Origin of the sequence: Alcaligenes sp. GCM10023179 (genome assembly GCF_042653705.1) — a bacterium.
Classification (GTDB): Bacteria; Pseudomonadota; Gammaproteobacteria; order Burkholderiales; family Burkholderiaceae_B; genus Alcaligenes; species Alcaligenes phenolicus.
In genome coordinates this window covers 1-922,746 of record NZ_JBHSIQ010000001.1, presented here as the reverse complement: position 1 = coordinate 922,746, position 922,746 = coordinate 1, and the positions used below count along the sequence as shown (strand labels likewise).

The following is a 922,746-nucleotide window of genomic DNA, read 5'->3' as shown; positions in this document are numbered from 1 at the left end:
CACAGCAACCCCGGTATTTCCGGCAACCGCCTTGTAGCCAATCGCCACGCCCTCTGTTTCAGCGCTGGAGTCCTCGCCAATACCAATCGCACGATTGGATGTCAGCCCACGATTCGCATTCTTACCCAGGCTGACATTGCTATCGCCTATGACATTCAGGCCGGCATCTCGGCCAATCGCCACGTTCTCGTTGCCATCCACTCCATTGCCGGTGCCATCACCCAGCGCCACATTGAATTGGCCTTTGACGTTCTGACCGCTAGCTTGACCAATGGCAATATTGTGCGAACGATCGCCTGGCAGATGATTGCCAGTGGCCTGGCCTGCGCCATTACCTATAGAGATATTATTTTCAGCATCAGCCTGAGCCCCCAGACCCAATGCGATACCGTTCACACCACTGGCCTGTGCCTGTGTGCCCAAGGCAAGAGCATGGTTACCAGCAGCCAGCGCTTCGCGTCCCACGGCTACGCCAGCTACGCCGCTGCTATGACTGTCCTTACCAATAGCAATCGCCGCCTCTGGCCTGGGTTTACCATCTGCATTGGAGGCACGAGCACCATCACCCAGCGCAATGGCACTCTCGGCATCAGCCAATGCTCCTTGGCCTGCTGCGATACTGCGCCCCCCCTCTGCCTTGGACTCAAGTCCCAGCGCAATCGACTCTTCTCCATTGGCTCTGGAACCGGGACCGACGGCAATGGAGTTATCGCCATTCGCCTGGGAGTCAGGCAACTGCGAATTAGCACGAAAATACTTCACACCGGGATTGTCTTCGTCCACTCCCAAGGCAGTCAGACGATTGTTGAGCGTGTTCAGCCCTGTTTCAGTCGCGTCAATTCTGGTCCCATGGGCCGTAATAGTCGCTTCATTATTTGCAATCCGGCTAGCATGATCCGTAATGGCAGTCTGGTTCTCAGCCAGTTTGGTCGCATGATCAGCAATCGCAGATTCATTACCAGCGACCCGCCCTTCCAGCCCATCAATCTTGCCGGTATTGGTCTGCACCTCAGCGGACGTAACATTGAGCTGCGCCTGGGTCGCCACAGACTCACCACCCACCGTAATCTGATCGGCACTCAAGGCGCCGGAGATCGTCAGGCTACTCAACCCCACGATACTGCCACCGCCCGTAAACCGGATGGAGCCGCCTGGGCTGGTGAAGTCAATAAGGTTGTTCTGACCGTCGCCTGGAATCTCGACTGCCGCCCAGGCATTGCTCATCGCCAATGCGCTTGCTGTCAACAAGGCGAGCCATCCCATGCGTGCGGAAAAAGACGCACGCTTTCCTCCTTTTACGCACGAGGAACTGCGCTTGCCTTTCGCTTTTTTATGCTCAGAAACGGCAACAAATGTTCCCGTTTGCTCATTCCAGATGGTTTTGTAGACGTGATTCATCTCTGTTCCTGATCCTTTAAGGAATACGTGTTGAGTGCTACGTGGGTGTGAGTAGGGTTGAAACTGTCTCGAACGCACAAAGGCTCCGCCCCCTCCCAGGGGGGCAGGACGCAGGGAGGTTGTATGAAGTAGCCTTGGACGGCGTGCGCGCCGGCATCGACGCTCAACTGGAAATCCAGGGCAGTCTCAATTCCTTCGGCGATGACGTATTGGCTGATGCCACTCGCGGCATGAACCCAAGAATGAAGGGTGGCAAGGCCATCCCTGTCCCGTGCCTGATGCACCAGGGACTTATCAATTTTTATGACCTGGGGACGGATCTGCCGAGCCAGACCCAGAGTGTTGAATCCGGTCCCAATATCATCAATGGCAACTTTGCAACCCAGGTCACGCAAGGTGCACAGCAAGCTGGCAGCAGCTTCCTGATCAAAGACAGAAGCCGTTTCGGTAATTTCCAGGGTCAGACGACTGGCCAGTTGCGGCGCACCACGCAGCACCGCAATCAGCAGCCGCCACCACGGCCCCTGTTGCAAAGACAAGGGGGAAATATTGCAGGCAAGGTGAACATCCGGATAACGCTCCAGCACCTGTACCACCGACCAAAGAACGCTGGCATCCAGGCGTTCGGTCACATGCAAGCGCTCTATGGCCTGAACAACCTGCTCACAAGAAACGGGCTCAGTACTGTTCTGCGCATCATCCCAGCGCAACAGCACTTCGTAGTACAGAACCTGCTCGCGATCCTGCACAAAGACCACAGGCTGAAATGACAGGGCAACCTTCTCGTCCCGCATGTCTGCAAAGAAACGAGTCGCCAAAGCCATGTCGCGCCGAGTCTGTTCGCAAACGGGAGGCTCAAGCTCGGAGAAGGCAATGGTGCTGGCCAGAGACTGCAAATGAGACAGGCAAACCGGACGGTCCCCCGATGCTTCAACCCAGGCCGGAACAACATTGACCAGGATGCGGTCCGAGCCGCAGCGAACGGGTTCGTAGCACAACGCCGCTTTGACTCGTTCCAGAAACAGGTCCTTGTCAAACTGGGTGGGCAGACGACAATTCGTCAAGCCAATCAACACCACTTGATCAAGCACCAGAATGTCGCTGCGTGTTATGCCGTAGGGACGCAGACGCACCGAAATGGCGGACAAAAAGGCTTGCTGGAACAGGCGCGCATCGTAGGCCTGGGCAAGCATTGCCAGTCTTCGCAAGCCTAAAAGCAAATAGCTGCTTGAAGGAGTAACTTGCTGCAACCAGCAAGACAATGACTCTAGCGACTGGACGCCCATTACGCGCCCCGCATCGCTGGTTGGCACTCTGGACGCTGTGCGTGAATCAGCGTCTGGCTTTCCACCTGACAGCGGTCAAAAAGCCTCCTTTATGTCAACATCGATTCCATAACAAATAGACACGTTTGTACGTGAAAATTACGCTGAAAAGGATCATTTCGATGCGCTATTCGGTTGGGACTAAAAGGAGGCTTCTTGTCAAAATCGCAAGCCTATTTACGCCTTTTCTTAACCATTGTTGACGCTTGCCTATGGCTGGCTGCAACGTTCTTCAGAAAGTGCATCGGCCAGACCTGCTTCGTGTTGACACACATGTGGCCGCCGCTAACACTTAATCAGTATCTGCATCTGAAACACAGCGTTAATAAAAAATTACGTAATAGTTTTTATTGCAGTACGAGCTACCTCAATCGCCGTTTACGTGGCAGCAGGTTTGCATGCGGTTAGTAAAACTTGACATCGCGTGGCCAACATTCCACTGGACCATCTTGGGTTTACTAACATCGATTGCACTGAGATGTAGTCGAGTGGGAGGGGGGAGGCTGCGCTTTGCGCTAGGAAGATGGGTACTATGAGTAAGAAATATGGATATGCACGCGTTTCAACACAGGATCAAAACCTGGACCTACAGATCGCGGCTTTAAAAAAGGTGAATTGTGATCATATCTATACGGATAGAGGGATATCCGGGGCTAAAGCAACACGTCCAGGATTGAATCATCTGCAGCGAAAACTGAAATCGGGTGACACGCTTATTGTCTGGCGTCTGGATAGGCTGGGCCGATCATTACGCTATTTGGTCGACACGATCGATCGTTTAGGCAAAGAGAATATCCATTTCATTTCCTTGACGGAAAATATAGACACGACAACATCGGGTGGTAGATTGCTGTTTCATATGATGGCCGCCCTGGCTGAGTTTGAACGCTCGCTGATTAGCGAACGCACTCGCGCAGGAATGGCAGCAGCGCGTGCCAATGGCAGGCCACTAGGCAGACGTCCTGCCTTATCACCCGCCCAACATAAAGAAGCCCTTATTGCGTTGACCAATCAAGTTCCGCTGGACATCGTTGCCAAAAAATATGACGTGCATCCCAGGACGATACGCCGCATCAAGGCCATGGCCTCGACATAGCGGGCTCAACGCAAGTGACTTAAGTATTAGTCAGCATTGCCGCCAGACAACTAGGTGGCGGCAATGATCTGTAGGGGAACAGGGCAAGCACCCTACCGCCTTTTACTGCACCAGCTGATTCATCTCGATAATTGGCAGCATCACGGCCAGAACAATCAACAGCACCAAACCACCCATCAGCAAAATCATCAAAGGTTCCAGCAAGGCGGTCATGGTCAGGGCTTTGCGCTCCAGCTCGGTTGATAAGGTCGTCGCGGCCCGATCCAGCATGGGTGCCAGTTCGCCGGTTTTTTCACCGCTGGCAATCAGTTGGACTAATAGCGGCGGGAACAAGGCACTGCGCTGCAAAGCGGTCGCCAAAGGCAGACCCTCACGCACATGGATAGCGGCCTGATTCACGGCATCGCGCAAGGCCAGATTGGACACAGTACGCCCGGCCGCTTCCAATGCCGTTAGCAAGGCCACATTGCTGCCAGCCAGAATGGCCAGCGTGGCAGCGAAGCGAGCGGTATCCACACCCAGCAAGTAGCCCCCCAGAACGGGTACGCTTAACAGACGCCGATGAAAGGCCAGCTTCAAGGTCGGCTGTCGCAGCAAAAAAGCCACCAGGCCAGCCGCCAGTAAGAGCACAACAAATAACACCAGGCCCCATTCACGCAGCAGATCACTGGCGCTGATCATGACCCGAGTCAGCATGGGCAGTTGCTGTTTGGCTTGGGTGAAGGCCCCTACCACTTGCGGGACGACGTAGCTCAGCAAAAACACCACCATCGCCACCGAAATCAGACTGACAATGGCAGGGTAAATAAAGGCCGTCAGCACCTTGCCACGAAGGGCGCCGCTATCCTCGATAAAGCTGGCCAAACGATCCAGCACTTGCTCCAGCTCGCCCGACTGCTCCCCTGCTCGTACCAATGCCCGATAGATTTCCGGGAAGTCGCGCGGGTGATTCGCCAAGGCATCACTCAAGCTTTGCCCTGCCCGAATATCCGCACGCAGGGCTGCCAGCAATTGCACCAGAGGCCGACGCGTCGCCTGCTCGATCACCACTCCCAGGCTGGCCTCCAGAGACAAGCCCGCCGCCACCAGACTGGCTAACTGACGAGTCAGCCAGGATAACTCGGTACGACGCAGGCCCGCACTGCGAGCACGGGCAGCGGCTCGGCTACGGCCCGCCTTCAGGGAAACCGTCAGCAACCCTCGGGACAGTAATTGCTGACGCGCCAGCCGTTCACTCTCGGCCTCCAGCACACCCCGCTCGCTGCGTCCGGCCTGATCCACCGCCTCATAGTGATAGGTACCCATGCTGTTTCACCCCTCTATAACTCGCGCGTGACGCGCAATACTTCTTCAGGGGTACTGATGCCCTGCTCTACCCAACGCTGGGCGTCCTCGCGCAAGCTGCGCATGCCCGACTCACGCGCGGCCTGACGCAAGGCAGGTTCGGCCCCGGCAGCATTCAACAAGTGCTGGGCACGTTCGTCGATGCGATACAGCTCGTGAATCCCGGTACGGCCTTGATAACCCGTGTGAGCGCATTGCTCGCAACCATCAGGACTGGCCCGGTACCGCCCGTGCTCGGCAGGCTGACGACAATGTCGGCACAGCTTGCGTATCAGCCGCTGGGCCAGCACGCCACGCAAGGTGGAGGCCAGCAAGAAAGGTTCCACACCCATATCGACCAAGCGAGTCGCGGCGGACACGGCATCGTTGGTGTGCAAGGTGGCCAGAACCAGGTGGCCTGTCAGAGAAGCCTGCACCGCAATCTGTGCGGTTTCCAGATCCCGAATTTCCCCGATCATGATGATGTCCGGGTCCTGTCGCAATATGGCACGCAAGGCACGTGCAAAGCTCAACTCAATACGGGGATTGACCTGCGTCTGGCCTACGCCGGGCAAGTCATATTCAATCGGATCTTCCACCGTCAGCACATTGCTGCGGGCTGTATCGACGCGGCCCAGAGCGGCATACAAGGTGGTGGTTTTACCGCTGCCGGTAGGCCCGGTAACCAGCACAATGCCGTGTGGTTGATGAATCAGCTCATCGAGCTGAGCCAGGATGTCCGGGGCCATGCCCAGGCGCTCCAGCTCCAGTTGCCCGGCGGACTTGTCCAGCAAACGCATCACGGCGCGTTCGCCATGTCCGGTAGGCAGAATCGAGACTCGCAGGTCCAAGGCCCGCCCCCCCACTTTCAAGGCGATACGGCCATCCTGGGGCAGGCGTTTTTCGGCAATATCCAGGCTGGCCATAATCTTGATACGGGACACTAAAGCACCATGCAAGGCTCGACGCGGGCTGACGATATCGCGCAAACGGCCATCCACCCGGTAACGCACGACCGAATGGGTTTCATAAGGCTCCAGGTGTATATCACTGGCACCGTCCCGCACCGCCTGGGTGAACAAGGCGTTGATCATGCGGATGACCGGCGCATCGTCCTGGTTTTCCAGCAAGTCGGTGACAGCAGGCAGTTCCTGCATCAGACGATCCAGGTCTACCTCGTTGGCGGCCGCATCCACCACGCTGGCGGCATCGTCGCCCTGTGCGTAACTGGCATCAATCAAGGTATCCAGTTCCGCATCAGGCACTTGGCGCTCGTCCAGCTCGGGGTAGCGTCGCCGCAATTCCACCAAGGCCCAATCCGGTGTGCGTTCGCTAATGACCAGCGTACCCACACCTTGCTGCTGCGTCAGCACCGCACGGTGCTGACGTGCCCAGGAGTACGGCAGGCGGGTCATAAGGTCTCTCGCAAGTCCACAGTTCCGGACGAGCCTGCGGCCTGCGGCAAGACCATGTGTCCCGCATCCGGGTGGAACCAGGTGGAGCGATCCGGCAAGCCTGTCTGCACGGCACGCATATAGTTGTAGCGGTCCAAAGACAGGCTTTGGCTATCTTGGGCATTACGCACAATATGAGGGCGCAGGAACACCATCAAATTGGTTTTGGAGCGCTTGCGTTTCTCGTATTTGAAGAGGTTGCCCACCAACGGAATATCGCCCAGCAAGGGAACCGATTGCTGACCATCCTCAATCGAGTCTTCCAATAAGCCGCCCAGCACAATAATCTGCCCATCATCGACCAGGACATTGGTACTAAGGGCACGTTTACGCGTGACAGGCGCGCTGGGCGATACCGACATAGTAGGATCCAGGCTGCTGACCTCCTGGTACAGAGCCATCTTGACGGTCCCACCTTCGGAAATCTGCGGACGCACTTTCAGGGTCAGGCCCACATCCTCGCGCTGAATGGTCTGAAAGGGATTACTGGCCCCATCACCCGTGGTCGTGTACTGCCCCGTCACAAAGGGCACGGTACGGCCCACCATGATGCTGGCTTCTTCGTTATCGAGCGTCATCAGGTTGGGCGTGGACAGAATATTGATGCCGCCCTGGCGCTCCATCGCCCGGGCCAGGACGCCCAGATTGACAATCTGCTGGCCCAGCACGTTCACCGTGCCTTTGACCACGCCCAGACTTAAACCCGCCGCCAAAGAATCCAGCGTGGTCACCCCGGCCTTGTTAATCCCGCTGCCGCCCAGATTGGCGCCCCCGACAAAACCTGAACCTCCATCGGCAATATTGCCACCGCCTGTCATCCACTGGATGCCAAACTCGGCCGCATTCTCCGCATTCACCTCCACAATCAGGCTCTCGACCAGCACTTGAGCGCGACGTTGATCCAGTTGATCGATCACTTCACGCAAGCTGCGGTAAACCGGATCAGGGGCCGAAATGATCAGCGTATTCGTGGATGGATCAGCCTGCACAGTGGCACCGCCAGCGCTAAAGGCCACGGTGCCGCTGGCATTGTTTGCGGCGCTCAAACCCATCTCGGCCTGAGGCTGCTGCTTGGCGGTGGCCGACGTGTCCATGGCTTTGGCACCGCCGGTGGTGCTGGCGTTGGCGGCGGGTGCCAGGCTATTGCTGTTCGCCTGTTGATTCCCGGTACTCGCGTTCCCCGAAGGCGCTTGCCCAGTCAAGGCCCCCCGCAGCACTTCAGCCAGCTGCACCGCCTGAGCATTGCGCAGATAGACCACATGCAAATTGCCTTTATTGCTTTCCGGGCTGTCAATACGCCGGATCAGGTCACGGGCCAGATCCAGCCGGGCCGGACTGCCTGCCCGCACCAGCACGGAATTACTGCGCGGATCAGCCACTACGGTAATGCGCTGCGCCACATCGTTGCCGGGCGTGTCCAACATTTGCGAAGCCAATGCCGCCACGTCCAGAGCTACTCCGTAATCAATCGGGATGATGTCGGTATTCAAGCCTGCGGGGGTATCAATCCCGGCGATCACCTGGGCAATACGGTCCAGATTGTCGCCATAGTCCGTCACGACCAAGGTGTTATTGGAGGGGTAGGCATTGATAGGGTTGTTGGGCGAAATCATGGGACGCAACACAGGCACCAAGGCCGTGGCGTTTTCATAACGCAGGGTGAACACACGGGTTTCCAGCTCGCCACTGCCGCTGGCCCCCGCACCCGCGGCACGCACGGCACCACCTTGTTGACGCGCTTCGGCTTCGGGCACCACGCGGCTGACCTTGCCATTACGCAACACGGCAAACCCTTGCATGCGCAGGGCAGACAACAGCATCTCGTAGGCGGTACGGGCATCGACCGGTACTTCGGACACCAAAGTCAGTTGTCCTTTTACGCGAGGGTCCACGATGAAGTTCTGGCCGGTAAAACGGGCCAAGGCAGCCACAACGCCATCCAGCTCGGCATCCACAAAATTCAGCGTGATGTCGTTGCCTTGCGGGAACTCGGCCGGGTCGGGCAAGTCGATCGGGGCGGCACTGCCCCCGACACGTTGTGGAACCCGACGTGTCACGGCCGGAGGCGAGGTATTGCTATTGGCAAAGCGCGGGTCAGCCTGAGTGCTACGAACAGGCGTCTTGCCTACCGAGGCAAAAAACGAAGAAGGATCGGGGCCGGGCTCAGGTTTCTGACCATTGCTCGCACAGGCGCTCAACAGCACGGCTGCACCCAGGCCTAAAAGGAAGCGAGGCCGCAGCCCAGGAAGTCGTTTAGTCAAGGTACTCATAGTCAAAATATCGTTATTCCTGCTTGCTAGTCGTTGTGGCTATTCGCCATTGGGTCACACCCTGACGCTGAGGCCCCAAGGCCTCCAGTAACTCTTTGAATCGTTGATCGTCGGCTTGTTTGGCTTGGGCGCGTCCTTCAAACAGCCCACCATCCGGCCCCCACTGACCTTGACCTGCCAAGGTCAAATCCCCCGCCAAGGTACGCAGGCTTAACTGCACGCCCTGCCCCTTGCGGCTGACTGCCAATTGGTAATCACCCAACTCGGCCTGGGCCGCCAGCGCGGAGCGTGCATTACGCCAATCCAGCTCCAGCAACGGCCCGTTTTCAGCGGCCAGAGCCTGACTGGGCCAGCGCAGCTGCAATTGCCCTTGCGGTTGCACGGTCTGCAACAAAGGATGCAAACGTCCTAACAGCGCGGCGGGAGCGATCAGGCTTTGGCCCGAAATACGCCAACCTTGCAGGCTGGCTTGCAGGCGCACAGGCTGATCCAGCCAGCCATGGCTCAACTCCATTTGCGGCCAGGGTGCCAAACGCCAACGCCAGCTGACAGGGCCGGGAACAGTGCGGGCCAACAGACCCGAGCCCACGACCAGCAAGCCTTGACCGGAGGCCAGGCTGCCATGGGCGGTTTCCAGCCGTAGCGGCAACTGCTCGGGCTGCCAGGCCAGCATCATGCGGGCAGGCAGAAAGGGCACGGCGGCCAGCAGCAGACACAGCGCCAGCAAAACCCACCCCATGATCTTGGTCAGCTTTTTCATGAAGGCTCTCCTGCACGCAGCACAATGCGGCCATCCAGCAGACCGGCGCGTTCACGGCTATCGACCACAGAGCGACTCATGCTGACTTCCTGCACGGCAAAGCCCAGCACGCGGGGGGCGTGCATCAGCCAATCCATCAAGGCAGGAGCGGCCACAGCCTGGCAGACCAGAACACGTTGCTCGGCCTGTGACTGCTCTGTCTGACACTGGGTACCCAAGGTCTGCAAGCTGCGCTGCAACGCCTTGTCTTGCCCTTGTCCATCCACAGGCGCTACCAGCTCTTTATCCAGCACCTGAATCTGCGCCAGCACGGTTTGCAGTTGCGCCATCTCGTACTGCAGGCGGGGCAGCTCCTGTTTTGCCAGAGCCAGATCACGAACGGCGGGACGTAGCAGCAGCAACCACAGCAACATCAACACCAGCAAAGCACCCAGGACCGACAAGGCCAATTGATCCCGACGGCCCAAGGCTTGCCAGTACTGTCTTGCCAGGGCGAGCTTGCTTTGTACGGTCAGCCATACAGGCTGGAGTGCGGTGAATTTGCTCATTGCGGCGCCCCCTGCTGGCTGGCTGCTTGCGCTGCTTTGCTGAAACCAATTTCCCATTGGCGGGCAGACTCGCCCTGCTTCCACTCCAGATCCGATTCAGCCGGCAAAGGCTGCGCGGCCAGTTCGCTGGCCAGCGTCAAATGCAATTGCTGATCTTTGAAACTCAATGCCCGCACCTGTCCTTGCAAAGCAGGCCACTGCACGGCGCTGGCCATCAATAAACGATCAAAGGGAGCCGAGGCCGGGCTTTTCTCGGTCAGCAAACCATCACGATGCTGTCTGGCCTGCGTCAAGGGTGCAACGATAACGGGCAGGTGTGGCAAGGCTTGCAGAACCGCCTGCTCCATCTGGGTCTGTACCTGTTTCATCTGTGATCGCAACGATTGCGCCTGCTGCTGCAAGACCAAGGTCCAGCTCAAGATGGCGGCCAAAGTCCACCACAGGCTTTGTCGTAGCACGCTGCTACCACCATTCGACGCCATCTCTGGCATCAGCAAGGAGCAGGCCGGCACCGTCAAGTTTTGGCCCTGGCCCTGCCTGTCTTGTTCATGGCCATCGGACCAGGCGTAAACCCCGCTCAAAGGCAGTCCCAACTGACGCGCCTGCTCCCCCAAAGCCAGCAAAGGCTGGCGCTCCGTCCAGGCCAATTGACTCATCCCGGACGGCCCCGGTGCCGAACAGGCCACCCACACCTGTTCGATAGGACTCAAGCACATAGGCTCGACCGCACTACACGCCACAGCCTGCCGCCGCGAGGCGCTGACCGAGGGAATACGCGCTTCCGTCACCGTCGCCATCCCTGCAGGCAGGACCAGTTCCAAAGAGCGGGCCAGGCCCTTGAACTCCTGCACCTCTCCCCGTCCACGGCGCAATACCCTGGCGCGCTTGTCCCGCAGCACAAAGTCCACCGGCTGATCCAGCCTTGGCGGAGAGTCCAAATAAATACGCAGCACTTTGCTCATCACTTCAACGAATCCAGACAATCCGGCTGCGGTCCGCAGCCCTGTTGATCAGGGCCTGGGTTGCCACCCGGCTATGGTCAAGTCGTAACTCGCCACTTAATAAAAACCATTCACTGCGCACGCTCAGCGTTTGCCCCTCCAGCGCCTCCTGACGTTGGAGGCGGGCCTGCACATCGGCCTGATCCCGAAACCACTGGCCCCGGTCGCGCTGCTCCAAGAGGCCACGCCATTCCACCAGGCTGACGGAAGGCTGCACGGCCGCCAGCACCTGGGCACTGGCGGTATTCACGTTCACGGATTTGGCTTGCGGCAAATAGCTCAGATATGGCTCCAGCTGCTTGGCCTGTTGCTCTGCATTGGGAAAGAAGTCCTGCAAATGAGAGGGCCAAGGCGCTTGCCCGGCCTGTGCCCGCTCCAATCGCTGGGCCAGCTCCAAAGCCAAAGAGGGTTCCTGCTGCACACTGCCCAGCAATTGCTCCAATGCCTGCACATAGCGGGCCTGAATGCGGCCATCGCGCAGCAATAAAGCCAGATTGAATTTGCCCTGCTCATCCTGGATATAGCCGGAGAAGTACGCCGCACGGGTCTTGTCCGGAGTCTCTATCTTCAGCTCGCTCAGGGCCTGCGCCCACAGTCCACCTTTGTGCGTCACAGCGGAGCGCTGCGAGTCCAGACGCAAGACCAGCACAGCCCAATCCAGCGCGCCGCGCAGCAACCAGTTGGCCTGCATGTAATCGCGCTCGCTGGCCAACTGGGTTGCCAGCCCACTTTGACGCTGGACGATGCCCATGGTGGCAATGGACACTGCCATCACGACCACCAGCGCATTGATCACAGCCATGCCTTGTTGAGATGCCCGTTTCATAGCAGCATCACCACTTTGCGATACGGTTGCTCCTGCCCTTCCAACTGCACTGTCAGTTCTATGCCTGTAGCGGCTGCCCCGGCTTGATCGGGCCACGGCCAGCTTTGCCAGCCACGCGCCGGAATCCAGATACGCAAGTTCCAGGCGGTGACCTGCTCCAGCACATCTTGCAAGGGGCCCAACTCGGGCAAGGGGTAAACCGTTCCTGCCTGGGCAATAGCCCGTTGCAACACGCCTTGCTGCAAACGCCATTGAATCTGCTGGGTTCCCGCTCCGGCTTCGGCGCGACGTTCAATCATCAGAATGGCCGGGCCTTCACCCTTGGCCTGCCAGCGAATACTGGCGGGCAACACCGCCATCGCCCCCGTCGGATCCGCAGGACCTGGCGCGGTGGGCAGATGCAACTCCAGATCCCGGCCCATTTGGGACAAGACATTGAACAAGGCCTGGGTCTGGCGCGCCTGTCGGCCAAGCTGCTCATCCGCGTGCAAGACCGCATCCAGGCCACGCCAGGACATCAGGCTGATCAAGGCCATGATGGTCAGGGCCACCAACATTTCCACCAAAGTGAAGCCTTCCTGGCCAGCGTCTGTCATGGCAAGGACGCCAAGGTCGCGTGCAACTCGGCCAGCACGGGGCCTTTGGGCATGGAAGCCTGGACCGTTACCTGACGAAAGAAACGATTGGCCGTGGCTTGCACGGTTTGCTTGCACTGCAAATTAAGAGGCCCCTGGCGACACGGCACCACGGTTTCACCCGGTTCGGGAAACAGGCGGCGCAAGCGCATCTCGGCCACCACGCCATCAACGGCCAGCAAGGCCAGGCTGCGCTCATGCATGGCCTGGCTACCAGAGGCGCTAAGGCCCAGTGCGCGCAATCCGGCGGTCAAGGCCACCGAGACGATCGCCAGCGCAATCAATACTTCAATCAAACTCATGCCACGCTCTGTCATGACTGCACATCAAAACGGCCCGTCGGATCGCTGCGTAAATGCAGGACTTCGTGACCATCATCCAGCTCCAGCTGACGCGGCGCGGACAACCATTCATTCACAAAAACCCACGGTCCCGCCGGCTCCAGGCGCACACGCACTGATTCCAAAGTCCAGGATCGTTGAGGAAACAACTGGGCAAAGCGGGCCTGATCGCGCAGCCAGCCCGGTGTGGGGCTGGCACCATCCGTAGCGTCCGGGATCAAGCTGAAGCGATAGCCCTGCTGATCCGCACTCCAGGCGACGCTACGCCCGCTTTCACGCACGTAGCTTTGCAGTTCGGCCAGACGCAGAGCCAGTTGACGGGCTTCTCGCTGTATCCCCTGATCCCGGTCCAGCACCAGCACGCTTAAACCGGCGCTGCTGACAATGCCCACGATCAGCAAGACCACCAAGGTCTCGATCAAGGAAAAGCCCCGCTGAGCCACATCAGTCCCAATTGCCTATGTCGGCATCACTGCCCGACCCACCGGCCTGCCCATCCGCCCCCAGCGAGAACACATCAATCTCGCCATGAACGCCGGGTTGCAGATACTGGTACGGATTGCCCCAAGGGTCGTTGGGCAGGCGGTCCATATAAGGACGCCAGTTGCGTGGCTCGGGAGGCTGGGTGGGACGCTGATGCAGTGCCGCCAAACCTTGAGCGGTACTGGGGTAACGGCCGTTATCCAGACGGTACAGCTTCAGGGCCTGTGTCAGGGCAGCAATATCCTGACGAGCGGCGACGGCACGTGCCTGATCGGGACGGTCCATCAGACTGGGGACAACCAGGGCCGCCATAATGCCCATGATGACCACCACCACCATGACCTCAATCAGAGAAAAACCTTGTTGAGCGCGGGACTGAACAGAGCCGGCCAAACGGCGTGCCGGACAGCGAGATAAAGTAGATCGAGACATGAAGGAAATAAGCTACCCAAAAAAACCCAAGCTCTTGTCATACGGGCTTCATGCAGCACACGCACACTAAGAGCCCTTAAGACAGCCATCTCGGCCGTCTGCCAAAGCACTATGCGATGCAGTCTAAATGGGTATTATTTCCGCCATATTTCCGTCACATCTTTGGTTGCGTCTGTGTCAGGCCGGTATCGCTCTGGCCCTGATCAATTTGCTGATCAACCTGTTCCTGCCCTCGGATGGGACCATTGCGCCAGTACTGGAAGAAGACCACCGCGAACAGATCAGCACGCAGCAAATTGCGCAGTGGTTTGGAGGCAGCACCGCGCTGCCCGAGTTGCGTTTGCATGGCATGATCGTAAGCGGCCAGTCGGGGGCAGCCCTGCTCAGCATCAATCAACAGCCGGTACGTGCGTATCGCCCTGGCCAGGAGCTGGCACCGGGTGTGCTGCTGGATTCGCTGCAACGCGAACACATTGTGATTACGGTAGATGCCGTGCCTCAACAAATCGCCACCGAGCGCAAAGGCCCCGCCATCATTCCCGGTATCCAGCAAGGGGCTAAGCCCTGAATTGAAGAGTTAGCAGTATGATTTAAAGCTGTCTTTCTTCTTCACCCTGGTGGGTATGCCTGCTTTACTTCGTCACTGGTTTGACAGCCTGCGCCCCAAGTCGCTGGCCATTGCACGCCCTGAAATGCTGCGTGCGACGCTAGGCGCCACGCTTAGCGTGTTGTTGGTTTCCTCTCTTAGCCTGTACCTGTCGGATTTTGCACATACGCATCATTGGTTGGTGGCGTCCCTGGCTGCCAGCGCCTTGCTGATTTTTCTGGTGCCAAGCAGCCCGTTGGCACAGCCCTGGAACATATTGCTGGGCAATCTGGTGGGCGCACTCACAGGCATTACCTGCGCAGTGCTGCTCCCTCATCCGATTGCTGCCATTACGATGGCCGTCTGCGTTGCCATGCCCATCATGCTGGCCCTGCGCTGCGTGCATCCTCCCAGTCTGGCAATGGCGGTCTTTCCCGCTCTGAATGGTATTCAGAACTACGACTTCGTCCTGTTTCCGGTGCTGTTTGACTCCTGCGTGCTGATCCTTCTGGGCATGCTGTACAACCGCCTGACCGGCGTGGCTTATCCGCCGGTACATAAACCCGCAACACGCCCAGCCGCCACGCCAGCCCGCTTTACGGACCAGGATTACGATGCGGCTTTAAGCCACTACAACCAGACGCTGAACATCAGCCACGATGATCTGGAAAAGCTGGTCAGCTATGTGCACCAGTCTGCCTTCCGACGCAATCTGGGCACACGCCGCTGCTCCACCCTGATGAATGATGCGCCTCTGTCCTGCCTGGTCAGTACGCCCTTGCAGCAAGCCTGGGACATGATGCGCGAGCGCAAGATCAAGGCCTTGCCCGTGCTGGATCAGAACAAGCACGTGATTGGCATCCTGGCCCTGTCGGACTTCTTGCAACGCGCCGGACTGGATCAGCCGGATAATCTGCGCCAGCGACTCAAGCGCTTCTTGAGCCCCCGACAACGTGCAGCCCCCACAGTGGCCGAGATCATGACTGCGCCTGCCGTCACCGCCAACGCAAACTGGTCGGTGGCAGAGCTGATTCCCTTGTTCAGCCAGGGCCGCCACCGTCACATGCCTGTGGTCAATGACCATAAAGAGTTGGTAGGCATGATTACCCAATCTGACCTGATGCTGGAGCTGTTCAGAATCCTGCAGCCACCACGCGGCAAGCAGGACTGAATATAAAGATTCAGCCCAAAAAAAATCCCCACTGTTTGCCATCGCCAAACAGTGGGGACAGATCAGCACCCGTGCGTCTTACACAGGCGCAGAACCTTGTTACTCGGCCTGCAAGACACCCCGGCGCAACTGATCGCGCTCGATAGATTCAAACAAGGCCTTGAAGTTGCCTTCACCAAAACCATCATCGCCCTTGCGCTGAATGAACTCGAAGAACACGGGGCCCATCAAGGTTTCAGAGAAAATCTGCAGCAAGAGACGGCGGTGGCCACCTTCCGATGTTCCGTCCAGCAAAATGCCACGGCTTTGCAGCTCTGCGGTGGGTTCACCGTGTGCAGGCAGGCGGCCTTCCAGCATCTCGTAATAGGTTTGTGGCGGTGCGGTCATAAAGCGCATGCCCATGGCCTTGAGCTTGTCCCAGGAGGCGATCAGATCGTCGGTCAGGAAAGCCACGTGCTGAATGCCTTCACCATTGAACTGCATCAGGAATTCTTCGATCTGGCCCGAGCCCTTGGCAGATTCCTCGTTCAGGGGAATGCGGATTTTGCCATCGGGGGCGGTCATGGCCTTGGACGTCAGGCCGGTATATTCGCCCTTGATGTCGAAATAGCGAATCTCGCGGAAGTTGAACAGGTGCTCATAGAACTGGGCCCAGTAAGCCATGCGGCCGCGATACACGTTATGGGTCAGGTGATCGATCTCTTTCAGGCCCGCGCCCACGGGATGACGATCCACGCCGTCCAGGTAAACGAAGTCAATGTCGTAGATGGAGTTGCCTTCACCAAAGCGGTCGATCAGGTACAGAGGGGCACCACCAATACCCTTGATGGCAGGCAGACGCAGTTCCATCGGTCCGGTAGGAATATCGACAGGCTGGGCACCCAGTTCCAGCGCGCGCTCGTAGGCCTTTTGCGCATCGCGCACGCGGAACGCCATGCCGCAGGCCGAAGGGCCATGCTCGGCGGCGAAGTAAGCCGCGTGGCTCTTGGGCTCTTCATTCAGGATCAGGTTGATCTCGCCCTGGCGATACAGGGACACTTTCTTGGAGCGGTGTACCGCCACTTTGGTGAACCCCATCATCTCGAAGACAGGTTCCATCACACCAGGCTGGGGAGCGGCAAATTCGATGAACTCAAAGCCCATCAGGCCCATTGGATTTTCAAACAAGTCAGTCATAGCAGACTCCAGTTGCAATCAGGTAATCAAAGATGGCGTAAAACGCCTTGAAACTTGGGCTCAAGCCTTGCAGGGGGGCGCGCAGGATACCCCACGCACACTGCGTGCCAAGTGATCACCAAACAACAATTGAAATCCCAGAAACCTCACAGGCTCTGCTCCAGTGGGCGGGAAGCCGAAATGCATTCCCATCGCCGACATTTATTATCAGGTAAACAGGCCTTTTTTCGATATAGAGCATTACCCTAGAGGCTTCAATCACCTGCTCTAGCGCGCCAGCAGCTGGGGTACCGAAGAGACCAGCATCGCAATGCCGGACAGGGTCAGCAGACTTAAAACAAGGGCTCGAAACGTGCTTTGGCTAATGCCCACATACAGGCGCGCGCCCGCCAGCACAGGGATCAGCACAGCCAGCATCACCAGTCCTATAGACGGCAACATGGACGGCAGAATCGAACCGGAAGCAATATAGGCCAGCAAAGTTACCGACAAGGTCGCCAGATTGAAGTTTTGTATAACGGCGCGCTGCTCATCTTTGGTCAGCCCGGTCATGGTGGTCCACAAGGTAGGAATCACCCCCGTCATACCACCGAGCCCACCCATGATGCCGCCTATCAAACCCGACACGGCATTGGCCAGGCGGCTACGCACCCTCACATGGCCCAAACGGCTGGACATCAGCATGATCGGGCACCAGATCACCATCAAGGTTCCTAAAAACGCCTTGAATACGGCTGCATCCAGGAAAGGCAGCAAATAGGTCCCCAAAGGCACACCAATCAGGCCGCCGGCCAGAAACGGCAACAGGATCTGCCAATAAGAGGTACGCCGCCGGGTGAAGGCGGCAATCATCTGCCCTGTCCAGGCACCGCATACCGCCAGCACCGCCGCCAGTTGAGGCTCCAGAAACCAGGCCCAGCAGGACATGGCCACCATGCCAAAGGCAAAGCCCGACAAACCCTGCACAAAACCCGCCACAATGGCGCCAACAGCCACCGCCCAGTAAACCGACTCCATCATCCCCCGCTGCTCCTTGCCTGTAGACAAGCGACAGTATCTCTCTTTACGAATCGAGCGGGCAGAAAAAAGCCTCCACAATGGAGGCTTCCCAAACTGTTACCGGCGTCGGCCAAGACTGGCCAATCAGGCCTGGTTCAGATTGGTTCAGGCTGGGTCAGCAGCACGCAGATCACGAGGTTGGATCAGCGATTCGGCACGCAACACGTCATTCAGGGTCTCGGCATCCATCAAACCACGCTTGAGAACCACGTCACGAATATTGGTACCTGTCTGGAAGGCTTCGGCGGCAACCGAGGTAGCCGCTTTGTAACCGATGAACGGGTTCAAGGCGGTGACCAGGGAAATGGAACGCTCGATATTGCTTTCCAGGCATTCACGGTTGGCAGTGATACCTACCACGCAGAACTGGGTCAGCGTGTCGCAAGCATTGCTCAACAAAGCCATGCTACGCAGCAGGGAGTGAATAATCACAGGCTCAAACGCGTTCAGCTGCAACTGACCGGCTTCAGCAGCCATGGTCACGGTCATGTCGGCACCAATCACTTCAAAGGCAACTTGGTTGACCACTTCAGGGATCACGGGGTTGACTTTACCGGGCATGATGGACGAACCAGCTTGCACGGCGGGCAGACAAATTTCACCCATACCAGCACGAGGACCGCTGGAGAGCAGACGCAAGTCGTTGGACAGCTTGGACAGCTTGACGGCAGCGCGCTTCAACACACCCGACAGGTGCAGGAAACCGCCGCAATCCTGAGTGGCTTCGATCAAATCGTCAGAGACACGCAGTTGAACACCGGACAGATCGGACAAGGCAGCCACAGCCAGCTGAGCATACTCAGGGTGAGCCGTAATGCCGGTACCAATAGCCGTACCGCCCAGATTCACGTCACACATCAGCTTGCGCGATTCTTTCAGACGCACGATGTCTTCGTTGATCATGGTGGCAAAGGCGTTGAACTCCTGACCCAGGGTCATGGGCACAGCATCTTGCAACTGAGTGCGGCCAATCTTCATGTACGAGGAGAATTCCTCGGACTTTTTCAGGAAGGCGTCGCGCAGACGTTCCATGGCGGCAAACAGCGGGTCCAGCGAACGGTAGGCAGCCAGGTGCAAAGCCGTTGGATAGACATCGTTGGTGCTTTGGGCCATGTTCACATCTTCATTGGGGTGAAGATACTGGTACTCGCCGCGCTTGTGACCCATATGTTCCAAGGCCAGGTTACAGATAACCTCGTTGGCATTCATATTGGTCGAGGTACCTGCGCCGCCCTGAATCATGTCTACCACGAAATGCTCATGGCACTTGCCCGCTTGTACGGCCTGACATGCAGCCACAATGGCGTCGTGCTTATCCTGCTCCAGCAAACCCAGTTTGAAATTGGCCTGAGCAGCTGCCTGCTTGACCAGCGCCAGAGCATTAATCAGTTCCGGGTAAGTTGAAATAGGCGTACCGGTAATGTGGAAATTCTCCTTGGCACGCAAGGTATGAACACCATAATAGACTTCATCGGGGACTTGGCGGTCTCCCAGCAAATCATGTTCGATACGGAACTGACTCATAATTCCTTCGTTTCCTTAATAACGATAGCAAGACTTTTTTGATACGCCTCATACTCAATCCCGGACTACAAACGGAACAAAGCCCTACCATTTCTTGCGAACTTGGCAGGGGCTCGGGGACATGCTGGCAAATACCGCTAATAAGCTTTGGATAATGCTTGTATCCAATTCCGGAAAGCAAAGGCCCGTAAAAAACGGGCCTCTATTGCAATCCGCCAAGCGGGGTGAATGATCCAACCGCCTTTTTTGAAGGCATCGTCGAGCTCGGGAAGCGCTTTGAACATTGTAAACGCCGAGCGCTCACATGCACGTCGTTTTGCGGTTTTTCTTGAGTTGGGCCGCCTTCTCTTCCTGACTGACAGTTGAAAACTCGCTTAATTTAGCGGTGTATCTCCGATATAGCTCACTCATCATGTCTGTAACAAGAGTCTGGCGCTTTGGACACGAGCGTTGCGCGCTTGCATCATTTTGATGCGTTCAAGCCATAAGACTCACAACACAGGATCAAAAATCATCCCATGCTGCCTCGATAGGAAGTCCGGAAACCTTGCAGTTTGAGAAAAAAAGGAAGGCAAAAGAGTATACACAGGCTTTACGACTATTCTGTAAACCCATAGCCGCTTATACTGAAAAAAACTGGTCTTATTTTACTAAATGAAAATTCCTAATCAATAAAAGATGTTTAAATCAGTAAAAATGGAATTAAAAAATAAGATAAATTTCCACATTAAAAGCAGCGGCTCAGTAATAAAAGAAAGCAAACCCGTTTTTATTGGGTTTTATTGATTCTTTCTAAATAACTACTGCTCTTTGCCGCGCACTCCTTAACGGCACAGCACTATGAAATTACTCGATCTGAAATATCAAACTATCCTGAGCGAATCCCAACGCCAGGCCCACCCTAAAACCGAGGATATCGAACTGTGTTTACGCGTTCTGTCGCTGGCCTCCAGCATTAATCGCGCTTCCAGCTCTGTTCTGAACGAATTTGGTCTGTCCGAAGGACGTCTGGTTCTGCTGTTCTTGCTTAGCCGCCAACCCTCTGGCCTGAGCCCCGCGCTATTGGCAGAACAAGCTGGCGTGACCCGCGCCACCATCACCGGCCTGCTCGACGGGCTGGAACAGCAGCAATTGCTGGTACGCCAGAACAATACCTCGGACCGCCGCGTGCTCACTGTTAAACTCACCGAGGCCGGACAAGAGTTGTGCGAGCACCTGCTGCCCTATTACATCGAGTGGCTATCGGGCGTATTTAGTCATGTGCCCCAAGACGTGCGCGAACGCTTGTCCAATTTGTTATCCAAAGCCCTGCAAGGCAACGACACACCGGAAATCAAAGTTGAAAAGCCTCTTTCGCACACCATCCCCGGAACCATGCAGCGCAGTTATATGGCTTAAGGCACAAACTCGCCTTGCCCCAGGGTCGACCTTGTCGTCAACCCTACACCGTCAAGGGTGGCAACCGTATCGGTGCCACCCTTTGTTTTCGTCCCTGCAAGGCTGAAACTTATGGATGCTGCTGTTATAGATGCCATGAAAAAATGGCCCAATGTGCCCGCTGTCAGCGGGTATATCTCTTTAGATCAGTCTGGTCATTGGCGTCATCACCCGGCTGGCGATGCTAACCAGCACCCAGGGCAAGTGGGCGAGCGCATTGCTCACCAGGGTTTGTTGGCATTTTTCAACCGTAATTATCAGGCGGATGAACAAGGCCGCTGGTTTATCCAGAATGGTCCGCAACGTGTTTATGTCCGTCTGGACGCGGCCCCACTGATTGTTTCCCTGGCCCAGGATCAAGCCCATTTGCAAGACCATACTGGCCGTCCCGTTGAAACTATTCAGGCCTGGTACATCAGCGCTGAGGGCAGGCTCTATTTGCGCAGCTCCGCAGGCCCGGCCTTGTTAGCGGGCCGTGATGTTCCTGCCCTGCTGGATCAGTTACGCACAGATCAACACGGCCTGGAGAGTCTGGATCTGGAGCAAGCCCAGCGCAGCGAAGGCTGGTCCTTGCCCGCGTACCCACAAGCCTGTTCCCTGACAGTCTGGTCGTCCTGCGTGTCGCCCGCCGAGGAATTGGCGTATATTGTTTTGCCAGAACCCGATCCCAATTGAACCGCCATCACAGAATCTGCATGACCCAGCCATCCGCCTCTTTCTATTTCCCCGCCCCACGCACGCAAAACTTCTGCAATCAATGTGGCAGCAAATTGACACGCCTGGTGCCCCCGGACGATAACCGCATGCGTGATGTCTGCGAAAATTGCGGCGCGGTGCACTACCAGAATCCCCGCAATGTGGTCGGTATTGTGCCCATGTGGAAGGACGATCAGGTCTTGCTGTGCCGTCGCGCCATCGAGCCGCGCTACAACACCTGGACCTTGCCCGCCGGTTTCATGGAGCTGGGCGAAACGCTGGGGCAAGGCGCCTTGCGTGAAATGGGCGAGGAAGCGGGTGCGCAAGTCGAACCCGGCCCGCTCTTTACCGTTATCAGCGTGCCTTACGCTGAACAAGTTCACGTGTACTACCTGGCCAAAGTCATCAGCGACGTGCTGGACCCCGGTCCGGAGTCCCTGGAAGCCCGTTTCTTCCACCTGGACGACATCCCTTGGGACAACCTGGCTTTTCGCACCGTAACCGCCACCCTGGAGCGTTACGTCGAAGACCACAAGGCAGGCCGCTTCCAGATTCACGAATTTGATATCGCCCCCCGCGACCACGGCTGATCATGTCGCTTGTATGGGTCGCTCCTGATCAGGCCCTGCCCAGCCCTGAACACGCCAGCCCCGAAGGGCTGGTGGCTGCCGGTCTGGATTTAAGCGTTCCACGCCTCCTGGAAGCCTATAGCCAGGGCATGTTTCCCTGGTACAGCCCTGGCGACCCGGTTCTGTGGTGGTCTCCTGATCCGCGCATGGTGCTGGAGGTCGATCAATTCAAGATTTCCCGCTCCCTGGGCAAAAAACTGCGCCAGATTGCACGGCAGCAAGATCAGGACGACGCCCCTATCCGAGTCACCTGCGATCTGGCCTTTGAGCAAGTCATAGGCCAATGCGCCGCCCAACGTAGTGCGACCGGCACCTGGATCAGCCCGGATATTGAGCAGGTCTATACAGCTTTGCACCACAGTGGCTACGCCCACAGCGTAGAAACCTGGATGGACGGCAAGCTGGTCGGCGGTTTGTATGGGGTGAATCTGGGCCGCTTTTTCTTTGGCGAATCCATGTTTGCCTTGCAAACCGATGCCAGCAAGATCGCCCTGGCCCATCTGGTGGAGTTTCTGAAGTTCGCGGGCATCCCGTATATAGACTGCCAGCAAGAGACATCGCATCTGGCCAGTCTGGGTGCCAGCCCCATCCCCCGGAAAGACTTTATGGCTGCCCTGAGCTGGGCCAAAGATCAACCCAGCCCGGTCTGGCCGCGCGGGGCATTGCAACTAGGCCTGCCCCCAACTTGCTAGGCTGGCGCGAGCATCCCATAATGGCTCTATCACGCTTGGCAGAGTCGCATGAATTATCCCAAAGCACCCAGTCCCCAAACGCTGCAATTCTATTCCACGGCCAGCTATCGTTGCAGTTACCTGCCAGAACAACAGGCACGCTCGCTGGTTGCCGCTCCTGCTCACCTGATTAACGACACGGTTTACTCCAAGCTGGTCCAGCAAGGCTTTCGACGCAGCGGCACCTTCACCTATCGCCCCTATTGCGACCAGTGCCGCGCTTGCCTGCCCCTGCGTTGTGACACCCTGCATTTTCAGCCCGACCGAGCCCAGCGCCGTGCCAAAAAACGCCACGGCAATCTGGTCGTACAAGATCTGCCCCTGCACTGGAATGCCGAACACTACGAGCTGTACCGCCGTTACCAGGCCAGTCGACACCCCGGCGCCGGCATGGACGAGGACGATCAGTCCCAGTACGCCCAGTTTCTGCTGGCCAGCCATGTCACTTCGCGTCTGCTGGAGTTTCGTGAGCCCGACGGTACCTTGAAAATTGTGGCCGTCATCGACGTGCTGCAAGACGGGCTTTCCGCTGTTTATACCTTTTTTGATCCCGACGACACCGGCAGTCTGGGCACCTACGCCGTGCTCTGGCAGTTGGACTATTGCCGTCAACAATCCCTGCCCTGGCTCTATTTAGGCTACTGGATCGAAGAAAGCCGTAAAATGGCCTACAAAACCCGCTTTCGCCCCTACCAGCTCCTGATAAAAGGTCGTTGGGAATGGCTGGCTTAACGTCCTCTTTTATCGATCCCCATGTCTGCCCTATTCAGCCTTTATCCCTTGGCTCGCCGGGTGCTGTTCAGTCTGGATGCTGAACACGCTCACGAACTGACTCTGAAATCCCTGCATTGCGCTCACCAAACCCCTCTTTTAGGTAGTTTGCTGAAAGACCTGCCCAGCAAACCTCTGGAACTGATGGGCCTGAAGCTGCGCAACCCTGTGGGTCTGGCCGCTGGCCTGGATAAAAATGGCGCACATATCGATGCCTTGGGCGCCCTGGGTTTTGGTTTTGTCGAAGTTGGCACCGTGACTCCAAAAGCGCAGCCCGGCAATCCCAAGCCACGCCTGTTCCGCCTGCCTGAAGCCAATAGCCTGATCAATCGCTTCGGCTTTAACAACCACGGCCTGGATACCTTCATTGAAAATGTGCGCAAAAGCCAGTTCCGCTCGCAAGGCGGCATTCTGGGTCTGAACATTGGCAAAAACGCGACTACCCCCATTGAGCAGGCCGATCAGGACTATCTGACGTGTCTGCGTGCGGTCTACCCCCACGCTGATTACGTTACTGTGAATATCTCCTCACCCAACACGCAAAACCTGCGTGCCTTGCAGGCTCAGGATGAACTGGCCCGTCTGCTCGGTTCCTTGCAAGCGCTACGTACGGAATTGGCACAAGAGCACCAACGCTATGTGCCTATCGTGGTGAAAATCGCTCCTGACCTGGATCAATCGCAAATTGATGCCATTGCGGACACGGTTCCCTCGCAAGGTCTGGACGGCATTATTGCCACCAATACCACCTTGTCGCGCGATGCCGTACAGGGTTTGCGTCACGCTCAGGAGCAAGGCGGCTTGTCCGGCCCACCCGTGCACGAATTATCCTTGAACGTCATTCGTCGTCTGCGCGAGCAACTAGGCCCCGACTTCCCGATTATTGGTGTGGGTGGTATTGAATCTGGCCGTCAGGCTCAGGAAAAGATCCAAGCCGGAGCCCAAGCAGTACAGCTATATACTGGCTTGATTTACAAAGGCCCCGCCCTGATCTCCGAGTGCATTCGCGCCCTGTAAAACGCAACGTGCCCGCGTGACGCGGGCACTAGCATCCTGAAGCAAGTTCACTACTGGCACGGCAAGCAAGAAAAAAGCCAGCTCGATGAGCTGGCTTTTTCTTTAGCGCCTGATTAAATCAGACCAGCAAAGACTTACTTCTTGCTGGTAGCAGCCGTTGCCGCAGCGGCAGCCGCTTCAACGGTTTTATTGCTGGCTTCGGTGACTTGAGCAGCAGCTTTCAGGCTGGCGTTGGTAGCAGCCTGGATGTTGCTTTCAGCAGCATCAGCAGCTTGGCGAGCAGCCTTGACAACGGTTTCAGCCGCGTTGGAAGCCGTGGCGAAGGAAGACTTCAGCAAAGCAACAGCGCTTTCGGTACCGGTAGGTGCGTTTTTGGCCAGCTGGTCGATAGCGTCAGCAGCGTGCTGTTGACCTTGAGCCAGTTGAGCTTCAGCGATGCGCGACAGGTTCAGTTGCAGATCGGAGAAGATGTCGTAAACGCTTTTGCCGTATTCCAGAGCCTGGGCAGCATTAGGCTTGGCCACGCTCTGCGACAGGGCCACAACGTCTTGCACGTCTTTGGCGTTGATAACTTGCTGGGATTGGCCAGCCGCTTGTTCCAGCGAGCTGCGCAGCAGATTCAGGTTCAGACCAACCAGCTTTTCAAAGCCTTGCAGCAATTGACCTTGAGCAGCGAACAGGTTGTTCAAAGTAGCTTGTTGGGATTCCAGTACGTTTTGTGGAATAGCACTCATGATGTTTTCCTTGGAGATACGTGGCCTGGGTCAAGCCAGCGTGAAATTAGTGTCAGTGTTACTAGACAAGGGTCTGAAGAAGGCCCGGCCCATTCGCAACTACGCAAGGCAAACCTTCTATGTTGCACCGCAACAATTCAACTTTAAGCGCTATCCAAAACAAAGTCAACGTAATTTGTTGCGCTGCAACAAAACCGTCATGGACTTGTAATCAAGACTGGAAAAACAACACTAAAACACAGACTTAACGCTGTTTGTCGTATCCCAGCGTTTCGGAAATTTTAGCGGCGGTATTCAGCAAAACGGGAATCCAGTCGTCGTGCAAACGCTCGGCCGGAGCAGATAAAGACAGACCGGCCAAAAGCTTGCCGGTGTCGTCATACACACCAGCCGCAATACAGCGCACACCCATCTCCAGCTCCTCGTTATCGCGGGCATAGCCCAGACGACGAACTTGCGCCAATTCGCGCTCCAGCAATTCCAGTTGAGTAATGCTGTTACGAGTCGCACCGGCCAGGCCAGTACGCATGACGTAGGCTCGCACCTGACGCGGTTCCCAGGAAGCCAGAAACAGCTTGCCGGTCGAGGTCAAATGCAAAGGTGCATGGCCACCAATGGCGCGCACCACCTGCATACCCGAGCTCTCGCTCCAGGAACGTTCCACATAGACAATTTCATCGCCCTGCTGCAAGGACAGATTCACCGTTTGTCCGGTGTACTTGTGCAGCTCGCGCATGGGGGCCAGGGAAGCCGCACGCACATTCAGACGGCCTTTAACCAGGGAGCCCAGCTCCAGCAAACGCATGCCCAGTCGGTATAAACCGCTGTCCACGCGCTCCACATAACGTCCCACCACCAGATCGTTCAGGATACGGTGAGTGGTTGAGGTATGCAGGCCAGTTGCAGCCGCCAGATTCTTCAATGCCACTGGCTCAGATTGCTTGGCCAGTTCGTCCAATAGAATCATGGCGCGTTCCAGAACCTGGATCGACATCTGACCACCATTGTTTGACGACGCGCCTGAGGGCGTAAAGGAATTTGTTGTCATTATTAGGAGAATTATGATGCAACGCAACAAATTCCATAATATGAAATGGTCGCGCGCTTGGCAAGCGCTATTTTAGCGCAGGGCTCAAGCTCCCGCCCAAGTCCAGCACCTGCTGGCGCAAATAGGCCAAGGCCTCTGCCGCCGGTTCCGGCTCCCCTTTAACGCCCAGATCAATATGTGGCTGTCCGCCCGCTTCCCCCACGCTGGGCAGGCTAAACGCTTTCACACCTGGCCAATTCAGCTCTACATGCTCCATGGCCGGCGTAATACGCGACTCTGGCAAGTTAAAGGCCAGGAAAGAGTGTTCGACTCGATGAGCCAGATGGTGCAGTTCCCGATAGCGAGTATCCAGCGTCCACTCCATCATGGGCCAGGCCATCACAGGGAAACCCGGCATGAAGGTGTGATTGTGAATGAAAAAACCGGGAATCTTGTTGTAGACGTTGGGCACAATTTCGGCACCCACCGGGAACACACCCATCTGCAGACGCTGCTGGTTCTCGGGCAAGGACATATCTGCACTACCCACGCCATTACGCTCATTTTCAGCACAGCGCTCAGCAATCAAGGCTGCGGCCTCGGGATGCAGCTTCAGCTCCACACCCAAAGCCTTGGCCGCCGCCTGGCGGGTCTGATCATCCGGTGTCGCACCAATCCCACCACAGCAAAACACAATATCCGGCGTCGCAAAACTGCGCTCCAGGGTGGCGGCAATCGTATCCAGATCATCAGGGATAATCTGGGCGCCCCCCAGTTGCAAGCCCCTGGCCCCCAGCAGCTCGATCAGTTTTGAAAAGTGTTTATCGTAGCGACGTCCCGACAGGATTTCGTCGCCAATAATAATCAGACGAATAATGGCTTGATCCTTAGTTGTCATGGTCAATAAGCGTAGTAGAAGCCGCTGCTGCCTCGTGCTGGCGCAGGCGACGAAGATTTTCCAAAGAGAAGTGGGCAAATACCAGAGCCGAGAACACAGGCAAGACCAGCCAGGCCGGTGGAATCAGGTTCAAAAGGGCAAAGATCAGGCCGATCAACCAGTACTGGCTATTCAGACGGGACCACAGATACTTGCGCTCTTGCACATTCGCGTGCTCAACCAGGGAATCCACCCGCAACATGCGCGTCAGGGCAAAAACCCACCACAGCACGGGCAAAATCAGCGCAAAAGGAGGAAAAATCCATAACGGCAAGGTGACCAGCCAACCCACTACAAACAAGGTTCCCACCCACACCGCGTTCCAGACGCTGTAGACCGTGGCATTGTGGCCTTGCTTGATCAGATCGGGATAGTCTTTCTGCTGCAAATGGCCCAGGACCAAAGGCATGACCAGCACAGCGGCAATAATCAGGCCCAACACACCGGCCAGAGGCAACAAAATCCCTAAAGCCAACAAGGGCGCCAGATACACTTTCAGCGAGAACAGGCCCAAGCCCACCAACCACTGATCCACGGATTCAAAGGCATTCCAGCCCCCCAGCAGCTCCAGCAACCAGGTCTGAATGGGGGTCCACAATAGCCAGCTCAGTAAAATCAGGCCCACAAACATGATCAGGAAAGGCATGACCAGGGCCACCAGCATGCGTGGCTGAAATTGCGACACCAAAGAACGCTTGAAGGCGATGGAGATGCTGGCCCAACCACCAGCAGGGCCCGATCGCGATGGGGCAGACGAAGATACGGACATACTGCTCCTGCTAAGCAAAATCGATTACCCGAGTATCATAGACACAGTCGCTTCTTTTTGTCTGTATGAAATTATGGCCTTGTTCAACGCCCAACACGATCTGACCGCCCTGGCGGCCCACCTGCAAGCCGAACCCGATGCTTTGTTGATTGCCTGTTTCTGCGCCGAATGGTGCAAAACCTGTCAGCAGTATCAACCCGCTTTTGAGGCTTTGGCCACACAGTTTCCCCAGGCTTGCCTGATCTGGATTGATATTGAAGAGCAGCCCGAGCTAGTGGGCGATGAAGATATTGAAGATTTCCCCACGCTGCTGATCCAGAACGAAAATGGGACCGTTTTCTACGGTCCCATGCTGCCTCATATCGAACATCTGGAGCGTCTGGTGCACAGCATCTCCGAACGCAGCCCGGTCGTTGATGCCGGGCCTGGGGATTTGCGCGCCTTAGTAGCGGCCGCCGCCTAACAGCACACCCACCGAACGCTTGCGCGTTGTATTGGAAGGAGTCGTCACCGCTGGCTTGGGCGCAGCAGCGGTCGATGGCTCGTAAGGCTTGAGGAAAAATTCATCCACGGGTGGCGTGTTCGACTGATACGAACGACGCTCGCCACGCTCGTGACGGTTGGAACCGGAACGGGACGAGGAGGCAGCCGCTGGCAGATCCAGCTTCAGACGTGGCACAGCCGTGCCAATCAGCTTCTCAATTTCTTGCAGCAAATGCTCTTCATCAGGAGCCATCAGGGCAATGGCTTCACCCGAGGCGCCAGCACGACCAGTACGGCCAATACGGTGCACATAATCTTCAGCGTTGTACGGCAAGTCCACGTTGATCACGCAGGGCATACCGGCCACGTCCAGACCGCGGGCGGCCACATCGGTTGCCACCAATACATCCACACTGCCGCTCTTGAAGGCGTCCAATACCTTCATGCGCTCCAGCTGGCTTTTATTGCCGTGGATGGATTCCGCCTTGATGCCTTCACGCTCCAGATAGCGGGCCAGTTGACCAGCACCAATCTTGGTATTGGAAAAGACGATAGTCTGGGTCAGCTTCTTGGTCTTGATCAGATGCGCCACGGCACGACGCTTCTCGTCAGCCGACATGGGGTACACCACCTGAGTGACCGTCGATGCGGTCGCGTTGCGGGCAGCCACTTCGATCTCGACCGGATCATTCAGGAAGTTGCGGGCCAGCTTGCGGATTTCCTTGCTGAACGTCGCCGAGAACAACAGGCCCTGACGATTCTTGGGCAGCAAGGACACAATACGGTCCAGATCGGGCAGGAAGCCCATATCCAGCATGCGATCAGCTTCATCCAGCACCAGAATGCTGACCTGGCTCAAGTTGATCGTGCGCTGATCAATGTGATCAAGCAGACGGCCTGGGGTGGCGATGACAATTTCAACACCACGGCGCAGGGCCTCTTTTTGCGGTCCAATATCCACACCACCGAACACTACCGTCGAGCGCAAGGGGACCGATTTGCTGTAGAGCGCAATGCTCTCGGCCACCTGGTCGGCCAGCTCGCGTGTTGGTGTCAATACCAAAGCCCGCACCGGGTGGCGGGCGGGCGAAGCGCTGGTCGTGGCGTGCGCCATCAGACGATTCAGGATAGGCAAGGAAAAGGCTGCCGTCTTACCTGTACCCGTCTGGGCTGCCCCCATGACATCACGGCCGGCCAGCACCACGGGAATCGCCTCGGCCTGAATAGGCGTAGGCTTGGAATATCCCGCCTCGGTAACGGCGCTTAATATTCCAGGGTGCAGACCGAAATCAGCAAACGTAAGGTCATTGGGGGTCGAAGGAGTTTTATCTGTCATGTACGCAAAAAGTCGGCTTGCCACCAGTGGCAAGCATTTGTAACAATCCTATTTTAACTTATGCCCGCCTGCCTCACAGCAGTCACGGGCATGTCAGTACTCGGGTCAGGATTTTATGGCATCACGGCACGTATCAGCCAGAACGCCACCATCCCGGCCACGATTACCCAAACAGCGTTACGGGTACGGATGAACACCAGCACAGCCACCAGGCTGGCCAGAGCTTTAATATCCAATCGGGGGGTGTCGCCGTAAGCCCAAGGCAAAAGTTCCGGGATAATGATTGCTGCCAGGGCAGCTACCGGAGCAAAGCGCAAGGCGCGCCGCATACGTTCGGTCAGGGGCAGCAAATCACCAAACATGAAATAGCCGGAGCGGGTGAGCAAGCTGCACAACACCAACAGGGCGATTGCACCCAAAACGTACCAATCATACTGCCAATCGCTCATCACCGTGCATCCCTATGCCGTTGCAGTTGTTCTGCCGCCACGCCAGCCAGCACTCCGCCAAGCACCGCTGCCACCAGCCCCAAACGCAGGGGCAGCGCCTGTCCGACCCATGCAATCACGCTGGCCGTAATCAAACAGGCCCACATGGCACGGTTATTGACCAAGGGAATCAGGAGCGCCAGCAGGGCCAGAATGGCCGCAAACTCCAGCGACCAGGAAGGCGGCACATAGGCACTGAGCACAATGCCCGACAAGGAGGCAATCTGCCAGCTTAGCCAACCAGGCAGGATGATTCCCAGGTAATACCAAAGATGCTCGCGCGAGCCGCGCTCTTTGGAGTCGCCATACTTGGACATGAACAGCACAAACACCATATCACTGGTGATATAGCCCAAGCCCAGGCGTTTCTTCCAGCTCAGATGACGAAAAAAAGGCTGCAAGGCCGCTCCAAAAATAATGAAGCGAATATTGACGATGAACCCGGCAGTGAAAATCAACCACAAGGGCGCGTGGGACTCGATCAGCGGCAAGGCCGTCAGCTGGGCCGAGCCCGCATACACAAACAAGGTCATCAAGGTGGCTTCAAACCCGCTCAAGCCGGACTTGACCATGGCCACGCCCGTTACAAAGCCCCAGACCACAGTGGCAATCAAGGCGGGAATGAAGTCGATGAAACCGGCGCGCATGTGTACACGATCCTGTGCACTAGGCAACAAGGCCGATAATCTTGTGATGGCTGACACGCCGTCTCCTGAGATGTGCTGCCCGCAAGCTGTAAACAGCGGCGGCAGCTTTGCTTATGATTTTTCTTATTCTAGAAGCAAAACCGAGGCACGAACATCTTGCTCTGTTGATAAGGTCAAGAAAAAACAGGCCGGGTCTTGCTACAATCGCTAGTCTACGCACGTAAAGTTCGGCACCGCCGTTGCGTGCACGGTATTCTTACCTCTCTCATTGTTATCAGGAACCTTATGAGCGCCGCTATCGAACCTAAAAAAGCAGATCACGAACTGATTATGGTCGGAGCCGACGATCTGCCCGTGCACTGCCCCCGTCCAGGTGGCACACTGTGGAACATGCACCCCCGCGTGTATATCGATATCAGCAAGACCGGCGAAGCCGCTTGCCCTTACTGTGGTGCCCGCTACCGCCTGAAAGAAGGCGAGAAGGTTCACGGTCATTAATTTCTGAATCTGGCTTCGTTGGACCCCACTGCTCCCCCCTCTGGCAATGCGATAGAGCCGGGCCCTGTGCCCGGAGCTGACGCGCAACCCTGGCGTCATGCCGATACGGTTGCCCGTCTGGATTCCAGCGCCTGCCCCCTGCCCGCCTGGTTGCCTGGCGGACACATACAGACCATTCACGGGGCATTTTTTGCCCGCCATCACCATATCGCCTTTGTCCGTCAAAGGATTGATACACCCGATGGCGACTTCCTGGACCTGGACTGGACCGGGCCTGGTCTGTTTGCCGACAAGCTGGCCAACGGCGCCACCGCCCAACCCGACGCCCATCTATCCCGCACCGCCGCCCGCCGCTGGATGCAGCCCCAGGATTGGGACAGCCTGCCCAGCACGGCCGATACCCATGCCCTGGTTCTGTTTCACGGGCTGGAAGGCAGCAGCCGCAGCCATTACATCCAGGCAATCGCCCAGTACTTCCGCGCCCGCGGCTGGATTGTGGTGGTCGCTCATTTCCGGGGTTGCTCGGGCTTCCCAAATCGCATGGCACGTGCGTATTACTCGGGTGACTCGGAAGAAATCAGCTTTATCCTGAATACGGTTCGAGGCCATCTTCCCAATGTGCGCTGGCACGTAGCTGGTACCTCGCTGGGCGGCAATGCCATGCTCAAGTATTTGGGGGAAGCGGGTGATGAAGTGTCCTGGTTGCAGGCATGTGCATCTATTTCGGTACCACTGGATCTGGTCGCTTGCGGCCGCTACCTGTCCGAATCCCGAATGGGCCGCTGGTTTTACTCGCCCTATTTTCTGAAAAGCATGCGCAGCAAGCTGCAGGACAAGGCCCACCGTTTTCCAGGCATGGTCGATACTGCCCGCTTGAATCAGGCCCGCACCATACGCGACTTCGACGACATTTATACCGCGCCCATGCACGGCTTCAGCCATGCGCTGGATTACTGGACGCGCGCATCCAGCAAGCCTTTGCTGCGCAATATCAAAATTCCTACGCTGGTTTTGAATGCTCGCAACGATCCTTTCGTGCCGCACACCAGTTTGCCGACCATTCAGGACTGCTCGGACTCCATCCTGCTGCATCAACCTGCCGAAGGCGGGCACGTCGGTTTCATCACGGGCAGTATTCCCGGCAATATGGGTTGGTTGCCTGCAAGGCTAGCCCGCTTCTTTGAAACCAATAGCTAAGATCAGCTAAAGCGGGCCTGCGGGCTCATCAGGAGCGGAAACGCTCCAGCAAGATACGCTCACTTTCCACACGTTCACGCAATTGACGAATCTGCGTATCCAGCTCGGATTGCTGATAGAAGTCCTGGGTCAAATTGCGCGCCTGCTGCAATTGCTCCACAGCGGTAGGCAGAGCCCCCACTAATTCATAGTACTCAGCCATGGCACGTCGGGCCTTTACACCGTCGCCCAAACGATCATAGGTTTGTGCCAGCAACTGATGCAGCTGGGGTTCATCAGGCCATTGCTTGATACGCTCCATCAAGAAAGCCTGCGCCTGATCGTTTTGCCCCAATTGCTGCAAGACCTGCACATAAGCCAAAGCCACCCCTTGGCTCTTGGGCCAACGCTGCCAGGCCTGCTTGGCCAAATTCAAAGCACCTTGCACATCTCGATCGGCAATCGCAATGCGTATACCCAGGGTATCCAGCTCCGGAGCCTGGAATTTGCCCTGTCCCCGCGCTTCGGTCAGATGCGCACGAGCCTGTTCATAATCCTGACGGCCTTGCGCAATATAGGCCAGACCGTACTGCGCCGCAGAGCGCTCCAGATCACTTTGTGACTGGTTCGTACTTTGCAGCGCCTGTTCCAGAACACGCAAAGACTGCCCACCCCCAGCCTGCATCACCATCAACTTCGCACGGATATACCAGAACGAAGGGGTGTCCTGATAATTACTGGCTGGCAGACCGCGCACCCGGTTACTGATGTCCGATTCACGCTGCTGAGACATGGGGTGAGTGCTGGCGTACTCATTGGCTGTGGCGCGCTCATTCAGACGCGAAGCCGCGGCCAGACGCTGAAACATCTGCACCATGCCTTGTGGCTCATAACCAGCCTTGAGCAGCATCTCGAAACCGACGCGGTCAGCTTCTTGCTCGGCCTGACGAGAAAAACCCAGCTGCCTATCCACGGCCGCTGCTTGTCCGAAAGCAGCCGCCCCCATAGCCAGATCACCACTGCCCGCCAGGGCCCCCAACAAGGCTCCGGCCAGAGCAGCAATCAGCAAATGGTTGCTTTGCGCACTTTGGGTAATACCGCGAGCCACGTGACGTTGCGCTACGTGGGCAATTTCGTGAGCCAGCACCGAGGCCAATTCGGACTCGGACTGTGAAGCCGTGAACAGCCCGCTATGAATACCGATATAGCCACCGGGCAAGGCGAAGGCGTTGATGCTGCTATCACGCAGGGCAAATACCGTCACTGGCTGCGCCATGGCAGGACCGTACTGGGCCAGCTTGCGGCCCATATCCGTCAAATACTGATTGATATCCGGGTCCGAGACATAGTCGGGTGAACGCCTGCCCTGCTCCATGATGGCATTGCCCAAAGTCCGCTCCAAAGCCGGAGACAACTCGGCACCCGAAGCTGCTCCCATTGAAGGGATGCCCACAGGCTGCGCCTGCACAGGCAACACTGAACCGAAAGCCAGCGACAAAGCCAGACATAGAGAAAGCGCGGAACGGGCGGGTTTAAACTGCATGGATACTCCCGACAAAATCAATTGGCCCTGACCATCATAGCGCTTGTCCGCTTGCGAGATTCTGGCAAACGGTGACGCGCTGACAGGCGCATCAAGGTGCCCAAGGCATACAAAAGGCCAAACACTTCAACCAGACCGGCCAGCACCCACATAATCAGGCCACCCATGACCTGATCAGCCAGCGCATCCATACCCGGAATGGCACGACCGCATAAATCGAAAATCGGATAAAGGTCGTATTCAGTAAATGTGATGATGGCGCCCACAATCATCTGTGGCACCATCGTAATAACCGGCGAAAGTATACGCCCACCCACCGACAGCCGGGCCGGTGGTGAAGGCCGACGATCCAGAATCAGGTTCCAGTACATGATCCCGCTGATGACCACAGACCAGTTCATCAAACGGTACAAACGCCAGTCCAGCATGGAATAGAACTGCACCGTAGGCAGCATCCAGATCAGGACCAGGAAAACAAACAGAAAGGCGACCAGTATCGGGTTGGTCAGGACAGCCTGAACACGTCGGCCACTGGGTCGGCGCAACCATTGAGCCAAAGCCCGCCGCCAGCTCAACGGCAGCCCCGCACGCAAGGTTTGACCGGGATAGGCACCCATCAGGAACAAGGGGCCCAGATGATGCAAGATCAAATGCTGGGCCCGATGGATGAAGAACATGCGCTCGGCGTAATAGTCCAGGCGCGTGTGCAAGGAAAGGTAGAGGAGAATCAGGCCAATCCAGAAGAAGGACTGGCGCAAAAGATTGGGGCGGTGTACTTGCCGCCCCCGGACGTACAAAGCGATGACCAGCAAGAAGGTCAAAAGCAGAACAGGAGAAAACTCCCAAGGTGTCAGCCAGTCGAGCAAGGACATAGCAGCGCCATCCGCAACAAATCCAGTTGCGGTTTAGTTTATAGCAATACGCTCCCGCCCTGCCCACTTCACATTCAGCACACCGGGATAATCCCGAATCAGTCGGGCACGCTGCATCAGTTCTGCACGCAGTTCAGGCGGGCAAGTCAAGGTCACGCACGCGGTATCGTGCGTATCGGAATGGTCTACCTGCACATTGGCCACGCGGATGCCTGCGGTATTCAGGTCCGAGTAAATACGACGCCGGATCTGGGCCAGATCGCCACGAGGGCAGACAACCGTCAAACGGGAGACGGACAAAGGGGCACGAGCACGCAGGGCAGAAGCCTGGATGCCGGCACGGCGCAAAAAGAGATCAAAAATACGCATACATTCCCCCTATTGCACATAAAAGTTGCAACACATCAGGATTCGGAAAGCCAAAGGCTTTCTAGAGAATGAAATGGCGGGGAATTTAAGGCAGCAGAACAGCCGCCTGAGACACCACGCCCTGAAACTTCCAGGACGCGGCAAGCTGTGAAGGAATCAGCGGGCCTGAACGCGCCTGGACATAGATAGGTCGAACATAGATCGACTAGCACTGTCGCCGGGGTCGGGATTCACCACACAGCTCCTATAAAACCAAAGAACCCGTATTGTAACGTGCGCAAGGCAGCGCCACAAGGGCAGCCCTGTGAAAAACCTTTACTTTACAAGGCACTTGATGTGTTTAATACACAGACAAATCCAGCCAGCCCATGTAGCGATAAAAGGCCATGATGATATGTACCAGCCAGAACAGGCTGATGTTGGCAAAGGCAACCGTCGAGACCACCGCCGTCAGGACGCTGGGCCAGCCATGCTGATTATGTTGCTCGCTTTGCGGGTTGTAGAGGACGTCAAACTTTTCGGGGCTACGCAGCGCCAGAATCACGGCCTCGATAATCCCGGCACTGACTGGCAAGATCAGCAAATTGGGAAATAACGAATCCAGCCCCTGCTGAAACACCAGCGTTCCCAGAATGGCCAGGCCAGTAAACACCAAAGGGACATACCAAAAGCGTCTGCCCAGATAGCGATGGTGCGCACCCACCATACCTAATAAAAGAGACAGCCACGCGGCGGTGACTTTATGGCGAAAAGGTTTGGTCTGTTCAAATGACAAAGTCTGCTGAGACATGCAGGGCATCCAATCCGGGCTTGTGCTGCCAGCCATTGCGCACAGCTGTCATTTGCTTAAAGCCAATTTGACAGCCACCTTCCCGTACAATACCTGAATTACTTCCTTGCCGTCATGAGGTCCCCCATGAATGCCACCGACTACGACATCGCCATTTGTGGCGCCGGTCCCGTAGGCGCATCTTTGGCGCTAATGCTGGCTGCCCAGCACCCAAGCCCGTCACGCATTGCCGTTCTGGGGAAAAACTTCGATCTGGCCAGCACCGAACATGCTCAGGGCGATCCACGCACGCTGGCCCTCAATCACGGCAGCCGTCGTCTGATTCTGAATCAGCTCAAAGCCTGGCCCGAGCGTGCCGCCCTGATGCGCACCGTGCATGTTTCCCAAAAAGGACGCCTGGGTCGCTGTCTGATTCAGGCCGCCGAACTGGGCGTACCTGACCTGGGCGCCGTGGTTCATTACGATGATTTGCTCTGGACCTTGCACGCCCGGCTCCGGGACAGCGGCGTTACGCTACTGCCCGCTCAGCAAGCCCGCACCCACTCCGCCCCCAAACAGATTCTGGTCGACCACGATGCGGGTCAGGCCACAGCCTGGATTGCCGTACAGTGTGATGGCGTCCGCCCTACCGGCGTGCGACGCGATTATGGTCAACATGCCTTGTTGACGACGGTGCGCGCCAGCCAGCCTCAAACCGGCTGGGCCTACGAGCGCTTCACCGAGCACGGCCCCTTTGCAGCTCTGCCCCACCCTGACGCTCCCGATCTATATGCCATCGTCTGGTGCAATAGCCCGGAACGCAGCCAATCCTTGGCCGAGCTGCCTGTTCAAGAGTTCCAGGCCGCCATGCTGCAAGCCTTTGGAGAGCGCCTGGGACATCTGGAGCTGGTGTCCAAGCGTCATATCTTCCCGCTTGCCTTTCATGCTGGCCCCAGTCGCTTGTCCGAACGCCTGCTGGCAGTAGGCAATGCCGCCCAGACCTTACACCCGGTTGCCGGTCAGGGTCTGAACCTGGGCTTGCGTGATGTCGCACAATTGTCACAGTGTCTGGCCGCCTGGCAAGCTGATTGCAGCCAGAACCCCGATCCCTTTTTGGCCCGCTATGCCCGTTTGCGTCGCCCGGATCGCTGGTTGACCGCTGCCATCACCGACACCTTGCCGCGTCTGTTCGCCACCAGGAATCCATTGATCCAGCATGCATGTGGTCTGGGACTGTTGGCCATGGACACCCTGCCCTTCGCCCGGCAGCCATTTGCCCGGCAGCTGCTGCAAGGAATGCGCGCCTAGGCCCACCTGCGTTACAGGCCCCGATGCGGGGCCACCCCTTATTCTTCTTGTAAGTCCTTGCCCACGAACCCGTGTCGCAGGGTTAAAATCTTCCCCATGCGTATCGGCCCCTGGACCCTTCCTAACCCTATTTTCATTGCCCCCATGGCTGGAGTCACAGACAGACCTTACCGTCGTCTGTGCAAGACGCTGGGCGCCGGTTATGCCGTCTCGGAAATGGCCGCCAGCAACAAGCGCTTGTGGGACAGCGTGAAAACATCACGACGTCTGAATCACGAGGGTGAAGCGGATCCGGTGGCTGTACAGATTGCCGGTTCAGACCCTGAAATGATGGCCGAAGCCGCTGTATTCAATATCGGCAAAGGTGCTCGCATCATTGATATCAATATGGGTTGCCCGGCCAAAAAAGTCTGTAACGTGGCCTCGGGCTCCGCCCTCTTGCGTGACGAGCCACGCATCATTGAAATCCTTGAACACGTTGTCAAGGCATGTACTCCCTACCAGGTTCCGGTTACACTCAAGACCCGCACCGGCTGGGATGCGCAATCGCGCAATGCTGTTCGTATTGCCCGCTTGGCCGAGGATATCGGCATCGCCGCTTTGACTCTGCATGGCCGCACCCGCTGCGACTTCTACCAGGGCCACGCCGAATACGACACCATACGCGAAGTCAAAAACAGCCTCTCTATTCCGGTCATCGCCAATGGGGATATCGATAGTCCCGAAAAGGCAAAATTCGTACTAGAGTACACCGGAGCGGATGCCGTCATGATCGGTCGAGCCGCGCAAGGACGACCCTGGATTTTCCGGGAAATCCTGCATTACCTCGAACATGGCGAACATCGTGCAGCCCCCACCTTCGGCGAACTGCGCGATTGCATGATCGAACACCTGCAAGACCATTACGCTTTCTATGGGCAGCACACTGGAGTACGTACTGCCCGCAAGCATATAGGCTGGTATTTGTCGGATATGCCGGACTCCCGACACTGGCTGGACCAGATTAATCGTATCGAAAACTGTGCAGATCAATTAGAAGCCATTACTCACTGGTTTCAAGAATGCGACCTGGACCAGCCCTACCTGCAATAACAGACAGCTGTGTGGCTCTTTTGTATTTAAGTACTACGTATACCTTCAGAAAAAAATGTCAACGACCAACCCACTAGAACAGTCCGTACGTGAACGCCTCGAACGCTACTTCGCCGATCTAGGCGAATCCGAGCCACGCGATCTGTTGTCGATGGTCATCTCCTGCGTGGAACGGCCTGTCCTGCAAGTTGCCCTGGAGAAATCCGCGGGCAACCAATCCAAGGCCGCAGAAATGCTGGGCATCACGCGTAGTACTTTGCGCAAGAAGCTCAGTGCCCACAATCTGCAACCCTGATTCCTAACTCTCACGTCTCACCTTCCATGAAAATCCAGACAGCTCTTCTCTCTGTCTCCGACAAAACCGGTATTGTCGAATTTGCCCAAGCACTCGCCCAACGCGGAGTGCGGCTTTTATCCACTGGTGGCACCGCCAAGCTGCTGGCCCAAACTGGCCTGACAGTTACCGAAGTGGCCCAACACACCGGTTCGCCAGAAATTCTGGATGGCCGTGTCAAAACACTGCATCCAAAAATTCACGGTGGCCTGCTGGCGCGTCGCGACAGCGCCGAACATTTGAAGACTCTGGAAGAGCACGGCATTGACCGTATCGATCTGCTGGTCGTCAACCTCTACCCTTTCCGTGAAACCATTGCCAAGCCGGGTTGCACCTTTGCCGATGCGGTAGAGAACATTGATATTGGTGGCCCCGCCATGTTGCGCGCTGCTGCCAAGAACCACGGTACGCCTGAAGGCGGCGCCTGTGTGGTAATTGACCCTGTCGATTACGAACGCGTGCTGGCTGATATGGATAGCCCTGCTGGCCACCCTTCTTACGGCCTGCGCCTGGAACTGGCCGCCAAGGTTTACGCCCACACCGCCGCTTACGACGGTGCTATTGCGGCTTACCTCACCAGCCTGGCTCAGGCCGAGCCTGCCCAGGACAGCGCCCCCGAAGTGAACACCTGGCCCAATGTGCTGACCATTCAGCTCAAACAGGAACAGACTCTGCGCTACGGCGAGAATCCGCACCAAAGCGCGGCTTTCTACACAGACGGCACCATTGGCGAAGGTCTGCTGGGTCGCTACAAGCAGCTGCAGGGCAAGGAACTGTCCTACAACAATATTGCTGACGCCGATGCCGCGTGGGAATGTGTACGCAGCTTTGACGCGGGCGCTTGCGTCATCGTCAAGCACGCCAATCCTTGCGGTGTAGCTCTGGGCGAAACCGCCGAGGAGTCCTATCGCAAAGCGTTCCAAACTGACCCAACGTCGGCCTTTGGCGGCATTATTGCCTTCAACCGTGAAGTGGACGAAGCCGCTGCCCAGGCGATCAGCAGCCAGTTTGTAGAAGTGCTGCTGGCACCATCCTACACGCAAGGTGCTCTGGACGTGTTTGCCGCGAAAAAGAACGTGCGCGTGCTGAGCATTCAGCCCGGTCAGGCTCACAACGCTTTCGACGTGAAACGTGTCGGCGGCGGCTGGTTGGTGCAAACGCCCGACACCTTCCGCGACAACACCGAAGCCTTCAAGGTCGTGACACAAGTACAGCCCACCGCCCAGCAAATGCAAGACATGCTGTTTGCCTGGAACGTGGCCAAGTACGTGAAATCGAACGCCATCGTGTTCTGCGGTCAAGGCATGACCCTGGGTGTAGGCGCTGGCCAGATGAGCCGTGTGGACTCTGCCCGCATCGCCTCCATCAAGGCTGAAAACGCTGGCTTGACCCTGCAGGGTTCGGCGGTTGCGTCCGACGCTTTCTTCCCCTTCCGTGATGGTCTGGATGTAGTTGCCGAAGCAGGCGCCACCTGCGTGATTCAACCCGGCGGCAGCGTGCGTGATGACGAAGTCATTGCCGCCGCCAACGAGCGTGGTATTGCCATGGTCTTGACCGGCACACGCCACTTCCGTCACTAATATGCGAATCCTGGGCATAGACCCTGGCTTGCGTCGCACTGGTTTCGGAGTGATCGACGCCCAGGGGCCCAGCTTGCGCTATGTGGCCAGCGGGACCATCGTGGTCCCGCCTGATCTGCCTCTTGCTGAGCGGCTAAAGCTGATTCTGACTCACATCACCGAGGTGATTGAGCAAAGCAAGCCCGATACCTCTGCCATCGAAAAAGTCTTTGTAAACAGCAACCCTGCCTCTACCCTTTTGCTGGGGCAGGCACGGGGCGCCGCTTTGTGTGCGTTGGCCGTAGGCGGCCTGGATGTACATGAATACACAGCGTTGCAGATCAAGAAAACCGTCACCGGCAGCGGCCACGCTGCCAAAGAACAAATCCAGCTGATGGTCCAGCGGCTCTTGCAGCTGAACGGCCTGCCCGCACCGGACTCGGCCGACGCTCTGGCCTGCGCCATCAGTCATGCTCATCACAGCAGTGTGGTGGGCGGCCTGCAAAAAAGCGGAGCCATCACCACCGGGCCGCGCCGTCGCATTCGCGCTGGCCGGATCTTGGGTTAACTCTCCAGAAGGAATGTCATGATAGGTCGCATCCGGGGTACCTTGATCGAAAAACAGCCGCCTACCATCTGTGTGGATGTGGGGGGGGTCGGTTATGAAATCGATGTACCTATGAGTACGCTCTACCAAATGCCAGAGCTGGGCGCACAGGTCAATCTGTTCACCCATCTGGCTATTCGTGAAGATGCTCACGTGCTGTTTGGCTTTTCCAGCCTGAACGAGCGCAGCACCTTCAAGGCCCTGATCAAAGTCACGGGCATTGGTGCCCGCACCGCCCTGTCCTTGCTTTCGGGCATGAGTGCTGAAGAACTGGCCGATGCTATTACCCGCCAGGAGACTTCCCGTCTAGTGAAGATTCCAGGCATAGGCAAGAAAACCGCCGAGCGTCTTTTACTGGAACTGCGTGGCAAGCTGGGTGCAGACCTGGGCAGCAGCGGTACAGTCAGCGCCGTTCCCAATAGCCGTGATGATGTGCTGCACGCATTGGAAGCATTGGGCTACTCCAACAAGGAAGCCAGTGTTGCTGTCAAAGCCTTGCCAGATGATATTGATGTGTCAGAAGGGATCAAGCAAGCGCTGAAATCGCTGTCACGCGCTTGAGACGACACTGCTATGTATAAAAAGTCGGACCGTTCATATGAACGGCCCGACTTTTTTAAACTATTCCATTTATCAAGCGAGCAGACGCCCCAAGGCGGATACATCCACATTCCCACCACTGATCAGTACGCCAACCTTGCGGCCTTGCAAATCACCCTGACGCATTACCGCCGCGGCACCCAAGCAACCTGTAGGCTCCACAACCATCTTCATGCGTTCTGCAAAGAAACGCATGGCCTGAACCAGCTCGGTATCAGGCACCGTCAAAATGTCCGTCACCATGCTGCGAATCAACTCAAATGTCATCGGTGCCAAAGCTTGGGTCAGCGCCCCATCAGCAATGGATGCAGGTGGCGCAATCTTGACGATCTCCCCACTACGCAAGGACTGCTGGGCATCATCCCCTGCCTGCGGCTCAACACCAAAGACTTCACAAGCCGGTGCCATAGCCTTGGCGGCCAACAAGCAGCCCGACAGCAAGCCACCGCCCCCTAATGGAACATAGAACTGCTGCAAGTCCGGCACTTCCTGAAGCAGCTCCAGTGCCGCCGTCCCCTGCCCCGCGATCACATCAGGATGCGCAAAGGGAGGAATCAAGGTCAGCCCTTCACGCTCGACCAGCTCTTGTGCAATTTGGGCACGATCTTGGGTCAAGCGATCGTACTCGATCACTTTGGCACCGTAGCCACGCGTTGCCGCCAATTTGGCAGCCGGAGCATCCGAATTCATGATGATGGTGGCCGGTATCCCCAAGAGCTTGGCCGACAGGGCCACAGCTTGCGCATGATTGCCCGAGGAAAAAGCGACGACCCCTGCTTTTTTCTGCTGCTCGTTCAACTGCGCCAGCGCATTGAACCCACCGCGAAACTTGAAAGCACCAATACGCTGAAAGTTCTCGCACTTGAAGTAGACTTCGCCATTCAGGCGCTCGTTCAAGGTTGCGGAAGTCAAGACCGGTGTGCGGTGTGCCACAGGCGCCAAGCGTTCAGCGGCGGCTACAACATCAGCAAAATCAGGTAATTCCAGGGACATGGCTAAAATCTCGATTAAAAACTCCAACCCACATTATGCGCGATGCCATGCGAAGCAGCCTAGCGCTGGCCGGACAAATCCAGCCTGGCTGCTACGGATGACCGATTTGCCCACGCATTCCATGCACACTGCCATGTGCCCTGATACTCAGGCGGTGGGTGCTTGGTGTACCATACTGTATATTCAATCAGCGTAGTCATCATGGCCATACATTCCGATTCGCTCTCCAGCCTGCCTTCTGAACAGCGCATCATTACGCCCAAACCCTTGTCACCCAACGAAGAGTCCATCGAACGCGCCTTGCGACCCAAGATGCTGGAGGACTATGTCGGGCAAGCTCGGGCGCGCGAACAGCTGGAAATCTTTATTGCGGCTGCTCGCCAACGCCAGGAAGCGCTGGACCACGTCTTGCTGTTTGGCCCTCCCGGTTTGGGGAAAACCACGCTGGCCCACATCATTGCCCATGAAATGGGCGTGAACCTGCGCCAGACTTCCGGCCCCGTGCTGGAGCGCCCCGGTGATCTGGCCGCCTTGCTGACAAACCTGGAACCTAACGACGTCCTTTTTATTGACGAGATCCATCGCCTGTCTCCCGTCGTCGAAGAAATTCTGTATCCGGCACTGGAAGACTTTCAAATTGACATCCTGATTGGCGAAGGCCCGGCAGCACGCAGCGTCAAACTGGATTTGCAGCCCTTCACCCTGGTCGGTGCCACGACTCGTGCCGGCATGTTGACCAACCCCTTGCGTGACCGTTTTGGCATTGTGTCCCGTCTGGAGTTTTATGACGTCAAAGACCTGACGCATATCGTGGCGCGCAGTGCCGGGTTACTGAATGTCAGCACGACGGATGAAGGCACCTACGAAATTGCCCGCCGCTCGCGCGGTACCCCGCGTATTGCCAACCGACTTCTGCGCCGAGTACGCGATTACGCCGAAGTCAAAACCGGCGGCATCATCCATACCGAATGCGCACAGGCTGCCCTGTCCATGCTGGAAGTGGATCCACAAGGCCTGGATTTGATGGACAGAAAATTGCTGGAGGCCATCGTGCATAAATTCGACGGTGGCCCGGTTGGGGTAGACAGCCTGGCGGCTGCCATTGGTGAAGAACGCGACACGATCGAAGATGTGATCGAACCCTATCTGATCCAGCATGGTTTTTTGCAACGCACCCCAAGAGGCCGCATTGCTACCCTGAACACCTGGCGTCACCTGGGGCTCACGCCGCCACGCAACACGCAGGGTCAGGATCTGTTCGACGCAGAATAAGCGCTTAGCCCCGGCGAGCCTAGGGGCGGAACACCAACAGCAAGGTAATCGCAATCGACACGGCGGCAGCCAGCAGCAAGGCTGTCAGCCAGTGTAAATGCGTGAAGGTCAACGCCAGCGTGGTGCAAAACCCTGCCAGACTGCCTGTTCCCCACAAGGCCGAACGCAACGTCGCGACCAAGCTGGCTGCACCCAAGGTTTGGTGAATGGTCACAGCGACCACGGTATAGCCAATGGGAAAAGCCATGATCAGCCCCGACAAGCTCGGCCCCAGCAAAGAGCTGCTGGTGGTCACGATAGCAACCAGAAGTCCTGCCAAGGCCCCTCTGAATATCAGCAAGCCCCAACCCGCTTTTGCTTTGCTGGTCCCTTTCATGCCGGCCAGACGACGCGACACGCGCAAACTGAACGCAGTCACAGCAATAAACAAAGCCAGCCCCAACACAGGTTGCACGGGCATGAAGGACAAGAGCAAGGCGGCCACCGCCCAACCAGCGACCGCACACAATAAGGTGCGCCAAGGCGACAAGGTGGGAGCACAAAGAATGATGAGCAGTAAAAACAGCTGAGTCGCACTAAGCGAATACACGGCATAGGTTGCCGCCTGCTGCACATAATCGGCGGGGAACTGCTGGGACAGAAAATAGAAGCCGGGGCCCAACACCATGGGCAAACCCGCCAGAGCACCACCAATCAATGGGCCAAATGCGCCCACTGACCACGACACCAGAACAACAACCAAAGCGGTGGCGGCCATGCGGACTGCCAAAGCAGACCACGCCACATCAAGAAAAGCAGTTTCCACGACGGTATCTCGCGGTGAAACCAGGTATCCAGAGCAGCCTGACTCAGCGCTAGTAAAGACGCTGGAGCCAGGCGGCTTCTGTCATCCTTAGCTCACCACACTCCAGTCCAGGGCTTGACCGGCAGCCAGAGGAATCAACGGCTCACCGGCCATCTCCACAGACCCGGGGATCGTGAACTGGCTGCGCTGCAAGGTCATTGTTCCTTCATTGACGGGCAGACCGTAGAAAGCAGGGCCATTCAAGCTGGCAAAGGCTTCCAGGCGATCCAGACGGCCAGCCTTGTCAAAAGCCGATGCGTACAGCTCCATCGCGTGCAGTGCGGTATAACAGCCCGCACAGCCACAACTTTGTTCTTTGCGGCTACGCGAGTGTGGTGCACTGTCTGTACCCAGGAAGAAACGATTGCTGTCGCTGGTGGCAGCATCAACCAGGGCCTGGCGATGCTTCTCGCGCTTCAAGACAGGCAAACAGTACCAGTGTGGCTGCAAACCGCCTTGGAACAAAGCATTACGGTTATAGAGCAAGTGATGGGCGGTGATGGTTGCGGCAACCGGGCCTTCCGCCTGGCTCACATAGGCCGCGCCCTCTGCCGTGGTCAGGTGCTCAAACACCACTTTCAGTTCGGGGAAGGCCTTGCGCATGGGGATCATCACACGCTCGATGAATACGGCTTCCCGGTCGAACAAGTCGATGCTGGGGTCTGTGACCTCTCCGTGCATCAGCAAAGGCATACCCGATTCCTGCATCTGGGCCAGCACCTTGGAACAGTTCTTCAACAAATCTGTCACGCCCGCGTCGGAGTTGGTGGTGGCACCGGCAGGATACAGCTTGACGCCATGCACAACTCCGCTTTCCTTGGCACGGACAATTTCCTCTGGCTGAGTATTGTCGGTCAGGTACAAGGTCATCAAAGGCTCAAACTTGCCAGCGTACTCAGTTTTGGCCAAAGCGGTCAGGATACGCTCGCGGTAGGCCAGAGCCTGTGCCGTTGCGGTAACGGGCGGCGTCAGGTTGGGCATGACGATAGCCCGGTCAAATTGTGCCGCGGTATGGCCCAAGACCGATTCCAACACAGCGCCATCGCGCAGGTGCAAATGCCAATCATCAGGACGACGAATGACCAGGGTATCCACAGTAGGGCTCATATCTTTACTCAATATCAAACAAAGGCCCGTGCTTTGAACCGTCAATAAAGCAACAGGTGCCACAATTGCCTTTCAGCAGGCCGAATCCATCATTATGCTACAGCTACCTGTGCTGCGCATGATTGGCACAGGAATCCCGAACCCAAATCCATAGTGCGTTGCAGCAGCCTGTAAACACTGGAAAATCTGCTTACAGACCCGCAAAGCTCTTGCTCACAAAGGACTTGGACGTATCGGGAGTATCACGGTATGCTGACAGACAAGTCGTGCCCTAGCGCATAACCCGCCCCTTCAACTCGTTTCTCAGGAGTTCCGTTCATGGCCAGCACTGAAAAAAAGCCTGCTACCCGCAAACCCAATGCAGCCTTCATGAAACCACTCACTCCTAGCCCAACACTGGCTGCGGTGATTGGCTCTGGCGCGCTGCCGCGTACTGAAGTTACGAAGAAAATCTGGGAATACATCAAGAAACACGATCTCCAGGATCCCAAGAACCGTCGCAACATCAATGCCGACGCCAAGCTGCGCCCCTTGTTCGGCAAGGACCAGGTCTCCATGTTTGAACTGACCAAGCTGGTCAGCGCTCACCTGAAATAAGCACGGGGTGCCCAGGCACCTCTGGCAATATCGGGCCGCGCCGCTGAGCTTTCAGCCGCGGCCCTTTTTTCATTTGGCGGCATCAAGTCCGCTGCTTTCTCGTCTTCATGTCGATTTCATTCTCTACCCCACCCGCTCAACCCCCACGCGCCTTGTGCTGGCTACGCCGTGATCTACGTTTGCACGATCATGCTGCCTTGCACCATGCCTTGAAAAGTGGTTTGCCTGTAGCCTGTGTGTTTGTCTTTGACAGCACCATCCTGCAATCCTTACCCGCCAATGATGTCCGACTGGCTTTTATCTACGACAGCCTGCTACAGGTTCAGGAGCAGCTGCGTCAAAATGGCAGTGATCTGATCACGGTTTATGGGGACCCTGTACAGAAAATTCCAGAATTGGCGATCAGCCTAAATGCAAAAACCGTCTATACAAACGAGGACTACGAGCCTGCGGCCATCACGCGGGATCGGGCTGTCAGCCATGCTCTATCCTCACAAGGCATGGAACTGCAGCTATTCAAGGACCAGGTGATCTTTGCGCAGGATGAAATCCTGACCCAACAGAAGCAGCCCTACACGGTTTTTACGCCCTACAAGCGCAATTGGCTGGCGCGTATCCAATCTGAACATGTGCAAGCATACGACTGCTCGCAAGGCCAATGGGCCGCGCTGCCCGAGCAAGCCTTGCCTGGCTTGGAGCAATTGGGCTTTCAAGACGAGTCTCGCGCAAAACTGCTGAACCCCGCCGGTTGGCAAGGCGCCCAAACCTTGCTGGAAGAATTCGAACCCAGAATCCACGCTTACCAGGAGCGCCGAGACTTTCCAGCCAAACGAGGGGTGTCCTATCTGGCCCCCCATCTACGCTTTGGAACCCTCTCTATCCGCCAGGCGGTATCTTTAGCTTGGCCCAGCGACTCCGAGGGCGCAGCAACATGGCTGAGCGAATTGATCTGGCGAGAGTTCTATCAGCAGTTCCTGTGGCACCACCCTGAAACGGCCTCAGAGAGCTTCAAGCCCGCCTACAAGGATCTGCCCTTCCCTAATCGCGAAGACTGGTTCCAGGCCTGGAAAGAAGGCCAGACCGGCTACCCGATTGTGGATGCCGCCATGCGTCAATTGAACCAGTCAGGCTATATGCACAACCGGCTACGCATGATCAGCGCGTCCTTTCTGGTGAAAGACTTGCTGATAGACTGGCGTTGGGGTGAGCAATATTTTGCTCAGAAGCTGCTTGATTACGATATGGCTTCCAATGTGGGAGGCTGGCAATGGGCCGCTTCTACCGGATGTGATGCGCAGCCTTACTTTCGCATCTTTAATCCCATCACCCAATCGCGTAAATTTGATCCAGAGGGGCAATTCATACGACGCTATGTCCCTGAGCTGGCGTCCCTGGACAAGCAGGCCGTGCATGCCCCCTGGCAGGCCAAACAGCTTCCTATCGAATTCAGGCCGGGACAGGATTACCCGGCCCCCATCGTGGATCACGACACACAACGGCATCTTGCTTTGGCGCTATTCAAGCAAGCAGGAGAGCAAGAGCAAACGGATTGAAATACCTTAAGGATATTTATGTCAGACAGCTCCCGACCACCACCTCCAGCCAGTACCCCGGTATTACTGCAAAACCTGCAAACCGCTCATCCTCAAGCACAAGTGGCTATCCTTGATTTCGGTTCCGATCACGCCGAAATAAGCATGGCTCATAAAGGTGTCCCTGTTCATACCGAGCACTTCCCGGAACTTAGTGGGGTCCAGCTCTTGGCAAGCTGTTTCGCAGACTCCAGCTCGCGCGCAGCGCAGTTGGAACATGCTATCGAGGTCGTGGAAGACGCGATCATGCCAGCCAGCCTGGATCTGCGTCAGTTCATGGTGTTTGCCGCTGGGGAGTTTGCTGAAGAGCTTGGCGTCTGGCTCACAGAAGCTCAAGGCAGCGAGCAGCACACTCTTAATCGGGACATGATTGACGACCTGTTCACCCTGTATGCAGCAGCCAGCCAAGGAGCGGTCAGCCTGAAAATGATCAACGCGGGCTCTTTGGAAAATATCCATCAGCTGGTCAATAATCAAAACCTGGGTATTTACCTCTTGCTGCTGCGTGAGTGCCTGCATCATATGCATGTCGAACAGATCCACCTGCTGGCACCTTAAAGTCTTCCTCAACAGGGATAAGCGAAACGCACCGACCAAGGGCCTGAACCGGGGTGCATAGCCAAGCAGATGCTGGCCAAATCTGAGCAAGCCCAAGCAAAGCAACATCAAATAAAAAAAGGTGCTCATCTGAGCACCTTTTAAATATTTCTTTCTGGGCTACGCCAGAACACTACTGAAATGGGATCGCGTTAGTAGTCGTGGCCCAGAGCCTGACCACCTGCCAAAGCCAACCAGCCTTTAATCAGACGGTGGATGATCCATACCATGGCTACCAGAGCGGTTACCCAACCAATAAAGATGGTCGTCAGCAAAGCGCTCAACACCACCCACAACAGTCCCCACCAGAAAGTCTTGATGACCCAATCCAGATGGCTGGCATAAATAGTGCCCGATGCATCACCGCGTTTGACGTAAGCCAGAATCACAGCTGCTACAGCTGCAGCACCGAAGATACCTGCACTGATCATAGCCAAAGAAAACAAGCCATAGCAGATGTGCGTAATCTTGCGCAGCGACAAGCCTGGTTCAAGCTCGGGGCTAATGGGCTGATTCATTCGGTTCTCCTGAAACAAGCATTAACAATAACTATACCGAACTATTTTACCCATACTTTGAGCATTAACCGTATGACAGTGGCAGAGCTACCACCATCAAGGTAGAAGAAGCGGCGTATGAAACGCCGCTTCTATGATCCAGTCACGTTCTATGCAGTTACCGAAGAAACAAACGCTATGCGGGCCACTCATAGAACAGGCACCGCGCATGCCGATTAGCGTCACTACCCAGGGCAATCAGCAGCATAAAAAAAAAGCAGCAGCAGCAGAAGAAGAAGAAGAAGAAGAAGAAGAAGAAGAAGAAGAAGAAGAGGTGGTCTGTCGCCGCGTCTCAACAACAAACAGTCAGCACAGCAAGAGTAGAACGACCGACCAGCCTACAGGTAAGCAGCGACGGATTGAACGTCAATTTTCTTGTGCAGGGGCAAGATGCCAGAACCGACCTACTAGGCTTAGGCCAATCGGCGTCGGTAAGAGCAAGGAATACATACAGCCCGGAACGGGCCAGGAGGGGGGGCGGTGCGCCTGAACCGAGCGGTCCAGGGTCAGGCCTTCGAGCAATCCGAGACAGGCCGGTAGCCTGCGCTTTTGTCGCCGCCTAAAACAAAACCCCCGCAAGGGATGCTTGCGGGGGTTTTGAGGAATAAGAGCTTGACGATGACCTACTTTCACAGACGTCCGTCCACTATCATCGGCGCAAAGGCGTTTCACAGTCCTGTTCGGGATGGGAAGGTGTGGGACCACCTTGCTATGGTCGTCAAGCGTAACTGGTTGCCGAGTCGTCTTTTTAAGGGACGCCCCAGCCAATTGGAAGAAGCACACCGCTAGCGATCAGTACGGATCAGCTAGCAGCGGTTACGAAGGTGTCAAGCGCGGGTTGCGCTGCACTTCAATATTACGTTCTGTGGTCAACAACTTAACTCACTACAACCTCAAGGGTTATAGGATCAAGCCACACGGGCAATTAGTACTGGTTAGCTACATGCATTACTGCACTTCCACACCCAGCCTATCAACGTCCTGGTCTCGGACGACCCTACAGGGGGGTCAAGCCCCCGGGATACCTAATCTTCAGACGAGTTTCCCGCTTAGATGCCTTCAGCGGTTATCTCTTCCGTACGTAGCTACTCGGCAATGCCATTGGCATGACAACCGATACACCAGTGGTACGTCCACTCCGGTCCTCTCGTACTAGGAGCAGGCTCCGTCAAGTATCCAACGCCCACGGCAGATAGGGACCAAACTGTCTCACGACGTTTTAAACCCAGCTCACGTACCTCTTTAAATGGCGAACAGCCATACCCTTGGGACCGGCTACAGCCCCAGGATGAGATGAGCCGACATCGAGGTGCCAAACACCGCCGTCGATATGAACTCTTGGGCGGTATCAGCCTGTTATCCCCAGAGTACCTTTTATCCGTTGAGCGATGGCCCTTCCATACAGAACCACCGGATCACTATGTCCTACTTTCGTACCTGTTCGACTTGTCAGTCTCACAGTCAAGCACGCTTATGCCATTGCACTATCAAGACGATTTCCGACCGTCTCTAGCGTACCTTCGAACTCCTCCGTTACACTTTAGGAGGAGACCGCCCCAGTCAAACTGCCCACCATGCACGGTCCCCGATCCCGATTAGGGACCTAGGTTAGAACCGCAAACAGACCAGGGTGGTATTTCAAGGATGACTCCACGCGATCTGGCGACCACGCTTCAACGTCTCCCACCTATCCTACACAGGCCGGTTCACAATCCAATGCAAAGCTACAGTAAAGGTTCATGGGGTCTTTCCGTCTAGCCGCGGGGAGATTGCATCATCACAACCATGTCAACTTCGCTGAGTCTCAGGAGGAGACAGTGTGGCCATCGTTACGCCATTCGTGCAGGTCGGAACTTACCCGACAAGGAATTTCGCTACCTTAGGACCGTTATAGTTACGGCCGCCGTTTACCGGGGCTTCGATCAAGAGCTTGCACCCCATCACTTAACCTTCCGGCACCGGGCAGGCGTCACACCCTATACGTCCACTTTCGTGTTTGCAGAGTGCTGTGTTTTTAGTAAACAGTCGCAGCCACCGATTCACTGCGGCCTCTTCATGCTTTGTGCGCAGGCACATCACACTAATGAGGCATACCTTCTCCCGAAGTTACGGTATTAATTTGCCGAGTTCCTTCTCCTGAGTTCTCTCAAGCGCCTTGGAATATTCATCCCGTCCACCTGTGTCGGTTTGCGGTACGGTCTCGTAGAGCTGAAGCTTAGAGGCTTTTCTTGGAACTGCTTCCAGTTAGTTTAGAGCCGAAGCTCTATCCAGTCACACCCTTGAATTACGCACCCGGATTTGCCTAAGTGCCTTCTATGATGCGCCAACGGGGACATCCAACACCCCGATAACATTCTGCAATCCGTCCCCCCATCGCACTCTACGACGGTGCGGGAATATTAACCCGCTTCCCATCAGCTACGCATCTCTGCCTCGCCTTAGGGGCCGACTCACCCTGCGCCGATGAACGTTGCGCAGGAAACCTTGGACTTACGGCGAGGGGGCTTTTCACCCCCTTTATCGCTACTCATGTCAGCATTCTCACTTCCGATACCTCCAGCATTCCTCACGGAACACCTTCACAGGCTTACGGAACGCTCTCCTACCATGTGTACAAAGTACACATCCGCAGCTTCGGTCTATGGCTTAGCCCCGTTACATCTTCCGCGCAGGACGACTCGATCAGTGAGCTATTACGCTTTCTTTAAAGGATGGCTGCTTCTAAGCCAACCTCCTGACTGTCTATGCCTTCCCACTTCGTTTCCCACTTAGCCATAGTTAGGGACCTTAGCTGGCGGTCTGGGTTGTTTCCCTCTTGAGTCCGGACGTTAGCACCCGGTGCTCTGTCTCCCGTACTGTACTTGCCGGTATTCGGAGTTTGCCATGGGTTGGTAAGTCGCTGTGACCCCCTAGCCATAACAGTGCTCTACCCCCGGCAGTAATATACGAGGCACTACCTAAATAGTTTTCGGAGAGAACCAGCTATCTCCAGGCTTGTTTAGCCTTTCACTCCGATCCACAGCTCATCCCCTAATTTTTCAACATTAGTGGGTTCGGTCCTCCAGCACGTGTTACCGTGCCTTCAACCTGGCCATGGATAGATCGCCTGGTTTCGGGTCTACACCCAGCGACTGAATCGCCCTATTCGGACTCGCTTTCGCTACGCCTCCCCTATTCGGTTAAGCTTGCCACTGAATGTAAGTCGCTGACCCATTATACAAAAGGTACGCAGTCACACCACGAAGGTGCTCCTACTGTTTGTATGCATACGATTTCAGGATCTATTTCACTCCCCTTCCGGGGTTCTTTTCGCCTTTCCCTCACGGTACTGGTTCACTATCGGTCGATCACGAGTATTTAGCCTTGGAGGATGGTCCCCCCATATTCAGACAGGATTTCACGTGTCCCGCCCTACTTGTTCGATGCTTAGTTCCACGTACTGAATTTCGCCTACAGGGCTATCACCTGCTACGGCTGGACTTTCCATTCCATTCGACTATTCACTACGCTAAAACATCCAGGCTGGTCCGGTTTCGCTCGCCACTACTTCCGGAATCTCGGTTGATTTCTTTTCCTCGAGTTACTGAGATGGTTCAGTTCACTCGGTTCGCCTCCACATGCCTATGTATTCAGCATGGGATACCGTATTACTACGGTGGGTTTCCCCATTCGGACATCTACGGATCAAAGCTTGTTTGCCAGCTCCCCGTAGCTTTTCGCAGGCTACCGCGTCCTTCATCGCCTGTGATCGCCAAGGCATCCATCATATGCACTTATTCGCTTGATCCTATAACGCTTGATGCTGTTATAGGAATATGAGTATACGTTGTTGCCGTTCATCAATCCTTAGCTGTTATCCAATCCGAAGACTGAACAACGTCTATATTTTTGAGAACTTTCGTTGAACATAATTTGTTCTGTTGCAATCACAACCCGTGTATTGTCATCACAAGGCGAAATTCGCTTTGCGTTTATTAGACAACACACCTTCGTTGTGCTTCTTCCTAATTGTTAAAGAGCAATTCGTGGGTTGCATAACCCAACGAGCAGTATTCTTGAAAAAGAACACTCTTCGTTGAATCTAGCGCCAGGTCAACCGCTGCTGTCCTGTGCCCTATACTCTGTCATGAACCTTGCTGTATCGACAACCAACCACAAAAGCGGTGGTGGAGGATGACGGGATCGAACCGACGACCCCCTGCTTGCAAAGCAGGTGCTCTCCCAGCTGAGCTAATCCCCCGAGGTAATCGTTGGTGGGTCAAGTTGGAATCGAACCAACGACCCCCGCCTTATCAAGACGGTGCTCTAACCGACTGAGCTACTGACCCATCTATCACCAGTGGGCGATACCTTCAATGGTCATGACATTAACTAACAGCCAATAAGTGTGGACGCTTTCGCTTTGCGAGCCATTCGCTCTAAAAGGAGGTGATCCAGCCGCACCTTCCGATACGGCTACCTTGTTACGACTTCACCCCAGTCATGAATCCCACCGTGGTAAGCGCCCTCCTTGCGGTTAGGCTACCTACTTCTGGTGAAACCCACTCCCATGGTGTGACGGGCGGTGTGTACAAGACCCGGGAACGTATTCACCGCGACATTCTGATCCGCGATTACTAGCGATTCCGACTTCACGCAGTCGAGTTGCAGACTGCGATCCGGACTACGATCGGGTTTCTGAGATTGGCTCCCCCTCGCGGGTTGGCGACCCTCTGTCCCGACCATTGTATGACGTGTGAAGCCCTACCCATAAGGGCCATGAGGACTTGACGTCATCCCCACCTTCCTCCGGTTTGTCACCGGCAGTCTCATTAGAGTGCTCTTGCGTAGCAACTAATGACAAGGGTTGCGCTCGTTGCGGGACTTAACCCAACATCTCACGACACGAGCTGACGACAGCCATGCAGCACCTGTGTTCCGGTTCTCTTGCGAGCACGGCCAAATCTCTTCGGCTTTCCAGACATGTCAAGGGTAGGTAAGGTTTTTCGCGTTGCATCGAATTAATCCACATCATCCACCGCTTGTGCGGGTCCCCGTCAATTCCTTTGAGTTTTAATCTTGCGACCGTACTCCCCAGGCGGTCAACTTCACGCGTTAGCTGCGCTACTAAGGCCTAACGGCCCCAACAGCTAGTTGACATCGTTTAGGGCGTGGACTACCAGGGTATCTAATCCTGTTTGCTCCCCACGCTTTCGTGTCTGAGCGTCAGTATTATCCCAGGGGGCTGCCTTCGCCATCGGTATTCCTCCACATATCTACGCATTTCACTGCTACACGTGGAATTCTACCCCCCTCTGACATACTCTAGCTCGGCAGTTAAAAATGCAGTTCCAAGGTTGAGCCCTGGGATTTCACATCTTTCTTTCCGAACCGCCTACACACGCTTTACGCCCAGTAATTCCGATTAACGCTTGCACCCTACGTATTACCGCGGCTGCTGGCACGTAGTTAGCCGGTGCTTATTCTGCAGATACCGTCAGCAGTATCCCGTATTAGGGGATACCTTTTCTTCTCTGCCAAAAGTACTTTACAACCCGAAGGCCTTCATCATACACGCGGGATGGCTGGATCAGGGTTTCCCCCATTGTCCAAAATTCCCCACTGCTGCCTCCCGTAGGAGTCTGGGCCGTGTCTCAGTCCCAGTGTGGCTGGTCGTCCTCTCAAACCAGCTACGGATCGTTGCCTTGGTGAGCCTTTACCCCACCAACTAGCTAATCCGATATCGGCCGCTCCAATAGTGAGAGGTCTTGCGATCCCCCCCTTTCCCCCGTAGGGCGTATGCGGTATTAGCCACTCTTTCGAGTAGTTATCCCCCGCTACTGGGCACGTTCCGATATATTACTCACCCGTCCGCCACTCGCCGCCAAGAGAGCAAGCTCTCTCGCGCTGCCGTTCGACTTGCATGTGTAAAGCATCCCGCTAGCGTTCAATCTGAGCCAGGATCAAACTCTTCAGTTTAATCTCTGTGGTTGTCCCGTCTTGCGACGAGACCGATTGTGTCTCAAAGAAAAATTCAGAGTTACACAAGGTAATTCTTCATCTTTCGTTTGTGAGCACTTGATACAAACTTGTGGCGATCCCCGAAGGGTTCGACTCGCTCATTCCAAGCGCCCACACTTATCGGCTGTTAATTGTTAAAGAGCAGTGACAGTTGCCTGTCGTTCTACTGACTAACCCGGCTGACTCGTCGCGCCTAGCGCTTCGTGCCTTGCTGTGTTAGCAGCAGAGAAACGAGATTATGAAGCAGATCAGGTAGTGTGTCAAGCGTTTTTTTTGAAGAAGTTAGAAAGTTTTAAAACCGTCTAACCTATCCCGCTTCAACCAGAACTTTCGTTCTTTCCTACCTGCTGAACAATCAACCGTGAGGCTAACCATCCAACTTCACAAACAAGGGTAAATTTTCAAAACCGTTTTAACCTGCAAAACCGCTTAAAAACTTAACGTTGCGTTCTCTGGAGCAGAACCTAGAACTTTAACACAGAATTTTCTGATTTGTCAAGCTCCGGGTTTTACACCCTGTCAGTTTCCTGACCAGTCATTCAAGCTTCGGTGCGGGCCTCTTGGCCAAGGCGGTGAAACTTGTCTAACTGCTCTCTGTAGCGCTTCAGGGAAAACCCTGTGCGTGCTGCAGCGAGAAAAGAACTATAGCACGAGGATTTTCCGCTTTGCAAGCGTTTCATGGGGTTTTTCTTGGTATTTGAGAAGCAGAAACCCTTCAAAAACACTTAGACCATTGATAACAATAAGGAATAACTATAAAAATAATTTTTAGCTTAACTTCAGTTTTTTTCCCCTGGTAGCGGCCATCCCATCCTCAACCGCATCTTCCAGACCAAACCGCTGTTTTTCTCGTGAAAATTGGCTAGATATTCTCCAGTCGCCTAATAGCCCCTTCTCTATATATAGAGACAGCGAAACTCATCACCCACACCAGTCATCAGCCCTTGTGCTTGCTTGCTTGCTTGCTTGCTTGCTTGCTTGCTTGCTTGCTTGCTTGCTTGCTTGCTTGCTTGCTTGCTTGCTTGCTTGCTTGCTTGCTTGCTTGCTTGCTTGCTTGCTTGCTTGCTTGCTTGCTTGCTTGCTTGCTTGCTTGCTTGCTTGCTTGCTTGCTTGCTTGCTTGCTTGCTTGCTTGCTTGCTTGCTTGCTTGCTTGCTTGCTTGCTTGCTTGCTTGCTTGCTTGCTTGCTTGCTTGCTTGCTTGCTTGCTTGCTTGCTTGCTTGCTTGCTTGCTTGCTTGCTTGCTTGCTTGCTTGCTTGCTTGCTTGCTTGCTTGCTTGCTTGCTTGCTTGCTTGCTTGCTTGCTTGCTTGCTTGCTTGCTTGCTTGCTTGCTTGCTTGCTTGCTTGCTTGCTTGCTTGCTTGCTTGCTTGCTTGCTTGCTTGCTTGCTTGCTTGCTTGCTTGCTTGCTTGCTTGCTTGCTTGCTTGCTTGCTTGCTTGCTTGCTTGCTTGCTTGCTTGCTTGCTTGCTGGATGGATGGATGGATGGATGGATGGATAACGGACAAAAGAACGACCACACGAACAATGCATCGGCCCTATGCCTCCAATCAACAGTGTCTCTATATAGATGCCGAGTTGAATGGCCTCCAAGATCGAGCATTATGCAGGGCTGCTAGCTGCTCGGGGCCCCGGGACCGGGTGTTGGGGCGAGTCAGAGTACTTGCCGCAGTCGCAGTCATGATCGGGGATGCAAGCAGTCTGCTGTTTGAGCCCAAAGTTTGTGATTGGTCCGGGGGACCAATCACTGGGCGAGTTCAGACTGCGCCCCGATTGTGACTCCGACAAGGGGACCGGCGCATTGCGCCGGCAAGTAGTCCGCCCCAACACCCGGTCCCGGGGCCTCGAGTGGCGACCTACGTAGAGCGGTTGAAACAATGAGCGCCCCTCTCTATATAGAAGGGCCATTCATCGTTGCGACTCAACCCTCTATATATAGTTGGGTGGTGAGCCTCCCCAAGAAGTAATCCAATCCCCCCCCCTCTATCCTCACTGACCTTCAATAGCCCTTTGGTTCTCAGTCTCATTGCTTAGGTCTTTGAGTCTCCGAGTCTCTAAGTCTCTAAGTCTCTAAGTCTCTAAGTCTCTAAGTCTCTAAGTCTCTAAGTCTGCACCCATGAGAACACCAATCATCTCAACACATCCTCTCTAGTAGAAAAAACCCAGCTTTCTCTCACCGATAGAACGTCCTCTACACCGACACGCTCTCTCTATATGGAGGACAAAGACACACCTGCAGAAAGCAACTACAGAGACACAAGCTCACCCAAGGCAGGGCTACAAACACAGCTCCCCCTCCTATCTACTCTATATATAGAGATCCTCCCCTCCTTACGCCCCCAAGCAATAAGCTAATCCCCAATTCATTGTTATTTTCTGTAGCCACGTTCATTACCATTCCTTATGCACTTAATCCTCTAAGCAGGCCTCTGCTTACTCAAGAGAGTAATAATGATCAAACCAATCCTCATCTCCTTGGCATTTGCATTCAGCGCGGTCCTGGCACCGACTGCCTCCGCAGAGCCAAGCACACCCGACACGGCAGCCAAACCAGCCGCCTTGATCTCGGCTGGCGACCTGGCCACCAAGCTGGATCAAAACAATCTGCGCATTCTGGATATCCGCACAGACAAAGAATATGCAGCAGGCCATGTACCAGGTGCCGTCCACACTCCATATGGAGCCTACCGCGGCCCGGCCGAAAACGCCGGTGCTCTGCGCTCCGAAGCCGAGCTGTCTGCCCTGTTCAGCAAAGCCGGCATTTCCAAGGACAGCTACGTTGTCGTCACCTACGCGGGCGCGAACCCCACAGACTTCGGCGCAGCAGCACGCGTGTACTGGACACTGAAAGCTGGCGGCCTGACCCAGCTATCCATTCTGGACGGCGGCCTGCAAGCTTGGGAAGCCGAAGGCAAAGCCCTGAGCAAAGACACCCCCACTGTCACCCCCACCGAATTCAGCTACCACTACAACAAAGACATGGTGGTCAGCACACAAGAAGTGGCTGACTACATCAAGAACGGTCAAGCCCCCGTCTTGCTGGACGCTCGCCCAACCGAATTCTTCAAAGGCGAAAAGCGCGTTGACGCCGCCGCCCGCTACGGCACCCTGCCCGGCGCACGCGAGCTGGACTTCAACAGCTTTTTCCGTAGCGACAAACCTGTCCTGAAAGACACCGGAGAACTCGTCAAGATCGTCAAAGAACAAGGCCTGGACGACAAACCCACCGTTTCGTTCTGCAATACCGGGCACTGGGCTGCCACGAACTGGTTTGTCCTGTCCGAACTGGCCGGCAACCCCAACGTGAAGCTCTACCCCGAGTCCGTCGTGGAATGGAGCCGCAGCAACTTGCCTATGGATAACCAGCCCTCCCGTTTCGAAGTTCTGAAACTCGATGCCAAACGCGCCATTAACTAAAGAAATCGATCATGCTTTATCTGACTAGACTGGGCTTTATCCTGGCCAGCCTGGCCCTGATTGTTGGGGTCGCTCTGGTAGGTGGACTGCGCCAAGGCCTGCTCGCCCTGCTGGGGATTGGCTTTGGTGCCGTACTGCAAGGAGCCCGTTTCGGTTTCACGACCGGATGGCGTAACTATATCGAGCGCCGTGACCCTCAAGGTATCTGGGCACAAATGCTCCTGCTGGTATTGGCCGCCGCCTTCACCCTACCCTTGATCGCCGATAGCGGTGGTGAGCTGGTTGGCGCGATTGCTCCATTGACCATCAGCCTGGTATTGGGCGCCTTTCTGTTTGGCGCTGCCATGCAACTGGCCGATGGCTGCGGTTCCGGCACTCTCTATAAAGCAGGCGCAGGCGCACCGATTTCCTTTGCGGTTCTGCCTACCTTTGCTATCGGTAGCTTTCTAGGTGCATCGCACCAGCCCGGCTGGATTGCGCTGGGTGGCCTACCCGCTATCGACCTGACTGTGTCCTTGGGCTGGCCCACTGCCTTGTTGATTACCGTACTAGGCTGCGCCGCCGTATCCTGGTTCGTCGGCCGAGGTGCACGTCGCCATCGGAAAGAGCAAAACAGCCCACCTGCCAAATGGGAAATGCGCTGGTGGATGGGCGCTTTGCTGCTGGCCGTGCTGTATGCCATTCACATGATCGTCGCAGGCCAACCCTGGGGCATCGTCTATGGTATTGGCTTGTGGGGCGCAAAAGTACTCTCGGCTCTGGGCTGGTCCCCGGTTGGCGACGCGTTCTGGGGCGTGGCTCCACATGCACAACGTCTGGCTCAACCCGTCCTGGCTGATGTTACTTCGGTCACCAACTTTGGTTTGATTTTGGGCGCCATGGCAGCCTCACGCTGGAATCATCCTGCCAATTTCAAATCCCCCAATGCCCGCACTTTGTGGGTAGGCGCAATTGCGGGCCTGGTGATGGGCTACAGTGCCCGTATGGCCTTCGGATGTAATGTGGGCGCATTCCTGGGAGGCATCGCCTCGGCCAGCATCCATGGCTGGGTCTGGTTTGCACTGGCCTTTGCCGGGTCCATCATAGGCGTGCGCATTCGTCGCCGCGTTAATCCTTGAGTCGTGCAAGCATGAGCAAAACTACTTTCCGCCTTATTACCAGTACCTTCTGGCTGGTCGTTGTCTTGCTAGTTGTCATGGACAGCCTGCAAGACTATCCCTACCGCCCCGAGCCCGCCCCCATTGCCTGGGGTAGTGGACAAGCCGCTAGCGGCGGCCACTGCTCGGGTCGATAAGCCGGGGCCTACCCGGCCTGTAACACCCCTGATGGGAGAAAACCTGGCAGCCTTACTTGGCTGCATCGGGTTTCACCATCAGGGGTTTTCTTTTGGGTGAAGGAAAGCGCATCGGCTTGTAGTGACAAACCGACAGCCTGCATTGCCCGCCCCCACACAAGCGCCAGAGCACGACAAAGCAAGCACAGAGCCGTGCTAGCATCAATCAGATTTCCCAACCCTCTGTTGTCATGCTGACCTTCCTTCGCACCACCTTTAGCCGCAGCCTGCGCATGTTTTATACCGTTGCGCGCATCATGCTCCCCATCATGATTGCGGTGCGTATTGCTGCGCAGTTGGGTCTGATCGAGCAAGTCGGTAAACTGATAGGCCCGATCATGGCACTGGTTGGCCTGCCTGCCGAAGCCGGTATTGTCTGGGCAACCACTGCTCTGGCCGGTATTTACGCTGGCATAGGATCAATGGCGGCCTTGGGCGACAGCTTGAGTTTCAACGTGGCTCAAATCAGCGTCTTGGGCACCATGATGCTGTTTGCACACAATATGCCCATGGAACAGGCCATTGTGCGCCGGGCCGGAGCCAGCTTCTGGTTTACCGCCACGCTGCGGATTGTCTGCGCCCTGTTTTACGGTGGCTTGCTGGCCTGGGGTTTGAATAGCGCCGGGCTGTTACAGGAACCCGTGTCCCTTGCCTGGCTTTATGGGCAATCCAATGCCACACAAGGCGGTTGGCAAGGCTGGGTAGACTGGTTGTGGGGAACGGCCAGCTCGCTATTCATGACTTGGCTGATTATTCTTGGCCTGCTCCTGATCCTGTCAGTCCTGGAGAAAATCGGCTTCACCCGATTGCTGACTCGACTCCTGCTTCCCTTGCTCCGCTTTTCAGGCTTGGAAGAACGAGTCGCCCCCACCACCACGATTGGCGTATTGCTGGGCTTGAGCTACGGCGGTGCCTTGATTATTGATGAGTCCCGCCAGCAGAACTACAGTCCCAGAACACGCTTGCTGGCCTTGTCCTGGCTGTCATTGAGCCACTCCCTGATTGAAGACACCATTCTTATTCTGGCTCTGGGTGCCAACATCTGGGTGGCCCTGGTCGGCCGACTTGTTCTGACCTTGTTGATTATTGGCCTGATGGCCCGTCTGACATTACCAGGTAGCGCCCTGTACAGACGCTACCTTGCTTCTGCCTCGCACCCTCAGGATGCTTAGCTTTTGACCAGCAGATCCTGAAAACGCTGGTAGAACTTCTTGAGCTTGGGCGCAATGACCATCTGGCAATAGGCTTGCTCGGGGTGCAATGCAAAATAATCGTGGTGATAATCCTCGGCCTCCCAGAAAGTGGAACTGTCGAGCACATGGGTCACGATCGGTGCATCAAACTGCGATTTGATTTCTTCGATGACTTCAAAGGCCTGGCGGCGCTGTTCTTCATTTTGACAAAAAATTGCCGACGCATACTGTGGTCCCTGGTCAGCGCCCTGACGATCCGGCGTGGTAGGGTCATGGGTCAGGAAAAATACCTCCAGCAAATCCCGATAGGAAATGACGGAAGGGTCGAATTCCACTTTGACCACTTCAATATGGCCGGTCTGCTTTCCGCAAACCTGCTCATAGGTGGGATGCTCTACATGGCCGCCACAATATCCGGGCACCACAGACTGCACACCTTGCAAGGCTTTGAAAATCCCTTCAGTGCACCAAAAACATCCGCCACCTAATATGGCTGTTTCCTTCATGAATTCTCCTTTGTTGACGAATTGGCTAGACTCAGCAACCAGGCTGCAATAGCTTGTGCTTGCTCGGCGCTGATCCGGTTTTGAGCGGGCATGGGAATAGCTCCCCAGTTCCCCCGACTACCCTGTTGAATTTGTCGCTGCAAATACGCCTGAGTTTCCTGCGCCGGACCTGACGCGTAGCGTTGGGCGATCTCCCGAAAAGGGGGCCCGACCCGTTTACGATCAATTTGATGACAGGACAAGCACTGCGCCTGCACGATATCCATCAGCGCTACCGTATCAGCCTTTGCCACCGGATTAAAGATCATCAATCCACAAAAAACTACTAATGGTAAACGTCTGGCCCAAGAGACTGAATGCAGCATGATCCTTCCCTTACAATTTACCCAGCCCTGGTCTGGGCTCGCAGTCACGCTATTATCTGATATTCATCTCTGTAATGGGCACGCATGTTAATTCACCCGCAGTTTGATCCCGTCGCCATACAACTTGGACCCCTTGCCATTCATTGGTATGGCTTGATGTATTTAGTGGGCTTTGGCCTGGTTTGGCTGGCTGGCACAGCGCGTATCCGTGCGGGCTATGACTTGCTGACCCGCAAGGACCTGGAAGACCTGATCTTTTACTGCGTCCTGGGCGTGGTGGCAGGTGGGCGTCTGGGCTACACCCTGTTCTATCAACCCTCTTACTACTTGTCGCACCCGCTGGAGATTCTGTATGTCTGGCAAGGTGGCATGTCCTTTCATGGTGGTCTGATCGGTGTGCTGGTGACAATTGCGCTGTTTGCTCGAAACCGTCAACGGCGTTTTCTGGAAGTCAGCGATTTTCTGGCTCCCCTGATTCCCTTGGGGCTGGCCGTGGGCCGCCTGGGTAATTTCATTAACGGCGAACTATGGGGTCGCCCCAGTGATGTGCCCTGGGCCATGGTATTTCCGCAAGTGGATGCAACCCCCCGCCATCCTTCGCAGTTGTATGAGATGGCCCTGGAGGGCATTGCCCTGTTTATCTTGCTGTGGTGGTTCACGCGTCGTCCACGCGCCGTCGGTCAGACCAGTGCCCTGTTCCTGATCGGCTACGGTTTCTTCCGCTTCATGGTGGAATACACCCGCGAGCCCGACGGCTACCTGGGTCTGCTCAGCGCAGGCTTGTCGATGGGGCAGTGGTTGTCCTTGCCCATGATTGTCGCTGGCCTGGCTCTGTTTGCGTATGCCAGCAAACGAGACGTTGCGCCTGGCAGTCAGAAATAAACAAAACAGCAGAAAAGAAAAAAGCCCGTCCAGATCTGGACGGGCTTTTTTTGTAGGTGCCCCACCATTGCCGTCAAGACCGGCATCCTGGAACCGAGGGTCCAAGATCGGCTGTCATCAAGCCAGCTTCGGGTTCGTCGACGAGGACGATCGCTCCTACTGGCTAATCCAACAACCTGTATGCCAAAAGCATTGGTTCAAGGAATGTATGGTCGTGTCACGAACACGGCAGGGACTTACTGGGATGAAGCGGCCCGCGAGGGACAACAAGGGACTGCTTTCAAATTTGGTTTAGCGCGCGGTACCCGAAGGTTCGATGACCTCGTCAATCATTGCGTGCATGTCTTCAATTTTACGCTTGAAATCGCCAAAAGCAACATTAGCCAGAGGACCATCAGGTGCTTTAGCGGATAAAAACTCGCTGGCGATCTGAATGGCGGCCATGACGGCGATACGTTCGTTGCCAGAGACACGGCCCGAACCCTTGATAGACTGCATGCGCTGGTCTACCAGTTTGACAGCTTCCAGCAAGCGCGCTTTTTCGGAAGGAGGGCATGCCAGAGAGTAATCGCGGCCCAACAGGGAAATATCGACTCGTTCCATGACTTACTCCTGTACGGCACCGGGTAAACGCATCAGGATCGAACCGATCTGGTCGCGAGCCTGTCCTGCTACATCACGCAACACACCCATACCCGCGCGTGCGCTGTCCAACTCGCGACGCAAGGCAACTACCTGGGCCTGTTCCTGTTCAAGCAGCTTTTTCAGTTCTGCCTGATCAGCCTGCGCTTGTTGCTGCACCACATCCAGTTGACGCTGATGCGAAGCAACACCGGTGGACAGGGACTCGAACTCATCTTGTTGACGACGATTTTGCTGGCGCAAGGCGTCCAGCTCGGCATCCTGAGTTTTCAGACGAGCTAATAATTGAGCGCGTTCAGCGTTGAGCTGACGAGATTGCTCTACCAGTTGACCGATACGGTCAGCGAGAAAGTCGAGATCTTGCAACATGGGCCTTATCGTAAACCATTGCTAGCGTTACTGGGTAGAGGAATTTCATACTAATGATAACCTTTCACCCATCTTTCCATTACCTTTCAAACTTCTTTCAAAGCCTGCCATCCACCTACGAACACGCTCCCAAAAAACCCTAAATTTCCGGAATTACCGGGAAAACCCTTAAAAACTAGGGTCATCTCAGGGTTTCCAGTCTTCAAGTGCTCCATTACCATGCGTCACCTCTGTTCAATGCAGTCGGCACACGCAGAGTATGGAGCCCGCTCCACTATAAAGAAGCTGACACAGGAAAAAGGAAAACCAATGCGCAAGGCAGACAAGGAGAATCCACCTTATGCAAATTAAAAATAAACAGGACTTCTGGTCCGGGGTCATGTTCGTGGTCGTGGGCGCCGCTTTCGCGCTCGGGGCCACCAGCTACTCGATGGGAACAGCCGCCCGCATGGGGCCCGGCTACTTCCCCTTCTGGCTTGGTGTATGCCTGAGCTTGTTAGGGGCGGTTGTCACTTTGGGCTCGATGTCTGCCAAAGCAGAAAGCACCGAGGTAGAGAAGTTTAACTGGAAAGTGCTCTTCGTTATCATCGGCGCGGTCGTGCTTTGCGGTCTGACACTGAACTCGCTGGGTGTTTACATCTCCATTTTCCTGCTTGTACTGATCAGCAGCTTTGCCAGCCATGAATTTAGCTGGCCTGTTGCACTGGGCGCAGCCGTCTTTTTGGTGCTGTTCGTCTGGTTGGCATTCATCAAGGGCCTGGGGCTGGTGTTCCCCCTGTGGCCAAGTTTTCTGGCCTGATTAGGGGGTGAACGAATATGGAATTATTTGACAACCTGATGCTGGGTTTCTCGGTGGCGATCACGCCCGAGAACCTGGCCTACGCTTTGCTCGGTTGCATACTGGGCACCTTGATTGGCGTGTTGCCAGGCATTGGCCCTGTACCAACCATTGCCATGCTGCTGCCCATTACGTATGTACTGCCGCCCGTAGCCGGTCTGATCATGCTGGCCGGTATTTACTATGGCGCCCAATATGGTGGGTCTACAACCGCCATTCTGGTTGCCCTGCCGGGGGAAACCTCAGCCGTGGTCACCGTGCTGGACGGACACCAGATGGCCCGTAATGGCCGGGCCGGTGCTGCCCTGGCGATTGCTGCTCTGGGTTCTTTCTTTGCCGGTTGTGTGGCCACCGTGCTGCTGGCCGCTTTTGCTCCGCCCTTGGCTGAAGTCGCCTTCAAGTTTGGACCTGCGGAGTATTTCTCATTAATGGTCTTGGGCCTGGTCGGTGCTGTGGTGCTGGCTTCCGGCTCCCTGCCCAAAGCTATCTGCATGATCTTGCTGGGTCTGCTGCTGGGTATGGTCGGTACCGACGTGAACTCCGGTGTTGCCCGTTACGACTTTGGTATTCCAGAACTGCAAGACGGTATCGACTTCGCCGTGGTGGCCATGGGTGTGTTTGGTTTCTCCGAAATCATGAACAACCTGGAGCTGGGCGATCAACGCGTGGAGATCACTGGCAAGGTCGGCTCGCTGTACCCCAACAAGCAAGAGTTCAAGGAGTCCTGGCCTGCTGTCGTGCGTGGTACCGCCATGGGTTCTTGCCTGGGTATCTTGCCCGGTGGCGGCGCGGTGCTGTCCTCCTTTGCGTCTTACACACTGGAGAAGAAAATCTCCAAGAACCCGGAACGCTTTGGTAAAGGTCACCCTGCTGGTCTGGCCGGTCCCGAGTCTGCCAACAACGCTGCCGCTCAAACCTCCTTCATCCCGCTGCTGACCCTGGGTATCCCCGGTAACGCTGTGACCGCGCTGATGATTGGTGCCATGACCATCCACAACATTCAGCCTGGTCCACAAGTGATGACCAGCCACCCTGAACTGTTCTGGGGTCTGATCGCCTCCATGTGGATTGGTAACCTGATGCTGGTCATCCTGAACCTGCCATTGGTAGGCCTGTGGGTGAAACTGCTTAAAGTGCCCTACCGCCTGCTGTTCCCCGCCATTCTGGTGTTCTGCACGGTGGGTGTGTACTCGCTGAACTACAACGTGTTTGACATTCTGGTCACCGCCGCCTTCGGTTTGGTGGGCTACGTCTGGTCCAAGCTGCGTTGTGAAGGTGCTCCGCTGTTGCTGGGTCTGGTCCTGGGACCAATGATGGAGGAAAACTTCCGTCGTGCCCTGCTACTGTCCCGCGGTGATTACACCACCTTTGTGACACGTCCTCTGTCCCTGTCGCTGCTGGTCCTGGCTGCCTTCCTGGTTGTGGTTGTGGCCCTGCCTTCGGTGAAAAAGAAACGCGAAGAGACCTTCGTCGAAGAGGACTAAGACACCGTCCGTTCTCTGGTTTGAACGCTCCCGCTGAAAGGGAGCATTCAAACCGGCGCAGTCAACAAGAAGGCCTGATTTCGTCTCTCCACGAAATCAGGCCTTTTTCTTTGTCAGCTGATTTCGCTGCCTGCTTTCAAGACAGCCAAATCTTTGAAAGAGCGCACAGCCCTACGTCAGGAAACAAGCCTCAGGCAGCCAGAACTGCCTGCGTACATAAGCTTCCCAACAGGGGAGCCAGAATGACACCGGGGTGAGCCACGACGGCGAACAAACCATCTACAGTCCCAATAGGCCCACACAATGGCTGCTTGTTACTAGTCATGGGGCGCTGCCCGACCTCTATCGACAAGATGCGCGGGACAAAAGGTAGTTGCAGCAACTGGGCAATGGACTGACAGGTTTGCTCGGCCAGACGCTGCAAACCTGTCTCGCCTTCCAAAGGATAATCCAACGCCGACATCAACCCTCTTTCTTTGCCCGGTCGCAACTCCAGATCCTGAGCACAGAGTAAATGCCGGACCCGATTTCTATCAGCATCCAGGCGCAGTAACACGGCGGGCTGTTGCTCTATAGGCAACGCTACCCCTGCACTGGCTGCCAAAGCCAAGGCACCATAAGCATTGGCCAGCACCACCTTGTTGGCCTCGATGACTTGCCCTTGCACTTCTATACCGTTCACTCGCCCTCCTGCCGACAACACACGCTGTACCGTACCGGACAAAACCGTGGCGCCATTCGCTTGCGCCGCTTGAATAAAACAACGTGCCAGATCTACTGGCTCCAAGGCGAAATCATCGGGCGCCCACATTGCCAAATCCGGTACGGCTGCCAACGACGGTTCTTTCTGACGCACTTGCGCGGCTGACAGGCTTTCAACCCTGGAACCGGCTGCCAGATGCTCGGCAATCAAGGCGGCTGTCTCGTCCTTCGTTTCCCCCCAGGACAAGGCTCCACGCACGGTCACAGGCAATGCCCCCAAGCTCTGCTTCAGACGCGTGTACTCTTCCAGAGCGTGTAGACGCAAGGCAAAGGCGTCAGTGTCATCAGAAGGTGTACTGGCGCTGGCTCCTACCCATCCAAACGAGGCAGCGGTTGCACTAGGCACACTACCCGAACCCTGATCGATCAAAGTGACTGCGGCACCCGCTTGAGTCAGATGCCAGGCGACCGACGCCCCCATCACACCACCACCGACGACCAGCACTTTGCATTTATGCGTCATAGCTTTCTACTAATGAGTAAACAAAAAACAGCCAGCCCCTTGTGCGCATGAACAAGCGAACAACCAGCCAGCCAGCCAACAAGATACGGTCTGCTCTCAGCAAAAACAACAAGGGCCTGAATCCCTTGCGGAATTCAGGCCCTTGAGATCAGTCCAACTTACATCGTGCCTTGGCGGCGCTTGTAAAAGTTACCGATATACATGGCCAGCAGCACCAGCACGGTAGAGATCAGAATCATGATGATCCCCAGCGCCGAGAGCTTGCCCCACAAACCATCTTCGGCATAACCCAGCACCTGTACCGCCAGCACTTCCGTACCGGGACGGGACAGCACCACCGACACCGTCAGCTCACGAATGAACATGGTTGCCATCAAGATCCAGGCCGACACCACACCAGGAATCAGCAAAGGAATAATGATGCGGCGCATGGTGGTCCAGGAACTGGCCCCGGCAACGGCCGAGGACTCCTCCAGGTGGGCATGGACCTGCACAAAAGCGGCCGACAAGGGTCGGATACCGTAAGGCAGATAAGCGGCGATATAGGCCAACAGCAAGGCGGTCAGCGTGGCATACAAAGGCGTTTGCACAAAGAACCACATAAAGCCGATCCCGATCACAATCCCCGGGAAGGAAAAGGACAGGAAGCTCAAGGTATCCAGCAGCGCCGCCGCCCGCGTTCGTAACTTGACCACCACATAGGCCACAAACAGCGATAGCAATACACCCAGACTGGCTCCGACCACAGCCAGGAACAAACTGTTCTTCATGGCCACTTTGGAGATCGGATCTTGAATGACATCAATCCAGTTCGCCCAGCTCATCAAGGAGAAGGCGCGAGCACTAGGCACCATGGAATACGGAATCATGGAGGTGTACAGCAGCACGGCCACAGGCAGCACCACCATCAGCAAGCTGATAATGCCCACAATGATGAACAAGGGGATTTTCGCGCGACGCAATTCCAGCTGAGTGGGTTTGAAACCACGGCTGGAGATCGTCACATACTTGCTGCTTTCTTTCGTCATGTAGCGATACAGAACGATCAGGGCAATGGAGGCCGACAGCACACTCATGCCCAGCGCCGCCGCTTTTCCGTAATCCGGAGCGAAGCCGGTAGAGATCATCTCGAACAAATAAGTGGCCAGCACATCCACACGACCTGGGGTACCCAGAACACGTGGCACGGCGTAGGAAGCCAAGGCCCGCACAATCGCCAGAATGAAAGCCGCCATGATGGCTGGACGCAGAATCGGCAGGGTAACCCGCGTCAAGGTACGCCACAGACCGCCCCCGAATACACGGGAGGACTCCTCCATGGAAACGTCAAAAGAGGCCATGGCAGGCGCAATGATCAGGTAGGCCACAGGCATGTTCAACAAGCCTTCAACCAGAATCATGCCCCACAGGGAATAGATGTTCAGCGGTGCTTCCTGCAGGCCCAATGTATCCTGCAAGAACATATTGATCAGGCCGTTGGACGGGTTCAGCAGCAAGGCCCAGCTAACCGAGAACAGCAAGTGCGGAATCATCATGGGAACGATGGACAGCACCGTGAACACCCCTTTCATGGGCATGTTCGTACGCGTATTCAGGTAGGCCAGGAAAACAGCCAGCGCAGTAGAGAACAGGGAAGAGCCCAGCACGAAAACCACCGTATTGAAGGTGACTTCCAGCAAGAAAGGATCGGTGTAGGCGGCTACGTATTTAGCCGTGGTAAAGGAGCCAAAAGCCGTCAGGCCCTGCGAGAAGCTGCCCAGCAGCAACATCAGGACCGGGCACAGCGTCAGAAAGCCGACGATCAGAATAAGCGACCAGCTAAGTGGTCTGCGTGTGTGATTCATGATGCCCCGCCCTTATGCCGACAACAGCATGCAGTGTTCAGGGTGCAGGTTAAAGCGTACGGTATCGCCCTCTTTCACCTTCACGTCTGGATCAATACACACCAGAAGCTGCTCTTTACCCACTTTGACCTCGGCCTCGTAGGACTCACCGACGAACTCCAGGGCCTGGACCTGACCGTGGAACAGGTTCTGCCCCACTTCATTGGCCTGGCTGCTGACACGAATAAATTCCGGGCGAATGCACAAGGTAACTTCGGTGCCCACGGGCAGGTCACGCTTCTTGCAATGCAGTTGGCCCAGTTCGCATTCCACAATGGTGGAGTCTGCACGCTGCTCCAGCACTTTGGCGCTGATCTGGTTGGCACGACCAATAAAGTCGGCCACAAAGCGGTGATCGGCATCAAAGTAAATTTTTTCTGGCGTACCAATTTCCAGAATCTTGCCACCTCGCATCACAGCGATGGAGTTGGACAAGGCCAATGCCTCGACGCGATCATGCGTCACGTACACAGCGGTAATGTCCAGACGGCTCAGAAATTCGCGCAGTTCTTTACGGGTTTCTTCACGCAGCTTGGCATCCAGGTTACTGAGCGGCTCATCAAACAAAATGACTTTAGGCTCGGCCACCAGGGCTCGGGCCAATGCCACACGCTGCTGCTGACCACCGGACAGACGCGTTGCGGAACGCTGATCCACCCCTTCCAGCTGCACAAACTTCAGGATGTTCGCGACTTTTTCACGAATCACCTCTTTGCGCTCGCCGCGCACTTGCAAGGGGTAAGCAATATTATCGAACACCGTCATGTGCGGCCAGATGGCGTATGTCTGAAACACCATGCCCAAACCGCGCTTTTCCACCGGCACAGCAATATTCTTGGCGCTGGACCAGACGATCTCGTCCCCAATGCGGATTTCACCCTCGTCTGGGGTTTCCAGACCAACAATGCACCGCAGCAGCGTGGTTTTGCCGCAGCCGCTGGGCCCTAACAGTGTGAAAAACTCATTAGCGGGAATCGTCAGGTTGATATTGTCCAAAGCCTTGAAGGTTTTGCCCTCTGAGACATAGGTCTTGCTTAGGCCGGTAATTTCAATTTGCATAATGAGTAAATGTTTTCAATAAAAATAAGGCGAGGCGCCAAGGCGCCCCGTTCTAGACGAACCTGTCGTTCTTGTCGTCCCGATTAACGGACGGCGAAGATACGGCTGAATTCGCGGCCCCAACGGACCAGTTCTTCGTCGCTCAGGTCGCGAATAGGCTCGACCTTGGCTTTATCGATCCCCGCAACCGGAGGGTGTACCCCTGGAGCCAGGACGTATTCGCCAACCTTGTTGGCCAGAATGCCCATGGCTTCATTACCCAGCCAGTAGTCCAGGAACACGCGAGCAGCATCAGGATGCGGGGCATTCTTGGTCAGGGCGATGGCACGTGGGGAGCCCAGCAAGGGCTGATCCGACATGGGGCCCCAGGCCAATGGCGCAGGCGACTTGGTCACGATGTACTTGGGCATGGAAATGGCAATCAACTTCTCGCCACTTTCAATAGGAGCCGGAGTTGGGCCAAACGAGGCCACGAACATGGGCTTGTTGGCAGCCAGGCCTTTCAGGAAGTCCAGCCACTGCTCTTCACTGCTAAAGACCTTTTCCTTCAAACCAATCAGCCAGCCAATGGTGGAGGGGTGGTTGGAAGGGTTGGCCATCACAATCTTGTCTTTCCACTTGGGATCGGCCAGATCTTCGTAGCGTTGTGGCGCATCCTCGGCCTTGAGGTGGTCCGTATTATAGATATAAGACACATATTCGATGCCAAATTGAATAATCGAATCGTCTTGAATGGCCCACTCGGGGTAGCCCTGCACGGCTTCGGACTGATGGGGAATCAGCACGCCCTGCTCTTTGAGCAGTTGCAGCATGGGCAAGGGAGCCTGAACCACGTCCGCCATCAACTTGCCGGCGTTGAACTCGGTCAGGATGGTGGGGATGAACTTGGAGCTGGAAATACGGGTGTATTTGCCTTCAATGCCTTGCGCTTGTTGCAAGGCCTTCATGATGGGCTCTACCGCCGTGATGTTGGCGTAGAAAACAGCCTGGCCTTGAGCCTTTGCTTTTTCCAGTACGGCTGCGTCTGCCGCCCACGCCGCCCATGGCAAAGAGGTACTCATAGACGCCAGTCCGGTGGCACCTGCCAGCTTCAAGAAACGACGACGATCAAAAGTGGTCATAGGATTCAAGTTCCAGTTAATTAGCCAGGAAATTATGTGCGCCCATCATAATCCAGACAGGCAAATTCCATTTATTACAGATCTATGTTTGGTTTAGAACATGAGGGGCCTGACGCCGTCAAGCCTAAAACGTTTTGCCGCTTATTCGGGCAGGCAAAGATCAAGCCGATAAAGCTGCGCTAAGCTGTACGATCGAACAGATTATTTTCAAGGAGGCCCGCGCCATGACCCCATCCATTCAGCCTAAACACTATGAACCCGCCAGCCCGCAAAAAGTGGCGTTCATTGGTCTGGGGGTGATGGGCTATCCCATGGCAGGACATCTGGCCCAGGCAGGGCATCAAGTCACGGTGTACAACCGCAATCCAGCCAAGGCGGAACAATGGAGTAAGGAGTTCAAACAGGAATGGGCCGCTACACCAGCCCTGGCCGCTGCCCAAGCAGACATTGTCATGGCCTGTGTGGGCAATGATGATGACTTGCGCTCGATTTTTCAGGGGCCGAACGGTGTGCTGGCAGGCATGAGGGCAGGGAGCCTGTTTATCGACCACACCACTGCCTCCGCCGAAGTGGCCCAGGAACTGGGAGCACAGGCGGCCAAGCAAGAAGTTGCATTTATCGACGCCCCCATTTCTGGCGGACAGGCGGGTGCCCAGAAAGGCATGCTCAGCATTATGTGTGGTGGGCAAGCTGAGGATATGGAACGCGCCCGCCCGCTGATGATGAGCTACGCCCAGGCCTGCACCCTGATGGGGCCCTTGGGGTCCGGGCAGCTGTGCAAGATGGTGAACCAGATTGCCGTTGTCGGACTCTTGCAAGGTCTGGCCGAAGCCATGGCTTTTGGTGAACGGGCCGGACTGGATATGGAGCAGGCCCTGTCTGTATTGACCAAGGGTGCGGCGCGCAGCTGGCAAATGGAAACTAAAGGCCCCACAATGCTGGCCAGAGACTTTCAGCCCGGCTTTACCGTGAACTGGATGTTGAAGGACCTGGATTTGGTGCAGCGGGAGGCACAGCGTAATGGGGCCCAGCTTCCCGCAACCCGCTTGATTCAGGAGCAGTTTGCGAAGATTGCCCAGCAGGGCCATCGCGATTGGGATATTTCTACCCTGTTCAATCTGCTGGCCCGTCCAAACGACGCGGCTTAATTCACGTGTTTTCTGGTTTAGGCGCTTCGGGCTGCAGCAAGGGCAAGCGTAGCGTCGCCTTCAAACCGTAGCCGCCCATATCGTTGGGCTCCCCATCGGTCAGCACAATCGTGCCGCCATTGCGCTCGGCGTAAGCCAGCGCAATGGCCAGACCCAGCCCGGAGCCAGAACCCCGTCCACCCTTGCGTGCCGGGCCGCCCCGGTCAAAACGTACAAATACGCTTTCACGCAAACTGGCGGCCAAGCCCATGCCGTTGTCGGTAACGCTGATCCAGGCCAGCTTGTCGTCATGCCCGGCAGAAACCGTAATTGCACTGCCACTACCAGCGTGATTGATGGCGTTGTGAATCAGGTTGGAAACGGACTCGTGAATCTCGGCATCGCTGGCATACACCCACAAAGGTGCCTGCTCGCCCTCTTCTCCTGGCCCGATCCAGCCCAGATCCTGACGATGCTCACGGGCCAAAGGTAGATATTGCAACACCACCTCACGCCCCAGACTGGCCAGGTCAACCTGCCCCTGGCTCATGGTGGTGGTATGACTGGCATGAGCCAAAGCCAGCAACTGCTCGGTCAGGCGAGTGGCCTGCCCCAATTGCTTGATGATCGCCCCCAGGGATTCGCGTACACGCTCGATATCCGGTTCACGGCGAGCGTATTGGGCCTGGGTATGAATGATCGCCAAAGGGGTGCGTAATTGATGCGAGGCGTCGGCCAGAAACTGGGCCTGCCGATCCAGCACGGAACGATACAACTCAATATGGTGATTGACCGAACGCACCAAAGGCACTACTTCACGAGGAACATCACGCTCGTCCAAAGGCTGCAAGTCGTCCACGCTACGGTTACGCACTTCCTGTCGCAAGGCCTGCAGGGGGCGCAAGGCCCACGCTACGGCAAACCAGACCAGCGCCACGGCTATCAGCAACATACGCAAATTGCGGAAAATGCCTTCGCGCCAGGCTTCTTGCTGGGTGCGCAAACGCAAATCCAGGCTTTCACCCACCATGACCAGAACCTGTCTATGCTGGCCTTTGTAGTGCAGGTCCCGCCACAAGGCCACCATGCGCACGGTGTCATTGCGAAAATACGAATCGTAGAAAACCGGCACGCCTTCATGGTCGGCCAGATTGGAAGGACGCGGCAGCCCTTCCATCCCCAGCAAGGTGCGCCCTTTTAACTGATTGGCATCAACACCGCCCAGGTTACGCACCAAAGGGGTGATTTCTTCGACGCGGAAATACTTGCGATTACCCGGTCGGGATTCCAGCATGACCTGCGCATAAAAAGGCGGATCAATACGCAAACTGCCGTCAGTATTGAACTCCACGCTGGTCTCCAGCACTTTGGCCGGTTCCAGCAAGGCGCTGTCGTAGACATTTTCCGTGACCGCGTTCATGGCCAGGTAGTCTTCCCAGCTGTCGTAAAGCAGTAAAGCCACCACCCCCGGTATCAGCAGTACCAGCAGCCAAAAGCGCAAACTGCCTTGCCAGGCATTGGCGGGGGGCGGAGAAGGGGCCGTCATGAAACGCCGGATTCCGCCTCAAGCACTTCCAGCATGTAGCCCAGACCACGCACCGTCACGATGTGCACATCGCTATTGGCCAGTTTCTTGCGCAAGCGATGCAGGACAACCTCGATAGCATCAGGGCTGGCATCGCTATCGTGCTCGAATACTCGGGCAAATAACTGAGACTTCTCTACAGGCATGCCAGAGCGGCTGATCAGAACCAGCAAGGCCGCATGCTCACGCGGCGTCAAATGCACAATGGCATTGTCCAGCAGGAATGCTCGGCTCTCAGGGTTGTATTCCAAAGAACCACAGCTGACCACCGGGGCCACACGACCACGGCTACGCCGTACCAGTGCCGCCAGGCGAGCTTCCAGCTCTTCCAGGGCAAAGGGTTTGGTCAGGAAATCATCGGCACCCAGATTCAGACCACGAACGCGATCCTGCAAGGCACCTTGAGCGGTCAGAATCAGCACAGGAGTGTGATCGCCGCGTTCACGCATCTCGCGCAAAAGCACCAGCCCGTGTTTGTCGGGCAGGCGCAAATCCATCACGACCGCATCATACTCATGGGCCGCCAACAGTACTTCTGCCGAGCGGGCGTCATGAGCGGGATCGGGCAAAAAACCACTTTGCGCCAAGGCCCGCTCCAGCCATGCGGCCATTTCCCGCTCATCTTCAACCAATAATATGCGCATGATCCCTGCTATCTAAGGTATCGGCATCAACTGCGCTTTGCAGGCGCTGACGTAAATAACGATTTTCCTGCCGTCGTCGGAACAAAATATCCGACAGCTCGTTCAGCGCTTGCTGATAGACTTCCCGCTTGAACTCAATCACTGAATCAAGTGGCACCCAATATTGACTCCAGCGCCATGCATCAAACTCCGGCGTCGACGAGGAACGCAGGCAGACATCACTGTCTCGCCCTACCAGCCGCAACAGGAACCAGATTTGTTTCTGGCCCTTGTAATGGCCACGCGCCTCCCGACGTACAAAATGATTGGGCACGTTGTAGCGAAGCCAATCTCGCGTCCGGCCTAATATACGGATATGCTCAGGCAGCAAGCCCACTTCTTCATGCAGTTCGCGGTACATCGCTTGTACGGGTGTTTCACCGTATTTAATACCGCCTTGCGGGAACTGCCAGGCATGTTCCCGAATACGCTTGCCCCAAAAAACCTCGTTCTTGCGATTAACGAGGATAATTCCGACATTAGGACGGTAGCCTTCACGATCTAACATAGGCCACCTCTAACGAATTCAATACAATTAGATCTGATTATACGTACCTGACGAGTTCCCTACCATGCATGCTAGCCAGTATCACATTAATACCCTGAAAGAAGCGCCTACCGAGGCCGAAGTTGCCAGCCACCAGCTCATGACGCGCGCCGGCATGATCCGTAAAGCCGCCGGCGGTATCTATACCTATATGCCGATGGGCCTGCGCGTGCTGCGCAAGATTGAAAACATCATCCGTCAGGAAATGGACCGCTCCGGCGCCATTGAGCTGCTGATGCCAGTCGTCCAGCCTGCCGAACTCTGGGTAGAGTCGGGCCGTTGGGAAAAATATGGTGACGAACTGCTGCGAATCAAGGATCGCCACCAGCGCGACTTCGTGCTGCAGCCTACCTCCGAAGAAGTGATCACGGACATTGCCCGCAACGAAATCCACAGCTGGCGCCAGTTGCCCATCAACTTCTACCACATTCAAACCAAATTCCGTGACGAGCGCCGTCCCCGCTTTGGCTTGATGCGTGGCCGCGAATTCACCATGAAGGATGCTTACTCCTTCGACCGCAATGCCGAAGACGCCCAAGCCAGCTACGACAATATGTACGACGCCTACATGCGCATCTTTGGGCGCCTGGGCTTGAACTTCCGTGCCGTGGCCGCTGATACCGGCTCCATTGGCGGTTCGCGCAGCCATGAATTCCAGGTGATTGCCGATACCGGCGAAGACTTGCTGGTTTACAACCCTGACACCGACTACGCTGCCAATATCGAGCTGGCTCCCGCCCCTTGCCTGCTGGCCGAGCGTGCCGCTCCTGGCCAAGCCCTGGTCAAGACCGCCACGCCTGATGCCCCCAAGTGTGAACTGGTGGCCCAATTCCTGGGCTGTGACCTGAGCCAAACCGTCAAGTCGGTTGTGCTGGCAACGGACGTCGAAGAAGACGGCAAGACCAAGAGCACCGTCCACCTGCTGCTGGTTCGTGGCGACCATGAAGTCAACGACATCAAGGTTTCCAAGCTGGCCGGCTTTGAAAAAGGCCACCGTCTGGCCACGGAAGAGGAAATTGTGGCCACCTTTGGCTGCAAGCCCGGTTACCTCGGCCCAATCGGCACCCGTCAGCCTGTGCAAGTGATTGCCGACCTGACCGTAGCCAACATGAGCGACTTTGTGTGCGGTGCCAACGAAGAAGGCTTCCACTACACGGGCGTGAACTGGGGTCGTGACCTGCCCGAGCCCATCAAGGCAGACCTGCGCAACGTGGTTCACGGCGACCCAGCCCCCGAAGGCGGCAAGCTGGCCATCCAGCGCGGCATTGAAGTGGGTCACGTTTTCTTCCTGGGCGATGTCTACTCCAAGAAGCTGAACGCCACCTTTTTGGAAACTGATGGTAAACCGGCTGTCATGCAAATGGGTTGTTATGGCATTGGCGTCAGCCGTATTGCCGCTGCTGCCATTGAACAAAACCACGACGAACGCGGCATGATCTGGCCCCGTGCCCTGGCTCCTTTCGAAGTGGTGATCTGCCCGATCGGCTTTACCAAAAGCGATGCTGTGCGTCAGACTGCTACTGATCTGTACACCCAGCTCAAAGAGCAAGGTGTGGATGTCATTCTGGACGACCGCGACGCCCGCCCCGGCATCATGTTTGCCGACTGGGAGCTGATTGGTGTGCCACTGCGCATTACCATTGGCGAGCGCGGCCTGAAAGAAGGCATGGTTGAAATGCAGGCACGCCGTGACGCCAGCAGCACCAACGTGCCGGTGGACCAGATTGCCCAGGTCAGCCTGGAGCGTTTGGCCACGCTGTAAGGACTCCAAGCAGGGCTGGCCGTGCGCCATGCCCTGCCCTGCCCGTCAACATAAACTCTTTTACGAACGACATGCTTAATGACAAGTGGGACACCCAGGCTCGGCTTGATATTCGCGTATATTACGAAGACACCGACGCTGGGGGGATCGTATATTACGCCAACTACCTGAAATTCTTTGAGCGTGCGCGCACAGAATGGCTCAGGAACCTGGGCGTAAACCAATCCGATGTGGCCGAGCAGAATCAACGCCTGTTCGTAGTCAAGAAGGTTGAAATACAATATCTCAAACCTGCCCGGCTCGATGATTTGATCTCGGTGCGCAGCCGTATTACCCAGCTGGGTTCGGCTACCATCCATTTCGAACAAGGTGCCCTGCGAGGTGAGGAACTGTTATGCCAAAGCACCATCCAAATTGTTTGCGTTGACGCCAACACGCTTCGTCCAAGCAAGCTGGACTCTGATTTACGTACCCTCTTGGAAAAGGTTCAGGACTGACCATGCAAGCTACTAGCGACCTGTCGCTGATTTCGCTACTTCTCGATGCCAGTATTCCCGTTCAGCTTGTCATGCTGATTCTGTTGGGAATCTCGATTCTCTCGTGGGCCTATATCTTCAGTAAACGGGCTGCACTTAAACGCACGCTGGAACAGACCCGCCGCTTTGAGGACGACTTCTGGGCAGGTGGCGATCTGGCCGTGCTTCAGCAATCCATTTCCTCGCGTCGCGCCGAACACGGTGCACTGGCCCGTATTTTTGAAGCCGGCATGACCGAATTCATCAAGGCCCGTCGCAGCCAAAGCTCGGGCCCAGCCCTGCTGGACGGTCCACGCCGTGCCATGCGCGCCAGCTACCAGCGCGAAATGGACACACTGGAAACACACCTGAACTTCCTGGCCTCTGCCGGTTCGGTCAGCCCATACATCGGGCTGCTGGGTACCGTCTGGGGGATCATGCACGCCTTTATCGGTTTGTCCGGCATGCAGCAGGCCACCCTGGCCTCGGTGGCTCCCGGTATCGCCGAAGCCCTGATCGCCACAGCTATCGGTCTGTTTGCCGCTATCCCTGCCGTGGTTGCCTACAACCGCTTTACCAACGAGCTCGATCGTATCTCGATCCGCTTTGACAGCTTTATCGACGAATTCCTGAACATCTTGCAGCGGCAGGTGAACTGATGCCATCGATGCGTGGAAGCACCGGCCGTCACGGCCGGCGCATGAAAAATGAAATCAACGTCGTCCCTTATATCGACGTGATGCTGGTGCTGCTGGTGATCTTCATGGTCACTGCTCCCATGATTACCCCCGGTCTGGTGGAATTGCCTTCGGTAGGCCAAGCCTCCGAAGTGCCTGCCAAGCCGGTGGAAATCCAGGTTGATAAGGACGGCAAACTGGCCATTCGCTTGCGCGATGCGGGCTCCGAGTTCATGAACATCGAAAAGTCCACACTGCTCAATGAAGTGCGCTCGCGTATGGAGGCCGACAGCCCGGTTGTCATTGCCGCCGACGGCAAGGTTCCCTACGAGACCGTCATGGGCTTGATGGATGAACTGCGCTCCAATGGCATCAACCGCCTGGGTCTGATCGTCGATCGCAACAGCGATCCTGACGCTCGCAAATAACCTCTGGCCGGATAGCGTGCTCGCCGTCCGGCGCGAAAAACCTGAACTGAATGAAGCACAGAACACGCAATACCCGCAATCAGGCGCTGCGCTCGCCTGAGCAAAAGGAAGATCGGCGCGGCTTGCTCATCGCCCTGGGTCTGCACGGGCTGTTGCTGCTCGCCATTTTGGCGGGAGCCCTTTTTTCTGCGCCCAAGACCCCCAATGCGGTGCAGGTCGAATTGTGGATGGACGGTGTCGCACCCGATGCGGCCGTCAATGCTGATCCCGAAGCCCCCGAGGCCGAACCCGAGCCGCAGCCTGAGCCTGAACCGGCTCCAGAGCCAGAACCCAAGCCCGAGCCCAAACCTGAACCGGCTCCGGCTCCCAAGCCGCCTCCAGAGCCTGAAAAGGTCACCCCTCCTGCTGAACCTGAGGTTGATCCCGAAATCGCCCTGGAGCAGGCTCGCAAGGAACGCGAGAAAAAAGAGCGTGAAGAAAAGCTGGAACAGGAGCGTCAGGAGAAACAGCGTCAGGACAAGCTAGCTGCTGAACGTCGCGAACGCGAACAAAAGGAAAAGCAGGAACAGGAACGCAAGGAAAAAGCTGAAGCTGAAGCCAAAGCCAAGGCAGACGCAGAGCGCAAGGCTAAAGCAGAAGCCGACGCGAAAGCCAAGGCCGATGCCGAACGCAAGGCCAAAGCCGATGCAGAAGCCAAAGCCAAGGCGGATGCCGAAGCTAAAGCCAAAGCAGACGCGGAACGTAAAGCCCGTGCCGAGGCCGCCGCCAAAGCCCGTGCCGATGCCGAGCGCAAGGCCAAGGAAGAAGCATTCCGCCGTGCCATGCGTGAAGGTGCCCCCGGACGTGCCGGTGGTACAGCAGACCGCAACCAGGCCGGAGGCGGCGGTGGTGACGGTGGCTACGCCGCCAAGGTGCGCGCTTGCGTGCAGCCTGGCGTGGTCTACAGCACCCCTGCCCGCTCTGAAGTACGTGGCAACCCTGCACTGCAGTACCGCGTGGACCTGAATGCCGATGGCACGCCTAACCGCGTTCAAATCAAACGATCGTCCGGCATCGCGCAGTTCGATGATGCCGTATCCAAGGGTCTTGCCCGTTGCAGCCCTTTCCCCAAACCGCCTAGCGGGCAGTATCCATCGTATATTGATGGCGAATACCGCATGTTCGATTAATCAGGAGATTGCATAATGACCGCCGCTACCCCAGCCCTGGCGACCTTAGGTCGTCATTGGCGCGCCACGGCCACTGGAGCGTTTGCCCTGGCCGCTGGCATGTTCGCCAGCCAACCGGCCCAGGCCCAACTGCGGGTCGATATATCGGGTGTGGGTGCTACCCAGTACCCCATCGCGATCGCCGATTTTGCTGACAACCCAGCCAGCCAATCGCTAGCTGAAGTTATCCGTGCCGACCTGACCCGTTCGGGTCAATTCCAATTGATCAATGCCACTGGTGCTGGTCTGAATGCAGAAAGCACGATTGCCTACGACGAATGGCGCAATCGCGGTGCCGATTACCTGGCCTATGGTTCGGTTGCCCAGACCGGCGGCCAATATTCCATCAGCTATCGCCTGGTGGATTCGGTCCGTCAAACACAACTGGATGGGGTGGCTTTTGCGGGCAGTGAAAAAGAACTGCGCCGTATTTCCCACCAGATTGCAGACCGAATTTATGAAAAAATTACCGGCGTGCGCGGTGTTTTTTCGACTCGACTGGCCTACGTGTTGCAAACAGGCAACAACTACGAGTTACAAATTGCTGACGCGGACGGGCAAAATCCGCAAGTAATGTTGCGTTCTCGACACTCAATCATCTCCCCAGCCTGGTCTCCTGACGGTAAAAAGCTGGCTTATGTGAGCTTCGAAAACGACAAACCTGTTGTATATGTGCAAACTTTGGCCACCGGTCACCGCGAACCGTTAGCTAATTTCAAGGGTAATAACAGTAGTCCCGCATGGGCTCCCAACGGCAATCAGGTCGCTGTTGTGCTCTCCAGAGACGGTATTTCGCAGATTTACACGCTAAATACGGACGGCTCCGGATTGCGCCGCGTGATGCGTTCTCCCTTGATCGATACTGAACCGAGTTTTATGCCCGATGGCAACTCCCTTGTATTTGTGAGCGATCGTGGTGGTGCTCCCAACATTTACAAAGTAAGCCTGGGTGGTGACGATGCACAGCGCATTACCTTCAACGGGAGTTACAATATTTCACCGGAGGTCTCTGCAGACGGTACTAGGCTTGTATACGTCACACGCAGAAACGGTGCTTTCCGAATTGCCACTCAAGATATGGCATCAGGAGCTGAGCAACTGCTGACGACAGGTCCCGACGATCAGTCTCCGAGTTTCGCCCCTAATGGGATGCAGATCTTATATAGTTCTGTTCAGGGGGGCCGCAGTGTCCTAGCTGTGACATCCGTGGACGGTCGCGTTCGTCAGACCCTCTCGTCTTTGAATGGCAAAGTACGCGAACCCACCTGGGGACCATTTACCAACTGACATCCTGTGTGACTCTTTTTCAAAAGGAATTCAAATGAGCTCGCGCATTCTTAAAAGTCTTACCCTCGCCGTTATGGCTGCCGCCCTTGCTGCTTGCAGCTCGGTTCCTCTGGATCAATCTGGCTCCGGTTCAACCGGCGGTACAGGATCGGACTCTGCCAGCGCAGGCCAGATCATGGACCCCTTCAACCCTCAAAGCCCACTGGCACAACAACGCTCGGTGTTCTTTGACTACGACAGCTACGTGGTTAACGACCAGTACCGTGGCCTGGTAGAAATGCACGCTTCGTACCTGAGCAGCCATCCTCAGCAAACCGTACGTATCGAAGGTAATACCGACGAGCGCGGTGGTGCCGAGTACAACTTGGCTCTGGGTCAGCGTCGTTCCGACGCCGTGGCACGCATGCTGGGTCTGCTGGGCGTAAGCAACAGCCAGATCGAAGCTGTGAGCTTTGGTAAAGAGCGTCCAAAAGCATTGGGTAACACCGAAGCTGATTACGCTGAAAACCGTCGCGCAGACATCGTTTACCAACGATAATTCCTGCATCGACCAAGTGGTTCCGACGCCGTGGCGGTTGTTAACGCCGCGGCGTTTTTTATCGGCGCTGTGCCCGATCCACTGAAAATTCGTTATGCTGGACAGCGGGCTCGCCAGGCCTGCACAAAGCCCCCAGATCACAGCCCCCAACAGAGGGGAAACCGGCAGGTGAGGAGCCTGCGCATTGCGGATGCACATTTTTTAACGGACTTCACTATGCACGCTTATAAAAAGCCTTTTCGTCTCGCGACCGTTGCCCTGTTCGCTACGGCCGCCCTGTTCGCCAGCCTGCCGGCCAAGGCCTTTGCTGATGACGAGGCCCGACGCGCCATTTTGGAGCTGCGGCAGCAAATTCGTCAGATGAACGAGCAAAACACCCAGGCTCGCCTGCAATTGGCTGATCAAATTGATACCCTGCGCTCCGAAGTGGTGTCGCTGCGCGGCCAGGTAGAAAAACTGAGCTGGCAAGCCAGCGGCCAAGGCCAGGCCAATAGCCCGGCTCCCGGCCAGCAAAGCCCTCATGCCGCCGACCCACAAGAACAAGCCGTCTTTGATAGTGCCATGGACGCTTACCGAGCTGGCCAATACAAGCCCGCCGCCGATGCCTTTGCCGGTTTTCTGGCCGCCTACCCCTCCAGCGTTCTGGCTGACGAAGTGCGCTTTTACGAAGGCAGCAGCCTGTACGCCGTCAAAAGCTTCAAGACCTCCATTCAGAAACTCCAGGCTTTTGTGAAGGCCTCCCCACAAAGCCCACGCGCGGCTGATGCCCTGATGGTGACAGCCTCCAGCCAGATCGAACTGAACGATCTGAGCGGTGCCAAAACCACCTTGCAGCGTATCGTCAAGGACTACCCACAATCCGAGGCAGCCGAGACCGCGCGCAGCCGCTTGAAATTGCTGGAATAATCACCCAGCGCGCAGTGCCACAAGGACCGGGTTCAGACCCGGTCTGTTTTTTTCAGGTGGCCCATCCTTGCCTGACCTCCACTGCTTGCCATGACAAACCCTTTTGCCGATTTCTCCACGCTTGAACTGACCGCGCAAGGCTATCGCCACACCTTTGTGGATCAGGGACAAGGCGCACCCGTTTTGCTGATCCACGGTTCCCTGTGCGACTGGCGCTACTGGCGCTGGCAGATCCCCGCCTTTGCTACCCAGTATCGGGTTCTGGCTCCCAGCCTGCGCTCCTACTGGCCCGGAGCACCCAGCCCCGGCCACTTCAGTACGGCGCAACACGCCCAGGACCTGCAGGCCCTGCTGGATCAGCATATTCCTGATGAGAAAGTGCATATCGTTGGGCACTCTCGCGGTGGTCATGTAGCCCTGCTGCTGGCTCAAAGAATGCCCGAGCAGGTGGCCAGCCTGACCCTGGCGGATCCCGGCTTTCCGACTCCCGGTGCCTACTCCTATGCTCCCTTGTTCCAGCAAGTGGCCGAACGCCTGGAACAGGGCGACCGCGATGGTGCCATGGCTTTGTTTGTGGATACGGTCAATGGCTCGGGGACGTGGAAGCAAATGACACGCTGGTTCCGCGAGATGATTCAGGACAACGCCCACACCATGTTGGATCAGCAGCAAGAGCCCAATCAAGGTCCGGATCTGGAGTGGCTCAAGCAGATGAAGGCGCCCTTAAGTTTCATCACAGGCGAAAACAGCCCCACACGCTATCACCATTGCATGGACATCATTCGTCAGCACCGACGCGAGGATCAGATGCACCGCATCCCGCTGGCTGCCCACGGTATGAATCTGGCCAATCCCAAGGCGTTCAACCAGGCGGTGCTGGACGCGCTGCAAGCCTGAAGCCCAATGCAAAACTGGCCGCATGCAGCGGCCAGCTCCCGGTCTCTATCCAAACGCTAATTACGTTTAATAAGCCTGTGTCTTGGCAGGTCGCAACTCGCACTCGGCCTGGACCTGAGTATCGTCCGACAGATGAATGCTCAAGATGACGCGCTCCCCCAGGGCCAAGTCTTCTTTGGCCTGACCCAGCATCACGTGGAAAGCCCCCGGCTTCAGGCTTAATACTCCCCCTGCCGGGATCTCCACCTCGGAGACATGCGACATGCGCGCCATCCCCTCGCTCTCGCTAGTTTGATGCAACATCACATGCCCAAAGGACAATGAGCTGGCTCCTGTCACGGCTACGGACTGCTCACCCTTGTTCTCCAGTTCCAGATAGGCGGCGGAAGGTGTGGGCTCGGGCATCATGCGCACCCAGCATTGGCTGGCATGGACCTGCGTGCTCAAGGCGCGTACCGGTTCGGGCGTGCCATGACCATGGCCTCCATGCCCCTGTGCCATCACGGTGCCGGTTGATGCCAGCAAACTCAAGGCAAACACAATTGCGCTGCGTTTCATGATGCTCCTCGCTTCTTGTTGATCGATTGGAATGGGTCCAGCCCTGAACAGCCGGGCGCCGAACTACCCCGATACGCGGGACGATCTGATACAGTACCAGCCAGTATGCCCTTCTTACAACGGCCTTCTTTTCAGTGACGACGTCATGACCAGCACACACTCTGCACCCGAGCCTAAAATCGATATTGTTCAGTTTCGTGATCTTCTAGAGCGTCTGCATCCCTTTGCCGCCGTTTTGGGTATTGATGTTGTCCACATAGGCCACGACAACGCCTGTTTGCGCTTGCCCGAGCGCAATGCCCACCAGCGCATGGGCGGCATGGTGGCAGGCCCCATGCTGATGGGGCTGGCTGATCTGGCCTTGTATGCCGCTGTAGTCGGAGCCACGGGCAACCCCGATGCTGTCACCTCCAGCCTGACCATCAATTTCCTGCGCAAGGCCCCTCCCGGCGATATTCTGGCTCATGCCCGGATTCACAAGACCGGCCGTACCTGCGCGGGCGATGTACTGCTCGAACCGGCCAACGGTGGCCCGGCAGTCGCACAAGTTATCAGCACCTGGTCCCTGCCTCGCGCCAAATAAACCATGTTTGCAAAGTCTCAAACTACCAGCCCGAGCCAGCTCTGGTTGGCGGAGTTGCAATCCTCCCTGCGATTGGGCGGCCCTCTGATTCTGACCAACCTGGCTCAAGTCAGCCTGTTGGCAACCAACCTGATTTACATGGGCCGACTGGGCCCTGATGAGCTGGCTGCCGGTTCACTGTCCGCCAGTCTGTATCAGGCCTTCATGATTTTCAGCATGGGGCTGGTGTCCGCTGTCGTTCCCATGCTGGCCACAACGCTGGGCCGACGACTGCGCAATGTACGCGAATCCCAGCAAATCATCCGTCACGGCTTTCTGACGGCTTTACTGATTACCCTGCCTGCCTGGATTGTGTTGTGGAATGCCGAGCATATCTTGCTGATGATGGGCCAGGACCCTGTTGTCGCGGCGCGCTCGGTGACCTATATGCACACCCTGCAATGGGCTTTGCTGCCCTATCTGGGTTACATCGTGCTGCGCTCCTTCTTGGCCGCCATGGAAAAGCCGGGATGGACTTTGGCGGTGGCCATCACCGCGATCGGTATCAATGCCGTGCTGGGCTGGCTCCTGGTCTTTGGCAATCTGGGCATGCCCGCCATGGGACTGGCAGGCGCAGGTCTGGCCACCACCTTGTCCAGCATCTTCATGTTCGCAGGTTTGAGCTGGGTGGTACTGCGCGATCCGCGCTTCCGACGCTACTACCTGTTCAACGATGCCTGGCAGTGGAGTGTGAAGCGTCTGTGGAAAATGTGGGCGCTGGGCATCCCCATTGCGATTACCTTCACCCTGGAAACCCTGGTGTTTTACGCCGCCGTCATGATGATGGGCGTACTGGGGCAATCTGATCTGGCCGCACACGCGATTGCCATGCAGATCTGCTCGGTGTCCTACATGATTCCTTTGGGCTTCAGTCAGGTTGCCACCATCCGTGTGGGGCTGGCTGCAGGCCGGGTCGATCCTTTGGGTGCCCGCCGTGCCGGCTGGATTTCCTACATTCTGGGGGTGGGCTTCATGGGGCTGGCGGCTCTGGTATTCTGGTTCGCCCCCTTGACCCTGATTGGGCTGTTTCTGGATCTGGATGTCGCCGAAAACCAGGCCGTTATTCAGTTGGCCATTACCTTCCTGGCGCTGGCGGCGCTGTTTCAGATCAGTGATGGTGCTCAGGCCGTGGCTGCAGGGATGCTACGCGGCCTGCATGACACGCGCATACCCATGCTGCTGGCCTTGCTAGGGTATTGGGTACTGGGCGTTCCTACGGGCTCTTTGCTGGCCTTCCAGTTCAATATGGGCGGGATGGGAATCTGGATCGGGCTGGTGACAGGTTTGTCTGTGGTTGCCGTGCTGATGACGCTGCGCTGGATGCGGGCATCGACACGCTTGGGCCGCAAGCGGCCTGCACAGGCAGCATAGTTCTGAGGTCGGTTCCATAGATCAATTTTACATGGCGACTCTGTATTGCAGCTCTGTGCGTCAGCTTTGTCTTCCTGAACGGATGACAAACCAGCCCCGGAACAAACACCGAACAAGCTCGGGCTTGATCCCAGCAGCAGCCTGAATAGCCACACGAGCCACTTATAACAAAGCCCCTTGTCGGAGAGTCCGACAAGGGGCTTTGTTTATCTACAGACTGCGGGGCAGCTTACTGCTTGGGCAGTTTGCTGGCCACGCCTTCCACGTAGTAGTCCATGCGGTTCAAGGCATCGTCATCCAGGAAACCGGACTCCAGACGCACCTTGCCATCGTTGTCCTTGATAGGAGCGGCAAAAGGTTGCAGTGTGCCAGCCACGATCTCGGCCTGTTTGGCCAGAACGAACTCTTTGACGTCAGCCGGCACTTCAGGACCGAAGCCTTCCAAAGCAGCCATACCGGACTTCAGACCACCCCAGGTGCTGTCGTTCTGCCATTTGCCATCCAGAACTTCAGTGGCTTTGCGAGTGAAGTAATCACCCCAATGGTGGGTCACGGCAGCCAGTTGAGCTTTAGGACCGAACTTGCTCATGTCGGAGTGGTAGGCAATCGCGTACTTGCCAGCTTCTTCAGCCGCTTGCACGGTGGCGGTGGAGTCGGTGTGGTGAGTCACCACGTCCGCGCCCTGCCCCAGCAGCGTGACCGCTGCGTCACGCTCTTTACCTGGGTCGTACCAGCTATTGGCCCAAACCACGCGCACTTGGGCTTCGGGGTTCACGCTCTTCAAACCGATGGCAAAGGCGTTGATGCCTTGCAGCACTTCAGGAATGGGGTGAGCACCCACGTAACCGACCACATTGGACTTGGTCATCTTACCGGCCAATACGCCAGCCAGGTAACGGGACTCGTAGAAACGGGCGTTGGTGGTGGCCACGTTAGGAGCCGTCTTGTAGCCGGTGGAGTGCACGAACTTCACGTCCGGAAACTGCTTGGCCACTTTCTGCGTCTGGTTCATGTAACCAAACGAGGTGGTGAAGATCAGCTTGTTGCCTTGCTGGGCCAGATCGCGAATGACGCGCTCTGCGTCAGCACCTTCAGGCACGTTTTCTACGTACTGAGTGACCACGCGGCCTTTCAGGGCCTCTTCCATTTCACGACGGCCAATGTCTTGCTGCCAGGTCCAACCGGCTTCACCGATAGGGCTGACATACACAAAACCGATTTTCAGGGGTTCTTGATCGTTTGCCTGAGCGGACACAGGCAAGGCGGCCAGGGGGGAAGCGATGGCAGCGGCCAAAAGAGCCTTGCGCATAAAGTTTCCAGTCATGTCAGTCCTCTAGTTGTTGGGATTGAAGTTTTTGCCAAGCGATGCAGGCATATTCAACCTGATCCAGTTAGCGTTTCGGGAAATTAAAACCAGCACAATAATTGTGGCCAGATACGGCATCATGGCCAGCAATTGCGAGGCTACCGGAACACCCAGAGCCTGCGCATGATAGGTCAGGATCGTGACCCCACCAAACAAGTAAGCGCCCAGCATGACGCGCCAGGGACGCCAGGTTGCAAACGTCGTCAGCGCCAACGCAATCCAGCCGCGCCCGGCAACCATATTCTCGACCCACATGGGCGTGTAAACCAGACAGATGAAGGCACCGGCCAGACCGCAGCAGGCACCACCAAACATCAAGGCACCCAGGCGAATGTAGCGCACGTTGTAGCCCAGCGAGTGCGCCGAGGCAGGCGACTCACCCACCGCGCGCAGCACCAGACCGGAGCGGGTACGAGTCAGGAACCAGGCCACGGCAATACACAGCACCCAGGACACATAGACCATGTAATGCTGCTGGAAAAAAGCAGGCCCGATCAGGGGAATATCTTTCAGCACGGGAATGGACAGCTTGGTCACGACCAGGGAGTTGCCGGTAAAGGGCAAGCCAATATAGGCCGAGGCCCCTACCCCGAATAAGGACAGGGCCAAACCACAAGCCACCTGATTCGCGCCCAGCCAGACGGTCAGCCAGGCAAAGGCGGCTGCCATGACCATGCCAACCACCGCGCCCAGCACAAAGCCCAAAGCAGGGCTACCGGTTTGCACGGCCACCGCAAAGCCCACAATGGCCGCCATCAGCATCATGCCTTCCGAGCCCAGATTGATGACGCCCGACTTTTCATTAATCAGCAAACCCAAGGCTGCCAGGAGCAAAGGGGTGCCTGCGTTGATGGTTGCGGCGAGCAAAGGTGCAATCGCGTCCATTACTTTCTCCAGACCAAACGCTTGGTGATGAGCACGTCACAAGCCAACAAGGAAAACAAGAGGATGCCCTGGAAAATGCCAGTAATCGCATTGGGCAAGCCCAAACGACTTTGGGCCAATTCCCCACCGATATAGAGCAAGGACATCACAAAAGAGGAAAAAATCAGTCCCAGCGGGTGCAGTCGCCCCACAAAGGCCACAATAATGGCCGCAAAACCATAGCCGGGAGAAATCGAAGGAGTCAGTTGCCCAACCGGACCCATGACTTCCGCTGCACCAGCCAGACCGGCCAATGCCCCCGAAATCAGCAAGGAACTCCACAAGGCTTTACGGGAAGAGAAACCGGCGTAACGAGCAGCCAATGGAGCCATACCCCCCACGCGCAAGCGGAAACCGGCCATGCTGCGAGTCAGGAAAAGCCAGGCCGCCACCGACGCAATCACTGCCAGCACAATACCGCTATGCAAGCGCGTGCCGGGCAAGACCGCGGGCAACAAAAAGCCGTCCGAGAACAGGCTGGACTGCGGAAAACCAAAGCCATCGGGATCGCGCAAGGCACCGTGTACCAGATAGCTGAGCAAGTGCTGGGCCACATAGACCAGCATCAGGGACACCAGAATCTCGTTGGCATTGAAGCGATCTTTCAGGAAAGCCACAATAGCAGCCCAGGCCATGCCGCCCAGCATGCCGCAGGCCAAAGCCACGGTAATCAGGAAAAAACCACCGTTATCGCCATCGTCCACTTGCAGAATAAAGGCCCCGGCTGCCAAGGCGCCCATCACCAACTGCCCTTCCGCCCCGATGTTGAAAATATTGGCTCTGAAACAGATGGCCAGACCGACCGAGATCAGCAGCAAAGGCACCAGTTTGACGCCCACCTCGGCCCAACCATTCAGGTCACGCAAAGGCTCCAGAAAAAATACGTTCAAACCCGCCAGAGGATTCTTGCCCAGCGACCAGAACAAGGTTCCGGCGACCACCATGGTCAGCAAGACAGCCAGCAAAGGGGAGCACCAGGCCATCAAGGTAGAGGGCGTGGCACGAGTCTCAAGCCTGAGCATGTTCACCCTCCTCCCACAAACCGCTCATCCATTGCCCAATCTGATCAATACTGGCTTGCGCCACGGGAATAGAGGGAGACATACGACCTTTGGAGATAACAATCAGGCGATCGGCAATCGCAAACAATTCATCCAGCTCTTCAGAAATGACCAGCAAGGCACAGCCCGCATCGCGCAGGGCCAGCAGCTCGGCGTGGATCTGGGCGGCAGCCCCTACGTCCACCCCCCAGGTGGGCTGGGCAATCACCAGAATACGAGGCTGACGGGTGACCTCGCGGCCAATAATGTACTTTTGCAGATTCCCGCCTGACAGGCTGTTGGCTGCGGCCTGCTCGTTGGAAGTCTTGACGCGGAAACGCTTGATAATCCCGCCTGCCAGACGGCGAATGCTGGGAAAACGCAGAAAACCGCGCTTCACCGTTTCCGGGTTCTGATGAGACAGCAGCAGGTTCTGAGCCAAAGACAATTCCGGTACAGCACCGCGTCCCAAGCGTTCTTCAGGTACGAAGCCCATGCCCTGATCTCGTCGCCAAGCCGCATCGCGTTGGGCAATCGCCTGACCATCCAGCAAAATCATGTCTGCCCGTGCGCGGGTATCTTCACCTGACAAGGCAGCCAGCAACTCCTGCTGACCATTACCGGAAATACCGGCTACTCCCAGAATTTCGCCCTGGTGCAGATCAAAACTGACATCCTGCAATTCACAGGCAAAAGGATGGGATTTGCTTAACTGCAGATTACGCACCTGCAAGAGCGTCCCGCCTTGTTGCATGCTGCGCTCACCCAGAGACTGAGGCTCGGCGCCAATCATCAGGCGCGACAGGCTGGCCGTGGTTTCTTCGCGAGGGTCGCAATAGCCGGTGACCTTGCCCATACGCATGACCGTACAGGCATTGCACAGCTCACGGATTTCATCGAGCTTGTGGCTGATATAGACAATGCTGCAACCCTCAGCAGCCAGTTGACGCAAAGTGCCAAACAAGCGGCGTACTGCCTGTGGGGTCAATACCGAGGTTGGCTCATCCAGAATCAGCAGCTTGGGCTTGCCCAGCAAGGCACGCACAATTTCAACCCGCTGGCACTCGCCCACGGACAAAGTATGGATATGACGTTGGGGGTCCAGATCCAGACCATATTGACTGGCCGTTTCACTAATTCGACCAGCCAGCTCCTGCATATTGGTCGAAGCAGGCAGACCCAATGCAATGTTTTCCGTGACAGTCAGGGTGTCAAACAAAGAAAAATGCTGGAACACCATACCGATGCCCAACTGTCGGGCCGCCGCCGGACTGCTGATCTGGACGGGCTGGCCGTCCCACAGAATCTGGCCCTGATCGGGTTTGACCACACCGTAGATGATCTTCATCAAGGTGGATTTACCCGCGCCATTCTCCCCCAGCACGGCATGAATCTGCCCCGGCAGAATAGAGAGGGAAATATTGTCGTTGGCTACCACCGCCGGATAGGCCTTGGTGATATTGCGAAGTTCCAGGCGTGGCACAGCCTTGGGGTCTACGGATACCGTTTGCTCACCGGACTCAGAAGAATGGCCCACGGGAGACGATAGGGTCATGGCTGTATCAGCAAAAAAGTATAAAACGCCCGAGCAAGCGCATCATGGCCTGCTCAGACGTGCAAAAAGGAAGGAAAACCTAGGGCTTAACGCTTGCCCAGGGCTTGCTCGATTTTCTTGTCAGTTTTGTATTGGCTAAGAGAATATACCGCCCAAATAGCGGCCGGTATCCATCCAATGACGGTCAACTGCAAAATCAGGCAAATAATACCCGCTACAGGCCGACCGATCGTGAAAAAGACCAACCAGGGCAGGAGCAGTGCGATCAATAAGCGCATGAGAACACTCAATTTAGTGAGGAATGGGCGCTATTTTACCCTTTATTGACCGACTGAATCATTTGTGCGCAAACCAGCAAGACCTGCGGCCCGACTCAGGCAAGCTGAGCCGGGCCGCAGCCTGAAACCAGGATTTACAGCAGTTCTTTACGCAGTTGCGCAGGCGATTTAGGCGACAACAGGCCAGGAGCCACGTCCAACACGGACTGGGCACCGATTTGACCTTGCTGGTTCATGCGGTAAGCCGCACGCGCATAGGCAACCAGCACACTGGAGGTAAATTCCGGGTTGCTGCCCAGGTTCAAGGCGTATTCAACCACTTGTTGCGAACCCGCGCCGGACTGACCGCTACGAATCACAAAACCACCGTGTGGCATGGCCGCGTGATCGCGTGCCAGGGTTTCAGCGTCAATGAAGTTGACTTCCGTGTCGTAGTCCGCGAAGTAATCGGGCATGGTCACAATGGCTTCACGTACGGCGTCGGCGCTGGCGCCCTCTTCCAGGACCACAAAGCACTGACGCTTGTGTTTTTCACGTGTGCTCAGCTCGGGCTGCTCCCCGTTGCGCACACGCTGTACCGCTGCTTCGATAGGCAAGGTGTATTGCACACCACCGGCTACACCGGCCACACGGCGGATGGCATCGGAGTGACCTTGACTCAAGCCCTTGCCCCAGAAGGTGTACGTCTGGCCAACAGGCAAGACACACTCGCCATACAAGCGATTCAGCGAGAACAGGCCTGGGTCCCAACCCACCGCGATCAAGGCGGTCGTGCCTGCGCCTTTGGCGGCGGCATCCACGGCTTCATAGTATTCGGGGATACGGGCGTGGGTATCAAAGCTGTCTACCGTCGTGAACCAGCGGGCCAAGGCCGGGCCTTGTTCGGGCAAGTCATTTTTAGAGCCACCACAGAGAATCAGCACGTCAATATCATTGCGGTACTGTTCGATCTGGTCCAGGGCACGCACGGGCACGCCTGCACTTTGCAGACGCAAGGAAGCAGGGTCACGACGAGTAAAAACGCTGACCAGCTCCATGTCCGGGTTTTGTGCCAGGGCCAGCTCTACGCCTCGCCCTAAATTGCCGTAACCTGCAATACCGACACGGATTTTGCTACTCATGGTGTTTTCCTTAAAACTGATAAATAAGTGCTGTCAGAACTGCTGCGCTCTGAAGCAACTGGCTTAGTCGCTGATCATACGGGCGGCAAAGCCCATGAACAGCAGCCCCACCGAGCCATTGCCCATCCGGGACAGACGCTGATGGCGTCGGAAAATTCCTGCCAGGCGATCACCACCAAAAATCAGCAAAGACAAATAACAAATGCTGATCAGTTCCACCACCAGGCCCAGCAACATAAAGGCCAGGCCCGTGTGACCTTTGGACGGGTCCACAAATTGCACGAAGAAGGACAGGAAGAACAAGATGGCCTTGGGGTTCAACAAACTCAGGAGCAAGGCCTTGCGAAAGCGGGTCTCGTGACGCAAGCGCGTGTCCACAGACTGAACCGGGCCGCCTTGCCTGAAGGCCGACTGTAACAGCCGCACACCCAAATACAGCAAATAGGCCGCACCCAGCCAGCGTATGCCCATATACAACATGGGCAGCGTCTTGAGCAGCGAGGCAGCGCCCAAGGCCGTCAGCGTCATCAAAATGCCGTCGCCCACGACAACGCCCAAGGCTGCTTTATAGCCTTCGCGCACGCCATGTCCGGCGCCACTGGCCAGGACGTATAAAGAATTGGGTCCGGGCAAAAGCACGATAAACACCGTACCCACCACAAAGGCCCAGAAATTGACAATACCGATTTGTTCGAACACGCCGGCCTCGCTAAACGCAGCAGAATCCGCAATTTTAGCGCTAAAAAAATGCCCCTGGCACGGGTGGAATGCCAGGGGCGATCAGGTCAATTTGTAAGGTCTACGCTGCCGGACTGACTCGGCTACGCATTACCAGACCTGATGGACTACGCAGTCGCAAGTTCCTGGGTCTGGAACTGCTCCTGTTTCATGGTGCCTTCTTGCTGGAAACGAACGTGCCAGGACAAGGCCTCTTCCAGGATGTGGGGCGTGTGGCCACCACGTTGGCTGGCGCGCTCAAGATAGTCCAGCAAAGCAGGACGGTAGTCGGGGTGGGCACATTTTTCGATGATGACGCGGGCACGTTCACGAGGAGCCAAACCGCGCAAATCAGCCAGGCCCCATTCGGAAACCAGCACGGCCACATCGTGCTCGCAATGGTCGACGTGCGATGCCATAGGCACCACGCTGGAGATGGCGCCATCCTTGGCGACGGACTTGCTGACAAAAATGGACAGGTGCGCATTACGGGCGAAGTCGCCGGAACCGCCAATGCCATTCATCATATGGGTGCCACAGACGTGCGTGGAGTTCACGTTGCCGTAGATATCAAATTCCAGGGCGGTGTTGATCGCAATAATGCCCAAGCGACGCACCAATTCTGGGTGATTACTGATTTCCTGTGGACGCAGCACCAGCTTGTCGCGGTAGTTTTCCAGGCCTTCAAGGAACTGCGCCATCTTGGGAGCAGACAGCGTCAAGGACGAAGCCGAGGCAAAGCTCAGCTGGCCGGAGTCCAGCATGGCAATCGCGCTGTCCTGCAAGACTTCCGAGTACATCTTCAGGTCGGTGAAGGGAGAATCCAGCAGGCCGTAAGTCACGGCATTGGCAATCGTGCCGATGCCCACCTGCAAGGGCAGCAAGGAGTGGCTCATACGGCCAGCGTCTACTTCGCCTTTCAGGAATTCAATAATGTGACCGGCAATTGCCTGGGTTTCTTCATCAGGTGGCAGCACGCTGGAGGGGCTGTCCAAAGCGTCGGTCACCACAATACCCACGATGCGGGAAGGATCCACCTGAATGGCGGTGGTACCAATACGCTGGTCCACATCCGTCAGTTCAATAGGCTGACGGTTGGGGCGAGCCTCGGGCACATAGATATCGTGCAAGCCTTCCATTTCCACTGGCATGCTCAGGTTCAGCTCAACAATGATTTGTTTGGCTTGCTGGGCAAAGCTGGCCGAGTTGCCTACCGAGGTCGTCGGCACAATTGCACCGGTTTCTGTAATGGCAACCGCTTCAATGACAGCGATGTCGATGGCAGGCAGGTTACCCGAGCGCATGTGCTCTACAGTCAGGGACAAGTGCTGATCGGTAAACAGGACCTTGCCTTCATTGATATGACGGCGTAGCACCGAGTCCACTTGAAACGGCGAGCGGCGAGCCAGAACACCGGCCTCGGCCATCATGCCGTCGCTATCATTACCCAGCGAAGCGCCGGTAACCACATTCAGTTTTAATTGCTCGGTCTGGGCGCGCTCGGCCAAGGCACGAGGCATGACCTTACAGTCCCCAGCGCGGGTGAAACCGCTCATGCCGACATTCATCCCGTCTTTGAAGAAGGCGACTGCCTCCTGAGCGGTCATGACTTTGCCTTCCAATTCGGGGGAACGAATGCGATCCTTGAACATCGTGTGCTCCTGTCTCTGTGTCATTGATCTACCTGTTGTTGCTTTCGGAAGGAGCCAGGGCCGAAAGCGCCAGGCGAAATCTTCACGCAACAGAACGACATCACGCTTTAAAAATAGGGGCTGTACAAGCCGGAGATAAAAAGCCGAAATCGCCCTGACAACAGGCGTTTATGTTTTTTGAACAAAGCCAGCATAGCATCGCCATAATGAATAAAATAACTCCCAAGAAGTCGTAAAAGTCATAGATAAAAGGCCTGCCAATCATGGACATCCGATCCTTGCGATACTTCATTGAAACCGTTAAACATCAAAGCTTTACGCAAGCTGCGCAGAGCCTGAACGTGACGCAATCGACCATCAGCAAGATGGTGAAGCAGCTGGAAGATGAGCTGGGCGAGCCCCTGCTGATTCGTGATCACCGTCAATTACAGCTGACTGATTGTGGCAAGGTGGTGCTGGAGCGGGGGCAGGAAGTTCTGCAGAGCATGCAGGGCTTGCTGCGAGAGGTTCACGAAGTTCAGGCCTTGCAACGCGGCCGCCTGGATCTGGGTATTCCGCCCATGATTAATGTGCTGTTTACGGAAGTGCTCAAGACTTTCAAAAACCGGCATCCGCAGATCGAGTTGATTCTGCATGAAGAAACCGGCATGGGGATTGAGCGCATGGTTGCGGCGGGCACGGTTGAAATGGGGCTGAGTATTCTGCCTTTGGGGCCGGAGCTGAATGTATCGGCTACCCCCGTGGCCAAGCATGCGGTTTGGGCGATTGGCCATAAAGATACGCTGGCCGGTGCGCAAAAGAAGATCAAGCTACGGGAGTTGGAAAAGCATCCTTTGATTTTCCTGGGCGAAGACTATGCCCTGACCCGTATGTTGCGGCGTGCTTTCGCCCATGCGGGCTTGCGGGCGAATATTGCTGCCCAGAGCAATCAATGGGATTGGGTGGCTTCCATGGCACAGGCGGGAATGGGAGTCGCTTTGTTGCCCCAGCCGTTTCTTTCTCGGCTGGAACCGGGGGACTGGGTTGCCAAAGAAGTAGTGGAACCGGCATTGAACTGGGAAGTGGCGCTACTGTGGAATGGGCGGTATCTGTCGCAGGCGGCCAGAGCATGGCTACAGGTCTGTGCGGATGTATTGGGCGGGAACTGGCCTGAGCTTGAAGGGGATTTATAGCAGGACTATTTATTAGCCCTTGAATACTCATCGTGTACTCGACACTAGGCCAAGGCCGGCCCAATCGCATTGAATTGCTATGTACATGCAGGAGCATGTCTTTCTTATGTGACGTCGCTTCGGTTTGGAAGAGCCTGGATTAATGCATAGGCAATCTCTGTAAAGCACCACTGCTGCGGCCTGCGGGGGCGCCGGGCTTGACCACTTGCCGACGCTACGCGTCGGTACCCTTGTCAGAAAGACAGGACGGGCGCATTCTGAACTCGCGCGATAGCTCGTCCCCCGGACGAGCTATAAGCGTCGCGCTCAAACAGCAGAATGCTTGCATCCCGTCCTGTCTTTCTGCCCGCGGCAAGTAGTCTGAATCGCCCCGCGCCCCCGCAGGCCGCAGCAGTGGTTTATAGCGTCAGCAAGCATCAAGCCAACTTCTAAGCCTGAGACGGTGCATGCAGTGAGGAAGTATTTACATGTAGAGCTGAATCACAAATCAGCATCAGCACATTCAAATTAGAGCAAGATGATCATGATTTGCCACTGCATCAAAAAACATGTGGGCGGGTAGGTGCTTAGTTGCCAGACAAGCAGATCGACTGACAAGTAAACACGAAGAAATAAATGGACAGACAGCCAAATAGGCAAGCAGACAGGAAGGAAGGTAGACCAACAGAAAACAAGAAACCCCGCCAATTTAGCGTCCATCAACAGCTAGTTGGCAGGCTCATGACCATCTGCTCAGAACACATCACAAACCGCCAGTTGTCTCCACATGGAACGTAGGAAATCAAACACCTCTTTTGTTCCACATCCCTGCCAATTTCTCGTACATGAAACGACTGAAAAATCGCGCCATCTCATGCATCGAGCCGCTCAAGCCGTCTGCCCCTGCCTCGGGGCGATTCAGACTGCTTGCCGCGGGCTGTTCTGGAATCCGGGATGCAAGCCCTGTGTTGTTCGAGCGGGACGCTTGTACTTGGTCCGGGGGACCAAGTACCCCGGGAGTTCACAGGGCGCCCGGATTCCAGAACAGACAAGGGTACCGGTGCGCAGCACCGGCAAGTAGTCAAGCCCCGAGGCAGGGGCAGACGGCTTGAGCGGCGTCTTTCCTGAGACGACTTTTCTCAAAGCACCCAATCAATGCTGAAGCACTCCCGATACACAACAACTACTTGTCACCCCACCCTCAGACAAAAAAAAGAGCCACCCCAAACAGGGTGGCCCTCTTGAACAGCCAGGTCCAACAATCAGAAATAATTAAGCAGTCACTTTCTCTGCAACCGGCTCTTCAACTTCAGCCGAACTACGGATCAGGTAATCAAATGCGCTCAAAGCAGCTTTGGCACCTTCACCTGCAGCAATAACGATCTGTTTGAAAGGAACGGTCGTTACGTCACCCGCTGCAAACACACCAGCCAGCGAAGTCGCACCACGAGCATCAACCTCGATCTCGCCATGACGCGACAGCCCCACATCGCTGCCCTTCAACCATTCCGTGTTGGGCACCAGACCAATCTGAACGAACACACCATCCAGCTTCAGGCTCTTGGCTTCCTGAGTAGCACGGTCCAGGTAATTCAGACCCACTACCTTGGTGCCATCACCCAGAACTTCAGTGGTCTGAGCCTGCATGATGATCGTCACATTAGGCAAGCTGCGCAGCTTGGTCTGCAAGACCTGGTCAGCACGCAAGGCATCACCGAACTCGATCAAGGTAACGTGCTTGACCAAACCAGCCAGGTCAATTGCCGCCTCAACGCCGGAGTTACCACCGCCAACCACCGCCACATCCTTGCCCTTGAACAAAGGACCATCACAGTGCGGGCAGTACGCCACACCACGGTTACGGTAATCCTGCTCACCAGGCACATTCAGTTCGCGCCAGCGGGCACCAGTAGCCAGAATCACGGACTTGGCCTTGAGCTGAGCACCGCCATCCACATCCACAATGACCTGCTTGCCTTCACGGCGAATCCCTTGGGCACGATGCAGATTCATGATGTCCACATCGTAGGCTTTGACGTGCTGCTCCAGCGCCGTTGCAAACGCAGGACCATTGGTCTCGACCACCGAGATGTAGTTCTCGATCGACATGGTGTCCAGAACCTGACCACCAAAACGCTCGGCCAATACACCCGTACGAATCCCCTTGCGAGCGGCGTACACCGCAGCGGCAGCACCTGCAGGACCACCACCCACAATCAGCACATCAAACTCGTCCTTGGCGTTCAAGGCTTCGGCACGAGCCGAGTTATCGCCCGTATCCAGTTTGGCCAGCAACTCTTCAGCACTGGCACGGCCTTGATGGAACATTTCACCATTCAAGAACACGGCCGGAACCGACATGATGTTGCGCTGCTGAACCTCGTCCTGGAACAGGGCACCGTCAATCGCCACGTGCTTGATACGTGGGTTGATCACGGACATGGCGTTCAAGGCCTGCACCACGTCAGGACAGTTCTGGCACGACAGCGAGAAATACGTTTCAAAAACAAAGTCGCCGGGCAGATTACGGATCTGCTCAATCACAGCGGCATCCAGTTTGATCTCGTGGCCACCCACTTGCAGCAGGGCCAGGATCAAAGAGGTAAATTCGTGTCCCATCGGGATACCCGCAAAGCTCACGCTAATGTCGGTACCGGGACGGTTAATTTGGAAGGAAGGCTTGCGCTCTTGCGCATCCGCATCTTCGCGATAGCTGGTCTTGTCGGACAGACCATCAATTTCTTGCAACAGTTCGCGCAGCTCGACGGACTTGGCGCCAGTATCCAGCGTCGCAACGATCTCGATCGGTTGCGTGATCTTCTCGAGGTATGCCTTCAATTGAGTTTTGATGTTTGCATCTAACATGTGAAACGCCCTTTATCCTGTACTGAACGAAACAACTTGAGGTGCCTGAACCGGTCAGGCACCGGGGTGGCGGCGCAGCGCGCCGACCACCGCTAAAGACCCGTGTTTAAAAGGTCTTAGATCTTGCCAACCAGATCCAGGGAAGGAGTCAGCGTCTTGGCGCCTTCTTCCCATTTAGCTGGGCAAACTTCACCGGGGTGAGCGGCGATGTACTGAGCGGCTTTAACTTTGCGCAGCAGTTCGGAAGCCACACGGCCGATACCGTTGTCGTGGATTTCCAGGACCTTGATTTCGCCTTCTGGGTTCACCACGAACGTACCGCGCAGAGCGATACCTTCCTCTTCGATCAGCACGTCAAAGTTGCGCGACAGCTGATGAGTTGGGTCACCGATCATTGGGTAGTTAACTTTGCTGATGGCTTCCGAAGTGTCGTGCCATGCTTTGTGAGCAAAGTGAGTGTCGGTGGACACCGAGTAAATTTCTACGCCCATTTTCTGGAATTCGGCATAGTGGTCAGCCAGGTCTTCCAGTTCGGTTGGGCAAACAAACGTGAAGTCGGCTGGGTAGAAAACGAAAACAGCCCACTTACCGGCAACGGTTTCGTTGCTGACTTCGATAAATTTGCCGTTGTGAAAAGCTTGTGCTTTAAAAGGTTTGATGACGGTGTTGATCAAAGACATATTTGCTCCGGTGAGTGATTAATCATTGACAGTAAAGCCATTATAGGAAGCCACTGCCGATTAGTAAAATTGATTAATGCAATAACGTTCATTGCTATTAGCTATCGCGCGTCGCATAAAAACTTCTTTCTATGCGTCGCACAGACTTATGCTAACAGAGCTAGATGACAGTGCAACTATCAGCGTTCAAGCTATAAGGCTACTTCGCTGGGCACGGGGCTGGAGGACTGCTTGGCGTTGAACAAACAACGGGAAAAATCCTGCCAAAACTGCGCATCGTCGCCTAAAGAAACATTAATACGCATATATGTAGATGGTTGCTGTTGCGGGGAAAACAAGGCCCCCGGCACCAATAAATGCCCTGGTCGCCCCAAAGCGCGCACCAGACTTTCCGTATCCACACCCGTATCCACCCAGACAAACATGCCCGCCTGGGGTGGTGCGTCCGGCGCCAGGCCTACATGCGCCAATTGCTCCAGGGTTTTATGCCTGTCGGCGTTGGCGTGACGGCGCAACCGCTCCAGGTGTTTGCGATAGGGTCCATCTACCAGCACCCGGTGAATGACCCGCTCACCCAGCTCCGGTGACGTCAGCCCTGCCAGCATTTTCAGATTCACCAAAGACTGCAGTAGTTCGGGAGCTGCTGCCATATAGGCCACCCGCAAACCAGCTGCCATGACTTTGGAATAGCCCCCCACCAATGTCACCCGATTCAACTGATCCAATTGCGCTAGACGGCAGGCAGGATTGGCGTGCAGCTCGCTATAGGTATCGTCTTCAATAATGTGGAAGTCCCAGGTCTGGGCCAAAGTCAGAATGCTGTGCGCCACCGCCGGACTCAAGCTAAAGCCGGTGGGGTTATGCACCACGGTATTCAAAATGACCAGACGTGGACGATGCTCGCGCGCCAGTTGTTCCAGTACCGCCAGGTCCGGGCCATCTGCGCGGCGTGGCACACTCAGCACTCGCACATCCACCACCGCCAGGCGAGCAAACAAGAGATACCAGGCCGGATCTTCCACAACAACCGCATCACCAGGCCGTAGCCAATGGCGCAGAAGCAAATCCAGCGCCTGCGTAACACCACTGCACAATAAAAGCTGCGTATCAGGATCTGCCTGTATGCCGCTATCTTCCAGCTGTCCCGCAATGTGCTGACGCAAGGGCCTGTAGCCATGCGAATGCCCATAGCCCAGCAAGTTGGAGCCGGCGCTACGGCTGACCTGCCGCAAGGCCGCCAGAATCATCTCGTTATCCAGCCACTGACTGGGAATGCCCGCGCTGTCGCTATGCCCCATGAAACTGTTCAACATCCAGTTCACATCTATTTTGCGCGGCTCATTCTTTTCTACATGCAGGGATTCGGAACGCAGGCGTCGAGGGCTGCGCACCCGCACAAAGAAACCGGAACCGGGCCGGGACTCCACCAAGCCCAAGGCCATCAACTTGTCGTACGCGGCCACAACAGTATGCGTACTGACCCCGGCAGACTGCGCCAACCGGCGCACAGAGGGTAAGCGACTGCCGCCCCGATACCGCAAATGCAGGGCCTGCTGCACCCAGGCGACCAGTTGATCGCTAAGTGTCACGTCCGAACCGCGCACGGGCTGCCAATCCAACCATTCCATGATGCTGAGCTCCAAGCGAGAAAACCAACTGTAGCGGAAGTTTGACCAGTACAGCTTGACCAACTGATTGATGAACTGTATCGCAACTGTATTGTTTATTTATTTTAAGCTCAAAGCTGTGATAAACCTATTTCTTATCCGTGGTGATTTTCATGAGCCGCAGCACCAGTCTTCCCATGCCCAGTACCGCCCCAGCATTGCTGATCTATCTCTACGCTTTTATCGGGGTTACCGTCTTTGCCTTCACCTTGCCCATGACACGGCTGGCGGTGCAAAGCTTTGACCCTTGGCTGGTCGGAATGGCACGAGCCAGTATCGCGGGGGTGTTTGCAGCCATCATCTTGCTGGCAACCCGCAGCCGTCGCCCCACTGCGTCGGAATGGCGCGGAATCGCCCTGTCCTGTACAGGTGTGATCGTAGGCTGGCCCGTGTTTTCCTCGATTGCCATGCAGACCGTGCCTTCCTCGCACGGGGCCGTATTGAGCGGGCTGATTCCTTTGGCCACCGCCATTGTTGCCTCCGCCCGCAGCGGTGAACCCTTGAGCCGCCGCTTCTGGATGCTGAGCCTGCTGGGTGCCGTACTGGTGCTGCTCTACGCTTTCTATATCGGTGAAGGCGCCCTGCAAACCGGCGATATCTGGTTGGCTCTGGCGGTATTCATGTCTGGCGTAGGCTATGCCGAAGGGGGGCGTGTTGCCCGTACCCTGGGTGGCTGGCGCACCATCTGCTGGTGCCTGGCAGCCAGCTTGCCGCTGACCATTCCTGCCACCCTGTGGCTGACTTTTCCCATGACAGAAATGCCCTCTTCCCAATCTGTCATGGCTCTGCTCTACCTGGCCCTGTTCTCTTCCTTGCTGGGTTTCTTCCCCTGGTACAAGGCCATGGCCATGGGTGGTGTGGCCCGTATTGGTCAGGTACAACTGGCCCAACCCTTCCTGACCGTACTGATTTCGGCAGTATGGTTAAGCGAGCAAGTGGACTTGCTGACCTGGCTGTCCTGCATCGTCATCATCGCCATTATTGCCGCCAGCCGACGGGCCTGAAAACACAATGACAAGGCGGCTAAATACAGCAAGGGCATATTCACCTAACTAATACTTCGTTCCCAGCGAGGGCTCGCGCAAGCACACTGGCTCATCACTTCATGAACCATGTAAAGGCGATAGCGCGGCCCACGTGACTCCGTTTTGAGCAGGGCCGGTACTGGTATTGCCGCAAGGACATCTGATCATGCCCGCCCAAGCCCCTGCCGCGCTTGCCCTGAGCGCCCGGCCACTGATGCTGTGGAAACAGCTGCGCGACGATCTGCAATATATCGCGCGCGAACACACGGATGCCGTTCTGGCCAGTTCTCTGGCTGCGGAAGACATGGTGCTGTTTCATGCCATGTCCATCTACACCCCCGAGTTGCAAACCGTCACCCTGGATACTGGTCGTCTGCACGAAGAGACCTTGCAGCTGGGGCGGGACATCCAGCAACACTACGAACGCCCTATCCTGTTTTTTCATCCGGATCCGGACCGGGTGCAGGAACACGTCAGCGCTCATGGCACACACGCTTTTTACGAAAGTGTGGAGCTGCGCAAAGAATGCTGCGCGATCCGTAAGGTAGAGCCACTGCGTCGTGCCTTGCAAGGCCGATCAGCCTGGATTACCGGTCAGCGCCGCGAACAAACAGCCAGCCGCACCGAACTGTCCAGCAAGGAATACGACAGCGTCTTTGGGCTGCAGAAATTCAATCCCTTGATCGAATGGACGCAGGACGATGTCTGGGCCGTGATCCGTGGCTTGAGCATCCCCTACAACCCGCTGCACGACCAGGGCTACCCCTCCATAGGTTGCGAGCCCTGTACGCGCGCCATTCGCCCCGGTGAGGACGTGCGCGCCGGGCGCTGGTGGTGGGAACAGCGCGACAGCCTGGAATGCGGCCTGCATGCCAGCAATCTGAATAGCAGTGTCAACACCTGAAGGAACCCCATGGGCGAACCACTCTCTACCCGTACTCATCTGGACTGGCTGGAAGCCGAGGCCATTTTTATTCTGCGTGAAATCGCGGCTGAAGCTGAAAAACCCGTGCTGCTGTTCTCCGGCGGCAAGGACTCCGCTGTGCTGCTGCAATTGGCCCAGAAAGCCTTTGCACCCGGCCCGCTGCCGTTTCCCTTGATGCATGTGGACACCGGCCACAACTACCCGGAAGTGATCGAATTTCGGGATCGCCGCGCCGCCGAGCTGAACGCCGAACTGATTGTGCGCAGTGTGGAAGATTCCATCGCGCGCGGCACCGTGGTGCTGCGCAATGAAACCGCCAGCCGCAACGGGGCCCAAGCCGTCACCTTGCTGGAAGCGATTGCCGAATTTGGCTTTGATGCCTGTTTCGGTGGCGCCCGCCGTGATGAAGAAAAAGCCCGCGCCAAAGAACGTATCGTGTCTTTTCGCGACGAATTCGGCCAATGGGACCCCAAAGCGCAACGCCCCGAGCTGTGGCACTTGTTCAATACCCGTATTCACAAGGGCGAGAACCTGCGCGTCTTCCCGATTTCCAACTGGACCGAGCTGGACGTGTGGCAATACATCCAGCGTGAGGCCATTGATCTGCCATCCATCTACTACACCCACTCGCGCGAAGTGGTGGAGCGTCAGGGGCTGATCGTACCCATCACGCCATTGACTCCGTTGCTGGATGGGGAAACCTCCGAATGGCGCGATGTGCGTTTCCGCACCGTAGGCGATATTTCCTGCACCTGCCCGGTGCTCTCTACTGCCGCGTCGGTGCAAGACATTATTGCTGAGACCGCCTTGGCCACTATTACCGAGCGTGGTGCGACCCGCATGGATGACCAGACGTCCGAAGCCTCCATGGAACACCGCAAGAAACAAGGATATTTCTAATGAACACAGTCAATGACGCCTGGCTGCAGGCTGCCGATCAAGGCGTGCTACGCCTGATTACCGCTGGCTCCGTGGACGACGGAAAATCCACCTTGATTGGGCGCTTGCTGGTAGACAGCCAGGGCGTGTTTGCCGACCAGATTGCGGCCATCCAGCGCTCCAAATACAAGCGTGGCGAGGACGCCGAACCCGATCTGGCCCTGCTGACCGACGGCCTGGAAGCCGAGCGCGAACAAGGCATCACGATTGACGTGGCCTATCGCTACTTCGCGACCCCCAAACGCAAATTCATCGTGGCCGATACCCCCGGTCACGAGCAGTACACCCGCAACATGATTACGGGCGCCTCCACCGCCCAGGCCGCCATCATTCTGATTGATGCGCACCGCGCCAAGGACGGTGAACTGCTGACCCAGACCAAGCGCCACAGCACCGTTGCCAAGCTGCTGGGCCTACGCCATATCGTGGTGGCGGTGAACAAGATGGACCTGGTCGATTGGGACCAAGCCGTGTTCGACCGTATCCATGAAGCCTATCGCCAACTGGCTACCCAGCTGGGGATTGAGCACTTTCATATCATTCCGCTCTCGGCCCTGAAGGGCGAGAACATCACCCAGGCTTCGCCACACACGCCTTGGTATCAAGGTTTGCCACTGCTGCCTTTGCTGGAATCGCTGGATCTGCGCGAGAACATTCAGCGCCCTGCCCGTTTGTTTGTGCAATGGGTGGCGCGTCATGGCGGCAGCCGTGCTGATGGCTTCCGTGGCTACGCCGGTCAGCTCAGTGGCGGCCGCATCCAGGTGGGCGATAGCGTTCAGGTATGGCCTAGCGGAAAAACGGCGGTGATCACACAGCTGTTTCGCGCGGGCACAGAACAAACTTCTGTCAGCGACGGGGACGCCGTGACTGTAGTGCTGGATCGTGAACTGGACATTTCACGGGGCGATTTGCTGACACTGGCCCATGAAGAAGTAAGCACCAGCAAACACTTTGATGCGCAGCTGTGCTGGCTGGACGAGCAGGACTTGAACACCACCCGCTCTTACTGGTTAAAACAAGGCACACGCCTGACCCAAGCCAAGGTGCAAGCCGTTCATGCCTTGCGCGATGTACATAGCCTGCAAGAGCAGCAAGCCACTGGCAGCTTATCCCTGAATGATATTGGTCGTGTCAGTCTGGTCAGCCGTGACCCGCTGGTGCTGGACGATTATCAGGATCACTCCAGCACGGGCTCCTTTATCTTGATCGACCCCAGCACGAACCAGACCGTGGCTGCCGGTCTGGTTCAAAAAACCGCCTAAAAACGTGTAGCGGGCCTACTGTTTGGCACGCACCAAGGCGAGGGACTGTTCAGCAATGATCAGTTCCTCGTTGGTTGGAATCACCAATACACGCACGGCACTGCTGTCGGTAGAAATCACGGTTTCCCCTGCCTGATTACGAGCCGGATCAATCTCCACCCCCATCCACTCCAGGTGCTTGGCGATGCCTGCCCGAATAGACGGGCTGTGCTCGCCAATCCCCGCCGTGAAGACCAAGGTGTCCAGCCCCTTCAAGGCAACGCACAAACCCGCCAGATTCTCTGCCGTGTGATAGCAGAAGTACTGCACCGCCAGCTTGGCACGAGGATCATCGGAAGCTTCCAGCGCACGCATATCCGCTTGATCGCCGGACAAGCCTTTCAGGCCGGATTGGGTGTAGAGCACGGACTGGATCTCGTCGTGCTCCATGCCCTGCTCCAGCATCCACAGCACGACACCGGCATCCAGACGCCCCGGACGAGTCCCCATAGGCAAGCCGTCCAGCGCCGTAAAGCCCATGGTGGTGTGAACGCTGCGGCCTTCCTTCAAGGCGCAAGCCGATGCACCTGAACCCAGATGGGCAATGACGACGCGCCCGTCAGCCAGTTCGGGAATTTCGCGACGCAGGTGCTGGGAAATATAGTGATAGGACAGGCCGTGGAAACCGTAGCGGCGCACGCCCTGTTCAAAGAACCGACCAGGCAATGCAAAATGCTGCAAATGCGGGGCATGTCCTTGATGGAAGGCCGTATCCAGACACGCTACCTGGAAGATTTCCGGGTAGTGCTCGAAGATCACGCGAACAGGAGCCAGATTGTTCTGCTGATGCAGTGGTGCCAAGGGTGACAGGCTGTCCAGATACTCCAGCACCTGCGGGGTCAAGGGTACGCTGCTGTCGTAGCGGGCGCCCCCGTGCACAATACGGTGGCCAACGGCAATAGGCCGACCATCCACATGCTCCAGCAGCCAGCGCGCCACCAAAGCCTGCGCTGTATGCAGGTCCTTGGCCTGCTCGCCATCCAGATCCTGCTTGACCATGGATTGGCCCTGGGCATCTTTAACTTTGAAGGCTGGCTGGCTACTGCCAATGCCCGAAACCTGACCGCCAAACTCAAAATCCAGTTGGTCGCCCGGCTGGACCTTGTACATATGAAACTTCAGGCTGGAGCTGCCTGCGTTAATGACCAGAATCTGCTCGCTCATTAGTGCGCAGCCTCCACAGCAACTTTACGTTCCAGATAGCCCGCGTAAAGGCTGGCAACGGCGCAAGAGGCCATGCGGGTCTGGGCGCTATCGGCTCGGCTGGTCAGAATGATAGGCACACGAGCCCCCATCACGATACCGGCAGCCTGGGCGCCGGACAGGAAGGTCAGATTTTTGGCCAGCATATTGCCGGCCTCCAGATCGGGGGCCACCAGAATCTGCGCCTTGCCCGCAACGGGCGACACAATTCCTTTGATGCGCGCCGCCTCGGGGCTGATAGCGTTATCCAGCGCCAAGGGGCCGTCCAGCACACCGCCCGTAATCTGGCCGCGATCAGCCATCTTGCACAAGGCAGCCGCTTCCAGCGTGGTCGGGATTTTTTCGGTCACTTGCTCGACCGCAGACAGGATGGCGACCAACGGTTTGCCCAAGCCCAGGCCGTGGTGCAGATCAATGGCGTTTTGCACAATATCCGCTTTGGTGCTCAGATCGGGGAAAATATTGATGGCACCGTCCGTCACAAACAAGGGCTCCGGATAGCTGGGCACATCCATGATGAAAACATGACTCAAACGGCGACCAGTCCGCAAGCCCTTGCCCTGGGTGCACAGCACGGCCTGAATCAGTTCATCCGTATGCAGGCTGCCTTTCATCAGCAACTGGGCACGGCCGGCCAGCACTTCCTCTACGGCTCGCTCTGCCGAGGCATGGCTGTGGGGGGTATCAATCAAGGTGACCCCTTCCAGGCTTAAACCATGCTCTGCCGCTACGGAATGCAAACGGGCCTGCGGGCCAACCAGCACGATCTCGAACAGGCCTTGGGCCCGTGCCTGCAAGGCGGCTCCAAGGGACACATCATCGCAGGGATGAGCCACCACACAAATTCGACTGTGCTCTTTGCGAGCTTGCTCGATCAATCGGGAATAATGACTGGAAGGCCCAGTGCGATCCACGGCGGCCGTATCCGGGCCAGCAGGGTGATTCATGATAGAAGACTCCTTGGAGATGAACGAAGGCTAACCCAACACTAAACCATTTATCCAAGCGTGTGTCTTTGATTGCGAACAGGGAAACTTCAATATTTCGCCCTTTATTCTTTCCAGACCATGAAGAATGAAGCATAAAGATTAAATATTAAAAAAAATCCGGTTTAGCCAAGTGCAAACCGGATTTTTATTTCTGTGGTGGCGTATTCGTCCCGAACCACCGCAATCTGAGCGTATCCAGGATCAGCCACCCAGGTTTAATTAAAGGCCAAGATCACTCAAACCCGGATGCTCATCGGGGCGCCGCCCCAAGGGCCAACGGAACTTGCGTTCGGATTCTGTAATTGCCACATCGTTAATGCTGGCATGGCGCACCGCCATATAGCCATGCTCGTCAAATTCCCAATTTTCATTTCCGTAACTGCGCCACCACTGACCGTATTCATCTTGCCATTCATAAGCAAAACGCACGGCAATTCTATTTTCATGCCAGGCCCAGATTTCTTTAATCAAGCGGTATTCACGCTCTTTTTGCCATTTGCGTTCTAAAAAAGATTGAACCTGATCTCGCCCCTGCGGAAACTCGCTGCGATTGCGCCAGCGCGTATCCACGGTATATGCCTGCGAAACCTTGACCGGGTCACGACTATTCCAGGCATCCTCGGCGGCACGCACTTTCTGGCGAGCACTCTCCAGATCGAAAGGTGGCAAGGGAGGACGTGTATCCATAGTGATCTCCTAGAAAACAAGAGTGGACCAGACAGTCTAGCGGCAAAACGTAAGCAGTCTCTTACTGGCCGGTATCGGCCCAGGCGGCCTGTTCAAATCCCGCGACCAGAAAATCGATAAAAGCTTGCACACGGGCTGAGCGCGAACGGCCCGGAGGCGTCAGCAGATGCAAGGTCAGGCTGGGCAAATCCCATTGCGGTAACACGATTTCCAACTGGCCTTGCTCGACCATATCGCCCAGCAGGAATTGAGGCAGCACGCTAAGCCCCAGGCCCTGAAGCAAGGGTGGGATCAGGGCCTGGGCATTGTTGACTTGCAAAGCACAGGGCACGGTTTGGGAGTAATACTCCTGCCCTTGCTGAAAGCGCCAGACACTGCCGCGTCGCTCGTAGGCGTAGCGCAGGCTCATGTGCTGAGCCAGGTCGCTGGGGTGTGAGGGTCTGCCGTACTTGGCCAGGTAACTGGGGGCGGCAACCAGCCGCAGGCGCAAATTGCACAGACGGCGCACCAGAAGGCTGGAATCATCCATAGTCGAGATACGCAAGGCCATGTCGAAACCTTGTTCCACGATGTTCACCTGGGCGTCATTAAAGTGCAGATCCAGCAGCACGGCCGGGTGCTTTTCCATGAAGGCGGGCAGCAAAGGGGCCAGATGCTCCAGCCCGAAGGACATGGGGGCAGCAATCTTGATACGTCCCTGCAGGCTTTCTTTCTGGTCGCGTGCCAGGGCTTCCGCGTTTTGTCCGGCAGCTAGAACGGCTTGGGCCTGTTCCAGGCTGGCCTGCCCGGTTTCTGTCAGGGACAGGCGTCGGGAGGTACGGTGGAACAGGGACACATGCAGCTGTTTTTCCAGCCGGGTGATTGCCTTGGAGACAGTAGGTTGTGACAGGCCCAGAACTTCGGCTGCCTGGGCAAAGGAGCCGGTTTCCGCCACAGTGGCAAAGATGGCCCAGGCTTGTAAATCCGGTAATGTTTTCATGTCGTTTTTGGAATGAATTCTATGCTATTGATTCTATTTTATTCAATCAGCAAGACGCCTAGAATTCTTTTTAGTATCCAATATCAAGGAGCGCATCATGATTGAACATCGGCCTTTTAATGAACTGGGCGGCGCCAACCACGGCTGGCTGGACGCCAAGCACCATTTTTCTTTTGCTAATTACTACGATCCCGCTCGCATGAGCTGGGGTGCCCTGCGTGTCTGGAATGACGACACGATTGCGTCCAACACCGGGTTTCCACCTCACGATCATGCCGATATGGAGATCATTACGTATGTGCGTGAAGGTGCGATCAGCCACCAGGACAGTTTGGGCAATAAGGGTCGTACTGAAGCCGGTGATGTGCAGGTGATGAGTGCCGGCACGGGTATTCGCCATGCGGAGTACAACCTGGAAAGCGGGACGACACGGATCTTCCAGATCTGGATTCAGCCAGAGCGTCGTGGTTTACCGCCAGCCTGGGGGGCCAAGCCTTTCCCCAAGGATGGGCGTTCGGGGCAGTTTGTCGCTCTGGCCAGTGGTTTTGAGGGTGACGCAGAGGCTTTGCCGATTCGTGCCCAGGCCCGTGTGCTGGGAGCGACCTTGAAGAAAGGTCAAAGCACGACTCTGTCTTTGCCTGCCGAGCATCTGGCTTATCTGGTGCCTGCCACAGGGCGGGTTTCGGTAAATGGTCTGGAGTTGAATGCCCGTGATGGGGCGGCGATTCGCAATGAAACGACGCTGGAAATTCAGGCGCTGGAGGATGCGGAGCTGGTGCTGGTTGAGACGGCGCAGTAATTGCGGAAGGGCTGTTTTGAAGATGGGGGGGGCCGTTTGAGCGCTCCCCCCGCTTCTTTTTGCTGTTCTGGTGCTCTGAAAATAAACGCAGGTAAGAGAAGATATATGTCTTTTTAAGGTCATATGTCAGCTCGGAAATTAAACAACCCAATAGAACGCTTGGGTTGCCTTGCCGTTTGCTGGCGTAATGTTGTTTGTTCAGTACTCCACCTTGGCAGAAAGACGCCACTTGGAGCCCTGCCTGGGTGTCCGGGCTGAGCACTTGCCGGTGCTGCGCACCGGTGCCCTTGTCAGGAGATAGCTACGGGCGCACCCTGAACTCCCGGGGTGGTTCGTCCCCCGGACGAACCACAAGCGCCCCGGTCAAACAACAGGGCGCTTGCATCCCTACGCTATCTCCTGACCGCGGCAAGTACTCTGAATCGCCCCGACACCCAGGCAGGGCTCCAAGTGGCTGGCATCATGAGCAATTTAAGGGCGAAACGTAACTGTGATGCCGCCCTATGAGCTAATTGATGATGGATTCAGGGGTATTTTTCGTGGCTCAATTTCCTGCCATGAAAAATACAGTTGGAGGTGGGCTGTCTCAACTGTCTGTTTTCGGTGTGGTTTTGAAAAGTATTCCTGATTTTTTGTTTAGCTTAGGTAAACAATCCTTCCCCTTGTCTGTCCTTCTCATTCTGCGCAGCCTTCCCTTAACGGAAACCGGCTCATAAAGCAGATCAAAACTTCTTCTTTTCTCTGATTAAACTGTTTGTTCTCAATCGATAAGCGTCTGCCCTGCAACAATATCGTTACAATTGTTGTAACGCCAGTTTTCAACTCTTCTTAATGCACGCGAACACACCGTGTCCTCTCCCAACCAGTATTTCGTTCTGATCGTCCCTGCCTGCGCGGCATTGCTGGGCATCGCGATGATTTACTGCTGGAGCCGTCTACGCGATCACCGTTACCTGCTCTGGATTGCCTCGGGGTATATCTCCACGGCTATTCCTATGGGGATCCATAGCCTGATGCCCAATGAGCAACTCGCCCGCTGGACTCTGCCCTTGTCGGCTATGTATTTATATGGTGTCTGGGCTTTGTCTCATGGGGTCGCTTTACGTTTTGGCGGACGTGCTCATCCCAGATTGGCTGGAGCAATCGTCCTCGTCACGCTGGGGCTGCTTTTTTATTTTTCCCAGATTGATGATGATCTCTGGCTGCGTTTACAAATTCTGAACTGGGGCCTGGCCTTTTTGGTTGCTTTGCCCATCAAGTCGATCTTGTCCGGCAGGTCACGCACGATTCCTTTGGCAACGCTGTTGCGGGCCTCTTACCTGACAGCCTTGCTTTATGCCTTTGTTCGTGTATTTGCGCTGGCCACACTGATCCCTCGCGAGATGCAGCCAGAGCTGACCCGCTCCGGTTTTTGGCTCTTGATGCTGGCGACCAATATGTTCATCAGCATTTGGGTCGCGCTGGCTATTTTGACCAGTACGGCCATGTCGATTGTGCAGACGCTGGATCATGAGCGCAGCCGGGACCCTTTGACCCGTTTGTTGAACCGTCGTGCTTTTTTCGAGCAGGTCAAAAAACGGCTGGAGCTGTATGGACATAGCGGCTGGGCGGTCATGACCTGCGATCTGGACCACTTCAAGATGGTCAATGACACCTGGGGCCATGTGGCGGGCGATCGGGCCTTGAAGGAGTTCGGGGCCTTACTGGCTCGCACGGTTCGCCAGGACGATTTGGCAGCCCGCTTTGGGGGCGAGGAGTTTGTCTTGCTGATACGCAGCACCAGCTTGCATACCGCCGTGCTGGTTGCCGAGCGTTTGCGCAGCAGTGTGATGAATCTGCATATCCCCGCCACGGCGCATACGCTGACGGCCAGTTTCGGTGTAGTTCAGCTAAACAGCAATGGCGACATCAACCAGGCCATTGAGCAAGCTGACCGGCTTTTGTACGAAGCCAAGCATGCTGGCCGCAACAAGGTCGTTTGGAAGGCGTCCTGAGTTATTCCTCCTGCTTGCTGATACCCTTACAGTCTCTTTTTTCAAGACAGCCCCGTTAGAGGCTGATTGATAGGACTATCACAGCAAAAGCCGGGGGCGTTCACGCCTCCCCAGGAGACCCCATGTCACTTACCGAACTTAGCGCCAGCGAACTGCTGGCAGGTCTGGAAAAAAGCCAGTTCAGCGCCCGTGAGATTGCCGACGAGCTGCTCAAGCAATCACAAGAAATGGCCCATTTGGGCGGTCTGGCACATTTGGATTCAGAGCTGTTTTACCAGCAGGCCGATCAGTCTGACGCACGCCGCGCCCGTGGCGAAGCCTTGGCGCTGGACGGTGTGCCTTTGGTGATGAAAGACAACCTGAACACCACGGACATGCCCACCACGTCCAGCACCGGCGCCCTGCAAGGTCGCGTGCCGCTGAAAGATGCAGATGTAGTCGCACAATTGCGCAAGGCCGGTGCCGTGCTGCCCGCCAAGTCCGTGATGCACGAACTGGCTTTTGGGATTACGACCAATAATGCCACTACGGGCCCCAGTCGCAACCCTTATGATCCAAGTCGTATTCCCGGCGGCTCTTCCGGTGGCACTGCAACGGTTGTGGCAGCTCGTCAGTTTCCAGCTGGCTTGGGCACGGATACGGGCGCTTCGGTGCGTTTACCTGCCGCGCTTTGCGGCCTGTACGGTTTCCGTCCTACAGTGGGCCGTTATTCAGGCCAGGGCATTGTGCCCTTGTCCCCTACCCGCGATACAGCAGGCCCCATGACTCGCAGTCTGGCTGACATCAGCTTGCTGGACAGCCTGCTCTGCCAGAAGGCCCCCACTGTGATTGCCACTCCTTCCTTGAAGGAGCTGCGTCTGGGCGTACCCCGTGACAGCTTCTGGAAGGATATGGATGCCGGTGTGGCCGACGTGACCCTGGCGTTTCTGGATGATTTGCAAAAAGCCGGTGTCACGCTGGTCGATGTAGACCTGTCTCCGGTTCTGAAGATCAATGCCCGCGTCGGCATGCCGATTGTGCTGTATGAAACCTTGCAGAACCTGCCTTTGTACCTGGCCGAAAACAAGTACGACATTAGCTTGGACGAGTTGATTGCTGGCATTCACAGCCCCGATGTGAAAGAGATTTTCGACGCCATTACGGGCGACTACACCATCAGCCAGGAAGCCTACGAAGAAGCGCTGAATGTAGACCGCCCCCTGATGCAACAGGCCTATGCAGACCTGCTGCGCCAGTCCAATGTCAGTGGCTTGATCTTCCCGACCAGCCCGCTGACCGCCTGCCCGATTGGCGATGATGAAACCACCATGATGAACGGCAAGGCAGTACCTACCTTCAACACTTACATCTCTCGTACCGACTTGGGTTCGAACCTGGGCGCACCGGGCATCTCACTGCCTATCGGTCTGTCAGGTGGTCTGCCAGTGGGGATGCTGATTGAAGCGGGTATCGGTGCAGATGATCAGCTGCTGGCTCTGTGCCGTGCGATTGATCCTTTGCTGCCAACGACACCGGCACCGGATTTGAACAAACGGGCATAAACGACGTAAAGACGGATTAAGCAATCTGCAGGCTACTGCACCAGGCTGAATAACTCGCCACATCCAAATGCCATCAGCCCAACAAAAAACAGGCCGAATTCCTAGGGAAATCGGCCTGTTTTTTGATGAGGCTCCTCACGAAGGCGTCATGCGCCCGGGTCCGTATTACCGCCAAACCGCCGACGCCACATCTGCACCAACCAGCCGTGATGCTCACACAGTGCAGACTGACGAGCCTTGAAAACAAAACACAATACTGTTTTTTAACACAGCATAAAATGGCGCACTGAAACTCCCGCCCGCACGGCAACACCCCAACTTCACGGCCAGCACACACCATGAATACACAGATTCTTTTATTGTGTGGCGTCATGCCCACCGGCAAGAACAAGGTCTTGATGGCACCACTACGCGCAGCCCTGGAAGCAGCGGGTCTGAAAGAGGTCCGGACTTATATACAAAGCGGCAATGTGATTGTGTCCACAGAGCTGGAACAGCCGGAGTTGGAGCAACTGGTTCACCACACTATCAAGAACAAGCTGGGCGGAAATATTCAGGTTATCGCCCGAACACCGGCTTATTTCATGCGGGTGATGGCGAACAATCCTTTCAAGGACGAAAGCCCCAGCCAGCTATATTTCACCTTGCTGCGCTCCCCAGCAGATAGCGTCTTGCTGCATGCCTTCCACGCCCTGGAGCACGCACCGGATCAGGTCCGCGTCATTGATGACATCGCCTATATTGTGTGCGCAACCCGGTATCGAGACCTGAAAGCCAACAATAATTTCATCGAGAGAAAGCTCAAGGTCGTTGCGACGACACGCAACTTCAACACCATGAGCAAGCTGATCGCCTTGAGTACGGGTAATGAAATAGTGATGAACCCCTCAAGCTAAGGCCCGTCGAGCCAGCGCCGCAACGGCCAACTCTTTATTGGCCTCGGTGCGCAATCCATCCTCCAGAAACCAGGCAGCTGACAAGGCCGCATGCGCCATGACCCATCTGAGCAAGCGTTGACGCTCCAGCCCTGCAACCTCGATGACTACCGACAACTGCCGTGCAAAGCGCGCTGGATCGGTGCTCGTTTTAAGATCAGGGTTGCACAGCACATTTACATAGTCGTAATAGCGCTCACCAGTGACGCGCTTGGGATCTATTGCCAGCCATCCACGCTGATCGAAATCAAGAATGTTGCTATGGTGCGCATCCCCGTGCAGAACGACCTGATCACGCTGATCTCGCAGCAGCTCATTGGCCACTAGTGCGCATTCAGCCATCAGACCGCCCTCTTGCTGCGCCATCGGTGCCAGCGATTCAAAAAAATCGCTCAGGGGGCGCAAATTGTCAGGTGGGGCCGAAGGTCGGTTTGAATGCAATTGCTCAAGGGCACGGCAGATACAGCTCGTCGCTGCATCATCTTCCCCTTCTAAAGCCATGCGCAATAGATCCCTGGAGCCCGTTGCACGCTCCATCAGCAACGCTCCAGAGTCTGGGTCCAGCGCATATACATGCGCCGCGCCATCGCCAGCCCACCATTGCAGCACTTGGCCGCCGATACGCTCATCAAGATCTCGTGTGATTTTGATCATCGCCGGCTGCCCCTCCAACTTCCCGGTCAGCCGCACGGGCATCAGATCGCTGGTCGCGGTGCTGAAAGGCTTGCCAGCGGCCTGAGCCCCCCAGCGTTGGAGAAAGACATTGAATAGGTTGAAGTTGGACATTGCGCTGGTTTTCGTGGAAATCTCTTTAGGCAAAAGAAAGCCTGGCGTTCAATCATGCCCGACCGCTCATGATCGAAAGCGCCCAGCTTAACTGAGCTTGCCTTATTAATGTGAGTCCAAGTCCAGACACGCACCAGAACCCGGCGTTTCCCTCCCCCCTACTTCACGCCCCAGGACAAATATGTAACAGCCTGACCCTGGTGCTCTTGAAATTAGAAAAGTCGTCCCTATAATTAGCACTCGAAGGGGTTGAGTGCTAAAACGCCTCGCCCCCACAATCGGACCAACAACTAAAGTCATCTTTAAACAGGAGTTTCTCCATGGCACTGCGTCCTTTGAACGATCGTGTGATCGTCAAGCGTCTGGACAACGAACGCACCACCGCTTCCGGTATCGTTATCCCCGAGAGCGCGACTGAAAAGCCCGATCAAGGCGAAATCCTGGCCGTTGGCCCCGGTAAGAAAACCGAGGACGGCAAGGTTCTGGCGCTGGATCTGAAGGTCGGCGACAAAGTTCTGTTTGGCAAATACTCCGGCCAGGCCGTCAAGATCGACGGCGAAGAGCTGCTGGTGATCCGCGAAGAAGAAATCTTCGCCGTGATCGAATAAGTACCGCCAACGAAAATTCAATAGGATTCAAACCATGACCGCAAAACAAGTTTACTTCGGCGACGACGCACGTACCCGCATCGTGCGCGGCGTCAACGTTCTGGCCAACGCTGTTAAGACCACCATGGGCCCCAAAGGCCGTAACGTTGTTCTGGACCGCTCTTTCGGCGCTCCTACCGTTACTAAAGACGGTGTGTCCGTTGCCAAAGAAATCGAACTGAAAGACAAGTTCGAGAACATCGGTGCTCAACTGGTTAAAGAAGTTGCTTCCAAAACTTCCGACAACGCCGGTGACGGTACCACTACCGCTACTGTTCTGGCTCAAGCCATCGTTGAAGAAGGCCTGAAGTTTGTTGCCGCTGGCATCAACCCAATGGACCTGAAGCGCGGTATCGACAAGGCCGTTGGCGTTGTGGTTGACGAACTGCGTCAACTGTCCCGTCCTTGCACCACCAGCAAAGAAATTGCTCAGGTCGGTTCCATCTCCGCCAACAGCGACCACTCCATTGGTGAGATCATCGCCAATGCCATGGACAAAGTGGGCAAAGAAGGCGTGATTACCGTTGAAGACGGCAAATCCCTGGAAAACGAACTGGACGTGGTCGAAGGTATGCAGTTTGACCGCGGCTACCTGTCCCCTTACTTCATCAACAACGCTGACAAGCAAGTTGCTGTTCTGGACGATCCGTTTGTTCTGATTTTCGACAAGAAAATCTCCAACATCCGTGACCTGCTGCCCGTACTGGAGCAAGTTGCCAAGACCAGCCGTCCTTTGCTGATCGTTGCTGAAGACGTGGAAGGCGAAGCCCTGGCTACTCTGGTTGTGAACAACATCCGTGGCATTCTGAAGACTACCGCCGTTAAAGCTCCTGGCTTTGGCGATCGTCGCAAAGCCATGCTGGAAGACATCGCTATCCTGACTGGCGGTACCGTGATCTCCGAAGAAACCGGTATGTCCCTGGAGAAAGCGACTCTGGACGACCTGGGTCAGGCCAAGCGCATTGAAGTGGCCAAAGAAAACACCACGATCATCGACGGCGCTGGCAACGGCACCGACATCGAAGCTCGCGTGAAACAAATCCGCGTTCAGATCGACGAGTCCACTTCCGACTACGACCGTGAAAAACTGCAAGAGCGCGTGGCCAAGCTGGCTGGCGGTGTTGCCGTGATTCGCGTTGGCGCTGCCACCGAAGTCGAAATGAAAGAGAAGAAAGCCCGCGTTGAAGACGCCCTGCACGCTACTCGCGCAGCCGTCGAAGAAGGTATCGTTCCTGGCGGTGGCGTTGCACTGATTCGTGCCCGCGCAGCTGTTGCCCAACTGAAAGGCGACAACACCGACCAAGACGCCGGTATCAAGCTGATCCTGCGTGCTATCGAAGCTCCTTTGCGCACCATCGTTTCCAACGCCGGCGAAGAAGCCAGCGTGGTTGTTAACCAAGTGGCCAGCGGCACCGGCACCTACGGTTACAACGCTGCTACTGGCGAATACGGTGACCTGGTCGAGCAAGGCGTTCTGGACCCAACCAAGGTGACTCGCACTGCCCTGCAAAACGCAGCTTCGATCGCCAGCCTGTTGCTGACCACCGAAGTGGCCGTGACCGAAATCGTGGAAGACAAACCTGCTCCAGCCATGCCTGACATGGGTGGCATGGGCGGCATGGGTGGTATGGGCGGCTTCTAAGCCACTTATCAGCACCCCGATCCGGGCGGAAATTGATCACTTCTGCCCTGATCGCCACGCTTTTAGTACAAAAACCGGATGGATTTTTCCATCCGGTTTTTTTTCGCCCAAGCAAACCCCTATAATCAGGGCACTTCAATCTGCAGCGTCCTTCATGTCAGACTCTCCATTCAAAAGCAAAGGCGGTGTTGGTCGCCTGTTCAATGCCCTGCGCTACTCCAGCCAGGGCCTGGCCGCCGCCCTGCGCCATGAAGCTGCCTTTCGCCAGGAACTGGCACTGGCTGTCATCCTGACGCCACTGGCATTCTGGCTGGGACAAACCCCGGCAGAGATTCTGGTCTTGCTGGGCACACTAGTCTTTGTGCTAGTGGTAGAGCTGCTGAACTCGGCCCTGGAGGCCCTGGCCGACACGATTACCCTGGAGCACCACCCCTTGATCGGGCGGGCCAAGGATCTGGCCAGTGCTGCCGTGCTGCTGTCCCTTATTTTTGCTGGTGCCGTCTGGCTCAGCTTTTTGTATAGCCGTTTACTTTCCTGATTCCCATGACATTCATAGAAAAACTGAACCGTGCCTGGACGGACAACCAATCCATGCTGATGGTGGGTCTGGACCCAGACCCTGCCCGCCTGCCTTTGGAGCTGGCCAGCAAACCCGGCGCGATTTATGAGTTCTGCAAAGCGATTGTGGACGTCACCGCCGACTACACCTGCGGCATCAAACCACAGATTGCCTACTTTGCCGCTCAGGGTGCCGAGGATCAGTTGCAAGACCTGTGCGACTACATTCGCAGCCGTTACCCTCACCTGCCCATCGTGCTCGATGCCAAGCGTGGCGACGTGGGTTCGACAGCCGAGCAGTACGCACGCGAAGCCTTTGAGCGCTACCGCGCAGACGCCGTCACCGTCAGCCCCTACATGGGCTTTGACTCGGTAGAGCCGTACCTGGAGCACAAGGACAAGGGCGTGATCGTGCTGTGCCGCACCTCCAACCCTGGTGGCTCGGACCTGCAATTCATGGAGATGGCCGACGGTACCCCGTTGTACCTGCACGTAGCCAGCCTGGTGGCAGAGAAATGGAATACAAACGGCCAATGTGCTTTGGTGGTGGGCGCAACCTTCCCCGAGGAAATTGGCAAGGTACGTGCCCGTATTGGCGATATGCCTTTGCTGGTGCCCGGCATTGGCGCACAAGGTGGCGATGTGGTCGCCACCGTTGCTGCTGGTATGGACTCGCAAGGTAACGGCATGATGATCAACTCTTCGCGTGCCATTCTGTACGCCAGCCGAGGCGATGACTGGCGTGATGCGGCACAAGCTGCAGCGATTGCTACGCGCAATGCGATTAATGATGCGCGCAACAAGCAGCGCTAATTGACTGCCCTTCCCCGGTTTGAAAACAGACCGGGGATACAGAGTCCAAGCTTGTAGCGACAGCGACAGCGACAGCGACAGCGACAGCGACAGCGACAGCAATTAGTGTAGATACAAGAAAGCCCCACTCACTTGGATTCAATCCAAAGTGAGTGGGGCTTCTTATTTATTAAGCTATGACCGATAGGACCCGCTCAGGCTCAGTTGAGCCTTAAGCGTAAGAAGCAGCCTCCCCCCTACTGAGTCACGAGACCTAGGCCAGGGTCTGACCTGTATTTCAGGTAGCAGGGGCGGTGTCAATCAGACACTACTTCTGCCACAAGTCCAAACGCTAAACTAGGCCTGCGCCTCGACTCTGACACTGGTTCAAATTCTGGTTTGGCTTTGGCTTTGGCTTTGGCTTTGGCTTTGGCTTTTAACCCTAGTCAAGCCTGGTTCCGGTTGCGCCACTGCTTCAGCTCCGGGTTATCCGCTCCCAGCAAACTCTCCAGCGCCTGCTCGGTATGCTCACCCAACTGCGGCGGAGCCATGCGGTAGGACACCGGACTGTCAGAGAAGCGCATGGGGCTGGCCGTCATGCTGACCTTGCCGGCCTGGCTGTGGTCCAGCTCGATACGCATATTCCGGGCCTGAACCTGCGGGTGCGAGAACACGCCGTGCAGATCATTGATAGGTCCAGCTGGCACACCGATCTTGTCCAGTGCTTCCAGCCAGTAAGCGCTAGGATGCTGTTGCATCGCGGCACTCAGAATCTGCTCCAGCTCATCCCGGTGCTTGACCCGCTGACTGTTAATGTTGAAACGCGAATCCTCAACAATTTCCGGGTGTCCAATTGCTTCGCAATAAGCCGCGAACTGACGGTTATTGCCGATAGCCACAATGATGTGGCCATCTGCCGTTGGGAACACCTGATACGGCACCAGATTCTGGTGTGCATTACCGGCCCGCTTCGGTGCCTGCCCACTGACCAGATAGTTCATGTTCTGATTCGCCAGCATGGCTACCTGACAGTCCAGCAAGGCAATGTCAATATGCTGCCCCAAACCACTGCGTGAGCGTTCAAACAAGGCGGCCAGAATGCTGCTGGTGGCATACATGCCCGTCATCAAGTCCGCGACAGCAACCCCCGCTTTCTGTGGACCACCGCCGGGCTTGTCATCACGCTCGCCCGTCAGGCTCATCATGCCGCCCATGGCCTGGATCATGAAGTCATAACCCGGACGCTCGGCATAAGGGCCTGTCTGGCCAAAGCCGGTAATCGAGCAATAAATCAGGCGAGGGTTGATCTCTTTCAAGCTGGCGTAGTCCAGGCCGTATTTAGCCAGACCACCCACCTTGAAGTTCTCCACCAGAATGTCGCATTCCCGTGCCATGGCACGCACCACATCCGCCCCTTCCTGGCTGGCAATATCCAGGCTGATCGACTGCTTGTTACGGTTGGCCGACAAGTAATAGGCCGCTTCAGCCGTATCTTCCTTTTCAGGTGTCTGCAAAAAGGGCGGGCCCCAGGCGCGAGTATCGTCGCCGGTTTCGGGTCGCTCTATCTTGTAGACATTGGCCCCCAGGTCGGCCAGGTTCTGTGTGCACCATGGGCCAGCCAGAATGCGTGTCAGATCCAGAACCCGGATACCATCCAAAGGGGCAGGACGCGTCGCCTGCGAGGCGTGCTGATCGCTCACGTTACAGTGCTCCATTCAAAAACAATTAGTCCAGCGTGATATTGGCTTGCTTGATCAGGCTGCCCAATTTCTCGTCTTCCTGACGCAGGAACTCGGCGTACTCGGCAGGGGTGGAGGAAATGATGTCCACGCCTTGACGACGGAAGGTTTCAACAAACTCGCTGTTCTCGCTGACGGTTTTCATGGCCTGGCTCAGGCGATCAATAATTTCAGTAGGCGTGCCGCTGCTGACGTGGAAACCAAACCAGGCTGTCACGTTATAGCCCTGGTTCAGGCCCAACTCTGCAAAGGTTGGAACCTCTGGCAACAAGGAGGAACGCTCCGGACCGGACACAGCCAGGGGACGCACAGTATTGGCGTTGATGTGCGTAATTGCGGTGCCCATGCTGTCGAACATGAAGGAGATGTGACCACCTAGCAGATCGGTCATGGCAGGTGCGCTGCCACGGTAAGGAGCGTGGATGACGTCGATATTGGCCATCGTGGTAAAGGCGGCAGCCGACAGGTGCGAGGACGAGCCATTACCAAAGGAAGCGTAAGTCAGATCATCGGGCTTGGCGCGAGCATGGCTGATCAACTCTTCGCCCGTATTGAATGGGCTTTGCTTGGCGTTCACCACCAGCACGTTCTGCCCTTCCGCCACCAGAGAAACAGCGGCCAGATCCTGCGCCGGATCGTAAGGCAGTTTCTTGTAAAGGTGGTTGTTCACCACGGCCTGACCAACCGCGGCCAGCAAGACGGTATAGCCATCGGGGGCAGATTTCGCGACGAAGTCCGTAGCGATAATGCCGCTGGCGCCGGGCTTGTTTTCCACAATGATGATCTGGCCCAGATCCTTGGACAGTTGCTGCGCGACACCTCGGGCAATCACGTCAGTCACACCGCCCGGCGTAAAGGGCACAACCAGACGGATAGGCTTGTCCGGATACGCGGCTTGCGCGCCCAAGGAACAAAACAACAAACCCATTCCGGCCAGCAGAGGAGCCACTTTACGGGCTAGAATTTTTTTCATGAATCACTCCAAACTTATTTTGTCCGATAATCGAACTTGATTATTAAATTGCTAAGTCTTGTTTTTTTTACAATTTATCATCGATAATTCTTGCCAATCCCATCGAGTTCGCTAATCGAACAAAACTAGACCTTGCCACTTCCTGAGCCATGACAACAAATAAAGAAACAGGCCCCGCCACCAGCAGCTACAAAGGCGACCCGGATTACATGCAATCGTTAGCCCGTGGCCTGCAGGTGATTACGGCTTTTTCAGATAGAAGACGGCCATTGCGGGCCGCAGAAATTGCCCTGAAAACGGGTCTGGCACGGGCGGTGGTGCAGCGCTGCCTCTACACGCTGCAAGCCCTGGGCTATGCAGAGCAGGAAGGTCCGTTCTGGAAGCTGCGTCCGGCGATTTTGCAGCTGGGCCATGCGTACTTTTCTTCGACCTCCATCGTCAGTCTGGCCCAGCCCATACTGGACGACCTGAGTGACCGCGTCGGTGAAACCTGTGCACTGGCCTTGCTGGATGGAGACGAAATTCTGTATCTGGCACGCGCCCAACGACAGCGTGTACTGACTGTGTCTTTGGGCCTGGGTAGCCGCCTGCCTGCTCACTGCACCTCTATCGGGCGAATGATGCTGTCGCAGTTGCCGCAAAGCAGGCTGGATGCCTACCTGGAGCTGGCTCCCTTCAAGATCATGACGCAATACACCGCCCATACTCGCGAGGCTTTGCTGCGCGAATTGAAGCAGGTACAGGAAAAGGATTATTCCTTGATCAAGGAAGAACTGGAACTGGGTCTAACGGCCATTGGCGTACCCGTGCGCAGTGCCAGCGGGCGCGTTGTAGCCGGAATGAGCATCAGCATCAAGGACTGGCAGGATACGGAAGAAAAGCTGATCCAGCGCTGCCTGCCCGAACTACGTTCGAGCGCCAGGCAGCTGGGTTTGATGTTACCGGCCTGAGCAATCAGGCGGGATTGAGCATGGTCAGCGCACTGGCCAAGGCGTATTCCACGGCCTGCTGACGGATTTGGGCCCGGTCTCCATCAAAGATACGAGCAGAGGCGCGGGTCACAATGCCATCACCCCGGCGCTGTGCAAAACCGAAGCACACCAGGCCAACCGGCTTGCCCGCCGTGGCTCCATCCGGACCGGCAATGCCGGTCGTGGAAATAGCCAGTTCCGCATCTGCAGTGGCTTCCAGCGCACCCGCCGCCATTTCCATGGCGGTTTCCTCGCTGACCGCGCCAAAACGATCCAGGGTGTCCTGGTTCACGCCCAGTTCCTGAACCTTGGCCTTATTGCTGTAAGTAACCAGACCGCGCTCGAACCAGGCGCTGGAGCCGGGCAGGTCCGTCAGGGCAGCAGCCAGCAGGCCACCCGTACATGACTCGGCGCAGGCAACCATCCAGCCGCGATCTTTAAGGGCTCGCCCCAGGGCCAGGGCGGCATTGCCGTGCTCGTAATCGCTCATGAGAAAACTCCAAAACGTACCAAGACAGCCATCAGCAACAAGGTATAGCCTGCCGCCAGGAGATCGTCCCACATAACGCCAAAACCATTATGCAGACGACGATCAAAATAGCGGATTGGCGGTGGTTTGAGAATATCAAAGAAACGAAATAAAACGAATGCGATGCCCTGTGCAAGCCAGGTCTGCGGAATCAGCCACAGCACCAGCCAGAAGGCGACCATCTCATCCCAATTCATGCCGCTGTGATCGGACACGCCCAGGTCGTAGCCCGTGCGGTGGCAAGCCCAGCAGCCAATGAAAAAGGTGAGCGGCAAGAAAATGGCCATTTGCGTGTCGGTCAGCACATGCAGACCCAAGACCCACAAGACCCAGGCCAGCACCGTGCCCCAGGTACCCGGCCCCGGACGCAATACGCCGGTACCGCCGCCAAAGGCAATCAGGCGCCAAGGCTTTTTCACCACCCAATCCAGGGTAGGACGTTGAATGGGATTCAAGGAAGGATCAGGAAATGTGCTCATGACACAGACTCAGCCACCAAAATGATCGAAACCGCCCTGGGCAGGGGCAGGATGCAGACCCTGTTGATCACGCACGTACACCCCGCTACCAGCGTGCATGGAGCCAATACGGCTAAGCTGCACGCCTTCGCGCTGGGCCAGCGCCATGATGGACTCCCGTTGTTGGGGAGCCCCCGTAAAACACAATTGAAAAACGTCACCACCAACCAGAACCGCTTCGCGCTGCAGCTCGGCAGGCAAACCCTTTAAGGAAAGATCCAGCGGCAAGGCGTCCCAATCCAGATGGGCGGCACATTGGCTGGCTTTGGCGATATGACCCAGGTCTTGAACCAGGCCATCAGACACATCAATGGCAGCATGAGCCAAACCTGCCAGGGCATGACCCAGGCGATAAGGCGGCCAGGGCTGTTCCAAGGCTGGGCGGCTGGCAGCCAGACGATCCGGGTCCGCGGCCAGTCGACCCTGCAGGAGGCGCAAGGCAATGTCTGCCGCCCCCAAGGTACCCGTCAACCAGATGTCGTCACCAGCTTGAGCCGCGCTGCGTTGCAAGGCCTGTCCCGCTGGGACTTCACCCAGCACCGTAATGCTGATGACCACCCCCTGCTTGCTGCGCGTGGTATCGCCACCGATCAAGGGGCATTGCGCCTGATCGGCCAGTTCAAACAAACCTTTGGAGAATGCGGCCAGCCACTCGGGCCGGACTTCGGGCATGGACAAAGCCAGGAGGCAGGCTCGTGGCTTGGCTCCCATGGCGCCCAGGTCCGACAGGTTCACGGCCAGCGCCTTGTGCCCCAAGAGAAAGGGGTCCACATCGGGAAAGAAATGTTGCCCTTCGATCAATAGATCCACGCTGCTGGCCAGTTGCCAGCCGGGTGTTGGAGTAAAAAGGGCGCAGTCGTCGCCCACTCCCAAATAGCCTTCGGGAGCGGGACGATTGAAATACTGCTGGATAAGACCGAACTCGTTCAGCACGGCACGCCCCGTTTTAGCGGCGGGCCTGCTTGGCAACTTCAGGTGCGCGTACGTCGGCGGCCAGTTTGTCCAGCACGCCGTTCACGAATTTGAAACCGTCGGTACCGCCAAAGGACTTGGCCAGTTCAACGGCTTCGTTAATGGCAACGCGGTAAGGCACTTCAACGTGATGCACCAGTTCGTAGCTGCCAATCAGCAAGATGCCGTGTTCAATGGGAGAGAGCTCTTCCAAAGGACGATCCACATACGGCAAAAAGCGTTCGCGCAGCACAGGGGCTTCGCGCATGACGCCGAACAGCAAGGTTTTGAACCAGGCTGCGTCGGCTTCGCCAAACTCCTCGTCGCCCCGGATATGAGCGTCGATGGAGGTGGCTTCCTGCAGGCCATCAGCACCTCGCAACAGCCAGGAGTAGATGCCCTGCAGGGCAAATTCGCGCGAGCGGCGGCGCGCGGATCGTCCGTTGGCCTTGCTGGCCGGGACTTTATTTGTCGTCGTCAAGATCTTCGTCCTCGTAATCTTCGTCCTCATCGTCGTCCAGCTCGGGTTCGAGGACGGCGATAAGATTGCCCAGCTCGACCGCTGTACGGGCGCAATCGCGACCTTTTTCAGCAGCACGAATCTCGGCTTGTTCATCTGTGTTGGTGGTCAGTACACCGTTGGCAACAGGAATACCGGTTGCCAGGGAGACTTGAGTAATGGCCGAAGCGCTTTCATTGCTGACCACTTCAAAGTGGTAGGTGTCACCGCGGATAACAGCACCCAGAGCGATCAGGGCATCAAATTCGCCGGTTTCAGCCATCTGGCCCAGGGTAATGCCCAGTTCCAGCGCACCGGGGACGGACAGAACGGTCACGTCGCGCTCGTCTACACCCAAAGCTTCCAGCTCTTTCAAGCAGGCTTCCAACTCGGTCAGACCGATGGATTCATTAAAACGCGCACGCACAATACCAATGTGCAGACCTTCCCCATTCAGGTCAGGGGTAACAATGTAAGGATTCATGTTGGAAGCTCCGCTTAGGATTGAGAGTCTGGTTCGCTATGGTAACCCGTCACGGTCAATGCAAACCCGGCCATGCTTGGCATTTTACGTGGTCGCGACATCAAACGGGCTTTACCAACATTGAGGTCACGCAAAATTTGTGCACCAATTCCGTAGGTGCGCAGATCGTTGCGGCTAGGGCGACCGCGTGGCGCCTGGGCCGGGCTGTCTGCAGCCCAGGCCTGAATCTGCTCGAAACTCTCTTCTTCGGAGCTCTGGCAGTTCATCAGCAAGACAACACCGCTGTCGGATTTGGCCACGGTACGCAACGCAGTGGGCAGGGTCCAACTGTGGCCCACATCCCCCTCGATCAGAACATCCAGCACGGTAGTCGGTTCATGTACACGCACCAGGGTTTCCACTTCCGGGCTGATTTCACCGTGCACCAGTGCCAGATGCAAGCCACCGGAAGACAGATCGCGGTAAGCGTGGCATTCAAATTCGCCATAAGGAGTCTTGACGGACTTCTTGTGCAAACGCTCGATCATGGACTCGTGTTCGCTGCGGTACTGGATCAGGTCCGCAATGGTGCCAACCTTGATGCCGTGTTCGCGGGCGAACACCAACAAATCGGGCAAACGCGCCATGGTGCCGTCAGGATTGAGCACTTCACAAATGACAGCAGCCGGGGTCAAGCCTGCCATCGCCGTCAAATCGCAGCCCGCTTCGGTGTGACCGGCACGCACCAGCACACCACCTTTGGCCGCCTTCAAGGGAAAAATGTGACCAGGCTGCACCAGATCAATCGGACGTGCATCACGGGCCACGGCCGCTTGCACAGTACGGGCGCGGTCAGCAGCGGAAATGCCGGTCTCCACGCCTTCAGCCGCTTCAATCGACACCGTGAAGTTGGTGCCAAAGCGGGTACCGTTGCGGGTGGCCATCAAAGGCAGGTCCAGCTGGCGGCAGCGCTCTTCGGTCAGCGTCAGGCAAACCAGACCGCGGCCATGCGTCACCATGAAGTTGATCGCTTCGGCATTTACGAATTCGGCGGCCATGACCAGATCGCCTTCGTTTTCGCGGTCCTCTTCGTCAACCAGAATAACCATGCGACCGGCGCGCAGCTCTTCAACAATCTCTGGAACGGGAGCGATTGGACTGGCGCCCAGTTGACCAGCGTCGGACTGAATTTCTTGATTCATCGTGCTCTTTGCTCAGACAGATAATAATTAAGGCCATTTTACGACACCCAAGGCCCGGCGGGCAGCTTCATTAGTCGGTACACTTGAAGACCGTGCCAAACCGCTCCAAACCCCTATGACCGAACCCATTTTGCCTGCTATGGACGAAAAGCGTCGCCGTATCCAATCCATTGAAACGGGTTTTGGCCTGTTGAAAGTGCTGGTAGATAGCGGACAACCCATGATGTTGCGAGATCTGGCCACGCAAGCTGGGATGAGTTCGGCCAAAGCCCACCCGTATCTGGTCAGTTTTACCAACGTAGGACTGGTGCAGCAGGCTCCGGCTACCGGCCTGTACGAGCTGGGGCCGTTTGCCTTGCAGATGGGTTTGGTCAGCTTGCAAAGCCAGAACCCGGTGAAGATTGCCCTGCCCCTGGTTCAAGCCTGGGCCTCGCGCATCGGGCACACCCTGGGCTTGGCGGTGCTGGGCTCACACGGACCCACCATGGTTCATATCAGCGAGGCCAGCTACCCGGTCCATGTGAACATGCGCTGCGGCACGGTCATGTCCATGCTGCACACGGCCACCGGCCACGTCTTTGCCGCCTGGCTGCCCCCTGAAGTGGCGCGCCACTACATTGAGCGCGAGGCAGGTGACAGCGCGGTTGTCACCAGTATCAGTCCGCTGCGCCCCAGCCCCAAAGAACTGGCTGCCATGCTGGAGAAAATCCGTGAACAAGGTGTGGCACAGGCACTGGGCAACCCCTTGCCCGGTATTGATGCCCTGTCCGTCCCCGTATTTGATCACTCCGGCCAGATTGTGCTGGCCCTGACCAGTCTGGGCCCCAGTACGCTGTTTGATGCCAGTATCAACAGCCCCATCCTGGCTCAGTTGCGACAGTGCGCCAACAGCATTTCACACCAGTTGGGCTGGCGCGAGCCACTAGGTACTCCCCCTTTATAAAACTTGACATGACTACACACACTTATACGGGTGTCGACACTTCAAGTTTGGCTGGTTTACATGCAAAATAATCGTTTTATCCGCCCACCTGTTGTGGGTGATTTCTCGAGTGCGATGCTGTGCTAGAACAAGAACTGAAATTTTTTGTACCCGAGAGTGCCCGTCCCGGTTTATTGACCGCCTTTGACGCAGTACGCACGGGTAGCATTACCTTAAATGCCATTTACTTTGATACGCCCGAACGCGATTTGGCGCGCTCGAGTATCGCCTTGCGTCTGCGCAAGGAAGGCGAGCAATGGGTTCAGACCGTCAAACTGCCCGGTCCTGATACCCTGTCCCGCATTGAAATCAATCACCCCCGTCCCGGCCCGGAACTGGACCTGAGTCTGTATCAGGACACACCCGCCCACGCTGCGCTGGCTCGTTACGCGGATCAGATTCAAGCGCGTTATCAAACCCGCATCCAGCGCGAGCTGGCCCTGATCAAGCAAGGCCAGTCTGAACTGGAGCTGGCCTACGATGTGGGCCATATCGAATCCAATGGTTTGAAGCTGCTGGTCAACGAGCTGGAAATTGAGCTGATCAAGGGCGAGAGCCTGACCATGTTTGAGGTTGGCCAGCGCTGGCTGTACAAACATGGCCTGATTCTGGAGATGCGCAGCAAGTCCGAGCGTGGTGATGCCCTGGCCAGTCTGGCGGACCGCCGCCGGGCCAAATCGGAAAGTCTGGATCTGACGCCCGAACAGGTAGCTGCGGCCCTGACCCGCAAAGCCTACGACCTGCCCAAACCGCATTTTGTTGACACCGAAGATCTGGAACAGTTTTATAGCCTGAGTGCCACCATGAGCCTGGAACAGGTCATTCGCAATGCCGCCTTGCTGGCCGGCGTGGATGGCATACGTCCGGACTCTTCCCGTCAGGCCGACTATCTGGCCTTGATGCGCGTGGGTCTGCGCCGTCTGCGCTCCTGCCGCAAGCTGTTCAAAATGTGGCTATCGGCTAGCGAAGGGTATGCCAATACGCGCCTGACACATTATTTTGGTCTGTTTGGTCAGGCACGCGACCATGACCTGGTACACCTGGAAATCACCCCCTTGCTGCTGCAAGCGGGAATGCCCGGCCCCGCACCTGAGCCTACTCCCGCCCATCTGGAGCACGACCCGGTCCAATTGGCCAGTGCAGCCGAGTTTCAGTCCCTGCTGTTAAGTAATCTGCAAAGCCTGATTTGCGGCCCTACGCTGGAACTGAACGGTGTACCTCAGCCCGAACATTTGATCGAAGCCCGTATCAGCCGCTGGTTCCAGACAATTCAACTACGCAGCCAACGCTTTGCGCAGATCAGCCAGGACAAGCAGCATCGTTTGCGCAACCGTATCAAGAGCCTGCGCTACTGCCTGGAGTTTTTGCCCAGCGCAGCCGACAAGCAAGGGCTGCACAAAGTGCTGCGCGAATGTCAGGCCTTGATTGGTGCAGTCACCGACGTGGACGTGGCGCTGGATTGGTATGCCCAACATGCGGCCAACCCCGAACAAGCGCAGTTTGCGCGGGACTGGCTGACGCATGCCCGTCAAGGTCGTGCCGCCCATGCACAGCATGCGCTCAATGCCTTGGATCAGCATCAGCCGCAAACAGAGCTTCTGCGACGCTGAACGCCAAAAGCACTGAAAAGCCCACTGTGCACTGAGCCTTGGTTTGCTACTACGTAGTGCTCTTTTCCTGGTCGGCCCAGGGATAAAAAAGCGGCGATGTCTTTACAGGCATCGCCGCTTTTTTGACAGCCAAACTTGGATTTAAGCGTTCATGCCCAACAAGGCCGACGCAAACTCACGGGCCACAAAGGCCTGCAGATCCTGCATGCCCTCGCCCACGCCAATCCAGTAAACCGGAATAGGACGTACGCCTTGCGCACAGGCAGCAACGGCAGCCAGCGTACCGCCTTTGGCCGTGCCGTCCAGCTTGGTAACCACCAGGCCAGTCAGACCCAAGGCTGCATCAAAGGCACGGATCTGCGAAATGGCGTTCTGGCCGGTATTGCCGTCCACAACCAAGAGAATTTCATGAGGAGCCTGACCATCGGCCTTGCCGATGACGCGCTTGATCTTCTTGAGCTCTTCCATCAGGTGAAGCTGGGTTGGCAAGCGGCCGGCGGTATCCACCATGACCACGCCCATATCGCGGGCACGCCCTGCATGCACGGCATCAAACGCCACCGCGGCGGGGTCACCACCGTCCTGAGCAATAACACTGACGTTATTGCGGGTGCCCCACTCAATCAGCTGTTCACGAGCAGCAGCACGGAAGGTATCACCGGCGGCCAACAAGACTTTTGCGCCCTGCTCCTGGAAGGTGTGGGCCAACTTACCGATAGACGTGGTTTTACCTGCACCATTCACCCCGGCAATCATGACTACCAGTGGTTTGCTCGATTCCAGAGGAAAGGATTTCTCCAGGGGCTTCAAATGATCGGTCAGGATGTCGCACAGGGCTTGTTTGACTTGGGCTGCATCGCTGATTTTTTCCTTACGAACACGAGCACGCAAAGCGGTAATCAGTTTCTCGGTAGCCTCAACACCCGCGTCTGCCATCAGCAAGGCGTCTTCCAGTTCCTCGAACAGCGTTTCATCAACCTTGGCACCGACGAACAGGCTGCTCAAGCTCTGACCGGTACGCGACAAGCCCTGTTTCAAGCGTGCCATCCAGGAAGTTTTCACCACAGGTGCGGCGGCTTCTGGCTCTGGCGTCGGGGCAGGTGCTGGGTCAGGCTGTGGCGCAGGAACTGGAACAATCTCTGGCTCCGGTTCAGGAGTCGGCTGTATCTCGGGTTCCGGTTGCGGTACCGGCTCGGGAATCGGCTGCACCTCGGGTTCAGGCACTGGCTCGACCTCGGGCTCCGGAGCACGGCTTGGCTCCGGCACAGGCTGCACCTCCGGCTCGGGAATACGAACGGGTTCAGGTACGGGCTGCACTTGCGGCTCGTGGACACGGGCAGGCTCTGGGGTCGGGACACTGGCCGGGGCGGGTTGTGGCACCTCTGGCTGCGTGGGCGTAGACTCGGAAGCAGCGCGATGTTCAGCCTGGCTGGCTGCCTGGCTATCCAAAGCCACAGCAGGCGAGGCCACCGGCGTTTGAACCGGCGTGCTTTGCTCCTGCGATACAGCGGGGGATGCATCTGCCGCGTCAGCCTGGGGCTGAGACGGGGCAGGAGAAAGCGGCTCGGTCAGCTCCGTTTGAGTGACTTGTGGCTCTGGCTTGGCCTTCTTTCTTTTAAAAAAACTGAACATACGATTTACACTAGAAAATTCTGTTGAATGACCACATTATCCGATCAAAGCGCTAATGAGAAAACATGCTGTCCGTATTGTAGGTGGTGATTACCGCCGCACACCGATTTCAGTCGTCGATGCACCCGGTCTGCGGCCCACCCCGGATCGTGTGCGCGAAACGCTGTTTAACTGGCTTAACCACTTCTGGGGCGGTCAATTCAGCAACAAGAACGTGCTGGATCTGTTTGCCGGTAGCGGAGCCCTGGGCTTTGAAGCGGCCTCGCGCGGTGTCGCCTTTGTACAAATGGTGGAACGCCACGGACCCGCTGTCAGCAATTTGCGCAGCCTGCGTACCAAACTCAAGGCAGACCACGTCCGTATCCATGCGGGCGACGCCCTCCATATTCTGGAGCGCAGCCAGATGCGCTACGATCTGGTCTTCATAGACCCGCCCTTTGCGCAGGACTGGATGGAACGTATCTGGCCCTTGCTGCCCAATGTGCTGGCACCGGACGCACTGGTTTACATTGAGTCCGAAACCCCTATACAAGCCCCAGATCAATACGGGATACTACGACAGGATAAGGCAGGGCAGGTACATTATCATTTGTTGCGATTTGCTGCGATGCAAAAAACAGTCAATAATGCCGAATTTTCCGGGACGCCTGCACCGCTCCCCCCGGACTCCGACCTGCCAACTTGAACCACTTACGCGGATGCACCATGATCACAGCTGTTTACCCCGGCACCTTCGACCCCCTGACACGAGGCCATGAAGACTTGGTCCGGCGAGCCGCCAACCTTTTCGATCACGTTGTGGTCGGTGTGGCCTCCAGCCAGAACAAGCGCCCTTTCTTCACCGTTGAAGAGCGTGTTGAGATCGCCTCCGAAGTGCTCAGCCACTATCCAAACGTGGAAGTGAAAAGCTTTTCCGGCCTGCTCAAGGACTTTGTACGCGAACAAAATGGTCGCGTTATCGTACGTGGCCTGCGCGCCGTGTCCGATTTTGAGTACGAATTTCAAATGGCGGGCATGAACCGTCACCTGCTGCCCGAAGTCGAGACCATGTTCATGACTCCTTCGGATCAGTACCAGTTCATCTCCGGCACCATCGTGCGCGAAATTGCCATTCTGGGCGGTGATGTAGGCAAATTTGTGTTCCCGTCCGTGGAGCGTTGGCTACAAACCAAAGCCAAGGAACGCAATCAGCAAACGGTTTCAGCCACCTGAACTCGCCCTGCGCAGCGGTCCGTACTACACTGTAGGGTGACCGACTGGTCAAATCCAAGGACCACGCTTATCAGGACACTGCGCTATGGCACTGCACATTACTGAAGAATGCATTAACTGCGACGTTTGTGAGCCGCAGTGCCCTAACCTGGCTATTTACATGGGCGAGGAGATCTACGAGATCAATCCCAACCTGTGTACAGAATGCGTCGGCCACTTTGATGAGCCGCAGTGTGTGGTAGTGTGCCCGGTCGAATGTATCGAGGTTCACCCCCAGCACCAGGAAAGCCAGGAAACGCTGCTTGCCCGCTATCGCCGGCTACAGTCCGAACCTACGACATAAGCAGAATAAAAAAAGCCCTGCCATGAGCAGGGCTTGTTCTATATGGATCACCGCGCAGACAGCTTACTCAGCCTGGGGCAAACGCTTTAACAGACGCAGCGACTGGCCTGTATAGCGGCTGAACCACTGGGCAGGCAAATCCCCTTCGTCTACCAATTGCACGGATTGCCCATTTTCCTGCCACAGGGAAAAGGAATCCGGATCGTCTTCAATAACATCCACTTCAATATCCAGGCGCAACATACCGGGAGCGCGCAACACCAGCTGGCCAAAACGCAGTTCCATACTGAGCTCGGCCAAAGCAGGCAGCGCATCGGCGGCCAGAACCTGCCCCTGATCGTTCCCCAGCACCCATCGCCCCTTGCAAGCCAGTGCCTTGCCGTCACTAAGGGACGGGCCGCCTTGCAACAGGCAAACCGTCTGGTCAGGCGAACTTAACGCTGAACTTGTGCTCATGGCTTGAACCACTGCTTCATGGCTTCGCCCACGGTTTGTGGAACCTTGGCCCCCAACTCTTCCTTGATGATCTGCTTCACCTCGGACTTCACATCGGGGGTGGACTCTGCTTTAGCTTCTGACGCTTGCTGGCTCAACAAATCCAGCAAACCGTCTTGCAGTGCCTTCTTGATGGAGTTGCTGGCAATGTCTTTCCACTGAATCTGGTAGGACAGCCCTGTCCAGGGGCCGGAGATATGGATAGGAATCAGCACATTGCGCAGGTCCTGGAAGGACTTGCGCTCTTCCACGGCCAGATTGTTGTGGTTCAGGCGAGCCTGCAAAGTCACATCTGCTTGCTGATTTACCAGGTCCAGCGTGGCGCCTTTAGCCGCTGTCACCGTCAGAATCGGGGTGGTGGCCCGTAAATTACGGAAAGTCGCTTGCCCTTTCTTGATATCCAGACTGCCCTGCAAACGGTTCAACACCGTGCGGCGCAAAGGATCGGACTGGGGCAGCAGCAAAGGAATCTGACCGCCAAAGGCATTGCGCACGGCTTCGTTGATATCGCGCACGCTCTGGTCCAGATCAACGCTGCGCCAGCTACCGTCATGCAAATCGACCGTCAGGCCGCCTTCCAGAGCATTCAGACGCTCCTGGCTTGTGGCACCTTGAGCCTTCAGGTTCAGATCCACATTGCCCTTGCCGGCCAGGTAGTCATTGCCGAACGCATCCAGCAAGAGCGAACCGACCTGCATTTGCTGCAGCTTCAGGCCCAATTCGAAGCGCTTGCCGGGCTCAACCTTGGCCTTGGCCTGAAGCTGACCTTCATACGCCTGCGCATTGAACTGCGACAAATTGATCAACTGGCCCTGGTTCTTGACCTGAGCTTTCACCTGATCCATCACCACACCCAGGCTGCGCAGCTTTTCGATTTCAAAACGCAGATCAAAGCTGAGCGTATCCAGCCAAGCGTAAGAGGAAGCTTCTTCAACCACTTCTTCGGCTGCGGGAGCCGCCTCTGCCTGCTCTGCCTTGGGCTGCTCGACTTGTTCAGCTTCCTCTGCGCCCGGCTCCTGCTCGGCAGCGGCTTCCGGCACTTCAGCCTCTGGCTCCGGCTCCGGTGGGGTCACCACTTCGGGGGCTGTCACCCAGAAAATCGAACGCAGTTCGTCCAGGTCCAGCTTGTCCGCTTTGAGTACCGCGTTCAGCAACGGCCCTTTACCCTTATCTTGCAAGCTCACATCCAGACTGCCTTGAGCCTGCTCGGTGCTACTGCTTAGCTGCGCACTGTATTCTTGTTTGCCTTTGTTCAGGTCTGCCTGGCCCGTCAGCGGCATCTCGAAGCGGCTACCTGCGTCGGCCTCGTCTTCCACGCGGATATTGGCTTGAATCTCGGGCAGACGCAGCCACTCATTCGATGGTTGCCACTGCATGGGGGAACTGGCCTTCAATTGCGCCACACGGCTGCCTTGTTTGATGGCGCCGTCCAGCTTGGCCTGCTCAAATATCAATTCCTGGCTGTTACCGGACAAGCCTTGCAACGTCAAACCCAAACCCAGGACCTTGGGGCCGCTGACTTTCAGGCTGGCAACGACAGGCGAGCCTTCAGCCTGGGCAGGCGATACCTGGATACGAGGCACATCCAGGGCCAGATCCAGATTCTGATCTTCATTTTTGCCACGAACACGCAGAGCCAGCTTCTCGAAAGACACCAGGTCGCTGACGCTGTCGATTTCCATCTTGGGCGTATTTAGCGTGGCATTCAGATCGCTGACCGGGTAAGCGCCCAACCACTGACCTTGCAATTGGGTATCCAGATTGGTGGCGCTGAACTGGCGTTGGGCCGACTTGTAGGCCACATTGCCCTTAAGTGTCAGGCTTTGTGCCTGCAGCTGGTCCAGATCACCGATAAAACTCAAGTTCAGCTTTTGCGCACCGTAGGATTTGGAAGCAGGGTCCAGACTCAGTTGCCCTTGCCCTTCCAGCACACCATCCGCCACGGGATAGTCCCCCGACAAGCGGCTCTTGAAAGCTACATCAAAAGGCTGACCAAAGGTCATGCGGCCCGTGTTCACTTCCAGCTGCAACAAACGGCCAATTACATTGCTGCGTTTGCTGAAGTAATGAATCTCACCACCCTTCAGGCTCAGACCTGCAATATCAATCTGGAAATCCGTTTCGCTGCCCGAGCGCTTGGCAATCAATTCAGGAACAGGCAAGGATTCGGGTGCAGGCTCGGCTGTCTGAGGCGCCTCGGCAGCTTGTGCTGCGGGCAACAAGGATACGCCCGAGCGGGCAAGGGGAAGGTGAGGGCCAGCCGGCGGGGCTTGCAGCAAGTCGTCAAAATTCAGCTTGCCCTCTTCATCGCGCACAATCCAGGCTTTGAAGCCGGTAACAGCAACGTGGTCCACTACCAGGCGGTTATTGATCAAAGGCCACAAGGCCACCGCAAACCGGGCGCTTTCCAAAGAAGCGAAAGGATCTTCCGAATTACGGTCAGACAGGGACAGCCCCTGCACGGACAGGCCAATGCGGGGAAATAAAGAAAGTTCGATATCACCGTCAATCTTGAGCGTACGCTGATACTTTTGCTGGACGATGTCAGCCAGCTTCTGCTTGTACGAATTGGGATTGAATGTCAGCAGGAAAATCGCCCCGCCTACCACTGTGACAATAGCTAAAACGACGAGGCTGAATAAGCCCCGCTTAAACCATACTTTCATGTAAGCCTCTAGGACCTCGGGGCAGGATGCAACACGCCATCTGCCCGGATACGAAATGCTAACCCATGTCGGGCCATTGCGAAGTAACGAAAATAAGAAATATCCACCCGCACTTTAAAAAGCAGAGCCTGTTGTCAGTAATTCGCCATTATTACCAAAAGAAATAAAGGCATAGTATTAATGTCTGCGCCCTTAGATGCTTTTCTCTACATACAGGGGTTATGCTTGCTTTGTCTTATATAAGCCACTTGATCATCAATTCCAGAATTAACCATGAAACTAGAGACTCTTGCCATTCATGCTGGCTACCAGCCAGATCCGACCACAAAAGCCGTTGCTGTTCCGATTTACCAGACCACTTCCTACGCTTTCGACAACACGCAACACGGCGCGGATCTGTTTGACCTGAAGGTGCCCGGCAATATTTACACCCGCATCATGAACCCCACCAATGCCGTGCTTGAAGAGCGTGTTGCAGCATTGGAAGGCGGGATTGCGGGCTTGGCAGTAGCCTCTGGCATGGCAGCCATCACGTATGCTATCCAAACGATTGCAGAGGCCGGCGATAACATTGTGTCCGTCAGTAAACTGTACGGCGGCACCTACAACCTGTTCGCGCACTCCTTCCCGCGTCAGGGCATTACCGTCAAATTTGCCCAACCCAATGATATCGAAGCACTGGAAGCCCTGATCGACGACCGCACTCGTGCCGTGTTCTGCGAAACCATCGGCAACCCGGCTGGCAACATCATCGATATCCGTGCACTGGCCGATGCCGCTCACCGTCATGGCGTACCCCTGATTGTAGACAATACCGTGGCCTCGCCTGCCCTGTGCCGTCCTATCGAACACGGTGCCGACATTGTTGTGCACTCGCTGACCAAATACATGGGCGGTCACGGCACCACCATTGCGGGCATGGTCGTGGACTCCGGTAAGTTCCCCTGGGCCGAGCACAAAGATCGCTTTGCCATCCTGAACACCCCTGACCCGTCCTACCACGGCGTGGTCTATACCGAAGCCTTTGGCCCAGCCGCCTTCATCGGCCGCTGCCGCGTGGCTCCGCTGCGCAATACCGGCGCTGCCCTGGCCCCCTTGAGCGCTTTCCAGATCCTGCAAGGCATCGAAACCCTGCCTCTGCGCATGGAGCGTCATACAGAAAACGCCCTGAAAGTAGCCCAGTATCTGAACAAGCACCCACAAGTGTCCTGGGTGAAGTACGCCGGTTTGCCTGATCATCCGGATCATGAACTGGCCAAGCGCTATATGGGTGGCAAACCTGCGGCGATTTTGTCCTTTGGTATCAAAGGCGGCATTGAAGCCGGTACTCGCTTTATCGACGCGCTGAACCTGGTGCTGCGTCTGGTCAATATTGGTGATGCCAAATCCCTGGCTTGCCACCCTGCCAGCACAACTCACCGTCAGCTCAATGCCGAAGAACTGGCCGCCGTAGGCGTGAGCGAAGACATGGTGCGTCTGTCCGTTGGCCTGGAACATATCGACGACATTCTGGCCGATCTGGAACAAGCTCTGGAAGCAGCGGCACGCGGCTAAGACCCAAAAACCTGTACAGGCCGGAATTGCTGTACAGGTTTTTCTGCATCAAGCAAAAAAGCCTGGAATCGGTATTGCACCGACTCCAGGCTTTTTTCATTCTTGGCAATACGGCCGTCAGACAGACCGTGTCACGGACGCAAGAGAATCAGGACTTGCGAAACAACTGCGTCAAACCACCCAGCAGGCTGCTGGCGTCGGTAATGTGAGATGGGTCAAACTGACCATTGGGGCTGGCTTGATTGATCAGGGACGGCAGCATGATCTTCAGATTATCCAGCACGCTTTGCTGATTCAAACCCGACAGATCCACCAATTGCTTGATGGCCGGTTGCCCCATCACGCCCAGCAAATCCTGCTGGCCGATTTCCTGATTGCTGCCCTGCGAAATCCAGGACGACACCACATCACCAAAACCACCCGAGCGAAAACGCTCGATCAGGCCGCTCAAACCGCCTGGATAGCTGCTGATGACTTGAATCAAGGCGGGCAACAAAGCGCCCTGCTCTTTGGATTTGGAATCCGTAGCCGACAAGGCCGACACAACAGAATTAAGCAAACTCATTATTTTTCTCCCCAATGCACGGCCCCGCGCGTGGGCAGGTGCTGATATCAGGCCTCATTATGCCGCGACAGGCCGCCAGGCGGGGCGGATTAATTGTCAAGGTGGGTCAATAGATCACTGGCGGAAAGGCCCTATTGCCCTGGGCTGGGCCTACGCTACACTGATTTCTCAATAGTCCGGCATCCCCCACAGACCGACTCCATGGAGACCCTGGAATGACGCAAGCTTCCTATACCGTCCTGTCCTCTGAAGAGACTGCTCGTGCCCTGCCCTATCCTGAACTGGTCGCCCAGCTAGGCAAAGCCATGGCCCAGTATGCTGCTGGCACTATCGTCGCCCCAACCCGTCAGGTTCTGGACTATCCCAAAACGGGGCAAATGCTGTCCATGCCAGCGGTCTCACACGATATAGGTGTTCATAAACTGGCTAATGTGATGCTGGACAACCAGCAGCAGGAACTGGGCAGTATCCAGGGCCTGGTCAGCGTCTACGACGCCCAGAACGGCTTGCCGCTACTGATTCTGGATGCTCCCACCCTATCCGAACGCCGTACTGCAGCGGTATCCATGCTGGGTATTCAAGCCCTGTGGCCACAAGGGCCGGAGCACATCACTTTGCTGGGGTACGGACAACAGGCTGTCGCGCATTGCGATGCCATCATGACGCTGTACCCCAAAGCACGCGTCACCCTGACGGGCCGTAACCCTGACCGTGCACAGGCTGTGGCCACATCCTTGCAAGCCAGATTCGAGGACCGGGTCCAGGCCACCACGGCTGTTCCGGAAAAAACGGATGTCCTGATCGCCCTGACCTCCAGCCTGACACCCGTGTATCACGAACCCGCACGCCTTGATCGCTTGCTGATTGGCTTGGGAGCCTTTCAACCAGATATGGCCGAGTTCGAGGCCCACACATTGCTGGCCAGCCGTCTATATGCCGACGATGTCGCCGGCGCCCGCCAGGAAGCAGGCGACCTGATCCAGGCCGACGTGGACTGGGAGCAAGTCCACAGCATTCACCAGGCGCTGCGTACCCCAGCCCCCAAAGACAAGCCCTTGTTCTTCAAATCAGTAGGCTCGGCTGCGTGGGATTTGGCAGCAGCACGTTGTGCCCTGCATCATTTAAACCAAGCCTAAATACTTAGGCTGTTAACTAGCTGACTTCACACGCCAAAGCGCGCCCAGAGTGTTACTCTGGCGCGTACAATCCCTTACAGTCACTTACCGATCTCTTTTTGCCGCCCTACCCATGACTTCTACGCTCCCTCCCACCGAAGACGATCCGTATCAGATCCAGTCCAAGTTTGAAATTCTGCGTGTTTTACGGGCTATCGAAAAAGGGGGCCTGTTACTGCACATGGAAGCCAATCAGGGCAATGACCGGATTGTCACCACCATTCTGGATATTGATCTGGACAATAACGTGGTGGTGATTGATACCGCCAACAAAGAAGAAAAAACCCGCAATCTGCTGCAGTCCGAACACACCCATTTCGAGACCTCGCTGGACAAGATCAAGGTGACGTTTCAGGGCCCCACCCCAGAGGTCGTGTCCTACGAAGGTCAGCCAGCCTTGGCGATCCCGATCCCCGAATCCATTCGCCGCTTGCAGCGACGTGAGTTCTTCCGCGTCAACGTACCCGTCAGCGAACCGGCCATGGTGATCTTGCGCTTGAATAACGAGTCCAAAAGCTTTCTGCTGCACGACATCAGTGGTGGCGGCTTGTCTTTGGTGGACGAATCGCAAACCCTGGCAGAGGTGATCGGCACGCATAAAACCGAATCCCTGCTGGAACTGCCGCAAGCCGGTTCTTTTGTTGTAGCGCTACAAGTAGCGCGTACGGAAACACAGCAACTGCCTAATGGCAAACAGATTCAACGTTTGGGCTGTACCTTCATTGATCTTTCTGCCTCCACGCAGATGGCAATTCAACACTACATCGGCCGTCTGGAGCGCCAGCAGATCGCCAAACAGCGCGGTCACGGCTAATTGGATGCTTGGGACATCCCCAAATCACCGGGGGTGTCCACATCGCGCAAGATCCCCTCATCCACTAAAGGCACAAACAAGGTCTGATCCTTGTTGGCCTGCAACAAGCCACGCGCGCCCTGCTCGTCAGGAAGCTCCAAAAGCGGTTGATGCCACTCCAATCCAAAGCCAACCGGATTGCCAGGCTGGCCATTAAAAACAGGGCGTACAATTCCGGCCCCATCCTGCACAGCCTGGGCCACTGCCGCTACGGTGCTTGGCCGCAACCAAGGCATGTCCGCCAGCAAAACCACATAACCATAACGGGGACTGCACGCCTGTATCCCGGCCTTCAAACTGACGCCCATGCCGCGGATAGCATCAGGTGCCTGAACGAAACCGATCGGCAAGTCACCCAGCTCCCGACGCAAAATCTGCTCATGAACATCACAAACAAGCAGCACTTCATCGAGCACGGACAAAGCCGTCTCACAGACGCGGCGCACCATCGTTCTGCCATCTTCAGTCTTGGCCAATAGCTTCAACTGCTGGCCCGACGGATCGAACCGCCTACCCAGGCCCGCCGCCAGAATAATGCCCGCCACTCCAGATACATGCTGCTGCCCTGCCATCCTGGCTCCTTTTGAACGATGTGGTGCCTCGTCGAAAATGCTTATTACTTCGCTCACTAGACTAATAGAAAGAAGCGTGGAGGAACAAGCTGGGTGAAAGAACATTGATTAGTGGATAAAAGAAGTCTCTGTGAAAACGCCATTCAGTCGGCCTGTTGATGTGTCCGGGCTGAGCACTTGCCGGTGCTACGCACCGGTACCCTAGTCAGGAGATAGCTACGGGCGCATCCTGAACTTGTATGGTTAAGTTGTCGGGGTGGAGGGACATCCTGAACGATCGGCCAATGCCGGACCGACACCGCGAGAACTCTCCCGCCCCACCCATCACCGTCGATAAGGAACTGAGCGGCGCCGTTCATCGAACCGCGACCGCCGATCTGAACGCAAGTCAACGAGCCGGATGGCGTACACCCCGACGTTACTCATTGTGCGCTTTGGAGGTGCTCCCATGCAAACGACTGTGCTTTATATCGGTGCTGATGTTGCCAAGGCTGAGCTGGTCATCAGCGTAGCGGGCCAACGGCCCTGCATCATTGCCAACACGGCGACTGGCATTACACGTTGGTTAAAGACAGTGTCAGAACACGCGCTGATTGCCATGGAGTCAACGGGCAGTTACCACGCCTTACTGGCCCAGTTGGCTTATCTGCATGGCTTGACGGTCTATATCTTGAACGCGCGTGATGTCTTTTACTATGCACGAGCCTTAGGCAGCCGGGCCAAGACCGATAATATTGATGCCGAGGTCATTGTCCGCTACCTGCAAGAGCATCAATCCAGCCTGCAAGCTTGGCAACCGCTCACCCCCGAGCAACAACAGTTGCGTCAACTGTTATCTCGTCGCGCTCAAGTGATCACTCACCAGAGCGCTTTACGCCAGGCCTTTACCGACGTGGATCTATCAGGTGTCGATACCCAAGCGTTGCAACATGGATTTGATGTTGTGCTGGCCTCAATGGATCAACAAATACAGCATTTGATTGCGAACGACCCGCAGCTCGAACGGGGGTATCAGCGCCTGCGTAGTGTGAGCGGCATCGGTCAACAGACAGCGGCCTTGTTGACCGAACTGCTCAATCGTATTCCCTTTGCTAATGCGGATGCCTTAGTCGCGTATAGCGGGCTCGATCCCCGACCCAACGACTCAGGGGCCAAGCGAGGCCGTCGTCGTATCAGCAAGCGTGGGCCGGCTCTGCTACGCCGACAACTGTATTTGGCTGCGATGTCGGCCTGCCGCAGTGCAGCATGTAAACCGTTGTATGAAGCGTATCGTGCCCGAGGCCTGGCGGGCACAGAATCGATTGTGATTCTGGCTCGTAAGTTGCTGCGCATTGCATATGCCGTGTGGAAAAGCGGACAAGCCTTTGACCCGTCCAAACTATCGCCTAAAACAGCTTGACCCAAACCATAGAACCTCGCGGGGTGGTTCGTCCCCCGGACGAACCACAAGCGTCCCGCTCAAACAGCAGGATGCTTGCACCCCTACGCTATCTCCTGCCCGCGGCAAGTACTCTGATCCGCCCCAACACATCAACAGGCCGACTGAACGGCTCACAATGGTTTTCTCTCTACCAAATCCTTGCTAATTCCTTGAAAAATAGGGCTTCTTTCCTTTCACCTCCTCTGCCAGTGCTGTTTGGGCTTTGAGTGAGGCCGGTGGATGGTTTTCTTGTGGGGCCCGGGTACGGCTTGGCGGGCGAGTCAGGGCTCTTGCCGCGGGCAGAGTGCTGGGGCGGGATGCAAGGGTCGTGCTGTTTGAGGAGCACGCTTGCGGTTTGTCCGGGGGACAAACCGCGCTCCGAGTTCACGACCCGCCCGCCCCAGCACTCTGACAAGGGTACCCACGCGCAGCGTGGGCAAGAGACCCGCCAAGACAAGCCGTACCCGGGCCCCACAAGAAAACACGCGACACTGGTTAAAGCCCAAACGGCACGCCCAGAAGAAGGCTCCTCTTAAACAACGACCACTCCTGCCAGCACACAATCCCTGGGCCTCGGCAAACCACCGCCCGTTTAAAAAACAGGGCCAAGGGTTTAAAACCATCCATATCCATTTGACACCATCTGATATATTTTCCCGACGCAGACCAAGGTAGCTCCCCCTACGTCAGCCCCTCACGATGCAGCAACAATGAACGCCCCACTCTAATCAAACTGTTTCCTCTACCTCAGGGGCCATCCAGTGCAAACAATATCTCGCGCCATCAACACCTGCCCAACAATGAAACCAACAAAACTGTGTGCCGCCCTGGCGCTTGTCATTGCCCCACTGTCTGCTCAAGCCCTGGAAGACAGAATCATAGAAAACGCCTCGGGACGCCCCGTCTTTATCGCGCGTTTTTTTGAAATTGACGATGGTCCATTCGACGACGAGGGCACTACGTCCTCCTGGAGCTGGCAAGGTCATGAAGCTTACAAAAACGAGATCGTTGACGGCTTGGGCTATTGGGCTGAAATACTCCAGACCCAAGGTAACAATCCCCCAACCATCGTCAATATCGGTACGAGTAATGTGTCGGGCAACGCCTACGGTGGCTCACCCGAAGCCAATGACGGCCAAAGTCCGTTCACGCAAATGCAGCAAAATATCTTCGGCCTGTCGCCTGCCGCCGGCTCGCTACCGTTAGGTGGACATGGTTTGTTTGGCCTGGGCACAGACGACTACGCAACAAGTCCGGCGTTTACACAAACACCCCAGACCGGTAAAGACAGCGTACTCCTGACGACCATTCACGAGGTTGCTCATGGGCTGGGTATTTTGAGCAGCGTAGAAAACAGAGGCAATAAACAGGACATACAACCGTATTTCGCAAGCCAGCTGAGTAGCTGGACGCAACTGCTAAGGGACGACAACGGTAATCCAGCACAGGCAGGACAGAAAGTTCTGTGCAATGGCTGCAACACCTCTTACGACCCTGATGCCTTCGATCTGCGCCAGGACAAGGGTTTCCTGGTCGGTGCCAATATCGAGCAAGTCCTGGCTGGAGGCCTGCAGGGCGTGCCCGTCAAGATACTGGGGGAAAACGGCGACGTAGATGACAACTTCATGAGCCACATCGAACTTCGAAACAGCGTCATGAGCCACCAGAATTTCCGTAACTATTCGGGCTTCATGGAAGCTGAACTGGCCGTTCTGCAAGACCTGGGCTACACCATTGACCGGGGCAACTTCTTCGGGCGCTCGATCTACGGCGATGGCCTTGAACTGGTGAATACACAAGGCTTCTTTGCCCGCAATGCCCAGGGCACCCACTACCTTCCAGGTCAGTACAACCAATCCACTTTAGGCTTGGGCCTGCATATCTATGGCAGCAATAATCAGGTCCGACAAGCCGCTGACCTGCTGGCAGCAGGATCAGGCGGTGCAGGCATACGGGTCGATGGCGAGAACAACACCCTTGTCATCGATCCAGGCGTCAGAATCTACGCAGATGGTTTGAACGGGCGAGGCATTCAATTTGCCTACGGACGCGGACACACACTGGTTCATCGCGGCGATATCCAGGCTAGCGGACCTCAGGGTGTAGGCCTGCGTTTTGATTTTGGCACCAACTCGCTAGGCAACGAGACCGAGCGACGTGGATCCTACATCCGTAGCAGCGAGGGCAGCAATGAAGCCCTGCTCCCCGAACTGAACGGCCCCCTAGTTCAACAAGCCGACATCAGCGGGCGAGTTGCAGGTCAAGAAGCGGCCATCCTGATCTCTGACAATGCCTACGTTGAGCGCATCAACCTGATGCAAGGTGCACAAATTGAAGGCGATATAGTGTCGCATTACGCAGAACGCGACGACAACAACAAGCCGCGTCTGACTACGCTGTCCTTTGGTCAGGCTGCCGACAAGATGGGCCGCAGCATTGATCAGCCCGATGCCACATTCCACTTGAGCTACGCCGGCAACATCACCGGCAAAGACAATCTGGCCCTGTCATTTGACGGCGGCACAACGCAACTGAACGGCACCTTGCAGGTTCACAGCGCCACCATCAAGGAAGCGGCAACCTTGGGCGGGAATGCCAGCTTTGATCTGGCCAGCGGCAATGCTCTGATTAATGCTGGCACCCTGGCGCCTGGCAACTCCATCGGGCGTATCAATGTAAATGGCGACTTTCAACAAACAGCAACGGGCCGCCTGTTAGCCGAGTTTGATGGCAAAGGCGGCCACGACACCCTTGCCGTCAGTGGCCATGCTGACCTGGCCGGCACGCTGCAACTGACGCCCGCCGCCGACTGGTATCAAAACGCCTGGTCCGTCGACACAGGCTCGTTTGTTGAAGCAACCAGCTACAGCGGCAGCTTCGGCACCACTCAAATCGCTTCCGTATCACCCACCTTGCAATTTGACGCCGCTCCCTTGGGTAATGAACGCTATCGCTTGTCGGCCACGCGAGCCAACAATGCCTATAGCCAGTATGGCCGCGACGAGAACCAGCAAGAAGCCGGCCAAGCCTTGTTCAAACTAGCCGCCGCCGGGCCAGCAGCCACACAAGGCCTGTTCCAGGCGCTCGACTTCTCGGCCACGGACGGCTCCCAAATACCCGCCGCCCTGGACCAGATATCACCGGCAGGCTACAGCGCTGCAATGGCCGGCTCCCTGATGCATGAGCGCTCGATCATGCAAACCGCCCGCCAAGGCCTGAGCCAAAGCATGCTGCGGCCCGGTACTGACTGGCAGGGCTACGCCTTGGTATTCGGTGCCAGTGGCGATCAAAACACGCGCGGGTCCATGCTTGGCTACGATGCCAACAGTTATGGCCTGATCGTTGGAGCTGGACGCGCCCTGGAAACGGCCCCCGACTTCGCCGTGGGAGCGCAGCTGGATATTTCAGACCTGTCGGTCAAGCCGGATGCCCCGTACTCCGGCAAGAGCAAAGCCACCGCGTTCGGCCTTGCAGCCCATCTGCAATACCGCCCCGGTGCTCGGGAAGGTCTTTTTGCATTCAGCGGGCTGCGCCTGGGTCTGGAACAAGCCGATATGCGCAGGCAAATTGCCATTGGAGACTACCAGGCCACGCACTCGTCCGACTGGACAGGACGCAATCTGTCGATTGACGCTGGCACAGGCTACCTGTGGCAGTTGAACCCATCCTTGTCTGTCGGCCCCTTTGCCAGCATGAACTATGCCCTGGTGTCCCGCCCATCGGTCGACGAATCTGGCAATGCGGCCACTCGACTTCATCTGGACAGCAAGCGCGTAGACGCCTTGCGCTCCAGCCTGGGGCTGACGGCGGAATGGAAGCGCGCCCTGGCTGATGGCAGCAACTTGGCCGTGAACGTTGACATTGGCTGGAATCACGAATGGCTGGATCGCGACCTGACTCAAGCTGCCCGTTTCGCCATTGCATCCACAGATACGACGTTCAATACCCGCAATAGCGTACTGCCCCGCGACACGATGAGCCTGCGAACTGGCCTGATCTGGCAACGCAGTGAGCGTCTGTCGATTGGCACCAGCATCAGTTCACAGTTCGGCGGCGGGTATTCATCGCTGCAAGGACAGATGAATCTGCGCTGGGCGTTTTAAAAACAGATGGCCTCACACGGACCTGAACAGCAACTATAAAAAAGCCCCCGAGAGTCGTTCGACTCCCAGGGGCACAGGTCCGACAGCCTGCCCCCAAGCGGCAGACTACCGATACTCGATCAAAGTCCGATCAACTTCATCGCTTCTTCACGCGTTGCCACGGTGGCGTACTTCTGACGCATATCGAACAGGTTCGCCTCGTGAGGACCAATCGCACGGTCACCCACGCAATCCGATACCACCAAGGGACGGAAACCCAGTTGCATCGCATCGACCACGCTGGAACGCACACAACCGCTGGTCACGGCGCCAGCAACCAGCAGTGTTTGCACACCACGCTGGGTCAACCAAGCCGCCAAGGGCGTACCGAAAAACGCCGACGGCACGTTCTTGCGAACGATGAACTCACCGGGCGCAGGAGCCAGTTCCGGCACGATATGGCTGTTGTGCGCGTCTTCGGTCAGACCCAGCATGCCGGGGACTTTGATGCTAAAAATGTTGTTATCAGCGCCATCATCGGCATACACGATACGCGTATGCGCCACTGGCCAGCCCTGTTCACGCGCCGTTGCCAACAGCTTCTGTGTGTTCTCGATAGCTTCAGGGATATTGCCGCCACCAAACACGGCAGGATCCGCAAAGCCATTCACCAGATCAATAATCAACAAGCCGTAAGGAGCTTTAGGCTCCAATGTCGACCCAAACCCTTGTTGAGCGTAAACCGCTCCCTCATTCGTACTCACCAACGCCTCCGTCCAGTACTTTGCCATCACGCACGACAGCGCGGCCATCCAGGCTGACCGTGCAATTGCGCAAAGGAATATCAATGTGGCATGCGGTTGTGCGCTTGCCGCCAGCTTCATTGTTCGGGCCCAGGGAGAACAGGAAGTTACCCTCGAACGCACGCGCATCCATGCCAATGGTGTTCTCACGCGAGTACAGACCCAAGGTGGACCAGTGAGCGCGCGGCTGCAAACCCCAACCAATGTGGGAAATGGCATAACCTTCGGGATCGTTGAAGGTCTTCATGTATTCGTCCAGCAGCTCGGCTTCGATACCACCTTCAATCTTGGTGGCATAGCCGTTTTCCACGGTCAGAATGATCTGCTCGGTAGAGTATTTCTTCTGTGGCAACAGGATGTCGCCCTTGTCGATCACGATGGTGCCGTTAGTGCCCAGCTCGTTCGGCCAGGTCAGCACAAAACCGCTGGGCCAGTGGTCCCAACGACCGGGCTCATCCACAAAACCGTATTCACGAATCGCCGGGAATTCACCCAGCGGGCAACGCAGGTTCGTACCGGCAGGAGAGGTAATACTCATTTCCTTGGCGGCCTTGATCAAAGCGGCTGCCGCAGTCACGCGTGCACGATCCGCTTCCGTTGGCACCGTGCGAACCAGAATTTCTGGTGGCTCCACCGCCAGCAGAATCTTCGTGCCCGACTTCAGAATGTCGATCTGCTCGGGCGAGAACAACAGGGTCATCAAGTCCAGCACCAGATCACTGGCCTTCAGGGCTGCAATCGCTGCTTCGTTACCCGTCAGCGGGGTCGTACCCAGGTAGGCCAGCGAGTCACGGCTCAAGGCTTTTTCCGCGTTGACCGGCAACAAGTCCAGGCGATTCACAATCGCACCCATGGACTGAGCAGCAATCTGCGCACACTGCATGGTTTGCGGATGCGTGGTCGAGCTGGTCAGCAAGGTCACGGTTTGACCGGCCTGCAGCTTGGACAGGCGTAGCACTTCTTGCCATGCCTCGATAAGTTGGTAATCACTAACTGCCATCTTGTCTCTCCTTGTGAAAGGTTCCGACACTGACGCGGAACCTTTGCATCACGACGGGCCGCCCATGCGGCCCTTTCAACATCACACCAAGCGCTGGCCCAGGAAGTCACCGAAGGCTTCGTAAAAGCCTGCTTCGTTATCCCAAGGAATCATGTGACCGGCATCAGGCACGCGAACGTGCTGAACGCCAGAGGCCAGTTGCTGAATCTCGGCCACATCTTCATCGCGCACCACATCCCCGCGCTCGGCTGTCATCAGCAAGGCAGGCACGGTCAAATGCGGGAAATCGACATGAATATCGTCGGTATGAAAGCCCTCAAAGCTGGCCAGAATCGCAGGCTCATGGCAGGTGTGCAGCCACTGGGCACGCAATTGCAACTGCTCTTCGGTCCAGGTCGGGCAAAAGGCACGCATGTCTTCTGCGGTGCAGCCTTTGCGAGCCATCGCCATGGAATCGACGTACCAGGGCAACTTGGAGGGATAAGCGCGACGACCTGGGCCGGACACTGGCGGATCAACCATCACCAGACGGTTCAGGCCATCGCTGTTCTTGTGAGCGGCACGCAAACCAATGCGGGCACCCATGGAGTGACCAACCACGATGTAGTCCTTCAGGCCCAGCGCCTGAGCCAGTGCAATCAAGTCATCCGCCTGCGCATCCAGGCTGTAATCCATACCTTCAGCCGCTTCGCTCAAACCGCGACCACGTACGTCCTGAATGTAGGTATCAAAGTGCTTGCCGAACTGCTCGCCCACAAAGCCCCAGGTCACAGCCGGACTGGTGATACCAGGAACAATGATGACGGCTGGGCGCTGATCGCGACCCTCGCTGGAACCACCGTAACGCAAGTAATGCTGACGAATGCCATTGGCATGAACATGGCCGCCGTAAAGAAAGGTACTCATTAATCTGTCCTTGGATTGAAACCGTCAGGCCCTAAGCCCGACCCATGAAAACTGCTGCTGCCTAGGCCATTTGAGGCGTAGCAGCCAGCGCGGCCCGGACCACATCCGGTGTAAAAGGCACCTGCCGAAAACGTCGGCCAGTTGCATCAAACAAAGCATTGGCAATGGCCGAGGCACAGGGTACGGAGGCGGATTCGCCCGACCCCATAGGCGGCTCGGACTGCCTGTCCATCAAAATCACCTCTATGGGCGGGATACGCGGGAAATCCACAATAGGATAGGCACCCCACTCCGCACTGACTACGCCCTGTGCGTTAAAGCGCACCTGTTCATACAACGTGCGGCTCAAGGACTGAATCACATTGCCGTGAATCTGGTGGCGCACACCGGCCGGGTTCACCATCTGCCCAGTATCCTGACCCACATAAATCTTCTGCACGTCGATCACGCCCGTTTCTATATGGACCCGCAAATCCAGTAACCAGGCTGACCAGGCCGCCCCGAAACCAGGGAACTTGCTGTGTATATAACGGGCGTACGACAGACCACGGCCATACAAATAGCCCTGCTCATCCGGCTGCCCGCGCGAACCACGCTGCCCAATCTGCCAGTGCCCCTTATCCGCCACCGCCTGCAGCAGTTCCTGAGCACGTTCATCCTGATCCAGATAACGCAGGCGATAGGTCAAGGGGTCCACACCCGCTTCCACTGCCAGCTCATCCAGAAAGCAGTCATGCGCAAAAGAGTTGGGCATGGCCGACACGCCGCGCAACCAGGAAGCGCGCACAATCGCGGGCATGTCCTGACACACAATGCGCTGCTTGGGATAGCTGTAAGGCGGTACGGCCGTACGGTCCCCCATTTCCAACTGACGGGGGGCCGCCGACTCCCGCCCCGTCAACAAGAGCGCCAGGTTCGGCGCATCATTGGAGGGGTAATGGGTCACAAAATCGTAATGACGCAGTTGCCCTTGGGCATCAATGGAGCCTTCGACATCCATCAACTGAGCAGCGCCTTTAGGCTCCCAGCCGTGCTCTTGTTCTCGCGTCAGTTGCACACGCACCGGCGCACCTACGGCTCGGGACAAGAGCAAGGCATCCGCACACACATCGTCAGCACAATTACGGCCATAGCAACCGGCCGCTTCGTGACGGATGATCTCCAGACCGGCCTCGTCCTCGTCCAGCAACTGGCTCAAATGAACGCGCAACATATGCGGGTTCTGCGAGCCTGACCAGATCCGGCTATGACCGGGCTGATAGTCCGCCACCGCGCAAGACGGACCAATAGAGGCATGCAGCTGAAAAGGCCAGACATAGCTACGCTTCAAGCGTTTGCCTTCTGGCGGCAGCTCGTCAAAACCCGGCCCTTTATCGGCCAGCAAACGCTCTGTCATGGGCTGACGACGAATCAGCTGCTCCAGATTGCTCATATCCTCCAGCGGAGGAATCGCTTTCCAGCGCACTTTCAATTCGCGGGCAGCACGCATAGCGTGTTCTTCACGACGCGCGACCACACCAATAAAGTCGCCAATCACCACGACTCGCACATCGTCGCCAATATGACGGATGGACTCCTCGTCCACAGACTCCAGGCTGCAACCGATGAAGTCGCCGCTATCACGCCCTATATAAGGAGGACGCACAACGCGGCCATGCAACATACCGGGCACGCGCACATCGTGCACATACACCCACTGCCCTGCGACCTTGCCCGGAATATCGACACGCGCCTGGGCTGTCCCTACAATGCGCAATTGTTCGGCCGGTTTGGTGGGAGTTTCTTTATCCAGATAGGCCCGCAGTTCCAGACCCTCCAGCAGTTTCCAGTAAGTCAGGCTGCGCCCGTCCGGGGCAATAATGGTGCCGTCTTCCACGCGTAATTGTTCGGCAGGCAGTGCCCAGCGTTCTGCGGCCTGTGCCAGCAGCAATTGACGTGCCTGAGCCGCCGCCTTGCGCAGCGGCACAGCATGAATCTGAATCGAAGCACTGGCGATGGTGGGGCCTTGATTGGGCACCGCATCGGTATGACCCAGCACCATTTGCACGCGTGCCATGGGCACATCCAGCTCGTCGGCCACAATCTGACTCAGTGCAGTTTGAATGCCGGTACCCAGATCCACGTGCCCATTAAAAGCGCGCACCCAGCCCTGTTCGGACACGGCGACAAAGACATCGTCGTGCGCCTGCAAATACTCGGACACCACGCCGGGCTGGCCGGGCGAAGGCTTGGGAGGCCGCGCCGGTGCCGCTAAAATCAGCAAGGTGCCAGACGCCCTGAGCAAGTCTTGCTGCTGGTGGCGCGGCGCATCGTAAGACATCACACTCTCCTGGCTGGGCTTTATATAAGGGGCTGGAAACCGGCCATCAGGGCTCCATCCCTGAAAACCTGCCTGAAACGCCCCCTGGCAAAACATTGATTACTAGCGTACACGCCCTAATAAAAACAAATGCAGTGCGCTTCAACCCATTTATCGCAACTACTATAAAGAGAAAATCAAGGGCTTAATAATCAGTGTAAACCCTATATTAAATAAGATTAGACCGAATTTCGAACGGCTTCCCAAGAGGGCTTTGATTGATACCTCAAGGGAGTAGTAGAATCTATTTACTCTATAAATTAAAGTGTATACACTTAATTTAAGCATATCAATACCGAGCTGATAAAAGCACCGCACACGCTGTCCGACAACAAGGTGCGATCTACCAAAGGTGAAACCCATGAACCCTTGTACTCGCCCGCACACCTTGCGGGTCAATCAAGAGACCCACATCATCGAGGTGGAACCCGATACGCCGCTGCTTTATGTATTGCGTAACGACCTGGAACTGAATGGCCCCAAATTCGGCTGTGGCCTGGGTGAATGTGGCGCCTGTACGGTGCTGGTCGATGGTGTGGCCGCCCGCTCCTGCGTTGTGCCTGTCAGCCTGGTAGAAAACCGTCAGATCACTACCTTGGAAGGCTTGGCCCGGAACGGCCAGCCTAATGATGTTCAGCAGGCATTTATTGACTGCCAGGCCGCACAATGCGGCTATTGCCTCAATGGCATGGTCATGACTGTGCAGGCCCTTCTGGAACGCAATCCGCAAGCCACCGAAGAGCAAATTCGGGACGAGCTGCGCTATAACCTGTGCCGTTGCGGCACGCACGTAGAAATCATGCAAGCCGCCGTACGCGTCGCAAAGGCCCGGCAATGAGTCATTCAGTACAAGACCTTTCCCGAGCGTTGTGGCCGGAACTGCCTGCTGGCACCAGCCTGCTGCATGGCGCTGTTGTGCGGCCTCCTTACTGGTCGTACGAGAACGGGCAGTATCTGGGTGCTGAATTACAGACAGTAAACCAGCAGGCCGCCCTGCAAGTGCCTGGTGTCGTGGCCTGTGTGCATATGGGCAATTTTCTGGGTGTGCTGGCGGTGCAAGCCGAGCAGGCTCAGCAAGGCGCTGCTTTGCTGGATGCACGTTGGGCTACGCCCGTAGCGGCAAACCAGGCTACGCTTCCAGCGAATGAGGAAGTTGCTGCTACGCTTAGCACCCCCGATCAAAGCTATGAATGGCAATCTGCCGCCGAGCATCAGGAAACTGCCTGGGCCCGTGCCTGTTATCACGACAAACAGCTTTATGTTTGGGCGCATACGCAGCGCCCCGCGGCCCTGCTGATTGAGCTGCAAGCCTTGAGCGGCCTGCCCAGCGAACAGATCCATTTGCAGGATATTGCCGGTAATCAGGCCGATGCTTACGACTGTGCCATGGATGCGGCAGTCATGGCCTTTGGGCGCCCCCAGGCCGTACAAATTCGTGCCAGCCACAGTGCAGACATCATTCGCCTGAGTGTCTTTAAAGGCACTGCAGAGCCAAACGACCTGAATGCCCATTTGCGGGCCACCCGCTGGCAACTGAATACCTTGTCCGGTGCGCGCCCTTCTCTGGCGGCCATTCTTTGCGGTCAGCCAGGTTTGCCCAGCAGCGGCCCGGCCGTAAAAAGTGATTACTTCTCCGCCCCTACGCCTAACTATGATGGCGCAGCCGCCAGCAGCGACCCCGACAGCCTGGCCCAGGCCACGATCTTTGCTCAAGAGTCGCAGTTCGATCAAGACTGCCACAGCCTGGGACTGGACCCCTTGGCGGCACGACTGGAACAAGTCAGTAGTCCCCAAGGTCGAGATCTGCTGCAACGGGTTGCCGAACAGTCGGACTGGTCCGAACCCTTGCCCGCCCATCAAGGCCCTTTACGCAAGGGTCGCGGGCTGGCCTACAGCCATATTGTTGAACACGTCCCCGGGCAAGCTGCACGCGAGCAGTGGTCCGCCTGGGCCGTGGATGTTAGCGTCGATACCCGCCAAGGCACACTCAGTATAGACAAGCTGACCATTGGCCACGACAGCACCGAGCTGGGCACTCCCGAGCAGGCCACGGAGTCCGCGCCTGCCTTGGCCGACCGACTGAGTCGTTGGGCGCAGCAACTGCTAAACAACGGCGTGGGCAAAGGCGGTGAAGGTCATAGCGACAGCCCCGTCAAAGAAACAGCCGACAAGCCAGCCGTTCAGCTGGTCAAACGGGAGTCTGCTGTAGGCCAGCCTTTGGCCTGGAATCAGGGCGTGGAACTGCCTGCCGCTGCCGCCATTGCCAATGCAATTTTCAATGCCAGTGGCATACGTCTGACCAGTGCGCCTTTTAGCGAACAGTCTTTGGCACTGGGCTATCAGTCCGATAAGACAGGCAGCAGCAAAAAGCGCAAAGCCTGGTGGGGAGCCTTGGCCGCGGTCGCCACCGGCACAGTCTTGAGTGCCCTGCCCTGGCGACCTGCCATTGCACCGGTCGGCCAAGTGGATACCTCCATCTTTTCAGAGCTGGCCATCGAACGCGGCCGCCTGGTTGCGATTGCGGGCGACTGCATGGTCTGCCACACCGCTGAAGGCGGCACACCCAATGCGGGCGGTCTGGGTTTGGATACGCCGTTTGGCACGATCTATACCACCAACATCACCCCTGACAAAGAAACCGGCATAGGCAGCTGGAGCTATAAAGCCTTTGAACGTGCCATGCGCGAAGGTATTCATCAGGACGGTCGCCACCTGTACCCGGCCTTCCCTTACACGGCCTTTGCCAAGATCAGCGATGAGGACATGCAGTCCCTCTATGCCTACTTGATGACGCAAGAGCCGGTGAAATCCGAAGTGCCTGAAACCAAACTGCCCTTCCCCATGAATATGCGGCCTTTGGTAGCGGGCTGGAACCTGCTGTTTCACCGTGATCCGAATGCCTACGTGCCGGACCCCACGCAAACCGTGCAATGGAATCGGGGCGCGTATCTGGTTAACAGCAGCGGACACTGTGCGGCCTGCCATAGCCCGCGCAATATGCTGGGAGCCGAGAAAGGGGGTGAAGCGAATTTCCTGGCCGGTGGTTTTGCGGACAACTGGGAAGCGCCTGCACTCAATAGCTTGTCCAAAGCCCCCATCCCCTGGACAGAGCAGGAGCTGTACCAGTACTTGCGTACCGGCTATTCGCCCCGTCATGGTGTGGCAGCAGGGCCAATGGGACCGGTCGTGGCGGGTTTGGCAGAACTGCCTGAATCCGATGTCCGCGCCATGGCGCATTATCTAAGCAGCCTGAACCCGGTCGAGACCGAACAAGAACAAACGCACGCCGCCCAGGCCGCGCTTTTGGAGCAGAACAGCCGCAGCAATAAGGAAGTAATGTTGATGCCGGGTGAAAACCTGTTCAACGGCGCTTGCGCTGTCTGTCACGACCCGCGCGGTGGGCCGGTGCTATTTGGTGCCCGCCCGTCCCTGGCCTTGAACAGCAATCTGCACAGCGAGCATCCGGACAATACGATTCAGGTATTGATGCACGGCATTACCCGTCCGGCACAGCCTGCTCTGGGCTCCATGCCCGGTTTCAAGAACAGCATGAATGACGAGCAGATGGAAGATTTGCTCAACTATATGCGCGCGCGCTTTGCTCCGGACAAACCAGCCTGGACAGGACTGAAAGACAAGATTGCAACCATACGGGAGCAAAAGGGACACTTGTAGACCGGGCTTGTCCGCAGATAGTGTTTAGATAAGGGGTAAACGAACCAAAGGCGGCTTCAAGTTTTCACCTGGCCGCCTCTGTTTTATGGTGCATCACCTTCAGACTTGGCCCAGGCCAAGCCCAAGATCCCAGCCTGGCCCGGACTCAAAACCCATCAGCCGGAAAAACCACCGGCCTCCAGGAACTTCTGCTCTTCCTCCGTGGTAGTACGCCCCAGGATCGAATTACGGTGCGGGAAGCGCCCAAAGCGCTCCACCACATCCAGATGCTCCTCAGCGTGGTCCAGCCAGGGACGGCCAATTTCCTGATTCAGACGCACGGCCTCTTGCTGATCGGCCAGGTTCTCTGCATGGGAATACGGCAGGTAGCAGAACACCCGACGCTCCACCGGAATCTGTTTATCCAGCCCCTTGGCCACCATTTCCTTGGCAATCGCCACCCCCTTCTCATCGGTCGCATACATGCGCGTGGTATTGCGAAAAGAGTTGCGCGGAAACTGATCCAGCAGAATCAGCAAGGCATAGGCTCCTTCTGCCGTCTGTGCCCAATCATCCAGCTCGCCCCTGGCAGCACGTTCGTGCCAGTCCAAAAACCGTTCGCGAAATTCCCGGTCAAAGTCATCGGACTTGCGAAACCATTTCTCTGGCCCTGATTCAACCCAGAAATCAATCACTGCCTGAGGATTGGGACGTGCATCTGCCATGGTGTTCTCCTGGAGCCGGTCTGGCCTCCAATACGGGGAGGCCCGAAGTTAGACGGACAGGTAAGTGCGCCGCACTTGCTCGTTGGCACTTAATTCCTGCATGGCGCCACTGTACCGTATTTGCCCCTTTTCCAGCACATAAGCCCGATCCGACACCAGCTCGGCAAAATGCAAATTCTGCTCGGACAGCAAGATGCTGACACCGGCCTGCTTCAGCTCCAGAATCATGTGCACCATCTGCTCCACAATCACGGGAGCCACGCCCTCGGATGGTTCGTCCAGCAAGACCAGATAAGGATTGCCCATCAAGGTGCGCGCGACGGTCAGCATTTGTTGCTCGCCCCCGCTCATCTGCCCACCGGGCCTGTCCTGCATTTGACCCAGATTCGGAAACAGGCTGTACAAGCGCTCGGGCTGCCAGTGCGGAGCTGCTGTACCATCGGGCCAGCGCCGTGCTGGCTGACGTCCCACTTCCAGATTTTCCGTGACGCTCAGGTCGGTAAAGATACGCCGGTCTTCGGGCACAAAGCCCAAACCCGCACGTGCGATTTCAAAGGGCTGCTTGTCGTGAATGGCCTGGCCCATGAATTCAATATGACCGTCGCAGCGCTCCATCAAACCCATAATGGATTTCAAGGTAGTGGACTTGCCCGCACCGTTACGCCCCATCAAGGCGACCACTTCACCACGTCGCACGGTCAGTGACAGGTCAAACAAGATATGCGCGGCACCGTACCAGGCATTCAAGCCATCCACACTTAGCAAAGGCTGCTTGTCGACCACGCCTGTGGCAACCCGCTCAGAACCGGCTACTAAATCCTGCGTCATGCTGGCTCCTTGTTCTCGAATGTTTTGCCTGTGCCAAAGTACACCTCCTGCACCTTGGGATGCTGACGGATATAGTCTGCATCCCCTTCTGCCACCAGCCGACCACGGGCCAGTACCAACATACGGTCCGAGTGCTCGAACACCACGTCCATGCTGTGCTCGGTAAACAGCACACCCATATTGCGTTCGATCACCAGTTTTTTGGTCAGGCGCATCAACTCATTACGCTCTTTGGGGGCCATGCCTGCCGTAGGCTCATCCATCAGCAAAAGACGGGGATCGTTGGCCAATGCAATCGCCAGCTCTACCCGCTTCACGTCCCCGTAAGCCAGCTCGCTACAAGGGCGTTCAGCCTGCGCCAGCATACCCACCTGATCCAGCAAATCCAGCGCACGAGCCCGTTCGAACTGAGCCGCCCGACGCCAGAAGGAAAACAGTTTTTTCTGATGTGCCAGCAAGGCCATCTGCACGTTTTCCACCACCGTCAGAGACGCAAAAGTCGCAGCAATCTGAAAGGTACGGCCCACCCCTAAGGCAGCAATCTTGCGCGGGGCCAGCCCTACCAGTTCCTGATCGCCCAAACGCACTGACCCGGCTGTAGGCGTCAATTGCCCGCCCACCATATTGAAGGTGGTGGTTTTGCCAGCCCCATTGGGGCCGATCAAGGCCAGAAACTCTCCGGCCTGCACATCAAACTCGATACCGTCTACGGCCAGATTGCCGCCAAACGCTTTTTTAAGACCTCGTACTTGCAGCAAACTCATGACGATGCCTCCGGTGCTACGCGGCGATGCGCCCAGCGTTTGAAAAAGCCGGCAATACCCTGCGGGAAAGCCAGAACCAGCAGCAGAATCACGCCACCGAACAAGGCGCGCCAATACTGTGTAATGCCCAGGAAGAAATCCTGCAGCAAAGTGAATACGGCTGCACCCACCACTGGCCCAACCAGAGTTTGCAAACCACCCAGCAAGACCATGACCAAGCCATCCACGGACTTGTTCACTGCGATCACTTCAGGCGAGACGCTACCTTTGGAAAAGACAAACAAGGCACCGGCCAGACCGGCAAACGTACCTGCCAGAATAAAGGTCAGCCACTGCACGCGCTTGACGGGGATACCAATGGCCTCGGCCCGCAAGGCCGAGTCCCGGCTGGCACGCATGGCGTAACCAAAGGGGGAGAACAAGATGCGACGCAACAGGAAGGCCGCTGCCACCACCAGCAGCAAGGCAAAGTAATAGTAGCGATCACCCGACAGCCACTCCGCAGGCCAGATACCGACCACGCCATTGGAGCCACCCGTAAAGCTGTCCCACTGATACACAATCGACCAGATAATCTGTGCGAAAGCCAGGGTCAGCATGGCCAGGTAAACACCGGACAAACGCACACAGAACCAGCCAAAGATCAGCGCACCCAAACCTGCGACAGCTGGAGCCAAGACCAGAGACCAGCCCATGGACAAGGCCGCCGCCTTGAACAACAGGGCAGCTGCATAAGCGCCTAGACCAAAGTAAGCAGCATGACCAAAGGAGTTCATGCCCCCTGGCCCCATCATGAAATGCAGGCTCAACGAGAACAGGGACAAAACCAGAATATCCAGAGCCAGCACGGGTGCGTACGGGAACCAGTCGCTCATCAAAGGCAAGGCCGCCATCACACCCAGAACCACCAGCACCATGATCTGGAACGCTCCACTACCAGCACGCAGGGGCGCTTCGATAGGAGCCGAGTTACGGCTGACAGCTTGAGCACGCCCGAACAAGCCCCAGGGCCGGAACACCAGCACCACGGCCATGAAGATGAATTCCACCACCAGCGTCAACTTCGGAAAGGCAAAGTCCACACCAAAGAAGGTGACCGTGCCCAGCGCAATACACAGGGCTTTCAATTCAGCGACGATCAGAGCAGCCACGTAAGCGCCGGGGATGGAGCCCATGCCACCGACCACCACAATCACAAAGGCATCCCCAATCACGCTCAAGTCCAGCAGCAGATTGGCGGGCTGACGCGGCAATTGCACAGCACCACCCAAACCCGCCAGGAAGGCACCCAAGGCAAACACACCCGTAAACAACCAGGCCTGATTCACACCCAGCGCACCCAGCATTTGTCTGTCGTGGGTCGCGGCGCGCACCAGCACACCCCATCGGGTACGGGTCAGCAAGAGCCACAGCAAGCCCAGCACCACCGGACCGATCACGATCAGCACCAGGTCATAGACCGGGAAGAAGCGACCTGCAATAGAAATAGAGCCGTTCAAACCCGGAGCCAGCGGCCCCAGCAGATCTTCCGGCCCCCACACGGCCAAAGCGCCATCATTAATCACCAGCACCAGGGCAAAAGTGGCCAATAACTGGAACAGCTCGGGCGCTTTATAAATACGCCGCAGCAGCACGATCTCCAGCAAGGCCCCCAAGGCGCCGACCAGCAAGGCCGCCACAATCAAGCCTGCCCAGAACCCCAGCGCCGAGCCCCCCATGAACTGCACGGTGGAGTACGCCATGTAGATGCCCAGCATATACAGGGAACCGTGTGCAAAGTTGACGATACGTGTCACCCCGAAGATCAGGGACAAACCCGCCGCCACCAGGAACAAAGACGATGCCTCGGCCAGCCCGTTAAGGAACTGCACCCATAAACCCGATAAGGCCATTACTGCCTCGCGTCAGAAGTGGCGCGCCAGACGGCGCGCCGATCTACGAAATACTGCGTTCCTGGAATTATTGATTGGCCGCGGCAGGACGCCACTGGCTGACTTGCTCATCCGTAGGCTGTACATCTTTGCCATCGGCGTAACGGATATTGGTCATGATGCCCTTGCCGTCTTGTTTGGCCAGCACACCCACATACGCCCCCTGCGTGGATTGCTGATCTTGCGTACGGTAAGTGATGGGACCAAAAGGTGTGACCACATCCAGACCACGGAAGGCTTTGATCATGGCTTCCGTGTCGGTAGAACCGGCTTTTTCAATACCGGCGGCAATCGACACAATGGTGCTGTAGCCAATAATCGTGCCCAGGCGTGGGTGCTCTTTGTACTTGTCCTGATAGGCTTTCAGGAAGGCATTGTGCTCGGGCGTGTCGATGGCGTACCAAGGGTAGCCTGTCACAATCCAGCCTTCTGGCGTTTCTTCACCCAAGGGGTCCAGATACTCCGGCTCGCCAGTCAACATGCTGACTACTGGCAAGGCAGGGCTGAAGAACTGGCGCTGATTACCAGCCCGAACCAAACGAGCCAGGTCGGACGCAAACAGCACGTTAAAGACCGCATCAGGCTTGGCTTCGGACAAAGCCTGCACTACGGCACCAGCATCGACCTTACCCAGAGGAGTAGCCTGTTCAGCCACGAACTCGATATCGGGCTGGGCTTCTTTCATCAAGCTCTTGAAGGTGGCAACAGCGGACTGACCGTACTCGTAGTTGGGGTACACAATGGCCCAACGCTTCTTGTTCAGCTTGACGGCTTCCGGCACCAGCATGGCCACCTGCATATAGGTGGAGTTACGCAGGCGGAAGGTGTAGCGGTTGCCATCAGCCCAGACGATCTTGTCGGTCAAAGGCTCGCTAGCCAGAAAGAATACTTTTTTGTGTTTGGCAAAGTCGGTAATGGCCAGACCGATATTGGACAGGAAGGTCCCGGTCAGCACATCCACTTTTTCACGCGAGATCAATTCCTCGGCCGCACGTACCGCATCGCCGGGATTGGAGTTGTCATCCTTGATGATCAATTGCAGCTGCTTGCCGTGAATCCCCCCGGCCTGATTGATCTGCTCAACCGCCAGCTCCATCCCGTTTCGATAGGGCCCCAAAAACGCGGGCTGGGATTTATAGCTGTTCAGCTCCCCGATCTTGATCACCCCCTCGGCGGCAGCGGTGGCCCCCAAGGTTTGCAACATCATCGTTCCTGCCAGTGCTACCCCTGCAAATGTCTTGTTCATTGTCTTCTCCGTGGGCTTGTGAGGCGAAACACGACTCAGCAACTTGTCTTGTTTTAGTGATTTAAAGTGTACACATGGTATTTTTGGGAGTAAATCGGCCAAGACCTAGGGATATACCCTTGAACACTTTAAACATAAAACACAACAAACCAAGCAGAAAGCCGTTACAGCAAGGAGATCAAGAAGAAATGAGCAGAAAAAGTAGATAGCCTGAAAAGAAGATAATTACCGATATACAGTGACTACACTTAATAAGCCCAAAGATTAAAACGCAACCACCCCGCCTGGTTCCTGCACGCGCCGAATCATGGTTTTCATAAACTGCTCCATCATATCCGGCAAAGGGGAAGCAAACGGCTAAAAACGCTAGAAAGGCGGATGAGCTAATGCTCTGGATTTACAGTCTCAGGGTAGCAATCAGCCACTGCGAGTCTCGTGAACTCTCTGCCCCGATGAGGGTAAATCGTATAACTGGGGCGTGCGCGTTGGGTTGAAGTCCTGCCATTGACCATCACTCCAATTACCGTTGGCCCATTCGATGGCGTATCCCCCATTGCGCTGCAATTCACGCACCAGCACAGCTTCCTCGGCCTGCCCCAGACGCGCCGCCAGCATGACGCCCGACACCCGATTCAAGGTCTCTTTTTCAGGTCTACGGCCGCCCAGTTTCACAATACCGCCCACCATGGCGCCCACGTAGGCCCCCAAGGCAGCAAACGCAATCAACACAAACTGGGGCCAGCTTGTCATGCTCAGCAACCACCAACCCAACGCGACCCCTAGGGCGGCCCCCAGGACTACACCCAGGATGGCACCCAAACCGCCCCCTCGGGCAGCCTTATCCAAGGTTCTGTCACCTCCGATTGGATACTGCCCGTGCTGACCTCCTGGCTTAAGGTAGAAAACCTGTAGATCCTGGCTGTCCAAACCCTGCCCCTGCAGGACTCGCGCTGCTTGTTGGGCTTGATCAAACGTATCAAATTCCGCCGCAATAATGCGTTCCATAACAAGGCTCCCATATAGATGTGTTCAACAAAGAGCCAGCAAGTTTCATTCCCAGGCTGCCCTCTTCTACTGGGGAAATCCTCTATAAGGTTTCACCTGGAAATATCAATACCTAAAGAATTTTGACGTTATATTCTCAAGAGATAAAAAAACAGTAGCCCCCACGGCTACTCTTGAGGAGACCAGATTTTGACTTCCCCCCGTCGCTTCCCATCCCGGCTGACCCTTGGCGTGTTGACCACCAGCGTCTTGCTGGCCGCCTGTGCCAGCGCACCTGTAAGTGAGCGCAGCGTCACCATCAAGCGCGACAGCTACGGCACTCCTCATATCTATGCCGACAGCACTTATGGCCTGTTCTATGGCTATGCCTATGCCGTGGCTACAGACCGTCTATACCAGATGGAAATTGCCAAGCGCTCTGGCTGGGGAACCGTGGCAGAAGTTCTGGGACCGGACTTCCTGGAGCTGGATAAAGTCACTCACAACAATATCGATCCGGACTCTATCCGCAAACAATTGGCCGCTCTGTCCCAAGAGGACCGCGCCATGTTCGAGGGCTATGCCGCTGGTTTCACCCAACGCGTTCGCGAGGTGAAAGCCCAGCGCGACACCTTGATGCCCAAGGAGTTTCTGGACAAAGGGTTTGAGCCTTCTGAGTGGCAGCCTGAAGACATTGCCATGGTCTGGGTGGGCCTGATTCTGAACCGCTTCTTTGCTGGCACGGCCGAAGTGGCCAACCTGAGTCTGCTGGAAACCCTGAAAGCAGACCAGGGCGCGGAACGTGGCGAACAGCTTTATAAACAACTACGCTGGCTGAACGACCCGACTGCCCCCACCATTATTCCGCAGCCTGACGCCAAGGCAGCGCTGGCCGATTTGCCTACGCATTTGCAGGCTCTGTCCGCACAAGCGGCGCAGGACTACCTGCACAAGCAAGCCGTGGCCTTGGGCCCCACCGTGGCCGCAGGCACACCTACTGCCAGCAATGCCTGGTTGCTGGGCCCCGAAAAGACAAGCCACGGTCATGCCGTGCTGTACAACGGCCCGCAACAAGGCTGGTACACCCCGTCCATTACCTATAGCGTCGGCCTGCACGGTGCCGGCTACGACCTGACCGGCAGCACGGCCGTTGCCCTGCCCGCTATTTTGTTCGGCACCAATGGCCAGATTGCCTGGGGCTCCACCGTGGGTTCACTGGACACCAATGACGTCTACCAATTGCGCTTGAAAGACGGTGACCCGCATAGTTACTGGTACAACAATGCCTGGCACCCCATGGAGCACAAGCAGGTACGCATCAAGGTGCGTGGTCAGGACGATGTGACGCTGGACGTTTACCGCGCAGCTCAAGGTTATGTCAGCAGTTGGGACAAAAAGAACAACACCGCCTACGCCAACCGTCGCACCTGGGAAGGCCGGGAAATTGAAACCTTGCTGGGCTGGGCCCATGCGGCCAAGGCCAAGAACTGGGATCAATTCATGGCTCAGGCCTCGCGCGTCAGCGCCTCCATTACCTGGTTCTACGCCGACACCCAGAACAATATCGGTGCGGCAGCCCTGGGCCTCTTGCCCAAGCGTCCAGCCAATCAGGCGATCCAGTTCCCTGCAGCGGGCGACGGCAGTATGGAATGGCAAGGCTTCCTGAGCTTTGATCACAACCCCAAAGTGCTGAACCCGCAGCAAGGCTATATCGCCAGCTGGAACAACAAGGCCTACGGTGCCTTGCTGGCAGACAACTCCAACTTCTCCTATGTGGACCGTGTGCAGGAACTGCTGGCACCGCTACAGGCCAAGCAGCGCCTGAGTGACGAAGAAATCTGGGGCATTGACTCCCTGGGTGCCCGCTCTGATCTGAATGCGCGCTACTTCGCCCCCATCATCCAGGAAGCTGCCAAGCTGCCACGTGCCAGTGCACTGGCACGTCAGGCTGCCGAACAACTGAAAGGCTGGGACTACAAGCTGCACGTGGCCAGCAATGGCAAACAGTACGAAGGCAGCGCCCCAGCCGTGATGCAGGCCTGGATGCAAGCCGCAGTGCCCGTATTCCTGAAAGGTCGTTTGCCTGACAGCGTCTACAACACCTACACACAAAGCCTGTACCCGGCCATGGATGATCCGCGCAGTGCCCAGCCCGCTGCGGCCGCCAAGCTGATCTGGAATGCCATTCAGGGCCCGGCTGCTGGTGTGCCACAAACAATTGATTTCCTGCAAGGTCGCCCGGCCCAGGAACTGGTGCTGGACGCACTGGAGCAAGCTGCTGCCTCGCTACAGAAATCACAGGGTGCACAAGCCCAGCAATGGCGTGCTCCTGCCGTATCCATGCTGTTCGCCGCACGCAATGCGATTGGGGTGCCTTGGTCTGACCCTGCACACGAGCGCCGCATCATGCCTTATCTGAACACCGGCAGCGCCCGATTCCAGTATGTGCTGGACCCCACCGGCGTGCGCATGTGCTCGGTTATGGCTCCCGGTCAAAGCGGTTTCATCAATCCTGAAGGCGAAGCCAGCGCCCATCACTCGGATCAGTTGGAGATGTTTGCTGCCTTCAAGTGCAAGAGCGATGCCATCAGCGCTCAGGACATCGACAAGGCCAGCCAGGATAGCCAAACCCTGCGCTACTAAGCCGTCAATAGAAAACGGGGCCTGGAGCGGTACACGCTCCAGGCCTCGTTTCCTTGTGCTTCACCCGGCAGGCTTAATCCCTCGCTACCACCTGGTTACGACCAGCGCGCTTGGCTTGATACAAGCGCTGGTCAGCCTGCATCAGGACATCCTCAATCACCTGACCAGGCTGGCATACCGCCAAACCCATACTGGCCGTAATCTGAAAAGCCTCGCGGTCGTGGTTATAAAAGGTTTGTGCCTGTACCTGGCTCAAAAGCAGATCGGCAAAACTCAAGGCCTGTGCATCACTACGTCCGGCCAGAATCAGCACAAACTCCTCGCCACCATAACGGGCCGCCAGATCATCCGGCCCCAGCTGCGCTTTGAATAAAGAGGCAGTACGCGTCAGCACGTCATCCCCTACCGAGTGACCGTGGGTATCGTTGATCTGCTTGAAATGATCCAGATCCACCATCAGCACATGCAGCCTTTCATGCACTGGTCCCTGTCCCAGCTGACGGCTAATCGCGCCCCGGTTCAACAAGCCGGTCAAGGTATCGTGTGTGGCTTGCCGATATAAACGCAGCAAAAGCCCCAGGTGAAAATAATTGGCTGTTAAAGCGACGACCAGCAAGGCTGTCAAAAGCCAAAGATCCTGTAAACCTTTCATGCTTAGCCAGGTTCCCGAACTGACACTGGCCAAAACCTGCAAAGCAATTAACGCGCCCCCCACCAAGGCTGATTCCAGCAAAGTGAAAGGAAAAATGCTTAAGGTGGCCACCAGCAGGAAAGGAATAAAGCCATACCCCAGTACAACGTACTGGCCGGCCCCGGACAGGGTCAGCAGCATATAAGCGTAAAAAGAGGCCGGCAAAATAAAGACCAGGCCGCTTAAAACATAAATGCGGGTAATGCGCTGGTGGCCATTGAAAGCCAGCCATACGCACAAGATCAATCCCCCCAGGCTTAAAACCCGTATCGCCATCAAATGCGCGGGCCAGCTGGGCAAGACCAGCCAGTCCATCAAAGTCCAAAGGGGGGTCAACAAAGCAAATAACAAGCCAACCAGAATGACACGGCTGCGCAAATACTCCATTCGGGCATGAATGAAGTCACGAGAATGATATTTCCCGCTCAGTGTGTCGCGCACCGAGCTAATACTGATCGCTTGCAAGTTTTTCCAGCCTTCCAGAATTGTTCCCATCAATCAATTCGCTAAGAAGAAACAAAGTAACATAACGGCAATTTTTAGTTACATGAGTTTGAAAAACAAGCTGTCAGTTCTTTCAGGGTCAGCCCGCGCTGACCCCGACTTACAATCACACCACTTGAGGTTGCTTACTCATCCAGCTAATTACCTCCTCCAACATCGGTTCGCCCGAATCCTGCGGGCGCCACAACAGGCCCAGTTGACCATGCAAGCGCGGGTCGCTCCAGTCCAGGTTCAAGATACACAGCTCCGGGTAGACCGGCACCATGCTGCGTGTCATGGGCACTAAAAAGTCGCTATTGACCGCCACACGGGCATTGGTATGTGCGTAGGCGGACTCAATGGCGCAGGTGGGATACGGCAGGCCCTTGGCATCCAGACCCAGTTCAAAACTGCGCCGCATCGGGCTGTTTCGTGGTGGCAAGATCCAGGGATACTCCAACGTCTGCTCCCAGGTCACTTCATCTTGCTGTGCCAAAGGATGCTTGCGGCAAGCTGCTACCCCCAAAGGCACCATACCCAAAGGCAAATACGCCATCGCCGGGTTACGGCCTGCTTCATCCACACGGCCAATAACCAGATCCAGTTCGCCCTGTTCCAGATTACGACTCAAAATATCCAGCGTGCCTTCCTGAATACGGATATGGCATTGCGGATCGCGCTCGTGCAAATACACCAGCAACTGCGGCAAATAAACCGCAGCCACCATAGGCGAAATACCCAAAGTAAATTGCTGGCGAAAACCCTGCCTGTATTGCTCCAGAGTTGCATTCATGCGGTCAAGGCGATTCAACACCCCCTGGGCCTGGGAAACCAGCGCCAGGGCGGCTGGCAAAGGCTCAATGCCGCGAGCATGACGCTCGAACAAGGGCATGCCTATATTGTCTTCAAAATCCTTGAGCCATTTTGACAAGGCAGGCTGAGTCATATTGGACTGCCGGGCCACATCGCTCATGCTTTTTTCTTCGCACAAACGAATTAAAACCTGCAGATGCTTCAAGCGAATGCGTTCACTCCAGCTCATGACTTACCTATATGAAAGAGGTATATATACCTGCAAGTTATTCAATTTAACATTATGGCTACTGCTTCCATAATGGGGATACCCAAAGCTACAAAATAGGCACTTCATGTCTCAGTCAGTACCCAATTTTTTATTGATCATTGCGGATCAACTCCGCGCAGACCATTTGGCTTGTTACAGCAATAAAGAAGTTAAAACGCCCAATCTGGATGCGTTAGCCGCTCGCGGTTGGAGTGCTGACCGATTTTACGTCGCCACCCCCATCTGTATGCCCAACCGTGCGTCCCTGATGACTGGTCGCATGCCCTCGGTGCACGGCGCCCGTCACAATGGTGTGCCCCTGCCACTGGACTCCAGCACCTTTGTCGATGTACTGCGCCAGGCAGGCTGGAGCACAGCCTTGGTCGGCAAGGCGCACCTGCAAAATATAACGGATACGCCCCCGCTCTACCCACGGCCGGATGATCCTCCAACCAAGGGAGAAGCTCGCTCTCCTCTGCCTACCAACGATTACGGCCAGGAATGTGGCCAATGGTGGCGCGATCGCGCCGATCACGGTGTTCAGCTACCTTTTTACGGCTACGAGCACGTGGACCTGGCCATTGATCACGGCGATCAGGTCTGGGGCGACTATGGCCGCTGGCTGCAGGATGAACATCCTGAAATCGCCGCCCTGTCCGGCCCTGAAAACGCCATCCCGACTCCGGACTACGAGTTAAGCCGCATTGGCCAGGCCTGGCGTACCCGTGTGCCAGAAGAGTACAGCACCACGGCCTGGATTGGTGAACGGACCCGCGCTGTGCTGGACAAATATGCCCAGGAACAACAGCCCTTCTTTATTCAGTGCTCCTTCCCGGACCCGCATCATCCCTTCACTCCGCACGGTCAGTACTGGGATATGTACAAGCCTGAAGAGGTCAGCCTGCCTGACTCCTTCCACCTGGGCCCGCATCCCCTGCCTGCCCATCTGCAATTGCTGCATCAGCTGCGCGATGAAGGCAAAGCCATCAAGCACACTCCTACGCTGTTTGCCTGTTCCGAGCGCGAGGCCCGCGAGGCGATTGCGCTGAACTACGGTTCCATCACGCATATTGATGCCGAGATCGGGCGCATTCTGGACCATCTGGAGCGCACTGGCCAGGCGGAGAACACCATCGTCATTTTCATGAGTGATCATGGCGACTTCATGGGCGACCATCAATTGATGCTGAAGGGCCCTGTGCATTACCAAAGCATTATTCGCAGCCCCTTTATCTGGTTTGACCCCAAGGATGCGAAAACTCAAGGCACAAGTGAGGCGGTCTGCTCTACCATTGACGTCGCGCCTACGGTGCTGGAACGTGCCGGCCAGCTGCCCTACAACGGCATCCAGGGTCGCTCCTTGCTGAAAGTGATGCACAAGGAGCCTGTGGAATGGCGCAAAGGCATACTGATCGAAGAAGAAAACCAGCGCAAGCTGTTCAATACGCCTATTCGCACCAAGCTGCGTTCGCTGGTCACGCAGCAGCACCGTCTGAGCCTGTATGAAGGCGGTCAAATTGGCGAGCTGTACGATCTGCAAGCCGATCCGCTGGAACAACATAATTTGTGGAATGAACCTGACGCGCAAGCGTTAAAAACAACGCTTTTGTGTCAATTGATCGATACCATGATGGCTCACAGCGAAACCAGTCCCTTGCCTTTGGCGATAGCGTGAGCTGAACACTGTTAATTACCCCTATCTGGAGACATCTATGCCCACCCTTTCCTTGCTGCGCAAAGTAAGCATTTGTGCGCTGATCTTACCTTTGGCTACACCAGTCCAGAGTGCCGAGGTGGCCACCATTGTGGTCAGTTCCGTGGCAGGAGGCCCGCTAGATGTCCTGGGTCGCATGTTGGCCCGCGAAGCCACTGAAACCACGGGCCAAACGATTGTGGTGGAGAACCGGGCGGGTGCAGCCGGTACGATTGCTGCAGAGGCAGTGGGCCGGGCCAAGCCAGATGGCAATACCTTGCTGCTGACACTGGATACGGTTGCGACAGCCAACCCGCATATTTACGTCAACAGCAAGTTCAAGATCGGGGAGTCCCTGGATCTGGTGTCTTTGCTGGGTACTTTTGACCAGGTTCTGGTGGTTCCCAGCAAGACCGGCATCACAACACCTGCCGAGTTTCTGGAGCGCGCCCGCGCCAAGCCCATGAATTACGGCTCGGCCGGTATGGGTTCGCCTGGGCATTTGATGATGTCGGCCTTGACGCAAGATAGCGGTATCAAGCTGGATCACATTCCGTATCGCAGCAATAGCGCTGTGGTCAATGATATGTATGGCGAGCGTCTGGACAGCGGCTTTTTGACGATTGCCGGTGTCTTGGGTCCGATCAAGGAAGGTTTGCTGACTCCCTTGGCGACTTCTGGCGGCAAGCGCAATCCTTTACTGCCTGAGGTTCCTACTTTGGCCGAAGCAAAGCTGCCTGGATTGGAAAACTTTAACGAGAGCTTCTCGTATCTGGTTTTCACCACCAAGGGTTCGCCTCCAGAGAAGATCAAGGCATGGAACGATTTGCTCAGCGATATCGTGAAGCGTCCGTCCACCGCCGAGACTTTGCGGATGCTGGATATTCAAGCCTACGACTCGTCCAAGGTTTCTCCAGCCCAATGGGTGCAGCAGCGTAACGCTCGCTGGGAACAGATTGTGCGGTATAACAATATTCGCTCTGATCAGTAATTGTTGGAATTACAGCCCCTGGTTTCAGGGGCTGTTTTTTTTGGGCTGCGTAGGTGCGTAGGTATTGCTGAGGGGAGGCTTTCTTCGTGGAGTTGCCTTGGGGAGACTCAATGCTTGATAGCGAGCCAGCTCGTAAAAAGAAGGGAGCAGGAGCAGGGAGCCGGTTAGTGCAGGTGTAGGGGTGTTCGGGCTGAGCACTTGCCGGTGCTACGCACCGGTGCCCTTGTCAGTTTGGGAATCCGGGCGCCCTGTGAACTCGCGGGGTACTTGGTCCCCCGGACCAAGTACAAACGCCCCGCTCAAACAGCACAGGGCTTGCATCCCGAATTCCCAAACTGACCGCGGCAAGTACTCTGAATCGCCCGAACACCCCTACACCTGCACCAACCGGCAGACTCACATTGCTCTGCTCCCTTCTTTTCAAGAGCCCAACTGAATGGCTCAATGCGATATGAGGTTTGCTGCTTTTACGCCCTGTTTAAGGAGTGAAAGCTATGGCGCCAGAAGTGGCCAACAACAACAACAACAACAACAACAACAACAACAACAACCAAAGCCAAAGCCAAAGCCAAAGCCAAAGCCAAAGCCAAAGCCAAAGCCAAAAGAGTAGCGCCCCAAAACCTTAAAGCCTCCTCCAGCATCGTAAAAAAGCTACTTAATCCCCACCCCCTTTTTCCTCAACTGCAGTCACCTCGCCTATGACCCACGTACTCAAACCAAGTTCAAAACCTGTCTGAAGCGTCCCAAGAAAAACGAAACCACCGTTCAACAAGTCCAAACCATTTCTACTCTCCAGTGCTGTTTGGGCTATGTACACGATGTTGCTTGTTTTCTTGTGGGGCCCGGGTACGGCTTGGCGGGCGAGTCAGGGCTCTTGCCGCAGGCAGAGTGCTGGGGCGGGATGCAAGGGTCGTGCTGTTTGAGGAGCACGCTTGCGGTTTGTCCGGGGGACAAACCGCGCTCCGAGTTCACGACCCGCCCGCCCCAGCACTCTGACAAGGGAACCCACGCGCAGCGTGGGCAAGAGACCCGCCAAGACAAGCCGTACCCGGGCCCCACAAGAAAACTACCCGCCACCCTCACGCAAAGCCCAAACAGCACGTCCAGAAGAAAGCCTCCTCCTGTCAAAACCAGCGCCCTCCCACTTCAAACAAGCCCTCGCATACAAGGCTCGACAAAACACTCAGTCTCAATCAAGCCAACCCTGTACTCAAGCGACATATCAATCCAAACTAATCCCAGCCTTAGTCACGATATCGTGCCAATAATCCGCCTCTGCAGGCAGTCCCTTCCGAAACTCCTCAGCAGAAACCTTGGACAGCAAATACCCTTGATCCAGCAGCTTGCTGCGAATAGCCGGATCAGCCAGAACCTTCTCCAAAGCCCCTTCAATCCTGCTCACGATCTCCGTCTCCGTCCCGGCAGGAACAGCCAACGCCCACCAGTTGCTGATCACCACGTCCTTGTAGCCCAGCTCCTCCATCGTGGGGACATCAGGCAAAGCCGGGAAGCGCTCTGGCAAGGCCACTGCCAAGGCCTTCAAACGACCTTCAGGCAGAAAAGCCGCCCCCAAACCATAGCTACTGACAAACATCTGCACTTCATTGCTCAACAAAGCCTGAATCCCCGGCGCCGAGCCTCGGTAATGAATGCCCAACATGTCGCCCTCCAGGGCCTCGGACAACTTCCAGGCCGACAGCTCCGGCGTTGTGCCTGCTCCTGGCGTCCCGTAATTCACCTGCCCTTTGCGCTGCTGAACATAATCCCGGAATTCAGCCATGTTCTTGACCGGCAAATCCCCATTCACATAAACAAAAGCCGCCGCATCCGCCACCTTGTTGATCACATACAAATCCTTGAACGGGTCATAACCCATGTTCTTGTACAAGAACTGATTGATCACAAAATTATTGGTGGCTGAAAACAGCAAGGTGTAGCCGTCCGGCTTGGAGCGCGCCACCATCTGCGTGCCAATATTGCCGCCCGCGCCGGTCTTGTAATCCGTAATTACCGTCTGCCCCAGCTCCTTCGACAGTTCGGGCTGCAAGATACGGAAAATAATGTCACCCGCCGCTCCTGGAGGGTAAGGAATCACCACTCGCACAGGGTGATCGGGATAATCCGCCCAGACCGGACCTGCCGCAGCCAGACCAAGCGCAGCCACCAGGCCCACCACCGTCTTTTTAATTGCTTGCATCTTGTCTCCCCCGCGCGCCTTTTACAGGTCTATGCGCATCAAATCCGTTGCCAAGCGCAAATCGCCTTTGTAGCTTTTGCGAATATCCCGAGCCACTTCATCCAGACGCTCCGGCCCCATCAAATCAACCGGCAAATGATTGCCCGCCGCACGTTTAATCACCGGACTAGTGGAGTCGTAATGTCCAAAATGCGTGGCCACTAAACTCTTCACATTGGCTTTACGAGCGATCTCACCCAACTGCAAAGGACTGGTATGGGCAAACGTCCCTACCCCTGACTGCGCGCGATGCTTCAGGAAAGACTCCGGAAAAGTGCACTCATGTATCAGCAGATCCGCATCCTGCGCCAGGCGAATCATGGACTCACACGGAGCCGTGTCGCCACTGAACGCCACAACCTTGCCTTCAGCCTCCATACGAATACCAAAGCAGTCCGTAATTTCGCTAGGAATGTGGTCCACCACATCAATGTAGATTTTGACGTCCTCGTCCTCGTACATCAGACCTGGCTCCACCTCGAAGACCTCGGGGCGCACCGCTTCAATATTTTTCTGACGAGCCGGATAAGCCGCACGAGCCTGAATATCCACCCGGAACGCGCCATTCTCGAAGGAATGATCCACAAAATCCTGCGTGCCTTTGGGGCCAAAAACCTTCAGCTTGCCTTCACGGTTAAAAACCCAGCTGGACAGTACAAAAAAAGGCAGACCGCAAACGTGGTCATAGTGCAGATGGCTTAAAAACACCCAAGGCACATCGGCTGGATTGATATTGGCCTTCACCATCTGACGCGTGGACCCTTCGCCGCAATCAAACAGATAATTCTTGCCATTCTCCAGCGTCACCAAAATGGACGACTGAGCACGATCGGGATCTGGCAACGCAGCGCCGGTGCCAAGCATGGTTATCTTCACGTAAAACTCCTCCAAACAATAAAAACATCCAGCACCAGAACAGTGCCTTCCCTATAAAGTCATAAAGTTCTATTTTTAGGACTTTATGGAAAAAGTGTACACCTCGCTACCCAGCGGCATAACTTGGTGTTTTTACCTAGGAGTGTCGTAAAGGCGCAGCGCGCCTGGGATGGCAGCCTTAAAGGCCAGGTGTCAGCTCGGTCTGAATGCTGAGATATTTAGCGGGATAAAAGACCTGTGCCGCATAAACCAGTTGATTTGCACGGTTCACAATCAGGCGAATTACCCGCACCACAGGCATGCCTATGTCCATATTCAAATGGCGTGCTAAATCCGCATCGGCAACCCGTACGGTCAGTGTCTGACGAATAGTATGAATCTGCTCGCGAGCCAGACGATTTAACACCAGCAGCACTGGTTCCTGACTTAATTCCGGTTGCAAGGTCTGGGCCAGAGTATTCAACACGTAGACCGTATTCAGGCTGTAAGCCACGCCATCAGCGTAATTCACACGGCTGGTCCACCAATACTCATCGGGCAAGGACTGCCCGGTAATTTCAATGGGCAAGGCTCCCAGACCATTGCCCAGCTCCACCATGACCGAATCCAGACGCGTCAGATGTTCAATCAAGGCATCCCAATTGGTGGGCAACATCAGCCAATGGTCTTGCGCGACGTCGCCAATCACAAACGTGCCCTTGCCGCGTGTGCGCTCGATCAGGCCTTCGTGTTCCAGCTCATCCAGCGCCGCCCGCACGGTAGCGCGCGAGACGCCATACTCCTGCATCAACTCTTCCAGCGTGGGAATACGCGTGCCTACCGGCCATTCGCCACGCTCCAGGCGCGCTCGCAAGGTATATTTCACCTTGAGCGACAGAGGCAATTTGGACTGTTTGCGCAGCGATGAACGTGTGGGATCGACCATACCAAGAGGCAAGCAAGCACAGGAAAGTGACAAGTCCACATCATAGCCTGCGATGAGTTAAGCCGGAGTTATCCCAAAAAGGTTTAATCTTGAACAAGCAAAGCGTTTATTTTTGCAAAAGTTGGTAAACGAAAATTAAACGGATCGGATACATTATCCCAATCATTGCTTAACTCTTGATACGAGCCCGAGCCCATGGATGTTTTGCCTTCCTCCGCCTCGCACTTGGCCCAAATTTACCTGCTCGGTACCTACCGACTGCTGGTGAAAGGACAATGCCGCGCACAAATCATTAACTACGATAAAGCGCGTATTTTATTGTCCATGTTGGCCTTGGCCCAGGGCAAGCCGATTAGTCGCAGCCGTCTGGCTGAAACGATCTGGCATGAAGACCCCATCAGTGTGGGCCGCGCTCGTTTACGCCACGCGCTGCATGCCTTGCGCCGCGCCTTTGAGGGTTGTGATCAGGCCCTGCACATTACCAATGACACCCTGGCCCTGGACCCCAGCCACACCCAGGTGGATGTGCTCAGCCTGTTGCAACACCCCAGTCAGCCATCGCTTAACGATCTGGAGCGCCTGAACCTGTATCAAGGCCCCTTGCTAGGGCAGGTAAAACTGCACCATGGCGAGCAGTTACAGGACTGGTTGCAGGATACACAGCAAAACATTCGTCAAACTCTGTCGCAATGCCGTGACCGTTACATACAGTCTGGCCTGAGCACGCTGCCTACGCCGCAAGCAATCAGTTACCTTAAACGCTGGCTCCTGATCTGGCCAGAAGAAGAAAAACTGCATCAAGAGCTGATTCGGCTGCTGAAACAGGAAGGCCAGCATGAAGCTGCCCTGCACGCCTACGAGCAGTGCTCGGTCTTGCTGGCCGACCGCCTGGGTTGCGAACCCAGTGCCCAGACACGCAGTCTGGTGGATTTGCCGGCACGCTCGATCAGCCCTGCCAAATCCTTACCCACGATGGTCTCCCTGCGCCTGCGCCCCTTGGCCGCGGTCGGCTTTTGCCTGCGCTTTGAGCCCGGTCACCGGCATGCTCGTGAGCGCGGCGGCCATCTGCTGGAACAATGTCGCCAGACCTTGCAAATCTTGATTGAACAGCATGGCGGCTGGCCCTGTGAGGCCGGTCCCAATCAGTTGATTGCCTACTTTGGCTATCCCGAGTTGCTGGAGTCGCCCGTTGCGCAAGCAGCCGCATTGGCACGGGTTGCGGCAACCTTGCGCATGGATGAAAACGTCAAGCTGAGCATCGCCCTCCACGCCGATCTGGCCATGGACGATCAAAGCACTTACCCCGATCCCTGGGGCCAATTGGCACAAGTGGTGCTGCCCTTGAGCTGGGAAGCCAGCCCCGGCACGCCACGTATCAGCGTGCAGGCCGCTCTGCGTCTGGACACCAAGGATGTGCAAGGCCCGCTGGGCCGCCAGAGCGAAGCGCTGTGGCTGAATCTGAGCCCTTCCGACGCAGACCCTACGCGTTTAACCAGCCGTGTCTATGGCCGCTCGCAAGAGTTCGACCATCTGGTGCAAGCCTGGTCGCATATCGGTCCCAACCGTGCCTTGCATCACATTGCCATTCACGGTCGGGCTCATATCGGCAAGAGTCTGCTGGTGCAGTCTCTGGCGGACTATGTGCAGAAAACCGCCCACCACTGCATTGTGCTCAATTGTCGTGAAGACAAGCGTCGTGTGGCCTGGCATCCGATTCGCCTCTGGCTGCACGAGCAGATTGCCGATTACCTCACCGCGCAAAACGGCAAGCAGCGTGATCCCTTCTCCGTGCAAACCTTGCAAGAGGCACTGGAAATCAGCCCCAAACAGGCTCAGTCCCTGCATCAATGGCTAAATAGCGGCCCGGACGAGCAAGACCTGAACGAGCCTTCCACGGCTCATATGGATTTATTGTTCAATTTGCTCAGCGGCCCAGGCAATTCGCCACGCCGTCGCTTGCTGATAATTGAAAACGTGCAATGGGCCGACCCGCCTACCCAGCGCCTGATCCGCTTACTGGCGCACACGGCCCCGCGTCACCCCACCTTGCTGCTGACGACCAGCCGCAAACCCGGTCATGGACTGGAACGTGCCGAGCACCTGAGCCTGCGTACACTGGATCGCTCCAGCATCAACAGCCTGTTAAGCGGCCAACGGGGGCAAAGGCTGGCGCGCGATAAACGCAGCCGCCTGGTCCGCTTAAGCGCAGGCAATCCAGGCCATGCCAACGAGCTGCTGCGCTGCCATGAGCTCAATAGTGAATGCAGCGATGCCTTGTGCCTGACTGACCTGGTCTGCACCCAGTACCACAGCCTCCTGCCCGCAACACGCCACATCCTGACCAGCATCGCCTTGCAGGCACAGCCTATTTCCATCGACGAGCTGGCTCTGATGCTCCGCCTGGAAAACACCGCCTTGAGCAGTGGACTGGACACGCTGGCAACGCTGGATCTGATCGATGTGCATGACAAGCATGTCTCCTGTCTGCCGCTGGTCTCCCAAGCGCTGGAACGTGTAGCGATGCAGGAAGAACTGCGTCAGGCCCACTACGCCATCGCCCAGCACGGCATACGCCGCCGTCACGCGCCCGAGTACATTGCCCTGCATCTGTGCGAAGCGGAAAGTCCGGAAGCCGCCTTCTGGTGGCAGCGTGCGGCCCGCGAAGCGCTGGCACAGGACGACCTGCGCCAGGCCAGCCAATACTTGCAGCGCTCCTTGAACCGCAGCGAATTGATTGAAGATTTACAGGTTCGCCAAACCCTGCAATTTGAATGTCGCATGTTGCAAGGCGCGATTGAGTCCTCGTTGTACGGCCCCGCCTCCGCCTCTACGGCCATGGCCTACGAGCTGGGCCATGAGCTGCATGACGAGCATGACTCGGATCAGGTCATGATCAGCTTGTGGACAGCCTGGACAGCCTTTCAAGCCCAGGGCAATTTCGAGCAAGCCCTGCAAAAAGCGCGCCAGTTACTGGCTCTGGCCAATGAAACCAGCCACGATCAGAACCGCAGCTGGGCCTTGTACGCCATTGGCCAGCACGAGCTGTGGAAAGGGAATGTCACCAATGCCATCCAGACGCTGAACCTGAGCCTGGCCGTCTTTGATGACCTGAAGGAGCAGAACGGTCGTCAGGCCATTGCCGAGCACTTTCCTCAGTCCATTACCTTTGGAACCCTGAGCGTCGCCCTGGCCTTGAAAGGCAATATGGATGCCGCTCAGCAACATGTCCATCTGGCCTTGCAATCCTTGCGTGTGGATACCGCTTTTTCACTGCGCGCCATTACGCACTTGTTCGTCATGCAAGCCTACTACCTGATGGAACAGCTGGAAGACTGTCAGCAAGTGGCCGAGCTGTCCTTGCAAGAGCTGCAAAAATCGCATAACCCCGAGCCCTGGTCTGCACTTAGTCGCTCGTACCTGCACTATTGCCAAGTGATGTTGCAAGGCCGAGAAACCAGCCTGCAGTCCCTGCTCGATTGCGTACAGATCGCACAGTACGGTCTACCCATCAGCGCCGATGGCCTGATGAGCCGCATTGCTCGCGCCATGATACGTCTGGGTCGCAGCAATGAAGCCATGCCCTGGCTGGACAAGGCTGCCGCTCAAGGTCTGCGTTATGACACCAATAGTCTGGGCACCGAGCTGCACTGTGTGCGCGGAGACGCCTGGATGGCGCTGGGCGAGAACGCACAAGCCTTGCAGGAATGGAATCTGGCCGAGCAACACATGGAAAAACATGGCTTGCATCGCTACGCAGACTGGATTCAGACACGCCGACAGGCCGTGCAAAAGCTCAAGGTCTAGTCAATAAAACCAGTAACGACAAGAAAATGCCCCCAAGGATCAAGCTGACTCCTTGGGGGCATTTCAGATCCGCTACCGATAATTGAATCGGCTTAAAGCAGCCACTCGATCGGCAGGATAGACAAGACGCCTACCCCGGCTCGACGCCAGATACTGGCATTCGGCTCGGAGGTGAAAAAGCGCTGGGTGCCGTCTTCGTTCAACTGAATCCACACCAGATCACCGTTTTCATCCAGTTCTACACGATAACTGCGGTAAGGCAGGACGTCCTCAAAACTCTTGGACAGGGCCTGCGCCATTTCAGGGCTCTCGATAATAAAGCCCAGCTCCGTATTCAAATTGACCGAACGCGGATCGAAATTAAAAGAGCCCACAAACAGGCGCTTACCGTCTACCGCAAAGGTCTTGGCATGCAGGGCCGAACCCGAGCTACCAAAAGGCCCGGAGCCGTGACGCGTAGGCTTGTCCATGGTGGGCCGCAGCTCCAGTAACTGCACCCCGGCTTCCAACAAGGCTTTACGTCGTTTCGCATAGCCTGCATGTACGGCCGTCACGTCCGTTGCAGCCAGGGAATTGGTCAGAATACGGACCTTCATGCCAGGCCGCTTCATCATGTCCTCAAAGGCCCGTACACCTGCAGCGGTAGGCACAAAGTACGAGGACACCAGGTCCACCTGGCTGGTGGGCTTGCCCAGCACATGGTCCATTTGCCAGACCATCAATTGCTCCGGGTTGACCGGGCCCAAGGCCTTGGCCGGATCATCACTGATCATGGTGGTCCGCGCCCACTGGAAATCCAGCTCACCACGCACCAAATGGCTGACCAGGTCCGACTCACGCAGCACCTGCTGGTAATCCTTGGCGCGTGGTTGCGCTTCGGCTTCCTGCAACTTGGCCTGAAACTTCATCAGAGCTTCCGAACCACCCGTTTTGATCAGGCTGTCCACCGGATAGGCCGATTGACTGGCCCAGTAACGGTCAAAATCCTTGGAGACGTCCTGCACCACCGCGCCAATCGCCATCACATCCAGATCCGCAAACAAGACGTCCTGAGTCGCACCGAAGTACTCATCGCCTACATTGCGCCCACCAATAATGGTGACCTGGTTATCCACGGTAAAAGACTTGTTGTGCATGCGCCGGTTCAGACGGGAAAAGTCCGTCAGAAAACCCAGAGGTTTGGGCCAGCGCAGCACAAAGGGGTTGAACAGCCGTACCTCGACATTGGGGTGAGCGTTCAAAGCGGCCAAGATATCATCCAGCCCGGTGATGCCGTTGTCATCAATCAACAAGCGCACACGCACGCCACGCTCGGCAGCCTGCAATAAGGTGCCCAGCATCAAGGTGCCGGTGGTGTCGCCCCGCCAGATGTAATACTGCACGTCCAGCGTTTTTTGAGCAGCAAAGGCCAACAAGGCACGGGCAGCATAGGCATCGTGCGGATCGAACAAGGGATAAATGCCTGTCAGACCGGGATGCTCCTGTGCCATGGGGGCCACAGCCTGGCCAATCATGGTTTCCTTGGCCTGATCCAGCGGCAAAGCCTCGCTTTGGCTACGTCCTTCCAGCGAAGGCAGGGCACAGCCTGTCAGGCCGGCCAGCAAGGCCCCACCCGCCATCAAGCTGCGCCAGAAAAAGGACGGCGCTTGTCCCGTAGAACGAGGAATCGTCGGCTTTTTGGCGGGGTCGATTTTCATGAAGGCATCTCTGTGGACATGGACATCGCTCAACATAGTAGCACCGCCCTCGGGGCCAAGCCTGGGCATGTTTCGCAATCAATACTTGCAGCAAGTGACAGGGCGGACAACAATAAAGCATCCGCCCATTCTTTAAACTTGAAATAAAAGTAGCATGCCCCCCGCAACATCTCCTGCCTTACTGCCCCGTCACCTTGCCATTATGTTGCTGTTAATGCTGGGCAGCTCCTTCGCCGCCAACCATATCGCGGCCAAAGTGGCGCTGGACCATGGCACCGGGCTAATCATCTCGGTTATTTTTCGCTCGGCCGCGGCCACCCTGGCCTTGAGCATGCTGCTGATCTGGCGCAAGCAAGCCCTGTATGTGCCCCGTCAGTATCTGGGCTGGCAACTGATGCTGGGCGGGCTGATCACCATGCAGTGCATGCTGATTTATTCCTCCATTGCCCGTATCCCCGTCGCCTTGGCCTTGCTGGTGGCCAATATGTACCCGATTCTGCTGGCGCTACTGACCTGGATACTGGGCGGGCACAAACCCACGCGCAAAACCTCCATCATCATGGTGGCAATTCTGATCGGCCTCTTGTTGGCGCTGGACGCTCCCAGTCTGATCAAGGGCGCAACGCTGGATGGGCAGTGGGTCCTGGGCGTGGTGTGCAGCCTGCTGACCGCCCTGACCTTTGCGATTGGCCTGTGGATTACAGAAAATAAACTGGCACCCTTGCCCGGCCTGGTACGCAGTTTCTGTACCATCAGCCAAACTTTGGTCTGCCTGATTGCACTTAGCCCTCTGGGACTGCTGCCCGGTGGCTCTTCGCTGCCCCACGACGCTATAGGCTGGATTGCCCTGTCGCTGGTCTGTGTGCTGTACACCACGGGCTTTGTGACCCTGTTTGTGCTGGCTCCCCGCCTGGATATGACACGCAATGCGCCCTTCATGAATATGGAGCCGGTGGCCTCGCTGATTCTGGGCTGGCTGATTCTGAAGCAGACCTTGAACTCCACCCAATTGCTGGGTGGAGCGGTGGTGCTGAGCGGGATTGTGGCGCTGGCCTACCAGCGCGCCCCACGCAAGTAAGTATCAGGCCCTGGACAGAAGGCGCTGCCAAACACGGGGCAGCACCTCTATCAAATCCTCCGGGATCAATCCGGGACCAAACTCCAGGGCGGCCTGTGAATGCAGCCAGACAGCCGCCCCCGCCGCTTCAAAAGCAGGCATGCCTTGGGTCAACAAGCCACAGACCAGACCCGCCAATACATCCCCGCTGCCCCCGGTGGCCAACCACGGCGGTGCGCAGGCATTGATCAAGGCCCGCCCATCGGGCGCGGCAATAACAGTATCTGCTCCCTTCAACACCAGCACGGCACCACATTGCGTAGCAGCCAGTCGCGCTGCCTCCAGACGATCCGGCGCTTCCTCAAAAACGCGGGCAAACTCGCCCGCGTGAGGGGTCAACACGCACTGCTCATGCAAGGCATCCCATAACTCCTGGGGCTGTGCTGCAAAGCTGCTTATGGCGTCCGCATCCAGAACACAAGGTCGCCCCGTTGCCAGCAAAGCCAAAGTCAGGCGACGGGTTTGCTCACCCAATCCCGCACCCGGCCCCACCAGCCAGGCGCGAATGCGCTCGTCCGTGGTCAAAGTGTCATCCAAGGGAGCCACCATGATGCTGTCCAGCGCACCGGCGTACACCGACCAGACCGAGGGCGGCACAGCCATGCTGACCAGTCCGGCTCCTGCGCGTTGTGCTGCACGAGCCGCCAGACGGCTGGCTCCGGTCATCCGTTCGCCCCCAACCACCAAAGCATGCCCACGCGTGTATTTATGGCTCTGGGCGCCCAACTGCGGCAGATGAGCCTGCCACAAGGCAGGTTCATTCAACCAGGTATTGGCCTCTTGCAAGGCCGGCGCTGGCATACCGATTTCGGCCAGCTCAAGCTTGCCGCACAAGGCACGGCCCGGATACAGCACATGGCCCGGCTTGTAGCGCACAAAGCTGACTGTCACCGTGGCAGGGGCGACCACACCGCGCACCTGCCCGCTGGCCCCATCCAGGCCCGATGGCACGTCAATGGCACATACAGGAACCTTGGAAGCCGCCAAAGCCTGAATCAAGGCAGCTGTCTCGCCCTCTACATCACGATCCAGGCCTGCTCCCAGCAAACCATCCACCACCACCGAAAAGCGTCGAAAGTCCGGGCACTGGCTTTCCCAGCGACCCTGCCATTGCGTTTGCGCCCAGGCAGCCGTACCCTGCCGTACAGACGGGTCCACCAGACTGAACACGGAAACCACCCGCCCCTGCTCGCGCAGAATCTGCGCCGCCACCAGAGCATCTCCACCGTTATTACCCGGCCCGCACAAGAACAGCACCGCTCCTTGCGGCCAGTGGCGCTGCACGGTACGCGCCACCGCACTGGCAGCGGCCTGCATCAATTGCTCGATGGATACCCCGAAAGCCGGAGCGGCTGCATCCATGCTGGCGCACTGTGCCGGACTGTACAAGGCCTGTTTTCCGGGCGCGGCACTCAGGGGCAAAAAACCATATTGGGACACAAAGGGCATGGCAGGCTCACAAAGACAGAAATCAAAACGTCCCTACGCTGCACGGGCTGGTCACCCGCTGGCGGCCCGCTGAAGACAGAAGGCGTCAGGTCCTGGGCGGCCCGGAGACAAAAAAAGAACGGGTCGCCGCCCGTTCTCTTATCTTAGTGCGAAAAGTCTGAATGCAGAACTGTCGCAACAGCCACCCTCTAGGCCGACGGCTGTTCTTGTCTATCCTTGACAGAGCCGACGGACAGCTCACGCGGTACCTCCACCCCGTTCTTGATCGCAATGATCTCGGCCATGATGCTGACGGCAATCTCTGCCGGGGTTTTGCTGCCTATATACAAGCCAATCGGACCTTTGAGCTTGTCGATTTCCTCGGCCGTCAGATCAAAGTGCTCGGCCAAGCGTTCGCGACGGCTCTGGTTATTACGTCGCGAACCAATCGCCCCCACATAAAAGGCACTGCTCTTGAGCGCCTCCAGCAAGGCCATATCGTCCAGCTTGGGATCGTGCGTCAGGGCCACAATGGCCGTACGCCGATCCGGCACGCAGGCAATGACCTCATCATCCGGCATGCCCTTAACTACACGCGCACCCGCTACGCTCCAGCCTTGAATATGCTCGCTGCGCGGATCGCAGACCGTCACATCAAAGCCGTTGAACAAGGCAATGGTCGCCACGTACTCGGAAAGTTGCCCACCACCGATCAGCAAGAGCCGATAGGACGGGCCAAAAGTCACCGACAGGCTGTCCTGACTTAAATGCAAGGCAGCCGGAACGCGGGTGGCACTGCCCCAGGCACGGCCAGTTTGCAGATCCACATGACGTTGCACCAGATGGCGCTGCTCCAGCAAGCTCAGCAATTCCGACAGTGCTTGCGGGCAGGGATTGAACTCCACCAGCAAACGGATCGTGCCACCACAAGGCAGGCCAAAGCGATGCGCCTCATCCGCGCTGACGCCATACGTCAGCATCTGAGGACAGCCATCGCCATGCAGGCGCCTATCCGCCCCTGCGGGGTCGTGATAGGCACGGATCAGGTCGTCCTCGATACAACCACCCGAGACCGACCCGACCACCGCCCCACCTTTTTCCAGAGCCATGATGGAGCCCTCTGGACGGGGGGACGAGCCCCAGGTCTGCACAACCGTAACCAAAATGGCATCACGTCCTTGTGCGCGCCACTCGTGCAACTGGCGCAATACCCTGACATCCAGGCTCTCCATATGTGTCTCCAGTCTTTCCTGTGTTTATTTGAATACCGGCATACCGCCACCCTCGCCCGAATCATCAAACGGATTCAGGTCGGTACCGTACTCGTCCTGCATGTCGATCGTGACTGTATTGGGATCAACTTGGGCGCCCGTTCCCTTGTAATGCGTCACCATGCCAGGGAACAACAGCACCACAGCAATCATCACGATCTGGATACAAATAAACGGTACGGAGCCCCAGTAAATGTCGCCTGTGGCCACACCCGGAATCTTTTTCTTGGTCACTTTATCGATGTAATCATCCTTGGGCGCCACCGAGCGTAAATAAAATAGTGAGAAGCCAAATGGTGGATGCATAAAGGATGTTTGCATATTAACGGCTAAGAGCACGCCAAACCAGATTAAATCGATGCCCATCTTGTCGGCCACCGGCCCCAGCAAAGGCACAATGATGAACGCCAGCTCGAAGAAATCCAGGAAAAAGGCCAGTACAAACACCAGCACACTGACCAGAATCAGGAAGCCATATTCGCCGCCAGGCAGGTCAATCAGCAGGTGCTCCACCCACAAGTCGCCATCCACGCCACGGAAAGTCAGCGAGAAGATGGTGGAACCGATCAGAATGAACATCACGAAGCAGGACAGCTTGGCCGTGGTATCCATGGCTTGCTTGAGCAAATCAGTGCTCAAACGACGACGGCTGACCGCCATCAGAATGGCACCGACTGCGCCCATCGCACCGCCTTCCGTGGGGGTGGCAATACCCAGGAAAATCGTGCCCAGCACCAGAAAGATCAGGCCCAGGGGCGGGATCATCACAAACACCACGCGTTCTGCCAGCACCGACAGCAAGCCCAGCTTCAGCCATTTGTTGATCAGGGCCAACACGAACGCCACACCACCAACCAGCAAGATGCAGATAATGACTTTCTCATCTACGGGGCCGTTGGGGTCAACCCAAAATTCGTCCAAGATATAACCGGCCACCAGCGAGATCAACAGCAACACGCACAAGGAGCGCGCACCGGAACGGCCATTGGCCTCCGAATAAGTGCGATGTTCGGCAGGAATCGGTGGCACATCCTTGGGACGCAGCACGGCCAGAATCAGGATGTAAAGCAGATAAGCGCCTGTCAGCACCAGACCAGGCACCATGGCACCGCGGTACATATCGCCTACCGAACGGCCCAACTGGTCAGCCAGCACAATCAGCACCAGCGACGGCGGAATAATCTGCGACAAGGTGCCTGAAGCGGCAATCACGCCCGTGGCCAGTCTGCGGCTATAACCGTAGCGCAACATGATGGGCAAGGAGATCAGGCCCATGGAGATCACCGAGGCTGACACCACACCTGTGGTTGCAGCCAGCATGGCACCCACAAACACCACGGCAATGGCCAGACCACCAGGCATGGAACCAAACAGCTGACCAATCGTATCGAGCAGGTCTTCTGCCATGCCGGAGCGTTCCAGAATCAGCCCCATGAAGGTAAAGAAGGGAATGGCCAGCAAAGTATCGTTGGCCATGATGCCAAACACACGCAGCGGCAGCGCCTGGAACAGGGACCAGTTGAACAGGCCCATTTCCACACCAATCAGACCGAACACCATACCGTTGGCGGCCAGCGCAAAGGCAACCGGAAAGCCCAGCAGCAAGAAAACAATCAGTGATGCAAACATCACTGGCGCCATATTGGCGACAAATAAATCCATCATGATCTGGTTCAGCCTTTGTGTTGATGCGCTAACTTGGCCTCGGCTTGCCGTGCAATTTCTTCAGCCAGCAATTCTTCGGGCGTTTTGTCCTGCAACTTCTTGTTGGGGTTGGGGCAAGCGCCACGCAGGAAACCGATGCACTTGATCAGGTGCGAAATTCCCTGCAGGGAAATCAGGGCAAAACCAATCGGGATAATCAATTTGGCAGGCCAGCGAATCAGGCCACCGGAATTAGAAGACACTTCCTGGCTCAGGTAGGAGTCCATGAACACCGGCCAGGACAAGGCCATGATGGCAACACAGGCCGGCAACATGAACAGCACCACACACGCAGCTTCGATCACAATTTGCTTGCGCTCGGACAGGCGCGAGGCCAGCACGTCCACACGCACGTGCTCATTGCGCAAGAAGGTATAGCCGCCCGTCAGCAGGAACAAGGCGCCAAACAAATACCACTGCACCTCCAGCCAGGCATTGGAGCTGGAGTCAAAGAACTTGCGCGCGATGGCGTTATAAGAGCTGATCACGACAACCAGCAAAACCACCCACATGACCACCCGGCCACATAGCTGATTCAGGCTGTCGATCGCCCTGGATAGTTTGAGTAAAGATTGCATCAATCCCCCAGATTTTCTGCGTTGAAGTTAGTTGGAATCTAATGAGACCGAAAGCGGGTGGCGCGCTTTTCGACTGCATCCAGCAGGAAGTACAGCGCCAGCCCCATGACGGCCAGAATGAACAGGGCGGAGAACACCCGCACCGTGTCGAACACCCCTTGGGCGCTCATGATCACAAAGCCCAGGCCACGCTGGGAGGACACGAACTCGCCCACAATAGCCCCTACCAAAGCTAGGGACAGAGCCACTTTCAGGCCCGCCATGATCGATGGCAGCGCAGAGGGCAGGCGCACTTTGAAAAACAGGGCAACCGGCCCGCCTTTCAAAACCCGGCCCAGGTCCAGAATGTCGGGCGAGACCGAGCGCAAGCCTTGCACCGTATCCACAATCACGGCAAAGACGGCGATCAGAAAAGCAATGGCCACCTTGGGCTCGTAGCCTGTACCCATCCAGACCACGAACAGCGGTGCCAAAGCCACTTTGGGAATGCTGTTGAAACCCACAATCAGGGGATAGCAAAAACGCTCGAAGAGCGGTGAACCCACGAGGGCGACGGCAATCAGCACGCCGCCTACGGCGGCCAATACAAATCCAGCCAGCGTGATGCCGAGCGTGTATAACGCTTGACCCATGTACCAACCCAGTTCGCCATACAAATCCTCCAGAATCAGCGAGGGGCGCGGCAAAATCACTTCCCGCACCTGACCCAGCCAACAAATTAATTCCCACGCCAACAGCACCACGACGGTAGAGACCACGCCCGCCAACCAGCTGGGCATGGAACGCAAGGCTTTATTCATGGCTGTCTCCTGCACCATCGGCAATGCCGAACAATTGACGGATATGAGCGACATGCCGACCGAACTCCGGGGTCTCGCGCAAGGACAGCGGGCGCGGACGAGGAAAGTCGATCTTGATCTGCTCCAGAATGCGGCCTGGACGAGACGAGAACACCAGCACGGTATCGCCCAGGAAAACGGCTTCGGCAATGCCGTGCGTCACAAACAAGGTGGTGTTGCCCGTTTTCATCCAGATGCGCTGCAATTCGGCGTTCATGTTGTCGCGCGTCAGTGCATCCAGCGCACCGAAAGGCTCATCCATCAGCAGCAGGCGCGGATCATCCACCAAAGCACGGCAAATGGAGGCCCGCTGGCGCATGCCTCCAGACAACTGGCGTGGATAGCTGTCGGCAAACTGAGACAGGCCGGTCAAGGCCAGCAATTGATCCACCTTGTCCAGATAATCGGCCGTGCGCTTGCCGGCAAACTCCAAAGGCAAAAGAATGTTGTCGCGTATGCTGCGCCACTCCAGCAAGGCATCGCGCTGGAACACCATGCCCACCTGGTCGGGCGGGCCGCTGACGGGTTGCTGGTCTACCGTCAGGGAGCCGCTGCTGATGTTTTCCAGCCCGGCCACGCAACGCAGGAAGGTGCTTTTCCCGCAGCCGCTGGGGCCCAGAATGCTGATGAACTGGCCTGGTTGAATATCGACATTGATGCCGTCCAGCGCCAGCACATCACGCGCGCCCTCAAAGCGCTTGCGCACATCTTGAGAAAGTACCCGCGCCGCCATTACTTCAGCTCCAGACTGCTCAGGGATTGCGGGGTGACCACGCCGGACTGGTAATAGTCCATGGCCTTCTGACCGGCAGGAATCAGCTCTACCCGTTCCAGCGTGGCAACTGTCTTGTCCCAGTCCGCAGGCTGGTTCACGCCGATACTGCCTTGCTCCACAGCCGGGCCAAAGTAGGTTTTAAGAATGTTCAGCTGGTCCAGCAAAATGGCTTTGTCCAAACGCGCATTGGGGCGTTGCGCCACAATCGCATCCACCGCTTCTTGCTCGTGACCGCTGTAAATGTAGTTCCAGGACTTGGCCACCACATTGGAGAAAGTCGCCAGCTCCTGTCCCCGGCTGGCTAGCTTGGCTTCGCTGGTGAACAGGCCAAAGCTGACCATATCCAGGCCGTGCTGGGCGAAAGGAATGGCATTGGAGGCGCGCTGACGCGACACCGAAGCCAGTACAAATGGAATGGTGGAGATCACGGCATCGGCCCGCCCCACCGCATAGGTCGCTGCCTTGCCAGCCGCATCCACACTCAGCAGATCCACATCGCTGCGACGCAAGCCGCCCGCCGCCAGAAACGCATCGACAAAAGGCGCTTCCAGAGAACCGGCGGTATAGGCGATCTTGCGTCCCTTCAAACCCTCCGGCCCGCTAATACCCGAATCCTTGGGCACCAACACGCCGATATCGCTGGACGTGGCAAAGGTGGCCAGCCCTTTGACTGGCAAGCCTTTGCTGCGTGCAATCACCATGGAGGCCAGCGCTGCCTGGCCCACATCAAAGCGATCACTGCCACCCACGATCTGCACCGCCGTGACAGAACCGTTGCCATCTTCCAGCCGTACATCCAGGCCAGCCTGCTTGAACCAGCCCTTTTCCACGGCCAGATGAAACGGTGCATGGACGGCCCAAGGGGTCCAGTCCAGCTTTACATTCAAGGGCTCGGCTGCCGCCCCCCAGGTGCTCAACAAGAAGGTGGCCCCGATTGCGAGGCGCACACGTCCCCCCAAAGCTTTACGCTCCGTCATCTCCTTACCCCCGTTTTATTTATCGTCTTGCGTCGTCTATGCGCTTATGAGCGCCGGAAAAGTCCCTTGAAGCGGTCCCACAAAATGCTGAAGAACATCTTGACCGGATTGAACTCGGCCACCACCGGCTCTTCACCTTCGGCCAGCGGTTTTTCCAGGCGCAGGTTCACGTTCTTGCCGAACTCCGCAATCATGCGGCGCACGAAATCCTGAACCAGCCCGGAGCGCGAAAACTGCGCCAGTGGCCCTTGCAGCGAATACACCAGCTCCACTTCCACGCGGCTGCGCGCTTCGCCATCCGGATTGACCTGAAAGCTGACATCGCCACGGGCACGCGATTGGCTCAAGGAGTCCACGCCCTCACCGCGCAGCACGGCAGCACGGCGTTCGTTATCCTCTTCCAACGTGGCATTACCCTTGAAGGCAGCCGACATGGGGCCAAATTTGATGGCGATCTTGCCCTGTACCGTGGCCCCTTCCTGGGACTCGATAATCGCGCCGGGCAGACAGCCCGCCACTTTGGGCAAATCCTTCATGAAAGCCCAAACCTGATCGGCCGGGAAACGGGCATCGAAACCACCTTGAATGGCCTGACCCTTGCCCTTGTCGGCACTGCCGGACGCGGCAGGTGCAGCAGCGGCCACCGGAGCGGGCGTCTGCACTTCTTCCTGTACCGCTTCAAAAGTCGTAAAGCCGTTCTGGTTCCAGTCTTGCTGCACGTTCTGCACCACGGCAGCGCGCAAGGCTTCTACCTGGGCATCGGGCTGATCGCGCAGGGCTTGCAGCACGGACAGAATGGCGGCTGTAATGCCTTGATAGCCGGTGCAGCGACAAATATTGCCGGACAACTCAATACGCACACGGGCTTCGTCTGCATCGGGCAAACGCAGCACGATGTCGCGGCTGGTCGCCAACATGCCAGGCGTACAGAAGCCGCATTGCAAGGCGTGTTTTTCCGAGAAAGCCGTACGTAGACGGCTCATGATCGGATCGTCGTCGTAGCCTTCTACGGTGGTGACTTCGTGGCCATCACAAGCACCGGCAAAAGTGATGCAGGAGCGCACTGGACGGCCATCCACCAGCACCGTACATGCGCCGCACACACCGTGTTCACAGCTCAGGTTGGTGCCGGTCAAACGGCTTTTCTCGCGGATGAAATCACCCAGATGGGTGCGCGGTTCGGCCTCATGCTTTTGCTGACGGCCGTTAACTTGAATCGAGATTTCTGCCATGTCTTAACCTTTCACACCCAGCGCTTGCTTCAGGCTGCGCTCTACTACCGTACGGAACAGCACCTGATGAGCTTCATCCCGTTGTGCCAGATACGGCTGCAAGGCCGCTGCAATCGTGTCCCCTTCCAGGACGGCGGCCCCTTGTGCAGCCACGTTCACGGCCAGCTCGGGCAAAGAGCGCGGAGCGCCTTCCATGGCTCCAATCACTACGCGCGCCGTGCGCGTGGCCGGGTCGAAATAACAGGCGCAGCTGGCATCGGCAAACTCGCCCACTTTGCGGGTAAATTTGTAATAACCCCAACGGGCCGAACCGGACACTTCAGGTACATCCACAGACTCGATGAACTCACCGGCTTCCAGCACCGTGGTGTAGGCAGCCAGCATGAATTCGCTCATGGGAACCGTACGGCTGCCTTGGGTTCCACGCACATTGATGCGTGCGCCCAGGGCGGCACAGGTCAGCACCCAGTCTGCCGCCGGGTCCGCATGGGCCAGGCTGCCACCCAAGGTGCCGCGATTACGCACACCCCGGTAAGCAATGCGGCCTGCCACTTTCTGCATCATGTGGCCGCGCAGCAGGTCGTGAATGCCATCTTCAATCTGGGCGTGAGTCACAGCAGCGCCGATACGCACTTGCCCTTTATTGGCCGTTACCTGTCGCAGCTCGGGCACTGCCGACACATCCAGCACTCGAGCAGGGCGCACCAGACGCAGATTCAACATGGGGCCCAGGGACTGGCTACCGCCCATCAAGCGCACGGCGGAAGGGTCGCTGCCATAAGCGTCCTGGATCTGTTTCAGGCTCTGGGCCTGTTCATACTCAAACTTGGCGGCCTTCATGCCTGAACCTCCGACACGGGCTGTTTATCTTGCTGATTGGCGGGCTGTGCTGCAGCGCGGATGGCGCTTAGCAGTCGATGCGGTGTCACGGGCGTGTGCGAGACCTGTGCTCCCGTAGAGCGCAAGGCATTATTAATGGCGGACATGATGGCGGCAGGAGGTGCAATCGCTCCGCCCTCGCCCATGCCCTTGGCACCAAACTCGGTATTGGGCGATGGGCTTTCCATGTGTTCGATATGAATATTGGGCACCTCGCAGGCACCGGGCATGACGTAGTCTGCCAGGGTCGATGCCAGCGGCTGAGCAAACTCGTCGTAAGGCATTTCTTCGTACAAGGCGGTGCCGATCCCCTGGGCAATCCCGCCTATGGTCTGGCCTTCCACAATCATGGGGTTGATCATGACGCCGCAATCTTCCACCACCACGTACTTGAGCACTTCCACCCCGCCAGTCTTTGGATCAACAGCCACCACCACGGCATTGCTGGCGTAGGTGAAGCTGCCGGTATCGACTTTGGGTTTGTAGCCTACGGATAGCTCCAGACCTTGCGGGTCCACGTCCTCGGGCAAATGCTGCGGATTGATGTACCAGGCATCCGCCACTTGGGCGATGCTGATTTGACGGCCCTCGGCACTGAACATATCGCCTTGATGCTGCATGCTGTCCACATCAGTTTTCAGCATATGCGCGGCAATCTTGCGCACGCGCGGCAGCAGCTCTTTACAGGCCTTGGACACCGCACCGCCAGACATCACCAGGGAGCGCGAGGCATACGTGCCGGTAGAGAATGGCGTGCGGCCCGTATCGCCGTGCACCACTTTGATCTTGGCCACGGGAATACCCAGAATTTCGCTGGCGATCTGGGCAAACGAGGTTTCCATACCCTGGCCGTGCGAGTGCACACCCACACGCACTTCCAGCCCACCGTCTGGGGTCATGCGTACAAAAGCCTGATCAAAACCCGGAATCACCGCAGTGCCCCAACTGGCGAACACGGACGTACCGTGTGCGGACTGCTCGGTATAAGAAGCCACACCCAGACCAATCAGGCGACCATCGGGCTCACCCTTGGCCTGACGAGCCAGCACAGCCTCCACATCCACCGCAGCCAGAGCGCGGCGCAGGCTTTCTGGATAGTCGCCCGAGTCGTAGTGCTTGTTGGCCACGTTGACGTAAGGCATTTGCTCGCCTTGCACCAGGTTCATCAAGCGAATTTCCCAGGAGGGCTTGCCGACCGCCAGGGCGATCTGATCCATCATCTGTTCAATGGCCAGGCAGACACCCGTACGGGCTACGCCACGGTACGGCATGAAGCCTGGTTTGTTGGTGCCCACACCGCGTGTGCGGCAGCGGTAGCCACGAAAATCGTAAGGACCGGGCAAGTTGCCCAGGGCCTGGCCTACTTCCAAACCCACGGTAAAGGGCCAGACCGAGTAAGCGCCACCATCAATATCAATTTCAGCATCCAACGCCAGCAGGCGGCCTTCATTGCTGATGTGTGCTTTCAGGCGGTATTGGTGTTCACGGGTATTGGCGCCAGCAATCAAGTGCTCACGGCGGTCTTCCATGAAACGAAAGGGCTTGCGGAAGGTCTTGGCCAACCAGGCCACGCACAGCTCTTCCTGATGCAGCACGCATTTATAACCAAAAGCGCCGCCCACATCGGGGGAAATCACACGAACCTGCGCCTGATCCATACCCAGGAACTGGGCAATGCCAGTGCGGTGCATATGCGGGATCTGACTGCCGCAATACACCACCAGTTGATCGGCCTGGAAATCCCAATAGGCCAGAACGGCCTTGCCTTCCATCGGCAACATGCACTGACGCGACAGGCTGACCGAGTGCTCGATCACGCGATCGGCACGGGCGGCATGCTCTTCAAAGGCCATGTCCGAGCGCAGTGTCACAAACACATTATCCTGCCAGCCTTCATGCAACAGATCACCCTGCGCGGCCAGCGAGGCCGGCACACTGCCGTAAACCGGCAGTTCGTCGTACAGCGCTTCAATCTCCTCCAGAACGTCCTCGGCCACGGCGCGGCTTTCACCAAAGGCCATGGCAACCGGCTCGCCCACATAACGCACACTGCCCGAGGCCAGCGGCGGCATGCTGGAGGCCTGGTAACTGGGCAAAGTGGAAGCGGCGTAAATATCCAGACAGTCCGGCATATCGGCGCGGGTAATAACCTGCGCACGTGCGCTGTCTTCAATATTGATCTGACGGATTCGGGCATGCGCCATGGGGCTGCGCAGGAAGGCGACTTCCTGCAGCCCTGGCATGGTCATATTTCCGATGAAGTTGCCCCGGCCATTGAGATGGCGCGCATCCTCCTTGCGAAGAATACGCGCACCCACTCCTTGGCCACCCAGGCTTGACGGGTGACTGTGCTGACTCATTTCACTACCTTAAGAATGTGCTGCTTAACTGCGCTTGCCCAACTCGCTGAAGGTGAAGTTGTCCAGGGCGCTTTCAGCAACCCGGAACCAACTGGCCTCCTGCTCCTGGAAGGCCTTCCAGCTTGGATAAATCTTGGCAAAATCGGCGTTGCTATCCGACAGTTCCTTCCACAGTTCCTGGGACTTGTCGTAGGCGGCCTTCATGACGTCCTTGGGGAAGTAACGCAGCTTGGCCCCATCGGCCACCAGCTTGCGCAGAGCGCCGGGGTTCAAGGCATCGTACTTGGCCAGGCTGAGCATGGTCTGCTCATTACAGGCCGTCTCGAATGCAGCCTTGAAGTTGGCGGGCAAGGCTTCCCAGGCATCTTTATTGACCATGGTGGTCAGGGACGCACTGCCCTCGAACCAGCCGGGGGAATAGTAAAAAGGAGCGACTTTGTTCAAGCCCAGCTTTTCGTCGTCGTAAGGGCCAATCCACTCGGCCGCGTCGATCGTGCCTTTTTCCAGCGAGGAGTAAATATCGCTAGGAGGAATCTGCTGGGGCACGGCGCCCAGTTTGGACAGCACCATGCCGCCAATGCCACCGATACGCATCTTCAGGCCTTGCAAGCTGTCCAGGTCCTTGATTTCCTTGCGAAACCAGCCCCCCATCTGCACACCCACGTTACCCGCCACAAAGTTGACGATGTTGTACTGGCTGTACATTTCGCGCAGCAGTTTCAGACCACCACCGAAGTGCACCCAGGAGTTGTGCTGACGGGCATTCATGCCAAAGGACAAGCCGGTATCAAACGTTACGGCGGTGTTCTTGCCCACAAAAGCGGTACTGAGCACGTGGTTGCACTCGACCGTGCCGTTGCTGATGGCATCCATGTTCTGGGCATAAGGCACCAGCTCGCCACCGGGGAAAGCGCGGATTTCGAACTTGCCTTCAGTCAGTTCGCTGACACGTTTGCACAACGCTTCGGCCGAACCATAAATGGTGTCCAGGCTTTTGGGCCAGCCGGTAGACATGCGCCAGCGTACGGTGGGGCTGTTCTGCGCAATTGCAGGGGCGGCTACGGCTGCCAAACCCGCACCCGCAACCGTTGCCGATTTCAGCAGAAAACTACGACGCTCCATCACTCACCTCTTTGTATTTTTTAATGTATTTACACCCCTTGCTCGATAGGGGTCTGGGTAGTTTGCCCGCCAGTCTGGCTTGCAGCCCCGACAGCAACTGCCCGAACCTTGCCAAACCGTCCCCCCCGAGGGGCCAGACGGACGTTCCAAGCAGTGTCAGCACACTATGAAATTGACATTCACCGCTTCGATAATAGTAAGTGTGCTGATTAATTAATTTTTGGTCAAGCAGGGAAACTACTGACGCATGTCCTTGATGAGATAAAGGAAAGCATCATCAATAGCTTAAGCCTCAACTAGCGCAATCCCTTATAAAAACGATATTTGATTTTATAATTTATACAGTATACTGACTAATTGAAAGCACAACCCGGAGACAACTTTGAACTGGATAAAAATTTCCGAAACTGATGCCATCGACAACGAAGAGTCCCTGGCAATCGAGTGGGAAGGCAAGAAACTGGCCCTGCACAAACTGGATGACGAGTTCCACCTGACCGACAACGTCTGTACCCACCAATATGCCCTGCTGTCCGACGGCTATCTGGAAGACGGTTGCGTGGAATGCCCGCTGCATCAGGCCAAGTTCTGTTTGCGCACCGGCAAGGCGATGAACGCCCCTGCCACGGTGGACATCAAGGTCTACCCGCTGCGCATTGAAGGCAACGATATTCTGGCCGACTTCAGTCAGGCCTGAGCTTTTTTCTGCTGACGAGACCTGCAACATCATGGCACACCACACTTCCGTACTGATCATCGGCGCTGGCCAAGCGGCTTCGGTGCTGGCGCGCGAACTGCGCAGCCTGGGCTTTAGCGGCAGCATCACCTTGGTAGGGGATGAAACTCACCTTCCCTACGAACGCCCGCCCCTGTCCAAAGACGTGCTCAAGTCCAGCGCGACCACTGACAGCGTGTTTTTGCAAAAAGCCGAGTTCTATCAAGAACAGAATATTGAACTCTTGTTGGGCACCAGCGTGCAGTCTCTGGATTGCGCCACGCGTCAGGCCAGCCTGAGCAATGGCCAGACCTGGAGCTTTGACCACGCGGTGCTGGCCACAGGCGGCGCGGCCCGCGAACTGGCGCTGCTGCCCGCCAGCCAGGCCAACGCCCTGTATCTGCGCACGCTGGACGATGCCCTGAGCCTGCAAGCCCGTCTGCATCCCGGTTTGCGCGCCCTGGTGATTGGTGGCGGTTTCATGGGTCTGGAACTGGCTTCAACTGCCAGTGAAACTGGCGCACAGGTCACCATCATTGAAGCGAATGAACGTCTGCTGGCCCGCAACGCCCCTGCCCTGCTGTCGCAATGGTTGCTGGAGCGCTTCGAGTCGCAAGGCATCACCGTGCGCTTGGGTCAGGGAGTGCGTCAGGCCCACTTTGCGGCAGAAAACGAGCACCCCGTTCAGCTGGAACTAAACGATGGCCAGATCCTGAATGGCGATCTGGCCATTGTGGCCGCCGGTCTGAGCGTGAACTCCGCCTTGGCGCGGGCCAGTGGTATCGCGGTAGACGATATGACGGCCGGGATTATTGTGGATCGCCAGGGCCGCACCAGTGTGGCGGGCATTTATGCCGCTGGCGATTGCGCCACCCAGATCTGCCCCGATACCGCCGTGCGCACGCGCACCGAATCCTGGCAGAACGCCAACGAGCAAGCCCGTCAGGTGGCCCACGCCATTGCCGGGCAGGATGCTCCTGTTGCACCTGTCAGTTGGTTCTGGACGGATGTGCTCGGTTGCAACATTCAAATGCTGGGTCAAGGCAGCCCGGATCTGGACTATCAGGTACGCGGCGTCATGGACAGCCAGGGCGATGCCATCAGCTTCATGCTGCTGGCATTTGAAGGCCAGCATTTGCGACACGCAATTGGCGTCAATGCCGGCGCGGATCTACGCGCTTTGCGCAGCGTCATGGAACAGAACTTGCCTGTGGACCCGGCCATCGTGCTGGACCCGGCCACCAAGCTGCGCCAGTACGTGAAAGAAGCGGCTCGTACGGCCCAAGTCTAAGAAAGAGAAGCGGCCTGCGCCGCCTCGTCATCACGAATCATTAAAGAGTTATCAGAGGAGAACCCCATGTATCAGACGCAAACGGTGATAGGCCAGACGGTCGGGTCCAAAGACCGCCCTGTCGAGGAATGCACCTGGCCCGAGGACGTGCTCAACACTATTCCGGACTGGGTCTACACCAGCAACGACATTTACAACCGCGAGATGGAACGCATTTTCCATGGTGACACCTGGAACTTTGTGGCCCTGGAGGCGGAAATTCCCGATTCGGGCGACTACAAGCGCTCGTATGTGGGTTCCACGCCAGTGGTCGTCGCTCGTGCGGAAGATGGCAGCATCAACGTATTTGAAAACCGCTGTGCACACCGTGGCGCGGAGTTTTGCCGTCACAACCAGGGCAATACCAATGAGTTTGTGTGCCCGTATCACCAGTGGTCCTACAGCCTGAAGGGTGATCTGCAAGGGGTTCCTTTCAAGCGCGGTGCGAATAAAGAAGGCGGCATGCCGCGCAGCTTCAAGAACTCCGAGCATGGTCTGAAAAAGCTGCATGTGACAACGCACAACGGCGTCATTTTTGCGTCCTACAGCGACAAGGTCGAGCCTATTACGGAATACCTGACGCCTGAAATTCTGAAGGATTTCGAGGCGGTGTTTCCCGGCAAGAAGCTGAAGATTCTGGGTTACTACCGTAACGAGTTGCCTTGCAACTGGAAGATGTACCACGAGAACCTGAAAGATCCTTACCACGCGACCTTGCTGCACTCTTTCCTGGTGGTGTTCGGTCTGCTGGTAGCGGGCAACAAGTCGCAGATGTATGTGGACCCTGTGCATGGTCGTCATGGCTATATGGCTTCGGCCAAGTCCGAGGACAAGTACGCCGAGGTCAGTGAGGACAACAAGAAGGAAATGCGTTCGTTTGTGGACGATATGCGTTTGCGCGATGAGCGTTTCCTGGACTACGTCAAGGAGTTTGATTCGCCGTGGTCGGTGACCATGCAGACGATCTGGCCCAACCTGATTGTTCAGCGCGAGATGAACACCTTGGGTGTGCGTCAGATCGTGCCCAATGGCCCCAACAGTCTGATCATGCAATGGACCATGTTTGGCTATGAGGACGATACCGAGGAGATGACTCGTCACCGTCTGCGTCAGGGCAACCTGATGGGTCCTGCCGGTTTCCTGGGTCTGGAAGACAACGAGGCCATGAAGTTTGTGCAGGAAGGGGTACGTCGTTCCAGCAGCGAGGTGAACATCATCAAGCTGGATGAAAGCAAGCTGGGTACGTCCAATACGCTGATCTCGGAAGCGGCTATTCGCTCCATGTACCAGTACTACCGCCAAGTGATGGATCTGTAAGACGAGCTGACTTATGAAAATGGATTTTTCTTTCAAACCCGCCCAGGTTTCTGTTGAGCGCGCTTTGGCCTTGAAGGCGGAAATTGAGCTTTTCAATGCCGAGTACTGTGCCACTTTGGATCGTGGCAATGTTGAGGACTGGCCCATGTTTTTTGTGGAGGACGCGGTTTACCGAGTCACTTCTCGCGAGAACGCGGATCTGAATTTGCCGGTAGGTCTGGTCTATGCCGAAGGGCGCGACATGATGCACGATCGTGCGGTGGCTATTGCCCGCACGCAGATGTATGCCCCGCGCTACATGCTGCATCTGGTCACGGATGTGCGCGTGATCAGCGAGGCTGACAATGGCGACATTGAGGCTGAAGGCAATTTCATGCTGATGCAGACTTTGGTGGAAGGGCCTTCCACGGTGCATCTTGTGGGTAATTATTTCGATACCTTCACGCGTGTGGACGGTCGTTTGATGCTCAGGGAGCGTCAGGTGATTTTTGATACCTCCATCCTGGCGAATGATCTGGTGTTTCCGGTCTAAGTCCGGGGTTTGCTTCTGGTTTTAAAACTGTTTTTTGTGTGCTGTTTCCGAGCCACTTGAGTCAGAAGGTCTTCTGATTCCTTTGAGCACCCTTCTTTGTTGAGGGGTGCTTTTTTTTGCTTATTTATTAGCCAGAGGGCTTATGGCTGGCGCAATGTCAGAGATATGAGGCTTTACGACCGGTAGCGCAGGTTTGGAGGGCATTCAGCTTAGTCAGGATCGGGGATAAAAGGTCTCTGTGAAAACGCCATTCAGTCGGCCTGCTGGGGTGTCCGGGCTGAGCACTTGCCGGTGCTGCGCACCGGTGCCCTTGTCAGGAGATAGCTACGGGCGCATCCTGAACTCACCCGGTACTTGGTCCCCCGGACCAAGTACAAGCGTCGGGTTCAAACAGCAGGATGCTTGCACCCCTACGCTATCTCCTGCCCGCGGCAAGTACTCTGATCCGCCCTGACACCCCAGCAGGCCGACTGAACGGCTCACAATGGCTTTTTATCTACCAATCTCTTACGGACTCTTTGAACAAACAGGGCCTCGTGCCTTGCTCTTCTGTATTTCCTAAGCACCTATCGTTCTGCTCTTCAGCCCCCCTCCCTTCCGTTCTCCACCCATCCAATCTGGGCCCTTAATTTCATCCCACCTCTGCCAGTGCCGTTTGGGCTTTAACCCGTGTTGCTTGTTTTCTTGTGGGGCCCGGGTACGGCTTGGCGGGCGAGTCAGGGCTCTTGCCGCAGGCAGAGTGCTGGGGCGGGATGCAAGGGGCGTGCTGTTTGAGGAGCACGCTTGCGGTTTGTCCGGGGGACAAACCGCGCTCCGAGTTCACGACCCGCCCGCCCCAGCACTCTGACAAGGGTACCCACGCGCAGCGTGGGCAAGAGACCCGCCAAGACAAGCCGTACCCGGGCCCCACAAGAAAACTATCCGCCGCCCTCACGCAAAGCCCAAACGGCACGTCCAGAAGAACTCCTCTATTGCTCCCAAAGCTCCACCAAACCCTTCTTAAAATGACTCACAAGACAGCCATCCCCTCACTCAAGACCTGACACAGCAATCCTTGCAAACCCACAACGCTGCCAAAAATAAAAAAGCCCCCGAGAGCCATACGGCTCCCAGGGGCACAGGTCCGATAGCCCGCCCCCAAGCGACAGGCCATCGATACTCAATCACAAGGCTATCAACACAGACTTGTTAACGACGACTCATATCCATCAAGCACGGACGCCCATCCAGACCATGATGAAACACGTCGCTCTTTTCAAAAGCTCAAAAAAATTGAATAGCGTTAAAGACCGATCAACGTCATCGCCTCTTCACGTGTTGCCACGGTGGCGTACTTCTGACGCATATCGAACAGGTTCGCCTCGTGAGGACCAATCGCACGGTCACCCACGCAATCCGATACCACCAAGGGACGGAAACCCAGTTGCATCGCATCGACCACGCTGGAGCGCACACAACCACTGGTCACGGCGCCAGCAACCAGCAGTGTTTGCACACCACGTTGGGTCAACCAAGCGGCCAAAGGCGTACCGAAAAACGCCGACGGCACGTTCTTGCGAACGATGAACTCACCAGGTGCGGGAGCCAGTTCCTGCACAATATGGCTGTTGTGCGCGTCTTCAGTCAGACCCAGCATGCCGGGGACTTTGATGCTGAAGATGTTGTTATCAGCGCCATCGTCGGCATACACGATACGCGTATGCGCCACTGGCCAGCCCTGTTCACGCGCCGTTGCCAACAGCTTCTGTGTGTTCTCGATAGCTTCAGGAATATTGCCGCCACCAAACACCGCCGGGTCAGCAAAGCCATTCACCAGATCAATAATCAACAAGCCGTAAGGAGCTTTAGGCTCCAGCGTCGACCCAAACCCTTGTTGAGCGTACACCGCTCCTTCATTCGTACTCACCAACGCCTCCGTCCAGTACTTTGCCATCACGCACGACAGCGCGGCCATCCAGGCTGACCGTGCAATTGCGCAAAGGAATATCAATGTGGCAGGCCGTCGTGCGCTTGCCGCCAGCTTCATTGTTCGGGCCCAGGGAGAACAGGAAGTTACCCTCGAACGCACGCGCATCCATGCCAATGGTGTTCTCACGCGAGTACAGACCCAGTGTGGACCAATGGCAACGTGGTTGCAGACCCCAGCCGATATGCGAGATAGCGTAGCCTTCGGGGTCATTGAAGGACTTCATGTACTCGTCCAATAATTGCGCCTCAATGCCGCCTTCGATCTTCGTGGCATAACCATTCTCCACAGTCAGAATAATCTGCTCGGAGGAATACTTTTTCTGCGGCAGCAGGATGTCGCCCTTGTCGATCACAATGGTGCCGTTGGTGCCCAGCTCGTTCGGCCAGGTCAGCACGAAGCCACTAGGCCAGTGGTCCCAACGACCGGGCTCATCCACAAAACCGTATTCACGAATCGCGGGGAACTCACCCAGCGGGCAACGCAGATTGGTACCGGCAGGAGACGTAATGCTCATTTCCTTGGCCGCTTTAATCAGCCCCGCAGCCGCTGTCACACGCGCACGATCCGCTTCCGTTGGCACCGTGCGAACCAGAATTTCTGGTGGCTCCACCGCCAGCAGAATCTTCGTACCCGACTTCAGAATGTCGATCTGCTCGGGCGAGAACAACAGAGTCATCAAGTCCAGCACCAGATCGCTGGCCTTCAAAGCCGCGATTGCCGCCTCATTACCCGTCAAAGGCGTCGTGCCCAGATAAGCCAAAGAATCCCGGCTCAGTGCCTTTTCTGCATTCACAGGCAACAGATCCAGACGATTTACCACCGCGCCCATGGACTGGGCCGCGATCTGCGCACACTGCATGGTTTGCTGATTCGTCGTGGAGCTGGTCAGCAGGGTCACGGTTTGACCTGCTTGCAGCTTGGACAGACGTAGAACCTCTTGCCATGCTTCGATAAGTTGATAATCACTCACTGCCATTTTGTCTCTCCTAGTGAGACACCTCGGCTTCAAACCGACATGCCTAATCACGACAGGGCCGCCTTGGCGGCCCCTGCTCAACATCACACCAAGCGCTGGCCCAGGAAATCACCGAAAGCTTCGTAAAAGCCTGCTTCGTTATCCCAAGGAATCATGTGACCGGCATCAGGCACGCGAACGTGCTGAACGCCAGGGGCCAGCTGCTGAATCTCGGCCACATCCTCGTCACGCACCACGTCACCACGCTCGGCTGTCATCAGCAAGGCAGGCACGGTCAAATGCGGGAAGTCGACATGAATATCGTCGGTGTGGAAACCCTCAAAGCTGGCCAGAATCGCAGGCTCGTGGCAGGTGTGCAGCCACTGGGCACGCAATTGCAATTGCTCTTCGGTCCAGGTCGGGCAGAAGGCACGCATATCGTCAGCCGTGCAGCCCTTGCGAGCCATCGCCATGGAATCCACGTACCAGGGCAACTTGGAAGGATAGGCACGGCGACCTGGGCCAGACACTGGCGGATCAACCATCACCAGACGGTTCAGGCCATCGCTGTTCTTGTGAGCGGCACGCAAACCGATACGAGCCCCCATGGAGTGACCGACCACGATGTAGTCCTTCAGGCCCAGCGCTTGAGCCAAGGCGATCAAGTCATCCGCCTGTGCATCGAGGCTGTAATCCATGCCTTCAGCCGCTTCGCTCAAACCGCGACCACGCACGTCTTGAATGTAGGTATCAAAGTGCTTGCCGAATTGCTCACCCACAAAACCCCAGGTCACCGCCGGGCTGGTAATGCCGGGAACGATGATGACTGCTGGGCGCTGGTCACGCCCACCAACGGAGCCACCAAACCGCAGGTAATGCTGACGAATGCCATTGGCGTGCACATGAGCGCCGTACAGAAATGTGCTCATGCTTAGCTCCGGTCCAGCTTGAACAGACGGGCAGCGTTGCCGTAGCAAACCAGCTCGCGTGTCTTGTCATCCATAGGCGCTGCCTCGATGAAATCAGCGGCCAGCTCGGTGGACTCGTAGGGGTAATCAACCGAGAACAGTACGGCTTCAGCACCCATTTCACCAATTGCGCCCATTAGCGTTGGGGCAGAACAGACACCCGAAGTAGTGATCAGGATGTTGCTGCCGATGTACTCGGAAGGCTTGCGCTTCAAGGTCACACCATGTGGGTACACGGCAAAGCGGCTGTCGTAGCGCCAGCGCTGGAACGGCAAGCCTTCACCCATATGACCCAAGATCAACTTCACATCCGGGCAGCGATCAAACACACCACCGAACAACATGCGCAGCGCGTGGGTGCCGGTTTCCACGCCCCAGCCCCAGGTTGCACCCATCAGCTCCGGGTGGCCCGTGTAAGCGTGCGGCATTTCATAAGCATCAAAGGGGTGCAGATAGAACGGCACATCCAGCTTCTGCACGGTTTCCCAGAAGGCATCATATTCGCGGCCATCGTAGTACACGCCATGCGTGTGACCGTTAACCAAAGCGCCTTTCAAGCCCAGATCCTGCACCGCACGCGTCAATTCCTGCGCGGCAGCAGCCGGGTCTTGCATGGGCAAAGTGGCAAAGCCGCCCAGACGATCGGGATGGCGTGCAATTTGCTGCGCCAGGAAATCATTGTTCTGACGTGAACGCTCGATAGCGACGGACACATCCTTTTCCACCTGTACCCCGGGGCCGGTCTGCGACAGCACAACGTACTCGATACCGGCACGATCCATCACCTCCAGACGCTGGGCGTCGAAGTCATGCAAACGAGCCATCAGTTCACGCGCGTCGGCACTGTCAATATGTTTGACAAAGGCCTTGGAATAATCCTCAAAGCCAACGGCGTTGAAGTGCTCCTCCAGTGCTATTTTTTTAATACGTTTCACCGTAAATTTTCCCTAAATTATTGATTTACATAAGGTCAATCGTTTGACCCCCCAACAATATCTATCAGTATGCTGATTATTATTGTTTTCAGCAAGTCGGGAAATCACATATACTTTGGGGCGTGGACAGCGCCTGTAGAAATGACTGCAAATCAGAAATCAGGGCTTTTGTTCACGTTAGCGTAGCCCTGCTTTCCTTGTAGACGCCGACCTTGCAGCCGTACCCTTTGCAGGTCGTCCCGCTTTCAGTGTGCTGCCTTGTTGGCAACGGGCTGAAGGCCACTCAATCGATGACTGACTTATCCATGAAGAATCACGCCGAGCTAAAGCAAGAAGAACGACTGGAAGCCGACGAGGCCGAAATCCTGGGTCCAGTGGAAGAAGAAAATGCCGAGCTGTATCGACGCAAACTGTGGTCCCGGCCTGGTTTTCTGGTGCGCCGTCTTAACCAGATTCACTACGCCATGTTTTACGAGGAGTGCAAAAGTGACCTCACCCCTGTCCAGCACGGTGTCCTGTCCGTGTTGATGGGCTCACCCTGGCTGGATCAAACCACGATCGGCTACGAGCTGGGGCTGGATCGCACCACCTCGGCCGATGTCATCCGCAGGCTGGAGGAAAAAGGTTTGCTGGGACGCCGTATCAACCCCGAAGACCGCCGCTCTCGCCAGACCTACATCACCGAAGCAGGATTGGCGGCGATGAAGGAAATCAGTGCTGGCATGAACCGCGCCCAGGAACGACTGCTGGACCCACTGACCGCCAAGCAGCGCCAGACCTTTATGACCATGCTGACGCGTGTAGTGGAGCACAACAACCAATACGGTCGTGCCGCCCTGAAAAACATGTGAGAAGCTCGGGGGGCCTCAGGCCCCTCGCGCATACCAATCAGGTAGTTCAAAGGCATGCGCTGGCAGTTGGTAGAGCTGGCGCAAACTGGCCTGACTAAGCATGTCGCGGGGCTGTCCCTGCGCCAATATGCCCCCATCCCGGTACAAGATCACCCAGTCCGCCACGCGGGCCGCATGTTCGGGTTGATGCGTACACAAAAGCACACCCAGACCTTCCTGACGCAAGTGCGAGACTTGATCCAGCACCCGTAATTGATTCGCGAAGTCCAGGCTGGAGGCGGGTTCATCCATGATCAAAAACTGCGAACGCTGCGCCAAGGCCCGTGCAATCACGCACAGCTGGCGCTCTCCACCACTGATCTGATCAATACGTTTTTGAGCCAGCTGCCCTATGCCCAAACGCTCCAGGCAAACGCCTACCCATTGCCGGTCGGCGGCCCGAGGTTGGGTGTACCAGGCCAGCTCACTGGCGCAACCCAGCAGGACCCATTGTTCTACCGTGAAGGCAAAGGCCGACTCCTGCGCTTGCGGTACATAGGCCAGTTGTCTGGCCAGGGCACGCGCACTCCATTGCTCCAGGGGCTTGCCCTGCACCTTCACCTGCCCTTTTAAAGGCGGCTGCAGGCCCAGCAAGGTGCGCAGCAAGGTGGACTTACCGCTGCCATTGGGCCCGAGCAAACAAACGACCTGCCCGGTCTGTACGCGCAGATTCAAATTACTGGCGACTTGCTTGCGCCCGTAGCCTACAGCCAGATCAATCGCTTCCAAGCCTTGTTCGCTCATCGCTGCCTCGCACCACGAGCCAGCAACAGCAAGAAGCCGGGAGCACCCACCAAGGCTGTCAGCACGCCCAAGGGCAGCTCCAATGTGCCTATGCTGCGTGCCAAGGTATCGGTTAACAAGAGGAAGGCGGCGCCCACCAACAAGCAAACGGGCAATAGACGGGAGAAGTCCGGGCCAACCAATAAACGGGCCGCGTGCGGGATCAGCAAACCGACCCAACCTATAATTCCTGCCAGAGCCACGCACACCGCCGTCATCAAGGTCGCGCAAACGATCAGCAGACAACGCAAGGCAGAGACGGGCATGCCCAAGGAGCGGGCCTCCTCATCTTGCAGCGCCAGGACATTGATACGCCAACGCAAAAGCCAGACAGGGACGATGCACGCCAATACCATCAGCGCAGCCGGCCAGACTTCGTAGGAACGTACGGCGCTCAAACCTCCCAATAACCAGAAGGTCATGGAGGGCAATTGAGAGTAGGGGTCGGCCAGGATCTTGATCAGCGACAGGGCGGCACCCAGCAAGGTGCCCACCGCCATCCCGGCCAGGACCAATATCAGAATAGGTGGATGATGGCGTAGCATGCGCGCTAGGCTCAAGACAATGCCCACCGCCAGAAGGCCGCCAACAAAGGCCGCCATCTGTACGCCGAACAAGGAAAAATTCAAATAAATAGCCAGAATCGCCCCCAGACCTGCACCCGAGGACACACCCAGGATATCGGGTGAAACCAGTGGATTGCGAAACATGGTTTGATACGCCGCGCCTGCGGTCGAGAGTGCCGCCCCCACCAGCAAGGCCGCTGCAATACGTGGCAGACGCAAATCCCAGACCACGCGTACGGCCTGACTCTGCCCCGCTTCTGGATCGCTACCAAAACCGGCGACCAGGGCGCGCAGCACTTCTGTTCCGGACAAGGGATACGCCCCCTGCCCCAGGGCAAACACCACCAATACGGCCAGAACCAGCCCCAGCAAAAGCAGCAATAGCCCGTAGGACAAACCTGACTTCATGCGCCTTGCTGCGAACCCAGCGGGTCCAGCCCTTGTACCAATCGCTTGACCTGCTCGTCGCTCAAGGACATGCCGTAAAAAGCCGAGTAAAACTCCTGCAACTCCGAATACATGCGTGGCATGGCAGAACTGCCTTCCAGCAGGGCATTAAGCCAGATCACCCCGGCCAGGCGATTGATACCCGGCGGGCCATCCAGCCAGCCAAAGGGCAAGGCGGGTACGCGGTACAAGCGTCCTTCCTTCACTGCCTTGAGCTGATTCCAGGGAGCCTGAGTACGGGCCAGCTCAAAGAAAGCATCATCCTGAGCAAACAGCATGTCCGGGTCCCAGGCCAATAATTGTTCGTAGGAAATACGGCCCAGGCGATTATCGGTTTTCTCGTCCCCCATCACCGTCAAACCGCAAAGCCGCAGCACCTCGGTATGAATGGATTGACCCATGCCGGTTTCCAGACCATCGTTACCGCGTGCCAAATAGGCTTTCAAGCCTTTGGCTCGGGGTCTGGCAGCTTGATGTGCGCTGTCCAGAATTGCCTGTGCACGCAAGGCCAATTGCTGGCCGCGTTCGGCCTGCCCCAGGATATGACCTGCCTGACGCAACTGCGCCGGACTGTCGTTCAGACGACCATCCAGCAAGACATAGGGCACACCCGTCTGCTCCTGCACGGACTTGGCGGCAGATTCGTAATAGGGATTCACATCACCTATATCCACGACCATATCGGGCTTCAAGGCCAGCAGGCTTTCCAGGGACAAGGTACTGCCCCGACCGGCCAGACGGCCAAGATACGGCAAGGAAAAACCAGCGGCCTGCATCATGCTGCGTGCAGCAGAAGCCAGCTGAAAAGGCCAACCTAAAAGCGCGTGGGGTGCCAGGCAATACACCAGCACCGAAGCGGGCGGACCGGCTGCCACCACCCGGCCAACATGGGCCGGATCGGGCAATTTGCCCGCCACGCTGATATGCAGATTGATCGGGGCGCTGGCTCCCGCCTGCTCAGGCCGGGCCAGCAAACGGGCATGAGGCGCCAAAACCGGCAGTGCCGCCAAGGCACGCAATATGTCACGACGCTTCATCCCGCCCTTCCTCTTTTAACTGCCAATAACAGCACGGCTTTAGAAACGATAGCTTCCGCCCACAAACCAGACACGTCCGGGCATGGGGTAGCCTTCTTTGTATTGATACAGCTTGTCGCCCAGGTTACGCACACCGGCTTCCAGGGTGATGTCCGAGTTCGGACGCCAGATACCCTTCAAGCCCAACAAGGCAAAGCCCGGTGTTTTTTCGTAGATCTGATCACCCTTATTGTTTGCATAGGAGTAGTAACGGCCACTTTCGGTTTCCACCGAACCCATCACTTCCCACTGCGCAGTGGGCTTCCAGCTCAGGTGAGCAAACAGGCGGTGATTGGGTGTATCCACCAGTTTGACGTCCGGGTCAGACTGGTTGCGACGATTCAAATATGTGTACGCCAGGCCTGCCGACCAATGAGCAGACAACTCCTGCTGCAAAGACAGCTCCAGACCCATTTGACGAGCCTTGCCGACGTTGGTGGCCTGATCACAAAAACCCACTGGACGGTACTTGTCACAACCGGGAGCCTGAATAACCGTGCTTTGAATCATGTCACGCACCTGGCTCAAGAACAGCGCCGATTCCAGCTGTGCACCTTCCCATGGCTGACCGCGCAAGCCCAGTTCATAGTGAATGGCGTGCTCGGGTTTCAGATCCGGGTTGGGTTGGGCGTAGCCCATGCGGCTGGAGTAGCGATCTTTAATCGTGGGGAAACGAGTCTTGTAAGCCACGCTACCGTAGACCTGCATGGCATCGCTCCAGTCGTAACCCAGCTCCAGCAAACCGTTGGTGGCATCGGTATCGCCGGTTTCAAAGTTGTGCGCTTCTTTGGCTTTGCGACGTTCGTGGCTGGCACCCACGCGCAACTGCCACAGCTCACCCAAAGCAATACGGTCTTCAAACGCCAGAGACGTGGTCACGTCCTTATAGTGCTCAGTGCCCGATGGCTTGGGATCACGGTGCTGATCTTCCTTGTAGTGCAAGGCAAAATGCAGCTCGTGATTGTCCAGGCTGGTGTTGACCCACTCCAGAGCAGCACCACGGGTACGGTCCGTGTACTCGCTGGTCGGGCCAGTCAGGGTCGCGTATTGACCATCGCTATACATATCCAGACCGTTCTTGTACTTGTCTTCGTACACGCGGGTCTTGATCGTGTTGCTCTCGCCAATCTGGGTGGAACTCAGGAAGTACAGGCTTTCCTTGTCCCAGTACGGCCAGCGCCAGTAGCGTTGACCCAGCTTGGCATCGTTCACGCCGGTGTAGACCGGATTGTCTTTCTGACCTTTCTGGTTCACGTAACCAATAACGTACTCATCCGTCGCATTGGGCGTGATACCCAATTTAAAAGACGCTTTCTTGTCCATTTGAGAAGCATTGCTGCGCATGCCACCCGTGTCGGTAGGACGTGCTTTTTGATCTTCAAAGCCACGACCCAAGGGGAAGCTGCGTTCGCCTGACCAGGACAAGCCTGCCTGCATGTACCAGGAACCCTGATTGGTGCCAACGTTCAAGGCGCTGTAGCGTTGATCGCCCGTGGCGTAACCGGCGCGGAACTCGCCTTCAAACTCCTTGACGGGCTTGCGGGTAACCAGGTTGATGGCACCACCCATGATGTTGGGGCCATACAGTAAGGAAGCTGCACCCTTGGCCACGCGAATTTCGCTCAGGTCCATGGTGGTGAAGCGGGTAAAGTCCACATAGCCGTCGTACGGCACGTACTGTGGAATACCGTCCAGGAACAGAGGCACCTGGCGCGAATCAAAACCACGCACGTAGACCATCTGTTCGTTACGGGCACCGCCCGCCGACACAGTCACGCCGGGTTGCACACTAACGGCGGCACCCACATCGCGCAAATCAAAAGCCTGCATTTCTTTCTGGCTGACTGCGCTCTCCCCCAACGGAGCCTCGCGATCCAGGCTGGACTGAACAACCACTTTGCCCAGCTGAAACACGCGGTCATTGTTTTCCTGAGCCTGAGCCTGGCTAACTGCCAAGGCCCCCATCATGCTCAAGACCAATGCGCGCGGCACAAAACAGACGGACTGATGACGCGCTGCTGTGGCGCGTTTGGACTGATGTCTCATTCCCCTTCCCTATTCGATCTTTCTAATTGATTTATGAACTGACGCCACACAAAGATGCAGCACAAAAAAAAACGGACCCCAGGGGGCCCGTAAATAGAACCCATCATCGAGCGATGAGTGATGGTTCTTTCGAAAACACCGCTATATAGTAAAGCATATAGCGAAGAACAACAACTAGCCAGAAACTTTAAGGTTCAGGTTTTCCCGTCTTCCCAATTTACAGCTTCTCGCCAACAATACGGCTGTACTGAGCATTTACATCAAAATGCTGCCAGCAAGGTGCCTGCACAAACGGGCACCCAAACGATCCCAAGACATCAGGACCCGCGCAAATACTGGCGCAAATCCACAGGAGCACAATTTATGTTTAAAGCCATGACGCGCGGTTCGGTCCGCCTGGTTGAACGCTATCTACCCGATCCGTATATTTTCGTCATCCTGCTCACACTGATTGCCGGTATTGCGGCCATGGCGTTTGAGCAACGCTCTCCCATGGAGATCATCCAATATTGGGGTAATGGCTTTTGGGGCCTGCTGACCTTTGCCATGCAAATGCTGCTGGTCTTGCTGACCGGTCACATGCTGGCCAGCACGCCACTGGTAAAAAGCTGGTTGCGTGGCCTGGCCTCGCTGGCCCGATCAGCCGGTTCCGCCATCATTCTGGTGACACTGGTGTCACTGGCGGCCAGCTGGATCAACTGGGGTTTCGGCCTGGTGGTCGGTGCCCTGTTCGCCAAAGAGCTGGCCCGTCAGGTCCGCGTGGACTACCGCTTGCTGGTTGCCAGTGCCTACTCCGGCTTTCTGGTCTGGCACGGTGGCTTGGCCGGTTCTGTACCACTGACCATTGCCACCTCGGGCCACTTTTCTGAAGACAAGATCGGCATCATCGGGACCTCCGACACCATCTTCGCCTTCTTTAACCTGGCCATTGTGATCGCCCTGTTCATTCTGGTGCCACTGATTAACCGTTTGATGTTGCCCAGTGACAAGGAAAGTATTTACGTCGACCCCAAGCTGCTGGAAGACACGCCAGACGACGTCAACCAGACCACCGATCGTCCAGCAGACCGTCTGGAAAACAGCCGTCTGATCTCCATCGTGATTGGTGTCGCTGGCCTGGCCTACCTGTTTGACTACTACGTGTTGCGCGGTGCGACCCTGAATCTGAACGTGATCAACTTCACCTTCCTGATTCTGGCCATCTTGCTGCATGGCACCCCTCGCCGCCTGCTGAAAAGCCTGGATGAAGCCATCCGCGGCGGTGCCGGGATTGTGATTCAGTTCCCCTTCTACGCAGGCATCATGGCCATCATGATCGACTCCGGTCTGGCTGCCAGCCTGTCCGAGTGGATGGTGTCCTTTGCCACGGCGACCACCCTGCCCTTCTGGACCTTCATGAGCGCCGGTCTGGTCAATATCTTTGTGCCCTCGGGCGGTGGCCAGTGGGCCGTACAAAGCCCGGTCGTGATTGCTGCCACACAGGCTCTGGATGCGGACATGGCGCGCACCGCCATGGCCGTTGCCTGGGGCGACTCCTGGACCAATATGCTGCAGCCTTTCTGGGCCTTGCCGGTATTGGCTATTGCCGGTCTGAAAGCCAAGGACATCATGGGCTTTTGCCTGATTCAGTTGATTGTCTCGGGTATTGTGATCTCGATTGGTTTGACCTGGTTGTAAGACAGGCTGGGATGCTTTCATCACACATCGCATCCTGACTGGCAACAAAAAACGCCCCGTGAATATCCATGGGGCGTTTTGCATTGAGCAGGCTGCAATCAGCCCAAGCATAAGCAAGACGCAAACAAGCCGCCACAAAGAAGGGCAATGACGATATGAGGGGGAATGAAATGAAGGTGGAGATGGTGGGCGGTACAAGGTTCGAACTTGTGACTTCCACCGTGTGAAGGTGGCACTCTACCACTGAGTTAACCGCCCGGAGCTTTAAAGAACTACAAAAGCTGCGAAGAAAAAAACTATAGCATGGCCCTGATTGATTTACAAGTTCAGGGCCAGCTCTTTTCTTAAATAATTACTCCGTTGCCGGGTTGAGCATCTCACGCCACATGGGCGGCTTCTTGTTCTGCTTTTCCAGCACGTCCATGTATTTCTCGTGCTCGGCCTGATCGGCTTCGGATGCGCGCAGCACTTTCAGCACGCTGGCGTCAAACTTGCCCAGGCTCAGATTGCTGCCATCCCCACCTTGCCCATCAGACTCGTCAAAGTCCATCAGCAAGGCGTCCTGGCCACGGGTCATGGCCAGCCAGACATCAGCCAGCAACTCCGAGTCCAGCAAAGCGCCGTGCAAGGTACGGTGAGAGTTGGAAATACCGTAGCGTTCGCATAGGGCATCCAGGGAGTTGCGCTTGCCGGGGTGCATTTCCCGCGCCACCAACAAGGAGTCGGTGATGCTGTCGCAGTACTGCGAGAATGGGCCTTTACCTACCTTTTGCAGCTCGGCATCCAAAAAACGTGTATCAAAGGAGGCGTTATGAATAATGACTTCCGCACCCTGCACAAAATCCAGCACCTGATCCACCACATCCTTGAAACGTGGGTGGCCGGACAGAAATTCCGTGGTCAAGCCGTGAATTGCCAAAGCTTCAGGATCAGAGTCCCGGTCCGGGTTTAGATACAAGTGCAGATGGCGGCCCGTCAATTTACGATTGAACAGCTCTACCCCACCCACTTCAACAATGCGGTGCCCTTCACGAGGCTCCAGACCGGTGGTTTCAGTATCCAGAATAATTTGACGCATTCACTTTCCCTACAAATTCAATCACAGTAATGGCACTCGACAAGGAGGCTATACAAACAGCTTCCCCGCAGACCAGCACTACAGGTTTAGACAGAGGCCTCGGGCTTATCAATCAATTCCAGTTGCTTGTCCTGCCCTTCTTTCTTGCCCGCAATCAGCGTATAGGCCACCGGCACCACAAACAAGGTCAACAAAGTTCCCAGGGACAAGCCGCCCACCAGCACCCAACCAATCTGTTGACGAGATTCGGCACCCGCCCCAGAGGCATACGCCAGCGGCAAGACCCCCAACACCATGGCGCCGGTTGTCATCAAGATGGGGCGCAGGCGCATCTCGCAAGCGCGCACCACGGCATTGTACAAACTGGCCCCCGCTTCGCGTTGTTGAGTGGCAAATTCCACAATCAAGATACCGTGCTTGGTAATGAGACCCACCAGGGTAATCAAACCGATCTGACTATAAATGGACAAGGTCCCGCCCGACAGCCACAGGGCCAACAAGGCCCCTGTCATGGACAAGGGCACGGACAGCATGATGATGAGCGGGTTGCGCCAGCTTTCAAACTGCGCGGCCAGCACCAGATAAATAAAGGCCAGTGCCATCAGGAAGACCAGATAGATACTGCCCGAGGAATCCCGGAACTCGCGCGACTGGCCATCCAGGTCAGTCTGCACCGTTTCCGGCAAGGTCTTGCGAGCCACCTCATTCATGTGTTCGAGCACCTCACCCAAGGCATAGCCGGGGGCCACTGATGCTTCCACAATGACCGCCCGCAAGCGGTTGAAGTGGTTCAGCGATTGCGGCGATACGCTCTCGCGCACATTCAGGAAGTTGGAGGCCTGCACCATGCCACCATCTTTAGTGCGCACGTAAATATCCAGAATGTTTTGCGGGCTGGAACGAGCCTGCTTGTCTACCTGCACAATCACGTCGTACTGCTCGCCATCGCTCTTGTAGCGCGTGACCTGACGCCCGCCCAACATGGATTCCAGAGTGCGGCCTACCGCTTCCACCGATACGCCGGTATCGGCCAGCTTGTCGCGGTCTACATCAATACGGATTTCTGGTGTGTTCAAGCGCAAGTCCGTGTCCACGTTCAACAGCCCTGGATAGTCTCGCAGCTCAGCCAGAAAACCGTCCACGATCTTGGCCAGCTCCGGATACGGTGCCTGGCTCATGATCACAAACTCCACCGGCTTGGAAGTAGCCCGCTGTCCCAACGACGGCGGGTTAGTGGGGAAAGCACGCGCACCGGGAATGGCGGAGAAATGCGGTTGCAGTTCACGCGCAATGGATTGCTGGTTACGTGTACGCTCCTCCCACGGCTTCAAGCGCAAAATTGCAAAGGAATCGGTGACGGTAGGGAAACCAATAATGGACTGGTACCCCTCTGTCTCCGGTATGCCGCGATATAGCTCTTCCACCCGCTCCACATTGCGCAAGGTGTAATCCAGCGTAGCGCCTTCGGGCGAATTCACAATCCCGAAAATCACACCTCGGTCTTCAATCGGAGCCAGTTCGCTTTTGATGACCGTAAACAGCAGCCCACTGGTCGCGGCAACGGCCACACCAATGAACAGGACCAGAAAACGCCAGCGCAAGGCGCGAATCAGGATACGGCGGTAGCCTCGTGTCAGCCAGACCAGGAAATTCTCGATACCCTGACTGACACGGCCCACTTTCGCACCATGTGGACGCAACATGCGCGAGCACATCATGGGCGTCAGGGTCAGGGCCACGAAACCGGACACCAGCACGGCAGCCGCCAAGGTCAGTGCAAACTCAATGAATAATCGCCCGGTACGGCCTGTGGCAAAAGCCAGCGGGGCATACACCGCCACCAGGGTTAGCGTCATGGCAATCACAGCGAAGGCAATTTCACGCACACCCAAAAAGGCAGCCTGCATAGCCGTCTTGCCCTCTTCGATATGGCGGTACACGTTCTCCAGCACCACAATCGCATCGTCCACCACCAGGCCAATCGCCAGCACCATGGCCAGCAAGGTCAGCGTGTTGATAGAAAAGCCCAGCATGTACATGATGGCGAAGGCCCCGATTAGGGAAATCGGAATCGTCACAATGGGAATCACACTGGCGCGGAAACTGCGCAGGAAAAACACAATCACCAGCACCACCAGCAAGATGGCCTCGGCAATGGTGGTGTACACCGAATCAATGGATTTCTGAATGAAGATGGAGCTGTCGTAAGACACGGACAACTTCATATTGCCCGGCAGGCTTTCGTTGATGCGCTCCACTTCTGCTCGCACGGATTTGGACAGATCCAGCGGGTTGGCGGTGGACTGTTTAGTCACGCCAATGTTCAAACTGTTTTGCCCATTGAATCGGGCCAGTACCCGTTCCTCGGCAGGCCCGATACGCACGTCGGCAATATCGGAGATGCGCACCGGATAACCGGCTGCCTGACTAATGATGATGTTGCGAAATTCCTCGGGCGTTTCCAGGTCGGTGGAGGAAACCACGGAAAACTCGCGGGCATCGGACTCAATACGACCAGCTGGAATCAGCACGTTCTGTTTGCGCAGAGCATCTTCCACATCCTGCACGGTCAGTTGGTAGGCTCCCAAACGGGTGCGATCCAGGTCGATACGCATGGCGGGCAAGCGCTCGCCAAACACGCGCACTTCAGCGGCACCAGGCAAGACGGACAGGCGCGTTTTAATGTAGCGGTTGATGTAGTCCGAGGCCTCCAGCATGCTGTAGTCGCCGGTATCCACACCTACATAAATAATCGGGGTGGAGTCTGCTTCCACCTTATTGATGATGGGCTCGTCCACCTCGTCGGGCAGAAAACGTCGGGCACGCGATACCTTGTCGCGCACATCAGCCGCAGCGGCATCGGGGGCCCGGTCCAAATTGAATTTAATGTTGATCAGGCTGCGCTCGGAACGGCTGCGTGAAGTCATCACGTTCACGCCCTCGATCCCCGACAACTGATCTTCAAGAGGTTTGGTCACCTGGGACTCGATCACCTCTGGTGAGGCCCCTTTATAGTTGGTGATGACGGAGACGACCGGCTCGTCAATAGCGGGGTATTCGCGTACGGTCAGGCGTTCATAGGAAATGAAACCGACCAGCACAATCACCAAAGACAGAACCGTGGCAAATACCGGGCGACGGATACATAAGTCAGAAAGAACCATGATTCCGTCCTATTGCTGCGGCTGTGTTTGGACGTCGATCACTTCCTGAATATCGACCGGCACTCCGTCACGAACCTTTTGCAGCCCGGCCACCAGCACATTGTCACCCGCTTTCAGATCGCCTGTGACTTGTACCCAGCCCTGCTCGCGTACACCAACCTGCACCTGACGGCGCTCTGCCCGACCATCTTTCACAATATAGATGTACTGATCCTGCCCCGAAGGAGCCAAGGCGGTTTCAGGCACCATCAAAGCCTGGTAACGCGACAGTTCAAGGCGTACCCGGCTGAACAAACCGGGGCGCAAAGCGCCATCTTCATTGGGCACCTGAGCCCGCAGCAAAATGGAACGGCCAGCCGTATCCACCGCCGGGCTGACAGCCAGTACCGAGCCATGGCGGGTTTCGCCCAGGAAGGCATCAAAGCGCAGTTCGACCGGCATGCCGGCCTTCACATCGGCCAGATATTGTTCAGGGATACGGAAGTCCACGTTCAAGGTCGAAACCGCTTCCAGCTGCACCAGATCCGTACCCGGCCCAACATAATCACCCACCGAGACATTACGCAAGCCGGTCACACCATCAAAGGGGGCACGGATACGGGTCTTGTCCAGCTGCACACGCGCCAATTGCACTTCGGCTTGCTGAACAGCCAAGCGGCTACCGGACTCGTCTTTGGCCTGCTGGCTGATAAAGCCCTGACGGCTCAATTCCGAAGATCGCTTGTGCTGACTATTGGCCAGATTCAAATTTGCCTGTGCCTGATTCAGTTGCGCCTGCGCCATGGCCGGGTCCAATTGAATCAGGAGCTGGCCTTTTTTGACGGGCTGACCTTCTTCAAAGCTGATCGCTGAAATACGACCACTGATCTCGGGCCGCAGCACGACGGACTCTCTGGCCACCAGGGTTCCCACCGCCGCCACATCACGAATCAACTCACTTTGCCGCACGGGTAAAACTTCCACCCGCGTGGCGTCAGACTGCGCCCAACTGGGGCTGCTACTGGCAAACAGTACAAGAAACAGAGAAAAAATCGTGGGACGCAGCGTGGAAATCATGGGCGGCTTATCCTGACCGGCCAGGCCGGTGAAGCTGTCTGACAAAATATGACGAGTGGCTAATAGTACTATCAGCGGGCTACAACTCTGCCCAAGATCTTATAACTGCCTGGCGATTTCCACCCCTTCATTGGCCAACTGATCCGCACGCTCGTTGCCGGGATCACCCGCATGGCCACGCACCCATAACCAGGTCAGCTCATGTTTTGCGGCCTGCTGCTCCAACTCCTGCCACAGGTCGGCATTCTTGACGGGCTTTTTATCGGCAGTACGCCAGCCGCGGGCTTTCCAGCCGGGCAACCATTCGTTCATGCCTTTTTGTACGTACTGCGAATCGGTGTGTACCCGCACCTGGCAAGGGCGTTTCAAGGCTTTGAGAGCCTCGATCACGGCCATCAGTTCCATGCGGTTATTGGTAGTATTGGCCTCGCCACCGCAAATGGCTTTTTCACGTCCGCCATGACGCAACAAGGCGCCCCAGCCCCCCAAACCGGGGTTGCCCTTGCAGGCACCATCGGTCCAAATATCGACAACATCAGTCATGTCTTGCTAATTCCTTCATCGGCAGCGCGTCCAGCAACCACCATAGGCCGACGCACACGCCGACGGTTTTTCTTCCACTTGGGCCCGACCATACGCAAGGCCGGCGTGCGTTTGACCGCACTAATCATGTAGACAGCCCCCGCAAAGCTCCACCAGCGCGCACCGCTTTGCTCCATCCAGGACCAGCGGTCCAGCCAGGACTGCTGACGGCACAACGGTGCGTAACAGCCCATCTGCGTACTTTGCACATCAAAGGACAAAAGCTTTAACCAGTCGCGCAAGCGCGAGGGTGACATCACATCTCCCGGCAAGGTAGGCGTGCCCCGCTCCAGACCCGGAATCCAGTCGTGGGCACCCCACAAACTCAAGGGGTTGAAACCCGTCAGGAGAATGCGCCCTTCTGGCACCAGAACGCGCTCGGCCTCTCGCAACACCTGATGCGGGTCGCTGGCGCTTTCCAATGTATGGGGCAGGATTAAAAGATCAATGCTTTGCGTATCAAAAGGCAGATGCTCGGGTTCGGCATAAACCAGGTTCTTCTGCTGAGCGGGCAAGACGCCGGCCTGAGCCGTACATACCTTGCAGGAGATGCGACTATGCGCCAGGAGGTCCCAATGCGGCAATCCAATTTGTATGGCATGATACCCGAAGGTGTTGACCACCTCCGCATCGATTCCGGCTTGTTCCCAAGCCCGCACATATCGCCCCGGTACGGTTTCCAACCACTGGGCAAATTGATCATTCAAAGTCTGCTCCACTGGCGCTCTCTCCCTCTACCATGATGAATGCATTTACCTGGCCTGTGCCAAGCGATGTTCGCCTGATTCCACTACCAGCCCTGAACGACAACTATATATGGGCTTTAAGTCGAAACGGTCATGCCCTGGTTGTGGACCCCGGCCAGGCCGCCCCGGTTCTGGATTGGCTGGAACGCGAGTCCTTACAACTGGATGCCATTTTACTGACACACCACCACGGTGACCACGTTGGAGGTGTCATGGATATCCTGGCCAAGCACCCGGCTCGCGTCTGGGGCCCCGCCAACGAGCGTCTGCCTGCCTGTGACGTGCGTGTCGGCCAGTCCGACAAGGTCGAGTTACCCACTCTGGAACTGACGCTGGACGTGCTGGACATCCCCGGCCATACCGCCGGACACGTTGCGTACTTTGGTCAAAATGAGGTAAAACAGCCCTTTGTTTTCTGTGGTGATACCTTGTTTGCTGCTGGTTGCGGACGCCTGTTTGAAGGCACCCCGGCACAAATGACGGATTCCCTGGGCAAGTTGGCAAAACTGCCATCGGACACCCTGATCTGCTGTGCGCACGAATACACTTTATCCAATTTACGCTGGGCTCTACAGGTAGAGCCGGACAATCCCCAACTGCATGAACGTTGGGAACAGGATAATCTCAAGCGTCAGCAAAACTTGCCTACGGTGCCCTCCACCTTGAAAACAGAATTGGCTACCAATCCATTTCTGCGTTGCGAGACGACTGCTGTTATCAAGGCTGCCGAGCACCATGCTGCCCAGTCCCTTAATAATCCTGTCGAGGTATTTGCCAGCCTGCGCGACTGGAAAAACAATTTCTGAAGATTCCGCAATGAACCTAATGAGACTTTTTGCGCTGCTATGCGCTTTCGTGCTGGCAGGCTGCGCCACAGGCCCCAAGGTCAGCCCTCAAAAAGCCGCCAAGACCTCCACCAGCATTGCCGCCGATACGTCTCGCACCATTGATCTGACCCACCCACCCAAAGACGCATGGGACCGGATGCGCCGGGGTTTCTCCATCCCCAACCTGCATACCGATCTGGTTGATTACTGGACCAACTACTACGCTTCGCACCCCGAATCCATCCGTACCATGAGCCAGCGCGCCTCGCGCTATCTGTACCACATCATGGACGAGCTCGATGCCCGTGGCCTGCCTTCCGAACTGGCCTTGCTGCCTTTTGTGGAAAGTGCCTATAACCCCGTCGCCTATTCGCGCTCCCATGCGTCCGGTCTGTGGCAGTTCATCCCCAGCACCGGCACACAATACAAGCTGGAGCAGAACTGGTGGGTAGACCAGCGCCGTGACCCGGTCGAGTCCACTCGCGCTGCTTTGGACTATCTGTCTTACTTGTACGAGTTCCAAGGCGACTGGTATTTGGCCCTGGCCTCCTACAACTGGGGTGAGGGTTCGGTACGCCGCGCCATGGAGCGTAATGAACAGGCCAACCTGGATGTTGACTACTTATCGCTGAAGATGCCGGACGAAACACGTAATTACGTCCCCAAACTGCAAGCGATCAAAAACATTGTGGCCAACCCGGAGCGTTATGGCATCACCCTGCCTCCGGTCAGCAATACACCGTATTTCACAGCCGTGCGCAAGAACAAGGACATTGACGTAGCCCTTGCCGCCGAGCTGGCTGAAATCTCCGTGGACGAGTTCAAAGCCTTGAACGCTGCCCACAATCGCCCCACAATCCCTGCCGATCGCGGCACCTTGCTGCTGCCCGCCAACAAGGTGGATATCTTCAATGCCAATCTGGCGGCCTACCAAGGCAAGCTCAGTAACTGGAAGGCCTACCAATCCAAGCGCGGCGAAAGCTATCTGTCCATTGCACAGCGTCACGGCATTACCTTGTCGCAGCTGCGCTCCATCAACGGTTTGGGTAGCAAGAGCACCAAGGCCGTTGCCCAGACACTATTGGTGCCCAGCACCACCTTGGGTGAAGGCAGCCTGCAACTGGCTTCTCTGACCAATACACCTGCCGCCCCGGTAGCGCAAAGCACACGCCGTGCTCGTACGCAAACGGCCAGCGTCAACCGCAAGAATGACACTGTTGTTTTGCGTCGCGGCGCCAATGTGCGCACCCATACGGTTCGACAGGGCGATACACTTTACGCCTTGGCCAAACGGTACGACACTTCGGTGGCAGAACTGCGACGCCTGAACAATATCAAAGGCAGCTCTCTTTCCAGGGGGACACGTTTGCGTGTTCCCGGTTCCAATATTCGTGGCTAAGTCCACCCACTAATTACATAAAGGATTTTCAGCATGGGTTTCCTGCAAGGAAAACGCATCCTGGTCACAGGCGTCCTCTCGAATCGCTCTATTGCTTACGGGATTGCGCAAGCATGTCGCCAACAAGGTGCTGATATTGCCCTGACCTATGTGGGCGAGCGTTTTAAAGAACGTGTTGAAGGCTTTGCCAAAGAACTGGGCACGGATATCGTGCTGCCCTGTGATGTGTCTGAAGACGATCAGATCGAACAGGCCATGGCCTCGCTGGGCGAGCGCTGGGACGGTCTGGACGGTTTGGTGCACTCCATTGGTTTTGCACCCCGTGAAGCCATTGCCGGCAACTTCCTGGACGGCCTGTCGCGCGAATCGTTCCGCGTCGCTCATGACATTTCCGCCTACAGCTTTCCCGCACTGGCCAAGGCTGCCCTGCCCTTGCTGAAGGGCCGCAAGAGTTCGGTGCTGACCCTGACCTACCTGGGCGCTGAAAAAGCCATCCCTAACTACAACACCATGGGCGTGGCCAAAGCTGCGTTGGAAGCCTCGGTGCGTTACCTGGCGGTGGCGCTGGGCGAGTACGGCATTCGTGCCAACGCCATCTCGGCCGGTCCTATCAAGACCCTGGCGGCCAGCGGCATCAAGGACTTCTCCACCATTCTGAAATTCGTAGAGACGCACGCTCCCTTGCAGCGCAACGTCACCATTGAAGAAGTGGGCAATGTGGCCTCCTTCCTGATGTCCGAATTGGCCAGCGGTATCACAGGCGAAATCACGCACGTTGACGCCGGCTTTAACTGCATCGTTCCGGGTATGCAGGAGTAAAGGCCAGCATCAGATGCCTACAAGCATCCTGATGACAAAAAGGAACAGGCTTTTGCACTGTTCCTTTTTTTTGGCCCTGGATCAGCTGCAATTTGCGCTACTGGCTTCTTATATAAGCAATAAAAAACATAAATAAATCAGTACACTGACTTTCTCGTTTTCCCTAGTAGGATATAAAAAATAATCTGTGAATAATATTTATGTCAGTGCACTGACTATTAAAGCATAAAAAATCAATCACAGAACTCGATTCTCGAGGAGACACAATGTTCCAACGCCAACCGCGTCTGCTGGCCCTGGCTGGGCTTTTGCTGAGCTGTGCAATGCTGGCCCCCGCCACCGCCAGTGCTAATAAACCGATCGAAATTATCGTCACCTTCCCACCAGGAGGGGGCACGGATTTACTGGCCCGTCTGATCGGGAATTACTTCAACGAACAACTTGGCCAGCCCGCGATTGTGGACAACCGCCCCGGTGCCAGCGGCAATATTGGCGCTCGTATGGTGGCCCAGCGCCCGGCCGACGGTCAGTCACTACTGATGGTCAACAGCTCCTTTGCTGTCAATCCGGCCGTGTTCGACAAGCTGCCGTTCGATCCCAAGAATGACTTCACAGCTGTCTCCAACTTCGCCTTTGTTCCATCGGTCGTTATCGTGCCGGCCAACTCCCCCTACAAGACACTGAAAGACATGCTAACGGCTGCCAAAGAGAAACCGGGCGAAGTGTTCTTTGGCTCTTGCGGCAACGGTACTCCGCAACATCTGGCTGGCGAAATGCTCAACGAAGCAGCGGGCGTGGAAATGGCGCATATCCCCTACAAAGGTTGCGGTGGCGCTCTGAACGATGTGATGGGTGATCAGGTGGGCTCGGCCTTCGTCACTGCCTCCAGCACCCTGCCCTTCATTGAAAGCGGGAAGGTACGTGCCTTGGCTGTGACCTCGGCAGAGCGCAGTCCCCTGCTGGCCGATGTGCCCTCGATCGCCGAGCTTGGCTACCCAGGCTACGAACTGAACCAGTGGCACGGCTTACTGGCTCCCGCTGGCACTCCCGAGCCTGTCGTGCAAAGACTGCATGAAGCAGTAGAAAAAATAATTGCGCGCGAAGACGTGCAAGCCAAGCTGACAAGCCTGGGCTACACCGTTGCCCACGATGGCCCGGCCCAGTTCCAGGCGATGATCAATGCCGACATCGATCGGTTTCGCGAACTGGCACAAAAAATTGGACTGACAATCAACTAAGGATCCACCATGAGCAAACTGAAGTTAAGCGTATCGATTGGCAATTACGACCGTACTCTGGCCTTGAAAGATGGACGTGTCGGAATTGAGGGCTGTGATATCAATGTCGTATCCCTGGAGCCCGAGGAAGCATTTCACCGTGCTTTTCGCTACGAGGAGTTCGACGTTACGGAAATCTCCATGAGCAGCCACATGATGACTACTGCGCGTGGCGACAATCAGTACGTAGGTATTCCAGCCTTTCTGTCACGCGTTTTTCGCCATTCCGGCATCTATGTGCGTACCGACCGTATCCGCAAGCCCGAAGATCTGAAAGGCAAAATCATTGGTGTGCCCGAATACCAGATCACGGCTAACGTCTGGATCCGGGGCATCTTGCAAGATGAGTTCGGTATCCGCCCCAATCAGATCAAATGGGTACGGGGAGGGATCGAAGAACCAGGCCGGGGCGAGCGCGCTCCCATTGATCTGCCAGATGACATCAGCCTGGAGCAGATCCCGGATGACCGCACCTTGTCGGACATGTTGGAAAAAGGCGAAATCGACGGATACATCGGAGCACGAGCACCTTCATGCTTTCTGCGTAACGCCCCCAATGTGGGCCGTCTGTTCGGAGATGAGTACGTGGAAGTAGAAAAAGACTATTTCCGCCGCACGGGCATCTTCCCGATCATGCATATGGTTGGCATCCGCAAGTCTCTGGTACAGGACAACCCCTGGCTGCCGGTCAGTGTGTACAAGTCCTTTCTGAAGGCCAAAGAGCTGGCCGTGCATGAACTGAACGAGTTGTGCCATCTGGCTGTCACCCTGCCGTGGATGGTGCACCATCACAATGAAGCCAAAGCCTTGATGGGAGAGGACTACTGGCCCTATGGCCTGGAGGCAAATCGCCACACCATCCAGACCTTTGCGCAGTACCACCACGATCAGGGCATGTCGCAACGCCTGGTCAAGCCCGAGGAACTGTTCGCGGCCTCCTCGCTGGACCTCTCCAAGATATAAGGCAAAACCGGCATGAAGGCTCCCGTTTTCAATTACTACGCCCCCGAAACGCTGGCTCAGGCACTGGGCTTGTTGGCCAATCAGGAAAACGCCCGTGTATTGGCTGGAGGCCAGTCCTTGTTGGCCATGCTCAATATGCGCTTTGCATTTCCGGACACGCTGGTCGATATCAACCAGTTGCCCGAACTGTCCTACCTGCAAGAGCAAGAGAATGGCGATATCGCGATGGGTGCCATGACACGCCAGCGCGACATTGAGTTTTCCGAGCTGGTGGCAACACGTTTGCCGCTCTGGAAGGATGCAATCCTCAACGTCGGGCATCGCCAGACCCGTAACCGAGGAACAGTGGGCGGCAGCCTTTGTCAGCTGGACCCTTCTGCCGAAATACCGACAGTCAGCATGGCGATGGATGCTGTGTTGACCGTCGCCAGCATACGTGGAGAACGAACACTTTCAATGGCCGATTTCCCGGCAGCCTACATGACCCCCAACATGCAGGCTGACGAGCTGTTGATCCGCGTCCAGGTGCAGCCGTGGCCCGCCAGCCACGGCTGGGCTTTTCTGGAGTTCTCCCGTCGGCATGGCGATTTCGCCATCGTGTCCTGCGCTGCGTTGCTGTTGCTGGATGAAGCCGGCTTGGTGAGTCGCGTCAGCATCACCCTGGGCGGAGTAGGTGCATTTCCCCTTCGCATGACCGAGGCAGAAAACGCCCTGCTGGGCACCCCGGCCAGCCCCTCAGATATCGAACTGGCCGCCGAACTATGTGGCCAGGTCGATGCTTCCAGCGATAGTTATGTCCAGGGCTGGTATCGCCAGCGGCTGGCCAAAGAATATACGGCGCGCGCCCTGCGGCTAGCGCTCTCTCGTACAGGACAACGGCATGAATAACCCCCTTCCTTCGGGCAGTCGCCCCATCACCCTGTGTGTCAATGGCCAGAACCTGACAGCCCATGCCGAGCCTCGTGTCAATCTGGCCGATTTCCTGCGCCACGATCTGGGTTTGACAGGGACCCATGTGGGCTGTGAGCACGGCGTCTGCGGCGCCTGCACCGTGCAGATTGACGGCCACTCAGCCCGTAGTTGCCTGATGCTGGCAGTACAGGCCCAAGGCAAGCATATCCGCACCATTGAAGGCCTTGCCAACGAGCAAGGCTGCTGGCATCCCATCCAGGAAGCCTTTCGCGAGCTGCATGCCCTGCAATGCGGTTTCTGTACGCCGGGCATCCTGATGTCAGTCGTCGAACTGCTGGAGAACCACAGCGATCCCAGCCCCGAACTGATACGCGACGTGCTGTCCGGTCATCTATGCCGCTGTACCGGCTATCAGAATATTGTGCGTGCGGTACAGAAAGCCGCTGCTGCGATGAGGGCCAGCCATGCTCATGAATGATCCTCACCAGCAGGAACAAGGCGCCTGCGGTCTGGGGCACTCCTTTCTGCGCCTGGAAGATGAAGCCTTGTTAACCGGGCAGGCCCAGTTTCTGGATGACATCCCCATGGAGGGTGTATTGCATGCGTGCTTTGTACGTAGTCCTCACGCGCACGCACGCATTCGTTCCATAGACCTGTCGGCGGCCCGAGCCTTACCTGGCGTACACGGAGTATTTACCGCGCAAGACCTGATGGGCGAATTAACTCATTGGCGTATGCCATTGGGCTTTGCCTTTGCCGTACTACCAGAAAATACCGTCCCCTTTGTCCTGGCACGCGAAGAAGTCGCCTTCGTTGGCGAAGCGATTGCCGTGATCGTCGCCCAGTCCCGTCACATAGCCGAGGATGCTGCTGCACTGGTGGCTATCGACTTCGAAGTCCTGCCAGCGATTTCTGACCTGCGTCTGGCTCTGGAACCGAACGCAGCGGTGGTACGCACCGAGCTACAAAGCAATAGCCTGCAAAACTACACGCTGGCCTATGGCGATATCGATGCCGCCTTCCTTGATGCAGACATCCTCATCGAGGAGTCATTTTCAGCCCACCGCGGCTGTGCTCATCCCATCGAAGGGCGAGGCGTGCTTGCACGACTGGACCCCGCCGGCAACGAGTTGACCGTTTGGTCATCCACCCAGATGGCACACGAACTGCACTACACCCTGGCCCTGATGCTGGGCCATCGCGAAGATCAATTACGTGTGATCACCCCCGACGTAGGCGGCGGTTTTGGGGCAAAGTTCATGATCTACCCCGAAGAAATCGTCATTCCAGCTGTCGCCCGCCTGCTACGTCGTCCCGTCAAATGGGTAGAAGACAGACGCGAGAACTTCCTGACCTCTATTCAGGAGCGCGACCAGGTATGGTCAGTATCTCTGGCGGCCGATAAAAACGGGCGCATACGCGGCTTGCGTGGCAGTTTCATCCATGACCACGGAGCCTACACGCCGCAGGGCACCAACGTCCCCTACAACGCAGCCTCATCCATGACGGGCCCCTATATCGTTCCGGCTTTCAGTCTGACCGCTGACGTGGTCTACACCAACAAGGTGCCAGTCGCTACGGTACGCGGCGCAGGCTATCCGCAGGCCGCTTTCGTCATGGACAGACTAATGGACCGGCTCGCGCAACATATTGGCATGGACCCCATCCGCTGCCGCGAGCTGAACCTGATTCCTGCTGCCAAAATTCCCTACACCAAGCCGCTGAAATCCAGGGCGGGTATACCACTGGTTATCGACAGTGGAGACTTTCCCCGCATGCAAGCCATGGCAGAGCAGGCGATGGACCGCGACGGCTTTGAGCAACGACGACAGGCTGCCCTTGCTGAAGGCCGTTATCTGGGCCAAAGCCTGGCCAATGCCGTCAAACCAACCGGTCGCGGCCCCTATGAGTCCGCCACCGTCAAGATTTTCCCATCCGGTCGAATTGCCGTGTTCACGGGAGCCCTGGCCATGGGCCAAGGCATCAAAACCTCCCTGGCGCAGATTTGCGCGGCACATTTCGGAGTGGAACCCGCAGGCATAGACGTTCATGCCGGCGATACACGTCACATTGGCGTTGGCATGGGCGGTTTCGCAAGTCGCCAGGCGATTATGGCGGGTACAGCCGTTGAACAGGCCTCCCGGCAACTACGCCATAAAGTGCTGCTGGCAGCAGCGGCCGTGCTGAAAGTCCCTCAAGAAACCCTGAACATTTCTTACGGCATCGTGCGTAGCAGCGCAACTGAAACAACCATCAGCCTGGCTCGACTGGCCATGGAGCTCAAAGGTGTGCCGGGCTACAGCCTGCCTATCAAGACAGACCCTGGTTTGGAGAGCACCGCTCATTTTCACTGCGACGAGCAAACCTACGCCGGATCCACGCACGCCTGTGAAGTGGAGGTAGATGCCAGCACTGGCGCTATCCACATCACACGCTATCTGGCTGTGCAAGATTGCGGCACGCTCATCAACCCGATGATTGTGGAAGGTCAGGTCGTTGGCGGGGTCGTCCATGGTCTGGGCAATGCCTTGTTCGAACAGATGGCCTACGACGCCGAAGGTCAGCCCTTGTCCACCACTTGTGCAGAGTATCTTCTGCCCACCGCCCCGGAAGTACCAAATATCGAGGTGCTGTTCTGCCCCTCGCCCACACACTTGAATCCGCTAGGAGTCAAAGGCGTGGGCGAATGCTCCACCATCGCCGTCGCCGCCGTCGTCATCTCAGCCGTAGAGCAAGCACTGTCACCGCTGAATGTGCGCATCAACGAGTTCCCACTCAGCCCTATGCGGCTACTGGAACTGATCGATCAGGCCACGCAACCGACACAATAAAACAGGAAAGCTGCCATGAATTTCAAAAACCGGTTTCATATTCCTCTACCGCTGGATCAGGCATGGACGCTCATGCTGGATGTACCGCGCATCATGCCTTGCCTGCCCGGAGCCAAACTGACTGATGTCTTGGACGGCAACAAGTACCAGGGTTCGGTTTCAGTCAAACTCGGGCCGATCAAGCTTTCTTTTGATGGCACTGCGGAGCTGGTCAACACCGATGAGGAAAATCATATTGCCTATCTGCGTGGCGCCGGTCTGGACCCCAAGGGACGCGGTTCAGCCAGCTCGGACTTCAGCTTTGCGCTGACACCGTCACCAGAAGGAGGCACCGACGTGGAGGTCAGCACAGAGCTGACCTTGTCAGGAGCGGTAGCCCAGTATGGACGCGGCAGCGGCATGATCGCCGAAGTGGCCGGACAGATCCTGGGCCAGTTCGAGCGCAATCTTGCGCGCATGGTGCGGGGTGACACCAATCCTGCACAGGGCTCTGACGCCCCCGTCTCCCCCAGCAGCCAGGGCATGACAGCCGCAGCTGGCGCTGCGGTTGCCAACATGCCCTCAACAGCTGCCACGCCAGTTTCCACTATCGAAGCCCAAGCCATCCTTTATCAATCCCAAGCCGTGCTCGCTCAAACCCAGCAGCTACAGGCCCAGATGCAACAAACCCTGCTAAGGCTGCAAGCACGTGGCCGACAGGATGATGACTCTGCAGGCGAGCTCAATATGCTATCTATCGGTCTCAAAGCCTTCTGGTCGCAGATACGTTATCGAGTGGGAAGACTGTTCGGGCGCAAGGACCCCGCGTAAAGCTTACGAGGAAACTAAGCGCCTTGTACCCGGCGCTTAGACTGCCCCTGAAAATGCCAATCAGGTATCAATCGGCTGCCAACACGCAGTTATTAAAATCGCCTGACAAACTCTTGATTTAAAACAGAGAAACTTTCACCAAGAAAAAGCGATAAAGCAGCACACTGATTATATTTTTCAGCAAGTCGGGAAATAACTGAGAGATTGAGCATGGACAGCACCAGGTGGAAACGAATACAAAATAAGAATGCAGCGCCTACCTTTCCTAGTCTGGCGCTGTCCTCCCTATAATCGCCGACCTTGTTACTACCGCCCCGTTGGGGCTTATCCTGCCATCAAGCTGTGGCCTCACCAGTCACAGCTAATGGGTCACACTCTTGATGTCTGGCTTAAGCATGAAGAATCACACCGAGTTAAAGCAAGAGAAAGGACTGAAATCCGGCGAGGCCGAATCCCTCGGCCCAGTAAAGGAAGAAAATGCCGAATTATTTCGGCAAAAGCTGTGGTCGCGTTCCGGCTTTCTGGTTCGACGTCTGAACCAAATCCATTACGCCATGTTCTACGAAGAATGCAAAAGCGATATCACCCCTGTCCAGCACGGGGTACTGTCCGTCTTGATGGGCTCACCCTGGCTAGACCAAACTACCATAGGCTATGAGCTTGGTCTGGACCGCACGACCTCCGCAGAAGTTATCCGCCGTCTGGAAGAAAAAGGACTGCTGGGACGACGCGTCAACCCTGATGACCGCCGCTCGCGCCAAACCTACATTACCGAGGCCGGCCTGGCCGTCATGCAAGGACTGAGCGCTGGCATGAACAAGGCACAGGAACGTCTGCTGGACCCACTGACGGCAAAGCAACGTCAGGTATTCATGGATATGCTGACCCGCATTGTGGAGCACAACAATCAATATGGGCGCGCTGCCCTGAGGAATATGTAGTCTGATCGTAAATTTGAGCAAAACCCCGATATAGCTCACTTTTACTCCAGCCTTTATTCACCCTGCGCCCCCTCTTCCACAAAGTCGCTACGCAAAATGCCATGCCGCTGCAACTTGTCGTAAAAGGTTTTGCGCGGGATACGCAAGTCCTGCAAGGTCGCCTTGATATCGCCACGATGGCGTGCCAGCGCCTGACGTATCTGCTGCGACTCGAACTGCTCCATGCGGGCGGGCAGGCTCAAGTCCTCGTTTTCCAGCTCCTTGATCTCCGGGTGCTGCACACCCAGCACTTCACGTTGCGCAAAGTGTGCCAGCTCGCGCACATTGCCCGGCCAGTGATGTGACTGCATATAGGCCAGACTGCGCGCATCGGGCATCTTTTGCGGCATACCGTACTTCTTGGCAGCCAGCGCCGCAAAGTGAGCGAACAGCATGGGGATATCCTCCTTGCGCTCCCGCAAAGGCGGCAAGCGCAAGGTGACCACGTTGAGTCGGTAATACAAATCGGCGCGGAAATTCGCACGCTGGGCAGGGTCGGACAAATCCACCTTGCTGGCGGCAACGACGCGGATATCTACCGGATGCTCTTCGTTGGAACCCAAAGGAGTTACGCAACGGGTTTCCAGCACACGCAGCAAGCGCACCTGTGCAATCATGGGCATGCTTTCGATTTCATCCAGAAACAGCGTGCCACAGTGTGCATGTTCAACACTGCCTACACGTCTGCGCTGCGCGCCCGTGAATGCTCCGGCTTCGTGGCCGAACAGCTCGCTTTCAATAATGGTTTCAGGCAAGGCACCACAGTTCAACGCTACAAAACGATGCTGTGCTCGGGCGCTCCAGCGGTGCAGCAACATGGCCACCACTTCCTTGCCTGTGCCGGTTTCCCCTTCCACCAGCACATCCACATCGGACTGTGCCAGATGCCGCAAGGTAGTGCGTAAATTGACCATGACCTCGGAATTACCCAGGAGCGCCGGGCCTTGGCCGTCCTCGTCCAGTTCTTCGCGCAAGGCACGGTTTTGCAAAACCAGACTGCGCTGCATGGCGGCATGACGTATTACCGTCAGCAGGCGTTCGGCCTGATAGGGCTTGGTCAGAAAATCAAAGGCGCCATCGTGCATGGCCTGTACGGCCATATCAATATCACCGTGGCCGGTAATCAGCACGACGGGCTGCTCGGGATCGCGAGCATGCAAGGCTTGCATCAGCGCCAGACCATCCATGCCCGGCATGCGAATGTCCGTCACCACCACACCCGGATAATCCTTGGGCAAGCGACTCAGGGCCTCCTGCCCGCTGGCACAGGCCACCACCTTCAGGCCCGCCAGTTCCAGACTTTGCACCACGGCGGCACGCAAGTCCGCATCATCATCAACAAACGCGACTTCCATTCTTATCTCTCTCCCTGGCCCAGCTCGCTATCGGCATTGCGCAGCACGATATGGAACGTGGCGCCACCCAGGCGCGAAGGCCCTTCTTCCAAACGGCCACCCAGGGCCGCCACAATATCGTGCGAGATCACCAGCCCCAAGCCCACACCTTGGCGACGGCTGGAGCTAAAGGGCGTAAACAGGCGTTGGCGGATTTCCGCACTCAGGCCGGGGCCGTTGTCGGAAACAACAATGCGCACATGCTGCTGCTCGCTCATGACTTCTATACGAATACGCCCTTGACGGCTCCCATCCAGAGCATCGAGCGCATTACGCAGTAAATTCACCAGAACCTGCTCCAGACGTACCGGCAAGGCCCATACACGCACAGACTCGTTCACGCCCTCCAGTTCCAGGCCCACACCTTGGGCCCGCGCCCTGTGCTCCAGCAATTGCCAGGCGCTATCCACAGCCGAACGAACCCGTACCGGGCCTTCCTGTTCCTGGGGCTTGCGGGCGTAATGACACAGTTGGGAGGTAATACTGCCAATGCGTTGGGTCAGCGTCTGGATGCGGGACAGGTTCTGCCGTGCCGTTTCCGTCTGGCCCTGATCCAGCAAGCGCAAAGTGTTGTCCGCATAGACTTCAATCGCCGCGACAGGCTGGTTGATCTCGTGAGCCACCCCGGCCGTCACCTGCCCCAGAAAGGACAGCTTCTCGGCCTGCTCCAACTGCTCACGCAGATCACGCGCACGCGTACGGGCTTCTTGCAGGGCCTGCATCTCCTGCTCCAGGCGACGACGCGCCACCTGCAACTGAGCCGTCCGGGACTCTACCGCTTCTTCCAGCGCATCACGCAGTAGCTCCTGACGCGCCTGTGCTTCCCGGCGCTGTTGATTGCGTTGCAGGGCCAAGGCCGTCAGTACCAGCGCTGCACATAACAACCCCATCACCGTCAGACGGGATTGAAAGGCCTGGGTCTGCAATGCAGCATCCATGGGAGCCATCGCGTGCAAAACCCAATCACTGCCTGCGACAGGCTGCTGCACATGCAAAAAGCGCTCCTGCCCCAATGTCCAGAAGGAGGCCCGTTCGCCGGAATCCGACATATTCAAGCCCACTGACTCCAAGGGCTCATTACCAAACTGCTGACTGGCCCGCAGCTTGACCAGTTGCTCGGGCGCGGCTTGATCCAGACTATGCAAACGCCAGTCCGGTTCACCGCTTAGCAAGATCACGCCATTGGGATCACTGACAAACATGCGATCGCCATAACCTTCCCATTCTTTTTCCAGCAGATCGAATACCAGCTTGATGACGACCACACCAACCGGCTTGCCGTCCTGATCTTGCACCATGCGTGAAATGTACAGACCTGCCTTGCCGCTGGCAGTCCCCAAGGCAAAGTATTCCGCATGCCCCTGCTCCAGGGCTTTGGTGAAGTAAGGGCGGAAACCGTAGTGATTGCCCACGAAGCTGTCGGGCTCCTGCCAGTTACTGGACACCAGCGTCTGCGAATGAATATCCAGCAGGTACAGAACAGGAGCGCCCGTATCTTCGGCCAATTGCTGGAACTTGCGATTCAAAGCCTCGGCATCACCATAGGCAGGATTGCCCATCAGGTATTGGCGCAGAGCCTCGTCCTGGGCCAGCGCAAAGGACAAGGTGCGGAATTTGTCTCGGATAGTCCTGATCCAGCCGGCATTACCGCGCATCAAGGAATCAAGCCGCTGTTCGCTTTGTGTCAGCAAACGAGCCGTGCCCAAATCGGCCGAACGCCAGAAGGCAAACAGCCCCAGCACGACGGCCAAGCCCAGCAGCAGCAACCATTCGAGCCTGAAGCGCCGCCGCATGCCCGAAGAAACCGGAATGGAGTTCATGAAACCCGTGCGAAATATCGCCAAAAATTAGTAATAGCTGTGCGGATTTTCGCACACATAAGCAGATAGCGGGGAAGTCTCCTGTCCGCAAGCCGCTTATTTACTGGTTTTCTGCCGGCGAACAGATTGGCACGGATGTTGCTTTAGTCATGAGCTTATGGGCCGGGACAAGGATTCCGGCGAGCGTAAACCGCCTGCCCACACACAATTCCAAGCAGGCCACCAGCTGACTGCCAGGTCGGCTACATCAAGTCACGGAGACGACATCATGATGGATATAAGCACAGGAGACCGTTCGGTACCGCAGATCGTCAAAATCAAGTGGTATCGAATTTTGTACGTACAGGTCATCATCGCCATCACTATCGGGATTTTGCTGGGCCATTTTTACCCCTCGCTGGGCGAGAGCATGAAGCCTTTGGGCGATGCCTTCATCAAGCTGGTCAAAATGATTATTGCGCCCGTCATTTTCCTGACGGTAGCCACCGGCATTGCCGCCATGACAGACCTGCAAAAAGTGGGCCGTGTGGTGGGCAAGGCCATGATTTACTTTCTGACTTTCTCCACGCTGGCCCTGATTGTAGGCTTGGTGGTCAGCAATATCGTGCAGCCCGGCCATGGCATGAACATTGACCCCAGCACCCTGGACCCCAGCTCTATCCAGGGCTACGTGCAGCAAGCCCATGACAGCACGCTGACGGGCTTTTTGATGAACATCATCCCCGCCACCCTGATCAGCCCCTTTACCGGCGGCGACATTCTGCAGGTGCTGTTTGTGGCCGTGCTGTTTGGTATTGCCCTGGCCGCTGTGGGCGATCACGGCAAACCCGTGCTGAAACTGCTGCAAGCCTTGATGACGCCTGTTTTCAAGCTGGTTGCCATCCTGATGAAAGCCGCTCCCATCGGGGCCTTCGGTGCCATCTCTTTCACCATCGGTAAATACGGGATTGAATCCGTGTCCAGCCTGGCGCTGCTGGTGGTCACTTTCTACGTCACCTCCGTGCTTTTTGTGCTGATCATTCTGGGTGCCGTGGCCCGCTACAACGGCTTTTCCATCACCAAGCTGATCCGCTACATTCGTGAAGAACTGCTGCTGGTGCTGGGTACCAGCTCCTCGGAAGCGGCTTTGCCTACCTTGATGCAGAAGATGGAACGCGCCGGGTGTGCCAAGTCGGTTGTGGGCCTGGTTGTACCTACCGGCTACTCCTTCAACCTGGACGGCACCAATATCTACATGACCATGGCGGCCCTGTTCATCGCCCAGGCTTGTGATATTCCACTGACCTTGCAGCAGCAGGTTCTGCTATTGCTGGTTGCCATGCTCAGCTCCAAAGGCGCGGCGGGTGTGACGGGGGCCGGTTTCATTACCTTGGCGGCTACCCTGTCCGTAGTGCCTTCAGTGCCTATCGCTGGCATGACTCTGATCCTGGGGATTGACCGCTTCATGTCCGAATGCCGTGCGCTGACCAATCTGGTGGGCAATGCGGTTGCCACCATTGTGGTTGCCCGCTGGGAAGGCGAACTGGATGCCGATCAACTTAACAGCGCCATGAATGGCGAGCTGCCACCACTGGATACCAGTGTCACCTTGCATCAGCGTGGTGACATGGAGATTCCCGCTCAAGAGGCCAGCGAGCCGCGCGCGACTGTTGCAGCCTGATTCGGGCACTTGAAAAGAAAGGCCGGTTCTCAATGGAAAACCGGCCTTTTGCTTGCCTGCATGTTCTGGCCAAGCTGCTCCCGCTCGTATTGCTTTGGGCAGGTCGCTAGCGACTCAGTCAGACAGAAGGAAACCGCACAATCTCGCTGTCTGGCGTCCAGGCAGGGTATTTATCCATGATGCTCAGGAACAAAGGGCTGGACTGAAAGTTCAGCAACCAGGTCGACAAGGCCGTCCAAGGCTGCGCATCAAACCAGCCCCTGTTCACTTGTGCGAATTGCCGCACAAAGGGGGCAATCGCCAAATCTGCCAGACAAGAACGCTGTCCCATCAGGTAGCCCTGCTGTTCAATGCGGGCATTCAGGCCCATCAATAATTCACTGGCTTGGGCTCTATGCAGGGCCGAAAAACTGGCTGCATCCGTGAATTGTTCATCCTCGGTATGGCGATCCGGGTATTTATAGCAATCCAGATGCCGCTTGAAAGGCCCGTCATTGGCCGCAATCAGGGCCAGCATTTGCTCGACATCGCCCTGCTCAGGCTGCAAATACTGCTTGGGATCTTGAATCGCCAAAGCCCAACGCATGATGTCCAGGCTTTCATCAATAACCTTGCCATCGGGCAAGACCAGCACCGGGACGGTGGCTTTGGGAGAGGCCAGGCGCAGGGCCTCGGGTTTGTCGCGCAGTACGACTTCGCGCAACTGACAAGTTACGCCGCTGGCCGCAATAGCCAGCCGTGCCCGCATGGCATAGGGGCAACGGCGAAAGGAATACAAAATGGGCAGATCAGATAAGGACATGCTCAATCCCGTTAAAAAGCCGCGCCACAGGCACGGACTTAAAGCGCCGGCGTTTATGCAAAGCGCCCTCCTGTAGCAGAAGGGCGGACTATAAACGACGCAGCGCCAGAATCAAGCTAGTAGAGGTAACACAGTGGCCCGATCAGGGCTAGGCGTCCTTGCCTTGCTGAGCCAGCAGGCGTTGCTCTTCCGCCTTGCGGCGGGCGGCTTCACGGCGCTCGGTCAACTCGTCCATGCTGACGCCAATGTGACGCTCTTCACGCTCGCGCGCCAAAGCTACTTGCTTTTGACGCTCGCGGAAACGCTCGATCTGCTCGGGGGAGCTGTGGCCGTGGCAGTAGGGACAGCTGACGCCTTCTTCGAACTGAGGCGAGGCTTTTTCCTCTTCGCTGATAGGCATGCGGCAAGCACGACAGAAGTCGTAATCACCGGGTTCCAGACCGTGACGTACCGATACGCGCTCGTCGAATACAAAGCAGTCACCATCCCACAGGCTTTCTGCCGCTGGAATCTCTTCCAGGTATTTCAGAATGCCGCCTTGCAGGTGGTAAACCTGATCAAAGCCTTGCGAACGCATGAAGGCTGTGGATTTTTCACAGCGGATACCGCCGGTACAGAACATGGCCACGCGCGGTTTGCCATGCAAGACACCGCCTTCCTTGGACTGCTCGGCCACCCACTGAGGAAACTCGGTAAAGCTTTGGGTCTTGGGGTTGATGGCACGGTTAAAAGTGCCAATACCCACTTCGTAATCGTTGCGGGTATCCACCACCACCACGTCCGGATCGCTGATCAGGGCATTCCAGTCTTCGGGAGCAACATACTCGCCCACCATTTCGGCGGTTTTCAGATCCGGTACGCCCAGGGTAACGATCTCTTTTTTCAGCTTCACCTTGAGGCGGTAAAACGGAGCCTTGTCGGCATAGGATTCTTTATGCACCAGGCCAGAAATACGTGGATCGGAGTTCAGATATGCCAAGACGGCACGAATACCCTCCTGAGGGCCGGCAATCGTGCCGTTAATCCCTTCGCGCGCCAGCAACAGCGTGCCCTTGACCTCGTGCTGCTCGCAAAAAGCAAACAAGGGGTCGCGCATTTGGGCGAAATCGGGCAATTCCACGAACTTATATAAAGCCGCGATCAGGTAGGTAGACATAGGTAAACGAATTCTCTGGATAGAAGCGGTGGCGCAGCCCGCAGGCGGTAGGACAGCGTAGGCCGTCGTACACTATACGCGACTGATACCCCTTGGGCCTTTGACGCCCGTCAAAAAAATAGGGCGGGCCGGGGATTCAACTTTAAAATCATAACGCTAAAGCCGTCAGGCCGCATCTGGCCCCGGTCCCTGTTTCACTTTGCACGAGAGCTATGGATTCCGTAACACAAGCAGTCCTCGGTGCCAGCATCTGCGGCTCCCTCCTCGGGCGGCAGTATGGCCGCAAGGCGGTCCTGTCCGGTGCCATCATCGCCACCCTGCCCGATCTGGATGTCTTCATTCAATATGGGGACCCGATTACCTCCATGGTCAGTCATCGGGGTTTCTCGCACTCTTTGTTTGTGTTGAGCGCGGCAGGCATCCTGGTCACCCTTTTATGGCGACTGCTGTTTCCACAAGCACGTGCCTCTGCGGGGAGGCTGGGGCTGGCGGTCTGGCTGGCGCTGATTACCCACCCTCTTCTGGATGCCTTTACCAGTTACGGAACGCAATTGCTGTGGCCTTTGGCCGCTACCCCGGCAACCTGGTCCAGCATCTTCATTATTGACCCGCTCTATACCGTGCCCTTACTGATCGCCACGATCATAGGCTTGATTCGTGGGCCGGTACCCGCAACGATACGGGCCTGCAACTGGGCCTTGCTCTTGAGCAGCCTGTATCTGGCAGCCTCGGTAGGTGCCAAGTTCTGGGCCGAGCAACAGGCAACCGCACAGCTCAAACAAGAGCAGGTGGAAATCGCGCGGGTATACTCCGCCGCCCAACCCATGAACATCCTGCTCTGGCGTGTACTGGTGCGCGACACACAGGACCGGGAATGCGAAGTCATGGTGGGCCTGCTGGACCGGCTGCGTGCACCCAAGGGGCATCAATACGAATCCCTGTGCCTGCCCGTACATAGCGACTACACCCAGCTGTTCCCCCCCTTGAAACAGCTGGAGCAACTGCGCTGGTTTTCGGACGATTGGCTGCGCTACGACATCATCGATGACCTGCTGGTGGTCAGTGATATACGCATGAGCCTGGGCCCTGGCCAGTACAGTTTCCGCTTTGTCGTAGCCGAACGCATTGCCGACGACACCTGGTTGCCGGTGATTCCGTATCGTTGGGCCAGTGGCCACAATATTGCTTTGCTAAAGCCCGTTCTGCGTCGTATTTGGGAGCCGACTCCACCGCTACCGCTACAAGAATGGGCCAAACGCATTGATGCCGGCGTGCCTATTCCCAGGGCAAGCCCAGACTTCCAGGACATGGATTAAGCAAGGCCAAAAACCAGAGACGGAGACGGGCCTGTGCAGGGTGGGCATAGCCAACTGTTGCTAGCCCGCCCGGCCGCGTGTAGCACGCACTCCTGAAACATAAGGTCCTAGCTTGATACAAAATACGAAGTGGTGAAGCTATAAAATTGCGTCCTGCCCGATAGGGGTTTTAACGTATTGCCAACGCATCAAAAGCACCAATCACTTTCATCATGAATTTAAAAAAACTATCTGTTTTCGCCACGCTGGGCCTTTGCATCGCTATTGCGGGCTGCAACAGCGAAGAAGCGACAGAAGCACCATCTCAAGCGGTCTCGTCCGAGCAAGGCTTTATCCAGAAATACAATGCCTATGTTGAAGTCGCCAATAGCTTGCATACGCCTTTCTACCGTGCGCTTTCCGATTATCAAACCGTCTACGAGCCTGCCGTGCGCTCGGGCAAGAAACTGGATAACTATTCCGTTGTTTCACTGGTAAGCATCAAGAACACCCAGGAAAAACTGAAATCCGCCTTGGCACTGGAAGCCAACATGCCGGAAATAGATGGACCAGCAAAGCAGTTTGATGACTCCTTGACCAAGCTGGCACCTCTCAATTCCGAGTTGAACAACTATGCCGAATCAAAAGAGTTTCTGACGGATGGCGGCAAAAAGGCAGCCGACAATAACGAGGCGTTCGTCAGCGCCCTGACAGAAGTCGTACAGGCAGAGGCTGCATTTCTCCAAGGTATTCAGAAACAGGATGAGATAAACATCCAGACCTCTTTCGATAAAGCTCCCAAGGACTCAATGGAGCATTACCGTTTGGGTGCCGTGCTGTTCAGCAAGCAGGCCATGAACAAGGTCGATGCTATTTTCGAGCAGCAGGGAGCAAAAGAGAGCATTCCCCCCTTCCAGGAAAGTCTTGACCAGGCAGCCGCGATGATCAGCAACTGGGATAAAAAATTCAAGGAAGAAACGCCACAAGGATGCCCAAGAATCATGTCGAAGATGAATGAATTCCTGGCTCAGGGCAGAAGCGTCATCCAGCATGCCTCTGAAGGCAATTACGTACCTCAGCAAGGCTCGATCAGCTGGCAGATCAATAACCCCATAAAAAATGACGCCAGCAGCTTGCAATTGAAATTCAATGCAATGATCGGGGCGCTTAACTATCCCCGCTGCTAATGGCGCCCAGAGACTGAGCTTGAAGCCGTAAATCTGGCGTCAGGCTCCAGTCTCAATGCAGGCAGTCATGCCGGCTCTGGCCGGCACGCTTTGTATTGAAGCGACCTACACAATCAGCACCCACGCTGCGCCTTTGGCTTGCTGCCTCCGACGGGGCTTTTTCCGGGGGCGCCGAGCTTTGGGGCAGCACGGCGACAAAAAAAACCCTGGACGATTACGTCCAGGGTTTAAATTTACCCACTACGGTCACTACAAAATGACACCCGGCGCTCTGTCAAACCCGAGGATCACAAACAAGCCTTACTTCAGCATCCCTTCAACACGCTGGCGCAAGGCCGGGTCCTGCTGAATCGCCAGACTGATACCGTTGTAGTCCGCCAGATCCATGCCATTAGCACTGACCACGCCTACCAGGCGCTGGTCGGCTTCCTGAACAATAGCCTGACGCTCTGCATCACTTTTGGCCGCATCCAGACGCGGCTGATATTCCGAAGCAGTTTGAGCGACCTTCTTGTAGGTGCGCGCATATTGCTCCAGCTGAGAATCCGTAGGTTTAACGACCTGGGTGGCAGCAGGGGCTGCCGAGTTGGCCGGAGCCGCATTGCCCTGGGCCATCGCAAAAGGGCTGTACATGCCAAATGCGACTGCGGTAGCAGCAAGAAAAGCTTTAACTGAGGGCTGCATGGATAGAACCTCCTAAACAGAGTCAATGAACGACCATCATGACAAGAGCGGCAGCAGCTTACAAGTTTCTCAATGTAGTTTCGTGTATCTGCATGCCACCCTTCCCGTTACAGACTTCAGTCGCGCGAGTAAGGACGTCCGTTAAAGTCCACGGTTACCAAATTGCCGTCCATCTGGCCCATGCCGGGTGAATTGGCGGGCATGCCTGGCGCGGCCACTCCACGCACACTGCCATCATTCATCATGCGTTTGACGACCTTGGCAGGCACATGGCCTTCAATCAATTGCCCCGTCTCTTCAATCATCGCGGTGTGGCAGGACGCCAGGTTCTCCGGCACTCTCAAAAGCCGCTTCACGTCTTGAATCTTCACGACCTTGACCTCTTTGACCTCAAAGCCTTCATCGCGCATGTGCTGTGCCCAGCCCCCACAACAACCACAGTTAGGATCCTGGTACATCGTAATAACGGGACCCTCTGCCAACGCCATGGAACTGAAGGCCATCAGGCTGGCCGTCAACAATAAAGGTTTAATCACAATTACATTCCTGTTTTGCAGCGCCACAGCGCTCTGGTTGACACTCTCATGCACTTGACTAAGACTAGGCACTCGCAAAAAAGTTTAACAAAACACACTAATCCGTCCTGATCCGCCATGAGTCTTGATTCCGTCAAACAGTTTTTTAACGAACACGCTGCCGATATTCAGGTAATTGAAACCACCGAAAGCACAGCCACCGTCGTGCTGGCTGCGCAAGTGCACCAAGTCGAGCCGGGACAAATTGCCAAGACGCTTAGCTTGAAAGTGGGCGATAAAGTAGTGCTGCTGGTCGCTCGAGGTGATGCCCGTCTGGACAACAAGAAGCTGCGTACCGCCTTCGGTACGCGCGTAAAAATGCTGGACCTGGAAAGCACCGAAGCCTTGACGGGTCACCCGGTTGGCGGGGTCTGCCCCTTTGGTCTGGCTACCCCGCTGGAGATTTACTGCGATCTGTCCTTGCAGGACTACGACACGGTCTTGCCCGCAGCAGGCTCTATTAATTCTGCGGTACGCATCACCCCGCAGCGCCTGGCCGAGCTGACCCGCGCGCAATGGATTGATGTGACTCAGCCGCCTCCAGCTCAGTCCTGACCCCCACCTGCGATTGGGTCAGAGGTTGACCTGCTGCCTTGTGCCCCCCAGGCGCAGGCAAACCTGCCCGTCGCTGACAGGTAAACAGATGTGTAAGTTGAATACGTACATGACCAGGCGACAAAAAACGCCATAAGAGCTCAAGGCATGGGGACGCGGCCATAAGGTATTTTCAGAAAATAAGCGGGTTCGTCCTTGCCATATCTGGTAACGAATGCCCTTTCTATCCTGATTAGGATAAGACATCGGATCTCAAATTAACTTTGTCTATCCCAGAGGAAAAAATGCCCCACCTATTATTGCTGGAGACAGATTCAGCTTTTATAAGCCTTTTTTTGGCATTGGCGCGGCAGATGAACTTTTCCGCCATCGCTGCAAATACGCCAGAAGATGTTCTGATCCGTTATCACCAGAAAACTCCTGATGCCCTGCTGTTTGGCCCCAGTGTCAGCGCCCTGCAGGCTCAGGAGTTGAGCCGTCGCATCGGACTGGATGCGGTGGAAAGCTATACCTTGCACGCCTACAGTGGCTCGACCCGGCAAGACCAGGCGCAATTGCGCACCTTGCTGGAGCAATTAAAAGCCAAGTATCAAAACGGTGCCTGTGCTTTTCAAGCCGAGCAGCATCATGACTTTGGCGAGTTTGTAGGCTGTTCCGCCCCCATGAAAAAACTCTATGAAAAGATCAGCAAAGTGGCCAGCACCGACCTGCCTGTGCTGCTGATTGGCGAGAGTGGCACCGGCAAGGAACTGGCGGCCCGGGCCATTCACCGCTGCAGCGCTCGCAAGGAACAGGCGTATGTACCCATCAACTGTTCAGCCATTTCAGAACAACTGATCGAAAGCGAGCTGTTCGGCCACGAAAAAGGCAGCTTTACCGGAGCCGAACGTAATCGGCAGGGCTACTTTGAACTGGCGGACCAGGGCACGCTGTTCCTGGACGAAATAACCGAAATGCCCATAGACGCCCAAACCAAGCTGCTGCGCGCATTGGAAAATGGCGAATACATGAAGGTAGGTGGCGACAAGTTGATCAAACATGATGCCCGCATCATCGCTGCGACCAATCGCCCGCCCATGCGCGCTATTGAGGACAAGAAACTGCGCGAAGATCTGTATTACCGCCTGGGGGTTTTTCCGATTCAAATCCCCCCCCTGCGTGAACGCGGCGACGATGCCGTCCTGATCGCCCAGCACTTGGTAGAACAGCTGAATCAGGAGCATCAGCAGAACCGCTCACTGAGCCTGGCCAGCATGAAGGAGATCGAGCGCTATCACTGGCCGGGCAATATACGCCAGCTACGCAATGCGGTACTGCGCAGCTATGTAATGAGCAACAGCGATCAGGTGGAAATCAATATGGAGGCCGACCCCATGGAATAAATGCTTGCCCAGTGTGGAACTGGGCAAGCTTGGCAAAAGCTTACTGGGCCACGGCAGGCTTCATGGAGTCTGCCAGCGCATGAGCATGCCGCAAGTGTTGCTGCAGCATGGGCAAAGCGTCCTGAGCAAAACCCATGACTTCCTTGTCTTTACCATCCTTGATGTAGTCCTCAAAGAGCTTGATGGTGTCCTCATGCGCTTTGACTGCCGCTTCGTTGGCATAGTCTGCATCGAACTGTTCACCCTCCGCGCCCTCAAGCATGGAGATCTTGCCGCGCTGCATCAGGCTGGGCTCGGTGGGCAGCTCCACCTTGCGGGCCTGTGCCAGCGTCTGCAGTTCCTTGGCCAGCTGCTCGTGGTCGTCGATCATCATTTGTGCAAATTCGACCACTCTATCGTTGTTGCTGCGCTCCAGAGCCAGCTTGGCAGCCTTCACTTCAAAATGTCCCGATTGTGCCGCATCTCTCAAGAACCCTTTATCCGGAGAAAACAGCTCAATGGCAGAAGCACTGCGAACACTCAAACCCAATACCAGACCCGCCGCCAGCGCCAAACACATCAGATGTCTTACTCGCATCGCACACCTCCAAAAACGTCAGTCATTGCCTGAAACCAGAACATCTTTGCTGACCTGAGGCCAATCAGCATGGCCAGCAAAGCCTTGACGGTGTCCTAGCAAGGACCGTACCCGCGCCTTGAACCTTGGGGCAGGAACGGAACTTGCTATGTAGATAGCACAGGGCCTGGATCATCCCGGCAACTGTGTCCGAAGAACTGTCGGTTCTCATCACCAACCACAAGGAGACGCCACCATGAAGCTGGAAATGGTTCCGCAGCTGCACATGCAGCAAACCCTCTCGCAGCGACTGCAACAGTCCGCACAAATCCTGCAGCTCTCGGCGCAGGAGCTGCAAACGCTGGTACAAGACAGCCTGCAAGACAATCCCCTACTGGAACCCGCTCCAGAACCCGCCGCCCCCATACGAGAGGGCCTGTCCCATCCTGTGTCCAGCCAAAGCGCTCACCTGATCGATAAGCACGACATAAGCCCGGCTCCGCGCAGCCGTGACGAACAGATCCTGGAGCATGTACGTTTGAGTCACGCCAGTGAGCGCTGCAAGGCCTTATGTGCCCTGATCGTGAACGCACTGGATGACAACGGATACTTGCGCGATCACTTTGAAGACCTGCTCCCCGCCGGCTACGAACACATCCCCCTTGCCGAATGGCAAACCGCGCTGGCGCTGGTCCAGTCCCTTTCTGTTCCCGGCACAGGTGCCCACTGCCTGTCCGACGCGTTGCGCTTGCAGATCCAGGCGCGTCAGTCTCTAGACCCGGTTCTGAAACAGAGACTGCTCAAGTTAGTGGCTACCGAGCTGCCCGCGCTGGCGCAAGGCGAATGGTCACAAGTGCAGAGCCGTCTGAATCTGTCCGATGCAGACTTTCATCAGGCGCTGCGCGAACTGCAAAGCCTGGACCCCAACCCCGGTCTGGCTTATCTGGAGCCGTTACGCCAGGCCATTACGCCAGACGTTCACGTCTACCGCGATGGCAAGCATTGGCGTGTGCTCGCGGACCCTCGCAGCCTGCCACGCGTTCAGGTGCATCAAGAATATGCCGCCACCCTGGAGCAACAGGCACGCACGCAACAGAACCGCCCTTTGCACAGCGCCCTGACTCAGGCTCGCTGGCTGGCCGAGAGTCTGGCGATGCGACGCAGTACGGTGTGCCGTGTCGCTGAATTCATCGTCCGGCACCAGATCCTTTTTTTCGAGCTAGGTGAGCAAGGCCTGCAACCCCTGCGCATCAGCGATCTGGCCAAGGAGCTGGATCTGCATCAATCCACCATCTCCAGAGCGACTGCCAACAAGTACATGAGCACTCCCTTTGGCACCTTGAGCTTCAGGCATTTTTTCTCCGGCGAGCTGGAGACTGATTTCGGTGGCAGTTGCTCCACCGCCCTGGTCAAGGAGCAGATACGCCGGCTGATTGCCAGTGAACCAGAGCGTCACCCTTTAAGCGATGTCGACTTGCATCAGGCGCTGCGTCAGAACAGTGTGGAGCTATCCAAACGAACCGTCACCAAGTACCGCCTGCAACTGGGTATTCCCAATGCCCGCGAACGTTTGCAACGGGCACGCTTGCGTGCTGTCAGCGGGCAGGATGTGCACCCCTTGAACTGAGCGGGTACGCAATTTGCTGATTCTCCAACGAAGATCCCTTAATAAAACAAAGCGAGAATCAGCATGAGCAAAATCATTGTGGTGTCCGTACGCGTGGCCAGTTCCGATCAACCTTGCACAGGCGGACTGGCCGTCGCGGTAGATCAATTGTTAAAGCACCCGCAGACCCAGGGCATCTGGCTGGGGTGGAACGGCCAATGTGATCCACAGCCGGGGGCGTTGCGTACCGAAGATCGGGGCAGCTACCAAGCCGTCACCTTCTCCTTCACCCAGGAGCAATACGAACAGTTTTACTGCGGTTACGCGAACACCTGTCTTTGGCCCGCCTTTCACTACCGCCTGGACCTGATGGACTTCCAGACCCACCACTTCCAGCAATACCTGGAGATCAACCGGCAAATTGCCGCTTATTTGCGCCAGATTGCCGAAGAGGACGACTTGATCTGGGTCCATGACTACCACCTGATGCCATTAGCCCATTTTTGCCGAGAGCAAGGAATGCAGCAGGCTATTGGGCTGTTCTTTCACACCCCCTTTCCGTGCCCGGAGATTCTGCGCTCCATTCCCCGCTATGAACAATGGCTGCCCATGCTGCACCATTACGACCAGATTGGCGTCCAGAGCCGTGGCGACCATCATGCGCTGACAGCCGCACTCCAGACCTTAGTGCCACCGCGTACGAGCGAGTCAGGCGCCCGTACCGTCAGCACAGACGTCTATCCCATCAGTATCGACGTGGATCTGGTTCAGGCTCTGGCCAAGGCCCCCTCATGGACCGACAGCGCCACACCAATCGAGCCAGTCAACGGGCCTGACACCATTATCAGTGTGGACAGGCTGGATTACACCAAGGGTCTGGCCTATCGGCTGCGCACCCTGGATACGCTGCTGCGTAGTTACCCGACGCTGCACGGGCAAACAACGTATGTCCAAATCGCCCCCTCTACCCGCGGCGATATTCACGATTATCAAGTCATGCGTGAAGAGCTGGAAAGTCTGGCCGGACAGATTAACGGTCAATTTGCCACGCCAGGCTGGAGTCCGGTGGTGTACATGAACCGCGCCTTTCCGGCCGGCCAGCTGATGCGCATGTTGCGCCGCGCCCGCGTCGGTTTTATCGCGCCCTTGCGTGACGGAATGAATCTGGTGGCCAAAGAATATATCGCTGCCCAGGACCCCGCCGACCCCGGTGTCCTGGTTCTGTCCACCTTTACGGGCGCGGCACAATCCCTGCAAGGCGGCTACCTGCCCGTCAACCCATTTGATGCGGACGCCACCGCACGCAGCCTGTATCAGGCCTTGAACATGCCGCTAGAGGAACGACGCCGACGCCACCAGCATTTAATGATGCAACTGCGACAGCAGGACCTGAGGCAGTGGTGCGAACAGTTCCTGCATGATCTTGGCATCAGCTCGGGCTTGAATCAGGCCCATGACCCTCTGGCTGAGCTTCCAGCATCCTGACGCGTACAAATGCATCCGGTTGGTGCTGACCCAGATAGGCCACCAAGCGCTCGCGCAACAAACAGCGCAAGTCGAACAAACGGCCCGAGTCGGCAGCACTGACCAGAAAGCGCAACTGCATCCCCCACTCATTGGTATCGGTCACCTGCAACACCTGAACGCGCCCATCCCACAATTCAGAGGACTCGCACAAGTCCTTGAATGCCGCGTTCAAGCCCTGCATTTCAACCTTGTAGTCCACCCATAGAAATACCGTGCCCAGCAAAGAGGCGCTGCGACGGGTCCAGTTCTGGAAGACAGTTTCTACAAACCATTGCAAGGGAACGATCAGACGGCGCTCGTCCCACACACGAACCACCACATAAGTGGCCGTGATTTCCTCTATCCGGCCCCACTCCCCTTCCACAATCACCACATCGTCAATGCGTATGGGCTGGGTGAATGCGATCTGCAAACCGGCAATAAAGTTACCCAGCACCGGCCGGGCAGCAATACCGGCTACCAGCCCCGCTACCCCGGCCGATGCCAGCAGGCTGGTGCCCAGTTGCCGTGCGCCGGGTAGAACCATCAAAGCAAAGGACAAGCCCAGCAAGACCAGCAAGAAATGCACACTGCGTGCCAGCACGCGCGCCTGGGTGTAGATCTGACGCGAACGCAGATTGTCGGACACATTCAAGGGGTGACGCACCACCACAAGCTGGAACAGAGATTCGACTGCACTCATCAGCATCCAGGTCGTGCAGATAATCAGCACCAGCATGTCCCCAACGATCAGATAGGACTGCCACTTGGCCGAAATGGGGGCCAGCGGAATACATATGCGCAAAAATACGGCCAGAAAAAACAGCCGCGACGGCCAGCGTATCCGTTCGCTGAAAAACCGCAGAAAGTGCTCTGGCGAGGCCAGTCTTTCAATAATCTTGCCACCCAGAAAATGCACCAGCAGCAGTATCGTCCAGCCGCCCAGCAATAACAGCAGCCACATCCACCACGTCATTGACATCATGATTGCTCTCCTGAAAACCATGTCTCCAGATACAGCAACTTGTGTGCCGCGCCCCGCCCCCAGGCAGTCAGGCACGCTTTGTGCTGGGTCAGTCATAACCAATCACGTGATTGGTGTTCTTTCTCAAGGAGAGTTATATGACCCAGCACACAAACAAACAGGATCATAAAGATCAACGTGGCTTTGCCTCCATGGACGACAAAAAGCAGCGCGAGATTGCTGCTGAAGGTGGGCGTGCCTCGCACGAAAAAGGCACCGCGCACGAGTTCACCCCGGAAGAGGCCCGTGAGGCTGGCGCTAAAGGTGGCCGTGTAGCCCATGAACGCGGTACGGCGCACGAGTTCAACTCTGAAGAAGCTCGCGAAGCCGGTGCCAAGGGCGGTCGCGCCGCTCATGAAAAGGGCACAGCTCACGAGTTCACTTCCGAAGAAGCCCGTGAAGCCGGTGCCAAGGGTGGCCGGGCAGCCCATGAAAAGGGCACGGCCCATGAGTTCGACTCCGAGGAGGCCCGCAAGGCCGGCGCCAAAGGTGGCAAGGCCACCCAGGACCAGCGACGCTAAGCCTTAACCAAGCCCCAGTTGGACGCGGTGCACCCACCAGGGCCGCCGCGCCCTGTCCCATTCCTTGTCTATTTCAGGAGCCGTCATGACAACGCGTCAAACAGTGAAAGAGCAACGTCACCTGCAAGAACAGCAGGACCAGAAGGACAAGAACGGGGTCGGCCAGAACGAGCCCGTTACGCACGATAAGAGCCACCCAGGCAGCGATTACCCCACTCCCCCCCTGCCGCAACAACACCTGGAAAAGCCTGGGTGTGAAAGTGATCTGGACCCGGCCCCCCGCTACGAAGCCTCCAGCTACAAGGGCAGCGGCAAGCTGGAAGGAAAAGTAGCCGTGATTACCGGTGGGGACTCGGGCATAGGCCGGGCCGTTGCCGTGCTCTATGCCCGAGAAGGTGCCGATGTGGCGATTGTGTATTTGCACGAGGATGAAGATGCCGGACGCACTCGTCTGGCCGTCGAGGCCGAAGGCCGCCAATGCCTGACACTGCGCGGCGATGTGAAAGACCCTGAATTTTGCCGACAAGCGATTGAGCAGGTACTGGACCGCTTCGGTCACCTGAATATTCTGGTCAACAATGCCGGCTTTCAGGAACATGCCCAATCCTTGCTGGACCTGACCCCGGAGCGACTCAATGAAACCTTCCACACCAATATCTATGGCTATATCTACATGGCCCAGGCCTGCCTGCCGCACCTTCACGCGGGCGATGCCATCGTCAATACCAGCTCGGTCACAGCCTTGCGCGGGGCCGCTCATCTGCTGGACTACTCCAGCACCAAGGGCGCCATTATTGCCTTCACGTACTCCCTGGCGGCCAACCTGGCGCCCAAAGGTATACGTGTAAACGCGGTCGCTCCCGGACCCGTCTGGACCCCCTTGAACCCCGCCGACTCCCCGGCCGAAAAAATCCCCGAGTTTGGTGCCGATACGGTCTTTGGCCGCCCCGCCCAGCCGGAAGAACTGGCGCCTGCCTATGTCTACCTGGCCAGCCCGATCACCGCCAGTTACATCACCGGCACCGTGCTCCCCATCACGGGTTACCCAGGAAGCTGATATGAATAACGCTCTGCATTTGGATCAGACCGCCTTGTTTCTGGATCTGGACGGTACCCTGGTCCCCTTGGCTGCGCGGCCTGACCAGGTATTTCTTCCCCCGTCCACCGCCGGCCTGCTGCTGAATCTGCACGCTGCCTGCGACGGCGCGGTGGCACTGGTTTCAGGCCGCGACTATGACAGCCTGCATATCGCCTGCACCAAGCTTCCGCTTGCCATGATCAGCAGCCACGGCGCAGCCATGTATGACGCCGAGGGTCAGGAATGCTGGAACATCCCGATCAACCCGGCTGAGCACCACAGCCTGTCCCGCTCTGTCGCCGCCCTGATCCACCCCTATTCACTGGTTTGGATGGAGCGCAAATCGCACGGTGTGGCTGTGCATTTTCGGCAACGCCCTGAAGTTGGCGAGGCCTTGGCCACGGAACTGCACGTGCTGTGCTCGGAATATCCCGGCTTTGATCTGATCCGCGGACATTGTGTCATCGAACTGCGCATGAGCGGCTTTGACAAAGGTCAAGCCCTGGCCCGAGCCCAACGCCTGCCCGCGTTCGCCGACCGCAAGCCCGTCATGATTGGCGACGACTTGACCGATGAGGCCGCCTTTGAGTTTGTGAACCAGAAAGGCGGGCTGAGCATACGCATCGGTCCTCAGGAGCCAGCCAGCGCGGCCCAGCTTTCCTTGCCACACCCCTCTGACCTGCTGACACTTTTGCAAACCAGTCTGCTGGAGACGCGCTTTTTCTCCGAGCTGGCACAGCGAACGCCCTCAGGCGCCAAAACGGTTGCGCCATGACTCGCTGACACTGGCCGCACTCTCTTTACTTAAAAGGATGGCCCCATGAGCAAGATACTTACCTCTACGCCCAAGACCTCCTTGCAAATCAGCCTGCCCAGCAAGGGCTGCAACAAGGGCGCGCTCCAAAGTCTGGAATTCATGGCCAGGGAACTGGCGCAATTCCTGGATCTGCCTCGAGTCCATATTGACTATGAAGACCAGCTAAAGCCCAGCTCCGAAAACACTTACTACCTCCCCCTGCAGACCTTGAGCCTGGAGCAGGCGCGACAACTGGGTATCGAACAGGCCTCCCAACTGTATGGGGGTGTAGTGCCATATGACTTTCTGGCCCATAAAACCGTCGCCCATCCTCTTCCCCAGGACGATATGGATCGCCCGGAAGGCTGGAACAATGAGCTGGGCCTGGCGTTACGGCACACGGTCTTGCCAGGCTACAGCGTCTTTTCAAGAAACGACGCGCTACGCACAATGAGCCTTCTGGATGAAGCAGGCCAGACCGGCATACGGGCCAAACTGGCCAGTGCTAATGCAGGCAAAGGCCAGAAGGTGATCTACAGCCGTCAAGAGCTGGAAGAGCTCTTGAACCTGCCGCCGTGGCAGAGTCAACTGGAACAGGGTCTGGTACTGGAGGAGAACCTGCTCGATGGCGAGACCTTCAGCATCGGCCAGACCCAGGTGGGCGAGCATCTTTTTTCCTATATTGGCCAGCAACACCAGACCACCAACCTGCAGCACGAGTCCGTATATGGCGGCTCCAGCTTGCTACTGGTTCGCGGCGGGTTTCCGCAGTTGCTGCAGCTCTCAGGCATGAAGCGCATTGAGCATCTGCTTGAGCTGACCATAAGCTACGAAAAAAACATCAGGCAGGCCTTTCCTGAACTGTATGCCTCACGTCGCAACTATGACCTCATCGTCGGTAAAAATGCGCGTGGCCACTACAAGGCAGCCGTACTGGAACATTCCTGGCGTTTCGGCGGAGCGTCCATTGCAGAGATTCTGGCCATCCGCACCCTGCAACGCCACCCTGAGCTCCAACATACCCACGCATGGACACGCGAGCGCTATCTGGACGATGCCAGCCTGGTGAAAAACTCCCCTCATCTTTACAGCCTCGACCAAGAAGACGAGGCTTATCTTGCCCGCTTCGGCGGCCCACTGCCATCATGAGTACGGAAATTTTCAACACCACCATCAAAGTGCCCCATCAGCACCTGGATGCACGCCTGCTAGTCCCCCAATCCCCTGTCCCTGGCATTTTGTTCGTGCACGGTTGGGGCGGCAGCCAGCACTTTGACCTGAAACGCGCCCACACCATTGCCGGTATGGGCTGTATTTGTCTGACCTTTGATCTTGCCGGACACAATGCCAATCAGCACGAGCGCGAGAACGTCACCCGAGAACAGAACTTTCAGGATATCTGCGCGGCCTTCGACACCTTGAGCAGCCACCCTATGGTGGACTCCAGCTCCATCGCCATTGTGGGGCACAGTTATGGCGCCTATCTGGCCTGCCTGTTAAGTGAATTTCGATCGGTACGCTGGCTCAGCTTGCTGGCTCCTGCCTTGTACCCGGACGACGACTGGCTGTCTCCAAAGGATCAGCTCAACCGAGAGTTGCTGCAGGACTACCGTCTGCATACTCATTCTCCGCAAGAGAACCGCGCCTTGCAGGCCTGCTCCAAATTCACGGGAGATGTTTTGCTGTTTGAAGCGGAATACGATGAGCTGATTCCCCGCCAGACCTTGCTAACGTATCGCCAAGCCTTCAGCCAGGCTCATTCCCTGACACATCGAGTGCTGGAAGGCAGCAACCACGCGCTGGACGAAAAAGTCGCCCAGCGTGATTACTCCGTACTGCTTTATCGCTGGATTCAGGAAATGATTATTGGCGCCCGTATTGGGCACCTGCCCAATAACACCACTTGACTCACGCGACAGCCGGACGGTTGGCATAGCCGGAGACAAACTCCTTGGCCTGCCCAGTCTGCGGGTCAAAGACGTGACGGCGTACCTTGCCGATATCCGCACCATAAACGTGAATGCTGATGGACACCTGGTCGTCATACATATTGGAGACCTCGTGTATATCACCCACCGTGGGTGACACCACTTCCACCACGCCTGGTTCCAGAGTCTGTGTGTCTTGTTCTGTCATATGGCCGGTATCGGGATCACGGTCAAAAGGCCGGGAGCGTTCCGCGCCACGCAACATACCAATCAAGCCCCACACGGTGTGGTCGTGGATAGGGGTTTTCTGGCCGGGCCCCCACACAAAGCTGACCACGGAAAAGCGTTCCTGCGGACAGCAATACAGCAAGTACTGCTGATAAAACTGGGGATGGGGCTGGGTGTACTCCGGGGCCAGCCAATCGTCCTGGGCCACCAGTTCGCCCAGCAGGACACGGCCATCACGCAGGATATCCGCCTCGGCGACAGCCGGGCGGCCGGTCAATTCATTCATCCCTTGAATAAAACGCTCAAAACGGGGGTGCATAAGGGGATGTCTCCATAGCTGAGTGGGCCTTGCGGCCCAATTCGTGAATCAGTTCTTATTTGTTCAGATACACCGGGGCACGTTTTTCTTTGAACGCGTTCATCCCTTCCTTGGCATCATAACTATCCTCGATCGCTTTCAGTTGCCGCATGGTGCGCGCCATCTGCTCGGACGGGCCGCGCGTCAGCACTTCATTATTGATAAAGCGCTTCAAGGTTTGCAAAACACGCGGCGACATCTTGGCCAGATCCTGAGCCATGCGCACGGCAGCCTGGACTTGCTCGCCTACCGGCACCACTTCATTGGCAAAACCCAGATCGTAAGCACGGCGGGCTTCCAGCGTGCGGCACAACAAGATCACTTCCATGGCGGCATGATGCGGAATGCGCGAGGCCAGGCCCGAGATGATGCCGCCAGTAAAGCCCAGCTTGGCTTCGGGGTAGGAGAACTTGGCGCTCTCGGACGCTACCAGCAAATCCGTCATCATGGCCATCACCAGGGCTCCACCCACACACCAACCACTAACGGCCGCAATAATGGGCTTGTCGGTTTCAAAACCTACCGTGGGAATGGCGCGCCACAACTCGGGCCACTCATTAATATCCGCCCCGGCAGAAAAAGCGTCATTGCCCGCCCCGGTCAGCACGGCTACGCGGCGTGTGGGGTCTTCGTCAAAGGCCAGAAATGCCTGCTGCAGTTCCTTGACCACAGTGGCGCTCAAGGCATTGCGGCGATCGGGACGGTTGATCGTAAAGATTGAAACACCGTCATCGTGGTTTTCTACAAGAATGCACTGATAATCCGACATGGTTTACTCCTCCTGGGTATTTTTCAAAGAATAGGTTTTGGTTTTATTCGCCTATGGACAGGCGGGCATCGACGGCGTGACAGCGGGTAGCCGCCACGATCAAGGGGTTGATATCCAATTCAAAGTTGGTGTCGCGTAAGTCGTGGGCCAGGAAGCTGACACGCACAATCGCATCGAGCACACCGTCACGATCCAGCATGCGTCCCCGGTATCCCTTCAATAGTTTGTCGATCATCAAGGTGGACAAGAGCCGGTCCGCATCGGCCAGGGTTAGAGGGGCAGCCGCAATCACCCGGTCCGACAGCATTTCCACCAGAATGCCACCGGCACCAAACACCACGACCGGGCCAAACTGCGCATCCTGACGTGCCCCGATCAGCAGTTCCACATCCCCTTTGGCCATGGCCTGTACCAAAACGCCTTCCAGACGGGCATCTGCTTTATAGGCTTTGGCATTGGCGTAGAGCCGGGCAAAATCGCGTCGCAAGCTGGCGTCGTCGGCCACATCCAGCGCCACCCCACCCGCTTCGGTTTTATGGACGATGTCGGGGGAAACAATCTTCATCACCACCGGATAGCCAATCTGTTCGGCCAGCACCACAGCCTGTTCCACGTCCTCGCACACCTGGCCCAGATTCACGGGCAGGCCGTAATGCGCCAGCAGACGTTTGGACTGATCTTCATTCAAAACACCGCGCGGCATGACCGTAGGCGCTTGGCAGGCACTGGGACGCAAGGCTTGCTGGCGCGGCACAAACTGACCGTGACGTTTCCAGGCGGACAAGGCCAGCGCCGCTTCCAGACTGGAACTGGCATACGCATGGCCGTGCTGGGCCAGTTTCTGCCGTAAAGGCTCGGATGTTGCGCCCGCATCAAACGCCACCATCACGGGCTTGGCCCAGTGCGGTTCGGGGTGGATGATTTTTTCAATCAGGGCCGCCATCCACTCCTGCGGACACATGGAAGCCGTGATCAATAGCGCGTCACTTTGCTGATCCTGCATCAAGGCATCCAAAGTAGCGCGGGCCACTTCGGTGGAGTCCTGCGTCAGACGCGCTCCCAGATCAACCGGGTTATCCGCCTGCCCTGCCGGGTAGTGGGCAGCCAGAGCCTGCTTGGTAGTAGCGGAAAAACTGGACAGTTCCACACCATGCTCTGCCAAAGCATCTGCAGCCAAGGCCCCTCCGCCACCCGAAGGCGTCACAATCGCGACTTTGGAGATCTTGTTGCTGGTAAAGCGCACCATGCTGTTTGCCAGCAAGAGCATGGCCCCCATATCGTCCATCAGGCTGATGCCTTCATCGCGACAGACACTGGCAAACACATCATGGTCACCCGCTACGCTGGCAGTATGCGAAAAGGCGGCCGCCTTGCCCGCACTGGAGCGCCCTGCCTTGACGGCCAGCCAGGGCTTGCCCGCCGCCTGCGCCCGACGAGCTGTGCGACGCAAAGCCTGGGTATCTTTAATGCCCTCTATATAAGTACAGATCACTTGCGTCTTGGGATCATCAATCAGGAAATCCACAAAGTCGCACAGATCCAGGTCAGCCTGATTACCCACCGAAAAACCGTAGGTAAAGCCACCGCCCATCGCCCAGGCCCGATCAAAATAGGTAGTCATCAAGGCACCGCTTTGGCTGACAAAACCAATAGGCCGTTCCGGCAGGCTGTCTCTGTCCAGCACCGGCGAAGAGCACAGCACCAGACTGCGGCTGGGGCTGATCATGCCCAGGCAATTGGGGCCGATCAGTCGCATGCCCGAGTCACGACAGATACGCAGCAAGGCCTGCTCGCGCTCCAGCCCGCGCTCGCCTGCATCAGCAAAGCCTGCGGAGATCACCAGCAAACCGCGTACCCCCATTTGGGCCGCAATCTGCGCCTGTTCCAGAACGGTATCGGCCCCCACCGTAAACACGGCCAGATCCGGAGCGCTATCCAGTGCAGCCAGACCGGGCACAGCGGGCAAACCAAACAAACTGCTGCGGCTGGGATTGATAGGCAGGACCTTGCCGCCATAACCGTGCTTGAGCAGCATACGGAACAGTCGCCCGCCAAACTTGGACTGATCTTCCGAGGCGCCGACCAAAGCTATGGATGCCGGGTCCAGCAAAACGTCCAGCGTGCTGGCGCAAGTGACGGTTTCCATCACGTTTGTCTCCTGTTGGTGTTTCTGTGAGCGTTTAGTCATCGCTCATCTTGATGGTCTTGAGCAGCTCGCTGTAATAAGCCCGACTCTGCTCCAGATCCTTGGCATACGCATCGCCGTCTTTCCAGCTGGCACTGACACTGATGCGGTGGAAACGCTCTTGAGTCTGCGGCTCGGCCAGAATTTCTTCGGTAGCCTTGGCCAGCTTCTTCATGACATCGTCAGGGGTGCCAGCCGGCACCGCCAGCCCCCAGAACCCTTCAAAAGGCAGGGCCAGATCAAAACCGGCTTCTTTCGGTGTGGGCACATCCGGCAGTTCGGGATGACGCACGCTGGCATAGGTCACCAGGGCTTTGGCCTTGCCACTTTTCACCAGCTCCAGCCCGACTCCATCAATAAAGAAATCGATGTGATTGCCCATCAAAGCCGTCATGGTGTCTGCCGAGCCTTTGAACGGCACATGCAGCAAGTCCAGTTTCTCGGCGTTTTCCAGAATCTCTCCAGCCAGGTGGCCGCCAGACGCAATACCTGCCGAACCATAGGTCAAGGTGCCGGGCTCCTTACGGGCCAGCTCGACAAACTCTTTCAGGTTGGAGACCGGCAAATCATTGCGCACCGTCATGATGGGCAGGTAACCGGCCAGACTGCCTACAAAATCAAAGCCCTTGATCGGGTCATAAGGCACGTCGCGTATATAGGGCAGCACGGTAAAGGCGGTGCTGGTGGCCAGCAACAAGGTGTAGCCATCGGGTTTGGCGCGACCGACGATAGACGTGCCCAGCGAAGTGGTGCCGCCGGGCCGGTTTTCAATCACGATGGGAACGCCAAGCTTGACGCGCAGACGGTCGGCAAACAGACGCGCCAGATTGTCGCTGTTACCGCCTGGGGGATAGGGAACCACAAAGGTCACTTCACGGCTGGGATAGGTATCGGCCGCGATGGCCGCCGGGGCAGAAAAGCTGCTGACTGCCGCCAGTCCCGAGACCAGCACTGTGCGTAGAAACCCTGTGCGCGAAAAAAAAGAACTGAACATGATCCTTGCCTCCTGTGTGAGAGTTTTTCTCTCTTGGTGTTCCAATATATAGAACGCTGTTCTTGTTTTTGATATTAAAAATGCCGTGAGAACGGCTTGAATACAACAGACAGCAACAACACAAGCAACTTAGGACAACGGTTCAAATAGTGGGATATTTGATTTCAGGTGTCAACTATTAAACCCCTTCGGGATTTCCCCAGTTCGATCATCTGGTCGCATTGGACTTGACCGCAACGAGCTTCTGGATAAAATGAAAACACTGCTTTTCCATGTCAATTTGAAGAACGCTGTTCCAAATATCAGAACACAAACCCTTAACTGATCGAAGGAATTCACTCATGTTCTCTGCCATCGTCATCGACAAAACCGACGGCCAATACAAAGCCAGCCTGCAATCCCTGGACGAGTCCGCCCTGCCCGAAGGCCAGGTTACCGTCCGCATCGACTACTCCACCCTGAATTTCAAAGACGGCCTGGCCATGACGGGTAAATCCCCCGTAGTGCGCCAGTTCCCCATGGTGCCCGGCATCGACTTTGCTGGCACAGTGACCGACAGCAGCGACCCGAATTTCAAGTCCGGCCAGAAAGTGGTGCTTAACGGCTGGGGCTTGGGTGAGGTCCATTGGGGCGGTCTGGCACAGCAAGCACGCGTGAAAGGCGATTGGCTGATTCCCCTGCCCGACGCTTTCTCCACCCAGCAAGCCATGATGATAGGCACCGCCGGCTATACCGCTGCACTGTGCGTGCGTGCCTTGCAGCGCCAAGGCGTCACGCCGGACAAGGGCCCGATTCTGGTGACAGGTGCCGCGGGTGGCGTGGGCAGTGTCAGCGTGGCCCTGCTGCATGCCCTGGGCTACACCGTCATGGCCAGCACAGGCCGACCTCAGGAAGAAAGCTATCTGAAGGCGCTGGGCGCCAGCGAGATTGTGGACCGCAACACCTTGAGCGAACCGGGCAAGCCACTGGGCAAGGAGCGCTGGGCCGGAGCCATCGACAGCGTAGGCAGCCATACCCTGGCCAATGTCTGCGCAGGCACACAATACCTGGGTGCAGTCGCCGCTTGCGGTCTGGCCCAAGGCATGGATTTCCCCGCTTCCGTGGCCCCCTTCATTCTGCGTGGTGTGCAATTGATTGGGGTGGACAGCGTCCATTGCCCCAAACCCGAGCGCCTGGCGGCCTGGGACTTGCTGGCCAAGCATTTGTCTATCGAAGCCCTGGAGCGCATCGGCGCCAGCACCATCACACTTTCCCAAGCCATTGATCAAGCCGGCCAGCTACTGGAAGGCAAGGTACGCGGCCGCATCGTGGTTGATGTGAACGCCTAAGGCCCTGTCGGCCCCCATCTACCTATCACGCTCTGGAGCTGATTCATGGATACGACATTGCCCCTGAACGGGGTTCGGATACTGGAATTTTGCAATGTGGCCGCAGGCCCGTACTGCGGTATGTTGTTGGCCGATATGGGGGCCGACGTCATCAAGATCGAACACCCCAAAGGGGGTGACACCTTGCGAAGCTGGCCGCCCATCAACCAAGGATATAGCGAGAACTTTGCTTCGCTGAACCGCAACAAGCGCTCGGTAACGCTGGATCTGAAGAACCCCGAAGATGTAGCCAAGGCACGCCAACTGGTACTGGATGCAGACGTCTTGCTGGAAAACAATCGGCCCGGCGTCATGCAGCGCTTGGGGCTGGATTATGAAAGCCTTAAGGCCCTGAATCCCAGACTGCTGTACTGCTCAATTTCTGCCTACGGACAAAGCGGCCCCCGCTCGCAAGAAGGCGGTTTTGACCTGACGATTCAGGCCATGAGCGGCGTGATGAGCGTGACGGGCGAAGCAGGTGGAGCCCCCGTTAAATGCGGAGTTCCACTGGCGGACTTTGCGGCCGGTTTGTATGCGGCGTTTGCCATCAGTGCCGCCTTGCCTCAAGCCCGCGCCACCGGTCAGGGGGCACATATCGACGTGCCCATGCTGGGGACCACCCTGGCCATCGCCGCACTGCAAACCTCAGAGTATTTCGGCAGTGGTCGCGACCCGGACAAGCTGGGCTCCGCCCACCCCCGTAATGCCCCCTACCAGGCGTTCCAGTGCAAAGGCGGTTACTTCGCCATGGCAGCGGGCAACGATGCGCTGTGGCGCTCCGTCTGTCAGGTTGTAGAACGCCCGGACCTGACCGAGGACGAGCGTTTCACCAGCACCACCCTGCGCGCCAAACATCAAGACGCCTTGCGTGAACTGCTGGAAGCTATTTTTGCGCAGCATGACTCCGAACATTGGCTGACGCAATTCCGTGCCCAAGGCGTACCCTGCAGTCCCATCAACCGCTATTCCGACGTGCTGCGAGACCCGCAGGTCGAGCACATGGAGTGGGTGCAAAACATTCGCCTGCCGGGCACAGACACCGAGACGCGCACCTTTGTCTCGCCCCTGCGTATCAATGGAGTGGGCTTGCCCGTCCGTATGGCCCCCCCGGCATTGGGCGAACATAACGACAGCATCTTGCACGGAGTTACCCCATGACAGAGCCGTATTGCAGCAGCAGTCCCGACCTGAACGTGGACTGCGCGGGCAAAGTCTGGACACTGACGCTGAACCGGCCTGACAAGCGCAATGCCTTGTCGGCCGATCTGGTCGAAGCCTTGATCGCGGCCGTGCAGGCCGCAGAAAAGGCCCAGGCGGATCTGCTGATATTGCGCGGTGAAGGCCGCAATTTCAGTGCCGGTTTTGACTTCAGCGACTACAAGCAACAAAGCGAAGGGGACCTGGTACTGCGCTTTATCCGCATCGAAATCCTGCTGCAAATGCTGGCCCATACGCCTTGCGCCACGCTGGCCCTGGCGCATGGGCAGAACTTCGGCGCCGGGGTGGATTTGATTGCTGTTTGTCGTCAACGTATCGCCAGTGCCGATGCCCGCTTTCGCATGCCTGGATTGCAGTTTGGTCTGGCACTGGGAACAGGCAGGCTGGCTGCCCTGATCGGCGGCCAGCAGGCTCATCAACTTCTGGCAGGAAGCCAGATTTTTGATGCTGCCAAAGCGGAGCAGCTGGGTTTTATTAACGGCATACAAGAGCCCGATGCATGGCCTGCTGTCATCGAGCAGGCTCAACAGACTGCGGGCTTGCTGGACGCCACCAGTCGCACCTATCTGCATCAGTTAACGGGCTGCCCACAACAAGCTGATCGGGATATGGCAGCCTTGGTACGCTCTGCTTCCGCACCCGGCCTCAAACAAAGAATTGCGGCCTTCCGGCAAGCCGCAAAATCTTGAACTTTCTTTCCTGAATGGAACTGCCCCCAAAAACTGGAGACGCATCCAGATTTTGGGGGCAATTTGCATCCGGGCGGCTTCTTGCAGCCAGGGCAAGCTGACGGGGGCTGTAGCAGCTTAACGGCCGCTATAGCCCAAACGGCGCGAGATCTGTGCCGCTGCCGTCATCAAGGTTTTACCGGCCTGAACCAGCCGGGCTTCCTCCAGACGTTCCGCAGGCCCGGAAATACCCAAAGCCGCCACCACCATTCCACGACTATCGTAAATAGGCGCAGCCGCCCCCACGACCTGCTCACGCCATTCGCCACGGTTAATGGCATAGCCCTGATCACGCACCTGCTCCAGCTCTCGGCGCAAATCACCAAACTTGACCAGACTGCGAGGCGTATAAGGCTTGAGGCGGTTCTTGACCAGATTCAAGGTATCTTCACTGGCCCAGGCCAGCATGGCCTTGCCGGTAGCCACACATTGCGCAGGCGAGCGACCACCCACCGTGGTGTAGGCGCGCACGGGCTGCGGGCTGTCTATCTTTTCGATATACAGCACCTCGACCCCGTCCAGCAGCGACAAATGCACCGTTTCCTGGGTTTGCTCGGCCAGCTCTTTCATGAAAGACAAGGCTTCCACCCGCACATCCAGACGGTTGGCCAGGCCCGAGCCCAGCTCCCAGAGCTTCATGGTCAGCTCGTAGCGACCCGTATCTTCATTTTTGCGTGCAAAGCCCTGGTGAACCAGGGCCTGCAACAGGCGATGCACATTGCTTTTATTGAGCATCAATTGATTGGCCAGTTCGGTGACACCCGAACCGCGTTCGTGCTTGGCCAGGGCTTCCAGGAGCACCAGGCCCTTAACAAAAGTCTTGTCCAATCGAATATCCCATCAGTCACTAAAAGTGCATGAATTGTCTCATGGAACAGAACCACGCCATAGCCAGACAAGCCCGTATAGCAAAGCAGCAAGCGGCTTTCGCAACAGTTCCATCCGCTGTTCAAGCAGAAAGGCTTCGAGACTTGAACCTTAAACAACAAGCCTGCCACCCACCAAGGCCAAACACCGGCCAGCAGCACAGAGGTTTTTCCGCTTTCCAGCCCAGGCCAAATGCGTGTACAAAGAGCCTTGCCTTCTCTTTCTACTGCCCGGAGCCACATCCCGATGGACACCACTTCCCCGCCTCTTGCCCTTGCCGCCATCGTGCACGCAGGCAAAGGCAGTGCCGACGCCTTGCTACTGGAATTCGTGCAGGAATTGCGCGCGAAGAACTATCGCGTCTGTGGTCTGGTGCAAGGTCCGGAAATTCAGAAGGAAGACCATAGCCTGCGCACGGTACAGGATCTGGACAAGGGCACGCTGTATCCCATTACCCAGAACCTGGGGGCGGAATCCACCGCCTGTTGCCTGGACATTGGTGCCTTGCTGGAAGCCAGCGAAGTACTGCGGCAGGCGCTGGAAAGCCCAGCTGATCTGGTGATTGTGAATCGCTTTGGAATCATGGAAGCGGACGGCCAGGGCTTTAATAACGAGATCCTGGCCTTGATCGACCAGGGCTACCCGGTGCTGACCGTTGTGGCCCACACCTACCTGCCTGCATGGCGTGAGTTTACAGGTGGCTTGGCGGTGGAACTGGAGCCGGAGCGTCAGGCACTGTGGGACTGGTTCGAGAACAGCCGCCAGGCCGCCTGAAGGCCTTCAACGGGGCTAGCGTGATCCAATTTACGGAGCTGCCAGAATCAATCCGGCAGTTCCCTATCAAATTATCATGGCTAACAAATAGCCCTTTAAAACCTCGGCTAACCCCGCCTAGAACGTCCAGTTCAGCGACACATTCCCCGAAATATCTGCCCGGCTATTACCCAGCAAACGGGTCCCCGCCGATACCCCCAGACGCAAGCGCTCGGAGCTTTGCAACGTCAAGCCCGCCCGCAATGCCAGCGCATGGCTATCGACACGCGCATAGCGACCATCAAAACCTGTCTGTGGTGAAGCCTCAAACTGTGCATATTGTGTCTGCTTGCGGCCCAGCAAAGCCTGCTCCCAGGAAGCGGAGACCCCGGTCTGTAAACGACGGCCCTGCTTCAACTCCCAAACCTGACTGACAGCCAGACCCAGCGACGCTTGCAAGGAATGGGCACGGGTCGAATCCAGCTGCAAGAGGCTACCCGCATCCCCCTCTTCACGTAAACCAGGGCGGCTGTAACGCAGATAGTCCAAAGCCAGAACCGGACCTATGCTGCCTGCCTCGCCCAAGGGCCAGCTATAGGCAGTCTGAAGACCCGCTGCAAAGCTATGGCCAGTCCAGTCAGATTTGGGATTGGCCTGATAGTCAGAAAACGCAATTCGTCGGTTCAGCTTGCCCTGCTCCAAGCCCATACGAACTTGCGCCAGACCTTGCCAGCCCTCACGAGCATCAGCACGGTACAAGGCATGCACACCGGCACCCAATCCGGTCAACGTGCTTTTCGCCTGATAAGGGGCATCTATATTCAAGCTTTGCTCATTGGCAGTCGCATGGGCACCCAAACTCCAATCGCTGCCTGCAGCGCGATGTTCCACACCGAACACAACACCATAAGTCTGGCTGCGGTGGTCTACATCATTGCTGCTTAACTGCCAGTGATAACGGCCACCAAAAGGCTGGATGAAAGTCTGCCAGCCATCCTTGCCCAGGCCAGGGCGCTGGCGCAGTTGCTCGGACACCAGTTGCTCGCGACGCAAGCTGGCAGCCAATTGAGCCCCATAAGCACCAGCGCTTAACTGATTGAGTGCGTCACCGATCTCACTGCCATCCGCGCTGGAGAAGTCCAAAGCCTGGTAGACAGAGGCCAAGGGACGCTGATTGTCAGTGGAAGCCTGCTCTAGACTGCGGCCTACGGCAGCCGCATTCGGATTAGCCGTATAGGGCGAGTAAGCCGCTGCCTGACGGCTGACCGACCAGCCACCGTTATTCACGTGCACGCTCAGGCTGGGCGAATTCAGGCTGGCAGTCAGCAGATCAAAACTACCCTGGGTCTGTGTGGCCTGAAAGACCGTGTTCTGGCTCAAGGACCAGCCATCGGCATACCAGTCAGGCTGCAATTGCAGCTTCAATTCACCAGCCAGCTGAGCCAGACCTTGCACTTCAATCCGGTCATTCTGACGCGTGTCGGCTTCGATCAATACCCGGCCTTCAGGAGCCTGAACGAAATCGCCTTGAATCGTCATCTGGCCAAAGGAGTTGCCCGGACTCAAAGTGCCGTGGTTACTGAAATTGCCTTCCGGGTTGATGGCGTAACTGCTATTGCCGCTTAAGGTAGCACCCGCATCCACACGCAGGCCGAGCAGTTGATGCTGGCCACTGAGCGAGCTTTCGCCCCCTGCAATCACCACGGCCAAGTTGTCCGCGCCCTGAATATTGCCGTCATAACGCAGGCGGAAATCAGGATCGGCCTCTAGCGTGGCACGCCCTTGCTCATCTGCTTTCTGCCCAAAATTCACATGGGTGACAAACAGCTCGCCGTTGCTTTGACGAGTGGAATAGTCAGACAGGATATCGCCCTGAATCCGGGCACCTTGCATGATGTTGATATTCTCAACCTGTGCATTGCTGGAAATCTGGATAGCGGCTTTCTTGCCCGACAAGAGACCGGCTAAATGGTAGTCCTTGATGAGTGCGCCCTGCAAAATCTGGGGCACATAGCCAAGCGGCTTGTTCTCCAACGGCGAGAACCATTGCCATGAACCATGATAACCATCCTGATTGCCCCTGGCGTTATTGCCAAAATCAAACAATGCCGCCACCCCGTCCTCACCCTCCGCACGCACTTCGCCCTGCTGCACGATCGTGTGATTACGACCATAGCTGAACTGCAGACCACGACCAACCCAACCCTGGGCATGGATACGTGTGGAGGCCGGAATAATCAGTGTGTTTTCACTACCGTCCACCCGCACGCCTATACCGCCAGGGCCGGCGCCAAGCAAATCCGCCGCTTGGGTAATCGTATTGCGCTGGCCATAAATGTGCAGGCCCAAGCCCTGAGTCGCGGTGTTGTACTGCCCCGGCAGATACGCTGTACCCTCGGCATTACGCGCAAAGAAACCATTCTGATTGACCAGAGTGACGTCATCCCCGTAAACCGAATAACCATAGAAATTACGCCGGTCGATCTGCAAGCCCAGATCCTGCATCACCGCGATTTCAGCTTCCATGAAGTTGGTGTAATTGCGGTAACGTTGATGGCTCATCAGGCTGTTGCGCAACTCGCTGTGACTCATGTAATCCGTGTCTATACCGGCAGCAGGATTGTCATGAAAAGTCAGAATGCTGACCGGGACGCCGGGCATGGCATCACCCAGCACTTCCTGCACATGCTGGCCGGTAAAGTAGCCCTGATCCTTGCGCAGATCGAAGGCCTGCGCATCATAGGGATGACTGCAAGGCGTACACAGAATGTTCTGCTCAGGGCGGGCCGGATTGCCATTGTCATCCCGCAAACCCGCCGCCCACCGATTCAGGAAAGGAGCAAACTGCGGTGTACCTGTGCCAGGCCCATTCCTGTCGGCAACCACATTCCCCAAACCCAGGGCATGCGCCAACTCGTGAAAAATGACCCCGTTATAGTCCGCCTGACCCGTCAAGGGTAATTGGCTGGGATTGACCGGGGCCGTATCAAAGGGCATCAACCCGATATTGATAATCCCATGGGGGCTGTCGTAGTCCTCTGGCGACAAGGCATTGAACAGAGCGGCCTGCAGCATGGAAACCGCCACTGGATCACCCGCCATCAACCAGGGATCGCTGCTGGCAGAGGCACCGGGCGCCGCGAAGGTGCCCAGATGGACAACGCCGGGACGGTAATTCGGCGGCAGAATCAGGATTTCAGCCCAGCGCTCCAGCGCCGCACGAATCTTGCGGCGGCCATTTTCGTCCACATCAAAAGCAGACGGCCCAATATTGCCATAGGGACCATCCTGAGGGCCAAAGACCCGCAGTTCAAAGGCCGCTTCCCCTTTCTTGTTATAGATAATCTCAGTCTGATAGGCGTGGGCGCTGGCCGAAGCCGTCAGCAAGACACCAGCACTGAACAGGGTTTTCAAAATCGCGGACATGAGCTTGGGCTCCAGGCGTGGGCAATACACAAGACGTCCCGTGTAGTAAACGCCCCAGGGACAACCTCCGAGCAAGCACATTAATGCAAATAAAGCCTGGAAACCGTTTAATTCGTGCCACCCAAAACCCTTGTCGCCACATAGCAACAAGCACGCAGCCAGGCTGCGTGCTCCTGACTACCTGCTCAAGGCGTCACGATGTTGAACCACAAGCCGGGTTCCTCAAACAAACCCGCAAATTCCTGGAACTTGCGACCCGCCCCTTGCAACTTGGCACGATCCGTTTTCATAGCCGTTTTCCAGTCCAGCATCTTGCCTTGGATCAGTTTGAAATCCGCCAGGCTAACTGACATGGTGGCCTGAGCCGGCAAACCGGGGCGCGTACTGTAATTGAGCACCGAATTGCCAATGCTGATGGTGTAGGTCGTATCTATATCCACAAAGTGAAAAGCAACCGTCAGCTCCTTGTCTTTGACCTTTTCATCGTCCAGACGCACAGCCATCAAGTCAAACATCATCTCTGGCGTCAGTGCGGCCAGCATATCGGCGTTATTGTTCGGCGGCACAGGCAAGTCCGGCGCTCCATTGCGCAGTTCCAAAGCCCCTTGCAGGTAGATGGAACGCCACGGCCCGGATTCGGCCTGATAACCCAGCTGCTCATAGCTATTGGCCAGCAATTGGCGCGCTTCCGTATCTTTGGCATCGGCAAAGACCAGATGCTTCACCACCATGGCCACCCAACGGTATTCGCCACGATCGAAGTCTTCCTGGGCTTTTTGCAGCAGACGATCACGCCCTATATATTCCACATACTTCGCCCCCGCTGCCGTGGGTGGCAAGACATCCAGGCTGGAAGGATTGCCGTCGTACCAACCCATGTAGTACTGATACACCGCCCGCGCATTGTGCTTGAGCGTGCCGTAATAACCGCGCGTCGCCCAGTCTTTCTGCAAGGACGCGGGCAGCTCGATCAGCTCGGCAATTTCTTCGCCGGTGTAGCCCTTGTTCATCAGGTTCACACTGCGATCGTGGATGTATTTGTACAGATCACGCTGCTTGATCAAGTAGTCATGGACCTGCTCCTTGCCCCACACAGGCCAGTGGTGCGCCTGAAACTTCACTTCCGTGCCATCTCCAAACAGATCAATCGTTTCATTGATGTAGTTGGCCCATTCCCTGGCATCTCGCACCTGAGTACCGCGCAAGGACAGAATATTGTGCATGGTGTTGGTGGTGTTCTCGGCCATCCACATGGCTTTGAACTGCGGCAGATAGGTATTCATTTCCACCGGAGCCTCGGTGCCCGGCGTCAGTTGCATGACCATTTCAACGCCATCCACCACCAGTTTTTCACCCGACCTGGACACCGAACGCGTAGGCGCAATCAGGGAGACGGAACCCAGCGGATTAGTCATGCCCAGCCCCGAGCCCACGCTGTGCTCCGGACCGCGCGGCAAGAAGGCCCCGTACATATAAGTCGCACGGCGCTTCATGGCATTGCCGGCAATCACCCCTTCGCTGATGGCATGCTCCACAAAACCTTCTGGCGCAATGATCTGTACCTGCCCTGAATCCACCGCGGCCTGATCCACCAGTCCCTTGGCTCCGGCGTAATGGTCTATGTGGGAATGGCTGTAAATAATCGCCTTGATGGGGGCGGCCTGCACATGCTTTTGCAGCAAGGCATACGCAGCGGCGGCCGTTTCGGTAGAGGTGCCCACATCAAACACAATCCAGCCGCTTGTGCCGCGTACAAAAGTGATGTTGGACAAGTCATAGCCGCGCACCTGATAAATATTGTCCGTCACTTTGTACACGCCATCGAGCAGGTTCAACTGCGACATACGCCACAAGCCCGGATGCACCGTGCTGGGCGCAGCGCTATCGGGCTTGATGAAGGCCTTGTAGGAATCCAGATCCCACACCACGTTGCCGTTCACGCCTTTGATCTGCAGGCTGGGCTCGCGATAAATCAAACCGCGCTGAGCATTCTTGAAATCCTGGGTGTCATCAAACGGGAGCGTTTTCATCCACTGAGCGTGGCGCTCCTGCGTTGCCTGCGTGGCAGGTGCGGCCTGTGCCTGCCCCAAACCCGCACTGACTACTGCCGCCAGCATGACTGTTCTTATTGCTGCATGTGCCATGACACGCTCCTCCTGATGGGCTTTTTCAACAAGCGTCTCATTCTGGGAGCAAAGCGGACCTGATAGCCCAATCTGCGGATTTGCCACAGTGGCCCGCTTTAAATGCTTTTTCAACGCCGCTTTTCTACCTTCTGTTTTTCGAGGAGGTATGCATATGCAAAAGACAATATTTGGCCTGTTGGCCACCAGCCTGATCAGCACGGGTGCCCTGGCCCAGTCCCAGAACGACGCCAATAACCCGCTGAGCCCCCGGCCCATGGTCAGCCTGCACGACTACTACGTGCCCGAGCTGTACAAGCTCGACAATGCCTGGGCAAACCAGACGGTGCTGCGTGCCGTCCTGCCCAACAAGACCTTTGGTCTGCCGCAGCTATGGCGTTTGAATGTACCGATTGTGGCCTTGCACCATGATCGTCTGGGCAGCAAATCCGGCTTGGGCGACATCACCTTCATGGATGTATTCATGAAAAACGCAGGCAGTTTTTCCTATGGCATCGGCCCCTTGCTGGTGATGCCTACGGCATCGAACGATTTGCTGGGACAAGGCAAATGGCAAATTGGCAGTGCAGCAGCTTTGGTTGCCAGCCGGGATTGGGGTCTGGCAGGCGGGCTACTGACCTTTCAACAATCCTTTGCTGGGGACTCGGACCGCGAGAAGGTCAAGATGGCCACCTTCCAGCCCGCTCTGTTCTATAACCTGCCCAATGGCTTTTACCTGCGCTCCAGCGGGGTGTGGACCTTTGATCTGAAAAACCACACCCATCACATTCCTGTAGGTCTGGGTCTGGGCAAGGTGTTCAAGCCCGGCAAGAGCGTGATCAACGCCTTTATCGAACCACAATACTCCGTGGACAAGAAAGGCGCAGGAGCACCGGTATGGCAAATTTTTGCGGGTATCAATTTCCAGTTCTAACCGGGCTGGCGCTGGATCCACACACTGCGCGCCGCCAGATCGGGCAAGCGCTCGCGCCGATGTCGGATCCAGCCTTCATAGGCGTACAAGCCGCTGCGCAAGACTTCTTGCTGGGCCTGCGCCCAGCAAACCTGCGCCTGCTGTCTATCCGCACGGACCCAGGCCAGATCCCCCCGCAAGCAGTCAAGTTCCGGCAGATACAGGGTAGAAGCCCGCTCCTGCGCGATCTGGCCAACTTGATCCAAAGCCTGGCTGGCACGTTCGATTTCACCTTGGGCCAAATGGCAGCGGGCCACAATGCACAGAAAAGCATCCGTCGCCAAAGGCATGCTGCGTGCAAACTCGGGCAACAGCCCCAGCAGGCGCTCCAGCTCCGAGCCTGTTTCTTCACCTCGCACCAAACGGCAATACAGCACATAGGTTTCAGCCACGGCACACCACACACTGCCAGGCAAGACAGGTTGCAACATGCCCAGCAAAGCCTGACTGCGGCCAGCCAACATGTCCAGATTGCCTTGCAGATACAGGATGCGCAGCATCTGGATTTCTGCAATCACCGCCGAAATTCGAGACTGACTTTGACTGGCCAGAAACTGGGCATGGCGAGCATTGGCAATGCCCTGCTCAAAGCGCCCTTGCAGCACTTGGGCCAGCCCCAACAGGCTGTACACCAAAGCCGGACAATGATGCCCAAGAGCCGCATCCATGGCCGGAACGGGTTGCTCGTATGCCAGGGCACGCAGCGCCTCATCCAAGGCCAGCTCGGCCTGTTGCACACGACCTTTCCAGAACAGATATTGGGCCTCGGCATACAAACCCCAGCCATACCAGGCGCTTTGTCCCTGACGTCGCGACTGTTCCTGCAATTGCTTGGCATGGGCCAGACTTTCCGGCAATTTGCCAGCACCATGCAGCATCACCCATTGGCCCCACAGCACGGGCAAATCATCCTCACCGCCCTCACTACGTCCAGCAGCCTGCTCGTAAGCTTGCGACACGGGCATGGCGGCAGGTCCGCCACGACTGATTTCCAGCGCCCCCAAGGTGACGTAGCTGTCGCGCTCGTACTGACGGCGCAACTGCACATCGCTCATGTATTGCAGGCTGCTCAGAACCTGCGACAACTGTTCTGCCGCTTGCAGGTTGTCACCACTGCGCAGCGATGTATCAATGGCTTTACGCCACCAGATGGCTGCTTGCTCGCTTTGCGCCTGCGCCAGACAAGCGGCAATTTCTTCTTCAGCCTGCTGCATTTGAATCAGGCTATGGGCAAGCTTGCCGTACAAAGCCTTGCTTTCTTCCTTGGCAATCAAACGTCGCAAGGCGGAACGCATCACTGGAGCGCAAGAAATCTGGCCCTGGCTGTCTTGCTGCAACAAGCCTTTGTCCAACAGGCTGATCCAGGATTGCTCTACAACGCCTAAAGGCAAATTGCAGGCCTGGGCCAAACCCGCAGGCGTGGCACGCTCCCACAACACAGTCATCAAGAGCACGCAACGGCTGTCCGCATCCAGTTGCTCCAAACTCAGCAGCAAGCGGTCTGCCAGACGTGGCAAGTAATCCAGCGGCATGCCAAAACGCTGCAAATGCAGCATGTCCTTGATCAACATGGGATTGCTCAAACGCTGGCTACGAATCTGTGTACTGGCGTCCGAGGACAGGCGCTTGCCACGTGCATAAAAGCTCATCGCCTTACCCACATCCGCCTCGGACAAACTACGCAAAGCCATACTTTGAGCAAAGTCCAAAACCAACTGAGCCTGACGCGACAAGATCAATAACAGGACCCCAGCAGACTGCTTTTGCACTGCAGCCCATATCGCCGCCAAGCTGTTTTGATAACCGGCATCCAGTACATCAACATGGTCCAGAATCACCAGCACAGGCTGGTTCTGACTAGTAAAGGCCTGCACCGCCGCCAATAGCAAACGGCACGGATCGGGTACCACTTGGGTATCTTCCGTATTCAGACAGTGAACATCTTGCAGCACTTGATCCCAATGAGAATCAGACAGGCCAAACCAGGCCTGCAGGCACTGACTTAACGCAAGAGGCAAGTCCTGGGTTCCGTTCCCTTCCCCTAGACTAGCCTGCATCATCTCGCGCACGCCTTCCAACACATCCTGACGCGAGAAATCAATCAGCAAGGGCTGCCCGCCATCGCGAACAACGTAGCTGCGAAAGGCTTCGGCCAAACGAGATTTGCCCGAACCCAGATCACCATGAATTCTGAAGGCGGCTTTGTGAGACTGACGGCTGCACTGCTGCCATTGCGCCACCAGTTGCTCGAACTCGGGTTGACAGCCATAAAGAGGATCGTTCATCCACCTCCCCTCTCCCAAGCTGAAATAAACACCCTCCGGGCCTCGATGCTGATTGATCTGCCAATCCGCCATACGAGCAACGGCCTGCGCGCTCAGCAGAATCTCGCCATGCCTGGCCTTCCACACCAAAGGCATGACCAACTGCCCAAACAGGCTATGTGTATTGACCTGCTGTTCGTCCACCAAGGCCAGGCTCACATGCACTACCTGACCGATACTGATCCCCGGCGGCGTTCGCAAAGCACGAATCACGCAAGCCAGTTCAACCGCCCGACTCACCGGCTCGGACTGCGCATGTGGCCAGCCAAAATGAGCCAACAAGGTGGACCCGCTGGACTGACTTAACCAAGCCCCGTGCTGACGCAAAATATCCAGCAATTGCTCGTGCCAGGATTCCAGATACGCCACGGCTTGATCCGGCACCAGATCGCCATCCAGATGCGCCTCGGAGTCCTCTGCTGGCAGCCAGGACAGTGCCAAGGCCAGCGTGGCAACCGTACGATGAGCCTGGGCGGATTTGGGGGGTGTCTTGCTTGTTGCCACCGGCCATTGGGCTTGGGCCAGGCGGCGGGTTTCAGGATCGGGACGTACTCCCAGGTACTGACGCAAAGCCTGCTCGCAATGAGCATAGGCTTGCAAGGCGGCCTGCCTGTCCCCTCTTTGCATCAAGACACTGATCAAGAGGCGGTGATAGACCTCCTGCTCGGGAGCTTGCTGCACCCACTCCTGCGCCAATGCAAGCGCCTGATCCAGTTGACGAGCCTGCAAGAGCTGCTCGAAAAGGCGGGCACGCAAGCTAAGCAATTCCAAAGCAAGGCGATCTTCCCAGCTTTGTCGCCAGGAAATAAAAGTTTCAGTATCGGGGGATTGAATCGCGTCTAGAAAAGGACCGACATACAGGCTCAAGCGCTGTGAAAGACGAGCATTCTGCGCGGCATCGGCCTGCAGAAATTCCAGCACATCCATTTGCACGCTTTCAGGCTTGAACGCCATTGCACCTTCGGCATTGGCGACCAGACAAGCGGCCTGCTCGCCCAGGGCCTTGCGCAACACATGCAGCGCGTGGCGCAAGCGCGATAGTGCCTTGTCTCGTGTCAGATCTGGCCAAAGCATTTGTGCCAGCCGCTCGCGCTGCAGCGCCTTGCCTTGCGCCAGGCACAGCACCGCAGCCAGCAGTTTGACCTTGTCATAGCTAAGCAATGCAGTGCGATCCACCTGATCGACAATAAAGCGAAATGGGCCCAGCAAACCTAGCACGATCATTGAACGATGCTCCGAGCACAGGGCCATTTCGGCCCAGCGTCACTCGTGTCAAATTGACAGCAAATCCGACACTACGTCTTAAAAAAGCTGTAATTAGCTGCCGATTGTACTCAAAGCCCTTCAATCTTCAATCAAAGAGTATTAATTGTGTCCAGAAATTTCCCGGGGTTCCGGATTTTGTAGAAGCCTTGGCATTGCGCAAGCAAACATAAACGACTACGTAGACGTATTTGTGAGTTTTAGGCTACTGTTCCTGAAGAGGCCATGACAGTCAGTGGTGTAAATTCATCCATCTGCTGCTCCCAATCCCCATGTTGTAGGGCCCGTCAGTTCTGTTTGATTTACTCCCAGGGAGGACGAAGACCATGCTTGGCATGATGATGAATACCCCACTGCTAGTATCATCCATACTGCGTCACGCAGCGAACTATCACGCAGACCGAGAGGTCGTCTCGCAAACCGTTGAGGGCCACATTCACCGGTACACCTATACCGAGCTATCCAAACGCAGCCAGCAACTGGCCAATGCGTTGAAGAAAATGGGCCTGCAACATGGCGACCGTGTCGGAACCCTGGCCTGGAATGGCTATCGTCACCTGGAGTTGTACTACGGCGTATCGGGCTCGGGCCTGGTGTGCCACACCATCAACCCGCGTCTGTTTCAGGATCAAATTGGCTACATCATTGAACACGCAGACGACAGCGTGCTGTTTGCCGACCTGAACTTCATGCCGATTCTGGAGTCCTTGGCCGATCAGCTGTCCAAGCTGAAAGCCGTGGTCATCATGACGGACGAAGCGCACATGCCCAAGTCGAACCTGCTGCCCAACCTGCAGTGCTATGAAACCCTGATTGCGTCTGAATCCGATCATTTCGACTGGCCGGTGTTTGATGAGAACACGGCCTCCGGCCTGTGCTACACCTCCGGCACCACGGGCAACCCCAAAGGCGTGCTCTACAGCCATCGCTCCACGATCTTGCATGCCTTTGCCTTGAGCATGCCCGATGCCCTGTGTCTGTCTGCTTCTGACACCATTACCCCCATCGTGCCCATGTTCCACGTCAATGCCTGGGGGCTGCCTTATGCGGCCTTGATGGTGGGCGCCAAACTGGTCTTGCCCGGCCCGAAACTGGACGGCGCCAGCCTGCATACCCTGTTTGAAAACGAAGGTGTCACCATGACAGCCGGTGTGCCTACCGTCTGGCTAGGCCTGCTCGACTGGATGCAAGCCAATGGCAAAACCTTCAGCAGCCTGCAACGTCTGGTGATTGGCGGCTCGTCTGCGCCTCCAGTCATGATTACCCGCTTCCAGAAGCTGGGTGTCAAGGTACGCCACGCCTGGGGCATGACGGAAACCAGCCCGGTCGGTCTGGCGGCTGCCCTGCTGCCCAAGCACGAGTCCTTGCCGGAGAACGAGAAACTCAAGCTGCTGGCCAAGCAAGGTCGTCCGCTCTTCGGAGTCGAGTTCCGGGTAGATGGCGACGATGGTCAACCCATTGCCCGCGACGGCAAGATGTTTGGTGCCATGATGGTGCGCGGCCCCTGGATTGCGGGTTCTTACTTCAATAGCAATGACACCTCTGCCCATACAGAAGATGGCTGGTTCAATACGGGCGACGTGGTGACCATTGATCAGGATGGCTTCATCCAGATCGTGGACCGAACCAAGGATGTGGTGAAATCCGGTGGCGAATGGATCAGCTCCATCGAGCTGGAAAACATTGCCCAGGCTCACCCGGCGATCAAGGAAGCAGCTGTCGTAGCCAAGCCCGACGAGCGCTGGGGCGAGCGTCCGGTTCTGGTGGTGCAGCTCCAGGACGACGCTACCTTCACCAAGCAGGACATGATTGATCTGTTTACAGAACAAGTCTCCAAATGGAGCATTCCTGATGAACTGATCGTGGTGGATGAACTACCTCACACAGCAACCGGCAAGCTCTTGAAAACCGCTATTCGCAAGCTGATTCAGGAGGATCTGAACAAGCTGGCTGCGCAGAACAAGGCGGGTTAACCAAGCTGCATCCAGCCAGATGCCTGACAGCAGAATCAAGGAGCCAAGCTCGGCTTTCTTGACGCGCAATCGCAAACAGCCCCCCGACAGTTATCCAACTGTCGGGGGGCTATTTTTTGCCTTTGCCATTGGCTTTGAAAGGGCCAGAATCAAGTCCAGTATCTATGGCTGATCGCCCATATCAACAGCATGCCTCCTTCAAGGATGCACGGGCGTAGGAATATCCCAGATATTGAGATCCGCATTCTCGCGCTCCCAGGCCCGCACAGAGAACTTGGCACGATTGAACAGACCCAGATAGTTTTCATAGCGAATCTTGTTGCCTATGGCCACTGGCAACTCGTCCAGAAACTCCCTCATCTTGGACAAGTCCGCATGGTACTGAGCAGGTTCCATCAAACCGCCTGGTGTCACTGACGTGGGAGGGGCCGACTCAAAGCGATTACGCGTAAAAATCACCACATCTGAACCCCACAGAATCCGGTTCTGGTATTCATTGAAGAAATTCAGCCAATCCTGGCGACTGGGCATGCCCGGCTCGGGATTCAACATATAGTCCTGCACCAGATCCCAGGAAATATCGGTAGACCAGCTGGGGCAGGCATCCAGCACTTTTTTCACGCGCGTAATGTGGTCGATGGTGGGTTTCACAAAACGCCCCAGGCCCGTATGCGCCCACACCACCTTGGCTTTGGGCGCATGTCCGCACACGTGCTTCAAGCCGTCCACATAGTCCTGATCGGGATAGGAATGCTCCAGCTCACCCTGGTAATTGACCTCTACCCGGTACATATCATTGTGCAAGATCGCGACCAGACCAATCTCTTCAATGGTCTTGAACAAATACTCCAGCGACTCGGAATACAGCGATACCTTGCTGCCATCGCCCGCATCAGGCGGTAGCGGCACAGAGGGGGCCTTGGTTTGTTCTACCGTTTCACCAGCCAGCTTGCTGGACACCAGCTCCTTGTGAATGGTGAACTCTCCCACCCCGGCAAACACGCCTGGAAAACTGAGCACCGCACGCTTGATATGTTGCGAGGCATATACGTCCATGGGATTGAAGGCCGTAATCATGACATCCAGCTTTTCCTGATACTGGGGCGGCAAGCGTTCGTACTCGCGCGCAAACATGGCATCCACAAAAGAGTAGTAATACAAGTCTGCTTTGGGGCCTATGTAGTAGTTCGGGCCATACATCTGATCGCCAGACTGTGCCTGGTACTGTTCAAACCCATCCCAGCGTTGCTGCAAAGGAATCGGCATGATGGTGGAGCGCACAATTTGCTGGCGATTGGCGCTCATATAGCGCTCTGCATATTCCTTTAAGGAAATACCTTGCATGGCGTAATTGGAAGCGTGGAAATGCACGTCTGCATACAGCTGGCTGGTATCCAGCCGGGGCTCCGGGCTTTGAGCCATAACACTGCTCTGAACCGCTGCGAATAAAGCCAGGCCAGACGCAGCCAGCGCTTTTGCGTTTATATGATGGCAAGTCATTCTTGTCTCCCTCTCTACAAGTAGTGTGCGAAACCTGAAACGGCAACGTAACAACCATACCCAGAGCGCCGTCAATAAATGACAGAAGATAACAGACATTCTTTTAAAGAATTTAACTCACATTCTTTTCCATACTTTTATATTTTTATTATTAATAGCCATACAAATATAATTCAAAATCAAATTAAAAATAAAATACTCAATTAAATTCTGAATTTAATTCAAACCAATTTATTAATCACTTCAATAATCAGGCAGTACAAATCGCCTGTGCACAGCACCTGCTCCCGCATGGCCGCCCTAAGACACCGAGTTGGCAAATAGCAGCGAAGCGCCCAAGCTGAACAAGGCCACGCCTATCACCCTGTCCAGCAATCTTTGCCGGGCCAGCATGGCTGCCCGCAAGCGCTTGTTTGAGAACACCAGCGCCACAATGCTGAACCAGACCCAATGGGCAAAAGACATGAAAAACCCATAAGCGAAATTCAGCCAGAACGATGCATCCGGCTGCACCAGCTGCGTAAAGGTGGCCACCACAAACAACATGGTTTTGGGATTCAAGGCATTGGTCAAAAACCCCATGCCAAAAGCTTGCCAGGCGCTGGGCATATTTCCCGCCTCACCGTCCGTATTCAAAACAGTGCGATTACAGAAAGACTGATAGCCCAAGTACATCAAGTACGCTGCCCCCACCACTTTCATCACCAGAAACAAGGTGGGAGACTGAGTAATCAGAATTGCAACGCCCAGCACCGTGTAGACCACGTGCACCTGCACCCCGGCAGCAATACCCAGAGCCGAAATCAGGCCAATCTTGCGGCCAAAGGAATAGCCATTACGAGTGACCATGGCAAAGTCGGGGCCTGGGCTGATCACGGCCAGGATAGTGATAGTGGCAACGGCCAACAGTTCATGCATTTTTAACAAGCCTAAGTTTGATGAAATCGGTGTGACAAGCTAGGTCAAAGGCAGCCAAACCACAGAGCCAGTCCTACACTCTAGGAATGAGATCGTTCCTTCGCGGACGATCTACCAGTCTGCAAAGACCGCTCCAGTCAGAATGTGAAAACCCTTCCTGGTGAGCTATGTATTCATCGAATTTATATAGTTTTTGCTATTCTCAACGGGACCAATCCAGATTTTCAAAACCCAAGAAAAACCCTCCAAAACTTCTATCGTTTTCTTGTTTTAATATTCGCTCTCAGGATTTCATTATTGATAATCCTGTGCTAATTTAAAAACGATAATTCCTGCGCTATTTCTGTGAGTTTTCATCGACCATGCAAATCCCCAATCTCACGGCCTTCCGCTACTTCGACACGGCCGCCAAGGCAGGCAGCTTTGTGCAGGCAGCCCAGCTGCTGCATGTCACTCACGGCGCGGTCAGTCGCCAGATTCGGGCGCTGGAAGAATCTTTGGGGGTAGAACTGTTTGAACGGCGCAATCGAGCTGTATTTCTGACACAGGCAGGCCGCCAGCTTTTGCATGTGACCGCGCCCATGTTCGAACGCTTGGAAGACGTGGTGTATCAGTTGCAGCAGACACAGCGTGAACATGCGCTGGTCGTTTCCTGCGAGCCCACCATTGCAATGAAATGGTTGATACCCCGACTGGGGGATTTTCACACTCTGCACCCTAATATCACCGTGCATCTGATTACAGCCGGGGGGCCAGTGAACTTTGCTCAAATGGGAGTGGATCTGGCCATACGCCGTGACGACTTTCATTGGGCAGACTCGGTCTGCGGCCTGAAATTGTGCGAAGAAATGATAGGGCCGGTCTGCCAGCCCCACTATCCCCACATCCAGGACACGGCCAAACAGGTGCTGATACAAAGCAGCTCCCGTCCGCAAGCTTGGGCCACCTGGGCGCGACTTAGCGACCAAGTCATACGCTCTGCCAACAAGCTGGAACTAGAGCATTTTTATTTATGTATCCAGGCCGCCTTGTCCGGACAAGGCATGAGTATTGTGTCGCGTCTGATGGTGCAAGATGAACTGCAAAGCGGGCAGCTCATTGCCCCGCAAGGATTCATTGCGGACGGCTCGGCGTACTACCTGCTCTCTCCCCAGGCTTTGGATCAAAACCCGCGTGCGGAAGTATTTGCCGACTGGTTAAGTGAGCAGCTTGAGCCCTCAAAGATGAACCCAAGCCAATAAGCCTGGCTACTACTGTCCCAAGCCAAAATACTTGGTCTTGAAGGCCTCCACCTTGCCTTCATCCACGGCCCCTAGCACAGCCAAAGTTACTTCTCGGGATAGCTCACTTTGCAGTGGCAAGGCAAACCCATACTTGTCACGCTCGAACAGTCGCCCCACTACCTTCACCGGCAAGCCAGGGTTGGAATACACGTAGTACTCCAGTACCGGAGCGTCGGCAATCACGGCCACAACATCGCCATTGTCCAAAGCTGCCGTGGCTTTGTCCAAACTGGCATAACTGCGCATGGCAAGTCCCTGCTTGCGGGCATAGTCCTCTTCTACGGTCCCGATCAGCACGCCTACTGGTCGCCCCTTCAAATCGTCCACACTATTGATCTGGTTTGAGATAGCCAGCGTTGTCATCACGCTGGTGACAGAGGACGTTACAAAGGCCAAGATGCCCACCCCACACACCAGCCACAAGCCCTGCCAGATACGTCCTAACCAGCCAAAAAGATTCTTTCTGGCCGGGGCACGCCCCGAAGTCACAACAGACATCACGGTATAGAAACTCTCTGCCACGCCATCGCGCCAGCGAGCAGGGAAGGATTGGTCAAACCGCCGGTCAAACAAGGTCAAAACAACAGTGGCAAACAAAATGACAAAAGCGATCCATGCATACGCCGTAATAAAACCGGCCTGCGCCAAACCCTTGAGAACACTTTGAAAACCAGTTCCTTGATCGGAACTGACCATCAGGCGCATACCACCATCAAACCAGGGCTGGGTGAAATCCACCTTCAACGCGCGTTGCTGCGTGATAGTCAGATTAGTCATGGCAACATCAAGAGAACCCGACTCTGTGGCACTGAGCAAATCCCGAAACGTGCCGTATTCCTTATATTCAAATACCCACTGCTTTTCTGCTACCAAATCTTCCCATAAATCGATAGCCAATCCGGTGAAAGCACCATCACTTTTCATTACGAATGGTGGCGAGACCAATACGCCGACCGTCAATGGCGGCTCTTTGCCATAGCCTGTTTGGGGAAGCGCCGCCAACAACATCAACAGAGCAACAAGGCCAAAAAGACGTGCTTGAGCAATGCGGCGGCCAAACTGATGGTGGCTCAGAAATGGGATTTTCATAGGCAATCTTGGGGGGTGTAGTCCGAGATTCCACTTGCCAGGCGGGCTGAGAATAACAAGGACGGGCGAATATTGTCTTAGAGGATAGCAAATTGGCATCGGCCCTGTTCCCGGTTCCAGAAGGATCTGCTGTCGCAAACCACGAGTTTCACAATGCCTGACAAATCAATAAAACGTCACACGCGAATCTTGTCATTCAAAGCTCTCTATGGGAAACATCAAACTATTCAATAATTCTTGAATTATTGTATTATTACTCTATGGAAGAATCTCAAGTTATCCGCTCCCTGGCCGCTTTGGCCCACGAAGCCCGCCTACGGGTTTTCCGCGCACTCGTTGTTGCCGGGCCCACCGGACTGACACCCGGCTCTCTGGCTGAGCAGCTAGGTATTGCCCCCAACGCCCTGTCCTTTCATTTAAAGGAGCTTAGCAACGCCGGGCTGATCCACGCCGAGCGGCAAGGTCGCAATCTGCTCTACAGCGCCACCTTTCCCGCCATGAACAATCTGCTTACTTATCTGACCGAGAATTGCTGTCAGGGTCAAACCTGCCTCCCAACGCAAGACCTGTGTCAGAACTGCTAGAGCGCCGAACACTTGATATCCACGTCCTGCAAAAACCACTCGGAACTTAACTGCCTTGCTGGCTATCCCCCTGATCAGAGCACTCCGTCATGCTTCTTGCTGTACTCATTTTTATCGCTACCTTAACCCTGGTGATCTGGCAGCCCAAAGGTTTGGGCATTGGTTGGAGTGCCTCTTTAGGCGCAGTTGCTGCCTTGCTGTCTGGCGTCGTGCAATGGACTGACCTGGCCCTGGTCTGGAATATCGTCTGGAACGCCACCGCCACATTTGTCGCCATTATCATCATCAGCCTGATATTGGACGAGGCAGGTTTTTTTGAATGGGCCGCCCTGCATGTCGCCCGTTGGGGAGCCGGCAACGGGCGCAAGCTCTTTGCCTTTATCGTGATTCTGGGCGCAGCAGTCTCTGCCCTGTTTGCCAATGACGGGGCCGCACTGATTCTGACGCCGATTGTCATGGCCATGTTGCTGGCCTTGGGCTTTTCACCGGCAGCAACTCTGGCTTTTGTCATGGCAGCCGGTTTTATTGCGGACACAGCCAGCTTGCCGCTGGTCGTCTCCAATTTGGTGAACATCGTCTCTGCCGACTACTTCAAACTGGGCTTCACGGACTACGCCGCCATCATGGCACCCGTCAACATCGTGTCTGTACTGGCCAGCCTGGTCGTTCTGATGCTGTACTTCCGTCGCGACATTCCCGCCCACTATCGCCTTGAACAATTAAGAGCGCCTGCTGAGGCTATCAAGGACATGGCCAGTTTCAAGGCTGGCTGGATTGTGCTGGCGTTATTGCTGACAGGCTTTTTTGCACTGGAACCCCTGGGTGTCCCCGTCAGTGCGGTTGCCGCAGCAGGCGCCATCATTTTGCTGGCGGTTGCCGCCCGTGGCACAGTCATCAGCACACGAAAAGTGCTGCGTGGCGCCCCCTGGCAAATCGTCGTGTTCTCGCTGGGCATGTATCTGGTGGTTTACGGCCTGCGCAATGCCGGGCTAACCGACTACCTGGGCTTGTTGCTGGATCAGTTCGCCCAAGCTGGCGTGTGGGCGGCGGCCATGGGTACCGGCGTCCTGTCTGCGTTGCTGTCCTCGGTGATGAACAATATGCCCACAGTCCTTGTCACCGCCCTGTCCATTGACGCTTCCAGCGCCGAGGGCATCGTCAAGGAAGCCATGATTTACGCCAACGTCATTGGCAGCGATCTGGGCCCGAAATTCACACCTATAGGCAGTCTGGCCACCTTGCTGTGGCTGCATGTCCTGGCCCAGAAAGGCACAAAAATCAGCTGGGGCTACTACTTCAAAGTAGGAGCCATCCTGACCACACCCGTCTTGCTGATCACCCTGGCAGCCTTGGCGCTGCGACTGGGTATGGCCCACTGAACCCTGATATCAAGATCGCGCCATGACAGACATCATCATCTATCACAACCCCGCCTGCGGCACTTCGCGCAACACCTTGGGCCTGATCCGCAATAGCGGACAAGAACCCACCATCATCGAGTATCTGCAAACACCGCCGGACCGCAGCACGCTGACTAAGTTGATCGCAAACTGTGGACTGAGCGTGCGTGAAGTCCTGCGACAAAAAGGTACGCCCTATGAAGAACTCCGGCTCGGCGACCCGAAATGGAGCGATGAACAACTGATTGATTTCATGTTGCAGCACCCGATTCTGATCAACCGCCCTATTGTTGTCACCCCATTGGGAACGCGCTTGTGTCGTCCCTCGGAACAGGTGCTGGAGATACTTCCCCAAGCACAACAAGGTGCCTTCCGGAAAGAAGACGGCCAAGCCGTTATTGATGAAAAAGGACAAAGAATTGAGCAAGCCTGATTTACCCAATCTGGACGAGCACGCATTTAACACTCCAGATATGGCAGAACTGCTGCCTCAAGCACGCGCCACACACCCACCTCGAATTCTGCTTTTATATGGTTCCCTGAGAGAACGCTCCTACAGCCGCTTTCTGACGCAAGAAGCTGCACGGCTGCTGGAAGCAATGGGTGCAGAAACCAGAATTTTCGACCCGCAAGGCCTGCCCTTGCCCGATGGTGCAACAGAGGACCACCCGAAAGTGCAGGAGTTGCGCCAACTCATGCAGTGGGCCGAAGGCATGGTCTGGACATCGCCCGAGCGCCACGGTGCCATGAGCAGCGTTCTGAAAGCACAAATTGACTGGATACCGTTAAGCATCGGTGCTGTACGCCCAACACAAGGCAAAACACTGGCCGTGATGCAAGTGTCAGGCGGCTCGCAATCCTTTAACGCCTTGAACCAGATGCGGGTTCTGGGCCGCTGGATGCGCCTGATCACTATCCCCAACCAGTCTTCGGTTGCCAAAGCCTTTCTGGAATTTGACGAAGAAGGCCGCATGAAACCTTCGTCCTACTACGAGCGCGTGGTGGATGTGATGGAGGAACTGATGAAGTTCACCTTGCTGACGCGTGACTGTGCGCAGTATCTGGTGGATCGATATAGCGAGCGCAAGGAGACGGCGCAGGAGCTGTCGGCACGGGTACAACAGCGCAGCATCTAGCGCGCCAATCAGAACGGAAAACACCTCGCTGCGCTTTTCAAAAACACACAGTCGCTATACAAACAAGGTAGGGGCTTGCCCCTGCTTTACCTCATACCCCGCAGCAACATCAGTTTCCCTTCATCTTTCCCTGCCAGGCTTTGCACATGCGTATTCTCTTAATCGAAGATGATCCTTCGCTGGGCAGTTCCTTGCAGTCCTGGCTGCATCTGGACGGCTACGCTGTGGACTGGTTGCAACGTGGCGACCAAGTGGCCACGGCCTTGGCCACTCACACCTATCAATGCATCTTGCTGGATCGGGGCTTGCCTGGTCTGGATGGCGACGCGGTCTTACGCAGTCTGCGAGGGGCCAATGGATCTCACGCACAGGTGCCCGTCATTGTGATCACTGCCCGCGATACCTTGGCCGACCGGGTACAGGGTCTGGATCTGGGCGCGGACGACTATCTGGTCAAACCGTTTGATCTTGAAGAGCTGTCCGCGCGCGTACGTGCAGCCTTGCGCCGCAGTGCCGCCCAAGCCTCTCCCCAATGGCGTCACGGTCCCGTCGCCATTGACCCGATAGCCAAGCGCGTCACCTTGAACGACAAGCCTGTGGCCGTAACAGCACGCGAATTCGCTGTTCTGCAAGCCTTGATGCACCATCCCACCCATATTCTGAGTCGTGCCCAGCTTGAAGAAGCCCTTTATGGCTGGAGCGAAGAAGTGGAGAGCAACGCTATCGAAGTACACATCTACAATCTGCGCAAGAAATTGGGCAGTGACTTCATCGTCACCGTACGTAATCAAGGCTACGTTCTGGCACCCGCATGAAAAACCTGCTCCAGAAACTAACGCGTATCCGCTCTGCCGCCAAGTCCCCGGTGTCACGCCCGAAAGGCTGGTCCTTACGACGTCGTCTGCTGCTTACCGTCATGGGCACCAGTATTGGGCTGTGGCTGGTCAGCCTGGCCATCGTAGTCGGAGTGGCCTGGCACGCAACCGGCGATGTGCTTGATGATGCCCTTGAAGAAGGGGCGCGTCTGGTACTGATGCTGGACCCGCAAGAGGCGCAGGCTTCTGCCAATACTACAGACACACGACTGAACCGTGACGCGGCTCTCAAGCTGCGCATGTATTACCAGCTCGTGGCCGCAGATGGCCGGGTACTGCTGCGCGGCGACGACACTCCCAAAACGGCTTTTATCCCCCAGGCGAAACGCAAGCAAATCACCACTGTCTGGGTTGATGACGAACTCTGGCGGGTTTACGTCCGCCCCGGAGCCGGAGGGGTCACAGCCCAGGTTGGCCAGCCTATGGAAGAACGCCTGGAGCTGCTTGAAGACATGGCCGAGAACCTGGTTTGGCCCGCAGTGGGACTACTGGCGCTGCTGGGTCTATCCAGCTGGTTCCTGATCCGACGCCTGATGCGTCCTTTGGAGGACACGGCTAAACGCATCAATTCCAAATCGCCCGATGACCTCACTCCTGTAGAAGGCGGAAATCCCCCACGCGAGCTGCAACCCATGCTGGATGCATTGAATGCGCTCATGGCACGCTTGTCTTCAGCACTGGAAAGTGAACGGCGCTTTACGTCCGATGCCGCACACGAACTGCGTACGCCCTTGGCCGGGCTGCGCATGCGCGTTCAACTAATTGAGCGCGAGCTGCAACTGCCTGACGCCCATCTGCAGCAATTACGCGCAGACCTGGACCGTTGTACCGCCCTGGTAGAAAGCCTGCTCGCCCTGACGCGACTGGAGCCGCAGGCCGAACCCTTGAAGCGTGAAACCGTAGACCTGAATCAGGTCCTGGACAGTCTGATTCCATCCCTGCCTTCGACATCCATCAACATGGAAAGAGCCCTGGCCGTCACAAGCATACAGGCGGCGCCAGTGCTGTTAAACAGCGCTTTACGTAACCTGATTGGCAATGCCATTCGCTACGGCGGCGCAGGCGTCCGAGTACGGGTCGAAACAACACGCAGACACGATGGCGGTGTACGCCTTGCGGTCCGAGACAATGGGCCTGGCGTCCCCCCCGAACAACGGCCCAGACTGGGAGAACGCTTCTTTCGCGTATTGGGAACCGGCCAAACAGGCAACGGACTGGGTTTGTCCATCGTGGCCCGCATCGCGGCCTTGCACGAGGCCACGCTTTCCTTTGAAGAGGGGCTGGACGGCCAGGGTCTGAGTGTCGTGCTGGATTTCCCACCCAATTACGTATCTTAAGATTGCCTTCAGGTTCGGAGGGTCTAATAAAACTATTCCGCAATCGGCGGAACATTGACCCGATAACCCGATACAGGAAACCCAATCATGCGATTCACTTTACCCACTCTTGCCGCCGCACTTGCTCTGAGCGCCACCGCTGCCCTCGCGCAACCAGCCAACTACACAGGCCCAAGCAATGCACCTCAAGCCGCCACGGCTGCCGGCTCCTACTCTGGCCCTAACAATGTGCCGCTCATGACCGTCAAGCAGCTCCTGGAAACCGGCCGCGACGATCAAATCGCGCGTTTGCAAGGCCGTCTGGTGTCGTTTGAAGGTGATGAGCGCTATATTTTTGAAGATGCCACCGGCCGTATCACGGTAGAGATCGACAACAAGGACTTTCCGGCTGGTCAAACCATCAGCGCCGAACAGAAAGTGGAGCTGACAGGCGAGTTCGACAAAGGCCTGCGCAAAACTGAATTTGAAGTCGACCGCCTGAGCCTGCTGCCTTAATCCTGTCTGATCTGGCGTCCTAATGAAATTGGTACCGGACAAGCTGAAATCAATTGGCTTATCCGGTACCAGGCCCCCTCAGCCATCAACCGCATAAGCCACCAAAGGCGAGGCCGTCAATCCGGCGGTCGCTCAGGGTGGCAAAATCAATCGGCAAGCTCAGCAACAGAGCCATCAAGCTGATAACAAGATACCGAAACCATTGCCTGGAGCGTCGCCCGCTATCTGACAGCACCAGCGCATGGAAAGTCAGTACGACAGAAAACAACAACGTCAAAAACATCGGTCCCCCTCATTCCAGCGTCTCAAGCAAGGAGTAGCCCCGCACACTCTGATCCTTCTGAGCAAGGGCAATCTGGAGTGCCAGATCAATATCCTGCTGCAAGTCGGCAAGTGACTCCAAGCCCACAGACAAGCGCACGAGATTGCCCCCAATCCCGCAGTGCATGCGATCCTCCGGCGACCAGCGTCCATGTGTCGTTGATGCCGGGTGCGTGACCATGCTGCGTGTATCTCCAATATTGGTGGCAATTGAAATCAGCTGCAAAGCGTCCATGAAAGCCCAAGCCTCTTTTTGGCTCGTGCCCACTTCAAAGCTGACCACCCCTCCAAAGCCGGCCTGTTGCGCGCAAGCGATTTCATAGCAGGGATGCGACTCCAGGCCCGAGTAAAACACCGAACCTACATTTGGATGCTTCTCCAGCCAACGTGCTATCGACAGTGTGTTGGCACTGATATGCTGCATGCGCAGCTCAAGCGTCTCAAGACTCTTGAGCAGTAACCAGGCATTCATGGGGCTCAGACAGGCTCCTTGCGAACGCAACACCGCCCGCAGTGGCTTCATCAATGCCTCGGCCCCACCGACTACACCGGCAATGCACCGACCTTGGCCATCCATATACTTACCGGCAGAATGCAATACCAGATCCGCACCTTGCCTTAATGGCCGCTGCAAAACAGGCGTCAGCATGGTGCTGTCTACCAGAAGCAATGCGCCATGGGCATGAGCCATGCGTGACAGCCGGGCAATATCGGCGACATGCTGCATTGGGTTTGCTGGAGTTTCAACAATAAGCAGGCAGGTAGCGCTATCGATCGCCTTTTCCCAAGCGCCGTAATCCAACATGCCAACGACGCGCACCTCCACTCCATAAGGGGAAAAGTGCTGACGCAACATCGTCAGAGTCGTGCCAAACACATCACATGCGCACACGATGTTGCGACCACTCGCGGCAAACGCCATCACCACCGCTGACAATGCAGCCATGCCGGATGCAAACGCCACCGCCGCTTCAGCCTCCTCCAGGAAGGCAACCCGCTGCTCGAACGTCTTTACTGTTGGATTGGTAAATCGACTATAAACATTGCCCGGCTCCGTCCCGCCAAAACGAGCGGCTGCCTCACTGGCTGAACTGAAGCAATAGGCAGAGGTCAGTGCAAGCGGCTCGCAAAAGCTGTCAGAGACATCGATACCCTGTCCAATCCTGAGCATTTGAGTAGCACCTTGGTCATTGAACATCATGGAGATCTCAGTTGAATTCAGATTGAGTCCGTCGAAAAGCAACAGACGACAGAAAGAGTGAAGAAATACCGGCAATCGCGGTCAGCATGGCCAGGACCATGACTGTGGCCTGATAGCTACCCAAACGGTCATAGCCGTAAGCACCTAATTGAGCAGACCCAAAAGCGCCGATCTGATGAACCAGAAAAAGCATGCCAAATACCTGTCCCTTGACGGCGCCTCCATAGCGATCCAGACAGATCGCTGAGGTCAATATGACTGTTCCGAGATAACTGGCCCCAAATACAGCCGCAAATACATAGGTCGTCACTATCCCGGAGGGAGCCAATAACAAGCTCATGGCCAGACAGCGTAGTACGTAGAATGCCGCCAGCAGCCGATGCTGGGAGAAGCGCAGCGCCAACCAGCCAGCCGCTAAACCGCTAATCATTTCCAGCACGCCAAACAGGCTCAAACTCATCCCCATGCTGGCGCGGCTGACCCCGGCATCGCGCCATAAAGGCACCAGATGAACGTCAATGAACGCCATCGACGCCCCACAGCCGAAGAAACCAAAGGCAAGCACGTAAAAGCCAGGATCGCGCAACACAACAGGCCAAGTGCCAACGCGTTTCTCCTGAATATGTCCGACAGACTCTTTCGCAGGCAAAGGCACTCGTGCTCCCAGCCAGAACAGCAAGGCCAAAGGCCCCAGGAACAGCAGACCAACAACAAAAAAGACCTGCTGCCATTCGAAATGGGCTTGCAACCACAACCAGAATGGAGAAAGGACAATGAATCCAATTGCCGTGCCATTAGTGATCAAGGCATAAGCAAAACTTTTATTTCTCTGGTCAAACAATCGGTCAACCAATATGCCCATGGGCACAAACGTCATCGCCGCCAGAGAAAACGCCGCCAAAAGTCCATACAAGATGACAAAAAGCCAGTACTGATGAGGTAGAAGGCCAAGCAAAAGAAATGCTCCCCCTCCAAGCACACTGCCGATCAAGACGGTCCAGATGGGCCCAAAGCGATCCGACAAGGCGCCGACCATCGGCGATGCCAGCCCGGATACCAAAAGGAACACCCCGCCCACAAAACCGAAATCTGATCGGCCGCGCTCAAAAGACAGAGCCAGGTCATTGAAATAAACCTGGAAAACCCCTTTGAACGCGCTCGAGAGAAACATGGCAAGAAATCCCAGCCCGACCAGAGAGCGGACAACATTCTTGTTTTGCATGAAGCAACATCCACCTCAGATTTTCAATGGCGCACCGAATCAACTTAGACGAACGGGGCTTGGCTGGCAGTACTCTCGATGCAAGTTGTCATACATGTTCCAGAACAAGGTGCAGGTATGGTCCACGGCCTCCAGCGCCTGTTTCGGTAAACCTTGTCCACGAAACCCCGGCGCCACGACCGCCTTGGCGAGTTCAGCACTGTGTCGGCAATTGGGCATGCCACTCAAATTCATCATCACAAAGAAAGCGGATTGACCGGCATAGCTGGCATACAAGGCTTGCGTATCGCCGTCTGCCACTTTGCGGTTCAGGGCGTCCAGGAACAGACGCGCCTGCTCTCCCGACAGCTCAGAGGCAAACCCCAGCGTGCCCTTATCAGCGACCGTCATATTGATAAGCTCCAGCACCCCGGCCCCCGTTGCTCCCGTAAAAGCGGGATTCCAATGAAGCTCAATAACTCTTGATTCTTCCGCCACGAGGACAAACCCTTTCGATGTAAAAATTTCTTGTTTATCGTAAATTCTCGACCATCCAGGCTCCAGACCGTTTCAGGACATAAATAGAAAAGAAAACACCATTAAGAAAAAGGAATAAAAAGCGATAACATCGCTAAATCAAATCAATGACTCATCCGAATAACACATGAAACGGATTTTCTTTGTCGTCCTTCCCCAGATGCACATCCTGGATCTGGGAGGGCCTATGCAGATTTTTGCTTCTCTAACAGAACTGGATATAGCCGACATCAAGATCCAGTGTGTCGGGCCGGAGTCCCACATAAAAAGCTACCAGGGGATTTTTCTAAGCGCGATTGCCCCCCTCCCCAAGCGTCTGACTGCAGGAGATGTCGTTGTCGTAGTCGGAAGCAAAATCCAGGCCGAACTCCCCGCAACGCCGGCACAGCAACAAGTGACGCAATGGCTACGTGATATCGGGGGCAAGCTACCGTCGGGAATAGTGATCGCCAGCGTTTGCACAGGCGCTGTGCTGCTGGCACAAGCAGGACTGCTGGATGGTCGCCTCTGCACGACACATCACAATCACCTCAAGACCCTGCAACAACTTGCGCCACAAGCACGGGTTATCAGCAAACGCATCCTTGTGCAGGATGGTCCTATCTATACCTCAGCTGGCGTTTCTGCAGGAATAGATCTGGCATTGCACTTGATCACTCAGTATTTCGGCAGCGCAGTCAGCGCACGCATCGCGCGCGAAAATCTGATTCAGTTTCGTCGTCTGGAAGCAGACCCGCAGTTAAGCGTCCATCTGAGTTATCGCAATCACCAACATCCCTTGATTCATGAAGTGCAAGACTGGTTGGCACAACAGACGGTTCAAACCCCGCTCAACGAATCCTTATCAGCACAATTTTCAGTCAGCTACAGGCATCTGAGCCGCCTGTTCATGAAAGAATGCGGCATCAGTCTGAAGCAGTACCAACAAACCATGCGGCTGGACAGATCGCGCCAATTATTCATGGATACCGACTGGTCTATTGAGCGAATTGCCGAGCATTGTGGTTTTGCCAGCTTGCAATCATTTCGCGCCGCCTGGCGGCAACACGAAACACTTCCTCCCTCAAAATGGCGAGATAAGCAAAGGCAAGACTCTCAAGGCCTGCGCTGATCTTGCGCGGTTCCCAGTCAGCGACCTTTTTTGCAACGACGACGCAGAGCCTGACTAAAAATGAATTATTAATTTCACCGACTCTGTAAAACGCAGCCAAGAAAAAAGCCCCCGCACATTGCTGTGCGAGGGCTTTTGAATTCTGGCGGACAGAGGGGGATTCGAACCCCCGATACGCTATAAACGTATACACGCTTTCCAGGCGTGCGCCTTCAACCACTCGGCCACCTGTCCTAACTGTTCTTTTGGCCAAGCAATTTGAAGCTGCTAACGCCAAGTCCATAATAATAGCAGCACTTATCCTTGTAACGCAAGTGCTCAAATTCTTTCTTCGGCTAATTAGTAGCAACTAAACAGTAAAGCGGACAAACAGCTTATTCCGAGTCCGGCGGATAAGCTCCACCCACCGCTCGCAGCAAGGCTTCCCAATGATCGCGCTGGCGCGCCAGGACGCGCAGGTCGGCACCCAGCAAGCGCACATCGGTAAATTCAAACGGCTCTACATCGTCCAACCCGGCCAGTTCGGTAATATCGGCCACGCCTCGCCCCTGCCCCAGGATCTTGGGGGCCAGGTACATCAGTAATTGGTCCACTACACCCGCATCAATCAAGGCACCGGAAAGGCGAGCACCGGCTTCTGCATGGACTTCATTGATCTGTTGATCTGTCATCCAGTCCAGAACGGCACGGACATCCACCTGACCTTCGTGCAAGGGCATGGGAATAACCTGTGCATTTCGATCTGCCAGCTCCGCCTCCAGCTCGGGATCACGACGGTGACTGAATACCCAGCACGGCGTGCCGTCCAGCAAGGCAGCTTTCGGGTCCATGCGTAAATGCGTGTCCAGCACAGCCTTGATCGGGGGACGCGGCGTAGAAACCGCACGCACATTCATTAAGGGATTATCGGCATGCACGGTTCCGATGCCTGTCAGCACGACGCAACTGCGGGCGCGCCAGTGGTGACCGTCGTCACGAGCCTGCGGCCCGGTAATCCATTGAGAGCGACCGTCCGGCAAGGCACTGCGGCCATCCAGCGAAGCGGCCATCTTCATCCACAACCAGGGACGCCCACGTGTCATGCGGGCAAAGAAACCGGCGTTGATCGCCAGCGCCTGCTCTACGCACAAGGGGCCATCTACGGTAATACCCGCCTGACGCAAGCGTGAGACGCCGTTGCCAGCCACCAAGGGGTTGGGGTCGTACATGGAAAAGACAACACGCCCAGCGCCTGCTTTGATCAGCGCATCGGCACAAGGAGGGGTTCGCCCGTGGTGACTGCAAGGCTCCAGGGTGACGTAAAAGGTCGCACCGGCCACACTGACGCCGCGCTCTTTGGCTTGGCGCAAGGCCATCACTTCGGCGTGAGGGCCACCCGCTTGCTGTGTTGAACCCGAAGCCAATAATTGGCCATCGCGCACGATCAGGCAGGCGACTCGCGGGTTGGGGGCACTGATATAAAGGGATTTCTCGGCCAGCTCCAGGGCTTGCCGCATCCAGATGACGTCTTCTTGCTCGACCATAGCCTTAGCCGCGGTCGGGATCGTTCATTTCGTCGATCGCCTCTACGAACTCGCGGATGTCTTTAAAGCTCTTGTAGACCGAGGCAAAGCGCACATAGGCCACCTGGTCCAACTGCTTGAGCTCGGCCATGACCAGCTCGCCTATGGTCTCGGAGGAGACTTCGCGCTCGCCAGTCAGTTGAAGTTTTTCTTCGATACGCTGTACAGCGGCATCGACCTGAGCCATGGGGATGGAACGCTTGCGCAGTGCAACGCCCATGCTCGCCCGCAAACGTGCGGGATCAAAATCCATACGAGTGCCATTGCGCTTGGCCACAACCGGCAGGCTCAGCTCGGCACGCTCGTAAGTCGTGAAGCGCCGTTCACAGGCCGAGCATTTACGACGTCGCCGTATGGCGTCGCCTTCTTCGGTGATTCGAGAGTCGATCACCTGGGTATCGGCATGGTGGCAGAACGGACACTTCATTCAAGATCGCGGGCCTCACGGCCCGCTCCGGCTGGATTACTTGGAGGAGTAAACGGGCAACTTGGCAGTCAGCTCGTGTACACGGCGACGAACGTCCGCCAAAACGGCTTCGTCGTGAGGGTTGTCCAGTACATCAGCAATCAGGTGCGCCGTCAATTCCGCTTCGGCTTCTTTAAAGCCGCGAGTGGTCATGGCAGGAGTACCCAAACGCACGCCGCTGGTGACAAATGGCTTCTCGGGGTCGTTAGGAATGGCGTTCTTGTTGACCGTGATGTGAGCCTTGCCCAGTGCTTCTTCAGCCACTTTACCGGTGATGCCCTTGGGACGCAGGTCTACCAGCATGACGTGGCTTTCGGTGCGACCGGACACGATACGCAGACCGCGCTCAACCAGAGTGCGGGCCAGAACGTCAGCGTTCTTCACAACTTGAGCAGCGTAGGTCTTGAACTCGGGAGCCAGAGCTTCCTTGAACGCAACAGCCTTACCAGCGATCACGTGGATCAGTGGACCACCTTGAATGCCGGGGAAAATAGCCGAGTTGATGGCTTTTTCGTGTTCGGCCTTCATCATGATGACGCCACCACGAGGACCACGCAGGGACTTGTGAGTCGTAGAAGTCACAAAGTCAGCGTGAGGCACGGGGTTGGGGTAAGCACCACCAGCAACCAGACCGGCGTAGTGGGCAATGTCGATCATCAGCAAGGCGCCGTTTTCATGAGCAATACGAGCCATGCGTTCGAAGTCGATGCGCAGGGCGTAAGCCGAAGCACCACCCACGATCAGCTTGGGCTTGTGCTCTTTGGCCAGGCGCTCCAGCTCGTCGTAGTCCAGCTCTTCGTTCTCGTCCAGACCGTAGGATACGAAGTTGTACAGCTTGCCCGATGCGTTCACGGGGGAACCGTGGGTCAAGTGACCACCTTCTGCCAGGCTCATGCCCAGAACGGTATCACCGGGCTTGAGGACAGCCATGTACACGCCCTGGTTGGCTTGCGAACCGGAGTTGGGCTGCACGTTGGCGGCTTCTGCACCGAACAGCTCTTTCAGACGGTCAATAGCCAGTTGCTCGACCACGTCCACGAACTCGCAACCGCCGTAGTAGCGCTTGCCAGGATAACCTTCCGCGTATTTGTTGGTCAGTTGTGTGCCCTGGGCCTGCATCACGGCGGGGCTGGTGTAGTTTTCCGAGGCGATCAGCTCGATGTGCTGCTCCTGGCGCACATCTTCGCTTTGAATCGCAGCCCAAAGATCGGGGTCAACTTTGTCAAGAGTCGCAGAACGGTCAAACATGAGGGTTCCTAAGGATAAAGTGGTAGCAAACTAAGAAAGCAACATTTTAGCGCGGAAGCGCGTCAAACCACCGAGACAAACGTCTCTGGTGGCAGAAACCCCAAAAAACATGGAAATAAGTAAGGCGGCGGCAGGCGGACTCAAGAGAATATGAAAAAAACTCAAACAGTCCGCCCTGGGGAATCAGGATTGCTGGATCAAACGGGGATTCAGGGTATACATACCGGTCAGGGATGCACGACCCAGAATATGACCTTCCATGGCGCGCAACACGTCCTGGCCATTGAAGCGACCTTCCAAAGGCAGCTCGGCAATATCCAGGGCATAAACCGTAAAGACATAACGGTGCGGCAAAGCATCGTTCCACGGAGGGCACGGGCCGTCGTAGCCGAAGTAATCACCGTTCATGTCGCGGTCGCTGGCAAACCAGTTGGTAAAGTCGTTCACGCCCTGGCGCGTATCGTCCAGAGCCAGTGGACCGGCTTTACCGCGTGGCGTGATGCCCTTGGAATAAGAGCCTTCTGCCAGGCTACGCAGTTCGGGCGAGATGTTGATCAAGACCCAATGAAAGAAATCCACCCGTGGCAAATCCGCCGGTACCTCGCGCCCATCCTGGTTCACATCGTCCGGTTTACTGGGGACATCGGGGTCGTGGCAAATAACCACAAAGGATTGGGTCTGCTCGGGAACATCGGACCATTCCAGATGCGGATTGGCGTTACCGGCCAAGGCGACTCTCGATTGCGCGTCGTAACGGCAAAACGCCAGACGCTCGGGAATCACGCTCTGATCTTGAAAAGAATCACTACGCAGTTTCATTGCAGACCTCCACAATCAATCAGCCGGTCAAAGTGACTCGCGCAAACTTGCGCTTGCCCACTTGCAGCACATAGCTGCCCGGCTCCAGTTGCAAACCTTTATCGTCCACACGTTCGCCGTTGATGCGCACGCCGCCCTGCTCCACATTGCGCTGGGCTTCGCTGCCGGAAGCAACCAGACCTGCTTCGCGCAAGACACGCAGCAAGGCCAGTTCACCCGCCACGGTTACCTCGGGCATGTCCTCGGGCATTTCGCCACGACGGAAACGGGCATCGAAAGTTTCCAGCGCCTGCTCGGCGGCCTGGGCGCTGTGGAAACGTGTGACGATCTCCTGTGCCAGCTCCACTTTGACTTCACGTGGGTTACGGCCTTCTTCAATCTGCTTTTGCAGACCGGCGATGTCTTCCAGACTACGGAACGACAACAGCTCGAAGTAACGCCACATCAAGGTATCGGAGATGGACATCAACTTGCCGAACATGGAGTCCGGCGTTTCACTGATACCAATGTAATTGCCTTTGGATTTGGACATTTTTTCTACGCCGTCCAAACCCACCAGCAATGGCATGGTCAAAATACATTGCTGTTCCTGACCATATTCTTTTTGCAATTCACGACCCACCAGCAAATTGAATTTCTGGTCGGTACCGCCCAATTCCACGTCCGCTTTCAATTGAACCGAATCGTAGCCTTGCAGCAAAGGATACAAAAACTCGTGCACCGAAATAGGCTGATTCGCCTTGAAGCGCTTGGTGAAATCATCACGCTCCATCATGCGGGCCACGGTGTAACGCGAAGCCAGTTGAATCATGCCGCGCGAACCGAGCTTGTCGCACCACTCCGAGTTGTAGCGAACTTCGGTACGGGCCGGGTCCAGAACCAGCGCAGCCTGATCGTAGTAGGTCTTGGCGTTGGCAATGACCTGCTCGGGCGTCAGGGGCGGACGAGTCGTGTTGCGGCCGCTGGGATCACCAATGGTGGAGGTGAAGTCGCCAATCAGAAAGATGACGGTATGCCCCAAATCCTGCAGCTGGCGCATCTTGTTGAGCACCACTGTGTGCCCCAGGTGAATGTCGGGAGCCGTGGGGTCCAGACCCAGCTTGATCCGCAGCGGCTGTCCTGTTGCATGGCTGCGCGCCAGTTTGCGGGCAAACTCGGATTCGACGAGCAATTCGTCGCAGCCGCGTTTGACGATGGCTAAATCAGCCAGGACTTCTGGAGAAAGGGGCTCTGAGGGGGATGACATAACAAATCTGGTGACAAACTAATGAGTAAAAATGCTCGAAAAATTAAGCCTAATGCGCTAGGATAGCCTGCTATTGCGAGACGTGCTTAAGAATTGAGCAAGGTTTCGTAAACCGAATTATTTTATCATTCCCGCGCAGGTCAGATCGCCAGGGCTGGAATGTTCTGTCCGCCCAGTACAACTGACCTCCGCCTGCCAGCCGGGTGGACGGTAAACCGTACGTCCAACAAGGTTCTGGTTTTATGTTCAGCAAAGGGAAACGCTCCTCCTCCCACCTCAACATCCACCAGCCTCGGTCCGCCCGAGCCCTTTTTATCCGTGCCGGTTTGATCACGCTTGCTCTTGGCTCTTTTGTAGCCGCCGGTGCACTTGCCGTGGTGATGCCCAGCAGCCCGGAACCCCAGATTTACCAAGCCCGCACCGCCTTGACCCTGCCATCGGACCTGACCGTGCTGCAGGCCCAGGACCAGCAAGCCTACATTACTGAAACCCGCATCCGCCGTGGCGACACCTTGTCCGCCCTGCTCCAGCGTATGGAAGTCAGTGAAGAAGGCTTGTTGCAATTTCTGACGCACGACAAGAAAGCGCGCTCCATCTACAAGCTTTACCCTGGCCGTACCATCCAAGCTGCCTTGGATGCCAATGGCAATTTGCAATGGCTGCGCTACCGTCATACCCCCTACTCCGATCAGTCCGGCCAAGGTCTGGCCAGTTGGCTGGAAGTACGCCCGGACGGTAACAATGGCTTTATCGCCCAGGAACAAACCGACCTGACCCAGACCCGAGTGCGCGTGGCTCAAGCCACCATCAACAGCTCGCTGTTTGGCGCCAGCGATCAGGCCGGCATCCCCGACAACATCACGCTGCAAATGGCGGATGTCATGGGAAGCAAGATCGACTTTCTGAAAGATCTGCGCAAAGGCGACAGTTTCCGCGTGGTCTACGAGTCCTACGGTCATGAAGGCCAGGACGTGGGTTCGGGCCGCTTGCTGGCAGTGGAGTTCATCAATCAGGGCAAAACTCATGAGGCCGCCTGGTTCCAGCCTGAAAATGGCTCCGGTGGTTATTACGATTTCAGCGGCCAAAGCCTGAAAGGCGCTTTCCTGCGCACCGCATTGAAATTCACCCGCATCAGCTCCACCTTTGGCGGTCGCCGCCATCCGGTGCATGGCGGATGGCGTGACCACAAGGGTGTGGACTATGCTGCCCCATCCGGCACCCCCATCCACGCTACCGCGGATGGCACGGTCGAGTTTATTGGCCGCCAAAATGGTTACGGCAACACGATCATCCTGAAGCATCACGGTCAGTTCACCACCTTGTACGCTCACCAGAGCCGCTTTGCCGCTGGACTGCGCAAAGGCGACCGCGTAGAACAAGGCCAGTTGATTGGCTATGTGGGCTCGACGGGCTGGGCAACAGGCCCACATCTGCATTACGAATTCCGTATCGCCCAGAAAGCCGTTGATCCCCTGTCGGTAGACCTGCCAGTAGCACGCGTTCTGGATGCCCCGCAGCGCAAGCAGTTCCAGCAAACCCTGGCTTCCTACCAGAACAGCTTTGCCTTGCTGCACACAGATGCTGAGCCCGTAAAGCTGGCCAGCCGCTAAACCATGAAAGCCCCCCTGTTTATCGGACTGATGTCTGGTACCAGCATGGACGGTGTGGATGCCGTGCTGGCATCCTTCGGCCCACAGGGGGCACAGATACACCAAACCCATAGCCTGCCCATGCCAGCCGCTCTGCGAGACGAGCTGCTGGCTTTGCAGCATCCAGGGCACAACGAACTGGCCCGCGCCAGCATCGCCGCCCAGCAACTGACCGAACTCTACGCCCAGGCTTGCCTGCCCTGGACTCAAGGCCCCGAAAAAGAGCTGATCCGTGCGATTGGCGTACACGGTCAGACTATCCGCCATGCGCCTGACCAGGGCTACACCCTGCAATTGAATGCCCCTGCTCTTCTGGCCGAACGCTGTGGAGTGGACGTGATTGCGGATTTCCGCAGCCGGGATATAGCGGCGGGCGGCCAAGGTGCACCTTTGGTGCCCATCGTCCATGAAGCCCTGTTCCGTCACGAACTTGGCCGCGTCATTCTGAACCTGGGTGGAATTGCGAATATCTCCCTGCTGCTGCCTGGACGCGATGTTTTTGGCTTTGATACTGGCCCGGCAAACATGCTGCTGGATGCCTGGGTGAACAAACATGAAGGCCAGCCCTACGACAAGGACGGACAATGGGCTGATAGCGCCGCTTCTGATCCTGCCTTGCTTGCCAGCCTATTGAGCGAACCCTGGTTTGCTCTGCCTGCTCCTAAATCTACAGGTCGTGATCTGTTCAATTTGGGGTGGCTGCAGGAGCATCTGGATCGTGTTGATCCGAAAGGCGAGCTTCAGCCTGCTACGGTGCAATCCACCCTGATGGACTTGACCGTACATAGCGTTGCACAGGCCATCCAGCCTTACGCAGATCAGATTCAAGAGCTGATTGTGTGTGGCGGCGGCGCTGCCAATCCTGCTATGCTGAAACGCCTGGGCGATCTGGTGACTATGCCTATCCGCTCCAGCGCCGAGCTGGGCATGGATCCGCAATCCATCGAAGCCCTGGCCTTTGCCTGGCTGGCTTACGCGCATATCGAACGTATTCCTGCGGGACTGCCCGCTGTGACAGGCGCACGGCGCGCTACGGTGCTGGGCGCTTGTTATCCGGCCTGAGAACTGCTTTTAACGTTTAGCTTCGCAAAACTTTAAAATACAGCGGCGGACTCATAATCCGTTAGCCAAGCACCTGCCAAAAAAGCAGAACATGACAAGGCAGCGCCCCTCCTGTTCAAAACAAATAGAAGCAAGCCGTTCTTTTCTTTGGGCCGTGCCATTAACAGCATTGAGCTGCTTCGCCGCCCTACCTAGGCTACGAACGAGCACCCCAAGTTGAACCGCGAAGCGCCCTACAACGGATCAGCCCTGAAACCTGACGCTGCACGGCCTTCAACAAAACCCCATAAACAAAACACCCCAGACTCTAGACTCAGAGTCTGGGGTGTACTTTGTAGCAACTTGCCAAGGCCTGGAACGCTAAGCAATCAGCGCCAGCCTTGCCTTCTTACATCGTGAAGGAAGAACCGCAGCCGCAGGTAGTCGTGGCATTCGGGTTACGAATCACGAACTGAGCGCCGTCCAGGTCGTCCTTGTAATCAATTTCAGCGCCCACCAGGTATTGGAAGCTCATGGCGTCAACCAGCAGTTGCACGCCATCCTTATCAATAATGGTGTCGTCGTCGTTAACCAGTTCGTCAAAGGTGAAGCCGTACTGGAAGCCGGAACAGCCGCCACCTTGCACGAAGACGCGCAGCTTCAGTTCGGGGCTACCTTCTTCAATCAGGAGCTCACGGACCTTCTCAACCGCTGAATCGGTAAAGATCAGTGGGGAAGGAGGGGCTTGCAGATCAACGGATTCGGTAAGAGTGCTCATGTGGTTCTCCTGCCGGCCCCCGCCGGCATGAATAATTATCATGTGATCGCCTTGCACATGACCACCCGCGGGTAAGGTGATTAGTCTGGCTGGGCGATTTTTTCCTGGCGAGAGGCGCGGATAACGCTTCCTTCCAGGACGTTCAGCGTCAAGGCGGTGGGTTCAAAGCCTGGCGGCAAAGCCAGCCAACCCATGGCGCGCTGAAACTGGTTGAAGTTTAAAACCAAGGGATCGATCTGTTCTACAGACGACTCTGCCAGTACCGAGTCCGGCCCGGAACTGGGTGATAGATCGATTTTAACGTTTTTTCCGTCTTGCCGCCCAGTCAGCTGAAACTGGAGGCGCCCGGAAAAAGCCTTTCCTTCTGGGGCGTTACGTTGCAGCAGTACCTTGTACTCCAGCAAATCACCCCTTTTCGCAACGTCCAGGGCTCGGACAGTAACAGAACCACTGGGACCGGGTGGGAGCAACTGTTCGTAAAAGGCCAACTGTTCGCGCGTCTGCGCCAGTTCGGCCTGGGTAGACGACAAGGACTTTTCCAAACCCTTGCGCGTGCTCTCTTCCAGAACCAGTTGCCCGCGCAGCCCTTCAAATTCACTTTGAATTTGCTGCAAGGATTGCTGGCTACGCGTCAGATTTTGCATGGCCAGCTGTATTTGTTCGGACTGATCGGCCGGTTGAGTCAGGCTGCGGTAAAGCCACAGGCCTCCACCGCCCAACAACACTCCCAGCAATACGGCCAGCCCAATCGTAGTCGCCCCGCCCCGCGAACGGGAAGGAGCGACAGTAGAAGAATTGGTTTGCGGTGATTCAGCCATAAACATTTGACCTGTTCACCAAGACCAAGTTCCCTTTAAGGCAAAATTGCAACGTGATTCAAGCCGGTTTGTTCTGGCAGACCGAACAAGATATTCATGTTCTGCACAGCCTGACCCGAAGCACCCTTAACCAGATTGTCCTGCACCACCAGAATGATCAACTGATCGCCATTGCCAGGACGCTGCACGGAAATACGCAGCTGGTTGGAAGCGCGTACCGAGCGGGTTTCTGGCAGAGTACCGGCAGGCAGCACATCTACAAAGGTTTCCTGGGCATAGCGCTGCTCGTACAGGGCCTGAAAGTCTGTATCCATGGCTTCGGGCTTGATACGTGCGTAGATCGTGGAGAACATGCCTCGGATCATGGGCACCAAATGGGGCACAAAGGTCAGACCGACCGGGCCACCAGCCAAGCGCTGCAACTGTTCCACAATTTCCGGATGGTGACGGTGACCCGACACGCCATATGCCTTGAAGTTGTCGCTGGCTTCAGCAAACAGATTGGGAACCGAAGCTCCCTTACCAGCACCGGACACACCGGATTTGCAGTCTGCAATCAGATGCTGGGTATCAACCAGCGCCTTGCCGCCTTCCAGCAAGGGAGCCAGGCCCAGCAAGACGGTGGTGGGGTAGCAACCCGGGTTACCAATAACCTTGGCTTGAGCAATCTTGTCGCGCAGCAGCTCTGGCAGGCCATAAGCCGATTGGCTCAGGATGTCCGGGCAACTGTGCTCCATCTTGTACCACTTCTGGAATACGTCCGTATCTTGCAGGCGGAAGTCTGCGGCCAGGTCAATAACGCGCACGCCCGCTTCCAGCAGACGTTCGACCTGGCTCATGGCCACGCCATGTGGAGTGGCAAAAAAGACCACGTCACACTGTTCCAGATTGGCATTTTCCGGCGTGGAGAACTTCAGGTCCACATGACCACGCAGGTTCGGATACATATCCGATACCGGCACACCGTCCTCTTTACGCGAGGTAATGGCAACCAGTTCTACCTGGGGGTGCTGACTTAACAGACGCAGCAACTCGACCCCGGTGTAACCTGTACCGCCAACAATCCCTACCTTGATCCGGGTATCGCTATGTGTAGCCATGAACTTTCCTGAAAGAGAGACGAGCAAAAATTCTATCTTAACGTAGTCCTGCTCACCAGACCGGGCAAAGCAGGACAAATGTAGCCAGCAAACAAAAACCCCGGACACGTCCGGGGTTTTTGAGCACCATAAACAGGTCGCGAGGCGAATTAACGCTTGCTGAACTGTTTGCGGCGACGTGCTTTGTGCAGACCGACTTTCTTACGCTCAACAGCACGAGCGTCACGAGTCACCAGGCCAGCTTGTTTCAGAGCTGTCTTCAGTGTTTCGTCGTAGTCGATCAGAGCGCGGGTGATGCCGTGACGGGCAGCACCGGCCTGGCCGCTTTCGCCGCCGCCATGCACGTTGATCTTGATGTCGAACGATTCAACATGGTTGGTCAGCACCAGAGGCTGACGCACAATCATGCGACCCGTTTCGCGAGCAAAGTATTCGTCAACAGGCTTGCCGTTGACTACGATTTGGCCCGAACCTTTTTTGATGAAGACACGAGCGACGGAGGTCTTGCGACGGCCCGTACCGTAATTCCAGTTACCGATCATGACCTATCCTTAGATGTCCAGAGTTTTAGGCTGTTGAGCACTATGAGGATGCTCGGCACCAGCGTAAACCTTCAGTTTCTTGGCCATGGCGTAGCCCAGAGGGCCTTTTGGCAACATACCCTTGACGGCCTTTTCGATGGCACGGCCTGGGAAGCGCTCTTGCATGGTTTGGAAGTTGGTTTCGTAAATACCGCCTGGGTAGTTCGAGTGACGATAGTACTTCTTATCCTGTGCCTTGTTACCGGTCACGGCAATGTCAGCAGCGTTGATGATAATGATGTAATCGCCGGTATCAACGTGAGGGGTATATTCGGGTTTGTGCTTACCACGCAAACGGCGTGCGACTTCGCTGGCCACACGACCAAGGACTTTGCCTTTAGCGTCAATCACAAACCAGTCACGTTTGACTTCAAGCGGCTTGGCCACGAAGGTCTTCATGATGGTTCCTAAATATTAAAATTCTGGGTCAAAGCAACATGCCTGGCCCATACAATCCACCCGCTTTTTCAAGCCGGGCAGCTCTACCTGACCCTGCCAAGGCGTTATATTCCGCCCGTGCATTTCTGCCAAATAGCTCGCCATAATAACATAAATAGTGGATAACACTAGGGTTTTGCACAAAAACACAGGTTTTTTGCCACAAACAGGAGCTCTCTCATAGAGGGGAAGCCCATAAAAAACCCCTGCTTTCCAAGTGGAAAACAGGGGTTAACAAGACTGGCCTACCCGGTCCCAACTACAAAGATCAGCCTTTTTTCTGGTTTGCCAGAGCAATGCCCAGGTAGTTGTCGTAAGAGCCTTCGGCTACACGGAACCAAGGCACAATCGCGTCACGGAAGCCCATGTAGTCGTCGTGAATCTTCTTGAACATGGGATCCTTGTCGCAGAACTCCTTGTACAGAATATTGGCGGTCTTGAAGGACTCGTCCATCACGTCTCGCGGGAAGGCTTTCAGTACCGCACCGCTGGCGATCAGGCGACGCAGGGCGCCTGGGCTTTGGGCGTCGTACTGACAGATCATGCGCTCGCCCGCAGCACGCGAAGCAATTTCAATCAGGGACTGGTATTGCTTGGGCAGTGCATTGAAAGCAGCGTCGTTCACGTACAGCGAAACCTGGGCCGACCCCTCCCACCAACCGGGATAGTAGTAATACTTGGCCACTTTCTGGAAGCCCAGTTTCTCGTCATCCACAGGACCGACGAATTCCACGGCGTCCAGTGTGCCTTTTTCCAGCGATGGGTAAATATCGCCTGGTGGCACTTGCTGAGGCACCACGCCCATGCGGGCCAGCACTTCGCCAGCAAAACCGGCCGTACGCATCTTCAGACCTTTCAGGTCTTCCAGAGAGTTGATTTCCTTGCGGTACCAACCACCCATCTGGGTGCCGGTGTTACCGAAAGCGAAGTTGATGATGTTGCGAGTGGCAAACAGTTCACGCAGCAGCTTGGTACCGTTGCCTTCCTGCATCCAGGCGTTCATTTGACGGGCATTCAGACCAAAAGGCACGGCCGTGTCAAAGCTGAACGAGGGGTCTTTACCGTAGTAGTAATAAGAAGCTGTCTGACCGCACTCCACCGTGCCATTGCTGACTGCATCCATCACACCAAAACCGGGGACAATTTCACCGGCTGGGTACAGACGGATGTTGAAGTTGCCGTCCGAGGCCTCTTCCACCATCTTGCAAAACGACTGGGCTGTCGAAAACAGAGCCGGGGTAGCGGGACCGTAAGTCGATGTCAGCTTCCAATTAACCTTGGGATTGCTTTGGGCAATAGCAGGAGCAGCAATAGCGGCGGTACTGGCTACGGCGCCAAGACCTGCCTTTTTCAGAAACGAGCGACGCTGCATGAATAACCTCCTTGTGGGTATTCGATAACTGGGAAATATTTTTATGCTATGGATAGTACACTGGCGCGCCCCGAATGGGGGGCTGGGAAAGCCCGGATTATCCCGCAAATCCGGCCCTATATTGTCGGGTCTTTGACCTGAAACACCTGAACGGCGCTCCATAGAGAACGGCCTGAGTCGGAAGCGACTCCGAACTCAGGCCGTAAACATCTGTTTATTGAGCGCCCTCTTGCCCGTGGCAAGGTATAAGGGGCCAAGCCAGTTTTCCAGGTAGCAGAAATCAGGAACCGGCCACCGACATCTGCTCGATCAGGATGGAACCCGTACGCTTGGAGCCAGCCGCAAAGGTATCAGCACCCACCGCCACAATCTGCGCAAACATCTCGGCCAGATTGCCCGCAATCGTTACTTCTTCGACGGCGTGCTGAATGCGGCCATTTTCCACCCAGTAGCCGAAGGCACCACGCGAGTAGTCGCCAGTCAGGTAATTGATACCCTGGCCGATCAGCTCGGTTACCAGCAGACCACGGTCCATTTTCTTCAACATGGCATCCAGGTCGTCCTCGGGACGAGTCAGGCGCGAGCTCAGCAGCAAATTGTGCGAACCACCGGCATTCCCCGTAGAAGGCATACCCAGTTTGCGACCTGCGTAGGAAGACAGAAAATAGCCTTTCAGCTCGCCGCCACGCACCACATCACGGTCGCAGGTACGCACCCCTTCCGAGTCAAACGGTGCACTGCCCATGGCGGCAGCCATATGCGGACGCTCCAGCACGTCAATGTGCTTGGCCATGACAGACTTGCCCAAGGAATCCAGCAGGAAACTGGTTTTGCGATACAGGGCCGAGCCACTGGTGGCCTGCACCAGAGAGCCGATCAAGCCCACAGCCAGCGGGGCTTCAAACAACACCGGATAGCGGCCGGTCGGGATACGGCGGGCCGACAGGCGCGACAAAGTGCGCTCGGCCGCATAACGCCCAACCGACTCGGGGCTGGCCAGGCGGGAAGGGTCACGCGAGCTGCTGTACCAGTAGTCGCGGTGCATATTGTCGCCCTTGCCGGCAATGGGGCTGACGCTGAGCGAGTGACGGCTATAGGGGTAGCCCCCCAGAAAGCCGCGGCTGTTACCCATCACAAAATGCCCTTCCAGCGTATCGACCGACGCGCCTTCGGAATTGCTGATCAGAGGACTCAACTCCAGCGCAGCCTGCTCGGCACGAATCGCCAGTTTGGCGGCCTGATCCGCGTCCAGCAGCCAGGGATGGTGCAGGTGCAGATCGGGATAGCTTTGCGCCAGCATGTCTTTTTCAGGCAGCCCGGCAAAAGGATCTTCAGCGGTGTAGCGGGCAATATGCCAGGCGGCTTCCACCGTTTCACGCAGCGCCTTGATCGAAAAGTCCGACGTGGAGGCCGAGCCACTGCGCTGGCCTGCAAACACGGTCACACCCAAGGAGCGGTCTTGCGTCTGCTCTACCGTTTCCAGTTCCATCTGGCGCACAGAGACGGCCAGACCTTTGTTTTCTGAAATATCGACGGCAGCATCACTGGCGCCCAGTTTTTTGGCATGCCGCAGCGCTTCATCCACCAATTCACAAAACTGGAACTGATTGGCACTGATCGACAATTGGGAAATAGTTGGATGACTCATTGCTACTCTTTGAGGGTTAGGCGGTTATCATAGCCAATTGGCGACAATCTTTGCTATTTCACTTCTTATGGCCCGTCCACGCACTGAAATCGATGAAAACGGTTACGACCGCCCCAGCAAATCGCAGGTAAAACGCGAAATGCACGCTCTGCTCGACCTGGGCAAACGCCTGATTGAGCTCTCGGACGACCGACTCAAACAACTTGATCTGGGCGAGCCCTTGATGGCTGCCATCAAGGATGCCAAGCGCATCAGCCCGACGGCCCGCGAAGGACGCCGCCGTCAAATCCACTACGTGGGCAAGCTGATGCGCAATGTGGAACCCGAACCGATCCTGAAACAACTGGACGTCTGGGAAAACGGCTCCAAGGAAGACACCCGTGCCATGCACAGGCTGGAAGCGCTACGCGACCTGTTGTTGCGTGATGACGACGCTCTGACCGAATTCATGAATGAATTTTCCGGCGCCGATATCCAGCAATTGCGCACCCTGATTCGTGCCGCACGCAAAGAAGCCGAGAAAAATTCCACACTGGTACAAGGCCAGGACCCACAGCGCAAGCACTACCGCGCCCTGTACCAGTACATCAAGACCTTGGTAGATCTTTCGGAGTCCGCATGAACCCTCTGCTTGAGTCGATTGAGATTGAAACCGGTGCCAACCCTCAGCACGCTGTTATCTGGCTGCATGGCTTAGGCGCTGACGGCCACGATTTCGCCCCTATCGTGCCAGAGCTGGGCCTGCAAAACGCCCCCGCTATTCGTTTCATTTTCCCGCACGCCCCCATCCAGCCCGTCACCATTAACGGCGGCATGGCCATGCGTTCCTGGTACGACATTTATGTGGCGGACCTGGTGCGCCACGAGGACGAAAGCGGCCTGCGCCAATCGCAGATCGAAGTGCAGAACCTGATTGCCCGCGAAAACGCTCGCGGCATTCCCACGGAAAATATTGTTCTGGCCGGTTTCTCGCAAGGCTGTGCCATGACGCTGCAAACCGGCTTGCGCTTGCCAGAGCGTCTGGCTGGCATGCTGTGCCTGTCCGGTTACCTGCCTTTGGCGGCAGCGGTGGAAAAAGAACGTCATCAGGCCAATCAGAACACGCCTATTTTCATGGCGCATGGCAGCATGGATCCGGTCGTGCCTCTGACACGTGCCGAAGCCAGCCGTCAGCAACTGGAAGCCATGGGCTATCAGGTGCAATGGAATGTCTACCCCATGCCCCATGCTGTTTGCCCGGAAGAAATCAGCGCGATTGGCCACTTCCTGAAACAGGTACTGCGCTAATCAGAGCACAAGACAAAAAAACGCCGCTGCAATCACAGCGGCGTTTCTTATTCAGCTTTTCATTGATAGATCCGAGCAATACGCTCTTGCCAGGTCTTTTCCCGAACCTGCACCCCATCCTCTTTCAGCACCCGCGTGAAAGTCAGGTAGAAATACGATTCGTCGGACTCGATCCGAGCCTGGGCTGACATATCAATCTCCCGCCCCTTGATCGTAAAGACATTGCGCCGATCACCCTGATAGCGCGCCTTGGCAGGCGTAGCATCATTGACCTCCCAGCGATACATCTCCTCGGAGCGGTACAAATTGTCATGCAGCACCCAGCTAAGCTCATTGCTGGTGGTGAACGTCGAATCGCCCGTAGCTTCATTACGAACACTGCTGAACACGGGGCCATCCCCGTCAATAGTGCGGCCGAAAGGAGCCGCTTCACTCGCCTGGGGTGGCGACATGACGCAAGCCTGCGTACCCTGCTCCCGCACAGGCACCACGGGCAGGTCTACCCAGGTATCCGCACCCGGAAACAGACTGGTGACACCCGGCGTCGGGCTGGGCCAGACCATGGGGAACTGCGCATTGCTCACCGCCAGGCGGATACGATGGCCCGGCTTGAAACGCCACGTAGTGAAGTGAATGGAGGTTTCCAAATTGGTGGCCTTACCCGGCACCAAGGGCTGTGGTTCCAGACGCGAGATACGCTGGGAAGGGTTGATGATTGCCCCGCTGACCAAAGAAACCTGCCCATTCGGGGCCACATCCTCCAGTCGCACTGTCCATTGATAGAAAGGCGCATCAGCCGCGACCTTCAGACGTACCTTAGGCATACCCATGATTTCCATGGCATCGCTCAAGGGCGCGGAGTCATACACCAGGCTATGTGCATCATCGGCAGCCATATCGCCCGTTTGCTCACCCCACCAGCCACCACCAGCCAAACCCGCTCCAGCCTTGTAACGCAAGGTCTGAGCCAAACCGGAGGCAGGAGAAATAGCAGCCAGCTGGTGTCCGGCCTGAGGATGCAGACGTTGAGTCCGCGCGCCTTCCACCGGCCATTGCGGATCACAGCGCCAATAACCGGGCACGCTGGTCCGATCGGTAGCGGGAGCATGGCCGGTACGCATGAAGGCCATCCGACGCGGTTCATCCAGAATTCCGGTATCTATGTCTTTAAGCCAGTAGTCCCACCAGCGCACCGCCTTCTCGCGCCACTCATAATTCGGGCCAGGCACGCCATATTCTGGCCAGGCGTGGTTCCAGGGCCCCATTTCCACAATTACAGGCGCTTTCGAGGTTCGACTGACATCCAGCGCAAAATCACGATAGCCATCCAGCAAGCCACCAATCAAATAGGCCGGGACTTCCAAAGGCTGCTTTTTGAAGGCCAGGGACTCGGCACGCCAGAAATCGCCGTCCTGTTGTTGACGCAGCCAGGTAAAAATCCAGGGCTCGCGGTCAAAACGGTTCTTGAAATACTCCTGGTCAATCCGATAATCCGGGCTTTGCGGCATGGCGTTATCGGTATCAATCTGGTGCGCATAGGAGTCAATATGCAAGGCACCATCAATATAGTGAACGTCGTTGTAAAACAGATCGGTAGAACCGTGCGCCGCGATAATGGCCTTGAGTGCTGGCGGTTTTCTGTGAGCCGTCATCAAGGAGTTGAAGGCGCTCCAGGACAGGCCGTACATACCCACCTTGCCATTGGACCAGCTCTTGCGAGACAACTGATCGATCAGCTCCTCGGCATCGGCAATCTCGGCAGCGGAATACTCGCTGACAGGGACAGGGCCAGAGCTGCCACCTGTGCCACGCACATCAACCCGCGCCAGCACATAGCCCCGCTTGGCAAAATAAGAGCCGTACTCGTAGTCACCCAGCGCGAAGAAGTCGTCCTTGCGATAAGGCAGCATCTCCAGAATGACCGGGAAGGTTTCACCCGGTGTTTTAACCGATGGCCGATAATACGTCACCGCCAAGCGCACACCATCGCGCATTTCCAGGCTGTCGTTCTCCATGGAGAACTCGTAATGGTTTTTTTCAGGTGGCATCGCTGTCTGCCCGGAGCAAGCCAGCAGGCCGCCTATCAAGAACAAGCCCAGCACCCAGCGCTGCAAAGCAGCCAGATTCAATCGCATCATTGTGTCCCCGGTATGTGGCGCCGTCGGTGGTGGGCACCATCCATTGATGCGGCGGCAGCCAGCACTCCAGCGCTGTACTGCCTGCCATCACGAGTGCATCATAGTCCCGCCACCGTTGAGTGAATCGGGACATCAGGGGAACAATTAAACGGGTATTTACCTGACAAGCAGACAGGCCTGCCTGTGCCTAATCCGAGCGACGGGTCTCACCCAGATCCAGCCAGACACGACGCATGCTGGGATCTTCCGGGTCCGCATCGTTCTGAAAGCCCAGACGCTTCATCAGAGCTTGCATAGGCGCATTGGAGGCCAGCACATAGCCGTCGATGTAGGTCAGCCCCTGCTCGGCGGCAGCCTGTATCAGCGCCTCCATCAGGATGACTCCCAGACCACGCCGCTGCCAGGCATCCCCGATAACCAGGGCGTACTCCGCCCCCCGACCATCGCCATTACGAAGATAGTGGGCAAACCCAATAATCTCGTCACGGGGATGGTTACGGTTATCTGGATTGGGCGAACGCACGGTAGCGATCAGCGCCAGCTCCCGGTCGTAGTCGATACGGGTGTAGCGCGACAACATGCGTGGAGTCAGCTCTCGCAGCATGGACACAAAGCGCATGTAGCGACTTTCATCCGACAAGCCACGCATAAAGGTCTGCAAGGCCTCGGCGTCCTCGGGACGTATAGGGCGCAAGGTCCAGCGCTGCCCATCCTTGAACTGACGCCGCTCAATCATGTGACGCGGATAGGGATGAATCGCCATGTGGCGATAGCCAGCCGTTTCAGGCAGTACCAGCATGGACTGCTTGCTCAGGGAAATGGAAATGCTCTTGATGTACAGACTGTTCTCGCCCGCCATGATGGGGTCCAGCACCACACGGCGCACGCCGGGCAACTCGCTCATCAAATCCGAAAGACGCTCCAGCACCTGCAACAGCTGCGTCAACACCAAAGGCGTCAATTGCGAGGACAAGCTCTTGCGCCACAAGGGACTACGCTCCACCAACTGGCGCGCCAGATAGCGGTTCAGCGGTGGTAGTTCTACCGCCGGATAGGATGAGGAAAGCCAATCCGCGTGATCGGCCCCACCAAAGACGGCGTAAGGGCCCAACTTGTCATCGGTCTCAAAACGCAGACCCATGGGCGGGACATCGGGATCAGGCTCACCCTGATCGTGCGTCACACGCAAGTCGACAACAGGCACGTGGAAGTAGCGCAACAGATCGCGGCACTCCTGCTCGCTAGCCTCGCGGCGCTCGCTTTGAATCTGGCGTACCAGTTCTCGGGCAGGCTCTACCTCTGGCAAGGTGCCCAGCGGCAAAGGCGGCAAGGTCTGCTGCGACAAATGCTGGTTGTAGTGATAGCGGGCCAGCAGATCGAAGGCGTTGGCCGCCGTGTCCGGGGTACGGAAAGCCGGCGTCCCCACACCATCGAGCAAATGACGCAGGGGACGCATATCCGCATCCCCAATCAAGCACGTAATAATGGGTTTGCGAGCACTGGCCGACAGCATGGCCAGCTCACGCGATACCGCCGGCATATCGGCCAAGGGGTCCGGTGTCAGCAAGACCAGCACCCCGTCAATTTCCTTGTCATCCAGCAAGGTGGAAATAACCGAGTCGATGCGCATGGGCGTCAGTGGTACATAAGTGACCACCGGGTTCTGAACCTGGTCGCCAGGAGCCAGCAGATTATCCAGCGCCCGCTGGGTAGAGGGCGATAGCTCCGGGCAGGTCACCGCGGCATCCGAACCCAGTACATCCAAAGCCATCTGCGCGGCCCCATTCCCATTGGAGAACAAGGCAATACGCCGCCCTTTGGGACGGCGGGTGTAAACCAGCACTTTCAGGGCCGAGAACAGTTGCACAAAATAACGAATGCGCACCGCCCCCACACGCCGCATCAAGGCATTGAAGACCGCCTCGTGGGCCTCGCCCTGCTGACGCTGACCGCCTACTTTCAGGACCACCACAGGTTTGACGGCCGCCACGGCGTGCAAGGCACTGGTGAAACGACGAGAAGCAGGTGTGTGCTCCAGATACAGCGCAATACTGTCCGTGCGCGGGTCCATGGCCAGATATTCAAGCACCTCGGGCACGTCGATAACGGCCTCGTCCCCGACCGACACAATGGCGGAGAAACCCAGGCTGACATCTTCAGCCCAGTCCATCAAGGCCGAGGTGATGGAGCGCGACTGAGACACCAAGGCCACACGGCCCGCCAGAGCCATTTGCGGCTCGTGACTTAAATTGAGGCCCAGATGCGGCCGTTGTATCCCGAAGGCACGCGGCCCCAGCACCAGACAATTATTGATACGGGCCCAGGAGCGCGCATACACCATGTCTTCCATAGGATCGCGGGAGGCCAGATTGGAGGGCAGCAACAGAACCACACGTGGCTTATGCACCCGGATGGCATCCAGGGCCTGTGGCAAACGCACCGGCTCGATACACACCAGCGCCAGATCCAGGCGCTGTGTATCGGTCAATCCTTCCAGACGATCGGGCACCAGCACTTGCGTGGCTGTAATCCGTGCCTGCGTGATCCGCCCAGCCAATCGGGCTGGCATCTCGTTGATCAGGGGCAAAGGCAAGGTGGACACGACCAACACCGAACGGGGCTCAAACAATGCTGTCAGACGATGCCTTAGGGCTGCCATGATTGTTCCGCCATAAGAAAACCACACACCAAAATAATGAATTCTCCCATCTTAAGCACAGCCGTCTACAAATAAAAGAGACTTGGCTGGCTATCTCTGTCTTGCATCATGCAGCCGGTTTTTATCCTGTGGCGGGCCATTCATATACTTTCGTATAGCAACCATACGCCAATGCCTGGGCAAAACGGGCGCAAAGCCAGTCGCAAAGCGGCTTGCAGGTCGTAAAATAACACCCGTTCGGAAAGCAGGACCTTTCGTTCTCTCTGACAGGAAAAAACACACTATGTCCAGCGACGACAGTCGAAGAAAGATGCTGCACAGGCCCCTCAGACGCTACTGACCCACCGGGTTGTCTGCTGATGTGGCTTGCGCAGCACGATCAGGAGTCAACCATGCACCGCATTATTCATACTGGACCGATCCGGGCCCTGACCTCGTCGGGTTCGCATCTTGCCACACCTTGCCCTCGCGAGCGCGCTGTTCCTGGCCGCCGCCCCGCTATTGCCTGGCGTATCAACACGGCCAGTCGCAAACCAGAAATTCACTGGATTGCAGACAGTGACAAACCACCCTCAGCGCGAGTGTGGCGCTGCACCTTGCCCAGCCACTAAACGCTGGCCTGACGCTTACTAAATCCGCTTGTTCTTATCTTTAGTTTGCCGACCCTCACACCGGTCGGCAGGACCTGCTGTGTCCATCTCTTGGGATGGACAGCACCGTCACGCCTGTACACCAGGAGCATTACATGAGCATTCAACAACATCGTCCGCCACTGCGTTCAGTGGACTACGACGCCAAGCTGCGCACGGCCACCGAAACCGGGCTTAGCCTGGAGACGACCCTGGCCTCTGTACAAGCCAATCTGAATGGCCTGACCGACGCCGAAGCCTTGAGCCGCCTGACCGAATACGGCCCTAACGAGGTCGCCCGGGACAAGCCCGCCCACGCCTTGATTCAATTGGCGCTGGCCTTTAAAAATCCCTTTATTGCGGTCCTGATGGTGCTGGCCGCCGTCAGCGCTGTCACCGACATCATCTTGCCCATGCGCTCGGGCGAAGACGTGGACTACACCGGCGTGCTGATTATTGTGGTCATGGTCACCTTGAGCGGCCTGCTGCGTTTCTGGCAGGAGTACCGTTCCGGCAAAGCTGCCCAGGCTCTGAAAGCCATGGTTCGTACCACCGCCAGCGTACAACGACGCTCTACCGTGTCCAGCGCTACGGTCATGCGCGAAATCCCCATGAGCCAGATCGTGCCCGGCGATATTGTGCGCCTGTCGGCTGGGGACATGATCCCGGCAGACTTGCGCTTGATAGAGTCCCGCGACTTGTTCGTCAGCCAGGCCGCCCTGACAGGTGAAGCCCTGCCTGTTGAAAAGTACGATGTCTTTAGCGCCGTCAGCAGCAAGAGTGCCTCTGCTTCCAGTTCCCAGGCCGGTGTGCTGGAACAGAACAATATGTGCTTTATGGGCACCAACGTAGTCAGCGGTACGGCCACGGCAGTGGTTGTGGCCACCGGTGCCAAGACCTATTTCGGCTCGCTGGCCAAAGCCATTGTCGGCTCGCGCGCCGAAACTTCTTTTGACCGGGGCGTTAACAGCGTCAGCTGGCTGCTGATTCGCTTCATGCTGGTCATGGTGCCCATCGTGCTGCTGATCAACGGTTTCTCCAAAGGCGACTGGACCGAAGCCTTCCTGTTCGCACTGGCCGTTGCCGTCGGTTTGACCCCTGAAATGCTGCCCATGATTGTGTCCTCCAACCTGGCCAAGGGCGCGGTGGCCATGGCCAAGAACAAGGTGGTGGTCAAACGTCTGAACGCGATCCAGAACTTTGGTGCCATGGACGTGCTGTGTACCGACAAGACCGGCACCCTGACACAAGATCGCATCATTCTGGAACATCATCTGGGTCTGGATGATCGCAACAGCCCCCGCATTCTGGAACTGGCTCTGCTCAACAGCCTGCACCAAAGCGGCGTGAAGAACCTGATGGATCAGGCGGTACTGCGCTTTGCAGAAAAGACACCCTCTGCCCTGCAAGCCATCGGCTCCTACCGCAAGATCGACGAACTGCCTTTTGATTTTGTGCGTCGTCGCCTATCAGTTGTCGTGCAAAATCCGCAAGGCGAGCAGCTCATGGTCTGCAAGGGGGCAGTGGAGGAAATGCTCAGCATTGCCACCCACGTACAAGACGGTGACCAACGCTTGCCACTGGATACCGAGCAACGTGCCCGTTTGCTGAAAATGGCTTACCGCTATAACTCGGACGGCTTCCGTGTCTTGCTGATTGCCACTCGCCGTATTCCTGTCGAACAGGCCAAGAACCGTTACGAAGCCCAGGATGAACGCGAGATGACGGTACAAGGCTTGCTGACCTTCCTGGACCCACCCAAGGAAAGTGCTGCCCAAGCCATTGCCGCCCTGACCGAACACGGTGTAGCCGTGAAAGTGCTGACCGGCGATAACGAAATCATTACCGCAAAAATCTGCCGTGAAGTGGGCCTGGAGCCCGGCAAGCCTTTGCTCGGACCTGAAATCGAGCTGATGCAAGACCCCGATCTGCGTTGCGCTGTCGAGCGCCACTCGGTTTTTGCCAAGCTCACGCCCCTGCAAAAATCACGTGTGCTCAAAGCGCTGCAAGCCAATGGTCACACCGTCGGTTTTCTGGGGGATGGCATCAACGACGCCCCCGCCCTGCGCGATGCCGACGTGGGGATTTCAGTGGATAGCGGCACGGATATTGCCAAGGAATCGGCAGACATCATCCTGCTGGAAAAGAACCTGCTGGTTCTGGAAGAAGGCGTGATCAAAGGCCGCGAGACCTTTGGCAACATCATCAAGTACCTGAACATGACAGCCAGCTCCAACTTTGGCAATGTGTTCTCGGTGCTGGTGGCCAGTGCGTTCATCCCCTTCCTGCCCATGTTGGCGATCCACTTGCTGATTCAGAACCTGCTCTACGATATCTCCCAGCTGGCTTTGCCCTGGGACCGCATGGACAAGGACTTTCTACGCAAACCGCGTAAATGGGATGCCAAGAATATTGGCCGCTTCATGATCTGGATTGGCCCGACCTCATCCATCTTCGACATCACCACCTTTGTCCTGATGTGGTACGTGTTTGGCGCCAATACGCCCGAACTGCAATCGCTGTTCCAGTCCGGCTGGTTTATTGAAGGCTTGCTCTCGCAGACTCTGGTAGTTCACATGCTGCGTACGCAAAAAATCCCCTTCATCCAAAGCACCGCAGCCCTGCCTGTGATGCTGATGACCTTCCTGATTGCCGCTATTGGTATTTATCTGCCCTTCTCGGGCGTCGGTGCACTGGTTGGCCTGCAGCCTTTGCCTTGGGAATACTTCCCATGGCTGGTCGGCACCTTGCTGGCTTACTGCCTGGTCGCACAGGGTATGAAAATGCTGTACATCCGCCGCTTTGGCCAGTGGTTCTAAGTCGGACAGGTCTGGGCCCCCGGAAATCCTTTCGGTGGCCCAGGCCTTAACGCACATTCTGAAAGAACCTCGGGTATATGATGGCCACACGACAGACACCATCCTGCAGCCTGGCCCATACACGAAAGATATGACACCACCCCTTCGCTTCCTATCGAGCAAAACCTACCGAGCCTTGGCCCTGACCGGCATTTGCATCTTGATGGCGCTGGTCTTCATTGCCGATACCGTCACCAACTACGCTATCGCCGCTGCGGTCTTTCACACCCCGCTGCTGCTGATAGCGATTCGTTTTCTGTCGGCACGGCAAGTTGTTGCCCTGACCACCATCAGCATGGTGCTGACCGTGGTCAGTTTTCTGCTGACCCGCTCGGGCGACTACGACGTGGGCCTGGTCAATACCGGCATAAGTATTATTGCCATCGCGATCACCTCCTATCTGGGGCTGAAGCTCAAGTCTGTACAGGCAGCGGCTCATGAGACACGCGAGCATTTGCTGCGTCTATCCCGTTTGACTACCCTGGGTCAGCTCAGCACCTCGATTGCCCATGAAGTCAGCCAGCCTTTGGCCGCCATCAACAGCAGCGCGGGCGCCTGTCAGCGCTGGCTGGAAGCCTCGCCCCCTAATGTCGAGAAGGCACAGGCTGCCGCGCAGCGTATTGTGTACGACGCCCAGCGCGCCAAGGATGTGCTGGATCGGGTACGCAGCATTACCCGTAACGAAGCCCCCACCAGCAGCGCGTTTGATTTGAATCTGGCTCTGACCGAACTGCTTAGCCTGTCCGGTGGCGAGATGCGACGTCAGCATATTGATCTGCGTCTGGCCTTGCAGTCCGATCTGCCCCAGGTCTTTGCCGACCGGGTTCAGATTCAGCAGGTGATGGCCAATTTGCTGCTCAATGCCATTGAAGCCCTGTCCCCTCCCTCGGACTATCATGCGGCTCATATCACCATAGAAACCAGCGTTTTGCCCGGCGACAAGCCGCAAGCCAACAAGGTGCTGTTTTCCATCAAGGATAATGGTCCCGGCTTGTCAGGCACGCAGCTGTCCCAATTGTTTGATACCTTCTGGACCACCAAGGCAAGCGGCCTGGGCCTGGGCCTGACCATCAGCCGCACCATTATTGATGCCAATAACGGCCATATCTGGGCCACTGACCAAGCCGATGGCGGTGCTGCCTTTCATTTCACCTTACCTTTGGCGCCATGACAGAAAATCTGGATTCCTCTCTGAACACGCCCACCGTCTACATCATTGATGATGACCCGTCCGTTCGCGCTGCCCTGGACGATTTGCTGGCCAGCGTAGGCTTGAACGCGCTGAGCTTTGCCTCTACTCGAGACTTTCTGGCGCATCCTTTATCTGATGCCCCTGCCTGTCTGGTGCTGGATGTGCGCATGCCCGAGCAAAGCGGCACGGATTTTCATTTGCAGATGGAATCGCGCGGGCTGCATATGCCGGTCATCTTTATTACTGGCCACGGCGATATTCATATGGCGGTCAAGGCCATCAAGCATGGTGCCTGGGATTTTCTGACCAAGCCTTTTGTAGATCAGGCCCTGATTGATGCCGTGCAGTCGGCTCTGGCTGCTGATGCTCAGCGCAAGGAAGAAGCCAGAACCCGGCTGACTTTGCAGCAACGCTGGGACAGCCTGAACGCCGGCGAGCGCGATGTCTTTGAGCGGGTGGTGCAAGGCCTGCTGAACAAACAGATCGCGGCCGAGCTGGATGTGAAGGAAGTGACGGTCAAAGTTCGCCGCGCCCGCGTGATGCAAAAAATGCAAGCCGGGTCGCTGGCGGAACTGGTGCGCCAGTTCGATCAACTCAATACAGAAAGCGGCCATTAGGACAGTTCTACGCGGCGGTTCTTTCCTAGTTGGCGTGCTGGGTTAAAATACGCAGATTCGGTCCCGTATGCGGGCTTCCCAAGGTCAAGGCCACACACAAGTTATGAGCACGTCTACTTCCAACGTCATCCGCACCCGTTTTGCCCCCTCGCCCACTGGTTATCTGCACCTGGGCGGCGCGCGCACTGCACTGTTCTCCTGGGCCTTTGCCCGTCATCATCAAGGCACTTTTGTGCTGCGTATTGAGGATACGGATCTGGAGCGTTCCACCCCCGAGGCGGTGCAAGGCATTCTGGATGGTATGCAATGGTTGGGCCTGGATGCGGACGAAGGTCCGTTCTACCAGATGCAGCGCATGGATCGTTACCGCGAGGTCATCGCCCAGCTGCTGAAAGACGGCCATGCCTATTACTGCTACAGCAGCCCCGAGGAAGTGGAAGCCATGCGCGAAAAAGCGCGTGTTCAAGGTTTGAAGCCTCGTTATGACGGTACCTGGCGTCCTGAGGCTGGCAAGGAGTTGCCTGCCATCCCGGCTGATCGCAAGCCTGTGGTTCGTTTCAAGAGCCCGCAGTCTGGCGCAACCAGCTGGGACGATATGGTGAAGGGCCGCATCAGCTTTGATAACAGCGAGCTGGACGATCTGGTCATTGCCCGCCCGGACGGCACGCCTACGTACAACTTCTGCGTGGTGGTGGACGATTGGGACATGGCGATCACTCATGTGATTCGCGGTGACGATCACGTGAACAACACGCCACGTCAAATTGTGATTTTGCAGGCTTTGGGCGCGACTTTGCCTGAGTACGGTCACGTGCCCATGATTCTGGGTCCTGATGGCGAGAAGCTGTCCAAGCGTCATGGTGCGGTCAGCATCATGGATTACGACAAGGACGGTTATCTGCCTGAAGCCATGATCAATTACCTGGCCCGTTTGGGCTGGAGTCACGGTGATGACGAGCTGTTCACCCGCGAGCAGTTGGTGGAATGGTTTGATACGCGCAGTCTGAGCAAGTCGGCTTCGCAGTGGGATCCCAAGAAGTTGAACTGGGTGAACGCCCATTACATCAAGGCCAGTGACAATGCGGATCTGGCCAAGCGTGTGGCTCCCCGTATTGAGGCCTTGGGTGGCAAGACGGATGGTCAGGATTTGCCCGGCATCATGGGTTTGTTGAAAGACCGTGCCGAGACTTTGAATCAGCTGGCTGAAGGTGCTTTGCTGTTCTGCCGTCCTTTCGAGCCCGCCAGCGATGAGCTGATGGCCGAGGTATTGACGCCGGAAGCGCGTGTTTTGCTGCGTGATTTTGCCAGCAAGGCGATTAGCTTGCCGCAGTGGAATACAGAGAATCTGGCCGCTTTGATCAAGCAAGTTCTGGCGGATCACGAGGTGAAAATGCCCAAGCTGGCGATTCCTTTGCGCGTGGCAGTGACAGGACAGAAGCAGACGCCTGCGGTGGATGCGGTGCTGGCTTTGGTTGGACGCGACAAGGTGTTGGGACGTTTGGCTGGGCTGTAAGCGTTATAGCTAAGGCTTACATAAAGGGCATCTCATTCGAGATGCCCTTCTTTTTGCTTGGTACCCTGACATCGGCTCGATGGCTCGTCTATCGACGTTAAACCTGCATACCACCTAAGGCCGACTCCAACGCCACTTGCCCGATGCTCTTTGGCTCCGGCGAGCCAGGTTACTTCGTTGCAAGCAGTTGGCTCATATCAAACAGCCGCATTCAGGTGGCTGATTTCAATTGTCGCTTCGCCCTTATCGCTACTGGCCCAGACCGTGCCATCCTGGACATTCAGATTGATGGTCATGCCACGCTCGGCCAGGGCGGCTAAGGCGTCAGTCCCGGCGGTATCCAGCGCATAGACCTGTATATTGCGGGCGCGGCTGATCTTGTCCTTGATGCCACTCCACCAGACGGAGACATTGCGGCCATAGGCCAGCACCGTCACTTTGTCAGCACGGCCACTGGCTTTGATCAGACGTCTATCGTCCGGCAGGCCTACCTCCAGCCAATGCAGCAAATTGCCGCCCAGATCATGTTCCCACAAGGCGGGCTCGTCCGAGTCGCTTAGCCCGCGCGAAAAGCTCAAGGCTTCGTCCGCTTGCGCATACAAACCGTAAGCCAACAAACGCACCATCAGACGCTCTTCGGTCTCGGAGGGGTGACGGGCCAGCGTCAGGGTATGACTGCCGTAGTAGGCCCGGTCGTTATCGGCCACATTAAGTTCAGCTTTATAAATCGTCGCGCGCAGAGCCATGGAGCGTCCAGCAAAAGAAACAGACAAAAAACTGGCCGCCCCCAGGACGGCCAGGAATCATTCAAGCAAGCAGAGATCAGAATGGCAGGCGGTAGCCAGGCGACATTCTGGTCAAGCGATAGGTGGTACCACTTTGGTCACGCAGCACCAGATTGCGGGCTGTCAGGCTGACGATGTTGTAGTGGTTTTCATAAATCGGGTCGCCCGGTTCGGTTGTGACCCCATTGGATTCTTGCGTGCTGATTTGCAAGTCGTTGCCCTTGCGCACCCAGCAACCGCTTTCGTTCAAGCCTTGCGAAGGCTTGTTGGGGCGCTTGACCTGTTCGGTGTACGCCATGGAGCCGTCAGTTTGCAAGGTGAACAAGGTACGCAGCTCGCCAACCACGCCTTTCTGGCGGTGCTTGCTTAGCCAGTTACCAGCCAGTTGGTCCCCCGCCGCAGCAGGCTGACATGCAGGATGGACAGGCTTGGCAGCCGCTTGTGCAGCAGGCTCGGGAGCCGGCGCCTTGACCGCGCAGGCGCTTAAAAACACAGTAGCCAGCACAGCAACCCAGGAAGTGCGTCGCAAGATATTCGCCTTCGTCATAAAACCCCGTCCTTCATGCGTACATACCGACCCACCACAGGCCGGCGAATCCTGATTATTCTACCCGAAGGCGCTTGTATTACCCCATAACAAGATGCTTCAAAGTGGCAAAGGCAGTCGGGTCACGTTTTTGATTTCACGCATGGCCACAATCGTACGGGTTTGACGCACGCCCGGCATATTGAACAGAAAGCGATGCAGGAAATCGTCGTAGGACTCCGCGCTGGGCACCATGATCTTGAGCAGAAAATCCGCATCGCCAGTCACGGCGTGGCATTCCAGAATCTCGGGCGCATCGCGCACGGCACGAATGAAGTTATCGACTATTTCACCCGAGTGACGGTCCAGACTGATCTGGGTAAACATGCAACTTTGCAGTCCCACCTGACGGCGATCCACGCGCGCATAATAGCCTTGGATAACCTTGTTTTTTTCCAGATTTTTGATGCGCCGCCACACGGGCGCAGTGGACAAACCCACCTGCTCGGAGACCTGCTGAGCCGAGGCTCGGCCATCCAGCTGCAAGGCATCCAATATTTTTAAGTCAGTTTTATCCATATTTGAATATTTACGAAATGAACATTTCAAAGAATAGGGAATACACGCAACTATAACGCAAAAAAAAGCGAGGGCAGACTCTCTATCATGATCTCTATCTGGAGGTTTCATCATGACGCAGTCCGTCGACACTCAATACAAGCTAAGCGACAACCTGACCGCACAATCAGGACGCATCTTTTTAACTGGCACACAGGCCCTGGTGCGCATGTTGCTGACCCAGGCTCGCCTGGATAAAGAACACGGTTTGAACACCGCCGGTTTTGTCTCCGGCTACCGTGGTTCGCCGCTGGGTGGCGTGGACATGATCATGTGGAAGGCCCAGAAGTATCTGGACCAGGCCAAGGTCCGTTTCCAACCCGCTATTAACGAAGACCTGGCCGCCTCCATGATTATGGGCACCCAGCAAGCTGGCGAGCGTGCCGACCGTACCGTCGATGGCGTGTTCTCCATGTGGTATGGCAAGGGCCCCGGTGTAGACCGCGCGGGCGATGCCTTGCACCACGGCCATGCTGCCGGTGCCTCCCAACACGGTGGCGTCCTGATGATTGTGGGTGATGATCACGTGGCCTCGTCCTCGTCCATTCCCCACGCCAGCGAACAATCCCTGATCGCCTGGGGCATCCCGGTGGTCAACCCCAGCTCGGTTGAAGAATACGAACGCTTTGGTATCTGGGCCTGGGCCTTGTCGCGTTACTCCGGCTCCTGGGTGGCCTTCAAAGCCATTACCGAAACCGTGGAAAGCGGCCGCTCTTTCGAGATTGCCCCTCTGGATGATCTGGCCCCGGCCTTGGCCGACAAGCAAGGCGGCAAACACCCTTACGACCCCAGCAAATTCCTGACCCCTTCCATGGAAGGTACGCTGGACGCCCGCCTGGATAGCGTGCGTGAATTTGCGCACAAGTACAGCCTGGACCGCGTGCTGGAAGCGGCACCTGATGCGCGTATCGGTATTGTGTCCACCGGCAAAGCCACACTGGATACGCTGGACGCGCTGCAACAGCTCAGCGGTCTGGATAATCTGCCCGCCATTCGCCATCTGAAAATTGGTTTGAGCTGGCCTGTTAACCCGCAATCACTGAACGATTTTATTGAAGGCCTGGACCACGTTCTGGTCATTGAAGAAAAAGGCCCGATCATTGAAGACCAGTTAAAGAATCTGCTCTTTAACCGTGCCCAGCGCCCTACTGTGTCGGGCAAGCGCGATATCGAAAATGAAGTGCTGATCCCTGCCGATGGCCAGCTCAGCCCTGCCCGTGTGGCCGTGGGTCTGCGTCGCTGGCTGGGCCATCACGCCAATGTACAGTTGCCTGCCTGTACGGTGCAAAACCTGGCACCGATTGATACAAATGGTCTGACTCGTCGCCCCTACTTCTGCTCGGGCTGTCCGCACAATACTTCCACCAAAGTGCCCGAAGGCAGCCAGGCTATGGCGGGTGTGGGTTGCCACTACATGGCGACCTGGATGGACCGCAAAACCCGTGGTCTGACTCAAATGGGTGGCGAAGGCACGGACTGGGTGGGCCTGTCGCCCTTCATCCAGACCGGCCATATGTTCCAGAACATGGGTGAAGGCACGTATTTCCACTCCGGCTATCTGGCAATTCGTCAGGCCATTGCCGCGGGTGCCAACATTACCTACAAGATTCTGTTCAACGATGCGGTTGCCATGACAGGCGGTCAGCCGGTTGACGGCCCGATATCTGTGCCTCGCATTTGTCAGCAGACCATTGGTGAAGGTGCGCGTCGTGTGGTCATCACCACCGATGAGCCAGAGCGCTATCGCGGTGTCAGCCTGCCTGCCGGTGTGGACGTTCATCACCGTCGCGAGCTGGATCGTTTGCAGCGTGAACTGCGCGAGATCCCCGGCGTCACTATTCTGATTCACGATCAGACCTGTGCGGCTGAAAAGCGCCGTCGCCGTAAAAAGAACGAGTACCCCGATCCTGCTCGTCGCCTCTTTATCAATAAGGCGGTCTGCGAAGGCTGTGGGGATTGCGGTGTGCAATCGAACTGCTTGTCTTTGGTGCCTGCTGAAACGCCCGAAGGCCGCAAGCGCCAGATCGACCAGTCCAGCTGTAATAAGGACTACTCCTGCGTGGACGGTTTCTGTCCCAGCTTTGTGTCGGTGATGGGCGGTGCCCTGCGCCGTGGCGATCAAAACGGTCAGGCCGATATGAAGGCCCAGTTGCTGGCCAAGCTGGACACGCTGCCGCAACCCAATATTCAAGCCAAGGACTGCAATGTAATTGTGGCCGGTGTGGGTGGTACTGGTGTGATCACTATTGGTGCGGTGCTCTCCATGGCGGTACACCTGGAAGGCCGCTCCAGCTCCGTGCTGGACATGACGGGCCTGGCACAAAAAGGCGGCACCGTCATCAGCCACATCCGTCTATCTGCCAATAAAGAGAACACGGGTGCGGTGCGTGTCGATCCCGGCCAAGCCGACCTGGCGATCTTGTGCGACGTGGTGGCCGCCGCTCACCCCAATGCCCTTTCCTGCCTGCGTCCTGGTCATACCCACGCCATCATCAACGAATACCTGGCCCCCACGGCCGAGTTCACCCGCAACCCGGATGCCCCTTTGGATGCCCAGCACTTGCTGAGCCAACTCAAGACCACCGCTGGCGAAAACCAGGTGCGCTCTTTCAATGCTCACCAGGCTGCCACGCTGCTGTTCGGCGATAGCCTGTTGTCCAATATGCTCTTGATGGGCATGGCTTGGCAGCAAGGTTCCATGCCAGTGAGCAGCGCAGCGGTTGAACAGGCCATCCGTCTGAACGGTGTGGCGATTCAAGCCAACCTGGATGCCTTCCATTTGGGTCGCGTTCTGGCTCACGATGAAAAAGCACTGGCCAGCCTCCTGGCTCCAGCCGCTCAGGTCGTAACCTTGCAGCGCCGCGAAACACTGGAACAAATCATGCAGCGCTGCACCAGCAGCCTGGAGCAATACCAGAACGCCGCTTATGCCCAGCGCTTCACCAGCACCATCACTGCGCTGCGCGAAGCCGAGCAGAAACTGCGTCCGGGTCAGCGTCCTGCCTTGACTGAAAAAGCCGCACGCAGCTTGTACAAGCTGATGGCCTACAAGGATGAGTACGAAGTGGCCCGCCTGTTCAGCTCGCCCGCTTTCCGCCAGGATCTGGAACAGCAATTTGAAGGTGACTTCTCCTTGCGCTTCCACTTCGCACCTCCTTTGCTGGCACGCCGTGATCCATCTACCGGCCGCCCACGCAAGATCACATTGGGCCCACGCACCGCCACCTTGCTGCGTTGGATGGCGAAAGGCAAAGGTCTGCGCAACACGGTGCTGGATCCATTTGGCTACACCCATGAGCGTCGTATGGAACGTCGCTTCTGGCGCGAATACCAGAGCCTGCTCAACAGCTTGAGCAAGAACCTGAATCAAGCCAACTACGCCACAGCGTTGGAACTGGCCGAGCTGCCCCAACAATTGCGCGGCTTCGGTCCCGTGAAAATGGAATCGGCCAAGAAGTATGAAGCCCGCTTTGCCGAGTTGTCGCAGCAGTTGAAAAACACTGGCCCGGAAATTCAGGCAGTTCCCGCCTGAACCTTGCCCGCTGCGACTTTTGAAACGATTAACCTGCCCTTTCAGCCCTGCTTATGCAGGGCTTTTTTTGGTTTGAACAGACATTGAAAACCGCAGCTCAGTCGTGAATTGAAGTCCGTTTTCAAACCGCTTTTCCATGCTTAACACAGGTCTTTCAAAGCATGAAAAGGCCATGCAATCGATCCAGCAATGCGTCAAAAATCAGAGACTTGGATGCGACTATGGGCCGATTGCACGTGTCCAGAACGCAACTTATTTGAGACAGCAGACACCGATTCCTAATTCCATAAGCCCCAAGCCATGATTAATGCTTGACTGTGTAGGGGCTTGCGTTAGACTTCTAAGCGTATAAGGTATCGACCTTAAACGCCTGCGTCATTTGAAAAAGGCCATTGCAGTTTTCCAGGCCAGGTCAAATGGGTGTGGACAAACTAAAGACTTGTTCTCAAGGAGCATGATCATGGCAACAGCCAAGAAAGGCGCAGCAAAAGCAGCAAGCACAAAAGCCGTTAGCCCCAAAAAAGCAACGCCAGCAAAAGCAGCCGCAGCACCCGTAAAAGCTACTGCTACCAAGACCAGTCCCAGCAGCAAAACCGCTGCCCCCAAGTCCCCCGCTAAAACCACCGCTACCAAGACCAGCAAGGCTGCTGTAAAAGCCCCTGCCAAGTCTGCAAGCAGCGCATCTGCCAAGAAAACGGCTGCGAAAAAAACAGCGGTAAAGAAAGCCACTCCAGCAAAAACCACGGCTGTTAAAGCCGCTGCGACCAAGACAAGCACCGCTAAAACCGTAGCCAAAAAAGCAGCTGTTAAAAAGACAGTCGCTAAAAAGGCGGTAGCCAAGAAAGCCGTTGCCAAAAAGGCCGTCGCTAAAAAAGCGGTAGCCAAGAAGACGGTGGCAAAGAAAGTGGTTGCCAAAAAAACGGTAGCTAAAAAAGCAGCTGCGCCCAAAACGGCCAGTGCCAAACCCGCTACCACCAAACCTGCTGCCACCGCTGCCGCAAAAAAACCGGCCAGCACCAAGGCAAGCAAACCCGTGGCCAAAAAAGCCACCCCCAGCAAAGCGGCAGCGAAACCTGCCACCAAAACCGGCACCAAAGCAGTTGTAAAGACCGCGGCTAAAAAAGCCAGTCCTGCTACCAGTGCCAAGAAACCCGTAGCTCCAAAGAAGAAAGAAGTTAAATCCGTGACCGCAGAAACCAAGACCCCAAAGACCAGCACAACGACTAACGCCACCGCTAAAGCAGGCAATAAAACAGCGGCTCGCAAAGCGACCAAAACAGCAGCAGCGCCTGCCGAACCTCGCCGCGAAGATGTCAATCCTGCTGGCTCCTGGCCCTTCCCGACAGGCAAGCGTCCTTAAGCACACGCTACTTTTATGTTTCTCCCCAAAGAGCCACCCTGATCAGGGTGGCTCTTTGGTTTGTAGCACTTGCATGCGACAATTCCCTCTCCCATCAATTCATACCAAGCAACTATGTTCAGTGAAGTCGCCCTCTTCCTAATCCATATTGTTCTGTCGCTGCTGGGCACGATTTTGCTACTGCGTGCCTGGGTGTATGCGCTCAGAATCCATCCCTTCAACCCTTATTCGCAAGCTATGTTCAAGGTCACGGACTGGCTGGTCATGCCTTTGCGCCGTGTCATTAAAAGCGGCAACCATTGGGACTGGACCTCTTTGTTCGCCGCCTGGCTTAGCGCCCTGGTATACCTGGTTTTGAGCGCCATGGTACTGACCGGATCGGTGTCCATGCTCTCGAACTTCCCCATGTTCTTGCTGGCAGCCGTCTTCACCGTTCTGCGCTGGACCTTGAGCCTGATCTTCTGGGTGGTCCTGCTGCAAGCACTGCTATCCTGGATTCAGCCACAATCGCCCAGCATGCCCTTGCTGCGTTCCATTACAGCCCCCTTGCTGGACCCGATCCGTCGCGTCTTGCCTGACCTGGGTGGTCTGGATTTGTCGCCACTGGTCGTCCTGCTGCTGACTCAAGTGCTCAATATGGTCATCACGCGCACCGCTTTCAGTCTGGTACCAATCTAAGCACAGCGGACTGTACACATGGAAAACCTGGGCTATGCCCAGGTTTTTTTTATGCTGAATTCAAGAGCAAGAATCAGGGTGTCTTGTGCGAAAGTGGACCTTATACTGGCCTCACCACCAATCAGCAGGCCACTTCCATGACTCGCCTTCCATCAAAACCAGACACATCCAGCCGCTACCGCGAGGCCGAACAATTCCTGGCCGCACTGGACCCCGACTGGCAAGCGCTGGTCGCCCACGTGGGCCCTTGCATCCATCAGCCACGCCCCGAGCGCGACCCTTACGAAGCCCTGATCCGCTCTGTTGTGTATCAGCAGTTGCATACCCGTGCGGCTGAGCGCATCCTGCAACGCCTGATTGATATCTATCCGCACGGCCATTGCCCAACGCCCGAGGAAGTGCTGGCGACTCCGTATGACACCCTGCGCGCTTGTGGCTTGTCCGGTGCCAAAGCCAATAGCATTCTGGGCCTGGCCCAGGCGCGCCTGGATGGCATCATTCCCGACCAGGCCACCGCTTTGCAAATGCCGGATGAAGAGCTGATCAAGCAGTTGACCACGCTGCGCGGCATAGGTCGCTGGACGGTGGAAATGATGATGATGTACACGCTGGAGCATGAAGACATTCTGCCTGCGGACGACTTTGGGGTGCGCGAGGGCTATCGCAATTTGAAGCAGCTGGACAAGGCTCCCTCAGCCCGTGTCTTGCGTGAAATTGGCCAAGCCTGGGCACCCTACCGCAGCGTGGCTTCCTGGTACTTGTGGCGCATGCCCAAACAGGCGCCAGTATTGGCGCCTTCTTCGAACGAGCTACATCGCGCTCCGCGCTCGCAGGACAAGACCGTTCGCCAACAAACTCCAAGTAGCCGTCTTTATTTTGCGATTGCCCAATGCAGCTTGGGTGCATTGCTCGTTGCCGAAAGCGAGCGCGGGATTTGTGCGATTTCCCTGGGCGATGATGCCAAAGTCTTGCTGGAACAGCTGCAAGAGCAATTCAAGGCCGCTGAGCTGATCGAAGCCGATCCGCAATTCAATCAACGAGTGGCCTTGGTCGTTGCCATGGTAGAAAAGCCGACCCTGGGTTTGGATCTACCCCTGGACATCCAGGGCACCCCTTTTCAACAACGTGTCTGGGAGTTTCTACGTCATATCCCAGCAGGCCAGACCTTGAGCTATACCGAGATTGCCGAACGTCTGGGCATGCCCAAAGGCGCCCGTGCCGTGGCACGAGCCTGCGCCACCAACACCTTGGCCATTGCCATCCCCTGCCATCGGGTCGTGCGGCAAAGCGGGGATCTGGCAGGCTATCGTTGGGGCCTGGAGCGCAAGAAAACCTTGCTGGAGCGCGAACGCGCCCAAAAGGCTCAGCGCTGACAGGCGTAAAAAAACCCGGCCAATGGCCGGGTTCTTTATGCACAAAGCACTAAGGCTTTGATTACAAGGGCACCACGCGAGTTGGGCCATTACCACTAAGCATACGTACACGCTGACCAGCGGACAGAGGTACATCGGCTTCCTGGGCCACCACACGGGTTTCGCCATTATCCAGTTGAACCGTGATTTCCAGACCCTGGGTCTTGCCCATGCGGTTTTCAACCGCATTACCAACCAGACCGCCCAGAATCGCACCACCGATACTGGCCAGGATGCTACCGCGGCCACCACCAATGCTGCTGGCAGCGACACCACCCAAGGCTGCGCCACCCACGGTGCCCACGCCCGAGTTCTGGTCTTCCTGAATAGTGACGGCGCGTACCGACACCACGGTACCCAAACGCACGATCTGTTCGCGCTGAGCCTGACCGTAGCTGTACACCGAGCTGGATGCCGATTTATTGGCACAACCTGCCAGCAAAAACACGGGGGCTGCCAGACTCGCCACTACCAGCAGACGCACTTTGGGTCGATCGAAAAAAGAAACGTACATACGGTTTACTCCAAAAAACGTAGCTGGCCGAATCATAAAAAACTATCGAGCGCTCTTTTACAGACTGCGCTCAATACCATAGTGCTGTTTTAGCATGGCCGAGATATCTGACCGTTTAAATTCATGATTTTGCGGGCCATCCGCCTGAATTTTAATACTGCCCATCAAGTTACCCAAGCTGCAAGCCTCCTGCCAGCTCCAGCCTTTTGTAAGACCATATAACAAGCCAGCGCGATGAGCATCGCCACAGCCGGTGGGATCCACCACATTTTCCACGGGCACAGGGGCAATCTCGTAAGTCTGACCATTGTGATAAAGCGTGCTGCCATGCTCTCCACGCGTCACGACAGCGGCTTGCAAGCCCTGGGCAATCTCGGCCATGCTCTTGGAGGTGCGCTGCTCGATAACTTCAGCTTCGTATTCGTTAGCCGTAAGAACTTGACACAGTTCCAGCATCTCCAGCAGGTCCTCACCCGCGAACAAAGGCATGGCCTGACCCAGGTCGAAAATAAAGGGCGTCCCCTGCGCATGCAGGTGACGGGCATGAGCAAACATGCCGTCTTTGGAATCCGGAGCCACAATGCCCCATGCCGCTTCCTGACCAGACAAATCGATCTGGGCAGAATTGATCATGGCGCCCGGGTGGAAAGAGGTGATCTGGCTGGCGGCCAGGTCTGTGGTGATAAAGCACTGAGGGGTGAACATCTCGGGCATCACACTCACCATGCTGGTATCAATACCCAGGTTCTGCAGACGCTGTACATAATCCACACCGTCGCTGCCAACAGCCCCCACAGGAACAGGCTGGCCACCCAGCATGTTCAAGGTGTAGGAGATATTACCCGCACAACCGCCCCACTCTTTACGCAAGCTGGGCACAAAGAAGGACACGCTCAGGGTTTTGATGCTGTCGGGCAAGATGTGATCTTTGAAGTACCCCTCGAAAACCGCGATCGTATCAAACGCGATCGAACCACATACCAGCACTCGCTCGGTCATAAATTACCTTAAGGAAAAAAAGGGCTAATCTGGTAGCCATTAACTTGGAGCTGCCCGGTATTCAAAGGCAGGCGCACCATGATTTCACTGCGCGCTGCAAAAGCAGGCTCACGTCGCTCGGAAGCCAGGTACTGATCGGGCGTAATATTGCGCCGGGCGATCAAGGCTCCGGAAAAATCTTTCAAATCCAGTACCAGCGTAGGCCACTCCTGAGGCCGTTCAAACTCGTTGCGCAGCGTAAAGCCCAAGGTGGACTGTCCGGGCTGATTCGGCGCTTTATGCAAGGCCGAAGCCTGCACGCGAATCTGGTCCAGACGACGTTCGTAGGGAACCTTGCACGACAAGGTCTGACACGCGCTCTCGAACACGGGACGCAGCATGGGTATCTGGCTGACAATCTGTACGCGATACACGTACATCAGCTGCACGACGAACAGGACAACACCCAGAACGCACAAGCTGGTCCAGATCAGCGAACCCACACGCTGACCAAAGCTGGCTTCGCCCTCATAACGTGTTTCGCGTTGCAAGGCTGGGTTGGGGTCAATGACCCAATCCTGCTGAAAATCCTCGCCATCACTATCATGCGTACCATCAGCCTGACGCGAGGGGAAAGAGGCGCGCAAGGCACTGGCACGGTCGCCCACACTGAACTCAGGCTCGGCAGCCGACCACGATGCCTGACCAATATGATGGTCCCCATCTGGCTCAGAAACAGAGCCAGTCGATACGAAAAACGAGGTGTCCTGATCATCCTGTGGCAAAGGCTCGTGTCTGGAGCGGGCGCGAATGACTGACGGCTCTACCGACTCAACCGCAGGCTCTGCCGGGCGGACAAAAGGCTCGGTAGTTACAGCAGCAGGCGCGGCCGGAGTGACAGGTGCTTGTGTCAGGATGGAGTCGGGGAATTTGCGTACCTGCAAGGACTCGTGGGCCGTGCCTTCATCACGCGGCGGGGCGTGACGGGAGTGCTCCACAAATCGCGGCCCCGGAATGGGCGCTTGCAGGTCCACCGACTGCACCTGTTCCTGCCGTGGCGAAACAGGTGGCTCGGGCGCCAGGCGCGGCTCGATCTGAACCGGCGTGGCGGGGGAATGATAGGAAGGCTCAGGGGCTTGCTCATCAATGACTTCTTCAAAGCCATCGAAGATATGCGCACATTGAATGCAGCGTATATAGCCCCGGCGGCGTTGCAGCGTTTCTACACTGGCTGCAAACGATGTCCCGCAACGGGGGCAGCGAGTCTTTAGCTCCATGAACTCACCTTAAGTTCTGCCGTCTTATAACGGGCGTTGACCAGCCAAACACACCCAGCCATCGCGCTCCTGCCAAACCGACATGGGCAAGTAGGAGGAATAGACCTCGATCATCTCCTCGGCCTGCCAATCGTAAATACCGGACAGGATCAAATGCCCGCCCGGTTTGACACGGTTGGCCAGCATGGGAGCCAGCATACGCAGGGGATTGGCCAGAATGTTGGCGACAACCAGATCCGTTTGCCCGGCGGGCATGGCATCGGGCAGCAAGCCTTCAACCTCGACCTGATTGACTTGCGCATTGTAGCGCGTGGCAATCACGGCCTGCTCGTCAATGTCCACACCAACCGTATGGCCAGCACCCAGCTTGCGGGCGGCAATCGCCAAAATACCGGAGCCACAACCATAGTCCAGCACGGTCTGACCCGCTTGCACATGATGGGCCAGCCAATCCAGACACAAATGCGTCGTGGGGTGACTGCCGGTACCAAAGGCCAGGCCGGGGTCCAATTCAATGCGCACCAGGCCGTCATCGCCTTCCTGGGCGACTGGCAGGTCCTCGTCGTCCTTGTGCCAGCTGGGCACAATCAGGATACGATCGCCCACCGGGATGGGACCAAACTGCGATTGCGTCAAACGAACCCAATCCTCGTCGGGCACTTCGCGCACGCTCCACTGAGCCTTTGCAGGATCCAGCACACCGGCTTCAAAAAGTGGTTGCAGCAACTCTTCAGGCTCCAGCTCCTCGGGCAGCAAGGCCACCACCCGATTTCGGTCCCAGGCCAGCACATCCGGTTCGATACCAGGTTCGCCAAACAGGGGCTTTTCCTGGTCGGTATCACCATCGGCATCTTCCACCGACACCGACAAGGCGCCCGCCTCAAGCAAGGCATCGGACAAGCGCTCGGCCTCGTGTTCCTGGCAGCTCAGTAAGAGTTCACGCATACATAGTTTCCATAAAGCAAAACAGGGGGCTCGCCCCTGTTTTACATAGTCATCATTCTTGTCAGGTCAGGCCTGTGGCCTGACCTGTTGCTGCCCTTACTTGCTACGTTGGGCCAGCTTTTGTTCCAGGTAGTGAATGCTGGTGCCGCCTGCCTTGAAGCTGGCGTCCTGCATCAATTCCCGGTGCAGATCCACGTTCGTTTTGATCCCTTCCACCACCATTTCGGACAAGGCAATGTCCATACGGGCAATGGCTTGCTCGCGCGTCTTACCGTAGGTAATCAGCTTGGCAATCATGGAATCGTAGTACGGCGGCACGGTGTAGCCGGTGAACACGTGCGAGTCGATACGCACGCCAGGGCCACCGGGAGTGTGCCACTTGGTAATCAAGCCCGGGCTTGGTACGAAGTTGAATGGATCTTCCGCGTTGATACGGCATTCGATCGAGTGACCTTCAAACTCGATGTCACGCTGGCGCAGCACGAACTTCTCGCCTGCGGCCACTTTGATCTGCTCCTGGACCAGATCAATACCGGTGATCATTTCAGTGATGGTGTGTTCGACCTGAATACGGGTGTTCATCTCGATAAAGAAGAACTCGCCGTTTTCGTACAGGAATTCAAACGTACCAGCACCGCGGTAACGCATGCGACGGCAGGCATCGGCACAACGCTCGCCGATACGCTCGATCAGGCGACGTGGAATACCTGGAGCCGGTGCTTCTTCAATCACTTTCTGGTGACGACGCTGCATGGAGCAGTCGCGCTCACCCAGCCAGACGGCATTGCGATCACCATCAGCCAATACCTGAATTTCGATATGGCGTGGATTCTCGAGGTACTTTTCCATGTAGACCTCGGGATTATTGAACGCAGCAGCGGCTTCGGTTTTGGTCGTGGCAACGGCCGTCAGCAAAGCGGCTTCGGTGTAGACCACGCGCATACCGCGACCACCACCACCGCCAGAGGCCTTGATGATGACCGGGTAGCCCACTTCACGGGCAATGCGCACGATTTCTGCGGGATCGTCGGGCAAGGCGCCGTCCGAACCGGGAACCACAGGCACACCGGCCTCGATCATGGCTTTTTTGGCCATGACCTTATCGCCCATCGTGCGGATGTTCTCGGGACGTGGGCCGATAAAGACAAAACCGCTCTTTTCGACACGATCAGCGAAGTCCGCGTTTTCAGCCATAAAGCCGTAGCCAGGGTGAATGGCTTCCGCATCGGTGACTTCTGCTGCCGAGATAATGGCAGGCATGCTCAGGTAGCTGTCACGGGCTTGGGCGGGGCCAATACACACGGCCTCGTCGGCCAGACGCACGTACTTGGCACCACGATCAGCTTCAGAATAAACGACGACTGTCTTGATACCCATCTCGCGGCAAGCGCGCTGGATACGCAAGGCAATTTCGCCCCGATTGGCGATTAGGATTTTTTCAAACATATCATCAACCGATGACGAACAGAGTCTGACCGTATTCCACCGGCCCGCCGTTTTCAACCAGAATTTCCTTGATCACGCCGGACTTGTCGGCTTCGATCTCGTTGAGCAGCTTCATGGCTTCGATAATGCACAAAGGCTCGCCTTCCTTGACCGTCTGGCCCACTTCCACAAAAGGAGCAGCGCCTGGGCTAGGAGCACGGTAGAACGTGCCGACCATAGGAGCCTTGACGGCGTGGCCTTCGGGAACGGCGGGTGCAGCGGGAGCTGCGGCAGGAACGCCAGCGGCGGGGGCTACCACCTGGGCTACAGGAGCCTCGGGAGCATAGACCACGGGAGCTGCCGAGCTTTGCGAAAATTTCACAATGCGAACCTTGTCATCACCTTCAGTGATTTCCAGTTCGGCAATGCCAGACTCGGCTACCAGATCGATCAGGGTTTTGAGTTTTCTAAGATCCATGCGTACTTCCCGCAACGCCGCACTAGCCACTGACTGGGTCAGGACGGCATTAAAAAAATATTGGTCAAAAAAACGAAACGAACCGCCTAACTATTCAAAGCAAACCGCAGCGCGGCTTCATAACCGTAGGCCCCCAAACCAACAATGACACCGCTAGCGATGTCAGAGAGATAGGAGTGGTGACGGAACGGCTCACGACGGTGAACATTGGACAGATGAACTTCAATAAACGGAATACCGACACCGGCAAGCGCATCCCGTATCGCCACGCTGGTATGGGTGTAGGCCCCAGCATTGATCAGGATGAAATCCACGCCCTCGGTACGGGCTTGATGAATTCGATCGACGAGCCCGCCTTCGTGATTACTTTGAAAAAAATGACACTGCGCGCCATGCTGGTCGGCCAGCACCTGTAAACCACTGTTGATATCGTCGAGAGTCTGATGTCCGTAGACATCGGGTTCTCGGGTACCCAGCAGGTTGAGGTTGGGCCCGTTAAGGACCAGGACATGTTTCGCCATAGCGGATTTTTCGTCAAGACAGACCGCCTTTTTACGCTAAATAACGTCATTTGTCCATAAACCTGCTTGGCTTACAAACAGTTAGCATTGGTCCCATCCCGTTTGAAACAGGGGTGGACCAGACCGACAATTTGACGAAATTAAGCGAAAAAGTCGGCCAGTTAGCGTTGAGCTTTAATAACTTCGTCCAACTTTTCGGGATCTATCTGGCCCAAAATGCGTTCGCTGACCCGGCCATTGCTGCCAAACACGACAGTAAAGGGCAATCCGCCCTTTTTATTGCCCACGCTGCGCATTTGTTTCAAGCCACCCGAACCAGCCAGCAAAATGTCGTAACTGACCGGCACGCGTTCCAGAAACTCTTTCACGTTATCCAGCGAGTCCACTGCAATACCCACAAAGTTCACCTCGGGGTAGCGTTTGTGCAGTTCCTGCAGATCCGGCATTTCCTTGACGCAAGGTGCACACCAGGTCGCCCAGAAGTTGACCACCAGGGGCTTGCCTATATAAGTAGAGAGCGCGCGATCTTCGCCCTGAAGATCCTTGAAGCTTTGCGCCAGGAAGGGGTCTGAAGGCAGCAAACTGGCCCAAGGGGCGGGATGCAGGGCCAAAAGACTTGCACACACTAGCGATTTCTGCAGAAAAAGACGCCTACGCATACCGGCTCACACCTGAAAAAATATCATCTGGGGATGATAGCACCGGCCCTCACCAAAGCTCACGCATCAGATCAAACAGTCGTCTAGAATACAGGCCGGAGGATTGTCATGCACATACATATACTAGGAATTTGCGGCACATTCATGGGTGGTCTGGCCCTGATTGCCCGCTCGGCTGGCCATACGGTTACCGGTTGCGATGCCGGGGTCTACCCGCCCATGAGCACGCAGCTGGAAGAACAAGGCATTGAGCTTATTGAAGGCTTTGGCGCAGAGCAAACCAGGCTGTCCCCTGATCTCTATATAGTGGGCAACGTGGTGACGCGCGGTAATCCTCTGATGGAAGCCATTCTGGATCAGGGTCTGCCTTATACATCCGGCCCGCAATGGCTGGGCGAGAACATTCTGCACAAGCAGCACGTTCTGGCCGTGGCCGGCACGCACGGCAAGACCTCCACCAGCTCCATGCTGGGCTGGATCCTGGAACAGGCCCAGTTGTCCCCCAACTTCCTGATCGGTGGCGTGGCCCCCGGCCTGGGTGTGTCGGCCCGCTTCAATCCAGAACAATCCTTGTTTGTGATCGAGGCCGACGAATACGACACCGCCTTTTTCGACAAGCGCTCCAAATTTGTTCACTACCGCCCCCGCACGGCCATCCTGAACAATCTGGAATACGATCACGCTGATATCTTCCCTGATCTGCACGCCATCCAGACCCAATTTCACCATCTGGTGCGTACCATCCCCTCCACCGGGCTGATTCTGCGTCCTACCCACACCCCCAGCCTGGACGAAACCCTGGCCCGTGGATGCTGGACGCCGGTTGAACAGTTTGGCCCCGACGGAGATTGGGACAGCAAGGCAATCAGCGCCACCTCTTTCGACGTGATGTTCAAAGGCCAGTCCCAAGGCATCGTCCAATGGACACTGACCGGCGAACACAATCGCCTGAACGCTCTGGCCGCCATCGCCGCTGCCCACCATGTGGGCGTCAAACCTGAACAGGCTTGCGCGGCACTGAGCCAATTCGCCGGCATCAAGCGCCGCATGGAAGTGCGTGGCGTGGTCAATGACATTACCGTCTACGACGATTTTGCCCATCACCCTACCGCCATTGCTACTACGCTAGCCGGTTTGCGCAGCCAGACAGGTAAAGCCACCCGAATTCTGGCCGTGCTGGAGCCACGCTCCAACACCATGAAGCTGGGTGCCATGGCTGCCCGCCTGCCCGGTTCGCTGGAAGATGCCGACCTGGTTTTTTGCTACGGCGAGACCCAGGGCAAGCACGCGCTGGGTTGGGATGCGGCCAAGGTCCTGGCTCCTTTAGGGGATCGCGCCACAGCGTGGAATGATTTGGATAAAATGGTTCAGGCCATTGTTCAGGCCAGCCAGCCCGGCGATGCCATTGTCGTGATGAGTAACGGCAGCTTTGGCGGCATTCATCAGCGCCTGCTGGATCAACTGTCACGCTGACCCTCTTATCTATATAGCAGGTGCCTCCATGATCCTCTATCTACACGGCTTTCGTTCCTCGCCTTCGTCCTACAAAGCGCAGCGCCTGAAACAAACCATGCAGGACAGGGGCTTGCTGCACCTGTGGCGCTGCCCGCAATTGCCCGCCAGCCCGGCCCAGGCCATTGCCATGTGCAAGCGCATTGTGGACACGGCAATGCAGGCGGGCATGAGCGCCGATCAATTGTGTGTGATCGGCTCCTCGCTGGGCGGTTACTATGCCAGCCACCTGGCGCAGCACTATCACAGCCGCGCCGTGCTGCTTAACCCGGTGGTCTACGCAGGGCGCGATCTGGCTACGCAGGTGGGCGAGCATGTCTGTTATCACTCGCCCGACCCGTTTCACTTCCTGCCCGACTATGTGGATGAGCTTAACGACATTCACGTACCACGCCCCAGCGATCCCCAGCGCTTTTACCTGCTGGCCGCCAAAGGTGATGAAGTCCTGAACTGGCGCGAGATGGCGGACTGGTACAAAGGCAGCCAAGGTCACATTCTGGAAGGCGGAGATCACGGCCTGACCGACTTTGATCCCTGGATCGACGAAATTTTGCGCTTTGCCCTGCAACAACCTTAACTATCTTTACCGGATGGCCAGCACCATCCAGATGGAAAATCATGTACGTCCTTTTTGAAGACAGCGGTAATTTCAAAGCAGAAAAAATATTTTCTGACAGCGATACCACCATGCAGGTGGAATCCGCGTCTGGCAAACGCAGCAAAATAAAGAAAAACAGCGTTCTATTTACCTTCGAGCAGCCCGCCCCGGCAGAACTGCTGGAAAAAGCCCAAGCGCTGGCCGAATCCCTGGATATCAATTTTTTATGGGAATGCGCCCCCCAGGAGGAGTTTGAAGCGTCCACGCTGGCACAGGATTATTTCGGTCACGCGCCCAGCGCTGTCGAAAAAACCGGCACCATCTTTGCCCTGCACAGCGCACCCGCCTACTTTCACCGTCGTGGCAAAGGGCTGTACCGCCCTGCTCCGCCAGAGATTTTGCAAGCCGCTCTGGCCGCCATTGAAAAGAAACGCCTGCAGCAAGAGCAGATCCAGACCTGGGCCGAACAGATGATCAAGGGCGAACTGCCGCCCGAAGTTGCCGAGAAAGCCAGCACCTTCCTGACTCAGCCAGACAAGAACACGCTGGAGTGGAAAGCGTTTGATCAGGCCCAGAAAGAACTGGGTGTCAGCACGGAAAAGCTGCTGCTGTCGCTGGGCGCCTGGTCCAATCCACTGATTTTGCATCAACATCGCTTTTTGGCCGCGCACTTCCCCAAAGGGACAGGCTTTCCGGAGATTGCCCTGCAAAATTGGGGGCAGGACCTGCCCGAGGCCGATGTCACCGCCTACTCGGTGGACGACGCCAATACGATTGAAATTGACGACGCCCTGTCCGTCCAGCATCCGGAACCGGGCCGCCTGCGTATCGGGGTTCACATTGCCGTGCCTTCGCTGGCCTTGGCTCGTGGCAACGAGATCGACCAGATTGCCCGCAATCGCATGGCAACGGTATACACACCGGGCTACAAGATCCCTATGCTGCCGCCCGAGCTGATCGCGCATTTCTCCCTGGATCAAGGGCAGACTCGTCCTACCCTGTCGCTGTATGTAGACGCCGACATCAGCACTGGTGAAATCCTGTCGCATCAGACTCGTCTGGAACGCATTACCGTGGCGGGCAACCTGCGCCAGCACGAGCTGGACCCGCTCATCAGCGAAGAAGCTCTGGCCGACGAAAACGCCGAACTGCCCTATGCACAATGGCTGCGTCCGCTATGGAACTTCTCGCGCCAACTGTCAGCCCAGCGTGAAGCCGTGCGAGGCAAACCGGAAAACAATAACCGTGTGGAATACAGCTTCGAGCTGGATGGCCCGCACGACGATCCAAACTCCATCATTCGTCTGGTGCCACGCGTGCGCAATGCGCCGCTAAGCCTGCTGGTAGCTGAATACATGATTCTGGCCAATCAGCTGTGGGGCGGTTTGCTGGCCGAGCACAATGTGCCCGGTATTTACCGCTCCCAGCAGTTCATGCGTACGCGTATGTCTACCACGCCCGGCCCGCACGAATCCATTGGTGTGCCGCAATACATCTGGTCGACCTCGCCTCTGCGCCGTTATGTGGACCTGATCAATCAGGGCCAGATTCTGGCGGCGGCCGAGCACGGCATCTCCGCACGCCTGGCCGCCCCCTTCCAGCCCAAGGATGCGGATCTGTACGCCATTATTGGCGCCTTTGAATCGCAATACACCCAGTGGTCGGACTACCAGTCGTCTCTGGAGCGCTTCTGGTGCCTGCGCTGGCTGCAACAAAACGACATCAAGCAAGTCCAGGCCAACTTCATCAAGGAAGATCTGGTGCGCCTGAGCAATGCGCCGCTGGTTCTTCATGTCCCCGGCCTGCCAGCACTTGAACGTGGTCAGGAAGTCACGCTGGATCTGTTGTCCTTCGACGAACTGGCTTTGACGGTGGAAGCCCGTTTGCGCTCGGTCGCCACGGCTGACTGACGATCATGACCAAGCTCGACCGCCGCCACGCGCCCAAAGACTATTTGTGGCTGGCGGTCGCCCTTTCGGCACTGATTCATCTTTTGCTGATCTTCTGGCCGGCTCGCGCGCCCTCGCCCGCACCAGCCAACAGTCTGGATGTAGCACTGGTCAATTTCAGTACCGACTCGGCACCGTTAAGTCCCCAACTGTTAGCGCAGTTGAATCTGGATGGCGGCGGAGAGCATCAGCAAGGGCAAGCCAGCAATCCTTTGCCGCTGACCGATCCCAATCTGCCGAATCAGTTAGTGCTGGAAGCCTTGCGTGCACGCCAGCAAAGCCTGGAAGCTGAACAGCAGCGCCTGCTGGGCGAGCTGGAAAGTCAGGACAAGGCACCTTTGTCGACACCCAGCTTTGAATATATTGGCGCGTCCATTGAGCCCGGCCCGGACGACCATGATCTGGACCCACAAGTGCAAAATAGCCAACTGGCGATTTTGCGTGAGCAGATTCGTGAACAACAACGCCAACCCCGCTACCACTATGTAGGCCCCAGCGCCAAAGCCAGCGAACAAGCCCAGTACCTGGATCAGTGGCGTCAAAAAATTGAGCAGACCGGCACCCGCCACTATCCGAAGCAAAATGGCGAGCAACTGTACGGTCAGCTGCAAATGACAGTCTATATCCGGCGCGATGGCAGCCTGCTGCGTGCCCAGATTACTGAGCCTTCAGATCAGGCCGCCTTGAATCTGGCGGCCCGCCGCATTGTGGAACTGGCCGCCCCCTTCGCCCCCCTGCCCGAACAAGTGGCTCCTGGCGCGGATGTACTCGTCATTACCCGCAGCTGGAGTTTTACGCATGACAGGCTCAGTATGCACGGCACGGATGTGCAATAAGATCGTATTGTCCACAGCAAGCTCTGGCAAAAGCAGACCCTAGGGTAAAATATGCGCTTTCAGCCTTGGGGCTGACACCTCACAACAAGACAAGCATCGCTTAACCATGCCCGACACGACTCCCGCCAAGCGCTACGGCGTTATTGGTCACCCTATCGAGCACAGCCGCTCTCCACAAATCCATACGCAGTTTGCCAGCCAGTTCAATCTGGCCCTGAGCTACGAGCGAATTCTGGCACCACTGGATGGCTTTAACGCCACCGTGGAGGAGTTTTTCAAGGACGGCAGCGGCCTGAATGTCACCTTGCCCTTCAAAGAGCAGGCTTATGATCTGGTGGGCCCACGCTTGAGCCGTCGCGCTCGCATGGCCGGAGCCGTCAATACGCTATGGCTGGAAGATGGACAGTTGCATGGCTGCAATACCGATGGCGTGGGCTTGTGCTCGGACCTGCTGCGTGTCGGCCACAACCCGGAAGGCAAGCGTATCTTGCTGATCGGTGCAGGTGGTGCCTCGCGTGGAGTGGTGTTCCCCTTATTGGAAGCCGGTTGCGAAATGCTGCACATCATCAACCGCACCAGCGCCAAAGCCTACGACATTCGTGAGCAGGTCGTTGCTCTGGACCCGGATGCCTCCCGCCGCCTGAGCGCGGGCGGTCTGGACGATCATTGTGGCGACTGGGACATTGTGATCAATGCCACCTCGGCCAGCCTGAACCAGAATCTGCCCGAACTGCCAGATGCCCGTTATCGCAGCAACTCTCTGGCCTACGATATGTTTTATGCCAGCGAACCCACTGCCTTCATGCGTGCCGCCGAGCAAGCCGGTGCCACACATAGCAAAGATGGCCTTGGCATGCTGGTAGGCCAAGCGGCCGCCAGCTTTCAGATCTGGCACGGCGTAGAGGCCGATGTCGAACCCGTACTGGCCCAGCTGCGCCAGGACATCGGACAAATCTGACGTGCGTCGCCTTCTGGCCCATCCCTGGAAACTGGCTGGCCTGGCCGTTCTGGCCGTGGCCGCTGGTGTTCTGCTTTATCAGATCGCCCTGTTTCTGATGGTGCTCTGGTACAGCGTGGTGCCGCCCCGCATGACCACCTTCATGGCGGCCGAGCAGGGCCAGTTGCGCAGCGCCAATGCGGATGCCGAACTGCGCTATCAATGGGTGCCGTACGACAAGATCAGCGCCAATTTGAAACGCGCAGTGATTGCCTCCGAAGATTCGAACTTCCTGAACCATTCGGGGGTCGAATGGGATGCCATTCGCAAAGCCTGGGAATACAACCGTCGCCAGTCGGAAAAGGGCTCTACCCGCCGTCGTGGTGGTTCTACCATTTCCCAGCAACTGGCCAAGAATCTGTTTCTATCGGAATCACGCAGTTATCTGCGCAAAGGTCAGGAATTGATTCTGACCTATATGATTGAAACCGTCATGAGCAAGGAGCGCATCCTGGAGCTGTACCTGAACGTAGCTCAATGGGGAGAAGGCGTTTTTGGTGCCCAGGCGGCGGCACGCCACTACTTCAAGGTTGATGCGGCCAAGCTCAGTGCCATGCAGGCCGCCCGTCTGGCGGGCATGTTGCCCAACCCGGCCTACTATGACAAAAACCGTAACAGCCCCTATTTGCAATCGCGCACGCGCACTATCAGTCAACGTATGCGACAAGTCGCTATTCCCTGACTGCAATCCGCATTTTTGTTAAGCTAGCCACGTCTTTCCTGGGCCCTATTTTCATGCGCACCGCACGCCGCTATCTCGCTTCCGAAATCTATCGCTCCAGCGCCGTGGTGCTGATTGCCCTGCTTGGCCTGTTCACCTTTTTCGCCCTGATTGAAGAGCTGGACAAGGTCGGTTCCAAGTTCACCCTGATGAATCTGTTTTACATCCAGGCCCTGGAGCTGCCCACCCGTCTGTACGACCTGCTGCCCATTGGCCTGTTGATTGGTGCCACCCTGGCCCTGGCCAGTCTGGCTCAGCGCAATGAGCTGGTAATTTTGCGTGCGTCAGGCGTTAGCGGCCTGCACATGATGCTGATGCTCTGGACCATTACCCTGCCCCTGGTAGGGGGGGCCTTTGTTTTGTCCGAGTATGTCACCCCCATGGCCGAGATCAAATCCAGTGAGCAAGGCATGGCCTTGCTGGGACGTTCCGGTGGCGGCCGTCTGGACAGTGGCTACTGGTTCAAGGAGAGCAATGACAGTGGCGGGGTGCGCATCATCAATATTGCCAACCTGCAGGGCGATGGCAAAGTAAGCGATGTCAGCGTGTTCGACTTCGCGGATGGGCAGCGCCTGAGTGCAATGACTCAAGCGCCCAGCGGACAGTTCCACAAGAACCAGCTGGACTTACAGGACGTTACCGAGACCCAAGTCAATGAGCAGGCCCACACGGCTCTGTCACAGGATAAGGCACCTGATCAAGCGCTGGTCAAAATTGAAAAACGCCCCACCTTGACGCTGACCACCACGCTAACGCCGGATCGACTGATTGCACGCGTCGTGACCCCCGAGCGCATGTCCATTCTGGACCTGAAGGATTACATCGGCTACCTGGACGCGAACAAGCTGCAGACCAAACGTCAGGTTGTGGCCCTGTGGCGCAAAGTCGCTTACCCCTTTACCTTGCTGGTCATGATTACCATTGCTGCGCCTATCGGCTTCATGCAGACCCGCCACGGCGGTGTGGGCACCAAGGTCTTTACCGGTATCTTGCTGGGCGTGGGCTTTTTCATGATCAATCAGCTGGCCTTAAACGTGGCCATGCTCAGCAATCTGGCGCCGTGGGTCACCGCTCTGGTTCCGAACCTGATCGCCATGGCCATGGCCTTGAGTGCTCTTATCATGATGGAAAACCGGCACAACCGGCGTCGTCGCAACTCCAGCACAACCAACTAAATCATGTCCTTAGCTACTTCCCCTGCCATCTGGGCGATTGGTGATATTCAAGGCTGCTGCCGCCCCCTGGACAGCTTGCTCAGCCATCCTGATGTTGCGGCCGACAGCCAGGCCAAATTCTGGTTTGCAGGCGATCTGGTCAACCGTGGCCCGGACTCTCTGGGAGCGTTGCGCCTGATTCGTTCTCTGGGCGATCGCGCCGTCTGTGTACTGGGCAACCACGACATTCACTGTCTGGCAGTCGCTGCCGGGGTGCGCAAGCCCGGCAAGCAGGATACCTTGCAGGAACTGCTGGCCGCGCCGGACGCACAAGAGTTGCTGGACTGGCTGCGACACCAACCGCTGGCTCATTATGAGCATGACCATCTGATGGTACATGCCGGAGTGCACCCCGACTGGAGCCCGGAGCAAACGCTGGAATACGCCCACGAGCTGGAAGCACTGTTACGTGCGGATGACTGGCAAGACAAGATTATTGAATTGTTCGGCAACAACCCGGATCGCTGGGATGCTGGGTTACAAGGCTACGATCGCCTGCGCGCCATTGTCAGCACCTTGACCCGCATGCGCATGTGCGATGTGAATGGCCGCATGGACTTCAAGCACAAGGGTGCGCCGGATGCCGAGTCCGGCTTGCTAGCGTGGTATGAAATGCCGAATCGCGCCTGTGCCCAGGTCCCTATTATTTTTGGACATTGGTCTACGCTGGGCTTGCTGAACACGCCTACCGTGATCAGTCTGGATACCGGCTGCGTCTGGGGTCGCCAGCTTAGTGCTGTACGCCTGCAAGACCGGCATCTGGTTCAGATTCACTGCCCGGAAAGCAAGAAACCGGGCTAAAGCCATCAGGCCTCGACAGTGACGGCCTCGGGGCACACGACCGCACGGATCTGTTCACGAGCTGTTTGTGCCGTTTGCGAACGTCCCCACTCCGTACAGGATTGAGCCGGCATCAGGTCCAGAAAATGGCAGTGCACAGAGACATTACGCGCACTGAGCAGAACCCAGATATTGCCAACCAGAGACTGCTCGCCCACAAAGGCAAAGCGCTCACTGCGCTGACCTTTCTGCTCAAATACCAGAGCCACCGGCTGAATATCCACATTCAGGCTGATAGCCGTCTCAAACAAACTGGCGTGGAAAGGCTGTACATCCAGTCCGGTTGAAGTGGTGCCTTCAGGGAACAGACCTACGGCATCACCACGCTCAAAGCACACAGCCATTTGCTGGCTGACAATCTGAATGGCACGACGCTGCCCGCGCTCAATGAAAACCGTCCCTGCACCCGCCACCAGCCAGCCAATCACTGGCCAACGGCGAATATCGCTTTTTGCAATGAAAGAGGTACTACGCACGCTGTTGAGTACAAAAATGTCCAACCAGGAGATATGGTTGGACACATAGAGCACGGAGCGATCCTGAACAGCCTGGCCGTGCTGCAGTACACGCACGCCGCAGATCAGCATCAAGAGGCGCGACATGCGCAACACCATGACGCGGCGCCCGCCTGGACGCAATACCGGAAAAAGCAGACCGACGCTTAACAAGCCGACCACGATCCACACAATCAGAGCGACAGCGCGCCAACTAAAACGAAATAAACTAATCAAAAGGCTGCAACCTTGTAGAGAGCTCAGGCCGGTGGCAGGCTGTCCAGATATCGCTGCAGGATCACGCAAGCTGCCATGGCATCATCATCGTCATTATTGCCCAGCAATTCTTGAGCCTCCATGCTGGAGCCCCGCTCATCGACCAGGTCTACTGCAACGCCATAGCGACCGTGCAGTTGGTTGGCAAAACGCCGACACCGCAGCGAAGCATACTGCTCGCCACCATCCAGGGTCAAAGGCAAACCTACCACGACGCGATCGGGCTGCCATTCCTTGAGCAAAGCCTCGATAGCCGCAAAGCGCTGTTCCCGTGTAACGGGCCGCAAAATCGTATAAGGGCGGGCCTGGCGCGTCAAGGTGTTGCCCAGCGCCACGCCAATTTTTTTCAGGCCATAGTCAAAGGCCAGCAAGGTTTGCGCCGAGCTGACCATTGACGGTGTTTCGTGTTCAGGCATGGCCCGCAGCACCTGTCAGGGTAAAAGGACTGATTCCCAGCAAGGCCAGGGCGCGATCATAGCGCTCCCCAACCGGGGTAGAAAACAGGATTTCATGGGTAGCCTTGATGCTCAGCCAGGCATTGTCGGCCATCTCGCTTTCCAGCTGGCCCGCAGCCCAACCGGCATAACCCAGCGTGACCAGCATATGCACTGGCCCCTGGCCTTGGGCCACGTCCTGCAGCACGTCCCGCGAAGTAGTCAGAGTCAGATCACCTACCCCCAGACTGGAGGTATAGGTTTTATCGGAATCATGGAGAACAAAGCCGCGATCCGTTTGCACCGGTCCACCGAAGTAGACAGAAGTCGCGGCCAGATCAGCCCGGTTTTCCACATCCACCTCGATACGAGACAGCAGCTCAACCAGGCTCAGATCCGTTGGTCGATTGATAACAAGGCCCAAGGCACCTTGTTCATTATGTTCACAGACATAAATCACCGTGTCGGCCAAGCTGCCCGAAACCACACCGGGCATGGCAAGTAACAGGTGGTGCGTTAGATCAGCGCTTTCTTGGATTAGCGGGGACTGGCTAGTGGCACTCATACACACCTCCCGTCAAAACAAACCACCTTGGAACTTGAGATGATCACACCTCGATCATTTCGAAGTCTTCCTTACGAGCGCCGCATTCGGGACAGACCCAGTTCGGAGGGACGTCTTCCCAGAGTGTGCCCGGCGCAATGCCTTCCTCAGGCAAACCTGCTTCTTCATCATAAATCCAGCCGCAAATCAGGCACATCCACGTACGCATAGTATTCCTACTGTATTTGTAAACATAGTCCGATCCGCGTGCAAATCGGGGCAATCCATTAAAATGGGGTTCATATTACTAAATTACTCAACCCGTGACATCCAGAGCCTTGCCGGCCCTGCATGGGTAACCAAGACAAGATGGCTGCTGAAATCAAAAATTCAAGTCCTGCTCTGGCGCTCGTGCTGGCTCCTTATGATCCCAGCGGCGGTGCCCACCTGCCCGCCGATGCCATCACTGGCGCTCATCTGGGCTGCCATATCGTCAGCGTGCCCACCGCCTTGCTGGTGCGCGATAGCGCGCAGCAAGAAAACATTCAGACCCTGGCAGAGGACATTGCCGACGACCAGGCGCGCTGCTTGCTGGAGGACATGAACATTCAGGCCATCAAGTGCGGTCCTGTCTACAGTCCTGAAATCGCCAGCATGGTGGCCGAGCTTTGCTCCGACTACCCTGAACTGCCCTTGGTCCTGCACCTGAGCGCCATGCCCACCGGCCTGGACGAACTGGATGCGGACGATGCTCTTGATGCCAGTTTACGCCTGCTCCTGCCCCTGAGCTCCTTATTATTGATCGACCACCCCAGCCTGGAGCGCTGGCAGGCCGACGAGCTGCTGGGCGACACCCCCGATGCCGTGGAAACCTTGTTGAATAACGGAGCCAATGCCGTACTGGTCACCGGCGTCCCCGGTGCTGCCGGACAATGGCATACGCGCTTTCAGGGACATCACGGTCGTCTGGACTACAGCATGCCGCTGGATGGCGGCCTGCGTCAGCAGGACATAGACAGTTTGCTGGCTACCGCCTGCCTGAGCTTTCTGGCTCAAGGCCACGAGCTGGATAACGCGGTAGAATCAGCCTTGTTGCACCTGCAGGCACGTGCCAGTGACACCTTCCAGCCCGGTATGGGCCACCGCCTGTTCAACCCTGTTGCTCCCCAAAATGACTGACGCCACCACCCTGCGCTTTCCTGCCGGTCTATACGGCATTACTCCCGAATGGGACGACACCGCCCGCTTGTTGAACGCAGTGCGTGCCGCTCACGAAGGGGGTTTGCAGGTCTTGCAATTCCGTCGCAAGAACGGCCCGGAACCAATCCGCCAGCAACAACTCAAAGAGTTGATCAAGCTGTGCCTGTCTTTGGATCTGCCGCTATTGGTGAACGATCACTGGAGCTGGGCGCAAGAGTTTGACGTGCAAGGCGCGCACCTGGGTAAAAGCGATGGCGAGTTGACCCAGGCCCGTCAGGCACTGGGGCCGCAAGCCCTGCTGGGACGCTCCTGCTACAACAGTCTGGATCTGGCTCGCCAGGCCCTGGCAGACGATGCAGACTACATTGCCTTTGGTGCCATGTACCCTTCCAGCGTCAAACCCGAAGCCCCCCCGGCTGAACTGAACACCTTGCGACAAGCTCGACTGCTTTGCCAAGAACAAGAACACGAGGGACGACGTGCTGCCATTGTTGCGATTGGCGGCATCACACCCGAGAAAATGCCCGAACTGCTGGAAGCAGGGGTCGATAGCGTTGCCGTTATCAGCAGCCTGTTTGAAACCAGCGATATACGCGCCACGGCGCAACGCTTTACCGACTACTTTCACGCCCAGGACTCATCGCGCTTTATGCGCTGACCCCTTGCCTGGCCTTGACCTTTTCACATCTGGATTCTTGCCTCATGTCCCGTAACTCCGAACTTTTTGAACGTGCCTGCAAAGTCATCCCCGGCGGCGTCAACTCGCCCGTCCGTGCCTTCGGTTCCGTGGGCGGCACCCCGTGCTTTATCGAACGCGCTCAGGGCCCTTACATCTGGGATGCAGACGGCCAGCAATACACGGACTACGTGGGTTCCTGGGGACCGGCCATTCTGGGCCACTCCGATCCGGACGTTATCAAGGCCGTACAGGAAGCCGCCGTACACGGCCTGTCCTACGGCGCGCCTACCGAAGGCGAAGTCGTGCTGGCTGAAACCCTGACCAAAATGCTGCCGTCCATCGAGCAAGTGCGTCTGGTCAGCTCCGGCACCGAAGCCACCATGAGCGCCATTCGTCTGGCCCGTGGCTTTACCGGCCGCAACACCATCATCAAGTTTGAAGGCTGTTACCACGGCCACGCTGACAGTTTGCTGGTCAAAGCCGGTTCCGGCTTGCTGACCTTTGGCAACCCCACCTCTGCAGGCGTGCCAGCCGAATTTGTCGGCCACACCCTGGTGCTGGACTACAACGATCTGGACGCCGTGCGCGATGCTTTCAAACAGAAAGGCAGCGAAATCGCCTGCATTATCGTTGAGCCTTTTGCCGGCAACATGAACCTGGTGCGCCCAGCCCCCGGCTTCCTGGAAGGCTTGCGCGAACTGTGTACCGAATACGGTGCCGTACTGATTTTTGACGAAGTCATGACCGGCTTCCGTGTTGGCCCTCAAGGCGTGCAAGGCCTGACCGGCATTCGTCCTGACCTGACCACCCTGGCCAAGGTGATTGGCGGCGGCATGCCCGTCGGTGCTTTCGGTGGCCGTCGCGACATCATGCAATGCGTCGCTCCCGTCGGTGGCGTTTACCAGGCAGGCACCCTGTCCGGTAACCCTGTTGCTGTGGCCGCTGGCCTGGCAACCTTGAAGAAACTGGCTCAACCCGGTTTCTACGACACCCTGACAGCCAACACCGCCAAGCTGATCCAGGGCTTGAAGGCCGCTGCAAAAGAAGCAGGCGTACCTTTTACGGCAGACCACCAGGGCGGCTTGTTCGGTATCTACTTCAGCGAAACCGTGCCCACCTCCCTGGCCCAAGTGTCGGCTGGCGACATCGAGCGCTTCAAGCAGTTCTTCCACGCCATGCTGGACAAGGGTGTGTACTTCGCACCCTCGGCCTTTGAAGCAGGTTTTGTTTCGGTGCAGCACACCCCGGACATTACCGACGCCACTGTGCAAGCGGCACGCGAAGTTTTTGCCACCTTCAAAAACTAAAAGCACCAGACACAAAAAAGCGGGCTATATGCCCGCTTTTTTTATGCTGTGAACAATCAGTCTTGCGCCATCTGCCGCAAGACAAAACGCTGCAACTTCCCTGTCTCGGTACGAGGCAAGGAAGTCACGAACTCAATGGCGCGTGGATACTTGTACGGCGCTGCGTTCTCTTTCACAAAATCCTGCAGCTTCTTTTTCAGCTCATCGTTTCCGGTAAAGCCAGGCTTGAGCACAATGAAGGCCTGCACAATCTGGCCCCGTTCTTCATCGGCGGCACCTACAACGCCACACTCGGCCACAGCCTCGTGCTTGAGCAAGGTGCCTTCCACTTCAGGACCGGCAATGTTGTAGCCCGAGGAAACAATCATGTCGTCGTTACGAGCCTGGTAATACAAGTAGCCGTCCTCGTCCATCTTGAAGGTGTCGCCAGGGAAGTTCCAACCGCCCTGAACAAACTGCTTCTGACGCTCGTCGTTCAGGTACTTGCAGCCTGTCGGCCCCTTTACGGCCAAACGGCCTACCGTACCGACTGGCACCGGATTCAGATCATCGTCCAGAATCGTGGCGACATAACCGGGCACCACTTGGCCAATGGCACCAGCACGCACTTTTTCAGGTGGGCTGGACACGTACACGTGAATCATTTCCGTGCCACCAATGCCATCTGTCATCTCGATGCCGCTGGCCTGCTTCCAAAGCTGACGCGTCGCATCTGGCAAGGCTTCGCCTGCCGACACGGTGGCACGCAAGCTGGCCAAGGAGTAACGATCCACCAAACCAGCCATCTGACGATAGAAGGTGGGTGCGGTAAAGCTCATGGTCACTTTGAAGCGATCAATCATGCCCAGCAGATCGGAAGGCGTCAGACGCTCCAGCAGGACAGTGGATGCACCCACACGCAGCGGGAAGCACAGCAGACCGCCCAGGCCGAAGGTAAAGGCCAAAGGAGGCGTACCGCAGACCACATCATCCGGGGTCAAACGCAGTACGTGACGCGAGAAGGTATCGCACATTGCCAGCACATCACGATGGAAGTGCATGCAACCTTTAGGCTGGCCGGTCGTACCGCTGGTGAAAGCGATCAGACAAACATCGTCAGCCGCCGTATCGCAAGCGGTGAACTCTTCGGGCTTGTCAGCCAACAAGGCTTCCAGACCCTTGGCGCTTTCATCGTTAAAGCACAACAGTTGCTTCAGAGCAGGCGTGTAGGAATCATGCGTGGAGTCCATGCAGTGTTCCAGCTCTTCACGCAGGCGCTCGTCACACAAGGCAGCATGAATCTCGGCCTTGTCCAGAATCGTCTTCAGTTCCACCGCCCGCAACAAAGGCATGGTGGGAACCGTGACCAGACCGGCCTTGATGCTGGCCAACCAGCAGGCGGCCATCATGGGGTTATTGGGACCACGCAGCAAAACCCGGTTGCCGGGCACCAGCTTCATGTCCTCAACCAGAACATGAGCAATACGGTTGGTCAGCACGTCCAGCTGCTTGTAGGTCAGGCTGCGATTCTCATCGCCCTGTGCCCACTGCAAAGCCACGCGATCACCATGCCCCGCTGCTACCTGCTCTCCCAACAGCGCCACGGCACAATTGAGACGAGCGGGATAGTCCACATCCGGATTGCCTTCCAGCAACATCTCTGGCCACCACTCCATGGGTGGCAGATTGTCGCGTGCAAAGGTATCAAGGTGCGCTGAACGTTCCATCCTTATCTCCTGCGTAGATTACGCCCCACTCAGGCGTAGACCTTGGTCCATCAAAGGCGCCAGCCAAATTGGCAAGGTCTATATTGTTTAGTTCTAAAGGATATTAGCAAAAAAAATGCTCCAGTATCAGCAATCCCGACTACGGGTTATCCGCAGTAGCGCATCATCCTCCGCTGTTTCAAGGGGTATCCTAGACTGATCCAGGCTCCGCTGAGGCCCTTGCCCGCGCAACGCAAAATTCAATAATGAATTTCAGGATATAAGAAATAAATCGATCTTCTGCATGCATTTTTTTCAATTAAGAAAAATTACGGAAGACATTATTTTTGAAACAAAAAAAGTATCAAAAAAAGCAGAAAAGTGATTAAGCGAACAGGCGATACAGAGGCAAATGCCTTATACTTCAACTAAATAATCACTTGAATTTAGCCAGCTTATCGTGTCGGATCAAAGTTAGAGCGCCGTCCGAAGATTATTCAAAGCCGTGGCCCTAAAAGTAAATAGCAGACAAGAGTTTGCATTTCCTTACCCAATGCTTTGCCTGCTTTGCCGGTGCTTTCTATCAAGTTGATTAATTTAAGCTTAAAAACGAATTTACTTTGATCTGTCGCAATGTCAAACTTCGAGCCAGCCCCTAAGATACCCACCAAGCTAACCCAGCTTGCTCATGGCTGCGGTCTGCGTCCTTCAAAGCTAAACATTTTGGACATGCACCATTAAGGCAAGCTATCTATGATCATGAACGATATCCCCGCTTCCGCCGTCGCCGATGCCGCTCCCGACTTGGAAAGCCGTGCCCATAGCGACGACCACTTCGACACCCGCCTGTGGCTGCGCTTGATGGCCTGCACCAATCTGGTTGAAGGCGAAATTCGCAGTCGCCTGCGTACCGAGCACACGACCACACTGCCCCGTTTTGACCTGATGGCTCAATTGCAGCGTCAGCCCGCTGGCATGAAAATGAGCGAGCTGTCCCGTCACCTGATGGTCACCAACGGCAATATCACGGGCATTACCGATCAGCTGGAAAAAGAAGGTTTGGTCGAACGCATCAAGGTGCTCACCGACCGTCGCAGCCCCCTGATCCGCCTGACACCCAAGGGCAAGCGCCAGTTCAAGAAAATGGCGGCCTCCCACGAGCAGTGGCTACAGGAGATGTTTGCCAACCTGTCGGAAAAAGCGCGCGTCAACCTGTTTGAAGCCCTGGGCGAACTCAAGCTGATCACTCGCAACAACGTGGCCATGGCTGCTCGCGAAAGCTAAGCGCTCCGGCGCGACCAAAGATATGCTCAGGCGGCTCAAAGCAAGTATCATTACTGCTTTGAGCCGCCTTTAACATTGTTTTTCGGATCGCGTCATGGCCGTCAATCTGTTCATTCCCTCTGAATCTGATATTCACCCCGTTGCCGGTGTCAAAATCGGTATTGCCGAAGCCGGTATTCGCAAGGCCAACCGACGCGACCTGACCGTGTTTGAATTGGCCCCCGGCACCAGCGTGGCCGGTGTGTTCACCACCAACCGTTTCCGTGCTGCTCCAGTACAAGTGTGCGAAGCGCACTTGGCTACGCACGATGGCATCCGCGCCCTGGTCATCAACACCGGCAATGCCAACGCTGGCACAGGTCAGGCTGGTTTGGAAAAAGCACAGCAAACCTGCACGGAAACCGCGCGCCTGCTGAACATCCTGCCCCAGCAAGTGTTGCCCTTTTCCACCGGCGTGATTCTGGAGCCTCTGCCCATGGATCGCCTGCTGGGCGCTCTGCCTGCGGCGGTGAGCGATCTGGCCGACAACAACTGGTTCAATGCTGCTCACAGCATCATGACCACCGACACGCAACCCAAAATCGTGTCTCGTCAAATCCAGTTGTCGGGTAAAACCATCACACTGACCGGCATCAGCAAGGGCGCGGGCATGATTCGCCCCAATATGGCCACCATGCTGGGTTACCTGGCTACGGACGCCGGTATTGCTCCCGAACTGCTGCGCGATATGTGCCGTCTGGCAGCGGACCGCTCTTTCAACCGCATTACGGTTGATGGCGACACCTCCACCAACGACTCCTTCATCATCATGGCAACCGGCCAAAGCGGTGTCACGGTAGAGTCGATTGCAGACCCGAACTACAACACCTTGCTGGATGCCCTGGTCGACGCCTCGCGCGAACTGGCCCAGAAAATTGTGCGTGACGCCGAAGGCGCCACCAAGTTCATGACCATTCAGGTTGATGACGCCGGTTCCAGCGAAGAAGCTCTGAAAGTGGCTTACGCCATCGCTCACTCACCTCTGGTGAAAACAGCCTTCTTTGCCTCCGACCCGAACCTGGGCCGTATTCTGTGCGCCATTGGCTACGCCGGCATTAGCGATCTGGACGTGAGCAAATTGCGTCTGTGGCTAGGAGATGTGCTGGTGGCCGTGGACGGTGGCCGCAACCCCGATTACCAGGAAGAAGATGGCCAGCGCGTCATGCAGGAAGCCGAAATTCTGGTACGTGTTTCTCTGGGCCGTGGCCAACACAGCGAAACGGTTTACACCTGCGACTTCTCGCACGAGTACGTCACTATCAACGCGGACTACCGCTCCTGATAAAAAAAACCGCCTCCACCCAATCGGTGGAGACGGTTTTTCCTTACGGACAAGCCCGCCACTGGCGGGCTTGTTCTATTTCTTGCCCATGCCCTTGACCAGCGAGAGCACCGCCAGAATCAGGAACACGACAAACAGGATCTTGGCAATCGAAGCAGCACCAGCGGCAATGCCACCAAAACCCAGCACAGCAGCCACGATAGCTACAATAAAAAAGATTACGGCGTAGTAAAGCATACGATTCTCCTCATCATCAGTACGTACAGGGACAGCACCTTGTCTGACGGGCCATCTCAACGACAGCTCATGAAATACCTACAGACAAAAAAAGGTTCCCACCCGCTAACGGTCGTACTTGTCGTAGAAGTCTTTAACCTCGCGCTCCGCCTCTTCGCGGGTACGGCCATAGCGCTCTTGCACCAGACCGGCCAATTGCGTGGCATCCCCTTTCACCTTGGCCCACTCATCATCCGTAATTTCGCCCCAGACGCTGCGGGCTTTACCGGCCAGTTGTTTCCATTTGCCTTCGATCGTGTCCTTATTCATACGTTTCCCCTTAGTAGGTCCGAAAAATAAATGACTTACGCTTCTGTGAACGCAACAGCTCTACCGTAGCGGAAGGCGAGCCACTCAAAGGCCACAGATTGAGGAGAAATGTAACAAATTAGCGATATGCCCTGTTCTGGGCGAGGCAGGTCCCCTCACACGTTCTTTACGACCCGAAGACAAGGGGCCTCCCCTGCCTACCCAGTGAAAAACGAAAGGATTGGATGCAAAATACAGACAGGAGAAGGCCCAAGCCATTGACAGCAAAGCCTTTTTGCCCTATTATTTTTTGCTTGGCATTTTGCGTGTCAAGATTTTTTTATGTTAGATGGCATTACAGCGGGCTGTTATTGGCCTTTTACGCGATGCCTGTTTGACTCTTTAAGGGATTCCCTATGTACGCGGTTATAAAAACCGGCGGTAAGCAATATCGCATTACTGCTGGCCAAAAACTCAAAATAGAACAGATACCGGCAGACATTGGGCAAGAAATTTCGCTTGACCAGGTTCTGTCCGTCGGCGAAGGTGAAGCACTGCAAATCGGTGCTCCTTTCGTTGCTGGCGCTGTGGTCAAGGCTACTGTTCTTGCGCAAGGCCGTCACGACAAAATCAAGATTTTCAAAATGCGCCGTCGCAAGCACTACCGCAAAACGCAAGGCCATCGTCAAAACTACACCGAAATCCGCATCGAAGCGATCAACGCCTAAGTTGTTGCTAAAAGCGAATTTGGTATTTTCTTCATCTAGGAGCTAAAGAAATGGCACAGAAGAAAGGCGGCGGCTCTACGCGGAACGGCCGTGACTCACAGGCCAAACGTCTGGGCGTTAAAGTCTACGGCGGTCAGGTAATTTCGGCTGGCGGCATCATTGTTCGTCAGCGCGGCACTCAGTTTCACCCCGGCGTGAACGTGGGCATTGGCAAAGACCACACCCTGTTCTCCCTGGTCGATGGCAAAGTTAAATTTTCCATCACTGGTGCTCTGAACAAGCGTACCGTTTCGGTCGTTGCTGGCGAATAAGCCACCCGATCAAAGCGTACTCGCTGCGAAAAAGCCCTGCCGCCCTAGGCAGGGCTTTTTTTATGCATGGCCAACCCGCCATCGCCCAAACCCGCCCACCCGGCTTAGCCAGTCTCCCTACGGCCACAGCAAGAGATTAAAAATCGGCCACTATCACGGCACATACCGGCAGATAAGCCAATCTCCTATACACTAAGCAATTGGGGTTTTTGTTTAAAATGGTCTGCTCCCAGACCAGCAGCCCATACGGTTCTGCGGCCCCTGGACCTATACAGCACTCATCACCATGAAATTCGTAGACGAAGCGACCATTGAAGTGGTCGCAGGCAAAGGTGGAAACGGCGCTGCCAGTTTCCGCCGAGAAAAATTTATTGAAAAAGGTGGCCCCAATGGCGGCGACGGTGGACGCGGTGGCAGCATTTATGCCGAGGCCGACCGTAACGTCAACACCTTGATCGACTACCGCTACGCCCGCCTGCACCGCGCTCGCAACGGCGAAAACGGCCGTGGGTCCGACCAATATGGCGCGGGTGGCGAGGACATCACCCTGCGTGTGCCCGTTGGCACCATGATTTTTGACGCAGAAACCGGCGAGCAGCTATTTGACATGAAGCGTCATGGCGAAAAAATAACCCTGGCCCAAGGCGGCGCCGGTGGTTTAGGTAACCTGCACTTCAAATCCAGTGTGAACCGTGCCCCGCGTCAATTTACCTACGGCAAGGAAGGCGAGCATCGCAAGCTGCGTCTGGAACTGAAGGTGCTGGCTGATGTCGGTCTGCTGGGTATGCCCAACGCCGGTAAATCCACGCTGATCACCCGCATTTCCAACGCCAAGCCTCGCATTGCTGATTACCCCTTCACCACCTTGCACCCCAACCTGGGTGTGGTGCGTTCGTCCGAAGCCCACAGCTTTGTAGTGGCCGATATTCCTGGCCTGATCGAGGGCGCTTCCGAAGGTGCCGGCCTGGGACACTTGTTCCTGCGCCACCTGACTCGCACCCGTATCTTGCTGCATTTGCTGGACGTATCCAGCCTGGACCCGGACGAGGATGTTGTAGCCAAAGTGGCTGCAGAGGCCCGTGCCATTGTTGAAGAACTGCGTCTGTACAGCGAAGAGCTGTACGCCAAGCCACGCTGGCTGGTTCTGAACAAGCTGGACATGGTCTCGGACCCGGAAGACCTGAAAGCCCGCCTGCTCAAAGAGCTGAACTGGGAAGGCCCGGTCTTTGGTATCTCCGCCCTGACCGGTGTCGGTACACAGGATCTGGTCTATCAGCTGCAATCCTGGCTGGATGAAGAAAGCCGCAAAGAGCATATCGAGCAAGATATTGCCGACGGCACCCATATTTACGACGAGAGGTTTGCCCCAGACTGATCGTGCTACACAGGTCCAGGATCTAGACTCCAGGACTGAACCCCAAAATGCCCGGAAGACGCGGTTAAGCCAACCGCCCTACTCCTGGCATTTTCTCTATTTACACGCCAAGCGATGGATTTCTGAACTCGTCATGCAGCACTCTTCTCATTCTGAATCGGCCGTTGCGCAATCGCGCCGATTGGTTATTAAAGTAGGTTCCTCCCTAGTCACCAACGAGGGCAAAGGGATTGACCTGGATGCCGTAGAGCAATGGGCTACCCAGATTGCTCAACTGCATGCCCAAGGCAAGCAATTGGTGCTGGTTTCCAGCGGTGCCATTGCCGAAGGCATGGCCCGCCTGGGCTGGCCGCGCCGACCGAAGGCCATGAATGAGTTGCAAGCGGCGGCGGCCGTCGGCCAGATGGGCTTGATTCAAGCCTATGAAGTGGCTTTTGCCCGCCATGGTGTGCGCACCGCTCAGATTCTGCTGACCCATGAAGATCTGGCCGACCGCCATCGCTACCTGAATGCACGAGGCACCATCAACACCTTGCTGGACCTGGGTGTAGTCCCCATCGTGAACGAGAACGACACGGTGGTCACGGATGAAATCCGCGTGGGCGACAACGATACATTGGGCGCACTGGTCACCAACCTGATCGAAGCCGAAACCCTGATTATCCTGACCGACCAGGCTGGCCTTTACAGTGCCGACCCGCGCAGCAATCCTGATGCACAGTTCATCTCGCTGGGACAGGCGGGCGATCCGACGCTGGAAGCCATGGCAGGCGGCTCGGGCAGCAATATCGGCACCGGCGGCATGATCACCAAAATCCTGGCCGCCAAACGCGCTGCGCAAAGCGGTGGCCACACCATTATTGCCTCTGGCCGCGAACAGCAAGTCCTGTCCCGCCTGGCGCAAGGTGAGCGCATTGGCACCGAGCTGCGTGCCACCCTGCCCGTACGCTCGGCCCGCCAACGCTGGCTGGTCGACCAGTTGCGTGTGCGTGGTCGCGTATCGCTGGACGAAGGCGCTGTACGTGCGCTGGTAGACGGTCACAAGAGCCTGCTGCCCGTCGGTGTCACCCATGTAGAAGGCGAATTTGACCGTGGCGATGTCGTTGCCTGCGTGGACAAGCACGGCGTGGAATACGCCCGTGGTCTGATCAACTACTCCTCGGACGACACCCGCCGCATCATGGGCCAACCCAGCCACCTGATCAATGAATTGCTGGGCAGCGAACACGATACAGAGCTGATACACCGTAACAATATGGTGTTCCCACGCAGTGCACCGGATCAGGACTAATCCTTGACCCCTACCCTGCCCGCCTGTTGAAATAGACGGATAAAACGTATCGAATTGCGACAGTGCGCGCGGTTTTTGCGCGCCTGATTGCAACACTTTCCCTTTCGGGCGATGCGCCCAAGGAACCGTATGAAGATCCTCGTGCTAGGTGCTGGCGTAGAAGGCGTAACCAGCGCTTATTATCTTGCCCGCCAAGGACACAGCGTAACGGTCATCGACCGCATGGCTGGGCCCGCTCTGGAAACCAGTTTTGCCAATGCCGGTCAGTTGTCCTTTGGCTATGCCTGCCCTTGGGCTGCGCCGGGTATCCCGCGCAAAGCCATCAAGTGGATGTTCGACGAGCATCCGGCCCTGACGATTCGCCCGGATGGCACGCTGACACAAATCAAGTGGCTACTGGCCATGTGGCGCAACTGCACAGCAGACCGCTACGCCATCAATAAAGAACGCATGGTGCGTCTGGCTGAATACAGCCGCCACTGCATGGCCGAGTTGCGCGCCCAGACCGACATTCAATTCGAGCACCGTGCCCAAGGCACCTTGCAGCTTTTCCGTACGCAAAAGCAGCTGGACGGCATTGCCGCCGACATCGAGGTCCTGAAAGAAGCTGGCGTGCCCTACGAGCTGCTGTCCGCCTCCGAATTGCACACGATTGAGCCGGCTCTGCGCCACGTAGAGCACAAACTAAGCGGTGGCTTGCGCTTCCCGGAAGATGAAACCGGCGACTGCCAGATGTTCACCCGCCGCCTTAGCGAATTGGCCGAGAAGGAAGGCGTGGAATTCCGCTGGAACCAGAACATTCAGCGCATTCACAGCAACGGCACGCAGATCAGCGGCGTCCAAAGCTCCGATGGCCTGTTGACTGCCGATGCCTACGTGGTGGCCTTGGGCTCCTGGTCTACGGGTTTGATGAAAGACCTGCAGGCCATCCCGGTCTACCCGTTGAAGGGCTACTCCATTACCGCCACAATTGCGGATGCCTCGCGTGCGCCTCAGTCCACGTTGCTGGATGAAAGCTACAAGATCGCCCTGACCCGCTTTGATAATCGCATTCGCGTGGGCGGCATGGCCGAGGTCGTCGGCTTTAACAAGCGCCTGAATCCCCGCCGTGAACAGACCTTGCTGATGGTCCTGAATGATCTGTTCCCCGGCAGCTACCAAAGCGATGCAGATCTGCATTTCTGGACCGGCCTGCGTCCCAAGACGCCGGACAGCACCCCAATTGTGGGGCGTAGCCGCTACTCCAATCTGTTCCTGAACACCGGCCACGGTACGCTGGGATGGACCTTGGCTACCGGCAGTGCACAATTGCTGGCTGATCTGATCAGCAACAAGGAGCCAGCCATCCGTGCAGACGACTTGTCGGTGCAGCGCTACTACTAAGCCCTGCCCCCCACAGCATGAACAAAGGCTCTGCCGGTATAACCGACAGGGCCTTTTTCAACTGCCCTGCCCTGATGACATCCTGACTAGGCCAGCAACTGGCAATTAGCAGCGAACATATAGCCCCAGTTATGAATCGAGCGGATAGGCAGAACCGTGCCTCCCTGGTTGAATTTGCGTCTCATACGGCTGACCAGAACGCCCAGGCGGTTGATATGCGAAGCACCGGGTGGATTGCTGATTACATCCGTTTTACTAGCCACAGCCCGCATCAACTCGTAATGACTGGCCCGGCGATCCTCTTCGCGCAGCAATCGGACGATGAAGGCGCGCTCCGTGCTGGTCAGGCTAAACGAGATCCCGACAGGCGATATCAAGGCCCAGCCCTCCTGATCCAGCACCCACTCCTGGGGCTGAGACGGTTCAGGAATGATGGGCATCTGCATCATGCGCCGCTGCAAGCTGTGCAAACTGGCTGCCAGCAACTCCAAAGACGCATCCCTGGGGCAAAACTGATCTCCGCCGCTATGCAAGGCTTGCAGCATGGCCGAGTCCGTCGCATCGGACTGCATCAGGATTCCAATTTGCGGACACAGCATACGTAAGCGCACGGCCGCCGAGCAGATTTCCGCCAAGGCCCCGCCCAACCAGGCAATACATATCGAACCGGCGTAACGGCCCCGCGTTTGGGCCAACTGCAGCAAAGCCGTCGCATCCGGGCAAAAAATAAGACGATAACCACGTTCTGCCAGAGCCTGAATTTGTTGTTCTAGTAAGTTTCGATCAGGGATAGCCGTGGCCAGGTACAGAACAACAGGACCGCCAGCAATTTCATTTGCAACCGACATAGTTGATACCTTAACTATAATGACATCTGATGACTATGCCGGACAGTATAAATCACGACTGTGATTTTTAATTAAAACCATCGTGTTTGGCTTTACATCAACAATCTGTTGTGTGAAACATTTCTCCGAACGCCTTCGCCACGCACGTCAACATCGCGGTCTTTCTCAGGCAGATTTGGCACGTCTATGCGGATTGACCCAGAGCGCCATCTCCAATTATGAAAATGGCACTCGTCGGGATGCACGTGAAATTCTGGAGTTGAGCAGAGCCTTGAATGTCAGCGCTTTGTGGTTGCGCAAGGGTATCGGCACGATGGAGTTCACGCAGGACAGCTACACATTGTCCGAACCCCTGTATGGTCCTCCCATTGTTACCTGGCCTTTCCGACTGTTTTCCGTCGATGAAGTGGTTGCTTTGGCAGATGGCGAACGTGATTTGCTCGATCGCACTTTGCGTCATTTACTGGACGGCATGAAAAAACGCTAGGCACCGTACGTTCTACCCACCTATACCGCCTGCCTTGTTAAATACCCCTGACATTCAAGCTTTAAGCACAGGCTTGAACCCGACAAATCTGGTGCTGCCCCCATCTTAAGCTTCTCTTCGTTTCATTCAGCCGGTTAAGCCAGACATTTTTATCACATACGACATTTTTACTCAAAACCATCGTGCAGGGCGTTCCATGAACAATCTGTACTGTGAAACACTTCTCTGATCGCCTCCGCCACGCCCGCCTGCAACGCGGCTTTTCCCAAGCCGAGCTGGCTCGTCTGTGCAACCTCAGTCAAAGCGCCATCTCCAATTACGAGAGTGGTACGCGGCGTGACGCGCGCGAAATTCTGGATCTGGCCAAAGCCCTGAATATCAGTGCTCAATGGCTGAAAAACGGGCTGGGCAATATGGAGCTGAGTGCAGCCCATGCCACCACCTTGCAAGACTCCGGCGAAGGCCCACCGATTGTGACCTGGCCCTTCAACCGCTTTTCCGTGGACGAGATTGTGGCTTTGCCCCCCAAAGAACGTGACCATCTGGATCAAACCATCCGTCATCTGCTCAACGGTATGAAAAGAAAATAAGCCTTATACGTCCACAAGCAGCTCCAAGATACCTATACTTGTCAGCACGCAGGGGTACTCGCCATTTGGCGGGTTGAGATAAACCCTCGTACCAGTACGGATAATGCCGATGCTGGGAGCGTGTGCCACAGGTGCAATGCCTGCACGGCACTTCTTCCTATATCGGCTCCACCATTTCTTTGGAGCTGCAATGACAAGCAAAACCCCTTCTTTTACGGCCACAGCGGCCAGCGTAGACCCGGCTGCGATCCAGCCCTTACCCAACTCCCGAAAAATCTACCAAACCGGCTCACGGCCTGATCTGCGTGTGCCTTTTCGGGAAATCTCCCTGGCTGATACGCCCAGCCACTTCGGCGCCGAGCCGAATCCTCCCTTAAGCGTTTATGACACCAGCGGTCCCTACACAGACCCCTCGGTGCAGATCGATATTCGCAAAGGCCTGCCCCCGCTACGCCAAGCCTGGATCAGCGAGCGCAAGGACACCGAGTTGATGGCAGGACTCAATAGCCAGTACGGTCAAGCCCGCCAGGCCGACCCGGAACTGGACACGTTACGCTTCGAGTTGAAGCGTCAGCCTCGACGCAGCATTTCGGGAGCCAATGTCACGCAAATGCATTACGCACGGCGCGGCATCATCACTCCCGAAATGGAGTTTGTGGCGATTCGGGAAAATCTGCGACGCGAGCAATACATTGAAAGCTTGCGCGCCAGCGGTCCGCAAGGTGAAGAGATGGCTCGTCGCCTGACCAAGGTACACCCTGGTCAAGGTTTCGGTGCCAGCTTGCCCACCACGGTCACCCCCGAGTTTGTTCGTGATGAGATTGCGCGTGGCCGAGCCATTTTGCCCGCCAATATCAACCACCCGGAAACCGAGCCCATGATTATTGGCCGCAATTTCCTGGTGAAGATCAACGCCAATATCGGTAACTCCGCCCTGGGCTCCACCATTGGCGAAGAGGTCGAAAAAATGACCTGGGCGATTCGCTGGGGTGCGGACACCATCATGGATTTGTCCACGGGCAAGAATATCCATGAGACGCGCGAATGGATTATTCGCAACTCGCCGGTTCCTGTCGGTACGGTGCCTATTTACCAGGCCCTGGAAAAGGTCGGCGGCATTGCCGAAGATCTGACTTGGGATATTTTCCGCGACACCTTGATTGAGCAGGCCGAGCAAGGCGTGGACTATTTCACCATTCATGCCGGTGTGCGTTTGCCCTTTATTCCCATGACGGCCAGCCGCATGACAGGCATTGTTTCGCGCGGTGGTTCCATCATGGCAAAGTGGTGTCTGGCGCATCACCGCGAAAGCTTCCTGTACGAGCATTTCGAGGACATCTGCGAGATCATGAAGCAGTACGACGTGGCTTTCTCGCTAGGCGATGGCTTGCGCCCCGGCTCGGGCTATGACGCTAATGATCAGGCACAATTCGCGGAACTGCGTACCCTGGGCGAGTTGACCCAGGTAGCGTGGAAGCATGATGTTCAAGTCATGATTGAAGGTCCTGGTCATGTGCCTTTGCATCTGATTCCAGAGAACATGCAGTTGCAGCTGGAGCACTGTCATGAGGCCCCCTTCTACACCTTGGGACCTTTGGCAACGGACATTGCGCCGGGCTACGATCACATCACTTCCGGTTTGGGTGCGGCGATGATTGCCTGGCAAGGTACGGCGATGCTGTGCTATGTGACGCCCAAGGAGCATCTGGGCTTGCCGAACAAGAAGGACGTGAAGGACGGCATCATCACTTACAAGATCGCAGCACATGCCGCGGACTTGGCCAAGGGGCATCCTTCGGCGGCCTTCCGGGACAATGCCTTGTCCAAGGCGCGCTTTGAATTCCGTTGGGATGATCAGTTCAATCTGGGTCTGGACCCGGATACAGCGCGTGAGTTCCACGACGAGACTTTGCCTAAAGACTCCATGAAAGTGGCGCACTTCTGCTCCATGTGTGGCCCCAAGTTCTGCAGCATGAAGATTTCGCAGGATGTACGGGACTATGCCAAGGCTAACGGTCTGGATGAGCAGTCCGCTGTGGATCAGGGGATGAAGGAGATGTCAGTGCAATTTGTTCAGCAAGGCAGCAAGCTGTATCAGGAGGCTTGATGCTGTGTTGAATACGGGCCGGGTGTGAACATGATCTTTGTTTGATCTGGCCTTGATGGGTTAAAGCCCTGGGTGGATTCTTTCTACCTGGGGCTTTTTCTTTTTGGAGCTTCGTCATCTCATTTGATTGGAAAGCGAGGTTTAACAGTCAGAAGAGATCGTTGCTGAAGACGCCAGTTAAGCCTAGCTTCAGGGTGTCCGGGCTGAGGGTTTGCCGGTGCTGCGCACCGGTGCCCTTGTCAGGAGATAGCTACGGGCGCATCCTGAACTCGCCGGGTACTTGGTCCCCCGGACCAAGTACAAGCGTCCGGCTCAAACAGCAGGATGCTTGCACCCCTACGCTATCTCCCGACCGCGGCAAACCCTCTGAACCACCCGGACACCCTGAAGCTAGGCTTAACTGGCTCACAATCGTTTTTTTCTGGACAGTTCAAACTGCATCCTTGAATGGCGTGTGGCACTTTCCTGGTCTGCGTCGAATCCCTGACCTCTGACCTATCACCCATCACCTATCACCTATCACCTGAGACCTTTCACCTCCGACCTCTCTCCTCAGACGTCAAACCTCAGACCCAAGATCCGAAATCCCAAATCTCAGACCCAGACCCAGACCCAGACCCTCAATACATGATTGCTTGAATAGCCACGGTATGAGCCCTTGGGGGCGGTGGGGACCCGGAGGGGCGATTCAGAGTACTTGCCGCAGGCGGGGGCATGATCCGGGGTGCAAGCACTCTGCTGTTTGAGCGGGACGCTTGTGGTTCGTCCGGGGGACGAACCACCCCGCGAGTTCAGAGTGCGCCCGGATGATGCCCTCGACAAGGGGACCGGTGCGCAGCACCGGCAAGTGCTCAAGCCCCTCCGGGTGCCCACCGCCCCCAAGGGCGTGCTCATTACTGGGTTCTACTCAATAATCAGCCCTGCCCCTCTCAAATAACGTTAATGCCATCAACGACAACAGATAACCACCAAACAGCAGTTCACAACTAATAACTGACAACTGACAACTGACAGACCATGCTGCCCTCAAACCATGCCCTCACTCCCCGATCAAACAAAAAAAAGCCCGGTTAGAAAACCGGGCCTTTTGTCAGCACACCTTAAGGCGGCAAGCAGAGACTTACTTCTGCGGAGCGTACAAATACAACTCCACGCGGCGGTTCATGGCACGGCCTTCAGCCGTCGCATTATCCCCAATAGGAGCGTTCGGGCCACGGCCTTCTACCATCAAACGACCTTGTCCCACACCTTGCTGCGTCAGGTAATTCGTCACAGCGCTTGCGCGGTTAACCGACAAAGTTTGATTGGTCTGTGCCGACCCGGTGCTATCGGTATGACCGACAGCCTTGGCACGCAGCTCTGGATGCTGATTCATGGCGCGAGCCACACTATCCAGAACAGGCAGCAAAGCAGGCTTTAACTGATAATGGCCGGTATCAAACGACACACTGCTAGGAATATTGACCCGCAAGCTGCCATCGGGCATTTCGGTCACATCCACACCCAGGCCAGTTGCGCCAGACTGCTGAACATCCTTTTTAATGCCAGACCAGTTGTACGCTGCAATACCACCAGCCAGTGCACCGATACCTGCACCAATCATGGCGGCCTTGCTGCTATCACCAATCAAAGCCCCAAGACCAGCCCCCACAGCAGCGCCGCCACCCGCACCCACTGCGGTACGACCACCTGTGCTCATATTGTCCATCGTGCCGCAAGCGGCCAAAAGGGAAAGAGCACCAGCACATGCTGCTAATTTTGCAGAACGAATGGAAATTGTCATTATTGGCTCCGTAATCTCAAATTAAGTACCAGGACCGCCTGAATGCCTCCAATACTAGCAAGAGGCACCGCAAGCAGGTACTTCAAAACAGACTTCACTGCCTTCTTTAACAATTCTTGATCTTGCCAGCGACCACACAAACTGCAGTCACTGATTGCCTGGGGGCTAAGTACTTGAAAGCTTAGAACAACTCGGCACCCGAGTCGGCAACGACTTCTTTGTACTTCTTCAGATCATTGCTGACAAGCTCGCTGAATTCAGCCATGGTACCAGGCTGCACATCCGAGCCCATGGTAGCCAGTGCTTCACGCACGGCCGGGTCCATCAAAGCCTTGGAGTAAGCGGCATGCAGCTTGTCCAGCACAGGCTGTGGTGTACCGCCCGTAGCGAACACTCCAAACCAGGTGCCCAGATCAAAAGGCTTCACGCCAGCCTGCTCCATGGTGGGAACATCAGGCAGGAAGCTGGAACGCTCCAGAGTCGTCACAGCCAGGGCCTTGACGGTATCTGCCTTGATCAACGGCGCTGCCGAAGCCAGGTTATCAAACATGAAATGCACTTGGCCTGCCAGCAAGGCCGTTTTGGCAGGGTTGGCACCGGCGTAAGGCACATGCACGGAATTGATCTCGGCACGGGTGTTCAGGACCTCACCGGCCAGATGACCCGCACTGCCATTACCGCCCGAAGCAAAGTTCATTTGACCGGGATGCTCTTTAGCGTAGCTGATCAGATCCTGCACCGAAGCAATCTTGTTTTGTTCGGCAAACTCTTTGTTCACGATCAGAATGTTAGGCACCGAGGCAACCAGGGCGATAGGCGCAAAGCTCTCGACCGGGTCAAAAGGCACGGTCTTGTACAGCCAGGGGTTGATGGAGTTGATCGCCACCGCCCCCATCATCAGGGTATAGCCGTCCGGAGCGGCCTTGGCCACAATGCTGGCACCGATATTGCCACCCGCACCCGACTTGTTCTCCACCACAACCGTGCCCAGGTCGCCTTTGACGCGTTCAGCCAGCAAGCGAGCCATGCTGTCCAAAGGGCCACCCGGTGGATAAGGCACCACGAACTGGATAGGTTTGGAAGGATAAGCATCCTCCGCCATTACAGCCGGGGCGGCCATGACAGCCGCAACACCAGAGACAGCCAGCAGCCACTTACAGACTCGAAACATCACTTTTTTTCCTTGAAATAAAAATGCATATGGGCTGCACAAGGCAGCCCATACAGAGCAGCCACTGATCCTTAATGAATGATCTGGCTTAAGAACTCACGCGTTCTTTCACTGCGTGGCGAGTCAAAGAACTCATCAGGCGTATTTTGCTCGATGATTTCGCCCTGATCCATAAAAATGACCCGATCAGCCACTTTACGCGCAAAACCCATCTCGTGGGTCACGCACAACATCGTCATGCCGGTATGGGCCAGCTCGACCATCACTTCCAGCACTTCCTTGACCATTTCCGGGTCCAGCGCCGAGGTCGGCTCGTCAAACAGCATGATTTTAGGCTCCATGCACAGGGAACGTGCAATGGCCACGCGCTGTTGCTGTCCGCCAGAGAGCTGTCCGGGATACTTGTTGGCCTGCTCTGGAATACGTACACGCTCCAGATACTTCATGGCCAGCTCCTGAGCCTGGGCCTTGGTCTTGCGACGAACCCACATCGGCCCCAAAGTCAGGTTTTCCATCACGGTCAGGTGAGGAAACAGATTGAAGTGCTGAAACACCATGCCCACGTCACGCCGAATAGCCTCGACCTGACGCACATCGTTGGTGAGCTCTTCACCGGACACAATGATCTGCCCTTTCTGATGCTCTTCCAGGCGATTAATGCAGCGGATCAGGGTGGACTTGCCCGAACCCGAAGGCCCACAAATAACGATGCGCTCGCCGGGGGCCACATCCAGATTGATATCGCGCAGCACATGGAACTGCCCGTACCATTTATTGACGTTCTTTAGCTGAATAATGGCGTCTGCCATGCAAAACTCCTTGTCTGGCCAGCAAAGCAATAGGTCTTAACCAAGGCTTTGCTACCTGTGTCAGCGTTCATAACCCGTTTGCAAACGTCGCTCCAGCGAACGACTGTAGCGAGAGATGGAGTAGCAGAACACAAAATAAATCAGTGCGATGAACAGATAGGCTTCCCGGCTAAAGCCGCGCCAGGCCGCATCGGCCAGGGCCACTTTGGCCGCCTGGGTCAAATCGAAAATACCGATAATCACGACCAGGGAGGTGTCCTTGAACAGGGAAATGAAAATGCCTACCAGTGGCGGGATCACGATCTTGAGCGCCTGCGGCAAGATGATCTGACGCATGGTGCGCCAGTAGCTCAAGCCCAGCGAAGCCGCGCCTTCATACTGTCCCTTGGGAATGGCCTGCAAGCCGCCCCGCACGGTTTCCGCGATGTACGCCGCCGCAAACAAAATGATGGCGATCTGAGCACGCAGCAGCTTGTCGATGTTAAAGCCCTCGGGCATGAACAAAGGCAGCATTACCGAGGACATGAACAGCAGGCTGATCAGCGGCACGCCACGAATCAGTTCGATGTAAACCACGCACACTGCCTTGACGGCCGGCAAGCGCGAGGTACGTCCCAAAGCCAGCAACAAGCCCAAAGGAAAGGCGAACGCGATGCCGAAGGTAGCCAGAATCAAGGTCAGCGGCAAACCGCCCCACAGGCTGTTTTCCACATAGCTCAGGCCCAGCACACCGCCCCACATCAAAATACCCACGACAGTCAGGCCGACCAGCCACATCACAGGCAGCCAGGGTTTCCAGAACCAACGCACGCAGCTGCACACGATCAGCAAGGTCAGCAGGATGGAGGCCAACAAGGGTCGCCATTGCTCGTCATAGGGATAGATGCCAAACAGGATCAGACGGTGCTTTTCACGAATGAAAGCCCAGCACGCACCCGCACTGGCCCGACAATCCTGCGCGGTTTGCGCATCGAAATTGGCCTTGATAAACAGCCAATCGATCATGGCTGGCACAGTCATCAAAAGCAGCCAGGCCGACAACACCGTCAAAATGGCGTTCAAGGGAGAGGAAAACAGGTTCTGGCGCAGCCAGCCCAGGGTGCCCCGCTGCAGTGGCGGTGGCCCGCTTACGGTGGATGTAGGCGTATGACTCATTTAGCGCTCCACCAAAGCAATTCGGTTGTTGTACCAGTTCATGAAGATCGAGATCGACAAGCTGACCGTCAGGTAAGCCGCCATGATGATCAAAATGCCTTCAATCGCCTGCCCTGTCTGGTTCAAGGTGGTGTTCACCACAGACACAATATCGGGGTAGCCAATAGCCACGGCCAAGGAACTGTTTTTAGTCAGGTTCAAGTACTGGCTGGTCATGGGAGGCACAATCACGCGCAGAGCCTGGGGCAGAACCACCAGACGCATCATGCGGCCACGGGACAGACCCAGTGCCTGCGCCGCTTCCCATTGTCCTTTGCCCACGGCCTGAATACCGGAACGCACCACTTCCGCCACAAAGGCCGAGGTATAGGTGATCAAACCGGCCAGCAAGGCGGCAAACTCAGGCGATAAGGTCACGCCCCCGACAAAGTTGAAACCTTGCAGACGGGGCACATCCAGCGCCAAGGGTTCGGGGCTGATCAGCAAGGCCAGAACCGGCATCAGAACCAGCAGCAAAATGCCAAAGCGAATGGTGGGGAAAGGACGGCCCGTTTTTTCCAGACGACGACGCGCCCAGTGCGCCATCAAGACCCACAGCACCACCGCCAGGCCCAGACCCATGAAGATCCAGTCCATACCATCGCCCTGGAGGGTGGGCAGCTTCAAACCACGATTCGATAAAAATACGCCGCCCAGCGGATTCAAAGCCTGCCGCGGTCCGGGCAAGGTCTCGGTAATCAGGGCGTACCAGAAGAACAGTTGCAGCAGCAAAGGCACGTTACGCATCACTTCCACGTACAAGCCCGCCAGCCGGGAGACCAGCCAGTTCTTGGACAAGCGTGCAATGCCCAGCAAGGTACCAAACACGGTGGCAGCAATAATGCCGATCACCGCCACCTTCAGCGTATTGACCAGACCGACCAGAATGGCCCGCCCATAAGTATCCGAGGGCTTATAAGCCAGCGCCGACTCGCCAATGGCAAAGCCAGCCTCTCGATTCAGGAAATCAAAGCCTGTAGAAATATTGCGAACAGCCAGGTTGTGCAAGGTATTGGAGACCAGATACCACACACAAAAGCCAAGCACACCCAAAATCAGCACCTGGTAAATAATGCCGCGTGTGAACGGATCATTCCAGGACAGGCGCCGTTTAGGGGGGGCTGGCGCGGCAGGTGTATTTTGTGCCATAGCGTAAAACCCATGGATGCAGCACTACGCGTAGCCCTGCGAGGTGGCGCGCGTCTGGCCGAAGCCAGACGCAAGAACAAACAGCGAAGACCGAAATCTTAACGCACTGGCCAGCCGTACATCACACCACCGTCACGCCATTGCGCATTCAAACCGCGCTCTAGCTTCAAGGCGGTCGATTTACCCAGATTGCGCTCGAAGCTTTCGCCGTAGTTGCCGACCTGTTTAATTATGTTGTAGGCCCACTTGTTATCCAGCTTCAGACCTTTGCCCAGCTCGCCGGACACGCCCAGAATGCGCTGAATGTTCGGGTTATCGCTCTTGGTCTTTTCATCCACGTTCGCGCTGGTAATGCCATATTCTTCGGCTTCCAGCATGGCGTTCAGAGTCCAGCGCACCAGGGTGAACCAGTCCTCGTCGCCCTGACGCACGAATGGGCCCAGCGGCTCTTTGGAGAAATCCTCGGGCAGGATGTCGAACTCATCCGGCGTAGCCTGGGCGGCACGCATGGCTGCCAGCTGGGATTTATCGCTAGTAAAGCCGTCGCAACGACCGGAGGTAAAGGAGCGCATGGCTTCTTCAGGGTTGTTGATCACCACAGGGTTGAACTTGATCCCCTGACCACGGAACCAGTCCGCCAGGTTCAGCTCGGTCGTGGTGCCGGGCTGTACGCACACAGCGGCCCCATCCAGCTCTTTAGCGCTTTTCACGCCCAGGGATTTTTTCACCATCACGCCCTGGCTGTCATAGTAGTTAATGCCAGTGCTGACCAAACCCAAAGTTGTGTCGCGAGAGATCGTCGCGGTGGTATTACGGGTCAGCACATCGACTTCACCCGATTGCAGGGCGGTAAAGCGCTGCTGAGTGGTCAAAGGCGTAACCTTGTATTTTTTGGCATCCCCAAAAACAGCAGCGGCGATCGCACTGCACATGTCCACGTCAATGCCGGACCAGACACCCTTACTGTCTGCCAGCGAGAATCCTGCAATACCGGTTGAGACACCGCACTGAACAAAGCCTTTCTTCTTCACCGAGTCCAGGGTTTCACCTGCCTGTGCATTAGCGGCCAAGGCCATCAACGCAACACTACATGCAATGGTTTTCACTAAGGTCATGGAATATCACCTCCTGTTTACTTTTGGTAAATGGATGCAGATTACAATTGCAGCTAAGCTGTGGTGTCCAATCGTAGAGCCAGACTGTCCAAACACAAATCGGGGGTTTCCCTCTAACAATCTGACTAATACTTTTACCTACGCCGACATTTTCATGCGAGCCCCGGCGGTCATTCCCCAGGGGCTTTCCAAGCAGATTCCTCTTTAATTGTGCGTCGCGATGATCGAGTTCCAACACGTTTTTAAATCGTATGGCCGCAGTAAAAATATTCTAGCCGACATTAATTTTCGCATTGATGACGGCGAATTCATTTTTGTGTCCGGCCCCTCTGGAGCAGGTAAATCCACTTTATTGCGTCTGATCGGAGGCCTGGAGCTGCCTAGCCGTGGTTCTGTCCAGGTCAATGGACACAGGCTGGACAAGCTGCCGGCCCGCGCACGACCGTATTTGCGACGCGCCGTAGGCGTGGTTTTACAAGATACGCACTTGCTGCAAGATCGCAGCGCCCTGGCCAATGTACTCCTGCCCCTGGCCGTCATGGGTCTGGAGCCCAGCACGGCACAGGCACGTGCCCGCGCCGCCATGGAAAAAGTGGGCCTGCGTGGCAAAGAAGATTTAAAGCCGGTGGAAATGTCGGGGGGTGAACAACAACGGCTGGCGATTGCCCGCGCTATTGTGAATCGCCCGGCTATTTTGATTGCCGACGAACCCACTGCCAATTTGGACGCTGATAACGCCAAACGCATCATGGATGTATTGATGGACTTTAACCGGGTGGGTGTCACCACCTTAATTGCTTCGCACGATCTGAATTTGATGGCACGCTATGCACGTCGAACCCTGCTGATTCAGGACGGCCGTTTTTCCGATCACCCAGGAGTGCTGGCATGAGAACCTGGCTGCGTCATCATCAATACGCCTTTCTGGTGGCCCTGCGCCGCCTGAAAGTGCAACCCTTCTCCTCCCTGTCCAACCTGCTGGTCATTGCCTTGACCCTGGCTGTACCCGTTCTGGGAGCCAGTATCTTGCTGGCCGCTCAACCTGTCGTGCGCGAGATTCCGACCTCGCCCGAAATGACCGTGTTCATGAAGCAGAACAGCACGCTGGAACAGGCGCAAGCCTTCAGTCAGGCTGTGGGCAAAGAGTTTCAAACTGAACTGGCCCAGATCAGGCTGGTCAGCAAGGAGCAGGCGCTTAAACAATTGCAGAGTAATCCCAGTTGGACAGACGCCTTGGGCGCTTTGCCCAGCAACCCCTTGCCACACGCCATTGTGCTGACTCTGCATGAAACCCCGGACTTGGTGACGCGTGCCGACTCCCTGGCCAAGACCTTGCAAGGCCGCGAAGGCGTGGATAGTGTGCTGCTGGATAGCGAATGGGTGCAGCGTCTGGCTGCGATTCTGAGCTTCATCCGTATTGGCTTATGGATTCTGATGGCAGGCGTGGGCGTAGTCGTGATTGCCACTGTGTTCAATACCGTCCGTCTGCAAGCCCTGAACCAACGTGAAGAAATTGCCGTGGCCCGTCTGGTCGGCGCCACCGAAGCCTTTGTACGCCGCCCCTTCCTGTATATGGGCGCGCTAACTGGCCTGACGGCCAGCGCTCTGGCATGCGGTCTGGCCTTGCTGGCACTGACCCCGCTGAACAAAGCTTTATCCAGTCTGGCCCAAAGCTATGGCGTCCAGTTGACGCTCCGGCTGCCGGAATTTTCTCTGTTGCTGACAGCGGCTATTTTGGTCGCCATTTTGGGCGCCCTGGCAGCACGCTGGTCTGTTACCCGTAGTACCCAATATTGATGTCACTTCCTGAACCCTGTCCCCAAGATCTGGCCGAAAAAGTGGTGGCCTGGCAAAAAACCTCCGGCCGCCACCACCTCCCTTGGCAGAACACGCAAGATCCTTACCGCGTCTGGCTTTCCGAAATCATGTTGCAGCAAACCCAGGTCGCTACCGTACTGGGTTATTACGAGCGTTTTCTGGAACGCTTCCCCACCGTCAAGGATTTGGCCGAGGCCGAGCAAGATGAAGTCATGCCCTATTGGGCCGGGTTGGGCTACTACGCCCGCGCCCGTAACTTGCACCGCTGTGCCCGCGAGGTCATGGAGACATGGGGCGGCCGTTTTCCGGCTAATGCCACAGATCTGGCGACCTTACCCGGCATTGGCCGCTCTACCGCCTGTGCCATCGCCGCCTTCTGTTTTGGCGAACGCAGCCCCATCATGGACGGCAACGTGAAACGCGTGTTCACACGCTACTTCGGGATCTATGGGCCCACGCAGAAAAAGGCCGTGGAAAACACCTTGTGGGCCAAGGCAGATGAGGTCGTGGAACTTGCCCCCGCCAGCCTGGATATGGCGGCCTACACTCAAGGGCTGATGGACCTGGGCTCGCAATGCTGTACCCGCAGCAAGCCCACCTGTAGTCTCTGTCCGCTGCAAAGCGACTGCTACGCCCACACGCATCAGGCACAGTCCGAGCTACCCAGCCCCAAAGAACGCATTCGTCAGGATGAGCGCTATGCACATGTGCTGATTCTGGAACTGAATGGCCAGGTTTTGCTGGAACAACGTCCTGACAAGGGAATTTGGGGTGGTCTGCTCACCCTGCCCCAGTTTGACGATGCCATCAGCCTGCAAACGGCGGCACTGCATTGGTCTAACAAGGAGGCTATTGCGCTGGCCTCTTTCCAGCATGTGTTCTCGCACTTCAAGCTGCACATCACCCCTTGGTTACTGCAAGTCGATGAATCTGTACTGGCCGAGCCAGTGGCAGGCCAGCAATGGCAGGATCATGAAGCACTGGAGCAGACCGCTTTACCTGCGCCCATACGCAAGCTGCTGCTGGGTTTGTACCAGAGCAAGGATAGTGAACAGTTACTGCTAAGCTGATGCCAAGATCCCCGGCCTAATCCGGGGGGAGCGGCGCCTATGCAGGCCGCGCTGGCTTATCGTTGCTGATGCTCATCAGCATCCCGCAGGCGACACCCAAGGTCATCAAGGCCGTACCGCCATAGCTCAGGAACGGCAAAGGCACGCCCACCACGGGCAGAATTCCCGTCACCATGCCTATGTTCACGAACACATAAACGAACAGCATCATGGACATGGAACCGGCCAGCAGACGGCTGAATTGGGTGTGAGCCACAGCAGCAATCGACAAACCGCGCAGGATCAACAAGGCGTACAGCACCAGCAGCATGATGCCGCCGTACAAACCGAATTCTTCGGCAAACACTGCAAAAATAAAGTCGGTTGTGCGCTCGGGCACGAAATCCAGATGGGACTGGGTGCCCATCATGTAGCCCTTGCCGTAAACACCACCAGAACCGATCGCAATCATGGACTGGATGGTATGGAACCCTCTGCCCAAACGGTCACTACCGGGGTTCAGCAAGGTGCAGACACGGTGCTTTTGATAGTCGTGCAACACCACCCAATCCAGGTCAGGTACGCAGATATAGTCTTCGTAGTACAGCAAGGCGCTAATGCCCAGCACCAGCACCACCACAATGGGCACGATCAGCTTGAAGGACAGGCCTGCAAAGTAAATCACGCAGAAACCGGCCGCAAACACCAGCAAAGCCGTACCCAAATCCGGCTGACGCACGATCAGCAGGAACGGAATCATCAGCAAGATGCCTGCCACCATGAAGTCCAGCAAGCTCATCTTGGGCCGCTGATAGCGGTGGAAATACCAGGCCAACATCAAGGGCACGGAAATTTTGAGCATTTCCGAGGGCTGAATACGTGCCACCCCCAGGTCCAGCCAGCGCGTTGCGCCCTTGCTGGTTTCGCCAAAGAACTCCACCCCCAAAAGCAACACGACCCCGATCGAATACACCACCGGAGCCAGCTTCATCCACAAGGCAGGCGGAATCAGGGCGGCCAGCCACATCACACTAAAGGCCAACAGGAAATTACGCACCTGATCGGCAAAGCGCCAGTCTGTACCGCCCACAGCGGAATGCATGACGGTCATGCCCAGCGCAGCCATCAGCACCAGCAAAAGCAGCAAAGGCCAATCAAAGGCGGTGACGGCTCTCAGGCCCAGTTGCAAAAGTCGCTTCATTGCATCTGCCCTCGTTCCACCAACCAGTAATCAAAGACCTTGCGCACAATCGGTGCCGCAACCGAACCACCCCAACCTGCGTTTTCCACGATCAGGGCAACAGCAATTTTGGGGTTCTCTGCCGGGGCGTAGGACATGAACAAGGCGTGGTCGCGCAAACGCTCATCAATGGTGTTGGCGTTGTACTTGGCACCGCGCAAGCTAAAGACCTGTGCCGTACCCGTTTTGCCAGCGGCCTGATACGCCGCACCCGCAAAAGCCCGGCGGGCGGTGCCCAAACGCACCACATCCACCAGAGCACGTTTGACCACATCCACATTGGCCTGCTTCAGGGGGATCAGCTTGGCATCTATACGCACGGGCTGTTCAATTTCCGGATCATGGGGGCTGAGTGTCTGGGTGACCAGATGCGGAGGCCGCACAATGCCATTGCTGGCCAACACGGCAGTCGCATGGGCCAGTTGCAGCACAGTAAACGAGTTATAGCCCTGGCCCACGGCCACCGAGATGCTTTCCCCTGCATACCAGCGCTGTTGGGCCGGTTTTTTGTAGGCCTGACGTTTCCATTCGGTAGAGGGCAGAATGCCTTGGCGCTCGCCATCCAGATCAATGCCGGTTTGCTGACCAAAGCCAAACTGCTTCATGAAATCGTGCAGATTATCAACGCCAATTTCCGGGCCTAAAGAGTAGAAGTAAGTATCCGAAGACACCACCAGGGCGCGGTGCATGTCGGTAGAGCCATACACAGCGCCACCCGCGTTACGGAAACGCTGTCCTCCGAACTCAAAGTAACCAGGGTCAGAAATACGGTCTGTTGCCTTGCGCTTGCCAGTTTCCAGAGCCGCCAAGGCCACAAAGGGCTTGTAAGTCGAGCCGATAGGATAGGTGCCGTACAGTGGGCGGTTAATCAGCGGGTGGTCGGGCGAGTCATTCAGCTTGCGCCAGTTCTCTACGTCAATACCGTCAATAAACAGGTTCGGGTCGAAAGACGGGGCCGACACAAAAGCTAGCACTTCGCCAGTGCTGGGCTCGATCGCCACCAGCGCACCGCGTCGTCCTGCAAACAGGGCTTCAGCCATTTTCTGCAGGCCAATGTCCAGCGATAAACGCAAGCTGGCACCCGGTACGGGGTCGACCCGGCTCAAGGTACGTACTGGACGGCCCGAAGCAGCCACTTCCACTTCCTCGATCCCTGTGCGACCGTGCAGGGTCTTTTCCCAGGTTTTCTCGATCCCTTTTTTGCCAATGACCTGCGTGCCACGGTAATTACCGGTTTGCCCGGTTTCTTCCAGGCGCTGCTGATCGCCCTCGGAAATACGGCCCACATAACCCAGCACGTGCGCCGCCGCCTCGCCTTGCGGATATTCGCGCACCCAGCGAGCCTGCAAGGTCACCCCCGGGAACTTGAAAGCATGGGCAGCAAACCAGGCGGCTTCATCATCGCTCAGGTTATTGCGCAACAGAATTTCAGAATATCGACTGTTTTGCGCGACGTTCTGCTTGAATCGACGACGATCACGTGGACTTAGCTCCACCAGCTCGCCGACACGATCCAGCATATCGTCTACCGGCTCGCCCAGACTGGCGGGTACGGCCGACAAGGTGTAGTCCCGGTAATTACGGGCCAGCACCTCGCCATTGCGGTCCAGAATCTCGCCTCGACGAGGGGTAATCGGGATAACAGCAATACGGTTTTGATCGGCTCGGGCGGCAAAGCCTTCGTAGCGCACCACTTGCAAATACCACAAGCGCACGCCCAGCACCCCTAACAGTACGCAGGCCAGAACGGCCGCTACCAAAGCGCGAAACAGGATGCGCTGGCGCAACTGATGCGAAGTTTTTTTGAATTCAAACATGGCCGCCCTACCCGTCAGGACGAACCGGAGTCGGACTCGTCCAGACGTCGCTGCGGCAAGAACAGCACGCTATCGGCCAGCGGCCACAGGGCGGCGGTCAACAAGGCGCCTCCGGCCCACTCCCAGCCAGACCACTCCCCTACCAGCCAAGCGTGCAGAACCCGCACAATCAACTGGGCCAGCAGCATGACAACTGCCATGTGCAAGAAGTGAGTCCACATGCCAAAGTTCAGGATACGCTTGCGTAGCAGCAATGCGCCGTACACGACCAGAATATAGGCCAGGGCATGTTCGCCCAGCAGACTGCCATCGTGCACATCCACCAGAATGCCCACAATAAATGCCAGCGACATGGGAACACGGCGCGGCTCGTGTACAGCCCAGAAGGCCAGCACCAGCATCAACAGATCGGGCGCAAAGGGCAGCAGGCGCCAGGGCAGCATGGAAACCAGCCACATCAGCAGAATCGAGCCCCACACCAACCAGGGACTGGAAGCGCGCGAAAACGGGCTGCTATCAATAGGCTGCAAACTACTCAAGGATGAGGACCGGGTTTTACGGCCAGAGGTGTCCGAGGACTCAGCGCGTCGCATCATTGGCATCGTCCTGTTCAAGAGGGCGCTCGCTCTCGGGCACCAGCAAAATCAGAAAATGGCGGTAACGCTCGGGGTGCGACAAAGGCGTCACCAAGGCCAGCGCAAAACCGGACGCATCATCGCGCTCGATACTGCTGACCATGCCCACCGGCAGACCGGCAGGGAACAAGCCACCGATACCGCTGGTGATCAAGGTATCGTTCGGCTCCAGATCCACATCAGCCGTCAGAAAACGCACTTCCACTTTGCCACCGGGGTTGCCACCGAAGGCAATCAAACGCAGACCATTGCGCAACACCTGTACCGGCACCGAGACTTTATCGTCCGTGATCAGCGCAGCTTCCGAGGTAAAGCGCGTGACGCGCACCACCTGGCCAACCACGCCGCCTTCGTCAATAACCGGCATGCCGGGTCGAATGCCGCTGGCCGAGCCTTTATTGAAGATCAGGTGACGGGCGTACCCATTAGGCGGTTCGTACAGAACCTCTACCGCGACAGACGGTTGGGTAACCGTATCGGCCACTTGCAGCAAACGGCGCAGCTGCTCGTTCTCAGCAGACAGCTGGGCGGCATGGGTAGACAACTGAGCCAGCTCGATACGCTGGCGTTGCAAGGCTTCTTTTTCGGAACGGGCGGTGGAGGCCGCGTCGGTCCAGCTGCTGAAATAAGTAACCAGATCACGAGGGGCCAGCATGACACGCTGAAAGGGATACAGCACAGTGGCCACGGCCTGCCGCACGGGTTCGAGCACAGCATAACGAGCGTCAGTAATCAACAAGCCCACAGCCAGCACCAAAAGAGCGGCCAGACGCAGCTCAGCTGATGAGCCGCGCCTAAATAGCCGGATGGAGCCTTGTTCTCGCATTACTCAAGCACTCGATCGCTTGCCCCCACAGGCAGACACTGCCGTGAAGGCCAAGCAAAGATCAATCGTAAATGAATACGGACTCCAGACGCTCCAGATGTTCCAGAGCCTCACCGCAACCCCGTACCACGCAGGTCAGAGGATCTTCAGCCACCACGACGGGCAAGCCGGTCTCTTCTTGCAGCAGACGGTCCAGGTCATGAACCAGAGCACCACCACCTGTCAGGACGATACCCTTGTCAGTGATGTCCGCACCCAGTTCTGGAGGAGTTTGTTCCAGAGCGGTTTTAACCGCGGAAACGATTTGATTCAAGGGATCGGTAAGCGATTCCAGAATCTCGTTGGACGACACCGTGAAACTGCGTGGCACCCCTTCGGACAAATTACGACCCTTGACTTCAATCTCGCGAATTTCAGTGCCAGGGAATGCGGAACCGATCTCTTTTTTGATCAATTCAGCCGTAGGTTCACCAATTAGCATTCCGTAATTGCGACGGATGTAATTAATAATGGCTTCGTCAAACTTGTCGCCACCGACGCGAACCGATCCTTTATAGACCATACCGCCTAAAGAGATCACTGCCACTTCGGTTGTACCACCACCGATATCCACCACCATGGAGCCGCTGGCATCGGACACGGCCAGGCCTGCACCGATCGCGGCCGCCATGGGCTCTTCAATCAGGTAGACCTTGCTGGCGCCAGCGCCCAGAGCAGATTCTTTGATGGCACGGCGTTCCACCTGGGTGGAGCCGCAAGGCACACACACGATAATGCGTGGGCTGGGAGCAAACATGCTGCGTGGGTGAACCATGCGGATGAACTGCTTGAGCATTTGCTCGGTAACCGTAAAGTCCGCGATCACACCATCCTTCATGGGCCGGATGGCTTCAATATTGCCAGGCACCCGACCCAGCATTTGCTTGGCCTCCTGCCCAACGGCCTGAATGATTTTTTTACCATTAGGTCCACCTTCATGGCGGATGGCTACAACGGACGGTTCATCCAGTACGATACCCTTGCCGCGTACATAGATAAGGGTATTGGCCGTACCGAGGTCGATTGCCATATCGCTGGAAAAGTAACTGCGTAGGAATCCGAACATGGGCGCGCAAAGTGTAAAGTGTTTGGGGAAAAGGCAGGTAAATTCGGCGCGGAACTCAAGCGTAAAACGACAGGCACAAGAACCAGGCAACGAATTCAAAAATACCTGGGAAGGAAACGGTCAATGATAACTTATAATTGCTCTACATTAGGACTGTTTTAATGGTCAGTTAAGTTCTGTAACCCCCGCATTTGCTGTAAAAGTGCCAAACTGTCCCTAACTGACGGATTTCCGCTTTTTTTTATTACTCATTTTCCAGTACCCACCCACATGTCTATCACTGAACAGGATGTTGCCCGTATAGCGCAACTGGCGCGCCTTGATCTTTCTGCTGAACAAGCCTCCCAGGTCGAGCACGATTTGACGCGCATCCTGGGCCTGATCCAGACCTTGCAAACCGTTGATACTCAAGGCGTTGAGCCCATGGCCCACCCTTTGTCCGCCCGCCAGCAGATCAGTCTGCGTCTGCGCGAGGACAAGGCCCTGCCTTCCGGAACGGTAGAAAGCCGCCAGGCCATGATGCGCAACGCCCCCGCCGAGCAGGATGGCCTGTTTCTGGTGCCCACGGTCATCGAATAAAGCAAAACCATGTCTTTTACCCCTGAATTCGCGACTATTGCAGCGCTGCGCCAAGCTCTGCAAAACAAAACCGTCAGTGCCCGCGAGCTGGCCCAGCAAGCCCTGGACAACAGCGCCCGTCAAAAAGAGCTCAATGCCTTCGTGCAGCAGGACGCTGCCCTGACCCTGGCCCAGGCCGATGCCGCTGACGCCCTGATTGCTCAAGGCAAGGCCGGTCCACTGACCGGCATCCCTATCGCCCACAAAGATTTGTTTGTCACCAAGGATTGGCAGACCACCGCCTGCAGCAAAATGCTGGAAGGCTACGTCAGCCCCTTTGACGCCACGGTCGTGACCAAGCTGCAGGCAGCCGGTGCTGTCTCGCTGGGCAAGCTGAACTGTGACGAGTTCGCCATGGGCTCGCGCAACGAAAGCTCGGTGTTTGGCCCCGTGCGCAACCCTTGGGATCACTCCATGGTGCCCGGTGGCTCCTCGGGTGGTTCTGCCGCCGCTGTCGCTGCTGGCCTGGTAGCGGGTGCGACTGCAACCGATACCGGTGGTTCGATTCGCCAGCCTGCCGCCCTGTGTGGTGTCAGCGGCATCAAGCCCACCTACGGCACGATTTCCCGCTTCGGCATTATTGCCTACGGCTCCAGCCTGGATCAGGCCGGCCCTATCGCTCGCAATGCACGCGACTTGCTGGACTTGCTGGAGAACATGTGTGGTTTCGACCCGCAAGACGCCACCAGCCTGGAGTTTTGCGACGACCAGCCCAATAACGGCGCGCGCATTCGTCAGCAATTTGAACAGCAACAGGCTCAACAAGAAGCCCAAGGCAGCCAGCCACTGAAAGGCCTGCGTATTGGTGTGCCCGCCCAGTTCTTTGGCCCCGGCCTGGATCCGGTCGTTGCCGACGCCATTGAAGCCGCCCTGAAAACCTACGAAAGCCTGGGTGCAGAGCGCGTCACCGTGCAACTGCCCCTGACAGAGCTGTCTGTCCCGACTTACTACGTCATCAGCCCCGCTGAGGCCTCCACCAACCTGTCGCGCTTTGACGGCGTACGCTTTGGCCACCGCGCCAGCCAGTACACCGATCTGAACAGCATGATTTCGCGCTCGCGCTCGGAAGGCTTTGGCCCTGAAGTGGTACGCCGCATCCTGGTCGGCACTTATGTGCTCTCGCATGGCTACTACGACGCCTACTATCTGCAAGCCCAACGCGTGCGCCGCATGATTGTGGACGACTTCCAGAAAGTCTTTGAACAGTGCGACCTGATCCTGGGCCCCGTCACACCGGCTCTGGGCCGCAAGCTGGGTGCCACCATCGAGGATCCCACCACCGATTGGCTGGGCGACGTCTACACACTGGGCGTGAGCCTGGCCGGCCTGCCCGCCATGTCCATTCCTTGCGGATTCAGCAAGGATGAGCGCCCCCTGCCTATCGGCCTGCAAATCATTGGCAACTACTTCCGTGAAGGCCAGTTGCTGGCCTTTGCCGACCGCTTCCAGCAAGTCACCGACTGGCATCAACGTCAACCAGGACAACAATAATGGAATGGGAAATTGTGATCGGGCTGGAAACTCATACCCAGCTCTCGACCGAATCCAAAATCTTCTCCAGCAGCAGCACTCGCTTTGGCGCCTTGCCCAACACGCAAGCCAACGAAGTCGATATGGCCTTGCCCGGCGCTCTGCCTGTCTTTAACCGTGGCGCTGCCGAACGGGCAATTCGCCTGGGTCTGGCCGTAGGCGGCCACATTGCGCCGCGCTCCGTGTTCGAGCGCAAGAACTACTTCTACCCGGATCTGCCCAAGAACTACCAGATCAGCCAGATGGAAATTCCTGTCGTCAGCGGCGGTACGGTCAGCTTCATGCTGGACGGTGAAGAAAAAACCATCAATCTGACACGCGCGCACCTGGAAGAGGATGCCGGTAAATCCCTGCATGAAAACTTCCGTGGTCCCTACGGCGAGTCCAGCACCGGGATCGACTTGAACCGCGCAGGCACTCCGCTGCTGGAAATCGTGTCCGAACCTGAAATGCGCTCGGCCGCTGAAGCCGTGGGCTACGCCCGTGCCTTGCACAGCCTGGTGGTTTGGTTGGGCATTTGCGACGGCAATATGCAGGAAGGCTCGTTCCGCGTGGACGCCAACGTGTCGGTACGCCCCAAAGGCCAGAAAGAATTTGGCACCCGTTGCGAACTGAAGAACATCAACTCCTTCCGCTTCCTGGAACGTGCCATTCAATACGAAGCACGCCGCCAGATCGAGCTGATCGAAGACGGTGGCAAAGTCATCCAGGAAACGCGCCTGTACGACTCGGACCGTGATGAGACCCGCAGCATGCGCAGCAAGGAAGACGCACACGATTACCGCTACTTCCCCGATCCTGACCTGCCACCTCTGTTTATCAGTGAAGAGTGGATCGAACAGGTCCGTCAGGACATGCCTGAACTGCCGAAGTCAAAGCAAGTCCGTTTTAAATTAACGTTTGGGCTCAGTGACTACGACGTTCATCAACTAACGGTCAACCGTGCTACAGCCGACTTCTTCGAGCAAACGGTCGCAGCAACCACTCAAACTGAACAAGAGGCCAAGCTGGCCGCCAACTGGATTCTGGGCGAACTGTCGGCTGCCTTGAACCGTGAAGAGCTGAACATTGAGCAGTCCAAAGTCAGCCCAGCACAATTGGCTCAGCTGATTGCCCGTATTGCGGACGGCACCATCTCCAACAAGATTGCCCGTGACGTGTTTGCGGCACAGTGGGATGGCGAACTCAATGGCGATGTGGACGCCATTATCGACGCCCGTGGCCTGAAGCAGATCAATGACGTAGGTGCCATTGAGGCCATGGTGGACGAAGTACTGGCCGCCAACCCCAGCATCGTCGAGCAGCACCGTGCCGGCAAGCCAAAGGCCTTCAACGCCTTGGTCGGTCAGGTGATGAAGGTTGCCAAGGGCAAGGCCAATCCGCAGCAGATCAACGAAATGCTCAAGCAAAAGCTGGACGCCTAAGTCCGGACTCTGCGCTTAGCGGATACAAAAACACCAGGCCTTGGCCTGGTGTTTTTTTTACTGCTGAACTCTGCTTAACAAACGCAGATGATCAGACACCGTAGCGGTCGCGGTAGGCTTTCACTTGAGGAGCATGAGCCGCCAAGGTGGTATCGTCCGCCAGCACCGCCATGATGTCAGCCAAAGAGGCAATGCTGATCACAGGAATACCATAAGTCTGTTCCACTTCCTGCACAGCAGAATGCGCGGACAGTTCCTGATCATTACCGGCGCGCTCCATGCGATCCAGAGCAATCAGCACCGCGGCAGGTTCTGCACCGGCGGCCTTGATGATCTGCATGGATTCACGCACGGACGTACCCGCTGTGATCACGTCATCAATAATCACGACCTTGCCTTGCAAAGGAGCGCCCACCAGGGTGCCGCCTTCGCCGTGGTCTTTGGCTTCCTTGCGGTTGAAAGCAAAAGGCACATCACGCTCACCGATTTGTGGGTGCTCGGCCAAGGCAATTGAGGTTGCTGCAGCCAGAGGAATCCCTTTGTAGGCAGGACCAAACAGCATGTCAAAAGACACGCCCGAATCCAGCAAAGCCTGAGCATAGAAACGGGCCAGCTGACCCACACTACGTCCCGTATTGAACAGGCCGGCATTGAAGAAGTAAGGGCTCAAACGGCCAGACTTGACCTTGAATTCCCCAAAGCGCAGCACTCCCTGTTCCAGGGAAAAGCGCACAAAATTGCGACGATTATCGTTATTAGCCGACATGACAGAGTATGAAAAAGATAGAGACGAAGGGCATTTTAGCGTGATGTGAGCCATCACTTGGCAGGTTCGGCCAGTTCTTCCAGCAAGAAGTCGATAAAACTGCGCACTTTAGGTGTCAAATAGCGACGGCTGGCATAGACGGCATGCAGCTGCTGCAGCTCTTCGGTGTAATCGGGCAACAGGCGAACCAGCCGACCATTCTCCAGATCATCCATCACCAGCCACTCCGGCAAATAGGCCAGCCCTGCTCCACCCAACGCACTGTAATAAGTCAGATTGGTGTTATCCGAACGCATGAAAGGATTCAGGCGCAAGGACTCCGGCCCGTCCGGCCCCAAAAATTCAAAACTGGGCTGCTGTAAATAACTGGGGCTGATAGCCGGCAGACGCATCACCTCCGCACAGTTACGCGGCATGCCGTGCTGGGCCACAAACTCCGGGCTGGCCACCAGATGAAAGGGCGTGGGGCAAATAAGACGTGCAATCTGATGCGGCGCAGGCTCGCGCATCACCCGCAAGGCCAGGTCAAAACCTTCCGCCACTAAATCCACTTTATGATTGCTCAGGCTCATATCCAGAGTCACTTCCGGAAAGCGCGTTTGGTAATCCTGCAACAGCTGCGCCACTTTGCGGTTGGCAAACCATACGGGGGCCGTCACTCTCAACACACCTTGGGGCAGATGCTCAGAACCCGACAATGCCTGCTGTCCGCGCTCCAGGGTATCGAGTGCCTGCAAGCAATAATCAAAGTAGGTTTGCCCCAACTCCGTCAGGCTCAAACGACGGCTGCTGCGATGGAGCAAGCGGGCGCCCAGCTGTTTTTCCAGATTGGCCAAGTGCTTGCTGACCATGGGCGCAGACATATCCAAGCGTTGCGCCGCCGCTGCAAAGCTGCCCGCTGCGACGATTTCCCGGAACACCCGCAAACTCTGAATCGTATCCATGCTTTCCTAATAAGAAAGTAACTAATGAAAATAGGCCTGTTTATTTCCTGATAGTAATTGATTAATCTTGAACGAGCGCTAACCCGGTGCCTGTCTGGGCCTTGAATGGGCGGGACCAGCACCAGGATGTCATCACGTCATGCCTGACACAGAGCTTTTGTCACTACGCCGGGCCAGTGCTTCGTTTACCGATACTGTCAACTTTCCAAAGGAACATACATGAGCGCCCTTACCTCTAGCTGGACTCCTCGCATCCTTAGCCTGCTGCGCATCGTTACAGGCTATCTCCTGCTGACACACGGTACTGCCAAGATCCTGGGTTTCCCCAAAGTAGACATGTTTGCCAACCTGCAAATCAGCTCCATTTACGGCATTGCGGGCATTCTGGAACTGGTTCTGGGTGTCTTGCTGGTGATTGGTCTGTTCTCTCGTTTTGCGGCCTTTATTGCTTCGGGCCTGTGCGCTTTCGCTTACTTTATTGGCCACGCCAGCGGCAGCACCTTCGCAACCCCTATCCTCAATGGCGGTGAGGCGGCAGTTCTGTTCTGCTTTGCCTTCCTGTACCTGGCCTTTGCCGGCCCAGGCCCATGGAGTATTGACGCAGGCCGCGGCAAAGCCTGACGCCTTAACCAACCCCTTATCCCCTGCCCCTATCAGGGCAGGGGCAGGAGATCATCATGACAATGCCCACCTACTTCATCTCGCATGGTGGCGGACCCTGGCCCTGGATGCCTGAAGCGCAAACCATGTACGCCCCGCTGCGTGCTGCCTTGCAGGATATTCCACGCCAATTGGGGCGCACACCCAAAGCGATCTTGATGGTCTCCGCCCACTGGGAAGCTCAACAAGCCAATCTGCTGGTTGCCGCCGCAGCACAACCGAGCATGGTGTACGACTATTACGGCTTTCCGTCCCACACGTACGAGATTCACTACCCGGCACCAGGCGATCCTGCTCTGGCCCAACAGGTCTGTAATTTGCTGGAAGGCGCTGGCCTGCCCACTCATCTGGATTCGCAGCGTGGCTTTGACCACGGTGCATTCGTACCGGCTTATGTGATCTATCCGCAAGCCAAAGTGCCTATGGTGCAACTGTCCATTCACGCGAACTACGACCCGGCCCTGCACTACGCCATGGGCGAGGCGCTTGCGCCTTTGCGAGACGAAGAGGTGCTGATTATTGGCAGCGGTCTGAGCTATCACAACCTGCGCAATATGGGCCCTGGCGGTGTGCAGCCCTCTGCCCAGTTTGATGCCTGGCTGCATCAAAGCCTGAGCCTGGAGGACCCTGCCGCCCGTCGTCAGGCCTTGATGGACTGGGAACAGGCCCCGGCCGCACGTATTGCCCATCCCCGCGAAGATCACCTGGTCCCCCTCATGGTGGCCGCTGGTGCTGCGCGTGGCGACGCAGCGCATCGCTTCCACCACGAAACCCAGGCCTTTGGTGGCTTGACCGTGTCCAGCTACCGCTTCAGCTCAGCGTCGTAACAAGCTCTGACGGCCACTGACATCCAGGCAGGTTACGGGTTAAAGTGCTGACGCTATAAGGAGAATTGCCACGTGTTACGCGTCACCTCGTTAAACGTCAACGGTATTCGGGCCGCCTTTCGTAAAGGCCTGCCCGCCTGGCTGGAAGCCCAGAAACCTCATATTGTCTGCATGCAGGAAATCAAGATCAGCGAGCCTGATCTGACCCCCGATTTGACCAACCCCGGTCAATACCACGGGCATTTCCACCATGCTCAGAAAAAAGGCTATAGCGGTGTAGGCCTGTACCTGAACCACAAGGCAGAAAGCGTGGCCGAAGGCATGGCCTGCGAAGAGTTCGATGCTGAAGGCCGCATTATCCGCGCCGACTGGAACGACCTTAGTGTGATCAGCGCCTACCTGCCCTCGGGTTCATCGGGCGACGAGCGTCAAACCGCCAAGTACCGCTTTCTGGATCATTTTGAGCAATGGATTAATGGCTTGATGCAGGAACACCGCGATACCGGCCGCGAGTTCATCATTTGCGGTGACTGGAATATTGCGCACCACGAAGCCGATTTGAAGAACTGGAAAGGCAATCTGAAAAACAGCGGTTTTCTGCCAGAAGAACGCGCCTGGATGAGCAAAGTGCTGGGCGAACTGGCTTGGGTGGATGTGTACCGCAGCCTGCATCCCGATACCACGGACGAGTGCTACACCTGGTGGAGCAACCGCGGCCAGGCTTGGGCCAAAAATGTGGGGTGGCGCATTGATTATCAAATTGCCACCCCAGGTATTGCTGCCAAGGCGCGCAGTGCAACGGTCTATAAGGAAGAGCGTTTCAGCGACCACGCGCCACTGACGGTTGATTACGACTGGAGCCTGTAAATCCAGCCTGAAAAAGCCAGCGCCTTAGCTGGCTTTTTCAATCATGTAGCGCACAACGCTGCGCAATTGTTCATCGGTTGCTTTGGGTGCTGCACCGCGTGGGGGCATGGCGCCCTTGCCGTTCAGCACAACTTGCATCAAGGCGTCTTCGCCTTGGGCGATCAGGGGCTCCCAACGAGCCTTGTCACCCAAACGAGGGGCATTGGCCATACCCGATGCATGACAGACCATACACGAAGACTTGTACAGCTTGAGAGCTTCGTCCGAGTTGGCATGTGCTGCAGGTGCGGCGGCCAGCAAAAACAAAGCGGCCATTGCGGAGTACATCATGGTGGCGGGGCGATAGGTTCTCATGGGTTTACCCTTTAAACAGTCGGCATGAATGCATGCCTGGCTGATACTTCGTTTTCTGTACAAGAGGCCCGTTTTTCATGGTTCGAACCTCTTGCGTTTTCACTAGCTAATCACTTTTCAATAACTGCCTTGAAGCCCGGCGGAATTGATAAGTGCTTCTGGTCCTCAATTCCGCGTACCAGGTGCCAACCCTGCTTAGCCCTTGATCGGGCCGGGAGGGCTGACTTGCTTCATCAGGTCGTCGTTCCATTCGCCTTCGACCAGAACGTGACCTGCTGCGCCCAGTTCCATGGCTTCGATCAGGTTGTGGTTCACATAGGCGTACACACCAGGCTGCTTGAAGGTGTAGAGCGCCACACCGGCCGAACCGCCGCGAATGAACCAGGTTTCCAGGTTCTTGGCAGGTGGATCATCAAACTTGCCCAGTTCCCAAACCCAGTCACCGTGACCACCGATCAGGTGAGGACGGGTGTCGCGGTTGGCCTGCGAGTGAATGAACAGCACGGTTTCACCCACGTTGGCCTTCATGGCACCGTCGCCCATCAAGGCACCGACCTTGCCGTTGAACACCACGTGGCTGGGGATCAGACCACGCATGGCTTCCAGGGTGTCGCCATAGCTTTCAGCCGAGGAACCATACTTTTTGAAGTTGCCCTTTTCATCACGAGGGATGTAGAGGTCAAACTCGCCAATGGTGTAGACACGGTCGTAATGCAGCGAGTTGCCCGCCGAATCCTTCAGGCCGTCGCGTGGCAGCACCATGACGGTACCGTGCATGCCCTGGACCACGTGCCAGGCTACCGAGCCTTCGGGTGCGCAGTGGTACACAAACGTACCGGTACGGTCGGCCTTGAAGCGCAAGGTGGCTTGTTCGCCGGGGTTCACGTTGGTCAACTTGGCACCGCCCAGCGCGCCAGTCGAGGCGTGAAAGTCGATGTTGTGCGGCATGGTGTTACTGGCCGGGTTGACCAGAGTCAGCTCCAGGTAGTCGCCTTCATGCACAACCATGGTAGGGCCGGGCATGGAGCCATCAAACATCATGGCGTGCATGGTGGTGCCATCGCGATCAACCACGATCTCTTTTTCCACGATGCTCATGCGGAACTCCACCACGCGAGGCTCGGGACCTACTTTCTGTTCGTGCTTGTGGACCATAGGAGGCGCAACCAGATCCACCTTGACCCGCTCCAGCTTGGCGATCTGGGCTTCTGTACGCGCGGCCAGCCAGGGCGCGTTCTTCTTTGGTGCAGCCGTCTCGCGGGCTTGTACTTGAGCCGCCAGCAAAGTCGTTCCTGCGGCGACACCTAGGCCAGCACTTTTCAAGAAATGACGACGTTCCATACTACCTCCGGTTTGATCCAGGCGTGATGCCTGCTGATTAAATGTTATTCAGATCTAACAGTTACAGGATGTATTGGACCGCAATCAGACTTCCCGCTCTTTGCTGCAGCGCAAGCATCTCGCATAAGCAACAAAAAAAACCGCCCGAAGGCGGTTTTTTTCATAGACGGAATCTCACAGAAAAAACAGACCGTCCTTAAACAAGATCACGATGCTTTTACTGCACCTGCAGCATTGGCAGCGGCACCGCGACGGCCAGCCATGATACGTACCCAAACCTGCTGGAACACAATCAATGCACCGGCAATGAACACAACGTCACCCAAGGTACGCCACCAGCGCAGGGATTGCAGGATAGGCTGCTGCATGAACTCTTCGCTACGGGCATACCACATGCCTTCCGAGATGCTGGCCCAGGCCTGAATAATCCCGGCTGGCAGCAGGCTGACGAACATCATCAGCACCAGACCCAGGTTCAGCGTCCAGAAGCCCCAGCTCATCAGGCGATCGTTGTAACGAACCTCGGGCGAGATATAACGCACCACCAGCAAGACAAAGCCCAGAGACAGGAAACCATACACACCGAACAAGGCTGCGTGAGCATGCAATGGCGTGGTGTTCAAACCCTGGATGTAGTACAGCGAGATAGGTGGGTTGATCAGGAAGCCAAACACACCAGCACCCAGCATGTTCCAGAAGGCCACGGCCACAAAGAACATGACAGGCCAACGCAGATCACTCATCCAGCTGGCTTGTTTCTGCATCTTCCAGTTATGGAAAGCTTCGTAGCCCAGCATGATCAAAGGCACCACTTCCAACGCGCTGAAGGAAGCACCAATGGCCATGATCGGCGTGGTCGTACCCGAGAAGTACAGGTGGTGCAAAGTACCAGGCACACCACCGACCAGGAACAGCGAGGCCGCTGCCAGACCCGCAATCGTGGCACTACGCTTGGAAACCAGACCCAAGGTCAGGAAGATAAAGCCCATGGCAACCGTTGCAAAGACCTCGAAGAAGCCCTCAACCCACAGGTGAACCACCCACCAGCGCCAGTACTCCATGATGGTGATATTGGTGTGCTCGCCATAGAACAAGCCGGTACCGTAGAACAGACCAATGGCCACGGTAGAGATGGTCAACAGAACCAATAAATGGTTGTCGCCCTTGTCACGACGCAAGGCAGGCCACATGCCACGCAACATCAGCAGCAGCCAGAAAGCCAGGCCAATGAACTTGATGATCTGCCAGAAACGGCCCAGATCCAGATACTCATAACCCTGGTGACCGAACCAGAAGTTCAGCTCGGGGGGCAGGATGTTTTTGATGGCCAGGAAGTTGCCGGCAAAAGAACCAATAAAGAGTACAACCAGAGCGCCGAACAGAACGTCCACACCCAGACGCTGAAACTTCGGATCCTCGCCCCCATTAATCAATGGCACAAGGAACAGACCAGCGGTCAGGAAGCCACTGGCAATCCACAAAAGGGCTGCCTGAATATGCCAGGTACGGGTCAAGGAGTAAGGGAACCACTGCGACACGTCTATGCCATAGAACATCTGGCCTTCAACCGTGTAGTGCGCCGTAAAGCCGCCCAGGAAGACCTGGATGACAAACAGGGCAACCGTCAGGAAGGCATATTTTTTCAGGGCACGCTGCGAAGGGGTCAGGCGAAATGCCAGAACCGGATCAGTGGCCGGTGCAACAGGGGCTTCCTCTTCTTTGTGCGTAAAGGCCCAGATCCAGACCAGCAAACCAATACCGGCCAGCAAGAGCACGATACTGACAATGGACCAGACGATATTGGCCGTGGAAGGATGGTTATCCACCAAGGGCTCATGTGGCCAGTTGTTGGTATAGCTGACGGTAGTGCCAGGACGCTCCGTTACCGTGGCCCAGGACAGCCAGAAGAAAAAGCGGGTCATGTCCTGACGGCGCTGCAGCTCTGGCAAGGTGTTGTCCTTCATGGCGAAGCTTTCGCGGCTGGATTTCAGCTCGGGCGCATCACCAAACAGGTCGATGTAATACTGGGCAGTGGTGTCGATGGCCTTGGCGCGGCGATCGCTGATCTGCAATACGCCCGTCGCTTCATCAATGCGGTTAGGACGGTATTCGTCCTGCAGTTCCTGCCGCAAGGTGGCCTGCTGACTGGATGTCAGCTGATCATAGTTCAGCGAGTAGGTTTGCTGGGCGGCCAGATCCAGCCAGGCCAGAGCCTCCCGGTGCAGCCAGTCGGCGCTCCAGTCCGGGGCCTGGTAGGCCCCATGCCCCCAGATCGAGCCCAGCTGCATACCGCCAGTACTTTGCCAGGCGGACTGGCCACGATGTATCTGTTCCTGTGAGGTAAATTCACGGCCATCCGGTGTGACTACCTTGACGGGCATGGGGGGTGCCTGACGATACACCTCCACACCTGTCCATCCCAGGATGGCAAAGGTGACCATGGTGACTGCCACCAGGGACCACCATAGTTTTTTATAGCTACGCATTTTCTTCTCCGTCTCGCTGATGAATCAAACGACCCAATCCAAACAAGTCCTGGCAGGACCCAGTTACCTGGTCAAAACCTGTTTGGGTACGGCCCCGGAACGGGGGACGGACCGAAGTACACGCCTTGTAGCGATGTTCTGCTAAGTCGGGGGTCATGTCATAGTCCTTAAAAATGTATGACAAAACATCTAAAGCAAAGACCGTGCCAAGTCCTGGACGACATAGATCAAAGGGTTGCCGTCAGCCTGGGTATAAACTACCTCGACAAAACTGGGTATTTTTCACCATAAGGGTATTTTTCACCCATGCTAGATCTCTTGATTTCCGACCTTGCCACCGAGATTCCGGGACCGTTACGCCTGCAGCGCATGGTGCATTTGCTGGCACGGCACTTTGGCTGTGATGCGGCGGGTTTGCTGAAGCTGGACGACACGGTGCTGCGCATTGTGGCGGCCAGTGGTCTGGGCCATGACACCCTGGGGCGTCACTTTGTCATTGCAGATCACCCCCGACTGACGCGGATCCTGAACTCCCCCAGCCTGACCCGCTTTGAACCCAACTGTGCCCTGCCGGACCCGTATGACGGCCTGCTTGATGACAAGCTGGGCCAGCCCCTGCCGGTGCATGATTGCGTGGGAATTACCTTGCAAGTCCAGGGCACGCCCTGGGGCATTCTGACGCTGGATGCCTTGCGACCAGGGACGTTTTCAGCCCCCACGCTGGTGGAACTCAAGCACTGGTGTCTGGTGTTGGAAAGCGCAATTCGCATCAGCGAGCTGGAAGAAGAAAACCGCAGCTTGCGTCTGCTCTCCACCTTGCCGCCCGATTACCTGTCGCGCAATAACTCGGCCGCCATCATTGGCAACAGCAAATCCCTGCTGGAGGTCATTCAATTGCTGGACACGGTGGCCACCTCCGAGCTGCCTGTGCTCTTGCTGGGTGAAACCGGCGTGGGGAAGGAGTTATTTGCACAACGCCTGCATCAACGCTCACCACACCACAACAAACCCTTGATCTACGTGAACTGCGCTGCCCTGCCCGAGTCTCTGGCAGAAAGCGAATTATTCGGGCACGTAAAGGGAGCGTTCTCGGGTGCCCATGAGAATCGTGCCGGGCGCTTTGAAGCCGCCCAGGGCGGCACCCTGTTTCTGGATGAAATCGGCGAGTTGTCTTTGACGATACAAGCCAAGCTGCTGCGTACTTTGCAGAACGGCGAGATTCAGCGCCTGGGGGCGGACCACCCCATCAAATTGAATGTACGTCTGGTTGCTGCCACCAACCGTGATCTGAGCCAGCAGATCGCCCAAGGTGGTTTCCGGGCGGACTTGTTTCACCGTCTGTCGGTTTTCCCCCTCACGATCCCCGCCTTGCGCGAGCGCCATCAGGACATTCTGCTGCTGGCAGGCCACTTTCTGGAAACCAACCGTTCTCGTTTGGGATTGCGCGGAATTCGCTTATCCCCCGACGCAGAAGCCGCTTTACTGGCTTATCATTGGCCAGGTAATGTTCGCGAACTAGAACATTTAATCAGTCGGGCAACCATCCGCCTGCTGGTCGATACGCCAGATCGTAACCAAATATTTACGCTTAGCGCCGATAATCTCAATTTGTTACCTTCTACCCACCAGCCTGTCGCAGCGACCAGTACGGCTATTGGCTCACCTCGCCCATCCTTGCGTCAGTCCGTTGAGCAGCTGCAAAGCCGGCTTATTCGGCAAGCTCTGGATGAGACTGACGGTAACTGGAGCCAGGCTGCCCGGCAGCTAGGCATAGACCCCAGCAATCTGCACAAGCTGGCCAGCAAACTAGGGCTTAAAACCCGCTCAGAAAGCTTAAGTGATGACTGACATATCCTACCCCTCCTTGTTAGCCAGCCTGCCCGTTTTCTCCCAGCTGGACGCAGCCAGCATTAACGAACTGTGGCAAGAGGGACGCCTGATCCACTACGACAAGGACAGCCAGGTCTTTCGTCAGGAACAAAGCAGCGACCACTTTTTTGTTCTGCTGCAAGGCCTGATCAAAGTCGTACGCACCATGCCCAATGGCTCACAACTCCTGGTACGTTTTGCCTTGCCCGGCGACGTGATTGGCATTGCCCCTGCCCTGCGCCGTCGCAACTATCCGGCAACCGCCATTAGCGTAACCACCAGCGCCGCATTAGCCTGGCCTGAAAAGTCCTGGGACAGCCTGACGCAACGCTTTCCTTGCCTGCTCAGCTCTGCACAAGACACGGTCGCGCAACGACTAAGCGATGCCGATGATCGCCTGCTGGAAATTCATAGTCTGGAAGTGGAGCAGCGACTGGCTCACAGCCTGCTGCGCTTGATTCGTCAGGTGGGCCAAAGCGGTGCACAAGGGACGTCCTTGAGTATTCCGGTAACCCGGCAAGATCTGGCTGACCTGGCCGGAACCACCTTGTACACGGCCAGCCGCGTCGTCAGCAGCTGGGATCATCAAGGTTTGATTCTGGCAGGCCGCAAGCAAATTACGATTGCGGACCTGGACAAGTTTGCACAAGCGGTTCTGGAACGCGGCTAAGCGCGGGTTTAGTCTTCAGTGACCAGTCGCAGACCCAAGTAACGCGGTGGCACACCCACCGAACACGCCCCGGTTTTTGGGTCGCGAATAAAGTCGGGCATCACCGCAATGTGCTCGCCCCCCAGGGTACGGACACCGCAGTTTTCCAGGCGAGACTCTGCGCGTGGCATGCTGATACGGTGTACCCGGACATGGCAGGTATTGGTCCATTCAGCCACCTGCCCGCCCGCATCAAACACCCCATAAGCATTGGCAACGCCCTGCCCCAAGGGTGCCAAGGGAACTTCCTGTTCCTGCTTGCGTTTGTAGCTCTCCTGATACTCCTGCAGCCACAAGGCAGCTTGCTCGTTTTCGTCCAGACCGCTTTGGGCCGACTCAGGCACTTTCTGGTCTGCGAAATAGCTCCACTCCAGGTAATCCGGCAGACGGAATTGCTTGCCGGTGCGCTCACTTAACCAGGCGGCGTAATCCTGGCCGTCTTGCCAGCTGACACCGACCACCGGCATATTCTTGGCCTGTCCTTGGCCCACCGCATCGGCAGCTTTACAACGCTCGGCACGAACGCACTGATCGTACTCAAACTGACTGACCTGATACTTCATGGCTTTCAAGGTGGGAACAGGAGCGTACATCACCGTGTCGGATGCAATCAGACGCCCATCCAGCAAGTATTCACCGGCCTGCATAACTTCACGCGCCGGACCGGCCACTTCAACCAGCTCGGGCAAACCCGCTGGATTGCTGGGCTCGCCAGACGAACATCCGGCCAGAATGGCCACTAACAGCACGGATCCCACTACATGGCTTCGCATTGCGCACTCCCTAAAGACAAGCACAATTGAAGCCCAAGCGCCTGCAGGCGTCCTTGCGCCAAGGCAAACAGAGTCCTTAAGGACTCAAAAATAGAAGCGATCCAAGATTCACGATTCAACAACACAGGTAAAAAGAAAGCCCCTGGGACCGGATATCGATCCAAGGGGCTGTCTGACAAGGGCCGCGATATTGCTGATTGCGCCCACTTCTCGGTACTTAAGTCAGAAAATTCACAAAACCGGTAATGATCACGGCATTGAAGAAGTCGATGAACAAGGAGCCCACCAGCGGGATTACAAAGAAGGCCTTGCGTGATGGACCATTGTCTTCCGTAAAGGCCTGCATATTCGCCATGGCGTTAGGCGTTGCGCCCATACCAAAACCACAATGACCAGCCGACATCACCACAGCATCGTAGTCCTTGCCCATGACCTTGAAAGTCACGTAGCTGGCAAAGAAGAACATCAGCACCGTCTGGGCAATCAGGATGATCAACAGCGGGCCCGCTACTTCAGCCAGCTCCCACAGCTTCATCACCATCAGCGCCATGACCAGGAAGAAAGCCAGGGACACATTGCCCATGGTTTCAAACTCTTTTTCCGGCAAGCGATAACGACGCCAGTCGATCACATTACGGATGATGGCTGCCACCAGCATGGAGCCCAGGTAGGCTGGCAACACAATGCCGCGCTCGCCCAACCATTCAATGATGACACTGCCCACCCCAATCGCGATGGACAACAGGACTACGGCGTAAACCGGCATTTCAAAGCCACCATCGTCAACCTTAACGGTTTCCTTAACCGTGGTTTCCACCACATGAGGCGCATCTGCACCCTCATGCTGACGACGATGACGACGGTGTGGAGCAGGGCCGTCGATATTGTATTTTTTCATCAAGCGCTTGCCCAAGGGGCCGCCGATGACACAACCCATTACCAGCCCCCATGTCGAAGCAGCAATGGCAGCAGGCAAAGCCCCAACAGCACCGGCATTTTCCAGCATTGGACCAAAGGCAGCCGAAGTACCGTGGCCCCCCGTCATGGAGATCGAACCAGCGGCCAAACCCAGCAAGGGGTTAGCGTCCATGAGGGTCGCCAAGGTCACGCCCATCACGTTCTGCAAAATAATCAGGACAACCGCGCAGCCCAGGAACAAAGCAACGGCCAGACCACCCTTTTTCAGCAACTCGAAGCTGGCTGAAAAACCGATGGTCGTGAAAAAGGCCATCAGCAAGAAATTGCGTATATCGTCGTTAAACGTAAAGTTGAACGAGCCGGTCTGATGTCCAACCAAGGCAATCAAGGCAAAAATCAATCCGCCGATAATGGGGCTGGGAATAAAATAGCGGGCCAATACAGCAACGCGATTCTTTATATATTCTCCCAGCACGAGAAAGACAGCCGCCAAACCTACCGTTTGCGCGATATCGAGCTGAATGTTCATCTATCCGTTCCTTACATCTTTGGAATAAGGGGCCTGCACCTTTGTGTCTGACAGAGGCTTCAAACCAATTTGTTCAAATAGGCATGTCTATCGTCGCTACTTCGTCCTTGTGGGACAAAGGCATGACCACCAACAGCGTAGTAAAACCGAGAAAAATAACATGAACAGGCGCCTAATGACGCCAATTTCCCTGAATCGGCCCGCTTTATTACAAAAAAACCCGCCATGTGGCGGGTTGGGAAAGGCTGGAGACTTAGCGGTCGCGCTCGATGGAAAACGCGCACAAGCTCAGTAATACCTGCTTGAATTCGCTCTCGGGAACATCAGCCAAGGCCTGAACAGCCAGCTGGGCTTCTGCCTTGGCCGCTTCACGGGTATAGGCCAAAGCATCGGTTTGCTCGATAGCCTGTGCAACAGCGGCAAAATCCGCATCACCGGTTTCAATGGCCGACTTGATCAGTTGAACCTGCTCGGGTGTGCCAACTTCCATGACACGGATCAGTGGCATGGTGGGTTTGCCTTCGCGCAGATCGTCACCCACGTTCTTGCCCAAGGCCTGGGCATCACCGGTGTAATCGAGGACGTCGTCGACCAATTGGAAGGCGGTACCCAGGTGGCGGCCATAGGCGGCCATGGCTTCTTCCATTTCAGGCGAAGCACCGGCCACAATCGCCCCCACTTGCGCCGCCGCTTCAAACAGCTTGGCTGTCTTGTAGCGTACGACTTGCAGATAACGTTCCAGGGAAACGTCCGGGTCGTGTACGTTCAGCAGCTGCAAGACCTCGCCTTCGGCGATCACCGTGGTGGCTGCCGACAGCACGGCCATGGCCGGCATGGAGTTCGACTGCACCATCATCTCGAAGGAGCGCGAGTACAGGTAGTCGCCAACCAGCACGCTGGCGGCATTACCGTAGACCGCATTGGCCGTGTGGCGACCGCGTCGCATATCGGATTCATCGACCACATCGTCGTGCAGCAAGGTGGCGGTGTGGATGAACTCCACCACACCTGCCAACAGATGGTGCGTGCTCCCCTGATAAGCCAGCGCACGGGCTACCAGCAACAGCAGCGCAGGACGCATGCGCTTGCCGCCAGCACTAACGATGTATTCGCCGATTGTGCGTATCAGCACCACATCCGAATTCAAGCGCTCACGAATGACGACATCAAGAGCCTTCATGTCGTCGGCAATAGGTTCAATCAGGGTGGACAGGTTCAAAACAGAATTCCGGACGAGTAAGGGAGGGGGCCGCTATCGGCCAACCGTAACTTGATGATTATACGATTTTGAATCGCTTTGGGCCTATTGTTACGCGTCAAGCACAACAGTGATCACAGAAAAAGGGGCCAAATTAGCGATAATAAGCATTTCAACCTGAAACGGAGACTGTCTTGAGTTCGCAAGACCTTAGTACCCTGATCAGCCGGGCCGAGCGGGTTCTCGCTCAACTGGAAGCCTGGCTGCCCCCTGCTCCACCCCCTATCAACTGGGATTCCATTGCTTTTCGCTGGCGTACCAATGGTTCGCGCGGCTGGCTTGAAGGTGTCCAGCACGTAGCCACCATCCAGACCGAAGACCTGCATCATATCGAACGCCAAAAGGGCATTATTGAGCGCAACACCCGCCATTTCCTGGCAGGCAAACCGGCCAATAACGTCTTGATGACAGGTGCTCGCGGTACGGGCAAAAGCTCGCTGGTCAAAGCCATGCTGGCCAAATTTGCCGATCAGGGCCTGCGTCTGATCGAAGTGGACAAATCCGATCTGGGCGACCTGGGCTACATCATTGACCTGATCAGCACCCGCCCCGAACACTTCATCATCTTCAGCGACGACCTGTCCTTTGAAGAAGGTGAAGCCGGTTACAAGGCGCTTAAATCCGTGCTGGACGGCTCGCTGGCCTCCCCTGGCGACAATGTACTGATCTACGCCACGTCCAACCGACGTCACCTGATGCCCGAGTACATGAAAGAGAACCTGAGTGCCTCCACGTCTGCAGACGGCGAGATCCACCCTGGTGAAGCCGTTGAAGAAAAGGTATCCCTGTCCGAGCGCTTTGGACTATGGTTGTCGTTTTACCCCTTTAAACAAGACGACTACCTGGACATTGTGTATTACTGGCTTGGCGCTTTGGGTTGCCCTGCAGAACACATCGAAAGCTCGCGTATGGAAGCCTTGCAATGGGCTCTGGAACGTGGCTCTCGCTCCGGCCGGGTAGCACGTCAATTTGCTAGAGATTGGACCGCTAGACATGTCTAAACCCACGTTGGAAGTGGCCGTTGGCGTTTTACTGAACCAACACGGCCAAGTGCTACTGGGAAAACGCCCAGCCGATAAACCCTGGCCGGGCTGGTGGGAACTGCCAGGCGGCAAGATTGAGGCGGGCGAGAGCGTCATACAGGCGCTGGTACGGGAACTGCGCGAAGAACTCGGCATTGAAACCACCCACGCACACCCCTGGGTTACCTATACACACGAATACCCCAAGAATTTCGTCAAACTCTCTTTCTGCCTGGTGCGGGAATGGGAAGGCGAACCCCAGTGCCTGGAAGGCCAAGAGCTTGCCTGGGTCAACCCTAAAGGTCCTTTGGAAGTCGGCCCTGTACTGCCTGCTACCGAACCGCCGCTTAAATGGCTGCAACTGCCCGAACGCTATCTGATTACCAACATCGACGAGCCGGCCCGCTTACCCGCCTATCTGGAACAACTGGAACAAGCCCTGCAACAAGGCCCGGCCTTGGTCCAGTTTCGTGAGCCAGCCTGGGCTGCCCGGCCCGATGCCGAATTCCATTTGCACCAAGCGTTCCTGCAAGTTGTGAACCTGTGCCAGCGCTACCAAGCGCGCTGCCTGGTCAATAGCCTGCACCCCGAGAGCTGGTGGGACCATGCCGATGGTGTGCATTTGCGCGCCAGCGACGCCCAAGCCCTGTCCGCGAAATGCCACGACACCCTGACGACATTTCCCGCAATCAGCAAAGGCCTGATCGGCATGTCCACGCACAATGAAAGTGATATTGAAATAGCCCGCAAAATCCAGGCGGACTTTCTGGTTCTGGGCCATGTCCTGGAAACCTCCTCCCATCCCGGCGATCCCGGCATGGGCTGGGCCCGTTTCGCCAGCCTGGCGGAACAGGCTGGACTACCTGTGTTTGCCATAGGCGGACAATCGGCCAAGACCTTGGCTGACGCCCGCAACCACGGTGCACACGGTATTGCCGGTATACGCCACATGCTGGACAACGACCCGGCATGACGCCACACGTCACTATTTCGGAACACGAAGGCGTACGCTACCTGCACCTGGGCTCTGCCTGGGTGCAGGGTGCCATGCGCCTGGATGCTCCCGATCAGCTAGAGCTGCACTACATTCGTCAAATGATGATCTGGACCTTGTTCCAGACCGATCCGCGCCGTATTGCCCAGCTTGGCCTGGGCGCAGGCAGCCTGACACGCTTTTGCTACCAGCACTTCCCCCAGGCGCGCATCGACGCCGTGGAAATCAACCCGGAAGTGGTGCAGGCCAGTCGCCTGCTATTCAATCTGCCGCCCGACGACGAACGCCTGAACGTGCACACGGTAGACGCGCTGGACTATCTGGATGCCGTCTACGGCGAGCTGGATGTGCTGCAAATTGATGTGTACTCCGACCAGGCCGAACACCCTGCCCTGGAAAGCGCAGCTTTCTATCAGGCCTGCCGCAAGGCTCTGGGGCCACAAGGACTGTTAACGGTGAATTTGCTGGGCTCGGAACTGGTCCATGCGCGCAATCTGCATGCGCTGCAAGAGAGTTTCCCGGCCGTGGTCTGGTTACCTGAAACCCATGATGGCAATCTGGTTGCCCTGGCCTTTGCTGACCCGCCGCAAATTGATTTTGATGATTTGTACCAGCGGGCCGAAGAAATCCACGCCACCCTGGGCTTGGCCGACGGCGAGGAATGGGTTGACGGACTGTATGCCTGGATGGACCAGGACTGAGGCGGTTTCCGCGCACTATCAAGCAAGGAATGAGCCGCTATTGAACTACAAGCAAGCAAACTGCAGCCCAAAGCTTGGGCGGTAATCCAATCCTTGCTTGGTCCATACGAAGCAAACCGGGCGTTGAAGCTCCGGCCCAGCCAGGCCGGAGAGCACGGTGAAACGGCCAAACCAAACCAAGCGCCAAGAAGTTCAGCCAACGCCGAACCACATCAAACCAAACTAAACCAAACTTGATTAAGACCAGATTGGATCGGATCAGGTCAGGTCAGGTCAGGTCAGGTCAGGTCAGGTCAGGTCAGGTCAGGTCAGATTAGTGTAGGTCAGGCCGAACCTATTCTGCTTTAGCGGCTGGATCAGCTTCCACCGCGTTCGGCTCTTCGGGATTCAGACCTGTCGCTACATCCCAGCCACCGCCCAAGGCCACCATCAGCTTGACCGCCGCCCGCAGGCGTTGAGACTCCAGATCCAAAGCCTGCCGCTCGGCCGACAGTGCCGTAGCCTGGGTTTGTGCCAGACTCAGGAAATCCACCAGACCAGCATCAAACTGATTGCGTGTCAGCCGCAAGGACTCGCGTGCCGCGGCCAGAGAACGCGCCTGGCTGGCTTGCTCCAGCTCCAGGCCATTGCGTTCAGACAAGGCATCTTCCACTTCCTTCAACGCATCCAGCACCGTCTGACGGTAGGCAGCCAATTGTTCGTCATAGCTGGCCTCGGCCTGCTCGACTTGCGCACGGCGTGCCCCAAAATCCAGCAAAGTCAGGGCAAAGGCTGGGCCCAGGGACCAGACACGCGCGGGTGCCGTCAGCCATTCGCTAAGATCACTGCTGCTGAACCCTCCACTGGCCTTCAGGCTCAGACTGGGAAACCAGGCAGCCTTGGCCACACCAATCTGGGCATTGGCCTGCGCCATGCGACGCTCGGCACGGGCCACATCGGGGCGACGTTCCAGCAAACTGGATGGCAGACCCACCGGAATATCCGGAGCAACAGGCCAGGGCGCATGAGGCACCACCTCAAACTGGGAAGGTGCGCGGCCTACCAACACAGCCATCGCATGCAGGTAGGTGGCCTTCTCGCGATTCAAGGCCAAGCGCTGGGTGCGAGCCCCCTCTAGCTGGCTTAAGGCTGCAGCCACATCTCCCGGTGCCGAAAACCCGGCGTCCAGGCGATTCTGATTGATTTGCAAAGAACGCTCGTACGCGGCCACGGTTTCATCCAGCACTCGCTCGCTGGACTCCACACTGCGGTACTGCAAATAAGTCTGTGCCAATTGAGACTGCAGGCTCAAGCGTGTAGCAGCCATATCCGCAGCACTGGCTTGCAGGCCAGCATCACCTGCTTCTACCTGACGGCGAATCCGCCCCCACAAGTCCACTTCCCAATTCACCGTGATGCTGGCGTCATAGGCGCTGCTGCTTTGGCTGGTATCACCCGACCCACTGCCACGCCGTGTCGTGCCGACCGAACTGCCTACTTGCGGGAACTGGGTCGAACGCGTGTTGGACAGGGTGGCCTGCGCCTGACGAACGCGTGCCTGTGCCTGCTGCAAAGTGAAGTTCTGCTCGTTCAGGCTTTGCATCAGGGTGTTGAGCACGCCATCGTTGAAGCTCTCCCACCAGGGGCCGCGGTCTTTCAAATCAGCCGGTTCGGCCTGCTTCCAGGCCGTGGACCGTACCTCTTCCCTGAAGTGCTCGCCCACCGGCGCTTCGGGCCGCTGATAATCAGGGCCAACAGCACATGCGGACAGGAGCAGCACCATCCCAGCCAGTGCGAAGCGCGGAAGAATCATGGCGTTAGAAGTAGGCATATCAGCTTATATATTCAAAGTTGTCTGGTTCTTGCGGCGCATGAAGCGATGGCGCAAACGATCCAGATAAAGATAAACCACCGGCGTGGTGTACAAGGTCAGGATTTGACTGAGCACCAAACCACCCACAATGGTGACGCCCAAGGGCTGGCGCATTTCCACGCCCGGCCCGGAGGCCAGAATCAAAGGAATAGCACCAAAAATGGCGGACAAGGTCGTCATCATGATGGGGCGGAATCGCACCAGGCAGGCTTCGTAAATAGCTTCACGCGAACCCATGCCGCGCTCACGCTCCATTTGCAAGGCGTAATCCACCATCATGATGGCGTTCTTCTTGACGATACCAATCAGCAAGAACACCCCGATCATGGCAATCAGGTTGAACTCGCCACTGGTCATCATCAAGGCCAGCAATGCCCCAATCCCAGCCGAAGGCAAAGTGGACAGAATGGTGAGCGGGTGCATATAGCTCTCGTACAACATCCCCAGCACGATATACAAAGCCACCAAGGCGGCCAGGAACATCATGGGTTGCTTGGCCAGGGCATCGAGCATCTGCGCCGTATTACCTTCAAACCCGGCCTGGATCTCGCGTGTAGGAAGCTGAATACGAGCCATGGCCTGCTCAATGGCCGCCGTTGCCTGACTGAGGGTGACGCCTTCGGCCAAACCGAAGGACACAGACTCGGCCACCAGCAAACCCATATGGTTAATGCTGCGCGGCGCGGTGCCGGTCGTAAAGCGCGTAAAGGCAGACAAAGGCACACGAGTGCCGTCTTTGGCAACAACCTCGATTTCCTTCAGGGACTCCAGATCCTGCGCAAAACGCGGCTCCACTTCCATGACTACGTAATACTGGTTCAAGCGGCCAAAAATCGTGGAAACCTGACGCTGGGAAAAGGAGTTATTCAAGGTCCCCGCCACCATGGACATATCAATGCCCAGGCGCGTGGCCATATCGCGGTCAATTTCCAGCTGGACCAGACCGGCCTTATCGTCCGTGCCAGTGTCCACGTCCACCAGCTCTGGCAATTCGGCCATGGCTTGCTGAACCTTGGGCAACCAGGTTTTCAACAGCTCCAGATCGCTGCCCAGCAAGGAATAGTCGTAAGAACCACTGCGCCCACCGCCCCCGCTACCGACCGGAATATCCTGCTGCGGCACCATGAACATGCGCGCCCCCGGCGTGGTGGATAAAGGCTCGCGCAGACGATTCACAATATCCGTCGTGCTGGCCTTACGCTCGTCCATAGGCTTGAGTTCAACCAGAATAAAGGACGAAGTGCTGCCACTGCGGCCACCGGCAAACACGGCCACCGAACGAATGTCCGGGTCCTGATTCAGGATGGAACGGAAGTATTCCAGCTTGGGCACCATGGACTGGAAAGAGGTCCCCCGGTCGACTCGGAAAAAACCCATCAACTGGCCAGTATCCTGCTGTGGGAACAGCCCCTTGGGCACTACGGCGTAGAGGTACACATTCAGGCCAATCGTGACGAACAAGGAGAACAACATCAGTCGATGGTGCTTGAGCGCCCACCCCAATGAACGACGGTAGCCACGCCAGCTGACGCTGCCTATCCAGCCCAAAAAGCGGCTGATAGGGTTGGTGGACTCATGCTCTTGCGGCCCGGGACGCAGCAGGCGCGATGACATCATGGGAGTCAGCATCAAGGAGATCACCAGGGACACCAGCACGGCGGTACACAAGGTGACGGCAAACTCCATGAACAAGCGCCCCGCCAGCCCCCCGATCAACCACAAGGGAATGAACACGGCCACCAGCGACAAGCTCATGGCTGTGACGGTAAAGCCCACCTCCCGCGTCCCGCGCAAGGCCGCCCGCATGGGGGACAAGCCTTTTTCCAGGTAACGCATAATGCTTTCCAGCACCACGATGGCGTCATCCACCACAAAACCAGTAGCGACAATCAGAGCCATCAGGGAAATGGTGTTCAGCGTAAAGCCGAACAAATGCATGAAGGCAAAGGTACTGATCAAGGACGCCGGAACGGCAATGGCCGGAATTAAAGCAGCGCGCCAGTTTCGCAGGAACAGCAAGACCACCAGCACCACCAGGGCCACCGCAATAATCAGTGTCAGTTGAGCCTCTTCCAGCGTGGCGCGAATACTGGGCGTACGATCCTGAGCCACTGTCAATTGCGCCTGGCTGGGCAGCATTTCCTCGATACCAGCCAGGCGTTCACGAATGGTATTGACCGTCTCGATAATATTGGCGCCCGCCTGACGACGCACAATCAACAGCACCGCTTCCTGGTTATTCCAGTAACCCATGCTGTGAATGTTCTCAACAGAGTCCTCGACCTTGGCGACATCCCCCAAACGGATAACCTGCCCGTCCTGATTCTTCAGAATCAAGGGGTCAAAAAACCGTGCCTGGTTGTACTGCTTGCCCGAGTTGATCTGCCACTGGCCCTGCTCGCTTTCCAGGTAGCCATTAGGACGCAAACTGTTGGCGTTATTGATCACCGAACGCACATCGTCCAGCGCAATGCCAGCCGAGGCCAATGCCTTGGGATTCAATCCCACCCGTACCGCTGGCAAGGAGCCACCGCCCACGTCTACCGAACCCACGCCCGGAATCTGTGCCAGCTTCTGCTGCACAATGCCGCTGGCCATATCAAACAGCTGGGCCTTGTTGGCCGTCTGCGAGGTCAGCGCCAGCACCATGATAGGCATGGACGACGGGTTGACCTTCTCGTAGGTGGGCACGCTGGACATGCCCGAAGGCAACATGGGCCGGGCCTGGTTGATAGCGGCCTGCACATCGCGTGCAGCCCCTTCAATATCTCGGTCCAGTTCAAATACCAGCATGATCTGGGTGGAACCCTCGCTGCTGCGAGAGCTCATTTCCGACACCCCGGCAATAGAACCTAAAGCCTGCTCCAGTGGCGTGGCCACACTGGAAGCCATGGTTTCAGGGCTGGCACCGGGCAAATTGGCCGAAATCGCAATCACCGGAAAATCCATTTCCGGCAAAGACGCCACGGGCAAGAGCCGCAAGGCCAATGCGCCCACCAAGACCATAGCCAGTGCCAGCAGGCTGGAGCCCACTGGCCGGAAGATAAACAGCCCTAACAAGCGTTTCATGTCGACTCGCGTACCGACTTGGCGCCATTACGGGTAAAGCGGTCAAAAAACAGATAGATCACGGGAGTCGTGAACAGGGTCAGCACTTGGCTAGCCAAGAGACCGCCCACCATGACCAGTCCCAAGGGTTGACGCAGCTCTGCGCCAGAGCCGGTGGCCAGCATCAAAGGGATGGCACTGAACAAGGCCGCCAGAGTCGTCATCAAAATGGGGCGGAAACGCAGCAAGGCGGCTTGATGAATGGCCTCTTGCGGTTTCATGCCCTGCTCGCGCTGCGCCTCCAGGGCGAAGTCGATCATCATGATGGCGTTCTTTTTCACGATACCAATCAGCAGGATGATCCCGATCACCCCCACCATGTCCAGATCCCGCCCGGCCAACAGCAAGGCAAGCAGCGCGCCGATGGCAGCCGAAGGCAAGGTCGACAAAATAGTGATGGGGTGGATATAGCTTTCGTACAAAACACCCAGCACGATGTACATGGTCAGCACGGCGGCCAACATCAGCCACAGCGTGCTGGACAAAGAGGCATGGAAGGCCTTGGCGGCACCCAGGTAGCGGGTATCCACCGAGGATGGCATACCGATCTGGTCGGGCACGGTTTCAATGGCTTCAATGGCGTCGGACAAGGAATAGCCATCAGCCAGGTCAAAGGACACGTTCACGGACGGGAACTGTCCCAAGCGCTCTACCGATAACGTTGTGGGAACCAGCTGAATGCGCGCCAGGGAAGTAATCGGCACAGGTGTACCTGCCGCTGTCATTACATGAATATTTTCCAGATCCTGCGGGCCTTGGCGATATTGATCCTTTACCTCCAGCACGACGCGGTACTGGGCAGACTGCGTGTAGATCGTGGAAATCAAACGCTGTCCGAACGCGTCGTACAGTGCATCATCGATATTTGCCTTGGTCACGCCCACACGGGCTGCCGCATCCCGGTCTATATCCAGCAGCACTTGCAGGCCATCGTTTTGCAGGCTCATGGATGCATCTTTAATCTGCGGCAAGGCATTGACGGCATCCAGCCAACGCGGCATCCAGGTCGTCAGCACCTCTGTTTCCGGGTCCGACAAGGCCATCTGGTACACATTACGGCTGATCTGATCGTCTACCGTCAGCTCCTGAATGGACTGTTGGTAAACCGACAAACCAGGAATATCTTTCAGACGCTCATCGAGCCTGGCCATGATTTCATTGGCGCTGGCCCGGCCTGAACCAATGGGCTTCAAAGCAATTTGCAGACGGCCATTGTTCAAGGTGGCGTTCGTGCCATCTACCCCGATGAAGGACGTGACGGCTTCCACATCCGGATCTTCCAGCACAATCGCAACGGCTTGCTGCTGCAAATTCCCCATAGCGCGGAACGACGCGGTTTGCGGTCCTTGGGTAATCGCCTGAATCAGGCCGGTATCCTGTTGCGGGAAAAAGCCTTTGGGGACGATCACGTACAGCAGGCCCGTCAACACCACTGTGCCCAGAGCGACCCACAAGGTCAGCGTCTGGTGGCGCAGCACCACAATCAGGCCACGGTCGTAAGCCGCAATGATGCGGTCCATCTGATCGCCCAACCAGGTCGTGAAACGGCCATACTGGCGCTCGTCCTCGGGCTTGAGCATACGCGCACACATCATGGGCGTGAGCGTCAGCGAAATGAACAGGGACAGCAGGATGGCGACGGCCAGGGTAATGGCAAACTCACGGAACAAACGGCCGATGACATCGCTCATGAACAGCAGCGGAATCAGCACGGCGATCAGGGAGATGGTCAGTGACAGCAGGGTAAAGCCAATCTGCGCCGCGCCCTTCAAGGCAGCCTGCAAGGCGGTTTCGCCCTTTTCGATATAGCGGGCGATGTTCTCGATCATCACGATCGCATCATCAACCACAAAGCCGGTGGCAACCGTCAAGGCCATCAGGGTCAGGTTATTAATACTGAATCCCCACATCAGCATGGTGGCAAAGGTGGCGATCAGGGAGATAGGCACGACAACGCTGGGAATCAGCGTAGCCGTCCAGGTGCGCAGGAACACAAAAGTCACCAGCACCACCAGCACAATGGCCAGCATCATTTCCTTTTGCACATGGTCAACCGAGTCCCGAATGGTCTGGGTGCGGTCCGTGGCGACTTCCACATCCACACCGACCGGCAAGGAACGGCGTATCTCGGGCAGCAGGCTTTGAATCTGGTCCACTACATCAATGACGTTGGCGCCAGGCTGACGCTGAATATTCAGCAAGATCGCAGGCACAGTCCCCATCCAGGCGGCCTGACGCACATCCTGTGCATCCCGCACCACCTTGGCCAGTTCGCCCAGACGCACAGCAGCACCGTCCTTGTAGCTGACGATCAGATTTTCATAATCCTGTACCGTTTTCAGTTGTTCATTGGCACCGATGCTGGTGGAACGCTGAGGCCCATCCAGATTGCCTTTGGGTTGGTTCACGTTGGCCGCGACCACCGCCTGCCGCAGGTGACTTAAGGTCAGATTGCGGACGGCCAAGGCGTTGGGATCAGCCTGAATGCGCATGGCTGGTTCCTGACCACCCGCAATGCTGACCAGTCCGACACCCGTCACCTGCGAGAGTTTTTGTGCAACCCGCACATCAATCAGGTCGCGCACCTCGTGCAGGGGCATATTGGGGGAAGTCACCGCCAAAGAAATAACCGGGGTATCAGCCGGATTGACCTTGTTATAGATAGGCGGTGCAGGCAAATCATTGGGCAGCATATTGGAGGCGGCATTAATCGCCGCCTGCACCTCTTGCTCGGCCACATCCAGGGGCAAGCCCAAATCAAACTGCAAGGTAATGCGCGATGCCCCGCCCGAGCTGGACGAAATCATCTGCGACAGGCCCGACATGCTGCCGAAGCGCCGCTCCAGCGGTGAAGTGATCAAGGCCGCCACTACATCCGGGCTAGCGCCCGGATAGAGCGTGACCACCTGAATAGTGGGGTAATCCACCTGCGGCAAAGCGGCTACGGGCAACATGCGATAGGCCAGCAAGCCGGACACCAGCAAGGCCACCATCGCCAAGGTGGTAGCCACCGGGCGCAGGATAAAGATACGCGACATGCTCACGGCTTACTCGCTTGCAGGACGTGGACGGCGACCCTCACCCGGACGTTTGCCTTGCTCTGGCTTGTCGGCGGCATCATCGGGCGCAGGCTTTTCCTTGACCTGACCATCTTGCTGCATCACCTCGACCTCCGAGCCTTCACGCAAACGGTCAGTCCCTTCAACCACCACACGATCGCCCTCTTTCAGGCCGGTTTTAATCAAGGTCAATTCCAGCGTGGCCGTACCCAATTCCACCACCTGGATATGGACCTTGTCCTCGGCATCCAGGGTGTACACATACGTGCCCACCGAACCCCGTTGCACAGCGTGCGATGGGATCAGCAAGCCTTGTTCCTGGCCCAAAAAGACACGGGAATTGACAAACTGATTAGCAAACAAGGTTTCATCGGCATTATCAAATTCGGCCTTCACTTTCAGCGTGCCGGTATTGATGTCGATCTGGTTATCCAGTGCCTGCAAACGGCCCTTGTCCGACAAGAGCTGACCCTTGCTGTCGATCAGGGACACCCGCAAAGGCGATTCGCTTTGTTTCATGGCCTCCAGCAGGCTGCTCAATTGATTCTGCGGCAAGGAGAACTCCACGCCTATGGGATCCGTCTGGGTAATGACGACAATCCCATCAGTACTACCGGCAGACACCAGATTGCCCTGATCCAGCTTGCGCAAACCCAGGCGGCCATCCAAAGGCGCCGTAATACGAGTGCGATCCAGCTGGACCTGCGCACGGGCCACCTCTGCTTGATTGGATTTGATCTGTGCCTGCAGTTGCTGAACGGCCGTTTCCTTGGTTTCCAAGGCCTGGCGAGCAATAGAATTCTGTTGAAACAGGACGCGGTGGCGGGCCAGTTCCTGCTGCGCCCCTTTGAGCTGAGCCTGATTCTGCGCCAATTGGCCACGCGCCTGATCCAGTTGCACCTGATAGGTACGCGGATCAATCTCGGCCAGCAAATCGCCGGCCTTCACACGTTGGCCGTCCTTGAAGTGGATGCGTTCGAGCACACCATCAACTTCGCCGCGCACGGCGACTGTTTGCAAAGGTTTAACCGTGGCAATCGCATTGACCGTTTGGTCGATCAGGCCTTCCTTGACCGTGGCCACCTGCACCGGGACTTTAGTCGCCCCCATCATGCCGCGAGGCCCGCGCATGGGAGTGGACGTACTGGAAGGGGAAGACAGGGCGTAATAAACGAGGCCTGCTGTCACCAGCAGCCCCACCACCACCCAGACATAGAAGGATCGGGACCGCCGACCTCTGCCTGTGTTCAACTCCGACATGAATACTCCCCGGCTAAAACTTGATTGTCTCTATGCACGGTCTAAATAAGCGTTTAAGCACTACCGATCGTGACGGCGACACGCATTATGCAGCCAAAACACGATAGCAATTAGTTTCAAACGATAAAGAGATACAAGCGCTGACAAAACCGCATCCCTGCTAGACCACGCTGGCACAGCAAGTATAAAAGCGGCAGTCTGAACCTTATATGAACAGCGTTTTCAGCCGAAGTTGCAACGGGCCAGCCTGAAGGGGATATCCCCCGTCACGGCCTGCGGTTTCAATTGATTATCTTGCTGCACAAAGCGTATCCAGATGACGTAGCGGTTAGCGCTCATTTCCGGATAGATGCACGCACCGGCGTCCACCCACACCCGCAGCAACTGGAAGGTCTTGCCTGCCAGCATTTCTTGATAGGAACCGTCACGGGCCAGTTGGTCTGCCGAGTCACCCGACTGGCGCAGCAAGCGCAAAATCAAGGCCAGACCTTGATACAGTGGCAGGAAAGACTCGGACCAACGGCGCAAATCCTGGACACGATCGGCATCGGGGCGCTGTTGCCAGGAATAATAAGAAGGCATGTCCACCTGGGACGTGCCACCGGGCACAGCAACCCGGCCCCGCAAACTGGCCAACCATTCATTTTCACGCAGGCCCTGCCCCACCCGCCCCTGGGCCGAGAGGTCAGCAGAAGCGCGCACAATTTGTTCAATCATCTTGTCCAGCGCCTGCAGCTGAACACCGGGGTGTTCACGCAGCGCAGCCAGCGCCACGCGCTGACGCTCAAGGTCTTGAAGAACAGCAGAACGCAAATCGGTTCGATCCGAGATGTCCAGTAAATCAAACAAAGTCGCTACAGCGATCTGATGCGAGTACGCATCCTGGTTGGCCGAAAAATGAAACAGCCTATCGAACAAGTATTCGACTCTCAGTAAAGCCCGGACACGCTCATTGCAGGGGTATTCGTATAGAGTCACGCGTTTAAAAACCTTTTTTTGTCGACTGGAGGGTCAGACACGTCGTGTTGTCAGGCAGTCAAGGCACACCAGCGTTGGTGTACTGCTCGCGCCCGCTCTTCCAACAGGGGCAAAGTCGTCTGCCCATCATTCAGAACCACGTCGTCGGCCACATCCAAGCGCTGCTGACGTTGCGCCTGTGCTGCCATGATACGTTCAATTGTGGCCACTGCCAGCCCGTTGCGCTTTTGAACACGCTCGATCTGGGTCGCTTCATCACAATCCACAACGCAAATCCGGTCCACACGGTCTCGCCATCGTCCTGATTCCACCAGCAAGGGTACAACCACAACAAGATAACATCCTTGCGCTTTCAAGGTCTGTGCTTTTGTTACGTTCCAAATCAGGGGATGAATGATCGCCTCAAGTCGATGACGGGCATCAGGATCGGCAAATACACAGGCCCGCATCCAATCCCGATCCATGGAACCATCCGCGGCCAAGGCCTGTGCCCCAAAGGCAGCGCGAATCGGCTCAATGGCCAGACCACCGGGCGCGGTCAACTCATGCGCGATGACATCCGTATCCACGACAGCCGCCCCCCAAGAGGCAAAAAAATTGGCCACCTGGCTTTTGCCCGATCCAATTCCACCAGTCAGCCCAATTGTCAGCATGCGCAATCCACGGATAAAAAACAAAACTGTAACGTACCCGCGCCAATCCTCCTACCCTGAATAGACCTGATACTGTCCCGCCGCCCCAGGTCTAGCGTAGAATTCAGCTATCAACCAGTCCACGGAAGCCCGCCATGTCTTTCACCAAGATTTCCCCCCTGCGTTCCCTTACCTTGCTTTCGGTCGTTTTGCTGGCAGCATGTGCCCAGGCACCCGTTCAGCCTACCCCCAACGAGGGTCGCGACTCCACCCAGAAAGACGCCCTGCGCCAAGCGCAAGGTAGCGGCACCGCCCGCGCCCCCTCGCAAATCAATTTAGGCTTCGGTAACCAGGAAGGCCTGCACGCCATCACACCGGCCCGCGCCCAGCAGCCTGCCGCCATGGTCGACCGTAGCGTTCCAGAGCTGGCCGAGCCCAAAACCTTTCTGGGCACCCTGTCCTGCCCACCACAAGGCGGCGCATGTGAGCCCTACAAAATCAGCGTAACCCTGGCTCCTGCTGGCCAATGGCGCTTGCGTGCCACCCCGCTGGGTGCTGGCGAAGAACACCGCATGAGCGGCTGCTGGGTACCTATCGGCACACAGCCTACCCGCATCGCTTTGCTGGCCAACAACGACTCGACCTTGGCCGATCTGAGCTTTGTGAACAACAACGTACTGCGCATTCACACCTTTAACCAGCAACGCCCTACGCTGGAGAGCCACCTGACTCGCCAAGCCGACATCGACCCGATCAGCGAGCTGGACGGCCAGGCCACTCCCGCCTGCCGCTAATCTAAGGCATAGACAGGCTGCCCACCAGGCTGGGCGGCAGCACATCGCGCAAGCCCGGCTCGCTAAATACAAAGCGGGTCAATTCAACCGCATTGCGCACGCGTAACTTCTGAAAAACGCGTGCCCGATGCGCCTCCACCGTACGCTGGGAAATCGCCAATTCAGCCGCAATCACCTTGTTCGCCTTGCCGATGGCGATATAAGACAGCACGTCGCGCTCGCGCGGAGTCAGACTTTCAAACAGCACAGAGGCGGGCAAATGACTATTCAATACCATGTCAGTCTCGTATATCTGTACCAGGCGAACAGGCCGCCTGCGATGTGAAAAATCAACCATAGACAGAGTTTGTCATTTTAGGCAGGGACTACGCGACTGTTAACTTGTACGGGATGTTTTTGTCACAGGACTAATATAGATACACAGTTTTCAATGCGTCGGAAAACAATCTTTTTACGCCTCAAATTGGGGATAAACGCAGACAAAGCTACAGCCTCATCCCCCCCAAGAAACACAACAATCACCTGGGTCCCCCCCCGGATCGGTCAAACACCCCACCTCACCACAGCACAACACAACGCAACACAACAAACCCGGCCCCATAAACTGCCAGCAGAGATGAGCATTCACGGCCATGAGCCACTCTGACGCGCAGCTCTGGGGGGCGGCGATTCAGACTGCTTGCCGCCGGCGGGAGATAGCGCAGGGATGCAAGCACCCTGCTGTTTGAACCCGACGCTTGTACTTGGTCCGGGGGACCAAGTACCGGGTGAGTTCAGGGTGCGCCCGTAGCTATCTCTCGACAAGGTCACCGGTGCGCAGCACCGGCAAGTAGTCAGCCGCCCCCCAGAGCTGCGCGCCAGAGTGGCGTCTTACTGAGTCCCTCCCTGGCATGAGTGGACCTGGACTGCGCCCCCCAACCAAAGAACCAGACAAAGACAAAGACAAAGACAAAGACAAAGACAAAGACAAAGACAAAGACAAAGACAAAGACAAAGACAAAGACAAAGACAAAGACAAAGACAAAGACAAAGACAAAGACAAAGACAAAGACAAAGACAAAGACAAAGACAAAGACAAAGACAAAGACAAAGACAAAGACAAAGACAAAGACAAAGACAAAGACAAAGACAAAGACAAAGACAAAGACAAAGACAAAGACAAAGACAAAGACAAAGACAAAGACAAAGACAAAGACAAAGACAAAGACAAAGACAAAGACAAAGACAAAGACAAAGACAAAGACAAAGACAAAGACAAAGACAAAGACAAAGACAAAGACAAAGACAAAGACAAAGACAAAGACAAAGACAAAGACAAAGACAAAGACAAAGACAAAGACAAAGACAAAGACAAAGACAAAGACAAAGACAAAGACAAAGACAAAGACAAAGACAAAGACAAAGACAAAGACAAAGACAAAGACAAAGACAAAGACAAAGACAAAGACAAAGACAAAGACAAAGACAAAGACTGCAAAATCGAACCACGCAGATATAAAAAAAGCACAGTAAAAACTGTGCTTTTCTCACCAAACAAAACAAAAAAATCAGGCTTTAACCATTTCCAGGTTGTCGATCAAACGCGTCGCGCCCAATTTGGCAGCAGCCAATGCCACCAACGGTTCGCCAGCTGCAATTTGCTCTGGCGTCGGTTCCAGCAAATCCGACTGACGACGCAAGGCCATATAGTCCACCTTCCAGCCCAGGTCGGTCATCTTCTTGGTCGCATAAGCCTCGATCTCCTCGCGGCTTTGACCTTGCTGCAAACGCTCATTCATTTCCTGCAGTGCGTAATAAATCTGCGGAGCCTGAGCGCGTTCCTCGGGACTCAAATAGCGATTACGCGAAGACATGGCCAAACCATCCTCTTCCCGCACCGTCTCGTGAGCCAGAATCTCTACCGGCAACTGGAACTGACGCACCATCTGGCGCACCACCATCAACTGCTGATAATCCTTCTTCCCAAACACAGCCACACGCGGCTGCACACAGGAAAACAGCTTCAACACAACCGTACACACGCCTTCAAAGAAGTCAGGACGGAAATGACCTTCCAGGATACGGCCCAAATGATCAGGCGGGCTGACGCGAAAACTCTGTGGCTCGGGGTACATCTCGCGCTCCGAAGGAGCAAACAAGACATACACATCGCGCTCCTGCTCCATCTTGGCCGCATCTTCCTGCAAAGTGCGCGGGTAACGATCAAAATCCTCGTTAGGGCCAAACTGCAGGCGGTTCACAAAAATACTGGCCACCACCGGATCGCCATGCTGACGAGCCAACTTCATCAAGTCCAGGTGAGCTCGATGCAGATTCCCCATGGTTGGAACAAATGCCACGCGTGTCTGGCCCTGGAGCTGATCGCGCAGTTCTTGGATGTTATGGACGACTTTCAAAAAATTCTCCGCTACGGAATAAGATCAGGCCCATCGGCCTGCGCTCGAATATAAGTCAGGCGCAAATAAATAGGAGCGTAGGGCTCGGCCTGCGTGATTTCAAGCAGTGACTCTCGTGCCAATTCCAGCATCGCCAGAAAATGCACGACAAGCACCGCCGCCGGATCACCCTGATCCAGGCGTTCATTAAACAGCTCTGTAAACTCCATGAAGCGCACATGCTGCAAACGTCGCAGAATCTGGCTCATGTGATCACGCACCGACAACTGCTCACGCGTAATCTTGTGACTGGCATTGAGCTTGGCACGCTTCAAGATGCCCAGCCAGGCCTCGCGCAAATCATCCGCATTCACTTCCGGTGGAATGGCCTCAATAACCAGTTCGGCCTGGGCATTGGCCAGCAGATAGTCGCGCCCCATCAAGGGTAGCTCGTCCAGACGACGCGCGCCTTCCTTCATGCGCTCGTATTCCAGCAGCCGGCGTACCAGCTCGGCACGCGGATCATCCACCTCTTCGCCCGTGTCAGCGCGCCGCACTGGCAGCAACATGCGGGATTTAATCTCGATCAGCAACGCGGCCATCAAGAGATACTCCCCCGCCAGCTCCAGATTGGTGGCGCGGATCTGCTCCACATAGGCCAGATACTGCCCGGTGACCTGGGCCATCGGAATATCCAGCACATTGAAGTTCTGCTTGCGGATCAGATACAGCAACAGATCCAGCGGGCCTTCAAAGGCGTCCAGAAATACTTCCAGCGCATCAGGCGGAATATACAGATCCTGAGGGATCGCAAACAGCGGCTCACCATAAAGACGCGCCAGCACATCCTCGGGCTGAGGAGCTGGCGTATCCACAACAGTCTGCTGTGCGATCTCAGTCACAGGCGCAGGTGTACAGATTTAGTTGTTTTCGTAGTACACGTAAGGTTTCTGAGGCGTGCGAGCAGCCTTGTAACCGTCTTGCAGTTCCTGGTCAATCTGCTTGTCCCACAGACGATAACGGCCTTCACGCTGCCGTGCTTCGGTATCCGCGTTCTGCTCTTTATACTGTTTAAGAAACTGGGTAATTTCGGATTCGAAATTCTTTGCCATAATACCTGTACGCCTAAATAAATTGGATAACAGAAAAGTTTGAGTTTACTGCACCGCACACCAGAGAGTTCGCCGCATGGCATCTGAACAGACCGAAGCCGCCAAACCGGCGACCATGTCCCCTCAAGAGCGTCGAGCCATACGCATTATTCCCTACATTGTGGGATGTGCATTGTTCATGCAAATGCTGGACTCTACGGTTGTAGCCACTGCCCTGCCCACGATGGCCTTGTCGCTGGATACCAGCGTCATCCGCATGAATACCATCATTACCAGCTACCTGCTGGCCGTGGCCGTATTCGTTCCAATCAGTGGATGGGCTGCAGACCGCTTTGGTGCTCGCAAGGTGTTCCTGGCCGCCATTCTACTCTTTACCGCCAGTTCTGTTGCATGTGCCCTGTCCCAGACCCTGTCACAACTGATTATTTCCCGCGTGATACAAGGCATGGCCGGGGCCATGATGGTGCCGGTGGGACGCATTATCTTACTGCGGCGCGTCCCTAAAGATGAGCTTTTAAGCGCCATGGCGGTGCTGACCTTGCCTGCCTTGCTGGGCCCCATCATCGGCCCGCCCGTGGGTGGTTTTTTAGTCACGTACGCCAGCTGGCACTGGATTTTCCTGATCAATATCCCCGTTGGCATACTGGGCATTGCCCTGGTGCTGCGCTATATCCGCGAGGACTACCCCACAGAGCGCCCGCCCCTGGACTGGCTGGGCTTTATCTTGAGCGCCATCTGTCTAGCCACTCTGGTGACCAGCTTCGAGAACGTAGGTCATGGCACCCTGGGCTGGGATACCTTGGGCTGGCTGACACTGGCCGGTCTGGTCGCTGGCACATGGTACGTCTGGCACTCCCGACAAGTTGCCTACCCAATCATTGATTTGTCCTTGCTGCGCACCAAAACCTTTGCCATTTCCGTGCTGGGCGGCAATCTGTGTCGTTTCTCGCTAGGCGCTGCGCCCTTCCTTTTGGCCATCATGCTGCAAACCAACTTTGGCATGAGCGCATTATCAGCAGGCCTGATTACCTTCACCGGTGCCATTGGTGCCTTGGGCATGAAACTGGTGGCCCCACCCATCATCCGGCGTTACGGTTTTCGCAAAGTCCTGATCGTCAACGCCTGGCTGACGGGCCTGTTCATTGCCCTATGCGCCATGTTCCAGGCCACCACGCCCATGTGGCTCATGATTGCCGTCCTGACCGCAGGCGGTTTTTTCCGCTCCCTGCAGTTCACCGCAGTCAACACCCTGACCTACGCCGACCTGGACTCTGAGGCCATGAGCCAGGCCAGCAGTTTTGCTGCCATGGCGCAGCAACTGGCTATCAGTCTGGGCGTAGCATGTGCGGCGGTAACGCTGAATATCAGCATGGCATTGCGCGGAGCAAGCAGCGTGGAGACCCAGGATACGATCTGGGCCTTTCTGATTCTGGGTGCTATTACGGCCATCTCCAGCCTGTCTTTTGCCCGACTGTCAGCCAGCGATGGTGAGTCTTTGCAGAAGAAGTAGGCCAGCAAGACTGAAGGAGCAAGACAGCGGCTCAAGCTGCTGTCTTGCTCAAGCTGCGCTTACGCCGGCTTATCCTCATCCTCCAGCAACATCACCAGCTTGCAATCCGGCCGTATCGCCAGGCGAAAGGTAAATTGCTGAAAGCGGCGCACTCCCTGGCTGGGGTGCCGGAAATCCCGCAAGCCGCCCTCCCGCTCCACGACGGTCTGGCGTCCCCACCAGAAAGCGAATACCTGGCTTTGCTGCGCCAACTCCTGGATCAAAGCCTGTATATCGGCCTCGTCCGCATGGGCGCCTACGTCAGCGCGGAACTCGGCCACGACGCGGCTGGCGCGCTGCTCCCAGTCCACCACCAGCTCACGCGCTGCCGGGTCCAGGAAGATATAACGCAGCAGATTGGGCTGCTCGCTACGGTCGGGCCAGCCATCGAACAAACCCAACAAGGCTTCGTTGCGAGCCAGTACGTTCCAGCTGCGGTCCAGAATGTAGGCCGGGGCGGAGATGCTATCGACACATGCGCTCAAGCCTTGCGGCAAGGGTTGAATATCACCCTGCCAATGCTCGGGATCGGCGCAGTCAGCCAGTTCAAACAGATAGTGGCGCTCGGCCCGGGCCAGTTTCAGGACCGTTGCCAGGCGGGCGCAGACCGTGGGGGACACGGTAACGTCGCGACCCTGCTCGATCCAGGTGTACCAGGTGGTGCTGATATCGCACAGCTGCGCCACTTCTTCGCGACGCAAACCAGGAGTGCGACGGCGCACACCGGGGGCCAGCCCCAGGTCTACAGGCTGGATACGCTCGCGTGCATTACGCAAAAATCGTCCCAAAGCCTGACGCCGGGTTTGAGAGGCGCTCTCGGCGCCGCCCGGATTAGCCCCTGTTGGCCCCGTCGTTCCCATATCAGCCTAATACGCCCGACAAGCTGCGGCGTACGTCTTCTTCCGTACGACCACTGCGCTGGATATAGTCTTGCAACTGGTCTTCACCAATATTGCCCACGTTGAAGTACTTGGACTGCGGGTGGCTGAAGTAGAAGCCCGACACACTGGAAGCCGGAATCATGGCGTAGCTGTCGGTGATGAACATCTCGATGTCTTCACACTGCAGGACACGGAACATATCGTGCTTGACCACGTGCTCCGGGCAGGCCGGATAGCCGGGAGCAGGACGAATGCCCTGGTATTTCTCGTCGATCAGCTCTTCGTTGGAGAGGCGCTCGTCGGTGACATAGCCCCACAAGTCGGTACGTACGCGAGCATGCAGACATTCGGCAAAGCCCTCGGCAAAACGGTCGCCCAGTGCCTTGATCATCAAGTCCGAGTAATCGTCGCCGGCAGCCTGGAAGCGCTCGGACAGCTTGTCCACGCCAATCCCGCCAGTAACCGCAAACATGCCGATGTAATCGGCCACGCCGCTTTCTTTCGGAGCAATGTAGTCAGCCAGACACTTGCTATCCACGCCTTCACGCTTGACGCCTTGTTGGCGCAGGTTGCGCCAGGTGAACAGGACTTCGCTGCGCGATTCGTCCGAGTAGACCTCGATATCTTCGCCATTGACGGTGTTGGCGGGGTAGAACGCAATTACACCGTTTGCCGTCAACCAGCGTCCTTCGATGACTTTCTTCAACATGGCCTGCCCTTCGGCAAACAGCGTCTTGGCCTGCTCGCCCACCACCTTGTCTTCCAGAATGGCCGGATACTTGCCGAACAAGCTCCAAGTCTGGAAAAACGGCGTCCAATCGATGAACTGGGCAATATCGGCCAAGTCGTAGTTTTTGAAAGTGCGGCGGCCAATGAACTTAGGGCGTGGCGGCACGTAGGTGGACCAGTCGATGGCAGGCTTGTCTTCGCGCGCTTTTTCAAGCGAGATCAAAGGCGTGGCTTTGCGATTGGCATGGCGCTGGCGCACTTGCTCGTATTCCTCGCGCACTTCGGCCAAAAACTCTTCCACATTGTCCGACACCAATTGGGTAGCCACACCCACGCAGCGGCTGGCGTCCGGAGTATAGATAACCGGGCCGTCGTAATGCGGGGCGATCTTCACCGCCGTATGCACGCGGCTGGTGGTTGCGCCGCCAATCATCAAAGGAATATTGCGCTCACGGAAGTACGGGTCGCGCTGCATCTCGGAGGCGACATAGGCCATTTCTTCCAGGCTGGGAGTGATCAGACCGGACAAGCCCACGATATCGGCCTCCACTTCCTTGGCCTTGGCGAGGATCTCGGCACAAGGCACCATCACGCCCATATTGACCACTTCAAAGTTATTGCACTGCATCACCACGGAAACAATGTTCTTGCCAATGTCATGGACGTCGCCCTTCACCGTGGCAATCACCATGCGGCCTTTGGAGCGCACATCACCACCTGCGGCCTCGATCTGGCGCTTTTCTTCTTCGATAAAGGGAATCAGGTGGGCCACGGCCTGCTTCATCACACGCGCAGATTTCACCACCTGCGGCAGAAACATCTTGCCCTGACCGAACAGGTCGCCCACCACGTTCATGCCGTCCATCAAGGGGCCTTCAATCACGCTGATGGGGCGACCACCCTGGGCATCGATCTTCTGACGAACTTCTTCCGTATCTTCCACGATGAAGCTGGTAATGCCATGCACCAAAGAGTGGATCAGACGCTGCTCAACCGTAGTTTCGCGCCAGCTCAGGTCTTCCTCTTTCTTGGCGCCGGAGCCCTTGACGCTCTCGGCCATTTCCACCAGACGCTCGGTGGGGGTGCGTTCGTCAGCCGGATCGGTTTTTCCTTTGGGCTCGGCCCGATTCAGGATCACGTCTTCGATCAAGTCGCGCAGATGCGGTTCGATATCGGCGTACACACCCAACTGACCGGCATTCACAATACCCATGGTCAGGCCTTCCTGGATCGCGTAGTACAGGAAGACGGTGTGGATGGCCTCGCGCATGGCTTCGTTGCCACGGAAGGAGAAACTGACGTTGGAAATACCGCCCGACAAGCGTGCGTGCGGCAGATTCTTGTGAATCCAGCCTACCCCGCGGATAAAGTCCAGACCGTAGGTGGCGTGTTCATCCATGCCGGTTGCGACAGCAAAAACGTTGGGGTCGAAAATAATGTCTTCAGGTGGGAAACCGACTTCGTCCACCAACAAGCGATAAGCGCGCTCACAAATCTCCACCCGGCGCTCGTAGCTATCGGCCTGACCTTGCTCGTCAAACGCCATCACAACAATGGCGGCACCGTATTTACGACACAGACGGGCATGTTCCAGGAAAGGCTCAATGCCCTCTTTCATGGAAATGGAGTTCACGATGGCCTTGCCTTGAACGCAACGCAAACCCGTTTCGATCACATCCCACTTGGAGCTGTCGATCATGATGGGCACGCGGGCAATATCCGGCTCGGAGGCAATCATGTTCAGGAAACGATGCATACAGGCTGCCGAGTCCAGCATGCCTTCGTCCATATTGATGTCGATAATCTGTGCACCGTTTTCCACCTGCTGACGGGCCACCGACAAGGCTTCTTCGTAGTTTTCTTGCTGAATCAGGCGCAAGAAAGCCTTGCTGCCCGTGACGTTGGTACGTTCACCCACGTTCACAAACAGGGTTTCTTCGTCAATATTCAGTGGTTCCAGACCCGACAAACGGGTTTTGACAGGAACTTCAGGAACAATGCGGGGAGGCAGCTTGCGGCACAGCTCGGCAATGGCGGCAATGTGCTCTGGCGTCGTGCCACAGCAGCCACCCACCATATTCACCAAACCGGCTTGCGTGAACTCTTGCAGCAGGCTGGACGTATCGGCAGGTGTTTCATCAAAGCCGGTCTCCGCCATGGGGTTGGGCAGGCCTGCGTTAGGGTAGACACACACATAGGTGTCACAAATCTTGGACAGCTCGGCCACGTAGGGACGCATCAAGGCAGCGCCCAAGGCACAGTTCAGGCCAATCGTAATAGGACGGGCATGACGCATGGAGTTCCAGAAGGCCTCCACGGTCTGACCAGACAAGATACGGCCCGAGGCATCCGTGACCGTGCCCGACACCATCACCGGAACGCGTTCACCGCGTTCATCAAAGACGGTTTCCAGAGCAAAAACAGCCGCCTTGGCATTCAACGTGTCAAAGACGGTTTCAATCAACAGAATATCGACGCCACCATCCAGCAAGGCTCGAACCTGCTCCGTATACGCTACACGCAGCTGCTCAAAGGTGACGTTACGGGCGGCCGGGTCATTCACATCCGGCGAAATAGAAGCCGTCTTGGGCTGCGGGCCCAAGGCACCAGCCACAAAACGCGGCCACTCGGGTGTACTGAAGGCATCGCGCGCCTGACAGGCCAGTTGGGCAGAAGCCAGGTTCAGCTCATAGCTGATGCCCTGCAAATCGTAGTCACCCTGGGCAATATCCGTTGCACCAAACGTGTTGGTGCTGATGACGTCGGCACCGGCAGACAGATATTTCTCGTGAATTTCACGAATGATGTCCGGGCGTACCAGCGACAGCAATTCGTTATTGCCTTTGACGTCCTTATGGTGATTCGCGAAGCGCTCGCCTCGGAAATCAGCCTCGCCCAATTTGTAACGCTGAATCATGGTGCCCATTGCACCATCCAGAATCAGAATTTGCTGCCCCAAACGGCGCGCAAACTCGGTACCACGCGTATAGGCAGAGATCGGATAAGGCAAAGCAGGATAGGACACTAAAAGCTCCGTAACACGAAACGGGACGTTGACGGCATCTGACAGCAAGAGCCGCGAGAATGGTGGATTGGCGCCACAATTGTAGCGCTTTGTACAGCGAATCCACCCTAAACACTTAACCTTTGCCCCAGCGGCATGTAACATTTTCCGCTCGGAAAGAGGTGCTTTCCGGCCCATGCAGCCTTGGGCCTGGGAAAGTCAAATGGGAAACGTGAGCGGTTCCGCCCTGGAACTGCCAAACGTGCTGCCCCCGCAACGGTACCTGCTACGCGCAAAGCCCGACACCAGCCTGCTTCTCGACCCTGAATTCATGGCCGTCCCACGGTGGGCGGCTTCGCTTACTGATGTGCGGGGACGCACATCTCACAGGAATCTCCATGACACTTCTGTCCATCAGACCTTTGATGGTCGCCCTGGCGGGCGCCCTGCCTTTGATCGCCACGGCCCAAACTGCCCCTGTCGCCAAACTGGATCAAATTGTTGTTACCCCTAGCCGCATGGCTCAGCCACTGAAAAACGTGGTGGGTGACGTGACGGTAATTGATCAGGAAACCTTGCAGAAAGCAGGTCAAAGCAGTGTGGCCGAAATTTTGCAACGTCAGCCTGGGGTGGAGATTTACACCGAGGGCGGCCCTCAAACCGTTAGTGGGGTCTATTTACGCGGCACCAACCCACAACATACGCGCGTCATGATAGACGGTATGCGCATCAATAGTTCCACCAGTGGTTCGGTGAACTGGCAAGCCTTGGACCCAGCGTTAATCGAACGTATTGAAATTGTGCGTGGAGCAGGTAGCAGCCTGTATGGCGCAGATGCTATTGGTGGTGTCATTAACATCATCACCAAAAAAGGTGGCGGTGACCGTGCCTTGAGCGCCTGGGGGAATGTTGGCATTGGGTCGCAAGACACCTTCAAAGCGAGCGCCGGGTTTTCGGGTGCGTCTCAAGGTTGGGACTACAGCCTGGCCTCCAGCTACGGCACAAGCGATGGCTTTAATGCTACTAACCCACTTGCAGGTATTTACACCTACAACCCAGACAAAAACGGCTACACCCAACACGGGCTCAGCGGTTCCTTGGGTTACGAGTGGGCACAAGGCCAGCATCTGGGCCTAACCGCTATCAACAGCTACATGGACGGCCAGTTTGACAACGGGACGTTCACTTCCCGCACCCCTAGCACCCAAACACGTCAGCAAGCCTACGGCCTGACTAGCACGAACAAATTGACTGAACTGTGGACCAGCCGTCTAAGCGCCTCACTGAGCAAAGAGACGGTAGAAAACCGCGCCTATGCTGCTCGCTACTCCACACTGCAACGCCAATACAGCTGGCAGAATGACCTAATGTTTGCGCAAGGTCACACTGTCTCCTTGCTGGCCGAGCGTCTGGAAGAGCGCATGACACACACCTCCGTACACAATAATGACCAGCGCAACACCAACGCGTTTGCTCTGATTTACCGTGGAGATATTAATCAACACCACCTGCAAGCTAGCGTACGTAATGACAATATCAGCGGATATGGCCATAAAGTAACAGGTGGTCTGGGCTACGACCTGGATGTCACCAACAACTGGACAGTGGGTCTGGCCGCTAACACAGGTTTTCGTGCACCAACTTTTGCAGACCTCTACACCCCTTACGCGGCATATACGGTCGGTAGTTTTTCGGGCAACCCCAACCTCAAACCGGAAAAATCCCGCAACGTGGAAGGTCATATCCGCTACACGGATGACACCACTGAACTGGGTTTGGTGGTCTACCAAAACCGCATCAACGACCTGATCAATACCTATGCCTGTGATGCCAATTTCGACTGCACGACGACAAACACTGAAAAAGCACGTATCACTGGCCTGACCTTAACGGCTATGACACAACTGGGCGATACCACACTGAGCGCCAGTGCTGACTTCACTAACCCAAAAGATAGAAACACCGACAAGCAATTGGTGCGCCGTGCCAAGCAAAACTACAAAGTGGCCGTGGAGCAAAAGTTTGGAGCGCTGAAAACTGGGGCGGAATATTTATTCGCCTCACACCGCTTTGCAAACAGCGACAACACTGAACGCTTGGGCAGTTACGGCCTGTTGAACCTGACCGCCAGCTACCCGCTGACCTCCAGCTTGGAAGCCCAACTGCGTTGGAACAACGTGCTGGACAAGGACTACACCCTGGCTCGTCTGGGCTATAACAACGCCGGCTCCAGCGTGTTCCTGAACTTTGCCTGGCGCATGTAATCAGTAAAATCAGCTTTGCTTGATTCTGGCGCGGATCTGCACAAGAGCCGCGCCATTTACTTAAAGGCGCACGATGCCCTCTTTGCCTGCGACTTGTCGTCTTCAGCACTCAAAGCGCTCTGTCTGGAGTGGATTGGGGCTATGGGGTTTGCTTTGCCTGTTCGCCCTGCTTTTGGGATTACCCATCTTGACGCAAGCGCAGGAGCACGACCCGCTGCTGTCACATGCGCAGACTCAAGCACAGCCCGAGACACAGACAAGCACAGAGCAAAGCACTCAAGAAGTACAGAGCAAGCAGCAAGATAAAACAATACAAAAAGCCGCGACAGAGCAAGCAGTCCAACCCCCACAAACTGTCGCTCCTGCCCGCGCGATTAGTCTGGCCCCTCACATCACTGAAATTCTGTTTGCCGCCGGTGCCCAAGAGCACTTGATCGCCGTAGACAGTTCCAGTGACTACCCGCCTGCCGCCAAGGATTTGCCCCGCATTGGGGACGCCTTGCGCGTAAACCCGGAACGGCTGCTGGAGCTAAAGCCTGATCAGGTCTGGGCCTGGCAAGCCAACCAGATCGGCCCTGAATTACAGCGCCAGCTACAGCAAACCCATATCAGCCTGATCTTTGCCGCCCCTGAAAAACTGGACGATATTCCCGCCTTTGTCCGTCTGGCAGGAGACAGCCTGGATACGGCGGAGGTGGCCGTGCCGATGGCTGCTTTGCTGGACAATCAGATTGCCGCCCTGCGCCAGAACAGCCGCTTGGGCGAGACGGTCAGCGTGTTTCTGGAAATCGGCTCCGAGCCTTTGTACACCTTGGCGCGCGATCCCTTGATTCAAGATGTGCTGACCACCTGCAAAGCGCAAAACATCTACGCTCGCCATGCTGCCGTCGCCCCCACCATCAGTCTGGAAGACGTGCTGCACAAGCGCCCGCAAGTGGTCATCATGGCCTACCGTGATCCGGCCCAACTACGCGCCCGCCACCTGTTCTGGGAAAAGCATCTGGGGCTAAGTCCCCACGCCTTGCTGAACCTGAACCCGGATGCGCTGTACCGCCCCGGCCCCAGGCTGATAGAGGCGACTCGCGAACTATGCGAGCAACTGGATCGCTATCGAGCCCAGGTATCCTGAGCGGTTTTCTACTTCGGCTTAGAACTGATACTTCACCGCCAGCATCATGTTGCGCGGTTCGCCCCAAAAAAAACTGGCGAATTATTATCTTCACAGTCCCAATCACCCAAGGGGCTTATTAGCCACCTCCATACCCGATATGCCATAATCGTGTAACTAAAAAATACCGACGAATAACTGTTCGGTAATAAAATTGAAAATGATTGTGATCATGCTTTGCCCTTGCCTAATTAAAAACTATTTGGATAGACATAGACAACCATGACAAATTTCCTTATTGATCCAGAATTTGACCCTTATCGTGCACATATAGAAAGACAACTACGAGAAGGCAAAACCTGGACAGAGCTGCGGGACCAAGTAGAAAAAACGCCGGAAAAACTCGATCAATGGCTGCAGTTCCAGCAAGATTTTTCATCATGGCCAAGCCTTGGCTCCACATTACAAGATCGGCTTTCAGCATGGATAGCAATTCTTGATGCAAAAGAAGATGCGGACACACGAATGACGCGCGCTCAACGCCCGCTCGTTTTAGTTGGGCAAGAAGAAACCGAACCTGACATCCATATCCCAGAGGCCGAGCACTCTGCATGGCAACTTTACCGTTCCCATCTGCAAAATCAAGGTTGGGACAATAATGCTGTTTCACCCATTGAAGAATCATCACTCAGAATCCTGAAACGGCTGAAAAAGAAAACACCGTTTAAGCAACCCGTACGAGGCATGGTAATCGGTCATGTCCAGTCAGGAAAAACCGCAAGTATTGCCGGGCTATCCGCTATGGCTGCAGATCATGGTTGGAATTTAATAATTGTCCTGAGCGGCACCCTGGAAAACCTACGACGCCAGACGCTTCGTCGATTAGTTAACGATCTGAATCACCCCGGCAACTTGCACTGGGAGGCTATCGATCAACCGTCAAGTGACAGCCCAGATGGCCATCGAGCATCAGACAAACATTTCCGACCAGGGAGTACGTCACGCTACCTTACTGTGTGCCTTAAAAATCCAACACGCCTTAAAAATCTGCTTGAATGGCTTACGAAAGACAAAGCGTCATTGAGACAAATGCGGATCCTGATCATTGATGATGAAGCAGATCAAGCCAGCATCAATACTGCTGCTGCAGAGCACACCAGAACCACTATCAACCAGGCAATCATCTATCTAACCCAGGTAGAAGCGCTGTCAGTCAACTACATCGGCTACACCGCAACACCTGCAGCCAACTTCCTGAACGAAGGGCCTGGAGAGGGGTTGTACCCCCAGGATTTCATTCTTTCACTACCGCAATCAAACAAGCATTTCGGACCACCGCAGATATTTGGAGTCCCTGACCGCGATATCGAGCCCCTAGGAATTATCAACCCAATTTCTTCAGACGATCTAGAAGCCATCAGCTTTTTACACGATGAGGCGTCTGCAATCATGCCTCATAGCCTTGAAGAAGCGATACGCTGGTTCATCTGCGCGGCAGCCGTATTTCGCGCTAATAGCGTTGCCAGGCCTGTCAGCATGCTGGTACATACCAGTCAAAGGCAACAGCATCACAAACATCTCGCCGATGCTATACGCGGTTACCTCACAACAGCACGCACAGACTTGGACTTCCTTGCCGCCTGCCGGACAACTTGGGAGGAGATTGGTACACAGCTTAGCAAAGATGATTTCAACGAACGCTTCCCTAGCTATGGCTGGCTGGATAATCTTGGTGACTATCCTGAATTCGATACGTTAGAACCTCATATCAAGGAACTACTAGCAGGAGTATCCTCAATCCCCCTTGACGAGGAGGGCTCTACCGCCTATCACCGCGGCATTCATATCTGCATAGATAACTGCGCGAATAATGGTGTCAATGATGAAAACGAGATCCGGCGCCTAGTCTACCCTGACCCCAACGCTCAAGACTACCCTGAGTTCTCAACAGCATTTATCGTCGTAGGTGGAAGCACCCTTGCTCGCGGACTAACGATCGAAAACCTTGTTAGCACTTACTTTCTTCGGGCATCGGTTCTTGGGGACTCCCTGATGCAGATGGGCCGCTGGTTTGGCTACAGAAAAGGATATGAACTCCTCCCCCGAATCTGGATGCCACGCCTGACCCAAGAAAAGTTTGAGTTTTTGACATTGGCAGAAGAAGATCTGCGAGACGACCTCAAAAGATTCATGGACGGAGGAGCCAAACCTAATGAGTTCGGACCAAGGGTCCGCGTTCATCCACGTGCCTCATGGCTACGTCCAACCGCTAAAAACAGGATGGCACATGCCACCACCGCTGAATATGACTTTTCAGGAGTCAACCGGCAAACAACTATTTTTCACTCAGGAGAAGACAGCAAGCACATTCTCCAACAAAATAAATCTGAAACCGAAAAATTCCTTGGCAGCCTTGCAAATGGCCCCATGAGAGCCTCAACCCGAAACGCTCTCATTTGGAAAAACATAGCTTTCGAGAAGATTGCCCAGCTCTTGAGCAAGCTCAGCTTCCATCCAAACGCACAGTTTTTCTCTGACATAGAGCCATTTCTGGAATGGTATCGACAGCAAGCTGGAAATGCGGAATATCAAAATTGGAATGTCGTTGTTGCAGGTACAGGAGGGGATCACAATCCGTGGCACATATGCGGAGAGAAAATAGGACGCATCACTCGCTCTCGCCTAAAAAACGCAAGTAGCGACAGCGCGGTTTCCATTGGTGTCTTGCGAGATCCATTAGACTTGTTAGCCGACACCGACACAAAGTACACAGACTCCAAACCCCCAAGCAATGAAGATATCTCCCGCACGCGTAATGCAGCGGGCTTGGGCAAGACCCCTCAACTCTTACTTTACCTGATCGACAAGAACAGCCAACCTGCCGAGTCAGAAATATCCAAACCACGAAAAGACAAAGTCAGGGAAAGGGAAGCGCTTGGAGCAACAGAAGATATCGTCGGCGTCAGCATCTGGCTTCCGGGAGCTAAAGACTCCACACGATCCTACGCAACGCATCTCACTGTGAAAATGCCCACCGTATTGTCCACCGAAGAAGATGATATTCCTGGCACCGGGATTTGAAACGAAAAATGAAATACTTTCCACTAAGCTTGGGGCCAATGCAAGAGTCTGGCAGCGCATTGCTGCGGGCATTGCAAAATGAATCAATGATTCCTCTTGACCTGCTGGTCCGCGAAGCTGTTCAAAATAGCCTGGATGCTGCCCGAAAGCCTGCCACTGATACGGTCTCTATAGATGTGAGAATCCGTCCTCATGAAACTGACACTGTCACTAATCTATTTGAGTCTGGTATCGACAGAGAGGTGCTCACCCGCCGATTTCCCAACGGTGGCTGCATGCTCGAAATTCGAGATTCAGGCACTGAAGGGCTAACCGGCCCAATCCGCTTAAAAGACGTCACTTCCGACACACCGCGCGGGAACTTTCTAAAACTCGTCTATGAAGTAGGTCGTACTCACAATGATGAAAATGCTGGAGGGTCATGGGGGCTTGGTAAAACATGTTACTTTCGGGTCGGCATAGGACTTGTACTCTATTACTCACGTATTCAAGTTGACGATCATTTCGAAGAGAGACTCGTTGCTTGCCTTGTCGAAAACGAATCTGACGAGTCTCGCCTGCAACGAGACTCGGCCACAGGCATTGCCTGGTGGGGGGTAGGCGAAGGCGCTCCAATTACTGAGCCCACCGAAGTTGCACGGATCCTGCAGGCAATCGATGTGCAACCATACGCAGGGAAGGAGACAGGTACAAGCATAATTATCCCTTTCCTTCGTCCTGACTTGACCCCTCAACAGGACGACGCCTACTCCGATGAGCTTAATGAGCCAACGAAATCTGAACCACCACCATGGTGGTTCACAAACTATGCGGACTATATCCGCATTTCGATGGAACGGTGGTTCTGCGCAAGAATTGACAATCCTTTATTTCGCGCCGGGCCAGCGCTCGTAGTCAGCATCAATGGACGTCGCTTGGAGACCCGGAAAATGTTGCCGGTATTCCAAGTTTTGCAAGCACTCTATAACAGGATGGAACCAACCACTGACAGGCTCAGGGAAGACTATCTGGATCAATGCGGTACCAATGAGAACAATGTTTTCCACGCTCCGATTGATGTGCACCGAGTATTTAAAACGGGCACGAATGCCGGCCGGATTGCTGCTGTTCGCCTGACCCAAGAACAACTCAAGGTGGCAGTACCAGATAACATGCCCGATCCCTATCGTTGTATTTTCGACATACAAGAACATGCTCAACGGGACCGACCTTTAGTAGCCTTCATGCGCGGACCCGGCATGGTCATCCGCTGGGATAATAGCGTCGACCCAAAAGGCTGGGGAGGAAATACCCAGCTGGAAGCAGGTAAAACCTTCCTTATAGGCTTGTTTGTTCCAGATAAAGACCGAGAACTAAGAGAAGACATCCAGGATAAGCTGCGCAATCACGATCAGACACTGGAATCGTACTTACGCTCATGCGAACGGGCCGACCACCATCAGTGGTTGGATCAGGCAGGACTTACCATCATCAGCAGAATCCGAAGCAAGGCGGGCAGTACGATTGAAAGATTTCACTCACCCATAGTAGCTAATCCCTCTCGTGTGTCACTACGCGAAGCTCGCAATATTGCGGACAAATTACTACCCTCCGGCTTCGGCCAAGACGGACGCATCGCACCTACAACGACCGGAAGGACTGACGAGGGGGGCCCAGCCAGGCACCAGGGCGATACACCATCGTTACCTGATCTTGAAATAAGGAATGTGCAGTACGGAGAAGGCAACATAAAAATTTGCTGGAGATTGTATTGGGGCAAAGGCCGTTCCAGCAGGAACATACAACTGGGGATCGATTCGGAGTCGGGCTTCATCAGCCATGAGAAATGGGGTGCTGAAGGGCTTGGGGCATTCCCCCTCACAATCGAAACAGCATCAATTAATGAAGAAACCGTTTCAGGCAATGCAGACATCCTGACCACTAGCGGAACTGCAATAACGATCAACCCTTGGCTACTGAAAATGGATGGTGCCACCCTTGATGGTGAGCTGACCATCAACATATCCAAGGAAATGACAGGAAGTTTGCGCCCAGTACTGCACGCTAGTTCGATACTGGCAACTGCGAAGGAACAAGAATGAAACATTCTCCAATCCCTCCGCACCCTGTACTTACTCCCGCACTAATTGAACAATTAGATATTACCCCGACCATTTCATTTTCCTCATCACGAACCAGTCCAGGAGAAAAAGGAAAATGGGGAGAACAATACACACTGGGCCATGACTCCGACTGGGATCCCAGCAAAGACGAGCTGGAAGTGAGCTGCTGTCTTGATGATATCCGGAACACCACCCTACTATTCGGCCCGCACGGAATTGCGCCAAGGTCCGCGACGCTGGCGCTAGCTCTGGAATGGCTCTCTATTGACTCGGGCTGCCGCCTCCTTGGGGAGCCGGCGATTCTAGAGCTACCCAAGCAATCCGATACGCCAGTCCCGGTGAAGCTCAAGCTGACCTTGCCCGCCAATACTGCTCGGGGAACTGGGACACTCTCGCTACAGCTATTACTTGCCAGTGTCGGCACCCTCGAAGAGGGCGAAAAAGGCCTTGCGCGTCTTCCAGGATTCAGATTCGGCACGCTCGGAGCTGAAACCCGACTTATAGTAGACGGGAGCGGCTCACTGTTTCCTGTTGTATCCGAGTCACTTGGCGTTGACAAACCCCTGTGGTTATTTACTCAAGATTGGTCTGATCCTTTGGAGGACGAGTTCTCTACAGTCTGGCTATCTTTATCCTTGAACACAGACCATCCAGCTTTCCCACTGCTGCGCGAACAAGAGTCAGGCGCATGGAGCCCCCTCTTTTGCCAAGTAATTACAGCATGGATGAGCACATTTCTTCTGGAGCTCAAAGCTGAAATGGGAAATGATTTTAATCCCATTACCTTCGGGCGGCCGGGAAAAAGTGTGCCCGGCAGCATAGTAGATGCAGCAGCATCAATGGTGAAGCGCGGCAACCTCGACTGTACGTCACCCGGGGCACTAATCAGCTCTATTCAATCATGGATTGATAGTACAGCCCGACCGCCTCTGGAGACGCAATGAACTGGGCTAAATTGACACGTAACGCAGCCAGCCGGAAATTTGACGAACTCAGAAATAACGATAAATTCAAACACGGCTTTTTAGCCACCAGCTATTCCGAGTTAAGGCAAGCAATTGTCGACAATCTTCAACCTTTTGAAAACAGCGATCTGGAAGCAGGAGCTTACGATCTGGAGGCTGGCCTGACCCTGTACAGAGTCCTGAAAGAAAAAAAGTTCGAGGTTCGCCAAGCCGCAGATGAAAGCATCTGGCGCCATCTGTCTCTCATTGTTCTACCCGACTATGTAAGATCGCGATGGAACTCAGGCAATGCCGAAGCACGCTTTTGGCGGGATCGAAGCCGTATCTGGCTACGTGCAATCTGGTGGTTCATTCATCTTTCATGGCAGGGCGACGAAGACTCCACACGCATGGCAATAAAAGGCATGACAACCGACGATGTTGTACAAATCGTTGAGCGCCCGGGACGCCATGGTTTCCGCGTGGAGCTATACCGAGTAATGATTCAAACGGCAAGCACAAGGCCTCAAAAGGACAGAAAGATTCGACAACTGATGAAGCTTAATACAGCGACCGTAGTGATGGTCGAACCTTCTATTTACCAAGGAGGACTTCCAAAATATGTGGAGGCCTTATACAAACAGATCGATCAACTCACTTGATGCGCAAAAGACAGGTTGAATCAATGAACGTCGTACAAGAAATTCGAACTGCTTTTGCAAATGTACGAGAAGGCGCAATGCTCCCTGTCGTATCCGAGCAGACTGATTCAGAAGCTTGGGTATTTCGGGAAGATGGACGCTTTGGCGTCGCCGTTCCTTTAAACAGCCCTCGCCATGTTCTCGAGTTCTTCGCCGGAGCCAGGCTAAACGCCGTAGAGCGGGACATTGGAGGGCACATTCGCACCTTGCTTCGCCTTGACTCAGGACAAGAGGCACTGCGTAACGAGTTTGCAGTTCTCTGCGCACAATTTATTGAACTGGGTATAGGCAGGCAAACAAGAGCACACTTGATCTCCGATCCATTGGCATGGTGGGACCGTTGGCGACAATTACTAGGAAATACCAATCGAGACCAGCAAACCTACAGTACTCTCGGCGAACTACTTACTCTGGAGCGGCTTCTTTCACAAGGCATCAATGCAAAATGGATTGGACCTCTAAAGGGATCTGTAGATATTGAAGCTACTGGTAGATCATACGAGGTGAAATCAACACTAAGTCGCTATGGCTCAGTAGTACATATCGCAGGACAATTTCAATTGAATCGATCCAGACACAACCCTCTTTATCTCATTCACCATCGGTTCGAACCTTCTACGGCAGGCGACTCCATCAACTCTGTAGTACTTCGTCTCATCGACCATGGACTGGTTGAAGAAGAACTGGAAGCGTTACTAAGCCGTATCGGACTTCATGCCGGCGGGGCTGCTCGAACAGAAACATACCGGCAGTTAGAGTCGATCATCTATGAAATAGATGAAAACTTTCCCAGTATTACTCCATCCAGCTTCCGGAATAACATAATTCCGGCCGGTATTGTATCCATTGAATACGATGTGGATCTTTCCACATTACAAGGACAACCATTCTGAAAAACTCCAACTCCAGAAACACTCGCCAAGCCTGACTCCAAACAGGCACGGTATGCAAACCGTGCCTGTGCGAGAACTCATGCGACAGAAAATCCAGCGGTATACCCAGCTCTGTCAGGCCATTCAGCTCACACCGCTATCGGCCTGCCCTTACATCACAAAAGAAGGCAGTGTCATCACGGCATGAGTGGGCTGGTAGCGAAAGCCTTCTACATCGTTCAGACGGGCTTTGGCACGACGGGACAGATGCTTGAGGACTTGGCTGCGCTCCACGGTGGGCAGTGTGGACAGTGCATTTTCGATGGTGCGACCGGACAGGTCGTTGAGTGCGTAAGCAAACTCGCGAGCGCCGTGGGTTTGCAGCAACTCCAGCAGGTAGCCTTGACGCTGGCGGGATGCGGCCAGGCGCAGAGCATCTTGCAGAGCGTTGTTGTGTGGGGCGGAACGGAACAGGTTGAGGCGGAACATAGCATTCTTCTTCGGACACAGGGGTCCAGAAAGAGTGCTCACCTCATCAGAGGGGCCCGCTTTGTGGTCCAGTGTCCAATTGACTGGTCATTAAGGAGGCTTGTCCTTTACAGGAACAAAGCCATAAAGAAGGATCAGGGTCCATTTACTTTTAAACGTGAGTAGTTAAAAAAGAAGGTGCAACGGTTTTTGCACCAACAGTATTTTCGCATCTGAGTGTGGGCTTGTCCGCCAGGCATTGGCACACTTTCCATCGCCTTGCAGACATCAAATTTATACTTAGGGATATGTCTCCTGAGCCGTCCCCACAAGCACTCAGCCCTGCCCGACCTTCCTGCGCCAGGGCCAGTGAGAACACGGACTCAGGTGCAGGAAACCGGCCATTTCATTAGAAGTGATGCGTCACACCCAAAGCCACACGGCTGCTACGCGGTTCGCTGGCACTGGCTGCCGTTTCCATATCAAAGCGACGTCCTTGAGCCGCAAAGGCATAGACGCTGGTTCGGGGCGACAAAGCATGCACGTAGCCCACAGACATCACCTGAATGCGACGTGCGCGCTCATCGGTATCCTCCCAGGTCCAGTTCGGACGGCCCAAAGACCATTGCAGCTGGAACTCGCCCTTGCCTACAGGAATCGCCGTACCCACATACCAGGTGTCCAGTCGGCCACCGTTGATGAACTCCGCCGGGCCCAAGCCTTCCAAGCCCTTGTCTTGCAGATGGGCAGGACCATCATCACCATTCAGGCCCACAAAGCCATTGCTCTGACGGCTCCAGCCAGCTGCAAGACGGGCTACCTCAAAATCATAGCTCGCACCCAATTGCCAGGCCGTAGGACGATGGGACTCGACACGACTCAAGCTCTCGTAACTGGCCCCCAACAGCCAGGGGCCGTCCTCGTAGCGCAAAGCGAGGCTATAGAGTTTGCTGCGAGACCCTCCCAGGCCCTGCTCGCCCACATCCGCGCTATAGCTGGCGCCTAACTGCATACCCGCCCATTCCGGGCTGCGCCAGCTGAACTGATTGGAGATCTGGTAGTTGTCCGAAGCACGCATCAAAGCGCCCATACCAAAGTCTTTCCAGGAACCTACTTCAATGGCAGAGACAAATTCCTGGCCCACGGTGTACTGGCGTCCAAAACGCAGCTCGCCCCAGTTATCACTGCCCAGACCCAGCCAGGCCTGATAGTTGAACAGACGCTCGGAATCCTCGGCCCGGCCTGTAGCCAGATCAATACCGCTTTCCAGATTGAAGGTGGCACGCAGCCCATCGCCCAGATCCTCATGGCCGCGAATCCCCCACAGCGAGTCCGTCTGCCCACCGCTTAACACGTCGCGCTGCGAGCCTTCACCGCTCACGCGAGTCCAACCCAAACCGGCATCCAAAGTGCCATAGAGCTGCACCGAGGTTTCAGCATGGCTGTGGCTGGGCATCATCAGCGCTCCTGCAAGACCAAACAGGGCCACGCCAGCTGCCAAAGAAGCGGCTTTGCTCAATTGAAAAGGACTGCACTCCAGCACACGACGCCAGCCGCAGGCCACAGGAACAGGTTCACGCATCAGAACTCCTAACAAGGTTTGATTACCCGTCGCCACCACCACACCTTGTGCGGTCCCGGCCACAACCCGGTCGCCCATGGCGCAAGTATCGGGTGCGGCCTGCAAAATGGCGCGGTTCAGAATCAGGTGATCCTGATGGATCAAGCGCAGATCCGCCGGCACGTAATCACCGGCAGACAACAGCACGATATCGCCAGTCACGAGCATACGAGCCGGCACGCGGGACTGGTGATCCCGTGCCAGATCGTACATGGTCAAATCGCGGCGCACCTGACAGGTTTGTTTTTTCATGGTCTGGACCACTTGGGTCAGATCAGCGGGGCTGGAACGCAGTACCCGTACTTGATTGGGGCCGTTCTGTATCAGACGGCGCAACACTTCATCAAAGGCCAGGCCATGGCGCTGGGTATTCAAGGCTTGCAACACTTGTGGCACGCTGCGGGTGGCGTAGTAGCTCAGCGCACAGTGGGCACGGCGTACCAGACGCACCGGGCTCTGGTGTACGACGGCGCTGTGATCGGGATGGAAAAACCGGCTTGCATTCATGGATACCTCTACACATTGGTGCAGGGACGGCCACCCCGCTCTGAAAAGCTAAGGATGTGTTTACCGTCGCAGTGGAAAGACAAAAATCGCGAATTGATTCGGGTAGGAGTTAGCGCCTAACCGGGCCAGCACACAGCACTCCCCCTTAACGCAACGCGCCCGATTTCTTGATTGTCCAGATCGGTACCGCCGTCAACACCAACACGGTCACCAACTGCACCCACATGGTGCCCTCCCAAGATAACTCGGGCATGACATGGAAGTTCTGACCGTACCAGTTGATCAAGGCTGTACCGGGCACCAGCAAGGCCCACAGCACCGTAAAGACCTTGGTCACGTTCAGGTCGCTCATGGCCACGGACTCTCCGGCGGCACGCCAATGAAAACGCTGGCGTTCAATGGCGAAATGCGCACGGCGCTGCATGCCTTCAATGGCGGCAATCAGCTCGTCCACTCGGCTCAACTCCAGGCTTTTTTCCTGATACACCCAGCGGCGCAAGCGTTGTGCGGCCTGCTCCAGATCGTCAATGGAATGCATCACATGAGACAGCGGTTTGTGCAGGGTTGCCATATGGCTGTCCAGATCAATCATGTCCTCGGCACCGCGCGAATAGTCCGTGCCGACATTGGACAGAAAGCCGCGCAAGGACAGGGTCGAGACACTCAGGCCCTGATCAATACGGTCCAGCACTTGCGAGGTCTGCGCCAGCAATTGATACAGCAAAGTCAAAGCCAAGGCATGGGAGCTGGCCAAGGACATTTCCTGGGCACTCAAGCGCTCCAGAGCCTGGCCGGGACGCAGCAGACGATGGCCAGTTTCCACGGTATACAAAGGCTGATCGTCCTGCCCCAAACACCAGATCAGGTCAGACACCTGCATCTGTTCGTCACTCACTCGCACACAGCGTATGCGCGTGGCCATCCCCAGGCTGGCCTGGGCTTGTGGCAGCAAATCCACGCGATACAACTTGCCCAGATCTTCCAGCGCCTGACGGTCAGGGGCCTGCAAGCGCCGCCAGGAAGCCATATCCTTGAAACGGGCCGTCATCGCATCCACCCTTTACGCTTTACATAGGCCAAGGGAGCCAAGGCAAATACGGCGGTCATGCCCATGACCAGCCACTCGCCACCGATAATTTCCAGCTCGGGCATATTGGCAAAGTTCTGGCCGTAAAACGCCGCGATCAGCGTAGGCGGCAAGAACACCGCAGTAACCACTGTAAAGACCTTGATCACCTGGTTCTGCTTCAAATCCAGCGTGGTCATCAAGGACTGCTGCAAGTTGCGGATCTTGTCGTGCTGAAAGCGGGCATAGCGACGCAAGCTTTGAATATCCGAGAGCAACATGGACAGGTTCTCTGCGCTTTCGCCACCGGGCGTACGACGCAGCCAACGGCCTGCGCGAGCCAGCATCAATTGCCCTTCCACGGTTTTGGCGACCAGTTCCTCGGCCTCACCCAGACCGATAGCGGTACTGGCAATATCCGCTACCCCGGCCTGACGGCCGGAGGTATCAAAGCCGCCACTGGCTGCCGCCACCGTATCGCTGCGCTCGTCCAGACGCCCGGCAATATCGGAAATCGTGGCACGAGCCTGGTCGTTCAGAGCCTGCAGGATCATGAACAGAATTGACGCGGGGCTGGGCGCAGCTTGTCCGGCCTCTGCCCTGGCGTTCAACTGCTGGCTGACTCGCTCCAAAGTATCAACCCGCACGTCCTGCTCCACGCTGATCAGGCGGTCCTTGCTCAAGGCGAACAGCAGGCTGGTTTCGCGGTACTGCTGGCCCTGACGTATCACCATCTCCACGGGAATCAGAATAAAGCCCGCTTCTTCCGCGGCAGCACGGCCCCGTTTGACGCTCAGGTCCAGGCCCAGTTTGGCTTGCGCCTCGGCCAGTTCATCGTGCCGGCTGGCCGACAGTTGCAACCATGCCGTTTTTTGCCCGCGCTTGTCGCTCAGGCTGGACACCACCGCGCCCCCCTGTTTTTTTTCAGTCATGGCTTAGTCCTCACTTTGTACCTGTTCCGCTTCCGGGGAAACCATGTAGTGGCCATACAAATGCAGACCGGCAAAACTGCCCAGAATCAGGATGTACAGCACCACCACCGCAATCATGATTTCGCGCTCGATATGTGCGGTGCGTGGGCGGTTGGCACGCGCCCGGTCAATGGCCTGACGGCGCTGCTGGACGGCCGCGTTGGAGTCCGACTGCAGGCTCAAGTCTTCATTCCAAACCAGTCCGCGTAATTTATCCGAGCCTGCCGTTGCCACCTCGGTACTGCTTTTCAGTGTGTTCAACATACGAAATTCTTCCCATTCATTTAAGTATCAAAGGCAGCGCGCTCTAGCGCAGCCAGCCCCGGTGTTTCACATAGATCAGCGGCAACATGGAGAACAAGGCGGTGGAAATAATCCCCACTATCTCGGCGTGCTCCCATTGCAGAATCGGCATATAGGCAAAGTTCATGCTGTAGTAGGTTGAAATCAGCATGGCGGGCAGGAACACGGCGGTCACCACCGAGAACACTTTCACAATCTGGTTCTGCTTCACGTTCAGCGCCATATTGTTGGTGGTCTGCAAAAGGCGGACGCGATCGTGCACAAAGTTCACCTGCTTTTCCACGGCCTCGATGTCGTCGATCAGGGTATGAAAAACAGGCTTCAGTTTTTCCTGATCTGCGGGTAAACGCGCCAGGGCATGACGAGCAGCCATGGCCAGCTGCAATTGGCTTTCCAGGCAGTCGGACAAGAGTTCTTCTACTTCGCTCAAATCCATCTGGGTGGAGACCACATCACTGACGCCAAAGTCCCGGTCCTTGGTTTCCAGGCTGTTGAGCACGGCGTTGGTCTGAGTCAGCACCTTGCCCAGATCGTGGCTCAGGGAGTCCAACAGTTCATCGGTGGCATCGTTAATGGATTGCAAAATCACCGCAAAGCTTTCAAAGGCGTCGTTCTCGCGACCATCACGCTGCAAGCGCTGCAGGGCCTGGGCCAGTGGCTTGGGGCTGGGATCAGGTTCAATGGACACCAAGGCTTCGCGGCTCAGGATGAACACCACACGGCTGGCTTTCTTCTGACCCTTGTCCACGTTCAGAAACGTCACAGGCACAAAGCTGAAGGGGCCTTCCTGTGTGGGACTGTTCTGCAAGGTCTGTGGAATTTCCACGCCCAGCTTTTTACGAAGGCCACTGATCTGCTCGGTGGCATGGATGCTGATGCGCATCCAGTTATTGGGCTGGCCGTCGTTGCCAAAGAGCGGCGGCGTTTTACCTTGGTCCGTCATTGTTGATCTCCATCAGAACGGGTCTCTTGGGTGCTGGACGCATCGGGCGACGGCGTCGTGGTACCCATGTAAAAGCTGGAATGCGAGCCGGAGGTAGAACTGGTCCGGGTTTCCAGGTGCGAGTTGCTGAAAAACAGCCAGCTCACCACCACAATCAAAATGCCCCACGAAGACAGCAGCATGGAAAAGGACAGACGCTCGTAGCGCGACCAACGCTTGCGACCCTTGAGCGGTGCAACACTGGGGCGACGCGCCGAGCGGGTCCAGACCTGGGCGGTCAGCGAGTTGTCCTGATACGGTTTGCTGCTCAAGGAAGAGGGAATGGTTTGCGGCATAGCACTCTTTTGGGTTGATGAAAGCCACAGCAGCCGTCCATGACGGTGCGAACCCCGCATGGGCTGGTCTGCTGTGACAGGTTGAACAGAAAAGGGGTAGGGTCCAGTGCTCAAGAGCGCTGGGGCTGGCGATACTCACGCAGCCAGTCCTGCGTGCCGTAGCGGTGCGGGAACAGGGTGAACAGGCTGGGCGACGGGCCATGAGTGCGGCGGCGACCCAAATGCCCAACTCGCACGCCGGTATGCATGGCGTTGTAGACCTGACTGCGATCAAACTCGGGAAGCATGGCCAGAACATCGGCGCGGACACGAGCCGAAAGCTCGGGCAAGGCCTGGGCAAAAGCCAGGGTGCCGTGCGAGGCCAGCAAGTCGCACACGGCGACAGGGCGGTAAGTGGCGACAGCCATACGCAAAGCGCGCTGCAAGCTATCGTGAGGGCGGGAAAACAGCATGAGATTCTCCTGGGCACACGGCCACAGAAGCGCCCCACACGTCTTAGACCGTGAGGAACCTGGAGCCAGTGCTCAATTCGCAATGGGGTTTCATGCGGACATGAAACGCGGGGCGCAACGCAAATGTGCGTCTTTCAGATTCAGGGTCAGGGCCCAAGAACGTGCTCCTTTAACAATCAAACAATGCCAATCGAACTCAAGCCCCAGGTACATCAGCACCTGGGGCTTGTGTCCGAGCGATAAAACAGAAAGAACGGATGAAATCTACGGATCCCTCAAGAAAAATCCCGTTCTTGAGGAACAACAGAATTTTCGCATCGCAACTCTGGCAGGGCCAGCCTGCATTGGGGCCTTGCGCATGGCCTTAAACATAAGGCGAATATGCCAAGGTATATATTTGCCACAGCCACAGGCCAATCAGGCTCGCATCCGTGGCCAGCCCCCTGCCCGAGCCAAATCCCTACCGCACACCAGCAAGCCGGCATACGGGTTTTCCTGCGGGCACCGGCCAAATGGATTATTCTTGCAGTGTTTGCCCAGCAAAAAACCAATTCTTTATCCGTCAACAAAGACGGATGCGCAACAAAGCACCACCATGACCCAAACAGTGAACAACGATCCCTTTATCCTGGCCGGAACCAGCTACCAATCCCGGCTATTGGTAGGCACCGGTAAATACAAAGATTTTGATGAAACTCGTCAGGCTATTGAAGCCAGCGGCGCTGAAATTGTGACGGTGGCCATTCGCCGCACCAATATCGGCCAGAACGCCAACGAGCCCAATCTGCTCGATTACCTGCCCCCCTCCAAATACACCCTGCTGCCCAACACCGCGGGTTGCTATACCGCCGAGGACGCCGTGCGTACCTTGCGTCTGGCCCGCGAACTGCTGGACGGCCACAAACTGGTCAAACTGGAAGTGCTGGGCGACTCCGGCAATCTGTTCCCCAATATGCCCGAAACCTTGAAAGCCGCCAAAACCCTGGTGGATGAAGGCTTTGATGTGATGGTGTATTGCGCCGACGATCCTATCCAGGCCCGTATGCTGGAAGAGATTGGCTGTGTGGCCATCATGCCCTTGGCCTCCCTGATCGGTTCGGGCATGGGCATCATCAACCCCTGGAACCTGCGCCTGATCATCGATCAGAGCAAGGTGCCTGTGCTGGTCGATGCCGGTGTCGGTACAGCCTCGGATGCGGCTATTGCCATGGAACTGGGCTGTGATGGTGTCCTGATGAACACCGCGATTGCCGGTGCCCGCCAGCCTGTGATGATGGCCAGCGCCATGAACCTGGCTGTACAAGCCGGTCGTCAGGCTTATCTGGCTGGCCGTGTGCCCCGCAAATACTACGATGCCGACCCCAGCTCCCCCACCGAAGGGCTGATTCACTCCCGTACCTGATTGAGACATGATTCCCAACACGCTGACCATTGCCGGGGTTGACCCCTCCGGCGGCGCCGGTATTCTGGCTGATGTCAAAGCCATGAGCGCCCTGGGTGCTTATGCCACCGCTGTGATTGCCGCTTTGACGGCACAAAATACTCAAGGGGTAACCGGTATCAGCCCGGTTCCTGCCGACTTTGTGCGCCAGCAGATTGATACGCTGTTTGCCGATGTGCGCATTGATGGTGTCAAGATCGGCATGTTGGGCCAGGAGGCCGTCACCACCGTGGTGGCCGAGCGCATGGCTCACTTCAAACCCAGGCATCTGGTGCTGGACCCGGTAATGATCGCCAAAAGCGGCGATCATCTGCTGGAAAAGTCGGCCGTCCATGCCCTGCGGGAACAGTTAGTGCCCCAGTGCACCATGATCACGCCCAATCTGCCCGAAGCCGGTGTCCTGCTGGACGCCCGCCCGGTAGAAACCGTCAAGGAAATGCGTCAGGCTGCCGAGCGTCTGCGTCGCCTGATGAATCACAGCGATCAACGCTGGGTCTTCCTGAAAGGCGGTCACCTGCCCGGTTCGGACTGCATAGACCTGCTGCACGATGGCGACAAGATGATCGAAATGCCCGCCAAACGTATTGATACTGCCAATACGCACGGCACCGGCTGCACCTTGTCGGCTGCGCTGGCCGCCCTGCTGCCCCAATACAGCAATGTGCCTGACGCTGCTCTGGCTGCCAAAAAGTACTTGTACGAAGCCATTGCCCGTTCGGGTGAACTGACAGTGGGCAGCGGACATGGTCCGGTGCATCACTTCCATAAACTGTGGCCATCGTCCTGATACGTGCCGTTTGATCGGGCCGCTTGAAGGCCCCTGTCTTATGTCTACACTTGGAATTATTGTCGCCATGCGCGAAGAGCTGGAGATTGTGCTGGAGCGCTTGCAAGAGCCCCAGACCATCCAGCGCGCCGGCATGGATTTTCATCGCGGCAGCTATCTGGGCAAGCCCGTTGTGGCCGTAGTTTGCGGCGTGGGCAAGGTCAACGCCGCCGCCTGCACCCAGATGCTGATCTCGGAATTTGCCGTGGGCAGCATTATCAATATCGGTATTGCGGGTGCGGTTGAACCCAGCATCCGACCGGGCGATATCGTCATTGCCGATACCCTGGTCCAGCACGATGTGGAACTGAAAGCCCTGGGTCTGGCGCCGGGACAGGTTTTCCGTCTGGATACCTTCGATTTCCCCGCTGACCCCGCCCTGCTGACCGTGGCTCAAACCGCCGCCCAGCAGATCGAAGGCCACCAGGTCCATACGGGCCGAATTGTTACCGGCGACCAATTTATCGCATGTAACGATAAAATACAGTGGTTAAGCGCCACCTTCAACGCTTTAGCCTGCGAAATGGAAAGTGGCGCCATTGCCCAGGTGTGCTATCTGAACAAGGTACCTTTTGTCTGCATACGCAGTATTTCAGACAATGCCAACAGTGAAGCGCACATGGATTTTGATACCTTCTTGCCCATTGCCGTCAACAACGCCAGCACCTTGCTCCATGCGATGGTGCCGTCCTGCTAAGCCCACTGCGCATCTTTATCGATGTGCTGGCTTATAATCGGCTCTTTGCCAAGCCTTTAGTTTTCTGGAAGCTATGAACCATTTTGCGCTGTCTGAACTCGAACGTGCCCGTTACTACATGGTGGAACAACAAATCCGTCCCTGGAACGTATCCGACGAAAAAGTGCTGCAAGCATTGGTCGAGGTCCAGCGCGAACGCTTTGTTCCCTCGTCCTTGCGCCCTTCGGCCTTTTCGGACACCGAGCTGCCACTGATCATCAATGCCGTGGACACGCACGAGACCATGCTCTCGCCCAAAGTCGAAGCCCGTCTGGCTCAAGAACTGCTGCTGCAGCCTAGCGACGGTGTGCTCGAAATTGGTACCGGCTCGGGCTACCAGGCTGCTTTGCTGGCTCACCTGTCCCAACAAGTTACCTCCATCGAAATTGACAGCAAACTGGCCGCTTTCGCCCAGGAAAACCTGCAGCGCAACAATGTGCGCAACGTCAAGGTTGAAGTGGGTGACGCACACGCAGGCTGGGGCACCACCGAATACGACGCCATTCTGGTCACCGGCTCCGTGCCCACCATTCCTGATGCTTTGAAGTACCAGCTCTGTATCGGCGGCCGTCTGGTTGTCGTGGTCGGTCAAAACCCGGTCATGACGGCTGTACGTATTACTCGCACCAGCGCGGCCAGCTTCGAGACTACGCCCCTGTTCGACACCTGGATCAAACCTTTGCGCGGCACCGCCGTTTCGCAATTCCGCTTTTAAGCACATATGCGGTTCATGACTCCCTTGCGCCTGGCATTGCTTTCGCTGCTTGCCTTAAGTAGCACCGCCCAGTCGCAAGATCTGCTGCAGGCCTGGAACCAGGCCCTGGCACATGAACCGCAGTTTGGCGCTGCGCAAGCTGCGCATCAAGCCGATCAGGAACAAGTACCCCAAAGCCGGGCACAACTGTTGCCACAGATCAGCGCCATCGGCACAGCCGAACTGCAGGAGCGTCGTCAAACCAGCAAGCTGTCCAATCAGCATTCCAGTGACCGAGCTGCCTGGACCTTGACGCTGAGCCAACCCGTGTACAACCGTAATGCCTGGGCCCGTTACGAACGTGCCCAATTACTGGCGCAGGGTGCGGATATTCAACTGACGCTGGATCGGCAAGATTTGATGCTGCGCGTCAGCCAAAGCTATTTTGATGTGCTGGCTGCGCAAGATACGCTGTCTACCCTGAAAGCCCAGCAAGCCGCCATTGACGAGCAATTGCGTGCTGCTGATCAGAACTTTCAGCTGGGTGGCACCACGATTACCGATACCTACGAAGCCAAATCGCGCCTGGACCTGACCCGGGCTGGCGTCTTGCAGGCTGAAAATGCCCTGCAAGTGGCTCAGGACAAGCTGGCTGCGCTGACGCTGGAGCGTTATGACACGCTGGCGCGCCTGCGCGAGCCTTTGCGTCTTCCCGCCCCGCAACCTGCGAATTTGCAAGACTGGCTGGATCAGTCCAGCCAATCCGGCTTGACCGTGGCACTGGCTGATATCAAGGCCCGTGCTGCCGAAGAGCAGTTGAAAAGCACCCAGGCCCTGCACGAGCCCACCCTGGCTCTGAAAGCCCAAACCGGCAGCGGTAGCGACCAGACTCTGTTTGGCCAAGCGGGCGGTGGCCCACGTTCGCTGAACAGCGCTCTGGGTCTGGAGTTAAGCATCCCGATTTTCCGTGGTGGTGAAACCAGCTCGCAAGTACGCGAACAAAGCTCGCGCCTGCAACAGGCCCGCTACGATCATCAGTTCGCTATTCAGCAATCCATCCAGCAGACGCGCCAGTACTTCTCTGGCGTCACCACAGGCCTGGTCCGTGTGCAGGCACTGGAAGCAGCCACCAAATCCAGTCAGGATGCCCTGGAGGCCAACAAACTGGCTTACGAGGTCGGTGTACGTGTAAACATCGATGTACTCAATGCCCAGCAGCAGTTGTACGAAGCGCAACGTAGCTTGGCCCAAGCGCGTTACGAAGTTCTGATGAACAGCCTGCGCCTGAAAGCAGCCAGCGGCACCTTGAACGAAAACGACCTGCGTGCTGTCAACGATCTGCTTGAACCGGCATCCTGAAGCCTGCGCTGGCAAAAAATACAGACTAGGCACCGCAATCTGGCCTTTAAAAGCAGAACCTCGAGTTCACGACTTAGAAGCAAAAAAATCCCGGACCAAGCCGGGATTCAACACATCAATTTGTCCTGTGCTTTTAGTCGCGCAGCTTCTTGACCAGTGCTGTCGTGGAACGCTGGAACTCGAAGGGAATCGCGACTGCATCGCCACCCCAGCTACGCACTAAAGCCGTTTCAGGCAAGGCTTCCATATCATAGTCGCCGCCCTTGACGATCAGGTCCGGGCGCAGTGCTGCGATCAAGGCTTCAGGCGTGTCCTCGTCAAACAGGACCACCGCATCCACGCAGGCCAATGCAGCCAGCAAGGCGGCGCGATCCTGCTCGGGATTGATGGGGCGCTCCGGCCCCTTGTTCAGACGGCGCACCGAGGCATCGGTATTCACACCGACAATCAGCGAGGCACCCAATTGGGCAGCCTCGTCCAGGTAGCTGACATGCCCACGGTGCAAGATATCAAACACACCGTTGGTAAAGACCAGCGGGCGCGCCAGGCGCCCCTGCTCCACCGCTTCACGCAAGGCGTCCAGACCCATCACCTTGGCCTCGAAACGTGCGCTCATATCAAGCCTGCACCAGCGTCGAATCAGAGCCGACCTGACGTGCCAGATCCTTGCGGTAGCGGTTCAATTCCTGCACGGTCTCGAACGAGCTCCCCATCAGCAGCGACATATTGTGCAAGATGCGCGAGCTGACCTTGTGCTCCCATTCCTTGTCGAAACGAATCTGCGTATCCAGCCAGTTTTCCAACCAACCGGGCGATGGCAGCTTGGACTGCACGGTATCTTCCGGGAACATGGCTTTGTTCACGTGCAAGTTGGTGGGATGCAGCGCCTGAGCGGTGCGATGGGCCGAAGCCATCAGAACGCCAATCTTGGAGAAAGCCAGACGGGCTTGCAAGCCAAATTCCTGGCCCTTGTGCACCAGGGCACGCTTCATGTAGCGCAAGTAAGCACCGGCGTGACGAGCCTCGTCCTGAGCCACGATCTTGTAGATGGCCTTGATCACCGGCTCGGTATGCCAGTCGGCAGCACGGCGGTACCAGTGGTTCAGGCGCACTTCGCCGCAAAAGTGCAGCATCAGCGTTTCCATGGCCGGGGCCGGATCGAAGTCAAAACGCACCTTGTGCAGTTCTTCTTCGGTAGGCATCAGCTCGGGGCGGAAACGGCGCAGGTATTCGATCAGAACCAGCGAGTGCTTTTGTTCTTCAAAGAACCACACGGACATAAAAGCGCAAAAATCGCTGTCATCTTTATTGTCACGCAGGAACATTTCGGTAGCAGGCAAGGCTGCCCACTCGGTAATGGCGTTCATTTTGATGGTGTAGGCTTGCTCGTCTGTGAGCTTGCTGCCATCAAAGTCATCCCACGGTATGTCATGCGCAAAATTCCAGCGCACCGCTTCCATGGATTTAAATAAGTCATGGTAAAGCATAACGATTCCTAAAAAGAATCAAGCGGTTCCTTGAGGGCGGCCATTCACCGTCCGGAAGGCGCCGGAAAGCGCCAGCTTAGCAATCAGCTGGCGGACCTGCGTCTATCGTAGAACCTGCAGTTATCAGAAATATGTCAGCCACAAAAAAACTGACGCGTTGCGGGGTCGTCACACTTATCGCCCCACCAAAGCCCAGATGGCCACCCCGACCGCAACCGCCAATACAGCACATAAGGCAGTCAATAATCGGTTGGTCTGCTGCTGCGACTGGCGCAGCAGCTTGAGTTCCTGGTTCAACGCCTGCCCTGTCTCTGGCCTATTCAAAGCGGAATACACCAGACGCGGAAGCTGCGGCATGATCTGGGCCCACTGCCCTGCTTCCTGTTTCAAACGCGAATAAAAGCCCGATGGACCAATACGCTGGTACATCCACTTTTCCAGATAAGGTTTGGCGGTATCCCACAGATCCAGCTCCGGATCCAGATCCCGCCCCATCCCTTCCACATTCAGAAGGGTTTTCTGCAGCAGCACCAGCTGCGGCTGAATTTCTACATTGAACCGGCGCGAGGTCTGGAACAGGCGCAACAGCACTTGCCCCAGCGAGATCTCGGACAAGGGCCGATCAAAATACGGTTCACATACCGCGCGTACCGAGCCTTCCAGCTCCTCTTCACGGGTTTCAGGTGGCACCCAGCCGGACTCGATGTGCAATTGAGCCACCCGGCGGTAATCGCGCCGGAAAAAAGCCAGGAAGTTTTGCGCCAGATAGTTTTTGTCGAACTCGGACAGCGAACCCACAATGCCAAAGTCCAGGGCAATATAACGGCCCAAGCTCTCCGGTGCATCCGAGACATAAATATTGCCGGGGTGCATGTCGGCATGGAAAAAACCGTCGGTAAACACCTGGGTGAAGAAAATTTCTACCCCTTTGCGGGCCAGATCCTTCAAATCCACATTGGCGGCGCGCAGGCGATCAATCTGGTTGACCGGGATGCCCTTCATGCGGTCCATGGTGAACACGGTCGAGGCGCAATAGTCCCAATGCACTTCAGGCACGATCAAAAGCTGGGTACGCTCTACATCTTTGGTGAAGTTGCGGCGTAGCTGACTGCAGTTGGAGGCTTCGCGTATCAGGTCCAGCTCGTCGTTCAGGTACTTGTCGAACTCGGCCACCACTTCGCGCGGTTTCAGGCGACGGGCATCCGGGCCCAGCCGTTCCATGAACGCAGCCAGCACGCGCATCAGACGCAAGTCTTTATGGATGACCTCGCGCATGCCAGGGCGCAACACCTTCACGGCTACTTCGCGGCCATTATGCAGCTCGGCAAAGTGAACCTGCGCAATCGACGCCGAAGCGATGGGTTCGCGATCAAACTTCTGGAACAGTTCGTAAGGCGAAGCACCCAGGGCCTTCTGAATTGTGGCTTCCGCCACCTCCGAAGGGAACGGCGGCACGCGGTCCTGCAGCAACGCCAGTTGCTCGGCAATATCCAGCGGGATCAAATCCCGGCGAGTGGAGAGCACCTGGCCGAATTTAACGAAGATGGGCCCCAGACTTTCCAGGGCCAGCCGTAAACGTACGCCACGTGGCAGCTTGGGTTTGCGACCCAGGCGCACAATGCGCAACATACGTGATGCCCAAGGGTGGCGGATGCTCGATAGCACCAGCTCGTCCAGGCGATAACGGAATACAACCAGCAAAATGGTCAGCAGACGACACAAGGAGAACATGCTCAGGACTCCCGCCGACGCGCGTCAAGACGTTTCAAACGCTGGTCCAGTTCGTCCAGGCGTTGGACCAAACCAGCCGATTGCTCGCGCATCCGTTCCAGTTCGGGGCGGGTAACCAGCAAGGCGCTTTCTTCAGTCAGGTATTCGCTGGCATTACCAGCCAGACGCTGGCCCAGATCCCTCAACCCGGAAAAGGCCCGGCGCGCCCCGCTGAACAGGCGCACGGCCATGACATCACCCACGATTTTGGCCAGATCGTGCTCGGCATCCCAGCGCAGATTGGCCGCCAGGTCCGACACCAGATTGGCCAGCCCGGCCTCGCCTTGCACATGCATTAACTGGGCGACACGGCTGAAATCGCCGTCTTGAAGGATTTGTGGCAGTTCAGGCAGCTTGTCCTGAGGCAGTGTCAACGTGACATCCGGCACGACGGCAGGATGGCCTTGCTCCAGCTTTCCTTGAGAGCTGATGGTGTAGACCAGTTGCAAACGGCCCACAATCAGCGACACGGTTTTACCTGCATGGCTGCGCAAACGCTCACGCGCCCAATCCTCGCGATCAAGCAAGGCATTGAGCAAACGCACGCCCACGGCGCCAGGTTCTAGGAATGAAGGGATACCAAGCATGTCCATGCAAGTCTACTGCCGGGGCGAGTAAACCAGTCCAATTAAAACAGCCAGTTTAACCCGACACAGACACGGCCGGATGTACAGGGCGACAGGAACACGGGCAGATGGAATCACAGCGAAACGGGAGCGCTCATAACAGAACAGCCGCCTGGGTAAGAAGGCGGCTGTCTGTATAGATAGAGATCAAGCGTTGGGGTCAACCGGGATCTGCTGAATACCAGCCAGCAGCCAGCCTGCGCCGTCGGCCTTGAACAGATTCCAGACTTCCTCAAAGCGGAAAGCCTCTGCACCCACTTCTTCACGCAGCATACCGGAGTAGCGCACGCTGGCCAGGTGGCCGTCGGCTACTTTTTCGATACCCAGCAGCTCTGCATTGAGCAGTACCACTTGAGTCACGTTCTCGCCTTGGCGCTGAGCGATTTGAGGAGCGGCTTCCTTGAGCAGGTCGTCGGTCAGGAAGGTACGCAGTTGTTCCACGTCGCCCTTGTCCCACAGCTTCTGGATTTCCACGAACTGGGTCTTGGCATTGGCCAGGAACGTAGGCGTGTCGAAATCACCGGGGATGAACCAGCTTTCGTCTACTGGCGGCGCTGGAACAGCGGCGGCAGCAGCAGGCTGGGCAGCTGGAGCGGCAGCAGGCATAGGGGCTGGCGCAGCTTGGGGCTGCTTCCATGGGCTGGGAGCAGGATCAGCATTGCGCATCATGGACTGACCACCGGCCTGTTGCATGGCAGGACGAGCGGCCGAGCCACGCAGACGACGCACGATGAACAGAACGGCGAAGATCACCAGACCGATCAACAAGAGGCTGGACATCATTTCCAGGAAAGCACCGCCCAGACCCATGCTGGACAGCAAGGCGGCAATACCCAGACCAGCAGCGATGCCGGCGATCGGGCCCAGGAAGCGGGACATGCCCGACTTGGCAGCGGTACCAGCCGCAGCCGTACCGGCAGCAGCGGCACCCGCAGCAGGCGTAGCCGAGCGAGTCGCGTTATTCGCTGCAGCAGGAGGCGTCGCTGCCGAGCGGTTGCTGGTGATGTTGGAGGATTGGCGGCCAAAACTGGAGCCACCACCCATGCGTCGTGCTTCCGCATCATAAGAAACGGTCAGCAAGGCGCCGGTGCTAAAAGCCAATACAGCGGCCATGAAATAACGAGAAAGCCGTCCAGACATAGTCACAAACTCCTGACCAGAACAAGCGTTTAACACACAGGGTTTTGACGCCCCCGGCCATGCCATCCCAGTCGATTATTCAAGAAAACTTACGATAAGCTGAACATTAACATGACAAGTTCTCATGCACCATGTTTTTTTTACCGTTCATTACAGACAAAAAACGAACGGCACCTGAAGGTGCCGCTGTATATAGAGAGGGAACGCCCGGCATCAATCCAGGCGGATGCCTTCATGCAGCGCGGCCACGCCGGCTGTCAGATTGAAATACTGCACGCGCTCCAGGCCCACTTCGCGCATCATGTCGGCCAGGGTTTCCTGATCGGGGTGCATGCGAATGGATTCAGCCAGATAGCGGTAGCTTTCCTCGTCCTTGGCAACAAACTTGCCAATACGGGGCAGGATATTGAAGGAATACCAGTCATACGGGGCCTGCAAAGGCTTGGCTACGCGGGAAAACTCCAGCACCAGCAATTTGCCGCCCGGACGCAACACCCGCTTCATCTCAGCCAGCGCACGGTCCTTGTGCGTCATGTTGCGCAAACCAAAGGCCACCGAGACGCGATCAAAATAGCCGTCAGGAAATGGCAGGTGCTCGGCATCACAGACCGCAACGGGCGTGATGATGCCCTTGTCCTGCAAACGATCACGCCCCACGCGCAGCATGGAGCTATTGATATCGGTATGCCAGACTTCGCCGTCCGCACCGGCCTGACGCGCAAAAGTCTTGGTCAAATCACCCGTACCCGCGGCAATATCCAGCACTTTCATGCCGGGACGCACTGCTGCGCGACCGATCGTGAAGGCTTTCCAGATACGGTGCAGGCCGCCCGACATCAGATCGTTCATAATGTCGTAGTTGTTAGCCACCGAATGAAAAACTTGGGCTACTTTGCCCGCTTTTTCGTTTTCGGCCACGGTTTGAAAACCGAAGTGCGTATCGGCGTTCTGGGCGGAGGAGGTTTGAGGACGCTGTTTTTCCATAGTGCATAATCGTAACGCAGATTTCCCGGTACAGAAACGAAAATCCTGCTCGCTGAGTGCTCCCCTTTTTTACACGTTCACAAACCTGAAACATTAACGCCATATGATGGCGCTATTACGTGCAGTCAGGGATTTGAAGCGCCTGCCGTATTGCCCTTGAGCCGCCTGATGGCAACAGCAGGCCCCGCGCCCAAGCACAATACAGACAGCCAGCCTGACCCTCTATTATTTTTTATCGGACCAGTCTGAAGCTAACAATGAGTACAAGCATATTAGTCGTGGAAGATGAGCCTGCGATCCAGGAACTGATCTCTGTCAATCTGTCTTTTGCCGGCCATAAAGTGCTGCGCGCCTTCGATGCCGAACAAGCCCAGATCCTCATTCGCGCGGAACTGCCTGATTTGATTCTGGTGGATTGGATGCTGCCCGGCTCCTCGGGCATCAATCTGGCCCGCAAACTGCGCTCGGACGAACGTACCCGTCATATTCCGGTCATCATGCTGACCGCCAAAGGCTCGGAACAGGACAAGGTCGATGGCCTGGAAGCCGGTGCGGACGATTACATCACCAAGCCTTTCTCGCCCAAAGAACTGATTGCCCGCATCAAGGCCGTGTTGCGCCGCCGCGCTCCCCAGCTAACTGACGATGTGATCTCCATTGGCAACCTGCAGCTGGACCCCAGCACGCACCGTCTGTCCAGCCAGGGCATGGCGCTGACCATCGGGCCTACCGAGTTCCGTCTGCTGCATTTCTTCATGACACACACCGAACGCGTATTCACCCGCTCCCAGTTGCTGGACCAGGTGTGGGGCGACCACGTATTTGTGGAAGAACGTACGGTAGACGTGCACATTCGTCGCTTGCGCAAGGCGCTGGAGCCTAGCGGACACGACAAACATATTGAAACGATTCGTGGCTCGGGCTATCGTTTTGCCCTTTCCCCACTGGAAAAGGCGCCGACCGCCTGATCCCATGTTCAGCATATTTACGTCTATTGTTATCTGGGCCCTGTTGGGCAGCTTGATCGGCTGGTGGCTAGGGCCATTCACCGGTCTGGCCTTGTTTTGTGGTGGCCTGCTATTGCTGGTTGTCATCAGCACCCTGCAGCTTTCCCGCGTTGAACGCTGGACCCGCAACCTGAATGATCCTCCGCCCCCCGCGGTTGGCCCCTGGGATGCCATTCTGGCTCCCATCTACCGCCAACTGCGCCGTGATCGCCAGGAAATTCAGGATCTGAATCGTTACGTAGACGGCATCATGATGGCCGCCGAGGCCCTGCCCGACGGTGCCATTACCCTGAATGGGGAGATGGAACTGCAATGGTGCAACCAGACCGCCTGTGAGCACATAGGCCTGAATCTGGCCACGGACCGCCATCACAGCATCTTCAATATCCTGCGCGAACCCGAGTTTTCTCGTTACGCCCGTCAGCCTCAATGGGATGGACCTTTGCTGCTGCATCTGAGCAAAGACGGACGTGAGCGCTCCTTGCTGCTGCAATTAACCCCTTATGGCCTGGGCCAGTTCCTGATCGTGACGCGTGATGTCACCCAGGTGGAAATGCTGGAGACCACCCGCAAGGACTTTGTGGCCAATGTCTCCCATGAACTGCGCACACCACTTACCGTCTTGCTGGGTTTTCTGGAAACTCTGCAGGACATGCCGCCCGAAAGCTTGCCTTTGGAACAGCGTCAACGCTACGAGCAGATGATGCTGGAGCAGACCCGCCACATGCAGTCGATTGTGTCCGACTTGCTGACCTTATCCACGCTGGAATCCTCACCCACAGTGGAAGGGGAGACAGTACAGGTCAGCCAGTTGATTGAAAGCGCGCTGAAACAAGGCGAGGCTATTTCTGGCGGCCAGCATAGCTTTGTCACAGATCTGGACCCTCGCATTGCCATTCAGGGCATGGAAACCGAACTGAGCTCGGCTGTCTCCAACCTGATTACCAACGCGGTGCGCTATACCCCCAAGGATGGCACCATCACCGTGCGCTGGTATCTGAATGACAATGGCGAGGCCTGTTATTCGGTGCAAGACACGGGCATCGGTATTGCCGCCCAGGATATTCCCCGCCTGACCGAACGCTTTTACCGCGTAGACAAGGGCCGTTCCCGCTCCACCGGCGGTACGGGTCTGGGCTTGGCCATCACCAAACACATCATCGTGCGACATAACGCCGACCTGCAAATCCAGAGCCGTCTGGGTGTGGGCAGCGTGTTTATGTTGCGTTTCCCCAAGAGCCGGGTTCGACTCCAGGACAGCTAGAACATGTGGGGCCATATTGGCCCTACAATAAACGGCTCTGAAGACCACGTTGGCGGCCTTATGCCGCACAGGAGCCAAGCATGTCCCATACCAAAGAGCTGCGCCCTTTCCACCTGGCTTTTCCGGTCCATGATCTGGCCGTTGCACGCCAGTTCTACGGACAGACACTGGGCTGTCCCGAAGGCCGATCCTCGGATCAGTGGATTGACTTCAATTTCTACGGCCACCAGATCGTGGCTCATCTGGCCCCTTCAGAGTGTGGCAGCAACGCCACCAGCGCGGTGGATGCCCATAATGTGCCCGTGCGCCACTTTGGCGTCGTGCTGGACATGCCCACCTGGCAGACCCTGGCTGACAAGCTGGTTGCCGCTGGCACCAAATTCGTTATCGAACCTTATATCCGTTTCAAGGGCGAGCCCGGCGAACAGGCCACCATGTTCTTCATGGACCCTTCGGGCAACGCCTTGGAGTTCAAGGCCTTCAATAGCCTGGATTCGCTTTTCGCCAAATAAAGATGCACAAATCCTGGCAACTTAACGAGCAAGGCGACCGCTGTCTGCTAGTGCAGTTCAGCGGCCCGCTTTCTCTGGACACCGGTTTGCGCTGTACTCGCGCCGCCCGCTTGCTGCGCGACCACGCCCCCGCCTGTGTCCGTGATCTGGTCCCCAGCTTTACCGCAGTCGCCATCCACTTTTACCCGGATGGCAGCAGCGACCAGCTTGCTCGTTTGCACGACTATGTTCACCAAGCCCTGGCCGAGCTGGATGCCAGCCAGGACCAGGCCGCTCCCGGCGCACTGGTAGATGTTCCCGTGTGCTACGGCGGCCTCTTCGGTCCGGACCTGCCTGCCATTGCCGAGCAATTGGGGCTAAGCCAGGAACAAGTCATCGAACTGCACAGCAGCCAGGTGCAACTGGTATTCATGGTGGGCTTTGCCCCCGGCGCTCCCTATATGGGCATCTTGCCCGAGCAACTGAATGTGCCGCGCCGCGCCACACCACGCACCGTGCTGCCCAAAGGCTCGGTCGCCATTGCGAACCAGCAAACCATTATTTACCCCAACGAATCCCCCGGCGGTTGGCATCTGATTGGCCGCTCGCCAGTTAATTTGTTTGATGCCCGGCGCTCGCCCGCCGCCCTGCTCGCCCCCGGCGACCAAGTGCGCTTTGTGCCTCTGCCTCACGAGCAGTTTGATCACTGGACACCCGCATGACGGTGCATATCCTCAAACCAGGCATGATGAGCAGCCTGCAAGACCGAGGCCGTTATGGACACCAGCACCTGGGGGTTTCGCCCAGCGGTGCCATGGACGAACGTGCCCACCGACTGGCCCATTTGCTGGCAGGCAATGCCGCAGAGCAGGATCTGGCCAGCCTGGAAATCACGGTGCAAGGCCCCAGCCTGCGCTTTGCAGAACCCGCCCTGTTTGTCCTGACAGGTGCGGACATGAACGCCAGCCTGGACGGCCAGCCCGTGGCGGTCCTGCGCCCTACTCTGGCTCGTGCCGGACAAACCCTGACGATGCAGTCCGCCAAACCCGGCCAAGGTGCCCGTAGCTACCTGTCTGTTTACGGCGGCTTTCAGGTCGAATCCTTGCTGGGCAGTCAAAGCACGCATATGCGAGTCGGTTTGGGCGGCTTTGAAGGCCGCGCCTTGAAGAAAGGCGACCAGATCGCATTGGCTCGACCACTACCCAATGACGAAACGACCTTGAACCGTCTGCAAGCCGAGCTGGATGAGCTGCGCATTTACATGCCCGCCGCCCTGGCCCTGGCTCCACGTGAACGCCTGCGCGTCATTCTGGATCAAGCTGATTTGTTTACCGAGGAATCACTGGAACTGTTCCAAAGCCAAAACTACCGCATCAGCCCGGCTTCAGAACGCATGGGCTATCGCCTGGAAGGCCAGCCCTTGCAGCGCAAGTCGCCAAAAGAACTACTGTCCGCCCCCACCTGCTTTGGAACAATCCAGGTCCCCAACGATGGTCAGCCCATTGTGTTGATGGCGGACCGGCAAACCACCGGCGGTTATCCGCGTATCGGACAAGTCGCCAGCGTGGATCTGGCTCAAGTTGCCCAGCGCTTGCCCGGTCAGAATCTGAGTTTTGAAGTGGTGACGGTAGAACAGGCCCATGCACTGGCTGCCCGTCAGGAGCAGGCTTTTGCACGTCTGAATGACAGCCTGGAACCTTTGCGGCAGGCTCTAAAACAGTGTGTGGCATAGAGCGTGTTAAGTCGCCGGCGTACTAACGGGCATCTGGCCTTATCGCACATTCGTATGGCCAAACGGCCCATCAGGCCGCAAAGGCAGTAAGGCGGCTTGAACCAATCCCCCATGACGAACTCAGGAGCAGACACCCACTGCTCTTGGCTCCCAGGCTCAATACGGCTCCAACGACAGCCACCACATTCAAGCCCCAATAAAAAACACCTCGCTTTTCCAAGCGAGGTGTTTTCATTTGGTCTGACGCAAGACAGCGAATGCCGTGCGCCGTCCATAGACTTACAAAAACAGCTTGTAAGCCGGGTTATCCGTTTCGTCCCAGTGCGGGTAACCCAGATTGCCCAGGAAAGCCTTGAATTCCTTTTTATCGGAAGGCGGCACCTGGATTCCAATCAGAATACGACCGTAGTCATCACCCTGATTCCGGTAGTGGAACAAGCTGATATTCCAATCCTGATTCATGCTGGACAAGAATTTACGCAAGGCTCCAGGACGCTCTGGAAACTCGAACCGCAGCAGGACTTCGTCCGTAGCCTGGCTGGACACTCCACCCACCATATGACGCACATGGGTCTTGGCCAGTTCGTTGCCCGTCAGGTTCAAGGTACCAAAGCCTTTCTTGACGAAACGCTCTTCCAGCTTTTCGATCTCCGCTTCCGAGGAAATCGACATACCCACAAAGACATGCGCCTTTTCAGGATTGGACATGCGGTAGTTGAACTCCGTCACCGAGCGAGTGCCCAGGGCATCGCACAGGCGGCGGAAGCTGCCTTTTGCCTCGGGGATCGTCAAGGCGAACAAAGCTTCACGAGCCTGACCCACATCTGCACGATCCGCCACCATGCGCATACGGTCAAAGTTCATGTTCGCGCCGGACGTGACCGCAATCAGGGTCTTGTTCTTGAGCTTGTTTTGAGCGGCGTAGCGCTTGGCACCCGCCAAAGCCAGGGCACCCGCCGGTTCCAGCACGCTACGCGAATCCTGGAACACATCTTTGATAGCCGCACAAATCGCGTCCGTATCCACGATGACAAAATCATCCACATACTGACGCACCAGACGGAAAGTTTCGGAGCCCACCTGCTTGACGGCAGTACCGTCAGAGAACAGGCCCACGTCCGACAAATTCACACGACGACCGGCCTTGATACTGCGCACCATGGCACAGGAATCTTCGGTCTGCACGCCGATCACTTTGATTTCAGGACGCAAGGACTTGATGTATGTGGCTACGCCCGCCGCCAGACCGCCGCCGCCAATCGCGACAAAGACCGCTTCAATCGGGCCGGGGTGCTGCTGCAAAATTTCCATGGCCACCGTCCCCTGCCCGGCAATCACATCAGGATCGTCAAAAGGGTGCACAAAGGTCAGGCCTTCGTTCTTTTGCAGTTCCAGAGCGTGCTGGTAGGAATCCGAATAGCTCTCGCCCACCAGGACCACTTCGCCGCCCAGATTACGTACACCATCAATTTTCACTTGCGGGGTGGTGGTTGGCATGACGATAACGGCACGGCAACCCAGCTTGCGCGCTGCCATGGCCACGCCTTGCGCGTGGTTACCCGCCGAAGCGGCCAATACACCCCGTTTTAATTCCGCGGCCGACAGATTGGCCATCTTGTTATAGGCACCGCGCAGCTTGAAGCTAAAAACAGGTTGATAGTCTTCGCGCTTGAGCAGGACCGTGTTACTAATTCGTGCCGATACCTGGGGAGCGGGTTCAAGTGGTGTTTCGATGGCAACATCGTACACTTTCGAGGTCAGAATGCGCTTTAGGTAATCGTTCGACATGACTCAGCTTTTAATAACAACCGGTTTTGCCACCAAGGCCAGCCGCAGGCCCCTGCCTGAGACCGCTCACCGGAAAAGAAAAACAGAATACCATAGGCGGATGCCCTAACTGGCGTCCATTATTCCCTACAAAACCCGTCCACTTTACTTATGCAAGCCTGGATCTCTGATCTTATTTCGTGGCTCTTGGCCGCCCTATCTCTGCCCGAAGTGGGCTTGAGCGCCATTTTCATCATCAGCCTGGTCTCGGCTACCCTGCTCCCCCTGGGTTCGGAACCCGCCGTATTCGCCTATATCAATCTGGCTCCACATATGTTCTGGCCCGCCGTGCTGGTTGCCACTGTGGGTAATACGGCAGGTGGGGCCATCAGCTATGCCATGGGTCTGGGCGCCGAGAAAGCCTACGAAGCCTGGCGCGAGAAGCACCCGCAACACACAGAAGACGGCGCAACTCCCAAGAACAAGGCAGCAGGCCGCTGGCACGAGCTGGGGCAGCGCTGGCTGACCCGCATGGGACCGCCCGCCCTGCTCTTGTCCTGGCTACCCGTGGTAGGCGACCCCCTGTGTGCCGTAGCCGGTTGGCTACGCCTGCCATTTTGGCCCAGCGTGTTTTACATGGCGGTGGGAAAACTGGCGCGCTATATCACCATGACCGCTGGTCTGCTGTGGATTTTCCCCAAATTGGGTTGGTAATTTGCAGCAAACTGGCCGCAAACGCCCCCTTAACCCTGACTTGGCCCTGTAGTAAGGGGGCAGCCCGGCTACGATTCGTATACACTTGTCTTTTGCCTATCTGCTCCTCGCTGAGCCGCCCTTGACGGGCCTTGCCAACTATCGCCATGAACGCCCCCATTGCAAGCAAGCACCTGGCTGCCCAGGCACGCAACAACGACACGCCGCGCCTGCGTGAAATCCCCTACAACTACACTTCGTACTCAGACCGGGAAATTATCCTGCGACTGCTGGGTGAAGAGGCCTGGGAAAAGCTGTCCGAGCTACGCTCCGAACGCCGCACCGGCCGCTCCGCACGCATGTTGTTTGAAGTGCTGGGTGATATCTGGGTCGTCAAGCGCAACCCCTATCTGCAGGACGATCTGCTGGACAATCCCAAGCGCCAGCATCAACTGATCGAGGCCCTGAACCATCGCTTGAACGAGATTGACCAGCGCCGCGACAGCGCCGTGCCCGATCGCGATGCCAAGGTTCTGCGCCTGTTGCACGCTGCTCGGGGTGCAGTAGCCGCGTTTGAACAAGAATTTACCGATACCCGCGAGCTGCGCCAGAAAATTGGGCGCTCCCTGTCGCGCCTGACCGCCAAGGACAACATCAAGTTTGATGGCCTGTCGCGCGTCTCGCACGTCACTGACGCCACCGACTGGCGTGTGGAATATCCCTTTGTCGTGCTCACCCCCGATCACGAAAACGAGATGGCCGCACTGGTGCGCGCCTGTATCGAACTGAAGCTGACCATCATCCCGCGTGGGGGTGGTACCGGTTACACCGGCGGTGCCATTCCACTTAGCTGGCGCTCGGTTGTCATCAACACCGAAAAGCTGGATGCCATTGGTAAGCCAGAACAAACCACTCTGCCCGGCATGTCCGAGCCCGTCACCACCATTCTGACCGGTGCTGGCGTGGTGACCCGTCGTGTGGCTGACGCTGCCGAAGCCGCCGGTGCCGTGTTTGCGGTAGACCCGACCTCGGCCGATGCCTCCTGTGTGGGCGGCAATATCGCCATGAACGCGGGCGGCAAGAAAGCCGTGCTGTGGGGTACTGCGCTGGATAACCTCGCCTGGTGGCGCATGGTCGATGCCCAAGGCAACTGGTTGGAAGTCACCCGCCTTGAACACAATATGGGCAAGATCCACGACGTGGAAATGGCTCATTTTGAAGTCAAATGGTTTGATGGCCGTTACGCCCCTGGTGCCCAGTTGCTGCGCAGCGAAACCCTGCACATTGAGGGTCGGCGCTTTCGCAAGGAAGGCCTGGGTAAAGACGTTACCGACAAATTCCTGGCAGGTTTGCCCGGTATTCAGAAAGAAGGCTGTGATGGCCTGATCACGCAGGCCCGCTGGGTGCTGCACCGCATGCCGGCGCATACACGCACCGTCTGTATGGAGTTTTTCGGCCAGGCCAAGCAGGCCGTGCCCTCCATTGTGGAAGTCATTGACTATCTGAACGGCGAAGGCAAACGCATCGGCGCCATTCTGGCCGGTCTGGAACACCTGGACGAACGCTATCTGCGTGCGGTGGGCTATGCCACCAAGAGCAAGCGCGACGGCCTGCCCAAGATGGTCCTGATTGGCGACATCGTGGGCGACGATCCCGATGCCGTGGCCACAGCTGCCTCTGAAGTGGTGCGTCTGGCCAATGGCCGCTCCGGTGAAGGTTTTGTAGCCGTCAGCGCTGAAGCCCGCAAGAAGTTCTGGGCCGACCGCTCCCGCACCGCCGCCATTGCCCGTCACACTAACGCCTTCAAGATCAACGAAGACGTGGTGATCCCCCTGCGCCGCATGGGTGAGTACACCGAAGAAATCGAACGTATCAATATTGAGCTGTCTACGGACAACAAGCTGCGCTTGACCCGTGAACTGGAAGACTTCCTGCAAGGCGATCTGCCCGTAGGCAAGATCGAAGATCACAACGACGCCGAGCACACTCGCGAAGAGATTCTGGACGAGCGCCGTCACGACGCCCTGCAGATCGTGCGCGATGTGCGCCAGCGCTGGCAGTGGCTGCAGGACAATCTGGACAAGCCGCTGAAAGACTCGCAAGCTGATCTGGCCGAGATTGGTGTGCCGCTGGATAGCGCCGCGATCGAGGCCCGTCTGCAAGAAGACCCGAACACCTCGATTTTCCAACTATTGCAGGATCACACGATCCGCACCTCCTGGAAAAGCGAGATCCGCGAAAACCTGGAACATATTTTCCCGGGCGCCGACTGCGCAGCCGTGCTGACCGAACTGCAAGCCATTCACGATCGTGTGCTGAAAAGCCGTGTGTTTGTGGCGCTGCACATGCACGCCGGTGACGGTAACGTACACACCAACATCCCCGTGAACTCGGACGACTACGGCATGCTGCAACAAGCCAATGTCACCGTAGCCCGCATCATGCAAATCGCGCGCGGTCTGGACGGCGTGATTTCCGGTGAGCACGGCATTGGTTTGACCAAGTACGAGTTCCTGACGCAGGAAGAGCTGGATCCCTTCCAGAACTACAAGCGCGAAGTGGACCCGAACAACCACTTCAACGCTGGCAAGCTGATGCCCGGTGCGGACTTGAGCCGCGCCTGGACCCCCAGCTTCAACCTGCTGGGCCACGAATCGCTGATCATGCAACGCAGCGAAATTGGCTCCATCTCTCACGCCATCAAGGATTGCTTGCGTTGCGGCAAGTGCAAACCGGTCTGTGCCACTCACGTGCCACGCGCCAACCTGCTGTACTCGCCCCGCAACAAGATCCTGGCCACCTCCCTGCTGATCGAAGCCTTCCTGTACGAAGAGCAAACACGTCGCGGGATCAGCCTGAAGCATTGGGAAGAGTTTGAAGACGTAGGCGACCACTGCACCCTGTGCCACAAGTGCTACAACCCCTGTCCGGTGGACATCGACTTTGGCGATGTTTCCATGGAAATGCGCTCCTTGCTGAACCGCATGGGCAAAAAGTCCTTCAATCCAGGCTCGGCCGCAGCCATGTTCTTCCTGAACGCCAAGGACCCACGCGTCATCAAGGCCACTCGTACCGCCATGATTGAAGTGGGCTACAAGGCCCAGCGTGCGGTGCACAATCTGCTGGCTGCCCCTGCTCGCAAACAGGTCAGCGCTCCCCCTGCCACCATCGGCAAGGCACCAATCCGCGAACAGGTCATCCACTTCATCAACCGCAAGATGCCCGGCGGCCTGCCCAAGCAGACTGCCCGTAAATTGCTGGATATCGAGAACTCGGATTACGTACCTATCATCCGTAACCCTGAAGCCACCTCCGTGGATTCGGAAGCCGTGTTCTACTTCCCCGGCTGTGGTTCGGAGCGTCTATTCTCGCAAGTGGGTCTGGCTACTCAAGCCATGCTCTGGCATGTCGGCGTGCAGACGGTTCTGCCTCCTGGCTACCTGTGCTGTGGCTATCCCCAGCGCGGCAGCGGTCAAAGCGACAAGGCCGAGAAGATCATTACCGACAACCGCGTGCTGTTCCACCGCATGGCCACCACCTTGAACTACCTGGATATCAAAACCGTGGTGGTCAGCTGTGGTACCTGTTACGACCAGCTGGCAGGCTATGAATTCGACAAGATCTTCCCTGGCTGCCGCCTGATCGACATCCACGAATACCTACTGGAAAAAGGCTTGAAACTGGAAGACGTGCAAGGCGTGCGCTACATGTACCACGACCCTTGCCACAGCCCCATGAAGCTGCAAGACCCCATGAAAACGGTCAAATCCCTGGTGGGCGACAGCACCATCAAGGCCGACCGCTGCTGTGGCGAGTCGGGCACGCTGGCGGTGTCGCGCCCGGATATTTCCACGCAAATCCGTTTCCGCAAGCACGAAGAACTGCAGAAGAACCAGGACACCGTCCGTGCCGATGGTTTCCAGGGCGAAGTCAAAGTGCTGACCTCCTGTCCGTCCTGCCTGCAAGGTTTGTCCCGCTACGAGGACGAAACCAAGATGGATGCGGATTACATCGTGGTGGAAATGGCCAAGCACATGCTGGGCGAGAACTGGATGGCGGACTACGTACGCCGTGCCAACGACGGTGGTATTGAGCGCGTTCTGGTGTAAACCCAACGCATCACTCCCCCTGAACAGGCCGGCTTTATGTCGGCCTGTTTTGTAAGGGGTGAGCAGGTGTCTTTTACCGCTGGACTGCTCCAGGATAAAAATGCCCCTGGGTGGGGAGAAAGCGCAGCGTGATCGCTATTCATCGCCAGGCCCTCCCCCAGAAGCGCCGCCCGGATAGCAATAAAGCAAAGGGGCTGCGCGGAGATTTTTCTGCGGAGCAGCCCAAGGAAATTCCCTTAGGGACGAATGAAGTCCCAACCGCAGTATGGAAGCTTTTTCAGAATAGGTGTCTTTATGTCTGTTGATGATCCATTGCTAAACAGCCTGCAGGCCCTGCTCCGCAGTGAACGCACTGCGTCTTTGGGCACACTCAGCAATCAGGGCTTGCCGGTGGTCTCTCGTGTCCCTTTTGCGATCTGCCCTGAACAAGCCAGCATCATCATCCACATCAGCGAAATGGCGGCTCATACCCGTTATTTGCTGCAACGTCCCGATGCCAGCCTGATGGTCAGCCAAAGCGAGCATGGCCAGGATGCTGTCCATGACTTGCCCCGTGTCACCTTCCAAATGCAGGCCCGCAAACTGGAGCGCGAACAGCCCGACTGGGAACAGGCCAAACGAGCCTATACCGCCCGTTTTCCCGATATGGAATTTCTAAGCAGCTTTACGGACTTTCATTTCTTCGCTCTGGATCTGGTCAGGGTGCGCCATATTGCCGGGTTTGCAGCGGCACGAACCTTGAAACCTGAGCGAGTGCGCGCCTTGCTGGCAGAGCCTGTGGCCAATTGAAGTCCCCGAGTTCGCAATCGCAGCAAGCCTTGGAAGCGCGGGAACTGTGCTCCAGCGTTCACCACGTCAAAGCACCTTAATACAACGACAAACAGGTAAGCCTTCGCCCCTTACAAGCCTCGACCTGCACCCAAAATGTTGCAGACTCTGCAACAAAGTCGTCACTAACTGATTTCCAGACAAAGAAAACGGATCACTGATTAAACGCCTTTCTCACCAGAGAAATCGCCACTCTTTCTCCTTGCCCTTCCGGTGCACTCGTCCGTTTTCGTGTGTTTCAAACGCCAAGCATGACAAAACGTAAATTTGGCCGCTATAAGATTCAACAGCTACGACGTTAAATGGCACGCAAGGACTCGACAACACGACCTCGCAACACGTTGCCGCCACACAGAGAAAAACACCCAGGAGAGGAAGAGATGTCGAACAAGAAACGCAGCACCTATGTGCTGGTGCAGATGGCCTTGCTGAGCCTGACTTTACCTGGCCTTGCCCATGCAGAAGCAGACAGCTCATTGGAGCAATGGCGTACTAAAGAATACAAACGCCAGCCTGGCCTGGACATGATCAATGCGGCCAAAGCCTACTCACTGGGCTTTACAGGCAAAGGCGTGACGGTCGGCTATCTGGATTCGGGAATTGAAGCCAAACACCCGGAGTTTGCGGGTGCCATTGCGGGTGGCTTTGACTTCAACACGGATACCCCCTATGCCAACGGCCAAGGCATAGATGCCGATCCTCCAGCAGGTCATGGCAGCCACGTTGCGGGCATTATTGGCGCACGTCGCGACGGCAAAGGCATGCACGGTGTCGCCTTCAACAGTCAGCTCTTTGCGGTCGCCTACGATGCGAGAGAAGACGATGATGATGACATGCTTGGCAACGATCCCTATGAACCGGACCCACGCGACCAAGCAGCCGCATTCGACCGCGTTGCCTCCCGAGGCTGGAACTATCTGGCACAGTTCAAACTGCCCATCATCAACAGCAGCCTGGGCGTCAATGGTTGCAACGATGCCAGCTCCCCACCACCTTGCAATGTCCTGGACTATGGCTCGCCCGAAGGCGTACTGGATTGGCAGCCACTGGCGATCGAGGCTTTCCACAACAGCGTAGACGCAGGCTCCCTGATGGTCTTTGCCACCGGCAATGAATCGCAGGACCACCCTGACCTGCTGGCAGGCTCCCCCTACTGGTTTCCTGAACTAAAAGATAACTGGCTGGCCGTGACAGCCCTGGGCGAGGATGGATCTTTAGCCTCCTATGCGAACAAGTGCGGCGTAGCAGCCGAGTGGTGTCTGGCCGCCCCCGGTGGTGACGACAATCCAGGGATTAATTCGGTCCAATCCTCTGGCGGCTATGTCGCCTTTAGCGGCACCTCCATGGCCTCCCCCCACGTCGCGGGCGGTGCGGCGCTAGTAAAGGAAGCGTTCCCCTACTTCACGGCGTATCACCTGCAGCAGACCTTGCTGACCACCGCCACTGACCTGGGCGACCCCAGCGTTTTTGGCTGGGGCCTTATGAATATAGGCAAGGCCGTACAAGGACCCGGGCAATTCACCCGTCTGTTCGACGTCGATACGCTGGGCTACCACTCCACCTTCGCCAATGACATCAGTGGCACGGGTGGGCTGCACAAGCGCGGTTCCGGCTCCCTGGAGCTGACGGGCAATAACAGCTATACCGGTGACACCACCGTCAGCGGGGGCCGTCTGGCCGTCAATGGCACGCTGGCGTCTGCGGTCACAGTGGAACGCGAAGGCACCTTGGGGGGGGCCGGTACAGTCGCTCAAGTCGATAACTACGGCACCCTGGCTCCAGGTAATTCGGTTGGCACCTTGACCGTCAGCGGCGACTACACCGCCCATGCCGGTTCGGTGCATGAACTGGAAGTGGGCCCCGCAGGCGCAACAGATCGTCTGGTGGTTGGCGGTGCAGCCCATATCGACGGCACGCTGAAACTGGCCGGTGGCCCCTACCGCCAGAATGTGGCTTATTCCTTTCTGGATGCAGCTAATGGTGTGACAGGTCAGTACAGTCACATCACTTACGAGATGGCCTTCCTGTCGCCCACACTGCTTTATGGCCCCAGCCTGTCCTTGATGATCAAGCGCAATGACACGCCGTTTGCCACCTTTGCCAATACGGGGAACCAGAAAGCCGTGGCCAACGCGCTGGATACCGGCTCGGATCAACCGCCGGTCACCATGGCCGAACTGTACGACACGGTCCTCAATGCTCAGTCCGGACAGGTCGCAGGCTACATGGAGCAATTGCAAGGCCAAATCCATGCGGGTACGACCTCCGCCCTGCTAAGCAACGGGGATCTTTTGCCCCGCACTTTAGGCAAACAAGCCTCGGGCGCACGTAATAAAAACGGCAAAGACACCGTTCTATGGGCCGAAGTGATTCACCAACAACGCGATCTGGACGGTGATGACAACAGCCAGGATGTTCGTCATAAAGTGGGCGGCCTGTTCCTGGGTGGCGATACCGCCATCGGCGAACAAGGCTGGCGCATGGGTGCCTCTCTGGGCTACCTGGAAAACCGCATCAAGCTGGATGACCGCCGTCAGACCTCACGCAGCAACAGCTACAGCGCCGCCCTGTACGGAACGCAAGCTTGGGAAATGGGTTCGGGTAGTCTGAATCTACTGGCTGGTGGTGCTTACACCCGCCATAGCCTGGACAGCGAGCGTTCTCTCTCCGTTCACCAATACGAAACACTGAAGGCTGATTACAAAGCGCACAGCATCCAGGCCTTTGCCCAACTGGGTTACCGCATGCCCGTCAGCCCTCGCTCCAGCGTCGAGCCCTATGCCAGCGTGAACTGGCACCAGTTGCGTCACGGCTCCTTTAGCGAATCGGGTGGTCAGGCAGCCTTGCGCGGAGACTCGCAACGCCAGAACCTGAGCACCGTGACGCTGGGTCTGCGTGGCACCACGGAACTGGATCTGTCCAAAACCACGCTGTCCTTGAGTGCCGGTTTAGGCTGGCGTCATGCCCTGGGTGACACCACACCCGAGCGTGAACTGGCCTTTGCCGCCTTGCCCGGTAGCAACTTCCGCATCAGCGGCGCGCCGATTGCCAAGAACGCCGCTGTGGCCGAATTGGGCGCAGAGCTGAAAGCCGGCAAGAGCACATCCTTCGGTCTGAACTACCAGGGTCAGTTTGGCCGCAATCAGGACCATGCTGGCTCGCTATTCATGAAGGTACGTTTCTGATTTAAGGCCCCGAGGCGGGCTTGGCGTTCCGCCAATCCCGCGGCAGGCATAACAGACGGCCATCAAAAATCCCTGCGATGCGCGTGCATGGCAGGGGCCCACAAAAACACGACCTCAACAATACAGCAGCCCATAACTGCCGGTTTAAACGGCTATGCCGTTAAATTAAAGATGCCTTGAGAACCTCCAAGGCAGGTTTTCACAACGAGTGGCCACCCTCCTTAGAAGATCCAAGTAGATAAGACATGTCGAACAAGAAACGCAACACCTCTATGCTGGTGCAGATGGCTTTGTTAAGCCTGACTTTACCTGGCATCGTCCATGCCGATTCCGAGAGCTCACTGGAGCAATGGCGCACCAAAGAATATAAGCGTCAACCCGGCCTGGACATGATCAATGCAGCCAAAGCCTATTCGCTGGGCTTTACCGGCAAAGGCGTCACGGTCGGTTATCTGGACTCGGGCATTCAGGCAGATCACCCTGAGTTTGCCGGCGCCATTGCTGGGGGCTTTGACTTTGCCAACAATACCCCCTACGCCAATGGCCAAGGAGTCGATACTCAGCCCCCTGCCGGACACGGGAGCCATGTTGCCGGAATCATCGGTGCGAGACGCGACGAAGCAGGCATGCACGGCGTCGCCTTCAATAGCCAGCTTTTTGCGGTTGCCTACGGCATCAATACTGATGACGATGACGACGATGATGATGGTGGTGACGACACTACCCCGACTCCAGACGATATAAGGGCCTTTCAAGATCGAATGCTTTCTAATGGCTGGAACTATCTCGCCCAGTTCAAGCTGCCCATTATCAATAGCAGTCTGGGGCTCAATGACTGCTCAAGGTCCTATAACCCACCCTGCCATATTGTGGACTATGGCTCAGCTCAAAGCGCCCTAGAGGCTCAACCTCTGATCATTGAGTCCTTCAAGAACAGTGCGCAGGCTGGCTCCCTGATGGTATTTGCTACCGGCAATGAGTCTCAAGACCACCCTGATTTTCTGGCCGGCTCTCCCTACTGGTTTCCCGAACTGAAAGACAACTGGCTGGCCGTGACGGCAGTCGGGGAAGATGGTTCCTTGGCCGTCTACGCCAATAAATGTGGTGTTTCCGCCGAGTGGTGTTTGACCGCACCAGGGGGGCAGTGGGCCCCTGGCATTAACTCCGTCAACTCGGATGGAGGCTATATTTATAAAAGTGGCACCTCCATGGCATCGCCACACGTGGCCGGAGCGGCAGCGTTAGTTAAAGAAGCCTTTCCCTACTTCACGGCGTATCACCTGCAGCAAACCTTGCTGACCACCGCCACCCCTCTGGGAGACCCCAGCATTTTTGGCTGGGGCCTGATGAATGTGGGCAAGGCCGTACAAGGACCCGGGCAATTCACCCGCCTGTTCGATGTGGACACGCTAGGCTACCACTCCACCTTCGCCAATGACATCAGTGGCACTGGCGGCCTGCACAAGCGCGGCTCTGGCTCCCTGGAGTTGACGGGCAATAACAGCTATACCGGCGACACCACCGTCAGCGGCGGTCGTCTGGCCATCAATGGCACGCTGACATCTGCCGTCACCGTCGAGCGTGAGGGAACACTGGGGGGTTCCGGTACGGTTTCCAAAGTTGATAACTACGGCACCCTGGCTCCAGGCAACTCGGTTGGTACTCTGACCGTCAGCGGCGACTACACCGCCCATGCCGGTTCGGTGCATGAACTGGAAGTTGGTCCCGCTGGTGCAACAGATCGTTTAGTAGTAGGTGGGGCCGCCCATATCGACGGCACACTGAAACTGGCCGGTGGCCCTTTTCGCCAGAACGTGGCCTATTCCTTTCTGGATGCGGCTAATGGTGTGACTGGTCAATACAGTCACATCACTTATGACATGGCTTTCCTATCGCCCACACTGCTTTATGGCCCCAGCCTGTCCTTGCTGATCAAGCGCAATGACACGCCGTTTGCCACCTTTGCCAATACGGGGAACCAGAAAGCCGTGGCCAACGCGCTGGATACCGGCTCGGACCAGCCACCAGCCGCGATGGCTGAACTGTATGACACGGTGCTCAACGCCCAGTCTGGCAGCGTGGCAGGCTATATGGAACAGCTACAAGGTCAGATCCATGCAGGCACGACCTCGGCACTGCTTAGCAATGGGGACCTGCTGCCGCGCACCTTGGGTAAACAAGCCTCAGGCGCACGTAATAAAAACGGCAAAGACACCGTTTTGTGGGCCGAAGTGATTCACCAACAACGCGATCTGGACGGTAACGACAACAGCCAGGATGTTCGTCATAAAGTCGGAGGCCTGTTCCTGGGTGGCGATACCGCTATCGGCGAACAAGGCTGGCGCATGGGTGCTTCTCTGGGCTACCTGGAAAACCGCATCAAGCTGGATGACCGCCGTCAGACCTCACGCAGCAACAGCTACAGCGCCGCCCTGTACGGAACGCAAGCCTGGGAAATGGGTTCGGGTAGTCTGAATCTACTGGCTGGTGGTGCTTACACCCGCCATAGCCTGGACAGCGAGCGTTCTCTCTCCGTTCACCAATACGAAACACTGAAGGCTGATTACAAAGCGCACAGCATCCAGGCCTTTGCCCAACTGGGTTACCGCATGCCCGTAAGCCCTCGCTCCAGCGTGGAACCCTATGCCAGCGTGAACTGGCAGCAGTTGCGTCACGGCTCCTTTAGCGAATCAGGTGGTCAGACAGCCTTGCGCGGAGACTCGCAACGCCAAAACTTGAGCACTGTCACGCTGGGACTACGTGGCACTACCGAGCTGGATCTGTCCAAAACCACGCTGTCCTTGAGTGCCGGTTTGGGCTGGCGTCATGCCCTGGGTGACACCACTCCCGAACGTGAACTGGCCTTTGCCGCACTGCCCGGCAGCAACTTCCGTGTCAGCGGCGCACCTATCGCCAAGAATGCCGCTGTTGCCGAGTTAGGCGCAGAGCTCAAAGCAGGCCAGAGCACATCCTTTGGTCTGAACTACCAGGGTCAGTTTGGTCGTAATCAGGACCACGCAGGCTCTCTGTTCATGAAGGTTCGCTTCTAAACAAGAAACCTATAGGGGGGTGCCTGCCCCGCGCAGTCACCCCCTTCGCAACAAAACAAACAGGCATGAGTAATCCCGGCGATGCACAGACACGCCGGAGACGCTTAATAGAGCACTAGCTCGACGCCACATCGGCACATAACAACAAAATTAAACGGCCATGCCGTTCAATATGCCTCAAGGATATCCACGGCAAGCTTTCACAACGAGTTACCGCCATACAGAGAAAATCCCAAGAGAGGAAGAGATGTCGAACAAGAAACGCCCTATCTATCTACTGGTGCAGTTGGCTTTGCTAAGCCTTGCCCTACCGGGTATCGCCCATGCAGAACCCGATAACACACTGGAGCAATGGCGCACAAAAGAGTACAAGCGCCAATCTGGCCTAGACATGATCAATGCGGCCAAAGCTTATTCGCTAGGCTTTACAGGCAAAGGCGTAACGGTCGGCTATCTGGATTCGGGAATTCAGGCAACTCACCCAGAGTTTGCGGGTGCCATTGCGGGCGGCTTTGACTTCAACACCAATACTCCCTACACCAATACCCAAGGGGTGGACTCAGACGACGACGTACCAGGCCATGGCTCTCATGTTGCTGGAATTATCGGTGCACGCCGCGATGGCGTCGGCATGCACGGTGTTGCCTTCAACAGCCAGCTCTTTGCCGTTGCTTACGTCGAAAATGGGAATTTCCTAAGCCCCGAAGAAGAAGCCGCGTACGACGACCGTGAGTTTTCCAGAAGCTGGAATTATCTTGCTCAGTTCAAACTGCCCATTATCAATAACAGCCTAGGACTCAATGACTGCCGCGACTCCTATGACCCACCTTGCCATATCCTGGAGTATGGCTCAGCACAAGGTGCTCTGGACTGGCAGCCCTTGATTATTGATTCCTTCAGGAACAGCGTAAAAGCGGGCACCTTGATGGTGTTTGCCACCGGTAATGAGACACAAGACCACCCCGATTTCATGGCTGGCTCTCCTCACTGGTTTCCCGAACTTAAAGACAATTGGCTAGCCGTCACAGCTCTGGATGAACAAGGCAATCTAGCCTCCTATGCCAATAAATGCGGCGTCGCTGCTGAATGGTGCTTGTCCGCCCCCGGTGGCGAGAATCCCGGTATCTACTCCGTCAACTCTGCGGGTGGCTATGCCTATGCGGGCGGCACCTCCATGGCCTCCCCGCACGTCGCAGGCGCTGCTGCCCTGGTGAAAGAAGCCTTTCCCTATTTCACGGCGTATCACTTACAGCAAACCTTGTTGACCACCGCGACGCCTCTGGGTGACCCAAGCATTTACGGTTGGGGCCTGTTGAACGTAGGCAAAGCCGTACAAGGACCCGCACAATTCACCCGCCTGTTCGATGTAGACACGCTAGGCTACAACTCCACCTTCGCCAATAACATCAGCGGTACAGGTGGACTACACAAGCGCGGTTCCGGCTCCCTGGAACTGACGGGCAATAACAGCTATACCGGTGACACCACCATCAGCGGCGGTCGTCTGGCCGTCAATGGCACGCTGGCTTCTGCAGTCACAGTGGAACGCGAAGGCACCTTGGGTGGTTCCGGTACAGTCGCTCAAGTCGATAACTACGGCACCCTGGCTCCAGGTAATTCGGTTGGCACCTTGACCGTCAGCGGTGACTACACCGCCCATGCCGGTTCGGTGCATGAGCTGGAAGTTGGCCCTGCAGGTGCCACCGATCGTTTAGTAGTAGGTGGTGCAGCCCATATCGACGGCACGCTGAAACTGGCCGGCGGCCCTTTTCGCCAGAACGTGGCTTACTCCTTCCTGGATGCGGCCAATGGCGTGAGCGGGCAATACAGCAGCGTCGCTTATGACATGGCCTTCTTGTCACCCACACTGCTTTACGGCTCCAGTCTGTCCGTAATGGTCGAACGCAATGACACCCCCTTTGCCGCTTTTGCTCATACAGGCAATCAGAAATCTGTCGCCCAGGCCTTGGACACCAGCTCAACGCAGCCCCCTGCGGCTATGGCTGAGCTGTATGACACGGTACTCAATGCCCAATCCGGTAGCGTGGCAGGCTATATGGAACAGCTACAAGGCCAGATCCATGCAGGTACGACTTCCGCCTTGCTAAGCAACGGAGATCTGTTGCCCCGTGCTTTGGGCAAACAGGCTTCAAGTGCGCGTAATACCGTAGGCAAAGAGGCAGTGCTCTGGGCTGAAGTGATCCATCAACAGCGCGATCTGGACGGTGACGACAACAGCCAGGATGTTCGTCATAAAGTGGGCGGTCTGTTATTGGGTGGCGATACAGCCATCGGCGAACAAGGTTGGCGCATGGGTGCCTCCTTGGGCTATTTGGAAAACCGCATCAAGCTGGACGACCGCCGTCAAAGCTCACGCAGCAACAGCTACAGCGCGGCCCTGTATGGAACACAAGCTTGGGAAATGGGTTCGGGTAGTCTGAACCTGCTGGCAGGTGGTGCTTACACCCGCCACAGCCTGGACAGCGAACGCTCGATTTCGATTCACCAAAGCGAAACACTGAAGGCTGATTACAAAGCGCACAGCATCCAGGCCTTTGCCCAACTGGGCTACCGTATGCCGGTCAGCCCACGATCCAGTGTAGAACCATACGCCAGCGTGAACTGGCACCAGCTGCGTCACGGTTCCTTTAGCGAATCGGGCGGTCAAGCCGCCTTGCGCGGAGACTCGCAACGCCAGAATTTGAGCACTGTCACGTTGGGTCTGCGCGGCACCACCGAGCTGGACCTGCCCAAAACCACGCTGTCCTTGAGCGCCGGTTTAGGCTGGCGTCATGCCCTGGGTGACACCACTCCCGAACGTGAACTGGCCTTTGCCGCCTTGCCCGGCAGCAACTTCCGTATCAGCGGTGCGCCAATTGCCAAGAACGCCGCCGTTGCCGAGTTGGGCGCAGAGCTCAAAGCAGGCAAGAGCACTTCTTTTGGTCTGAACTACCAGGGTCAGTTTGGCCGCAATCAGGACCATGCTGGCTCCCTGTTCATGAAGGTCCGTTTCTAAGCAATACTACCAAGCGCGGGGCTGGCAGTACCCCAGTCCCGCTCTCAAGCAGACAGACATGAAAAATCCCTGCGATGCTCCGGGCATGGCAGGGATTCAGGCTACAAAACCAAACCGGCAATACGCCGGTCCTGGCAATTAGCGGTCAGATTCGTTAAAGCTACAGACGGTGTAAACCGACAAGCCGGAATCTGTCACGGCCTTGGATCCACCCAGTTCAGGCAGATCAATAATCGCGGCGGCTTCCACCACGTTGGCACCCAGGCGCTGCAGCAAACGAGCCGCCGCCAGCAAGGTGCCGCCGGTCGCGATCAGGTCGTCAATCAGCAGGACGCGCTGACCAGGACGCACGGAGTCCGTGTGCATCTCGACGCTGGCATTGCCATATTCCAGGGAATACTCTTCGGCCACGGTATTGAAAGGCAGCTTGCCTTTCTTGCGCACAGGCACAAAACCCAAGTTCAGCTCGTAAGCCAGAACCGAGCCCACAATAAAGCCACGTGCATCCACACCCGCCACCAGATCCAGTTTTTGTCCCATGTAACGGTAAACAAAAAGGTCAATCAGAACGCGGAAGGAGCGCGGGTCCTGCAAGACGGTGGTGATATCGCGGAAAGTCACCCCTGGCTTGGGCCAGTCCGGCACATTGCGAATGATTTGACGGATGTACTGGGTGGGATCAATTTGCATGTCAAAGCTTCTACAACAGAAAATCCGGGCGCGAAGGGCGCACTTGGATACGTTGCAAGTGTACACAATTGGGCAGCAGCAACAAGGGCTCGCCCGGCTTGTGCCCGTAAGTTGTACTAATACGACGCGGCTGGGTAAAAAACGCTACAGACTTGACCCGAAGTGTCCTTTTAGTTTGGTCCTAAAGTATCTATTGCTGCGCCGGATTTACACTGCAAACGCCCCGCCTCAAACTGATAAACGCTATCGACCAAAGGCAGCAAACGGGTATCGTGTGTCGCCATAATCACAGTTTTCCCCCGCGCTGCGGCCAGAATATCCTGCATCAAGGCCTGACTGGTAGGGCCATCCAGACTGGCCGTAGGTTCGTCCAGAAACCAGATATGGGCAGACGACAACAGTACACGCGCCAGACACAGGCGACGCTGCTGCCCCAGGGACAATTGCTGCCCGCCCTCGCCCAGCCAGGTATCCAGCCCTTGGGGCAAATCGCGTACCACACTGTCCAGCTGGGCATCGTGAAGAGCCTGCCAGATTTGTTGCTCTGAAGCTGTCGGTTCTGCCAGCAAAAGGTTATCTCGCACCGAACCCAGAAACAGCGGCGAGTCCTGTGCCAGCAAGGCGCAATGATCAAACCAGCTGGCGCGGCTCCAATGCTGGGCTGCTTTACCCTCAACCAGATACTGCTTTCCCGAAACAGGCAACAAGCGCATCAGCACACCCAGCAAGGTGGACTTGCCGGAACCACTGGGGCCAAAAATAGCAATGTGCTCGCCAGCTTGGACTTGCAGCGACAACTGCTCCAATACAGGCTGTGAACCGTAGGAAAAATTCAGATCTTTGATTTCCAGGCAGGCTGGCTTGTCCAACGCAATCGCCTGCCCTTGCGCCTGATCGGTTTCCTCGGGCTCGTCCAGAATGGTCAGCAAACGATTGCTGGCTGCCTGAACCTCTCCCAAGCGGGACGCACCGCGCATCATGGGTGCCATGATCTCGAACAAGCCCAGCAAAGCCAGCACCAGCCCCACCCACAAGGGGCCGCTCATGGCTTGCAGATTGACTTGTTGCGCTCCAACCAGCAGACAGGTCATCAAGGCCACGCCCATCAAGACCTGCTGGGAAAACTGCCCGACAATGCCCCAGCCATTACTGCGCAAACGGGCTTGCCCCAGTTCCAGTCCCAGCTTGTCCACTTGTTCCTGCACGGCATCCGCAGCGGCAAACACCTGAATATCAGCATAGGCGCGGATGGCCTGATGCACCAGAACACGCTGGCGGTTTTCCAGTTGATGGACTTGCTGGGCTGCACGGCTGGCACCACGGGCGCAAATGTACGGAATCAGACAAGCGGCAATCAGCAAACAAGCCAGAATCAGCCAGGCCCACCAGGACAGCCAGGTTTGCAGCACAGCGCTAAACACCAGACCAGCCACCACAGCCGTAGTCAGCGGCACCAAAATCAGCAAAAGCACCAGATCCAGCACAGCCACGTCAGAGGTCAGGCTGGAAGCCAGCTCCCCATCCCGAAACTGGGCCAAGCGAGACTGACTGAATCGGCTCAAGCGTCCGAAAACCAGGCTGCGAATGCGTACTTGCAAATCCAGCGTCAGGGCATGACCGACGACGCGCTCCAGATACCGGGAAGCGATACGCCAAAAAGATAGGCCGCGAATCATGGCCGAAGGGCCAAACAGATTGAATACGATGCCCAACGTAGCCAGAAAAGCGCTGCTTAGAAACCAACCAGCCACACCCAGCAGACCAACACCGGCCGCCACCGTGCTGATCGCCAGCAGAACCGTAAACAATACGGCCCCGCGTCGGGCGCGCAGGCTGGAACCTAAGAGACGAAACCACGCTTTCATGCCGTCAGGACTCCTTGGGCAATGTGCAGTTGGTTCGAGCACATGGCCGCCAGTTGCTGGTCATGCGTGGCCACGACCAGACAGCGTCCCTGACAGAAGCGCAGAATATTGCGCATGACACGATCCCGGGTCGCCGCATCCAGGCGGGAGCTGGGTTCGTCCAGCAAGACCACATGCGGGTCTGTCAAAAACAGGCGGGCCAGTGCCAAACGCTGAATCTGGCCACCGGAAAGCCCAAAACCACCCTCGCCCAGCGCTGTTTGCAAACCATCGGGCAAGGCCCGTACAAATTCGGCTGCACAGGCTTGTTCCAAGGCTTGCCACAGCTGTTCATCACTGGCTTGTGGGGCTGCCAGACGCAAGCCATCGGCAATGGTCCCCATGGCTAAAAAGGCCTGCTGGGAAATCAGTACGACGCCATCATGGCGCGTCAGCAAGCGCCCAGCAGTATCGCTATTGCGCAGCAAAATTTCACCCTGCGCCAAGGGGCGCAAACCAATCAGACTTTCCAGCAGACTGGTCTTGCCGGAACCGCTGGCCCCCAGCAAGGCGTAAGACTGATCTATATAAAGTTGCAGGCCGGGCACTTCCAGCAAGGTCCCCTGCCCGCCCAACTGCGGCAAATGCAGATGACGCAATACCAGTACCGGCAAGTTGGGAAAAACCGCTTCATTGTCGGCGCTGGTGGGAGCCGCAGGAATCAAGTCCTGGCCCAAGTTTGCCCACAGCCTGTCGACTTCTACCGCAGCCGCACGCGCCGCTGCCCGATCATGATAATTAGCGGCCAATTGGCGCAAGGGCTGGTAGGCCTCCGGAGCCAGGAGCAAACAGAACAAGCCTTGTTGCAGGCTAATGCCCGAGAAGGACTCGCCCAGATAGCCCAGGTAACCCAAGCCAATGTAGACGGCTATCCCGGCCACACCCAATGCCGCGAAGAACTCCAGCACAGCCGAAGATAAAAACGCGATTCGCAGCACTTTCATGGTACGTGTGCGCAGCTCCTGACTGGCCAATTCCACACGCTGCAACTCGTCCTGCCCACGCCCCATCAAGCTAAGGGTAAAAATGCCGCGCAGCCGGTCGGCGAAAAAGCCGGACAGTCGCAGCGTTGTTTGTTGTTGTTCACGGCTGGCCGCTTCCGCCCCCCAGCCCACCAAGGCCATGAACAGGGGAATCAGGGGCGTGCTCAACAAGAGAATCAAGGACACAATGCCATCCACCGGCAAGACCGCCAGCACTAGCGCCAAAGGAACCAGGGCTGCCGCTGCCATGCAAGGGATATAGCGAGTCACAAAGCCATCCAGGGCTTCAATTTGCGTGATCAAGCTGGTGGACAGTTCGCCGCTATTGCTGGCCCGCAAACGCGGCATCGTACTGCGGAAGAGTCGGGCAAACAGCTCGGAGCGCAGTCCTTGTTTCAGATGTTCTGAAACCTTTTGCGCACGGCGCTCGCCAAAAGCGGAAATAGCGGCACGCAGCAACAAAAGTGCGGCCACCATCAGGATAGAGAAAAGCTGCCCGGTCCAGGGCAAGCCATCGACCACAATTGCCTGCACAATCTTTGCCAGCAACCAGGCCTGAGGAATCAGTAAAGCGCCGGCCAGCACAGGGGCCAGCATGGAAGCCCGCAAAGCCGTGCGGGCGCGGCTGGAAAATTGCCCCAGCCATTGTTGCGCCGTTGGACTTTGCGGTGTCAATCAGACCTCGATATCTGCTTTAGCCTTGGAGGCGGCTGCGCTCTGCAAAGCCGTGTTTTCACGCAGCTCGAACCACATCGCATTCAGGATGGAGAATGCGCAGGCCAGACCCAAACCTAGAACCCAAGAGAAGTACCACATATGCGCTGGCCTCCTTAGTAAGAATGAGAAGAATCTTTCATGCTGGCAACCGACACCTTGCCACGCATTACGCTATACACCCAGGAGGTATAGAGCACGATGATGGGCAGGAACACCAGTGTCACCAGCAGCATGATCCACAAGGTCAGATGACTGGCAGAGGCATCAAACAGGGTCAGGCTGGAACCGGGGTTCAAGGACGAAGGCAGCAGGAATGGGAAGACGGCAAAACCAAAAGTCAGGATGATGCCAGCCAGTGCCAAGGACGAGAACAGCAAAGCCAACAAGCCGCGACCACGACCAGCCAGCAAGGCACCGAACAGCAAGCCCGCAAAACCGACAATGGGGGCTGCCCACAAGGCAGGCCAGGTACGATAGTTAGCCAACCAGGCACCTTCAACCATATCGACCGTCTTGCCAATCGGGTTGGACATGGCGTGGGCCGCCTCGGGCCAAGGCATGCTATAGCCATTCATGGCACTGATCCACCAGCCGCCGGCAGCAAAAGCCACAATGGACAGCAGGCCCAAAGGCATGGCCCAGGCACGCGCACGACGAGCCACATGATCACTGCCCTTCCAGGCAACAACCACCGCACCTTGGAAAGCCAGCATCAGAACGCTGAGCAAACCGCACAGAATGGCAAAGGGCTGGAACAGACCGAAGAAGTTGCCTTGGTACATGGGACGCAGCGTGGTCTCGTCAAAGCCGAAAGGTACGCCCAGCATCACGTTCCCAATAGCCACACCAAACACCAGAGCACAAACCAGACCGGAGGCGGTCCAGATCGCATCCCAGTTACGACGCCAGCGCGACGAGCTGAGCTTGCTGCGGTACTTGATGGCCACCGGGCGAACAATCAAGGCGACCAAAAGCAACATCATGGCCAGGTAAAAGCCCGAGAAAGCCATGGCATACAGCAAAGGCCAGGCCGCAAAGGCCACACCACCGGCCACGATCAACCAAACCTGGTTACCTTCCCAGACCGGGCCAATCACGTTGTACAACGTGCGCCGCTCATCATCAGTGCGAGCAACCAGCGGCAACACCATGGCCACACCCAGGTCGGCCCCGTCCATGATGGCAAATGCCGCCAACAAAACGCCCAGCAGCAACCACCAGATGATGCGCAAGGTGTCGTAATCGAGAAGAATCAAATTTTCCATGATGGTTCCCCCTCCTTAACCGCGCAGCAACGGAGCGTTGCGCGAACCATAAGACAAAGCGGAAGGTGTGGCGGTCTCGCCAGCCTCGTCCGGCCCTTTACGCACCGAGTGCAACATGACCTTGATGCCAATCACCGCCAAGGTGGTATAGAGCAACAGGAAGATGGTCATACTGATCATCAAGTCCACAAAGGACAGACCAGAGGCCGCATAGTAGGTAGGCAAGACACCTTCAATCGCCCAGGGCTGACGTCCGAACTCGGCCACAAACCAGCCACATTCGATCGCAATCCAAGGCAGGGGAATGCTCCAGACCGCTGCTTTAAGCAAGCGCGGGTGACGTTGCAGTCGGTCACGCGATGCCAGCACAAAAGCCACGCCAAAGAACAGGATGAAGTACAGCCCCAGCGCCACCATCACACGGAAGCTCCAGAACAGGGGTGCAACCTGTGGCACCGTATCCCAGGCAGCCTGGGCGATGGTCTCGGTATCGGCTTTGGTAATGTCGTCCGTATAACGCTTGAGCAGCAAGGCATAGCCCAGGTCTTTCCAGTTATTGTCAAAGACGCGGCGGGCCTCGATATTGCTGTCATCAGCGCGCACCAGCTGCAGTGCCTCGTAAGCGCGCAAGCCATTGGCAATACGAATCTTGGCATGTTCGACCAGTTCATTAATGCCCAGCATGGGGGTACTGACTGAGCGTGTACCGATCAAACCCATCACCCATGGAATTTCCACGGCAAAGCGATTTTCACGGGCCTCCTGATCAGGCCAGGCCAAAAGATTGAAACTGGCAGGGGCTTCCTCGGTTTCCCACATGGATTCCATGGCTGCAATCTTCATTTGCTGGTGTTCAGTAGTCAGGTAACCACTTTCATCACCCAGCACCACCACGGACAGGGACGCTGCCAAGCCGAAACTGGCCGCTACCGTCATCGAGCGCTTGGCCAGATCAATATGGCGACCACGCAGCAAGTACCAGGCACTGATGCCCATCACGAACATGGCACCCAGGACATAGCCGGCACTAACGGTATGAACAACTTTGGCTTGCGCAACGGGATTGAGAATGACCTCGGCAAAGTCGGTCATTTCCATACGCATGGTGTGGGGGTTGAAGATGGCACCGACCGGGTTTTGCATCCAGCCGTTAGCGACCAGAATCCATAGGGCCGACAGGTTGGTACCGATGGCAACCAGCCAGGTAACAATCAGGTGTCCCAGCTTGGAGAGGCGATCCCAGCCGAAAAAGAACAGGCCGACAAAGGTTGCTTCCAGGAAAAAAGCCATCAAACCTTCAATGGCTAGCGGTGCGCCGAAAATATCGCCTACATAGTGACTGTAATAGGCCCAATTCATACCGAACTGAAACTCCATCACAATCCCGGTTGCGACACCCAGGGCAAAGTTAATGCCAAAGAGTACGCCCCAGAACTTGGTCATGCGGCGCCAGATGGCCTTGCCCGTCATGACATAGACGCTTTCCATAATGGCCAGCAAAAAAGACAGGCCCAGCGTCAAGGGAACAAATAAAAAGTGGAACATCGCGGTGGAAGCAAATTGCAACCGCGACAAGGTAACGACATCCAGATCAATCATGACGACCCCCAGTTTGATCAGCTTTGCGAATCTTCCCGGCGAACCCCAGCACTTTCTGAACTTTGCTACCTAAACGCATCAGATTTTGCAGGGTTTCGGGCGGTAAGTGATGAACCTCGTCAAACCAACCACAAGCCAACTCGATCAATTCCAGCATTTCGTTAATGCGCTGCTGCCCATATTCCTCTTCGTCATTGACGGGCGCTTCCATTAGGATACTTCGCAATAAGGTCAATGTGGGATCAATCTCGCGCTTACGCTTTTCCTCCACCAAAGTACGGAAAATATCCCATACATCCTTGGGAGATTCAAAGTATTCGCGGCGCTCGCCAATCTTGTGCGTCATGTTGACCAGTCGCCAGGACTGCAACTCGCGCAAGCTCATGCTGACATTGGAGCGGGAGATGCCTAGCGTTTCAGCGATCTCGTCGGCGTGGAGGGCTTCGGGGGCAATGAACAGCAGCGCATAGATCTGGCCCACCGTCCGGTTGACCCCCCAGCGCCCGCCCATCTCCCCAAAGTGCAGAATAAAACGCTCTGCCTGTGGTCCTAGATTCATGGCTTCCTGAATTTTCAGTAATTACTGAAATTACAAAACAAGACGTATCTTAACCCTAAACTATTCGGCTTGCCACTGGTCCAAGGCCATCTGACCTTACAATTTGCCTCCTGCAAATCTACATGCCAAGCAGACACTTCACGTTTACAATTTCGCCATGAATACACCGGCACTTTTAGACCCCGCACATATCCTGTCCTCGGCACAACGCACCTTCGCCATTGAAGTTGACGCGTTACAAGCGCTGGGCGGGCGTCTGGACCAAAGTTTTGTAGAAGCCACCAAACTGCTCGTGCACTGTCAGGGCCGTGTGGTGGTGACCGGCATAGGCAAGTCCGGCCACGTAGCGCGCAAGATCGCGGCTACCTTGGCCTCGACCGGCACTCCCGCTTTTTTCATGCACGCTGCCGAAGCCTTGCACGGCGACCTGGGCATGATTACCAAGCAGGACGTGGTCATTGCCATTTCCTACTCTGGGCAGGCCCAGGAACTGGTCACGGTGCTGACTGTGCTTCGCCGCATGGGCGCCAAACTGATTGCGATCACCGGCAATGCCCAGTCCGAACTGGCCCAAAATGCCGACCTGCATCTGGATGCCCATGTAGAACATGAAGCCTGCCCACTCAACCTGGCTCCCACGGCCAGTACCACAGCCGCCTTGGTATTAGGCGATGCACTGGCCGTTGCCTGCCTGGAAGCACGAGGCTTTAGCCGCGAAGACTTCGCCCGCTCCCACCCCGGTGGTGCGCTGGGCCGTCAACTACTGACGTTTGTGCGCGACATCATGCGCAGCGGCGAACAACTGCCTATCGTCTCCCCCGAGACCCTGATTCCCGATGCCCTGATAGAAATGTCCAGCAAAGGCATGGGCATGACTATTGTCACGGACGCACAAGGCCACCCCGTTGGAATGTTCACCGATGGCGACCTGCGCCGCCTGATTGCTCGTGCCGGCGATATACGCAATCTGCCAGTATCTGAAGGCATGTCGCGCGAACCGCGCAGCATTGCCGCCGAAGCCCTGGCCATTGAAGCAGCCGAGCAAATGGATGCCCTGCGTATCAGCCAAATGCTGGTATTGGACACAAACGGGCTACTATTGGGAGCTCTGCACATGCACGACCTGTTGGCTGCAAAGGTAATCTGATCATGATGAATACGCCCACCATCCCGCTCCATCCCGCTGAAGCTCAAATTCTGGCCAAGCTGCCCGAGAACGTGCGCACCCAATTACGTCAGTTGCGCATGATGGTGTTTGACGTGGACGGCGTGCTGACCGACGGACGCCTGTGGTACAGCGCGAACGGCGAGGAGTTCAAGAGCTTTCACGCTCTGGACGGCCACGGTTTACGCATGCTGGGCGAAAGCGGCATTCATGTCGCCCTGATTACCGGACGCGAAAGCGGCATCGTATCGCGTCGCGCTGCCGAACTGGGCATTCCTTTTGTTTACCAGGGCGTACGCGACAAAATTGCCATCCTGACCCAACTGGCTCAGGAAAACGGCCTGTCCCTAAGTGAAGTGGGATATATGGGCGACGATCTGATCGACTTGCCCGCCATGCAGCGCGTGGGTTTTTCCGCCAGCGTGCCTGAAGCCCCCTTCTATATCAGTCAAATTGCCAGCTGGGTAGCCACACAGCCCGCCGGCCACGGCGCAGTGCGCGAATGCTGTGATGCCATCCTGGCCTCCCAGGGTCGCCTTGCGCCCTTTATTACAGGTGGTCCTTTGAAGACCACGGGAGTCATCCAGTAATCATGCGTGACCGTCTACCCACCGTCATTTCCCTGTTGTTGCTGACCTTGCTGGTGCTGGCAACGCTGTGGGCGGTCGATTACACCCAAAGCTCGGTCGCCATTGACCCGCCGCGCCGCATTACCCACGAACCCGACTCCTGGGCGCGCGACTTCACCATGATCAGCTCCGACCAAACCGGGATGGCCATCAGCCGCCTGGATGGCAAGATTGCCTATCACTACCCGGATGACGACTCGCACGACATTACTTCCCCACGCGCGGTCAGCAACCGGGCCGATTCGCCCCTGACCATTGCCACTTCCGATACGGCACATATGAATGCAGGCGGGGACACCATCACCATGAAAGGCAATGCCCATATTCACCGCCAGGCCACACCTGATGACGAGGCGATGGACGTGCGCAGCGAAGTGCTGATCATCCTGCCCGAAGAGGACGTGGTGTACACCAACGAACCGGCCCTGGTCGTCAACGGCCAATCCACCATGCGCGGTACCGGGATGCGTTACGATAATCGCGTTCGCCAATTGAACGTCATGTCGGAATCCGACGTTAAAATCTCTGGCCAACAAACACAAAAAGCGCGTTCTTCCAATAGCTCTAAGGATTCCCCTCCATGACCACGCCTGACAGCGCCCGCCTGGGCCACAAGCCCAAGCTCTCTCTTAGCCTTTTGCGTGGTGCCCTGGCCCTGTGCCTGAGCACTGCCAGCCTGGCTTTGCTGCCTACGGCCCCTGCTCTGGCCCAAGCGGCTGCCTCTGCTGCCGCCGAACCGGACACCTCCGTGCTGTCCGATACCCTGACTTACGACGATATTGCCAAGCAGACCATTTACAAAGGCAACATCATCCTGACCCGTGGCGCCATGACCTTGATGGCTGACCAATTGGCCATCGAGCAGGACGCGGAAGGTTTCCAGCATGGCACCGCAACGGTGACCGAGCGCGCCCGTGTCACTATTCGTCAGGAAGACCCGGCCAAGTTTGAACTGATGGTCGCCGAAGGTGTCCGAGCTATCTATAACGGCAAAACCGAAGAGGTCGAGCTGATTGGCAAGGCAGTCGTCAATCGTTATGTTTGCGGCAAGCTGCAGGACTCTGTCCAGGGCCAGCGCATTATCTACCGCCAAAAAGATGGCACGTACCAAGCCTTTGGTGGTTCGGACTCCGCCACACGTGATGGCCGGGTCCGCTCTGTGGCCCGCCCACGCGCCAATGCCGATGCTGCTCTGGCCGAATGCCAACGCAAGTCCTCCCCCCGCAAATAGCCCGGACCCCCTTGAATCATGGTTGCTTCTAACAACCCGTCTACCCCTACTCGCGCCAGCCACTCGACCAAAGGCAGCTTGATTGCACAAGGACTGCGCAAGACCTACGGCAAACGTACGGTCGTGCAGGATGTTTCTTTGAATGTGGAAAGCGGCGAAGTGGTGGGCCTGCTAGGCCCGAACGGGGCTGGTAAAACCACCAGCTTCTATATGATTGTAGGCATTGTGCCCGCCGATGCAGGCCGTATTGAAATTGATGGCACGCCCATTACCGCCATGCCCATGCACAAGCGGGCACGGCTGGGCCTGTCCTATCTGCCCCAGGATGCGTCCGTCTTTCGCCGCCTGACGGTCGAAGAAAACATCCGCGCTGTGCTGGAGCTGCAACTGGACGATAACGGCCGCAGCATCAGCAAGAACGACATCAACGAGCGCCTGGAAACCTTGATCAGCGAGCTGCAAATTGCGCACATTCGTCAAAATACCGCCCTATCCCTGTCTGGTGGCGAGCGCCGCCGCGTAGAAATTGCCCGAGCGCTCGCCAGCAACCCCCGTTTCATTCTGCTGGACGAACCCTTTGCCGGGGTGGACCCGATCGCCGTGATTGAAATCCAGCGCATTGTGCAATTTCTGAAAGGCCGCAATATTGGTGTGCTGATTACCGACCACAACGTGCGCGAAACCCTGGGCATCTGTGACCGCGCCTACATCATCAGCGAAGGCACGGTACTGACCAGCGGGCACCCGTCCGAGATCATCGATAACGAAGCCGTGCGCAAGGTTTACCTGGGCTCGAACTTCCGAATGTAAGCCGACTTGTGGCCCTGTAACGGGGCCTGTCGGAGCAAGGGTTTTCCTGCACACCGCAGATTGATCCAGGTCATGTTATCTGACCAACATATAGGTATACTGGAATATCCAAGATCAGTAGTAAGGAGGCTAAACACGAAGATATTCCCCCCTCTGAAACATGTTGTTTGACTACTACGGAGAGCCTATATGAGCCTTAACATCACTGGCCGTAATCTTGACATAACTCCTGCCATTCGCGACTACGTCAAAAGCAAAATTGGTCGAATTGAAAAGCACTTCGACAACGTGGTTGACTCGCAGGTTATGCTTTCCATTGAACGCCTGAAGCACAATGCCGAAGTGACCGTCCGTGTCCCCGGCAAAGATATACACTGCGCCTCTTCAGACGAAAACTTGTATGCCGCCATCGATCTGCTAGCCGACAAGATCGACCGCCAGATTCTGAAATACAAGGAAAAGGCAAACAGCCATGCGCATGAGCCCGCCAAGCGGCTCGAAGTTCCGGCAGCCTGATCACGCCGAACTGTTACAGCAGGCATAGCCGCCTGCCGACAAACCCCGTTCTTTCAGAAGTTCGGGGTTTTGTGTTTCTTGGCACAGTGTCCGCCTGTTGTTAGCCATCCAAAAAATGTTTAGCTAAAAAACATTCCCCCCTATAATGGCCGTCATGAATCTCTTGTCGCGTATTTTGCCTTTGTCCAACGTGGTTCTGGATCTTGCTGTTACCAGCAAGAAGCGCGCTTTTGAACAAGCCGGACTGATTTTCGAGAACCATCACGGCATTGCCCGGACAGCCGTTTTCCATAGCCTGATCGCTCGCGAGCGTCTGGGCTCCACTGCCCTTGGCCACGACGTAGCCGTCCCGCATGGCCGCATCAAGGACTTGAAAGAGCCTTGTGCCGTTTTCATGCGCTTGGCCGAACCAGTGCGTTTTGATGCCAGCGACGGTCGTACCGCCAGCTTGCTGTTCTTTTTGCTGGTTCCCGAAACGGCTACTCAAATTCACCTGGACCTGTTGGCCGAGATCGCCCGTTTGATGGCCGATCAGGACATCCGCCAGGCGCTGGCCCAGGAAACGGACCCTGTTCAAATCCACCAACTCCTGACCCAGACCCCTGATCTCAACGCGGAACACCCCGATGCTGACAGTTCAAGAACTGGTCAATGATAATCATGACAAGCTCGAGGTAAGCTGGGCAGCCGGAAAACAAGCTGCCCAACGCCCCATCCCCGATCTTGGCGCCTCTGCCGCGGATTTGGTCGGCCACCTGAACCTGATCCACCCTGGCCGCATTCAGGTTTTCGGTCCTGAAGAACTCTCTTTTTACAACCGCTTTGACGTCAAACGTCGCCTGCATCATCTGGATGATCTCAGGCAAGGCGGTGTTCCTGCCCTGTTCATTGCCAACGACGCCGTTGCGCCCGACGATCTGATCCAGTTTTGCGAAACCCAAGGGGTGCCGCTGCTCTACACCCCTATCGATGCGGCCCAACTGATCGATTTGCTGCGCATCTACCTAGGCAAACGTCTGGCCCCCAAAACCACCATGCATGGCGTGTTCATGGATGTGCTGGGTCTGGGCGTGCTAATTACCGGCGAATCCGGTCTGGGTAAAAGTGAACTGGCACTGGAGCTGATCTCCCGTGGGCACGGGCTGGTTGCAGACGATGCGGTTGAGCTGTCCCGCACGGCTCCCAACATGATTGACGGCCAATGCCCGCCCCTGCTGCAGAACCTGCTGGAAGTACGCGGGCTGGGACTGCTGGACATTCGCACCATTTTCGGCGAAACCTCCGTTCGTCGTAGAATGAAGCTTAAACTAATTGTGCACCTGGTTCGTTCCAACCCCGACAGCTTCGAGCGTCTGCCTACACAGGACCAGACCCAGGAAGTGCTGGGGGTGGACATCAAACGCGTCATGCTTCAAGTGGCAGCCGGCCGAAATCTGGCCGTGCTGGTGGAAGCCGCCGTGCGCAACACCATTCTGGCCTTCCGCGGCATTGATACCATGGGCGACTTCATCGAGCGCCAGGCATTGGCTATCATGAATAGTCGCGACGACTAGGCGCTCAAGGGCCGGTTGGCACTTAACGGCCCTGACAGCTTTGTCCTGTTTCACCTAAACGCTGCCCGACGGGCGGCGACTCGGAGCCCTTTGCCACGATGCTGAAAGTTGTATTGATTACCGGCATATCCGGTTCGGGAAAATCAGTTGCCTTGCGCCTGCTGGAAGATACCGGCTACCTGTGCATCGACAACCTGCCACCCCGATTTCTGGCCGAATTTGTCGAGCGCTCTGCCGAACAAGGGCTGGAGCGTCTGGCCGTTGCCATTGACGTGCGCGGCGCCGGTGATCTGGACATCCTTCCCGGTGTCATCAGCAAACTGAATGAAGAAGGCTACTCCCTGCGCGTCCTGTTCCTGAACGCCAGCGATCACACGCTGATGCAGCGTTACTCGGAATCACGCCGTCGTCATCCGTTGACAGACCGCTTGCGTCAGGATGGCCGCTCGCCTTCCCTGGAAGAATGTATTGCCGTTGAGCGTGAAATGACGGCCCCCTTGCGCGAGCTGGGCCACATCATCGACACTACCGACCTAACCCCTGGCCAATTACGCGCCTGGATTCGGGATTTGGTGCAGGCCGACCGCGCCAGCGTGGTGCTGACTTTCGAATCCTTTGCCTACAAGCGTGGCGTGCCCGGCGATGCAGATCTGGTGTTCGACGTTCGCTGCCTGCCCAACCCCCACTACGACCCGGAGCTGCGCCCCATGACAGGCCGCGACGAACCAGTAGCCAAATGGCTGGCCCAGTTCGGTTCCGTCGAGACCATGGTGGATGACATCGCCGGCTTTGTACGTCGCTGGTTGCCTTTGTATATGCAGGACACCCGCAACTACCTGACGGTCGCCATTGGTTGCACCGGCGGTCAGCACCGTTCTGTATACGTTACCGAACAACTGGCGCTGCGTTTTGCTGATTACGCCCCCTTGCTGGTGCGCCATCGCAATCAACCGCCCATTAATCCCGTCCCATGAGCCCAACTGTACGCAAACTAGGCGCCATCCTGAGCATCCTGGCCTTATTGGCTGGATGCGCTTCCAGCCCCAAACGCGCCAAGCCCAAAGCCAAATCAGGGGCCACCGTTTCAGCTCCCCGAGGCGGGGGCTACTACAAAGACGATGGCCCCGACGCCCGCATCCCAGCCAATCTTCAAGCCACCCCCGACGCAGTTCCCCGAATAGAACCCATCGCCCGCAGCAATACCCGCCCCTATACCGTGCTCGGCAAAAGCTTTGTTCCCCACACTTCACACAAAGCCTTTACCCAGACCGGCACCGCCTCCTGGTACGGACGCAAGTTTCACGGCAAGAAAACAGCCAATGGCGAAACCTACGATATGTACGCCATGACGGCGGCGCATCCCACCTTGCCCATTCCCAGCTATGCTCGCGTGACCCGGCCCAAAACAGGCAAATCCGTCATTGTGCGTATTAACGACCGCGGGCCATTTCATAGCTCACGCATCATCGACTTGTCCTACGTTGCCGCCGCCAAGCTGGACTTGATTGCGCCCGGCAGCGGCACCGTGGTGGTTGAATCCATCACACAGGAAGAAATACGGAGTGGCAGTTTTGGCCGGGGTGACATTGAACTTGCCGAGGCTCCGGCTCCCAAGCCGGCTCCCGCCGCTCCGGCCCCCAAATCCAGCCTGGTGATTACCGAAAAGCTGGAGCCCACGCCGGACGCCTTGGCCGCCTTGTCTGAGCAAGACATAGAGGTGGAGCTGGACGATTCGCCTAGCTGGAGCAGCGACGCCAGCGATCAGCAGTTGATTGTGCAGTCCTCACCCGCTGCCACCAGCAAGCCGCAGGCCCCGTCCGGCCAAAGCCGGGTCTACCTGCAATTTGGCGCTTTTTCTGCCCGTGAAAATGCGGCTGCCCTGGCACAGCAGTTGAATCGCCAGATTGCGCAGATAGAGTATCGCGATGCCCAAGTACAGATGCACAACGATCTGTACCGGGTACAAATTGGCCCGTATCAGAATCGGACCGAAGCAATTAACGCGGCTTACCGTATCCAGCAGCAAACGGGCTTGAGCCCTTCGGTTGCCGTTCGCTAAACCCAGGCGCCCTAGTCCTTGGGCGAGTTCGCCAGACCCCAGGCATACAGAACATCACGAGGAATTCCGGTCGCCTGGCTGGCAATCCGGGCTGCATCACGCAGCGAGACCTGCTCCAGCAAGGCTTTCATCCAGCGCTCTGTAGTGGCATCCAGCGCAGGCGCATCTTCGTCCACTTCGCGCACAGCGTCATGCAGAATCAGGACAAATTCACCCTGCTCGCGGTGGCTGTCTTCATCCAGCCAGCCCAAGGCCTGCCCCAAAGGCACGGTATGAATTTGCTCAAAACGCTTGCTGAGTTCACGTGCAAAAGTCAGTTCGCGCTCCGGGCCACACACCTCTTCCATATCGCGCAAGGCCGCACGCAAACGGTGAGGGGACTCAAACATCAATACCGGCATACCCAGGCTGGACCAATGCTGCAGCCACTTACGGCGCGCCACAGTTTTGGGCGGCATGAAACCGGCAAAAGCAAAAGCGGGGTTCTCGTCACTGGTTGCACCACTACCCATCAGAGCGGTAATGACTGCCGAGGCACCGGGCAAAGGAATCACCTGAAAGCCCGCCTCCCGCACTGAACGTACGACGCGAGCACCGGGGTCACTGACAGCAGGCGCGCCCGCGTCCGATACCAAGGCCACTCGCTGCCCCTGCTCCAGACGCTCGATAATTGCCTGAGCGGCTTGGGCCTCGTTATGGCGATGCGCCGCCATCAAAGGCGTTTGTATGCCCCAAGCCTGCAGGAAAGGACGGGTTGCCCGCGTATCCTCTGCCGCAATAATGTCGCATAGTTCCAGCGCCTGCCAGCCGCGCAGGCTAAGGTCTCCCATATTGCCAATGGGCGTGGCCACCACATACAGGCAAGACTGTGGCCAGACCTGACCTTGCACCTTGTCCATCATGCTTTGCCAGACGCCGGCATTCCCTGTTCGGTTTTCGGTATCGCTCATGCTTGATCCTGCTTATTGATCATCGTGTATCCCTATGAATCCCTTCGAATACGCTCGCCAGGCTCAAAACCGGCAACTGCGGCGCAAACAGCGTAGTCGTCCTGCAGCCAGAAAGGACGGGCCACGGCGCTCTCCCAGCCAGCAATGCGGCGACCAGGCTGAACAGCGCGCCTGCGATCATGTCACCGCGCAGGGTGCCCATATTCTGGCCCGTCAACTGGGTGCTCGCTTTGGGGAGATTGACCTGGTTCTGTGGCATCAAGATCATCTTGTCTTTCTGGAAGTGCGCCAGCGCAATCACAAGGGCTACGGCGGGGCGCTTGCCAGTGTAAACCGGCACAAGCAACGGCGCTTGATCCTGACAGCCCAACAATGGCTGCCGACGCTATGCCAGCGCTATTTCCAGGGCAGGCTGCCCGCCTGCCGATTTGACGTTATCGCCATTGAAGACGACACCCTGACCTGGATCCAGAACGCCTTCGAGCAGCGCTGAAAAATAAAAAATAGCAAAGCCACCCTGGGAATTTTCAGACAAGAACGCTGTCCTATACAAAAAACCCAGCCGCCACGCCGTATTTCGGCCCTGTTACAGCATCTGGTTTCAATACCGTGGCGTTTTTTTCAACATGACACGATCTGCCTGCCCCACGGGGAAATTCTCCGTGCGATAATGCGCGCTATGGACCTTATCGCCTTAATGACTTCGCATTTCGACGATTCCGTCGATACTCTCAAAGCCAGCACACGCGAACTGGCCGAACCTTTGGCCGCCGCTGTCGAGCTGTTGTTTGCCACCCTGGCCAACGACGGCAAGATTCTGGCCTGCGGAAACGGCGGATCAGCAGCCGACGCCCAGCACTTTATAGCTGAGCTGGTGGGCCGCTTTGAGCGCGACCGTTTGCCCTTGGCTGGCATTGCCTTGAATACCGACACCTCCATCATGACGGCGGTGGGTAATGACTATGGCTTTGACAGCATCTTTGAACGCCAGGTCAGTGCCTTGGGCCAGACTGGCGATATTCTGGTGGCCATCTCCACCAGCGGCAATTCGCCAAACGTAATCCGCGCCATCGAAGCGGCTCGCGAGCGCGATATGGTCATCATTGCCCTGACTGGCAAGGGCGGCGGACAAATCGCCGATCTGCTTTCGGATACCGACATCCATCTGTGCGTCCCGCACGATCGAACCATGCGTATTCAGGAAGTACACATTGTTCTGTTGCACGCAATGTGCGATGGCATTGATGCGCTGCTGCTCGGAGATCCATTATGAAACACCGTTTGATTCTGGCCGCCCTGCTGGCCAGCACTACGCTGACCGGTTGCGGTCTGTTGGTAGTTGGCGGCGCTGCTGCCACAACCGCCGTTGTCGCTACCGACCGCCGCACTACGGGCGAGCAGGTCGAGGACAAAACCATTGTCATGAAAGCCGGTGCGGAAACACGCCGCCTGCTGGAAAACAAGGAAGGCCGCATCAATACCACGTCTTACGCCGGGGTTGCCCTGCTGACGGGTGATGTGCCTACCCACGCCGACAAGGAGGAAGCTGCTCGCCTGGTTTCCAAAGTTGATAAGGTAACTCGCGTGGTCAACGAACTGCGTGTGGGTGAACCTACCCCCTTGGGCGTACGCTCGAACGACTCCTGGATCACCACCCGCGTCAGCACCGCCTTGCTGAACGCCAAAGACGTTCCCAGCCGCACGATCTCCACCACCACCGAGCGTGGCGTGGTCTATCTGCTGGGTCGCGTCACCCGTGAAGAAGGCGAACGCGCCGCGATTGCTGCCTCCAGCGTCCCTGGCGTGAACAAGGTGGCCAAGCTCTTTGAATACGTCAGCGCCGAAAGCCTGGCACAGCCTTTGAGCACCAATAATCAGCCAAGCAATAGTTCTGGCACAGCGGCCCCTGCAGCTGAGCCTGCGCCCGCCTCCTCTGTAGAAGTTATGCCCGTCCAATGAAAAAAGTAGTCATCATTGCCCTTGCTGTTGCCATTGCCGTGGGTTTGGGCGTCTGGACCATGTCCGGCAGCACCAAGGCCAGCGCCCCGGATGTCGCCTTTACCGATCTGAATGGCAAGCACTTTGAAACCAAAGACTTGCAAGGCAAGGTCGTCCTGGTGAAATTCTGGGCCACGGACTGCACCACTTGCGTGGCGCAAATGCCTGACAACATTGAGAACTTCAATGCCATGTCTGGCAAAGGGTTTGATATTGTGGCCGTGGCCATGAAGCACGACCCCATCAACTACGTGCGCAACTTCACCCAATCCCGCCAACTGCCGTTCACGGTTGTCCATGACGACAAGGGCGAAATCGCCAAAGCTTTTGGGGACGTCCGTTTGACGCCCACTGCCTTTTTACTCGACAAACAGGGCCACATCATCAAGCGCTACCTGGGTAACTACGACAAGCAGGAATTCATTGCCACCGTCGAAAAAGCCCTGGCCAGCAGCTAAAAGCCTGTTTCTGCCCCCAGCCACATAACCCCGGGTACCAGCAGTGGACCCGGGTTTTCTTCAAGTGAGCGCATCAATGAGCACCACAGATTCGCAGAATTACTCCTCGACCGTCAAAGCAGAAGTTTTGTCCGAGGCCCTGCCCTATATTCGTCGTTTCCACGGCAAGACCGTCGTCATCAAATACGGTGGCAACGCCATGACTGAAGAAGCGTTGCAACGCAGCTTTGCCCATGACGTCGTCTTGCTCAAGCTGGTTGGCCTGAACCCCGTTGTGGTGCACGGTGGCGGCCCCCAGATCAATGACGCGCTCAAGCGAGTGGGCAAAGAAGGCACCTTTATTCAGGGCATGCGTGTCACCGATGCCGAAACCATGGAAGTGGTGGAGTGGGTGCTGGGCGGGCAGGTGCAGCAAGACATCGTGATGATGATTAATGAAGCCGGTGGCAAGGCCGTGGGCCTGACCGGTAAAGACGGTGGCATGATTCGCGTCACCAAGAAAATGCTGCCGGATGCCGAGCATCCTGGCGAGCTGCTGGATATTGGTTTTGTGGGTGATATTGAAAGCATCCAGCCTGAAGTGGTCAAAGCCCTGCAGGACGATCAGTTCATCCCCGTGATCTCCTCAATTGGATACGGTGAAGACGGTCAGGCCTACAACATCAATGCCGACGTCGTTGCCGGCAAGATGGCCGAAGTGCTTAGCGCTGAAAAACTGGTCATGCTGACCAACACTCCCGGTGTGCTGGACAAGGCAGGTCAACTGTTGCGTCGCCTGTCAGCTCAGACCATCGACGAACTGTTCGCTGATGGCACCATCTCCGGCGGTATGCTGCCCAAGATCTCTTCGGCCCTGGATGCAGCACGCAATGGCGTCAACTCCGTACATGTCATTGATGGCCGTGTCCCTCACTGCCTGTTGCTGGAAATCCTGACTGACCGTGGTGTGGGCACCATGATCAGCTCGCACTAATCCGTGCGCGCTCCTATCCGTGCCCATGCCTGGGCACGGCCTTTGTCAGCCTGTCAGCCAGATGAAACCATCTGGCTGTTTGATCTGGATAACACCCTGCACAATGCCTCCAAAGGCATTTTCCAGGCGATTGATGGACGCATGCGCATCGGCGTGGCGCAAACGCTGGGCGTGGATATGGACGAGGCCGACCGGCTGCGTCTGGAATACTGGAAACGTTACGGCGCCACCATGATCGGCCTGCAACGCCACCATGGAGCAGACCCGGCGACATTTCTGAGACACGCTCACGACTTTGACGTGCCTTCCCTGATCAGCGCCGAACCAGGCCTGGCCTACCAATTGCGCCGTCTGCCTGGCTACAAACTGCTGCTGACCAATGCACCGCTGGAGTACGCACAGCGCGTCTTGAAAGCCCTGAATCTGCTGCCTGTCTTTGACGGGCTATGGGCCATCGAGCATATGCAGCTGCAAGGCCGTTATCGCCCCAAGCCCTCTCAGGCATTGATGAAGCAGGCTCTGGCCGTGCTGAAATCCCAGGCCCGCGACATTGTTCTGGTCGAAGACACCCTGCGCAATTTGAAAAGTGCCCGCCAGTTAGGGATGCAAACCATCCATATCTATAACGCAGGCACTCCATTTAGCGCTCTGTATCATGGACGCAGCCCGTATGTTGACCATCGCATCAACCGCATCGCACAACTGGTCAAGAACTGGCCACGTCCCTAGGCCTACTTAGAACGCCAGCTGGCGCTCCCCTTGCTGAATGGTGACCCACTTCAATTCGGTCATGTCCGCAATCGAGTAGCGGCCATTTTCCTTGCCGTAGCCACTGTCCTTGAAGCCACCGAAAGGCGCATTCGGATCATCATCAAAGGAGTTGTCGTTGATGTGAACCGAACCTGCCTCGATACGCTCGGCAAAATCCATGGCCTTTTGCAGATCGTTGGTCAGAATGGCAGAGGACAAGCCGTAGGAAGTGTCATTAGCCATTTCCAGGGCGTGCTCGTAGTCGCGCGCCTTGTAGATGGCAGCCACAGGACCAAAAGTCTCTTCGTGGTACAGATGCATGTCCGGGGTCACATCGCACAAGGCCGTAGGCTGGATCACATTGCCTTCGCGGCCGCCACCTGCCAGCAAGGTGGCCCCCTTGGAGACGGCGTCCTGAATGTGGGCCTGCACAAAATCAGCCTGTTCGGAACTGATCAGCGGACCAACCGCGGTTTGTGGCAAAGCAGGATCACCAGTAGGAATACGAGCCACCTGCTTGGCAAAGGCTTCGCAGAACGCATCGTAAATGCCCTGCTCCACAATGATGCGCGAGTTGGCCATGCACACTTGGCCCTGATTGAAATAGATGCCGAAAGCGGCGGAGCGCACAGCGTAATCCAGCGTGGCATCATCCAGCACCACGACCGGGCTTTTACCACCCAACTCCAGCACAATGCGCTTTTGATGGCGACCAGCCAGATCCGCCAGGATACGACCCACTCGAGCCGAGCCCGTGAAAGTCACCAGTTTGACGCGCGGATCAGAGAACAAGGTATCGCCCAGAGCTTCGTCGGTGGTCAGCAGAACGGTCAACACACCGGGAGGCAGACCGGCTTCTTCCAGAATCTCGGCAAACATCAAGGCAGCCATAGGCGTATGCGGCGAAGGCTTCAGGATGAAACTGTTACCCGCCGCCAGTGCCGGGGCCAACTTCTTGCCATTGAGCAGCAAAGGTGCATTGAAAGGCCCGATCCCAGCCACCACGCCCAAAGGACGACGAATGCTCATGGAAATACGCCCTGGCAGGTCCGACGGCATGGTTTCACCCCGAATATCGCGGGTCTGACCGGCGGCAATACGGAAGGTGCTGACGATGTAATCGCACTCGAACATGGCCTTGCCAAAGACGTTACCGCCCTCTTCAACCAGCACACGCACGATGTCGTCGCGACGGCGTTCCACAATGTCGGCCGCACGGCACAAAATCGCTTCACGTTCACGGGCCAGCATCTTGCCCCAGATGCGCTGTGCACGTTCTGCACTGGCTAGCGCTTCTTCAATGTCCTGTTTGGTCGCCAGAAAAACGCGAGCCAGCGGTTTGCCCGTATAGGGATTGACCAAGTCCTTATGCAACTGACCTTCTGATTTCCAGGCCTGTCCGTTGATGTAGGGGTAGACCTGCTTTAGCTGCTCTGTCATGACTGCTCCTTTCCTGTGTTGTCTCCAGGTGCGCTTTGGGCACCCTTCATGGTTAAACCCGATAGCCACCGAGGTGCGCCATAGCTCACCATGCAGTACTGTCTTAGATACTATTCTTGAGCCGAATGCCTCTCTGTGTCGTGGACTGGGGCGCAGCCCAATCTGGACAATGGCGCAGAAGACGGAAAAAAACGCATGAGCACGAACTACCACTGGGATACGCAGGCTTTGCCACCCGGACAAGGCGCCAAGCTCTGGACTCAAGCCATTTCACTGTCCTTTCAGCATGTGCAAACGCAGTGCCACGGACAAAACTTTCATGGCACCTTGCGCTCCCAACGTCTGGGGGAGGTAGCGATCAACCGGCTGACCGCTCAGCCCTATCGGGTCAGCACAAGCAGGCCGCAAACGGATCAGCCCTGGTTGTTCTTGAATGTGCATCAACAAGGCCACTGCCGCCTGATTCAGAACGGGCGTGAGCAATGGCTCCCCGCCGGGAGCCTGAGCCTGAATATAGGCACTAGCCCCTTCACACTGGATTTTGTGGACGAGGTCATCATGACCACGCTGCGTTTGCCGCTGGATGGGCTGTTGCCCTATACCGGCCCTTTGAATGACGTGGTCGCCCAGCCCCTGGCGCAAGGCGCCAGCCTGCACTTGCTGGAACACTATCTGCAAGGCCTGCTGCTGTCTGCCGATGACCTGCGGGCCAATCAGCACGATCAGGCCTGGCGTTGTCTGCGCGACCTGCTGGCCATGAGCATTAACGAGCGGCGCTCTGCCCCGCCTGCCCCAGGCACAGCTCGGTACGAAGATGCATTGGGCTATCTGTCTGATCGACTGGGTGATCCCGCCTTGAATATTGCAGCCCTGTCCAAGCACCTGGGTATGGCACCGCGTACCGTTCAGGAACTGTTCAAAGCACAGGGAAGTACTTTTACAGCCCAGTTAATGCAGCTGCGGCTTGATGCAGCCGCACAGCTGCTGCGCCAGACATCGTCCAACACGGTGGCGCAAATAGCCTATTCAGTGGGATTTTCGGATCTGTCCTACTTTCACCGCCAATTTAGACGACGCTTTGGCATCACGCCGGGCCATTTTCATGCTCATGGCCTGAAGTCGTAAAGCAGAGATCAGAAACAGATCAAGTGTGATCGGCATGTTCAGCCGCTGAACCGCATACCGGGCAAGCGGGATCTTTGCGGAAACGTACGGTATGCCAATTCATATTGAAGGCATCCACACTTAGCAAACGGCCCACCAAAGGCTCTCCGAAGCCGCCTAACAGCTTCAAGGCTTCAACCGCCTGTGCGCTGCCCACCATACCCAACAAGGGCGACAAAACGCCTGTGGTGGCGCAACGCAGTTCCTCGACGTCGTCCGCTTCAGGGAACAGACAGTGGTAGCAAGGAGCTTCGGGCTGACGCAAGTCGTAAGTACTGACCTGACCCGAAAAGCGAATCGCTGCACCGGACACCAACGGTTTACGTAGTGCCACGCAGGCACGGTTGATAGCATGGCGGGTTGCGAAGTTGTCGCAGCAATCCAGCACCAGATCCACTTGCTGAACCCAATGCATCAAGCCCGCTTCGTCCAGACGCTGAACGACGGGTGTCACCTTCACTTCGGGATTGAGCTGCTCGATATGCAGCTTGGCAGATTCAACCTTGTCCCAGCCCAGACGATCGGTGGTGTGAGCAATCTGACGCTGCAGATTGCTCAATTCCACCTGGTCATCATCCACCAGAATGATGGAGCCCACACCCGAGGCCGCCAGATAAGCCACCACGGGGGAACCCAGTCCCCCGGCTCCAACGACCAGGATGCGAGAAGCCAGAATTCGCTCCTGCGCTTCTACCCCGAATTCATCGAGCAGAATATGCCGCGCATAGCGCAGTAATTGCTGATCTTCCACGTCAGGAACCTGTGTTTAGGGCTTTACCGGTTCGAGCCCCTTGGGGGTGATTCGGAACCGCTCAACGCTGGGTTGCTGACTCAGGGGACTTTTTTTTTCCGGCGACTCGGACTCCACTTCCTTTTCGCGCTTGGCAGCCGCTTCCTTGGCGGCAGCTACTTTGGCTGGATCATTCTTGATCACAGGACGGCCAGCCAGATGGTTCAGCGCTTGCTGCAACTGGAAGTCGTCGTCACCACCGAATTCAAACATCTTGAATTCCGGGCTCATACCCAGATCAGGCTGTTCTTCTTCCGTAGTTTCGTCCACCTTGCTGTTAACCAGGTGACGCTTCAAGTCCACTTCACGCGGCAGGCGGAACAGATTGCCCTGGGCGGTGTCATCCACGATCACGTCCGGCTGTACGCCCGTTACCTGAATAGAAGTACCGTTAGGTGTGTAGTACAAGGCAGTCGTCAGTTTCAGGCCCGATTCCTCGGACAGAGGGACCACACTTTGCACCGAGCCCTTGCCGAAGGTGCGGTTACCGATAATGGTGGCGCGTTTGTGGTCTTGCAAAGCACCGGCCACAATTTCCGACGCCGAGGCCGAACCCACGTTTACCAGCACCACGATAGGCACGTTCTTGAGCCAATGCAGTTTCTTCAGAACATCCGCGTCCGTATCCAGCTCGCCCAGAACGGACTGCATGGATTTGACGTAATACTCGCGGTTGGAGGAAGGAATACGGCCCTTGGTGGAAACCACCAGATCACCCGAATCCAGGAAGGCGGAAGTCACGCCGATCGCGCTTTCCAGCAAGCCACCGGGGTCGTTACGCAGGTCAATCACCAAGCCTTTTGGTGCGCCTGGGCCTTTATGAACTTCGGACAACTGCTTGACCAGATCAGCAGCGGTACGTTCCTGGAACTGGGCAATGCGTACATAGGCCACATCGTCAGCCAGCATCTTGGAGCGCACACTGCGTACCTTGATGACATCACGCACCAGGTTGAACTCCAGCGGCTTGTCACGTCCAGCACGACGGATAGTCAGCTTGATGGAGGTTTTGGGCTCGCCACGCATTTGCTTGACGGCATCATTCAGGCTCAAATCCTTGGTGGGTTTGCCATTGATGTGCGTGATGATGTCGCCCGCCAGAATACCGGCGCGCGCCGCAGGCGTATCCTCGATAGGCGAGATAACTTTAGGCATCCCGTCTTCGCTACCAATCTCTATGCCCAGACCGCCGAACCCGCCTTGGGTCATGGCTTCCATTTCCTTGAAAGCGTCGGCATCCAGATAGGCCGAGTGCGGATCCAGATCGGTAAACAAACCCTTGATCGCGTTATTGACCAGGGCCTGATCCGTCAGGGGCTCCACATACGTGTTCTTGATGGCAGCGAACACATTGGCGAACTGCTGCAGTTCGCGCAAAGGCAATGGCTCGCCGCGTTGAGCGACCGCAGTAATGCCCAGGCTGATCAAGATACCGCCCACAGCACCTGCTGCCACTAGACCAATGCTGCCAATCCTTCGAGTGCTCATGCACATTCCCATTATTTTCAGATTCAAGACGGGGCCACCTCCCGGAGCTGACCCGACCATGCATTATAAGAGTAGCGTAAAGCGTCGACCAGCGTGAACTGGGCTGGAGTCGCTACCCCGCGCAACAAATGCGAGCAAACGTAAGCACCGCAGGCAAAAGTGGCTTAGGAACCTAACCAAACCTGCGGATTGATTGGCTTGCCTTGATGGCGCAACTCGAAGTACAGGCCGGGTTCAACCTGGCCGCCGGTGGCTCCCACCCGCGCAACCGCATCCCCACGCCCCACAATATCGCCTACTTGCTTGAGGGTGCTCTGGTTATAGGCATAGACACTCAAGTAATCGCGACCATGATCAATAATCAGCAAATTACCAAAACCGGTCATCCAGCTGGCAAAAACCACTCGGCCTGGAGCTACCGCGCGAACCGTGGTGCCGGCCTGTGCTCGCAACACAATACCGCGCCAAATGCCGCCATCAGGACGTTCAGCCCCGAACTTGCCTTGCATTTCGCCGCGTACCGGATAAGGCAAGCCACGTTTCAGACCCTGGAAACCACCTTCTGGTTCCAAGGCGGGAGCAGATGCCTGCTCGACGGGCTCCTCAACGACCTGAACCTCGCGCACTTTGGGAGCGGCTGGTTTGCTGATCGGCTCGCTAGGCTCGGACGACGCTTCCAGGCTGTCTGACAAGAGACGCTCGTTCGCGGTCGGCGGCGTGTAGGTCAGCGGTGGACGCGGAATCATGGGTTCCGGATCTGGCTTCTGTGGCGCAGCAGGTTCCGGCTTGCTAGGAGGCAAGGCAGCAGGCAAAGGCGGTTGCGTGGCACGAGCCCGCTCCAGCAACTCCCGCTCGCGCTCCAGACGCGCCTGTTCACGGGCGGCCTGCTCTTGTTTGGCTTTACGCTGCAACTCTTGCTGACGAGCCAGCTCGGCTTTGCGCGCTTCCTCTGCACGGCGCGCCGCTTCCCGTCGGCGTTGTTCTTCGGCGCGACGGGCCAGCTCGGCCTGTCGGGCAATTTCAGTTTCCAGGCCGGAGATCAAATCTCCCAGCCGTTTGTCATTACTTTGCAGGTTGGCAGCCTGACCGCGCTGGCGTTCCAGCTCGGCGCTGATGTCAGCCACCACCTTGGCTCGTTTTTCTTTTTGTTCTTCCAGAGCTTCCTTCTGAGCCGCGGCCTCCTTGGCCAGTTGCTCCTGCTCTTTCTCACGCGCGGCAACCTGGGTCTGCAAGCGATCCAGACGCTCTACGGTGCGACGTACTTTATGAACCTGCTCGGTCTGCTGACGCGAGACATAGCCCAGGTAATGCAATTCGCGGTTAATGGCGTTGGGATCATCACCCGACAAGAGGGCAGACCAGGGCGACACACCATTGGCGTATTGCGCTCGTAATTGCTCGGCCAGCTCCTGCTGACGTTGCTCTTTGATCACTTGCTGTTCGCTGATCTGTTTGCCCAGCGTACCTAGCTGCTGATGCAATTGTTCCTGCCGCTGCTCAATCTGAGCCAGCGTGCGATCGATATCGGAAATAGCCTGCTCGGATTCGCGCAAGGCATTGGCGGCGTCACGACGCGAGCTTTCGCTGGTGTCGATGGTTTTGCGCAGCGATTCGATCTTCTGGCGCAGCTCTGCCTGCTGCTTTTGAGCCTGGGCCTGGCGGGCGGCCAAGTCCGGATCAGCAGCCAGGGCCGGTAAGGTCCAGGCTGCCAGCAACAGGCAAACGCTGTAGCGCCACATTATTTACTGCGCCTTGCCCTGATTGGCCACGGCTTGCATCTGAGCCGCAATCGCTTCCTGGTCGCCCAGGTAGTAATGACGGATAGGACGCAGATTTTCGTCCAGCTCGTACACCAAAGGCTGGCCGGTAGGAATATTCAGGTGAACGATGTCCTCGTCAGAGATGCCGTCCAGGTGCTTGATCAGCGCGCGCAAGCTGTTGCCGTGAGCCGTCACCAGAACGCGACGGCCGGAGCGGATTGCAGGAGCAATAGACTCGTCCCAGAAAGGAACCACGCGGGCCACGGTGTCTTGCAAGCACTCGGTGCGAGGCAGCTGATCAGCTGGCACACGCGCGTAGCGAGCATCAAAACGCGGATTGCGTGGATCATCTTCAGCGACGGGCTCGGGAGCGATTGCGTAGGCACGACGCCAGACCAGGACTTGATCCTCACCGTACTTTTGTGCGGTTTCGGCTTTATTTAAGCCCTGTAAAGCACCATAATGGCGTTCGTTCAGGCGCCAGCTCAAACCGATGGGGGTGTGCATGGCGTCCATCGAATCCAGGGCGATCCACAAGGTACGGATAGCGCGCTTGAGGACCGACGCGAAAGCCAGGTCAAACTCAAAACCGTTTTCTTTAAGCAGATCACCGGCCTGCTTTGCCTGTTGACGCCCGGTTTCGGTAAGATCGACATCGGTCCAGCCAGTAAACCGGTTCTCCAGGTTCCACTGGCTTTCGCCGTGCCGCATCAGTACAAGTTTATACATGGTAAAAACAGCCTCGAGGTTGAAAAATTGGCGCCACTCTATAATCGTGTGATCTTGCCCTTTTTTCTTGCTTTTCTTGGTAATCAACAGGATTTAACGTGGACTTCATCTTAAGTCAGAACAATCTTCTAATTTTAGCAATTGCGGTGCTTGCCGGCATTATGCTGTTAATACCCAGCTTTTTCAAAGGCCGTGCGGGACGCGCAGTTTCAAGCTCGGAAGCGGTACAGATGGTAAACCAGAAAGACGCTATTTTGATTGATCTGCGCAGCGCCGATCAGTTCAAGGCCGGGGCAATTGCACAATCTCGCAACATTCCCGCTGCCGACCTTGACGCCAAGGCCAGCACACTGCCCAAAGACAAGCCTGTCATTCTGGTGTGCGATACCGGTCGCAGCGCTCCGCGCAGCGTGGCCGTCCTGCGCAAGCACGGCATCAACGAAGCCTACACATTGCAAGGCGGTATTCAAGGCTGGCTGCAGTCCAGTCTGCCCGTCAAAAAATCGTAAGCTCCCCCTTCTACGAGGCTCTCATGGCAAAAGTCACGATGTACTCCACAATGGTGTGCCCTTATTGTGTGCGCGCTGAAATGCTGCTCAAGCAACGCGGCGTAACTGAAATCAATAAAATCATGATTGATCGCGAGCCCGAACAGCGCGCTCTCATGATGGAGCGCACCGGTCGGCGTACCGTTCCCCAAATCTACATTGGCGACACCCATGTAGGTGGCTACGATGATCTGGCCGCTTTGGACCGCGAAGGTGGCCTGCTGCCTCTGCTGGCTGCCTGATTTTTTTTCTAACAATTTTTTTATCCCATAGGATCACCCATGGCCGACCAGAACACCCCAGCCGCTGACCAAGAAGCTCAACAACCCAGCTTCAGCCTGCAGCGCACCTACATCAAAGACCTGTCCATCGAAATGCCCAACGCTCCCCAGATCTTTCTGGAGCAAGAGGCCCCTTCCGTGGAAGTGTCCATCAATGTGGGCGGCCAACGCCTGGCTGACACCGTCTACGAAAGCACCGTCACCGCTACTGTGACCACACGCATTGGCGACAAGGTCATGTACCTGGTGGAAGCCACCCAAGCCGGTATCTTTGAAGCTGCCAACATTCCTGAAGAGCAGCTCGAACCCCTGCTGGGCATTGTGTGCCCCACCATGCTGTACCCCTACTTGCGCGCTGCCGTGGCCGACGCCATCAACCGCACGTCCCTGCCTGCCCTGCACCTGACTGAAGTGAACTTCCAGTCCCTGTACGAGCAGCGTCTGGCCCAGCAAGCCGCCCCCGCTGACGGCCAGCCTTTGCAGGCCTGATGATGTCAAACGCGCACACTCCTGTTCGTGTTGCAGTCCTGGGCGCAGGCAGCTGGGGAACGGCCTTGGCCGCTCTGGCCAGCACCCAGGCTCCCACGATGGTATGGGCGCGCAAAGCATCAACCGCACAAGCCATCGGGCAGGATCATCGCAATCCAGCCTACCTGCCCGATGTCGTGCTGCCCGACTCGCTACAGGCCAGCGACAGCCTGCAGCAAGTCATGGAATTTGCCCTGGCTGATGACACCGGCCCTGCCCTGCTGATTCTGGGCGTGCCTGTGCGTGGCCTGGCGCAAACCTGTGTGGATCTGGCGCAGTACCTGCCTGCCACACGCCGCCATCCCGTCCTGCTGGTCTGGACCTGTAAAGGCTTCCATCAGGAAAGCGGCTTGTTACCCCACCAAATTGTGCGTGAAAGCCTGCCCGACCATCCCTGGCTAGGCCGTGCCGTGCTCTCTGGCCCTTCGTTCGCCCTGGAAGTGGCTAAAGGCCTGCCTGTTGCGCTGACACTGGCCTGCGAACCTGCTGATATGGCCGGCATTGCCCTGGAGGCTTTGCATGGCAAGCAAGCGCGCCTGTACACCAGCACCGACATGATCGGCGTGGAAGTGGGCGGCGCTGTCAAAAACATCATGGCCATTGCCTGTGGCATTGCCGACGCTCTGGGCCTGGGCCATAACGCCCGTGCTGCCCTGATTACCCGAGGCCTGGCTGAAATGCAGCGCCTGGGTGTTGCCCTGGGTGGTCAAGCAGAAACCTTCTCCGGCCTGGCCGGTCTGGGAGATCTGGTCCTGACGGCTACGGGCGAATTGTCCCGCAATCGCCAAGTAGGCCTGGCGCTGGGTGCTGGTGAAAGCCTGGACAGCATCCTGGCCACCGGCATTACCGCTGAAGGTGTACGCTGTGCCCGTTCGGTTCTGGAAATGGGCCGAGCGCACCAGATTGAATTACCGATTACCGCCGCGGTCTGCCAAATCCTGTTTGAAAAACTGGCCCCGCGCGAAGCTGTCCACGCCTTGCTTACCCGCGAGGCAAAGCAGGAAGGCCACTAATACCTTCGTCTGCCCGATCTGGCACTTCACCCGCGCTGCCAGAACTGCAGTCAACCGTCTCTTACTCAGAATAAAACAATGTCATTGCTTGCTCGTTCTCGTGATCTTCTGATCCGCTCCGTCCTGGGGCTGGCCTGCACTGGTTTGCTGGCTCAATCGGCTCTGGCCCAATCCAGCTGGCCTGAGCGCCCGATTCAAATGGTCGTGCCCTTTCCAGCAGGCTCCTCGCCTGACGCCCTGGCCCGTGCCATTTCCGAGCCCCTGTCCCAAGCTTTGGGCCAAACTGTCATTGTTGATAACCGTCCTGGTGCTGGTGGCAATATCGGCACGCGCTTTGTGGCGCATGCCAAGCCCGACGGCTACACCCTGCTGCTGACCATCAATGGTCCCATGGTGACCGCCCCCACCCTGTACAAGACCTCGCTGGGCTATGACCCGCTGAAAGACTTGCAGGCCATCTCCATGATTGGCACCAGCCCCAACGTGCTGGTCGTGCCGGCCAACTCGCCCGCCAACACGGTGGAAGAGTTCATTGCCCTGGCGAAATCTCGTCCTGGCGAATTGAACTACGGCTCAGTTGGCCCCGGCAGCTCGGCCCACCTGGCCATGGCCATGCTGGAACATGCGGTTGATATCAAACTGGAACAAATCCCCTACTCGGGCTTTCCACAAATCCTGACCGCCATTATTGGTGGCGACATTGACGCCGCCTTCATGGTGCCCGGCATTGCCATGCCCCAGGTTGAAGCGGGCAAGGTGAAAGCCCTGGCCGTGACCTCCTTGCAACCCAGCGAATTGCTGCCCGGTCTGGACACCATGGCGCAAGCCGGTCTGGAAAACTTCGAGGCGATTTCCTGGGACGCCTTCTTTGTGCCCCACAATACCTCGGACGATGTGGTCAAACGCCTGAACCAGGAAATCACCACCATCCTGCAACGCGACGACATCAAGGCCAAGCTCAACGCCTTTTACTTCTCGTCCGAGCCTTCCACCCCGCAGGAGATGACGGACAAGATCATTGCCGACAAGGCTCGTTGGGATGAGGTGATTGAACGCCTGAATCTGTCGCTGGAGTAAGGACACGATCGAAAAAAACGGCCCTGCAAATCTTGAATTTGCAGGGCCGTTTTCTTTGCAGCCATTACCCAAAAAATAAATACGCGCCGTTCAATGACAAATGTGGCGTCGCCCAGGACTACACCCTTTCGGCCTGTCTCTGCACAAGCTTAAACACCACCTTCGTAACCCGCTTGCCGCCAGGCATCAAAAACACAAATCGCCACGGCATTGGACAGGTTCAAGCTGCGTTGCCCCGCCAACATGGGCAGACGAATCCGCTGCTCATTGGGAAACAAGGCCAGTTGTTCTGCAGACAAGCCTGCGGTTTCGCGGCCAAATACAAATACATCACCCGGCTGAAAGCTTTGCTCAGCCAGCAAATGGCTACCACGTGTAGTCAGGGCAAACGCGCGATCCGGCGCGGAGCCAGTGGCCTGGAGGGCTTCTTCCAGACTGTCGTGCACCTTCACCTGCGCCCACTCGTGATAATCCAGCCCGGCACGACGCAGCTTGCTGTCTTCAAGCTCAAAGCCCAGGGGCCGCACCAAGTGCAGGACACAGCCCGTATTGGCTGTCAGTCGAATGACGTTACCCGTGTTGGGAGGGATCTCGGGCGAAACCAGGACAATATGAAACATGAAAAACCTAAAAAGTGCAGAAAAAGCCGCGAACAAGCGAGGAAGTATACAGGGCTAGGATGCCTTCAATTTCCAGGGAGCTCGTGCAGCGACCAAGGCATAAACAGACTGTGCGCCCGCCAAACGGCAGGCCCGTGCCAGGGCATCCAAAGTGGCTCCTGTGGTCAGCACATCATCGACCAACAGCACATCACAGCCTTGTAGCGACTCCCGCAGGTTAAAAGCACCCCGCATGGCCTGCCTGCGGGCCTGACGCCCCAAGGTCTTCTGGGCCTGCTCGTGCCGTAGCTGCGCCGTGACGATATGCAAACGTGCTGACAAACCCAATTCATGTGCCACGCGCCTGGCCAGTACCGCTGCCGGATTGAAGCCCCGCCGGTGCAAGGCTTTACGCTGCGAAGGCACTGGAATGACCCGGCAAGCAGCGTTCAGCACAGGCCCATGCCTACGCCATTGCTGCACCATCAGTTCCGCCAACACCGCTGCCATTTCCAGCCGACGGGAAATTTTAAACGCATGTATCAGCATATCGCCAGGATGTTCATAATCGAATCCGGCAACCGTCGCTTGCAGGGACAACTGCCCTGCTCCGCAGTCCGGGCAGGCCAGTAAAGCCAAGGGCGGCAAGGCCAAAGCACAACGAGGGCAGCGCAAATCCTGGGCGGGTGTTGCCAGCGCGTGTCGGCAAAAGCGGCACAGTGCGCCACTTTGCGAACGCAATCCGCACAGCACACAAGGCCGTGCCAACAGTGGAATCCCTACAAGACGGTGGGTCGGCTCGCGCCGAAACAGGGGATGCGCCATAATAGATCATTACCTTTCAGAGCCAGGCTGATTCGATCACAGCACATGCCACTGATCCAGGCCAGCAACGTCCGCGCAACTATGTCCCAGTTACCTTCTTTACCAATCAACTCCGCCCACGTCGAGCAGCAATTCAATCGCCGCGCTCCCCTGGATCACGCTCAGTTTCTTTATGGTGAAGTCGCCCAACGGATGTTGTCCCGGCTGGCTTTGGTGCGCTTGCAACCCACTCATATTCTGGATGCCGGCTGTGGTGCCAGCCACGCGCTGGAGCCTTTGCGTTCCCGCTACCCGGATATGAACTACACCGGTCTGGATCGCAGCGCCAAGCTGTTGGAGGTTGCCCGCGAGCGCTACCAATCCAAACCCAGCCTGTGGCAAAAACTGCGCAACCAACCTACCCCTGCTGCCAACTGGGTTCAGGCCGATATGGCCAATAGCGGCCTGCCCGCAGAAAGCCAGGAGCTGGTCTGGTCGAACATGGCACTGCACTGGCACCCAGAACCGCATCGAGTCCTGGCTGAATGGAACCGCCTGCTGAAACCCGAGACGCTGGTCATGTTCTCCTGCCTGGGTCCCGGCTCTTTTGCCGAGCTGCGCAGTGCCATGGAGCAAGCGGATCTGGGCACCCAAACGCTGGAATTCGTGGACATGCACGACTTTGGCGATCTGTTGCTGGAAAACGGTTTTGCTGATCCCGTGATGGATCAGGAGGTCGTGACGCTAACGTATCGCAGCGCTGAAAAACTGCTGGATGATTTGCGTCTACTGGGCGGCAATCCGCACCCACAACGCAAGGCCAGCCTGAGCACCCTGCCCTGGCGTCAACGCCTGCTCAATGCGCTGGAGAAACAGCGCCATATGGACGGCACCTTGCATTTGAGCCTGGAAATTGCGTACGGGCACGCCTGGCGCGCTCGTAGCCGTCGCAGCACCCAGGGCGAGGTCAGCGTGCCGATCTCCACAATCAGCCGCCGCCCCAAACCCCAGGAATAAACCGCATTTAGAAGCGGTATTCGGCCTGCAACCAGAAGCGGCGGCCATCTTCCGCATAGGAATAGGCTCCGCTGGTACCCGAGTCGCGACGACGATCGGTCAGGTTATAGACGGCCGCGCTCAAGCTCAGATCTTTTCTGGCACGCCAGCTGGCTCCCAGATCCACCGTAGCAATCGTCCCCATGCTTTCGCTGACAGCACCGCCCTGTCCCCAGGAAATATTGGTTTCCCGACCACGCACGTTCAAGGTCGAGAAGGCTGACACGGCTTCATTCGGCGTCCAGTCCACGGTCAGGCTGCCCATATTGCGTGGGGTCGCCACCAAGGGCTGTCCTTCAGACTGCGGGTAGCCAAAGCCCAGGATAGTGGCGCTACCATTACGCACCTTGGAGTCCGTAAAGGTATAGCTGCCGCGCACTTTCCATTGCTCGTTAAAGCGATAGGCCAAGCCCAGTTCCAGACCTTGAACCCGTGCTTCAGTGATATTGAAGTAGGTGCTATACATGCTGTTGGTATACGGGTCCGGTGGCACAGGACGGCCATCGGGGTAGTACAGCTGACGCGAGCCGGTATTGGCGATCTTGTTCTTGTAGCGGGTGTGGAACAAAGTAGCGTTGGCGCTCAACGGTCCGCCATCGTCAAAGTACAAGCCCAGTTCTACGTTGGTGCTGACCTCAGGTTCCAGATCCGGATTGCCCCAGGTATAAGCACCGCCACGCTGCGGCAAACCGATTTGCGGATTGCTTTGCATGATGGTCGGGGACTTGAAACCCTTGGCGATCCCGCCTTTCAGCGTCCAGGCATCCGTCGCACTCCAGACACCGTACAAACGGGGAGTCCAGTGACGGCCATAGAACTCGTTGTCGTCCATACGCACGCCGCCGGTCAGGGCGAAGGATGGGCTCAGGCTCCATTCATCTTCCAGGAACAGGGAGTATTCACGCACGGAAGTATCCACACCTGCGCCATTCGGATTGGCGTAGTAGCCATCGGCCTTCAACTCGCTTTTGCGCCACTGAAAACCACCCACCAGCATGTGATCGGCTAAAGGCAGGGTGAGCTTGCCATCAATCACGGTATTGCGAAGATCAGGGCGGGCGCTTTGAGTGGGGCCATCGCGATAGGCTTGTTCACGGTTCAGGCTTAGCTCCGTATCAAAGCGGCCCCAACGCCCCGTATGGGCCAGCGTATAGCTGTCGCGCACGTACTCGTTTTCATTGGCCTTGCCCGTCAAAGCCAATGACTTGCCGGGGGTGGTCCAGAAATGCTGGGTCGTGCGGCCAGCTTCAAACATGAACTCATGATTGTTATTGGGGGTTGCCCACAAACGCACCGTACCGTTTTGACGTTTGGCACGCGCAAAGCCATTCAACACCTGATCTTCCTGACGTTGCTTGTGGTAGCCCCAGAACTGCAAGCCCAAGCGCCCCGGCACGATGGGGCCAGACAAGTACAAATCAGCCGAGCCGCTATTTCCAGCCGAACCACTGTCCTGCAAGGTATAGCCACCGGTCAAGGAGCCGTGCCATTTGTCGGCCACTTTGCGCGTCACAATATTGATGACCCCGCCCAAAGCCTCAGAGCCGTACAAGGTCGACATGGGGCCACGCACCACTTCGATACGCTCAATGGCTTCCAGCGGGGGAATCCAGTTCATATCCAGAGCCTCAGACACCCCACCCTTCATAGTGATCTGACGCATGTCCTGGCGGCGACCATCAATCAAGACCAGCACATGCTCGGACTCCATGCCGCGAATCGAGATAGCCCCTTTGTCGCCACCTAAAATGCTGACGCCCGGCACCTGGCGCAAGGCATCGGCCAAAGACTCAAAGCGTTTCCCCTCCAGCTCCTCGCGCGGAATCACGGTGATAGAGGCTGGTGCGCTCACCACTTCCTGAGCGAATCCCGAGGCGGTCACCGAGATTGCACTTAACTGCTCAACTTCATTGCGTTCCTGAGCCCAGGCGGACATGCACGCCAAGGATAAGGCGGCCAAGGGCCAACGCAGGCCCGTTCTCATTTTCATCAGAATTCTTCCATTATTTATAATACGAACCAAACTCATTTCTATTTGCTACTATCATGAGCCCGGTTTCTGACCGTAGTCTGATGAAAACTATTCTGATTATTGAAGACCACCGGCCTTTGTTGAGCCTGTTGGCAAGCCATCTGCAAGGGCAGGGATATGCAATTCGCACCGCTACGACGGGGCGGATTGGTCTTGCCCTGCTGCAAGAACATAGCTTTGATGCCCTGATTCTGGATCTGGGATTACCCGATATGGACGGCATGGAAGTTCTGGCGCAGCTGCATCGCCCAGATCGCAGCCAGCGCCTGCCCTGCCTGATCTTGAGTGCGCGCGATGCCGTCCACAATCGCATACAAGGGCTGCGTGGCGGTGCGGACGACTATCTGCTCAAACCCTTTGATCTGCTTGAGCTGGAGGCCCGCCTTGGCGCAATCCTGCGGCGGGCTGCGCCCCATCGTTACCAGCAACTGGTGATCGCGAATCTACGATTCGAGCCTGAAGTGCGACAAGCCTGGGTCAATGACCAAGCCTTGATGTTGCCACGGCGGGAAAGCCTGCTCTTGCTGGAGCTGATGCAGGCCAGCCCCCGTTTGCTGGTCAAGGATTATTTGCTGGAGCAGCTCTATCAAAACCAGACCGACATCAGTCTGAATGCCATCGAAGCGTTGATCTCCAAACTACGCCGCAAGCTGCGCGAGCAAAATGCCCTGGTTTGCATCGACACGGTGCGCGGTGTGGGCTACCGCTTGCGCGCTCTGTGAGCAGGCGCGCCTTCAGTCTGCGCGGGCGATTACTGATCAGCCTGCTGCTGATGCTGGCCTTGGGCTTTTGCGCTCTGGCCCTGTCCTTGTTCGATACCCGCGACGAGCTGCGCCGCATCAGCCTGTTTTTGCAGGCCGAGGAAATTGCCCGCGACTTTAAACCCTCGGAATCACTGGATAGCTTGCCGCGTCAGTACGCCGGTGGGGAAATGTCCTATTCGCTGTACAGCGCCGAGGGTGAGCTGCTCCAGGCCTCATCCAATCTGGCAAGTCCACGACGCCTGCGCCCTGCTCAGCCCGAAGACGAGCTGGCCTTGTTCAGGCTGAAGCATCGCAGTGGCTATGTAGTTTCGGTTTCGGTCACGCTGCCCAGTGGCGAAATCCTGATGGTGGCCAAACGAGACCAGCGCGAAAGAGAGCTGATCGGAGCCTTGCTGCAAACCCGCATGTGGCGCTCACTGCTTTTGTGGCTGCCGGTGTGTGCATTGGGTCTGTTGTTGATCGCCTGGCTGATTCATTGGACCTTGCGCCCGGTACGACAAGCGGCAAATCTGGCTGCGACGCTGGGCCCTGCTCAACCCGAGCTGCGCTTGCCGGTCACTGAACTGCCCAAAGAAATTCGCCCCTTGGCACAGGCCGTCAATCAAAGTCTGGACCGCCTGATGCAGGCCTATCACCATGAACAACAACTGGTCGCAGATGCCGCGCACCAACTGCGCACCCCATTAGCTGTGATGTCCTTGCGTCTGCAAACGGCTGAACACCACAGCGAGCAGGACTGGGATTTGCTGCGCGAGGATATTACCCACTTGCAGCGTCTGGTCAGCCAATGGCTCAGCCTGGCCCGCAAGCAGGAGCAGGCTACGGAGCTAACAGACCACACAGCCCTGGCACCGTTGTGCCGCCGTGTGATGGGAGACTTATGGCCGCTTTTCGAGCAGGCCAATCGAGAGATCCAATTTCACGATGATAGTTCGCTCGATACGGTTCAAGCCTGTGAGGCCGATCTGTCCGAAGCCATTGTCAACGCACTGGACAATGCCCTAACACATGGCAAAGGCACGGTCAGCTTGCATTTGCATAACCCACAGCCAGACCAATGCGCGATCGATATCAGCGATCAAGGTGCAGCCTTGGATGCGCAAACAGCTCATCTGGCCTTTGAGCGCTTTCACAAGCAAGACAGCGCCAGCAAAGGAGCAGGCCTGGGGCTGACGATTGTGCGCCAGATTATGCTGCGCCACGGTGGCCAGGCCCTGTTCCTGCCCGGCGCACCCTGCACTCTGAGGCTCTTGCTGCCACTAGCAGCTCCCGCCTCTGACAAAAAAACGGTTTAGCGGTAAACTCGTCCGGTTGGCCTCCCCGGCCAACTACGTTCTCAGGGCGGGGTGCAAGTCCCCACCGGCGGTAATGGCACTAGCCTAGCCCGCGAGCGCCTGGCCTTGTGTCAGGGACAGCAGACCCGGTGTGATTCCGGGGCCGACGGTATAGTCCGGATAAAGAGAGAACGGGATACCCTCATAACCTGTACAGGAGTCATCCTGCTATGGGCTTGAGCTATCCTGCTTCCTGCATGCCCTGTTTTTGTTGTCATAAAACAGGAAATCAACATGAACAGTATTACCCCAGCCAATCTTCTGGCTCCCCGTATCGCCTTTATTCAAGCTTGCTGGCACAAGGACATTGTGGATCAGGCCCGACTGGGTTTTATCGACGAAATCAAAGCCATGGGCCACGACAGCAGCCTGATCGACTTCTTTGAAGTGGGCGGCGCCTTTGAAATCCCACTGCATGCTCAACGTCTGGCCCAATCGGGTCAATATGCCGCTGTTGTGGCTGCCGGTCTGGTGGTTGATGGCGGTATTTATCGCCACGACTTTGTGGCTACCGCAGTGATTCAAGGCTTGATGCAAGTCCAGCTCAGCACCAACGTGCCGGTGTTTTCAGTCGTGCTGACTCCTCACCATTTCCATGATGGCAAAGAGCACCACGATTACTTCCACCGTCACTTTGTAATCAAGGGCCAGGAAGCGGCCCGTACATGCCTGGATACCGTGAGCAAGTTGCAAGCACTGCCTGCGGCATCCGTCGCCGCTCTCTAAACGGCAAGGCGGCCTGAAAAGGCCGCCTCAATCCCAACCCCCCCAGGCTGCTTTTACCCGCAGCGCCAGAGCTGGCCAGAAGCTTGCTGGCCATGCATTTGGTAACTACTGTATCAAGACTGGTTACGCTTGCGCGACGAGTCTATACCCAGCTGTTTAAGCTTGCGGTACAAGTGGGTGCGTTCCAGACCAGTACGCTCCGACACACGCGTCATGCTGTGATTTTCGCGGCGCAGATGATACTCAAAATAAATGCGCTCGAACTCGTCACGGGCTTCACGCAATGGCAGATCCAACGAGATGCTGCCTAGCTGGGACTCATCCTGCTCGACTTCAGGGACGGCCATGGCAGGTGCCATACCGGGAGCCATTGTGGCGGTTTCAGGGCGGCGATCACCACCTTGAACCACCGGGCGGGCAGCGGCTGCCAGCGCCTTGGGTGCAACGGTACGCTCCAGACCCGAGGCGACGGTCTTTAGCAGGCGCTGCATGGTGATGGGTTTTTCCAGGAAGTCCACCGCACCAATACGGGTTGCTTCCACCGCGGTATCCACCGTGGCGTGACCACTCATCATGACCACTGGCATATCCAGCAAGCCTTGAGAAGCCCACTCCTTGAGCAGGCTGACACCGTCAGTGTCTGGCATCCAGATATCCAGCAAGACCAGATCGGGGCGGCCCCGCAAGCGTGCCTCGCGAGCCTGGGCGGCATTCTCTGCCAATTGCACGGTGTGCCCTTCGTCGTAAAGAATTTCCGACAAAAGTTCCCGAATGCCGATTTCGTCATCAACTACCAGAATTCTGGCCATAAAACGTCACCTACGTGATTTTTACGCATTATCGTTTGCTCGCCGCCCAGAGTCCAGACGAATATGCTGGCCAGCAAGCCGGGTAAAGAGGATGGAAATGCGAGCCCCCCCCTCACGACGATTGGAAACATCGATTCTGCCGCCGTGCTCCTCGATGATTTTCTTAACTATAGCAAGTCCCAGACCCGTGCCGGTGGGCTTGGTGGTTACGTAAGGTTCAAAAACGCGCACCAGCATCTGGGGATCAAAACCTGGCCCGTTATCTGACACCACAAAACTGACCGCATCAGAAGAGCCGGAACCTTCTACGCCCGCAATCATGGTTTTAACAAATACATGCGCCTGGTCAAGTGATTGATCCTGGGCAGCCGCTTCACGAGCATTGGCCAGCAGATTATGGATAACCTGCCGCAGCTGCGTGGGGTCGCCTTGAACCATGGGCAAATCAGGGTCCAGCTCCACATCAATTGCCACACTATAACCATCGTCCCGGACCATGCCTTCTTCCGGGTCCCAACCATATAAAGTCAGCACTTCGGTAATCAGCTCGTTCAGATTCAGAGCTTGCATCTGAGTCGCCGGTTTACGAGCATACTCTCGGAAATCTTCCACCATCTTCTTGAGCGAACTGACCTGATTGACGATGGTATTGGTATAGCGCAGCAACATGGCAGCATGGACTTCATCCAGCTGCGACTCCAGTTTCATGGCCAGTCGTTCGGCCGACAACTGAATAGGCGTTAACGGGTTCTTGATCTCGTGTGCCAGGCGTCGAGCCACCTCGCTCCAGGCCACCAGACGGCTGGCGGAAATCACGTCGGTAATATCGTCAAACACCACCAGATACCCGGTTGGCTGACCATCTACACGCAGCAAGGTACCACGGGCCAAAACGGTGACGATAGTATCACGCGCTTCATTACCTTCTTGCATTTCCAATTCAAACTGCTGCTGCCAATAAGGATGATCCGAGCCCATGGCCTGATGCGTGGAAAAGGCTTCACGTATCACCGAGGCAAAGGTCATGGCCCCTTCCAGCGTTTCCAGCGGACGCCCCTTAATGGAGCGCAAGTCCACCTGCAAAATACGCTGCGCCCCCTGGTTGAACATGGTGACGCGGAACATCTCGTCAAACGCCAGTACACCACTGGACAGATTACTGAGCACGGACTCCAGGTACATATTGGAGCGTTCCAGCTGCAGACGATTTTTCTCGACCATGCGGCGCGCTTCATCCAGCTGCCGAGTCATGGCATTGAAAGAGCGGGTCAACTGGCCTACTTCATCTTTGGCAGGTGGCTCAGGCAAAGCCCGGTAATCCCCCACCCCTACCGCCTGCGTACCGGCAGCCAATGTCAGCAAAGGACGCGTCAGGCGGCGCGACAAGGCCAAGGCAGCCGCCACAGCCGTAAACACCGCCAGAATCAAGGCCAGCGTCAACGTTATGCCGTAGAGCTTGCGCAAGCCCTGACGAGATAAAGCCAGCTCCTGATAATCCCGGAAACCTTGCTGCACCTGGTTGGCATTGCGTGCAATCTTGTCCGGCACAGGCTGAATGACCTGCAGCCAGCGCGAGTCTGCCGTGCCACTCAAGGTTGCCGCAAAGCGATTGGGATCGGCCAATGGTAGAACCGTGCGCAGACGCAAACCTGTGGACTCTGCGGGAACCCCGCCTTCGTCCAGGCCGTTATCGTGAACAGGCGCATCATCATCCACCTCGGCAGCCGAATAGCGGCCTGCAATACGCAGCTGATTCATCACGCTGGAGGGCGGCATATCAGGCAGCAGCGTGTCGTAACGGCCCGAGGAAAAGGCAATCAGACGACCATTGCCCGAAAACACCATTGCCTCCGTCACCCCGCTGTTCTCACGCAAGGAGATCAGCAAGCTGCTGTACTGCGCGCTATCCGCCTTGTTCAGTGCCGACACCATTTCATTGGCACGACCTTCCAGCTCATTGAGCTGCGAATCCAGGGCGGCACGGCCCAGGCTCAAGCCCGACTCCAGGGCCGTATCCACCCGCACGTTGAACCAGGACTCGATCGAGCGCGACATGAACTGAACCGAGAGCAGGTAGATCAGCGCCCCCGGAATAATGCCGATCAAGGTGAAGTAAAAGGCAAAGCGCGCCGTCATGCGGGCACCAAACTGACGCCGGCGTATTTGTCTGAACAGACGAATCGTCAGCAACAGCACCCAGGAAATCAGCGTGGCGGCCAGTACACCGTTGAGCACCAGCAGCAAGTCATACTGCTGCGCATAGCGCGAAGCGTTACCCGTAGACCAGACAAGAAGAGAAAACAGCGCCAACGCGCTGACACCCGCTCCGAACAGAGCGGTGCGCAAGATCCAACGTATCAAGGTTGGGGCTCGTCGACGGAGACGGAAAAGGAAAAGGTTTTCCATGGAGTAGCCAATGTCCAGGCAGAACTATTGATGGCGTCCACTTGAAACGGACGGGCCAGCAAAGAGGTATCCAGGCGCAAACGCACACGACCCTGGTATTCCTGGTCGCGGTCCAGATCAGCCACATAGGCCACGGCCCAGCCGCGAATATGCCGCAGCATGGCCAATGCATCGTTCATGGAGGATTCGGGCAGAGAAAGGTCCCCGGTGCCCACGCGCCACTGACGGGTCAGGGCGTTATACACGACCCGCCAAGTTTGTTGTTCTTTGACAACGTTTTTGTCAAACCAGTACCAGCGGGGTTTGGCCAATTCCACTTCAACCGTGAAATACAGTGGTACCCCTTTCTCGGCAGCAGTGCGCAATTCCGGACTTAACTCGAACTCGACATCCGCGTCGATATACAGTTTTTCGTCCCGAATATGGGGCTCGACCTTGACGACCCGCTCTCCCGACGTAGCGACCGGCACAATGGTATTGGCCGAGCTTAGCGCGCAGTTGAAAATCAGCAGAAAAGACAGAAAAACGCGCCACATCGTGATTAACCGCAAAAAGGACAAAGTCAGAGCCCTAATTGTGACAAGTCAAACCGGGCGCGTAAATAAGGCGTAGAAAAAACCGTCGCCATCTGCCAGCGATCGTCCCGCAACGCCGGGCAAAATCTGGCCAGGAGAGTCCAAAAGCTGCGCCTCGGGATGACGGGCCAAAAATGCCTCGACCTGTTGCTCCCCTTCAGCCGGGAAAATCGAGCAGGTCGAATACAGGAAATGCCCGCCGGGCTGCAATGTGGACCACAAGGCATCCAGTATAGAGCTTTGCAAACGTGCGGTATCGGCAATGTCCGACTCGCGGCGCAACCAGCGAATATCGGGGTGACGACGCACAATACCCGAAGCGGTACAAGGCACATCAGCCAGGATGGCATCAAAGGGCTGACCATCCCACCACTGGGCAGGACGAGCCGCATCGCCCCGTTTCAATTGAACCTTGTCGCTGGCCAGGCCCAGACGACGCAGGTTATGACCTACGCGCTCCAGACGCTCGCCGTCCGAGTCCAGGGCCAACAAGGAAACATCCGCCTGCTCCAGCAAATGAGCGGTCTTGCCACCCGGGGCCGCGCACGCATCCAGCACGCGCATGCCATCCTTGACCGGCAAAAGCAGACCGGCTTGCTGAGCCGACCAGTCCTGCACCGACCACCAGCCCAGATCAAACCCAGGAATCGCCTGAACCGGCATGGCCTTGTCCAAGGTAACGGCACCCGTGCCGGGGCTGCTGGACGCAATACCGGCTTCCGTCAGCACCGCCTGCAAGCGCTCCACCGAGCAACGACGCTGATTCACGCGCAAGGTCAAAGGACCGGGACGATTGGCCGCTTGCAACAGCGCTTCCCAATCACGCGGGTAAGCACGGCGCAACTCCTTGACCCACCAGCCAGGATGATTCCAGCGTGCTTCAGGACGGCTCTCCACCTGAGACAGGATCATCTTGCGCTCGCGCGTAAAGCGACGCAGCACCCCGTTCACCAGCCCCTTGGACAGACGCAGCGCAGCCTGGCTATCAGCCGCACGCACAGCCTGATCCACCACCGTATGCACGGCATAGACCGGCACATCCGGGCGGTCCTCAAAAGCCTTGGCATCCTCTTGCACACGCATGGCTGTATCCAGCAAGGCCAGCGACACCATCAGCAAGGCATCCAGCCAGGTATTGCTGGGCTGGCGCGGCACCAGCGTGATACGAATCTGACGGGCATGGCCCAGACGGCGCAAAACATGGAAGCTGACAGACTGCACCGCCGCACGGGCTGGCGCTGGCGTTGCAGCCAGGCTTTCAGTCAGGGACTTGCCTGCCAGTACGCCTTCAATATTGCGCGCACTCAGCAACATGACTTCAGACAGGGGCAAAGAGGGGGAAAGATGGGCGTCGGACACAGAACAACCGCTAGAAAAGAAAAATATGACTGCGACTGTAGCACTATTTGCCGCATAAACCGGGCTCAAACGCACAAGATACGCACGCATCCGGGCATGGGACGGTAAAATCAAGCCTATTTCCCAATTTCGAGCCCTCAAGCTCCAGAAGGACCCTCTATGAGCGCCCCCAAAGTCGGATTCGTGAGCCTGGGTTGTCCCAAGGCCCTGGTCGATTCCGAACGAATTCTTACCCAGCTGCGTACCGACGGCTATCAGATCACCCCCAGCTACGACAATGCGGATGTGGTGGTGGTCAATACCTGTGGCTTTATCGACAGCGCCAAGGCTGAATCGCTGGAAGCGATCGGCGAGGCACTGGCTGAGAACGGCCGCGTCATTGTCACCGGTTGTATGGGTGTGGACGAAGGATTGATTCGCGACGTACACCCCTCGGTGCTGTCCGTCAGCGGCCCCCAGCAATACGAGCAGGTACTGCGCGCCGTGCGTGAAGCCGCCCCACCCTCGCTGGACCACAATCCCTATATTGATCTGGTACCGCCACAAGGCATCAAGCTGACCCCGCGTCACTACGCCTACCTGAAGATTTCCGAAGGCTGTAACCACAGCTGCAGCTTCTGTATTATCCCGTCCATGCGCGGCAAGCTCGTCAGCCGTCCTGTCGGTGATGTACTGGGCGAAGCCGAGCGTCTGGTCAAGGCAGGTGTCAAAGAGCTGCTGGTGATCTCGCAGGACACCAGCGCCTACGGCGTGGACATCCGCCAGCGTACCGGCTTCTGGAATGGTCGCCCCGTCAAGAGCAGCATGCTGGATCTGAGCGCCGCCCTGTCCGAACTGGGGGCCTGGGTGCGCCTGCATTACGTCTACCCCTACCCGCATGTGGACAACATCATTCCCCTGATGGCCGAGGGCAAAGTGCTGCCGTACCTGGATATCCCCTTCCAGCACGCCAGTCCTTCCGTGCTGCGCGCCATGAAGCGCCCTGCGTTTGAAGACCGCACCCTGTCTCGCATCAAGCAATGGCGTCAGGACTGCCCGGATCTGACCATCCGCTCCACCTTCATCGTGGGCTTCCCCGGTGAAACCGAGGAAGACTTCCAATACCTGCTGGACTGGATGACCGAGGCCCAACTGGATCGCGTCGGCTGTTTCCAGTACTCCCCCGTGGAAGGCGCCCCTGCCAACAAGCTCGACGGCATCGTCCCTGACGAAGTCAAGCAAGAGCGCTGGGAACGCTTCATGGAACATCAGCAAGCCATCTCCACCGCTCGCCTGGCTGCCAAAGTGGGCCGCGAAATGGACGTGCTGATTGATGAGATCGACGAAGACGGCGATGCCGTTGGCCGCTCCAGCGCCGACGCTCCCGAAATTGACGGCAACGTCTTCATCACCAGCGAACAAAAACTGGAACCCGGTCAAATGGTGCGCGTGCGTATTACGGATTCCAGTGAATATGACTTGTTTGGAGAAACAAGCTAAGCTCGAACGTCCCTACGTTCATTTGACAATAGCCCGGCCCTCGAGCCGGGCTATTCGCTTACGACATGATAAGAACACGACTCATTGATCTTGTTGTTGTTATCGCGCTGGGGTGCTTCCAGCACTATCTTTTGCAGGACCATCTGGATTTTCTCTTTCTGGATGAGGCAGGCCAATATCGATGGCTTGCGCTGGCCCTCTCCATGGCCCCACTATTTGCGCTCTACTTTCTGCTGCGGGTAGTTCTACCCTGTACGGTCGCAGGGGCCCTGACGGCAGGGGTCTCCTTATTGCTGACAGAAGTCAGTAACACCAAGCAGGCGCTGACGACCGAACCGCTTAGTTGGACAGATATCACTCGCACTGACAATCTGTCAGTTGTGCCGCACTACATAAGCCAGTCCCACATAATCTATGCATTACTAGTCATTGCCGGGCTTGTGCTACTGCTGCGGCTTGATCGAACAGCACGCTTAAAAAAGACAGGGATTGTGCTGGCCACCCTTTTCTCTGTGCTGTCCCTGCACCCCTACTTGAATCGCATAGATACACCGTTAAGCCACCTAGCGCAGTTTGCATTAACACGCCAAGACATCAACTATGTCGTGTGGGACTGGCCCAGGAATATTAGAAAAAATGGCCTGCTTACCCATTTAGTTCAAACAAGCCAACGCCGCATGCCCCCGAAGCCCTCGACCGAAGAACGGGCGCAATTTGATATTTTGAAAGAATCCAGTGCTGGCACATCAGCTCCCCCCTCAAACATCATTGTGATTCTCTGTGAGGCATGCTGGCATGATGAGCAGCACTTCAAAGAGGCCTTCACCCCCTTGGAAACAATAGGCTTTCAAGCCTTTCGCGCCATTGCTCCCGTGTATGGAGGCGGGACTGTCAACTCAGCATTTGAACTCCTTACCGGACTGCCCGCCAATGGTGCTTTAAATGGCATCATTTACCAGGAATATACAGAGCTGCTCTCTTCGCAGGCCTGGAGCTGGCCCCGTAGCCTTGAGCAAGCAGGTTACGCCAGCGTTTCACTGCACAATCACAATGCGGCCTTCTGGAACCGGCACATTGTTAATCCCAAACTTGGGTTCCGACGGTTTGTCGCCCTGGAAGACATGGATTACAACGGCCCGATCTGGGCCAATGATGGAATTCTTTTCAAGGCCGCCAGCCAAGAGCAGCAAAACAGTGACCGGCCAAACTTTCAGTTCATCACAACCGTTTATACACATGGGGCCTATTACCCACGTGATGGCGACCATGGCGAGCAGCACTATCAAGAGAAACTGACTCAAAGCCTGCGTGATGCGGCTGATTTTGCCGAGCGACTTCTTGCCGACCATCCGGACTCCCTTATTATGCTTGTTGGAGACCACAAGCCAGCCTTGACCCGTTTTTTCCACCAAGAAAATGTCTTTCCAGATGATTTCTTCATACGAACGGGGGAAATGAACGACGACTATATGTTCGCTCCCTCCGCCCCAAAAGAAATACTGGGTGACGTACCGGGCTATATTTACTATCGTGGTCAGGATCTGACAGCCCATTTGAACCATCAGCCCTTTTTCTGCCTTGGCCAGATCATTAATGACGCCTCCGCAGGTGCTGTCTTGCCAGCGTTCCAATACGCCAGGCATTATGATCTTTGCTCTTCCACCCCAAAGCTCACCTATACCCAGCGCAGTGAATCCTATCCAGGCTGGCTATATTCCGCCTCCCTCTTCGACTTCTGATTTTTGTACATTGTTATGCCTATCTATCAACTAGACGAACACAGCCCACAAATCCATGACAGCAGCTTTGTTGCCGCAGAGGCCACCCTGATTGGCAAGGTCGTATTGAAAGAGCACAGCAGTGTCTGGCCCGGTGCCGTTATCCGTGGTGACAACGAAACCATTACCGTAGGCGTAGGCTCGAACGTACAAGAAGGTGCCGTACTGCACACCGACCCCGGCTATCCCCTGAATATTGGCGACCACGTCACCATCGGCCACCAGGCCATGCTGCACGGCTGTACCATCGGTGAAGGCTCATTGATCGGCATTCAGGCTGTGGTGCTGAACGGTGCTGTCATCGGCCGCGATAGCCTAGTTGGTGCTGGCGCATTGGTCACTGAAGGCAAAGTGTTCCCGGAGCGCAGCCTGATCATCGGATCGCCCGCCAAAGCCGTACGTACCCTGAGCGATGAGGACATTGCCAAGCTACGTCAAAACGCCAGTGTTTACGCCCAACGCGGTGGCCACTACAAAACGGCCTTGAAACGCATAGGCTAAGAAAAACAGGCGTACACCGGGTTCCTCTTTGTCACACACCATGCAGTCAGCTGTCGCTTAAAAAGCCTCCGGAAAATATGCGAGGCCACTCAACGCTGGCAATCCGGACTGTCCTGATCCCTGCCACTCCTGCCATCGCCGTTGGCGATGGCACGTTGACAGATGATTGATTTGCAAGGAAGAAAACGGGTCCTAGAATGAAGGCGTCAATCTAAAAACCACCTTCAGAGACAGATCCCTATGAAAACCTACCGCATCGGTCAGATCGTTCCCAGCTCCAACACCACCATGGAAACCGAGATTCCTGCCATGTTGCAGGCTCGTTACGCCGAGTTTCCTGAAGAGCGCTTCACCTTCCACTCCTCGCGCATGCGCATGATGCACGTAAACCCCGAAGAGCTGAAAGCCATGGACATCGCCAGCGATCGCTGCGCTGTTGAGCTGAGCGACGCCCGCATGAGCGTGATGGCCTACGCTTGCCTGGTTGCCATCATGGCCCAAGGCGACGGCTACCACCGCGTGTCGCAAGAGCGTTTGCAAAACACTGTAAAAGACAACGGCGTGGAAATTCCTGTGCTGAGCTCGGCCGGTGCCCTGGTCGATACGCTGAAAGAATTCGGCTACAAGAAAGTCTCCATCATCACCCCTTACATGAAGCCGCTGACCAAGCGCGTGGCTGACTACATCGAAGCTGAAGGCATCGAAGTTCAAGACTCCATCAGCCTGGAAGTGTCGGACAACCTGGAAGTGGGCCTGTTGAATCCAGAGAACCTGCTGGAGCACGTCAAGCGCCTGAACCACGACGGCGTGGACGCAGTTATTCTGTCCGCTTGCGTGCAGATGCCTTCCCTGCCTGCTATCCAGCGCGCCCAAGACCAGATCGGCAAGCCCGTTCTGTCCGCCGCTGTTTGCACCGTGTACCAAATGCTCAAGACCCTGGGTCTGGAAACCCGCGTTCCTAACGCTGGCCACATCCTGTCTGGCGCCAAGCCACAAGCCTGATCCAACAGGCTTAGCGGTACAAAGCCCTGCCGACATACTGTCGGCGGGGCTTTTTTTTATGCTTAGACATCCTCAATGCGTACCGTAAAAACCGCAGTTGTAGCGACTCATAAACAAACGCCAAGCCATGGCCGGTCGTTCGCCCTCGATACAGGCTGATAACACCCTCTGCTACTACATCCGTATGGAGATATGGCGTAGACACGACGCGAAATAGCCATAGAGCTTAGAGCGATGACTCTCTCCGCTGCCACCGTCAGCCCAGATGCAGATAATCAAAAAAAAGCGATATGATGCCTGCATGAAACTGGACCTTCTAACCCTCAAACTGTTTGTCCGCATCCTGGAAGAAGGCACGATCAGCCAAGCGGCAGAGCGTGAGCATATTGCTGCCGCCGCGGTCAGCCGCCGGATTGCGGATCTGGAACAGTCTCTGAACACCACCCTGCTGCTGCGTACGAACAAAGGTGTCAGCCCAACTGCGGCGGGCCTGGAGCTGCTGTACCGCTCACGTGCCTTGCTCAACAGTGCGCAAGAGATCGAGACACGCCTTCAAGCGTTTTCGCAAGGCCAGCAAGGGCTGGTACATATCCTGGCCAATACATCGGCTATCTCCCAGTTTCTGGCCGAGCCTCTGGGCGAATTTGGACGTCTGCACCCCGCGATTCCCCTGCAACTGGAAGAACAAACCAGCCTGGACATTATTCGGGCTCTGGCAGAGGGCAAAGCCGACCTGGGTGTCTTTACCCGCCTGCCTTACGCAGCCGATATCGAAGCTTACCCATTTCGCAGTGACAAGCTGGTCGTGCTGGTGCCTATCAATCACCCCTTGGCTCAGCATGACAAAGTCCGTTTCGAGCAAACGCTGGAGCATGAGCAGATCACGCTGCTGACCGGCACGCAGCTGCATTACCAGATCACCAAAATCGCCATGGAAGCCAACCGCTCGGTGCGTATCCGCACCGAGGTTTCTGGCTACGACGCCATGTGTTTGCTGATTAATGCAGGCATGGGTATAGGCATCTTGCCACGCAAGAGCGCCAGCATTTATCAGATCCCCAATACCCGTGTGATTGAGCTGGACGAAGAATGGAGCCAGCGAGAAATTCTGATCGGTGTGCGCCGCCGCAGTGACCTGCAACCGAGCGCAGAAAGCTTGCTGAGCTTCCTGCTCGAGAGCGGCGCTTAAGAAAGCCGACCTTAGCCGGTGCTACGGCCAAGGTCATATCGTCTAATAAGCAGGCCCGGCCTTTACAACATAACTGAGGCGGAGCAGCTATCCGCAAGACGTCTGGCGATCTAACAAGCTTTAGTAAGCGGCGCCGGGCTGAGCAACGAGCACATCAACCTCGTCCTTGAATTGACCCAACAAAGCCGTTGCCGCCTGCCGCAACAAAACCGCGTCCACGCCTACGGCCACAAACAAGGCCCCCAAGGACAAATAGTGATGCGCTGCCTCGACATTGGCCTGCAAGATTCCGGGAGCCTTACCCGCCTTGCTGATACGCACGATCGCGTCCTCAATCGCTGACAAAACGTCTGGATGCCCGGGTTCGGTCAAATACCCCATACTGGCCGCCAAATCCGCCGGGCCGATGAAAATACCGTCCACGCCCTCCACCGCCAGAATCTCGTCCAGGTTCTCCAGCGCCTCACGCGTTTCCACCTGACAAATCACGCACATTTCCTGATTGGCTCGCGCCACATAGTCCGTGGTCGCCCCCCAGCGAGCAGCACGCGCCAAGGCTGCCCCCACCCCTCGAATGCCATGCGGAGGATACCGTGTCGCGGCAACAGCCGCTTTGGCCTGCTCCGCGTTTTGCACCATGGGAATTAAAAGGTTCTGAGCCCCCATATCCAGCAGCAGCTTGATCTGCACAGGGTCATTCCAGCTGGGACGCACAATCGGCGCAATAGGATGGGCCGATACGGCCTGCAACTGCGCCAACAAAGTCTGTACCGTATTGGGAACATGCTCGCCATCCAGCAAGATCCAGTCATAGCCCAGGCCTGCACAGAGGTCCGCCACATACGGGCTGGCCAAGCCATGCCACAAACCAATCTGGGACTTGCCCTGCCGCAAAGCCTGCTTGAATGCATTTACCGGGTGCTTCATGTCCTCTCCTTGTCATGTGCTTAGGCGTCAAACAAGTAGTGTAAAGCGCACAAGGTAGAAGTGAGCACAGGGCCTGATTGTTTTGTCTCTGAGCATACCCATGCAGAACCAGCAAACAAGAGTAGGCAACAGAAACGGCCCACTCCATGGGCCGTTCTTCTTGATGCAATGGCAGACGTAATTACAAGGCCTGACCAACCTCTTTCACCAACTCCCCAAAACGAGGTGTAGTGCGATCTCGCGGACGTGGCAGGTCTACCTCTATCCGGGCGCTGACACCAGCCGGGCTGCCACCCAGAACGATAATGGTATCGGCCAAAAAGACCGCTTCGTCAATGTCGTGCGTCACAAACAGAACTGCTGCTGAACTACGCTGCCACACTTGAACCAGCTCATCCTGCAAGGCCTGACGAGTCAAGGCATCCACGGCAGAAAAAGGTTCATCCATCAACAACAAATCCGGCTGCACAGCCAAGGCACGGGCAATGCCAACACGCTGTACCTGACCACCCGACAGTTGATGCGGCCAGCGGTCTTTCAGATGCGCCAAACCCACCTGATTCAAGGCGGCATCCACACGCTGATCACGCTCTTCACGCGATAAGCCCAACCCTTCCAGACCATAAGCCACGTTGGAAGCAATACGTCGCCAAGGCAACAGACGACTGTCCTGAAACACGAAGGCATTGGCACGACGGCCAGGACTATCTTGCAGGTTGGAACGCAGATGTCCGAAGCTAGGCTGGCTCAAACCGGCTGCCGCACGCAACAAGGTGCTCTTGCCTACACCCGAACCACCTACAATCGCCACAAAATGCCCTGCCTGAACTTCCAGATTCACATCGCGGATCACAGGTGCAGGCGCACCGGGGTACTGAAAACCAAACCCCTGGAACTGAATCAAGGCTGCCACTGAAGTACCCATTTGTTGAAAGCCAGAAAAAGCATATCGCACAAGGTGTAGACCACCGAGATGATCAACATATAGACCACAACCGCATCGTAAGCACCCACACCCGCCGCGGCATTCATTTCCTGACCCATGCCAGGCACGCCCAGCAACTCGGCCGCAATCAACGTCATCCAGGCTTGACCAATACCAGCACGCACACCACTCAACAAGCCGGGGCTGATCGCTGGCAACACTACCGTCCAGGCGCGAGCGAAATAGGAGTTATGCCCGAAAGCCGCAGCCAATTCGTAATAGCGGGGATCGACCGAACGCACCGCACTGTAAGTGGCAAAGTAATTCAGCCAGAACACACCGATTGCAATCACAAAGGCTGCACCAGTGTGGCTGACCTTGAACCAGGCAATGGCAAACACCACCCACGCCAAGGGCGGGATAGGACGCAGCAAGCGAACCAAGTAAGCTTGCAGTAAATCAAAGCGATGGATCGTTGCCGCCGCCAGACCAAAAGCAATACCCAGGAAAGTGCCGATGCCCAAGCCCCAGAAATAATGCACCAGGCTGGACTGAGCAGCCGGCCAAAGACGACCGGCTTCAATCTCCTGGAACAAAGCCGAGGGCAAGCTCAATGGATCAGGCAGCGTACCGCGCGGAGCCCAGCCATAGACATAAGCCAGATGCCACACCAGGATAAACAAGGCCAGACCGGCTACGCCGTAAACAATCCGCTCCAGACCGCGACGCCACAAGGCATCAACCAGGGCACCCGCAGTTGCGGGTGCTGCGGCGGGCAAACTTGCTTGTTTCGCAACGCTCATTACGGTGCTGCCTTTTCATAAAAGCGAACGTCAAACAGGCTTTGAACATCATCCAGCTTGGTCGCCAGCGTGCCTAAAGAAACCTGGAAATCCTGCAGCTGAACCGTGCCATCAATAATCTTGTGAGGATCAGGCTGGAACTGATCACGCGAGCGCTCGATAGCGGCTTGCACAATCTCTTTAGGCAAGCGGCCACCGCCTACATACTTCTGCACATAAGGTGTTGCCTTGGCTGGCTCGTCGCGCAACATGGCAGTGGCACGCAGGTGGGCATTCACCAAATGCTGAACCAGATCAGGATTGGATTTGATCAAGCCTTCACGCACCAGCAGTACCGAGCCTGGCTCATTGGGGAACAACTCCCCACCGTGAGCCACAATCTTGGCATCGGGCTGGCGCTGCAGAATTTGGCTAACCGTAGGTTCCAGAATGGCGGCGGCATCAACAGCGTGATTGCTCAAGGCCTGTTGAATCTGGGCCTCGCCCTGGTAGATCACCTCGACCACATTCGGGTCTACTTTCAGCATATTGCGCAGCCAGTACTGCAAGGCAGCCTCTGGCACAGCGCCTTTGGGGTAGCTGGCAACCTTGGGCTTGTGACCTTTCTCTTGAGTGAACTTGGCCACAGCCGCTGCGAAATCAGGCTGGTCGGCATCAAGATAAGCAGCCAGTTCACCAATAGCGACCACACTGACCTGTTCCACAATATTGGAGGCGACAACTTTAACGTCGGCCTCTTTAGCCTTGGCCACCAAAGCGGGGCCAATACCTACATAGGCAACATCCAGCTGACCGGCGATCAAGGCCTGAGTCAGCGCTGGACCGCTTTGAAACTGAACCAGCTTGGGTTCCGCTTGTCCCTCTGGCAATAAGTCGCCAGACCCTAAGCCCACGAACAATTGAGCGGCAGGCATGATGGGCAAATAGCCGATCTCCAGCGCTTGCTCGGCAGCCTGTGCGGAGAAGGAGACGGATAGAGCAAGAAGGCCAGGGGCTAAATAACGGGAAAACATAACGATCTCGTGAAACAGGCGAAAACTGAAGCTTAAACCTGTTGGGGAGACGCATCTTTATTTGTTTATAACTATAGAAAATATAAGAGCTTCGTCACATAGCTGTAGCTATTGGTCTAACCTCATACAGTCTGTAGGATCCCTGCTCATATCCCGCTATACAATAGCGAGCATATCGAGAACGAGCGCTTATATTGGCGCATGGCTTTCCCCATCAGAGGAGCTTTCGCTTGACTAGTCCGTCTACTCCCCCCTCTTCAGTTGACCAAGGCCCTACGATCTTTGATGTTCTGGATGCATTACGCAATAACAAATTGCCTGTTATCTTGCTATCCCTAGCGGGCATAATATGCGCGGCCGCTTATCTGGTGATAGCAGAACCGCGCTTTCGCGCGCACTCCACCCTAACTCCGCCCACCCCCACTGATCTGGTTCATTTCAATACCGCCATTCGCTCCTTAGGCCCCGAAATAGACAATATTCTTAGTGAGCAGCCGGGAGAAGCTGGCAAGCAACACCTTGCCGAACTTACTCCGGAAACCGCTTTTCAGATCTTCACCCGGCATCTGAACTCCCAGAAAACCCTCGACGAGTTTTTCGAAACTGTTTATCTCCCTCACCTGAATAACACGGCCTTACCTGCCCAGGAAAGAGAAATACTACGAGAACAATTTTCGCGAGACCTCAATATTTTGAACTCCAGCCCGAATGGGGTTCCGACAGCAACGGTAACCTTAAGTAATCAAGATCCCCAATTAGCCAAAGCCTGGACGAACCAATTCGTTACCCTGGCTTTGCAGAACAGCCGTGCTGAAGTTCTACAAACAGTGCAAAGCACGGCAGATCTGGAGAAAAAAACAACGGACTCCCAGATCACTGCCCTGCGCTTATTTGCAGAGACAGAACGACAAGCGCAAATTTCGCGCATAAAGGACGCCCATGAGATTGCCTTGAGCATTGCACTGGAACATCCTTCTTCTACAGGTAATCTCATTACTTCTTATTCAGGCGACAACTTGTACCTGCGCGGTACAAAAGCTCTGCAAGCACAACTTGATACGCTTGAGAAGCGCCAGAATAACGACCCCTATATTCCTACTCTGCCACCTCTAAAGGCTAAGTTGGACTTATTGAGCAGCATCGATTCAACTCAACTATCAGGTCAAGTTGCGACCATAGACCAGCCAGCTATCGAACCCAGCACACCTTATCAACCACGTACATTGATAACTCTGGCGATAGGCCTGCTTGGTGGCCTCGGCATTGCCTGTCTATATGTTTTGACCAGACTGTCGTACTTATTCAGACAAAAACCAACGGCTGCAGATCAGTAACCTCACACTCTCACTGTGATCTACTATCTCTTTCTCTTTCTGGCACTGCTTTATCTCTACCTGCTTGGAGTCTCTTCCAGACTCCAAGTTTTCCTGTCACTACTAATATTGTGCATTTTTTCTGGCGTACGTTTCAATGCGGGATATGACTATCCTGTTTACTACAATCTCAGCCAAAAAGATGACTACGACTGGTTCGAGCCTTTATCCCGTGTTCTTATGGATATTGGCCATCACACCGATCCTATTCTGTTATTTATTCTATCAAGCGCATTGATCGCAACATTCTACTATCTTGCGTTCGATCGCTACAGTCGGCTTTACAAATGGCACCCGGTAGGCCTTTTTGCTTTTCTAGGTTTACCCATCGCATACCTGGATAGTTTGGGAGTCATTCGTCAATTTATAGCCATCGCTATTTTTGTGTATGTTGCCAGCAATATCCAACGCCGCACATTAATTTCCATAGCTTGGCTGCTAGTCGCAGCCCTGTTTCATAAATCAATTCTGGTCCTCTTTCCTCTAGTGATACTAAGACGATGGCTATCCAAACCGCACTCTTGGTTCATCTATGTACTAATTTGGTCCTGCTTCCTAACATTAGGACCATTACTGATCACCGCTGTCTCGCAATACACAGGGCTATACACTAGCTACTTTACTTTGCACCTCTCAAATAGCGGCCTCAAAATTTATGCTTTACTTTCTCTAATATATATCTTCTTTTTAATCAACAGAAAATATATATTCGAAAACAGCAATCATATATTCTTATTTCATTGCTACTTTATTGGTATTTTACTTTTCTCAGCAGCTCTTCCCTTTGGGATTCATATATCAAGAATAAGCTGGGCACTACTGGCTGTACACCCCCTTTTATTTGGAATAGTGCTTTATAACAAGACCTCATTTCTGCGGGGATCTTTCATTATTGCTTGTGCACTTACCATGAGCCTGTCGCTGTTTCTTGCATACAAAAATCCTGAGCGGGACTTTTTAAACCAATACCAGCCCTTTTTTCTATTAGATAAATTTCAACGAGATTTTATCGTCGAAAAATCCTTGCAAACAGAAATTCAACGTCAAGACTAATGATCAGCGGCCTTCAAACCTATAGCCGCTATCAATGACTGCATTCTGCGAGCCTGTGAATCCGGTGATAAATACAAATGAAAAGCCTCCAATGCCAGCTGGCGACGGCGCAAAAGCTCATCCGGATCCGCAAACAAGGCTGCCAACCCATGAACCATTTGGCCAACATCGTTAACCACCTCAATCACACAACGATAGCGATCCGAAGACAGCACGTCTTCATAGCCTTCTGCAGCATTTTCCATGCAGATAACCGGCAGGCCATAGGATAGCGCCTCTGCAACCTTGGTTTTCATGCCGCTTCCCCACGCAACAGGCGCTAAATACACAGACGCACTACGGAAAAAAGCTTGCATCTGCGCACTACTTGGCGACTTCAACTTCTCAAAATGCTCCCCTGGTATGGAACATTTCGACAGACCCGCCCCAGCAGCAGCAAAGCTTACGTCATGCCCTGCTGCAGACAGGCGGAATTGCTCAGCGGCCTGAGCAAACGTCTGCAGTGCACTAACGTTGGGGGCAAAGCCAAAATGACCAGTGAAAATGACGCGGGGATGTTGAGCAGGCCTTAACTCGGTAGCAGATATACCGGCTTCGACAGTGATCGGCAAGATTTCATGTAGGGCAGGCTGTCCATATCGAGCGATATACACATCCCGATCTTTACGCGTAATAAACGAAATAAAATCCGCCTGCAAACAGCGCTTTTCAGCTGCATAAATCTCGGAGCTGTCTATTGTCCGTTCCAACTTCCGCAGCCAACTACTGGCTTCATGCTGTCGTCTCAAGTCGTATTCTGAATTATCAGAAATAATACCGAACCGCTTGCCTGGCAACCGTCGTTTCAAGGTACTCAGAATGCGGCCGCACCGAGAATTATGCAGGACTACCAGATCTGCTTCCTGAGCATGCTGGGCAATCAGCTCAGTACTGGTTCCAAGAAAGGTGGGATTGAGCATCGCTCGAGAAACGATATCCGAACGCACGGTTTTCGGCACATAAACATATCGTGCTTTTTCAGGCAAAGTGACACTTTGCTCCCCGACCTCCTTAGAGATGACAGTCACTTCTCCCACATCGTCCAGGCTGGCGAATGCTCTCACCACAGAACGCAAATAAAGTCCGCCACCAGAGAGTTCCTGGACGCCATTTAAAGAAACGATCAGAACTTTAATGCTCACCGCTCTCACACCCGGCCATATGTATCTTCGAGACGAACAATATCGTCCTCACCCAAATAAGCCCCCGTCTGCACCTCAATCAGTTCCAGGGAAGTTTTGCCCACATTCTCTAAACGATGAGTCGTTCCCAAGGGAATATAAATAGACTGGTTCTCGGATAACAGATGCTGCTCTTCGCCCCTGGTCACCAGGGCCGTACCTTTGACAACAATCCAGTGCTCGGAGCGCTGATAGTGTTTCTGCAAGCTCAATGCGGCCCCCGGTTTCACAACAATACGTTTGACCTGAAAGCGATCACCACTATCAATGCTGTCATACGAGCCCCAGGGACGCACGACATTACGATGCGTATCGGCTTGAGCAACATTAGACTTTCTCAGGTCCTCAACAACGTGTTTGATTTTTTCCACTTCCGAAGCCCGTGCCACCAGCACAGCATCTGCCGTTTCCACTATCTGCAAGTCTTGCAGACCCAGGCCGACAACCACACGATGTTCAGCTCGAATGCTGGTACCCGAACAACCATACGCATAGGCTTGACCCGACAGACGGTTATCGTCCTCGTCAGCCTCCTGGACTGCTGATAAGGCATTCCAGCTACCGACATCACTCCAGGCGCCACGGAACGCGGTCATCATGACCTTGTCACTTTTTTCAAGCACGGCATAGTCGAAACTGTCTTCAGGAGTCTGGGCAAAGACTTCTGCATCTGGGCGGAAAAACAAACCATCCACCTGCCCTGCCTGGAATGCTCGGGCAACATGATCCAACATATCAGGAGCCAACACCTCCAACTCGCTCAACAGTACATCTGCTTTGGCCAGCACCATGCCTGAGTTCCAAAACACATTACGGTTGGCCAGCAACTGTGTGGCAAGCTCCAGTGACGGCTTCTCGATAAAAGCCTTGACCGGCACAGCAGACTCTTCACCCAGCTCATGCTTGCTTTCTATGTATCCATAAGCAGTACTAGGGAAGCTAGGCTGCACGCCAAAGATCACGATTGCTCCCTGCTCGGCAGCAGGCACTGCTCGACGTATGCACTCCTCGAACAGTTGCGCGTCCGGAATAAAATGGTCTGCAGGACAGATCAGCAATAAGTCATCGGGTCCGACGGCCATTGCCGCTAACGCCACCGCAGGGGCCGTATTCTTGGCGACGGGCTCCAATATGATCTTGCCCAGCAAATTCACGGACTCCAGCTCATTACTGATCAGAAAGCGATGTTCCTCAGAGCCAATACAAACCAAAGACCCGCTCTGCATCAAAGGGCTCAATCGCTCCAGCGTCAATCTGAGCAAGCTGCGATCATGAATGACAGGCGCAAACTGTTTCGGAAAACTTTTCCGGCTAAGTGGCCATAACCGGGTTCCCGATCCACCACACAGCACTACCGGAGAAATCACAGGCTTAGTCATCAATTACCTACTTCAAAGTACGCTATATTATAAAGTCCGGCGGATTCCGTTCCTGCAAAGGAAACGTCTCTCATCATAACCGGACTGTCTCGTAGGTCGGAGTATGGCACAGGCGTCCGTTTACCACTTGTATCGATACTCGCTTAATTGCATCCTTGCCTGTAGACACTCAATGAAATCCGTATCGTTTTTATGATCCAGATAGTGGCCCGGCACAATCCATCTCCACCTCAGTACTGAAATCCCGCATTACAGACCACTGCTATTGCCAGATAAAGTGTGGCAGACCAGCAGGCGAGGATATTGTGACTTTTTGCCAAAGTGCCCTCACCCCTCAAATACTCATGTCCTTAAAAAACGAATCTGCCCTTGTCAGTGTCATTATGCCGGCCTACAACGCTCAAGCCACTCTGGCCGATTCCGTTCGCTCTGTGCTCGAGCAAACTTACCCCCATCTTGAGCTTTTGATTATTAACGACTGCTCAACCGATAACACGAGTCAGCTCATGCAGGAGCTGGCTCAAGAGGATGCCAGAATTCGTTTAATACAGTGTGAAGCTAACGGAGGTGTTGCTCGGGCCCGTAATGCCGGGATAGAACTTGCCCAAGGACAATACATCGCTTTTCTGGACTCGGATGACTTATGGCTACCTGAAAAGCTGGAAAAACAGCTCGAGCTAATGCGCGCCACCAACACGCTGGTATGCACTAGTGCATACTACCGGTTCCGTGAGCCTGGACAGTGGCTAAGCACCTCATCGCCCCCTCAACAGACTAGCTACCACCAACTTCTTCAAGGCAATGTCATCGGTAACCTGACCGGTCTATATGATTGCCATGCCTTGGGCAAATTTTATCAGCAGCCCATCCGCCACGAAGACTATCTCATGTGGCTGGAAGTCACGCGCAAGGCAGGCACAGTCTGTGCAGTACCCGAACCCTTGGCGGCCTACCGGGTGGGCCATGCCTCGCTGTCATCAAACAAATTTAAATCGGTTCAATGGACCTGGGAAATCTACCGCAAACATCTGGGCCTGTCTGCGCCTTACAGCATGTATCTGATGCTGCATTACCTCAGCAAAGCCATCCTCAAAAGACTTTAATCCCATGAATGTTTCATCACAGACCACAGCTTGGGTAGACATACTGCTCGTCAATTACAACGGTGGCAGCCAGATTCTCGAGACCATAGCAAGTATCGAGCAGTACAGTACGCCAGATACCTATCGCATCACCGTCGTGGATAACGGCTCCAGTGATGACAGCTGTGATCAGATCGAACAACGTTACCCGCAGGTTCAATTGCTGCGCACAGGGGCAAACAACGGGTTTGGCAAAGGCTGCAATATAGGCGCACGCCACACCAATGCGCCTCACATCATGTTGCTGAATCCAGATGCCCAACTGCTCTGTAATGTTATCGAGATCTTCCAGCAGTATTTGGCTGTCCCTCAACCGGGGCCACAGCCTATTCTGGGGGGCTTGTCTGTTGATAGCCAAGGCACGCCAAGCTATGCCTATGAGCACTTTCCCACGCCACTGACACTAATGCTCAAGGCGTTCGGACTAGGGCGTTTGCTAACTCCCTCATACACCCGCACAGAGCCTCATCAGGTGGACTACGTTTCGGGCTCCTTGCTGCTAATCGGTCGCGAGCAATTTCAACAGCTTCACGGCTTTGACGAGTCGTTCTTTCTCTACTTTGAAGAGACAGACCTGCAATATCGAGCAAGGCAACAAGGCATTGCTTCCATTCATATTCCTGCCGCGCGTTACTTGCACGAGTCAGGCGGCACATTTACAGATGAGTCATTTCGGGGACGTTGTTATAGCGACGGCATGAAAGTCTATCTGAACAAGCACTACGGGCATTGGGGGTCCGTCTTGCATCGCCTCTACCATCTGATCCATGGCACCCTGCAACCGCTGAAAAATTGGATCAAGAAGCGCTTGTCATCAAGCGCCTAACGTGCTCCAAAACCTGTAGCCATCGTCTTGAGAGTCAGAAATGTAATGTAGAGATCCAGCATGATTGAACAATTCTTAATATAGTAAAGATCGTGCTGAATCTTGACTCGGGTATCTTCTGCATTGGAAACATACCCATGCCGCACCTGCGCCCAACCCGTAATGCCAGGTTTGACGACATGGCGGTAACTATAGAAAGGAATCATTTCATCAAATTCCTTCACAAAAGAGGGTTGTTCAGGCCGCGGACCAATCAGGCTCATATCCCCGCGCAACACGTTGTAGAACTGCGGCAGCTCGTCAATACGCAGCTTACGAATAATCCGCCCTACTCGCGTAATACGTGGGTCATCCTCACCAGCAAACTGCTCGCATGCGTCTCGATCGAAACGCATGCTGCGCAATTTATAAATGGTGAACGGACGGTTACCCTGCCCCACTCGCACTTGCGAGTAGATCGCCTTGCCCGGACTTTCCAGTCGAATCGCCAATGCGGTCAGCAGGCACACGGGCACCACAACAACAGCGCTCAACAAAACAATCGTGTAATCGAACACAGTCTTGCTTATCTCATATTGACGTGAGGGCAACAAAGAGCCGATGTTGTTCTCGGACATTCGATCAATACGCACACGCCCGGTCACCGACTCAAAGACCTGGCGGGCGCTGTATACGGCAATCCGTTGCAATGCACAGCGCGTTAGAAAGCGCTCGCCATTCGCATCCAGACAGGAAAAATCGGCCACAACCCCATCGAACCGTCGCCCAGTCAAATCAAAATCAGAAATATAACGGGCGTCCACACCTGGCAATCCAATCAGGGAGTCCGCCTCGCCGCCAGGCAACACCGCTAACTTGACAATGCGGTATCGACTGGTCAAAAAATACTCAAGGTGCAACCAGCAAAGGGATAAAACACCACTGCTTAGCAGCAGGGCCCGTGATGCATCAAAGCGCAAGAAAAAAGTCACCACATACAGCAGGATGTATACACAGAGCACCGTGGGCGCAATAAGCCACGCACTATGAGCCCCGGGGTAGTCAGACGAACTTTTATTAATACTTAACTTGCTGACGACAAAAGCACAGCTGGTTAATATCCATGCACTTAACTGCCCCACATCAGGGTGTAGCAAAACACGCGTTCCCCACAGCCCTAAGGCAGGGGCAACGACTGTGACCAACAGGCCACATAACAGGGAAATAGGTAGAGACAGCAACAGCAGCTCATGCAAGCGCTGAAATCGACGAATTTTTAACTGGCTCATTCTGGATCGGTGGTCCAATATTTCAAGTTGGAGTCAAAAAGCATTATACGCATAGGACGTTACAACTAAATATTGGTCGTATCGCGAAAACGCTTATATTTATCTAAACGAATGAGAATCACTACTATTAAAATAATTCCTAAGTTATCTCATCTTCACGATTGCTGCGGATGCTAAGCTTTGTAAATTGTAACCTACAGCAACCTTTTTCAGACTGTTTAACGATGGTCAACACCCAATAAACCTACGCGTACAATACAGCCCACCATGCAACGACCTTCTTTCCATTTTTCCGCATACGCGAATTTAGGTATCAACCTGGGTTTTTCACTGTTTTTCGCCAGTATCCTATCGACTCGGAACGTATATGCCATTGCGGCAGGCCTATTGTTAGTCAGCTCGCTGGCATTATGCTTTCTACGCTCCCTCCAACCCAACCCGGCAAGCTCATTTAACAAAGGGCTGCATGTACTGCTGCTCTTGATCTTCCTGAACGGGCTTGCCATGTGGCTTTATCACGGCGACGCCGTCCGTCAGCTTGACCTGATCAGCCGCTACCTGCTGCTACTACCCATTCTGTATGCCTTGAGCAAGGCGACACTCAAACCTGACTGGATCTCGGCTTCCTTTGCATTGGGCAGCCTATCTTCTCTATGGCTAGTCTACGCACAATTAGGCGGTGAGCTTCATAATGGCAGGGTTTATGGCTATACCGGCGCAATTCAGTTTGGCAATATTGCCCTCCTGCTTGGGCTATTTTGCCTGACTGCTTTACTGGCGCAATGGCACGCCAAGGAGTTCAAGCGCGGCCTTGCCTCTCTCTATGCCTTAGGAGCCCTCGCAGGTTTATTCGCCTCTCTGGCTTCTGGCAGCCGAGGAGGATGGATTGCACTACCCCTTGCTCTTGCCATACTGATTATCGCCTACACGCCCAAACGCTATGCCGTGCGCAGCATCACAAGCTGCGTACTGGCGGCAATCCTGGCAGGAGCCCTGCTGACGCAAAGTTCCTTTGTGCAGGAACGATATCAACTAGCTGCTCAAGATATTACTCAGTTCCAGGAGGGCAACGCCAATACCTCAATCGGTGCCCGTCTCGCAATCTGGCAAGCGAACTGGGAATTAATCAAGCAGCGCCCTATTGTGGCTTGGTCCGATGCAGAACATCAAAAAGCGCTGGAACAACTCACACAAAACAGAGCCGACGCTCCGATTATTCTCGGCCTGGCAAACTCACATAACAACTATATTGAAACATGGCTGCATTTTGGTATTAGCGGTTTATTTCTTTTAGTTTCTTTATTTGTTTTTTGTTTTTTTAATTTTATTAAAAATATTTTCCACAACAACCCGATAAAAAAACAGTCAGCCATTAATGGATCTATTCTTGTAGTTGTTTACTCAATCTCCAATCTCACGCAAAACATGATGGAAAGAAACAATACATTATTATTTTTTCTTCTAGCCATTTCCATTTTCTGGAGCTTCATGAGCTTCAGTAAAACTACTAACACTCATGCGTCCTTATCCAAGCAATGAGTTTAATTAAAAACTCCTTCTGGAACTTAGCGGGGTATGCGGCCCCACTCATTATCGCCATTCCGGCGATGGGCGTTATTGCTCGTCTGCTGGGGGTGGAGCAGTTTGGTATTTTCACCTTGTTTTTTGCAATTGTTGGCTACGCCAGCCTGTTTGATCTCGGTATCAGCCGTGCCGTCATTCGCTCCGTTGCCATAGAGCAAGGCAACCTGGCAGGCATCCATAGCATCCTGGGCACCTCGACCATACTTGTCGCGGCAAGCAGCCTGCTGGCATTGCTACTGATCGCTGGGTTCAATACCACACTGGTGCAGTGGCTTTCCATCAGCCCGGAGTACCAGGCAGACAGTGCACGAGCCTTTTCCATACTAGCCGTGACACTTCCTCTCGTACTATTGAGCTCGGTCTGGTTTTCTTACCTGGAAGGCATGTCCAATTTTCGCCTTCTCAATATGCTTAGAACTCTCAGCGGAATTTTTCTCGCTGTTTTTCCATTGATTGGCGTCTGGATACATGCTGATTTGAGCCACGCGGTCTGGGGACTGTTCTTTGGCCGTTTACTAACTGCCCTGATCGCCTATATCTGGAGCTTACCCGGCTCATCCCGCAAATATCTGTTGCGCTGGGAAACGGCAACCGCTTTCACCCTTTTCCGCTTTGGCGGCTGGCTAACAGTTAGCAATTTAATCAGCCCCTTAATGGTGTATTTTGATCGTTTTCTGCTCTCTACGATGAATGGAGCCAAAGTCGTGGCCTTCTATACCGGGCCAGCCGAAGCAATCACCCGACTGCTAGCCATACCAGGATCAGTGGTCAGAGCCATCTTTCCGGTGCTCAGCGCACGCAGCGGCATTGGCAATGAAACGCGGTTATCCTACCTGCTGTTATGTGGCGTATGTGGCGCCATTTCACTGACAGGCATTTTTCTGGCAAAGTGGATTCTGCTTTTATGGTTAGGACAGGACTTTCTGGGAGATGCCGTTCCGGTCCTGCAGATTCTGTTGGTCGGTTTTTTCTTTAATGCCGTCGCGCAAATCCCATACACCGTCATTCAAGCAGCTGGCCACTCACGCGTCACAGCCTTGTTGCACCTGGCCGAGATCATGCCTTATTTAGGACTGCTCTATTTGAGCATCAACCGGTGGGGTGTCATCGGCGCGGCACTGGCATGGACGATACGAGTCGGCGTAGACTGCTTGGCCCTTATCCTGTTGTCCAGACGATATCGCTAATTCTCACTGTCCGAGTCTAATCTTTTGTCCAACTGCACTAACGAGATCACTTCATGCGCATTCTAGTCACCGGCGGAGCGGGCTTCATCGGCTCGGCAGTTATCCGTCACTTGATCCTGGATACGAATCACAGCGTCCTTAATGTTGACAAACTGACTTACGCGGGGAATCTGGAGTCTGTTGCTCCGGTAGCTAACAATCCCCGATATCAGTTTGCTCATGCCGATATATGCGATGCCTCCCAGATGAGCCATTTGCTCACGCAGTTTTGCCCTGACGTGATCATGCACCTGGCCGCGGAATCCCATGTTGATCGCTCCATCGACGGACCCGCCGCATTTATTCATACCAATATCATGGGCACCTACACCCTGCTGGAAGCAGCACGGCAGTACTGGTCAGCCTTGCAGCCTGAAGATCAAGCCAGATTCCGCTTCCATCATATTTCTACAGACGAGGTTTATGGCGATCTGGATGGAACAGATCAATTATTTGTGGAAACAACGCCATATGCGCCCAGTTCGCCCTATTCTGCGAGTAAAGCCAGCTCCGATCATCTGGTCCGTGCCTGGCACCGTACCTATGGGCTACCGGTACTGATTACCAACTGCTCCAACAACTATGGGCCTTATCACTTCCCCGAAAAGCTCATTCCCCACGTTATCCTGAATGCCCTGAATGGGAAGCCTTTGCCGATTTATGGCAAAGGCGATCAGATTCGAGATTGGCTATATGTCGAAGACCATGCTCGTGCGCTGGTGCTGGTAGCTACAACTGGCAAGGCAGGTGAAACCTACAATATTGGCGGCCACAACGAAAAGCAGAACCTGGAAGTCGTACATAGTATCTGTACTATTCTGGAAAAATTGGCTCCCACCAAACCCGAAGGGGTCAAACAATACGCCGATCTGATCACTTTTGTCACAGACCGCCCAGGTCACGACAAACGCTACGCAATCGATGCCAGCAAAATTGCTAATGAGTTAGGCTGGCAACCCAAAGAAACATTTGAAACAGGACTGCGCAAGACCGTGGCCTGGTATCTGGAAAACACGGGCTGGTGGGAACGAGTACTTAGCGGCGACTACCGTCTGGATCGTATAGGAAACAAGGCATGAAAGGCATTATTCTGGCAGGCGGGTCAGGGACTCGCCTTCACCCCATTACCATGGGCGTATCCAAACAGCTGCTGCCCATCTACGATAAACCGATGATTTTCTATCCTTTGTCGGTTTTGATGTTGGCCGGCATCAGGGAGATCTTGATTATCTCCACCCCTGAAGACCTTCCTAATTTTCGCAAGCTACTTGGAGATGGTTCTCGCTACGGCTTGTCTCTGTCTTACGCTGAACAACCCTCACCCGATGGATTGGCCCAAGCCTTTATTATCGGAGCCGACTTCATCGGCCAGGACAATGTCAGTCTGATTCTCGGAGATAATATTTTCTACGGATACGGCTTTAGCCAGATGTTGCGCGAAGCTGCAGAACGAAAAACAGGCGCAACTGTCTTTGGTTATCAAGTCAGTGACCCGGAACGCTTTGGTGTTGTCGAGTTCGACGCACAAGGTAAAGCGATTTCGATTGAGGAAAAACCCTCCAAACCCAAATCAAACTTTGCTGTCACTGGCCTGTACTTTTACGATAACCGGGTGGTCGACATCGCCCGTCAAGTTAAACCTTCTGCCCGCGGCGAACTGGAAATCACAGACGTCAACAATGCTTACCTAGAATCCGGCCAATTACACGTCAGCCTTTTGGGCAGGGGCTTTGCTTGGCTGGATACAGGCACTCACGAAAGCCTGCAAGAAGCTGGCAGCTTCGTGCGCACGATTGAACATCGCCAAGGCCTGAAAGTCGCCTGTCTGGAAGAGATTGCTTTCAATCAAGGTTGGCTCAGTCGTGAGCAGCTACACGAGCAAGCCCAGGCACTGGCTAAAACGGGCTATGGCCAATACCTGCTGAAACTGGCTGGAGCAAAGCATGAAGGTGATTGAAACTGCACTGAACGGCGTCATGATCATCGAGCCACGTGTCTTCGGTGACGAACGAGGATTCTTTAAAGAGACATTCAGTGTCGAACGGTATCGTGACCAAGCCGGCATTACATTGCCATTCGTTCAAGATAACCACTCCCGCTCTCAGCAAGGTGTTCTGCGTGGGATGCATTTTCAGCGCACCCGGCCACAAGGTAAATTAGTCAGCGTGACACGGGGTGCTGTTTACGATGTCGCGGTCGATATCAACCCCGCCTCCCCCACGTTTGGTACCTATGTGGGTGTAGAGCTTAGCGACAGCAACCACCGCCAACTCTGGATTCCCCCAGGCTATGCACACGGATTTTGCGTTCTGTCCGAAATTGCCGACTTCACCTATAAATGCACCGACTACTACTTCCCCCAGGACGAGGGCGGACTTGCATGGGACTGCCCTGAAGTGGCAATAGCGTGGCCAATCCAGAACCCAAGGCTATCTGATAAAGATACACAGTACCCAGGCCTCCAAGAGCTGGCGACGCAACAGAAAACCTGAGCACCCATGTCACGCACTCTTATTCTTGTTACAGGCGCTCAAGGCCAGCTTGGACAATCCCTGCAATGGATACACAAGCTCGCTCCTCAGGACAGCGATCTGGTTCTGCTTGGTCGAGATGAGCTTGATATCACCCAAACAGACTCAATCTCACACGCATTAGACAAGTACAAACCAGCAGTCCTCATCAATGCAGCGGCCTACACAGCGGTGGATAAAGCCGAATCTGAACCTGACCTTGCACATCTGATCAACGGTGTAGCTCCTGGTCTACTAGCCATAGCTTGCGCACAACGCGCCATCAAGATGGTGCATGTCTCCACTGACTACGTGTTTGACGGCCTGGCAAGCCAGCCTTACCCCGAAGAGGCCCCTACAGCCCCTGTCAGTGTCTATGGACAAAGCAAGCTGAGAGGTGAGCAGTCTGTCTTGAACGCACTGCCTTCAGCCATTGTTTTGAGGACCAGCTGGGTCTTTAGCCAATTTGGAAACAACTTTCTGAAAACCATGTTGCGTCTCGGGCGCGAGCGAGCTGAGCTCAGTATTGTGGCCGATCAGATCGGAGGCCCAAGTTACGCGCCCCATATTGGCCAAGTATTATTAAGCTTGGCTGCACAACAGATCCAGCCAACTCATGGACAGAGCCCGCATTCCGCTCCATCTGGTATTTACCATTTCGCAGGACAACCTTATACAAGCTGGTACGACTTTGCGCACGAGATTTTCAAGCAAGCCACCACGCTAGGGCTACTGGCTCAGTCTCCTGCTTTACATCCTATCCCCAGCAGCCAATACCCAACACCAGCCACGCGACCTGCCCAATCAAGCTTGGAACAAGGCAAGCTGAATGCCCTGCTAGGGGATAAAAACATAGAGCGGGACTGGAGCAAGGGAATTGAACAAAGCTTGTTGTTCCTGCAAAAACAAGCTGAATAACACTTTGCCAAATTAGCTATATCACAACGCAAAAAAGCCACCCCTAAGGGTGGCTTTTTCACGGATGCTACCGACTTGAGCTTAGTGCTTGCGCGCGTTGCTCAAGCGACGTGCTGCGGCAGCTTGAGCGGCCAGCATGGCCAGCTCGGCTTCCACAACAGCGATATCGGCCTTGTCCTTGGTGTTACGCAGGGCTTCTTCCGCATGCTTGCGGGCTTCCAGCGCCTTTGCTTCATCCAGGTCTTGTGCGCGAATCGCGGTATCCGACAATACAGTGACTTTCCCAGGCTGAACCTCGAGTATGCCGCCAGCGACAAAGATATGCTCTTCGCTGCCATCGTCCATAACGATCTTCAGCGTGCCGGGACGAATCCGCGAGATCAGTGGAGTGTGACCGGGCAAAATACCCAGCTCCCCAGCCTCGCCGGGCAGTGCCACGAACTTTGCTTCACCAGCAAAGATCGATTCTTCAGCACTAACCACGTCAACATGAAGCTTAGCCATGAGTAATCCTTATTACTGAATAGTCTTGGCTTTTTCGAAAGCCTCGTCGATCGAACCGACCATGTAGAACGCCTGTTCTGGCAGTGCATCACACTCGCCGTCGACGATCATCTTGAAGCCGCGCAGGGTTTCAGCCAGTGGAACGTACTTACCAGGCGAGCCGGTAAACACTTCTGCCACGTGGAAAGGCTGAGACAGGAAGCGCTGGATCTTACGAGCGCGGGCAACAGCCTGCTTGTCTTCTGGAGACAGCTCGTCCATACCCAGAATCGCGATAATGTCACGCAATTCCTTGTAGCGCTGCAGCGTTTGCTGAACACCGCGAGCCACTGCGTAGTGCTCTTCGCCCACAATTTGTGGATCCAGCTGACGGCTGGTGGAGTCCAGAGGGTCCACAGCGGGGTAAATACCCAGAGCAGCAATGTCACGCGACAACACAACGGTGGAGTCCAAGTGCAAGAAGGTCGTAGCAGGCGATGGGTCAGTCAAGTCATCGGCTGGAACGTAAACGGCCTGGATGGACGTAATCGAACCGGTCTTGGTGGAGGTAATGCGCTCTTGCAGCTTACCCATTTCCTCGGCCAGCGTAGGCTGGTAACCCACTGCGGAAGGCATACGACCCAGCAAAGCGGACACTTCGGTACCGGCCAGCGTGTAGCGGTAGATGTTGTCCACAAAGAACAGGATGTCACGGCCTTCGTCACGGAACTTCTCGGCCATGGTCAGGCCGGACAGTGCCACACGCAGACGGTTGCCTGGAGGTTCGTTCATCTGACCGAACACCATGGCCACTTTGGACTCGCTCAGGTTGTCCATCTGGATAACGCCAGCATCGGCCATTTCGTGGTAGAAGTCGTTACCTTCACGGGTACGCTCACCCACACCGGCAAACACGGACAGACCGCTGTGTGCCTTGGCGATGTTGTTGATCAGCTCCAGCATGTTCACGGTCTTGCCCACACCGGCACCACCGAACAGACCAACCTTACCACCCTTGGCGAACGGGCAAACCAGGTCAATCACTTTAATACCGGTTTCCAGCAGCTCTACGGAAGGCGACAGTTCGTCGAAAGTAGGAGCAGCCTGGTGAATGGCGCGACGCTCGTCGGACTGGATAGGACCGACTTCGTCAATGGGGCGACCCAGAACGTCCATAATGCGACCCAGGGTGCCAACACCCACAGGTACGGAGATGGGAGCGCCCGAACCGGCCACTTCCATACCGCGGCGCAGGCCGTCGCTGGAACCCATGGCGATGGTGCGAACTACACCGTCACCCAATTGTTGCTGTACTTCAAAAGTCAGGCCTTTTTCTGCGAAAGCCGAACTTTCGTCAACGAGCGTCAATGCTTCGTAGACTTTAGGGATGCTGTCGCGGGGGAACTGAATATCCACCACGGCGCCGATGCACTGAACGATGGTACCGTTGCTCATGTTGAGTCCTTGCAATATAACTTTGATGGTGTGCCTTGCCGTGATTACACAGCAGCGGCACCCCCCACGATTTCAGAGATTTCTTTCGTAATCGCTGCCTGGCGGGTCTTGTTATAGACCAGCTGAAGATCACCGATAACGGTCTTGGCGTTGTCCGAAGCGGCTTTCATGGCCACCATACGGGCAGACTGCTCAGAGGCCATGTTCTCGGCAACGGCCTGATACACCAGACCCTCTACGTAACGCAGCAACAAGTCGTCAATAACCGACTTGGCATCGGGTTCGTAGATGTAATCCCAACCGTATTCGGAAGAGTTAGCGCTTTCTTGAGCGACTACCTGATCACCAGCCTGGAAAGGATCTTTCAGACCGGAAGGCAGAGGCAGCAAGCGAATAAATGTTGGGTCCTGCTTCATCGTATTGACAAAGCGGCTGGTCGCCAGATAAACAGCATCAATGCGGCCTTCCACGAAGTCGTCGATCTGCACCTTGATAGCGCCAATCAGACGTTCCAGGTTAGGCGCGTCGCCCAAGCCCACTTCCTGAGAAACCAGATTGGCACCAACACGCGCCAATGTTCCAGCAGCTTTACCACCCAGAGCCGTTGTCTGAACCTTAATACCCTTGTCTTCAAACTCGCGAACACGCGCAAGTACCAGACGCAGAATATTGGTGTTCAGGCCGCCACACAGACCTTTGTCCGTGCTGACAACCACGATACCTACCGATTTGACTTCGGCAGGCTCAACCATGTAGGGGTGAGTGTAGTCGGGGTGCGCCTGCATCAGATGCGAAGCAATCTCGCGCACCTTGTCTGCATAGGGACGACCAGCACGCATCCGCTCTTGCGCCTTGCGCATCTTGGATGCCGCCACCATCTCCATGGCTTTGGTGATCTTGGACGTGTTTTGCACGCTCTTGATCTTAGTACGAATTTCCTTGATTCCGGCCATCACACTTTCCTGTAAGGGCATTATCGGGAGCCAGACTAGGCTGTCGACTCCCGCTAATCATGACGCCGGGGTTTCCGGCGCCTGCCAACAATGATTAGAAAGCGCCGTGCTTTTTGAAGTCCTGGATGGCTGTAACCAACTCAGCCTCGTCTTCTTTAACCAGTTCCTTCTTGCTTTCGATACGCTCAACCAGGGCAGCGAACTTGCTGCGCAGGTGATCTTTCAGGCCTTTCTCGAAAGGCAGAACCTGAGCGACTTCCAGATCGTCGAAGTAACCGTTGTTCACAGCGTACAGGCTCACGGCCAGTTCCCACACAGCCAGAGGCTGGTACTGGGGCTGCTTGAGCAGTTCGACCACGCGCTTACCACGTTCCAGCTGGCGACGGGTTGCGTCATCCAGGTCGGAAGCGAACTGAGCAAACGCAGCCAATTCACGGTACTGAGCCAAGTCGGTACGAATACCGCCGGACAGTTTCTTGATGACCTTGGTTTGAGCAGCGCCACCCACGCGGGACACCGAAATACCGGCGTTAATAGCGGGACGAACACCAGCGTTGAACAGGTCGGACTCCAGGAAGATCTGACCGTCAGTAATCGAAATCACGTTGGTTGGAACGAAAGCGGAAACGTCACCGGCTTGCGTTTCAATGATAGGCAGTGCGGTCAACGAACCGGTCTTGCCCTTCACTTCACCGTTAGTGAATTTTTCTACGTACTCGGCGTTCACACGAGCAGCGCGCTCGAGCAGACGGGAGTGCAGGTAGAACACGTCACCGGGGTAGGCTTCACGGCCTGGTGGGCGACGCAGCAACAGGGATACTTGACGGTAGGCCCAAGCTTGCTTGGTCAAGTCGTCATAAATGATCAGGGCGTCTTCGCCACGATCACGGAAGTATTCACCCATGGTGCAACCGGAGTAAGGAGCCAGGTATTGCATGGCAGCGGACTCGGAAGCCGAGGCGGCCACAACAATTGTGTACTCCAGAGCACCGTGCTCTTCGAGCTTGCGCACCACGTTGTTGATCGTGGAAGCTTTTTGGCCCACGGCAACGTAGATACATTTAACGCCATTGCCCTTTTGAGCAATGATGGTGTCCACAGCCACGGCAGTCTTGCCGGTCTGACGGTCACCAATGATCAGTTCGCGCTGACCACGGCCGATTGGCACCATGGAGTCCACGGCTTTCGTGCCGGTCTGCATGGGCTGGGAGACGGACTCACGGGCGATAACGCCAGGAGCCACTTTCTCGATGACGTCAGTCATCTTGGCGTTGATCGGGCCCTTGCCGTCGATAGGCATACCCAGAGTATCAACCACACGACCCAACAGTTCGGGGCCAACGGGTACTTCCAGAATGCGGCCAGTTGTTTTAACTGCGTCGCCTTCGGAAACACCGGTGTATTCACCCAGAATCACGGCGCCGACAGAGTCGCGCTCGAGGTTAAGGGCCAGACCGAACGTGTTGTTCGGAAATTCGAGCATTTCGCCCTGCATCACATCGGACAAACCGTGGATGCGCGTAATACCGTCGGTCACGGATACGACCGTGCCTTGTGTACGAACGTCAGTCGACGCACCCAGGCCTTCGATGCGGCTCTTGAGCAGTTCGCTGATCTCGGACGGATTAAGTTGCATGTTCAGACTCCTGAAATCCTGTTTACTGACTCGCGCTATGCGGTCAGCGTATCGCGCATGCTGGCCAGCCGGGCCTGCACGGAAGTGTCGAGCACCTGGTCACCAACAATCACCCGAATACCGCCGATAAGGTCAGCGTCGACGGTCACAGTCGGTTTTAGCTTCAGGCCAAACTTTTTCTCCAGCCCAGCGGTCAGCTCAGCAACCTGAGCCTCAGCCATCGGGAAAGCACTGATAATCTGTGCCTGCGCCGTGCCTTCGAGTTGGTGTTTCAATAGATCAAACTGTTCTGCAATTTGTGGCAACAGCAAGATGCGCTGGTTATCCACCAACAATTGAAGAAAGTTGCGAGCCTTTTCGGTGACCTGTGACTTAACCAGGCCCGTAAAGAGTTCGAGTCGCTGCCCGTTATTCAGGCGCGGATCGTTCAGTGCCTCGCGCACATCGTGGAGACCGGCCACCTGAGCCATTTCGGACAACAGGGCCGACCACGATTCGAGACCCTGGCTGTCGTCGCGCACGGCGGCGAACAGGGCTTCGGCGTAAGGTCTGGCAATAGTCGATAGTTCAGCCATGGCCTGCCTTGATGTTAAAGTTCTGCCTTGAGCTGCTCGAGCAGCTGGGCGTGCGCATTAGCGTCAACTTCGCGTCGCAAGATTTGCTCGGCACCCTTGACGGCCAAGGCAGCCACTTCGCTACGCAGACCTTCACGTACACGTTGCACTTCCTGGTTAGCGTCTTGCTGGGCCTGCGCAATAATGCGGGCTTTTTCGGCTTCGGCTTCACGACGAGCTTGCTCCAAAAGAGCAGTCGCTTGTTTTTCAGCGTCGACAATGCGTTGATGGTTTTCGGACTTGGCCGAAGCATCCATCAGGCTGATACGCGCTTGGGCCTGTGCCAGATCGGCCTTGCCTTTATCGGCAGCAGCCAAACCATCAGCGATTTTCTGACGACGATCATCGATTGCTTTCGTCAGTGGCGGCCATACGAATTTCATCGTAAACCAGGCCAAAACGAAAAACACGATCATCTGAAAAAAGAGAGTCGCGTTTAAATTCACGGTCGTATCCCTTCAATACCACGTGTGTAGGAAGCGGTATGCGTCCTGACACATGTATGTTCAAGTCGACAAGCGGTGCATGATCAAACCGAGCAACACACCGCTAACGACGACTGCCTGCCCGTCTGCCAAAAGCGGCAACGGACTCGCCTTATTACCCAACGAATGGGTTGGCGAATGCAAACAACATGGCGATACCGACACCGATCAGGAAAGCAGCATCGATCAGACCGGCCAACAGGAACATCTTGGTTTGCAGAGCGTTCATCAGTTCAGGCTGACGAGCCGATGCTTCCAGATATTTACCACCCATCAGGGCGATACCAATGCAAGCGCCAAAAGCGCCCAGACCGATGATGATACCGCAAGCAAGAGCAACGAGAGCTACGTTGGTCATGACAACTCCTTGGTTAAAAATCAGGTGTAATTCAAAAAAATCAAAGCGTTAGCAGGCCAGGCCTGCTCCCCCCAACCAGACACCATTGTCCAGTCGGAATCGGATTAATGGCCTTCGTGTGCTTGTCCAATATAGACAAGGGTGAGCATCATGAAGATGAACGCCTGGAGCAACACAATCAGAATGTGGAAGATTGCCCACACAGAACCGGCCAGAATGTGACCGATACCCAGTCCCAGGCTGGCGCCATTAAACCCTGTCCATGCGCCACCCAGCAGAGCGATCAACATGAAAACCAGTTCACCGGCAAACATATTGCCGAACAACCGCATGCCCAAGGACACGGACTTGGCCGCGTATTCGATGCAGTTCAGCAAGAAGTTGAAAGGTGCCAGCACAACAGCCATCAGGCCTGTGGCAGTGAACGGTGCAGTAAACAGCTCTTTGACGAAGCCGCCGGGGTGCTTGATCTTGATGCCGTAGTAGAACATCAGCAGCAGCACGCCCATGGACATGCCCATAGGCACGTTCAAGTCAGCGGTTGGCAAAATACGGTGGTAGTACAGAGGGTCGCCATGTTCAGCGGCCAGACCGGTCTGGATGAAGATCCAGCCCAGACCATCAACGGGCAGCAAGTCCAGCACGTTCATCATGATGATCCACAGGAACACGGTCAGCGCCAGGGGCGAGACAAATTTCCGGGACTCAGCGTTAGGAACAATGGATTTGGCCTGGTCTTCAACCCAATCGACCAGCATTTCTACAAAAGACTGCAAGCGGCCTGGTACGCCGGCTGTTGCGGCCGAAGCGGCGCGCCACAGAAAGAAAACCACAACCAGACCCATCAGCAGGGACCAGAACATGGAGTCGTAGTTAATGACACCGAAGTTGGCCAGAACATCCTGTTTTTCACCCAAGTTGTTCAAGTGAACCAAGTGATGCTGGATGTACCCTGACTGAGGCGAAATATCACTAGCAGCAGCCATCTGTATTTACCCTGTGATGTATACGTTATGGGACGAGCCCGTGAAACAAAAATTCGTTATGGCAGCTTGCGGAAAAACAGCAGCAGCACATATCCCTTCAAGACACACAGCAGGCCAAAGAGCAAGGCAGGCCAAACTAACCAGCCCGTGTTTGCCATGGCAGCCGTTGCCAGTGTCAATACCGCAAAACCGAGTTTGAATGCCTCCCCCCAGAAGAAGGAAAGCGCTCCGGCGTTGCCGCCGCCCATCAAACCCAGCAAAAGACGCAATGCGAACAATGCGTTAGGCACAAAATAAGCAGCCGCACCAATCAGTGCTGAGGCTGCTGCATATGCGCCGGAAATCCATGCCGACAGGCCAATTGCCACCAGACCCATAAAAGCCTGGGCAACAAGTGTGCGCACAATTCCTTGCCCTGCCCGGCGAGCCATGCGGCTACGTTGCTCGGGCGTAAGCACTACGGGTTCCGGAAATGGTGGCTTGTCCCCTGCTGCCTGCACCGTGGCTGTGGTGCCTGTCTGCTGATAAATCGGCTGATTCATAGTAGGAAACAATCAGATAACGTTGTGTGGGTGGATGTACTGCAAAGGCCTTGGCCAATCCATCCGCGCAATATTATCGGCCCCTTTCAAAAGCCGGTGTCGTCAAACCCATAAAGTATAGCGTCTTTTTTTTGTTGTAAGCAAATTCAGCCTTGCTTGTTTGATACTTAATGCAAGGCTGATTTACGCAACCTCAATGGCATCAAGGGGTAAGCTTATTTTGTAACATTGCAGTGCAGCAATTTTACAACACACCCCTTGTTTTATCAGCGATTGAGAAACTTAGCGGTGCTTGAACTCGGGCTTGCGCTTCTCGACAAAGGCACGCATGCCTTCCTTCTGATCGTCAGTGGCAAACAAGCCATGGAAGTTGCGGCGCTCGAACAGTAACCCTTCTTCCAGTGACGATTCAAAAGCACGGTTCACACACTCTTTGGCCATCAGGACCGACGGCAAGGACATGCTGGAAATAACCGTTGCGGCTTCCAGCGCCTCTTCAATCAGCTTGTCGGCAGGCACCACGCGCGACACCAGACCGGAGCGCTCGGCCTCTTCGGCATTCATCATGCGCGAAGTCAGAATCAGATCCATGGCCTTGGCCTTGCCCACGGCACGGGGCAGACGCTGCGTACCACCAAAACCGGGAATCACGCCCAGCTTGATTTCTGGCTGACCAAAACGAGCGGAGTCAGCGGCAATGATGAAGTCACACAACATGGCCAGTTCGCAGCCACCGCCCAAGGCATAGCCAGCGACGGCGGCAATGATGGGCTTGCGGAAACGGCGCAGTTCTTCCCACTGGCCACCCAGATAGTCCTGGGAGCTGACATCGTGGTAATTCCAGTCTTTCATGGCGCCGATATCGGCACCGGCGGCAAAGGCTTTTTCGTTACCGGTCAGCACGATACAACCGATTTCGTTGTCGGCATCGTATTTCTTTAACAGGGCATACAACTCGGCGATCAGCTCGTTATTGAGCGCATTCAAAGCCTTGGGCCGATTTAATGTCAATAAAGCAACACGACCATGCACCTCTGCTTTGACTAAGGGTTCGTTCATGCTGACTCCCAGAAAAATTAAATAGAATAGGGGAATGGAACCTACACCCGTACTTTACCGTGCCGAGCCAACAGATCTCGCCGGCCACCGCCTGACTGTCCAGATACAGATCACTTCCCCCCAAACAGATGGCCAGATCTTGAGCCTTCCGGCCTGGATCCCTGGCAGCTACCTGATCCGCGACTTCTCGCGTCAGATCGAAAGCATAGCCGCCTTCTCCGGCGAAAAGCCGGTTTCCATCCGCAAGCTGGACAACCATCGCTGGCAGTGCGAACCCTGCGAGGGCCCCTTGAGCATTCAGTACCAGGTCTATGCCTGGGACCTGTCCGTACGAGGCGCGCATATTGATCAGACCCATGCTTTCTTTAATGGCACCAGCGCCCTGCTGGCCGTTGAGGGCCAGACTGAACAGCCTTGCCTGCTGGAACTGGTGTCCAACGAGGACATGGAAGACTGGCAGGTTTACACCAGCCTGCCCGAGGCCACCGGCATGCCAGGCGCGGCAGAGCGCTATGGTTTTGGCCTGTACCGCGCCAGCAATTACGATGAGTTGATCGACCACCCCATTGAGATGGGTACTCCCCAGGTCATCAGCTTCTTTGCCCACGGCGCTGAACACGAACTGGTCTTTACTGGCGTCATCCCGAACCTGGACCTGCCCCGCATTGCCCGTGACGTAGAGAAAATCTGTGCCGAGCAAATCGCCTTTTTCGAACCTGAAACCCGTCGCGCGCCCTTCCTGGATTGCAGCTCGCGCTACGTGTTCATGACCATGGTGACCGATGACGGTTACGGCGGGCTGGAGCATCGCGCCTCGACCGCCCTGATGGCTTCGCGTCGAGACCTGCCTACCCAGGGCCAGGACAAATCGGTGAAAAGCGCGGGCTACCAGACCTTTTTGGGTCTGGTCAGCCATGAGTACTTCCATACCTGGAACGTCAAACGCATCAAGCCCGCCGTCTTCGCACCCTACGACCTGAGCCGTGAAAACCACACCCGCTTGCTATGGGTGTTTGAAGGCTTCACCTCGTACTACGACGATTTGATGCTGCTGCGCTCGGGCGTGCTGAGCGAAGCCGACTACCTGAAGCTGCTGGCCAAGAACATCAATGCCGTTGAGCGTGGCCCCGGGCGCTTCAAGCAGTCCGCTGCACAAAGCTCTTTTGACGCCTGGACGCGCTATTACAAGCAGGACGAGAACTCCCCCAACGCACTGGTCAGCTATTACAGCAAGGGCGCACTGATCGCCTTGGGCCTGGACCTGTGCATTCGCAGCCATACCCAGCAAGCCAAGAGTCTGGACGATGTGATGCTGCTGATGTGGGAGCGCTATGGTCGTGACTTCTATCAAGACAAGCCAGAAGGCATTCCTGAAAATGCCATGCCCGCCCTGATTCTGGAAGCGACTGGCTACGACGCCACGGATTTCATTGCTCGCTACGTTGAAGGCTGCGAGGACCTGCCCTTGAAACCCTGGCTGGCCGAACAAGGCTTGAAGCTGGAATGGCAAGCCTCCTCCAAGCTGCCCAGCCTGAACGCTCGCTTGCGCCAAAGCGCAGGCCAATGCCAGCTGGCTACCGTCTTCACTGATGGTGCAGCGCATCAAGCAGGCCTGTCTGCGGGTGACGCCCTGGTCGCGATTGACGGCTTGCGTGTCAGCGACACGGCGAGCCTGGAGCGTCTGCTGGCCGCTTACGAGCCGGGTCAAACCGTTCAGGTCCACGCCTTCCGCCGCGATGAACTACACTGCTTCACGCTGCAACTGGCGCGCCCTGCCTTGGACGAATGCGTCCTGAGCCGCCAGTCCTGATTGACTTCACAGGCCCGCCATACCCGGCGGGCCTGATACTTTGTTTTTGCCATGACGACACGCCGTATATTCATCAACAATCTGGTGGTGCAAGCCTCTATCGGCATGCTGGACCACGAACTGGTTCACCGCCAGCCCCTGCATATTGATGCCGAATTCGACACCACCATTACGCAAGACGTAGAAGACAGTGATATTGGTACCGTGCTGGACTACCGTCAGCTGCGCGAGGCACTGATCGAAGTCAGCACCACGGAACACACGAATCTGCTGGAAACACTGGTAGAGCGCCTGGCTGATCGCATCCAGAATGATTTCCCGACCGTGGAACGCGTTAAAATCCGCGCCAGCAAACCCGAGGCCTTTGTCGACTGTGATGCCGTCGGCATCGAGATTGAACGCAGCCGCTAAAGCCCCCTGCCCCGCCTCTGGCCGGGGCTACGACGACACTTATTTCCGCTTTTCCTTATGTCCCAAGACACCAGCACCCTCCCTCCTTCCGAAACCGAGACTCCCGTGTTTGCCAGCAAGGCTGAACGCAAGCAGCGCGTCAATGACAACAAGCTGAGCAAACGCATCATGCGTGAGGTGGGCCGCGCCATCGGTGACTTCAACATGATCGAGGAAGGCGACAAGATCATGGTCTGCCTGTCTGGCGGCAAGGATTCCTACGGCTTGCTGGACGTGCTGATGACTTTGCAAAAGCGCGCTCCGATCAAGTTCGACATCGTGGCCGTGAACCTGGACCAGAAGCAGCCCGGTTTCCCTGACCACATCCTGCCCGAGTATCTGGAAAAGCTGGGCGTGCCCTATCACATCGAAACTCAGGACACGTACTCGGTGGTGACGCGCGTGATTGCCGAAGGCAAGACCATGTGCTCACTGTGCTCGCGTTTGCGTCGCGGCATCTTGTACCGTGTCGCCAAGGAGCTGGGTGCTACCAAAATCGCCCTGGGCCATCATCGTGATGACATTCTGGCTACCTTCTTCCTGAACCTGTTTTACGGTGGCCGCATGAAGGGCATGCCGCCCAAGCTGATGTCGGACAATGGCGAGCACATCGTGATCCGCCCTCTGGCCTATGTGCCCGAGAAGGACCTGATCGCCTACGCCAAGCTCAAAGAATTCCCCATCATCCCCTGTAATTTGTGCGGTTCGCAGGAAAACCTGAAGCGCCAGGAAATCAACCGCATGATTGCGGAATGGGACAAGAAATTCCCGCACCGTTCCTGGAACGTGTTTGGCGCCCTGACTCGCGTGGTGCCTTCGCACCTGATGGACCCCAAGCTGCATAACTTTGCAGACCTGAAGGTCACAGGCCAGGCCGATCCGGAAGGCGATAAAGGCTTTGATCAGGATTATTTTGACGATCACCTGCCCGAGAGTTTGCTGGCCGCAGGCTTTGAGGAAGATAACGACGAAGCTACTCCGGGCGTGCGTCAGGATGCCTTCACCCCCGCTCAACCTGCCGCTTCTGGTGAACAGCAGATTGTGTTCATGAGCAAGCGTCGTTCCGGCCAATAAACATGACACGCGGCTTAGCGTAGCGCTTGCCGCCTGCCAATACACAAGCGACAGACAATAAAAAGCCCCGATATAAACCGCTAGTGTCTGGAATGATATCCAGATTGTGGAGGTTTATATCGGGGCTTTTTTTGCGCCCGCTGAACGACTATCAGGCCTTAGCTCGGTTTTTGCGAACCATCCCAGCGTTCACCGGGCACCTGAATATCGAACAATTCCAACACCCGCATCACCGTGTGATCGACAATATCGTCGATGCTTTTGGGTCGCAGGTAAAACGCGGGCATAGGAGGGAAAATGATCCCGCCCATTTCCGTTACGGCCGTCATATTACGCAAATGCGCCAGATTGAATGGCGTTTCGCGCACCATCATCACCAAACGACGACGCTCTTTCAAGGTAACGTCGGCAGCCCGGGTAATCAGGTTGTCAGACAAACCATGCGCCACGGCGGCCAGCGTACGCATCGAGCACGGCACAATCACCATGCCCGCCGTAGGATAACTGCCACTGGCCAAGGTTGCACCCACATCGCGGAAGCTGTGCACCTGATCGGCCAGAGCCTGGATCTCGTGCCTGCCGATATCCAGCTCATATTTGATGTTCAGCACCCCGGAGGGCGAGATCACCAAATGGGTTTCCACATCCGGACAGGACTGCAGCACTTGCAGCAGGCGCACGGTGTAGACCGCCCCGGTGGCCCCGGTCATACCTATGACCAGGCGTCGCTTGGTGCTCACTCCAGAGCCCCAGCCTCGCGCAGCATGGTTTCCAGTTCGCCGTTTTCGTACATTTCAGACACGATGTCCGAACCGCCGACGAATTCGCCCTTGATGTACAGCTGGGGGATGGTGGGCCAGTTGGAGAAGTCCTTGATGCCCTGACGCACTTCGGCGTCGTCCAGCACGTTGACCACAACCACCTGGCTCAGGCCAACAGCGCGCAGAATCTGCACGGTGCGTGCGGAGAAACCACACTGAGGAGCTTGAGCTGTGCCCTTCATAAACAGCACAACGGGGTTTTCCGTTACGGTTTCGCGGATGAAATCTTGAACTTCACTCATGATGTTCTCTTAAGAAAAGAATTAACACTGTCCACCTGTGACCCGCCGGATTCCTGCCAGATCTTCATAACTGATGACCTGTTTGAACCCTGCCTGCCGCAGCATATTTTGCACATGGTCGGCCTGATCCCAGCCGTGCTCCATGAGAAGACTAGCACCAGGACGCAGATACGGCCCGGCTCCCTGAACTATTGTACGCAAATCCGTCAAGCCGTCAGAGCCATCTGTCAGTGCCTGACGCGGCTCGAACCGCACATCGCCCTGCGCCAGATGTTCATCATCCACTGCAATGTATGGAGGGTTGGACACGATCAGGTCAAAAGGTTCCTGGCCTGCCACGGCATCGTACCAACTCCCCAGGCAAAACTCGACTTTCCCACACAAACGCTGAGCATTTAAGCCCGCCTGCGCCAATACCAGCGTGCTGATATCACTGGCGACCACATGGGCATCGGGACGGGCCAGCGCCAGAGAAACCGCAATGGCACCGCTGCCACAGCCCATATCCAGAATGCGAGGAGATTGGATATGCTGCACGCGCTCCAGTGCGCGCTCGACCAGGGTTTCGGTATCCGGGCGAGGAATCAGCACCGAGGGCGACACCAGAAACTCGTGACCCATGAATTCCCGCACACCCACGATATACGCCATGGGCTCACCCGCCACACGGCGGGCTTCCAGTGCTTGATAGGCTTGGATCTTGTCCAGCGGTAACTCGTCCGTGTCGTGCGCAATCAGCCAGGAACGACCGACCCCCAGCACCTGCATCCACAGCATGTCGCGCTCCAGGCGCGGCAAGGGACTTAACGGCTGCAAGGCTCGCAAGGTACGGGGAGAATCGGCAGGCGTGGCCATTGAGGACACGGCCTGCTCACCGGATAGGTTCATGCTCACGCCTGCGCCAGATCAGCCAGCAAACCGGCCTGATGCTCGGACAGCAAGGCCTTGATCAGCTCGTCCAGATCGCCGTCCATGATGTAGCCCAGCTTGTACAAGGTCAGATTAATACGGTGATCCGTCATGCGGCCTTGCGGGAAGTTGTAGGTACGGATGCGCTCGGAGCGGTCACCCGTACCGACCAGGCTTTTACGCTCGGCGGCTTCTTTGTCAGATTGCTCACGCTGCTGCTTGTCTTTCAGACGCGCGGCCAGCACCTGCAAGGCCTTTTCGCGGTTACGGTGCTGGGAACGGTCGTCCTGACACTCCACCACCAAACCTGTAGGCAAGTGAGTCAAACGGACAGCTGAGTCCGTCTTGTTCACGTGCTGACCTCCGGCACCACTGGCGCGGAAGGTGTCCACACGCAAGTCAGCGGGGTTAATGGTGATTTCAGCCAGGCCTTCGGCTTCGGGCAACACGGCCACGGTACACGTAGAGGTATGGATGCGGCCCTGAGCTTCAGTCTCAGGCACACGCTGCACACGGTGCGCACCGGACTCGAACTTCAGACGTCCGTACACATCCTGGCCTTCAATTCGGACGATCACTTCCTTGTAACCACCCACTTCCGAATCGCTGGCAGACATGATCTCCGTACGCCAGCCGCAGTTTTCGGCATAGCGCATGTACATGCGCAGCAAATCCCCGGCAAACAAAGCGCTTTCATCCCCACCGGCACCGGCGCGGATTTCAATGAACACGTTACGGGTGTCGTCCGGGTCGCGCGGCAGGAGCAGGATTTGCAATTCATCTTCCAGTTGAGCGATACGTTCCTTGCCCAACTTGTATTCTTCCTCGCCCATTTCCTTCAATTCAGGGTCGGACATCATGTCCTGGGCCGCTTGCAGATCGCCTTCGGCAGCCTCATAGCTTTTGAAGGCTGCTACAACAGGGTCCAGCTCGGAACGTTCGCGCGACAGTTTGCGAAACTCGTCCATATTGCTGGCAATTTCAGGCTCGGCAAGCATGGCATCAACTTCATGCAGACGGCGAGCCAATTGCTCAAGCCGACTGCGCATAGAGTCTTTCATAGGGAACAGCCTAAAGGGAAAATCAGAGGGTCTGGGCGCAGTTCAAAGCTATCGGGCTGCACCGCAGGAGAGTCGGTGAACAGACAACAGCCCAAACGCTAACGTCGACGAGTGGTCGAGGGCAACAGACGAGGCAGCAAATTCAACAATTGCTCGCGCTCGGAACCTTCACTGCGCGTCAATTCAGCCATCGGGCCGTGCATGTACTTTTGAGTCAGGCCATGCGCCAGCATTTCAATGACTTCTGCTGGATCATCGCCACGGGCCAACATGCGGCGCGCGCGCTCCAGCTCGTGTTGACGTACTTTTTCGACCGACTGCTGCACATCCAGAATGGCCGGCACAATCGCACGGGTGCTCAGCCAGTGCATGTAATGCTGCACCTGGGTGTCAATAATGGCTTCAGCCTGCACCACAGCGGCCTGACGGGCATCGGCACCCCGTTGTACAAAGCGGCCCAGATCATCGACGGTGTACAGGTACACGTCGTCCAGGCGGCCTACTTCGGTTTCAATATCGCGTGGCACGGCCAGATCAACCATGACCACAGGACGGTGACGACGCGAACGTACGGCTCGCTCCACCATACCCAGACCCAGAATGGGCAAGGTACTGGCCGTACAGGACACCACCACGTCAAAATCAGCCAGACGATCCGGCACATCCGCCAGCTTCATGGTGCTGGCCATGAAACGCGAGGCCAGGCTTTCAGCCCGTTCCTGAGTACGGTTAGCGACCACGATGCTACAGGGGTTCACTGCCGCAAAGTGCGTGGCGCACAGCTCGATCATTTCGCCCGCGCCAATAAACAGCACCTTGGCCTGGCTCAAATCACCAAACACACGCTCGGCCAAACGGACAGCAGCTGCCGCCATGGACACCGAATGGGCGCCAATAGCCGTTTGCGTACGGACTTCCTTGGCCACCGAGAAGGTGCGCTGGAACAATTGATGCAACAAGGTGCCCAGCGAGCCAGCTTCATTGGCGGCACGCACGGCATCTTTCATCTGACCCAGAATCTGGGGCTCGCCCAAGACCATGGAGTCCAGACCGCTGGCAACACGGAACGCATGACGCACGGCCTCGTTCTGGTTGTAGCGGTACAGATGGGGGGTCAGCTCGGCAGAGCGCAGACTGTTGAAGTCTGCCATCCATTCGGGCAGACGCTCAGCCACATGGGGCTCGGCCGCACAGTAGATCTCGGTACGATTACAGGTAGACAGAATGGCTGCTTCACGGACACCGGTGCCGAACGTGGCACGCAAGGTATCAAGCGCAGGCTTTAACACATCGATCGGAAACGCAACGCGCTCGCGCACGGCAACGGGCGCGGACACATGATTCAGACCGAAGGTTAGAACATCTACAGACATGAGCAGTACAGGCTATAGCCCTGAAAAGACCAAGACTGGCAATTTTGCAAAGGCAAAACGCATGAAATTTAAGTGATTTTACGCCGCAAGCCGCAATTTTGCCAAAAATGTTACTTGAATTGCCCTTTTGTGATTACAATTGCACTCCTTTATGCAGCCCTCTTTTCGCTGAAAAGGGCCTCCCCCTAGGGGTACGGCAAATTTGAAGTCGAAAAGATGCATAAATTTTTTGTTGTACTATGCGCACAAATTAAAAAACGTGGTATAGTTCTATTTTTACCGAGCAGTACACGTTGGCCTGGTAGCTCAGTCGGTAGAGCAGAGGATTGAAAATCCTTGTGTCGGTGGTTCGATTCCGCCCCAGGCCACCAAGAATTCAAGCAAAAAGCCCAGTCATCTGACTGGGCTTTTTGTTTTTCTACTTGCCAGATGCGCAGACTCTAGCCCATACACACGACGTGAAAGCATTTTCATTTCAGTATGGAAATCTGCCCTACCTGCCTCGGACACCTCGTCTATCGATCATCAGACAGCATGCTTTGCCTACAGCAGTGTCGCTGGCATCGCCTCCAAGCGCTTGGCGGACTCACGCATTCCCAGTTCAATTGCCTCAAACACTTCCATAGGAAACTCAGCGGGCAGTTGCTGGGCGACCACCTCCAACACGTGCGGGACTCGTCCTAAGCAATCCATGATCAGGTCCTCCATGTTCTCTCCCCACCCGCACAGTCGGGCCATGTGGTTGAAATGCCGGCGCTGAATATCACGCAATCGGTAGTGGGTGTTTTTCCCGCGAACGGCCATGGCCAGCTTGAGACGATTCACATCCAACTTGTTCGGTCCAGTACCCGTGACTGGCCAAGCCGACAAAACATCGTACAAAGGCGTCAAGCGGTAACGGCCACCAGGCAATAGAAAAATCGAAAAATTCTTCGCATGCCCATCAGTCGCTGCCAACATCCAAAACACTAATTGTGCTGTCAGCAAAGTACGCAAGTCCTGCTCCCTCGCTTCAGACAGCTGCAAAATACGCGCGATATCAACAACGCCCGGCCCGCCATCGGCCTCGTACTTAGCATCAGGAGACTTGCCTGTTGCCTGACAAAAGTCCTCCTGTGGCAGCCTCAGCCAATAAGACTGTACAGCCAACTTCCGGTCAAAACGCTCAACGATCAATACCTTTTGCTCTTCAAAACTGGCCATCTCGCAGTTAGCGACAGGTAAATCAAAGGCGCGCAAAATCTGTGCACACAGCCATTCATTTTCTACAGAACTGCGCATATCCGCTTGGCGGCCCCCCACCAAGCCCAACGGTAGTTTGAAGATATGCGTTGTCGGAGTAGATCCAACAGGTCGACACCATTGTCCGTGATGCCATAAAAAGGCTGTTTTTTCCTGGGCTCCTGCCAAGGATATTCTGAAGTCTTCATCAGACGCTTGCTGTTGCCCCAAGACCAACGGTGCAGCAGTAGCCGCCCTCAAAGCGTTAGCGATTTCAGCCTCGTTTAAAGGACAAGCCTGAATATCAAAGACATCATCTGGCTCCTCACCTTCGGGAAGCAGCTGAATAGCTCCAACACAATCACGCCCGATAGCCGTTAGCAAATCAAAAGCATCTGTGCTGGATGTTCTGAATCGTGTCTGCAGGCGACGGCGGATTACATCACTGTCTGGTAGCAGGTTGTCAAAATAATTTCGTACTTGAGGACCACGCAAAGGCGCGTGATCAATAGTGAACGGCAAAGAAAGCGATAAGGGACGCCCTTGTGATGATACGAGCCAAACAGGGTCGTAAGTCAGTCTATCCTCGCCATTGGCGGCTACTTGCCAAGTCCCTACCCGAAGGCCATTCGCCCATAAACCCAATAGGCGTTGCTGTGAACGGTGCGCCATGGCTACCATTCACTTGTACTTAAAGGGGCTTGAGAGCGCTGTTGTACGGCTAGCTCCAGCCCCAAAATACCAGTCAAGGCTAACAATCGCTCAACGGTTAACTGGCTCGGCTGACTTTCCAGTTCGGACAAACGATTTTGGCTGATCCCCAAACGAGATGCGACTTCCTGCTGCGTCAGACCTAAGGCCTTGCGTCGAGCAACAAGTTGATAACCAAGCTGATCACTAGTAGAAAGTATGTACATATCTATTTATCGCTAATGTCGATAATTTGAGTATATCGATTATCTCGATAAACAACAAATATCGACAATATCGATAAAATTAAATTATCGATATTAGCGATAAAAGCCTCAAAATCCCACCGGCTCCGCCATCCAGCCAAACCCGGCCGTCATGGTCGGTGGTGGTGTTACACAGGCCTTGCGCCCCTGTCGCAGCTCCGTCCAATTTCCCAGCAAGGCCTGTTCGCAATGCGCCTCAGCCCGGCGCAGCTCGTTGCGTGCTTTGCTGGTGGTGACGCCGAAGCGTTCGGCCACCACACTCAGGCTCTGTTCTTCCAGCCGGGCCGCCAGAAAGATGGCGCGACGTTGGCGGGGCAGCAGCTCGATGGCGTAGATCAGGACGGACAGCAAAGATCGGCCGATCAGGCTGGACTCTGGCCCCGGCATGGGGGAAATCTGCTGATGCTCTTCCAGTTCCTCCAGGGGCACCAGCGTCCCTCTGCCAGATTCGGCACGCCATTCATCAATCGCCAGATTGCTGGCCATACGCAGCAAATACAAACGAGGGTTGGCGACCGGCCCGATCTCCCGGCTGCCATGCAGACGCAACCAGGTGTCGTGCAAGGCATCCGCTGCGCGGTCGCGGCAGCGCAGGCGGATGGTCAATTGACGCAGCAACTCTTCGTAGTGCACCTTCAGATACAAGCACAGTGAATACTGCGGCGTCACACACTCTTCATTACGCTTGCGTGTAGGCAAGGGCAGGCAAGTGGACAGCATGATCAGATCTCCCAGGCTCAAGCTACAGTGTCATCCGCCGCCGCTCCTCGGGCGTCAAGCGATCCAGAGCGGATTGCGGATTGGCGCCCAGTCCCAGGACCTGCACCGTACTGTCTTGGCGATACGCAGAGGCATCTATCCTGGAAGTCGCTGGGCCTGCTCCTGATGATGTGGCCCCGCCCCCTGACTGCCCTGCATCCCCAAATCCCAGAATCTGCACAGTAATGACCGAAGGCAGATTCTGACGAGCCTGTGCACGAGCGCGGTTGACCGTATCCTGCGCCGCCGATGCGGCCGAAGACGCTGTCGCGCTGGCGCTACTCAAGGCGCCTGTGTTGACGGTCGCCACCACCGGAATTCCCTTGGACTCGCCCTGTACCTGAATATTGTCTGCATTGACCACACGCAAGGCGGCGATATTGATGTCGCCCGACACGCGAATCCCTGCCTCGCCCGCGTCCACCGTTCCCAATGGCGCAATCAGATCGATATAACCTGGCGGGACCTCGGGAACCGGGTTCAAGGTAGCAATACCTGCACCGGTATTGGGCGTTGATGGCGACAAGGCCACATTGCCAAACAGATCGTAAACACGACGCTGCGGTGTGTAGACCACCGTGGTCTTGCTACCCCGACCCGCGTTGATGTCCCCTGCTGCCGACCAGGCCAGAATATTGCCGCCAAAGGTCGTAAAGACCCGGCTCTGCCCCATCAGAATGTCGCTTTGCGAAAAGAAGTTGATATCCCCTTCCCCTTGCGTGATCACACCTGATCCTGGACCAGGGTTAAAGCCACCATCAATCCCCACCAGGGCACGACCGCCAGGAGTCAGGATGCTGATGTCCCCACCAAAGTTGGTGTGAATACCTGCATCCAGCACGTCGTAGAACGACACGTTGTAACCCGGACTGCCCAAGGCCTCCCACTCGGCCTTGGTGATGTAATCCAGCTTGGGATTAGGCCGGCTCTTGCCCGCCGTGTTGTTCACGTAATCCGCGTCGTAATACAGCGCACTGCTGTACATCGTCAAATCACCCGTATAGCTCAGGGCCTTGCCTTGAGCATCCTGTTCGGGGAACAAGGTGGCAATCGCTTCACGGCCACGTAAATAGCTGCCTGCACGCTTGCTGTCGTTATCGTTGTACTCACGGCCCGATGCCTTCAGCTCTGCGTAGTACACATTGCGCAGATAGCTGCGTTGCTGCTCGGGCGGCAAGGCCTCGAAGAAGCTGCGGGCGTCCATGCTGGCCGCATCAAAATGCAGGCCCAGGCCGTTCTTGTCGCCAAAGCGGGTGCTCAACCAGTTGACCAGATGCAGCTGGCTCTCCAGCTTGTACTCGCGCGCCAAGGGACGACTGGAGGCATTGCGGCCTTCAGCCCTGGCCTGATCGCGTACCTGGTCCAGCTCTCCCTGCTTCTCCTGCAAGAAGGCTTGTGCGCCGGATTCATCACCTGTGTAGCCAAACTCGCGTTGCAGCCATTGCCCCAGCGTCAGGCCACCGCTGTAGATATACAGCGCCTTGCCCTGTTGATCTGCAAACGGCAGCTCCAGATCAGCCTGATTCTCGGGGTTCAGATAGCGCGCCGCAAAATCGTTCCAATGCGCTCCTTCGCCCATTCCGGCCGAGACCGAAATACTGGCGCCACCACCACGACTATCGGACAAGGCACTGCTCAAGGGCCCCAGACTCTTGATCTCGCCCTTGTCAGCCAGATACACATGACGCCCAGCCGACACGTCCAGCAAACCTGGCCCCAAGATGTAGAAGCTGCTGTTACGGACATCCCGACCCGCTTCAACAATGGAAATATCGTCTGCCCAGGCATGGGTAATCAAATTACCGCGTGTCGTCGCAGTGGCACTCTTGGCCCCTGCCACGGCATCCTTCTGCCCCAGGCGTGTGCCCGAGTCGGTAATGTCACGCCCGGCCCGAATCGCCACAGGAACCGAGCCTTCCATACGTGAGCCCTGCGAGCCTGGAGGGTACCCCAACAACACTTCCTGGCCGACGCGCAAGCCAACAATGTCGCCGTTGACAGCGTAGTAACGAGCAGGCTGACGTTGAGCTGCGGCAGTACCGATATTGACCGGCGTACCAAACACAAACAAGGAACCTGTATTTTGACGGCCTCCGTACAGCGAAGTGACCGCCTTGCTGCTGACGGTGAACCAGTCGTTAAGCTTGACGGCCTCGCCATCCACATTATGAATAATGCGGGGGTTATAGCCGTACTCGCCGCCCCCTGTCTGCGACAGCAGGCCTACAAAGGCAGGACGGAAGGGGCTGGACATGGCCGCTGCGTCTGCCGCCGAGGCCGAGAAAACGTAGCCGGCCGCCTGAATGGAGCCCCCCGCCAGGAACTGCAGTTCACCACGCCCTGTTGCGTTGACAAACTGCTCGCCCATTGGCGAAGGGGCCAGTACCGTACCAAAGCCATAACGCAATATCGAATTGCTGGATACAGTGGCATCGCTGGCACTGGCTCCATACTGAATATTGCCGTTGGCGGCCGCCGCACGCAGGATAGAAGGATAAAAATGACCATCTGCGTTATGAGACTGGTTGCGGCCTGGGTCGCCCCAACGCGTATCCTCATACGCATTGCGCTCATCCCAGGACGTGGTGGGCGTCAGGTTGCCCCCCACACTCAACAAATCAATCGCCGTCGCCGGTGTCCACAAGGAGAACCAGGACCAGCCATTGCCGTCATAGTGCTGGCCATCTACGGAAAAAGGCGTTGAGCTTAAGGACAAGGTACGCCCTGGGTCTACCGTACTGCCCAGCACCAGATCTCCCCGCGTTTGCATGCGTACTGCGGAATCACCCAAGACCAGAATCGGACCACCGGTTGCGGCCCCTCCGCCGCTAGCATAAATATTGCCAGGACGCGTATCCATTTGATCTGTTCCACCAAAGCCCAGCTTTACCCCACCAACCGCGCCGGCATCCAAAGCAATGGCTCCTCGCAAATTCACCAAAGTGCTGTTCAGGTCATGCTCGTTCAAGCGCACATCGGGGTTCGGGTTCAGTGTGCCGCCCAGGCGCAGGACCAGGTCCCCGCCACCTGTCTGTACCAGTTCGCCCCCCGGGGTGATTCGGCCTGTGCTGCCCACCACCAGATGCAAGCCCTGGCTGCGCGGCGTATGCGTCTGCTGATTCCAGCTGCTGCGAATACCGCGCTGGTTCAACATGCCGGCATCCGCCCCGGCCTCCACGGTCAAGTTGCCACCACCCAAAGTACCCACACCGGTAAAGCCGGCCAGGAAAGGATCGTTGGCAAACAACCAGGTGTCGTACTCGCTATACCCGCCATTTGCGGTACCCGCCACATATGTCCCGAAGTTGACCCACCAGGCACTGGGAGTCCCTTCCGAGGCTGACACTGCACTACCCGTTCCCTGGCGCCACAACCAGTTACCCACTGCCGTAGAAGCAATCTGCTGACGCGTGTTGTAGAAGGTGTAGCTCAGATCATTCTTGCCGTCGTTATTGCCGACCAGATCCCCCTTCACACTGCCTTGAGCACGCAGCAACACATTGCCGCCCTTTTCGGGATACCAGGCCTGATACAGGCTGTCCGCACCACCGTCGACCAGCGACTCGAAACGCTTGCCTTCCGCACGCAAGATCGTGCCATCGAACAACTTGCCACGCGCCTGGTTATAGGCCGCCCCCATCGATGCCGACGGCGTGCCCGCGGTGTAGACCCCATACAGCGAATTCATCTCGATGTCGCCACCAGACACCAGATCCAGGTCACCCACGCCCGTACGCAGGACACTGAACAGTTGCTCACGGGCGGGCTGTTTCACGTCTTGCATCTCGGGCGGTGTAGCGGGCGAGAGCTCGGCGGCCATATCGCCCATGCCAAAAATATTCAGTTCAGTGACATCGGCGCCGATAATGCCGTACGCTTGCAGCTCTTCGATCTGCGCCTGTGTCACCTGCTCACCAGAGACAGGCACAAAGCTCAACCAATAGCCCCCCGCCAGCAATTCAATCAGCTCTTCAAAGCGGCTGACCTCTCCCCAGCCATACACCGCTGGTTTACCCGTTCCTGGAATTTCGATTGATTTCACGCCAAGGCCAAAGTGCGTATCCGCCAGCATCAAGCGACGCTCGGTATCAATCAACGTCAAGCGATTATCCGCTGCCGAGGTATCCGCCCCGGCAACCAGACGCAAATCCCAGGACTGCGAGCCAGCGGCCAACATGGGGGCCAGAGCCAGCATGCGACCTTGCGTGTCATCCCCATCTCGAGGACGAAGATCGACCATCACGGCCCCGCCCGGCAATACCACGTCCGTCTCGGAAGGCACCAGCGCCCCTTTCTTCAAGGCAACCTGCTGGTTCAATTTCATGAGCACCGGCAAGGGCACGCCTTTGGGCCACAGAGTGGCCGCCATTTGCGCATCCTCCGGCAAACGGAAGCCCGCTGCCAACTGCATATTGGCTTGTAGTGTCACAGCCTCTTTCAAGACCGTGCCAGCGGCATAAACCACTTGCCCGGACGCATCCAGCACGGCCGCTGACAGCACCGTTCCTGCCTGCAAGGACAGGCCTTGCGCCAGACTCATCAGGCTGGGGATTACGGTGCCGCGTGGCAAGCTCATGCCCTCCACGGGCAGATCATAGTTAACGGTGCGACCGGCCGCGAACTGGGTCCCCACGTCCAGCGTGGCCATGCCGCCATGGGGGATGATGAGATCACCGCCAAAAGGCATACGACCTGCGGGCAGAACCCAGCCACCATCATCAGCCGTGACACCCAGCACGGAGGTATTGAAGCCATCCGTCAAACTGCCAAAAATCGTCAGATCTCCAGCGGCGCGCAATACCAGGGCCCCGGCCTCGCCCGAGCCATATACCGAGCTTTTCTGAGCATGAGGATTGACGCTGGCATAGCGGTAGCCCGACAGATCAATATCCCCATCCACATGCAGATCACCATCTGGATTCGTGACGGCATTGCTGACAATCTCCACACCAGGGCGCAGGTGGAATTGATCACCATAAGCACGCAGCCCGGCCAGCTTGCCTTGCATCAAGGCCTGATTCGCCAGAGCCTTGTTGATGAAGGTTTCACTATCCAGATGCTTCTGACGCAAGTAGTCCTGATCGATACGCTGGTAGCTGCGACCATCTACCGTTTCATCAAGGCCGAGCTGCGCATCGTCGTATTGCTGGAAAGCATTGACGGCAATCGACCTGGCCCCGGTAATGTTGAGTGCACCGCGTGCATCAATATCGACATCGTTGCCCGTCGCGCCACCCAGACGCGGTGCGTTCAGAGCGACAGTGCCGTAATTCGCATGGGAACCAGCCACACTCAGATTCATGCGCATGCCATCGGCCAGAACCAGACGACCCAGGCCCGAATCAATTTCAATGATGGCCCGGTTAGGTGCTTCAATCACTTGGCCGTAACTGTCCCGACGCAGCACACTGGCACTGGCATCCAGCACGGCGCTGCCAGTCAGGGTCACCCCTCGCTTGGCAGCCAGGCGAATGCTGCCCGCCTGCTCACCGCTGGCATCAATGGTGCCGTTGACCGTCAGGCTGCCATTGTCCACGGAGACATTGATTTCACGCGCTTTAAGCTCGTTGCCAATGAGCAGATCCCCCTGGCGCAATTGGAAGCTGCGACCACCCCACACCGATCCTTCATTCAGACGGGCGTTAAGTCCCGCAAAGTCCGCAATCTGCTGTCCACGCAGCTCAATAAAGCCGGAGGCAAAAGGCACCAAGGTACCGCCCGCATCGTAATGCCCTGTTCCAGCTCCCGACATACGGCCACGCAAGTCCACCAAGCCGTTCAAGGCCAGGGCCGTCAGTTTGCCTGCACGATTGTGCTGGGCCGATACATCAATCAGGGACTCCGCCGCTTGGGTCACATTGCCGCCGCGACTCTCCAGCACAACCTCGCCACCCCAGCTGTACTTGTTCACATCAAAGAAGCCGATCGGACGCCCTGCCAGATCCAGTTGCGCACCGTCTTGCAGAACCACATCGTCCTGAGCAGACAGCTTCAGCTTGCCGCTAGGCAGCAAGGCCGCACTGTCCCAGACCAGAGACCTGGCAGCATCCAGGCTCAACTCGGCTCCCAAGGCGTGCACTGCTGTGGCCAGATCAGGCTGCACCGTGCTGCCCCCCTGCGGACGAGTCACCGCAATGTTGCCACCTGCACGGATGTTGGTGACCGAACCAGCCTGTCCGGTAAACAAGGGGGTGCTGATGTTCAGATTGCCGCCCTGATAGGTCCAGCCATTGCTGGCTGCATCCCAGGCACCACGACTGTGGTACACGGACAAGCTGCCCTTGTGATTGGCTGTGATGCGCTCGGAAGCATTCAGGTTCACGCTGCTAAAGCCCAAGGCCAGACGGTCGTGCATGCCCACGGTATCGGGCTGGCTTTTCGGGCCGTAACCAAACTCAATCTGCTGAGCATCAAATACCAGACGGCCATTCCCCGTGCCAGCGCCGCCTTCCACGATGCTGCCCGCCGGTGTCGTGGCTCCGTTCCAGACCAGAATTCCGGTTTCGATACGTGCTTCACTATTTGCGTCGCCATAGCCATAAATGGCAGCTGCGCTTAACACCAGGCGCTCCAGTGCCGACTTGCCTGTCACCGGGTCCAGCGTGCTCAAATTGACATCACCATAGAAGTTGACGGAGTCACGCGCCGTCAACACCAGGTTCTCCAATGCAGGCGCCCCCATCTGGGTATCGCCGCGCAGCAAGCGCTCCAGCACACGTTGATTCAGCGTCAGACCGGAGGGCAAGATACCCGCAGCAGACGCGTCGGACAGGGCCTGCGCTCCGCCCACATTGATGCCACCCATAGCCAGCACCAGATTGCGTGTGCCATAGCGCACCGACTCATCCAGCTCAAAGGTTTTATTGGTGGCAGCAGTAATCGTGCCTTCAGAATACAAGCGGGTTTCACCCGAACAACTGCTACCGACGGCACAAGTCCCAATATGCAGAAAGCCCGCCCCTACCGTGCCCCAACTATCGTCGTTGCTGGGTGCAGTGACATCCAGCCAGCCATTGCTCAAGGCCAGAACCCCTTTCTGACCGGGCTGCAACACATAGCCTTCGCTGGAGTCCCAGGGCGCGGCGCCTTTGCCCAAGGTGTTGATCGTGGCGCCCTGCTCAACTGTCAGGCCCTTTTCACGATTACCCACCACCAGAAATACCTGCGCAGCTTCCAGCACGGCGCCGCCGCGAATATAGATTTCATCTGTGCGCGTGTTGCCCAGACTGACACGCCAGGCATCACGGGTCGAACCATAACCTTGCAAGGCAAACGTGGAGGTAGGTGAACCCCCGATACTGATGCCTGCCGCCCCCAGGCGATTGAGCACACCGGACTCTACCGACATACCATCAAAGCCTGCGGTCGGCGCTGCCCCATCAGCCAGCACTTCAATGCGCTGACCAGTCAGCACCACATTGCCCCCACGGCCATTCTGGGCCGGTTCAAACTTGGCAACACCGGACGCCACCTGCAAACGGTTCGCCTCCAACTGCAGTTGGCGGGCATCCCGCTCCAGTTGAGGGCGCGGGACGCTATCACGCATGGCCCAGTCCAACCCAAACTGCGAGTAAGACGTTTCGTTGTACTGGGAATACTGGCGCAGGGTGTCTGCCGAGGTCAGCACCACGCGCGAGGGCATGGCATCCATGACATGGGTATTGGCGATCCCCAAACGGGCGGCCACATTGTAGGAACCATTACGCATGGCAATGGTGCCACCCATAGCCGCACTGGCACTGCCCGAACCACTGATTTCAACGCGGTAAGCACCAGGCAACAAGGCGTAGGTAGAGGGCAGCAAGGTATACGTCCCTGCGGCCAGGCCCGGTACGCCCTCTCCGATATGAATCTGGCGTCCCACCATAGGATCGCCTGCACCATTGTCGGCCGCCAATGGCGCCACCACTTGCTGTACACCTGGCACGACGGCATAGACCGGGTTGCCAGAAAGCTCGGGCAGCATGAAGCCGTTATTGGTGCTCTGAATCAGGGGATGCAGACGGGCATCCGTAGAACCACCCCGCCCAGGCAGGAAACCTGCTCCTGTCAGTTCCCCACCACCCGACAGATCCAGCAAGGCACCTTCTTGCACGTCCACGCTGGTGGCTTTCAGGCTGAGATTACCCAGCAGACCGCCCAGGCCCACATAAGGCGCATCGCTACCTGCATAGTTATAGGTCAGCCCATCCACCGTCCCGCCGTAGGGCATGATCAAACCCGCGGCACTGACCGAGGTAATACTGCCAGGGCGCATCACCATGGAGGTTGGGGCTTGCGAGGCGCCACCTACACCCACCCCCAACTCCAACTGCCCCAAGGGAGCCAGCAACACACCGCCCTGATCAATATTGCCCGACATCAGGCGCAAGACACCCAAGGCAGAATAAGGCTGGGCGACAGAGCCACTGCCAATGCGCTCGATACGCAAGCTGCGCTGCGGGTCATACTGTGTCAGCGGGTTATTCCACTGATCGCGCTGGATATAACGGCCCGAAATCACCTCCGCCGTCACGCCAGTTCCCGGATAGATGCGGCCAGCCGCCAGCACCAGATCCCCTTCGGTCAGCAGCTGTGTACGATCACCGACCGCATGCCTCAAGAAACGAAGATCGTTCTGCGCGCGCAGATCCACCGTATCAAAACCGGCACGCGATACCTCGGCCTTGCCACTTTGCAAGGACCGGCCCAACGCACCGAAGGCGATCTGGTTGGCAATGTCCAGCACATTGGCATCGATACGCAGATAGGAGTCTGGCAACAGCTCGGGCAACCGGCCTTCATTACTGTTCAGAGCCTGAATCAGCGGAGTCACATACTTGTCGCGGGTGGGATGCGTTGCCCCTGCCAAACGGACATGAGGCGCGGCCAGCTTGACCGTAGCACCGGGCATAGAGCCAGGTGCCAAGGCAATCTTGGGGGTGGCCAGATGCAGGCTTTGGCCCATCTGCAAATCCACACCGTTTTCAATCGACAAAATGCCGTTGGACAGCAGGGCCAGATTATCAAAGCCCCCCGCCTGAATGCGGTCCACACCCACACGAGCATGGCCGTAGACCAAACCCGCATCAGCACGACCAGCTTGCAGATCAAGCGGCAGATTTTCCAGTTGCTGCTCTTGCACCAAGGTCATTTCGCGGTGTGCCAACACGCGATCACCCGGCCCACCTGACATTTCATAGTTCGGCGACTCCAGGGCGACCGACAAAGTTCCGCCCGCCGCATTGACACCACCGGCCCAGGCCTGCATATCGCCATCCAGATACAGCCCGTTGAAGCTGGCCAGATGAATCACACCGCCATTGGAAGCGATGGTTTGCGCGCCCTGACCAGGCATGTCCAAAGTCGCTGCGGCTCCGGATGCCAGCAGGCGCGCGCCTTCGCGCACAATGACAAAGCTGTCGATAGCCTTGACCTGCGTCGCAGCCTGCTGATACTTGCTGCCAATTTCGATACGGCCACCATTGAGCACCTTGCCGTAGCGTTGACCCTGGGCATCGACAGCCGTCATGGCTTTGCCCGACACATCCAGCACGGCATTGCTGCCCAACCAGATCGAACCGTCGTGTCCTTTGAGGTGGCGCACGTCCTCGCTACCAGCACTCAGGCCATAGATACCGATCTTGCCGCCCGAGGCTCGCAAGGAGCCATCCACCGTAATCTGACCGCTGCCTTGCAAGACAATATTGCGACCATCATCTACGCTAATCTGCGCCGCCTTGCCCACGGACAAGGTGGGGCCACTGGGGTCCACATCTTGCTGCTTGTACTCAAAACCTGCCGTCAAGCTCAGATCGGCACCGCCGCGCTGGCTGATCGAGCCTTTTTCGGGCGATTCGCTGAACTCGGGTGGCAACCACAGGGAGGCAACCTGACTCAGATCCCCACCGTTGGCCAGTTGACGTGCAGCGGGCAGATCCAGCTGCATGACGGGCATGTTCAGCGCCAGATTGGCCCCTTCTGCCACGGCCACGCCGTAGCCGCCTATCACGTCATAATTCGCAAACCCTTTCTGGAACAGGCTGCTGTCCAAATGCAGCATGGACCCCACGGCCACATCCTGCGTCAAGCGCGTTCCGGCACGCAGCAAGGTGCCTGCGCTATAGCTCAAATCGGCATGAGCGACGGTGCCAGCTTTGTAAACGCCGGGTGATGGCGCAATGGCGATGCCATCAGGCAGGATATCTGCCGGCACCACATAGTTGGTCGGGAAGCTGGCGGGATTCATGATCTCCATGATCACCGTTCCCGCTGGCAAGGTTGGCGCCACGCTCCAGCTATAACCGTCTACCCGCAACTGCTGGCCATTGGACAGCCAAACCGTATAACTGGAGTTCTCGTTGCTTGGCTTGGGCAAGGTCCAGGGGGTCGTCAAATGAATCCAGCTGGACTGATTGGCCTGCTCAACCTTGGGCGCCCCGCCAATCACCTCACCAGCGGCGGCATGGGTACGCATGTAGTGGAAATCCACCGGCAAAATCGCACCAGCAGCAATGGTAAAGGCCTCGGTCGTCAGCAAATCGGCCAGAGAGCTTTGACCCGCCTGCAGGACACCATCACTGCCCTGCACCGTACCACCCAACACGACAGTCTCCCCGGTCTGCAAGCGCAAGGTGCCACCACCAGCCACACCATGACCACGGATTTCACCCTCGAAGACCAGTCGTCCACCTATGCCGGATACGCCGGACATATACGCATCAGCGGCCAGAGTTATATTGCCACCCTTGCCACCTAGCACCGAGCCATCGGCCATATAGGCCGCCGCCGAGGAGACGTCCAGCAGCGCGTGTTCGGCCACAGTCACATCACCGCTGCTGCGCAAAATGATTTCACCACCATTACGCCACGGCAGATAGCGCATCGCGCGGCTATCCAGCTCCTGATTGCTCCAGAAGCCTCTGGTATCCAGGGTGACACCTGAGTCAATTCGTGTGGCAGCGATAGCGCCGGCTGCCACATCGGCAATCTTGCTGGATTGCCAGCCCAAACTGGCGCTGGTCCATTTATCCACCAGATCACCCAGCACAATACGGCCACCGCGTGCCGTCAGGTCAGCCTTCACATCGACTTGATTGGCATGCAGCGCGATCTCGCCCCCCAGAGCAAGCTCCAGCGCGTCATTGACTTCCACACTTTGGCTGGCATAGGCACGTAGAGCCCCCAGACCCATTTGCGTCAACCAATCGGAATCCAGGCTGATGCGAGAAGGGCCGGGCGTCGCGTCGGACTGCTCACCCCCCTCTTGCGCCTGAGCCTTGCCAATCACAATCTGCTCAACCACTGCACTGGGGCTATAGCGCAGATTCTGCGTGTCCTTGTCATAAACCGGCATCCAGCCACCCAGAATCAGCTCGGCCCGACGCGCTACAGCCGTTTGTGACTGCTGATAGCCATCCAGCTTGGGAGCCGGTGCCTGAATCTGGCGCGGGCCCTGGTAAACCTCGGATTCAATATGCCCTTGCAGGTCCGCCGCCTTGGTCGAAATAACCAGGCGGCCCGCATCACGTCCTACCGTATAGCCTTCTTCGTAACGCTGGGTAGGAGCCAGAATCGGGTTATAGAAGCTGCGGGTTTGACCCCAGCGTGCGCTGGTCTGCTCGTAACCTTTGTACAAGCCGGTGTAGAGCAAATCGCCCGGCGCATTATCGACCGTATACAGACGGCCATCCACACCCCGCAGCCAGCTTTGACGCAGATAACCGCTTTGTACATCCAGCGTGCCGCCCGACAAGTTGATCAAGGAGCCGGGACGCGTCACCACGCTGGCACCGCTGAACTGCACGGTGCCGCCCTGGGCAGCCCACTCGCCAATACTATGGCTGGCGACGCCCAGATAACCACCCACTTCCAGTAGCCCGCCCGCGGTGTACCAACGGTCCTTTTCATAGCCATTGGTGCCAGCAGGAACAAACACCAGGTTGCGGCGATCCAGCCAGACATCGCTGCTGCGCAGATTGTCGCCCTCGCGGTTGACCGGAGCGTCGCGCTGCTCATTGCCCTGAATGTTGATCATCAGGTTGTTGGCTTCCATCGCCACCCGAACGCCCACATGGCCGGACACATCAATCACGGCGTCCTGACGTACCTCGCTGTTCCTGGCCGCGTCCACAAAGACCTGACCACCCGTCGCCAGCGTCAGGCTGTCGGCGTCAAAAACCACATCGCCACCGCTGGCAATCTGCACCAGCGACTGATCACGGCGATGACGCAGGCCGTCGCCTTCCTTGTCCGATTCCTTGATCAAGGCTTCGCGTTGTACATCCAGGGCGGTGGCGGCGCTTTCGTCCAGCACAATCGCTGTGACGCTATCCTTGCCCAAGGTCACACTGGATTGAGCATCCGTCTTGTTGTTCTGCAGATGAATCGTGCCTCGGTTGTGAACCGAGGTGCTGGCCACCAGCACGCCGTCCTGGCTGATCGTGCGCCCGGCCAAGGTGATGTCGCCCGTTGCGGCTTGAATCACGCCCGTATTGCGAACCAGGCCCGCCTTGTCGGATGCCCCTGCCTGAGCTACCACCGTGTTGCCACGGGTGGTGGAATTGACGTTTTCCTCTGTCCCCATCCCCTTACGGATGATGAAGTTCTCGCCAGCGGCCAAGGCAGCCTGCCCGCCCGGGGTCGAGATACTGCCTGCATTGTGCACTTCCTGCCCCAGCAAGAGCACATAGCCCCCGCCCTGGTTCACGGTCTCGGACGCATGTGTGCCGATACGTGCACCGGCGTGTATCTCGATCTTGCCTTGCGCATTAGTGAAGGACGCCGTGTTGGCGTCCTTGCCATACAAACCTTCCTTGAATTGCTGGTCCGTGATCTTGGCGGCGGCTGTCACCAGATTGCGCACGTTCACTTGAGACGTGCCGCTGAACACCACCCCGTTCTGGTTCACCACCATCACGGTGCCATCACCCTTGATGGCGCCTTGAATCTGGCTCGGGGCGGTATCCGCTCCCACAACACGGTTCAACACCGCATCGGACGCTTTTTGCTGGAACTGCACCGTGGTGTTGCGGCCCACGTTAAAGCTTTCCCAATTCAGTACGGCTTTGCTTTCGGTCTGCTTGATGGCAACGGTGTACTGACCATTGTCTTGTGTGTGCACCGGACGCTCTGCGCCGGTCCAGACGTGCAGATTGCCTGCAGCATCACGATCCCACACCCCGCCTTGCACATAACCGTCCGGCACACCGGCTTCTTTGGCAGCAGCCTCGCGCGCGGCTTTTTGTGCAGCTTGCTGAGCAGCAATCGCACTGGCGGTACGACCCAGGTTCTCGACCGAACGGGCCAATTGCTGACGTGCTTCGGCATGTTGACGTGCCGCCGAATTCAGCACGCCACTGTTGGGGTCCACCATCCCCCCTTGTGCGCCCGAAACATTGCGCTCTACCGCGCCGCGAGCCGCAAACCAGGCTCCGGACACCGGCTGACTCTGAGCATAGACCTGCCCCCCCAAACCACCGCTTACCAGCAAAGCGGCTATCGCGCGGGCAAGCGGCGTAAGACGATTTCGGGTCTTGTCGCGAGGAGCTCTATCGACAGGGTTTCTAGGATCAGATGACTTGGAAGACAAACTGCGTAGGCGTGGCGACATTGCTTGAGTTTCCCGACTTAAGACTGGAGGGATTTCGTATCCATATCTACAAGACTGGTTCTGGCGAGAAATCAATCATGCCTATTTTGTTACTTTATGTAACTAAGCCTGCCTTACCAGAGCAATACCACCCGCCAACTCTTGCACCCGTATGCCGGACATGGCGCGCAGCATATCCAGGGCCAAATCCATATCGCTGATGGACAAGCTCAAGTACACCGGGCGGCTCTTCAAACTATCGCTGTAAATCACGATTTTTCCGGGCCGATAGCGGTTCAATTCTTCAACCACATCGGCCAGGGGCTGGCCTTCAAAAGCCAGATAGCCACGCCGCCAGGAACTGACCTGATCCAGATTGGGACGCTGCACCGCATGGATGCGTTCATAGTCGTAAACCGTTTGCTGGCCTGCCTGCAACGTGACGGTTTGATTCGCCTGCACCTGGACCTGCCCTTGCAGGCACGTCACCGTTACGTTCTTCCCCGTGTAGCGCACGTTGAACTGCGCCTGTTGCGCTTGCATGCGCCCTGGCCCAGCCTGGACGTGGAGGTGACTGGCCGCTCCATCCAGCACCCGGATTTCGACTTCACCTTCAACAAGCTCAATACCTGCTCCCTGGGCGGTATCACGGCGGTTGATGCAAGTTTGCGTGTTCATCTGAATGGCAACGGCCTGCCCCAGTTGAATCTCGCGCTGCTCGCCCACCCCTGTTCGAAAATCCGATGTCAATTCCGTGAACGATGGCCACAAGCCCCAGGGCGGATGTACCACTCCCACCACCGCCAGGGCCGAGGCTGCAAAAGCTCCCCCCATGAAGGCGCGCCGGGCCGTAAATACGGGTGAGGCAGCGGGAGCTTTCCATTCCGGCAACAAGTCTCTGGCAGCCTGCAAACCCGGCGTTACCGTGTCCATCGTTACCGTCAGCTCCTGCCAGGCCACGCGATGTTCGGGACTTTGCTCCAGCCATTGTTGAAAGCTCTGCGCATCGGACTGCCGGGCACTGCCCGAATGCAGCCGCACCCACCATTGATTGGCTTGGGTACGCACGGCGTCAGACGGAGAGGAGGAAGAAGAACTCATGGGGCAAAACTTAAGCGTCGGTAAGGCTGTCGGAGACTCTGACACCCACAGCATCATTGAATTGTTCCGCGCAACGCAGTCGCAGATAGTCCAGCGCGCGCATCATTTCCTTGTTCACCAGGGAAACCGAAATATTGTACTGTTTGGCGATCTGGGCATAGGTCAGACCATCTACCCGCGAAGCCATCAAAATCGTGCGTTGACGAATAGGCATGTCCTGCAGCACAGCCAGCAATTGCGCCGTCGTGATGCGCGCCCAGGCACAACGCTGGGTATCGTAGGTGTCATCGGCAATATGGCTCAAGGCGTCCAGATCCATGGCAGTCAGCAAGCTGTTGCGCTGTTTGTAGGAATCAATGGCGATATGGGTGGCCATGCGCAGCAAGTAGGCCTCGTCATTGTTCACCGATACCCCGTTGCCTACTCCCCCTATCCGTATCCAGGTTTCCTGCAAGGCATCCGCCGCATCTTCACGCGAACCTATCGTGCGCTCCAGCCGCCGACGCAAATGCGTGTAACGGGCGATCAGACTTTGGCGCAAACGGCTACGCAGTGCTTCGGACATGATCTACTTCCCGGCCTGCACAGGGCAGTCGTCACGCACATGGCCCGAGACGGGAGCCAGCAACAGGACCAAGGGTTGCGGCAGACTGGCATCCGGGGCCACGCCCATTGCCAGTGAGTCCAGCACCTGACTGATCGCCTGATCGCGGCTGGCCTGCCCGGTCGAGCCCAACAGGTGCACGCGTTCCACCTGCCCCTGCGGGTTCAGCCACAGCTGCATGGCCAGCCGGTACGCGCCGGGACGGGTCTGGGGCGATCGGCACAAGGCATTACGCACAGTCTGCTGGACTCGGGTGACATAGGCACTGTAATCACGGGCGCCATCACGCACGCCCGAGATGTGATTCAGATTCAAGGGGCGCTGGCCGGTGGCCACTTTGCCCGGCCTGCTATCGGGCAAGCGGATCACAATCGAGCGGTTATCCACGTAATAGGCTTGCAAGCCCGAACCATGCAGCAAGGAGGACAGGGCTTGCTTGCGCGTCATTTCGCCGCGCACGGCTGGCATGGGTCGCTGCGGATCGGCACCGTCCAGCAGCACAGAGAGATCAGAACGTTGACCATACGCTTTCAAGGCCTGAGCCAAAGGCTGAGCCTGAATGTCGAAAGACAAACGTTCGGAAGAATTTAGCAGGGTGTCAGCATCAGACCGGGCAACTGCGAGACTTGCACAGGCAAATAACAAGAAAGCGCCGAGTAACACCGCCACACTGATCGCCACCTGAGTCATGGTCATGCGCACGTTAATAGGTCTAGCCGCGGCGTCGGACAGTGAAACGAAAAGGGGTGAGGCGAGGCGATTGTAGAAGTCCCCAATGACAACATAGTGACAGTTCCCGCCCGCTTTACTTGCCAAACCACCTTAGCGCAGCACCAGCCAGGGCGTAGCGCCCTGCAGGTGTTCACGCATCTGTTCCAGGCTGCGCTCCAGCGCCTGAGCATCCTGGCGGTACAGATGAATCAAGGAAATCAGCGGCGAGCGGGTATCAATCAAATATTGATTCGCCCCGTTCAAGGCAGGCACACACAGCACAGGCCGGTCGGCCAGCAAGCGCCAGCGCAAGGTCAGGTCGCGCGTTTCTTTCAGATTGAAATGCCAGTGGCGCGAGACCTGCGCACGGCGTATCAAATTCTGGCTGACACCGACTGAGTGCAGGGTCTGGTGGCTGGGGATCAGGTCTGGATGAGGCAGGCAGTGGCGCAATAAATACGCGCACACTGCCGCCAGAGGGGAGGCATGGTAGATGGAGATGGAAGAAGTTCTGGCACTGAACCACGGCGTGGCTTCATGCTGCTTTTCCCAATGCGTACTGCTGATCCGCCACAATCGCATGCCATTCTCCTTCACCCGCCCTGCCCCTGGGCCTGCTGCCTGCTGCCTGCTGCCTGCTGCCTGCTGCCTGCTGCCTGCTGCCTGCTGCCTGCTGCCTGCTGCCTGCAACATTTTTCCCGGTACAAACAGCCAGCATCACCCCCAGGGTTCAAGACTATGGGGTCTGCTGCAACAACTGACTCAACACCTTGCCATCCACGCTTACCGTATCGGCATCCAGCATGCCGGCCACATAGGCCTGCGTTGCTTCCTGCTGTCGCTGACGACGCAAGGCATCGCGTAGCGCCGGCTTCACTTCCTCCAGCGAACGCACGCTGGCCGGGCGCAGATCAGTCAATTGCAAAATATGCACACCATCGGCCTGCACAATCGGATCACTCAGCTGGCCCGGTTCCAGCTTGGCAACCGTGGCACGCATGGCAGGCACCAACTGGCTCATCGGTAAAAAGCCATTGTCGCCACCCCGCTCGGCACTGATTTTCTCGTCCGAATGCTCTTTGGCCAGCACCGCAAAATCCGCCTTGCCTTCGCGCATTTGCTTGACCCAGGCATCGGCCCGTTTCTTCGCTTGCGCCAAAGCCTGTTCGTCCTTGTCCGGCACGCTTAAAAAGATCTGGCTCAAGCGATACATGGCCGGCAACTGGAACTGATCCTGATTGGCCTGATAAGCCGTTTGCAGATCCTGCTCGGACGGGTAATCTGCTGCAGGTTCAGACACGGATTGCAGATAGCTGCGCAGGATCACCTGATTCTGCGCTTCTTCAATGGCACTGCGTATCTCGGCCTTCTTGTCCCATTCCTGAGCCTTGGCCTGCTCTACCACGGCTTTCTCGGCCAGGCGGCTGCGTAGCCACTGCTCCAGCACCACGCGATCATTACGCATGGCTTCACGCTGGGCTGCGGGCAAAACCTGCAGGAACTGCTGTAGCTCGTCCTGGCTGACCACCACCTGTCCCAGCGTGGCGACCGCCGGCGTCGCAGCACTGCTTTTTGCCGTCGATGCCGGAGCGCTGCTTTGTTGCCCGGCAGCTTGCGGCTGCTGGGCTTGAGCATCGCCATTTTTCCCACAACCCACCAACAGGGCCGACAGGCTCAGAGCCAGCACACTTTGCAGCAGAAATTTGGGGTGTGTCATCGTGCTCACCTGATTCAAGCTTGTGCCGCTTCAGTTTGTTCAGCGTCGACAGGCGCAGTAGTCTCTTGGGCTACTTCTGGCTGAACAGCAACCGCTTCACCCTTGTCGGCACTCTGGGTTTCATTATTGGCCGCCGCATGCTGACGCAAAAACAGCAGGAATTCCTGCAACAAGCGGTCCCACAATTCAGCGGTAGCTTGCAGGTAGCTTGGTGCAACGCCACCGGCCACGATAACGTCCATTTCCAGCACCAGAAACTCGCCTTGTACCGCTAGGCGAGCAAAACGCTTGCCAATATTCCAGGCCGATTCGATACCGGCAGGCATCTCGCCTTGAACGCGCAAAGCGCAGCTCAAGGTGTAATCCAGTGCCTGGTCCGCCTCATGCGCAGGATTACCCAGGCGCAGCGCAAAGCCAATGCCTTGCGAAGCCGACAAGAGCTGGCGATTACCAGCCTGCTCGGACTCGGTCACGCGATAGCCCATCTGTTGCAACAACTCCTGCAATTGCTTCAAGGAGACGGATTGGATGGTTTGGGAGTCAGTCATACATATTCCTTGTGGGTATCAATCAATAAGGCTCAGGGCGCGACAGGCGGCTGTTCCGACGACGTGGCACCGGGCGTGTACAAGCCGTCGTAAAGCTTGTCGCCCAGCGCCTGAGCGTGTTCGTCAAACTTCACGCGTGCCGAGCCGGCCAGCGGTTGTCGGATCTTGAGCAAGTCGCCCGTGCTGAACTGTTCGTAAGCCGCCAGGATTTCTTTCCCGGCTGCATACAGTTCCTTGTTTTTTGCTGTACACAGCGCCAATTCCTCTTCGCGCTGGGCCAGACTGGTCGCCAGGCTGGCACGTTGCGTTTCAGTGGCACGAGCTTGCTCCTGCAAGGTTTCAAACTCGTTACGCGCACGGCCTAATTGCGATTGCGCAGCGGCCACTTGTTGACGCGCAGACGTCTTGATGCCGTCCTGCTCATCTTGCAAGGTCTGAGCCTGCTTGCTGGCCTTGTCCAAACGGGCCTTGAGCTGTTCGACCTCCTTGCGGGCCGCATCACGTTCGGTTTCTGCGGCCGTCTTGGCGGCCGTCAACTGCGCTTGCTGGCTTTGCAACTGCTGCAATTGCTGCGTGCTGGAGCGCAACTGCGTGCGCAGCCGCTCCTCCATATCCGATTTTTGTGCCATGGCTGGGCCAGCCCATTGGCCCAAACCCGCCAGCAGCAGCGCGCCCAGCGTCATGAGAAAAGGCTTGCGCCCACTTGGCTGCACACACGGCTTCCAGGATGAGTTCAATATCTTCATGGCTTAGAACCTGGCGTTAAGTTCAAGCTGGATGATGTCGATAGACAGCGGTGCGCCATAGACTTCCTTGGAGCTGCTCCAGCGCAGATGGCCGGTTACGTTCTTCTCGAAGGCATAACCTGCACCCAGGAAGTAGCCACGTGCATTGGTGCCACCCAAGTGGAAGGAAGAATCGTTATAGCCATCGGGCATGGCATCCGGTTCGATGTACTTGTAGCCCGCAAAAGCCAGCCAATCACCCTTGTCCTTCAAGCCCAGGCTGCTGCCCAAGGTCGCTTGAACCATCCAGGCATTGCCGCCGCTTTCGATACCAGTCGGGTTACCGGAGGCATCGTAAGTCCCGTTGGAGGCAATGTTGTACAGACCACCAGCACGATCCGCCATCTTGTTGCTGTCGTAAGCCAGGTTACGCACGTAATTACCGGCCAAACGCAGGTTCAAGCCATTCATGACTTCGGTATCCCAGCGCATGTTCACGTCCAGCAAGTTGAACTTGGAGGCCAGGCCCACGTATTGCCATTCATTCCAGTTCTTGGGATCTGCCGACCACTGACGGATGTCACGCAAGAGGAAGACGGTATTGCCCTTTTGCATGAAGGCCGGACGCGACCAGTCTGTGTCACACACATCGCTGGACGAGTACAAAGTACACGCGCTGGAGCGCTGGCCGGCGATATTGTCAAAGTGGTAGTACGCTACGCTGCCGCGCAGATTGTTGCGCTGGTTGATCTTCCATTCAGCACCGATCTGCGCACCCAACAGCCATTTGTTTTCGCTGGAGCCTTCGGACAGGCTGTTGCGATCCCATGGCGTGTTGGCGTATTCCAGCGCATAGGCACCCAGATTGCCAAAGACGGTCACTGGACGATCCGACATCGCGTGCTTGAAGGCAGCAGAAATCCCATCGACATTCAAGTCAGACGACCACAGCAGATCCGTGGAATCAAAGGGACTGGAGGCACGACCCGCCACAATGGTGGCCCAATCGGCAGGACGGTAAGACAAGTAGGCCTGATCCAGCCACAGGTGCTTCTTGCCCATGCCGTTGCCCAGCGTATCGGAAGTGGACACCGGATTGTCATCGCTGCCCGTGGCCAGGCGGATACCGGCCTCCCAACGCTCGGACAGCGTCGCTTTCACACCCAGACGAGCACGGATACGCCACAGGTTGCGGCGATCCTGGCGACTGTTCAGATAAGGAATCTTCAAACCATAGGGCTTGTTTTCGACCACGGTAGGAATGGGGCCGTTGTCGTTCCACCTCGCAAAGTTGATCAACTCGTTACTGTTCGCGCCATCCATCAGGCGCGACTCGTTACGCACGCGTACATCGCCTTCAACCGTGATGCGCGACACCCAGTCCGGGAAGGTGTTGGGCTGGGCCCAGTTCTCGGCCTTGGCTTGCGACATCACTTCATTCTTCACTTCTTCGCGGATCTGCTCACGCACCGTCTCCGGGATGTACGTGACACGCACATCACCTGGCCGGGCCTGGGCGGCACCTGCTGCACCAATATCGGCTTTACGAGCCTGGGCCGCTTCCGCCTCGGCCTGAGCCACCAGGGCATCGGCCTGAGCCTGGGGCAAGACGCCTTGCTGCACCAGCAGACGAATCAGGTTAACGGTGGCGTTCTGGGATGGCGCCTGAGCCAGCACTGGGCCAGCGGTGCAGGTCAAGGCCAGCGCCACCGCGCAAGCCAGCCGACTAGGATGGGTTTTCATGAAAAGCGCACTCCAAATCATTCGGTCAAAAAAGGCAGACAATCAACTGGGCCTACGACCCGTTACCTGGGCTCGGATAGGCATGCTTACCGACGCCGGTGGCCGCTCGCTCAAGCGCCCGACTTCACGCAAGGCAGCTACCAAGGCCTCATCAATCTCGGTATCGCCCGAGGACTGCGCCAGGGCGACACGGGTAATGGACCCGTCTTCGGTCAACCACAACTGCACCTGAACGCGGTAGACCAAGTTGCGGGTGCGGCTGTCCTCACGCAGGATTTTTTGCAGCGCATAGGCCAGGTACTGGCTATAGGTGGCATTGCCTGCACGGCCACCGCCACTGCCGCCCATGCCTCGTCCCTGTCCGGCACTGATGTTGAAACTGTCAGTACCGGCCTGGGCGTCGCTGTCCATCTGCATCGGGTCTGACAAATCGTCCGATGGCGTGGGGGGCGCTTCATCCTGCGGTTGGGGCTCTTCAACCGGCGTAGGCTCGGGTTCAGGCTCCGGCTCGACCACTTCCTCTTCTTTGGGCTCTTCAGGCTCCGGTGGCGGCTCGGGTTCGGGCGGCGGAGGAGGCGGTGGCGGCAAAGGAATCAACATGGGCTCTTTGGGCACCTGGCGCTTGATCCCTGCCATGTCGTTGGCCCATTTCCAGACCCACCAGCCCAGCAGCGCCACCAGCACCACAACCAGCACCTTGATGGCCAGCCGACGCCAGCGTGCGCGTTGGTTGGCTTGCGGTTTGGATGAGTTTGGCAACATCGTTAGAACACCAATTAACTTACTGAGGTTTGCCGGTCACCAGACCGACCTGGGACAGTTCCAAGCGCCGCAACACATCCAGCACTTCCACCACTTTCTGGTACTGCACAATGCTGTCGCCGCGCACAATGACCGGGAAATCCGGGTTCAGGGCTTTCTCGGTACGCAAGCGGTCTTCCAGCTCGGGCAGGGTCACCGGATAGGCATCCAGAAACACCTGGCCCGCTTCGTTCACGGAGATGGCTTTGGTTTTGGGTTGAACCAGGGACACGGTGGAACTGGCCTTGGGCAAATTCACCTGAATGCCGGAAATTTGTGCGGTGGCGGTCAGGATGAACATGACCAGCACCACCATCAGCACATCAACCAGCGGGGTAATGTTGATGCCGTCAACGGCTGCGCCGTCATCGTCGTCGTCTCGTAGGGCTGCCATGTCCGTTCCTTATGCCGAGCCAGCAGCCTGGGCGTGGGCCAGATCAAGGTCAGCGCCTTGAGCCAATGCCGCCTCGTGCTTGTCGTGTTTGGTTTTGCCGGGCGCGCTGTTCTGGCCATGGATTTCAGCCAGGCGAGTCACAAACTCGTCCACAAACACACGCATATCCGCGCTGACGTCTTTATTGCGGCCAATCAGGCGGTTGTAGCCAAACAGGGCCGGAATCGCGACGAACAGACCCATTGCAGTCGCCAGCAAGGCAGCAGCCATACCGGGAGCAATTGCATTGATGTTCACATCACCTGCCATCGCGGTTCCCAGGAACACCACCATGATCCCCAGCACCGTGCCAAGCAGACCGATATAAGGGCCACCGGCAATCGCGTTGGACAAAATGCCCAGACGTGCACCCAGTGCCTGATTTTCCTGTGTACGAACACCGTCCATGGAAGCGCGGATGGCTTCGATGGTGTTGGGAGACAAGGCCTTCATGCCTTGGGCCTGACGGTTGTGCAGCTCTTTCACCCCCATGCGGTACAGGCGCCACAAAGAGGAATGAGCAAAGTTCTGTTCGGCCTTGGCGTCGGTCTGTACCGCATCCAGCTTGCCGCCGGACTCACCAAATGCAGCACGGAACTGACGGTTGGCTTCTTGCACACGGCCCACCTGACGGCTCTTGCGGTACATGATGACCCAGGACTGGAACATCATGAAGACCAGCACGGCGATCACAATCCAGGCGTCCATCGGGACGGCTTTCAGCAGAAAGCCCAGAGCACCGAAACCGAAGCCGGACTGCTCTTCATCCGCACCGTACGCAATCAGGCGAGACTCGGCTCCTTGTGCCAGTGCATCGGCGTAAATCAGGGCAGCAGGTCGGGCAACCTTGGACAAGCGCAGCTCGTCAATCGCACCAACAAAGGGCGCATAGTTAGTCACTGGGGCGGCGACAGGCGCAGCTGTCTCGGCACCGGCAGAGGCGGCGGCACCGGGCGTGGCACCGTCAGCGCCAGCTACTTCAGCCGCCACAGGAGCAGGCGCGGCCAACAAAGTGCCAGGGACATCACCACCCAAAGCGGCAACCGTGTTCAGCGGTGGCAGGCTGGCATTCAGGGAAGCCGTGGCGCGGCCCTGGACGTACAGAATCACTTGGCTGCCATCGGCTGTCACGGCCAGGTGCTGCCAGGTGCTGGGCGACAAGGGGGCACCGGCAGGACTGCGTTGGCCATTGATCTCAACAAAGGGCACGCCCTGGTCCAGACCGATCAGAAAGCTGTTGGCACCATCACGACGGGCATAGACCAATTGCTGGCCTTGGGGCTGATCTGCTCGCACCCAGGCGCTGAAAGAAAAAGCACCGGCTGCTGGCACGGCCAGGGAAGGACTGGCAGGCAGCATCAAGGGCGCTGTACCCACAAACTGGGCGGCACGTCCGGACACGCCGTCAATCACGCCCGCTGGGGCTGTTTGAGCGTGGTTGGTGTACGCCGTACTGTCACGCGAAGGTGCACCAGCGGCGCCATCAAAGTGGTAGACCAGGGTGTAGTTGGGATCGAAGGTAATCTGGCCGTTGGAAGCCACCGGGGCTTTCTCGTTGCCGTAGTACATCCAGATATCCTGCTTCTGGCTGGCCATCACCTCAGGAATATCCACCCAGATCAGCGCCATGCCCATCAAGGGGTCAAAGCTCTCGATCTGGTGGTTCAGCACGGTCTGATCATCACCGGACACAAAGCGCAGGTCCGAGCCATTTTCATTGGTGCCATCAAAGGAAAAATTGCCAGTATGCAGACGCACCAGCAAGGGGGTGCGGCCTACGTTTTCGCTGATGGCCGCGCCTTCAGGCGTAGTATCAACAGAGATTTGCTTGCGGTACTGCCAGTCAGGCTGCCACCAGGCCTGCGCCACGGCGGGTAGCCAGCCCACCATCATGGCGAGCATCAAAAGAAGAAGGCGTTTCATGATCGAATTACTCCGGGAACAAAATCAGGCAGATTGTTCTGGCTAAGGGGGTCAGAAGGAGGCGCGCAGGCTGAAGTGCACACGCGGATCGTGTCGTTCGGTGTTGACGCCTTGCGTCAGGGGATAAGCCCAGTCGGCATGCAGGGACAGCCAGTCAAACATTTGCAGACGCGTACCGATGCCCACACTGGCCAGATGAAAGCTGGACTCTTGCTCAGGCAGGGGATCACGCAAGCGCAAACGTGCAACGTCGCTGAAGGCGTAGAAGCGCCACTCGTTAACCGAGGGGCCAATCCAGCGGGCCAGCGAGGGGGTGCGCAGCTCAACGCTGGCCATCCAGCCATCGTCTGCACTGCGCTCAGCGGCCAGATAACCGCGCACGCTGGTCGCGCCACCGGCCGAAAACTGTTCGTTGGAAACCAGAGCACCTGAACCAATCTGAAAGCCCACTCGGCCATAGGCCTGCCAGTCTTTGGCAAAAGTTTCGGTGTGGTTCAGATCGCCCTTGAACACCATGAAACTGGGGCTGGCCATCCAGCGCTTGTAGTCGAACTCTTCCCATTCGCTGTTCAGGCCAAACAGGCTACGGCTGGCGCCCGTCAAGGTCAGACCGACACTGGTTTGCGAGTCTTCGGTATAGCGGTAGCCGTTGTAGGCCAACGTGAAGGGCAGATACGTCAGCGGCACGCGGTCGCTGGTCTCACCAAAACGGGTTTGTTCTTCAAAATCCTTGTAGTCCATGCCAATCGAGGCGGTGTGATACCAGGAGCCGGACTGCGGAAAGGTGTAGGTGGCATGAATGCCGTAGGACTGGCCCTTGCCCAGCACATTGGTACCGCCAACAGTCGAGACATCGCTGTCAGACTTGTAGCCAGAGAACGCCAGGCTCCAGCGCGGGGACAAAGGCATGGTGTAGGCCGCCGACCAGACCTTGGCATCCTGCATATCACGCGGAGCCGTGAAGTAGGTCAGGGAGAAGGTATGGCCGCTTTGCCAAAGATTGTCGTGGCCAAGGGTGACCATGCCGCGCAGCTTGCTGGTGTCGGCGCTGTAATCATTGTTCAAGCCCACACTGGCACTCCAGGGGCTTTTGTCGTCAACGCGCAGATCCACGTCCATGGTGCCGGGCACACGCCCCTCTTTCACCATGGGCATGACCTGGCGACTGGCGCCGCGATTGAGCTCCGCCAGTTCCGCCTGCGCCTTGCTGAAATCCGGCACCTGACCTTCTTGCAAGGACGGCACGCCGTCACGAATGGCCAGCGGCGAATAGTGTTCAGCACCGACCACGCGCACACGGCCTACCTTGGTTTCCGTGACCTGGAAAAACACCACGCCATCGGCCACGGCCTGCTCGGGCAGGTCCACGTAAACCGACTGATAGCCCTGCGCGTTATAGACTTCCTGCAAGGCGTCGCGCGCTTTTTCAATATCCTCAAGGCTGCGCTCGGGGCCTAAAAAGGGGTAGACCGCTTTTTCAATGCTGCGGGCATCCAGCACGGTATTGCCACGCACAATGTATTCATTGATGTTGACCTTGCCCTGAGCCTGCGCAAAGGCACTCTGAGGCAGCAACAAAGCCAGCGCCATCACTGGCGCAGCACAAAAGGGGTGGCCCCTCCACCCGGACAAACGGACGTTGCGCCCTGAAATTTCTGCTGGCATCACGATGCTTCCGATCCTCAATCTGATGAGCGCTGTGTCGGTGTGTCCCTGCTGGGACGACACGCCGCGCGACTCGTTGACATCTAGACGCAGCAGAAATCGAAAACTTTCGTTTGTAACAAAAACTTCATAATTCTTTCTGGGCGGCGGGGGCCAAACAGGCGGACTCGTCCCCAACGGCGCGATGTGCCTGCCCCCATGACAGCGGCAAAATACGCCGCCTTTGTCATGAAAACTTCACCCAGAAAAGTGAAGGCTTGCGCTAGGGTGTGTGGAACCCGAACGCCGTTATGGTGTGACTTCTTTTTATTGGCACCACCCTATGCGCCCTCTTCTTTTCTTCTTATTGTTTTTGGTTCAGGCAGGCAGCATGGCCCAGCAAAACACGCAGATTGAAGGCGCAAAAAAGCCCCCGTCCGATGTGTCTCCCGGCTGTGTCAGTGTAGTAGTGGATGGACAGGCGGCCCTGTCCTACGATTGCTTGAGCCAGCAAATGCAGCCCAAAGCAGGCACAACACCCGGCGCGCCAGGACTAGGGTCTGAAGCCATCATCCAGAAAGGCCCGAATGCAATGGGTTTGGTCAATCCGGCAACAAGCAGCAATCGCATGGGCTCGAACTTCGGGACCTCGGCTTATCCGCAACGACCGCCACGGCCATCAGCGCCTTCGCCTTTTGCGCCGCCTAATCCCTGAGAAAGCAGCCGGCCCCAAGCAAACCTGTTTGAATATAAAAAAGCCCCACACAAATCGGTCCCCTGTCCGATTTGTGTGGGGCTTCTGCTAGCGCTGACTGACTCCAGCCCCTCAGGTAAAAAAGCCTGAGATGATGTGTTTTTTCTAACTGCGCTGATACTGCAAACAACGCCCCTTGTAAGACACCTCCTTGCCTTCGGGCATCAAAATGGGGCGATCGCGCAAGCAGACCTGTCGTACCAGCTCAAAACCGTAGCGCGACATTTCCTGAGTAAATTTGTTGCGATGCCCCCGGTCCGGGTCTACTACCCAGACTTCGGCCTGCTTCTTCGCACGCTGGTCTACCAGTTGGGCTAATTGGGCGGGCGTATTCCCTTCATACAACAGGTCACTGCCCACGATCAGGTCATAACGCTGCCGGGCGGGTTTCAGCCCCAAAGAAGCCAATAAATCAGGGCAAGATTGCTCCCCCCACTGGGCATGGACATACGGCAGATCGGACAAGCCATTCAAAGCCTGATTCAGCTTCAGGAAATGCGGCACCATGGGATGGCAATCGCTGGCGTGGATTTGCGCGCCACGTTTATGCATCACCAGACTGGTCAGGCCCAATCCGCAGCCCAGTTCCAGAATGCTTTCATCCGCCCGAATGGGACGATTTTTCAATTTGCGCGCCAGTTGAATGCTGGACGGCCATACCAGGCCAAACAAGGGCCAGACAGCCGGGCCTATGCCCAGAGACTGTGCATGTCCCAACGGGTCAGCATATTGCATGTGATCGGCCAAGGAACGAATACGTAACGATTCTCTGGGCGAGATTCGTATATGCTGGAGACGGGTTTTTAACTTGGCGGGCGTGGATGAGGTCGAGCCATATAAGTCTGACATAGACCGATGATCGTCCATATCCACACAAAAAGCGAATTTTGGCTTAATTTGCTGTGGTTTAAACTATAGATAGCCGAATTTAAACGAATTTTCGCCCAACACCATTGATAAGGACCGCTATTGTTCAAAGACCTGATTAAAGACCTTGACGACCATTCCATCGTGGAACCTGACATTTTTCTGGACGTACCTTTCGTCCCCAGCGACGACCGCGTCATCGATACCATGCTGCAACTGGCCCAGACCGGGCGCAAGGACGTCTTGTATGACCTGGGCTGTGGCGATGGGCGCATTGTCATTGCGGCCGCCAAAAAATACCACTGCACCAGCATAGGCGTCGAACTGGACCCGCTGCGCGTTGCCGATGCCATGGAGCAAGCCGGCCATGCCGGCGTGGAGTATCTGGTGGACTTTGTGGAAGAGGATCTGTTTACCGCAGACTTCAGCCAGGCCACCATCGTGACGCTGTACTTGATGGACACCATCAATGCCATCCTGCGCCCACGCTTGTTGCAGGAGCTGCGACCCGGTGCGCGCATTGTGTCGCACGCCTTTGATATGGGAGACTGGGAAGCCGACGAGATCCTGCATGTAGGCGGCATCAAAATCTACAAATGGATTGTGCCCGCGCAGGTGGCAGGCGAATGGGAATGGGAAGGTCTGGACGGGACGGACTACCGCTTGCAGCTCAAGCAGCGGTATCAGGATGTCAGCGGGAAAATCTGGATGAATGGCAAACCCGCTCTGCTGACTGATCTTTATCTGTCCGGCGATTGTCTGGAACTAAGCGCACAGGCCGACGACTCCTCGCCCGTAATCAGCTCCCATCTGTACTTCGACCACCAGGAGCTGCTGTCCGTGGAAGAGGTGGAAGCAGAGGACTGATTCCACAAACCTCTGCTTCGCAATATCAAGCCCTGGCATCAGACCAGGGCTTTTGTTTTAGAACTGGTACTTCATCGTCAGCATGATCTTCTGCGGTGCACCGTAAAAGCCCTGAGAGTCTTCCGTCAGGTCTACATACTTTTTGTCGAACAGATTATTCACGTTCAACTGGGCCGACAAGCTAGGCGAGAAGCGGTAATGCGCCATCAAGTTGGCCAGCAAAATGGAACCTTGCTCGCGTCGTGCGCTAAGATTTGGCGCCACAGTTCTATCCACATAAACATGACTGCGCCATTGCACACCGCCGCCTACCGTCAACTTCCCTTCGGTACCCGGCACGATATAGGAAGTTTGCAAATGCGCCAGGTTCTGCGGTTCAGAAGTTTTAAAAGGACCACCCTCAGCATTGCGCACCAGATTACGTGCAAAGCCTGCGGCCACCTGCCAGCCAGGTTGAATTTCACCCGAAGCCTGTAGCTCGAAGCCCTCGCTGGTCACGCCCTTGGCCCCCCGATAAGCAAAATCGCTGGAGCCAGGTACAGTCCTGTCACCGTCTTTTTCGGCCACATTGTCCTGCTCGATACGAAACAATGCCAGCGAAGTGTTGAGCTTGCCATCAAAGTGCTCGGATTTCAGACCCAGCTCATAACTCTTGCCCTGCACCGGGTCCAGAAAGCCGCCACTGGCATCACGATAGGTCTGGGGCTGAAAGATATCCGTGTAGCTGAGATAAGCCGTGAAGTTATCGTTGAAGTCGTACAGCAGGCCAGCGTACGGCGTGAATACATGATGGTTCATGGTGTCATTGCCGGACTCGCGCTTCCAATTGGTTTGTCGACCACCCACAATCAGCTTCAGGGAATCGCTCAAGGACAGGCGCAGAGCGCCATAGACCGCATTCTGGCGCGTTTCCTGTTCGCCCAACGGCTGAAAACTCCCCCATACCGGCTCGGGATAGGAGCCGTCCCATTCAAAGACATTACCCACTGGCGTATTGCCTTGCGGAGCGTGGTTGCCATAACGGTAGTTGGACTTGCTGCCCATCACTCCCACAAAAGCCTCATGCTCCTGGCCGAAGGCATTAAATGGCCCGCTCAGTTCCAGCGAGGCGCTGTTCTGATCGAACTCCTGATGCGAGTTGTTCAGCAAGGACGTCATGCCCAAGCCGGTGACAGGATCAGGGTGGCCCATCAAATACACCAGCTTGGAGTCGTACTCGCTCTCCAGACGGCTGACATTGGCTTTCAAGGACCAGCCATTGGAAAAGCGATGGTCTATGCCCGCGTAGAAGGTATTGCTGGTCGTATCCCAGCGTGTCCAATCTGCACCGATACTGAAAGAGCGACGCCAATCCAGATCCCCGCCCTTGTTATCCAGCGTAGGCAGACCGCCCCAGGTCACGCCCGTCGGACGTTTGGCCTGATGCTCTACTCCAACCCGCACAGTCGTGTCAGGCGTCAGATCCGCTTCCGCAGTCGCTAACCAGGCACGATTGCGCGTGTGGTAACGGTCGATATACGAGTCGCGCTCCTCCATCATCCCTGCCACGCGGGCACGCACGGTACCGTCCTTGTTCAAGGGCGTAGATAGATCAATCGTGCCCCGGTGATGGTCCCAAGAGCCTATGCCAACAGAGGCGGTGCCGGTAAACACATCGCTGGTCGCGCGTTTGCGCACGATATTCACCGAAGCCCCAGGATTGCCCGCCCCCGTCATCAAGCCGGTAGCACCACGCACTATCTCGATGCGGTCGTACAGAATGGGATCAAAGTTGGAAGTTCCGAAGAAATCATTCTGTGTGGCAATAGACACCCCATCGTATTGGTAAGTGTCGATATAGAAACCACGCGAATGAATATCGGTGCGGTCAATATCCGACATGGACGTTGCAATCCCCGTGACGGTCTTAAAGCTCTCGCCCAGCGTGGTCAAATTCATATCTTCCATCTGCTGGCGTGTAATCACACTGACGGACTGCGGGGTCTCGCGTGGTGACAGACGCAAACCTGTTGCCGCCGTGGTCGCCTGAACGGCATAGGAGCCCGAGCCTTCAGTAGACAGATCACGCCCCACCACACGAACCGGAGCCAGCTGCGTCGTCTCGCCCTGCACCGGGCGGGTCAGGGACACATTCTTGCCCTTACGTCGAAATTCCAGACCCGTGCCTGCCAGCAAGCGACGTAAGGCCTGATCTGCCGTGAGACTGCCGGACACAGGGGGAGCCGCAATCCCTTTAACCGCGTCAGGCAGATAGAAAATCTGCAACCCGGCCTGTGCACCTAGCTTTTCCAGCGCGGCCTCCAAGGGTTGTGCGGCAATGCTGATCGCCACCGGCGTTTCCTGCGCCCAAGCATGGGGTGCGTACAGACCAATAGCCAGAAAAAGGGAAAGTGCGAGGGCGTTAAGACCAATCGATGTCGTACCCCGACGCGCGGCGGCGGGTATTGCTTGCGTGTCCAGCATGAACAGAGTTCCAAAAAATAAGTACGCGCATGGTGCGCAGACGCCCTTGGCCAAGGCTATGGGCTAACCTGTTTCCGATCTGGAAAGCAGGCCCCCATAAGTAAGACGCCGTAGCGAAAAATTTTCCGGAATGATTCTCACCGCTCTTTTTGATACAAGATGTATCAATAGTGGTGCACGACTTGCTTGGCAACGGAACTCAACAGCACAGCATCGTTCGTCTTCGAATCGCTGTTCACCATTCGCACTTCACGGTTCGTGGCTTATTGCTTGCTGCCAAACGCAAAACGAGCCGTAACCTTAACGCGCCATCAACAAAGCGCTGCCATCCGCTTGTCGCACCACCCGTACTGGCGCGATGTCCGGCAGGATATCCAGCGCCGCTGCTGGTTCCTCAATACTCAATGTGCCCGAAATGCGCAACTTGGTGATCTGTGAGTCTGTCACCCGCAAGGGGTGTTCCAGATAGCGGCTCAGCTCCTGTGCCACCGTCGTCAAAGGCACATCACGGAACACGATGCGCCCCTCTTGCCAGGCCATAATCGCTTCCACACGCTCCTGAGCTAAAGGCATCACCTTGTTGTTTACCGCGCTGGATACCTGCCCAGCCGATAACATCGCCCGGTCCCGGCGCCACCACGGGCCTGTGGAAAGCTGCACCGAGCCCTCGCGCACAGCCACGGCGACACTCTCCGCCTCTCGACGCACATTGAACTGCGTCCCGGTAACCAGCACCTGCGCCTGACCCGCGTCTACGGAAAAGGGGCGATTCTTGTCGGACTGCACCGCAAACAGGGCCTCGCCCCGCAGCAGCTCCACGTTTCGGCGCGACGCGTAAAACGCGATGTTCACCTCCGTGTCCGTATTCAAATCCAGACGCGAACCATCCGGCAATTCAAGCTGCTTGCGCTCGCCGCGTGCGGTCAACAGGCGCTGGGTAAACACAGGCGTTTCGGCCCACATCGAACGACTGAACCAGGCCCCGGCGGCCACCGTTGCAAGCGTCACCCCTGTACCCATCACCCAGCGTCGACGCGCAAAGTTGGGCACCTCTTTCGCCGGACGATTCATGATCTCCCGCATCTCGTCCATGGGCAGATGGTCCGCCACCTGCCAGACCTGCTGCAAGGAACGGTACTCCCGCTCATTGGCCGGATCCTGCGCCAACCACGCATCCCGCTCACGCTGCTCCTGCGGCGTCAGCTCACCGAGCTGCTCTCTGGAAAACCAGTCCAGCGCTTGCTCTTGGGGCAGATAAGAGGGGGTGGGATTGTCGTTTTTAGGCATGGCTCGCGTCGCCAGGGACACAGGGCACAAAACCGTGCCCTTCACTGATAAGACGTTTATGCATAAGGAAATCCGGAATCAATGAGGGGCATAGTTTTGTAACTTTTTCTGAAGATGCCGCAATGCCCGCTTCATGTATTTTTCCACCGAGCTGGGCGTCAGATCCAGCTTCTCTGCAATTTCCTTTTGCGTATAGCCCTCTATTTTGTTCCACAAAAACACTTGCTGGCACTTCAAGGGCAGCTCCTGCAAGGCATCTCGCAACGCCTGGCTAAGCTGCTCCATGCGCAGATCACTTTCGGGGCCAAGACCTACCGGGTGCTCCTCCTCTCGCAAATCGTGTAGAGGCACCACGTCGTGGCGCGACTGACGGCGGATCTCACTGATCAGCTGGTTTTGCGCACTGCGATACATATAGGCTTTTTGATTCAGTGCCGCAGCATGTTCGCCGCGCAGCAAGCCTTCAATGGAGTCCTGCGCGGCATCTTCCGCGTCCTGCGGCAAAGAGCTGCGCTTGGCCCACGAGCCGATCAGCCCGCTGTAATGAGCGAGCCAGCCTTTCTTGGACGTGGGGCGGCGGGACATGGCAAATACAAGAGACGGATGTCGAATGAAGCGAGCATATTAACAATAATTCTCATTTAGATATAGAAAAGTCCCTGCAGTGTGGCATCCCACCTCATCCTGCAAATTTGCAAGAGGGTTTGCAACATTGGCGCTTTCCTATCGCGCCCTCCTTCTTAAGAATGGCAAATACAAATCCAATCAAAAAAGGAGACAAACATGGCGGATATCTCTGCCCAGGTTTATGAGGCGCTGTACGCAAAGCCTCAATTCCAGGATCTGGTACGCAAGCGAAGAGGCGTGGTGCTGCGGTTGTTGTTTGTCAGCATGGCCTTCTTTTTTCTGGTTCCCATTCTTTCCAGTCTTAGCCCCGAGCTTTTTCGTCTGAAACTGAGCAACTCCACCAATTTCGGGCTCTGGTATCTGATCGCCCAGTATCTGGTGGGGGGTGCCGTGGCCTGGCGCTATGCCGTCCAGTTGCGTCACCTGGACAAGATGGTGCAGCAGTTAACACAAGAAGAATCCCAGCAGTTCTCAATGCGCTCCGCGACCGTTTAAAGGGCTCATCATGAAAAAAATAGTATTTGCGACAGCCTTGATGGCTGTCAGCGAAGCTGCGCTCGCACAGGAAAGCACCTTGGTTAATGAAGGCAACAGGGTGCTGACGTTTTCAGTATTCGCCTTCTTGTTCTTGTTCACGCTGGGCATCACGTTTCTGGCGGCACGCCGCAACGCCACTGCCAGCGACTTCTACACGGCGGGCGGCGGTATCAGCGCCCGTTTTAATGGACTGGCCATTGCCGGGGATTACCTCTCAGCCGCCGCGTTTTTGGGCGTTTCCGGGCTGATCGCGATATATGGTCTGGACGGTATCAGCTATCTGGTGGGCTTTTTCGTATCCTTCATTCCAGTGCTGATTCTGGTGGCCGAACCTTGCCGGAATCTGGGTCGCTACACGCTGGGCGATGTGCTGTCCTATCGAAACAACTTCCGTGCCACCAAGCTGGTTGTGGCCGGGTCCAGCATTCTGGTCGCGCTGTTTTACATGGTCCCGCAGATTGTGGGCGGTGCCGTGATTATCCGGGCGCTGATCGGGATTCCCTATGAGGTTTCTGTTGGCATCGTCGGCCTGATGATGCTGATTTACGTGTTATTTGGTGGCATGCGTGCCACTACTTCAGTGCAAGTGCTCAAGGCTGGTCTGCTGATCAGTTTCTGCTTCGTGCTGGTGATTCTGTCCTGGGCGCCCTACGGCTTTAACGTGGAAGCGTTTTTTGGCTCGGTCATTTCCAGCCCCGCCATCCAGAATCATGTGATCAATTTCCTGGGGCAATCTTCGCTGGGTGTGGCCGAAGCCGGACAGCGCTTTCTGGAACCGGGCCTGTATCTGAAAAACCCGGTCGAACAGATTTCGCTGGGTATGGCACTGGTGCTGGGAACCGCCGCAATGCCACATATCCTGATGCGCTTTTTCACCGTGCCACATGCGCAAGCCGCCCGCAAATCGGCACTGTACGCCATGTTTGCCATCGGCCTGTGCCATCTGTTCATTGTGGTGATCGGCTTTTCTGCCGCACTGAATGTCAGCCCCAGCGCGATTCTGGGCCTGGACAAGGGCGGCAATCTGGCCGCGCCCATGCTGGCGCAACTGTTGGGTGGGGGGCCGGAGAGCATGATGGGCAACTTCATGCTGGCCGTGGTGGCTGCCGTGTCCTTTGCCACGATTGTGGCGGTGGTGGCCGGCCTGACACTGGCCGCGGCTTCCTCGCTGGCCCATGACGTGTATATCGGCGCAATTCGCAACGGTGCAGGCACCGAGCGCGAACAGGTCATTGCAGCGCGTATCGCCACCTTGCTGATGGCGGTGATTTCCATCGCTGCCGGTATTGCGGCCAAGGGACAGAACGTGGCGCATCTGGTGGGCCTGGGCTATGCCGTTGCCGCATCGGCCAACCTGCCAGCGCTGGTCTGCACCTTGTACTGGAAACGCTGCAATACCGCCGGTGTGGTGGCGGGTGTAGTAGGCGGAACGATCCTGTCCATCGGGCTGGTGCTGGTATCGCCCAACATGAGCTACCCGCTGCTGCAAAAAGAAGCGGCACTGGCCACTGTCACCACCGTCAATCAAAAGCTGAACACGGCAAGCGACCCTGCCCTGCGCGACAAGCTGGTCACTGAACGCAACGCAGCCCAGGCCACGGCAGATGCCATTCCTGCCGATGCAAGCAGCGTGGTGGGCCTGTCCAAGCCCCTGATCAGCTTGCGCAATCCCGGAATTATCTCCATCCCTCTGGGCTTTTTACTGGTGATTCTGTTCTCGCTGTTCACCCGCAGCGCCCTGTCGGAATCCAGGTGGGTAGAGATGTCGGTTCGCCGGGAAACCGGATTAGGTGTGGCCAAGGCCACCGTTCATTAAACGTAGAGAGAAACACACCATGTCACTTCCAATCACTCAAGTTGCCGCGGCACATATTGCCTCTGTTTACATGGACGCGGCCGCCTCGGTACGCAAGGCCATTGCCATTATTGACGAGGCCGCCCGCCACGGAGCCGAGCTGATCACCTTTCCCGAAGCCTTCATCCCCGGTTTTCCAGTCTGGGCCGCGCTGTGGGCGCCCATTTACAACCACGACTGGTTCAAGAAAATGGCAGCCAACAGCATCCATATTGATGGCCCGGAAATCGCCCAGATTCGTGCCGCTGCCAAGCGCAATGGCATCTTTGTATCCCTGGGTTTTAGCGAAAGCACCGAGGCCAGCGTAGGCTGCATCTGGAATTCCAATGTGATCATTGGCGATGATGGTTCCATCCTGAATCACCACCGTAAACTGGTGCCCACCTTCTACGAAAAAATGGTTTGGGCTCCGGGCGATGGCCATGGTCTGCGCGTGTGCCAAACCCACATTGGCCGCATCGGTGCCCTGATCTGCGGGGAGAACACCAACCCGCTGGCCCGCTACTCACTGGCGGCCCAGGGCGAGCAGATTCACATCTCCGCCTGGCCGGCTATCTGGCCGACCCGCATGCCCAAATCCGGCCAGAACTTTGACAATGTGGCAGCCAACAAAATACGAGCAGGCGGCCACTCTTTTGAGTCCAAAGTCTTCGGCATTCTGAATGCCGGTTTCATGGACCAGGCCATGCTTGATGCCCTGACCGAAGGCGGGGATGCCCAGGCGCGCGAAGTGCTGGAAAACACCCCGCGCGCGGCAACCCAGTTCCTGGACCCCACCGGCGCATCCGTAGGCGACTTTCTGCAAAATGAAGAAGGGATTGCCTATGCCACTTTTGATTTGAACGCCTGCGTGGAACCCAAGCAGTTCCACGACATTGTGGGCTACTACAACCGCTTCGATGTGTTTGATCTGTCCATTGATCGTCGACGCATCACGCCCGCTACTTTCCGAGGACCAAACAGCGCAAGCGGTAAACAATCACGTAGCAGTGAGCCCGTGCAGGACGGTCAGGTAGCCAGTTCGGAAACGATGGAAGAATAAGGCCATCGTCTGACCCACCCTGCTAGCAGTACCTGCCATGTACTTCCGTTGCCTCGGGGGTACATGGCAGCCTCTATTTCTCTTTCCAAACAAGGCCGTCCGCAACACAAGGTGCATTGCAAATTTGCAACTCCCTGAAAGCTTGATCTATACCGTGATAGCTCGCAGTAGACTTAAAAATACGCACGGGTTTCGTCCATTATTTGGTACCCGCCTTGCAAATATTCTTGTCCAGGGTTGTAGCCATGTCTCCTATTGATCCCAATTGGCATGATCTGAAAATTTTCCTGGAAGTGGCGCGCTGCGGCACCCTGGGCGCGGCCGCCAGACGTTTGAAGGTAGACCCGTCCACCCTGAGCCGTCATATCAGCCGACTGGAAGAAACGATTAACGCGCCCATCTTCGAGCGCAGTAACCAGGGTCTGCATCTGACCGCAGGCGGGCAAGGCTTGCTGGAGTATGTGGAGTCCATGGAAGCCAGTGCCGTGGCTCTGGCAGAACAATTGGGGGATCGCCCTAAAGAACCCTCCGGCACAGTGCGGGTCGGCTCCATGGAAGGCATTGCCTCCTTATATCTGGCGGCAGAGTTTCAGGGCTTTTCATCGCTACACCCCAAAATCGCCATTGAGCTAGTCACGACGACCCAGCAAATGCACGTCAACCGGCGCGAAGCGGATGTATTCCTGAGTTTTTTTCCCATGGCAGGCAAGTCCATTGATGTGGTGCCCCTGGGCTCCTTTCCGCTACATCTGTACGCGTCTCCCGAGTACCTGACCCGTCACGGCCATCCCTGTGATCTGGACGACCTGCTGGATCACCAATTTGCCTCTTATGTGGACGACCTGATCCAGCTGGATACCGTGCGCTGGCTTAATGAAATCATCTCCCGGCCCAAGCTGGCTTTTCAGTCCTCCAGCATGATTGCCCAGATGTTTGCCGCCGCAGCCGGTGCAGGTATCGTCATGCTGCCCTCTTTTGCCAAACCGGAACGACTGGGCATGATCAAGCTGCTGGATGAACAAGTTACCGTACGTCGCACCATCTGGATGACAGTGCATCGGGACTTGCAATACTTGCCCCGCATCAAGGCAGTAACTCGTTTTCTGGAAAAGACGATAGGCCGGGACTACCCTTGTCGGACCGACTAAACCCTTGCTTGGTCCACCGCTTTCAGGCACTTTTTCAGGCCGACTTTACTGACAAAGAGAAACGTCTCTTAACTGCATGGCGCGGCTGCAATGCTAGGCTGATCTAACCTTCTGTTTTATTTCAGCAAAGGAATCAGCCTTATGCGTTTTTCTTCCTTCAAAGCGCGATGCGCAATGGTCTTGGCCACCGCAGGCGCCACCCTTGCTTTATCCGCCCCCTCGCTGGCCGACGTCATCATCCCCATGAATATGGCTACCGAAAGCGGTGCTGGCGAACAGATCGGCCAGGTTAGCGTCCGTCAGACAGAGCATGGTTTGGTTTTCACGCCAGACCTGAAAAACCTGAAACCCGGTGTACATGGCTTCCATGTGCATGAGAATGCCAGCTGCGCCCCCAGCGAAAAAGACGGCAAGGTAACGCCTGCCGGAGCAGCGGGCGGCCACCTGGATCCTGCAAAAACCGGCAAGCACGGCTTCCCATGGGGCAACGGCCACTTGGGCGACCTGCCCGCCCTGTATGTACAGGCTGACGGTACCGCCAGCACACCCGTTCTGGCCCCACGCCTGAAGTCCTTGGATCAGATCAAGGGCCGCTCCCTGATGATTCACGAAGGCGGTGACAACCACTCCGACCACCCCGCGCCCCTGGGCGGCGGTGGCGGACGCTTTGCTTGCGGGGTGATTAAGTAAGCAGTGTTAACTCTTCAACCTTCTCAAGGAGATGCCATGAACGAAACAATTGAATCTTCCTTTGAACATCTGCAAGAGATTATCAAGGACATCCGCTTTGCGATGTTCGTCACCCATGCGGCCAATGGCGAACTCCATGCCTGGCCCATGACAACCCAGAAGGCAAAAATGGGTTCGACCCAAGAGGACTATGAGCATGACAAGCTATGGTTCTTCATGTCGCGCAGCAGTGACCCGGTCAGTAATCTGAGCGCCAATCCGCATGTGAACGTCAGCTATGCCGATCCTAAAAGCGACACCTATGTGTCGGTGTCCGGTATGGCCCGCGTGGTCGACTCCATGAACCAGAAAGAACGCTTCTGGAACACCATGACTGAAGCCTGGTTTGCCGAGGGCATTACCGACCCCGATCTGGCGCTGGTGTGCGTGCATATTGATAGTGCGGAATACTGGAGCGTGCGCGAAGGCAAGCTGGCACAAGCCGGAAAAATGCTGAAAGCCACCCTGATGGGCGAGCGCCTGACCGAGATCGGCGAGCATGGCAAAGTCACGCCTGGCCGCTAACCCTCTGTCGCAAGCCACCCTTTCTTGATGCAAAAGAAAAAAAGCCCGGTCAGACACCGGGCTTTTTTCATCAGGCTGATACGAACAGCCCTCAACTCAGTTTTAAGTAGCGGGCAAGACGGGTATATAAAGGTCCGGTCAACACCAACACGCAAACCATGCGCGCCACCTGAAAGGAGGTCACCATCGGCGCTCCTAATTGCAGCACTTTGGCGGTAATCGCCATCTCTGCAATGCCGCCTGGGCTGACGCCAAGCACCAACGTGGGATAGGCAATATCGGAAAGCCGATACAGGCCATAGGCGAAGGCAAACGCCAAGCACAGATTGATCAGGTTACTGATGGCAGCGACCCCCAGATACCTGGGAGCACGACGGAAAAAGTCCGGCCCGAACTTGTCGCCCAGAGCCCAGCCAATGCACAGCTGCCCCAAGTTGGAAATTTGTATCGGCAGGCCCGACAAAATAATGTCGTTATACGTAAGACTGGCCACCACCAACAAAGGGCCTAGCACCCAAGGGTTGGGCAAACGCAAGATTTGAAAGAGGAAGCCGGCCACACTGCTTAACAGCACCAGCAGAGCCAGACCAGGAAGGTTCAAAAAATCAGGCCGTACAACAGCTCCCGCCTGCTCCCCCGAAAAGCCCAAAGCCTCGAACGCGAAGGGAATAATCACTACGACCATCAGCACCCGCAAACCATGTGCAGAGGCGACCAGATCCGGACGTGCGCCATAACGCTCCGCCAGCCCCGTCATCTCGCTGGCTCCTCCTACTGCACTGGCAAACCAGGCAGTACGCAGATCCGTACCGGCATAACGAGTCAGCATGAATGTACCTATGCAGCACAAGACCAGCGCAAACACCATGCCCATCACGATAAACAGAGCATTACTGCCAATCAGATGCACCATGGCCGGAGTGAAATACAGCCCCAGGGATGTCCCAATAACCCATTGACCTGCGTTGCGCGCCAGCGGCATGCAGGCCCCCGGACTGCCTGCCATTTTGGTAGCTGCCGTCAAGATCAGGGCACCCAACATCCAGGGCAAAGGCATACTCAGCCAACTGGCCACCAGGGCACCAAGCAGGGCTACCCCAAAACCCAGGGCAATTCGAAACCAGATAGCCATAACAAAAACAACAAGGCCAGGCCGCAGCCTGGCACTTTCTCCCGATAAAAGCCCCACCGAAGCGGTGGGGTCCCCCTATTTATGTCTCGTCGTGCAGTTGCTTGCGCCCTGCAATACGACGCAGCACGATCGGACCTACACTAACCAAAACGGCCGCGATCCACAAGGCAATTGAAACTTTGCTCTCGAACAGAATACCGATTTCACCGTTCGTGATGGACAGCGCGCGACGCAGATTCTGCTCCATCATATTGCCCAGAACCACTCCCAGCACCATCGGTGCCATGGGCACGTTCATCTTGCGCAGGAAGTAGCCCAGAACGCCGATACCAACGACCAGCAGCAGATCAAAGCTCGTGCCATTGATGGCATAGACCCCGATATAGCTGATCGCCAAAATACCAGGCACCAACAGGCGCGGAGGAATAGCCAGCATGGAGGCAAAGACCCGCACCATGGGCACGTTCATCAAGAACAGCATGACGTTGGCGACCATCAAGGAAGCAATCAAGCCCCACACAATCTGTGGCTGCGACTCAAACAACACTGGCCCCGGCGTGATGTTGTACAGCGTCAGGGCACCCATCATGACCGCCGTTGTTCCAGAGCCTGGCACGCCCAGTGTCAGCATGGGAATGAAGGAGCCGGTTGCAGCACTGTTATTGGCCGCCTCTGGCGCAGCCAGGCCACGCATATCGCCCTGGCCAAACATGGCATTGGGATCTTTGCCTTCGATATATTTTTTCTCATTGGCGTAGGCCACCGCAGAGGCCACACTGGCCCCGGCACCGGGCAGGATACCGATAAAAAAACCCATCACGCCACCACGCACGGTGCTCCACCAGGTCATGCCCAGCTCTTTCAGGTTAAAGAGCTTGCGCTTGCTTTTAGGTACTTCGATCGACACGCCACCCAACAGGTTTTCCAGCATCTGCAACATCTCTGCCACAGCAAACAAACCAATCACGACAACAACAAAATCAATGCCATCTGCCAGGTTCGGAATATCAAAGCTGTACCGATATACCCCCGAGTTGGCGTCTACTCCCACCGTAGAAATGAACAGGCCCAGCATAGCGGCCAGGATACCTTTGACTGGCTCATCCCCCAACAAACTGGTCAGCGCACAAAAGGCAAACACCATCAGCACAAAATACTCGGCCGGGCCAAAGGCAACCGCCCAGCCCGCCAGCATGGGAGCCAGCAGCACAATACCGCAGATGGCAATGGTGGACCCGATGAACGAGGAAAAAGCCGACAAGGACAAGGCCACACTGGCCAAACCTTTGCGCGCCAGCGGATAACCGTCCAGCGTCGTCATGACCGCTGCCGCTTCACCGGGCACATTGATCAGAATGGAGGTAATACGACCACCATACTCCGCACCCACATACACAGCGGCCAGCAGGATCAGAGCAGACTCCGGGGGCAGCTTCATGGCAAAGGCAATCGGCACCAGCATGGCTACACCATTAATCGGCCCCAGCCCAGGCAACACGCCCACAATGGTGCCGATAAAAGCGCCAATCGCGACGACCAACAGATTCTGGGCAGAAAAAGCAACGCCAAAGCCTACGCTCAAATAATCAAGAATCGAGCTCATAACCACTCTCCCAGGATGCCGTAGGGCAGAACCACATCCAGGCCCAAATCAAATAGCAGAAACAGCCCCACTCCCATCGCCAGCCCGCCAATCAGGGCCTGCTTCCAGCTACCGCCAAACAAACGGCCTACCAAGGTAGCCATCAGCGTGGTGGCAATGATGAAACCCAGCCACTGAAACAGCCAGGCATAAGCCGCCAGGTAGGCCACCATCATCAAGATGCGGCCATTGGCTCCACTGGGGTTGGCAGGCACAGTCCCACCACCTTTGATAATCAGGCGCAGCCCACATAAAGCAATGATCAAGGCCAGCAATAAAGGGAAGGCCTTGGGGCCAACAGGCTCATAGGAAAAAGGCGGCTCTAGGTCGTAGCCAAAAGCGGTGATCAAGGCAGCGAGCACCAGCGCGCCCACGCCTAGTACGCGATCATTCAGCGTCATGATTGGAATCTCCGGATTCACCCGCCATGGACGACGGGGCAGACAGGCGGCACTCCCGGCGCAAACCGGCCGGGAGTACCGTAAAAAACTTACTTCTTTATCAGGCCAAACGAGTCAGCCAATTCTCGATACTGAAGTACTTGTTGTTTTACGTAAGCATCCAGTTCCTGGCCGCTCATATTGAAGGGGAACAGGCCCTGCTGGGTTTGCATGCGAGCAAACTCGGGCGTTTTCATCAGCTGCTCGAACGCCTGAACCCACCACTGATATTGCTCGTCAGAGACTTTGGGGCCCACATAAAAGCCGCGAATAATAGGCCACTCAATATCAAAGCCCTGCTCTTTGGCCGTGGGAATCTCGGCCAGTGCACCGTCCAGTCGCTTGTCGTTAAAGACAGCCAGAACACGAATAGGCGCCCCACCCTCCAGCATGGTGTGAGCTTCGGCTGCATCGCCCATATAGGCCTGAATATGGCCACCGCGCAGGGCCGTCATCGCCTCGCCACCGCCCTCAAAGGCAACAAAGCGCATTTTGCGGAAATCCACATCTGCGGCACGGGCCGTCAGCGCAGCCTTCATCCAGTCCTGCCCACCCACGGAACCACCCGCTCCCAGAACAATCTTGGTCGGGTCGGCCTTGAAGGCCTCCATCAGGGATTTCAGGTCCTGATAAGGCGAGTCCGCACGCACAATGGCCACGCCATAATCACTGCCAATCGACGCCAGCCAGCGCACGTCCTCTACCGAGTATTTGCCAAACTTGCCCTGTGCCAGATTCAGCAGGGAGCCACCCGAGAAAGCAGCAATCGCATTGCCGTCGCCCGGACGCTGCGCCACGATATGGTTATAGGCCACCGCCCCTACACCGCCGGGCATATAGACGGTGCGCATGGGATTTTCCAGCAGCTTGGTTTCCAGAAAACCGTTCACGGCTACACGACAGGTCAGGTCAAACCCGCCGCCTGGCTGTGCTGGAGCAATACACTCAGGCTTGGAGGGTTGCTGGGCCTGTACGCCACTCAGACTGCTCAAGCCCAGAATACTGCTGGCCAGTAGCACCCGTAGTTTCATGTGGATAGTCATTGATTCGCCTCCAGGAGGATCTTAGTCGTTGTAATGGGTGCGACCTTACCGGAGCGAAGCTTTCGCCTACCTTTCAATTTCGCCAAAAAACACGATTTTCAAGGGTATACCCTGAACCATCCAATCAGTGTTCAAGCGAATCAAACTCCAAATGCACGATCAAACCACGCTGCTGCGGTCCTGTCCGCAGGCTCATGCGGGCGCCATGAATCTGTGCAATAGCCTGTACGATCGCCAGCCCCAAACCGGAGCCCTGCAAGGCCTTCCCCGCCTCGCCGCGCCTGAAACGATGGCCTGCCTTGGCCATATCATCAGCACTCATACCCGGACCATCGTCTTCAACCTGAATGCTGCACACCGGCCCTTCCTTGCGCACCGTTACCGTAATGCATGCAGCACGTGGGCAGTACTTGATGGCATTGCTGACCATATTGCTTAAAGCCTGTTGCAAGAGCCAAGCCTCCCCGGCTACCCGAACAGGGGTGGAGGGCGCGTCCAGGCCCAGGTCCTGACGCTTGGACCTCGCCAGGCTCCAGAGCTCATCCACCACCAGCCCGGCTTGCTGGCACAAGTCGACTGTGCCCAAGGCCGCGCGGGTGCGTAGCTGGTCAGCAGCATCGCGAACCCTGGACAAGGCCACCATTTGATGCGTCATCTGAGCCGTGTTGTTCAAGCGTAATTGAATTGCCTCCAGCACCTCCTTCATTTCATCGGTCTTGGCCAGAGACAGGGCAAAATCCACCTGGGTCAGCAAAACAGCCAAGGGGGTTTTCAACTGGTGCGAGGCATCGTCCAGAAACTGCTGTTGCTCGCGTGATTTGCGTGCATAACGATCCATATGCAAATTGATGGTCTGTACCAAAGGCCGGACCTCTCGCGGCAGGCTGGCCTCGCTGATCGGTTCCAGATTATCGGGGGAACGATGCCGTACCTCGGCGCTCAACTTGCGCAAAGGGCGTAGCGCCAGCAAGGTGCCAACCAGAATCAGAATAATGAAAAGGCTGAGCACCGCCACGTCCTGAATCAGATTCTGGATAATGACTTTGCGTATGAAAGCATGGCGCTCGCTCAGGTTTTCACCAGCCTGAATCAGAATTCGGCTGTCTTGATAAGTCTGCAGGCGCCCATCCGACTCCAGCGCCACCGCCGCGATGCGCAAGGGCTCTCCCAGATATTCAGCGTCATAGAAAACGGGTTGATTACTGAGCAGACGCCGCACGGGCAGCGGCATACCGGTAAAGCCAATTTCCGATAAACCATCTTCAGTAGCCACCCTGAAATACACCTGACTGCTGATGGTGTACTCCATGAACTCCATCATGTAGTAAGACTGCTCCATCGCCAGCCCGCCACTAATGGTCAAGACATTGGACGACATGGACTTCAAGGCACCGGCCAAAGCCCGGTCAAACGCGGCGTTGACCTGATCCTTCAGAGTCATGCTGGAAACAAACAGGGACACGCCCGAGGTCAGCAAAGCCGCAGGAATCAGCATGAACAACAAAGTACGACGCAGACTGCTTAAGGCCATATTTGCCCCCGATAAGGCAATACGCTAAGGCTCATCATCGCCCACAGGCTCCAGGCAATAACCTACGCCGCGCAAAGTGACGATATGGACATCCGAGGACTGCAGTTTCTTGCGCAAGCGATGCACCAATACCTCGATAGCTTCAATATTGATTTCATCCTCATCCTTGTCATTGAGCCGATCCAGGATGAACTGCTTGTTCACAGGTTCTCCGCTACGCTGCACCAGAATACGCAGCACCTCGGCCTCGCGCGGTGACACGGACAGAAGCGCCGAATCCAGCGTAAAGCGCTGTGTGGACAAGTCATAGATCAGGCTGCCACACGCCATACGCGGTTTGTCCTTGCCCCGGCTACGACGAATCAGGGCATTGACGCGCGCCACCAGCTCTTCAATACGAAAAGGTTTGGGCAAAAAATCGTCCGCCCCACACTCCAGGGCTTCCACTCGCTCCTGCAAGGAGTCGCGAGCCGTCAAAATCAACACGGGAGTCCGGTTATCCTCCGAACGCAGACGTGCCAGCAAGGCACGTCCGTCCATGCCCGGCAAGCCCAGGTCCAGGACGAGCGCATCAAATTCCTCGATCTGCAAACGATGGTAGGCCACCATCCCGTCGTTGGACCACTCGACTGCAAACCCTTTCTTTTGCATGCTGCGCGTCAGCCACAGGGCCAAATCAGGCTCGTCTTCAATCAATAAAATTCGCATGGCGGATAGTAGAAAAGAAAACAGAACAGGGGCAATAGTACGCCGCCGGATCGTATCAGCAGCACGTCACTGGCTGACAGACTCGGTCAGCTCCAGCACAAAACGCCGCAACCAGCGGCTTTCTTCATCATGTTCCTTGTTGATGTCCCAAATCATGGACACCACAAAAGATGGCACTCGCAACGGCACCGGCGAGACGGCTAATCGACTATTGCATTCCACAAAGGAACGGGCGGCGTAATCGGGCATGGTCAGCACCAAAGGGCTGCCAATAATGGCGTTGATTGCCCCGGAAAAATGCGTGAACGAGGCCTTGACCTTGCGCTGCAGTCGCTCGGCATCAAAGAGTTCATCAACAAAGCCGCGCAAGCCGTCAAAGGACACCCGCCCATGATGAGCATGCAGATACTCCTGCTTGCTGATGGGGGTTGAAAACGCAATGGACTGCTTATCGTAAATGCAGATATAGGAAGCGGAAAACAGCACTTGCGACTTGTGCATGGTGCTCAGAAATTTGGGGCTGGAGCAAATCGCCAGATCCGCCCCATGCTCCACCATGCTTTGCGGCCACAAATAGCTATTGGTTTGGTAGAAGGAAAAACTGATCGTCCAGCCCTGCTCGTCAGCCATGCGAATCATGCGTTTGGCCAGCATATTTTCCAGATCGTCGGACAAAGCGATGCGAAAAACCCGGCTGGAGCGAGCTGGATCGAACTCCTGCTCGGATGTGACCAGCGCCGAGATGCTTTTCAGGGCCTCGGATATCTGCGGGGCAATCTCCAAGGCCCGATGCGTAGGCGTCATTCCGTGCGAACCACGGGTAAACAGCTCGTCATTGAATACCACCCGCAACTTGCGCAAAGACGCGCTGACCGCGCCCTGGGTCAGAAATAGGGCATTGGCGGCCTTGGTCACGCTGCGCTCGTTCATCAAGCACTGGAACACCAGCAGCAGGTTCAGATCCATCCGCCTGATATTAGCGATATTAATGGAAGCCATTTTTCTAATTAGTTTGAATAATTATTTGGCTTGATTAGACTAAAAATCAGCCACAACCACAATAAGGGTCGGGTATTCACCTGCCCTGCTCGAGGAGATCTTTATGGGCACTGCTACCGTCGCCCCTGCACATGCCAAATCGGCCCCCCCAGGCCAGCCGGGCTTAAGTAAAAAACAAGTTGTTGCCGTTGGTATTGGCAACTTCATGGAATGGTTTGACTTCGCGATCTATGGCTACTTTGCAGCCATTATCGGCAGCATCTACTTTCCATCCGACGCCGCTGGCGTTTCCCTGCTCTCGTCCCTGGCCGTATTTGCCGTGGGTTTTGTCTCGCGCCCCTTTGGCGCCCTGATTCTGGGCCCCATTGGCGACCGCTTTGGCCGCAAGACCGTGCTGATGATTACCGTCTTTGGCATGGGTGTATTCACCACCCTGATTGGCCTGCTGCCTGGCTATGACACCATCGGCATTACCGCTCCTATCCTGCTGGTTGTGCTGCGCTTCCTGCAAGGCATGATGGTGGGTGGTGAATGGTCCGCTGCCGGTATTTTCCTGGTGGAAAGCGCCCCCTCCAACCGTCGTGCCACCGCCGCCAGCGTAGTGACCTTCACCGCCGGCATCGCCTTCCTGCTCGGTACCGCCACCGCTGCCGCCATCAACGCCACGCTGACCGAAGCCCAGGTCTACAGCTGGGGCTGGCGTGTGCCCTTCGTGCTGTCGATTGTGATGACCTTCATTGCGGTTTTTATCCGTCGCAAACTGAACGACACCCCCGTCTACCACGAGCTGCAGGAAAAGAAAGCCAACAACACACTGGAGCGCGTCTCGTCCAAGGACAAGTTCAACGCTTTTGTTCTGTCCTTTGCGTTCTCCGCCCTGTTCCTTGTGTCGCTGTACTACTTCATCACCTACGCCAATAACCACCTGGTTTCCATCCTGGGAATGAGCAAAACCTCGGCCCTGTGGCTGTGCAGTGCCTCGTTGGTGGTGTATTGCATCTTGCACCCACTGGTTGGCCGTTTCTCGGACCACTACGGTCGCCGCAAACTGGCCTTGTTTGCCGCTGCGGGTCTGACCATCATGGCCTACCCGATTTTCATCATGATGAACTCCGGCAAACCCGCACTGATTCTGCTGGGCCTGATCATCATGGCTTTCCTGGTAGCCATCTCTGCCGTCATGAACGTGGTGCTGCTGGTGGAAGTGTTCCCCGCCTCGATTCGCTCGACCGGCGCCGCACTGGGTCACAACGTCTCGTCGGCACTGCTGGCTGGTCCTGGCCCCTTCATTGCTGCCGCCCTGATCCAGTACACAGGTAACCCCAACGTACCGGCCTGGTACCTGGCTGCGGTATCCCTGGTGTGCTTCCTGATCCTGTATACCCGCCTGCCTGAAACCAAAAACGTGGACTTGTCCGCAGGCTGACCTTTAAAGGAGACCTAGTTATGAGCAAAGTTGCTGTTATACAAGCGGCATCCATTCCGTTTGACTCTGCCAGCAGTGTCGAAAAAGCCGCCGCCATCTTGCAGCGCGTAGCTGCCAATGGCGCCACTCTGGCTGTCTTTCCCGAAGCCTTTCTGGGCGGATATCCCAAAGGCATCAGCTTTGGCAGCGTCATCGGCAACCGCCGTCCTGAAGGCCGTGCCCTGTACCAGATGTATGTGGAAGGCGCTGTCACCCTGGGGGGCCCTGAACTGGAAGCACTGGCCGATGCCGTTACCCAAACCGGTGTCTACACCGTGATGGGCGTAATCGAAAAAATGGGCCGCACCCTGTACTGCACCGCTCTGACACTGGCTCCGGGCAAAGGCGTGGTGGGCATCCACCGCAAACTGATGCCTACCGGCCAGGAACGTCTGGTCTGGGGCTTTGGCGATGGTTCCACCATGGGTACTGTCGACACCCCCATGGGCCGAATCGGCAACGTGATCTGCTGGGAGAACTACATGCCCACCCTGCGTCAGACCATGTATGCCCAAGGCACCGAACTGTACTGCGCTCCCACGGCAGACGACCGCCCTACCTGGGCCTCGTCCATGATTCACATCGCCGTCGAAGGCCGTGTGTTTGTGCTGTCCGCCTGCCAGGCCATCCGCCTGAACAACTACCCCGAGTCCTTCCAGAAAGAATTTGCCCTGCCCGGCGAATTTGCTCCGGACAGCTACGTGATGCACGGCGGCAGCATGATCGTCAGCCCCACCGGCGAAGTGCTGGCCGGCCCGGTGTTTGACGAAGAAACCGAGCTGTACGCTGAACTGGATATGGACCTGCTCAAACAGGCCAATCTGGACTTTGACGTCTACGGCCACTACTCGCGCCCCGACATCTTCTCTCTGCATGTAGACACCCGAGCCAAGCAGGTAGTGAAACTGCAAACCGAAGACTCGGCCGAGTAAAACCAGCCAAATCCTGCACCAAAAAACCGGCCCCATCGCGCGATAAACGTGATGGGGCCGGAACTGCTTTTGAGCCTGGCACAAGCTGCTGCCTGCACCTGCCCTTTCCTGTCGTAGCTTTCTTTTTAATCCCTTGGCACTAGCTCAAAGCCAAAGGTTCCAGCACGGGCTGATACGGAGACATCTGCAACTGCGTCTCGTCCAGACCCATTCCCTGCGCCAACAGAGCCAACATCGTCAGGCTCAATGGAACAAGACCTTTCTCGATCACGTTGTATTCCGCCACACTGATTCCCAAACGACTGGCCAAACGCTCGCGCTTGATCTCCAGATACTCGCGCCAGGCACGAATCAGGGTCCAGCGATGCGTTCGCATATCCTTGAGCACCACATACGGGATACCCTTGTCCGAACGCACGAAACGCGGTGCGGCCATCAACTTGCGCACGCACTCATCATTCATGGCATCTCGTGTCAACAGATGGGCATACAGCACGGCCTGCTCGGGCAAAGTGCGAGGATCAATATCTTCAGTGGTCAACAAGTATGTATTCATCATGGCTGACAAACCTAAGGATGTAAGAGAACGGTGAACCCTGAACTTACCGACCCGTTCCACCCCGGTCTGTCAGATAATTCTGAAAGTGCACCCTGACCGCCCTATCGGCTGATCCTGATCAAGACACACATCCAAACAGACCAAAAAAAAGCCCCTGAACACGTCAGAGGCACTCTTCCACAGCACTACACAACAACAACAACAACAACAACAACAACAACAACAACAACAACAACAACAACAACAACAACAACAACAACAACAATTCAGATACAAGCGGGCCTTAATCCACCCAGACACAGCGTCATAAACCCGTGGCCGATCCAAGGAACCGTGCAATGAAAGCCCAAGTCACGCCCCTGTAGTCGGAAAGCCTTAAGGCAAGAATTCCCTGTGAGCCCCTCTGGCCTGCGCCGGGGCCTTGGGGCGATTCAGAGTGCTTGCCGCAGGCGAGAGATCAGGCGGGGGTTCAAGCACCCAGCTGTTTGAACCCGACGCTTGTACTTGGTCCGGGGGACCAAGTACCGGGTGAGTTCTGGGTGCGCCCTGCCTGATCTCTTGACAAGGGGACCGGTGCGCAGGACCGGCAACTGCTCAAGCCCCAAGGCCCCGGCGCAGGCCAGAGGGGCGTCTTCACTGAGACAATTCCTGCCTAATCGTTAACTAATCATCAAGCCAAAAACCAAGGCATCAAAAACGATCAGAAGTTATATTTCACCCCACCAAAGAAACTCCTGCCATTGCCCGCCAGATAAGTAGGCATCGCCTCCGAAGCCGAACGTCGAATCACATAACTACTGGCGTAGGTCTTATCAAAAATGTTATCCGCCATCAGATAAGCACTCCAATGCTTGTCATGCTGATAAGCGACCTTGAAACCCCAAATGGCATAAGCATTTTGATGCGTGCCTTCCACATTCTGATGGTTGGTCGGCGTATCCGAAGCCAGCCAGCGCACGTTCGGCCCAAACCGCCAGCCTCCACGTCGATACATCAGTTCTGCACCCAGCAAATGCTTGGGCACCCCGGCAATACGATTGCCTTCATACTCGCCCCCTCGGAAGCGGAAATCACTATAGGTATAGGACAGACGGTAGTCCCAGCGCCCTGCAGCCGGAGCAGGCAAGGAACCGCTCAAACCAGCCTCCACGCCCTGGTGCCGCGTCCGATCAGCATAGTTAAATGTCACCGATGAAGCCCCGGTTGCATCACTGACAGCCATCAGCTCATCTTTCACATTGCTGCGATACACAGCCAGGGACCAGTCCACCGCCGACTCGCCACTGCCCCAACGCCCGGCACCACCCAACTCAAAAGTCGTCGCCTTTTGCACATTCAATTCCGTCAGCCCTGTCACTGCCGAGCGCACATTCATGGGCTGCGGTACTTCCGCACTGATGATCTCCCAATACGTAGGCGCCTCATGACTACGGCTGACATTGGCAAACACCCGCAAATCCTCGGACGGCTGCCACACCACGCCCAGTTTCGGGCTGGCGTAGGACCATTTCTGGTTCAGGGTATCGCCCCCCAAACGATTGCGCGCATCACGAATCGCCTGGCTGTACTTCACATCCCCCACCACGGTCCACTGGGGCGCAACCTTCCAGCTCAAACCCAACAGCGCATTGCGGTTTTCAGCCCGCAGGCGATAGTCCCCAAAGAACAAGGCACGGCTGCCATTGGCAGGATTGACCGCATACAACTCACGATCCATATCACTGCGCGCCCAGTCCAGGGCAAGGCGATAATCCAGGCTGCCTTCACGACCAGCCAACTGCCACTGTGCGCCATAGGTATTCCCCTTGGTGGGCGAAGACACCTGCGGATTCGTAAAAGTATCGTCCACCGTCTGCCAGTACAGGCCCACGGTCTGGTTGAAATCCTCGGTACCCCAATAACTACGGTTAGCCAAACGGAATTGAGTGGCCTTGCGATTCGGATCACGCTTATAGACATTGGCCGCCATATCCTGCGGCGTGCCATAGTCCCCCATCACACTGCGCGGATCGCTGTAAAGACGCTCACGCGGGACCACATTGGGAATATCAAACTTCAAATCCACATAGGACAGGTAAGTGCGGTTCTCGAACTGCCCGCGCTTGAAACCGATATTGCCCTGCACATTCGTGCGCTCGGAATCCGAGTGATGACGGTAGCCATCAGCCTTGTCATGGCTGACTGCCAAGCGCCCATCAAACTCGTTCGTCTGAAAACCCTTGGCGGCATACAAACCCAGACGCCCGAAACTGCCGCCCTCCACGCTGATGGCGTCACCCTGCGTACCGTTCATGGAGCGAAAATCCAATTCTCCACCTAAAGTGGTCGCACTGGCCGACAAGGCATTTGCACCACGCCGCACGCTGATCAAGGAGCTGTTGCGCGGTTCCAGAAAGCCGATCACAAACGAGCCGTCCGCCTCGTTCAAAGGCAGACCATCTTGCAACAGCAAGACACCTCGATTAACCGGATTACTTTGAATCCCCGAACCGCGAATATTGAGCCGAGGCTGATCAATCCCGCCAAAGAAATCCTGCACTACCAAACCAGGCTGATAGTCCATGGCATCGCGCAAAGTCACCAGACGCAGCTCTTCCTGCGGCTGAATCAAATTGGTGCCTCCAGGCACCGCATCCAGGCGAGCCTTTTCTTGTCGCAGGTCGGCCTGCAGCACGCTTTGCCCGACAGGCGCCTTGATGACAATGGGAGACAAGGTAGAGGTAGACGGGTCGGCCCAGGCGGCGCCCGACCACAGCCCTCCCAGCGCCAGGCTGACTGTCAGCCGACGCAATACAGGAACGTGTAACATCGTATTCTCGATAGAAAGTGAAATTACCAGTGCAGATAAAACATGGTCTTGGCCAGGATCACGATCCCGACCATGTGACAGAACACGCTTAGATGAATGCGCTTGAAATGGATGGACTTCATGCGCCCGGTGCGTCGCAAAGTCATGGCCGTCAGAAAATGACCAAAAACGCTAAGCGCCAACAGAATCTTGATGGTCAAAAACAGGCCCAAAGTGTTATCGAAAGGATGGGCCAGCGCAGCGCGGTGATGCCAGGCCAAACCTATCCCGGCGCTGTACAGAACCAGCAGAACCCAGGGCATGATGCGCCGGGCACGGTCACCAATGGCAATCTCCAAGGTGCGCATGGCCTCTCGCGGAACGTGCTTGCGTATGCCTTCCAGCATCAGGACTTCAAAAAACACCGTGCCGATGAAAAACAGAGCGGCAAACAGATGGAACAGCAGGATCACGGGATAGGCAGTCATGGCGTCAAAGCCTCCTGAGACAAAAGTTGGGCGTACAAGGAATCGGCCAGACACTCACGGGCAGCGGTATCCGCCGGGGCCACCGGCTCAAACAACTGGCCTTGCCCCTTTTTCAGCAGCAGGCAGGAATCAGCGACCCGCATCAATTCACGGGGTTGATGACTGACGTACAGCAGCGCTGCTCCGGTTTCTTCCAGGCAGCGCAGGCAGACTTGAGCCAGGCTATGGCGCAGCGCCGGGTCCAGAGCACTGAAAGGTTCATCCAGCAGCAAAAGGTCCGGTTGCAAGGCAAAGGCGCGGGCCAGTGCCACCCGCTGTGCCATGCCACCGGATAGTTCACCGGGCCAGGACTGGGCAATATCGGCCAGCTCCACCTGCCCCAGCCAGTACATGGCACGTTCTTTAGCTTGCGCAGCCGACAAGCCTTGCGCACGCAGCGGAATCTGCACGTTGTCCAGCACGCTGCGCCAAGGCAACAAACGGGGCTGCTGAAACACCAGCACAGGGTGACGAAATTCGTTCCAGACCTGGCCGGAATCAGGCTTGATCAGGCCCGCAACCAAACGCAGCAAGGTACTTTTCCCTTCGCCACTAGGCCCCAGAACGCCCAGGCGCTGCCCGGCCTGCAAGGTGCAACTTAAATCCTGCAAAACCGGCTTTTGCCCGAACAGGACCTGGACATGGCTTAGCTCAAGCATGGCTGTCCTCCCGCCACTGTCCCAGACGACGCTGCAAGGGTTGCAGCAGAACAAATTCAATCGCGGCGACCAAGCCCAGAATCAGCACAACCCAGGCGTACAGCTCGGCGCTGTCAAAGGTGCTACGTGCGTTGGCCAAGGCATAGCCTGCGCCACTTTCTGCACCCAGCACTTCGGCCATCACCACCAGACGAACCCCACCGCAGCAAGCAATCAGCAAAGCGGCAGTCAAAGGAGCCGTCAGAGAAGGCAGATACAGGTGACGCAGACGGCGCCACCAGCCAAAGCGGTACACGTGGCTCATCTCGATCAGATCGCGGTCCACCTGCAACATCCCTTTGACGGTGTTCACGTACATGCCCGGCACCATCATCAGCACCGTCATGAAAATCACCATGCTCGAACCCAGGCCAAACCAGAGCATGGCCAGCACAACAACCACCACAGGCGGAATCGCCATCAATAGCCAACGCAAAGGCTCCAGCAAGCCACGCAGACGCGGGCTGTGTGCCGCCAAAATGCCTAGCGTGAAACCAATGGAGCAACCCACGCTGACGCCAATGGCCACGCGCAGCAAACTAGCTCCGGCGTCATTCAGAAAATGGCCGGACATCATCAAACGCGGAATCGCACGGGCGGTTTCCATGGGCGAAGCCATCAGCAAGGGCCCCAGAAACATGGCGCTGATCTGCCAGCACAGCAGAATCAGCAGCACACCCACGACGCCCCATGCACGAGAGCTACGTGCCGATAAATTCGACTTGCTTTTCATGGTCCATAAAACCCGGCAGCAGGCAGGCCACCACCCAAGGCTTGGGGATGCTGATCCGCCAGCAATTGGTACAGCGCCTCCAGTTGAGGGCGGATTTCATTGGCTGGACGACTATCCAGACGAGTCTTTTCAATCGCGGTTTGAATTGCCGGAACCGGGAACTGAGGCAAATAGCCATGAACCATTTGGGCGCACTCTTGCGGCTGCTGGCTGCACCAACGGGCCGACTCGGCATAAGCCCGTTCCACGGCCTGATTCAGCTCGGTATCGTGGGCCACAGTGACGTTAGCCATGACGCCGGCTTGCGGCAGCGCCTGTTGCAAAGGAAAAGCCTGCGCCCAGGCTTGCTCCAGACTTTGACCGCGATGCAGCTCCACCTTCTTCTGCTCCGCCTGCCACAAGAGCAAGGAAGCAGTGGGCTCAACTAGCAAGGCTTGATCGCCCTGGCCGGTCAGCATCAAGGCAATGGCGTCCTGAGCATCGCGCGTACGACGCAAGCGCACAGCTTCCTTACCCCCTTGGGCTTGCTTGGCCAGCAAGGTATCCAGCAAGACAGCAGGCAGATCGCGCTGAAATGGCACCAGCAGTTCCTTACCGGCCAGATCGCTAAAGCTCTTGACGGCGGGATCACGGCTGACTAGCCACAAAATGCCCCAGACCGAAATATTCAGCTGTTTGACGGCCTGCCCCTTGTTGAACATCAAGGCAGACAAATTGCTGGGTGCAGCGCTGTAATCCACTTCCTTTTTAGCCAGCAGAACACGCAACTGATCCGGGTTCTGCCACAGACGAAACTCCAGCTTGTCCGTGTATTGGCTCAAGGCCTGGGTCTGCGCCATATGCATCAAGGGATAGGACACCACCGCGCCTGGGCCGGCCAGAGTCAGAGACTCGTAACGGGGAGCGGCCTGGGCACCTGCTACCAGCGAGGCCAGGAGCAAGCCAGGCAAAACACGGCTCAAGATCTTGCGAACGAACATCCCACGGCCATCTCTTTTGGAGTTACCCAGCGTCGTAGAGGCAAACCGAGCACGAACCCGCTCCTTAACCCCACCAAAAACGTGAACCTGTGCCCCGTTTGTTAGATCAAGTTCATCCAGACGGGGCATGGCAGCACGCTTACCTGATAAGCCAGCATCAATTGCCTTGGGGGTAGCCTGATTTAAGGGAAGTCCACGCGCATGGCTGGCTATAGCCCGCTGCCCTCTGTCTAAACGGGCACTTTTTCCCTGAGATGCAGCCCAGCGACGAAACCCTTGATAGATATATGACATGAAGATTTGTATAATGAGAACTATTATCAAATGGGAATTCTCCCATCTTCATCCCAGCCCCCCAATGACAAAAGTCAACATGCCCGGCTCGTGTCCAGCTTTGTTTGAATTGCTGGCTCGCCACCGTCTCCTGCAAGGTTTGCCCATCGAGGTCATCCAGCATTTGTGCCGTGACGCTTTGGCTCAAAACGCCAGCTCTGGGCAGATTCTGTTCAATGAAGGCGACGAGGCCCGCTATTGCTTGCTGGTGGACAGTGGACAGGTAGAAATCCTGCGCTACAGCCAAAATGGCGACGAACGTGTTTTCAATGTTTTCGAGCCCGGCCAATTGGTGGCGGAAGCCGCCATGTTCATGCCGCATGGACGCTACCCCATGTGCGCTCGCGCCAAGGGAACCGTGCGCGTCTACAAACTCTCGCGCAGCAGCCTGCAAGAAGCCTGCCGCCGCTGGCCCGAACTGGCCATGAACATGATGGCGGGCCTGAGCAGCGCCTTGTATGCACAAGTCAATAAAGTGGACTGGATTTCAGCCAGCTCGGCCGCCGAGCGTTTGGCGAACTACTTGCTCAATCTGCAAGCCCGCCAAGGGGAAAAAATCCAGTTACCCTTGAACCAACGGCAACTGGCCGCCCATCTGGGTATACGGGCAGAGACCTTGAGCCGATTGTTTACCGACTGGCAGGCGCGTGGTTACGTCAGTGGCAAACGCAGCGATTGGCAGGTACATGACCAGGCCCACCTGCGCCGCTTGGCCAGTCCAGCCCAACGCTCTTTTTAAGCGATCGACGCACTCATGACTTTTGTCATTTGAGTACTTTTCAAGCAGACCGAGAATGCCGACTTTTAGCTTCTCTGCTTGATACTCATGACACACTTGCCGCCACAGACCGCTTACACTGAAGCCGACATTCGCCAATTGGTGACCCAGTTCTACGCCCAGGTTCGGCAAGATGCGCAGCTAGGCCCGATTTTTGAACACAATGTGCAGGACTGGGACGAGCATCTGGATATGCTGTGCGATTTCTGGTCGGCCATTTTGCTGGGCACACGCCGCTTCAAGGGCGCCCCGATTGCGCGCCATGCGGCCCTGCCCGAGTTATCCTGGCCCTTGTTTGAACGCTGGCTGGAAATTTTCCACCAAACCACGGCCACGCTGGGCAAACCCACCCTGCAACAAAAGGCAGACGCTATGGCAGACCGCATTGCCGCCAAACTTTGGCAGACCTATCAGGCGCAAAGCAATCAAACGCGCCTGCCTGACACCCTGCCTGAAGGGCTGGAGCGCTACAGCCAATCCCCCGTTTTCACGCCGGCCAATTTGCCCGAGGCCTTGCGCCGTGCCCACAACACCAAAGTTGGCACCTGGGGCCTGCTGCGTGTTCAAACCGGCGTGCTGCGCTTTGCTCTGGATCAGGAGCCTTTTACTGAAGTGGTGCTGACAGCCGGACAATGTGTGGCGATTGAGCCCCAAGTTCTGCATCACGTGGAGTTCGAACTGCCCGGCAGCTTTCAGATCGAATTCTTCAAACAAGCCCGCTAAATTGAAAAAATCCCTTGCAAATAGTAGGTGAATACCCGCATCACCGACTACACTTGCGGCTCCGGCGTGAAAACCTCAATAGAATCAAGATTGTCCTTGATCAATTAGACACGCCCTCTTGGCAGTAGCCCATAAGTTCAACGCTTATACTGTTCAACTATAAAACAGGGGCAGAGCTCACAAGGCGCCTCCCCTGACGATTTCAAACACGAAAACACAATCCTATTGGAGAGCCGCATGGTGAACATGAATCGGCGTCAGTTCTTCAAAGTGACGGGGGCCTCGCTGGCCAGTTCCAGCATGGTCTTGCTGGGCGCTGCGCCCACCCCCGCCATGGCGGAAGTCAGGCAGTACAAACTGACCCGCATGACAGAGACGCGCAATACCTGTCCTTACTGTTCCGTAGCCTGTGGGGTGCTGCTGTACTCCCGTGGTGACGGCGCCATGAATGCCGAGCCCAGCGTGGTTCACATTGAAGGCGATGCCGACCACCCCGTGAACCGCGGCACACTCTGTCCCAAGGGCGCAGGCTTGGTGGATTTCATCAAGAGCCCCAACCGACTCAAATACCCTGAATACCGTGCCGCTGGCTCGGACAAGTGGGAACGCATCTCCTGGGAAGACGCTTTCACGCGTATTGCCAAGCTGATGAAAGAAGACCGCGACGCCAACTTCCAGACCACCGCTGAAGACGGCACCGTCGTCAACCGTTGGCTGACCACCGGCATGCTGGCTGCTTCGGCAAGTAGTAACGAAGTGGGCTATGTCACCCATAAAGTCATCCGCAGCATGGGTGTACTGGCGTTCGATAACCAAGCACGTGTCTGACACGGCCCGACGGTGGCAGGTCTTGCCCCGACGTTTGGCCGTGGAGCGATGACGAACCATTGGGTCGACATCAAGAACGCGGATATTGTGCTGATTATGGGCGGCAACGCAGCCGAGGCGCACCCCTGTGGTTTCAAATGGGTGACCGAGGCCAAAGCACACAACAATGCAAAACTGATCGTTGTGGATCCACGCTTTACGCGTTCGGCATCCGTAGCGGACTTTTACGCGCCTATACGTACCGGTAGTGACATCACCTTCCTGGGTGGCGTCATCAAATACCTGCTGGACAACGACAAGATCCAGCACGAATACGTGCGCAACTACACCGATATGCCCTTTATCGTGCGCGAAGACTTTGACTTCGAGCAGGGGCTGTATTCGGGCTACAACGAAGAAAAACGCAGCTACGACAAGTCCTCCTGGGACTACGAGCTGGGCGAGGACGGCTACGTCAAGACGGACCCCACCTTGCAACACCCACGCTCGGTCTACCAACTGCTGCGCAAGCACTACGAGCGCTACACGCCCGAGATGGTGGAACGCGTCTGTGGCACGCCCAAGGACAAGTTCCTGAAAGTCTGTGAAATGCTGGCCTCGACCGCTGAACCGGGTCGCGCGGGCACCATCCTGTATGCGCTGGGCTGGACGCAACACAGTATTGGTTCGCAGATCATCCGTACCGGCGCCATGGTCCAGCTGCTGCTGGGCAATATTGGTATTGCCGGCGGTGGCATGAACGCGCTGCGCGGGCACTCCAACATTCAGGGTCTGACTGACCTGGGTTTGATGTCCAACCTGCTGCCCGGCTATCTGACTTTGCCCAACCAGGCCGAGAAAGAGTTTGACGGCTACATCGGCGCACGTGCCCAACAGCCGCTACGCCCCAACCAGCTAAGCTACTGGCGCAACTACAAGAAGTTCCACGTCAGCCTGATGAAAGCCTGGTTTGGTGATGCCGCCCAGGCCGAGAACAACTGGGCCTACGACTATCTGCCCAAGCTGGACAAGCTCTACGACATGCTGCAAGTGTTCGAGCTGATGGACGAAGGCAAGATGACGGGCTACATCTGTCAGGGCTTCAACCCCCTGGCGGCGGCACCGTACAAGGCCAAGCTGCTGCGTGGTTTCTCCAAGCTCAAGTACATGGTCATCATGGACCCGCTGGTTACGGAAACGTCAGAGTTCTGGAAGAACTATGGCGAGCACAATGATGTCGATTCCGCTTCCATCCAGACCGAAGTCTTCCGTCTGCCCACCACCTGTTTCGCCGAGGAAGAAGGCGCACTGGTGAACTCGGGCCGCTGGTTGCAATGGCACTGGAAGGCCGCCAACCCTCCGGGCGAGGCCAAGAGCGACATTGAGATCATGAGTACGCTGTTCACGCGTATTCGCTCTCTGTACCAGAAAGAAGGCGGTGCCTTCCCTGATCCGATCCTGAACCTGTCCTGGCCCTACTCCAACCCGGATGATCCAACCGCCGCTGAACTGGCCAAGGAATACTCGGGCCGCGCACTGGTGGATCTGCATGATCCCAAGGATCCGACGAAGATCACGCGTAAGGCAGGCGAGCAGCTGGATGGCTTTGCCGAATTGCGCGACGACGGCACCACGCTAAGCGGTTGCTGGATCTATGCCGGTGCCTGGACGCAGCAAGGCAACCTGATGGCTCGCCGCGACAATAGCGATCCAACCGGAATCGGCCAGACGCTGAACTGGGCCTGGGCCTGGCCAGCCAACCGCCGCGTGCTCTACAACCGTGCATCCTGTGACCTGACCGGCAAACCCTTTGACCCACGTCGCAGCCTGGTTCACTGGGATGGCAAGCGCTGGGGTGGTGCGGACGTCCCTGACTACAAGGCCGATGAGAATCCGGCTGATGGCATGGGCCCGTTCATCATGAACCCCGAAGGTGTCGCCCGCTTCTTTGCCCGTAAAGGCATGGCAGAAGGCCCCTTCCCCGAGCACTACGAGCCTTTTGAAAGCCCCTTGAGCTACAACCCGCTCAGTCCTGACGAACCACGTGCCATGACCAACCCGGCGGCCCGTATCTTCAAGGACGACCTGGCGGCCATGGGTACGGTAGACAAGTTCCCCTATGTGGGCACCACCTACCGCCTGACCGAGCACTTCCACTACTGGACCAAGCACGTGAAGTTGAACGCCATCGTGCAGCCCGAACAGTTTGTGGAAATTGGCGAGGAGCTGGCCAAGGAAGTGGGCATTGTGCAAGGTGACCGCGTCAAGGTGTCCTCCAACCGTGGCTATATCAAGGCCGTGGCGGTGGTGACCAAGCGCATCAAGGCCTTGAACGTGGATGGCAAGGTTGTCCACCAAGTGGGTATCCCGCTGCACTGGGGATTTGTGGGTCTGGCCCGACCTGGTTTCCTGATCAATGCGCTGACCCCGCCGGTAGGCGATGGCAACTCGCAAACGCCGGAGACCAAGGCCTTCCTGGTTCAACTTGAAAAGGTTAAGGAGTAAGCCATGGCCTTGCAATCACTTGATATCAAACGGCGCTCCGCAACCACCACCCCATCGCCCAGCGTGCGCGAGCCCGTGGGCGGGGAAGTGGCCAAGCTGATCGACACCAGTAAGTGCATTGGCTGTAAGGCCTGTCAGGTCGCCTGCATGGAATGGAACGATACGCGCGACGAAATCGGTCACAACGTCGGGGTGTATGACAACCCGGCCGACCTGACCGACAAGTCCTGGACCATCATGCGTTTTGCGGAGTATGAAAACCCCGCTGGCGATCTGGAATGGCTGATTCGCAAAGACGGCTGCATGCACTGCGAGGATCCGGGCTGCCTGAAGGCCTGTCCCTCGCCAGGCGCCATCGTGCAGTACACCAACGGCATTGTGGATTTCCACGAGGAAAACTGCATTGGCTGCGGCTACTGCGTTACCGGCTGTCCTTTCGATGTGCCTCGCATTTCGGAAAAGGACAAGAAAGCCTACAAGTGCACCTTGTGTTCGGACCGTGTGGCGGTCGGACAGGAACCGGCCTGTGCCAAGACCTGTCCTACCGGCGCGATTGTGTTCGGTACCAAAGAAGACATGCAGCACCACGCTGCAGAGCGTATCGAAGACCTGAAATCGCGCGGCTTTGAAAACGCAGGTTTGTACGACCCGGCTGGAGTGGGTGGCACCCACGTCATGTACGTGCTGCACCACGCCGACAAGCCCGAGCTGTACAGCGACCTGCCCAAGGACCCGCAAATCAGTCCGATGGTCTCGCTCTGGAAGGGAGTGGCCAAGCCGCTGGGGGTTGCTGCCATGGCACTGACCGCCCTGATTGGTTTCTTCCACTACATCCGAACCGGTCCTAACGAGACCGACGAGGAAGACGAGCGCCGCGCCGACGAGGACGCACGCAAGATCCAGGAGGCTCACCATGACTGATCACAACCGCAAGGGCTTGATTCAGCGCTACACCACCAGTCAGCGCATTAATCACTGGATCATTGCCATGAGCTTTGTGCTCCTGGCCTTGTCCGGGCTGGCGCTGTTTCATCCGTCAATGTTCTGGCTGACCAACCTGTTTGGCGGCGGTCCGTGGACACGCATTCTGCACCCGTTCATTGGTGTGGTGATGTTTGTGTGCTTTTTCCTGTTTGCGGCCCGCATGGTACGGCACAATATGTTCTCCAAGGGTGACGCGGCCTGGCTGCGTCACTTCAAGGACGTGCTCAATGCCAAGGACGAGCGCATTCCCGAAGTAGGCCGCTATAACGCCGGGCAAAAAATCCTGTTTTTTGCTTTGGTGATCTTCATGATCGGCCTGCTGGCAACCGGTGTGGTGATGTGGCGCGAATACTTTTCCGCCTTCTTCCCCATCTGGGCTATCCGCCTGGCCTCCGTGCTGCACGCGGTCTGCGCCCTGCTGATGATCTGCGCGATTATCGTGCACATCTACGCCGGTATCTGGGTAAAAGGTTCGGTCAAAGCCATGACCCGCGGTACGGTTACCCGTGCCTGGGCCTGGAAGCACCACCGCGCCTGGTTCCGTGAAGAAATGGAAAAAGGTCCCAGCCGTCCTGCCGAATAGGCGGGGCTCTGGTACATAAGCAACCCGGCTGCCATGCACCATTTCGGGCATGGCAGCCTTGTTTTCAGGAGTCTGTCTTGCAACGCATCCTTCCGCGCGGCGAAATCGAAAGTCTGGACCACACCTCCATCCCCCGACTGCGCCTGCCTGTGCGAGCCAGCGTCTTTGCTGACCGAGCAGCACGTCTGCGTCAATTGGCTGACGGCAATCTCGTTGGTGCCTACCTGCTCTTGCTGGCACATCTGGTTGATGGACAGCACAAACAACTCAATGCCCTGCCCCCGGCCGAACTGCCCGCCGAGGTGCTGGAAACAGCACAAAGACACGGTATGCCACCCTTGCTGGCATCGGGCTGGAAACGCGATCCACAGTGGCTCAGCATTTTGAGCAGTCTGCTCAATCACATGATCAACACTTCGGACGTGCCTGCAGCCGCCCAAGAAGTCTGTCAGAGCCTGCTAAAGAAAGCCGAGTCTGACCCACAAAAACTGGAAGATCTGGCTGACGCGATTCTGGCCGAGCAATTGCCTGAGCAAGACGGTGCCGCGGCACCTTTTGTCATGGCCGCCTTGCAGGTTTACTGGACTCACCTGGCCTGCTCGCTGACCGAGGGCCAACTGTCTGTAACCAGCCCCTTTGGCGTATGCCCGTCCTGCGGCAGCCTGCCTGTATCCAGCGTGGTGCGTGTGGGTGGTCGTGAAGATGGTTGCCGCTACATGTGCTGCCCGCGCTGCAGCGTGGAATGGCATCTGGTGCGTGTCACCTGCTCGCATTGCGAAAGCACCAAAAGCGTGGCGTATCACGCCATTGAAGATGGCCCGGAAGGCATCAAGGCCGAGTCCTGCGACAACTGCCATACCTACCGCAAAATCTTCTATCAGGAAAAGCAGCTGGGCATTGACCCGGTAGCGGACGACCTGGCCAGTCTGGCTTTGGACGTTCTGATGGGTGAAGAAGGCTATTCCCGCGCCAGCGGCAATCCACTTCTTTGGCACCAGTCTTAAGCTAAGATTCCCCTACGCCTTGCTGCCCCGAGCACAAGGCGTAGCTGACGGACCCTGCCCATAGACTCAAACGCCTGCCTTTGAATGATGAGCCCTACGCCTGAACTCTCCCCCGCCCACATCCCTTCCCTGGATCGCTTGCTGCGCTCGCCAGAGTTCGAGCCCTTGCTAAGCCAGTTCGGTCACACACGCCTGAGTCAACGCACTCGTGCCCATTTGCAGGCACTGCGGGAGGCCGTGTTGAAGGGATCACTAAGCCCCCAGGACCTGGAGCCCGCTCAGCTCGCCAATGCACTGCAGGCCAAGCTGCAAGAAGAATCCCGCCTGCAGCTACGCCCGGTCTTTAACCTGACCGGCACCGTACTGCACACCAATCTTGGGCGTGCGATGCTGCCGGATGAAGCCATACAGGCTGTCGTCCAGGCCATGCGCTCGCCCGCCAATCTGGAATTTGATCTGGAAACCGGTGGCCGAGGCGACCGCGATGACCTGATCAACCCCTTACTCTGCGAACTGACCGGCGCTGAAGCCGCCACAGTCGTGAACAATAATGCGGCTGCCGTGCTGCTGATGCTCAGCACCCTGAGCTCCCGGCGCGAAACGGTTGTCTCGCGTGGCGAACTGGTTGAAATTGGCGGGGCCTTTCGTATTCCCGACATCATGAAGCGTGCCGGTGCTCGCCTGCATGAGGTAGGCACCACCAACCGTACCCACGCAGCTGATTACGAAAACGCCATCAACGAGCGCAGCGCCATGTTGATGAAGGTGCATTGCAGCAACTACGCTGTCAAAGGCTTCACCAAAAGCGTTTCGGTCGAAGAAGTTGCACAGATAGCCAAAAAACACGGCCTGCCCACCAGCGTGGATCTGGGCAGCGGCACCTTGGTGGACCTGAGCCAATGGGGCCTGCCGCCTGAGCCCACCGTGCGCGAGACCATCGAAGCCGGTGCCGATATCGTGACCTTCAGCGGCGACAAGCTACTGGGTGGCCCCCAGGCCGGTCTGATCGTAGGCCGTGCAGACCTGATCGCCAAGATCAAGAAAAACCCGCTTAAACGTGCTCTGCGCGTGGGCAAAATCACCTTGGCCGCACTGGAACCTGTGCTGGCCTTGTACCGTTCGCCAGAGCGCCTGCCCGAGCACCTGACCACCTTGCGTCTGCTGACTCGACCTTCGGCTGAAATGCGTGCCCAAGCACTACGTTTGGCCCCTGTCTTGCAGCAATGGGTGGGGACACAATTTGCAGTCGAACCCACTGCCATGCTGAGCCAGATCGGCAGCGGTGCGTTGCCCGAAGACGTACTGCCCAGCTTTGGACTGCGCTTTGCCTACCAAGGCACAGGCCGTCCGGGCCGCCATCTGACTCAACTGGAAAAACGCCTGCGCACTTTGCCCCAGCCCGTCATCGGGCGCATTGCGCAAGATGCCTTTTGGCTGGACTTGCGCTGCCTGGAAGAGCCCTTTGAGGCCGCCTTCAGCGCACAACTGATTCCCGAGCAAGCATGATTGTTGGCACCGCAGGACATATCGATCACGGCAAAACCACCTTGATCCGCGCCTTGACCGGCGTGGATACCGATCGTCTGGACGAGGAAAAAAAGCGCGGCATCTCCATCCAGCTGGGCTATGCCTATACACCGTTGCCCGACGGACAGATCCTGGGCTTTATTGATGTGCCCGGTCACGAACGTCTGGTGCACACCATGGTCGCAGGTGCGACCGGTATTGATTTTGGCTTGCTGATCGTGGCCGCAGATGACGGCGTCATGCCACAAACCCGCGAGCATCTGGCCGTACTGCAATTGCTGGGTTTGCAGGCGGGAGCCATCGTCCTGAGCAAGGCGGATCGCGCTGATGCTGCCAGAATTGAATTCGTCAAAGCCGAGCTGCAAGCACTTGTCCAAGGAAGCTTTCTGGACAATGCCCCCATCTTCGTTGTTGATGCCCTGTCCGCCGACAAACCCGGCCTGGAAGCACTGCGCCAGCATCTGCATGCACAGGCCATGCAATCCACCAAACAGGATGGCAAAGGCTATTTCCGCCTGGCCATTGACCGTGTCTTCACCTTGCAAGGTCACGGCACCGTCGTGACCGGCACAGTGCACGATGGCGTGCTGGATCTGGATGGCCCGGCGATGGACTTGCGCCTGATGCCACGCGGTACACCCGTACGAGTGCGCAGCATTCACGCCCAGAATCAGGCATCACGCCAGGCCCGTGCCGGCCAGCGTTGTGCCCTGAACCTGGGCGGAATTGATGTACAGGATATCGAGCGTGGCGACTGGCTGGCCGACGCCCGCTGCTTCATCCCCTCCACACGTATCGACGTGGAGTTGAGCCTGCTGGACAAAGATATTCCCGCCCTACGTACCTGGTCGCCCTGGCATGTCCACATGGGGGCTGCTCACCTGACGGCCCATGCCGTGCCTTTGGATGGCGAGTCCTTGCAGCCCGGCCAGTCCGGCAAAGTCCAGTTGGTCTTTGACCGCCCGATCTGCACCATGACGGGCGAGCGCTTTATCTTGCGCAACGCCCAGGCCAGCGAGACCGTCGGCGGCGGGATTGTGCTGGACCCAAATGCGCCGGACCGCAAACGACGCTCTACGACACGCCTTGCCTGGCTGGATGCCTTGGCACAATGGACGCGCGGCGGACCGTTGGAGGGCCTGCTGGCCCAAGCACCTTACGGTCTGGACGAAGCAACACTGCTGCGTCTGTCGGGAGGATCTCAACAAGGCTTGAGCGCCCCCGCCAATGCCCGCTGGCACACCGGATCCCGCCCACAAAGTCAGCCCATCTTGCTCAGCGATGCGCGCCTGGAAGCGCTGTGTCAGCACATAGAAAGCGTGATGCTGCAGTTTCACGAGCGCAATCCGGACGAGCCTGGCCTGTCCAACAGCCGCTTGCGACGCATGGCCGCCCCCACCATGCCCGACGCAATCTGGCAGCTCCTGACCGAATATCTGCTGGTAGAACAGCGCCTGGCCCGACAAGGAGCCTGGCTGCATACACCAGGCCACCGCGTCACTCTGAGCGCCGAAGACCAAGCTTTAGCCACCGCCCTGCTGCCCCTGATCGAGGCAGGCCGCTTCGACCCTCCATGGACACGCGATCTGGCCAAAGAAACCGAAGCCCCGGAAGACCAGACCCGCAACGTACTGCGCCGACTGGTACGCCAGGGGGAGCTGTTTCAGATCGTGCATGACCTGTTCTATCACCGCCGCCAGATCGCGGTGCTAGCCAATATCGTCAAGGAGCTGCACAGCGGCCAAGGCGTCAGCGCCGCGCAGTTCCGAGACGCAACGGGACTGGGCCGCAAACGGGCCATTCAGATTCTGGAGTTCTTTGATCGCGTCGGCTATACACGACGTGTGCGTGATCGCCATGTATTACGAGGTGAAGCCTGGGCAGCGGCGGATTGAACCCGGAGCTTCATGCGGGAACCAGAACAGGCAACGCCCTGATCGTTGAAGCGTCATCGGCCCTAACGTATGATAGGGCCTCTTGAAGGAAAGCATCCGTGCCCGGTGGCACGGCCGGGCTTCAAACCCGGTTGGGGGCGTCAGACGTTCCCAGGTAGGTTCGACTCCTGCTGCTTTCCGCCACCGACCTCTGGGCCAAAGCACTGCTCCAAGCTGACTCGCCCCCAAACAGCCCCCATCTTTTTACTCGAGCGCATCGACATGATGCTTCAACGCCTTGCGCACGTAATATTCAAACCCGATCTCGGACCGGCGAGGGCGCAAAATCCAGTCGTGTGCCTCGCGCCCCAACTCCGGCAATATGGGTTTGATCTTTCCGGCTGACATGGCCAGCAACTGCATCCGCGCGGCACGCTCGAACTGCAGGGCAAGCACACAGGCCTCCTCAACAGAGCTGGCCGCAATCAACATGCCATGATGCGCCAGCAAGATCGCCCGCTTATCACCCAGGGCCCGGGAAATAATCTGCCCTTCCTCATTGCCTACAGGCACACCAGGCCAGTCCTTCAGAAAAGCGCAATCCTCGTACAGCGTGCAGTTATCCATATGGGACACCTCCAGGGGCACGCCCAGCATGGATAAGGACGCGACATGCAGAGGATGGGTATGAATAATGCAATTGACATCAGGACGCGCACGATACACCCAGGAATGAAAACGGTTGGCAGGGTTGGGCATGCCCTGACCTTCCAGAACCGTCAGATCTTCATCCACCAGCAAGATATTGGACACGCTGATTTCATCAAACCCTAGCCCTAACTGCTGGGTGAAATACGTACCTTCCTGCTCGCCCCGCGCCGTAATCTGCCCCGCCAAGCCCGAATCATGACCACCATCAAACAGGATGCGACAGGTCAGAGCCAGCTTTTCTCTAACACTACGTTTCGGAACCTGAAACTGAGCCTGCATCTGCTCCTGGGCGCGGGCGATCAAAGTGGGCTTGGAGAGGTTTAGAGTACTTGTCACAAGAATTCCTTTAAATGCGTGTGATCTTTTATCAAGCAACAGCCTCAAAACGCGCTGTCTGGGGACCACACCAACCAGGACATGGAAATGCCAAAAAACACCCATGTTTTCTTGGCAGGAAGCTAAGTGTCAATTCAGAAAAATAATTCCCCTTTACTTTGACCGTGTTTTACACACCACAAATCCGTCAGCTTTCTCGACAGCCGTCACATTTTTAAACACAATCCTGATCGCGAACAATTCTCATTCTGTTTATCGTTTACTAGGAAAGTGATTATGAATTTATTGGCGCCTCCGGCTCGCCGCCCGATCTTTGCATTGGGCCTGGTCGCCACGGCTTTGGCAGCCAGTTTCAGTGCTCAGGCACAAACTTCCAACGTCCGTGGTGGGGTCACCTCGCTGGAAGAAATTCGTGTCTTGCCTTCGGCAGAAGAAGCCGTCAAACAGGCTCCTGGCGTGTCCACAATTACTGCCAAGGATATTGAAAAACGTCCTCCCGCCAACGACCTGTCCGAACTGATCCGCACCATGCCCGGCGTGAACCTGACCGGTAACAGCCCATCCGGTTCCTACGGCAATAGCCGCCAGATCGACTTGCGCGGCATGGGCCCTGAAAACACCCTGATCCTGATTGACGGCAAACCTGTCAGCTCGCGCGACTCCATTCGCATGGGGCGCGACGGTGAACGTAATACCCGTGGTGACAGCAACTGGGTGCCCGTCAACGCCATCGAACGCATTGAAGTGCTGCGTGGCCCGGCTGCTGCTCGCTATGGCTCTGGTGCTGCCGGTGGTGTCGTGAACATCATCACAAAAGCGCCTACCGATACCTTCTCCGGCTCGGTAACCGCCTACGGTCTGATTCCTGAGGACAGCGACTACGGCTCCACACGCCGTACCGGCTTTAACTTGTCCGGTCTCATTGCCGACAAGCTGTCTTTCCGCGTCTACGGCAATATCGCCAAGACAGATGCCGACAAACCCGCGTTGAACGCCCAGGCTTCCGGCATGGAAGTGAACGAAACCACCGTGCCACCAGCGGGCCGCGAGGGGGTACGCAATAAAGACGTTAACGGCTTGCTGCGCCTGGATATCAACCGGGACCACCGTCTGGAGCTGGAAGGCTCATTCAGCCGCCAAGGCAATATCTACTCAGGAGAGCGTCTGTTTAGCCGCAGCACGCAAACCATTGCATCACTTGCCGAAGATGGGGCTGAAACGAACATCATGTATCGTCGCGCCGGCTCGCTCAGCCACTATGGTGACTACGGCCAGGGCCGCCGCTCCCGCCTGACCTTTGCATATGAAGGCACGACCAACTCACGTTTGAATGAGGGCCTGGCCGGTGCCGTTGAGGGCAGCATCTCCAACCCCGGTGCCGGCTCGGTTTCCGAACTGCGTTCCCTGAACATCTCGGGCGAATACAACACACCCCTGCAGATCGCCAGCAAGCACGTCTTGATGACGGTCGGGTTCGAGCACCGCGATCAAAGCCTGGATGATGACTACGCCACTCGCTCTGGCCAAACCATCAACAAAAACACGGATTCCAAAAGCAAGGCCCGTACAACAGCCGCCTATGTGGAAGGCAATATCGAGCTGACCGACGCCTTGACCGTGACACCAGGAGTGCGGTTCGACCATCACAGCAAGTTCGGTGACAACTGGAGCCCCAGCCTGAACGCCTCCTACTTCATCACCGACAGCATCACCCTGAAAGGCGGTATCGCCCGCGCTTTCAAAGCACCTAACCTGTATCAATCCAACCCCAACTACCTGTATCAGACACGCGGCAACGGTTGCCCGTACGACCCGGTAACTGGTCAACGCGTAAGCGGTCCTTGCTACATCTTCGGTAACGACAATCTGTCGCCCGAGCGCAGCATCAACAAGGAAATCGGTCTGGCCTACGACAACGCGGGCTGGGCAGCAGGTCTGACTTACTTCCAGAACGACTACAGCAACAAGATTGTGGCCGATATGGGCGACCAGACTATTCCAGATGCAGTAAACATCGGCGGCTCTCTGGTCCGTCCCTTCCAGTGGGTGAACTCCGGCAAGGCAGTGATCCGTGGTCTGGAAGGCAACCTGACTATCCCGATCCTGGGCGAGAACGGCGACACATTGAGCCTGAGCAACAACCTGACTTACATGATCACCAACAAGTCCAAGGAAACCAATCAGCCTTTGACTGTCATCCCCCGCTACACCCTGAACAGTACGCTGGACTGGCGCGTCAACGACAAGCTATCCTTGCTGGCTACCGCCACGCTGTATGGCAAACAAAAGCCACGCTCGCACAATCTGTCCAATAACTCGGAAGTGAAAGGCGATGGTCTGCGTGAACGCGGTTCGTATGCCATCTTCGGTCTGAGCGGCGCTTACCAGGTGACCAAGTCCACCAATATCCGTCTGGGCGTGAACAACCTGTTCGACAAGCGCTTGTACCGCGAAGACTCGGGTAGCGGCCAAGGTGCCAACACCTATAACGAACCTGGTCGCCAATACTACGCAACGTTGACTGCCAGCTTCTAATGCATCTTGCCGACCTCCGGGCTTGCTCCGAAGTCTGGAGGTCTGGCACGCCATAACGTCGCTTTTTCACAACCAACATAATAATTACTCTCATTTCTATTCGAGTTATAAGGTTTCACCCTTGAACCGATAATGAGAATCGGTATCATTATTTCCGCTGTAAGGAAAATACTGCCGCCAAGAGCAAAGCAACCGCAGCACACGCTAAAAACAGACACAAATTGGAAGTCGTCAATGAAATCTCTATTTACCGTAAAGCGCTTGCCGCTCGTTCTGGCAGGCGCTTTTGCTGCTAGTGGTGCCGTTGCCCAAGAAAGCACACCCGTCCAACTCAGCCCAGTGGTTGTTACCGCCTCGGGCTTTGAGCAAGACATTAAAGAAGCTCCTGCGTCGATTACCGTCATTACCCGCGAAGACCTGGAAAACAAGTTCTACCGTGATGCCTACGACGCCCTGCAAGATGTGCCTGGCGTCATTGTGACTGGCGGTGGTGACCGTCGCGACATCACCATTCGCGGCATGAGCTCCAAATACACACTGATCCTGATCGACGGCAAACGCCAAAGCTCGACAGAAACCCGCACCAACTCGGACTCCTCCGGTGTGGAAGGCGGCTGGACCCCTCCCCTGTCCGAAATTGAACGTATCGAAGTGGTGCGCGGCCCCATGTCCTCGCTGTATGGCTCCGACGCCATGGGCGGTGTGATCAACATCATTACCCGCAAAGTGCCCAAGGAATGGGGCGGTTCCATTCGCCTGGATAGCACCTTGCAATCGCACAGCCGCTCTGGCGATATTTTCCAGGGCAATTTCATGCTGGGTGGCCCGATCAAGGATGGCGTACTGGGCTTGCAAGTCTATGGACAACAAACCAATCGCAAAGAAGACGATATCTACAACGGTTATCGCAAGCGTGAGTCCTTTGAAGTCGGTGCCAAGCTGAGCCTGACCCCTTCGGAAAACCACAGCTTTGTGCTGGAAGGCAGCACAAAGCGTCAAAAATACAATTCCACCTTGGGCAAGACCGTTGAGCCAATTGCGCCCGGCACTGCTTGCGGACGCTCCGGTTGCCCTGCCAGTTCCGAGACAGATTACCGCGGTGAAAAGGTCTCTTTGACTCACAGTGGCAACTGGGGATTTGCAACCTCTGACACCTACGTGCAACAGGAAGACTTCAACAACAAGTCGCGTGACATGCGCATCAAAAATACCGATGCACGTACTGCATGGGTTGCCCCCCTGGGCGATCATCTGCTGACGCTGGGTGCCTCCTACCAGCATCAAAAACTGAACGACGAAACCGGTAACCAGCTCACAACTGGAATCAACCGTATCAAACGCACCCAATGGTCGCTATTCATGGAAGACGAGTGGAGCCTGACCAACAGCTTCGCCCTGACCGGCGGCCTGCGCTACGACCACGACGAGAACTTCGGCAAACACTTCAGTCCACGTATCTATGGCGTGTGGTCTGCCACAGACAACTGGACTATCAAAGGCGGTGTATCCACCGGCTTCCGTGCACCTGACCTGCGTCAAACCATCCCTGGTTGGGGCCAAGTCAGCCGTGGTGGCAATATGTACGGTAACCCTGACCTGAAGCCAGAAAAATCGCTGTCGCAAGAACTCGGCGTCATGTATGACAGTCTGGAGGGCTTCTCCGCTGGCGTGACTTTGTTTAATAACGACTTCAAGGACAAGATCACTCGCGTTGCATGCCCGGCCAGCAAATGTACCGACGGCCCTAACCAGTTTGGTTCCGACCCCACTACTTACGAGAACGTGGACAAGGCGGTAACCCGTGGTATTGAAACCAACTTCAGCTGGGATCTGGCTCAAGACTGGACCTTGAAAGCCAATTACACCTACACCCATTCCAAGCAAAAGAGCGGTCCTAACGAAGGTCAGCCTCTGAATCAAATGCCCAAGCACATGGCAAATGTCAGTCTGGATTGGCACCCTACAGAAAAAATCAACACATGGGCTCGCGTGAACTACCGTGGCAAAGAAAGTGAACCAGTCACCTCTGCCTCTTCCTCGACAACACGAGCTCCGTCCTACACCTTTGTAGATCTGGGTGGCACCTACAAACTGAACAAAAACGTAGACCTGTACGCGGGTATCTACAATATTTTGGATAAGCAAATCCGCTACGATGATTACGGCTACGTCGAAGATGGTCGTCGCTACTGGCTAGGTGTAGGTTTGCGTTTCTAAACACCTATAGTCCCTTCAAATGGCCGGCGCCTCTAGAGCCGGCCATTTTTATTTCTCCACTGCATTCGTCTACCTCACCCGACCGATAAGCTCTTCCTTCAGCCATAACAGCGCTAGACTAAAGCCTGGTTGGCCAGCTTTTTCTGGCTACAGAATCACCACATTCGGGAGCTGATCTTGTCGTCCACCGAGTCTGATCTCGCGATCTACGCCGGGCCTCGTGCTTATCGTCATATTCAAAGCAATGGCTTGCATGCCAAGGACATCAGGACGCTGATTGGCAGCGCGGGTGGGCCCAAGGCTTTGGCGCTAACCGGGCTGGATCAGTATTTGTTTGGCGACTGGCTCAACACACATGATGAACCGCTATGGCTATTTGGCAGTTCCATCGCTTCCTGGCGCTTTGCCTGTGCGGCCCAGAGCGATCCGTACAAAGCCTTTGCGGACTTTGCGCAGCTTTATATACACAGCCCCTTTCTGCCCAAATCCACGGTAGCGGACATTACCCGCTCTACCCAGACCATGCTGAAAACCTTGCTGGGGGACGCCGACTCACAGGCTGCCATCTTGAACCATCCACGCTATCGCTTCGCCATTACCGTGGCACGCAGCAAGGGCTGGGCGGGTTCCCGCAACCCCAAACAGCTTGGTGCAGCCCTGCTCAGCTGCATGGTCGGCAATTATGTGCACTCTGCTATCCCGCATTGGTTCTTTGAGCGGGTTATCGTGCACGACACCCGCAGCCCCTTGCCCATTCACCGCAGACATCAAGACCTGGCTCGCTACGCCGCACTGGATCAGCACAATCTGTTCGAGACCCTGGCCGCCAGCACCGCTATTCCACTCGTGATTGACGGTGTGAATGCCGCCCATAACTGGCCTGCCGGTCTATACCGGGATGGAGGCCTAGTCGACTACAACTTCTGCACTCTGGATCTGGATAGCCCAGGCTTGACCTTGTTTCCGCATTTCACTCAAAAGATCAGCGCCAGCTGGTTCGACAAATACCTGCCCCGTTGGCAAAAGGCTCGCCGCCGTCACAACCTGGACAATCTGATTTTGCTGTGCCCGACCGAACGTTTCTATCGGCGGCTAAAAGACCGCAAAATCCCCGATCGCTCCGACTACAAGCGTTTACCCGACGCAGACCGGCGTATTGCCTGGCAAAACTCCGTCGAACAAAGCCAGCGACTGGGCGAGCAATTTGCACAGTGGGTGGCCGCCGACCAGTTGGCCCAGCGCGTTCGACCTCTGCCCTTTCCGTAGCAAAAGCCTGCAGGGCATAGGGGCAATTTAGTATCATTTCATCTTCAACCTCTTTCTTGGTACGCGCTCATGGATACTCCCATTCGTCTGACCCAATACAGTCATGGAGCCGGTTGCGGCTGCAAGATTTCCCCCAAAGTATTGGACATTATCCTGGCGGGAAGCGGAGCCCAGAACGTGGACCCGAACCTGTGGGTAGGCAATACATCACGTGATGATGCGGCTGTGTACGGTTTGAATGAGGAAACAGGCGTCGTTTCGACCACCGACTTTTTCATGCCCATCGTGGACGATCCGTATGACTTTGGGCGCATTGCTGCGACCAACGCCATCAGCGATATCTACGCCATGGGTGGTAAACCGATCATGGCCATCGCCATTTTGGGCTGGCCCATCAATGTCCTGTCCCCTGAAGTTGCCCGCGAGGTCGTGCGTGGTGGGCGTGCGGCTTGCGATGCCGCTGGCATCACCCTGGCCGGTGGTCACTCCATTGATGCCCCCGAGCCTATTTTTGGTCTGGCTGTAACTGGCGTAGTTGATAAAGGCCAGTTAAAACGCAACGACACCGCAACCGAAGGCTGCCAGCTCTATCTGACCAAGCCTTTGGGTATTGGCGTGCTGACCACGGCCGAGAAAAAAGCCAAGCTTCGTCCTGAAGATCAAAACCTGGCCCGCGACTGGATGTGCACGCTCAACAAGCCCGGCAGCCGCTTTGCACAACTGCCCGGTGTTAAAGCCATGACCGATGTGACTGGCTTTGGTCTGCTGGGCCACCTGATCGAAATGGCAGATGGCAGCGGCCTGACCGCCCGTCTGAATCTGGACCGTGTGCCCCTGTTGCCCGGCATTGAATACTACCTGCAAGAAGGCTGTGTGCCCGGCGGCACGCAACGCAACTTCGACAGCTACGGCCATCGCATCGCTCCTATCAGCCAGGATCAGATCAACATTCTGTGCGACCCACAAACCAGCGGCGGTTTGCTGATCGCCGTAGAGCCTGCTGCCACTGCCGAGTTTCTGGCAACAGCACAAGAACTTGGCCTGACCCTGGAAGCCATCGGGGAATTCATCCCCGCCAAAACCCACGCCGTCGAAATCGCTTGATGCGTCCTGATACCCACCACTACCGCGAGCTGTTCCTGAACGATGTGCCTTTGATGGACGCTCGCGCTCCCATCGAATTCAGTAAAGGCGCCTTTCCCGGCGCATTGAACCTGCCACTGATGAACGACGAGGAGCGTCACCTGGTGGGGATCTGCTACAAGCAACATGGCCAGGATGCCGCCATTGCCTTGGGTAACAAGCTGGTCAGTGGCCAGCTCAAGCAAGCTCGCCTGCAGGCCTGGGCACAATTCACGCAAGACCATCCCGACGGCTACCTGTATTGCTTTCGAGGTGGCCTGCGCAGCCAGATCACACAAACCTGGCTGCGCGAAGAGGCAGGCATTCCCTATCCCCGCGTAGTGGGCGGCTACAAGGCTATGCGTGGCTTTTTGCTGAATAATCTGGAACAAACCGTCGGCAGCGCCCGTTTTCAGGTTCTGGGCGGCATGACGGGTACTGGCAAAACCGATGTCCTGCAGCAGCTTGATAACAGTCTGGACCTGGAAGGCTACGCCCATCATCGTGGTTCCAGCTTTGGCAAACACGCCACCAGCCAACCCAGCCAGATCGACTTCGAGCACAGGCTATCGATCGCCATGCTCAAAAAAACGGCCCAAGGGCACCAGCGCTTCGTCCTGGAAGATGAAAGCCAAACGATAGGCCGTTGCAGCCTGCCACTGGGCCTGTACCGGGGGATGCAGCAGTGGTCCATCATCTGGCTGGAAGATAGCCTGGAAAACCGCATTACGCGCATCGTGCGCGATTACGTCCAGAACCTGCACGCGGAATACACAGCCCAACACGAGCCGCAAACAGGCTTTGCGCTCTTTGCCGAACAACTGCGTCAAAGCCTGGCCCGCATTACCAAGCGCCTGGGCCATCAACGCTACCAGCAGCTGGCCGCCATCATGGACGATGCCTTGCAGGAGCAGGAGCGCAGCGGCGCGCTGGAGGGTCACCGGGACTGGATCGGTGGTTTGCTGACGCAATACTACGACCCCATGTACGCCTATCAACGCGAACAAAAAGCGGAACGGATCATTTTTCAGGGTGATGCCGACGCGGTCCTGAATTATTTGCGTCAGCAAGGCTGAACCTCATCTAAAGCCCGGCCAGCAAAGCCCGCCATCATTCCTCACAGATCAAGAACAGACTGACGCCGACCCACATCCACTCTTGTCAGAATCTGTCTTTGCTCTGACACAAAGAGTAAACAAAGGGTAACCCCTACCATCTCGCAAGAATCTTGTTGCAGGTGGTAAGAAATGACGTCCCTCAATCGCGTTGCCCGGCATGTTCAGTTCCGTATTATCTGGCTCCTGCTTTTGGTACTGGCAGCCTGTCTGATCAGTCCTCCGGCACACTCCAGTTCACGCATTGCCCATTTCCTGCCGGACATTGCCCTTAACGAGATCTTTCCCACCGCCACCTACACCAGCGAGCCCGCAGGCACTTTGCCTGTTGCCAAGGTCTTTAAGGATCAGGAACAGCTAGGGTATGTGTATGTGACGACCGACATCGTCAACACCCGTGGTTACTCCAGCTTCCCCATCGACACTCTGGTCGCCATGAGCATGGATGGCAGCATCGTCGCTGCCAAACTGTTGGAACACCATGAACCCATTGTCTTGATTGGCATCCCCGAGTCGCGGGTAGAGGCCTTCATTCAAGGCTATGTGGGTCAGAACTACATCAAGAACCGTCCCAAACCCGGCGCACCACCACCTGTCGACATTATCAGTGGCGCCACCGTGACCTTGATGGTGGTCGGTGACAGCATCATGCGCTCTTCGCAACTGGTGGCCCGGCAAGAAGGCATAGGCCAGCCTGCCGCCCCCGCCACAGCACCGGCTGCAGTCAAACGCAGCATAGACAGCAGCAATCAAACCATTGCAAGCTGGGATGAATTGCTCCAAAGCGGTGCCATCCAACGCCTGCACGTCAGCGTGGCCGACATCAACCAGGCCTTCATCGACAGTGGCCGTACAGAAGCCGCCGCTCATCCGCAGGAAGGCGACCCACAAGACACTTTTATTGATCTGTACGCCGCCCTGGTCAGCGTGCCCAGCATTGGAAAAAGCTTGCTGGGCGAATCTGACTACACATACCTGCAGCAAGAACTGAAACCCGGTCAGCAAGCCATGTTGGTCGTCGGGAACGGGTTGTACTCCTTCAAAGGGTCAGGCTATGTACGCGGCGGGATTTTTGACCGTATCGAGATCGTCCAGGATCTGGACAGCTTTCACTTCACCGATCTGGACCACCAACGTCTGCCCGGCGTAAAAGCCGCCAATGCCCCTGACTTCAAAGAAGCCGCCCTGTTCAAGATTCCGGCTACCGCTACCTTTGATCCGGTCCAGCCCTGGCGGCTGCAACTGCTGGTCCAGCGCGTGCTGAGCGTCAAGGATAAAGCCTTTGTAACGCTGAACCTGAATTACCAGCTTCCTGATGCCTATTTGACAGCGCCCCCTCCAGCAGCCGTTGCAGCGGCCCCCGATGCCGCAGAGCACCATGACCTGGAAACCGCCGGCGAGCCTTTGTACAAGCAAATCTGGGCGGGCAAGAAAGTGCAGATTGCCGTGCTGCTGCTGTCCTTGCTGACCTTGGGTGGAGTCTTCTTCTTTCAGGACACGCTGACCAAGCACGAGGTCTTTTACCAACGCTTTCGCATCGGCTTTCTGCTGTTCTCCCTGGTCTGGATTGGCTGGTACGCCTCGGCCCAGTTGTCCGTGGTGAACGTACTGACTTTCTCCCACGCACTGCGCACCGATTTCCGCTGGGAGTACTTCCTGATGGATCCGCTGGTCTTCATTCTGTGGATCGCTACCGCCATCTCCCTGATTTTCTGGAACCGGGGTGCCTTCTGTGGCTGGCTCTGTCCCTTTGGGGCGCTGCAAGAGCTGGCCAACAAGCTGGCCCGCTTCCTGCGCATTCCGCAAATCAAGGTGGCCTATAGCGCCCATAAGCGCCTGGTGTCCATCAAGTACGTGATCTTCATTCTGCTGTTTGGCTTTGCCCTGTACGACATGGCCGTGGCAGAAAAGATGGCCGAAGTCGAACCCTTCAAGACCGCCATCATCCTGAAATTCATCCGCGACTGGCCCTTCACCATCTTTGCCGTGTTGCTGCTGATTGCCAGCCTGTTCATCGAGCGCTTTTACTGCCGCTACCTCTGTGCCTTGGGCGCTGCCCTGGCCATTCCCGCCCGCTTGCGCATCTTTGACTGGCTGCGTCGCTACCCCATGTGTGGCAACCCCTGTCAGCGCTGTGCAACCGACTGCCCCGTCCAAGCCATCGAGCCAGAAGGCCCGATCAACCCCAACGAGTGCATCCAGTGCCTGAACTGCCAGATGCTGTATCACCACGAGAAAAAATGCCCGCACCTGATTCAAAAGATCGCCAAGCGCAAGCGAGATAAACCGGCCCCCGTTGCCGTTGCCAGCTCGCTGCAAGACGATGCTGCTGCCCGCCCTACCGTGCGTCCACGCAGCGTAGACAGTACCGATTCCACGCCAGCCACGCCGTGAGACGGCTGGGCGCGCCCCAGCGCCAAGTCGGTCACGTCATCACACAAAAGGAAGATCACACCATGTCCGAGAACACACAGGATAAACACGGCTTGAGTCGCCGCGCCTTTCTGGGCACCGCCGCCTTGTCAGGTGCCGCAGTCGTCAGCGCCACCCATATTGGCAATGCTCTGGCCGATACGAAAAAAGCACCGGACGGGCAAAACGCCCACATTGAGCCGGGTGAACTGGACCAGTACTACGCCTTCAACTCCGGCGGTCAATCCGGCGAAATCCGCATCATGGGCCTGCCCTCCATGCGCGAGCTGATGCGCATCCCGATTTTCAACATTTGCAGCGCGACGGGCTGGGGCATTACCAACGAAAGCCGCCAGATCATGCGCGCCAACCTGACGCCTGAAACCCTGGCCTTTGCTGACTCCCTGGGCGGTATCCTGCCTAACGGCGATGCCCACCACCCCCATATGTCCTTTACCGACGGGACTTACGACGGGCGCTTCATCTACATCAATGACAAGGCCAATAACCGCGTGGCTCGCGTGCGTTGCGATGTCATGAAGTGCGACAAGATCATCGAGATCCCCAATGCCGACGGCATCCACGGCCTGCGCCCCCAACGTTACCCCCGCACCGGCTATGTGTTCTGCAACGGCGAACACATCGTTCCCCTGCCCAATAACGGCACCATCTTCGGCAACCCCAAAGAGAACTACTTCTCTGTCTTTACCGCCATTGATGGCGACACCATGGAAATTGCCTGGCAGGTGATCGTGGACGGCAACCTGGACAACTGCGACGCCGACTACCAGGGCAAGTACGCCTTCTCCACCTGCTACAACTCCGAAAAGGGGCTGGACGTCGGCGAGATGAGCGCCAACGAGCAGGACTGGGCCGTGGTGTTCAACCTGAAGGCTATTGAAGACGGCGTCAAGAAAGGCGACTTCAAAGAGATGCAGGGCGTCAAAGTGCTGGATGGCCGCAAAGGTTCGCGCTATACCCGCTACATTCCTGTGCCCAACTCCCCGCACGGTTGCAATGCCAGCCCCGATGGCATCCACGTGGTGTTTAACGGCAAGCTCTCGCCCACCGTCACCATGATTGACGTGCGCCGCCTGGACGACTTGTTTGCCGACAAGATCAAACCGCGCGACTGCGTAGTGGCAGAGCCTCAACTGGGTCTGGGCCCACTGCACACGGCCTATGACGGCCGCGGCAATGCCTACACCACGCTGTTTATCGACAGCCAGATCGTGAAGTGGAACATGGCCAAAGCCATTGAGGCTTACCAGGGCAAGGACGTAGACCCCATCATCCAGAAACTGGACGTGCACTACCAGCCCGGCCACAACCACACCACCATGGGCGAGACCAAAGAGGCCGATGGTAAATGGCTGGTCTCGCTGAACAAGTTCTCCAAAGACCGCTTCCTGAACGTAGGCCCGCTCAAGCCAGAAAACGATCAGCTGATCGACATTTCGGGCGACGTCATGAAGCTGGTTCACGATGGCCCAAGCTTTGCCGAACCACACGACATGCTGCTGGTTGCAGCTGACAAAGTGCGACCCAAGCGCGTCTGGACTCGTGACGACCCATGGTGGGACGGCGCACGGAAAATGGCTGAAAAAGACGGCGTCACCCTGGAGGGTGCGTCCAAAGTCATTCGGGATGGCAACAAGGTGCGGGTCTACATGACCGCTGTGGCACCCGTGTTCTCCGTCCCCAGCTTCGAGGTCAATCAGGGCGATGAGGTCACCGTCGTCGTCACCAATATGGAGATGATCGAGGATTTGACCCACGGCTTTACCTTGTCCGGCTACGGCGTGGCCATGGAAATTGGACCGCAGCAAACCAGCTCGGTCACCTTCACGGCTTCGCGCCCCGGTGTGCATTGGTACTACTGCCAGTGGTTCTGCCACGCACTGCACATGGAAATGTCCGGTCAGATGAACGTGAAACCCAAAGCCTGACGGTGACATGACGCCTTTCTGCCTGCTCCCTATCCGTGCACGATGCCTCAGCCCAACCCTGGTGCTGAGGCTGGCCTTCAAGCCGCTTACGGTCCTGGCCCTTACGGCCAGTGGTCTGGCTGCGCAAGCGGCCACCATTGAAGTGCCTGCCGATACATCGCTGCAAGCCGCTATCGATGCCGCCCAAGCCGGTGACATCCTGATGCTGGCTCCCGGCACGTATCAGGGCAATATCATCGTGAACAAGCCCTTGACACTTCAAGGCCCCAACGACCGGCAAGCCGTATTGATGGGTGAACGTGAAGGCCGCACGGTGTGGGTGCAGGCGGAAGATGTGCAGATACGTCAGATTACCGTGCGTAATTCCGGCTTGAGCCTGCCCGACATGGATGCAGGCATATTCCTGGATAAACCCGCCCATAACGCCCTGATTGAAAACAACGACATCCTCGACAATCTGGTGGGGGTATATGTCTGGGGGCCCCACAACGCGCTGGTGCAACACAACACCATCGTAGGCAATAAAGAGCTGCGTCTGAATGAGCGCGGCAATGGCGTGACCGTCTGGAACTCCCCCGGCTCACGCATCTTGTACAACGATATTTCTTGGGGTCGCGACGGCATTTTTTCCAATACCAGCCGCGACAATGTTTTCAGCCACAACCGCTTTACCCAGCTGCGCTATGCGGTGCACTACATGTACACCAATAACAGCGAGGTCAGCAGCAATGTTTCCATAGGCAATGACATTGCCTATGCCCTGATGTTTTCGCAGTTCCTGACAGTACGTGAAAACATCAGCATCAACAGCACGCATCAAGGCTTGATGCTCAATGCCGCTCAGCAATCGACCATTACTGACAACATCGTGGACGGTGCCGAAAAAGGCGTCTTTCTCTACAACGCCAACTTCAACACGATCTCCGGCAACCTGATTCAGAACACCCAGATCGGGGTGCACTACACCGCCGGTTCCGAGGGCAATGAGATCACGGAAAACGCCTTCATCCAGAACCAGAATCAGGTGAAGTATGTGGGTACCCGCTACCTGGAGTGGTCCAGCAAGGACCGGGGCAATTACTGGAGCGATCACAGCGCCTTTGACCTGAACGGTGACGGCATTGGTGACACCGCTTATCGCCCCAATGGCCTGATTGAACAACTGGTGTGGCGAGCCCCTTCGGCCCGCGTGCTCTTGAACAGCCCCGCCGTTTCCATTGTGCGCTGGGCGCAAACCCAATTTCCTGCCATTTTGCCCGGCGGCATCATCGATAGCGCACCGCTGATGCGTGCGCCCGACAATCCCGTCTGGGAGCGCTACAAGGCCAATCATGACTCCAAGCAATAACTGTACAGCCCCCGTGGCGCTGTCCAACGTCAGCAAACTGTATGGTCAGCAGCGTGCCGCCAACGCGGTGAACTTCGAACTTTACCCCGGCCAATGTACGGTGCTGGCTGGCCACAACGGGGCAGGCAAAAGCACCGTCATCAAGCTGATTCTGGGCCTGATCCGCGCCGACGAAGGCAAGGTCACGTTGCTGGATCATGACGCTGGTTCCTCCCAGGCTGCCCGACTACGGGCCCATATCGGTTACTTGCCCGAAACCGTCGCCCTGCACCCCGCCTTGACCGGCACCGAAACACTGGCCTTTTACGCTCGTCTGAAAGGGCTGCCGACCCGTGACAACCAGGCCTTGCTGGCACGTGTCGGCATTGCACAAGCGGCTCACAAGCGCGTGGGTACCTATTCCAAAGGCATGCGCCAACGCTTGGCACTGGCTCAAACCCTATTGGGCAAACCTCGTGTGCTGTTACTGGATGAGCCCACCACTGGACTGGACCCAGCCTCCCGTCTGCTGTTCTACGAGATCGTCCAAGAACTGCGCGATGCCGGGGCCACCATCCTGCTCAGTACCCACGCTCTGGCGGAGATGGAACGTCTGGCAGACCGCATCATCGTGATGCAACAAGGACGCAAGATTGCTGATGGCACTTTATCCGAACTGCGCCAACACGCTGGCTTGCCGGTACGTATTCGCCTAACCGTAGAGCAGATCCCCGATTCTGTCCCACAGCACTGGAATGTCATCGGCACCAATCGTCTGGAACGTCATTGCACCGAAGCCGAAAAAATCCAGATTCTGCGCGAAGCGCATACCATCCCCGGATTGACCGACCTGGAGCTGGAATCCCCCGGTCTGGACGAGTTGTATGCGCACTTTTTGAAGCGCGAGGATTACTAAGCCATGAACCCTGTCCTGATCATCATCCAAAAGGAAGTGCGCGACGGATTGCGCAATCGTTGGGTACTGGCCGTCACCCTCTTGCTGGCCGCACTGGCTTTGTCCTTGGGTTTTCTGGGCAGCGCCCCCACCGGCAGCGTCAAGGTAGATCCTTTGACAGTCACGGTTGTCAGCCTGTCCAGCCTGTCTATTTTCCTGATCCCGCTGATTGCCATGCTGCTGTCCTACGACGCCATTGTGGGCGAGATCGAGCGCGGCACCATGTCCTTGCTGCTGAGCTACCCCGTCCATCGCTGGCAGGTTCTGGTCGGTAAATTCCTGGGCCATGCCCTGATCCTGAGCTTATCTACCGTGGTGGGCTACGGTTTGGCAGGCGTCACCTTGCAAATGGCTCATGGCGGCCTGGACTTCAGCGTCTGGACGCCCTTTCTGGCCATGATGGGTGCCAGCGTTTTGCTCGGTGCCAGCTTCCTGTCCATGGGCTATTTCATCAGCACCCTGGTCAGAGAACGTGCCACGGCAGCTGGGCTAGCCATCGGTATCTGGCTGTTTTTCGTGGTGATTTATGACATGGCTCTGCTGGGTATTCTGGTCGCTGACCAAGGTGCCATGATCACCGCTTCCTGGCTGAACATCATCCTGCTGTTCAACCCCACCGACGTGTACCGCCTGCTGAATCTGACCGGCTACGAGAATGTCGCCATGTTTGCTGGCATGGCCGGTCTAAGCGAACAGGCTCGTCTGCCTGCCAGTGTGTTGATGAGCGTTCTGCTGCTGTGGATCGCCGTGCCTTTTGGTCTGGCAAGCCTGGTATTCAAAAGAAAAGCACTATGAAAAAACTGCGCACTCTTCTGTTGCTGTGCCTGGGTCTGATACTGGCTGCCTGCGGCCAACCGGAACAGGTGCAAGCCCCGCCGCCTCCCGTCGTCCAGATCCCACAAACAGCTGTAGGCCACTACTGCGGCATGTACCTGTTCGAGCATCAAGGCCCCAAAGGGCAAATCCTTCTGCGCGAACGCGAAGCGCCGCTCTGGTTCACTACCATACGCGAGGTCTTTGCCTACACCATGCTGCCTGAAGAATCCAAGGCCATTGCCGCCACCTATGTGCAAGACATGGCCCAACGCAATCAGGACGGCCAGTTCCCCGAAAAAGCCTGGATACCGGCACAAGATGCCTGGTATCTGATCTACAGCCGCTACACCGGTGGCATGGGCACCATCGATGCCCTGCCCTTTAGCCAGGAGCAGGCCGCCAAGGACTTCCAGCAACAGCATGGCGGCCAAGTGGTTCGCTTTGCCGAGATGCCGGAGAACTACATCTTTGGTGCGGTCGCGCTGCCTTGAAACGCTTATCTTCCTGATCCCAGGTATTTGCCATGACTTCTACTCCTGTTTCCCGCCGTCGTTTTATCGGTATCGTGGCCGCGACCAGCGCCCTGACTTGCGTGCCCTGGGCCGTCAAATCGATGCAAGCAGCCACTACCCCACTCAGCTCCTGGCAAGGGGTGGCTTTAGGTGCGGACGCACAATTGCATATTCACCATCCCGACCCGGTTTTCGCACAAACCCTGATCGATCAGGCCCTGTCCGAAGTGCGACGGCTGGAGCGAATATTCAGTCTGTATGAACAAGACAGCGCCTTGCGACGCCTGAATCGCGATGGCTATCTGAAGCAAGCCCCCGGCGATCTGACGCGGCTGCTGCTGGAGTCACAACGCCTGAGTGAATTAACGAACGGAGCCTTCGATCCCACAGTGCAGGTGCTCTGGGATCTGTATAGCCAAGCGGCTCAACGCAACACTAAAACGTCCCTTCCTGATGCTGCCGAGATCAAGCAGGCGCTGCAACAAGTGGGCTACCAGGCCATCCACATTCAAGGTGACACAGTCCTGCTACAACACCCCGGCATGGCCCTGACCCTGAACGGGATTGCTCAGGGCTACATCACCGATCGCATCACTGAACAGCTGAAACAGGCAGGCCTGGAGCACGCTTTGGTCGATATGGGCGAGATACGCAGCCTGGGCACGGCTCCGGGAAATCGTCCCTGGCGCGTCGGTCTGGCAGGCGATCAAGCAGAGCCAGCCAGCTTGTTGAATCTGGATGTACACAATCAGGCAGTCAGCACCTCGTCAGGAGCAGGCACAGCACTTAGCCGGGATGGCTCCGTCACCCATCTGTTCAACCCCGCCAATGGTCAGGCCCGTCCTTTGTATCGCAGTGTCTCTGTCGTGGCCGGAAATGCCACCATTGCCGACGCCCTGTCCACAGCCTTTTCCTGGATGTCGCCACCAGAGATAGCTCGGGTACTGGCTGGCGATCCTGGTTTGCAGGCATGGGTGCTGCCCTACGATGGTGATCAGCTAGTACGGATGCACTCGTAAACACCAAGACAAACCCGCTTACCGGCAGACGCTCAAGCCCGATAAAGCCTCGTACAATGGCGGTTTCGTCTACTGCAGGCCAAAACCCCATGCCCCTGAACGCTGAAACCCTTCCCTCTGCCGCCCCTTTACCCGGTCTGCCAGAATGGACCGGGTTTTGCGAGGCAGCTCACCAGTCTGATCGATACGCGTTGGACCTGCATTGCCTGAAAGCCGCAGGCTTGCAAGTGGACTTGAGTGGACAGCGGCATTCGCCGGAACTTCAAGCAGCCGGAGCCGCTCTTTTAGCAGCCCGCCATTTCGACACGGCACGCAAGCAGTTGCTAAACGGCGGCATCGTCAACGGCACCGAACAACGCGCCGCCTGGCACAGCGCCCTGCGCGCCCCCGCCCCCACGGCGGAAGTTGCCAAGGAACGCGAGCGTATGAACGAATTCGTACGCGTCGCCGACTCCGAGCGCCGCTGGCGCAACATAATCCATATTGGTATTGGTGGCAGCGACTGGGGCGTGCGCCTGTCCCTGGCGGCCTTTGGCTATCGCCACAGCTGGCGCAACGTACGCTTTCTGGCCAATATCGACGGCCATGCGCTGGAACATGCCTTGTCGGGCATGGACCCTCACGACACCCTGATCGTGATCGCCTCCAAATCCTTCACCACGACCGAGACTCTCAAGAACGGACAGCGGGCCCTGGAATGGCTGCAAGCCGCTGGCGTTGCCAACCCCTACGAACAAATCGTTGCGGTCACCGCCCGCCCTGAAACGGCCTCCAACTGGGGGATTCCACAAAAAAATGTCTTCCAGTTCTGGGATTGGGTAGGTGGCCGCTTCTCCCTGTGGTCGGCAGTCAGCTTAACCACGGCCTTAGCGGTTAGCAGTGACGTGGTGGCCGGCATGCTGTCAGGCGCTGCAGCCATGGACCAGCATTTTCAGGAAGCCCCCATCGCCTCCAACGTGCCCGTGCAAATGGCACTGGCTGGCGTGGTCAACCGCAGTGTGCTGGGTTATGGCTCACTGAACATTTCCCCCTACGACTTCCGCCTGGGCAATCTGGTGCCCTACATTCAGCAACTGGATATGGAGTCGCTGGGCAAGTCCGTCACCACCAGCGGTGAACCGGTTGGAATCGCTACCGGCGCAGCCGTCTGGGGACTGGCCGGAACAGATGCACAACACACCTTCTATCAGTGGCTACACCAGGGCAGCGATGGCGCTCCTGTGGACTTTATTGTGTGCCAGCAGGCGGATCACAATCAGGTCGAGCACCATAACCTGCTGCTGGCGAACTGTCTGGCACAGCGCGAAGCCTTGATGCGCGGCAAAACCTACGAGCAGGCCCTGGCCGAGTGCGAACAACAAGGTCTGGGCGAGCAGGCTGCCGAACTTGCCCACCATCGCGTGCACTCGGGCGGCCGCCCTAACACCCTGATTGTGTTACCTCGCCTGAACCCCTTCTCGCTAGGCGCCCTGCTGGCCTTGTACGAGCACAAGATATTTGTGCAGGCCTTGATCTGGGGGATCAACCCGTTTGACCAATGGGGGGTGGAGTACGGGAAAGTATTGGCGAACGGGATTTTGCAGGAGCTGTCGGGAGAGAAAGAAAGCTCTGCTGAACATGATGCGTCTACTCGGCATTGGATAGAGGTTTTCAAGAACTAAGGCTGTCCACTTAGCTGCCCCTGCCCAACCTCATTATCTATCAAAGACCTAGGGCACTATTTTCTCATCAACCTCCACGTGTATACTATTCGTATATACCAAATCCATGGAGGTAACTATGCGTACAAACGTAAAACTACCCGCCAAGAAAGTTCACCCCACCAGCAAGACAACAAGCGTGTTCATGAGTGGAAATAGTCAAGCGGTTCGTCTACCTGAAGGTTTTCGATTCGAAGGGAAAAGAGTCTTCATACGACGAGACCAGGAGTCTGGTGATGTCATTCTGTCCTCAAAGCCAAGAGGCTGGGATCACTTCCTTAATGTTGCCGCTAATAATGACCCTGCTGAATTCGAAGGTTTCCTGGAAGATCTGAACAGAGATCAAGACCCCGCCCCCGAGAAAGATCATTTCGCAGGGTGGGAAGAATGATCTACATGCTAGATACCAATGCTGTTTCCAATGCTGCCATGAACAGAGGCAAAGTAAGAGAAACTATGCTGGGACACAGTCCCAGCAATATTTTTGTATCTAATATTGTGCTCGCTGAGCTGATGTATGGGTTTGCCAAAAAGTCCAGACCCACCTTGCAGGCGACAACAGAAGCCCTGCTAAGCACGATGACTGTGCTGGATTGGGACGATTCCGTTTCCGATGTTTATCCGGCTTTCCGTGTAGCCATAGAAGCCAAAGGTCGCTCGCTCTCGTATATGGACATGTTGATTGCAGCCCATGCCCATTCAATAGGGGCCATCTTGGTGTCCAGCGATGCGGGAATGCATAACGCCCTGGCAAGCAATGTTGTTGATTGGTACTAGGACTACAGTAGACAAAGCGTCTACTGGCTCATCAATCCACTCGCGCCCATCCACTCCCGTGCCAGATCATGAATCGCCGCATCCCGATGCGGCGTTCTTGTCTGCCCCTGTGTAGAGTTCCAGATAAAGTAATCCACATCCCCACAAGGCGTACCCAGCGCCGCGTAGACCGAAGGCATGATGGGAACGTGGTCGCCATACCAGCACAGGCTGGCAGGCCTGTCCGACGAGATCAAGGCTCCGCGCAGACGTGTAAGCATGGCATCGGCATTGCGAATATGGCGCAAGTAAATCGTCAAATCGTCGCAACCTGGTGGAGGTGGCTGATGGTACAAGGCCTCGATATCACCCGCTGCAACCTTTTCCAGATGCAAAGGCCCGTGATTCTCCATCGTAATCACGTGTATGAATACCGGCCCTGTAGCCTGCTCCAGCAAACTGGCGACTTTATCCGCCACCGCCAGATCGCCAATATAAGGGCCTGTACGTTCCACATCCGCAAAGGCCTTGATGTCCAGAAACTCGTCAAACCCAAACAGCGGAAAAACACGGTTGCGCTGGTAAAAACTGGCGGGATAAGGGTGGATACAAATCGTGTGGTAACCCTGCTGCTTCAACCAGGAAGCCAAAGTCGCCACTGACCATCCTGCACATACCGCGCGATAGGGGTTGAAGCGGTGCACGCCCAAAGCGCTGTTTTCAATACCGCTCAAGAAGGAAAACTCCGAGCGCACGGTATTCGCGCCCCAAGCGGGGACCTGCAAGTATCCGCTGGCAACCGCTTCAGCTTTGAAGCGGTCAAACTCCGCCAGAATTTCTGGTCGAATCCCGTCAGAAATTCGCCGGGCATCAAAGAAAGACTCGCTTTGTATGGAAACCAGATGCGGCAGCCCCCCCAAGGAATCCGCACCGGACAAAACAGACGCAGACGTTGGGGCAGCATTTTCAAAAGGAGAGGACAAGCTGGGGCGCTCTCGCCCTTGCTGCCAGTAACGCCAGAAGCTGGCTAACAGCCCCAAGGCCTGCACGTCCTGCTCAGGTGCAATCTGCACCATCAAACGCGCACTATTGCCCCAAAGCAGCAAGCACAGACTCAGCACAGCCAGCAGCGCCAAGGCTCCCCATTGCGCTGTCCAGGCAGCCCGCAAGGCAGGCACGGCCTCCAGCCACAAGCCAATCGTCAATGCGGCAATAAAACCCGCTGCTGCCAGAAAGAACTTCCCCCACCCCAGAAAAGGAATGTAGAGCCGAGGATGACGAATCGCATCCGTGAAATACTCGTAGTCCTGAAATACAAAAGCTTCACGCAAGGCCTTGAACTTGGCATTGCTGACCACGACCAGCAGCAGGAAAAAAGCGCACAGCAAGGCCGTGGCAAAGATAGGCCTTCCCAGCACAAGAACCAGCGCGACATATGCTAAACCGTACAGGCCTATGTGCAAAGCCCAGGCCGCTGCAGGACGACGCAAGCTGGCTGCTGTTTGCAGGAAACGCTCCAGACCGACTGTCAGGGCCAGTCCCGACACGGCAGCCAGGATTGCAGTCCAGAATCCGGGCTCAAGCGTCATAGCCAATCTTGCTCAGAATAAAGACAGACACTCGGGCGGGCAGCACGGCGAGGAACCAGCAACCAAGGTTCAAAGGAAACGGAAAGCTGATACGCGCTTTGTTGGCTTTCAGGCCACGGGCAATACGCTTGACTGCTCTTTGCGGGGTCCACAGAAACGGTTTGGGGCCCGGCATGGCATCGCACATGGGCGAGCTAACGTAGCCTGGCATCACCACATTAACCTTGATTCCTTCCGGAGCCAGCCAACCACGCAGACCTTCACCATAAGCTTTGACCGCCGCTTTGCTGGCGCTATAGGACGGCGTGGTGGGCAGACCAAAGTAAGCGGCCAAGGAGCTCATCAAGACGATCTGACCGCGCCCTTTCGCCCGCATGGCGGGCAGCACAGATTGCACGACTCGCAGCGAGGCCTTCACATTGATATCCAGCAGCAGCTCGGTATCTTCCCAGGCCTCCGGCTCGCCATTGGGGCCTACATGGATATTCATACCCGCATTCACGATGACCAAATCAAAGGCTGCGCATTGCGACAACCAGTCATGCAAGGCATCCAGATCACGCAAATCCAGCTGATGCGTCTGTACCTGCGCACCCGCCTGTCGGCAGCGCTCGGCCAGAGATTCCAGAATCGCAGCATTGCGACCATGCAAAGTCAGCTCTGTACCGGGCTTGGCGTAGTAAAGCGCCAGCTCGCCACCAATGGCACTGGTGGCACCGGTAATCAGAATCCGTTCCTGCTCTGCTGGTTCAGCGACGCCCACGCGCTCTCCTTTCTTGGAAGGACCAGTACAAAACCATGCCAAAGCCTACACAAACCGTCGCATTCAGAGGAATCAACAAATAGTTGCCCATACGTATGGCCACATACAGGGCCAATGCTGAATACAGGAAAGTGAACACTTCACCAATTAGCAAATACAGATTGATGCGGGGCTGTCTAGCCACCTTCTCGCCCTCCCCTTTGGGGGTACGATTAAATTCCCCGTAGACCTTGAAGGCGGCTCGCACACCACCGACAAAATAATACCAAGCCATGGGCGGGAACATGGCAACATACAAATAGGTATGCCACAAGGTGCCCAACACCCCCGGCCTGTCATCAAAACGTGCTCCCTTGCGGGCACCAAAAGCATTATTCAACGCCCAGACAGCGACCAGCAAAAAGAATAGCGGCGCGCCCCACTGCAAGACGACATGGTCAAAATTCAGCAAATAATTCAGCGGCAGGCTTAGCAAGATCAGGGCATAAATCGACGCCAGCATGACCGATGAAAACATCATGGAAAACGCATGCATGCGCTTCATCAAGGGCATGTCCTGCTGCCACATCTGCCCCAGATGCTTGAAGGCACTATGAATCAGCCCCCGCCCCCAGCGCTCCCGCTGCACACGGAACGCGCTGATGTTCTCGGGCAAGGTGGACATGGACACCACATCGCGCAAATAAGCGTATTTCCAGTCACCAAACTGAGCTCGATAGCCCAGGTCCACGTCTTCGGTAATGGTAGAGGCATTCCAGCCCCCCAGGGCTTCCACGCAAGCGCGTCGCCAGACACAGGAACTGCCACTTAGCGAGGCCATGTCCCCGTCTTCACTCAGCCCCACCGTCACATACTGCTGGTGGCCCATCTCCATGGCCTGAAAACGGGTCAGAAAAGAATGATCGCGGTTCTCATAGCCAATACCCGTTTGCAAAAACCCCAGCTTCTCGTCCTTGAAGGGGGGGATGGTTTTCTGCAGAAAATCGGCAGGTGGCAAGAAATCCGCATCGAAGATCGCAAAAAACTCGCCCTGGGAATGCTGAATGCCATGCACCAGATTCCCGGCCTTGTAGCCTGCACGATCAGCACGCTGAATGCGGCGAATGGGCACACCTTGCCGAGCACACTGATCCACCTTGTTCTGGGCCAACAGCGCAGTCTTGTCTGTTGAGTCGTCCAGCACCAGAATTTCCAGCGCGGACACCGGATAATCCAGACGACAAGCCGCATCGATCAAACGCTCGACAACAGCGGCCTCGTTATAAATCGGTAATAAAACGCTGACCTTGGGATACCAATCCTGCTGCAAGGAGGCGGACGTCTGCACCAGCTCGCTTAGCTTACGACGCTCCACCCGTCGCGAGATCAGCAGTACCCGCAGTTCCAGAACCACGTACAGGGCAAAGGCCCCCACAACCAACAAGAACAGCGCCTGAATCAGGTACGCAAAAATGCTCACAATCATGGAAACAAGCGCACCCTAGAAGCCGACCACATCAGCCAGCTCCTGGAGGCGATGCTCCCAGGTGTGGAACTGACGCACATACGCCGCCCCCGCCGCCGCACGCTCGCAATCCTGCGCGGTGGGGCCCTGGCGCAGACGTGCAAACAACTCAGTGGCCTGCTCACGGGAATGCACCACGTGGCAGAAATCGCGGAAATAACGATCCACCGCACGACCGGGATTAGTCACCGCAATGCCCCCACTGGCCAGAATCTCCAGCAAGCGGCGCGAGCACATGGTGTCAGAATCCGTGACCGAGTTCACGTTCAGGCACATCACATGTTCTTTGTAGATACGCCCCGTCTCGCGGTGCGGAACCTGACCATGAACCTGCACATGCGTCGAGCGCGGAAAGCGGAATTCGATATGCCGGGACAATCTGTCGTGATTTCTGTCGTAGGCATTAAGCTGCATCTGCGCATCCTCACAGGCCCCGAAAATCATGTCCAGAAAACGCCTACGTTCACTCAGGATACGGCGGTAATAACTACCCGTAAAACACCCTTCCTTGCGTGTGAAATCAAAGCCCGTGAAGTTATGAAACGCAGGCTGATACGGCATGCTCAGGGTGTTCACAGGCACATCAGGGTTCAAGCGAGCGCGATAGCGCGGCAGGCAATCACTGTCCGTGGTGAACACATAATCAAAGGCCTTGGCCACATCAATGAAGTGCTCGAAATACGCCCCGTCATCCTTGTTCCAGAACACCGTGGGCACACCCTGATCCTTAGCGAACTGCACCAGCTTGTAAATCGTGCGAGGCGTACGCAAACGGATCAGTCGCGACTGCTTGGCCAGCTCGTAGCGCCACGCGCCACCCAGCCCATGAAACACGGACTCCACAAAAAGCAGATCAGGCTTCCAGGAGGAGATGACCTCCTCGTAATTGCGCGGGTTAAGAATACGGATAGAGCATTCGGCTGACAGGCAGTCTGCGGTGAAGTAATCCGAGACCAAGGCTACTTTCAATTGTCCAAACTGCCCCGCGGGCTTGCCGTCTTCACTGACGGTTGGGTGCGTGTAGATGCGCGCCCCCAAAGCCCGGATTGCGCGACCAATCATGAATTAGCCCCGGCCGGCAAAGCATGCACCACAAAGTCAGCCCAACTACGACGCTGCGTGGCCTCTTCACGTGCCAAGGCACCATCCTGGGCCAACACTTCCGGACCAGCCTGAAACGTTTCCTCCAGCACACGAGCCAAGTCCTGCACATCCCCTGCTTTAAAAAAACGCACCGAACGGCAGGGACCCACTTCATCCTGAAACACCGGCAAATCTGGCACCAGAACAGGCTTGCCCATCGCCATCGCCTCAACCAGCTTGATGGGGGGCACAATACGGCACACCTCAAAGGGACGACGAGGAATACATACCAGCGCGGCCTTGGCCTGTAAGGCGCGAGCCTCCTCAGGCGAGACCCGACCAGCAAACAGCACATGCTTTTCCATACCCAGACTTTGCACCTGAGCCTGCAACTGAGCGCGCGCCTCCCCATCCCCAATAATGGTCAGGGTCACATCCTTGCCACGGCCTGCCAGATCCGCCACGGCATCAATCAAGACGTCCAGCCCTTCATAAACAATCAGGGATCCAGCGTAGACAATCGTGTTGGGCTGCACATCCTGGGCAGCGCCAGGAGTAAAGCGCGAGGGGTCGACACAATTGGGCATCAGGCCCATGCGTGCCGGGTCAACATTCCAATGCTCGCGAGCGTACTGCCCCAACTGCTCGGAAATCACAAATAAGCGGTCTGCCTGACTGGCAACCAGACCTTCCAGCTCCAGACCCTGCTTGAAGCCCTGCGAGTCACGGAACTCCGGCATGCGGGAGGCTCGGCTCAGCTCCCACAAGCCACGCATTTCATATTGGAACGGAATGCCTAACTGGCGCGCTGCGATCAAGGCTGGCAAGGCATTGACGTGATTAGAGGCGGCATGAATGACGGCGACACGCTGTTTGATGGCTTCCTGAGCAATGGAAGCGGCAGCTTCTATGGCGAACTGCATGACGGGGCGCTTGTTGGAAGGATTGCGAGCATGTGCGTAACGCACCCCATCCACCAAGGTTTCATCCTGCTCGGCATCCACCAGTCTGTCTTTACGATCCCATGGATAGCCGGGACGAGTCAGCACGCAGATATCCCCGCCTGCCGCTTGCATGGCACGGATAATCTCATGGGTTCGGGTAGTGTAGCCACTGATGTGATACGGCAAGGCACTAGCCGGCACATACAGCAAACGTCCTGGCACGGGTTCGTAAGGTGTCTGGCGACGCTGACCGCGTCGGGTTTGCCGACGCACAGTAAACAAGGTCAAACGCCGGCTCAAAGCCATCCAAGGCTCGCGCACCAGCCCACGCCATAACTTAAAGAACATGTTCCTCAGGCCTTTTTCTGAATTTTATTGTCCGGTTCTGCCTTCAGCTCTGCCAATGACAAGTCCACCGTATCAGGCACAACAATTTTTCCGCGAGCCTTCAAATCCAGAAACTCTGCCGTCGTAATCACGTCATAGTCCTTAGTCAGACGGGCCAGCAATTTGCGATACCCCTCCATACGGCTATCGTCACGATACTCACCCAGACCATTCTCGTCCCAGAACAACAAGGACCAGGAATGCAGCAAGAAAACCGCAAATGAAGGGTTGCCGCTAAGCGTATTCAACAACAACTGCCCCCACCAGGGGCGGAAGCGGAAATAGCTGGACTCTGGGTAAGTAAGGCGAGCCCACCATTCAGGCTTGCCTACCTTACCTAAAATCCGCTTCTCGGTCGTAGGCACTTCGATCACGCCGTTGGACCAAACAAAAGGATTATTTGTGGGTTTGCTGTAAACACACTGATTATTGTGGACAGCGCATACAGAGTTATTGAAGGACAGAGGAATGCCCACTGCCTTCAAAGCACGAATCGTATCCGCATTCCAGCGGAATGAACCCGCCCGATGAGCCAGAACCGGCTTGCCTGTTACCTCGGACATCACACCTGCAAAGTGCCTGAACACAAACTCTGCACGGGCCTGCTCGGTGTACTGGTTCATATACTGCGGACGGTTCGACAAACCATGCTCTTTCCAGAAGCTGTCGGGCAAGTACTCCGGGTGGGTATGCAGTTGTACATCTTGGCCTTGCTCATCCAGCCAACGCACCACTTCTTTCAGCTCGTCAAGACGGGAGTAAGCCCCGCACAAGTCCGTAAAGAACACATGCTTGACGCCGAACTCGTCACCGATCTTGCACATTTCGGCCACCCCGGCCGTACCCTTTGGAAATCGCCCCCAGATCAGACGATTAACATGGTCGTCAGAGGCCCGCTTTGGCAGCGCCTCTGTGTCGACCGTAATCATTGCGTAGCGATCCCTCATACCTGTGTTTCTACCTGCTCTAAGTTAACTGTTCGCGAAAGACGGATTTTACCCCGCGCCTGCAGATCTAAAAAATCCGCTGTGGTGATCACGTCGTAATCCTTAACAACTCGTTGCAAGAACAGGCGGTAACCCTCCAGCAAGCGGTCGTTGGTGTACTGGAAATGACCGTTTTCATCCAGGTCCAACAAGGACCAGGAGTGCATCAACACCACCGAGACCTTGGGCAAGGACCACAAGGGATCCTTCCAGAAAGTCGTAGGCCGCGAACCATATTGAAAATAAGAAGATTCCGGATAAGTCAGGCTGGACCAGCGATCTGGTTTGCCCCCCGGTTCACCGGGCTTAAAACGCTCTGTGACCGGCACTTCAATCGTTCCGTTCGACCAGGCGTAAGGCAAGCAATCAGGCTGGCCTGTGGGGCAACGCTTTAACAAGGCGGCCCGCATGGACTGGTTGAACGACAAAGGAATGCCAACGGCCTGCAAAGCACGGATTGTGAGGGCATTCCAGCGAAACGAGCCTGCGCGGTGGGCGAGGATGGGTTTGCCTGTGACATCGGAGATCAGCTTGCCAAAGTGCCGAAAAACGAATTCGGCACGAGCTTGGTCCTTGTATTGGTTCATCAAACCGGGACTGGGAGGCAAACGATGTTTAGCCCAAAAAGACTTGGGTAAAGTTTCAGGATGGGCATGCAATTGCACATCCTGACCCTGCTGATCCAACCAGCGAACCGCTTCCAACATCTGAGGCTGCTGCGCAATCGTGGCACACAAGTCCACAAAGAACACATGCTTGGCACCGAACTCGTCACCAATGGAGCTCATTTCACGGATGCCAGCAGTTCCGGTGAGATGCTCACCCCAGACCAAGCGTTGGACGTGATTGTCCTCTGCGCGCCTAGATAGAGCTTCAGTATCTACGGTCAGCAATGTATAACGGTGTTTCATCAAAATGCCAAATCTGCAAACCAAGAGGATTCTTTCACACTGATACTACTCTCATAACTCTTCGATCTGGATTCGCTTTTTCTCGCACAAAGCCATGCACTTTCAATGAGGAGTGCCTACACCCAACTGGTATATCCAAGACAACTCGGTCATCCGGTCCATACCACTGAGCTAGCACCCTCTTCCCGTCAGCCATCAAATAATACGCATACTCAACCTCACCTGAAAAGTGCACGGGATTAGCCCTGCAAATCGCGTAGACAGAATGTTCTCTACGCCATGCCAGCACTCCCACAGGCTCGTGCTCCGACGGCAAAAAGCTCACAGCATGTTCAGCCATACATTTGCAATTGCCCAACGAAACGCGCGTTCCATCAATCTCAAAAGAGTCTTGATTGATACTGAACACAGGAGGCTGCGATTTTCTGGAAAACACCCACCAGACCGCTATATTCTCAGGGGCTAAAACGCTCGGACACACCGTTTGCTGCCCACGGGATCCCGGCAATCGCTGCAGGTCTCGCAGACCCAGTGCCATCTGCGGGCTCATGACATGCAACTGATCACTAGGACTTTCCTCGGACTGCAAACTCATCCCCCCAGGGGACATCCCCCAAAATAAAGAAGGGTGCCCGTGCCAATACCAGCCCAACCTCAAAGGAGCGTCTGATTGAACAAAATCACACACAACAACATGCTGGTCCCGAACCAGCCAAATAGCACGCCACACCCGTAGCGCTCTAGCCTCAGGAGGATAGCAATCAGTCAGATCCAAGATGACAAACTTAACCTGCAACGAGGAGTTGGGGAGACATTGAAGTATTTGTTTACCCTTTTTAAAACTCTGCCCTACTCCATTAATTACAGGAGAGTTATGCGCTGTATATCCAACCGTAAACTCCCGCTCTGAGCTCTCTGCATACTGTTGGTAGCCAGGGTCATCAATCCACCACCTTTTACTCAGCCCTAGAACTAGGGAACCATTGTCTCGCTGTATGTGCCCCATAGAAGAACGGTTAAGTCCGACAGCCACCGCCAAGGCATCTACCTCATAGCCAGAGCGCAGCATCACGACATAATTAGTTCTTTCATCATTTAGCAAAGTTTTCGTATTGCCTTCCATCGTCTTCGTATATGCCAGAACTCGCAAAGCATCAGTTCTCAATTGCTTACAATCACATAAAGATAACGCCCAAGCTAAAGCAGGGTGAGGTTGGAATCTTTGCAATTTAGCAATAGCCGACCATACAAATGACATATGAAATGGCTCCACATCTCCAATCGGGGCCGTATTCATTATGTCACCCGGAGCAGAAAGTGAGATTGCTTGATAGCAGATTCGATATAACTCGGGATGATTCAAAAAATCGCTCTGCACAATAGAGGGCTGCTCTTTCAACCAATCCAGAAAAAAATCAAGAACATATCCATCATAAGAAACCCCTTCCGTGTGACCATCCTGCCTTGAATCCAGAACCGCCTTAAATAAAATATTTACTTTGCCATTTAAATCAGAAGAAGAAGGATGTTTAACAGCAGTCGCAGCAAGGGCAAGTACAACAGTGCCAATCACTGCTATATTATGCAAATACCGATCACGGTTTGATTGCCGTAAAATATCCTCAGGGCTCTCTATAAACTGATACTCCACCTCATAAACCGGAAGCCCAATAGAAACCGCCCTCTCCAATCCAACAATCAATCTAGAACGAAAATCTTTACTTATATAACTACAGCTAGTTAATACTGTATTTAAAATACGTACAATATGAGAAAATTTTAAATCCAGCCTAGAAGAGTAACGGTAATCCGGCAAAGAAATTAACGCATCGACATCCCTTTCAAGAAAATCAATACAATCCTCAAAATCGAGGAAGGAGAACACCCTATCTTCTAAAGCCCAAAGAACCCAAATCTCATAGGGATAAGAAGATTGAAAATTCCTAATTTTCAAAAAATCGCCTTTTCCCAGCGAAGCAAAAGGTATATCAAAAGCTAGCTTTCTTCTTATCCTATAAAAATCCACAAATAATTTTTTATTTTTTTTGTTTTTCTGCGCTCTATCTTTTATTGACAAAAAGTAGTTATTCACAATAATTCGCCAAAAAACTACATTTTAAATATAATTTCAGTAATCACCTCAGAAACACTTGCGTCATATTCGATAACTAAAACATCTATTTCGAATTTATCATTGTAGCTCTTACTAGCCCAACCAAATCCAGCTTCTTCGCCACTCCTTATGGAAATGGAACTAAAGTTATTTTGCGGTTTTAAAATAGCTAGCAAACTTTCATTTTTTTTCAGAGAAATAATGCCATCTTCAAAAACAGCTTGTACATCTTTACCAAAATGAAATCTCACTTCAGAATTCGAAGAGGTTTGATTATGAACAGTATCATGAAGAAGTAATCCACATTCCGGCTTATACAACAAACTCCTGGAAAATGAAAAATCTTCTGATTTCTTCACGGAGCCTGACAGCCGGTAAAAGCTCTCTCCAAGCTCAATAGGGTCGATGCTAGCAGCACCCAAAGGTATATCTTTGGGGAGAAAAACACGGTCACTCAAACCAATAACATTATGGGCTTTATCTGAGACAAAATAATCACGCCAAGCACCATACTCGTACGTGTATTTACCAGGATCAGTAATCAACTCCTGGCCTCTTAAGAACACGATGAAAGAAAGATGATCTGCATGTGCATGAACATAGCTGCTGTTCGTAGCATGAAAAAGAAGAGAAAAACTATCTAAAACATCAATACGTGGATGCGTCCTAACAGCGATATAGCCAGAAGGACTAAGATCCTTGTGCACATGCTTAACTCGTGACTCAACAGGATCAAATGGGCCTGCGCTTTTTATAGGCTTCCCCTCCCCCTCAGAGTCCCCTACTGAATAGTAATCACCATCAATACCTGTTAGCCAACCAGTAATAGCTGAACCTTCGCGAATAATATTATTTATCTTCTCATCCAAACCAGGAAAAACCCCACACCTCATTCTAGACAATAATTCAACATTGTAACCGTGATAAAAGGGCGAGTTTTCAGTATTCACCGAATATTTATCAAAACTAAGTGAGATAAGATTTTCCAAGATAGAACTACAGTAGCTAAAAAACTCTTTATCTCGACCTATAGATAAAGACAAAATCCTTAACCCCATGACCTGATACAAGGCATGATTACCAGCTGTAATATTTTTCTCACATGATAAATTATCTATATGCTCAGCCGCCAAATCACTCAGCAGAAGCAAAGAATCATCATCAAGAGGTAGAATGTTTTTTTTATAAAGCTCCAAGAAAAACCCTAATATAATAGACCTAAGACCTACCGCCATATCGTACCAAAGAAATTGGCTTTTTTTATCTTCTGACTTTTTATAAGATTGCCAATCCTTCACATACTCAATCGCCTCTATTAAATATGAAGCATCAGAGCTTAACAAAAACTTACTAAAAAATGGATTTAAAAACCGCCAAGAATGCAGAGTAAACTCTACATTTCTATCAGGATATCTCCACTTAAAGGGCAATGCTAATTTAATGGGCTTAACACCTGGACGAGGAACAAAACCTTTCACCTTCAATTGCTCGTAATCACCACCAAGTATAAGCCTATACTTTAGTTTTATCTCTCTTAATGTCACCTCATCAATACTCATAATTAGCCACCGCCCTATTTATTTAAATTATTTTTTCTTTTATAGAAAAACTTGAATTTCTTACAACCTGAACAGCACTTTCCGTCTTAACCAAAACCAATCCAGCTAATGACTTGTTAGCAACAATTTTTTTATATAAATAATTTTCTAATATATCCCCTACCAAGCCCGCGTCTCTCAACAATTCTATATTTGATTTGATTCTTCTCAACACGTAGTCAGCTACTACTCTACTTTCAACAGGAGCATTTATATCCTGAGTAATACTACGCCGTTCCCTCAACTTGTTCCCGTACACTGCTCCACCAACAGATTCGGCCATCATACGTAGCCCAATCTCTGGACTAGATTCTGTAACTTCCCGCTCCCACCAGCCCGACTGATAATCAAACATATTTAAATCAGGCCGACATTCATTGATAATATCAAATATGAGCTTCCCGCTCTTTTTCAAATTTAAATCTATTTTATTTGCAGCCCAATAAAACTCAGGCTGAACTAACGGTAGGCAAATAAATCTTCCGTTTTTTGCCGCCCTTCTCTGAATACCAAAATGCCTACTATTCCTACGCAACAGATACCTATTATTAAGTATCTCTTCAACATTATCCCCAGGAATCTTCTTCATGTCATGCACAAAATAATCCATTGCCGACACGAATCTAGCATCCCTAGGCAATCCTTTCACTAATAATCTAAAGATCTTTGATAAATCAGTTTCAACAGATTGAGCAATATTCTCAAAATTAACCTTCCCATCTGCAACCCGAAGCAGACGATCATAAAGCTCTGATTTTCTTAAAACCTCTCCTCCCCCACCCATAACATCGAGATAACAGTTAGCACCCCCTCCCTTTATATAACTTGAGGAGGGGTAAAAATAAGCAAAATAGTTATTTGAATTATGAGACATCCAATGATTTAAGGAGTCATCAAAGCTACAATAAACTCGTTCCCTAAAATCTGAACCAGCTGGCGTAATTTTATAAAAATTTCCGATAAAACTAGCTATATTAAAATCAGTTTCTACTGTTTTCCTAGACTGTTTATTCTCTATTAAATCAGGATCTTTTGAAGTCAAAGAAAGATCCTTATGACCCATTGCCGCTAAATAAATAGCAAGACAAGTTCTTGAATCTTTTCCGCCAGACATAGAAATTAATTTTTTACTTGCATCAATATTAGTTGATATATTTTTTATTTTTGAAACAGCTCTTTCTATACCTATTCCTAGGAGATCTTTATAACTTGATTTTCTATCAACAAAAAGCATTGACGCTTGATTTTTTTTTATAAAAACATCACTCCTACTTACTATAATTGACTCACCAACACCCAATGTTTTTATAGAACCACAGCTAGTATCATCCGAATAGGGATGATTAAAAAACAAGTCGCAAGACCCTAATGTTGGAAGAAGGAAATCTGAGTCCAGATTCAAATTAGCCTTATTCCTCCTTAAAAAATAAACCAAATAATCAAATCTATTACTTATTGCGAATACGCCCGCACTATTATTTGCAGGCAAAGTGTAGAAAAGCCGATAAAAACCCAAAAAATCTGTATTGATCTTTATTTCTTGCTTTTCTTTATTAAAAATTAACTTAACCCATGCTCCTTCGGATTGATCCCCGATTAAATTTTCGAAACCATCCTCATCAGAATCAATCGCAAAACCAGACAAGCGATCTATACGGATTTCTTTTCCATTTACCAACCCATCCGCAAATAGCAAGTTTTCTTTTCGAGAAGAAAGACTAAAAAAATCGTGAAAAGAGAATAAATCCTGCACTGGCTTTGATATCAAAAAACCATCTAGCTCCATAAAACTATGGTCCATCTAATTTTCCATCAAATCAATTTCTTGATTAATCATATTTTTAGATTCGCTTTGAGAGCGCACTCGTTTCTGTGCATTCCAAGACAAACGAGAGAACTGTTCTGGCGCATGATACAAATCTTCAATTGCTGCTGCCAAGCCTACCGCATCCTCACTAGGCACTAGAACACCACATTCTAGATCAACAAACTCGGGCACCGCCGAAACCGCGTTGGTAACTGGCACCAACCCTGAAGCCATCGCCTCATCCCGAGACACTCCTTGTGAATCACAGCGTGTTGGCACCAGAAATACCCCATATTTTTTATGTAATGTCGCGATCTCAGACTGAGTCAAAAAACCTCTCTCTACATGGACATTAGGAAACTCATACAAAGGAGCTACTGTTTCTTCAAATAGCTCTCCATCGCCAATAAAGTGAAACCGTAAATCTTTGAAAAAAGGTTTTTTGCTCAAATACTGCACAGCTTTCACGCTAAGATCATTCGCATAGGCACGCGCTGTATATGGTCGGATAGACAACACATACTTGCGCTGCTCAACATCTTTCCCATGATAGGAAAACAGCGAAGTATCAATAGCGTTGTGGATAATGCTGTACTTGTCTTTAGGGAGATTAACCCCAAGGTCGGAGAACACTTCTTCTGCAAAGTACTGGGACACAAAAACAATATGTAAATTAGGGTGCGGAGCCTTAAAGATATCGCGCCAGAATGCATTGCGTTGCTCCCCCAGTTTTTTCCGGCGGGTAATTTCCGATTCTGCAAGTCCCTCGAACTCAAACTGACGACGTTCCCAAGCCTGGATCTCAGACCCATGCGCCCAAACAGTAACTCGGACAGTGTCCAGATACTTCTGCAGAACGCGCCACATATTGCTATCAAGGATGTGCACCAGCACATGGCGGATCTGACCGGTAGCCAGTGTGGCATCAAGCAAGTCGGCATCGCCATTTGCCACATCGATCCCTTCAAATTCACGATAGCCCGCGGGATCCTTACTGATTCGGAAAATATCGACGATCCGCCCTTCACGCTTGTAAGCACGAATCCGACTGTGCAGGAATCCATATCTATACAAGTCATCATAGGCCGGATATTGCTTGGTCAAGACAAGATACGGAGATCGACAAATAATAGCGGCAGGCCGTTCCGCATTGCTCCCCAAAACCAGCCGCTCAATCAACGCATCGCCCCTTCCTTCAATGCGCAAGCCAAAACGAATCTGAGTGCAATGGGCAGGAATAGCAAGCGCATGTTTGTCACCTGCATGATTCATCTGATGGGAGATTTTCTTACCGTCTTTATCCTGAAACTCAAATACGGTCTTAACAGCCAAATTGCCCTCGCAGCAAAGCTCAAACTGGCTATTAAGCAGCAAATTCATTTCCTCACGTGTTTTGACCCTCTTGGCATATAAATACACAAACTGTCCAGGCCTCAACGTCGAAACTATCCGCAAGCGATTCTCGTGTACACCGAGACTCACCCCCTCGCGAGCCGCCAGCATAGTGCGTAATTCTGTCGCACTGATTTGAGGTAAGTTACTGCTATCTCCTCCAGCTAAGTAGGAAGCAGCAGGTAACCGTGCCGATGTCTTCGCCAGATGCTCAGAAAATGACACGCCCAGATCAGCTAAAGGCAGATCATCCACTTGCCTGTGCAGCTCAACCGACAAAGCAGCACCATTCGCAATGTAATTGAACTCGTCAATCGCCAATGCCTGTTTCAAATCGAACCTAAACTGCCCAGGTTGATCCAACATCTCGGCCAGCCACCCTTGTGGCAATGCCGGCAACCTAGCGACACCGCTACGGGCGCTTACTGAATCCACGTAACGATATTGTCCGTTGGGAGACTCCAATACAAGCCCTCCATCTTTGGCCTTGTAATGAGTGGACTTACCAAACGCGGAGGCACTGCTGTAGGTACTGGCCAAAGCCAAATCAGTCAGATAATGCTCGCCATAGTAGTCATCCTTACTCCACTCGCCTACCAACGCTCCCGGATCCACCGTACGCAGATGATTAAGCAAAGTATCTGCAGTCTCATGCTGGGTGAAGTCAGCAGAACTAGTCTCTGGCTTTGGCAAACTGCACACAATATGCAGTTGCTTGTATGGATACGCTTGGCGTCGGAAAGCCTCCACCAGACTCAGCACATCTGCTTGTGTCGATGCGGTCGCGATCAACACAACAGGTGGCAACGGAGGGGCGTAAACAGTATTCGTCAGCTTGGCGCGTATATAAGCCAAGCGATGCGAATAGGTATGCTCCCCCATTACCTTACGCAGACCCAGCAAACGAGTTTTACGGTAAATAACGTCGTCTTGAACAACATCCTTCAGCCAGTGCGTCAATGTTTCAGGCTGATCTGATGAGGCCACCAGATCGCCAAACAGCAAACGAACGCCTCTGGAAAAATTCGATACTACAACCGTATTCGACGCAAGCAACTCAAACACTCTTCGTGCAAACATCGTCTGTGATTGCTTGATCGTGTTCATATTGATGCCGTAGCGATAGCCTTTATAGGCTTTATCAATTTCAGCGAACGGCAACTTGCCCAAGATCATGGGCTTGTACTCATCAGGGAAAGTGTAATGTGGATGGGGGTTATCCGCATTGCGATCGTAGATCTCAACTGGGCGCAAATCCTTTACTGCGTTAATCAACGCAGCAAAGTCTCGCTGGCGCTCTGGATACCGAAGATAGTAAGAGCCCGCGAAATTAAAGGCGTCTTTACGATCAAAGATTTCGATTGGATTATGCGTTTTGGGCTGTGCCGCAAAAGGTAAAAAATAGACCTGTTCATGGCCTACGTGAGCCTTGTACTTGGGTACACAATCAATATCTGTCGTAAACACATAATCCACTTGCTTGGCCAAAGGGATAAAAGTGCCAAAGTGCACCGGGTCCTCTTTATTCCAAAACAAAGTAGGCACGCCATTACGCTTGCACCAATCAATGCAAGCGTTAATTTCCGGGCCATTTGTACTAATCTTCAGTTTCCAGAGCTGCTCGAATCCCTGCCAGGCTGACTCAATAAAAAGTATATGTGGCTTAAACCTTTCTAGCTGCTCAATGCAGTGCTCGGGATGCAACTGCAACAGCTCACACTCCGGGTCGTAAGAGTGAAAAGTAAACTCATCCATCACCCCTGCCACACGCAGCTGCTTAGCTGGCAGGCTGGCCAATTCTCCTTGGCCTAGCGAAGCACCTAAACGTGACTGACATAGAGCCAAATTTGCAGCAAAGAACTGGTGTCCCAACTGCTCCCCCAGCTCTTTATAAAGGGTCATCGCCTGTGCGTAATTCTCATCGCGAAATGCCCGCGCAGCACTACTTACTTTTGATTGCAACATATCAGCCTTTTCTGCTTTCCTAGCGCTTATTCCGCAAACAAACCTACAACATCGATGCACTGAGCATGCTTGCGAATCTCAGCAACTTGCTCGATGAATGGACGATGTTTAACAAGAACGCAGACAACATCGGCATCAGCCATGGCGCTACCCAAAGCAGACAACTCAATACCCGTACCTTGTAGCTTGGCTGGCAATTCGCTGATATTGGGTTCTACGGCTTGTACCTTGCAACCCAAGCCGGCAATTTTCTTGGAAACACCCACTGCAGGGCTTTCACGCAAGTCATCGATATCGGGTTTGAAAGCCAGGCCCAGGCATGCCACTTTGATGTCAGCCATACGCGCATCAGGACGCAGCGACAATACGCCAGCAATAGCGGCTTTTACTTTCTCTACGACCCAATCGGGTTTGTAGTCGTTAATCTCGCGAGCCAAGCGAACAATGCGAGCCTCTTCAGGAGTTTTGTCCACGATGAACCAAGGATCCACGGCGATGCAGTGACCACCCACCCCGGCACCAGGCTGCAAAATATTAACGCGTGGGTGACGGTTAGCCAGGCTGATCAGTTCCCACACATTAATATTCAAGCGATCGCAAATCAGGGACAGCTCGTTGGCAAACGCGATGTTGACGTCACGGAAGCTGTTCTCTGTCAGTTTGCACATTTCAGCGGTGCGGGCATTGGTTGGCACCAAAGCACCTTCCACAAAAATTCGGTACAGCTCAATTGCCATCTCGGTAGCTTTTTGAGTCATGCCACCAATAACACGGTCATTGCTAACCAGCTCATGCACTACGCGACCGGGCAAAACACGCTCTGGGCAGTAGGCCACCTGAATATCAGCCTCCTCGCCTGCTTGCTGAGGAAAGCTCAGATCAGGACGAGCTTCAGCCAGCCACTGCGCCAATTGCTCGGTCGTACCAACAGGAGACGTCGACTCCAGAATAACCAGATTGCCTTTGGCCAGCACTGGCGCAATGGCTTTGGCTGCGTCGGCGATATAGCTCAAGTCAGGCTTGTTGCCTTCCAGGAAGGGGGTCGGGACGGCGATCAGAAACGCGTCCGCAGGTTCCGGGGTCAGCGTAGCGCGCAAGTAACCACCGTGCACGGCGGCCTGCACCAGCATATCCAGTTCAGGTTCAACAATATGAATACGGCCTTGATTGATCGTGTCAACCGCGTAGGCATTCACATCAACGCCAATGACCTTTTTGCGGCGGGAGGCAAATAATGTTGCAGTAGGCAGGCCGATATAGCCCAGGCCGATCATGGAGAGAGTTTCAAACATGCTGGTCTTCCGAATCAAGAGATCAAGGTTTTTAAAATTTCACTAATGCGGGTAGCGGCTTTACCGTCCCCATAGGGGTTGTGCGCCCGAGCCATACGCTCATATTCCGCAGCGTCATCCAGCAACTGCGTGGCAGCGCTGACAATGGCTTGTGTTTCTGTTCCCACCAAACGCACAGTTCCTGCATCCACGGCTTCAGGGCGCTCGGTCGTGTCACGCATCACCAATACCGGTTTGCCCAAAGAAGGCGCTTCTTCCTGAATGCCCCCGGAGTCGGTGACCAAAAGGTCACAACGATCCATTAGGTAAACAAAGGGCAAATAATCCAGTGGTTCGATCAAATGAACATCGGAAACGTCGGATAAGATACGACGTACTGGTTCCTGAACATTTGGATTCAAGTGCACTGGATACACCACCTGCACATCGCCACGGGAGGCAATCTGGCGCAAGGCCAGGCAGATGTTTTCAAGGCCAGGCAGATGTTTTCAAAGCCAGAGCCAAAGTTTTCGCGACGATGCCCCGTCACTAAAACCAAGCGTTTGGCTGGATTGATAAAAGAGAACTGAGCCTCAAAACGGCTGCGCAGTTCCGAGTCCTGACGTACGCGTGCTGCCACATCCAGCAGCGCATCGATGACGGTATTGCCCGTAATGTGTACCGTCTTGGGATCCACACCCTCACGCAACAAATGCGATTGTGATTGCTCGGTTGGGGCAAAGTGCACATCAGCCAGCACGCCTGCTTGGCGACGATTCATTTCCTCTGGCCATGGCGAGTACTTATTGTGAGTGCGCAATCCAGCCTCGACGTGGCCAACCTTGATCTTGGCGTAATAGGCCGACAAAGCTGCGGCCATGGTGGTAGTCGTATCACCATGCACCAGGATCATGTCTGGTTGCCATTGATTGTAGACATCACGCATGCCCAACAGCACGTTACTGGTGATGTCATACAAGTCCTGACCTGGCTTCATCAGGTTCAAGTCAAAATCAGGTTTGATGGAAAAAATATCCAGAACCTGATCCAGCATCTGACGGTGCTGACCAGTGACGCAAACGCGCGCTTCAAATGCAGAGTCGGCAGCCAAGGCCTTAACAACCGGAGCCATTTTGATAGCTTCCGGTCGTGTGCCAAATACAGTCAAAATCTTCATAAAATTACTTTGTATCTTTAGGATAAACAGTTAGTAAACAAGCGTCTTTTTCCAGCTTGTATTCAGTAGATGTTCCTGCGACGCCCAAGGCTTCTATATCTGCCAACCAGTGTTGCACCACTTGTTTTTCATCTTCGCGGATATAGTCATCCATCAGGAAGTCAATATGGGCATTGGGGAAATGCTCCATTAACAAAGGACCTGCGGGATATCGAGCTTGAGGGCCCGTAGCAGCCGGAGGACCATCTACAATCACCAGAATGCGTTTTCGAGTAGCTTGTCTTTGCTTGGCAAGTTTGGCCAAGGTGCTTTGGCAGCTGTAATACGGATAGACTTGGCCATCCGCTGCCTGCCAATCCTCAATAGGTGCCAATATCAACTGAACAGCCTTCTCCAGCCCTGCTTGCTGGACATAAGCCAGGGTTTGCTGATAGTACGAATCCAGATGATCGAAGGAAACAAACTGAGCCTGACGAGTCCCATTACGTTCGGCCATCAAAGTCAAAGACTTAGCCACGATGACGGTAGACATCCCCGACCCAAATTCAATCACAAGGTCATAGGTATTAAGCACCAGTTGCCGCATCAGGCATAAAGCAAAGTCAGCGGAGATTGGCCAGCTGTGCGCCTCACTGTTGAATGCGGGTAACACTCCAGTTGCAAAATACTCTTGCATCCCAACAAAAGACTGGAGCTGACGTACAGCATTGGCACTATTATTCTTAATTGCTGTTTCAAGATGGCGACGAGTTCGTACCAAATCGTCAGATTGTTTTTTAAACAATTCCTCATAAGCAGCCGGGACAACCGTCTCTCGCTTTACCAAGGTCTGCACTTGGGCGCTCAGCCGCTCTAGCAGATCTGTTTCACGTGCAGTCTGCGCCGCCAAGGTTTGCTGTAACTCCAGCTGACGGGCTTCCAGCGCCGCTTTACTCTTTTCCAAGCTCAGTTGCTCTTTAGCTTGCTGCAGCAGCTCTCCCTGACGCTGTGCGGCTAAAGCAATGTGTTCATCACGCACTTGAACAGCTTGATTCAGCTGAGCCCGCAAAGACTTATAGTCTGTTTGTTCCACATGGATCTGCTGTCTTGCCTCATCCAGTTGCTGGGCTATTGCCTGAGCTTGAGATTGCAAAGAGTGCACTTCATCCAAACGCTGGGCAGCAAGTCCAGCCAGCTCATCACGAGCACCTATCAACTCTTGCACTTGTGACGCTAAAGAGTTCTTCTCTGCCTGCGCCTCCCGCAATTGCCCTCGAAGCTCCTCAGACTCAGCAACTGATTCTTCCAGCTGAACTAATACGGACCCAACTTCCTCCAGGCGTTGATCTGCTATGACAAGCAATTCATCGTGAGCGATCATCAAAGTTTGAAGTTGTGACAGAGCTGCCTCTTTGTCCTGATGATGCGTCTGCAACTGCGCCTTCAGGCCCTCATATTGCTGCGCCATCTCCGCTAAGCCGCCCTGCACAGTGACACATTGCTCAAACCATTGCCCCGCTTGAGCTTCTTTCTCTAGAAGCGTTTGTTTAAGCCGCTTCAGATCAGCTTGCAAACCCATGCTCTCACGCTGCAACTGTGATCTCAACAGTCCCTCTTGCTCAAGTTCGCGCGTCAAGTCCGCCACTTGCTTAAGCGCAGCTTGCGTATTGTCTTGCTCTTGAAGCACAAGTTGTCGCTGTTGATCCCCTTCAAGCTTTCGCTCTTGGAGCCTTTCCTGGTACGCCTCTTCTAACTGCTGGATCTGTGTGCGCAACTCTTCAGCTATTACAAGTTGCTCTTGTTTCTCTTGCCTTAAATGCTGCACCTCATCTCGCGCATTCGACAGCTGTATACCTTGTTGCTCAACTACACCGGCCAAGGTATTGCGCGACTGGGCCAGTTCATCCCATTGGCGCCGCACATCCTCATACTCTGCATCAACCCCAGACAAAGAACGGGCTTGAGCCAAACGCACTTCTTTTGCTTGCTTCAACAAACGATCACGTTGACGCGCCTCAGAATCAGTAAAAGTCACATCTTCCGGCAAGAGCGCCAAGAGTGCTTCTGCCTCCAGCAAATCCCCCGACTCATGTAATCGGAATGCCAGCCACTTTTGACGAAACCCTCGTGGCTCCAGAGCAAACGCACGGCGCGCCATCGTTGCGACCAGGGTAGGCTCGGTCGTCATGTAAGTGCGGGCGACAGCCGTCCAAGCACTGGCTTGCACATTTTTTGAAACAGAAACCTGATTCAGCAAGGCCTCGACCTGTTGGTCCCCACCTTGCTGATAAGCCTGAATAACTTTGTCGAAAGACTTTCCACCCAACACAGCAGGGGGCTGCGTACGACGACTTTGACGCCAAGCTTGGCGTAAACGCCCAGGTACCGAAATTAACGAGCCAGTGGACTGCACACCCTCAATCAAAATATCGCCTAGCTGAGCGGCTAGGGCGTGTTGAGTCTTTAAATCATGTAGTTGGGTTTGCACCTTGAGCATGCACTCCAACCGGGCGGCTTCCGCCTGAGACTCTACAAGTCGCAAATCTACAGGCGCCACATTAATGACTGTCTGCGTCAAACCTCTCCCAACACCTTGGGGGCTCTCGTACAAACGACACAACTCTTCCTGCACGACCTGCAACTGGTCTAACAACAAGCAGTTTTCCTTCTCGATATGCTGCATCTGCTTGGACTCAGAGCACTCCTGACCTAACTCAGGCGACACAACAGGTGACATAGACATTAAATGAATTTCCTATCTTTCTTTTTAGTCGACATGGTCAAGCACAATACTCTTGAGCAGCTTCAATATCCCAGCCAGGATCAACGCCAACAGCAAGGTCACCAAGGTGTTATAGAGACGACGCGGCTCCATTGGATACTCAGGCAAAGTCGCCGATTGCAACACTGACACTTTCTCCAACATGCGAGTTGCATCAATACGCCCTTTCTCCAGAGCACTCAAAGAGGACTTGTAAAGCTCTTGGGTGAACTGCACGTTCATTTCAAGGCGATAAAACTCTTCTACATATTTATTCAATGTCCCACCCGATGGCGTCGCCAACTTCAGCTTTTCCTCTTTAATTTGCGCATCCACGGCTCTCAAAGATTGCTTAAGCATTAAAATATTGGGATGGTCTCGATCCAAAGTTTTGGGCAACGAGGCGAGTTGCGTCTGCAATTGAGCGCGCTGCCCTTCTAAAGCAGCCACAATGGCATTAATGCTTTCTGCTGTAGCTTGGGGCGACAGCAAACCGGCCTTGTTTTGATAGTTCAACAGGTCCTGACTGGCTTTCTGAAAGCGGTCCTGAGCTTGATCAACTTGAGTAACCAAGAAATTCACTTGCACCTGGGCCATTTCATGGCCAAGCACGTTCATGTAACGCTCGCCTTCCTGGACCAACTGCTGGGTAATAGCCTGTGCCATTTCGGGGTTGTAAGCTTGGACCTTGATACGTAACACACCAGAAAAGTCATCAAACTCCACCTCTACACGACGCAGATAATGACGATGAAACCACTCTAGCGAGGCGTCCTGAAACCACATCCGCGACACAAAATCATGGTCCGAGGAGCTGTAATGCGTACGTAAGTCCAAAGACTCATCAAGCTTCTTGAGCATGTCCACGGACAACAAGTAATCACGTAACAACAGCTGATTCGCGCGATCAACAGTAGCGACACCCGATACCAACATCCCTAGGTCAAAAGACGGTGCCCCTACCGAGTCTGTCTTTCGAATAATCACATTGGCCTCGGATACATAGCGGTTCGAGGCAAAAACTAACCAATACGCCGAAGCCAAAACAGCCAAGATCAGAATCACACGTACGGCATGATCAAATAAGCGCAATGAAAACCATGAGCGGAGGCGGGCCCCAAAAGAAGGTTTCTTTGAAACAGCCTTATCGGGAGCGGCACTAGCAGCCTGCGGAGTGACTTGTGGTGTATCTGTCATTTTGGAAGTGAATCCTTGTAGGCATTGAGCGCATCGTCAATCTGGTCAAACCAGTGCGCTCGCCCTTGATGCAGCCAGACACCAGCCTGGCAAAATTGTTTTAAGGTTTTATTGTCGTGGGCCACCATGATCAGGCCTGCACGATTTGTCATGGTTTTGAAAGCATCGGCTGCTTTCTTACGGAATGCTGCATCACCTGCCGCCGTCACCTCGTCCGAAATATACACATCGAAATTAAAAGCAAACGACAAGGCAAACTGGAGGCGGGAGCGCATTCCAGAGGAATAGGTATAGACCGGCTCCTCAAACGCTCGGCCCAATTCAGAAAAATCTTTAATAAAAGCGAGCCGGTCTGCCAAATCGTCTTGATGCCCATGTACTCGGCACACAAACTTCGCGTTTTGACGGCCCGTCAAGGTACCCTCCAGCCCACCATTCCCCATAGGCCAAGAAACCCTGCACAACCGCTGCACAGTCCCCTTATTGGGATGGTCCACCCCGCCGATCAAGCGCAGCAAAGTAGATTTACCGGCACCGTTAGCGCCGATCAAACCCACATTCACCTTGGGTGGAATTGTCAGGTTTACTCCTTCCAATACCCAACGGCCCACGCCATGGGCGGTCTTGTAGCGCTTATAAACATCATTGACGACGATCATTTCATCACCAACTGCTGTGTGAAGCGTCTATACAAAATCAAGCCTAAAAACAGACTTACTATCCCCCACAGATACAGGTATCCCATGCTGATGCCCGGCACCATGTGGTAGTAATTCGAAAAGCCTTTGCGCACTAACTCCAATCCATGCACTAAAGGATTAAACAAAAGCAGATCCCGATAAGGTTGAGGAACAGCTGAAATAGGCATGATGACCCCTGAAATCAAATACAAAGGCATCATCATGATTTTCAGTATGTGCTCAGTTTCGCGAACCAAGGCCATCAACACAGAGGCAACCAAGCCATAGCCTACGCCAAAGAGCCATAACCCAAACATCGTCACTAAAACCTGCAGAGGATCATCAGGCCGTACGTCATGCCCAAGCAATGCTGCGCCGGTCAAGATAATTGCAGACACCAAAGTCATCAAAAACGCTTCCAGGACGCCACGAGCAACAGAGGTATCAAACGGCTGCACCTGCCTATAAGCAAACAAAGGCTTATTGCTATCGACTGCATGCATCACCTGCATCGCAGTGCGGCGAAACATAAAAAACGCCAGCATCCCCACCACAATCCAGACAGTGACATCAATGCCACCGACTGTACGCAAACGAATCACTGTGAAGACGAACGTAATAAAACTGATATGCAGCACTGGCTCCATCAGCAACCAGAACCAGGCAGCCCGCATATCAAACAAGCGATCTAGGGACTCTCGCAAAACTAACGCCCGCCAGACCGCCCAAGTGACGGCCATGGGGCTGCGCACCTGCTTATTCATCTCGGCCTCTATTGAAGGAGTAGTTCTTAAACATGCGCACGATCACTTCATCATATTGTTCAAGGTCGTACTAGGCACAGCCACCGACACCACTAGACGCAGGAACTTCTGGAACTCAGCCGCTGGCGAATTCGAAACGTAGATCACGTCCTTGTCCTGCACCGGGAAGTTCTGTGTGACAAAGAATGAAGCCGGATCACGCAGGTCGATTTCATACACCACGGGCACGACGCCCTTCTTGTCCAGCAGAGACGACTCAGAGGCGCCTTCCACCAGCGCAGCATCTTCAAAGCGGAAGACAAAAACACCACGAGCATCAGCACGTGACGTATCCAGGCCACCGGAGCGGGCCAAGGCCTGCACCAAGGAAATGCCTTTAGCTTCAAACGGAATTTCTTCGTTCTTGCCGGTGGCACCCAAAATGGAGAAGCTCTGGTTCTGGTACAGCGCTGTGATCACATCACCCGGTTTCAGCATGATGTTCTGGTTCGGATTACGAATAATCGTATCCAGCGCCATGGTCGATGTATTCATCTCACGCGAGAGCTGAATGGCGATACGGTTGACCGCTTGCTTTACACCACCGCCTGCAGCCAGGGCATCCAGCAAGCGCTCACCTTTAGGCGTCAAGGGCATCAAGACGCTTTGATTGACCTCACCCACGACCGTCACGTTCGAGGTGTTGTTCTGAATGACGCGCACCAGAACCTGTGGATTATTGGCCTTGCCTTGCAGACGCTTGGCAATGCTTTCTTCAATCTGTTGGGTGTTGCGGCCTTTGACGGCAATACGGCCAGCGAAAGGCATGCTGATCATGCCATCGGGCGTGACCATCTGCTGAGGGAAAGCGACGGCATTGGTGGTTGCTGCCGTTGCCTTGGGATCCAGGGAAATGCTGCCAAACAGCATGGCCGGCGGCGCTTCCCAAACCGACACTTCCAGCACATCGCCGGGGCCAATCAGGTAGTTGTTCGAACCTGTGCTGGGGAACTGGGCGGCAAAGTCACCCATGCGCTTTTTAGCGGCCAACTTCTTGGTCAACTCGTCTGTCACGTTGACCAGGGTGATGCCTTCGATACGGCCTTCACGTCGTTCCTGTACTTGCTGGCGGCTGGGGCCGTCTGCAGGCATCCAGTCGGGCATCGTGGCACATCCGGCCAGTACGACGACCAGGGTGCTGGCCAGTACTGGCCGTCCCATTGCTGCAATCTTGCTTACTGCTGTGTGTAGTAATTGAGCCATGCTTATTTCTTCATGAGCGTGTGAACGGTTTCACACGCCAGGTCTATGTCATCCTGGCTATGTGTGGAGGACAGGAAAAAGCGCAAACGCGCTGCTTTTTCTTCCACCGCAGGATGGATAATGGGTTGCACATTCAGACCGGCATCAAACAACTGGCCGGACAGTTTGACTGCTTTAAGAGAACTGCCTGTAATCGCGGGAATCACGGCATAGCCTTCGGCAAAACCGGTATTGATTCCCATCGAGCGCATCGAATTCAGAAACTGACTGCCCCGTTCTTGCAGGGTATGCACACGCTCGGGTTCCCGGCGCATGATCTGCAGGGCTTTGAGTGAGGCAGCCGCCAGCACGGGGGAAATCCCCACGCTGTACACAAAGCCGGAGGCAGCGTACTTGAGCAGCTCCACCAGCGCGCGGTCGCCAGCGATATAGCCGCCGCAACTTGCCAGGGTCTTACTCAAGGTGCCCATCCAGATATCGACATCACGGCCTGCCACACCAAAATGCTCGTGCGAGCCGCGGCCTGTCTTGCCCAGCACGCCCAGGGCGTGGGCTTCATCGACCATCAAAAACGCTTTATACCGCCGCTTTATGTCAATAAATGCAGGCAGGTTCGGAATGTCGCCATCCATGCTGTACAAGCCTTCGATCACAATCAGCACACGTTCAAACTGGCCACGAATCTCGGCCAGAATGCGCTCTAGGGCAGCGCTGTCGTTGTGAGGGAATGAACGGCGGGCGGCACCCGATAACTGGATGCCTTGCAAAATACTGTTGTGGATCAGGCTATCGTGAATCACCAGATCCTTGGGACCGAACAAGTAACCAATGGTGCTGACGTTGGTGGCATGTCCACTGACAAAAACCACGCAATCATCGACCTCATAGTTCTGCGCCAGCTCTTCTTCTAATTCACGCTGGACGCGGCGCTCGCCTGCTACCAAACGGCTGGCCGAGGCCGATGTGCCGTACTGGTCCATCGCGGCTTTGGCGGCCGCATTCACTTCCGGGTGTGCAGAAAGACCCAGATAGTTGTAATTGGCAAAGTTCAGATAGTCGCGCCCGTCGATACGGGTGTGCGCAGCGGCCACACCATCGTGGCTGCGGAAAAAGGGGTTACGCACGCCCATACGATCAGCCATGGCCTTGGGCACCAGCATTTTCTCGTAACCGGGATGGCGGTCAAAGCGGGTGAAGGACTCCGGAATATGGCTGGCCGCCCCCTGATGAGTGGCGGACTGCTCGGCCATGCGGCCATTGCTGGCCGCTTGTCCGGTTTTACGTCCCAGAATGCGCTGTATCAGTTGTGCTTTACTGCCTGGCGCTAGATCGTTCTTACTCATTGATCAGTGATGTTCCTGTTTCTGCCAATCGCTGTACATCTTTTGCCAAGCCTTGCAAGTCAGCCTCGGACATATCGTCCCCGTGCTGACGTACGACATCGGCCACCAAGTGCCCAGCGTCCTGCTCTGCCGAGTCCTTGCCACCGGCCGTCAGCTTGTCCACAATGCGGGCCGCGACGTTCCAGACGGTGGGAGAATCGTTCAGCACCATGGCGGGCAACTGCACGCCAAAGCGTTGCTCCAACCCCAGGGCCAGTTCCACAGCCATCAAGGAGTCCATGCCCAGATCATGCAAGGAGCGCTGGGTTTCAATACGGTCTACTTCGGTGCGCAGAATGTTGGCAACTTCCTGCGCCACCCACTCGGCCACCAAAGCGTGAATTTGCTCGGGCGTTTTACCCGCGATCAAGGTGTGAATATCCTGGCCATCGCTGCCTGAGTCGTGATCCTTGCGGGCACGGTTCAAGATGGCAAAGCGTTCACTTTGGGCCGAGGCCAGCAAGCGTGCCAAGGCATTCCAGTCGAAGTTGGCCACAATGGACACTTCGCCATTGACGGCCAGGACGCGATCCAGTTGATCCAGTGCCTGATCCGACTGCAACGGCGCCTTGCCCAGACGTTTGCCCAAGCTGTCCTTCACAGTTTCATTGCGGGTCAGGTAACCTGCGTCGCCAATCGGTCCCCAGGCAATGCAGGACGCCGCCAGACCCAGGTTCTGGCGCAAGCGCGTTAAACCTTCCAGGCCCGCGTTGGCGGCCACATAGTTCGCCTGTCCGGGGTTACCAATAGAGGTCGTCACAGACGAATACAGCACGAAGTGGGACAGCTTCAAATCCTGAGTAGCCAGGTGCAGATTCCATGCACCCACCAACTTGGTTTGCAGCACCTTGTTCAAGCTGTCCTGATCCATATTGGCGATCAGGCGATCATCAAACACGGCGGCAGCATGCAGCACGCCAGTCAGTGGGCTATCACCCGTCTGAATCTGCGCGACAACAGCTTGTACTGCTGCGGAATCCGTAACGTCACACGCCACGATTTGCACACGACAGCCTTGTGCCTGGAACTGCTTCAGCAGCTCTTGTGCACCAGGAGTATCGGCACCGCGGCGACCAGCCAGGACCAGAGAGCGCACGCCACGCTTGACCAGCCATTGGGCGGAAGCCAAACCGAAGCCAGACAAGCCACCCGTAACCAACCACGTGCCCTGTTCGGACAAGTCGAGAGGGGCAGTGATTTGTTTTGCAGGCAAACGGGGTTGGGCATCCTTCAGGGACACCACCAGCTTGCCGATATGACGAGCCTGCTGCATGGCGCGGAATGCATCAACCACATGCTCAGCACCGAAGCTGCGGTAAGGCAGTGGGAACAGCGCGCCATCATGGAAAAGCTCCATGACTTCCTTGAACAAACGTCCCGCCAAAGCTGGGCGTCCCGTCAGCAGTTGGTCGGCATCAATACCGAAGTAGCTGATATTGCTCTTGAAGGGACGTAGACCAATCGGCGTGTTCTCGAAGAAGTCACGCTTGCCCAACTCCAGGAAACGACCAAAGGGACTCAAGACGTCCAGGCTGCGGCGCATGGCCTCACCCGCCAGCGAGTTCAGCACCACGTCCACGCCTTCACCGCCAGTGGCATCCATCACGTCCTGAGCAAAGCTCAGGCTACGCGAGTCGAACACATGGTCAGCGCCCAGCAGGGAGGCGAATACGCGTTTCTCGTCTGTACCGGCGGTGGCATAAATCTCGGCGCCCAAATGACGGGCCAGCTGGATTGCAGCAATCCCCACACCACCTGCGGCACCATGTATCAACACTTTTTCACCGGGCTGGATATGAGCCAGATGCGTCAGGGCGTAGTAGACCGTGAAGAACACCGTTGGAACGGTGGCGGCAGCTTCAAAATCCCAGCCTTCAGGCATGGGAGCGATAGCATCCGCACGTGTCACCACATGGCTGGCAAAGCAGGAGGAACCAAAACCCATCACCGGCTGGCCTACCGTCAAATTGGTGACATCAGCACCAACGCGTGTGACCACACCCGAGAACTCCAGGCCCAGGCTGGCACCGGCAAAACCGTTTTCTACAGCTTCGTCCGGCAACAAGCCCATCAAATACATCACGTCACGGAAGTTCAGGCCCGCGGCCATGGTACGGACTTCAACCTGATCCGCAGCCAGGCTCGGCGTTTGAACAGCTTGCCATTCCAGATTGCGCAGTTGTCCGGGCACCTGAAAGTCCAGCTTGAAGCGGGCATCCTGGCTTAGCTGGGCAGTCGCTGCCGCAGTAGCCTCTTCCAGTACCAAGGTATGGCGTGTGTCTTGAGACAAGACAATTTCTGTTGCTTCATCCGGCCACAGCAACTCCAGTTCCAGACGCTGAGCGATATCGCTGGCATTCACATCACCGGCCAGATCAATCAAGGTGCAGGACAAGGCGGGCAGCTCATTCATCACGACGCGACCAAAGCCCCACAAGGCCGACTGGGCTGGATTCACCGCCCAATCCAATTCCTCTGCCATCGCCGGCAAGGCACCGCCTTGCGTCACCAGGAACAAGCGACTTGAAACGGTACGGACGGACAAGTCCTGCGTCAGACTCAGCAGTTGCGCGCTGGTCTGGCTGACCGCAGCAGCAGTATCGGCCCAACCCAGCATCTGCACTACATTCAGAGGACTCTCATCAGCCAAAATGTCGGCACTGAGCGGCCAGATTTGAGCGTTAACTGTTTGGCCAGCTGCTTCCAAACGAGCTTGCAAAGAATGAGCTTGAACTTGAGAAGCCTCATCAAACAACAAGACCCATTTCGCTGCAGCGACGGCTTCCTGGTTTGGAATCGCCTGCGTTGTCGCGGCCTTGGCCAGCAACAAATAGGCACCTTCACTCAATTCCTGTGCGGCAGGCTCTTGCGCAGTTTGCACCTGCTCAAAACCTGCTTGCTCCAACGCCTTGTGCCAGCCTTCGGGCGACAACAAGGAGGAGGATTGCGACTCACCGGCGGGGTGCCACCAGCTTTGGTCCAGACCGGACAAGAAGTCTGCATGCCAGTCAGGGTGACACTCGGCCACCAGCAAGACTCCACCCGTCGCCAGCCATTGTTTGCTACGCATCAGGGCCGGCGGAACATGCACGGTACGGTGCAGGCTGTGGCGCAAAATCACGACATCAAACTGGGGCTTATCGACCTGCTCCAGTTGCCAGTCTTGCAGATCAAAACCGAGCACCTGCACGTTGCCCAAAGCATGGTGCTGCGTCGCCTGACGAGCCTGCAAATCAGCATCTGGCAAAGCCAATACGTATTCAAACTGGTCTTCGGACAGGCAAGCAGCCAGAGTCTTGGGCAAATCGCTTGGGCCTACGGCGACTTCCAGCACGCGCAGTCGCTGGGAGGCAGGCAAGTTCGCAGCCAGTTCTCGCAACTGGGTTTCCAGTGCCAGACGCACACCCAGATACATGGGGTCATCGTCATACAGCACTTCAACCACGGGGGAACGGCGCAAGGAAGCCAGCAGTTTTTCGCCTGAAATATCGCCACGCAACAAGGCCGGCAATTGGCGTCCGACCGAACCAATCTGGGTCAGTTGCGGCAAGCTGCTAGGCGAATCCTGCAAAATTGTGCGCCACAAGTCCTGGGCGGCAGGCATATCGGCCTGCTCCACCACACGATAGCCTTCGTCATCTTGCAGCAGCTCTTCAGCGCGCAACAGCTCGCTTAGCCAGCGGCCATACGGGCTATTCAATACTTCGGTGCTGAGTTCGGAAGGCTTTACGTTCTGGAAGGCTTCATAAATAAAGGACAGGCTCAAGGCATCCAGCAAAGGCAAAGTCTGCTGGAACCAGGTTTCTCGCTCTTGCTGCTGGTCAGCCAGTGCTGCCCAGCCGCTTTGGGCCAGTTGCTCAGGCGAGAGCGTAACGGCAACTCGCTCATCGCGAGGATGAGGGCGCAGATACGGGGTAATTTGCCAGTTCGACACCGCGTGGCGATCCTGGCGCAAGAAATACGCAGCGCGGAAACGGCAGGCCTGGGCGCTGGCCAGCAAACGGCCATCAGCTCCATACAACTCGAAATCCGTCAGTACCGAACGGGCACTGCTACGACGCAGGTGTGCACGGAAATGCGTTACCTGCCCTTCTGTAGACAGGGTGAAACGGCCTACTTTCACAGGCAGCAAGGCCACGCCTTGGCCTGCTTCAATATCTTGTGCGAAGAAATCCACCAGGGACTGGTAGCACACGTCCATCAAGGCCGGATGCAACAGATAGCCGTTTTGCTCCAGGCTGACGGGCATCTCCAGTTCGGCATTCAGGTAAGTACCTTGAACCTGCGAGGCTTTCAAACCCTGGAAGGCCGGACCGTAATCCAGACCCAGGGAATGCGCCAAGCGATAGTGTCGATCGCGATCAATATGCAGTTCAGCCGAGGCCAGGGGCGAGAGTTCCGCCACGGGCATGCGTTCATCCGAAGCCAGAATACGACCGCTGGCGTGTACCACCCACTCGTCCTGGCTCAAGCGTTGGCGACTCTTGATATGGAAGCTGCCATCACGCGGGCTCAGCACAAAACGCAGGCTGCGGGCATGTTCACCATCAAAAACCAGCGGAGCCAGAATATCCAGCTCGTCCACCAGGATCAGTGCTTCGCCCAGCCACTCACGAGCTGCAGCCAAAGCCATTTCCAGATAAGCGGCACCTGGGTACACCATGGCACCACCCACTTTGTGATCCGCCAGCCAAGGCAAAATCACCGGGTCCAGCACGTTTTCCCAGCTGATATCGCTATCCGGCAAACGCCAACCCAGCAAATCATGCACACGCCGGCGCTCGATGGAGCGCATCCCTTCTGTGCTGCTCTTGTACCAATGACGCTCGCGCTGCCATGGGTAAACGGGCAGCTCCACTGGATTGCCAGCCCCGGGGAAACGGGCTTTCAATTGGGTCGGCAATAAAGCCAGGGTATGCAAGGCCGTATCAGTCAGCCGCTGCGGGCCATCGTCATGCTTGCGCAAGCTGGACAACACCACACCCTGAACCTCACACTGAGTCAGGGTTTCACGAATGTAGCGCTGCAAAATGGCGTGCGGGCCAATTTCCAGAAATACGCGGCAGCCCTGGTTCGCCAGACAGGCAATAGCCTGCTCGAACTGCACGGGTTCGCGAATATTGCGCCACCAGTAATCCACGCCCAGCTCTTGCGGGGACAGTTCTTCACCCGTAACGGTCGAGACAAAACGGGCTTGTGGAGACTGCTGACCGGGCTGCAAATCGCCCAGGCTCTTTTCCAGATGCGGCAGCAAGCCATCCATATAGGGACTGTGAAAGGCGTAATCCAAATCCAGCAGGCGGAAGAAAACGCTTTGTCCTTCCAGAGCAGACTGAATACGCTGCAAGCCTTCCAGACTGCCGGACAGAGTGATATTGGAAGGGCTGTTTACCCCCGCCACATTCACGCCCAAGTCCGCACCCAAGCCTTCCAGCAAGGTGTTCACCGCTTCGTGCGACAGACCGATAACGGCCATCCGGCCTTGGCCACGAGTCAGACCTTGAGCCTGACTACGGGCACAAATAACGCGTATGGCTTGTTCCAGATCCAAGGCACCGGCGGCCCAGGCTGCAGCGATTTCGCCCACACTGTGACCGGTCACGGCATCAGGCTGAATACCCTCTTCGCGCAGCATGCGCGTCACAATCACTTGCACCGCAAACAGCAAAGGCTGGGCGACTGTCGTGTCGTCCATGCGGGAAGCGGCAGGTTCGGCCTGCAATTGCTCCAGCAGCGAGAAACCCGCCAGGGGCTTCATCATCGCATCCAACTCGGACAGCAAAGTCGCGAAACGAGGGGACTCGCGCAACAAGGTCACACCCATGCCCAACCACTGCGCTCCGTTGCCGGCGTACACAAAGGCCAGCTGACCTTCTTTATTCAAGGCATCTACGGTTTGCAGACCTTGCGGATTTTGTCCCTGGGCGTAAGCACGCAGTTGTGCCACGCCTTCTGCGACCGTTTCGGGCTGAATGATCAAAGCACGCGACAAAGCCTGACGACGATGAGCGACTGCATAGCTGATATCGTAAAAATCCTGCGCGGTCTTGTTATCCAGCAAATCCGCGTAATTACCAGCCTGCTCGCGCAGAGCGCCTTCTGTCTTGGCCGACAAGACCAAAGGCGGCAAATCCGAGTTCGGCACAACAGCCGACTGAGTCGCCATCGCTACGGGAGCCTGCAGCAGGACGTGCGCGTTGGCACCGCCAAAGCCAAAAGAATTCAGGCCCGCCACCAAAGGCTTGCCGTCGGTGCGTTGCAGCTCCCGGCCCTGGGGCAACAATTCCAGATTCAGGCCATCAAAATCAATCGCGGGATTGGGGGTGTTCAAATGCAAAGCAGGCGGCAGGGCTTGATGCTGCAAAGCCAGAACGGTCTTGACCAGACCGGCCATCCCAGAGGCCGACTCCATATGCCCCAGGTTTGCTTTGACCGAGCCGATAGGCAAACGCTGTTCGCGCGATTTTCCATACACCGCACTGATTGCGGTGGTTTCGATAGGGTCACCTACTGCCGTACCGGTGCCGTGAGCCTCTACAAAGTCCACATCACCCGCAGCCAGACCACTGCGCTCCAGCACGGAGCGCATCAACTCAATTTGTCCCTGGCAGCTAGGAATGGTGATGCCGGTCTTGCGGGCACCATCGGCATTCACGCCGGTTGCCAAAATGACAGCCTGTACTTGATCGCCATCGGCCAGGGCTTGCTCCAAGGGCTTGAGCATCAGGACAGCACCGCCCTCGGAACGGACATAGCCATTACCGGCTTCATCGAACGCCTTGCAGCGGCCATCTGCCGACAGCATCGACGCTTTGGTAAAGCCCACAAAGGGATAAGGGTGCAGCAACAAATTGACGCCACCGACCAAAGCGGTGGACGCCTCGCCATTGCGCAAACTTGAGCAAGCTTGATGCAAGGCCACCAAGGAGGACGAGCAGGCCGTATCCACCGCCATGGATGGTCCGTGCAAATCGTAGATATAAGACAGACGATTGGCCGCAATACTCATGGTATTGCCAGTCATCATATGAGCAGTCAGGCTGGACAGATCATCCAGGCCGCGCATGCCATAATCCAGACCGGAAATACCGACATATACCGCACAGTCGCTACCGGCCATGCTGGAGGGCAAAACGCCCGCGTTTTCCATGGCTTCCCAGGACAGTTCCAGCAACAAACGCTGTTGAGGATCCAGCCAGGCAGCTTCACGAGGGGAAATGCCAAAGAAATCCGCATCGAACTCGTCGATACGCGACAGGACGCCGGCCGAAAAAGTGATACTACGACCAGGTTCGGACCGTTTATCGTGCTGCAACTCGGTAGTCGCCCATCGATCCGCGGGGATTTCCGTAACCAGGTCGCGCTTTTCAATTAGAGCATTCCAGAATTGGTCGGGCTGCGACAAATCGCCCGGAAAGCGAAATGCCATACCAATAATGGCAATTGCTCCAGACGCAGTATTACTTTTATTAATATCCGTACGGGATGCTTCTAACTCCTTAGCACCCTTGCCTGTATTTTGAGACACGCACCCTACCCTTTCGATCTTTACTGACTTGCCCTGTCAACGCGGAGCACGGAATAGTCATATTTGATAAAACGCTATTTCGGACAGCGACTTCTGACATAGCCGTGTCGCAGGAAGCACACCAGTAAACAATGGCGAAATTTACGTCCAGTTACTATGATTTACAAACCATAATTACATGGAATTTATATAAACCTCATGCAATTTGATAATATTTATTTTCGGTTTTTATTTAAGCATCTGTGCAAAAAATAAAATATCCAAATTAAATATCCACTGACAATATTGTTCTATTTATTGTTAACAACAAAACGAGTGTTTGAAAAAATAACAAAGCCTTGGGATAATTTACCAAGGCAGTCTAATCAAGCTACTAGGCAAAATTTCAAAGGTATTTTCATTTCGCCGCCACCTTGAGCAAAATGAAACTTTTAATTCAATCTTGAACAAAGACCGTTGTCTACCTAGAAAACTCTTCTCGCTTGGCAGAACGCTGCTGCACCGCAAAAAGATTAGCAGTTGGGAATGTTACCATTACGCAGTTGTTCTAATCCATAAAGAATTGAAATGGAGCAGCGGTTCACTGTAACAATCCGATGCTGCGCTAAAGGCGCCAAACAAGCTTCTTCGGGACTATCAGGCAACTTACAAGCCAGTCATAACTGACACTTGCAGGCCTTGTTGCAGGGAAGAAAAGACCCTCCGGTCGTATTCAAAAACTCATTTTTGATACAAAGACGACAGGCCCGCAACGAGCGCAAAACCGTTATTGGTGCCGATATACAACGAGTTCACACCCAGACCTGACCATGTGCCACCAAAGCAGTGTTTTCCCTTAGCTGCATCAAAAACACCCGAATCAGGACGCTTTTTTTGGGGGTTATCCCTCATCTATAGCTAGGTCCACCTAGGCTCTATACGAATTGTCTTATGACAGGGCTGTCGCACGCCGTTACATTGAAATGGCTTCATCTAATAATTAATCCACTCTGGAGACATTTCATGGGTACGAACGCGACCACCGCACCCGTCGACGAACGATTACCGAACGGCAGGCTGGCTGCACTGGGCTTGCAGCACGTTCTGGTAATGTACGCCGGTGCCGTCGCGGTTCCACTAATTGTGGGCCGGGCATTAAACCTGACGTCTGAAGAAGTATCAATCCTGATTGCTGCTGACCTGTTTGTCTGCGGCATCGTGTCCATCATCCAATCGATGGGCTTTACGCAGTATTTTGGTATCAAGCTGCCCGTCATGATGGGCGTGACCTTCGCCGCTGTCGGCCCCATGGTCTCCATGGCACAGGCCAACCCCGGCCAGGAAGGAGCCCAGTTACTCTTTGGCACGGTCATCGGGGCGGGGATCATCACCATGATCATCGCCCCTGCCGTCAGCCGCATGCTGCGCTTTTTCCCGCCTGTGGTCACCGGCACCATTATTGCCATGATCGGCATTACGCTGATGCGAGTGGGGATCAACTGGATTTTCGGTAACCCTGTTGGCCCTACCGCCCCCACGGTCATCAACCCCGACCACCTGGCCTGGATTCAGCACGCACAATCGGCCGCAGCCATGCCCGGCTCGGCCTTGCCCCCACCTCCAGAAGGTCTGGCCTTGAAAGCAACGGTACCGAACCCGCGCTACGCCAACCTGACTGGCCTGGGCATTGCCGCCATCGTGCTGACCTCGATCCTGCTGATCGCCAAATTTGCCAAAGGCTTTCTGGCTAACGTGGCCGTCTTGCTGGGTATTGTTATTGGCGCCATTGTGGCCTCGGCCATGGGCATCATGACCTACGAGAAAGTCGCCAATGCAGCTTGGGTTGATCTGGTTCTGCCCTTCCACTTCGGGATGCCCAAGTTCAATATCCTGCACATTGCGACCATGACGCTGGTCATGATTGTGGTGCTGATTGAGTCTACCGGCATGTTCCTGGCTCTTAGCGACATGACAGGCAAGAAAGTGGATCAGAAAGATCTGGCACGCGGCCTGCGCACCGACGGTCTGGGCACCTTGCTGGGCGGCATTTTCAACACCTTCCCCTACTCCAGCTTCTCGCAAAACGTGGGCCTGGTTGCCGTGACAGGCGTGCGCAGCCGCTTTGTCTGCGTGGCCGGGGGTGTGATTTTGATCATTCTGGGCCTGCTGCCCAAAATGGCTGCCCTGGTTGAGTCCCTGCCCACAGTGGTGCTGGGCGGCGCCGGGATTGTGATGTTCGGTATGGTGACGGCCACCGGTATTCGCATCCTGTCCAACGTGGATTACAAAACCAACCGCAACAACTCCATGATCGTGGCCATCTCCATTGGCGTCGGCATGATTCCGCTGGTTGCGCCCAACTACATGCAGTGGATGCCTCACGCCATTCACCCGCTGATCGAATCGGGCATCTTGCTGACCTCGATTGCTGCCGTTCTGCTTAACTTGTTCTTTAATGGTGCTAAAGAAGATACGCATGCAGCGGTAGAAGCAGCCAAGCACGCGGAAGCCTAAAACGCTTGCTCAGCTTGTCTTGAAACCGGCCTGTCCATGAATGGGACAGGCCGGTTTTTTATCGTCCGGCTTCTGCCATCAGGAGGCAAAGCGCCGCGCACCGGCTACGCATAAGGCAGCGCCTAAAGTCACCCAGATCATGCTGGCATTGACGGACTCACCCAGCAAGGCGGCAGCCAGTCCCAGGCCCATAAAAGGCTGCAACAACTGCAGTTGCCCCACTGCGGCAATCCCGCCCTGCGCCAACCCCCGATACCAGAACACAAACCCCAGGAACATGCTGAACACTGACACATAGCCGAAACCTAACCAAGCTGCTGTATTCACATTGCTGAATGTTTGCGGCCAGAACCACAGCATCATGACGAACATGAAAGGCGAGGAGAGCACCAGGGCCCAGCAAATAACTTGCCAGCCACCCAAACGACGCGACAGACGTCCACCTTCGGCATAACCCAAGCCACACACCACCACGGCGGCCAGCATATACAGGTCCCCTTGCCAGGCCGCATCCAGACCTTCTCGCGCGGCATAGGCCATCACCAGCAAGCAGCCCAAAGCAGAGCACAGCCAGAACACGGGCTTATGCCGCTCTCCGGCCAAGACCACCCCGAAGAGGGCTGTGCACAAAGGCAGCAAGGCGACATACACAATAGAATGCGCCGAAGTGATGTACTGCAAGGCCAGCGCCGTCAACAAGGGGAATCCCAGCACGACACCAAAACCAACCACGGCCAGGGGTAACAAGTCTGATCGCTTTGGCCGTGCCACACGCCCGATCAGCAACCAGACAGCTGCCAACAAGGCAGCGACTACCGCTCGCGCGCCAGTCAGAAAAAAAGGATCCATGCCCAGCACAGCAACACGTGTAGCCGGCAGAGATCCGGCAAAGATTGCTACGCCTATAAAGCCATTTAGCCAGCTGACTGCCTTGCTATCCATCATTCACTCTCCAACAAAGATGCTTGTCAGTACAACACAGCTATGCCAGCATACACAGGCACAGTACAGTACAGTTTTAAAAAACTGTACTGCTTACCAGACCCGTACACCGTGCCCGAGCCCGCCCCATGTCTGCTTTGACCCGTATCGACCACATCATGCAATCCGTACGTGAACGCATCGCGGCACGGACCTACCCGCCCGGCACCCGCCTGCCATCCGTACGCGCACAAGCAAAATCGGCGGGCGTGTCGGTGTCCACGATTGTCGAAGCCTATGGCAGGCTGGCCGCCGAAGGTCTGATCGAGGCTCGCGCAGGTTCCGGCTTTTATGTGACGGCTCCTTTGGCTCCACTCAGCTTGGCCGCCCTGGAACCAGCTCTGGAAAAGGATATCGATCCTTTATGGATCTCGCGCCAATCTCTGGAAGCCGAGGCCGATGTCCTGATGCCCGGCTGCGGGTGGCTGCCCTCGGATTGGATGTATGACCAAGGAGTGCGCCGCGGTTTACGTAAGGCCGCCCGTAGCCCCAGCGCGGACTTGACGGACTACGGCTCGCCTCTGGGCCTGGAGCCCTTGCGACAAATGCTGGCCCGTCGTCTCGTGCAGTCCGAAATAGATGCTGCCCCGCATCACATCATGCTGACCGACTCGGGCACTCAAGCTATTGACCTGCTTTGTCGCTTCTTTCTGGAGCCAGGCGATACGGTCCTGGTGGACGACCCCTGCTACTTCAATTTCCATGCGCTGCTGCGAGCGCATCGGGCCAAAATCGCCAGCGTGCCCTATACCCATCAGGGCCCTGATCTGGCGGCCTTTGAGGCTGCCCTTAAAGAACACAAACCCCGCCTGTACATCACCAATTCAGGCATACACAATCCAACCGGCGCACGTCTTTCGGCCATGACGGCCCATAGCGTGCTGGCCATGGCGCAACGTGCCGACCTCTACATTATTGAGGACGATATTTTCGGAGATCTGGAGACCCGACCCGCTACCCGACTGGCGGCACTGGATGGGCTGTCCCGCGTAGTACAGATAGGCAGTTTTTCCAAAACACTGTCGGCCGCCTTGCGCTGCGGTTATATCGCGGCCCAGACTCCATGGATCGAGAGCCTGGTCGACTTGCGTACCGCCACCAGTTTCAGCAGCAACCGCCTAGCCTCACATATTCTGAACAGCGCGCTTGGCGACAGCGGCTATCGCAAACATCTGGAACGAGTTCGATACCGGCTCTCCAAAGCCATGGATCATGCCGTGACACAGCTGCAGCAACTTGGCCTGACACCATGGCTGCGCCCCCGCGAGGGCATGTTTCTCTGGGTGCGCCTGCCCGCCGGGCATGATGCCTTGAGCCTGACACGCGCCTGCCTGCCCCACGGCATCGTGCTGGCCCCTGGCCCTGTTTTCAGCCAAGCTCCTGATGCTGTCCAGTTTCTGCGCTTCAACGTCGCTCAATGCGGGGACAAACGCGTCTTCAACGTCCTGAAACGGGCTTTGAACAACGAGCTGTCTGTTTAAAGCATCAAGGGATTTCAGACCTTCCACTTGAACGCCCCGCATCAGTGTCCTGGTCGCTACCAGAGGATTACAATCGGCTCTGTTATGCGGCCCATGCGGACCGCCGCCACCAATCTGACTCCCATGTCCCCCAAAGACTTACGCGATTTATTCCTGCTGGCCGCCATCTGGGGCGGCTCGTTTTTATTTACGCTGCAAGCGGTCCCCGACTTTGGCCCCTTTCCCCTGACCGCCATACGGGTCGGTGTCAGCGCCCTGGCCTTGATGAGCTACATCACCGCCACGGGACGCTTGCCCATCTTTCTGGCGAACTGGAAACCCATCTTTGCGCTGGGCATTCTGAATGCCGCCGTGCCCTTCTCCTTATACGCCTTCGCAGCCTTGCGACTGGAGTCGGGATTGCTGGCCGTCTTGAATGCCATGGCTCCCTTGTTCGGCGCACTGGTGGCACGAGTCTGGTTGAAAGAGCGCCTGACACCCAGCCGCATTCTGGGCCTGTGTCTGGGCTTTCTGGGCATTCTGATTCTGGTGTACGACAAGCTCAGCTTCAATAAAGGCGCCGAAGGCTGGGCTGTGCTGGCATCTTTGCTGGCCACAGTGTTTTACGGTATTGCCGCCAACTTTACCGCCCGCTATCTGCGCGGCGTGCAGCCACAGGCAGTAGCAGCAGGCAGCATGGTCAGCGCAACATTGGTTCTATTGCCCGCAGCCATTTACTGGTGGCCCGCACAGTTTCCGGGCCTGCATGCCTGGGGGGCTGCGCTGTCCTTATCCCTGCTGTGCACGGCCGTCGCCTATCTGATTTTTTACCGCCTTCTGTCCAATGTCGGCCCCTCCAAAACCATTACGGTGACCTTTTTGGTGCCACCTTTTGGGGTGTTGTGGGGTGCCTTGCTGCTGGACGAGGCCCTGACCGCGCAGATGCTGATCGGTATGAGTACCGTTCTGTTCGGGACATTGCTGGCTACAGGGCTGATCGGCAAGCGCAAGACGACGTAAGTCAGCTACGCCGCCTTCGAGCGTCTTCGTTCTCGGTTCTCGGTTCTCGGTTCTCGGTTCTCGGTTCTCGGTTCTCGGTTCTCGGTTCTCGGTTCTCGGTTCTCGCAGCCTATTTGAACTCGTGACTGACGCTGGCCGTCTTTCCTGAGCGTACCCGTATTGTTGTGCTGAACTCCGGCAAGCCCGCATTCTTGACAACAATGCGGTGCGAGCCTGGAGCCAGAGACAAGGACTTCAAAGGCGGACTGACACCTTGCTTGCGGCCATTCACATAAACCTCCCCCCAAGGGCGTACATCCAGGGCGACGGTGCCCTTGGCAGGTGGCGCGGGCTTGGCAGCGACAGGTTCCAGTTGTTCCACATGATCAACTTGCGCGGAAGGTGCTGAGGATTCGGCTTGCGTGCTTGTGGCAACTCCTGAAGCAGCAGACGTGTTAATCCCAGTAGCTCCCGTTGCTCCGGCACTTCCCGCGGCTCCGATGGTTTCACTAACACCCGGGCTTCCCGTTGCTGCGACTTCTCCTCCCGTAGCTCCAGAGGCGTCAGTTGTTCCGGCTGTTCCGGCTGTTCCGGCTGTTCCGGCTGTTCCGGCTGTTCCGGCTGTTCCGGCTGTTCCGGCTGTTCCGGCTGTTCCGGCTGTTCCGGCTGTTCCGGCTGTTCCGGCAGCATGATCGGCCAAAACCAGGCGAGCTGCATCATCCGATGTGTTTTGTGTTTGAACTGGCAAAGCAGGCTGCAAAGCTCCCGACTCGACCAGCAGTTTCAACTCCGGTGTTGTCGCGGCTTGCGAGCCCGAAGCCTGGGCTAATTGCTGCCCTGCCACCGAGTCATTTTGTGCACCTGTCGACTGCAACCCAAGCTGATCTGATCCTGCCACCGAAGGCTGCCCCGATTGGGAGGCAGACCCCACCCCTGCACCCAAAGCAGCCACATCATTCGGCTTGGACTCTCCATCCGCTACCAGCCCGCCCTGCAACTCCGACGTGATTGATCCCGGTCCCGGCCTTGATGTGGACTCCTCAGGCGTGTCGCCCACCACCGCCGGACGATTGGCATCAGACGAAGCAACAGCGGGCCCGGAAGTATCGCCATCGCCGCTCCAATACGCCGCCCCCAGCCCTGCCAGAACGATTACTGCCAAGCCCGCCAGCCACAATGGCAAGGAAGGCCGGCGTTCAGGCGTAATCGGCAACATAGTTTGCGCAGCGGGAGCATGTGCGGGCACAGGCTCTGGCACTTGCCCCAATCGTTCCAGCCTTCGGTAAGAAGCCATGGACTGAGGCCGCTGCACCCAGTCAAGGGCCAGACCCTGCAACATGGCCTGCGTCGGACCGTCCGCGTCCTCGTCCATCACCACAGGATCTTTCAACTGCCGCCAAGGGGCGGCCATCAGAGGAAAGCCCGTTGTCAGTTGCCAGCGCAAGGCCGCATAAGCGTAGACATCCGTCCAAGGGCCAGCAGGCCGCACAGGATCATCCACATATTGCTCGGGGGCCGCGCAAGGCTCATCAAAGGCCATACCCTGAGCACGCGCCTGTGCCAGACTGCGCTTGTGCATGTTCTGCTCCAGCGGCAATAACTGAACCAGACCTTCATCACTCAAAACCACCGTATCCAGCCCCAGCACGCCATACCATTCCTGGCTCTCATGCAGCTCGGCCAGTTGCAAAGCCAATTGATCCAGAATCACCAGCCGTTGGTCCAGCAGCAAAGAGTCCAGAATCTGCCCCAAAGGGCGACCTTGAATATCCTTGGCAGAGTTTGTACGTTTCATGAAAGGTCTCACCATGGTTGATAGGCGCGGTTTGCTGCATCTGCCGCTGCTGCTGACACGAACAAGCGCCGAAACAGAGCCAGACTTAGCTCGCCACTGTGCGTCACGCTGCGCCAGCTAGGATTGTTCATGCCCAGGCACCACCAGTAACTACGGTGGGAGCCGGGCTCCAGACAAGGCTGCAGGACAGCCCACGGGTCTTGTGGCACAGACGGCGCACGAGAGCCATACAAAACATCCAGAATGTCCTGCCCGGCATCACGCTGCTCGGACTGGGCGGCGGCACTCTCCGCCAGCAAACCGGCATAAGGCACGGCACTACACAAAGTCTGATCCAACTGGGTTGCCGCCCAGCAAAACCGCACCCCTTGCTGCAAGGACAGGCCCAATTGCTCAACCATATTGGCCAGTACAGGCAGACGGACACGCCGACATTGCTCGGCATTCAAAGGCACCAAAGCGCACACCAGATACTCGCGCCCAACCCGGTCCTGACTGGGCATAACCGCCCCTGCTTGCACACCCCCATGCGGCAAGGACATCAGAAATCCCCAGGCATGGACGGGCGAGCTGGGCATATTGGCTCCAGCCGTCTTGCTGGGCGAACGAATCTGGCTGACACCACTGCTGAACCAGCGCTCCCACGGCAACAAAATCGGCTCGGGCATACGTCTGCGCACAAAGTCCCCCATGGCCGGAATCTTGCCGTACCACATCACCACCGGGCTGGAGTCGAAATCATCCTGGCGCATCTCAATGGCTCCCCGGGCAGCTAAACCCTCTCATCTCCGCCAAACGCCACGGATTCCTGGAGCTATTGGCCACCACATCCACCACAAACTGACGACTCCCCAAAGCAAAAGACAAGCGCTGTGCCCCAGCAGACGCACCCGATACAGGCTGTGCCTTGTCCAGCAATCGCAACAACGCCCAGGCACCTGTCGCCCTCATCCCTGACCCTTCGGATTGTGGCTGTGCCTCCAGACTGACCTGACGCCCCCCGCGCGGCCCCGGCCACTGCACCCCCATGGCGACCTGCGGGCCATGGGCATAACGCAGCACCTGGCCATCCACATCCAGCAGCACTTGCGACAGTTCTGCATCCAGCTGCACTGGCGTGAACGCCATATCAATACGCGGTTGATTACTGCCTGCCGGGAAGAACACATCCCGAATCACAGCCGCACGCTGAAACGCATCCAGATAACGGAAGTTGGCCGCCGCCTGCCCATCTATGCCCGGTTTGAAACGCCAGCGCCCACCTGACATATCCACCTGGTGCATCAGATGCTCTTGAAAAAAGGCATCCATCAAGCCACCCGGCGCAAACATGCGGGCAAAATCGTTAGGTGCGACATCCTGCCTGGATTGAGCGGCGAAGGGATAACGCCCCGCAATCGCACTACGGCAAAACTGACCGATAGTGGCGTTTACCAACTGCCCCAAACTGGCTTGAGTCCGCGACGCGATCTCGGCAGAAGCACCTACCGAAAACTGATCCAGCGCATCACGTAAAGGCCCAGGCAACCGACCTGCCTCTGCCTGCAACTTGGTCAAGACATTGGACTGCGGCGGTGTACCCGCGCTGCGCAGAGCAGCATCCGAGGAGGTCAAAAAAGCATAGAACTCATCCAGCAACTCCAGGGTTCCATCAATAGGCGCTGGTGCCCCGCCACTACTGGAAGCCAGGCGGTGATAAGGCTCGAAGTGCTGATCCACGATGGCCTCTACCTGCTTGGCCTGAGGCTCATTACGACGACTACCCTCCAACCCGACCGGGCCAAACATCTGCTCCAGCGCCTGCCGGGTATCGTCCAGCCGCACTTTGGCTTGTGCCCCCAAGGAGGCCCCCTGCTGCGCATCCTCTCGCAACAGACGAGTTTGCAAAGCCACCTGCTGGACCAACTGCTTCAAGGGAGAATCGGCCATGGACAAGGTGCGGGCCAGCTGAATGTTTTCCAGCAAGCTGCCGCCTTGCAGCAGGCGCAAGTCAGCCAGATACTCATCCCACACACGCACATAATCCAGCAGATACAGACGACGCAGCTCCTGGCTTGCCGCACGACGCGCCGCCTCGGACTGTCCGGCTCCCGTATCCAGCCCCAGAATCCAGCGATCATCCTCACGCATCTGCTGCAACTCGCTGTCGATGCGTGGCTCAACCACGGTCCAGTAACCCTCGTAGGTGTATAGACCGTCTACCCCTTCGGTTAGCGGTTTACCGCTTTCACGCTTGAACACAGAGGCCGCGTACGGCCCGGCCATGCCTGCAACAGACATGGGCATCAGTCCAGGTGTGGCCGCCAGAATGCGGCGCATGCGACTGTATGTGCGTTGCTCCAGGCTGATACGCGCCAGACGCTCCCGGCTTTGTTCAATCAGGGCTTCATTGCGCGGGAAGGGATTGAGCAACAAGCCCGCCTGTGTCACGGCACGAACATGGCTCTCCAGCCTGTCGTATTGCGACTGGGTAAAGCCTGCCGGCAAGTCCTGCTTCAAACTGCCCAGCAGCCAGGTCTGCAAATGGGCCGCGTCATAACGTCGCGTGTCGTACAACATCAGATAGGCGCGAAGGGCCTCGTAGCCGTACTCCAGGTCCTGCGCCTGCTCGCTGCGCAACACGGTTTCGATACGACGCGCCAGCAAGGGGGCCAGCAGTTTTTCTAAGGCGCGTTGATAAACGGTATCGGCAGCGGCCTTCATCTTGTCACCCTGATACAGGCCCATGCGCCGCTCCAAACCGGGCGCATTCAAGGGAAACTGATCGCTTTGCGGCAGCAACGACAACATATCCAGCAAAGGCAGCAAGCCGACCGCCGGGGTGGTATCCAGCACCTGTGTTTGGTCCGCCTGTTGCTGAGCCTGCGGAACACGTCCTTCAACCTGCTCCACATAGCTGCGGTTCAACAGAAAGCTGCGACTCCAGGCCAGCCCCAGTAGCAACACACCCACCACCACCAGACCGTAGACCAGAAAATGACGCAAGCGCACGCGGCGCTCCCAGCGCTCGTCGCGGCCTGCAACACCGGCCTCCTGAAAGATCAGCTCTTTCAGCAGCTGGGTCAGAAAATAGCTGCGGCCCTGACCGGCCACCGGCTGCGCTTGATCCGCCTGCACATCCACTTCCAGATACTCGCGCATGGAGTCCCGCACCTGATCCAGACGCACACCTCCTTGCCGACCACTGGTGAAGTACACGCCGCGCAGCAACAGTGGTGCCTCGAAGCGGGACTGGCTAAACACCTGTTCCAGAAACTCCTCCAGCACCGGCCCCAGGCGAGCAAACTGTTGTGGCAGCAGATAGGCTTCGGCACGCACGCTTTCGTTGGGCTGCTCGGCCATCACGGCCGCCAGACCACGCTCCAGGCGTTGATGCAAGGCCTCATACTCGCGCCCATAGGTATGCGACAAGGAAAATCCCGCTTCGCGCGAGCTTTCATAAGGCAAGGTGAAGCCCCAGACCTGCTCCAGCTCCTGACGATCACAATGGTCGAAATACTCCTGAAAGCCCTGGAGCAAATCCATTTTGGTGACCAGCACATAGATAGGAAACTGAATCCCCAAACGCTCGCGCAATTCGGCCAGGCGCTGGCGCAAGACCTGCGCATGATCGTGACGTTGCGCGGCCGTGCTGGACAACAAATCGGGCACGCTGATGGTCAACAAAGTGCCATTAATCGGCTGCCTGCGGCGATAGCGCTTGAGCAGGCCCAGGAAACCACGCCATTCCTGCTCATCCCCTACCGGATCACTTTCATGCGTGGTGTAGCGTCCTGCAGTATCCAGCAGGACGGCTTCGTCAGTAAACCACCAGTCGCAATTGCGCGTGCCCCCTACACCTCGCAGCGACGTTTTTCCGTAGCGCTCCGACAAGGGAAACTGCAAGCCGGAATTGACCAGCGCCGTGGTTTTGCCCGCTCCGGGTGCCCCGATAAAGACATACCAGGGCAATTGATACACGTACTGGCGCGACAGCAAGGAGCGCAAACGTCCGCCCATATGCGAACCAAAGCGAATCCGCTTGAGCAGTTCGATCGCCTCATCAAACTGGCTTTGCAAAGGATGCGGCGTAGCCGTATTGCTCGATGCTGATGCCTTCTGCGCCGGGCGGCTTAATTGGCCTAGCAACTGCGCGTTCAAGCGGCCTTCACGCCAGCTGCGCCACAACAAGCGCAGCAACCAGAACACCACCACCACAGCCATCGCAATCCAGCGCGACAGCTCGGTTTCCAATGGCCGGGTTTGGCCAATCGCCAACAAAGGCCCCAGCAACCAGATCAGCACCAGCAGGATCAGCACACCCACAAAGGTCCAGACGCTACGGCTAAAGACCAGACTCAAAAGACGTGTCATTGCCCGGCCTCCTTGCTCAAGGGCACGATCGTGATCTCCACCCGTCGGTTCTGTGCCCGACCTTGAGCGGTGCCATTGTCTGCCACAGGCGCAGCATCGGCCCGGCCTTGTGCGCGTACACGTTCCGGCTGACTCAAGCGCTCCTGCAAGACGGCTTTAACCGAATCCGCACGTGCCTGCGAAAGATGGAAATTGGAAGGAAAGCGCACGCTGCGTATGGGGACGTTATCGGTATAGCCATCCACCAGTACCAGGCCCGGTGCAGCTTCAACGGCATCCGCAATACGAGCAATGACAGGGAGCAGCGGCGCACGGATCTGGTCGGCTCCTGAGTCGAACAGACCGTCACCTCGCAAGATAATGACGCTGCGATCGGCCTGATCTCGGACGGTCAGCAGGCCCTCGGCCACCTCGGGGGCCAGCAGCTCTGCCAAGGCCAAGGGTGCCTGCGGCGCAACGCCACTGGACGGTGGTTGGCCCTGTGTCTGCAAGGCCGGCAGGCGCAAAGCCACAATGTCCTCGAAAGCCCGATCAGACTGCCGGTTCAGCAACAGACTGGTACCCAGATACATCAACAAGCACAGCAGCAAGGCCACACAAACGGCCACCCAGATAGGCACAGGCAAAGGCTTGCCAACTTTCTGCGCCGGGTTGTCGCGCCAATGCGGGGACAGAGCGGCTGGCACCGTCTGTCCATACTGGCGCAAGCTCATGTACAGTCGTTGGCGCACGGTTTCCAGCTGGCTGGCGCCCTGCTCATGCACGCGATAGCGGCCTTGAAAACCTAAAGCCAGGCAGAAATACATCAGCTCCAGCAGCTGCAAATGCGCCGCCGGGCTTTGCATCAATTTATCCAGAAGCTGAAAGAACTTCTCCCCGCCCCAGGTCTCGTTGTGAAAAGTGACCAGCAAGGTGTGCGAGGACCAGACTCCGGCCTGCCCCCAAGGGGTGAGCGCAGCCGCCTCGTCCAGGGTCGTACACAGGCAGTAGCGCGCCGCCAAAATGGTTTCATTGGCCACTGGCACGGCCTGAGCGCGCAATTCAAATTGACGGATTTCAGCGACCAGCTTGGCACGCAGACCCGCCGGGTCTGCATGTCGGGCACTGCGGCGTATATCGGACACCATCACCAGCAAAGGGTTGGCGGCCTCCAGCAAGGGATTGGCCCCTTGCGCAACAAAGCGTGGCGCATCCGCCCGCGATCGGCGCTCGTCCGGGACCGGGCCGTTACTCCAGGAAACTGTCTCGTTCATAGCCATGCTCCGGATCAGCGGCGTATCGCCCAAAACTCAAGTTGCAGGCCAGGAAAGTCTCCGGCCAAATGCAGGGCTAATGCGCCGTTCTGCTCCAGCTGACGCCACAGCTCGCCGCCTTTTTCCAGCTCGAAGTAGGTGAATCCTGCGTGATACGGCAAGGCTCGTGGCGCGACAGACAAAGGCTGCAAACCGATGCCCGGCAATTGCAGATGCACCAGATCGCGGATGCGTTCTACCGGCCCCAATTTCACCTGTGCCGCAAAATGCTGCCGCACGGTTTGGGCGGGCAAATCGGCCTGCACGGCCAACACAAAACCCGCTTGTCGCAAGAGCGCACGATCCGCAATCTGGGCCAGACGTACGCCCTGCCCCTTGTCCTCCAGCGCAATCGACACGGCCTGCTGCTCCAGGACCACGGACAGAGCACGGCGCAACTCCAGCACTAGCGGCAAGAAGGACTGGGCCAGATCGTCATGCTGATAGGAAGGCCAGATCAGCGGCTGACGCCCGTCCTGGGTGTAGGTAGCCAAAGCACCATGCAATTCCATCCAGGCCTGATACAGCTCGCAAGGATGTACGTGTATGCGCTGCTCCATGGCCCACAAGACAGCCCGATAGCGATTGACCAGCTCCAGCATCATGAAGTCGGCTACATCGCCCTGCCCGCGCCCTCCCGGCCCCAGACGTTCTGCCAAAGCTTGGGCACGGGCCTGCAGTAAAGCCTGCACATCCGCGCTTAGAGCACTTAGCCGGGCATGGGCCTGAATGGACAAGATAGGGGGAATGAAATCCGGGTCCAACACCAGCGAGCGGTCGGGTCTGCGCTCCAGAATGCGGGCCACGGGCATGGCAACACTGTCTTCATACACCTCGGATTCGGGCAGCAAAACAGGCTGCAAACGCCCCAGTTGCGACAGGCACGGTTCAGGTGACAAACCACTGCTGTCATACAAATCCTGCTCGCTGACCACATAACGCGAACGACGCGAGCTGTGCCCATCAAACTGAATCTCTGCCCGCCCGGCCTGACGACGAGGCAGCACCAGCATCAGACGCTCGGGACGCACCACTTCGGGGGCTGTCCAGGCCACAATCTGAATCGCTCCCGGCCTGCAATCAAAGGGCGTGCCATCCGGCAACAAGCCGTGCGCTTCGCGCAATGCGACACTGCCCATACTCAGGGCCTGTTCGTCCAGACTCAAGGTTTCAAAGCCCCAGCAAAATGGCTGCGCAGCCCGCCTTCCGGCGTGGGCATAGTGCTCCAGATAGCGCTCCATCTGCTGAAAATGCTGAGGCCGTAAAAACAGCCCTTCGGTCCAAATGACTTTATCCATTGAAATAATCCGTTCCACGCCCATCAATCAACGACATGAATGGCGTTCTTGCGTAATTGCAGACTGACCTGGACGGCGTCCGGGGCCGACTGCCAGAACTTGTAGATATTGGTGGTGCGCGACTCGGGCAGCGGCAAGAGGACACGCCACACACTGGCATCCAGCTCGCGATACCCTACGACCACGCCAACAGCAGTGGCTTGCAAATCGCCTGGCCTTTTGAAGGTATGAGTCTGGCCGGGGCGCAGCACGATCTGCTCCACATTGAGCAGATCCGCCTGCAAGGCTTGTTGCGGGTCAGACTGCAAGGCAAAGAAGTCCCGGGATTCAAAGGTGCTGCCCGAGCGCAGCTCGAACACAAACACCTGTACCGGGGAGGGCCGACCCGTGGCATCCGGGTTGAGCTGTTCATCCGCAGTCAGAACAATCTCGTAGGGCACGGCCATGCGACTGGAGGTGGACGCACACGAGGCCAGCAAACCCAGCATCAGCAACGAACACAAACGAAGCAATCGGCAAGCGGTCACGATGTCTCCTTGAATGGCAATGCGCCCCATCTAAAAGCATGAATGCGACAACTTTGTTAAGGACACGGGGTGTTTCGGTGCTTACCCTTGCGCAACAACTCTTACAAAACCGTCCGCGTCATGTCATGTGGCTGTCTTTTTCCTTTCCTAGTCTTGAGGGCAAGTACAACTTTTCTTTTTCCTGCCATGTATTTACCTGCCCGCCTGATCGTTCCGGCTCTGGCCCTTTTACTGACAGCCTGCGCCCAAACCCAGAACAAGCCAGTGGCTGTTTTCAGCCCGGCTGCCGAAGCTGAACTGGAGCAAATACGCTCTGCCTTTAATGAAGGTGACTACAGCACCGTGATCCGGCAAGTGGGCCGCTCCAGCACCCTGCCTGCTGCCGCACCCAATCAATACAGCGAAGCCTTGAAACTGCAGGCCTTCAGCTTTTGCGTGCGCGACTACACTTTTTTGTGTGAAGAGCGTTTCAAGCAGGCACGGGCTGTAGACCCTGGCTTTACCCTGGCCCAGGCCGAGCGCGGTCACCCCACCTGGGGCCCGGTTTATGAAAAAGTGGCAGGAGCACAGCCATGAGCACAGCTGTAGATTGGCGTTTGCAAGCAGAGTCCGGTGGAGCCGCGCGCCCTGTTCCTGAACCCGGTCTGGTCTGCGGTTCCTGGACTCAGGCTGACCTGGTTTTGCCCGATAACAATCAAACGCCGCCCGTGCTGTCTTACCTGCGTCGCCAGCACGATGTGCTGACGATTCAACGAGCCAGCTCAGACGGTCAGGTCGCCGTGAATGGCATCGAATTGGCACTGGCACAGGTCAAGACCTTGCAAAATGGGGATCGCCTGACCTTGGGGGAAATGCACTACCAGGTGGAATCGGGAGTCAGCCCCGTCACACAGGATGAAACGCCTTTGGCAGCTGCGCCGGCGGCCGATCCTTTCGCAGATCTGCATGTTCCCGGCATGGTCCCGGTCGGTGGTCCCATGCCTGCGCCCTCGGACAAGCACCCCTTCGATACAGCAGCCAAACCAGCCAGCTCACCCAGCACCACTCCGGCAGCCAGTTGGCAGCCAGAGTTGGGTCGCGCCCCGGAGTGGGTCAGCACCTTGTCCGACAAGGAAAACGAGTTCGATCTTTTGCAGGGAATGCGTCAGGCCTAGGCCTTAGCTGCGCGGATCTTGCCAATCTGGACGGCTGTCCAGAAACAGGCACAGATCCGCTCTGTCCTGCGTGCCGGGCGAGCCCAGCCAGGTTTCCTGGCCCAGGCCCAAGCCCGCCCCCAAACCCAGATCAGGCTGTTCGCTGGCTTGCAGCACCAGTTGCAACTGAACCGACCACTCCAAGCCCAGATACAAAGCCAGGCAATAGCGCAATTGCCGCCAGGCCGGACGACCTGGCAAGAAGCGGCCATAGTCCTGCCGACTCAAAGGGCCAATCCGTATTCGTATGGTTTGCTGCACATCCAGAATACGTGCACCCAGAACGGAATTCTTCCCAAGCCCCGAACAACTGCGACCCAGGCTAACCTGGGTTTGATCATCCAGCGCTACCCAAACCGGCACGTTCTGCTGAATGCTGACGGGCAGTTGGAAATAGCTGGCTAGAAGCGATTGCAAAGCAGGCGCGCTACGGGTTTGAGACGCCAGCGCGGGTGCCTGAAAATGGACCGCATGGTCGCTCATGGGAGCCGATTCGCTCGGGCTCCCGACTCCGGCCAAGCTGGCCAGCCAGCGCGTAAAACCATCCTGATCATGTTCCAGATCACAAACCGCTTGCGCTTGTGCCCAGGCTCTGAAAAACAGTAAAAACAGACGGTGGTGAAACTGGTCCAGAAAGGCCACACCAGCACGGTCACCAAAGTTGCGACTACGCTGAAAAAAGTACTCCGTCATGTGCAGCGGCAAAGGGCCATTGGGCCCCCACAAACCAAAGCCCTGCACATCCAGATGCAGTTGTTCATCGTCCCAACGAGCGGTTTGCACACTGGAGGCCGCAAAAGCCAAACTAGGCGGCTGGCCTACCCGCACATTTTCTTGGCGAGGCGTAGGCGCGGTTCCCAAACGAGGTTGGCCCTGGGCGGCTTGCAAGGCATCGACGGCCCGCAAAACCCGAAACAGATCATGGCCATAAGGCCATTGCTGAATGATCCGGCCCAGCTCTTCCAAAGAAGCCTGGGGCTTTAGCTGTTCCTGCTCGGCCCGGTTCACAGCACCGCCCGCGTACCTGCTTGCGGCCCCCACGCTCCCAGTTCCACCCCTGTCTCGGAACGAAACTGGGTAGAGACAAAACTGTTCAGGCTGACATGACGGGCCAGATAACGACTGAGCACGGCGGCCAGAACAAAAGGACGGCCACCGGGAAAACCGCTTTGGTCCAGCGTGACCTCAAAATGCACGCCACGCGCCATCACCAAGGGTCCTGGCACCGGCATGGCCCTCTGCACAGGCCGCGCCTGCACCGCCACAATGGAAGCCAACTGACGCAAGGCACCGGCATCCGCGCTGTCCACATGCGGGGCCAGCAAGGCACGCCAGCGTCCTGCTGCCTGCTTAGGGTCGGACTGGGCCACACCCAACTGGGCCAGACTCATCTGTGAAATCAAATCCCAGGCCTGACGGCCGCCGGTTGATGCAGGTCGAGGACGGGTCAAACCACCCAATAAACTGACACCAGCTACGGGCGCCGAGACTTGCAGGCTGAAGTCAGACTCGGGCGAGCGCGGCAGCAGCAAGGGCAAATCACGGTTGCTGCACCAGGCTGTGACACTGATCTGATTCATGCCGAAAAACTCGGACTGCTCGTGCTGATTCACCAGCGATAAATACACTTCGCTACCGCCATAACTGCTGCGGCCACCCCAGCGTTTCTGGGTATCAGACACGACACGCGGTTCGCGTCGCACAGTGTAGTAACTGCCATAGCGTCCTGCATCCTGCGCCGTGCTGGCATACAAGGGGCGAAACAGCACATCGTCTGTTCCCTGTCGGCCATGTCCTTGCACTTGCTCCATCAAGCAAACTTCAAAGTCCATGGGACGCGTTCTGTCCATGACCACATGATGATCTGTTGCCTGAGGGCGCAAGGCCATGCGTTCACTGCGTCGACGAAATAAATTCACGACCGGTGTGCAATACAAACGCACATGGCCAGGGCCAACGCGTGCCGCCAGATCGGGCCAAGCCTGCTTAAGGACAATATGCAGGCTCCAGCGGCGGCTTTTTCGCTCCTGCGCACGTCCTCTGGCGATAGCTGCTTGCAGACCACGCAGCCGTACAAAAGCAAAACGGCCCGGCAAGGCGAAATACTCCCGCAGCAAGCGATGGCCGGAGAACTCGTGAGACACCATGGGCAAGATGGCTTGATCATCTTCCAGGCCATCGTGTTTCAGACAATCAGACGTAGCCAGAAATTGTGGGGCCTCGTCCTCCATTTGGATGAACACCCCCAACGCCTGCCGCAGCAAGGCATCCAGCAGCAAGCTGCTGTCAGATTCCGGGCCGTCCAGATGCAGGCTAAGCTCATCCAGAGCCAGCTCCTCCAGTGTCAAACCGCCATGCACCGTGAAGTCCAGTTTCAAAGCCGAACGGGCTTGTGCGGCCTGTCGGCTACCTAAAGCCGCCAGAGGCAGATCAGCCGCCACATCCCCTAAACGTACCTGCGACAAGCTCATGGGCCACAAGTCCACGGCATGGCAAGTAGAAAACTCGCAGGCGGTTTGTTCTCCGGCCGGAATACGGGAGCGCAAGGCGGTGTGGCGCGGCATGGTAAAGCCTTTGGCCAGAGCACCTTCGCTCATGCTGGGACGAAACTGCACCAGTCCCATACTGGGGGTGGGCATCAACCAGGAAGGTTGAATCACATCCAGCAATTGCTGGCTTAGACGGGGGAATTCCGCGTCCATCTTCATCTGAATGCGAGCCGTCAGAAAGCTGAATCCTTCCAGCAGACGCTCGACATAGGGGTCAGCCACCGCCGTATCGTGCACACCCAGACGGGCCGCCACTTTGGGGTAGGCTTGCGCAAATTCGGCTCCCAGCTCGCGCAGGTAAGCCAATTCACGGTTGTAGTAATGCAGCAGCTCCGGATTCATCCCGACGCGTAACTCTCTTCAAGGTCCAACTGCCCGCTTTCCAGATCAATACTGGTGCGCAGCAAGAATTCCTGCGGATACGGCTCGCACCAGACATGGCCCTGAATACGCAAGCTCAAGACGTTATGCAAATCGCGCTGAGCCCTGTGATCCAGACAATGCACCTGCAAGGTATCGGGCAGAATACGCGGCTCGAAATGCAGGATGGCGGTACGCAGCGCTTCTTCCACATCCAGCCACTCCACCTCGCTCATGGTCTTGCCCGCCAGCGGGCTCATGCCGTAGTTCAGGCAGGAGCGGCGCACATGAGCCAAGGCCTGCATCAAGGGGGTGGCCCCCTGATTGGGCGTGTTGAGCAAATGACCCAGATCGCGCAATACCGCCTGACGCATCTGGTACTGGCTCATGGGCTGAGGAGGCTCCCAGGTTTGATCGGGCCGCTCGTCGGTCAGCCTGTCCAGCAGACAAGGTTGCAAGCGATCCGCCTGACCGCGCATCAGCGCGGCCCCGCGGCGTCCCGGTAAGCGAAAGCGGTCCATAGCGGCCCTGCCTGAAAACCCAAGCCCGATCAGGCTTCTTTGTTCTGCTTGATGTCCCAGGCCACCAGCGTTTCAGCACCTTTGCTGCCGCGGTCGGACTGTTCCCAGTACTGCTGTTTGACGCGTGCGGCCTGGAAGGAGTAATTGACCATTACGCTTTCCACATCGCGCTCGGCATTGAGCTGAACCGAAGTCACCAGCACTTCTTCCAGGGTGATTTTGGAGTATTCCACCTGCTCGCCACCGGCCTTGCACACCGACAGCTCCACCTTGCCCAGGTGCTTGCCGCTGGCGCAGTGCTTCATCACGGCAGGCGCAGCCTTGTCGATGCGGGCGACCACATGCAGATCGTTGAAATTGGCCTTGCCCTGGCCACCGCCACCGCCCGAGCTCATGCTACCCGGTTGCGAGGCACCCCACGAAAAGGACTGGATATCGGTCCAATCCTTGTGGTTGGAGTCTTTGGATTCGCCATTGGCGCCTTCAATTTTCATGAACATATCAACAGACACGCTTTTCTCCTTGGAGGTCGAATAAGGCCATCAAAAGGCCAGGGTGGGAATCAGTTCTGCTCGCCTTTCAGTGACGGCAAGCGGGACACCAGGCGCAGGGAAACCGTCAGGCCTTCCAGCTGGTAGTGCGGGCGCAAGAAGAACTTGGCAGCGTAATAACCGGGGTTGTCCGGCACTTCCTGCACCGAGACTTCGGCGGCGGCCAGCGGTTTGCGTGCCTTGGTTTCCTGCGAAGAGTTGGTCGGGTCGCCGTCCACGTAATTCATGATCCAGCTGTTTAGCCAACGCTCCATATCGTCGCGCTCGCGAAAGGAACCGATCTTGTCGCGCACAATGCACTTCAGGTAATGCGCGAAACGGCAGCAGGCAAACAGATACGGCAAGCGCGCAGCCAAACGGGCATTGGCGGTAGCGTCTGCGTCGTAGTACTCCTGGGGCTTCTGCAAGGACTGGGCGCCGATAAAGGCCGCAAAATCGGAGTTTTTGCGGTGTACCAAGGGCATGAATCCGTTCTTGGCCAGCTCGGCCTCGCGGCGGTCGCTGATGGCAATTTCCGTGGGGCATTTGATGTCCACACCGCCATCGTCCGTGGGGAAGGTATGGCAAGGCAGGTTCTCGACCGCACCGCCCGACTCCACTCCGCGAATTGCCGTGCACCAGCCAAAATGCTTGAAGGATCGGTTGATATTGACCGCCATGGCGTAGGCCGAGTTGGCCCAGGTGTAGCGGTCATGGCTGGCTCCGTCGGTGTCTTCCTCGAAGTCGAACTCATCAACCGGGTTGGTACGTGCGCCATAGGGCAAGCGCGCCAGAAAACGCGGCATGGCCAGGCCCAGATAACGGGCATCATCAGATTCGCGCAGGCTTTGCCAGGCGGCGTACTCGGTATTGGAAAAAATCTTGGTCAGATCACGCGGATTGGCCAACTCCTGCCAGGATTCCATCTGCATCACGGACGGCGCAGCACCGGCGATAAAGGGGCTATGCGCGGCAGCGCCGATACGAGCCAGCTCACCCAGCATTTCCACATCAGGCGGGCTGTGGTCGAAGTGATAATCCCCCACCAGGCAACCAAAGGGTTCGCCACCAAACTGGCCGTATTCCTGTTCGTACACTTTCTTGAACAAGGGGCTTTGATCCCAAGCCACGCCTTTGTAGCGCTTCAGGTTGCGCGCCAATTCCTTCTTGGTGGCAGGCATCACACGGATACGCAGCAGCTCATCAGTTTCGGTATTGCTGACCAGATGGTGCAGGCCACGCCATGCTCCTTCCAGGCGCTGAAATTCGGGGTGATGCAGGATGTGATTGATCTGCTCGGTCATCTTCTGATCGATCTGGGCAATCACTGCCTGAATGGTTTGATAAGCGTCGTCGCTCAAGGTCACGGACTGGTCCAACGCCTGCTCGGCCAGCGTGGTGACGGCAAATTCAACCGCCTGCTGGGCCTGCTCGGTTTTGGGGCGAAACTCCTGCTGCAACAGGCTGGACAGTTCATCCAATTGGGCCGTATCGCGAGTTGCGGTCAAGGTCTGGGTGGAAGTCATGGGGCGGGCTCCTTATGCTTTGGGCTCGTTGTCCTGATCGGACTGAGACTCGTCCATCGTCAGGGCCTGGGGCGGGCGGCCAGCCAGGGCGCGCAAGAGTTCGGGCTGCTGCAGGAGACGGGACAAGAGTTCTTCCGCCCCGCTTTTGCCATCCATATAAGTCAGCAAATTCGCCAGCTGTGTACGAGCTTCCAGCAGGCGGGCCAGAGGTTCGATCTGACGGGCCAGTTCAGCCGGGGAAAAGCTGTCCATGGAGTCAAAAGACACTTCCACACCCAGCACGCCATCGCCCTTCAGGCTGTTGGGAACCTGCATGTTCAGCTTGGGTGCGATGGACTTCATGCGGTCATCGAAGTTGTCCACGTCGATTTCCATAAACTTGCGCTCGCCCAGCTCCGGCTGGCTCTCCGTGTTGTGCCCGGCCAGATCCGCCAGCACACCCATCACGAAAGGCAGTTGCACACGATGCTCGGCGCCGTACAGTTCAACGTCGTACTCAATTTGCACACGCGGAGCCCGATTGCGCCCAAGGAATTTCTGGCCGCTGCCAGAATTGGATTTCACAGACATCAGGTCTTCTCCAGTTGATTTATGGAATTAAGAAGCGGCAGAGGCCGCTTCGGATCGAGGCATGAAAACCTGGATCTGATCCCAGGCGGCGGGTGCCAGATCACGAATCAGCTCGTGAAAACCCATGGGCACCAGTTGCTGGGCACGACGCAGCAGCAAAGGGGCAGGATGGCTGGGTTCGTGCTGTTCGAAATACGCCACCAGCTTGTCCAGCAACAACACCACCTCTTCGCGGGATGAAACATGCAGGTTTTGCCAACTCGCCAAGCCCATCACCGGGGGTACCTGATGAGCAGGTTGCGGGAGCACAGGAATGGTGGGGTCGCTTGCCTGCACAGGCTCGGGAGCGGAAGGGACAGATAGTGAGGTTGCCGCGTCCAGCACTGCGCAGGCGGCTTCCACGGTGTCCCAGGCTCCGTCCAGACGCACGGACCACTCGGCATCCAGATGACGATGCACCAGGGCCTCCAGCTCCTGGCGGAACTGACGCAAACGACTCAAGGCCACGGTCTGACTTTGGCCGGCGGCAAAGGCACGGCGCAACTCTTCGACCAGACGGTCACGACCCGGCAGGCCGCTATCTTTCTGGCTACCATCCAGCACATAGCCGACTTCACGTAAATTCAGTTGACGATGCCCCAGGCTGACCACAGGAGCCTCACGCATCAGGCGACCCAGACCATCAATAGCCGACAGCCCGGCCAGCGCATTGACGCGCGGCAAGGGGTCCAGCTCGCCATCGTCGTGCAGACGCGGATGAACGTGCTCCCAGCCTTGTTGCAGGGCGCTCAACAGCCAGTCGCACACCTCCACCAAGGCGGGCAATCCACCTGTCTGCAATCTCGCCTGGGCCAGTACCACCAGCAAGCGAATATCTGCCGAGCGGTCCAGCAAGTCCTGCACCAAGCGCACGATGCGCGTCCAGTCCGGAACCTGAGCCGGGATAATGGTTTGGCCAAACTGCTGCTCGCCCTGTACTTGCAAAGCCTGCATCAAGGCCAGAAAGTCTGCCTCGTATTCCAGGTTCTCGCCGTAGTGGGCGTTTTCGGGAGCCAAAATCCAGGCTGGCTGCCACTGCTCCTGTATTCCTTCGACCATAGCTGTCGTCTCGGATAACTGATCACGGAGCCAGTCTAGGAACTGAAGGTGACACCTTTTTGACGAAAATTTTTCCTTACTTATTTTGCAAAATGGATGTATTTACGCTCTTTTTGAAGCAAATAAAGAAAAAGCGCCACCCGCAGGCAGCGCTTTTCAAAGGAAAAAAATTGGCGAGAAGCTAGTCGTCCAACCCCTGCTCCTGTCGCCAGTGCTGGTAGCGTTGCTCCAGAACCGGCCGCAAGGTTTCGTAGCTGTCCCAATCGTCAGGCACGTGATAGATGGATGGCAAAACCTCGTCGTCCAGCGTATCCACGTAATCATCCAGATACAGCTCGTCGTAGTAAAAATCGCTAAAGGCTTTGCCCTGCTCGGACATGTCTTCGCTGACCAGCACATCGTCGCAACACTCTTGCAGCAGTTGCGAGCCTTTGATCATGTGATCACGGCACTGGCGCACCTCGTTGGGGTAGCGGTCCATAAAAGCATTGGCCAGCAGGCCTTTTTCCACCAGCCAGGCCAGATACATGCCGATGTGCGTGCGACCACCTTGCGGGCCCAGATCAGAGGGGTAGTCCCCGCCCACATGCCAGTCCACAGCGTCATATTTAACGGGATCAGTGTGCGTTTTCAATGTCGTACCTCCGTAGGTATGCGTATGTTCTTGGGAAGTGGCTGCTTGGGTGCATTCTTGCCAATCAACTCTGCGCCCTTGCTCTCCATTGCCTTGTCCTTGGCCTTCTGGGTTGCGGAGCGGCGCGCTCCCCCGCTCTTGACTTCGACCGCCCGGATTTTGCCCGTGTTCTTGTCCTTGATCAGTACATCGATCACACGGCGGGTCAATGGGGTTTTTGCAGACACCTGCGTGCCCATGACCTCGTGGCCTTCCTGCTTCAGCTCGGCCTCGACCTCACGCTCTCGCTGCGCACCCCGACGCCGGTTGCGTTTCAGCTGTGCCCGCTTGGCTTCGCGTGCCGCTGCCTTGCGTGCCGCATCCGGCCCACTGCCCGACACACCCTTGCCGCCTTTACCGGCGCCGCCCCCGGCACCACCGCCACCTAGCAACAGCACTTTGAACTGGCTGGGCACTACCCGCATGCCCACCGTATTCACCGTGTTCTGCATGCTCAAGCTAGTCAGACGGGTCGCCGGGATTCCCTTCCACAGCACATTAGGTACGCAGGTAATGGAGCGCGAGCGCGACATCACGGTTTGCGAGATCAAGCCCAAAGCCACACCCGGATTGTCACCATTACTCAAGGGTATCGTTGTGAGCAAGTTATGGGCAGGCCCACCCTGCAACAGGATGTTCCAGGCATTGGGAATACCCATCAGGCCCGTCGCAAAATTCGGGTAAGGAATCGGCAACAGAGCCGGTGGTGTCTTACAGATGTCGGGGAAGGCAATATCCATGCCGCCCCGTTGGCAATTGGCAAACATCAGGGCTCCTTATTCAAGATTCATGTGACGCGCGGTCCAGCTCTCAGACTCGTGCAAGGCCGGGTCATTGGGCAGGCAGCCTGCGGCCTGTTCTTGCCCGGCCTTGTCTAGCAGACAGCGATGAAACTGGGTGCGTTCAAAATGCGCGCCATCCCAACGGGCACGGCGGCAATCTGCATACGAGAAATCCGCATAACGCAGCTGGCTATACTCGAAACGGGCCTGCTCCAGCACCGCTTGCGCGAAGTAGGCTTGCTGTAAAAAGGAAGCCCGAAAATCTGCCTCGGGAGCGTGGGCTTGAGCCCACAGACTTTGTGTCAGATCCGCCTCCCGAATCTGCAGTCCTTGAGCCTGTGCCTGAACAAATAAAGCCTGCTTGGCTTGGACCTTGTTCAGCACGGCCTGATTCAAGATGGCAGACTTGAAATTGGTGCCGCAAAGACGAGCGTGGCTTAGATCCGCTTGAGTAAAGTCGGACTCCATCAAGACACTGCCGCTGAAATCCAGCCCCGACAGGTCCATGCCCTGGAAATTGCAGGTTTTGGCCGTCACCCTGTGCCAGCGACTACCGGCCAGAGTGCTGCCCCGCCAATCCATTTCGGTGACCACCACATCTTCCAGACGGGTCGACTGCAAGGACAAGCCCCCTGCGCGGCAGCCAGTCCAAGTGCAGCGCTGCAAAAGAGCTTGGCCGAAGTTGCCCGATTGCAAAATGCATTGCGCCCAGTGAGTGTCGCTCCAGGCTCCGCCTTGCCAGATAGCGCCCTGTAAATCACAGTCCTGCCACATTACCCCCCTGGCCTGGACATGCTTGCAGGACAAGCCGATCAACACGCATTCCATAAAGGCGCAGCCATCCAGCACACTGGCGTCCAGTACTGCTCCGCTCAAGTCACATTGATGAAAGCGGCTACCCGCCAGATTGACACCCAAGGCTTGCACACGCGGCAGGCGGCAAGCGATGAACACCGCTCCTGAATAATCGCCCGGTGGCAAGTACAGATCGCTGAAATCCAGCCCCAGCAAAGGCTCGCCTTGCCGAATGCGCAAACGCAAAGCATGTGCGTCCATCAGACTTGCCCCCCGGCAGGATCGCGACGTGCCGTGCGTAAATACAGATTGCGGCTGCGGGTACGCGCATCCGTTTGCAAACCCATCAAATCAGCGCGGAAGAAGTTCACGGTATCCAGCATCGTGCCTTGAACATTCGCGCCCCCGGCCAGGCTATTGCTCATATCCACCTTGTTCATGATGGCTTGGCTAAAGTCAGTCTCGATCAGAATGCAGTCACTTAGGCGGGCCTGCGTCCATTGCGACCCCTGGAGATTGGCACCGGATAAATCACAGCGAATCAGTTGGGCCTGTTCAAAACAGGATTGCGACAAATCCAGCCCACGCAAATTGCTTTCTTCCAAGCGGGCACCGCGCCAGTCTGACCCCGGCATGTCCACGCCGGACACCACGCTTTGACGCCAGCAGCTGTCACGGCAATCGAGCACACCGTCCAACAGACCCAGCAGCCAGGACGTGTCCTCCAGGCTGGAGCCCCTCAAGGACAGGTCCCGCAGATCACAGTCCAGCCAAGCGCATTGCTGCAACTGGCAATCCAGATAAGACAATTCGGACAAGCGCGAGCGCATCAAATATTGCACGCCACTTAACTGCGAGGTCTCGAAGGTGCAGCGCAGCAAGTCCACATCCAGCCACTCCTGCTCCTGAAGGTTCGTCTGCTGGAACAAGACATCCTGCCAACTGGAGTCGCGCGGCTGCCATCGGGCCGCCTGCACCTGACGAAACTGTACGGATTGCAGTACTGCCGCACTGAAATCCACATCATCCAATTGGGACTGATTGAATTGAACCTGCTCCAATCGCGCCCGCACGAATGTGGCTCCCGAGCAGTCTGCTCCTGCAAACGTGCCTTGCCGTAAAACCGCATCGTTAAAGCAGGTGCCAACACAGCGCACCCCGGAGAAATCGAAGTCCTGCAAATGCAGACCGCTCAAGTCCAGGCCAGACAGATTGCGGGTTCCGGCCAGAATCAACTCCACTCGCCTGCGCAAACGCTGCTGACGCAGATCAGAGGCAGCAGGCGGTGCAGGGGCATAGGTTTGCATCGCACGTCTGGCCTGCTCCATAGGTTTGGATAGCAAGCCGGACACAGGCGCCTGGTCGCTGGCCGCTGCATCCAGCTCGCACAACATGCGCTGTGTATCACGAGCCGTCACACGAGTGCTGGCCTGATCCTGAAAGGGAGATTCACGCTGCAAGTCCTGCACTTTCGCCATGCCCTCTTCCATCTGCTGACGCGCATCCCATTGCTGGCGATTGGCTTGGCGCACTTCCTGCACCCAATCCGTTCGGTCCACATCCAGAGGTTTGGGAGGCCCTGCCTGCGCCAAGGAAAACAGCTCGTTCTGCCAAGCCGGGTGTTCCTGTGCCGCGTCCTGCGCCCAGCGCTCCAGGCGCATCCGCATGGTCAAGGACAAAGGGTCGTCTGCGCTAGTCTGAAAATCATCCAAAGGTGCGCCGCAGTCAGCGGGTAGCAAATCCTGGTCGCGCAAGGCAAATAATCCGGCCTGATCGCCTTCGCTACGCAAGCGCAGCACTTGCTCGTAATGATCCTGGCCACGTGCTTGCCCCAAGGACTCCAGGGCAGGCATTAATAAGTTGACATCTTGCGCCTGCGCGTCCTGAACCGGCACGCTTCCTTGGTACAGCAAAAGCATGTGGCCTAAATCGGGGAAGAACCAGACAGTGGTGTGCCGCAAGTCCAGCTTTTGCAGACCGGGTAGACGACGATCCTGATACCAGCAGATCGCCTCCCACTGCGGCAAGCTGCCACTCCACCGGGGTCGCTGGGTGTGCAGATGGTGTAGTTCCCAAGAACTGTCTGCGGGCCAATGACCTTGCTCACGCCACCACTGGTCCGGTTCAGCAGCATTGAAAAAATGTGGGTCCAGGCTGTCCAGCATCATGCCAGGATCGCCTTGCTGCCAGGCGGGGTCATAACGGCCCGCCAAACGAAAGCGACGTGGTCGCAAAGGCGATACCGGCCCCAAACCCGCTGGACGGCCCTGCTGACCAAAACGGTGCAAACGCCCTTCCCAAGGCTCTACCTGCGGCACGCAAAGCGGTTCGCCCGGACTGGCTGCTTCCATTCCCATGCCGGCGGGATTATCGGGATACTGCGGCCCGCCCCAGCTACGGCTGCCATCCAAAGGCACGCGGGTAAAAGGCTCTCCCTCCCCCGGTCTGCCTTGCCGCCACTGACGTTGCCCAAATACAGCCAGCTGCTTTTCTATCGGGCCGACACGTGCCTGTACTGCCAGTTGGGATACCGGCTCACCACCAGGAGCGCAGGCATGGCCAGAGACCAGAAACTCTGCACAAGGTTTGGGCAAGGCCAGATCCAGCACATCGTCGTCCTGCATCAGGCCGGATACGCTTTGCCACATACGTGCATCGGTGCTCAAGACATGCGGGGCATCCATGGAGCACCAGGCCTGTACCGACACGCTTAGCGCGTGTTGTCCGCGCCAGCTCCAGGGGCGTGCCAAAACACCCAAGCGCAAGGGCTTTACGATGCGCATGGGACTTGTCCTTTGGGAGAGCACGAGCAGGACTGACTTGGAGCAGGAGCACTGCCTGACTGCTCCGGACCCGCGTGTGCGTCATCCCCGATCAACTGCGAAGCCAGCGCCACCATCAATCAATCCCCATAGGAGTTGGCGGCGGGTTTCAGCTGCAAGGTCACCTGTTCACGGTTCAGAGCACACAGCTGAGCATTGGCCGGATCGCACAGTACGCTGACCCAATTACCCGGCTTGAATCGCTTGCTCAGTTCGGGCTGCACCAGCACATCCACATGGGTTTTCTGGCCATCCACGTCCAGACCCAGGCGCATTAGCGGATAAGCAGATTTGAAGACCTCTGGCAACAGCTCATCCTGAGATACGATCACGGCCTGTTGCGGTACGACCTCGGCACGATGCAGGCGCTGATACAAGCGTTCCTCAGGACGAGCACGCCAATAGCGCGTAAAACCCCTATACCCAGCCACAAAACCACCCACTGCGATCAACATGGGCAAGATGACCAGATAAGGCAGCCAATCCCTCCACTCCAGAGCAATACCAATCGAAATCATGATGGCTCCCATCAAAGCGCTGAAAGCCATCCACATAATCTGTCCCAGCATCGTCGCGGACGTCCTTAAAAAAAGATGTGCAAGCCGGACTTGGCCAAACGCAGAGCCGAACTGCCGACGCGCACCGCCTGCTTGCCCAGATACACCGCACTGGTCTTGATCGCGGCGTAGGCTTTCTCGTCCTTGAAGGCCGAGTGGTCCATCTTCATGACGGCAGCCTGGAAATTGACCAGATAGCCCTGTGCCCGAATACCCCAGGCATCCAGCGAGGAAATCGTGCCGTTCAGGCGGAACCCCGTCACTTTTTCGGTATGCGGAATCCACCATTTTTCAATACCTGTGACATTCACCTTCCAGCTAGGCGTGGTGATGTTCACGCCCGCTGCGGCGGTAATGTCCACAGGACCGGAAATGCTTTTGGTCAGATTGCCAGTCAGGGTGTCAGTGATATTGCCGGTGGTGGTCAGGTCCACATCACCTGTAATGGTTTCTTTGACATCGCCAGTCACGGTGTAATCCACCGCGCCGGTAATCGTGCGGGTGTAATCGCCGGTTTGGGTGGAGTTGCGAGTGCCGGTGATGGAATCCGTGACATCGCCCGTGACCGTATGAGTGACCTCGCCGGTGATGGTTCGGGTCAAATCGCCGGTCAAGGTGTCGGTGACATTGCCCGTCACGGTACGCGTCACATCACCGGTATGAGTTCGGGTCTGCTCGCCTTCTATGGTTTCAACCAGATCCCCGATGACCGTACGTACGACGCCGCTATTAAATGTCTCGGTTTCCAGATCCTGCACCGTTGTCGTGCGGGTTGCCATGACGCTCAAGGTGTCGTGGCCTGTGACCACAGTAGTCCGGTTACCGTCGACGGTATGGGTTTCATCACCCTCGACTTCCGTATCCAGATTGCGCTCAGCATGCAGCCAGATACGCTCCTGCCCGGCTCTGTCCTCGAACATGAAGGCGTTGGCGTTGCTGGGATCACCGTCTTTGGAACGGCTTAGAAAGCCGCTTTGTGTGGCATTGTCCGGAAGGTTCCAGGGCGGCATATTACTGGCGTTATACACACGACCGACGGCAATGGGCCGGTCCGGGTCACCCCCCAGAAAATCCACAATCACTTCGTCGCCCACTCGGGGCAGTTGAATGCCCCCAAAGCCGCCACCTGCCCACGGGCTGGAAACACGCAGCCAGCAGGAGCTGTTTTCATTGGCCTGCCCGTAGCGATCCCACAAAAACTGAACCTTGATGCGACCATATTGATCGGTCCACAGTTGCTCGCCACTCTTGCCCACCACCTTGGCGGTTTGCGGGCCGTAGGTACGCGGAATAGGTGTACGTCGCAACGGGCGATACGGCTGGCTGGACGGGATCACCAGAAAATCGATGAAGTAGTGGCTGGCCATGCCGCTCTCGCCGGTATGGCCTACATCCAGAAAGTCGTAATCGACCTGCGTCACCAGATAGTCGCGGTTGTCCTCGGGGCGCGGATGATTGCGTACGGACAGCAAATAACCCGGCGCGACACCACGCGCATTAGTCTGGGCTTGAGCCTGGCTACGTACTGCCTGCAAGGCTTCCAGCCGCAAGCGGGAGTAATGTTCACCATGTTGAGGCTCGGTGTAGCCACCCGCCCATTCGTAGACTTCCAGATCACCCAAGGCGTGTTCAGCCGGGTTGCTACGCGTGGCGTCCAGGCTGGCTCCCGGCTTGCAATAGTCGTAGTCAGCTGTCGCATAGCGACCCGGAGTGACTTGCTCATACGGGTGCCAGGCATGGATATGCTCAACATCGGGATGCGCTACCCGGTCGGGGGAAACAAAGGGTAGCTCAGAAAGCCAGGGCGCAGCCGCATGTTGACCCACATCGTCGGCCATCACCAAGGTATGGGCGCCATTACGATGCTCAAACCAGTAGTAAATCCCCTCGCGCTCCATCAAGCGGCTAACAAACTGAAAGTCGCTTTCCTGATACTGAACGCAATAGGTTTGACGCGGGTAGTCCTGCGTCAGGCGCGACTCCCAGGCAAAGGGGTAGCGGCCTAGCACGTCCTGCAAAACCTCGGGCACGGTCTTTTCCTGAAAGATCCGGCTGTCCATGTTCTGGCTCAAGAACCAGAGCCAGGGGCGCAAGGTGGCCCGATACGTGTAGAAGCGGTCGCTGCGGCCGGTTTTACCCATCAGGCGAAATGCGCTGATACGACCATCCAGAAAGCGCGGCACTGCAAAAGGTGTTTTGATTTCCAGGCTCAGGGACTCGCCCAGCAAGCTGCGCAAATCCAGCAAGGGGGTATTGCAGACCACATCCACCTGCAATTCAAAAGGCTGGGACAAGGCTTCCCGACCTTGCAGAGCCTGAAATAGCAAGACTTCCGGCCCGAGCGGGCTATGCACTTGTACAAGGCGTTCTGTCAGCATGCTTACCCCATATGGATTTGGTCAGCGTCGACTTTGACCAGCTCGCGCGCAGTCATCAAGGTATGGCGGGCATGCAAACGCATTTGATGCTGGGCCTGCACGTCCATGCGACCCCCACGCCAACGCTCTTCTTTTTCAGTCAGACGAAATACGTGATTGCACACTTGGGACAGGCGATCCGCCACGGTTTCCTGCACGCGCGACAAAATCCGCAGCGTGCCTGCGGTCAGGCTCATCTCCCGGCCAGACTGGCGCAAATGGCCACCTGCCTGCAAAGTCAGGTCCGCCTCGGACTGGATATGCACCCCACCCTGCGCCGCCTGCACATGCAAGCCCTGCTCGGCGATCAGATGCAAAGCCCCGCCCTCGGGTCGCTCCAGCACGGCGAACACATAGGCCTGCTCGCCATCGGCACCGCCTACCCAGACCTTGTCGCCCACTTGCGGCTGCACCAGGCAACTGACGGCCTGCGGCACAATCCAGCAGCGCTCGCCGCAGTCGACTTCAAACTGCCCCGACTCCAGACGAGCCTTGACCCGTCCCTGCCAGAACATGGGGGGAACGTGCAGGCTGGACACCATGCGCGAGGGCAATCCCATACATCCTCCGTGTGAGCTGTTCAACACAATGAAAAGGACTATGGCCCGAGCCCATGTCTACTCTATGACAACAACAAAACTTTACTTTTTTGACATTTAGCGGGTTTTAAGCAAATTTGCTTACACGTATTGTGCTATTGCCCACCGATGCGGGGGACGCCCCAATAAAAAAGCCGCCCGAAGGCGGCTTTGTCCAGCAACGATAGAAACAGCAGCAGATCGGAAATTATGTCCGCTCGAAAATCCCGGCGGCTCCCATGCCTGTACCGATACACATGGTAAGCATGCCGTATTTCAGCTGACGACGCTGCAAGGCATGAACCACGGTGGCGGCACGCATGGCACCAGTCGCACCCAGGGGGTGACCCATGGCAATAGCGCCACCCAGCGGATTGACGCGCTCGGGGTCCAGACCCAAATCACGAATCACCGCCAGAGATTGAGCAGCAAAGGCTTCGTTCAGCTCGATCCAGTCCATCTGGTCTTGCTTCAGGCCAGCCAAGGCCAGCGCATGAGGCACGGCCTCTTTAGGACCGATACCCATGATTGCTGGGGGCACACCACGGACCGAGAAAGTCACGAAGCGGGCCAGCGGGGTCAGATTGTGCTCACGCAAGGCACGTTCGGAAACAACCAGCAAGGCACCTGCCCCGTCCGAAGTCTGCGAGCTGTTGCCGGCCGTGACCGAGCCACGCGCAGCAAAGACGGGGCGCAGCTTGCCCAACACTTCCAGGCTGGTATCAGGGCGTGGACCCTCATCGCGATCAACCACTTGGGTTTTGACGGAGACTTCCTGCGTGCTCAGGTTGGGTTGACGACGTGTCACCGTCACAGGCAAAACTTCGCCCGTGAACTCGCCCGATTCCCACGCCTTGACGGCTTTCTGGTGTGAAGCCAGGGCAAACGCGTCCTGATCTTCACGGGAGACTTTCCACTGACGCGCTACTTCTTCAGCGGTCAGACCCATGCCGTAAGCGATCCCGTAGTTCTCGTCCGAAGTGAAAATCTCGGGGCTGAACGTGGTATTCACGCCCATCACCGGCACCTGACTCATGGATTCCACACCCGAAGCCACGATAATGTCTGCCTGGCCCGTACGGATACGGTCAGCAGCAATCGCAATGGCGCTCAAACCCGAGGCGCAGAAGCGGTTGACGGTCATCCCGGCCACGGTATGCGGCAGGCCTGCCAGCAAGGCAGAAATACGCGCAACGTTAAAACCTTGCGGGCCTTCAGGCAGGGCGCAACCAGCCACTACTTCTTCAATGGCGGCAGGGTCCAGTTTGGGCACATCGGCCAGCATGCCGCGAATGGCTTCCGCCAAGAGTTCGTCAGGACGGTAGGACGAAAACACACCGCGAGGCGCTTTTCCAATGGGCGTACGCTTGGCAGCGACGATATAAGCTTGTTGTACAGTCATGTCTACTCCTTGATCCGCTCTAGTTACGCACTGGCTTGCCAGTGGTCAGCATCCCAGTAATACGTTCCTGGGTCTTGGGGGAATTGAGCAGCTCCAGGAAGGCCTGCCGCTCTTGCGCCATCATCCAGGCTTCATCCACCAGCGAGCCTGGATCCACATCGCCCCCGCAGATCACGGTTACGACCTTCTCGGCAATATGGAAGTCATATTCCGAGATGAAACCACCTTCTTTCATGTTCACCAGTTGAGCTTTCAACGTGGCAATGCCATCGCGACCGGCAACCGGGAAGCGACGTGGCAATGGAGCACGCCAACCGGCGCTGGCCAGAGCCTGTGCCTGACGAACGGCCACATAAACCAGTTCCTGACGGTTCATGACGATGGTGTCGGACTCTTTCAGGAAGCCAAGCTGACGCGCATCCAGAGCGGAGCGCGACACTTGTGCGCTGGCGATAGCCAGAGCAAAACGCTTCAGGTAGGCCAGCAACGGGGCATCAGGTGCACCCATGGCTTGCAGTTCAGCCGAGCGACGAGCCGAGTAAGCCAGACCACCTGCGCCTGGAACCAGACCCACACCCACTTCAACCAGACCAATGTAGGACTCGAAGTGAGCGACGCGGTGCGCGCAATGAACAGCCAGTTCGCAACCACCACCCAGAGCCAGACCGGCAACCGCAGCCACCACAGGCACCTGGGCGTAACGGATACGCAGAACCATGTCCTGCATGGCGCGCTCTACCGGCTCAACACCGGCCACGCCTTCTTTCTCGAACACGGGCAAAATGGCTTTCAGGTCAGCGCCTGCGGAGAATGGATCACCATCCTGGGCCACCACCAGAGCCTGATACGAGGCTTCAGCCAGCTCAATCGCCTTGAACATGCCATTGACCACACCAGGGCTCAGCGTGTGCATCTTGGTCTTGAAGGACACGATCAGCACGTCTTGTGGGTGCGGTGCGGGCAGCGTCCAGCAGCGTACCGACTCATCTTCGAAAACCGTGGTGGTTTCCAGAGACTCGACCTCGCCCACCAGCAAAGGTGTGCCAATGTGGCGCAGGTAAACAGGCAGATCGCTACGGCCTTCAAAGCGGCTTTGCGACGGATTCCAGGAACCGGCAGCGGTATGCACGCCTTGCGCTTCCCACACAGGACCACGAGTCGCCCAGTCTGGCAGCGCCTGGCTGCTCAGTGTCTTGCCGTCTTGAATGTCCTGGTTGATCCATTCGGCCACCTGACGCCATCCGGCAGCCTGCCAGATCTCGAACGGGCCTTGCTTGTGACCAAAGCCCCATTTCAAGGCCAGATCCAGCTGACGGGCGTTGTCGGCAATGTCTTGCAGATGAATGGCACTGTAGTGGAAGGTATCGCGCAGTACGGCCCACACGAATTGAGCCTGAGGCTTGTCGGACTCGCGCAGCTGGCGCAGGCGCTCAGCCGGGTCACGTACAGCCAGAATGGCGGCGACATCAGGATCGATTTTCTGGTCAGCAGCCACGTAATCGCGCTGTTGAGCATCGAAACGCTGGATTTCACGGCCCTTCTTGCGGAAGAAACCGGCACCGGTCTTTTGACCCAAAGCACCTGCATCAATCAGGCCCTGCACTTCTGGTGGCAGGCCAAAGTGTGCTTTGAAGCTGTCATCGGGCAGCTGATCCTGCATGGTGCGGATCACGTGTGCCAGAGTGTCCAGGCCAACCACGTCAGCGGTACGGTAAGTACCCGATTTGGCTCGACCCAGACGTGTACCCGTCAATTCATCAACCTGCTCGTAAGTCAGGGAGAAACGACGAGCCTGCTCGAACACGGACAGAATGCCAAAAACACCAATGCGGTTACCGATGAAATTGGGGGTATCTTTGGCGCGAACCACGCCCTTGCCCAGTTGCGATACCAGGAAGGTTTCCAGAACATCCAGCAGCTCTGGCTGGGTGTATTTCGTGGGGATCAGCTCCACCAGGCTCATGTAGCGTGGCGGATTAAAAAAGTGCACACCGCAAAAACGTGGGCGCAGCGCTTCCGGCAAAACATCTGCCAGGGAAGTGATGGACAGGCCGGACGTGTTGCTGGCGATGATGGCATTAGGGTTCAGTGCTGGCCCGATCTTGCGGTACAGATCCTGTTTCCAGTCCAGACGCTCGGCAATGGCTTCGATCACCAGATCGCAATCGGCCAGACGGTCCAGATTGTCGTCGTAGTTGGCGGGCTCGATCAGGTCGGCCAGGTCTGGCGTACCCAAAGGAGCGGGATTCATTTTGCGCAGATTGGCAATGGCACGCAGGGCGATGCCATTTTTGGGCCCCTCGCGGGCGGGCAGATCAAACAGAACTACTGGTATGCCTGCATTCACGCAATGGGCGGCAATTTGCGCGCCCATGACGCCGGCACCGCACACGGCGACCCGACGCAAGGTACGGGCACTGCCCGTCACTGCACTGGCTGAACTAGATGTCATAGGTTTGTCTCCAGGAAACTGAAACCCCACGCAGCATAAGGTCCCAAACGGACGCTCTACGATGCGAGGCAATCGAATAATCGTACACGCACAACCGCTTTTACGACCATAAAGTCTTTTTTATTTTCAATCAAAGATGGGTATAGATCAAATCCATCTTCATGAAACTGTCCATGTTTGGATCCGGATCGGGCTGATCAGTCGCGCCAGCAAGCCACCATAAATTCAAACGATCGTTTCAATCTCTTTTATTTCAACAGATTGAACCCATAAAAAGCTCATTACACCCTTCATTAGCCGCCGGAAGCACCCGTCCCCTCAAGCGGGCATCACACATGGTTTCAAGTTAGTTTTTTAATTCTTTTCTTATTTATTTCAATTCATTTTTTATTTAATTTTTGCACCTACTTTAATTAATTTTTATCTTTAAATATTTCAAACAAATAAGCAGCGCTTGGGGGTAGAAAAAAATTTGAACGACCGCTGCCCGAAGGCCGTTTTCTTGCCAATAAAGGCCACGCCGCACCCCCAGCAAGAAGGACCAGGCCGCCCCCCGAGCGCACAAGAGGGCAAAAACGGCTTAATTTGTATGCCAGAATGTTCAAACCTCCACTTTTAACGAGCCCTATCCGCCTTGATTGCTCTATGACCCGGTCTCAAGAAGCTGCCCCTTTATCCTTAAGCGCTCTATTTCTGATCTTTGCCCGCATTGGCCTGACCAGCTTTGGTGGGGGCTTGAGTGGCTGGTTAATGCGTGAGTTTGTTGTTCAGCGGCGCCTGATGAGCCAGGCAGATTTTCTTAGCGGTCTGGCGCTGTCCCAAGCACTGCCCGGCATCAATGTGGTGAACCTCTCTATATGGATTGGTTATCGTCTGCTGGCCGGGCCTGGGGCGTTAGTTGCCACGCTGGGCATGGTGCTTCCCCCGCTACTGCTGGCCATTTTGATGCTGATTGGTCTGGAACAACTGACGGGCTCTACCCTGGTGCCTCAAGTCATGGCCGGAATTGCCGCCGCCGCTATTGGCCTGTCTCTTGAAATGGGCGTACGCTCGGCGCGCAGCGCCGCCACCGGAATCGTGCCCATTGCCCTCATGTTGGCCGTTTTTGTCGGCATTTTCGTCATGGAATGGAGCCTGATCCCCGTTATTCTGATCTGTGCACCGCTGTCCGTCTGGTATGCTTGGCTGCAACTTGGAGACAAAGCGGTGGAGCAATCATGATCACGGTTTTGCTCCAGCTCATGCGCGTCTTTGCGCCCCTGTCTTTTCTGACCATAGGGGGCGGGCAAAGCATCATCCCGGAGATTCACCGGCAATCGGTAGAAATCCATGGCTGGCTCAGCAATCAGGAATTTCTGGATCTGTTCGCCCTGTCGCGCCTGACACCCGGCCCGAAATCCTTGCTTGTCACCCTGGTGGGCTGGAAGGCGGCTGGCTGGGCCGGTGCCCTGGCCGCATCCGTCGCCATTTTCCTGCCCTCTGCCCTGCTGATCTATTACCTGGCAACAATCTGGAAGCGCTATGAAGGCACACGCATCATCCGCGCCATTGAAATTGGTCTGCTGCCCATCGCCGCCGGCATGATCCTGGCCGCCAGCGGCACAATTCTGAAAGCGGCCCAAGGCGGACTGTGGGCCTGGGGCACGGCTCTGGCCTGTACAGCCATTTTGCTGCTAAGTCGCATCAACCCTTTATGGTTGCTGGCAGGCGGCGGATTGCTGTTCGCCTTGATACAACCCGCTATCTAAAACAAATTCGACACAAAAAAGGGCGACTTCACCACCAAAGCCGGTTTGAAGTAAGTGGCTGTATCAAGAGCCACAAAATGGCTCATAAAAGCGCCACGATCCCGCCCCCATCGCGCGCAAGACATTGAGACGCCAGAGCTGCAAGCGGTACAATGGCAGGTCCTTTTATCCCCTTTTGCCCGCGACATGGTTGTAAATACTGACCGAGCCGTACTAAATCTGGACTCCGCCTCGCTGGGCTACGGTGCCTTTACCGTGCTCGCGGACGTGTCCATGACCGTTCAGAAAGGTCAGGTCGTCGCCATGATGGGGGGGTCAGGTTCCGGAAAAACAACACTTCTGCGTGCTGCGACCGGACAAATTCGTGCTCAGAAAGGGACTGTTACGGTTTTTGGCCAGGACTTGGCCAAGCTGGACGGCGAGGCTCTGCGCCAGACGCGTCAACGCATGGGTGTGCTGTTTCAGCAGGGTGCCCTGTTTACTGACCTGAACGTGTTTGAAAACGTGGCGTTTCCCCTGCGGGAGCTGACAAACGACTCCGAAGCCGCCATTCAGGACCGTGTACTGGACAAGCTGGACGCCGTTGGCCTGCGCGCGGCTGCCCATTTGGGCATCAATGAAATTTCCGGCGGTATGGCCCGCCGAGTTGCCCTGGCCCGTGCCATTGTGCTGGAGCCCGAGCTGATTCTGTACGACGAACCCTTTGCCGGCCTGGACCCTATTTCCATGGGCATTACCGCGCAGCTGATTCGCGACCTGACCGACCGCCTGAACTGCGCTTCAGTATTGATTACGCACGATGTGGCCGAATCCTTTGCGATTGCCGACCAGGTTTATATTGTTGGCCAGGGACGTTTGCTGACCCAGGGCACGCCCACCGAGCTGCGCGCTTCCAAGGATCCTTACGTGCAGCAGTTCCTGCGTGGTGAACCCGACGGCCCTATCGCCTTTAACTATCCCGTCACCCCGGCTTTTGAAGCCTGGCTCCAGAATCGGACGACGCGCTCATGAATTTCATCACCGCCCCGATTAGCGCGCTAGGCGCTGCGATACGCAATAGCATCTACGGCCTGGGTGCCTTCAGCCGCCTGTTCGTGGCCTTGCTGGCCCGGTCTTCCCTGCTGTGGCGTCGCCCCCGTCTGGTTTCCCAGCAAATCCACTTTATTGGCAACTATTCGCTGCTGATCATTGCCGTTTCCGGGCTGTTCGTGGGTTTTGTGCTGGGCTTGCAAGGTTATTACACACTGAACCGCTATGGTTCCGAAGAGGCCTTGGGCCTGCTGGTCGCCCTGTCTCTGGTACGTGAACTGGGGCCGGTCGTCACCGCCCTGCTGTTTGCAGGCCGAGCCGGGACATCATTAACCGCCGAAATCGGCTTGATGAAAGCCGGTGAACAGATTGCCGCCATGGAAGTCATGGCGGTGGACCCCTTGCGCCGCCTGCTGGTACCGCGCTTTTGGGGTGGCATTATTGCCATGCCCATTCTGGCCGCCGTGTTCTCCATGGTCGGCATTCTGGGCGGCTATGTCGTCGGCGTGCAGATGATCGGCATTGATGCGGGCGCCTTCTGGTCGCAAATGCAAAACGGTGTCGATGTGATTGATGACGTACTCAACGGAGTGATCAAAAGCCTGGTGTTTGGCCTGATCGTGACCTTGATTGCGCTATATATGGGCTGGCATGCCAAGGCCACGCCCGAAGGCGTTTCTCGCGCGACCACACGCACGGTCGTCAGCGGCGCTTTGGCGGTATTGGGCACGGACTTCCTGCTCACCGCCCTTATGTTCAGTTAACTATTTAGGAATTGCTCAGCTATGAATCGCGAGAAAACCGATTTCTGGGTTGGCCTGTTTGTTTTGCTGGGGCTGGTCGCACTGGCATTCCTGGCCCTGCGTGCGGGTAACCTCAGTTCTTTTTCCTTTGCCAAGACCTACCAGGTATCGGCCAAGTTCGATAATCTGGGTGGCCTGAAACCACGCGCTCCCATCAAGGCCAGCGGTGTGGTCGTTGGCCGGGTTGGCTCCATTGGTTTTGACAACCAGGACTTCAAAGCCGTGGTCACCCTGGATATGGACGAGCACTACAAGTTTCCTGTCGACACCTCGGCCTCCATCCTGACGTCAGGCCTGCTGGGCGAACAGTACATTGGCCTGACTGCGGGTGGCGACGACAAGGACCTGCAAGGTGGCAGCACCATTACCTATACTCAAAGCGCGGTTGTGCTGGAAGAACTGATCAGCAAGTTCCTCTACAACACGGCCTCCAAGGACGGCGGCTCCAAATCGGAGTAAGCAAACCCGCCCGTTCATGCTCATTACAGACGACACAACCATGAATACAACAACTTGCCGCTCTTACTCCCTGCCTCGTGGAGTCCGTTTGAGCCTGATCGGTGCCAGTGCTGCGCTTGTGGCCGGTTGCGCCAGTGTGCCCAACCCCAACCCCCAGGACCCCTGGGAAGGCATGAACCGTGGCATCTACGCCTTTAACGAAACCGTGGACGGCGCGCTGATCAAACCGATTGCAGAAGGCTACAACGCCCTGACGCCGCAGCCTGCACGCACATGTATTAGTAACATTTTCAACAACCTGGGCGATGCCTGGTCGGCCGTCAACAGCTTCCTGCAAGGCGAACACGTCGACTTCTTCAACACCCTGGGTCGCGTCCTGTTCAACTCGACCATGGGCCTGGGCGGTTGTATTGACGTTGCCACCATGAACGGCTCCAAGCGCATCCCCAACGACTTTGGTGTGACGCTGGGCGTATGGGGCGTCAAATCTGGCCCTTACGTGGTTCTGCCCTTCTTTGGCCCCAGCACCGTTCGCGACGGTGTGGCACGTGGCACCAGCTTCCTGGAAGGCTTCTCCTCCACGGGTCCGATCATGGCGATCAAGGATGTACCGGTACGCAACAGCATCCTGGGTTTGTGGGCCTTGGATGCCCGTGCTGGCGTGCTGGATGCAGAAAAACTTGTTAACGACATCGCCCTTGACCGCTACAGCTTCATACGCGACGCTTACCTGCAACGACGCCATGCGATGGTGCAAGCCCGCCGCACCGGTGGCGACACCAGCCAGGACCTGCCTGACTACTCGGACGCAGACGAATAAAAACGCGCTGCCCGCAGAACATTCTTCTGGAGTTTTTTATGATTTCCCGTCCCGCCTTGGGCGGGACTGCTTTGCAGTCCTCCCCCTCTCGCCTGATTTCCTGGATCCTGACCGTCTGTGCGGCCCTGGCTCTGTGTTTGCACGCCGTCGCAGCCCAGGCACAAGTTGCAGATCCCAAAGGGGAGCCCAACAAGTTTGTTGAATCGGTCGGTAATCAAGCATTGCAAGTGGTCAAGGAAAGCGACGCCATCCGCAAGGGTGACCGCGCTGCCATTCTGGCTGCCGTGAACGAAAACATCATGCCCTACGTGAACCTGGAAAAGACGACACGTCTGTCCGCTGGCCGCTACTGGCGTCAAGCCAGCCCCGAACAGCGTCAGAAGCTGGTCGAAGCGTTCAAGGGCACCTTGGTGCGTACCTACAGCGGGGCCTTGTCCCGCGTGGATGACAAGACACAGCTGACCATCCTGCCGTTCCGTGGCGATGCCAATGCAGACGACGTGGTGGTGCGCTCCTCGCTGACTCAGTCCAACGGTGGCCCGGTTGGCGTGGATTACCGTCTGGAAAAAACACCTGAAGGCTGGAAAATCTACGACTTGAACGTGGAAGGCATCTGGCTGATTCAAAACTACCGCAACCAGTTTGCCCAGCAAATTGAGCAAGGTGGCATTGATGGCCTGATTCAGGCGCTGAACAAGCAAAACAGCTAAGACAGGCCGTGGCAAGCACGGGCGCTTTGGTCGGGCATTCTTAAGCAGACCAGAGTCGTACTCTATAATAAAGAGCCTGATCACCCCCAAACAGGTCTACGCCCATGCGTAGGCCTGTTTAGTTAACAAAGACGCTACAGCGACGACTTACACCGCCACACCCGCGTCAGGCCAACCCAAATTGCCATGTCCGCCTTCAAACTCGATAACGTCAGTAAACGCTTCGCTCCCCAAAGCCGGGGACTCAAAAGCCTGTTTTCCCCTCCCCGTTCCGATGCCGGTTTTCTGGCCGTCGATCAGGTCAGCCTGACTATCGAACATGGTGAATTTTTCGGCTTGCTCGGCCCTAACGGCGCCGGCAAAACAACCCTGATTTCCATGTTGGCCGGCCTGACCCGTCCCACCAGCGGCCAGGTCAGTGTCTGTGGTTACGATGTGCGCACCCAGTATCAAAAAGCCCGCCAATCGCTGGGCGTGGTGCCACAGGAAATTGTTTACGATCCCTTTTTCACCGTCCGTGAAACCTTGCGTCTGCAATCGGGCTACTTTGGCCTGAAAAACAATGACGACTGGATCGACGAGATTCTGGCCAATCTTGCCCTGAGCGACAAGGCCGATGTGAACATGCGCGCCTTGTCCGGCGGCATGAAGCGCCGCGTTCTGGTCGCCCAAGCGCTGGTGCACCGCCCCCCTGTCATTATTCTGGATGAACCCACTGCCGGTGTGGACGTGGACCTGCGCCGCACGCTGTGGGAGTTCATCATTCGCCTGAATCAACAAGGTCACACCATCTTGCTGACCACCCACTATCTGGAAGAAGCCCAGGCCCTCTGTGGTCGCCTGGCCATGCTTAAAAGTGGCAAGATCGTCGCCCTGGATACCACGCAAGCCATTATGGAGCGCGCAGGCGGCCACGATCTGGAGGATGCATTTGTGCGCATCATGCACAACGAAGGAAAAATGGGAGTCGCACTGTGAACCAGAACCATTCTCCCAAACACTGGGGCGTGCCTCAAAACACGGACGCCCCCGCTGCCAAGATCGGCACCCTGAGCCTGCCCCCTCAGCCCAAGATGGGCTCGGGCTTTCCTACGCTGCTGCGCAAAGAGCTGATGCGTTTCTGGAAAGTGGGCTTTCAGACCATTGCTGCGCCCGTACTGACGGCGCTGATGTATTTGCTGATTTTCGCCCACGTGCTGGAAGGCCGCGTCACGGTATACGACTCCGTGCCCTACACCGCCTTCCTGATTCCGGGCCTGATGATGATGAGCATGTTGCAAAACGCTTTTGCGAACCCGTCCTCATCACTGATTCAAAGCCGCATCACTGGCAATCTGGTCTTTATCCTGCTGCCACCGCTGTCGCACCGCGAGATTTTCGCCGCCTATCTGCTGGCGTCCATCGCCCGCGGTGTCTGTGTGGGCCTCTGTGTGTGGCTGGTGTCGCTGTTCTTCGTGTCCCTGCCTGTGGCCAAGCCCTTATGGGTATTGGTGTTTGCCGTCATGTCTTGCGGCATCATGGGCACCTTGGGTCTGATCGCCGGACTGTGGTCTGAGAAGTTTGACCAACTGGCCGCGTTCCAGAACTTTCTGATCATGCCTGCAACGTTCCTGTCGGGCGTGTTCTATTCGATTCATAGCCTGCCGCCGTTTTGGCAAACTGTTTCACACTGGAACCCGTTGCTCTATACCATTGACGGGTTCCGCTACGGTTTTTTTGCCGCCTCGGATATTTCTCCCTGGTTCAGCCTGACCGTTGTCGCCAGCGTCTTTGTTGCGCTGTGTCTGATTTCGCTACGCCTGCTTGCCTCAGGCTATAAATTACGGAATTGATTTCATGTTGCCGACCCCCGAACAAGTTCACCAATACATTGCCGACAACCTGCCCTGTGAACACTTGCAAGTGCAAGGCGATGGTTCGCACTTTGAGGCCCTGATCGTCAGCACCGCCTTTGAAGGCAAACGCCTGATTGCGCGTCACCAACTGGTTTACAAAGCCCTGGGCGACCGGATGAAAGCCGAAATCCACGCCCTGTCCATGCGCACGCTTACCCCCGACGAATACAAGGCCAATCCGAATGGATAAATTACGCATCACGGGCGGACAACGCCTGAATGGCGAGATCACCGTCTCTGGCGCCAAAAACGCCGCCCTGCCCATTCTGTGCGCCAGTCTGCTGACTGCCGACACGGTGTACCTGGACAATGTGCCGCGTCTGCGTGACATCGACACCACCCTGAAGCTGTTGGGGCAGTTGGGTGTCACCCAGGAGCGCAATGGCACGCTGGAGCTGAATGCAGGCAACATCACCAATCTGGAAGCGCCCTACGAACTGGTGAAAACCATGCGCGCCTCCATTCTGGTACTGGGCCCCCTGCTGGCCCGCTTTGGCGAGGCCCGCGTCAGCCTGCCCGGTGGATGCGCCATTGGTCAGCGCCCTGTAGATCAGCACATCAAGGGTCTGGCGGCCATGGGTGCAGAAATCCATGTCGAGCACGGTTTTGTGAATGCGCGCGCCAAACGCTTGCGCGGTGCCGTGGTGCGCACGGATATGGTGACGGTGACCGGCACCGAAAACCTGATGATGGCCGCCGTTCTGGCTGAAGGCCAAACCATTCTGGAAAACGCAGCCCGCGAACCGGAAATTATTGATCTGGCCGAGCTGCTGATCAAAATGGGTGCCAAAATCCAGGGCCACGGTACCGACCGTATCGTCATTGACGGTGTCGAACGCCTGCACGGTGCCAAACACACCATCTGCCCCGACCGTATTGAAGCCGGTACGTTCCTGTGCGCCGTTGCCGCTACCGGTGGCGAACTGACCTTGCGCAATACCGATGCTGACGCCATGGGCGCCACGCTGGACAAACTGCGCGAAGCCGGACTGCAGATTGAAACCGGCTCGGACTGGATCAAGGCCAGCATGAATGGTCGCCCCAAGGCGGTCAGCTTCCGTACCAGCGAATACCCCGGCTTCCCCACGGACATGCAGGCTCAATTGATGGCACTGAACACCATTGCCGACGGCACCGCCTCGGTCGTGGAAACCATCTTTGAAAATCGCTACATGCACGTACAGGAACTGAACCGACTGGGTGCACAGATCGATATCGAAGGCCATATGGCCGTCGTTACCGGCGCTCCTTACCTGACTGGCGCCACCGTCATGGCAACCGACCTGCGTGCGTCGGCCAGCCTGGTCATTGCAGGCCTGGCGGCTCGGGGTGACACTACCGTCGAACGCATCTACCATCTGGACCGTGGCTACGACCGCATGGAAGCCAAGCTTCAAGCCGTAGGCGCCAACATCGAGCGAATCAGCAGCAAGGAAACCCAATGAGTCCCGCCGGTTTAAATCAACCTCTGACGCTGGCCTTGTCCAAAGGCCGGATTTTTGACGAAACCCTGCCCTTGCTGGAAGAGGCAGGCATCAAGGTGCTGGAAAGCCCCGAGACGTCGCGCAAACTGATCCTGCCCACCAATAACCCGGACCTGCGTCTGATTATTGTGCGTGCCACCGACGTGCCAACCTACGTGCAATACGGTGCCGCCCATATCGGGATTGCCGGCAAGGATGTGCTGTACGAGCACATGGAACAGCACCCCGGCGGTCTGTACCAGCCCGTGGACCTGAACATTGCCCGTTGCCGCCTGTGTGTGGCCGTGGCCGAAGGCTTTGACTACCATTCGGCCGTCAAGCAAGGTTCGCGCCTGCGTATCGCCACCAAATACACCCGCGCTGCCCGCGAGCACTTCGCCAGCAAAGGCGTATATGTGGACTTGATCAAGCTGTATGGCTCCATGGAACTGGCTCCGCTGGTCGGTCTGGCCGACGCCATTGTGGACCTGGTCTCCAGCGGCGGCACCTTGCGTGCCAACAAGCTGGTGGAAGTGGAAGACATCACCCCCATTTCCTCGCGTTTGATCGTCAATCAGGCTGCCATGAAGAACCGTGGTGCCCAGTTGCAACCCCTGATCGACGCTTTCTCTCGCGCTTCGGTAGACGAGTAAAACTTCCCCTGCCACGGGCGGGGGATAAACAGCCTGACAATCCTGCTTGCGCAAAAGGCGCAGACCGCCTTTTGCCTAAGCGAAATGTTATACACTGGCCCTTGAACCTTAGCTTTTTCCTATAGCGACATGTCACTGATCCATCGCCTGACCTCCCAATCCGCCCAGTTCGATGCCGAACTGCGCACTCTACTGGCTTACGAAGCGTCCGAAGACGCGTCTATCGAGCACGCTTGTGCCGAAATTCTGCATCGTATCCAGCATGAGGGGGACACGGCCTTATTGGATTACACCCAGCGCTTTGACCGACTGGCTGTTGAACAGGCCTCGGCACTGGAAATCTCCAAAGAAGAACTGTTTGCGGCTCTGGACAGCCTGCCTGCCAATCAGCGCAAGGCACTGGAACAGGCCGCCGAGCGTGTGCGTCGTTACCACGAGCATCAGCGCACTGAAACCTGGACCTACACGGAAGCCGATGGCACCGTGCTGGGGCAGCAAGTTACCCCCTTGGACCGTGTGGGACTGTATGTCCCCGGTGGCAAGGCCGCTTACCCCTCCTCGGTTCTGATGAACGCCATTCCTGCCAAAGTGGCTGGTGTTCCAGAACTGATCATGGTCACGCCTACACCCGATGGCGTGCGCAACCCCATCGTGCTGGCGGCTGCCGCCCTGGGCGGTGTCGATCGCGTGTTCACTATTGGTGGCGCGCAGGCTGTAGGCGCTTTGGCTTACGGTACGGACACCATCCCGCCGGTAGACAAGATTGTCGGCCCCGGCAACGCCTATGTCGCCGCTGCCAAACGCCGCGTCTTTGGCGTCGTTGGCATCGACATGATTGCCGGCCCCTCCGAAATCCTGATCATCAGCGACGGCAGTGCTCCTGCTGACTGGGTGGCGATGGACCTGTTCTCCCAGGCTGAACACGACGAGCTGGCCCAGGCCATCTTGCTGTGTCCCGATGCGGACTTCCTGGACCAGGTTGAAGCGGCCATCGAACGTCTGCTCCCCACCATGCCACGCGCGGACATCATCCGTCGCAGCCTGTCTGGTCGCGGTGCCCTGATCCACGTCCGCGATCTGGACGAGGCCTGTAAGATCAGCAACCATATCGCGCCGGAACACCTGGAAGTCTCTACCCGTAACGCCCAGGACTTGTTGGGCAAAATCCGCCATGCTGGCGCCATTTTCCTGGGCCCCTACAGTTCCGAATCGCTGGGCGATTACTGTGCCGGGCCTAACCATGTCCTGCCGACGGCACGCACTGCGCGTTTCTCGTCACCTTTGGGCGTCTACGATTTCCAGAAACGCAGCAGCATTATTCAGGTTTCAGAATCAGGCGCCCAAACATTGGGACCCATAGCTGCTACGCTGGCACAAGGCGAGGGCCTGTACGCCCACGCTGCCAGCGCGCAATTCCGATTGAACCAATCCTGATACCGGCCTTGCCGCCGGCACTGATATGCGTACCGCCGAGATTACCCGCAATACCAATGAAACCCGCATCCGCGTGGCCGTTAACCTGGACGGCACCGGCCGTCACTCGCTCAACAGCGGCGTGCCCTTTCTGGACCACATGCTGGACCAGATCGCCCGCCATGGTCTGATTGACCTGGACGTGCACTGTGAAGGCGACACCCACATTGATGATCACCACACTGTCGAGGATATCGGCATTGCGCTGGGCCAGGCTTTTGCCAAGGCCGTAGGCAGCAAAGCCGGTCTGCGCCGCTACGGCCATGCCTATGTGCCCTTGGACGAGTCGCTGTCGCGCGTAGTGGTGGACTTCTCCGGTCGCCCCGGCCTGTTTTATTTTGTGCCCTTTACCCGCGCACGAATCGGCCAGTTCGATGTAGACTTGGCACGCGAGTTTTTCCAGGGTTTTGTCAATCACGCCCTGGTTTCTATGCACATCGATAACCTGCGCGGCGAAAACGCACACCACCAGTGCGAAACCGTGTTCAAAGCCTTTGGCCGAGCATTGCGTATGGCTCTGGAGCTGGACCCACGTAGCGAAGGCGTGGTGCCTTCGACCAAAGGGGTTCTGTAAACGTCCTTCGGACACACATCGTGACCACTATCGCTATTGTCGATTACGGTTCGGGCAACATTTTCTCGGTTGCCCGAGCACTGCATGCCGCCGCACCTGATGCGCGCATCGTTCTTGCTCAAACCCCTCAAGCCATTCTGGATGCGGACCGGGTTGTCTTACCCGGCCAGGGTGCCATGCCCGATTGCATGGCCCACCTGGACCAATCCGGTTTGCGCGATGCCTTGCTGACAGCCGCCCGCAACAAGCCCCTATTGGGCATCTGCGTAGGCGAACAAATGCTGTTCGATTCCAGTCAGGAAGGCAATGTCCCCTGTTTAGGTCTGATTCCCGGCCAAGTGCGCCGTTTTGAGGGCCCGAACTACAAAAGCAGCGACCACGCCTCCGGCCCCGGGCTGAAAGTGCCCCATATTGGCTGGAACCGCGTACACCAGACTCAGGATCATCCCTTATGGGCTGGCATTGAGGATGGCGCGTTCTTTTACTTTGTTCATAGCTACTTTGTCGATCCGCTGCATATAGATCAAACTTGTGGTTCGACGCACTATGGCCAACGCTTTACCTCGGCGATAGCAAACGCTAATATTTTTGCGTTGCAATGCCATCCTGAGAAAAGCGCAGACAACGGCCTGCAACTGTTCCGGAATTTCGCCAACTGGAAGCCATGATTTTTCAAGCAAGCTTCCCGGCGTTGTTCTGACTTTTTCCGACCCAGTATTTCTTACGTTTTTTACGGCTAAAGACCATGCTTTTGATTCCCGCCATCGACCTCAAAGACGGGCGTTGTGTGCGCCTTCGCCAGGGTGACCTGGACGATGCCACTATTTTCTCGGATGATCCGGCCAAAATAGCAACACAATGGCTGGAACAAGGGGCCCGGCGCCTGCATCTGGTGGACCTGAACGGCGCTTTTGCCGGTAAGCCCAAGAACAGCGAAGCCATCAAATCCATTATTGCTGCCATCGACGGTGAAATTCCCGTACAGATCGGCGGTGGTATCCGCGACCTGGATACCATCGAGCGCTACCTGGACGCTGGCATGAGCTATGTCATTATTGGCACTGCCGCTGTCAAAAGCCCTGGTTTCCTGCAAGACGCCTGCAGCGCCTTTCCTGGCAACATCATTGTTGGCCTGGATGCCCGTGACGGCAAAATCGCCACCGACGGCTGGAGCAAGCTGACCCGCCACGACGTACTGGATCTGGCCAAGAAATTTGAAGACTACGGCTGCGAGTCCATTATCTACACCGATATTGGCCGCGACGGCATGCTGACTGGCGTGAACATCGAAGCCACCGTCAAGCTGTCCCAGCACGTGAAGATTCCCGTCATCGCCTCCGGCGGTGTCACCAACCTGAAAGACATCGAAGACCTGTGTGCCGTAGAGCACGAAGGTATCGAAGGTGTGATTTTGGGTCGCAGCATTTACGAAGGCACCCTGAATTTTGCCGAGGCGCAAACCTTCGCTGACGAGTACCAGGCATGAGCCAGGACGTCACCAACGAATTAGCCTGCCGCATCATTCCTTGTCTGGACGTGACCGCTGGCCGTGTGGTCAAAGGCATCAACTTTGTGGATCTGGTCGATGCCGGAGACCCGGTCGAGATCGCCCGCAAGTACAACGACCAGGGTGCCGACGAACTGACCTTCCTGGACATTACGGCCACCTCGGACAACCGTGATCTGATCTTGCCCATCATCGAACAGGTGGCCAGTCAGATTTTCATCCCCCTGACAGTGGGCGGTGGTGTGCGCGAAGTGGCCGACATCCAGCGCCTGCTCAATGCAGGTGCGGACAAGGTGTCCATTAACAGCGCCGCCATCAGCAACCCCGACCTGGTGCGTGCTGCCAGCGATCACCATGGCAAGCAATGCATGGTCGTCGCCATTGATGCACGCCGTGTCAGTGCTGAAAACGAAGCCCCCCGCTGGGAAGTCTTTACCCACGGCGGTCGTCGTGGAACCGGCCTGGACGTGGTGGAATGGGCAGCTCGCATGGCCGAATACGGCGCCGGCGAACTGCTGCTGACCAGCATGGACCGCGACGGCACCAAATCCGGCTTTGATCTGGAACTGACTCGTGCCGTGTCCGAGGCGGTTTCCGTTCCCGTTATCGCCTCTGGTGGAGTGGGCGGCCTGCAAGACCTGGCCGATGGCGTGATCAAGGGCGGCGCCAGTGCCGTACTGGCCGCCAGCATCTTCCACTACGGTCAACACACTATTGCCGAAGCCAAGGATTTCATGGCTGCGCAAGGTATTCAGGTGCGACGCTAATGGCTGACTTACCGGCCTGGCTGGCTGAAATCCGCTTTGATGAACAAGGCTTGATCCCCGCGATTGCGCAGGACCAGGCCACGGGCAAAATCTTGATGGTCGCCTGGATGAACCAGGAGTCCCTGCAAGAGACCGTCAGCACCGGCCGCGCCGTGTACTGGTCGCGTTCCCGCCAGCGCCTGTGGCGCAAGGGCGAGGAATCCGGCCACGTGCAGCATGTCAGTGACTTGCGCCTGGACTGTGATGGCGACGTTATTTTGCTTAGCGTGGAGCAGGTTGGCCAGATCGCCTGTCATACGGGTCGTGAAAGCTGCTTTTATCGCCAGCTGCAAGGCCAGAGCGATCAGGCACAATGGGTGGCGGTTGACCCCGTCCTGAAAGACCCGGAGCATATTTACCGATGAGCGAACAACCTACTGTCGAGACCATCCTCGATCATCTTGGCCGCACCCTGAAGTCCCGCCTGCCTGCACAAGGCGGGGACCCATCCTCTTCCTACGCCGCCAAGCTGCTGGCCAAGGGACCGGATGCATTCCTGAAGAAAATCGGGGAAGAAGCGACCGAGCTGGTCATGGCTGCCAAGGATGAAGAACGCGAGCGCATCGTCTACGAAACGGCAGACCTGTGGTTTCATAGCCTGGTGGCCCTGACTTACTACGGTCTGGAGCCCCGCGATGTCCTGACAGAACTGCTGCGTCGCGAAGGTACATCAGGCCTGGAAGAAAAAGCTTCGCGCCCTAAGGACCAGGTGTAATTCTGTCATTTAGACGCGCTACACTGTCCTGATACCTAGATTTTCGGCACTTGCCCAGCAAGTGCTTCGCTACCGAGGTTGCTATGAGCGAGAACTGTCTGTTTTGTAAAATTGCTGCCGATCAGATCCCGTCCAAAAAAGTGTACGAGGACGAGGACTTTCTGGCATTTCACGACATCAACCCAGCTGCACCTATCCATATCCTGGTAATCCCCAAGAAACACGTCGTGTCCATGCAGGACGTATCGGGCCAGGATAGCGAATGGTTGGGTAAAATGATGGCTTTGGCACCTTCCCTGGCCGCAAAGGCTGGTTGTCGCCCCGGCCCTGAAGGCGGTTTCCGCATTGTCATCAACAACGGTTTGGATGGCGGGCAGGAAATCAACCATTTACACATGCACATCTTGGGCGGTGAGCGCCCATGGCAACAACGCGCAGCCATGGCTGCTTAAGGGAGATACATTATGGGTAGCTTTAGCATTTGGCACTGGCTGATCGTTCTGGTCATCGTTGCCCTGGTTTTCGGCACCAAGAAACTGCGTAATATCGGCTCGGATCTGGGCGGTGCAGTCAAAGGTTTCAAAGAAGGCATGAAAGACGTGGGTGAAGAAGAAAAAACACCCGAAACCGTCAGCCAACGCGCTGCCGATCCTCAAACGATCGACGTGCAGGCCAAGGAAAAATCCGATCGCGCCTGATCCCCTTCTTGTGTGAGTCTGAATGTTTGATGTCAGCTTTAGCGAACTGCTCCTGATTGGAGTGGTTGCCCTGATCGTCATCGGTCCCGAACGTCTTCCTAAAGTAGCGCGCACCGTCGGCCATTTGCTTGGCCGCGCGCAGCGCTACGTTAACGAGGTCAAGACCGATATCCAACGCGAAATCAATCTGGATGAGGTGAACAAGCTCAAAGACCAGATGGAGGACGCCGCGCGCTCGGTGCGCAGTTCGGTCGAGGACACGGGCAAAAGCATCAGCCAGCCTCTGACAGAAGCCCGCGACACCCTGCAAAACGCGTCGGAGTCCGCACGCAAGGCCTTCTCGGATACCGCCGAGAGCGTCAAGGCGAGCCCCGACGCCACCCCCGCGAAAGAATCGGCTGCCAGTCAGCCCGATACGGATGCAGCCGCCCAGCCAGCGCCCAGTGCGCCAGCCAGTGACGACGCTCCCCGTCCTACGGATGCTCCCGCCCAACCCTCTAAAGGACCGACGGCATGAGCACCGAAGCGCCTCAAGAAGATACCTTCATCTCCCACCTGGTCGAGCTGCGTACACGCCTGCTACGCGCGGTGATTGCCGTGGTCGGGATTTTTATCGTGCTGTTTACGTATCCTGGCGCTTCGGCCATTTATGATGTGCTGGCCCAGCCCATGATGAGCTCTCTGCCCGAGGGTACGCGCATGATTGCCACCGGGGTGATTACCCCCTTCATGGTGCCGGTCAAAGTCACCTTGATGGCATCGTTCGTATTGGCCTTGCCTATCGTGCTCTACCAGGCATGGGCCTTTATTGCGCCAGGTTTGTACAACCACGAAAAGAAGCTGGCTCTGCCGCTGATCATGACCAGCACCTTGCTGTTCATTGCCGGCATGGCGTTTTGTTATTTCGTGGTGTTCCGCACCGTGTTTCACTTCATCGCCTCGTTTGCCCCGCAATCGATTACACCAGCACCGGACATCGAAGCCTATCTGGGCTTTGTCATGACCATGTTCCTGGCCTTTGGCATTACCTTTGAAGTGCCTATCGCCGTGATTTTGCTGGTGAAAACAGGCGTTGTAACGGTAGCCAAACTGCGCGAAATCCGTGGTTATGTAATTGTGGGCGCGTTTGTGATCGCCGCTATCGTGACCCCGCCCGATGTGGTCAGCCAGATCTTGTTGGCCGCCCCGCTATGCCTGCTTTATGAATTAGGGATTCTGGCCGCCAGCCTGATCAAGAAACGGGAAGCGGAAAACAGCGAAGGCCGCGAGCTGGATCTGTAAAACGATCAAAGCAACACCTATTTGTACGCGTCACATGGCGTGCCGACCCAAAAATGGCTCTCTTGCCTTGCTCCAAAAGGAGTAGCCCAGAGAGCCATTTTTTTTTAGATACCTTGCCAAGCCTTCGCGCCACTACGATCTGCAAAACAGCGTAGCCAAATGCAAATCGCCTGACCACACAAGCATCAACACACTACAAGAGCCTGTACGGCCTGCAAGGCCATGAACGCATCTCTACGCTCTTTCAGTGAACTCCAGCGAAGAGGGAAGCTGCTGGCCCTATTTGCGCACCTGAGGTCGCATACCGACCTTGACGGGAACGTCCAGCTCCTTGCCATCGCGCAATACGCTTAATGTCACGGTCTGCCCGGGTTGCACTGGGCCAATCTGATTGAGCAGGCCAATTGAATCGGCCACTTGTTGACCATTCAAGCGCAACACAATATCGCCCACCTGCAAATGCGCCTCGGCAGCCGGGCCGTGACGTTGCACACTGGCAATAATCACACCTGCATCACTCTTTAGTTTGAAAGACTTGATCAGGTCCGGAGTAATGTCCTGTGGCTCCAGGCCCAGCCAGCCGCGTGTCACTTCACCATTACGGATAATTTCGTTCATGATGGCCAGCGCAGTCGAGGACGGAATGGCAAAACCGATACCCAGCGAACCGCCTGTTTCGGAATAAATAGCGGTATTGATTCCCACCAGACGGCCAACCGCATCCACCAGAGCCCCACCCGAGTTGCCGGGATTAATGGCGGCATCGGTCTGAATAAAGTTTTCGTAAATATTGATGCCCAGGCGATTGCGTCCCAAGCCGGAGACAATGCCCATCGTCGTGGTCTGACCCACTCCGAAAGGATTGCCAATGGCCAGCACCACATCGCCCACCTGCAATTGATCCTGTTCCTGGGTCTGAATCACAGCCAGCTTGGGCAGATCCACTTTCAGCACGGCCAGATCGCTTTCAGGGTCCGAGCCAATCAGACGCGCCTTGGCCTGACGTCCATCCGATAATGCCACCTCGATGGCATCGGCCGCTTCAATCACGTGGTAATTGGTCAGGATATAACCCTGCTCGTGTACGATCACGCCCGAACCCAGGTTGATTGTGGAGCGGCGACCCATCAAGCCGGGCAGTTCGCGAAACAGGCGCTGCAGATCAGGATCTTCCAGCAAGGGGGAATTGCCTTCCAAATGCTTGCTGGTGTACACATTAACGACCGCCGGCGCGGCGCTAGTGACAGCCGAGGCATAAGACAGCGGGCCATCCTGCTCCATAGCAGGCGCGGGGATCAGGGACGGAACCGGTGCAGGCAAAACCACCGTATTCGTGGAGCGGACGGGAGCCTCGGGCGCGCCCACCCACTGCGGTCGCAGCGTCACTACAATAAAAAAGCCCGCCAGACAAATTGTCACCGCTTGAGCAAACACTAGCCACAATCGACGCATAGCACTCTTTCAGATAAGGATTTCCATGACTCAGGTTTCAACAGCCGAACTGGCCAGCTGGCTCAATAGCACCTTGGATGTCGCCCGTTTCAAGGACTATTGTCCCAATGGGCTTCAGGTCGAAGGCAAGCCCTATATTGGCAAACTCGTCACCGGCGTGACGGCCTCGCTGGCACTGATTGATGCCGCTATTGCCCGCCAGGCGGACGCAATTTTGGTGCACCACGGCTGGTTCTGGAAAAACGAAAACCCGTGCATTGTAGGCGCCCGAAAAACTCGTATCGAACGCGTCCTGACGCATCAGCTTAACCTCTTGGGCTATCACCTGCCCCTGGACGCTCACCCTGTCCTGGGCAATAACGCCCAGTTGGCTCGCCAGTTAGGCATCGAGGTGCTGCGCGACGCAGACGGCGTGGCACAAACCTGTGGTCCGGATGGACTGGTCTGGCTGGGTGAACTGCCAACCCCAGTTTCACTGGAAACATTCAGCCTGACAGTTTGCAATAATTTACAACGGCAGCCACTGGTTGTTGGCGATTTACAACGGAAAATCCGCCGAATAGCCTGGTGCACAGGAGGGGCACAGGGCTTTATTGATAGCGCCATCGCCGCGCAGGCCGATCTTTACATCAGCGGCGAGGCTTCGGAGCAGACATTTCACAGTGCACAGGAAAACAACATTGCCTTCATGGCAGCCGGCCATCATGCAACCGAACGCTATGGGGCCAAGGCTTTGGGCGAAGAAATCGCTCGCCAGTTTGGCATAGAAGTGGAGTTCATCGATCTGGACAACCCGATCTGATTTCATCAAAAACCCGCACATATGACCTTGAACAAGCTTTAAAGCGCCGCAGGCTAGACAAGCCCAGGCCCTGAAAGGCTAAAATCAGGCATCCGGCGCGGGCAAACTTGACCCTGCCGGTGGGTTTACATAAACAAAAAGGTGCCGAAAGGCACCTTAAAGCTTTGATAAGTCTGGGCTTTTATTTTTTCAGCGAATCCCTGATCTCGCGCAGCAAGATGACGTCTTCAGGGGTTGGTTCGGGTACGGCCTCAGCAGCTTCAGCCTTGGCCACGGTGGCACGCATACGGTTAATCATCTTGACCATGCAAAACACCACGAAGGCCAGCAAGATGAAGTTGATGAAAATGGTCAGGAAGTTACCCCACGACAAAACAACAGCACCGGCCGCATTCAGAGCTTCCAGGGTTTCTGGGCCGGTAAAGCCCTCTGGTGTACGCAAGACCGTGAACTGGTTGGTAAAATCCACTTCGCCGCCAAGGATGAAACTGATGACGGGCATGACGATGTCTTTTACCAGCGAGTCGATAATCTTGCCAAAAGCAGCGCCAATAATGACACCGACCGCAAGGTCCATCATGTTGCCCTTAACTGCGAACTCCCGGAATTCGTTCAGGAAACCTCGAGCCTTGTTCATATGTTCACCTTTGATCAAGTTATGCTGCGCTGGGTAACGCGTATAATGTGCGGTTGAATAATATACCCAGGCCCAAATCCGTAAATTGTGGTATTGCCCGAGTCGGGCAGGAATAAGGATACTAGAATGAGTCAGAATACGACACAGCCCGATGCCATAGGCGCGGTTGATTTCAATCTTCCGCCCGATCCTTCGCGCCGCACCTGGGTCGCCACCGCCTGTGCATTAGGTGGTGTCGCTGGTGTGGCGACAGCTGTTCCCTTTGTCAGCTCCTTTGCTCCTTCCGAGAAAGCGAAAGCGGCCGGCGCTCCCGTAGAGGTCGATATTTCCGGTATCGCCCCCGGTCAGATGCGCACCGTGGAATGGCGCGGGAAACCCGTCTGGATTCTGCACCGCACCAAAGAGCAGCTGGACGCACTGCCCAAGCTGGACAGCCAGCTGGCCGACCCTGACTCGGATCGCCCCGGTTACACCCCTGCGTACGCCAAGAACGAATACCGTTCGCGTCGCCCTGAAATCTTTATCTGTATCGGTATCTGCACCCACCTGGGTTGCTCCCCTACCCCGCATCTGGCTGCTGGCGCTGGCGCTGGTCTGCCCGGTGGTTGGGAAGGCGGCTTTCTGTGCCCCTGCCACGGCTCCACGTTCGACCTGGCCGGCCGCGTCTACAGCAACAAGCCTGCTCCAGACAATCTGGAAATCCCGCCCTACGAGTTCTCGGCTGACGGCACGATGGTTACCATCGGCGTAGACGAAAACAACAAGGCCTAAGGCGGCTGTAACCCAATACGTACTATTTAAAAAGATAAAGGAGCCGTTTCATGGCTGGCGAGAAAACCGTCGAAACGACAGGACTCTTGGGATGGATTGACAGGCGTTTCCCCCTGACATCCATGTACAAAGAGCACATGTCAGAATATTACGCGCCGAAGAACTTCAACTTCTGGTACTTCTTTGGCTCTCTGGCACTGCTGGTGCTGGTTATCCAGATCGTGACTGGTATTTTCCTGGTCATGAACTACAAGCCTGATGCCAAGCTGGCCTTTGAGTCGGTTGAATACATCATGCGTGAAGTGCCCGGTGGCTGGATCATTCGCTACATGCACTCCACAGGCGCTTCCATGTTCTTCGTGGTGGTGTACCTGCACATGCTGCGCGGCTTGTTCTACGGTTCTTACCGCAAGCCACGTGAACTGGTCTGGATCTTTGGCGTTGCCATTTTCCTCTGTCTGATGGCTGAAGCCTTCATGGGCTACCTGCTGCCATGGGGCCAGATGTCCTACTGGGGCGCCCAGGTGATTGTGAACCTGTTCTCGGCCATTCCTTTCATTGGTCCTGACCTGGCTATTTTCATCCGTGGTGACTACGTGGTGTCCGACGCCACCCTGAACCGCTTCTTTGCTCTGCACGTGATTGCGGTGCCTCTGGTCCTGCTGGGTCTGGTTGTGGCTCACCTGATCGCACTGCATGAAGTGGGTTCCAACAACCCCGACGGCGTGGAAATCAAGAAAGGCCCCAAAGACGCTCAAGGTCGTCCTTTGGATGGCATCCCCTTCCACCCTTACTACACCGTGCACGACATCCTGGGTGTGGCGGGCTTCCTGATTGTGTTTGCCGCGATTGTGTTCTTTGCCCCTGAAATGGGCGGCTACTTCCTGGAGTTCAACAACTTCAGCCCTGCCGATGCACTGAAGACTCCTCCGCACATTGCTCCTGTCTGGTACTTCACGCCGTTCTACTCCATGCTGCGTGCCACGACTGCCGACTTTACCTGGGTTCTGGCCGGTGCTTCCGTGCTGGGTGCTCTGGTGCTGTTCGTCAAAGGCAAGCTGCCCGGTATCTGGCGCCTGGTCGTACCCGCTGTCCTGATCGCTGTTGCTGTGCTGCTGCGTGTTATCGACGCCAAGTTCTGGGGCGTGGTGGCCATGGGTGGTACGGTCGTGATCCTGTTCTTCCTGCCTTGGCTGGATAAATCGCCTGTGAAGTCGATTCGCTACCGTCCTACCTGGCACAAAGTGCTGTACGCGATTTTCATCATCAACTTCCTGATCTTGGGTTACCTGGGCACACAGGCTCCGAACGACTTGTTCAACCTGCTGAGCCAGATCGGTACGGTGATCTACCTGGCCTTCTTCCTGCTGATGCCAGTATGGAGCCGCATGGGTACGTTCAAACCCGAACCTGATCGCGTGACTTTCCGCCCTCACTAGGCCCCCAACACGAAACGGAATGACCATGATTAAGAAACTGCTTGGCGCTCTGGCCTTGTCCCTTACCTGCACGGTGGCTGGTGCCGCCGAAGGTGGCTATGCCCTGGAGCGCGCGCCCGACCGCATGAATGACATGGCGGCGTTGCAAAATGGCGCAAAACTGTTTGTGAACTACTGTCTGAACTGTCATAGCGCCAACTCCATGCGCTACAACAAGCTGACAGACATCGGCCTGACCGAAGAGGACATCAAGAAAAACTTGCTGTTCTCCTCGGACAAGGTGGGTGATCTGATGAAGATCGCCATGACCCCTGAAATGGGCAAGAAGTGGTTTGGTGCCGCTCCTCCGGACCTGTCCGTGATTGCGCGTGCCAAGTCCACCAACTTGGGCCCCAGCGGCGCAGACTACATCTACACCTACTTGCGCACTTTCTACCGTGACGCATCCCGCCCAACCGGCTGGGATAACCTGGTTTTCCCAAGCGTGGGTATGCCTCACGCCATGTGGGAGCGCCAAGGTGGCGTCACCTTGCACCGCACGACCGTGGCCCAGGAAGCCAAGGACGATGGCAGCAAGGAATGGGTCAAGACCACGGCTACTTACGATCCAGCCGGTTTCTCCGACGTCAAGAAAGAAGTATTGGCCGATTACACCGGTCACGCTACTGACAGCGTCAAGCTTGAGCCTGTTAACGCCAAGGCTGCTGCCAAATACGACAGCGACGTGGCCGACCTGGCCAACTTCATGGACTGGATGGCCGAGCCTGTGCAGCTGGAGCGCAAGAAAATTGGCGTGGGCGTGATCCTGTTCCTGCTCTTGTTCTTTGCCGTTGCATGGCGCCTGAACAGCGTTTTCTGGAAAGACATCAAGTAAAACGCTATGCTAGACGGGCAGGCCTAACTAGCCTGCCCGGCTTTTTATTGTTAAAACCCCTTGCAGGGTTTTAAATTCTGAGCCGTGAGGCTCTTGTTTTTATTTCTACGACTGGAATCTCCTACCATGATGGTGCTCTACTCTGGAACAACTTGCCCATTCTCACAGCGCTGCCGTTTCGTGTTGTTTGAAAAAGGCATGGATTTCGAGATCCGCGACATCGACTTGTACAACAAGCCTGAAGATATCGCCGTCATGAACCCCTACGGACAGGTGCCGATCCTGGTAGAACGTGACCTGATCTTGTACGAATCGAACATCATCAATGAATACATTGATGAGCGTTTCCCGCATCCTCAGCTGATGCCTGCGGACCCCACCATGCGCGCCCGCACACGCCTGTTCCTGTACAACTTCGAAAAGGAACTGTTTGTACACGTGGCCGCCCTGGAAGACCGCCGCAACGCGGATGCCAAGGCACAAGAACTGGCCCGTCAGCAAATCCGCAACCACTTGTCGCAGCTGGCTCCCATCTTGCTCAAGAACAAGTACATGCTGGGTGAAGAATTCTCCATGCTGGACGTGGCGATCGCTCCCCTGCTCTGGCGCCTGGACCACTACGGTATCGAACTGCCCAAGAGCGCTGCTCCTGTGCAAAAGTACGCCGAGCGCGTATTCTCGCGTCCTGCCTACATTGAAGCACTGACTCCTTCCGAAAAAGTCATGCGTCGCTAATCCACTATGCAAGAAACCTCGACCAAGCCTTACCTGCTGCGCGCTCTACACGAATGGTGTTCCGACCACGGATACACCCCACACATCGTGGTCACGGTAGACGCCAACACGGTTGTTCCACGCGGCCATATTCAGGATGGTCAAATCACCCTGAATATCGGGCATCTGGCCACCAATGGCCTGATCCTGGGCAACGACTACATTGAATTCCAGGCCCGCTTTGGCGGCGTCACGGAAGACATTTTCGTACCCGTGGCAGCTGTATCGGCCATCTACGCACGCGAAACAGGCGCTGGTATGGGTTTTGAAGTGGTGGAGTCCGAGCCTTACGCAGAAGGTGACACACCGGACGCCGCTCCTGAAGCTGCACCGGAAGCTCCCGCTGCCAAGAAAGACGCTGACAAGGTCTCGCACCTGAAGATCGTCAAATAAGGCGCGTTCGACGCAGACAAAAATAGAGCCCCGCATGGGGCTCTATTTATTTGGGTTCCAAGCTCGGCAATCACCCTAGCTTTGGCTTTGGCTTTGGCTTTGGCTTTAGCTTGGCTTGGCTTGGCTTGGCTTGGCTTGGCTTGGCTTGGCTTGGCTTGGCTTGGCTTGGCTTGGCTTGGCAGATCAGTATCAGCTACTTAAACCACCTCAGGGAATACTCAGCCACCTAACGCCACTGAAAATATTTCCCAAGCCTCCAGCCCACCATCTACCCTTGTACTGCCTCCGCTTGATTACGGCGACGCCCAGCCGCCACACGCCACTCCAGCAGGCTCTTGAGCATCACAGACACAATCGCGAACACCGCCAGCAGCGCAGCCGCTGTAAAGGCCGCTGCTGCCTTGTTATCGTTGTTCAGCTGATCCACCAGCAAGGACAAGGTCAAAGTCTGATTCATGATGGTGCCCGACACCACGGACACGGCCCCAAACTCCCCAATCGCACGGGCATTGGTCAACACCACGCCATAGAGCAAGGCCCATTTGATATCCGGCAGCGTCACATGCCAGAAGATCTGCCAGCCGTTTGCACCCAGACTTAAAGCCGCCGCCTGTGCATCCGAGCCCTGAGCCTGCATGATGGGAATCAGGATACGAGCCACATAAGGCGTCGTCACAAAGATAGTGACCATCAAGATACCCGGCCAGGCGAACATCAACTGAATATCACGCGCGCTTAGCCATTGCCCCAGGGACGACTCCACACCGTAGACCACCAGGTAACACAGGCCCGCCACCACCGGAGAGACCGCGTAAGGCAAATCCACCAAGGTACTTAGCAGACGACGACCACGGAACTGGTAATGCGTCAGACACCAGGCCAGCAAGATGCCAAAGACCATATTCAGGGGCACCGTCAGCACCGCCACAAACAGAGTCAACCCGATGGCATGCAGCATATAGTCCTCTTGCAGATTGCTCCACAAGGCAGGCAAACCATCGCCCAAGGCTTTGGAGAAAATCAGTACCAAGGGGACTACCAGCAGCCCCAGCACCAACACAATGCCCAAGGCCAAAATCAGGCGGTCTGCCGTGCTTTTAGGTGTTTTTCTCATGGTGCCCTCCGCTGCCAGCCCAATAGACGATTCTGCACCATCTGCAAGGTGAACAAGAGCAGCAAGGATGCGATCAAGATCACCGAGGCAATCGCGGCAGCGGCCGGGTAATTGAACTCTTGCAGCCGCACAAAAATCATCAGGGACGACACTTCAGTTTTGAAGGGAATATTGCCCGCAATCATGATGACTGCGCCAAACTCACCCAGGCTACGAATAAAAGCTTGAGACGCTCCAGTCACCAGAGCAGGAATCAGCGGTGGGAACACCACCTTGCTGAAGGTCTGCCAGCCACTGGCACCCAAGGTGTGGGCAACCTCTTCATACTCGGCACCCAGCTCTTCAATCACGGGCTGCACGATACGCACCACAAAGGGCAAACTGGTGAACGTCATGGCCAACACAATACCGGGGTATTGATAAGCAACCTTCCAACCCTCCGGCAGAAACTGGCCAAACCAGCCACCAGGCACAAATAGCGTCGCCAAGGTCAAACCTGCTACCGACGTTGGCAAGGCAAACGGCAGGTCCACCAAAGCATCAATCAGACGGCGCCCCGGAAACTCAAAGCGCGTGATAATCCAGGCAATGATGAAGCCCACCACACTGGCAATCACAGTGGAGTAAAAAGCGGCACTGATCGTGACCTGATAACTGCTGACAACGCGTTTATCAGTCACCGCACGCCAATAATCGGCCAGGCTCATGTCACTGACGTACATGAACAAGGCCGACAAAGGCAGCAGCACAATAATGGACAGGTACAGGACGCTAAAGCCAAAGCTCAGTCCAAAACCCGGCATGACGGGGCGGCGCAGAAAGAAGATGGGCTTTAGCGCAGCCTTCGCCCCGGAATCCTGCGCCCCGCCCACAAGAGTACGACTCATGAATTACTTGGCCAGCAACTGGTCCAACACCCCGTTAGCAGCAAAGTGGCGGCTCTGGATGTCAGTCCAGGAACCCAGAACATCAGTAGGATTGATCAGCTTGACCGGCGCGTACTTGGACTCGAACTCCTTGGCCACGGCAGGATCCGTCACACGGTAGTTGAAACCAGCCAACAGGCGCTGAATCTCGGGGGTGTACTGGAACTTCAGGTATTCGGTTGCTTCCTTGCGAGTGCCTTTCTGGTCGACCACTCGGTCCACCACCGCTACCGGGAACTCGGCCAATACGCTGACAGGGGGCACCACCACTTCCAGCTCGCTGCCCTTGAACTCATCGCTGGCAGCAATATTGATCACTTCGGATTCAAAGGTCAGCAAAACGTCGCCCTGACCATTCTGGGCAAACGCCACGGTCGCACCACGACCACCTGTGGGGAAGCTTTCTACATTCCCCAGCACCTTGCCGACAAACTCCTTGATCTTGGCTTCGTCACCGCCGAAAGCCTCATTGGCGTACAACCAGGACGCCAAATAGGTGTAGCGGGCATTACCCGAGGTCTTGGGGTTCGGGAACACCAGCTTCACATCGTCACGTACCAAATCATCCCAGGACTTGATGTTCTTGGGATTGCCCTTGCGCACCAGAAAAGCGATGGTGCTGTAGTAAGGCGAGCTGTTGTTCGGGAACTTGCTGGCCCAATCCTTGGCAACCGCCCCGCGCTCGGCCAGGAACTCAATATCGGTAACCTGGTTGAAAGTAACGGTGTCTACTTTCTTGCCCTGGATAATGTCCTGGGCTTGACGAGAGGTCCCAGCAAAAGACTGGTCAATCTTGATGTCTTCACCAGTCGTCGCTTTCCAGTGTTCAACAAACTTGGGGTTAATCGCCGCAAAGGTCTCGCGCGCCACGTCAAACGAGGCGTTCAGCAAAGAAACCTGGGCACTGGCCGTGCCACCCAGCAAAGATGCCAACAACAAGGCAGAGCCAACAACAGACTTCAATTTCATGGTGTTCCCCAAAGGTCCCGGACGCGGCCTTCGGAGCCCGTCACTGATGTTCAATCGCGTGCTATCTATATAAGCGCAGCTTGGATAGATCAGATTATGGGTAGGGAAAAAGGCATTTAAAACGACATTTTCATCATGCTCTTATAACCAGAACCTATCTATTGGCTGGGCTGGCGTGGTGTGCACCACAGCAATATTTTTCTGGTGATTGCTTCTTGGCGAAAAACCCGGCTATAATCGTCAATTCGCCGGCTTAGCTCAGTTGGTAGAGCAGCGCACTTGTAATGCGAAGGTCGAGGGTTCAACTCCTTTAGCCGGCACCACGAATAAAACAAAACGCCAAGCTTTCAAAAAGCTTGGCGTTTTGTTTTTCTGCTGTCGGAACCTGACTTTTACGCAGGCGGGAATGCTTCCTTTCACAAGCCAACCCCCACAAGATAAATTTCTCGATGCTGATTTCAGCAAGTATCTGACACCTTAGTCGGTAGAGGATACAAGACATTGGGCCAAATCTGCCGGACATGAAGCCCCCAACAGAATCATCGTTCGCTCCAGTTCCTGGGCGATCAGGCTAAGCACCTGTGCAACACCCTGTTCGCCACCTTGAGCCAAACCATAGGCCACGGCGCGCCCCAAGAATACGCCACTTGCTCCGCAAGCAATGGCTTTGGCGACATCCGAACCCCGCCGAAAACCACTATCAATAAACACCGGCATCTGCTTTTTGACGACATCCATGATTTTCGGGAGGACACTGATCGTTGAAGGTGCGCAGTCCAGTTGTCGACCTCCATGATTGGAAACGACCAGCCCATCTACTCCGTAGCGCAGAGCCTGCCGCGCGTCTTCAGGGTGCAGCACCCCCTTGATCAATAAGGGGCCATCCCATTTGGAGCGCAACCAGGAGACATCGTCCCACACTAAACGGCGGTCCATGCTCCGGGCCAGCAGTGCCGCCTGCGCCTGGGCAGATGTGACTCCTTCCGTAGGCATCAGGTTGACGAACTGGGGTTGCCCGGCCAAGGCCTGACGCCACAACCAGCGGGGCTGCGAAGCCATATCCAGCAACAAGCGGGGACCGGGACGAAACGGCAATTTGAAGCCATGGCGTATGTCCTTTTCTCTATACCCCCCTACGGGCACATCGACGGTCAAAACCAGGGCCTCGAATCCAGCCTGGCGGGCACGATCCAGAATGGAATTGGCCATACCCCTGTCTTGCATCACATACAGCTGCATCCAGCATGGGCCTTCGCAGACTTCACGCACTTGCTCCAAGGGGCTGTTGGAGGCTGTAGACAAGATATACGGCAAGCCAGCCTTGCCTGCGGCACGTGCAGCGTGCAGATCCCCACGAGGGCGCACGACATCGATCAGGCCAACAGGGGCTACGCCAAAAGGCGATGACCATCGTCGCCCAAAGACCTCTATCTCTGTTGAAAGTGCCGAAGTGTCACGCAAACTGCGCGGCGATAAAGTCAGAGCCTGCAAATCTGCCTGATTACGAGTCAGACAAAGTTCGTCTTCTGCCCCGCCTGCAACATAGTCATAGACAAAACGGGGCAGGCTGCTTTGAGCCGCTAACTGAAAGTCCTGAATGCTGAGCCGCATGATGCAAGCTGTCTCCCCACCTGATGCCGGGCATTCAAGGCCCGATTCAATTTAATTGTTTAAGCATCAAGTATATGACTGAACGCATCGCTTCATACAAGGAAATACACCTAATTGACGGGGAAGCTTGTGCCAAGACCAGGGGACCAAAGTAATACGCCATCACCCTGGTTGGCACCAAACGCTCTATCTACAGACTCAGCATTGGGTCATCATCTGAAAGCAGAGTTGTTGCTCCAAACCTGCCAATGCGTGGTCCTTTACGAACCCTAGAACCCTTATAGCCTCACCGGCGTCGCCAGCTCCCCTTCCTTGACGAAACGCTCCACATTCTTCAATACCAAATCACACATTGCCGCTCGGGTTTCACGGGTCGCGCTCCCTACATGGGGTAATACTACGACCCGATCATTGCTCAGCAATTCAGTTGGCACTTCAGGTTCGTTCTCGAACACATCGAGCCCTGCTCCTGCCAATTGGCCGTTTTCAAGAGCGGCGACCAGGGCTTTTTCATCCACGACAGAACCACGGGCGACGTTGATAAGGTAGCCGTGGGGCCCAAGAGCGTTCAAGACCTCGGCAGACACCAGGTGATAGGTTTCCGGGCTGCCGGGGCACGCCACGATGAGGAAATCGCACCATTGCGCCAAGGCCAGCAGCGAAGGCTCGTGCTGCCAAGGCAACTCGGGTTTGGCGCTACGTGTGTGATAGCGGATCTCCAGGTCAAAGCCGATCGCGCGACGTGCAATCACCTGTCCGACTCGGCCCATGCCCAACATGCCCAGACGTTTGCCGCTGACCCGCGTGCTTGGCATGGTGGGACCGACACGCGGCCAGTCACCACGCCTAACGTGACGGTCAGAAGCAGAAATGCCCCGCACCGTATCGATTAGCAAGCCCATGGCCAAGTCGGCCACGCAATCGTTTAGAACATCCGGCGTATTGCTCAGCATCACCCCACGCGCACGGACGGCATCCAGGTCGATGGCATCGTAACCAACGCCCAGGCTACAAATCGCTTTCAGGTTTGGCAAGGCATCAATCAGTGCCTTGCCTGCGCCCTGCGTTCCGGTGGTGATCAGCACCGTGAATTCAGCTCCGTGCTCACGCAAGAACGCCGCTTGATCAGGCGCATCGCTCAGGGTTTCGACCGGGCACAAGGCGGGCAGTTTGCCAGCCAGCGGTGGTGGCAAGGGGCAGGCTTGAAGAATTTTCTGGCTCATGGTCATCATTCGCTCGTAAAAACGTCGAAATCGACTTGTTTCAACAGTGCATTGCTCTGGCGTATGACATGCCCCGCAGCGGCGGCTTTACGGCGATAGGCCAACCAGCGGGGGTCAGCCTCCAAGGCATTACGACGGGCCTCTCGGTCAGCCATATCTTCGTATGCCCACAGGTGCACCACCTGATTCAACTCGCCCACTTCCGTGGTGTAGTAGCCGTGGCAGGGGCCCAGATGTTCGATCTGTATGGCACGTCCTTCCGTCGCGTACAAGGACAGGAAATCGCGCAGCAGGCCGGTGGGGATGGTGTAGGTTCTTTGGTCGATAATCATATTGCGAATCCGTTTTTATCCAAGGTATTTGGGCAAAAGCAGCGAGATGACCGGGAAGGCCAAAAGCACCGCCAGGCGGAAAACGTCGGCTACCACGAAGGGAATCACACCCCGATACAGCGTGCTCATCTTCACGTCGGGCAGCAGGCTTTTCAGGACCATCACGTTCATGCCCACGGGCGGGGTGATGAAGCTGATTTCCGTAACCACCACCACGATGATGCCGAACCAGATCAGGTCAAAGCCCAGGTGCTGCACCAAGGGGTAGAAAATAGGCACGGTCAGCAAGACCATGGACATACTTTCCAACACACTGCCCAGCACGATGTAAATCGCGCAAATCAGCAGAATCACCACGATCGGGCTCATATCGAACTGTTGCACCCAATCCTGCAAATCGCCAGGCATGGAGGTGAAGTTGATGAAGCTGGAAAACAGCAAGGCTCCGATCAGCACCATGAACAGCATCCCCGTGGTACGCGCCGACTCGACCAGCACGTTGGAAAGCACTTGCCAGGTCAAACGGCCACGCAACAGCGCGAACAGGAAGGCACCACACGCACCAATCCCCGCCGCTTCGGTAGAACTGAAGATCCCGCCGTAAATACCGCCCATGACGATGATGAACAGCACCAGCACGCCCCAGACATCGCGCAACGCAAGCAAACGCTCTTTCCAGCTCATGCGCTCACCGGGAGGGCCCGCATTGGGGTCACGCCAGATCGTCCAGCGCACCGCCAGAAGATAGAAAATAATAGCCAGCAGGCCTGGCAAAATACCGGCAGCAAACATCTTGCCTATGCTTTGCTCGGTCAAGATGGCATAGACCACCATGACAATAGAGGGCGGAATCAGAATGCCCAGCGTGCCACCGGCAGCGATGGAACCGGAAGCCAGCGCACGGCTATAGCCCAGTCTGCGCATTTCCGGATAAGCCACCTTGGACATGGTGGCCGCTGTTGCCAGGCTGGAGCCACACACCGCACCAAAGCCACCACAGGCCACCACCGTAGACATGGCCAAACCGCCTTTACGATGGCCCAGGAAGGCATACGCCGCGGCATACAGTTCTTTGGACAACTTGGCTTGAGTAATGAAATTACCCATCAAGATGAACAGCGGCAACACGGACAGCAAATACTGAAATCCGCTTTCACGCACGACTGCGCCGGTCATGGCATAGGCAGAAGGCCAATTGCGCATGATGCCAACGCCAATAAAGCCCACCAGGGCCATGGAAAACGCCACCGGCACCCGCAGGAAGATCAAGAGGAGCATGGCTGCAAAGCCAATCAGTGCTTCAGTCATTCTGTGCCTCTTCTTCCAGATGGGCGGTGTCTGCGTTCAGATCCCGGCGAAGCTGAGCCAGCTCCACGATGGTGTTGACGAACAGCATGATGCTCATGAAATAAACAACCGGAGCCAATGGCAGCCCCAGCAAAGTGGTCTGATCCAGGTATTCGGCCGCCGACTCGGCTTGTGTCCAGCTGACCATGGCCAGCAAGGCACTGATTCCAGCAGCCAGCAGGTGGCTGGTGACATGGACGACACGGACACCCTTCTCCCCACCAGGAATAGGCACTAAATCAACAACAACGTGTTCGCGCTCCATGGTGGCAAACACGATGCCGCAGAAAATGACACCTACCATCAGTATTTCGGTCAGCTCTACCGCCCCCATGACCGATACGTTGAAAATGTAGCGCCCTAATACATCAGCCAGAGTCAGCAAGGCCAGCGAGACCATGCATAACTCGGTCAAACGTCGAAGACCCGCTCTTAATAAAGAGAGAATGGAGTTCATGCTTTGTAGCTCCGGGGCTGCTGGCGCACGAGGCGCACAGCAGGTTCAAGACAGTCTGCGTGTGCTGATCAATTCGCGCTTTCCCGCTGCTTCAGGTCGGCACGAAACTCGGCCAGTACAGCAGGCCCGTCTATGCCCTTGGCCTTGGCAGCATCCAGCCATGCCTGCTCGAAGGACGCTGTGCGCTCTTTGACGGCGGCAATCAGCTCATCGCTGGCAGGATGAAACTGCACCTTGTGCTCTTCCAGGATCTTCATGGCGGCCACGTCTGCATCACCCCAGGCCTTGCCGCCCAGGCGAGCAATATGCTCACCGGACAGGCTCATCAGGATCTCGCGGTCTTTTTCAGACAAACGATCAAAGGCGCTCGGGTTCATGATGATGCCGTGCAGATCCGCATAGAGGCCACCGGGAAAAACCGTGGCGTGCTTGACCACCGTATCCAGGCGGAAAGAGGCCACAGACTCGGGCGGGAACAGCACGCCGTCCACCACGCCAGTGCTCAGCAGCTCATACGATTCGGAGGCGGGCTTCACAACCGCGTTCACCTTCAGGGCCTTGGACAAGTCGGCCTGCATACCACCACCAATGCGCAGCTTCAGGCCCTCGAAGTCGACAATGTTCTGTACCTGCTTGTCAGTGGTGTAGACGCTGCCTGGGCCGTGTCCATAAATGCCTAGCAATTTGATACCGCGATGCTCTTTGGCATCTTGCAGGTACTTGCTATAAATGTCCCAGGCCGCCAGCGAAGTAGACTCGGCGCTATTGCCCGAGAACGGCAGCATGGCAAACTTCATCAAATCAAAATTGCCGGGGTAATAGGAATAGGAAATAAAGGCCAGATCCACAATCCCATTGCGTACCGCATCCAGGTGCCCTACCGGGTTGGTCACGGCCTTGGTCAGAAAGTTGATCTTGACGCGCCCTTCAGTGGCCTGCTCCACCTCTTTGGCCCAGGGCTTCATGAAGTTCGCCACCAGCACATGCGTTTGCGGAATCCAGGCAGAGAAAGTCAGCTCCACAGGCTTGTCCGCTTTTGCGGGACCAGCTGCCACTGCCAGGCTGGTTAAGGCCATACCCAACAGGCGAGAAATCCATCGGTTCTTCATGGGGAAATCCTTTTTTGGTGGTAGATCGTTATAGGTATAGTTAGCCAGGCCCGTCAGGAGACAAGGGCCTGCTCAATCAAGGTTTCGGCATCGCCGTCATGATGCATACCCAACTGCGTGGCGATTGCCGTTGTCAAAGGCGGCCACTGGGCAAACTGCTGGTCAAACTGAGGGTTGGACTGAAAGCTCAATCCCGCATCGGCCCCCCGGCCATAGCGGGATTTGGCAGCCTGTACCAGGTCTGCCACCTGCAGACGCTGGGCGGGAAGATTCCACACCCGACCAGCGGGCAAGCGAGCGGCTTCCAGGCTCGCTGTTGTCAGAAGCTGCCGCACACAGGCGGGCAAGGAAAGCAGCCAGATCCAGCCTTGGGGGCCGATGGGGCACTCGTAAGTGCTTCCAGCAGCCAAGGCATGGATCAAAGAGCTGGCAAATGAAGACAAGGCTGTTTCAGCAGTCATGGGGCGAGCAACCACAGTAGGCAAACGAACCGAGCGGCCATCCAGAAAACCCCGGCGGCTGTAATCGGCAAGCAGCAGTTCCACCATCCGCTTCTGCGTTCCGTAACTTAAAGTGGGTGCGACGGGCGTGTTGTCATCCACCTGCTGGGGCAGTGGCGTACCAAAGACACCGATACTGCTGGCATACACCACAACGGGACACTGGCCTTGCTGTCGCAGATGCTCAAACAAGCCTATCGTGCCGTCTATATTGACGCGCAAACCCCGTGCAAAATTCTCTTCAGCCAGCCGGCTGGTCACCGAGGCCAGATGGAAAACCGTGTCGGGTGCTGGCGTTAGCACCGCCCCCAGCACGGCTTTATCGGACAAGTCACCACTAATGCAACGCAGTCCAGGCAGGTGGGGATAGCCTTGCTCTTCAAAAGCCAAATCCGTCAGCGTCAGGCTTTGAATCTCATTGGCCGCAAGCAGTTTGGCCGCCGCACGAGCAAGCGCTTGACCGATGTAGCCGTTGGCGCCGGTAATCAAGACGTGCTTCATGGCTTATCTCCCGGCAGCCTGCATGCAAGCAGCATCACGCTGACGTGGCGCAGCCAGCACACCACGATCACGCAAGGGCTGGCACCAAGCCAAACCTTCTGAAGGCAAGCCGCGAGGCTGATACTCGCAACCCAGCCAGCTGTCGTAAGCCAAGGCGGGCAAAGCGGCTACGCCTGCCAGCAAATCATGCTGTGCAAGATCAGGCTCGTAGCGACCATCGGCACCCGCGATCTGCACATAGCCAATCCAGGGAGCACAGACTGCCACGCTGGACGGGACATCCAGACTTTCTTTGACGCAGTGGTAGTAATCAAACTGCAGACGCAGGCGCGGGGAGTTGAAATGCTGGAGCACCTCAATGACCTGCTCGGGCAAATAATAGAAGTACCCGGCCATATCGCTGCGGTTGAGCGCCTCCAGCGTCAGCACCAGATCATCCGCTTCAGCCAGGGCCAAAGCCTGTTCCAGATTACTGAGCAGTGCGGCCCGACAGTCTTGCTGTGCAAAAAGGCTGACGTCACCCGCCATCACATGAATACGGCGGCAGCCGGTAGCCTGTGCCACAGCACGGGCGTGATCAAAGGCTTCCTGAAACTGCGCTTGTGCGCCGGGAATGGCCGCCCAGCCCAAACGGCCCTGCCCCTCGCCTATCGGCGTATTGATCAGTGTCAGTTCCAGCTTGGCGGCTTTCAACTGACTGGCGTACCAGTCGGGTGCATAGTCATAGGGCAGTAAAATCTCGACGCCCTGAAAACCGTCAGCCGCCGCAGCCTCGAAGCGTTCGCTCCAGTCCAGATGCCGATACAACCAGCTGAGATTAGCGGATAGTTGCATGGGAGCCGCCTGTCTTATGCGTCTATCTGGCGAAGGAAGGCGTCACGCTGCTCGGGCAGCACAACGCTGACCAAGGCAGACACTTCAGCCTGACCCAAACCCATGGCGCTTGCCACGCGCAACATTTGCTGCACGCTGGCCGCAACCGGCATAGGTGCACCGCTTTGTTGAGCATTGGCGATCAAGGTGTCGATATCCTTGAGCATGGTGGACAGCGCACCGATGCTTTTCGCCTGGGCTTCTATCATGCGCGGGGCAAAGATCTGCAAAGGCTTGGAGTCCGCCCAGCCGCCCGCCAGCGCCGGGGCCAGCTTGTCCACATTGATGTTATTGCGCTGGGCAAAGCCAATGGCTTCGGCCAACGCCGCAATCGAGGTCGCCACGATGGCCTGGTTGCACAGCTTGGTCGCCTGCCCGGTACCGGAAGGCCCCATATGCGTAATATTGCCGGCATAGGCGCGCATGGCGGCCTCGGCTTCAGCCATATGGGTTTCACTACCGCCCGCCATGATGGCCAAGGTACCGGCCTCCACGCCTGGAATACCGCCAGACACCGGGGCGTCAATCCAGTCAGCGCCGCAGCTCTCCACCAAACGAGCGGCCAATTTGCGTGTGGCCTCGGGGTCGATACTGGAGTGATCCACCAGCCATTTAAGGCCCGTTGCCTGAGCAATCCCATCCGCACCGAACACCACAGCCTCGGCAGCCTTGGCATCAAACAGGCATAACAAGACGCCGTCGGTGCCTTCAGCCGCTTCACGTGGCGTGCCCACAATCTGCGCGCCGAGCGCTGCCAGCGGCTCGGCCTTTTCCCTGGAGCGATTCCAGACTTTGACCTCGTGACCCGCTTTCAGCAGGCGCTGCACCATGGCAGCACCCATCAATCCCAAACCGCAAAAACCGAGTTTCATCTTATACGTCCTCAAGCTGCTCTTGCGGCCACTCGGCAGCACCCGAATGAGTCACTGCCCCTTCATTGGTCGGTCCAACCAGGCGTGCGTACTTCTCCAGCGCGCCAGCCAAACGATCTCGTACGAAGGGTTTCCATTGCTCTCTGCGTGCAGCCAGCTCCTCGTCGGACACATGCAGCTGCATGCTGCTTTGCGTGGCATCGATGGTGATACGGTCGCCGTCGCGCACCAAGCCGATGTTCCCACCGGCTGCCGCCTCGGGGCTGGCATAGCCGATACACATGCCGCGTGTCGCACCGGAGAAACGGCCATCGGTCAGCAGTGCCACTTTCTCGCCATTGCCATGGCCGTAAATAGCCGCAGTAACGCTTAACATCTCGCGCATGCCGGGGCCGCCTTTGGGTCCTTCGTTGCGGATGATCAGTACATCGCCAGTCTCGTAGGCCTGCTTGGATACCACGGCCATGCAATCTTCCTCGGTTTCAAAGACGCGAGCACGGCCTTCAAAAACCAGAGACTTCAAGCCGGCAATCTTCAGCAAGGCGCCATCGGGGCACAGATTGCCCTTGAGCACGACCAGACCGCCCGACGCATGGATGGGCTGATCGCTGCTACGCACGATACGGCCATCCACATCGGGGAAGCTCTCCAGGGCTTCGGCCAAGGTTTCGCCGGTAATGGTCAATACATCGCCGTGCAGGTGGCCGCTTTTCAACAGTGCCTTGAGCACTACAGGCACCCCGCCAATCACGTCCAGATCGCGAGCCAGATAACGGCCGCCGGGCTGCAGGTCGGCAATCAGCGGCGTGCGGTTGAACACTTCGGCCAGATCGTCCATGGTGAAACGAATGCCCACTTCGTGCGCAATGGCAGGGATATGCAAGGCCACGTTGGTCGAGCCGCCAGTCGCTGCAACAGCCGCTGCGGCATTTTCCAGACTCTTGCGGGTGATGAGATCACGCGGCAAAGGACCACCGTTTTCCAGAATCTCCATCACGCGGCGACCAGCTCGGCGAGCCAGTGCGTGCCGCTGGCTGTAAACCGCCGGGGTGGTCGACGAACCCAGGAAGGACATGCCCAAAGCCTCTGCCACCATACCCATGGTATTGGCGGTGAACTGGCCCGGACAGGAGCCCACGGTCATGGCACAGGTGCGCTCAATGCCGTGCAGTTGCTCCAGGGAAATCGCCCCAGTCTGATAACGACCCACACCCTCAATGGCAGTCAGCACCGTGTTTTCAGTGCCATCGGGCGAGTAGCCCGGCAACATGGAGCCACCGTAAATGAAAACCGAAGGGACATTGAGGCGCGCCATGGCCATCAGGGTGCCGGGCAGCGTCTTGTCGCAACCGCCCAAACCAACCAAAGCGTCATAGGCATGGCCACGCACGGCTATTTCCATGCTGTCGGCAATCATCTCGCGCGAGACCAGGCTCATGCGCATGCCAGCGTGGTTCATGGAGGTGCCATCGGACACGGAAATCGTGTTCATCATGACGGGTACGCCACCACCTTGGGCTACACCCAGGCGCACGCTGTCTGCTTGTGGACCCAGCGATTTGGAACAGGGTGTGTTGTCTCCGGCGGTTCCAATGATGGCGACCATCGAACGGTCCAGATCATCATCGTCCAGGCCTGTTGCACGCAGAAAGGCTCGGTGTGGGGTGCGAGTCACGCCCTCGGTCACTGCTTTTGATCTATGTTTTTTTAGCATGGTCTTTGGTGGTGATGAGTAGTTGAGAGATCGACTTAATCGGCCAGGTCCAAGCGATCAAAGATCCAAGAAACATCTTCCTGAATGTATTGGCGCGCCTGGGCAAAATTGCCCGCGCGCAGCGCTTTGACGGTGGATTCGTGCAGGTGATCGGCAGAGTCTTCGTTGTGCAGCTGCTCGCGGGTTTCACGCAAGTAAGCGCCCGACTGCAGCCACAGGCTCTCGATCATGGCGAGCATGACGGGAGACTGAGCGGCTCCGTAAATCGTGAAATGAAAGATCCGGTTTTTTTCCAGACTGCTGGCCACGCCTTTGGGCGTGCGGCGCTCTTGGGTGATTTCTTGCGCCAGTTGTTCCAGCTGATCCAGCACGGACGGAGTCAGGAAAGGCCCCGCCCATTCGGTGACGGTGCCTTCGATCAAAACACGGGCGCGGCGAATATCGCTCAGGCAGGCTTTGGTGATCAAAGGAACACGGGTAGTGCCGTTAGGCAAAGGCTCCAGCCCCTGCTGTGCCACCAGACGGCGCAGTGCTTCGCGCACGGGCATGGTGCTGGTACCCAGCGCATCGGCCAGGTACTGAATGCCAAGCACTTGGCCCGCACGGTACTCACCGTGCATCAGCTTGTTACGTAGGGCTTGATAGACCGCTTCGTTGACGGATTGCCGAACGATGGGTTGAAAAGCTTCGAGCGGAGCGCTTGTGCTTGCAGCATCTGAATGTTTCATTAAATTCCGTCACAACGTGAATTCGAGCAAAGATTTGTGATTTTTGATCAATTCTAAGGACGGACTTCTACGACAACAAATCAGAGCTAACCCTTAGCCACCTGATTCGTGATGAGCGACTCGACACGCTTTGTGAGCGAGCCGCGCATCAGCTTTTGCAGAGCACTTGATCAGGCTGCAGGGCCGGCCATTGCTGGGATTGGCAGCGCGTTAAGGCCCTTGAATTCCTGCAAGGAAAAACTGGTCTGCGCTTGCCGAACACCGGGTAAACGATGCAATTTTCGTTGCAACAATTCCGAATAGCTGTCCAGATCCTTGGCCACGACCATCAGTAAAAAATCCGCCGGACCGGCAATGCCGTGACACATCACCACCTCCGGAATATCGCGCACGGCCTCCACAAATTGCACCGAACGCTCTTCATTTTGAAAGTCCACACTGATGCTGACAAAGGCCACCACGCCATAACCCAGGCCACGCCGATCCAGCCGGGCGTGGTAGCCTGAAATAAGCCCGGCTTCTTCCATGCGTCGAATCCGGCGCCAGCAAGGCGACTGCGATATACCCACTTTTTGCGCCAGCTCGCTTGTTGTCAGCCGGGCGTTTCCTTGCAGCTCGGCCAGCAAACTGCCATCCACCTGATCCAGTTCTATTTGCATAAAAAAACCCGTTTTTTAAGTTTTTCAGAAAAAGTTATGCTTCTATAAAAAACAGCTTGGCGCAAGACCCTTAAATCCATAAGATCAACGCATAAATTTAAGTGGGATGAAATTATGAAACCACAGACCCATTTCAGCTTTACTCCTATGCCCGCCTACTCAGGTGACCGCATCCTGCCGCTGATGGAGACCTTCGGGCAAGATGTATTGCAAACTCCCCTCGGCGCGCAACGCGACTTTGATTTTCTATCGACCCACGCGACCTGTTCCACAGGTCGTGCAGATCATTATTAACGTACCGGGAACAGAACAAATGAATGCTTCCAAAGCATCGGCTGACAAGGGAATCAGCGAGACAGAGCGCATTGTTTCGGAAGAAAAAGCGCAGTTGGATTTCAGCCAATCCATGAGCTATGGCGACTACTTGCACCTGGACGAGGTGCTGGGCGCTCAACACCCGCTCTCGCCTGCCCACGACGAAATGCTGTTCATCATCCAGCACCAGACCAGCGAACTCTGGATGAAACTGATGCTGCATGAAGTGACCGCCGCCACTGCAGCCATCGCAGCCGACCGCTACGCCGACACCTTCAAGATGATGGCGCGGGTCTCGCGCATCATGGAGCAGTTGGTCAGTGCCTGGACCGTGCTCTCGACCATGACCCCGCCGGAATACACGGCGATGCGCCCTTATCTGGCCAGCTCCAGCGGTTTTCAAAGCGCGCAGTATCGCTGCATTGAATTTGCTCTGGGCAACAAGAATGCGGCCATGCTCAAGCCCCATGCCCATAGGCCAGACCTGCTCCAGATGGTCGACAAGGCGTACCGTGCCCCTTCGCTCTATGACGAGTCGCTGCGCCTGCTGGCCCGCCAGGGCTTTGCCATTCCCGCCGATCACCTGGACCGTGACTGGACACAGCCCTACGAAGCCAGCCCCGAGGTGGAAGCTGCATGGTTGGAGGTCTACCGTGACCCGCATGCACACTGGGATCTATACCAGCTGGGCGAGAAGCTGACCGACATTGAGGACGCCTTCCGTCTTTGGCGTTTCCGCCATGTCACGACTGTTGAGCGCGTCATCGGCTTCAAACGCGGCACGGGCGGCACAGGCGGCGTCAGCTACCTGCGCAAGATGCTCGATGTGGTGCTGTTCCCCGAGATCTGGACTGTTCGGACCGCGCTGTAATGCAAGCCCCACAGGACTTACTCTCCGCGCAGGAGCGCGAACGTGAATACTCGCCCAGCTCCTGTATAGGCGGGAACTACGCACCCTATATCGAGGACTACGCCACACTTAGCGCAGCAGCTTTGCAAAGCGGAGCTCGGCATGCCGAGCTTGCCTATGGCAGTGCCGCCGCGCATAAGCTTGACCTCTTTTTACCTGCACCCCGCGACTCGGAATCCCTCCCGCCGCTGCTGCTATTTATTCATGGCGGCTACTGGCAGGAGCTTTCCAAGGCTTCCTCTTTATTCTCGGCCCCGGACTGCACCGAGGCCGGCATTGCCTTTGCCGCCATTGATTACACCTTGGCACCGCAAGCCTCTGTCCACGAGATGGTGCTGGAGTGCCGCCAGGCTCTGCGCTGGCTGCATCAACATGGCGAAGAACTGGGCTTTGACCCGCAACGTATCGTCGTGTCCGGCAGTTCTGCCGGCGCGCATCTGGCGGCCATGTGCTGCTTGCGTGAATGGAAAGATGATGCCGATTTACCCGTAGGGGCACCCGCAGCGGCGGTACTGGTTTCAGGCATTTACGACCTGCAGCCCCTGATTGGCACCAGCATCAATGAGGCACTGTCTCTGGACACGGCGAGCGCACAGGCGATCAGCCCCCAACTGCTTGATCTGACGGGCTTTCCGCCCGCCATCATCAGCTGGGGAGAAATCGAAACCTCGGAGTTCAAACGCCAGAGTCAGGCTTTTGCCGATGCGCTTAATGCAGTGGGAGCCCGGTATCTGCCCCCCATCGAAATGCCAGCACGCAACCACTTCGATGTCATTCTTGACCAGGCTCGTCCCAACACCCGCTTGGGCGATGCCACGCACGCGCTCTTTGCGTCCTTGCCGGTCACCTCTACTCGGAGCAAGTGATGAAACAAGTTGTCGACGTCGGACTGCCACCCCTGAAGCAAGCGTTTTCCTGGGCCGTCAAAGCCAAGGGGGAAATGCTGTTTACGGTGAACGGACCTGTGCGGCCGGACGGCAGCATTGATACGGGAAGCATCGAGCAGCAAGCTCGCCTGACCTTTGCCAATCTGCAACGGGCCACGCAAGCGGCCGGGGGCAGCCTGGAAAATGTCACCCAAGTGCTGATCTACATGACCGATGTTGCCGACATGGACAGCATCGACAAGGTGTACAGAGAGTTTTTCTCCGCGCCCTTCCCCAACCGCGCCAGTGTTGGCGTTGCAGCCTTGGTGGAGCCGGGCATGAAGCTGGAAGTTCTGGCGTACGCGATGATCCCCTAAGGCCTGCAGAGGCGGACGAGCATACAGCCAAGCCGCCCGAGCCTTGATCAACAAGCGTGTTGATTACAGCGAGTCAAACGGATCCTGGGTGCTTGGCAAACCGGTGTCATCCCCCAGCACAAAGCGCGGGATAAATTGCAGCACATACTGCCGCATGGCCTCGACCAGGCGCTGCGCATCCGGACGCAGTTCGCGGGATCGCAAGGACACCACACCGACCATATAAGGCACATGGATATCAATCGGGCGCAACACGACGTTGGGCAGTGGCAGGCCGTGAGCGGTAAAGGGGTCAATCAAGGACACGCCTACCCCTTGGCTGGCCAGAACCAGGCCCTCCAACGAGGAGGCAACCTCGATATGACGGATATCTTCCGGGGCTTCCGGACTGGCACGCAACAAGGCGGTTGCCAGGGTATGACGCAAGCGGTGGCGGTTCTGGATGGAAATCAGGGGGGTGCCCTGAATATCACTGAGACGCACCAGTTCCTGTTTGGCCAGGGGATGATTGACGGCCATGCCCAGCAGGCAGGGGCTTTGACCTGACCAATGCAAGGTGCAGCCATCAATGTCCAGCGGCAAACTGGTCACCGCCAGATCGGCCCGCCCTTCGTCAATGGCTTGCACCACCTCTTCCGGCTTTACCGTATCAATAATCAGCTTTTGCTTGAAGGCCGGATCGTGCTGCTCCATGATGCCCAGCGCTTGCGGCACCAGGCCAATCGCCAAGGCGTGAGTAGTCACGATGCGCAGGGGTCGCAGGCCCCCACGGGCGATTTCCAGAGCGCGGCTTTGCAGCACCTCCAGATTCATCAGCACGGGCCGGGCTTCCAGATAGAACTCGCGCCCTTGTTCAGTCAAGGTGACCTGCGGACGGGTGCGGGTAAAAAGCCTGAAGCCCAGTTCCTGTTCCAGCTCCTGGATCTGGCGGCTAACCACTGGCTGAGAGCGGTCCAGCAGTCTGCCAGCAGCGGTAACACTGCCAGCAGACATCACCGCTGCAAAGGCTTCTAATTGGCGAATTTCCATGTCGTTCTATGTGAATGCCGCATTTATCAACACGGAATATTCTAATGCGGAATAGTTAGCCGGACTAGCGTTTCACACCGAAACATTGATCCAGCGTGGGGAAAGAACCATCACGCACTTCAGCCGCGTATTGACCGGCTGCCTGGGAGATCAAGGCACCTACATCCGCGTAGGGTTTGGCGAACTTGGGGATCTTGCCATTGGTCAGACCCAGAATGTCTTCCGTCACCAGAACCTGGCCATCACATGCGGGGGACGCACCGATACCGATGGTCGGAATAGCGATGGTTTCAGTAATACGGCGACCCAGACCTTCTGCCACCCCTTCCAGCACCACACCCCAGGCACCCGCCTGTGCGTGAGCCACCGCGTCTTCCAGCACGCGCTGGGCAGCCGCATCTGTCATGCCTTGAGCCTTGTAACCGCCCATGGTGTTGACGTACTGGGGCATCAAACCCACGTGTGCCAGCACGGGCACACCGCGCTCGACCAGGAAGCGCGTGGTTTCAGCCATGGCCTGACCGCCTTCCAGCTTCACCGATTGGGCACCGCTGATGGCGAGCATACGCGATGCATTGGCAAATGCCTGCTGGGGTGATTCCTGATAGCTGCCAAACGGCATATCCACGACAATACAAGCATGTTGAGTCGCACGCACCACGGCAGCAGCATGGGCCGCCATCATATCGACCGTAATGCTTAAGGTATCGGGCATGGCATAGCCCACCATAGCGGTCGAATCGCCCACCAGAATCATATCCAGGTGCTCGTCCAGCATACGTGCGATAGGCGCGATGTAGGCTGTTAATGAAGCAATTTTTTGTTTGCCCTTGCAGGCGATCAAGGCGGGTACGCTAACGCGGACCTGCGTGGTATGTACGCTCATACTTACTCCAGCTGGAATCCCATAGAGCTAAAGCTTATATGGGATTATGAATGATGCAGATTGCAACATCTTAAGAAAAAATCCAGTCGACGCCTCTATAATCGCCGCAGGACAAAAAACAATAAGCTAATTTCCTGCCTACGTACAAGCTTCGCGTGTCCATCCCATGCGGATTCAGGTCCTTTTAAGGACTTTTGCTTTGACACCGCCTGTACTCTAGAGCCCGATCGTTCCCAATGCGCGGTGGTTTCATCAGCCATGTCCTGGCTGTTTTGCCGTGCACTCAACCGAGGAGAGACCTATGTCGACTACCCCCCCAACAATCACCTTCCACGACGATAACCGTGCGCCACAACTGGGCATGGGCGTGTGGCAGGTACCTGCCGAGCAAACGGCCGATGTGGTGTGCAGTGGCATCGAAGCAGGCTACCGCCTGATCGATACCGCCGCCATCTACGGTAACGAGGCCGAGGTGGGCCAAGGGATTCGTCAGTCCAAGGTGCCACGCGAAGAGCTGTTTGTGACCACCAAGCTGTGGAATGACATGCATGGCCACGACAATACCCGTGCAGGCTTTGAAGAAAGCATGGACAAGCTGCAGCTGGATTATGTGGATCTGTACCTGATTCACTGGCCCGTGCCCAAGAACCGCCAGTACATCCAGACTTGGGAAACGCTGATCAATCTGCGCAATGAAGGTCGTGTGAAGTCGATTGGGGTGTGCAACTTCCTGCCCCAGCACCTGCAAACCTTGCTGGACAAGACAGGTGTGTTGCCCGTACTGAACCAGATCGAGCTGCACCCCGGCTTTCAGCAGGCTGAATCGCGCCATTACCACGAAGACCACGCCATCCAGACGCAAGCCTGGAGCCCGCTGGGATTGGGCACGCTGTGGGACAACCCGGTGTTGAACAAGATTGCCAAGGAACATGGCCGTTCCGTGGCGCAAATCATGCTGCGCTGGCAGATTCAGCTGGGCAATATGGTGATTACCAAGTCCAACTCCCCCGAGCGCCAGCGCGACAATATGGACATTTTCAGCTTTGAGCTAAGCGAAGCCGATATGGCCGCCATTGCCAGCCTGGATCAGGCCGACGGCCGTCTTGGCCCGGATCCAGAGCTGTTCCGCCTGCCCAAAAGCACCGTCCAGGACTAAGCCTTGGGGCGCACCCGACGCGCAGGCCCGGACAAGAAGGCTGCAAGAAGGGGCGCCAGGGCAAACAACCACAGCAGAGCCTGCGCCGACTGGCGTGCGCCCTGCACCCCACCGGGGTCCACAAAGCCCGAGGCTGTCGTGATGATTCCTGCCAAGGCCGCACCCAATGCCATCGTGAACAACTGCAAGGTGGTAATGGCGGCCGAGGCAATATTCTCCTGCCCCTTGGGCGCGGAATGAAATACCCGCGTCAGCAAATGCGGCCAGGCCAGACCAATCCCCACTCCGACTCCCAATAAAGACAGGTACAAGGCCCAGGAATAGTCTGTGCCCTCACTCAAGCCTACCCACGGGATAAAGACGCCCAAGGCAGCCAATGACAAGCCCGAGAGCACAGGCCCGGCAATAATCATGCGATCCCCGGTTTTCAGCCCCCGGCTGGAGCTGGCAATAGAACCCAGGGTCCAGCCGCCTGACATCAAGGCCGTCAGGTAGCCTGCTTTCAGCGGGCTCATGTGGTGGATGATCTGCAGGAAATAGGGAATGAAAATTTCCGTTGCCACGGCCACGCTGACCAGACCAATACCGGCATACAGACTGCCCAAGGCCGTGCTGATGGAGTAAGTGCCCTGCGGAAACAGGCGACTGGTGGACTTGCTGTCGACACGCGCCATCAAATAAACCAGAATCGCCCCGCCCAGCACACCGCCCAGATTGATCATCCAGGAAGTAGACAGGCTACCTGCGGACATGACCAGCACAGAAGCGGTCAGCAGCAATACCTTGCCTAAAGTGGAACCGGATTTACGAGTTTCAGGCGCACGCGCATCGCGCAATTGCGTCCAGACCAGAATCGCCAGCAAAGCGGCACATGGCAGGACACTCCAGAAGGCCAGACGCCACTGTCCCATCTGGGCAAATACCCCACCAATCGCCGGACCCGACAAGGTTGCCACACCCCACATACTGGATACCAAGGCCATGACGCGCGGCCAAAGTCGCTCTTCAAATACCAGCCGGATCGAAGAATAGCTCAGGCCCAGCAGCAAGCCGCCGCCCAAACCTTGAATCGTGCGGGCAAAGAGCAGGAAAGGCATGGAAGGCGCTGCCGCGCACAGGGTCGTGCCAATGGCAAAGAACAGCAAGGACATCAAGAAGCTGTGACGCAGACCCAGTTTTTCCAGAACTTGTGGCGACAGGGCCGAGCCCAGAATCGAGGCCACCACAAATAGCGTGGTATTCCAGGCGTAGTACTCCAGCCCGCCGATATCCTCCACCACCGAGGGCAGAATCGTGGTCGCCACGTACACGTTGATCGCATGAACGGCCACGCCCCCGGCCAAGGCCAGTGAGCGCAAGCCATTACGGCCAGACAGGAGTTCAGACCAAGACGCTTCTTGGGTATTTGCCATTTTTCTTTATCCAAACAAAGAGCCGGCAACCGTGCCGGCCCTTCAAACACACCAGTGCGCCAGTTGCACAGGGCACAACTGACGCACTGTTGGGCGTGCATGCACACGCCTTGACCTGCTGCCGGGCTTACGCTTTCAACAAGCCCCGCAAAACGTACTGCATGATACCGCCGTGACGGTAGTAATGCGCTTCGCTAGGCGTATCAATTCGGACCAGAGCCTCGAACTCGATATCGCCCGCACGCACTTTGACCTTCTCGGGAATCTTGTCCTGATTCAGGGCGGTAATGCCTTCGATATCAAAGACTTCATCCCCCGCCAGGCCCAAGGTTTCGGCGTTCTGGCCAGCCGGGAACTGCAAAGGCATCACGCCCATGCCCAGCAGGTTGCTGCGGTGAATACGCTCGTAGGACTCGGCAATGACTGCACGGACGCCCAAGAGCACCGTGCCTTTGGCCGCCCAGTCACGCGAAGAACCCGAACCGTATTCCTTGCCGGCCAGAATCACCAGCGGGACAGCGGCATTCAAGTAATTGCGCGAGGCATCGTAAATCGTGGCCACTGGTGCACCATCTTGCGTGAAGTCGCGTGTATAGCCGCCTTCTGTACCCGGAGCCAATTGGTTGCGCAGACGCACGTTAGCGAAAGTGCCGCGAATCATGACTTCATGGTTACCGCGACGCGAGCCGTAGGAGTTGAAATCCTGCGGTTTGACGTCGTGATCCATCAAGTACGTTGCCGCAGGCGAGGTACGCGCAATCGAACCGGCGGGGCTGATGTGGTCGGTTGTCACCGAATCACCCAGCTTGGCCAGCACGCGAGCACCGCGAATGTCCGAGACAGGGCTTGGATCGCGCTTCAGGTCAATGAAGTAAGGCGGTTTGCGCACGTAGGTGGAATCATCCTGCCACTCGAAACGATCCCCTTTGGGGGTAGGCAGAGAGCGCCAGCGCTCGTCACCGGCGAACACATCGGCATAACCATCACGGTACATATCCGAGGCAATCGCCTTGCTGATCACGTCCTGCACTTCAGCGGCAGACGGCCAGATGTCTTTCAGGAATACATCCTTGCCATCGCTGCCCTGCCCCAAAGGCTCGTGGTACAGGTCAATATCCATGGTGCCCGCCAAGGCGTAGGCGACCACCAGCGGTGGCGACATCAGGTAGTTCATCTTCACTTCGGGGTGAATACGACCCTCGAAGTTGCGGTTACCGGACAGCGTAGACACCACGGCCAGATCGTTCTGGTTAATGGCCTGGCTGACCTCTGGAATCAAGGGGCCAGAGTTACCAATACATGTAGTGCACCCATAGCCAACCAGATCAAAACCGAGCTTGTCCAGATAGGAAGTCAGGCCTGCACGCTGGTAGTAGTCCGTGACCACGCGCGATCCGGGGGCCAGACTGGTTTTCACCCAAGGCTTGCGGCTCAAGCCCTTTTCCACGGCTTTCTTGGCCAACAGACCGGCGGCCATCATGACGCTGGGGTTGGAGGTATTGGTACACGAGGTAATGGCGGCAATCACCACCGAACCGTGATCCAGCTCACACTGGCTACCGTCGGCCAAGGTGAATTTCACAGCAGCTTTACGGGGTGCTGGCGGCTTGTGCGAAGGCACGTCCGACGCGGGGAAACTTTCTTCCACGGCCTCATCGTAGGTCGCTACGTCGTCGCCCAGCAAGTCGCGCACAGCAGTACGGAATGCAGGTTTGGACGAGGACAGCGCAATGCGGTCCTGGGGACGCTTGGGGCCAGCAATCGAAGGAACAACGGTGGACAGATCCAGCTCCAGGCGCTCGGAGTAGCGAGGCTCGTGCTGCGGATCGTGCCACAGGCCCTGAGCCTTGGCGTAGGCACGCACCAGTTCGATCTGCTCTTTGCTGCGGCCCGTCAGCTCCATATAACGCAGGGTTTCCTCGTCAATCGGGAACATGGAGATGGTGGAGCCGTATTCAGGGCTCATATTGCCGATAGTGGCACGGTTGGCCAACGGCACAGCGCTGACGCCGGGGCCGTAGAACTCCACAAACTTGCCGACCACCCCATGCTGACGCAGCATATCGGTAATCGTCAGCACCAGGTCGGTAGCCGTGGTGCCTTCAGGCATTTGACCCGTCAGCTTGAAGCCCACAACGCGGGGGATCAGCATGGAAATGGGCTGGCCCAGCATGGCGGCTTCGGCCTCGATACCGCCTACGCCCCAGGCCACCACGCCCAGACCGTTCACCATAGGCGTGTGCGAGTCCGTGCCCACACAGGTATCGGGATACGCCAGCTGACGGCCTTGTTCATCGCGCGTAAAGACCACGCGGGCCAAATGTTCCAGGTTCACCTGGTGAACAATACCGGTGCCCGGTGGCACGACCTTGAAGTTATCAAAAGCACTTTGGCCCCAGCGCAGGAACTGGTAGCGCTCCATATTGCGCTCGTATTCGATTTCCACGTTGCGTTCAAACGAGCTGGGCTTGCCAAAGTCGTCCACGATCACCGAGTGGTCAATAACCAGCTCTACCGGTGCCAGGGGGTTGATTTTTTGCGGATCACCACCCAAGGCCTGCATGGCTTCACGCATGGCGGCCAGGTCCACAACGGCTGGCACGCCGGTAAAGTCCTGCAGCACAACGCGTGCGGGGGTAAAGGCGATTTCACGATCGGGCTCGGCAGCAGGGTCCCAGGCGGCCAGGGCGCGAATATCATCGGCCGTGACATCGCCACCATCTTCAGTGCGCAGCAAGTTTTCCAGCAGGATCTTCAAGCCATAAGGCAGGCTGGCAACATCCAGGCCATCTCCACGAACCGCATCTAACCGATAGTAGTCGTAGGACTGCCCGCCGACATCCAACTGGTGCAAAGCCTTAAAACTATCTACGCTTTTCATATCGGGATCTCCATGGAAAAGTGCCGGCCGATACCATCCAATCTACCCAGCCAGCGATACACATGTGGTAACTGTCTATTGGTCTAGACCATTCCACATCTTACACTCTGGCGTAATCCCCTGCCCTGCGCGACGTCCTTCCTGTGGCCTTAGGTCACACCTCCTCAAACTCGGAAACATTCTTTACGTATAATGTTTTAGGCGTCTTACGCCCGTCTGTTCGGCCTCCCCCGCCCCTCCCTTTACTTCGAGCGTTCGCCCATCCTCATGTTTTTTGTTGATCTGCGCCGGCTGATTCTCTTGCTGGCTACTGCCAGCAGTCTGCTGACCATGGGCTACACCTTGTATGGAGCCTATTCAGCGGAGCGTTCCTTGCTGATCGAGCAAGCTCTGGAAAAGAACCGCGCCTACGCGCTGAAACTGGCCAGCAGCACCGATGCCTTCATCGCCAATTTGCAACAGCAACTTCGTTATAGCGCCAACGAACTCTCCCGTTCCCTGAATCAGGGCAACGAGCCCATGCTACGTGACGAAGTCAGACGCCTGAAAGAACAAAACAACAGCTTTAACTCGGTTTTGATTCTGAATACCGAGGGCCGGGTTCTGGCCAATGCTCCCCAACAGCTCAACCTGCTTGGCACGACACTGCGGGGGGAAGGCACGCAACTGGCACTGAAAACCAGGAAACCCGTGGTCAGCCCACCCTATCTGTCCGCCACCGGGCGCTTGCTGATCTTCCTGTCGCACCCGATTTTTGATGCAGAAGGCAATTACAAAGGCCTGGTAGGTGGTTCCATCTACCTGCACGAGCCCAATAGCCTGAACGCCTTGCTGGGCGAGCACTTTTACCGTGATGGTTCTTACATTTATGTAGTTGACCAGCACAAACGGCTGATTTTTCACCGTGACGTCGCCCGGATTGGCGAAGTCATACACGGCAACCCGGCCATTGACGCTGTCAGCCAGGGCGAGAGTGACGCTCTGTCCCTGCGCAACGTGAAGGGCGTAGACATGCTGGCCGGTTTCGCGCCCAGCAACGATGTGAAATGGGGAGTCGTGGTGCAAAGCCCCACCAAAGTGGTGCTGGATGAATTAACGGTCCTGCTGGGCAAAGTACTGCGCAATTCCATCCCCTTTTTCCTGGCCGTGCAGATCCTGATCTGGATGTTGGCCATGCTGATCGCCAAACCCTTGCGACAACTGGCTCGTCAGGCTCCGCATCTGGATTCAGCCAAGGCCAGCTCGCGCATCGAACAAGTTCATGCCTGGTATTTTGAGTCCCGCCAGATCAAGCTGGCCATGTTGCTGGGCTTGAAACGTGTTAATCGCAAAATGGGCGTCATGGATGTGGAGCGCAATACCGACCCGCTGACCGGCCTGAACAACCGCCGGGGCATGGCTGTTGTGCTACAGCAATGGAAGGAAACGGACACGCCCTTTTCCGTGCTGACGGTGGATATCGACCACTTCAAGCGCGTGAACGACACCTACGGGCACGATGTGGGCGATCTGGTGCTGAGCTTTCTGGCCGACACCATGCGGGCCTGCACCCGCGATACGGACCTGATCTGTCGGGTCGGGGGTGAAGAGTTCTGTATTTTTCTGCCCGATCAGGATGTAGACCAGGCCGTGCAACTGGCCGAGCGCCTGCGCATTTTGATCAGCGAAACCAATAGCCCAACTGGCTCACCCATTACGATTTCCATTGGGTTGGCGCACTGGCCCTTGCATGCCCGAGAACACAGCACAGTGTTGAAACTGGCGGACGAAGCGCTTTACAAGGCCAAGCGCAATGGACGCAACCGCGTAGAAATTTGCGATCCGGCCACCAGCGACGCTCAGAGCAGATCAGCTTAAAGACGGCGCAAGACCTTGATACGCACATCCACCTGAAGATCCAGGCTCGTCAATTGACGAGCCTGCTCCAGCCCTTGCGCGCTGGCTCGGAACAAATGTGGCGTCATCAAGAGCAGATCGGCAATTTTCTCTTGTGAATCAAGGCTGATCTGACAACGAACACGTTCAACAGCTTCCAGACTGAAACCGACCGGGGACTGCGGAGTCTCGTCCTTGTCGGCTTTCAAGGTCGGATAAATAATGCGGCGCAGCTCCAGCAAATGGTCTGGGCCCGCTTCAACCTGCACCCAGATACCGCCCGGCTTCAGCGCACGCAAGAACTCCTCGGGCACGGCAAAACCAAACATGCACAGCAAGGCATCCAAAGCACCATCTGGCACGGGCAATTGTGCATTGCTACCCACCAGCCAACGTATGTCCGAGGAACTACGCGCCGCCGCCATGACAGCCCACTTGGAAATATCCAGACCAATCAGGGCCAACTGCCCTTCCTGATCCTGCTGACGCAAATAACGCGGGTAATAGCCTTCGCCACAGCCCGCATCCAGGCAGGCATAAGGCGCCTCCCCTTCCAGGCCATCCATCAAGGCACGCCACACGCCAGCGGCGATAGGCTCGTACACCCCGGACTCCAGATAACGACGCCGCGCCGCCACCATTTCCTTGCTGTCGCCCGGATCGCGTGAACGCTTGTTTTGTACAGGAAGCAGATTGATATAGCCCTGGCTGGCCGTATCGAAACAATGGCCCGAGGGGCAGCGCCAGCTGGGAGCCTCAAACGAGAGCGGCAAGCCGTCCAAAGGACAGCACAGTTTCTCGAACAGGGGCGGGGAAAGGTCAGACATGAATGAATCGCTCTACGGCCACCGTGGCCAAGGCGATAGTGTAGCGCCCCGGCCTGTCTGTGCCGGGGCTCAGGATGAATTTACGACTCGGTCGCAAAAGCCAGCGCGTCGCGCAGCAAGGCCTCGATCAGGGGCTGGATGTTGCGAGCCGCCTCTTCCTTGTATTCAAAGGGCCACTGCTCTTCCATATAGCAGCACTGTGCCATTTCCAGCTGCACAGCATGGATGTTCTGCTCGGGACGTCCGTAGTGGCGGGTAATGTAACCACCTTTGAAACGACCATTCAACACGCTGCTGTAATCTTTGTTGGCCGAGGCGGTTTTCATCAGACGTTCGCTCAAGGCTGGATCGCAACTCTGACCATTGGCGGTCCCGAAATTCAGATCCGGCAGACGGCCTTCAAAAAAGCGCGGCACGACCGAACGAATCGAATGCGCATCCCACAGGACCACACGGCCATGCAGGGCCAGCAAACGCGTCAGCTCTTCTTCCAGTTTCTGGTGATACGGCAGCCAGATGGTCTCGCGACGCTGGGCAACCTCACGCTCGTCCGGTTCCTGGCCAGGCTGGTAAATGGGTTCATCGCCAAACGTGTCCACGGGACACAGGCTGGTGACGCTTTGACCGGGATACAGGCTGGCATTGTCCGGCGGACGGTTCTGATCCACCACAAAACGCGAATACGTCGCCACCAACACGGACGCACCCAATTTCTGGGCACATTCATACAAGCGGGGAATATGCCAATCCGTATCCGGCACCTGACGCGCTGACTCCGTAAAACGCGCCAGCAAGTCCGACGGCACGTAGGTGCCCGAATGGGGCATGGAAATCAACAAGGGGGCAGTGCCCGGATAAAACTCAAAGGCAGCAGGTACGGTCATGGCAGACTCCAGTCTGTTTCAGCACACAATCAAGAAGGAATAGGATACAGATCACCCCGGCGGTGCTGCCAGGCCGGAAGTGATTCACGCATGCGCTGCACGCGAGCGGGGTCCAGATCGGCGCAGATATAGCCTGGATGATCAGGCATACAGGCCAATACGGTGCCCCAAGGGTCAATAATCATGCTGCGACCCAAGCACGGCATGGCAGGACCGGGACCGCCGATCTGCGCGGCGGCCAGCACGTAACACTGATTTTCAATGGCTCGGGCGCGCAACAGCACTTCCCAGTGGTCACGGCCGGTATGCACATTAAAGGCGGCGGGCACTACCAGCACATTCGCGCCACGGGCACGCAAGGTACGGAACAGCTCGGCAAAGCGCATGTCGTAGCAAATGCTCAGGCCCAGATTCAGATCCCCGACCTGCACATTTTGCAGATGCTGGCCGTGGCAGAAATCGTCGGACTCGCGGTATTCCAGACCGTTCACCACCGCATCGTACAAATGCACTTTGCGGTATTGCGCCACGATTTCACCCTCTGGTGAAAACGTCACGCTCGTGTTGCCCAGGCGATGATCATCAGGACGGCGCTCGTGCATGGAACCCAGATGAATCCAGGCACCGGTGCGGCGCGCCAGGCTGGCCATGTGATCCGTCACCAGACCCGGAATGGGCGTGGCATTTTGCTGCAACCATTCCGTATCACCACGTACATCGCTGTACTCGGGAGTCACAATCAGTTGTGCGCCGTCTTTGGCAGCGGCCAGCACCCAATGTTCCAGCTGGTCCAGATTGGTTTGGCGGTCGCGGCCGCTATCCAATTGAACCAGGGCAACACGTGTCGTAGACATACTTTTATCCTTTCGGACCGGCTCAATACTGCAGGGCGCGGGCCGTTTCCAAGGCCAGACGGGACAAGACACCCGCTCCCTGGCCACCGTATAAAGAGGTGCTGGTGCGGCCATCGGTAAAGCCATCGGCCATCACAGCCAGCACCACACTGCGTTCGCCCATCGTCAAGATACCGGCATCGTGACGCAAGCCGGGCAAGGAGCCGGTCTTGTGCGCCAGTTGGGCGATAGAAGGCAAAATTGCCGCAAAGTGACCTCGTTCGCGCTGATCCGCCAGCATGTCCAGCCCCTGCTGACGCAGGTTTTCCGGCAGGGCAGGCGAATGCAATAGATACAGCAAGGTCGAGCAGGCATCCTGAACAGTCGTCCAGTTGTCTTTACCGGCCTCGCGCGCCTTCATGTCCATCATGTGGCGCTGCAAATCCGTGTGCTTCAAGCCGGCCTGTGCGCTCCAGGCGTTGATGTTATCCATGCCCAGCAAATCGATCAGGGCATTGGTGGCGACGTTATCGCTCAGGATAATCATTAAAAGAGCCAACTCGCGCAGGCTCAGGCTGGGCACGCCGGGCAGCTGACTCAAAATGCCGGTGCCAGGGGTACGGTCGCCCTCGGGCAGAGGGTAAACCGTATCGAGCGACAGCTTGCCCTGTGCCACCTGTTCCAGCAGGCACAGGAGCATGGGCGTTTTGATCAGGCTGGCCGAGGGCATGACGCGCTGCGCCTGCCACTCGAACAAGGAGGTACCGTCGGTAGCGTAGACCGCCATCGAAATACGGGCGGACTCCTGGGTCAGCAAAGGCTCCAGTCGTTCCTGCAGGCGCTCCCGAACCAGTGGCGCATCCAGCAACTCGCTTCCTAAGGTAAACATACAAACACTCCTTCAATACTTAGACCAGAATCAGGAACAGGCCGACGAACATCAACAAGTTGACCGCCATGACCGCCCAGCCGTTATACAACATGTACTTGAGCTGAGTGGAACGCGCCAGGCCCATCTGGCCGAACATATCTGAAGAAGGGAAAGGACCAAACCAGTCAATCTGCGAACTGCCCAGAATCACGGCGGCAGTGGCTGCGGGGCCCACACCGGCGGCCGCCAGCACAGGACCAAAGATCTTGGCGGTGAAAGTCATCTGCGCCACGGCAGCACCCGGAATGTGACCGACCACGTTAAAGGCCACAATCAACATGCACAGCACGGCGCCACTAATACCGACCAGATAGGGCTGCACCGAATCCAGCAAGGCGTGATAGGCGTTCAACTGATCCACCAGCACCAGCACCGGGTTGAACAGCCAGAACAGGAAGAAAATCCAGATCAGCTTGCCCGCACCGGCATACATGGCCTGCAGAATTTCACGTGGGTTCATGCCACCGGCCAGACCGGTGGTGGCACCCAGGGACACCATCACAATAATGGCGTAAGCAAAGCCAGCTTTGGAGGCAATACCCACTGCAGCCAGACCCACGATGGTGATGCAGAAAGCCCAGGCAGCACGCACGGCCTTGGGGGAGGCCTTGGCATTCACGTCAAAAGCAGCCTGACCTTGCGAGGCTTCTTCGTACTGGAAATGATCCTTGGTCATCTTCTGAATACGACCGGACATGAACCAGCCCGTCAGCAAGGTAGCAGCAGCCATGGGCAGACCGGCAACCAGCAGGTAATCGGTGTAGCTCAAACCGGTCAGACCCGTCACGGTCACCACGTTAGGGGTGAATGGGCCCAGCACCAGACCGGCGGAACCGGCGCTTTGGAACAAGGCAGCCACAGCAGGAGGGGACAGACGCACGGCCGCAGCAATTGGAATCACCACCGCAGCAATAATGGCGTTACCGCCAGCCAGCGTACCCAGAGCGCCACAGATCAAGGTGGAGGCCACCATGATGCCCAGACGCACACGCACCGGATTGGACAAGCCAATACGCTTCACAATGGCTCGCACCAATTGCTCGGCGGCACCCGTACGGGCAGCCACTTCACCCACCCCGGCGCCCAGCACAATAATCAAACCCACCACGGCAATGAACGAGCCCAGGGACTCGGCCAGCAGTTTGCCCATGGCAATGGGCGTGGTACTGGTCATGATGGCGCCCAATACAATCGCACCAATCGTGGCCAGAACAATATCCACACCCAACAAGGCGATAAGCGCAAACACCACTACCGGCGTCAAGCCCCACAGGGAGCTTTCACCCGGCATGTAAAAGTGGGTGTACAAGGCAATCGCCATGCCAATTAAAAACACCACCATGGCAGCATTGCGCTTGCCCGTTGGCATTTGTTGCTGAATGACACTCATGTCGTCTCCTTAACGATCCTTCCTGGCCAGTTTTCAAAAACCGGCCTGCATGTGATGCAATCGCCCTGCCCTGGTTGACCGCCCCAGATCACAGCGACTGTTTTCTTGTCCGACGCGCCGCTTATAGCGGGATAATCGGCGCATCCAGGCTTTGTGCCTGAGCGGCAAAGGCGCGATCAAGCACCTGGCCGGGCCGCTGCTCCGGGGCAACAGGGTGAACCTGTACGCCATTCACAAACACGGTCTGCACACCTTGAGACGGTAAGGTGGGCTCTTCCCAGGTGGCGCAATCTTGCACCGTTTCGGGATTAAACACCACCAGATCCGCCCAGGCGCCGACTTGCAACACGCCGCGGTTTTCAAGCCCGAAGACCGAGGCAGGCATGGCTGTCATTTTGGCAACCGCCTGCTCCAGGGACATCAGGCCATCTTCGCGTACGTACCGCCCTAAAATGCGCGTGAAACTACCCCACAAACGAGGGTGGGGATGCGCATCCGCAGGCAATCCGTCCGAGCCCACCATGCAACATGGGTGGCTGAAAATGCGCTGGACTTCTTTCTCGTCCATCGCAAAATAAATCGCGCCAGCAGGCAGCAAACGCCGTGCGGCAGTTTCCCGGTCGCAGCCCCACTGCTCGGCAATCTCGGCCAGATACAGGCCATTGCACTCGGGGTGAGGCTCGGACCAGGTAATACGAATCTGGTCTATGGTGTGGGCGCGCTCGGGGATCAGGATCGTGGAGCTGCCCGAATAGGGATAAATATCCAGGGTGGCCTGAACGCCATCGGCGCGGGCCCGATCAATATTGGCCAAGGTATGGCTGCTGCGGCCCCAGTTGGCCGGCATCATGCACTTGTGGTGCGACACCAGGGTGGCGCACTGCGTCTGGCGGCCTACCGCCAGCACTTCTTCTACCGACTCCTGCACCGTATCGCCTTCATTGCGAATATGACTGGTGTGCAAAGAGCCTTTGGAAGCGGCAACACGGGCCAGACCTTCCAGTTCGGCCGGCTCGGCCATGCAGCCGGGCTCGTAAGCCAGGCCGGTGCTAAAGCCCACGGCGCCTTCTTCCAAGGCCTTGGCCAGCAAGGCTTCCATGGCCTTTTGTTCGTCGGCATTCGGCTGGGACAAGGGGTCCTGCATCACGGCCATGCGCAGATTCGCGTGACCGACCAAAGCCGCCACGTTGATCATGGGCTTGAGCTTGCGCACGGCTTGCACGTACTGCGCCATGTCTTCAAACAAGGGAGAATCGCCCAGCAAGGCCAAAGCCGCTGCCGAGTTACCGGGCAAAGGAGCCGGGAAAGCGCTGACGCCACAATTGCCGACCACAACCGTCGTAATGCCCTGGCTGGTTTTCCAGTCCAGAACAGGCCGCTCGATGAACATCAAATCATCATGGCCGTGAGTATCGATAAACCCGGGAGCCACCACATGGCCGCTGGCGTCCACCGATTGATCGGCGTGCCAGGCGCTCAAGTCGCCCACGGCGACAATCCGTCCTTCTCGAATACCCACATCACCACGCCAACGCGGGGTGGCCAAGCCATCAATAATCCAGCCATTGCTGATCTTGACGTCCAGCCTGCGGTCGTCTGTCTGCATCTACGTCTCCACTAACCCTCCCACAAATAGGGGAGTTGACCGCATTATCCAAAGGTATTATTAATATGAAAAATTGTTTAAGTTAATTGATTAATCAGAAAATGATATGGACAGACTTCCCAAGCACATCACGCTCAAGCACTTGAACGCGTTTGTCGCCGTGGCCCAGGAGGCCAGTTTCACCCATGCCGCGCGTCGTCTTTTTCAAACACAATCCTCGGTCACGGGCCTGATCCAGCAGTTGGAAGTTGCCCTGAATACCACCTTGTTCAACCGCACCAGTCGGCGTGTATCCCTGACGCCTATTGGTCAGGAGTTCCTGCCGCGCATCACCCGCCTGCTGGCAGATTTTGATGGCGCCATCAGCGATGTCATGCGTTATGGGGAATTGAAAAGCGGGCGGGTCAGTGTGGCCGCAGCGCCGTCGGCCATTACGGATTTGATAGCACCGGCAGCCGCCAATTTCTCCCAGCAGCATCCGGCGGTCCGTCTGTATTTACGGGATGACAACTCGGGACGCATTCAACGCCAGATCGTGGCCGGGGAGATCGACTTTGGTCTGACCAGTCCCTGGGCGGATGTCCAAGGGTTGGACAGTCAACCCTTGCTGGAAGACCAGTTTGGCGTGCTCTATCGCAGCGACGACAAGCTGATCAAACCGGATGCCAACAACACGGTCAGCTGGTCTGCTCTGGACGAACGCAAACTGGTCGGCGTCGTAGACGAAACCGGGATCATGGCGGTGCTGCAGTCCCGTCCGGACCTGCCCATCGAAACCTCGGCCCCGTTTTACGAAGCCTCCAGCACCACCTCGCAAGCAGCGCTGGTGCAAAGTGGTCTGGCCATTGCCCTGCTGCCCGCCTTGGCTGCACAACGGGTCTTGATGCCCGGTCTGAGCTTCTCCTTGCTGCAGGCCCCCACGCTGGTCCGTACCTTGTGTCTGATGTTTCACCAAGAACATGACTTGACGCCCGCGGCGGCGGCATTGGTCGATGAGGTGCGAGCCTACGTGAAAAAAGCTCCTTTACCGCCTGGATGCCGCGCTCTGTAAGCATGTGCAAATATGGTGGGAGACAGGCTTGGGCTCAGTAACAATAAGGACGGCAAGTCGCGTCCCGTTTTTCTCGCGACTTGGCCCTGACTGCTCGACCCTTTCCCTTCGATAGACGAACAGCAAAGCCGGACGTAGAATCGCCTTCAAGCCTCGCCTGATCAGAATGCCGTCATGCCAGTGCTTCTTCTCTGGTATCGATCGCACACAGGGCGACCCTGCAGGTCATTGTCCTGCTCTCCAGGAGAAGCCATATGACGCAGTCCTCCGCGGCATCCAGCAACGCCAAGCCGCTTCACATTGACGACATTACCGTCGTAGACAACAGCAAACTTAAAAAAGCCGTAACCGCCGCTGCCTTGGGCAACGCCATGGAATGGTTTGACTTTGGCGTTTACGGCTTTGTGGCCGCCACCTTGGGTAAAGTCTTTTTCCCCGATGCCTCTCCCGCAGTACAAACCATCGCCGCCCTGGGTACCTTCTCGGTGCCCTTTTTGGTGCGGCCTCTGGGCGGAGTGTTCTTCGGGTTGATGGGGGACAAGTTCGGACGTCAGAAAGTGCTTTCCCTGACCATCATCATCATGGCCATCAGCACCTTCCTGATCGGCCTGATCCCCTCTTATCTATCCATCGGCATCTGGGCACCCATTTTGCTGCTGCTGTGCAAGCTGGCCCAAGGCTTTTCCGTAGGCGGTGAATACACTGGCGCGGCAGTTTTTGTGGCCGAATACGCGCCCGACCGGCAGCGCGGGTTCCTGGGTAGCTGGCTGGACTTTGGCTCTATCGCGGGCTTTGTTCTGGGCGCCGGTTTGGTCGTGCTGCTGCAAACGTCCCTGACCGAAGAGACCTTCCAGGATTGGGGCTGGCGCATTCCTTTCCTGATTGCCGGTCCACTGGGTATTTTGGGCTTGTACCTGCGCCATGCCGCTGAAGAGACTCCCGCCTTTACCGAGCAACTGGAAAAGATGGAGAAAGAAGACCGCGCCGCCCTGACAGAGCGCCCCACGGTTTCCTTTGGCGAGATCTTCTCCAAGTACCGCAAAGCCCTGCTAATTTGTATTGGCATGGTGCTGGTTACCAACATCACCTATTACATGTTGCTGACCTATATGCCTACCTATCTGTCCAGCAGCCTGGGCTATGCCGAAGAACATGGTGTCTTCATTATTGTGGTGGTGATGATAGGGATGCTGTTCGTGCAACCGGTGGTGGGTTTTGTCAGCGATAAGATAGGTCGCAAACCCTTTCTGATGGCCGGTAGTCTGGGCCTGCTGATCTTTGCGATTCCCGCCTTTCACTTTATTGGTAGCGACAGCAATGTGCAGATCTTCCTGGGGCTGCTGATTCTGGCCGTTTTACTGAACTGCCTGACCGGGGTCATGGCCTCTACCCTGCCCGCCCTGTTCCCGACCCGGCTACGTTACAGTGCCTTGGCCGCCTCCTTTAACATCGCCATTATTGTGGCGGGCCTGACGCCTACGGTTGCGGCCTGGCTGGTGGAGCAGACCAACAACTTGCTGGTGCCTGCCTACTATTTGATGTTTGCCAGTGTCATCGGCTTGATTACCGCCCTGTTCCTGCCCGAAACGGCGAACCGCCCCTTGCGCGGCGATACACCTACCGCCTCCAACCGCAAGGAAGCCAAGGAACTGCTGCAAGAAGCGTATGACCACATCGAACAAAGCGTGCAAGATGTGGAAGAAGCCATTGCCAAGGCCGAGGAAGAACTGGAAGCCTTGAAGCAAAAACGCCAGCGTCTGGTGGACCGCCACCCCGAGCTGGATTAATAAAACAGCCCTCTCTATATAGAGGGTAGGTGCTGTCGGATGGGGGGCCTGAAACGCCCCCTGCAACTTTCACAGCGGCAACGCCAAACCACTTGTTCCCGTAGAAAAAGCCTGAATCTGCTTTAAGTCAGATTCAGGCTTTTTTGTGGCGGCTCAGGATTCAAACAGGAATCCTCCAAGCCATCGTTCAGAACACGGTATTAAACCGTCAAACCGCCCGACACTTCCAGCGTCGTGCCATTGATGAAGCTGGCTTCATCCGAGGCCAAAAACGCATACACATTGGCGATCTCTTCAGGCTTGCCCATGCGGCGCAGCCAGCAATGATCACGAAAGCCTTGCAGCACTTTTTCGGGGATGGTTTTCAGAATGTCTGTCTCGATAAAACCGGGACAGACGGCATTGACGCGTATCCCCTTGGGGCCCAACTCCCTGGCCCAGGTTTTGGTAAAGCCTATCACCCCGAACTTGCTGGCCGCGTAATTGGTTTGACCATAATTGCCGTACAAACCCACCACGCTGGAAGCGTTCAGAATGGAACCGCTTTCCTGCTCCAGCATCACCGCGGCCACGGCCTGAGTGAAGTTGAAAACCGCTTTCAGGTTCACATCAATCACATCATCAAATTGCTGCTCGGTCATGCGCACCAGCTTGGCGTCCTTGGTGATGCCGGCATTGTTCACCAGCACATCAATGCGGCCAAACTTTTGCTTCACATCCGCCACCATGGCGTCAATCTGTGCACGGTCCGTCACATCCACGGTGTAGCCTACGGCGGTAACGCCATTACCACTTAAAGACTGCGCTGCTTGATTGACGGCATCCGCATTACGATCACACAACACCACAATCGCCCCTTCCTGAGCAAACTTCCTGGCTGTTGCCAAACCAATTCCAGCTGCCGAACCGGTGACTATGGCCACTTTATCTTTCAATCGCATTCCAGCTACCTTTTAGAAATTGTTCAACGCTGTTGTGCAAACAAAAGGGCTTGACCGCAGCCGTACAGACCTTTTCCTGTGGCCTTGCTTGCACCAGCACACTGTTTTGTACTCCGATCACAGGCAGACCGCCAGTCACGGTGGACAAACTGTACACAGATACAATGGCCCCAAAAGGGGCCATCTGAACAACGGGATAAGGGCGAAATACACATGCGCCATAGCCCTGCTCGGAAACCAGGACAGGCAGCCAGCAAACCACGGCCAGCGTCATCGCAATAGACGATCAGAACCAGCAGCCGTCACTGAAAATCAGTTGCTTTCCCATGGCAGATCCGGCGCAATCAAGGGTTCACCGTCATAGCCATGCACCACACCAAAGCGCTCATGGGCCGCACGCCAATCGCGTTGTGCCTGGCCGATGACATCCTTGTTTTCACCAACAAAATTCCACCACAGCACCAGCTCCTCGGTGTACGGTTCGCCACCCAGCACAATGACTCGGCTGCCGGCACTCAGACTCAAGCTCAACTGCGTCAGGCCACGGCCCACATAGGCCAGTTCATTGGCCTCGAACTGCTCGGACTGAATACCCAGGGTGCCTTGCACGACTAAAAAGCCATACTCAAACTCGGGGTTCAAATTCAGTCTCACTTCCCCAGCCTTGGAGCTGCTCAAATCCATCCCCACCATAGGCGAATACATTTTGCTGGGTGCCTGATGCTGTGCATAGGTACCGGCCAGCAGGGTAAAGTCGCACTCGCCCTCGCGCCAACGAGGCAAGTCAGGATGGTGGTCAAAAGCGGGTTCACAGGTGGCGTCCTTGGACGGCAAGGCAATCCAGAGCTGAACCGCATGCAGCTTGTCCTCGCCGGGCAAAGACTCCTCGGTATGGCTGATACCGCGTCCGGCTGTCATCAAGTTCACCTGACCAGGCTTGACCACTTGCACATGGCCCAGGCTGTCACGGTGCAGAACCTCGCCCTGAATCATCCAGGTAAAGGTTTGCAGGCCAATATGTGGATGAGGGCCCACACGCAGGCCGGAGCCCGACGTGAACACGGCAGGCCCTGCATGATCCAGGAAGCACCAGGCCCCCACCATGCGCCGTTGCGAGGAAGGCAGAATCCGGCTGACGGTAATGTCCCCACCCACTTGTGCGCCGCGCCCGGCAACACGTTGAACACGTTTTTCGCCGTTGATGTCTTCGGGACAATCAAAGGATGAAGAGACTTCGGAACTGTGTGTACTCATGGATCGAACTCCTGAAAACAGATCTGGGGGCTGGGTTTCAAACAGCCAAAAGCGCTGGCCACTCAAGTGACCAGCGCAGCGCCGAAGCGATTTACTTACCGGATGTGAACTTGGTGTGGCTATTGATCAAGTTGCGGTAGTCGGGGATATGGTTGGAGAACAAGGCACCCAGACCTTCCACGTCGTTACGCCAGTCGCGGTGCAGTTCGCAAGCCACGCCAAACCAGGTCATCAGTTGAGCACCGGCCGAAGACATGCGATCCCAGGCCGAGTGACGTGTCAGTTCGTTGAAAGTGCCCGACGCATCGGTGACCACAAACACATCAAAGCCTTCTTCCAAAGCCGACAGGGCCGGGAAAGCCACGCACACTTCTGTCACCACACCGGCAATGATCAGCTGCTTCTTGCCCGTTGCCTTGATGGCTTTGACGAAGTCTTGGTTATCCCAGGCGTTGATCTGGCCAGGGCGAGCGATGTAAGGCGCATCCGGGAAGGTTTCTTTCAGCTCGGGGACCAAAGGACCGTTAGGGCCTTCTTCAAAGCTGGTGGTCAGAATGGTGGGCAAGTTGAAGTACTTGGCCAGATCGGCCAGAGCCAAAACGTTGTTCTTGAACTTGTCTGGATCAATGTCACGCACCAGAGACAGCAGCCCCGTTTGGTGATCAACCAGAAGTACAGCGGCTTGGTCTTTATCAAGACGTTTGTAAGGCGTAGTCATCTCAGTCTTCCTTAACGATGATTGAAAGGGGCGGGTGCGGGACTGCACCCGGTACTGCAAGAGCGCGGCGTTGATTAACGCTGCGAATCCAGCTGTTCCTGATTCTTGAGCACGTCCTGTGCTTTGGCATAGCTTTCGATCAGCAACTGATAGGCGGGGAAAATCTTGGTGTAGACCTGGGCCCATTCCTGGGCATCAGGGCGGTTCCAGGTGCGCTGCAGTTCGGAGGCAACAGCACCCGTATCGATAGGCACCACACCGGCCTGCATCATGCGAGCCAGGGTAATTTCCTCGGCCATCTTGGAGTAGGTGCCGGAGGCATCAATCACCACAAACACCTTGTAGCCTTCAGCCACCGCACTGATCGCAGGGAAAGCCATGCACACGCTGGTAATGGTGCCGGCAATGATCAAAGTCTTGCGGCCGGTTGCCTTGACAGCGGCAACAAAGTCCTCGTTGTGCCAGGCATTGATCTCGCCCTTGCGTGCCACGTATTGGGCGTGGGGAGCATTCTGGTGAATCTCGGGAATCAGAGGACCGTTCGGGCCTTGGGGCACGGAAGCCGTGGTAATCACGGGCAGCTTGCTCAAGGTGGCGATTTTGGCCAGTGCTGTCGCATGGTCACGCAAGGTGGTCATGGGCATGTCCTTCACGGTCTGAAACAGGCCGCTTTGGTGGTCGATCAGCAGCATGACTGCATCATCGGGATCAATTACGGGAGCGGCACCATTAAAGTTGGCTACATTGCTGGGGATAGTCATCATGTTTCTCCTGTGGATGAGAGACGGGGGCCACCTGAATACGGCCCCCGCGGGCCTTGCACTACGATGCCGACCCTGGTGCCATCGCACCAAAGCGGCCACTGCTGAAGTCATCCATAGCCTGCAAAATCTCTTGCTTGCTATTCATGACGAAGGGGCCGTGTCCCACAATGGGCTCATCAATGGGTTCACCACTGATCAGCAAGACAACGGCGTCATTATTGGCTTCCACGCTGAACTGGCTGCCTGTCCGATCCAGCACGACCAGTTGCCCTTCACGAGCCACGCTTTGACCATTGACCAGTACGGTGCCTTGCAGCACCACCAAGGCGGCTGTCCAGCCTTCAGGGCTTTCCAGCTCGGCAATACCACCCTGATTCAGACGCATATCCCATACATTCATGGGGGTAAAGGTCCTGGCAGGGCCAGCAGCACCATCCTTTTCACCGGCAATCACGCGCACCATGCCAGCAGCATCAGGCAGTGCGACCACAGGAATTTGCTGGTCGGTAATGGCCTGATAGCCAGCGGGAGCACGCTTGTCTTTGGCAGGCAGGTTGACCCACAGCTGCACCATTTCCAAAGTGCCGCCAGAACGAGCAAAAGCGTCGGAGTGATACTCCTCGTGCAAGATGCCCGAGCCGGCCGTCATCCACTGCACATCACCGGGGCCGATCGTGCCGCCCTGGCCCGTGGAGTCGTGGTGTGAAACCTCGCCCTTGTAGACGATGGTGACGGTTTCAAAACCCCGATGTGGGTGCTGGCCAACGCCGCGCTTGTGGTTGCTGGGAGCAAACTCGGCAGGGCCGGCATAGTCCAGCAGCAGGAAGGGGCTCAACTGTTTTGCGTGTGTGTGGTACGAAAACAGGGAGCGAACGGGGAAGCCGTCGCCCACCCAGTGAGGACGGGGAGCGCTATAGATACCAAGAATTTTCTTCATGTCCATCTCCTTGTTTCAACATAAGAGACAGAATAAACTCGGGACAACGAAGCCAGTAGCCCCCTAAATCGGCCATCTATGTTCCATTTATGGAACGATAAAACTGCCATGCAAGATTTAAACGACTTGTACTTCTACGTTCAGATTGTGGATCACGGCGGCTTTGCCCCGGCCGGTCGCGCACTGGGTTTACCCAAATCCACGCTTAGCCGCAGGCTGGCTGCACTGGAAGAGCGCCTGGGAGTGCGGCTGATCCAGCGCTCCACCCGCCGCTTTACCGTGACCGAGATTGGCCAGACCTATTACGAGCACTGCAAGGCCATGCTGGTAGAGGCCGAAGCGGCACAGGCAGCCATCGAACTGACACGTGCCGAGCCGCGCGGTGTGGTGCGCCTCAGTTGCCCCATCACCTTACTGAACGCCCATGTCAGTGATATGTTGGCCGACTTCATGGTCAGCTACCCGCATGTCACGGTGCAATTGGATGCCACCAACCGGCGCGTGGACCTGATCGGGGAAGCGCTGGATATGGCGATCCGCGTGCGCCCGCCACCATTGCAAGACAGCGATCTGGTGATGCGTGTTCTGTCCGACCGCAGCCAATGTTTGATAGCCAGCCCGGAGCTAATTGCCCGCCACGGGATGCCCGGCTCACCCGCTGATCTGGCGGACTATCCCAGCCTGGCATTGGGGCTGCCACAACAAAGCCATACCTGGACCTTGTATGGTCCCGATGGCGCACAAGCCGTGCTGCATCACACGCCCCGCCTGATTACCACCGATATGACGGCCCTGCGCTGCGCAGCACTAAAAGGCGTTGGTGTGGTGCAGTTGCCTACCCTGGTAGTCTGCGATCAATTGGCCGACGGCTCTTTGGTGAAACTGATTCCGGACTGGGCTCCACGACGCGAAATCATTCATGCCGTGTTTTCCTCCCGCCGGGGGCAGATGCCAGCTGTGCGAGCATTGCTGGATTACCTGGTCGAACGCTACCAGCAGATGGATGAGGACTGACAGCAACCTTGCCAAGGCACAAAGAAAAACGCCCTGCATATGCAGGGCGTTTTGTAGTCCTGGGCAATCAAGCCAAAGGATCAGGCGCCGCCATTAAAGTCGCGAACTTGCTTTTCAGCTTCTTCACGTGCAATGCCGTAGCGTTCCTGAATTTTGCCGACCAGATATTCGGTATTGCCTTCGGCAACATCAATATCGTCATTGGTCAGTTTTCCCCATTTGGCCTGAATCTTGCCAGACAACTGTTTCCATTTACCTTTGATCGTATCTTCATTCATAGTCGTTCTCCTGTTTCAACGGGAATTCACAATGAGGATTGATGACGGAACTTTTATTCCGGTTTTACTTTCAATCCCGACGAATCGACTTTCACAACGCCTTTCACACTTTCCGTTGCAGCAACGGCTTTCTTGTGCTCAATTTCACTGGGCACGGTACCGGTCAATGTTGCGACGCCATTATTGGTCTCAACAGAGATATCCGTGCTCTTCAAATCCTTGGTGCTGGCCAGATCAGCCTTGATTTTGGTGGTGATCCAGGTATCGCTGACGGCTTCACCTGCGGTTGCCGAGTGATCCTGATTAACGGCTGGCTCATTAGCCATTGCACCGCTTTGCAAACCAAAACTCAAAGCGGTAGCCATTAATACACTGGATAGGATGGCAGATTTTTTCATATAAGTTCTCCAATATCAGAAAGGGATTTTTTAATTTAAAAAACCCTTTACCCCTGCTATTAAAAGGAGTCCAAATCAATCAACAAAAATTTCGTTGTTTGCGATGGATGGTTCCACCGTAACATTCCCGATCAGGCTGGAAACTACGAAATGCTACAAGCGTTTTCTTTATAAGTAATTTCTTCAAATTTCACACATCCCTATTCACCTCACTTATGGCAAGCGGCTTGTGTCAGGCCAATCCTGGCCATCATGCTGGCTAGACAAAATCCGCCCTGAGACGCAGCACGGCTGGTTTCCATACGTTCCTGCCGAAGAAACGGAGGCCCCTTTGACGCGAAAAATTCTGGGCACGAACAGAGCAGTCAAGCAGAGCCTCGCTCACTGGAGAGGAGCCGCTCAGGGCAGATACATAAAGTAAAAAATTTAGCAGGGCTGCTAACAAAACCACCGCCTGGGCCGCGATGCTTGCCGCGCAAACACGCCCACCGCAGCTAACAAGCGGAAAAAAAAGCCAGATCATCGAATTGATAATCTGGCCAAAATCAGAACAAGGTGCAGACTGCACACTCTCACCCAAACAACAAAGTCACTACCCGTCAACGCAGATGGTGCACCTCCTGCATCCCATAAACCTGCACCGGCAAGCCCGCCTGACGCGCTTTAAGCTGCAAGGCCAGGTACTGGGAATAATGACGCGACTGATGCAAATTGCCGCCATGGAACCACAAGTTCGGCTGTTGCGTTGGCTTCCACATATTGCGCTGCTCGCCCTCCCAGGGCCCTGGATCTTTGGTGGTTTCCGAACCCAAACCCCAGCACTTGCCTACCCTATCCGCCATTTCCTGGCCTGCCAGATCGGCCACCCAGCCATTCATGGAGCCGTAGCCGGTGGCATACACCACCAGGTCCGCAGGCAATTCCGTACCGTCTGTCAGCACCACAGCGTTCTCGGTCAAATGACTGATACCGGTCCGAGACTTCAACTTGATGCTGCCATCAATAATCAGCTCGCAAGCGCCCACATCGATGTAATAGCCCGAAGCACGACGCAGATACTTCATGAACAAACCGGAGCCATCGTCACCCCAATCCAGCATGAAGCCTGCCTCCTCCAGCTTCTGATAGAACTGTGCATCGCGCTCGCGGATCTTGTCGTACACAGGAATCTGGAAGTCCGCCATGATGCGGTACGGCAGAGAGGCAAAGAGCAAATCTGCCTTGCGCGTGGTGACTCCCGATGCCAGTGCCCGTTCAGAATACAGATCTCCCAAGCCGATCTCCATCAAGGAGTCGGATCGCACAATGTGGGTAGACGAACGCTGCACCATGGTGACATCCGCCCCCGCCTCCCACAGCGCCGCGCAAATATCGTGCGCCGAGTTATTGGCCCCGATCACCACTACTTTCTTGCCCGCATATGCTTCCGGTCCGGGATGCTGCGAGGAGTGCTGCTGTTCACCCTTGAACACATCCTGCCCCTTTATGCTGGGCACATTCGCCTTGCCGGACATGCCCGTAGCAAAGACCAATTGCTGTGGCCGTAACGTCATGGGCTTGCCATCACGTTCGATCTCCACTTCCCAGGTCTGGCTGGACTCGTCGTAGCGCACCTTCTTGCATACGGTGCTGCTCCAGTAATTCAGCTCCATCACCTTGACGTACATTTCCAGCCAGTCGCCAATCTTGTCCTTGGGTGCAAAGACAGGCCAGTTATCGGGGAAAGGCATGTAAGGCAGGTGGTCGTACCAGACGGGGTCGTGCAGGCACAGCGACTTGTAGCGTTTGCGCCAGCTATCGCCAGGGCGGGCATGTTGATCAATGATGAGCGCGGGTACATTCAACTGCCGCAGGCGCGCGCCCAGCGCAATACCACCCTGCCCGCCGCCGATCACCAGCACATAGGGCTGCTCGGTCGTGCCCAACTCAGCCTGCTCCTGTTGACGACGTTCCTGCCAGGTCTGACGCCCACGGCGAATGCCATGCTCGGCCCCCATGGGGCGGCGCACACCCAAAGGCTCCTCGTGCCCTTTCAATTCCGACATGGTGGTCAGAAAGGTCCAGATCTTCCCGTCCTTGACCCGAATATGGCCGTAGCCACGCGCCACGTCAGTTTCCACACGAAACCAGCCCTCCACCAGACCTTGGCCGTCGTCACTGACCGGCTCGGCACTGTCGCGCTCGAACTTGGCTGACACGGCACCTTGTTGTTGCTGCGTCAGCATGTCGCGGATCTGGTCACGTCCTTCCATGGTTCGGATATTCCAGGTGAACATGACCAGATCACGCCAAAAACACTCTTCGGCAAACAGGGCTGCCGCATCGTCCGGTGCATTGCTGGCAAGCGCATGGGTCAGTTGTTCAAGAACCGTGTCCAACTGTCGCGCAGACGGCTGCAGTTGCTGCTGTGTTTGCATGATTTGTCTCCATATCGTTTTAATGTTGCGCCGGGCTTTTGTTGCCCAGCTATGGAGTACATAGCAAACACCGTGCCAAACCGGGAGTGGCTTGTTTTAAAGGGGTGCTGCCTGTTTTAAGGCGGTGAAACTGTGCCAGCGGTGACACAGGTGGTGCATCAGGTGTCGCAACCTGTGTCAGAGGGCGACTCTTGGCGAGCTACGCCTGCCCGTTTGATATAACGATGCAAGGTGGACCGGCTGATACCCAACTGCCGGGCCGCTGCACTCACGTTATCGCCACAGGCCTGCAAAACCTGCTGCCAGGACGACTCTGCGGCAGAGACGGCTGCGGCCGTTGGGCTGCCTGTAGATGTGGCCAGACGCCGCTCTCGCAAGGCCTCCGGCAAATCCTGCACCTCAATGCAGGAACCTTCCGCCAAGGCCAATGCCAGCACCAGCGCATTGTCCAGCTCGCGTAAATTACCCGGCCACTCGTAGGCTTGCAGCGCTTGCCAGGCCTCGGGAGACAAACCGGGCACATCGCCTTTATTACGCCGATGCAATATCTGCTGCACCAACCATTCCAGATCACTACGCTGACGCAAAGCGGGCAAGGCCAGCACTGCCGCATTCAAGCGATACAGCAAATCCGCACGAAAGCGGCCTTGCTCTACCAAGGCACTTAAATCATGGTGGCTGGCTGAAATCACACGCAGGTCCACGCGCTTGCTTGTGCGTGCGCCCAAAGGCATCACCTCGGATTCGGCCAGCACCCGCAGTAAACGGCTTTGCAGGGCCAGCGGCATATCGCCGATCTCGTCCAGGAACAGGGTGCCTCCATCAGCCGCCTCGATCAAACCCGTGCGACCACGTGCAGCACCGCCGGTGTACGTACCAGCCAGATAGCCAAACAATTCGCTTTCAATCAGGCTCTCGGGCAAGGCCGCACAATTGACGGCCACAAAATTCCCGCCACGACCGCTGGCCGTGTGAATCGCACGTGCCAAATACTCTTTGCCCGAACCTGTCTCGCCCTGCAACAACACCGGCATTTCCCGCGTTGCCAAACGCGCGGCTTTCAATAGCATGGACTGCATGGCCGCATCCGTGCCTGCCAAACCTCGCAAGGCCTGTGGCAAGGCGGCATCCACGGCTGCCCCATCCATCCCCACAGACCGGTTGCTCAACACACGTCGGGGTTCAATGGCATGGGCAAACAGCACACTGCCATCACGTGCCATAACGACACGCTCCTGCGTGGGGCGGTAACGCATCAAGGTCGGCAACTGGTCCACTTCCAGATGCAGAAAGCGCATCAAGCTCTGCCCCAACAAACCCGCAGGATTACGCCAATCCACCCCCGCCGCCCGCGCCAGAATGCGCGCCCCCGTATGCGTCATGCCCTTGATACGGCCGGAGCCATCAATCGCAATAGCCGCTTCCGGATCAATATCCAGAAACTCCGGCGACTGCGACAAGCATAAAATCCATTCCTGACGGTGAGAGGCCATCAAATTGGCCAGCTCAATACGGCGGGTAGCCGCATTGGCAAGGTGCAGGGCCAAACCTTGGCTAGCCTTGGCCTGCGGCGACTGCAGCAAGGATAAATCCAGCACCGCAGCCAGCTCGCCGTCGTAATGATAGATAGGCGCCGCCGTGCAGGACAGGGGCGCGTGCATATGATCGAAATGATCGTTTTGATGAATGGTCAGGGCCTCGCCCGTGTGCAGACAAGTGCCCACCGCGCACGTTCCCGCGCGCTCTTCAGACCATTCCGAGCCCATATACAGACCGGCCTGCCGCAAGGCATCACGCTGTCCATCCGAGCCCAGGAAATCAACCGTGACGCCCTTGTTATCGGACAGCAGCAACACGTAATTCAGCCCGGAGACCTGCTGATAAAGCCGCTCCAGCCCGGAGCGCGCAATATTGATCAGGGCTTCGGACTGCTGACGATGCTCGCGCAATTGGGAGTCCGGCACGATATAGGCCTCGCAAGCCTGCGCCGGGTCCAGTCTGTGATGCTCAATGCATCGTCTCCAGCTGTGGACCACAGCCTGATCGCGCCGGGACAGGCTGCCCTGCCAAACAGCCGTGATCTCTTGGACGTGTGCCACATGTGAAGACTGCATCAGACCTCATCCCGAAAATAGGCCAAGCCCCGGGCGGGCGTGGCCTATCTTTCAGTGTGCCGCCATGCTTAGCCGCCGTACATGGAGGTTTTCCTTGAGATGCGGTGCAGCAAATCAGCTGCTTTGAGGCATTTCCCCATTGGCCAAGCGGCGGTTGATGTCTGCCAGCACCTCGGGCAGATCAACAATGGTATCGATCAGATAATGCGGGCGCGAATCGCTGAACATGGCCCCAATACGCTCGCGTTCGCTTTGCAGCTTGTCGGCAGGCAGCTTCTTGAACTCATCGTAGGTCAGACCCAGAGCATTGCCCGAGCAGGTTAGTGCCACGGTCCACATTCCCGCACTGCGCCCTTCCACAATGCCGGGCCAGGTGTCATCTACTTTGACGCAGGCGGCCACGTCCGACACACCCAAGGCAATCACGTTGGCCAGCGACTGAGCCGGGTACGGGCGGCCATTGGGCACCTCATCCGTTGCGACCACGCATTCTGCCATGTAGCCATTTTTCGCTGCCAGTTCGACCACTTTATCCATGACCACTTTGGGGTAGCCAGAACACGATCCTACTTTGACACCGGTACTTTTCAGGTTGGAGATCACTTCCAATGCCCCCGGAATCAGGGCCGAGTGCTCGGCAATTTTTTTGATCTGCAAAGGCATGAAGCGCTCGTAAATCGCCGTGACATCGTCGTCGCTGGGGACACGGCCAAACTTGGCTTTATAGCGCTCGGCAATCTCGGGCACATTGCACAAGGTGCGAATGTGATCCCACTTGCCCATCCCCATGGGGCCACGAGCTTCTTCCAGGGACACTTGCACACCAAACTCGGCAAAAGCCTCGACAAAAATCTGCGTGGGTGCAAAAGAGCCAAAATCAACGACAGTGCCTGCCCAGTCAAAAATAACGGCCTGTACTTGTTGAGGTTGCTGATACGTCATCATCGTTCTCCAAACGCGAAATGCGGTGTAAACAAGCTAATGGGTGGATTCCAGATCCATGAACAAATCATTAATAAGTGGTCGGTCTTTTCGTAATTCCAGGCAGCACAGGTAGTAGTCGATATAAAAAGGATGCTGGTCGAACGTGATCAGCCGGGTACCGGGAATATCCACATACTCCGGCGCTGAGACAAAACCAATGCCCAGCCCTTTACGTATGGCATGCACAATGGCCTCGCGGCTGTTCAGTTCCATCACGCAATTGATCCTGATCTGATGCTGCCTGCAACCCTCCTCAATAATCTGGCGGGTGCGTGAACCTTGCTCCCTCAGCACGACAGGCTCATCCTGAAGCTGCTGAACCGATACCCGACCCTGCGAGCACCAGGGATGCTTTTCGGGCACCACAGCCACCACCGGATAGCGCTGGTAAAGCCGGGTGTACAAGCTTGGATCTGATTTGGGATGCGCCAGCAAGGCCACATCCACATCAAAGTCGTACAGCTTTTCCAGCACCTCGCTGGCCGAGGCAAAGTAGGTTTTCAATTCAATATCCGGATTGTTTTGCCCCAGCTTAAAAATCAGATCCATCGCGATAGGTGGCGAGACCGCCCCCACTCGCAACAGGCCGGATTTACGCTGCTTGAAACTCTCCAGCAATTGCACCGCTTCCTCTTCAAGATCAAACAAGGGCTTGGTGATCTCGTAGAGCTGCTGTCCGGCCGAGCTCAGTTCCAGCTGATTGCCGGAGCGATAAAACAGCTCGACATCAAAACGCTTTTCCAAAGCCCGGACTTGTTCGCTGACGGTAGGCTGCCCAATGCTGAGATAACGTGCGGCCGAGGTGAAACCGCCGGTATGGGCGACGGCATAAAACGATCTCAACCATTTGTGGTACTGGTGCATGGACAAGCCTCAGGAGTGATGATTAACGACGTATGAATAGTGCCACCAGCGCACTGCAGGCACACGCAATCAACACAATCACAAAGATCAGCGAGGTATCCCCCGTCGAGTCCAGGACGCTCCCGATCATGGGCTCGGCCAGACCGGCGAACAGATAGGAAGAAAAGTTCATGACACCGGTTGCCGTGCCCGAACGTTTGGCTCCCACCAGATCGGGACACAAGGCCCAGAAGCTGGAAGCGGGTCCATACACAAAGAAACCGCACAGAAACAGCGCCACCAGGCCCAAAGTGCTATGAACCGGCAAGGTCCACATCCACAGACTGGTCAAGGCACCCAGGCTCGTATAGAGCATGATGGCCAGGTAACGCTTGGAGCCAAACAGGCGGTCTGAAATCCAGCCATTGCTCAGCGCTCCAACGGCCATGCCCACTGGCAGAGCGATCGTGATCCACTTGGGATCAATCAGGCTGTCGCCCGTCTTCCAGTCCGCGCCCAGAAAATGGACCGGCACCCAGACGATCAAGCCGTATCGGGCTGCATTCTGAAAGCCCAGGGACAAGGCAGCGATCAGCAGGCGCTTGTTTTTCAGAACAGCCTTGTAACGCTCCCAGGAGGACTCCTTCTCCCCCTCCAGCGCCTTGGCCTGATCGTTGGCATTGGCCACTCCCGTATCGGCCAAAGGCTCAAAGCCCATATCCTCTGGCCGCTCGCGAGCAACCAGATAAAACACGATTCCGCCCAGCAACATCAGCAATACGGGCAGCCGGAAAATCCAGCGCCAGTCCAGATGCATGACATCGATCACCACGATCGAGGTGACATACGACAGAATCGACGCACAGCCTGCAGCAAACACATATAAGCCATAAGCCTTGCCGCGCTCGGACACACCCCACCAGTTGGAGATCAGGCGACTACCCGGTGCCCAGCCCAGCGCCTGAAAGTAGCCATTGGCACCCCAGGGAATGATCAGGCTGAAAAAGCCGGTGGCAAAGCTGGCTACCCAGTTCGCGCCACACGACAGAATCGCGCCAGCAGACATGATGCGACGACCGCCATACTTGTCCGCCAGATTGCCATTGATGGCTTGTCCAATGGCGTAGGCCCATAACAAGGCGGCCGATACCCAGCCCAAGGCAGCACTGCTAAAGCCAAACTCCTCTTTCAAGCCCGGAATCGCAAACCCGAAAGTCTGCCGCCCGGTATAGAAAAACAGATAACAGAACATCGCGGCCAGCAGCATGCGCCATTGGGCTCGACGAAACGAAGACCCGGATGCCGCCGTGGCCCCCGACAGACTTGTTGCGTGATTCATAACCAGCTCCTTTCACTCCCCCGCTGCTGGCAAGCCAGGCCAGAGGAATGCTCTATTCATGCGGTATGAGAAGGGGGGGAATCTTTCCTCTCTCCCTTCATTCGTTTGTCTCTCGTTTTTTTTATGATTCAAGCGGCGATAAAGTTCTTGCCGCGTGCACCCTGCAAGGCATAAGTAATCATGGCAGCCTGCTCGTCTGGCCCTACGCCGTAGTCCTCAAACTCGGTCTTGACGCCCACACTGAGCAAGAAGTCCCGCAAATGAGCTTGAGCCTGCTTGCGATCAGGGCCAAACAGGCTTTCAAACACCAGATCCCGGGATGGATCACAGCCCCAGGCCAGGCCCAGTACAAAGGGCAAGGTAAAGGAGCAAGCAATGCCATGCGGCAAGCCGTGACGCAAGGTCATTTCGTAAGAGATGGAGTGCGCCAGGGCGGTCTTGGTATTGGAAAACGCCATGCCCGCTTTCAAGGCCGCCAGCGCCATTTTGGAGCGCAGCTGGATATTACCCAGATCCTTCTGCAGCAAGGGCAAATAGGTAAGGATGTCCTGAATGGCAGAGACCGCAAAGGTGTCGGAAATGGGGTTGGCATTCACATTCCAGATCGACTCCAAGGCGTGCGACAAGGCATCCAGCCCAGTTGAGACCGTCACTTTTTCCGGTACTGTCAGCATCAACTCCGGATCAATAATGGCGACGGCAGGCCAGGTTTGCTCCAGATGCAAAGAGTACTTTTTCTGTGCTTGCTGATCCCAGATCGTGGCCCACGGAGTGACCTCGCTGCCGGTCCCTGCGGTTGTAGGCACCGCAATCAAGGACTTGACCTGAACAGGAGTAAAAGCCTTGCCGGTGGACAAGAGATTCAGCAGTTCCTGGAAGGTGCCCGTCTGAGTCCCCACAATCAGCGCCTTGGCCGTATCAATGGCACTGCCCCCGCCCACGGCCAGCACAATGTCCGTTTGCCCGGCTTGCTGCCAGAAGGACTCGTAGACATCCTTCAAGTAACTGACATCGGGATTTGGCTGCACATCTTCGACAACATGAATCAGCCTGTCGCCCAGCAAATTCCCGATACGCTCAACCAAACCCAGCCCACGAGCCTCCGGAAAGGTCACCAAGGTGACTTTCTTGTTGGCCGCCAAGGTAGAAATTTCATTCAAACTTCCCGGGCCGAAGCAGGTCCGAACCGGGTTGGAAAAATACGCCGTCATGGTTTGCCTCCTTATTGTTACTAGTCATCGTAGAGAGGCATACCAAGGGGGACAAATCGATTAATTCGCACTGGCTATCGATGCAACCAATAGCAAGGGCCATAGCAATCGAGTTATAGGGAATACAAGACAAGAAAGGCTGGACGCTTCTTTTGCATGCTAGGCGGATGCACCGCGTGCGATTTATTGATCACTGTGTTTGTGCGATTGAAAGCCCTGGCTCAGCATGACGCCGAATCAGGGCTTCGCAAGTACCTCAAATCAAAACTTTGGGGCATTTCTCGGGCATGTCCGAGTAGCTACATAATGCGCATGCGCCGCAGTCCTTCAGACAACCTCTCCTGCATGAGCGACTCCAAACGAGGTCCGAGCAGGAGACGCACCTGATCAAACTGCCCTTCTATCCTGTCCAGCAGCCGATCAAGCAGCTCCGCCGCCTCTTCATCACCTGACAAGCCAAAGGCTTTGGCATCGTGTAACGCATTGGCTCGACTGATCTGGCGGCTTCCATGACTCAACTCCATCGCCAGATACTGAGGGGTGAAATCCGGATTAGGAACGACATCAAAAGCGGGCGTCAAACGCCATCGGCCCTGAGCATGAAGATAATGAATGGCATGGTTGCGGGGATGATCATCATCATTGCCAATGACCGCATTGAAAATCATGCGACAGAACAATTCAATGGCGTCCTCCTGAGGGGCACCTATCATCGTCAACGTTCTGGCCAAGTTGGGATAACTCCAGGCCGATGAGCCTGAATGACCGGGATACTCCGTCTGCAGCAAGGATGCCGCACTCAATGTCATGACCCTAAGGCCATGTTGGCGATCAAACCTCAATGAGCGCATCACACTCAGGGCGGAGTCCTCACCCAAACCTGTGTACGCGGTTTGGGCAAAGTTCAAGCCCACTGCCCGGCCCCACTCTTGAGTTGCATGTTCAAGACGCGGAATATCCTCGGTATCAGATGGCAAGATCGGCTTCACAAGCCAGAACTGATCTCCATCACGAACGGTTGCTTTGGGTCTTGCCCCTCCCATGCTGGGCGTGGCCATCAGTCGTCGACGCAAATGCGGGTCCACCGGAGGGCGGCGCAACTGCATGGCTTGCAGCTCTGCGCTCAGCTTTTCAATTTCTGTGATGGGCGGTGCGGACAATTCTGCGATCGAGGGTTTAGGCGAAGAGCCGACCGCCAATGCTCCCCAACGCTCCGCATTACCAGCCTTCAGAAGATAAGCATGGTTTGGAGAGCTATCGCTTAATCCGTGTTGCCTTTGAATGAGTAACCGGCCCCAGGCGTCGGGACAAGTATCACGTAGCGCATCATGCAGGCCACCGTAGCGACTCGCCTGAATTGGGACGGAGCCACTCAGCGGTAAGTTAACCGGATCAATTGACCATGGCAGACCTGCATCCCGATAGCTGGGCGCATACATGAACTGGCCAAGCTGGGCTGACGAGTCGTGGATGTACCGACCCACGGTCACCCATTGCCCCGTGTCAGGCCGCTGCAAATAGACGTATAAAGGCTTAGAAATACTCATCGTCATCTCTGTCCAGTCTTGCGCGTCCCTTCATATCTCCACTGCTCCAATGAGCATCAGGCATAGGCACGATGGATTCGAGCAGACCAAGCGCTGCCAAGGCAGTCAAATAGCTCCCCATTGCCACAGCCGGATCGCCTCGTTCCATTCGGCGTAATGTACTTTCTGAGACCTCGACTCTTGAACTAAAGACTTGAGCTGTAATTTTCTGAGCAACACGTTGAGTACGAATGCAGCGCCCCCACACCAGAGTCCGTGACTCGACGGCTGGCAGGTAAAACGGAGTAGGAGCGAGTTTCTTGGGCATGGTGCAGACAACAATTATCGTTCATAGATAACCGTTTATATCATATAAACTCTAATCTATGAACGTTTTTTAACTATCCCGCCTGACTTGCTAACCCTCAAACAGCTTGATAATCCTTAGCCAGCTCCGTCAAGTGTTGAGCAAACCCCCCTTGTGCACCCGCTGCATTCACATGGTCGAAATACTCGTACCAACCACTGGCTTTGATGCCAGCCAGCAAAGCCTGGCAAGCTTGTTGATCAGGGAAGCGCCAAACACCCATGAAGCGGTGCGCGCTGGAGCAATCAATATCGTGCTCGGTAGCGGTCAGAGCCAGCACTTCAATACCCAGGGTGGAGAGGCCGCCCATCGCCTCCTGAAGACCTGCCAGGAAGGTCTGGCGCTGCTCGACGGGCAAGGCATTCCACTTGGCATTAGGCGTGTAAAGCTCGATCAAATAATGAGACATGGGCTGTTTTCCTTTCACTGAGGAGACGTAATAGGGACTGAAGAATTGGATATGTAGCGTTTACAGGTGGGGCAACAAAGAAACTGCGTGCAGCGCAAGACTGCAGCACTGTTTCACCCTTTCCACATAGAACATGCCATTTGATTAGATATCTAATCTTATAGATTACGAATAAATTTCGCAAGCAATCCATACACGTAAAAAAGCCCGAGTTCGGCATCACGCCAAACCCGGGCTTTGGGTCCCACCTTGTCAATCAATCAGGCTGCTTTGGCCTTTTAGAACTGGATACGCACCATACGTTCTTTGGTCCCTTTTTCCTTGCTATTGCCGTCGTTCTTCACCGACACATACAAGGCTTTTTCAGCGGGGATGTATTCCAGACTGTTGGGGTGTGGAGCCAGCTCAATGGTTTGCAGCGGCTTGTAGTTCACCGTATCGAAAATACTGACCGAACCCTTGCCCTCTTTCTCGCGCACACCGCCTCGGTTAGCGACAAACAGACGCTGGGATTCGGCGTCAAAACGCACACCAATAGGCACTTCGCCGGTAGGCATGGTTGCCAGGGTTTTACCGTTGGATGCATCCAGCACAAACACTTGATGACCAGCGCTGCGGCGCTTGTATTCACGCTCCAGATGCAGGTTACGCGCGTCATCACGGTCAATCCCCTGGTCCACCCCGAACAATCGGTTCTGCGCCGGGTCATACGCCAGGTTCAGCAACTGGTCGGCTTCAATTTCCCAGACCTGATCGATGTTCAAGGTCTGGCTATTTACCACCATGATTTGGCCCTGCATATTGGAGACAAACAAGCGGTTATTGGCCTCGTCCAGGGTGATGCCCACGACGTTATAGCCAAAGCCTGGCAGCACTTTTTCCAGCTCCAATGTCCGGGTATTCACCACGAACAGCACACTGTCAAAACCCAGGCCCAAGCCAGGCGCGAACACACGGTGGTTTTTCTTGTCCACGACCAGTTCACGCGTCTTGTACTGGAAGTCCTCGGTAATCTTGAAACGCTCCATCATCTTCAGCAAACCGTCTTTGCGTGCCTGGCCAAAATCAGCCGCGTTGATGGTGTCCTGAAAATTGATTTTTTCCTGCACCCGAATGCGCTTGATGACCTCGTTCTTGACGGTATCAACCACGGCAATCGTGCCGTTGAAACCTTGAGTCAGATACAGGCGGTTGGCGGCATCATCCAGGGCCACCCCGAAGCTCTTGGCCTCCATGGGAATCTCTTGCTTGATTTCCAGGGTCTTGGGGTCCAGCACCAGCGTGCGCGACAAGGTTTCGTCCTTCCAGTTGGGAGAGGACACGTACAAGCTGGATTGCGCAGGGCTGAAGACGATTTCCAGAACTTCGGCGGCAGTCGGTTTTTGCATGATCTGTGCTTGGGTAACGGCTTGGTAGCCTGCAGGGGCAGGAGTTTTGGCGTGTACGTAGCCGGCCGACAAGCTCATTGCAATAGCAAGGTACAGACCACGCACAAGATGGCGAGTAGTAGACGACGTCATAATTTAGGCTCGATAAAAGTGGGGGAAGGAATTACCACTGGTAATCAATGGACAGATGCACATTGCGCGGCGCGCCGTAACGTGCCCGGAAGATCACGAAGTTGTCGTAGTAACGCTTGTCGAACAAATTGTTTACCGTGAGCTTGGCATTCCAATGCTGGTTCACGCGGTAATTGGCGTGCAGGCCAACCAGGGCATAGCTGCTGTGGGTGTCTTCCAGCGCCTTGCCGTTGCTGGCCGTATAAGGACGGCCAGCCGTCCACAGATCACGCTTGCCAAACCAGTTCACCGTGGCACCGGCGCTCAAGCCTTGCAACGCTCCGGAGAATTGGTACATGGTGCCCAGACGGAAGGTTTGGCTGGGGATGTAGGTGTTGATCCGCTCGCCTTCACCGTTTTTAGTGCTGGCGTAGCTATAAGAAGCAAACACATTCCAGTTGTTGGTCAGTGCGCCGCTTAGCTCCACTTCAAAACCTTTGGTTTTGTTGCCAGCACCAGAAGACACGTAAGGGCGACTGCCATCAGGCAATAGGAAGTCATCCGGCACCGAAGGGTCCAGCACGGCCAGATTGTTTTGACGGGTCTCGAAAGCGGCCAGGGAGAACTGCAGGGCCTCCTCCATCAAGCTGCCTTTCAGACCAATTTCACGGTTCACCCCAGTAATGGGATCCAGGAAGTTCTCGTTGATGTCCTTGTAGCTTTGCGGCTGGAACAGGCGGGTATAACTGGCGTAGGCCGTCAGGTTCGGGTTGATGTCATACGTCACCCCAAAGTACGGCGTAATTTCATTACGGTTGCGCAGCTCGTTGGACACGCCGGTGAACTGGCCGGTTTTACCGTAGTTGTCACGGTAGGTTTTGTAGTCCGACAAGCGCATGCCCATGATCACATTCAAGGGATCAATAATGTTCAAGCGCGTGCCGGCAAAGAAACCGTATTCGCGTGTGTGGACCCGGTTCCATTCACCTGTGCGGCTGACGCTGGGCTCGGGCATATAGCCGTCCCAGTCGTAAATATTGGGGATGAACCAGTTGCGGGTATCGCTGACCTGCATGGTGTACGTGGTGTCACGCTTGCGAGTGCCGTTAAAACCGAACATCAGCTGGTGCTCGCGGCCAAACAGCTCGAAAGGACCATTGGCCGACAACTCCAGGTTGTCCTGATGGCGATAGCCATTGGCGGCCAGGTTGGCGCGGATGCCTATACCGGATCCGTCCGGGCGCACCACCGGATTCACGCCCTGCCCCAGGCCAGTAATCAGGGCATCGCCATCGTCACGTTGATGGCTGTAGCTGAGCTTGGCATTCCACTTGTTTTCAAACTCATGCTCGACCGAGAAGAAAGCGTTTTGATGCTTCTTGTCCCAGTAGGTCCAATCCGGCACCAGCGACATGGAGCGCGAAACGTCAATACGGTCGCCCTCGCTGGTAAACAAGGGCACACCCATATTGCCTTCGCCTCGCAGCTTGGCGGTCTGGTAGTCGTAGCCAGCGGTCAGCAAGGTTCGGTCAGTCAAATCGAACTCCAGCATGCCGGACAGCAAATCATTCTTGTGGTCCTGGCGATCCATGAAGGAGTCCGCCTGCTTGCGCGAACCAATAACACGCATACGCAAACGGCCGTCTTCAGTCAGCGGGCCGGTCACGTCCGCCGTTACGCGTTTGTCGTTCCAGGAGCCATAGTGGGCGCTTAACTTGCCGCCAAATTCTGCTTGCGGACGTTTGCGAATCAAATTGATCAAGGCGGAGGGCTCGCCGGTAGGCGACAACAAACCTGTCGCTCCGCGCACGACTTCCACACGGTCGTATAAATCCATATCCAGAGAAATAGGATTGAATGCTCCACGTCCGGCAGCACGGTAGCTGCTTTGCACGCCATCCACTTGCACATTGCTGATGTCAAAGCCACGGGCCTGAAACTGAAACCCGCCTCCCACCGCAGCCGTATTGGCCGTCACGCCGGTGGTAAAGTTCATCACATCATCGAAGCTGGTCAGGCCGAAATCGTCCATTTGCTGGCGCGTCATCACACTGACCGACTGCGGCGTGTGCTGGGTGTCCATGTTCAAGCGCGTCGCGGTGCTGCTGGTACCGTTCAGCGTGTACAAGCCTGTGTCTTCAGTCGCCCGATTCAAGGTGCCCTGCACACGCACGGGGGCCAATTGAGTGGTTTCCGTGACGGGCCACAAATTGACGGTATTGGCATCGCGCGAGTAGCGAATGCCCGTGCCTGCCAGCAAGGTATCCAAGGCCTGCGTCACGCTGTAATTGCCTTTCAGGCCCGCGCTTTGCTTGCCTTCGGCCACGCTGCCTGCGCCAACCAGATAGACCCCGCTTTCTTGCGAGAAGCGCATCAACACCCGGCTCAAGGGGCCTGCTGGTATGTCATAACGCTGTGTCTTGTCTGCCGTCGGGCTGCTTTGCGTGGTCGCCTGGGCAGGCGAGGTACTGGCAATAAACGCGCTACCGGCCATCAAGACATACAGGGCCAAGGCCAGTGGACGCAAAGGGGCGCAATGCGATCCTGCATCCTTGGACAGGGAAAGGGGATCGGGGCGACGATGCATAAGGAGACATCCTTCAAAAACACGGGTCAGTCACAATAAAAACGATGAACCTGAACGATATTCTTGCGTTGATGTTCAGTACTGAGCAGCCACGGCGGGCTGCCTCCTGCTTCATTGGCCTCACGCCAATCAGGTCCTCTTACTGTCTAAAACCACCAAGTCTCCAAAACCCGGAACCTGCTTTTGCGTCTTTTTTGAGATTTTTTGGCCAAAATCCGGCAAGCCTTTGAATCTGATAGGTTTTTATTTTTATTATTTATGACCATCGTTGGTGAAATGCCCTGCTCAATCAATCCAGAGCTTGCACACTGGTCCACCAGGGCATGGGCTGATCGATGCGAATCGGCAATGCTGAAGCCAGCATTTTCAACACGCGGTCCGTGTCATGAATGGGGAAGCTGCCATAGACCTTCAGATCGGCCACTGCCTCATCCACACCGAGATAGCCTTTGCGGTAACGGCTCAATTCCTTGATCACGCTACGCAAGGCAATGTTATCAGCCACCAGTACGCCTTGGGTCCAGGCCTCACGCGCCTGCTCGGCGTCCATGCTTTGCCGGATACGCTGCGCATTAAAGTGCACCTGCTTGCCCGCCTGCACCGTAGTGGTGTTTTGACCTTTTGCCGTAGACACCTGCACGGCCCCTTCATAGACCGCCAGCTGCGTACAGTCCTGGTCCATACGCACATTGAATTGCGTGCCCAAGGCGCGCATATTGCCTTGCGGGGTTTGAACGGTGAAAGGTCTGTCCGTATCGTCTTTGGCCGTCTGAATGAAGATCTCGCCTGAAATCAGAACGATATGGCGAGCCTGTGCGGTGAACTGCACATCAATTGCAGAGGCGGTGTTCAGCCAAAGCCGGGAACCGTCTGCCAGCACAATCTGGTTCTGCTCGCCGGTTTGTGTAGAGTGGTCAGCCGCCAAGGCCAGAACACTGGATGGCAGCCAGGACTGACGCCAGCCCAGCCAGCTTAGAACTCCCGTGCCCGCCAGTACGGCGACACTGGTCAGCACGCGACGGCGCTGATGCAAACGCTCGTTGGCCGTGTGCAATGTTTCTACCACTCGGCGCGAATCTGGCGCAGTGCGCACAGGCTCAAAACTGCGGCTGACTTCTTCCACATATCGCCAGGCGGTGCTGTGCATCTCGTCCTGCTTGAGCCAGCTCTGCCAGGCAGAGCGCTGCGCCGCACTGGCTTTGCCATCGCGCAGGCAGGCATACCATTCAGCGGCTTGCATCAAAACGGCGTGGGGAGGTGTAGCGGGAGAAGAAAAACTGGAGCCGTGCTTCATGAGGCTTAGTATTGAGGTTCCTGACGCAATTCGGCGACGGTCTGGCAAGCATGCAGGCTGATGCAGCCCAACATGGCTTGTGCCACGTACTTGCGCACCATGCGGCCGGAAATGCCCATTTCTGCACCGACCTCATCATCAGTCATCTCGCAAATGACGGCCAAGGTAAACGCCTTGGCCGCTTTGGGAGACAGGCTGCTGAGCATGACACTGATCTCTTCCAGCGCCTGCAAAATCATGGCCTGACGTTCTGCCGAAGGGTAAAAGTTCTCGGGTGTAGCAGCCAGAATATCCAGCCAGGCCTGCTCAATTTCCTGACGTCGCCACAGATTGATGCACAGGTTTTGTGCCGTCTTGCGCAAGTAGGCGCGGGCCTCGCCAGGACTGGTAAATTGCCAGCGAGAACGGCTGCTTAACAAACGTACAAAGGTGTCCTGCGCCAAGTCAGCCGCCTGGTCCGCGCCACCCAAGCGGTGATGCAGCCAGCGCTGCAACCAACTATGGTGGTCGCAGTACAGTGACTCGACCGACTCGGCCGAATACATGCCTGACAAGGGAAGAACTGAAGATGACACGAGGGTACTCCGCACCGCTAGATAATGAGAATCGTTATCAATTATAGAGTGTGAGCTGCAAAATCCGCTAGCGGTGTGTGTTTGCAGCGACACATAAACTGGCTTTCAGGCAAGGCTCACCCTCTTTCGCAGGATTTATTTCCCTATAAAAACCACTCGAAAATTGCCAAACGGCGAAGAATGCAAAAAGAGCCGCATAAGCGGCTCTTTACGGTCGATGTAATCTGAAAAACTTATTCGACAGTCACACTCTTGGCCAAATTCCGTGGCTTATCCACGTCCGTGCCGCGCGAGCAAGCCGTGTGATACGCCAGCAATTGCAGGGTCACGGTGTGCAAGATGGGGGACAGCTTGCCGTAGTGCTCTGGCATACGGATCACATGCACACGCTCGCTGCTGCCGATGCGGGTATCGGCGTCAGCAAACACGTACAGCTCACCACCGCGTGCATGGACTTCTTCGATATTGGATTTCAGCTTTTCCAGCAGTTCATCACGTGGGGCGATAGTGACCACGGGCATGGCTTCGGTGACCAGGGCCAGAGGGCCGTGCTTCAGTTCACCAGCTGGGTAGCCTTCGGCGTGGATGTAGCTGATTTCTTTCAGCTTCAACGCGCCTTCCATGGCGATGGGGTAATGCATGCCACGGCCCAGGAACAAGGCGTTTTCCTTGCTGGCAAAACGGTCGGCCCACGCCATGATCTGTGGCTCCAGAGCCAACACAGCCGCGATAGCGGTAGGCAGGTGGCGCAGGGCTTTCAGGTAGTCGCCTTCCTGCTCCTGATTCAAGTGACCTTTGACTTGAGCCAGTGCGATGGTCAGCAGGAACAAGGCGGTTAACTGGGTGGTGAAGGCTTTGGTGGAAGCCACACCAATTTCCACGCCAGCGCGGGTGATGTAGGACAGCTTGCACTCACGCACCATGGCGCTGGTGGCCACGTTGCAGATGGTCAGGGTCTGTTCCATGCCCAGGCTGCGGGCATGTTTCAAGGCGGCCAGCGTGTCAGCCGTTTCGCCGGACTGGGAAATCGTCACCACCAAAGTGCGCGGGTTGGGCACGCTGTCGCGGTAGCGGTACTCACTGGCAATTTCCACATTGACGGGGATTTTGGCCAGAGACTCAATCCAGTAGCGGGCGGTCAGACCGGCGTAGTAGCTGGTGCCGCAAGCCAGAATCAGCACATTGTCGATGTCCTGGAAAACCTTGTAGGCCTGGTCCCCAAACAACTCGGGTGTGACGCTTTCAATGTCTTGCAAGGTATCGCCTACAGCGCGGGGCTGCTCGAAGATTTCCTTTTGCATGAAGTGGCGGTATGGGCCCAATTCAGCGGCTGCGGTGTGCAGATGTACAGTGTGTACCGGACGATCAACGGCGCGGCCGTCCTTGTCCATGATCCACACTTTATTGATCTGCAAATCAATCACATCACCGTCTTCCAGGTAGATGATTTGATCGGTCGTGCCGGCCAATGCCAAGGCATCCGAAGCCAGGAAGTTTTCATTCTGACCCACACCTACAACCAGCGGCGAACCATGGCGCGCACCCACCACGCGATGTGGCTCGTCCTGACAGAACACAGCGATGGCGTAAGCCCCCGTCAAGCGACGGATGACCTGTTGCACGGCCTCGAACAGGTCACCGTTGTACAGGTGGTCGATCAGGTGAGCGATCACTTCGGTATCAGTTTGACTCTCGAACACGTAGCCAATGCTTTGCAGCTCGGCGCGCAATTCGTCGTGGTTTTCAATGATGCCGTTATGCACCAGCGCAATACGCGCTTTGCCCTTGCCGGAGAAATGAGGGTGAGCATTGTGAGTAGCAGGCGCGCCGTGCGTTGCCCAGCGAGTGTGAGCAATGCCGGTAAAGCCTTGCAGATGATCTGCCTTGACCTGTTCTTGCAGCTCGGCCACGCGCTGAGTACTGCGTGCCCGCAACAACTGGCCCTGCGCATGAACAGCAACGCCGCAAGAATCGTAGCCCCGGTATTCCAGACGCTTCAAACCTTCCAGCAGCACGGGGACAATATCGCGTTGCGCTACCGCGCCAACAATTCCACACATAGCCAACTCCTGTTCATGGCCCCTTTCGGTGGGCCAACTAATCAATTCAATCCGCTTATTCTGATCTGAATCATGAAAAATTTTATATCTATTTTTTCTTCGAAATGAATTAAAATTTCATTTAATAATCAATATGAAAGAAAAACAAAATTCATTTTATTTAACGGAATTTTATTTCATCATAGATAGATAAACATTGTCATGATTGAACTGGACGAGCTGGATTTACGCATTCTGGAGCAACTGCAAAATGATGCTTCCATCAGCAATCAAGCGCTGGCTTTGCGCGTGCATGCCTCTCCCCCGACCTGCCTGCGGCGAGTACGTCGTTTAAGCGAACAAGGGGTAATTCGCAGGCAGGTTGCCTTGCTGGACCCGGAGCAACTGGGCCCCAGCTTGACGGCCATTGTGGAGATTACGCTGGACCGTCAGGGTGAAGAATATCTGCAGCAATTCGAGCGTCTGATGGCCCCCGAAGCAGCGGTGACGCAATGCTATCGCGTCTCGACCGGGGTGGATTTCATTGTGATCTTGCAAGTCAGCGACATGACGGCGTATCACAAGCTGGCTCATGCTTTATTCACCAGTCAGGCGAATATCCGCAATATACGAAGCTTCTTTTCGATTCATCAGGCCAAGTTCGAGACGCGGGTGCCTTTACCTGCACCAAAGATGTAAGCCGGGCTCAGGTCCGTACGCGTTGCTGTACCAGTTGCTGATACAGACGCAAGTAACGCTGCACCATGACAGCAGGGTCATGCTCCTGCTGCACCCAACGATGCGCCAGCGCTGCCTGTTGCCGCGCTGCTGTCGGATTGCTCAAAGTGTCATCCAGAGCCTGTGCAATGGCTTGTGCATCCCCTACCGCGCATAACTTGCCACGGCCATTATCCAGCAGCTCACTCAAACCGCCCGCCATCGTGGCCGTAACGGGCACGCCGTACACGAACGCATCAAGAACGCTGGAGCCCAGGGCTTCATGCCGGGAGCTCAGGACAAAGCCGTCCATCAAGCGATAAGCCTGTTCGGGGCGGGCTTCAAAACCAGCCAGCTTGTAGCAGTCTTCCAGCCCCAACTGCGCAATCAGTTCCTCTGCCGCCGAGTTCTCGGAACCAGGCGCACCGAAATGCAAAAACACAAAGTCCTGACGACGCTGATACAAGGCATGAACCGCGCGGATCAGAGTCAGGGGGTCTTTCTCGGACGTCAGTGCCGCCATCGTCCCCAGAACATGCAAGCCCTGCGGATTCCACCGCAGCCGCAAGTGGTTCACATAGGCCTCATCCTGCTCGACGTACTCGATGGCACTAGGAATCACATCTACGGAAAAGCCCAGGCGACGCGGCTCTGCCGCTGCTGCCTGGCTGATCGCTACCAAACGATCCGCCTTGCGCCACTTCCAACGCGTGCGTCGTTCCTTGGAAGTCAAAGCGCTGTCTGGCTGCTGTCCGCTACGTTGCTCGACGCGTTTGCGGTCAATCGGAAAAGCCGTGCGACGCGTAAAGACCACCCGTTTGGGCAGCCAGAAATGCAGCAAGGCCAGCCAGCTCATGCAGGACGCGGTTTGGGAATGGACGATATCAAAACCCCGGCCATGCACCAGTAAATAACGCAGCGCGGCACCCACGGAGGCGCATTCCACCACACTCACGCCCTGCTCTTTAGCACGCCTGGCCAACTCTTCATCACGTCGGGCCAATAGACTGACCTGATGACCAGCCTGTTGCATCTGCTGGATGCTCAGCAGGGTTTGCCGCTCGCCACCGCGCCAGCCGCGCTCGAAGTTAAGCTGCAGAATGCGCATGACGACGATCCAGAATCAGCCCCTCCGGGCACTGTGTGCCACAAGAGCAAGCAGCAATGCTCCCCTTGCGATGCAAAGGGAGAAATACCGAAGATGGGCTAACACACATCAAGATTTGCGAACCGGGCGCTTCCAGCCGGACACGCTGCGCTGTTCCGAACGCGACAAGGTCAGCTGATCATCCGGCGCATTGCGCACCAGGGTCGTACCCGCACCAATTGTTGCGCCACGGCCAACAGTCACCGGGGCCACCAACTGCGTATCGGAACCAATGAAGGCATCGTCACCAATCACGGTGCGGAACTTGTTCACGCCATCGTAATTGCAGGTGATGGTGCCTGCGCCAATGTTCACACGCTGCCCCACATCGGCATCACCGATATAGGCCAGGTGATTGGCTTTGGAACCTTCACCCAGCTGGGTGTTCTTGATTTCCACAAAGTTGCCCACGTGGGTGTGATTGGCCAGAACAGCACCAGGGCGCAGACGGGCGTAAGGGCCGATACGGGCTTCTTCGCCAACCTGGGCTTGTTGCAGATGGCTGAAAGCTTCGATTTGCGTACCGGCACCAATCGTCACGTCACGCAGCACGCTATGCGGGCCGACACGCACGCCGTCTTGCAACACAACCTTGCCTTCAAACACGCAACCCACATCAATGAACACATCACGGCCACACTCCAGTGTGCCGCGCAGATCAAAGCGGGCCGGGTCGGCCAAGGTCACGCCTTTTTCCAACAGACGGCGGGCCTGTTCTGCTTGCCACAGACGCTCCAGCTCGGCCTGTTGAATGCGGCTGTTCACACCCAGGGTTTCCCAACCAGCAGCTGGCTGAGCAGCTTGCACGGGCACGCCATCGGCAACCGCCAAGGCAATGATGTCGGTCAGGTAGTACTCGCCCTGAGCGTTGTCGTTGGTGATGCGGGTCAGCCAATCTTTCAGGCGCGCCGTCGGGGCTACCAGAATGCCGGTGTTCACTTCCTTCACGGCACGCTCGGCTTCGCTGGCATCCTTGTGCTCGACAATGCGCTGTACGGTGCCATCTGCACCGCGAATGATGCGGCCATAGCCGGTAGAGTCTGCCAGTGTTTCGGTCAGCACGGCCACGCCTTGCCCACGGGCTTGCAGCAAGCGGCGCAAGGTGTCAGCCTGGACCAAAGGAACGTCGCCATACAGAACCAGCGTGGCGTCATCTTCCTGGTCGCCACCGACCAGTTCAGGCACGGCCTGTTGCACTGCATGGCCCGTACCATGCTGAGGTTGCTGCAAGGCAAAGGCCAGCTCGGCCTGTGCGAAGGTTTGCTGAACGCGCTCGGCGCCATGACCCACCACGACCACAACTTTTTCCGGCTCCAGTTCACGTGCGCTGTCGAGCACGTGGGCCAGCATGGATTTGCCGGCGATAGGATGCAGTACTTTGGGCAGGTCAGACTGCATACGCTTGCCCATGCCTGCTGCCAGAATCACGATATTAAGCATAAAAATTTACCTACAAGGTTGGTCGATCAGTTCTTTTTGGTACTGCTTTTGGTGCTGCGCGTGGCGGTTTTTTTAGCCGCCGTTTTGGTGGCCGCCTTGGCCGCAGTTTTAGTGGCGGCTTTCGCTGCCGTTTTCACCGGCTTGGCTGCTGCCGGAGCACTGGTCTTGGCCGACGTCTGGGCATGGGCAGCTGCCGGTTTGGAGGGTTTGGCCGACGAGCCTGCCGCTTTAGCCTTGCTCGCCTGCTGACGATAATTTTCCACCTGCTGCATTGATGCGGCTGTGGCGGTCGCCATGGCATCAAACTGCTGTTGCAGCATGTTCCACCACGCTTGTGCAGCGGGATTGCCTGCACCGGCATCCTGCTGGGCACCGGGCTGTTTATCTTTTGGGGCGTCCTGCTTGGCAGCCGCTTCGGGCTGTGGCGCAGCTTGTTGTTGAGGCTGTGCCGAAGCATGCTGAGATGCCGTTTGCGATGCCGCTTCCGGCTTGTTGGCCCCAGACTTGGAATCTGAGGCAGCCGCGCTATCCGCCGCTGCCGCCATGGGATTGAAGGCCATAAAGGCTTCAAAGGGATTTTTCCCGCCCGCAGCCTGCGTACCTTGCTGTGCCATGGTTTTGATGGCCGCCAAGGTGGAGCGCTGAATCTCCAGCCCCTGGATGGTCGTGCTCAGCATGGACAGGTTCAGCTGCAACCAGCTTTCCACGGCACGCAAGTCACGAATACGACGATCCAGATCATCGGGGGACAAGCTGGGCATCATGCCCGAACTCAAATCGCCCGCCCCGCCGCTGGCCATGTTTTTCCAGGCCTGCGCCATCATGTCCATGCTGCGCAGCAAGGGATTGTTGCCGCCGCCCAGGGCATTGAAATCAGGTATACCAAAAGGATTCGGGTTCATGCGTAGCTCCCATCGGGTTGATGCCTGCCCGGTGACTCCCAGGTTCAGGCCAGCTGTTCCAGATGCTGCTTGATGCTGTCGATCAGCACCACTTGCGCTTCCAGGGTGAACAAATCTGCTTCTATCATTTGCCAGGCTTCATCCAGCGTCAATAAGCGAAACTCACTAACCTCGCCGTCCATATTGCAGGGCCGTACATCGTCGGCCAGCACGCAATCGCTAACCAGGGCGTTCTCCACCTGATAGCCTTCCGGCAGGCGACGGTGCATGCGCAAAGACACACGCAAAGGGGTGCAATTGTCCAGCACGGACTCGGCCAACCCCGCTTCTTCATAACTTTCGCGTATGAGAGAGGTATGCAGCGATTCACCACTGACCGCCAACCCACCGACCAGCGTGTCCCACATATTCGGGTCTGTTGACTTGGTGGGTGAACGACGTGCGGCCCAGATACGGCCGTCTGTGGACCAGCCATTCAAATGCACGGCTTGCGTCAAAAAGCCCAAGGGCCGTACCGCACCGCGTTCAATGCGCGACAGGCACTGCCCTTCTCCGACCACGTCCAGCAACTCGTCACGCCAGGCCCGAATGCAACCGCCTTCCTGCAAACGCAAGGCGACCTGATCCAGGACCTGAGCCAAGCTCAATTCCTGGCTGGGGCAATCGCTCAGACGCAAGACATCTTCTTCAATCGAGACCCCTGGCAAAGGCTCGATACAACGAGCGGCCTTGGGGGTGATCCATCCGGCAACGCGCCCATCTACAGTGACAGGGCGGCTGCCCGGTGGGGGCAATTGTTGCAGCTGACTGGTCAAGCTGGCCATGCGCTGACGCAGGGCCTGAGTAAGTGATCGGTTCTGGAACAAAGTCATAGTCGGCGATTGTAATTCAAGCCTTGCCCCATTACGGCTTTTGTAGCGTTTAGTCCAACCTTGTCTTCTAGGGACATACCCTGCCCTTGAAGGCTAAAACAAGTTCTATATAATTTCCGTGAACAGATAAGCTACTAAAAACTTCGAGCGGACCAGCACTTAGATGCGACAAGCCCGCCACTGCAACACAGCAGTTTCTTCCAGCGTTGGATTTTTCGGAGCGTTGACGCAGCCGAACCCCGGTTTGGCATGGCAACACCAAAAGAGGGACAACAATGAAGATGTGGAGAAGTTTATTTGCTCTGACCGCCTGTTCGACGGCAGGGCCAAGCCTGGCTCAGATCACCCACATGGAGGGTGGTCCCCGTGTCAATCAGCTCAATTTGCATAACGGGGTTACCCCCATCGCCCAGGACATTGCCTGGCTGCATTGGATGATGCTGATCATCTGTACCATCATCTTTATTGGCGTGTTCGGCGTGATGTTCTATTCCATCATCCGGCACCGCAAGTCCAAGGGCGCGATTGCCGCCCGCTTTCACGAACACCTGGGTGTGGAAGTGGCTTGGACCATCATCCCTTTCCTGATCGTGATCGGCATGGCACTGCCTGCCACCAAAACCGTGGTGGCCATGAAGGACACCAGCAGCGCCGACCTGACCGTCAAGGTCACTGGCTATCAGTGGAAATGGGGCTACGAGTATCTGGACGGTCCGGCCACGGGTGTGAAATACCTGTCCAACCTGTCCACCCCGCGCGCCCAGATTGAAGGCCGCGAACCCATTGGCCCGAACTATCTGATGGAAGTGGACAAGCCACTGGTCGTGCCGGTTAATAAAAAAGTGCGCGTCATGCTGACGGCCGAGGACGTCATCCACTCCTGGATGGTGCCCGAGTTTGGCGTCAAGCAAGATGCCATCCCTGGCTTTTTGCGCGATACCTGGTTCCGTGCGGACAAGGTCGGCACCTACCGCGGTCAATGCGCCGAGCTGTGTGGCAAGGACCACGCCTATATGCCCATCGTGGTGCAAGTGATGGCGCAAGAAGACTACGACAAGTGGGCTCAGGAGCAGAACGACTTGATGACTGCCCAGGCCGATGATCCCAATAAAGAGTGGACCAAGGACGAGTTGACCGAGCGCGGCAAACAGATCTTTGCGCAGAACTGCGTGGCTTGCCACCAGGCCAATGGCAAAGGCATGCCCGGCACCTTCCCCGCTCTGGATGGCGATACGAAATTTGTGCTCGCCCCCAAGAAAGGCCAGATCGACACGGTGTTGAATGGTCACCCTGGCACCGCAATGGCCGCCTTCCGCAATCAACTGACCGATGTACAGATTGCTGCGGTCATTACCTACACACGCAATGCCTGGGGCAACGCTGGCAAAGGGCCTGACCCTGTCGTGATGCCCGCCGACGTCAAGGAACAGCGCTAATTTTGCGCGCGCCGCCTATCACACTATCAATCTATCCCTGACTACGGCCAGGGGGAGTGCAGCAAGGAGTCAAGCATGAGTAGCGTCACCGTCGACCATGTAGCGAACCCGAGCGGACATGATGATCACCATCATGCCCATGCCACCCCTAGCGGCTGGCGTCGCTGGTTGTTCGCCACCAATCACAAAGATATCGGGACCATGTACCTGATCTTCTCCTTTGTGATGTTGCTGGAGGGCGGCGTGCTGGCCTTGCTGCTGCGTACCGAACTGTTCCAGCCGGGCCTGCAGTTTTTCCGGCCAGAGCTGTTCAACCAGTTCACCACCATGCACGGCCTGATCATGATTTTCGGCGCGATCATGCCGGCTTTTGTGGGCTTTGCCAACTGGATGATTCCGCTGCAAATTGGCGCATCGGACATGGCTTTTGCTCGCATGAACAACTTCAGCTTCTGGCTGCTGCCCGTGGGCGCGATTCTGTTTACCGCGTCCTTCTTTGTGCCGGGCGGCGCGCCTGCCGGTGGCTGGACCATGTACGCCCCGCTGTCCTTGCAAATGGGACCAGGCATGGACTTCACGATTTTCGCGGTCCACATTCTGGGCGCGTCCTCCATCATGGGGGCCATCAATATTGTGGTGACGGTATTGAACATGCGCGCGCCTGGCATGACGCTGATGAAAATGCCGCTGTTTTGCTGGACCTGGCTGATTACCGCTTATCTGCTGATTGCCGTGATGCCCGTGCTGGCCGCTGCCGTGACCATGCTGCTGACGGACCGTCACTTCGGTACACACTTCTTTAACGCCGCCGGTGGTGGTGACCCGGTTCTGTACCAGCACATCTTCTGGTTCTTCGGTCACCCCGAGGTCTACATCATGATCTTGCCGGCCTTTGGCATTGTCTCTGCCATCGTGCCTGCCTTCTCGCGCAAAGCCCTGTTTGGCTATGCCTCCATGGTGTACGCCACCGCCGCCATCGCGATTCTGTCCTTCCTGGTGTGGGCCCACCACATGTTCTCCACCGGGATGCCGGTAACCGGGCAGCTGTATTTCATGTATGCCACCATGCTGATCTCCATTCCGACCGGGGTGAAGATCTTCAACTGGGTAGCCACCATGTGGCGCGGTTCGCTGTCCTTTGAAACGCCCATGCTGTTTTCCATCGGCTTTATCTTCGTGTTCACGATTGGCGGCTTTACCGGCCTGATCCTGGCCGTGGCCCCGATTGATATTGCGGTACACGACACCTATTACGTGGTGGCCCACTTCCACTATGTGCTGGTGGCCGGATCGCTCTTTGCCCTGTTTGGCGGTGCCTACTACTGGCTGCCCAAATGGACCGGCCGCATGTACAACGAGCGTCTGGGCAAGATCCACTTCTGGTCCACCATGATCTCGTTCAACGTGACCTTCTTCCCCATGCACTTTCTGGGTCTGGCGGGCATGCCACGTCGTTATGTGGACTACGCTGGTCAGTTCACGGATTTCCACCAGATTGCCACCATTGGCGCCTTCTGGTTCGGCCTATCGCAACTGCTGCTGATCTACATCGTGATCCAGGCCGCACGCGGCAAGGGCGAAGTGGCCAGCGCCAAACCCTGGGAAGGTGCCGAAGGTCTGGAGTGGACTGTTCCATCGCCCGCTCCGCACCACACCTTTGAAGTACCCCCTGTCGTCAAGTAACACTGGAGGAACGCCGTATGACCCCCGAACAACGCCGTCGCAACCGCCGTCTGGGATTGCTCCTGGCCGTGTTCGTCATTGCCGTCATGGCCTGGACCTTTCTAAAAGGCAGTCAATTTTTAGGACAGTGATATGGATGACGATTTTCGGGACCTCACACGGCGCAAGCTCAGTTTTTTCCAGACATTGAAAGCCATTGCCTGGGGTTTTTTTGGAGTCCGTCGTGGTCGTGACCATGAGCAGGACATTGCCAAGATCAATCCGGTCTATCTGATTATTGCCGCCTTGATCGCCACGGTTGTTTTCGTTGTGGGCCTGATTATGGTGGCCCGCTGGTTCATTGGTCAGGCCAGCTGAACCCTGGCCGGATACTGCGCCCAAGGGCACATGACCCGAAGGAGAACACTATGCATGTCGAGACTACGGCTCACCCGTCCAAGGCGCCGTATTACTACGTCCCCGGCTTATCGGGGCACCCGGTACGCGCCAGCCTTTCCCTGTGCCTGACGCTGTTGGGTGCGGCTACCTGGATCAATAACTGGCCGGGCGGTTTCTGGGTGTTCCTGGTCGGGATTCTCAGCTTCTTGCTGGTGCTGTTCTTCTGGTTCAGCGATGCCGTGCGCGAGTCTGAAACGGGTCTGAACAGCACGCGTGTCGATATCTCCTATCGCTGGAGCATGTCGTGGTTCATCTTTTCCGAAGTCATGTTTTTTGCGGCCTTTTTCGGGGCACTTTGGTATACCCGTGAAATTGCCACGCCGCTACTAAGCGACCTGGATCACCGCGCCCTGCTCTGGCCTGACTTCACCGGCACCTGGCCGAATCAAGGCCCGGCGGGCACTGTTGCCCCCTTCCAGACCGTAGGCCCGCTGTGGCTGCCTACGATCAACACGGCCTTGCTGCTGACCTCGGGCGTCACCCTGACCATTGCTCACCACGCGCTGCGAGCCAGCAAGCGTAGTAGCGCGATTTTCTGGCTGTTCATGACGGTTGCGCTGGGCTTTGCCTTCGTGGCCTGCCAAGCTTACGAATACATGCACGCCTACGCCGAGCTGAACCTGAAGTTCACTTCCGGCGCTTACGGGGCCTTGTTCTACATGTTGACGGGTTTTCACGGTTTTCACGTGATTATCGGCGCCACCATGCTGACGGTGATGCTGATACGGCTGATGCGCGGGCACTTTACCGCCGAGCACCACTTTGGTTTTGAAGGGGCCGCCTGGTACTGGCACTTTGTGGACGTGGTGTGGCTGGGCTTGTATCTGTACGTGTACTGGTTCTAGCAATTCATGCTCCAGGCCCGTGTCTTCGGGCCTGGGTTTTTACTTCAAGCCAAAGGCACGCCAGTGCTTTCAATCCAACCCAGATGATGGGCCAGCAACACAAACAGGAACAGGGCCACGGACAAGCCCACTCGCCAGGTCAGCGCATAGGCCATGCGATTGGAATTACCCCGGTCCCGCATCAAATACACCAGGGCCGAACCCAGCGAAACAATAATCCCCAGAAACACGATCAGGACTAGCACACGCATTACGTATCCCCCGCTTCAGGTTGAATTGATGTCCAGCAACAATCCTCGTTCTTCTTCGACTCGATCCCTGCTTGCCCTGGTTTGTCTGGGTTTGCTGATGCTGCTGTTCATTAGCCTGGGGCGCTGGCAACTGAGCCGCGCGCAGGAACGTCAAAGCCTGGCACAACAAATAGAACAAGGCCGCCAGCAAGCTCCCCTTCATATTGATTCCCAGGCCAGCCTGGATAAAGGTGCCTTGTGGCAGTCTGTCTCGGTGCACGGCTCCTGGCGCAGTGAGTTAACTGTACTCCTGGATAATCGCAATTTCAAAGGTAAGCCGGGCTACTGGATTGCCACCCCTTTTGTGCTGGATGAGGGCGATTTGGCGGGCTCCAGCCTGCTCGTACTACGTGGTTGGTTGGCTCGCGTACCGGGGCAAACCCCTAGTGTTCCGGCTGCACCATCCGGCCACCAAACCATTTCCGGCGAGTTGATGGAACGCGTGCCGCGTCTATTTGAGCTGGGCAGCAGCCCCTTGCCTGCACACTTGCCCGACCCGTCTGGCACGCCCCCCGTCGTGCAGAACCTGGCTCTGGAAGATCTGCGCAGCCGCATTGACCTGCCTGTGCTGCCGCGCGTGCTGGCCCAGACGGCTCCCGCTTCAGAGTTGCAAACCAATTGGCCCGACCCGAATATCGACTTTGAAAAGAACCGTGGCTACGCACTGCAATGGTTCGGTTTTGCCCTGATTGCCCTGTGTGCCTGGATCGGTGTAGCGTGGAAATGGCTGCGACGCTCCAGGCTCAACTCTGCCCCTACAAGGAAAACCTGACGTGGACACGACTCAACCCCCAACCCGCCCGCGTTCCATGACTCCGCTGTATCTGCTGCTGGCGATCAGTCTGGCGCCGGTACTGTTTGCACTGGCTGCCTACTACATGCCATCACTGGGACTGCGGCCAGACGAGAGCAATGCCTACGGCCAATTGATTCAGCCTCAACGCAGCGTGCCTGAACCTGCCGCACTGCCCCTGCGCAATCTGCAAGGCGAAGCTTTTGATCTGCAATCGCTGCGGGGCCGCTGGGTACTGGTCAGCGCCGATGAAAGCGCCTGCCCCGAAAGCTGCGTGCGCAAGCTGTTCATTCTGCGCAACTCCCACGCCAGCCAAGGCAAGAACGTGGAACGCCTGACACGCGTCTGGTTTGTGACTGACCAGGGCCAGCCTTCGGAACAAATTCTGGAGGCCTATCAAGGCACCCATATGCTGCGTGCGGACCCACGCCAACTGGCCGAATTCCTGACCCCTGAAGCCGCTGGCAAGGCCCCCGAACAAGCCGTCAAAAATGGCATGTGGATCATCGACCCCAATGGCAATTTGATGATGCTGTTCCCCGGCGATGCCGACCCGCTCAAGGTTCGCACCGACATTCGCAAACTGCTGAACAATTCACGCATCGGATAAGCTCATGGCCGATATACGCCAACGCTACCGCAAGCTGGTTTACCTGACCTGGTTCCTGACCCTGGACCTGATCATGTTCGGCGCGTTTGTGCGTCTGACAGATTCGGGCCTGGGTTGCCCGGACTGGCCCGGTTGCTATGGCAAGCTTACGCCGCTGGGTGCAGGGGCACATATCGAACAAGCCTATCAAGCCATGCCCTATGGCCCGGTCAGCTGGGGCAAAGCCTGGATTGAAATGATCCACCGCTACGTGGGCGCGGCTTTGGGCATGCTGATCATTGCCATTGTCTGGATGGCATGGCGGCATCGCCATACGCTGGGGCATTCGGCCAGGCTGGCGGCTTTCACCTTACTGGCTGTGTGCGTGCAAGGGGCCTTTGGTGCCTGGACCGTCACTCACAAGCTGATGCCCATTATTGTCACCACTCACTTGCTGGGTGGCATGAGCGTGCTGGCCTTGATGACCTGGCTGGCCGTGCGCGAAAACCCAGGACCGCCAGTCTCACCTGTAACCCGCCGTTGGCGACCCTGGCTGATCGGGGCCTTTATCCTGCTGACGATTCAGATTGGTCTGGGCGGCTGGGTCAGCACCAACTACGCGGCGCTGGCCTGCATGGACTTCCCGCAATGCCACGGTCAATGGATACCGGAGATGGATCTGCACGGCGGGTTCTCGCTGTTCCGAGCGTTGGGCGAGCTGCCTTCAGGTGAGATGATTTCCCAGGCCGCGCTGACCGCCATCCATTGGGTCCATCGCAATATGGCCTTTCTGGTGTTTCTGGTTCTGGGTTCCGTTGCGTGGAAATTACGCGCCGACCCCATCTTGCGTCGCCCCGCGACTTTAGTGCTTTTGCTGCTGCTGGCCCAGCTCATCACGGGGTTAACCACGATCTTTTTCCAATGGCCTCTTTTGATTGCCGTCCTGCATAATGGGGGAGCTGCCGGTCTCGTTTTATGCTGCGTCACCCTGTTGGTACGGCTTTCCCGCAAGTCGACTGTCCCCCAAGGAATACAGTATGACAAACACCGCTACCCTGGCTCCCGCCTCGCTCCTGCGCCAGTATCTGGTACTGACTAAACCCAGAGTCACCCAGCTGGCTGTTTTCTGTGCCGTTATCGGCATGTTTCTGGCTGCTCCCGGCCTGCCCGATCCGGGCACCGTGGTCGCGGGTACGCTGGGCATATGGATGCTGGCGGCTGCCGCCTTTGCCATCAACTGCCTGATCGAAAGCCAGATTGATGCCCGCATGTTGCGCACCGCTCGGCGCGGTACGGCACGCGGCACCATTACCCCGCCGCAAGTGCTGGCCATGTCCGGTTTGTTGGGCGGCATGGGCATGCTGGTGCTGTATTACTGGGTGAACCCGCTGACCATGTGGCTGACCTTGGCCACCTTCATTGGTTATGCGGTGATCTATACCGTGATTCTCAAGCCCCTGACCCCACAAAACATCGTCATCGGCGGTTTGTCCGGTGCCATGCCACCTGCTTTGGGCTGGGCCGCCATTGCCAACGCCGTACCGGCTGAGGCCTGGTTGCTGGTGCTGATCATCTTCATCTGGACGCCGCCGCACTTCTGGGCCCTGGCGCTCTACCGTCAGCACGACTACCAGCGCTCCGGCCTGCCCATGCTACCCGTCACCCACGGCAAGACCTTTACGACGCTGCATGTGCTGCTCTACAGCTACATCCTGATGGCCTCCAGCCTGCTACCCTTTATCATCCGCATGAGCGGGCCGTTGTACCTGGCTGCGGCGATCTTGCTGGGTGCACGCTTCATTCAATACGCCCACCAACTGCACCGCAACTACAGCGATGAACTGTCTCGCAAGCTGTTCCGCTTTTCCATTATTTATCTGGCGGTCTTGTTTGGGGCATTGCTGCTGGATCACTGGGTGCGCTTGATCTGATCACGCCCAATAAAAAAGCGAGCCATGATCGGCTCGCTTTTTTTTATGCCTGTCCCTCGGTGGGCTGCGCCTGTCGTACCCAGTCCGGGGGTAAAGGCGGGCCTACAAAACTTTCTGCCTCGCTCAAGGCATGAGCCAAACCAAACAGCGGTGGCAGTTCCTCATGTTGGCGTTGGCCGGACTCGAACTCCTGCCACACTTGATACGCGCGCTGGCGTTGGCGCACAACGGCTTCAATCTTTTCACTGAAGCTGGGATCTTTGCCACGCAAGGTATCGAAATCACGCTCAGTCAGCATCAGCAAGCGGCTATAGCCCAGGGAGCGCACTTCACCAACGTGGTCGCTATGTTCCACGACATTGACTTCACCAATCGTTTGCCCTGTCCCCAGTTCCACCAGGCTACCATCAGGCAAAGTCAGTTCCAGCGCCCCGGACGCCACAAAGAACATGACACGCATGCCACCATAACGCAGATGAATTTTCTGGTCTGGCAGCGCCAGACGTGGGCGTAAACGTCGCGCCAGCTCCTTCTTGGCTTGCTCGGAAATGCCATCGAACATGGGCACCTGGGCAATCAGTTCCATGGCGCTCATGGTCATGTCCAGAGTGGGACGCTCGTCCAGATAACGCCAGCGTTGTGTGATCTGCTTGACCAGATCAGCGTACATCTCGCTGGTAATCAGAGAGTGGGACAACATGGTGCGGTAGTGGGCACGTTCTTGCGAAGCGGCGACGCGCGCCAAATAGGACTCTTGCAGCCACTGCGCGAACACCGGGTATTGCAGTGTCAGCGAGTGCAAGGCATCTTCCAGTTGAGACAGACGCAACTTGTGAGCCTGCACAATCGTGCCCGTAGCCTGTTGTCCCAGTAAAGGAGCCAGCTCGGTTTCGGCAAAACGTATCAGACGCTGGGCCACCGAGCGCTTGGCGATCAGGTTCGAGAAACGCTTGTCCAGTTCCCGCACCAGCCAGCCTTGCAGGCCAAACAGATAGTGCAAGCGTAAAGCAGACCGGAAACCTCGGGAGTAGCGCAGATCATTGGCAATGGCGGCCTCGAAACCGGCCAAGCCAGCCAGACGCACCGTATCGTTCATGCGTTCGGCCCGGCTCAACAAGGACTCGGCGGTTTTCCAATCCACAATCTGCGATTTCAGCAGCTCGTAAAACAGCTCCACCTCGCGGGCCGACAGAATCGCCATCCCCATTTTTACTTTCTGTGCTTCGGTCAGGCTTTGGATCTGGCCGGATGCCACACCGGCCTGACTGGCATCGAACACCGTACACAGGCGCTCGATGACCTGTGGCTTGATCTGCTCTTGCCGACCCAGTTCTTCGGTCTTGTCGCGCAGCTCTTCCAAGGCCAGACTCACCGCCTGATCGCGCAAGTGGCGCTCCAGCGGGGTCAGCTGATTCAGGCCTAAACGACGAATCAAGGGGCGTAAACTGATCCCGTTCACAAACAGGGTCAGCAACACAAAACCCGTGGTGGCCACACCAATGAACTGGCGCACATCATGCGGAATGGCGTGCTGTTCCGTAACCGCCAAGGCCAGCGCCAGGGAAACAGCGCCACGCAGGCCGCCCCACAGAATCACCACCCGATAGGGGCGACTGACTCGGGTGCCAAAGCGGGTGCGCCCCAGCAAGGGCAGAACGGCAAACACCATAACGGCCCGTGCCAGCAAGGTCACCACAAACAGCAAGACCACCAGGCCGATCTGCATCCAGGTGATTTCAGCCATCAGGCGTGGAATCAGCATGGCGGCAAACAGGAAGATCAGGGAGTTGGCCAGAAAACCCATCTGAGTCCAGGAGCTGCTCAAAAGCTCGAAGGTCGCAGGCGACATGCGGGTGCGGCCTGTCGAGCCCACCACCAGGCCGGAAATGACCGTGGCGACCACACCGGATACGCCCAGATAGTGCTCGGATACAAAAAAGGCCAGGTACGCCAAGGCAATGGTCAGCGTGACTTCAGCAGCCGGCCAACCGCGCAAGAGCACAAACAGGCCGCTGGCCAGACGCCCCATCAAGAAACCCGCGACACCACCGCCCAGAAAACTGAACAGGAAGCTGCCCAACACCTTGCTGCCACTTAATTCCCCACCCCCCGTCAAGACTGCCAACAGCACGGAGTACAAGGCAATGGAAGCCGCATCGTTAAACAGAGCCTCGCCTTCCACCAAGGTAGACAAGCGTTTGGGTGCACCCACTTCACGGAAAATGCCCACCACGGCCACAGGGTCCGTCGTGGCCACAATCGCGCCCAACATCAAACAGACCACCAGCCCATAAGACGAAGCCGCGTTCAAGGCGTAGCCAACGGCAAAGGTACAGACCACTACGGCCACGATGGCCATCATCAAGATGGCGCCGATATCGTCGAGCAGGCGGCGCAAGTTCATGGCCAGCGAAGTCTCGAACAGCAGGATGGGCAGGAAAGCGTAGAGAAAGGTCTCGGAGGAGATGTCAAAGGCCTGTAAGGTATCCAGGAAGTCGGACACCATCTTGGGCGCCCAGGCATGCAGGTGCAGCAAAATGCCCAGCGCAAAGCCGATCAAGGCCAGAAGTACGGAGTACGGCAGTCGCAAGCGTCCAGCCAAAGGCGGCATAAAGGCAACCAGCCCCAGCAGGCCTGCCAACCCAAAAACAAACTGCCCAATCTGCATCGCGACATCCTTTGTCATCGGCATTGAGTCGATCGGCATGTACATACGCATTCAGGCATGGGCAGGCCAGATCGGCACGGAAAATCCCCCCGCTTTCCGCATGAATCAGAATAGCGCCTTTTTCCGGACACACAGCCGCCGAATTATCTTTTTCTCGCAAAATTTACGTTTTTTGGCCTATGGACCCGCATTCAGAAACACAAATGGACGGTGATACGGCGGCAAGCCAAAATCTGCGCCAGCGCAAGTTCACGTCTGACATAACTCGTTATACTTTCGCATCATGAATTTCCCGCGCACCTTCCTCGCTGCGACTCACTGGCCCCATCGTCTGGGCCTGTGCTTGTTGTTGCTGGCTGTGGTGCTACGCGGCATGGTCCCTGCGGGCTATATGCCCAAGCAGACAGATCAGGGGTATGCGCTGGCCTTCTGTCTGCCTTCAGGACAAAGCCTTCCCCCTGAAATGATTCAGCACTGGGCGGCCTTGTTAGGCGAGGACGCCACGTCCCATTCGGACGAGGCCACCACCAGCGCCACCTGTCCGTTCTGCGTCATGCTGCAAGCCGCATTGACGCCCGCGCCGATTGCTATCGTCACGCCTTTGAGCCTGGGCCAGTTCCGGCCCTTCCTGCTTCCCCCTCTTAGCCCCGCCCTGGCACAGGCCTTTATTCGTGGCCCGCCAGTGGGGCAACGCGCCCCGCCCTCTCTTCTTCCTGCCTGATTCCCCGCGTTCGGCTCTGCCGCCACGCCTTTTATCCTTTGTTGCTATCGCCCAAGCGGGTTTGCCGCTGGACGACGGCTGCTCTTCGGAATTTAGTCATGAAGAAATTAATAAACCCCGGCCTGATCAGCGCCGGTGTGCTGGCCTGCGTGCCCTCTATGGCCTTGGCCCAATCCACCGTTATTGAACAACTCAGCCCCATTGTGGTGACCGGGGTGGCTCCTGAATCCCCCTTGCAGTTCAGCACCAACCCCAAACTGCCCCGCCTGCCCTTGCCTGCCAGCGACGGCACGGATTACTTGAAAACCATTCCTGGCTTTGCAGCCATTCGTAATGGCGGCAGCAACGGGGACCCCGTGCTGCGTGGCATGTTTGGCTCGCGTCTGAATGTGCTGACCAATGGCAGCTCCATGCCCGGTGCCTGCCCGTCACGCATGGATGCGCCGACCTCCTACATTTCGCCCCAATCCTTTGATGAACTGACCATCATCAAGGGCCCTCAAAGCGTGCGCTGGGGCCCGGGTGCTTCTGCCGGGACGGTACGCTTCGAACGCAAAGCGCCCGGCTTTACCGAGAACGACGCCACGCTGGACGCCAGTATTCTGGGCGGTTCGGCTGGCCGTCACGCAGGCAATGTGGACTTTGCGGCTGGCAATGCCTCTTACTATGCCCGCCTGACTGCCAATCAAGATCGCGCTCAGGACTACAAGGACGGGGATGGTGAACGTGTGCCCTCGCGCTGGAAAAAGTGGAATACAGACGTCGCCATTGGCCTGACCCCGGATGCCGATACCTTGCTGGAGTTAAGCGCAGGTACGGGTGACGGCTATGCCCGCTACGCCGGTCGTGGCATGGATGGCACGAAATTCAAGCGTGAAACCTTGGGTCTGCGTTTCAAGAAGGATATGCACGAAGGCGTGCTGCGCAATGTAGAGGCCCAGCTCTACTACAACTACGCCGATCACGTGATGGACAACTACGGGCTGCGCACCTTCAAACCGGGAGGAGGCATGTCCATGCCTATGGCCTCCAATGTGGACCGCCTGACCTGGGGTGGCCGTCTAAGCATGGACTGGGCCTTGAGTGAGGACCTGACCTTGACCACGGGTGCTGATTTGATGCGCAGCCGCCATCGCAAACGCAGCGGTATGGGCATGCAGGACTACCGCGATCAGGACTGGGTGAAAGATGCCGAGTTTGACAATATTGGCCTGTTCACCGAAGCCCGTTGGGATCTGAACGACGCCAGCCGTTTGATTGGTGGCGCACGTCTGGATTGGGCCAGTGCCCGCGACCTGCGACCCAGCCTGGGCAGTGGCATGATGAGCAAGCCCAACCCCGGTGCGAACGAGCGCCGTAGAGAAACCCTGCCCAGTGCCTTCCTGCGTATCGAGCATGATCTGGATTCCCTGCCCTTGAGCCTGTACGCCGGTATTGGCCATGTCCAACGCATGCCGGACTACTGGGAGCTGATTTCCCCGGCCAGCGGCCCGCAAGGTAGCGCCAGTGCCTTCCTGGGCATTCAGCCTGAAAAGACCACACAGCTGGATTTTGGTGCTCAGTACAAGGATGAAACGGTCTCGGCCTGGGCCTCTGCCTATATTGGCCAGATTCAGGATTACATCCTGTTCGACTACCTGCCCGGTGGCATGATGGGCATGAAAACCCAGGCCAGAAACGTCAAGGCCCGCATCATGGGCGGCGAATTGGGTGCGGACTGGAAAGCGACGCCCAACTGGACCTTGGGCGGCAGCCTGGCCTATGCCTGGGGCCGTAATAGTACGGATGGCCGAGCACTGCCGCAAATGCCCCCGCTGGATCTGCGTTTGACAGCGGATTATGTGCAAGGCCCCTGGTCTGCCGGCGGTGTCTGGCGCATTGTGGCCAAGCAAAATCGCTACTCGCAGGGACAAGGGAATGTGGTGGGTTACGACTTCGGGCCTACAGGTGGCTTCAGTACCTTGTCGCTGTATGGCGGCTACAAGATCAACCGCAATCTGTCCCTGACAGCCGGTGTGGATAATGTGTTCGACAAAACTTACGGCGAACACCTGAATCTGGCCGGGAACAGTGGTTTTGGTTTTGGCGCAGCAAGCCGCTTTAATGACCCTGGCCGCACCGTCTGGCTGCGTGCCGCTTTGACCTTCTGACCGTTTTTGCCTGCCGGGTCGGTCTGGCTCGGCCGGCAAAATAGCTGAAAAATCAGGGCAAAAAAAAGGGACACCTAGCTGGTGTCCCGTAAACATCCGCTTCAAAAGGGAGGGGAAGAGGAGAAGCCGAAGCGGATGCGCAAATGCCGAATTGCATAGGTGGCAAAAATCAGCAAATGTATTGTTTAGTCCGCGAAGATCAGCTTAAGTTCTTCGGATTCCCCGAAAAGTTGTAACTCTTTAAAACGACTTAAGCCGCAGGCGCCAAGGCGACGCGCAGCTTCTTGAACGCCGCCACTTCGATCTGACGGATACGCTCTGCCGACACGCCGAATTCGGCGGCCAGATCGTGCAAGGTGGCACCGCCATCGTCCTGCAACCAGCGGGCGCGCACAATGCGCTGCGAACGCTCGTCCAGCGTGTCGATCGCTTCTTCCAGGCCGCTGCCTTCCAGCATGTCCTGGGCACGACGCTCCAGCACGCGTGTGGGTTCCTCGTGTCCTTCATCGGACAGGTAGGAGATAGGCGCGAAATTGTCATCGTCGTCGTTGGCCGGGGCTTCCAGGGCCATATCGTGACCGGACAGACGCACTTCCATCTCGCTGACGTCCTGAGGACGCACATCGAGTTCACGTGCAATCGCGTCTACCTGGGCCGTATCCAGCGTTTGACCGTCCGGACGCATGCGGCGCAGATTGAAAAACAGTTTGCGTTGGGCCTTGGTAGTGGCCACTTTCACCATGCGCCAGTTGCGCACGACATATTCGTGGATCTCGGCCTTGATCCAGTGCACGGCAAAGGACACCAGACGTACACCGCGATCGGGGTCAAAGCGTTTGACGGCCTTCATCAGGCCCACGTTACCTTCCTGAATCAGGTCGGCATGCGGCAAGCCGTAACCCAGGTACTGGCGGGCAATGGAGACCACCAGCCGCAGGTGCGACAAAATCAGTTCACGCGCAGCATCCAGGTCATCCTGGTCGCGCAGGCGCTGACCCAGCTCGGTTTCGCGTTCGGCGCTGAGCATGGGCAGGCGGTTAACAGCAGAAATATACGCTTCGATCGTCCCCAGTGCGCCTGGATTAGACACGGCGGCGACGAGTTCATTACCAGACGTCAGGGCCAAAGCGTTCGCTTGTTGTGTCATGGAAAATCCTTCAAAAGTCAGCCGGCGAGAGCACTCAACAAGGCTCTCAAACCGCAGAAAACGTATTTCAACAATCATTGAGTTTAGCACTCGATGGTCTGGAGTGCTAAAAAATTCGAGTACAGGAATAAGAGCGTCGCAGCAAGAAAAAGTTCACTACTGGAGGGAAAACTGCGGCAAATCGGTGGGCAGGACGCCACAAACAGGCAAAAAACCGTGGCTGCCTGAGAATAACGCCTTAACACCCACCTGAAAATAACAAAGTGCGACCTTGTTTATCCAGCGATCACAGTCGCTCGGCGTGGAAATTCAGATGGTCCTGAATGAAGGTCGAGATGAAGTAGTAGCCGTGGTCATAGCCGTCGTGACGGCGCAGGGTCAAAGGCTGTTTGGCCTGCTCGCACGCCTGCTCGAATACTTCCGGATACAGTTGTTCGGCCAGAAAGCCATCGCTCAAGCCCTGGTCCACCAAGATACCGGCAGGATACGGCGTACTGGTCTTGGCCATCAGGGCACTGGCGTCGTGTTGTTCCCAAGCCTGGCGATCCTGACCCAAATAGGCACCAAAGGCCTTTTCGCCCCAAGGGCAGCGGGTCGGCGCAGCAATAGGCGCAAAGGCCGACACGGAGCGGTACTTGCCAGGGTGGCGCAAAGCCAGCGTCAAGGCACCGTGCCCGCCCATGGAGTGACCAAAGATACCGACACGGCGGGCGTCGCCGGGCAGGATAGTCGTGACCAGATCAAACAGCTCCTGGGTCACATAGCTTTCCATGCGGTAATTCTTGCTCCAGCCGGGCTCAGTGGCATCCAGATAGAAACCGGCACCGGTTCCCAGATCCCAGCCATCGTCCTCCCCGTCCACACCAGCGCCACGCGGGCTGGTATCGGGAGTGACCAGCATGATGCCGTGCTCGGCAGCGTAACGCTGGGCACCGGCCTTGATCATGAAGGTTTCTTCCGTGCAGGTCAGCCCTGCCAGAAAAAACAGCACAGGCACACGGCCTTGCCCGATAGCCTCTGCCAGGCTGGCAGCCCCTTTCTGAGCGCTGGCCTGTAGTTGTGGCGGCATGTACACAGAAAACCGCATGGGCAGGCCAATTGTCTGCGAAGCGTGTTGGTAGTAGCGCTGCCAACCATTAAAACAGCGATGTTCGTTGAGCAGTTCCAGTGTCTGAGTCATAGCCCCCTCGTGTTCTCAATTGCAGATCCGGTCCAAAGCCCGTGGCACGCCCAAGGGCAGCATACGAGCTCTGAAACCGGGATAAAGGGTGCAGGCGACTGCCTGCGCCCTTTTCAAGCGACGTCTATCAGTACATCACCACCGAACGAATGGATTTGCCTGCATTCATCAGGTCAAAGCCTTCGTTGATGCGCTCCAGCGGCAAAGTGTGGGTGATCAGATCATCGATATTGATCTTGCCATCCATGTACCAGTCCACAATCGTAGGTACGTCGGTACGGCCACGAGCGCCACCAAAGGCAGAGCCCTTCCATTCGCGGCCTGTGACCAGCTGGAACGGACGGGTGGAGATTTCGGCACCGGCTTCGGCCACACCAATAATGATGGACTGGCCCCAACCGCGGTGGCAGCACTCCAGTGCCTGACGCATCACCTTGGTGTTGCCGATACACTCGAAGGAGTAATCCGCACCGCCGTCAGTCAGTTGAATAATGTGGTCGACCACGTTTTCAACCTCGTTAGGGTTCACGAAATCGGTCATGCCAAACTGGCGAGCCATGGCTTCGCGCTCGGGGTTGATGTCCACACCGATGATCTTGCCAGCACCAACCATCTTGGCGCCCTGGATCACGTTCAGGCCAATACCGCCCAAACCAAACACCACCACGTTAGCGCCCGCTTCCACCTTGGCGGTGAACAGCACAGCGCCCAAGCCTGTGGTCACACCACAGCCGATGTAGCACACCTTGTCGAAAGGCGCGTCGCTACGAATCTTGGCCAAGGCAATTTCCGGCACCACGATGTGGTTAGCGAAAGTCGATGTGCCCATGTAGTGGTGCACTGGCTTGCCGCCAATGGAGAAACGCGAGGTGCCATCGGGCATCAGGCCCTTGCCCTGAGTCGAACGGATCGCGGTACACAGGTTGGTCTTGCGCGACAGGCAGGATTTGCACTGGCGGCACTCGGGCGTGTACAGAGGGATCACGTGATCGCCGGGGCGCAAGCTGGTCACGCCAGCACCTACATCCAGCACCACGCCTGCGCCTTCATGGCCCAGAATCGCTGGGAACAAACCTTCTGGATCAGCACCCGACAAGGTGTAGTAATCGGTATGGCAAATGCCCGTCGCCTTGATTTCGACCAGCACTTCGCCCGCTTTGGGACCTGCCAGATCGACCTCTTCAATAGTTAGCGGAGCGCCCGCTTTCCAGGCAACAGCTGCACGTGTTTTCATGTGGTCCACCCTCCGGGTAAAAGTAATTATGGTTACGGCAAACTCGGTCCTTCGGGACCAAACTCTTAAAGTATAGAGAGTATTTTATAAGGCGCTGCCCGGCTGGCGGCACCTTGTATGGGTAAAGACCCGTACAAATCACCTGGCAGGCATCAATACAAGGACGATTTACCCGTCAGCAGCACGCCCAGGCGCAACATGCCATAAGCCAGATAATCGCCCAGTCGACTGAACAAACCCAGACGCTGATACTGCTCCGGGTAGACGCGCGCTGCATTGTGCTCGATCTCGTACTCCAGCTTGGCCTGCAGGTCCTGGGTGAAAGGCACATCCTGAATCAACACATTAGCCTCGCGCGCCAACAGCAGACTGAACGGGTCCAGATTGGACGAGCCCACCATGGAGTAGTCGTCGATAACGGCGACTTTAGCGTGTAAATAGCTGGCCTTGTACTCGTACAGCTCGATGCCATGATCCAGCAACTTCCCGTACATGAATCTACAGGCCCGATATTGCAGGAAGTATTCGGCATGGCCTTGCAGCAACAAACGCACCCGCACGCCTCGTTCCGCCGTCTGTTCGATACGGCGACGCAAGGTACGGCCCGGAAAGAAATAGGCATTGGCCAGCACCACCTGCTCCTGCGCTTTGCCGAGCAAGTGCAGATACGCCTGCTCAATCTGCTGCCGATGGCGCACATTGTCCCGCAGCAGCAAGCAGGCCCGTACTCCTTCAAAAACCTGCCCGGCCTGCTCCGCCTTCTTGCGCGCCTGACGCCGCTTGCGCCATTCACGCCACAGGGTAAAGCGCTGGGTGAAGCTGTCCCAATCCTTGCGTCTGCGCCAGGCCATGCGCAGCCATAGAGCCTGCTGAGCACGCACCATATCGTCGACAATGGGCCCTTCGCAGCGTACAGCAAAATCAAAGCGCGGCCTGCCCTGTCCATTGATCAGGGGCACTTCATCAAAGTCGTCCAGAATATTGATGCCACCCACAAAGCCAATGCGCTCATCGACCACCAGCATTTTCCGGTGCAGTCTGCGCAAACGTCGCAAGGACAAGCGCGGTTCGCGCCACCCTTGGGGTTTGGGGCGATAAATCCGGTAACGGGCACGCATGGCCTTCAACTGCTCAGCAATCTGCAAGGCATGCACATCACTGCCAAAGCCATCAATCACCACACGTACGCGTACACCCCGCTCACAGGCTCGTCGCAAGGCGTCCAGAACGCTGTGACCGCTGTCATCCAGGTTGAAGATATAGGTTTCCAGATGCAGACGCTTTTTCGCCTGATCGATAGCTTCGCAAATGGCCGGAAAGAACTCCTGGCCGTTTTGCAGTAAGGTGATTTGATTACCTTCGTGCCATAGTGGATCGCGCTTCAGACTCGGCATGCTTGCTAGGCCTATGCGTTAAGAAACCACTGAACGCCCCTTTACGGCAGCTCCAGCTCGGTCAGGATGGGGGCATGGTCGGACAACTGTTTCCAGGGGTCTCCCACCAGTACACGGGCATTACGCACTGCAAAACCACGCTGGTAGACGCGATCCAGACGTAGCCAGGGAAATGCCGCGGGGAAGGTACGAGGCGGTGGCGTCATGCGTGCGGCACCGTTCACGCCCAACTGAATGCCTTGATCCGGCACGACCAGCCCGCTTTTGCGCATGGTACGCAGCCATTTGATGGGCTGACGCAGTCGGAAACGGTTATCGGCCTGACCACGAGGCGAAAACGAAAATACCTCGTACAGATTCAACTGCTGCACAAAGATAGGTGCCAGGCGGTTATTCCAGTCGTTGAAGTCGCCTGCAATCAGCAAGGGCTCGTCCGCAGGGACAATGCGCTTGATGCGATCGAGCAAGGCCTGAACCTGACGAACCCGGCCGCTGTTGAACAATCCCAGGTGCACCACAATGCAATGCACCGGACGGCCATCGACATCAATGACGGCATGAAGCAAACCGCGCTGCTCCATACGATGGTCAGAAATGTCCTGGTTTTCGTACTGCAGAATGGGAAAGCGCGACAGCAAGGCGTTGCCGTGGTCCGTATGAGGGCGAACCACGTTGCAGCCGTAAGCCGTATTCATGCGCAAGGCAGCGGCCAGGGATTCGTGCTGGGCGTCCAGACTGCCTTGCAGCTGGTTACGCCCCTGCACTTCCTGCAAAAACAACAAGTCGGGAGACAGTCCGTAAAGTCCCAGGCGCAGATCCGCCAAAGACTCCCGTTTGCCCGAAGCCGAGCGGCCTTTGTGAATGTTGTAGCTAACTACCCGAATCACTGACACGCCGTCCCCCGTTCTGACTTACTTGTTTTCAACAGCCCGCAGACGAATGTGCAACTCGCGCAGCTGCTGCTCGTCCACAGCCGATGGGGCCTGGGTGAGCAGACACTGAGCACGCTGTGTCTTGGGGAAAGCAATCACGTCACGGATCGAATCGGCACCGGCCATCAGGGTGACCAGACGATCCAGACCCATAGCCAGACCACCGTGTGGAGGCGCGCCGTATTGCAGCGCATCCAGCAGGAAGCCGAACTTCAGTTGTGCTTCTTCAGGGCCGATCTTCAAGGCATTGAACACTTTGCTTTGAACGTCAGCACGGTGGATACGGACCGAACCGCCACCCACTTCCCAACCGTTCAGCACCATGTCGTAAGCCTTGGCAAAGGCCTTGCCGGGATCTGTTTCCAGCAGGTCCTCGTGGCCGTCTTTGGGGCTGGTGAAGGGGTGGTGAGCTGCAAAGTAGCGGTTTTCGCCCTCGTCGTATTCGAACATGGGGAAGTCCACCACCCACAGGGGTTTCCAACCTTCTTCAACCAGACCGTTCGCCTTACCGAATTCGCTGTGACCGATCTTGATACGCAGGGCACCAATCGCATCGTTCACGATCTTGGCCTTGTCAGCACCAAAGAAGATCAGGTCGCCGTTCTGGGCGCCCGTGCGCTCCATCACCTGTTTCAGAACCTCAACATTGATGTTCTTGACGATAGGCGACTGCAGACCTTCAGGGATCGAGGTCACATCGTTGACCTTGATGTAAGCCAGCCCCTTGGCACCGTAGATACCGACGAACTTGGTGTATGCGTCGATTTCGCTACGTGGCATGGCGCCACCACCAGGAATGCGCAGAGCAACCACGCGGCAGGAGGGGTCGTTGGCCGGTGCGGAGAAGACCTTGAAGTCCACTTCACGCATCAGGTCAGCCACGTCCACGAACTCCAGCTTGACGCGCAGGTCAGGCTTGTCCGAACCGTAGCGCTGCATGGCTTCAGTCCAGCTCATGGTGGGGAACTTGGGCAGTTCCACGTTTTGCACAGTGCGGAAAATGTGCGTGACCATGCCTTCAAAAATATCGCGAATCTGCTCTTCGTTCAGGAAAGAGGTTTCGCAGTCGATCTGGGTAAATTCAGGCTGGCGGTCAGCACGCAAGTCTTCGTCGCGGAAGCACTTGGTGATCTGGTAGTAACGGTCAAAGCCCGACACCATCAGCATCTGCTTGAACAGCTGGGGCGATTGGGGCAATGCAAAGAATTCGCCTGCGTTCACACGCGAGGGAACCAGGTAGTCGCGAGCGCCTTCAGGGGTGCTCTTGGTCAACATGGGGGTTTCAATATCAATGAAACCCAGGTCGTCCAGGTAGCGACGGGATTGCATGGCCACTTTGTAGCGCAGCATCAGGTTGTTCTGCATTTGCGGACGGCGCAAATCCAGCACACGGTGCGTCAGACGCGTGGTTTCGGACAGATTGTCATCATCCAGCTGGAAAGCAGGCGTGACCGAAGCGTTCAGGATCTCGATTTCGTCGCAAACGATTTCGATCTCGCCCGAACGCAGGTCCGGGTTGACGGTGCCTTCAGGACGAGCCTGAACGCGGCCAGTAATGCGCAGGCAGTACTCATTACGGATACGTTCGGCCACTTCAAAGGCCTGCACGTTGTCAGGGTTGACGACAACCTGCGCCAGACCCTCACGGTCGCGCAGATCAATGAAAATCACACCCCCGTGGTCGCGGCGACGATGTACCCAGCCAAACAAATTGACCGTCTGGCCCAGGTATTCTTTGGAAACCTCGCCGGTATAACACGTACGCATCTAGGATGACTCCGAAATAGTAAAAACTGCAAATTGGAAAATTCAGGTTCCAGCCAAGGGGGGTGTCCCTTCAGGACCCTCCGGCTGGTCAGAAACAGGGGGCAAAGCGATCGGCTCGGTAGGGCTGACCACTCCCATGGATACGATGTATTTAAGCGCCGCATCCACTGTCATGTCGAGCTTGTGTACATCCGCCCGAGGCATCATCAGGAAAAAACCGGAAGTCGGGTTGGGCGTGGTGGGCACGTAGACGCTGACAAAGTCCTCTCCCAGTATCTGCGCCACTTGTCCGCCCGGCGTGCCGGTCAAAAAGGCAATGGTCCAGGAACCAGCCCTGGGATACTGCACCAGAACGGCCTCGCGAAACGCCTGACCATCGGGTGCCAACACCGTATCACTGACTTGTTTGACGGAATTATAAATGGAACGCACCAAAGGAATACGCCCAAGTAGCAATTCCCAACGATCCACAACGGCACGGCCCAGATAATTGGCCGCCAGCAAACCCGTGCCAAACAAGACGGCCAGCACCAGCACAATTCTAAAGCCGGGAATCCGCAGGCCGAACAGGGCCTGCGAAGACAGAAACTCCGGCACTACGCTCTCCAGCGTTTCGATCAGCAAAGTCATCACCCAAACGGTGATGACCAAGGGCACCCAGATGAGCAGGCCAGTGACGAAATAACGCTTGAAGGGGCGCATAAGAAGTGGTGTTAGCTGGACGATGAGGAACCAGATGTCGCCGCAGGCGCGGGTGTGGACGTAGCGCCACTGTCCGCGGGCTTGCTGCCACCCTGGTTACGAAAATCCGTTACATACCAGCCCGTACCCTTGAGCTGAAATCCGGCCGCCGTTACCTGTTTGGTAAAGGTAGGCTGGTTACATTCTGGACAAACCTCCAAAACGGGGTCCGACATTTTTTGCAGCACATCTTTTTCGTATTGGCACGAGCTGCATTTATACGCATAGATAGGCACGACTCATCCTAACAAAAAGCCGAAACAAACTTCGAGATACAAATAAGTAGGGTCGAAACCAGCAAATTTCAAGCCGGAGACCCGCTCAATCAGCAACCGCAAAGGGTTCCCAGGGGCGCTTCTGCCGTGATTTTAGCCCTTTTGGCGTTCAATCGCACTGAACTTCGCCCCGGCTAGACAAGCCGCCCCTGGCGGCCATCCGGTTCAGATCAAAAACATGCAGGCTGCGACCAGGGTTGGCACCATGGCACTGAGCAGCAAACGCAGAGGCGAGATCGCACCATCCGGGAAGCTGCCTTTCAGAATGGAGAAGCCGGCGGGGTTGGGCGCGTTGGCAATCACGGTCAGACCACCGCCCGTAACCGCACCGGCCACCAGCATATAGCGCCAGATATCCGAGGTGCCTTCCACCAGAGAGCCCAGATAGGTCAGCGCCGCGTTATCCGTTACTGCCGTCAAGGCCGTCGCCCCCCAGAACAGCACGGTGGGCGACAAGCCGCCCAGCAGATCCTGCAGCCACCACTTTTGCAGACCGCCCAGGACCACCAGACCGGCCAGGAAGAAGCCAACCATCAGGCCTTCACGCACCAGCAAGGGGTTCTGGTAATGCTTGTAGGAGTGGGCGTAGCCAATAAACAGCATCAGCAGGGCCATGAACACAATGGGGTGATGCGCGCCCAGCACAATCGCCACCAGGAAAGCCACGTGAATGGCCATGACGGTAATGGGCACTGTACGCTGTGCCTGTTTTGTTTCAGGCATGCCCTGTCCCATTTCCATCAAGGCTTTACGGCAAACCAGGGTGACCAGGGTGGCATTGATCAAGACGGCCATCACAGCACGCCAACCAAAATGCGTCGCCATAAAGGCGGTGTCCCAGCCAAAGGTGCTGGCCACCATCAAGACCGGAGGGGCTGCATAGGCAGTCAGCACGCCACCAATAGAGACGTTCACAAACAGCACGCCCACGGTTAAATACTTGAAACCGGCATGGCCTTGGTGACGGAAATAGGCTTTGTGCAACAGCAGCGCCGCCAACGTCATGGCAGCAGGCTCGGTAATCAGGGAACCGGCCAGAGGCACTACCGAAATAGTGATGAAGTAGGTGGAAATCTTGTCAGACACGGGCACGACACGCGCCAGCACCGACACCGTCTTGTTCACCAATTCCAGAATCGGACGGCTGGCAGCAACCACCATGATCGCGAACACAAACATGGGTTCGGTGAAGTTGCGGGTTTCCAGATACTCGATAGCGGACTGCAAATCCACAAAAACGGCCATATAGGCCACCAGCACACAGGCCCAGACGCCAAACACGGCCTCGACCTCGGACAACATGTGCCACAGCCCCGCGTGGCTGCCGCCTTTATTGGCCAGGCGGGCGAATACCGGAACCGAGAAGGTGTGGACGATGGCAATGGCAAATAGCGCCGTTGCGACATACTCAAGAGGAGAGGCCATTCTTCAAACCTTTAAAGCTTTACGTAAATTGCTTGAATGCAGATCAAGCCAGGCTGATCGTGCCAGCCAAAGCGGCCACCACCAGCAACACACCAACCCAGATGTTGGCACGGAAAAGGCGCAGGCCTCGTTCGGGATAGCGCACGTCAAACTGCCGCATCTGCCACAGCAGATGAATGCCGATGACGGCCATCACCACGTAATACAAAATCCGCTCGTTCAGCAGAAAACCGCCCACCAGCCAGCAGGCCATGGCGGCGATGTAAAAACCGCTAATCCAGGTTTTGCCTGCATCGCGGAAACGCAGAGCCGTGGAGTGCAGGCCCAGCTTGGTATCGTCAGCCATGTCGATATAGGCATAGATGGAGTCGTAGCCCACCTGCCACAAAATCGCGCCCACCCACATCAGGATGGCGCCAAAAGGCACCATGTTCTGCGTATCGGACCAGGCCATCAACATGCCCCAGTTAAAGCAGATACCCAGAACCACTTGCGGCCAGTAGGTAAAACGCTTGCACAGGGGGTAAATCATCACGATCGGGAACAGGGCCAGTGCCAGCCAACGGCTGTACTCATTGATAGCCAGCAGCAGCAAGGCACACACGGCCATTTGCGCCAGCACGAAGATCACCGCCTGACGCATGGTGATCTGGCCACTGGTCAAGGGCCGGAAACGGGTACGTTCAACCTGATGGTCGAAATTACGGTCCGCCATATCGTTAAAGCAGCAGCCAATACCGCGCATCAACAAGGCGCCCAGAGAAAAGATCACCAAACGCCACAGGGTAGGAATACCGTCCGCTGCCTGCACCAGAGCGGCCAGAGCGGGCAAAAGGGTCAGCCAGGTGCCTACAGGCCGATCCAGCCGACACAAACGGGCATACGGCCCCCAGGACGCTGGCAAATAGCGGGCCACCCAGTCATTGTTGGGGCGCATATCGGACAGATCGGGACGCGGGGAAGATTCCGAAGCGGATGGAGATGTCATAGAGGTAAAACCTAAATCCAGGCCTCAAGCCATAGACTGAAAACAGGCATACCCTCTGGCAGAGGGTATGCGGTGGATTCCAGGAACCTGTTCATGCTCTGGGAGCAAGCAAAACGCAATGGCCGGCGCTGAAAACCACAGCGCTGGCCAGGCCAGCGCATGAAAAGACGCAGACCCATCAGTCTGCGTCCCTTGCCTGCCAAACGACGATCAGGCTTCCTTGATGAGTTTACCCAAGATGGCGATGCCTTCGCGAATTTTTTCCTCGGGCACGGTGGCAAAGCTCAGGCGCAGGGTGTTGCGCTTGACGTCCTTGCCGGCGTAGAAAGGTTCGCCCGGAACAAAGGCCACCAGGTTCTCAATGGCTTTTTGCAGCAGGACCGTCGCATCCACATGCTCGGGCAAGGTCACCCAAATGAACATGCCGCCTTCAGGACGGGTCCATTGAGCCGTCGTCGGGAAGTTCTTGTCCATGGCGTCCAGCATGATGGCGCACTGTTTCTGGTAAATATCGCGCACTTTGGGCAGGTGCTTTTCCAGGAAACCGTTATGGACGGCTTCGTAAACAGCCATCTGTGTCAGTGTGGAGGTATGCAAGTCCGTGGCCTGCTTGATCTGCACCAGTTTGTCGATGATCTTGGCGGGAGCCACGATGTAGCCCAGACGCAGGCCAGGAGCCAGCACTTTGGAGAAGGTACCCAGGCGTATCACGGTAGCACCGGCTTTGCGGCCCAAGGACAGCAGGCTGGGCAGACGCTCGCCGGCGTAACGCAGTTCGCCGTAGGGATCGTCCTCGACGATCGGGATATGCGCAGCCGCACATCGCTCTACCAGATCCTGACGACGCTCCAGAGGCAGGCGCAGGCCGGTAGGGTTCTGGAAGTTGGGCAGTGCGTACAGCAGACGGGCACCCATGGCTTCAGGAGCCGACACGTACTCGGGGATCATGCCCTGGCCATCGGTAGGAATAGCCACGAAAGAGGGATCGTACACAGACAAAGCCTGCAAAGCGCCCAGATAAGTGGGCGACTCCACCAGCACCTTGCTGCCTTCATCAATGAACAGCTTGCCCAGCATGTCCAGGGCTTGCTGCGAACCGTTCACCAGCAGGATTTCGTCGGCGTCCACAGGAGCACCTTCGGCGCTCATTTGCTCTGCCAGCCATTGGCGCAGGGGCAGATAGCCTTCCGTCGTGGTGTATTGCAGTGCCACACGGCCCTGCTCGCTCAGTACCTTGTTGAACGCGCTTTGCATTTCCTCGACAGGAAAGCCGACTGGAGTGGGCAGACCGCCCGCAAAGGAAATAATCTCAGGACGCGCAGTGACCTTGAGAATTTCACGAATTGCGGAGCCACTCAGTTTCTGGGCACGTTGGGAAAAGGTAAAAGACTGCGAGAGGGTATCCATGATTCGGGGAAGTCCTGAAGAAGAACGATTAAATACTTCATATGCAAACTTTCTAGCTTGCAATAAATAACGCAGGATGCCGAAAAAACCAGGCATCCTGCACCTTTGAATGAATTATGACTCGGGTTTATTAGCGTATACCTTGCCACCAAGCGGCTTGCAGCGCAAGTAGCTCAAGGGTTTGTGCTCGGGATTTACCCTGAAAAAACAGCCTGCCCTTCAAGACGATCGTCGCACTTTGTCTATACTCAGCTATTGTATATACAATTGAAAATCCGCCCGGAGCCATGCCACCATGAGCCAGCCCCACCCTGCCACTTTGCTTCGTCTGCTAAACATCAGCAGCCTGCCCGCGCAGCCGTGGAAAAACGGTGGCGGCACCACGCGCGAGGTGCTGTGCCATCCCGAACATTCCGACTATGAGCACTTTGACTGGCGCATCAGCCTGGCCCAGGTCCAGACCTCCGGCGATTTTTCCCGTTTCCCCGGCATAGACCGACACATCATGTTGATCGAGGGCGACAACATGCAGCTGATTCACGACCAACACGTCCATGTGCTGCATCCATTCCAGCCCTACGCCTTCGCCGGCGAGGACAAGATGGCCTGTTTGTTACCACTCGGTCCGACACAGGACTTGAACCTGATGCTGCGCCGGGGCCGAGCCCAAGGCAGCTTGCACGCATGGCAAGGACGGAACGACTCCATGAAATTGGCCGCTGGTACGCATTTTCTGTACGCACCGCAAGGCGGCTATCAACTCCAGGCCGACACACACAGCTGGACCCTGGGCGCCGGGCAAGCCCTGACAGGCAGCACACCCGCCCCCTTGTCCCTGCAACTGCAGGCCGACCCTGCTGATGCCCCGCTGGTCTACGTCTATATCGCTCCCACGGAATGAAATGATGAGCTACACACTTTGGACCGATTTACGCCTGGCCCCCACCGCCGACCCCGAGTACGTCATCGAAGATGCCTGCCTGGTTGTACAGGCGGACCGTATCGCCTGGATGGGCCCACGTCATGACCTGCCTGCGCAGTGGCAAGACGCCACTCAAGAACACAAGCTGGGAAACCGCTGGGTCACCCCCGGGCTGATCGACTGCCACACCCATCTGGTCTACGGCGACAACCGCGCCCAGGAATTTGCCTTGCGGCTGGCAGGGGCCTCCTATGAAGAAATCGCCCGTCAGGGTGGCGGCATTGTGTCCTCCGTCAAAGCGACGCGCTCCCTGAGCGAGGACCAACTGCTGGCCCAAGCCCTGCGCCGACTGGATGCCTTGCTGGACGAAGGCGTCACCGCGATTGAAATCAAATCCGGCTACGGTCTGAATCTGGAGAGCGAGCGCAAAATGCTGCGTGTCGCCCGCCGTCTGGGCGAGCTGCGCCCGGTCACGGTGCGCACCACCTTTTTAGGTGCCCATGCCCTGCCCCCTGAATTTGCCGGGCAAACCGATGCCTACCTGGATCTGGTCTGTGATCAAATGCTGCCCACTCTGGCACAAGAAGGACTGATCGACGCGGTTGACGTCTTTTGCGAGCGTATTGCCTTCGACCTGAAGCAGTCCGAACGCGTTCTGAAAGCGGCCCAAGCGCTGGGCTTGCCCGTCAAAATGCACGCCGAGCAGCTCTCCAATCTGGGCGGCACGGAAATGGCGACCCGCTACCAGGCGCTGTCCACCGACCATCTGGAATACCTGGATGAAGCAGGCGTCATCGCCATGAAAAAAGCCGGAACCGTGGCCGTGCTGCTGCCCGGCGCCTACTACTTTCTACGCGAAACCCAGTTACCCCCGATTGAACTGCTGCGCAAACACGGCGTGCCGATGGCCCTGTCCACTGACAGCAACCCTGGCACCTCCCCCTGTGCATCCCTATTACTGATGCTGAACATGGGCAGCACGCTTTTCAGACTGACTGTCCCCGAAGCCCTGGCAGGCGTCACCCGCCATGCTGCTCAGGCCTTGGGTGCCCCTGACATCCGTGGTGAACTCAGCATCGGATCCCGCGCCGACTTTGTCGCTTGGGACATAGACTCCCTGCCCGAACTGGTCTACTGGCTGGGCCTGCCACGCTGCGCCCTGGTCGTATACCAAGGCACAATCAGCCGTGACCTGCGCAAGGAATGATCATGAGCATCCTACGAAAACATGAAGCGCTCTGGGCCCCTTGGGCCTATCTGGACGGCCAGTGGCAAGCGAATGTACTGCTGCGCTGGGACCAGGACGGCACACTGACAGACGTTCTGCCCGAAGCCAGTCAGCAGGCCATAGACGCGGCGGGTTCCGTCCACACAGCGCAAGGTGCCGTACTGCCGGGCATGCCCAATCTGCATTCACATGCTTTTCAAAGTGCCATGGCCGGGCTGACTGAATTCCGGGGGCAAGGCCAGGACAGCTTCTGGAGCTGGCGCGACCTGATGTACCGCTTCGCTGCCCGCCTGGAGCCCGAGCACATGCAGGCCATTGCTCAATGGCTCTATATACAGATGCTGAAAGCAGGCTACACCAGCGTGTGCGAGTTCCATTATCTGCATCACCAGCGCGACGGTCAGAATTACACGCCCATAGGCCTACTGGCCCAAGGCGTCATGGAAGCGGCCAGCGCCAGCGGTCTGGCCATTACCATGCTGCCCGTGCTGTACCAATACAGTGATTTCGGCAGCAAGGCGCCGCGTCAGGATCAACAGCGCTTTCTGAATAGCCCTACACAGTTGCTGTACCTGCTGGAGTCCCTGCACAACAGCCATCCCTTGAATGCTGACCGGCGTTACGGTGTTGCGCCCCACTCCCTGCGCGCCGCCAACGTCGGCTCCATCAGTACCTTGATCGACGGCCTGCACAGCCTGCCGTCACGCCACCCGATTCACATCCACATTGCCGAGCAGATAGCCGAAGTGCTGGCCTGCCGGGACATCAAAGGCAGCAGTCCGGTGGCCTATCTCTATGACAACTTCAATGTGGACGAACGCTGGTGCCTGGTCCACGCCACTCATATTGACGAGCAGGAGCGCAAGCAAATTGCCCGCAGCGGTGCCGTAGCAGGCTTGTGCCCAACCACCGAGGCGAATCTGGGTGATGGCCTGTTCCCTGCCGCCGCCTTTCTGGCGGAGCAAGGACGTATGGGCCTAGGTTCAGACAGCCATATTTGCGTAGACTGGCGCGCCGAACTGCGCTTGCTGGAATATGGTCAACGATTGACCAGCCAGCAACGCAATGTGCTGACTTCGTCCCAACAACCTTTCGTCGCGGACTACTTGTTTGACACCTGCGCACGTGGTGGCGCACAGGCGTCCGGTCGAGCCAGCGGGCAACTAAGCCCCGGTCATCAGGCAGATTTAATGGTGATTGACCTGGAGCACCCCAGTCTGGCGGGGCTGGATAAGCAGCATTGGCTGTCGGCTCTGGTCTTTTCCGAACGCGCCCACGCCAACCCGATTCGTGATGTATTCGTCAGTGGTAAGGCCTGTGTGACAGAGGGCCATCATCCTCAGGAAGAGGCGGCATTTGCGGCTTATAAAAAAACATTGAGCAGTCTACTGAACAAGGCTTAGGTACAAAAAAATCAAATGATGGCCTGTAAGCCCTTGTCGGCAATGATATTCAGCAGCTTGAGTGCCGGGCCAGTGGGATGGGTTTCACCTTGCTCCCACTTGCGTATGGTCGATGCCGTAGTATGCAAATAAAGCGCAAATACCGGCTGGCTGAACTTCAAGCCTTCCCGCAGCCGTTTGATGTCGGCCGCATCGAACTCCCGAACTGGCGGTGGACAAATTGCGTCAAACTCGCGCATCGTCACCTTGCCGATCGCTCCTGCCTCCTGGAGCGCCTCCAGGTCGCCGCGTAGCGATTTGATGATCTTGCTCACAATGCACCTCCAATAAGACGTCAGCCTGCAATGCATTCAACAAGGCTTCAGGCGACAAGCCCAGGAACACCTTCCCTACAAATTGCAGCGCTTTCTTTTCATCCGACGTGATGTTCCCCTTGTCGCTCTTGGAGAACCCATGCAGGAACACATAACGGCTACCTATTCTGGCCGAAAGCAAGCTGCGATAGCCGCCGCTTTTGCCACCACCCGGACGAGCTACCCGCTTCTTGTATAAGGCACCACCCAAGTCCACATCGATCAGACCGCTTTCCATCTCCTGAACTGCCTTGCACAAGGCAATATCGGGCAGCTTCTCCGCCGCCTGCCATCGCGCAAAGTCTTTGCGCTTGAGAACGCGCGTCATATCGACCTCCACACTATACCCGTATCGGATACACTTATCAATCTCTCACTGTGGAGCAGCCGTTTCGCCATCAACTCAGTCGCATCCCACGCAGGCTTATCCTCCTTGTGAACATAGCGCATACACACCGCTACAGCCATGTGACTTGTGAGCTTTATATCCATCTTGATTGGCACGCCTCAGTTGGCAATACAGGCCGTCGCTCGATAACAGATACCGTGCCTGCCTACGTAGGGGACGCAGCAGCCGACGTGTTCACCGTGGACTTATGTCAGCAGGGCGTAGTCCAGAGAAATGCAATGCTGGGGTCGTCGTGAAGCAAAAAAATCCCCGGCTTGGTGATCCAGGCCAGGGACAAGTTCGTGGAGACAAAAACAATCAGCAGTACTTCATGAAAACTAGAAAAGATCAGCCGCCGTCGCCGCCAGGCTCTCATCCAGCACCAAGGCTTTCAGGGCCTCGATATCGGGAGCCAAGTAACGGTCCTGATCGTAAAAAGGCACGGCCTGGCGAATCGCGTCTTGCACCTTTTTCAAGCGCTCGGAAGTCAGCAAAGGCGCATGAAAATCAATGCCTTGTGCCGCGCACAGCAATTCAATTGCCACAATCGCGGCCGTGTTCTGTGCCATGTCTTCCAGACGGCGCGCTGCAAAGGTTGCCATGCTGACGTGGTCTTCCTGATTAGCCGAAGTAGGCAGGCTATCCACACTGGCAGGATGTGCCAGCGACTTGTTTTCCGAAGCCAGAGCCGCCGCGGTCACATGGGCAATCATGAAGCCCGAATTCAAACCCGCAGAAGGCACCAGGAACGGTGGCAAGCCAGAGATGCTGGCATCAATCAACAAAGCGACTCGACGCTCTGCCAAGGCACCAATTTCAGCAATCGCCAGAGCCAAGCCATCGGCAGCGAACGCCACCGGCTCGGCGTGGAAGTTGCCTCCGGAAATCACCTGATCCGGCTCGCCATTCTTGCCGGGAAACACCAGCGGGTTATCCGTAACAGCATTGGCTTCCGTCAGCAGGCTGCGTTCGTTCTGTGTGATCAGATCCTGAATCGCACCCATGACCTGGGGCTGACAGCGCAAGCTGTAGGGGTCCTGCACCTTGTTGTCATTGTCGCGATGCGACTGACGAATCTGGCTGCCAGCCAGCAGCTCCCGGTACAGGCGAGCCGCATAAATTTGCCCCGGCTGTCCACGGACCTCATGGATGCGCGCATCAAAAGGTGCATCACTGCCTTTGGCGGCGTCCACACTCAAGGCACCAGCCAGAATCGCATTGCGGAACAAGATCTGGGTGCGGAACAGGCCGTTCAGGGCCAGAGCCGTAGACACTTGCGTGCCATTGATCAGCGCCAAGCCTTCCTTGGCAGCCAGCACAATGGGAGTGATACCCGCCTTGGCCAACGCCTGCTGGGCTGGCATCCATTCGCCCTGCCACTTGGCCTGTCCTTCCCCGATCAGCGTCAAGGTCATGTGCGACAAGGGCGCCAGATCACCCGATGCGCCCACGGAACCCTTGGACGGAATGAAAGGCACCACGCCTGCATTCAGAATATCCAGCAAGGTCGTGACCACATGCGAACGTATGCCCGAAAAGCCGCGCGCCAAGCTAGCTATTTTCATGGCCATGATCAAGCGGGCAACCGCATCGGACACCGGCTCGCCCACTCCCACGGAGTGCGACAGAATCAGGTTCTTTTGCAGTTGCTCCAGATCGTGGTCGGGAATGCGTTGCTGAGCCAGCTTGCCAAAGCCGGTATTGATGCCATAAGCCGGATTACCTTCGCGGATGATCTTGGCCACAATGGCCGAGGACGCATCCATGGCCCCGATCGCCTCTGGTGGCAGAGTCAGAACAGTCGGTTCCTGCCAGATTTGGCGCAGCTGTGCCAAAGTCAGTGCGCCGGGAGAAAGCTCGATACTCTTGCTCATTTATCTGTCCTGTTTTTCTTACTTGATCATGGGCAATGTCAGCCCGAAATTCTTGGCCGTTTGAATCGCCAGCTCGTAGCCGGCATCCGCATGACGCATCACACCACTGGCGCAATCGTTAATCAAGACCCGCTCCAGACGGGCCGCAGCCTGCTCGCTACCGTCGGCCACAATCACCATGCCAGCATGCTGGCTGTAGCCCATGCCCACCCCGCCCCCGTGGTGCAGCGAAACCCAGCTGGCCCCGCCGGCGGTATTCAACAAGGCATTCAACAAAGGCCAGTCCGACACGGCATCCGTGCCATCACGCATGCTTTCAGTTTCGCGGTTGGGGCTGGCCACCGAGCCTGTATCCAAGTGGTCGCGGCCAATCACAATGGGCGCTTTCAGCTCGCCCTTACGCACCATTTCGTTAAAGGCCAGACCAGCGCGGTGACGCTCGCCCAGTCCCAGCCAGCAAATTCGTGAAGGTAAGCCCTGGAAAGCAATGCGTTCCTGCGCCATGTCCAGCCAGCGATGCACGTGCTGATTGTCAGGGAACAGCTCTTTGATTTTTTGATCGGTTTTGTAGATGTCCTCCGGGTCGCCTGACAAGGCCACCCAACGGAACGGGCCTTTGCCCTCGCAAAACAAGGGGCGAATGTAGGCAGGCACAAAGCCAGGGAAATCGAAGGCATTGGCCACGCCTTCATCAAACGCAACTTGGCGAATGTTATTGCCGTAGTCCACAACCGGAATATCCATTTTCTGGAAATCCAGCATGGCTTGTACATGAACTGCGCAAGACTTGGCAGCCGCTTGTTGAATGCGGGCGTGTTGGGCCGGGTCTTTCTGCGCCGCCTGCCACTGTTCCACCGTCCAGCCTGACGGCAAATAGCCATTGAGCAGATCGTGGGCAGAGGTCTGGTCCGTCACCAGATCAGGTTTCAAACCACCCGCTTGGGCACGTCGCACCAGTTCAGGCAGTACATCGGCAGCATTACCCAGCAAGCCAATCGACACCGCTTCCTTGGCGGCCGTGTGTTGGGCAATCAACTCCAGCGCATGATCCAGATCCCGCGCCTGTTTATCCAGATAACGGGTCTGCAAACGGAAGTCGATACTGCTTTGCTTGCATTCAATCGTCAGCGATACCGCACCGGCAAAGGTCGCCGCCAAAGGCTGTGCGCCGCCCATGCCGCCCAGACCAGCAGTCAGAATCCAGCGCCCGGCCAGCGAACCACCAAAATGCTGACGACCTGCTTCAGCAAAAGTCTCGTACGTGCCTTGCACAATGCCCTGGCTACCAATGTAGATCCAGCTACCCGCCGTCATCTGCCCATACATGAACAAACCGGCCTGATCCAGCTCGTGAAACTTCTCCCAGGTAGCCCATTTGGGCACCAGATTCGAGTTGGCCAGCAGCACACGCGGCGCATCGCTATGAGTACGGAACACACCCACCGGCTTGCCGGACTGAATCAGCAAGGTCTGGTCATCCTCCAACTGGCGCAGGCTGGCCAGAATCTGGTCATAGCATTCCCAGTTCCGGGCTGCACGCCCGATGCCGCCGTACACCACCAGATGCTGGGGGTTCTCGGCCACGGCCGGGTCCAGGTTGTTCTGAATCATGCGGTACGCAGCTTCCGCCACCCAGTTCTTGCAGCTGAGCTGAGTACCCGTAGGGGCATGAATCTGCCGCGCAGGATCGAAACGGGGATCGTGGCTGGCCGCCAAAGTGTGATGATCAGGCATGGTGATGTCCTCCATCTGAGGTGTCTCTGGATACGCGCTGGTTCTATCTGGCAGGCTGTTTCCACACCCGAAGGGCAGGTCCTGGCGCCGACAAAACAACGGTTTTCTTGTAAGCTCATGCCAATGTATAGTCATTTTTCCAAGTTGTCTATACATATAAAAGAGAGCCTTGCATAAGCCCGTGAATGCGAACATGGGAAGGCATCACTCGCGGCCTGGTGCACGACCTCAGATCTGGCCTGCGCGAAACTCTTTTGAGTGTGAACACGTCCTACAGGAAAGCATAAAAATGGATGTCCCCCAGACGAGTCATTCGTCAACTGAACCAAGCATGCCCGCCTACCTGCAAATCAAGAATTTTGTGCTGGAGAAGATCCAGTCCGGCCAATGGCGTGAAGGTGATCTGATCCCCACTGAACTGGCTTTATGCGAACAATTTGGCGTGTCGCGCATGACGGTCAACCGCGCGCTGCGGGAGTTGACGAATGATGAGCTGCTGGTCCGCATCAAAGGCTCGGGCACCTACGTCGCGCAGCCCAAATTCCAGTCCACCCTGATCGAGATACGCAGCATCGCGCAAGACATACGGGAGCGCGGCCACCAACACAGCTGTCAGGTGCTGAGCATGGAGCGGCTGCAGGCCAGCCCGGCTCAAGCGCGGCTATATGGCATTGCACCGGGCGCAGCGCTGTTTCACTCCATTATTGTTCATGCCGAAAACGGCTTGCCTATCCAGTACGAAGATCGTCTGGTGGACGCGCAAATGGCGCCGGATTACATGGAGCAGGACTGGAGCCAGATCACGCCTAATGAGTACTTGGTGCGCGTTGCCCCCTTGCCAACCGGCTTTTACAGCATTGAAGTGCTGGTGCCGCCCGCCGGAATCGCGCAGGCCCTGCACATGAAAGAGCAGCAACCCTGTCTGGTGATGGACCGCCGCACTTTTTCCAGCGAGCAGTTCACAACTCACGCCAGGCTGTGGCATCCAGGGGATCGCTACAAATTCACTGGCAAGATGTGAGCCGTAAATCTGCTCTGCCTAGAGTTTGACTCCCAAACGCATCGATCAGGCGCACAGGCTTCTGGCCTCCTGAGTCATACACCATCGCCATTTTCTTGTCGCATTGACCTGGCATCACTAACCCTTGAGCTGATCACTTGCCAAGCACACCGGAACGAGCCTGCTCATGCTGGCGATAGCGGGTCAACGACAAGCCTGTATGGCGCTTGAAGTACCGGCACAGATAAGAGGGATCCTCAAAATTCAGCTGATCAGCAATCTGCCCGATCGCCAGCTGGCTGTAGGAAAGCAGCGCCTTGATCTCCAGAACCACTTGCCTGTCGATCAAGGCCTTGGGGCTGTCGTTAAAAAACTGTTTGCTCAGCTGGGACAGATAAAACGGGGTGATGTTGAGCGCATCGGCATAAAACTTCACCTCTCTGTGCTGCCGGCATTGCTGGCCAACCAGTTCCCAAAACCGCCAGCTGATCATTTCCTGACGGCTGAACGGCTGGCCGCCCTGATACTCGGACGGAATCTGCTGGGCAATATGTAGAAAGAAATTCTGCAGCTGATTACGCAGCATGATGTGCTGATGCAGCGTGCTGGTCTGCACAATCTCGTGCAGTTGCAGCAACCAGGCCGCCAGTAAAGCTCGATCTCTCTGCGGAGGCACACACCGCGGATTGTCGTGCAGGAACACGAACAAGGAATTAGGCAGCTGATAAGCCACTTCTGACGCCAGGTTCTTGGGCATCAACAGAAAAAACACCTTGAAACCGCGTGAGCGCCGTCTCAGCAAGGTAATCGTATCTTCGGCCAGCACCAGCACATCATGGGCCCGTACGACCTGATCCTTGAAGTTCAAGCTCACCAAAGCACGACCCGACAGGCAGATCATCAAGGTCATATAGGCATGACCGAAAGACAAAGGCATTCCCACGCCTTCAGCCAGCGTGGTCTGGCCTGTCAGCCAGCTATCTTTGGCGCTGAATAGTTGTGGAATCTGATGCATGGTGTTCCTCTGCCCTTCATGGCCCGGCAACCGACAGGACTTGCTAAAAGTACCGAAACTACCAAGGTCCTGCTCTGTTCGCCAAACCAGCCAGCTTCTATTCTGTTTTCTGCTGAATGGTGAGTAAAGAACATGACACTTCAAACAGAAAGACTTATTTTACGCCCCTGGCAGGACACCGATGCCAAGGACTTGTACGAATACGCCAAAGATGAGCGAGTTGGCCCGATTGCAGGTTGGCCGGTGCATACCAGCGTTGAGGAAAGTGCCGAAATTATCCGCACAGTTTTCAATATGCCCGAAGTGTATGCCGTCGAGCACAAAGTTAATGGCCGAGCTGTCGGTTGCATCGGCATCCTGATCGGCAAGAACAGCAACTTCGAGATCGGCGAAGAAGAAGGCGAAATTGCCTATTGGATTGGCGTGCCCTACTGGGGCCAGGGCTTGATCCCCGAGGCCATGCGCGAAGTGATGCGACACGCTTTTGAAACGCTGAAGCTGAAAGCACTGTGGTGCGGCTACTTTGCCAACAATGCCCAATCGCAGATTGCGCAAACCAAGTGTGGCTTTCGCCATCATCACACCGAGGAAAACAAGTACAACCAGTTCCTGCAGGACTACCGGACTGAACACATCAGCCGCATTACTGCTGAAGAATGGTTGTCCTTGCCCAAACAACAGGCCTGAACACCCGTCGTAACCCACGCCCACACCGCTGCTGTGGGTGTAGAACGGCCCCCAAAACCTGGATACCTGACCCAGGCGTTTGGGGCCCGTCCACCTTGGGCATCGCGTGCAGCGCACGCGGTGTCTTCTAGGCCGTTTGCAAAGCGTGCTTGGGCTGTCGCAACAAGACAAAGAGCAGACCGGCAATCAAGGCCGCCAGGCCTGCCAGCGCATGCAGCACCGTCAAAAATGAAGCGGCATAACTGGCAGTCAATTGCGCTTCCAAACCAGGCAGCTGTTGCGCGGCCAACTGCAATTCACCCAAAGCCGCCCGACTGGCCGCTTCCAGAACCGCTGCTTGTGTAAACGTAGTGCTGCCTACACTCAGGTGCTGCTGAATCAAGGTAGCCAGCAGCACGCTGACCACGGCAATGGCCACACCATCCGCAGAGATTCGCACCGTATTGAAGATACCCGTCGCCATTCCAACCCGATCCGGGCTGACCACACTGACCGCCATCCCGTCCATCAAGCCCCAGGGCAAACCGATACCCACGCCGATCAGCAATAAAGGCAGATGCAGGGCTGGACCGCCACCTGCCTCAAAGCCTTCAGCCAGAGTCCATAAACCCACGGCCACCAGAAGCAAACCCAGGCTGGACAAGGTGCCTGCCGATAGCCAGCGAGTCAGCAAGGCCGCCACAAAAGGCACGATCAACAAAGGCGCAGCCAGCCAAACCATCATCTGCCCGGCCTGCAATGCACCGTAACCATCAATACCCATAAAGCGACCGGGCAACAACACAATCAGCACGATGAACAGGAATGCAGGGGCTGCAGCCAAAGCCTGCACACCCACAAAGCCGGGGTCACGAAAGAAACTCAAATCAATCATGGGCTGCGTAACGCGGCGCTCTATGCAGACAAAGCCCACAAAGGCGACAACAAACGCCAGCAGGGTGGACAGCACCCAGCTATCGGACCAGCCCCGTTCCGGGATCAGCAACATGCCATAAGTAAACAGGCCCAAAGCCAGCGTAAAGCTGATGGCACCCGGCCAGTCCAATGCACCCTGCGAGCCGCCCTGACTGGGCTTGGTACTGATCAGAACCAGCAACAAACCGACCACGCCAATAGCCCCGGTCGCGTAGAACACGCCTTGCCATTGCAGCGCCTCCACAATCCAGCCGAAAAACCAGGGACCAAAAGACAGCCCCAGCCCGAAAGACGTGCCTAACAAGCTGAACGCCCGCGCCCGTGCACGTCCTTCAAACAAGGGAGCCAGGGAGGACATGGCAGCGGCAAAAGCGGCGGCACCGCCCAGGCCCTGCATCATGCGCAAAATATCAATCCAGAACACGGAGGGCATGAAAGGAATGGCAATGGTAAAGGCGCAAAACCACAGCATGCCAATCAGCCAGATGCGGCGCTGGCCGTAAATGTCCGTCAGGCTGCCTGACACCATCATGGCACCGCCGTAACTCAGGATGTACGCGTTCATGATCCAGCTCAGCTGGGCGGCACTACCACCTAACTCTGCACTGATGGCCGACAGCACCACTGCCGGGCCGGTGAAGCACAAGGGGATCAATAAAGCCGTTAAACAGGCTGACAATAATTGCAGCCGACGCATGGCCGGCGATGAAGAAGAGGAAAGCATGGTTCTCATTGACTGCTAAAGCGTGCGTGCCCAACAGAAATGAACACGGCGTGAAATACCCGCATGATCGGGGTCGATTTCAGGAGCTTAAGCGTCACCCCATCAAAGAAAAATACACTACAGTTATTAATACTTAGGAAATAAATTCTTAAATAAAGTCGGCACCATGATGGAAAACCTGAGCAATATCGGCCTGTTCGTACGCGTGGCGGAACGCCTGAGCTTTTCGGCCGTGGCCCGCGAATCCGGCCTGTCGCCCTCCACAGTAGGCAAGTCCATCGCCCGCCTGGAAGAGCGGCTGAAAGTGCGCCTGTTTCACCGCAGCACCCGCACTCTGGCCCTGACTGCCGACGGCAAGGTTTTTCTGGAGCGATGCAGACGCATCTTGAGTGAAATCGAGGCGGCAGAACTGGAAATGTCCCAAGCCAGTGAAATGCCGCGTGGCACCTTGCGAATCAGCTTGCCGCGCTACAGCGGCCTGTTTCAGCAGGCCATCAGCCACTTCATGCAGCGTTATCCGGCCGTGGAACTGGATCTGGACTTTTCTGACCGTCTGGTCGATGTGATTGGCGAAGGTTTTGATGCCGCCATCCGTGCCAGTGCCTTGAGTGATTCAGGCCTGATGCGCCGCCGTCTGTGCACGTTCCGTCGCGTCCTGGCTGCCTCCCCCGAATATCTACAAGAGCATGGTCGCCCCTTGCACGCCAAAGATCTGCAACACCATGCCTGCCTGCACTACCGCTTCCCCAATACCGGGCGGCTGGAACAATGGCCAATTTCCGAAACTCAGGACGTACCCGAGCTGCCCCGCACACTGGTCTGCAATAGCGTGGAAATGCGGGTGCATCTGACCTTACAAGGGCAAGGCATCGCTTGCCTGCCAGATTTCACCGTGGGCGAGCATTTAAGCAGCGGACGGCTGCAAACCATTCTGGATGAATGCACCCATAACACCGTGCCACTGTGGATTGTCTGGCCTGCCAGCCGCAACCTGTCGCCCAAGCTGCGCGCCTTTATTGATTGCATGAGCGAGGCGGTTTTCCAGGCCTAGCCAAACACATACTGCTAGTGCCTCCTGCTCAGTCCCCGGTCAGCTCGGAAGCGGCATCCTGGGACTGGCTGGCGCACAAAAAGAGCAGGCCACCCATGACAGAGGCCCCAACAAATGACATCTCCTTAAGCCACCTGCTTGATCAGCAAGGCCGCAAGGTACATGCCCAAACCAAAAACCGCGTGTGTCAGCAGGCTGCGCAAACGGTTAGTCCAAGGCGTGGGGGTACGCGAGGCCGCCACTCCGGCTCCCATGGCGGGCTGCATGACAAAAAAGGGCATCACGACCGTAGCCATGCCCACCATGACGGCGGGCAACCAGCGGGGATCTTGCAGCCACTCAGTGCCGTAAACCGCAAGCAACAAAAAGGCGAAAACAATGCCCACAGCATAGTGAATGAACCAGCCCCAGGCAGACTCTCCCGCAATCGGCTCAGCCTTGCCGATACTGCTGTGTGCGATCTGGCCACGCAGCAAATGCCCGGCCCAGCGCCCCACCATGGCGTAGTTCAGCGTGGCAACGCCCATCGCCCTTTGAATCAGGCCCCAGATATCCATGAAAATAGTGGCTCCGACTCCGATCAGAATCACATGCACCCATTCATTGATCGACAACATTGGCAATCCTTTCCGTTGATAAGCACTTTGTTTTTGAGTAATCATAGAAGTTGAAGTCAACTTCAAGTCAACAGGTACAAGATGGATATTTCAGAAGTTGCCAAGCAAACCGGCTTACCCTCCTCCACCGTGCGTTACTACGAGAAAGAAGGCCTGATCCGTGCAGTCAGCGCCCCCGGAGAACGGCGTCGTTTTACGCCCCAAGTGCTGGATCAACTGGCCTTGATTGCCTTGGGGCAAGCGGGCGGTTTGTCGCTGGAAGAAATACGGGCCATGCTGCCTCCCGATGGTTCTGCGCAGGTGGACAGGCAATTGCTGCTATCCAAGGCCGATCAACTGGATGCCACCATCAAGCGCCTGAAAGCCATGAGCGAAGGTTTGCGCCACGCCGCGCACTGCCCCGCCGCCAACCATACGCAGTGCCCGACATTCCAGCGCTTGCTGAAAGCTGCCGCCATCCGGGTGAAGAAGAACAAGACAGGCAACTCCAGCGAGGCGGTGTCACGTCTTGCCAAAACTTTGCAGGGCAAAAAACCAACAGCCATCACGGACTGAGGCTTCAAGGCCGTAAAAACCTCCCCCTATAATAAACAGTTGTCGCGCCCCATCCCTTTGGACTGGGCCAGACGCAGCCATAACGTTTTCCCCGCGACACACTTTCAAGTTATTTATGTGAGGAGCCGTCTGCATGACGAGCACTAAGTCAGCAACTGAGTAAGCCGCAACAAGCTCTTGTCTTGTTGCGGCGTTCTGTACTTCCAATCCCGCTGATTGATAACAAACAGACGCCGCCCGATCTCTTTTTCGAGTGGTAATTTTGTTATGCCTTCCTCACGCTCTTCCTGGGCTTATACGCTGCCAGCCGCCCTGCTGCTGATGGCGCCCTTCGACATCCTCGCTTCCCTGGGGATGGATATTTACCTGCCCGTCGTCCCGGCCATGCCGGAGCTTCTGGGCACGACCCCAGCCGTCATCCAGCTGACCCTTAGCCTGTACATGCTGCTATTGGGCGCCGGGCAACTGATCTTTGGCCCCCTGTCGGATCGCATAGGCCGACGACCTGTTTTGCTGACAGGGGCCGTCCTGTTCGTGTTGGCCTCAACCGCCGCTGCCTTGTCCAGTTCCGCCTGGGCTTTTGTGGGTTTTCGGGTGCTGCAAGCCCTGGGGGCCTCGGCCACCCTCGTGGCCTTGTTTGCCACGGTGCGCGATGTGTATGCCGATCGCCCTGAGGGCGTGGTGATCTACAGCCTGTTCAGCTCCATCCTGGCTTTCGTACCTGCCTTGGGGCCTATTGCAGGTGCTCTGATTGCCCGTGCGGGCGGGTGGCAGGCCATCTTCCTGAGCTTGGCCGGGTTGGGACTGCTGGCCTGGATCCATGCGCTGTTGCGTTGGCAGGAAACCCGGCCTGCCAAACCACTGCAGTCACAACAATCCGCACTGGCCGTCTTCAAAAGCCCGGCGTTCTGGGTCTATACCCTGGGCTTCTCCACCGGGATGGGGACATTTTTTGTCTATTTCTCGACCGCGCCCCGAGTCTTGATCGGACAAGCTGGCTATGCAGAAATAAGCTTCAGCCTGGCCTTTGCCAGCGTTGCCCTGGTGATGATTGCCACCACCCGCCTGTCCAAAACCTTTGTGGCTCGCTGGGGAACGGCCGGGAGCCTGAGACGCGGTATGGGTTTGATCGCCCTAGCCGCCCTGTTGCTGGCAGCAGGACAACTCCTGCTGGAACCCTCCTTTAGCAGCTTTATCCTGCCCATGTGGCTAGCCGCCATGGGCATTGTGATGACGGTATCCGTCACCGCCAATGGCGCCTTGGCCCAGTTCAATGATGTGGCCGGCTCCGCCGTGGCGATCTACTTTTGCGTGGAAAGCCTGATTGTTAGCGTGTTCGGTACCTTAGCTGTGACCTTGCTGGGTGGGGATACGGCATGGCCACTGGTGATCTTTGGGCTGGGAATGAGCAGTGTGGTTTTGCTTGCTTTGATGTTGCTGGAGAGAAGGAAATCCTAACCAAAATGTCCGTAATAACAGTCCTTAATAGCCATTAAGACTGATATTACGGACATTAGACTACGCGTCTGTTCAGCAAACAATCAAATTCAATTAAAATGTCCGTAATAACAGTCCTTAATCAATTTAAGGACTGTTATTACGGTCAATAAATCAGAAGTCTTGACTCTACATGTCTCACAGGATTGTCCATGACGAACATGGCAGAAAGGGCCAACTATGAAATACGATGAGGCACAACGCACCCCCCCTAAACGCTTGCAGGAAGCCAGCGCCATTGGTCAGAAGCTCCAGCAACTGCGCATCGCCCATGGAATGACTCAAAGCGATGTGGCTGCTCGTGCTGGTATTTCACGGTCCACGGCCGCCCTGCTTGAGCAAGGTAATGAAAGCCGAACGATGTCTCAGATCCTGCGCTACCTCCATGCCATTGAGCCCGAACTTACCTTGCTGGATCTGCTCACAGAGCAGTCCGGCGCTGTGCGGAGCTTCAACAATGCCAACAAGGTACAGCGTGTCTCCAGGAAAAATGCATCGAATACAGCCAACATCGCTCCAGCCAAGGACAAATATGACTTCTAAACCGCGCAATCCATACAGCCGACCACCCAGTCAGGTTGCTGTGTTTGCTCATATTGCCCAAAGCGATCAGGGCAATGCTTTTGTACCGGCAGGACTACTGGAGAACGCGAATTCCGATGCGCCAAGCTTCACCTACGGTAAGCGCTATGTACAACGGCAACACGCGATTGAAATCGATCCTGCAGCACTGCCACTAAGGGCAGAAAACGGAGGCATACAACGTTTTACCTTACCTGGGCTGCACGAGTTTGGTGGACTGCGCGACGCGGCCCCTGACGCATGGGGTCGACGTGTCATCGAAAACAAACTCAAAGTAGGCTCGGGCGTTTTACCTGAAGTCGCCTATTTACTGGAGGCAGGAGTGGATCGCGTAGGCGCACTGGATATTCGACTTACGCTCGATTCCCCCGCCAAGAAATCGGCAGTTGGAGAGGTCAGCCTTGAACGCCTACTTGAAGCCGCTGATCGTATTGAAAATGACGAAGACATCGGTGAGGACCTGGCTGACTGCTTTGAAGGCCTAGGTTCGGCTGGCGGAGCCCGGCCCAAAGCATCAATTCGCGATGAATCCGATGTGCTGTGGCTGGCGAAATTCCCTTCCAAGTCTGATCGCGCCTGCAATGCTGTACTTGAAGCTGGCACCTTGGAATTGGCACGTGCTGCAGATCTATGCGTTCCACCCGTGCATATCCAATCTGTTGGCACGGCGCGCGTGCTCTTCATTCGTAGATTTGACCGTTACTGGGCAGCTCCGGGAGAAGCACCCGCTCCCGGCCAGGACAGTTGGTCGCCCGCCACCCCAGAACACAATGCTTCTACCGTTGAGGGGCGTATCGGCTTTTGCTCCGCTATGACCCTGATGGGCATTGATGAGTACGAAGCAAGAAGCAGTTCCTATCAGGCACTGGCCCTCAAACTACGAGAGCGTTGTTTGCCCACTTTCATCGATCGTGATTTACGTGAACTATTCAAGCGCCAAGCCCTGAACATCTTTGCCAACAACAATGACGATCACTTGAGAAACCACGCCTTCATCTATGACGTGGTCGGCAAAGGATGGAGGTTAAGTCCGCTCTATGACGTTCTGCCCATGAACACGGTGGCAAGCGAACGTTATTTGCACCTCGAACTAGGAGAGCAAGGAAGGCTGGCCACCCTGGACAACTTAATGACACGTTGGGCAGCCTACTTCTCTAGCCGCCAAGAAGCCATTCGCGCCTTGCATGAAGTATGGATAGTCGTCAGAGCCTGGAAGCCTTATTTTGAGCAGTTCGATGCATCCGCCCAAGACATGAACTATCTGGAGGGTGCATTCAGACCACTAGAGCGCTTGGCCTCCTCCTCCTTAACGAAGGAATTGCGAGCCTTCGGGAACTAAACCATCATTCCTGTTAGTTGCATACTGGCACCCTGAAAAACGTATCACCTTCTACACGCCCCTAGCCCCCTTCTACAGATTCAAGTCATACGTCACCCACGCTGTTGCCTGAGCCAGACCATCGTATAGCCTTCGCGCCTGCGCATTGTCCTGCGCCGTAATCCAGCGCAGGAACGGCCAGCCCTGCTCCTTACCTGCCTGGGCGACTGCCTCAATCAAACGGCGGCCCAGCCCGCCGCCTCGCTGTTCCGGCAACACAAACAAGTCATCCAGAAAACCAGCATCCTTGCCTAGCAAGGGCTCCGGGAAAGGACGGTAATGCGCCAAACCCAGCAGCGCACCCTTCGCCGTCGCTACCACCTTGCCCTGCAAAGGATGCTGCGCATCCAGCAGCCAGCCCCAGGTACGAGCCAGGATCTCTTCATTCATGGGCTCTTTGTAAAACTCGGCGTATTGTCTGTACAGAGACTCCCAGGCGGCCCGGTCTTGTGGCTGCAGATCCCGGATCTGAATGCCATCGACTACTAGCTGTTCTGCACTGCTATTCATGCTTGTATTCCCCTGTTGCTACCATGCTGTTGCAAGAGCAGGCTGCTCCTGATGAGAGGCAAAATGCGGCAGTACATATTCAGCCAGCTCCTGGATAATTTCCGCCGCTGGTCGCTGCGCAAACTGAATACCCAAAGCGGCGTGATTCACACCCGCTGCCTGCCATTCCTCCAACAAGGTGATCAGCCCCTTGCGCCCGGTACGCAGTGTAAAACCACCTTGCAAGGGTGTGCGTGGATAATCAGGATCATCCACCAAGTCCAGCCACTCGTTGGTCATGTGTGGGCGAAAACCGCCATCTGGAATCCGGGCACGCCAGGCCTGAATTTTGGCAGCCAGCTTTTGCGGACCCAGCGGTGTATGTGTGGCTTCCGGGTAGGTCAGCCAACCATCGGCATGTTCTGCGATCCATTCGGGCGACTGCCCCGAGGAGCTGGTAACAATTAAAGGAATGGAACCATGCGCGGGCTTGGGCAGCAGCTCTGCCGTATTGAAGCGGCCTAGCGGAGAGTCGATATTCAATTGCCCCGCTTGCATCAACTGACGGAAATAGCTGACAGCGTGTGCAAAACGCTCTGCCCGTTCGGCTCGCTCCACACCATAGGCGGGAAATTCTATAGGCCTATCCCCGGAAGCGATGCCCAGCACCAAGCGTCCACCGGACAACTGATCAATGGTGAAGGCAGATTTGGCCAGATCGATCGGGTGACGCAAGGAGAAAATCGTGCTGCCCGTGGCCAAGGCCACCCGCCTGGTGCGAGCAGCCAGAAAAGCCAGATAGGTAAAGGGATCGAACACCTGCCCCGCATCACCAAAGCTGGGGTCATACAACGGTACGTCTCGCACCCACACCGCCGCAAAATCCTGGCGGTCTATCTCCTCTACCAACGCGGCCTGCCCGGCCAGCACACTCATATCGCCTTGATAAAAACGCAGAGGCAGAAAGATACCCATGGTCAGACGGCCGGGTGCAAACATGCGGCTATAGCCAGGGTGAGTGGCAAAGGTAGGGAAAGATGCGCCTTGAATCAGGCTTGTTTCAATCGTCATGATGTTTTCCCCTCAAGCGCCGGTAGCGGGCTCAGGCAAGGTGATGCCTTTACGGACTGCAGGGCGCTGGGCCACGCGCTCATGCCAGGCACTCATGTGCGAGTAGTGGCTGAAATCAAAATCGATAATTCGCGCAATATGCGTCCAGCCAAAATGCGCAATATCGGCGATGGAATAGTCCTGTCCTGCCAGATAAGGATGGTCTGCCAAGCGTGTATCCAGCACGGTGAACAGATCATTCACCAGACGGCGGTAGCGTTCGATGGCGGCCGGGATTTTCTCCTGGGCGAACAACTCAAAATGCACGCGCTGACCCAGAATCGGCCCCACGCTGGAGGAGTGAAATTGCAGCCATTTGATTGTTTCCCAGCGCTGAACAGGTTCTTTTGAAAGCAATTGGCCGGTTTTCTCCGCCAGATACAGCAAGATCGCGGCGGACTCGAACAGGACAACACCTGTTTCATCATCCTTCATCACCGGGATACGCCCATGCGGATTCAAGGCCAGGAACTCTGGCTGCCTATGCTCGTTCGCGTTGATACGCACGTGATGCAAGCGGTACGGTAACGCCATCTCCTCCAAGGCAATGGTCGCCTTAAAGCCGTTAGGCGAACTATCGGTATACAGATCAATCATGGTGTGGCTCCAAAATTGAAAGTTCGCTCTTCCTTGTTATATAGATAAGCTAAACTTTAAAAACGATTCAGAAGCCTATTTTCCCTAGCTAAATGGCCAAATAAAAACGATTAAATCTACTTGATAGATTTAGATAAACTAAACTGTTAACCCTGTCTTTCCTTTACAAGCTCTGCGCGCCTTTACCGAAGTCGGACGCCACGGCAGCATCAAGCTGGCCGCCCAGGCGCTGGGCGTAACCTCGGGCGCAGTCAGCCAGCAAATCCGGCTGCTGGAAGATCGCTTGGGCGTGACACTGTTTGTGCGCAGCCACCACAAAATGAGCCTGAGCGAAGCCGGTGAACAGGTCTACCCTGTCCTGCTGACGGCGTTCGACCAGATCGAACAAGCCATGCAAACGCTGGAAGCCACCAAGCAAAGGAAGACACTGACGATCAGCACCGTGCCTTCCTTTGCCGCATCCTGGCTGATTCCGCGGCTGGCCGACTTCAAGCAACGCCATCCCGATATCGAAATCCGTGTGGAGGCGTCCCCCACGCTGGTGGACCTGCGTCGCGACAAAGTGGATATCGCCATTCGCCACGGCCTGGGCGCGTATCCCGGCTTGCAGGCCGAGCCCTTGATGGCCCCTGTCTTGCTGCCTGTAGCCAGCCCTGCGTTGCTGCAAGACAAGCCAACCATTCAGGAACCAGCAGATTGTCTGGAGTGGCCACTGCTACAAGATGCCGACCGGGCCGACTGGGCGCTTTGGCTGTCTGCCCACGGGGTGGAGGACGATGCGCGCGCCGATAGAGGCACGGCTTTTGAGGACGATTACCTGCTGATACGCGGCGCGATTGCGGGCCTGGGGCTGGCTTTGATACCGCAAGAATATGCGCAGGATGAAATGGCCGCAGGCCGCTTGGTGCAAGTGCTGGACAAGCCCTGGCCAGCCCGCTTTGCCTACTACCTGGTGACCTTGCCCGATGCGACACAAAAAGCAGAGGTCCGTGCCTTTAGTGATTGGATAAGCGAGCAAGCCCAGCTATAGCAAGGTAGCCAGCCTATGTAGGACCACCACTTCAACAGTCCTCATGTCCACACCCCCTGCTCCAGACATCGACAATCCGCCTGACTTCCAACAAGGAAGCATATGATTTTTTTAAAAAAAACCCCGTCCCAAAAGGACGGGGCAAACCTCAACAAGCAATTGAAAAACTCTTAAGGTAATTCCACGGCCACCGGACCACGGGGACGGGAACAGCACAACAAGACTTTGCCCTCTGGCACAGGGTCCAGCGGCTCTTCAAAATAGTCGACCTCGCCCGATACCAGAGTGCACATGCAGGTATTGCACAGACCCGCCCGGCAATTGAAGTCCGGACTCAAGCCCGTTGCTTCCGCCAGATCCAGCAAGGAGGGGCAGTCCTCATGCCATTGGGCCTGGCGGCCATCGGGCAGGAATGTCACCGTCTGCGCCGCATCTTCCGCTGCTGTCGCGGCTCCCCTTACTGCTTCTACAGGCGAATCCAGCTCCAACACATTCGCATCGACACGACTGGAGGGGGCAGGCTGGACCTGATCCTGAACCGCACTGGCTGCACCATCATCCGCCAAGGTGTTTTCCAGCACCGTCGCCGGGCCAAAAAACTCGTAGTGAATGCGCTCACGTGCCACACCCAGACTACGCAGCACACCATAATTGCTCTGCATGAAGGCACTGGGCCCACACAGGTAAAACTCGTAATCATCCAGTGGCAGCCAACGCTGCAGCTGCTCACGTGTAATCAGTCCCGCCACATGGTGCAAACCGGCTTGCTCATCATGTTCAGTCGGGTTGCGATAGCAGAAGTAAAGCTGCACGCCTTCGCGTTGTGCCACCAGCTCACGCATCTCATCGGCAAAGGCATGCACCGCGCTGTTATCGCATGCATGAATCACATACACCTTACGCTGGCTGCGTTTAAGTAGACGATGCAGCATGGCCAGCAAAGGGGTCTGGCCCACGCCACCGCTTAGCAACACCACAGGCCGCTGGCTGCTCTCGTCCAGCACGAACTCGCCCATAGGGCCGGCCGCGCTCAGCACATCGCCCGGCTGCACCTGTTGGTGCAGATAGGAGGAGGCCAAACCATCCGCCACGCTTGACCCTGCCGGGGCCTTCTCGTGTTTGACGGAAATGCGCAGACGATCCGTGCAGTCGAGATCCCCCGACACGCTGTAATTGCGCAGCACGATTTGCCCGTCAATCTCCAGGCGGAACACCAGATACTGACCCGGCTGATAAGGCGGCATAACACCGTCCACCGGCTGCAGTACAAACGAAGTAATCACTTCGCTTTCGCGCTGCTTTTCCAGGACACGATAATCCCGGAAACGGCGGTTGGCCGTAGCCTCCGTAGACGCAGATGATGCAGTCGTATTCATCACGCTCAAGCCGTTGTTGTCTCGCTGGCGACAGCTTGTTCGGCCTGGATCATCTGGCTGATCTTGCGACGGAAGCGCAAGGGGCCTGAATCCAAGGGCAAATCCAACGCGGCAGGACGCTCTTTCAGGGCTTTGTGCACTTCTTCCAGAACCACTTTGTCTTCCAGGAACGCGTGGCGTACATCTTCGTTGAAGATCTTGGAGATCGCCTCGTCATCCGGGCTGAAATTGCGCAGCTGGAACCAGAAGTAACGGGTGTGTTCTTCGTCGATAGGCGTCAGGAAGTTATAGGAGTCCATCAGAAAAACGTCCTGGTGGTACTCGCTGGGCTCCTCGGTAGCCGCACCGGCGGGCAGAAAGATGGCCTTGATCACGGCCAGCGACGGGAAGCGCACTTCGTATTGCTGTTTGCGGTCGCAATTGCCTTCAAATTTCACAAACTGCTTGTAAAACGGCGCAACTTCCACATTTTTTGACCAGCGCGAGACCGTCACGCCATTGTCCTCAACCTTCACCGTCAAGGGCAGGCCGATGATGTCGGGGCTGCCAAACGAGCTTTGGTGTACCCAGGACACGTGCGAAGGATCCAGCAAATTGTCCGTGACGTACAGGTAATTGCAGTCCAGTTCCATGGCGTCGCCACGGTTCACACCCCACTCGGGATTGTCCCACTCGGGGATGTCGATCAGTTTGGACGGATCAGCCAGTTCAGGATCACCCATCCAGACCCAGACCAGGCCAAAACGCTCCGTACAGGGGTAGCTGCGTACCACCGCGCTTTTAGGGATTTGCGCCACACCGGGCGCCTTGGTACAGGAGCCGCTGCAATCAAAGGTCAGGCCGTGGTAGCCACATTCCACCTGGTCGCCAATCAAGCGGCCTTTGGACAAAGGCAGGCGACGGTGCGGACAGGAATCTTCCAAGGCCACGGGCTGGCCGTCTTCGCGGCGATACAGCACCAGGTTCTCGCTAAGCATACGCACAGGCTGCAAGCTGCGACCGAGCTGCGTAGCCAATGCGCCTACATACCAGGCATTGCGTACAAACATGATTTACCCCCAACTCTGAATACGGTGCATGATGGCTGAACGAGCCCATTCATGCTCTCTTGTTTGTGATGATAGTCGCAATCAAATTCAGCCTACTATCCATATCGTTTAGAATTTCTAAAGTTAAATTACTTTTCTGGACGGGGTCTGACCATCATGGATACCTTGCCTCCCTTACGTGCATTGCAAGTCTTTGAGACGCTGGGCCATAGCCAAAGCCTGCAAGAAGCCGCCCGTCGTCTGAAAATTACTCCCGGCGCCATCAGCCAGCAATTGCGTTTGCTGGAAGACTCGCTGGGCTGCAGCCTGACCTACAAAGAAGGCAAACGCTTGCGGCTGACAGCGGCGGGGGTGCGCTTTCATGAAATCTGTACCCAGGCATTTGAGCTATTGCGCGACGGACAACAAGAAATGGAGCGCTCGCGCAACACCAGCCTGCTTTCGATCAGCGCTTTGCCGTCCATGCTTAAAACCTGGATGGCACCGCTGGCATTTCAATGGCAGGAACAGTACGACCCGGAGCTGACACTGCATCTGAAAGGCAGCCATGCCGAGCCCGATCTGGAAGCCGAGCAAATCGACTTTCGGATTACCTACGGTCAGGCCGCCGCCCGCCCCCGCAGCTTTACCGAGCTGTATACAGACCGTGTCGTTCCCGCCTGCAGCCCGACCCTGCTCCAAGGGCAAGCCGCCTTGCGACATCCTCGTGATCTATTGAGCTATCCCTTGCTGTCCTCGGACTGGCAGCCACGCTTTACCTCGCCGCCATCCTGGCGCGACTGGTTTGAGTCCTTGGAGATAGATATAGGCAATACGCCCCTGGACCGCTTCCGGGTTTTTTCTCTGTCGCACATGGCGCTGGAGTCTGCAGTGGCCGGTCAGGGTTTTGTATTGGCGCAATGCTCGATGATAGAAAAGGAAGTGCGCAGCGGGCAGCTGATCCTGCCCTTCTCCCATTCCTTGCCTCTGCCCTGGCCCTATGTGCTGACCCGACGGGCGGGTGCGTTTGAGTCGCCTCATAGCCAGGATTTCCATCGCTATTTGTTGAACCGGGCGCGGCAGCAGGAGCAGATCAATCAGGAACTGCTGCTGCAAGCATTAGCCTGAGCAATGTCGCAATACGACGAAATACGGTCAGCTTGCCGGTTGACCTGCTTGCCTGACCATGGCTAAGCACTAATGAACCGTTGAGTGCTTCGGCTATGTAAGCGCAGGGCTATTCAATGGTCTAGCTCGACACTGTTCCGCTTTTCAGTTCAGGTTCAAGCCCCCAGCCAAGTGGCCAGAACAAGTCGAACGCATCAATCAGACAGGTACGTATAAGCGGCTTCCACCATACGATCAACGCAGCTGCGGATGCATTTTCAGCATCAAAAAAAGCGTGTTTACCGCCCCCGAAGGGGCCATAAACACGCTCTTTAATTCTGCAGGAAAGACCTCGGCGTCTTAGGCCACGACAGCAGCCAGCGACTCCGCAAAGTAATCCACATTGGACTGATTCAGACCTGGCACGCTGATGCGGCCCGACTCCAGCACGTACACGCCAAAATCGTCACGCAGTTTCTGGATCTGCTCTTTGGTCAGGCCGGTGTAGCAGAACATGCCTTGCTGTTTGACGAAGTAGCTGCTGTCGTACTGGGGAGCCAGCTCTTTCAGACGATCGTGTACACGCTTGCGCATGGCAGCGATACGCTGACGCATGGTTTCCACATCTGCCGTCCACTCGGCCAGCAAGGATTCATCGGACAAGATGGTGGCGATGGCCTGACCACCGTGCGATGGCGGGTTGGAGTAGATGCGACGCACCACGGCCTTGAGCTGACCCAGAACACGATCGGCTTCATCCGCGCTCTGGCACACCACCGACAAGCCACCGCAGCGCTCGGAGTAGTAGGAGAAGTTTTTGGAGAAGGAGTTGGCCAGCAAGAACGTCAGGCCAGCATCGACCATGGCGCGCACGGCGAAAGCGTCTTCATCCAGGCTACGGCCAAAACCCTGGTAAGCCATGTCCAGGAAAGGGATCAGCTTGCGCTGTTGCAGCACAGGGATCAGTTGCAGCCACTGCTCGTCGCTCAGATCAGCCCCGGTGGGGTTATGACAGCAGGGGTGCAGCAAGACAATGCTGTGCTCGGGCAGGACGGAGATGTCTTCCATCAGGCCGGTGAAATCCAGACCGCGCGTGGCTGGATCGTAGTAACGGTAAGTGTGGGTAGGAATGCCCGATCCACGGAAGATGGAGTGGTGATTATCCCAGGCTGGATCGCTGATCCACATTTCGCTATTGGGGTAGGCTTCGTGCAGGAAGTCGCCACCCACTTTCAAGGCCCCCGAACCGCCCAATGTCTGAATGGTCGCAACACGACCTTCTTGCAGCACTTTGCTGTCGGCACCAAAAACCAGTTTTTGCACGGCGCTGCGGTAGGAAGCCAAACCTTCAATAGGCAGATAGCCACGGGGCTGGCCCTTGGCCGCCCATTGTTCTTCAGCCCGGCGAGCCACATCCAGCAAAGGCAGACGGCCTTGGTCGTCGTAATACAAACCAATGGTCAGGTTGACCTTGCGATCGCGCGGATCGGCGTGAAATGCCTCGTTCAAACGGAAAATCGGATCGCCACCATAGGCCTGCAAATGCTCAAACATGCTTGTTCCTTGAAAAATTACGGTTGTGGGCCGCCCGGGCTGATCGCCGGTCTACTCAAATAACCATTGACCTTATACCTTGGGCCTACTTTAGCCAATATCCTGGGGCTCTTTTTGCAGCACATGAGCACGCGAGCGATGCGTGAATGCGTCATCAGACTTGTCCCCCCTTGGCTCGGCACGGCACCTGTTCTTGTCTAGTCGGTGCAGGCTGTCAAACGCCAGCGTCACCTTGAAGTCTGTTCACATTTTCAGCAAACCAAAGCCTCAAGAACGTGAACGCGGTGTACCAGCCTGTCTGCCTGGGCCTTGCCAGCAAAGAATATACATGGCTTTCTGAGGATACAGAACCGTGCACTTGCATTCATTGTGCTTTCGGTCCTCCCGCACTCCCCAGCTGTCACCGCATTGTCATATGCAGATCCCGTCCAAGACCGTTAACATGGGACTTTCACCGTTTCAACAGGAGTCCGCCGTGTCCGTATCGCCGCTGCCCAGTTCCCTATCCTGCCCTTTAGAAGGGGCCAGCAACTTCCGTGATATAGGCGGCTATGCCACAGACTCCGGCTCCTTTCGTAAGGGTCGCGTCTATCGTTCAGACCATTTGGCGGATCTGAGCAGCCAGGACCTGGACACCCTGCAAGAGCTGGGCATTGCCCGCTCCCTGGACTTTCGCGGAGCACACGAGCGCAAACGCTCGCCTTACCAGTACAGCTTTCTGACCAGCCACGCACTGACCGTCGAGCCCACCGTCTTGCCGGACTTTATGGACATGCTGGCCAAAGGTCAGGTGGATGTGGATGCGGCACACAGCACCATGAACAAGACCTACACCGAATTTGTGACCGGGCACGCCGCCACCTTTGGCCAAGTCTTTGATCAACTGCTGCAAGCTGATACGCCAGTAGTCATGCATTGCACGGCAGGGAAAGACCGCACCGGCTTTGCCGTCGCCCTGCTGCACCGCGCTGCCGGGGTGCACCCTGACGATGTCATGCACGACTATCTGCTGACCAATCAATTCTTCCGCCGCCCCGATCTACCCGACAACCGTGGCATCAGTGACGAAGTGCTGGATATTCTATGGGGCGTCAAGCCCGAGTTTCTGGAAACCGCCTTCAAGACGATTGATGAAACGTACGGCAATCTGGAGAACTTCTTTCAGAACGCCTTGAAGCTCAGCCCCGCCCGACGCGAGGCCTTGCTGGAGCGCTACACCGCTTAAACCACGCCTACGGAGGTCGCTGGCAGTTCCCAGTGACCTTCCAGGCTCAGGGCCGGTCCCATCACATTGCGCCAGGTCGGCAAATCATGCATTTGCGTGAACAAAGGCATGCAATAACGTGGCTGCACCATGTCCACCAGCCAGCGTAAATCCGTCAAACGCGGGTGCACATTCCAGCAAAGGGTATGCGTGCCACGTGGTGCATGTGGGGCCACATAGCCGGTGTGAATCAACAAGCGTTCACCAGACTCGGCATTGGGGTCCGCAGCCCGTGCCTGACGCTCCCGAATCAGCTCCCCTGCCTTGCCCTGACAGCCGTCCGGCTCACCGGCCAGCAGCAGGTGCGCTTGCGGATCAAACGTAGCCGCACGCGGCATCAACTCACGCAAGGATTGCTGCACACCCGGCAACAACAAGTCACTGCTTTGGCTGATCATGCGGGTCAGGTTTTCGTAGCAGGACGCGTCCATGCTCCAGTCCTCAAAACCTTGCTGCTGGCGCCACAAGGCAATCTCTATCGCCCGACCTGACGGCGGTACGGGCAACAAGGCGGAATGCGACTCCAGCAAGGACTCCAGAATGCTCCAGGCCACGTGATGAGACTGATCGTACAAACCGTAAGACGCATCCAGCAAAGCCAGATACGCAGGCGGCGGCAAATCGAAGGGGAACAGTAAGGATTCGCAGGAAAAGTCCCCGCTATAGAACAGCCCACCGCCCACATCCAGATGCAGCCAGACACCCCCCAAAGCATGGCCGGACAAGCCGGTACGCACGGCAATATCGCCGATATAAGTTGTGCCACGGGTTGGCAGCTCACGCCAGATCCGCCCAGCAGGCAGGCTGCGCGCCGTAGAGGCCGTGGCATAAACAGGTATGTGTTCAGGCAGCTTGGACAAGGAGCCAATATGGTCCTGGTGATCATGCGTCACCAAAATGGCATCCACCTCCAGCCCTTGATACCAGTCGCACACCTGCCCAGGATACAAAGGCCCGCCGGCATCCAGCAGCAATCGCAAGCCACATGCCTGCACGAGAATGGCGGCTGGCGCTTTGCCTCCATAGCCGCTTAACACCGTCACCAGGGTCTGGTTCATGCTCCGTCCCCTACAAGGCATTCAGGCCAATACATCGCCAAGCCACACCCGGCATCCTGCTTTGCAGCACGGCGCAACACCGGACACAAAAGCAAAGCATCAATAAGCGCAATGGGCCGCAGCGCACGCTGCCGGACAGAAAAAGGCATCAACTTAAAGAACCAGAGTCACCGAGGTGCCCTGCCTTAAAAAGACTACGACAGGCTCAGGTTAAACAAGTGTTCTTTCAGCCCTGTTACAGTTTTATGGCAGTTCGATGGCAGTCACCACGCCTGGAGAAAACAGACAAAATAAAAAAAGAGCGCCAACATCAGCGCTCCTAAAGTGGGGGGAACTACAAACAGGAACTCAGACAATCAAAGGCGTGAGAAACACAGCCAGTACCACTGCCGTCAACAAGCGCATCACAATGCCCAGAACGGCGGCCAGCATGACTTCTTTTTCATTCAGATCCGAGCATTCAGCCCAGACCACCGGAATCTGTCCAAAGACAGCCGATAAGGGCAAACCGGACGACGCCAGTACAAATGAACCCACTACCAAAGATGGATCCAGTGTGGAAGCCATCGCCTGCAACTTGCCCATTGCCAAAGTGGGGCTGACCAGCATCGCCAGCACGCCCGTTTCAGGGTGAATATTCAGCGCAAGCAAACCGCGCTCAAGCACATCACTGATAGGTGCCCAAATGCCGATATGTTCAAGCAAACCAATGACACAGAACACCAGGGCCACAGCCGGGATCAGGATCAGCAGCAACAATTCCACCCCTTCGCGGGCAGCCTTGAACAGCATGGGCGCAAAATCGATATTCGGCGTGAAACGGGGGGCTGCCAGCAAATCCACCGAACGAACATTGCGGTAGACCAGCCGCGACAGCAATAAGGGGGAGAGCAACAAGGGGCCGAAGATCGCAATCAGCACCACGGCAAAGACATTCACCCCGGCAAAGGTCAAAGCCATCATGCCCAGCATGAACGTGGAGAACGACTGCTGAGACTGCACCATCGTGGCTACCGCAATCTTTTGCTCGTCCTTTGTTGCACCAGCCTGCCGCAACAAAGGCCCCGAAATACGACCAGCGGCGTTGATATCGCCAAAAATGTTGTACACGCTGGGAATAATGACGGCCGGATTGATTCCAATGGCCCGCATCGCCGGCATGAACACTCGCATCATGGCATCGGTAAAACCCAAACGCTCCAGCAAGCGTCCAATGATGACGCTGATAATGACAGCCACCCCAACCTGCCCGGTCAAAAATACATCCACCACCACGGGCTTGACCTTGTTGAGCACCGTATCAAACGCGCCCGACAAGGTAGCGGGAAAGAAAAACAGCGTCAGCATGGCGAGCAGCAGCAAGCCCAGGCCCACCGCCTCGATACGCTCCATGGGCCGACGGCCCGCAGGCGCTACATGCACTACTTTGTCTATTTCTATTGTTTTGTTATCCATGTCTCTCTCCGTTCAGGAAGCTGGACCTACTGGAAGCTCAACACGTTCTTGCCCATCAGGTGGGCAGTCGAAAAATGCTGGGCGTATTCACGCAGGCGGGCACCCCCCACCTGGTGCACAGGCGTAGACGTCACCCGATCACGGAACATCACCACCTCGACGCCATCGAGCAAGGCACTCAAGGCATAGGCCAAGGGCAGGCCATTCTCCAGGATCTCCAGCACGTGGCTATTGCCCACCAGGAAATTCAGACCCAATTCACGAGCACATTCGATAAGCGCATGACCGTCGTAGACCCGGCTGATAGAGGCCAGCACCGTGTCAACGCCCGGGTTCTCGGCCACCGCCTGACGCAGATGGTCGGGGCTGAATCCCGTATGCGGAAAAATGTGCAAAATACGCCCGACGCGACTGTTGCGCTCCCCTAGCCGAATCGCACCACGCGTCAAGGTGCTGGTCTCCAGAATGTTTTCATTGCCCTTGATGCGGCGTTCGGCCTGCAAAACCTGATCCTCCAGATCCAGCCCCATGAAGCCGTCAAGCCGATCCAGCATGTCGCCCAAGGTGCTCACCCCATCCAATGGTTCGCCCACGAACATCACATTGCCATGAATGCCTCCATAGGCAATATCGCTTTTAGCGACTTTGTGGCCATGCAGATACGCGATGCCCGGATGCAAACCATGAAACGCCTCATGACACTCCAGGGCAGCCACCCCATACAGGTCCAGGTAATCCTTCAGGGTCACGCCCCCGCAACTGGCGGCATCGGCGATCGGATGATGCGCAACAATGGCGTCCACCCCGGTTGCGCCCGCCAGCTCAATGCTCAATTCGGACATGGTCATGCACACCGCCACCTTGCGCACTTCCTTGTTAGGGTCCCCATGAATCAAGCCTGGGATTTCCAGTACTTCCTTGCCGTAAATTCCAGAGGACTTCCAGATCACGAAGGGATGGTGGCCGCATTTGACCTCATCCATACAGGACACCATGCGTCCCCCCGTGATTACGTTCAATGCATCCAGCAAATCGGCTACATAGGCCATGATTTTGTCTCCAAATAAAAAGCCGGCCTCGGGCCCTGGGAACTCCCAGGGCCCGAGGCCGGCGGTATGCGAGCACTTCCTGTCGGCAACTTCCCCAAGCGGACCTGTCAGGGCCTGGGCTTGGCTCCAGAGCAAATTGCACATCAGGCAATCCACTGCGGACGGAAGGACAACAAGACTGTCTACCAGTCAGCTTCTTTTTATCGGTTCGGAATTCAGGGCAACGGTTCTCACCAATGCCACTGCATTCACACTCCTTTTTGCAACAACACCATGGTGGAAGACAATTGCGCCGCGGCGTCGTAGTCCTTGAATATGGCCACCACATCCAGCCCATATTCGTCCACCAAAACCTGCTTCATCTCCTTTTTGAAGGCCTTGATCAGATACAGATCCGCCAGATCAGCAATATGTGCATTTTCACGGCTCAACGTCTGCAAGGCAGGCTGGCGTTTATGAACCGCCAACATGCTGATCCGATCCTCCAGCACATCAATCTTCAGCGTCACGACACCTGATGCAAAAATACTGCTGTTGATGCGGTTGTAGTCCCGGGTCAGTGCCTGCTTGAATTCGCCTAAAGAAGAAAAGCCTGCCATCCCCATTGCCTACCCCCAACATGCTTGAATTATTGTCGTTTTTCAGTGTGCGGCAAGCGCCTCCTGCGCTGTCTTGCCAAGCTGATGACGGCGATACGCCAATCCAGCGACGGCAATATCTTCAATCGCCACACCCACTGATTTATACACGCAAATTCCCTGTGCGTCGTAGCCTTGTCCCCGGTCTAATTGCAACCAATCGCTTAACTCGCACAACTTGTCCGAAACACCGCAATCGGACGCGGCCAGAATCAGGTCCCCCGCCTCCGCGAGAGTCTGCTCACCCCACTCCACCACAATCTTGCCTGCCCGCTGCAGGCAGGCATCATCCAATTCCCGCGCTGTTGGCAAACTGGAGCCAACGGCGGCGACAAAGCAGCCGGGCTTCAGGCTGCGTCCATCAAACAGGGGATCGCGACTGCGGCTGGCCGTGACCAGAATATCCGCCTGTGCGGCGATCTCTTCCGCTCGGGCGGCTCGCACAGGCACACCACACTCCAGCTCCAGCTGGTGGCAGCGCTTCTCATCGACATTCGGGCTCCACACCAGCACACGCTGCAAATCAAAAGTCTGGCAAAACTGCAGGGCATGCGCCATCCCCTGGGCACCCAGACCCAGCACTCCCAAGGTTTGCGAATGGGGATTGGCGCCACGCTGTGCTGCCAGTACCGAGCAGGCTGCAGTACGCCATTGCGTGATCGCGCCAGCATCCAAGGTGGCCAAAGCCTGTCCGCTCAGTGCATCAAACAGCACAATGACAAAATTGAATGCGCCATGCACGGTCGTATAAATCTTGGCACCCGCCACTTGCTGGCCTGGGATGACCGCACCCAAGGTCGACAAGCGGGTATCGCCCACCTGCGTGCGTACACGACGCTGCTGGGCCGCCTGGCCCTGCCCAAACTCGATGAAAGCCTGCTCCAGCACCTCTTGTACGGCAGGCGCATCAAGCAGCTCGTGTAGTTGCTGATCGGTCAAATGCAGCATGGCCGCTCCTTTTACCAGCTCACCGTAACGTCACCACGAACAAAGGTCTGGCACGCCATACGAAAACCCTCTGCCAGATCCTGCTCGGACAAATGCTTGTGCTCCTTGGCCTTGACCTCATCCGTATTGCTCAGCCCTTTCGTAATTCGGCACTTGCAGGTGCCGCAGATCCCGCCCCCGCATTTGAACGGGATGCCACCGCGCTCGCGGATGGAAACCCGCAGCAAGTTACTGTTCTCGGCGGCAGACACCACCAAATCATTATTCGACGCAAATGTAATCTGAACCATATTCTGCTACCTCAGGATTGCTGCTGTGCCGGGGTCTGTGCCCCTGCCTGGTGACCGTCAAGCTCACACTGACGCAATTCGGCTTGTATGCTGCCAAAGTGCGTCAATCCGGCCAGTTCTTCATAAGCCTGTTCGACTGTTGCAAACTTTTCCATTTGCCGGGTAGGGATGTCATTGACCGTGCCATTTGGCGTCTCTTCCACAATGCGAACGCGCGAGCCTTCCTGAATACGCGCAATGGCAAACACCGCTTTGAAACGACCCTGAAAATGGTATTCATAGGCCGCCACCATCTCCACGCCCACGCCCGGTTCCGTGCGGTATTCCCCTGGCTTGCTGGTCAGCACCACATACATCACTGCACCTCCTGTGTTTCAGCTTGCTCCAGAACGATGTCCTGATTAATCCATAGCTGACAGGCCAGCCGCCAGCCCTGATCGAGTCGCTCGCCCAATTGTTTTTTCTCTTTCCAGTTGGCCGCTGGCAAATGCTCGCCCCCCTCCAGAACACGGCAGGCACACTTAGCGCACTTGCCCATGCCACAACCGTAGGTCAAATGCGGAAAGGGAAATTGCTTGATACCCGCCCGGACCACCAGATTGGTGTTCTCCTGCACTTCACCCACATGCGTCTGGCCGTTTTTATGAAAAGTAATGGTTGGCATGAAACCTCCTGCTGGCTGCCAATAATGCGACCGGATTGCGAGCCCTGACCGCCTGAAAAACCAAGAACGGTATACCAAGATAAAAACCGCAACCTTCAAGCAACAGTTTTTCTTGTTTTTAGACACAAATATCCGTCAATTTGAGTAGAAACCCCTATTGCGGTATACTTAATTCAATTCAAACCCATTAACGAGATCATCATGAAAACCCCCGTCGAACTTCGCTATCTGCAGCGTCCCGTCGGCGAGCAGTTGCTGCCACACTTGGCAAAGCGCAAGCATCTGCGCCGTCGTATCCCGCTCATCAACCTGCCCTCATTAACTGAACTGTTTGGCGGCCGCAAGAAGCGCGACCCCGAAGCCGGTCAGGACCAACTCCCCCACCGAGCCTAGACAAGAGAAGGCTCTGCCGAGCTGGGATCAGACTGAAAGTTGAAGGCGTCGGCATACATGAACTGCTCATTGGCGCCATGCTCCTTGAACAAACCACGGGCCTGCTCAATCATCACGGGCGAGCCACACAAGTAAATGGCATGCTCTGACAGGTCAGGTTCATCCCGGCACACCTGTTGCTGCACATAGCCGCGCGCGCCTTGCCAACTCTCGTCAGCATGGGAGAGCACAGGGACAAAACGGAACTCGCACAAGCGCTCAGCCCAAGATTCAATCTCCTGGGCCAGATACAGGTCTTCGGGCCGATTCATTCCCCAATACAGGCTGACAGGCGGGCAATCATCCTTGTCCAGCAAGGACTCCAGAATCGCCTTGATGGGGGCAATGCCAGTTCCAGTTGCCACCATGACCATGGGTCGCCAGTCGCGCTCACGCCAATAGAACACGCCCAAGGGCAGTTCCAGCAGCAGCTCGTCGCCGGCTTTCAGGGTCGGCAAACATACCTGGGTGAAACGCCCACCCTCCACTTCCCGCACATGCAATTCAATGCGCCCCTGTGCGGCATCGGCATTGGCCATGGAAAAACTGCGTGCACGCCCGTCCTCAAACAAGATGTTCAGATACTGACCTGGACGGAACGGTACTTGCACGTCCTGCGGCAACTGTAAAATCAGACGCCAGATCCCCTGACATGCCCTTTCCACGCTGTGAACCTGCGCCCGGACTTGCCGGGTTTCAGGCAAGTCATCTCGATGTGCGGCCAGACTGATCTCAATATCGGCATCGAGCCGTGCCTGGCAGGCGGCGGCATGGCCCTGCTCGTGTTCTTCATCAGCAATGCTCATGGGCAGGCAGTCATCCTCATAACAAACCTTCCCACGGGTGACCTGAATGCGGCAGGTCCCGCAGCCACCAAACTCGCAGTCGCTATAAATGCGCACGCCTTGGCGCTGGGCGGCCTGCAAGATGGTCTCTTGCGGTTCTACCCAAAACTGCTCGCCGGTTTCCTTGATATCGACACGATGGGCCATGACCCGTCCTCCTGATGCCACTATTTCTTGATGTCCGCCTGAACCAGCACGTCCAGACCCTCTGCCTTCAAGGCCTCGGCCAAGGCCTGCAAGCCAGCAACACCGGCTGCCGTATCCTGCTCGCCGTTACCACCGCTCAGGCCTATGCCACCAATGACTTCGCCGTTGACCACGATGGGGTAGCCGCCTACAAAAGCAGCAAAGCGACCTTCAAAGCTCAACTGAATCCCGAAGGCTTCGTTACCCGGCAAGGCGGGGCCATTAGGCGGCGTGGTGAACAAATGGGTGGAGCGCTTGTGGCCTGCAGCGGTAAACGCCTTGTTCCAGGCAATCTGGGCGCCGGTAATACGTGCCCCATCCATGCGCTCCATCACGATGGGGTAGCCCCCTTCGTCAACCACGCAAACGGTCTCCAGCACGCCAATCTCCTTGGATTTGGCAATCGCCGCGTCCACCATCAAGCGCGCTTCGCGCTGTTCGAGACGTAGGATCTTTTTCATATGTCTTCTCAGTATTTCGGGTTAATAAAATTCAGATACCGCGATACACGGTCTTGATCTGGGTATAGAACTCCAGGCCCGCCCGGCCCGACTCGCGGAAGGTGGAGGTGCTGGACTGTTTCAGTCCACCAAAGGGAGCATTGATCAAGTTGCCGGTTGTGGTGCGATTGATCTTGACCGTCCCGGCCTCAATGTCATTGGCGAAGCGATGCGCATAGTCAGCACTGCGCGTCACAATGGCGGCCGACAAGCCGTATTCGGTGTCATTGGCCATGGCCAGTGCCTGCTCGTAGGAATCGATTTCCAGCAAGGCAATCACCGGACCAAAAATCTCTTCGCGGGCAATACGCATTTGCTGGGTCACGTCTGTGAACAAAGCCGGACGCATGAACAGGCCCCGTGCGTAGTCACCTTCAGTCAAACGTTCGCCGCCCAGTAAATGGGTGGCTTCCTGCTTGCCGATGGCCACATATTCCAGAATGCTTTCCAACTGGCTTTCGGTGGCAATCGGGCCCAGATCGGGGTTGCCATTCAAACCATTACCCACGGTCAAAGCGCTGACTTTCTCTACCAGGCGCCGCGTGAATTCTTCTTTGACCTGACGATGCACCAGCACACGGCTGGTTCCCGTGCAGGCCTGGCCGCTCAAGGAGAATCCGCCTTGAACCACCAGTTTGACGGCCAGATCCAGATCGGCGTCTTCCATGACAATCAAGGGATTTTTGCCACCCAGCTCCATTTGAGTCCGGGTGCTCATGCGTGCCTGACGACAAATGTCTTCACCCGCCTGGGTCGACCCAGTAAACGAAATAGCGCGTACCTGAGGAGATTGCACCAGCGTGGGCCCCACTTCACTGGCCCTACCATGCACCAGATTCAGCACACCCGCCGGAATCCCGGCTTGCGCAAAGGCTTCGCACAGGTAATAGCCCGTCAAAGGTGTGTCGGACGAAGGCTTGAACACGACGGTATTACCGGTGATCAAGGCGGGGGCAATTTTGCGTGCCGGGATGGAGATAGGGAAATTCCAGGGCGCAATCACGGACACCACGCCCAATGGTTCACGCTGGGTGTACACCAGTTGCTGCGCATCATCCTGGGGGAAGGTCTCGCCGGTATAGGTCTGGCCTTCAACCGCATAAAAACGCAGGGTCTGGGCCGAGCGCCCGACTTCCATCTTGCTTTGCGCCAGCGTTTTGCCCTCTTCTCGCGTCAGGCCCTGAGCGATACGGTCCACATTGGCATCAAGCCAGGCTGCCGCCGCATTCAGCACACGAGCCCGAGCGGAGATGGGCGTGGCTCGCCAGCCTGCAAAGGCAGCCTGAGCAGCTGCAACGGCTGCCTTTGCGTCCTCAGCCGTGGACAGTGGGAAAGCCCCCACTACATCGTCACGATCGGCCGGATTCAGATTGGGCTGCGTACGCCCGCTCTGGCTGGGCAGCCACTGCCCATCAATGTAATTGTCGAAAACGACGTCCTTGAGATTGTCCACCGCTGTACTTCCTTGTTTCTAGGTCGGCGGGCAGCCCATCTGCCCGCTCGGCTGTCTGGCTCAGGCTGCTTCCAGCTGCAGTTCTTGCAGGCTGATTTCGTCTTTGACGTAATCGTTGTACAGGGCGGTGGTATACAGTAGACGCATCTCGGCACCAATTTCGCAGATGCGCAGGCAACGCTGTTGCAGCTCTACGGTATTGGCGTGCTCAAGAACGATCTGGTAGCCGCGCTCGCCATGAATCTCGTCGGACACGATATGCAGATCGAAAAATTCCACTTCTTCATCGGTGAAGCCGTATTTTTCACGCAGGGTTGGTGTCTGCTTGCGGTAAATGGAGGGCACCTGAGACTCCAGGCCCACGACTAGCCCTGCAACGGCAACAACGGGGTCTTCACGCATGGCAATGGCGTAACACCAGGCCTGCAAGGCGCGGGTGGTGGCATTCATATTGTCAGGATCTTCGATCCGAGCCCGTGTCGTGCCACACGCTTCGCCAAAGCGGATCAACAGGTCTGTGTGACGGTCGCCCCCAATTTCCTCTTCATACATATTGGCCAGCAAGAAGTCTTTGGCTTCTACGTATTCGGCGGGGGTGCGGGCATACAGATAGCCCAGGTAATCAGCAAAAGGGCCGACATAGTGGTAGTGGTTTTCAGCCCAGCGAGCCAGATGCTCACGGCTTAATTTGCCGCTGGCCCAGGCAATGCTGAAAGGGGAAGTATTGGCACTTTTCCCTTTAATGGCGGTTTCCAATGCGGTGCGAAATTCATCGCGATTCAGCAGTTTTTCCATGACTGTTTCCTTGTTGAAAGACGTCGCCCTGACAGCAGCCGACGAAAGATGAGGTTTGGACTATTTAAGTATATTGTATACCGTCCACTATTTTAGAAAGTAGGGAATAACCCTGCCCGATTATCAGGCCAGCGCCACGCAACCATCCTTACGAGGGTCAGAAACAGCCTGCAAACGGCCGTCTGCCAAGCGCTCAACCGCCTGAGCCCCGCCAAAGTCGCTGCGGCCAGCCAGTTCGCCTACGCCTTTATCGGGTGACACATACCCGTATTCACGCAGGAAGGCCGCCCGACTTGCATCAAAGCCGTCTTCCAGGGCCAGCCGCCCAGCCCCCTCCAAACGCCAGCGCGGTGCAAACAAGGCTTTCTCCAAAGGCCAGCCATCACGCAGAACACGGGTCCATATCTGTATCTGGCCTTGGGGTTGCATCAAACCACCCACCACACCCAACCCCATATGGAACTGACCCGACTTCAAGGCCAAAGACGGAACAACCGTGTGATAAGGGCGTTTTCCCGGCCCAGGGCCATTCACATGCCCAGGCTCGGAGAAACCGAAACCCCGGTTTTGCAGCACAAATCCACAGCCGGGTACGGCATACGCAGAGCCGAATCGTTTAAAAATGCTGGACATGAACGTAACCGCCAACCCGTCTGCATCGACCACAACCGTGCAGACCGTATTGCCTGCCGGATCACACACGACCCGTGAAGCCTGAGCCATCGCCGCTTCGGTCGCCTTGACCAGCTCCAGCTCCGCCGCATCCTGGTCAACCGGGCGTTTCCAGGCGCGTTGCACGGCGTCCAGGACTGCCACCCCATGCGTGTTGGGGGGACATTCATAAAGACTGAACTCTCCCAGCGATGCGCTGACAGGCTCGCAAAAAAACCCTTTATGGCGGCGAAAATCCTCAGCCCTCAACAGCCCCTGTACCTGCTCCATTGCCTGCTCTGCCTGCTGCGCGGGACGCCCCAGATAGAAGGCATCGGGGCCTTGCGTGGCGATGTCCTGCAAGACAGCTGCCAGTTCAGGGTTCAGGTATTGCTCCCCCGCCTTGGGAGGCTTGCCCGCCCTATACAGGGCGGCACACACGGGATCGCGGTGCAGTACAAAATCAAAAATTTGCCATTCACGCGCCGCCACCGGCGCTACCGCAAACCCTTTCCGCGCTGCCTGAATGGCAGGCTGAAACAAGCAGGCCCAGTCCAGACGGCCATAGCGCTGGTGCATATCCCACCACCCTCGCACCAGGCCAGGCGTGGTAATGGACAACACATGGCGCTCCGGAATCCGTCCCCCAGATAAAGCCTGAACATGCTCAGCCTTCAACAGCAGGGGCGCCGCTCCGCTGCCGTTATAAGCCACTGGCATACTGTCGGGCGATGCAATCATGGCCAACAGATCGCCACCAATGCCTGTCGCCATAGGTTCGACAACCCCCATGACAGCATCGGCAGCAATAGCCGCATCCACTGCACTACCCTTGAGTTCCAGCATGGCCTGCGCGGCCCGCACCGCCAAGGGGTGCCCGGCAGCAACGGCCCAATGTTTCCCCAAGCCCTGCTTTTCACCGGCGCGATAGGCTGTCGTACTCATATCGCTCATCCGAACACCAGCACAGCGCAAATTGTTGACAGGGCCATCCCCGCCAGCACAGGAACCGTCAGGGCTCGCACCAGATCCAGCACATGCACTCGGGCAAAGCCCGCCACGGCAATCAATGAAGACCAGGCAATCAAAGTGCCACCGCCCGTCCAGATAGCACCGATCTGTCCTACCGCAGCCAAGGTTTCAACCTCCAGCCCGGATACCGGGCTCAAGGCCGAGGCCAGGGTCCCTGTCAATGGCAGGCCCGAGAAGCCCGAGCCATCAATGCCCGAGATCATGCCTACCAACAGAACACCAAAAGCCACCAGAAAATGATTGTCTGGAATCAGATGCTGCCCCGCCGAGATCAGCTCGAACAGCAGACTGGGTGTTTGTTCCAGTGGGGTGCCCAAAATAGCAGACGTTGCTTCACTGGCGCCCAGGAAGAAGAAACCGGCGATGGGCAGCACCGAACCCATGGCGCGAAAGGCGAATACAAAACCATCGGTCATATGGTCCGGGCAGGTGTCCAGCATGCGGCGCGGCCCTTCTGCCATACAGGTGGCAATCATCATCAACACAAAGGCCACGCCCCCTACCAAACCGGCGGCGTCGCCACCCCGCAGGACAGGCAAGGACGGGATAAAGCGGGGCAACAGCATGATGCCAATCACCGCCAGAAACGCCAGTGGCGTAATCCAGGCCAGAATGCGCGAATAGCGCTCTTCCTTGGGGCTCAGGCCGGGATGCACCGTGTGTTCATTACCCGCCGTGCCACGAGCAATCTCGGCCTTGTCATACGTGCCTTGGGATTCCACTTCATCCAGGGTGCTATCCGGCGCCTGGCGCATCCAGGCATCCAGCAAACGGCTATCTGCCGGTTTGAAATAGCGGCGCATCAACAAAAATGTCAACGTCAACGCAACGCCACCGGTAATCCAGGAAAGCACCAGCGCACGATCCGCCAGCACGGCAACATCGGCTCCGACACCGGCTGCCTTGGCGCTGATGCCAGGAGCAACGCCAATGATGTAGTCGGACGATAGCGCCATGCCCTGCCCACAGATGGCGATAGCCATCGCCCCGACCAGGGGAGGCAAGCCAGCCGCAATCGCCGCCGGCAGCAAAATGGCCGACACCAGAGGTACAGCGGGTGTGGGCCAGAAGAACAGGGAAATAAAGTAGGTAGCCGCCGCAATCATCAGAAAGGACGAGGCACTATTGACCATGACCTTGCGGAAGGGGGCCACCATCTTCACATCGGCCTCCAGCCTCTTTAACGAGTTCAGCAGGGCAGTCATGAACGTGATTACCAGGAAAATATTGAACAGTTCCTGGGCCGCCACAAAGCTGGCTGAAAAAATACTGATGAAGCCTTGGATAGGGCTGCCAGTCATGGCGGTGACGACCGCCAAGGTGCCAATAACCGATGGCACCACCACATTGGCCCGGAAAATCATCGTAATGATGATGACCAGAACGCTGATCAAATAAGCCCAGTGCGCCGCACTGAGCACCACGTCGCTTTGCATGTATCCCCCTTCCTTCTCTTTTTTCTGAATATCGAGCACATCTGAAACGGTATACTATCTTCAATTGTGATTTCGAATCAGAAAAAACTATCAAAAACTGGGGAAAACTCTAAGAGTTTTATGTTTGAAACACTTAGATTGAATACCTTATACAAATGAAGAGGAAACTATGGCGGCTTTGATTGATCTGGTGGACCCGCTCTCCTGGCTGCTCATGGCCTTGCTGGTTGTGTTGGCCGCCTTTTTGCAAGGCGTTGGCGGAGTTGGGTTTGCAATGCTGGTCGCGCCGATTGCCGCCTTGATATTTCCGCAGTTGGTTCCAGGCCCTCTACTGGCCTTGGGTGGCAGCGTCTCTTTGCTGGCGGCCTTGCGAGAGCGTCAACATATCGTGCCCGATGTGGTTGTCTGTGCACTGGGTGGCCGTGCCACCGGATCGATCATTGCCATACTGGCCATGACACAACTACCCATAGAGGCGGTGAATCTGGGTTTTGCCCTGGCCATTCTGGCCGCAGTCGCACTGAGTGCCTGGGGCTTGCGCATCCTGCCTTCCAAACGAAACATGATCCTGGCGGGCATTGCCTCGGGCATCATGGGAACCCTGACCTCGGTAGGCGCTCCCGCTCTGGCAATTGCCATGCAAAACCTGGCTCCTGCACAGCTACGCGCCTCATTGGGTCTTATTCTGTTTTTAGGGGCAAGCCTGTCCTTGATCCTGCTTATGGTGGCTGGCCTGTTCTCCTGGCAACAGGCAATGCTCAGCATTGTGCTCTACCCCTTCATGCTGCTGGGCTTCGCCTTATCAGGACGATGGCGTCATAAAGTCAGCATGCCGCTAATGCGTAGACTGCTATTGGGGATTTGTTCGCTAAGCGCCGTGGTCTTGATCGCCCGCAGCGTGTGATGAGGATGCTTAGGCCGCAAACTGTATACCATATTCAGAAAAATGCGCTCACACCGTATAATCGTGGCTGGCCCTTTTGCCCAATTGCACAGGTCGCACCATGAATATCCCCAGTTTCAGCCTTCCCAACACCCTTTCCGGCGCGGAAAGCCGTCGCTTGGGCGATCAACATGCGTCATTGTTTGCGGTTATCCGTGACCAATTGCGCGAGCGCATCTTGAGCGGAGAATTTCATCCGGGGGATCGCCTTGTAGAAGGTAAATTGGCTAGCGAACTGGGCGTCTCGCGTATTCCGGTACGGGAAGCCCTGCGCGAGCTGGCCTCAGAAGGTCTGGTCACGATCGAACCACGACGTGGGGCCTCAGTGGCTATCCTGTCGACCGAGATTGCCTACAACATGGCTGAAGTGCGCGCCACGCTCGAAGGATTGAATGCAAAACTGGCCGCCCAACGCCGGGACCCAGCCAATATCGAAAAGCTGCAAACCATTCTGAGCCAGGGCCATGAAGCCATGGATGCCGGCAATCTGGATTTGCTCAAATCCCTGAACCGCCAGTTTCATGAAACCCTGGCCACCATGTCGGGCAATATTGTTCTGACCGAGCTCATGCGCTCCCTGCGTGACCGCACCGCCCTGTTATTTGCGCCCAGTAATTTGCAGCGCATCCGCCAAAACTGGGAAGATCACTCCCAGATCCTCAATGCGGTTGTGGCCGGTAATGGTGATCTGGCCAACCTGCTGGCCACCCAACACGTGCACAATGCAGCCAAAGCCTATCAGGACGCCCAGAACGGCGAGAAAACCTGATCAGGCCGGGCGGCCTGCTCTCAAGGCCGCCTCAAATACCCTCCAGACCGATGCCAGACGCCGCTGGTATTTGTGCGCACCACCAAACAAAAGCTCGCTTTGCAGACTGTCGATCAAGGCCATGTACGTCATGGCCAGGGTCTCCACGCTCAAACCTGTTTCCGATTTGGCCAAAGCGGACTGTGCCAAGGCTTGATGGATGATGCGTTCCAGATCGTCCATGAACACATGCATGGGCTGCATCACCACATCGTACAAATGCACAGGCGGCGCAAACAAGGTGCGAATCCAGAAACGCACTTGATGTGATTGCTCAAAGCGCTCCTGTATCCCTTCCAGGTACGCTCGCAACTGCTCCTTGATGTCATCGCCTCCCTGCAGAACTTGACGGGCGTGGTTCAGCTCATCTTCCACAATCTTCGGAATCAGGTTCAGAAACAGCTCGTCCTTGTTGCGGAAATGGGCGTAGACCGAGGGCTTCTTGATGCCGACATCAGCGGCAATCTCGTTCATGGTGGTGGCATCGAAGCCCTGAACAGCAAAGCGCGCCAACGCGGCATCCTGCAGTTTTTCAGTCGTGGTTTTGCTCACAGTCCAACAGCTCTCAGTCAAAGGCCAATGATCAGGGCCGCTTTCGCGGCCCGCAGCAACTGCCTATTTTACAACCCCCAGCTCACTGACTGATCGGGTCACCGTGCGGCAACGGCCAGCCAGAACATACAGAACAATAGCCAACAGACCGCAGCCACCAATTGCCACAGGCAAAACCTGCGGCCCAGGCACAGCCAGACTGACGATATAGCCCACCACCGCCGAAATCAAGTAATGGAACATGCCCATCAAGGCTGCAGCCGTCCCAGCCTGTGGGCCAGCCACATCCATGGTCAAGGCCGTCACATTGCCAAACACCATGCCTAAAGAGCCCACCGAAACAGCAATCAAGGCGGCATACAGAATCAGGCCCGCCACATCAGCTTGCACCACCGCATACAGGAGCAGAGCCGAGGCCGTATGGACAATCAGTCCCAAAGCCAGCACCCGAGAGGTGGGCATCCCGGCCTTCAACAAATAATTGCTGACGACCCCACCCAGAACCAGCGCCACCGAGTTACCGGCAAACACATAGCTGAATACGGCGGGCGACAAGGAAAAATGCTGCGTGAACACAAAAGCCGAGCCGCTGATGTAGACAAACAAGGCGGCCAGTGCGAAACCACCGGAGCCGGTATATGCCATGAAAGCCTTGTTACCCAGCTCGCGACCGTAGGCGCGAACAATATGACCGGGGTTCAAAGGCACACGCTGGCTCACGGGCAGCGAATCCGGTATGGCTTTAAGTCCCCAGAGCAGCCCCATCGTCCCTAATGCCGCCAGCATCCAGAAAATGGCACGCCAGTCTGCATGGCTCAACAGGTAGGCACCCAGAATGGGGGCCACAATCGGTGCAATCATCATCACCTGCATCAGCAGGGAAAAGATGCTTGCCGACTCTTTTACATCGCACAAGTCCGCCACAATGGCACGCGGTGTGACCAAGCCCGCTGCGGCGCCTAACGCCTGGATAAAACGCGCCGCCAACAAGGCTTCAACCGATGTGGCCAAAGCGCCAAAAACCGAGCCCACCACAAAAATAACCACGCCCAGCAGCAAGGGCACTCGACGCCCGAAGCGATCCAGCAAAGGGCCGTAAATACCTTGGCCCAAGGCCAGGCCTGCCAGAAACACCGACAAGGTTTGCTGAATCCGGCCGGGGGAAGCCCCCAGCTCCTGCGCAATGGCAGGCATGCCCGGCAAATACATATCGATGGCCATGGCATCGAGGGCCGTCAATAAGGCCAGCAACAAGATCAAAGGCCAGGCCAGGCTTCTGGCACGTGACAGCTCGCTCATGTCACGCCCTCTACACTGCGGAAGAACAGAAATTCAAACACGCTCACACCCCCGTATATAGCGATGTCAATCAAAGCTACCTACCGATAGGTAGGAAAGCCGCTACTGTACTCCTTTTCAGAATTCAGGCAGAAAAAAACCCCGGAAAATACCGGGGTTTTGGTGGGCACCTGCGCCAATTACTTAGATATCCAGCAGATCGCCCATATCGTCGGCGTGCTCTTCTTCCACCGCCATGATTTCAACCAGCATCTGGCGAGTGGTCGGGTCGGTGTCGCCAATGCGCTCGATCATCTGACGATAGGACTCGATCGCAATACGCTCGGCAATCAGGTTGGCGCGAATCATGGATTTGATATCGTCGCTATCGTCGTACTCTGCATGGCTACGCTGGACCAGATTGGCCGGGTTGAAATCCGGCTCGCCGTTCAATTGCACAATACGTTCGGCAATGCGGTCGGCATGCTCGGCTTCTTGCTGGGCATGTTCCAGAAACTCGGCTTTGATAGGCTCATTGTTCAAGCCGGTAGCGGTGAAGTAATGGCGCTTGTAGCGCATCACACAGACCAGCTCGGTGGCCAGGGCCTCATTGAGCATCTGAATGATTTCTTCACGATTACCCTTGTAGCCGGATGCCACCGCCCCGTCGTCCACAAACTTCTTGGCAGCTGCACGGATAGCGGCAACATCGATTGGACCTTGGCTTGCTTGGACTGCTTTCTGCTTACTCATTGCATTCCTCCGTATTGATTCCCACCGCGAAAGTGCGGCGCTGTATCGCGCAACAACCGGAAACGAACACACTGACCTCATAACCAACAAGAGCTTGTCCAAGGACAAGCGCTTTACCTAAACCTGGGCTTGAAGTCTGCACGCTGCTTGTGGTTGAGACCGGTCGTGCAAGAAACTGAACAAAGTGGATAGGTGTTGTCATGGTAGCGATTGCTCCTTGGCTTGGAAAGCGCAAAACGGCTGTTTTCCTTCCTTGGAAGGTGGCTGTTTTCGGATAGAAAACCGGGAAATCCCTTAAGTGAAAGTCGCCAGAACTCATGACACATGCGGCTTGGGGGAAGAAATTGTTACCGGCAATCGCGACCCGAAAATGGCCTGATTCTGTACAAGCCGGGATACAAGACCAAACACTTGGATACATACCCTCGGTTTCGAACGACATTTTCAGTTCTTCTTTTCAGAATCATATAGTTCGATTAATATGAAACGATCGTTACTTTAAATCCACGATCATGACTTCAATGAGCTGGCTGCTTCTTACCTATAAGGTCCCCTCTGAACCCAGTGCAAAACGGCTGGCCTTATGGCGGCGCCTGAAAGCGCTGGGTGCGGTGTATCTGCAAAACGGGGTATGTGTTCTGCCTAAAACCGACGAGCATGTGCGCCGTCTGAAGGTGCTGGAAAACGACATCACGACCATGGAAGGTGAATGCGTCTTGCTGGAGACCATTGCTCTGGACAAGGCACAAGAGGACAAAGTCATCGCCCGTTTTACGGACGACCGCAACGAGCAATACCAGGAGCTGCTGGGCCGTTGCAAAGACTTCGAGGCCGAAATCGACAAGGAAATTTCGATTCAGAAATTCACCTACGCCGAACTGGATGAAGAAGAAACCGATCTGAAGAAGCTGGAAAACTGGTACGAGAAAATCCAGAAACTGGATTTTTATGGCGCCCCCCTGGCACAGGTTGCTCAAGAGCGCCTGCAAGAGTGCAAGGCACGGCTGGATGCGTATGCCCAAATGGTCTATGACGCTCATGAAGAAAACCGCTAATCCCGCGCTTACCCCGACGGCCGACGCCTCCCGTGCCAAAATCCACCGCAGCGTCTGGGCACTGGGCTTTGTGTCCATGTTCATGGATATTTCCTCGGAGCTGATCCACGCCCTGCTGCCCATTTATATGGTCACCGTCATGGGTACATCGGTACTGGCGGTCGGTTTTATTGAAGGCATTGCCGAGGCCACCGCCTCCATCATGAAAGTGTTTTCCGGAGCGGTCAGCGACCGTTTTGGAAAGCGCAAACTGCTGGCAGTAATTGGCTATGGCCTGGCCGCCCTGACCAAACCCATTTTTCCACTGGCGAACTCGCTGGACTGGCTGGTCGGTGCCCGCTTTGTAGACCGCATCGGCAAAGGCATACGCGGTGCGCCGCGTGATGCTTTGGTCGCCGATGTCACCCCGCCGGAAATGCGAGGTGCCGCCTACGGCTTGCGGCAAACGCTGGATACCATTGGCGCCTTTGTAGGGCCCCTGCTGGCCATCGCCCTGATGTGGTGGACAGCAAACAACTATCAGTTGATCTTCTGGGTTGCCGTGCTGCCTGCCTTTGCGGCCATCGCCGTTCTGGTGTTCTTTGTACGCGAACCGAAAATCCCGGCCACCACCCGCCCCCGCAAACTGCCTCTGAACCGGGAAGACCTGGGCCGCCTGGGTTCCCGCTACTGGTGGGTTGTCGCAATTGGCCTGGCTTTTACCCTGGCCCGTTTCAGCGAAGCCTTTCTGATCTTGCGCGGTGAATCCAGCGGACTGCCGCCCATGTGGGCCCCTGCCGTGCTGGTCGTCATGAGCGTGGCTTTTTCCCTGTCCGCCTACCCTGCCGGTGTGCTGTCAGATCGTATGCGTAAAACTGACCTGCTCCTGATCGGTGTGGCCCTGCTGATTGCAGCGGACCTGATCCTGGCTTTCGTGCCCGGCTTGCTGGGTCTGGGTCTGGGCGTTGCCTTGTGGGGCCTGCATATGGGCTTTACCCAGGGCCTGTTCAACGTCTTGATCGCTGACAGCGCCCCCGCCGAACTGCGCGGCACCGCCTTTGGCATGTTCCACCTGCTAACCGGTATCGCTCTGCTGCTGGCCAGCGTCATTGCCGGCGTGCTCTGGGACACCATAGGTTTCCAAGGCACCTTTGCCGCTGGTGCAATCTTTGCGGTTTTAACTGGCCTAGGTTTGATTACCTTGCGACGTTCCGCTCAAGGAGCGTTCTGAAACAAAAAGGCCGACTTCATGTCGGCCTTTTTTCATTTCATCATTCCGCGACGGCGGCGATGCATTCAATTTCCAGCAGGAACAAGGGGTTCCCCATATCCGCCGCAATCGTGGTGCGGGCCGGGTATTCGCCGTCCTTGAAGTAAGTACGATAGATCTCGTTCATGCGGGCAAAGTCACCAGCGTTCTTCAGAATCACATTGGCTTTGACGATATGGTCCAGGGTGGAGCCCGCCTCTTCCAGCAGCGCTTTCACATTGGCCATGACCTGGTGCATCTGTGCGTCGAAGTCGTTTTCAGCGATCTGGCGATCATCAAAAAAACCTGGCTGGCCCGACACAAACACAAAGCCATTGGATCGCACAGCAGGCGACAAGGGGGCACGAGGGGGAGTCACTTTGTCGGAACGGATAATTTCTTTGATCATATTCATCTCCTGATTAGTAGCTTGAGCTCTCTGGGCTCTTTCGTATTCGTTAAGGGTTTACTGCACGCTGGCGCCGGAGGCTTTTACCACTTTGGCGGCCATTTCCATTTCAGACTTCAGATACTCGGCAAACTCGGCCGACGTCGTACCCGCAGGTTCCAGTCCTTGGGCCAACAAGCGTTCGCGAATTTCGGGCAGGTTCACAATACGGACAAATTCAGCACTGAGCTTCTCCACAATCGGTGCTGGGGTACCAGAAGGCACTATCACGCCATACCAGGAGTTGGAGTTCATATTGTCCACGCCTGCTTCTTTGAAAGTAGGCACGTCGGGGATAGATTCCAGACGAGTATCGTTCGCCAAAGCAATTGCACGCAGCTTGCCGGATTTCACGTGGGGCAAAACATCAGGCGTGTTAGCAAACATCATGTCTACATGACCGCCCAGCAAATCGTTCAACGCTGGAGCCTGGCCTTTGTACGGAATATGCAGCACATCAATCTTGGCTTCTGCTTTCAAGCGTTCAATGGCAATATGCGGCGATGTACCTGCACCAAAGGACGCAAAGGACAGCTCGCCCGGTTTGGATTTCGCTGTAGCAATGACATCCGCCAGGCTCTTGACCGGCACATCCGGATTCGCCACCAGCAGGTGCGGTGTGTAGGCCACCCAGCTAACCGGCGTAAAGTCCTTCACCGTGTCGTAACGCAGGTTGTCGTACAGGCTGGGATTGATGGCAAAACTGTTCGCCACCATCCCCAGGGTGTAGCCATCCGGCGCGGCGCGGGCCACGATTTCCGTACCAATCACCGTACCGGCACCGGGCTTGTTGTCGATGATGACGGGCTGTTTGAAGTCATCCGACATTTTCTGCGCCAGACTGCGGGTCAGATTATCCAGTGTGCCGCCCGCCGGGAACGGAACAATGATGGTGATGGGTTTGGTGGGATATTCCTGTGCCGTCGCAAGCGAGGGCACAGCCGTTAAAGCGCTTAATACAGCCACGCCTGACAGGATTAATTTAAAGCGCATAGTCGTCAACCTTACTCAATAGTAGTGACCAGCTCGCCTATAGCGGGGATACGAGCTTTGATGACATCGCCTGGTTCCAAAGAGCGTGGAGGCTGCATGGCAAAGCCAACCCCGGAGGGCGTGCCTGTTGCAATAATGTCCCCAGGCTCCAAGGTCATGCCCGCCGACAACTGGGCGATGATGTTGGGCACATCGAACAACATGTCCGACGTATTGGCCGATTGGCGCAGTTCGCCATTCACTTCCAATTCAAGATCCAGCGCGTTGGGGTCGGCAATGGAGGTCTTCAATGCCACTACCGGCCCAATCGGACAGGTGCCGTCCAGTGACTTGCCCTTGAACCACTGACCATGCAGCGCTTGCAGATCACGCGCCGTAATATCGTTGATCACCGTGTAGCCAAAGACATAGTCCAGCGCGTCTTCAACTGGAATGTCCCGGCCTTCCTTGCCAATCACAATGCCCAGCTCCACTTCATAATCCAGCATCTTGGTGTGAGCCGCATGGCGGCTGACCAGGGCCTGATGCCCCACCACCGTGGTGGGCGGTTTGCTGAAGAACTCCAGGGCTTTGGGGAAGTCATCCGCCGCACGACCACGTGCCAGATTGCCTTCCACGATATGGGCGCGGTAATTGCGCCCCACACAGAAAATGTTTTTGGCCGGATTCGGGACAGGAGCCAGAAAGCACAGATCTGAAGCAGCATGGACGGGAGCCTTGGCCTGGCTTGCCTGCTCCATCAAAAGCTGCAGGCTGATCAGGATCTCATCGCCCATAAAAATGGCGTCGATGACTTCAGTGGGAGCCTGCCGAGCACGTAAAGGATGCTCGTACATCCCCCAGGCCTGTGTCAGATCCACCACCCGATCATCGTCCAGCATGCCGCCCAAATGCGTTTCCCCTGCGGCTACAAAGGTCAGTAACTTCATGACAGCAAACCTCCTTATCGGATGTTGTTGGAACTGTTCAAGGTTTGCGTCAGCAGCCCTTGAACGTGCTCGCGCGCCAGACGATCTGCCAGCGCTGCATCCCGTTTTTCAATTGCGTCGATCATGGCCAGGTGCTCGGCCAAAGACTCGTGCGCACGTTTCAGGCGCTCGATGGTTTTGGTCTTGAGCATGTCGCGGTGCCCAAAGGACTTCCATACCTTCTCCAGCAAGCTATTTGCAGCCAGACGCATGATGGCCGCGTGGAATTCCACATTGGCTGCCGCATATTCGCTGACACGCTCTTCCACATTGTCTTGATTGAAGGGCGCAAACAGCGCGCGCAAGGCATCCACATCCCGCTGCGAGGCATTCAAGGCGGCTTCACGCGCCGCAAAGGCCTCCAGTTCAATGCGCAGCTTCAGCCACTCGATGTAGTCCTGCTTGGTCAAGGGCGAGAGCAAGGCGCCGCGACGAGGCTCCATGGTCAAAATACCTTCCTGCCCCAGACGCAGCAGTGCTTCCCGTACCGGCGTGCGGCTGACATTGAGCATCTTGGCCAGTTCTTCTTCCCGAACCCGCACGGGCTCATCAATGTTTTTCACCAGGCCAAGAACGTGAGCCCGCACCGACTCATACACCCCATCGCTGTGACTTGCTGTTTTGATCGTGGTCATTGTTTTCCTATTTTGCATTCATTTTTTATGGATTGTATACAAGAATTGATATTGGTACACATTGGTGTTTGTACGAACCAGGCATTGTTTGTGTGGGACATTGCGATCAATTATTGATAATGGTTATTATTAGCAACTGTCGTATATTTCCACCTGATCATGACCCAAAGCAGTCCGGACGCCTCGTTTGAAGGGCTCTACAGCCAGCACCAGTCTTGGCTGTGCGACTGGCTGCGTCGCAAAACCGGATGCCCGGAGGATGCGGCGGACCTGACCCACGACACTTACCTGAAAGTGCTCATGCGCCGTGACGATGTTCGCAGCTTTCGCGAACCTCGTGCTTATCTGGTCACCATCGCACACGGCCTGCTGGTCAATATGTTTCGTCGACGAGATATCGAGCGTGCCTATCTGCAAGCACTGGCTGCTCGCCAAGACGATTCTGCGCCGTCCCCGGAGCGTCGTGCCCTGGCCGTGGAAGCACTGGTCGAGATAGACAAACTACTTGACGGCCTGCCTCCCAAAGCCCGCCAGGCCTTTTTATTGCTGCAGCTAGAGGGGCTGAAACACGCACAGATCGCTGCACAGCTGCAAGTTTCTGTCAGTTCGGTTCGGCAGTACTTGGCCCTGGCTATTCGACATTGCCTGACATCGTGTTGAATCCACCGGATACGGGAAACTTGCCTGAAAAGGTCATCGCTACGGCCAGCGAATGGTTTGTGCGCTTGAGCGCGGAAGAGTGCACTCCCGCCGACCACCAAGCCTGGCAAGCATGGCTCGCCGCCAGCCCCTTGCATCAACATGCCTGGAAACGTATCGAATTACTGAATCAGCAATTTGGCCAGTTTGATCAGGCCGCTGGTTTCCATGCATTAAGCACACCGCTCTTTCGACGCCGACGTACCGTACTCAAGTCTTTTGCCTTTGTGCTGACCGCTGGTGCCAGTGCGGCATTGATTCAGCAGTTTCCCCTGCAGGTATGGACCGCTGATCAGCGCACGGCCGTTGGCCAGCGCCGGCAGACTACACTTGAAGATGGCAGCCAGCTAAGCCTGAACACGGATAGCGCTGTCGACATTTCCTATAACAATCAAATCCGTGAAATCAAGCTGCGCCGGGGAGAAATCCACATTGCAACGCACGCCGATCCTCACTTGCCAGCCAGATCATTGGTGGTCAGCACCCCAGCAGGGCGAATCGTGGCGTTGGGCACGCAGTTCTCTGTTTACTGGAGCGAAGACAGAGCCCATATTCATGTCAGTCAAGGCAGCGTCAGGCTGGAACCTGCGCTGGCCGCTAACTTGACCACGATCGTGCCCGCAGGCATGAGCTCCACACTGGACGCGCACCGAGCCAGCATCCCCACGGCTATGCCCACTCAACAACACGCCTGGCTAGATGGCATGCTCTATGCCGACAATATGCGCCTTGATGAATTGATAGCCGCCCTGGCCCGCTACCAGCCAGGCTTTCTTAGTTGTGATCCAGCCGTGGGCGCGCTGCGCATCTCTGGTGCCTACCCCTTAAGCGACATTGAGCGCAGCCTTAGTGCTATCGAACGAGTTTTACCAGTTCGAACAGAACGCCGCACGGCGTACTGGACGCGGATCATTGCACGTTAAGCACTAAAAATTGTCACTTTTCCAATCTCGTTTGGCATACAGGGTGAAGTAGTAAACCTCTTCCCGGAAACCAAACACTATGTACACCCCTTCCCTGCACTCTCGCGGCACCTGCCAGCCGCGCCATACCTTGGCCCCCCTGGCCACTGCCATCCTGATCTCCTTGTTAGGTGTCCTGCCCCCCAGCTCCCTCGTATGGGCACAAGGGTCAGCGCAAAACAGCGGGCGCGCCATTAACATTCCTGCCGGGCCGTTGGGACCGGCTCTGGCACGTTACGCCCAGCACATGCAGGTGCTGCTCTCATTCCCTCCCTCCCAAACCGATGGCCTTCAGACCCCTGGCCTGCAAGGAATTCATAGCCTTGACGAGGGTTTTGCACAGCTCCTGAGTCAAACCCCCTTGCAGATTCAGCGGCAAACTGACGGCAGCTATACCCTGACGGACACTCCCAACGCCCCCATCACGCAACTGGGCACCGTTGTGGTGCGCGGTGCAGGCGATACCACGGAACATACAGGCTCCTATACAACTGACTGGATGCGCTCGGCCAACGGCCTGATTCTGACGCAACGCGATACTCCACAATCAACCAGCAGCCTGACCCGACAACAACTGGATGATCACGCGATGAGCAGCGTGCGCGACATTATGGAAAATGCCACCGGCATGAACGTGCAGCAAAGCGAAACTGACCGGCTCAGCTACTATTCACGCGGTTTCAAGATGGACACCATGCAGTTTGATGGTGTGGTCAAGCCGTTGGACGATACCTACCAGTTCGGAGATGGCAATCTGGATCCGATTATCTATGATCACGTAGAGATTATTCGCGGTGCAACGGGCCTGATGAGTGGTACCGGCAACCCAGGCGGCTCCATGAACTTCATCCGCAAACGTCCTGGCCGTGAGTTCCAGGGCACTATCCGCGCCATGGGCGGCAGCAACGATACCTACCGCGGCGAGCTGGATCTATCCTCTGCACTGAACGAGTCAGGCTCCTTGCGCGCCCGCCTGGTCGGTGCCAAAGAGCGAAGAGGCGATACGCTGGATTTTTATCGCAAAAAACGCGATGTTCTCTACGGCATTATCGAAGCCGACGTGGGTGAAGCCACCACCTTGAGCGCAGGTGTGTCCACTCAGCGTTCTCGTCCCAAAGGCGTTATGTGGGGTGGTTTGCCCATTTTTGACACCAATGGCGAGCAAGTCGATTGGGAGAAAGGGCAAACGGTCGGCGCCAAATGGACGACCTGGGATACCGACGCGACAGAATACTTTGCCTCGCTGGAGCACACATTTGCCAATGGCTGGGACGGCAGACTGTCCTATTCCAGGCTGAACAATGACTTTGATGCCTCCCTGTTGTTTGCCGCCGACTTTCCTGTCGATGCCAATACGGGCTTGCTATCCGGGACACCCACCCTGCGCAAATACAAAGGCGATAGCAAGCAAAATGTATATGGCGGCTCATTGACAGGGGATTTCGATCTGCTGGGAGCAAACCACGAGTTCAATCTGGGCTTCTCACACTCCAAATCTCGTAGTCAAACCAAGGGATGGAATTCTTCCGACCAGGCAAGCTATCCCATACCCAATATTCATGACTGGCACGGCAACTGGCCAGAACCTGTCTGGGATCAAGCCGTCTCCGATCAAATCCTGCGTACCACCCAGACGGGAATTTTCGGCACAACCCGCTTTAATTTGAGCGATGATCTGCACCTGCTCGCCGGGGCACGCTGGACACGCTGGGAAGCCGATGAGTACCGCTGGAACCAATGGACACCGGGCACCACCCCCATCATTCTGTCCCAGTCACAGCGCTACTCGGAAATAACACCGTATCTGGGCGTGACCTATGACCTGAATGACACTTATACGGTCTATGCCAGCTACACCAACATCTTCCAGCCCCAGATGTACAAGACCAAAGACTGGGAAATGACAGGGCCAGCGTACGGACACAACTACGAGGCAGGTATCAAAGCGTCCTACCTGGATGGACGCCTGAACGGATCGCTGGCTGTTTTCCAGACCAATCAGAAAGACGTGGCCGAGTACGGCGGCTTTGATGTCGCTCGTAACGAATCGTGGTACGAAATGCTGGATGGCACACGGACGCGGGGCGTGGAACTGGAACTGGCCGGCGAACTAAGCCCTGGCTGGAATGCCTTTATCGGCTATACCTACCGCGTGTCCAAGGACAACGAAGGGCGCAAGGTCCAGACTACGCAACCCGAACAAATGCTCAAGCTCAATACCACGTACCGATTGCCAGGCACCTTGAAGAACCTGGTGGTAGGAGCGGGAATACGTTGGCAAAGCCGCACCCATGCACAAGGCTATTACGGCGAACAGTCCGCATCGGTTGAACAAAAACCTTATGCCTTGTTCGATCTGATGGCGCAATACGACCTTGGCGAACGAACCCAGTTGCAGCTCAATGTGCGTAACCTGGCCGATAAACGCTATTACCGTGCCATTGGCTTTTACAACTCGGTATATTACGGCGAAGGACGCACTGCCTTGGCTACACTCACGCACCGTTTCTAATCGCAGTACGACAAGGCAGCCCATTCTGCCCCACTCTTGCGCCGCAGCGCCGCGCAGAGATGCATAAAAAACCCCGGTGAATTTTAAATTCGCCGGGGGTTTTTAGTATTGCCGAGCCAATCAACAGTTCAGGAAAGAGAGACCCTTTGTCCTGACAGGGCCAGGCCGAGCTTCATCTTGCCCAATTAGAACGGAATATCGTCATCCATATCGGCCAGATTGTCCGACATAGGAGCGTTATTACGTGGAGCCTGTTGTTGCTGCTGTTGTTGAGGCGCTGGGCGCTGAGCACGTTGCGGAGCTGGTGCACCACCGCCGCCACCGTATTCGCCACCACCCATGCTGCCACCGCCCATATCACCACCGTCACGGCCACCCAGCATTTGCATTTGCTCGGCAATGATTTCGGTCGTGAAACGCTCCTGACCGTCCTGACCTGTCCATTTACGGGTGCGCAGACGACCTTCTACGTAGACGGGACGACCTTTACGCAGGTACTCACCTGCAATTTCAGCCAGACGGTTGTAGAACACCACACGGTGCCATTCGGTTTCCTCACGGCGCTCGCCAGAGGTACGGTCTTTCCACTGCGAAGTCGTGGCAATGGAAATATTGCAGATGGCCGAGCCTTCTGCGCTGTAGCGTACTTCTGGGTCGCGGCCAAGATTGCCCACCAGAATGACTTTATTTACCGATGCCATGAAAAAATCCTGTAGTCAAAAATTCTAAATCAAGCCGTATTATCGTGGATTCGTGCCTTAATTAACACTCCCTCCCCGCTCCGGGAAGGGCAGTTTTATCCATGCCATCGATCCTGTTACGGCACCTTGAACGGCGTATATAGCTAAGCACCTGATGGTGTCACCTGTTCCGCCCAGCTCTTGATTCTTGCGGCCAATCCAGCCACTTTACTTGTTGCTGCCTGCCACGTCTTTGCACAAGCGTAACAGGCAATGCCTTTTAATATTTGTCTTTGAAACCACGCGCTGTCAGCAACCAGAGCAAAGCCAGGGCAGCGCCGGTCCACAAGACCCATTGAGTGAGCCCTCGCCCTGCCAGGATGCCGCCGATCAGGCCGCCGGCAAACACGCCCAGGGACTGAGAGGTGTTGTAAAAACCCAGCGCCAAACCTTTGTATTCTGGTGGCGCCACACGCGACACCAAGGAAGGCTGCAAGGCTTCCAGCACATTAAAGCCGATGAAGAAAAACGTCAGCGCGGCCACCATGGGAACCAGCGAATCGCGCGCCCATGGCATCACGGCCAGCACCACAATCAGCAGCAACACAGACAGTTCCAGCGCATGCTTGTGACGCTTGCGGGTCTCTGTCCAGAACACCGCAGGAACCATCAGCACAAAGGAAACCAGAATAACGGGCAGGTACACCTTCCACAAATCCTGAGTACCGTAGCCACCCAAGGTCGCCAGAATGCCCGGTACGACGATGAACAGGGACATCAGGATAAAGTGCAGACAGAACACGCCAAAGTTCAGGCGCAGCAAGTCCATATGACGCAACACCTGTCCGGCGGTAACCTGCACAATCGAGGCTGGTGCTTTAGGCGCGCTGGGCACAACAAAAGCGGCAATCAACAAGCAGACAAAGCCCAGCAAGCTGATAGCCCAGAACAGTCCCGACAAACCAAATTGCCCCACCAGCACTGGCGAGAGCACCAGCGATACGGCAAAAGACAGACCAATCGAGCCGCCCACCATGGCCATGGCGCGTGTACGTACTTCGGGGCGAGTGGAGTCGGCTACCCAGGCGGAAATGGCTGCTGACACCGCCCCCAGACCTTGAATACAGCGGCCTACCGTCACCCAGTCAATATTCTGGGCCAGCGCGGAGATGACCCCACCGATCACGAACAAGGCCATGCCGATCACGATAATCGGCCTGCGTCCAAAACGGTCCGATGCCATCCCCAAGGGAATCTGCAAGACAGCCTGCGTCAGACCATAGGCACCCAATGCCAGACCCACACGGGCGGCGTCGTTACCGCCGGGCAGGGAATGGGCTGCAACCGCAAAGACCGGGGTCAGCAAAAACAGACCCAGCATTCGACAGGCAAACAACAGGGCAAGCAGGATGCTGGCCTTGCGCTCTTGCTGAGTCAGACTCAGGCGCGCTGGGCGCGATCCGGCCGTATTCATGGTTTGGTGTGTACTCATTTAATACTCTGTCACAACTGGGCTAGCAGAGAGCCCGGATACCCGTTCACATAAATTCTGACGCAACGCGCTATAGTAGCAAGTTGCCTTTTGACAAGCCTAAATAAAGCGATGGAAGCCATCCGCATTCGTGGTGCCCGTACCCACAACCTGAAAAATGTCTCCGTAGACCTGCCACGCCACCAGTTGGTCGTGCTGACGGGGCTGTCCGGTTCTGGGAAATCCTCTCTTGCCTTCGACACTTTGTATGCCGAGGGCCAGCGGCGCTATGTGGAAAGCCTGTCCGCTTATGCACGTCAGTTTTTGCAACTGATGGACAAGCCAGATGTGGACTTGATCGAAGGTTTGTCGCCTGCCATCGCCATCGAGCAAAAGGCAGCAGGCCATAACCCGCGTTCCACCGTGGGAACCACTACTGAAATCCACGATTATTTGCGTCTATTGTACGCGCGCGTCGGCACTCCTTACTGCCCGGAACACCACTTGGCCCTGCAAGCTCATAGCGTGAGCCAGATGGTAGACCAGATTCTGCAATGGGAGCCTGAAACCCGCATTGCCGTACTGGCTCCCATGCATCGCGGTCTGGTGGGTGATCTGCAACTGGAGCTGCGAGGCCTGCAAGCCCAGGGCTTTGTGCGGGTACGGGTAGACGGCGAAATTTCCAGTATTGAAGATCTGCCTGCGCTTGATGCCCAGCAGGCGCACGATCTGGACCTGGTGATAGACCGGCTGCGTATCCGGCCCGATAGCCAGCAACGTCTGGCAGAAAGCCTGGAAACCGCCCTGTCCACCAGCAATGGCCGTTGTCTGGTGGTCAATCTGGACAATGGCGTGGAGCAGCCCTATTCCAGCCACTACGCCTGCCCGGTCTGTGACTATTCCCTGCCCGAGCTGGAGCCACGCCTGTTCAGCTTCAACAATCCGGCAGGTGCCTGCCCGGACTGTAGTGGCCTGGGGCAAGTAGATGTATTTGATCCCGAACGCGTGGTGGCCTTCCCGGAACTGAGTCTGGCGGGCGGTGCCATTGCGGGCTGGGACCGACGCAATGCCTTTACCTACACCTTGCTGACCAGTCTGGCGGCTCATTATCACTTTGATATAGAGGCTCCCTTCGAGTCTCTACCCGAAGAACTGCGCCGCACCGTGCTGTATGGCTCCGGCGCGGAGGAAATTCCCTTTCTCTATTTGAATGAGAAGGGCCGCACCACGGTAAAAACGCACCCATTTGAAGGGGTGATTCCGAATCTGCAGCGTCGCTGGGCGGAAACCGATTCCAGCGCCGTGCGCGAGGAACTGAACAAGCTGCGTCGCACCCAGACCTGCCCGGCCTGCCATGGCGCACGTCTGCGTCTGGAGGCACGCCACGTCCGCATTGGGGACGATCCCGTTCCCAGCCATGCGGGGTGCACGCATCATGCAGGCACCGCGTCTGCCAACCCAGCAGCCATCCATGTCGACACGCTGTCTGACCATGCTGCACAGTGCACGCAAACCAGCTCCACAACTCAGGGACAAGCCAAGGGTCTGGCCATTTATGAAGTCGAAGCCCTGGCTCTGTCTGACTGCCTGGCCTGGTTCGAGCGTCTGTCACTAACAGGCGCGAAAAAAGAAATTGCCGACCGCATCGTGCGTGAAATCCGCCTGCGGCTGGAGTTTCTGAATAATGTGGGTCTGAACTATCTGTCTCTGGACCGCAGCGCCGACACCATTTCTGGAGGCGAGGCCCAGCGTATTCGTCTGGCCAGCCAGATCGGCTCCGGCCTGACCGGCGTGATGTATGTGCTGGACGAGCCTTCCATTGGCCTGCACCAGCGCGACAACGACAAACTGATCCAGACCCTGCAACACCTGCGAGACCTGGGCAATAGCGTGATCGTGGTCGAGCACGACGAGGACATGATACGCACCGCCGACTATGTCATCGATATGGGCCCCGGCGCTGGCGAACATGGCGGTCAAATTACCGCTCAAGGTTCACCCGCAGATCTGGCCCAGAACCCTGACTCTCTGACCGGCCAGTACCTGTCCGGCAAGCGCCAGATTGCCATCCCCAAGCGTCGCCAGGTGGATGACAGCCTGAACTGGCTGCGTCTGTACGGTGCCAGCGGCAATAACCTGAAGTCTGTTGATTTGGCGATTCCGGCTGGGCGACTGGTCTGCATTACAGGCGTGTCCGGCTCAGGCAAGTCCACGCTGATCAACGACACGCTGGCAACCGCTTTCTCGCATTTGCTGCACCGTGCCCATGCCGAACCGGCGCCCTACGAGCGCATGGAAGGCCTGGAGCATTTCGACAAGATCATCAACGTCGATCAAACCCCGATTGGTCGTACCCCGCGCAGTAATCCGGCCACCTACACGGGCATGTTCACCGCCATTCGTGAGCTGTTCGCCAGCGTGCCAGAGGCACGTTTGCGCGGTTACGATCCAGGTCGCTTCTCCTTTAACGTCAAGGGCGGCCGCTGCGAAGCCTGCCAGGGCGACGGCGTGGTCAAGGTAGAGATGCACTTCCTGCCTGACGTGTATGTACCTTGTGACGTCTGCCAGGGCCGACGCTACAACCGCGAGACGCTGGATATTCGCTACCGTGGCCGCAATATCAGCGAAGTGCTGGACCTGACGGTTGAGCAAGCACTGGAATACTTTGATGCGGTCCCTGCCGTTGCGCGCAAACTGACTACCTTGATTGATGTGGGCCTGTCCTACATCCGCCTGGGTCAAAGCGCGACCACCCTGTCTGGTGGTGAAGCACAGCGAGTGAAATTGTCACTGGAACTGTCCAAACGCAGCACCGGCCAGACGCTGTACGTGCTGGACGAACCAACAACTGGTCTGCACTTTCAAGACATAGCTGTCCTGCTGGAAGTTCTGGACAAGCTGGTTGAGTCTGGCAATAGCGTGGTCGTGATTGAACACAATCTGGATGTGATCAAGACCGCAGACTGGATTGTGGACATGGGGCCGGAAGGCGGCCAGGGCGGTGGGCAGATTGTGGTGCAAGGCACCCCGGAGACGGTTGCCGCCTGTGAGCAAAGCCACACAGGGCGCTATTTAAAGCCTTTGCTGCAGCGCTAAAGACTGTCTCTCTTAAAAGGCCACTCTGTTCAGGCCCCAAACACCAAAAAATACGATTTTTTGGCGCTTTATCGATGAAGAAGAGCTCCTGAATAGCACACGGCTACTGGCAGATAGCAGATCGCGGGACTTATCCACAGGCTGCAAAACCTACATCTTGAAGATAGCGTCGTGCTCGCGAATAGCGTGGCGGTCCGTCATGCCAGCGATGTAATCAGCAATGGCACGGGCCTGAGCAATCGGGTCTTCACGGCGATGCTCCGCCGCCAGCAAACGAGGATCATCCAGAAAAGCGTGGAACAGTTCACGCACAATATTCTGCGCCTTGCTCATCATGCGCACCACCCTGTAGTGGCGATACAGATTCGCGTGCAAGAAGCGTTTGAGCTCATCAGCCTGCGCCCGCATCTCTGGCGAAAACCCGGCCAAACGAGGCAAATGGCGAATCGCATCCACGCTGTCAGGCCTATGCTCTTCCAGCTTGGCACGCGTGGTTTCCGTTAAATCCACCACTAGCGTGTTGATCATGCCGCGGATAATCTCCGCCACCAAACGTTGACCGCTCAAGCCCGGATATTGGGCCTGTACATGCTCGTAATGACTGTTGAACAGGCGCAGTTCCAGCAATTGTTCCAAGCGGATCAGACCGGAGCGCAAACCGTCATCAATATCGTGATTGTTGTAAGCAATTTCATCGGCCAGATTGGCCATTTGTGCTTCCAGCGATGGCTGGGTGCGATCAATAAAGCGCTGGCCCACCTCGCCCAACTCGCGAGCGTGCTTGAGCGAACAATGCTTCAAAATCCCCTCGCGGGTTTCAAAACACAGGTTCAAACCATTGAAGGCGGCGTAACGCTCTTCCAGCTCGTCCACGATACGCAGACTTTGCAGATTATGCTCAAAGCCCCCCGCCTCGGGGCGCAGGCTTTGCATGCAGCTGTTCAGGGTGTCCTGACCTGCGTGACCAAATGGGGTGTGGCCCAAATCATGGGCCAGGGAGATGGCTTCGATAAGATCTTCGTGCAAGCCCAGATTGCGGGCAATGGCCCGCGCCAGCTGAGCCACTTCCAGACTATGCGTCAATCGTGTTCGAAATAAATCACCTTCGTGGTTAATGAAAACCTGGGTCTTGTATTCCAGCAAACGAAAGGCATTGCAGTGAATAATCCGGTCACGGTCCCGCTGAAAGGCGTTACGGCCTTGGGGCGCTGCCTCTGCATAACGCCGACCGCGGGACTGTTCAGGGTGACAGGCATAAGCGGCAAGCATTTGCATAGGTTTTACTCCTGTTCCACCGTTGTAAAGCGGGCCAATGCCTGGCGCACCACATCAGGCGCGACCGCCTGCACCTTGGCATGGCCTAATTTATCCAGCAACACAAAGCGCAGCTGGCCACCTTCATTTTTCTTGTCCACCTGCATCAATTCCAGCCAGCGATCCGCAGGCCATTGTGGTGGTGTGATCGGGCATCCGCTGGCTTGCACCAGGGCTTTGATACGGGCCACATCCTGAGCCGGCAAGCCACAAACCAGGGCGGATAGCTCGGCAGCCATGATCATGCCGCAGCCCACGGCTTCGCCATGCAGCCATTGGCCGTAGCCCATGCCGGACTCGATCGCGTGACCAAAAGTGTGACCAAAATTCAAAATAGCGCGCAAGCCAGATTCGCGTTCATCCTGGGAAACGACTTCAGCCTTGACCTCGCAAGAGCGGCGAATCGCATAGACGATTTGCTCTTGTGCCAACGTGCGCATGGGATCAATCTGCTCTTCACACCAGTTGAAGAAATCCAGATCGTAAATCATGCCGTATTTGATGACTTCAGCCAGACCGGCGGAAATCTCTCGCGCAGGCAAAGTCTTGAGTACGTCCGTGTCCACTTCCACGGCGATAGGCTGGTAGAACGCGCCCACCATATTCTTGCCCAGCGGGTGGTTGATGGCCGTCTTGCCGCCTACTGAGGAGTCCACCTGCGCCAGCAAAGTCGTAGGCACTTGCACAAAACGCACCCCACGCATGAAGCAGGCTGCGGCAAAACCGGCCATATCGCCAATAACGCCACCGCCCAAGGCCACGATCAGGGCCTTGCGATCCAGGTGACCACCCAGCAGCGCATCAAAAATCAGGTTCAGGGATTCCCAGTTCTTGTAGGCTTCGCCATCGGGCAGCTCGATCACATGGACAGGCTTGTCCGTTGCGGCCAGGGCTTTCTTCACAGGCGCCAGGTACAAGGCCGCCACCGTAGGATTGGTGACGATGGCAATGGCAGACGTATCGGCTGGCACCGTGTCTGCAAGCTGCGCCAGACGCCCGGCGGCGATGTGGATGGGATAAGCGCCACCCTGGGCGTCAACATGCACTACAGACATTTAGCAACCTCGTTCTTTCAACAGGGACAATAAGTGGCGCACCGCATGATGGACTGGCGCCGAGCCAGTTTCAAAGCGGACATCTGCCACTTCTTCATAGAGGGGTTCGCGCGCTTGCAACAGTTCCTGGATGCGGGCGCGTGGGTCCGCTGTTTGCAGCAGCGGCCGATTACGGTCTCGGGCCACACGGCGGTACAGCTCGTCTACGGTGGCGCACAAGTACACTACGATACCGCGATCTTTGATGATCTGGCGATTGGCCTCGGACAAAATGGCCCCGCCTCCCGTTGCCAGCACAATTCCGGTCTGGCGCGAACAAATATCGAGCACCGCAGATTCACGTTTGCGGAACCCTTGCTCGCCTTCGAACTCAAAGATAGTGGACACTCGCACGCCGCTACGGGCTTCCAGCTCGTGGTCCAGGTCCATAAACTCGCGCTTGAGTTCCCGCGCCAATTGGCGACCAATGGTCGTTTTACCGGCTCCCATCATGCCTACCAAAATAATGGGGCGTGGGCCAGTCTGTTGTAAATGGAGCAGCTCGGCGTCTGTTAAGGGATCAGGATGTTCTACAGGCATCAGCTCAGCGGGTAAAGAGTGGTTCATTTGTGTATTATCCCATTAGCCTTCCCTAAGCACAGTCCGCTTGCTTAGTATTATTTTGTTACATTGATACTTGGTTTGAGGCCCAGTCCTGCTGCGTTTGGACTTTAAAATCAGCCCTAATGAGTTCCTCTTCCCGCTCCCCCAATTCTAAACCCGAGCAAAGCTCCGGTTCCTGGCTTGCCCGCCTCATCATCAAGACCTCGGTCTTTTTTGTGGGGCTTGGTCTGTGTGCCGTCCTGCTCGGGTCGCTTGCGCTGGCTTTGGCCTGGCCAAACCTGCCTGACCTTAGCGCCATGATCGACTACCGCCCCCGAGTGCCGCTGCGCATTTACACGGCGGATAAGGTGTTGATCGGCGAATTTGGTGAAGAACGCCGCAATGTGTTGCGTTTTGACGAAATTCCCGATGTCATGAAATCGGCGATTCTGGCGGCCGAAGACGATCGTTTCTACCAGCACGGCGGTATTGACTGGATGGGTGTTGGCCGCGCTGCCTTGGCCAATATGACCCATATGTCCAAGACCCAGGGGGCCAGTACGATCACCATGCAGGTAGCGCGTAACTTCTACCTGTCATCGGAAAAGACCTATACCCGCAAGTTCTACGAACTGCTGCTGACCTTCAAGATTGAAGCCACGCTAACCAAAGACCAGATCCTGGATCTGTACATGAACCAGATCTATCTGGGCCATCGTGCTTATGGTTTTGCCGCAGCCTCACGAACGTATCTGGGCAAGCAACTGGGCGAAATCACCACAGCAGAAGCCGCCATGCTGGCCGGTATTCCCAAAGCCCCCTCGCGCTTCAACCCCATTGCCAACTTCGAGCGTGCCAAAACTCGCCAAGCCTATGTGCTGGGCCGCATGCGTACCCTGGGCTACATCACTGAGCAGGAATACCAGGACGCGATGGCACAGGAAATCGTCGTGAAATCGGCTCTGGGTACGCCTGCAGGTGGCTACGCCATCCACGGTGAATACGCAGCTGAACTGGCTCGCCAACTGCTGTACGGCGTCTACCAGGACAATGTGTACTCGCGCGGCTTCAATATCTACACCACGATCAAGTCCACCGACCAGGAAGCGGCTTACCTGGCCGTACGCAACGGTATTCTGGATTACACCCGTCGTGCTCCTTACACCGGCCCGCAAGGCCAGGTGGATCTGCCTGCCGGTATTGAAAACGATCACGCCCAGCTGGACTCCATTCTGGATGACTTGCAGGACAAGTACCCCGACACAGGCGACTTGCTGACCGGTGTGGTGCTCGATGCCAGCCCCAACCAGATTCGCGTGGCCCGTACCGCCCAGCAAATTATTGATGTCAACGACAAGCGCGCCCTGAAGATTGTCGCTCGTGGCCTGGTGAAAAACGCCAAGGCAGACGTGCGCATTCAGCGCGGTTCCGTGGTCTATCTGTTCCGCAATGGCGATTACTGGGAAGTGATCAATATGCCTGCGGTGCAAGCGGCTTTTGTGTCGGTACGCCCGCAAGACGGCGCTATCCAAGCCATGGTGGGCGGTTTCCACTTCTCGGACGGGAAGTTCAACCGCGTCACGCAAGCCTGGCGTCAACCCGGCTCGGCCTTCAAGCCCTTCATCTACGCCTCCTCGCTAGAGCGCGGTCTGACTCCGGCCACGCAGATTTCAGACGAACCTTTTGTTCTGACCGCGGCCCAGACCGGCTCCAAGCCCTGGACACCCAAGAACTACGGTCGCACCTACGAGCCCATGCTGACCATGCGCCAAGGTTTGTATAAATCCAAAAACATGGTGTCCATCCGTATCATGCAGGCCGTCGGTCCCAAGTATGTGCAGGAATACGTGACCCGCTTTGGTTTCGACAAAGCCCGTCAACCCGCCGTGCTGCCACTGGCTCTGGGCGCCGGTAGCGTAACGCCTCTACAAATGGCCGGTGCCTACTCGGTCTTTGCCAATGGCGGTTACCGCACCGAGCCCTACCTGATCGATTACGTAACCGACAGCACCAACAAAGTCATCATGCGTGCCAAGCCCATTGTGGCCGGTGATGCGGCTGCCCGTGCCATCGACGCCCGTACAGCTTACGTCATGAACGATTTGCTGCGCGGTGTGGCAACTTCCGGTACCGGTGCCCGCTCCTCGCGCGAATTGAAGCGTACGGACATTGGTGGCAAGACAGGGACCACCAACGATTCCCAGGACGCCTGGTTTGCCGGTTACACGCCAGATCTGGTTGGTATTGCCTGGATGGGCTTTGACAAGCCACGCAGCCTGGGTTCGGGTGAAACCGGCGGTGGTGCTTCCATGCCTATCTGGATCAACTACATGCGCGCCGCGCTCAAAGACAAGCCTATCGTGCCTCCAGGCCCCATGCCTTCCGGCCTGTCGCGCATCAACGGGGACTTCTACTTTGACGAATTCCCACCCGGACAAGCGATTGCCCGTGTTGGTCTGCCCGCCCCAGGTGACGGTGCCCTACAACAAGGCGGTAGCGATCAAAGCGATGGTATTGGCGACCTGCTGCGGCAACTGGACTCTGACTCCGGTTCTTCGGGCACGCAAGCCCAGCCCTTCGTCCCCTTCTAAATCCAGTACCCAAACGCCGGCCTAGCCGGCGTTTTTTTATGCTTTGTCCCTCACAATGGCATAATGTTCTGCATTGTCTGCACTAGCTCAACACCTTATGAACAAACTACGTTCCTCCCGCCTGCTGGCCTTGCTGGCACTTAGCGTTTTTCTTAGCGCTTGCGGCTACAAAGGCCCCTTGTACCACCCTCCTGCGCAGGAAGCAGCGGACGCCCAAACAGCGCCGCGCTGATTTCCGCCCTGCTCGCTTAACCTCTGTTATTTGACGACACCATGACCGTTGCACCTCACTTCCAATTTCAGAACAACACGCTGCACGCCGAGCAAGTCCCCCTGAACAAGCTGGCTGAAGAATTCGGCACCCCTCTATATGTGTATTCCCGCCAAGCCTTGCGCGACGCCTGGGAGTCCTATCGAGTGGCAGGTCAAGACCGCAAGTTGTTGGTGTGCTATGGCATGAAGGCCAACTCCAATCTGGCCATTCTGCAAGAATTCGCCCGTCTGGGTACCGGCTTTGACATCGTCTCGGGCGGTGAACTGGCCCGTGTCATCGCCGCCGGTGGCGATCCAGGCAAAGTGGTGTTCTCCGGTGTCGGCAAACAGGTTTGGGAAATTGAAGCCGCCCTGAAAGCAGGCGTGAAGTGCTTTAACGTCGAATCCGAAGGCGAGCTGGAGCGCGTTGCACAGGTTGCTGAACGCATGAATGTGAAAGCGCCTGTTTCCTTACGCGTGAATCCGGACGTGGATGCTCGCACCCATCCCTACATTTCCACCGGCCTGAAAGACAACAAATTCGGCGTGCCTATTGATCAGGCTCCCCGCATCTATGCACGCGCCCAAGAGCTGCCCAGCCTGAATATTGTGGGTGTGGATTGCCATATCGGCTCGCAGATTACCGAAGTCAGCCCCTATCTGGATGCGCTGGACAAGCTGATCAAGCTGATCCTGGCCCTGAAAGAGCAAGGCGTGAACCTGACTCATCTGGATTTGGGCGGTGGTCTGGGCATTCGCTACACCGACGAAACCCTGGTGACCCCCACTCAGCTGCTGACCGAAGTGTTTGCCGCTCTGGACAAGAACGGCCTTAGCCATCTGGAAATCGTGCTGGAACCCGGCCGTTCCATGGTGGGCAATGCCGGTGTGCTGCTCAGCCGCGTGGAATACCTCAAGCATGGCGAGACCAAAAACTTCGCCATCATTGATGCCGCCATGAACGACTTGATTCGTCCCACTCTGTACGACGCCTGGCACGGCGTGGAAGCGGTAGAGCCTCGTCCAGTGACCGAGTCCACTCCCCGCTACGATCTGGTTGGCCCCATCTGCGAAAGCGGTGACTGGCTGGCTCGTGACCGTCAGCTGGATCTGAAACAGGACGATCTGGTCGCCATCATGTCCGCCGGTGCCTACGCCTTTACCATGGCCAGCCAGTACAACACCCGCCCCCGTGCGGCTGAAATTCTGGTCGACGGCGATCAGGTTCATGTGATCCGCCCCCGCGAAAGCCTGGAAAGTTTGTTTGCCACCGAACGATTGCTCCCTTAAAGGCGGGCAAGAATGCAGGTAACAACCATTCAGCCTTAAAGAACTCTCGAATCTGACCGTAAAACAGGCCGGGACTGCGCTGCCATCAGCAGGCATCGCAGTCCCGGCCTGTTGCGTCCTGTCCTAGCCGGGAACGCACAGATTTCGCTGTCAGTGGCCAGACAGTTCGATGGTAAGCGCTGGAGGCTGTACCACCATCATGACCACCCCAGGGATACCGACACACGGCTTTGAGCCTGTTACTTCGGCCAGCGAGCGCCTGATTCGCGGCTTGAGTCTTTACGTCATCCCTTTGTTTCTGATCATGCTCACTTTATGGGCATTACTGTTCCTGCCGAATCGCTACCCTACCGTTCCCGGTCAAAGTTTGGGCATTCAGGCGCTGGCCAGCCAGCAAGAGCATGCGGATCCAGAGTTACTGACGCAATTGGAAAATGCCCCGACCCGGCAACGATTGCACCTGAGCGAGCCCCATTGGCTGCTGCTGACCCTGCCCGCCCCCTTCCCCCAGCAGGACCAGGTCCTGCACTTTCCGGCCTCCCCGATTTCCTCGCTGCACTGCCAAGACGCCCGCAGCGGCCAAGCCCTGCGTAACAGTGAGCTGGACCCGCCTACCCCGCTGTCACCCGCCCCGGTAAAAAGCTACACCCTGGAATTGGGCCAGGCGAACCACCCCGACACCGTGCTGTGCCGTGTCGAGACCTCCCGCCCCACCCTCCTGCAAGCTCAGCTCTGGGCCAGCGCTGACGTCACCAACTCCTCGATCCGTCTTAGCCGTGGCATAGGGCTGCTGGAAGGCGGCTTGCTGACCATGGCCATGTTCATGCTGGTGCTGGCCGCCACCAACCGCGCCTGGATCTACCTGCTGCTGTCAGTCTGGCTGATTGGCAACCTGCGCCTGGGTTCGATGGCCATGGGCTGGGATACCCAGTGGCTAGGCCAGATTCTGCCCTCGCAGTACATGCCGGTGCTGCGTCAGGTGACCATCGCCTGCTACTTCATCCTGAGCTATTCCCTGTTCACGGTATTGCTGGGCAACTCGATTACCACCGCCCGCCTGCAACGCTTGCTGCCTACGGTGGGCATACTGGGCCTGATCCTGTTACCCGTGTCCCTGCTGGCCCCGGCGTCCGTGTTCCAGCCCGTCATGTGGGTCAGCACCATCTACGCGCTGTGCTGCGTCTCTGCCGTGCTGCTGTCCGTCCTCCTGCACACCCGCTCGCGCATCTTGCTCTGGCAACTAGTGCTGCTCAGCATGGCCCTGTGCATGCTGATTTCAGCCATCTTTCTGGTGGCCTTTGGTCGCTCCAGCTTTGTAGAGAACTTCAACGGCGTCATCGCCTTCCTGCTCTCCAACCTGATGGTGGCCCTGGCCGTGGGTGAACGCTTGCGAGAAGACCGCAGCGAATCCCTGCGCGCCCGTAACGAACTCATGGCCCACTACCTGCTGACCCCTGTCGGCATGTTCACCCTGAACGAATCCGGCGTTTTTCTGCGCATCAGCCCCATTCTGGCGCGCATGCTCAACATAGACGCAGACCCGAACGAAAGCACCATTCACTGGACCAATTTCTTTCCCGAACAAGACTGGAAAGCTGTCGCCCAAAGCACACAACATGGTCAGGACGTGACCATTACCTACTACGACGCCGATGCCCAGCCCTGCCAATTTGCCTTGCGTGTGGCCATCGTCAATCAGTGCATCGAAGGATCTCTGCAAGACATCACCGCCCGTGCCGAGACCTACCGCCAACTGCGCCTGATGGCCGACAACGATCCGGTTACCAATGTCCTGAACCAGCGCGGTATCGAAAAAGCACTGGACGGCCTGCTCAGCCGCAGCCAGGACGACAAACCCTGCCTGCTGGCCTATCTGGACCTGAACCACATCAAATATGTGAACGGCACCTTCGGCCATTCCTCGGGCGATGCCCTGCTGCTGAAAGTCTGCGAGCAACTGGAATCCGTCCTGCGCAGCAAAGACAAGATTGGCCGCATCGGCAGCGACGAATTTGTCATCATCTTTGAAGACTGCGAACCCGACCAGGCTCGCACTCTGGCCAATAGCGTGCTGGAATCGCTGAACAAAAGCCCCTTGCTGGCTGGCAACCGCAGTTTCAACCTGCGCAGCACACTGGGGCTGGTCGAAGTCGCCCCCGGCATGGCTCCGCAAGAAGCCATCTCCGCCGCCAGCCGAGCTGCCCGCGACGCCCGCCGCCTGCATCAGGACATGATTATCTACGGGCAGGACTCCAACGTCCTGCAAGAACACGCCGAAGAACTACGTTTATTTGAAGAGCTGGAAGGTGGCTCTTCTCGCGCGCTATACCTGGAAATGCAGCCTATCGCTGCCTTGCGTCGCCCCATGGACAGCCTGAACTTCGAGGCCTTGCTGCGCGTGCGCGACTCCTCTGGCCAGCTCATCCCTACCGGCCGCATCATCGCAGCAGCAGAAGAAAGCGGCACCATCACCATCATCGATAAATGGGTGTTCTCCGCCACCCTGGAATGGATGTCCAAACACGAAGCTCAGTTGAGCAAGACCCAATGGGTCACCATCAACCTGAGCGGCGTGTCCCTGAACGACGACACCTTCATCAAATGGCTCTTCGACATCCTGGCCCGATTCGAACACCTGGCCCGCCGACTGTGTGTAGAAATCACCGAAGGCGTCGCGCTGGACGACCTGGAGCACACACGTAATTTCATGCGTCGCCTGCAGAAAATGGGCGTACGCATCGCACTGGATGACTTTGGAGCGGGGTACACCTCCTTCTCCTACCTGCGCGAACTGCCCGCCGACGCCATCAAGATCGACGGTGCCCTGATTTGCGACATGCTGAAGAAAGAAACCAACGTCGCCATCGTCCGCACTATCGTTGAACTGGCTAACAACCTAGGCATGATCAGCATCGCCGAATGGGTAGAAGACGTCCCCACCCTGAAAGCCCTCCAAGAACTGGGCGTGGACTACGTACAAGGCTTCATCATCTCCAAAGCCTGCACCCCCGCAGACCTACTCAAAGCCCAAGCCATGACCGACCTGGTCAACGACCCGGCAGCCCGCCAGTTCCTGCTCGAATCCCAGGACAAATTCCCGCCCGCCATGTAATTCAAATAGCTATCCAAGGCCCACAGAGGGCCTGACTACTCAACAAGAAGAAATAGGCGAATCCAGCTTCCAGGCCCCGCTTCGAATCAACCGTAGCGTGCAACGCAAGCTCGAACATGGCTAGGGCAATAGAGGTATTTTCATTGCCAACCTGCAGACCTATCAAATCAAAGGGCACTCACAGGCGGACAAGCCTGTATTGAACCCAGCTCTGGAACGCAGGTAAGGGTGACTCATAAATAAACACTGTGAGCCGCTGGTGTGCGGGTCGGGGTGTTGGGGCGATTCAGAGTGCTTGCCGCGGGCGGAGTATGGCGTAGGGATGCAAGCACCGTTCTGTTCGCGCCCGACGCTTGTTGAGTGTCCGGGGGACACTCAACCGGGCAAGTTAACGGTGCGCCCGTAGCCATACTTCGACAAGGGCACCGGTGCGCAGCACCGGCAAGCGCTCAAGCCCCGACACCCCGGCCCGCACACCAGCGGCGTCTCCCAGAGCTTATGCCCCCCCAAAGCACCATTCAAGCCCCTACCAGGCATCCGCCCCTAACAGGACAAGTAAACAGCCACAAAAAAACCCGAGTCCGGCACTCAGCCAAACTCGGGTTTCTCAATCCTAAAACCGCCATTCTGAAGCCCAAACACAAGCACCCCAAAACAGCAAAAACCTTACAGCTCCCCGTAGGAATGCAGCCCCGACAAGAACATATTCACGCCCAGGAACGCAAAGCTGGTAATCAGCAGCCCACCCAGCGCCCAATACGCTGCCATCGTGCCACGCAGCCCTTTAAGCAAGCGCAAGTGCAACCAAGCCGCATAGTTCAGCCACACAATCAAAGCCCAAGTCTCTTTCGGGTCCCACTGCCAGTAAGTGCCCCAAGCATCAGCGGCCCACAAAGCCCCCAACACCGTTGCCACCGTAAAGAAGGCAAAACCCACCGCAATCGCCCGGTACATGATGTCATCAAGCACCTCCAGCGAAGGCAGTTTGCGCGAAATCGGACCACGGAAATACAGAATCGTACCCACGATCACGCTACCGATACCGAAATACAGCATCCAGGTAGGCGACAACTCGCGCGAGCCAAAAATCATGGGCTCGGCACACAGAATCGCACCCAGCAAAAACACTGGAATCAGCTTGGCACGCGAACGCGTCTCGCCATTTTCCTTAACCAGATACGCAAAACCCACCATGGCCGCCAACGAGAACGTACCGTAACCAATAAAGTTGGCCGGCACGTGCAGCTTCATCCACCAGCTTTTCAGCGCAGGCACCAAAGGCTGGATCTGGTGTGCATCACGCGTGAAGGAATACCACAGCAGGAAAATAACCAGCGAACTGATCGCCAACAGCACAAAGCCACCCAAGGCACGCGTGTTGTAACGACGCTCGTAATACATGTAGAACAAGGCCGTAATCAGCGCCAGCAGCACAAACACTTCATACAGATTGCTGACCGGGATATGACCGATGTCCGGACCCAACAAGTGGCCTTCGCGCCAGCGCACCAGCAAACCGGTCATCCCGGCATAGATCGCCGCCCAGGTCAGCCCCGACCCCATCCAGGCCGCCGTATTGCTGAAAAAACCAGCCCAGTACATCACCGTAGCCAGAATGAACAGCGCGCACATCCACAAAATGGCGGACTGGGAAGAGAACAAATACTTCAGCAGAAAAACCGAATCGGCCTTTTCAATATCGCCGGTGCCCAAACCATCACCCGTGCTGTACAGCCAGACCGCCAGCAAAGCCGTCAAACCAGACAACACCAGCAGCGTGCGCAGCGGACGCCACAACCACCCCAGCCAAGCCACAAACGGCACAAAAGCAACCAGAATGATCTTCTCGTAGTAATCCATACTGGTGCTGTACACATTGAGCGCATACGCCGCACCCAAAGCCAGTGCCACCAGAAACAGCACATCCGTCCAGTCCGGACGGCCACGGATACCGCGCCGGTCACCACTGGAAGCGATATTGTCTTGCCACATCGAGGGAGTGGCCGAAGAAAGGGTCTGCGCCATAGTAGCTACACCTTGTCAGACAGATAGCCGGTTGAACGCCGCTTTAAGGCGATCAAACTCGAGGTTAAAGTCCAAGTTGCGACGTTGAGATGTCATGGCAGCCATGACACTGCTGCCTTGGTTGTGAGGGCGAATCCAGACCCACACACGGCGATCCCGGATATAGAACATCGAGAACACGCCAATAATCAGAAACAAGCAACCCAAGTACACAATGTACATGCCTGGGCTGCGCGCCACCTGGAATACGCTGGCCTGAACTTGCTCAAAGCTGTCCAAGGTCAACATAACCGGTGCCGGGTAATCAGGCAGGTTGGCAAACGCCAGTACAGCAGACTGAATCCAGCGATTGGCATCGCTATTTTCCTGACTGTAATCCAACTCCGGCAAACCTTGTTGCTGCCTGATCAAGTCACGCAATTCCGACAGTGTGAACTGAATCATGGGAATTGCAAAACCCAGAATACGCTCGCGCTCGGCCTCGGGGACACGGCTGATCAAGCCATCAAAACCGGCACGCACAAACGTCTGCAAAGCGGTTCTGGATGCAGAGAGCATCAGCTCTTTTTGCTCGGGCGACGAAGAGTTACGCTCGGCAAAGCGCTCGGCCGCCTGGGTCACCAGGGCCTCGTTCTGCGTGGCCGCACGCAAATCCATGAATTCCTTCAAGGACCCCTTGTCGTCAGCCGGGAAACGCACATAGCGAAACGGCTCGGCGGGCGAGAAACGCATACCTGCCAGAAACACCAGGGTGCCATCCAGCTCCACCGGCAGCATGTAGTTCACAAACTCGCGGGACTGGCCCTGATCGTCGATCAAGCGATAGTTCACGCTGGGGCCGACGTTCTTCAGATGCTGATCTTTCTTGTTGGCAGCGCTACCAGTAACCGCGGCTACGTGTTCAATCATGGCCTTGGGCTGAGGATCACCCTCAGTCAGGTTCTCCACGTTGATGGGGCGCAGCTCGGTCAACTGAACCGTCAAAGCATGTTCGTTGGGGCTTTCCTGGGCCGCAATGCCCACGGTTTCGCCCACTTTGCCATTTAGCGCAAAGGTCTTGGAACCAGGGCCTACCAAGGGATAGCCCTTCAGGCTGAGAATACTGCCGCCATCGTCAAAACCGGACTGGTAAACCGTGACACCCTTGTAGCGCAGCGGCTCGTTCACCTCGATGGTGCGCTCGAACGTATCGCCCGTGACGGGATCGGTAACTTCCACTTCACTCTTGAAGCTGCTGGGCATGCCGGTTGAGTAGTACTCCACCAGGAAACGCTTGAGTTCCAGGGCAAAAGGCAAGGGCTGAATCAGGACGCCTTCACCGGAATTGACCACGGCAGTAGCCGTACGGGCCCCCTCTGGCACCAGCATATTGGCGCGGAAGCTAGGATTGCCCAAGCCAAGTCGACCCGACTCGGGCACCTGGGAAATCAGCATGTTTTCAGTAATGGGCTGTTTGCCACCCAGCCACACTTGCAGGCGCACGGGCAATTCGCTGTCGAGCAGGCCGCCCACACAGATCACCACAATCGCCAAGTGGGCAAAAATGTAACCCAGCTTGTTGGCGCTGCCCTTCTTGGCCGCCATCATCATGCTGCCGTCGTCATCCTGACGCACGCGCACGGCGTAACCCTGGGACTGCAACCAGCCTTGCACCTGCTCGCGATTATGTTCGGGAGCACCGGCGCTTTCCAGTTCAACACGGTGGGGAAAGGCTTTCAGACTGCCGCCGCGCACATGCTCTTTGAACGTGCGCATTTCACGGATCATCTTGGGGGCATTACGAATGACGCACAGCGTGGTCGAGACCACCAGAAACGTCATGATGACCATGAACCAGCCACTGTTATAGATGGACCAGATCGAGAAATGGTCGAAAAATTCAAACCAGTACGGCCCGAATTGATCGATATACGTATTGGCCGGCTGATTTTGCGCCAGAACAGTGCCGATCAGACTAGCTACGCAAATGAACATCAGCAAGCTGATGGCAAAGCGCATCGAACCGAGCAATTCCAGAAAATCGGCCGCAAAGCGACGTACGGGGGATACTTTTTTCACAAAGGCTAGCTTAGGAGGTGGGGGGTTTCACCGGAAACATCCAGACTTTGAACGCAGAACGCGCACAAAGTTCGATCGCTGGACAAAACACCAACACGAGACCCGGCCCAAATCGGCACTGCCCGTTGTTAAGGCTCCCAAACTGCCATGACTATCAGGAAGCTGGGGCCAAAAAGCGAATGTCAGGCTTCAGACAGTCAGGGGGCCAATGGCCCCCTTGGACTGATTAACGCAGGCCAGCTGCGAAATCTGACACGGCTGCAATGTCGGCGTCCGACATGCGATCCGCGATGTCATGCATCATCGGGCCATTGGCACGGTCGCCGCTGCGGAACAATTTGAGCTGTTCGGCAATGTAGGCAGGGTGCTGGCCAGCCAGACGGGGGAACTGACCGGGCATACCAGCGCCATCAGGCGAGTGGCAAGCGGCACAGGCCGCAACACCGCGCTCGGGCAAACCGCCGCGCCAGATCTTCTGGCCACGTTCCATGGTGTCTTCTTTGGTAGCGTTAGCTGCCTGATCCCAGTTCACGGGCTGTTGGGACAGGAAGAAAGCCACGTTTTGCATGTCTTCTTCGGTCATGCCGGCAGCAATGGCGGTCATCAGGCTGTTGGCGCCTTCAGGGCCGCGACGGGAAGGCACAGACTTCTCGTCCTTGGCACGGAAATCGTGCAGCTGCTTGACCAGGTACTCGTACGGCTGGTGAGCCAGCGACGGGTTGACCGGAATAATGCTGTTGCCGCCATCCCCGTGACAGGTCACACAGGCCAGCACGCCACGCGACATCTCACCTTGCAGGTAGAGCTGCTCGCCTTTGGCGGCATCTGGCTTGGGCAGACCAGCTGCATTGGCCACGTTAGCGGTAAAAACCACAGAGCAAGCCATCGTCAGGCTGCTTGCGATAACGACTCGGGAAAGCGCACGCTTCATTTGGACCTCGATAATCGCGAATCAATCGGGGTGCCGCATGCGCCCCGCAAAAGCCACCGTAAGCCGCTGGTCAGTACCCAGTGGACTACGACATTACTGTTTCAAATCGAGAGATTATACAATAGGCGCTGAACCAATATGGAATTACGCTGCAACCATGTCGATACTGCACCGCGCTCACTTCACGATTTCAGCTGCTCAGATCGATCAGCTGCCCCCTCCCGGACCGCCAGAGGTCTGTTTTGTGGGGCGCTCCAATGCGGGCAAATCCTCCGCCATCAATGTGTTGGCCAACCAACGGAAACTGGCTTTTTCCAGTAAAACGCCGGGACGAACACGCCTGATCAATATGTTCGGTATCCCCGACCCGCTCTCGCCGGGCGACTTTCTGGGCCACCTGGTGGACTTGCCCGGCTACGGCTACGCCGCCGTGGCGCGCCACGAAAAGCAGGACTGGGCCGAAATTCTGGGCGAGTACCTGGTCTCCCGCCCCTCGATTGCCGGCATTGTGTTGCTAATCGACATCCGACGCGGCGTGACCGACCTGGATATGCGCCTGGCCGATTGGATTGCGCCTACCGGCAAGCCCGTCCTGGCGCTTTTGACCAAGGCCGACAAACTGCCGTATGGTCAACGCATCAAGGCGGTGGCCGAAGTGCGCCGCCAACTCCGGGAAATTGGCGCCCTGCATGCGCTGCCCTTCTCCTCCACTGATCGTATCGGCTTGCCCGAAGCGACCGAATGCATCGAAAACTGGATTTCTCCGAAGGTTGTTCCATGACTCGTTTTATTCCTCCTGCCGACTTTCCAAATACTCGCCTGCGCCGTAACCGCCGCGACGAGTTTTCCCGCCGTCTGGTGCGCGAAAACCGCCTGTCCACCGACGACCTGATCTACCCGGTCTTTGTGCGTGAAGGCGAGAAAGTTCAGGAGCAAGTCGGCTCCATGCCCGGCGTCATGCGCTATTCGCCTGATGAACTGATGCGCGTGGCCGAACAGTGTCTGGAGCTGGGCATCCCCGTGTTGTCCCTGTTCCCGTCCATCGACCCGTCCCTGAAAACGCCGGATGGCAGCGAAGCCGCCAACCCGAACGGCCTGATTCCGCGCGTGGTGGGCATGCTCAAGCAGCAATTCCCCGAGCTGGGCGTGCTGACTGACGTGGCTCTGGACCCCTACACCAGCCACGGCCAGGACGGCATTCTGGACGAAGCCGGTCACATCCTGAACGAAGAGACGGTCGCCATGCTGATCCGTCAGGCCCAGACGCAGGCCCAGGCTGGCGTGGACATTGTGGCCCCCAGCGACATGATGGACGGCCGCATCGGCTCCATTCGCGCTGCTCTGGACAAGGACCAGTTCATCCACACCCGCATCATGGCTTACTCGGCCAAGTACGCCAGCGCCTTCTACGGCCCCTTCCGCGACGCGGTGGGCTCGGCTGCCAATCTGGGCCGTTCCAACAAGAACACCTACCAGATGGACCCCGCCAACCGTAACGAAGCCCTGCGCGAAGTGGCCGCCGATATCCGCGAAGGTGCCGATATGGTCATGGTCAAACCTGGCCTGCCTTACCTGGACATCCTGCGCGACGTAAAAGACGCCTTTGGCATGCCAACCTACGCCTACCAAGTCAGCGGCGAGTACGCGATGATCAAGGCTGCCGCCCAGAACGGCTGGCTGGATCACGACAAGGTCATGATGGAGTCTCTGCTGGCATTCAAGCGTGCTGGTGGCGACGGCATTCTGACCTATTTCGCCATCGAAGCCGCCAAGCTGATGCGCGAACAGAACTGCTGATTCACATCAATCAGAACGCAAAAAACGCAGCCTGTGAGCTGCGTTTTTTGTTGTGTGTACGCGACGATCTATCGTCTGTTAAGCCCTGATAAGGCCGATTCGGGGCAAATCAGGAACTTCAGGCACCGGCCAGAACCTCATCCAGCACCTTGGAAAAGCGACTGGCATCCTGAAAACCGATCACGCGCAATTGTTCCAGCTGTTTCCCCTTGGAATCGAAAAACATGATGCCGGGAGGACCAAACAGGCGGAAATGTTTCAGCAACTCCCTGTCCTCGGGAGTGTTGGCTGACACATCCACCTGCAGCAAATCAAACTGTGCCATACGCTGTGCAACCGCAGGATCACTGAACGTGAAATTCTCCATTTCAATGCAGGACACGCACCAGTCTGCGTAGAAATCCAGCATCACGGGGCGGGTAGCCTTGGCCAGGCGTTCTTCCAGCTCCTGCAAACTGCTCACACGCTGAAACTCCACTTTGCTTTGAGCGGCTGCCACCGTACCGGACGATTTCAGCCCTTCCAGTGGACGAATCACGCTAGGACGACCCAGGGCAATACTGATCATCATCATGATGGCCCAGACCGCCAACATCATGCCTACGCCCTGGCGCAAACCCGACCAAGGTGTGCGCGCTGCCGTACCGCGCCCAAATGCACCCAACAAGGCCGCGGCCCACAAAGCCAAAACGACCCAGCCAAAGACCGCGATCGTGCCAGACATCAAGGGCGATACCATCCACCAGGCCGTAGCCAACAGCAAGACACCAAATGCGGTTTTGACACTTTCCATCCAGGCACCGGCCTTGGGCAACACACTGCCAGAACCCGCGCCCACAATCAGCAGCAACACGCCCGACCCCCAGGCCAAGGCGAACAGAGCCGAGCCGCCCAGGACCACATCACCCGTCTGCGAGATAAACAGCAGCACACCCGCCAAAGGCGCTGCTACGCAAGGGCCGACGATCAGCGCAGACAGCATGCCCATCAGGAACACGCCACCCATCTGCCCGCCCGGCAAACGGTTCATGGTTTCATTCAGGCGATTTTGCAGCGCTGCCGGGGCCTGAACCGTAAACACATCCAGCATGGACAAGGCCAGCACCACCAGGATCAGGGCGAACAAGCCCAAAACCCACGGATTCTGCAACCAGCTTGCCAAGCCTGCGCCCAGCAAACCTGCGGCCACACCCAGCAAGGTGTAGACCAGAGACAAGCCCAGCACAAAGGCAAAAGCCATTTTCAAACCATGCCAGCGCGATGGCGCAGACTGATTACGGCCCGCAATGATGGACAGCAGAATCGGCACCATCGGCAAGACGCAGGGTGTAAAGGACAGCAGCAAGCCGAACACAAAGCTCAGCAGCACAATCTGCCCCCAACCTGCTTGCTTGAGATAATCCGCCAAGCCCACATCACTCAGGCTCAAGGCCGACGCGACACCACCTGTGCTGGCAGATGTAGCCGTAGACGTCGTGGCTGCGGTGTCTGTTTTCTGACCCGAGCCTTCACCCGGCGCAGGCACCGACACCACACCAAAGGGGCCTGCCACTTCCCAACCCTGTCCGGTGGGGATCAGGGTCAAGGTTTGCGTAGAGGGGGAATAGCACAGGCCAGCATCGGCACAACCCTGGCTGACCACATCAATTTTCAGATCCTGGCCCGTACCGCTATCGGCCAGAACAGGCACTCGCAGGGTGACCGAGTTGCGGTAGACCTCCATGACTTCGTCAAAGGTAGGGTCGTACACCTTTTCGCCATCGGGAAGCTGGGGAGCACCCAAATGCTCGGCCTTCTCGGTCGAGATCCCGAAGCGCTTGCGATACATATAGTATTCAGGCGCAATCTGGAAATGGATATCCAGCTGATCGGGCTGGCTCATGGCCGCGGTCAGTACAAACGCCTGTTCCGGGTCCAGAAACTCTTCTTCTGCCTGCGCCGTCAATGGCGTTGCCAGCCAGGCCAGCATCAGGACAAAGAAAACAGCAAACCACGCGCCAAGACGCTGGGCAGAAAACGGAGAACGCTTCAAAGACAAAGGCACAAATCTATTCCGGTTTTTTAGGCTGGGCTATCTGAGATCACGCTGGACGCGTCTGGGTGCGGACCCAATCCAGATAAGCGGTGAAACCACCAACAACCGGAAGCACAATCAATTCAGGCAGTTCGTAAGGATGCTGCTCTCGCAAGCGATCTGCCAGTTCCGGTAGCCGGGCCACTGTGGTTTTGAAAGTCAGCGTGATTTCCTCATCACCCTGTAACTCCCCTTGCCACATGTACATAGACAAACTGGCGGGCGCAAGGTTCGCACAAGCGGCAATTCCATCTTCAACCAGGTGATGAGCCAGGTACTTGGCCAGCATCATATCGGGCACCGTCGTCTGCACCAGCACCAATTGCTGTGCATCCAGATCGGGCAAGGTCAAGGCCAGTTTGGGTTTGGAACTGGAGGAATTCTCAGAGGACATGCAGGGCTCCTAATCAAGCCCTTAGTGTAGCGCCGGATGCCGGCGCTTAGATGCTGGACCGAGGTCGAGTCAGGCCGCTTAATGTTTCAGAGGGGCGCTCGCCATAGCGATAGCGATAGTCAGCAGAGAACTGTCCCAGGTGGGTAAAGCCACAGGCCAGGGCCACCTCGGTGACTGACATGCCACCTTCCTGTAAATATCGGCGGGCCGCTTCCAGACGCATCTGCTTTAGACGCGCCATCGGTGCGACACCCAAATGTTCCCGGAACCCCGCATACAGACTGCGCACACTAACACCTGCCGCTTGGGCTATATCGCCAATCGTGATGGGCTGGCCGGTCTGACTTTCCATGAAATCCAGGGCACGTCGCAAAACATGCGGCAAGGCTGCCGCGGTCTTATGGGCGGGCTGATTGTGCTGGTGCAGCTCGAACAAGGCATAAATCAGGGTCTGCTCGAATTGGCGTACCTGACGGGGCTGATCAAACAAAGTGCCGTCCGACACTTCGGCAAACTGCCAATCCAGCAAGCGGCGCAAACTGGCTCCGCCAGGCGCATCCAAAGGAATGGAAGGCTGAAACTCCAAGGGGCCGCGTACAGGCTGCGCAAAATACTCCTGATAGTGGCGCTCCAGCCCTTGGCGTCCAATACGCACAAACAGCTTATCGGCCTCCAGACTATGTTCCATGCTGAAGTCTTGGGTCGGGCTGATGATGGAAGCCAGGCGAGAGGTAGACGCGAAACGTCCGTGCGCCGTATGAATCTGCTCTTGTCCCGACAGAGGAATTTGCAAGAGATAGAAGTCGTCCAGTGGCTGGGGCTGAATCTGCACCTGCGCGCCATAGCGCAAACGACCATAGGCCACATCCTGGCCTTGGCGTAGATACAAGCGTGCATTCAGACGCTGACGCGTATCCGCCAGGGTCAAACTATGCGGGCAGAAAACCTGGGAGATATAGTGCTGAACGCAGTCCACATCCTGCGAATGCAGCTGGGCATAGCGATTCAGTATGGTGGTCATGAGCGTCGCAACAAGCGATAAAGAAAGCTGTGCCTCAGTGTGGCACAGCCTCTCGCACTGCAACATCGAGACTATCCCTAGGCCCGGCTAAGGTGCCAAGACAGAGACAGCGATCCCGACGATTTACTGGCCCTGAAAACGGCCAAAACGTCCCTGCCAATACAGCAAAGGCGAATCCTGTGCCTGCTCGGCATGGTGCACCTGCAAGACACGGCCCAATACCAAAGCATGGCTATGACGTTCAATTACTTCCACGATCTGGCAGGCCAAAGCGGCAGGAGCTTGTCGTGCCAACCAGATACCGTGCTCGGTACGCAGCCAATCATGTCCGGCATAACGCGCATCGCCTTGCTCGCCTTTGAAACCGGCAAACTGCAAAGCCATGCCTGCCTGCTCGACACCCAGAATATTCACACCGAACAGGCCACTGTCACGCATTAAAGGCCAGGACGAGGAGCTTTGATTCACACAGACCAGTACCTCTGCCGGATCTGCGGCTACCGAGGTGACCGACGTTGCCGTCAGGCCGCTACGCTGGCCCTGGTGTTCGACCGTAATCACATTGGCCGTGCCACCCAGATGGCGCATAGCAAGTTTGAACTGCTCGGCAGAAACTCCAGGCGCGTGCAGCGCTTGGTCTGTCGGCAAGGAAGCCAATTCCACAGGCATGATTCACCCTTTTTTAATCTTATGGGCAGCACAGTCATCAGGACGGAGCTGCCTGCGTGGCGTACGTGAACTGGCTATCCCCCAGAGCAAACCCAAGCCTGCCCGATAGCCAGAAAATCGCTCTTAGCGAATGCCACGCTGCTGCAACAAAGGCAGCACAGTATCACGGAAATAAGGGAATTCCTTTACATAGTCCACAAAGGACAAGGTTGTTCCCCGGAAACCGGCTTCGTGCAACGCACACAAACCGTCAGCCACTTGCTCGGGCGTACCCACCAGCGGGAAGCCACCATGGCCCGCGGCCATACGCTCGCGAATCTGCTCCAGCAGCTCGTGCGGGAAGGAATGGGCGTGGGCAAACTGCAAATTCATCAGGTTATCCACGGCACCATTGTCGATATTGGCCATGATGCGTTCCCACTCGGCCTTGGCCTCGGCTTGCGTCGGACGGCAAACCACGTGCGAGAAGGTCATCACATCAACCTTGCGCCCTTGCGCTTGGCCTTGTGCCTTGAGTTCAGCCACCTCCTTTCTGGAGCGCTCCAACTCCATGGCAGGCGTGAACAGGAAGTTCGCGTTGCGGCTGGCGAACTCACGGCCCTGACCGGAACCAGCCGCGTTAAAGATAGGTGGATCAAATTCAGGGCGGGGGTTGCCGTAGACGCCTTTGGCCTGAAAGTACTTGCCATCCCAATCGAAGCGACCGTCGTGGTGCCAGATCTTCTTGATCAAATCGAACCACTCTTGTGCATAGCCATAGCGGGTTTCGTGATCATCAGGCAACTTCACACCCAAAGCGTCGTACTCGGGCTTGTTCCAGCCAGCCACAATATTCAGACCGACACGGTTGCTGCTCATCTGAGCCATAGTGGCGATCTGCTTGGCGATCACAACGGGGTGGTTCGCAACGGTGTGCACAGTGGCAAACACGCTGATATTGCGAGTATTGGCCAGCAAGGCCGTCGCCCAGGTGACAGTTTCCAGTACATAGCCGTGGAAATCGGTTTCGCCACCGTAACCAATCCAACGGGCGATAGGCAGCATGAAGTCGATGCCAGCATCGTCCAGCAGCTTGCCCAACTTCAGATTGTTTTCCCACGTAGCCTGCCAGCGATCGGGCAAGGTCGATACCGTCATGCCACCACCGCAGTTGGTAGCAAAGGTTCCCAGCAGAAACTTATCGTGTGTGAGCAATGTATTCTGTGCCATCGCCAGTCTCCTGAAAATCGTTGTTCTTTACAGCTCACCACCATGGCGAAGCTGACATAGCGCAGATTTTAGGGATTGGCTTTACGGCCCACTATCGGATCACTGCCGGTTTTATCAATTGCCTGCAATTATTTGAACTTTAAAGCTCTACAGGCCACCAAACCTAGCAAAAACCCTTATATAACAGCGGCTTGTCGTGTTTTCAGAACTTTTTCAATAGTCAAAGCACCCTGCTTTACACCTTCACACTGTACTGAAACGGAGTCCACGTTCTGGCTCAAGCCCACGCTTGAACTTATATGAGGGGTAGGCTTGGCATTAAACCTGGGGAAAAAGCAAAACGAAGGTGAGAATCAAGGCCAGCAGCAACAGCAGCAACAAGGTTAAGACCTTCCCAAAAACGCCCAACCCGTGATGAACAAGAGACCATACGCCGCCAATAAAAAAACGGACTCCTGAGAGTCCGTTTTCAATACTACTGTAGAAACAAGCGGCGCTTATTCAGCAGCGGCTTCTTCCTGAACTTCTGGACGATCCACCAGCTCCATGAATGCCATAGGAGCGTTGTCACCCTGACGGAAACCCATTTTCAGGATGCGGGTGTAGCCGCCGTTACGCTCTTGGTAACGTGGGCCGAAAACTTCAAACAGCTTGGTCACTGCATCGCGGTCGCGCAGACGGGCGAAAGCCAGACGACGGTTTGCCAAGGTTGGGTTTTTAGCCAAAGTGATCAGAGGCTCAACCACGCGGCGCAGCTCTTTAGCTTTAGGCAGGGTGGTTTTGATGGCTTCGTGAGTCAGCAGGGACACGGACATGTTGCGGAACATGGCCAAACGGTGGCTGCTGGTACGATTCAGTTTACGTAGACCGTGACGGTGACGCATGATGATTTTCCTAAATAATGAATCTAATTGGCACGCCGCTTATGCGACATGCGTAAATCCGGTTCTTCTATCAGCTAAGCTGCGGACCAGATGGACAGCGCAAAACAATAGCACATTTTCAGCCGCCACCTACACTTTTTGCAGGTGTACAACACCAGAAAAAGTGTAAGCGGCGTCTAAGTACGTCTGTCTTGCTTACTACTTATGGACGCTCAAGACCCAGTGGTGGCCAGTTTTCGAGCTTCATGCCCAAAGTCAGGCCACGTGCAGCCAACACTTCCTTGATTTCGTTCAAGGACTTGCGACCCAGGTTTGGAGTCTTCAACAGTTCGTTTTCGGTACGCTGGATCAGATCGCCGATGTAGTAGATATTTTCGGCTTTCAGGCAGTTTACGGAACGAACCGTCAGTTCCAGATCGTCGACAGGACGCAGCAACACAGGATCGATCTGTGGAGCGCCACGCACTGGAGCTTCGTAGGCATCGCCCACACCTTCCAGAGCAGCAAACACAGAGATTTGATCCATCAGGATGCGAGCGGACTGGCGCACGGCTTCCTCGGGCGAGATCACGCCGTTGGTTTCAATGTCCAGAACCAGCTTGTCCAGGTCAGTACGCTGTTCCACACGGGCGTTTTCGACCGCGTAGCTAACACGACGCACTGGGCTGTAGGAGGCGTCCAGCACGATACGACCGATCGTGTGGGTGCGATCATCAGCCAGGGCGCGCACGTTACCAGGAACGTAGCCACGGCCTTGCTCAACCTTGATTTGCATTTCCAGCTTGCCGTCGTCGGTCAAGGTGGCAATCACATGATTGGGGTTGATGATTTCAACGTCGTGCGGCAATTCGATGTCGCTGGCCAGAACTTGGCCGGCGCCTTCCTTGCGCAGGATCAGGGTAACTTCTTCACGGCTGTGCAGCTTGAAGACCACGCCCTTCAGGTTCATCAAGATATCAACCACGTCCTCGCCCACGCCTGGCAGCGTGGAGTACTCGTGCACCACACCGGTAATCTGCACTTCAGTGGGTGCATAGCCGGTCATGGAGGACAGCAAGATACGACGCAGTGCGTTGCCCAGAGTGTGGCCGTAGCCGCGCTCGAAAGGCTCCATGATCACCTTGGCGTGATTTTTGCTGATCGGTTCAACTTCGATGGAACGGGGTTTCAAAAAACCTTGAGACATTCGATTTCCTTTTCAATACCCTCGGCTCGTTACACCGATAAGGCTGACGGAAACTGGCAAAGCCAGCGGGATAGTATCGCAAAGCCCACTTGCCGAAAATCGGGAAGTGGGCCTGCGATTACTGCATTGCGTAAGAGGTCTTCGCGTACAAAATTAACGCGAGTACAACTCAACAACCAGCGATTCGTTGATGTCTTGAGCGACATCAGCGCGATCAGGAGCTTGCTTGAACACGCCGGACAGCTTGGCGGTGTCAACTTCTACCCACTGAGGCAAGCCAATGCCCGTAGCCAGATCCAGGGATTCCTTGATACGGCCTTGGGATTTAGCTTTTTCGCGCACGGAAACAACGTCACCAGCCTTGATCAGCATGGAAGCGATGTCAGCGGTGTGACCGTTGACTTCGATTGCACGGTGGTTCACCAGCTGACGTGCTTCTGCACGTGTAGAGCCAAAGCCCATGCGGTAAACCACGTTGTCCAGACGCGATTCCAGCAATTGAATCAGCGTTTCACCGGTGTTGCCACGACGGCGGTCAGCTTCAACGTAGTACTTGCGGAACTGCTTTTCCAGCACGCCGTACATACGCTTGAGCTTTTGCTTTTCGCGCAGCTGCAGACCGAAGTCAGACGTACGAGCACCGGAGGTGCGGCCGTGCTGACCAGGACGCGATTCCAGTTTGCACTTGGAATCCAGCGAGCGACGGGCGCTCTTCAAAAACAGATCGGTACCCTCGCGACGCGAGAGCTTGCATTTTGGTCCAATATAACGAGCCACTTCGCTTCCCCTTAGATGCGACGACGCTTGGGCGGACGGCAGCCGTTATGCGGAACCGGTGTGATGTCTGCAATGCTGGTGATCTTGATACCCAGAGCATTCAGAGCACGCACAGACGATTCACGGCCTGGACCGGGGCCCTTGATGCGAACTTCAAGATTTTTAATACCGTATTCCATGGCAGTACGGCCGGCTGTTTCAGCGGCAACCTGCGCGGCAAACGGCGTGGATTTACGAGAGCCTTTAAAGCCCGCGCCACCCGACGTAGCCCAGGACAATGCGTTGCCCTGACGGTCAGTAATGGTGATGATCGTGTTGTTAAAAGAAGCGTGGACGTGAGCAATCCCGTCCGACACGCTTTTTTTGACTTTCTTGCGTGCGCGTGAAGCGCTGCTAGAAGCTTTGGCCATCTTCTATTCCTCGATTATTTCTTCAGGGACGCGGCGGCGCGACGCGGACCTTTACGGGTGCGAGCGTTAGTGCGTGTACGTTGGCCGCGCACTGGCAGACCGCGACGATGACGCATGCCACGGTAAGTTCCCAAGTCAGCCAAACGCTTGATCGAGAGCTGAACTTCACGACGCAGGTCACCTTCTACGGTGAACAGGCCGATCTGTTCGCGAATGCGCTCGAGTTCCGCGTCGGTCAGATCTTTGACCTTCTTGGAGTATTCAATACCCGATGCTTCGCAAATCTTGCGAGCGCGGGTGCGACCGATGCCGAAAATCGCGGTAAGACCGATTTCGGCGTGTTGATGCGGCGGGATGTTAATGCCGGCAATACGGGCCATGGTTATTCCTTGTTAAATCGGTTGCGTTTCGGCAACTTAGCCTTGACGCTGCTTATGACGTGGATCGGTGCAGATGACACGCACCACGCCATGACGTTTAATGATTTTGCAGTTGCGGCAGATCCGCTTTACTGATGCCATTACCTTCATGGTTTGACTCCTAGTTTCCTGTAACCGGCCGCTTATTTGGAGCGGAACACAATTCGTGCTCGGGATAGATCATAGGGCGTGAGCTCCACAGTGACCTTATCGCCCGGCAGAATCCGGATATAGTGCATACGCATTTTGCCTGAAATGTATCCGAGCACTACGTGACCATTTTCCAGCTTGACGCGAAAAGTTGCGTTGGGAAGGTTCTCAAGAACCTGTCCCTGCATTTGAATGACGTCGTCCTTTGCCATTTTCGTGAATTACCGCATCGGCAAGCTCGAGCCTTTGAAGTTAGCCTTCTTGAGCAGCGAGTCGTATTGTTGTGACATGACATAGGCCTGGGCCTGCGCCATGAAGTCCATGGTTACTACAACAATAATCAGCAAGGATGTGCCGCCAAAATAGAACGGTACATTCCAGCGCATTTGCAAGAACTCTGGTACCAAACACACCAAGGTAATGTAGATCGCACCGGCCAAAGTCAGACGCATCAAAATCTTGTCGATATAACGCGCTGTCTGATCACCGGGACGAATCCCTGGTACGAAGGCTCCACTCTTTTTCAGGTTGTCTGCAGTTTCGCGGCTGTTGAACACCAGGGCCGTGTAGAAAAAGCAGAACAAAATGATCAGCGCGGAGAACAAAGTAATGTAAAGCGGCTGACGCGGCGACAAAGCAGCCTCGATTTCACGCAACCAACCCAGACCGGGTGTGCTGGAGAACCAATTAGCAATTGTCGCTGGCAACAGAATGATGGACGAAGCGAAGATCGGAGGGATCACGCCAGCCATGTTCAGTTTCAGCGGCAAATGCGAGCTTTGACCACCATAGATACGGTTACCTACTTGCCGTTTGGCGTAGTTGACCGTGATACGACGCTGACCACGCTCGACAAAGACGACGAAGTACGTGACGGCGGCTACTAAAACGAGGATAAACAGTGCCGATAGAATCGACATGGAATCCGTACGCACCAGATCAAGCATACCGCCCAAAGCATTAGGCAGACCCGCTACGATACCGGCGAAGATCAGGATGGAAATACCATTACCCAATCCACGTTCAGTGATTTGTTCACCCAGCCACATGACGAACATGGTGCCAGTGACCAGTGTTACCACTGTCGTGAAGCGAAACAGCATCCCTGGGTCGATAACCAGACCGGGCTGCGATTCTAGAGCGATGGAAATCCCAACTCCCTGGAACAAAGCCAAAAAGACCGTTCCGTAACGGGTGTATTGCGTGATCTTGCGACGACCCGACTCACCCTCTTTCTTGATTGCTTCCAGCGTGGGCACCACAGCGGTCATCAATTGCATGATGATGGACGCAGAGATGTAGGGCATGATTCCCAGTGCGAACACTGAGAATCGCTCTAAAGCACCACCGGAGAACATATTAAACAAACCCAGAATACCACTCTGGTTTTGAGTAAACAGTTCGGACAAGGCATCAGGATTGATGCCTGGTACCGGAATGTGCGTACCCAAGCGGTAGACAATCAGGGCGAGCAACAGGAAAACGAGACGACGTTTCAAATCGCCGTAGCGCGGACCCGACTTACTCTGTGCCTGAGCTTTTGCCACCGTGACCCCTTTTTATTCCAGCGAGCCGCCGGCTGCTTCGATCGCGGCGCGAGCGCCGGCCGTTGCATTAATGCCTTTCAGCGCAACTTTACGGGAAAGTTCACCGGACTTGATGACTTTAGCGTAACGCACCATTTGGCCAACCACGCCAGCCTGCTTCAGTGCCTGGACGTCGATAACTTCGGCATCCATTTTTTGCAGTTCGGACAGACGTACTTCTGCGTACAGGTGGTCGTCCAGGGTGGTGAAACCACGCTTGGGCAAACGACGTTGCAAAGGCATTTGACCGCCTTCGAAACCGACTTTATGAAAACCACCCGAGCGGGATTTCTGGCCTTTATGACCACGTCCGCCGGTTTTGCCCAAGCCGGAACCGACACCGCGACCAACACGACGTGCTGCGTGTTTGGCGCCAGCGGCGGGCTTGAGATTGTTCAATTGCAATTCAGACATCCCGATTCCTTTCAGGCTTCCGAGACCGTAACCAGATAATCCACCTTGCGGATCATCCCACGAACCTCAGGAGTATCAACCAATACACGGCTGGTGTTGACTCGGCGCAGACCCAGGCCGCGAACGGTGTCGCGATGGCTTTGCTTTGTGCCGATGACCGAACGCACCAACGTAACTTTGATTTGTTTCTGTGCCATGACTTACCCCAGAATTTCTTCAACTGTCTTGCCGCGCTTGGCAGCAATGTCAGCAGGTGTCGAGCAAGCACGCAAACCGTTCAATGTAGCGCGAACCATGTTGTATGGGTTGCTGGAACCCAGGCTCTTGGCTACGACGTTGCGCACGCCCATCACTTCGAAGATAGCGCGCATTGGGCCACCGGCGATAACGCCAGTACCTTCAGCTGCGGGAGAGATCAGAACGGTGGCTGCACCGTGCTTACCAACTACGGTGTGATGCAAGGTGCCGTTCTTCAGAGGCACTTTGATCAGACCACGACGGGCCTGTTCCATTGCCTTCTGAACAGCAACGGGTACTTCGCGGGCCTTGCCCTTACCCATGCCGATGCGACCATCGCCATCACCGACCACGGCCAGCGAAGCAAAGCTCATGGTGCGACCACCTTTAACGACTTTGCTGACGCGGTTGACCGCAATCATCTTTTCTTTCAGGCCGTCATCGCGCTCTTGCTCTGGAGCCTGTCTGCCTTGTGCTTTAGCCATTTGATAATTCCTTTAGAATTTCAAGCCGGCTTCACGCGCGGCCTCGGCCAGCGCTTTCACGCGGCCATGGTAACGGAAGCCCGAGCGGTCAAAAGCAACCGTCTCGATGCCCGCAGCCTTCGCCTTTTCGGCGACGCGCTTGCCAACCAGGCTGGCTGCCGCTACGTTGCTGCCAACGGCCAATTCTTTGCGAACTTCGGTCTCGACAGTGGAAGCACTGACCAGAACGCGGTCGCCTTCGGGCGAGATGATGCTCGCGTAAATATGCGTATTCGTGCGATGCACCGACAGGCGGTGTACGCGCAGCTCGGCGATCTTGCGGCGAGTAGCCACTGCACGACGCATACGGGATTGTTTCTTGTCCATGATTCGTCCTTGCCTGCGGGCTTATTTCTTCTTGGTTTCCTTGAGGATGACGCGTTCGCCGACGTAACGTACACCTTTGCCTTTGTAAGGCTCTGGTGGACGATAGCCACGAATTTCTGCGGCAACCTGACCAACCACCTGCTTGTTCGAGCCCTTGATCACGACTTCCGTCGGAGTTGGGCACTCGGCTTTGATGCCTTCAGGCAGGTCGTGCACGATGTCGTGCGAGAAACCCAGTTGCAACTTCAAGGCATTACCCTGGACGGAGGCACGGAAGCCCACGCCAACCAGACTCAGCTTGCGTTCGAAACCGGCGCTCACGCCAACAACCATGTTGTTGACCAGTTGGCGCACGGTGCCGGACATTGCGTTTGCGTGACGAGTTTCGTTCGCAGGCACAAAAGACAGCTGACCGTCTTGAAGTTCAATAGTGACGTCGCCAGTCAGAGTTTGAACCAAAGTGCCCAGAGGGCCTTTGACCGTGATCTGATCAGCGGCAATGGTCGTTTCTACGCCTTTAGGCAGGGAAACGGGATACTTAGCGATACGTGACATATGATGTTCTCCTTATGCCACGTAGCACAGCACTTCGCCACCGACGCCAGCTGCACGTGCTTTGCGATCGGTCATCACGCCGCGAGACGTGGACACGATAGCAACACCCAAGCCGTTCATGACTTGAGGGATGTGTGTGCTGCCTTTGTAGATGCGCAGTCCAGGACGCGAAACGCGGTCGATGCGCTCGATGACTGGCTGGCCGGCATAGTATTTCAGGGTGACTTCCAGTTCTGGCTTGGCTTTTTCGCCAACGATACGGAAATCTTCGATGTAGCCTTCGTCTTTCAGCACAGCAGCAATAGCTGCTTTCAGCTTCGAGGAGGGCATGCTGACCGATGTCTTGTTGACCATTTGCGCGTTACGCACGCGGGTCAACATATCGGCGATTGGATCGCTCATGCTCATGTGTATTTCTCCTACCAGCTGGCCTTGGTCATACCGGGGATCTCGCCGCGCATTGCCATTTCGCGCACTTTATGGCGAGTCAAACCGAATTTCTTGAAAACACCACGAGGGCGACCGGTGATAACGCAGCGGTTGCGTTGACGGGTCGGGTTCGCGTTGCGTGGCAATTGTTGCAACTGCAAACGAGCTTCGTAGCGCTCTTCGTCAGACTTGGACTGGTCGTCAATGATCGCTTTCAGTGCTGCACGCTTGGCGGCGAATTTCTCAGCCAGCTTGGCGCGCTTGATGTCGCGATTGATGAGGGAAAGTTTAGCCACGTTGCGCCCCTTAGTTGCGGAACGGGAAGCTGAACGCGCTAAGCAGCGCCTTGGCCTCTTCGTCCGTCTTGGCAGAAGTAGTGATGCTGATGTTCAGACCACGCACTGCGTCGATTTTGTCGTACTCGATTTCGGGGAAAATGATTTGCTCTTTAACCCCCATGTTGTAGTTGCCACGGCCGTCAAACGCACGACCCGACACACCACGGAAGTCACGAACGCGTGGCAGAGCCACAGCGACCAGACGATCCAGGAATTCGTACATGCGTTGACCGCGCAGGGTCACCATACAACCGATCGGGTAATCTTCGCGAATCTTAAAACCGGCAATAGCTTTGCGGGTTTTCGTGATAACGGGCTTCTGACCAGCAATTTTGGTCATGTCCGATACCGCGTTCTCGATAATCTTCTTGTCAGCAACCGCTTCCGAGACACCCATGTTGAGAGTGATCTTGGTGATGCGGGGTACTTCCATAATGCTCTTGTACTCGAACTGCTTTTGCAGATCGGCAACCACTTTTTCGCGGTAGAACTCTTGTAAACGTGCCATGTTATCCGCCCCTTAAGCCTTGGCGCCAACGGCTTTGCCGCTGGAACGATAAACACGCGTCTTCTGACCGTCGATCACCTGGATACCAACGCGGTCGCCCTTGCCGGTTTCCGGGTTGAACAGTGCAACGTTCGAGATGTGGATAGGCATGGTCTTGTCGACGATACCACCCTGCGTGCCAGCCATAGGATTGGCTTTAACGTGTTTTTTGACTACGTTGATGCCTTCCACGATGACGTGGTCTGCATCGACGCGTTGCAGTACTGTGCCACGGCGTTTTTTATCACGGCCGGTCAGCACAATAACTTCGTCGCCTTTACGAATTTTTTGCATTTTTTCGCGCTCCTTACAGCACTTCGGGAGCCAAGGACACGATCTTCATGAACTTCTCGGTACGCAGTTCACGCGTAACGGGTCCGAAGATACGGGTGCCGATGGGTTCCAGCTTGGCATTGAGCAATACGGCGGCATTGCCACCGAAACGAATCAGCGAACCGTCTTTACGGCGCACGCCCTTAGCGGTACGAACCACTACAGCGTTGTAGATTTCGCCTTTTTTGACGCGTCCGCGCGGGGCCGCTTCTTTAACGGTAACTTTGATGATGTCACCAATTGCGGCATAACGGCGCTTCGAGCCGCCCAGCACCTTGATGCACATTACGGAACGCGCACCTGTGTTGTCGGCCACGTCCAGCGTGGTCTGCATTTGAATCATGATTTTTCCTGTTCCAACTTAATTGCAACGATCCAGTCAAAATGACTGGGTCACACAACCAGTTTTGGTCCCGTCAGATTCGGATCCAGCCAGTTCGATACCGTAAACCCGATCTCGATCTGGTCCGGCAAGCCGAACCCTAGGTTGAAATCTTGCGAGAGACAAAACGTTGTATTACCAACTTCAATCCGGATAGGCGACTAAGCCTCTCCGGTCAAAATAAAGAGGTAAGCCACATATACTAGCAAATAAGCCCCAGAAAAACAAGGATTTATTTGCTAAGGCCTTGGCACGACGGCGTTTTCACGCAACAACTCGTCCAGCTGGGCACTATTGCTGCCTCGGGTTACCCGGCGCAAACCTATCCCCAATTCCTGCAGGCTCTGCAGGAACGCTGTCAGCAAATGTCGGCCACCCACCTCGGCCTGCAGCGTCTGGGCGCGCTCATCGTCCAGGACAATATATTTGAGTGCCATCATGTGCAACCACAGAATCGATTCGGGCTGCTCCAGAACACGACGCAGACCAAATTGCACACCCAAGGGCCGCAATTTATCCACGAAAGCGACCGTTTCCACATCGTGCTCACTCAGGCAATAAGCATCCAGTTCGATAATCAGACGCCGGGCCTTGTCACCGGCCTTGGCCAGAACCTCTGCCACCTGATCTGCAAATCCAGGCTTGATCACCGATGCCCAGGAGACACGGACACTCAAACTGCCCTCGTTATCGGCTAACCAGTCGCTTGCCAGCTCCATCGTACGCAAGTCACACTGCCACGACAGACCCAGACGCACCGCCACCGGAATGAACAAATAGGCAGGCAAACTGGCCTGTCCCGGTTGCTCGGGCAACAAATTCAGGGTTGCATCGTGAATCTGGCCCGCTTGCCCCCAGACTTCAACGCCCGGCTTCACACTCAATTCAATCCGGCCTTGCTCCAGACCACGCTCAATACGTGAATGCCATTCCTGCTCACCAATGGAAGAGCTCGCCTCGGAGTGAATCCCTTCAGACGGACGGTATTCCACTTCCTGATGCCCTGCCCCTTCGGCGCGCATCAAGGCATTGTCCAAACGCGTCATCACGGCGCTGAGCGAGTCCTGACCTTCATAGTTCGTCATCGCCATGGACCAGCGGCACAAACTGCCATCGGGTAGAGGCTGGCGCAATTCCTGCAAGGCAGTACGCAGTTCCTGGGCAAAGCCCATCACTTGAGGACCCGTCTGGCCCTTGAGCAGCACAATAAAATCAGAACCATTCAAGCGCGCCAGATTGCCCGCGTCCATGCCATTTTTCTGCAATAGCTCCGTACAACGCTGAGTCACCAGCTTCAGCCAGGCATCCACCGCGTCACGAGACAGGGAGGTATTCAATGGCAGCAAGTCCCGCTGACGGAATAACAGCACATGGCCGCCCTCTTCCTGTTGCAGCACCTGACGGAACATATTCACGAAGTACTTGCGATTGGCCAGGCCCGTGACCGGATCGCAGTTCAACTCCAGCTGTAACTGCTCGATTCGGGCATTTTGCTCCTGGCTGCTAACACGAATACGTTTTTGCACCGTGCTTAAGGTATGTGTGACGGCTTCCAGCTCGGGGATCGTGCGCACTTTCTTGCGGCTGGGTACAGACTCGCTTTGATCCATCTGTTGCAGCTCGAACTGGACGTGTTCGCGCAAAGCCCGGCGCAACCAGGCCATGACCATCAATACAAACACACCCCAGGCAACCCCGGCGCCCAGCACCAACAAAGTGACGCGCACAAAACTTTTCCACAAACTGGCGCGGGCGTACTCGTCAGCAGGTTTTACTTCGATCGTACCAATCTGATTCCAGCCATTACTGACATGGGCCGAGGCCACGGGTACATCAATCGGCAAAGAGTTGGCGAACCACGCGGGCGAAGATCCGCTGATCTGTGTTTCTTGCTGAGCACTACGCTCCACCAGGACCGTATCGGAGGTGTCAATAAAGCGGATACGCTCAAACTGCCCGGTATCGTACAAGGCGGCAATCAAAAGCTCCTGCGTCACCGGGTCCTGGTTGCTGGGCTGGGACAAGGTCAAGGCCAGCGAAGTCGCAGCCGACTCACCCTGAGCCTGCAACTGACTGCTCAAATACTGCCTTGCCGAATCGACGCTGAACCACAGCGTGCCAATCAAGATAGCAAGAATCGCGCACGAGACACTTAGCAGGAGCTGTTTAAGTAAAGACATAGCGCTTCCGTATATTCCATAAATTCTGGTCTAGCCCACCCGACAAGGGTGTCCTGAAGTCTGTTTCCATTTGGTGCTCTAGCCCAAGGACCGGCACATCATCAAGGAACAAAACCTTCCTTACGCATTTTTTCCAGCAAACCACGCCACCGGCTGATACTGTCCACCGAACCTTTCTGGGCATTACCCACATACACCCCTTGCGAATTGAAGCTGAACACAGGGGTCAAATCAGGACGCTGGCTGGCGGGGCGAATCGAGCCACTTAAATTATCCAGCAGCAAAGGCTCGGCCTGGGGCGTGGGATAGTAGCCCAGAACCATGTGCGCAATGCTTTGCCCACCTACTTGAGCCCGCACGTAAATCAATCGCAGTTTTTCATTGGGCACACCCAGGTGCAACAAGGAAAAATACTTGCCGATGACAAAGTCCTCACAGTCACCCGCCGCTTTGCCCAAAGTCTCGATGGGCGTGGCCCAATAGTCCAGCTGGCCCCAAATATGAATGTCCTCGCCAGCCATCACATTCATATTCCAAAAATCATTGACGGCATCCAGCTGACGACGCTCACTTAAACCACGGGCGGACTCCAGATTGGCCATCCACCGATCCACGGCAGTCCCGGCACGGGCGCCAAAGCGGGAAACGGCGGTCTGGCGAATCTTGCTGACCTCGAACTGCAAGGCAGGCGCCGACAAGGGCAGCCACACCACAACCAGCAGTGCGACCAGCACAAACAGCGCAATCCTAGATCGAAGAAAAAGGCGTAGCCAGGCAAGAGACAAGAGCACGTCAATCCCAAATAAGCAAACCCTTATAACGGCGTTATAGCTTGCCTATTTAGTGAACGCTTGGCAATCGACAAAGCGTCTGAACCCTCTATATATAGAGCAGGCTGTTAAACGGTCTCGAATCACCCCAGCAAAAAGAAACAGCTGGTCTACAAAACCGCAGAGCCAACGCCTACCAGCTCAGCCTGGCCAGCCGTTCTGCTGCATGCACCCTCTTTCCTGCAGCCACATCAAGGATCATAGTCACAAATGCCAAACACCCACTATTGGCGCTGACGACAAGCTGCAGACATAAAAAAACCCCACAAACCCAAAAAGGCTTGTGGGGCTTGGGCACTACCCGCAGATAGTGCCTATCCGGTGAACAGCTTAGAAATCAGAAGACTTCAAAGTACCGTCTTTCAGCGAGTTGGCGATCTGGGCTGCCTTCTCTGCGTCAAAGTCGATGTTGTCCAGAATGATCTTCTGATCGATCTGGCCATTACCTTGAGAGCTGATACCGATTTCCATCTTGCCGTTATCCGAGCTGCCTACCGTCAGGTACTGGCTCAGATTACCGTCGTTGACGTCGTGGCCCGACAGCAAATCAGTGATATCCAAGGTGTCGGTACCCGAATCACCAAAGTCCATCACGTAATCCACAGCCGGTTTGCTGCTGGTACCTTCATCACCCTTGTTCCATACGAAGGTGTCATCACCCTCGCCGCCGAACATGATGTCGTCGCCAGCACCGCCGATCAGGATATCGTTGCCACCTTGGCCGTACAGGATGTCGTTACCAGCACCACCATCAAGGATGTCGTTACCACCGCGCTTGTCACCGTCAACATTGAAGTCAGCGTGGTTTTCCTTGATGTACTCGTACAGATCATTACCTGTTGCTGGAGTACCGCCGTTCTTCATTTGCAAGAACACTTCCAGCGCCTTCAAGCCCGAGCCGTCAGGCAGGTTGTCTGGACGACCACCCACTTCATGCCATGGCAACACATCGCCATCGGTATTGATCGTGTCACCAAAGATGATGTCGTTGCCGTCACCACCGATGATGTGGTCATTACCAACGGGGGCTGGATCGTTCGTTACCGAACCACCCTTCAAGGCTGCATCCAGGTCTTCCTTGGTGTTGACGATATCGACCTTGTTAACCTCAGTCCAATCTTGAGGATTGCCGGAGGACAACAGCGTTACGTCATCAATGTAGACCTTGAAGTTACTGCTGCTGGAACGATCGTCCACCAGGAACTCGAAGCGGTATTGGCCTTCGCCCACGGGCTTGGTCGTGATGGTGCCGGAGCTACCTGGACGACCACCTTCCTGCACAACTTCCCAGTTACCTGTCTTCTCGTTGTACTTCTGCAGTTGCCACTTGAAGACGTCGGCACTGTTACGGCCGCTTTCAGCATAGTGGAAGCTCAACTTGCCATAGCTGCCCGCAGCAACGGTCATACCTGGGCCACGAACGGTAGTCGCGGTATCGCCATTGCGGCTGTAGGTATCCGTAATTTCCAATCGGTTATCCGGATACCAAGTGCTACCCTGGTTCTTGACTCCAACTGTGCCGTTACCGCCGACCTTGTTCCAACCGTCATGACGGCCGTTTTCAAAGTCAGTCACGTCCTTGGTGCCACGAACAACGTCAACAACCTCAGTACCCGTGTTGTCGTATTTGCGCAGGACATCCACGCTGACGTCGTTACCAATACCCACGGCGTAAACCTTGCTACCCGAAGAGGTAACCAGGCTGTCGTAGGCTGCCTTACCACGCGAATCAGCCGTAGCGTCGTAACCGCTACCAGCACCTTGGCCAGTACCGTACTGGGTTGGGTTACCGTCAGTCAGGAAGTAAGTAACGTTTTCATAAGCGTTGCCGTACTTGTCGACTGCAGGTGCATCGCCAGTCTTGAACCATGCTTCAGCGGCCTTGAAGGCTGCTTCGTAGTTGGTACCACCCACGCTGGAGTTCCAGCTGGAGTTGTAGCCGTTCAAGGTATCAATCGAATTGAGCAGATTGATCAAATCGGCATGAGTCAGGTCCTTGAAGACCATAGGCGTATCAGCCTTGGTACCAAAGCCAATAATGCTCAAGTTCACCGTGCCGCCTTCATGGTTGGCCAAGCTTTCAGCCAAGGTCGTCAGCGCAGCCTTGAGCAACTGCATACGGTTCATATTGTCCGTACCAGAGGCTTCCTTCATGCTGTTGGAACGGTCAACCAGGATGGCAATGTTGTAGCTCTGGCCGTGAACAATGTTTTCTTGCACACCGCCGCGGTCACCAATAATGACGTCGTCGCCCACGCCACCATTCGGATTGCCACCACCGTTACCATCAACAATCAGTTGATCCACATCCAGCGTGTATGGGCCGGAGTCGTTGGCAGACGCACTGTTGCCAGCCGAGTCTGTCGTCGTCACTTTGGCGTCAACCGTGTCGTTCTTCAACAGATCCTGTACAGGTACTGGGATCTTGAAGGTCAGATCATTGCCAACAGTACCGGTGTATTCCTTGCCACCGATAGTCAGAGTCACGGTATCGCCGGGCTGTACATCCTTGCCAACCGTACCGGTCACATCAATCGTACCCTTGCCGTCACCAGCCTCATTGTGATCCAGCACGCCGTCACCGGCGATCGGATCCAACGTGATCTCGGCTTCAGGCAATGTGGTCTGCACACCGTAGTCGCGGTCAGCTTCAGCACTAGCGCTGTTACCGGCGTCGTCCTTGGTCTCGACCTTGGCGTGGACGTTGTCATCCAGAGCCAGCTCGGAGCCAGGAACATTCACGTTCCAGGTCTTGCCATCGGTATTAACCGTGGTGGTGTAATCCTTACCGTTCACGGTCACAGTGACCTTGTCACCAGCCTTGACGTCCTGACCAACCGTACCAGTGATGGTGATGGTGGACTCGGACTCCGCCTTGTTGATCACGTCGTCACCGGCAATGGTGTCGATCGTGATCGAAGCTTCGGGCAGATCGGTATCGACACCGTAGCCACGGTCAGCTTCAGCGCTCGCAGGGTTACCCGCAGCATCTTCGGTCTCGACCTTGGCGTGAACATTGCTGTCCTGGGCCAGTTCGGTACCAGGAACGTCTACGTTCCAGGTCTTGCCATCAGCGTTAACGGTGGTCGTGTAGTCCTTACCGTTCACGGTCACAGTGACAGTGTCACCGGCCTTCACATCCTTGCCAACCGTACCAGTGATGGTCACGTCAGACTCGGACTCAGCCTTGTTGATCACGTCATCACCGGCAATGGTGTCGATGGTGATCGAAGCTTCGGGCAGATCGGTATCGACACCGTAGCCACGGTCGGCTTCAGCCGAAGCAGGGTTACCCGCAGCATCTTCGGTCTCGACCTTGGCATGTACGTTCGAATCCTGGGCCAGCTCAGAGCCAGGAACGTCCACGTTCCAGGTCTTGCCATCAGCGTTCACGGTGGTCGTGTAGTCCTTGCCGTTCACGGTCACAGTGACAGTGTCGCCAGCCTTGACGTCTTTACCCACGGTACCGGTAACAGTGACATCCCCTTCCGATTCGGCCTTGTTGATCACGTCGTCACCGGCAATGGTGTCGATCGTGATCGAAGCTTCGGGCAGATCGGTATCGACACCGTAGCCGCGGTCGGCTTCAGCCGAAGCGGGGTTACCTGCAGCGTCTTCGGTCTCAACCTTGGCGTGAACATTGCTGTCCTGGGCCAGTTCGGTACCAGGAACATCCACGTTCCAGGTCTTGCCGTCAGCGTTCACGGTGGTCGTGTAGTCCTTACCGTTCACGGTCACAGTCACGGTGTCACCGGCCTTGACGTCTTTACCCACAGTACCGGTAACAGTGACATCCCCTTCC

818 protein-coding genes, 7 tRNA genes, 3 rRNA genes, 1 other RNA gene, 1 pseudogene and 3 riboswitches (1 of these 833 only partly in view) are annotated in these 922,746 nt (G+C 56.5%); of the genes and pseudogenes, 353 read left to right on the top strand and 477 right to left on the bottom strand.

From position 1 onward, the window contains the following. Both ACFPDR_RS04145 and ACFPDR_RS04140 read right to left on the bottom strand, forming a co-directional pair. Positions 1-1,398 carry the 5' end (the start) of a YadA-like family protein gene (locus tag ACFPDR_RS04145; RefSeq protein WP_376910611.1) on the bottom strand. It extends 6,555 nt beyond the left edge of the window, so 1,398 of the gene's 7,953 nt are visible here — the first part of the coding sequence; it begins with the start codon at positions 1,396-1,398; its stop codon lies off the left edge, out of view. Next, entirely contained in the window at positions 1,395-2,591 is a 1,197-nt protein-coding gene (locus ACFPDR_RS04140; RefSeq protein ID WP_203145527.1) for an EAL domain-containing protein, read from the bottom strand. Before ACFPDR_RS04140 ends, ACFPDR_RS04145 begins: the two co-directional genes overlap by 4 nt. 664 nt (positions 2,592-3,255) lie before the next feature. Between ACFPDR_RS04140 and ACFPDR_RS04135 the strand changes: the two genes are divergently transcribed. Next, complete coding sequence (locus ACFPDR_RS04135) at positions 3,256-3,819, top strand: recombinase family protein (RefSeq protein ID WP_035271953.1); 564 nt, start codon at positions 3,256-3,258, stop codon at positions 3,817-3,819. Between the two features lie 102 nt (positions 3,820-3,921). On the opposite strand, the gene gspF is transcribed toward ACFPDR_RS04135, so the two are convergent. From gspF to gspG, 11 genes are read right to left on the bottom strand one after another with little or no spacing between them, the layout of a single operon-like run. Beyond that, positions 3,922-5,124 (bottom strand): type II secretion system inner membrane protein GspF, encoded by a 1,203-nt coding sequence (gene gspF, locus ACFPDR_RS04130; RefSeq protein WP_035271952.1) that lies wholly within the window; start codon positions 5,122-5,124, stop codon positions 3,922-3,924. 14 nt (positions 5,125-5,138) lie between these two features. Beyond that, a complete protein-coding gene (gene gspE, locus ACFPDR_RS04125; protein WP_035271950.1) occupies positions 5,139-6,557 on the bottom strand; it encodes a type II secretion system ATPase GspE in 1,419 nt (472 codons plus the stop codon). Further along, positions 6,554-8,866, bottom strand: coding sequence for a type II secretion system secretin GspD (gene gspD / locus ACFPDR_RS04120; RefSeq protein ID WP_376910609.1), 2,313 nt, complete (start codon positions 8,864-8,866; stop codon positions 6,554-6,556). The genes gspE and gspD overlap by 4 nt, the downstream gene beginning before the upstream one ends. A 13-nt stretch (positions 8,867-8,879) precedes the next feature. Next, positions 8,880-9,626, bottom strand: a complete 747-nt coding sequence (gene gspN, locus ACFPDR_RS04115; RefSeq protein ID WP_376910607.1) for a type II secretion system protein N — start codon at positions 9,624-9,626, stop codon at positions 8,880-8,882. Further along, positions 9,623-10,174: a type II secretion system protein GspM gene (gene gspM, locus ACFPDR_RS04110; protein WP_376910605.1), complete on the bottom strand. Its 552-nt coding sequence runs from the start codon at positions 10,172-10,174 to the stop codon at positions 9,623-9,625. The genes gspN and gspM overlap by 4 nt, the downstream gene beginning before the upstream one ends. Further along, entirely contained in the window at positions 10,171-11,136 is a 966-nt protein-coding gene (locus tag ACFPDR_RS04105) for a GspL/Epsl periplasmic domain-containing protein (protein ID WP_137431215.1), read from the bottom strand. The genes gspM and ACFPDR_RS04105 overlap by 4 nt, the downstream gene beginning before the upstream one ends. Before the next feature lie 4 nt (positions 11,137-11,140). Then, positions 11,141-12,001 carry a type II secretion system minor pseudopilin GspK gene (gspK, locus tag ACFPDR_RS04100; protein WP_035271940.1) on the bottom strand — a complete coding sequence of 287 codons (861 nt, stop codon included), beginning with the start codon at positions 11,999-12,001 and terminating at the stop codon, positions 11,141-11,143. Beyond that, the gene (locus ACFPDR_RS04095) at positions 11,998-12,597 is read right to left on the bottom strand and encodes a PulJ/GspJ family protein (RefSeq protein ID WP_376910603.1); all 600 of its coding nucleotides are present in this window, start codon (positions 12,595-12,597) and stop codon (positions 11,998-12,000) included. The genes gspK and ACFPDR_RS04095 overlap by 4 nt, the downstream gene beginning before the upstream one ends. Continuing rightward, entirely contained in the window at positions 12,594-12,953 is a 360-nt protein-coding gene (gene gspI, locus ACFPDR_RS04090; RefSeq protein ID WP_009460075.1) for a type II secretion system minor pseudopilin GspI, read from the bottom strand. The genes ACFPDR_RS04095 and gspI overlap by 4 nt, the downstream gene beginning before the upstream one ends. Continuing rightward, on the bottom strand, positions 12,950-13,420 hold the full coding sequence (locus ACFPDR_RS04085; RefSeq protein ID WP_026484756.1) for a prepilin-type N-terminal cleavage/methylation domain-containing protein: 471 nt from the start codon (positions 13,418-13,420) through the stop codon (positions 12,950-12,952). The genes gspI and ACFPDR_RS04085 overlap by 4 nt, the downstream gene beginning before the upstream one ends. Before the next feature lies 1 nt (position 13,421). After that, positions 13,422-13,892, bottom strand: a complete 471-nt coding sequence (gene gspG / locus ACFPDR_RS04080) for a type II secretion system major pseudopilin GspG (protein ID WP_203145521.1) — start codon at positions 13,890-13,892, stop codon at positions 13,422-13,424. Between the two features lie 127 nt (positions 13,893-14,019). On the opposite strand from gspG, the gene ACFPDR_RS04075 reads away from it, so the two are divergent. Then, complete coding sequence (locus ACFPDR_RS04075) at positions 14,020-14,460, top strand: hypothetical protein (RefSeq protein ID WP_009460079.1); 441 nt, start codon at positions 14,020-14,022, stop codon at positions 14,458-14,460. Between the two features lie 55 nt (positions 14,461-14,515). After that, entirely contained in the window at positions 14,516-15,649 is a 1,134-nt protein-coding gene (locus ACFPDR_RS04070; protein ID WP_009460080.1) for an HPP family protein, read from the top strand. Between the two features lie 99 nt (positions 15,650-15,748). Here ACFPDR_RS04070 and hppD read toward each other — a convergent pair whose 3' ends face one another. From hppD to aspA, 3 genes are all read right to left on the bottom strand, one after another. Continuing rightward, positions 15,749-16,825: a 4-hydroxyphenylpyruvate dioxygenase gene (hppD, locus tag ACFPDR_RS04065; protein WP_026484753.1), complete on the bottom strand. Its 1,077-nt coding sequence runs from the start codon at positions 16,823-16,825 to the stop codon at positions 15,749-15,751. A gap of 267 nt (positions 16,826-17,092) precedes the next feature. Continuing rightward, positions 17,093-17,842, bottom strand: a complete 750-nt coding sequence (locus ACFPDR_RS04060; protein ID WP_376911058.1) for a sulfite exporter TauE/SafE family protein — start codon at positions 17,840-17,842, stop codon at positions 17,093-17,095. A gap of 147 nt (positions 17,843-17,989) precedes the next feature. After that, positions 17,990-19,408, bottom strand: coding sequence for an aspartate ammonia-lyase (gene aspA, locus ACFPDR_RS04055; protein WP_009460082.1), 1,419 nt, complete (start codon positions 19,406-19,408; stop codon positions 17,990-17,992). Between the two features lie 840 nt (positions 19,409-20,248). Here aspA and ACFPDR_RS04050 point away from each other — a divergent pair. The 6 genes from ACFPDR_RS04050 (at position 20,249) to ACFPDR_RS04025 (ending at position 24,689) form a co-directional block, all read left to right on the top strand. Then, positions 20,249-20,806: a MarR family winged helix-turn-helix transcriptional regulator gene (locus ACFPDR_RS04050; RefSeq protein ID WP_021446953.1), complete on the top strand. Its 558-nt coding sequence runs from the start codon at positions 20,249-20,251 to the stop codon at positions 20,804-20,806. Between the two features lie 111 nt (positions 20,807-20,917). Continuing rightward, positions 20,918-21,520 (top strand): DUF2946 family protein, encoded by a 603-nt coding sequence (locus tag ACFPDR_RS04045; protein WP_251197155.1) that lies wholly within the window; start codon positions 20,918-20,920, stop codon positions 21,518-21,520. Positions 21,521-21,540: 20 nt separating this feature from the next. Next, positions 21,541-22,131 (top strand): NUDIX hydrolase, encoded by a 591-nt coding sequence (locus ACFPDR_RS04040; protein WP_009460085.1) that lies wholly within the window; start codon positions 21,541-21,543, stop codon positions 22,129-22,131. 2 nt (positions 22,132-22,133) lie between these two features. Next, positions 22,134-22,862, top strand: coding sequence for a leucyl/phenylalanyl-tRNA--protein transferase (gene aat / locus ACFPDR_RS04035; protein ID WP_035271930.1), 729 nt, complete (start codon positions 22,134-22,136; stop codon positions 22,860-22,862). A gap of 48 nt (positions 22,863-22,910) precedes the next feature. Continuing rightward, positions 22,911-23,633, top strand: coding sequence for an arginyltransferase (locus ACFPDR_RS04030; RefSeq protein ID WP_060186979.1), 723 nt, complete (start codon positions 22,911-22,913; stop codon positions 23,631-23,633). A gap of 21 nt (positions 23,634-23,654) precedes the next feature. Beyond that, on the top strand, positions 23,655-24,689 hold the full coding sequence (locus ACFPDR_RS04025; RefSeq protein WP_302357859.1) for a quinone-dependent dihydroorotate dehydrogenase: 1,035 nt from the start codon (positions 23,655-23,657) through the stop codon (positions 24,687-24,689). 134 nt (positions 24,690-24,823) lie between these two features. Here ACFPDR_RS04025 and phaP read toward each other — a convergent pair whose 3' ends face one another. The 4 genes from phaP to ACFPDR_RS04005 all read right to left on the bottom strand — a co-directional run bounded on the left by phaP (position 24,824) and on the right by ACFPDR_RS04005 (position 28,156). Next, on the bottom strand, positions 24,824-25,423 hold the full coding sequence (gene phaP / locus ACFPDR_RS04020) for a TIGR01841 family phasin (RefSeq protein ID WP_009460089.1): 600 nt from the start codon (positions 25,421-25,423) through the stop codon (positions 24,824-24,826). Positions 25,424-25,667: 244 nt separating this feature from the next. Further along, positions 25,668-26,417: an IclR family transcriptional regulator gene (locus tag ACFPDR_RS04015; RefSeq protein ID WP_035271925.1), complete on the bottom strand. Its 750-nt coding sequence runs from the start codon at positions 26,415-26,417 to the stop codon at positions 25,668-25,670. A gap of 121 nt (positions 26,418-26,538) precedes the next feature. Next, on the bottom strand, positions 26,539-27,348 hold the full coding sequence (locus tag ACFPDR_RS04010; protein ID WP_257723629.1) for a competence/damage-inducible protein A: 810 nt from the start codon (positions 27,346-27,348) through the stop codon (positions 26,539-26,541). After that, on the bottom strand, positions 27,338-28,156 hold the full coding sequence (locus ACFPDR_RS04005; protein ID WP_035271921.1) for an EI24 domain-containing protein: 819 nt from the start codon (positions 28,154-28,156) through the stop codon (positions 27,338-27,340). Before ACFPDR_RS04005 ends, ACFPDR_RS04010 begins: the two co-directional genes overlap by 11 nt. 73 nt (positions 28,157-28,229) lie before the next feature. On the opposite strand from ACFPDR_RS04005, the gene ACFPDR_RS04000 reads away from it, so the two are divergent. Continuing rightward, positions 28,230-28,619, top strand: coding sequence for a thioredoxin family protein (locus ACFPDR_RS04000; protein ID WP_009460093.1), 390 nt, complete (start codon positions 28,230-28,232; stop codon positions 28,617-28,619). Here the strand turns inward: ACFPDR_RS04000 and ACFPDR_RS03995 are convergent. The 3 genes from ACFPDR_RS03995 to ACFPDR_RS03985 form a co-directional block, all read right to left on the bottom strand. Continuing rightward, positions 28,599-29,975, bottom strand: a complete 1,377-nt coding sequence (locus ACFPDR_RS03995; protein WP_080748056.1) for a DEAD/DEAH box helicase — start codon at positions 29,973-29,975, stop codon at positions 28,599-28,601. The genes ACFPDR_RS04000 and ACFPDR_RS03995 overlap by 21 nt on opposite strands. Before the next feature lie 113 nt (positions 29,976-30,088). Beyond that, a complete protein-coding gene (locus ACFPDR_RS03990; RefSeq protein ID WP_009460095.1) occupies positions 30,089-30,424 on the bottom strand; it encodes an AzlD domain-containing protein in 336 nt (111 codons plus the stop codon). Continuing rightward, positions 30,424-31,110, bottom strand: a complete 687-nt coding sequence (locus ACFPDR_RS03985; RefSeq protein ID WP_009460096.1) for an AzlC family ABC transporter permease — start codon at positions 31,108-31,110, stop codon at positions 30,424-30,426. Before ACFPDR_RS03985 ends, ACFPDR_RS03990 begins: the two co-directional genes overlap by 1 nt. Before the next feature lie 285 nt (positions 31,111-31,395). On the opposite strand from ACFPDR_RS03985, the gene ACFPDR_RS03980 reads away from it, so the two are divergent. After that, complete coding sequence (locus ACFPDR_RS03980; RefSeq protein ID WP_021446957.1) at positions 31,396-31,608, top strand: zinc-finger domain-containing protein; 213 nt, start codon at positions 31,396-31,398, stop codon at positions 31,606-31,608. 66 nt (positions 31,609-31,674) lie between these two features. Further along, a complete protein-coding gene (locus ACFPDR_RS03975; RefSeq protein WP_266109087.1) occupies positions 31,675-32,805 on the top strand; it encodes a YheT family hydrolase in 1,131 nt (376 codons plus the stop codon). 28 nt (positions 32,806-32,833) lie between these two features. On the opposite strand, the gene ACFPDR_RS03970 is transcribed toward ACFPDR_RS03975, so the two are convergent. The 4 genes from ACFPDR_RS03970 to ACFPDR_RS03955 form a co-directional block, all read right to left on the bottom strand. Next, entirely contained in the window at positions 32,834-34,327 is a 1,494-nt protein-coding gene (locus ACFPDR_RS03970) for a M48 family metalloprotease (RefSeq protein WP_035271918.1), read from the bottom strand. A gap of 17 nt (positions 34,328-34,344) precedes the next feature. Continuing rightward, the gene (locus ACFPDR_RS03965) at positions 34,345-35,199 is read right to left on the bottom strand and encodes a cytochrome c oxidase assembly protein (protein ID WP_009460099.1); all 855 of its coding nucleotides are present in this window, start codon (positions 35,197-35,199) and stop codon (positions 34,345-34,347) included. Positions 35,200-35,232: 33 nt separating this feature from the next. Then, complete coding sequence (locus ACFPDR_RS03960; protein WP_003803097.1) at positions 35,233-35,568, bottom strand: hypothetical protein; 336 nt, start codon at positions 35,566-35,568, stop codon at positions 35,233-35,235. Between the two features lie 340 nt (positions 35,569-35,908). Then, a complete protein-coding gene (locus ACFPDR_RS03955; RefSeq protein WP_258866198.1) occupies positions 35,909-36,358 on the bottom strand; it encodes a hypothetical protein in 450 nt (149 codons plus the stop codon). Between the two features lie 126 nt (positions 36,359-36,484). Between ACFPDR_RS03955 and ACFPDR_RS03950 the strand changes: the two genes are divergently transcribed. From ACFPDR_RS03950 to ruvA, 6 genes are all read left to right on the top strand, one after another. Then, positions 36,485-37,645, top strand: a complete 1,161-nt coding sequence (locus tag ACFPDR_RS03950; RefSeq protein ID WP_115634019.1) for an FAD-dependent monooxygenase — start codon at positions 36,485-36,487, stop codon at positions 37,643-37,645. A gap of 96 nt (positions 37,646-37,741) precedes the next feature. Further along, a complete protein-coding gene (gene dusB, locus ACFPDR_RS03945) occupies positions 37,742-38,737 on the top strand; it encodes a tRNA dihydrouridine synthase DusB (RefSeq protein WP_035271912.1) in 996 nt (331 codons plus the stop codon). A 55-nt stretch (positions 38,738-38,792) separates the two neighbouring features. Beyond that, the gene (locus ACFPDR_RS03940) at positions 38,793-39,032 is read left to right on the top strand and encodes a helix-turn-helix domain-containing protein (RefSeq protein ID WP_003803089.1); all 240 of its coding nucleotides are present in this window, start codon (positions 38,793-38,795) and stop codon (positions 39,030-39,032) included. A 26-nt stretch (positions 39,033-39,058) separates the two neighbouring features. After that, the gene (purH, locus tag ACFPDR_RS03935; RefSeq protein WP_376910599.1) at positions 39,059-40,651 is read left to right on the top strand and encodes a bifunctional phosphoribosylaminoimidazolecarboxamide formyltransferase/IMP cyclohydrolase; all 1,593 of its coding nucleotides are present in this window, start codon (positions 39,059-39,061) and stop codon (positions 40,649-40,651) included. Between the two features lies 1 nt (position 40,652). Beyond that, on the top strand, positions 40,653-41,198 hold the full coding sequence (ruvC, locus tag ACFPDR_RS03930; RefSeq protein WP_003803085.1) for a crossover junction endodeoxyribonuclease RuvC: 546 nt from the start codon (positions 40,653-40,655) through the stop codon (positions 41,196-41,198). A gap of 18 nt (positions 41,199-41,216) precedes the next feature. Then, positions 41,217-41,798, top strand: a complete 582-nt coding sequence (gene ruvA, locus ACFPDR_RS03925) for a Holliday junction branch migration protein RuvA (RefSeq protein WP_083053148.1) — start codon at positions 41,217-41,219, stop codon at positions 41,796-41,798. A 72-nt stretch (positions 41,799-41,870) separates the two neighbouring features. Here the strand turns inward: ruvA and ACFPDR_RS03920 are convergent, their stop codons facing one another. Beyond that, positions 41,871-42,830: a threo-3-hydroxy-L-aspartate ammonia-lyase gene (locus ACFPDR_RS03920; RefSeq protein ID WP_009459790.1), complete on the bottom strand. Its 960-nt coding sequence runs from the start codon at positions 42,828-42,830 to the stop codon at positions 41,871-41,873. 201 nt (positions 42,831-43,031) lie between these two features. On the opposite strand from ACFPDR_RS03920, the gene ruvB reads away from it, so the two are divergent. Beyond that, the gene (gene ruvB / locus ACFPDR_RS03915) at positions 43,032-44,102 is read left to right on the top strand and encodes a Holliday junction branch migration DNA helicase RuvB (protein WP_003803078.1); all 1,071 of its coding nucleotides are present in this window, start codon (positions 43,032-43,034) and stop codon (positions 44,100-44,102) included. 19 nt (positions 44,103-44,121) lie between these two features. On the opposite strand, the gene ACFPDR_RS03910 is transcribed toward ruvB, so the two are convergent. Both ACFPDR_RS03910 and pyrC read right to left on the bottom strand, forming a co-directional pair. Beyond that, positions 44,122-44,907 (bottom strand): hypothetical protein, encoded by a 786-nt coding sequence (locus ACFPDR_RS03910; protein ID WP_376910596.1) that lies wholly within the window; start codon positions 44,905-44,907, stop codon positions 44,122-44,124. Between the two features lie 87 nt (positions 44,908-44,994). Continuing rightward, on the bottom strand, positions 44,995-46,053 hold the full coding sequence (gene pyrC, locus ACFPDR_RS03905; protein WP_115634020.1) for a dihydroorotase: 1,059 nt from the start codon (positions 46,051-46,053) through the stop codon (positions 44,995-44,997). Between the two features lie 318 nt (positions 46,054-46,371). Here pyrC and ACFPDR_RS03900 point away from each other — a divergent pair, with 318 nt between their 5' ends. The 3 genes from ACFPDR_RS03900 to ACFPDR_RS03890 all read left to right on the top strand — a co-directional run bounded on the left by ACFPDR_RS03900 (position 46,372) and on the right by ACFPDR_RS03890 (position 48,800). Then, on the top strand, positions 46,372-46,650 hold the full coding sequence (locus ACFPDR_RS03900) for an SWIB/MDM2 domain-containing protein (protein ID WP_009459783.1): 279 nt from the start codon (positions 46,372-46,374) through the stop codon (positions 46,648-46,650). 107 nt (positions 46,651-46,757) lie between these two features. Further along, the gene (locus ACFPDR_RS03895) at positions 46,758-48,203 is read left to right on the top strand and encodes a cryptochrome/photolyase family protein (protein ID WP_060186988.1); all 1,446 of its coding nucleotides are present in this window, start codon (positions 46,758-46,760) and stop codon (positions 48,201-48,203) included. Between the two features lie 18 nt (positions 48,204-48,221). Next, positions 48,222-48,800, top strand: a complete 579-nt coding sequence (locus ACFPDR_RS03890) for a hypothetical protein (protein ID WP_060186989.1) — start codon at positions 48,222-48,224, stop codon at positions 48,798-48,800. A 191-nt stretch (positions 48,801-48,991) separates the two neighbouring features. Here the strand turns inward: ACFPDR_RS03890 and ACFPDR_RS03885 are convergent, their stop codons facing one another. Next, a complete protein-coding gene (locus tag ACFPDR_RS03885; RefSeq protein ID WP_009459779.1) occupies positions 48,992-49,357 on the bottom strand; it encodes a DUF4870 family protein in 366 nt (121 codons plus the stop codon). A 208-nt stretch (positions 49,358-49,565) separates the two neighbouring features. Here ACFPDR_RS03885 and ACFPDR_RS03880 point away from each other — a divergent pair, with 208 nt between their 5' ends. Next, entirely contained in the window at positions 49,566-49,886 is a 321-nt protein-coding gene (locus tag ACFPDR_RS03880; protein WP_376910592.1) for a hypothetical protein, read from the top strand. Positions 49,887-50,006: 120 nt separating this feature from the next. On the opposite strand, the gene rrf is transcribed toward ACFPDR_RS03880, so the two are convergent. From rrf to ACFPDR_RS03850, 6 genes are all read right to left on the bottom strand, one after another. After that, positions 50,007-50,119, bottom strand: a 5S ribosomal RNA gene (gene rrf, locus ACFPDR_RS03875). Positions 50,120-50,300: 181 nt separating this feature from the next. Beyond that, positions 50,301-53,183: ribosomal RNA gene (locus tag ACFPDR_RS03870) — 23S ribosomal RNA — on the bottom strand. Positions 53,184-53,560: 377 nt separating this feature from the next. Further along, a tRNA-Ala gene (locus tag ACFPDR_RS03865) sits at positions 53,561-53,636 on the bottom strand. An 11-nt stretch (positions 53,637-53,647) separates the two neighbouring features. Continuing rightward, positions 53,648-53,724, bottom strand: a tRNA-Ile gene (locus ACFPDR_RS03860). 93 nt (positions 53,725-53,817) lie between these two features. Continuing rightward, a 16S ribosomal RNA gene (locus ACFPDR_RS03855) occupies positions 53,818-55,354 on the bottom strand. The 16S, 23S and 5S rRNA genes sit together here with 2 tRNA genes alongside, the layout of an rRNA operon. Positions 55,355-56,333: 979 nt before the next feature. Next, on the bottom strand, positions 56,334-56,900 hold the full coding sequence (locus ACFPDR_RS03850) for a hypothetical protein (protein WP_376910590.1): 567 nt from the start codon (positions 56,898-56,900) through the stop codon (positions 56,334-56,336). 943 nt (positions 56,901-57,843) lie between these two features. Between ACFPDR_RS03850 and ACFPDR_RS03845 the strand changes: the two genes are divergently transcribed. The 4 genes from ACFPDR_RS03845 to ACFPDR_RS03830 all read left to right on the top strand — a co-directional run bounded on the left by ACFPDR_RS03845 (position 57,844) and on the right by ACFPDR_RS03830 (position 61,314). Beyond that, complete coding sequence (locus ACFPDR_RS03845; RefSeq protein WP_009454928.1) at positions 57,844-58,809, top strand: sulfurtransferase; 966 nt, start codon at positions 57,844-57,846, stop codon at positions 58,807-58,809. An 11-nt stretch (positions 58,810-58,820) separates the two neighbouring features. Continuing rightward, positions 58,821-59,927: a YeeE/YedE family protein gene (locus ACFPDR_RS03840; RefSeq protein WP_376910589.1), complete on the top strand. Its 1,107-nt coding sequence runs from the start codon at positions 58,821-58,823 to the stop codon at positions 59,925-59,927. 11 nt (positions 59,928-59,938) lie between these two features. Then, positions 59,939-60,103, top strand: a complete 165-nt coding sequence (locus ACFPDR_RS03835) for a hypothetical protein (protein ID WP_009454924.1) — start codon at positions 59,939-59,941, stop codon at positions 60,101-60,103. Between the two features lie 230 nt (positions 60,104-60,333). Continuing rightward, entirely contained in the window at positions 60,334-61,314 is a 981-nt protein-coding gene (locus ACFPDR_RS03830; protein WP_376910587.1) for a hypothetical protein, read from the top strand. On the opposite strand, the gene msrA is transcribed toward ACFPDR_RS03830, so the two are convergent. Both msrA and ACFPDR_RS03820 read right to left on the bottom strand, forming a co-directional pair. Then, positions 61,311-61,841 (bottom strand): peptide-methionine (S)-S-oxide reductase MsrA, encoded by a 531-nt coding sequence (msrA, locus tag ACFPDR_RS03825; RefSeq protein ID WP_035273291.1) that lies wholly within the window; start codon positions 61,839-61,841, stop codon positions 61,311-61,313. The genes ACFPDR_RS03830 and msrA overlap by 4 nt on opposite strands. Further along, on the bottom strand, positions 61,838-62,206 hold the full coding sequence (locus ACFPDR_RS03820) for a c-type cytochrome (RefSeq protein WP_035275678.1): 369 nt from the start codon (positions 62,204-62,206) through the stop codon (positions 61,838-61,840). The genes msrA and ACFPDR_RS03820 overlap by 4 nt, the downstream gene beginning before the upstream one ends. Positions 62,207-62,290: 84 nt before the next feature. On the opposite strand from ACFPDR_RS03820, the gene lgt reads away from it, so the two are divergent. Then, positions 62,291-63,088: a prolipoprotein diacylglyceryl transferase gene (lgt, locus tag ACFPDR_RS03815; protein ID WP_026485505.1), complete on the top strand. Its 798-nt coding sequence runs from the start codon at positions 62,291-62,293 to the stop codon at positions 63,086-63,088. Positions 63,089-63,142: 54 nt separating this feature from the next. Here the strand turns inward: lgt and ssrS are convergent. The 3 genes from ssrS to ACFPDR_RS03800 form a co-directional block, all read right to left on the bottom strand. After that, positions 63,143-63,326, bottom strand: a non-coding RNA gene (gene ssrS, locus ACFPDR_RS03810) — 6S RNA. Between the two features lie 53 nt (positions 63,327-63,379). Next, complete coding sequence (locus ACFPDR_RS03805; RefSeq protein WP_009454914.1) at positions 63,380-63,691, bottom strand: cell division protein ZapA; 312 nt, start codon at positions 63,689-63,691, stop codon at positions 63,380-63,382. A 3-nt stretch (positions 63,692-63,694) separates the two neighbouring features. Then, positions 63,695-64,099 carry a hypothetical protein gene (locus tag ACFPDR_RS03800; protein WP_035273300.1) on the bottom strand — a complete coding sequence of 135 codons (405 nt, stop codon included), beginning with the start codon at positions 64,097-64,099 and terminating at the stop codon, positions 63,695-63,697. Between the two features lie 340 nt (positions 64,100-64,439). Here ACFPDR_RS03800 and ACFPDR_RS03795 point away from each other — a divergent pair, with 340 nt between their 5' ends. Both ACFPDR_RS03795 and ACFPDR_RS03790 read left to right on the top strand, forming a co-directional pair. Next, the gene (locus ACFPDR_RS03795) at positions 64,440-64,898 is read left to right on the top strand and encodes a tripartite tricarboxylate transporter TctB family protein (RefSeq protein WP_009454910.1); all 459 of its coding nucleotides are present in this window, start codon (positions 64,440-64,442) and stop codon (positions 64,896-64,898) included. Positions 64,899-64,915: 17 nt separating this feature from the next. After that, the gene (locus ACFPDR_RS03790) at positions 64,916-66,421 is read left to right on the top strand and encodes a tripartite tricarboxylate transporter permease (RefSeq protein WP_022983204.1); all 1,506 of its coding nucleotides are present in this window, start codon (positions 64,916-64,918) and stop codon (positions 66,419-66,421) included. A gap of 190 nt (positions 66,422-66,611) precedes the next feature. On the opposite strand, the gene ACFPDR_RS03785 is transcribed toward ACFPDR_RS03790, so the two are convergent. The 4 genes from ACFPDR_RS03785 to ACFPDR_RS03770 form a co-directional block, all read right to left on the bottom strand. Then, positions 66,612-67,646, bottom strand: a complete 1,035-nt coding sequence (locus ACFPDR_RS03785; protein ID WP_115634344.1) for an NAD(P)/FAD-dependent oxidoreductase — start codon at positions 67,644-67,646, stop codon at positions 66,612-66,614. Between the two features lie 158 nt (positions 67,647-67,804). Continuing rightward, positions 67,805-69,490 (bottom strand): ABC transporter permease, encoded by a 1,686-nt coding sequence (locus ACFPDR_RS03780; protein ID WP_022983205.1) that lies wholly within the window; start codon positions 69,488-69,490, stop codon positions 67,805-67,807. A 12-nt stretch (positions 69,491-69,502) separates the two neighbouring features. Then, entirely contained in the window at positions 69,503-70,588 is a 1,086-nt protein-coding gene (locus ACFPDR_RS03775; protein WP_022983206.1) for an ABC transporter ATP-binding protein, read from the bottom strand. Positions 70,589-70,671: 83 nt separating this feature from the next. After that, the gene (locus tag ACFPDR_RS03770) at positions 70,672-71,709 is read right to left on the bottom strand and encodes an ABC transporter substrate-binding protein (RefSeq protein WP_009454900.1); all 1,038 of its coding nucleotides are present in this window, start codon (positions 71,707-71,709) and stop codon (positions 70,672-70,674) included. A 224-nt stretch (positions 71,710-71,933) separates the two neighbouring features. Between ACFPDR_RS03770 and ACFPDR_RS03765 the strand changes: the two genes are divergently transcribed. Then, entirely contained in the window at positions 71,934-72,857 is a 924-nt protein-coding gene (locus ACFPDR_RS03765; protein WP_247966492.1) for an NAD(P)-dependent oxidoreductase, read from the top strand. 1 nt (position 72,858) lies between these two features. Here the strand turns inward: ACFPDR_RS03765 and ACFPDR_RS03760 are convergent, their stop codons facing one another. The 3 genes from ACFPDR_RS03760 to ACFPDR_RS03750 are packed head-to-tail and all read right to left on the bottom strand — an operon-like array spanning position 72,859 to position 75,612. Next, complete coding sequence (locus ACFPDR_RS03760) at positions 72,859-74,382, bottom strand: sensor histidine kinase (RefSeq protein WP_060186623.1); 1,524 nt, start codon at positions 74,380-74,382, stop codon at positions 72,859-72,861. Next, positions 74,379-75,065: a response regulator gene (locus ACFPDR_RS03755; protein ID WP_022983208.1), complete on the bottom strand. Its 687-nt coding sequence runs from the start codon at positions 75,063-75,065 to the stop codon at positions 74,379-74,381. Before ACFPDR_RS03755 ends, ACFPDR_RS03760 begins: the two co-directional genes overlap by 4 nt. Further along, on the bottom strand, positions 75,046-75,612 hold the full coding sequence (locus ACFPDR_RS03750; RefSeq protein ID WP_009454891.1) for an RNA pyrophosphohydrolase: 567 nt from the start codon (positions 75,610-75,612) through the stop codon (positions 75,046-75,048). The genes ACFPDR_RS03755 and ACFPDR_RS03750 overlap by 20 nt, the downstream gene beginning before the upstream one ends. Positions 75,613-75,676: 64 nt before the next feature. Between ACFPDR_RS03750 and ACFPDR_RS03745 the strand changes: the two genes are divergently transcribed. The 9 genes from ACFPDR_RS03745 to ACFPDR_RS03705 all read left to right on the top strand — a co-directional run bounded on the left by ACFPDR_RS03745 (position 75,677) and on the right by ACFPDR_RS03705 (position 83,869). Continuing rightward, positions 75,677-77,413, top strand: coding sequence for a proline--tRNA ligase (locus tag ACFPDR_RS03745; RefSeq protein WP_060186622.1), 1,737 nt, complete (start codon positions 75,677-75,679; stop codon positions 77,411-77,413). 71 nt (positions 77,414-77,484) lie between these two features. Next, positions 77,485-77,910: a tol-pal system-associated acyl-CoA thioesterase gene (gene ybgC, locus ACFPDR_RS03740; protein WP_035273401.1), complete on the top strand. Its 426-nt coding sequence runs from the start codon at positions 77,485-77,487 to the stop codon at positions 77,908-77,910. A 2-nt stretch (positions 77,911-77,912) separates the two neighbouring features. Continuing rightward, positions 77,913-78,587 (top strand): protein TolQ, encoded by a 675-nt coding sequence (gene tolQ, locus ACFPDR_RS03735; protein ID WP_009454887.1) that lies wholly within the window; start codon positions 77,913-77,915, stop codon positions 78,585-78,587. After that, positions 78,587-79,033 (top strand): protein TolR, encoded by a 447-nt coding sequence (gene tolR / locus ACFPDR_RS03730; protein ID WP_035273311.1) that lies wholly within the window; start codon positions 78,587-78,589, stop codon positions 79,031-79,033. The genes tolQ and tolR overlap by 1 nt, the downstream gene beginning before the upstream one ends. Before the next feature lie 50 nt (positions 79,034-79,083). Beyond that, positions 79,084-80,202 (top strand): cell envelope integrity protein TolA, encoded by a 1,119-nt coding sequence (gene tolA, locus ACFPDR_RS03725; RefSeq protein WP_115634346.1) that lies wholly within the window; start codon positions 79,084-79,086, stop codon positions 80,200-80,202. 15 nt (positions 80,203-80,217) lie between these two features. Beyond that, positions 80,218-81,528 carry a Tol-Pal system beta propeller repeat protein TolB gene (gene tolB, locus ACFPDR_RS03720; protein ID WP_009454880.1) on the top strand — a complete coding sequence of 437 codons (1,311 nt, stop codon included), beginning with the start codon at positions 80,218-80,220 and terminating at the stop codon, positions 81,526-81,528. A 34-nt stretch (positions 81,529-81,562) separates the two neighbouring features. Further along, on the top strand, positions 81,563-82,066 hold the full coding sequence (pal, locus tag ACFPDR_RS03715; protein WP_009454878.1) for a peptidoglycan-associated lipoprotein Pal: 504 nt from the start codon (positions 81,563-81,565) through the stop codon (positions 82,064-82,066). A gap of 216 nt (positions 82,067-82,282) precedes the next feature. After that, positions 82,283-82,972 (top strand): tol-pal system protein YbgF, encoded by a 690-nt coding sequence (gene ybgF / locus ACFPDR_RS03710; RefSeq protein WP_022983212.1) that lies wholly within the window; start codon positions 82,283-82,285, stop codon positions 82,970-82,972. Positions 82,973-83,062: 90 nt separating this feature from the next. Beyond that, a complete protein-coding gene (locus ACFPDR_RS03705; protein WP_035273317.1) occupies positions 83,063-83,869 on the top strand; it encodes an alpha/beta fold hydrolase in 807 nt (268 codons plus the stop codon). Positions 83,870-83,935: 66 nt separating this feature from the next. Here ACFPDR_RS03705 and ACFPDR_RS03700 read toward each other — a convergent pair whose 3' ends face one another. Next, a complete protein-coding gene (locus tag ACFPDR_RS03700; RefSeq protein WP_060186618.1) occupies positions 83,936-84,427 on the bottom strand; it encodes a copper chaperone PCu(A)C in 492 nt (163 codons plus the stop codon). 145 nt (positions 84,428-84,572) lie between these two features. On the opposite strand from ACFPDR_RS03700, the gene ACFPDR_RS03695 reads away from it, so the two are divergent. Both ACFPDR_RS03695 and ACFPDR_RS03690 read left to right on the top strand, forming a co-directional pair. After that, complete coding sequence (locus ACFPDR_RS03695; protein ID WP_035273402.1) at positions 84,573-85,010, top strand: PaaI family thioesterase; 438 nt, start codon at positions 84,573-84,575, stop codon at positions 85,008-85,010. Positions 85,011-85,013: 3 nt separating this feature from the next. Next, positions 85,014-86,420 carry an MATE family efflux transporter gene (locus ACFPDR_RS03690; protein WP_035273323.1) on the top strand — a complete coding sequence of 469 codons (1,407 nt, stop codon included), beginning with the start codon at positions 85,014-85,016 and terminating at the stop codon, positions 86,418-86,420. 229 nt (positions 86,421-86,649) lie between these two features. Here the strand turns inward: ACFPDR_RS03690 and ACFPDR_RS03685 are convergent, their stop codons facing one another. The 8 genes from ACFPDR_RS03685 to ACFPDR_RS03650 form a co-directional block, all read right to left on the bottom strand. Next, entirely contained in the window at positions 86,650-87,729 is a 1,080-nt protein-coding gene (locus ACFPDR_RS03685) for a BMP family ABC transporter substrate-binding protein (protein WP_009454862.1), read from the bottom strand. A 24-nt stretch (positions 87,730-87,753) separates the two neighbouring features. Then, positions 87,754-88,671: an ABC transporter permease gene (locus ACFPDR_RS03680; RefSeq protein ID WP_009454860.1), complete on the bottom strand. Its 918-nt coding sequence runs from the start codon at positions 88,669-88,671 to the stop codon at positions 87,754-87,756. Continuing rightward, positions 88,671-89,732 carry an ABC transporter permease gene (locus ACFPDR_RS03675; RefSeq protein WP_026485492.1) on the bottom strand — a complete coding sequence of 354 codons (1,062 nt, stop codon included), beginning with the start codon at positions 89,730-89,732 and terminating at the stop codon, positions 88,671-88,673. Before ACFPDR_RS03675 ends, ACFPDR_RS03680 begins: the two co-directional genes overlap by 1 nt. Continuing rightward, complete coding sequence (locus ACFPDR_RS03670) at positions 89,719-91,305, bottom strand: ABC transporter ATP-binding protein (RefSeq protein ID WP_302357635.1); 1,587 nt, start codon at positions 91,303-91,305, stop codon at positions 89,719-89,721. The genes ACFPDR_RS03675 and ACFPDR_RS03670 overlap by 14 nt, the downstream gene beginning before the upstream one ends. Before the next feature lie 86 nt (positions 91,306-91,391). Next, on the bottom strand, positions 91,392-91,583 hold the full coding sequence (locus tag ACFPDR_RS03665; RefSeq protein ID WP_009454854.1) for a YqaE/Pmp3 family membrane protein: 192 nt from the start codon (positions 91,581-91,583) through the stop codon (positions 91,392-91,394). 134 nt (positions 91,584-91,717) lie between these two features. Continuing rightward, complete coding sequence (locus tag ACFPDR_RS03660) at positions 91,718-92,704, bottom strand: diaminopimelate dehydrogenase (protein ID WP_009454851.1); 987 nt, start codon at positions 92,702-92,704, stop codon at positions 91,718-91,720. 63 nt (positions 92,705-92,767) lie between these two features. After that, positions 92,768-93,403 (bottom strand): leucine efflux protein LeuE, encoded by a 636-nt coding sequence (leuE, locus tag ACFPDR_RS03655; RefSeq protein ID WP_026485490.1) that lies wholly within the window; start codon positions 93,401-93,403, stop codon positions 92,768-92,770. A gap of 146 nt (positions 93,404-93,549) precedes the next feature. After that, complete coding sequence (locus ACFPDR_RS03650) at positions 93,550-95,073, bottom strand: acetyl-CoA hydrolase/transferase family protein (protein WP_083054458.1); 1,524 nt, start codon at positions 95,071-95,073, stop codon at positions 93,550-93,552. A gap of 263 nt (positions 95,074-95,336) precedes the next feature. On the opposite strand from ACFPDR_RS03650, the gene ACFPDR_RS03645 reads away from it, so the two are divergent. Further along, positions 95,337-96,245, top strand: coding sequence for a LysR family transcriptional regulator (locus ACFPDR_RS03645; protein WP_083054460.1), 909 nt, complete (start codon positions 95,337-95,339; stop codon positions 96,243-96,245). Positions 96,246-97,496: 1,251 nt separating this feature from the next. On the opposite strand, the gene ahpF is transcribed toward ACFPDR_RS03645, so the two are convergent. From ahpF to ACFPDR_RS03630, 3 genes are all read right to left on the bottom strand, one after another. Continuing rightward, positions 97,497-99,089 (bottom strand): alkyl hydroperoxide reductase subunit F, encoded by a 1,593-nt coding sequence (gene ahpF, locus ACFPDR_RS03640; protein ID WP_026485487.1) that lies wholly within the window; start codon positions 99,087-99,089, stop codon positions 97,497-97,499. Between the two features lie 116 nt (positions 99,090-99,205). Further along, complete coding sequence (ahpC, locus tag ACFPDR_RS03635) at positions 99,206-99,769, bottom strand: alkyl hydroperoxide reductase subunit C (RefSeq protein WP_009454841.1); 564 nt, start codon at positions 99,767-99,769, stop codon at positions 99,206-99,208. A gap of 191 nt (positions 99,770-99,960) precedes the next feature. Further along, the gene (locus ACFPDR_RS03630) at positions 99,961-101,397 is read right to left on the bottom strand and encodes a PLP-dependent aminotransferase family protein (RefSeq protein WP_251197117.1); all 1,437 of its coding nucleotides are present in this window, start codon (positions 101,395-101,397) and stop codon (positions 99,961-99,963) included. Positions 101,398-101,549: 152 nt separating this feature from the next. Between ACFPDR_RS03630 and ACFPDR_RS03625 the strand changes: the two genes are divergently transcribed. The 4 genes from ACFPDR_RS03625 to ACFPDR_RS03610 all read left to right on the top strand — a co-directional run bounded on the left by ACFPDR_RS03625 (position 101,550) and on the right by ACFPDR_RS03610 (position 105,587). Continuing rightward, the gene (locus ACFPDR_RS03625; RefSeq protein WP_026485485.1) at positions 101,550-102,440 is read left to right on the top strand and encodes a DMT family transporter; all 891 of its coding nucleotides are present in this window, start codon (positions 101,550-101,552) and stop codon (positions 102,438-102,440) included. A 187-nt stretch (positions 102,441-102,627) separates the two neighbouring features. Beyond that, the gene (locus ACFPDR_RS03620) at positions 102,628-103,365 is read left to right on the top strand and encodes a phosphoadenylyl-sulfate reductase (RefSeq protein ID WP_035273336.1); all 738 of its coding nucleotides are present in this window, start codon (positions 102,628-102,630) and stop codon (positions 103,363-103,365) included. Positions 103,366-103,374: 9 nt separating this feature from the next. Continuing rightward, positions 103,375-104,286 (top strand): sulfate adenylyltransferase subunit CysD, encoded by a 912-nt coding sequence (cysD, locus tag ACFPDR_RS03615; RefSeq protein ID WP_009454833.1) that lies wholly within the window; start codon positions 103,375-103,377, stop codon positions 104,284-104,286. Next, positions 104,286-105,587 (top strand): sulfate adenylyltransferase subunit 1, encoded by a 1,302-nt coding sequence (locus tag ACFPDR_RS03610; RefSeq protein WP_376910573.1) that lies wholly within the window; start codon positions 104,286-104,288, stop codon positions 105,585-105,587. Before cysD ends, ACFPDR_RS03610 begins: the two co-directional genes overlap by 1 nt. Before the next feature lie 15 nt (positions 105,588-105,602). On the opposite strand, the gene ACFPDR_RS03605 is transcribed toward ACFPDR_RS03610, so the two are convergent. The 4 genes from ACFPDR_RS03605 to ACFPDR_RS03590 all read right to left on the bottom strand — a co-directional run bounded on the left by ACFPDR_RS03605 (position 105,603) and on the right by ACFPDR_RS03590 (position 109,484). Then, on the bottom strand, positions 105,603-106,790 hold the full coding sequence (locus ACFPDR_RS03605) for an acetate/propionate family kinase (RefSeq protein ID WP_376910571.1): 1,188 nt from the start codon (positions 106,788-106,790) through the stop codon (positions 105,603-105,605). Then, positions 106,790-107,776: a phosphate acetyltransferase gene (locus tag ACFPDR_RS03600; RefSeq protein WP_009454816.1), complete on the bottom strand. Its 987-nt coding sequence runs from the start codon at positions 107,774-107,776 to the stop codon at positions 106,790-106,792. The genes ACFPDR_RS03605 and ACFPDR_RS03600 overlap by 1 nt, the downstream gene beginning before the upstream one ends. A gap of 261 nt (positions 107,777-108,037) precedes the next feature. Next, positions 108,038-108,505 (bottom strand): DUF1348 family protein, encoded by a 468-nt coding sequence (locus tag ACFPDR_RS03595; RefSeq protein WP_060186612.1) that lies wholly within the window; start codon positions 108,503-108,505, stop codon positions 108,038-108,040. Between the two features lie 61 nt (positions 108,506-108,566). Beyond that, on the bottom strand, positions 108,567-109,484 hold the full coding sequence (locus tag ACFPDR_RS03590; RefSeq protein WP_115634352.1) for a LysR family transcriptional regulator: 918 nt from the start codon (positions 109,482-109,484) through the stop codon (positions 108,567-108,569). A gap of 97 nt (positions 109,485-109,581) precedes the next feature. Here ACFPDR_RS03590 and ACFPDR_RS03585 point away from each other — a divergent pair, with 97 nt between their 5' ends. The 5 genes from ACFPDR_RS03585 (at position 109,582) to ACFPDR_RS03565 (ending at position 114,714) form a co-directional block, all read left to right on the top strand. After that, positions 109,582-110,283: a pirin family protein gene (locus ACFPDR_RS03585; protein ID WP_060186610.1), complete on the top strand. Its 702-nt coding sequence runs from the start codon at positions 109,582-109,584 to the stop codon at positions 110,281-110,283. A 515-nt stretch (positions 110,284-110,798) separates the two neighbouring features. Next, positions 110,799-110,999 carry a hypothetical protein gene (locus tag ACFPDR_RS03580; RefSeq protein ID WP_009454811.1) on the top strand — a complete coding sequence of 67 codons (201 nt, stop codon included), beginning with the start codon at positions 110,799-110,801 and terminating at the stop codon, positions 110,997-110,999. Positions 111,000-111,131: 132 nt separating this feature from the next. Then, a complete protein-coding gene (locus tag ACFPDR_RS03575; RefSeq protein WP_137431229.1) occupies positions 111,132-112,277 on the top strand; it encodes a sensor domain-containing diguanylate cyclase in 1,146 nt (381 codons plus the stop codon). A 122-nt stretch (positions 112,278-112,399) separates the two neighbouring features. Continuing rightward, positions 112,400-113,818: an indoleacetamide hydrolase gene (gene iaaH / locus ACFPDR_RS03570; RefSeq protein WP_376910570.1), complete on the top strand. Its 1,419-nt coding sequence runs from the start codon at positions 112,400-112,402 to the stop codon at positions 113,816-113,818. Positions 113,819-114,156: 338 nt separating this feature from the next. Continuing rightward, on the top strand, positions 114,157-114,714 hold the full coding sequence (locus tag ACFPDR_RS03565) for a DUF1697 domain-containing protein (protein ID WP_376910569.1): 558 nt from the start codon (positions 114,157-114,159) through the stop codon (positions 114,712-114,714). On the opposite strand, the gene ACFPDR_RS03560 is transcribed toward ACFPDR_RS03565, so the two are convergent. Beyond that, complete coding sequence (locus tag ACFPDR_RS03560) at positions 114,706-115,572, bottom strand: aminoglycoside phosphotransferase family protein (RefSeq protein ID WP_376910568.1); 867 nt, start codon at positions 115,570-115,572, stop codon at positions 114,706-114,708. The two genes, ACFPDR_RS03565 and ACFPDR_RS03560, sit on opposite strands and share 9 nt — an antisense overlap. A 287-nt stretch (positions 115,573-115,859) precedes the next feature. On the opposite strand from ACFPDR_RS03560, the gene ACFPDR_RS03555 reads away from it, so the two are divergent. From ACFPDR_RS03555 to pyrF, 4 genes are all read left to right on the top strand, one after another. Continuing rightward, complete coding sequence (locus ACFPDR_RS03555; protein WP_009454802.1) at positions 115,860-116,147, top strand: co-chaperone GroES; 288 nt, start codon at positions 115,860-115,862, stop codon at positions 116,145-116,147. 34 nt (positions 116,148-116,181) lie between these two features. After that, positions 116,182-117,828 carry a chaperonin GroEL gene (groL, locus tag ACFPDR_RS03550; protein WP_026485468.1) on the top strand — a complete coding sequence of 549 codons (1,647 nt, stop codon included), beginning with the start codon at positions 116,182-116,184 and terminating at the stop codon, positions 117,826-117,828. 154 nt (positions 117,829-117,982) lie between these two features. Next, positions 117,983-118,366: a diacylglycerol kinase gene (locus tag ACFPDR_RS03545; RefSeq protein ID WP_009454798.1), complete on the top strand. Its 384-nt coding sequence runs from the start codon at positions 117,983-117,985 to the stop codon at positions 118,364-118,366. Positions 118,367-118,371: 5 nt separating this feature from the next. Next, positions 118,372-119,199: an orotidine-5'-phosphate decarboxylase gene (gene pyrF / locus ACFPDR_RS03540; protein WP_026485466.1), complete on the top strand. Its 828-nt coding sequence runs from the start codon at positions 118,372-118,374 to the stop codon at positions 119,197-119,199. A gap of 425 nt (positions 119,200-119,624) precedes the next feature. On the opposite strand, the gene ACFPDR_RS03535 is transcribed toward pyrF, so the two are convergent. Both ACFPDR_RS03535 and ACFPDR_RS03530 read right to left on the bottom strand, forming a co-directional pair. Next, positions 119,625-120,893, bottom strand: a complete 1,269-nt coding sequence (locus ACFPDR_RS03535) for a CaiB/BaiF CoA transferase family protein (RefSeq protein WP_060186606.1) — start codon at positions 120,891-120,893, stop codon at positions 119,625-119,627. A 10-nt stretch (positions 120,894-120,903) separates the two neighbouring features. After that, positions 120,904-121,890, bottom strand: coding sequence for a Bug family tripartite tricarboxylate transporter substrate binding protein (locus ACFPDR_RS03530; RefSeq protein ID WP_009454792.1), 987 nt, complete (start codon positions 121,888-121,890; stop codon positions 120,904-120,906). Between the two features lie 149 nt (positions 121,891-122,039). Between ACFPDR_RS03530 and ACFPDR_RS03525 the strand changes: the two genes are divergently transcribed. After that, the gene (locus tag ACFPDR_RS03525) at positions 122,040-122,840 is read left to right on the top strand and encodes an IclR family transcriptional regulator domain-containing protein (protein WP_022983221.1); all 801 of its coding nucleotides are present in this window, start codon (positions 122,040-122,042) and stop codon (positions 122,838-122,840) included. 4 nt (positions 122,841-122,844) lie between these two features. Here the strand turns inward: ACFPDR_RS03525 and ACFPDR_RS03520 are convergent, their stop codons facing one another. Genes ACFPDR_RS03520 through ribBA form a run of 6 tightly spaced genes read right to left on the bottom strand, consistent with a single transcriptional unit; the run spans position 122,845 to position 127,023 of the window. After that, positions 122,845-123,351: a CinA family protein gene (locus ACFPDR_RS03520; RefSeq protein WP_026485462.1), complete on the bottom strand. Its 507-nt coding sequence runs from the start codon at positions 123,349-123,351 to the stop codon at positions 122,845-122,847. After that, positions 123,348-123,869: a phosphatidylglycerophosphatase A gene (locus tag ACFPDR_RS03515; protein ID WP_009454786.1), complete on the bottom strand. Its 522-nt coding sequence runs from the start codon at positions 123,867-123,869 to the stop codon at positions 123,348-123,350. The genes ACFPDR_RS03520 and ACFPDR_RS03515 overlap by 4 nt, the downstream gene beginning before the upstream one ends. 9 nt (positions 123,870-123,878) lie before the next feature. Then, the gene (thiL, locus tag ACFPDR_RS03510; RefSeq protein ID WP_266108713.1) at positions 123,879-124,841 is read right to left on the bottom strand and encodes a thiamine-phosphate kinase; all 963 of its coding nucleotides are present in this window, start codon (positions 124,839-124,841) and stop codon (positions 123,879-123,881) included. A 13-nt stretch (positions 124,842-124,854) separates the two neighbouring features. Continuing rightward, positions 124,855-125,370 carry a transcription antitermination factor NusB gene (gene nusB / locus ACFPDR_RS03505; protein ID WP_042488795.1) on the bottom strand — a complete coding sequence of 172 codons (516 nt, stop codon included), beginning with the start codon at positions 125,368-125,370 and terminating at the stop codon, positions 124,855-124,857. Beyond that, entirely contained in the window at positions 125,324-125,842 is a 519-nt protein-coding gene (gene ribH, locus ACFPDR_RS03500; RefSeq protein WP_009454781.1) for a 6,7-dimethyl-8-ribityllumazine synthase, read from the bottom strand. The genes nusB and ribH overlap by 47 nt, the downstream gene beginning before the upstream one ends. A gap of 14 nt (positions 125,843-125,856) precedes the next feature. Next, entirely contained in the window at positions 125,857-127,023 is a 1,167-nt protein-coding gene (gene ribBA / locus ACFPDR_RS03495; RefSeq protein WP_009454780.1) for a bifunctional 3,4-dihydroxy-2-butanone-4-phosphate synthase/GTP cyclohydrolase II, read from the bottom strand. 115 nt (positions 127,024-127,138) lie between these two features. Between ribBA and ACFPDR_RS03490 the strand changes: the two genes are divergently transcribed. Beyond that, complete coding sequence (locus ACFPDR_RS03490) at positions 127,139-127,966, top strand: IclR family transcriptional regulator (protein ID WP_022983222.1); 828 nt, start codon at positions 127,139-127,141, stop codon at positions 127,964-127,966. Between the two features lie 119 nt (positions 127,967-128,085). Further along, positions 128,086-129,615, top strand: a complete 1,530-nt coding sequence (locus tag ACFPDR_RS03485; RefSeq protein ID WP_022983223.1) for a CYTH and CHAD domain-containing protein — start codon at positions 128,086-128,088, stop codon at positions 129,613-129,615. Between the two features lie 141 nt (positions 129,616-129,756). On the opposite strand, the gene ftsY is transcribed toward ACFPDR_RS03485, so the two are convergent. Next, complete coding sequence (ftsY, locus tag ACFPDR_RS03480) at positions 129,757-130,839, bottom strand: signal recognition particle-docking protein FtsY (protein WP_371478820.1); 1,083 nt, start codon at positions 130,837-130,839, stop codon at positions 129,757-129,759. Between the two features lie 463 nt (positions 130,840-131,302). Here ftsY and rsmD point away from each other — a divergent pair, with 463 nt between their 5' ends. The 3 genes from rsmD (at position 131,303) to ACFPDR_RS03465 (ending at position 132,802) form a co-directional block, all read left to right on the top strand. After that, positions 131,303-131,932, top strand: a complete 630-nt coding sequence (rsmD, locus tag ACFPDR_RS03475; RefSeq protein WP_226349433.1) for a 16S rRNA (guanine(966)-N(2))-methyltransferase RsmD — start codon at positions 131,303-131,305, stop codon at positions 131,930-131,932. Between the two features lie 20 nt (positions 131,933-131,952). Then, positions 131,953-132,459: a pantetheine-phosphate adenylyltransferase gene (gene coaD, locus ACFPDR_RS03470; protein WP_009454773.1), complete on the top strand. Its 507-nt coding sequence runs from the start codon at positions 131,953-131,955 to the stop codon at positions 132,457-132,459. A gap of 85 nt (positions 132,460-132,544) precedes the next feature. Further along, a complete protein-coding gene (locus ACFPDR_RS03465; protein ID WP_226349434.1) occupies positions 132,545-132,802 on the top strand; it encodes a YfhL family 4Fe-4S dicluster ferredoxin in 258 nt (85 codons plus the stop codon). Positions 132,803-132,865: 63 nt separating this feature from the next. Here ACFPDR_RS03465 and ACFPDR_RS03460 read toward each other — a convergent pair whose 3' ends face one another. Continuing rightward, positions 132,866-133,258, bottom strand: a complete 393-nt coding sequence (locus ACFPDR_RS03460) for an MOSC N-terminal beta barrel domain-containing protein (RefSeq protein WP_115634358.1) — start codon at positions 133,256-133,258, stop codon at positions 132,866-132,868. After that, complete coding sequence (locus ACFPDR_RS03455; RefSeq protein ID WP_115634359.1) at positions 133,255-135,963, bottom strand: AsmA family protein; 2,709 nt, start codon at positions 135,961-135,963, stop codon at positions 133,255-133,257. Before ACFPDR_RS03455 ends, ACFPDR_RS03460 begins: the two co-directional genes overlap by 4 nt. Before the next feature lie 273 nt (positions 135,964-136,236). Between ACFPDR_RS03455 and ACFPDR_RS03450 the strand changes: the two genes are divergently transcribed. After that, on the top strand, positions 136,237-137,517 hold the full coding sequence (locus ACFPDR_RS03450) for a bifunctional O-acetylhomoserine aminocarboxypropyltransferase/cysteine synthase (RefSeq protein WP_035273377.1): 1,281 nt from the start codon (positions 136,237-136,239) through the stop codon (positions 137,515-137,517). Between the two features lie 148 nt (positions 137,518-137,665). Here ACFPDR_RS03450 and ACFPDR_RS03445 read toward each other — a convergent pair whose 3' ends face one another. Beyond that, a complete protein-coding gene (locus ACFPDR_RS03445; RefSeq protein ID WP_022983226.1) occupies positions 137,666-138,082 on the bottom strand; it encodes a YidB family protein in 417 nt (138 codons plus the stop codon). Positions 138,083-138,297: 215 nt separating this feature from the next. On the opposite strand from ACFPDR_RS03445, the gene ACFPDR_RS03440 reads away from it, so the two are divergent. Both ACFPDR_RS03440 and ACFPDR_RS03435 read left to right on the top strand, forming a co-directional pair. Then, positions 138,298-139,218 (top strand): delta(1)-pyrroline-2-carboxylate reductase family protein, encoded by a 921-nt coding sequence (locus tag ACFPDR_RS03440; protein WP_321388490.1) that lies wholly within the window; start codon positions 138,298-138,300, stop codon positions 139,216-139,218. 112 nt (positions 139,219-139,330) lie between these two features. Beyond that, the gene (locus ACFPDR_RS03435; protein WP_035273382.1) at positions 139,331-140,071 is read left to right on the top strand and encodes a flagellar brake protein; all 741 of its coding nucleotides are present in this window, start codon (positions 139,331-139,333) and stop codon (positions 140,069-140,071) included. On the opposite strand, the gene ACFPDR_RS03430 is transcribed toward ACFPDR_RS03435, so the two are convergent. Further along, positions 140,068-140,682: a nucleotidyltransferase family protein gene (locus ACFPDR_RS03430; protein ID WP_376910560.1), complete on the bottom strand. Its 615-nt coding sequence runs from the start codon at positions 140,680-140,682 to the stop codon at positions 140,068-140,070. The genes ACFPDR_RS03435 and ACFPDR_RS03430 overlap by 4 nt on opposite strands. Positions 140,683-141,130: 448 nt before the next feature. On the opposite strand from ACFPDR_RS03430, the gene ACFPDR_RS03425 reads away from it, so the two are divergent. Next, positions 141,131-142,081, top strand: coding sequence for an IS110 family transposase (locus tag ACFPDR_RS03425; RefSeq protein WP_060186598.1), 951 nt, complete (start codon positions 141,131-141,133; stop codon positions 142,079-142,081). A gap of 821 nt (positions 142,082-142,902) precedes the next feature. After that, positions 142,903-146,205 (top strand): autotransporter outer membrane beta-barrel domain-containing protein, encoded by a 3,303-nt coding sequence (locus ACFPDR_RS03420; RefSeq protein WP_376910558.1) that lies wholly within the window; start codon positions 142,903-142,905, stop codon positions 146,203-146,205. A gap of 119 nt (positions 146,206-146,324) precedes the next feature. Here ACFPDR_RS03420 and ACFPDR_RS03415 read toward each other — a convergent pair whose 3' ends face one another. The 4 genes from ACFPDR_RS03415 to ACFPDR_RS03400 form a co-directional block, all read right to left on the bottom strand. After that, positions 146,325-146,948, bottom strand: a complete 624-nt coding sequence (locus ACFPDR_RS03415; protein WP_035275666.1) for an N-carbamoylsarcosine amidohydrolase — start codon at positions 146,946-146,948, stop codon at positions 146,325-146,327. Continuing rightward, positions 146,935-147,987, bottom strand: coding sequence for a 2,5-dihydroxypyridine 5,6-dioxygenase (locus ACFPDR_RS03410; protein ID WP_045931261.1), 1,053 nt, complete (start codon positions 147,985-147,987; stop codon positions 146,935-146,937). The genes ACFPDR_RS03415 and ACFPDR_RS03410 overlap by 14 nt, the downstream gene beginning before the upstream one ends. Before the next feature lie 81 nt (positions 147,988-148,068). After that, a complete protein-coding gene (locus tag ACFPDR_RS03405) occupies positions 148,069-148,893 on the bottom strand; it encodes an alpha/beta fold hydrolase (protein ID WP_376910555.1) in 825 nt (274 codons plus the stop codon). Positions 148,894-148,954: 61 nt separating this feature from the next. Then, positions 148,955-151,213, bottom strand: a complete 2,259-nt coding sequence (locus ACFPDR_RS03400) for a xanthine dehydrogenase family protein molybdopterin-binding subunit (protein ID WP_137431462.1) — start codon at positions 151,211-151,213, stop codon at positions 148,955-148,957. Positions 151,214-151,613: 400 nt separating this feature from the next. On the opposite strand from ACFPDR_RS03400, the gene ACFPDR_RS03395 reads away from it, so the two are divergent. Further along, positions 151,614-152,090: a (2Fe-2S)-binding protein gene (locus tag ACFPDR_RS03395; RefSeq protein WP_035273699.1), complete on the top strand. Its 477-nt coding sequence runs from the start codon at positions 151,614-151,616 to the stop codon at positions 152,088-152,090. Next, the gene (locus ACFPDR_RS03390) at positions 152,087-154,927 is read left to right on the top strand and encodes a c-type cytochrome (protein ID WP_376910553.1); all 2,841 of its coding nucleotides are present in this window, start codon (positions 152,087-152,089) and stop codon (positions 154,925-154,927) included. Before ACFPDR_RS03395 ends, ACFPDR_RS03390 begins: the two co-directional genes overlap by 4 nt. A gap of 155 nt (positions 154,928-155,082) precedes the next feature. On the opposite strand, the gene ACFPDR_RS03385 is transcribed toward ACFPDR_RS03390, so the two are convergent. The 6 genes from ACFPDR_RS03385 to ACFPDR_RS03360 all read right to left on the bottom strand — a co-directional run bounded on the left by ACFPDR_RS03385 (position 155,083) and on the right by ACFPDR_RS03360 (position 161,405). Further along, the gene (locus ACFPDR_RS03385) at positions 155,083-155,631 is read right to left on the bottom strand and encodes a DUF924 family protein (protein ID WP_376910551.1); all 549 of its coding nucleotides are present in this window, start codon (positions 155,629-155,631) and stop codon (positions 155,083-155,085) included. Positions 155,632-155,679: 48 nt separating this feature from the next. Further along, positions 155,680-156,459, bottom strand: a complete 780-nt coding sequence (locus ACFPDR_RS03380) for an ABC transporter ATP-binding protein (protein WP_240688279.1) — start codon at positions 156,457-156,459, stop codon at positions 155,680-155,682. Further along, positions 156,456-157,223, bottom strand: coding sequence for an ABC transporter ATP-binding protein (locus ACFPDR_RS03375; protein WP_035273692.1), 768 nt, complete (start codon positions 157,221-157,223; stop codon positions 156,456-156,458). Before ACFPDR_RS03375 ends, ACFPDR_RS03380 begins: the two co-directional genes overlap by 4 nt. Beyond that, a complete protein-coding gene (locus ACFPDR_RS03370) occupies positions 157,220-159,115 on the bottom strand; it encodes an ABC transporter permease (protein WP_035273689.1) in 1,896 nt (631 codons plus the stop codon). The genes ACFPDR_RS03375 and ACFPDR_RS03370 overlap by 4 nt, the downstream gene beginning before the upstream one ends. 67 nt (positions 159,116-159,182) lie before the next feature. Continuing rightward, entirely contained in the window at positions 159,183-160,400 is a 1,218-nt protein-coding gene (locus tag ACFPDR_RS03365) for an ABC transporter substrate-binding protein (protein ID WP_115634371.1), read from the bottom strand. Between the two features lie 417 nt (positions 160,401-160,817). After that, on the bottom strand, positions 160,818-161,405 hold the full coding sequence (locus ACFPDR_RS03360; RefSeq protein WP_042488862.1) for a hypothetical protein: 588 nt from the start codon (positions 161,403-161,405) through the stop codon (positions 160,818-160,820). Between the two features lie 189 nt (positions 161,406-161,594). On the opposite strand from ACFPDR_RS03360, the gene ACFPDR_RS03355 reads away from it, so the two are divergent. Continuing rightward, positions 161,595-164,027 carry a penicillin acylase family protein gene (locus ACFPDR_RS03355; protein WP_257112351.1) on the top strand — a complete coding sequence of 811 codons (2,433 nt, stop codon included), beginning with the start codon at positions 161,595-161,597 and terminating at the stop codon, positions 164,025-164,027. 73 nt (positions 164,028-164,100) lie between these two features. Here ACFPDR_RS03355 and ACFPDR_RS03350 read toward each other — a convergent pair whose 3' ends face one another. Then, complete coding sequence (locus ACFPDR_RS03350) at positions 164,101-165,213, bottom strand: sensor domain-containing diguanylate cyclase (protein ID WP_009464009.1); 1,113 nt, start codon at positions 165,211-165,213, stop codon at positions 164,101-164,103. Positions 165,214-165,328: 115 nt separating this feature from the next. After that, complete coding sequence (locus ACFPDR_RS03345) at positions 165,329-166,243, bottom strand: LysR family transcriptional regulator (RefSeq protein WP_009464011.1); 915 nt, start codon at positions 166,241-166,243, stop codon at positions 165,329-165,331. Between the two features lie 106 nt (positions 166,244-166,349). Between ACFPDR_RS03345 and ACFPDR_RS03340 the strand changes: the two genes are divergently transcribed. Continuing rightward, positions 166,350-167,939 (top strand): sulfatase, encoded by a 1,590-nt coding sequence (locus tag ACFPDR_RS03340; RefSeq protein ID WP_376910547.1) that lies wholly within the window; start codon positions 166,350-166,352, stop codon positions 167,937-167,939. Positions 167,940-167,976: 37 nt separating this feature from the next. Next, complete coding sequence (locus tag ACFPDR_RS03335) at positions 167,977-168,948, top strand: Bug family tripartite tricarboxylate transporter substrate binding protein (protein ID WP_376910545.1); 972 nt, start codon at positions 167,977-167,979, stop codon at positions 168,946-168,948. 467 nt (positions 168,949-169,415) lie between these two features. On the opposite strand, the gene ACFPDR_RS03330 is transcribed toward ACFPDR_RS03335, so the two are convergent. The 4 genes from ACFPDR_RS03330 to ACFPDR_RS03315 all read right to left on the bottom strand — a co-directional run bounded on the left by ACFPDR_RS03330 (position 169,416) and on the right by ACFPDR_RS03315 (position 172,985). Next, positions 169,416-169,589 carry a hypothetical protein gene (locus ACFPDR_RS03330; RefSeq protein ID WP_376910544.1) on the bottom strand — a complete coding sequence of 58 codons (174 nt, stop codon included), beginning with the start codon at positions 169,587-169,589 and terminating at the stop codon, positions 169,416-169,418. Positions 169,590-170,170: 581 nt separating this feature from the next. Next, positions 170,171-171,145 (bottom strand): Bug family tripartite tricarboxylate transporter substrate binding protein, encoded by a 975-nt coding sequence (locus ACFPDR_RS03325; RefSeq protein ID WP_009464016.1) that lies wholly within the window; start codon positions 171,143-171,145, stop codon positions 170,171-170,173. Positions 171,146-171,166: 21 nt separating this feature from the next. Further along, positions 171,167-172,060: an MBL fold metallo-hydrolase gene (locus ACFPDR_RS03320; protein WP_035273671.1), complete on the bottom strand. Its 894-nt coding sequence runs from the start codon at positions 172,058-172,060 to the stop codon at positions 171,167-171,169. A gap of 178 nt (positions 172,061-172,238) precedes the next feature. Continuing rightward, positions 172,239-172,985, bottom strand: a complete 747-nt coding sequence (locus ACFPDR_RS03315; RefSeq protein ID WP_009464020.1) for a GntR family transcriptional regulator — start codon at positions 172,983-172,985, stop codon at positions 172,239-172,241. Positions 172,986-173,180: 195 nt separating this feature from the next. Here ACFPDR_RS03315 and ACFPDR_RS03310 point away from each other — a divergent pair, with 195 nt between their 5' ends. Next, the gene (locus ACFPDR_RS03310) at positions 173,181-176,789 is read left to right on the top strand and encodes a BTAD domain-containing putative transcriptional regulator (protein ID WP_376910542.1); all 3,609 of its coding nucleotides are present in this window, start codon (positions 173,181-173,183) and stop codon (positions 176,787-176,789) included. Positions 176,790-176,881: 92 nt separating this feature from the next. Here the strand turns inward: ACFPDR_RS03310 and ACFPDR_RS03305 are convergent, their stop codons facing one another. Continuing rightward, positions 176,882-178,486: a phospholipase D family protein gene (locus ACFPDR_RS03305; protein ID WP_376910541.1), complete on the bottom strand. Its 1,605-nt coding sequence runs from the start codon at positions 178,484-178,486 to the stop codon at positions 176,882-176,884. A gap of 154 nt (positions 178,487-178,640) precedes the next feature. Here ACFPDR_RS03305 and ACFPDR_RS03300 point away from each other — a divergent pair, with 154 nt between their 5' ends. Continuing rightward, on the top strand, positions 178,641-179,564 hold the full coding sequence (locus tag ACFPDR_RS03300; RefSeq protein WP_115634376.1) for an EamA family transporter: 924 nt from the start codon (positions 178,641-178,643) through the stop codon (positions 179,562-179,564). Between the two features lie 3 nt (positions 179,565-179,567). Here the strand turns inward: ACFPDR_RS03300 and ACFPDR_RS03295 are convergent, their stop codons facing one another. From ACFPDR_RS03295 to ACFPDR_RS03245, 11 genes are all read right to left on the bottom strand, one after another. Next, complete coding sequence (locus ACFPDR_RS03295; RefSeq protein WP_035273665.1) at positions 179,568-181,052, bottom strand: bifunctional ADP-dependent NAD(P)H-hydrate dehydratase/NAD(P)H-hydrate epimerase; 1,485 nt, start codon at positions 181,050-181,052, stop codon at positions 179,568-179,570. A gap of 188 nt (positions 181,053-181,240) precedes the next feature. Beyond that, on the bottom strand, positions 181,241-182,263 hold the full coding sequence (locus tag ACFPDR_RS03290) for an XdhC family protein (protein ID WP_035273662.1): 1,023 nt from the start codon (positions 182,261-182,263) through the stop codon (positions 181,241-181,243). Positions 182,264-182,287: 24 nt separating this feature from the next. Then, positions 182,288-183,964, bottom strand: a complete 1,677-nt coding sequence (locus ACFPDR_RS03285) for a TRAP transporter large permease (protein ID WP_321291329.1) — start codon at positions 183,962-183,964, stop codon at positions 182,288-182,290. A gap of 11 nt (positions 183,965-183,975) precedes the next feature. Further along, the gene (locus ACFPDR_RS03280) at positions 183,976-184,584 is read right to left on the bottom strand and encodes a TRAP transporter small permease subunit (RefSeq protein WP_199264969.1); all 609 of its coding nucleotides are present in this window, start codon (positions 184,582-184,584) and stop codon (positions 183,976-183,978) included. Between the two features lie 38 nt (positions 184,585-184,622). Then, the gene (locus tag ACFPDR_RS03275) at positions 184,623-185,384 is read right to left on the bottom strand and encodes an ABC transporter permease (protein ID WP_009464034.1); all 762 of its coding nucleotides are present in this window, start codon (positions 185,382-185,384) and stop codon (positions 184,623-184,625) included. Further along, on the bottom strand, positions 185,377-186,156 hold the full coding sequence (locus ACFPDR_RS03270; RefSeq protein WP_009464036.1) for an ABC transporter ATP-binding protein: 780 nt from the start codon (positions 186,154-186,156) through the stop codon (positions 185,377-185,379). Before ACFPDR_RS03270 ends, ACFPDR_RS03275 begins: the two co-directional genes overlap by 8 nt. Then, positions 186,156-187,175 (bottom strand): ABC transporter substrate-binding protein, encoded by a 1,020-nt coding sequence (locus tag ACFPDR_RS03265; protein ID WP_376910539.1) that lies wholly within the window; start codon positions 187,173-187,175, stop codon positions 186,156-186,158. Before ACFPDR_RS03265 ends, ACFPDR_RS03270 begins: the two co-directional genes overlap by 1 nt. Positions 187,176-187,219: 44 nt before the next feature. Then, a complete protein-coding gene (locus tag ACFPDR_RS03260; RefSeq protein WP_083054524.1) occupies positions 187,220-188,407 on the bottom strand; it encodes a xanthine dehydrogenase family Fe-S subunit in 1,188 nt (395 codons plus the stop codon). Positions 188,408-188,410: 3 nt separating this feature from the next. Then, a complete protein-coding gene (locus tag ACFPDR_RS03255) occupies positions 188,411-189,247 on the bottom strand; it encodes an FAD binding domain-containing protein (RefSeq protein WP_321388835.1) in 837 nt (278 codons plus the stop codon). Further along, the gene (locus ACFPDR_RS03250; protein ID WP_376910536.1) at positions 189,244-191,646 is read right to left on the bottom strand and encodes a xanthine dehydrogenase family protein molybdopterin-binding subunit; all 2,403 of its coding nucleotides are present in this window, start codon (positions 191,644-191,646) and stop codon (positions 189,244-189,246) included. Before ACFPDR_RS03250 ends, ACFPDR_RS03255 begins: the two co-directional genes overlap by 4 nt. 24 nt (positions 191,647-191,670) lie before the next feature. Continuing rightward, the gene (locus ACFPDR_RS03245; protein ID WP_035273653.1) at positions 191,671-192,768 is read right to left on the bottom strand and encodes a TRAP transporter substrate-binding protein; all 1,098 of its coding nucleotides are present in this window, start codon (positions 192,766-192,768) and stop codon (positions 191,671-191,673) included. A gap of 382 nt (positions 192,769-193,150) precedes the next feature. Here ACFPDR_RS03245 and ACFPDR_RS03240 point away from each other — a divergent pair, with 382 nt between their 5' ends. The 4 genes from ACFPDR_RS03240 to ACFPDR_RS03225 all read left to right on the top strand — a co-directional run bounded on the left by ACFPDR_RS03240 (position 193,151) and on the right by ACFPDR_RS03225 (position 196,662). Beyond that, a complete protein-coding gene (locus tag ACFPDR_RS03240) occupies positions 193,151-193,465 on the top strand; it encodes a non-heme iron oxygenase ferredoxin subunit (RefSeq protein ID WP_009460854.1) in 315 nt (104 codons plus the stop codon). 31 nt (positions 193,466-193,496) lie between these two features. Further along, positions 193,497-194,774: an NAD(P)/FAD-dependent oxidoreductase gene (locus ACFPDR_RS03235; protein ID WP_371478823.1), complete on the top strand. Its 1,278-nt coding sequence runs from the start codon at positions 193,497-193,499 to the stop codon at positions 194,772-194,774. Positions 194,775-194,840: 66 nt separating this feature from the next. After that, on the top strand, positions 194,841-196,130 hold the full coding sequence (locus ACFPDR_RS03230; protein WP_088452220.1) for an aromatic ring-hydroxylating dioxygenase subunit alpha: 1,290 nt from the start codon (positions 194,841-194,843) through the stop codon (positions 196,128-196,130). A 13-nt stretch (positions 196,131-196,143) separates the two neighbouring features. Further along, on the top strand, positions 196,144-196,662 hold the full coding sequence (locus ACFPDR_RS03225) for an aromatic-ring-hydroxylating dioxygenase subunit beta (protein ID WP_376910532.1): 519 nt from the start codon (positions 196,144-196,146) through the stop codon (positions 196,660-196,662). A gap of 1,282 nt (positions 196,663-197,944) precedes the next feature. On the opposite strand, the gene ACFPDR_RS03220 is transcribed toward ACFPDR_RS03225, so the two are convergent. The 4 genes from ACFPDR_RS03220 to ACFPDR_RS03205 form a co-directional block, all read right to left on the bottom strand. After that, positions 197,945-198,547: an N-carbamoylsarcosine amidohydrolase gene (locus tag ACFPDR_RS03220; RefSeq protein ID WP_376911057.1), complete on the bottom strand. Its 603-nt coding sequence runs from the start codon at positions 198,545-198,547 to the stop codon at positions 197,945-197,947. 7 nt (positions 198,548-198,554) lie between these two features. Further along, complete coding sequence (locus tag ACFPDR_RS03215) at positions 198,555-199,607, bottom strand: 2,5-dihydroxypyridine 5,6-dioxygenase (protein ID WP_115634384.1); 1,053 nt, start codon at positions 199,605-199,607, stop codon at positions 198,555-198,557. 83 nt (positions 199,608-199,690) lie between these two features. Beyond that, entirely contained in the window at positions 199,691-200,515 is an 825-nt protein-coding gene (locus ACFPDR_RS03210; protein ID WP_060186722.1) for an alpha/beta fold hydrolase, read from the bottom strand. Positions 200,516-200,517: 2 nt separating this feature from the next. Beyond that, a complete protein-coding gene (locus ACFPDR_RS03205; protein ID WP_026485442.1) occupies positions 200,518-201,489 on the bottom strand; it encodes an amidohydrolase family protein in 972 nt (323 codons plus the stop codon). 290 nt (positions 201,490-201,779) lie between these two features. Between ACFPDR_RS03205 and ACFPDR_RS03200 the strand changes: the two genes are divergently transcribed. Continuing rightward, positions 201,780-202,340: a MarR family winged helix-turn-helix transcriptional regulator gene (locus ACFPDR_RS03200; protein WP_009460842.1), complete on the top strand. Its 561-nt coding sequence runs from the start codon at positions 201,780-201,782 to the stop codon at positions 202,338-202,340. A 15-nt stretch (positions 202,341-202,355) separates the two neighbouring features. On the opposite strand, the gene ACFPDR_RS03195 is transcribed toward ACFPDR_RS03200, so the two are convergent. From ACFPDR_RS03195 to ACFPDR_RS03180, 4 genes are read right to left on the bottom strand one after another with little or no spacing between them, the layout of a single operon-like run. Next, positions 202,356-203,123: an ABC transporter ATP-binding protein gene (locus ACFPDR_RS03195; RefSeq protein WP_321291321.1), complete on the bottom strand. Its 768-nt coding sequence runs from the start codon at positions 203,121-203,123 to the stop codon at positions 202,356-202,358. After that, entirely contained in the window at positions 203,120-204,136 is a 1,017-nt protein-coding gene (locus ACFPDR_RS03190) for a FecCD family ABC transporter permease (protein ID WP_060186720.1), read from the bottom strand. The genes ACFPDR_RS03195 and ACFPDR_RS03190 overlap by 4 nt, the downstream gene beginning before the upstream one ends. Further along, the gene (locus tag ACFPDR_RS03185) at positions 204,133-205,212 is read right to left on the bottom strand and encodes an ABC transporter substrate-binding protein (protein WP_268379170.1); all 1,080 of its coding nucleotides are present in this window, start codon (positions 205,210-205,212) and stop codon (positions 204,133-204,135) included. The genes ACFPDR_RS03190 and ACFPDR_RS03185 overlap by 4 nt, the downstream gene beginning before the upstream one ends. Before the next feature lie 39 nt (positions 205,213-205,251). Continuing rightward, a complete protein-coding gene (locus tag ACFPDR_RS03180; protein ID WP_060186718.1) occupies positions 205,252-207,297 on the bottom strand; it encodes a TonB-dependent receptor plug domain-containing protein in 2,046 nt (681 codons plus the stop codon). A 363-nt stretch (positions 207,298-207,660) separates the two neighbouring features. On the opposite strand from ACFPDR_RS03180, the gene ACFPDR_RS03175 reads away from it, so the two are divergent. Then, entirely contained in the window at positions 207,661-208,974 is a 1,314-nt protein-coding gene (locus ACFPDR_RS03175) for a short-chain fatty acid transporter (protein WP_035273510.1), read from the top strand. A 183-nt stretch (positions 208,975-209,157) separates the two neighbouring features. On the opposite strand, the gene ACFPDR_RS03170 is transcribed toward ACFPDR_RS03175, so the two are convergent. The 6 genes from ACFPDR_RS03170 to ACFPDR_RS03145 all read right to left on the bottom strand — a co-directional run bounded on the left by ACFPDR_RS03170 (position 209,158) and on the right by ACFPDR_RS03145 (position 215,573). Beyond that, positions 209,158-209,232: transfer RNA gene (locus ACFPDR_RS03170), tRNA-Val, on the bottom strand. A 94-nt stretch (positions 209,233-209,326) separates the two neighbouring features. Next, positions 209,327-210,052 (bottom strand): DNA polymerase III subunit epsilon, encoded by a 726-nt coding sequence (gene dnaQ / locus ACFPDR_RS03165; RefSeq protein ID WP_009460833.1) that lies wholly within the window; start codon positions 210,050-210,052, stop codon positions 209,327-209,329. An 86-nt stretch (positions 210,053-210,138) separates the two neighbouring features. Beyond that, positions 210,139-213,216: an efflux RND transporter permease subunit gene (locus ACFPDR_RS03160; protein ID WP_009460831.1), complete on the bottom strand. Its 3,078-nt coding sequence runs from the start codon at positions 213,214-213,216 to the stop codon at positions 210,139-210,141. 9 nt (positions 213,217-213,225) lie between these two features. After that, a complete protein-coding gene (locus tag ACFPDR_RS03155; protein ID WP_009460829.1) occupies positions 213,226-214,272 on the bottom strand; it encodes an efflux RND transporter periplasmic adaptor subunit in 1,047 nt (348 codons plus the stop codon). 99 nt (positions 214,273-214,371) lie between these two features. Beyond that, a complete protein-coding gene (gene rnhA, locus ACFPDR_RS03150; RefSeq protein WP_022983314.1) occupies positions 214,372-214,815 on the bottom strand; it encodes a ribonuclease HI in 444 nt (147 codons plus the stop codon). Further along, positions 214,812-215,573: a class I SAM-dependent methyltransferase gene (locus ACFPDR_RS03145; RefSeq protein WP_035273499.1), complete on the bottom strand. Its 762-nt coding sequence runs from the start codon at positions 215,571-215,573 to the stop codon at positions 214,812-214,814. The genes rnhA and ACFPDR_RS03145 overlap by 4 nt, the downstream gene beginning before the upstream one ends. A gap of 23 nt (positions 215,574-215,596) precedes the next feature. Here ACFPDR_RS03145 and gloB point away from each other — a divergent pair, with 23 nt between their 5' ends. The 10 genes from gloB to ACFPDR_RS03095 all read left to right on the top strand — a co-directional run bounded on the left by gloB (position 215,597) and on the right by ACFPDR_RS03095 (position 226,379). Next, positions 215,597-216,406, top strand: a complete 810-nt coding sequence (gloB, locus tag ACFPDR_RS03140; protein WP_035273550.1) for a hydroxyacylglutathione hydrolase — start codon at positions 215,597-215,599, stop codon at positions 216,404-216,406. A gap of 10 nt (positions 216,407-216,416) precedes the next feature. Next, positions 216,417-217,826 carry a transglycosylase SLT domain-containing protein gene (locus ACFPDR_RS03135; RefSeq protein ID WP_026485385.1) on the top strand — a complete coding sequence of 470 codons (1,410 nt, stop codon included), beginning with the start codon at positions 216,417-216,419 and terminating at the stop codon, positions 217,824-217,826. A gap of 33 nt (positions 217,827-217,859) precedes the next feature. Beyond that, positions 217,860-218,645 carry an enoyl-ACP reductase FabI gene (gene fabI, locus ACFPDR_RS03130; RefSeq protein ID WP_009460819.1) on the top strand — a complete coding sequence of 262 codons (786 nt, stop codon included), beginning with the start codon at positions 217,860-217,862 and terminating at the stop codon, positions 218,643-218,645. 266 nt (positions 218,646-218,911) lie between these two features. After that, positions 218,912-219,883 carry a tripartite tricarboxylate transporter substrate binding protein gene (locus ACFPDR_RS03125; RefSeq protein ID WP_060186711.1) on the top strand — a complete coding sequence of 324 codons (972 nt, stop codon included), beginning with the start codon at positions 218,912-218,914 and terminating at the stop codon, positions 219,881-219,883. 9 nt (positions 219,884-219,892) lie between these two features. Continuing rightward, a complete protein-coding gene (locus ACFPDR_RS03120; protein ID WP_035273485.1) occupies positions 219,893-220,885 on the top strand; it encodes a 4,5-dihydroxyphthalate decarboxylase in 993 nt (330 codons plus the stop codon). Between the two features lie 12 nt (positions 220,886-220,897). Then, positions 220,898-221,773 (top strand): FAD binding domain-containing protein, encoded by an 876-nt coding sequence (locus tag ACFPDR_RS03115; protein ID WP_035273480.1) that lies wholly within the window; start codon positions 220,898-220,900, stop codon positions 221,771-221,773. Next, the gene (locus ACFPDR_RS03110) at positions 221,766-222,275 is read left to right on the top strand and encodes a (2Fe-2S)-binding protein (RefSeq protein WP_088452182.1); all 510 of its coding nucleotides are present in this window, start codon (positions 221,766-221,768) and stop codon (positions 222,273-222,275) included. The genes ACFPDR_RS03115 and ACFPDR_RS03110 overlap by 8 nt, the downstream gene beginning before the upstream one ends. Beyond that, positions 222,268-224,628, top strand: coding sequence for a xanthine dehydrogenase family protein molybdopterin-binding subunit (locus ACFPDR_RS03105; protein ID WP_376910525.1), 2,361 nt, complete (start codon positions 222,268-222,270; stop codon positions 224,626-224,628). The genes ACFPDR_RS03110 and ACFPDR_RS03105 overlap by 8 nt, the downstream gene beginning before the upstream one ends. A gap of 15 nt (positions 224,629-224,643) precedes the next feature. Next, entirely contained in the window at positions 224,644-225,438 is a 795-nt protein-coding gene (locus tag ACFPDR_RS03100) for an SRPBCC family protein (RefSeq protein ID WP_083054552.1), read from the top strand. A gap of 380 nt (positions 225,439-225,818) precedes the next feature. Next, entirely contained in the window at positions 225,819-226,379 is a 561-nt protein-coding gene (locus ACFPDR_RS03095; protein WP_035273469.1) for a MarR family winged helix-turn-helix transcriptional regulator, read from the top strand. Between the two features lie 53 nt (positions 226,380-226,432). Here ACFPDR_RS03095 and ACFPDR_RS03090 read toward each other — a convergent pair whose 3' ends face one another. Continuing rightward, positions 226,433-227,773, bottom strand: a complete 1,341-nt coding sequence (locus tag ACFPDR_RS03090; protein WP_302357611.1) for a sigma-54-dependent transcriptional regulator — start codon at positions 227,771-227,773, stop codon at positions 226,433-226,435. Positions 227,774-227,775: 2 nt separating this feature from the next. Continuing rightward, positions 227,776-229,632, bottom strand: a complete 1,857-nt coding sequence (locus tag ACFPDR_RS03085) for a sensor histidine kinase (RefSeq protein ID WP_376910520.1) — start codon at positions 229,630-229,632, stop codon at positions 227,776-227,778. Positions 229,633-229,900: 268 nt separating this feature from the next. Between ACFPDR_RS03085 and ACFPDR_RS03080 the strand changes: the two genes are divergently transcribed. Then, positions 229,901-231,292, top strand: coding sequence for a dicarboxylate/amino acid:cation symporter (locus ACFPDR_RS03080; RefSeq protein ID WP_115634395.1), 1,392 nt, complete (start codon positions 229,901-229,903; stop codon positions 231,290-231,292). Positions 231,293-231,410: 118 nt separating this feature from the next. Here the strand turns inward: ACFPDR_RS03080 and ACFPDR_RS03075 are convergent, their stop codons facing one another. Together ACFPDR_RS03075 and ACFPDR_RS03070 are read right to left on the bottom strand one after the other, a co-directional pair. After that, positions 231,411-232,094 (bottom strand): glutathione S-transferase, encoded by a 684-nt coding sequence (locus ACFPDR_RS03075; protein ID WP_376910518.1) that lies wholly within the window; start codon positions 232,092-232,094, stop codon positions 231,411-231,413. Between the two features lie 148 nt (positions 232,095-232,242). Then, the gene (locus ACFPDR_RS03070) at positions 232,243-233,250 is read right to left on the bottom strand and encodes a rhodanese-related sulfurtransferase (protein WP_022983316.1); all 1,008 of its coding nucleotides are present in this window, start codon (positions 233,248-233,250) and stop codon (positions 232,243-232,245) included. Between the two features lie 212 nt (positions 233,251-233,462). Here ACFPDR_RS03070 and ACFPDR_RS03065 point away from each other — a divergent pair, with 212 nt between their 5' ends. After that, positions 233,463-234,566: a metal-dependent hydrolase gene (locus tag ACFPDR_RS03065; protein ID WP_035273464.1), complete on the top strand. Its 1,104-nt coding sequence runs from the start codon at positions 233,463-233,465 to the stop codon at positions 234,564-234,566. A 212-nt stretch (positions 234,567-234,778) separates the two neighbouring features. Continuing rightward, complete coding sequence (locus ACFPDR_RS03060) at positions 234,779-235,732, top strand: DUF3829 domain-containing protein (RefSeq protein ID WP_035273463.1); 954 nt, start codon at positions 234,779-234,781, stop codon at positions 235,730-235,732. A 300-nt stretch (positions 235,733-236,032) separates the two neighbouring features. Here the strand turns inward: ACFPDR_RS03060 and ACFPDR_RS03055 are convergent, their stop codons facing one another. Both ACFPDR_RS03055 and ACFPDR_RS03050 read right to left on the bottom strand, forming a co-directional pair. Next, positions 236,033-236,416 (bottom strand): DUF4168 domain-containing protein, encoded by a 384-nt coding sequence (locus ACFPDR_RS03055; protein WP_035273462.1) that lies wholly within the window; start codon positions 236,414-236,416, stop codon positions 236,033-236,035. Positions 236,417-236,532: 116 nt separating this feature from the next. After that, positions 236,533-236,952, bottom strand: a complete 420-nt coding sequence (locus tag ACFPDR_RS03050; RefSeq protein ID WP_096917395.1) for a DUF411 domain-containing protein — start codon at positions 236,950-236,952, stop codon at positions 236,533-236,535. A 117-nt stretch (positions 236,953-237,069) separates the two neighbouring features. On the opposite strand from ACFPDR_RS03050, the gene ACFPDR_RS03045 reads away from it, so the two are divergent. Further along, the gene (locus ACFPDR_RS03045; RefSeq protein ID WP_009460799.1) at positions 237,070-237,546 is read left to right on the top strand and encodes a YbaK/EbsC family protein; all 477 of its coding nucleotides are present in this window, start codon (positions 237,070-237,072) and stop codon (positions 237,544-237,546) included. A 353-nt stretch (positions 237,547-237,899) separates the two neighbouring features. Then, positions 237,900-238,928 (top strand): sigma-54 interaction domain-containing protein, encoded by a 1,029-nt coding sequence (locus tag ACFPDR_RS03040; RefSeq protein WP_376910514.1) that lies wholly within the window; start codon positions 237,900-237,902, stop codon positions 238,926-238,928. Between the two features lie 40 nt (positions 238,929-238,968). Here the strand turns inward: ACFPDR_RS03040 and ACFPDR_RS03035 are convergent, their stop codons facing one another. Beyond that, positions 238,969-239,505: a DUF4142 domain-containing protein gene (locus tag ACFPDR_RS03035; RefSeq protein WP_226348433.1), complete on the bottom strand. Its 537-nt coding sequence runs from the start codon at positions 239,503-239,505 to the stop codon at positions 238,969-238,971. Positions 239,506-239,740: 235 nt separating this feature from the next. Here ACFPDR_RS03035 and rpoN point away from each other — a divergent pair, with 235 nt between their 5' ends. Together rpoN and ACFPDR_RS03025 are read left to right on the top strand one after the other, a co-directional pair. Beyond that, positions 239,741-241,111, top strand: coding sequence for an RNA polymerase factor sigma-54 (gene rpoN / locus ACFPDR_RS03030; protein WP_376910512.1), 1,371 nt, complete (start codon positions 239,741-239,743; stop codon positions 241,109-241,111). Positions 241,112-241,174: 63 nt separating this feature from the next. Next, on the top strand, positions 241,175-242,575 hold the full coding sequence (locus ACFPDR_RS03025; RefSeq protein WP_251197066.1) for an alpha,alpha-trehalose-phosphate synthase (UDP-forming): 1,401 nt from the start codon (positions 241,175-241,177) through the stop codon (positions 242,573-242,575). On the opposite strand, the gene ACFPDR_RS03020 is transcribed toward ACFPDR_RS03025, so the two are convergent. Beyond that, positions 242,520-243,581, bottom strand: a complete 1,062-nt coding sequence (locus tag ACFPDR_RS03020) for a mechanosensitive ion channel family protein (RefSeq protein WP_376910508.1) — start codon at positions 243,579-243,581, stop codon at positions 242,520-242,522. The genes ACFPDR_RS03025 and ACFPDR_RS03020 overlap by 56 nt on opposite strands. Positions 243,582-243,718: 137 nt before the next feature. Here ACFPDR_RS03020 and ACFPDR_RS03015 point away from each other — a divergent pair, with 137 nt between their 5' ends. The 5 genes from ACFPDR_RS03015 (at position 243,719) to ACFPDR_RS02995 (ending at position 247,922) form a co-directional block, all read left to right on the top strand. Continuing rightward, positions 243,719-244,141, top strand: a complete 423-nt coding sequence (locus tag ACFPDR_RS03015; protein WP_035273453.1) for a KGG domain-containing protein — start codon at positions 243,719-243,721, stop codon at positions 244,139-244,141. 85 nt (positions 244,142-244,226) lie between these two features. Next, positions 244,227-245,198 carry an SDR family oxidoreductase gene (locus ACFPDR_RS03010; protein WP_022983321.1) on the top strand — a complete coding sequence of 324 codons (972 nt, stop codon included), beginning with the start codon at positions 244,227-244,229 and terminating at the stop codon, positions 245,196-245,198. A gap of 1 nt (position 245,199) precedes the next feature. After that, positions 245,200-245,994, top strand: coding sequence for a trehalose-phosphatase (gene otsB, locus ACFPDR_RS03005; RefSeq protein WP_060186696.1), 795 nt, complete (start codon positions 245,200-245,202; stop codon positions 245,992-245,994). A 45-nt stretch (positions 245,995-246,039) separates the two neighbouring features. Next, positions 246,040-247,164, top strand: coding sequence for a DUF3182 family protein (locus tag ACFPDR_RS03000; protein WP_376910505.1), 1,125 nt, complete (start codon positions 246,040-246,042; stop codon positions 247,162-247,164). Further along, the gene (locus tag ACFPDR_RS02995) at positions 247,161-247,922 is read left to right on the top strand and encodes an alpha/beta hydrolase family protein (protein ID WP_083054568.1); all 762 of its coding nucleotides are present in this window, start codon (positions 247,161-247,163) and stop codon (positions 247,920-247,922) included. Before ACFPDR_RS03000 ends, ACFPDR_RS02995 begins: the two co-directional genes overlap by 4 nt. Before the next feature lies 1 nt (position 247,923). On the opposite strand, the gene ACFPDR_RS02990 is transcribed toward ACFPDR_RS02995, so the two are convergent. The 4 genes from ACFPDR_RS02990 to ACFPDR_RS02975 are packed head-to-tail and all read right to left on the bottom strand — an operon-like array spanning position 247,924 to position 252,477. Beyond that, on the bottom strand, positions 247,924-248,490 hold the full coding sequence (locus ACFPDR_RS02990) for a cysteine dioxygenase (RefSeq protein ID WP_060186695.1): 567 nt from the start codon (positions 248,488-248,490) through the stop codon (positions 247,924-247,926). 55 nt (positions 248,491-248,545) lie between these two features. After that, the gene (locus ACFPDR_RS02985) at positions 248,546-249,298 is read right to left on the bottom strand and encodes an enoyl-CoA hydratase/isomerase family protein (RefSeq protein ID WP_035273445.1); all 753 of its coding nucleotides are present in this window, start codon (positions 249,296-249,298) and stop codon (positions 248,546-248,548) included. A gap of 43 nt (positions 249,299-249,341) precedes the next feature. Then, positions 249,342-251,444 carry an acetate--CoA ligase family protein gene (locus tag ACFPDR_RS02980; protein WP_376910502.1) on the bottom strand — a complete coding sequence of 701 codons (2,103 nt, stop codon included), beginning with the start codon at positions 251,442-251,444 and terminating at the stop codon, positions 249,342-249,344. A 34-nt stretch (positions 251,445-251,478) separates the two neighbouring features. Beyond that, complete coding sequence (locus ACFPDR_RS02975; RefSeq protein WP_051316466.1) at positions 251,479-252,477, bottom strand: Bug family tripartite tricarboxylate transporter substrate binding protein; 999 nt, start codon at positions 252,475-252,477, stop codon at positions 251,479-251,481. A 341-nt stretch (positions 252,478-252,818) separates the two neighbouring features. Here ACFPDR_RS02975 and ACFPDR_RS02970 point away from each other — a divergent pair, with 341 nt between their 5' ends. Genes ACFPDR_RS02970 through ACFPDR_RS02960 form a run of 3 tightly spaced genes read left to right on the top strand, consistent with a single transcriptional unit; the run spans position 252,819 to position 255,751 of the window. Further along, on the top strand, positions 252,819-253,805 hold the full coding sequence (locus tag ACFPDR_RS02970) for an MDR family oxidoreductase (RefSeq protein ID WP_035273442.1): 987 nt from the start codon (positions 252,819-252,821) through the stop codon (positions 253,803-253,805). A gap of 45 nt (positions 253,806-253,850) precedes the next feature. Further along, positions 253,851-255,002: a CaiB/BaiF CoA transferase family protein gene (locus ACFPDR_RS02965; protein WP_035273440.1), complete on the top strand. Its 1,152-nt coding sequence runs from the start codon at positions 253,851-253,853 to the stop codon at positions 255,000-255,002. Further along, the gene (locus tag ACFPDR_RS02960; protein WP_115634400.1) at positions 254,999-255,751 is read left to right on the top strand and encodes an enoyl-CoA hydratase/isomerase family protein; all 753 of its coding nucleotides are present in this window, start codon (positions 254,999-255,001) and stop codon (positions 255,749-255,751) included. The genes ACFPDR_RS02965 and ACFPDR_RS02960 overlap by 4 nt, the downstream gene beginning before the upstream one ends. 117 nt (positions 255,752-255,868) lie before the next feature. Here the strand turns inward: ACFPDR_RS02960 and ACFPDR_RS02955 are convergent, their stop codons facing one another. Next, positions 255,869-256,618 carry an IclR family transcriptional regulator gene (locus ACFPDR_RS02955; RefSeq protein WP_035273436.1) on the bottom strand — a complete coding sequence of 250 codons (750 nt, stop codon included), beginning with the start codon at positions 256,616-256,618 and terminating at the stop codon, positions 255,869-255,871. Between the two features lie 285 nt (positions 256,619-256,903). On the opposite strand from ACFPDR_RS02955, the gene ACFPDR_RS02950 reads away from it, so the two are divergent. Further along, positions 256,904-257,431, top strand: a complete 528-nt coding sequence (locus ACFPDR_RS02950) for a DUF2478 domain-containing protein (RefSeq protein ID WP_115634401.1) — start codon at positions 256,904-256,906, stop codon at positions 257,429-257,431. A 117-nt stretch (positions 257,432-257,548) separates the two neighbouring features. Here ACFPDR_RS02950 and ACFPDR_RS02945 read toward each other — a convergent pair whose 3' ends face one another. Together ACFPDR_RS02945 and ACFPDR_RS02940 are read right to left on the bottom strand one after the other, a co-directional pair. Next, on the bottom strand, positions 257,549-260,836 hold the full coding sequence (locus tag ACFPDR_RS02945; protein ID WP_376910497.1) for an autotransporter outer membrane beta-barrel domain-containing protein: 3,288 nt from the start codon (positions 260,834-260,836) through the stop codon (positions 257,549-257,551). A gap of 185 nt (positions 260,837-261,021) precedes the next feature. Next, the gene (locus ACFPDR_RS02940) at positions 261,022-262,980 is read right to left on the bottom strand and encodes an alkyl/aryl-sulfatase (RefSeq protein ID WP_321387697.1); all 1,959 of its coding nucleotides are present in this window, start codon (positions 262,978-262,980) and stop codon (positions 261,022-261,024) included. 154 nt (positions 262,981-263,134) lie between these two features. On the opposite strand from ACFPDR_RS02940, the gene ACFPDR_RS02935 reads away from it, so the two are divergent. Further along, complete coding sequence (locus ACFPDR_RS02935) at positions 263,135-263,893, top strand: hypothetical protein (RefSeq protein WP_042486323.1); 759 nt, start codon at positions 263,135-263,137, stop codon at positions 263,891-263,893. Here ACFPDR_RS02935 and ACFPDR_RS02930 read toward each other — a convergent pair. Beyond that, complete coding sequence (locus ACFPDR_RS02930) at positions 263,890-267,480, bottom strand: BTAD domain-containing putative transcriptional regulator (RefSeq protein ID WP_181900197.1); 3,591 nt, start codon at positions 267,478-267,480, stop codon at positions 263,890-263,892. The genes ACFPDR_RS02935 and ACFPDR_RS02930 overlap by 4 nt on opposite strands. A 365-nt stretch (positions 267,481-267,845) precedes the next feature. Between ACFPDR_RS02930 and ACFPDR_RS02925 the strand changes: the two genes are divergently transcribed. After that, positions 267,846-269,492: a long-chain-fatty-acid--CoA ligase gene (locus tag ACFPDR_RS02925; protein WP_115634404.1), complete on the top strand. Its 1,647-nt coding sequence runs from the start codon at positions 267,846-267,848 to the stop codon at positions 269,490-269,492. A 198-nt stretch (positions 269,493-269,690) separates the two neighbouring features. Here the strand turns inward: ACFPDR_RS02925 and ACFPDR_RS02920 are convergent, their stop codons facing one another. Both ACFPDR_RS02920 and ACFPDR_RS02915 read right to left on the bottom strand, forming a co-directional pair. After that, positions 269,691-270,914 (bottom strand): hypothetical protein, encoded by a 1,224-nt coding sequence (locus tag ACFPDR_RS02920; RefSeq protein WP_115634405.1) that lies wholly within the window; start codon positions 270,912-270,914, stop codon positions 269,691-269,693. A gap of 378 nt (positions 270,915-271,292) precedes the next feature. Next, a complete protein-coding gene (locus tag ACFPDR_RS02915) occupies positions 271,293-271,910 on the bottom strand; it encodes a LysE family translocator (RefSeq protein WP_083054595.1) in 618 nt (205 codons plus the stop codon). Between the two features lie 362 nt (positions 271,911-272,272). Between ACFPDR_RS02915 and ACFPDR_RS02910 the strand changes: the two genes are divergently transcribed. Then, complete coding sequence (locus tag ACFPDR_RS02910) at positions 272,273-273,151, top strand: LysR substrate-binding domain-containing protein (RefSeq protein ID WP_115634406.1); 879 nt, start codon at positions 272,273-272,275, stop codon at positions 273,149-273,151. Between the two features lie 9 nt (positions 273,152-273,160). Here the strand turns inward: ACFPDR_RS02910 and ACFPDR_RS02905 are convergent, their stop codons facing one another. Next, positions 273,161-274,282: a transporter substrate-binding domain-containing protein gene (locus ACFPDR_RS02905; RefSeq protein ID WP_376910492.1), complete on the bottom strand. Its 1,122-nt coding sequence runs from the start codon at positions 274,280-274,282 to the stop codon at positions 273,161-273,163. A 260-nt stretch (positions 274,283-274,542) separates the two neighbouring features. Here ACFPDR_RS02905 and ACFPDR_RS02900 point away from each other — a divergent pair, with 260 nt between their 5' ends. From ACFPDR_RS02900 to ACFPDR_RS02870, 7 genes are all read left to right on the top strand, one after another. Then, entirely contained in the window at positions 274,543-274,866 is a 324-nt protein-coding gene (locus tag ACFPDR_RS02900; protein WP_009460707.1) for an ArsR/SmtB family transcription factor, read from the top strand. Positions 274,867-274,955: 89 nt separating this feature from the next. Beyond that, on the top strand, positions 274,956-276,245 hold the full coding sequence (locus tag ACFPDR_RS02895) for an arsenic transporter (protein WP_060186681.1): 1,290 nt from the start codon (positions 274,956-274,958) through the stop codon (positions 276,243-276,245). Between the two features lie 22 nt (positions 276,246-276,267). After that, positions 276,268-276,699: an arsenate reductase (glutaredoxin) gene (gene arsC / locus ACFPDR_RS02890; RefSeq protein WP_060186680.1), complete on the top strand. Its 432-nt coding sequence runs from the start codon at positions 276,268-276,270 to the stop codon at positions 276,697-276,699. Continuing rightward, on the top strand, positions 276,686-277,402 hold the full coding sequence (gene arsH, locus ACFPDR_RS02885; protein WP_115634576.1) for an arsenical resistance protein ArsH: 717 nt from the start codon (positions 276,686-276,688) through the stop codon (positions 277,400-277,402). The genes arsC and arsH overlap by 14 nt, the downstream gene beginning before the upstream one ends. 146 nt (positions 277,403-277,548) lie before the next feature. Continuing rightward, complete coding sequence (locus ACFPDR_RS02880; protein ID WP_060186743.1) at positions 277,549-278,217, top strand: response regulator transcription factor; 669 nt, start codon at positions 277,549-277,551, stop codon at positions 278,215-278,217. Then, positions 278,214-279,614 (top strand): ATP-binding protein, encoded by a 1,401-nt coding sequence (locus ACFPDR_RS02875; protein WP_239054665.1) that lies wholly within the window; start codon positions 278,214-278,216, stop codon positions 279,612-279,614. The genes ACFPDR_RS02880 and ACFPDR_RS02875 overlap by 4 nt, the downstream gene beginning before the upstream one ends. A gap of 87 nt (positions 279,615-279,701) precedes the next feature. After that, positions 279,702-280,109: a YgiW/YdeI family stress tolerance OB fold protein gene (locus ACFPDR_RS02870; protein ID WP_353640136.1), complete on the top strand. Its 408-nt coding sequence runs from the start codon at positions 279,702-279,704 to the stop codon at positions 280,107-280,109. 85 nt (positions 280,110-280,194) lie between these two features. Here the strand turns inward: ACFPDR_RS02870 and ACFPDR_RS02865 are convergent, their stop codons facing one another. From ACFPDR_RS02865 to ACFPDR_RS02850, 4 genes are read right to left on the bottom strand one after another with little or no spacing between them, the layout of a single operon-like run. Next, complete coding sequence (locus tag ACFPDR_RS02865) at positions 280,195-280,392, bottom strand: hypothetical protein (RefSeq protein ID WP_009460694.1); 198 nt, start codon at positions 280,390-280,392, stop codon at positions 280,195-280,197. Between the two features lie 9 nt (positions 280,393-280,401). Then, positions 280,402-281,631, bottom strand: a complete 1,230-nt coding sequence (locus ACFPDR_RS02860) for an aminotransferase class I/II-fold pyridoxal phosphate-dependent enzyme (protein ID WP_376910487.1) — start codon at positions 281,629-281,631, stop codon at positions 280,402-280,404. 7 nt (positions 281,632-281,638) lie between these two features. Continuing rightward, on the bottom strand, positions 281,639-282,853 hold the full coding sequence (locus ACFPDR_RS02855; RefSeq protein WP_115634409.1) for an MFS transporter: 1,215 nt from the start codon (positions 282,851-282,853) through the stop codon (positions 281,639-281,641). 39 nt (positions 282,854-282,892) lie between these two features. Next, positions 282,893-283,243, bottom strand: coding sequence for a hypothetical protein (locus ACFPDR_RS02850; protein ID WP_203145453.1), 351 nt, complete (start codon positions 283,241-283,243; stop codon positions 282,893-282,895). 253 nt (positions 283,244-283,496) lie between these two features. On the opposite strand from ACFPDR_RS02850, the gene ACFPDR_RS02845 reads away from it, so the two are divergent. Then, on the top strand, positions 283,497-284,480 hold the full coding sequence (locus tag ACFPDR_RS02845) for a GlxA family transcriptional regulator (protein ID WP_115634410.1): 984 nt from the start codon (positions 283,497-283,499) through the stop codon (positions 284,478-284,480). 143 nt (positions 284,481-284,623) lie between these two features. On the opposite strand, the gene ACFPDR_RS02840 is transcribed toward ACFPDR_RS02845, so the two are convergent. The 6 genes from ACFPDR_RS02840 to tyrS form a co-directional block, all read right to left on the bottom strand. Then, positions 284,624-284,714 (bottom strand) — tRNA-Ser (locus ACFPDR_RS02840). Between the two features lie 140 nt (positions 284,715-284,854). Continuing rightward, positions 284,855-286,003, bottom strand: coding sequence for a bifunctional diaminohydroxyphosphoribosylaminopyrimidine deaminase/5-amino-6-(5-phosphoribosylamino)uracil reductase RibD (ribD, locus tag ACFPDR_RS02835; RefSeq protein ID WP_009460683.1), 1,149 nt, complete (start codon positions 286,001-286,003; stop codon positions 284,855-284,857). A gap of 4 nt (positions 286,004-286,007) precedes the next feature. After that, positions 286,008-286,469 carry a transcriptional regulator NrdR gene (gene nrdR, locus ACFPDR_RS02830; protein ID WP_003801815.1) on the bottom strand — a complete coding sequence of 154 codons (462 nt, stop codon included), beginning with the start codon at positions 286,467-286,469 and terminating at the stop codon, positions 286,008-286,010. Between the two features lie 36 nt (positions 286,470-286,505). Next, positions 286,506-287,756 (bottom strand): serine hydroxymethyltransferase, encoded by a 1,251-nt coding sequence (gene glyA / locus ACFPDR_RS02825; RefSeq protein ID WP_009460681.1) that lies wholly within the window; start codon positions 287,754-287,756, stop codon positions 286,506-286,508. Between the two features lie 183 nt (positions 287,757-287,939). After that, the gene (locus ACFPDR_RS02820) at positions 287,940-288,575 is read right to left on the bottom strand and encodes a YbhB/YbcL family Raf kinase inhibitor-like protein (protein ID WP_009460679.1); all 636 of its coding nucleotides are present in this window, start codon (positions 288,573-288,575) and stop codon (positions 287,940-287,942) included. 19 nt (positions 288,576-288,594) lie between these two features. Beyond that, a complete protein-coding gene (gene tyrS, locus ACFPDR_RS02815; protein WP_009460677.1) occupies positions 288,595-289,821 on the bottom strand; it encodes a tyrosine--tRNA ligase in 1,227 nt (408 codons plus the stop codon). Positions 289,822-290,063: 242 nt separating this feature from the next. Between tyrS and ACFPDR_RS02810 the strand changes: the two genes are divergently transcribed. Continuing rightward, positions 290,064-291,431 (top strand): M23 family metallopeptidase, encoded by a 1,368-nt coding sequence (locus ACFPDR_RS02810; RefSeq protein ID WP_026484381.1) that lies wholly within the window; start codon positions 290,064-290,066, stop codon positions 291,429-291,431. 3 nt (positions 291,432-291,434) lie between these two features. Next, positions 291,435-292,532, top strand: coding sequence for an anhydro-N-acetylmuramic acid kinase (locus ACFPDR_RS02805; protein ID WP_203145450.1), 1,098 nt, complete (start codon positions 291,435-291,437; stop codon positions 292,530-292,532). 388 nt (positions 292,533-292,920) lie between these two features. Here the strand turns inward: ACFPDR_RS02805 and erpA are convergent, their stop codons facing one another. The 7 genes from erpA to pmbA all read right to left on the bottom strand — a co-directional run bounded on the left by erpA (position 292,921) and on the right by pmbA (position 299,246). Then, positions 292,921-293,289, bottom strand: coding sequence for an iron-sulfur cluster insertion protein ErpA (erpA, locus tag ACFPDR_RS02800; protein ID WP_003801826.1), 369 nt, complete (start codon positions 293,287-293,289; stop codon positions 292,921-292,923). Between the two features lie 80 nt (positions 293,290-293,369). Continuing rightward, a complete protein-coding gene (locus ACFPDR_RS02795) occupies positions 293,370-294,107 on the bottom strand; it encodes a DUF6776 family protein (protein ID WP_203145449.1) in 738 nt (245 codons plus the stop codon). Between the two features lie 35 nt (positions 294,108-294,142). After that, positions 294,143-295,207 carry an N-acetyl-gamma-glutamyl-phosphate reductase gene (gene argC / locus ACFPDR_RS02790; RefSeq protein ID WP_026484384.1) on the bottom strand — a complete coding sequence of 355 codons (1,065 nt, stop codon included), beginning with the start codon at positions 295,205-295,207 and terminating at the stop codon, positions 294,143-294,145. Between the two features lie 149 nt (positions 295,208-295,356). Further along, positions 295,357-295,749, bottom strand: a complete 393-nt coding sequence (rpsI, locus tag ACFPDR_RS02785) for a 30S ribosomal protein S9 (RefSeq protein ID WP_026484385.1) — start codon at positions 295,747-295,749, stop codon at positions 295,357-295,359. 9 nt (positions 295,750-295,758) lie between these two features. Next, positions 295,759-296,187 (bottom strand): 50S ribosomal protein L13, encoded by a 429-nt coding sequence (gene rplM, locus ACFPDR_RS02780; RefSeq protein WP_003801836.1) that lies wholly within the window; start codon positions 296,185-296,187, stop codon positions 295,759-295,761. A gap of 307 nt (positions 296,188-296,494) precedes the next feature. After that, entirely contained in the window at positions 296,495-297,598 is a 1,104-nt protein-coding gene (locus ACFPDR_RS02775) for a TRAP transporter substrate-binding protein (protein ID WP_009460663.1), read from the bottom strand. A 280-nt stretch (positions 297,599-297,878) separates the two neighbouring features. Continuing rightward, positions 297,879-299,246, bottom strand: coding sequence for a metalloprotease PmbA (pmbA, locus tag ACFPDR_RS02770; protein WP_321291289.1), 1,368 nt, complete (start codon positions 299,244-299,246; stop codon positions 297,879-297,881). Positions 299,247-299,313: 67 nt separating this feature from the next. Here pmbA and yjgA point away from each other — a divergent pair, with 67 nt between their 5' ends. Beyond that, positions 299,314-299,868 carry a ribosome biogenesis factor YjgA gene (yjgA, locus tag ACFPDR_RS02765; protein WP_009460660.1) on the top strand — a complete coding sequence of 185 codons (555 nt, stop codon included), beginning with the start codon at positions 299,314-299,316 and terminating at the stop codon, positions 299,866-299,868. Further along, a complete protein-coding gene (locus ACFPDR_RS02760) occupies positions 299,865-300,533 on the top strand; it encodes an alpha/beta hydrolase (RefSeq protein WP_026484388.1) in 669 nt (222 codons plus the stop codon). The genes yjgA and ACFPDR_RS02760 overlap by 4 nt, the downstream gene beginning before the upstream one ends. Before the next feature lie 59 nt (positions 300,534-300,592). Here ACFPDR_RS02760 and ACFPDR_RS02755 read toward each other — a convergent pair whose 3' ends face one another. Continuing rightward, entirely contained in the window at positions 300,593-302,671 is a 2,079-nt protein-coding gene (locus tag ACFPDR_RS02755) for a CocE/NonD family hydrolase (protein WP_353640143.1), read from the bottom strand. 187 nt (positions 302,672-302,858) lie between these two features. Continuing rightward, positions 302,859-305,330 (bottom strand): GNAT family N-acetyltransferase, encoded by a 2,472-nt coding sequence (locus ACFPDR_RS02750; RefSeq protein ID WP_060186673.1) that lies wholly within the window; start codon positions 305,328-305,330, stop codon positions 302,859-302,861. A gap of 392 nt (positions 305,331-305,722) precedes the next feature. Between ACFPDR_RS02750 and ACFPDR_RS02745 the strand changes: the two genes are divergently transcribed. The 5 genes from ACFPDR_RS02745 to gltX all read left to right on the top strand — a co-directional run bounded on the left by ACFPDR_RS02745 (position 305,723) and on the right by gltX (position 312,139). Beyond that, complete coding sequence (locus ACFPDR_RS02745) at positions 305,723-305,941, top strand: hypothetical protein (RefSeq protein ID WP_009460652.1); 219 nt, start codon at positions 305,723-305,725, stop codon at positions 305,939-305,941. A 134-nt stretch (positions 305,942-306,075) separates the two neighbouring features. Next, positions 306,076-308,778 (top strand): magnesium-translocating P-type ATPase, encoded by a 2,703-nt coding sequence (gene mgtA / locus ACFPDR_RS02740; protein ID WP_226348532.1) that lies wholly within the window; start codon positions 306,076-306,078, stop codon positions 308,776-308,778. 130 nt (positions 308,779-308,908) lie between these two features. Then, entirely contained in the window at positions 308,909-309,988 is a 1,080-nt protein-coding gene (locus ACFPDR_RS02735) for a sensor histidine kinase (RefSeq protein ID WP_035270490.1), read from the top strand. Then, positions 309,985-310,626 carry a response regulator transcription factor gene (locus ACFPDR_RS02730; protein WP_009460643.1) on the top strand — a complete coding sequence of 214 codons (642 nt, stop codon included), beginning with the start codon at positions 309,985-309,987 and terminating at the stop codon, positions 310,624-310,626. The genes ACFPDR_RS02735 and ACFPDR_RS02730 overlap by 4 nt, the downstream gene beginning before the upstream one ends. A 103-nt stretch (positions 310,627-310,729) precedes the next feature. Beyond that, positions 310,730-312,139, top strand: a complete 1,410-nt coding sequence (gene gltX / locus ACFPDR_RS02725; protein WP_268378975.1) for a glutamate--tRNA ligase — start codon at positions 310,730-310,732, stop codon at positions 312,137-312,139. A 197-nt stretch (positions 312,140-312,336) separates the two neighbouring features. On the opposite strand, the gene ACFPDR_RS02720 is transcribed toward gltX, so the two are convergent. From ACFPDR_RS02720 to ACFPDR_RS02710, 3 genes are all read right to left on the bottom strand, one after another. Continuing rightward, positions 312,337-312,885 (bottom strand): YaeQ family protein, encoded by a 549-nt coding sequence (locus tag ACFPDR_RS02720; RefSeq protein ID WP_009460639.1) that lies wholly within the window; start codon positions 312,883-312,885, stop codon positions 312,337-312,339. A gap of 76 nt (positions 312,886-312,961) precedes the next feature. Beyond that, positions 312,962-313,471, bottom strand: a complete 510-nt coding sequence (locus tag ACFPDR_RS02715) for a hypothetical protein (RefSeq protein WP_026484394.1) — start codon at positions 313,469-313,471, stop codon at positions 312,962-312,964. A gap of 99 nt (positions 313,472-313,570) precedes the next feature. Continuing rightward, positions 313,571-314,029 (bottom strand): Lrp/AsnC family transcriptional regulator, encoded by a 459-nt coding sequence (locus ACFPDR_RS02710; protein ID WP_009460635.1) that lies wholly within the window; start codon positions 314,027-314,029, stop codon positions 313,571-313,573. A gap of 112 nt (positions 314,030-314,141) precedes the next feature. Between ACFPDR_RS02710 and ACFPDR_RS02705 the strand changes: the two genes are divergently transcribed. From ACFPDR_RS02705 to ACFPDR_RS02690, 4 genes are all read left to right on the top strand, one after another. Then, positions 314,142-317,600: an indolepyruvate ferredoxin oxidoreductase family protein gene (locus tag ACFPDR_RS02705; RefSeq protein ID WP_239054671.1), complete on the top strand. Its 3,459-nt coding sequence runs from the start codon at positions 314,142-314,144 to the stop codon at positions 317,598-317,600. A gap of 454 nt (positions 317,601-318,054) precedes the next feature. Further along, a complete protein-coding gene (locus ACFPDR_RS02700; protein WP_314881279.1) occupies positions 318,055-318,960 on the top strand; it encodes a histone H1-like repetitive region-containing protein in 906 nt (301 codons plus the stop codon). A 114-nt stretch (positions 318,961-319,074) separates the two neighbouring features. Next, positions 319,075-319,638: a YggT family protein gene (locus tag ACFPDR_RS02695; protein WP_009460629.1), complete on the top strand. Its 564-nt coding sequence runs from the start codon at positions 319,075-319,077 to the stop codon at positions 319,636-319,638. 137 nt (positions 319,639-319,775) lie between these two features. Next, positions 319,776-321,011 (top strand): methylated-DNA--[protein]-cysteine S-methyltransferase, encoded by a 1,236-nt coding sequence (locus ACFPDR_RS02690; RefSeq protein WP_254002280.1) that lies wholly within the window; start codon positions 319,776-319,778, stop codon positions 321,009-321,011. Positions 321,012-321,072: 61 nt separating this feature from the next. On the opposite strand, the gene ACFPDR_RS02685 is transcribed toward ACFPDR_RS02690, so the two are convergent. The 8 genes from ACFPDR_RS02685 to ACFPDR_RS02650 form a co-directional block, all read right to left on the bottom strand. After that, positions 321,073-321,564, bottom strand: coding sequence for a glycine zipper 2TM domain-containing protein (locus tag ACFPDR_RS02685; RefSeq protein ID WP_026484397.1), 492 nt, complete (start codon positions 321,562-321,564; stop codon positions 321,073-321,075). Between the two features lie 57 nt (positions 321,565-321,621). Further along, the gene (locus tag ACFPDR_RS02680) at positions 321,622-322,563 is read right to left on the bottom strand and encodes a carbohydrate kinase family protein (RefSeq protein WP_060186665.1); all 942 of its coding nucleotides are present in this window, start codon (positions 322,561-322,563) and stop codon (positions 321,622-321,624) included. 8 nt (positions 322,564-322,571) lie between these two features. Continuing rightward, positions 322,572-323,819 carry a zinc-ribbon and DUF3426 domain-containing protein gene (locus ACFPDR_RS02675; RefSeq protein ID WP_083054654.1) on the bottom strand — a complete coding sequence of 416 codons (1,248 nt, stop codon included), beginning with the start codon at positions 323,817-323,819 and terminating at the stop codon, positions 322,572-322,574. A gap of 24 nt (positions 323,820-323,843) precedes the next feature. After that, the gene (gene prmA, locus ACFPDR_RS02670; RefSeq protein ID WP_009460614.1) at positions 323,844-324,764 is read right to left on the bottom strand and encodes a 50S ribosomal protein L11 methyltransferase; all 921 of its coding nucleotides are present in this window, start codon (positions 324,762-324,764) and stop codon (positions 323,844-323,846) included. A 96-nt stretch (positions 324,765-324,860) separates the two neighbouring features. Continuing rightward, entirely contained in the window at positions 324,861-326,210 is a 1,350-nt protein-coding gene (accC, locus tag ACFPDR_RS02665; RefSeq protein ID WP_009460612.1) for an acetyl-CoA carboxylase biotin carboxylase subunit, read from the bottom strand. 4 nt (positions 326,211-326,214) lie between these two features. After that, entirely contained in the window at positions 326,215-326,667 is a 453-nt protein-coding gene (gene accB, locus ACFPDR_RS02660) for an acetyl-CoA carboxylase biotin carboxyl carrier protein (RefSeq protein ID WP_268378959.1), read from the bottom strand. An 86-nt stretch (positions 326,668-326,753) separates the two neighbouring features. Further along, entirely contained in the window at positions 326,754-327,188 is a 435-nt protein-coding gene (gene aroQ, locus ACFPDR_RS02655; RefSeq protein ID WP_009460608.1) for a type II 3-dehydroquinate dehydratase, read from the bottom strand. A 161-nt stretch (positions 327,189-327,349) separates the two neighbouring features. Beyond that, positions 327,350-327,847: a TlpA family protein disulfide reductase gene (locus ACFPDR_RS02650; RefSeq protein WP_026484403.1), complete on the bottom strand. Its 498-nt coding sequence runs from the start codon at positions 327,845-327,847 to the stop codon at positions 327,350-327,352. 108 nt (positions 327,848-327,955) lie between these two features. Between ACFPDR_RS02650 and mpl the strand changes: the two genes are divergently transcribed. The 8 genes from mpl to ACFPDR_RS02610 all read left to right on the top strand — a co-directional run bounded on the left by mpl (position 327,956) and on the right by ACFPDR_RS02610 (position 336,475). After that, on the top strand, positions 327,956-329,320 hold the full coding sequence (gene mpl / locus ACFPDR_RS02645) for a UDP-N-acetylmuramate:L-alanyl-gamma-D-glutamyl-meso-diaminopimelate ligase (RefSeq protein ID WP_060186662.1): 1,365 nt from the start codon (positions 327,956-327,958) through the stop codon (positions 329,318-329,320). Positions 329,321-329,348: 28 nt separating this feature from the next. Then, entirely contained in the window at positions 329,349-329,936 is a 588-nt protein-coding gene (locus ACFPDR_RS02640) for a YqiA/YcfP family alpha/beta fold hydrolase (protein ID WP_009460602.1), read from the top strand. A gap of 41 nt (positions 329,937-329,977) precedes the next feature. Next, a complete protein-coding gene (locus ACFPDR_RS02635; protein ID WP_088452110.1) occupies positions 329,978-331,867 on the top strand; it encodes a ribonuclease catalytic domain-containing protein in 1,890 nt (629 codons plus the stop codon). Positions 331,868-331,872: 5 nt separating this feature from the next. Beyond that, positions 331,873-332,742 (top strand): energy transducer TonB, encoded by an 870-nt coding sequence (locus ACFPDR_RS02630; protein ID WP_009460600.1) that lies wholly within the window; start codon positions 331,873-331,875, stop codon positions 332,740-332,742. A 106-nt stretch (positions 332,743-332,848) separates the two neighbouring features. Then, entirely contained in the window at positions 332,849-333,700 is an 852-nt protein-coding gene (gene aroE, locus ACFPDR_RS02625; protein WP_035270447.1) for a shikimate dehydrogenase, read from the top strand. A gap of 1 nt (position 333,701) precedes the next feature. Further along, positions 333,702-334,421: a monofunctional biosynthetic peptidoglycan transglycosylase gene (gene mtgA / locus ACFPDR_RS02620; protein ID WP_035275164.1), complete on the top strand. Its 720-nt coding sequence runs from the start codon at positions 333,702-333,704 to the stop codon at positions 334,419-334,421. A gap of 53 nt (positions 334,422-334,474) precedes the next feature. Beyond that, a complete protein-coding gene (gene lptG / locus ACFPDR_RS02615) occupies positions 334,475-335,635 on the top strand; it encodes an LPS export ABC transporter permease LptG (protein WP_022983599.1) in 1,161 nt (386 codons plus the stop codon). 3 nt (positions 335,636-335,638) lie between these two features. Then, positions 335,639-336,475, top strand: coding sequence for a symmetrical bis(5'-nucleosyl)-tetraphosphatase (locus ACFPDR_RS02610; protein ID WP_022983600.1), 837 nt, complete (start codon positions 335,639-335,641; stop codon positions 336,473-336,475). 5 nt (positions 336,476-336,480) lie between these two features. Here ACFPDR_RS02610 and ACFPDR_RS02605 read toward each other — a convergent pair whose 3' ends face one another. The 4 genes from ACFPDR_RS02605 to ACFPDR_RS02590 form a co-directional block, all read right to left on the bottom strand. After that, a complete protein-coding gene (locus ACFPDR_RS02605) occupies positions 336,481-337,245 on the bottom strand; it encodes a lysophospholipid acyltransferase family protein (RefSeq protein ID WP_009460588.1) in 765 nt (254 codons plus the stop codon). A gap of 23 nt (positions 337,246-337,268) precedes the next feature. Continuing rightward, the gene (gene ruvX / locus ACFPDR_RS02600; RefSeq protein ID WP_009460586.1) at positions 337,269-337,676 is read right to left on the bottom strand and encodes a Holliday junction resolvase RuvX; all 408 of its coding nucleotides are present in this window, start codon (positions 337,674-337,676) and stop codon (positions 337,269-337,271) included. Positions 337,677-337,692: 16 nt separating this feature from the next. Next, positions 337,693-338,214: a YqgE/AlgH family protein gene (locus ACFPDR_RS02595; protein ID WP_009460584.1), complete on the bottom strand. Its 522-nt coding sequence runs from the start codon at positions 338,212-338,214 to the stop codon at positions 337,693-337,695. 112 nt (positions 338,215-338,326) lie between these two features. Then, positions 338,327-338,491: a rubredoxin gene (locus ACFPDR_RS02590; protein WP_266123451.1), complete on the bottom strand. Its 165-nt coding sequence runs from the start codon at positions 338,489-338,491 to the stop codon at positions 338,327-338,329. Between the two features lie 122 nt (positions 338,492-338,613). Between ACFPDR_RS02590 and ACFPDR_RS02585 the strand changes: the two genes are divergently transcribed. Genes ACFPDR_RS02585 through hemL form a run of 3 tightly spaced genes read left to right on the top strand, consistent with a single transcriptional unit; the run spans position 338,614 to position 341,448 of the window. Then, positions 338,614-339,441, top strand: a complete 828-nt coding sequence (locus tag ACFPDR_RS02585) for a bifunctional hydroxymethylpyrimidine kinase/phosphomethylpyrimidine kinase (RefSeq protein WP_009460580.1) — start codon at positions 338,614-338,616, stop codon at positions 339,439-339,441. After that, positions 339,434-340,120, top strand: a complete 687-nt coding sequence (gene thiE, locus ACFPDR_RS02580; RefSeq protein WP_022983601.1) for a thiamine phosphate synthase — start codon at positions 339,434-339,436, stop codon at positions 340,118-340,120. Before ACFPDR_RS02585 ends, thiE begins: the two co-directional genes overlap by 8 nt. 44 nt (positions 340,121-340,164) lie before the next feature. Then, positions 340,165-341,448: a glutamate-1-semialdehyde 2,1-aminomutase gene (gene hemL, locus ACFPDR_RS02575; RefSeq protein ID WP_268378940.1), complete on the top strand. Its 1,284-nt coding sequence runs from the start codon at positions 340,165-340,167 to the stop codon at positions 341,446-341,448. 56 nt (positions 341,449-341,504) lie between these two features. Here hemL and ACFPDR_RS02570 read toward each other — a convergent pair whose 3' ends face one another. Next, complete coding sequence (locus tag ACFPDR_RS02570) at positions 341,505-343,154, bottom strand: AMP-binding protein (RefSeq protein WP_009460576.1); 1,650 nt, start codon at positions 343,152-343,154, stop codon at positions 341,505-341,507. Positions 343,155-343,886: 732 nt separating this feature from the next. Here ACFPDR_RS02570 and ACFPDR_RS02565 point away from each other — a divergent pair. Together ACFPDR_RS02565 and argJ are read left to right on the top strand one after the other, a co-directional pair. After that, positions 343,887-344,417: a MarR family winged helix-turn-helix transcriptional regulator gene (locus tag ACFPDR_RS02565; RefSeq protein WP_376910454.1), complete on the top strand. Its 531-nt coding sequence runs from the start codon at positions 343,887-343,889 to the stop codon at positions 344,415-344,417. Positions 344,418-344,511: 94 nt separating this feature from the next. Continuing rightward, positions 344,512-345,738: a bifunctional glutamate N-acetyltransferase/amino-acid acetyltransferase ArgJ gene (argJ, locus tag ACFPDR_RS02560; protein ID WP_083054666.1), complete on the top strand. Its 1,227-nt coding sequence runs from the start codon at positions 344,512-344,514 to the stop codon at positions 345,736-345,738. Positions 345,739-345,813: 75 nt separating this feature from the next. On the opposite strand, the gene ACFPDR_RS02555 is transcribed toward argJ, so the two are convergent. Both ACFPDR_RS02555 and ACFPDR_RS02550 read right to left on the bottom strand, forming a co-directional pair. Continuing rightward, positions 345,814-345,975, bottom strand: coding sequence for a DUF1328 domain-containing protein (locus tag ACFPDR_RS02555; protein WP_009460570.1), 162 nt, complete (start codon positions 345,973-345,975; stop codon positions 345,814-345,816). 105 nt (positions 345,976-346,080) lie between these two features. Further along, the gene (locus ACFPDR_RS02550; RefSeq protein ID WP_009460568.1) at positions 346,081-346,284 is read right to left on the bottom strand and encodes a CsbD family protein; all 204 of its coding nucleotides are present in this window, start codon (positions 346,282-346,284) and stop codon (positions 346,081-346,083) included. A gap of 395 nt (positions 346,285-346,679) precedes the next feature. Here ACFPDR_RS02550 and rplU point away from each other — a divergent pair, with 395 nt between their 5' ends. From rplU to ACFPDR_RS02525, 5 genes are all read left to right on the top strand, one after another. Further along, positions 346,680-346,991, top strand: a complete 312-nt coding sequence (gene rplU / locus ACFPDR_RS02545) for a 50S ribosomal protein L21 (RefSeq protein WP_003801901.1) — start codon at positions 346,680-346,682, stop codon at positions 346,989-346,991. Positions 346,992-347,041: 50 nt separating this feature from the next. Continuing rightward, complete coding sequence (gene rpmA, locus ACFPDR_RS02540) at positions 347,042-347,302, top strand: 50S ribosomal protein L27 (RefSeq protein WP_009460566.1); 261 nt, start codon at positions 347,042-347,044, stop codon at positions 347,300-347,302. A 286-nt stretch (positions 347,303-347,588) separates the two neighbouring features. Next, positions 347,589-348,677 (top strand): GTPase ObgE, encoded by a 1,089-nt coding sequence (gene obgE / locus ACFPDR_RS02535; protein ID WP_009460564.1) that lies wholly within the window; start codon positions 347,589-347,591, stop codon positions 348,675-348,677. 133 nt (positions 348,678-348,810) lie between these two features. Then, entirely contained in the window at positions 348,811-349,968 is a 1,158-nt protein-coding gene (gene proB / locus ACFPDR_RS02530; protein WP_026484420.1) for a glutamate 5-kinase, read from the top strand. Between the two features lie 129 nt (positions 349,969-350,097). Beyond that, positions 350,098-351,351 carry a D-amino acid dehydrogenase gene (locus tag ACFPDR_RS02525; protein WP_009460560.1) on the top strand — a complete coding sequence of 418 codons (1,254 nt, stop codon included), beginning with the start codon at positions 350,098-350,100 and terminating at the stop codon, positions 351,349-351,351. Positions 351,352-351,437: 86 nt separating this feature from the next. Here the strand turns inward: ACFPDR_RS02525 and ACFPDR_RS02520 are convergent, their stop codons facing one another. Further along, the gene (locus ACFPDR_RS02520; protein ID WP_035270428.1) at positions 351,438-352,199 is read right to left on the bottom strand and encodes a helix-turn-helix domain-containing protein; all 762 of its coding nucleotides are present in this window, start codon (positions 352,197-352,199) and stop codon (positions 351,438-351,440) included. Between the two features lie 112 nt (positions 352,200-352,311). Between ACFPDR_RS02520 and ACFPDR_RS02515 the strand changes: the two genes are divergently transcribed. From ACFPDR_RS02515 to thiC, 3 genes are all read left to right on the top strand, one after another. Next, positions 352,312-352,686 (top strand): helix-turn-helix domain-containing protein, encoded by a 375-nt coding sequence (locus tag ACFPDR_RS02515; RefSeq protein WP_376910449.1) that lies wholly within the window; start codon positions 352,312-352,314, stop codon positions 352,684-352,686. Positions 352,687-352,898: 212 nt separating this feature from the next. Then, on the top strand, positions 352,899-353,276 hold the full coding sequence (locus ACFPDR_RS02510) for a helix-turn-helix domain-containing protein (RefSeq protein WP_022983604.1): 378 nt from the start codon (positions 352,899-352,901) through the stop codon (positions 353,274-353,276). A gap of 40 nt (positions 353,277-353,316) precedes the next feature. Continuing rightward, a riboswitch (TPP riboswitch) is annotated at positions 353,317-353,411 on the top strand. 55 nt (positions 353,412-353,466) lie between these two features. Further along, the gene (gene thiC / locus ACFPDR_RS02505; RefSeq protein WP_009460552.1) at positions 353,467-355,383 is read left to right on the top strand and encodes a phosphomethylpyrimidine synthase ThiC; all 1,917 of its coding nucleotides are present in this window, start codon (positions 353,467-353,469) and stop codon (positions 355,381-355,383) included. A gap of 1,120 nt (positions 355,384-356,503) precedes the next feature. Here the strand turns inward: thiC and ACFPDR_RS02500 are convergent. The 6 genes from ACFPDR_RS02500 to ACFPDR_RS02475 all read right to left on the bottom strand — a co-directional run bounded on the left by ACFPDR_RS02500 (position 356,504) and on the right by ACFPDR_RS02475 (position 362,604). Further along, entirely contained in the window at positions 356,504-357,082 is a 579-nt protein-coding gene (locus ACFPDR_RS02500) for an OmpA family protein (RefSeq protein ID WP_088453170.1), read from the bottom strand. A gap of 265 nt (positions 357,083-357,347) precedes the next feature. Then, positions 357,348-358,337: a Bug family tripartite tricarboxylate transporter substrate binding protein gene (locus ACFPDR_RS02495; protein WP_026484425.1), complete on the bottom strand. Its 990-nt coding sequence runs from the start codon at positions 358,335-358,337 to the stop codon at positions 357,348-357,350. 71 nt (positions 358,338-358,408) lie between these two features. After that, positions 358,409-359,146 carry an amino acid ABC transporter ATP-binding protein gene (locus ACFPDR_RS02490; RefSeq protein WP_060186656.1) on the bottom strand — a complete coding sequence of 246 codons (738 nt, stop codon included), beginning with the start codon at positions 359,144-359,146 and terminating at the stop codon, positions 358,409-358,411. A 60-nt stretch (positions 359,147-359,206) separates the two neighbouring features. Further along, positions 359,207-360,301 carry an amino acid ABC transporter permease gene (locus ACFPDR_RS02485; RefSeq protein ID WP_009460546.1) on the bottom strand — a complete coding sequence of 365 codons (1,095 nt, stop codon included), beginning with the start codon at positions 360,299-360,301 and terminating at the stop codon, positions 359,207-359,209. Further along, positions 360,302-361,489, bottom strand: coding sequence for an amino acid ABC transporter permease (locus ACFPDR_RS02480; protein WP_022983606.1), 1,188 nt, complete (start codon positions 361,487-361,489; stop codon positions 360,302-360,304). A 98-nt stretch (positions 361,490-361,587) separates the two neighbouring features. Further along, the gene (locus ACFPDR_RS02475) at positions 361,588-362,604 is read right to left on the bottom strand and encodes an amino acid ABC transporter substrate-binding protein (protein WP_035270417.1); all 1,017 of its coding nucleotides are present in this window, start codon (positions 362,602-362,604) and stop codon (positions 361,588-361,590) included. Between the two features lie 220 nt (positions 362,605-362,824). Here ACFPDR_RS02475 and ACFPDR_RS02470 point away from each other — a divergent pair, with 220 nt between their 5' ends. The 3 genes from ACFPDR_RS02470 to mutY are packed head-to-tail and all read left to right on the top strand — an operon-like array spanning position 362,825 to position 365,492. Then, the gene (locus tag ACFPDR_RS02470; protein ID WP_009460544.1) at positions 362,825-363,496 is read left to right on the top strand and encodes a cell division ATP-binding protein FtsE; all 672 of its coding nucleotides are present in this window, start codon (positions 362,825-362,827) and stop codon (positions 363,494-363,496) included. Next, positions 363,493-364,401, top strand: a complete 909-nt coding sequence (locus ACFPDR_RS02465) for a cell division protein FtsX (RefSeq protein ID WP_009460542.1) — start codon at positions 363,493-363,495, stop codon at positions 364,399-364,401. The genes ACFPDR_RS02470 and ACFPDR_RS02465 overlap by 4 nt, the downstream gene beginning before the upstream one ends. Then, complete coding sequence (gene mutY / locus ACFPDR_RS02460; protein WP_060186653.1) at positions 364,401-365,492, top strand: A/G-specific adenine glycosylase; 1,092 nt, start codon at positions 364,401-364,403, stop codon at positions 365,490-365,492. Before ACFPDR_RS02465 ends, mutY begins: the two co-directional genes overlap by 1 nt. A gap of 37 nt (positions 365,493-365,529) precedes the next feature. Here the strand turns inward: mutY and rodA are convergent, their stop codons facing one another. From rodA to ACFPDR_RS02435, 5 genes are all read right to left on the bottom strand, one after another. After that, positions 365,530-366,672, bottom strand: coding sequence for a rod shape-determining protein RodA (gene rodA, locus ACFPDR_RS02455; RefSeq protein WP_009460538.1), 1,143 nt, complete (start codon positions 366,670-366,672; stop codon positions 365,530-365,532). Beyond that, a complete protein-coding gene (gene mrdA / locus ACFPDR_RS02450; protein ID WP_376910439.1) occupies positions 366,669-368,528 on the bottom strand; it encodes a penicillin-binding protein 2 in 1,860 nt (619 codons plus the stop codon). The genes rodA and mrdA overlap by 4 nt, the downstream gene beginning before the upstream one ends. Before the next feature lie 14 nt (positions 368,529-368,542). Beyond that, on the bottom strand, positions 368,543-369,124 hold the full coding sequence (gene mreD, locus ACFPDR_RS02445) for a rod shape-determining protein MreD (protein ID WP_080748006.1): 582 nt from the start codon (positions 369,122-369,124) through the stop codon (positions 368,543-368,545). Then, complete coding sequence (gene mreC, locus ACFPDR_RS02440) at positions 369,108-369,989, bottom strand: rod shape-determining protein MreC (protein ID WP_009460381.1); 882 nt, start codon at positions 369,987-369,989, stop codon at positions 369,108-369,110. The genes mreD and mreC overlap by 17 nt, the downstream gene beginning before the upstream one ends. Positions 369,990-370,050: 61 nt before the next feature. Further along, complete coding sequence (locus ACFPDR_RS02435; RefSeq protein ID WP_003801946.1) at positions 370,051-371,094, bottom strand: rod shape-determining protein; 1,044 nt, start codon at positions 371,092-371,094, stop codon at positions 370,051-370,053. A gap of 270 nt (positions 371,095-371,364) precedes the next feature. Between ACFPDR_RS02435 and gatC the strand changes: the two genes are divergently transcribed. Genes gatC through gatB form a run of 3 tightly spaced genes read left to right on the top strand, consistent with a single transcriptional unit; the run spans position 371,365 to position 374,666 of the window. After that, positions 371,365-371,673, top strand: coding sequence for an Asp-tRNA(Asn)/Glu-tRNA(Gln) amidotransferase subunit GatC (gatC, locus tag ACFPDR_RS02430; RefSeq protein ID WP_003801948.1), 309 nt, complete (start codon positions 371,365-371,367; stop codon positions 371,671-371,673). 9 nt (positions 371,674-371,682) lie between these two features. Beyond that, positions 371,683-373,203 carry an Asp-tRNA(Asn)/Glu-tRNA(Gln) amidotransferase subunit GatA gene (gatA, locus tag ACFPDR_RS02425; RefSeq protein WP_035270405.1) on the top strand — a complete coding sequence of 507 codons (1,521 nt, stop codon included), beginning with the start codon at positions 371,683-371,685 and terminating at the stop codon, positions 373,201-373,203. Then, entirely contained in the window at positions 373,203-374,666 is a 1,464-nt protein-coding gene (gatB, locus tag ACFPDR_RS02420) for an Asp-tRNA(Asn)/Glu-tRNA(Gln) amidotransferase subunit GatB (protein WP_376910432.1), read from the top strand. Before gatA ends, gatB begins: the two co-directional genes overlap by 1 nt. A 91-nt stretch (positions 374,667-374,757) precedes the next feature. On the opposite strand, the gene pyrE is transcribed toward gatB, so the two are convergent. After that, complete coding sequence (pyrE, locus tag ACFPDR_RS02415; protein WP_009460379.1) at positions 374,758-375,432, bottom strand: orotate phosphoribosyltransferase; 675 nt, start codon at positions 375,430-375,432, stop codon at positions 374,758-374,760. A 53-nt stretch (positions 375,433-375,485) separates the two neighbouring features. Then, the gene (locus tag ACFPDR_RS02410) at positions 375,486-376,376 is read right to left on the bottom strand and encodes a LysR family transcriptional regulator (RefSeq protein WP_371478142.1); all 891 of its coding nucleotides are present in this window, start codon (positions 376,374-376,376) and stop codon (positions 375,486-375,488) included. A gap of 219 nt (positions 376,377-376,595) precedes the next feature. On the opposite strand from ACFPDR_RS02410, the gene ACFPDR_RS02405 reads away from it, so the two are divergent. The 3 genes from ACFPDR_RS02405 to ACFPDR_RS02395 all read left to right on the top strand — a co-directional run bounded on the left by ACFPDR_RS02405 (position 376,596) and on the right by ACFPDR_RS02395 (position 378,730). Continuing rightward, positions 376,596-376,997, top strand: coding sequence for a DoxX family protein (locus ACFPDR_RS02405; RefSeq protein ID WP_026484436.1), 402 nt, complete (start codon positions 376,596-376,598; stop codon positions 376,995-376,997). 56 nt (positions 376,998-377,053) lie between these two features. After that, positions 377,054-377,863 carry a DODA-type extradiol aromatic ring-opening family dioxygenase gene (locus ACFPDR_RS02400; protein WP_035270400.1) on the top strand — a complete coding sequence of 270 codons (810 nt, stop codon included), beginning with the start codon at positions 377,054-377,056 and terminating at the stop codon, positions 377,861-377,863. A 72-nt stretch (positions 377,864-377,935) separates the two neighbouring features. Next, entirely contained in the window at positions 377,936-378,730 is a 795-nt protein-coding gene (locus tag ACFPDR_RS02395) for an exodeoxyribonuclease III (RefSeq protein ID WP_026484438.1), read from the top strand. 24 nt (positions 378,731-378,754) lie between these two features. Here the strand turns inward: ACFPDR_RS02395 and ACFPDR_RS02390 are convergent, their stop codons facing one another. The 3 genes from ACFPDR_RS02390 to ACFPDR_RS02380 all read right to left on the bottom strand — a co-directional run bounded on the left by ACFPDR_RS02390 (position 378,755) and on the right by ACFPDR_RS02380 (position 382,911). Continuing rightward, positions 378,755-379,084, bottom strand: a complete 330-nt coding sequence (locus tag ACFPDR_RS02390) for a c-type cytochrome (RefSeq protein WP_035270399.1) — start codon at positions 379,082-379,084, stop codon at positions 378,755-378,757. Positions 379,085-379,279: 195 nt separating this feature from the next. After that, a complete protein-coding gene (nirK, locus tag ACFPDR_RS02385; RefSeq protein WP_009458792.1) occupies positions 379,280-380,425 on the bottom strand; it encodes a copper-containing nitrite reductase in 1,146 nt (381 codons plus the stop codon). 206 nt (positions 380,426-380,631) lie between these two features. Continuing rightward, on the bottom strand, positions 380,632-382,911 hold the full coding sequence (locus ACFPDR_RS02380; protein WP_035270396.1) for a nitric-oxide reductase large subunit: 2,280 nt from the start codon (positions 382,909-382,911) through the stop codon (positions 380,632-380,634). A gap of 306 nt (positions 382,912-383,217) precedes the next feature. On the opposite strand from ACFPDR_RS02380, the gene norR reads away from it, so the two are divergent. Next, entirely contained in the window at positions 383,218-384,759 is a 1,542-nt protein-coding gene (gene norR, locus ACFPDR_RS02375; protein WP_376910425.1) for a nitric oxide reductase transcriptional regulator NorR, read from the top strand. After that, entirely contained in the window at positions 384,752-385,450 is a 699-nt protein-coding gene (locus ACFPDR_RS02370) for a Crp/Fnr family transcriptional regulator (RefSeq protein WP_009458784.1), read from the top strand. Before norR ends, ACFPDR_RS02370 begins: the two co-directional genes overlap by 8 nt. A gap of 8 nt (positions 385,451-385,458) precedes the next feature. Here ACFPDR_RS02370 and ACFPDR_RS02365 read toward each other — a convergent pair whose 3' ends face one another. The 3 genes from ACFPDR_RS02365 to ispB form a co-directional block, all read right to left on the bottom strand. Further along, positions 385,459-386,262: a formylglycine-generating enzyme family protein gene (locus ACFPDR_RS02365; RefSeq protein ID WP_052159303.1), complete on the bottom strand. Its 804-nt coding sequence runs from the start codon at positions 386,260-386,262 to the stop codon at positions 385,459-385,461. Positions 386,263-386,479: 217 nt separating this feature from the next. Next, positions 386,480-387,709 carry a sodium/glutamate symporter gene (gltS, locus tag ACFPDR_RS02360; protein WP_035270394.1) on the bottom strand — a complete coding sequence of 410 codons (1,230 nt, stop codon included), beginning with the start codon at positions 387,707-387,709 and terminating at the stop codon, positions 386,480-386,482. A gap of 253 nt (positions 387,710-387,962) precedes the next feature. Continuing rightward, the gene (ispB, locus tag ACFPDR_RS02355; protein WP_009458758.1) at positions 387,963-388,928 is read right to left on the bottom strand and encodes an octaprenyl diphosphate synthase; all 966 of its coding nucleotides are present in this window, start codon (positions 388,926-388,928) and stop codon (positions 387,963-387,965) included. A gap of 173 nt (positions 388,929-389,101) precedes the next feature. Between ispB and ACFPDR_RS02350 the strand changes: the two genes are divergently transcribed. From ACFPDR_RS02350 to ACFPDR_RS02340, 3 genes are read left to right on the top strand one after another with little or no spacing between them, the layout of a single operon-like run. Next, positions 389,102-389,968, top strand: coding sequence for an ATP-binding protein (locus tag ACFPDR_RS02350; RefSeq protein WP_009458756.1), 867 nt, complete (start codon positions 389,102-389,104; stop codon positions 389,966-389,968). Further along, positions 389,961-390,962 (top strand): Nudix family hydrolase, encoded by a 1,002-nt coding sequence (locus ACFPDR_RS02345; RefSeq protein ID WP_083054679.1) that lies wholly within the window; start codon positions 389,961-389,963, stop codon positions 390,960-390,962. The genes ACFPDR_RS02350 and ACFPDR_RS02345 overlap by 8 nt, the downstream gene beginning before the upstream one ends. Further along, a complete protein-coding gene (locus tag ACFPDR_RS02340) occupies positions 390,959-391,684 on the top strand; it encodes a hypothetical protein (RefSeq protein ID WP_022983621.1) in 726 nt (241 codons plus the stop codon). Before ACFPDR_RS02345 ends, ACFPDR_RS02340 begins: the two co-directional genes overlap by 4 nt. Before the next feature lie 334 nt (positions 391,685-392,018). On the opposite strand, the gene ACFPDR_RS02335 is transcribed toward ACFPDR_RS02340, so the two are convergent. The 6 genes from ACFPDR_RS02335 to coaE all read right to left on the bottom strand — a co-directional run bounded on the left by ACFPDR_RS02335 (position 392,019) and on the right by coaE (position 402,594). After that, entirely contained in the window at positions 392,019-393,494 is a 1,476-nt protein-coding gene (locus ACFPDR_RS02335; RefSeq protein WP_238441740.1) for an efflux transporter outer membrane subunit, read from the bottom strand. A gap of 6 nt (positions 393,495-393,500) precedes the next feature. Next, complete coding sequence (locus ACFPDR_RS02330) at positions 393,501-396,605, bottom strand: efflux RND transporter permease subunit (protein ID WP_035270387.1); 3,105 nt, start codon at positions 396,603-396,605, stop codon at positions 393,501-393,503. Next, complete coding sequence (locus ACFPDR_RS02325; protein ID WP_376910417.1) at positions 396,602-399,688, bottom strand: multidrug efflux RND transporter permease subunit; 3,087 nt, start codon at positions 399,686-399,688, stop codon at positions 396,602-396,604. The genes ACFPDR_RS02330 and ACFPDR_RS02325 overlap by 4 nt, the downstream gene beginning before the upstream one ends. 3 nt (positions 399,689-399,691) lie before the next feature. Then, on the bottom strand, positions 399,692-400,963 hold the full coding sequence (locus ACFPDR_RS02320; RefSeq protein WP_203145432.1) for an efflux RND transporter periplasmic adaptor subunit: 1,272 nt from the start codon (positions 400,961-400,963) through the stop codon (positions 399,692-399,694). Positions 400,964-401,185: 222 nt separating this feature from the next. Next, positions 401,186-401,941 carry a cell division protein ZapD gene (gene zapD / locus ACFPDR_RS02315; protein ID WP_026484449.1) on the bottom strand — a complete coding sequence of 252 codons (756 nt, stop codon included), beginning with the start codon at positions 401,939-401,941 and terminating at the stop codon, positions 401,186-401,188. 50 nt (positions 401,942-401,991) lie between these two features. Beyond that, positions 401,992-402,594 carry a dephospho-CoA kinase gene (gene coaE, locus ACFPDR_RS02310; RefSeq protein ID WP_009458744.1) on the bottom strand — a complete coding sequence of 201 codons (603 nt, stop codon included), beginning with the start codon at positions 402,592-402,594 and terminating at the stop codon, positions 401,992-401,994. 134 nt (positions 402,595-402,728) lie between these two features. Here coaE and ACFPDR_RS02305 point away from each other — a divergent pair, with 134 nt between their 5' ends. Next, a complete protein-coding gene (locus ACFPDR_RS02305) occupies positions 402,729-403,367 on the top strand; it encodes a hypothetical protein (protein WP_009458742.1) in 639 nt (212 codons plus the stop codon). Position 403,368: 1 nt separating this feature from the next. Here the strand turns inward: ACFPDR_RS02305 and ACFPDR_RS02300 are convergent, their stop codons facing one another. From ACFPDR_RS02300 to ACFPDR_RS02285, 4 genes are all read right to left on the bottom strand, one after another. After that, positions 403,369-403,644: a response regulator transcription factor gene (locus ACFPDR_RS02300; protein WP_035270375.1), complete on the bottom strand. Its 276-nt coding sequence runs from the start codon at positions 403,642-403,644 to the stop codon at positions 403,369-403,371. A gap of 1,270 nt (positions 403,645-404,914) precedes the next feature. Beyond that, on the bottom strand, positions 404,915-405,763 hold the full coding sequence (panC, locus tag ACFPDR_RS02295; RefSeq protein WP_009458740.1) for a pantoate--beta-alanine ligase: 849 nt from the start codon (positions 405,761-405,763) through the stop codon (positions 404,915-404,917). A gap of 11 nt (positions 405,764-405,774) precedes the next feature. Beyond that, entirely contained in the window at positions 405,775-406,617 is an 843-nt protein-coding gene (locus ACFPDR_RS02290; RefSeq protein ID WP_009458739.1) for a segregation and condensation protein A, read from the bottom strand. Between the two features lie 45 nt (positions 406,618-406,662). After that, positions 406,663-406,854: a DUF3460 family protein gene (locus ACFPDR_RS02285; protein ID WP_009458738.1), complete on the bottom strand. Its 192-nt coding sequence runs from the start codon at positions 406,852-406,854 to the stop codon at positions 406,663-406,665. 76 nt (positions 406,855-406,930) lie between these two features. Between ACFPDR_RS02285 and ACFPDR_RS02280 the strand changes: the two genes are divergently transcribed. Further along, on the top strand, positions 406,931-408,364 hold the full coding sequence (locus tag ACFPDR_RS02280; RefSeq protein ID WP_060185321.1) for a DHA2 family efflux MFS transporter permease subunit: 1,434 nt from the start codon (positions 406,931-406,933) through the stop codon (positions 408,362-408,364). 59 nt (positions 408,365-408,423) lie between these two features. Here ACFPDR_RS02280 and ACFPDR_RS02275 read toward each other — a convergent pair whose 3' ends face one another. Beyond that, positions 408,424-409,263, bottom strand: coding sequence for a helix-turn-helix transcriptional regulator (locus tag ACFPDR_RS02275; protein ID WP_060185322.1), 840 nt, complete (start codon positions 409,261-409,263; stop codon positions 408,424-408,426). 1 nt (position 409,264) lies between these two features. Beyond that, positions 409,265-413,038, bottom strand: a complete 3,774-nt coding sequence (gene metH, locus ACFPDR_RS02270; RefSeq protein WP_115634432.1) for a methionine synthase — start codon at positions 413,036-413,038, stop codon at positions 409,265-409,267. Between the two features lie 142 nt (positions 413,039-413,180). Next, positions 413,181-413,346: riboswitch (cobalamin riboswitch) on the top strand. 69 nt (positions 413,347-413,415) lie between these two features. On the opposite strand from metH, the gene ACFPDR_RS02265 reads away from it, so the two are divergent. From ACFPDR_RS02265 to ACFPDR_RS02235, 7 genes are all read left to right on the top strand, one after another. Further along, positions 413,416-415,281 (top strand): TonB-dependent receptor domain-containing protein, encoded by a 1,866-nt coding sequence (locus tag ACFPDR_RS02265; RefSeq protein ID WP_239054690.1) that lies wholly within the window; start codon positions 413,416-413,418, stop codon positions 415,279-415,281. A 187-nt stretch (positions 415,282-415,468) separates the two neighbouring features. Further along, entirely contained in the window at positions 415,469-416,410 is a 942-nt protein-coding gene (locus ACFPDR_RS02260) for an ABC transporter substrate-binding protein (protein WP_376910406.1), read from the top strand. A 261-nt stretch (positions 416,411-416,671) separates the two neighbouring features. After that, positions 416,672-419,470, top strand: coding sequence for a Z1 domain-containing protein (locus ACFPDR_RS02255; protein WP_239054692.1), 2,799 nt, complete (start codon positions 416,672-416,674; stop codon positions 419,468-419,470). Positions 419,471-419,478: 8 nt separating this feature from the next. After that, the gene (locus ACFPDR_RS02250; protein WP_239054693.1) at positions 419,479-421,551 is read left to right on the top strand and encodes a hypothetical protein; all 2,073 of its coding nucleotides are present in this window, start codon (positions 419,479-419,481) and stop codon (positions 421,549-421,551) included. Continuing rightward, entirely contained in the window at positions 421,548-422,516 is a 969-nt protein-coding gene (locus ACFPDR_RS02245; protein WP_376910403.1) for a hypothetical protein, read from the top strand. The genes ACFPDR_RS02250 and ACFPDR_RS02245 overlap by 4 nt, the downstream gene beginning before the upstream one ends. Beyond that, a complete protein-coding gene (locus tag ACFPDR_RS02240) occupies positions 422,513-423,178 on the top strand; it encodes a DUF6339 family protein (RefSeq protein ID WP_239054695.1) in 666 nt (221 codons plus the stop codon). Before ACFPDR_RS02245 ends, ACFPDR_RS02240 begins: the two co-directional genes overlap by 4 nt. Before the next feature lie 23 nt (positions 423,179-423,201). Next, on the top strand, positions 423,202-424,110 hold the full coding sequence (locus ACFPDR_RS02235; protein ID WP_239054696.1) for a PD-(D/E)XK motif protein: 909 nt from the start codon (positions 423,202-423,204) through the stop codon (positions 424,108-424,110). A 150-nt stretch (positions 424,111-424,260) separates the two neighbouring features. Here ACFPDR_RS02235 and ACFPDR_RS02230 read toward each other — a convergent pair whose 3' ends face one another. The 8 genes from ACFPDR_RS02230 to ACFPDR_RS02195 form a co-directional block, all read right to left on the bottom strand. Further along, positions 424,261-424,578, bottom strand: coding sequence for a hypothetical protein (locus tag ACFPDR_RS02230; RefSeq protein ID WP_376910399.1), 318 nt, complete (start codon positions 424,576-424,578; stop codon positions 424,261-424,263). A 388-nt stretch (positions 424,579-424,966) separates the two neighbouring features. Next, a complete protein-coding gene (locus ACFPDR_RS02225; RefSeq protein ID WP_203145426.1) occupies positions 424,967-426,685 on the bottom strand; it encodes a porin in 1,719 nt (572 codons plus the stop codon). Between the two features lie 145 nt (positions 426,686-426,830). Then, positions 426,831-427,733 carry a CorA family divalent cation transporter gene (locus tag ACFPDR_RS02220; RefSeq protein WP_009458713.1) on the bottom strand — a complete coding sequence of 301 codons (903 nt, stop codon included), beginning with the start codon at positions 427,731-427,733 and terminating at the stop codon, positions 426,831-426,833. Further along, positions 427,730-428,683 (bottom strand): CorA family divalent cation transporter, encoded by a 954-nt coding sequence (locus tag ACFPDR_RS02215; protein WP_115634437.1) that lies wholly within the window; start codon positions 428,681-428,683, stop codon positions 427,730-427,732. The genes ACFPDR_RS02220 and ACFPDR_RS02215 overlap by 4 nt, the downstream gene beginning before the upstream one ends. A 3-nt stretch (positions 428,684-428,686) precedes the next feature. Continuing rightward, positions 428,687-428,986 (bottom strand): hypothetical protein, encoded by a 300-nt coding sequence (locus ACFPDR_RS02210; protein WP_009458709.1) that lies wholly within the window; start codon positions 428,984-428,986, stop codon positions 428,687-428,689. A gap of 43 nt (positions 428,987-429,029) precedes the next feature. Further along, a complete protein-coding gene (locus tag ACFPDR_RS02205; RefSeq protein WP_009458707.1) occupies positions 429,030-429,968 on the bottom strand; it encodes a CorA family divalent cation transporter in 939 nt (312 codons plus the stop codon). Next, positions 429,965-430,303, bottom strand: a complete 339-nt coding sequence (locus ACFPDR_RS02200; RefSeq protein ID WP_376910393.1) for a hypothetical protein — start codon at positions 430,301-430,303, stop codon at positions 429,965-429,967. Before ACFPDR_RS02200 ends, ACFPDR_RS02205 begins: the two co-directional genes overlap by 4 nt. Positions 430,304-430,413: 110 nt before the next feature. Then, entirely contained in the window at positions 430,414-430,755 is a 342-nt protein-coding gene (locus ACFPDR_RS02195) for a hypothetical protein (protein ID WP_009458705.1), read from the bottom strand. A 595-nt stretch (positions 430,756-431,350) separates the two neighbouring features. On the opposite strand from ACFPDR_RS02195, the gene ACFPDR_RS02190 reads away from it, so the two are divergent. From ACFPDR_RS02190 to ACFPDR_RS02170, 5 genes are all read left to right on the top strand, one after another. Further along, positions 431,351-432,157: a thiazole synthase gene (locus tag ACFPDR_RS02190; protein WP_060185327.1), complete on the top strand. Its 807-nt coding sequence runs from the start codon at positions 431,351-431,353 to the stop codon at positions 432,155-432,157. A 7-nt stretch (positions 432,158-432,164) separates the two neighbouring features. Then, positions 432,165-432,983, top strand: a complete 819-nt coding sequence (gene thiD / locus ACFPDR_RS02185) for a bifunctional hydroxymethylpyrimidine kinase/phosphomethylpyrimidine kinase (protein WP_022983636.1) — start codon at positions 432,165-432,167, stop codon at positions 432,981-432,983. Positions 432,984-433,023: 40 nt separating this feature from the next. After that, positions 433,024-433,719, top strand: a complete 696-nt coding sequence (locus ACFPDR_RS02180) for a 5'-methylthioadenosine/adenosylhomocysteine nucleosidase (protein WP_035270343.1) — start codon at positions 433,024-433,026, stop codon at positions 433,717-433,719. A 73-nt stretch (positions 433,720-433,792) separates the two neighbouring features. Continuing rightward, entirely contained in the window at positions 433,793-434,473 is a 681-nt protein-coding gene (locus ACFPDR_RS02175) for a protein-L-isoaspartate O-methyltransferase family protein (RefSeq protein WP_035270341.1), read from the top strand. A 15-nt stretch (positions 434,474-434,488) separates the two neighbouring features. Then, entirely contained in the window at positions 434,489-435,811 is a 1,323-nt protein-coding gene (locus ACFPDR_RS02170; RefSeq protein WP_088452020.1) for a TolC family outer membrane protein, read from the top strand. 133 nt (positions 435,812-435,944) lie between these two features. Here ACFPDR_RS02170 and rfaE2 read toward each other — a convergent pair whose 3' ends face one another. The 6 genes from rfaE2 to ubiE form a co-directional block, all read right to left on the bottom strand. Further along, complete coding sequence (rfaE2, locus tag ACFPDR_RS02165) at positions 435,945-436,427, bottom strand: D-glycero-beta-D-manno-heptose 1-phosphate adenylyltransferase (RefSeq protein ID WP_009458698.1); 483 nt, start codon at positions 436,425-436,427, stop codon at positions 435,945-435,947. Position 436,428: 1 nt separating this feature from the next. Continuing rightward, positions 436,429-437,298, bottom strand: coding sequence for a ferritin (locus ACFPDR_RS02160; protein WP_026484472.1), 870 nt, complete (start codon positions 437,296-437,298; stop codon positions 436,429-436,431). A gap of 174 nt (positions 437,299-437,472) precedes the next feature. After that, on the bottom strand, positions 437,473-439,029 hold the full coding sequence (ubiB, locus tag ACFPDR_RS02155) for a ubiquinone biosynthesis regulatory protein kinase UbiB (protein ID WP_022983639.1): 1,557 nt from the start codon (positions 439,027-439,029) through the stop codon (positions 437,473-437,475). A gap of 2 nt (positions 439,030-439,031) precedes the next feature. Further along, positions 439,032-439,661, bottom strand: a complete 630-nt coding sequence (locus tag ACFPDR_RS02150; RefSeq protein ID WP_026484474.1) for a ubiquinone biosynthesis accessory factor UbiJ — start codon at positions 439,659-439,661, stop codon at positions 439,032-439,034. A gap of 180 nt (positions 439,662-439,841) precedes the next feature. Continuing rightward, positions 439,842-440,834, bottom strand: coding sequence for a Tim44 domain-containing protein (locus tag ACFPDR_RS02145; RefSeq protein WP_026484475.1), 993 nt, complete (start codon positions 440,832-440,834; stop codon positions 439,842-439,844). A gap of 213 nt (positions 440,835-441,047) precedes the next feature. Then, entirely contained in the window at positions 441,048-441,818 is a 771-nt protein-coding gene (ubiE, locus tag ACFPDR_RS02140; protein ID WP_221080075.1) for a bifunctional demethylmenaquinone methyltransferase/2-methoxy-6-polyprenyl-1,4-benzoquinol methylase UbiE, read from the bottom strand. Between the two features lie 257 nt (positions 441,819-442,075). On the opposite strand from ubiE, the gene phoB reads away from it, so the two are divergent. From phoB to ACFPDR_RS02115, 5 genes are all read left to right on the top strand, one after another. Then, the gene (gene phoB, locus ACFPDR_RS02135; RefSeq protein WP_035270329.1) at positions 442,076-442,786 is read left to right on the top strand and encodes a phosphate regulon transcriptional regulator PhoB; all 711 of its coding nucleotides are present in this window, start codon (positions 442,076-442,078) and stop codon (positions 442,784-442,786) included. A 4-nt stretch (positions 442,787-442,790) separates the two neighbouring features. Next, complete coding sequence (phoR, locus tag ACFPDR_RS02130) at positions 442,791-444,089, top strand: phosphate regulon sensor histidine kinase PhoR (RefSeq protein ID WP_009458690.1); 1,299 nt, start codon at positions 442,791-442,793, stop codon at positions 444,087-444,089. 80 nt (positions 444,090-444,169) lie between these two features. Then, entirely contained in the window at positions 444,170-444,601 is a 432-nt protein-coding gene (locus ACFPDR_RS02125) for a VOC family protein (protein ID WP_376910387.1), read from the top strand. 2 nt (positions 444,602-444,603) lie between these two features. Further along, positions 444,604-445,302, top strand: a complete 699-nt coding sequence (gene pxpB / locus ACFPDR_RS02120) for a 5-oxoprolinase subunit PxpB (protein WP_083054717.1) — start codon at positions 444,604-444,606, stop codon at positions 445,300-445,302. Then, the gene (locus ACFPDR_RS02115; RefSeq protein ID WP_254002299.1) at positions 445,299-446,312 is read left to right on the top strand and encodes a biotin-dependent carboxyltransferase family protein; all 1,014 of its coding nucleotides are present in this window, start codon (positions 445,299-445,301) and stop codon (positions 446,310-446,312) included. Before pxpB ends, ACFPDR_RS02115 begins: the two co-directional genes overlap by 4 nt. Before the next feature lie 279 nt (positions 446,313-446,591). On the opposite strand, the gene ilvA is transcribed toward ACFPDR_RS02115, so the two are convergent. After that, positions 446,592-448,100 (bottom strand): threonine ammonia-lyase, biosynthetic, encoded by a 1,509-nt coding sequence (gene ilvA, locus ACFPDR_RS02110; RefSeq protein ID WP_035270321.1) that lies wholly within the window; start codon positions 448,098-448,100, stop codon positions 446,592-446,594. A 150-nt stretch (positions 448,101-448,250) separates the two neighbouring features. On the opposite strand from ilvA, the gene ACFPDR_RS02105 reads away from it, so the two are divergent. The 6 genes from ACFPDR_RS02105 to ACFPDR_RS02080 all read left to right on the top strand — a co-directional run bounded on the left by ACFPDR_RS02105 (position 448,251) and on the right by ACFPDR_RS02080 (position 462,960). After that, positions 448,251-448,793: a YqaA family protein gene (locus ACFPDR_RS02105; protein ID WP_035270318.1), complete on the top strand. Its 543-nt coding sequence runs from the start codon at positions 448,251-448,253 to the stop codon at positions 448,791-448,793. A 146-nt stretch (positions 448,794-448,939) separates the two neighbouring features. Then, positions 448,940-452,881 (top strand): DUF3683 domain-containing protein, encoded by a 3,942-nt coding sequence (locus ACFPDR_RS02100; protein ID WP_376910382.1) that lies wholly within the window; start codon positions 448,940-448,942, stop codon positions 452,879-452,881. A gap of 294 nt (positions 452,882-453,175) precedes the next feature. Beyond that, a complete protein-coding gene (locus ACFPDR_RS02095) occupies positions 453,176-453,670 on the top strand; it encodes a HugZ family protein (protein ID WP_254002301.1) in 495 nt (164 codons plus the stop codon). Between the two features lie 419 nt (positions 453,671-454,089). After that, positions 454,090-456,894, top strand: coding sequence for an autotransporter domain-containing protein (locus ACFPDR_RS02090; RefSeq protein WP_374697484.1), 2,805 nt, complete (start codon positions 454,090-454,092; stop codon positions 456,892-456,894). A 245-nt stretch (positions 456,895-457,139) separates the two neighbouring features. Beyond that, on the top strand, positions 457,140-459,944 hold the full coding sequence (locus ACFPDR_RS02085; RefSeq protein WP_376910378.1) for an autotransporter domain-containing protein: 2,805 nt from the start codon (positions 457,140-457,142) through the stop codon (positions 459,942-459,944). A gap of 247 nt (positions 459,945-460,191) precedes the next feature. Beyond that, the gene (locus ACFPDR_RS02080; protein WP_268379816.1) at positions 460,192-462,960 is read left to right on the top strand and encodes an autotransporter domain-containing protein; all 2,769 of its coding nucleotides are present in this window, start codon (positions 460,192-460,194) and stop codon (positions 462,958-462,960) included. 138 nt (positions 462,961-463,098) lie between these two features. Here the strand turns inward: ACFPDR_RS02080 and ACFPDR_RS02075 are convergent, their stop codons facing one another. From ACFPDR_RS02075 to ACFPDR_RS02045, 7 genes are all read right to left on the bottom strand, one after another. Continuing rightward, the gene (locus ACFPDR_RS02075; RefSeq protein ID WP_009458676.1) at positions 463,099-463,650 is read right to left on the bottom strand and encodes an adenine phosphoribosyltransferase; all 552 of its coding nucleotides are present in this window, start codon (positions 463,648-463,650) and stop codon (positions 463,099-463,101) included. A gap of 170 nt (positions 463,651-463,820) precedes the next feature. Further along, the gene (gene cydC, locus ACFPDR_RS02070; protein ID WP_374697486.1) at positions 463,821-465,515 is read right to left on the bottom strand and encodes a thiol reductant ABC exporter subunit CydC; all 1,695 of its coding nucleotides are present in this window, start codon (positions 465,513-465,515) and stop codon (positions 463,821-463,823) included. Continuing rightward, a complete protein-coding gene (gene cydD / locus ACFPDR_RS02065) occupies positions 465,512-467,212 on the bottom strand; it encodes a thiol reductant ABC exporter subunit CydD (protein ID WP_035270303.1) in 1,701 nt (566 codons plus the stop codon). Before cydD ends, cydC begins: the two co-directional genes overlap by 4 nt. Next, positions 467,213-467,353 carry a cytochrome bd-I oxidase subunit CydX gene (cydX, locus tag ACFPDR_RS02060; RefSeq protein ID WP_009458674.1) on the bottom strand — a complete coding sequence of 47 codons (141 nt, stop codon included), beginning with the start codon at positions 467,351-467,353 and terminating at the stop codon, positions 467,213-467,215. A gap of 14 nt (positions 467,354-467,367) precedes the next feature. After that, the gene (cydB, locus tag ACFPDR_RS02055; RefSeq protein WP_035270300.1) at positions 467,368-468,519 is read right to left on the bottom strand and encodes a cytochrome d ubiquinol oxidase subunit II; all 1,152 of its coding nucleotides are present in this window, start codon (positions 468,517-468,519) and stop codon (positions 467,368-467,370) included. Positions 468,520-468,534: 15 nt separating this feature from the next. Continuing rightward, positions 468,535-470,118: a cytochrome ubiquinol oxidase subunit I gene (locus ACFPDR_RS02050; RefSeq protein ID WP_009458662.1), complete on the bottom strand. Its 1,584-nt coding sequence runs from the start codon at positions 470,116-470,118 to the stop codon at positions 468,535-468,537. Further along, positions 470,111-470,677, bottom strand: a complete 567-nt coding sequence (locus ACFPDR_RS02045; protein WP_009458660.1) for a GbsR/MarR family transcriptional regulator — start codon at positions 470,675-470,677, stop codon at positions 470,111-470,113. The genes ACFPDR_RS02050 and ACFPDR_RS02045 overlap by 8 nt, the downstream gene beginning before the upstream one ends. Before the next feature lie 157 nt (positions 470,678-470,834). Between ACFPDR_RS02045 and ACFPDR_RS02040 the strand changes: the two genes are divergently transcribed. The 10 genes from ACFPDR_RS02040 (at position 470,835) to ACFPDR_RS01995 (ending at position 478,640) form a co-directional block, all read left to right on the top strand. Next, entirely contained in the window at positions 470,835-471,824 is a 990-nt protein-coding gene (locus ACFPDR_RS02040; protein ID WP_021447172.1) for a KpsF/GutQ family sugar-phosphate isomerase, read from the top strand. A gap of 2 nt (positions 471,825-471,826) precedes the next feature. After that, positions 471,827-472,432, top strand: coding sequence for a KdsC family phosphatase (locus ACFPDR_RS02035; RefSeq protein WP_080655515.1), 606 nt, complete (start codon positions 471,827-471,829; stop codon positions 472,430-472,432). A gap of 2 nt (positions 472,433-472,434) precedes the next feature. Next, entirely contained in the window at positions 472,435-473,055 is a 621-nt protein-coding gene (lptC, locus tag ACFPDR_RS02030; RefSeq protein WP_009458655.1) for an LPS export ABC transporter periplasmic protein LptC, read from the top strand. Further along, positions 473,052-473,702, top strand: a complete 651-nt coding sequence (gene lptA / locus ACFPDR_RS02025; protein WP_021447173.1) for a lipopolysaccharide transport periplasmic protein LptA — start codon at positions 473,052-473,054, stop codon at positions 473,700-473,702. The genes lptC and lptA overlap by 4 nt, the downstream gene beginning before the upstream one ends. A gap of 18 nt (positions 473,703-473,720) precedes the next feature. After that, entirely contained in the window at positions 473,721-474,512 is a 792-nt protein-coding gene (lptB, locus tag ACFPDR_RS02020; RefSeq protein ID WP_009458653.1) for an LPS export ABC transporter ATP-binding protein, read from the top strand. Positions 474,513-474,701: 189 nt separating this feature from the next. After that, the gene (gene hpf / locus ACFPDR_RS02015) at positions 474,702-475,028 is read left to right on the top strand and encodes a ribosome hibernation-promoting factor, HPF/YfiA family (protein WP_009458652.1); all 327 of its coding nucleotides are present in this window, start codon (positions 474,702-474,704) and stop codon (positions 475,026-475,028) included. A gap of 154 nt (positions 475,029-475,182) precedes the next feature. Then, a complete protein-coding gene (locus tag ACFPDR_RS02010) occupies positions 475,183-475,683 on the top strand; it encodes a PTS sugar transporter subunit IIA (RefSeq protein ID WP_051316301.1) in 501 nt (166 codons plus the stop codon). Next, complete coding sequence (gene hprK, locus ACFPDR_RS02005; RefSeq protein ID WP_009458650.1) at positions 475,655-476,581, top strand: HPr(Ser) kinase/phosphatase; 927 nt, start codon at positions 475,655-475,657, stop codon at positions 476,579-476,581. Before ACFPDR_RS02010 ends, hprK begins: the two co-directional genes overlap by 29 nt. 98 nt (positions 476,582-476,679) lie before the next feature. Next, positions 476,680-477,555, top strand: coding sequence for an RNase adapter RapZ (gene rapZ, locus ACFPDR_RS02000; RefSeq protein ID WP_009458649.1), 876 nt, complete (start codon positions 476,680-476,682; stop codon positions 477,553-477,555). Further along, on the top strand, positions 477,552-478,640 hold the full coding sequence (locus ACFPDR_RS01995; RefSeq protein ID WP_035270291.1) for a septal ring lytic transglycosylase RlpA family protein: 1,089 nt from the start codon (positions 477,552-477,554) through the stop codon (positions 478,638-478,640). The genes rapZ and ACFPDR_RS01995 overlap by 4 nt, the downstream gene beginning before the upstream one ends. A gap of 11 nt (positions 478,641-478,651) precedes the next feature. Here the strand turns inward: ACFPDR_RS01995 and rsmI are convergent, their stop codons facing one another. Beyond that, on the bottom strand, positions 478,652-479,590 hold the full coding sequence (gene rsmI, locus ACFPDR_RS01990) for a 16S rRNA (cytidine(1402)-2'-O)-methyltransferase (protein WP_035270288.1): 939 nt from the start codon (positions 479,588-479,590) through the stop codon (positions 478,652-478,654). A 34-nt stretch (positions 479,591-479,624) separates the two neighbouring features. Here rsmI and ACFPDR_RS01985 point away from each other — a divergent pair, with 34 nt between their 5' ends. The 6 genes from ACFPDR_RS01985 (at position 479,625) to ACFPDR_RS01960 (ending at position 483,748) form a co-directional block, all read left to right on the top strand. Next, positions 479,625-480,083 (top strand): YraN family protein, encoded by a 459-nt coding sequence (locus ACFPDR_RS01985; RefSeq protein ID WP_321387599.1) that lies wholly within the window; start codon positions 479,625-479,627, stop codon positions 480,081-480,083. A 186-nt stretch (positions 480,084-480,269) separates the two neighbouring features. Beyond that, the gene (locus ACFPDR_RS01980) at positions 480,270-480,863 is read left to right on the top strand and encodes a phosphoheptose isomerase (RefSeq protein ID WP_009458645.1); all 594 of its coding nucleotides are present in this window, start codon (positions 480,270-480,272) and stop codon (positions 480,861-480,863) included. Beyond that, positions 480,860-481,549: a BON domain-containing protein gene (locus ACFPDR_RS01975; RefSeq protein ID WP_376910367.1), complete on the top strand. Its 690-nt coding sequence runs from the start codon at positions 480,860-480,862 to the stop codon at positions 481,547-481,549. Before ACFPDR_RS01980 ends, ACFPDR_RS01975 begins: the two co-directional genes overlap by 4 nt. After that, positions 481,546-482,046 (top strand): peroxiredoxin family protein, encoded by a 501-nt coding sequence (locus ACFPDR_RS01970; protein ID WP_021447175.1) that lies wholly within the window; start codon positions 481,546-481,548, stop codon positions 482,044-482,046. The genes ACFPDR_RS01975 and ACFPDR_RS01970 overlap by 4 nt, the downstream gene beginning before the upstream one ends. 76 nt (positions 482,047-482,122) lie before the next feature. Next, positions 482,123-483,019, top strand: a complete 897-nt coding sequence (gene argB / locus ACFPDR_RS01965; RefSeq protein ID WP_009458643.1) for an acetylglutamate kinase — start codon at positions 482,123-482,125, stop codon at positions 483,017-483,019. Between the two features lie 3 nt (positions 483,020-483,022). Next, a complete protein-coding gene (locus ACFPDR_RS01960; RefSeq protein ID WP_035270278.1) occupies positions 483,023-483,748 on the top strand; it encodes a pyrimidine 5'-nucleotidase in 726 nt (241 codons plus the stop codon). A gap of 6 nt (positions 483,749-483,754) precedes the next feature. On the opposite strand, the gene ACFPDR_RS01955 is transcribed toward ACFPDR_RS01960, so the two are convergent. Continuing rightward, positions 483,755-485,209, bottom strand: a complete 1,455-nt coding sequence (locus ACFPDR_RS01955; protein ID WP_021447176.1) for an aldehyde dehydrogenase family protein — start codon at positions 485,207-485,209, stop codon at positions 483,755-483,757. Positions 485,210-485,404: 195 nt separating this feature from the next. Between ACFPDR_RS01955 and ACFPDR_RS01950 the strand changes: the two genes are divergently transcribed. Continuing rightward, positions 485,405-486,334: an AraC family transcriptional regulator gene (locus ACFPDR_RS01950; RefSeq protein WP_376910362.1), complete on the top strand. Its 930-nt coding sequence runs from the start codon at positions 485,405-485,407 to the stop codon at positions 486,332-486,334. Positions 486,335-486,353: 19 nt separating this feature from the next. On the opposite strand, the gene ACFPDR_RS01945 is transcribed toward ACFPDR_RS01950, so the two are convergent. The 4 genes from ACFPDR_RS01945 to gpmA all read right to left on the bottom strand — a co-directional run bounded on the left by ACFPDR_RS01945 (position 486,354) and on the right by gpmA (position 491,140). Next, complete coding sequence (locus ACFPDR_RS01945) at positions 486,354-487,124, bottom strand: HesA/MoeB/ThiF family protein (protein WP_226349167.1); 771 nt, start codon at positions 487,122-487,124, stop codon at positions 486,354-486,356. A gap of 15 nt (positions 487,125-487,139) precedes the next feature. Beyond that, positions 487,140-488,651 carry a S41 family peptidase gene (locus ACFPDR_RS01940; RefSeq protein ID WP_376910358.1) on the bottom strand — a complete coding sequence of 504 codons (1,512 nt, stop codon included), beginning with the start codon at positions 488,649-488,651 and terminating at the stop codon, positions 487,140-487,142. Positions 488,652-488,815: 164 nt separating this feature from the next. Beyond that, positions 488,816-490,390, bottom strand: coding sequence for a murein hydrolase activator EnvC family protein (locus ACFPDR_RS01935; protein ID WP_115634451.1), 1,575 nt, complete (start codon positions 490,388-490,390; stop codon positions 488,816-488,818). 3 nt (positions 490,391-490,393) lie between these two features. Then, the gene (gene gpmA / locus ACFPDR_RS01930; RefSeq protein ID WP_009458620.1) at positions 490,394-491,140 is read right to left on the bottom strand and encodes a 2,3-diphosphoglycerate-dependent phosphoglycerate mutase; all 747 of its coding nucleotides are present in this window, start codon (positions 491,138-491,140) and stop codon (positions 490,394-490,396) included. A 161-nt stretch (positions 491,141-491,301) separates the two neighbouring features. Here gpmA and ACFPDR_RS01925 point away from each other — a divergent pair, with 161 nt between their 5' ends. The 5 genes from ACFPDR_RS01925 to ACFPDR_RS01905 all read left to right on the top strand — a co-directional run bounded on the left by ACFPDR_RS01925 (position 491,302) and on the right by ACFPDR_RS01905 (position 494,587). After that, positions 491,302-491,649: a rhodanese-like domain-containing protein gene (locus ACFPDR_RS01925; RefSeq protein WP_226349166.1), complete on the top strand. Its 348-nt coding sequence runs from the start codon at positions 491,302-491,304 to the stop codon at positions 491,647-491,649. Between the two features lie 23 nt (positions 491,650-491,672). Then, positions 491,673-491,930: a glutaredoxin 3 gene (gene grxC, locus ACFPDR_RS01920; protein WP_009458616.1), complete on the top strand. Its 258-nt coding sequence runs from the start codon at positions 491,673-491,675 to the stop codon at positions 491,928-491,930. 39 nt (positions 491,931-491,969) lie between these two features. After that, complete coding sequence (gene secB / locus ACFPDR_RS01915) at positions 491,970-492,458, top strand: protein-export chaperone SecB (RefSeq protein WP_009458614.1); 489 nt, start codon at positions 491,970-491,972, stop codon at positions 492,456-492,458. Then, positions 492,458-493,510: an NAD(P)H-dependent glycerol-3-phosphate dehydrogenase gene (locus ACFPDR_RS01910; RefSeq protein ID WP_088451975.1), complete on the top strand. Its 1,053-nt coding sequence runs from the start codon at positions 492,458-492,460 to the stop codon at positions 493,508-493,510. Before secB ends, ACFPDR_RS01910 begins: the two co-directional genes overlap by 1 nt. A gap of 78 nt (positions 493,511-493,588) precedes the next feature. Beyond that, positions 493,589-494,587 carry a Bug family tripartite tricarboxylate transporter substrate binding protein gene (locus ACFPDR_RS01905; RefSeq protein WP_035270263.1) on the top strand — a complete coding sequence of 333 codons (999 nt, stop codon included), beginning with the start codon at positions 493,589-493,591 and terminating at the stop codon, positions 494,585-494,587. 149 nt (positions 494,588-494,736) lie between these two features. Here ACFPDR_RS01905 and ACFPDR_RS01900 read toward each other — a convergent pair whose 3' ends face one another. Then, positions 494,737-495,207, bottom strand: coding sequence for a tRNA (cytidine(34)-2'-O)-methyltransferase (locus tag ACFPDR_RS01900; RefSeq protein ID WP_376910353.1), 471 nt, complete (start codon positions 495,205-495,207; stop codon positions 494,737-494,739). Positions 495,208-495,261: 54 nt separating this feature from the next. Then, complete coding sequence (locus ACFPDR_RS01895) at positions 495,262-496,011, bottom strand: ComF family protein (protein WP_268379783.1); 750 nt, start codon at positions 496,009-496,011, stop codon at positions 495,262-495,264. Positions 496,012-496,092: 81 nt separating this feature from the next. Between ACFPDR_RS01895 and ACFPDR_RS01890 the strand changes: the two genes are divergently transcribed. Then, positions 496,093-497,007 (top strand): methyltransferase domain-containing protein, encoded by a 915-nt coding sequence (locus ACFPDR_RS01890; protein ID WP_031232879.1) that lies wholly within the window; start codon positions 496,093-496,095, stop codon positions 497,005-497,007. Positions 497,008-497,014: 7 nt separating this feature from the next. Here ACFPDR_RS01890 and ACFPDR_RS01885 read toward each other — a convergent pair whose 3' ends face one another. Next, entirely contained in the window at positions 497,015-499,036 is a 2,022-nt protein-coding gene (locus ACFPDR_RS01885; RefSeq protein ID WP_137430624.1) for a TonB-dependent receptor domain-containing protein, read from the bottom strand. An 83-nt stretch (positions 499,037-499,119) separates the two neighbouring features. Between ACFPDR_RS01885 and ACFPDR_RS01880 the strand changes: the two genes are divergently transcribed. From ACFPDR_RS01880 to ACFPDR_RS01870, 3 genes are all read left to right on the top strand, one after another. Continuing rightward, entirely contained in the window at positions 499,120-499,800 is a 681-nt protein-coding gene (locus ACFPDR_RS01880) for a response regulator transcription factor (RefSeq protein ID WP_376910350.1), read from the top strand. After that, positions 499,797-501,137 (top strand): HAMP domain-containing sensor histidine kinase, encoded by a 1,341-nt coding sequence (locus ACFPDR_RS01875; RefSeq protein ID WP_376910348.1) that lies wholly within the window; start codon positions 499,797-499,799, stop codon positions 501,135-501,137. Before ACFPDR_RS01880 ends, ACFPDR_RS01875 begins: the two co-directional genes overlap by 4 nt. 33 nt (positions 501,138-501,170) lie before the next feature. Further along, positions 501,171-501,313: riboswitch (FMN riboswitch) on the top strand. A 97-nt stretch (positions 501,314-501,410) separates the two neighbouring features. Next, positions 501,411-501,902 (top strand): 6,7-dimethyl-8-ribityllumazine synthase, encoded by a 492-nt coding sequence (locus ACFPDR_RS01870; RefSeq protein WP_376910345.1) that lies wholly within the window; start codon positions 501,411-501,413, stop codon positions 501,900-501,902. Positions 501,903-502,015: 113 nt separating this feature from the next. Here ACFPDR_RS01870 and ACFPDR_RS01865 read toward each other — a convergent pair whose 3' ends face one another. The 4 genes from ACFPDR_RS01865 to rsmB are packed head-to-tail and all read right to left on the bottom strand — an operon-like array spanning position 502,016 to position 507,006. Beyond that, entirely contained in the window at positions 502,016-502,711 is a 696-nt protein-coding gene (locus ACFPDR_RS01865) for a response regulator (protein ID WP_060185356.1), read from the bottom strand. Positions 502,712-502,732: 21 nt separating this feature from the next. After that, positions 502,733-505,069 (bottom strand): sensor histidine kinase, encoded by a 2,337-nt coding sequence (locus ACFPDR_RS01860; protein WP_376911056.1) that lies wholly within the window; start codon positions 505,067-505,069, stop codon positions 502,733-502,735. Further along, positions 505,069-505,653 carry a DUF4390 domain-containing protein gene (locus ACFPDR_RS01855; protein ID WP_026483737.1) on the bottom strand — a complete coding sequence of 195 codons (585 nt, stop codon included), beginning with the start codon at positions 505,651-505,653 and terminating at the stop codon, positions 505,069-505,071. Before ACFPDR_RS01855 ends, ACFPDR_RS01860 begins: the two co-directional genes overlap by 1 nt. Positions 505,654-505,701: 48 nt before the next feature. Beyond that, the gene (gene rsmB, locus ACFPDR_RS01850) at positions 505,702-507,006 is read right to left on the bottom strand and encodes a 16S rRNA (cytosine(967)-C(5))-methyltransferase RsmB (RefSeq protein WP_063691673.1); all 1,305 of its coding nucleotides are present in this window, start codon (positions 507,004-507,006) and stop codon (positions 505,702-505,704) included. A 204-nt stretch (positions 507,007-507,210) separates the two neighbouring features. Here rsmB and rimO point away from each other — a divergent pair, with 204 nt between their 5' ends. From rimO to ACFPDR_RS01825, 5 genes are all read left to right on the top strand, one after another. Further along, complete coding sequence (rimO, locus tag ACFPDR_RS01845; RefSeq protein ID WP_316988285.1) at positions 507,211-508,530, top strand: 30S ribosomal protein S12 methylthiotransferase RimO; 1,320 nt, start codon at positions 507,211-507,213, stop codon at positions 508,528-508,530. Positions 508,531-508,595: 65 nt separating this feature from the next. Further along, the gene (locus ACFPDR_RS01840) at positions 508,596-510,269 is read left to right on the top strand and encodes a sulfatase-like hydrolase/transferase (protein ID WP_371478203.1); all 1,674 of its coding nucleotides are present in this window, start codon (positions 508,596-508,598) and stop codon (positions 510,267-510,269) included. Between the two features lie 15 nt (positions 510,270-510,284). Next, positions 510,285-510,809: a gamma carbonic anhydrase family protein gene (locus tag ACFPDR_RS01835; protein WP_115634458.1), complete on the top strand. Its 525-nt coding sequence runs from the start codon at positions 510,285-510,287 to the stop codon at positions 510,807-510,809. A 240-nt stretch (positions 510,810-511,049) separates the two neighbouring features. After that, positions 511,050-511,811, top strand: coding sequence for an aspartate/glutamate racemase family protein (locus ACFPDR_RS01830; protein WP_009458584.1), 762 nt, complete (start codon positions 511,050-511,052; stop codon positions 511,809-511,811). Positions 511,812-512,112: 301 nt separating this feature from the next. Then, positions 512,113-513,000, top strand: coding sequence for a LysR substrate-binding domain-containing protein (locus ACFPDR_RS01825; protein ID WP_009458583.1), 888 nt, complete (start codon positions 512,113-512,115; stop codon positions 512,998-513,000). 120 nt (positions 513,001-513,120) lie between these two features. Here ACFPDR_RS01825 and hpaI read toward each other — a convergent pair whose 3' ends face one another. The 4 genes from hpaI to ACFPDR_RS01805 all read right to left on the bottom strand — a co-directional run bounded on the left by hpaI (position 513,121) and on the right by ACFPDR_RS01805 (position 516,668). Further along, positions 513,121-513,927 carry a 4-hydroxy-2-oxoheptanedioate aldolase gene (gene hpaI / locus ACFPDR_RS01820; protein WP_376910340.1) on the bottom strand — a complete coding sequence of 269 codons (807 nt, stop codon included), beginning with the start codon at positions 513,925-513,927 and terminating at the stop codon, positions 513,121-513,123. Positions 513,928-514,108: 181 nt separating this feature from the next. Continuing rightward, complete coding sequence (locus tag ACFPDR_RS01815; protein ID WP_226791389.1) at positions 514,109-514,852, bottom strand: ABC transporter ATP-binding protein; 744 nt, start codon at positions 514,850-514,852, stop codon at positions 514,109-514,111. Further along, the gene (locus tag ACFPDR_RS01810) at positions 514,828-515,655 is read right to left on the bottom strand and encodes an ABC transporter permease (RefSeq protein WP_376910337.1); all 828 of its coding nucleotides are present in this window, start codon (positions 515,653-515,655) and stop codon (positions 514,828-514,830) included. The genes ACFPDR_RS01815 and ACFPDR_RS01810 overlap by 25 nt, the downstream gene beginning before the upstream one ends. Beyond that, complete coding sequence (locus ACFPDR_RS01805) at positions 515,655-516,668, bottom strand: ABC transporter substrate-binding protein (RefSeq protein ID WP_254002316.1); 1,014 nt, start codon at positions 516,666-516,668, stop codon at positions 515,655-515,657. Before ACFPDR_RS01805 ends, ACFPDR_RS01810 begins: the two co-directional genes overlap by 1 nt. 230 nt (positions 516,669-516,898) lie before the next feature. On the opposite strand from ACFPDR_RS01805, the gene ACFPDR_RS01800 reads away from it, so the two are divergent. Beyond that, complete coding sequence (locus tag ACFPDR_RS01800) at positions 516,899-518,002, top strand: Wzz/FepE/Etk N-terminal domain-containing protein (RefSeq protein ID WP_376910335.1); 1,104 nt, start codon at positions 516,899-516,901, stop codon at positions 518,000-518,002. Between the two features lie 15 nt (positions 518,003-518,017). Next, entirely contained in the window at positions 518,018-519,094 is a 1,077-nt protein-coding gene (locus ACFPDR_RS01795) for an EpsG family protein (protein ID WP_115634462.1), read from the top strand. Here the strand turns inward: ACFPDR_RS01795 and ACFPDR_RS01790 are convergent. Further along, complete coding sequence (locus ACFPDR_RS01790) at positions 519,091-520,275, bottom strand: glycosyltransferase family 4 protein (protein ID WP_376910333.1); 1,185 nt, start codon at positions 520,273-520,275, stop codon at positions 519,091-519,093. The two genes, ACFPDR_RS01795 and ACFPDR_RS01790, sit on opposite strands and share 4 nt — an antisense overlap. Before the next feature lie 5 nt (positions 520,276-520,280). Continuing rightward, positions 520,281-521,693, bottom strand: a complete 1,413-nt coding sequence (locus ACFPDR_RS01785) for a mannose-1-phosphate guanylyltransferase/mannose-6-phosphate isomerase (RefSeq protein WP_137430615.1) — start codon at positions 521,691-521,693, stop codon at positions 520,281-520,283. Positions 521,694-522,037: 344 nt separating this feature from the next. Between ACFPDR_RS01785 and ACFPDR_RS01780 the strand changes: the two genes are divergently transcribed. Both ACFPDR_RS01780 and ACFPDR_RS01775 read left to right on the top strand, forming a co-directional pair. Next, on the top strand, positions 522,038-522,796 hold the full coding sequence (locus tag ACFPDR_RS01780) for a glycosyltransferase family 2 protein (protein ID WP_376910331.1): 759 nt from the start codon (positions 522,038-522,040) through the stop codon (positions 522,794-522,796). Positions 522,797-522,800: 4 nt separating this feature from the next. After that, on the top strand, positions 522,801-523,661 hold the full coding sequence (locus ACFPDR_RS01775; RefSeq protein ID WP_376910329.1) for a glycosyltransferase family 2 protein: 861 nt from the start codon (positions 522,801-522,803) through the stop codon (positions 523,659-523,661). Here the strand turns inward: ACFPDR_RS01775 and ACFPDR_RS01770 are convergent. Then, positions 523,658-524,929 carry an exopolysaccharide biosynthesis polyprenyl glycosylphosphotransferase gene (locus ACFPDR_RS01770; protein WP_109089185.1) on the bottom strand — a complete coding sequence of 424 codons (1,272 nt, stop codon included), beginning with the start codon at positions 524,927-524,929 and terminating at the stop codon, positions 523,658-523,660. The genes ACFPDR_RS01775 and ACFPDR_RS01770 overlap by 4 nt on opposite strands. 267 nt (positions 524,930-525,196) lie before the next feature. Here ACFPDR_RS01770 and ACFPDR_RS01765 point away from each other — a divergent pair, with 267 nt between their 5' ends. Genes ACFPDR_RS01765 through rfbD form a run of 6 tightly spaced genes read left to right on the top strand, consistent with a single transcriptional unit; the run spans position 525,197 to position 531,167 of the window. After that, positions 525,197-526,468 carry an O-antigen ligase family protein gene (locus tag ACFPDR_RS01765; RefSeq protein ID WP_376910328.1) on the top strand — a complete coding sequence of 424 codons (1,272 nt, stop codon included), beginning with the start codon at positions 525,197-525,199 and terminating at the stop codon, positions 526,466-526,468. After that, complete coding sequence (locus ACFPDR_RS01760; protein WP_137430611.1) at positions 526,465-527,700, top strand: flippase; 1,236 nt, start codon at positions 526,465-526,467, stop codon at positions 527,698-527,700. Before ACFPDR_RS01765 ends, ACFPDR_RS01760 begins: the two co-directional genes overlap by 4 nt. Positions 527,701-527,753: 53 nt before the next feature. Beyond that, on the top strand, positions 527,754-528,818 hold the full coding sequence (gene rfbB / locus ACFPDR_RS01755; RefSeq protein ID WP_115634468.1) for a dTDP-glucose 4,6-dehydratase: 1,065 nt from the start codon (positions 527,754-527,756) through the stop codon (positions 528,816-528,818). Next, a complete protein-coding gene (gene rfbA, locus ACFPDR_RS01750) occupies positions 528,815-529,696 on the top strand; it encodes a glucose-1-phosphate thymidylyltransferase RfbA (protein WP_115634469.1) in 882 nt (293 codons plus the stop codon). Before rfbB ends, rfbA begins: the two co-directional genes overlap by 4 nt. Then, positions 529,683-530,231 carry a dTDP-4-dehydrorhamnose 3,5-epimerase gene (gene rfbC / locus ACFPDR_RS01745; protein ID WP_115634470.1) on the top strand — a complete coding sequence of 183 codons (549 nt, stop codon included), beginning with the start codon at positions 529,683-529,685 and terminating at the stop codon, positions 530,229-530,231. Before rfbA ends, rfbC begins: the two co-directional genes overlap by 14 nt. 6 nt (positions 530,232-530,237) lie before the next feature. Further along, positions 530,238-531,167, top strand: a complete 930-nt coding sequence (gene rfbD, locus ACFPDR_RS01740) for a dTDP-4-dehydrorhamnose reductase (RefSeq protein WP_376910326.1) — start codon at positions 530,238-530,240, stop codon at positions 531,165-531,167. An 81-nt stretch (positions 531,168-531,248) separates the two neighbouring features. Here rfbD and ACFPDR_RS01735 read toward each other — a convergent pair whose 3' ends face one another. From ACFPDR_RS01735 to ACFPDR_RS01690, 10 genes are all read right to left on the bottom strand, one after another. After that, entirely contained in the window at positions 531,249-531,671 is a 423-nt protein-coding gene (locus tag ACFPDR_RS01735; RefSeq protein WP_009464130.1) for a F0F1 ATP synthase subunit epsilon, read from the bottom strand. Between the two features lie 12 nt (positions 531,672-531,683). Continuing rightward, a complete protein-coding gene (gene atpD / locus ACFPDR_RS01730; protein WP_035270229.1) occupies positions 531,684-533,105 on the bottom strand; it encodes a F0F1 ATP synthase subunit beta in 1,422 nt (473 codons plus the stop codon). A gap of 44 nt (positions 533,106-533,149) precedes the next feature. Then, the gene (atpG, locus tag ACFPDR_RS01725) at positions 533,150-534,058 is read right to left on the bottom strand and encodes a F0F1 ATP synthase subunit gamma (protein WP_035270228.1); all 909 of its coding nucleotides are present in this window, start codon (positions 534,056-534,058) and stop codon (positions 533,150-533,152) included. Between the two features lie 94 nt (positions 534,059-534,152). Next, positions 534,153-535,694 carry a F0F1 ATP synthase subunit alpha gene (gene atpA, locus ACFPDR_RS01720; RefSeq protein WP_003805007.1) on the bottom strand — a complete coding sequence of 514 codons (1,542 nt, stop codon included), beginning with the start codon at positions 535,692-535,694 and terminating at the stop codon, positions 534,153-534,155. Positions 535,695-535,729: 35 nt separating this feature from the next. Then, on the bottom strand, positions 535,730-536,269 hold the full coding sequence (locus ACFPDR_RS01715; RefSeq protein ID WP_003805005.1) for a F0F1 ATP synthase subunit delta: 540 nt from the start codon (positions 536,267-536,269) through the stop codon (positions 535,730-535,732). Between the two features lie 14 nt (positions 536,270-536,283). Then, positions 536,284-536,754, bottom strand: coding sequence for a F0F1 ATP synthase subunit B (locus tag ACFPDR_RS01710; RefSeq protein WP_009464119.1), 471 nt, complete (start codon positions 536,752-536,754; stop codon positions 536,284-536,286). 154 nt (positions 536,755-536,908) lie between these two features. Beyond that, positions 536,909-537,151 carry a F0F1 ATP synthase subunit C gene (atpE, locus tag ACFPDR_RS01705; RefSeq protein WP_009464117.1) on the bottom strand — a complete coding sequence of 81 codons (243 nt, stop codon included), beginning with the start codon at positions 537,149-537,151 and terminating at the stop codon, positions 536,909-536,911. Between the two features lie 104 nt (positions 537,152-537,255). Continuing rightward, positions 537,256-538,137, bottom strand: coding sequence for a F0F1 ATP synthase subunit A (atpB, locus tag ACFPDR_RS01700; RefSeq protein WP_035270224.1), 882 nt, complete (start codon positions 538,135-538,137; stop codon positions 537,256-537,258). Between the two features lie 56 nt (positions 538,138-538,193). Then, positions 538,194-538,679: an ATP synthase subunit I gene (locus ACFPDR_RS01695; RefSeq protein WP_226349147.1), complete on the bottom strand. Its 486-nt coding sequence runs from the start codon at positions 538,677-538,679 to the stop codon at positions 538,194-538,196. A 282-nt stretch (positions 538,680-538,961) separates the two neighbouring features. After that, on the bottom strand, positions 538,962-539,738 hold the full coding sequence (locus ACFPDR_RS01690) for an enoyl-CoA hydratase (protein WP_060185379.1): 777 nt from the start codon (positions 539,736-539,738) through the stop codon (positions 538,962-538,964). 34 nt (positions 539,739-539,772) lie between these two features. Between ACFPDR_RS01690 and ACFPDR_RS01685 the strand changes: the two genes are divergently transcribed. From ACFPDR_RS01685 to ttcA, 3 genes are read left to right on the top strand one after another with little or no spacing between them, the layout of a single operon-like run. Beyond that, complete coding sequence (locus tag ACFPDR_RS01685) at positions 539,773-541,548, top strand: M61 family metallopeptidase (protein WP_376910322.1); 1,776 nt, start codon at positions 539,773-539,775, stop codon at positions 541,546-541,548. Positions 541,549-541,599: 51 nt separating this feature from the next. Beyond that, positions 541,600-541,959 (top strand): dihydroneopterin aldolase, encoded by a 360-nt coding sequence (folB, locus tag ACFPDR_RS01680; RefSeq protein ID WP_371478221.1) that lies wholly within the window; start codon positions 541,600-541,602, stop codon positions 541,957-541,959. A gap of 57 nt (positions 541,960-542,016) precedes the next feature. After that, positions 542,017-543,072 carry a tRNA 2-thiocytidine(32) synthetase TtcA gene (gene ttcA / locus ACFPDR_RS01675; RefSeq protein WP_226349145.1) on the top strand — a complete coding sequence of 352 codons (1,056 nt, stop codon included), beginning with the start codon at positions 542,017-542,019 and terminating at the stop codon, positions 543,070-543,072. Between the two features lie 158 nt (positions 543,073-543,230). Here ttcA and ACFPDR_RS01670 read toward each other — a convergent pair whose 3' ends face one another. From ACFPDR_RS01670 to hemA, 5 genes are all read right to left on the bottom strand, one after another. Beyond that, positions 543,231-543,812 (bottom strand): UbiX family flavin prenyltransferase, encoded by a 582-nt coding sequence (locus ACFPDR_RS01670; protein ID WP_376910319.1) that lies wholly within the window; start codon positions 543,810-543,812, stop codon positions 543,231-543,233. Beyond that, positions 543,809-544,135, bottom strand: a complete 327-nt coding sequence (gene grxD, locus ACFPDR_RS01665; protein WP_003804985.1) for a Grx4 family monothiol glutaredoxin — start codon at positions 544,133-544,135, stop codon at positions 543,809-543,811. The genes ACFPDR_RS01670 and grxD overlap by 4 nt, the downstream gene beginning before the upstream one ends. A gap of 21 nt (positions 544,136-544,156) precedes the next feature. After that, positions 544,157-545,023, bottom strand: a complete 867-nt coding sequence (gene prmC / locus ACFPDR_RS01660; RefSeq protein ID WP_083054779.1) for a peptide chain release factor N(5)-glutamine methyltransferase — start codon at positions 545,021-545,023, stop codon at positions 544,157-544,159. A 2-nt stretch (positions 545,024-545,025) separates the two neighbouring features. After that, entirely contained in the window at positions 545,026-546,105 is a 1,080-nt protein-coding gene (prfA, locus tag ACFPDR_RS01655) for a peptide chain release factor 1 (protein ID WP_009464100.1), read from the bottom strand. 98 nt (positions 546,106-546,203) lie between these two features. After that, positions 546,204-547,478 (bottom strand): glutamyl-tRNA reductase, encoded by a 1,275-nt coding sequence (gene hemA / locus ACFPDR_RS01650; RefSeq protein WP_021447198.1) that lies wholly within the window; start codon positions 547,476-547,478, stop codon positions 546,204-546,206. Positions 547,479-547,773: 295 nt separating this feature from the next. Between hemA and ACFPDR_RS01645 the strand changes: the two genes are divergently transcribed. Then, a tRNA-Phe gene (locus ACFPDR_RS01645) sits at positions 547,774-547,849 on the top strand. A 172-nt stretch (positions 547,850-548,021) separates the two neighbouring features. Here the strand turns inward: ACFPDR_RS01645 and ACFPDR_RS01640 are convergent. The 16 genes from ACFPDR_RS01640 to ACFPDR_RS01565 form a co-directional block, all read right to left on the bottom strand. Continuing rightward, complete coding sequence (locus ACFPDR_RS01640; protein WP_353640322.1) at positions 548,022-549,371, bottom strand: type II toxin-antitoxin system HipA family toxin; 1,350 nt, start codon at positions 549,369-549,371, stop codon at positions 548,022-548,024. Positions 549,372-549,373: 2 nt separating this feature from the next. Next, a complete protein-coding gene (locus tag ACFPDR_RS01635) occupies positions 549,374-549,616 on the bottom strand; it encodes a helix-turn-helix domain-containing protein (RefSeq protein ID WP_080655514.1) in 243 nt (80 codons plus the stop codon). Positions 549,617-549,724: 108 nt separating this feature from the next. Further along, on the bottom strand, positions 549,725-550,375 hold the full coding sequence (locus ACFPDR_RS01630; RefSeq protein WP_143241239.1) for an RNA polymerase sigma factor: 651 nt from the start codon (positions 550,373-550,375) through the stop codon (positions 549,725-549,727). Positions 550,376-550,397: 22 nt separating this feature from the next. Next, entirely contained in the window at positions 550,398-563,885 is a 13,488-nt protein-coding gene (locus tag ACFPDR_RS01625; protein ID WP_376910314.1) for a filamentous haemagglutinin family protein, read from the bottom strand. A gap of 222 nt (positions 563,886-564,107) precedes the next feature. Further along, a complete protein-coding gene (locus ACFPDR_RS01620; protein WP_376910313.1) occupies positions 564,108-565,085 on the bottom strand; it encodes a FecR family protein in 978 nt (325 codons plus the stop codon). Between the two features lie 10 nt (positions 565,086-565,095). Continuing rightward, positions 565,096-565,650: an RNA polymerase sigma factor gene (locus ACFPDR_RS01615; RefSeq protein ID WP_376910311.1), complete on the bottom strand. Its 555-nt coding sequence runs from the start codon at positions 565,648-565,650 to the stop codon at positions 565,096-565,098. Between the two features lie 3 nt (positions 565,651-565,653). Beyond that, positions 565,654-566,262 (bottom strand): STN domain-containing protein, encoded by a 609-nt coding sequence (locus tag ACFPDR_RS01610; protein WP_376910309.1) that lies wholly within the window; start codon positions 566,260-566,262, stop codon positions 565,654-565,656. Positions 566,263-566,511: 249 nt separating this feature from the next. Then, the gene (locus tag ACFPDR_RS01605) at positions 566,512-566,982 is read right to left on the bottom strand and encodes a hypothetical protein (RefSeq protein ID WP_371478230.1); all 471 of its coding nucleotides are present in this window, start codon (positions 566,980-566,982) and stop codon (positions 566,512-566,514) included. A gap of 154 nt (positions 566,983-567,136) precedes the next feature. Next, positions 567,137-568,117, bottom strand: a complete 981-nt coding sequence (locus tag ACFPDR_RS01600; protein WP_376910307.1) for a peptidylprolyl isomerase — start codon at positions 568,115-568,117, stop codon at positions 567,137-567,139. A 14-nt stretch (positions 568,118-568,131) separates the two neighbouring features. Further along, the gene (locus tag ACFPDR_RS01595; protein WP_376910305.1) at positions 568,132-568,665 is read right to left on the bottom strand and encodes a YbjN domain-containing protein; all 534 of its coding nucleotides are present in this window, start codon (positions 568,663-568,665) and stop codon (positions 568,132-568,134) included. Between the two features lie 32 nt (positions 568,666-568,697). Further along, positions 568,698-569,348 (bottom strand): DNA repair protein, encoded by a 651-nt coding sequence (locus tag ACFPDR_RS01590; RefSeq protein WP_321216657.1) that lies wholly within the window; start codon positions 569,346-569,348, stop codon positions 568,698-568,700. A 66-nt stretch (positions 569,349-569,414) separates the two neighbouring features. Then, the gene (locus ACFPDR_RS01585) at positions 569,415-571,133 is read right to left on the bottom strand and encodes a putative porin (RefSeq protein WP_371478233.1); all 1,719 of its coding nucleotides are present in this window, start codon (positions 571,131-571,133) and stop codon (positions 569,415-569,417) included. A gap of 42 nt (positions 571,134-571,175) precedes the next feature. Beyond that, positions 571,176-571,895, bottom strand: coding sequence for a TonB family protein (locus ACFPDR_RS01580; RefSeq protein ID WP_247966356.1), 720 nt, complete (start codon positions 571,893-571,895; stop codon positions 571,176-571,178). Positions 571,896-571,914: 19 nt separating this feature from the next. Continuing rightward, positions 571,915-572,328 (bottom strand): ExbD/TolR family protein, encoded by a 414-nt coding sequence (locus ACFPDR_RS01575; protein WP_009461843.1) that lies wholly within the window; start codon positions 572,326-572,328, stop codon positions 571,915-571,917. Between the two features lie 9 nt (positions 572,329-572,337). Continuing rightward, positions 572,338-574,290: a DUF2341 domain-containing protein gene (locus tag ACFPDR_RS01570; RefSeq protein WP_376910304.1), complete on the bottom strand. Its 1,953-nt coding sequence runs from the start codon at positions 574,288-574,290 to the stop codon at positions 572,338-572,340. Positions 574,291-574,341: 51 nt separating this feature from the next. Further along, a complete protein-coding gene (locus tag ACFPDR_RS01565; protein ID WP_266108353.1) occupies positions 574,342-575,868 on the bottom strand; it encodes a ShlB/FhaC/HecB family hemolysin secretion/activation protein in 1,527 nt (508 codons plus the stop codon). Positions 575,869-576,325: 457 nt separating this feature from the next. Here ACFPDR_RS01565 and ACFPDR_RS01560 point away from each other — a divergent pair, with 457 nt between their 5' ends. Then, complete coding sequence (locus tag ACFPDR_RS01560) at positions 576,326-576,649, top strand: hypothetical protein (protein WP_147293845.1); 324 nt, start codon at positions 576,326-576,328, stop codon at positions 576,647-576,649. Between the two features lie 144 nt (positions 576,650-576,793). On the opposite strand, the gene ACFPDR_RS01555 is transcribed toward ACFPDR_RS01560, so the two are convergent. Beyond that, on the bottom strand, positions 576,794-577,423 hold the full coding sequence (locus ACFPDR_RS01555) for a class I SAM-dependent methyltransferase (RefSeq protein ID WP_021447206.1): 630 nt from the start codon (positions 577,421-577,423) through the stop codon (positions 576,794-576,796). Between the two features lie 234 nt (positions 577,424-577,657). Between ACFPDR_RS01555 and ACFPDR_RS01550 the strand changes: the two genes are divergently transcribed. Next, positions 577,658-578,422, top strand: coding sequence for a class I SAM-dependent methyltransferase (locus ACFPDR_RS01550; protein WP_086069042.1), 765 nt, complete (start codon positions 577,658-577,660; stop codon positions 578,420-578,422). Positions 578,423-578,479: 57 nt separating this feature from the next. Here the strand turns inward: ACFPDR_RS01550 and ACFPDR_RS01545 are convergent, their stop codons facing one another. The 3 genes from ACFPDR_RS01545 to ACFPDR_RS01535 all read right to left on the bottom strand — a co-directional run bounded on the left by ACFPDR_RS01545 (position 578,480) and on the right by ACFPDR_RS01535 (position 582,757). Beyond that, positions 578,480-580,885, bottom strand: a complete 2,406-nt coding sequence (locus tag ACFPDR_RS01545; protein WP_374697524.1) for a TonB-dependent siderophore receptor — start codon at positions 580,883-580,885, stop codon at positions 578,480-578,482. Positions 580,886-581,185: 300 nt separating this feature from the next. After that, entirely contained in the window at positions 581,186-582,172 is a 987-nt protein-coding gene (locus ACFPDR_RS01540) for a FecR family protein (RefSeq protein WP_226348284.1), read from the bottom strand. Positions 582,173-582,250: 78 nt separating this feature from the next. Next, the gene (locus ACFPDR_RS01535) at positions 582,251-582,757 is read right to left on the bottom strand and encodes an RNA polymerase sigma factor (protein WP_035270201.1); all 507 of its coding nucleotides are present in this window, start codon (positions 582,755-582,757) and stop codon (positions 582,251-582,253) included. A gap of 198 nt (positions 582,758-582,955) precedes the next feature. Here ACFPDR_RS01535 and ACFPDR_RS01530 point away from each other — a divergent pair, with 198 nt between their 5' ends. The 6 genes from ACFPDR_RS01530 to ACFPDR_RS01505 all read left to right on the top strand — a co-directional run bounded on the left by ACFPDR_RS01530 (position 582,956) and on the right by ACFPDR_RS01505 (position 588,635). Next, a complete protein-coding gene (locus tag ACFPDR_RS01530) occupies positions 582,956-583,294 on the top strand; it encodes a DUF485 domain-containing protein (protein WP_060185399.1) in 339 nt (112 codons plus the stop codon). A 10-nt stretch (positions 583,295-583,304) separates the two neighbouring features. Next, the gene (locus ACFPDR_RS01525; protein WP_060185400.1) at positions 583,305-585,152 is read left to right on the top strand and encodes a cation acetate symporter; all 1,848 of its coding nucleotides are present in this window, start codon (positions 583,305-583,307) and stop codon (positions 585,150-585,152) included. Positions 585,153-585,171: 19 nt separating this feature from the next. Continuing rightward, complete coding sequence (locus ACFPDR_RS01520) at positions 585,172-586,233, top strand: carbon-nitrogen hydrolase family protein (RefSeq protein ID WP_376910302.1); 1,062 nt, start codon at positions 585,172-585,174, stop codon at positions 586,231-586,233. A gap of 245 nt (positions 586,234-586,478) precedes the next feature. After that, positions 586,479-587,381, top strand: a complete 903-nt coding sequence (locus ACFPDR_RS01515; protein ID WP_035270199.1) for a LysR family transcriptional regulator — start codon at positions 586,479-586,481, stop codon at positions 587,379-587,381. A 141-nt stretch (positions 587,382-587,522) separates the two neighbouring features. Then, positions 587,523-588,071 carry a superoxide dismutase family protein gene (sodC, locus tag ACFPDR_RS01510; protein ID WP_009463437.1) on the top strand — a complete coding sequence of 183 codons (549 nt, stop codon included), beginning with the start codon at positions 587,523-587,525 and terminating at the stop codon, positions 588,069-588,071. A 36-nt stretch (positions 588,072-588,107) separates the two neighbouring features. Beyond that, positions 588,108-588,635: a pyridoxamine 5'-phosphate oxidase family protein gene (locus ACFPDR_RS01505; protein WP_035270198.1), complete on the top strand. Its 528-nt coding sequence runs from the start codon at positions 588,108-588,110 to the stop codon at positions 588,633-588,635. Between the two features lie 91 nt (positions 588,636-588,726). Here ACFPDR_RS01505 and ACFPDR_RS01500 read toward each other — a convergent pair whose 3' ends face one another. The 7 genes from ACFPDR_RS01500 to ACFPDR_RS01470 form a co-directional block, all read right to left on the bottom strand. After that, a complete protein-coding gene (locus tag ACFPDR_RS01500; RefSeq protein ID WP_376910301.1) occupies positions 588,727-589,767 on the bottom strand; it encodes an AbrB family transcriptional regulator in 1,041 nt (346 codons plus the stop codon). A 79-nt stretch (positions 589,768-589,846) separates the two neighbouring features. Next, positions 589,847-591,370 carry a tripartite tricarboxylate transporter permease gene (locus ACFPDR_RS01495; RefSeq protein WP_376910299.1) on the bottom strand — a complete coding sequence of 508 codons (1,524 nt, stop codon included), beginning with the start codon at positions 591,368-591,370 and terminating at the stop codon, positions 589,847-589,849. Continuing rightward, a complete protein-coding gene (locus ACFPDR_RS01490; protein ID WP_035270589.1) occupies positions 591,367-591,804 on the bottom strand; it encodes a tripartite tricarboxylate transporter TctB family protein in 438 nt (145 codons plus the stop codon). The genes ACFPDR_RS01495 and ACFPDR_RS01490 overlap by 4 nt, the downstream gene beginning before the upstream one ends. A gap of 95 nt (positions 591,805-591,899) precedes the next feature. Next, the gene (locus tag ACFPDR_RS01485) at positions 591,900-592,892 is read right to left on the bottom strand and encodes a Bug family tripartite tricarboxylate transporter substrate binding protein (RefSeq protein WP_035270195.1); all 993 of its coding nucleotides are present in this window, start codon (positions 592,890-592,892) and stop codon (positions 591,900-591,902) included. Between the two features lie 124 nt (positions 592,893-593,016). Then, positions 593,017-594,423, bottom strand: coding sequence for a sensor histidine kinase (locus tag ACFPDR_RS01480; protein WP_376910297.1), 1,407 nt, complete (start codon positions 594,421-594,423; stop codon positions 593,017-593,019). 24 nt (positions 594,424-594,447) lie between these two features. Next, positions 594,448-595,131 carry a response regulator gene (locus tag ACFPDR_RS01475; protein WP_060185405.1) on the bottom strand — a complete coding sequence of 228 codons (684 nt, stop codon included), beginning with the start codon at positions 595,129-595,131 and terminating at the stop codon, positions 594,448-594,450. 66 nt (positions 595,132-595,197) lie between these two features. Beyond that, complete coding sequence (locus tag ACFPDR_RS01470; protein WP_009463447.1) at positions 595,198-596,130, bottom strand: LysR family transcriptional regulator; 933 nt, start codon at positions 596,128-596,130, stop codon at positions 595,198-595,200. 103 nt (positions 596,131-596,233) lie between these two features. On the opposite strand from ACFPDR_RS01470, the gene ACFPDR_RS01465 reads away from it, so the two are divergent. Together ACFPDR_RS01465 and ACFPDR_RS01460 are read left to right on the top strand one after the other, a co-directional pair. Then, entirely contained in the window at positions 596,234-597,556 is a 1,323-nt protein-coding gene (locus ACFPDR_RS01465; protein WP_035270190.1) for an MFS transporter, read from the top strand. Between the two features lie 20 nt (positions 597,557-597,576). Beyond that, positions 597,577-598,527, top strand: a complete 951-nt coding sequence (locus ACFPDR_RS01460; protein WP_021447211.1) for a carbon-nitrogen hydrolase family protein — start codon at positions 597,577-597,579, stop codon at positions 598,525-598,527. A 139-nt stretch (positions 598,528-598,666) separates the two neighbouring features. Here ACFPDR_RS01460 and ACFPDR_RS01455 read toward each other — a convergent pair whose 3' ends face one another. The 6 genes from ACFPDR_RS01455 to ACFPDR_RS01430 all read right to left on the bottom strand — a co-directional run bounded on the left by ACFPDR_RS01455 (position 598,667) and on the right by ACFPDR_RS01430 (position 604,941). Beyond that, the gene (locus ACFPDR_RS01455; protein ID WP_035270189.1) at positions 598,667-599,086 is read right to left on the bottom strand and encodes a helix-turn-helix domain-containing protein; all 420 of its coding nucleotides are present in this window, start codon (positions 599,084-599,086) and stop codon (positions 598,667-598,669) included. A 700-nt stretch (positions 599,087-599,786) separates the two neighbouring features. Then, positions 599,787-601,895 (bottom strand): TonB-dependent receptor family protein, encoded by a 2,109-nt coding sequence (locus tag ACFPDR_RS01450; RefSeq protein ID WP_376910294.1) that lies wholly within the window; start codon positions 601,893-601,895, stop codon positions 599,787-599,789. A gap of 23 nt (positions 601,896-601,918) precedes the next feature. Next, positions 601,919-602,362 carry a CopD family copper resistance protein gene (locus tag ACFPDR_RS01445; RefSeq protein WP_035270184.1) on the bottom strand — a complete coding sequence of 148 codons (444 nt, stop codon included), beginning with the start codon at positions 602,360-602,362 and terminating at the stop codon, positions 601,919-601,921. Beyond that, positions 602,359-603,060, bottom strand: coding sequence for an ABC transporter ATP-binding protein (locus ACFPDR_RS01440; RefSeq protein ID WP_376910291.1), 702 nt, complete (start codon positions 603,058-603,060; stop codon positions 602,359-602,361). The genes ACFPDR_RS01445 and ACFPDR_RS01440 overlap by 4 nt, the downstream gene beginning before the upstream one ends. Then, positions 603,053-603,832, bottom strand: coding sequence for an ABC transporter permease (locus ACFPDR_RS01435; RefSeq protein WP_088451923.1), 780 nt, complete (start codon positions 603,830-603,832; stop codon positions 603,053-603,055). Before ACFPDR_RS01435 ends, ACFPDR_RS01440 begins: the two co-directional genes overlap by 8 nt. Further along, positions 603,829-604,941: an ABC transporter substrate-binding protein gene (locus ACFPDR_RS01430; RefSeq protein ID WP_376910289.1), complete on the bottom strand. Its 1,113-nt coding sequence runs from the start codon at positions 604,939-604,941 to the stop codon at positions 603,829-603,831. The genes ACFPDR_RS01435 and ACFPDR_RS01430 overlap by 4 nt, the downstream gene beginning before the upstream one ends. Before the next feature lie 229 nt (positions 604,942-605,170). On the opposite strand from ACFPDR_RS01430, the gene ACFPDR_RS01425 reads away from it, so the two are divergent. The 9 genes from ACFPDR_RS01425 (at position 605,171) to ACFPDR_RS01385 (ending at position 616,134) form a co-directional block, all read left to right on the top strand. Beyond that, positions 605,171-605,884 (top strand): Crp/Fnr family transcriptional regulator, encoded by a 714-nt coding sequence (locus ACFPDR_RS01425; protein ID WP_088451921.1) that lies wholly within the window; start codon positions 605,171-605,173, stop codon positions 605,882-605,884. 87 nt (positions 605,885-605,971) lie between these two features. Then, on the top strand, positions 605,972-606,646 hold the full coding sequence (locus tag ACFPDR_RS01420; protein WP_376910287.1) for a DUF1971 domain-containing protein: 675 nt from the start codon (positions 605,972-605,974) through the stop codon (positions 606,644-606,646). A 237-nt stretch (positions 606,647-606,883) separates the two neighbouring features. After that, a complete protein-coding gene (fdnG, locus tag ACFPDR_RS01415; RefSeq protein ID WP_143241241.1) occupies positions 606,884-609,958 on the top strand; it encodes a formate dehydrogenase-N subunit alpha in 3,075 nt (1,024 codons plus the stop codon). Positions 609,959-609,961: 3 nt separating this feature from the next. Continuing rightward, positions 609,962-610,879, top strand: coding sequence for a formate dehydrogenase subunit beta (fdxH, locus tag ACFPDR_RS01410; protein ID WP_021447214.1), 918 nt, complete (start codon positions 609,962-609,964; stop codon positions 610,877-610,879). Continuing rightward, positions 610,872-611,525 (top strand): formate dehydrogenase subunit gamma, encoded by a 654-nt coding sequence (locus ACFPDR_RS01405; RefSeq protein WP_009463457.1) that lies wholly within the window; start codon positions 610,872-610,874, stop codon positions 611,523-611,525. The genes fdxH and ACFPDR_RS01405 overlap by 8 nt, the downstream gene beginning before the upstream one ends. A 77-nt stretch (positions 611,526-611,602) precedes the next feature. Continuing rightward, positions 611,603-612,529 (top strand): formate dehydrogenase accessory protein FdhE, encoded by a 927-nt coding sequence (fdhE, locus tag ACFPDR_RS01400; RefSeq protein ID WP_376910284.1) that lies wholly within the window; start codon positions 611,603-611,605, stop codon positions 612,527-612,529. An 87-nt stretch (positions 612,530-612,616) separates the two neighbouring features. After that, positions 612,617-614,035, top strand: coding sequence for an L-seryl-tRNA(Sec) selenium transferase (selA, locus tag ACFPDR_RS01395; protein WP_060185417.1), 1,419 nt, complete (start codon positions 612,617-612,619; stop codon positions 614,033-614,035). Next, positions 614,032-615,951 (top strand): selenocysteine-specific translation elongation factor, encoded by a 1,920-nt coding sequence (gene selB / locus ACFPDR_RS01390; RefSeq protein ID WP_376910282.1) that lies wholly within the window; start codon positions 614,032-614,034, stop codon positions 615,949-615,951. The genes selA and selB overlap by 4 nt, the downstream gene beginning before the upstream one ends. Positions 615,952-616,038: 87 nt before the next feature. Further along, positions 616,039-616,134, top strand: a tRNA-Sec gene (locus ACFPDR_RS01385). 60 nt (positions 616,135-616,194) lie between these two features. Here ACFPDR_RS01385 and ACFPDR_RS01380 read toward each other — a convergent pair. Further along, the gene (locus ACFPDR_RS01380) at positions 616,195-616,977 is read right to left on the bottom strand and encodes an aldolase (RefSeq protein ID WP_083054837.1); all 783 of its coding nucleotides are present in this window, start codon (positions 616,975-616,977) and stop codon (positions 616,195-616,197) included. Positions 616,978-617,253: 276 nt separating this feature from the next. Between ACFPDR_RS01380 and ACFPDR_RS01375 the strand changes: the two genes are divergently transcribed. The 15 genes from ACFPDR_RS01375 to ACFPDR_RS01305 all read left to right on the top strand — a co-directional run bounded on the left by ACFPDR_RS01375 (position 617,254) and on the right by ACFPDR_RS01305 (position 636,699). Further along, complete coding sequence (locus ACFPDR_RS01375) at positions 617,254-619,512, top strand: FepA family TonB-dependent siderophore receptor (protein ID WP_376910280.1); 2,259 nt, start codon at positions 617,254-617,256, stop codon at positions 619,510-619,512. A 234-nt stretch (positions 619,513-619,746) separates the two neighbouring features. Then, positions 619,747-621,729: a ligand-gated channel protein gene (locus ACFPDR_RS01370; RefSeq protein WP_009463473.1), complete on the top strand. Its 1,983-nt coding sequence runs from the start codon at positions 619,747-619,749 to the stop codon at positions 621,727-621,729. A 177-nt stretch (positions 621,730-621,906) separates the two neighbouring features. After that, complete coding sequence (locus ACFPDR_RS01365) at positions 621,907-622,995, top strand: hypothetical protein (protein ID WP_376910278.1); 1,089 nt, start codon at positions 621,907-621,909, stop codon at positions 622,993-622,995. 69 nt (positions 622,996-623,064) lie between these two features. Further along, a complete protein-coding gene (gene selD / locus ACFPDR_RS01360; protein ID WP_035270166.1) occupies positions 623,065-624,099 on the top strand; it encodes a selenide, water dikinase SelD in 1,035 nt (344 codons plus the stop codon). Continuing rightward, on the top strand, positions 624,099-625,193 hold the full coding sequence (gene mnmH / locus ACFPDR_RS01355) for a tRNA 2-selenouridine(34) synthase MnmH (RefSeq protein ID WP_371478273.1): 1,095 nt from the start codon (positions 624,099-624,101) through the stop codon (positions 625,191-625,193). The genes selD and mnmH overlap by 1 nt, the downstream gene beginning before the upstream one ends. Before the next feature lie 171 nt (positions 625,194-625,364). Beyond that, positions 625,365-627,626, top strand: a complete 2,262-nt coding sequence (locus ACFPDR_RS01350) for a 4Fe-4S binding protein (RefSeq protein ID WP_321387950.1) — start codon at positions 625,365-625,367, stop codon at positions 627,624-627,626. Positions 627,627-627,688: 62 nt separating this feature from the next. Next, complete coding sequence (gene nosZ, locus ACFPDR_RS01345) at positions 627,689-629,593, top strand: TAT-dependent nitrous-oxide reductase (RefSeq protein WP_021447219.1); 1,905 nt, start codon at positions 627,689-627,691, stop codon at positions 629,591-629,593. Between the two features lie 7 nt (positions 629,594-629,600). Then, complete coding sequence (locus tag ACFPDR_RS01340) at positions 629,601-630,941, top strand: nitrous oxide reductase family maturation protein NosD (protein ID WP_376910275.1); 1,341 nt, start codon at positions 629,601-629,603, stop codon at positions 630,939-630,941. Further along, on the top strand, positions 630,925-631,836 hold the full coding sequence (locus tag ACFPDR_RS01335; protein ID WP_376910273.1) for an ABC transporter ATP-binding protein: 912 nt from the start codon (positions 630,925-630,927) through the stop codon (positions 631,834-631,836). Before ACFPDR_RS01340 ends, ACFPDR_RS01335 begins: the two co-directional genes overlap by 17 nt. Before the next feature lie 3 nt (positions 631,837-631,839). Then, positions 631,840-632,670 (top strand): ABC transporter permease, encoded by an 831-nt coding sequence (locus ACFPDR_RS01330; protein ID WP_088451903.1) that lies wholly within the window; start codon positions 631,840-631,842, stop codon positions 632,668-632,670. Then, positions 632,667-633,182, top strand: a complete 516-nt coding sequence (locus ACFPDR_RS01325; protein ID WP_060185426.1) for a nitrous oxide reductase accessory protein NosL — start codon at positions 632,667-632,669, stop codon at positions 633,180-633,182. The genes ACFPDR_RS01330 and ACFPDR_RS01325 overlap by 4 nt, the downstream gene beginning before the upstream one ends. Positions 633,183-633,214: 32 nt before the next feature. After that, positions 633,215-634,222 carry an FAD:protein FMN transferase gene (locus ACFPDR_RS01320; protein WP_376910271.1) on the top strand — a complete coding sequence of 336 codons (1,008 nt, stop codon included), beginning with the start codon at positions 633,215-633,217 and terminating at the stop codon, positions 634,220-634,222. 89 nt (positions 634,223-634,311) lie between these two features. Beyond that, positions 634,312-635,883 (top strand): glucose-6-phosphate isomerase, encoded by a 1,572-nt coding sequence (gene pgi / locus ACFPDR_RS01315; RefSeq protein WP_376910270.1) that lies wholly within the window; start codon positions 634,312-634,314, stop codon positions 635,881-635,883. A gap of 118 nt (positions 635,884-636,001) precedes the next feature. Next, the gene (locus ACFPDR_RS01310) at positions 636,002-636,313 is read left to right on the top strand and encodes an antitoxin (RefSeq protein WP_060185429.1); all 312 of its coding nucleotides are present in this window, start codon (positions 636,002-636,004) and stop codon (positions 636,311-636,313) included. Between the two features lie 5 nt (positions 636,314-636,318). Beyond that, complete coding sequence (locus ACFPDR_RS01305; protein ID WP_181900204.1) at positions 636,319-636,699, top strand: PIN domain-containing protein; 381 nt, start codon at positions 636,319-636,321, stop codon at positions 636,697-636,699. 20 nt (positions 636,700-636,719) lie between these two features. On the opposite strand, the gene ACFPDR_RS01300 is transcribed toward ACFPDR_RS01305, so the two are convergent. The 21 genes from ACFPDR_RS01300 to ACFPDR_RS01205 form a co-directional block, all read right to left on the bottom strand. After that, entirely contained in the window at positions 636,720-638,267 is a 1,548-nt protein-coding gene (locus ACFPDR_RS01300) for an LTA synthase family protein (RefSeq protein ID WP_376910267.1), read from the bottom strand. Continuing rightward, on the bottom strand, positions 638,257-639,030 hold the full coding sequence (locus ACFPDR_RS01295; RefSeq protein ID WP_376910266.1) for an SDR family NAD(P)-dependent oxidoreductase: 774 nt from the start codon (positions 639,028-639,030) through the stop codon (positions 638,257-638,259). The genes ACFPDR_RS01300 and ACFPDR_RS01295 overlap by 11 nt, the downstream gene beginning before the upstream one ends. Further along, the gene (locus tag ACFPDR_RS01290; RefSeq protein ID WP_250756229.1) at positions 639,017-640,495 is read right to left on the bottom strand and encodes a glycosyltransferase; all 1,479 of its coding nucleotides are present in this window, start codon (positions 640,493-640,495) and stop codon (positions 639,017-639,019) included. Before ACFPDR_RS01290 ends, ACFPDR_RS01295 begins: the two co-directional genes overlap by 14 nt. A 15-nt stretch (positions 640,496-640,510) precedes the next feature. Then, positions 640,511-641,596, bottom strand: coding sequence for a CgeB family protein (locus ACFPDR_RS01285; protein ID WP_021447224.1), 1,086 nt, complete (start codon positions 641,594-641,596; stop codon positions 640,511-640,513). Next, positions 641,593-642,909, bottom strand: coding sequence for a glycosyltransferase (locus ACFPDR_RS01280; protein ID WP_376910263.1), 1,317 nt, complete (start codon positions 642,907-642,909; stop codon positions 641,593-641,595). The genes ACFPDR_RS01285 and ACFPDR_RS01280 overlap by 4 nt, the downstream gene beginning before the upstream one ends. A gap of 5 nt (positions 642,910-642,914) precedes the next feature. After that, complete coding sequence (locus ACFPDR_RS01275; RefSeq protein ID WP_240688318.1) at positions 642,915-643,877, bottom strand: polysaccharide deacetylase; 963 nt, start codon at positions 643,875-643,877, stop codon at positions 642,915-642,917. Positions 643,878-643,891: 14 nt separating this feature from the next. Beyond that, the gene (locus tag ACFPDR_RS01270; RefSeq protein ID WP_137431540.1) at positions 643,892-644,722 is read right to left on the bottom strand and encodes a polysaccharide deacetylase; all 831 of its coding nucleotides are present in this window, start codon (positions 644,720-644,722) and stop codon (positions 643,892-643,894) included. Positions 644,723-644,879: 157 nt separating this feature from the next. Further along, the gene (locus ACFPDR_RS01265; protein WP_376910260.1) at positions 644,880-646,937 is read right to left on the bottom strand and encodes a heparinase II/III domain-containing protein; all 2,058 of its coding nucleotides are present in this window, start codon (positions 646,935-646,937) and stop codon (positions 644,880-644,882) included. Between the two features lie 17 nt (positions 646,938-646,954). Next, positions 646,955-648,517 (bottom strand): heparinase II/III domain-containing protein, encoded by a 1,563-nt coding sequence (locus ACFPDR_RS01260; RefSeq protein WP_376910258.1) that lies wholly within the window; start codon positions 648,515-648,517, stop codon positions 646,955-646,957. Positions 648,518-648,539: 22 nt separating this feature from the next. Further along, a complete protein-coding gene (locus ACFPDR_RS01255) occupies positions 648,540-650,357 on the bottom strand; it encodes a hypothetical protein (protein ID WP_376910256.1) in 1,818 nt (605 codons plus the stop codon). Beyond that, positions 650,358-653,720: a glycosyltransferase family protein gene (locus tag ACFPDR_RS01250; protein WP_376910254.1), complete on the bottom strand. Its 3,363-nt coding sequence runs from the start codon at positions 653,718-653,720 to the stop codon at positions 650,358-650,360. A gap of 26 nt (positions 653,721-653,746) precedes the next feature. Continuing rightward, positions 653,747-655,012: a UDP-N-acetyl-D-mannosamine dehydrogenase gene (gene wecC, locus ACFPDR_RS01245; protein WP_376910253.1), complete on the bottom strand. Its 1,266-nt coding sequence runs from the start codon at positions 655,010-655,012 to the stop codon at positions 653,747-653,749. 14 nt (positions 655,013-655,026) lie between these two features. Further along, positions 655,027-655,428 (bottom strand): UDP-N-acetylglucosamine 2-epimerase, encoded by a 402-nt coding sequence (locus ACFPDR_RS18980; protein ID WP_417281534.1) that lies wholly within the window; start codon positions 655,426-655,428, stop codon positions 655,027-655,029. Continuing rightward, the gene (wecB, locus tag ACFPDR_RS18975; protein ID WP_417281533.1) at positions 655,410-656,123 is read right to left on the bottom strand and encodes a non-hydrolyzing UDP-N-acetylglucosamine 2-epimerase; all 714 of its coding nucleotides are present in this window, start codon (positions 656,121-656,123) and stop codon (positions 655,410-655,412) included. Before wecB ends, ACFPDR_RS18980 begins: the two co-directional genes overlap by 19 nt. Positions 656,124-656,172: 49 nt before the next feature. Next, on the bottom strand, positions 656,173-658,890 hold the full coding sequence (locus ACFPDR_RS01235) for a hypothetical protein (protein WP_376910251.1): 2,718 nt from the start codon (positions 658,888-658,890) through the stop codon (positions 656,173-656,175). A gap of 24 nt (positions 658,891-658,914) precedes the next feature. After that, a complete protein-coding gene (locus ACFPDR_RS01230) occupies positions 658,915-660,105 on the bottom strand; it encodes a chain-length determining protein (RefSeq protein WP_376910249.1) in 1,191 nt (396 codons plus the stop codon). Then, positions 660,102-660,764, bottom strand: coding sequence for an ABC transporter ATP-binding protein (locus tag ACFPDR_RS01225; RefSeq protein ID WP_137430562.1), 663 nt, complete (start codon positions 660,762-660,764; stop codon positions 660,102-660,104). Before ACFPDR_RS01225 ends, ACFPDR_RS01230 begins: the two co-directional genes overlap by 4 nt. Continuing rightward, a complete protein-coding gene (locus ACFPDR_RS01220) occupies positions 660,761-661,549 on the bottom strand; it encodes an ABC transporter permease (RefSeq protein ID WP_376910246.1) in 789 nt (262 codons plus the stop codon). Before ACFPDR_RS01220 ends, ACFPDR_RS01225 begins: the two co-directional genes overlap by 4 nt. 42 nt (positions 661,550-661,591) lie before the next feature. Next, the gene (locus ACFPDR_RS01215; RefSeq protein WP_376910244.1) at positions 661,592-662,791 is read right to left on the bottom strand and encodes a polysaccharide biosynthesis/export family protein; all 1,200 of its coding nucleotides are present in this window, start codon (positions 662,789-662,791) and stop codon (positions 661,592-661,594) included. 2 nt (positions 662,792-662,793) lie between these two features. After that, the gene (locus ACFPDR_RS01210; protein ID WP_203145376.1) at positions 662,794-664,134 is read right to left on the bottom strand and encodes an aminotransferase class I/II-fold pyridoxal phosphate-dependent enzyme; all 1,341 of its coding nucleotides are present in this window, start codon (positions 664,132-664,134) and stop codon (positions 662,794-662,796) included. Then, positions 664,127-671,701: an SDR family NAD(P)-dependent oxidoreductase gene (locus ACFPDR_RS01205; RefSeq protein ID WP_376910242.1), complete on the bottom strand. Its 7,575-nt coding sequence runs from the start codon at positions 671,699-671,701 to the stop codon at positions 664,127-664,129. The genes ACFPDR_RS01210 and ACFPDR_RS01205 overlap by 8 nt, the downstream gene beginning before the upstream one ends. Before the next feature lie 1,002 nt (positions 671,702-672,703). Between ACFPDR_RS01205 and ACFPDR_RS01200 the strand changes: the two genes are divergently transcribed. Further along, positions 672,704-674,194, top strand: a complete 1,491-nt coding sequence (locus tag ACFPDR_RS01200; RefSeq protein ID WP_035270114.1) for a nucleobase:cation symporter-2 family protein — start codon at positions 672,704-672,706, stop codon at positions 674,192-674,194. 78 nt (positions 674,195-674,272) lie between these two features. Here the strand turns inward: ACFPDR_RS01200 and ACFPDR_RS01195 are convergent, their stop codons facing one another. After that, the gene (locus ACFPDR_RS01195) at positions 674,273-675,136 is read right to left on the bottom strand and encodes a DMT family transporter (protein WP_376911055.1); all 864 of its coding nucleotides are present in this window, start codon (positions 675,134-675,136) and stop codon (positions 674,273-674,275) included. 128 nt (positions 675,137-675,264) lie between these two features. On the opposite strand from ACFPDR_RS01195, the gene ACFPDR_RS01190 reads away from it, so the two are divergent. Both ACFPDR_RS01190 and ACFPDR_RS01185 read left to right on the top strand, forming a co-directional pair. Continuing rightward, positions 675,265-676,656 (top strand): PLP-dependent aminotransferase family protein, encoded by a 1,392-nt coding sequence (locus ACFPDR_RS01190; RefSeq protein WP_376910239.1) that lies wholly within the window; start codon positions 675,265-675,267, stop codon positions 676,654-676,656. A gap of 84 nt (positions 676,657-676,740) precedes the next feature. Beyond that, complete coding sequence (locus ACFPDR_RS01185; RefSeq protein WP_083054887.1) at positions 676,741-677,655, top strand: DMT family transporter; 915 nt, start codon at positions 676,741-676,743, stop codon at positions 677,653-677,655. Between the two features lie 109 nt (positions 677,656-677,764). Here ACFPDR_RS01185 and ACFPDR_RS01180 read toward each other — a convergent pair whose 3' ends face one another. From ACFPDR_RS01180 to tssJ, 6 genes are read right to left on the bottom strand one after another with little or no spacing between them, the layout of a single operon-like run. Then, entirely contained in the window at positions 677,765-679,429 is a 1,665-nt protein-coding gene (locus tag ACFPDR_RS01180) for a PEGA domain-containing protein (RefSeq protein ID WP_376910237.1), read from the bottom strand. Between the two features lie 8 nt (positions 679,430-679,437). After that, a complete protein-coding gene (gene tagF / locus ACFPDR_RS01175; RefSeq protein WP_268379591.1) occupies positions 679,438-680,181 on the bottom strand; it encodes a type VI secretion system-associated protein TagF in 744 nt (247 codons plus the stop codon). 1 nt (position 680,182) lies between these two features. After that, positions 680,183-683,782 (bottom strand): type VI secretion system membrane subunit TssM, encoded by a 3,600-nt coding sequence (tssM, locus tag ACFPDR_RS01170; protein WP_268379589.1) that lies wholly within the window; start codon positions 683,780-683,782, stop codon positions 680,183-680,185. Beyond that, entirely contained in the window at positions 683,779-685,035 is a 1,257-nt protein-coding gene (locus ACFPDR_RS01165; RefSeq protein WP_115634530.1) for a DotU family type VI secretion system protein, read from the bottom strand. The genes tssM and ACFPDR_RS01165 overlap by 4 nt, the downstream gene beginning before the upstream one ends. Positions 685,036-685,049: 14 nt before the next feature. Continuing rightward, positions 685,050-686,372: a type VI secretion system baseplate subunit TssK gene (gene tssK, locus ACFPDR_RS01160; RefSeq protein ID WP_257112596.1), complete on the bottom strand. Its 1,323-nt coding sequence runs from the start codon at positions 686,370-686,372 to the stop codon at positions 685,050-685,052. Between the two features lie 23 nt (positions 686,373-686,395). Next, positions 686,396-686,899: a type VI secretion system lipoprotein TssJ gene (gene tssJ, locus ACFPDR_RS01155; protein ID WP_247966309.1), complete on the bottom strand. Its 504-nt coding sequence runs from the start codon at positions 686,897-686,899 to the stop codon at positions 686,396-686,398. Positions 686,900-687,085: 186 nt separating this feature from the next. On the opposite strand from tssJ, the gene ACFPDR_RS01150 reads away from it, so the two are divergent. Both ACFPDR_RS01150 and ACFPDR_RS01145 read left to right on the top strand, forming a co-directional pair. Then, positions 687,086-687,475: a TssQ family T6SS-associated lipoprotein gene (locus ACFPDR_RS01150; RefSeq protein ID WP_026483661.1), complete on the top strand. Its 390-nt coding sequence runs from the start codon at positions 687,086-687,088 to the stop codon at positions 687,473-687,475. Beyond that, positions 687,472-688,053, top strand: a complete 582-nt coding sequence (locus ACFPDR_RS01145) for an FHA domain-containing protein (protein ID WP_376910232.1) — start codon at positions 687,472-687,474, stop codon at positions 688,051-688,053. The genes ACFPDR_RS01150 and ACFPDR_RS01145 overlap by 4 nt, the downstream gene beginning before the upstream one ends. A gap of 3 nt (positions 688,054-688,056) precedes the next feature. On the opposite strand, the gene tssG is transcribed toward ACFPDR_RS01145, so the two are convergent. The 16 genes from tssG to ACFPDR_RS01065 form a co-directional block, all read right to left on the bottom strand. Beyond that, on the bottom strand, positions 688,057-689,100 hold the full coding sequence (gene tssG / locus ACFPDR_RS01140; protein WP_251196674.1) for a type VI secretion system baseplate subunit TssG: 1,044 nt from the start codon (positions 689,098-689,100) through the stop codon (positions 688,057-688,059). Beyond that, on the bottom strand, positions 689,097-690,983 hold the full coding sequence (gene tssF, locus ACFPDR_RS01135; RefSeq protein WP_376910229.1) for a type VI secretion system baseplate subunit TssF: 1,887 nt from the start codon (positions 690,981-690,983) through the stop codon (positions 689,097-689,099). Before tssF ends, tssG begins: the two co-directional genes overlap by 4 nt. Then, a complete protein-coding gene (gene tssE / locus ACFPDR_RS01130; RefSeq protein WP_021447237.1) occupies positions 690,980-691,522 on the bottom strand; it encodes a type VI secretion system baseplate subunit TssE in 543 nt (180 codons plus the stop codon). Before tssE ends, tssF begins: the two co-directional genes overlap by 4 nt. Before the next feature lie 29 nt (positions 691,523-691,551). Then, positions 691,552-692,034, bottom strand: coding sequence for an Hcp family type VI secretion system effector (locus ACFPDR_RS01125; protein ID WP_035270090.1), 483 nt, complete (start codon positions 692,032-692,034; stop codon positions 691,552-691,554). A 50-nt stretch (positions 692,035-692,084) separates the two neighbouring features. After that, positions 692,085-693,578, bottom strand: a complete 1,494-nt coding sequence (gene tssC, locus ACFPDR_RS01120) for a type VI secretion system contractile sheath large subunit (protein WP_009455530.1) — start codon at positions 693,576-693,578, stop codon at positions 692,085-692,087. A gap of 12 nt (positions 693,579-693,590) precedes the next feature. Beyond that, the gene (gene tssB / locus ACFPDR_RS01115; RefSeq protein WP_088451872.1) at positions 693,591-694,148 is read right to left on the bottom strand and encodes a type VI secretion system contractile sheath small subunit; all 558 of its coding nucleotides are present in this window, start codon (positions 694,146-694,148) and stop codon (positions 693,591-693,593) included. A 27-nt stretch (positions 694,149-694,175) separates the two neighbouring features. Further along, positions 694,176-695,246 carry a type VI secretion system protein TssA gene (gene tssA / locus ACFPDR_RS01110; RefSeq protein ID WP_376910226.1) on the bottom strand — a complete coding sequence of 357 codons (1,071 nt, stop codon included), beginning with the start codon at positions 695,244-695,246 and terminating at the stop codon, positions 694,176-694,178. A gap of 181 nt (positions 695,247-695,427) precedes the next feature. Next, the gene (locus tag ACFPDR_RS01105; RefSeq protein ID WP_009455524.1) at positions 695,428-695,880 is read right to left on the bottom strand and encodes a hypothetical protein; all 453 of its coding nucleotides are present in this window, start codon (positions 695,878-695,880) and stop codon (positions 695,428-695,430) included. Then, positions 695,877-696,686 (bottom strand): DUF4150 domain-containing protein, encoded by an 810-nt coding sequence (locus tag ACFPDR_RS01100; protein WP_376910224.1) that lies wholly within the window; start codon positions 696,684-696,686, stop codon positions 695,877-695,879. The genes ACFPDR_RS01105 and ACFPDR_RS01100 overlap by 4 nt, the downstream gene beginning before the upstream one ends. 9 nt (positions 696,687-696,695) lie before the next feature. Beyond that, on the bottom strand, positions 696,696-697,757 hold the full coding sequence (locus tag ACFPDR_RS01095; protein ID WP_376910222.1) for a pentapeptide repeat-containing protein: 1,062 nt from the start codon (positions 697,755-697,757) through the stop codon (positions 696,696-696,698). After that, on the bottom strand, positions 697,757-700,279 hold the full coding sequence (locus ACFPDR_RS01090; protein WP_376910221.1) for a DUF2169 family type VI secretion system accessory protein: 2,523 nt from the start codon (positions 700,277-700,279) through the stop codon (positions 697,757-697,759). The genes ACFPDR_RS01095 and ACFPDR_RS01090 overlap by 1 nt, the downstream gene beginning before the upstream one ends. Positions 700,280-700,398: 119 nt before the next feature. Continuing rightward, positions 700,399-700,887: a hypothetical protein gene (locus ACFPDR_RS01085; RefSeq protein WP_376910220.1), complete on the bottom strand. Its 489-nt coding sequence runs from the start codon at positions 700,885-700,887 to the stop codon at positions 700,399-700,401. A 14-nt stretch (positions 700,888-700,901) separates the two neighbouring features. After that, positions 700,902-703,253 carry a type VI secretion system Vgr family protein gene (locus ACFPDR_RS01080; protein ID WP_254002396.1) on the bottom strand — a complete coding sequence of 784 codons (2,352 nt, stop codon included), beginning with the start codon at positions 703,251-703,253 and terminating at the stop codon, positions 700,902-700,904. Between the two features lie 2 nt (positions 703,254-703,255). Beyond that, positions 703,256-703,852 carry a DUF3540 domain-containing protein gene (locus ACFPDR_RS01075; protein ID WP_060185450.1) on the bottom strand — a complete coding sequence of 199 codons (597 nt, stop codon included), beginning with the start codon at positions 703,850-703,852 and terminating at the stop codon, positions 703,256-703,258. 226 nt (positions 703,853-704,078) lie between these two features. Then, positions 704,079-705,272: an acetyl-CoA C-acyltransferase gene (locus tag ACFPDR_RS01070; RefSeq protein WP_376910218.1), complete on the bottom strand. Its 1,194-nt coding sequence runs from the start codon at positions 705,270-705,272 to the stop codon at positions 704,079-704,081. A gap of 19 nt (positions 705,273-705,291) precedes the next feature. Continuing rightward, positions 705,292-707,646, bottom strand: a complete 2,355-nt coding sequence (locus ACFPDR_RS01065) for a 3-hydroxyacyl-CoA dehydrogenase/enoyl-CoA hydratase family protein (protein WP_230940576.1) — start codon at positions 707,644-707,646, stop codon at positions 705,292-705,294. Between the two features lie 723 nt (positions 707,647-708,369). Here ACFPDR_RS01065 and ACFPDR_RS01060 point away from each other — a divergent pair. From ACFPDR_RS01060 to tatC, 23 genes are all read left to right on the top strand, one after another. After that, positions 708,370-708,945 carry a chromate transporter gene (locus ACFPDR_RS01060; RefSeq protein WP_060185452.1) on the top strand — a complete coding sequence of 192 codons (576 nt, stop codon included), beginning with the start codon at positions 708,370-708,372 and terminating at the stop codon, positions 708,943-708,945. After that, positions 708,942-709,472, top strand: coding sequence for a chromate transporter (locus tag ACFPDR_RS01055; protein WP_021447240.1), 531 nt, complete (start codon positions 708,942-708,944; stop codon positions 709,470-709,472). Before ACFPDR_RS01060 ends, ACFPDR_RS01055 begins: the two co-directional genes overlap by 4 nt. Before the next feature lie 186 nt (positions 709,473-709,658). Continuing rightward, positions 709,659-710,483: an ABC transporter ATP-binding protein gene (locus tag ACFPDR_RS01050; protein ID WP_009455504.1), complete on the top strand. Its 825-nt coding sequence runs from the start codon at positions 709,659-709,661 to the stop codon at positions 710,481-710,483. Next, a complete protein-coding gene (gene mlaE / locus ACFPDR_RS01045) occupies positions 710,480-711,265 on the top strand; it encodes a lipid asymmetry maintenance ABC transporter permease subunit MlaE (RefSeq protein WP_009455496.1) in 786 nt (261 codons plus the stop codon). The genes ACFPDR_RS01050 and mlaE overlap by 4 nt, the downstream gene beginning before the upstream one ends. A gap of 21 nt (positions 711,266-711,286) precedes the next feature. After that, the gene (gene mlaD / locus ACFPDR_RS01040; RefSeq protein WP_009455494.1) at positions 711,287-711,763 is read left to right on the top strand and encodes an outer membrane lipid asymmetry maintenance protein MlaD; all 477 of its coding nucleotides are present in this window, start codon (positions 711,287-711,289) and stop codon (positions 711,761-711,763) included. A gap of 40 nt (positions 711,764-711,803) precedes the next feature. Beyond that, entirely contained in the window at positions 711,804-712,583 is a 780-nt protein-coding gene (locus ACFPDR_RS01035; RefSeq protein WP_088453146.1) for a VacJ family lipoprotein, read from the top strand. A 38-nt stretch (positions 712,584-712,621) separates the two neighbouring features. Further along, positions 712,622-713,293 carry an MlaC/ttg2D family ABC transporter substrate-binding protein gene (locus ACFPDR_RS01030; RefSeq protein ID WP_035269860.1) on the top strand — a complete coding sequence of 224 codons (672 nt, stop codon included), beginning with the start codon at positions 712,622-712,624 and terminating at the stop codon, positions 713,291-713,293. Positions 713,294-713,479: 186 nt separating this feature from the next. Beyond that, a complete protein-coding gene (locus ACFPDR_RS01025; RefSeq protein WP_009455490.1) occupies positions 713,480-714,271 on the top strand; it encodes an ABC transporter ATP-binding protein in 792 nt (263 codons plus the stop codon). Positions 714,272-714,366: 95 nt separating this feature from the next. Next, positions 714,367-715,125, top strand: a complete 759-nt coding sequence (locus tag ACFPDR_RS01020) for an ABC transporter permease (protein ID WP_042486095.1) — start codon at positions 714,367-714,369, stop codon at positions 715,123-715,125. A gap of 4 nt (positions 715,126-715,129) precedes the next feature. Beyond that, a complete protein-coding gene (locus ACFPDR_RS01015; RefSeq protein WP_009455487.1) occupies positions 715,130-715,378 on the top strand; it encodes a BolA family protein in 249 nt (82 codons plus the stop codon). After that, complete coding sequence (murA, locus tag ACFPDR_RS01010) at positions 715,371-716,633, top strand: UDP-N-acetylglucosamine 1-carboxyvinyltransferase (RefSeq protein WP_060185453.1); 1,263 nt, start codon at positions 715,371-715,373, stop codon at positions 716,631-716,633. The genes ACFPDR_RS01015 and murA overlap by 8 nt, the downstream gene beginning before the upstream one ends. Then, complete coding sequence (hisG, locus tag ACFPDR_RS01005; RefSeq protein WP_009455485.1) at positions 716,630-717,304, top strand: ATP phosphoribosyltransferase; 675 nt, start codon at positions 716,630-716,632, stop codon at positions 717,302-717,304. The genes murA and hisG overlap by 4 nt, the downstream gene beginning before the upstream one ends. A gap of 129 nt (positions 717,305-717,433) precedes the next feature. Next, positions 717,434-718,738 carry a histidinol dehydrogenase gene (gene hisD, locus ACFPDR_RS01000; protein WP_376910213.1) on the top strand — a complete coding sequence of 435 codons (1,305 nt, stop codon included), beginning with the start codon at positions 717,434-717,436 and terminating at the stop codon, positions 718,736-718,738. Positions 718,739-718,763: 25 nt separating this feature from the next. Continuing rightward, the gene (gene hisB / locus ACFPDR_RS00995; protein ID WP_009455482.1) at positions 718,764-719,351 is read left to right on the top strand and encodes an imidazoleglycerol-phosphate dehydratase HisB; all 588 of its coding nucleotides are present in this window, start codon (positions 718,764-718,766) and stop codon (positions 719,349-719,351) included. A gap of 20 nt (positions 719,352-719,371) precedes the next feature. Then, a complete protein-coding gene (gene hisH / locus ACFPDR_RS00990) occupies positions 719,372-720,019 on the top strand; it encodes an imidazole glycerol phosphate synthase subunit HisH (RefSeq protein ID WP_009455481.1) in 648 nt (215 codons plus the stop codon). Positions 720,020-720,096: 77 nt separating this feature from the next. Continuing rightward, positions 720,097-720,837, top strand: coding sequence for a 1-(5-phosphoribosyl)-5-[(5-phosphoribosylamino)methylideneamino]imidazole-4-carboxamide isomerase (hisA, locus tag ACFPDR_RS00985; RefSeq protein ID WP_009455480.1), 741 nt, complete (start codon positions 720,097-720,099; stop codon positions 720,835-720,837). Next, the gene (gene hisF / locus ACFPDR_RS00980; RefSeq protein ID WP_035269852.1) at positions 720,834-721,625 is read left to right on the top strand and encodes an imidazole glycerol phosphate synthase subunit HisF; all 792 of its coding nucleotides are present in this window, start codon (positions 720,834-720,836) and stop codon (positions 721,623-721,625) included. Before hisA ends, hisF begins: the two co-directional genes overlap by 4 nt. Further along, positions 721,625-722,029, top strand: a complete 405-nt coding sequence (gene hisI, locus ACFPDR_RS00975) for a phosphoribosyl-AMP cyclohydrolase (RefSeq protein WP_009455478.1) — start codon at positions 721,625-721,627, stop codon at positions 722,027-722,029. Before hisF ends, hisI begins: the two co-directional genes overlap by 1 nt. Then, the gene (locus ACFPDR_RS00970) at positions 722,026-722,379 is read left to right on the top strand and encodes a phosphoribosyl-ATP diphosphatase (protein ID WP_021447244.1); all 354 of its coding nucleotides are present in this window, start codon (positions 722,026-722,028) and stop codon (positions 722,377-722,379) included. The genes hisI and ACFPDR_RS00970 overlap by 4 nt, the downstream gene beginning before the upstream one ends. 83 nt (positions 722,380-722,462) lie before the next feature. After that, positions 722,463-722,831 (top strand): histidine triad nucleotide-binding protein, encoded by a 369-nt coding sequence (locus ACFPDR_RS00965; protein ID WP_026483636.1) that lies wholly within the window; start codon positions 722,463-722,465, stop codon positions 722,829-722,831. A 12-nt stretch (positions 722,832-722,843) separates the two neighbouring features. Continuing rightward, positions 722,844-723,077, top strand: coding sequence for a Sec-independent protein translocase subunit TatA (tatA, locus tag ACFPDR_RS00960; RefSeq protein WP_021447245.1), 234 nt, complete (start codon positions 722,844-722,846; stop codon positions 723,075-723,077). Positions 723,078-723,099: 22 nt separating this feature from the next. Continuing rightward, complete coding sequence (tatB, locus tag ACFPDR_RS00955) at positions 723,100-723,594, top strand: Sec-independent protein translocase protein TatB (RefSeq protein ID WP_115634545.1); 495 nt, start codon at positions 723,100-723,102, stop codon at positions 723,592-723,594. Then, positions 723,591-724,358, top strand: coding sequence for a twin-arginine translocase subunit TatC (gene tatC / locus ACFPDR_RS00950; RefSeq protein ID WP_009455473.1), 768 nt, complete (start codon positions 723,591-723,593; stop codon positions 724,356-724,358). The genes tatB and tatC overlap by 4 nt, the downstream gene beginning before the upstream one ends. 279 nt (positions 724,359-724,637) lie before the next feature. Here tatC and ACFPDR_RS00945 read toward each other — a convergent pair whose 3' ends face one another. Continuing rightward, on the bottom strand, positions 724,638-725,810 hold the full coding sequence (locus tag ACFPDR_RS00945; protein WP_376910209.1) for a S1C family serine protease: 1,173 nt from the start codon (positions 725,808-725,810) through the stop codon (positions 724,638-724,640). A gap of 25 nt (positions 725,811-725,835) precedes the next feature. On the opposite strand from ACFPDR_RS00945, the gene ACFPDR_RS00940 reads away from it, so the two are divergent. Then, positions 725,836-726,612: a Nif3-like dinuclear metal center hexameric protein gene (locus ACFPDR_RS00940; protein ID WP_009455471.1), complete on the top strand. Its 777-nt coding sequence runs from the start codon at positions 725,836-725,838 to the stop codon at positions 726,610-726,612. A gap of 181 nt (positions 726,613-726,793) precedes the next feature. Here ACFPDR_RS00940 and mscL read toward each other — a convergent pair whose 3' ends face one another. Continuing rightward, positions 726,794-727,249, bottom strand: a complete 456-nt coding sequence (mscL, locus tag ACFPDR_RS00935; RefSeq protein WP_009455470.1) for a large conductance mechanosensitive channel protein MscL — start codon at positions 727,247-727,249, stop codon at positions 726,794-726,796. 126 nt (positions 727,250-727,375) lie between these two features. Here mscL and petA point away from each other — a divergent pair, with 126 nt between their 5' ends. From petA to ACFPDR_RS00910, 5 genes are all read left to right on the top strand, one after another. Beyond that, a complete protein-coding gene (gene petA, locus ACFPDR_RS00930; RefSeq protein WP_035269839.1) occupies positions 727,376-728,020 on the top strand; it encodes a ubiquinol-cytochrome c reductase iron-sulfur subunit in 645 nt (214 codons plus the stop codon). Between the two features lie 50 nt (positions 728,021-728,070). Beyond that, positions 728,071-729,459, top strand: a complete 1,389-nt coding sequence (locus ACFPDR_RS00925; RefSeq protein WP_009455468.1) for a cytochrome b — start codon at positions 728,071-728,073, stop codon at positions 729,457-729,459. Between the two features lie 19 nt (positions 729,460-729,478). After that, positions 729,479-730,333, top strand: coding sequence for a cytochrome c1 (locus ACFPDR_RS00920; protein ID WP_080747987.1), 855 nt, complete (start codon positions 729,479-729,481; stop codon positions 730,331-730,333). A 126-nt stretch (positions 730,334-730,459) separates the two neighbouring features. Continuing rightward, on the top strand, positions 730,460-731,068 hold the full coding sequence (locus ACFPDR_RS00915) for a glutathione S-transferase N-terminal domain-containing protein (protein ID WP_009455466.1): 609 nt from the start codon (positions 730,460-730,462) through the stop codon (positions 731,066-731,068). Between the two features lie 6 nt (positions 731,069-731,074). After that, positions 731,075-731,500, top strand: a complete 426-nt coding sequence (locus tag ACFPDR_RS00910) for a ClpXP protease specificity-enhancing factor (protein ID WP_009455465.1) — start codon at positions 731,075-731,077, stop codon at positions 731,498-731,500. Positions 731,501-731,768: 268 nt separating this feature from the next. Here the strand turns inward: ACFPDR_RS00910 and cysW are convergent, their stop codons facing one another. From cysW to cysP, 3 genes are read right to left on the bottom strand one after another with little or no spacing between them, the layout of a single operon-like run. Continuing rightward, positions 731,769-732,614, bottom strand: coding sequence for a sulfate ABC transporter permease subunit CysW (gene cysW / locus ACFPDR_RS00905; protein ID WP_051316283.1), 846 nt, complete (start codon positions 732,612-732,614; stop codon positions 731,769-731,771). Further along, positions 732,611-733,501 (bottom strand): sulfate ABC transporter permease subunit CysT, encoded by an 891-nt coding sequence (gene cysT, locus ACFPDR_RS00900; protein ID WP_051359144.1) that lies wholly within the window; start codon positions 733,499-733,501, stop codon positions 732,611-732,613. Before cysT ends, cysW begins: the two co-directional genes overlap by 4 nt. A gap of 3 nt (positions 733,502-733,504) precedes the next feature. Further along, a complete protein-coding gene (gene cysP / locus ACFPDR_RS00895) occupies positions 733,505-734,509 on the bottom strand; it encodes a thiosulfate ABC transporter substrate-binding protein CysP (RefSeq protein ID WP_042485687.1) in 1,005 nt (334 codons plus the stop codon). Positions 734,510-734,756: 247 nt separating this feature from the next. On the opposite strand from cysP, the gene ACFPDR_RS00890 reads away from it, so the two are divergent. Continuing rightward, positions 734,757-734,832, top strand: a tRNA-Thr gene (locus tag ACFPDR_RS00890). Positions 734,833-734,986: 154 nt separating this feature from the next. Here ACFPDR_RS00890 and ACFPDR_RS00885 read toward each other — a convergent pair. From ACFPDR_RS00885 to ACFPDR_RS00830, 12 genes are all read right to left on the bottom strand, one after another. Beyond that, positions 734,987-736,120 carry an alpha-hydroxy acid oxidase gene (locus ACFPDR_RS00885; RefSeq protein WP_376910205.1) on the bottom strand — a complete coding sequence of 378 codons (1,134 nt, stop codon included), beginning with the start codon at positions 736,118-736,120 and terminating at the stop codon, positions 734,987-734,989. A gap of 278 nt (positions 736,121-736,398) precedes the next feature. Then, positions 736,399-737,349, bottom strand: a complete 951-nt coding sequence (locus ACFPDR_RS00880) for a 2-hydroxyacid dehydrogenase (protein WP_376911054.1) — start codon at positions 737,347-737,349, stop codon at positions 736,399-736,401. Next, positions 737,349-737,675 carry an NIPSNAP family protein gene (locus tag ACFPDR_RS00875; RefSeq protein WP_035269826.1) on the bottom strand — a complete coding sequence of 109 codons (327 nt, stop codon included), beginning with the start codon at positions 737,673-737,675 and terminating at the stop codon, positions 737,349-737,351. The genes ACFPDR_RS00880 and ACFPDR_RS00875 overlap by 1 nt, the downstream gene beginning before the upstream one ends. Before the next feature lie 15 nt (positions 737,676-737,690). Further along, entirely contained in the window at positions 737,691-738,983 is a 1,293-nt protein-coding gene (locus ACFPDR_RS00870) for a TRAP transporter large permease (protein ID WP_035269825.1), read from the bottom strand. After that, complete coding sequence (locus ACFPDR_RS00865; protein WP_235332453.1) at positions 738,976-739,479, bottom strand: TRAP transporter small permease; 504 nt, start codon at positions 739,477-739,479, stop codon at positions 738,976-738,978. The genes ACFPDR_RS00870 and ACFPDR_RS00865 overlap by 8 nt, the downstream gene beginning before the upstream one ends. Positions 739,480-739,547: 68 nt before the next feature. After that, positions 739,548-740,588 (bottom strand): TRAP transporter substrate-binding protein, encoded by a 1,041-nt coding sequence (locus ACFPDR_RS00860; protein WP_376910203.1) that lies wholly within the window; start codon positions 740,586-740,588, stop codon positions 739,548-739,550. A gap of 53 nt (positions 740,589-740,641) precedes the next feature. Further along, a complete protein-coding gene (locus ACFPDR_RS00855; RefSeq protein ID WP_376910202.1) occupies positions 740,642-741,589 on the bottom strand; it encodes an NAD-dependent epimerase/dehydratase family protein in 948 nt (315 codons plus the stop codon). A 3-nt stretch (positions 741,590-741,592) separates the two neighbouring features. Further along, positions 741,593-742,423 carry a hydroxypyruvate isomerase family protein gene (locus ACFPDR_RS00850; RefSeq protein WP_376910200.1) on the bottom strand — a complete coding sequence of 277 codons (831 nt, stop codon included), beginning with the start codon at positions 742,421-742,423 and terminating at the stop codon, positions 741,593-741,595. A gap of 14 nt (positions 742,424-742,437) precedes the next feature. Continuing rightward, a complete protein-coding gene (locus tag ACFPDR_RS00845) occupies positions 742,438-743,334 on the bottom strand; it encodes an NAD(P)-dependent oxidoreductase (protein ID WP_376910198.1) in 897 nt (298 codons plus the stop codon). A gap of 1 nt (position 743,335) precedes the next feature. Next, positions 743,336-745,048 (bottom strand): dihydroxy-acid dehydratase, encoded by a 1,713-nt coding sequence (gene ilvD / locus ACFPDR_RS00840; RefSeq protein WP_031232959.1) that lies wholly within the window; start codon positions 745,046-745,048, stop codon positions 743,336-743,338. Positions 745,049-745,083: 35 nt separating this feature from the next. Further along, the gene (locus tag ACFPDR_RS00835) at positions 745,084-745,776 is read right to left on the bottom strand and encodes a GntR family transcriptional regulator (RefSeq protein WP_009455428.1); all 693 of its coding nucleotides are present in this window, start codon (positions 745,774-745,776) and stop codon (positions 745,084-745,086) included. A 170-nt stretch (positions 745,777-745,946) separates the two neighbouring features. Further along, the gene (locus tag ACFPDR_RS00830; RefSeq protein WP_035269814.1) at positions 745,947-746,435 is read right to left on the bottom strand and encodes an Lrp/AsnC family transcriptional regulator; all 489 of its coding nucleotides are present in this window, start codon (positions 746,433-746,435) and stop codon (positions 745,947-745,949) included. A gap of 114 nt (positions 746,436-746,549) precedes the next feature. Between ACFPDR_RS00830 and ACFPDR_RS00825 the strand changes: the two genes are divergently transcribed. Genes ACFPDR_RS00825 through ACFPDR_RS00810 form a run of 4 tightly spaced genes read left to right on the top strand, consistent with a single transcriptional unit; the run spans position 746,550 to position 748,903 of the window. Further along, positions 746,550-746,729, top strand: a complete 180-nt coding sequence (locus ACFPDR_RS00825) for a hypothetical protein (RefSeq protein WP_137430537.1) — start codon at positions 746,550-746,552, stop codon at positions 746,727-746,729. Between the two features lie 19 nt (positions 746,730-746,748). After that, positions 746,749-747,621, top strand: a complete 873-nt coding sequence (gene kynA / locus ACFPDR_RS00820; protein WP_021447253.1) for a tryptophan 2,3-dioxygenase — start codon at positions 746,749-746,751, stop codon at positions 747,619-747,621. Then, positions 747,621-748,526 (top strand): alpha/beta hydrolase, encoded by a 906-nt coding sequence (locus ACFPDR_RS00815; RefSeq protein WP_376910195.1) that lies wholly within the window; start codon positions 747,621-747,623, stop codon positions 748,524-748,526. Before kynA ends, ACFPDR_RS00815 begins: the two co-directional genes overlap by 1 nt. Then, positions 748,526-748,903 carry a RidA family protein gene (locus tag ACFPDR_RS00810; protein ID WP_035269810.1) on the top strand — a complete coding sequence of 126 codons (378 nt, stop codon included), beginning with the start codon at positions 748,526-748,528 and terminating at the stop codon, positions 748,901-748,903. The genes ACFPDR_RS00815 and ACFPDR_RS00810 overlap by 1 nt, the downstream gene beginning before the upstream one ends. Before the next feature lie 63 nt (positions 748,904-748,966). Here ACFPDR_RS00810 and ACFPDR_RS00805 read toward each other — a convergent pair whose 3' ends face one another. Beyond that, a complete protein-coding gene (locus ACFPDR_RS00805) occupies positions 748,967-749,932 on the bottom strand; it encodes a LysR family transcriptional regulator (protein ID WP_009456820.1) in 966 nt (321 codons plus the stop codon). Positions 749,933-749,996: 64 nt separating this feature from the next. After that, the gene (gene panB / locus ACFPDR_RS00800; protein WP_009456821.1) at positions 749,997-750,818 is read right to left on the bottom strand and encodes a 3-methyl-2-oxobutanoate hydroxymethyltransferase; all 822 of its coding nucleotides are present in this window, start codon (positions 750,816-750,818) and stop codon (positions 749,997-749,999) included. A gap of 301 nt (positions 750,819-751,119) precedes the next feature. Between panB and ACFPDR_RS00795 the strand changes: the two genes are divergently transcribed. Next, on the top strand, positions 751,120-751,974 hold the full coding sequence (locus ACFPDR_RS00795) for an aldo/keto reductase (protein ID WP_022983645.1): 855 nt from the start codon (positions 751,120-751,122) through the stop codon (positions 751,972-751,974). On the opposite strand, the gene ACFPDR_RS00790 is transcribed toward ACFPDR_RS00795, so the two are convergent. Together ACFPDR_RS00790 and acnA are read right to left on the bottom strand one after the other, a co-directional pair. Next, on the bottom strand, positions 751,971-753,386 hold the full coding sequence (locus ACFPDR_RS00790) for an MFS transporter (RefSeq protein WP_083054935.1): 1,416 nt from the start codon (positions 753,384-753,386) through the stop codon (positions 751,971-751,973). The genes ACFPDR_RS00795 and ACFPDR_RS00790 overlap by 4 nt on opposite strands. 127 nt (positions 753,387-753,513) lie before the next feature. Next, positions 753,514-756,267, bottom strand: a complete 2,754-nt coding sequence (gene acnA, locus ACFPDR_RS00785) for an aconitate hydratase AcnA (protein WP_115634553.1) — start codon at positions 756,265-756,267, stop codon at positions 753,514-753,516. Between the two features lie 267 nt (positions 756,268-756,534). Here acnA and ACFPDR_RS00780 point away from each other — a divergent pair, with 267 nt between their 5' ends. Then, positions 756,535-758,124 carry a diguanylate cyclase gene (locus tag ACFPDR_RS00780; RefSeq protein ID WP_257112637.1) on the top strand — a complete coding sequence of 530 codons (1,590 nt, stop codon included), beginning with the start codon at positions 756,535-756,537 and terminating at the stop codon, positions 758,122-758,124. Here the strand turns inward: ACFPDR_RS00780 and ACFPDR_RS00775 are convergent. From ACFPDR_RS00775 to ACFPDR_RS00750, 6 genes are all read right to left on the bottom strand, one after another. Next, entirely contained in the window at positions 758,121-758,969 is an 849-nt protein-coding gene (locus ACFPDR_RS00775) for a putative RNA methyltransferase (protein WP_254002409.1), read from the bottom strand. The genes ACFPDR_RS00780 and ACFPDR_RS00775 overlap by 4 nt on opposite strands. A gap of 80 nt (positions 758,970-759,049) precedes the next feature. After that, complete coding sequence (gene hutG, locus ACFPDR_RS00770; RefSeq protein WP_009456846.1) at positions 759,050-759,853, bottom strand: N-formylglutamate deformylase; 804 nt, start codon at positions 759,851-759,853, stop codon at positions 759,050-759,052. A 29-nt stretch (positions 759,854-759,882) separates the two neighbouring features. Further along, positions 759,883-760,707, bottom strand: coding sequence for a carbon-nitrogen hydrolase family protein (locus ACFPDR_RS00765; RefSeq protein ID WP_026483610.1), 825 nt, complete (start codon positions 760,705-760,707; stop codon positions 759,883-759,885). A gap of 22 nt (positions 760,708-760,729) precedes the next feature. After that, positions 760,730-761,575 carry a serine hydrolase gene (locus tag ACFPDR_RS00760; protein ID WP_035269792.1) on the bottom strand — a complete coding sequence of 282 codons (846 nt, stop codon included), beginning with the start codon at positions 761,573-761,575 and terminating at the stop codon, positions 760,730-760,732. Positions 761,576-761,594: 19 nt separating this feature from the next. Beyond that, entirely contained in the window at positions 761,595-763,007 is a 1,413-nt protein-coding gene (locus ACFPDR_RS00755; RefSeq protein WP_035269790.1) for a hypothetical protein, read from the bottom strand. Positions 763,008-763,128: 121 nt separating this feature from the next. After that, the gene (locus tag ACFPDR_RS00750) at positions 763,129-764,613 is read right to left on the bottom strand and encodes an N-acyl-D-amino-acid deacylase family protein (RefSeq protein ID WP_035269787.1); all 1,485 of its coding nucleotides are present in this window, start codon (positions 764,611-764,613) and stop codon (positions 763,129-763,131) included. A 106-nt stretch (positions 764,614-764,719) separates the two neighbouring features. Between ACFPDR_RS00750 and ACFPDR_RS00745 the strand changes: the two genes are divergently transcribed. Together ACFPDR_RS00745 and proP are read left to right on the top strand one after the other, a co-directional pair. Further along, positions 764,720-765,664, top strand: coding sequence for a LysR family transcriptional regulator (locus ACFPDR_RS00745; RefSeq protein ID WP_035269784.1), 945 nt, complete (start codon positions 764,720-764,722; stop codon positions 765,662-765,664). A 254-nt stretch (positions 765,665-765,918) separates the two neighbouring features. Beyond that, the gene (gene proP, locus ACFPDR_RS00740; protein ID WP_022983652.1) at positions 765,919-767,451 is read left to right on the top strand and encodes a glycine betaine/L-proline transporter ProP; all 1,533 of its coding nucleotides are present in this window, start codon (positions 765,919-765,921) and stop codon (positions 767,449-767,451) included. Between the two features lie 200 nt (positions 767,452-767,651). Here the strand turns inward: proP and fabG are convergent, their stop codons facing one another. The 5 genes from fabG to ACFPDR_RS00715 form a co-directional block, all read right to left on the bottom strand. Next, complete coding sequence (fabG, locus tag ACFPDR_RS00735) at positions 767,652-768,392, bottom strand: 3-oxoacyl-ACP reductase FabG (RefSeq protein ID WP_009456856.1); 741 nt, start codon at positions 768,390-768,392, stop codon at positions 767,652-767,654. Positions 768,393-768,704: 312 nt separating this feature from the next. Then, on the bottom strand, positions 768,705-769,646 hold the full coding sequence (locus ACFPDR_RS00730) for a pirin family protein (protein ID WP_376910190.1): 942 nt from the start codon (positions 769,644-769,646) through the stop codon (positions 768,705-768,707). Between the two features lie 91 nt (positions 769,647-769,737). Next, entirely contained in the window at positions 769,738-770,364 is a 627-nt protein-coding gene (gene ycaC, locus ACFPDR_RS00725; RefSeq protein ID WP_376910189.1) for an isochorismate family cysteine hydrolase YcaC, read from the bottom strand. Between the two features lie 74 nt (positions 770,365-770,438). Next, positions 770,439-771,125 carry a hydrolase gene (locus ACFPDR_RS00720; RefSeq protein WP_376911053.1) on the bottom strand — a complete coding sequence of 229 codons (687 nt, stop codon included), beginning with the start codon at positions 771,123-771,125 and terminating at the stop codon, positions 770,439-770,441. A 61-nt stretch (positions 771,126-771,186) separates the two neighbouring features. Next, complete coding sequence (locus ACFPDR_RS00715) at positions 771,187-772,065, bottom strand: pirin family protein (RefSeq protein ID WP_203145345.1); 879 nt, start codon at positions 772,063-772,065, stop codon at positions 771,187-771,189. 108 nt (positions 772,066-772,173) lie between these two features. On the opposite strand from ACFPDR_RS00715, the gene ACFPDR_RS00710 reads away from it, so the two are divergent. Next, complete coding sequence (locus ACFPDR_RS00710; protein WP_009456866.1) at positions 772,174-773,079, top strand: LysR family transcriptional regulator; 906 nt, start codon at positions 772,174-772,176, stop codon at positions 773,077-773,079. 80 nt (positions 773,080-773,159) lie between these two features. Here the strand turns inward: ACFPDR_RS00710 and ACFPDR_RS00705 are convergent, their stop codons facing one another. The 15 genes from ACFPDR_RS00705 to glmS form a co-directional block, all read right to left on the bottom strand. Beyond that, the gene (locus tag ACFPDR_RS00705; RefSeq protein WP_009456875.1) at positions 773,160-773,357 is read right to left on the bottom strand and encodes a CsbD family protein; all 198 of its coding nucleotides are present in this window, start codon (positions 773,355-773,357) and stop codon (positions 773,160-773,162) included. Between the two features lie 53 nt (positions 773,358-773,410). Beyond that, a complete protein-coding gene (locus ACFPDR_RS00700) occupies positions 773,411-773,755 on the bottom strand; it encodes a BON domain-containing protein (protein WP_035269768.1) in 345 nt (114 codons plus the stop codon). 599 nt (positions 773,756-774,354) lie between these two features. Then, positions 774,355-776,172: an NAD(P)/FAD-dependent oxidoreductase gene (locus ACFPDR_RS00695; RefSeq protein ID WP_035269765.1), complete on the bottom strand. Its 1,818-nt coding sequence runs from the start codon at positions 776,170-776,172 to the stop codon at positions 774,355-774,357. Positions 776,173-776,330: 158 nt separating this feature from the next. Beyond that, a complete protein-coding gene (locus tag ACFPDR_RS00690) occupies positions 776,331-778,286 on the bottom strand; it encodes a sigma-54-dependent Fis family transcriptional regulator (protein ID WP_376910187.1) in 1,956 nt (651 codons plus the stop codon). A 114-nt stretch (positions 778,287-778,400) separates the two neighbouring features. Next, the gene (phnX, locus tag ACFPDR_RS00685) at positions 778,401-779,228 is read right to left on the bottom strand and encodes a phosphonoacetaldehyde hydrolase (RefSeq protein ID WP_376911052.1); all 828 of its coding nucleotides are present in this window, start codon (positions 779,226-779,228) and stop codon (positions 778,401-778,403) included. A gap of 36 nt (positions 779,229-779,264) precedes the next feature. Further along, on the bottom strand, positions 779,265-780,134 hold the full coding sequence (locus tag ACFPDR_RS00680; protein ID WP_035269759.1) for a LysR substrate-binding domain-containing protein: 870 nt from the start codon (positions 780,132-780,134) through the stop codon (positions 779,265-779,267). A 22-nt stretch (positions 780,135-780,156) separates the two neighbouring features. Beyond that, positions 780,157-781,452: an MFS transporter gene (locus ACFPDR_RS00675; protein WP_035269757.1), complete on the bottom strand. Its 1,296-nt coding sequence runs from the start codon at positions 781,450-781,452 to the stop codon at positions 780,157-780,159. A 128-nt stretch (positions 781,453-781,580) separates the two neighbouring features. Then, positions 781,581-782,663: an iron-containing alcohol dehydrogenase PsrA gene (gene psrA, locus ACFPDR_RS00670; RefSeq protein ID WP_254002412.1), complete on the bottom strand. Its 1,083-nt coding sequence runs from the start codon at positions 782,661-782,663 to the stop codon at positions 781,581-781,583. A gap of 299 nt (positions 782,664-782,962) precedes the next feature. Continuing rightward, a complete protein-coding gene (locus ACFPDR_RS00665; RefSeq protein WP_060185474.1) occupies positions 782,963-784,210 on the bottom strand; it encodes a type II toxin-antitoxin system HipA family toxin in 1,248 nt (415 codons plus the stop codon). A gap of 404 nt (positions 784,211-784,614) precedes the next feature. Beyond that, complete coding sequence (locus ACFPDR_RS00660; RefSeq protein ID WP_060185475.1) at positions 784,615-784,965, bottom strand: DUF6616 family protein; 351 nt, start codon at positions 784,963-784,965, stop codon at positions 784,615-784,617. 278 nt (positions 784,966-785,243) lie between these two features. After that, a complete protein-coding gene (locus ACFPDR_RS00655) occupies positions 785,244-786,485 on the bottom strand; it encodes a YncE family protein (RefSeq protein ID WP_226348205.1) in 1,242 nt (413 codons plus the stop codon). Positions 786,486-786,516: 31 nt separating this feature from the next. Further along, entirely contained in the window at positions 786,517-789,051 is a 2,535-nt protein-coding gene (locus ACFPDR_RS00650) for a TonB-dependent siderophore receptor (protein WP_321216618.1), read from the bottom strand. Between the two features lie 289 nt (positions 789,052-789,340). Next, complete coding sequence (locus ACFPDR_RS00645; RefSeq protein WP_376910184.1) at positions 789,341-790,345, bottom strand: FecR domain-containing protein; 1,005 nt, start codon at positions 790,343-790,345, stop codon at positions 789,341-789,343. A gap of 5 nt (positions 790,346-790,350) precedes the next feature. Further along, complete coding sequence (locus ACFPDR_RS00640; protein ID WP_376910182.1) at positions 790,351-790,920, bottom strand: sigma-70 family RNA polymerase sigma factor; 570 nt, start codon at positions 790,918-790,920, stop codon at positions 790,351-790,353. 233 nt (positions 790,921-791,153) lie between these two features. Then, complete coding sequence (gene glmS / locus ACFPDR_RS00635) at positions 791,154-792,980, bottom strand: glutamine--fructose-6-phosphate transaminase (isomerizing) (RefSeq protein WP_022983659.1); 1,827 nt, start codon at positions 792,978-792,980, stop codon at positions 791,154-791,156. A gap of 201 nt (positions 792,981-793,181) precedes the next feature. On the opposite strand from glmS, the gene ACFPDR_RS00630 reads away from it, so the two are divergent. Further along, positions 793,182-793,658 (top strand): Lrp/AsnC family transcriptional regulator, encoded by a 477-nt coding sequence (locus ACFPDR_RS00630; protein WP_009457505.1) that lies wholly within the window; start codon positions 793,182-793,184, stop codon positions 793,656-793,658. Between the two features lie 7 nt (positions 793,659-793,665). Here ACFPDR_RS00630 and ACFPDR_RS00625 read toward each other — a convergent pair whose 3' ends face one another. The 4 genes from ACFPDR_RS00625 to ACFPDR_RS00610 all read right to left on the bottom strand — a co-directional run bounded on the left by ACFPDR_RS00625 (position 793,666) and on the right by ACFPDR_RS00610 (position 798,037). After that, positions 793,666-794,784, bottom strand: coding sequence for a glycosyltransferase family 4 protein (locus ACFPDR_RS00625; RefSeq protein WP_060185480.1), 1,119 nt, complete (start codon positions 794,782-794,784; stop codon positions 793,666-793,668). Positions 794,785-794,892: 108 nt separating this feature from the next. After that, positions 794,893-796,263, bottom strand: coding sequence for a bifunctional UDP-N-acetylglucosamine diphosphorylase/glucosamine-1-phosphate N-acetyltransferase GlmU (gene glmU / locus ACFPDR_RS00620; RefSeq protein ID WP_035269735.1), 1,371 nt, complete (start codon positions 796,261-796,263; stop codon positions 794,893-794,895). 26 nt (positions 796,264-796,289) lie between these two features. Then, the gene (locus ACFPDR_RS00615; protein ID WP_060185481.1) at positions 796,290-797,165 is read right to left on the bottom strand and encodes a PhaM family polyhydroxyalkanoate granule multifunctional regulatory protein; all 876 of its coding nucleotides are present in this window, start codon (positions 797,163-797,165) and stop codon (positions 796,290-796,292) included. A 44-nt stretch (positions 797,166-797,209) separates the two neighbouring features. Further along, a complete protein-coding gene (locus ACFPDR_RS00610; protein WP_009457498.1) occupies positions 797,210-798,037 on the bottom strand; it encodes an NUDIX hydrolase in 828 nt (275 codons plus the stop codon). 275 nt (positions 798,038-798,312) lie between these two features. On the opposite strand from ACFPDR_RS00610, the gene coxB reads away from it, so the two are divergent. From coxB to ACFPDR_RS00585, 5 genes are all read left to right on the top strand, one after another. Continuing rightward, positions 798,313-799,473 carry a cytochrome c oxidase subunit II gene (coxB, locus tag ACFPDR_RS00605; protein WP_026483582.1) on the top strand — a complete coding sequence of 387 codons (1,161 nt, stop codon included), beginning with the start codon at positions 798,313-798,315 and terminating at the stop codon, positions 799,471-799,473. 75 nt (positions 799,474-799,548) lie between these two features. Further along, complete coding sequence (gene ctaD, locus ACFPDR_RS00600; protein WP_009457496.1) at positions 799,549-801,156, top strand: cytochrome c oxidase subunit I; 1,608 nt, start codon at positions 799,549-799,551, stop codon at positions 801,154-801,156. A 17-nt stretch (positions 801,157-801,173) separates the two neighbouring features. Continuing rightward, positions 801,174-801,287: a cytochrome oxidase small assembly protein gene (locus tag ACFPDR_RS00595; RefSeq protein WP_009457495.1), complete on the top strand. Its 114-nt coding sequence runs from the start codon at positions 801,174-801,176 to the stop codon at positions 801,285-801,287. A gap of 1 nt (position 801,288) precedes the next feature. Beyond that, entirely contained in the window at positions 801,289-801,513 is a 225-nt protein-coding gene (locus ACFPDR_RS00590) for a DUF2970 domain-containing protein (protein ID WP_003805158.1), read from the top strand. A 50-nt stretch (positions 801,514-801,563) separates the two neighbouring features. Then, the gene (locus ACFPDR_RS00585; RefSeq protein WP_009457487.1) at positions 801,564-802,439 is read left to right on the top strand and encodes a cytochrome c oxidase subunit 3; all 876 of its coding nucleotides are present in this window, start codon (positions 801,564-801,566) and stop codon (positions 802,437-802,439) included. A gap of 44 nt (positions 802,440-802,483) precedes the next feature. On the opposite strand, the gene ACFPDR_RS00580 is transcribed toward ACFPDR_RS00585, so the two are convergent. Then, positions 802,484-802,690, bottom strand: a complete 207-nt coding sequence (locus ACFPDR_RS00580) for a twin transmembrane helix small protein (RefSeq protein ID WP_026483580.1) — start codon at positions 802,688-802,690, stop codon at positions 802,484-802,486. A gap of 28 nt (positions 802,691-802,718) precedes the next feature. Between ACFPDR_RS00580 and ACFPDR_RS00575 the strand changes: the two genes are divergently transcribed. Genes ACFPDR_RS00575 through cyoE form a run of 4 tightly spaced genes read left to right on the top strand, consistent with a single transcriptional unit; the run spans position 802,719 to position 806,042 of the window. Continuing rightward, positions 802,719-803,501 carry an SURF1 family protein gene (locus ACFPDR_RS00575; RefSeq protein ID WP_035269729.1) on the top strand — a complete coding sequence of 261 codons (783 nt, stop codon included), beginning with the start codon at positions 802,719-802,721 and terminating at the stop codon, positions 803,499-803,501. 1 nt (position 803,502) lies between these two features. Beyond that, a complete protein-coding gene (locus tag ACFPDR_RS00570; protein WP_081055342.1) occupies positions 803,503-804,132 on the top strand; it encodes an SCO family protein in 630 nt (209 codons plus the stop codon). A 4-nt stretch (positions 804,133-804,136) separates the two neighbouring features. Continuing rightward, on the top strand, positions 804,137-805,210 hold the full coding sequence (locus tag ACFPDR_RS00565; protein ID WP_022983661.1) for a COX15/CtaA family protein: 1,074 nt from the start codon (positions 804,137-804,139) through the stop codon (positions 805,208-805,210). After that, the gene (gene cyoE, locus ACFPDR_RS00560) at positions 805,149-806,042 is read left to right on the top strand and encodes a heme o synthase (RefSeq protein WP_022983662.1); all 894 of its coding nucleotides are present in this window, start codon (positions 805,149-805,151) and stop codon (positions 806,040-806,042) included. Before ACFPDR_RS00565 ends, cyoE begins: the two co-directional genes overlap by 62 nt. A gap of 43 nt (positions 806,043-806,085) precedes the next feature. Here the strand turns inward: cyoE and ACFPDR_RS00555 are convergent, their stop codons facing one another. Beyond that, positions 806,086-808,710 (bottom strand): cation:proton antiporter, encoded by a 2,625-nt coding sequence (locus tag ACFPDR_RS00555; RefSeq protein ID WP_376910176.1) that lies wholly within the window; start codon positions 808,708-808,710, stop codon positions 806,086-806,088. 283 nt (positions 808,711-808,993) lie between these two features. Here ACFPDR_RS00555 and ACFPDR_RS00550 point away from each other — a divergent pair, with 283 nt between their 5' ends. Then, complete coding sequence (locus tag ACFPDR_RS00550) at positions 808,994-809,431, top strand: DUF2946 family protein (RefSeq protein WP_376910174.1); 438 nt, start codon at positions 808,994-808,996, stop codon at positions 809,429-809,431. 98 nt (positions 809,432-809,529) lie between these two features. Beyond that, the gene (locus ACFPDR_RS00545) at positions 809,530-811,581 is read left to right on the top strand and encodes a TonB-dependent copper receptor (RefSeq protein WP_321291457.1); all 2,052 of its coding nucleotides are present in this window, start codon (positions 809,530-809,532) and stop codon (positions 811,579-811,581) included. 250 nt (positions 811,582-811,831) lie between these two features. Here the strand turns inward: ACFPDR_RS00545 and rpoH are convergent, their stop codons facing one another. From rpoH to ACFPDR_RS00490, 11 genes are all read right to left on the bottom strand, one after another. After that, positions 811,832-812,728, bottom strand: a complete 897-nt coding sequence (rpoH, locus tag ACFPDR_RS00540) for an RNA polymerase sigma factor RpoH (protein ID WP_009457472.1) — start codon at positions 812,726-812,728, stop codon at positions 811,832-811,834. A 286-nt stretch (positions 812,729-813,014) separates the two neighbouring features. Further along, positions 813,015-813,908, bottom strand: coding sequence for an S-formylglutathione hydrolase (fghA, locus tag ACFPDR_RS00535; RefSeq protein ID WP_035269721.1), 894 nt, complete (start codon positions 813,906-813,908; stop codon positions 813,015-813,017). A 127-nt stretch (positions 813,909-814,035) separates the two neighbouring features. Next, the gene (locus ACFPDR_RS00530) at positions 814,036-815,142 is read right to left on the bottom strand and encodes an S-(hydroxymethyl)glutathione dehydrogenase/class III alcohol dehydrogenase (RefSeq protein WP_026483572.1); all 1,107 of its coding nucleotides are present in this window, start codon (positions 815,140-815,142) and stop codon (positions 814,036-814,038) included. 152 nt (positions 815,143-815,294) lie between these two features. Further along, complete coding sequence (clsB, locus tag ACFPDR_RS00525) at positions 815,295-816,536, bottom strand: cardiolipin synthase ClsB (protein WP_035269720.1); 1,242 nt, start codon at positions 816,534-816,536, stop codon at positions 815,295-815,297. 41 nt (positions 816,537-816,577) lie between these two features. Beyond that, positions 816,578-817,429, bottom strand: coding sequence for an endonuclease/exonuclease/phosphatase family protein (locus ACFPDR_RS00520; RefSeq protein WP_009457467.1), 852 nt, complete (start codon positions 817,427-817,429; stop codon positions 816,578-816,580). An 18-nt stretch (positions 817,430-817,447) separates the two neighbouring features. Beyond that, the gene (gene aspS, locus ACFPDR_RS00515) at positions 817,448-819,235 is read right to left on the bottom strand and encodes an aspartate--tRNA ligase (RefSeq protein WP_009457464.1); all 1,788 of its coding nucleotides are present in this window, start codon (positions 819,233-819,235) and stop codon (positions 817,448-817,450) included. Between the two features lie 42 nt (positions 819,236-819,277). Beyond that, a complete protein-coding gene (locus ACFPDR_RS00510; RefSeq protein WP_083054980.1) occupies positions 819,278-819,937 on the bottom strand; it encodes a DUF502 domain-containing protein in 660 nt (219 codons plus the stop codon). Between the two features lie 11 nt (positions 819,938-819,948). Beyond that, on the bottom strand, positions 819,949-820,212 hold the full coding sequence (locus ACFPDR_RS00505; RefSeq protein ID WP_083054982.1) for an FmdB family zinc ribbon protein: 264 nt from the start codon (positions 820,210-820,212) through the stop codon (positions 819,949-819,951). Between the two features lie 204 nt (positions 820,213-820,416). Further along, positions 820,417-821,676: a putative Na+/H+ antiporter gene (locus ACFPDR_RS00500; protein ID WP_376910173.1), complete on the bottom strand. Its 1,260-nt coding sequence runs from the start codon at positions 821,674-821,676 to the stop codon at positions 820,417-820,419. 43 nt (positions 821,677-821,719) lie between these two features. Continuing rightward, entirely contained in the window at positions 821,720-822,664 is a 945-nt protein-coding gene (ubiA, locus tag ACFPDR_RS00495) for a 4-hydroxybenzoate octaprenyltransferase (protein ID WP_035269713.1), read from the bottom strand. A 210-nt stretch (positions 822,665-822,874) separates the two neighbouring features. Further along, entirely contained in the window at positions 822,875-824,071 is a 1,197-nt protein-coding gene (locus ACFPDR_RS00490; protein ID WP_035269711.1) for a PLP-dependent aminotransferase family protein, read from the bottom strand. 295 nt (positions 824,072-824,366) lie between these two features. Between ACFPDR_RS00490 and ACFPDR_RS00485 the strand changes: the two genes are divergently transcribed. Genes ACFPDR_RS00485 through ACFPDR_RS00475 form a run of 3 tightly spaced genes read left to right on the top strand, consistent with a single transcriptional unit; the run spans position 824,367 to position 827,624 of the window. Next, a complete protein-coding gene (locus tag ACFPDR_RS00485; protein WP_226348185.1) occupies positions 824,367-824,972 on the top strand; it encodes a HutD family protein in 606 nt (201 codons plus the stop codon). A gap of 4 nt (positions 824,973-824,976) precedes the next feature. Beyond that, complete coding sequence (hutI, locus tag ACFPDR_RS00480) at positions 824,977-826,200, top strand: imidazolonepropionase (protein WP_376910170.1); 1,224 nt, start codon at positions 824,977-824,979, stop codon at positions 826,198-826,200. Between the two features lie 2 nt (positions 826,201-826,202). Continuing rightward, entirely contained in the window at positions 826,203-827,624 is a 1,422-nt protein-coding gene (locus tag ACFPDR_RS00475) for a formimidoylglutamate deiminase (RefSeq protein ID WP_376910169.1), read from the top strand. Positions 827,625-827,635: 11 nt separating this feature from the next. Here ACFPDR_RS00475 and ACFPDR_RS00470 read toward each other — a convergent pair whose 3' ends face one another. The 4 genes and pseudogenes from ACFPDR_RS00470 to hutU all read right to left on the bottom strand — a co-directional run bounded on the left by ACFPDR_RS00470 (position 827,636) and on the right by hutU (position 831,988). Continuing rightward, complete coding sequence (locus ACFPDR_RS00470; RefSeq protein ID WP_239054869.1) at positions 827,636-827,938, bottom strand: helix-turn-helix domain-containing protein; 303 nt, start codon at positions 827,936-827,938, stop codon at positions 827,636-827,638. Continuing rightward, positions 827,925-828,305: pseudogene (locus ACFPDR_RS00465) on the bottom strand (type II toxin-antitoxin system RelE/ParE family toxin); the annotation flags it as partial. The pseudogene ACFPDR_RS00465 and the gene ACFPDR_RS00470, both read right to left, overlap by 14 nt. A 398-nt stretch (positions 828,306-828,703) precedes the next feature. Next, positions 828,704-830,239 (bottom strand): histidine ammonia-lyase, encoded by a 1,536-nt coding sequence (hutH, locus tag ACFPDR_RS00460; RefSeq protein ID WP_137430513.1) that lies wholly within the window; start codon positions 830,237-830,239, stop codon positions 828,704-828,706. An 18-nt stretch (positions 830,240-830,257) separates the two neighbouring features. After that, a complete protein-coding gene (gene hutU, locus ACFPDR_RS00455; RefSeq protein ID WP_088451778.1) occupies positions 830,258-831,988 on the bottom strand; it encodes a urocanate hydratase in 1,731 nt (576 codons plus the stop codon). A gap of 316 nt (positions 831,989-832,304) precedes the next feature. Between hutU and hutC the strand changes: the two genes are divergently transcribed. Then, a complete protein-coding gene (hutC, locus tag ACFPDR_RS00450) occupies positions 832,305-832,994 on the top strand; it encodes a histidine utilization repressor (RefSeq protein WP_230940569.1) in 690 nt (229 codons plus the stop codon). A gap of 133 nt (positions 832,995-833,127) precedes the next feature. Here the strand turns inward: hutC and ACFPDR_RS00445 are convergent, their stop codons facing one another. Continuing rightward, entirely contained in the window at positions 833,128-833,988 is an 861-nt protein-coding gene (locus ACFPDR_RS00445; RefSeq protein ID WP_250756294.1) for an AraC family transcriptional regulator, read from the bottom strand. 132 nt (positions 833,989-834,120) lie between these two features. Between ACFPDR_RS00445 and ACFPDR_RS00440 the strand changes: the two genes are divergently transcribed. Then, a complete protein-coding gene (locus tag ACFPDR_RS00440) occupies positions 834,121-834,675 on the top strand; it encodes a GNAT family N-acetyltransferase (RefSeq protein WP_324576758.1) in 555 nt (184 codons plus the stop codon). A gap of 127 nt (positions 834,676-834,802) precedes the next feature. Here ACFPDR_RS00440 and ACFPDR_RS00435 read toward each other — a convergent pair whose 3' ends face one another. Continuing rightward, entirely contained in the window at positions 834,803-836,314 is a 1,512-nt protein-coding gene (locus ACFPDR_RS00435) for an MFS transporter (RefSeq protein ID WP_250756296.1), read from the bottom strand. A 169-nt stretch (positions 836,315-836,483) separates the two neighbouring features. On the opposite strand from ACFPDR_RS00435, the gene ACFPDR_RS00430 reads away from it, so the two are divergent. Continuing rightward, on the top strand, positions 836,484-837,365 hold the full coding sequence (locus ACFPDR_RS00430) for a LysR family transcriptional regulator (RefSeq protein WP_060185575.1): 882 nt from the start codon (positions 836,484-836,486) through the stop codon (positions 837,363-837,365). 125 nt (positions 837,366-837,490) lie between these two features. On the opposite strand, the gene ACFPDR_RS00425 is transcribed toward ACFPDR_RS00430, so the two are convergent. Next, positions 837,491-837,982, bottom strand: coding sequence for a DUF2938 domain-containing protein (locus ACFPDR_RS00425; protein WP_060185499.1), 492 nt, complete (start codon positions 837,980-837,982; stop codon positions 837,491-837,493). An 81-nt stretch (positions 837,983-838,063) separates the two neighbouring features. Between ACFPDR_RS00425 and ACFPDR_RS00420 the strand changes: the two genes are divergently transcribed. From ACFPDR_RS00420 to ACFPDR_RS00405, 4 genes are all read left to right on the top strand, one after another. Further along, positions 838,064-838,537, top strand: a complete 474-nt coding sequence (locus ACFPDR_RS00420) for a helix-turn-helix domain-containing protein (protein ID WP_035269687.1) — start codon at positions 838,064-838,066, stop codon at positions 838,535-838,537. Positions 838,538-838,804: 267 nt separating this feature from the next. Next, a complete protein-coding gene (gene cml, locus ACFPDR_RS00415; RefSeq protein WP_376910164.1) occupies positions 838,805-839,995 on the top strand; it encodes a CmlA/FloR family chloramphenicol efflux MFS transporter in 1,191 nt (396 codons plus the stop codon). 219 nt (positions 839,996-840,214) lie between these two features. Beyond that, on the top strand, positions 840,215-840,577 hold the full coding sequence (locus tag ACFPDR_RS00410; protein WP_042485454.1) for a helix-turn-helix domain-containing protein: 363 nt from the start codon (positions 840,215-840,217) through the stop codon (positions 840,575-840,577). Beyond that, the gene (locus ACFPDR_RS00405) at positions 840,567-841,955 is read left to right on the top strand and encodes a type II toxin-antitoxin system HipA family toxin (protein WP_376910161.1); all 1,389 of its coding nucleotides are present in this window, start codon (positions 840,567-840,569) and stop codon (positions 841,953-841,955) included. The genes ACFPDR_RS00410 and ACFPDR_RS00405 overlap by 11 nt, the downstream gene beginning before the upstream one ends. A gap of 72 nt (positions 841,956-842,027) precedes the next feature. On the opposite strand, the gene ACFPDR_RS00400 is transcribed toward ACFPDR_RS00405, so the two are convergent. Genes ACFPDR_RS00400 through ACFPDR_RS00390 form a run of 3 tightly spaced genes read right to left on the bottom strand, consistent with a single transcriptional unit; the run spans position 842,028 to position 844,190 of the window. Beyond that, the gene (locus ACFPDR_RS00400) at positions 842,028-842,504 is read right to left on the bottom strand and encodes a GNAT family N-acetyltransferase (RefSeq protein WP_376910159.1); all 477 of its coding nucleotides are present in this window, start codon (positions 842,502-842,504) and stop codon (positions 842,028-842,030) included. Between the two features lie 18 nt (positions 842,505-842,522). Then, positions 842,523-843,554: an LLM class oxidoreductase gene (locus ACFPDR_RS00395; RefSeq protein ID WP_226349671.1), complete on the bottom strand. Its 1,032-nt coding sequence runs from the start codon at positions 843,552-843,554 to the stop codon at positions 842,523-842,525. Positions 843,555-843,566: 12 nt separating this feature from the next. Further along, positions 843,567-844,190, bottom strand: coding sequence for a glutathione S-transferase family protein (locus ACFPDR_RS00390; RefSeq protein ID WP_060185504.1), 624 nt, complete (start codon positions 844,188-844,190; stop codon positions 843,567-843,569). 172 nt (positions 844,191-844,362) lie between these two features. Between ACFPDR_RS00390 and gcvA the strand changes: the two genes are divergently transcribed. Further along, positions 844,363-845,220, top strand: a complete 858-nt coding sequence (gcvA, locus tag ACFPDR_RS00385; protein ID WP_376911051.1) for a transcriptional regulator GcvA — start codon at positions 844,363-844,365, stop codon at positions 845,218-845,220. Between the two features lie 170 nt (positions 845,221-845,390). Here gcvA and ACFPDR_RS00380 read toward each other — a convergent pair whose 3' ends face one another. Together ACFPDR_RS00380 and ACFPDR_RS00375 are read right to left on the bottom strand one after the other, a co-directional pair. Next, a complete protein-coding gene (locus tag ACFPDR_RS00380; protein ID WP_060185506.1) occupies positions 845,391-846,596 on the bottom strand; it encodes an FAD-binding oxidoreductase in 1,206 nt (401 codons plus the stop codon). A 5-nt stretch (positions 846,597-846,601) separates the two neighbouring features. Next, positions 846,602-847,645 (bottom strand): aromatic ring-hydroxylating dioxygenase subunit alpha, encoded by a 1,044-nt coding sequence (locus tag ACFPDR_RS00375; RefSeq protein WP_060185507.1) that lies wholly within the window; start codon positions 847,643-847,645, stop codon positions 846,602-846,604. A 156-nt stretch (positions 847,646-847,801) separates the two neighbouring features. On the opposite strand from ACFPDR_RS00375, the gene ACFPDR_RS00370 reads away from it, so the two are divergent. Continuing rightward, on the top strand, positions 847,802-848,752 hold the full coding sequence (locus ACFPDR_RS00370) for a LysR substrate-binding domain-containing protein (protein WP_060185508.1): 951 nt from the start codon (positions 847,802-847,804) through the stop codon (positions 848,750-848,752). Between the two features lie 339 nt (positions 848,753-849,091). Here the strand turns inward: ACFPDR_RS00370 and ACFPDR_RS00365 are convergent, their stop codons facing one another. Beyond that, entirely contained in the window at positions 849,092-850,285 is a 1,194-nt protein-coding gene (locus ACFPDR_RS00365) for an aromatic amino acid transaminase (RefSeq protein WP_026483545.1), read from the bottom strand. Positions 850,286-850,760: 475 nt separating this feature from the next. Between ACFPDR_RS00365 and ACFPDR_RS00360 the strand changes: the two genes are divergently transcribed. Further along, a complete protein-coding gene (locus ACFPDR_RS00360; RefSeq protein WP_060185509.1) occupies positions 850,761-851,510 on the top strand; it encodes a tyrosine-protein phosphatase in 750 nt (249 codons plus the stop codon). On the opposite strand, the gene ACFPDR_RS00355 is transcribed toward ACFPDR_RS00360, so the two are convergent. The 8 genes from ACFPDR_RS00355 to ACFPDR_RS00320 all read right to left on the bottom strand — a co-directional run bounded on the left by ACFPDR_RS00355 (position 851,507) and on the right by ACFPDR_RS00320 (position 857,651). After that, complete coding sequence (locus ACFPDR_RS00355) at positions 851,507-852,607, bottom strand: MBL fold metallo-hydrolase (RefSeq protein WP_302357400.1); 1,101 nt, start codon at positions 852,605-852,607, stop codon at positions 851,507-851,509. The two genes, ACFPDR_RS00360 and ACFPDR_RS00355, sit on opposite strands and share 4 nt — an antisense overlap. 348 nt (positions 852,608-852,955) lie before the next feature. Continuing rightward, positions 852,956-854,062, bottom strand: a complete 1,107-nt coding sequence (locus ACFPDR_RS00350; protein ID WP_035274771.1) for a hypothetical protein — start codon at positions 854,060-854,062, stop codon at positions 852,956-852,958. Between the two features lie 26 nt (positions 854,063-854,088). Continuing rightward, a complete protein-coding gene (locus ACFPDR_RS00345; RefSeq protein WP_026483541.1) occupies positions 854,089-855,111 on the bottom strand; it encodes a Nif3-like dinuclear metal center hexameric protein in 1,023 nt (340 codons plus the stop codon). Positions 855,112-855,359: 248 nt separating this feature from the next. Next, a complete protein-coding gene (locus ACFPDR_RS00340) occupies positions 855,360-855,710 on the bottom strand; it encodes a hypothetical protein (protein ID WP_035269656.1) in 351 nt (116 codons plus the stop codon). Positions 855,711-855,752: 42 nt separating this feature from the next. Further along, complete coding sequence (locus tag ACFPDR_RS00335; protein WP_009457379.1) at positions 855,753-856,697, bottom strand: ornithine cyclodeaminase family protein; 945 nt, start codon at positions 856,695-856,697, stop codon at positions 855,753-855,755. Between the two features lie 11 nt (positions 856,698-856,708). Continuing rightward, a complete protein-coding gene (locus ACFPDR_RS00330; protein ID WP_115634603.1) occupies positions 856,709-856,987 on the bottom strand; it encodes a 2Fe-2S iron-sulfur cluster-binding protein in 279 nt (92 codons plus the stop codon). A gap of 11 nt (positions 856,988-856,998) precedes the next feature. Continuing rightward, a complete protein-coding gene (locus ACFPDR_RS00325) occupies positions 856,999-857,343 on the bottom strand; it encodes a hypothetical protein (protein WP_035269651.1) in 345 nt (114 codons plus the stop codon). Continuing rightward, positions 857,343-857,651, bottom strand: coding sequence for a 2Fe-2S iron-sulfur cluster-binding protein (locus ACFPDR_RS00320; protein WP_009457376.1), 309 nt, complete (start codon positions 857,649-857,651; stop codon positions 857,343-857,345). The genes ACFPDR_RS00325 and ACFPDR_RS00320 overlap by 1 nt, the downstream gene beginning before the upstream one ends. A gap of 201 nt (positions 857,652-857,852) precedes the next feature. Between ACFPDR_RS00320 and ACFPDR_RS00315 the strand changes: the two genes are divergently transcribed. Next, a complete protein-coding gene (locus ACFPDR_RS00315; RefSeq protein ID WP_105630127.1) occupies positions 857,853-858,044 on the top strand; it encodes a hypothetical protein in 192 nt (63 codons plus the stop codon). Here the strand turns inward: ACFPDR_RS00315 and ACFPDR_RS00310 are convergent. The 6 genes from ACFPDR_RS00310 to ACFPDR_RS00285 all read right to left on the bottom strand — a co-directional run bounded on the left by ACFPDR_RS00310 (position 858,041) and on the right by ACFPDR_RS00285 (position 864,981). Continuing rightward, a complete protein-coding gene (locus tag ACFPDR_RS00310) occupies positions 858,041-859,075 on the bottom strand; it encodes a 2Fe-2S iron-sulfur cluster-binding protein (protein ID WP_035269646.1) in 1,035 nt (344 codons plus the stop codon). The two genes, ACFPDR_RS00315 and ACFPDR_RS00310, sit on opposite strands and share 4 nt — an antisense overlap. Before the next feature lie 20 nt (positions 859,076-859,095). Beyond that, positions 859,096-859,575 carry a GlcG/HbpS family heme-binding protein gene (locus tag ACFPDR_RS00305; protein WP_022983673.1) on the bottom strand — a complete coding sequence of 160 codons (480 nt, stop codon included), beginning with the start codon at positions 859,573-859,575 and terminating at the stop codon, positions 859,096-859,098. 31 nt (positions 859,576-859,606) lie between these two features. Then, positions 859,607-861,067, bottom strand: coding sequence for an aldehyde dehydrogenase family protein (locus ACFPDR_RS00300; RefSeq protein ID WP_060185515.1), 1,461 nt, complete (start codon positions 861,065-861,067; stop codon positions 859,607-859,609). Positions 861,068-861,127: 60 nt separating this feature from the next. Further along, entirely contained in the window at positions 861,128-861,862 is a 735-nt protein-coding gene (locus ACFPDR_RS00295; RefSeq protein WP_026483533.1) for a TenA family transcriptional regulator, read from the bottom strand. Positions 861,863-861,985: 123 nt separating this feature from the next. Further along, complete coding sequence (locus ACFPDR_RS00290; RefSeq protein ID WP_376910155.1) at positions 861,986-863,458, bottom strand: gamma-glutamyltransferase family protein; 1,473 nt, start codon at positions 863,456-863,458, stop codon at positions 861,986-861,988. Positions 863,459-863,463: 5 nt separating this feature from the next. Continuing rightward, complete coding sequence (locus tag ACFPDR_RS00285) at positions 863,464-864,981, bottom strand: hypothetical protein (RefSeq protein ID WP_009461936.1); 1,518 nt, start codon at positions 864,979-864,981, stop codon at positions 863,464-863,466. A 169-nt stretch (positions 864,982-865,150) separates the two neighbouring features. Here ACFPDR_RS00285 and ACFPDR_RS00280 point away from each other — a divergent pair, with 169 nt between their 5' ends. Together ACFPDR_RS00280 and ACFPDR_RS00275 are read left to right on the top strand one after the other, a co-directional pair. After that, a complete protein-coding gene (locus tag ACFPDR_RS00280) occupies positions 865,151-865,885 on the top strand; it encodes a sulfite exporter TauE/SafE family protein (RefSeq protein WP_035269638.1) in 735 nt (244 codons plus the stop codon). 100 nt (positions 865,886-865,985) lie between these two features. Beyond that, the gene (locus ACFPDR_RS00275) at positions 865,986-866,693 is read left to right on the top strand and encodes a GntR family transcriptional regulator (RefSeq protein ID WP_009461948.1); all 708 of its coding nucleotides are present in this window, start codon (positions 865,986-865,988) and stop codon (positions 866,691-866,693) included. On the opposite strand, the gene ACFPDR_RS00270 is transcribed toward ACFPDR_RS00275, so the two are convergent. The 4 genes from ACFPDR_RS00270 to ACFPDR_RS00255 form a co-directional block, all read right to left on the bottom strand. Then, complete coding sequence (locus ACFPDR_RS00270) at positions 866,694-867,284, bottom strand: TetR/AcrR family transcriptional regulator (protein WP_009461950.1); 591 nt, start codon at positions 867,282-867,284, stop codon at positions 866,694-866,696. A gap of 63 nt (positions 867,285-867,347) precedes the next feature. After that, positions 867,348-868,583, bottom strand: a complete 1,236-nt coding sequence (locus ACFPDR_RS00265) for a multidrug effflux MFS transporter (RefSeq protein WP_115634605.1) — start codon at positions 868,581-868,583, stop codon at positions 867,348-867,350. Positions 868,584-868,766: 183 nt separating this feature from the next. Continuing rightward, positions 868,767-869,315: a ferritin-like domain-containing protein gene (locus tag ACFPDR_RS00260; RefSeq protein WP_009461955.1), complete on the bottom strand. Its 549-nt coding sequence runs from the start codon at positions 869,313-869,315 to the stop codon at positions 868,767-868,769. Then, complete coding sequence (locus tag ACFPDR_RS00255; RefSeq protein ID WP_376910153.1) at positions 869,308-869,757, bottom strand: hypothetical protein; 450 nt, start codon at positions 869,755-869,757, stop codon at positions 869,308-869,310. Before ACFPDR_RS00255 ends, ACFPDR_RS00260 begins: the two co-directional genes overlap by 8 nt. Before the next feature lie 79 nt (positions 869,758-869,836). Here ACFPDR_RS00255 and ACFPDR_RS00250 point away from each other — a divergent pair, with 79 nt between their 5' ends. After that, positions 869,837-870,370 (top strand): Chromate resistance protein ChrB, encoded by a 534-nt coding sequence (locus tag ACFPDR_RS00250; RefSeq protein WP_080747983.1) that lies wholly within the window; start codon positions 869,837-869,839, stop codon positions 870,368-870,370. Beyond that, positions 870,330-871,580, top strand: a complete 1,251-nt coding sequence (locus ACFPDR_RS00245; RefSeq protein WP_239054886.1) for an MFS transporter — start codon at positions 870,330-870,332, stop codon at positions 871,578-871,580. The genes ACFPDR_RS00250 and ACFPDR_RS00245 overlap by 41 nt, the downstream gene beginning before the upstream one ends. A 40-nt stretch (positions 871,581-871,620) precedes the next feature. Here the strand turns inward: ACFPDR_RS00245 and ACFPDR_RS00240 are convergent, their stop codons facing one another. The 4 genes from ACFPDR_RS00240 to ACFPDR_RS00225 are packed head-to-tail and all read right to left on the bottom strand — an operon-like array spanning position 871,621 to position 874,642. Beyond that, complete coding sequence (locus ACFPDR_RS00240; RefSeq protein WP_172400387.1) at positions 871,621-872,007, bottom strand: RidA family protein; 387 nt, start codon at positions 872,005-872,007, stop codon at positions 871,621-871,623. Between the two features lie 57 nt (positions 872,008-872,064). Then, a complete protein-coding gene (locus ACFPDR_RS00235; RefSeq protein WP_251196719.1) occupies positions 872,065-873,039 on the bottom strand; it encodes a Bug family tripartite tricarboxylate transporter substrate binding protein in 975 nt (324 codons plus the stop codon). An 11-nt stretch (positions 873,040-873,050) separates the two neighbouring features. Continuing rightward, the gene (locus ACFPDR_RS00230; protein WP_083055022.1) at positions 873,051-873,968 is read right to left on the bottom strand and encodes a fumarylacetoacetate hydrolase family protein; all 918 of its coding nucleotides are present in this window, start codon (positions 873,966-873,968) and stop codon (positions 873,051-873,053) included. A gap of 14 nt (positions 873,969-873,982) precedes the next feature. Beyond that, entirely contained in the window at positions 873,983-874,642 is a 660-nt protein-coding gene (locus ACFPDR_RS00225) for a GntR family transcriptional regulator (protein ID WP_009461966.1), read from the bottom strand. 159 nt (positions 874,643-874,801) lie between these two features. On the opposite strand from ACFPDR_RS00225, the gene ACFPDR_RS00220 reads away from it, so the two are divergent. From ACFPDR_RS00220 to ACFPDR_RS00210, 3 genes are all read left to right on the top strand, one after another. Further along, positions 874,802-875,302, top strand: coding sequence for a sigma-70 family RNA polymerase sigma factor (locus ACFPDR_RS00220; protein ID WP_083055026.1), 501 nt, complete (start codon positions 874,802-874,804; stop codon positions 875,300-875,302). Between the two features lie 20 nt (positions 875,303-875,322). Beyond that, complete coding sequence (locus ACFPDR_RS00215) at positions 875,323-876,264, top strand: FecR domain-containing protein (RefSeq protein WP_374697601.1); 942 nt, start codon at positions 875,323-875,325, stop codon at positions 876,262-876,264. A gap of 79 nt (positions 876,265-876,343) precedes the next feature. Next, positions 876,344-878,815, top strand: a complete 2,472-nt coding sequence (locus tag ACFPDR_RS00210) for a TonB-dependent siderophore receptor (protein ID WP_376910147.1) — start codon at positions 876,344-876,346, stop codon at positions 878,813-878,815. Positions 878,816-879,000: 185 nt separating this feature from the next. On the opposite strand, the gene ssb is transcribed toward ACFPDR_RS00210, so the two are convergent. Together ssb and ACFPDR_RS00200 are read right to left on the bottom strand one after the other, a co-directional pair. Then, positions 879,001-879,516, bottom strand: a complete 516-nt coding sequence (gene ssb, locus ACFPDR_RS00205; protein ID WP_035269622.1) for a single-stranded DNA-binding protein — start codon at positions 879,514-879,516, stop codon at positions 879,001-879,003. 259 nt (positions 879,517-879,775) lie between these two features. Next, the gene (locus tag ACFPDR_RS00200; RefSeq protein ID WP_376910145.1) at positions 879,776-880,987 is read right to left on the bottom strand and encodes an MFS transporter; all 1,212 of its coding nucleotides are present in this window, start codon (positions 880,985-880,987) and stop codon (positions 879,776-879,778) included. A gap of 111 nt (positions 880,988-881,098) precedes the next feature. Here ACFPDR_RS00200 and uvrA point away from each other — a divergent pair, with 111 nt between their 5' ends. Then, positions 881,099-884,062, top strand: a complete 2,964-nt coding sequence (gene uvrA / locus ACFPDR_RS00195; protein ID WP_376911050.1) for an excinuclease ABC subunit UvrA — start codon at positions 881,099-881,101, stop codon at positions 884,060-884,062. A 150-nt stretch (positions 884,063-884,212) separates the two neighbouring features. Here uvrA and ACFPDR_RS00190 read toward each other — a convergent pair whose 3' ends face one another. The 3 genes from ACFPDR_RS00190 to ACFPDR_RS00180 are packed head-to-tail and all read right to left on the bottom strand — an operon-like array spanning position 884,213 to position 887,037. Then, the gene (locus ACFPDR_RS00190) at positions 884,213-885,337 is read right to left on the bottom strand and encodes a deoxyguanosinetriphosphate triphosphohydrolase (protein WP_042485353.1); all 1,125 of its coding nucleotides are present in this window, start codon (positions 885,335-885,337) and stop codon (positions 884,213-884,215) included. 5 nt (positions 885,338-885,342) lie between these two features. Beyond that, a complete protein-coding gene (gene aroB, locus ACFPDR_RS00185) occupies positions 885,343-886,431 on the bottom strand; it encodes a 3-dehydroquinate synthase (protein ID WP_109089335.1) in 1,089 nt (362 codons plus the stop codon). Then, positions 886,432-887,037, bottom strand: a complete 606-nt coding sequence (locus ACFPDR_RS00180) for a shikimate kinase (RefSeq protein ID WP_376910144.1) — start codon at positions 887,035-887,037, stop codon at positions 886,432-886,434. It abuts the gene before it with no gap. A gap of 119 nt (positions 887,038-887,156) precedes the next feature. Here ACFPDR_RS00180 and ACFPDR_RS00175 point away from each other — a divergent pair, with 119 nt between their 5' ends. The 4 genes from ACFPDR_RS00175 (at position 887,157) to ACFPDR_RS00160 (ending at position 894,258) form a co-directional block, all read left to right on the top strand. Then, complete coding sequence (locus ACFPDR_RS00175; RefSeq protein WP_035269617.1) at positions 887,157-889,604, top strand: penicillin-binding protein 1A; 2,448 nt, start codon at positions 887,157-887,159, stop codon at positions 889,602-889,604. 97 nt (positions 889,605-889,701) lie between these two features. Beyond that, positions 889,702-889,836: an LPS translocon maturation chaperone LptM gene (gene lptM, locus ACFPDR_RS00170; protein WP_080655585.1), complete on the top strand. Its 135-nt coding sequence runs from the start codon at positions 889,702-889,704 to the stop codon at positions 889,834-889,836. Between the two features lie 41 nt (positions 889,837-889,877). Beyond that, on the top strand, positions 889,878-891,146 hold the full coding sequence (gene lysA / locus ACFPDR_RS00165) for a diaminopimelate decarboxylase (protein ID WP_376910143.1): 1,269 nt from the start codon (positions 889,878-889,880) through the stop codon (positions 891,144-891,146). A 199-nt stretch (positions 891,147-891,345) separates the two neighbouring features. Then, on the top strand, positions 891,346-894,258 hold the full coding sequence (locus tag ACFPDR_RS00160) for an EAL domain-containing protein (RefSeq protein ID WP_376910141.1): 2,913 nt from the start codon (positions 891,346-891,348) through the stop codon (positions 894,256-894,258). A gap of 666 nt (positions 894,259-894,924) precedes the next feature. Here the strand turns inward: ACFPDR_RS00160 and ccsB are convergent. From ccsB to ACFPDR_RS00145, 3 genes are all read right to left on the bottom strand, one after another. Then, positions 894,925-896,283: a c-type cytochrome biogenesis protein CcsB gene (gene ccsB / locus ACFPDR_RS00155; protein ID WP_009459951.1), complete on the bottom strand. Its 1,359-nt coding sequence runs from the start codon at positions 896,281-896,283 to the stop codon at positions 894,925-894,927. Between the two features lie 15 nt (positions 896,284-896,298). Further along, positions 896,299-898,341, bottom strand: a complete 2,043-nt coding sequence (locus tag ACFPDR_RS00150; protein ID WP_035269614.1) for a cytochrome c biogenesis protein ResB — start codon at positions 898,339-898,341, stop codon at positions 896,299-896,301. Between the two features lie 226 nt (positions 898,342-898,567). Next, on the bottom strand, positions 898,568-899,272 hold the full coding sequence (locus tag ACFPDR_RS00145) for a c-type cytochrome (protein ID WP_026484814.1): 705 nt from the start codon (positions 899,270-899,272) through the stop codon (positions 898,568-898,570). A gap of 157 nt (positions 899,273-899,429) precedes the next feature. Here ACFPDR_RS00145 and yihA point away from each other — a divergent pair, with 157 nt between their 5' ends. After that, entirely contained in the window at positions 899,430-900,053 is a 624-nt protein-coding gene (gene yihA, locus ACFPDR_RS00140; RefSeq protein ID WP_009459957.1) for a ribosome biogenesis GTP-binding protein YihA/YsxC, read from the top strand. After that, positions 900,050-901,069 (top strand): porphobilinogen synthase, encoded by a 1,020-nt coding sequence (hemB, locus tag ACFPDR_RS00135; protein ID WP_035269608.1) that lies wholly within the window; start codon positions 900,050-900,052, stop codon positions 901,067-901,069. The genes yihA and hemB overlap by 4 nt, the downstream gene beginning before the upstream one ends. Before the next feature lie 118 nt (positions 901,070-901,187). Here the strand turns inward: hemB and dsbD are convergent, their stop codons facing one another. From dsbD to ACFPDR_RS00005, 26 genes are all read right to left on the bottom strand, one after another. Continuing rightward, positions 901,188-903,113 carry a protein-disulfide reductase DsbD gene (gene dsbD / locus ACFPDR_RS00130; protein WP_376910137.1) on the bottom strand — a complete coding sequence of 642 codons (1,926 nt, stop codon included), beginning with the start codon at positions 903,111-903,113 and terminating at the stop codon, positions 901,188-901,190. 37 nt (positions 903,114-903,150) lie between these two features. After that, on the bottom strand, positions 903,151-903,537 hold the full coding sequence (gene cutA / locus ACFPDR_RS00125) for a divalent-cation tolerance protein CutA (RefSeq protein ID WP_009459966.1): 387 nt from the start codon (positions 903,535-903,537) through the stop codon (positions 903,151-903,153). 46 nt (positions 903,538-903,583) lie between these two features. Continuing rightward, positions 903,584-904,558 carry an AraC family transcriptional regulator gene (locus ACFPDR_RS00120; protein WP_268379351.1) on the bottom strand — a complete coding sequence of 325 codons (975 nt, stop codon included), beginning with the start codon at positions 904,556-904,558 and terminating at the stop codon, positions 903,584-903,586. A 123-nt stretch (positions 904,559-904,681) separates the two neighbouring features. Then, positions 904,682-905,227, bottom strand: coding sequence for a flavin reductase family protein (locus ACFPDR_RS00115; RefSeq protein WP_009459970.1), 546 nt, complete (start codon positions 905,225-905,227; stop codon positions 904,682-904,684). A 123-nt stretch (positions 905,228-905,350) separates the two neighbouring features. Next, on the bottom strand, positions 905,351-906,436 hold the full coding sequence (locus ACFPDR_RS00110) for an LLM class flavin-dependent oxidoreductase (RefSeq protein WP_088451714.1): 1,086 nt from the start codon (positions 906,434-906,436) through the stop codon (positions 905,351-905,353). A gap of 497 nt (positions 906,437-906,933) precedes the next feature. Next, positions 906,934-907,320, bottom strand: coding sequence for a 50S ribosomal protein L17 (gene rplQ, locus ACFPDR_RS00105; protein ID WP_003805334.1), 387 nt, complete (start codon positions 907,318-907,320; stop codon positions 906,934-906,936). A 202-nt stretch (positions 907,321-907,522) separates the two neighbouring features. Continuing rightward, positions 907,523-908,506 (bottom strand): DNA-directed RNA polymerase subunit alpha, encoded by a 984-nt coding sequence (locus tag ACFPDR_RS00100; RefSeq protein WP_376910132.1) that lies wholly within the window; start codon positions 908,504-908,506, stop codon positions 907,523-907,525. Between the two features lie 153 nt (positions 908,507-908,659). Continuing rightward, the gene (gene rpsD, locus ACFPDR_RS00095) at positions 908,660-909,283 is read right to left on the bottom strand and encodes a 30S ribosomal protein S4 (protein WP_009459976.1); all 624 of its coding nucleotides are present in this window, start codon (positions 909,281-909,283) and stop codon (positions 908,660-908,662) included. Positions 909,284-909,294: 11 nt separating this feature from the next. Next, positions 909,295-909,693: a 30S ribosomal protein S11 gene (rpsK, locus tag ACFPDR_RS00090; RefSeq protein WP_003805343.1), complete on the bottom strand. Its 399-nt coding sequence runs from the start codon at positions 909,691-909,693 to the stop codon at positions 909,295-909,297. A 14-nt stretch (positions 909,694-909,707) separates the two neighbouring features. Next, complete coding sequence (rpsM, locus tag ACFPDR_RS00085; RefSeq protein ID WP_003805346.1) at positions 909,708-910,073, bottom strand: 30S ribosomal protein S13; 366 nt, start codon at positions 910,071-910,073, stop codon at positions 909,708-909,710. Between the two features lie 36 nt (positions 910,074-910,109). After that, the gene (gene rpmJ, locus ACFPDR_RS00080; RefSeq protein ID WP_003805360.1) at positions 910,110-910,223 is read right to left on the bottom strand and encodes a 50S ribosomal protein L36; all 114 of its coding nucleotides are present in this window, start codon (positions 910,221-910,223) and stop codon (positions 910,110-910,112) included. A gap of 32 nt (positions 910,224-910,255) precedes the next feature. Then, positions 910,256-910,474 carry a translation initiation factor IF-1 gene (infA, locus tag ACFPDR_RS00075; RefSeq protein WP_003805361.1) on the bottom strand — a complete coding sequence of 73 codons (219 nt, stop codon included), beginning with the start codon at positions 910,472-910,474 and terminating at the stop codon, positions 910,256-910,258. A gap of 9 nt (positions 910,475-910,483) precedes the next feature. Beyond that, positions 910,484-911,809, bottom strand: coding sequence for a preprotein translocase subunit SecY (gene secY / locus ACFPDR_RS00070; RefSeq protein ID WP_003805363.1), 1,326 nt, complete (start codon positions 911,807-911,809; stop codon positions 910,484-910,486). 12 nt (positions 911,810-911,821) lie between these two features. Further along, positions 911,822-912,262, bottom strand: coding sequence for a 50S ribosomal protein L15 (gene rplO / locus ACFPDR_RS00065; protein WP_022983333.1), 441 nt, complete (start codon positions 912,260-912,262; stop codon positions 911,822-911,824). 11 nt (positions 912,263-912,273) lie between these two features. Then, entirely contained in the window at positions 912,274-912,459 is a 186-nt protein-coding gene (gene rpmD / locus ACFPDR_RS00060; RefSeq protein ID WP_003805366.1) for a 50S ribosomal protein L30, read from the bottom strand. 3 nt (positions 912,460-912,462) lie between these two features. Beyond that, positions 912,463-912,984: a 30S ribosomal protein S5 gene (rpsE, locus tag ACFPDR_RS00055; protein WP_003805367.1), complete on the bottom strand. Its 522-nt coding sequence runs from the start codon at positions 912,982-912,984 to the stop codon at positions 912,463-912,465. A 12-nt stretch (positions 912,985-912,996) separates the two neighbouring features. Then, positions 912,997-913,350 (bottom strand): 50S ribosomal protein L18, encoded by a 354-nt coding sequence (gene rplR / locus ACFPDR_RS00050; RefSeq protein WP_009459977.1) that lies wholly within the window; start codon positions 913,348-913,350, stop codon positions 912,997-912,999. A 21-nt stretch (positions 913,351-913,371) separates the two neighbouring features. Further along, a complete protein-coding gene (rplF, locus tag ACFPDR_RS00045; protein ID WP_009459978.1) occupies positions 913,372-913,905 on the bottom strand; it encodes a 50S ribosomal protein L6 in 534 nt (177 codons plus the stop codon). 12 nt (positions 913,906-913,917) lie between these two features. After that, complete coding sequence (rpsH, locus tag ACFPDR_RS00040; RefSeq protein WP_009459979.1) at positions 913,918-914,313, bottom strand: 30S ribosomal protein S8; 396 nt, start codon at positions 914,311-914,313, stop codon at positions 913,918-913,920. An 11-nt stretch (positions 914,314-914,324) separates the two neighbouring features. Next, on the bottom strand, positions 914,325-914,630 hold the full coding sequence (gene rpsN, locus ACFPDR_RS00035; RefSeq protein ID WP_003805371.1) for a 30S ribosomal protein S14: 306 nt from the start codon (positions 914,628-914,630) through the stop codon (positions 914,325-914,327). 10 nt (positions 914,631-914,640) lie between these two features. Continuing rightward, complete coding sequence (gene rplE, locus ACFPDR_RS00030) at positions 914,641-915,180, bottom strand: 50S ribosomal protein L5 (protein WP_009459981.1); 540 nt, start codon at positions 915,178-915,180, stop codon at positions 914,641-914,643. A 12-nt stretch (positions 915,181-915,192) separates the two neighbouring features. Beyond that, positions 915,193-915,513, bottom strand: a complete 321-nt coding sequence (rplX, locus tag ACFPDR_RS00025) for a 50S ribosomal protein L24 (RefSeq protein WP_003805373.1) — start codon at positions 915,511-915,513, stop codon at positions 915,193-915,195. A 13-nt stretch (positions 915,514-915,526) separates the two neighbouring features. Next, on the bottom strand, positions 915,527-915,895 hold the full coding sequence (gene rplN / locus ACFPDR_RS00020; RefSeq protein ID WP_003805375.1) for a 50S ribosomal protein L14: 369 nt from the start codon (positions 915,893-915,895) through the stop codon (positions 915,527-915,529). 278 nt (positions 915,896-916,173) lie between these two features. Beyond that, entirely contained in the window at positions 916,174-918,114 is a 1,941-nt protein-coding gene (locus ACFPDR_RS00015) for a LapD/MoxY N-terminal periplasmic domain-containing protein (protein ID WP_257112714.1), read from the bottom strand. 101 nt (positions 918,115-918,215) lie between these two features. Next, the gene (locus ACFPDR_RS00010) at positions 918,216-918,848 is read right to left on the bottom strand and encodes a transglutaminase-like cysteine peptidase (protein ID WP_035269590.1); all 633 of its coding nucleotides are present in this window, start codon (positions 918,846-918,848) and stop codon (positions 918,216-918,218) included. Positions 918,849-919,274: 426 nt separating this feature from the next. After that, positions 919,275-922,746 (bottom strand): Ig-like domain-containing protein (locus ACFPDR_RS00005; protein WP_376910119.1); only part of this gene is annotated, 3,472 nt, incomplete at its 5' end.

Coding starts and splice junctions, on each gene's coding strand:
- ACFPDR_RS04140 (WP_203145527.1), bottom strand. CDS start 2,591: ATGCTTGCCCAGGCCTACGATGCGCGCCTGTTCCAGCAAGCCTTTTTG.
- ACFPDR_RS04135 (WP_035271953.1), top strand. CDS start 3,256: ATGAGTAAGAAATATGGATATGCACGCGTTTCAACACAGGATCAAAAC.
- gspF (WP_035271952.1), bottom strand. CDS start 5,124: ATGGGTACCTATCACTATGAGGCGGTGGATCAGGCCGGACGCAGCGAG.
- gspE (WP_035271950.1), bottom strand. CDS start 6,557: ATGACCCGCCTGCCGTACTCCTGGGCACGTCAGCACCGTGCGGTGCTG.
- gspD (WP_376910609.1), bottom strand. CDS start 8,866: ATGAGTACCTTGACTAAACGACTTCCTGGGCTGCGGCCTCGCTTCCTT.
- gspN (WP_376910607.1), bottom strand. CDS start 9,626: ATGAAAAAGCTGACCAAGATCATGGGGTGGGTTTTGCTGGCGCTGTGT.
- gspM (WP_376910605.1), bottom strand. CDS start 10,174: ATGAGCAAATTCACCGCACTCCAGCCTGTATGGCTGACCGTACAAAGC.
- ACFPDR_RS04105 (WP_137431215.1), bottom strand. CDS start 11,136: ATGAGCAAAGTGCTGCGTATTTATTTGGACTCTCCGCCAAGGCTGGAT.
- gspK (WP_035271940.1), bottom strand. CDS start 12,001: ATGAAACGGGCATCTCAACAAGGCATGGCTGTGATCAATGCGCTGGTG.
- ACFPDR_RS04095 (WP_376910603.1), bottom strand. CDS start 12,597: ATGACAGACGCTGGCCAGGAAGGCTTCACTTTGGTGGAAATGTTGGTG.
- gspI (WP_009460075.1), bottom strand. CDS start 12,953: ATGACAGAGCGTGGCATGAGTTTGATTGAAGTATTGATTGCGCTGGCG.
- gspG (WP_203145521.1), bottom strand. CDS start 13,892: ATGTCTCGATCTACTTTATCTCGCTGTCCGGCACGCCGTTTGGCCGGC.
- ACFPDR_RS04075 (WP_009460079.1), top strand. CDS start 14,020: ATGGGTATTATTTCCGCCATATTTCCGTCACATCTTTGGTTGCGTCTG.
- ACFPDR_RS04070 (WP_009460080.1), top strand. CDS start 14,516: ATGCCTGCTTTACTTCGTCACTGGTTTGACAGCCTGCGCCCCAAGTCG.
- hppD (WP_026484753.1), bottom strand. CDS start 16,825: ATGACTGACTTGTTTGAAAATCCAATGGGCCTGATGGGCTTTGAGTTC.
- ACFPDR_RS04060 (WP_376911058.1), bottom strand. CDS start 17,842: ATGGAGTCGGTTTACTGGGCGGTGGCTGTTGGCGCCATTGTGGCGGGT.
- aspA (WP_009460082.1), bottom strand. CDS start 19,408: ATGAGTCAGTTCCGTATCGAACATGATTTGCTGGGAGACCGCCAAGTC.
- ACFPDR_RS04050 (WP_021446953.1), top strand. CDS start 20,249: ATGAAATTACTCGATCTGAAATATCAAACTATCCTGAGCGAATCCCAA.
- ACFPDR_RS04045 (WP_251197155.1), top strand. CDS start 20,918: ATGGATGCTGCTGTTATAGATGCCATGAAAAAATGGCCCAATGTGCCC.
- ACFPDR_RS04040 (WP_009460085.1), top strand. CDS start 21,541: ATGACCCAGCCATCCGCCTCTTTCTATTTCCCCGCCCCACGCACGCAA.
- aat (WP_035271930.1), top strand. CDS start 22,134: ATGTCGCTTGTATGGGTCGCTCCTGATCAGGCCCTGCCCAGCCCTGAA.
- ACFPDR_RS04030 (WP_060186979.1), top strand. CDS start 22,911: ATGAATTATCCCAAAGCACCCAGTCCCCAAACGCTGCAATTCTATTCC.
- ACFPDR_RS04025 (WP_302357859.1), top strand. CDS start 23,655: ATGTCTGCCCTATTCAGCCTTTATCCCTTGGCTCGCCGGGTGCTGTTC.
- phaP (WP_009460089.1), bottom strand. CDS start 25,423: ATGAGTGCTATTCCACAAAACGTACTGGAATCCCAACAAGCTACTTTG.
- ACFPDR_RS04015 (WP_035271925.1), bottom strand. CDS start 26,417: ATGTCGATCCAGGTTCTGGAACGCGCCATGATTCTATTGGACGAACTG.
- ACFPDR_RS04010 (WP_257723629.1), bottom strand. CDS start 27,348: ATGACAACTAAGGATCAAGCCATTATTCGTCTGATTATTATTGGCGAC.
- ACFPDR_RS04005 (WP_035271921.1), bottom strand. CDS start 28,156: ATGTCCGTATCTTCGTCTGCCCCATCGCGATCGGGCCCTGCTGGTGGT.
- ACFPDR_RS04000 (WP_009460093.1), top strand. CDS start 28,230: ATGGCCTTGTTCAACGCCCAACACGATCTGACCGCCCTGGCGGCCCAC.
- ACFPDR_RS03995 (WP_080748056.1), bottom strand. CDS start 29,975: ATGACAGATAAAACTCCTTCGACCCCCAATGACCTTACGTTTGCTGAT.
- ACFPDR_RS03990 (WP_009460095.1), bottom strand. CDS start 30,424: ATGAGCGATTGGCAGTATGATTGGTACGTTTTGGGTGCAATCGCCCTG.
- ACFPDR_RS03985 (WP_009460096.1), bottom strand. CDS start 31,110: ATGCGCGCCGGTTTCATCGACTTCATTCCCGCCTTGATTGCCACTGTG.
- ACFPDR_RS03980 (WP_021446957.1), top strand. CDS start 31,396: ATGAGCGCCGCTATCGAACCTAAAAAAGCAGATCACGAACTGATTATG.
- ACFPDR_RS03970 (WP_035271918.1), bottom strand. CDS start 34,327: ATGCAGTTTAAACCCGCCCGTTCCGCGCTTTCTCTATGTCTGGCTTTG.
- ACFPDR_RS03965 (WP_009460099.1), bottom strand. CDS start 35,199: ATGTCCTTGCTCGACTGGCTGACACCTTGGGAGTTTTCTCCTGTTCTG.
- ACFPDR_RS03960 (WP_003803097.1), bottom strand. CDS start 35,568: ATGCGTATTTTTGATCTCTTTTTGCGCCGTGCCGGCATCCAGGCTTCT.
- ACFPDR_RS03955 (WP_258866198.1), bottom strand. CDS start 36,358: ATGTCTCAGCAGACTTTGTCATTTGAACAGACCAAACCTTTTCGCCAT.
- ACFPDR_RS03950 (WP_115634019.1), top strand. CDS start 36,485: ATGAATGCCACCGACTACGACATCGCCATTTGTGGCGCCGGTCCCGTA.
- dusB (WP_035271912.1), top strand. CDS start 37,742: ATGCGTATCGGCCCCTGGACCCTTCCTAACCCTATTTTCATTGCCCCC.
- ACFPDR_RS03940 (WP_003803089.1), top strand. CDS start 38,793: ATGTCAACGACCAACCCACTAGAACAGTCCGTACGTGAACGCCTCGAA.
- purH (WP_376910599.1), top strand. CDS start 39,059: ATGAAAATCCAGACAGCTCTTCTCTCTGTCTCCGACAAAACCGGTATT.
- ruvC (WP_003803085.1), top strand. CDS start 40,653: ATGCGAATCCTGGGCATAGACCCTGGCTTGCGTCGCACTGGTTTCGGA.
- ruvA (WP_083053148.1), top strand. CDS start 41,217: ATGATAGGTCGCATCCGGGGTACCTTGATCGAAAAACAGCCGCCTACC.
- ACFPDR_RS03920 (WP_009459790.1), bottom strand. CDS start 42,830: ATGTCCCTGGAATTACCTGATTTTGCTGATGTTGTAGCCGCCGCTGAA.
- ruvB (WP_003803078.1), top strand. CDS start 43,032: ATGGCCATACATTCCGATTCGCTCTCCAGCCTGCCTTCTGAACAGCGC.
- pyrC (WP_115634020.1), bottom strand. CDS start 46,053: ATGAGCCCTACTGTGGATACCCTGGTCATTCGTCGTCCTGATGATTGG.
- ACFPDR_RS03900 (WP_009459783.1), top strand. CDS start 46,372: ATGGCCAGCACTGAAAAAAAGCCTGCTACCCGCAAACCCAATGCAGCC.
- ACFPDR_RS03895 (WP_060186988.1), top strand. CDS start 46,758: ATGTCGATTTCATTCTCTACCCCACCCGCTCAACCCCCACGCGCCTTG.
- ACFPDR_RS03890 (WP_060186989.1), top strand. CDS start 48,222: ATGTCAGACAGCTCCCGACCACCACCTCCAGCCAGTACCCCGGTATTA.
- ACFPDR_RS03885 (WP_009459779.1), bottom strand. CDS start 49,357: ATGAATCAGCCCATTAGCCCCGAGCTTGAACCAGGCTTGTCGCTGCGC.
- ACFPDR_RS03880 (WP_376910592.1), top strand. CDS start 49,566: ATGCCGATTAGCGTCACTACCCAGGGCAATCAGCAGCATAAAAAAAAA.
- ACFPDR_RS03845 (WP_009454928.1), top strand. CDS start 57,844: ATGATCAAACCAATCCTCATCTCCTTGGCATTTGCATTCAGCGCGGTC.
- ACFPDR_RS03840 (WP_376910589.1), top strand. CDS start 58,821: ATGCTTTATCTGACTAGACTGGGCTTTATCCTGGCCAGCCTGGCCCTG.
- ACFPDR_RS03835 (WP_009454924.1), top strand. CDS start 59,939: ATGAGCAAAACTACTTTCCGCCTTATTACCAGTACCTTCTGGCTGGTC.
- ACFPDR_RS03830 (WP_376910587.1), top strand. CDS start 60,334: ATGCTGACCTTCCTTCGCACCACCTTTAGCCGCAGCCTGCGCATGTTT.
- msrA (WP_035273291.1), bottom strand. CDS start 61,841: ATGAAGGAAACAGCCATATTAGGTGGCGGATGTTTTTGGTGCACTGAA.
- ACFPDR_RS03820 (WP_035275678.1), bottom strand. CDS start 62,206: ATGCTGCATTCAGTCTCTTGGGCCAGACGTTTACCATTAGTAGTTTTT.
- lgt (WP_026485505.1), top strand. CDS start 62,291: ATGTTAATTCACCCGCAGTTTGATCCCGTCGCCATACAACTTGGACCC.
- ACFPDR_RS03805 (WP_009454914.1), bottom strand. CDS start 63,691: ATGGAACGAGTCGATATTTCCCTGTTGGGCCGCGATTACTCTCTGGCA.
- ACFPDR_RS03800 (WP_035273300.1), bottom strand. CDS start 64,099: ATGTTGCAAGATCTCGACTTTCTCGCTGACCGTATCGGTCAACTGGTA.
- ACFPDR_RS03795 (WP_009454910.1), top strand. CDS start 64,440: ATGCAAATTAAAAATAAACAGGACTTCTGGTCCGGGGTCATGTTCGTG.
- ACFPDR_RS03790 (WP_022983204.1), top strand. CDS start 64,916: ATGGAATTATTTGACAACCTGATGCTGGGTTTCTCGGTGGCGATCACG.
- ACFPDR_RS03785 (WP_115634344.1), bottom strand. CDS start 67,646: ATGACGCATAAATGCAAAGTGCTGGTCGTCGGTGGTGGTGTGATGGGG.
- ACFPDR_RS03780 (WP_022983205.1), bottom strand. CDS start 69,490: ATGAATCACACACGCAGACCACTTAGCTGGTCGCTTATTCTGATCGTC.
- ACFPDR_RS03775 (WP_022983206.1), bottom strand. CDS start 70,588: ATGCAAATTGAAATTACCGGCCTAAGCAAGACCTATGTCTCAGAGGGC.
- ACFPDR_RS03770 (WP_009454900.1), bottom strand. CDS start 71,709: ATGACCACTTTTGATCGTCGTCGTTTCTTGAAGCTGGCAGGTGCCACC.
- ACFPDR_RS03765 (WP_247966492.1), top strand. CDS start 71,934: ATGACCCCATCCATTCAGCCTAAACACTATGAACCCGCCAGCCCGCAA.
- ACFPDR_RS03760 (WP_060186623.1), bottom strand. CDS start 74,382: ATGACGGCCCCTTCTCCGCCCCCCGCCAATGCCTGGCAAGGCAGTTTG.
- ACFPDR_RS03755 (WP_022983208.1), bottom strand. CDS start 75,065: ATGCGCATATTATTGGTTGAAGATGAGCGGGAAATGGCCGCATGGCTG.
- ACFPDR_RS03750 (WP_009454891.1), bottom strand. CDS start 75,612: ATGTTAGATCGTGAAGGCTACCGTCCTAATGTCGGAATTATCCTCGTT.
- ACFPDR_RS03745 (WP_060186622.1), top strand. CDS start 75,677: ATGCATGCTAGCCAGTATCACATTAATACCCTGAAAGAAGCGCCTACC.
- ybgC (WP_035273401.1), top strand. CDS start 77,485: ATGCTTAATGACAAGTGGGACACCCAGGCTCGGCTTGATATTCGCGTA.
- tolQ (WP_009454887.1), top strand. CDS start 77,913: ATGCAAGCTACTAGCGACCTGTCGCTGATTTCGCTACTTCTCGATGCC.
- tolR (WP_035273311.1), top strand. CDS start 78,587: ATGCCATCGATGCGTGGAAGCACCGGCCGTCACGGCCGGCGCATGAAA.
- tolA (WP_115634346.1), top strand. CDS start 79,084: ATGAAGCACAGAACACGCAATACCCGCAATCAGGCGCTGCGCTCGCCT.
- tolB (WP_009454880.1), top strand. CDS start 80,218: ATGACCGCCGCTACCCCAGCCCTGGCGACCTTAGGTCGTCATTGGCGC.
- pal (WP_009454878.1), top strand. CDS start 81,563: ATGAGCTCGCGCATTCTTAAAAGTCTTACCCTCGCCGTTATGGCTGCC.
- ybgF (WP_022983212.1), top strand. CDS start 82,283: ATGCACGCTTATAAAAAGCCTTTTCGTCTCGCGACCGTTGCCCTGTTC.
- ACFPDR_RS03705 (WP_035273317.1), top strand. CDS start 83,063: ATGACAAACCCTTTTGCCGATTTCTCCACGCTTGAACTGACCGCGCAA.
- ACFPDR_RS03700 (WP_060186618.1), bottom strand. CDS start 84,427: ATGAAACGCAGCGCAATTGTGTTTGCCTTGAGTTTGCTGGCATCAACC.
- ACFPDR_RS03695 (WP_035273402.1), top strand. CDS start 84,573: ATGACCAGCACACACTCTGCACCCGAGCCTAAAATCGATATTGTTCAG.
- ACFPDR_RS03690 (WP_035273323.1), top strand. CDS start 85,014: ATGTTTGCAAAGTCTCAAACTACCAGCCCGAGCCAGCTCTGGTTGGCG.
- ACFPDR_RS03685 (WP_009454862.1), bottom strand. CDS start 87,729: ATGCGCAAGGCTCTTTTGGCCGCTGCCATCGCTTCCCCCCTGGCCGCC.
- ACFPDR_RS03680 (WP_009454860.1), bottom strand. CDS start 88,671: ATGGACGCGATTGCACCTTTGCTCGCCGCAACCATCAACGCAGGCACC.
- ACFPDR_RS03675 (WP_026485492.1), bottom strand. CDS start 89,732: ATGCTCAGGCTTGAGACTCGTGCCACGCCCTCTACCTTGATGGCCTGG.
- ACFPDR_RS03670 (WP_302357635.1), bottom strand. CDS start 91,305: ATGACCCTATCGTCTCCCGTGGGCCATTCTTCTGAGTCCGGTGAGCAA.
- ACFPDR_RS03665 (WP_009454854.1), bottom strand. CDS start 91,583: ATGCGCTTATTGATCGCACTGCTCCTGCCCTGGTTGGTCTTTTTCACG.
- ACFPDR_RS03660 (WP_009454851.1), bottom strand. CDS start 92,704: ATGAGTAGCAAAATCCGTGTCGGTATTGCAGGTTACGGCAATTTAGGG.
- ACFPDR_RS03650 (WP_083054458.1), bottom strand. CDS start 95,073: ATGTTCAAGGATCGCATTCGTTCCCCCGAATTGGAAGGCAAAGTCATG.
- ACFPDR_RS03645 (WP_083054460.1), top strand. CDS start 95,337: ATGGACATCCGATCCTTGCGATACTTCATTGAAACCGTTAAACATCAA.
- ahpF (WP_026485487.1), bottom strand. CDS start 99,089: ATGTTAGATGCAAACATCAAAACTCAATTGAAGGCATACCTCGAGAAG.
- ahpC (WP_009454841.1), bottom strand. CDS start 99,769: ATGTCTTTGATCAACACCGTCATCAAACCTTTTAAAGCACAAGCTTTT.
- ACFPDR_RS03630 (WP_251197117.1), bottom strand. CDS start 101,397: ATGGAATGGTTGGATTGGCAGCCCGTGCGCGGTTCGGACGTGACACTT.
- ACFPDR_RS03625 (WP_026485485.1), top strand. CDS start 101,550: ATGAGCCGCAGCACCAGTCTTCCCATGCCCAGTACCGCCCCAGCATTG.
- ACFPDR_RS03620 (WP_035273336.1), top strand. CDS start 102,628: ATGCCCGCCCAAGCCCCTGCCGCGCTTGCCCTGAGCGCCCGGCCACTG.
- cysD (WP_009454833.1), top strand. CDS start 103,375: ATGGGCGAACCACTCTCTACCCGTACTCATCTGGACTGGCTGGAAGCC.
- ACFPDR_RS03610 (WP_376910573.1), top strand. CDS start 104,286: ATGAACACAGTCAATGACGCCTGGCTGCAGGCTGCCGATCAAGGCGTG.
- ACFPDR_RS03605 (WP_376910571.1), bottom strand. CDS start 106,790: ATGAGCGAGCAGATTCTGGTCATTAACGCAGGCAGCTCCAGCCTGAAG.
- ACFPDR_RS03600 (WP_009454816.1), bottom strand. CDS start 107,776: ATGAATCACCCTGCTGGCCCGGATACGGCCGCCGTGGATCGCACTGGG.
- ACFPDR_RS03595 (WP_060186612.1), bottom strand. CDS start 108,505: ATGGATACACGTCCTCCCTTGCCACCTTTCGATCTGGAGAGTGCTCGC.
- ACFPDR_RS03590 (WP_115634352.1), bottom strand. CDS start 109,484: ATGAAAACATTACCGGATTTACAAGCCTGGGCCATCTTTGCCACTGTG.
- ACFPDR_RS03585 (WP_060186610.1), top strand. CDS start 109,582: ATGATTGAACATCGGCCTTTTAATGAACTGGGCGGCGCCAACCACGGC.
- ACFPDR_RS03580 (WP_009454811.1), top strand. CDS start 110,799: ATGATGGATTCAGGGGTATTTTTCGTGGCTCAATTTCCTGCCATGAAA.
- iaaH (WP_376910570.1), top strand. CDS start 112,400: ATGTCACTTACCGAACTTAGCGCCAGCGAACTGCTGGCAGGTCTGGAA.
- ACFPDR_RS03565 (WP_376910569.1), top strand. CDS start 114,157: ATGAATACACAGATTCTTTTATTGTGTGGCGTCATGCCCACCGGCAAG.
- ACFPDR_RS03555 (WP_009454802.1), top strand. CDS start 115,860: ATGGCACTGCGTCCTTTGAACGATCGTGTGATCGTCAAGCGTCTGGAC.
- groL (WP_026485468.1), top strand. CDS start 116,182: ATGACCGCAAAACAAGTTTACTTCGGCGACGACGCACGTACCCGCATC.
- ACFPDR_RS03545 (WP_009454798.1), top strand. CDS start 117,983: ATGTCAGACTCTCCATTCAAAAGCAAAGGCGGTGTTGGTCGCCTGTTC.
- pyrF (WP_026485466.1), top strand. CDS start 118,372: ATGACATTCATAGAAAAACTGAACCGTGCCTGGACGGACAACCAATCC.
- ACFPDR_RS03535 (WP_060186606.1), bottom strand. CDS start 120,893: ATGGAGCACTGTAACGTGAGCGATCAGCACGCCTCGCAGGCGACGCGT.
- ACFPDR_RS03530 (WP_009454792.1), bottom strand. CDS start 121,890: ATGAAAAAAATTCTAGCCCGTAAAGTGGCTCCTCTGCTGGCCGGAATG.
- ACFPDR_RS03525 (WP_022983221.1), top strand. CDS start 122,040: ATGACAACAAATAAAGAAACAGGCCCCGCCACCAGCAGCTACAAAGGC.
- ACFPDR_RS03520 (WP_026485462.1), bottom strand. CDS start 123,351: ATGAGCGATTACGAGCACGGCAATGCCGCCCTGGCCCTGGGGCGAGCC.
- ACFPDR_RS03515 (WP_009454786.1), bottom strand. CDS start 123,869: ATGAGCACATTTCCTGATCCTTCCTTGAATCCCATTCAACGTCCTACC.
- nusB (WP_042488795.1), bottom strand. CDS start 125,370: ATGAGGACGAAGATTACGAGGACGAAGATCTTGACGACGACAAATAAA.
- ribH (WP_009454781.1), bottom strand. CDS start 125,842: ATGAATCCTTACATTGTTACCCCTGACCTGAATGGGGAAGGTCTGCAC.
- ribBA (WP_009454780.1), bottom strand. CDS start 127,023: ATGAATCAAGAAATTCAGTCCGACGCTGGTCAACTGGGCGCCAGTCCA.
- ACFPDR_RS03490 (WP_022983222.1), top strand. CDS start 127,139: ATGACCGAACCCATTTTGCCTGCTATGGACGAAAAGCGTCGCCGTATC.
- rsmD (WP_226349433.1), top strand. CDS start 131,303: ATGAGAAAACATGCTGTCCGTATTGTAGGTGGTGATTACCGCCGCACA.
- coaD (WP_009454773.1), top strand. CDS start 131,953: ATGATCACAGCTGTTTACCCCGGCACCTTCGACCCCCTGACACGAGGC.
- ACFPDR_RS03465 (WP_226349434.1), top strand. CDS start 132,545: ATGGCACTGCACATTACTGAAGAATGCATTAACTGCGACGTTTGTGAG.
- ACFPDR_RS03460 (WP_115634358.1), bottom strand. CDS start 133,258: ATGAGCACAAGTTCAGCGTTAAGTTCGCCTGACCAGACGGTTTGCCTG.
- ACFPDR_RS03455 (WP_115634359.1), bottom strand. CDS start 135,963: ATGAAAGTATGGTTTAAGCGGGGCTTATTCAGCCTCGTCGTTTTAGCT.
- ACFPDR_RS03450 (WP_035273377.1), top strand. CDS start 136,237: ATGAAACTAGAGACTCTTGCCATTCATGCTGGCTACCAGCCAGATCCG.
- ACFPDR_RS03445 (WP_022983226.1), bottom strand. CDS start 138,082: ATGAGTTTGCTTAATTCTGTTGTGTCGGCCTTGTCGGCTACGGATTCC.
- ACFPDR_RS03440 (WP_321388490.1), top strand. CDS start 138,298: ATGACGCAAGCTTCCTATACCGTCCTGTCCTCTGAAGAGACTGCTCGT.
- ACFPDR_RS03435 (WP_035273382.1), top strand. CDS start 139,331: ATGACTTCTACGCTCCCTCCCACCGAAGACGATCCGTATCAGATCCAG.
- ACFPDR_RS03430 (WP_376910560.1), bottom strand. CDS start 140,682: ATGGCAGGGCAGCAGCATGTATCTGGAGTGGCGGGCATTATTCTGGCG.
- ACFPDR_RS03425 (WP_060186598.1), top strand. CDS start 141,131: ATGCAAACGACTGTGCTTTATATCGGTGCTGATGTTGCCAAGGCTGAG.
- ACFPDR_RS03420 (WP_376910558.1), top strand. CDS start 142,903: ATGAAACCAACAAAACTGTGTGCCGCCCTGGCGCTTGTCATTGCCCCA.
- ACFPDR_RS03410 (WP_045931261.1), bottom strand. CDS start 147,987: ATGGCAGTTAGTGATTACCAACTTATCGAGGCATGGCAAGAAGTGCTA.
- ACFPDR_RS03405 (WP_376910555.1), bottom strand. CDS start 148,893: ATGAGTACCTTTCTTTACGGCGGCCATGTTCATGCCAATGGCATTCGT.
- ACFPDR_RS03400 (WP_137431462.1), bottom strand. CDS start 151,213: ATGTCTTACGATGCGCCGCGCCACCAGCAGCAAGACTTGCTCAGGGCG.
- ACFPDR_RS03395 (WP_035273699.1), top strand. CDS start 151,614: ATGAACCCTTGTACTCGCCCGCACACCTTGCGGGTCAATCAAGAGACC.
- ACFPDR_RS03390 (WP_376910553.1), top strand. CDS start 152,087: ATGAGTCATTCAGTACAAGACCTTTCCCGAGCGTTGTGGCCGGAACTG.
- ACFPDR_RS03385 (WP_376910551.1), bottom strand. CDS start 155,631: ATGGCAGATGCACGTCCCAATCCTCAGGCAGTGATTGATTTCTGGGTT.
- ACFPDR_RS03380 (WP_240688279.1), bottom strand. CDS start 156,459: ATGACGCAGGATTTAGTAGCCGGTTCTGAGCGGGTTGCCACAGGCGTG.
- ACFPDR_RS03375 (WP_035273692.1), bottom strand. CDS start 157,223: ATGAGTTTGCTGCAAGTACGAGGTCTTAAAAAAGCGTTTGGCGGCAAT.
- ACFPDR_RS03370 (WP_035273689.1), bottom strand. CDS start 159,115: ATGGCCTTATCGGGTTTATGGGTGCAGTTCCTTAACGGGCTGGCCGAG.
- ACFPDR_RS03365 (WP_115634371.1), bottom strand. CDS start 160,400: ATGAACAAGACATTTGCAGGGGTAGCACTGGCAGGAACGATGATGTTG.
- ACFPDR_RS03360 (WP_042488862.1), bottom strand. CDS start 161,405: ATGGAACGCATTATTGCGGCGGAATTTGATACGTTTGATCAAGCCCAA.
- ACFPDR_RS03350 (WP_009464009.1), bottom strand. CDS start 165,213: ATGGGAACAATTCTGGAAGGCTGGAAAAACTTGCAAGCGATCAGTATT.
- ACFPDR_RS03345 (WP_009464011.1), bottom strand. CDS start 166,243: ATGAGCTGGAGTGAACGCATTCGCTTGAAGCATCTGCAGGTTTTAATT.
- ACFPDR_RS03340 (WP_376910547.1), top strand. CDS start 166,350: ATGTCTCAGTCAGTACCCAATTTTTTATTGATCATTGCGGATCAACTC.
- ACFPDR_RS03335 (WP_376910545.1), top strand. CDS start 167,977: ATGCCCACCCTTTCCTTGCTGCGCAAAGTAAGCATTTGTGCGCTGATC.
- ACFPDR_RS03330 (WP_376910544.1), bottom strand. CDS start 169,589: ATGCTGGAGGAGGCTTTAAGGTTTTGGGGCGCTACTCTTTTGGCTTTG.
- ACFPDR_RS03325 (WP_009464016.1), bottom strand. CDS start 171,145: ATGCAAGCAATTAAAAAGACGGTGGTGGGCCTGGTGGCTGCGCTTGGT.
- ACFPDR_RS03315 (WP_009464020.1), bottom strand. CDS start 172,985: ATGGTCGATCCCACACGTTCATCGCTGCGCAAACAGTCCAAATTGCCT.
- ACFPDR_RS03310 (WP_376910542.1), top strand. CDS start 173,181: ATGGATGTTTTGCCTTCCTCCGCCTCGCACTTGGCCCAAATTTACCTG.
- ACFPDR_RS03305 (WP_376910541.1), bottom strand. CDS start 178,486: ATGAAAATCGACCCCGCCAAAAAGCCGACGATTCCTCGTTCTACGGGA.
- ACFPDR_RS03300 (WP_115634376.1), top strand. CDS start 178,641: ATGCCCCCCGCAACATCTCCTGCCTTACTGCCCCGTCACCTTGCCATT.
- ACFPDR_RS03295 (WP_035273665.1), bottom strand. CDS start 181,052: ATGCCCTTTGTGTCCCAATATGGTTTTTTGCCCCTGAGTGCCGCGCCC.
- ACFPDR_RS03290 (WP_035273662.1), bottom strand. CDS start 182,263: ATGGAGAGCCTGGATGTCAGGGTATTGCGCCAGTTGCACGAGTGGCGC.
- ACFPDR_RS03285 (WP_321291329.1), bottom strand. CDS start 183,964: ATGGATTTATTTGTCGCCAATATGGCGCCAGTGATGTTTGCATCACTG.
- ACFPDR_RS03280 (WP_199264969.1), bottom strand. CDS start 184,584: ATGCAATCTTTACTCAAACTATCCAGGGCGATCGACAGCCTGAATCAG.
- ACFPDR_RS03275 (WP_009464034.1), bottom strand. CDS start 185,384: ATGAATAAAGCCTTGCGTTCCATGCCCAGCTGGTTGGCGGGCGTGGTC.
- ACFPDR_RS03270 (WP_009464036.1), bottom strand. CDS start 186,156: ATGGCGGCGCGGGTACTTTCTCAAGATGTGCGCAAGCGCTTTGAGGGC.
- ACFPDR_RS03265 (WP_376910539.1), bottom strand. CDS start 187,175: ATGACGGAGCGTAAAGCTTTGGGGGGACGTGTGCGCCTCGCAATCGGG.
- ACFPDR_RS03260 (WP_083054524.1), bottom strand. CDS start 188,407: ATGGCAGAAATCTCGATTCAAGTTAACGGCCGTCAGCAAAAGCATGAG.
- ACFPDR_RS03255 (WP_321388835.1), bottom strand. CDS start 189,247: ATGAAGGCCGCCAAGTTTGAGTATGAACAGGCCCAGAGCCTGAAACAG.
- ACFPDR_RS03250 (WP_376910536.1), bottom strand. CDS start 191,646: ATGAGTCAGCACAGTCACCCGTCAAGCCTGGGTGGCCAAGGAGTGGGT.
- ACFPDR_RS03245 (WP_035273653.1), bottom strand. CDS start 192,768: ATGGAGCGTCGTAGTTTTCTGCTGAAATCGGCAACGGTTGCGGGTGCG.
- ACFPDR_RS03235 (WP_371478823.1), top strand. CDS start 193,497: ATGGCACACCACACTTCCGTACTGATCATCGGCGCTGGCCAAGCGGCT.
- ACFPDR_RS03230 (WP_088452220.1), top strand. CDS start 194,841: ATGTATCAGACGCAAACGGTGATAGGCCAGACGGTCGGGTCCAAAGAC.
- ACFPDR_RS03225 (WP_376910532.1), top strand. CDS start 196,144: ATGAAAATGGATTTTTCTTTCAAACCCGCCCAGGTTTCTGTTGAGCGC.
- ACFPDR_RS03215 (WP_115634384.1), bottom strand. CDS start 199,607: ATGGCAGTGAGTGATTATCAACTTATCGAAGCATGGCAAGAGGTTCTA.
- ACFPDR_RS03210 (WP_060186722.1), bottom strand. CDS start 200,515: ATGAGCACATTTCTGTACGGCGCTCATGTGCACGCCAATGGCATTCGT.
- ACFPDR_RS03200 (WP_009460842.1), top strand. CDS start 201,780: ATGACTGACTTATCCATGAAGAATCACGCCGAGCTAAAGCAAGAAGAA.
- ACFPDR_RS03195 (WP_321291321.1), bottom strand. CDS start 203,123: ATGAGCGAACAAGGCTTGGAAGCGATTGATCTGGCTGTAGGCTACGGG.
- ACFPDR_RS03190 (WP_060186720.1), bottom strand. CDS start 204,136: ATGAAGTCAGGTTTGTCCTACGGGCTATTGCTGCTTTTGCTGGGGCTG.
- ACFPDR_RS03185 (WP_268379170.1), bottom strand. CDS start 205,212: ATGAAGCGTCGTGACATATTGCGTGCCTTGGCGGCACTGCCGGTTTTG.
- ACFPDR_RS03180 (WP_060186718.1), bottom strand. CDS start 207,297: ATGAGACATCAGTCCAAACGCGCCACAGCAGCGCGTCATCAGTCCGTC.
- ACFPDR_RS03175 (WP_035273510.1), top strand. CDS start 207,661: ATGTTTAAAGCCATGACGCGCGGTTCGGTCCGCCTGGTTGAACGCTAT.
- dnaQ (WP_009460833.1), bottom strand. CDS start 210,052: ATGCGTCAAATTATTCTGGATACTGAAACCACCGGTCTGGAGCCTCGT.
- ACFPDR_RS03160 (WP_009460831.1), bottom strand. CDS start 213,216: ATGGTTCTTTCTGACTTATGTATCCGTCGCCCGGTATTTGCCACGGTT.
- ACFPDR_RS03155 (WP_009460829.1), bottom strand. CDS start 214,272: ATGATTTCCACGCTGCGTCCCACGATTTTTTCTCTGTTTCTTGTACTG.
- rnhA (WP_022983314.1), bottom strand. CDS start 214,815: ATGACTGATGTTGTCGATATTTGGACCGATGGTGCCTGCAAGGGCAAC.
- gloB (WP_035273550.1), top strand. CDS start 215,597: ATGAATGCATTTACCTGGCCTGTGCCAAGCGATGTTCGCCTGATTCCA.
- ACFPDR_RS03135 (WP_026485385.1), top strand. CDS start 216,417: ATGAACCTAATGAGACTTTTTGCGCTGCTATGCGCTTTCGTGCTGGCA.
- fabI (WP_009460819.1), top strand. CDS start 217,860: ATGGGTTTCCTGCAAGGAAAACGCATCCTGGTCACAGGCGTCCTCTCG.
- ACFPDR_RS03125 (WP_060186711.1), top strand. CDS start 218,912: ATGTTCCAACGCCAACCGCGTCTGCTGGCCCTGGCTGGGCTTTTGCTG.
- ACFPDR_RS03120 (WP_035273485.1), top strand. CDS start 219,893: ATGAGCAAACTGAAGTTAAGCGTATCGATTGGCAATTACGACCGTACT.
- ACFPDR_RS03115 (WP_035273480.1), top strand. CDS start 220,898: ATGAAGGCTCCCGTTTTCAATTACTACGCCCCCGAAACGCTGGCTCAG.
- ACFPDR_RS03110 (WP_088452182.1), top strand. CDS start 221,766: ATGAATAACCCCCTTCCTTCGGGCAGTCGCCCCATCACCCTGTGTGTC.
- ACFPDR_RS03105 (WP_376910525.1), top strand. CDS start 222,268: ATGAATGATCCTCACCAGCAGGAACAAGGCGCCTGCGGTCTGGGGCAC.
- ACFPDR_RS03100 (WP_083054552.1), top strand. CDS start 224,644: ATGAATTTCAAAAACCGGTTTCATATTCCTCTACCGCTGGATCAGGCA.
- ACFPDR_RS03095 (WP_035273469.1), top strand. CDS start 225,819: ATGTCTGGCTTAAGCATGAAGAATCACACCGAGTTAAAGCAAGAGAAA.
- ACFPDR_RS03090 (WP_302357611.1), bottom strand. CDS start 227,773: ATGGAAGTCGCGTTTGTTGATGATGATGCGGACTTGCGTGCCGCCGTG.
- ACFPDR_RS03085 (WP_376910520.1), bottom strand. CDS start 229,632: ATGAACTCCATTCCGGTTTCTTCGGGCATGCGGCGGCGCTTCAGGCTC.
- ACFPDR_RS03080 (WP_115634395.1), top strand. CDS start 229,901: ATGATGGATATAAGCACAGGAGACCGTTCGGTACCGCAGATCGTCAAA.
- ACFPDR_RS03075 (WP_376910518.1), bottom strand. CDS start 232,094: ATGTCCTTATCTGATCTGCCCATTTTGTATTCCTTTCGCCGTTGCCCC.
- ACFPDR_RS03070 (WP_022983316.1), bottom strand. CDS start 233,250: ATGTCTACCTACCTGATCGCGGCTTTATATAAGTTCGTGGAATTGCCC.
- ACFPDR_RS03065 (WP_035273464.1), top strand. CDS start 233,463: ATGGATTCCGTAACACAAGCAGTCCTCGGTGCCAGCATCTGCGGCTCC.
- ACFPDR_RS03060 (WP_035273463.1), top strand. CDS start 234,779: ATGAATTTAAAAAAACTATCTGTTTTCGCCACGCTGGGCCTTTGCATC.
- ACFPDR_RS03055 (WP_035273462.1), bottom strand. CDS start 236,416: ATGCAGCCCTCAGTTAAAGCTTTTCTTGCTGCTACCGCAGTCGCATTT.
- ACFPDR_RS03045 (WP_009460799.1), top strand. CDS start 237,070: ATGAGTCTTGATTCCGTCAAACAGTTTTTTAACGAACACGCTGCCGAT.
- ACFPDR_RS03040 (WP_376910514.1), top strand. CDS start 237,900: ATGAACTTTTCCGCCATCGCTGCAAATACGCCAGAAGATGTTCTGATC.
- ACFPDR_RS03035 (WP_226348433.1), bottom strand. CDS start 239,505: ATGCGAGTAAGACATCTGATGTGTTTGGCGCTGGCGGCGGGTCTGGTA.
- rpoN (WP_376910512.1), top strand. CDS start 239,741: ATGAAGCTGGAAATGGTTCCGCAGCTGCACATGCAGCAAACCCTCTCG.
- ACFPDR_RS03025 (WP_251197066.1), top strand. CDS start 241,175: ATGAGCAAAATCATTGTGGTGTCCGTACGCGTGGCCAGTTCCGATCAA.
- ACFPDR_RS03020 (WP_376910508.1), bottom strand. CDS start 243,581: ATGATGTCAATGACGTGGTGGATGTGGCTGCTGTTATTGCTGGGCGGC.
- ACFPDR_RS03015 (WP_035273453.1), top strand. CDS start 243,719: ATGACCCAGCACACAAACAAACAGGATCATAAAGATCAACGTGGCTTT.
- ACFPDR_RS03010 (WP_022983321.1), top strand. CDS start 244,227: ATGACAACGCGTCAAACAGTGAAAGAGCAACGTCACCTGCAAGAACAG.
- otsB (WP_060186696.1), top strand. CDS start 245,200: ATGAATAACGCTCTGCATTTGGATCAGACCGCCTTGTTTCTGGATCTG.
- ACFPDR_RS03000 (WP_376910505.1), top strand. CDS start 246,040: ATGAGCAAGATACTTACCTCTACGCCCAAGACCTCCTTGCAAATCAGC.
- ACFPDR_RS02995 (WP_083054568.1), top strand. CDS start 247,161: ATGAGTACGGAAATTTTCAACACCACCATCAAAGTGCCCCATCAGCAC.
- ACFPDR_RS02990 (WP_060186695.1), bottom strand. CDS start 248,490: ATGCACCCCCGTTTTGAGCGTTTTATTCAAGGGATGAATGAATTGACC.
- ACFPDR_RS02985 (WP_035273445.1), bottom strand. CDS start 249,298: ATGTCGGATTATCAGTGCATTCTTGTAGAAAACCACGATGACGGTGTT.
- ACFPDR_RS02980 (WP_376910502.1), bottom strand. CDS start 251,444: ATGGAAACCGTCACTTGCGCCAGCACGCTGGACGTTTTGCTGGACCCG.
- ACFPDR_RS02975 (WP_051316466.1), bottom strand. CDS start 252,477: ATGTTCAGTTCTTTTTTTTCGCGCACAGGGTTTCTACGCACAGTGCTG.
- ACFPDR_RS02970 (WP_035273442.1), top strand. CDS start 252,819: ATGTTCTCTGCCATCGTCATCGACAAAACCGACGGCCAATACAAAGCC.
- ACFPDR_RS02965 (WP_035273440.1), top strand. CDS start 253,851: ATGGATACGACATTGCCCCTGAACGGGGTTCGGATACTGGAATTTTGC.
- ACFPDR_RS02960 (WP_115634400.1), top strand. CDS start 254,999: ATGACAGAGCCGTATTGCAGCAGCAGTCCCGACCTGAACGTGGACTGC.
- ACFPDR_RS02950 (WP_115634401.1), top strand. CDS start 256,904: ATGGACACCACTTCCCCGCCTCTTGCCCTTGCCGCCATCGTGCACGCA.
- ACFPDR_RS02945 (WP_376910497.1), bottom strand. CDS start 260,836: ATGTCCGCGATTTTGAAAACCCTGTTCAGTGCTGGTGTCTTGCTGACG.
- ACFPDR_RS02940 (WP_321387697.1), bottom strand. CDS start 262,980: ATGGCACATGCAGCAATAAGAACAGTCATGCTGGCGGCAGTAGTCAGT.
- ACFPDR_RS02935 (WP_042486323.1), top strand. CDS start 263,135: ATGCAAAAGACAATATTTGGCCTGTTGGCCACCAGCCTGATCAGCACG.
- ACFPDR_RS02930 (WP_181900197.1), bottom strand. CDS start 267,480: ATGATCGTGCTAGGTTTGCTGGGCCCATTTCGCTTTATTGTCGATCAG.
- ACFPDR_RS02925 (WP_115634404.1), top strand. CDS start 267,846: ATGCTTGGCATGATGATGAATACCCCACTGCTAGTATCATCCATACTG.
- ACFPDR_RS02920 (WP_115634405.1), bottom strand. CDS start 270,914: ATGGCTCAAAGCCCGGAGCCCCGGCTGGATACCAGCCAGCTGTATGCA.
- ACFPDR_RS02915 (WP_083054595.1), bottom strand. CDS start 271,910: ATGCATGAACTGTTGGCCGTTGCCACTATCACTATCCTGGCCGTGATC.
- ACFPDR_RS02910 (WP_115634406.1), top strand. CDS start 272,273: ATGCAAATCCCCAATCTCACGGCCTTCCGCTACTTCGACACGGCCGCC.
- ACFPDR_RS02905 (WP_376910492.1), bottom strand. CDS start 274,282: ATGAAAATCCCATTTCTGAGCCACCATCAGTTTGGCCGCCGCATTGCT.
- ACFPDR_RS02900 (WP_009460707.1), top strand. CDS start 274,543: ATGGAAGAATCTCAAGTTATCCGCTCCCTGGCCGCTTTGGCCCACGAA.
- ACFPDR_RS02895 (WP_060186681.1), top strand. CDS start 274,956: ATGCTTCTTGCTGTACTCATTTTTATCGCTACCTTAACCCTGGTGATC.
- arsC (WP_060186680.1), top strand. CDS start 276,268: ATGACAGACATCATCATCTATCACAACCCCGCCTGCGGCACTTCGCGC.
- ACFPDR_RS02880 (WP_060186743.1), top strand. CDS start 277,549: ATGCGTATTCTCTTAATCGAAGATGATCCTTCGCTGGGCAGTTCCTTG.
- ACFPDR_RS02875 (WP_239054665.1), top strand. CDS start 278,214: ATGAAAAACCTGCTCCAGAAACTAACGCGTATCCGCTCTGCCGCCAAG.
- ACFPDR_RS02870 (WP_353640136.1), top strand. CDS start 279,702: ATGCGATTCACTTTACCCACTCTTGCCGCCGCACTTGCTCTGAGCGCC.
- ACFPDR_RS02865 (WP_009460694.1), bottom strand. CDS start 280,392: ATGTTTTTGACGTTGTTGTTTTCTGTCGTACTGACTTTCCATGCGCTG.
- ACFPDR_RS02860 (WP_376910487.1), bottom strand. CDS start 281,631: ATGATGTTCAATGACCAAGGTGCTACTCAAATGCTCAGGATTGGACAG.
- ACFPDR_RS02855 (WP_115634409.1), bottom strand. CDS start 282,853: ATGCAAAACAAGAATGTTGTCCGCTCTCTGGTCGGGCTGGGATTTCTT.
- ACFPDR_RS02850 (WP_203145453.1), bottom strand. CDS start 283,243: ATGACGGTCGCTGATAAGGGCACGCTGGGGTTTGCCTCTGAGCTGTCG.
- ACFPDR_RS02845 (WP_115634410.1), top strand. CDS start 283,497: ATGAAACGGATTTTCTTTGTCGTCCTTCCCCAGATGCACATCCTGGAT.
- ribD (WP_009460683.1), bottom strand. CDS start 286,003: ATGGTCGAGCAAGAAGACGTCATCTGGATGCGGCAAGCCCTGGAGCTG.
- nrdR (WP_003801815.1), bottom strand. CDS start 286,469: ATGAAGTGTCCGTTCTGCCACCATGCCGATACCCAGGTGATCGACTCT.
- glyA (WP_009460681.1), bottom strand. CDS start 287,756: ATGTTTGACCGTTCTGCGACTCTTGACAAAGTTGACCCCGATCTTTGG.
- ACFPDR_RS02820 (WP_009460679.1), bottom strand. CDS start 288,575: ATGAAACTGCGTAGTGATTCTTTTCAAGATCAGAGCGTGATTCCCGAG.
- tyrS (WP_009460677.1), bottom strand. CDS start 289,821: ATGTCATCCCCCTCAGAGCCCCTTTCTCCAGAAGTCCTGGCTGATTTA.
- ACFPDR_RS02810 (WP_026484381.1), top strand. CDS start 290,064: ATGTTCAGCAAAGGGAAACGCTCCTCCTCCCACCTCAACATCCACCAG.
- ACFPDR_RS02805 (WP_203145450.1), top strand. CDS start 291,435: ATGAAAGCCCCCCTGTTTATCGGACTGATGTCTGGTACCAGCATGGAC.
- erpA (WP_003801826.1), bottom strand. CDS start 293,289: ATGAGCACTCTTACCGAATCCGTTGATCTGCAAGCCCCTCCTTCCCCA.
- ACFPDR_RS02795 (WP_203145449.1), bottom strand. CDS start 294,107: ATGGCTGAATCACCGCAAACCAATTCTTCTACTGTCGCTCCTTCCCGT.
- argC (WP_026484384.1), bottom strand. CDS start 295,207: ATGGCTACACATAGCGATACCCGGATCAAGGTAGGGATTGTTGGCGGT.
- rpsI (WP_026484385.1), bottom strand. CDS start 295,749: ATGATCGGTAACTGGAATTACGGTACGGGCCGTCGCAAGACCTCCGTC.
- rplM (WP_003801836.1), bottom strand. CDS start 296,187: ATGAAGACCTTCGTGGCCAAGCCGCTTGAAGTCAAACGTGACTGGTTT.
- ACFPDR_RS02775 (WP_009460663.1), bottom strand. CDS start 297,598: ATGCAGCGTCGCTCGTTTCTGAAAAAGGCAGGTCTTGGCGCCGTAGCC.
- pmbA (WP_321291289.1), bottom strand. CDS start 299,246: ATGAGTCATCCAACTATTTCCCAATTGTCGATCAGTGCCAATCAGTTC.
- yjgA (WP_009460660.1), top strand. CDS start 299,314: ATGGCCCGTCCACGCACTGAAATCGATGAAAACGGTTACGACCGCCCC.
- ACFPDR_RS02760 (WP_026484388.1), top strand. CDS start 299,865: ATGAACCCTCTGCTTGAGTCGATTGAGATTGAAACCGGTGCCAACCCT.
- ACFPDR_RS02755 (WP_353640143.1), bottom strand. CDS start 302,671: ATGATGCGATTGAATCTGGCTGCTTTGCAGCGCTGGGTGCTGGGCTTG.
- ACFPDR_RS02750 (WP_060186673.1), bottom strand. CDS start 305,330: ATGGCAGCCCTAAGGCATCGTCTGACAGCATTGTTTGAGCCCCGTTCG.
- ACFPDR_RS02745 (WP_009460652.1), top strand. CDS start 305,723: ATGCACCGCATTATTCATACTGGACCGATCCGGGCCCTGACCTCGTCG.
- mgtA (WP_226348532.1), top strand. CDS start 306,076: ATGAGCATTCAACAACATCGTCCGCCACTGCGTTCAGTGGACTACGAC.
- ACFPDR_RS02735 (WP_035270490.1), top strand. CDS start 308,909: ATGACACCACCCCTTCGCTTCCTATCGAGCAAAACCTACCGAGCCTTG.
- ACFPDR_RS02730 (WP_009460643.1), top strand. CDS start 309,985: ATGACAGAAAATCTGGATTCCTCTCTGAACACGCCCACCGTCTACATC.
- gltX (WP_268378975.1), top strand. CDS start 310,730: ATGAGCACGTCTACTTCCAACGTCATCCGCACCCGTTTTGCCCCCTCG.
- ACFPDR_RS02720 (WP_009460639.1), bottom strand. CDS start 312,885: ATGGCTCTGCGCGCGACGATTTATAAAGCTGAACTTAATGTGGCCGAT.
- ACFPDR_RS02715 (WP_026484394.1), bottom strand. CDS start 313,471: ATGACGAAGGCGAATATCTTGCGACGCACTTCCTGGGTTGCTGTGCTG.
- ACFPDR_RS02710 (WP_009460635.1), bottom strand. CDS start 314,029: ATGGATAAAACTGACTTAAAAATATTGGATGCCTTGCAGCTGGATGGC.
- ACFPDR_RS02705 (WP_239054671.1), top strand. CDS start 314,142: ATGACGCAGTCCGTCGACACTCAATACAAGCTAAGCGACAACCTGACC.
- ACFPDR_RS02700 (WP_314881279.1), top strand. CDS start 318,055: ATGATCATGGCAACAGCCAAGAAAGGCGCAGCAAAAGCAGCAAGCACA.
- ACFPDR_RS02695 (WP_009460629.1), top strand. CDS start 319,075: ATGTTCAGTGAAGTCGCCCTCTTCCTAATCCATATTGTTCTGTCGCTG.
- ACFPDR_RS02690 (WP_254002280.1), top strand. CDS start 319,776: ATGACTCGCCTTCCATCAAAACCAGACACATCCAGCCGCTACCGCGAG.
- ACFPDR_RS02685 (WP_026484397.1), bottom strand. CDS start 321,564: ATGTACGTTTCTTTTTTCGATCGACCCAAAGTGCGTCTGCTGGTAGTG.
- ACFPDR_RS02680 (WP_060186665.1), bottom strand. CDS start 322,563: ATGACCGAGCGAGTGCTGGTATGTGGTTCGATCGCGTTTGATACGATC.
- ACFPDR_RS02675 (WP_083054654.1), bottom strand. CDS start 323,819: ATGGAGCTAAAGACTCGCTGCCCCCGTTGCGGGACATCGTTTGCAGCC.
- prmA (WP_009460614.1), bottom strand. CDS start 324,764: ATGCGTGAACTCTTACTGAGCTGCCAGGAACACGAGGCCGAGCGCTTG.
- accC (WP_009460612.1), bottom strand. CDS start 326,210: ATGTTTGAAAAAATCCTAATCGCCAATCGGGGCGAAATTGCCTTGCGT.
- accB (WP_268378959.1), bottom strand. CDS start 326,667: ATGGATCTTAGAAAACTCAAAACCCTGATCGATCTGGTAGCCGAGTCT.
- aroQ (WP_009460608.1), bottom strand. CDS start 327,188: ATGGCGAAACATGTCCTGGTCCTTAACGGGCCCAACCTCAACCTGCTG.
- ACFPDR_RS02650 (WP_026484403.1), bottom strand. CDS start 327,847: ATGCGTAGGCGTCTTTTTCTGCAGAAATCGCTAGTGTGTGCAAGTCTT.
- mpl (WP_060186662.1), top strand. CDS start 327,956: ATGCACATACATATACTAGGAATTTGCGGCACATTCATGGGTGGTCTG.
- ACFPDR_RS02640 (WP_009460602.1), top strand. CDS start 329,349: ATGATCCTCTATCTACACGGCTTTCGTTCCTCGCCTTCGTCCTACAAA.
- ACFPDR_RS02635 (WP_088452110.1), top strand. CDS start 329,978: ATGTACGTCCTTTTTGAAGACAGCGGTAATTTCAAAGCAGAAAAAATA.
- ACFPDR_RS02630 (WP_009460600.1), top strand. CDS start 331,873: ATGACCAAGCTCGACCGCCGCCACGCGCCCAAAGACTATTTGTGGCTG.
- aroE (WP_035270447.1), top strand. CDS start 332,849: ATGCCCGACACGACTCCCGCCAAGCGCTACGGCGTTATTGGTCACCCT.
- lptG (WP_022983599.1), top strand. CDS start 334,475: ATGCGCACCGCACGCCGCTATCTCGCTTCCGAAATCTATCGCTCCAGC.
- ACFPDR_RS02610 (WP_022983600.1), top strand. CDS start 335,639: ATGTCCTTAGCTACTTCCCCTGCCATCTGGGCGATTGGTGATATTCAA.
- ruvX (WP_009460586.1), bottom strand. CDS start 337,676: ATGGTCAGCTCGGCGCAAACCTTGCTGGCCTTTGACTATGGCCTGAAA.
- ACFPDR_RS02595 (WP_009460584.1), bottom strand. CDS start 338,214: ATGCCCGGTGTGGTTTCGGGCAGCTTGGCCGACACGGTGATTTATGTC.
- ACFPDR_RS02590 (WP_266123451.1), bottom strand. CDS start 338,491: ATGCGTACGTGGATGTGCCTGATTTGCGGCTGGATTTATGATGAAGAA.
- ACFPDR_RS02585 (WP_009460580.1), top strand. CDS start 338,614: ATGGGTAACCAAGACAAGATGGCTGCTGAAATCAAAAATTCAAGTCCT.
- thiE (WP_022983601.1), top strand. CDS start 339,434: ATGACTGACGCCACCACCCTGCGCTTTCCTGCCGGTCTATACGGCATT.
- hemL (WP_268378940.1), top strand. CDS start 340,165: ATGTCCCGTAACTCCGAACTTTTTGAACGTGCCTGCAAAGTCATCCCC.
- ACFPDR_RS02570 (WP_009460576.1), bottom strand. CDS start 343,154: ATGGAACGTTCAGCGCACCTTGATACCTTTGCACGCGACAATCTGCCA.
- ACFPDR_RS02565 (WP_376910454.1), top strand. CDS start 343,887: ATGATCATGAACGATATCCCCGCTTCCGCCGTCGCCGATGCCGCTCCC.
- argJ (WP_083054666.1), top strand. CDS start 344,512: ATGGCCGTCAATCTGTTCATTCCCTCTGAATCTGATATTCACCCCGTT.
- ACFPDR_RS02555 (WP_009460570.1), bottom strand. CDS start 345,975: ATGCTTTACTACGCCGTAATCTTTTTTATTGTAGCTATCGTGGCTGCT.
- ACFPDR_RS02550 (WP_009460568.1), bottom strand. CDS start 346,284: ATGAATAAGGACACGATCGAAGGCAAATGGAAACAACTGGCCGGTAAA.
- rplU (WP_003801901.1), top strand. CDS start 346,680: ATGTACGCGGTTATAAAAACCGGCGGTAAGCAATATCGCATTACTGCT.
- rpmA (WP_009460566.1), top strand. CDS start 347,042: ATGGCACAGAAGAAAGGCGGCGGCTCTACGCGGAACGGCCGTGACTCA.
- obgE (WP_009460564.1), top strand. CDS start 347,589: ATGAAATTCGTAGACGAAGCGACCATTGAAGTGGTCGCAGGCAAAGGT.
- proB (WP_026484420.1), top strand. CDS start 348,811: ATGCAGCACTCTTCTCATTCTGAATCGGCCGTTGCGCAATCGCGCCGA.
- ACFPDR_RS02525 (WP_009460560.1), top strand. CDS start 350,098: ATGAAGATCCTCGTGCTAGGTGCTGGCGTAGAAGGCGTAACCAGCGCT.
- ACFPDR_RS02520 (WP_035270428.1), bottom strand. CDS start 352,199: ATGTCGGTTGCAAATGAAATTGCTGGCGGTCCTGTTGTTCTGTACCTG.
- thiC (WP_009460552.1), top strand. CDS start 353,467: ATGACAAGCAAAACCCCTTCTTTTACGGCCACAGCGGCCAGCGTAGAC.
- ACFPDR_RS02500 (WP_088453170.1), bottom strand. CDS start 357,082: ATGAGCACAGGTGGTCGTACCGCAGTGGGTGCGGGTGGCGGCGCTGCT.
- ACFPDR_RS02495 (WP_026484425.1), bottom strand. CDS start 358,337: ATGTTTCGAGTCTGTAAGTGGCTGCTGGCTGTCTCTGGTGTTGCGGCT.
- ACFPDR_RS02490 (WP_060186656.1), bottom strand. CDS start 359,146: ATGGCAGACGCCATTATTCAGCTAAAGAACGTCAATAAATGGTACGGG.
- ACFPDR_RS02485 (WP_009460546.1), bottom strand. CDS start 360,301: ATGAGTCATACGCCTACATCCACCGTAAGCGGGCCACCGCCACTGCAG.
- ACFPDR_RS02480 (WP_022983606.1), bottom strand. CDS start 361,489: ATGGCACAAAATACACCTGCCGCGCCAGCCCCCCCTAAACGGCGCCTG.
- ACFPDR_RS02475 (WP_035270417.1), bottom strand. CDS start 362,604: ATGACCTTAGTGAAAACCATTGCATGTAGTGTTGCGTTGATGGCCTTG.
- ACFPDR_RS02470 (WP_009460544.1), top strand. CDS start 362,825: ATGATCGAGTTCCAACACGTTTTTAAATCGTATGGCCGCAGTAAAAAT.
- ACFPDR_RS02465 (WP_009460542.1), top strand. CDS start 363,493: ATGAGAACCTGGCTGCGTCATCATCAATACGCCTTTCTGGTGGCCCTG.
- mutY (WP_060186653.1), top strand. CDS start 364,401: ATGTCACTTCCTGAACCCTGTCCCCAAGATCTGGCCGAAAAAGTGGTG.
- rodA (WP_009460538.1), bottom strand. CDS start 366,672: ATGAAGCGACTTTTGCAACTGGGCCTGAGAGCCGTCACCGCCTTTGAT.
- mrdA (WP_376910439.1), bottom strand. CDS start 368,528: ATGTTTGAATTCAAAAAAACTTCGCATCAGTTGCGCCAGCGCATCCTG.
- mreD (WP_080748006.1), bottom strand. CDS start 369,124: ATGATGCGACGCGCTGAGTCCTCGGACACCTCTGGCCGTAAAACCCGG.
- mreC (WP_009460381.1), bottom strand. CDS start 369,989: ATGCGAGAACAAGGCTCCATCCGGCTATTTAGGCGCGGCTCATCAGCT.
- ACFPDR_RS02435 (WP_003801946.1), bottom strand. CDS start 371,094: ATGTTCGGATTCCTACGCAGTTACTTTTCCAGCGATATGGCAATCGAC.
- gatC (WP_003801948.1), top strand. CDS start 371,365: ATGTCTATCACTGAACAGGATGTTGCCCGTATAGCGCAACTGGCGCGC.
- gatA (WP_035270405.1), top strand. CDS start 371,683: ATGTCTTTTACCCCTGAATTCGCGACTATTGCAGCGCTGCGCCAAGCT.
- gatB (WP_376910432.1), top strand. CDS start 373,203: ATGGAATGGGAAATTGTGATCGGGCTGGAAACTCATACCCAGCTCTCG.
- pyrE (WP_009460379.1), bottom strand. CDS start 375,432: ATGTCGGCTAATAACGATAATCGTCGCAATTTTGTGCGCTTTTCCCTG.
- ACFPDR_RS02410 (WP_371478142.1), bottom strand. CDS start 376,376: ATGGATACGATTCAGAGTTTGCGGGTGTTCCGGGAAATCGTCGCAGCG.
- ACFPDR_RS02405 (WP_026484436.1), top strand. CDS start 376,596: ATGAGCGCCCTTACCTCTAGCTGGACTCCTCGCATCCTTAGCCTGCTG.
- ACFPDR_RS02400 (WP_035270400.1), top strand. CDS start 377,054: ATGACAATGCCCACCTACTTCATCTCGCATGGTGGCGGACCCTGGCCC.
- ACFPDR_RS02390 (WP_035270399.1), bottom strand. CDS start 379,084: ATGAGAACCTATCGCCCCGCCACCATGATGTACTCCGCAATGGCCGCT.
- nirK (WP_009458792.1), bottom strand. CDS start 380,425: ATGGAACGTCGTCATTTCTTGAAAAGTGCTGGCCTAGGTGTCGCCGCA.
- ACFPDR_RS02380 (WP_035270396.1), bottom strand. CDS start 382,911: ATGCGTAGCTATAAAAAACTATGGTGGTCCCTGGTGGCAGTCACCATG.
- norR (WP_376910425.1), top strand. CDS start 383,218: ATGCTAGATCTCTTGATTTCCGACCTTGCCACCGAGATTCCGGGACCG.
- ACFPDR_RS02370 (WP_009458784.1), top strand. CDS start 384,752: ATGACTGACATATCCTACCCCTCCTTGTTAGCCAGCCTGCCCGTTTTC.
- ACFPDR_RS02365 (WP_052159303.1), bottom strand. CDS start 386,262: ATGCGAAGCCATGTAGTGGGATCCGTGCTGTTAGTGGCCATTCTGGCC.
- gltS (WP_035270394.1), bottom strand. CDS start 387,709: ATGAACATTCAGCTCGATATCGCGCAAACGGTAGGTTTGGCGGCTGTC.
- ACFPDR_RS02345 (WP_083054679.1), top strand. CDS start 389,961: ATGTCTAAACCCACGTTGGAAGTGGCCGTTGGCGTTTTACTGAACCAA.
- ACFPDR_RS02340 (WP_022983621.1), top strand. CDS start 390,959: ATGACGCCACACGTCACTATTTCGGAACACGAAGGCGTACGCTACCTG.
- ACFPDR_RS02335 (WP_238441740.1), bottom strand. CDS start 393,494: ATGCCTACTTCTAACGCCATGATTCTTCCGCGCTTCGCACTGGCTGGG.
- ACFPDR_RS02330 (WP_035270387.1), bottom strand. CDS start 396,605: ATGAAACGCTTGTTAGGGCTGTTTATCTTCCGGCCAGTGGGCTCCAGC.
- ACFPDR_RS02320 (WP_203145432.1), bottom strand. CDS start 400,963: ATGTCGGAGTTGAACACAGGCAGAGGTCGGCGGTCCCGATCCTTCTAT.
- coaE (WP_009458744.1), bottom strand. CDS start 402,594: ATGCTGACAATTGGGCTGACTGGTGGAATTGGATCGGGCAAAAGCCAG.
- ACFPDR_RS02305 (WP_009458742.1), top strand. CDS start 402,729: ATGTCTTTCACCAAGATTTCCCCCCTGCGTTCCCTTACCTTGCTTTCG.
- ACFPDR_RS02300 (WP_035270375.1), bottom strand. CDS start 403,644: ATGGTATTGAATAGTCATTTGCCCGCCTCTGTGCTGTTTGAAAGTCTG.
- ACFPDR_RS02285 (WP_009458738.1), bottom strand. CDS start 406,854: ATGGCAAAGAATTTCGAATCCGAAATTACCCAGTTTCTTAAACAGTAT.
- ACFPDR_RS02280 (WP_060185321.1), top strand. CDS start 406,931: ATGGCATCTGAACAGACCGAAGCCGCCAAACCGGCGACCATGTCCCCT.
- ACFPDR_RS02275 (WP_060185322.1), bottom strand. CDS start 409,263: ATGGGAACGACGGGGCCAACAGGGGCTAATCCGGGCGGCGCCGAGAGC.
- ACFPDR_RS02265 (WP_239054690.1), top strand. CDS start 413,416: ATGACACTTCTGTCCATCAGACCTTTGATGGTCGCCCTGGCGGGCGCC.
- ACFPDR_RS02255 (WP_239054692.1), top strand. CDS start 416,672: ATGACAAATTTCCTTATTGATCCAGAATTTGACCCTTATCGTGCACAT.
- ACFPDR_RS02250 (WP_239054693.1), top strand. CDS start 419,479: ATGAAATACTTTCCACTAAGCTTGGGGCCAATGCAAGAGTCTGGCAGC.
- ACFPDR_RS02245 (WP_376910403.1), top strand. CDS start 421,548: ATGAAACATTCTCCAATCCCTCCGCACCCTGTACTTACTCCCGCACTA.
- ACFPDR_RS02240 (WP_239054695.1), top strand. CDS start 422,513: ATGAACTGGGCTAAATTGACACGTAACGCAGCCAGCCGGAAATTTGAC.
- ACFPDR_RS02235 (WP_239054696.1), top strand. CDS start 423,202: ATGAACGTCGTACAAGAAATTCGAACTGCTTTTGCAAATGTACGAGAA.
- ACFPDR_RS02230 (WP_376910399.1), bottom strand. CDS start 424,578: ATGTTCCGCCTCAACCTGTTCCGTTCCGCCCCACACAACAACGCTCTG.
- ACFPDR_RS02225 (WP_203145426.1), bottom strand. CDS start 426,685: ATGAATGCAAGCCGGTTTTTCCATCCCGATCACAGCGCCGTCGTACAC.
- ACFPDR_RS02220 (WP_009458713.1), bottom strand. CDS start 427,733: ATGACGGCCCGTTTCAAGGATATGGCTTCCTGGCGGCGCTTGCAGGCC.
- ACFPDR_RS02215 (WP_115634437.1), bottom strand. CDS start 428,683: ATGACTGAAAAAAAACAGGGGGGCGCGGTGGTGTCCAGCCTGAGCGAC.
- ACFPDR_RS02210 (WP_009458709.1), bottom strand. CDS start 428,986: ATGTTGAACACACTGAAAAGCAGTACCGAGGTGGCAACGGCAGGCTCG.
- ACFPDR_RS02205 (WP_009458707.1), bottom strand. CDS start 429,968: ATGACGGACCAAGGTAAAACGCCGCCGCTCTTTGGCAACGACGGCCAG.
- ACFPDR_RS02200 (WP_376910393.1), bottom strand. CDS start 430,303: ATGCCGCAAACCATTCCCTCTTCCTTGAGCAGCAAACCGTATCAGGAC.
- ACFPDR_RS02195 (WP_009458705.1), bottom strand. CDS start 430,755: ATGCTGTTTTCCCGCCCTCACGATAGCTTGCAGCGCGCTTTGCGTATG.
- ACFPDR_RS02190 (WP_060185327.1), top strand. CDS start 431,351: ATGACCCAAACAGTGAACAACGATCCCTTTATCCTGGCCGGAACCAGC.
- thiD (WP_022983636.1), top strand. CDS start 432,165: ATGATTCCCAACACGCTGACCATTGCCGGGGTTGACCCCTCCGGCGGC.
- ACFPDR_RS02180 (WP_035270343.1), top strand. CDS start 433,024: ATGTCTACACTTGGAATTATTGTCGCCATGCGCGAAGAGCTGGAGATT.
- ACFPDR_RS02175 (WP_035270341.1), top strand. CDS start 433,793: ATGAACCATTTTGCGCTGTCTGAACTCGAACGTGCCCGTTACTACATG.
- ACFPDR_RS02170 (WP_088452020.1), top strand. CDS start 434,489: ATGACTCCCTTGCGCCTGGCATTGCTTTCGCTGCTTGCCTTAAGTAGC.
- rfaE2 (WP_009458698.1), bottom strand. CDS start 436,427: ATGAGCGCACGTTTCGAGGCCAAGGTGATGGGTCTGGACGCCTTGCGT.
- ACFPDR_RS02160 (WP_026484472.1), bottom strand. CDS start 437,298: ATGCTTTACCATGACTTATTTAAATCCATGGAAGCGGTGCGCTGGAAT.
- ubiB (WP_022983639.1), bottom strand. CDS start 439,029: ATGTTCTCCTTGTGTCGTCTGCTGACCATTTTGCTGGTTGTATTCCGT.
- ACFPDR_RS02150 (WP_026484474.1), bottom strand. CDS start 439,661: ATGGACATGCTTGGTATCCCTTCATTCCTAGAACCTGGCGCCGTGGGC.
- ACFPDR_RS02145 (WP_026484475.1), bottom strand. CDS start 440,834: ATGTCTGGACGGCTTTCTCGTTATTTCATGGCCGCTGTATTGGCTTTT.
- ubiE (WP_221080075.1), bottom strand. CDS start 441,818: ATGGAAAAACAGCGTCCTCAAACCTCCTCCGCCCAGAACGCCGATACG.
- phoB (WP_035270329.1), top strand. CDS start 442,076: ATGAGTACAAGCATATTAGTCGTGGAAGATGAGCCTGCGATCCAGGAA.
- phoR (WP_009458690.1), top strand. CDS start 442,791: ATGTTCAGCATATTTACGTCTATTGTTATCTGGGCCCTGTTGGGCAGC.
- ACFPDR_RS02125 (WP_376910387.1), top strand. CDS start 444,170: ATGTCCCATACCAAAGAGCTGCGCCCTTTCCACCTGGCTTTTCCGGTC.
- pxpB (WP_083054717.1), top strand. CDS start 444,604: ATGCACAAATCCTGGCAACTTAACGAGCAAGGCGACCGCTGTCTGCTA.
- ACFPDR_RS02115 (WP_254002299.1), top strand. CDS start 445,299: ATGACGGTGCATATCCTCAAACCAGGCATGATGAGCAGCCTGCAAGAC.
- ilvA (WP_035270321.1), bottom strand. CDS start 448,100: ATGTCGAACGATTACCTAAAGCGCATTCTGACCTCGAAAGTGTACGAT.
- ACFPDR_RS02105 (WP_035270318.1), top strand. CDS start 448,251: ATGCAAGCCTGGATCTCTGATCTTATTTCGTGGCTCTTGGCCGCCCTA.
- ACFPDR_RS02100 (WP_376910382.1), top strand. CDS start 448,940: ATGAACGCCCCCATTGCAAGCAAGCACCTGGCTGCCCAGGCACGCAAC.
- ACFPDR_RS02095 (WP_254002301.1), top strand. CDS start 453,176: ATGTCTGTTGATGATCCATTGCTAAACAGCCTGCAGGCCCTGCTCCGC.
- ACFPDR_RS02090 (WP_374697484.1), top strand. CDS start 454,090: ATGTCGAACAAGAAACGCAGCACCTATGTGCTGGTGCAGATGGCCTTG.
- ACFPDR_RS02085 (WP_376910378.1), top strand. CDS start 457,140: ATGTCGAACAAGAAACGCAACACCTCTATGCTGGTGCAGATGGCTTTG.
- ACFPDR_RS02080 (WP_268379816.1), top strand. CDS start 460,192: ATGTCGAACAAGAAACGCCCTATCTATCTACTGGTGCAGTTGGCTTTG.
- ACFPDR_RS02075 (WP_009458676.1), bottom strand. CDS start 463,650: ATGCAAATTGATCCCACCCAGTACATCCGTCAAATCATTCGCAATGTG.
- cydC (WP_374697486.1), bottom strand. CDS start 465,515: ATGAAAGCGTGGTTTCGTCTCTTAGGTTCCAGCCTGCGCGCCCGACGC.
- cydX (WP_009458674.1), bottom strand. CDS start 467,353: ATGTGGTACTTCTCTTGGGTTCTAGGTTTGGGTCTGGCCTGCGCATTC.
- cydB (WP_035270300.1), bottom strand. CDS start 468,519: ATGGAAAATTTGATTCTTCTCGATTACGACACCTTGCGCATCATCTGG.
- ACFPDR_RS02050 (WP_009458662.1), bottom strand. CDS start 470,118: ATGATTGATCTGGATGTCGTTACCTTGTCGCGGTTGCAATTTGCTTCC.
- ACFPDR_RS02045 (WP_009458660.1), bottom strand. CDS start 470,677: ATGAATCTAGGACCACAGGCAGAGCGTTTTATTCTGCACTTTGGGGAG.
- ACFPDR_RS02040 (WP_021447172.1), top strand. CDS start 470,835: ATGAATACACCGGCACTTTTAGACCCCGCACATATCCTGTCCTCGGCA.
- ACFPDR_RS02035 (WP_080655515.1), top strand. CDS start 471,827: ATGATGAATACGCCCACCATCCCGCTCCATCCCGCTGAAGCTCAAATT.
- lptC (WP_009458655.1), top strand. CDS start 472,435: ATGCGTGACCGTCTACCCACCGTCATTTCCCTGTTGTTGCTGACCTTG.
- lptA (WP_021447173.1), top strand. CDS start 473,052: ATGACCACGCCTGACAGCGCCCGCCTGGGCCACAAGCCCAAGCTCTCT.
- lptB (WP_009458653.1), top strand. CDS start 473,721: ATGGTTGCTTCTAACAACCCGTCTACCCCTACTCGCGCCAGCCACTCG.
- hpf (WP_009458652.1), top strand. CDS start 474,702: ATGAGCCTTAACATCACTGGCCGTAATCTTGACATAACTCCTGCCATT.
- ACFPDR_RS02010 (WP_051316301.1), top strand. CDS start 475,183: ATGAATCTCTTGTCGCGTATTTTGCCTTTGTCCAACGTGGTTCTGGAT.
- hprK (WP_009458650.1), top strand. CDS start 475,655: ATGCTGACAGTTCAAGAACTGGTCAATGATAATCATGACAAGCTCGAG.
- rapZ (WP_009458649.1), top strand. CDS start 476,680: ATGCTGAAAGTTGTATTGATTACCGGCATATCCGGTTCGGGAAAATCA.
- ACFPDR_RS01995 (WP_035270291.1), top strand. CDS start 477,552: ATGAGCCCAACTGTACGCAAACTAGGCGCCATCCTGAGCATCCTGGCC.
- rsmI (WP_035270288.1), bottom strand. CDS start 479,590: ATGAGCGATACCGAAAACCGAACAGGGAATGCCGGCGTCTGGCAAAGC.
- ACFPDR_RS01985 (WP_321387599.1), top strand. CDS start 479,625: ATGAATCCCTTCGAATACGCTCGCCAGGCTCAAAACCGGCAACTGCGG.
- ACFPDR_RS01980 (WP_009458645.1), top strand. CDS start 480,270: ATGGACCTTATCGCCTTAATGACTTCGCATTTCGACGATTCCGTCGAT.
- ACFPDR_RS01975 (WP_376910367.1), top strand. CDS start 480,860: ATGAAACACCGTTTGATTCTGGCCGCCCTGCTGGCCAGCACTACGCTG.
- ACFPDR_RS01970 (WP_021447175.1), top strand. CDS start 481,546: ATGAAAAAAGTAGTCATCATTGCCCTTGCTGTTGCCATTGCCGTGGGT.
- argB (WP_009458643.1), top strand. CDS start 482,123: ATGAGCACCACAGATTCGCAGAATTACTCCTCGACCGTCAAAGCAGAA.
- ACFPDR_RS01955 (WP_021447176.1), bottom strand. CDS start 485,209: ATGACAGAGCAGCTAAAGCAGGTCTACCCCTACATCAACGGACAGGCC.
- ACFPDR_RS01950 (WP_376910362.1), top strand. CDS start 485,405: ATGAGCACGAACTACCACTGGGATACGCAGGCTTTGCCACCCGGACAA.
- ACFPDR_RS01940 (WP_376910358.1), bottom strand. CDS start 488,651: ATGAGCACTCGAAGGATTGGCAGCATTGGTCTAGTGGCAGCAGGTGCT.
- ACFPDR_RS01935 (WP_115634451.1), bottom strand. CDS start 490,390: ATGTGGCGCTACAGCGTTTGCCTGTTGCTGGCAGCCTGGACCTTACCG.
- gpmA (WP_009458620.1), bottom strand. CDS start 491,140: ATGTATAAACTTGTACTGATGCGGCACGGCGAAAGCCAGTGGAACCTG.
- ACFPDR_RS01925 (WP_226349166.1), top strand. CDS start 491,302: ATGCTGTTAATACCCAGCTTTTTCAAAGGCCGTGCGGGACGCGCAGTT.
- grxC (WP_009458616.1), top strand. CDS start 491,673: ATGGCAAAAGTCACGATGTACTCCACAATGGTGTGCCCTTATTGTGTG.
- secB (WP_009458614.1), top strand. CDS start 491,970: ATGGCCGACCAGAACACCCCAGCCGCTGACCAAGAAGCTCAACAACCC.
- ACFPDR_RS01910 (WP_088451975.1), top strand. CDS start 492,458: ATGATGTCAAACGCGCACACTCCTGTTCGTGTTGCAGTCCTGGGCGCA.
- ACFPDR_RS01905 (WP_035270263.1), top strand. CDS start 493,589: ATGTCATTGCTTGCTCGTTCTCGTGATCTTCTGATCCGCTCCGTCCTG.
- ACFPDR_RS01900 (WP_376910353.1), bottom strand. CDS start 495,207: ATGTTTCATATTGTCCTGGTTTCGCCCGAGATCCCTCCCAACACGGGT.
- ACFPDR_RS01895 (WP_268379783.1), bottom strand. CDS start 496,011: ATGGCGCATCCCCTGTTTCGGCGCGAGCCGACCCACCGTCTTGTAGGG.
- ACFPDR_RS01890 (WP_031232879.1), top strand. CDS start 496,093: ATGTCCCAGTTACCTTCTTTACCAATCAACTCCGCCCACGTCGAGCAG.
- ACFPDR_RS01885 (WP_137430624.1), bottom strand. CDS start 499,036: ATGAAAATGAGAACGGGCCTGCGTTGGCCCTTGGCCGCCTTATCCTTG.
- ACFPDR_RS01880 (WP_376910350.1), top strand. CDS start 499,120: ATGAAAACTATTCTGATTATTGAAGACCACCGGCCTTTGTTGAGCCTG.
- ACFPDR_RS01870 (WP_376910345.1), top strand. CDS start 501,411: ATGAACAGTATTACCCCAGCCAATCTTCTGGCTCCCCGTATCGCCTTT.
- ACFPDR_RS01865 (WP_060185356.1), bottom strand. CDS start 502,711: ATGGCCAGAATTCTGGTAGTTGATGACGAAATCGGCATTCGGGAACTT.
- ACFPDR_RS01855 (WP_026483737.1), bottom strand. CDS start 505,653: ATGTGGCGCGTTTTTCTGTCTTTTCTGCTGATTTTCAACTGCGCGCTA.
- rsmB (WP_063691673.1), bottom strand. CDS start 507,006: ATGTTGCTGAGTGCGCGCAATATTGAAGGCGTACTGGCAGGCAAGTCC.
- rimO (WP_316988285.1), top strand. CDS start 507,211: ATGAGCGCCCCCAAAGTCGGATTCGTGAGCCTGGGTTGTCCCAAGGCC.
- ACFPDR_RS01840 (WP_371478203.1), top strand. CDS start 508,596: ATGATAAGAACACGACTCATTGATCTTGTTGTTGTTATCGCGCTGGGG.
- ACFPDR_RS01835 (WP_115634458.1), top strand. CDS start 510,285: ATGCCTATCTATCAACTAGACGAACACAGCCCACAAATCCATGACAGC.
- ACFPDR_RS01830 (WP_009458584.1), top strand. CDS start 511,050: ATGAAAACCTACCGCATCGGTCAGATCGTTCCCAGCTCCAACACCACC.
- ACFPDR_RS01825 (WP_009458583.1), top strand. CDS start 512,113: ATGAAACTGGACCTTCTAACCCTCAAACTGTTTGTCCGCATCCTGGAA.
- hpaI (WP_376910340.1), bottom strand. CDS start 513,927: ATGAAGCACCCGGTAAATGCATTCAAGCAGGCTTTGCGGCAGGGCAAG.
- ACFPDR_RS01815 (WP_226791389.1), bottom strand. CDS start 514,852: ATGGGTACTTCAGTGGCAGCCTTGATTCAGTTCCAGGGGTTTGGTTTT.
- ACFPDR_RS01810 (WP_376910337.1), bottom strand. CDS start 515,655: ATGAGCGTTGCGAAACAAGCAAGTTTGCCCGCCGCAGCACCCGCAACT.
- ACFPDR_RS01805 (WP_254002316.1), bottom strand. CDS start 516,668: ATGTTTTCCCGTTATTTAGCCCCTGGCCTTCTTGCTCTATCCGTCTCC.
- ACFPDR_RS01785 (WP_137430615.1), bottom strand. CDS start 521,693: ATGACTAAGCCTGTGATTTCTCCGGTAGTGCTGTGTGGTGGATCGGGA.
- ACFPDR_RS01780 (WP_376910331.1), top strand. CDS start 522,038: ATGTCCTTAAAAAACGAATCTGCCCTTGTCAGTGTCATTATGCCGGCC.
- ACFPDR_RS01775 (WP_376910329.1), top strand. CDS start 522,801: ATGAATGTTTCATCACAGACCACAGCTTGGGTAGACATACTGCTCGTC.
- ACFPDR_RS01770 (WP_109089185.1), bottom strand. CDS start 524,929: ATGAGCCAGTTAAAAATTCGTCGATTTCAGCGCTTGCATGAGCTGCTG.
- ACFPDR_RS01765 (WP_376910328.1), top strand. CDS start 525,197: ATGCAACGACCTTCTTTCCATTTTTCCGCATACGCGAATTTAGGTATC.
- ACFPDR_RS01760 (WP_137430611.1), top strand. CDS start 526,465: ATGAGTTTAATTAAAAACTCCTTCTGGAACTTAGCGGGGTATGCGGCC.
- rfbB (WP_115634468.1), top strand. CDS start 527,754: ATGCGCATTCTAGTCACCGGCGGAGCGGGCTTCATCGGCTCGGCAGTT.
- rfbA (WP_115634469.1), top strand. CDS start 528,815: ATGAAAGGCATTATTCTGGCAGGCGGGTCAGGGACTCGCCTTCACCCC.
- rfbC (WP_115634470.1), top strand. CDS start 529,683: ATGAAGGTGATTGAAACTGCACTGAACGGCGTCATGATCATCGAGCCA.
- rfbD (WP_376910326.1), top strand. CDS start 530,238: ATGTCACGCACTCTTATTCTTGTTACAGGCGCTCAAGGCCAGCTTGGA.
- ACFPDR_RS01735 (WP_009464130.1), bottom strand. CDS start 531,671: ATGGCTAAGCTTCATGTTGACGTGGTTAGTGCTGAAGAATCGATCTTT.
- atpD (WP_035270229.1), bottom strand. CDS start 533,105: ATGAGCAACGGTACCATCGTTCAGTGCATCGGCGCCGTGGTGGATATT.
- atpG (WP_035270228.1), bottom strand. CDS start 534,058: ATGGCCGGAATCAAGGAAATTCGTACTAAGATCAAGAGCGTGCAAAAC.
- atpA (WP_003805007.1), bottom strand. CDS start 535,694: ATGCAACTTAATCCGTCCGAGATCAGCGAACTGCTCAAGAGCCGCATC.
- ACFPDR_RS01715 (WP_003805005.1), bottom strand. CDS start 536,269: ATGGCTGAACTATCGACTATTGCCAGACCTTACGCCGAAGCCCTGTTC.
- atpE (WP_009464117.1), bottom strand. CDS start 537,151: ATGACCAACGTAGCTCTCGTTGCTCTTGCTTGCGGTATCATCATCGGT.
- atpB (WP_035270224.1), bottom strand. CDS start 538,137: ATGGCTGCTGCTAGTGATATTTCGCCTCAGTCAGGGTACATCCAGCAT.
- ACFPDR_RS01695 (WP_226349147.1), bottom strand. CDS start 538,679: ATGAATCAGCCGATTTATCAGCAGACAGGCACCACAGCCACGGTGCAG.
- ACFPDR_RS01690 (WP_060185379.1), bottom strand. CDS start 539,738: ATGAACGAACCCTTAGTCAAAGCAGAGGTGCATGGTCGTGTTGCTTTA.
- ACFPDR_RS01685 (WP_376910322.1), top strand. CDS start 539,773: ATGGAACCTACACCCGTACTTTACCGTGCCGAGCCAACAGATCTCGCC.
- folB (WP_371478221.1), top strand. CDS start 541,600: ATGACGACACGCCGTATATTCATCAACAATCTGGTGGTGCAAGCCTCT.
- ttcA (WP_226349145.1), top strand. CDS start 542,017: ATGTCCCAAGACACCAGCACCCTCCCTCCTTCCGAAACCGAGACTCCC.
- grxD (WP_003804985.1), bottom strand. CDS start 544,135: ATGAGTGAAGTTCAAGATTTCATCCGCGAAACCGTAACGGAAAACCCC.
- prmC (WP_083054779.1), bottom strand. CDS start 545,023: ATGAACCTATCCGGTGAGCAGGCCGTGTCCTCAATGGCCACGCCTGCC.
- prfA (WP_009464100.1), bottom strand. CDS start 546,105: ATGAAAGACTCTATGCGCAGTCGGCTTGAGCAATTGGCTCGCCGTCTG.
- hemA (WP_021447198.1), bottom strand. CDS start 547,478: ATGTCTGTAGATGTTCTAACCTTCGGTCTGAATCATGTGTCCGCGCCC.
- ACFPDR_RS01640 (WP_353640322.1), bottom strand. CDS start 549,371: ATGGCGCACCGTTCACAGCAACGCCTATTGGGTTTATGGGCGAATGGC.
- ACFPDR_RS01635 (WP_080655514.1), bottom strand. CDS start 549,616: ATGTACATACTTTCTACTAGTGATCAGCTTGGTTATCAACTTGTTGCT.
- ACFPDR_RS01630 (WP_143241239.1), bottom strand. CDS start 550,375: ATGCTGTCCACTTGCCTGCCCTTGCCTACACGCAAGCGTAATGAAGAG.
- ACFPDR_RS01620 (WP_376910313.1), bottom strand. CDS start 565,085: ATGAGTTCTTCTTCCTCCTCTCCGTCTGACGCCGTGCGTACCCAAGCC.
- ACFPDR_RS01615 (WP_376910311.1), bottom strand. CDS start 565,650: ATGTCCGAAGCACTGCGTAGCCGTTTGCGCCAAAGTCTGATCGCCCGT.
- ACFPDR_RS01605 (WP_371478230.1), bottom strand. CDS start 566,982: ATGCGATTGTGGCGGATCAGCAGTACGCATTGGGAAAAGCAGCATGAA.
- ACFPDR_RS01600 (WP_376910307.1), bottom strand. CDS start 568,117: ATGACACACCCCAAATTTCTGCTGCAAAGTGTGCTGGCTCTGAGCCTG.
- ACFPDR_RS01595 (WP_376910305.1), bottom strand. CDS start 568,665: ATGACTGACTCCCAAACCATCCAATCCGTCTCCTTGAAGCAATTGCAG.
- ACFPDR_RS01590 (WP_321216657.1), bottom strand. CDS start 569,348: ATGACGCTGGGCGCGCTGCTGCTGGCGGGTTTGGGCCAATGGGCTGGC.
- ACFPDR_RS01585 (WP_371478233.1), bottom strand. CDS start 571,133: ATGAAAACCCATCCTAGTCGGCTGGCTTGCGCGGTGGCGCTGGCCTTG.
- ACFPDR_RS01580 (WP_247966356.1), bottom strand. CDS start 571,895: ATGTTGCCAAACTCATCCAAACCGCAAGCCAACCAACGCGCACGCTGG.
- ACFPDR_RS01575 (WP_009461843.1), bottom strand. CDS start 572,328: ATGGCAGCCCTACGAGACGACGACGATGACGGCGCAGCCGTTGACGGC.
- ACFPDR_RS01570 (WP_376910304.1), bottom strand. CDS start 574,290: ATGAAACGCCTTCTTCTTTTGATGCTCGCCATGATGGTGGGCTGGCTA.
- ACFPDR_RS01560 (WP_147293845.1), top strand. CDS start 576,326: ATGGCCCAGCAAAACACGCAGATTGAAGGCGCAAAAAAGCCCCCGTCC.
- ACFPDR_RS01555 (WP_021447206.1), bottom strand. CDS start 577,423: ATGCAATATGCTGACCCGTTGGGACATGCACAGTCTCTGGGCATAGGC.
- ACFPDR_RS01545 (WP_374697524.1), bottom strand. CDS start 580,885: ATGCTGGACACGCAAGCAATACCCGCCGCCGCGCGTCGGGGTACGACA.
- ACFPDR_RS01540 (WP_226348284.1), bottom strand. CDS start 582,172: ATGCCTAAAAACGACAATCCCACCCCCTCTTATCTGCCCCAAGAGCAA.
- ACFPDR_RS01535 (WP_035270201.1), bottom strand. CDS start 582,757: ATGTCCCGCCGCCCCACGTCCAAGAAAGGCTGGCTCGCTCATTACAGC.
- ACFPDR_RS01530 (WP_060185399.1), top strand. CDS start 582,956: ATGGCGGATATCTCTGCCCAGGTTTATGAGGCGCTGTACGCAAAGCCT.
- ACFPDR_RS01525 (WP_060185400.1), top strand. CDS start 583,305: ATGAAAAAAATAGTATTTGCGACAGCCTTGATGGCTGTCAGCGAAGCT.
- ACFPDR_RS01520 (WP_376910302.1), top strand. CDS start 585,172: ATGTCACTTCCAATCACTCAAGTTGCCGCGGCACATATTGCCTCTGTT.
- ACFPDR_RS01515 (WP_035270199.1), top strand. CDS start 586,479: ATGTCTCCTATTGATCCCAATTGGCATGATCTGAAAATTTTCCTGGAA.
- sodC (WP_009463437.1), top strand. CDS start 587,523: ATGCGTTTTTCTTCCTTCAAAGCGCGATGCGCAATGGTCTTGGCCACC.
- ACFPDR_RS01505 (WP_035270198.1), top strand. CDS start 588,108: ATGAACGAAACAATTGAATCTTCCTTTGAACATCTGCAAGAGATTATC.
- ACFPDR_RS01500 (WP_376910301.1), bottom strand. CDS start 589,767: ATGGCTATCTGGTTTCGAATTGCCCTGGGTTTTGGGGTAGCCCTGCTT.
- ACFPDR_RS01495 (WP_376910299.1), bottom strand. CDS start 591,370: ATGAGCTCGATTCTTGATTATTTGAGCGTAGGCTTTGGCGTTGCTTTT.
- ACFPDR_RS01485 (WP_035270195.1), bottom strand. CDS start 592,892: ATGACTATCCACATGAAACTACGGGTGCTACTGGCCAGCAGTATTCTG.
- ACFPDR_RS01480 (WP_376910297.1), bottom strand. CDS start 594,423: ATGGCCTTAAGCAGTCTGCGTCGTACTTTGTTGTTCATGCTGATTCCT.
- ACFPDR_RS01475 (WP_060185405.1), bottom strand. CDS start 595,131: ATGCGAATTTTATTGATTGAAGACGAGCCTGATTTGGCCCTGTGGCTG.
- ACFPDR_RS01470 (WP_009463447.1), bottom strand. CDS start 596,130: ATGGCTTCCATTAATATCGCTAATATCAGGCGGATGGATCTGAACCTG.
- ACFPDR_RS01465 (WP_035270190.1), top strand. CDS start 596,234: ATGGGCACTGCTACCGTCGCCCCTGCACATGCCAAATCGGCCCCCCCA.
- ACFPDR_RS01460 (WP_021447211.1), top strand. CDS start 597,577: ATGAGCAAAGTTGCTGTTATACAAGCGGCATCCATTCCGTTTGACTCT.
- ACFPDR_RS01455 (WP_035270189.1), bottom strand. CDS start 599,086: ATGATGAATACATACTTGTTGACCACTGAAGATATTGATCCTCGCACT.
- ACFPDR_RS01450 (WP_376910294.1), bottom strand. CDS start 601,895: ATGTTACACGTTCCTGTATTGCGTCGGCTGACAGTCAGCCTGGCGCTG.
- ACFPDR_RS01445 (WP_035270184.1), bottom strand. CDS start 602,362: ATGACTGCCTATCCCGTGATCCTGCTGTTCCATCTGTTTGCCGCTCTG.
- ACFPDR_RS01440 (WP_376910291.1), bottom strand. CDS start 603,060: ATGCTTGAGCTAAGCCATGTCCAGGTCCTGTTCGGGCAAAAGCCGGTT.
- ACFPDR_RS01435 (WP_088451923.1), bottom strand. CDS start 603,832: ATGAAAAGCAAGTCGAATTTATCGGCACGTAGCTCTCGTGCATGGGGC.
- ACFPDR_RS01430 (WP_376910289.1), bottom strand. CDS start 604,941: ATGCCCCGTCTGGATGAACTTGATCTAACAAACGGGGCACAGGTTCAC.
- ACFPDR_RS01425 (WP_088451921.1), top strand. CDS start 605,171: ATGACAAAAGTCAACATGCCCGGCTCGTGTCCAGCTTTGTTTGAATTG.
- ACFPDR_RS01420 (WP_376910287.1), top strand. CDS start 605,972: ATGACACACTTGCCGCCACAGACCGCTTACACTGAAGCCGACATTCGC.
- fdxH (WP_021447214.1), top strand. CDS start 609,962: ATGGCCTTGCAATCACTTGATATCAAACGGCGCTCCGCAACCACCACC.
- ACFPDR_RS01405 (WP_009463457.1), top strand. CDS start 610,872: ATGACTGATCACAACCGCAAGGGCTTGATTCAGCGCTACACCACCAGT.
- selA (WP_060185417.1), top strand. CDS start 612,617: ATGAGCCCTACGCCTGAACTCTCCCCCGCCCACATCCCTTCCCTGGAT.
- selB (WP_376910282.1), top strand. CDS start 614,032: ATGATTGTTGGCACCGCAGGACATATCGATCACGGCAAAACCACCTTG.
- ACFPDR_RS01375 (WP_376910280.1), top strand. CDS start 617,254: ATGAATTTATTGGCGCCTCCGGCTCGCCGCCCGATCTTTGCATTGGGC.
- ACFPDR_RS01370 (WP_009463473.1), top strand. CDS start 619,747: ATGAAATCTCTATTTACCGTAAAGCGCTTGCCGCTCGTTCTGGCAGGC.
- selD (WP_035270166.1), top strand. CDS start 623,065: ATGGATACTCCCATTCGTCTGACCCAATACAGTCATGGAGCCGGTTGC.
- mnmH (WP_371478273.1), top strand. CDS start 624,099: ATGCGTCCTGATACCCACCACTACCGCGAGCTGTTCCTGAACGATGTG.
- ACFPDR_RS01350 (WP_321387950.1), top strand. CDS start 625,365: ATGACGTCCCTCAATCGCGTTGCCCGGCATGTTCAGTTCCGTATTATC.
- nosZ (WP_021447219.1), top strand. CDS start 627,689: ATGTCCGAGAACACACAGGATAAACACGGCTTGAGTCGCCGCGCCTTT.
- ACFPDR_RS01340 (WP_376910275.1), top strand. CDS start 629,601: ATGACGCCTTTCTGCCTGCTCCCTATCCGTGCACGATGCCTCAGCCCA.
- ACFPDR_RS01335 (WP_376910273.1), top strand. CDS start 630,925: ATGACTCCAAGCAATAACTGTACAGCCCCCGTGGCGCTGTCCAACGTC.
- ACFPDR_RS01330 (WP_088451903.1), top strand. CDS start 631,840: ATGAACCCTGTCCTGATCATCATCCAAAAGGAAGTGCGCGACGGATTG.
- ACFPDR_RS01325 (WP_060185426.1), top strand. CDS start 632,667: ATGAAAAAACTGCGCACTCTTCTGTTGCTGTGCCTGGGTCTGATACTG.
- ACFPDR_RS01320 (WP_376910271.1), top strand. CDS start 633,215: ATGACTTCTACTCCTGTTTCCCGCCGTCGTTTTATCGGTATCGTGGCC.
- pgi (WP_376910270.1), top strand. CDS start 634,312: ATGCCCCTGAACGCTGAAACCCTTCCCTCTGCCGCCCCTTTACCCGGT.
- ACFPDR_RS01310 (WP_060185429.1), top strand. CDS start 636,002: ATGCGTACAAACGTAAAACTACCCGCCAAGAAAGTTCACCCCACCAGC.
- ACFPDR_RS01305 (WP_181900204.1), top strand. CDS start 636,319: ATGCTAGATACCAATGCTGTTTCCAATGCTGCCATGAACAGAGGCAAA.
- ACFPDR_RS01300 (WP_376910267.1), bottom strand. CDS start 638,267: ATGACGCTTGAGCCCGGATTCTGGACTGCAATCCTGGCTGCCGTGTCG.
- ACFPDR_RS01290 (WP_250756229.1), bottom strand. CDS start 640,495: ATGATTGTGAGCATTTTTGCGTACCTGATTCAGGCGCTGTTCTTGTTG.
- ACFPDR_RS01285 (WP_021447224.1), bottom strand. CDS start 641,596: ATGATTGGTCGCGCAATCCGGGCTTTGGGGGCGCGCATCTACACGCAC.
- ACFPDR_RS01280 (WP_376910263.1), bottom strand. CDS start 642,909: ATGTTCTTTAAGTTATGGCGTGGGCTGGTGCGCGAGCCTTGGATGGCT.
- ACFPDR_RS01275 (WP_240688318.1), bottom strand. CDS start 643,877: ATGATTACGGTCGACACAGAGGCGCTGCCAAAGCGGGCCTCTGACGAC.
- ACFPDR_RS01270 (WP_137431540.1), bottom strand. CDS start 644,722: ATGAGCTCCATTGGTGACGAGTTCGGTGCCAAGCATGTGTTCTTTGTG.
- ACFPDR_RS01260 (WP_376910258.1), bottom strand. CDS start 648,517: ATGAGTATTGATGAGGTGACATTAAGAGAGATAAAACTAAAGTATAGG.
- ACFPDR_RS01255 (WP_376910256.1), bottom strand. CDS start 650,357: ATGGACCATAGTTTTATGGAGCTAGATGGTTTTTTGATATCAAAGCCA.
- ACFPDR_RS01250 (WP_376910254.1), bottom strand. CDS start 653,720: ATGTTGCAATCAAAAGTAAGTAGTGCTGCGCGGGCATTTCGCGATGAG.
- wecC (WP_376910253.1), bottom strand. CDS start 655,012: ATGTTTGAAACTCTCTCCATGATCGGCCTGGGCTATATCGGCCTGCCT.
- wecB (WP_417281533.1), bottom strand. CDS start 656,123: ATGGCTCCGGTTGTTAAGGCCTTGGCTGCCGACTCTGCATTTGAAGCG.
- ACFPDR_RS01235 (WP_376910251.1), bottom strand. CDS start 658,890: ATGTCTATGTCACCTGTTGTGTCGCCTGAGTTAGGTCAGGAGTGCTCT.
- ACFPDR_RS01230 (WP_376910249.1), bottom strand. CDS start 660,105: ATGACAGATACACCACAAGTCACTCCGCAGGCTGCTAGTGCCGCTCCC.
- ACFPDR_RS01225 (WP_137430562.1), bottom strand. CDS start 660,764: ATGATCGTCGTCAATGATGTTTATAAGCGCTACAAGACCGCCCATGGC.
- ACFPDR_RS01220 (WP_376910246.1), bottom strand. CDS start 661,549: ATGAATAAGCAGGTGCGCAGCCCCATGGCCGTCACTTGGGCGGTCTGG.
- ACFPDR_RS01215 (WP_376910244.1), bottom strand. CDS start 662,791: ATGGCTCAATTACTACACACAGCAGTAAGCAAGATTGCAGCAATGGGA.
- ACFPDR_RS01210 (WP_203145376.1), bottom strand. CDS start 664,134: ATGAGTAAGAACGATCTAGCGCCAGGCAGTAAAGCACAACTGATACAG.
- ACFPDR_RS01200 (WP_035270114.1), top strand. CDS start 672,704: ATGGGTACGAACGCGACCACCGCACCCGTCGACGAACGATTACCGAAC.
- ACFPDR_RS01195 (WP_376911055.1), bottom strand. CDS start 675,136: ATGGATAGCAAGGCAGTCAGCTGGCTAAATGGCTTTATAGGCGTAGCA.
- ACFPDR_RS01190 (WP_376910239.1), top strand. CDS start 675,265: ATGTCTGCTTTGACCCGTATCGACCACATCATGCAATCCGTACGTGAA.
- ACFPDR_RS01185 (WP_083054887.1), top strand. CDS start 676,741: ATGCGGCCCATGCGGACCGCCGCCACCAATCTGACTCCCATGTCCCCC.
- ACFPDR_RS01180 (WP_376910237.1), bottom strand. CDS start 679,429: ATGAAACGTACAAACTCTGCCAAGGATATTCAAGGTCGCCCTTTGGGG.
- tagF (WP_268379591.1), bottom strand. CDS start 680,181: ATGCGCCAGGATGATTTCGACTCCAGCCCGGTGGTGATGTGGTACGGC.
- tssM (WP_268379589.1), bottom strand. CDS start 683,782: ATGACACGTCTTTTGAGTCTGGTCTTTAGCCGTAGCGTCTGGACCTTT.
- ACFPDR_RS01165 (WP_115634530.1), bottom strand. CDS start 685,035: ATGAACGAGACAGTTTCCTGGAGTAACGGCCCGGTCCCGGACGAGCGC.
- tssK (WP_257112596.1), bottom strand. CDS start 686,372: ATGGATAAAGTCATTTGGACCGAAGGGCTGTTTTTACGGCCTCAGCAT.
- ACFPDR_RS01150 (WP_026483661.1), top strand. CDS start 687,086: ATGTATTTACCTGCCCGCCTGATCGTTCCGGCTCTGGCCCTTTTACTG.
- ACFPDR_RS01145 (WP_376910232.1), top strand. CDS start 687,472: ATGAGCACAGCTGTAGATTGGCGTTTGCAAGCAGAGTCCGGTGGAGCC.
- tssF (WP_376910229.1), bottom strand. CDS start 690,983: ATGAATCCGGAGCTGCTGCATTACTACAACCGTGAATTGGCTTACCTG.
- tssE (WP_021447237.1), bottom strand. CDS start 691,522: ATGGACCGCTTTCGCTTACCGGGACGCCGCGGGGCCGCGCTGATGCGC.
- tssC (WP_009455530.1), bottom strand. CDS start 693,578: ATGACTTCCACCCAGACCTTGACCGCAACTCGCGATACGGCCCAATTG.
- tssB (WP_088451872.1), bottom strand. CDS start 694,148: ATGTCTGTGAAATCCAATTCTGGCAGCGGCCAGAAATTCCTTGGGCGC.
- tssA (WP_376910226.1), bottom strand. CDS start 695,246: ATGGTCGAAGGAATACAGGAGCAGTGGCAGCCAGCCTGGATTTTGGCT.
- ACFPDR_RS01100 (WP_376910224.1), bottom strand. CDS start 696,686: ATGTTTGCCAATTGCCAACGGGGCGGCATGGATATTGCCTTCCCCGAC.
- ACFPDR_RS01095 (WP_376910222.1), bottom strand. CDS start 697,757: ATGGACGCACATGCTTTGCGTTTGCGCATTCGGCAAGGCGAGCCTTTG.
- ACFPDR_RS01090 (WP_376910221.1), bottom strand. CDS start 700,279: ATGCGCATCGTAAAGCCCTTGCGCTTGGGTGTTTTGGCACGCCCCTGG.
- ACFPDR_RS01085 (WP_376910220.1), bottom strand. CDS start 700,887: ATGCTGGGACAGATTATGTGGATGGCTTTCAGCGCTTTGATGGGAGCC.
- ACFPDR_RS01080 (WP_254002396.1), bottom strand. CDS start 703,253: ATGCTGACAGAACGCCTTGTACAAGTGCATAGCCCGCTCGGGCCGGAA.
- ACFPDR_RS01075 (WP_060185450.1), bottom strand. CDS start 703,852: ATGGGATTGCCCTCGCGCATGGTGTCCAGCCTGCACGTTCCCCCCATG.
- ACFPDR_RS01070 (WP_376910218.1), bottom strand. CDS start 705,272: ATGACTGTACAACAAGCTTATATCGTCGCTGCCAAGCGTACGCCCATT.
- ACFPDR_RS01065 (WP_230940576.1), bottom strand. CDS start 707,646: ATGGGCGCGCAAATTGCCGCCCATTGCGTGAATGCAGGCATACCAGTA.
- ACFPDR_RS01060 (WP_060185452.1), top strand. CDS start 708,370: ATGACCCGGTCTCAAGAAGCTGCCCCTTTATCCTTAAGCGCTCTATTT.
- ACFPDR_RS01055 (WP_021447240.1), top strand. CDS start 708,942: ATGATCACGGTTTTGCTCCAGCTCATGCGCGTCTTTGCGCCCCTGTCT.
- ACFPDR_RS01050 (WP_009455504.1), top strand. CDS start 709,659: ATGGTTGTAAATACTGACCGAGCCGTACTAAATCTGGACTCCGCCTCG.
- mlaE (WP_009455496.1), top strand. CDS start 710,480: ATGAATTTCATCACCGCCCCGATTAGCGCGCTAGGCGCTGCGATACGC.
- mlaD (WP_009455494.1), top strand. CDS start 711,287: ATGAATCGCGAGAAAACCGATTTCTGGGTTGGCCTGTTTGTTTTGCTG.
- ACFPDR_RS01035 (WP_088453146.1), top strand. CDS start 711,804: ATGAATACAACAACTTGCCGCTCTTACTCCCTGCCTCGTGGAGTCCGT.
- ACFPDR_RS01030 (WP_035269860.1), top strand. CDS start 712,622: ATGATTTCCCGTCCCGCCTTGGGCGGGACTGCTTTGCAGTCCTCCCCC.
- ACFPDR_RS01025 (WP_009455490.1), top strand. CDS start 713,480: ATGTCCGCCTTCAAACTCGATAACGTCAGTAAACGCTTCGCTCCCCAA.
- ACFPDR_RS01020 (WP_042486095.1), top strand. CDS start 714,367: ATGGGCTCGGGCTTTCCTACGCTGCTGCGCAAAGAGCTGATGCGTTTC.
- ACFPDR_RS01015 (WP_009455487.1), top strand. CDS start 715,130: ATGTTGCCGACCCCCGAACAAGTTCACCAATACATTGCCGACAACCTG.
- murA (WP_060185453.1), top strand. CDS start 715,371: ATGGATAAATTACGCATCACGGGCGGACAACGCCTGAATGGCGAGATC.
- hisG (WP_009455485.1), top strand. CDS start 716,630: ATGAGTCCCGCCGGTTTAAATCAACCTCTGACGCTGGCCTTGTCCAAA.
- hisD (WP_376910213.1), top strand. CDS start 717,434: ATGTCACTGATCCATCGCCTGACCTCCCAATCCGCCCAGTTCGATGCC.
- hisB (WP_009455482.1), top strand. CDS start 718,764: ATGCGTACCGCCGAGATTACCCGCAATACCAATGAAACCCGCATCCGC.
- hisA (WP_009455480.1), top strand. CDS start 720,097: ATGCTTTTGATTCCCGCCATCGACCTCAAAGACGGGCGTTGTGTGCGC.
- hisF (WP_035269852.1), top strand. CDS start 720,834: ATGAGCCAGGACGTCACCAACGAATTAGCCTGCCGCATCATTCCTTGT.
- hisI (WP_009455478.1), top strand. CDS start 721,625: ATGGCTGACTTACCGGCCTGGCTGGCTGAAATCCGCTTTGATGAACAA.
- ACFPDR_RS00970 (WP_021447244.1), top strand. CDS start 722,026: ATGAGCGAACAACCTACTGTCGAGACCATCCTCGATCATCTTGGCCGC.
- ACFPDR_RS00965 (WP_026483636.1), top strand. CDS start 722,463: ATGAGCGAGAACTGTCTGTTTTGTAAAATTGCTGCCGATCAGATCCCG.
- tatA (WP_021447245.1), top strand. CDS start 722,844: ATGGGTAGCTTTAGCATTTGGCACTGGCTGATCGTTCTGGTCATCGTT.
- tatB (WP_115634545.1), top strand. CDS start 723,100: ATGTTTGATGTCAGCTTTAGCGAACTGCTCCTGATTGGAGTGGTTGCC.
- tatC (WP_009455473.1), top strand. CDS start 723,591: ATGAGCACCGAAGCGCCTCAAGAAGATACCTTCATCTCCCACCTGGTC.
- ACFPDR_RS00945 (WP_376910209.1), bottom strand. CDS start 725,810: ATGCGTCGATTGTGGCTAGTGTTTGCTCAAGCGGTGACAATTTGTCTG.
- ACFPDR_RS00940 (WP_009455471.1), top strand. CDS start 725,836: ATGACTCAGGTTTCAACAGCCGAACTGGCCAGCTGGCTCAATAGCACC.
- mscL (WP_009455470.1), bottom strand. CDS start 727,249: ATGAACAAGGCTCGAGGTTTCCTGAACGAATTCCGGGAGTTCGCAGTT.
- petA (WP_035269839.1), top strand. CDS start 727,376: ATGAGTCAGAATACGACACAGCCCGATGCCATAGGCGCGGTTGATTTC.
- ACFPDR_RS00925 (WP_009455468.1), top strand. CDS start 728,071: ATGGCTGGCGAGAAAACCGTCGAAACGACAGGACTCTTGGGATGGATT.
- ACFPDR_RS00920 (WP_080747987.1), top strand. CDS start 729,479: ATGACCATGATTAAGAAACTGCTTGGCGCTCTGGCCTTGTCCCTTACC.
- ACFPDR_RS00915 (WP_009455466.1), top strand. CDS start 730,460: ATGATGGTGCTCTACTCTGGAACAACTTGCCCATTCTCACAGCGCTGC.
- ACFPDR_RS00910 (WP_009455465.1), top strand. CDS start 731,075: ATGCAAGAAACCTCGACCAAGCCTTACCTGCTGCGCGCTCTACACGAA.
- cysW (WP_051316283.1), bottom strand. CDS start 732,614: ATGAGAAAAACACCTAAAAGCACGGCAGACCGCCTGATTTTGGCCTTG.
- cysT (WP_051359144.1), bottom strand. CDS start 733,501: ATGAGTCGTACTCTTGTGGGCGGGGCGCAGGATTCCGGGGCGAAGGCT.
- cysP (WP_042485687.1), bottom strand. CDS start 734,509: ATGAAATTGAAGTCTGTTGTTGGCTCTGCCTTGTTGTTGGCATCTTTG.
- ACFPDR_RS00885 (WP_376910205.1), bottom strand. CDS start 736,120: ATGCGGCTCAGCATTCAGGACTTTCAGTTAGCGGCTCAAAGCAGCCTG.
- ACFPDR_RS00880 (WP_376911054.1), bottom strand. CDS start 737,349: ATGACCATGAGCCAGAAAATTCTTCAAGCCTGCCCCTTGCCACCACCG.
- ACFPDR_RS00875 (WP_035269826.1), bottom strand. CDS start 737,675: ATGATTATCGACCAAAGAACCTACACCATCCCCACCGGCCTGCTGCGC.
- ACFPDR_RS00870 (WP_035269825.1), bottom strand. CDS start 738,983: ATGACTGAAGCACTGATTGGCTTTGCAGCCATGCTCCTCTTGATCTTC.
- ACFPDR_RS00865 (WP_235332453.1), bottom strand. CDS start 739,479: ATGAACTCCATTCTCTCTTTATTAAGAGCGGGTCTTCGACGTTTGACC.
- ACFPDR_RS00860 (WP_376910203.1), bottom strand. CDS start 740,588: ATGAAGAACCGATGGATTTCTCGCCTGTTGGGTATGGCCTTAACCAGC.
- ACFPDR_RS00855 (WP_376910202.1), bottom strand. CDS start 741,589: ATGAAGCACGTCTTGATTACCGGCGCCAACGGCTACATCGGTCAAGCG.
- ACFPDR_RS00850 (WP_376910200.1), bottom strand. CDS start 742,423: ATGCAACTATCCGCTAATCTCAGCTGGTTGTATCGGCATCTGGACTGG.
- ACFPDR_RS00845 (WP_376910198.1), bottom strand. CDS start 743,334: ATGAAACTCGGTTTTTGCGGTTTGGGATTGATGGGTGCTGCCATGGTG.
- ilvD (WP_031232959.1), bottom strand. CDS start 745,048: ATGCTAAAAAAACATAGATCAAAAGCAGTGACCGAGGGCGTGACTCGC.
- ACFPDR_RS00835 (WP_009455428.1), bottom strand. CDS start 745,776: ATGAAACATTCAGATGCTGCAAGCACAAGCGCTCCGCTCGAAGCTTTT.
- ACFPDR_RS00830 (WP_035269814.1), bottom strand. CDS start 746,435: ATGCAAATAGAACTGGATCAGGTGGATGGCAGTTTGCTGGCCGAGCTG.
- ACFPDR_RS00825 (WP_137430537.1), top strand. CDS start 746,550: ATGAAACCACAGACCCATTTCAGCTTTACTCCTATGCCCGCCTACTCA.
- kynA (WP_021447253.1), top strand. CDS start 746,749: ATGAATGCTTCCAAAGCATCGGCTGACAAGGGAATCAGCGAGACAGAG.
- ACFPDR_RS00815 (WP_376910195.1), top strand. CDS start 747,621: ATGCAAGCCCCACAGGACTTACTCTCCGCGCAGGAGCGCGAACGTGAA.
- ACFPDR_RS00810 (WP_035269810.1), top strand. CDS start 748,526: ATGAAACAAGTTGTCGACGTCGGACTGCCACCCCTGAAGCAAGCGTTT.
- ACFPDR_RS00805 (WP_009456820.1), bottom strand. CDS start 749,932: ATGGAAATTCGCCAATTAGAAGCCTTTGCAGCGGTGATGTCTGCTGGC.
- panB (WP_009456821.1), bottom strand. CDS start 750,818: ATGAGCGTACATACCACGCAGGTCCGCGTTAGCGTACCCGCCTTGATC.
- ACFPDR_RS00795 (WP_022983645.1), top strand. CDS start 751,120: ATGTCGACTACCCCCCCAACAATCACCTTCCACGACGATAACCGTGCG.
- ACFPDR_RS00790 (WP_083054935.1), bottom strand. CDS start 753,386: ATGGCAAATACCCAAGAAGCGTCTTGGTCTGAACTCCTGTCTGGCCGT.
- acnA (WP_115634553.1), bottom strand. CDS start 756,267: ATGAAAAGCGTAGATAGTTTTAAGGCTTTGCACCAGTTGGATGTCGGC.
- ACFPDR_RS00780 (WP_257112637.1), top strand. CDS start 756,535: ATGTTTTTTGTTGATCTGCGCCGGCTGATTCTCTTGCTGGCTACTGCC.
- ACFPDR_RS00775 (WP_254002409.1), bottom strand. CDS start 758,969: ATGTCTGACCTTTCCCCGCCCCTGTTCGAGAAACTGTGCTGTCCTTTG.
- hutG (WP_009456846.1), bottom strand. CDS start 759,853: ATGACCGTACCTGCTGCCTTTGAGTTTTATCCGGGCACTGCCCCCTTG.
- ACFPDR_RS00765 (WP_026483610.1), bottom strand. CDS start 760,707: ATGTCTACGACACGTGTTGCCCTGGTTCAATTGGATAGCGGCCGCGAC.
- ACFPDR_RS00760 (WP_035269792.1), bottom strand. CDS start 761,575: ATGTTTACCTTAGGAAGCGAGTTGCTGGATGCGCCACTGGTTCGGGAG.
- ACFPDR_RS00755 (WP_035269790.1), bottom strand. CDS start 763,007: ATGAGTGTCATTCAGCAACAAATGCCAACGGGCAAGCGCAATGCTGCC.
- ACFPDR_RS00750 (WP_035269787.1), bottom strand. CDS start 764,613: ATGCAGACAGACGACCGCAGGCTGGACGTCAAGATCAGCAATGGCTGG.
- ACFPDR_RS00745 (WP_035269784.1), top strand. CDS start 764,720: ATGGACAGACTTCCCAAGCACATCACGCTCAAGCACTTGAACGCGTTT.
- proP (WP_022983652.1), top strand. CDS start 765,919: ATGACGCAGTCCTCCGCGGCATCCAGCAACGCCAAGCCGCTTCACATT.
- fabG (WP_009456856.1), bottom strand. CDS start 768,392: ATGCGATTGAAAGATAAAGTGGCCATAGTCACCGGTTCGGCAGCTGGA.
- ACFPDR_RS00730 (WP_376910190.1), bottom strand. CDS start 769,646: ATGAGTACACACAGTTCCGAAGTCTCTTCATCCTTTGATTGTCCCGAA.
- ycaC (WP_376910189.1), bottom strand. CDS start 770,364: ATGACTACGCCTTACAAACGTCTTGATAAAGACCAAGCCGCTGTACTT.
- ACFPDR_RS00720 (WP_376911053.1), bottom strand. CDS start 771,125: ATGACTATCCCCAGCAATGTAGCCAACTTTAATGGTGCCGCTCCCGTA.
- ACFPDR_RS00715 (WP_203145345.1), bottom strand. CDS start 772,065: ATGAAGAAAATTCTTGGTATCTATAGCGCTCCCCGTCCTCACTGGGTG.
- ACFPDR_RS00710 (WP_009456866.1), top strand. CDS start 772,174: ATGCAAGATTTAAACGACTTGTACTTCTACGTTCAGATTGTGGATCAC.
- ACFPDR_RS00705 (WP_009456875.1), bottom strand. CDS start 773,357: ATGAATGAAGATACGATCAAAGGTAAATGGAAACAGTTGTCTGGCAAG.
- ACFPDR_RS00700 (WP_035269768.1), bottom strand. CDS start 773,755: ATGAAAAAATCTGCCATCCTATCCAGTGTATTAATGGCTACCGCTTTG.
- ACFPDR_RS00695 (WP_035269765.1), bottom strand. CDS start 776,172: ATGCAAACACAGCAGCAACTGCAGCCGTCTGCGCGACAGTTGGACACG.
- ACFPDR_RS00690 (WP_376910187.1), bottom strand. CDS start 778,286: ATGCAGTCTTCACATGTGGCACACGTCCAAGAGATCACGGCTGTTTGG.
- phnX (WP_376911052.1), bottom strand. CDS start 779,228: ATGACGTATCAGCAACCTCAACAAGTACAGGCCGTTATTTTTGACTGG.
- ACFPDR_RS00680 (WP_035269759.1), bottom strand. CDS start 780,134: ATGCACCAGTACCACAAATGGTTGAGATCGTTTTATGCCGTCGCCCAT.
- ACFPDR_RS00675 (WP_035269757.1), bottom strand. CDS start 781,452: ATGAATCACGCAACAAGTCTGTCGGGGGCCACGGCGGCATCCGGGTCT.
- psrA (WP_254002412.1), bottom strand. CDS start 782,663: ATGACGGCGTATTTTTCCAACCCGGTTCGGACCTGCTTCGGCCCGGGA.
- ACFPDR_RS00665 (WP_060185474.1), bottom strand. CDS start 784,210: ATGAGTATTTCTAAGCCTTTATACGTCTATTTGCAGCGGCCTGACACG.
- ACFPDR_RS00660 (WP_060185475.1), bottom strand. CDS start 784,965: ATGTCTCATTATTTGATCGAGCTTTACACGCCTAATGCCAAGTGGAAT.
- ACFPDR_RS00655 (WP_226348205.1), bottom strand. CDS start 786,485: ATGACGTCGTCTACTACTCGCCATCTTGTGCGTGGTCTGTACCTTGCT.
- ACFPDR_RS00650 (WP_321216618.1), bottom strand. CDS start 789,051: ATGCATCGTCGCCCCGATCCCCTTTCCCTGTCCAAGGATGCAGGATCG.
- ACFPDR_RS00645 (WP_376910184.1), bottom strand. CDS start 790,345: ATGAAGCACGGCTCCAGTTTTTCTTCTCCCGCTACACCTCCCCACGCC.
- glmS (WP_022983659.1), bottom strand. CDS start 792,980: ATGTGTGGAATTGTTGGCGCGGTAGCGCAACGCGATATTGTCCCCGTG.
- ACFPDR_RS00630 (WP_009457505.1), top strand. CDS start 793,182: ATGATTGAACTGGACGAGCTGGATTTACGCATTCTGGAGCAACTGCAA.
- ACFPDR_RS00625 (WP_060185480.1), bottom strand. CDS start 794,784: ATGCGCATTCTGCAGCTTAACTTCGAGCGCGGCTGGCGCGGTGGCGAG.
- glmU (WP_035269735.1), bottom strand. CDS start 796,263: ATGCTTAATATCGTGATTCTGGCAGCAGGCATGGGCAAGCGTATGCAG.
- ACFPDR_RS00615 (WP_060185481.1), bottom strand. CDS start 797,165: ATGAACCCGAATCCTTTTGGTATACCTGATTTCAATGCCCTGGGCGGC.
- ACFPDR_RS00610 (WP_009457498.1), bottom strand. CDS start 798,037: ATGACTTTGTTCCAGAACCGATCACTTACTCAGGCCCTGCGTCAGCGC.
- coxB (WP_026483582.1), top strand. CDS start 798,313: ATGAAGATGTGGAGAAGTTTATTTGCTCTGACCGCCTGTTCGACGGCA.
- ctaD (WP_009457496.1), top strand. CDS start 799,549: ATGAGTAGCGTCACCGTCGACCATGTAGCGAACCCGAGCGGACATGAT.
- ACFPDR_RS00595 (WP_009457495.1), top strand. CDS start 801,174: ATGACCCCCGAACAACGCCGTCGCAACCGCCGTCTGGGATTGCTCCTG.
- ACFPDR_RS00590 (WP_003805158.1), top strand. CDS start 801,289: ATGGATGACGATTTTCGGGACCTCACACGGCGCAAGCTCAGTTTTTTC.
- ACFPDR_RS00585 (WP_009457487.1), top strand. CDS start 801,564: ATGCATGTCGAGACTACGGCTCACCCGTCCAAGGCGCCGTATTACTAC.
- ACFPDR_RS00580 (WP_026483580.1), bottom strand. CDS start 802,690: ATGCGTGTGCTAGTCCTGATCGTGTTTCTGGGGATTATTGTTTCGCTG.
- ACFPDR_RS00575 (WP_035269729.1), top strand. CDS start 802,719: ATGTCCAGCAACAATCCTCGTTCTTCTTCGACTCGATCCCTGCTTGCC.
- ACFPDR_RS00565 (WP_022983661.1), top strand. CDS start 804,137: ATGGCCGATATACGCCAACGCTACCGCAAGCTGGTTTACCTGACCTGG.
- cyoE (WP_022983662.1), top strand. CDS start 805,149: ATGACAAACACCGCTACCCTGGCTCCCGCCTCGCTCCTGCGCCAGTAT.
- ACFPDR_RS00555 (WP_376910176.1), bottom strand. CDS start 808,710: ATGCAGATTGGGCAGTTTGTTTTTGGGTTGGCAGGCCTGCTGGGGCTG.
- ACFPDR_RS00550 (WP_376910174.1), top strand. CDS start 808,994: ATGAATTTCCCGCGCACCTTCCTCGCTGCGACTCACTGGCCCCATCGT.
- ACFPDR_RS00545 (WP_321291457.1), top strand. CDS start 809,530: ATGAAGAAATTAATAAACCCCGGCCTGATCAGCGCCGGTGTGCTGGCC.
- rpoH (WP_009457472.1), bottom strand. CDS start 812,728: ATGACACAACAAGCGAACGCTTTGGCCCTGACGTCTGGTAATGAACTC.
- fghA (WP_035269721.1), bottom strand. CDS start 813,908: ATGACTCAGACACTGGAACTGCTCAACGAACATCGCTGTTTTAATGGT.
- ACFPDR_RS00530 (WP_026483572.1), bottom strand. CDS start 815,142: ATGAAAACACGTGCAGCTGTTGCCTGGAAAGCGGGCGCTCCGCTAACT.
- clsB (WP_035269720.1), bottom strand. CDS start 816,536: ATGCCGAGTCTGAAGCGCGATCCACTATGGCACGAAGGTAATCAAATC.
- aspS (WP_009457464.1), bottom strand. CDS start 819,235: ATGCGTACGTGTTATACCGGCGAGGTTTCCAAAGAATACCTGGGCCAG.
- ACFPDR_RS00510 (WP_083054980.1), bottom strand. CDS start 819,937: ATGCGCCCCTTCAAGCGTTATTTCGTCACTGGCCTGCTCATCTGGGTG.
- ACFPDR_RS00500 (WP_376910173.1), bottom strand. CDS start 821,676: ATGGCCTCTCCTCTTGAGTATGTCGCAACGGCGCTATTTGCCATTGCC.
- ubiA (WP_035269713.1), bottom strand. CDS start 822,664: ATGACATCTCCATCCGCTTCGGAATCTTCCCCGCGTCCCGATCTGTCC.
- ACFPDR_RS00490 (WP_035269711.1), bottom strand. CDS start 824,071: ATGGATACCCTCTCGCAGTCTTTTACCTTTTCCCAACGTGCCCAGAAA.
- ACFPDR_RS00485 (WP_226348185.1), top strand. CDS start 824,367: ATGAGCCAGCCCCACCCTGCCACTTTGCTTCGTCTGCTAAACATCAGC.
- hutI (WP_376910170.1), top strand. CDS start 824,977: ATGAGCTACACACTTTGGACCGATTTACGCCTGGCCCCCACCGCCGAC.
- ACFPDR_RS00475 (WP_376910169.1), top strand. CDS start 826,203: ATGAGCATCCTACGAAAACATGAAGCGCTCTGGGCCCCTTGGGCCTAT.
- hutH (WP_137430513.1), bottom strand. CDS start 830,239: ATGAGCAAGAGTATCGAGCTTTCTCCCGGCGCACTGACTTTGGCACAG.
- hutU (WP_088451778.1), bottom strand. CDS start 831,988: ATGGAGGACATCACCATGCCTGATCATCACACTTTGGCGGCCAGCCAC.
- hutC (WP_230940569.1), top strand. CDS start 832,305: ATGCCCGCCTACCTGCAAATCAAGAATTTTGTGCTGGAGAAGATCCAG.
- ACFPDR_RS00445 (WP_250756294.1), bottom strand. CDS start 833,988: ATGCATCAGATTCCACAACTATTCAGCGCCAAAGATAGCTGGCTGACA.
- ACFPDR_RS00440 (WP_324576758.1), top strand. CDS start 834,121: ATGACACTTCAAACAGAAAGACTTATTTTACGCCCCTGGCAGGACACC.
- ACFPDR_RS00435 (WP_250756296.1), bottom strand. CDS start 836,314: ATGCTTTCCTCTTCTTCATCGCCGGCCATGCGTCGGCTGCAATTATTG.
- ACFPDR_RS00430 (WP_060185575.1), top strand. CDS start 836,484: ATGGAAAACCTGAGCAATATCGGCCTGTTCGTACGCGTGGCGGAACGC.
- ACFPDR_RS00425 (WP_060185499.1), bottom strand. CDS start 837,982: ATGTTGTCGATCAATGAATGGGTGCATGTGATTCTGATCGGAGTCGGA.
- ACFPDR_RS00420 (WP_035269687.1), top strand. CDS start 838,064: ATGGATATTTCAGAAGTTGCCAAGCAAACCGGCTTACCCTCCTCCACC.
- cml (WP_376910164.1), top strand. CDS start 838,805: ATGCCTTCCTCACGCTCTTCCTGGGCTTATACGCTGCCAGCCGCCCTG.
- ACFPDR_RS00410 (WP_042485454.1), top strand. CDS start 840,215: ATGAAATACGATGAGGCACAACGCACCCCCCCTAAACGCTTGCAGGAA.
- ACFPDR_RS00405 (WP_376910161.1), top strand. CDS start 840,567: ATGACTTCTAAACCGCGCAATCCATACAGCCGACCACCCAGTCAGGTT.
- ACFPDR_RS00400 (WP_376910159.1), bottom strand. CDS start 842,504: ATGAATAGCAGTGCAGAACAGCTAGTAGTCGATGGCATTCAGATCCGG.
- ACFPDR_RS00395 (WP_226349671.1), bottom strand. CDS start 843,554: ATGACGATTGAAACAAGCCTGATTCAAGGCGCATCTTTCCCTACCTTT.
- ACFPDR_RS00390 (WP_060185504.1), bottom strand. CDS start 844,190: ATGATTGATCTGTATACCGATAGTTCGCCTAACGGCTTTAAGGCGACC.
- ACFPDR_RS00380 (WP_060185506.1), bottom strand. CDS start 846,596: ATGAATACGACTGCATCATCTGCGTCTACGGAGGCTACGGCCAACCGC.
- ACFPDR_RS00375 (WP_060185507.1), bottom strand. CDS start 847,645: ATGTTTGTACGCAATGCCTGGTATGTAGGCGCATTGGCTACGCAGCTC.
- ACFPDR_RS00370 (WP_060185508.1), top strand. CDS start 847,802: ATGGATACCTTGCCTCCCTTACGTGCATTGCAAGTCTTTGAGACGCTG.
- ACFPDR_RS00365 (WP_026483545.1), bottom strand. CDS start 850,285: ATGTTTGAGCATTTGCAGGCCTATGGTGGCGATCCGATTTTCCGTTTG.
- ACFPDR_RS00355 (WP_302357400.1), bottom strand. CDS start 852,607: ATGAACCAGACCCTGGTGACGGTGTTAAGCGGCTATGGAGGCAAAGCG.
- ACFPDR_RS00350 (WP_035274771.1), bottom strand. CDS start 854,062: ATGGATAACAAAACAATAGAAATAGACAAAGTAGTGCATGTAGCGCCT.
- ACFPDR_RS00345 (WP_026483541.1), bottom strand. CDS start 855,111: ATGGCCTATGTAGCCGATTTGCTGGATGCATTGAACGTAATCACGGGG.
- ACFPDR_RS00340 (WP_035269656.1), bottom strand. CDS start 855,710: ATGGCAGGCTTTTCTTCTTTAGGCGAATTCAAGCAGGCACTGACCCGG.
- ACFPDR_RS00335 (WP_009457379.1), bottom strand. CDS start 856,697: ATGCTGCATTTGACCGATCAGCAACTACACGAGCTGCTTGATGCGCCT.
- ACFPDR_RS00330 (WP_115634603.1), bottom strand. CDS start 856,987: ATGGTTCAGATTACATTTGCGTCGAATAATGATTTGGTGGTGTCTGCC.
- ACFPDR_RS00325 (WP_035269651.1), bottom strand. CDS start 857,343: ATGTATGTGGTGCTGACCAGCAAGCCAGGGGAATACCGCACGGAACCG.
- ACFPDR_RS00320 (WP_009457376.1), bottom strand. CDS start 857,651: ATGCCAACCATTACTTTTCATAAAAACGGCCAGACGCATGTGGGTGAA.
- ACFPDR_RS00315 (WP_105630127.1), top strand. CDS start 857,853: ATGAAAACCCCCGTCGAACTTCGCTATCTGCAGCGTCCCGTCGGCGAG.
- ACFPDR_RS00310 (WP_035269646.1), bottom strand. CDS start 859,075: ATGGCCCATCGTGTCGATATCAAGGAAACCGGCGAGCAGTTTTGGGTA.
- ACFPDR_RS00305 (WP_022983673.1), bottom strand. CDS start 859,575: ATGAAAAAGATCCTACGTCTCGAACAGCGCGAAGCGCGCTTGATGGTG.
- ACFPDR_RS00295 (WP_026483533.1), bottom strand. CDS start 861,862: ATGGAAAAACTGCTGAATCGCGATGAATTTCGCACCGCATTGGAAACC.
- ACFPDR_RS00290 (WP_376910155.1), bottom strand. CDS start 863,458: ATGAGTACGACAGCCTATCGCGCCGGTGAAAAGCAGGGCTTGGGGAAA.
- ACFPDR_RS00285 (WP_009461936.1), bottom strand. CDS start 864,981: ATGCAAAGCGACGTGGTGCTCAGTGCGGCGCACTGGGCTTATTTGATC.
- ACFPDR_RS00280 (WP_035269638.1), top strand. CDS start 865,151: ATGGCGGCTTTGATTGATCTGGTGGACCCGCTCTCCTGGCTGCTCATG.
- ACFPDR_RS00275 (WP_009461948.1), top strand. CDS start 865,986: ATGAATATCCCCAGTTTCAGCCTTCCCAACACCCTTTCCGGCGCGGAA.
- ACFPDR_RS00265 (WP_115634605.1), bottom strand. CDS start 868,583: ATGAGCGAGCTGTCACGTGCCAGAAGCCTGGCCTGGCCTTTGATCTTG.
- ACFPDR_RS00260 (WP_009461955.1), bottom strand. CDS start 869,315: ATGAGTAAGCAGAAAGCAGTCCAAGCAAGCCAAGGTCCAATCGATGTT.
- ACFPDR_RS00255 (WP_376910153.1), bottom strand. CDS start 869,757: ATGTCGTTCGAAACCGAGGGTATGTATCCAAGTGTTTGGTCTTGTATC.
- ACFPDR_RS00250 (WP_080747983.1), top strand. CDS start 869,837: ATGAGCTGGCTGCTTCTTACCTATAAGGTCCCCTCTGAACCCAGTGCA.
- ACFPDR_RS00245 (WP_239054886.1), top strand. CDS start 870,330: ATGCCCAAATGGTCTATGACGCTCATGAAGAAAACCGCTAATCCCGCG.
- ACFPDR_RS00240 (WP_172400387.1), bottom strand. CDS start 872,007: ATGATCAAAGAAATTATCCGTTCCGACAAAGTGACTCCCCCTCGTGCC.
- ACFPDR_RS00235 (WP_251196719.1), bottom strand. CDS start 873,039: ATGCGCTTTAAATTAATCCTGTCAGGCGTGGCTGTATTAAGCGCTTTA.
- ACFPDR_RS00230 (WP_083055022.1), bottom strand. CDS start 873,968: ATGAAGTTACTGACCTTTGTAGCCGCAGGGGAAACGCATTTGGGCGGC.
- ACFPDR_RS00225 (WP_009461966.1), bottom strand. CDS start 874,642: ATGACCACGATCAAAACAGCAAGTCACAGCGATGGGGTGTATGAGTCG.
- ACFPDR_RS00220 (WP_083055026.1), top strand. CDS start 874,802: ATGACCCAAAGCAGTCCGGACGCCTCGTTTGAAGGGCTCTACAGCCAG.
- ACFPDR_RS00210 (WP_376910147.1), top strand. CDS start 876,344: ATGTACACCCCTTCCCTGCACTCTCGCGGCACCTGCCAGCCGCGCCAT.
- ssb (WP_035269622.1), bottom strand. CDS start 879,516: ATGGCATCGGTAAATAAAGTCATTCTGGTGGGCAATCTTGGCCGCGAC.
- ACFPDR_RS00200 (WP_376910145.1), bottom strand. CDS start 880,987: ATGAGTACACACCAAACCATGAATACGGCCGGATCGCGCCCAGCGCGC.
- uvrA (WP_376911050.1), top strand. CDS start 881,099: ATGGAAGCCATCCGCATTCGTGGTGCCCGTACCCACAACCTGAAAAAT.
- ACFPDR_RS00190 (WP_042485353.1), bottom strand. CDS start 885,337: ATGCAAATGCTTGCCGCTTATGCCTGTCACCCTGAACAGTCCCGCGGT.
- aroB (WP_109089335.1), bottom strand. CDS start 886,431: ATGTCTGTAGTGCATGTTGACGCCCAGGGTGGCGCTTATCCCATCCAC.
- ACFPDR_RS00180 (WP_376910144.1), bottom strand. CDS start 887,037: ATGAACCACTCTTTACCCGCTGAGCTGATGCCTGTAGAACATCCTGAT.
- ACFPDR_RS00175 (WP_035269617.1), top strand. CDS start 887,157: ATGAGTTCCTCTTCCCGCTCCCCCAATTCTAAACCCGAGCAAAGCTCC.
- lptM (WP_080655585.1), top strand. CDS start 889,702: ATGAACAAACTACGTTCCTCCCGCCTGCTGGCCTTGCTGGCACTTAGC.
- lysA (WP_376910143.1), top strand. CDS start 889,878: ATGACCGTTGCACCTCACTTCCAATTTCAGAACAACACGCTGCACGCC.
- ACFPDR_RS00160 (WP_376910141.1), top strand. CDS start 891,346: ATGACCACCCCAGGGATACCGACACACGGCTTTGAGCCTGTTACTTCG.
- ccsB (WP_009459951.1), bottom strand. CDS start 896,283: ATGGCGCAGACCCTTTCTTCGGCCACTCCCTCGATGTGGCAAGACAAT.
- ACFPDR_RS00145 (WP_026484814.1), bottom strand. CDS start 899,272: ATGAAGCGTGCGCTTTCCCGAGTCGTTATCGCAAGCAGCCTGACGATG.
- yihA (WP_009459957.1), top strand. CDS start 899,430: ATGTCGATACTGCACCGCGCTCACTTCACGATTTCAGCTGCTCAGATC.
- hemB (WP_035269608.1), top strand. CDS start 900,050: ATGACTCGTTTTATTCCTCCTGCCGACTTTCCAAATACTCGCCTGCGC.
- cutA (WP_009459966.1), bottom strand. CDS start 903,537: ATGTCCTCTGAGAATTCCTCCAGTTCCAAACCCAAACTGGCCTTGACC.
- ACFPDR_RS00120 (WP_268379351.1), bottom strand. CDS start 904,558: ATGACCACCATACTGAATCGCTATGCCCAGCTGCATTCGCAGGATGTG.
- ACFPDR_RS00115 (WP_009459970.1), bottom strand. CDS start 905,227: ATGCCTGTGGAATTGGCTTCCTTGCCGACAGACCAAGCGCTGCACGCG.
- ACFPDR_RS00110 (WP_088451714.1), bottom strand. CDS start 906,436: ATGGCACAGAATACATTGCTCACACACGATAAGTTTCTGCTGGGAACC.
- rplQ (WP_003805334.1), bottom strand. CDS start 907,320: ATGCGTCACCGTCACGGTCTACGTAAACTGAATCGTACCAGCAGCCAC.
- ACFPDR_RS00100 (WP_376910132.1), bottom strand. CDS start 908,506: ATGTCTCAAGGTTTTTTGAAACCCCGTTCCATCGAAGTTGAACCGATC.
- rpsK (WP_003805343.1), bottom strand. CDS start 909,693: ATGGCCAAAGCTTCTAGCAGCGCTTCACGCGCACGCAAGAAAGTCAAA.
- rpsM (WP_003805346.1), bottom strand. CDS start 910,073: ATGGCCCGTATTGCCGGCATTAACATCCCGCCGCATCAACACGCCGAA.
- rpmJ (WP_003805360.1), bottom strand. CDS start 910,223: ATGAAGGTAATGGCATCAGTAAAGCGGATCTGCCGCAACTGCAAAATC.
- infA (WP_003805361.1), bottom strand. CDS start 910,474: ATGGCAAAGGACGACGTCATTCAAATGCAGGGACAGGTTCTTGAGAAC.
- rplO (WP_022983333.1), bottom strand. CDS start 912,262: ATGTCTGAATTGCAATTGAACAATCTCAAGCCCGCCGCTGGCGCCAAA.
- rpmD (WP_003805366.1), bottom strand. CDS start 912,459: ATGGCACAGAAACAAATCAAAGTTACGTTGGTGCGTTCGGTCATCGGC.
- rpsE (WP_003805367.1), bottom strand. CDS start 912,984: ATGGCTAAAGCACAAGGCAGACAGGCTCCAGAGCAAGAGCGCGATGAC.
- rplR (WP_009459977.1), bottom strand. CDS start 913,350: ATGGACAAGAAACAATCCCGTATGCGTCGTGCAGTGGCTACTCGCCGC.
- rplF (WP_009459978.1), bottom strand. CDS start 913,905: ATGTCACGTATCGCTAAGTATCCCGTTTCCCTGCCTAAAGGCGTAGAA.
- rpsH (WP_009459979.1), bottom strand. CDS start 914,313: ATGAGCATGAGCGATCCAATCGCCGATATGTTGACCCGCGTGCGTAAC.
- rplE (WP_009459981.1), bottom strand. CDS start 915,180: ATGGCACGTTTACAAGAGTTCTACCGCGAAAAAGTGGTTGCCGATCTG.
- rplX (WP_003805373.1), bottom strand. CDS start 915,513: ATGCAAAAAATTCGTAAAGGCGACGAAGTTATTGTGCTGACCGGCCGT.
- rplN (WP_003805375.1), bottom strand. CDS start 915,895: ATGATTCAAATGCAGACCACGCTGGACGTGGCCGACAACACAGGTGCG.
- ACFPDR_RS00015 (WP_257112714.1), bottom strand. CDS start 918,114: ATGTCTTTACTTAAACAGCTCCTGCTAAGTGTCTCGTGCGCGATTCTT.